At 68.3% G+C, this 893721-nt stretch carries 844 protein-coding genes, 15 tRNA genes, 10 pseudogenes, 1 CRISPR repeat array and 2 riboswitches (2 of these 872 running past the window's edge); of the genes and pseudogenes, 372 read left to right on the top strand and 497 right to left on the bottom strand.

Translation table 11 applies throughout. The features are described from left to right. The 4 genes in view from lepB to recO are tightly spaced (at most 53 nt apart) and all read left to right on the top strand, a layout consistent with a single transcriptional unit that may run on beyond the window. On the top strand, positions 1-178 hold the final stretch of the coding sequence (lepB, locus tag ACEUEL_RS07495) for a signal peptidase I (RefSeq protein ID WP_405703675.1). Its footprint begins 590 nt before the window's first position; 178 of the gene's 768 nt are visible here — the last part of the coding sequence; its start codon lies beyond the left edge, outside the window; the stop codon is at positions 176-178. Beyond that, on the top strand, positions 175-897 hold the full coding sequence (gene rnc / locus ACEUEL_RS07490; protein ID WP_405703673.1) for a ribonuclease III: 723 nt from the start codon (positions 175-177) through the stop codon (positions 895-897). Before lepB ends, rnc begins: the two co-directional genes overlap by 4 nt. A gap of 53 nt (positions 898-950) precedes the next feature. Then, entirely contained in the window at positions 951-1901 is a 951-nt protein-coding gene (gene era / locus ACEUEL_RS07485; protein ID WP_405703672.1) for a GTPase Era, read from the top strand. Positions 1902-1921: 20 nt separating this feature from the next. After that, on the top strand, positions 1922-2662 hold the full coding sequence (recO, locus tag ACEUEL_RS07480) for a DNA repair protein RecO (RefSeq protein WP_405703670.1): 741 nt from the start codon (positions 1922-1924) through the stop codon (positions 2660-2662). On the opposite strand, the gene ACEUEL_RS07475 is transcribed toward recO, so the two are convergent. Then, entirely contained in the window at positions 2656-3030 is a 375-nt protein-coding gene (locus tag ACEUEL_RS07475) for a hypothetical protein (RefSeq protein WP_405703669.1), read from the bottom strand. The genes recO and ACEUEL_RS07475 overlap by 7 nt on opposite strands. Positions 3031-3319: 289 nt before the next feature. On the opposite strand from ACEUEL_RS07475, the gene parC reads away from it, so the two are divergent. Both parC and ACEUEL_RS07465 read left to right on the top strand, forming a co-directional pair. Next, positions 3320-5554 (top strand): DNA topoisomerase IV subunit A, encoded by a 2235-nt coding sequence (parC, locus tag ACEUEL_RS07470; RefSeq protein ID WP_405703667.1) that lies wholly within the window; start codon positions 3320-3322, stop codon positions 5552-5554. A gap of 37 nt (positions 5555-5591) precedes the next feature. Beyond that, a complete protein-coding gene (locus ACEUEL_RS07465; RefSeq protein WP_405703665.1) occupies positions 5592-6344 on the top strand; it encodes an AAA family ATPase in 753 nt (250 codons plus the stop codon). Here the strand turns inward: ACEUEL_RS07465 and ACEUEL_RS07460 are convergent, their stop codons facing one another. The 7 genes from ACEUEL_RS07460 to purC all read right to left on the bottom strand — a co-directional run bounded on the left by ACEUEL_RS07460 (position 6345) and on the right by purC (position 12191). Beyond that, the gene (locus tag ACEUEL_RS07460; protein WP_405703664.1) at positions 6345-7094 is read right to left on the bottom strand and encodes an arginyltransferase; all 750 of its coding nucleotides are present in this window, start codon (positions 7092-7094) and stop codon (positions 6345-6347) included. Between the two features lie 74 nt (positions 7095-7168). Next, positions 7169-7693, bottom strand: a complete 525-nt coding sequence (locus ACEUEL_RS07455; protein ID WP_405703662.1) for an RDD family protein — start codon at positions 7691-7693, stop codon at positions 7169-7171. A gap of 87 nt (positions 7694-7780) precedes the next feature. Continuing rightward, positions 7781-8014, bottom strand: coding sequence for a BolA family protein (locus tag ACEUEL_RS07450; RefSeq protein WP_405703660.1), 234 nt, complete (start codon positions 8012-8014; stop codon positions 7781-7783). A 13-nt stretch (positions 8015-8027) separates the two neighbouring features. Then, positions 8028-10244, bottom strand: coding sequence for a phosphoribosylformylglycinamidine synthase subunit PurL (purL, locus tag ACEUEL_RS07445; protein ID WP_405703658.1), 2217 nt, complete (start codon positions 10242-10244; stop codon positions 8028-8030). Between the two features lie 36 nt (positions 10245-10280). Further along, positions 10281-10979, bottom strand: a complete 699-nt coding sequence (gene purQ / locus ACEUEL_RS07440; protein ID WP_405703656.1) for a phosphoribosylformylglycinamidine synthase subunit PurQ — start codon at positions 10977-10979, stop codon at positions 10281-10283. 8 nt (positions 10980-10987) lie between these two features. Continuing rightward, positions 10988-11230, bottom strand: a complete 243-nt coding sequence (gene purS / locus ACEUEL_RS07435; protein WP_405703655.1) for a phosphoribosylformylglycinamidine synthase subunit PurS — start codon at positions 11228-11230, stop codon at positions 10988-10990. 151 nt (positions 11231-11381) lie between these two features. Next, complete coding sequence (gene purC / locus ACEUEL_RS07430) at positions 11382-12191, bottom strand: phosphoribosylaminoimidazolesuccinocarboxamide synthase (protein WP_405703653.1); 810 nt, start codon at positions 12189-12191, stop codon at positions 11382-11384. A 250-nt stretch (positions 12192-12441) separates the two neighbouring features. Here purC and ACEUEL_RS07425 point away from each other — a divergent pair, with 250 nt between their 5' ends. Continuing rightward, a complete protein-coding gene (locus tag ACEUEL_RS07425; RefSeq protein WP_405703652.1) occupies positions 12442-12765 on the top strand; it encodes a DUF1476 domain-containing protein in 324 nt (107 codons plus the stop codon). 1003 nt (positions 12766-13768) lie between these two features. Here ACEUEL_RS07425 and purB read toward each other — a convergent pair. From purB to ACEUEL_RS07390, 7 genes are all read right to left on the bottom strand, one after another. After that, the gene (gene purB, locus ACEUEL_RS07420) at positions 13769-15076 is read right to left on the bottom strand and encodes an adenylosuccinate lyase (protein ID WP_405703650.1); all 1308 of its coding nucleotides are present in this window, start codon (positions 15074-15076) and stop codon (positions 13769-13771) included. A gap of 127 nt (positions 15077-15203) precedes the next feature. After that, the gene (locus ACEUEL_RS07415) at positions 15204-15428 is read right to left on the bottom strand and encodes a hypothetical protein (protein ID WP_405703649.1); all 225 of its coding nucleotides are present in this window, start codon (positions 15426-15428) and stop codon (positions 15204-15206) included. A gap of 19 nt (positions 15429-15447) precedes the next feature. Next, the gene (gene rpe / locus ACEUEL_RS07410) at positions 15448-16134 is read right to left on the bottom strand and encodes a ribulose-phosphate 3-epimerase (protein ID WP_405703647.1); all 687 of its coding nucleotides are present in this window, start codon (positions 16132-16134) and stop codon (positions 15448-15450) included. 183 nt (positions 16135-16317) lie between these two features. Then, the gene (locus tag ACEUEL_RS07405) at positions 16318-17172 is read right to left on the bottom strand and encodes a glycine betaine ABC transporter substrate-binding protein (protein WP_405703646.1); all 855 of its coding nucleotides are present in this window, start codon (positions 17170-17172) and stop codon (positions 16318-16320) included. Positions 17173-17221: 49 nt separating this feature from the next. Beyond that, positions 17222-18079, bottom strand: a complete 858-nt coding sequence (locus ACEUEL_RS07400; RefSeq protein WP_405703644.1) for an ABC transporter permease — start codon at positions 18077-18079, stop codon at positions 17222-17224. 12 nt (positions 18080-18091) lie between these two features. Next, positions 18092-19291 (bottom strand): quaternary amine ABC transporter ATP-binding protein, encoded by a 1200-nt coding sequence (locus ACEUEL_RS07395; RefSeq protein ID WP_405703643.1) that lies wholly within the window; start codon positions 19289-19291, stop codon positions 18092-18094. Positions 19292-19435: 144 nt separating this feature from the next. Further along, positions 19436-20431, bottom strand: a complete 996-nt coding sequence (locus ACEUEL_RS07390; RefSeq protein ID WP_405703641.1) for a P1 family peptidase — start codon at positions 20429-20431, stop codon at positions 19436-19438. A gap of 120 nt (positions 20432-20551) precedes the next feature. Between ACEUEL_RS07390 and ACEUEL_RS07385 the strand changes: the two genes are divergently transcribed. Then, positions 20552-21283 carry a cytochrome c biogenesis CcdA family protein gene (locus ACEUEL_RS07385; protein WP_405703640.1) on the top strand — a complete coding sequence of 244 codons (732 nt, stop codon included), beginning with the start codon at positions 20552-20554 and terminating at the stop codon, positions 21281-21283. A 36-nt stretch (positions 21284-21319) separates the two neighbouring features. Next, the gene (locus tag ACEUEL_RS07380; RefSeq protein ID WP_405703638.1) at positions 21320-21742 is read left to right on the top strand and encodes a hypothetical protein; all 423 of its coding nucleotides are present in this window, start codon (positions 21320-21322) and stop codon (positions 21740-21742) included. 45 nt (positions 21743-21787) lie between these two features. On the opposite strand, the gene ACEUEL_RS07375 is transcribed toward ACEUEL_RS07380, so the two are convergent. The 6 genes from ACEUEL_RS07375 to ACEUEL_RS07350 form a co-directional block, all read right to left on the bottom strand. After that, positions 21788-22888 (bottom strand): branched-chain amino acid ABC transporter substrate-binding protein, encoded by a 1101-nt coding sequence (locus tag ACEUEL_RS07375; protein WP_405703636.1) that lies wholly within the window; start codon positions 22886-22888, stop codon positions 21788-21790. A gap of 132 nt (positions 22889-23020) precedes the next feature. After that, entirely contained in the window at positions 23021-23368 is a 348-nt protein-coding gene (locus tag ACEUEL_RS07370) for a DUF6867 family protein (protein ID WP_405706624.1), read from the bottom strand. Positions 23369-23486: 118 nt separating this feature from the next. Next, positions 23487-24200: an ABC transporter ATP-binding protein gene (locus ACEUEL_RS07365; protein ID WP_405706622.1), complete on the bottom strand. Its 714-nt coding sequence runs from the start codon at positions 24198-24200 to the stop codon at positions 23487-23489. A 23-nt stretch (positions 24201-24223) separates the two neighbouring features. Then, positions 24224-25171, bottom strand: a complete 948-nt coding sequence (locus ACEUEL_RS07360; protein ID WP_405703634.1) for an ABC transporter ATP-binding protein — start codon at positions 25169-25171, stop codon at positions 24224-24226. Continuing rightward, complete coding sequence (livM, locus tag ACEUEL_RS07355) at positions 25171-26634, bottom strand: high-affinity branched-chain amino acid ABC transporter permease LivM (protein ID WP_405703633.1); 1464 nt, start codon at positions 26632-26634, stop codon at positions 25171-25173. The genes ACEUEL_RS07360 and livM overlap by 1 nt, the downstream gene beginning before the upstream one ends. A 7-nt stretch (positions 26635-26641) precedes the next feature. Further along, positions 26642-27559, bottom strand: a complete 918-nt coding sequence (locus ACEUEL_RS07350) for a branched-chain amino acid ABC transporter permease (protein WP_405703632.1) — start codon at positions 27557-27559, stop codon at positions 26642-26644. Between the two features lie 332 nt (positions 27560-27891). On the opposite strand from ACEUEL_RS07350, the gene ACEUEL_RS07345 reads away from it, so the two are divergent. Continuing rightward, positions 27892-28383 (top strand): flavin reductase, encoded by a 492-nt coding sequence (locus ACEUEL_RS07345; RefSeq protein ID WP_405703630.1) that lies wholly within the window; start codon positions 27892-27894, stop codon positions 28381-28383. A gap of 12 nt (positions 28384-28395) precedes the next feature. Here ACEUEL_RS07345 and ACEUEL_RS07340 read toward each other — a convergent pair whose 3' ends face one another. Continuing rightward, positions 28396-29583, bottom strand: coding sequence for a BaiN/RdsA family NAD(P)/FAD-dependent oxidoreductase (locus ACEUEL_RS07340; protein ID WP_405703629.1), 1188 nt, complete (start codon positions 29581-29583; stop codon positions 28396-28398). 197 nt (positions 29584-29780) lie between these two features. Here ACEUEL_RS07340 and ACEUEL_RS07335 point away from each other — a divergent pair, with 197 nt between their 5' ends. From ACEUEL_RS07335 to tgt, 13 genes are all read left to right on the top strand, one after another. After that, positions 29781-30242 (top strand): SRPBCC family protein, encoded by a 462-nt coding sequence (locus ACEUEL_RS07335; RefSeq protein ID WP_405703628.1) that lies wholly within the window; start codon positions 29781-29783, stop codon positions 30240-30242. 191 nt (positions 30243-30433) lie between these two features. Continuing rightward, positions 30434-30943, top strand: coding sequence for a (2Fe-2S)-binding protein (locus tag ACEUEL_RS07330; protein WP_405703626.1), 510 nt, complete (start codon positions 30434-30436; stop codon positions 30941-30943). Between the two features lie 61 nt (positions 30944-31004). Next, the gene (locus ACEUEL_RS07325) at positions 31005-33374 is read left to right on the top strand and encodes a xanthine dehydrogenase family protein molybdopterin-binding subunit (protein ID WP_405703624.1); all 2370 of its coding nucleotides are present in this window, start codon (positions 31005-31007) and stop codon (positions 33372-33374) included. 105 nt (positions 33375-33479) lie between these two features. Further along, positions 33480-34283 (top strand): FAD binding domain-containing protein, encoded by an 804-nt coding sequence (locus ACEUEL_RS07320; protein ID WP_405703623.1) that lies wholly within the window; start codon positions 33480-33482, stop codon positions 34281-34283. Positions 34284-34310: 27 nt separating this feature from the next. Continuing rightward, on the top strand, positions 34311-34940 hold the full coding sequence (locus ACEUEL_RS07315) for a LysE family translocator (protein WP_405703621.1): 630 nt from the start codon (positions 34311-34313) through the stop codon (positions 34938-34940). A gap of 17 nt (positions 34941-34957) precedes the next feature. Beyond that, positions 34958-35908, top strand: coding sequence for an AAA family ATPase (locus tag ACEUEL_RS07310; RefSeq protein WP_405703619.1), 951 nt, complete (start codon positions 34958-34960; stop codon positions 35906-35908). 7 nt (positions 35909-35915) lie between these two features. Next, positions 35916-37133 carry a vWA domain-containing protein gene (locus ACEUEL_RS07305; RefSeq protein ID WP_405703617.1) on the top strand — a complete coding sequence of 406 codons (1218 nt, stop codon included), beginning with the start codon at positions 35916-35918 and terminating at the stop codon, positions 37131-37133. A gap of 100 nt (positions 37134-37233) precedes the next feature. Further along, complete coding sequence (locus tag ACEUEL_RS07300; RefSeq protein WP_405703616.1) at positions 37234-38814, top strand: adenylate/guanylate cyclase domain-containing protein; 1581 nt, start codon at positions 37234-37236, stop codon at positions 38812-38814. 79 nt (positions 38815-38893) lie between these two features. Continuing rightward, positions 38894-39400, top strand: a complete 507-nt coding sequence (coaD, locus tag ACEUEL_RS07295) for a pantetheine-phosphate adenylyltransferase (protein ID WP_405703614.1) — start codon at positions 38894-38896, stop codon at positions 39398-39400. 40 nt (positions 39401-39440) lie between these two features. Continuing rightward, complete coding sequence (locus ACEUEL_RS07290; protein ID WP_405703613.1) at positions 39441-39983, top strand: peptidylprolyl isomerase; 543 nt, start codon at positions 39441-39443, stop codon at positions 39981-39983. 96 nt (positions 39984-40079) lie between these two features. Beyond that, on the top strand, positions 40080-40535 hold the full coding sequence (locus ACEUEL_RS07285) for a peptidylprolyl isomerase (protein WP_405703611.1): 456 nt from the start codon (positions 40080-40082) through the stop codon (positions 40533-40535). A gap of 148 nt (positions 40536-40683) precedes the next feature. Further along, entirely contained in the window at positions 40684-41763 is a 1080-nt protein-coding gene (gene queA / locus ACEUEL_RS07280; RefSeq protein ID WP_405703609.1) for a tRNA preQ1(34) S-adenosylmethionine ribosyltransferase-isomerase QueA, read from the top strand. A 26-nt stretch (positions 41764-41789) separates the two neighbouring features. After that, complete coding sequence (gene tgt, locus ACEUEL_RS07275) at positions 41790-42923, top strand: tRNA guanosine(34) transglycosylase Tgt (protein WP_405703608.1); 1134 nt, start codon at positions 41790-41792, stop codon at positions 42921-42923. Positions 42924-43088: 165 nt separating this feature from the next. Here the strand turns inward: tgt and wrbA are convergent, their stop codons facing one another. Beyond that, a complete protein-coding gene (gene wrbA, locus ACEUEL_RS07270) occupies positions 43089-43688 on the bottom strand; it encodes an NAD(P)H:quinone oxidoreductase (RefSeq protein ID WP_405703607.1) in 600 nt (199 codons plus the stop codon). 201 nt (positions 43689-43889) lie between these two features. Here wrbA and ACEUEL_RS07265 point away from each other — a divergent pair. Further along, a tRNA-Lys gene (locus tag ACEUEL_RS07265) sits at positions 43890-43965 on the top strand. A 281-nt stretch (positions 43966-44246) separates the two neighbouring features. Beyond that, a complete protein-coding gene (locus ACEUEL_RS07260; protein WP_405703606.1) occupies positions 44247-44480 on the top strand; it encodes a hypothetical protein in 234 nt (77 codons plus the stop codon). 106 nt (positions 44481-44586) lie between these two features. On the opposite strand, the gene ACEUEL_RS07255 is transcribed toward ACEUEL_RS07260, so the two are convergent. After that, a complete protein-coding gene (locus ACEUEL_RS07255; RefSeq protein ID WP_405703605.1) occupies positions 44587-44742 on the bottom strand; it encodes a hypothetical protein in 156 nt (51 codons plus the stop codon). A 395-nt stretch (positions 44743-45137) separates the two neighbouring features. Between ACEUEL_RS07255 and ACEUEL_RS07250 the strand changes: the two genes are divergently transcribed. The 4 genes from ACEUEL_RS07250 (at position 45138) to ACEUEL_RS07235 (ending at position 50321) form a co-directional block, all read left to right on the top strand. Beyond that, positions 45138-46961, top strand: a complete 1824-nt coding sequence (locus ACEUEL_RS07250) for an amidohydrolase (protein ID WP_405703603.1) — start codon at positions 45138-45140, stop codon at positions 46959-46961. 164 nt (positions 46962-47125) lie between these two features. Continuing rightward, positions 47126-47449 (top strand): hypothetical protein, encoded by a 324-nt coding sequence (locus ACEUEL_RS07245; RefSeq protein WP_405703601.1) that lies wholly within the window; start codon positions 47126-47128, stop codon positions 47447-47449. A 92-nt stretch (positions 47450-47541) separates the two neighbouring features. Next, on the top strand, positions 47542-49341 hold the full coding sequence (locus ACEUEL_RS07240; RefSeq protein WP_405703599.1) for a sulfatase-like hydrolase/transferase: 1800 nt from the start codon (positions 47542-47544) through the stop codon (positions 49339-49341). Between the two features lie 62 nt (positions 49342-49403). Continuing rightward, entirely contained in the window at positions 49404-50321 is a 918-nt protein-coding gene (locus ACEUEL_RS07235) for a hypothetical protein (RefSeq protein ID WP_405703597.1), read from the top strand. A gap of 18 nt (positions 50322-50339) precedes the next feature. Here the strand turns inward: ACEUEL_RS07235 and ACEUEL_RS07230 are convergent, their stop codons facing one another. Next, positions 50340-50714: a hypothetical protein gene (locus ACEUEL_RS07230; RefSeq protein WP_405703595.1), complete on the bottom strand. Its 375-nt coding sequence runs from the start codon at positions 50712-50714 to the stop codon at positions 50340-50342. A 268-nt stretch (positions 50715-50982) separates the two neighbouring features. On the opposite strand from ACEUEL_RS07230, the gene ACEUEL_RS07225 reads away from it, so the two are divergent. Together ACEUEL_RS07225 and ACEUEL_RS07220 are read left to right on the top strand one after the other, a co-directional pair. After that, positions 50983-52317, top strand: coding sequence for an HdeD family acid-resistance protein (locus ACEUEL_RS07225; protein WP_405703592.1), 1335 nt, complete (start codon positions 50983-50985; stop codon positions 52315-52317). Further along, positions 52314-53471, top strand: coding sequence for an MFS transporter (locus ACEUEL_RS07220; protein ID WP_405703591.1), 1158 nt, complete (start codon positions 52314-52316; stop codon positions 53469-53471). The genes ACEUEL_RS07225 and ACEUEL_RS07220 overlap by 4 nt, the downstream gene beginning before the upstream one ends. A 312-nt stretch (positions 53472-53783) precedes the next feature. On the opposite strand, the gene ACEUEL_RS07215 is transcribed toward ACEUEL_RS07220, so the two are convergent. From ACEUEL_RS07215 to ACEUEL_RS07190, 6 genes are all read right to left on the bottom strand, one after another. After that, the gene (locus tag ACEUEL_RS07215) at positions 53784-54398 is read right to left on the bottom strand and encodes a hypothetical protein (RefSeq protein WP_405703589.1); all 615 of its coding nucleotides are present in this window, start codon (positions 54396-54398) and stop codon (positions 53784-53786) included. A gap of 32 nt (positions 54399-54430) precedes the next feature. Continuing rightward, entirely contained in the window at positions 54431-54742 is a 312-nt protein-coding gene (locus ACEUEL_RS07210; protein ID WP_405703586.1) for a PepSY domain-containing protein, read from the bottom strand. Between the two features lie 218 nt (positions 54743-54960). Then, the gene (locus ACEUEL_RS07205) at positions 54961-56076 is read right to left on the bottom strand and encodes an acyltransferase family protein (RefSeq protein WP_405703583.1); all 1116 of its coding nucleotides are present in this window, start codon (positions 56074-56076) and stop codon (positions 54961-54963) included. A 335-nt stretch (positions 56077-56411) separates the two neighbouring features. Then, positions 56412-57653, bottom strand: a complete 1242-nt coding sequence (locus ACEUEL_RS07200; RefSeq protein ID WP_405703581.1) for a hydantoinase/carbamoylase family amidase — start codon at positions 57651-57653, stop codon at positions 56412-56414. 49 nt (positions 57654-57702) lie between these two features. Beyond that, positions 57703-58887, bottom strand: coding sequence for a mandelate racemase/muconate lactonizing enzyme family protein (locus tag ACEUEL_RS07195; RefSeq protein WP_405703578.1), 1185 nt, complete (start codon positions 58885-58887; stop codon positions 57703-57705). An 11-nt stretch (positions 58888-58898) separates the two neighbouring features. Beyond that, a complete protein-coding gene (locus ACEUEL_RS07190; protein ID WP_405703577.1) occupies positions 58899-59876 on the bottom strand; it encodes a D-2-hydroxyacid dehydrogenase in 978 nt (325 codons plus the stop codon). A 247-nt stretch (positions 59877-60123) separates the two neighbouring features. On the opposite strand from ACEUEL_RS07190, the gene ACEUEL_RS07185 reads away from it, so the two are divergent. The 6 genes from ACEUEL_RS07185 to ACEUEL_RS07160 all read left to right on the top strand — a co-directional run bounded on the left by ACEUEL_RS07185 (position 60124) and on the right by ACEUEL_RS07160 (position 64970). After that, on the top strand, positions 60124-61191 hold the full coding sequence (locus tag ACEUEL_RS07185) for an ABC transporter substrate-binding protein (protein ID WP_405703575.1): 1068 nt from the start codon (positions 60124-60126) through the stop codon (positions 61189-61191). A gap of 120 nt (positions 61192-61311) precedes the next feature. Then, the gene (locus tag ACEUEL_RS07180) at positions 61312-61665 is read left to right on the top strand and encodes a RidA family protein (protein WP_405706619.1); all 354 of its coding nucleotides are present in this window, start codon (positions 61312-61314) and stop codon (positions 61663-61665) included. Next, positions 61662-62480, top strand: coding sequence for an ABC transporter ATP-binding protein (locus ACEUEL_RS07175; protein WP_405703574.1), 819 nt, complete (start codon positions 61662-61664; stop codon positions 62478-62480). The genes ACEUEL_RS07180 and ACEUEL_RS07175 overlap by 4 nt, the downstream gene beginning before the upstream one ends. After that, positions 62455-63174, top strand: coding sequence for an ABC transporter ATP-binding protein (locus tag ACEUEL_RS07170; protein ID WP_454892294.1), 720 nt, complete (start codon positions 62455-62457; stop codon positions 63172-63174). Before ACEUEL_RS07175 ends, ACEUEL_RS07170 begins: the two co-directional genes overlap by 26 nt. Positions 63175-63221: 47 nt before the next feature. After that, positions 63222-64271, top strand: a complete 1050-nt coding sequence (locus ACEUEL_RS07165) for an alpha-hydroxy acid oxidase (RefSeq protein WP_405703571.1) — start codon at positions 63222-63224, stop codon at positions 64269-64271. Positions 64272-64280: 9 nt separating this feature from the next. Further along, a complete protein-coding gene (locus ACEUEL_RS07160) occupies positions 64281-64970 on the top strand; it encodes a GntR family transcriptional regulator (RefSeq protein WP_405703568.1) in 690 nt (229 codons plus the stop codon). A gap of 63 nt (positions 64971-65033) precedes the next feature. Here the strand turns inward: ACEUEL_RS07160 and ACEUEL_RS07155 are convergent, their stop codons facing one another. After that, on the bottom strand, positions 65034-66347 hold the full coding sequence (locus ACEUEL_RS07155) for an aminotransferase class III-fold pyridoxal phosphate-dependent enzyme (protein WP_405703566.1): 1314 nt from the start codon (positions 66345-66347) through the stop codon (positions 65034-65036). A 227-nt stretch (positions 66348-66574) separates the two neighbouring features. On the opposite strand from ACEUEL_RS07155, the gene ACEUEL_RS07150 reads away from it, so the two are divergent. The 6 genes from ACEUEL_RS07150 to ACEUEL_RS07125 are packed head-to-tail and all read left to right on the top strand — an operon-like array spanning position 66575 to position 72557. After that, positions 66575-67519 carry an ABC transporter substrate-binding protein gene (locus ACEUEL_RS07150; RefSeq protein WP_405703564.1) on the top strand — a complete coding sequence of 315 codons (945 nt, stop codon included), beginning with the start codon at positions 66575-66577 and terminating at the stop codon, positions 67517-67519. A gap of 8 nt (positions 67520-67527) precedes the next feature. Further along, entirely contained in the window at positions 67528-68199 is a 672-nt protein-coding gene (locus ACEUEL_RS07145; protein ID WP_405703562.1) for an isochorismatase family protein, read from the top strand. After that, positions 68196-69248, top strand: coding sequence for an ornithine cyclodeaminase family protein (locus tag ACEUEL_RS07140; RefSeq protein ID WP_405703560.1), 1053 nt, complete (start codon positions 68196-68198; stop codon positions 69246-69248). Before ACEUEL_RS07145 ends, ACEUEL_RS07140 begins: the two co-directional genes overlap by 4 nt. Positions 69249-69261: 13 nt before the next feature. After that, positions 69262-70629 (top strand): dihydroorotase, encoded by a 1368-nt coding sequence (locus tag ACEUEL_RS07135; protein ID WP_405703558.1) that lies wholly within the window; start codon positions 69262-69264, stop codon positions 70627-70629. Between the two features lie 4 nt (positions 70630-70633). Then, entirely contained in the window at positions 70634-71518 is an 885-nt protein-coding gene (locus ACEUEL_RS07130; RefSeq protein WP_405703555.1) for a branched-chain amino acid ABC transporter permease, read from the top strand. A 13-nt stretch (positions 71519-71531) separates the two neighbouring features. Continuing rightward, on the top strand, positions 71532-72557 hold the full coding sequence (locus ACEUEL_RS07125) for a branched-chain amino acid ABC transporter permease (protein ID WP_405703553.1): 1026 nt from the start codon (positions 71532-71534) through the stop codon (positions 72555-72557). Between the two features lie 119 nt (positions 72558-72676). Here ACEUEL_RS07125 and ACEUEL_RS07120 read toward each other — a convergent pair. Beyond that, a tRNA-Ser gene (locus ACEUEL_RS07120) sits at positions 72677-72766 on the bottom strand. A gap of 486 nt (positions 72767-73252) precedes the next feature. Between ACEUEL_RS07120 and ACEUEL_RS07115 the strand changes: the two genes are divergently transcribed. The 8 genes from ACEUEL_RS07115 to mazG all read left to right on the top strand — a co-directional run bounded on the left by ACEUEL_RS07115 (position 73253) and on the right by mazG (position 81649). Beyond that, complete coding sequence (locus ACEUEL_RS07115) at positions 73253-74326, top strand: septal ring lytic transglycosylase RlpA family protein (RefSeq protein WP_454892293.1); 1074 nt, start codon at positions 73253-73255, stop codon at positions 74324-74326. A gap of 80 nt (positions 74327-74406) precedes the next feature. Further along, the gene (locus ACEUEL_RS07110) at positions 74407-75633 is read left to right on the top strand and encodes a D-alanyl-D-alanine carboxypeptidase family protein (protein WP_405703552.1); all 1227 of its coding nucleotides are present in this window, start codon (positions 74407-74409) and stop codon (positions 75631-75633) included. 38 nt (positions 75634-75671) lie between these two features. Then, positions 75672-76367: a dTMP kinase gene (gene tmk / locus ACEUEL_RS07105; RefSeq protein ID WP_405706614.1), complete on the top strand. Its 696-nt coding sequence runs from the start codon at positions 75672-75674 to the stop codon at positions 76365-76367. Next, positions 76364-77401: a DNA polymerase III subunit delta' gene (locus tag ACEUEL_RS07100; RefSeq protein ID WP_405703549.1), complete on the top strand. Its 1038-nt coding sequence runs from the start codon at positions 76364-76366 to the stop codon at positions 77399-77401. The genes tmk and ACEUEL_RS07100 overlap by 4 nt, the downstream gene beginning before the upstream one ends. Positions 77402-77437: 36 nt before the next feature. Continuing rightward, positions 77438-78985 (top strand): methionine--tRNA ligase, encoded by a 1548-nt coding sequence (metG, locus tag ACEUEL_RS07095; RefSeq protein ID WP_405703547.1) that lies wholly within the window; start codon positions 77438-77440, stop codon positions 78983-78985. Positions 78986-78987: 2 nt separating this feature from the next. Next, complete coding sequence (locus ACEUEL_RS07090; RefSeq protein ID WP_405706611.1) at positions 78988-79764, top strand: TatD family hydrolase; 777 nt, start codon at positions 78988-78990, stop codon at positions 79762-79764. An 88-nt stretch (positions 79765-79852) separates the two neighbouring features. After that, positions 79853-80671 (top strand): MBL fold metallo-hydrolase, encoded by an 819-nt coding sequence (locus ACEUEL_RS07085; protein ID WP_405703546.1) that lies wholly within the window; start codon positions 79853-79855, stop codon positions 80669-80671. Between the two features lie 153 nt (positions 80672-80824). Next, positions 80825-81649, top strand: coding sequence for a nucleoside triphosphate pyrophosphohydrolase (gene mazG, locus ACEUEL_RS07080; protein ID WP_405703544.1), 825 nt, complete (start codon positions 80825-80827; stop codon positions 81647-81649). Between the two features lie 10 nt (positions 81650-81659). Here mazG and hflX read toward each other — a convergent pair whose 3' ends face one another. The 10 genes from hflX to dusB form a co-directional block, all read right to left on the bottom strand. After that, positions 81660-83060, bottom strand: coding sequence for a GTPase HflX (hflX, locus tag ACEUEL_RS07075; protein WP_405703543.1), 1401 nt, complete (start codon positions 83058-83060; stop codon positions 81660-81662). Next, on the bottom strand, positions 83061-83315 hold the full coding sequence (hfq, locus tag ACEUEL_RS07070; RefSeq protein WP_405703541.1) for an RNA chaperone Hfq: 255 nt from the start codon (positions 83313-83315) through the stop codon (positions 83061-83063). A gap of 162 nt (positions 83316-83477) precedes the next feature. After that, positions 83478-84338, bottom strand: coding sequence for a D-amino-acid transaminase (locus ACEUEL_RS07065; RefSeq protein WP_405703540.1), 861 nt, complete (start codon positions 84336-84338; stop codon positions 83478-83480). Between the two features lie 35 nt (positions 84339-84373). Further along, positions 84374-85819 carry a TrkH family potassium uptake protein gene (locus tag ACEUEL_RS07060; protein ID WP_405703538.1) on the bottom strand — a complete coding sequence of 482 codons (1446 nt, stop codon included), beginning with the start codon at positions 85817-85819 and terminating at the stop codon, positions 84374-84376. A gap of 8 nt (positions 85820-85827) precedes the next feature. Beyond that, positions 85828-87204 carry a Trk system potassium transporter TrkA gene (gene trkA, locus ACEUEL_RS07055; RefSeq protein ID WP_405703536.1) on the bottom strand — a complete coding sequence of 459 codons (1377 nt, stop codon included), beginning with the start codon at positions 87202-87204 and terminating at the stop codon, positions 85828-85830. A gap of 81 nt (positions 87205-87285) precedes the next feature. Beyond that, complete coding sequence (gene ntrX / locus ACEUEL_RS07050) at positions 87286-88653, bottom strand: nitrogen assimilation response regulator NtrX (RefSeq protein WP_405703535.1); 1368 nt, start codon at positions 88651-88653, stop codon at positions 87286-87288. Positions 88654-88666: 13 nt separating this feature from the next. Then, the gene (locus ACEUEL_RS07045) at positions 88667-90928 is read right to left on the bottom strand and encodes a sensor histidine kinase NtrY-like (protein ID WP_405703534.1); all 2262 of its coding nucleotides are present in this window, start codon (positions 90926-90928) and stop codon (positions 88667-88669) included. A gap of 147 nt (positions 90929-91075) precedes the next feature. Next, a complete protein-coding gene (ntrC, locus tag ACEUEL_RS07040) occupies positions 91076-92521 on the bottom strand; it encodes a nitrogen regulation protein NR(I) (RefSeq protein WP_405703532.1) in 1446 nt (481 codons plus the stop codon). An 8-nt stretch (positions 92522-92529) separates the two neighbouring features. Continuing rightward, on the bottom strand, positions 92530-93663 hold the full coding sequence (locus ACEUEL_RS07035; RefSeq protein WP_405703530.1) for a two-component system sensor histidine kinase NtrB: 1134 nt from the start codon (positions 93661-93663) through the stop codon (positions 92530-92532). Continuing rightward, positions 93660-94682, bottom strand: coding sequence for a tRNA dihydrouridine synthase DusB (dusB, locus tag ACEUEL_RS07030; protein WP_405703528.1), 1023 nt, complete (start codon positions 94680-94682; stop codon positions 93660-93662). Before dusB ends, ACEUEL_RS07035 begins: the two co-directional genes overlap by 4 nt. A gap of 209 nt (positions 94683-94891) precedes the next feature. On the opposite strand from dusB, the gene ACEUEL_RS07025 reads away from it, so the two are divergent. The 3 genes from ACEUEL_RS07025 to ACEUEL_RS07015 are packed head-to-tail and all read left to right on the top strand — an operon-like array spanning position 94892 to position 97056. Then, on the top strand, positions 94892-96055 hold the full coding sequence (locus tag ACEUEL_RS07025; protein WP_405703527.1) for a bifunctional 2-C-methyl-D-erythritol 4-phosphate cytidylyltransferase/2-C-methyl-D-erythritol 2,4-cyclodiphosphate synthase: 1164 nt from the start codon (positions 94892-94894) through the stop codon (positions 96053-96055). 47 nt (positions 96056-96102) lie between these two features. Next, positions 96103-96603 carry a CinA family protein gene (locus ACEUEL_RS07020; RefSeq protein WP_405703525.1) on the top strand — a complete coding sequence of 167 codons (501 nt, stop codon included), beginning with the start codon at positions 96103-96105 and terminating at the stop codon, positions 96601-96603. Between the two features lie 57 nt (positions 96604-96660). After that, on the top strand, positions 96661-97056 hold the full coding sequence (locus tag ACEUEL_RS07015) for a DUF6941 family protein (RefSeq protein WP_405703524.1): 396 nt from the start codon (positions 96661-96663) through the stop codon (positions 97054-97056). Between the two features lie 520 nt (positions 97057-97576). Here ACEUEL_RS07015 and ACEUEL_RS07010 read toward each other — a convergent pair. The 12 genes from ACEUEL_RS07010 to eno form a co-directional block, all read right to left on the bottom strand. Further along, positions 97577-97879 carry a hypothetical protein gene (locus ACEUEL_RS07010; protein WP_405703522.1) on the bottom strand — a complete coding sequence of 101 codons (303 nt, stop codon included), beginning with the start codon at positions 97877-97879 and terminating at the stop codon, positions 97577-97579. 268 nt (positions 97880-98147) lie between these two features. After that, a complete protein-coding gene (locus ACEUEL_RS07005) occupies positions 98148-98612 on the bottom strand; it encodes a type II toxin-antitoxin system RatA family toxin (RefSeq protein ID WP_405703520.1) in 465 nt (154 codons plus the stop codon). Between the two features lie 5 nt (positions 98613-98617). Continuing rightward, the gene (lipA, locus tag ACEUEL_RS07000; protein WP_405703519.1) at positions 98618-99649 is read right to left on the bottom strand and encodes a lipoyl synthase; all 1032 of its coding nucleotides are present in this window, start codon (positions 99647-99649) and stop codon (positions 98618-98620) included. A gap of 115 nt (positions 99650-99764) precedes the next feature. Further along, complete coding sequence (locus ACEUEL_RS06995; protein ID WP_405703518.1) at positions 99765-100037, bottom strand: GlsB/YeaQ/YmgE family stress response membrane protein; 273 nt, start codon at positions 100035-100037, stop codon at positions 99765-99767. A 239-nt stretch (positions 100038-100276) separates the two neighbouring features. Next, positions 100277-101695, bottom strand: a complete 1419-nt coding sequence (lpdA, locus tag ACEUEL_RS06990; protein WP_405703515.1) for a dihydrolipoyl dehydrogenase — start codon at positions 101693-101695, stop codon at positions 100277-100279. Between the two features lie 40 nt (positions 101696-101735). After that, positions 101736-102230: a hypothetical protein gene (locus ACEUEL_RS06985; protein WP_405703514.1), complete on the bottom strand. Its 495-nt coding sequence runs from the start codon at positions 102228-102230 to the stop codon at positions 101736-101738. 26 nt (positions 102231-102256) lie between these two features. Beyond that, a complete protein-coding gene (locus ACEUEL_RS06980) occupies positions 102257-103681 on the bottom strand; it encodes a pyruvate dehydrogenase complex dihydrolipoamide acetyltransferase (RefSeq protein WP_405703513.1) in 1425 nt (474 codons plus the stop codon). Between the two features lie 15 nt (positions 103682-103696). Next, the gene (locus ACEUEL_RS06975; RefSeq protein WP_405703511.1) at positions 103697-105097 is read right to left on the bottom strand and encodes a pyruvate dehydrogenase complex E1 component subunit beta; all 1401 of its coding nucleotides are present in this window, start codon (positions 105095-105097) and stop codon (positions 103697-103699) included. A gap of 26 nt (positions 105098-105123) precedes the next feature. Beyond that, positions 105124-105417 carry a hypothetical protein gene (locus ACEUEL_RS06970; RefSeq protein ID WP_405703509.1) on the bottom strand — a complete coding sequence of 98 codons (294 nt, stop codon included), beginning with the start codon at positions 105415-105417 and terminating at the stop codon, positions 105124-105126. Positions 105418-105461: 44 nt separating this feature from the next. Next, on the bottom strand, positions 105462-106508 hold the full coding sequence (pdhA, locus tag ACEUEL_RS06965; RefSeq protein ID WP_405703508.1) for a pyruvate dehydrogenase (acetyl-transferring) E1 component subunit alpha: 1047 nt from the start codon (positions 106506-106508) through the stop codon (positions 105462-105464). A gap of 219 nt (positions 106509-106727) precedes the next feature. Beyond that, positions 106728-107060, bottom strand: a complete 333-nt coding sequence (locus ACEUEL_RS06960) for an FtsB family cell division protein (RefSeq protein WP_405703506.1) — start codon at positions 107058-107060, stop codon at positions 106728-106730. A 160-nt stretch (positions 107061-107220) separates the two neighbouring features. After that, entirely contained in the window at positions 107221-108504 is a 1284-nt protein-coding gene (gene eno, locus ACEUEL_RS06955) for a phosphopyruvate hydratase (protein ID WP_405703505.1), read from the bottom strand. 121 nt (positions 108505-108625) lie between these two features. Here eno and queF point away from each other — a divergent pair, with 121 nt between their 5' ends. The 3 genes from queF to ACEUEL_RS06940 all read left to right on the top strand — a co-directional run bounded on the left by queF (position 108626) and on the right by ACEUEL_RS06940 (position 109747). Continuing rightward, on the top strand, positions 108626-109084 hold the full coding sequence (gene queF, locus ACEUEL_RS06950; RefSeq protein WP_405703503.1) for a preQ(1) synthase: 459 nt from the start codon (positions 108626-108628) through the stop codon (positions 109082-109084). 66 nt (positions 109085-109150) lie between these two features. Further along, positions 109151-109435, top strand: a complete 285-nt coding sequence (locus ACEUEL_RS06945) for a type II toxin-antitoxin system RelE/ParE family toxin (RefSeq protein ID WP_405703502.1) — start codon at positions 109151-109153, stop codon at positions 109433-109435. Positions 109436-109447: 12 nt separating this feature from the next. Further along, the gene (locus ACEUEL_RS06940) at positions 109448-109747 is read left to right on the top strand and encodes a HigA family addiction module antitoxin (RefSeq protein ID WP_405703501.1); all 300 of its coding nucleotides are present in this window, start codon (positions 109448-109450) and stop codon (positions 109745-109747) included. 40 nt (positions 109748-109787) lie between these two features. Here the strand turns inward: ACEUEL_RS06940 and ACEUEL_RS06935 are convergent, their stop codons facing one another. The 3 genes from ACEUEL_RS06935 to glmS are packed head-to-tail and all read right to left on the bottom strand — an operon-like array spanning position 109788 to position 111996. Then, entirely contained in the window at positions 109788-109916 is a 129-nt protein-coding gene (locus tag ACEUEL_RS06935; RefSeq protein WP_405703499.1) for a hypothetical protein, read from the bottom strand. Next, the gene (locus tag ACEUEL_RS06930) at positions 109913-110143 is read right to left on the bottom strand and encodes a hypothetical protein (RefSeq protein ID WP_405703497.1); all 231 of its coding nucleotides are present in this window, start codon (positions 110141-110143) and stop codon (positions 109913-109915) included. Before ACEUEL_RS06930 ends, ACEUEL_RS06935 begins: the two co-directional genes overlap by 4 nt. Positions 110144-110169: 26 nt before the next feature. Then, positions 110170-111996, bottom strand: coding sequence for a glutamine--fructose-6-phosphate transaminase (isomerizing) (gene glmS / locus ACEUEL_RS06925; protein ID WP_405703496.1), 1827 nt, complete (start codon positions 111994-111996; stop codon positions 110170-110172). 224 nt (positions 111997-112220) lie between these two features. On the opposite strand from glmS, the gene ACEUEL_RS06920 reads away from it, so the two are divergent. Then, complete coding sequence (locus tag ACEUEL_RS06920) at positions 112221-112460, top strand: hypothetical protein (protein ID WP_405703494.1); 240 nt, start codon at positions 112221-112223, stop codon at positions 112458-112460. Between the two features lie 19 nt (positions 112461-112479). Here the strand turns inward: ACEUEL_RS06920 and glmU are convergent, their stop codons facing one another. After that, positions 112480-113835, bottom strand: coding sequence for a bifunctional UDP-N-acetylglucosamine diphosphorylase/glucosamine-1-phosphate N-acetyltransferase GlmU (glmU, locus tag ACEUEL_RS06915; RefSeq protein WP_405703492.1), 1356 nt, complete (start codon positions 113833-113835; stop codon positions 112480-112482). Between the two features lie 360 nt (positions 113836-114195). On the opposite strand from glmU, the gene ACEUEL_RS06910 reads away from it, so the two are divergent. Both ACEUEL_RS06910 and ACEUEL_RS06905 read left to right on the top strand, forming a co-directional pair. Continuing rightward, complete coding sequence (locus ACEUEL_RS06910; RefSeq protein ID WP_405703491.1) at positions 114196-115137, top strand: DMT family transporter; 942 nt, start codon at positions 114196-114198, stop codon at positions 115135-115137. A 77-nt stretch (positions 115138-115214) separates the two neighbouring features. Next, positions 115215-115598, top strand: coding sequence for a hypothetical protein (locus ACEUEL_RS06905; RefSeq protein WP_405703489.1), 384 nt, complete (start codon positions 115215-115217; stop codon positions 115596-115598). On the opposite strand, the gene ACEUEL_RS06900 is transcribed toward ACEUEL_RS06905, so the two are convergent. After that, the gene (locus ACEUEL_RS06900) at positions 115558-117174 is read right to left on the bottom strand and encodes a glycoside hydrolase family 17 protein (protein ID WP_405703488.1); all 1617 of its coding nucleotides are present in this window, start codon (positions 117172-117174) and stop codon (positions 115558-115560) included. The genes ACEUEL_RS06905 and ACEUEL_RS06900 overlap by 41 nt on opposite strands. Before the next feature lie 215 nt (positions 117175-117389). Between ACEUEL_RS06900 and ACEUEL_RS06895 the strand changes: the two genes are divergently transcribed. The 3 genes from ACEUEL_RS06895 (at position 117390) to ACEUEL_RS06885 (ending at position 121917) form a co-directional block, all read left to right on the top strand. After that, positions 117390-117863 carry a hypothetical protein gene (locus ACEUEL_RS06895; RefSeq protein WP_405703487.1) on the top strand — a complete coding sequence of 158 codons (474 nt, stop codon included), beginning with the start codon at positions 117390-117392 and terminating at the stop codon, positions 117861-117863. Positions 117864-118074: 211 nt separating this feature from the next. Next, positions 118075-120708, top strand: coding sequence for a glycosyltransferase (locus ACEUEL_RS06890; protein ID WP_405703485.1), 2634 nt, complete (start codon positions 118075-118077; stop codon positions 120706-120708). A 210-nt stretch (positions 120709-120918) separates the two neighbouring features. Further along, on the top strand, positions 120919-121917 hold the full coding sequence (locus ACEUEL_RS06885; RefSeq protein ID WP_405703484.1) for an MBL fold metallo-hydrolase: 999 nt from the start codon (positions 120919-120921) through the stop codon (positions 121915-121917). A 24-nt stretch (positions 121918-121941) separates the two neighbouring features. Here ACEUEL_RS06885 and ACEUEL_RS06880 read toward each other — a convergent pair whose 3' ends face one another. The 16 genes from ACEUEL_RS06880 to ACEUEL_RS06805 all read right to left on the bottom strand — a co-directional run bounded on the left by ACEUEL_RS06880 (position 121942) and on the right by ACEUEL_RS06805 (position 143729). Next, a complete protein-coding gene (locus ACEUEL_RS06880) occupies positions 121942-123729 on the bottom strand; it encodes an ArnT family glycosyltransferase (RefSeq protein WP_405703483.1) in 1788 nt (595 codons plus the stop codon). A 180-nt stretch (positions 123730-123909) separates the two neighbouring features. Further along, positions 123910-127704 (bottom strand): YncE family protein, encoded by a 3795-nt coding sequence (locus ACEUEL_RS06875; RefSeq protein WP_405703481.1) that lies wholly within the window; start codon positions 127702-127704, stop codon positions 123910-123912. A gap of 171 nt (positions 127705-127875) precedes the next feature. Further along, the gene (gene hemP, locus ACEUEL_RS06870) at positions 127876-128067 is read right to left on the bottom strand and encodes a hemin uptake protein HemP (protein WP_405703479.1); all 192 of its coding nucleotides are present in this window, start codon (positions 128065-128067) and stop codon (positions 127876-127878) included. A gap of 191 nt (positions 128068-128258) precedes the next feature. Then, positions 128259-130541: a sensor domain-containing phosphodiesterase gene (locus ACEUEL_RS06865; protein WP_405703478.1), complete on the bottom strand. Its 2283-nt coding sequence runs from the start codon at positions 130539-130541 to the stop codon at positions 128259-128261. Between the two features lie 191 nt (positions 130542-130732). Then, on the bottom strand, positions 130733-131380 hold the full coding sequence (ureG, locus tag ACEUEL_RS06860; protein WP_405703477.1) for an urease accessory protein UreG: 648 nt from the start codon (positions 131378-131380) through the stop codon (positions 130733-130735). 88 nt (positions 131381-131468) lie between these two features. Next, complete coding sequence (locus ACEUEL_RS06855) at positions 131469-132365, bottom strand: urease accessory protein UreF (protein WP_405703475.1); 897 nt, start codon at positions 132363-132365, stop codon at positions 131469-131471. Then, positions 132289-133149, bottom strand: coding sequence for an urease accessory protein UreE (locus tag ACEUEL_RS06850; protein WP_405703473.1), 861 nt, complete (start codon positions 133147-133149; stop codon positions 132289-132291). Before ACEUEL_RS06850 ends, ACEUEL_RS06855 begins: the two co-directional genes overlap by 77 nt. Before the next feature lie 151 nt (positions 133150-133300). Continuing rightward, positions 133301-135007, bottom strand: coding sequence for an urease subunit alpha (gene ureC, locus ACEUEL_RS06845; protein WP_405703472.1), 1707 nt, complete (start codon positions 135005-135007; stop codon positions 133301-133303). Positions 135008-135065: 58 nt separating this feature from the next. Continuing rightward, positions 135066-135686: an urease subunit beta gene (locus tag ACEUEL_RS06840; protein WP_405703471.1), complete on the bottom strand. Its 621-nt coding sequence runs from the start codon at positions 135684-135686 to the stop codon at positions 135066-135068. A 40-nt stretch (positions 135687-135726) separates the two neighbouring features. Then, positions 135727-136587 carry an urease accessory protein UreD gene (locus tag ACEUEL_RS06835; protein ID WP_405703470.1) on the bottom strand — a complete coding sequence of 287 codons (861 nt, stop codon included), beginning with the start codon at positions 136585-136587 and terminating at the stop codon, positions 135727-135729. Continuing rightward, the gene (urtE, locus tag ACEUEL_RS06830; protein ID WP_405703469.1) at positions 136562-137257 is read right to left on the bottom strand and encodes an urea ABC transporter ATP-binding subunit UrtE; all 696 of its coding nucleotides are present in this window, start codon (positions 137255-137257) and stop codon (positions 136562-136564) included. Before urtE ends, ACEUEL_RS06835 begins: the two co-directional genes overlap by 26 nt. A 3-nt stretch (positions 137258-137260) precedes the next feature. After that, a complete protein-coding gene (gene urtD, locus ACEUEL_RS06825; protein ID WP_405703467.1) occupies positions 137261-138079 on the bottom strand; it encodes an urea ABC transporter ATP-binding protein UrtD in 819 nt (272 codons plus the stop codon). A gap of 13 nt (positions 138080-138092) precedes the next feature. Further along, positions 138093-139277 (bottom strand): urea ABC transporter permease subunit UrtC, encoded by a 1185-nt coding sequence (gene urtC, locus ACEUEL_RS06820; protein WP_405703466.1) that lies wholly within the window; start codon positions 139275-139277, stop codon positions 138093-138095. Then, positions 139274-140905, bottom strand: coding sequence for an urea ABC transporter permease subunit UrtB (gene urtB / locus ACEUEL_RS06815; protein WP_405703464.1), 1632 nt, complete (start codon positions 140903-140905; stop codon positions 139274-139276). The genes urtC and urtB overlap by 4 nt, the downstream gene beginning before the upstream one ends. Positions 140906-141029: 124 nt before the next feature. Further along, a complete protein-coding gene (gene urtA, locus ACEUEL_RS06810; RefSeq protein ID WP_405703462.1) occupies positions 141030-142340 on the bottom strand; it encodes an urea ABC transporter substrate-binding protein in 1311 nt (436 codons plus the stop codon). A gap of 222 nt (positions 142341-142562) precedes the next feature. Then, positions 142563-143729 (bottom strand): aminotransferase, encoded by a 1167-nt coding sequence (locus ACEUEL_RS06805; protein ID WP_405703460.1) that lies wholly within the window; start codon positions 143727-143729, stop codon positions 142563-142565. Positions 143730-143894: 165 nt separating this feature from the next. Here ACEUEL_RS06805 and ACEUEL_RS06800 point away from each other — a divergent pair, with 165 nt between their 5' ends. Then, complete coding sequence (locus ACEUEL_RS06800; protein ID WP_405703459.1) at positions 143895-144158, top strand: hypothetical protein; 264 nt, start codon at positions 143895-143897, stop codon at positions 144156-144158. Between the two features lie 18 nt (positions 144159-144176). Here the strand turns inward: ACEUEL_RS06800 and ACEUEL_RS06795 are convergent, their stop codons facing one another. The 4 genes from ACEUEL_RS06795 to tpiA all read right to left on the bottom strand — a co-directional run bounded on the left by ACEUEL_RS06795 (position 144177) and on the right by tpiA (position 148203). Next, a complete protein-coding gene (locus ACEUEL_RS06795; protein ID WP_405703457.1) occupies positions 144177-145049 on the bottom strand; it encodes a VOC family protein in 873 nt (290 codons plus the stop codon). Between the two features lie 73 nt (positions 145050-145122). Continuing rightward, positions 145123-146751, bottom strand: coding sequence for a CTP synthase (locus ACEUEL_RS06790; protein ID WP_405703456.1), 1629 nt, complete (start codon positions 146749-146751; stop codon positions 145123-145125). Positions 146752-146858: 107 nt separating this feature from the next. Beyond that, positions 146859-147251 (bottom strand): preprotein translocase subunit SecG, encoded by a 393-nt coding sequence (gene secG / locus ACEUEL_RS06785; RefSeq protein WP_405703454.1) that lies wholly within the window; start codon positions 147249-147251, stop codon positions 146859-146861. Positions 147252-147447: 196 nt separating this feature from the next. Continuing rightward, entirely contained in the window at positions 147448-148203 is a 756-nt protein-coding gene (tpiA, locus tag ACEUEL_RS06780; protein ID WP_405703453.1) for a triose-phosphate isomerase, read from the bottom strand. A gap of 158 nt (positions 148204-148361) precedes the next feature. On the opposite strand from tpiA, the gene ACEUEL_RS06775 reads away from it, so the two are divergent. The 9 genes and pseudogenes from ACEUEL_RS06775 to ACEUEL_RS06735 all read left to right on the top strand — a co-directional run bounded on the left by ACEUEL_RS06775 (position 148362) and on the right by ACEUEL_RS06735 (position 157359). Then, positions 148362-150251, top strand: a complete 1890-nt coding sequence (locus ACEUEL_RS06775; protein ID WP_405703451.1) for a peptidylprolyl isomerase — start codon at positions 148362-148364, stop codon at positions 150249-150251. Positions 150252-150278: 27 nt separating this feature from the next. Beyond that, positions 150279-151793, top strand: coding sequence for an anthranilate synthase component I (trpE, locus tag ACEUEL_RS06770; RefSeq protein ID WP_405703450.1), 1515 nt, complete (start codon positions 150279-150281; stop codon positions 151791-151793). 158 nt (positions 151794-151951) lie between these two features. After that, positions 151952-152557, top strand: coding sequence for an anthranilate synthase component II (locus ACEUEL_RS06765; RefSeq protein ID WP_405703449.1), 606 nt, complete (start codon positions 151952-151954; stop codon positions 152555-152557). 18 nt (positions 152558-152575) lie between these two features. Further along, entirely contained in the window at positions 152576-153589 is a 1014-nt protein-coding gene (trpD, locus tag ACEUEL_RS06760) for an anthranilate phosphoribosyltransferase (RefSeq protein WP_405703448.1), read from the top strand. A 12-nt stretch (positions 153590-153601) separates the two neighbouring features. Next, positions 153602-154396, top strand: a pseudogene (gene trpC, locus ACEUEL_RS06755) (indole-3-glycerol phosphate synthase TrpC); the annotation flags it as partial. Beyond that, the gene (gene moaC / locus ACEUEL_RS06750; protein WP_405706608.1) at positions 154379-154873 is read left to right on the top strand and encodes a cyclic pyranopterin monophosphate synthase MoaC; all 495 of its coding nucleotides are present in this window, start codon (positions 154379-154381) and stop codon (positions 154871-154873) included. The pseudogene trpC and the gene moaC, both read left to right, overlap by 18 nt. Positions 154874-154875: 2 nt before the next feature. Further along, positions 154876-156087, top strand: a complete 1212-nt coding sequence (locus ACEUEL_RS06745) for a molybdopterin molybdotransferase MoeA (RefSeq protein WP_405703447.1) — start codon at positions 154876-154878, stop codon at positions 156085-156087. 50 nt (positions 156088-156137) lie between these two features. Further along, a complete protein-coding gene (hpxZ, locus tag ACEUEL_RS06740; RefSeq protein ID WP_405703446.1) occupies positions 156138-156518 on the top strand; it encodes an oxalurate catabolism protein HpxZ in 381 nt (126 codons plus the stop codon). Positions 156519-156648: 130 nt separating this feature from the next. Continuing rightward, positions 156649-157359: a GntR family transcriptional regulator gene (locus tag ACEUEL_RS06735; protein WP_405703445.1), complete on the top strand. Its 711-nt coding sequence runs from the start codon at positions 156649-156651 to the stop codon at positions 157357-157359. Between the two features lie 12 nt (positions 157360-157371). On the opposite strand, the gene atzF is transcribed toward ACEUEL_RS06735, so the two are convergent. Next, on the bottom strand, positions 157372-159186 hold the full coding sequence (gene atzF / locus ACEUEL_RS06730; RefSeq protein WP_405703444.1) for an allophanate hydrolase: 1815 nt from the start codon (positions 159184-159186) through the stop codon (positions 157372-157374). 247 nt (positions 159187-159433) lie between these two features. Here atzF and ACEUEL_RS06725 point away from each other — a divergent pair, with 247 nt between their 5' ends. The 5 genes from ACEUEL_RS06725 (at position 159434) to ACEUEL_RS06705 (ending at position 164384) form a co-directional block, all read left to right on the top strand. Continuing rightward, positions 159434-159628, top strand: a complete 195-nt coding sequence (locus ACEUEL_RS06725) for a hypothetical protein (RefSeq protein WP_405703442.1) — start codon at positions 159434-159436, stop codon at positions 159626-159628. A 191-nt stretch (positions 159629-159819) separates the two neighbouring features. Further along, positions 159820-160875 carry an agmatinase gene (gene speB, locus ACEUEL_RS06720; RefSeq protein WP_405703441.1) on the top strand — a complete coding sequence of 352 codons (1056 nt, stop codon included), beginning with the start codon at positions 159820-159822 and terminating at the stop codon, positions 160873-160875. 5 nt (positions 160876-160880) lie between these two features. Then, positions 160881-161702: a carbon-nitrogen hydrolase family protein gene (locus ACEUEL_RS06715; RefSeq protein WP_405703439.1), complete on the top strand. Its 822-nt coding sequence runs from the start codon at positions 160881-160883 to the stop codon at positions 161700-161702. Further along, positions 161699-163387 (top strand): flavin monoamine oxidase family protein, encoded by a 1689-nt coding sequence (locus tag ACEUEL_RS06710; RefSeq protein ID WP_405703437.1) that lies wholly within the window; start codon positions 161699-161701, stop codon positions 163385-163387. The genes ACEUEL_RS06715 and ACEUEL_RS06710 overlap by 4 nt, the downstream gene beginning before the upstream one ends. Positions 163388-163574: 187 nt before the next feature. Further along, positions 163575-164384 (top strand): NAD-dependent epimerase/dehydratase family protein, encoded by an 810-nt coding sequence (locus ACEUEL_RS06705; RefSeq protein WP_405703435.1) that lies wholly within the window; start codon positions 163575-163577, stop codon positions 164382-164384. On the opposite strand, the gene ACEUEL_RS06700 is transcribed toward ACEUEL_RS06705, so the two are convergent. After that, a complete protein-coding gene (locus tag ACEUEL_RS06700) occupies positions 164363-165496 on the bottom strand; it encodes an aminotransferase class V-fold PLP-dependent enzyme (RefSeq protein ID WP_405703434.1) in 1134 nt (377 codons plus the stop codon). The genes ACEUEL_RS06705 and ACEUEL_RS06700 overlap by 22 nt on opposite strands. Positions 165497-165577: 81 nt before the next feature. Between ACEUEL_RS06700 and ACEUEL_RS06695 the strand changes: the two genes are divergently transcribed. The 3 genes from ACEUEL_RS06695 to ACEUEL_RS06685 are packed head-to-tail and all read left to right on the top strand — an operon-like array spanning position 165578 to position 169697. Next, on the top strand, positions 165578-166885 hold the full coding sequence (locus ACEUEL_RS06695) for a type III PLP-dependent enzyme domain-containing protein (RefSeq protein WP_405703431.1): 1308 nt from the start codon (positions 165578-165580) through the stop codon (positions 166883-166885). 19 nt (positions 166886-166904) lie between these two features. Further along, positions 166905-167375, top strand: a complete 471-nt coding sequence (locus tag ACEUEL_RS06690; protein ID WP_405703429.1) for a RidA family protein — start codon at positions 166905-166907, stop codon at positions 167373-167375. Positions 167376-167429: 54 nt separating this feature from the next. Further along, positions 167430-169697 carry an oxidoreductase gene (locus tag ACEUEL_RS06685; protein ID WP_405703427.1) on the top strand — a complete coding sequence of 756 codons (2268 nt, stop codon included), beginning with the start codon at positions 167430-167432 and terminating at the stop codon, positions 169695-169697. 76 nt (positions 169698-169773) lie between these two features. Here the strand turns inward: ACEUEL_RS06685 and ACEUEL_RS06680 are convergent, their stop codons facing one another. Further along, positions 169774-170487, bottom strand: coding sequence for a ribonuclease activity regulator RraA (locus tag ACEUEL_RS06680; RefSeq protein WP_405706607.1), 714 nt, complete (start codon positions 170485-170487; stop codon positions 169774-169776). A gap of 250 nt (positions 170488-170737) precedes the next feature. On the opposite strand from ACEUEL_RS06680, the gene ACEUEL_RS06675 reads away from it, so the two are divergent. From ACEUEL_RS06675 to ACEUEL_RS06650, 6 genes are all read left to right on the top strand, one after another. Then, a complete protein-coding gene (locus tag ACEUEL_RS06675; RefSeq protein ID WP_405703425.1) occupies positions 170738-172717 on the top strand; it encodes an ABC transporter substrate-binding protein in 1980 nt (659 codons plus the stop codon). Positions 172718-172812: 95 nt separating this feature from the next. Further along, the gene (locus tag ACEUEL_RS06670) at positions 172813-173799 is read left to right on the top strand and encodes an ABC transporter permease (RefSeq protein ID WP_405703422.1); all 987 of its coding nucleotides are present in this window, start codon (positions 172813-172815) and stop codon (positions 173797-173799) included. Further along, entirely contained in the window at positions 173789-174943 is a 1155-nt protein-coding gene (locus ACEUEL_RS06665; protein ID WP_405703420.1) for an ABC transporter permease, read from the top strand. The genes ACEUEL_RS06670 and ACEUEL_RS06665 overlap by 11 nt, the downstream gene beginning before the upstream one ends. Before the next feature lie 13 nt (positions 174944-174956). Beyond that, positions 174957-176684 (top strand): ABC transporter ATP-binding protein, encoded by a 1728-nt coding sequence (locus ACEUEL_RS06660; RefSeq protein ID WP_405703418.1) that lies wholly within the window; start codon positions 174957-174959, stop codon positions 176682-176684. A 32-nt stretch (positions 176685-176716) separates the two neighbouring features. Further along, positions 176717-177598 carry an SMP-30/gluconolactonase/LRE family protein gene (locus ACEUEL_RS06655; RefSeq protein ID WP_405703415.1) on the top strand — a complete coding sequence of 294 codons (882 nt, stop codon included), beginning with the start codon at positions 176717-176719 and terminating at the stop codon, positions 177596-177598. Between the two features lie 191 nt (positions 177599-177789). Continuing rightward, on the top strand, positions 177790-178455 hold the full coding sequence (locus ACEUEL_RS06650; protein WP_405703413.1) for a FadR/GntR family transcriptional regulator: 666 nt from the start codon (positions 177790-177792) through the stop codon (positions 178453-178455). A 117-nt stretch (positions 178456-178572) separates the two neighbouring features. Here the strand turns inward: ACEUEL_RS06650 and ACEUEL_RS06645 are convergent, their stop codons facing one another. Together ACEUEL_RS06645 and ACEUEL_RS06640 are read right to left on the bottom strand one after the other, a co-directional pair. Beyond that, positions 178573-179490, bottom strand: a complete 918-nt coding sequence (locus ACEUEL_RS06645; RefSeq protein ID WP_405703411.1) for a dihydrodipicolinate synthase family protein — start codon at positions 179488-179490, stop codon at positions 178573-178575. Between the two features lie 155 nt (positions 179491-179645). Continuing rightward, positions 179646-180485, bottom strand: coding sequence for an amidohydrolase family protein (locus tag ACEUEL_RS06640; protein WP_405703410.1), 840 nt, complete (start codon positions 180483-180485; stop codon positions 179646-179648). A gap of 213 nt (positions 180486-180698) precedes the next feature. Between ACEUEL_RS06640 and ACEUEL_RS06635 the strand changes: the two genes are divergently transcribed. After that, positions 180699-181001 carry a chorismate mutase gene (locus ACEUEL_RS06635; protein WP_405703408.1) on the top strand — a complete coding sequence of 101 codons (303 nt, stop codon included), beginning with the start codon at positions 180699-180701 and terminating at the stop codon, positions 180999-181001. A gap of 3 nt (positions 181002-181004) precedes the next feature. On the opposite strand, the gene ACEUEL_RS06630 is transcribed toward ACEUEL_RS06635, so the two are convergent. From ACEUEL_RS06630 to rpoZ, 3 genes are all read right to left on the bottom strand, one after another. Next, the gene (locus ACEUEL_RS06630; RefSeq protein ID WP_405703405.1) at positions 181005-181847 is read right to left on the bottom strand and encodes a transglutaminase-like domain-containing protein; all 843 of its coding nucleotides are present in this window, start codon (positions 181845-181847) and stop codon (positions 181005-181007) included. 396 nt (positions 181848-182243) lie between these two features. Further along, on the bottom strand, positions 182244-184457 hold the full coding sequence (locus tag ACEUEL_RS06625) for a RelA/SpoT family protein (protein ID WP_405703402.1): 2214 nt from the start codon (positions 184455-184457) through the stop codon (positions 182244-182246). A 148-nt stretch (positions 184458-184605) separates the two neighbouring features. Beyond that, on the bottom strand, positions 184606-184995 hold the full coding sequence (rpoZ, locus tag ACEUEL_RS06620; RefSeq protein ID WP_405703400.1) for a DNA-directed RNA polymerase subunit omega: 390 nt from the start codon (positions 184993-184995) through the stop codon (positions 184606-184608). A gap of 264 nt (positions 184996-185259) precedes the next feature. Between rpoZ and ACEUEL_RS06615 the strand changes: the two genes are divergently transcribed. Continuing rightward, entirely contained in the window at positions 185260-185880 is a 621-nt protein-coding gene (locus ACEUEL_RS06615) for a LabA-like NYN domain-containing protein (protein ID WP_405703398.1), read from the top strand. A 6-nt stretch (positions 185881-185886) separates the two neighbouring features. After that, positions 185887-186543, top strand: coding sequence for a uracil-DNA glycosylase (locus ACEUEL_RS06610; RefSeq protein ID WP_405703396.1), 657 nt, complete (start codon positions 185887-185889; stop codon positions 186541-186543). 15 nt (positions 186544-186558) lie between these two features. Here ACEUEL_RS06610 and epmA read toward each other — a convergent pair whose 3' ends face one another. Continuing rightward, positions 186559-187611 (bottom strand): EF-P lysine aminoacylase EpmA, encoded by a 1053-nt coding sequence (gene epmA, locus ACEUEL_RS06605; protein WP_405703393.1) that lies wholly within the window; start codon positions 187609-187611, stop codon positions 186559-186561. A 107-nt stretch (positions 187612-187718) separates the two neighbouring features. Here epmA and efp point away from each other — a divergent pair, with 107 nt between their 5' ends. Then, complete coding sequence (gene efp, locus ACEUEL_RS06600) at positions 187719-188288, top strand: elongation factor P (RefSeq protein WP_405703391.1); 570 nt, start codon at positions 187719-187721, stop codon at positions 188286-188288. 134 nt (positions 188289-188422) lie between these two features. On the opposite strand, the gene gyrA is transcribed toward efp, so the two are convergent. After that, on the bottom strand, positions 188423-191161 hold the full coding sequence (gene gyrA, locus ACEUEL_RS06595) for a DNA gyrase subunit A (protein WP_405703388.1): 2739 nt from the start codon (positions 191159-191161) through the stop codon (positions 188423-188425). Positions 191162-191593: 432 nt separating this feature from the next. On the opposite strand from gyrA, the gene ACEUEL_RS06590 reads away from it, so the two are divergent. Further along, on the top strand, positions 191594-192220 hold the full coding sequence (locus tag ACEUEL_RS06590) for a MarC family protein (protein ID WP_405703387.1): 627 nt from the start codon (positions 191594-191596) through the stop codon (positions 192218-192220). Positions 192221-192223: 3 nt separating this feature from the next. Here the strand turns inward: ACEUEL_RS06590 and ssb are convergent, their stop codons facing one another. Then, entirely contained in the window at positions 192224-192769 is a 546-nt protein-coding gene (gene ssb / locus ACEUEL_RS06585) for a single-stranded DNA-binding protein (RefSeq protein WP_405703384.1), read from the bottom strand. 369 nt (positions 192770-193138) lie between these two features. On the opposite strand from ssb, the gene uvrA reads away from it, so the two are divergent. Beyond that, positions 193139-196048: an excinuclease ABC subunit UvrA gene (gene uvrA, locus ACEUEL_RS06580; RefSeq protein ID WP_405703381.1), complete on the top strand. Its 2910-nt coding sequence runs from the start codon at positions 193139-193141 to the stop codon at positions 196046-196048. Positions 196049-196489: 441 nt separating this feature from the next. Here uvrA and ACEUEL_RS06575 read toward each other — a convergent pair. The 6 genes from ACEUEL_RS06575 to ACEUEL_RS06550 form a co-directional block, all read right to left on the bottom strand. Continuing rightward, positions 196490-196566: transfer RNA gene (locus tag ACEUEL_RS06575), tRNA-Arg, on the bottom strand. A 1537-nt stretch (positions 196567-198103) separates the two neighbouring features. Beyond that, positions 198104-198409 (bottom strand): ETC complex I subunit, encoded by a 306-nt coding sequence (locus ACEUEL_RS06570; RefSeq protein WP_405703378.1) that lies wholly within the window; start codon positions 198407-198409, stop codon positions 198104-198106. Positions 198410-198499: 90 nt separating this feature from the next. Further along, a tRNA-Pro gene (locus ACEUEL_RS06565) sits at positions 198500-198576 on the bottom strand. Positions 198577-198651: 75 nt separating this feature from the next. After that, positions 198652-199137 carry a DUF192 domain-containing protein gene (locus tag ACEUEL_RS06560; RefSeq protein ID WP_405703377.1) on the bottom strand — a complete coding sequence of 162 codons (486 nt, stop codon included), beginning with the start codon at positions 199135-199137 and terminating at the stop codon, positions 198652-198654. A 138-nt stretch (positions 199138-199275) separates the two neighbouring features. Continuing rightward, positions 199276-199866, bottom strand: a complete 591-nt coding sequence (locus ACEUEL_RS06555) for a cold-shock protein (RefSeq protein ID WP_405703376.1) — start codon at positions 199864-199866, stop codon at positions 199276-199278. Positions 199867-199990: 124 nt separating this feature from the next. Beyond that, positions 199991-200773, bottom strand: a complete 783-nt coding sequence (locus ACEUEL_RS06550; RefSeq protein WP_405703374.1) for an SIR2 family NAD-dependent protein deacylase — start codon at positions 200771-200773, stop codon at positions 199991-199993. A 58-nt stretch (positions 200774-200831) separates the two neighbouring features. Here ACEUEL_RS06550 and ACEUEL_RS06545 point away from each other — a divergent pair, with 58 nt between their 5' ends. Together ACEUEL_RS06545 and ACEUEL_RS06540 are read left to right on the top strand one after the other, a co-directional pair. Continuing rightward, the gene (locus ACEUEL_RS06545) at positions 200832-201254 is read left to right on the top strand and encodes a VOC family protein (RefSeq protein ID WP_405703371.1); all 423 of its coding nucleotides are present in this window, start codon (positions 200832-200834) and stop codon (positions 201252-201254) included. Between the two features lie 78 nt (positions 201255-201332). Beyond that, positions 201333-201407, top strand: a tRNA-Glu gene (locus ACEUEL_RS06540). Between the two features lie 380 nt (positions 201408-201787). On the opposite strand, the gene ACEUEL_RS06535 is transcribed toward ACEUEL_RS06540, so the two are convergent. The 3 genes from ACEUEL_RS06535 to ACEUEL_RS06525 all read right to left on the bottom strand — a co-directional run bounded on the left by ACEUEL_RS06535 (position 201788) and on the right by ACEUEL_RS06525 (position 207641). Then, positions 201788-204652: an autotransporter family protein gene (locus ACEUEL_RS06535; RefSeq protein ID WP_405703368.1), complete on the bottom strand. Its 2865-nt coding sequence runs from the start codon at positions 204650-204652 to the stop codon at positions 201788-201790. Positions 204653-205005: 353 nt separating this feature from the next. Beyond that, the gene (locus ACEUEL_RS06530) at positions 205006-206247 is read right to left on the bottom strand and encodes an alpha/beta hydrolase family protein (protein ID WP_405703365.1); all 1242 of its coding nucleotides are present in this window, start codon (positions 206245-206247) and stop codon (positions 205006-205008) included. A 743-nt stretch (positions 206248-206990) separates the two neighbouring features. Next, the gene (locus ACEUEL_RS06525) at positions 206991-207641 is read right to left on the bottom strand and encodes a TetR/AcrR family transcriptional regulator (RefSeq protein WP_405703362.1); all 651 of its coding nucleotides are present in this window, start codon (positions 207639-207641) and stop codon (positions 206991-206993) included. Between the two features lie 96 nt (positions 207642-207737). On the opposite strand from ACEUEL_RS06525, the gene ACEUEL_RS06520 reads away from it, so the two are divergent. Both ACEUEL_RS06520 and ACEUEL_RS06515 read left to right on the top strand, forming a co-directional pair. Further along, the gene (locus tag ACEUEL_RS06520; RefSeq protein WP_405703360.1) at positions 207738-209333 is read left to right on the top strand and encodes an ABC-F family ATP-binding cassette domain-containing protein; all 1596 of its coding nucleotides are present in this window, start codon (positions 207738-207740) and stop codon (positions 209331-209333) included. Between the two features lie 135 nt (positions 209334-209468). Further along, a complete protein-coding gene (locus ACEUEL_RS06515; RefSeq protein ID WP_405706604.1) occupies positions 209469-210935 on the top strand; it encodes an aldehyde dehydrogenase family protein in 1467 nt (488 codons plus the stop codon). Positions 210936-210969: 34 nt separating this feature from the next. On the opposite strand, the gene ACEUEL_RS06510 is transcribed toward ACEUEL_RS06515, so the two are convergent. Then, the gene (locus ACEUEL_RS06510; RefSeq protein ID WP_405703358.1) at positions 210970-212292 is read right to left on the bottom strand and encodes an ATP-binding protein; all 1323 of its coding nucleotides are present in this window, start codon (positions 212290-212292) and stop codon (positions 210970-210972) included. Then, positions 212289-213029 carry a response regulator gene (locus ACEUEL_RS06505; protein ID WP_405703356.1) on the bottom strand — a complete coding sequence of 247 codons (741 nt, stop codon included), beginning with the start codon at positions 213027-213029 and terminating at the stop codon, positions 212289-212291. Before ACEUEL_RS06505 ends, ACEUEL_RS06510 begins: the two co-directional genes overlap by 4 nt. A gap of 192 nt (positions 213030-213221) precedes the next feature. On the opposite strand from ACEUEL_RS06505, the gene ACEUEL_RS06500 reads away from it, so the two are divergent. The 3 genes from ACEUEL_RS06500 (at position 213222) to ACEUEL_RS06490 (ending at position 217416) form a co-directional block, all read left to right on the top strand. Then, positions 213222-213989, top strand: coding sequence for an alpha/beta fold hydrolase (locus ACEUEL_RS06500; protein WP_405703353.1), 768 nt, complete (start codon positions 213222-213224; stop codon positions 213987-213989). A 113-nt stretch (positions 213990-214102) separates the two neighbouring features. Continuing rightward, positions 214103-215857 (top strand): cytochrome c biogenesis protein DipZ, encoded by a 1755-nt coding sequence (locus tag ACEUEL_RS06495; RefSeq protein ID WP_405703350.1) that lies wholly within the window; start codon positions 214103-214105, stop codon positions 215855-215857. A gap of 95 nt (positions 215858-215952) precedes the next feature. Beyond that, positions 215953-217416 (top strand): aldehyde dehydrogenase, encoded by a 1464-nt coding sequence (locus ACEUEL_RS06490; RefSeq protein WP_405703348.1) that lies wholly within the window; start codon positions 215953-215955, stop codon positions 217414-217416. Positions 217417-217684: 268 nt separating this feature from the next. Here the strand turns inward: ACEUEL_RS06490 and ACEUEL_RS06485 are convergent, their stop codons facing one another. Then, a complete protein-coding gene (locus ACEUEL_RS06485) occupies positions 217685-218101 on the bottom strand; it encodes an organic hydroperoxide resistance protein (RefSeq protein WP_405703345.1) in 417 nt (138 codons plus the stop codon). A 334-nt stretch (positions 218102-218435) separates the two neighbouring features. Between ACEUEL_RS06485 and ACEUEL_RS06480 the strand changes: the two genes are divergently transcribed. The 4 genes from ACEUEL_RS06480 (at position 218436) to ACEUEL_RS06465 (ending at position 221999) form a co-directional block, all read left to right on the top strand. Further along, positions 218436-219500: an alpha/beta fold hydrolase gene (locus ACEUEL_RS06480; protein WP_405706601.1), complete on the top strand. Its 1065-nt coding sequence runs from the start codon at positions 218436-218438 to the stop codon at positions 219498-219500. Between the two features lie 9 nt (positions 219501-219509). Continuing rightward, positions 219510-220088: a hypothetical protein gene (locus ACEUEL_RS06475; protein ID WP_405703343.1), complete on the top strand. Its 579-nt coding sequence runs from the start codon at positions 219510-219512 to the stop codon at positions 220086-220088. Positions 220089-220585: 497 nt separating this feature from the next. Next, on the top strand, positions 220586-221677 hold the full coding sequence (locus ACEUEL_RS06470; protein WP_405706598.1) for a recombinase family protein: 1092 nt from the start codon (positions 220586-220588) through the stop codon (positions 221675-221677). Continuing rightward, a complete protein-coding gene (locus ACEUEL_RS06465) occupies positions 221649-221999 on the top strand; it encodes a hypothetical protein (protein WP_405703342.1) in 351 nt (116 codons plus the stop codon). The genes ACEUEL_RS06470 and ACEUEL_RS06465 overlap by 29 nt, the downstream gene beginning before the upstream one ends. Before the next feature lie 116 nt (positions 222000-222115). Here ACEUEL_RS06465 and ACEUEL_RS06460 read toward each other — a convergent pair. From ACEUEL_RS06460 to ACEUEL_RS06450, 3 genes are all read right to left on the bottom strand, one after another. Then, positions 222116-222206: transfer RNA gene (locus ACEUEL_RS06460), tRNA-Ser, on the bottom strand. Positions 222207-222405: 199 nt separating this feature from the next. After that, entirely contained in the window at positions 222406-222675 is a 270-nt protein-coding gene (locus ACEUEL_RS06455; protein WP_405703340.1) for an SEL1-like repeat protein, read from the bottom strand. 365 nt (positions 222676-223040) lie between these two features. Further along, positions 223041-223751 carry a glutathione S-transferase N-terminal domain-containing protein gene (locus ACEUEL_RS06450; RefSeq protein ID WP_405703338.1) on the bottom strand — a complete coding sequence of 237 codons (711 nt, stop codon included), beginning with the start codon at positions 223749-223751 and terminating at the stop codon, positions 223041-223043. A 274-nt stretch (positions 223752-224025) separates the two neighbouring features. Between ACEUEL_RS06450 and ACEUEL_RS06445 the strand changes: the two genes are divergently transcribed. The 3 genes from ACEUEL_RS06445 (at position 224026) to ACEUEL_RS06435 (ending at position 226028) form a co-directional block, all read left to right on the top strand. Further along, positions 224026-224265 carry a hypothetical protein gene (locus ACEUEL_RS06445; protein ID WP_405703335.1) on the top strand — a complete coding sequence of 80 codons (240 nt, stop codon included), beginning with the start codon at positions 224026-224028 and terminating at the stop codon, positions 224263-224265. Positions 224266-224452: 187 nt separating this feature from the next. After that, positions 224453-224950: a hypothetical protein gene (locus tag ACEUEL_RS06440; RefSeq protein WP_405703332.1), complete on the top strand. Its 498-nt coding sequence runs from the start codon at positions 224453-224455 to the stop codon at positions 224948-224950. Between the two features lie 106 nt (positions 224951-225056). Beyond that, positions 225057-226028: a hypothetical protein gene (locus ACEUEL_RS06435; protein ID WP_405703329.1), complete on the top strand. Its 972-nt coding sequence runs from the start codon at positions 225057-225059 to the stop codon at positions 226026-226028. Between the two features lie 77 nt (positions 226029-226105). On the opposite strand, the gene gatB is transcribed toward ACEUEL_RS06435, so the two are convergent. Then, on the bottom strand, positions 226106-227584 hold the full coding sequence (gatB, locus tag ACEUEL_RS06430; protein WP_405703327.1) for an Asp-tRNA(Asn)/Glu-tRNA(Gln) amidotransferase subunit GatB: 1479 nt from the start codon (positions 227582-227584) through the stop codon (positions 226106-226108). 105 nt (positions 227585-227689) lie between these two features. Between gatB and ACEUEL_RS06425 the strand changes: the two genes are divergently transcribed. The 3 genes from ACEUEL_RS06425 (at position 227690) to ACEUEL_RS06415 (ending at position 229455) form a co-directional block, all read left to right on the top strand. Continuing rightward, a complete protein-coding gene (locus ACEUEL_RS06425) occupies positions 227690-228247 on the top strand; it encodes a Uma2 family endonuclease (protein WP_405703324.1) in 558 nt (185 codons plus the stop codon). 156 nt (positions 228248-228403) lie between these two features. Further along, positions 228404-228697, top strand: a complete 294-nt coding sequence (locus ACEUEL_RS06420) for a DUF6455 family protein (RefSeq protein WP_405703322.1) — start codon at positions 228404-228406, stop codon at positions 228695-228697. A 203-nt stretch (positions 228698-228900) separates the two neighbouring features. Next, positions 228901-229455 carry a glyoxalase superfamily protein gene (locus ACEUEL_RS06415; RefSeq protein ID WP_405703320.1) on the top strand — a complete coding sequence of 185 codons (555 nt, stop codon included), beginning with the start codon at positions 228901-228903 and terminating at the stop codon, positions 229453-229455. A 29-nt stretch (positions 229456-229484) separates the two neighbouring features. Here ACEUEL_RS06415 and ACEUEL_RS06410 read toward each other — a convergent pair whose 3' ends face one another. From ACEUEL_RS06410 to ACEUEL_RS06390, 5 genes are all read right to left on the bottom strand, one after another. Continuing rightward, the gene (locus ACEUEL_RS06410) at positions 229485-229781 is read right to left on the bottom strand and encodes a chorismate mutase (protein WP_405703317.1); all 297 of its coding nucleotides are present in this window, start codon (positions 229779-229781) and stop codon (positions 229485-229487) included. Further along, entirely contained in the window at positions 229781-231262 is a 1482-nt protein-coding gene (gene gatA / locus ACEUEL_RS06405) for an Asp-tRNA(Asn)/Glu-tRNA(Gln) amidotransferase subunit GatA (protein ID WP_405703314.1), read from the bottom strand. The genes ACEUEL_RS06410 and gatA overlap by 1 nt, the downstream gene beginning before the upstream one ends. 5 nt (positions 231263-231267) lie before the next feature. Then, complete coding sequence (gene gatC, locus ACEUEL_RS06400; protein ID WP_405703312.1) at positions 231268-231555, bottom strand: Asp-tRNA(Asn)/Glu-tRNA(Gln) amidotransferase subunit GatC; 288 nt, start codon at positions 231553-231555, stop codon at positions 231268-231270. Positions 231556-231673: 118 nt separating this feature from the next. Then, positions 231674-231979 carry a hypothetical protein gene (locus tag ACEUEL_RS06395; RefSeq protein ID WP_405703310.1) on the bottom strand — a complete coding sequence of 102 codons (306 nt, stop codon included), beginning with the start codon at positions 231977-231979 and terminating at the stop codon, positions 231674-231676. Between the two features lie 30 nt (positions 231980-232009). Further along, positions 232010-232408 (bottom strand): hypothetical protein, encoded by a 399-nt coding sequence (locus ACEUEL_RS06390; RefSeq protein ID WP_405703308.1) that lies wholly within the window; start codon positions 232406-232408, stop codon positions 232010-232012. Between the two features lie 102 nt (positions 232409-232510). Between ACEUEL_RS06390 and ACEUEL_RS06385 the strand changes: the two genes are divergently transcribed. Further along, positions 232511-233392 (top strand): hypothetical protein, encoded by an 882-nt coding sequence (locus ACEUEL_RS06385; protein WP_405703307.1) that lies wholly within the window; start codon positions 232511-232513, stop codon positions 233390-233392. Here the strand turns inward: ACEUEL_RS06385 and ACEUEL_RS06380 are convergent. Next, on the bottom strand, positions 233389-234093 hold the full coding sequence (locus ACEUEL_RS06380; RefSeq protein ID WP_405703306.1) for a metal-dependent hydrolase: 705 nt from the start codon (positions 234091-234093) through the stop codon (positions 233389-233391). The genes ACEUEL_RS06385 and ACEUEL_RS06380 overlap by 4 nt on opposite strands. Positions 234094-234252: 159 nt before the next feature. Here ACEUEL_RS06380 and ruvX point away from each other — a divergent pair, with 159 nt between their 5' ends. Both ruvX and ACEUEL_RS06370 read left to right on the top strand, forming a co-directional pair. Further along, complete coding sequence (ruvX, locus tag ACEUEL_RS06375; protein ID WP_405703303.1) at positions 234253-234735, top strand: Holliday junction resolvase RuvX; 483 nt, start codon at positions 234253-234255, stop codon at positions 234733-234735. Positions 234736-234738: 3 nt separating this feature from the next. After that, the gene (locus ACEUEL_RS06370; protein ID WP_405703302.1) at positions 234739-235674 is read left to right on the top strand and encodes an AEC family transporter; all 936 of its coding nucleotides are present in this window, start codon (positions 234739-234741) and stop codon (positions 235672-235674) included. 22 nt (positions 235675-235696) lie between these two features. On the opposite strand, the gene ACEUEL_RS06365 is transcribed toward ACEUEL_RS06370, so the two are convergent. Beyond that, on the bottom strand, positions 235697-236086 hold the full coding sequence (locus ACEUEL_RS06365; RefSeq protein ID WP_405703301.1) for a hypothetical protein: 390 nt from the start codon (positions 236084-236086) through the stop codon (positions 235697-235699). 307 nt (positions 236087-236393) lie between these two features. On the opposite strand from ACEUEL_RS06365, the gene ACEUEL_RS06360 reads away from it, so the two are divergent. From ACEUEL_RS06360 to dprA, 4 genes are all read left to right on the top strand, one after another. Further along, positions 236394-237347: an aspartate carbamoyltransferase catalytic subunit gene (locus ACEUEL_RS06360; RefSeq protein WP_405706596.1), complete on the top strand. Its 954-nt coding sequence runs from the start codon at positions 236394-236396 to the stop codon at positions 237345-237347. Then, positions 237340-238638 carry a dihydroorotase gene (locus ACEUEL_RS06355; RefSeq protein WP_405703299.1) on the top strand — a complete coding sequence of 433 codons (1299 nt, stop codon included), beginning with the start codon at positions 237340-237342 and terminating at the stop codon, positions 238636-238638. The genes ACEUEL_RS06360 and ACEUEL_RS06355 overlap by 8 nt, the downstream gene beginning before the upstream one ends. A 39-nt stretch (positions 238639-238677) precedes the next feature. Next, the gene (gene plsY, locus ACEUEL_RS06350) at positions 238678-239283 is read left to right on the top strand and encodes a glycerol-3-phosphate 1-O-acyltransferase PlsY (protein ID WP_405703297.1); all 606 of its coding nucleotides are present in this window, start codon (positions 238678-238680) and stop codon (positions 239281-239283) included. 125 nt (positions 239284-239408) lie between these two features. Beyond that, entirely contained in the window at positions 239409-240518 is a 1110-nt protein-coding gene (dprA, locus tag ACEUEL_RS06345) for a DNA-processing protein DprA (RefSeq protein ID WP_405703294.1), read from the top strand. 3 nt (positions 240519-240521) lie between these two features. Here dprA and ACEUEL_RS06340 read toward each other — a convergent pair whose 3' ends face one another. Further along, the gene (locus ACEUEL_RS06340) at positions 240522-240737 is read right to left on the bottom strand and encodes a hypothetical protein (protein WP_405703292.1); all 216 of its coding nucleotides are present in this window, start codon (positions 240735-240737) and stop codon (positions 240522-240524) included. A gap of 244 nt (positions 240738-240981) precedes the next feature. Here ACEUEL_RS06340 and topA point away from each other — a divergent pair, with 244 nt between their 5' ends. Further along, complete coding sequence (topA, locus tag ACEUEL_RS06335) at positions 240982-243648, top strand: type I DNA topoisomerase (protein WP_405703289.1); 2667 nt, start codon at positions 240982-240984, stop codon at positions 243646-243648. 60 nt (positions 243649-243708) lie between these two features. Here the strand turns inward: topA and ACEUEL_RS06330 are convergent, their stop codons facing one another. Beyond that, entirely contained in the window at positions 243709-245193 is a 1485-nt protein-coding gene (locus tag ACEUEL_RS06330; protein WP_405703286.1) for an MDR family MFS transporter, read from the bottom strand. 180 nt (positions 245194-245373) lie between these two features. Here ACEUEL_RS06330 and rnr point away from each other — a divergent pair, with 180 nt between their 5' ends. From rnr to rpmG, 5 genes are all read left to right on the top strand, one after another. Next, entirely contained in the window at positions 245374-247686 is a 2313-nt protein-coding gene (rnr, locus tag ACEUEL_RS06325) for a ribonuclease R (protein ID WP_405703285.1), read from the top strand. Further along, positions 247683-248126 carry a DUF983 domain-containing protein gene (locus ACEUEL_RS06320; protein WP_405703284.1) on the top strand — a complete coding sequence of 148 codons (444 nt, stop codon included), beginning with the start codon at positions 247683-247685 and terminating at the stop codon, positions 248124-248126. Before rnr ends, ACEUEL_RS06320 begins: the two co-directional genes overlap by 4 nt. An 8-nt stretch (positions 248127-248134) precedes the next feature. Further along, positions 248135-248866 (top strand): NUDIX hydrolase, encoded by a 732-nt coding sequence (locus ACEUEL_RS06315; RefSeq protein ID WP_405703281.1) that lies wholly within the window; start codon positions 248135-248137, stop codon positions 248864-248866. Positions 248867-249053: 187 nt separating this feature from the next. Beyond that, positions 249054-250226 (top strand): MFS transporter, encoded by a 1173-nt coding sequence (locus ACEUEL_RS06310; RefSeq protein WP_405703279.1) that lies wholly within the window; start codon positions 249054-249056, stop codon positions 250224-250226. A 123-nt stretch (positions 250227-250349) separates the two neighbouring features. Next, entirely contained in the window at positions 250350-250517 is a 168-nt protein-coding gene (rpmG, locus tag ACEUEL_RS06305) for a 50S ribosomal protein L33 (RefSeq protein WP_405703276.1), read from the top strand. A gap of 99 nt (positions 250518-250616) precedes the next feature. Here the strand turns inward: rpmG and ACEUEL_RS06300 are convergent, their stop codons facing one another. Both ACEUEL_RS06300 and ACEUEL_RS06295 read right to left on the bottom strand, forming a co-directional pair. Beyond that, a complete protein-coding gene (locus ACEUEL_RS06300) occupies positions 250617-251990 on the bottom strand; it encodes a PleD family two-component system response regulator (RefSeq protein WP_405703274.1) in 1374 nt (457 codons plus the stop codon). A 9-nt stretch (positions 251991-251999) separates the two neighbouring features. Beyond that, positions 252000-252371, bottom strand: a complete 372-nt coding sequence (locus ACEUEL_RS06295) for a response regulator (protein ID WP_405703271.1) — start codon at positions 252369-252371, stop codon at positions 252000-252002. 134 nt (positions 252372-252505) lie between these two features. Here ACEUEL_RS06295 and ACEUEL_RS06290 point away from each other — a divergent pair, with 134 nt between their 5' ends. Both ACEUEL_RS06290 and ACEUEL_RS06285 read left to right on the top strand, forming a co-directional pair. After that, positions 252506-252856: a DUF3572 domain-containing protein gene (locus ACEUEL_RS06290; protein WP_405703268.1), complete on the top strand. Its 351-nt coding sequence runs from the start codon at positions 252506-252508 to the stop codon at positions 252854-252856. Between the two features lie 7 nt (positions 252857-252863). After that, complete coding sequence (locus tag ACEUEL_RS06285) at positions 252864-254174, top strand: DNA polymerase IV (protein WP_405703266.1); 1311 nt, start codon at positions 252864-252866, stop codon at positions 254172-254174. A 15-nt stretch (positions 254175-254189) separates the two neighbouring features. Here the strand turns inward: ACEUEL_RS06285 and ACEUEL_RS06280 are convergent, their stop codons facing one another. Further along, entirely contained in the window at positions 254190-255038 is an 849-nt protein-coding gene (locus ACEUEL_RS06280; RefSeq protein WP_405703265.1) for a cell envelope integrity EipB family protein, read from the bottom strand. 179 nt (positions 255039-255217) lie between these two features. Here ACEUEL_RS06280 and ACEUEL_RS06275 point away from each other — a divergent pair, with 179 nt between their 5' ends. The 4 genes from ACEUEL_RS06275 to ACEUEL_RS06260 all read left to right on the top strand — a co-directional run bounded on the left by ACEUEL_RS06275 (position 255218) and on the right by ACEUEL_RS06260 (position 258262). Next, a complete protein-coding gene (locus tag ACEUEL_RS06275) occupies positions 255218-255685 on the top strand; it encodes a RidA family protein (protein WP_405703264.1) in 468 nt (155 codons plus the stop codon). A gap of 7 nt (positions 255686-255692) precedes the next feature. Beyond that, entirely contained in the window at positions 255693-256439 is a 747-nt protein-coding gene (locus ACEUEL_RS06270) for a glycerophosphodiester phosphodiesterase family protein (RefSeq protein WP_405703262.1), read from the top strand. 44 nt (positions 256440-256483) lie between these two features. Then, positions 256484-257755, top strand: coding sequence for a GNAT family N-acetyltransferase (locus ACEUEL_RS06265; protein WP_405703260.1), 1272 nt, complete (start codon positions 256484-256486; stop codon positions 257753-257755). 81 nt (positions 257756-257836) lie between these two features. After that, the gene (locus ACEUEL_RS06260; protein ID WP_405703258.1) at positions 257837-258262 is read left to right on the top strand and encodes an HIT family protein; all 426 of its coding nucleotides are present in this window, start codon (positions 257837-257839) and stop codon (positions 258260-258262) included. Positions 258263-258264: 2 nt separating this feature from the next. Here ACEUEL_RS06260 and ACEUEL_RS06255 read toward each other — a convergent pair whose 3' ends face one another. From ACEUEL_RS06255 to clpS, 4 genes are all read right to left on the bottom strand, one after another. Continuing rightward, entirely contained in the window at positions 258265-258615 is a 351-nt protein-coding gene (locus tag ACEUEL_RS06255) for an AzlD domain-containing protein (protein WP_405703255.1), read from the bottom strand. Then, positions 258612-259364 (bottom strand): AzlC family ABC transporter permease, encoded by a 753-nt coding sequence (locus ACEUEL_RS06250; protein ID WP_405703252.1) that lies wholly within the window; start codon positions 259362-259364, stop codon positions 258612-258614. Before ACEUEL_RS06250 ends, ACEUEL_RS06255 begins: the two co-directional genes overlap by 4 nt. A gap of 468 nt (positions 259365-259832) precedes the next feature. Further along, positions 259833-262283, bottom strand: coding sequence for an ATP-dependent Clp protease ATP-binding subunit ClpA (gene clpA / locus ACEUEL_RS06245; RefSeq protein WP_405703250.1), 2451 nt, complete (start codon positions 262281-262283; stop codon positions 259833-259835). Positions 262284-262314: 31 nt separating this feature from the next. After that, the gene (clpS, locus tag ACEUEL_RS06240) at positions 262315-262647 is read right to left on the bottom strand and encodes an ATP-dependent Clp protease adapter ClpS (protein ID WP_405703248.1); all 333 of its coding nucleotides are present in this window, start codon (positions 262645-262647) and stop codon (positions 262315-262317) included. Positions 262648-263005: 358 nt separating this feature from the next. On the opposite strand from clpS, the gene ACEUEL_RS06235 reads away from it, so the two are divergent. Beyond that, the gene (locus ACEUEL_RS06235; protein WP_405703245.1) at positions 263006-264571 is read left to right on the top strand and encodes a pilus assembly protein TadG-related protein; all 1566 of its coding nucleotides are present in this window, start codon (positions 263006-263008) and stop codon (positions 264569-264571) included. Between the two features lie 317 nt (positions 264572-264888). Here the strand turns inward: ACEUEL_RS06235 and ACEUEL_RS06230 are convergent, their stop codons facing one another. Continuing rightward, positions 264889-265224 (bottom strand): phasin family protein, encoded by a 336-nt coding sequence (locus ACEUEL_RS06230; RefSeq protein WP_405703243.1) that lies wholly within the window; start codon positions 265222-265224, stop codon positions 264889-264891. Positions 265225-265590: 366 nt separating this feature from the next. Here ACEUEL_RS06230 and ACEUEL_RS06225 point away from each other — a divergent pair, with 366 nt between their 5' ends. After that, a complete protein-coding gene (locus tag ACEUEL_RS06225; protein ID WP_405703241.1) occupies positions 265591-267309 on the top strand; it encodes a D-alanyl-D-alanine carboxypeptidase in 1719 nt (572 codons plus the stop codon). A 9-nt stretch (positions 267310-267318) separates the two neighbouring features. On the opposite strand, the gene ACEUEL_RS06220 is transcribed toward ACEUEL_RS06225, so the two are convergent. Continuing rightward, on the bottom strand, positions 267319-268017 hold the full coding sequence (locus ACEUEL_RS06220; RefSeq protein WP_405706594.1) for a DnaJ domain-containing protein: 699 nt from the start codon (positions 268015-268017) through the stop codon (positions 267319-267321). Next, positions 268017-268733: a vWA domain-containing protein gene (locus ACEUEL_RS06215; RefSeq protein ID WP_405703239.1), complete on the bottom strand. Its 717-nt coding sequence runs from the start codon at positions 268731-268733 to the stop codon at positions 268017-268019. The genes ACEUEL_RS06220 and ACEUEL_RS06215 overlap by 1 nt, the downstream gene beginning before the upstream one ends. A gap of 165 nt (positions 268734-268898) precedes the next feature. On the opposite strand from ACEUEL_RS06215, the gene panC reads away from it, so the two are divergent. Further along, entirely contained in the window at positions 268899-269735 is an 837-nt protein-coding gene (gene panC / locus ACEUEL_RS06210; protein ID WP_405703237.1) for a pantoate--beta-alanine ligase, read from the top strand. Positions 269736-269773: 38 nt separating this feature from the next. Here panC and ACEUEL_RS06205 read toward each other — a convergent pair whose 3' ends face one another. The 4 genes from ACEUEL_RS06205 to ACEUEL_RS06190 all read right to left on the bottom strand — a co-directional run bounded on the left by ACEUEL_RS06205 (position 269774) and on the right by ACEUEL_RS06190 (position 271573). Further along, complete coding sequence (locus ACEUEL_RS06205) at positions 269774-269944, bottom strand: hypothetical protein (protein WP_405703234.1); 171 nt, start codon at positions 269942-269944, stop codon at positions 269774-269776. Positions 269945-270015: 71 nt separating this feature from the next. Next, complete coding sequence (locus ACEUEL_RS06200) at positions 270016-270447, bottom strand: DUF1489 family protein (protein WP_405703232.1); 432 nt, start codon at positions 270445-270447, stop codon at positions 270016-270018. 63 nt (positions 270448-270510) lie between these two features. After that, positions 270511-271185 carry a glutathione S-transferase family protein gene (locus ACEUEL_RS06195; RefSeq protein WP_405703230.1) on the bottom strand — a complete coding sequence of 225 codons (675 nt, stop codon included), beginning with the start codon at positions 271183-271185 and terminating at the stop codon, positions 270511-270513. A 262-nt stretch (positions 271186-271447) separates the two neighbouring features. Next, complete coding sequence (locus ACEUEL_RS06190) at positions 271448-271573, bottom strand: hypothetical protein (RefSeq protein WP_405703228.1); 126 nt, start codon at positions 271571-271573, stop codon at positions 271448-271450. A gap of 258 nt (positions 271574-271831) precedes the next feature. Between ACEUEL_RS06190 and ACEUEL_RS06185 the strand changes: the two genes are divergently transcribed. Next, on the top strand, positions 271832-272548 hold the full coding sequence (locus ACEUEL_RS06185) for a DUF599 domain-containing protein (protein WP_405703226.1): 717 nt from the start codon (positions 271832-271834) through the stop codon (positions 272546-272548). Positions 272549-272557: 9 nt separating this feature from the next. Further along, the gene (locus ACEUEL_RS06180) at positions 272558-272884 is read left to right on the top strand and encodes a DUF3253 domain-containing protein (protein WP_405703223.1); all 327 of its coding nucleotides are present in this window, start codon (positions 272558-272560) and stop codon (positions 272882-272884) included. A gap of 48 nt (positions 272885-272932) precedes the next feature. Here the strand turns inward: ACEUEL_RS06180 and ACEUEL_RS06175 are convergent, their stop codons facing one another. The 3 genes from ACEUEL_RS06175 to mgtE form a co-directional block, all read right to left on the bottom strand. Then, a complete protein-coding gene (locus ACEUEL_RS06175) occupies positions 272933-273718 on the bottom strand; it encodes a YdcF family protein (protein WP_405703222.1) in 786 nt (261 codons plus the stop codon). 47 nt (positions 273719-273765) lie between these two features. Continuing rightward, a complete protein-coding gene (locus ACEUEL_RS06170; protein WP_405703219.1) occupies positions 273766-276096 on the bottom strand; it encodes a putative bifunctional diguanylate cyclase/phosphodiesterase in 2331 nt (776 codons plus the stop codon). Between the two features lie 116 nt (positions 276097-276212). Continuing rightward, positions 276213-277613, bottom strand: coding sequence for a magnesium transporter (gene mgtE, locus ACEUEL_RS06165; protein WP_405703216.1), 1401 nt, complete (start codon positions 277611-277613; stop codon positions 276213-276215). 171 nt (positions 277614-277784) lie between these two features. On the opposite strand from mgtE, the gene ACEUEL_RS06160 reads away from it, so the two are divergent. Further along, the gene (locus ACEUEL_RS06160; protein ID WP_405703214.1) at positions 277785-278084 is read left to right on the top strand and encodes an acylphosphatase; all 300 of its coding nucleotides are present in this window, start codon (positions 277785-277787) and stop codon (positions 278082-278084) included. 206 nt (positions 278085-278290) lie between these two features. Here ACEUEL_RS06160 and lipB read toward each other — a convergent pair whose 3' ends face one another. Continuing rightward, positions 278291-279094 carry a lipoyl(octanoyl) transferase LipB gene (gene lipB, locus ACEUEL_RS06155; RefSeq protein ID WP_405703212.1) on the bottom strand — a complete coding sequence of 268 codons (804 nt, stop codon included), beginning with the start codon at positions 279092-279094 and terminating at the stop codon, positions 278291-278293. A 148-nt stretch (positions 279095-279242) separates the two neighbouring features. On the opposite strand from lipB, the gene ACEUEL_RS06150 reads away from it, so the two are divergent. After that, positions 279243-279327: transfer RNA gene (locus ACEUEL_RS06150), tRNA-Leu, on the top strand. 128 nt (positions 279328-279455) lie between these two features. Here the strand turns inward: ACEUEL_RS06150 and ACEUEL_RS06145 are convergent. The 40 genes from ACEUEL_RS06145 to rpsL form a co-directional block, all read right to left on the bottom strand. Further along, positions 279456-279767, bottom strand: coding sequence for a hypothetical protein (locus tag ACEUEL_RS06145; RefSeq protein ID WP_405703211.1), 312 nt, complete (start codon positions 279765-279767; stop codon positions 279456-279458). Positions 279768-279857: 90 nt separating this feature from the next. Next, complete coding sequence (locus tag ACEUEL_RS06140; RefSeq protein WP_405703210.1) at positions 279858-280520, bottom strand: hypothetical protein; 663 nt, start codon at positions 280518-280520, stop codon at positions 279858-279860. 250 nt (positions 280521-280770) lie between these two features. Continuing rightward, entirely contained in the window at positions 280771-281517 is a 747-nt protein-coding gene (locus tag ACEUEL_RS06135) for a hypothetical protein (RefSeq protein ID WP_405703207.1), read from the bottom strand. A gap of 259 nt (positions 281518-281776) precedes the next feature. Next, positions 281777-282691 (bottom strand): hypothetical protein, encoded by a 915-nt coding sequence (locus tag ACEUEL_RS06130; RefSeq protein ID WP_405703205.1) that lies wholly within the window; start codon positions 282689-282691, stop codon positions 281777-281779. 111 nt (positions 282692-282802) lie between these two features. Further along, the gene (locus tag ACEUEL_RS06125; RefSeq protein ID WP_405703203.1) at positions 282803-284116 is read right to left on the bottom strand and encodes an exopolysaccharide biosynthesis polyprenyl glycosylphosphotransferase; all 1314 of its coding nucleotides are present in this window, start codon (positions 284114-284116) and stop codon (positions 282803-282805) included. Positions 284117-284478: 362 nt separating this feature from the next. Continuing rightward, a complete protein-coding gene (locus ACEUEL_RS06120; RefSeq protein ID WP_405703201.1) occupies positions 284479-285561 on the bottom strand; it encodes an RluA family pseudouridine synthase in 1083 nt (360 codons plus the stop codon). Positions 285562-285650: 89 nt separating this feature from the next. After that, entirely contained in the window at positions 285651-286034 is a 384-nt protein-coding gene (gene crcB / locus ACEUEL_RS06115; protein WP_405703199.1) for a fluoride efflux transporter CrcB, read from the bottom strand. A gap of 147 nt (positions 286035-286181) precedes the next feature. Then, the gene (locus ACEUEL_RS06110; protein ID WP_405703196.1) at positions 286182-287495 is read right to left on the bottom strand and encodes a replication-associated recombination protein A; all 1314 of its coding nucleotides are present in this window, start codon (positions 287493-287495) and stop codon (positions 286182-286184) included. 8 nt (positions 287496-287503) lie between these two features. Beyond that, positions 287504-288940 carry a Do family serine endopeptidase gene (locus ACEUEL_RS06105; protein ID WP_405703194.1) on the bottom strand — a complete coding sequence of 479 codons (1437 nt, stop codon included), beginning with the start codon at positions 288938-288940 and terminating at the stop codon, positions 287504-287506. A 108-nt stretch (positions 288941-289048) separates the two neighbouring features. Beyond that, positions 289049-289477: a 50S ribosomal protein L17 gene (gene rplQ, locus ACEUEL_RS06100; protein ID WP_405703191.1), complete on the bottom strand. Its 429-nt coding sequence runs from the start codon at positions 289475-289477 to the stop codon at positions 289049-289051. Positions 289478-289549: 72 nt separating this feature from the next. After that, positions 289550-290575: a DNA-directed RNA polymerase subunit alpha gene (locus ACEUEL_RS06095; RefSeq protein ID WP_405703188.1), complete on the bottom strand. Its 1026-nt coding sequence runs from the start codon at positions 290573-290575 to the stop codon at positions 289550-289552. 125 nt (positions 290576-290700) lie between these two features. Then, complete coding sequence (rpsK, locus tag ACEUEL_RS06090; RefSeq protein ID WP_405703186.1) at positions 290701-291090, bottom strand: 30S ribosomal protein S11; 390 nt, start codon at positions 291088-291090, stop codon at positions 290701-290703. Between the two features lie 109 nt (positions 291091-291199). Then, complete coding sequence (gene rpsM / locus ACEUEL_RS06085) at positions 291200-291568, bottom strand: 30S ribosomal protein S13 (protein ID WP_213340784.1); 369 nt, start codon at positions 291566-291568, stop codon at positions 291200-291202. Positions 291569-291767: 199 nt separating this feature from the next. Then, on the bottom strand, positions 291768-292352 hold the full coding sequence (locus tag ACEUEL_RS06080; RefSeq protein WP_405703183.1) for an adenylate kinase: 585 nt from the start codon (positions 292350-292352) through the stop codon (positions 291768-291770). After that, entirely contained in the window at positions 292349-293680 is a 1332-nt protein-coding gene (gene secY / locus ACEUEL_RS06075) for a preprotein translocase subunit SecY (RefSeq protein WP_405703180.1), read from the bottom strand. Before secY ends, ACEUEL_RS06080 begins: the two co-directional genes overlap by 4 nt. Positions 293681-293735: 55 nt before the next feature. Next, on the bottom strand, positions 293736-294218 hold the full coding sequence (gene rplO, locus ACEUEL_RS06070; RefSeq protein ID WP_405703178.1) for a 50S ribosomal protein L15: 483 nt from the start codon (positions 294216-294218) through the stop codon (positions 293736-293738). Positions 294219-294240: 22 nt separating this feature from the next. Next, positions 294241-294429 (bottom strand): 50S ribosomal protein L30, encoded by a 189-nt coding sequence (rpmD, locus tag ACEUEL_RS06065; protein WP_405703176.1) that lies wholly within the window; start codon positions 294427-294429, stop codon positions 294241-294243. Between the two features lie 11 nt (positions 294430-294440). Continuing rightward, positions 294441-294986 (bottom strand): 30S ribosomal protein S5, encoded by a 546-nt coding sequence (gene rpsE / locus ACEUEL_RS06060; RefSeq protein WP_405703174.1) that lies wholly within the window; start codon positions 294984-294986, stop codon positions 294441-294443. A gap of 39 nt (positions 294987-295025) precedes the next feature. Beyond that, a complete protein-coding gene (rplR, locus tag ACEUEL_RS06055; protein ID WP_405703171.1) occupies positions 295026-295388 on the bottom strand; it encodes a 50S ribosomal protein L18 in 363 nt (120 codons plus the stop codon). Positions 295389-295400: 12 nt separating this feature from the next. Next, a complete protein-coding gene (gene rplF, locus ACEUEL_RS06050; RefSeq protein ID WP_405703169.1) occupies positions 295401-295934 on the bottom strand; it encodes a 50S ribosomal protein L6 in 534 nt (177 codons plus the stop codon). Between the two features lie 19 nt (positions 295935-295953). Continuing rightward, positions 295954-296352 carry a 30S ribosomal protein S8 gene (gene rpsH, locus ACEUEL_RS06045; RefSeq protein ID WP_405703166.1) on the bottom strand — a complete coding sequence of 133 codons (399 nt, stop codon included), beginning with the start codon at positions 296350-296352 and terminating at the stop codon, positions 295954-295956. 14 nt (positions 296353-296366) lie between these two features. Further along, positions 296367-296672 carry a 30S ribosomal protein S14 gene (gene rpsN / locus ACEUEL_RS06040; protein WP_405703163.1) on the bottom strand — a complete coding sequence of 102 codons (306 nt, stop codon included), beginning with the start codon at positions 296670-296672 and terminating at the stop codon, positions 296367-296369. 60 nt (positions 296673-296732) lie between these two features. After that, positions 296733-297290: a 50S ribosomal protein L5 gene (gene rplE / locus ACEUEL_RS06035; protein ID WP_405703160.1), complete on the bottom strand. Its 558-nt coding sequence runs from the start codon at positions 297288-297290 to the stop codon at positions 296733-296735. Then, a complete protein-coding gene (gene rplX / locus ACEUEL_RS06030; RefSeq protein WP_405703158.1) occupies positions 297283-297600 on the bottom strand; it encodes a 50S ribosomal protein L24 in 318 nt (105 codons plus the stop codon). Before rplX ends, rplE begins: the two co-directional genes overlap by 8 nt. Further along, on the bottom strand, positions 297600-297968 hold the full coding sequence (gene rplN / locus ACEUEL_RS06025) for a 50S ribosomal protein L14 (protein ID WP_029355712.1): 369 nt from the start codon (positions 297966-297968) through the stop codon (positions 297600-297602). Before rplN ends, rplX begins: the two co-directional genes overlap by 1 nt. Before the next feature lie 87 nt (positions 297969-298055). After that, entirely contained in the window at positions 298056-298304 is a 249-nt protein-coding gene (gene rpsQ, locus ACEUEL_RS06020; protein WP_405703155.1) for a 30S ribosomal protein S17, read from the bottom strand. A gap of 10 nt (positions 298305-298314) precedes the next feature. Then, complete coding sequence (gene rpmC, locus ACEUEL_RS06015; RefSeq protein WP_405703152.1) at positions 298315-298533, bottom strand: 50S ribosomal protein L29; 219 nt, start codon at positions 298531-298533, stop codon at positions 298315-298317. A gap of 11 nt (positions 298534-298544) precedes the next feature. Continuing rightward, positions 298545-298958 carry a 50S ribosomal protein L16 gene (gene rplP, locus ACEUEL_RS06010; protein ID WP_405703149.1) on the bottom strand — a complete coding sequence of 138 codons (414 nt, stop codon included), beginning with the start codon at positions 298956-298958 and terminating at the stop codon, positions 298545-298547. A 30-nt stretch (positions 298959-298988) separates the two neighbouring features. Continuing rightward, positions 298989-299696, bottom strand: a complete 708-nt coding sequence (gene rpsC / locus ACEUEL_RS06005; RefSeq protein WP_405703146.1) for a 30S ribosomal protein S3 — start codon at positions 299694-299696, stop codon at positions 298989-298991. Beyond that, entirely contained in the window at positions 299696-300076 is a 381-nt protein-coding gene (gene rplV, locus ACEUEL_RS06000) for a 50S ribosomal protein L22 (protein WP_405703143.1), read from the bottom strand. Before rplV ends, rpsC begins: the two co-directional genes overlap by 1 nt. A 12-nt stretch (positions 300077-300088) precedes the next feature. Continuing rightward, positions 300089-300367, bottom strand: a complete 279-nt coding sequence (gene rpsS, locus ACEUEL_RS05995; RefSeq protein WP_405703141.1) for a 30S ribosomal protein S19 — start codon at positions 300365-300367, stop codon at positions 300089-300091. 17 nt (positions 300368-300384) lie between these two features. Beyond that, on the bottom strand, positions 300385-301218 hold the full coding sequence (gene rplB / locus ACEUEL_RS05990; RefSeq protein ID WP_405703139.1) for a 50S ribosomal protein L2: 834 nt from the start codon (positions 301216-301218) through the stop codon (positions 300385-300387). A 20-nt stretch (positions 301219-301238) separates the two neighbouring features. After that, positions 301239-301535 carry a 50S ribosomal protein L23 gene (locus ACEUEL_RS05985; RefSeq protein ID WP_405703136.1) on the bottom strand — a complete coding sequence of 99 codons (297 nt, stop codon included), beginning with the start codon at positions 301533-301535 and terminating at the stop codon, positions 301239-301241. Beyond that, the gene (gene rplD, locus ACEUEL_RS05980; RefSeq protein ID WP_405703133.1) at positions 301532-302152 is read right to left on the bottom strand and encodes a 50S ribosomal protein L4; all 621 of its coding nucleotides are present in this window, start codon (positions 302150-302152) and stop codon (positions 301532-301534) included. The genes ACEUEL_RS05985 and rplD overlap by 4 nt, the downstream gene beginning before the upstream one ends. After that, a complete protein-coding gene (gene rplC, locus ACEUEL_RS05975; RefSeq protein ID WP_405706592.1) occupies positions 302152-302892 on the bottom strand; it encodes a 50S ribosomal protein L3 in 741 nt (246 codons plus the stop codon). The genes rplD and rplC overlap by 1 nt, the downstream gene beginning before the upstream one ends. A gap of 22 nt (positions 302893-302914) precedes the next feature. After that, the gene (gene rpsJ / locus ACEUEL_RS05970) at positions 302915-303223 is read right to left on the bottom strand and encodes a 30S ribosomal protein S10 (protein ID WP_068022220.1); all 309 of its coding nucleotides are present in this window, start codon (positions 303221-303223) and stop codon (positions 302915-302917) included. A gap of 115 nt (positions 303224-303338) precedes the next feature. After that, positions 303339-304529: an elongation factor Tu gene (gene tuf / locus ACEUEL_RS05965; RefSeq protein WP_405703114.1), complete on the bottom strand. Its 1191-nt coding sequence runs from the start codon at positions 304527-304529 to the stop codon at positions 303339-303341. Between the two features lie 69 nt (positions 304530-304598). Beyond that, positions 304599-306674 carry an elongation factor G gene (gene fusA / locus ACEUEL_RS05960; protein ID WP_405703131.1) on the bottom strand — a complete coding sequence of 692 codons (2076 nt, stop codon included), beginning with the start codon at positions 306672-306674 and terminating at the stop codon, positions 304599-304601. 27 nt (positions 306675-306701) lie between these two features. After that, a complete protein-coding gene (gene rpsG, locus ACEUEL_RS05955) occupies positions 306702-307172 on the bottom strand; it encodes a 30S ribosomal protein S7 (RefSeq protein WP_405703130.1) in 471 nt (156 codons plus the stop codon). A 16-nt stretch (positions 307173-307188) separates the two neighbouring features. Beyond that, positions 307189-307560: a 30S ribosomal protein S12 gene (gene rpsL / locus ACEUEL_RS05950; protein ID WP_018390597.1), complete on the bottom strand. Its 372-nt coding sequence runs from the start codon at positions 307558-307560 to the stop codon at positions 307189-307191. Between the two features lie 659 nt (positions 307561-308219). Between rpsL and ACEUEL_RS05945 the strand changes: the two genes are divergently transcribed. Next, positions 308220-308642 carry an organic hydroperoxide resistance protein gene (locus ACEUEL_RS05945; RefSeq protein WP_405703128.1) on the top strand — a complete coding sequence of 141 codons (423 nt, stop codon included), beginning with the start codon at positions 308220-308222 and terminating at the stop codon, positions 308640-308642. Between the two features lie 84 nt (positions 308643-308726). Here ACEUEL_RS05945 and rpoC read toward each other — a convergent pair whose 3' ends face one another. The 12 genes from rpoC to ACEUEL_RS05885 form a co-directional block, all read right to left on the bottom strand. Continuing rightward, positions 308727-312914: a DNA-directed RNA polymerase subunit beta' gene (gene rpoC / locus ACEUEL_RS05940; RefSeq protein WP_405703127.1), complete on the bottom strand. Its 4188-nt coding sequence runs from the start codon at positions 312912-312914 to the stop codon at positions 308727-308729. 139 nt (positions 312915-313053) lie between these two features. Then, on the bottom strand, positions 313054-317184 hold the full coding sequence (gene rpoB / locus ACEUEL_RS05935) for a DNA-directed RNA polymerase subunit beta (protein ID WP_405703126.1): 4131 nt from the start codon (positions 317182-317184) through the stop codon (positions 313054-313056). Between the two features lie 250 nt (positions 317185-317434). Beyond that, entirely contained in the window at positions 317435-317812 is a 378-nt protein-coding gene (gene rplL, locus ACEUEL_RS05930) for a 50S ribosomal protein L7/L12 (protein WP_405703124.1), read from the bottom strand. A gap of 48 nt (positions 317813-317860) precedes the next feature. Continuing rightward, complete coding sequence (rplJ, locus tag ACEUEL_RS05925) at positions 317861-318379, bottom strand: 50S ribosomal protein L10 (protein ID WP_405703123.1); 519 nt, start codon at positions 318377-318379, stop codon at positions 317861-317863. A gap of 459 nt (positions 318380-318838) precedes the next feature. Then, on the bottom strand, positions 318839-319540 hold the full coding sequence (gene rplA / locus ACEUEL_RS05920; RefSeq protein ID WP_405703120.1) for a 50S ribosomal protein L1: 702 nt from the start codon (positions 319538-319540) through the stop codon (positions 318839-318841). 4 nt (positions 319541-319544) lie between these two features. Beyond that, the gene (rplK, locus tag ACEUEL_RS05915) at positions 319545-319991 is read right to left on the bottom strand and encodes a 50S ribosomal protein L11 (RefSeq protein ID WP_405703118.1); all 447 of its coding nucleotides are present in this window, start codon (positions 319989-319991) and stop codon (positions 319545-319547) included. Positions 319992-320123: 132 nt separating this feature from the next. Then, entirely contained in the window at positions 320124-320654 is a 531-nt protein-coding gene (nusG, locus tag ACEUEL_RS05910) for a transcription termination/antitermination protein NusG (protein ID WP_405703116.1), read from the bottom strand. Between the two features lie 5 nt (positions 320655-320659). Further along, entirely contained in the window at positions 320660-320857 is a 198-nt protein-coding gene (gene secE, locus ACEUEL_RS05905) for a preprotein translocase subunit SecE (RefSeq protein WP_405703115.1), read from the bottom strand. 160 nt (positions 320858-321017) lie between these two features. Continuing rightward, positions 321018-321094, bottom strand: a tRNA-Trp gene (locus ACEUEL_RS05900). A 540-nt stretch (positions 321095-321634) separates the two neighbouring features. Next, the gene (gene tuf / locus ACEUEL_RS05895) at positions 321635-322825 is read right to left on the bottom strand and encodes an elongation factor Tu (protein ID WP_405703114.1); all 1191 of its coding nucleotides are present in this window, start codon (positions 322823-322825) and stop codon (positions 321635-321637) included. A gap of 123 nt (positions 322826-322948) precedes the next feature. Beyond that, positions 322949-323022 (bottom strand) — tRNA-Gly (locus ACEUEL_RS05890). Between the two features lie 24 nt (positions 323023-323046). After that, positions 323047-323131 (bottom strand) — tRNA-Tyr (locus ACEUEL_RS05885). 207 nt (positions 323132-323338) lie between these two features. Here ACEUEL_RS05885 and ACEUEL_RS05880 point away from each other — a divergent pair. Together ACEUEL_RS05880 and ACEUEL_RS05875 are read left to right on the top strand one after the other, a co-directional pair. Next, a complete protein-coding gene (locus ACEUEL_RS05880; protein ID WP_405703113.1) occupies positions 323339-324193 on the top strand; it encodes a TrmH family RNA methyltransferase in 855 nt (284 codons plus the stop codon). A gap of 376 nt (positions 324194-324569) precedes the next feature. Further along, the gene (locus ACEUEL_RS05875; RefSeq protein WP_405703111.1) at positions 324570-326201 is read left to right on the top strand and encodes an MFS transporter; all 1632 of its coding nucleotides are present in this window, start codon (positions 324570-324572) and stop codon (positions 326199-326201) included. 80 nt (positions 326202-326281) lie between these two features. Here ACEUEL_RS05875 and ACEUEL_RS05870 read toward each other — a convergent pair whose 3' ends face one another. Then, positions 326282-326623, bottom strand: coding sequence for a RidA family protein (locus ACEUEL_RS05870; RefSeq protein ID WP_405703109.1), 342 nt, complete (start codon positions 326621-326623; stop codon positions 326282-326284). A gap of 136 nt (positions 326624-326759) precedes the next feature. Here ACEUEL_RS05870 and ACEUEL_RS05865 point away from each other — a divergent pair. Next, positions 326760-326834: transfer RNA gene (locus tag ACEUEL_RS05865), tRNA-Thr, on the top strand. 59 nt (positions 326835-326893) lie between these two features. Here the strand turns inward: ACEUEL_RS05865 and ACEUEL_RS05860 are convergent. From ACEUEL_RS05860 to ACEUEL_RS05845, 4 genes are all read right to left on the bottom strand, one after another. Further along, complete coding sequence (locus tag ACEUEL_RS05860; RefSeq protein WP_405703107.1) at positions 326894-328144, bottom strand: FAD-dependent oxidoreductase; 1251 nt, start codon at positions 328142-328144, stop codon at positions 326894-326896. A 111-nt stretch (positions 328145-328255) separates the two neighbouring features. Next, a complete protein-coding gene (gene selD, locus ACEUEL_RS05855) occupies positions 328256-329314 on the bottom strand; it encodes a selenide, water dikinase SelD (protein ID WP_405703104.1) in 1059 nt (352 codons plus the stop codon). A 249-nt stretch (positions 329315-329563) separates the two neighbouring features. Continuing rightward, positions 329564-330664 (bottom strand): transglutaminase-like domain-containing protein, encoded by a 1101-nt coding sequence (locus tag ACEUEL_RS05850; RefSeq protein WP_405703103.1) that lies wholly within the window; start codon positions 330662-330664, stop codon positions 329564-329566. A 23-nt stretch (positions 330665-330687) separates the two neighbouring features. Further along, entirely contained in the window at positions 330688-331278 is a 591-nt protein-coding gene (locus ACEUEL_RS05845) for a TlpA disulfide reductase family protein (RefSeq protein WP_405703100.1), read from the bottom strand. Positions 331279-331502: 224 nt separating this feature from the next. Between ACEUEL_RS05845 and fdnG the strand changes: the two genes are divergently transcribed. The 3 genes from fdnG to ACEUEL_RS05830 are packed head-to-tail and all read left to right on the top strand — an operon-like array spanning position 331503 to position 336297. Next, positions 331503-334589 carry a formate dehydrogenase-N subunit alpha gene (fdnG, locus tag ACEUEL_RS05840; RefSeq protein ID WP_405703099.1) on the top strand — a complete coding sequence of 1029 codons (3087 nt, stop codon included), beginning with the start codon at positions 331503-331505 and terminating at the stop codon, positions 334587-334589. An 11-nt stretch (positions 334590-334600) separates the two neighbouring features. Beyond that, a complete protein-coding gene (gene fdxH / locus ACEUEL_RS05835; protein ID WP_405703098.1) occupies positions 334601-335593 on the top strand; it encodes a formate dehydrogenase subunit beta in 993 nt (330 codons plus the stop codon). Next, complete coding sequence (locus ACEUEL_RS05830; protein WP_405703097.1) at positions 335590-336297, top strand: formate dehydrogenase subunit gamma; 708 nt, start codon at positions 335590-335592, stop codon at positions 336295-336297. The genes fdxH and ACEUEL_RS05830 overlap by 4 nt, the downstream gene beginning before the upstream one ends. Before the next feature lie 225 nt (positions 336298-336522). Here the strand turns inward: ACEUEL_RS05830 and ACEUEL_RS05825 are convergent, their stop codons facing one another. Further along, on the bottom strand, positions 336523-337665 hold the full coding sequence (locus ACEUEL_RS05825) for a DUF2336 domain-containing protein (protein WP_405703095.1): 1143 nt from the start codon (positions 337663-337665) through the stop codon (positions 336523-336525). 202 nt (positions 337666-337867) lie between these two features. Beyond that, a complete protein-coding gene (locus tag ACEUEL_RS05820) occupies positions 337868-338926 on the bottom strand; it encodes a hypothetical protein (RefSeq protein WP_405703093.1) in 1059 nt (352 codons plus the stop codon). Positions 338927-339051: 125 nt separating this feature from the next. On the opposite strand from ACEUEL_RS05820, the gene ACEUEL_RS05815 reads away from it, so the two are divergent. From ACEUEL_RS05815 to parA, 4 genes are all read left to right on the top strand, one after another. Then, positions 339052-339663 (top strand): nitroreductase family protein, encoded by a 612-nt coding sequence (locus ACEUEL_RS05815; protein ID WP_405703092.1) that lies wholly within the window; start codon positions 339052-339054, stop codon positions 339661-339663. Between the two features lie 3 nt (positions 339664-339666). After that, positions 339667-340269 carry a flavin reductase family protein gene (locus ACEUEL_RS05810; RefSeq protein ID WP_405703090.1) on the top strand — a complete coding sequence of 201 codons (603 nt, stop codon included), beginning with the start codon at positions 339667-339669 and terminating at the stop codon, positions 340267-340269. A 142-nt stretch (positions 340270-340411) separates the two neighbouring features. Then, on the top strand, positions 340412-341119 hold the full coding sequence (locus tag ACEUEL_RS05805) for a L,D-transpeptidase (protein WP_405703089.1): 708 nt from the start codon (positions 340412-340414) through the stop codon (positions 341117-341119). 98 nt (positions 341120-341217) lie between these two features. After that, entirely contained in the window at positions 341218-341856 is a 639-nt protein-coding gene (gene parA, locus ACEUEL_RS05800; protein WP_405703088.1) for a ParA family partition ATPase, read from the top strand. Positions 341857-341893: 37 nt separating this feature from the next. Here the strand turns inward: parA and ACEUEL_RS05795 are convergent, their stop codons facing one another. Next, entirely contained in the window at positions 341894-342172 is a 279-nt protein-coding gene (locus tag ACEUEL_RS05795; RefSeq protein ID WP_405703086.1) for a hypothetical protein, read from the bottom strand. A 113-nt stretch (positions 342173-342285) separates the two neighbouring features. On the opposite strand from ACEUEL_RS05795, the gene ACEUEL_RS05790 reads away from it, so the two are divergent. Further along, entirely contained in the window at positions 342286-343422 is a 1137-nt protein-coding gene (locus tag ACEUEL_RS05790; protein ID WP_405703085.1) for a patatin-like phospholipase family protein, read from the top strand. 66 nt (positions 343423-343488) lie between these two features. Here ACEUEL_RS05790 and ACEUEL_RS05785 read toward each other — a convergent pair whose 3' ends face one another. Both ACEUEL_RS05785 and thrS read right to left on the bottom strand, forming a co-directional pair. Then, positions 343489-343641 (bottom strand): hypothetical protein, encoded by a 153-nt coding sequence (locus tag ACEUEL_RS05785; protein ID WP_405703084.1) that lies wholly within the window; start codon positions 343639-343641, stop codon positions 343489-343491. Between the two features lie 126 nt (positions 343642-343767). Further along, entirely contained in the window at positions 343768-345732 is a 1965-nt protein-coding gene (thrS, locus tag ACEUEL_RS05780; protein WP_405703083.1) for a threonine--tRNA ligase, read from the bottom strand. A gap of 258 nt (positions 345733-345990) precedes the next feature. Between thrS and ACEUEL_RS05775 the strand changes: the two genes are divergently transcribed. Next, positions 345991-348696: a hypothetical protein gene (locus tag ACEUEL_RS05775; protein WP_405703082.1), complete on the top strand. Its 2706-nt coding sequence runs from the start codon at positions 345991-345993 to the stop codon at positions 348694-348696. A gap of 66 nt (positions 348697-348762) precedes the next feature. Here the strand turns inward: ACEUEL_RS05775 and yidD are convergent, their stop codons facing one another. Then, the gene (gene yidD / locus ACEUEL_RS05770) at positions 348763-349146 is read right to left on the bottom strand and encodes a membrane protein insertion efficiency factor YidD (protein WP_405703080.1); all 384 of its coding nucleotides are present in this window, start codon (positions 349144-349146) and stop codon (positions 348763-348765) included. Between the two features lie 116 nt (positions 349147-349262). Here yidD and ACEUEL_RS05765 point away from each other — a divergent pair, with 116 nt between their 5' ends. Together ACEUEL_RS05765 and ACEUEL_RS05760 are read left to right on the top strand one after the other, a co-directional pair. Next, on the top strand, positions 349263-349829 hold the full coding sequence (locus ACEUEL_RS05765; protein WP_405703077.1) for an HD domain-containing protein: 567 nt from the start codon (positions 349263-349265) through the stop codon (positions 349827-349829). Between the two features lie 24 nt (positions 349830-349853). Continuing rightward, positions 349854-350381: a hypothetical protein gene (locus ACEUEL_RS05760; protein ID WP_405703075.1), complete on the top strand. Its 528-nt coding sequence runs from the start codon at positions 349854-349856 to the stop codon at positions 350379-350381. A gap of 13 nt (positions 350382-350394) precedes the next feature. Here the strand turns inward: ACEUEL_RS05760 and ACEUEL_RS05755 are convergent, their stop codons facing one another. Then, entirely contained in the window at positions 350395-350850 is a 456-nt protein-coding gene (locus tag ACEUEL_RS05755) for an iron-sulfur cluster assembly scaffold protein (protein WP_405703073.1), read from the bottom strand. A 263-nt stretch (positions 350851-351113) separates the two neighbouring features. Between ACEUEL_RS05755 and folE the strand changes: the two genes are divergently transcribed. Further along, the gene (folE, locus tag ACEUEL_RS05750) at positions 351114-351773 is read left to right on the top strand and encodes a GTP cyclohydrolase I FolE (protein ID WP_405703071.1); all 660 of its coding nucleotides are present in this window, start codon (positions 351114-351116) and stop codon (positions 351771-351773) included. Between the two features lie 31 nt (positions 351774-351804). Further along, the gene (gene hisI, locus ACEUEL_RS05745) at positions 351805-352293 is read left to right on the top strand and encodes a phosphoribosyl-AMP cyclohydrolase (RefSeq protein WP_405703068.1); all 489 of its coding nucleotides are present in this window, start codon (positions 351805-351807) and stop codon (positions 352291-352293) included. Positions 352294-352314: 21 nt separating this feature from the next. On the opposite strand, the gene ACEUEL_RS05740 is transcribed toward hisI, so the two are convergent. Beyond that, entirely contained in the window at positions 352315-352746 is a 432-nt protein-coding gene (locus ACEUEL_RS05740; protein ID WP_405703065.1) for a CBS domain-containing protein, read from the bottom strand. A gap of 161 nt (positions 352747-352907) precedes the next feature. Continuing rightward, on the bottom strand, positions 352908-353675 hold the full coding sequence (locus ACEUEL_RS05735; protein WP_405703064.1) for a rhomboid family intramembrane serine protease: 768 nt from the start codon (positions 353673-353675) through the stop codon (positions 352908-352910). A gap of 395 nt (positions 353676-354070) precedes the next feature. On the opposite strand from ACEUEL_RS05735, the gene ACEUEL_RS05730 reads away from it, so the two are divergent. The 3 genes from ACEUEL_RS05730 to ACEUEL_RS05720 all read left to right on the top strand — a co-directional run bounded on the left by ACEUEL_RS05730 (position 354071) and on the right by ACEUEL_RS05720 (position 356360). Further along, positions 354071-354640 carry a PAS domain-containing protein gene (locus tag ACEUEL_RS05730; protein WP_405703062.1) on the top strand — a complete coding sequence of 190 codons (570 nt, stop codon included), beginning with the start codon at positions 354071-354073 and terminating at the stop codon, positions 354638-354640. A 79-nt stretch (positions 354641-354719) separates the two neighbouring features. After that, positions 354720-355325, top strand: coding sequence for a PilZ domain-containing protein (locus ACEUEL_RS05725; RefSeq protein ID WP_405703060.1), 606 nt, complete (start codon positions 354720-354722; stop codon positions 355323-355325). A 399-nt stretch (positions 355326-355724) separates the two neighbouring features. Beyond that, a complete protein-coding gene (locus ACEUEL_RS05720; RefSeq protein ID WP_405703058.1) occupies positions 355725-356360 on the top strand; it encodes a transglutaminase-like cysteine peptidase in 636 nt (211 codons plus the stop codon). 133 nt (positions 356361-356493) lie between these two features. Here ACEUEL_RS05720 and ACEUEL_RS05715 read toward each other — a convergent pair whose 3' ends face one another. The 4 genes from ACEUEL_RS05715 to ACEUEL_RS05700 form a co-directional block, all read right to left on the bottom strand. After that, positions 356494-357036, bottom strand: a complete 543-nt coding sequence (locus ACEUEL_RS05715; protein WP_405703056.1) for a gamma carbonic anhydrase family protein — start codon at positions 357034-357036, stop codon at positions 356494-356496. Then, on the bottom strand, positions 357026-357238 hold the full coding sequence (locus tag ACEUEL_RS05710; RefSeq protein ID WP_405703054.1) for a DUF3126 family protein: 213 nt from the start codon (positions 357236-357238) through the stop codon (positions 357026-357028). The genes ACEUEL_RS05715 and ACEUEL_RS05710 overlap by 11 nt, the downstream gene beginning before the upstream one ends. A gap of 94 nt (positions 357239-357332) precedes the next feature. Then, positions 357333-358181: a serine O-acetyltransferase gene (gene cysE / locus ACEUEL_RS05705; RefSeq protein ID WP_405703053.1), complete on the bottom strand. Its 849-nt coding sequence runs from the start codon at positions 358179-358181 to the stop codon at positions 357333-357335. Between the two features lie 316 nt (positions 358182-358497). Then, a complete protein-coding gene (locus ACEUEL_RS05700; RefSeq protein WP_405703052.1) occupies positions 358498-359250 on the bottom strand; it encodes an alpha/beta fold hydrolase in 753 nt (250 codons plus the stop codon). Between the two features lie 221 nt (positions 359251-359471). Between ACEUEL_RS05700 and ACEUEL_RS05695 the strand changes: the two genes are divergently transcribed. Then, positions 359472-360590, top strand: a complete 1119-nt coding sequence (locus ACEUEL_RS05695; RefSeq protein WP_405703051.1) for a baeRF11 domain-containing protein — start codon at positions 359472-359474, stop codon at positions 360588-360590. A gap of 43 nt (positions 360591-360633) precedes the next feature. Here the strand turns inward: ACEUEL_RS05695 and ACEUEL_RS05690 are convergent, their stop codons facing one another. The 4 genes from ACEUEL_RS05690 to ACEUEL_RS05675 are packed head-to-tail and all read right to left on the bottom strand — an operon-like array spanning position 360634 to position 362877. Then, positions 360634-361017, bottom strand: coding sequence for a DUF4087 domain-containing protein (locus ACEUEL_RS05690; RefSeq protein WP_405703049.1), 384 nt, complete (start codon positions 361015-361017; stop codon positions 360634-360636). 2 nt (positions 361018-361019) lie between these two features. Further along, positions 361020-361553 (bottom strand): O-acetyl-ADP-ribose deacetylase, encoded by a 534-nt coding sequence (locus tag ACEUEL_RS05685; RefSeq protein WP_405703047.1) that lies wholly within the window; start codon positions 361551-361553, stop codon positions 361020-361022. 44 nt (positions 361554-361597) lie between these two features. Continuing rightward, the gene (locus ACEUEL_RS05680; RefSeq protein WP_405703045.1) at positions 361598-361891 is read right to left on the bottom strand and encodes a hypothetical protein; all 294 of its coding nucleotides are present in this window, start codon (positions 361889-361891) and stop codon (positions 361598-361600) included. Next, positions 361888-362877 carry a hypothetical protein gene (locus ACEUEL_RS05675; protein WP_405703044.1) on the bottom strand — a complete coding sequence of 330 codons (990 nt, stop codon included), beginning with the start codon at positions 362875-362877 and terminating at the stop codon, positions 361888-361890. The genes ACEUEL_RS05680 and ACEUEL_RS05675 overlap by 4 nt, the downstream gene beginning before the upstream one ends. 194 nt (positions 362878-363071) lie before the next feature. Here ACEUEL_RS05675 and ACEUEL_RS05670 point away from each other — a divergent pair, with 194 nt between their 5' ends. The 4 genes from ACEUEL_RS05670 to ACEUEL_RS05655 are packed head-to-tail and all read left to right on the top strand — an operon-like array spanning position 363072 to position 366062. After that, a complete protein-coding gene (locus ACEUEL_RS05670) occupies positions 363072-363308 on the top strand; it encodes a zinc-finger domain-containing protein (protein WP_405703042.1) in 237 nt (78 codons plus the stop codon). 8 nt (positions 363309-363316) lie between these two features. Further along, positions 363317-364498 carry an FAD-dependent monooxygenase gene (locus ACEUEL_RS05665; protein ID WP_405703040.1) on the top strand — a complete coding sequence of 394 codons (1182 nt, stop codon included), beginning with the start codon at positions 363317-363319 and terminating at the stop codon, positions 364496-364498. After that, the gene (locus tag ACEUEL_RS05660; RefSeq protein ID WP_405703038.1) at positions 364486-365430 is read left to right on the top strand and encodes an alpha/beta hydrolase; all 945 of its coding nucleotides are present in this window, start codon (positions 364486-364488) and stop codon (positions 365428-365430) included. The genes ACEUEL_RS05665 and ACEUEL_RS05660 overlap by 13 nt, the downstream gene beginning before the upstream one ends. Then, on the top strand, positions 365430-366062 hold the full coding sequence (locus tag ACEUEL_RS05655) for a YoaK family protein (protein WP_405703035.1): 633 nt from the start codon (positions 365430-365432) through the stop codon (positions 366060-366062). The genes ACEUEL_RS05660 and ACEUEL_RS05655 overlap by 1 nt, the downstream gene beginning before the upstream one ends. Positions 366063-366075: 13 nt before the next feature. On the opposite strand, the gene eutC is transcribed toward ACEUEL_RS05655, so the two are convergent. Then, positions 366076-366882, bottom strand: a complete 807-nt coding sequence (eutC, locus tag ACEUEL_RS05650) for an ethanolamine ammonia-lyase subunit EutC (RefSeq protein WP_405703033.1) — start codon at positions 366880-366882, stop codon at positions 366076-366078. Further along, positions 366879-368291 (bottom strand): ethanolamine ammonia-lyase subunit EutB, encoded by a 1413-nt coding sequence (locus ACEUEL_RS05645; protein WP_405703031.1) that lies wholly within the window; start codon positions 368289-368291, stop codon positions 366879-366881. Before ACEUEL_RS05645 ends, eutC begins: the two co-directional genes overlap by 4 nt. 176 nt (positions 368292-368467) lie before the next feature. Here ACEUEL_RS05645 and ACEUEL_RS05640 point away from each other — a divergent pair, with 176 nt between their 5' ends. The 4 genes from ACEUEL_RS05640 (at position 368468) to putA (ending at position 375725) form a co-directional block, all read left to right on the top strand. Next, positions 368468-369211, top strand: a complete 744-nt coding sequence (locus ACEUEL_RS05640) for an alpha/beta fold hydrolase (protein ID WP_405703029.1) — start codon at positions 368468-368470, stop codon at positions 369209-369211. A 114-nt stretch (positions 369212-369325) separates the two neighbouring features. After that, positions 369326-370744, top strand: a complete 1419-nt coding sequence (locus tag ACEUEL_RS05635; protein WP_405703026.1) for an alanine/glycine:cation symporter family protein — start codon at positions 369326-369328, stop codon at positions 370742-370744. A gap of 118 nt (positions 370745-370862) precedes the next feature. Then, positions 370863-371795, top strand: a complete 933-nt coding sequence (locus ACEUEL_RS05630) for a DMT family transporter (protein ID WP_405703024.1) — start codon at positions 370863-370865, stop codon at positions 371793-371795. Positions 371796-371876: 81 nt separating this feature from the next. Further along, the gene (gene putA, locus ACEUEL_RS05625; RefSeq protein ID WP_405703023.1) at positions 371877-375725 is read left to right on the top strand and encodes a trifunctional transcriptional regulator/proline dehydrogenase/L-glutamate gamma-semialdehyde dehydrogenase; all 3849 of its coding nucleotides are present in this window, start codon (positions 371877-371879) and stop codon (positions 375723-375725) included. Between the two features lie 46 nt (positions 375726-375771). Here the strand turns inward: putA and ACEUEL_RS05620 are convergent, their stop codons facing one another. From ACEUEL_RS05620 to ACEUEL_RS05590, 7 genes are all read right to left on the bottom strand, one after another. Then, positions 375772-376908 carry a transglycosylase SLT domain-containing protein gene (locus ACEUEL_RS05620; protein ID WP_405703022.1) on the bottom strand — a complete coding sequence of 379 codons (1137 nt, stop codon included), beginning with the start codon at positions 376906-376908 and terminating at the stop codon, positions 375772-375774. A 48-nt stretch (positions 376909-376956) separates the two neighbouring features. Beyond that, positions 376957-377214 carry a hypothetical protein gene (locus ACEUEL_RS05615; protein WP_405703021.1) on the bottom strand — a complete coding sequence of 86 codons (258 nt, stop codon included), beginning with the start codon at positions 377212-377214 and terminating at the stop codon, positions 376957-376959. A gap of 311 nt (positions 377215-377525) precedes the next feature. Continuing rightward, positions 377526-377611: transfer RNA gene (locus ACEUEL_RS05610), tRNA-Leu, on the bottom strand. An 85-nt stretch (positions 377612-377696) separates the two neighbouring features. Then, the gene (locus ACEUEL_RS05605) at positions 377697-379391 is read right to left on the bottom strand and encodes a formate--tetrahydrofolate ligase (protein ID WP_405703019.1); all 1695 of its coding nucleotides are present in this window, start codon (positions 379389-379391) and stop codon (positions 377697-377699) included. 209 nt (positions 379392-379600) lie between these two features. Next, positions 379601-380002: a hypothetical protein gene (locus tag ACEUEL_RS05600; RefSeq protein WP_405703017.1), complete on the bottom strand. Its 402-nt coding sequence runs from the start codon at positions 380000-380002 to the stop codon at positions 379601-379603. Positions 380003-380136: 134 nt separating this feature from the next. Beyond that, a complete protein-coding gene (gpt, locus tag ACEUEL_RS05595) occupies positions 380137-380643 on the bottom strand; it encodes a xanthine phosphoribosyltransferase (RefSeq protein WP_405703016.1) in 507 nt (168 codons plus the stop codon). A 100-nt stretch (positions 380644-380743) separates the two neighbouring features. Then, positions 380744-381487: a competence/damage-inducible protein A gene (locus ACEUEL_RS05590; protein WP_405703015.1), complete on the bottom strand. Its 744-nt coding sequence runs from the start codon at positions 381485-381487 to the stop codon at positions 380744-380746. Positions 381488-381699: 212 nt separating this feature from the next. Between ACEUEL_RS05590 and ACEUEL_RS05585 the strand changes: the two genes are divergently transcribed. The 6 genes from ACEUEL_RS05585 to ACEUEL_RS05560 all read left to right on the top strand — a co-directional run bounded on the left by ACEUEL_RS05585 (position 381700) and on the right by ACEUEL_RS05560 (position 387602). Continuing rightward, a complete protein-coding gene (locus tag ACEUEL_RS05585) occupies positions 381700-383121 on the top strand; it encodes a circularly permuted type 2 ATP-grasp protein (protein ID WP_405703012.1) in 1422 nt (473 codons plus the stop codon). A 125-nt stretch (positions 383122-383246) separates the two neighbouring features. Next, positions 383247-383870, top strand: a complete 624-nt coding sequence (locus ACEUEL_RS05580) for a LysE family translocator (protein ID WP_405703011.1) — start codon at positions 383247-383249, stop codon at positions 383868-383870. Between the two features lie 10 nt (positions 383871-383880). Then, positions 383881-384825 carry an alpha-E domain-containing protein gene (locus ACEUEL_RS05575; RefSeq protein ID WP_405703010.1) on the top strand — a complete coding sequence of 315 codons (945 nt, stop codon included), beginning with the start codon at positions 383881-383883 and terminating at the stop codon, positions 384823-384825. Positions 384826-384851: 26 nt separating this feature from the next. Beyond that, positions 384852-385676, top strand: a complete 825-nt coding sequence (locus tag ACEUEL_RS05570) for a transglutaminase family protein (RefSeq protein ID WP_405703008.1) — start codon at positions 384852-384854, stop codon at positions 385674-385676. 145 nt (positions 385677-385821) lie between these two features. Next, a complete protein-coding gene (locus tag ACEUEL_RS05565) occupies positions 385822-386568 on the top strand; it encodes a peptidase (protein WP_405703006.1) in 747 nt (248 codons plus the stop codon). Positions 386569-386849: 281 nt separating this feature from the next. Next, on the top strand, positions 386850-387602 hold the full coding sequence (locus ACEUEL_RS05560) for an SDR family oxidoreductase (RefSeq protein ID WP_405703005.1): 753 nt from the start codon (positions 386850-386852) through the stop codon (positions 387600-387602). Between the two features lie 6 nt (positions 387603-387608). On the opposite strand, the gene ACEUEL_RS05555 is transcribed toward ACEUEL_RS05560, so the two are convergent. Together ACEUEL_RS05555 and ACEUEL_RS05550 are read right to left on the bottom strand one after the other, a co-directional pair. Then, entirely contained in the window at positions 387609-388211 is a 603-nt protein-coding gene (locus ACEUEL_RS05555; RefSeq protein WP_405703003.1) for an exopolysaccharide biosynthesis protein, read from the bottom strand. 169 nt (positions 388212-388380) lie between these two features. Beyond that, positions 388381-388665 (bottom strand): usg protein, encoded by a 285-nt coding sequence (locus ACEUEL_RS05550; RefSeq protein ID WP_405703001.1) that lies wholly within the window; start codon positions 388663-388665, stop codon positions 388381-388383. Between the two features lie 262 nt (positions 388666-388927). On the opposite strand from ACEUEL_RS05550, the gene groES reads away from it, so the two are divergent. The 3 genes from groES (at position 388928) to ACEUEL_RS05535 (ending at position 391463) form a co-directional block, all read left to right on the top strand. Beyond that, entirely contained in the window at positions 388928-389242 is a 315-nt protein-coding gene (gene groES, locus ACEUEL_RS05545; protein WP_405702998.1) for a co-chaperone GroES, read from the top strand. Positions 389243-389294: 52 nt separating this feature from the next. Beyond that, positions 389295-390932, top strand: a complete 1638-nt coding sequence (gene groL / locus ACEUEL_RS05540) for a chaperonin GroEL (protein ID WP_405702996.1) — start codon at positions 389295-389297, stop codon at positions 390930-390932. A 225-nt stretch (positions 390933-391157) separates the two neighbouring features. After that, a complete protein-coding gene (locus ACEUEL_RS05535) occupies positions 391158-391463 on the top strand; it encodes a GIY-YIG nuclease family protein (RefSeq protein ID WP_405702994.1) in 306 nt (101 codons plus the stop codon). Positions 391464-391632: 169 nt separating this feature from the next. Here the strand turns inward: ACEUEL_RS05535 and ACEUEL_RS05530 are convergent, their stop codons facing one another. The 3 genes from ACEUEL_RS05530 to ACEUEL_RS05520 are packed head-to-tail and all read right to left on the bottom strand — an operon-like array spanning position 391633 to position 394687. Beyond that, complete coding sequence (locus ACEUEL_RS05530) at positions 391633-392748, bottom strand: ABC transporter permease (RefSeq protein WP_405706589.1); 1116 nt, start codon at positions 392746-392748, stop codon at positions 391633-391635. Positions 392749-392780: 32 nt separating this feature from the next. After that, positions 392781-393713 carry an ABC transporter ATP-binding protein gene (locus tag ACEUEL_RS05525; protein WP_405702991.1) on the bottom strand — a complete coding sequence of 311 codons (933 nt, stop codon included), beginning with the start codon at positions 393711-393713 and terminating at the stop codon, positions 392781-392783. Beyond that, complete coding sequence (locus ACEUEL_RS05520) at positions 393710-394687, bottom strand: HlyD family secretion protein (protein ID WP_405702989.1); 978 nt, start codon at positions 394685-394687, stop codon at positions 393710-393712. Before ACEUEL_RS05520 ends, ACEUEL_RS05525 begins: the two co-directional genes overlap by 4 nt. A gap of 261 nt (positions 394688-394948) precedes the next feature. On the opposite strand from ACEUEL_RS05520, the gene ACEUEL_RS05515 reads away from it, so the two are divergent. The 3 genes from ACEUEL_RS05515 to ACEUEL_RS05505 all read left to right on the top strand — a co-directional run bounded on the left by ACEUEL_RS05515 (position 394949) and on the right by ACEUEL_RS05505 (position 398179). Next, a complete protein-coding gene (locus ACEUEL_RS05515) occupies positions 394949-395461 on the top strand; it encodes a hypothetical protein (protein ID WP_405702987.1) in 513 nt (170 codons plus the stop codon). Positions 395462-395570: 109 nt separating this feature from the next. After that, the gene (locus ACEUEL_RS05510) at positions 395571-396596 is read left to right on the top strand and encodes an iron ABC transporter substrate-binding protein (protein ID WP_405702985.1); all 1026 of its coding nucleotides are present in this window, start codon (positions 395571-395573) and stop codon (positions 396594-396596) included. 26 nt (positions 396597-396622) lie between these two features. Next, a complete protein-coding gene (locus ACEUEL_RS05505) occupies positions 396623-398179 on the top strand; it encodes an ABC transporter permease (protein ID WP_405702983.1) in 1557 nt (518 codons plus the stop codon). A 75-nt stretch (positions 398180-398254) separates the two neighbouring features. Here ACEUEL_RS05505 and ACEUEL_RS05500 read toward each other — a convergent pair whose 3' ends face one another. Further along, complete coding sequence (locus ACEUEL_RS05500) at positions 398255-400465, bottom strand: esterase-like activity of phytase family protein (protein ID WP_405702980.1); 2211 nt, start codon at positions 400463-400465, stop codon at positions 398255-398257. Positions 400466-400731: 266 nt separating this feature from the next. Between ACEUEL_RS05500 and ACEUEL_RS05495 the strand changes: the two genes are divergently transcribed. The 4 genes from ACEUEL_RS05495 (at position 400732) to ACEUEL_RS05480 (ending at position 404386) form a co-directional block, all read left to right on the top strand. Further along, positions 400732-401853, top strand: a complete 1122-nt coding sequence (locus ACEUEL_RS05495; RefSeq protein ID WP_405702978.1) for a TRAP transporter substrate-binding protein — start codon at positions 400732-400734, stop codon at positions 401851-401853. 152 nt (positions 401854-402005) lie between these two features. Further along, positions 402006-402605: a TRAP transporter small permease subunit gene (locus tag ACEUEL_RS05490; RefSeq protein WP_405702976.1), complete on the top strand. Its 600-nt coding sequence runs from the start codon at positions 402006-402008 to the stop codon at positions 402603-402605. Then, a complete protein-coding gene (locus ACEUEL_RS05485) occupies positions 402605-403930 on the top strand; it encodes a TRAP transporter large permease (RefSeq protein ID WP_405702974.1) in 1326 nt (441 codons plus the stop codon). Before ACEUEL_RS05490 ends, ACEUEL_RS05485 begins: the two co-directional genes overlap by 1 nt. A 69-nt stretch (positions 403931-403999) precedes the next feature. Further along, on the top strand, positions 404000-404386 hold the full coding sequence (locus ACEUEL_RS05480) for a GFA family protein (RefSeq protein ID WP_405702972.1): 387 nt from the start codon (positions 404000-404002) through the stop codon (positions 404384-404386). 19 nt (positions 404387-404405) lie between these two features. Here ACEUEL_RS05480 and ACEUEL_RS05475 read toward each other — a convergent pair whose 3' ends face one another. Further along, complete coding sequence (locus ACEUEL_RS05475) at positions 404406-405908, bottom strand: ATP-binding protein (protein WP_405702970.1); 1503 nt, start codon at positions 405906-405908, stop codon at positions 404406-404408. A gap of 226 nt (positions 405909-406134) precedes the next feature. Between ACEUEL_RS05475 and ACEUEL_RS05470 the strand changes: the two genes are divergently transcribed. Then, positions 406135-406590, top strand: a complete 456-nt coding sequence (locus ACEUEL_RS05470; protein ID WP_405702967.1) for a DUF488 domain-containing protein — start codon at positions 406135-406137, stop codon at positions 406588-406590. Between the two features lie 4 nt (positions 406591-406594). On the opposite strand, the gene ACEUEL_RS05465 is transcribed toward ACEUEL_RS05470, so the two are convergent. Next, positions 406595-407806: an MFS transporter gene (locus ACEUEL_RS05465; RefSeq protein ID WP_405702965.1), complete on the bottom strand. Its 1212-nt coding sequence runs from the start codon at positions 407804-407806 to the stop codon at positions 406595-406597. 278 nt (positions 407807-408084) lie between these two features. Between ACEUEL_RS05465 and bcsS the strand changes: the two genes are divergently transcribed. Continuing rightward, the gene (gene bcsS, locus ACEUEL_RS05460) at positions 408085-408732 is read left to right on the top strand and encodes a cellulose biosynthesis protein BcsS (RefSeq protein ID WP_405702963.1); all 648 of its coding nucleotides are present in this window, start codon (positions 408085-408087) and stop codon (positions 408730-408732) included. A gap of 3 nt (positions 408733-408735) precedes the next feature. Here the strand turns inward: bcsS and ACEUEL_RS05455 are convergent, their stop codons facing one another. From ACEUEL_RS05455 to ACEUEL_RS05440, 4 genes are all read right to left on the bottom strand, one after another. Continuing rightward, positions 408736-410415 carry an NTP transferase domain-containing protein gene (locus ACEUEL_RS05455; protein ID WP_405702960.1) on the bottom strand — a complete coding sequence of 560 codons (1680 nt, stop codon included), beginning with the start codon at positions 410413-410415 and terminating at the stop codon, positions 408736-408738. Further along, positions 410412-411113 carry an XdhC family protein gene (locus ACEUEL_RS05450; RefSeq protein WP_405702958.1) on the bottom strand — a complete coding sequence of 234 codons (702 nt, stop codon included), beginning with the start codon at positions 411111-411113 and terminating at the stop codon, positions 410412-410414. The genes ACEUEL_RS05455 and ACEUEL_RS05450 overlap by 4 nt, the downstream gene beginning before the upstream one ends. Positions 411114-411177: 64 nt before the next feature. Further along, positions 411178-411498 (bottom strand): XdhC family protein, encoded by a 321-nt coding sequence (locus ACEUEL_RS05445; RefSeq protein WP_405702956.1) that lies wholly within the window; start codon positions 411496-411498, stop codon positions 411178-411180. Between the two features lie 137 nt (positions 411499-411635). Then, on the bottom strand, positions 411636-412460 hold the full coding sequence (locus ACEUEL_RS05440) for an RNA methyltransferase (RefSeq protein WP_405702953.1): 825 nt from the start codon (positions 412458-412460) through the stop codon (positions 411636-411638). A gap of 201 nt (positions 412461-412661) precedes the next feature. Between ACEUEL_RS05440 and ACEUEL_RS05435 the strand changes: the two genes are divergently transcribed. Then, complete coding sequence (locus ACEUEL_RS05435; RefSeq protein WP_405702950.1) at positions 412662-413873, top strand: NADP-dependent isocitrate dehydrogenase; 1212 nt, start codon at positions 412662-412664, stop codon at positions 413871-413873. A gap of 153 nt (positions 413874-414026) precedes the next feature. On the opposite strand, the gene ACEUEL_RS05430 is transcribed toward ACEUEL_RS05435, so the two are convergent. The 14 genes and pseudogenes from ACEUEL_RS05430 to ACEUEL_RS05365 all read right to left on the bottom strand — a co-directional run bounded on the left by ACEUEL_RS05430 (position 414027) and on the right by ACEUEL_RS05365 (position 432092). Beyond that, a complete protein-coding gene (locus ACEUEL_RS05430) occupies positions 414027-415295 on the bottom strand; it encodes a cyclic nucleotide-gated ion channel (RefSeq protein ID WP_405702947.1) in 1269 nt (422 codons plus the stop codon). 1852 nt (positions 415296-417147) lie between these two features. Next, a complete protein-coding gene (alaS, locus tag ACEUEL_RS05425; protein ID WP_405702945.1) occupies positions 417148-419805 on the bottom strand; it encodes an alanine--tRNA ligase in 2658 nt (885 codons plus the stop codon). Between the two features lie 220 nt (positions 419806-420025). Next, on the bottom strand, positions 420026-421099 hold the full coding sequence (gene recA, locus ACEUEL_RS05420) for a recombinase RecA (protein ID WP_405702943.1): 1074 nt from the start codon (positions 421097-421099) through the stop codon (positions 420026-420028). A gap of 264 nt (positions 421100-421363) precedes the next feature. Next, complete coding sequence (locus ACEUEL_RS05415; protein ID WP_405706587.1) at positions 421364-422608, bottom strand: threonine/serine exporter family protein; 1245 nt, start codon at positions 422606-422608, stop codon at positions 421364-421366. A gap of 187 nt (positions 422609-422795) precedes the next feature. Beyond that, the gene (mqo, locus tag ACEUEL_RS05410) at positions 422796-424295 is read right to left on the bottom strand and encodes a malate dehydrogenase (quinone) (protein WP_405702940.1); all 1500 of its coding nucleotides are present in this window, start codon (positions 424293-424295) and stop codon (positions 422796-422798) included. Positions 424296-424312: 17 nt separating this feature from the next. Beyond that, a complete protein-coding gene (locus ACEUEL_RS05405) occupies positions 424313-424708 on the bottom strand; it encodes a cupin domain-containing protein (RefSeq protein WP_405702938.1) in 396 nt (131 codons plus the stop codon). A gap of 19 nt (positions 424709-424727) precedes the next feature. Beyond that, positions 424728-426188 carry a class II fumarate hydratase gene (gene fumC / locus ACEUEL_RS05400; protein ID WP_405702936.1) on the bottom strand — a complete coding sequence of 487 codons (1461 nt, stop codon included), beginning with the start codon at positions 426186-426188 and terminating at the stop codon, positions 424728-424730. A gap of 209 nt (positions 426189-426397) precedes the next feature. Next, positions 426398-426532: pseudogene (locus tag ACEUEL_RS05395) on the bottom strand (amino acid ABC transporter permease); the annotation flags it as partial. A 366-nt stretch (positions 426533-426898) separates the two neighbouring features. Beyond that, complete coding sequence (locus ACEUEL_RS05390) at positions 426899-427576, bottom strand: type 1 glutamine amidotransferase domain-containing protein (RefSeq protein ID WP_405702933.1); 678 nt, start codon at positions 427574-427576, stop codon at positions 426899-426901. Positions 427577-427612: 36 nt separating this feature from the next. After that, complete coding sequence (locus ACEUEL_RS05385) at positions 427613-428026, bottom strand: GFA family protein (protein WP_405706585.1); 414 nt, start codon at positions 428024-428026, stop codon at positions 427613-427615. 57 nt (positions 428027-428083) lie between these two features. Beyond that, positions 428084-428716, bottom strand: a complete 633-nt coding sequence (locus tag ACEUEL_RS05380; RefSeq protein ID WP_405702931.1) for a hypothetical protein — start codon at positions 428714-428716, stop codon at positions 428084-428086. Positions 428717-428728: 12 nt separating this feature from the next. Then, positions 428729-430984 (bottom strand): xanthine dehydrogenase family protein molybdopterin-binding subunit, encoded by a 2256-nt coding sequence (locus tag ACEUEL_RS05375; RefSeq protein ID WP_405702928.1) that lies wholly within the window; start codon positions 430982-430984, stop codon positions 428729-428731. Position 430985: 1 nt separating this feature from the next. Continuing rightward, entirely contained in the window at positions 430986-431447 is a 462-nt protein-coding gene (locus ACEUEL_RS05370; protein ID WP_405706582.1) for a (2Fe-2S)-binding protein, read from the bottom strand. 201 nt (positions 431448-431648) lie between these two features. Next, on the bottom strand, positions 431649-432092 hold the full coding sequence (locus tag ACEUEL_RS05365; RefSeq protein ID WP_405702926.1) for a GlcG/HbpS family heme-binding protein: 444 nt from the start codon (positions 432090-432092) through the stop codon (positions 431649-431651). A 336-nt stretch (positions 432093-432428) separates the two neighbouring features. Here ACEUEL_RS05365 and ACEUEL_RS05360 point away from each other — a divergent pair, with 336 nt between their 5' ends. After that, complete coding sequence (locus tag ACEUEL_RS05360; RefSeq protein ID WP_405702923.1) at positions 432429-435314, top strand: ATP-binding protein; 2886 nt, start codon at positions 432429-432431, stop codon at positions 435312-435314. A 6-nt stretch (positions 435315-435320) separates the two neighbouring features. Here ACEUEL_RS05360 and ACEUEL_RS05355 read toward each other — a convergent pair whose 3' ends face one another. The 7 genes from ACEUEL_RS05355 to ACEUEL_RS05325 form a co-directional block, all read right to left on the bottom strand. Continuing rightward, complete coding sequence (locus ACEUEL_RS05355; RefSeq protein ID WP_405702922.1) at positions 435321-435626, bottom strand: putative quinol monooxygenase; 306 nt, start codon at positions 435624-435626, stop codon at positions 435321-435323. Between the two features lie 12 nt (positions 435627-435638). Next, positions 435639-436391: an alpha/beta fold hydrolase gene (locus tag ACEUEL_RS05350; RefSeq protein WP_405706579.1), complete on the bottom strand. Its 753-nt coding sequence runs from the start codon at positions 436389-436391 to the stop codon at positions 435639-435641. Positions 436392-436474: 83 nt separating this feature from the next. Then, positions 436475-436735, bottom strand: coding sequence for a hypothetical protein (locus ACEUEL_RS05345; protein WP_405702920.1), 261 nt, complete (start codon positions 436733-436735; stop codon positions 436475-436477). A 111-nt stretch (positions 436736-436846) separates the two neighbouring features. After that, positions 436847-438301 (bottom strand): MFS transporter, encoded by a 1455-nt coding sequence (locus tag ACEUEL_RS05340; protein WP_405702918.1) that lies wholly within the window; start codon positions 438299-438301, stop codon positions 436847-436849. A gap of 140 nt (positions 438302-438441) precedes the next feature. Further along, positions 438442-439083 (bottom strand): 3-isopropylmalate dehydratase small subunit, encoded by a 642-nt coding sequence (gene leuD, locus ACEUEL_RS05335; protein ID WP_405702916.1) that lies wholly within the window; start codon positions 439081-439083, stop codon positions 438442-438444. 3 nt (positions 439084-439086) lie between these two features. Then, entirely contained in the window at positions 439087-440493 is a 1407-nt protein-coding gene (locus tag ACEUEL_RS05330; protein WP_405702915.1) for a 3-isopropylmalate dehydratase large subunit, read from the bottom strand. A gap of 112 nt (positions 440494-440605) precedes the next feature. Then, positions 440606-441340: an enoyl-CoA hydratase/isomerase family protein gene (locus tag ACEUEL_RS05325; protein ID WP_405702912.1), complete on the bottom strand. Its 735-nt coding sequence runs from the start codon at positions 441338-441340 to the stop codon at positions 440606-440608. 105 nt (positions 441341-441445) lie between these two features. Here ACEUEL_RS05325 and ACEUEL_RS05320 point away from each other — a divergent pair, with 105 nt between their 5' ends. The 4 genes from ACEUEL_RS05320 to ACEUEL_RS05305 are packed head-to-tail and all read left to right on the top strand — an operon-like array spanning position 441446 to position 444683. Then, positions 441446-442015, top strand: a complete 570-nt coding sequence (locus ACEUEL_RS05320) for a carboxymuconolactone decarboxylase family protein (protein ID WP_405702911.1) — start codon at positions 441446-441448, stop codon at positions 442013-442015. A gap of 3 nt (positions 442016-442018) precedes the next feature. After that, the gene (locus ACEUEL_RS05315) at positions 442019-443080 is read left to right on the top strand and encodes an AbrB family transcriptional regulator (protein WP_405702910.1); all 1062 of its coding nucleotides are present in this window, start codon (positions 442019-442021) and stop codon (positions 443078-443080) included. Then, entirely contained in the window at positions 443077-443883 is an 807-nt protein-coding gene (locus ACEUEL_RS05310) for an alpha/beta fold hydrolase (protein ID WP_405702907.1), read from the top strand. Before ACEUEL_RS05315 ends, ACEUEL_RS05310 begins: the two co-directional genes overlap by 4 nt. Continuing rightward, positions 443880-444683, top strand: a complete 804-nt coding sequence (locus ACEUEL_RS05305; protein WP_405702906.1) for an alpha/beta fold hydrolase — start codon at positions 443880-443882, stop codon at positions 444681-444683. The genes ACEUEL_RS05310 and ACEUEL_RS05305 overlap by 4 nt, the downstream gene beginning before the upstream one ends. Here the strand turns inward: ACEUEL_RS05305 and ACEUEL_RS05300 are convergent. The 4 genes from ACEUEL_RS05300 to ACEUEL_RS05285 all read right to left on the bottom strand — a co-directional run bounded on the left by ACEUEL_RS05300 (position 444656) and on the right by ACEUEL_RS05285 (position 448618). Further along, entirely contained in the window at positions 444656-445540 is an 885-nt protein-coding gene (locus ACEUEL_RS05300) for an MBL fold metallo-hydrolase (RefSeq protein WP_405702903.1), read from the bottom strand. The genes ACEUEL_RS05305 and ACEUEL_RS05300 overlap by 28 nt on opposite strands. Before the next feature lie 73 nt (positions 445541-445613). After that, positions 445614-446591, bottom strand: coding sequence for a Bug family tripartite tricarboxylate transporter substrate binding protein (locus tag ACEUEL_RS05295; protein ID WP_405702902.1), 978 nt, complete (start codon positions 446589-446591; stop codon positions 445614-445616). Between the two features lie 38 nt (positions 446592-446629). Beyond that, positions 446630-448141, bottom strand: coding sequence for a tripartite tricarboxylate transporter permease (locus ACEUEL_RS05290; protein WP_405702899.1), 1512 nt, complete (start codon positions 448139-448141; stop codon positions 446630-446632). 3 nt (positions 448142-448144) lie between these two features. Next, entirely contained in the window at positions 448145-448618 is a 474-nt protein-coding gene (locus tag ACEUEL_RS05285; protein ID WP_405702896.1) for a tripartite tricarboxylate transporter TctB family protein, read from the bottom strand. Between the two features lie 203 nt (positions 448619-448821). Between ACEUEL_RS05285 and ACEUEL_RS05280 the strand changes: the two genes are divergently transcribed. After that, positions 448822-449508: a GntR family transcriptional regulator gene (locus ACEUEL_RS05280; RefSeq protein ID WP_405702894.1), complete on the top strand. Its 687-nt coding sequence runs from the start codon at positions 448822-448824 to the stop codon at positions 449506-449508. A 4-nt stretch (positions 449509-449512) separates the two neighbouring features. Here the strand turns inward: ACEUEL_RS05280 and ACEUEL_RS05275 are convergent, their stop codons facing one another. Then, complete coding sequence (locus ACEUEL_RS05275; RefSeq protein WP_405702892.1) at positions 449513-450418, bottom strand: isocitrate lyase/PEP mutase family protein; 906 nt, start codon at positions 450416-450418, stop codon at positions 449513-449515. Positions 450419-450606: 188 nt separating this feature from the next. On the opposite strand from ACEUEL_RS05275, the gene ACEUEL_RS05270 reads away from it, so the two are divergent. The 6 genes from ACEUEL_RS05270 to ACEUEL_RS05245 all read left to right on the top strand — a co-directional run bounded on the left by ACEUEL_RS05270 (position 450607) and on the right by ACEUEL_RS05245 (position 454798). Continuing rightward, positions 450607-450771: a hypothetical protein gene (locus ACEUEL_RS05270; RefSeq protein ID WP_405702889.1), complete on the top strand. Its 165-nt coding sequence runs from the start codon at positions 450607-450609 to the stop codon at positions 450769-450771. 111 nt (positions 450772-450882) lie between these two features. Beyond that, positions 450883-451338, top strand: a complete 456-nt coding sequence (locus ACEUEL_RS05265; RefSeq protein WP_405702888.1) for a carboxymuconolactone decarboxylase family protein — start codon at positions 450883-450885, stop codon at positions 451336-451338. A 208-nt stretch (positions 451339-451546) separates the two neighbouring features. Continuing rightward, complete coding sequence (locus tag ACEUEL_RS05260) at positions 451547-452296, top strand: SDR family oxidoreductase (RefSeq protein ID WP_405702886.1); 750 nt, start codon at positions 451547-451549, stop codon at positions 452294-452296. A gap of 95 nt (positions 452297-452391) precedes the next feature. Then, the gene (locus tag ACEUEL_RS05255; protein WP_405706576.1) at positions 452392-452754 is read left to right on the top strand and encodes a cupin domain-containing protein; all 363 of its coding nucleotides are present in this window, start codon (positions 452392-452394) and stop codon (positions 452752-452754) included. Positions 452755-452830: 76 nt separating this feature from the next. Continuing rightward, positions 452831-453736: a sigma-70 family RNA polymerase sigma factor gene (locus tag ACEUEL_RS05250; protein WP_405702883.1), complete on the top strand. Its 906-nt coding sequence runs from the start codon at positions 452831-452833 to the stop codon at positions 453734-453736. 96 nt (positions 453737-453832) lie between these two features. Beyond that, positions 453833-454798 carry an oxidoreductase gene (locus tag ACEUEL_RS05245; protein WP_405702881.1) on the top strand — a complete coding sequence of 322 codons (966 nt, stop codon included), beginning with the start codon at positions 453833-453835 and terminating at the stop codon, positions 454796-454798. Positions 454799-455092: 294 nt separating this feature from the next. On the opposite strand, the gene rtcR is transcribed toward ACEUEL_RS05245, so the two are convergent. Continuing rightward, complete coding sequence (rtcR, locus tag ACEUEL_RS05240) at positions 455093-456703, bottom strand: RNA repair transcriptional activator RtcR (protein ID WP_405702878.1); 1611 nt, start codon at positions 456701-456703, stop codon at positions 455093-455095. 210 nt (positions 456704-456913) lie between these two features. On the opposite strand from rtcR, the gene ACEUEL_RS05235 reads away from it, so the two are divergent. Beyond that, entirely contained in the window at positions 456914-458473 is a 1560-nt protein-coding gene (locus tag ACEUEL_RS05235) for a vWA domain-containing protein (protein ID WP_405702876.1), read from the top strand. Positions 458474-459175: 702 nt separating this feature from the next. Further along, on the top strand, positions 459176-460582 hold the full coding sequence (locus tag ACEUEL_RS05230) for an RtcB family protein (protein ID WP_405702874.1): 1407 nt from the start codon (positions 459176-459178) through the stop codon (positions 460580-460582). A 506-nt stretch (positions 460583-461088) separates the two neighbouring features. Here ACEUEL_RS05230 and ACEUEL_RS05225 read toward each other — a convergent pair. From ACEUEL_RS05225 to ACEUEL_RS05195, 7 genes are all read right to left on the bottom strand, one after another. Then, positions 461089-461868 (bottom strand): NAD-dependent epimerase/dehydratase family protein, encoded by a 780-nt coding sequence (locus tag ACEUEL_RS05225; RefSeq protein ID WP_405702872.1) that lies wholly within the window; start codon positions 461866-461868, stop codon positions 461089-461091. Then, positions 461865-463652 (bottom strand): glycosyltransferase, encoded by a 1788-nt coding sequence (locus ACEUEL_RS05220; RefSeq protein WP_405702870.1) that lies wholly within the window; start codon positions 463650-463652, stop codon positions 461865-461867. Before ACEUEL_RS05220 ends, ACEUEL_RS05225 begins: the two co-directional genes overlap by 4 nt. Positions 463653-463662: 10 nt before the next feature. Continuing rightward, positions 463663-464745 (bottom strand): nucleotidyltransferase family protein, encoded by a 1083-nt coding sequence (locus ACEUEL_RS05215; RefSeq protein ID WP_405702868.1) that lies wholly within the window; start codon positions 464743-464745, stop codon positions 463663-463665. Further along, positions 464742-465416: a glycosyltransferase family 2 protein gene (locus tag ACEUEL_RS05210; RefSeq protein WP_405702865.1), complete on the bottom strand. Its 675-nt coding sequence runs from the start codon at positions 465414-465416 to the stop codon at positions 464742-464744. The genes ACEUEL_RS05215 and ACEUEL_RS05210 overlap by 4 nt, the downstream gene beginning before the upstream one ends. Before the next feature lie 2 nt (positions 465417-465418). After that, positions 465419-465868 carry a PqqD family protein gene (locus tag ACEUEL_RS05205; protein WP_405702863.1) on the bottom strand — a complete coding sequence of 150 codons (450 nt, stop codon included), beginning with the start codon at positions 465866-465868 and terminating at the stop codon, positions 465419-465421. Between the two features lie 311 nt (positions 465869-466179). Next, positions 466180-467361, bottom strand: a complete 1182-nt coding sequence (locus ACEUEL_RS05200; RefSeq protein ID WP_405702862.1) for a nucleotidyltransferase family protein — start codon at positions 467359-467361, stop codon at positions 466180-466182. A gap of 36 nt (positions 467362-467397) precedes the next feature. Continuing rightward, positions 467398-469125, bottom strand: a complete 1728-nt coding sequence (locus ACEUEL_RS05195; protein ID WP_405702860.1) for an ATP-binding cassette domain-containing protein — start codon at positions 469123-469125, stop codon at positions 467398-467400. A 663-nt stretch (positions 469126-469788) separates the two neighbouring features. Here ACEUEL_RS05195 and ltaE point away from each other — a divergent pair. Beyond that, positions 469789-470820: a low-specificity L-threonine aldolase gene (gene ltaE, locus ACEUEL_RS05190; protein WP_405702858.1), complete on the top strand. Its 1032-nt coding sequence runs from the start codon at positions 469789-469791 to the stop codon at positions 470818-470820. 80 nt (positions 470821-470900) lie between these two features. Here ltaE and ACEUEL_RS05185 read toward each other — a convergent pair whose 3' ends face one another. The 10 genes from ACEUEL_RS05185 to ACEUEL_RS05140 form a co-directional block, all read right to left on the bottom strand. Beyond that, on the bottom strand, positions 470901-472151 hold the full coding sequence (locus ACEUEL_RS05185; protein WP_405702856.1) for an NAD(P)/FAD-dependent oxidoreductase: 1251 nt from the start codon (positions 472149-472151) through the stop codon (positions 470901-470903). 37 nt (positions 472152-472188) lie between these two features. Beyond that, a complete protein-coding gene (locus ACEUEL_RS05180) occupies positions 472189-472971 on the bottom strand; it encodes an HpcH/HpaI aldolase family protein (RefSeq protein WP_405702853.1) in 783 nt (260 codons plus the stop codon). Between the two features lie 18 nt (positions 472972-472989). Beyond that, a complete protein-coding gene (locus tag ACEUEL_RS05175) occupies positions 472990-474681 on the bottom strand; it encodes a GMC family oxidoreductase (RefSeq protein ID WP_405702851.1) in 1692 nt (563 codons plus the stop codon). Positions 474682-474741: 60 nt separating this feature from the next. After that, positions 474742-476223, bottom strand: coding sequence for an aldehyde dehydrogenase family protein (locus tag ACEUEL_RS05170; protein WP_405702848.1), 1482 nt, complete (start codon positions 476221-476223; stop codon positions 474742-474744). Between the two features lies 1 nt (position 476224). Continuing rightward, a complete protein-coding gene (locus ACEUEL_RS05165; protein ID WP_405702846.1) occupies positions 476225-477664 on the bottom strand; it encodes an aldehyde dehydrogenase family protein in 1440 nt (479 codons plus the stop codon). 18 nt (positions 477665-477682) lie between these two features. Further along, positions 477683-478495: an amino acid ABC transporter ATP-binding protein gene (locus tag ACEUEL_RS05160; protein WP_405702843.1), complete on the bottom strand. Its 813-nt coding sequence runs from the start codon at positions 478493-478495 to the stop codon at positions 477683-477685. Positions 478496-478505: 10 nt separating this feature from the next. Then, positions 478506-479162, bottom strand: coding sequence for an amino acid ABC transporter permease (locus tag ACEUEL_RS05155; RefSeq protein ID WP_405702841.1), 657 nt, complete (start codon positions 479160-479162; stop codon positions 478506-478508). 92 nt (positions 479163-479254) lie between these two features. After that, complete coding sequence (locus ACEUEL_RS05150) at positions 479255-480097, bottom strand: transporter substrate-binding domain-containing protein (protein ID WP_405702838.1); 843 nt, start codon at positions 480095-480097, stop codon at positions 479255-479257. 68 nt (positions 480098-480165) lie between these two features. Beyond that, the gene (locus tag ACEUEL_RS05145; RefSeq protein ID WP_405702837.1) at positions 480166-481149 is read right to left on the bottom strand and encodes a proline racemase family protein; all 984 of its coding nucleotides are present in this window, start codon (positions 481147-481149) and stop codon (positions 480166-480168) included. A gap of 4 nt (positions 481150-481153) precedes the next feature. Continuing rightward, positions 481154-481828, bottom strand: coding sequence for a GntR family transcriptional regulator (locus ACEUEL_RS05140; RefSeq protein WP_405702835.1), 675 nt, complete (start codon positions 481826-481828; stop codon positions 481154-481156). A gap of 219 nt (positions 481829-482047) precedes the next feature. Between ACEUEL_RS05140 and ACEUEL_RS05135 the strand changes: the two genes are divergently transcribed. Together ACEUEL_RS05135 and ACEUEL_RS05130 are read left to right on the top strand one after the other, a co-directional pair. After that, complete coding sequence (locus tag ACEUEL_RS05135) at positions 482048-482878, top strand: transporter substrate-binding domain-containing protein (RefSeq protein ID WP_405702834.1); 831 nt, start codon at positions 482048-482050, stop codon at positions 482876-482878. A 264-nt stretch (positions 482879-483142) separates the two neighbouring features. Then, the gene (locus tag ACEUEL_RS05130; RefSeq protein WP_405702832.1) at positions 483143-484597 is read left to right on the top strand and encodes an aminotransferase-like domain-containing protein; all 1455 of its coding nucleotides are present in this window, start codon (positions 483143-483145) and stop codon (positions 484595-484597) included. Positions 484598-484630: 33 nt separating this feature from the next. On the opposite strand, the gene ACEUEL_RS05125 is transcribed toward ACEUEL_RS05130, so the two are convergent. Continuing rightward, complete coding sequence (locus ACEUEL_RS05125; RefSeq protein ID WP_405702830.1) at positions 484631-485158, bottom strand: recombinase family protein; 528 nt, start codon at positions 485156-485158, stop codon at positions 484631-484633. Positions 485159-485702: 544 nt separating this feature from the next. On the opposite strand from ACEUEL_RS05125, the gene ACEUEL_RS05120 reads away from it, so the two are divergent. The 7 genes from ACEUEL_RS05120 to ACEUEL_RS05090 all read left to right on the top strand — a co-directional run bounded on the left by ACEUEL_RS05120 (position 485703) and on the right by ACEUEL_RS05090 (position 499389). Further along, positions 485703-492668, top strand: coding sequence for a hypothetical protein (locus ACEUEL_RS05120; protein ID WP_405702827.1), 6966 nt, complete (start codon positions 485703-485705; stop codon positions 492666-492668). Between the two features lie 121 nt (positions 492669-492789). After that, a complete protein-coding gene (locus ACEUEL_RS05115) occupies positions 492790-493380 on the top strand; it encodes an invasion associated locus B family protein (protein WP_405702824.1) in 591 nt (196 codons plus the stop codon). Between the two features lie 524 nt (positions 493381-493904). After that, the gene (locus ACEUEL_RS05110) at positions 493905-495416 is read left to right on the top strand and encodes a tripartite tricarboxylate transporter permease (protein ID WP_405702823.1); all 1512 of its coding nucleotides are present in this window, start codon (positions 493905-493907) and stop codon (positions 495414-495416) included. Then, the gene (locus tag ACEUEL_RS05105) at positions 495416-495949 is read left to right on the top strand and encodes a tripartite tricarboxylate transporter TctB family protein (protein WP_405702821.1); all 534 of its coding nucleotides are present in this window, start codon (positions 495416-495418) and stop codon (positions 495947-495949) included. Before ACEUEL_RS05110 ends, ACEUEL_RS05105 begins: the two co-directional genes overlap by 1 nt. A gap of 61 nt (positions 495950-496010) precedes the next feature. After that, positions 496011-497018, top strand: a complete 1008-nt coding sequence (locus ACEUEL_RS05100) for a Bug family tripartite tricarboxylate transporter substrate binding protein (protein ID WP_405702818.1) — start codon at positions 496011-496013, stop codon at positions 497016-497018. 63 nt (positions 497019-497081) lie between these two features. Beyond that, positions 497082-498314: an LVIVD repeat-containing protein gene (locus ACEUEL_RS05095; protein WP_405702816.1), complete on the top strand. Its 1233-nt coding sequence runs from the start codon at positions 497082-497084 to the stop codon at positions 498312-498314. A 61-nt stretch (positions 498315-498375) separates the two neighbouring features. Continuing rightward, positions 498376-499389, top strand: a complete 1014-nt coding sequence (locus ACEUEL_RS05090) for a CobW family GTP-binding protein (protein WP_405702814.1) — start codon at positions 498376-498378, stop codon at positions 499387-499389. Positions 499390-499500: 111 nt separating this feature from the next. Here the strand turns inward: ACEUEL_RS05090 and ACEUEL_RS05085 are convergent, their stop codons facing one another. Then, positions 499501-500541 (bottom strand): quinone oxidoreductase family protein, encoded by a 1041-nt coding sequence (locus tag ACEUEL_RS05085; protein ID WP_405702813.1) that lies wholly within the window; start codon positions 500539-500541, stop codon positions 499501-499503. Between the two features lie 211 nt (positions 500542-500752). Here ACEUEL_RS05085 and ACEUEL_RS05080 point away from each other — a divergent pair, with 211 nt between their 5' ends. From ACEUEL_RS05080 to ACEUEL_RS05065, 4 genes are read left to right on the top strand one after another with little or no spacing between them, the layout of a single operon-like run. Further along, positions 500753-501646, top strand: a complete 894-nt coding sequence (locus tag ACEUEL_RS05080; protein WP_405702810.1) for a dioxygenase family protein — start codon at positions 500753-500755, stop codon at positions 501644-501646. 30 nt (positions 501647-501676) lie between these two features. Beyond that, positions 501677-502453: an SDR family NAD(P)-dependent oxidoreductase gene (locus ACEUEL_RS05075; RefSeq protein WP_405702809.1), complete on the top strand. Its 777-nt coding sequence runs from the start codon at positions 501677-501679 to the stop codon at positions 502451-502453. Positions 502454-502491: 38 nt separating this feature from the next. After that, the gene (locus ACEUEL_RS05070; protein ID WP_405702806.1) at positions 502492-503403 is read left to right on the top strand and encodes a BKACE family enzyme; all 912 of its coding nucleotides are present in this window, start codon (positions 502492-502494) and stop codon (positions 503401-503403) included. 13 nt (positions 503404-503416) lie between these two features. Continuing rightward, the gene (locus ACEUEL_RS05065; RefSeq protein ID WP_405702805.1) at positions 503417-503767 is read left to right on the top strand and encodes a cupin domain-containing protein; all 351 of its coding nucleotides are present in this window, start codon (positions 503417-503419) and stop codon (positions 503765-503767) included. Positions 503768-503807: 40 nt separating this feature from the next. On the opposite strand, the gene ACEUEL_RS05060 is transcribed toward ACEUEL_RS05065, so the two are convergent. The 6 genes from ACEUEL_RS05060 to ACEUEL_RS05035 all read right to left on the bottom strand — a co-directional run bounded on the left by ACEUEL_RS05060 (position 503808) and on the right by ACEUEL_RS05035 (position 510159). Continuing rightward, on the bottom strand, positions 503808-504782 hold the full coding sequence (locus ACEUEL_RS05060) for an amidohydrolase family protein (RefSeq protein WP_405702803.1): 975 nt from the start codon (positions 504780-504782) through the stop codon (positions 503808-503810). Between the two features lie 43 nt (positions 504783-504825). Continuing rightward, entirely contained in the window at positions 504826-505905 is a 1080-nt protein-coding gene (locus ACEUEL_RS05055; protein ID WP_405702800.1) for an alpha/beta hydrolase family protein, read from the bottom strand. Continuing rightward, a complete protein-coding gene (locus ACEUEL_RS05050; RefSeq protein WP_405702798.1) occupies positions 505902-507212 on the bottom strand; it encodes a M24 family metallopeptidase in 1311 nt (436 codons plus the stop codon). Before ACEUEL_RS05050 ends, ACEUEL_RS05055 begins: the two co-directional genes overlap by 4 nt. 73 nt (positions 507213-507285) lie before the next feature. Beyond that, positions 507286-508326, bottom strand: a complete 1041-nt coding sequence (locus tag ACEUEL_RS05045; RefSeq protein WP_405702797.1) for an ABC transporter substrate-binding protein — start codon at positions 508324-508326, stop codon at positions 507286-507288. A 175-nt stretch (positions 508327-508501) separates the two neighbouring features. After that, positions 508502-509350: an ABC transporter permease gene (locus tag ACEUEL_RS05040; RefSeq protein WP_405706573.1), complete on the bottom strand. Its 849-nt coding sequence runs from the start codon at positions 509348-509350 to the stop codon at positions 508502-508504. 2 nt (positions 509351-509352) lie between these two features. After that, the gene (locus ACEUEL_RS05035; protein WP_405702795.1) at positions 509353-510159 is read right to left on the bottom strand and encodes an ABC transporter ATP-binding protein; all 807 of its coding nucleotides are present in this window, start codon (positions 510157-510159) and stop codon (positions 509353-509355) included. A 195-nt stretch (positions 510160-510354) separates the two neighbouring features. Here ACEUEL_RS05035 and ACEUEL_RS05030 point away from each other — a divergent pair, with 195 nt between their 5' ends. Then, positions 510355-512697 (top strand): xanthine dehydrogenase family protein molybdopterin-binding subunit, encoded by a 2343-nt coding sequence (locus ACEUEL_RS05030; protein WP_405702793.1) that lies wholly within the window; start codon positions 510355-510357, stop codon positions 512695-512697. On the opposite strand, the gene ACEUEL_RS05025 is transcribed toward ACEUEL_RS05030, so the two are convergent. The 4 genes from ACEUEL_RS05025 to ACEUEL_RS05010 form a co-directional block, all read right to left on the bottom strand. Beyond that, positions 512645-513739, bottom strand: a complete 1095-nt coding sequence (locus ACEUEL_RS05025) for a LacI family DNA-binding transcriptional regulator (RefSeq protein WP_405702790.1) — start codon at positions 513737-513739, stop codon at positions 512645-512647. The two genes, ACEUEL_RS05030 and ACEUEL_RS05025, sit on opposite strands and share 53 nt — an antisense overlap. A gap of 147 nt (positions 513740-513886) precedes the next feature. Then, positions 513887-514828 carry a 2-hydroxyacid dehydrogenase gene (locus ACEUEL_RS05020; protein ID WP_405702789.1) on the bottom strand — a complete coding sequence of 314 codons (942 nt, stop codon included), beginning with the start codon at positions 514826-514828 and terminating at the stop codon, positions 513887-513889. Then, positions 514825-515529 (bottom strand): HutD/Ves family protein, encoded by a 705-nt coding sequence (locus tag ACEUEL_RS05015; RefSeq protein WP_405702786.1) that lies wholly within the window; start codon positions 515527-515529, stop codon positions 514825-514827. Before ACEUEL_RS05015 ends, ACEUEL_RS05020 begins: the two co-directional genes overlap by 4 nt. Positions 515530-515575: 46 nt before the next feature. Further along, positions 515576-516520 (bottom strand): LysR family transcriptional regulator, encoded by a 945-nt coding sequence (locus ACEUEL_RS05010; protein WP_405702784.1) that lies wholly within the window; start codon positions 516518-516520, stop codon positions 515576-515578. A gap of 89 nt (positions 516521-516609) precedes the next feature. Between ACEUEL_RS05010 and ACEUEL_RS05005 the strand changes: the two genes are divergently transcribed. The 7 genes from ACEUEL_RS05005 to ACEUEL_RS04975 all read left to right on the top strand — a co-directional run bounded on the left by ACEUEL_RS05005 (position 516610) and on the right by ACEUEL_RS04975 (position 521581). Beyond that, positions 516610-518061 (top strand): 4-hydroxyphenylacetate 3-hydroxylase family protein, encoded by a 1452-nt coding sequence (locus ACEUEL_RS05005; RefSeq protein ID WP_405702782.1) that lies wholly within the window; start codon positions 516610-516612, stop codon positions 518059-518061. Then, positions 518061-518576, top strand: a complete 516-nt coding sequence (locus tag ACEUEL_RS05000) for a flavin reductase family protein (RefSeq protein WP_405702780.1) — start codon at positions 518061-518063, stop codon at positions 518574-518576. Before ACEUEL_RS05005 ends, ACEUEL_RS05000 begins: the two co-directional genes overlap by 1 nt. 41 nt (positions 518577-518617) lie before the next feature. Next, complete coding sequence (locus ACEUEL_RS04995) at positions 518618-519037, top strand: RidA family protein (RefSeq protein WP_405702778.1); 420 nt, start codon at positions 518618-518620, stop codon at positions 519035-519037. Between the two features lie 33 nt (positions 519038-519070). Continuing rightward, positions 519071-519748: a DUF1028 domain-containing protein gene (locus ACEUEL_RS04990; RefSeq protein WP_405702776.1), complete on the top strand. Its 678-nt coding sequence runs from the start codon at positions 519071-519073 to the stop codon at positions 519746-519748. A gap of 3 nt (positions 519749-519751) precedes the next feature. After that, positions 519752-520180 (top strand): GlcG/HbpS family heme-binding protein, encoded by a 429-nt coding sequence (locus ACEUEL_RS04985; RefSeq protein ID WP_405702773.1) that lies wholly within the window; start codon positions 519752-519754, stop codon positions 520178-520180. Positions 520181-520197: 17 nt separating this feature from the next. Continuing rightward, the gene (locus ACEUEL_RS04980) at positions 520198-520635 is read left to right on the top strand and encodes a type II 3-dehydroquinate dehydratase (RefSeq protein ID WP_405702771.1); all 438 of its coding nucleotides are present in this window, start codon (positions 520198-520200) and stop codon (positions 520633-520635) included. 376 nt (positions 520636-521011) lie between these two features. Beyond that, the gene (locus ACEUEL_RS04975) at positions 521012-521581 is read left to right on the top strand and encodes a MarR family winged helix-turn-helix transcriptional regulator (RefSeq protein ID WP_405702768.1); all 570 of its coding nucleotides are present in this window, start codon (positions 521012-521014) and stop codon (positions 521579-521581) included. Between the two features lie 14 nt (positions 521582-521595). On the opposite strand, the gene ACEUEL_RS04970 is transcribed toward ACEUEL_RS04975, so the two are convergent. From ACEUEL_RS04970 to cckA, 3 genes are all read right to left on the bottom strand, one after another. After that, positions 521596-523224, bottom strand: a complete 1629-nt coding sequence (locus tag ACEUEL_RS04970; protein WP_405702766.1) for an alpha-D-glucose phosphate-specific phosphoglucomutase — start codon at positions 523222-523224, stop codon at positions 521596-521598. After that, complete coding sequence (pgi, locus tag ACEUEL_RS04965) at positions 523221-524879, bottom strand: glucose-6-phosphate isomerase (RefSeq protein WP_405702763.1); 1659 nt, start codon at positions 524877-524879, stop codon at positions 523221-523223. Before pgi ends, ACEUEL_RS04970 begins: the two co-directional genes overlap by 4 nt. Before the next feature lie 115 nt (positions 524880-524994). Further along, positions 524995-527520 carry a cell cycle histidine kinase CckA gene (gene cckA / locus ACEUEL_RS04960; protein WP_405702760.1) on the bottom strand — a complete coding sequence of 842 codons (2526 nt, stop codon included), beginning with the start codon at positions 527518-527520 and terminating at the stop codon, positions 524995-524997. A 288-nt stretch (positions 527521-527808) separates the two neighbouring features. On the opposite strand from cckA, the gene ACEUEL_RS04955 reads away from it, so the two are divergent. Further along, positions 527809-528903 carry a flagellar biosynthetic protein FliO gene (locus tag ACEUEL_RS04955; protein ID WP_405702757.1) on the top strand — a complete coding sequence of 365 codons (1095 nt, stop codon included), beginning with the start codon at positions 527809-527811 and terminating at the stop codon, positions 528901-528903. 197 nt (positions 528904-529100) lie between these two features. Here ACEUEL_RS04955 and dksA read toward each other — a convergent pair whose 3' ends face one another. The 3 genes from dksA to ACEUEL_RS04940 form a co-directional block, all read right to left on the bottom strand. After that, a complete protein-coding gene (dksA, locus tag ACEUEL_RS04950; RefSeq protein ID WP_405702756.1) occupies positions 529101-529517 on the bottom strand; it encodes an RNA polymerase-binding protein DksA in 417 nt (138 codons plus the stop codon). A gap of 278 nt (positions 529518-529795) precedes the next feature. Further along, the gene (locus ACEUEL_RS04945) at positions 529796-530668 is read right to left on the bottom strand and encodes a MipA/OmpV family protein (RefSeq protein ID WP_405702754.1); all 873 of its coding nucleotides are present in this window, start codon (positions 530666-530668) and stop codon (positions 529796-529798) included. A gap of 39 nt (positions 530669-530707) precedes the next feature. Beyond that, a complete protein-coding gene (locus ACEUEL_RS04940; RefSeq protein WP_405702753.1) occupies positions 530708-532018 on the bottom strand; it encodes an NAD(P)/FAD-dependent oxidoreductase in 1311 nt (436 codons plus the stop codon). A gap of 187 nt (positions 532019-532205) precedes the next feature. Here ACEUEL_RS04940 and ACEUEL_RS04935 point away from each other — a divergent pair, with 187 nt between their 5' ends. Genes ACEUEL_RS04935 through ACEUEL_RS04925 form a run of 3 tightly spaced genes read left to right on the top strand, consistent with a single transcriptional unit; the run spans position 532206 to position 535251 of the window. Next, positions 532206-532730: a SixA phosphatase family protein gene (locus ACEUEL_RS04935; RefSeq protein ID WP_405702747.1), complete on the top strand. Its 525-nt coding sequence runs from the start codon at positions 532206-532208 to the stop codon at positions 532728-532730. A gap of 6 nt (positions 532731-532736) precedes the next feature. Then, the gene (locus ACEUEL_RS04930; RefSeq protein ID WP_405702746.1) at positions 532737-534209 is read left to right on the top strand and encodes a YcjX family GTP-binding protein; all 1473 of its coding nucleotides are present in this window, start codon (positions 532737-532739) and stop codon (positions 534207-534209) included. Position 534210: 1 nt separating this feature from the next. After that, on the top strand, positions 534211-535251 hold the full coding sequence (locus ACEUEL_RS04925; protein ID WP_405702744.1) for a YcjF family protein: 1041 nt from the start codon (positions 534211-534213) through the stop codon (positions 535249-535251). Between the two features lie 40 nt (positions 535252-535291). Here the strand turns inward: ACEUEL_RS04925 and ACEUEL_RS04920 are convergent, their stop codons facing one another. Next, on the bottom strand, positions 535292-535612 hold the full coding sequence (locus ACEUEL_RS04920; RefSeq protein WP_405702742.1) for a 2Fe-2S iron-sulfur cluster-binding protein: 321 nt from the start codon (positions 535610-535612) through the stop codon (positions 535292-535294). A gap of 70 nt (positions 535613-535682) precedes the next feature. Beyond that, a complete protein-coding gene (locus ACEUEL_RS04915; RefSeq protein WP_405702740.1) occupies positions 535683-536081 on the bottom strand; it encodes an Hpt domain-containing protein in 399 nt (132 codons plus the stop codon). Positions 536082-536307: 226 nt separating this feature from the next. Between ACEUEL_RS04915 and ACEUEL_RS04910 the strand changes: the two genes are divergently transcribed. Both ACEUEL_RS04910 and ACEUEL_RS04905 read left to right on the top strand, forming a co-directional pair. Beyond that, complete coding sequence (locus ACEUEL_RS04910; RefSeq protein ID WP_405702737.1) at positions 536308-543198, top strand: apolipoprotein A-IV repeat region-like domain-containing protein; 6891 nt, start codon at positions 536308-536310, stop codon at positions 543196-543198. 354 nt (positions 543199-543552) lie between these two features. Continuing rightward, on the top strand, positions 543553-543990 hold the full coding sequence (locus ACEUEL_RS04905; protein ID WP_405702735.1) for a YybH family protein: 438 nt from the start codon (positions 543553-543555) through the stop codon (positions 543988-543990). Positions 543991-544038: 48 nt separating this feature from the next. On the opposite strand, the gene ACEUEL_RS04900 is transcribed toward ACEUEL_RS04905, so the two are convergent. From ACEUEL_RS04900 to ACEUEL_RS04875, 6 genes are all read right to left on the bottom strand, one after another. Further along, positions 544039-544536, bottom strand: a complete 498-nt coding sequence (locus ACEUEL_RS04900; protein ID WP_405702733.1) for a DUF6644 family protein — start codon at positions 544534-544536, stop codon at positions 544039-544041. Between the two features lie 11 nt (positions 544537-544547). After that, complete coding sequence (locus ACEUEL_RS04895; protein ID WP_405702732.1) at positions 544548-544895, bottom strand: DUF6152 family protein; 348 nt, start codon at positions 544893-544895, stop codon at positions 544548-544550. 246 nt (positions 544896-545141) lie between these two features. Continuing rightward, positions 545142-545765, bottom strand: a complete 624-nt coding sequence (locus ACEUEL_RS04890; protein ID WP_405702730.1) for an ABC-type transport auxiliary lipoprotein family protein — start codon at positions 545763-545765, stop codon at positions 545142-545144. 53 nt (positions 545766-545818) lie between these two features. Further along, on the bottom strand, positions 545819-547111 hold the full coding sequence (locus ACEUEL_RS04885; protein ID WP_405702728.1) for an MlaD family protein: 1293 nt from the start codon (positions 547109-547111) through the stop codon (positions 545819-545821). A gap of 39 nt (positions 547112-547150) precedes the next feature. Beyond that, complete coding sequence (locus tag ACEUEL_RS04880) at positions 547151-547972, bottom strand: ABC transporter ATP-binding protein (protein WP_405702725.1); 822 nt, start codon at positions 547970-547972, stop codon at positions 547151-547153. An 8-nt stretch (positions 547973-547980) separates the two neighbouring features. Continuing rightward, positions 547981-549123, bottom strand: a complete 1143-nt coding sequence (locus tag ACEUEL_RS04875) for an ABC transporter permease (RefSeq protein WP_405702723.1) — start codon at positions 549121-549123, stop codon at positions 547981-547983. A 257-nt stretch (positions 549124-549380) separates the two neighbouring features. Here ACEUEL_RS04875 and dgcA point away from each other — a divergent pair, with 257 nt between their 5' ends. Further along, positions 549381-550358 (top strand): N-acetyl-D-Glu racemase DgcA, encoded by a 978-nt coding sequence (gene dgcA / locus ACEUEL_RS04870; protein WP_405702721.1) that lies wholly within the window; start codon positions 549381-549383, stop codon positions 550356-550358. Positions 550359-550570: 212 nt separating this feature from the next. On the opposite strand, the gene thiD is transcribed toward dgcA, so the two are convergent. Further along, positions 550571-551422, bottom strand: a complete 852-nt coding sequence (gene thiD, locus ACEUEL_RS04865) for a bifunctional hydroxymethylpyrimidine kinase/phosphomethylpyrimidine kinase (protein ID WP_405702719.1) — start codon at positions 551420-551422, stop codon at positions 550571-550573. A gap of 60 nt (positions 551423-551482) precedes the next feature. Further along, positions 551483-551600: riboswitch (TPP riboswitch) on the bottom strand. A gap of 60 nt (positions 551601-551660) precedes the next feature. Then, positions 551661-551999 carry a hypothetical protein gene (locus tag ACEUEL_RS04860; protein ID WP_405702716.1) on the bottom strand — a complete coding sequence of 113 codons (339 nt, stop codon included), beginning with the start codon at positions 551997-551999 and terminating at the stop codon, positions 551661-551663. Between the two features lie 154 nt (positions 552000-552153). Here ACEUEL_RS04860 and ACEUEL_RS04855 point away from each other — a divergent pair, with 154 nt between their 5' ends. After that, complete coding sequence (locus ACEUEL_RS04855; RefSeq protein ID WP_405702713.1) at positions 552154-552390, top strand: Lrp/AsnC ligand binding domain-containing protein; 237 nt, start codon at positions 552154-552156, stop codon at positions 552388-552390. Between the two features lie 4 nt (positions 552391-552394). Here ACEUEL_RS04855 and ACEUEL_RS04850 read toward each other — a convergent pair whose 3' ends face one another. From ACEUEL_RS04850 to ACEUEL_RS04840, 3 genes are read right to left on the bottom strand one after another with little or no spacing between them, the layout of a single operon-like run. Continuing rightward, a complete protein-coding gene (locus tag ACEUEL_RS04850) occupies positions 552395-553318 on the bottom strand; it encodes a DMT family transporter (protein ID WP_405702711.1) in 924 nt (307 codons plus the stop codon). 54 nt (positions 553319-553372) lie between these two features. Then, positions 553373-554101 carry a cytochrome b/b6 domain-containing protein gene (locus ACEUEL_RS04845; protein WP_405702708.1) on the bottom strand — a complete coding sequence of 243 codons (729 nt, stop codon included), beginning with the start codon at positions 554099-554101 and terminating at the stop codon, positions 553373-553375. Between the two features lie 8 nt (positions 554102-554109). Then, positions 554110-554541 (bottom strand): c-type cytochrome, encoded by a 432-nt coding sequence (locus tag ACEUEL_RS04840; RefSeq protein ID WP_405702705.1) that lies wholly within the window; start codon positions 554539-554541, stop codon positions 554110-554112. A gap of 281 nt (positions 554542-554822) precedes the next feature. On the opposite strand from ACEUEL_RS04840, the gene ACEUEL_RS04835 reads away from it, so the two are divergent. Beyond that, positions 554823-555638 carry a universal stress protein gene (locus ACEUEL_RS04835; RefSeq protein ID WP_405702702.1) on the top strand — a complete coding sequence of 272 codons (816 nt, stop codon included), beginning with the start codon at positions 554823-554825 and terminating at the stop codon, positions 555636-555638. A gap of 6 nt (positions 555639-555644) precedes the next feature. Here ACEUEL_RS04835 and ACEUEL_RS04830 read toward each other — a convergent pair whose 3' ends face one another. Further along, positions 555645-556493 carry a fumarylacetoacetate hydrolase family protein gene (locus tag ACEUEL_RS04830; protein ID WP_405702700.1) on the bottom strand — a complete coding sequence of 283 codons (849 nt, stop codon included), beginning with the start codon at positions 556491-556493 and terminating at the stop codon, positions 555645-555647. A 215-nt stretch (positions 556494-556708) separates the two neighbouring features. Here ACEUEL_RS04830 and ACEUEL_RS04825 point away from each other — a divergent pair, with 215 nt between their 5' ends. The 3 genes from ACEUEL_RS04825 to ACEUEL_RS04815 are packed head-to-tail and all read left to right on the top strand — an operon-like array spanning position 556709 to position 559256. After that, positions 556709-557311, top strand: a complete 603-nt coding sequence (locus ACEUEL_RS04825) for a LysE family translocator (protein ID WP_405702697.1) — start codon at positions 556709-556711, stop codon at positions 557309-557311. Between the two features lie 57 nt (positions 557312-557368). Further along, a complete protein-coding gene (locus tag ACEUEL_RS04820; protein WP_405702695.1) occupies positions 557369-558232 on the top strand; it encodes a UDP-2,3-diacylglucosamine diphosphatase in 864 nt (287 codons plus the stop codon). Positions 558233-558242: 10 nt separating this feature from the next. Then, on the top strand, positions 558243-559256 hold the full coding sequence (locus ACEUEL_RS04815; protein ID WP_405702693.1) for a glycosyltransferase family 4 protein: 1014 nt from the start codon (positions 558243-558245) through the stop codon (positions 559254-559256). Between the two features lie 155 nt (positions 559257-559411). Here the strand turns inward: ACEUEL_RS04815 and ACEUEL_RS04810 are convergent, their stop codons facing one another. Both ACEUEL_RS04810 and ACEUEL_RS04805 read right to left on the bottom strand, forming a co-directional pair. Next, on the bottom strand, positions 559412-560416 hold the full coding sequence (locus ACEUEL_RS04810; RefSeq protein ID WP_405702691.1) for a threonine ammonia-lyase: 1005 nt from the start codon (positions 560414-560416) through the stop codon (positions 559412-559414). Positions 560417-560495: 79 nt separating this feature from the next. Then, positions 560496-560972: an SRPBCC family protein gene (locus tag ACEUEL_RS04805; protein ID WP_405702689.1), complete on the bottom strand. Its 477-nt coding sequence runs from the start codon at positions 560970-560972 to the stop codon at positions 560496-560498. A gap of 162 nt (positions 560973-561134) precedes the next feature. Here ACEUEL_RS04805 and ACEUEL_RS04800 point away from each other — a divergent pair, with 162 nt between their 5' ends. Continuing rightward, entirely contained in the window at positions 561135-561755 is a 621-nt protein-coding gene (locus ACEUEL_RS04800) for a helix-turn-helix domain-containing protein (protein WP_405702687.1), read from the top strand. Between the two features lie 166 nt (positions 561756-561921). Here the strand turns inward: ACEUEL_RS04800 and ACEUEL_RS04795 are convergent, their stop codons facing one another. The 6 genes from ACEUEL_RS04795 to ACEUEL_RS04770 all read right to left on the bottom strand — a co-directional run bounded on the left by ACEUEL_RS04795 (position 561922) and on the right by ACEUEL_RS04770 (position 571219). Next, positions 561922-565095 carry an efflux RND transporter permease subunit gene (locus tag ACEUEL_RS04795; RefSeq protein ID WP_405702686.1) on the bottom strand — a complete coding sequence of 1058 codons (3174 nt, stop codon included), beginning with the start codon at positions 565093-565095 and terminating at the stop codon, positions 561922-561924. Positions 565096-565111: 16 nt separating this feature from the next. Beyond that, positions 565112-566512: an efflux RND transporter periplasmic adaptor subunit gene (locus tag ACEUEL_RS04790; protein WP_405702685.1), complete on the bottom strand. Its 1401-nt coding sequence runs from the start codon at positions 566510-566512 to the stop codon at positions 565112-565114. A 138-nt stretch (positions 566513-566650) separates the two neighbouring features. Further along, positions 566651-568201, bottom strand: a complete 1551-nt coding sequence (gene murJ / locus ACEUEL_RS04785) for a murein biosynthesis integral membrane protein MurJ (protein WP_405702683.1) — start codon at positions 568199-568201, stop codon at positions 566651-566653. A 78-nt stretch (positions 568202-568279) separates the two neighbouring features. After that, positions 568280-568873 (bottom strand): Uma2 family endonuclease, encoded by a 594-nt coding sequence (locus ACEUEL_RS04780; RefSeq protein WP_405702682.1) that lies wholly within the window; start codon positions 568871-568873, stop codon positions 568280-568282. A 169-nt stretch (positions 568874-569042) separates the two neighbouring features. Further along, positions 569043-570215, bottom strand: coding sequence for a DegT/DnrJ/EryC1/StrS family aminotransferase (locus ACEUEL_RS04775; RefSeq protein ID WP_405702679.1), 1173 nt, complete (start codon positions 570213-570215; stop codon positions 569043-569045). 11 nt (positions 570216-570226) lie between these two features. Next, positions 570227-571219 carry a Gfo/Idh/MocA family protein gene (locus tag ACEUEL_RS04770; RefSeq protein ID WP_405702677.1) on the bottom strand — a complete coding sequence of 331 codons (993 nt, stop codon included), beginning with the start codon at positions 571217-571219 and terminating at the stop codon, positions 570227-570229. A 415-nt stretch (positions 571220-571634) separates the two neighbouring features. On the opposite strand from ACEUEL_RS04770, the gene ACEUEL_RS04765 reads away from it, so the two are divergent. Beyond that, entirely contained in the window at positions 571635-573434 is a 1800-nt protein-coding gene (locus ACEUEL_RS04765; protein WP_405702675.1) for an ABC transporter ATP-binding protein, read from the top strand. A gap of 94 nt (positions 573435-573528) precedes the next feature. Here the strand turns inward: ACEUEL_RS04765 and ACEUEL_RS04760 are convergent, their stop codons facing one another. From ACEUEL_RS04760 to ACEUEL_RS04740, 5 genes are all read right to left on the bottom strand, one after another. Next, positions 573529-574443, bottom strand: coding sequence for a cation diffusion facilitator family transporter (locus ACEUEL_RS04760; protein WP_405702672.1), 915 nt, complete (start codon positions 574441-574443; stop codon positions 573529-573531). Positions 574444-574469: 26 nt separating this feature from the next. Then, positions 574470-575762: a nicotinate phosphoribosyltransferase gene (pncB, locus tag ACEUEL_RS04755; RefSeq protein WP_405702670.1), complete on the bottom strand. Its 1293-nt coding sequence runs from the start codon at positions 575760-575762 to the stop codon at positions 574470-574472. Between the two features lie 66 nt (positions 575763-575828). Beyond that, positions 575829-577403 (bottom strand): DHA2 family efflux MFS transporter permease subunit, encoded by a 1575-nt coding sequence (locus ACEUEL_RS04750; protein WP_405702669.1) that lies wholly within the window; start codon positions 577401-577403, stop codon positions 575829-575831. A 153-nt stretch (positions 577404-577556) separates the two neighbouring features. After that, on the bottom strand, positions 577557-578750 hold the full coding sequence (locus ACEUEL_RS04745) for an HlyD family secretion protein (protein WP_405702667.1): 1194 nt from the start codon (positions 578748-578750) through the stop codon (positions 577557-577559). 12 nt (positions 578751-578762) lie between these two features. Beyond that, positions 578763-579275 (bottom strand): MarR family winged helix-turn-helix transcriptional regulator, encoded by a 513-nt coding sequence (locus ACEUEL_RS04740; protein ID WP_405702665.1) that lies wholly within the window; start codon positions 579273-579275, stop codon positions 578763-578765. A 175-nt stretch (positions 579276-579450) separates the two neighbouring features. On the opposite strand from ACEUEL_RS04740, the gene ACEUEL_RS04735 reads away from it, so the two are divergent. After that, positions 579451-580545, top strand: coding sequence for an alkene reductase (locus tag ACEUEL_RS04735; RefSeq protein ID WP_405702664.1), 1095 nt, complete (start codon positions 579451-579453; stop codon positions 580543-580545). 34 nt (positions 580546-580579) lie between these two features. Here ACEUEL_RS04735 and ACEUEL_RS04730 read toward each other — a convergent pair whose 3' ends face one another. From ACEUEL_RS04730 to ACEUEL_RS04690, 9 genes are all read right to left on the bottom strand, one after another. After that, entirely contained in the window at positions 580580-580993 is a 414-nt protein-coding gene (locus tag ACEUEL_RS04730) for a RidA family protein (RefSeq protein WP_405702661.1), read from the bottom strand. Between the two features lie 50 nt (positions 580994-581043). Then, positions 581044-581940 carry a transglutaminase family protein gene (locus ACEUEL_RS04725; protein ID WP_405702659.1) on the bottom strand — a complete coding sequence of 299 codons (897 nt, stop codon included), beginning with the start codon at positions 581938-581940 and terminating at the stop codon, positions 581044-581046. Between the two features lie 66 nt (positions 581941-582006). Then, positions 582007-582189 (bottom strand): hypothetical protein, encoded by a 183-nt coding sequence (locus ACEUEL_RS04720; RefSeq protein ID WP_405702656.1) that lies wholly within the window; start codon positions 582187-582189, stop codon positions 582007-582009. Between the two features lie 88 nt (positions 582190-582277). After that, on the bottom strand, positions 582278-582481 hold the full coding sequence (locus ACEUEL_RS04715; protein ID WP_405702654.1) for a hypothetical protein: 204 nt from the start codon (positions 582479-582481) through the stop codon (positions 582278-582280). Positions 582482-582592: 111 nt separating this feature from the next. Beyond that, positions 582593-583063, bottom strand: coding sequence for a MucR family transcriptional regulator (locus ACEUEL_RS04710; RefSeq protein ID WP_405702651.1), 471 nt, complete (start codon positions 583061-583063; stop codon positions 582593-582595). 656 nt (positions 583064-583719) lie between these two features. Further along, positions 583720-583795 (bottom strand) — tRNA-Lys (locus ACEUEL_RS04705). A gap of 132 nt (positions 583796-583927) precedes the next feature. Next, entirely contained in the window at positions 583928-585427 is a 1500-nt protein-coding gene (locus tag ACEUEL_RS04700) for a tripartite tricarboxylate transporter permease (RefSeq protein ID WP_405702650.1), read from the bottom strand. A gap of 12 nt (positions 585428-585439) precedes the next feature. Then, positions 585440-585916, bottom strand: coding sequence for a tripartite tricarboxylate transporter TctB family protein (locus tag ACEUEL_RS04695; RefSeq protein ID WP_405702648.1), 477 nt, complete (start codon positions 585914-585916; stop codon positions 585440-585442). 206 nt (positions 585917-586122) lie between these two features. Further along, positions 586123-587106 carry a tripartite tricarboxylate transporter substrate binding protein BugD gene (locus ACEUEL_RS04690; RefSeq protein ID WP_405702645.1) on the bottom strand — a complete coding sequence of 328 codons (984 nt, stop codon included), beginning with the start codon at positions 587104-587106 and terminating at the stop codon, positions 586123-586125. A 208-nt stretch (positions 587107-587314) separates the two neighbouring features. Between ACEUEL_RS04690 and pabB the strand changes: the two genes are divergently transcribed. The 3 genes and pseudogenes from pabB (at position 587315) to ACEUEL_RS04675 (ending at position 590225) form a co-directional block, all read left to right on the top strand. Beyond that, entirely contained in the window at positions 587315-588727 is a 1413-nt protein-coding gene (pabB, locus tag ACEUEL_RS04685) for an aminodeoxychorismate synthase component I (protein ID WP_405706570.1), read from the top strand. Next, positions 588724-589284 (top strand): annotated as a pseudogene (locus ACEUEL_RS04680) (anthranilate synthase component II); the annotation flags it as partial. The gene pabB and the pseudogene ACEUEL_RS04680, both read left to right, overlap by 4 nt. 140 nt (positions 589285-589424) lie before the next feature. Next, positions 589425-590225, top strand: a complete 801-nt coding sequence (locus tag ACEUEL_RS04675) for an aminotransferase class IV (RefSeq protein WP_405702643.1) — start codon at positions 589425-589427, stop codon at positions 590223-590225. Between the two features lie 64 nt (positions 590226-590289). Here ACEUEL_RS04675 and ACEUEL_RS04670 read toward each other — a convergent pair whose 3' ends face one another. The 8 genes from ACEUEL_RS04670 to ACEUEL_RS04635 form a co-directional block, all read right to left on the bottom strand. Further along, positions 590290-591072 carry a DUF930 domain-containing protein gene (locus ACEUEL_RS04670; RefSeq protein WP_405702641.1) on the bottom strand — a complete coding sequence of 261 codons (783 nt, stop codon included), beginning with the start codon at positions 591070-591072 and terminating at the stop codon, positions 590290-590292. Positions 591073-591162: 90 nt separating this feature from the next. After that, positions 591163-592170, bottom strand: coding sequence for a serine hydrolase domain-containing protein (locus ACEUEL_RS04665; protein WP_405702639.1), 1008 nt, complete (start codon positions 592168-592170; stop codon positions 591163-591165). A 16-nt stretch (positions 592171-592186) separates the two neighbouring features. Beyond that, complete coding sequence (locus tag ACEUEL_RS04660; protein WP_405702638.1) at positions 592187-593752, bottom strand: 2-isopropylmalate synthase; 1566 nt, start codon at positions 593750-593752, stop codon at positions 592187-592189. A gap of 318 nt (positions 593753-594070) precedes the next feature. Continuing rightward, positions 594071-594367, bottom strand: a complete 297-nt coding sequence (locus ACEUEL_RS04655; protein WP_405702636.1) for a type II toxin-antitoxin system RelE/ParE family toxin — start codon at positions 594365-594367, stop codon at positions 594071-594073. Continuing rightward, the gene (locus ACEUEL_RS04650; protein ID WP_405702635.1) at positions 594360-594635 is read right to left on the bottom strand and encodes a type II toxin-antitoxin system ParD family antitoxin; all 276 of its coding nucleotides are present in this window, start codon (positions 594633-594635) and stop codon (positions 594360-594362) included. Before ACEUEL_RS04650 ends, ACEUEL_RS04655 begins: the two co-directional genes overlap by 8 nt. A gap of 95 nt (positions 594636-594730) precedes the next feature. Next, positions 594731-595225: an Imm7 family immunity protein gene (locus ACEUEL_RS04645; RefSeq protein WP_405702634.1), complete on the bottom strand. Its 495-nt coding sequence runs from the start codon at positions 595223-595225 to the stop codon at positions 594731-594733. 20 nt (positions 595226-595245) lie between these two features. Continuing rightward, the gene (locus ACEUEL_RS04640; RefSeq protein WP_405702631.1) at positions 595246-596472 is read right to left on the bottom strand and encodes a class I SAM-dependent methyltransferase; all 1227 of its coding nucleotides are present in this window, start codon (positions 596470-596472) and stop codon (positions 595246-595248) included. 74 nt (positions 596473-596546) lie between these two features. Then, the gene (locus tag ACEUEL_RS04635) at positions 596547-596888 is read right to left on the bottom strand and encodes a carboxymuconolactone decarboxylase family protein (protein WP_405702630.1); all 342 of its coding nucleotides are present in this window, start codon (positions 596886-596888) and stop codon (positions 596547-596549) included. Positions 596889-596951: 63 nt separating this feature from the next. On the opposite strand from ACEUEL_RS04635, the gene ACEUEL_RS04630 reads away from it, so the two are divergent. Both ACEUEL_RS04630 and ACEUEL_RS04625 read left to right on the top strand, forming a co-directional pair. Beyond that, complete coding sequence (locus ACEUEL_RS04630; RefSeq protein ID WP_405702628.1) at positions 596952-597284, top strand: ArsR/SmtB family transcription factor; 333 nt, start codon at positions 596952-596954, stop codon at positions 597282-597284. 11 nt (positions 597285-597295) lie between these two features. Then, entirely contained in the window at positions 597296-597832 is a 537-nt protein-coding gene (locus tag ACEUEL_RS04625; RefSeq protein WP_405706567.1) for a rhodanese-like domain-containing protein, read from the top strand. A 16-nt stretch (positions 597833-597848) separates the two neighbouring features. Here ACEUEL_RS04625 and ACEUEL_RS04620 read toward each other — a convergent pair whose 3' ends face one another. Both ACEUEL_RS04620 and ACEUEL_RS04615 read right to left on the bottom strand, forming a co-directional pair. Further along, positions 597849-599234, bottom strand: coding sequence for a malonyl-CoA decarboxylase (locus tag ACEUEL_RS04620; RefSeq protein ID WP_405702627.1), 1386 nt, complete (start codon positions 599232-599234; stop codon positions 597849-597851). Positions 599235-599325: 91 nt separating this feature from the next. Further along, on the bottom strand, positions 599326-600663 hold the full coding sequence (locus tag ACEUEL_RS04615; RefSeq protein WP_405702625.1) for an Nramp family divalent metal transporter: 1338 nt from the start codon (positions 600661-600663) through the stop codon (positions 599326-599328). Positions 600664-600857: 194 nt separating this feature from the next. Here ACEUEL_RS04615 and ACEUEL_RS04610 point away from each other — a divergent pair, with 194 nt between their 5' ends. After that, a complete protein-coding gene (locus tag ACEUEL_RS04610; RefSeq protein ID WP_405702622.1) occupies positions 600858-601598 on the top strand; it encodes a DUF3750 domain-containing protein in 741 nt (246 codons plus the stop codon). A gap of 81 nt (positions 601599-601679) precedes the next feature. On the opposite strand, the gene ACEUEL_RS04605 is transcribed toward ACEUEL_RS04610, so the two are convergent. Next, on the bottom strand, positions 601680-602018 hold the full coding sequence (locus ACEUEL_RS04605; RefSeq protein WP_405702621.1) for a hypothetical protein: 339 nt from the start codon (positions 602016-602018) through the stop codon (positions 601680-601682). Positions 602019-602236: 218 nt separating this feature from the next. Here ACEUEL_RS04605 and ACEUEL_RS04600 point away from each other — a divergent pair, with 218 nt between their 5' ends. Next, complete coding sequence (locus ACEUEL_RS04600; protein ID WP_405702619.1) at positions 602237-603052, top strand: lytic murein transglycosylase; 816 nt, start codon at positions 602237-602239, stop codon at positions 603050-603052. 135 nt (positions 603053-603187) lie between these two features. Beyond that, positions 603188-604816: a GMC family oxidoreductase gene (locus ACEUEL_RS04595; protein ID WP_405702618.1), complete on the top strand. Its 1629-nt coding sequence runs from the start codon at positions 603188-603190 to the stop codon at positions 604814-604816. Between the two features lie 21 nt (positions 604817-604837). Here ACEUEL_RS04595 and mepA read toward each other — a convergent pair whose 3' ends face one another. Together mepA and ACEUEL_RS04585 are read right to left on the bottom strand one after the other, a co-directional pair. After that, positions 604838-605731 carry a penicillin-insensitive murein endopeptidase gene (gene mepA, locus ACEUEL_RS04590; RefSeq protein ID WP_405702615.1) on the bottom strand — a complete coding sequence of 298 codons (894 nt, stop codon included), beginning with the start codon at positions 605729-605731 and terminating at the stop codon, positions 604838-604840. A gap of 31 nt (positions 605732-605762) precedes the next feature. Next, the gene (locus ACEUEL_RS04585) at positions 605763-606791 is read right to left on the bottom strand and encodes a L,D-transpeptidase (protein WP_405702614.1); all 1029 of its coding nucleotides are present in this window, start codon (positions 606789-606791) and stop codon (positions 605763-605765) included. 200 nt (positions 606792-606991) lie between these two features. On the opposite strand from ACEUEL_RS04585, the gene ACEUEL_RS04580 reads away from it, so the two are divergent. Next, positions 606992-607375: a PRC-barrel domain-containing protein gene (locus tag ACEUEL_RS04580; protein WP_405702612.1), complete on the top strand. Its 384-nt coding sequence runs from the start codon at positions 606992-606994 to the stop codon at positions 607373-607375. 74 nt (positions 607376-607449) lie between these two features. On the opposite strand, the gene ACEUEL_RS04575 is transcribed toward ACEUEL_RS04580, so the two are convergent. Next, entirely contained in the window at positions 607450-607644 is a 195-nt protein-coding gene (locus ACEUEL_RS04575) for a YegP family protein (protein WP_405702610.1), read from the bottom strand. Positions 607645-607744: 100 nt separating this feature from the next. Next, positions 607745-609550 (bottom strand): translation elongation factor 4, encoded by a 1806-nt coding sequence (gene lepA, locus ACEUEL_RS04570; RefSeq protein ID WP_405702607.1) that lies wholly within the window; start codon positions 609548-609550, stop codon positions 607745-607747. A 149-nt stretch (positions 609551-609699) separates the two neighbouring features. On the opposite strand from lepA, the gene ACEUEL_RS04565 reads away from it, so the two are divergent. The 3 genes from ACEUEL_RS04565 (at position 609700) to ACEUEL_RS04555 (ending at position 611713) form a co-directional block, all read left to right on the top strand. After that, entirely contained in the window at positions 609700-610335 is a 636-nt protein-coding gene (locus tag ACEUEL_RS04565) for an MBL fold metallo-hydrolase (protein WP_405702606.1), read from the top strand. Between the two features lie 89 nt (positions 610336-610424). Continuing rightward, the gene (locus ACEUEL_RS04560; protein WP_405702605.1) at positions 610425-610823 is read left to right on the top strand and encodes a PACE efflux transporter; all 399 of its coding nucleotides are present in this window, start codon (positions 610425-610427) and stop codon (positions 610821-610823) included. A gap of 95 nt (positions 610824-610918) precedes the next feature. Then, positions 610919-611713 carry an MBL fold metallo-hydrolase gene (locus tag ACEUEL_RS04555; protein WP_405702603.1) on the top strand — a complete coding sequence of 265 codons (795 nt, stop codon included), beginning with the start codon at positions 610919-610921 and terminating at the stop codon, positions 611711-611713. Here ACEUEL_RS04555 and ACEUEL_RS04550 read toward each other — a convergent pair. From ACEUEL_RS04550 to pdxY, 4 genes are all read right to left on the bottom strand, one after another. Further along, positions 611691-613799: a putative bifunctional diguanylate cyclase/phosphodiesterase gene (locus ACEUEL_RS04550; protein ID WP_405702602.1), complete on the bottom strand. Its 2109-nt coding sequence runs from the start codon at positions 613797-613799 to the stop codon at positions 611691-611693. The two genes, ACEUEL_RS04555 and ACEUEL_RS04550, sit on opposite strands and share 23 nt — an antisense overlap. Before the next feature lie 162 nt (positions 613800-613961). Beyond that, complete coding sequence (locus ACEUEL_RS04545; RefSeq protein WP_405702600.1) at positions 613962-614681, bottom strand: NUDIX hydrolase; 720 nt, start codon at positions 614679-614681, stop codon at positions 613962-613964. After that, positions 614678-615574: a PhzF family phenazine biosynthesis protein gene (locus ACEUEL_RS04540; RefSeq protein ID WP_405702597.1), complete on the bottom strand. Its 897-nt coding sequence runs from the start codon at positions 615572-615574 to the stop codon at positions 614678-614680. The genes ACEUEL_RS04545 and ACEUEL_RS04540 overlap by 4 nt, the downstream gene beginning before the upstream one ends. 5 nt (positions 615575-615579) lie before the next feature. Further along, complete coding sequence (gene pdxY, locus ACEUEL_RS04535) at positions 615580-616428, bottom strand: pyridoxal kinase PdxY (RefSeq protein ID WP_405702596.1); 849 nt, start codon at positions 616426-616428, stop codon at positions 615580-615582. Between the two features lie 171 nt (positions 616429-616599). Here pdxY and ACEUEL_RS04530 point away from each other — a divergent pair, with 171 nt between their 5' ends. Next, positions 616600-617868, top strand: coding sequence for an amidase (locus tag ACEUEL_RS04530; RefSeq protein WP_405702594.1), 1269 nt, complete (start codon positions 616600-616602; stop codon positions 617866-617868). 7 nt (positions 617869-617875) lie between these two features. Here ACEUEL_RS04530 and ACEUEL_RS04525 read toward each other — a convergent pair whose 3' ends face one another. The 5 genes from ACEUEL_RS04525 to ACEUEL_RS04505 all read right to left on the bottom strand — a co-directional run bounded on the left by ACEUEL_RS04525 (position 617876) and on the right by ACEUEL_RS04505 (position 624763). Further along, positions 617876-618706 (bottom strand): LssY C-terminal domain-containing protein, encoded by an 831-nt coding sequence (locus tag ACEUEL_RS04525; RefSeq protein ID WP_405702592.1) that lies wholly within the window; start codon positions 618704-618706, stop codon positions 617876-617878. Between the two features lie 4 nt (positions 618707-618710). Then, a complete protein-coding gene (metH, locus tag ACEUEL_RS04520) occupies positions 618711-622442 on the bottom strand; it encodes a methionine synthase (protein WP_405702591.1) in 3732 nt (1243 codons plus the stop codon). Positions 622443-622551: 109 nt separating this feature from the next. Further along, complete coding sequence (locus ACEUEL_RS04515) at positions 622552-622782, bottom strand: hypothetical protein (RefSeq protein ID WP_405702589.1); 231 nt, start codon at positions 622780-622782, stop codon at positions 622552-622554. Positions 622783-622832: 50 nt separating this feature from the next. Then, positions 622833-623753, bottom strand: a complete 921-nt coding sequence (metF, locus tag ACEUEL_RS04510) for a methylenetetrahydrofolate reductase [NAD(P)H] (protein WP_405702588.1) — start codon at positions 623751-623753, stop codon at positions 622833-622835. Beyond that, positions 623753-624763 (bottom strand): metalloregulator ArsR/SmtB family transcription factor, encoded by a 1011-nt coding sequence (locus ACEUEL_RS04505; RefSeq protein ID WP_405702587.1) that lies wholly within the window; start codon positions 624761-624763, stop codon positions 623753-623755. The genes metF and ACEUEL_RS04505 overlap by 1 nt, the downstream gene beginning before the upstream one ends. A 137-nt stretch (positions 624764-624900) precedes the next feature. Here ACEUEL_RS04505 and ACEUEL_RS04500 point away from each other — a divergent pair, with 137 nt between their 5' ends. The 3 genes from ACEUEL_RS04500 (at position 624901) to ACEUEL_RS04490 (ending at position 627568) form a co-directional block, all read left to right on the top strand. After that, complete coding sequence (locus ACEUEL_RS04500) at positions 624901-625665, top strand: SDR family NAD(P)-dependent oxidoreductase (protein WP_405702585.1); 765 nt, start codon at positions 624901-624903, stop codon at positions 625663-625665. 79 nt (positions 625666-625744) lie between these two features. Beyond that, the gene (gene tsaA, locus ACEUEL_RS04495; RefSeq protein ID WP_405702582.1) at positions 625745-626275 is read left to right on the top strand and encodes a tRNA (N6-threonylcarbamoyladenosine(37)-N6)-methyltransferase TrmO; all 531 of its coding nucleotides are present in this window, start codon (positions 625745-625747) and stop codon (positions 626273-626275) included. Positions 626276-626428: 153 nt separating this feature from the next. Continuing rightward, entirely contained in the window at positions 626429-627568 is a 1140-nt protein-coding gene (locus ACEUEL_RS04490; RefSeq protein ID WP_405702579.1) for a L,D-transpeptidase family protein, read from the top strand. A 13-nt stretch (positions 627569-627581) separates the two neighbouring features. On the opposite strand, the gene ACEUEL_RS04485 is transcribed toward ACEUEL_RS04490, so the two are convergent. After that, complete coding sequence (locus ACEUEL_RS04485; protein ID WP_405702576.1) at positions 627582-628184, bottom strand: MOSC domain-containing protein; 603 nt, start codon at positions 628182-628184, stop codon at positions 627582-627584. A gap of 227 nt (positions 628185-628411) precedes the next feature. Between ACEUEL_RS04485 and ACEUEL_RS04480 the strand changes: the two genes are divergently transcribed. Genes ACEUEL_RS04480 through ACEUEL_RS04465 form a run of 4 tightly spaced genes read left to right on the top strand, consistent with a single transcriptional unit; the run spans position 628412 to position 631825 of the window. After that, a complete protein-coding gene (locus ACEUEL_RS04480) occupies positions 628412-628969 on the top strand; it encodes an HdeD family acid-resistance protein (RefSeq protein WP_405706564.1) in 558 nt (185 codons plus the stop codon). 11 nt (positions 628970-628980) lie between these two features. Then, positions 628981-630171: an OpgC domain-containing protein gene (locus ACEUEL_RS04475; protein ID WP_405702575.1), complete on the top strand. Its 1191-nt coding sequence runs from the start codon at positions 628981-628983 to the stop codon at positions 630169-630171. Between the two features lie 14 nt (positions 630172-630185). Next, positions 630186-630947 (top strand): SGNH/GDSL hydrolase family protein, encoded by a 762-nt coding sequence (locus ACEUEL_RS04470; RefSeq protein ID WP_405702574.1) that lies wholly within the window; start codon positions 630186-630188, stop codon positions 630945-630947. 2 nt (positions 630948-630949) lie between these two features. Then, positions 630950-631825 carry an SGNH/GDSL hydrolase family protein gene (locus ACEUEL_RS04465; protein WP_405702572.1) on the top strand — a complete coding sequence of 292 codons (876 nt, stop codon included), beginning with the start codon at positions 630950-630952 and terminating at the stop codon, positions 631823-631825. 15 nt (positions 631826-631840) lie between these two features. Here the strand turns inward: ACEUEL_RS04465 and ACEUEL_RS04460 are convergent, their stop codons facing one another. Beyond that, positions 631841-632122, bottom strand: a complete 282-nt coding sequence (locus ACEUEL_RS04460; protein ID WP_405702569.1) for a hypothetical protein — start codon at positions 632120-632122, stop codon at positions 631841-631843. Between the two features lie 166 nt (positions 632123-632288). Between ACEUEL_RS04460 and prmB the strand changes: the two genes are divergently transcribed. After that, positions 632289-633221 (top strand): 50S ribosomal protein L3 N(5)-glutamine methyltransferase, encoded by a 933-nt coding sequence (gene prmB, locus ACEUEL_RS04455; protein ID WP_405702567.1) that lies wholly within the window; start codon positions 632289-632291, stop codon positions 633219-633221. A gap of 50 nt (positions 633222-633271) precedes the next feature. Here the strand turns inward: prmB and ACEUEL_RS04450 are convergent, their stop codons facing one another. Further along, positions 633272-634999 carry a tetratricopeptide repeat protein gene (locus ACEUEL_RS04450; RefSeq protein ID WP_405702565.1) on the bottom strand — a complete coding sequence of 576 codons (1728 nt, stop codon included), beginning with the start codon at positions 634997-634999 and terminating at the stop codon, positions 633272-633274. 150 nt (positions 635000-635149) lie between these two features. After that, positions 635150-636379, bottom strand: coding sequence for a lytic murein transglycosylase (locus ACEUEL_RS04445; RefSeq protein WP_405702562.1), 1230 nt, complete (start codon positions 636377-636379; stop codon positions 635150-635152). A gap of 134 nt (positions 636380-636513) precedes the next feature. Here ACEUEL_RS04445 and ACEUEL_RS04440 point away from each other — a divergent pair, with 134 nt between their 5' ends. Further along, on the top strand, positions 636514-636990 hold the full coding sequence (locus ACEUEL_RS04440) for a VOC family protein (protein ID WP_405702560.1): 477 nt from the start codon (positions 636514-636516) through the stop codon (positions 636988-636990). A gap of 3 nt (positions 636991-636993) precedes the next feature. On the opposite strand, the gene tam is transcribed toward ACEUEL_RS04440, so the two are convergent. Then, positions 636994-637770, bottom strand: coding sequence for a trans-aconitate 2-methyltransferase (tam, locus tag ACEUEL_RS04435; protein ID WP_405702559.1), 777 nt, complete (start codon positions 637768-637770; stop codon positions 636994-636996). A gap of 175 nt (positions 637771-637945) precedes the next feature. Between tam and ACEUEL_RS04430 the strand changes: the two genes are divergently transcribed. Then, the gene (locus ACEUEL_RS04430) at positions 637946-638506 is read left to right on the top strand and encodes a phospholipase D family nuclease (protein ID WP_405702558.1); all 561 of its coding nucleotides are present in this window, start codon (positions 637946-637948) and stop codon (positions 638504-638506) included. 36 nt (positions 638507-638542) lie between these two features. Here the strand turns inward: ACEUEL_RS04430 and ettA are convergent, their stop codons facing one another. Beyond that, positions 638543-640198, bottom strand: coding sequence for an energy-dependent translational throttle protein EttA (gene ettA, locus ACEUEL_RS04425; RefSeq protein ID WP_405702556.1), 1656 nt, complete (start codon positions 640196-640198; stop codon positions 638543-638545). Between the two features lie 217 nt (positions 640199-640415). Next, positions 640416-640931: a cupin domain-containing protein gene (locus tag ACEUEL_RS04420; protein WP_405702554.1), complete on the bottom strand. Its 516-nt coding sequence runs from the start codon at positions 640929-640931 to the stop codon at positions 640416-640418. 222 nt (positions 640932-641153) lie between these two features. On the opposite strand from ACEUEL_RS04420, the gene otsB reads away from it, so the two are divergent. The 4 genes from otsB (at position 641154) to ACEUEL_RS04400 (ending at position 646225) form a co-directional block, all read left to right on the top strand. After that, positions 641154-641897, top strand: coding sequence for a trehalose-phosphatase (otsB, locus tag ACEUEL_RS04415; protein ID WP_405702552.1), 744 nt, complete (start codon positions 641154-641156; stop codon positions 641895-641897). Next, the gene (locus ACEUEL_RS04410) at positions 641897-643690 is read left to right on the top strand and encodes a glycoside hydrolase family 15 protein (protein WP_405702550.1); all 1794 of its coding nucleotides are present in this window, start codon (positions 641897-641899) and stop codon (positions 643688-643690) included. The genes otsB and ACEUEL_RS04410 overlap by 1 nt, the downstream gene beginning before the upstream one ends. After that, positions 643675-645090, top strand: coding sequence for an alpha,alpha-trehalose-phosphate synthase (UDP-forming) (locus tag ACEUEL_RS04405; protein ID WP_405706562.1), 1416 nt, complete (start codon positions 643675-643677; stop codon positions 645088-645090). The genes ACEUEL_RS04410 and ACEUEL_RS04405 overlap by 16 nt, the downstream gene beginning before the upstream one ends. Before the next feature lie 193 nt (positions 645091-645283). After that, the gene (locus ACEUEL_RS04400) at positions 645284-646225 is read left to right on the top strand and encodes a sensor domain-containing diguanylate cyclase (RefSeq protein WP_405702547.1); all 942 of its coding nucleotides are present in this window, start codon (positions 645284-645286) and stop codon (positions 646223-646225) included. Positions 646226-646250: 25 nt separating this feature from the next. Here the strand turns inward: ACEUEL_RS04400 and ACEUEL_RS04395 are convergent, their stop codons facing one another. Beyond that, positions 646251-647138 carry an aldose 1-epimerase family protein gene (locus tag ACEUEL_RS04395; RefSeq protein ID WP_405702545.1) on the bottom strand — a complete coding sequence of 296 codons (888 nt, stop codon included), beginning with the start codon at positions 647136-647138 and terminating at the stop codon, positions 646251-646253. Positions 647139-647233: 95 nt separating this feature from the next. Between ACEUEL_RS04395 and ACEUEL_RS04390 the strand changes: the two genes are divergently transcribed. Continuing rightward, on the top strand, positions 647234-648478 hold the full coding sequence (locus tag ACEUEL_RS04390; protein WP_405702543.1) for an MFS transporter: 1245 nt from the start codon (positions 647234-647236) through the stop codon (positions 648476-648478). Positions 648479-648490: 12 nt separating this feature from the next. On the opposite strand, the gene ACEUEL_RS04385 is transcribed toward ACEUEL_RS04390, so the two are convergent. Continuing rightward, the gene (locus tag ACEUEL_RS04385; protein WP_405702541.1) at positions 648491-649171 is read right to left on the bottom strand and encodes a superoxide dismutase; all 681 of its coding nucleotides are present in this window, start codon (positions 649169-649171) and stop codon (positions 648491-648493) included. Between the two features lie 193 nt (positions 649172-649364). On the opposite strand from ACEUEL_RS04385, the gene ACEUEL_RS04380 reads away from it, so the two are divergent. Next, the gene (locus ACEUEL_RS04380) at positions 649365-649496 is read left to right on the top strand and encodes a hypothetical protein (RefSeq protein ID WP_405702539.1); all 132 of its coding nucleotides are present in this window, start codon (positions 649365-649367) and stop codon (positions 649494-649496) included. Positions 649497-649501: 5 nt separating this feature from the next. On the opposite strand, the gene ACEUEL_RS04375 is transcribed toward ACEUEL_RS04380, so the two are convergent. Then, the gene (locus ACEUEL_RS04375; RefSeq protein ID WP_405702538.1) at positions 649502-650068 is read right to left on the bottom strand and encodes a hypothetical protein; all 567 of its coding nucleotides are present in this window, start codon (positions 650066-650068) and stop codon (positions 649502-649504) included. Positions 650069-650109: 41 nt separating this feature from the next. On the opposite strand from ACEUEL_RS04375, the gene ACEUEL_RS04370 reads away from it, so the two are divergent. Further along, complete coding sequence (locus ACEUEL_RS04370) at positions 650110-650382, top strand: DUF2798 domain-containing protein (RefSeq protein WP_405702536.1); 273 nt, start codon at positions 650110-650112, stop codon at positions 650380-650382. A 54-nt stretch (positions 650383-650436) separates the two neighbouring features. Here the strand turns inward: ACEUEL_RS04370 and rpoD are convergent, their stop codons facing one another. Then, on the bottom strand, positions 650437-652431 hold the full coding sequence (gene rpoD / locus ACEUEL_RS04365) for an RNA polymerase sigma factor RpoD (RefSeq protein ID WP_405702535.1): 1995 nt from the start codon (positions 652429-652431) through the stop codon (positions 650437-650439). 239 nt (positions 652432-652670) lie between these two features. Beyond that, positions 652671-654626, bottom strand: a complete 1956-nt coding sequence (gene dnaG, locus ACEUEL_RS04360) for a DNA primase (protein WP_405702533.1) — start codon at positions 654624-654626, stop codon at positions 652671-652673. A gap of 240 nt (positions 654627-654866) precedes the next feature. Between dnaG and ACEUEL_RS04355 the strand changes: the two genes are divergently transcribed. Both ACEUEL_RS04355 and ACEUEL_RS04350 read left to right on the top strand, forming a co-directional pair. Further along, positions 654867-655265, top strand: coding sequence for an ArsR/SmtB family transcription factor (locus tag ACEUEL_RS04355; RefSeq protein WP_405702532.1), 399 nt, complete (start codon positions 654867-654869; stop codon positions 655263-655265). Position 655266: 1 nt separating this feature from the next. Beyond that, a complete protein-coding gene (locus tag ACEUEL_RS04350) occupies positions 655267-655821 on the top strand; it encodes an SRPBCC family protein (protein ID WP_405702531.1) in 555 nt (184 codons plus the stop codon). Positions 655822-655824: 3 nt separating this feature from the next. Here the strand turns inward: ACEUEL_RS04350 and ACEUEL_RS04345 are convergent, their stop codons facing one another. From ACEUEL_RS04345 to ACEUEL_RS04335, 3 genes are read right to left on the bottom strand one after another with little or no spacing between them, the layout of a single operon-like run. Continuing rightward, complete coding sequence (locus ACEUEL_RS04345) at positions 655825-656133, bottom strand: AzlD family protein (protein WP_405702530.1); 309 nt, start codon at positions 656131-656133, stop codon at positions 655825-655827. Next, entirely contained in the window at positions 656130-656873 is a 744-nt protein-coding gene (locus ACEUEL_RS04340) for an AzlC family ABC transporter permease (RefSeq protein ID WP_405702527.1), read from the bottom strand. The genes ACEUEL_RS04345 and ACEUEL_RS04340 overlap by 4 nt, the downstream gene beginning before the upstream one ends. Positions 656874-656900: 27 nt before the next feature. Continuing rightward, the gene (locus ACEUEL_RS04335; RefSeq protein WP_405702524.1) at positions 656901-657359 is read right to left on the bottom strand and encodes a GatB/YqeY domain-containing protein; all 459 of its coding nucleotides are present in this window, start codon (positions 657357-657359) and stop codon (positions 656901-656903) included. A gap of 314 nt (positions 657360-657673) precedes the next feature. Here ACEUEL_RS04335 and carA point away from each other — a divergent pair, with 314 nt between their 5' ends. The 9 genes from carA to ACEUEL_RS04290 all read left to right on the top strand — a co-directional run bounded on the left by carA (position 657674) and on the right by ACEUEL_RS04290 (position 669363). Further along, on the top strand, positions 657674-658867 hold the full coding sequence (gene carA / locus ACEUEL_RS04330; RefSeq protein ID WP_405702523.1) for a glutamine-hydrolyzing carbamoyl-phosphate synthase small subunit: 1194 nt from the start codon (positions 657674-657676) through the stop codon (positions 658865-658867). Positions 658868-658968: 101 nt separating this feature from the next. Then, a complete protein-coding gene (locus ACEUEL_RS04325) occupies positions 658969-660183 on the top strand; it encodes a putative DNA modification/repair radical SAM protein (protein WP_405702521.1) in 1215 nt (404 codons plus the stop codon). Further along, entirely contained in the window at positions 660180-661700 is a 1521-nt protein-coding gene (locus ACEUEL_RS04320) for a UdgX family uracil-DNA binding protein (protein WP_405702519.1), read from the top strand. The genes ACEUEL_RS04325 and ACEUEL_RS04320 overlap by 4 nt, the downstream gene beginning before the upstream one ends. Before the next feature lie 69 nt (positions 661701-661769). Next, a complete protein-coding gene (locus tag ACEUEL_RS04315) occupies positions 661770-662267 on the top strand; it encodes a cupin domain-containing protein (protein WP_405702517.1) in 498 nt (165 codons plus the stop codon). Positions 662268-662474: 207 nt separating this feature from the next. Further along, positions 662475-665810, top strand: coding sequence for a carbamoyl-phosphate synthase large subunit (gene carB, locus ACEUEL_RS04310; RefSeq protein ID WP_405702515.1), 3336 nt, complete (start codon positions 662475-662477; stop codon positions 665808-665810). A 189-nt stretch (positions 665811-665999) separates the two neighbouring features. Then, positions 666000-666473 (top strand): transcription elongation factor GreA, encoded by a 474-nt coding sequence (gene greA, locus ACEUEL_RS04305; protein ID WP_405702512.1) that lies wholly within the window; start codon positions 666000-666002, stop codon positions 666471-666473. 282 nt (positions 666474-666755) lie between these two features. Further along, positions 666756-667805 (top strand): autotransporter outer membrane beta-barrel domain-containing protein, encoded by a 1050-nt coding sequence (locus tag ACEUEL_RS04300; RefSeq protein ID WP_405702510.1) that lies wholly within the window; start codon positions 666756-666758, stop codon positions 667803-667805. A 72-nt stretch (positions 667806-667877) separates the two neighbouring features. After that, a complete protein-coding gene (locus ACEUEL_RS04295) occupies positions 667878-668948 on the top strand; it encodes a glycosyltransferase family 4 protein (RefSeq protein ID WP_405702507.1) in 1071 nt (356 codons plus the stop codon). Positions 668949-668955: 7 nt separating this feature from the next. Further along, the gene (locus ACEUEL_RS04290) at positions 668956-669363 is read left to right on the top strand and encodes a GFA family protein (RefSeq protein WP_405702506.1); all 408 of its coding nucleotides are present in this window, start codon (positions 668956-668958) and stop codon (positions 669361-669363) included. A gap of 7 nt (positions 669364-669370) precedes the next feature. On the opposite strand, the gene ACEUEL_RS04285 is transcribed toward ACEUEL_RS04290, so the two are convergent. Then, entirely contained in the window at positions 669371-670390 is a 1020-nt protein-coding gene (locus ACEUEL_RS04285; RefSeq protein ID WP_405702504.1) for a polysaccharide pyruvyl transferase family protein, read from the bottom strand. A 59-nt stretch (positions 670391-670449) separates the two neighbouring features. Here ACEUEL_RS04285 and ACEUEL_RS04280 point away from each other — a divergent pair, with 59 nt between their 5' ends. The 4 genes from ACEUEL_RS04280 (at position 670450) to ACEUEL_RS04265 (ending at position 674941) form a co-directional block, all read left to right on the top strand. Beyond that, positions 670450-671523 (top strand): ELM1/GtrOC1 family putative glycosyltransferase, encoded by a 1074-nt coding sequence (locus ACEUEL_RS04280; protein WP_405702501.1) that lies wholly within the window; start codon positions 670450-670452, stop codon positions 671521-671523. 3 nt (positions 671524-671526) lie between these two features. Beyond that, positions 671527-672519, top strand: a complete 993-nt coding sequence (locus ACEUEL_RS04275; RefSeq protein WP_405702499.1) for a mitochondrial fission ELM1 family protein — start codon at positions 671527-671529, stop codon at positions 672517-672519. A gap of 85 nt (positions 672520-672604) precedes the next feature. Next, positions 672605-673723 carry a hypothetical protein gene (locus ACEUEL_RS04270; protein WP_405702496.1) on the top strand — a complete coding sequence of 373 codons (1119 nt, stop codon included), beginning with the start codon at positions 672605-672607 and terminating at the stop codon, positions 673721-673723. Positions 673724-673816: 93 nt separating this feature from the next. After that, positions 673817-674941, top strand: coding sequence for an adenine nucleotide alpha hydrolase family protein (locus ACEUEL_RS04265; RefSeq protein WP_405702495.1), 1125 nt, complete (start codon positions 673817-673819; stop codon positions 674939-674941). Positions 674942-674988: 47 nt separating this feature from the next. Here ACEUEL_RS04265 and ACEUEL_RS04260 read toward each other — a convergent pair whose 3' ends face one another. After that, on the bottom strand, positions 674989-675462 hold the full coding sequence (locus tag ACEUEL_RS04260; RefSeq protein WP_405702492.1) for an Lrp/AsnC family transcriptional regulator: 474 nt from the start codon (positions 675460-675462) through the stop codon (positions 674989-674991). Between the two features lie 248 nt (positions 675463-675710). On the opposite strand from ACEUEL_RS04260, the gene trxB reads away from it, so the two are divergent. Both trxB and ACEUEL_RS04250 read left to right on the top strand, forming a co-directional pair. Next, positions 675711-676691: a thioredoxin-disulfide reductase gene (gene trxB / locus ACEUEL_RS04255; RefSeq protein WP_405702490.1), complete on the top strand. Its 981-nt coding sequence runs from the start codon at positions 675711-675713 to the stop codon at positions 676689-676691. A gap of 26 nt (positions 676692-676717) precedes the next feature. Further along, positions 676718-677611, top strand: coding sequence for a LysR family transcriptional regulator (locus tag ACEUEL_RS04250; protein WP_405706559.1), 894 nt, complete (start codon positions 676718-676720; stop codon positions 677609-677611). Positions 677612-677616: 5 nt separating this feature from the next. Here ACEUEL_RS04250 and ACEUEL_RS04245 read toward each other — a convergent pair whose 3' ends face one another. Then, the gene (locus tag ACEUEL_RS04245; RefSeq protein ID WP_405702487.1) at positions 677617-678297 is read right to left on the bottom strand and encodes a DUF2380 domain-containing protein; all 681 of its coding nucleotides are present in this window, start codon (positions 678295-678297) and stop codon (positions 677617-677619) included. Positions 678298-678532: 235 nt separating this feature from the next. Here ACEUEL_RS04245 and ACEUEL_RS04240 point away from each other — a divergent pair, with 235 nt between their 5' ends. Beyond that, positions 678533-678937 carry a hypothetical protein gene (locus tag ACEUEL_RS04240; RefSeq protein WP_405702485.1) on the top strand — a complete coding sequence of 135 codons (405 nt, stop codon included), beginning with the start codon at positions 678533-678535 and terminating at the stop codon, positions 678935-678937. Positions 678938-679000: 63 nt separating this feature from the next. Next, on the top strand, positions 679001-679363 hold the full coding sequence (locus ACEUEL_RS04235) for a DMT family protein (protein ID WP_405702484.1): 363 nt from the start codon (positions 679001-679003) through the stop codon (positions 679361-679363). 3 nt (positions 679364-679366) lie between these two features. Here the strand turns inward: ACEUEL_RS04235 and ACEUEL_RS04230 are convergent, their stop codons facing one another. The 4 genes from ACEUEL_RS04230 to ACEUEL_RS04215 form a co-directional block, all read right to left on the bottom strand. Next, positions 679367-680524, bottom strand: coding sequence for a PQQ-dependent sugar dehydrogenase (locus tag ACEUEL_RS04230; protein WP_405702482.1), 1158 nt, complete (start codon positions 680522-680524; stop codon positions 679367-679369). Positions 680525-680631: 107 nt separating this feature from the next. Next, the gene (locus ACEUEL_RS04225) at positions 680632-681387 is read right to left on the bottom strand and encodes a glycosyltransferase family 25 protein (protein ID WP_405702481.1); all 756 of its coding nucleotides are present in this window, start codon (positions 681385-681387) and stop codon (positions 680632-680634) included. 87 nt (positions 681388-681474) lie between these two features. Beyond that, positions 681475-681798 carry a hypothetical protein gene (locus tag ACEUEL_RS04220; RefSeq protein ID WP_405702479.1) on the bottom strand — a complete coding sequence of 108 codons (324 nt, stop codon included), beginning with the start codon at positions 681796-681798 and terminating at the stop codon, positions 681475-681477. 181 nt (positions 681799-681979) lie between these two features. Then, positions 681980-682618, bottom strand: a complete 639-nt coding sequence (locus ACEUEL_RS04215; RefSeq protein ID WP_405702478.1) for a glutathione S-transferase family protein — start codon at positions 682616-682618, stop codon at positions 681980-681982. A gap of 137 nt (positions 682619-682755) precedes the next feature. Between ACEUEL_RS04215 and ACEUEL_RS04210 the strand changes: the two genes are divergently transcribed. From ACEUEL_RS04210 to ACEUEL_RS04195, 4 genes are all read left to right on the top strand, one after another. Beyond that, positions 682756-683958 (top strand): pyridoxal phosphate-dependent aminotransferase, encoded by a 1203-nt coding sequence (locus ACEUEL_RS04210; protein WP_405702477.1) that lies wholly within the window; start codon positions 682756-682758, stop codon positions 683956-683958. Positions 683959-684087: 129 nt separating this feature from the next. Next, positions 684088-684582, top strand: coding sequence for a DUF992 domain-containing protein (locus tag ACEUEL_RS04205; RefSeq protein ID WP_405702474.1), 495 nt, complete (start codon positions 684088-684090; stop codon positions 684580-684582). A 225-nt stretch (positions 684583-684807) separates the two neighbouring features. Further along, positions 684808-686886 carry an elongation factor G gene (locus ACEUEL_RS04200; protein ID WP_405702473.1) on the top strand — a complete coding sequence of 693 codons (2079 nt, stop codon included), beginning with the start codon at positions 684808-684810 and terminating at the stop codon, positions 686884-686886. Positions 686887-687052: 166 nt separating this feature from the next. After that, complete coding sequence (locus ACEUEL_RS04195; protein WP_405702471.1) at positions 687053-687985, top strand: diacylglycerol/lipid kinase family protein; 933 nt, start codon at positions 687053-687055, stop codon at positions 687983-687985. On the opposite strand, the gene ACEUEL_RS04190 is transcribed toward ACEUEL_RS04195, so the two are convergent. Then, positions 687964-688689, bottom strand: a complete 726-nt coding sequence (locus ACEUEL_RS04190) for an SIMPL domain-containing protein (RefSeq protein WP_405702469.1) — start codon at positions 688687-688689, stop codon at positions 687964-687966. The two genes, ACEUEL_RS04195 and ACEUEL_RS04190, sit on opposite strands and share 22 nt — an antisense overlap. 384 nt (positions 688690-689073) lie before the next feature. Here ACEUEL_RS04190 and ACEUEL_RS22270 point away from each other — a divergent pair. Further along, a pseudogene (locus ACEUEL_RS22270) lies at positions 689074-689238 on the top strand (transposase); the annotation flags it as partial. 327 nt (positions 689239-689565) lie between these two features. After that, a tRNA-Ile gene (locus ACEUEL_RS04180) sits at positions 689566-689641 on the top strand. Between the two features lie 203 nt (positions 689642-689844). Here ACEUEL_RS04180 and ACEUEL_RS04175 read toward each other — a convergent pair. The 6 genes and pseudogenes from ACEUEL_RS04175 to ACEUEL_RS04150 all read right to left on the bottom strand — a co-directional run. Then, a pseudogene (locus ACEUEL_RS04175) lies at positions 689845-690384 on the bottom strand (tyrosine-type recombinase/integrase); the annotation flags it as partial. A 419-nt stretch (positions 690385-690803) separates the two neighbouring features. Then, on the bottom strand, positions 690804-691046 hold the full coding sequence (locus tag ACEUEL_RS04170; protein WP_405702467.1) for a helix-turn-helix transcriptional regulator: 243 nt from the start codon (positions 691044-691046) through the stop codon (positions 690804-690806). Between the two features lie 4 nt (positions 691047-691050). Beyond that, complete coding sequence (locus tag ACEUEL_RS04165; protein WP_405702466.1) at positions 691051-691245, bottom strand: helix-turn-helix domain-containing protein; 195 nt, start codon at positions 691243-691245, stop codon at positions 691051-691053. Then, complete coding sequence (locus ACEUEL_RS04160) at positions 691242-692000, bottom strand: hypothetical protein (RefSeq protein WP_405702463.1); 759 nt, start codon at positions 691998-692000, stop codon at positions 691242-691244. Before ACEUEL_RS04160 ends, ACEUEL_RS04165 begins: the two co-directional genes overlap by 4 nt. 301 nt (positions 692001-692301) lie before the next feature. Further along, positions 692302-692613 carry a hypothetical protein gene (locus tag ACEUEL_RS04155; protein ID WP_405702461.1) on the bottom strand — a complete coding sequence of 104 codons (312 nt, stop codon included), beginning with the start codon at positions 692611-692613 and terminating at the stop codon, positions 692302-692304. Beyond that, positions 692613-693059: a hypothetical protein gene (locus ACEUEL_RS04150; RefSeq protein WP_405702458.1), complete on the bottom strand. Its 447-nt coding sequence runs from the start codon at positions 693057-693059 to the stop codon at positions 692613-692615. The genes ACEUEL_RS04155 and ACEUEL_RS04150 overlap by 1 nt, the downstream gene beginning before the upstream one ends. A 92-nt stretch (positions 693060-693151) precedes the next feature. On the opposite strand from ACEUEL_RS04150, the gene ACEUEL_RS04145 reads away from it, so the two are divergent. Further along, a complete protein-coding gene (locus tag ACEUEL_RS04145) occupies positions 693152-693379 on the top strand; it encodes a helix-turn-helix domain-containing protein (RefSeq protein WP_405702457.1) in 228 nt (75 codons plus the stop codon). Between the two features lie 101 nt (positions 693380-693480). Here ACEUEL_RS04145 and ACEUEL_RS04140 read toward each other — a convergent pair whose 3' ends face one another. Beyond that, a complete protein-coding gene (locus ACEUEL_RS04140; RefSeq protein ID WP_405702455.1) occupies positions 693481-693894 on the bottom strand; it encodes a hypothetical protein in 414 nt (137 codons plus the stop codon). A gap of 215 nt (positions 693895-694109) precedes the next feature. On the opposite strand from ACEUEL_RS04140, the gene ACEUEL_RS04135 reads away from it, so the two are divergent. After that, positions 694110-694319 (top strand): hypothetical protein, encoded by a 210-nt coding sequence (locus ACEUEL_RS04135; RefSeq protein WP_405702452.1) that lies wholly within the window; start codon positions 694110-694112, stop codon positions 694317-694319. Positions 694320-694492: 173 nt separating this feature from the next. Here ACEUEL_RS04135 and ACEUEL_RS04130 read toward each other — a convergent pair whose 3' ends face one another. The 18 genes from ACEUEL_RS04130 to ACEUEL_RS04045 all read right to left on the bottom strand — a co-directional run bounded on the left by ACEUEL_RS04130 (position 694493) and on the right by ACEUEL_RS04045 (position 708213). Further along, positions 694493-695623, bottom strand: a complete 1131-nt coding sequence (locus ACEUEL_RS04130; protein WP_405702450.1) for an MBL fold metallo-hydrolase — start codon at positions 695621-695623, stop codon at positions 694493-694495. Then, positions 695610-696161, bottom strand: a complete 552-nt coding sequence (locus tag ACEUEL_RS04125) for a hypothetical protein (protein ID WP_405702448.1) — start codon at positions 696159-696161, stop codon at positions 695610-695612. The genes ACEUEL_RS04130 and ACEUEL_RS04125 overlap by 14 nt, the downstream gene beginning before the upstream one ends. Further along, on the bottom strand, positions 696158-696925 hold the full coding sequence (locus ACEUEL_RS04120; protein ID WP_405702446.1) for a hypothetical protein: 768 nt from the start codon (positions 696923-696925) through the stop codon (positions 696158-696160). The genes ACEUEL_RS04125 and ACEUEL_RS04120 overlap by 4 nt, the downstream gene beginning before the upstream one ends. A gap of 368 nt (positions 696926-697293) precedes the next feature. After that, positions 697294-697908, bottom strand: coding sequence for a hypothetical protein (locus ACEUEL_RS04115; RefSeq protein ID WP_405702444.1), 615 nt, complete (start codon positions 697906-697908; stop codon positions 697294-697296). Further along, on the bottom strand, positions 697905-698384 hold the full coding sequence (locus ACEUEL_RS04110; protein WP_405702443.1) for a hypothetical protein: 480 nt from the start codon (positions 698382-698384) through the stop codon (positions 697905-697907). Before ACEUEL_RS04110 ends, ACEUEL_RS04115 begins: the two co-directional genes overlap by 4 nt. A gap of 13 nt (positions 698385-698397) precedes the next feature. After that, positions 698398-699993: a terminase large subunit gene (locus tag ACEUEL_RS04105; protein ID WP_405702441.1), complete on the bottom strand. Its 1596-nt coding sequence runs from the start codon at positions 699991-699993 to the stop codon at positions 698398-698400. Between the two features lie 7 nt (positions 699994-700000). Further along, positions 700001-700426 carry a phage terminase small subunit P27 family gene (locus ACEUEL_RS04100; protein ID WP_405702438.1) on the bottom strand — a complete coding sequence of 142 codons (426 nt, stop codon included), beginning with the start codon at positions 700424-700426 and terminating at the stop codon, positions 700001-700003. Continuing rightward, positions 700414-700770, bottom strand: a complete 357-nt coding sequence (locus ACEUEL_RS04095; RefSeq protein WP_405702436.1) for an endonuclease — start codon at positions 700768-700770, stop codon at positions 700414-700416. The genes ACEUEL_RS04100 and ACEUEL_RS04095 overlap by 13 nt, the downstream gene beginning before the upstream one ends. A gap of 10 nt (positions 700771-700780) precedes the next feature. Then, the gene (locus ACEUEL_RS04090) at positions 700781-701374 is read right to left on the bottom strand and encodes a head-tail connector protein (protein ID WP_405702435.1); all 594 of its coding nucleotides are present in this window, start codon (positions 701372-701374) and stop codon (positions 700781-700783) included. A gap of 221 nt (positions 701375-701595) precedes the next feature. Continuing rightward, positions 701596-701982, bottom strand: coding sequence for a hypothetical protein (locus tag ACEUEL_RS04085; protein ID WP_405702434.1), 387 nt, complete (start codon positions 701980-701982; stop codon positions 701596-701598). A 12-nt stretch (positions 701983-701994) separates the two neighbouring features. Further along, complete coding sequence (locus ACEUEL_RS04080; RefSeq protein ID WP_405702432.1) at positions 701995-702270, bottom strand: spike base protein, RCAP_Rcc01079 family; 276 nt, start codon at positions 702268-702270, stop codon at positions 701995-701997. Further along, on the bottom strand, positions 702270-703478 hold the full coding sequence (locus ACEUEL_RS04075; RefSeq protein WP_405702429.1) for a phage major capsid protein: 1209 nt from the start codon (positions 703476-703478) through the stop codon (positions 702270-702272). The genes ACEUEL_RS04080 and ACEUEL_RS04075 overlap by 1 nt, the downstream gene beginning before the upstream one ends. A gap of 2 nt (positions 703479-703480) precedes the next feature. Beyond that, positions 703481-703984 (bottom strand): HK97 family phage prohead protease, encoded by a 504-nt coding sequence (locus ACEUEL_RS04070; RefSeq protein ID WP_405702427.1) that lies wholly within the window; start codon positions 703982-703984, stop codon positions 703481-703483. Further along, positions 703984-705186, bottom strand: coding sequence for a phage portal protein (locus ACEUEL_RS04065; RefSeq protein ID WP_405702424.1), 1203 nt, complete (start codon positions 705184-705186; stop codon positions 703984-703986). Before ACEUEL_RS04065 ends, ACEUEL_RS04070 begins: the two co-directional genes overlap by 1 nt. A 121-nt stretch (positions 705187-705307) precedes the next feature. Further along, complete coding sequence (locus ACEUEL_RS04060) at positions 705308-705628, bottom strand: hypothetical protein (protein ID WP_405702423.1); 321 nt, start codon at positions 705626-705628, stop codon at positions 705308-705310. Positions 705629-705734: 106 nt separating this feature from the next. Then, positions 705735-706526 (bottom strand): hypothetical protein, encoded by a 792-nt coding sequence (locus ACEUEL_RS04055; protein WP_405702420.1) that lies wholly within the window; start codon positions 706524-706526, stop codon positions 705735-705737. After that, positions 706523-706774 carry a hypothetical protein gene (locus ACEUEL_RS04050; RefSeq protein ID WP_405702418.1) on the bottom strand — a complete coding sequence of 84 codons (252 nt, stop codon included), beginning with the start codon at positions 706772-706774 and terminating at the stop codon, positions 706523-706525. The genes ACEUEL_RS04055 and ACEUEL_RS04050 overlap by 4 nt, the downstream gene beginning before the upstream one ends. Positions 706775-707310: 536 nt before the next feature. Beyond that, positions 707311-708213 (bottom strand): LysR family transcriptional regulator, encoded by a 903-nt coding sequence (locus tag ACEUEL_RS04045; protein ID WP_405702416.1) that lies wholly within the window; start codon positions 708211-708213, stop codon positions 707311-707313. A 93-nt stretch (positions 708214-708306) separates the two neighbouring features. Between ACEUEL_RS04045 and ACEUEL_RS04040 the strand changes: the two genes are divergently transcribed. The 5 genes from ACEUEL_RS04040 to ACEUEL_RS04020 all read left to right on the top strand — a co-directional run bounded on the left by ACEUEL_RS04040 (position 708307) and on the right by ACEUEL_RS04020 (position 714202). Then, positions 708307-709422, top strand: coding sequence for a 4-oxalomesaconate tautomerase (locus tag ACEUEL_RS04040; protein WP_405702413.1), 1116 nt, complete (start codon positions 708307-708309; stop codon positions 709420-709422). A gap of 37 nt (positions 709423-709459) precedes the next feature. Further along, the gene (locus ACEUEL_RS04035; RefSeq protein ID WP_405702411.1) at positions 709460-710437 is read left to right on the top strand and encodes a Bug family tripartite tricarboxylate transporter substrate binding protein; all 978 of its coding nucleotides are present in this window, start codon (positions 709460-709462) and stop codon (positions 710435-710437) included. Between the two features lie 157 nt (positions 710438-710594). Next, positions 710595-711251 carry a tripartite tricarboxylate transporter TctB family protein gene (locus ACEUEL_RS04030; RefSeq protein ID WP_405702409.1) on the top strand — a complete coding sequence of 219 codons (657 nt, stop codon included), beginning with the start codon at positions 710595-710597 and terminating at the stop codon, positions 711249-711251. A gap of 3 nt (positions 711252-711254) precedes the next feature. After that, positions 711255-712757, top strand: a complete 1503-nt coding sequence (locus tag ACEUEL_RS04025; protein WP_405702407.1) for a tripartite tricarboxylate transporter permease — start codon at positions 711255-711257, stop codon at positions 712755-712757. 275 nt (positions 712758-713032) lie between these two features. After that, positions 713033-714202 carry an extracellular catalytic domain type 1 short-chain-length polyhydroxyalkanoate depolymerase gene (locus ACEUEL_RS04020; protein ID WP_405702405.1) on the top strand — a complete coding sequence of 390 codons (1170 nt, stop codon included), beginning with the start codon at positions 713033-713035 and terminating at the stop codon, positions 714200-714202. A 329-nt stretch (positions 714203-714531) separates the two neighbouring features. On the opposite strand, the gene cas2 (ACEUEL_RS04015) is transcribed toward ACEUEL_RS04020, so the two are convergent. The 12 genes and pseudogenes from cas2 (ACEUEL_RS04015) to ACEUEL_RS03965 all read right to left on the bottom strand — a co-directional run bounded on the left by cas2 (ACEUEL_RS04015) (position 714532) and on the right by ACEUEL_RS03965 (position 730332). After that, positions 714532-714822 carry a CRISPR-associated endonuclease Cas2 gene (gene cas2, locus ACEUEL_RS04015; protein WP_405702403.1) on the bottom strand — a complete coding sequence of 97 codons (291 nt, stop codon included), beginning with the start codon at positions 714820-714822 and terminating at the stop codon, positions 714532-714534. Between the two features lie 205 nt (positions 714823-715027). Beyond that, positions 715028-715837, bottom strand: a pseudogene (gene cas1, locus ACEUEL_RS04010) (type II CRISPR-associated endonuclease Cas1); the annotation flags it as partial. A 3-nt stretch (positions 715838-715840) separates the two neighbouring features. Next, positions 715841-719179 (bottom strand): type II CRISPR RNA-guided endonuclease Cas9, encoded by a 3339-nt coding sequence (cas9, locus tag ACEUEL_RS04005; RefSeq protein WP_405702401.1) that lies wholly within the window; start codon positions 719177-719179, stop codon positions 715841-715843. Positions 719180-719846: 667 nt separating this feature from the next. Next, positions 719847-720341: direct repeats of the CRISPR family, unit length 32 nt; unit sequence GTTTCGATCCACGCCCCCGCGAAGGGGGCGAC. Between the two features lie 276 nt (positions 720342-720617). After that, positions 720618-720908: a CRISPR-associated endonuclease Cas2 gene (cas2, locus tag ACEUEL_RS04000; RefSeq protein WP_405702399.1), complete on the bottom strand. Its 291-nt coding sequence runs from the start codon at positions 720906-720908 to the stop codon at positions 720618-720620. A 3-nt stretch (positions 720909-720911) separates the two neighbouring features. After that, positions 720912-721952 carry a type I-C CRISPR-associated endonuclease Cas1c gene (cas1c, locus tag ACEUEL_RS03995; RefSeq protein ID WP_405702396.1) on the bottom strand — a complete coding sequence of 347 codons (1041 nt, stop codon included), beginning with the start codon at positions 721950-721952 and terminating at the stop codon, positions 720912-720914. A gap of 7 nt (positions 721953-721959) precedes the next feature. After that, positions 721960-722613: a CRISPR-associated protein Cas4 gene (cas4, locus tag ACEUEL_RS03990; protein ID WP_405702393.1), complete on the bottom strand. Its 654-nt coding sequence runs from the start codon at positions 722611-722613 to the stop codon at positions 721960-721962. Between the two features lie 9 nt (positions 722614-722622). Further along, positions 722623-723564 (bottom strand): type I-C CRISPR-associated protein Cas7/Csd2, encoded by a 942-nt coding sequence (gene cas7c, locus ACEUEL_RS03985; RefSeq protein ID WP_405702390.1) that lies wholly within the window; start codon positions 723562-723564, stop codon positions 722623-722625. After that, on the bottom strand, positions 723554-725371 hold the full coding sequence (gene cas8c / locus ACEUEL_RS03980; protein WP_405702388.1) for a type I-C CRISPR-associated protein Cas8c/Csd1: 1818 nt from the start codon (positions 725369-725371) through the stop codon (positions 723554-723556). The genes cas7c and cas8c overlap by 11 nt, the downstream gene beginning before the upstream one ends. Further along, the gene (locus ACEUEL_RS22265; RefSeq protein WP_454892292.1) at positions 725368-725634 is read right to left on the bottom strand and encodes a type I-E CRISPR-associated protein Cas5/CasD; all 267 of its coding nucleotides are present in this window, start codon (positions 725632-725634) and stop codon (positions 725368-725370) included. The genes cas8c and ACEUEL_RS22265 overlap by 4 nt, the downstream gene beginning before the upstream one ends. Positions 725635-725717: 83 nt before the next feature. Further along, a pseudogene (cas5, locus tag ACEUEL_RS22260) lies at positions 725718-725984 on the bottom strand (CRISPR-associated protein Cas5); the annotation flags it as partial. Positions 725985-726246: 262 nt separating this feature from the next. Further along, positions 726247-728559: a CRISPR-associated endonuclease Cas3'' gene (locus ACEUEL_RS03970; protein WP_405702387.1), complete on the bottom strand. Its 2313-nt coding sequence runs from the start codon at positions 728557-728559 to the stop codon at positions 726247-726249. Positions 728560-728640: 81 nt separating this feature from the next. Continuing rightward, positions 728641-730332 carry a Na+/H+ antiporter gene (locus tag ACEUEL_RS03965; protein ID WP_405702385.1) on the bottom strand — a complete coding sequence of 564 codons (1692 nt, stop codon included), beginning with the start codon at positions 730330-730332 and terminating at the stop codon, positions 728641-728643. 318 nt (positions 730333-730650) lie between these two features. On the opposite strand from ACEUEL_RS03965, the gene ACEUEL_RS03960 reads away from it, so the two are divergent. After that, positions 730651-731280 (top strand): hypothetical protein, encoded by a 630-nt coding sequence (locus tag ACEUEL_RS03960; RefSeq protein WP_405702382.1) that lies wholly within the window; start codon positions 730651-730653, stop codon positions 731278-731280. A 21-nt stretch (positions 731281-731301) separates the two neighbouring features. On the opposite strand, the gene ACEUEL_RS03955 is transcribed toward ACEUEL_RS03960, so the two are convergent. From ACEUEL_RS03955 to ACEUEL_RS03910, 10 genes are all read right to left on the bottom strand, one after another. Then, positions 731302-731658, bottom strand: a complete 357-nt coding sequence (locus ACEUEL_RS03955; protein WP_405702379.1) for a VOC family protein — start codon at positions 731656-731658, stop codon at positions 731302-731304. Between the two features lie 138 nt (positions 731659-731796). Further along, the gene (locus ACEUEL_RS03950) at positions 731797-732552 is read right to left on the bottom strand and encodes an SDR family NAD(P)-dependent oxidoreductase (protein ID WP_405702376.1); all 756 of its coding nucleotides are present in this window, start codon (positions 732550-732552) and stop codon (positions 731797-731799) included. A 17-nt stretch (positions 732553-732569) separates the two neighbouring features. Further along, complete coding sequence (locus ACEUEL_RS03945) at positions 732570-733100, bottom strand: flavin reductase family protein (RefSeq protein ID WP_405702374.1); 531 nt, start codon at positions 733098-733100, stop codon at positions 732570-732572. Then, positions 733097-733816: an ABC transporter ATP-binding protein gene (locus tag ACEUEL_RS03940; RefSeq protein WP_405702371.1), complete on the bottom strand. Its 720-nt coding sequence runs from the start codon at positions 733814-733816 to the stop codon at positions 733097-733099. Before ACEUEL_RS03940 ends, ACEUEL_RS03945 begins: the two co-directional genes overlap by 4 nt. Continuing rightward, positions 733813-734688 (bottom strand): ABC transporter ATP-binding protein, encoded by an 876-nt coding sequence (locus ACEUEL_RS03935; protein WP_405702369.1) that lies wholly within the window; start codon positions 734686-734688, stop codon positions 733813-733815. Before ACEUEL_RS03935 ends, ACEUEL_RS03940 begins: the two co-directional genes overlap by 4 nt. Then, positions 734678-736342: an ABC transporter permease subunit gene (locus ACEUEL_RS03930; protein ID WP_405702366.1), complete on the bottom strand. Its 1665-nt coding sequence runs from the start codon at positions 736340-736342 to the stop codon at positions 734678-734680. The genes ACEUEL_RS03935 and ACEUEL_RS03930 overlap by 11 nt, the downstream gene beginning before the upstream one ends. A gap of 7 nt (positions 736343-736349) precedes the next feature. After that, entirely contained in the window at positions 736350-737447 is a 1098-nt protein-coding gene (locus ACEUEL_RS03925; protein WP_405702363.1) for a branched-chain amino acid ABC transporter permease, read from the bottom strand. Continuing rightward, entirely contained in the window at positions 737444-738679 is a 1236-nt protein-coding gene (locus ACEUEL_RS03920; RefSeq protein WP_405702361.1) for a branched-chain amino acid ABC transporter substrate-binding protein, read from the bottom strand. The genes ACEUEL_RS03925 and ACEUEL_RS03920 overlap by 4 nt, the downstream gene beginning before the upstream one ends. Before the next feature lie 116 nt (positions 738680-738795). After that, complete coding sequence (locus ACEUEL_RS03915) at positions 738796-739878, bottom strand: LLM class flavin-dependent oxidoreductase (protein WP_405702358.1); 1083 nt, start codon at positions 739876-739878, stop codon at positions 738796-738798. A 47-nt stretch (positions 739879-739925) separates the two neighbouring features. Then, positions 739926-740657 (bottom strand): SDR family NAD(P)-dependent oxidoreductase, encoded by a 732-nt coding sequence (locus ACEUEL_RS03910; protein WP_405702356.1) that lies wholly within the window; start codon positions 740655-740657, stop codon positions 739926-739928. 284 nt (positions 740658-740941) lie between these two features. On the opposite strand from ACEUEL_RS03910, the gene ACEUEL_RS03905 reads away from it, so the two are divergent. The 4 genes from ACEUEL_RS03905 (at position 740942) to ACEUEL_RS03890 (ending at position 744157) form a co-directional block, all read left to right on the top strand. Continuing rightward, positions 740942-742015 (top strand): LLM class flavin-dependent oxidoreductase, encoded by a 1074-nt coding sequence (locus tag ACEUEL_RS03905; RefSeq protein ID WP_405702354.1) that lies wholly within the window; start codon positions 740942-740944, stop codon positions 742013-742015. Beyond that, a complete protein-coding gene (gene gcvA / locus ACEUEL_RS03900) occupies positions 742012-742986 on the top strand; it encodes a transcriptional regulator GcvA (RefSeq protein ID WP_405702351.1) in 975 nt (324 codons plus the stop codon). The genes ACEUEL_RS03905 and gcvA overlap by 4 nt, the downstream gene beginning before the upstream one ends. A gap of 30 nt (positions 742987-743016) precedes the next feature. After that, complete coding sequence (locus ACEUEL_RS03895) at positions 743017-743802, top strand: NAD(P)-binding domain-containing protein (RefSeq protein ID WP_405702350.1); 786 nt, start codon at positions 743017-743019, stop codon at positions 743800-743802. A 118-nt stretch (positions 743803-743920) separates the two neighbouring features. After that, positions 743921-744157, top strand: a complete 237-nt coding sequence (locus ACEUEL_RS03890) for a con-10 family general stress protein (protein WP_405702348.1) — start codon at positions 743921-743923, stop codon at positions 744155-744157. An 87-nt stretch (positions 744158-744244) separates the two neighbouring features. Here ACEUEL_RS03890 and ACEUEL_RS03885 read toward each other — a convergent pair whose 3' ends face one another. Next, positions 744245-744988, bottom strand: a complete 744-nt coding sequence (locus ACEUEL_RS03885) for a GntR family transcriptional regulator (RefSeq protein ID WP_405702346.1) — start codon at positions 744986-744988, stop codon at positions 744245-744247. Positions 744989-745167: 179 nt separating this feature from the next. On the opposite strand from ACEUEL_RS03885, the gene ACEUEL_RS03880 reads away from it, so the two are divergent. The 3 genes from ACEUEL_RS03880 to ACEUEL_RS03870 all read left to right on the top strand — a co-directional run bounded on the left by ACEUEL_RS03880 (position 745168) and on the right by ACEUEL_RS03870 (position 748775). After that, on the top strand, positions 745168-745590 hold the full coding sequence (locus ACEUEL_RS03880) for a YciI family protein (protein ID WP_405702343.1): 423 nt from the start codon (positions 745168-745170) through the stop codon (positions 745588-745590). Between the two features lie 247 nt (positions 745591-745837). Further along, complete coding sequence (locus tag ACEUEL_RS03875) at positions 745838-746296, top strand: YbaK/EbsC family protein (RefSeq protein WP_405702341.1); 459 nt, start codon at positions 745838-745840, stop codon at positions 746294-746296. 1111 nt (positions 746297-747407) lie between these two features. Next, a complete protein-coding gene (locus tag ACEUEL_RS03870; protein ID WP_405702339.1) occupies positions 747408-748775 on the top strand; it encodes a TIGR03808 family TAT-translocated repetitive protein in 1368 nt (455 codons plus the stop codon). Between the two features lie 144 nt (positions 748776-748919). Here the strand turns inward: ACEUEL_RS03870 and ACEUEL_RS03865 are convergent, their stop codons facing one another. Continuing rightward, positions 748920-750263, bottom strand: a complete 1344-nt coding sequence (locus ACEUEL_RS03865; RefSeq protein ID WP_405702338.1) for a PQQ-dependent sugar dehydrogenase — start codon at positions 750261-750263, stop codon at positions 748920-748922. Positions 750264-750399: 136 nt separating this feature from the next. Continuing rightward, positions 750400-752232, bottom strand: coding sequence for an SLC13 family permease (locus ACEUEL_RS03860; RefSeq protein WP_405702335.1), 1833 nt, complete (start codon positions 752230-752232; stop codon positions 750400-750402). A gap of 142 nt (positions 752233-752374) precedes the next feature. Here ACEUEL_RS03860 and ACEUEL_RS03855 point away from each other — a divergent pair, with 142 nt between their 5' ends. Both ACEUEL_RS03855 and ACEUEL_RS03850 read left to right on the top strand, forming a co-directional pair. Then, positions 752375-753262 carry a transglutaminase family protein gene (locus ACEUEL_RS03855; RefSeq protein ID WP_405702333.1) on the top strand — a complete coding sequence of 296 codons (888 nt, stop codon included), beginning with the start codon at positions 752375-752377 and terminating at the stop codon, positions 753260-753262. Positions 753263-753773: 511 nt separating this feature from the next. Beyond that, positions 753774-754181, top strand: coding sequence for a DUF983 domain-containing protein (locus ACEUEL_RS03850; RefSeq protein ID WP_405702330.1), 408 nt, complete (start codon positions 753774-753776; stop codon positions 754179-754181). On the opposite strand, the gene ggt is transcribed toward ACEUEL_RS03850, so the two are convergent. Further along, positions 754168-755910, bottom strand: coding sequence for a gamma-glutamyltransferase (ggt, locus tag ACEUEL_RS03845; protein ID WP_405702328.1), 1743 nt, complete (start codon positions 755908-755910; stop codon positions 754168-754170). The two genes, ACEUEL_RS03850 and ggt, sit on opposite strands and share 14 nt — an antisense overlap. A gap of 326 nt (positions 755911-756236) precedes the next feature. Between ggt and ACEUEL_RS03840 the strand changes: the two genes are divergently transcribed. Next, positions 756237-756707, top strand: a complete 471-nt coding sequence (locus ACEUEL_RS03840) for a YaiI/YqxD family protein (protein WP_405702325.1) — start codon at positions 756237-756239, stop codon at positions 756705-756707. 4 nt (positions 756708-756711) lie between these two features. Here ACEUEL_RS03840 and ppc read toward each other — a convergent pair whose 3' ends face one another. Next, entirely contained in the window at positions 756712-759498 is a 2787-nt protein-coding gene (gene ppc / locus ACEUEL_RS03835; RefSeq protein WP_405702323.1) for a phosphoenolpyruvate carboxylase, read from the bottom strand. Between the two features lie 340 nt (positions 759499-759838). On the opposite strand from ppc, the gene ACEUEL_RS03830 reads away from it, so the two are divergent. Beyond that, a complete protein-coding gene (locus tag ACEUEL_RS03830; protein WP_405702321.1) occupies positions 759839-760027 on the top strand; it encodes a hypothetical protein in 189 nt (62 codons plus the stop codon). A 107-nt stretch (positions 760028-760134) separates the two neighbouring features. On the opposite strand, the gene ACEUEL_RS03825 is transcribed toward ACEUEL_RS03830, so the two are convergent. Then, positions 760135-760287, bottom strand: a complete 153-nt coding sequence (locus ACEUEL_RS03825; RefSeq protein ID WP_405702318.1) for a hypothetical protein — start codon at positions 760285-760287, stop codon at positions 760135-760137. Between the two features lie 201 nt (positions 760288-760488). Between ACEUEL_RS03825 and ACEUEL_RS03820 the strand changes: the two genes are divergently transcribed. After that, a complete protein-coding gene (locus tag ACEUEL_RS03820; protein ID WP_405702316.1) occupies positions 760489-761475 on the top strand; it encodes a Tim44 domain-containing protein in 987 nt (328 codons plus the stop codon). A gap of 12 nt (positions 761476-761487) precedes the next feature. Here the strand turns inward: ACEUEL_RS03820 and ACEUEL_RS03815 are convergent, their stop codons facing one another. The 4 genes from ACEUEL_RS03815 to ACEUEL_RS03800 all read right to left on the bottom strand — a co-directional run bounded on the left by ACEUEL_RS03815 (position 761488) and on the right by ACEUEL_RS03800 (position 766544). Next, positions 761488-761856, bottom strand: a complete 369-nt coding sequence (locus ACEUEL_RS03815; RefSeq protein ID WP_405702314.1) for a DUF805 domain-containing protein — start codon at positions 761854-761856, stop codon at positions 761488-761490. Between the two features lie 72 nt (positions 761857-761928). After that, the gene (locus tag ACEUEL_RS03810; protein WP_405702311.1) at positions 761929-762318 is read right to left on the bottom strand and encodes a DUF805 domain-containing protein; all 390 of its coding nucleotides are present in this window, start codon (positions 762316-762318) and stop codon (positions 761929-761931) included. A 754-nt stretch (positions 762319-763072) separates the two neighbouring features. Next, on the bottom strand, positions 763073-765700 hold the full coding sequence (gene uvrB / locus ACEUEL_RS03805) for an excinuclease ABC subunit UvrB (protein ID WP_405702308.1): 2628 nt from the start codon (positions 765698-765700) through the stop codon (positions 763073-763075). 49 nt (positions 765701-765749) lie between these two features. After that, positions 765750-766544, bottom strand: a complete 795-nt coding sequence (locus tag ACEUEL_RS03800; RefSeq protein WP_405702305.1) for a phosphodiesterase — start codon at positions 766542-766544, stop codon at positions 765750-765752. Between the two features lie 282 nt (positions 766545-766826). On the opposite strand from ACEUEL_RS03800, the gene ACEUEL_RS03795 reads away from it, so the two are divergent. From ACEUEL_RS03795 to ACEUEL_RS03760, 8 genes are all read left to right on the top strand, one after another. Next, on the top strand, positions 766827-767513 hold the full coding sequence (locus tag ACEUEL_RS03795; RefSeq protein ID WP_405702302.1) for a cysteine hydrolase family protein: 687 nt from the start codon (positions 766827-766829) through the stop codon (positions 767511-767513). A gap of 99 nt (positions 767514-767612) precedes the next feature. Further along, on the top strand, positions 767613-769226 hold the full coding sequence (locus ACEUEL_RS03790) for a regulator (protein WP_405702300.1): 1614 nt from the start codon (positions 767613-767615) through the stop codon (positions 769224-769226). Between the two features lie 102 nt (positions 769227-769328). After that, the gene (locus ACEUEL_RS03785) at positions 769329-769697 is read left to right on the top strand and encodes a cupin domain-containing protein (protein ID WP_405702299.1); all 369 of its coding nucleotides are present in this window, start codon (positions 769329-769331) and stop codon (positions 769695-769697) included. A 462-nt stretch (positions 769698-770159) separates the two neighbouring features. Then, positions 770160-770660 carry a hypothetical protein gene (locus tag ACEUEL_RS03780; protein WP_405702296.1) on the top strand — a complete coding sequence of 167 codons (501 nt, stop codon included), beginning with the start codon at positions 770160-770162 and terminating at the stop codon, positions 770658-770660. After that, complete coding sequence (locus ACEUEL_RS03775) at positions 770657-771304, top strand: ribonuclease T2 family protein (protein WP_405702293.1); 648 nt, start codon at positions 770657-770659, stop codon at positions 771302-771304. The genes ACEUEL_RS03780 and ACEUEL_RS03775 overlap by 4 nt, the downstream gene beginning before the upstream one ends. A 31-nt stretch (positions 771305-771335) precedes the next feature. Further along, positions 771336-772187 (top strand): 23S rRNA (adenine(2030)-N(6))-methyltransferase RlmJ, encoded by an 852-nt coding sequence (locus ACEUEL_RS03770; protein WP_405702290.1) that lies wholly within the window; start codon positions 771336-771338, stop codon positions 772185-772187. Between the two features lie 280 nt (positions 772188-772467). Next, a complete protein-coding gene (locus ACEUEL_RS03765) occupies positions 772468-772683 on the top strand; it encodes a cold-shock protein (RefSeq protein WP_405702289.1) in 216 nt (71 codons plus the stop codon). A 77-nt stretch (positions 772684-772760) separates the two neighbouring features. Beyond that, the gene (locus ACEUEL_RS03760; RefSeq protein WP_405702286.1) at positions 772761-773372 is read left to right on the top strand and encodes a glutathione S-transferase family protein; all 612 of its coding nucleotides are present in this window, start codon (positions 772761-772763) and stop codon (positions 773370-773372) included. Positions 773373-773384: 12 nt separating this feature from the next. Here ACEUEL_RS03760 and lysM read toward each other — a convergent pair whose 3' ends face one another. The 3 genes from lysM to ACEUEL_RS03745 all read right to left on the bottom strand — a co-directional run bounded on the left by lysM (position 773385) and on the right by ACEUEL_RS03745 (position 775737). After that, positions 773385-773831: a peptidoglycan-binding protein LysM gene (gene lysM / locus ACEUEL_RS03755; RefSeq protein ID WP_405702283.1), complete on the bottom strand. Its 447-nt coding sequence runs from the start codon at positions 773829-773831 to the stop codon at positions 773385-773387. 162 nt (positions 773832-773993) lie between these two features. Further along, positions 773994-774782 carry an outer membrane protein gene (locus tag ACEUEL_RS03750; protein ID WP_405702282.1) on the bottom strand — a complete coding sequence of 263 codons (789 nt, stop codon included), beginning with the start codon at positions 774780-774782 and terminating at the stop codon, positions 773994-773996. A gap of 310 nt (positions 774783-775092) precedes the next feature. Further along, positions 775093-775737, bottom strand: coding sequence for an outer membrane protein (locus tag ACEUEL_RS03745; RefSeq protein WP_405702279.1), 645 nt, complete (start codon positions 775735-775737; stop codon positions 775093-775095). A gap of 426 nt (positions 775738-776163) precedes the next feature. On the opposite strand from ACEUEL_RS03745, the gene ACEUEL_RS03740 reads away from it, so the two are divergent. Then, the gene (locus ACEUEL_RS03740; RefSeq protein ID WP_405702276.1) at positions 776164-776937 is read left to right on the top strand and encodes an SDR family oxidoreductase; all 774 of its coding nucleotides are present in this window, start codon (positions 776164-776166) and stop codon (positions 776935-776937) included. Position 776938: 1 nt separating this feature from the next. Here ACEUEL_RS03740 and ACEUEL_RS03735 read toward each other — a convergent pair whose 3' ends face one another. Further along, on the bottom strand, positions 776939-777874 hold the full coding sequence (locus ACEUEL_RS03735) for a DMT family transporter (RefSeq protein WP_405702274.1): 936 nt from the start codon (positions 777872-777874) through the stop codon (positions 776939-776941). Positions 777875-777971: 97 nt separating this feature from the next. Here ACEUEL_RS03735 and uvrC point away from each other — a divergent pair, with 97 nt between their 5' ends. From uvrC to ACEUEL_RS03715, 4 genes and pseudogenes are all read left to right on the top strand, one after another. Further along, the gene (uvrC, locus tag ACEUEL_RS03730) at positions 777972-780017 is read left to right on the top strand and encodes an excinuclease ABC subunit UvrC (RefSeq protein WP_405706556.1); all 2046 of its coding nucleotides are present in this window, start codon (positions 777972-777974) and stop codon (positions 780015-780017) included. A gap of 95 nt (positions 780018-780112) precedes the next feature. After that, positions 780113-780748: a CDP-diacylglycerol--glycerol-3-phosphate 3-phosphatidyltransferase gene (pgsA, locus tag ACEUEL_RS03725; RefSeq protein WP_405702272.1), complete on the top strand. Its 636-nt coding sequence runs from the start codon at positions 780113-780115 to the stop codon at positions 780746-780748. A gap of 2 nt (positions 780749-780750) precedes the next feature. Beyond that, the gene (gene moaD, locus ACEUEL_RS03720) at positions 780751-781002 is read left to right on the top strand and encodes a molybdopterin converting factor subunit 1 (RefSeq protein WP_405702271.1); all 252 of its coding nucleotides are present in this window, start codon (positions 780751-780753) and stop codon (positions 781000-781002) included. A 45-nt stretch (positions 781003-781047) separates the two neighbouring features. After that, positions 781048-781542: pseudogene (locus tag ACEUEL_RS03715) on the top strand (molybdenum cofactor biosynthesis protein MoaE); the annotation flags it as partial. Positions 781543-781724: 182 nt separating this feature from the next. Here the strand turns inward: ACEUEL_RS03715 and ACEUEL_RS03710 are convergent. Beyond that, the gene (locus ACEUEL_RS03710; protein ID WP_405702269.1) at positions 781725-782612 is read right to left on the bottom strand and encodes a branched-chain amino acid aminotransferase; all 888 of its coding nucleotides are present in this window, start codon (positions 782610-782612) and stop codon (positions 781725-781727) included. Positions 782613-782874: 262 nt separating this feature from the next. Between ACEUEL_RS03710 and ACEUEL_RS03705 the strand changes: the two genes are divergently transcribed. From ACEUEL_RS03705 to ACEUEL_RS03695, 3 genes are read left to right on the top strand one after another with little or no spacing between them, the layout of a single operon-like run. Continuing rightward, positions 782875-783453: a MarR family winged helix-turn-helix transcriptional regulator gene (locus ACEUEL_RS03705; protein WP_405702266.1), complete on the top strand. Its 579-nt coding sequence runs from the start codon at positions 782875-782877 to the stop codon at positions 783451-783453. 30 nt (positions 783454-783483) lie between these two features. Continuing rightward, a complete protein-coding gene (locus ACEUEL_RS03700; RefSeq protein WP_405702263.1) occupies positions 783484-784218 on the top strand; it encodes a response regulator in 735 nt (244 codons plus the stop codon). Beyond that, complete coding sequence (locus tag ACEUEL_RS03695) at positions 784215-785639, top strand: ATP-binding protein (protein WP_405702260.1); 1425 nt, start codon at positions 784215-784217, stop codon at positions 785637-785639. Before ACEUEL_RS03700 ends, ACEUEL_RS03695 begins: the two co-directional genes overlap by 4 nt. 10 nt (positions 785640-785649) lie before the next feature. On the opposite strand, the gene ACEUEL_RS03690 is transcribed toward ACEUEL_RS03695, so the two are convergent. The 5 genes from ACEUEL_RS03690 to ACEUEL_RS03670 all read right to left on the bottom strand — a co-directional run bounded on the left by ACEUEL_RS03690 (position 785650) and on the right by ACEUEL_RS03670 (position 788709). Beyond that, positions 785650-786003, bottom strand: coding sequence for a tRNA-binding protein (locus ACEUEL_RS03690; protein WP_405702258.1), 354 nt, complete (start codon positions 786001-786003; stop codon positions 785650-785652). A 39-nt stretch (positions 786004-786042) separates the two neighbouring features. Continuing rightward, positions 786043-786729 (bottom strand): TetR/AcrR family transcriptional regulator, encoded by a 687-nt coding sequence (locus ACEUEL_RS03685; RefSeq protein WP_405702257.1) that lies wholly within the window; start codon positions 786727-786729, stop codon positions 786043-786045. An 85-nt stretch (positions 786730-786814) separates the two neighbouring features. Then, positions 786815-787639, bottom strand: coding sequence for a pyrroline-5-carboxylate reductase (proC, locus tag ACEUEL_RS03680; protein WP_405702255.1), 825 nt, complete (start codon positions 787637-787639; stop codon positions 786815-786817). A 34-nt stretch (positions 787640-787673) separates the two neighbouring features. Continuing rightward, positions 787674-788171, bottom strand: coding sequence for a type III secretion system chaperone family protein (locus ACEUEL_RS03675; RefSeq protein ID WP_405702253.1), 498 nt, complete (start codon positions 788169-788171; stop codon positions 787674-787676). Between the two features lie 271 nt (positions 788172-788442). Further along, the gene (locus tag ACEUEL_RS03670) at positions 788443-788709 is read right to left on the bottom strand and encodes an accessory factor UbiK family protein (RefSeq protein WP_405702251.1); all 267 of its coding nucleotides are present in this window, start codon (positions 788707-788709) and stop codon (positions 788443-788445) included. Positions 788710-788853: 144 nt separating this feature from the next. On the opposite strand from ACEUEL_RS03670, the gene lgt reads away from it, so the two are divergent. The 14 genes from lgt (at position 788854) to ACEUEL_RS03600 (ending at position 801188) form a co-directional block, all read left to right on the top strand. Continuing rightward, positions 788854-789699 carry a prolipoprotein diacylglyceryl transferase gene (lgt, locus tag ACEUEL_RS03665; protein WP_405702248.1) on the top strand — a complete coding sequence of 282 codons (846 nt, stop codon included), beginning with the start codon at positions 788854-788856 and terminating at the stop codon, positions 789697-789699. Then, entirely contained in the window at positions 789696-790787 is a 1092-nt protein-coding gene (locus ACEUEL_RS03660) for a class I SAM-dependent methyltransferase (protein WP_405702246.1), read from the top strand. Before lgt ends, ACEUEL_RS03660 begins: the two co-directional genes overlap by 4 nt. A 37-nt stretch (positions 790788-790824) precedes the next feature. Further along, the gene (gene pgeF, locus ACEUEL_RS03655) at positions 790825-791586 is read left to right on the top strand and encodes a peptidoglycan editing factor PgeF (RefSeq protein ID WP_405702244.1); all 762 of its coding nucleotides are present in this window, start codon (positions 790825-790827) and stop codon (positions 791584-791586) included. Positions 791587-791603: 17 nt separating this feature from the next. Beyond that, positions 791604-792755 (top strand): M24 family metallopeptidase, encoded by a 1152-nt coding sequence (locus tag ACEUEL_RS03650; RefSeq protein ID WP_405702243.1) that lies wholly within the window; start codon positions 791604-791606, stop codon positions 792753-792755. A gap of 95 nt (positions 792756-792850) precedes the next feature. Further along, a complete protein-coding gene (locus tag ACEUEL_RS03645) occupies positions 792851-793690 on the top strand; it encodes a peptidoglycan-binding protein (RefSeq protein ID WP_405702241.1) in 840 nt (279 codons plus the stop codon). 190 nt (positions 793691-793880) lie between these two features. Further along, positions 793881-794483 (top strand): hypothetical protein, encoded by a 603-nt coding sequence (locus ACEUEL_RS03640; protein ID WP_405702238.1) that lies wholly within the window; start codon positions 793881-793883, stop codon positions 794481-794483. Positions 794484-794625: 142 nt separating this feature from the next. Next, on the top strand, positions 794626-795579 hold the full coding sequence (locus tag ACEUEL_RS03635; RefSeq protein ID WP_405702235.1) for a ribose-phosphate pyrophosphokinase: 954 nt from the start codon (positions 794626-794628) through the stop codon (positions 795577-795579). A gap of 127 nt (positions 795580-795706) precedes the next feature. Beyond that, positions 795707-796507: a hypothetical protein gene (locus tag ACEUEL_RS03630; protein WP_405702233.1), complete on the top strand. Its 801-nt coding sequence runs from the start codon at positions 795707-795709 to the stop codon at positions 796505-796507. 186 nt (positions 796508-796693) lie between these two features. Continuing rightward, the gene (locus tag ACEUEL_RS03625) at positions 796694-797341 is read left to right on the top strand and encodes a 50S ribosomal protein L25/general stress protein Ctc (protein ID WP_405702231.1); all 648 of its coding nucleotides are present in this window, start codon (positions 796694-796696) and stop codon (positions 797339-797341) included. Between the two features lie 26 nt (positions 797342-797367). After that, positions 797368-797970, top strand: a complete 603-nt coding sequence (gene pth / locus ACEUEL_RS03620; RefSeq protein WP_405702228.1) for an aminoacyl-tRNA hydrolase — start codon at positions 797368-797370, stop codon at positions 797968-797970. Positions 797971-798175: 205 nt separating this feature from the next. Continuing rightward, positions 798176-799273 carry a redox-regulated ATPase YchF gene (gene ychF, locus ACEUEL_RS03615; RefSeq protein WP_405702226.1) on the top strand — a complete coding sequence of 366 codons (1098 nt, stop codon included), beginning with the start codon at positions 798176-798178 and terminating at the stop codon, positions 799271-799273. Between the two features lie 160 nt (positions 799274-799433). Next, positions 799434-799895, top strand: coding sequence for a MaoC family dehydratase (locus ACEUEL_RS03610; RefSeq protein ID WP_405702224.1), 462 nt, complete (start codon positions 799434-799436; stop codon positions 799893-799895). Between the two features lie 8 nt (positions 799896-799903). Further along, positions 799904-800383 (top strand): MaoC family dehydratase, encoded by a 480-nt coding sequence (locus ACEUEL_RS03605; protein WP_405702223.1) that lies wholly within the window; start codon positions 799904-799906, stop codon positions 800381-800383. Positions 800384-800390: 7 nt separating this feature from the next. Beyond that, positions 800391-801188: an endonuclease/exonuclease/phosphatase family protein gene (locus ACEUEL_RS03600; protein ID WP_405702221.1), complete on the top strand. Its 798-nt coding sequence runs from the start codon at positions 800391-800393 to the stop codon at positions 801186-801188. On the opposite strand, the gene ACEUEL_RS03595 is transcribed toward ACEUEL_RS03600, so the two are convergent. The 4 genes and pseudogenes from ACEUEL_RS03595 to petA form a co-directional block, all read right to left on the bottom strand. Next, positions 801154-801612, bottom strand: a complete 459-nt coding sequence (locus ACEUEL_RS03595) for a hypothetical protein (protein WP_405702219.1) — start codon at positions 801610-801612, stop codon at positions 801154-801156. The two genes, ACEUEL_RS03600 and ACEUEL_RS03595, sit on opposite strands and share 35 nt — an antisense overlap. 269 nt (positions 801613-801881) lie before the next feature. Beyond that, positions 801882-802436 carry a hypothetical protein gene (locus ACEUEL_RS03590; protein WP_405702218.1) on the bottom strand — a complete coding sequence of 185 codons (555 nt, stop codon included), beginning with the start codon at positions 802434-802436 and terminating at the stop codon, positions 801882-801884. A 150-nt stretch (positions 802437-802586) separates the two neighbouring features. Then, positions 802587-804700: pseudogene (locus ACEUEL_RS03585) on the bottom strand (cytochrome c1). A 24-nt stretch (positions 804701-804724) separates the two neighbouring features. Beyond that, on the bottom strand, positions 804725-805285 hold the full coding sequence (petA, locus tag ACEUEL_RS03580; RefSeq protein WP_405702217.1) for a ubiquinol-cytochrome c reductase iron-sulfur subunit: 561 nt from the start codon (positions 805283-805285) through the stop codon (positions 804725-804727). Positions 805286-805596: 311 nt separating this feature from the next. On the opposite strand from petA, the gene ACEUEL_RS03575 reads away from it, so the two are divergent. The 3 genes from ACEUEL_RS03575 to ACEUEL_RS03565 all read left to right on the top strand — a co-directional run bounded on the left by ACEUEL_RS03575 (position 805597) and on the right by ACEUEL_RS03565 (position 806724). Beyond that, positions 805597-806076 (top strand): tRNA (cytidine(34)-2'-O)-methyltransferase, encoded by a 480-nt coding sequence (locus ACEUEL_RS03575; RefSeq protein WP_405702216.1) that lies wholly within the window; start codon positions 805597-805599, stop codon positions 806074-806076. 66 nt (positions 806077-806142) lie between these two features. Then, positions 806143-806424, top strand: coding sequence for a type II toxin-antitoxin system RelE/ParE family toxin (locus ACEUEL_RS03570; RefSeq protein WP_405706554.1), 282 nt, complete (start codon positions 806143-806145; stop codon positions 806422-806424). A gap of 12 nt (positions 806425-806436) precedes the next feature. Next, positions 806437-806724 carry a HigA family addiction module antitoxin gene (locus ACEUEL_RS03565; protein WP_405702214.1) on the top strand — a complete coding sequence of 96 codons (288 nt, stop codon included), beginning with the start codon at positions 806437-806439 and terminating at the stop codon, positions 806722-806724. Between the two features lie 2 nt (positions 806725-806726). Here the strand turns inward: ACEUEL_RS03565 and ACEUEL_RS03560 are convergent, their stop codons facing one another. Then, positions 806727-808607, bottom strand: a complete 1881-nt coding sequence (locus tag ACEUEL_RS03560) for an ABC transporter ATP-binding protein (RefSeq protein WP_405702211.1) — start codon at positions 808605-808607, stop codon at positions 806727-806729. Between the two features lie 180 nt (positions 808608-808787). Between ACEUEL_RS03560 and hemF the strand changes: the two genes are divergently transcribed. Together hemF and ACEUEL_RS03550 are read left to right on the top strand one after the other, a co-directional pair. Continuing rightward, the gene (hemF, locus tag ACEUEL_RS03555) at positions 808788-809690 is read left to right on the top strand and encodes an oxygen-dependent coproporphyrinogen oxidase (RefSeq protein ID WP_405702209.1); all 903 of its coding nucleotides are present in this window, start codon (positions 808788-808790) and stop codon (positions 809688-809690) included. 19 nt (positions 809691-809709) lie between these two features. Further along, positions 809710-810261, top strand: coding sequence for a hypothetical protein (locus ACEUEL_RS03550; protein WP_405702207.1), 552 nt, complete (start codon positions 809710-809712; stop codon positions 810259-810261). 18 nt (positions 810262-810279) lie between these two features. Here ACEUEL_RS03550 and ACEUEL_RS03545 read toward each other — a convergent pair whose 3' ends face one another. The 6 genes from ACEUEL_RS03545 to ACEUEL_RS03520 form a co-directional block, all read right to left on the bottom strand. Beyond that, positions 810280-810681, bottom strand: coding sequence for a VOC family protein (locus tag ACEUEL_RS03545; protein ID WP_405706553.1), 402 nt, complete (start codon positions 810679-810681; stop codon positions 810280-810282). A 115-nt stretch (positions 810682-810796) separates the two neighbouring features. Further along, on the bottom strand, positions 810797-811567 hold the full coding sequence (locus ACEUEL_RS03540) for an alpha/beta family hydrolase (protein WP_405702204.1): 771 nt from the start codon (positions 811565-811567) through the stop codon (positions 810797-810799). Between the two features lie 70 nt (positions 811568-811637). Beyond that, positions 811638-812873, bottom strand: a complete 1236-nt coding sequence (locus ACEUEL_RS03535; RefSeq protein ID WP_405702203.1) for a CCA tRNA nucleotidyltransferase — start codon at positions 812871-812873, stop codon at positions 811638-811640. After that, a complete protein-coding gene (locus ACEUEL_RS03530) occupies positions 812870-813133 on the bottom strand; it encodes a DUF6111 family protein (RefSeq protein ID WP_405702200.1) in 264 nt (87 codons plus the stop codon). Before ACEUEL_RS03530 ends, ACEUEL_RS03535 begins: the two co-directional genes overlap by 4 nt. Next, positions 813133-813777 carry a CoA pyrophosphatase gene (locus ACEUEL_RS03525; RefSeq protein ID WP_405706550.1) on the bottom strand — a complete coding sequence of 215 codons (645 nt, stop codon included), beginning with the start codon at positions 813775-813777 and terminating at the stop codon, positions 813133-813135. The genes ACEUEL_RS03530 and ACEUEL_RS03525 overlap by 1 nt, the downstream gene beginning before the upstream one ends. A 14-nt stretch (positions 813778-813791) precedes the next feature. Continuing rightward, positions 813792-814382, bottom strand: a complete 591-nt coding sequence (locus ACEUEL_RS03520) for a DUF1285 domain-containing protein (protein ID WP_405702198.1) — start codon at positions 814380-814382, stop codon at positions 813792-813794. Between the two features lie 177 nt (positions 814383-814559). Between ACEUEL_RS03520 and ACEUEL_RS03515 the strand changes: the two genes are divergently transcribed. From ACEUEL_RS03515 to ACEUEL_RS03500, 4 genes are all read left to right on the top strand, one after another. Beyond that, a complete protein-coding gene (locus tag ACEUEL_RS03515) occupies positions 814560-815570 on the top strand; it encodes an AAA family ATPase (protein ID WP_405702197.1) in 1011 nt (336 codons plus the stop codon). 17 nt (positions 815571-815587) lie between these two features. Further along, positions 815588-816520: a DUF58 domain-containing protein gene (locus ACEUEL_RS03510; protein ID WP_405702196.1), complete on the top strand. Its 933-nt coding sequence runs from the start codon at positions 815588-815590 to the stop codon at positions 816518-816520. Positions 816521-816571: 51 nt separating this feature from the next. Then, on the top strand, positions 816572-819415 hold the full coding sequence (locus ACEUEL_RS03505; RefSeq protein WP_405702195.1) for a DUF4159 domain-containing protein: 2844 nt from the start codon (positions 816572-816574) through the stop codon (positions 819413-819415). Between the two features lie 211 nt (positions 819416-819626). Then, positions 819627-821693: a hypothetical protein gene (locus ACEUEL_RS03500; protein ID WP_405702193.1), complete on the top strand. Its 2067-nt coding sequence runs from the start codon at positions 819627-819629 to the stop codon at positions 821691-821693. On the opposite strand, the gene ACEUEL_RS03495 is transcribed toward ACEUEL_RS03500, so the two are convergent. Together ACEUEL_RS03495 and ACEUEL_RS03490 are read right to left on the bottom strand one after the other, a co-directional pair. Further along, positions 821644-822084, bottom strand: a complete 441-nt coding sequence (locus ACEUEL_RS03495; protein WP_405702191.1) for a nuclear transport factor 2 family protein — start codon at positions 822082-822084, stop codon at positions 821644-821646. The genes ACEUEL_RS03500 and ACEUEL_RS03495 overlap by 50 nt on opposite strands. A 57-nt stretch (positions 822085-822141) precedes the next feature. Beyond that, positions 822142-822660: a GNAT family N-acetyltransferase gene (locus tag ACEUEL_RS03490; RefSeq protein WP_405702189.1), complete on the bottom strand. Its 519-nt coding sequence runs from the start codon at positions 822658-822660 to the stop codon at positions 822142-822144. A gap of 840 nt (positions 822661-823500) precedes the next feature. Between ACEUEL_RS03490 and ACEUEL_RS03485 the strand changes: the two genes are divergently transcribed. The 4 genes from ACEUEL_RS03485 (at position 823501) to ACEUEL_RS03470 (ending at position 826942) form a co-directional block, all read left to right on the top strand. Then, entirely contained in the window at positions 823501-824064 is a 564-nt protein-coding gene (locus tag ACEUEL_RS03485; protein ID WP_405702186.1) for a helix-turn-helix domain-containing protein, read from the top strand. Between the two features lie 18 nt (positions 824065-824082). Continuing rightward, entirely contained in the window at positions 824083-824610 is a 528-nt protein-coding gene (locus ACEUEL_RS03480; protein ID WP_405702183.1) for a GNAT family N-acetyltransferase, read from the top strand. A 72-nt stretch (positions 824611-824682) separates the two neighbouring features. Continuing rightward, a complete protein-coding gene (locus ACEUEL_RS03475) occupies positions 824683-825648 on the top strand; it encodes a glutathione S-transferase family protein (RefSeq protein WP_405702182.1) in 966 nt (321 codons plus the stop codon). A 64-nt stretch (positions 825649-825712) separates the two neighbouring features. Next, positions 825713-826942, top strand: coding sequence for a serine/threonine-protein kinase (locus ACEUEL_RS03470; RefSeq protein ID WP_405702179.1), 1230 nt, complete (start codon positions 825713-825715; stop codon positions 826940-826942). Positions 826943-826948: 6 nt separating this feature from the next. Here the strand turns inward: ACEUEL_RS03470 and ACEUEL_RS03465 are convergent, their stop codons facing one another. Next, positions 826949-827635: a class I SAM-dependent methyltransferase gene (locus ACEUEL_RS03465; protein ID WP_405702178.1), complete on the bottom strand. Its 687-nt coding sequence runs from the start codon at positions 827633-827635 to the stop codon at positions 826949-826951. A gap of 230 nt (positions 827636-827865) precedes the next feature. Next, positions 827866-829056: a tRNA 2-thiouridine(34) synthase MnmA gene (gene mnmA, locus ACEUEL_RS03460; protein WP_405702176.1), complete on the bottom strand. Its 1191-nt coding sequence runs from the start codon at positions 829054-829056 to the stop codon at positions 827866-827868. Between the two features lie 392 nt (positions 829057-829448). Between mnmA and sciP the strand changes: the two genes are divergently transcribed. After that, positions 829449-829724, top strand: a complete 276-nt coding sequence (gene sciP / locus ACEUEL_RS03455; protein ID WP_405702173.1) for a CtrA inhibitor SciP — start codon at positions 829449-829451, stop codon at positions 829722-829724. 101 nt (positions 829725-829825) lie between these two features. On the opposite strand, the gene ACEUEL_RS03450 is transcribed toward sciP, so the two are convergent. The 9 genes and pseudogenes from ACEUEL_RS03450 to phnG form a co-directional block, all read right to left on the bottom strand. Then, a complete protein-coding gene (locus ACEUEL_RS03450; protein WP_405702172.1) occupies positions 829826-830389 on the bottom strand; it encodes a hypothetical protein in 564 nt (187 codons plus the stop codon). A gap of 137 nt (positions 830390-830526) precedes the next feature. Then, positions 830527-831102, bottom strand: coding sequence for a phosphonate metabolism protein/1,5-bisphosphokinase (PRPP-forming) PhnN (gene phnN / locus ACEUEL_RS03445; RefSeq protein ID WP_405702170.1), 576 nt, complete (start codon positions 831100-831102; stop codon positions 830527-830529). After that, a complete protein-coding gene (locus ACEUEL_RS03440; protein WP_405702167.1) occupies positions 831099-832250 on the bottom strand; it encodes an alpha-D-ribose 1-methylphosphonate 5-triphosphate diphosphatase in 1152 nt (383 codons plus the stop codon). The genes phnN and ACEUEL_RS03440 overlap by 4 nt, the downstream gene beginning before the upstream one ends. 11 nt (positions 832251-832261) lie before the next feature. Continuing rightward, positions 832262-833005 carry a phosphonate C-P lyase system protein PhnL gene (gene phnL, locus ACEUEL_RS03435; RefSeq protein ID WP_405702164.1) on the bottom strand — a complete coding sequence of 248 codons (744 nt, stop codon included), beginning with the start codon at positions 833003-833005 and terminating at the stop codon, positions 832262-832264. Between the two features lie 220 nt (positions 833006-833225). Next, positions 833226-834008: a phosphonate C-P lyase system protein PhnK gene (gene phnK / locus ACEUEL_RS03430; RefSeq protein WP_405702163.1), complete on the bottom strand. Its 783-nt coding sequence runs from the start codon at positions 834006-834008 to the stop codon at positions 833226-833228. Between the two features lie 215 nt (positions 834009-834223). Continuing rightward, positions 834224-835081 (bottom strand): annotated as a pseudogene (locus ACEUEL_RS03425) (alpha-D-ribose 1-methylphosphonate 5-phosphate C-P-lyase PhnJ); the annotation flags it as partial. A 438-nt stretch (positions 835082-835519) separates the two neighbouring features. Continuing rightward, on the bottom strand, positions 835520-836662 hold the full coding sequence (locus ACEUEL_RS03420; protein ID WP_405702161.1) for a carbon-phosphorus lyase complex subunit PhnI: 1143 nt from the start codon (positions 836660-836662) through the stop codon (positions 835520-835522). A gap of 3 nt (positions 836663-836665) precedes the next feature. Continuing rightward, on the bottom strand, positions 836666-837262 hold the full coding sequence (phnH, locus tag ACEUEL_RS03415; RefSeq protein ID WP_405702160.1) for a phosphonate C-P lyase system protein PhnH: 597 nt from the start codon (positions 837260-837262) through the stop codon (positions 836666-836668). 1 nt (position 837263) lies between these two features. Further along, positions 837264-837746 carry a phosphonate C-P lyase system protein PhnG gene (gene phnG / locus ACEUEL_RS03410; RefSeq protein ID WP_405702158.1) on the bottom strand — a complete coding sequence of 161 codons (483 nt, stop codon included), beginning with the start codon at positions 837744-837746 and terminating at the stop codon, positions 837264-837266. A 53-nt stretch (positions 837747-837799) separates the two neighbouring features. Here phnG and phnF point away from each other — a divergent pair, with 53 nt between their 5' ends. The 3 genes from phnF to ACEUEL_RS03395 all read left to right on the top strand — a co-directional run bounded on the left by phnF (position 837800) and on the right by ACEUEL_RS03395 (position 839931). Continuing rightward, positions 837800-838618 (top strand): phosphonate metabolism transcriptional regulator PhnF, encoded by an 819-nt coding sequence (phnF, locus tag ACEUEL_RS03405; protein WP_405702156.1) that lies wholly within the window; start codon positions 837800-837802, stop codon positions 838616-838618. A gap of 22 nt (positions 838619-838640) precedes the next feature. Next, complete coding sequence (locus ACEUEL_RS03400; RefSeq protein ID WP_405702153.1) at positions 838641-839249, top strand: pyridoxamine 5'-phosphate oxidase family protein; 609 nt, start codon at positions 838641-838643, stop codon at positions 839247-839249. Positions 839250-839331: 82 nt separating this feature from the next. Continuing rightward, on the top strand, positions 839332-839931 hold the full coding sequence (locus ACEUEL_RS03395) for a hypothetical protein (RefSeq protein WP_405702152.1): 600 nt from the start codon (positions 839332-839334) through the stop codon (positions 839929-839931). On the opposite strand, the gene ACEUEL_RS03390 is transcribed toward ACEUEL_RS03395, so the two are convergent. Then, positions 839918-840934 carry a metallophosphoesterase family protein gene (locus ACEUEL_RS03390; protein WP_405702151.1) on the bottom strand — a complete coding sequence of 339 codons (1017 nt, stop codon included), beginning with the start codon at positions 840932-840934 and terminating at the stop codon, positions 839918-839920. The genes ACEUEL_RS03395 and ACEUEL_RS03390 overlap by 14 nt on opposite strands. Before the next feature lie 96 nt (positions 840935-841030). Between ACEUEL_RS03390 and ACEUEL_RS03385 the strand changes: the two genes are divergently transcribed. After that, a tRNA-Met gene (locus ACEUEL_RS03385) sits at positions 841031-841107 on the top strand. A 194-nt stretch (positions 841108-841301) separates the two neighbouring features. On the opposite strand, the gene ACEUEL_RS03380 is transcribed toward ACEUEL_RS03385, so the two are convergent. Next, on the bottom strand, positions 841302-841589 hold the full coding sequence (locus tag ACEUEL_RS03380) for a hypothetical protein (RefSeq protein WP_405702150.1): 288 nt from the start codon (positions 841587-841589) through the stop codon (positions 841302-841304). A 199-nt stretch (positions 841590-841788) separates the two neighbouring features. Between ACEUEL_RS03380 and ACEUEL_RS03375 the strand changes: the two genes are divergently transcribed. Beyond that, positions 841789-841980, top strand: a complete 192-nt coding sequence (locus tag ACEUEL_RS03375) for a hypothetical protein (RefSeq protein ID WP_405702147.1) — start codon at positions 841789-841791, stop codon at positions 841978-841980. Here the strand turns inward: ACEUEL_RS03375 and ACEUEL_RS03370 are convergent. Then, positions 841977-843185, bottom strand: a complete 1209-nt coding sequence (locus ACEUEL_RS03370) for a winged helix-turn-helix domain-containing protein (protein WP_405702144.1) — start codon at positions 843183-843185, stop codon at positions 841977-841979. The genes ACEUEL_RS03375 and ACEUEL_RS03370 overlap by 4 nt on opposite strands. Positions 843186-843384: 199 nt before the next feature. Here ACEUEL_RS03370 and ACEUEL_RS03365 point away from each other — a divergent pair, with 199 nt between their 5' ends. Further along, a complete protein-coding gene (locus ACEUEL_RS03365) occupies positions 843385-844407 on the top strand; it encodes an LLM class flavin-dependent oxidoreductase (RefSeq protein ID WP_405702142.1) in 1023 nt (340 codons plus the stop codon). Positions 844408-844426: 19 nt separating this feature from the next. Beyond that, positions 844427-845089, top strand: a complete 663-nt coding sequence (locus ACEUEL_RS03360; RefSeq protein ID WP_405702140.1) for a sulfite oxidase-like oxidoreductase — start codon at positions 844427-844429, stop codon at positions 845087-845089. A gap of 55 nt (positions 845090-845144) precedes the next feature. Here ACEUEL_RS03360 and ACEUEL_RS03355 read toward each other — a convergent pair whose 3' ends face one another. Beyond that, positions 845145-845582 (bottom strand): GlcG/HbpS family heme-binding protein, encoded by a 438-nt coding sequence (locus ACEUEL_RS03355; protein ID WP_405702137.1) that lies wholly within the window; start codon positions 845580-845582, stop codon positions 845145-845147. Between the two features lie 138 nt (positions 845583-845720). On the opposite strand from ACEUEL_RS03355, the gene ACEUEL_RS03350 reads away from it, so the two are divergent. Then, positions 845721-846512: an enoyl-CoA hydratase/isomerase family protein gene (locus tag ACEUEL_RS03350; RefSeq protein WP_405702134.1), complete on the top strand. Its 792-nt coding sequence runs from the start codon at positions 845721-845723 to the stop codon at positions 846510-846512. Between the two features lie 9 nt (positions 846513-846521). Here ACEUEL_RS03350 and ACEUEL_RS03345 read toward each other — a convergent pair whose 3' ends face one another. The 6 genes from ACEUEL_RS03345 to ACEUEL_RS03320 form a co-directional block, all read right to left on the bottom strand. Next, positions 846522-848267 (bottom strand): PHA/PHB synthase family protein, encoded by a 1746-nt coding sequence (locus tag ACEUEL_RS03345; RefSeq protein ID WP_405702133.1) that lies wholly within the window; start codon positions 848265-848267, stop codon positions 846522-846524. Between the two features lie 106 nt (positions 848268-848373). Beyond that, positions 848374-849402 carry an amino acid ABC transporter substrate-binding protein gene (locus ACEUEL_RS03340; RefSeq protein ID WP_405702130.1) on the bottom strand — a complete coding sequence of 343 codons (1029 nt, stop codon included), beginning with the start codon at positions 849400-849402 and terminating at the stop codon, positions 848374-848376. A 99-nt stretch (positions 849403-849501) separates the two neighbouring features. Continuing rightward, positions 849502-850107 (bottom strand): L,D-transpeptidase, encoded by a 606-nt coding sequence (locus tag ACEUEL_RS03335; RefSeq protein WP_405702129.1) that lies wholly within the window; start codon positions 850105-850107, stop codon positions 849502-849504. Between the two features lie 245 nt (positions 850108-850352). Continuing rightward, a complete protein-coding gene (gene xylA / locus ACEUEL_RS03330; protein WP_405702128.1) occupies positions 850353-851675 on the bottom strand; it encodes a xylose isomerase in 1323 nt (440 codons plus the stop codon). Further along, positions 851672-853138 (bottom strand): xylulokinase, encoded by a 1467-nt coding sequence (gene xylB / locus ACEUEL_RS03325; protein ID WP_405702125.1) that lies wholly within the window; start codon positions 853136-853138, stop codon positions 851672-851674. Before xylB ends, xylA begins: the two co-directional genes overlap by 4 nt. 38 nt (positions 853139-853176) lie before the next feature. Continuing rightward, complete coding sequence (locus tag ACEUEL_RS03320; protein WP_405702123.1) at positions 853177-854214, bottom strand: LacI family DNA-binding transcriptional regulator; 1038 nt, start codon at positions 854212-854214, stop codon at positions 853177-853179. Positions 854215-854432: 218 nt separating this feature from the next. Here ACEUEL_RS03320 and xylF point away from each other — a divergent pair, with 218 nt between their 5' ends. From xylF to ACEUEL_RS03285, 7 genes are all read left to right on the top strand, one after another. Beyond that, entirely contained in the window at positions 854433-855431 is a 999-nt protein-coding gene (gene xylF, locus ACEUEL_RS03315; RefSeq protein WP_405706548.1) for a D-xylose ABC transporter substrate-binding protein, read from the top strand. 224 nt (positions 855432-855655) lie between these two features. Beyond that, complete coding sequence (locus tag ACEUEL_RS03310) at positions 855656-856969, top strand: sugar ABC transporter permease (protein WP_405702122.1); 1314 nt, start codon at positions 855656-855658, stop codon at positions 856967-856969. A gap of 14 nt (positions 856970-856983) precedes the next feature. Beyond that, a complete protein-coding gene (locus ACEUEL_RS03305; protein ID WP_405702121.1) occupies positions 856984-857778 on the top strand; it encodes an ATP-binding cassette domain-containing protein in 795 nt (264 codons plus the stop codon). A gap of 211 nt (positions 857779-857989) precedes the next feature. Continuing rightward, positions 857990-858361 (top strand): hypothetical protein, encoded by a 372-nt coding sequence (locus tag ACEUEL_RS03300; RefSeq protein WP_405702120.1) that lies wholly within the window; start codon positions 857990-857992, stop codon positions 858359-858361. Positions 858362-858449: 88 nt separating this feature from the next. Then, positions 858450-859001 carry a copper chaperone PCu(A)C gene (locus tag ACEUEL_RS03295; RefSeq protein WP_405702118.1) on the top strand — a complete coding sequence of 184 codons (552 nt, stop codon included), beginning with the start codon at positions 858450-858452 and terminating at the stop codon, positions 858999-859001. Between the two features lie 103 nt (positions 859002-859104). Beyond that, a complete protein-coding gene (locus tag ACEUEL_RS03290) occupies positions 859105-860472 on the top strand; it encodes a PepSY-associated TM helix domain-containing protein (protein ID WP_405702115.1) in 1368 nt (455 codons plus the stop codon). Between the two features lie 173 nt (positions 860473-860645). Then, positions 860646-861065 (top strand): winged helix-turn-helix domain-containing protein, encoded by a 420-nt coding sequence (locus ACEUEL_RS03285; RefSeq protein WP_405702114.1) that lies wholly within the window; start codon positions 860646-860648, stop codon positions 861063-861065. Here the strand turns inward: ACEUEL_RS03285 and modC are convergent. From modC to ACEUEL_RS03265, 4 genes are all read right to left on the bottom strand, one after another. Then, the gene (modC, locus tag ACEUEL_RS03280) at positions 860998-862188 is read right to left on the bottom strand and encodes a molybdenum ABC transporter ATP-binding protein (RefSeq protein WP_405702112.1); all 1191 of its coding nucleotides are present in this window, start codon (positions 862186-862188) and stop codon (positions 860998-861000) included. The two genes, ACEUEL_RS03285 and modC, sit on opposite strands and share 68 nt — an antisense overlap. Next, a complete protein-coding gene (gene modB, locus ACEUEL_RS03275) occupies positions 862185-862901 on the bottom strand; it encodes a molybdate ABC transporter permease subunit (protein WP_405706545.1) in 717 nt (238 codons plus the stop codon). Before modB ends, modC begins: the two co-directional genes overlap by 4 nt. 181 nt (positions 862902-863082) lie before the next feature. Next, positions 863083-863871, bottom strand: a complete 789-nt coding sequence (gene modA, locus ACEUEL_RS03270) for a molybdate ABC transporter substrate-binding protein (RefSeq protein WP_405702110.1) — start codon at positions 863869-863871, stop codon at positions 863083-863085. Positions 863872-863987: 116 nt separating this feature from the next. Further along, complete coding sequence (locus ACEUEL_RS03265) at positions 863988-864227, bottom strand: hypothetical protein (protein WP_405702107.1); 240 nt, start codon at positions 864225-864227, stop codon at positions 863988-863990. Positions 864228-864701: 474 nt separating this feature from the next. Here ACEUEL_RS03265 and ACEUEL_RS03260 point away from each other — a divergent pair, with 474 nt between their 5' ends. After that, positions 864702-865025, top strand: coding sequence for a hypothetical protein (locus ACEUEL_RS03260; RefSeq protein WP_405702104.1), 324 nt, complete (start codon positions 864702-864704; stop codon positions 865023-865025). A 19-nt stretch (positions 865026-865044) separates the two neighbouring features. Here ACEUEL_RS03260 and glgX read toward each other — a convergent pair whose 3' ends face one another. From glgX to ACEUEL_RS03225, 7 genes are all read right to left on the bottom strand, one after another. Continuing rightward, positions 865045-869220 carry a glycogen debranching protein GlgX gene (gene glgX, locus ACEUEL_RS03255; RefSeq protein ID WP_405702101.1) on the bottom strand — a complete coding sequence of 1392 codons (4176 nt, stop codon included), beginning with the start codon at positions 869218-869220 and terminating at the stop codon, positions 865045-865047. Then, positions 869217-870674, bottom strand: a complete 1458-nt coding sequence (gene glgA, locus ACEUEL_RS03250; RefSeq protein ID WP_405702099.1) for a glycogen synthase GlgA — start codon at positions 870672-870674, stop codon at positions 869217-869219. Before glgA ends, glgX begins: the two co-directional genes overlap by 4 nt. A gap of 7 nt (positions 870675-870681) precedes the next feature. Beyond that, positions 870682-871950, bottom strand: a complete 1269-nt coding sequence (glgC, locus tag ACEUEL_RS03245; RefSeq protein ID WP_405702098.1) for a glucose-1-phosphate adenylyltransferase — start codon at positions 871948-871950, stop codon at positions 870682-870684. 48 nt (positions 871951-871998) lie between these two features. Next, positions 871999-874197 (bottom strand): 1,4-alpha-glucan branching protein GlgB, encoded by a 2199-nt coding sequence (gene glgB / locus ACEUEL_RS03240; protein WP_405702096.1) that lies wholly within the window; start codon positions 874195-874197, stop codon positions 871999-872001. Between the two features lie 116 nt (positions 874198-874313). Next, a complete protein-coding gene (locus ACEUEL_RS03235) occupies positions 874314-876800 on the bottom strand; it encodes a glycogen/starch/alpha-glucan phosphorylase (RefSeq protein WP_405702094.1) in 2487 nt (828 codons plus the stop codon). Between the two features lie 108 nt (positions 876801-876908). Then, entirely contained in the window at positions 876909-877283 is a 375-nt protein-coding gene (locus tag ACEUEL_RS03230) for a DUF423 domain-containing protein (protein WP_405702091.1), read from the bottom strand. 127 nt (positions 877284-877410) lie between these two features. Then, positions 877411-878724 (bottom strand): cobyrinate a,c-diamide synthase, encoded by a 1314-nt coding sequence (locus ACEUEL_RS03225; protein WP_405702088.1) that lies wholly within the window; start codon positions 878722-878724, stop codon positions 877411-877413. Between the two features lie 38 nt (positions 878725-878762). Between ACEUEL_RS03225 and ACEUEL_RS03220 the strand changes: the two genes are divergently transcribed. Continuing rightward, entirely contained in the window at positions 878763-879884 is a 1122-nt protein-coding gene (locus ACEUEL_RS03220) for a cobalt-precorrin-5B (C(1))-methyltransferase (protein WP_405702086.1), read from the top strand. Between the two features lie 5 nt (positions 879885-879889). Here the strand turns inward: ACEUEL_RS03220 and cobM are convergent, their stop codons facing one another. From cobM to cbiE, 3 genes are read right to left on the bottom strand one after another with little or no spacing between them, the layout of a single operon-like run. Further along, positions 879890-880648: a precorrin-4 C(11)-methyltransferase gene (gene cobM, locus ACEUEL_RS03215; RefSeq protein ID WP_405702084.1), complete on the bottom strand. Its 759-nt coding sequence runs from the start codon at positions 880646-880648 to the stop codon at positions 879890-879892. Beyond that, positions 880645-881043 (bottom strand): cobalamin biosynthesis protein, encoded by a 399-nt coding sequence (locus ACEUEL_RS03210; protein ID WP_405702082.1) that lies wholly within the window; start codon positions 881041-881043, stop codon positions 880645-880647. The genes cobM and ACEUEL_RS03210 overlap by 4 nt, the downstream gene beginning before the upstream one ends. Then, on the bottom strand, positions 881040-882254 hold the full coding sequence (gene cbiE, locus ACEUEL_RS03205) for a precorrin-6y C5,15-methyltransferase (decarboxylating) subunit CbiE (RefSeq protein WP_405706543.1): 1215 nt from the start codon (positions 882252-882254) through the stop codon (positions 881040-881042). Before cbiE ends, ACEUEL_RS03210 begins: the two co-directional genes overlap by 4 nt. 70 nt (positions 882255-882324) lie before the next feature. On the opposite strand from cbiE, the gene ACEUEL_RS03200 reads away from it, so the two are divergent. After that, complete coding sequence (locus tag ACEUEL_RS03200) at positions 882325-883077, top strand: cobalt-precorrin-6A reductase (RefSeq protein WP_405702080.1); 753 nt, start codon at positions 882325-882327, stop codon at positions 883075-883077. Between the two features lie 11 nt (positions 883078-883088). Here ACEUEL_RS03200 and ACEUEL_RS03195 read toward each other — a convergent pair whose 3' ends face one another. The 8 genes from ACEUEL_RS03195 to ACEUEL_RS03160 form a co-directional block, all read right to left on the bottom strand. Next, the gene (locus ACEUEL_RS03195) at positions 883089-883865 is read right to left on the bottom strand and encodes a precorrin-3B C(17)-methyltransferase (protein WP_405702078.1); all 777 of its coding nucleotides are present in this window, start codon (positions 883863-883865) and stop codon (positions 883089-883091) included. Continuing rightward, a complete protein-coding gene (locus ACEUEL_RS03190; protein ID WP_405702077.1) occupies positions 883862-884608 on the bottom strand; it encodes a precorrin-2 C(20)-methyltransferase in 747 nt (248 codons plus the stop codon). The genes ACEUEL_RS03195 and ACEUEL_RS03190 overlap by 4 nt, the downstream gene beginning before the upstream one ends. Beyond that, the gene (locus tag ACEUEL_RS03185; RefSeq protein ID WP_405702074.1) at positions 884605-885249 is read right to left on the bottom strand and encodes a precorrin-8X methylmutase; all 645 of its coding nucleotides are present in this window, start codon (positions 885247-885249) and stop codon (positions 884605-884607) included. The genes ACEUEL_RS03190 and ACEUEL_RS03185 overlap by 4 nt, the downstream gene beginning before the upstream one ends. After that, positions 885242-886741, bottom strand: coding sequence for a precorrin-3B synthase (cobG, locus tag ACEUEL_RS03180; protein WP_405702073.1), 1500 nt, complete (start codon positions 886739-886741; stop codon positions 885242-885244). Before cobG ends, ACEUEL_RS03185 begins: the two co-directional genes overlap by 8 nt. After that, positions 886738-890784, bottom strand: a complete 4047-nt coding sequence (cobN, locus tag ACEUEL_RS03175) for a cobaltochelatase subunit CobN (RefSeq protein WP_405702070.1) — start codon at positions 890782-890784, stop codon at positions 886738-886740. Before cobN ends, cobG begins: the two co-directional genes overlap by 4 nt. 397 nt (positions 890785-891181) lie before the next feature. Beyond that, positions 891182-892246 (bottom strand): cobalamin biosynthesis protein CobW, encoded by a 1065-nt coding sequence (gene cobW / locus ACEUEL_RS03170; protein ID WP_405702068.1) that lies wholly within the window; start codon positions 892244-892246, stop codon positions 891182-891184. Further along, positions 892243-892701: a DUF1636 family protein gene (locus tag ACEUEL_RS03165; RefSeq protein ID WP_405702066.1), complete on the bottom strand. Its 459-nt coding sequence runs from the start codon at positions 892699-892701 to the stop codon at positions 892243-892245. Before ACEUEL_RS03165 ends, cobW begins: the two co-directional genes overlap by 4 nt. A 117-nt stretch (positions 892702-892818) precedes the next feature. Next, positions 892819-893040, bottom strand: a riboswitch (cobalamin riboswitch). Positions 893041-893098: 58 nt separating this feature from the next. Next, positions 893099-893721, bottom strand: the 3' portion of a protein-coding gene (locus tag ACEUEL_RS03160) for a nucleoside/nucleotide kinase family protein (protein WP_405702065.1). It continues 4 nt past the right edge of the window; only the last 623 of its 627 coding nucleotides appear in the window; its start codon lies beyond the right edge, outside the window — the gene reads right to left on this strand; its stop codon occupies positions 893099-893101.

Below are 893721 nucleotides of genomic sequence, written 5' to 3'. Positions count from 1 at the left end.
CCGGGACAATTCCACGGACAGCCGTGTTCTGAGTCAGGTCGGCTATGTGCCCTACGAGAACCTCATCGGCCGCGCCCAAGTCATCTTCTTCTCGGTGCAGGAAGGCGATGCCGCCTGGCAGTTCTGGAAATGGCCCTGGACGGTGCGCTGGGACCGGCTGTTCTCGCTGGTGCGATGAGCGGCAAGGTAAAAGGCGGCCCGTCGGATGCGGACCTCGCGCCGCTGGAAGCGCGGCTCGGCTATGGCTTCGCAGACCGCCGCCACTTGGCGCTGGCCCTGACGCATATCAGCGCGGTTGAGCCGATGGCGTCCGGAAAGGCGCGGCTGAAGAGCTATCAGCGCCTTGAATTCCTCGGCGATCACGTGCTGGGGCTCGTCGCCTCGGACATGCTGTTCCATGCCTTCCCCGAGGCCGAGGAAGGCGATCTGTCCCGCCGCCTCGCCGAGCTCGTGTGCGAGGAGACCTGCGCGGAAATCGCCGACGAGATGGGTGTAGCGCCGTTCATCCGGCTCGGCATGGGCGAGGCGAAGGCGGGCGGGCGCCGGCGGCAGGCGATTCTGGCGGACATCGCGGAGGCGGTGCTGGCGGCTGTGTATCTCGATGCCGGCCATGAACCGGCGCGCGCCATGGTCGAGCGGTTCTGGGGGCCACGCCTGGCCAATCTGCGAGGATCGTCCCGCGATCCCAAGACCGCTCTCCAGGAATGGGCGCAGGCACGCGGCCTTCCGCCGCCGGCCTATCGGCTGGTCGAGCGAAGCGGCCCTGATCACAGCCCCGAATTCCGAATCGCCATCGACCTTCCCGGTTTCCCGGTATTCGAGGGCAGCGGGCGCTCGAAGCAGGCGGCGCAGAAGGCCGCCGCTGCGGCGTTCCTCGGTCATGTGCCCTCCGCATAGCCCTTGTCGCCGATGCGGACTAGAATGACGGCTGCCCACCGAAAGGCCCGAACTTGCCCAAACCCGAGAATGCACCCGTCGACTCTACCGCCCATAACGAAACCTCGGCGACCCGCTGCGGATTCGTCGCACTGATTGGTGCGCCAAATGCCGGCAAGTCGACGCTGACCAACGCTCTGGTCGGGACCAAGGTGTCGATCGTCTCGCACAAGGTGCAGACGACGCGGAGCCTCGTGCGCGGCATCGCCATTGAGGGTGCGACGCAGATCATCCTCGTCGACACGCCCGGCATCTTCGCGCCGAAGCGTCGGCTGGAGAAGGCAATGGTCCGATCGGCCTGGGGCGGGGCAGGGGATGCCGACGCCGTGGTGCTGCTGGTCGACGCTCGTATCGGCATCACCGAGGAGGTGGATGCCATCCTGCGTGGCCTCGCCCAGGTCAACCGTCCGCGCGCCGTGGTGCTGAACAAGATCGACCTCGTGAAGCGGGAGAGCCTTCTCGGCCTCGCCTCGGAGATCGCCGCACGCCTGCCGGCGGAGCGCATCTTCATGCTGTCGGCGCTCACCGGAGACGGCATCGGCGAGTTGCGCACATGGCTGGCGGGCCTGTTGCCGCACGGGCCGTGGCTCTATCCGGAAGACCAGATTTCCGATGCCCCGATGCGCATGCTGGCGGCGGAAATCACGCGCGAGAAACTGTTTCTGCGCCTGCACGACGAACTGCCCTATCGCTCGACGGTGGAGACCGATTCATGGAAGGAACTGCCGGACGGCTCTGTCCGCATCGAGCAGACGATTTTCGTGGAGCGCGAGAGCCAGCGAAAGATCGTGCTCGGCAAGGGTGGCGAGGCGATCAAGGCGATCTCCACCGCATCGCGCAAGGAACTGGCCGACATCGTCGAGAGCCGGGTTCACCTGTTCCTGTTCGTCAAGGTGCGCGAGAACTGGGCCGACGATCCCGAGCGGTATCGTGAGATGGGCCTGGAGTTCCCGGGTTCCGACTAGAGGCCATCGGGCCAGCAGCCATGGAATGGAGCGACGAGGGGATCATCCTGGGCGTGCGCCGCCATGGCGAGGGCGGGGCCATCGTGGAATTGATGACGTCTGCCCATGGCCGGCATCTCGGTCTCGTGCGGGGCGGGGGATCACGGCGGCAGCGACCGGCCCTGCAACCCGGCAACGGCGTCCAGGCGACATGGCGGGCACGCCTCGACGAGCAACTCGGCAATTTTGTGCTGGAGCCGACACACAGCCGTTCGGACCGGCTGATGACGTCGGCGCACGCCGCCTTCGGCTTTACGCATGTCGCGGCGCTACTGCGCCTCTTGCCCGAGCGCGATCCCCATCCCGGTCTTCACCGGGTGCTGGAGACGATGCTCGAGCATCTCGACGAACCTTCGCTCGCTGGCATGATGGTCGCCCGCTTTGAACTGATGATGCTTTCCGAACTCGGCTTCGGGCTGGAACTCGATGAGTGCGCGGCAACCGGAAAGCGCAACGACCTGCTATACGTCTCGCCGAAATCGGGGCGCGCGGTCAATCGTGACGCCGGGGCGCCCTGGCATGACCAGCTGTTCGAACTGCCCTTTTTCCTGATCGCCGAGGTGGCCGAGCCGCCCGATCGACAGGCGCTCTCGGCTGCCTTTGCACTGACCGGCTTCTTCCTCGACCGCCGTATCCATGCGCCGCGCGGTATCACCCTGTCGGAGGCCCGCGCGGCTTTCATCGGGGCTGTCGCCCGCTCGTTCGGCGGGGCGCGTCAGTAGGTGCGATAGGGCGGAGGATAGCCAGGCCCCGCACGATGGTCATAGCCGGGGCGATAATAGTCATACCCCGGCCGATAGGGGCGTGTTTCATGACGCCAGTCGCTGTAGTACCGCGGCTTGCCGTACCACACGCGGTCACAGTCGCGGACCTTCACGCGGATCGGCCGGCCCCAGCGGTCCTGCCGCCACACCCAGCGATTTTTGCACACGGTGCGCCAGGCGACATCGGTGACGACCGGGGCGCTGGCGCCCGCCTGGCCGAGCGTGCGGGCCGCGTCGAGCGGCGTCGCCGAGGCTGCGCCAGCCCCGAGAAGACTTGCCGCGCCAAGGCCCGCGGCTCCAAGTGTAGCGACAATGAACTTACGCATGCTACCCTCCTGAACGTCGGATACTCCGACAGTCAGAACGTGTAAGTATCGAATCGGTTCTGATGATGTTGAGAATTTCCTGTTTTCGACACGTCTCTGAACAAATATTCAGAAGGCGCTGCGATTTCACGATGTGGATACCGCGGACGCCATCGAGATACCGCTACGGCGGGCGATTCGTCGTTGCGAGAGTGCCTACATTACGGAGAATTAATCGGCGGGCGGCCCGCGGTCTCTGCCCTCGGTGTTCGCGTCTTGTTCCCGATGCGGTTTTGCGGTAGCGAAGAGCATGGGTGAAAGACCGATTCCGCCTGACGATGGAGCGATCGAGCCGGTTGGCCTGAAGGCGGCGCTCGAGGAGCGCTATCTTGCCTATGCGCTCTCCACCATCATGCACCGCGCGCTGCCGGACGCGCGTGATGGACTGAAGCCGGTCCACAGGCGCATCCTCTACGGCATGCGCCTGCTGCGGCTCGATCCCGGCACGGCCTTCAAGAAGTCGGCGAAGATCGTCGGCGACGTGATGGGCACCTTCCATCCTCATGGCGACCAGGCCATCTACGACGCGCTGGTGCGCCTCGCGCAGGATTTCTCCCAGCGCTACCCGCTGATCGACGGGCAGGGCAATTTCGGCAATATCGACGGCGACAACGCCGCAGCCTACCGCTACACCGAAGCGCGCATGACCGAGGTCGCCAGGCTGATGCTGGACGGCATCGACGAGGACGCGGTCGCCTTCCGGGCCAATTACGACGGGCAGAGCGAGGAGCCGGTCGTCCTTCCCGGCGCGTTCCCCAACCTGCTCGCCAACGGCTCGACCGGCATCGCGGTCGGCATGGCGACGTCGATTCCACCGCACAACGCCGCCGAGCTGATCGATGCCTCGCTGCACCTGATCGACAACCGCGGCGCAACCACCGATGAACTGATGGCCTTCGTGAAGGGGCCTGATTTCCCGACCGGCGGCGTGATCATCGATCCGCCCAGTGTGATCGCCGATGCCTACGCAACCGGGCGCGGCGGCTTCCGCCTGAGGGCCCGTTGGCACAAGGAAGAGACCGGGCGCGGCACTTATGTCGTCGTCGTCACCGAGATCCCCTACAGCGTGCCCAAATCACGCCTGGTCGAGAAGATCGCCGACCTGCTCAACGAGAAGAAGCTGCCGCTGCTTGCCGATGTGCGCGATGAATCCGCCGAGGATGTGCGCCTCGTGCTGGAGCCGCGCGCGCGCAACGTCGACGCCGAACTGCTGATGGAGAGCCTGTTCAAGCTCACCGAGCTGGAAATCCGTTTTCCGCTGAATATGAACGTCCTCGTCGGCGGGCTGGTGCCGAAGGTGGTGAGCCTCGGCGAGGCGCTGCTCGAATGGCTCGACCACCGTCGGGACGTACTGCTGCGCCGCTCGCGGCATCGGCTCGGCGAGATCGAGCACCGGCTCGAAGTGCTGGGCGGCTATCTGGTTGCCTATCTCAATCTCGACGAGGTGATCCGCATCATCCGCGAGGAGGACGAGCCGAAGCCTACGCTGATGCGCACGTTCGAGCTCACCGACGTGCAGGCCGAGGCGATCCTCAACATGCGCCTGCGCTCGCTGCGCAAGCTCGAGGAATTCGAGATCCGCAAGGAGCACGACGCGCTGTCGTCCGAGAAGGACGGCATCGAAAAGCTGCTCGGCTCCGAAGGCAAGCAGTGGAAGACCATCGCCTGGGAGCTCGGCGAGCTGCGGAAGAAGTTCGGACCGGATACGCCACTCGGCAAGCGGCGCACCGGCTTCGGCGCGGCCGCCGCCCACGACGCCGACGCGGTGAGCGAGGCGATGATCGAGCGCGAGCCGATCACCGTCGTGGTCTCGCAGAAGGGCTGGGTGCGCGCGCTGAAGGGGCATGTCGCCGATCTCTCGACGCTGGCCTTCAAGGGCGACGACGCGCTGAAGATCTCCTTCTTCGCCGAGACGACGTCGAAGCTGCTGGTCTTCGCTACCAATGGCCGGTTCTACACGCTGGAGGCCTCCAAACTGCCCGGTGGACGCGGCCATGGCGAGCCGCTGCGGCTGTCGATCGATCTCGAGCAGGAAGCCGATCTCGTCGCGGTGTTCCCCTATATCGGCGGGCGACGCCTTCTGGTCGCGGCGAAGGAGGGCAGGGGATTCCTCGTCGCCGAGGACGAATGCCTTGCCAACACGCGCAAGGGCAAGCAGGTGCTCGGCGTCGATACGCAGGACGCCGCCGCCGTGGTGCCCGCGGTGGGCGATACGGTCGCGGTGATCGGCGAGAACCGCAAGCTCCTCGTCTTCCCGCTTTCGCAGGTGCCGGAGATGGCGCGTGGGCGTGGCGTGCGCCTGCAGCGCTACAAGGATGGCGCGATGTCTGACGTGAAGGTGTTCGCGCTGAAGGACGGCCTCACCTGGACCGACACCTCGGCCCGCACCTGGACGGTGACCGACCTCGTCGAATGGCAGGGTGAGCGCGCCTCGGCCGGCCGCCTGCCGCCTAAGGGGTTTCCGAGGAATAACCGGTTCGGATGAAGCACCGGCCGTGCTTTGGTGAGGTTCGGGAAAGCGCATGGCTCGCCGCCGACGCCCCATCAAGCTCCCCGCGCCGTATCTGCGACGCGTGGAGCTTCTGCCCGATCGGGTACCCGATTGGGAATATTACCCGTTTTGCCTTCCGCTGTTCCGGAGCCGAAGCTTCGATCTCGCCTTTGATCGCCCCATAACGATCATCGTCGGCGAGAACGGCGCGGGCAAATCGACGCTTCTGGAAGGCATAGCCATGGCGGCCGGTTTCGGCCTGTTCGGAGGCGGCAGCGCACACGCGCTGGGCACGGACCGCGAAGAGATCAGCCTCGCGGATACGTTGAAGCTTGGTTGGCTGCCGAAGATCACGGAAGGGTTCTTTTTCCGGGCGGAAACCTTCTTCAATATCGCGACCTACGCCGAGCGGGCGGCGCGTGATGCCGATCAGATGCCGCCCGACTGGCTGCTGAAGTCCCATGGCGAAGGATTTCTCGACTTCATCGCCGAGCGCAGCGAACGGCAGGGGATTTATTTCTTCGATGAGCCCGAAAGCGCTCTGTCGCCGTCGCGACAGATTGACTTCCTGAGAATATTGCAACGACTGGACAAGAGCGGCGTGGCGCAGGTCATCATGGCCACCCATTCGCCACTCCTGATGGCCTGTCCCGGCGCGCAGCTCCTGATGCTGGACAAGTACGGGCTCGTGCCGGTCGAACTCCGAGACACCACGCATTTCCGCCTGCTTCGGGAATTCTGCCTGGCGCCGGACAGCTTCATCGAGACGATGCTCGACGGCTAGTCACCCCTCCACCCGCTCCCAGCCGTGCGGGGCAAGGCGTTCCTGGGGGAGGAAGCGCTTCTTGTAGTCCATCTTGGTGGAGCCATCGACCCAGTAGCCGAGATACACGTAAGGCAGGCCGAGCCGCCACGCCTTCTCGACGTGATCGAGGATCATGAAGGTGCCGAGCGAGCGCATCGGCTCGTCCGGTTCGTAGAACGAGTACACCATGGAGAGGCCATCGGCGAGAACATCGGTGAGCGCCACCGCATAGAGCGCGCCCGAGCCACGGCCAGTGACGGCGGTCTCGGGGCCGCGCTTGCGGTACTCGATCACGCGGGTGCGCACATGGGTGTCCTCGACCATCATGGCGTAGTCGAGCACGGTCATATCGGCCATCCCGCCGTCGCCGTGGCGGGCGTCGAGATAGGCCCGGAACAGCGAATAATGCTCCGAGGTCGGCACCGGAGCGCGCATGTCGCCGATCAGATCGGCATTGGCCTGACGTATCCGGCGAAAGGAGCGGCTCTCGCGGAACCCGTCGACGCAGATGCGCACGGAGACGCAGGCGCGGCAATGTTCGCAGGCCGGCCGATAGGCGATCGACTGGCTGCGCCGGAACCCGCCATGGGTGAGGACGTCGTTGAGATGGGACGCGCGCTCGCCGACCAGATGCGTGAACACCTTCCGCTCCTCGCGACCCGGCAGGTACGGGCATGGCGAAGGCGCAGTCAGGTAGAACTGAGGCGTATCGCGCGAATGTTCGGTCACGGCGGCTCACGGATTCCCGACAAACAGGATCGCGCGCCGCGACCGCCGCGTCAAAGCCTCTTCGCGATCATCTTTCAGCGATAGCGGCGCAGCCGCGCCGCGCGCTCCTCGCCATTGACCACCACGGTGCCGAGAATCAGATCGTGCAGCAGCCGGCGGCGGCTGTTGAAGAGGCCGACCAGCACCACGAAAGGGGTGAGGACGCTGACCGAGACCCAGTAGAGCACGACGCTGAGCACCGCGAGCAGCGGATACATCGGCGCGCCGTACCAGAGCCGCATCTCGATATCCACCGCCCGCATGCCGATGGTGGCGCAGCGATCGCCGCCGAGCGTAAGGGCCGAATAGGCCAGCGCCCAGACCACCAGGGCCGGGCCGAGCAGGCCGAACAGGAAGAAGCCAAGGCCGAAGGTGACGATGCCGAAGACGAAAATGAAGATCGTCGCGAGCACGATCGGCGCGAAGATGATCACAACGTCGATCAGGAAGGCGACGAAGCGCCGCGACAGCACGCCCTCGAAATATTCCGGCTGCGCGACCGGATCATAGGCATAGGGACGCGGCTCGTCGCTCGCGCCGATCCGGTGACTGTTCGACATGGCCTGCTCCTTCCGCAGCGAGAACGGCGGAGAGATGGTGAGGCGGGGCAGGGCGGGCAAGGGTCGGTGCCCTTGCCGCGCCGATATTCACTCCGGAACGGCCGTCTGCAGCGCCAGGGCGTGCAGCACGCCCCCCATATTGCCGCCCAGCGCCTGATAGACCATCTGGTGCTGCTGCACCCGGCTCTTGCCGCGGAAGCTGGGAGAAACGACGGTCGCGGCATAATGCTCGCCGTCGCCGGCAAGGTCGCGGATCGTAACCTGCGCGTCCGGCAGGCCGGCGCGGATGAGCCGTTCGATCTCGCCTGCTTCCATGGCCATGGTCGATCTCCCTTTAACCGATGCCCGCGCCGGCGCCCATGTAGATCGGGAGCCAGGCTTCGTGCCGCTCGCGCAGCACCTCGACGCCGACGGGCCGCTCGCCGGGCACCTTGATCTGGTCGCCACCCGTGGTCCCGATCTTGGCAATCGGAATACCGGCGGCCTCGGCGCGCTTGAGGATGGCGCTCGCCTTGCCGTTCGCCGTCAGCACATAGCGGGCCTGATCCTCGCCGAACCAGTAGGCATAGGGCTCGATCCCGGCCGGCGACGCCGAAAGGCTCGCGCCGATGCCCGAGGCCATCGCCATTTCGGCAATCGCCACCAGCAGCCCGCCGTCGGAGACATCATGAACCGCCGTCACCAGGCCCTCGAGAATGAGCGCCCGGACGAAGTCGCCGTTGCGGCGTTCGACGGCGAGATCGACCGGGGGAGGGGCGCCCTCCTCGCGATCGAGGATTTCCGCGAGGAAGCTCGACTGGCCGATCCAGCCCGTGGTCTCGCCCACGACCAGGATCGCCTCGCCCGCCGCCTTGAAGGCGACGCTGGCCGACTTGGTGAAGTCCGCCAACACGCCGACGCCGCCGATGGTCGGGGTCGGCAGGATCGCGCGGCCATGGGTCTCGTTGTAGAGGCTGACATTTCCCGACACGACCGGGAAGTCCAGCGCCTTGCACGCTTCCGAGATACCGTGCAGACAGCCGACCAACTGACCCATGATCTCCGGCTTCTCGGGGTTGCCGAAGTTGAGATTGTCGGTGATCGCCAGCGGCGTACCGCCGACCGCGGTGATGTTCCGCCACACCTCGGCGACCGCCTGCTTGCCGCCCTCGAAGGGATCGGCCTCGCAATAGCGGGGCGTGACGTCGGTGGCGATGGCGAGCGCCTTCGGGCCGTTCTCGACCCGGACAACGGCGGCGTCGCCGCCTGGGCGCTGGACGGTGTTCGAGAGGATGATGTGATCGTACTGTTCCCAGATCCAGCGCTTCGAGGCGAGGTCCGGAGAGCCGACGAGCCGCTCCAGCGCACCGGCGATCCGGACGTCGCCCTTGAGGGGCTCGGCAACCAGACGCGGCTTAGGGAGCGTGGGCACCCAGGGGCGGTCATACAGCGGCGCTTCGTCGCCCAGTTCCTTGATCGGCAGGTCGGCCTTGACCTCACCCTTGTGCTTCACGACGAAGCGCAGCGTGTCGGTGGTGTAGCCGACGATGGCGAAGTCGAGGCCCCATTTGCGGAAGATCGCCTCGGCCTGCTCTTCCTTGCCCGGCGCGATGACCATGAGCATGCGCTCCTGGCTTTCGGAGAGCATCATCTCATAAGCGGTCATGCCCGCTTCACGGCACGGCACGTTGTCGAGGTTGAGTTCGATGCCGAGGTCGCCCTTGGCGCCCATCTCGACCGCCGAACAGGTCAGTCCCGCCGCACCCATGTCCTGGATCGCCACGACGCAGTCGGCCGCCATGATCTCGAGGCAGGCTTCCAGCAGCAGCTTTTCGGCGAAGGGATCGCCGACCTGCACGGTCGGGCGCTTCTCCTCCGCGCCGTCGCCGAACTCGGCGGAGGCCATAGTGGCGCCGTGGATGCCATCGCGACCCGTCTTCGAACCGAGATACACGACCGGTAGCCCGACCCCGGTCGCCTTGGCGTAGAAAATCCGGTCCGTGCGGGCGAGGCCGACCGCCATCGCATTGACGAGGCAGTTGCCGTCATAGCGCGTGTGGAAGCCGACGAGACCGCCAACGGTCGGCACGCCGAAGGAATTGCCGTAGCCGCCGATACCTGCCACCACGCCGCCGACCAGGTGACGTGTACGCGGATGGGTCGGATCGCCGAAACGGAGCGCGTTCAGCGCGGCGATCGGGCGCGCGCCCATGGTGAAGACGTCGCGCAGAATGCCGCCCACCCCGGTCGCCGCCCCCTGATAGGGCTCGATGTAGGAAGGGTGGTTGTGGCTCTCCATCTTGAACACTGCCGCGAGGCCGTCGCCGATGTCGATGACGCCCGCGTTCTCGCCCGGGCCCTGGATGACCCAAGGCGCCTTGGTCGGCAGGCCGCGCAGGTGCAGGCGCGAGGATTTGTACGAGCAGTGCTCGTTCCACATCGCCGAGAAGATACCGAGCTCCGTGAAGGTCGGCTCGCGGCCGATCAGCTTCAGGATGCGCTCATATTCATCCGGCTTGAGGCCGTGTTCGGCGACAAGCTCGGGGGTGATGGTCGGTTCCAGGAAGCTCATGCGAGTGCCGTGTGTCTCTTCATCATCGGGCAGGCGTCAGGCCCGCACCAGAGCGTCGGCAAGGCTTTCGAACAGGCCGCGCCCGTCGGTGTTGCCGATCAGCGGATCGACGTGGTTCTCGGGGTGCGGCATCAGGCCGAGCACGTTGAGCTTCTCGGAGGCGATGCCGGCGATCGAATTGGCCGCGCCGTTCAGCACCTGCTCATCGTCCCGCTGCCCACTGCCGGTCACGTAACGGAAGATCACTCGCCCCTCGCCCTCCAGGCGCTTGAGCGTCTCACCATCTGCCGTGTAATTGCCCTCGCCATGCGCGACGGGGATACGGATGACCGCATTGCGGCCATAGGCGCTGGTGAAGGGCGTATCCGTGCGCTCGACGCGCAGCAGCGATTCACGGCAGATGAAGCGCAGCCGCGCGTTGCGGACCAGCACGCCCGGCAACAGCCCCGCTTCGCAGAGAATCTGGAAGCCGTTGCAGATCCCCAGCACGAGCCCACCTCGTGCGGCATGGGCCCGCACCGCGTCCATGATCGCCGCGCGGGCGGCGATGGCACCGCAGCGCAGATAATCGCCATAGGAGAAGCCGCCCGGCAGGACGACGAGATCGGTGCCGGCGGGCAGGGCGGTTTCGGCATGCCAGACGAGCGACGCATTCGAGCCGGATACCAACTCGAGCGCCCGGGCAACGTCACCCTCGCGGTTTGATCCGGGAAAAACGAGAACGGCGGATTTCATCATGGGCCTCAGCCGACCATCTCGATCCGGTAGCTTTCGATCACCGTGTTGGCGAGCAGCTTCTCGCAGGCGTCCTTAAGAGCCGTCTCGGCCTTCTCCGGATCGCTGGCCTCGACCTCGACGTCGAACACCTTTCCCTGGCGGACGCTGGCGATGCCGGGCACGCCGAGCGAGCGCAGCGCGCCCTCGATAGCCTTGCCCTGCGGATCGAGCACGGCAGATTTCAGGGTGACGAGCACGCGCGCTTTCATGGGTTCAACTCTCGGATACCGGGTCGACCGGATCTCAAAAACGGAAGCGGGGGCGAATTGCCGCCCCCGCCTAGCATTTGATCGCAGGAAGCTCAACGGACAGCCCGACATGGCTCCCCCGCGCCGTTCGCGCCCGCGAACGGCGGCAGGCTCACTTTTCCGTGTCGGACTTGACGAGCACCGGACCGGTACCCTGCGGGCGCTCGCCTTCCGACATGATGCCGAGACGGCGGGCCACTTCCGAATAGGCTTCGACAAGCCCACCCATGTCGCGGCGGAACCGGTCCTTGTCCAGCTTGTCGTTCGACTTGATATCCCACAGCCGGCAGGAGTCCGGGCTGATCTCGTCGGCGACGACGATGCGCATCATGTCGTTTTCCCACAGACGGCCGCATTCCATCTTGAAATCGACAAGACGGATGCCGACCCCGAGGAACAGGCCGGAGAGGAAGTCGTTCACGCGGATCGCCAGCGCGATGATGTCGTCGATTTCCTGCGTGGTCGCCCAGCCGAACGCCGTGATGTGCTCTTCCGACACCATGGGGTCGTTGAGCGCGTCGTTCTTGTAATAAAACTCGATGATCGAGCGCGGCAGCTGGGTGCCTTCCTCGATCCCGAGGCGGGTCGACAGCGAACCGGCCGCGACATTGCGGACGACCACCTCGAGCGGAATGATCTCGACCTCGCGGATGAGCTGCTCGCGCATGTTCAGCCGCTTGATGAAATGCGTCGGCACGCCGATGTCGTTCAGCTTCTGGAATACGTATTCCGAGATGCGATTGTTCAGCACGCCCTTTCCGTCGATGACGTCGTGTTTCTTGTTGTTGAAGGCAGTGGCGTCGTCCTTGAAGTGCTGGATCAAAGTGCCTGGCTCAGGGCCTTCATAGAGGACCTTCGCCTTACCTTCGTAAATGCGGCGGCGGCGGCTCATGGGGGGGTACCGTCGGTTGAGGAAATCCATCGGTGCCGGGGCTCCGTATCTTGCTGGTCCACGGCTTGGGCGCCTGCGTGAACATGCGGCGTGACGTGTTCCGACGATTCGTGTCGCATTGCACAAGCACCCGGTCCGACACTAGCCGATCGGTGCGCGGGATACAACGCAAGCCCTTCGGCCCCGCCGCCCGCCCGCCTGCGGCGTCGGTGACGTTGATTTGGGGCGGCGGGCGCGATAATCAAGCCGACAGTTGGGTAAGCTTCCAGGCGAGGATGGCATGAGCACGTTCGACAAACGCGAAGATGCCTTCGAAGCGAAGTTCGCGCACGATGAGGGGCTGCGGTTCAAGGCGACTGCCCGCCGCAATCGGATGCTCGGCCTTTGGGCCGCCGAGAAGCTGGGCCTCGCCGGCGACGAGGCGGCCGCTTATGCGCGCTCGGTCGTCGAGGCTGATCTCGAGGAAGCCGGCGACGACGACGTGTACCGGAAGCTGAAAGCCGATTTCGACGCCAAGGGTATCGACGTGTCCGAGCATCGGCTGCGCCGGACCATGGACGAGCTGCTTCTGGAAGCCATGACGGCCATCAAGGCCGAGGGCTGATCTTCCAACCCATAGCGGTCGGTCGGGTGGACGGAGCGAAGCGCGCCGTTCGCCCGGATTCGCGTTTACCCTCACGTATTTTCGCGCTGGCGGAACAGACGCGCCTCTCCCATGTTGATGGAATGTCCGGTGGGCCATGTCCCGCCGGGAGGGAGGCGGACCATGAGACTATCCGGTACACTTCTTTTGGCTGCTGGACTGCTGGTGTCGGGCGTTACCGGAGCCGAGGCCTGGACGGCCGTGACGACCGCTGATGCCAATGTGCGTGGCGGTCCTGGTACGCGCTACCGGGTGCTCTATTCGCTGCCGGCCGGTACCAACGTCGATGTGGGCTCCTGCGCCGGCACGTGGTGTGTTTTGCGCCGTGGCGGCTACATCAGCGCGAACCTGATCGCGGGTGGTGGTGGCGTTACGCGCGTCGTCGTCCAGCCCGCCTACACCGACTATTACGATGACGGTTACGACTCGTGGGATGGCGGTTATTGGGGCGGCGGCTATTGGGGTGGCGGCTGGGGACCGGGTTGGGGTCCTGGCTGGGGTCCGCGCCCGCCCTGGGGTCCGCGCCCGCCATGGTGGGGGCCGAAGCCTCCCCGTCCGCCGCATTGGGGCGGCCCCGGTCCACGTCCGCCTCACTGGGGCGGTCCTGGTCCCCGTCCCCCGGGTTGGGGAGGGCCCGGCCCTCGTCCTCCGGGATGGGCTGGGCCGGGTCCGAGGCCGCCCGGCTGGGGACGTCCCGGCGCGCGGCCGCCCATGATCGGCCGTCCCGGCGGCGGGCCGATGATGGTTCGTGGCCCTTATGGCGGCGGAGGGCCGCGCTTCAGCGGCGGCGGTTACCGAGCCGGCCCGATCATCCGACCGATGGGGGGCTATGGTGGTGGCTTCCGCGGCGGCGGCATGGGAGGCGGCGGATTCCACGGCCGCTGATCGCCTCACCGTGACGCGAAATAAAAAGCCCCGGCGGTGGTCCGCCGGGGGTTTCTGTCGTCGGAGCCTGGGTGGAGGGTCAGCTGCGCCCGAAAACGCGCCTGAAGATCGTATCGACGTGCTTCAGATGGTAGCCGAGATCGAATTTCTCGGCTATTTCATCATCTGAAAGATATTGCCGCACTTCCGCATCATTGGTCAGCAGTGTCCGGAAGTCACCTTCGCCACGCCAGACCGGCATGGCGTTGCGCTGGACGAGGCGGTAGGCGTCCTCGCGGCTCGCGCCCTTCTGCGTGAGAGCCAGCAGGACGCGCTGTGAATGCACCAAGCCGCCGAGGCGGTCGAGGTTGCGCTGCATGTTCTCCGGGTAGACCAGCAACTTCTCGACGACACCGGCGAGCCGGTTCAGGGCAAAATCGAGCGTCACCGTCGCATCGGGGCCGATGCCACGCTCCACCGAGGAGTGCGAGATGTCGCGCTCGTGCCAGAGAGCGACGTTTTCCAGCGCCGGGGTCACCATGCCGCGCACGAGCCGGGCAAGGCCGGTCACGTTTTCCGTCAGCACCGGGTTGCGCTTGTGGGGCATGGCGGACGAGCCCTTCTGGCCCTCCGAGAAGAACTCCTCGGCCTCCAGCACCTCGGTGCGCTGCAGGTGGCGAATCTCGATCGCCACGCGCTCCATCGAGGAGGCGACAACGCCGAGCGCGGCAAAGAAAGCCGCGTGGCGGTCGCGGGGAATGACCTGCGTCGAGACCGGCTCGACCTTCAGCCCCATCTTCGCGGCGACGTGTTCCTCCACCCGCGGATCGATCTGGGCGAAGGTGCCGACGGCGCCAGAGATGGCGCAGGTGGCGACTTCCTCGCGCGCGTTGACCAGTCGGGCGCGGTTGCGTTGGAACTCGGCATGAGCCTGGGCAAGCTTGAGACCGAAGGTCGTCGGCTCCGCGTGGATGCCGTGCGAGCGGCCGATAGTCGGGGTGAGCTTGTGCTCGAAGGCGCGGGCCTCGAGCGCGGCGAGCAGCCGGTCGACGTCCTTGATGAGGATATCGGCGGCGCGGACGAGCTGCACGTTCAGGCAGGTGTCCAGCACGTCGGAGGAGGTCATGCCCTGGTGGACAAAGCGCGCCTCCGGGCCGACGATCTCGGCGAGATGAGTCAGGAAGGCGATGACGTCATGCTTGGTAACCGCCTCGATCTCGTCGATGCGGTCGACATCGAAGGTTGCCTCCTTCGCCATCTCCCAGATCTTTGCCGCCGCTTCCTTCGGCACCACGCCCAACTCTGCGAGGGCATCGGTGGCATGCGCCTCGATCTCGAACCAGATGCGGAAGCGGGTCTGCGGCTCCCAGATGGCGGCCATCTCGGGGCGGGTATAGCGCGGGATCACGGGCGGCTCTTTCAGCTGGCAAGGATTGCCCGCGCTCTAGCAGATCGGCGAAAATCCTACAAACGCGGGTGTCATGTGAGTGCCTCCCGAAACACCGGCGCAGGCTTCAAGCCCCGGCGCCGCCGGTTCAGCCCGTGAACGGGAAGCCCACACGCTCGAACCGCACACCGTCGAGTTCGAGATGGCACACGCAGTAATACTGGCGCGCGATTTCCTCGACCAGCCGGGAGCGAGCCACGCGCGTGCCGCTGATATTACGCTCCAGCCACGCATCCGGCACGCTGAGCACCATACCGGCCTCGAGCCGGCAGAGGATGTTCCGCAGTTCCTGCCCGTTGACGCTGGTTTCCACGACGTCTCTCCCGAAGACTTCAAACCACGTCGCCGCGCGCCAGTGCGGCGGCTTCGCGAATGGCGGCGATATTGCGGGCATAGGCCTGGGCGCCACCCTTGAAGACGGCTGATCCGGCGACAAGCACCTCGCCGCCGGCAGCGGCGCAGGCGGCGGCGGTTTGTGCGGTCACGCCGCCGTCGATCTCGACCCGTATCGGCCGCTCCCCGATCAGCGAGCGCACCTGCCGCACCTTGTCCATCATCGCCGGCAGGAACGCCTGTCCGCCGAAGCCGGGGTTGACGGTCATGACGACGACAAGATCGAGCAGGTCGATCACATGCTCGATCGCGCTTGCAGGGGTCGCCGGATTGATCGCGACGCCGGCCCGCTTCCCAAGCGCGCGAACGGTCTGGAGCGAGCGGTGCAGGTGGGGGCCTGCCTCCGCATGGACGCTGATGAGATCGGCGCCGGCCTTGGCGAACGCCTCGAGATAGGGATCCACGGGCGCGATCATCAGATGGACATCGAGCGGCTTTTCGGTCAGCGGGCGGATGGCGCGGACCACCTCGGGACCGAAGGAGATGTTCGGCACAAAGTGCCCGTCCATGACATCAATATGGATCCAGTCAGCGCCAGCGGCATCGACCGCCCTGACTTCCTCGCCGAAGCGGGCAAAGTCGCAGGCGAGGATCGACGGGGCGATAATGAGAGAGCGGGGCGGCATGGCGTATCTCCGATCGACCGCGCCGTAGCATCCCCATCCCGCCAAGGCAACGCGATCGGCATCGGCTCCTTCACAAGAATGAGGCCGGGATCAACCCGGCCTCGAGTGCGATGCGCTGACCGCATCAGGAGTTGGCGCGAGGGCGGGCGGCTGGAACAGCCGCAGTCCGTCCTGCCGGGCCGCTCACTTCGACCAGGCTTCGACCTTCGCCTTGTTCGCGGCGATCCACGCCTTGGCGGTGGCCGCAGGATCGGCGCCCGGCTTGTTGTTCTCGACCATCACGCCCTGCTCATCGGCGAGCGACAGCGCGAAATTGTCGAGGATCTTGTAGGCCTCCGGCGCCTCGGTCTTGAGCTTGGTCGAGACGACGGTGTTCACCGTCTCCTCGCCGCCGAACACGCCCTTGGGGTCCGCCAGGTACTTCAGGTCCCATTCGGCGAACATCCAATGCGGCGTCCACGTGGTTATGATGATCGGCTCCTTCTTGGCGTAGGCGTCCTTGAGTGCGGCCACCATGGTCGCATCCGATCCCTCGACCAGCTTGACCGGCAGGGCGTATTCCTTGATCGCCTTTTCCGACGCCTTCATCAGGCCGGCGCCGGGATCGATGCCGATCACCTTGCCGCCGAACTTGGCGGGATCCTTCTTGATGTCCTCGATGGTGGCGATGTCCACATAGGTCGGCACGGCCCAGCCGATCTTGGCGCCGGAGACGTTCGGCCCGAGATCGACCACCTTGTCCTTCAGCTTGGCGTAGTAGGCCGCATGGGTCGCTGGCAGCCAGGCGGCGACCATGGCGTCGGCCTCTCCGGTCGCGACAGCCTGCCACATGGCGGCGCCCGAGAGCGGCACGATCTTGACCTTGTAACCCTTCTCCTCCAGCGCAGCCTTGACGATGTTCGTGGCCACGACCGCGTCCGACCATTCGACATAGGCGATGGTCAGGTCCTTCTTCTCGGCGTGGGCGCCGCCAATAGCGAAGCCCAGCACCGAGGCGGCCACGGCCGCCGTTTTCATCAGGTTTCCGAGTATCGACATCTGTCTGCTCCACTCCGGTTATGGTTCTGGAATCGGTCTCGCGCGGGGGTTATCCCGCCCGCTCTCGGTCGCGGCGCATGTGACGCGCGACATGCTGGGTGATGCGGTCGAGAATCACGGCGAGCACCACGATGGCGATGCCGGCCTGGAAGCCCTGGCCCGCCTCGAGCCGCTGGATCGCCTTCCACACTTCGCCGCCAAGGCCGCCGGCGCCGATCATGGCCGCGATCACCACCATGGAAAGCGCCAGCATGATGGTCTGGTTGATACCCGCCATGATGGTGGGGATGGCGAGGGGAAGCTGGACCTTGAACAGCTTCTGCCACTTGCTCGACCCGAACGCATCGGCAGCTTCCACCAGTTCAGGTGGCGTCTGCAGGATGCCGAGCGCGGTGAGGCGAATGGTCGGCGGCATGGCGAAGACGATCGTCGCGAAGCAGGCGGAGACCGCGCCGAGGCCGAAGAACGGGATGGCCGGGATGAGGTACACGAAGCTCGGCATGGTCTGCATCATGTCGAGCGCGGGCGCGACGATGCGCCAGAACCGCTTCGAGATCGCCGCACCCACCCCGATCGGAATGCCGATGGCCAGCGCAAACATGGTCGATACCAGCACCAGCACGAGCGACTGCACGGTCGCCCGCCAGAGCTCGAGGTTCCACAGGAAGGCGAAGCCGAGCATCGAGAACAGCGCGATGCGCGCCGTGGTCAGCCGCCAGATCAGCAGTCCCAAGGCGATGATCACCAGCCAGGGGGGCAGGTCGACGAGGAAATCGGTGGTCGATTCGATGCCGGTGCCCACCACCGCGCTGATCGCACGGGTAAGCGGTGAGAAGTGTTCCGTCGCCCAGTCGAGCGCGACATCGCACCATTCGGCGAGCGGAATGCGGGGAATCTCGAAATCCATGTTCCGCTGCTCTCAGTGGACGGCGTTGGTGTGGCGCCGGGCGAGCGTCGCGACGAGGTCGACATTGGCGATGACGCCGCGCAACTCGCGATCGGCGCCGATGACGGCGATCTCGCCCCGCCCTGCGGCGAGCTTGGCGACAGCATCGTTGAGGGTCGCACCGGCGGACACGCAGGCATCGGTATCGGTGAGGAGCAGCCGCAGTTCCGTGTCGCCCGCCGCCTTCAGCGTTCCGGCATCGACCGTTCCTTGAAAGCGCCCCTGCTCGCAGACCACCGTGACGACCGGCTCGCCCGATTGCGTCAGGATCGCCAGCGCCTCCGCGGCGCTGCTGTGCCAGGGCTTCACCGCCGCTGGTGCGCGCATCGCATCGCCGGCGGTCACCACTCCCAGAACGTCGATGTGCTCGACGAAGCGGCGCACATAGTCGTCCGCCGGGTTGGCGAGGAAGTCCGCCGCCGTGCCCTGCTGGACGACACGCCCGTCCTTCATGAGCACGATGCGGCCGCCGAGGGCTATCGCCTCGTCGAGGTCGTGGCTGACGAAGACGATCGTCTTCTTGAGGCGCTTCTGGAGCGCGACGAGCTCCTGCTGCATGTCGCGGCGAATGAGGGGGTCGAGGGCGCTGAACGCCTCGTCCATCAGCAGCACATCGGGATCGAGCGCAAGGGCGCGGGCGAGGCCCGCCCGCTGCTGCATGCCGCCGGAAAGCTGCGAGGGATAATGCCGGTCCCAACCCTTGAGCCCGACCGTTTCGATGGCGGCCAAGGCCCGCTCTTCGCGCACCGACGGAGCGACACCCTGTACCTCCAGCCCGTACTCGACATTTTTCAGGATGGTCCGGTGCGGAAACAGCGCGAACTGCTGGAACACCATGCCGAACCGCGTCCGGCGGAAGGTCATCAGGTCGCGCTCATTGAGGGCGGTGACGTCGACATCGTCGACTATGACGCTGCCGGCCGTTGGCTCGATCAGCCTGTTGATGCAGCGCAGACAGGTCGACTTGCCCGAGCCGGACAGCCCCATCACGACGAGGATCTCGCCCTCCGCGATATCGAACGTGACGTCCTGCAGCCCCACCACCGCGCCGGTGGCTTTCAGGATTTCGGCGCGGCTCTGTCCCGCCGCCAGCAGCGGCAGTGCTGCCGGGGCGTTATCGCCGAATATCTTGGTAAGACCGCGAACACGGATGCGAGGCCGTTGATCGGTCATGAGCGCCCCTCTTTGTCGAGCGGAGTGTCAGGCGCATGGCAGCTATGCCGATTGGACAGATACGACAGGCGCGGCTGGAAAAGCGACAATTGCGTAATGCGCTGCCGCGGCTATTGCGTCGGCGTCAATAGCCTGTCCGTGATCTCACCGCCGGGGCCATCGATCACGCCAGGCCGGCAGCGCGTCAGGGTAGGGAAGGGCGGTCGCGGAATAGACCGCGCGGGCACAGGCCCGGGCCAGCGTGCGCACGACGGCGTCGCCGATCAGCGCGAGATCGAAGATCGGGTCGGCCAGCGGGCGCTTGCCGGTCGCGGCGACAAAGATGGTGTCACCATCGAGCGGCGTGTGGACCGGCCAGATGGCATGAGCATAGCCGTCATGGGCCATGGCCGCGAGCCGCTTGCACTGCGCCTTGGTAAGTACCGCGTCGGTGGCGACAAGGGCGATGGTGGTGTTCGCGCCCGGCGGCAGGCCCTTCAACGGCGGGCGCTCCGGCAGCGCGGGCAGGGGATGTGGCAGGCCGAGCCCGCCGAACTCGCCGTCCTGCTCGAACGGCGCCGCCCAGAAATGCGGGCCGTCGCCGAGATTGGTGGCACCGCAGGCATTGACCGCAACGATGGCGCCGACGGTGTGGCCGGTCGGCGCGAGCATGGAGGCTGAGCCGAGGCCGCCCTTCAGGTTCACCGTCGTCGCCCCAGTGCCCGCACCGATCGTGCCGAGCGGGAAGTCCAGCGAGGCGGCACTCGCTGCGGCGTAGCCGATGTCGCGATAGGGCGAGAAGCGCCCCCAGTTCTTGTCGCCGCCATTGATCAGGTCGAACAGCACGGCGCCGGGGACGATCGGCACGATCGCGCTGCCGACGGGAAAGCCGATACCCCGTTCCGCCAGTGAAGCCACGACTCCCGCGGCGGCATCGAGCCCGAAGGCCGAGCCGCCCGACAGCGTGATGGCATGGATGGCGCCGACGGTCTCGTCCGGCGCCAGCAGATCGGTCTCGCGCGTGCCGGGCCCGCCGCCGCGTACATCCACCGAGGCGACCGCCGGCTCGTCGAACAGGATGGCGGTCACGCCGGATCCAAGGGTGAGATCGCCTGCATTGCCGACCTTCAGCCCCGCAACATCGGTGATGAGGTTACGCATGGTCCGATCCTCCCTTTGCTTCCGCCTATCACATCCGGGCGAGAGGAGAACAGGCCGCATTGCGCCGGTCCCACCGTCCGTGCAACTGGAGGAGCCACCAACGGTACGGAAATCGACCTCATGGCCGACGTCACGCTGCCGGCGGCCTTTGTCGCCGGCCTCGCCAGTTTTGCCTCGCCCTGCGTGCTGCCGCTGGTGCCTCCCTATCTGTGCTATCTCGCCGGCACCAGCCTCGACCAGATCACCCATGCGGCGCCGACCGATGCCGCCGCGCGCCGTACGCTCGGGGCGGCGCTGCTGTTCGTCGCGGGCTTTTCCACCGTGTTTGTCCTGCTCGGCGCAGGTGCCTCGGTGGCGGGCGCCTATCTCAGGCTCTATTCGCAGGAACTCGCCATCATCGCCGGCGTCGCCATCCTGCTGATGGGGCTGCATTTCCTCGGCGTCTTCCGGCTCGGCTGGCTGACGCGGACCAAGCGCGTGCATGTCGAGGCGCCCGCGGGACTGGCGGGTGCCTATGCCATGGGTCTCGCCTTTGCCTTCGGCTGGACCCCCTGCATCGGGCCAGTGCTGGCGGCGATCCTCGCCGTCGCGGCGTCCGAGCAGACCCTGACGCGCGGGGCGGGGCTGCTGGCGATCTATTCGATGGGGCTCGGCGTGCCCTTTCTCCTCGTCGCGGCGATGGCCAAGCCGGCGATGCGGCTGCTCATGCGCGCGCGCGGCTACCTGCCGGCGATCGAGAAGGGCATGGGCGTGCTGCTGGTGCTCACCGGCATCGGCTTCCTCTCCGGCTGGATCGCGCAGGCGAGCTTCTGGCTGCTGGAGATGTTCCCGGCGCTCGGGCGGCTGGGGTAACATCGGCGCTTGCATGGCGTCGGCTTGGGGATGGCTATGTGGCCCCATCTTCATCTCGACGGGGCAGCGATTGAGAGCTTCGCCTCCTGCGAGGGGCGGGTGATCCATATTCTGCGGATCGACGATCTGTTGCCGCTTCCCGTCGGACCTGCCCCGCTGAGCCAGCTTCTGGCCTGCAGCCAGCGGCTGTTCGGCGGGACGGGCGATCACTTTGCCGTTCTGCCGGCGGACGGCTTCTGCGAGCCCGCGCGCATTCAGCGGTTCTTCGACCATCGCGTGTCGCGAACGGCGTCGTGCAGCGACGTCCTTGTCTTTCCTTACGCGGATGGCGGGCTGATCAGCGCCTGCCACGTCCTCCTGCCGTTCCAGGATGACGCGGGCGCCGCCCCGGCTTCGTGGTGGCGGCCGCCGCATGATTTCGCGGCCAGGCTGGGCACCACGAAAAAACCCGCCGGCTGATCGCCGGCGGGTCCATCACGTCAAACACGCCCGCGGGCGTGGTGGTCACAGCTCGGTGTAGCCGCCGTCCTTCCAGACGTAGACGACGTAGTCGAGGTTGGTGCGGTCGCCCTTCTTGTCGAAGGTCAGCTTGCCGAGCACCGTGTCGAAGGCGGCGCCCGAGTGCACATACTCAGCGACCTTCTTCGGGTCGAGCGACTTGGTCGCGGCGACGGCCTGCTGGATCACCTGGCCGGCGGCGTAGGAATAGAGCACGTAGCCTTCCGGATCGATGCCCTTCTTCTTGAACTCGTCCACGACCTTGGCCGCGGCCGGGTTCTTGCGCGGATCGGGGCCGAAGGTCATCAGCGTGCCCTCGGCGCCGGGGCCGGCGATGGTCCAGAATTCCTTGTCGGTGATGCCGTCGCCCGAGAACAGGACGGTCTTCATGCCCTGGTCGCGCATCTGGCGGACCAGGAGACCGGCTTCGGTGTGCAGGCCGCCGTAGTAGAGGATGTCGACATTCGCCGCCTTGAGCTTGGAGACGAGCGCCGAATAGTCCTTCTCACCCGGGTTGATGCCCTCGTAGATGACTTCCTTGATGCCGGCCTTGTTCATCGACTTCTGCGTCTCGTCGGCGAGACCCTTGCCGTACGGGGTCTTGTCGTGGACGATCGCGATCTTCTTGCCCTTGAGGTTCTTCTCGATGTACTCGGCGGCAACGAGGCCCTGCTGGTCGTCACGGCCGCAGGTGCGGAACACGTTCGACAGGCCGCGCTCGGTGAGCTTCGGGTTGGTCGACGCCGGGGAAATGGCGAGCACCCCCGCTTCGGCATACTGCTCTGAGGCCGGGATCGATACGCCCGAGTTGAAGTGGCCGATCACGAACTTCACGCCATCCGCGATGAACTTGTTCGCAACCGAGACGCCCTGCTCGGGTTTGGACGCGTCATCGCCGACGATGATCTCGACCTTCTGGCCGAGAAGGCCACCGGCGGCGTTCACGTCGGCCGCCCACTGCTCGGCGCCGTTCTTGAGCTGCGCGCCGAACGTGGCGTTCGCGCCGGTGATCGGGCCGCCGACGCCCACCTTGACCTGCGCCTGGGCAGGGGCGCCGAGCGCCATGGCGGCGCCGAGCGCGATGCCCGCAAACAGAAGTTTCTTCATGAACTTTCCCCTAGATGGTTAAGCGGAGGATCGATCTTCGGTGGCCCGAAGGCCGGGTCGTCGCCCCTGGAGCGACATCATGCCGTTTTCTTTGTCGCTGTCGACGGAGAACACGCGCATGACGGAGCGGATTCAAGCAGATTCCTTGGAAGTTGTGCGCCAGCCGAAGGTTCCGGCGCGGTCGTAGAGCCACCTGTACCGGGTGGCCATCTGCTCGGAGCGTGTAGCGCGAAAGCCCAGCGTCGTTACCGCGATGAGAAACGCCGTGTCGGAGAAGAAGTGCGGCAGCGACAGCAGAGTGCCTTCGAACAGCGCGAAGTGGAAGAAGCGCACCACGCAGCCCAGCAGAACAGCATAGACGATGGCCTGCCGGTAAGGGCGCCAGGTCGAGGCGATGGCGCGCCCCGAAAGCCAGGCCGCGCCGCCGCCGAGGAACAGGGTGACGAGCGCAAAGTCGATGCGCGACACTTCCACGACCAGCGGCGGCCAGAAGATCCAGGCGGCGAGCACCGCCAGGATCACCGCGGCAGGGAGCACGACCGCGAGGCTCCCCGGCGAGCCCTGGGCGATGAGAGTACCGATACGTGCGTCGGCCATGTCAGTGCCTCCCGCCTTCGAGATAGGCTGCCCGCACCTCCGGCCGCGCCAGCAGTTCCTGGCCGCCGCCCGACATGGTGACGAGGCCGTTGACCATGACATAACCGCGATGGGCGAGCTTCAGCGCGTGGAAGGCGTTCTGCTCGACTAGGAACACGGTGAGCCCCTCGGTCTTGTTCAGATCGCTTATCGCATCGAAGATGAGCTTGACGATCAGCGGCGCGAGACCGAGCGAGGGTTCGTCGAGCATCAACAGGCGCGGGCGGCTCATCAGCGCGCGACCGATCGCGAGCATCTGCTGCTCGCCGCCCGAGAGCGTTCCGCCGCGCTGGTTCGCCCGCTCCTTGAGACGGGGGAACATGTCGAAGACGCGCCGCAGATCCTCGTCGAAATGAGCGAAGCCGTCGATCGACGCCCCCATCTGGAGGTTCTCGAACACGGTCATGCGCGGGAAAATACGCCGTCCCTCGGGCGACTGCGCTATCTTGAGCTGGGCGATCTCATGGGTCGGCATCCGCGTGATGTCGCGCCCCTCGAAGCGGATCGTTCCCTCTCGGGCCCGCGGCTGGCCGAAGATCGTCATCATCAGCGTCGACTTGCCGGCACCGTTGGAGCCGATGAGCGTGACGATCTCGCCCTGGTGGACGTCTACGTCCACGCCCTTCAGGGCCATGATGTTTCCGTAGAACGTCTTGACGCCGCGGATGCCGAGCATGGGCGTGCGGGTATCGGTCTCGCTCAAGACGCGCTCTCCGTCGAAATCTCGGCTTCCACCTCGTCGACCGCCTCTTCGTCGATGCCGAGATAGGCGGCGATGACGCGCGGGTCGTTGCGCACCTCGTCCGGCGTACCGTCGGAGATCTTGGTGCCGTAGTCGAGCACGACGACGTGGTCGGAAATCTCCATCACGACGCTCATATCGTGCTCGATCAGCAGGATCGAGGTGCCGTGCTCGGCGCGGATCGCCCGCAGCAGCGTGTTGAGCTCGAGGCTCTCACGCGGGTTGAGGCCGGCGGCGGGTTCGTCGAGGCAGAGCAGCACCGGATCCGCGCACATCGCCCGGGCGATCTCAAGGCGGCGCTGGGCTCCGTAAGGCAGATCGCCGGCGGGGTCGTCAGCCCGATCCAGCAGGCTCACCTGATCCAGCCAATACTTCGCCTTGTCGATCGCGCCCCGTTCGGCGCGTTTGTAGGAAGGCAGGCCGAGCAGGCCTTTGATCGACAGGCCGGAGGCGGTCATGAGCGCGTTGTGCTGCGCGACCATCAGGTTTTCCAGGACGGTCATGCCGCCGAACAGGCGGATGTTCTGGAAGGTCCGCGCCACCTTGGCCTCGGCGGCGACACGGTAATCCGGCATGCGCTCGAGAAGAAATACCGAGCCGTCCGAGCCCGGCAGCACTCGCTCGCCCACCGCCGTCACGGTGGCGACTTCCACGGGCGTGGGTGTCCGGGGATGGCCCAGCGTCAGCCGCCCCTCGCTGGGCTTGTAGAAGCCGGTGATGCAGTTGAACACCGTCGTCTTGCCGGCGCCGTTCGGACCGATGAGAGCGGTGATGTCGCCGCGCCCGACATTGAAGGATAGGTCATTGACGGCGACGAGGCCGCCGAAGCGCATGAACAGATGCTCGACCGAAAGGATCGGATCCCCTTCCCAGCGGCGGGGATTGGCGGAGGATGCGGACGACATCAGCCGTGGCCCTCCTTCACGAGGCTGCCGGACACCGACTTGCGCTCCTTCAGGAAGATGGTCGGGTCGCGTCCGGAGACGAGGCCGCGCGGCTTCCACACCATGATCACCACCATGGCGAAACCGAACAGCAGCATGCGGTAGAGGCTCGGATCGAAATCGTCGCCGAAGAACTGCTTCAGGAAGCCGAGATTGCGCAGCATTTCCATGCCGCCCATCATCACCGCGGCCGAAACCGCGACGCCGATCTGCGAGCCCATTCCGCCGAGCACGACGATGGCCAGGATCATCGCCGAAACGTCGAAGGTGAAGCTCTCCGGGCTGACGAAGCCGGCGCGCACGGCAAAGAACGAGCCGGCGAAGCCGCCGAACATGGCGCCCGTGGCGAAGGCCGTGAGCTTGGTGTTGGTGGTGTTGATGCCCAGCGAGCGGCAGGCGATCTCGTCCTCGCGCAGGGCTTCCCACGCCCGGCCCACCGGCAGCATGCGCAGCCGCGTGGTGGCAAAGGCGGTGATCAGCGCAAGCGCGAGGATCACGAAATAAAGGAAGATGATGCGGTGCATCGGGTTGAACTCAAGCCCGAACAGCGCCGCGAAACCGTCCTCGCTGGCATTGAAGGGAATGCCGAAGAAGGTGGCGCGCGGGATTGAGGCGATGCCGGCGCCGCCGCCGGTGAAATCCACCCAGTTGATCAGCACCAGGCGGATGATCTCGCCGAAGGCCAGCGTCACGATGGCGAGGTAGTCGCCGCGCAGCCGCAGCACCGGGAAACCGAGGATCATGCCCCACAGCCCGGCGAAGACGCCGGCGAGCGGCAGGCAGAACCAGAACGCCCAGTTCGCCCAGAAGGTGGCCCCGAAGATGCCGGCAAAGAAGTCGTTGATCGGCGCCGAGGTCGCCAGCAGCGCATAGGTGTAGGCACCCACCGCATAGAAGGCGACGTAGCCGAGATCGAGCAGGCCGGCGAGGCCGACGACGATGTTGAGCCCCCAGCCCAGCATCACATAGGTCAGGATGAGGATGCCGAGATCGATGACGTAGCGGCTTTCGGTGAGCCCGCCGAGGGAGAAGGCCGCGATCGCCGGAAAAAGGATGGCGAAAGCGAGCAGCGCCGGCTTGGCTGCCGGCTGGATCGCCATGGCGGCCTGGGCGATGGGCCCCGGGCCCGCCTTCACCTTTACTACCCGGTTCGGCGACCAGACGGTGAGGTTGAGGAGGAGCCGACCGATGGTGACGATTGCGACCATGATGGCGAGCAGCGCCGGCCGGTAGTTCAGGCCCAGCGCGGCAATGCCGGTGCCGCTGTCGCGCACGACGGTTTCGAAGCCGACGAGCGGACCGAGAAGTCCGAGCGTGATCAGGCCGGTGCAGAAGGCATCCTTCAGGGCCGGGCCAAGCACGGCTTCCGAGCGGGCAGGAACCTGCGCCCCTGCCGGCGCGGTCTCGGCGGTCTGGATGGCCATGGCGTCCTCACACCTTCTCGACTTCCGGCCGCCCGAGCAGACCTTGCGGCAGGAAGATCAGCGTGATGGCGAGGATCGAGAACGCAGCCACATCCTTGTATTCGATCGAGAAATAGGCGGACCAGAAGACCTCGATCAGGCCGATCAGCAGCCCGCCCAACACCGCCCCGGGGAGGGACCCGATGCCGCCGAGCACGGCGGCGGTGAAGGCCTTGACGCCGGGCACGAAGCCATCCGCGAAATGGGCCACGCCATAATACATCAGGTACATCACACCGGCGACGGCGGCGAGCGCGGCGCCGATGACGAAGGTCAGCGAGATGGTGTGGTCCACATTGATGCCGAGCAGCGCCGCCATCTTGCGATCCTGCTCGCAGGCGCGCTGGGCGCGGCCCAACGAGGTCTTCTGCACCAGATACCAGAAGCCCGCCAGCAGTACCGCCGTCAGTACCATGATGATCACCTGCTTCCAGGCCAGCGTCACCTGGTAGCCATCGCGCTCCATCAGCACGATCACATCGGTGACCATGGGGGGCACCGGCTTGTTGCGCGGGCCCTGCGCCACCTGGACGAAGTTGGCGAGAAAGATCGACATGCCGATCGCCGAGATCATCGGGGCCAGCCGGAACGAACCGCGCAGGGGGCGGTAAGCGACCCGCTCGATCGCCCAGTTCATCAGCGAGGTGAAGAACATGGCGACCACCAGCACGATCGCCAGAGCGAGGAAGATGGAGGTGATGCCGAGCACCGTCGTCAGCAGCAGGAAGCAGACCAGCGCGATGAAGGTCGACACCATGAACACGTCGCCATGGGCGAAATTCACCATGCCGATGATGCCGAACACCATGGTGTAACCGATGGCGATGAGGCCGTAGATCGAGCCGAGCGTCAGCCCGTTGATCAGCTGCTGAACGAAAATGTCCATGTCGGTGTCGGCTCCGGGGGAGACTGCGGGCGCCAACGGCCGCTGCGGCCGCTTGCCCAGTATCTGTTCGTGACCAGTCGCTAGGCGTTACCGAAAAGTCTTAGCGCGGCCACGCTTAGGATACAATTCGATCGAAAGGCGAAATGCAACCTATCGATGACGGTGATATATAGGTATCATGATATAGAATATTGGATGTTTCCGCCAAGGTCGCCGTCCCCGCGCGACATCGCGTCGGAGGTGCCCATTTCCCCCGCCCGGCGGTTTCCGCTTTTCAAGCCCGACGGCTCGGCTTTATGCACAGGCTTCTCGAAGCTGCCGCAGAGGGGCGAGTGAACGACCGTCATGCCGATGCCGGACTGTATCGCGAGGCGATGAGTCGGCTCGTCGCCGCCGTCCATGTCGTGACCACCGATGGCGCGGAAGGGCGCGCCGGCTTCACCGCGACGGCGGTTGTCTCCGTCTCCGACAGCCCGCCGACGCTGCTGGTCTGCCTCAACCGGCGGGTGACCACGGCGCCGCGCTTCCATTCGAGCGGCATCTTCGCGGTCAACATGCTGGCGGGAGGCCAGGAGGCCGTGGCACAGGCGTTCGGCGGTCGGCTCGGCCTCTCCCTGGAGCAGCGCTTCGGTGTCGGGGAGTGGCATGCGGGTCGCCTTGGCGCGCCGGTGCTTGTCGGCGCGCTGGCCAGCTTCGAATGCCGTCTCGCGGAGGTTCGGACCATCGCGACCCACGACGTCCTCGTGGGGCGCGTCGAATCGGTGGCGCTCGGCGCCAGCCGTGAGGGGCTGGCATATGTCGGCCGTAACTACGTCATCGTCTGAAGCCGTTGCCGCTTAGACGCTCTGGCCGGCACACCAGCCCGATGCCCAGGCCCACTGGAAATTGTAGCCGCCGAGCCAGCCCGTCACGTCGACTACCTCGCCGATGAAGTAGAGGCCGGGAACGTTGCGGGCCTGCATCGTGCGCTGGTCGAGTTCGCGGGTGTCGACCCCGCCAAGGGTGACCTCGGCGGTACGGTAACCCTCCGAGCCCACCGGCTTCATGCGCCATTCGCCGACTGCCCGGGCCAGACTGCGCAGATACGAATCGGCCGCATCGGCCAGCCGTTCCGGCCCCGGCGTCGCTTCCACGAGATACTGCGCCAGCCGGCGAGGGAGCAGGGCGGCGAGCGCCGTCTGCACCGCCTGCCGCCCGTTGCGTGCGCGTTCCTCCCGCAGTGCCTGGAGGACGTCCTCTTCCGGCAGAAGCGAGAGCACGATCTCGTCGCCCTCGCGCCAATAGGAGGATATCTGGAGGATCGCGGGCCCGCTCAGCCCTCGGTGGGTGAACAGGATGGCCTCGTCGAATGCCGTGCGCGCATGCATGGCGCGGCCGGAGACCGAGACGCCCGCCAGCGGCGCCAGGCGATCGAGCAGGTGCGGATCGAGCGTGAGGGGCACAAGACCCGGGCGGGTGGGCACGATGACGAGGCCGAACTGCCCCGCGATATCGTAACCGAAACCCGTCGCGCCCATTTTCGGGATCGACTTGCCGCCTGTCGCGACCACCAGCGACCGACAGGTGATCACCTCGTCGGTCAGTGAAACGGAAAACCCCTCCGCCATCCTCCCGATGGCGTCGACCGACCGCGAGAGCCGCAACTCGACGCCGGCCAACCGCATCTCGGCGAGGAGCATGTCGACGATCTGGCGGGCCGACCCGTCACAGAACAATTGCCCGAGCGTCTTTTCGTGCCAGGCGATGCCGTGGGTCTCGACCAGCGACAGGAAATGGCGCGGCGTGTAGCGCTTGAGCGCGGAGATGCAGAACGCCGGATTGGCCGAGAGGAACCGGGCCGGCATCACGTCAAGGTTGGTGAAATTGCAGCGTCCACCGCCGGATATGCGAATTTTCTCACCCGGCGCACGAGCATGGTCGAGAACCATGACCCGCCGTCCGCGTCGACCCGCCTCGATGGCGCACATCATGCCGGCGGCACCCGCGCCGATGATGATGACGTCGAACTCTTTTCCCCGCAGCATGCCGGCCCCTCCGGCCGCCGCCTATCCGCAGCTCGCGTCCGCTGTCAACCGCGATCCGCTTTCCCGCTCCTCAAGTTGCTGGACGCGCGAGCCCACCGGTCGTTTAGTGTGCACCGGCGCCGGTGCCACGTGACCGGCGTCCTCCCATGAGAATCAAGAATGCCGCCCGCGGCAGCAAAGCCTGAGAGGAGAGTGCCATGGCACTGGAGATGACCGGTTCCTACGAACTGCCCGTCGCCCGCGAAGTCGTCTGGGCTGCGCTGAACGATGCAGAAATGCTCAAGCGCTGTATCCCCGGCTGCGAGGAGTTGGAGAAGCTCTCCGACACCGAATTCCGTGCCGTCGCGGTCGCGAAGGTCGGTCCCGTCAAGGCGCGCTTCAAGGGCAAGGTGGCGCTGACCGATCTCGATCCGCCCAGCGGCTACAGGATTTCCGGAGAGGGCGACGGCGGCATCGCTGGATTCGCCAAGGGCGGGGCGACGGTGGCGCTCGCTCCGACCGCCTCGGGCACCACACTCTCCTATGCGGTCGAGGCGCAGATCGGCGGCAAGCTCGCCCAGCTCGGCCAGCGTCTCGTGGCGGGCACGGCCAAGAAGATGGCTGACCAGTTCTTCGACAATTTCGCGAAAGCCGTGACGGGCGGAGAGGCAGCCGCCTGAGAAGCGGTAGCGGGCTGCAAAATTGTCGGCGGGACCCCGCCGCGCTCCCTTGACCCGGGCCATGGGACGGTTTCAGACTGGAACAAATAAAAATTCGGCTCGATCGAGCCGAAATAGGGGAGGCCGAAAGCCGGAAACCGGCTGGAGGTGGCCGGATCGGCCGAGAGCGCACCTGCCCAGGAGAATTTCAGATGTCCAATCCAGCCAAGATTTCCGTCTCGTTGGTCGTCAACGGGCGCCCCGTGGCGGCCGATGTCGATCCGCGCAAGCTGCTGGTGCAGCTCCTGCGGGAGGATCTCGAACTTACCGGAACGCATGTCGGCTGCGACACCAGCCAGTGCGGTGCGTGTACCGTCCACGTGGACGGCGTCGCGGTGAAGGCCTGCACGATCTTCGCCGCACAGGCGCAGGGGACGAGCGTCGTCACCATCGAGGGTCTGGCCCACGGCGCCACGCTGCACCCGATGCAGGAAGCCTTCCGGCAAAATCACGGCCTGCAGTGCGGTTTCTGCACGCCCGGCATGATCATGGCGGCCGTCGACATCGTGAATCGCCACGGCGCGGGCGTCGATGAGCATACCGTGCGTGAGGAACTCGAAGGCAACATCTGCCGCTGCACCGGCTACCACAACATCGTGAAATCGATTCTCGACGGCGCGCAGGCGACAGCCGGCGCCGCCCATATAGCCGCCGCCGAATAAGACCCCGCAAGGCAGCGCCCGGCGTCGAGCCGGGGCGATATAAAAATCCGGGAGAACGCCAATGACCGTCACCAGGATCGGCGAGGCGGTGCGCCGCAAGGAAGACCATCGGTTCATCACCGGCAAGGGCCAATACACCGACGATATCGGCCGCCCGCGCCAGACGCAGGCCTATTTCCTGCGCTCGCCGCATGCCCATGCGAATATCCGTCGCATCGACACGACAGCCGCCGCGGCAATGCCGGGTGTCGTCGGCGTGCTCACCGGATCGGATCTCGCCCAAGACAAGATCGGCGACCTGATCTGCGGCTGGATGATCCATTCGAAGGACGGCAGCCCTATGAAAATGGGCTCCCATCCCGCGCTGGCGAAGGACAAGGTGCGCTATGTCGGTGACCATGTCGCGGTCGTCGTCGCCGAGACGCTCGACCAGGCGCGCGATGCCGCGGCCGCCATCGAGGTCGACTACGAGGTGCTGCCTGCCGTCGTCGATCTCGCCCATGCGCAGGAGGCGGGGGCTCCCCAACTGCATGACGTGGCGCCGCGAAACACCGCCTTCGAGTGGCATCTGGGCGACAAAGCCACCACCGATGCGGCCTTCGCCCGCGCTCACCACGTCACCAAGCTCGACATCGTCAACAATCGCCTCGTGCCCAACCCGATGGAGCCGCGTGCGGCGATCGGCGACTATGACAGCGGCAACGACGCCTACACGCTCTGGACCACGAGCCAGAACCCGCACGTCGCCCGCCTGGTGTTGTCGGCCTTCGTCGGCATCGCTCCCGAGCACAAGCTGCGCGTGATCGCGCCGGACGTCGGCGGCGGCTTCGGCTCGAAGATCTTCATCTATGCCGAGGAGACGGTCTGCGCCTGGGCCTCGAAGCGCGTAGGCCGGCCGGTGAAGTGGACGTCGGACCGCTCAGAGGCATTCCTGTCGGATGCTCATGGCCGCGACCACATAACCCGCGCCGAGCTGGCTCTCGACGAGCGGGGGCGCATTCTCGGCATGCGGGTGAAGACGCTCGCCAATATGGGCGCGTATCTCTCCACCTTCGCGTCGTCGATCCCGACCTATCTCTATGCGACGCTGCTGTCGGGGCAGTACGACATTCCGGCGATCTATTGCGAGGTCGATGCGATCTATACCTCCACCGCTCCGGTGGATGCCTATCGCGGTGCCGGGCGGCCCGAGGCGACCTTTGTGGTCGAACGGCTGGCCGAAGTCGCCGCGCGCGAGATCGGCATGGATCCCGCCGATTTCCGCAAGCGCAACTTCGTGAAGTCCTTCCCGCACCAGACGCCGGTCATCATGACCTATGACGCCGGCGACTATCGCGCATCCTTGGAAAAGGCGATGGAGATCGCCGACGTGAAGGGCTTCGGTCGCCGCAAGCGCGAGGCGGCCCGCCGCGGCAAGCTGCGCGGCCTCGGCTATTCCTGCTACATCGAGGCATGCGGCATCGCGCCCAGCCAGGCGGTCGGATCCCTCGGCGCCGGTGTCGGCCTGTGGGAGAGCGCCGAGGTGCGCGTCAACCCGACGGGCAATGTCGAGGTGCTCACAGGCTCGCACAGCCACGGGCAGGGGCATGAGACGACCTTCGCCCAGTTGGTGTCGTCCCGGCTCGGCATCCCCATCGACAATGTCGTGATCGTCCACGGCGATACCGACAAGGTGCAGTTCGGCATGGGCACCTACGGATCGCGCTCGGGCGCGGTGGGCATGTCGGCCATCGTCAAGGCGCTCGACAAGGTCGAGGCGAAGGCGAAGAAGATCGCGGCGCATCTCCTCGAGGCCGCCGAGGGCGATATCGAATTCAAGGACGGCAAGTTCTCCGTCGCCGGCACGGACCGGGCGGTCGATTTCGCCTCGGTCGCGCTGAATGCCTATGTCGCCCACAAGTTTCCCACCTCGGAGATCGAGCCGGGGCTGAAGGAGGGCGCCTTCTACGATCCGACCAACTTCACCTTCCCGGCCGGCACCCACATCTGCGAGATCGAGATCGATCCGGACACGGGGCGCTCGACCATCGCCAACTGGACGGCGGTCGACGATTTCGGTGTGGTCATCAACCCGATGATCGTCGAGGGGCAGGTGCATGGCGGCATCGCCCAGGGCGTCGGCCAGGCGCTGCTGGAAGGTGCCGCCTACGACAAGGACGGCCAGCTCGTCACCGGCTCGTTCATGGATTACGCCATGCCGCGTGCGGACGACCTGCCGAGCTTCAAGATGGGCTTCACAGAGACGCGCTGCCCGTCCAACCCGCTCGGCATCAAGGGCTGCGGCGAGGCCGGCGCCATCGCCGCTCCGGCTGCGGTCATCAATGCGATCACCGACGCGCTGGGTACCGAGGCGGTGCCGATGCCCGCGACGCCCTCCGCGGTGTGGAAGGTCGTGCAGGCGCGGCAGGCCGCGGCGAAGGCGGCGGAATAATCGAATGCCGATCTTCCTGCCCCGGAGCTTGGGCGCCGGGGAGGGGAAACGGCATGATGCCATCGAGCCGGCCGCGAGGCCGCGTGAGGAACGGGAGAATTCCCAATGTTCGCCTTCAACTACCATCGCCCGGCCAGCGTTCGCAAAGCGACCACGCTGCTCGGCGGCAATGAGGACGCCAAGCTCCTCGCGGGTGGGCAGACGCTGATCCCGACTCTGAAGCAGCGCCTCGCCAGCCCCGGCGATCTCATCGATCTCGGCGCGGTGCCCGACCTTGCCGGCATCGAACTGCGTGGGCGCACGTTGTCGATCGGTGCGATGACGCGGCACGCCGCCGTGGCCGCCTCGCCGATCGTCCGCGAGGCCGTCCCCGCACTTGCCGACCTCGCCGGTGTCATCGGCGATCCGGCCGTGCGCAACCGGGGCACCATGGGCGGTTCGGTCGCCAACAACGACCCATCGGCGGACTACCCCGCAGCCGTGCTCGGGCTCGGCGCCACCATCGTGACGACCCAGCGCCGCATCGAGGCGGACGACTTCTTCCAGGGCCTGTTCGAGACGGCGCTGGAGCCGGGCGAGATCATCACCCGCTTCCAGTTCCCGGCCGTGCGAAAGGCGGGCTATGAGAAGTTCCGCCACCCGGCGTCCCGTTTCGCGCTGGTCGGGGTGTTCGTCGCCAAGCGGACCAGCGATATCCGCGTCGCCGTCACCGGCGCATCGCAGAGCGGCGTGTTCCGCTGGACCGAGGCCGAGGAAGCCTTGAAGAAGCGTTTCGCGGCGAAATCACTGGAGGGAATCGCCCCACCGCCGGCCGACGACATGATCTCCGATATTCACGGTAGCGGCGCCTATCGCGCCCACCTCGTCACGGTGATGGCGCGGCGGGCGGTCGAGAAGGCGGCGGGCTAACCACCAAAGGCGGAGCGCTGGGCGTTCATGGACCGGCTGGGGGCATTCTTCCTCACCTGCCTGCTCATCGAACTTTCGCCCGGCCCCAACACGACCTATCTCGCCGGCCTCGCGCTCGCACAGGGGCGCCGGGCCGGCGTTGCCGCTCTCATAGGCGCCAGCCTCGGATTGTTTGCGGTCGGCTCGCTGGCCGTCCTCGGTCTCGCCAAGCTGATCGTGCACTCTCCGGCGGCATTCGAGGCGCTGCGCGTCGCCGGCATACTCTATCTGTTCTGGCTTGCCTTCGACGCATGGCGCGACAGCCGGGTGCTGGTGGTGACGCCCGCTGGCCAGGAGACGAGCCACGGCAGAGCCTATGTCGGCTATGTCGCCCGCGGCTTCCTGTCCAATGTCCTCAACCCGAAGGCGGCGATGTTCTACCTCGCCGTCATCCCGGCCTTCGTCCAGCGCGACTGGCATCCGCATGTCGTTCAGAACGCCGTGCTGGCAGGCATCTATGTCGGCGTCGCGACAGCGATGCATTTTGCCGTCGTCTTTTCGGCGGCGCGCATCGGCTCCTTCCTCGTCACACCTCACCAGGCCCGGCGGGTGCGGCAGGGGCTGGCGCTGATGCTGGTGCTTGTCGCCGTCTGGTTCGCATGGGAAACCAGGGGCTGACCACGCTGGAGATACGGATGGCCAGGAAGAGCCCGCCCGGAGCGGAGGCAGCGCCGACGGCGTTGCCGGCATCAATCGATGAAACCCTGGCACTGCTCACGCGCGGCTCCTATGTCGCCGGCCGACCGCTTGCGACCGTCGTATTCCTCGCCCTGCGTATGGGCCGACCGCTCTTCCTCGAAGGTGAGGCCGGAGTCGGCAAGACCGAGATCGCCAAGGTGCTCGCGGCTGCGCTCGGCCGCCGGCTGATCCGCCTGCAGTGCTATGAAGGCCTCGATCTTTCCAGTGCGGTCTATGAATGGAACTACGCCGCGCAGATGATCGCCATCCGAGCCGCCGAGGCAAGCGGCACTGCGAATCGCGAGCGTCTCGTCGAGGACGTCTTCTCCGAGCGCTACCTCGTGCGCCGCCCGCTGCTGCAGGCGCTGGAGCCCGACCCGGCCGGCCCGCCGGTCCTGCTCGTCGATGAGCTCGACCGCACCGATGAAGCGTTCGAGGCTTTCCTTTTGGAAGTGCTGTCCGATTTTCAGGTGACCATCCCGGAACTTGGCACGGTGCGCGCTTCGCAGCCTCCCATCGTCATCGTGACGTCGAACCGCACCCGCGAGGTGCATGACGCGCTCAAGCGGCGATGCCTCTATCACTGGGTGGACTATCCCGACGCCGAGCGCGAACTGGCGATTCTTCGCACGCGCCAACCGGACGCGCCGCGGCGGCTGTCACGCGAGGTGGTCGGTTTCGTCCAGGCGATCCGCAAGGAAGACCTGTTCAAGGCACCCGGCGTGGCCGAGACGCTGGACTGGGCTTCGGCGCTTGTCGAGCTCGATGCCGCCGCCCTCGACCCCGCCGTCGTCGGCGATACGCTCGGCGTGCTGCTGAAATATCAGGACGACATCGCCCGCACCGACGCCGGCCGCATCGAGGTGCTTATCCAGGATGCGCGGGTGGCGGCGAAGGCGATGGGGTGACCCGCGCATGCGCGAAGGCCGCCTCGCCGACAACATCGCCTATTTCGCCCGCGCGCTGCGCGCCGCCGGCCTGCCCGTAGGGCCGGGCGCCGTGCTCGACGCGGTGCGGGCGGTCGAGACCGCCGGCGTCGGCGCGCGCGAGGATTTCTACTGGACGCTGCACGCCGTGCTGGTGACGAAGCGCGAGCAGCACCTGATCTTCGATCAGGCCTTTGCCGTCTTCTGGCGCCGCCGCCGTTTCCTCGAGAAGATGCTGGCGATGATGTCGCCCGCGGCGCCCGGCACGCCCAAGCGCGAGCGCCCCCCGGTGCGGCGCATCGAGGAGGCGATGTTCGCCGGCATCGGCGAGCGCCGCGAGGAGGAGAAGCCGCGGGTCGAGGTTGAATCCCGGCTCACCGTCTCAGCCGATGAGGTGCTGCGCGGGAAAGACTTCGCGCAGATGTCGGCAGCGGAAATCGCGCAGGCCCGGCGCCTGATCGCCCGGCTCCGGCTGCCGGACGACCGCGTCGTCACGCGCCGTCTGGTGGCCGATGCGCGCGGCGCCCGGCTCGACCTGCGGGCGACGCTGCGGGCGGCGCTGCGCTCGGGCGGGGTGCCGATACTGCTGCGACGGCGCGGGCCCGGCGAGCGGCGCCCGCCGCTGGTGGCCTTGCTCGATATCTCCGGCTCCATGGCGGATTATTCACGGCCCGTGCTGCATTTCCTGCATGCGCTCGCCGACTCGCGCCCGGGTGTGCACACGTTCCTGTTCGGCACGCGGCTCACCAATGTCACCCGCGCGCTCGCCCATCGCGACCCGGACGAGGCGCTGGAGCAGGTGGCTGGCACCGCGAGGGACTGGTCCGGTGGTACCCGCATTGCCACCTCGCTGCACGCCTTCAACCGCGACTGGTCGCGCCGCGTGCTGGGGCAGGGCGCGACGGTGCTGCTGATCACCGACGGGCTAGAGCGCGAGGGCGACGGTCGCCTCGCCTTCGAGATGGACCGGCTGCACCGTTCCTGCCGTCGTCTGGTCTGGCTCAACCCGCTGCTGCGCTTTGATGGCTTCGCGCCGCGCGCGGCCGGGATGCGGGCCATGCTGCCCCATGTCGACGATTTCCGGCCGATCCACAACCTCGCCAGTATGGAGGCGCTGGTGGCGGCGCTCGGTGCCGGGTCACCTCGTGGCTCGGGCACCGACCTCGCCCGCTGGCGGCGCGCCGACCGAGCGCGGGCGATCGGTTGAAACCCGTTCGTAAATTCCCGGATGCCGGCCCTATGGCCGCCTCCGCCTCTCGGCTAGTATGAGGCGCCGCGCGGGAGCGGTCATTCGCGATGGGGCGGACATGGCGGGCGCGGCAGGCAAGGGCGACCACAGGAGCCGTCGGCAGGTGGCGCTTGTCGCCCTCATGGTGGCCGCGCTGCTGGCTGGCCTCCCGGTCACGGCGTGGCTGGACCTCACCAGCCTGTCCGAGCAGCTGCTGCGGCGGCAGGCGGACGAGATCGGCCGCATCATCGACGACATGCGCAATTTCTACGCGAATGACGTGATCGCTCGCGTGGTGCAGAGCCATGTCGCCGTCCCCACCAGCGACTACAAGAATGTCGAGAACGGCATTCCCATTCCGGCGACGCTGTCCATCGAGCTCGGCAGGCGCATCAGCCAGCGCGATGCCGACGCCAAATACCGCTTCGCCTCCGATTACCCGTTCCCGGGGCGCGACCAGCCGCTCGACGATTTCGAGCGCGGAGCGATCACGACGCTGCGGGCGGATCCCTCGAAGCCGGTGGTCGAGGTGTCCGGCACCATCTTCGACCGCACCATCCGCGTCGCCGGGCCTGTGAAGATGGGGCAGGCCTGCGTCTCCTGCCATAATTCCGATCCGCGCAGCCCGAAGAAGGACTGGAAGGTCGGCGACGTGCGCGGCATCCAGGAGATCACCATCTCGCAGCCGATCGCGGCGAATATCTTCTCGTTCAAGTACTCGATGGCCTATTTCGCCATCGCCTCCGCCATCGGCCTGCTGTTCATCCGCCTCCAGCATCGGCAGGCGATCGCCGTGCGCCGCGCCAACAACGAGCTGACCGAGGCGAACGACTTCCTGGCCGGCATCTCGATGAAGATCGCCAAATACCTGCCGCCGCAGATCTACAAGAGCATTTTCTCCGGCCAGCGCGACGCCGCCATCGCCACCGAGCGCAAGAAGCTCACCATCTTCTTCTCCGACATCGTCGACTTCACAGCCACCACAGAGCGCCTCCAGCCGGAGGACCTCACCGCGCTGCTGAACGAGTATTTCACGGAGATGTCGACCATCGCGCTGCGCCACGGCGCGACCATCGACAAGTTCATCGGCGATGCGATGCTGGTGTTCTTCGGCGATCCGGAGACCAAGGGCGCGGCGGAGGACGCCCGTGCCTGCCTGATCATGGCGGTGGAGATGCAGCACCGTCTCGCCGAATTGAACGCGCAGTGGCGGTCCAAGGGCATCGAGAAGCCGTTCCAGGCCCGGATGGGCATCAACACCGGCTATTGCAACGTCGGCAATTTCGGCAGTGACGACCGCATGGACTACACCATCATCGGCGCCGAGGCGAACCTCGCCGCCCGGCTGCAGTCGATCGCCGGGCCCGGACAGGTGGTGCTGAGCTACGAGACCTTCGCGCTGGTCCGCGATGTGGTGCGCGCCTATCCGCTGCCGCCGATCACCATGAAGGGCATCAGCCGCGAGGTGGTGCCCTATCGCGTCGACGGGCTGGTCGGCGAGGTGATCCAGCGCGCCAATGTCATCAGCGGCCAGGGGCAGGGCGTGGAACTGTTCCTCGATCTCGATGTCATCGACGAGGGCTCGGTCGCCCGTACCCGGCGCCTGTTGGAAGACGCGCTGGCGGCGCTGAAGAGCCGCGAGGGTCCCCGCCCGGCGTGAGCAGTGCCGGTCAATGCCGTCGGCGCTTGCGTGGCACCGCGTCCGCCGCTAACCCTTCCGCGCCCTCGGAACCATGCTGATGACACCGCACGTCGCCTTCTATCCCGGCTCCTTCGACCCGCCCACCAACGGCCATCTCGACGTTGCTCGCGCGTCGGCGCGCGTAGCCGACAAGCTGGTCGTGGCGATCGGCGTGCACCCCGGTAAGGCCCCGATGTTCCCCGCTGCCGAGCGGCTCGACATGCTGCGGCAGGTCTTCGCCCCCATCGCCGAAGCCGAGGGTGCCGCGTTCGACTGCGTCACCTTCGATGATCTCGTGGTGAACGCGGCCCGGCGCGCCGGCGCGACACTCCTGATCCGCGGCCTGCGCGACGGCACCGATCTCGACTATGAGATGCAGATGGCGGGGATGAATGCCCAGCTCGCTCCCGACATCCAGACCGTATTTCTTCCCGCTTCGCCCACAGTTCGCCCCATCACCGCCACGCTGGTGCGCCAGATCGCGGCGATGGGCGGTGACGTGTCGGCCTTCGTGCCGGCGCTCGTCCGCGAGAGGCTAGCCGAACGCCTTGGCCGCACGGGCTGATGCCGTGGCGGGTATCCCATCCAACCGGAGTTGCCGATTCATGATCCGTCGCCTCTTCACCGCCGCCGCCGTGCTCCTCGCGCTCGCGTTGCCGGCGGCTGCGCAGACCAAGAAGCCCGATCCGCAGAACACCCTCTATCTCGACACCACCTATGGCCGCGTGGTCATCGCGCTGCGCCCGGACATCGCTCCCAAGCATGCCGAGCGCCTGAAGACGCTGGCCCGCGAGGGTTTCTACAACGGCGTGCCGTTTCATCGCGTGATCGAGGGCTTCATGGCCCAGACCGGTGATGGCCAGTTCGGCAACGGAACCGGCGGCTCGAAGTACCCGGACCTGCCGGCCGAGTTCTCCAAGGTGCCGTTCAAGCGCGGCACGGTCGGCATGGCCCGCACTTCCGATCCGAACAGTGCCAACTCGCAGTTCTTCATCACCTTCGGTGACGCCTCGTTCCTCAACGGCCAGTACACCGTGGTCGGTGAGGTCGTCTCCGGCATGGAGTTCATCGACAAGATCAAGCGCGGCGAGCCGGTGGCGAACCCCGACAAGATCATCAAGATGCAGGTCGCGGCCGACGCCAAGTAGGACGGCCCGGCGACACGCAGTCGGGCGTCCCGCGTGGACGCCCCGCCCCCCGCGGGCCGCGATAATCGGCCCGTCACTTACCTACAGGAGACAGACATGAGCGAGACCGAGAGCACGCTGTTGCTCGAGACCACCCAGGGCCCCGTCAAAATCCGCCTGCGCCCGGACCTCGCCCCCGGCCATGTGGCCCGCATCACCGAACTGGCCAAGCAGGGCTTCTACGACGGTGTCGTGTTCCACCGCGTGATCGACGGCTTCATGGCGCAGACCGGCGACCCGACCGGGACCGGCCGTGGCGGCTCGGGCCAGAAGCTGAAGGCCGAGTTCAACAAGGGCAAGCATGTGCGCGGAACGGTCTCCATGGCCCGCGCCCAGCATCCCGATTCGGGCGACAGCCAGTTCTTCATCTGCTTTGCCGATGCCGGCTTCCTCGACGGCCAGTACACCGTCTGGGGCGAGGTGATCGAGGGCATGGACAACGTCGACAAGATCAAGCGCGGCGAGCCGGTTCAGAACCCGGACAAGATCGTCTCCGCCAAGGTCGCGGCGTGACCGGCGGCTATAGCCGGTCCTGAGCCGATCCCGTCATCCCGGACGCGCGCAGGCGCGATCCGGGATCGTCGTCTCCAGACGTTGCTCGACACACGGACGGCGGCGATGCACCGCTCCGCCGTGGTGACGACGACGCCAGCCGATTCTGATGCGCGTCGACCTGTTCGATTTCGATCTCCCGCCTGAGCGTATCGCGCTGCGTCCCGTGGCCCCGCGTGATGCCGCACGGCTGCTCGTCGTGCGGCCCGGCAGCGCGCCGGAACTCGACGACCGGCATGTGCGCGACCTGCCCGAGCTTTTGCGGGCAGGGGACGCTCTCGTGGTCAACGATACCCGCGTGCTGCCGGCGCGGCTCGACGGCATTCGCCGACGCGCGACGGGGGAGGGTGTTCGGGTCGAGGCCATGCTGCACAAGCGTGTCGGCGCCGATGGCTGGCTCGCCTTCGCCCGTCCGGGCAAGCGGCTGGCGGTCGGCGACCGCATCCGCTTCGGCGAGGGCCGCGGCGAGGCCTGCTCCCTTGGCATGCTCGACGCGACGGTCGACGCCAAGGGCGAAGGTGGCGAGGTTCATCTGCGCTTCGACCTTGCCGGTCCGGCGCTGGATGCCGCAATTGCCGCCGCAGGGCACATCCCTCTGCCACCCTACATCGCTGCCAAGCGCGCGGAAGACGCGCAGGATCGCGCCGACTACCAGACCATGTTCGCGCGCGAGGAGGGCTCCGTGGCAGCTCCCACTGCCGGCCTGCACTTCACGCCGGAGCTGATCGCGCGTCTCGACGCCGCCGGCATCGAGACCCATCGCGTCACCCTGCATGTGGGTGCGGGCACCTTTCTCCCGGTGAAGGCCGACGACACTGCCGGACATCGTATGCATTCGGAGTGGGGGCAGGTGCCGGAGGAGACGGCGGCCGGGCTGAACGCCGTCCGGGCGCGGGGAGGGCGCATCGTCAGCGTCGGCACCACCGCGACGCGGCTGCTCGAGAGCGCCGTCGGCGCGGACGGGCAGTTCCGCGCGTGGGCCGGTGACACGGACATTTTCATTACGCCCGGTTATCGCTTCCGGGCGATCGACGGGATGCTGACCAACTTCCACCTGCCGCGCTCGACCCTCGTCATGCTGGTCGCCGCCTTCATCGGTCACGACGCGCAGAAGCGTGCCTATGCGCACGCCATCGCCGACGGATATCGCTTCTATTCCTACGGCGACGCCAGCCTGCTGCTGCCCTGATCGCGATTAGCTGCTAAGTGCCTCCCATGACCGATGATTTCCGTTTCCAGCTTCTCGCCACCGATGGCGGTGCCCGCCTCGGCTCCATCTCGACCCCGCGTGGCGCCATCCGGACGCCGGCCTTCATGCCGGTCGGCACCGCTGCCACCGTCAAGGGCATGTATCCCGAGCAGGTGAGGGCGCTGGGCGCCGACATCATCCTCGGCAACACCTACCACCTGATGCTGCGCCCGGGCGCCGAGCGGGTCGCCGCGCTGGGCGGTCTGCACGAATTCGCGCGCTGGCCGTACCCGATCCTCACCGATTCCGGCGGATTCCAGGTGATGTCGCTGGCGGGGCTGCGCAAACTCACCGAAAAGGGCGTGACGTTCCGCTCGCACGTCGACGGCGCCTATCACGAGATGACGCCCGAACGCTCCATCGAGATCCAGGGGCTGCTCGGCGCCGACATCCAGATGCAGCTCGACGAATGCGTGCGCCTTCCCGCCGCGCCGGAGGAGATCGCCCGTGCCCTGCGGCTGTCGCTGCGCTGGGCGGAGCGCTCGAAGCGCGCCTTCGAGAGCCAGCCCAAGGGCCGGGCGCTGTTCGGCATCGTCCAAGGCGGCGATGTCGAGGAACTGCGCATCGAATCCGCGCGTGGGCTCGTCGATATCGGTTTTCCGGGCTATTCCATCGGCGGTCTCGCGGTCGGCGAGCCGCAGGAGGTGATGCTCCGCATGATCGCCACCGTGCGCCCCATCCTGCCCGCCGACCAGCCCTGCTACCTCATGGGCGTCGGCACGCCGGACGATATTCTCGAGGCCGTTCAACGCGGTATCGACATGTTCGACTGCGTCATGCCGACCCGTTCCGGCCGCCATGCGCTGGCCTTCACCCGGTTCGGGCGCATCAACCTGAAGAACGCCCGCCACGCCGACGATCCCCGCCCGCTCGACGAGACCAGCGACTGCCCGGCCGCGCGCGACTATTCCCGCGCCTATCTCCACCACCTCGTGCGCTGCGACGAGATGCTCGGCTCGATGCTGCTGACCTGGGTGAATCTCGCCTATTATCAAAGCCTTATGCAGGGCATCCGGCAGTCGGTGGCCGCCGGTCGCTTCGCCGATTTCAAGGCGGAGACGCAGGAAGGCTGGGCCCGCGGCGACATTCCCGCCCGCTGACGCCGCACGAAAACGGCCGGGGAAATGCCCCGGCCGTGCCGCTGGCCGCGTGTGACCAGTCAGTGCAGTGAGGTGGACAGTCCGTCCAGCGGGAGACCGATCAGACCGATCCGATCGATCGCACCGGCGACGCACTGATGCGCGCCGCCGATCTCCCCGCTCGGCTCAGCCGTGCAGCTTGGCGGCGATGGTCGCCACGTGCTTGCCCTGGTAGCGCGCGCCGTCCAGTTCGACCTCGGAAGGCTGGCGCGAGCCGTCGCCGTCGGTGATGGTCGAGGCGCCGTAGGGCGAGCCGCCCTTGATCGCGTCGACGCCCATCTGCCCCTGGAAGGCATAGGGCAGGCCCACCACCACCATGCCGTGGTGCAGCAGCGTGGGGATGAAGCCGAGAATGGTCGATTCCTGCCCGCCATGCTGCGTGGCGGAGGAGGTGAACACCGAGCCGACCTTGCCGACCAGCGCGCCGGTGAACCACAGGCCGCCGGTCTGGTCGATGAAGCTGCGCAGCTGCGAGGTCACCGTGCCGAAGCGGGTGCCCGAGCCGAAGATGATGGCGTCGTAATTCTTGAGGTCGTCGACGGTGGCGACCGGCGCCGCCTGGTCGAGCTTGAAATGGTTCGCCTTGGCGACCTCTTCCGGCACCGTCTCCGGCACGCGCTTGACGTCGACCTGCGCCCCCGCCTCGCGCGCGCCCTCGGCGACCGCGTGGGCGAGACGTTCGATGTGCCCGTAGGCGGAATAATAGAGGACGAGAACCTTGGCCATGGGGCCGCACTCCGCTTGATCTGCCGCCGCCGGCGTCATGCCGGTGCATCTTGTGGAGGGACTTTAGCCCTGGCCGGACCGCACAGGTAGCACGATGTCGGCAGATGGAGTTTGCATCGGCGCAAACACCGCGCCGGCCGACCGGCCCTCCGCCCGTGCCCTTGCCATCCGCCCCCGAAACCCTTAATCCCCCCGTTGTGGGAGCCCGTAGCTCAGCCGGTAGAGCACGTGACTTTTAATCATGGGGTCTCGGGTTCGAATCCCGACGGGCTCACCACGTAATATAATAATCAGACGGTCATCGGTCTCGCCGCGGGCGTGGGACAGCGTTGTTGCTGCCATTTCCGCCCCGTGCCTCGGCTCGCAGCATCGAGAATCAGGGCCGATCCGCTCCGGGTTACGCGGGGGACAGGGCCATCGGCGGGGATTGTTGCGGACCAAGCCATGTGAAGCTCGGGGTCGCGCAGGCGATCGTTCGCCCATGAAGGGCGCTCACGCCGGCAACCATGTCTTGGCATCCTCGTCTTTGCCCGAATATTCGGGAAGGAGAGGTGGTCTATGCCCAAGTACTATGTAGAGAGCTTATATCCGACTCGCCCACGTTTTGGCGGCGGCGTGATGTTGATCAATGCAGGCAGCGTTGATGCGGCGTTGGCTGAAATTATTGGCTGTTGCCCACTTGCGCATGGAGCTCTTTATGCGCGTGTTCGTGTGTCTGACGGTACAGTATACGAGTTTCAGAGCGGTTTTGGCGAGCCAATTGTCCGACGAATATTAGTGCGTTGGGGCTAGTGATGTCGTCGGGTGCACCATAAGTGCCGCCCCCGGCTCTGACCGGGGGCGGGCCTCGAGATACGGACAGGGTTGAGCAGCGGGCACAATATGACCCGTTGCGCTGTCAGAGATAACGTTGACGCTCGCGGGCGATCTCGTCGGCGGTGTAGGGAGGCGCGTCGGCATCGAAGCGGTTCCAGCCGGCGGCCCGATACGCGCTGCCGCGCGCCCGACAGTCCACCCGCCGGTTCTCATCAAGGATGGCATGCGCGGCGGCCATGTCCCCGCGCGGGAGGCGCGCCACGGCGGAGGAACGAACTCGCGGGCCGAGAGTACCGCAATGCCTTCCAGATCTGTGATGTTCCAACCGTAGGTTTCGTCATACCCATCGACGGTCATGCCAAAATGAAAGATGTTGACTCTTCATCGTAAGAATTTCTCAATTTCACAGATTGTAAAAATAAACGTTGATTCGGCGCCAAGGGGCCATTTGATCATGTGTCCATCATAAATGGAAACGGGGCTGGGAGATAACTCCGTTGAATCGACAGGCCGACTGACGGCATTCCGCTGCGGCGTTCGTTCTGGGGTCAAGTGAAAATCGCGCTTTGGTTGGTTGGCGGCACCCCGAGAAAGTGGCGGCAACCGGCGCGGATAAGTATGACGGGGGGATTTATGTGTATAGCGTGTGACTGGGCGCCGCATTTCGAGGCGTTTGGACGGGACCGCAAGATCAGCCGGCGGGCCATATTGCAGGGCAGCGCGGCGGTGACGGCGGCGACGGCCCTGGCCTCCACCTTCCTGGCGACCGAGGTCCTCGCCCAGGACAACACGCCGAAGCCGGCGACCGACGGGCCCGCCGATTTCGTGTTCCACAATGGCCCCGTCTATACGGTCGGCGGCCCCGCGCCCTGGGCGGAAGCGGTTGCGGTGCGCGGCAACACCATCATCCATGTGGGCGACGAGGCCGGTGCGAAAGGGCTCGCCGGCCCGAAGACACAGTATGTGGACCTGAAAGGCCGGCTGCTGATGCCGGGTTTCGTCGAGGGCCATACCCATCCCTTCCTCGGCGCCTTCATGACGTCGGGCCTCGATCTCCAGCTCAACAACCTCGCCGAGGTTCTGGCCGCGATCGAGAAATACGCGAAGGAAAACCCGACCGGCACGCTGCGCGGCTTCGGATGGCGGGTGGACATGTTTCCGCCCGAGGGTCCGAACCGGGCCGAACTCGATGCCATTCTGCCGGATCGCCCGGCCTTCTTCTTCGCCATTGACGGGCACAGCCTGTGGGCGAACTCCAAGGCGCTGGAGATGGCCGGCGTCAATCGCGACACACCCGATCCCATTCCGCGCTTCAGCTACTATGCGCGTGACCAGAAGGGCGACCCGACCGGCTACGTGCTCGAGACGAACGCCGTGCTCGGCATTGTCAACGCAGTGGAGCCGATCAACGCGCAGGCGATGGGTCGGCTGCTCGAGACCTGGCTTCCCAAGGCGGCCGCCGCCGGCATCACCACGGTCTTCGACGCGGGCGTTCCTCCCGTCGGCAGCGATCAGGGCGCGATCATCGACATGTATGTCGATGCGGAAAAACGCGGCACGCTGCCCTTCCGCGTCTCGGCCTCCTATTCCATCAAGTCGCTCCCGATCGACAACACCGTCGCGACGATGAGGGAGCTCAACAAGCGGTTTGCGACCGAACTCGTCCATGTCGATATCGTCAAGATCGTCGGCGACGGATCGCAGGGCGGATATACGGCCTGGCTACTCGAGCCCTATGCCGACATGCCGAATTCAACGGGTGGCTCGCCCTTCACCGAGGAACAGTGGCATCAGCTGATCGGCATGGTGGATGCCGCGGGCTTCGACGTGCATGTCCATGCCTGCGGCGAGCGCACGGCGCGGGTCGCGCTCGACGCGATCGAGAAGGCCATTGCGACCAATCCCCCGCGCGACCGGCGCAATGCCATCGCGCACCTCGTCTACGTGGAAGACAGCGACACCCCCCGCTTCGCCAAACTGAACGTGACCGGGCAATTCTCGGCCTACTGGTCGTCGGCGGATCCGGACTCCATGGAGAACATGGTCGCGCGCTATGGCGAGACGCGCGGCAACAAGCTCTACCGGACCAAGTCGATTCTGAACCAGGGTGGCCGGGTCTCCTTCGGCACGGACTGGCCGGCCGCGGGATACTACTCGACCTACGAGCCGCTGAAGTCGATCCAGGTCGGCGTCACCCGCCAGCTCATCGGCCTGAAGGATGCTCCGGTGCTCAATCCGCCCGACGAGCGCCTGACGGTCGAGGAGGCGATCCATGCCAACACGATGGGCGCCGCCTATCAGCTGCGGATGGAGGACAAGATCGGTTCGATCGAGGTCGGCAAGCGGGCGGACCTGATCGTGCTCGACCAGAACATCCTCGCCATCGATCCCCATGAAATCCACAAGACCAAGGTCGTGCTCGGCATGATGAACGGCACGATACGCCATCAGGCGTAGGGCCCCGACCGTCCCGCCTTCACGGAGGCGGGGCGCCTGGCGGACGGATCAACCGTTGGGCGGCGGTGCCAGGGCCTCTGAGCGACGAGGCCCGCCGCCGGGTCTGCCCGGGAGCGTCCCGCGCCTCTCATTCTCGAACCTTTTTCTCGACCAACGGCGTTCTGATGAAGACATTCGCAGCCTTTCTGACCCTCTTTGCCGCACTGGCGATCGTTCCCCTCCAGGCACAGTCGCTGCCCGAGATCTGTACGCGGAAGAACTGCTTCATGGCCTTCGATGGCAGCGACCGCGCGTTCTGCCAGGCCTATGTCGAGGGCAAATCCTGCTTCATGTCCTTTAACGACCTCGATGATCGCGGCTGGTGCCAGCATCTGCGCGAGGGCAAGTCCTGCATGATGGCACTGAACGGCCAGGCCCGTTCCGATTGCGAGGCGAACCGGGTGCCGCGCGAGCATCGCCGCTGGCAACGCCTCTGCAGCTATTGGTGAGGGCGGCGCCCTCATCGCGTTGACGGGGCCGGCTCCAGCGGTTCGGCCCCATCGATAGGTTCCTCCAGCCGTTCTCCTCGAGGCCGCTCTCCATGTCCCAAGACGATACGCCCGGCAGCCTTTCCCGACGCGACCTGCTGGGCAGGGGCACGGCGACGATCCTCGGCGCCAACCTGCTGCCCGGCATCCCGGCCGCCTCGGCCGATGCCATCACCGCCCCCGCACAGGCCTTGACGCCGCCCGTCTCGCCGCCGGGCGGCTACAATATTTTGTTCATTCTCGTGGATCAGGAACACTTCTTTCCGAAGTGGCCGTTCCCGGTGCCGGCGCGCGAGATGCTCAAGAGTAAGGGCATTACCTTCGCCAACCATCAGGCGGCGTCCTGCGTCTGCTCGCCGGCGCGCTCGGTCATCTACACCGGCCAGCACATTCAGCATTCCGGCGTCTTCGACAATCTGAACTACCTCTGGCAGCCCGACCTGTCGACGTCGATCAAGACGATCGGTCATCGCATGAGCGAGCTCGGCTATCACTCGACCTACCAGGGCAAGTGGCACATGAGTGCCAATCTCGACCAGACCAAGGTCGCGGTCGACGCGCCGATGGCCGATTACCGCGAGATAATCGAAAGCTACGGTTTCGACGGCTTCTTCGGCGTCGGCGACCTGATCGACAGCGGGCTGGGCGGCTATACGTTCGACGGCTTCACCGCCGACCGCGTGGCGAGCTGGATGCGGCGCGAAGGCCAGGAACTGCGGGAGAAGGGGCAGCCCTGGTTCCTCGCGGTGAACTTCGTCAACCCGCATGACGTGATGTACATCAACTCGGACCTGCCGGGCCATGTCGTGCAGGGCAAGAACGCCGCCATCGACATCTTCCCGACGCCGGAAGACCAGCTCTATCAGGAGCGCTGGGACGACCTGCCGCTGCCGTCCAGCCGCAGTCAGCCGCTGAACGCGCCGGGCCGACCGAAGGCGCATGCCATCTACCAGCAGATTCAGGACATGATGGTCGGCGCGTGGCCGGACGAGGATCGTCGCTGGCACGTGCTGCGCAACTACTACTACAATTGCATCCGCGATTGCGACCGGCAGATCGCACATGTCCTCAAGGCGCTCGAGGACAACAAGATGGACAAGAATACGATCGTCGTGTTCAACGCCGACCATGGCGAGCTGGCCGGCCATCACCAGATGCGCGGCAAGGGCAACTGCACCTACAAGGAGCAGAACCACGTTCCGCTCATCGTCTATCACCCGGCCTATCCCGGCGGCGTGACCTGCGAGGCGATCACCTCGCAGCTCGACCTCGCCCCGACGCTGATCGCGCTGACCGGCGCCGATCCGGCGGCGCAGGCCAAGGCCGTGGACGGGCTGAAGGGGCGCGACTTCTCGAGCCTGCTGAAGGCGCCGGCGGCGGCGAAGGTGGATGCGATACGGCCGGCGTCGTTGTTCAACTACAACATGCTGTCCTACCAGGACGTGACCTGGGCCGAGCACTTCGTGAAGATGACGTTCTCCGGCGACGTCACCAACAGCGAGAAGATCCAGACCTATCTGAAGAACGACCCGGACTTCGCCGAGCGTGTCGGCATCCGCAGCATCTTCGACGGGCGCTACCGTTTCTCGCGCTATTTCGGGCAGACCGACTTCAATACCCCGACCACGCTCGACGACCTCATCGCCAAGAACGATCTCGAACTCTACGATCTTCAGGCGGATCCCGGCGAGATGAACAACCTCGCCACGGATACCAAGACGAACGGCGACCTGCTGCTGGCGCTAAACAAGGTGATGAACGATCTGATCGCCGCCGAGGTCGGCGTCGACGATGGTTCCTTCCTGCCGATCAAGGACGGCAAATGGTATTTCCCGTCCAAGAGCCAGCGGTAGGCGTCGCGATGGCCGACGGCGGGGGCAGGGGACGCCCGGCGGGGCGGCGATGGCGTGCGGCGATGCTGGCCGCCGGCCTGTCGCTCGCCGCGGCGGGGCGGGCGCAGGCCCAGACTTGCGACGATTGCAGCGGTGAATTCGGCGGTGCTTCGTCCGATGCGTCGCAGCCGATGACGAACTTCTTCGGCAGTTCGCGCTTCCTTCAGGCGATGAGCGATCAGGTGAACCTGAGCCGGCAGGGCGGGCCGCTGCCGTTCACCCTGTCCGGAAACATACAGGCCTGGACCAGCGGACCGCCGCAGGAGGACCTCTACACCGAGATCGCCCAGCTCGCCTACAAGCTCAACGACGAGTGGACCGTGCTCGGCCAGCAGCTGTACCAACAACAGGCCTCGATCGAGCTGTGGAACTTCGTCGGCGGCTTCGGCTATCAGCCGACTGACGACTTCAGTGTGAACGTCATGGCCGGCTTCGGCGTTCACACGCTCTACACCTATGAATGGGCGACCTACATCTCCCCGCAATACACCCTGCCGCTGACCATCGCGGGGGAGAAGCGGATCGCGCTCGGCGCCAATTTCACGGTGGAGAAATACGCGCTCGGCACCTTCTACCAGGCGCAGCCCCGCGTCAGCCTCAAGATCGCGTCCTGGCTGCCGCAGCTCCAGATCGGCTACGCCTTCGGCGACTTCGACAATTCGACCGAGACCACGAAAACCCAGTACTATCAGCCGCAGCCGGTCAGCGGCTTCTCGCTGACCGCGGTGTTTCACCCGTTCGAACCGATCTACGCGGTGGTCACCTACCTGCCGGAAAACCGCAACTACATAGCCGGCAACTATTCGATCCAGAGCACGGTCAGCGGAACGCTCCACATGAACTGGACCACGGCGCTGCGCACGTCGCTGTTCTACCAGGACACCTGGTACCAGGGTGGAGGCGACCAGGCGTTCGGCGGCGGTCTCAGCCTTTCCTTTTGAACGGAGTCCGCCCGCCCATCACTTCAGGCCGGCCAAGGAACGAGCCTTTGCAACCGCTTTCATGCACCCTGCTTCATCGCCCGCTGCCTGCAGGTTCAGCGCCTCATTCAAGGCTCCGGCGGCTCCTGTGTCGGGCTGGTTCAGTCCGGCCGCTGCGAGCGATGAGGGGGTAGGCTGTTGCGAATCCTGAGCTTGGACGCTCTGTTGCTGGCTTTGCGGCTGGGTCGGCCCGGGGCCGAGCTGCTTCAGTTCGTGCTGCGTCTTCGCAATGGCTTCGACGCACTTTTCCCAGTTCTGGGCGTTGGCCGGCGACGCCAGCGCGACGATCGCGATCGACGCAAGGCCGGCGCCGAGAGGCGGAATACCCAGCCACCTTGTCCGAAAACCGTGCATAACCGCCCTTTCCGGTGCGTGACACCCGAGCCGAAGTTGCTTTGCTCCTCGACGATCCGCCGGTCGGCAGCGTCGAGTCGACCTCTGTCGTTCACGATACACGCGATCGATCACCTCGCGACATCTTTATCCCGCGGCGACCGACAGCGGTCCTCCGCATCGGATCCGGTCTCCTTTCCCGTCGGCGGCCTTCCCCCGGCCGTCAGCGCGCACAGCCATGCGGGAGAGTGCCGTCCGTCCCTCCAACACCGAGCGGTCCGGTGAGCCCATGCTGAAACTCTCCTTTCTGCTCATAGGCGCCCGGGCGTTCCGGACGAGATGGTATGTGCTCTGTGGCGCCGGCGCGGTCCTGATCGCCTTCGCCATCTTTCTCGCGTTCCATGCGCCATCGGACCTGGTCGTCCTGACGGGACGAGCGGTTGGCGTGGTTTTTCTTTTCATGGCCCTGGGCAATCTCTGGCTGTTCACCAGCAACAGGCGCAGCGTCCGTGGCCTCGTCGCGCTCGCTCAGGGCCTGTGCCTGCTGGCGGCCGGCCTTGTCGCCATACGCTGGCCCGGCGGCATGGAGCATCTTCTTGCAACGTTGTTCTGCGTCGTGTTCCTGGCCGACGGCCTCGGTCGCATTCTGGTCGGGCTGCTGCTCAGACTGCCGGACATGCGCTGGCGTATGGTCTATGGCGGCGTTCAGCTCGGCTTCGCGCTCATCTTCCTCAGTGGGTGGCCCGTTCCTCTCGAGCGGAGCATGGCTCTGTGCGTCGGCCTGATCTTTGGATTTCGCGGGTGGCTGCTGCTGCGGATCGGCCTTCTGCTCCGCCGGTTGCCCGATGAGGCGACCCTCCTGCATCTGCCGATGTTCGCCTCGCGCGGTTGGTATGACCGCTCTCCGGACCTTGCGCGGCAGGGCGGACCAGAGACGACGCCCTCTCCAATGATCGTCCATGTCTGGACGCCTGCCGGCTCTGCCGACGTGCCGCATCGGCGGCTTCTGATCGACCGCTACGTCGCCGCCATGACCGCCGACGGCGTCATATCGACCGGGCATGCGTCACTGGAAATGCCTCCGTCGCTTTACATCAGCCACTATCCCGCCGTGGAAATTGATCGTTCCGGCGCGGATTTCGTGGGTGCCCTCCGGAGCACGCCGGACAATGATGTCCGGGGCCATTTCCAGCCATCCTATGCGGAAGAGGTGGCGGGGTGGTGCGAGGCCGACGGGCGCGTGGAATTCCACAACTACAACCCCCGACAGCTGGAACTCTTCTGGGCATCCTACAGCCAGGACGACACCTATAACCTTACCAACCGCAACTGCTCGGTGGTGGTTGCGCAAGCTCTGGATTCGGCGCTGGAAGGCGTGCTTGCAACCCGCAATCCGTGGCCGCGACTGCTGATGCTTCTCGCAAATCCAGATGTATGGGTCGGCGCGCTGATCCGGGCACGGGCCAATGTCGGCACATGGACGCCCGGGCTTGTCCTTGACTACGCCCGCACGCTGGCGCGGCTGGCGGAGCATGGCGCGTTCGCGCGGGTGGGAAGCGGAGCGCCCGTCGCGGGCAGCCTCGGGGCGGCGGGCGACCCGAAGCGCGGGAGCCTGCCCCGGTGAAGCTCGTAACGTCGGGGCGTGCGCCCATCCTCGCGCAGGCGGCCGTGATCGCCGTAGCGGCCATGTTTGGGCTGACCTACAGCCTGAGCGCCGCCCTCATCGCCGTCAGCCTCTCGGAGCAGGGCTGGGGGGAGGCGGTCATCGGCGCCAACGCGGCCATGCACGCGGCAGGCGTGATCGTCGTCGCCCTGCTGCTTCCCCGCATCGTCTCCTTCTTCGGTATCCGCCGCCTCGTGCTGCTCGCGCTTGTCGTGGCGGGGGTGGTGCTCGCCAGCTTTCCGGCTCTGCCCTATATTGCCGCCTGGTTCCTGCTGCGGTTGCTGCTGGGGATGGCCTCGGAGATCCTGTTCGTCCTGTCGGAGACCTGGACCAACACCCTGAGCCGCGAGGAGACGCGGGCGCGCGTCATGGCCGCCTACACCTCGGCACTCTCCATCGGCTTCGCCGCCGGTCCCCTCACCCTGTCGTTTATCGGGAGCTCCGGCTACCTTCCCTATCTCACGGGCGCCGCCTTCGCGCTCGCCGCGGCCCTTCTGGTCGCCTCGCCGCGGCTGGAAGCGCCGGATTTCACCGAGACGCCGGTAGGAAGCCCGCTGCGCTACCTGCACCTCGCACCGGTAGCGATCGCCGCCACGATGCTCAATTCCGCACTGGAGACGTCGGGACTCTCCTTTCTCGCCATCTACGCCATGCAGCTGGGCTGGGCGGAAACGGAGGCGACCCGATTGATGATGGTCATGATGGTGGGCGCCATCGTATTGCAGCTTCCCATCGGCTGGCTGGGAGACAAGCTGGACAGGGTGAGCCTGGTCATCGGCCTGGCGGTGGCCGCCGCGCTTGGCGCCTTGGTCTGGCCGTCTGCCCTCAGCAGCCCGTGGCTCACCTACCTCCTCCTCTTTCTGTGGGGAGGCGCCTTTGTGGGCATCTACACGTTGATGCTCGCCGTTGTCGGGAGCCGTTTTCGGGGATCGGAATTGATCGGCATCTATGCGGCCATGGGGTTGATGTGGGGTCTCGGCGCTTTTCTCGGTCCTATTGCGGCCGGCCTCGCGATGGAACGTTGGGAGGACGGTCTTGCCTATTTTGCCGCCGCCGTTTGCGCGGCCTTCGCGGCATTCGTCGCGTTGAAGGGGCGCGGTTCCGCGGCGCGATAGGCTCGACCGATGTTCTGCAAGGTGAGCCTTGCGCGCCGTCCACGCCTGCGGGCGGTGCGCCACAGTGCTCGTCAGAAGCCGGTAGCGGCGTCCCAGCGCGGCGGCGATCCGCTGGTTCGCCGCCTGCACTTGCCCCTCGCGCTCGTGCGGATCATCGAGCGGGGCGAGGTCATCGCCGGTGTGGAACCGATGATCCGCCGAACAGCAGTGCGCGGGGGTGGATAATGCCGTTCGCCCCCGGCTTGAACCGGGGGCGGGTCGCAGTGAATGCGGACAGGGCGGGGCGCGGCAACGCCCCGGCCCGTTGCGGCGTCAGAGGTAGCGTTGACGCTCGCGGGCGATCTCGTCGGCGGTGTAGGGAGGCGCGTCGGCATCGAAGCGGTTCCAGCCGGCGGCGCGATACGCGCTGCCGCGCGCCTGATAGTCCACCCGTCGGTTCTCATCGAGGATGGCCTGCGCGGCGGCCACGTCGCCCTCGGGAACATGGGCGGTGACCAGCGTGCCGCCACGTCGTACGCCTTCCGCGTAGACGTTGGCTTCCTCCTCGGGGACGCCGTTTTCCGTCATGGCGCCGATGATCCCACCCGTCGCGCTGCCAGCCACGGCGCCCGCCGCCGCGCCGGCCGCCGTCGAGGCGAGCCATCCGGCGGCGACCACCGGCCCGAGACCGGGGATGGCGATGAGGCCGAGGCCGGTGAGAGCGCCCGCGGCACCGCCGAGCATGGCGCCGATCCCCGCGCCGCCGGCGGCATCCCCGCCGACCTCGCCGGCATCCGTGGAGCGGGTGCGGTGGCCTTCGTACCAATTGTCGGAATTGTTCGAGACGAGGCTGATCTGCGCGCGATCGATGCCCAGACTCTGGAGCTTGTTCACCGCGGTCTGCGCGTCCTCGTAGCGGTCGAAAAGAGCGGAAACGGTTTCGGTCATGGAATGTCCTCCCGGAACAATGTCGTTATGCGTCAGTGCGGAAAGACGTGGCCCTGATAGTCCAGCGCAACGTCGTGCGACGCGCCGCCCTTCATGCCCTTGCCGCGCCAGACGCCATCCTTGTCCTTGGCGAGCCCGGTCACGTTGGAGAAGCCGGCGGCCTCGATGCGCGACTTGGCCTGATCTTCCGTGAAGCTGTTGGCGCCCGCCGCCGGCGCCGCCGGTCGGGCGGTATCGGCGTTGGTCGTCGCCGGTGTCGCGGGATCCGGGTTTGCGGGAGGTACCTGAGCATAGGCCGCGCCGGAGAGGGCGAGCGTGGCCGCGACAAGAAGAACTGTTTTCATCCTGCACCTATAAGCACGTGTAATATCGTGAATAACGGTGACGGAGCCAAGATGTTCCACGGCGACGGATGTCAGATCTCTGGAGGCGAAAATCTGAATCCGGCGATGGTAATTCGAGGAAAATACTATCCGGATACCCAAAGCTAAGGTGCATCGGGCCCGCCCTGCGCGGGGGTCCCGCAGAGGTCGGCGGAGCGCAGGCCGGGCGACGCCCTCCGTCAGCGGGTTCCTTGCCGGGGCTCCAGGGCGGGCGTGGCGGGGGTGGGGGCCGACAGCGCGCCGATGCCGAACACGCGACGGCAGAGCCGCGCCGGAACGAGCCGGTTGGCCAGGTAGATCACCACGAGAAAGACCGACAGGGTTATCGCCGTGGATATCAGCGCGGCCAGGGTCGGCTCGCCCACCACGGCCGCAACGTGACGTCCGATCCGTGGCAGCAGCAGCAGATGATAGAGGTAGATGAAATAGGATGAGGCCCCGAGCGTCTCGAGCAGCGCGGCCGCAAGCCCGCTTATGACGAACTCGCCCGAGATGACGATCAGCAGCAGGGCGATCGTGTACGCGATCGATGTCGCCTTGATCTGGCTGGCGAAGAGCTGCAGTCCGAAGCCATAGCGCAGCACGAAGGCTTCGGCGATCGACGCGGCGAGGGCCAGGCCGGCCACGACGAACAGGCGCGGGGACGCCAGCGAGGCGACGACCTGCGGCCTCATCCCGAGGAACAGGCCGAGGTGATAGAACGGGTACCAGACGAAGAAGGGGAGGGCGGACCACGGAAACTGGTCCAGCGGCGCAACCCCGAGGAACTTCATCGAATAGCTGTACGCAATGCCGGCGATCGACAGCGACGCCATGATCGCGATGTGCGCGCGGGTGCTGCCGATGCCGAGGATGACCGGGGTGAGAAGGGTCATCTGCAGCATGACGATGACGAAATAGCCGATGTCGATGCCCCGCCCGGTCGCCAATTGCCCCAACACGAACGGAACGTTCAAGACCATGGCGTGATGGCGGATCGTAATGAAAACGACGGTCGCGATGACGTAGGGTAACAATAGATCGCCAATTCGCCGCAGCACCGGAAATGGCTTGCCGCCGAGGGCCGCTTTTCCGACCAGAAATCCCGCGATACCGAAAAAGACGCCCACCGGAAAATCGATGATCTGGCGGAATATCGTTGCGATAATCTGTTCAAAATCAAATTTGTTCAAGGTGGTGAACGTAACGGAATGTATGAGGAGAACACAGATGATGGCGACGCCCTTCGCGGAGTCGATATAACCGATCCGGTTACCATTATTGGTATTTAAATACGTAGAATATTGAACGTTCATTTGACAGCCCCGCCGATTTTATTGTCCGACTAGCTATCAATTCAGGCAAAATGGATGCCGCCCGCGGCTTTTCATTCGCTTTCTTGCGCGGCGGCTCGGGCAGAAGGCCGGATGGGTCGTGAGCGCGCCTCAGGCGGGGCGGCTCTCAAGCGGCGGCTGGCGATGACGGAGACGTTCATCCGGGCGCGACGGGCGCGCCGCGGCGTGCGGGTCCGATGCCGGTTCCGACAGGCGGACCGGACGCAACCGGGCGCGCATCGCCGGGCGGCGCCGCAGGGGCGGCGTCGCGTCAGGCGGCCCGGCGATGGCGGGTGAGCAGGGTGCGGAGGCTGGCGTCAGTAGGCGAGGGCGTGCAGGCCGCCGGCGAGCACGCGGATGCCGGCGACGATGTCCTCCAGCGAGGAGAACTCGTCCGGCGTATGGCTGCGCCCGTCCTTCGAGCGCACGAACACCATCGCGACGCGCGCGACCGCCGCCATCTGCTGGCTGTCATGGCCGGCGCCGCTCGCCATCTTCATGAACGGCACGCCGTTCGCCTCCGCCGCGCGGGCGAGCATGGCGACGATGCCGGGATCGCTCGGCACGGCGGGATGGTCGAGCACCACGTTCCAGTCGAGGCCGAGGTCGCGGCGTGCGGCGACCTCGCGCATCATCGCCTCGTGCGTCGCCCACAGCGCGACGCACCGCTCCGGATCGGGATGGCGGGTGTCGAGCGAGAAGGTGACGCGCGAGGGGATCGCGGCGGTGAGGTTCGGCTGCACCGAGACGCGCCCGACCGTGGTGACGGCCGGCCGGCCCCAGCGATGGGCGGTGTCGATGGCGGTCGAGGCGATCTCGCAGAAGCCGGCCATGGCGTCGCGCCTTATGTCCATCGGAAAAGCGCCGGCGTGGTTCTCGGTGCCGTGGAGGTTCACCATGTAGTGGCGGATGCCGGTGATGCCGGTCACCACCGCGACCGGTAGCCCGGCCTGTTCGAGGATCGGGCCCTGCTCGATGTGCAGCTCGACAAAGGCCTCGATATCCTCGCGCCGCGCCTCGGGAATGCGGGCGGGGTCGAGCCCCGCCTCGCGCATCGCCGTGGCGATGCTTTCGCCGGAATAGGCGATCACGCGATCGGGCACGTCCGGCCCGATCCGCCCGGTGATCGCCCGCGAGCCCCAGAAATTGGCGGAGGGGAAGCGGCTCGCCTCCTCCTCGCACAGCGCGACCGCCTCGAGCGGAAGGCGCGGGGTGCCGAACTGCTCCTTCAGCGCGCGCACCGCGATGAGGCCGGCGATGGCGCCGAGCGCGCCGTCATAGCGCCCGCCCGGGGTCTGGCTGTCGATATGCGAACCGGACACCACCGCCTTGCCGCCAGCCGCCGTGCCCGGCAGCCGCCCCCACACCGAGCCGACCGCATCCATGCGCGCTTCAAGTCCCGCCTCGCGGCACCAGCGCGCATAGCAGGCGGTGGCCTCAACCCATTCGGGCGAGTAGACGGTGCGCGAGACGCCGGTCGCGCCGACGGCGCCGAACTGCGCCAGTTCCAGGATGCAGCGCTCGACCAGCGCCGGATCGATCTCGACCTCTACGGCCACGGCAAATCCCCTTGATCGGGCGCCCCGCCGGTCCGGCGGGGCACGGATGTCACGCGGTGAGCGCGGCGGCGTGCGGCGAATAGGCGGCGATCCGCTCGATATCGAGCTCCACGCCGAGGCCGGGACGGTTCGGGATCTCGAGATACCCCTCGCCGTCGAGGCGGAAGGGCTCGGTCAGGATGCCGTCGACATAGGCGCTGCCGCCGATGAACTCGACATAGCGCACATCGGGGAAGGCGGCGGCCATCTGCAGGTCGGCGGCGACGCCGAGCGCGGTGTTCCAGCCATGGCCGACATAGGTGACGCCGAAATCATCAGCCATCCAGGCGATGCGACGCTGCTCCGAGATGCCGCCGACCTTGGTCACGTCCGGCTGCACGATGTCGAACGCGCCGCGCGAGAGCCAGGGCAGGAAGGCCTGCCGGCGGGTGAGCACCTCGCCGCCGGCGATGGGCACCGGGCTGGCGCCACGCAGGGTGATGAAATCCTCGATCGCGTCGGGGCGCAGCGCCTCCTCGAACCAGGCGACATCGTAGTCCGCCAGCATGTGCGCCGTGCGGATCGCCCATTTCAGATTGGCGTTCCAGTGCGCGTCCGAGCCGCCGGCATCGACGAAGAGCTTCGCATCGGGGCCGATCGCCTCGCGGGCGGCGCGCACGATCGCCTCGTCCAGCGCGAAGCTGTCGCGCCGGCCGAACGGGCCCCAGCCGATCTTGTAGGCGCGGAAGCCGTCGCGCTCGCGGAACAGGGTGAGCTCGTCGGCCATGATCGCCGGCTCGTCCATCAGCAGCGAGCAATAGGGCTGCACCCGCTCGCGGTAGCGCCCGCCGAGCAGCTGGCCGACCGACAGGCCGGTCACCTTGCCGAGAATGTCCCACAGCGCGATGTCGATGCCGCTGATGACATGGGTGAGGGTGCCGCCCCGGCCCATCCAGAACGTGTTCTGGTGCAGCTTCTCCGACACCCGCTCCGGCTCCAGCGCGTTCTCGCCGAGGAAGAGCGGCTCCAGCACCTTCAGCCCGGCCTCGACCAGACGGCCATTGGTGAAGACGCTGCCATGCCCGACCACGCCGTCCTCGGTATGGACCGCGATCAGCGTGTGGACGGAATCGTCGGGACGGATCTCGGCCGACCAGCCGCCCTTGGGGCTGGCACCGGCCAGCGGGGCGGCGACGATCTTGCGGATGCGCAGGGGGGCGAGCGCGCCGGAAGCGGCGGTGTGCGGGGTCGACATCGGGAATTCCTTCAATAGCCGAGCGCGGGATCGACGAGGTTCTCGAGCGGCCGGCCATCGACGTAGCGCGCGAGGTTGCGGGCGAAGATGGCGATGCATTGCTCGATATAGGTGCTGTGGTCGTCGACATTGCAGTGCGGCGACAGCACGAGGCGCGGCACCTTCCACACCCGGTCGTCGGGCGGCGGCGGCTCCTGCGGGAAGACCTCCAGCACCGCGCCGGCGAGGGTGCCCGCCTCCAGCCGGTCGTAGATCGCCTCGTAGTCGAGCACCTTCGCCCGCCCCAGCACGACGACTCCGGCCTGCTCGGGCAGCAGGTCGATGCGCCGGCGGTCGATCAGGCCGCGCGTGTGGGTCGTGAGGGGGAGGGTGGAGATCAGGATGTCGGTGAGGGGGAGGATCTCGTCGAGCGCATCGGAGGTGGCAACGCGGTCGAGCGGCGCGGCGCTGGAGCCGGCGCGGTTGATGCCGATCAGCGTGCAGCCGGTCGGGCGCAGCGCGCGAGCGGCGGCGGTGCCGATGGCGCCGGTGCCGAGCAGTGTCACCGTTCGCGCCGACAGCGTCGGGCCGAATACCGGCTCCCACCGTCCCGCGGCGCGATCGTCGACGAAGCGGGGAATGTGGTAGGCGATCATCAGCGCGCCGGCGAGGGCATATTCGCCGCCCTTCGCCGCATGCACGCCGGAGGCGTTGGTGAGCAGCAGCCCGGCGGGGTAGTCCGCCATGTGCTTTTCCGCCCCCGCCGCGATGAGCTGCATCCAGCGCAGCCCCGGCGCCGCGGCGCGGGCGGCGGACGCGGTCACCGAGCCGGCCGAGAACAGCACCTCGCAATCGGGTGGAATATCGTTCCCCTCCGTGCCCTCGGACACCACGAGCCGCGCCGGATCGAGCCCGTGCTCGGCGCACTTTCGGAGAATTTCGGAAATGTGAGGCCGCAGCTGCGGCGCGCCGCCATCCTCGAGCGAGACATGAATCCGTATGTTTTTCATCGACTTGATCTCACGATTCCGGCGCTTCCGCATACCCATATACGCAATTGACTTGGGTATCAAAGTATACATTATGTCCACATTCAAGGTGCCGCCGGCAAATGGTGCCATCGCAAAAAAGCATCCCGGCTCCAATCCAGAGGGGCCAACCGAGCCAGAGGTTGAAACGATGATAAACGCGTTCCGACGCAGGTTCCTTGCGGGCGCCGCCGTCGCGGCGGCCATCTCCCTGCTTCCGGCGGCCGGCATGGCCGACGGCACCGTGAAGCTCGCCGCCGCCGGGCCGATGACCGGCCCCTCGGCCGAGACCGGCCAGCGGATGAAGGCGGGCATCGAGCTCGCCGTGAAGGAGATCAACGCCGCGGGCGGCATCAAGGGCAAGACGCTGGTCGTCGACTTCTACGACGACGAGGGCAAGCCCGAGAGCGCCGCCGCCGTCGCCCAGAAGATCGCCTCCGATTCGGCGGTGGTCGGCGTGATCGGCCACATCAACTCGTCCGCCACCATGGCGGCCATGCCGATCTACAAGCGCGCGGGACTGACCGAGATTTCCGGCAACTCGTCGGCCTTCAAGGTCACCCATATGGGCTATGACAACATCTTCCGGGTGATCATCAACGATCAGGGCCAGGCGCCCGTGGCGATGAAGCACATCGTCGAGAAGGAAGGCCGCAAGAAGATCGCGATCATCTACGAAAACAGCGACTACGGCAAAGGCGCGATGGAATCGGCCAAGAAGACCGCCGAGTCGCTGGGCGCCAAGGTGGTCGCGGCCGAGACCTACCAGCCCGGCGTCGACCGCGACTTCGCGGCCCAGCTCACCAAGATCATGGCGGCCTCGCCCGACGCCCTCTTCCTCGCCGGCCAGTACGGCGAGGGCGGCGCCATCTTCAACCAGGCCTACCGCCTCGGGCTGACCACCGACGGCAAGGTGCTGAAGGCCGGCTTCGACGGCCTGCGCCAGGGCCCCTTCATCGACCTCGCCGGCAAGGACGCGGTCGAGGGGCTACTGATCTTCGCCAGCTTCAATTCGCTGTCGGACGCGCCGAAGACCGCCGAGTTCCGCGAGAAGACGCAGCGCCTGTTCGGCCATCCCCCGACCGAGCAGGAAGCGCACAACTACGACGTGACCTTCATCTACAAGGCCGCGCTCGAGGCGGGTGCGACCAAGGAGACGATGACCGAGTTCGTGCGCAAGACGAACATGGAAGGCGTCTCCGGCCATCTCCAGTTCGACGAGAACGGTGACGTGAAAGGCAAGGAAATGGTGATCTTCACGGTCAAGGACGGCAAGTTCGCGCCTTACACCAAGTGAGGATCATCCGGCGCGCGGAGAGACTCCCGCTCCGCGCGCCGCTTTTGTCGCCTGCCGCATGAGGACATTATGCCGAAGAAGCCGCTGAACTATCCGGGCGTCGCCCAGGGCGAGAAGCCCATGGGCCCGGCCCCGCTCTCGCCCGCCATCGCGATCGAGGATTTCGTCTATGTCTCGGGTCAGGTCGGCATCGACCCCGCCACCGGCAAGATCGTGGAGGGCGGCGTGGTCGAGCAGACCCGCCAGACCTGCGAGAACATCAAGGCGCTGCTCGCCAGCGAGGGGCTGACCATGGCCCATGTGGTCAAGAGCCTGTGCTTCATGACCGATGCCGGCGACTTCGCCGCGATGAACGGCGTCTACGCCGCCTATTTCCCCGATCCCAAGCCCGCGCGCTCGACGGTCGGCATCGTGCTCGCCGATCCGCGGCTGCTCGTCGAGATCGAGGTCGTGGCGCACCGGAAGGCCGCATGAGCGCGCCGGCGATCGATAGCTCCGCCCCTGCCGGGGCGTCGGCGCTGCTGCAGGTCGAGGGCCTGAAGAAGGCCTTCGGCGGCGTGCAGGCCGTGGGCGGCGTCGATCTCACCATCGGGCGCGGCGAGGTCATCACCATCATCGGGCCGAACGGCTCGGGCAAGTCGACCTTCTTCAACCTGCTGACCGGGATCTACGCGCCGGATGCCGGCTCGGTGCGGCTGGAGGGCGTCGACCTCGCCGGCTTCCCCTCGCACCGCATCGCCGAGGCGGGCATCGCCCGCACCTTCCAGAACATCCGCCTGTTCAACAGCCTCACCGTGCTGGAGAACGTGATGATCGGCATGCACGGCTCGATCCGTGCCGGTATCATCGAGACCATCTTCGGCGGCAAGGCGCTGCGCGCGCGAGAGGCGGCGGCGCGGGAGGCGGCGATGGAGCATCTCGCCTTGTTCCGCAAGCGCCTCTATCCCCGGCTCGATCATCCGGTCTTCACCCTGTCCTACGCCAACCGGCGGCGGGTGGAGATCGCGCGGGCGCTGGCGGTGAACCCCAAGCTCCTGCTGCTCGACGAGCCCACGGCCGGCATGAACCCATATGAGACGGCCGAACTCGTTGACAACATCCAGGAAATCCGCGCCTCCGGCCTGACCATGGCGATCATCGAGCACAAGCTCGACGTGGTGAACCGCGTCTCCGACAGGGTCATCGTGCTCGATCAGGGCCGCAAGATCGCCGAAGGCAGTGCCGAAGACGTGCAGAACGATCCTCGCGTGATAGAGGCCTATCTTGGAAGCCCGACAGCCGCTGCTTAAGTTCGACAAGGTCGATGTCTGGTACGGGCCGCATCATGTGCTGCAGTCCGTCGACTATGAACTGTACGAAGGCGAGATCGTCTGCCTGCTCGGCGGCAACGCCTCGGGCAAGTCGACCACCATGAAGTCGATCCTCGGCGTGACGCGCCCGCGCAAGGGCACCATCACCTTCCGTGGCGAGCGGATCGACCGCTGGGAAACCGGCGACCGCGTGCGCGCCGGCATCGCCCCGGTGCCGGAGGCGCGCCGCGTCTTCCCCGAGATGACGGTGATGGAGAACCTCGAGCTCGGCGCCTACACCCGCAAGGGCGACCTTTCCGCCACCTACGACAAGGTGTTCACGCTGTTCCCGCGCCTGAAGGAGCGCAGCCGGCAGGCGGCGGGCACCATGTCCGGCGGCGAGCAGCAGATGCTCGCCATCGGCCGCGCGCTGATGTCCGATCCCAAGCTCATCTGCATGGACGAGCCCTCGATGGGCCTGTCGCCGCTGCTGGTGCAGCGGGTGTTCGAGATCATCAAGCAGCTCAACGCCATGGGCGTGACGATCTTCGTCGTCGAGCAGAACGCCCGCGCCGCGCTGGCCATCGCCGACCGCGGCTACGTCATCCAGACCGGCCGCATCGTGATGGCCGACACCGCCGCGAACCTGCTGAACGATCCCGGCATGAAGAGCGCCTATCTGGGGAAGATCTGACATGCGTGCTTTCGCGACAGCTGCGGCCGGCAGGGGCGGTATCCGCCATGGGTGACATTCCCGCCCCATTGCGCGCCGCCGTCCGCGACCGGATCGGCGCGGATCTCGAGCGCTATCTGGAAGGCCGGCCCCGCGACATGGGCCCGCAGATGCGCGACCCGAACGAAGAGGCGATGGAGGCCTATCGCCTCGTGCCGCGGCTGATGGCGGGGCTCGACGGCACCGATCCGGGCGCGGACTGGATGGGCGCGCGCATCGCCGCGCCGGTGGTGGTCGGGGCCTTCGCCGCCGACCGGATCCTCGATGCCGGCGGCGTCGTGCCGATCGCTCGGGCGGCGGAGCGGCTCGGCCTGCCCATCGTCATCTCCGAGGAATGCCTGACGCCGCTCGCCGAGATCACCGCGGTGAACGGCTGCGTCAGCCTGCAGCTGCGCGGCGCCGGCGACGTCGACCGCGGGCTGGCTCTCGCCCGCCACGCGCGCGAGACCGGCGCGAAGGGCATCGTCATGACCGGCCTCGCCCCCGCCCATCCCCGGCCGGGGCTGTTCCCCGGCGGGGTCGACATCCAGTCCGAAACGAAGGCGCGCGGCTTGCGGACCATCGCCGACCAGGGCGACGGGCGCGAGGTGCGCGCCACCCCGGGCTGGAGCTGGGAGACGCTGGCCGCCTTCTGCCGCGGCGCCGGGGAGATGGGATTGCCGGTGCATCTGAAGGGTGTGCTGCATCCCGCCGATGCCGAGGCGGCGCTGGCGGCCGGCTGCGCGGGCGTCATCGTGTCCAATCTCGGCGTGCGCAATCTCTATCGCTGGCAGCCCGCCGTGGACGCGCTTCCGGGCGTCGCCGGCGCCCTCGCGCGGCGCGGCACGCTGGCGCTGGATGGCGGCGTGCGTGCGGCCCCCGATGCGGTGGTGGCGGCCTGCCTCGGCGCGGATCTCGTGATGATGGTGCGGCCGGTGGTGTACCGCGCGCTTTCGGGCGGGGAGGGCGCCGTCTACGACTTCCTATCGACTTTCATCGAGGATATCGACACCATTTGCTTCTGGATGGGGGCGCGTTGCTTTGGCGCCCTCGATTCCAGCCATCTCGTCAAGTTGTGAGAGAAGATCTTGTCGAACGGCACCGATGACTTCCGGCATCGCAGCCTGCCCGAGCAGGTTGCCGACCATATCGTGGTGCTGATCGCCAAGGGGCAGATCAAGGCGGGCGACCGCCTGTTCGAGAACGACCTGTGCAAGATGCTCGGCGTCAGCCGCATCCCGGTGCGCGAGGCGCTGCGCATCCTCCAGGCCCAGGGCGTGCTGCGCACCGAGCCCAATCGCGGCAGCTTCGTCAGCGAATACGGCTCGGCTGAAACCACCGAGATGCTGAAGGTGCGCCTGACGGTGGAGCGGCTGGCGCTGCGCCGGCTGGTGCCCATGGTCCGGCGCGATCCGGAACTGCTCGTGCCGCTGCGCCGCGCCATCGACCAGCTGCGCGACCAGACCCGGCTGCGCAACAAGCTGGCCTCCTGCCAGGCCGACCTGGAATTCCACCACCGCATGGTCGAGCTTTCCGAAAGCCCGACGCTGCTCACCGTGTGGGAGATGCTCGCCCGCGGCATCCTCGTCTTCTTCATGCACGAGCGGCACGAATATTACGATCACGAGCGCAACATCCGCGACCATGAGCGCCTGGTCGAGGCGATCGAGGCCGGCCGGCTGGCGCCGCTCGATGATCTGATCGAGGAGCACATCCTCAAGCTCTACCCGGTGAGGGCCGCCGAGGCCGGAAGCGCCGCCGTTCCCACCCCGTCCTGAGACGCGCCCCCGCATCGCCGCCGCCACCGGAATTGCCGGCGGCGGCGTGCGCGACCGGTATGGTCAGGGTTCGCGATAGAGGTCGGCCCGGCGCTCCAGCGCGGCGCCGATGGTCGCGGCGATGAAGTCGTGATCGGCCGCCGTCATCGGCAGCGACAGCGCGAACTGGCTGCGCGCCGCGGCGTAGAGCCCCGCCTCCAAGAGGTCGAGATGCAGCAGCGCGCGCTTGTCGGCCTGCTCGGGCAGATCCTCGGGACTTTTCACCGGCCGGTCGGTGAAATGCAGCGCCATGACCGAGCCGAGCCCGGTGAAGCGCGCGGGGAGCGCCAGATCCGTGCAGATCGCGTTCAGCCGCGCCCGCAGCTGTTCGCCCTCCACATAGAGCAGCGCCGCGCGCTCCCGCGGGAAGGCGTCGCGGAAGGCGGCAGCGCCGACGCGCATCGAGAACACATTGTTGTTGAAGGTGCCGGCATGGGCCAGTGCGTCGGGGCGGAACGGGTCGAACCGGCCCATCAGCTCGGCCCGCCCGCCGAAGGCACCGAACCCGAAGCCGCCGCCGAGATATTTGCCGAAGGTGACGAGATCCGGCATCACGCCGTAGATCCCCTGCGCGCCCGAGGGGCCGTGACGCGAAGTCACGATCTCGTCGAAGACCAGCAGCGCGCCGGTCTCGTCGCAGGCCGCGCGCAGCGCCTCGAGGAAGGCGGGATCGCCGGGGATGCAGCCGGCATTGGTCATCACCGGCTCGACGATGACGGCGGCAAGCTCGCTTCCCGCCTGCCGGATGCGCGCCGCGATGTCGGGCGCGTTGAAGGTCTCGATCCGCCAGTCGAACGGCACCCGCATCTGCGCGTTGCCGGCCATGCCGAGCACGCCGCCATGATAGGCGCCGGCGAAAGCCATCACCGCGCCGCGCCCGGTGGCGATGCGGGCGAGGGTGAGCGCATAGAGATTGGCCTCGGTGCCGGAATTGCAGAAGCGCAGCCGCTCGGCGGCCGGGAAGCGGCCGGCGATCAGCTCGGCGAGCTCCACATCGGCCGCGCCGGGCGCGCCGTTCGACAGGCCGGCGGCCAGCGTCGCCTCGATCTCCGCCACAACCACGGGATGGCTGTGGCCGTAGAGCCCGGCGGTATACTCGACCAGCACGTCGAGATGGTCGTGCCCGTCGACATCGATGAGGCGGGCGCCTTCGCTGCGCGCCGCGTAAAGCGGGAAGGGCGCGAAGTGCAGGGCGGTGCGCGTGTTGCCGCCCGGCATGCTCGCCTGCGCGCGAGCGTGCAGCGCCGCGCTCTCCGGGTTGCGCCGGGCATAGGCGCGGCGCGCCGCGTCCAGCGCGTCCTGAAGCGCCGCCGCGCGGGTAGTGCCGGTCAATGCCATTGTCTTGCCCCCTCTGCGACGACGCAGGATTTGCGGAATTTTGGAGACATGCGAAGCGCACAAATGATGGGCGGCTTGCGGAAAAAGAGGTCAATTGACTGATTCATATCTATTTTTTTCGATTTTGCCGGAGCACCCTCGGCGTTGACTTGCATATGAAAGTATACATTATGTCGCTCAAGCGCCATCCGCAAACAGCGTTTGAATGACGCGACCGAGGGGAGCCGATGCTGAAGCTCAGGATGAACCAGGGCGACCCGACCGAAGGCCGCATCTACTTCCTTCCCCATTTCGTCGCGGCCGACCGCGGCTATTTCCGCGATGCCGGCCTCGAGGTGGAGTTCGTCTGGGCGCCGCCGGGCGACCATCTCGCCAAGAGCGGGCAGATCCCCGCCGTGCTGTCCGGCGCCGCCGATCTGACCGTCGGCGGCCCGATGGTGACGATGCGGATGCTGGCCGACGGCTCGGCCCATCTCGTCAATTTCTGCGCGCTGGTGCGGCGCAATCCCTGGTATCTCGCCGGCCGGCACCCGGAGCCGGATTTCACGCTGGCCTCGCTGGCGGGGCGCACCGTGTTCGACGCCGCCTCCATCACCACCGCCGGCCTGAGCCTGCGCCATGCCCTCGCCAAGGCCGACCTGTCGGATCGCGTCACGGTGATCGAGCTGCCGCGCGAGGATCCCGCGGCGATCGAGGATTTCATCGCCGGACGCGGCCCGGGCGGGGAGGCGGAAGTGATCTTCCACTCCATGCACGCGCTGGCCCCGGCTCTCGCCGCCGGCCGGCTGTTCGAATTGTCCGATCTCGCGCGCTACACCGGCGACGTGCCGTGGAGCGCCTACATCACCCGGCCCGAGACGATGGCGGCGCAGCCCGCGGCGTTCGCCGCCTTCGCGAGCGCCATCAGCCGGGCGCTGGCCGATGCCGCGACGACCCCCGCGGGCGAACTCGCGGCGCAGCTGGCGGGGCATTACCCCGGTTATCCGCCCGCCGCGCTCGCCTATGGCATCGCGGCCTACCAGCGCCTCGGCGTCTGGTCCGAGGGCGCGGTCATCTCCCGCGCCGATTTCGAGCGCTTCCGCGCGCTGCTGATGGATTGCGGATGGTTCTCGACCCCGGTTCCCTATGAACAGCAGGTGGTGGTGCCGGTCGCCGCCGCCTCCACCCTCTGAGGTCCGCCATGATGGAACATTCGCTCGAGAACAAGGAACTGATCCGCTATTACGAGGATCGTGGCTGGTGCGGGCGCGTCGGCTTCGGCGAGCGGCCTGCCATCGTCGTGGTCGATCTCGCCAAGTGCTGGATGAAGGGCTCGAAGATCGGCAGCGATCTCTCCGCCGTGGTCGAGGCCACCATCTCGCTGCTGAAGCGGGGACGGGCGGCCGGCATCCCGATCTTCTTCTCCACCATGGCGTTCGAGCCGGACCTCTCCGACGCCGGCGGGGTGATCGAGAAGAAGCTCCGGCACTTCGACGACATGATCAAGGGCTCGCCCGAGATCGAGCTGTTGCCCGAGCTCGACCGCCAGCCGGGCGAGGTGTTCTTCGTCAAGCAGCGCCCCAGCTGCTTCTACGGCACCAACCTGCTGTCGCAGCTGATCGGCCATTCGGTCGATACCATCATCGTCACCGGCTGCTCCACCTCGGGCTGCATCCGGGCGACCTGCGAGAGCGGCATCGACAATAATTTCCGCGTCATCGTGCCGAAGGAGGCGGTCGGCGACCGCTGCAAGTCCGCGCACGAGGCGAACCTGTTCGACATCAACGCCCGCTACGCCGACGTCCTGCCGATCGGCGAAGTGGCCGATTATCTCGACGGCCTAGCGGCGCGTCGCCGGGGAGCGGCGGCGTGATCGCCGAGACGGCGAGCGTGGCCGCGTTCGGCCTGCCCGGCTTCGAGCCGGGCCGGCTGCTCTATCTGTCCCGCACGGACCTGCTGGCGCTGAAGCTGTCGATGGCCGATGTCATCGCCGCCGTCAGCGACTGCCTGCTGGCGCAGGCGGCGGGCCGCACCCTGATGCCGGGCAAGGCGAGCCTCGGCTGGCGCGAGGGCGGGCGGCTCAACGGCAACGCCGCCTATCTGCAGGATACCGGCGCGCTCGGCATCAAGTGGAACGCCGAGGTGCCGGAGAATGTCGCCAAAGGCCTGCCCAACCTCACCGCGCTGGTGCTGCTGAACGATCCGGTGACCGGCTTCCCGGTCGCGGTGATCGACGGCACCTGGATCACCGCCATGCGCACCGGCGCCGCCTCCGCCCTCGTCGCGCGCCATCTCGCACCGCGCCGGGTCGACAGGCTGGCGCTCATCGGCTGCGGCGTGCAGATGCGCACCCAGCTGCTCGGGCTGCTGGAGGTGATCGCGCCGGCGCGCATCGTGATCAACGACATCCGCCCCGAGGCCGCCGCGCAGTTCCAGGCGCAGATGCAGGCGCGCACCGGGCGGCAGATCGAGATCGCCGCGACGGCGGAAGCCGCCATCCGGGAGGCGCAGGTGGTGGTCTCCGCGACCAAGTTCGCGCTTCAGCCCGATCCCTGCCTCCGGCGGGAATGGATCGCGCCCGGCGCGCTGGTGATGCCGATCGACGTCGGCACGGTGTGGGAGCCGGCGGCGTATCTGTCGGCCGACAAGTTCACCACCGACCGCTGGGACATGCTGGAATGGCTGGCGGGGCAGGGGCATTTCCCCGACGGTTTGCCGACGCTCCACGCCGAGCTGCACGAGCTCCTCTCCGGCGCGAAGCCGGGCCGCGAGAGCGAGGGCGAGTACATCTTCTCGATGATCGAGGGCATGCCGATCGAGGACATGATCCTGGCCCGGCTGGTCGCCCTGCGGGCCGCGCAGGCGGGGATCGGGCAATGGCTGGACTTTCTCGCCGATCCCGCCAGCAATTACGACTTCTGACAGGATTGGGCCCATGGACCTCGTGATCGCCGGCGCGACGACCATCCTCGAAGACCGGGTGCAGCGCCTCCATGTCGGCATCGCCGGCGGCCGCATCGCCGCGCTGGTGGACGGCGATGCCCCCGTGCCCGCTGCCGCGAAGAGGATCGATGCCGACGGGCTGCTGCTGTTCCCCGGCGCCATCGATGCCCACACCCATTTCACCGCCGGCCATGACGACGTGGTGCCGGAGATCGAAGCCGGCACGGCGGGCGCGGGCAAGGCGGGGGTGACGACCGTTGTCGAGATGCCGCACCAGAATCCGCCGGCGACGACGCTGGCGCGCTTCCTCGCCAAGCGCGACCTGTTCGCCGCCCATTCCTGCGTCGACTTCGCGCTGTGGGGCGGGCTGACGGGCGACAATCTCGCCGAACTGAAGCCGATGCACGAGGCCGGCGCCGCGGCGATGAAGGGCTTCATGTGCTCCGGCCGCAAGGACCGGGCGGCGGGCGATGCGCGGGGGCTGCCGGGGCTCGACGACGACCAGCTCAGCGAATCCTTCCGCGTCGTAGCGGGGTTCGGCGGGCTGATCGGCCTCCATGCCGAGAACCACGACATCATCCAGGGCAGCATGGCGCGGCTGAAGGCGGCCTGTGCCGATGGCGGGCGCGCCCATGCCGCCGCCCAGCCAGAGCTCGCCGAGACCGAGGCGGTCGCCCGCGCCATCCACCTCGCCGCCCATCACGGCGCGCGGCTGCACATCGTGCATCTGTCCAGCGGGGAGGGGGCGCGGATCATCTCCGCCGCCCGCGCCGCCGGCCAGCCGGTCACGGTGGAGACCTGCCCGCAATATCTCGTGCTGAACGAGGACGATCTCGAGCGCATCGGCAACATCGCCCGCTGCGGCCCGCCGATCCGCCCGCAAGCGACCGTCGACGACCTCTGGTCGGAAGTGGCGGGCGGCGCCATCGACGCGCTGACCTCCGACCACTGCCCCTATCCGGCGGAACTGAAGGCGACGCCGACAATCTGGGATGCGGCGATGGGGCTGACCGGCATCGAGACCACCGTTCCGATCTTCCGCGGCGCGGCGCTGGCGCGCGGCCTCGACCCCGTCCGCATCGGCGCGATGACCGCGACAGGACCCGCCCGCATCTTCGGTCTCTACGGCCGCAAAGGCGCCATCGCCCCCGGCTTCGACGCCGATCTCGTGCTGGTCGATCCGGCGGCGGAAACGGTGGTGGACGCCGCGCGCTTCCAGGGCATCGCCAAATGGTCACCCTTCGACGGCACGCGCTGGAAGGGGCGGGTGGCCGCGACCTTGCTTAGGGGCACCCCGGTCTACGCCGACGGCGCGCTTGCCGCTGTTCCCGGCGCGGGCCGATTCCAGGCGCGGGGATAAGCGGATGAGCGGTCTCGAATATTTCCTCGCCCAGGTTCTCAACGGTCTGTCGGCCGGCAGCATCTACGCGCTGATCGCGGTCGGCTACTCGATGGTCTTCGGCGTGCTGCAGATGCACAATTTCGCCCATGGCGACACGCTGATGTTCGGCACCTATGTCGCCATGGCGCTGACGCTGGCGGGCGTGCCGGTGGTGATCGCGATCCCGGCGGGGCTGCTGCTGGGCGGCGCCATGGGCTTCGTGATCGAGCGCATCGCCTTCCGTCCGACCCGCGGCGCCCACCGCATGGTGCCGACCGTTTCGGCGATCGGCGTCGCGCTGATCATCCGCAACACCGCGCAACTGATCTGGGGCACGACGACCCAGCCCTTCCCGCTCGACGTGCCGGCGGCGCAGTTCCGCGCCTTCGGCATCGGCATCAGCTCGACCCAGATCGCGGTGTTCGTCGTCGCCTTCGCGCTGATGCTGGCGACCGACCTGTTCGTGCGCAAGACCATGATCGGCAAGGCCATGCGCGCCGTGCAGCAGGACATCGACGCGGCCGGCTACATGGGCATACCGGTGAACCGCACCATCGGCATGGTCTATGTGCTCGGTGGCATCCTCGGCGTTGCCGGCGGCATCCTCTTCGCCATCAACTACAACACCGTCTACCTGATGATGGGCTTCACGGTGATGATGAAGGCCTTCGTCGCCGCGGTGATCGGGGGCATCGGCAACATCAAGGGCGCGTTCCTCGGTGGGCTGGTGCTCGGCGTCGCGGAGGCATTGGCGGCGGCCTATTTCGACACCGGCTATCGCGACGGCATCGCCATGGGCCTGCTCATCCTCGTCCTGCTGGTGCGACCGCAGGGCCTGCTGGGCAAGCCCGTCCAGGTCAAGGTTTAGCGGGATGACCGACATGACCGACGCGCCCTCGACCGGCCGCAGCCCGCTGCAGATGCTGCGCGCCGTGCCGCCCCGCGTCTGGTGGATCGCCGGATTTGCCGCGGCGGCGGCGATGCCGCTGGTCTCCAGCGACCTCTACCTGTTCCGCATCCTCACCATGATCGTCATCTGGTCGATCCTGGCGCTGGGGCAGAACCTGATCACCGGCTTCTGCGGCCAGCTTTCCTACGGCCAGGCGGCGTTCTACGGCATCGGCGCCTACACCTCGGCGCTGGCGACCATCCATTTCGGCCTGCCGTTCCCGGTGACGCTGCTGCTGGCGGTGATGATGGCGGGTGTCTTCGGCCTGCTGATCGGCTATCCGGCGACGCGGATCGGCGGCGACTATCTGTTCCTCGTCACCATCGGCTTCGCCGAGATCTGCCGGCTGGTGTTCCTCAACTGGGACAGCGTGACCAACGGCGCGGTCGGCCTGCCCGGCATCCCGCCGGCCAGCCTGTTCGGCGTCACGCTGTGGTCGAACCAGGAATATTTCCTGCTCTCGCTCGGCCTTCTCGCCGTCGTCGTGCTGATCGCCACCCGCATCGTCACCTCCGATATCGGCCGCTGCTTCCTCGCCGTGCGCGAGGACGAGATCGCGGCGCGCGCGGTGGGCATCAACGTCTCGCGCTACAAGCTGATGGCCTTCGGCCTCGGCGCGGCGATCAGCGGCGTGGCCGGCGCGCTGGTGGCGCATTTCCTGAGCTATGTCGGCCCCGACATGTTCACCAACTGGGAAAGCACGCTGGTCTTCGCCATCGTGCTGGTCGGCGGGCTCGGCTCCATACCCGGCACCATCCTCGGCGCAGCGCTGATCATCGGCATCTTCGAGAGCGCCCGCGGCCTCGCCGATTACCGCCTCTACATCGCCGGCGGGCTGCTGCTCTTCATCGTGCTGGTGAAGCCCACGGGCCTGATGGGCGCGGTTCGCCTGCGCAAGCCCGGCGTGCCCGCGGTCGTCGACGAGGACGAGAGCAAGGAAGCGAAGTCCAAGACCTGAGCGAACGGACGGCGCCGGAATGGCGAGGCGGCCGGCGCGCCAGCGGATACACGGCTCGCCACCCCGCAGCGACTCGGCTCGCAAGCACCCGCGCGGCGACGAGACGATATATCGCGTCATGGCGGAAGGGGTGGGATTCGAACCCACGGTGGGCTCGCACCCACGGCGGTTTTCAAGACCGCTGCCTTAAACCACTCGGCCACCCTTCCGGACCGGCCCGCGGGCCTGCGCTGTTCTTTCCAATGTCGGCGCTAATTGCAAGCCGCGCGACGGCGAGCAGGGCAGGGCAGGGCAGGGCAGGGCAGGGCAGGGCAGAGGTGGTCACGGAGCGTTTACCATAAACACCAAGGCGCCGCATTTTTGCCCCACTCGCGCAAGCAACTGTGTAATGTGCATAAGTCGCGCTGACAGGACGCGGCTTCTGGTTCGGGGATGTACGGTCCTCCGCGATGTGACAGCGCCGTATAAGGCGCGCATTTCGGGGCAGGGTCGCGACAGGGCGGTCTTGGGGAATGGAGCAGCTTCGCGCGCTCAATGATGCGGTGTCTTCCGCGTCGAAAATTGCCGCGTCCATCTGTCTGTCACAATCACAGCGCGCCGGCCGAATCGCGGCCATCATTGGCGCCGGGCTGCTGGTTGCGAATTGCGGCGCGACCGCATCGAAGGTCACCAGCAAGGTCGATCCGAAATACGGCGTGACGGCCAGCCCGCGTGTCGTCGCCATGGGGCAGCCCGTGCCTAAGGGCGGCGGCGCCTATCGCGTCGGCAAGCCCTATCAGGTCGCCGGCAAGACCTATGTGCCGAACGAGAATACCCGCTACCGGGCCGAGGGCATCGCTTCCTGGTATGGCGAGGATTTCCACGGTCGCCTGACCGCCAATGGCGAAGTGTTCGACATGGAATCCATCGCCGCCGCGCATCCGACGCTGCCGATGCCGTCCTATGTCCGCATCACCAATCTCAATAACGGCCGCTCGATGATCGTGCGCGTGAATGATCGCGGGCCGTATCACAGCGACCGCGTGATCGATGTCTCCCAGCGTGCCGCCGACCTGCTCGGCTTCAAGGCGCGCGGCACGGCGCGGGTCAAGGTGGAATATGCCGGCCGGGCGCCGATCGAGGGCTCGGATGACGGCAAGCTGGCCGCCACCTTGCGTCAGGATGGCGTCGCTCCGCTGCCGTCCGGTGGCGGCGCGGTGATGGTGGCGTCGACGACGCCCTCCCAGCTTTCGCGTATTCCGGTTTCCGACGTGCCGGTACCCGAGCGGCGGCCGTTCGAATTCGACCAGAGCGAGGAACAGGTCGCTGCGGTCGTGCCGCCGTCGCGCAGCGTATCGGCTTCGCGGACCGCGGCGACGCCGCAACGGAATCCGGCACCGGTGCCGACCGCCGCCATGGCGGCCCCCGTCCGGGTGGCGCCGCCGGCCGCACCTTCGGTGGCAGCCGCGCCGCTGCCGGCGCCGAAATCCGCTGCCCAATCCGTCGCCGTCGCTCCGGCTCCACGCCCGACGGTAGCTGCCGCGGCTCCGGCCGCTCCGCCCGCGGCCCGGCCCGCGGCCGTGGCGGCGGCGCCCAAGCCGCAGAAGACGATCGGCGTTCGCGCCTCGGGCGCCCAGGTTGCCGTCGCCGGCATGGGCGCACCCGCGCCGCGTCCTGCGCCGACACCGGCGAAGACCCTCGAAAGCACCGGCTGGATCGTCGGCCCTGCGCCGGCCGCAAGCTATAATGGCTTTGCGACGCCCGTCTCGACCGGCAGCGGCCTCTACTGAGACGCTGCCGCCGCGACGCTGCATTGCCGCGCCCGGGAAGGGCTGTTAACTCTGCCCTGAGTGGAGGAGGCACGGCGACGATGACAGCCTCACGGTCCTTGGACGGCTTCTTCGGGACGGGCGTGCTGATCCGCGCTCTTGCCGGGCTCATGGCCGTTGCGCTCCTCACCACCGCCGAGCCTGCGGCCGCGCAGGTCGAGCCGCCGGCGATAGGCGCGGTCGCCGCCATCCTGATCGACTACGACAGCGGCACGGTGCTCTACGAGAAGAGCGCCGACCAGCAGATCGCACCTGCCAGTCTGACGAAGCTCATGACCATGGCCGTGGTCTTCAAGGAGCTTCGCGAGAAGCGGCTGACGCCCGACACCGAATTCACCGTGAGCGAGTATGCCTGGCGCAAGGGCGGCGCGCCGTCCGGCAGTTCGGCGATGTTCGCCGCGCTCAACAGCCGCGTCGCGGTGCACGACCTCATGCGCGGCGTCATCATCCAGTCGGGCAATGATGCGGCCATCGTCTTTGCCGAAGGGATCGCCGGCAACGAGATGGCGTTCGCCGGCAAAATGAACGACGAGGCCAAGGCGATCGGGCTGACCAACTCCGATTTCCGCAATTCGAACGGATTGCCCGATCCCGACCAGAAGACGACGGCGCGCGACATGTCGCGGCTAGCCATCCACATCATCCGTACCTATCCCGAATACTACGCGATCTATGGCGAGCGGGAGTTCACCTGGAACAAGATCCGCCAGATGAACCGCAACCCGCTGCTCGGCCTCAGCCTGGGCGCGGACGGGCTCAAGACCGGCTTTCTGAAGGAATCCGGCTACCATGTGGTCGGCTCCGCGGTGCAGAATGGCCAACGTCTGGTCGTCGTGGTGATGGGCTCGAAATCCGAGAAGGAACGCGCCGAGGATGCGCGCAAGCTGCTCGACTGGGGCTTTCGCTCGTTCGAGTCGAAGTTGCTGTTCGACCAAGGGCAGGTCGTCGGCGATGCGTCGGTGCATGGCGGCACGCTCGGCGGCGTTCCGCTGACCGGCGTCGGCCCGATCCGGGTGCTGGTCGCCCGCAACGGTACCGAGCGGGTGACCGCAAAGATCCAGTATACCGGGCCGATCGAGGCGCCGGTGGCGAAGGGCGCGGAAGTGGCGCGGCTGCGGGTGTTTCGGGGTGAGCAGGCGGCCCTCGATGTCCCGCTGGTGGCGGCCGAGGACGTGCCGGTCGGCCCGCTCTGGCGCCGGGCCGTGGACGGCGCCTACGAGCTCGGCGTGACCTTGGTCCGTCAGGGCTATGCAAAGTTCAAGGGATGAGGACGGTGGTGCCGGACGCGGCGGTCCTCGGCAAGGCGGTGGAAAAGGGTGTCGGCGGCAACAGGGCTGGCGGTGGCCGGCCGCCGGCCCGGTTCATTAGCTTCGAGGGCGGGGAGGGCGCGGGCAAGTCGACGCAGGCGCGCCTGCTCGCCGAGCGCTTGCGCGCGCTTGGACACGAGGTGGTGCTGACCCGTGAGCCGGGCGGCTCGCCTGGCGCGGAGGCCATCCGCCATGTGCTCCTCTCGGGAGCGGCCAAGCCGCTCGGGCCGATGACGGAGGCGATCCTGTTCGCCGCCGCGCGCACCGACCATGTCGCCGCGACCATTCGCCCGGCGCTGGCGCGGGGGGCGTGGGTGATTACCGACCGCTTCGCCGATTCGACCCGGGTCTATCAGGGCGTGCTCGGCAATGTGGACGCCCAGTTGATCCGCAAGCTCGAACAGGTGGCTGTGGGGTCGACCCGGCCCGATCTGACCCTCGTAATCGACCTGCCGGCGGAGGAGGGGCTTTCCCGCGCCGCCGCCCGCTCGGGCGGCACCGCCGACCGTTTCGAGGGCGAGGGGCTCGCGTTTCATCGCACGCTGCGCGACGCGTTCCGGGACCTCGTGGAGGCCGAACCGGACCGCTGCGTGCTGATCGACGGCGGCGCCGATGTCGCCACCGTCGCAGCAGCGATCTGGCACGCCGTTTCATCCCGGCTTGGTGTTGCCGACACGGCCGACGTCGCGACATGAGCGGAGAGACGAGCCTCGAGGGCGACCGCTTCGGCGATGCGCCTCATCCGCGCGAGCGGCAGGAACTGCGGGGCCACGAGGCCGCGGAGGCTTCGGTGCGCGCAGCCTGGGATGCGGGGCGATTGCCGCATGCGATGCTGATCGGTGGGCCGGAGGGCATCGGCAAGGCGACCTTCGCCTATCGGGTCGCCCGTTTTGTCCTCGCCAATGGCGCGGCACCGGCCGGCACGCTTCAGGTTCCGCCCGATCATACGGCATACCGGCAGGTCGCCGCGCTGTCGCATCCCGATCTGCTCGTGCTGCGCCGCGTGGCGCTCGAGGGTGGCAAGCTGCCCTCGGTCATCCCGGCCGAGATGGTCCGCCGGGTCCGCAGCTTCTTCGGCTCCACCGCCGGTGCAGGGGGCTGGCGGGTGTGCATCGTGGATGCGCTCGACGAGGTGAACGCGCAGGGCGCCAATGCCTTGCTGAAGACCCTGGAAGAGCCGCCCGAGCGCGCGTTGTTCCTGCTCGTCAGCCATGCCCCGGGCCGGCTGCTGCCGACGATCCGCTCGCGGTGCCGGCTGGTGCCGCTGCGCCCACTCGGCGAGGAGGACGTCGGTGCCGTGCTCACCGGCCTCGCCGGCGGGATCGAGGGATTTGATCCGGCCCGTGCCGGCGCGGCGGCGCGGGCCAGCGGGGGCAGCGTCAGGCGGGCGCTGGCACTGCTGTCCGGCGAGGGGCTGGAGGTGCGGCTGGCGACCGAGCAGTTGCTGGGCCGGCTGCCCGTCGCGGACGTGAAGGCCCTGCACGGGCTCGGCGAGCGACTGCAGGGCGACCGCAGCGGGGCGTTCGACAGCTTCGTCGAAGCCGTGGAGGCCTGGATCGCGGACCTCGCCACCGGCCGGCGCACTCAGGCCGGCGTGCGCCTTGCACGCCTGCCGGAGGTGTGGGAGAAGGTGCGCCGCGCCGCGATCGACGCGGATGTCTACAATCTCGATCGCAAGACATTCGTGTTCAGGGTCTTCGCGTCGCTCGACGAGGCCGTCCGTCCCTGACCGCACGCATGTCGCTTGCCTCGCGGGAATGAGCGCGTGAAACCGGCCTTCTACATCACCACTGCCATCGACTACCCGAACGGCGCGCCGCATATCGGCCACGCCTATGAGAAGATCGCCTCGGATGCGATCGCCCGCTTCGCGCGGCTCGACGGGCACGACGTCCGCTTCCTGACCGGCACGGACGAGCACGGGCTCAAGATGATGCAGACGGCCCAGAAGCAGGGCCTGACGCCGCTGGAATGGGCGACGCGCAACGCCGACCGCTTTAAGCAGATGGATGCGCTGCTGGGGGTCGAGTACGACCGCTTCATCCGCACCACCGACGAGGATCACATTGCCTCCTGCCAGGCCATCTGGCGGAAGATGGCGGCCAATGGCGATATCTATCTCGGCTCCTATTCCGGCTGGTACTCGGTGCGCGAGGAAGCCTTCTACGCCGAGGACGAGACCACGATCGGGGAGGGCGGCGTGCGCCTCTCCCCCCAGGGCACGCCGGTCGAGTGGACCGAGGAGAAGAGCTACTTCTTCCGCCTCTCCGCCTATCAGGACCGCCTGCTCGCCTGGTACGAGTCCCACCCGGATTTCATCCGGCCAGACGTGCGCCGCAACGAGGTGACGAGCTTCGTCAAGGGCGGGTTGCAGGACCTCTCGATCAGCCGCACCACCTTCGACTGGGGCATTCCGGTGCCGGATGATCCGGACCATGTGATGTATGTCTGGGTCGACGCGCTGACCAACTACATCACCGGCGTCGGCTATCCGGACGAGCAGGGCGAACTGTTCACCCGCTACTGGCCGGCGAGCCTTCACATCATCGGCAAGGACATCATCCGCTTCCACGCGGTCTACTGGCCGGCCTTCCTGATGGCGGCCGGCATCGAGCCGCCGACGACCGTCTTCGCGCATGGCTTCATCCACAATCGCGGGGAGAAGATGTCGAAGTCGGTCGGCAACGTGATCGACCCGTTCGACCTCGCCAAGGCCTATGGCGTTGATGCCATGCGCTATTTCCTGCTGCGCGAGATCCCGTTCGGGCAGGACGGGTCTTACACGCACGAGGCCATCGTCGCGCGCACCAACGCCGATCTCGCCAATGATCTCGGCAACCTCGCCCAGCGCTCGCTGTCGATGATCGCCAAGAACCTCGGCGGCACCCTGCCCGCGCCCGGCCCGCTCTCGGACGAGGACGCGGCGATCCTCGAGGCGGCCGACGGCATGCTGGCCAAGGCCCGCGAGGCGATGACGACGCAGCAGATCCACCAGGCGCTGGCCGCCGTGTGGGCGGTCGTGGCTGACGCGAACCGCTATTTCGCCGCCAGCGCGCCCTGGGAACTGCGCAAAAGCGCGCCGGAGCGCTTCGGCACTGTGCTGTGGACCACCGCCGAGGTGATCCGGCAGATTGCCATCCTCGCCCAGCCCTTCATTCCGGGTGGTGCGGCCAAGCTGCTCGACCTGCTGGCGGTGCCGGCGGAGCGGCGCGACTTCGCGGCGCTCGGCGATGCGGGGCGACTCGACGGCGGCACGCCGCTGCCGGCGCCGGCGGGCGTCTTCCCCCGCTATGTTGAGCCCGAGACCGCGTGACCATGCTCGTCGACAGCCATTGCCACCTCGATTTCCCGGATTTCGCCCCGGAAATCGACGCGGTCGTCGAGCGTGCTCGGGCCGCCGGGGTCGGCAAGCTTTTGACCATCGGCACGCGGGTCCGGCGCGCCCATGAGCAGCATGCGCTGGCGGATCGCTTCGCCGATGTGTTCTGTTCGGTTGGCACGCACCCGCACAACGCCGACGAGGAACGCGACGTGACGCTCGCCGAACTGCTGGCGGCAGCGGATCATGCCAGGGTCGTCGCCATCGGCGAGGCGGGGCTGGACTATCACTACGACACCGCCTCGCGCGAGGCGCAGCATGCCGGCTTCCGCCTCCACATCGAGGCGGCGCGGCGGACCGGGTTGCCGCTCGTGATCCACGCGCGCGAGGCGGACGACGATGTCGCCGCGATCCTCGAGGAGGAGGCAGGGAAGGGGGCCTTCGGCTTCGTGCTCCATTGCTTCACCGGCGGCGCCGACCTCGCCCGGCGCGCGGTGGCGCTGGGCGGCTACGTCTCCTTCTCCGGCATTCTCACCTTCAAGACCGGCGCCCCGCTGCGCGCGATCGCGGCCGAGCTCCCGGCGGATCGGCTGCTGGTCGAGACGGATGCGCCGTATCTGGCCCCCAATCCCTGGCGCGGCAAGCGGAACGAGCCCGCCTACGTGGCCGAGACGGCGCGTGTGCTCGCCGAGACGCGGGGCGAGACGCCGGCAGCGATTGCCGATCTCACGACCGCCAATTTCCACCGTCTGTTTTCGCGGGCGGCGGCATAGCGGCTGGCACGGACCGGCAGGGTGTTGTGAAATGGACTGCCGGGGCCGCTGACGGCCGCGATTCCTGTTTCTCGCCAGCGGGTGCCCGATGAGCCTGACTTTCACTATCCTCGGCTGCGGTTCCTCGGGCGGGGTGCCGCGGGTGGGGCAGGGCTGGGGCGCCTGCGATCCCAACGACGCGCGCAATCGCCGCCGGCGCTGCTCTCTGCTGGTCGATCGCACGTCGCAGGATCCCGCCTCGCCTTCCGACGGGCAGACTCGGGTGCTGGTCGATACGTCGCCGGATCTGCGCGAGCAACTGCTCGACGCACGGGTCACCAGCCTCGACGGCGTGCTGTTCACGCACGAGCACGCCGACCATACGCATGGCATCGACGACCTGCGCCCGCTCACCATCCATAACCGCCGGCGGATCGACGTCTGGCTGGATGCGGAGACATCGTCCGTCGTTCACGACCGCTTCGCCTACTGCTTCGAGACGCCGCCCGGCTCGGAATACCCGCCGATCCTGCGCGAGCACCGTTTCCGCCACGGCGAGCCGGTGACGATCCCGGGCAGCGGCGGCGGCGTGGTCGCGGTGCCGTTCCGCCAGTTTCACGGCAACATCATCTCCTACGGCTTCCGCTTCGGTGACGTGGCCTATTCCAGCGATCTGCACGACCTGCCGCCGGAGAGCCTGGAATTCCTCACCGGCCTCGATCTGTGGATCGTCGACGCGCTGCGCTTCACGCCACATCCCAGCCATTTCTCGGTGACGGACGCGCTGGAATGGATCGAACGCCTGCGCCCGCGCCGGGCGATCCTGACCAACCTGCACACCGATCTCGATTACGCCGCGCTCGCCAGCCAGTTGCCGCCCGGTGTCGTTCCGGCCGTCGATGGGCTGAGCGTCACGATTGATAGCTGACAGCCACCGGTTAGCCGCGAGATCTCACCAACCACCTGATATTGCAATGATAGTTATTTTCCATAATATGTCTTCTGCGAATCATCGGTATATCGGCCCGGCGTGCCGGTTCGGCCTCGCGTTCGTCCTGCTCTCCCCTCCGAGGAGTTGATCGTGCAGCCTTCCCGCAACATCGAACGACTGCTCGCCATCATGGCGGCGCTGCGCACGCCGCTCACGGGTTGCCCGTGGGACCTGGAGCAGGATTTCGCGAGCATCGCGCCCTATACGGTCGAGGAAGCCTACGAGGTCGCCGACGCCATCGAGCGCGGCGATATGGACGACCTGTGCGACGAACTCGGCGACCTGCTGCTGCAGGTGGTTTTCCACGCACAGATGGCGCGCGAGGCCGGCCTGTTCGATTTCGGCGACGTCGTGCTGGCCATTACCGGCAAGTTGATCCGCCGGCATCCCCATGTCTTCGGCGAGGCGCGTGATCTCGCGCCCGAGGCTGTCAAGGCGCTGTGGGCGGACATCAAGCAGGCGGAGAAGCGCGAACGGGCGGACCGCCGCGCCGCGCGCGGGCTGCCGGCGGAGGCGGGGACGCAGCGTGTGCTCGACGGCGTGCCGGCCACCCTGCCCGGCCTGACGCGCGCCGTGAAGCTCCAGCAGAAGGCGGCCCGGGTCGGATTCGACTGGGCGAGCGCCGGACCGGTGATCGCCAAGATCCGCGAGGAGATCGCCGAGGTCGAAGCCGAGATCGCCAGCGGCGATCGGCACGCGGCTCAGGCGGAGATCGGCGACCTTCTTTTCGCCGTCGCCAATCTGGCGCGCCATCTCGATGTCGATCCGGAAGCGGCGCTTCGCGGCACAAACGCCAAGTTCGAGCGCCGGTTCGCCGCCATCGAAGACGCCTTGGCCGCGGAAGGGCGCGTTGCGGGGCAGGCGAGCCTCGACGAGATGGAAGCGCTCTGGCAGGCCGCGAAAAGCGCGGAGTAGGGCGCGGCGGCTATCGGTCGAGCGGCTTGCCGCCGGTCTGCCGTGCACCGAAGCGGCGGATGATTCCCTCGGCTCGGTCAGGGGGCACACGGACGGCGAGGTGGATGCGTCCACCCTCCCCCTCGCGGCGCTCGAGCACCTCGGCATGCCGGTACAGCCAGCCAAGCCCTTCGCCGTCGGCCGGATCGAGGTCGACCGCCAGCGTCACCCGCTCGCGGGCGAGACGCTGCTCGATGGCGGCGAGGAGCTCCGGCACGCCCTGCCCCGTGAGCGCCGAGACCGGGATCGGCCTCTCGCGGGCCGGCCGCCGTCCCGCGGTGTTCAGCAGCGCATCGCGCGCGTCCTCGTTGAGCCGGTCGATCTTGTTCCAGACCTCGATGAGTCGGTCGTGATTGGCCGGATCGATGTCGAGCTCCGTCAGCACGTCGGCGACATCGCCGGCCTGCGCGTCGGCGTCCTCATGCGACATGTCCCGCACATGCAGGATGATATCGGCCTCGATCACCTCTTCCAGTGTCGCGCGGAAGGCGGCGACGAGCTGCGTGGGCAGCTCCGAAATGAAGCCAACGGTGTCGGAGAGGATGATGCGCTCGCCATGCGGCAGATGGACCGCCCGCAAGGTGGGGTCCAGCGTGGCGAAGAGCAGGTCCTGCGCCATCACCTGCGCCGTCGACAGGCGGTTGAACAGCGTGGACTTGCCGGCATTGGTATAGCCGACGAGGGCCACCACCGGATAAGGCACACGCTTGCGGCTGGCGCGGTGCAAAGCGCGGGTGCGCTTCACCTGCTCCAGCTCGCGCTCGATCTTGTGGATGCGCTCGCCGATGATCCGTCGGTCGGCCTCGATCTGGGTCTCGCCCGGCCCGCCGAGGAAGCCGAAGCCGCCGCGCTGGCGTTCGAGATGCGTCCAGGAGCGCACGAGGCGGCTGCGCTGGTAGGACAGGTGCGCGAGTTCGACCTGCAGCACGCCCTCGCGCGTGCGGGCGCGCTGGCCGAAGATCTCGAGGATCAGCGCCGTGCGATCGATGACCTTGGCGGCCCACGCCTTTTCGAGATTGCGCTGCTGGACCGGGGAGAGCGGCGCGTCGACAAAGACCAGCCCGGCCTCGTGCGCCTTCACGAGGCCGGCGATTTCCTCGACCTTGCCGGCGCCGAGATACGTCGCCGGCCGAACCTGCGAGAGGCCGACAAGACCGCTGGAGACCACGTCGAGATCGATGGCGAGCGCAAGGCCGATGGCTTCATCGAGGCGCGCCTCGGGAGAGCGGCGCGTATCGGCGCCCTCCCCCGCCCTGGATCGGGTGAGGTAGGGCACGATGACGACCGCCCGCTCTGCCCTGCCCTCGGCTTCCGGGCCACCCAGCGGCGCCGCCTTGTCGGCGCGGCGCCGATCCGCGCTCTTGAGTTCCAATCAGCCCTTCTCCCCGGCCTCGTCCGGCGCTTCGAAAAGCTGGACCGGATGGCCGGGCATGATCGTCGAGATGGCGTGCTTGTACACGAGTTGGGAATGCCCGTCCCGGCGCAGCAGCACGCAGAAATTATCGAACCAGGTCACCACTCCCTGCAGCTTTACGCCGTTGACGAGGAAGATCGTGAGAGGTGTCTTGTTCTTGCGGACGTGGTTGAGAAAGGTGTCCTGGAGGTTCTGGGAACGATCCGCGGCCATGGTTTTTTGATCCGTTGTTTGATGCATCGTCGGCGCGGCCGCTTTCGACGATCGGACGATCCTCCCGTCCGGGGAGACGCGATGCCGAAAACGTGCGCTGCAAGCATCGCATACCCTATCGGTCGTGCAAGATGATTTCGTGCATGAGTGCCCAACGCCGCGTCAGGGCGCGATTTCCGCCATGGCGTGGAAGCCGGCCCGCAAGGCCTGGGCGACCGAGCCGGGATGGCCGTTTCCAACGGGTTTGCCGTCGATCTGCACCACCGGCATGACGATCGTGGTGGCCGCCGTGATGAAGGCCTCGCGCGCTTCATAAGCCTCGGCAACGGTGAAGGCCCGCTCTTCCACCTTGAGGCCCTGCCGCGCGGCGACCTCGAGCACGACCGTGCGGGTGATTCCCCTCAGGATGCCCGATTCGGCGGGACGGGTGACGATCACGCCGTCGCGGGTCACGATCCACGCATTGGTCGAGCCGCCTTCGGTGACCTGGCCCTGTGCGTCGACGAACCACGCCTCCTTGGCGCCGGCCGCCCTCGCCTGCTCCTTCGCCATCACGTTCGGCAGCAGGCTGACGCTCTTGATGTCGACCCGCTCCCAGCGATTGTCCTTCACCGTGATCACCGCCACGCCCTGCTCCGCCTGCCGGTCGCCCTTGGCCGGATCGACCGAACGGGCGGTCACGACGACCGACGGCGGGGTGCCCGCCGGTGGAAAGACATGGTCGCGCCGGGCGACGCCCCGCGTCACCTGAAGGTAGACCATGCCGTCACCGACGCGGTTCCGGCGAACGGTCTCGCGCAGGACGATTCCCAGCGCGGTGCGCGACATCGGCAGTGCGATCTGCAATTCACCCAGCGAACGGGCCAGGCGCTCCATGTGGCGGCGTTCGTCGACGAGGTGACCACCCCGCACCTCGCACACCTCGTAGACGCCGTCCGCGAACTGATAGCCGCGGTCCTCGATGTGCACGCCGGCCTGTGCGTGGGGGAGATAGAGGCCGTTGACATAGGCGATGCGGGACATGGTTCCTGCTGCTTCCGGAAAGCGACGTCGAGACCTCAGTGACGCCAGAAGACGAAATGGACGAGCCCCAATACCACCAGGATCTCCAACCGTCCCAGAATCATGGCGAAGGCGAGGATGATGCGCGCATAATCGGGAAGCATGTCCCATTCCGGCCAGATCGCGGTGGCGTTCCAGCCGGCGAGATAGACCGGGCCGGTGTTGGTCAGGGCCGCGAGAGCGCCGACATAGGCCGCCTCGAAGCTCGGCATGGCGGGGGCGATCGCCGCGCCGATGATCACGAAGACGATGCAGGTGACGGCGAAGCACAGCCAGATCGCCTTCATGCCTTCGAGCGAAATGCTCTGGCGCCCGAGCCGGCTGGGACGCACCGCATGCGGGTGGATCAGCCGATGCAGTTCGCGCAGGCTCTGCAGCACCATGGCGCTGGCGCGGTACATCTTGATGCCGCCGCTGGTCGAGAAGGTCGCCCCGCCGATGAAGACGAGCATCATCACCAGCGTGACGGGAAGGGTGTTGAACGCCCCGGCATGCGGCTCGATGCCGGTTGTCGTGACCAGCGAGACGGCGGTGAACAGTCCGTCCTCGATGGCGATCGGCAGGGACTCACCGCCCAGCGGCGTTCGGAACCACGCCGCAGCGGCATAGATGCCGACAGCCGCGCTCAGCCCCAGAACGAGCAGGTTCTCGTGCTGACTGAAAGCCTGCCGGAATCGGCGCGTCAGCAGCATGCGGTGCCAGAGAATGCTGGTGCCTCCCACCAGCATGAAGACGATCATGACGAACTTCACCGCCGGGTCACCGTAGGCGGCCATGCCGTCATTGTCGGGCAGGAGACCGCCGGTGGAGACGGCGGCGGAGGCAAGGCCAAAGGCCTCGAATCCCTTCAGCCCGAGGGCGAACAGAATGACCATGCACAGCACGGTGGCGGCGGCATAGATCGGCAGCACCTGTTGCACCGTGCCCTCGATGCCAGCCCCCTCCCCCTGCCCGAACTCGGCAAGGCCGGCCGCATGATTGGGCAGGCCGCCGGCGCCCGAGGGGGCCAGCACGGCGATGTAGCCGACCAGCGACAGCAGGCCGCCGAACCATTGCAGCGACAGCAGCCACACCAGCGTAGCCCGCGGCAGTTCGGCTTCGTGAACCTGGGACGCACCGGTGGTGGTCAGAGCCGACACCGCCTCGAACCATGAGCCCACCGCGCCGAGGGAGGTGGTCGCCGCGATCGGCAGGGCCGCAAGCGTGGGTATGCCCAGCCACATCAGCGCCAGCAGCGTGAGGGCGCCGGCACGATCCAGCTTGCCCGGGCGGCTGCGCGTGCCGAAATGCACCGCGACGGCGAAGAAGACGGTCAGCAGCGCGGAGAACAGGAACACCAGCGGTGCCGTGCCGCGTTCGGCGAGGCCGGCCAGCGCCGCGATCACCAGCATCGCCGCCAGGACGCCGGCGGCCATCACTCCATGCCGGGCAAGGGCGACCATGGCGGCTCTCAGAAAAACTCGAGGCTGACGCGGAACATCTGCTCGACGCGCTTCACCCTGTCGGCCAGAGCGAACAGCACGACGCGGTCGCGGGCCTGGATCACGGTATCGCCGCGCGGCAGGATCACCTTGCCGCCCCGCACCACCGCGCCGAGCCGCATGCCGTCGAAGATATCGAGGCTCCGCAACGGCTTGCCGACCAGAGCGGAGGTGTCGAGCGCCTCCGCCTCGATCACCTCGCCGACGCCGTTGAGCAGGGAATGGACGCCGCGGATGCGCCCCTTGCGCACATGCTGGAGCACCTTGGAGACGGTGATCTGGCGCGGGTTCACATAGGCGTCGATTCCGAGCCCATGGGCGAAGGCGGGGTAGTTGGGATCGTTCAGCAGCGACAGCATGCGCTTGGCGCCCAGCTCCCGCGACAGCAGGCAGGAGAGGATATTGACCCGGTCGTCGTTGGTGACGGCGATCATGGTGTCGGCCTCCCCGACGGCCGCTTCCTCCAGCACGGTGCGGCTCAGTGCGCTGCCGTTGAGCACGACGGTGCGGGAAAGCTCCTCGGCGATGGCGTGCGCCCGCTCCGGATTGTCCTCGATCAGCTTGATGCGGGCGCGGGAATTGCGGTTCTCCAGCTCGCGGGCGACATAGAGGCCGATATTGCCTCCGCCACCGATCACCACGCGCTGGGCGGGCGGTTCATCGTGACCGAAAATGGAGAGGGTTCGGACCACCTGGTCGCTCTGGGCAACGAAATACGCCACATCGTCGGCCAGAAGCGAGTCGGTGCTGCGAGGCACGAAGACACGGCCGCCGCGCTGGACGGCGACGACGACCGCCCGCAGGTCCGGAAACAGCTCGGTGAGCTGGCGCAGGGGCGTATCGAGCACCGGGCAGTCGGGCAGGCACTGCACGCCGACCACGACGACCTGCCCGTCCGCGAAGCTCACCGTGTCGATGGCGCCCGGCAAAGACAGCCGACGCAGCACCATCTCGCCGACTTCGACCTCCGGCGAGATCACCACGTCGATCGGCAGGTGATCGCGCGAGAACAGGTCGCGCCAGTGCCCCTGCAGATAGCTCTGGGCCCGCACGCGGGCGATCTTGGTGGGCACGTCGAACAGCGCATGGCCAACCTGGCAGGCGATCATGTTGACTTCGTCGTGCAGGGTCACCGCGATCAGCATGTCGGCGGCTTCCAACCCCGCGCGCGCCAGCACGTCGGGATGGGAGCCGTGGCCGACGAAGCCGCGCACGTCGAGCGTATCGGTGATGGCCTGGATCAGCCGCGGCGAAGTGTCGATCACCGACACGTCGTTCTGCTCTGCGGCGAGGCGCTCGGCGATGCCGAAGCCGACCTGTCCCGCGCCGCAGATGACGACCTTCATGGGTAAACCCTTCTCGCGAGGCTACTCTATAGCAGGTTCCGCCGACGCGGCAGCCGGCGAAATCAGTTCGCCACCACTATATCAGCCGATGCCGAGCGCCTTCAGCTTGCGATGCAGCGCCGAGCGTTCCATGCCGATGAACTCGGCCGTGCGGGAGATGTTGCCGCCGAAGCGGCTGATCTGGGCGACGAGATATTCGCGCTCGAACACCTCGCGCGCCTCCCGCAGCGGCAGGCCCATCAGGTGCTCGCCACCATTGCCATTGGGCAGGCTCGGCACGAGCGATCCGACATCCGGCGGCAGCATGCTGGCGGTCACCACGGCGTCGGCATCGCCGCTCGCCAGGATGAGAAGGCGCTCGATGTTGTTGCGGAGCTGGCGGACATTGCCTGGCCAGTCATGCGACTGCAGCACCGCCAGCGCGTCCTCGCCGATCCGCCGGCGCGGCAGGCCGGTGGCATGCGAGATCTGCTCGAGGAAATAATCGACCAGTTCGGGCACATCCTCGCGCCGCTCGGCCAGCGGAGGCACCCGCAGCGGCACCACGCCGAGCCGATGATAGAGATCCTCGCGGAACCGGCCCTCGGCAATGTCCTTCTCGAGATTGCGCGCGGTCGACGAGATGATGCGCACATCGACCGAGACGCGCGTCGCCCCGCCGACGCGCAGGAAGTTCTGGTCGACCAGCACCCGCAGGATGCGATTCTGGGTTTCGCGCGGCATGTCGGCGACTTCGTCGATGAAGAGGGTGCCCCCATGCGCCTCCTCGAGCGCCCCCACCTGCCGCCCCTGCCCTTCCGCGCCCTCGACGCCGAACAGCTCGACCTCCATGCGCTCGGGGGTGATGGCGGCGGCGTTGATGACGACGAAGGGCCCCTCGGCACGCGCGGAGCCGGCGTGGATCATCCGCGCAGCGAGTTCCTTGCCGGAGCCGGACGGGCCGACGATGAGGATGCGGCTGTTGGTGGGGGCGATCTTGTCGATGCTCTGCCGCAACTGGTTCATCGCGGTCGAGTGGCCCACCAGCGCCTGCGCATTCGGGGTGCGGCGGTTGAGATCGCGCACCTCGCGCTTGAGGCGCAGCGTCTCCAGCGCCCGGCTGGCGACGAGGATCAGCCGGTCCGAGTTGAACGGCTTCTCGATGAAGTCGTAGGCGCCCTGGCGGATAGCGGCGACGGCGGTCTCGATGGTGCCGTGGCCGGAAATCATCACGACGGGCACGTCGGGATGTTCGCGCTTGATGACTTCGAGCAGTTGCAGGCCGTCGAGCTTCGAGCGCTCCAGCCAGATGTCGAGGAAGATCAGGTTGGGGCGTCGCGCCTCGACCGCGGCCAGCGCCTCGTCGCTGTCCTTGGCGGTGCGCGCGCCGTAGCCCTCGTCCTCGAGGATGCCGGCGACCAGCCCGCGAATATCGGCCTCGTCGTCGACGATCAATATGTCGGTGGCCATCGCGTTTCCCCTTCTAGCCGGTGCCCCCGGCGCGTGCCGTCGCCGGTTCGCTTACCGAACCCATTACGGCCGACATACCGCTCTCGATCGCAAACCGCAGACGAATCCAGGCGCCGCGCCCTTCGGGGGCGTCGTGCAGCTCGATGCCGCCGCCATGTTCTTCCAGAATCTTGCCGACAATGGCGAGGCCCAGGCCGGTGCCCTTCTCGCGCGTGGTCACATAGGGCTCAAGCAGGCGCGCCCGGTTCTCCGACGGCAGGCCCTTGCCGTTGTCGATCACGTCGATGGTGACGAACCGCCCGTCCTCGCGCAGGGTCACGGCGATCCGGGGCTGCGGGTCGCGCTCCTCGTCCGGCAGGGCCGAGATCGCCTCCGTGGCGTTCTTCACGATGTTGGTCAGCGCCTGCGAGATGAGCCGCCGGTCGAACTTCGCCATCACCGGATCGTCGGGCACATCGGCCTCGATGACGAGCTCGGGATGGCCGACGCGCATCATGAAGACCACCTGCCGGACCGTCTCCGCAGCATCCTGCAACTCGGCGACGGGCTTGGGCATGCGCGCGAAGGAGGAGAACTCGTCGACCATGCGGCCGATATCGCCGACCTGCCGGATGATCGTGTCGGTGCACTGGTCGAACACCTCGCGATCCTCGCCGATCACCTTGCCGTAGCGCCGGCGCAGCCGTTCGGCGGAAAGCTGGATGGGCGTGAGCGGGTTCTTGATCTCATGCGCGATGCGGCGCGCGACGTCGGCCCATGCCGAGGTGCGCTGGGCCGAGACGAGCTCGGTGATGTCGTCGAGCGTCACCACCCAGCCGTGCTCCGCCTCGCGCGACTGCTCGGTGGTGAAGCGTACCGCCAGCACGCGCTCGCGACCGTTCCGGCTCAGCGTGACGTTCGCCTGCGTGCCGCGGTGGCTTTCGAGCGCATCGCGGGTCAGCGCCTCGATCTCCGGCACGATGTCGGCGATCGGCCGGCCGAGCACCTCCTCCTCGACGACGCCGAGCAGTTTCTCGGCGGGGCGGTTGAGGATCGATATCCGCCCCTCCGAATCGACACCGACCACCCCTGCCCCGACGCCCGACAGCACGGCCTCGGTGAAGCGCCGGCGCGTGTCGATCTGGTCGCGCGCCTGCACGAGATCGTCGCGCTGGGTGCGCAATTCGTGCGTCATCTTGTTGAAGGTCTCGGCGAGGCTCGACAGGTCGCCCTCCGAGCGGCGCACCGGCACCTGCACGAAGAGGTTGCCGGCCGCGACGAGATCGGCGGCGCCGATCAGCCGCCGGATCGGCGCGACCAGGCGGTTGGCGAAATGGATGCCGAGCCAGACGGCGGAAAGCAGGACGGTGAGCGAGATCACCGCATAGACCACCGCGAAGGCGATCTGCACGCCGAAGCGGCGCTCCTCCAGCGTGCTGTATTCCGAAACCGCCGCGCGGGTCTCGTTGAGATAGCGGATGACGCGCGGATCGACGGCCCGGGCGACATAGAGATAGAGCCCGTCGAAATCCTTGAGCGGCACCACGGCGCCGACGAAATCCGCCTCGTTGGGCAGATAGATAAGCGGCTGCTCCTCGGTGGCGTCCTGTACGGCGAGGTTCGAGGGCACGACGAATTCACGGGCGACGCGGATGGTGGCGCGGTCGACGACAGTGAGGTCGCGCTGGATGATCATCGCGGCGGGAAGCCCGCGCACGGCGGCCTGCGCCGTCAGCGCCTGCCGGAAGCGGCTGCGGTCCTGGTCCCACAGCGGGCGCACGCGCTGGAGATCACGAGCCATGCCGAGGATATCACCGCGGATCGAATAGGCGTGCTCGCGGACATAGGTCTGGGCCACCGAGACCGCGTTGTCGACGATGGCGCGCGTGCGCACCGAGAACCAGCGGTCGAGGCCGCGATCGAGCGTGATGCTGGCCAGCAGCGCCACGAGCACCGCCGGCACCACGGCGACGACGCCGAACAGGCCGACGACCCGCACATGCAGCCGCGCCGCCGCCCGCCCACGCCGCCGGGCCTTCACGATCCGCCACACCTCGCGGCCGATGACCCACAGCAGCACCAGCGACATCAGCCCGTTCGCGCAGAGCACGAGGACCACGACGTCCTGGGACGGTACGATCGGGGTGAGGCCGACGAGGATGACGAAACTGATCAGCGAGGTGATCAGGGCGACCAGCACGGCGAGGGGCGCGATCCCCCACCACGAAAAGCGGAATCCGGCCCCGAACTCGAAAGCCTCTCGCGTCTCCCGGTCCGGCGTCGTCGCCTCGGTCATCTACCACCGTTCAAGTACGCCGACTCGACGCGAGCCGGCGCGGACTGATGCAGTGGAACGACACTGGTGCAAAAATGTGACAGAAAAAGGCAGCCGGAGAAATTTTCTGCCCTCCGGTCAACCCCGCCCGCGTCTCCGCTCCCGGCATCAACGGCTGGTGCGGATGATCTGAATATCGAGATCGCGGATCTTCTTGCGCAGCGTGTTGCGGTTGAGCCCGAGCAGTTCCGCCGCCTTGATCTGGTTGCCGCGGGTTGCCGCCAGCGCGGCGGAGAGGAGCGGGTATTCCACATCCTTGAGGATGCGGTGATAGAGGCCGGGCGGAGGCAGCGCCTCACCGAAGCCGTCGAAGTAGACGTTGAGATGCCGCTCCACGGAAGCCGCGAGGGTCTCGTCGCCCTGCGACTCCTCCTGCGCCGAGGTCGATACCGGCGTGGCGAGCTCGGCCTCGATGATCGAGCCGGTGATGATCTCCTGCGGATAGAGAGCCGCGAGCCGGCGGATCAGGTTCTCAAGCTCGCGCACATTGCCCGGCCAGCGGTAGCGCTTCAGCCGGTCGAGCGCGGCGACGTCGATCTGCTTGCGCGGCAGCCCCTCGCGCTCGGCCTGCAGGAAGAAGTGCCGCACCAGGTCCGGTATGTCCTCGGTGCGCTCGCGCAGCGGCGGCAGGCGCAGCGGCACCACATTCAGCCGGAAGAACAGATCCTCGCGGAACAGGCCCTGCTGGATGAGGATGCGCAGGTCCTTGTTGGTGGCGGCGACGATGCGCACATCGGTCTTGATCGGGGTGCGGCCGCCAACGGTGGTGTATTCGCCCTGCTGGAGGACGCGCAGCAGCCGCGTCTGCGCCTCCATCGGCATGTCGCCGATCTCGTCGAGAAACAGCGTGCCGCTTTCGGCCTGTTCGAAGCGGCCGGCCGAGCGGGCATTCGCGCCGGTGAAGGCCCCCTTTTCGTGGCCGAACAGCTCGGATTCGATGAGGTCGCGCGGGATGGCCGCCATGTTGATGGCGACGAAGGGGCCGTTGCGGCGCTTGCCGTAGTCGTGCAGCGCCCGCGCCACCAGCTCCTTGCCGGTGCCGCTCTCGCCGGCGATCATCACCGTCAGATCGGTCTGCATCAGCCGGGCGAGCACGCGGTAGATGTCCTGCATCGCCGGCGAACGGCCGACCAGCGGGATGGAATCCCCCTCCTCGCCGGGCCGGCCCAGCACCGCCTCCGGCTTCTTCGGCTCGGACAGCGCGCGCCCGACGATGGCGATCAGCTCTTTGAGATCGAACGGCTTGGGCAGGTACTCGTAGGCACCGCGCTCGGAGGCGCGGATCGCGGTCATGAAGGTGTTCTGCGCGCTCATGACGATGACCGGCAGGTCCGGGCGCACCTTCTTGATCCGCGGCAGCAGGTCGAAGGCGTTCTCGTCCGGCATGACCACGTCGGTGATCACGAGGTCGCCGTCGCCCTGGCTCACCCAGCGCCACAGCGTGGCGGCATTGCCGCAGGAACGGACCTCGTAGCCCGCGCGCGAGAGGGCCTGGTTGAGGACGGTACGGATGGCCGCGTCGTCGTCGGCGACAAGGATGCTTCCGGTCGGCATGGCGGCCCTCAGTTCTTCTCGGTGCCGGGACGGGCACCGCGGTACATCGGCATAAGAACGCGGAAAATGGTGCGGCGCGGCTGGCTCTCGCATTCGATGATGCCGCCATGGTCGCCGATGATCTTGGCGACCAGCGCGAGGCCGAGCCCCGATCCGGTCGGCTTGGTGGTCACGAACGGATCGAACAGGTGCGGCAGCAGGTCTTCCGGCACGCCCGCGCCATTGTCCTTCACGCAGAATTCGAGCGGCAGGCTCACGCGCGCGGACGAACCCGGCACCGTCAGGCGCACGCCGGGGCGGAAGGCGGTGGTGAGCTGAATTTCGCCATCGGGTGAATCGCCAATGGCTTCGGCGGCGTTCTTCACAAGGTTGAGGAACACCTGCACCAGCTGGTCTCGATTGGCGAGAACGGGCGGCAGCGAAGGATCGTATTCCTCGACGAAGCGGATATGGCGGGCGAAGCCCGAGGCCGCGAGCGTGCGCACATGCTCCAGCACCGCATGGATGTTCACCGGCTCCCGCTCGACGGGACGCTCGTCGGAGAACACTTCCATCCGGTCGACCAGCTTGACGATGCGGTCGGCCTCGTCGGTGATCAGGCGGGTCAGCGTGCGGTCGTCGTCGCTCGCCGCGAGTTCGAGCAGCTGCGCCGCGCCGCGGATGCCCGAAAGCGGATTCTTGATCTCGTGGGCCAGCATCGCCGCCAGCGCCGAGACCGATCGCGCCGCGCCGCGATGGGTGAGCTGGCGGTCCATCTTGTCGGCAATGGTGCGCTCCTGCAGCATCACCACGACATGGCCGGCCCGCTCGGCCAGCGGCGCGACATGGATGTCGACGATCCGTTCGCCGCCGTTGCGGGGCGTACCGAGATCGACGCGATACTCGTTCACCGCCGCCCCGCGCGTGCGCACCTGGTCGATCAGCGACAGCAGCGGGCTGCCGAACGGCACGAACTCGCTGAGCTTGTGGCGGGTCAGCACGGCGAGGCCGACCTCGAAGAAGGATTCGGCAGCCACATTCGCGTCGACGATGTGGTCGTCCGCGGCGACCGTCACCACGGGATGCGGCAGCGCATTGACGATCGCGTCGGAGAGGATGTTGCCGGTGTCCGGCCCCTGACGTTCGGGTTTGGCCGTCTTCATGCCGCCAGTCTCCATGACAGATCCGCATAGGCGGCGCGAATGCCGGCTTCCACCGCGGCCGGTTGATCGAGCGTCAGCAATTCGCGGCGCCAGCGCATGACGAACCCCGCATCGCCGGGCGCGGCCGCGTCGAGCGCCCAGCCGATGTGCTTGCGGGCGGTGCGGAAGCCGAGCTCCCGGCCATAATGGCTCAGCCAGTCGCGATAAAGTTCCAGCAGAACCTCGCATTGCATCGCCAGCGGCGGATCGTCCGGCACGGCGCCGCTGCGCACGAAGGCGGCGACCTGCCCCGGGAACCACGGCCGCCCCTGCGCCCCGCGCCCGATCATCACGCCGGAAGCGCCGGACCGCGCCAGCATCGCGGCGGCATCGCGGGCGGTGACGAGGTCGCCATTGGCGATGACGGGGATCGATACCGCGTCGCGCACCGGGGCGATGGCGTTCCAGTCGGCGGCGCCAGTATAGAACTGGCAGCGCGTGCGGCCGTGGATCGTCACCATGGCGACGCCGATCGCCTCCGCCCGCCGCGCAAGTTCCGGCGCGGTCCGCACGGTGTCGTCCCAGCCCAGCCGCGTCTTCAGCGTTACCGGCACCCGGACGGCACCGACGACGGCCTCGATGATGCGGGTGGCGAGGTCGAGATCCCGCAGCAGGGCGGCCCCGGCGAGGCCCGTGGTGACACGCTTGGCGGGGCAGCCCATATTGATATCGATGATCGCCGCGCCCGCCGCTTCCGCCATCTGCGCGGCGCGCGCCATCGAGGCGGGCTCGTTTCCCGCCAGCTGGACGGCATGGATCGGCACGCCCTCCCCTTCGGCGCGCAGGACCGTCTCGGCATGTCCGGCGGCCAGCGCATCCGATGCCACCATTTCCGAGATGACGAGACCGGCGCCGAAACGCGCCGCCATCCGCCGGAACGGTGCGTCGGTAATGCCGGCCATGGGCGCGAGCAGGACCGTATTCGCGACCGTGACGGGCCCGATGTTCAGCAACGCGTTGGCGGGATTGGCAAGGGTCAAACCGTAGTCACTCGATGCACATTAAAGCAGCCCCAAAGGCGATGCCTATATAATAGACAGCCGCACGTGTGGGCAAGCCTTCTGATGGCCGCACATCAAGAGTTGCCTGTGGAAGCCGCTTTTGCGCTAAACGGAAGCGTCCGGCAAGCGCTCATCGGGGCATCCGCCCCGTGTCGGGGCGGGGCCGGAGGGCAGGCGATGGGATGGCGATGCGGACGGACGTAATCATCGTGGCGGCGGGGCGCGGCCATCGGGCCGGCGAGGGTCTGCCGAAGCAGTACCGCCGGATCGGCGGCGACACGGTGCTGGCCCGCACCCTGCGCGCCTTCGCCGGCCGGGAGGGCATCGGCACCATCCAGCCGGTGATTCACCCTGATGATGCAGAGCTTTACGCGCAGTCCTGCGCGACCATCACCGGCCTTCGCCCGCCGGTCGCCGGCGGCGCGACGCGGCAGGCCTCGGTGCGCGCCGGACTGGAAGCGCTGGCCGGAGATCCGCCGGACCTCGTCCTGATCCACGACGCAGCCCGCCCCTTTGTCTCCAACGCTCTGATTCAAAACGCCATTTCAGCGGCGGCCGCGCATGGGGCGGCGGTGCCGGTGCTGGCGGTGACCGATACGCTCAAGTCGATCGCGCCGGACGGCACGCTCGCCACCGGGCCGGACCGCGCCGCGCTGCGCATGGTGCAGACGCCGCAGGCCTTCCGCTTCCCGCTGATCCTCGACGCCCATCGGGCCGCCGCGGGAGGCGACCTCACCGACGACGCCGCCGTCGCCGCGGCGGCGGGGCACACGGTGGCCGCTTTCGCCGGCGAGGCGGGCAATGTGAAACTGACGACGCCGGAGGATTTCGTGAACGCTGACAATAGGTTACTCGCCGATCTCGGGGACGTCCGCACCGCCACGGGCTTCGACGTCCATGCCTTCGAGCCCGGCGACCATGTCATCGTTGGCGGCATTTCAATACCGCACACCGCGAAGCTCTCCGGCCATTCGGATGCCGACGTGGTGCTGCACGCGCTCACCGACGCGATCCTCGGCACCATCGGCTCCGGCGATATCGGCCATCATTTTCCGCCCTCCGATGCCGCCTGGAAGGGGGCGTCGTCGGATCGATTCCTCGCCTACGCCGTTGATCTCGTGAGACAAGCCGGCGGGCGTGTCGCCTATCTCGACGCCACCGTGATCTGCGAGGCGCCGAAGATCGGGCCGCACCGCGAGGCGATGCGGGCGAAAATCGCCGAAATCGCCGGGATTCCGGTCGGCCGCGTGAGCGTGAAGGCGACGACCAGCGAAAAGCTGGGCTTTACCGGCCGCCGCGAGGGCATCGCCGCACTCGCCAGCGCGACGGTACGGCTCCCCTGGACCGACTGAACCGTGGTGACTGGTCAGTGCAGTGAGGTGGACAGTGAGTGCAGCCGATGACCGATGAGACCGATGTGATCAACGCCGCCGCGGCCCGCGTGCTCGACCTCTGCCGCACCCGCCGCCTCACGATCGCCACCGCCGAATCCTGCACCGGAGGGCTGGTCGCCGGCGCGCTGACCGAGATCCCCGGCTCGTCCGACGTTCTCGACCGCGGCTTCGTCACCTATTCGAACGCCGCCAAGCAGCAGGTGCTCGGCGTCTCGGCCGCGACGCTGCGCGCCCGTGGCGCGGTGAGCGCGGAGACGGCGCGGGAGATGGTGACCGGCCTGCTGAAGGTCGCCGGCACCTCGCTCGGCGTCGCGATCACCGGCATCGCCGGGCCGGGCGGCGGCTCGGCGGACAAGCCCGTCGGCCTCGTCCATTTCGCAGCGGCGCGGGCGGGCGGGAGCCTGATCGAGCGGCGCGAGGTGTTCGCGGACGAGGACCGTGCCGGGGTGCGCCGCCGCTCGGTGCTGACGGCTCTCGCCATGCTGGCGCAAATAGCGGAAACTTGACGGCGCGGGCCGTCGCGGCAGGCGACGGCAACCGCCAAGCGGAAGGGGGAACGTCCAATGGCCAAAATCGGCATCGAGCTGGCGGCGATCTGCGACGACGTGCGCAAGGAAGTCACCGGCAAGTACAATCTCATCGGGGTCTATGACGAGGGCGTCACCTTCACGCAGCTCCCCGTCAACTGGCAGTTCAACCTCGTGCTGCGCATCCGCGCCGACGCGGCCTATGAGGGCACGCTGACCGGCAGCATCGACTACAGCGGCAAGACGTTGTCGATCAACGACATGACGGTGAACGTCCCGCGCGCGGGCACCTTCCTGGTGCCGCTGAAGGTGGTGCTGCCGGACATCAACCGCCCCGGCACGGTCGCCTTCGCCCTGCGCCTCGGCAGCGCCATGTGGAAGGACAGCTTCGGCGTCCGCGCCATGCCGCAGAAGGCGGCGCAGGCGGGGTGAGACGCGGCCGCGGAAGCCGTAGGGCCGGGCTTGTCCCGGCCATCCACGCCTTCAGTTCGCCGGCAGGCAAGACGTGGATCCCCGGGACGCGCCCGGGATGACGTGCCGGATGATCTCCGGGCGCGCGCGGGCGGCCCGTCCTGTGCCGCGGGGCCCTCCCCGCCCGTCTCCGTCATGGCCGGGCTTGTCCCGGCCATCCACGCCTTCGACGCGCGGCCAGTTAAGACGGGGATCCCCGGGCCGCGCCCGGGGATGACGGGCCGGATGGGCTCGGCGCCCGTCTGGCGTGTCCTTCACGGGCGTCATCCCGTCCGCCACAGACGTCATCCCGGAACGGCCGGAGGCCGTGTCCGGGATCGCGTGGGTGCTGGCGAGCGATCCCGGCTCTGCGCCTGCGGATCGGGCCGGGATGACGGTGCTTCGAGGGATTATACAGACAGTCTTGCGGAGCAGGCAGGCCGGCACCAACCGCGCTTCCGCCCCCGGGAGTGCGTGAAGCGGAAGCGCCCCATGCGTTCGCTCAGCGGCGCTGCCGCCTATGCCGTGAATATCGAAGCCGGTGCGCGTCGACGATTTCCGAGCCCATATAGGCGATGAAGCAGCTGCGGAGGCCTTCGCGCCTCATCATGGCCGACGTGTTCCCGAGGCATGGCTCTTCGTCCGCCATATATAGCCAGTCGATGAACTGTTCGGCCGTCACCCGTCCCCGCTCGGGAATGAAATCGGTGACATGGACGAAACCCTCGTCCTGCAAGCTGCCGCAATAGCCGTATGTTGCGCAGGCCGCCAGCAAGAGGCGGTCGAAACCTGATCTCTTCGGCACGGATGAAACCCGGCTGACCGGGTCAAAGCAGCACTGCGGCCATCAATCGCTCAGGGTGAGCGTTCGTCAATACAGGGGGGTGTACCACGTCGGCCGTCATGGCCGGGCCTGTCCCGGCCATCCACGCCTCCGGCTCGCTGGGGGAAGACGTGGATCCCCGGGACGAGCCCGGGGATGACGTTCGAAGAAGATTCAGACGATATGGGTCAGGCCGTCATTGGTCCGGCTCATGGCGCGCATGATGGGCGCGACCGCGCCGCCCGTCAATTCAGGTTGCAACCCGCCGCCCATACACCGCGTCCGCGCGCTTCTCGAAGGCTTCGGCGAAGCGGCGGAAGGCGGCGTCGAACATGGCGCCCATGACGAGGCCCAGCGTGCGCGAGCGGAACTCGTAGGAGATGAAGAACGACACCTCGCAGCCGCCCTCGGGCAGGTCGCGGAAGCCCCAGCGGTTCTCCAGCCGGCTGAACGGGCCGTCGAGATATTCGACGAGGATGGAGAGGCGCGGCCGGTCGAGCGTCACGCGGCTGGTGAAGCGCTCGCGCAGCACCTTGTAGGCGACGCTCATGTCGGCGACGAGGATCTCGATGCCCTCCCCGCTCGCCACGCGGCGCTTCACCTGCAGGCTGGCGCAGAGCGGCACGAATTCGGGGTATTTCTCGACATCGGCGACAAGGTCGAACATGTCCGCCGCCGAATGGCGCACGCGCCGCGTGTTGCGGAAGGACGGCATGTGCCTCAGGCCGGCAGATGGGCGGGGGCGGCGTGCGCGGGGGCGGCGCCCGCCTTGCCGGCACCGGCGCCAATCTTCGCCGCACGGGCGGCGCGCAGCCGGGCGAAATCCTCGCCGGCATGGTGGGAGGAGCGCGTCAGCGGGCTCGACGACACCATCAGGAAGCCCTTGGTGTAGGCGATGGTCTCGTAGGATTTGAACTCCTCCGGGGTGACGAAGGCCTTCACCTCGTGGTGCTTGCGGGTCGGCTGCAAATACTGGCCGATGGTCATGAAGTCGATATCGGCCGAGCGCAGGTCGTCCATCAGCTGCAGCACCTCGTTCCGCCCCTCGCCGAGGCCGACCATGATGCCGGACTTGGTGAAGATGGTGGGGTCGAGCTCCTTCACCCGCTGCAAGAGGCGCAGCGAATGGAAATAGCGCGCGCCGGGCCGCACCGTCAGATACAGCGAGGGCACGCATTCGAGATTGTGGTTGAACACGTCGGGCTTCGCTTCGACGACGATCTCCAGCGCGCCCTCCTTGCGCAGGAAATCCGGGGTCAGCACCTCGATCGTCGTGCCGGGGCTCAGTGCGCGGATGGCGCGGATGGTCTGCGCGAAATGCTCCGCGCCGCCGTCGGCGAGATCGTCGCGGTCGACCGAGGTGACGACGACATGCTCCAGCCCGAGCTTCGCCACCGCTTCCGCCACCTTGCGCGGCTCATCCGCATCGAGCGGGCCGGGCAAGCCGGTGCGCACGTTGCAGAACGAGCAGGCGCGCGTGCAGGTGTCGCCCATGATCATGAAGGTGGCGTGCTTCTTCTGCCAGCACTCGCCGATATTCGGGCAGCTCGCCTCCTCGCAGACGGTGACGAGCTTGTTCTCGCGCACGATCTTCGCGGTCTCGGCCCAGCCGGGGGTGCCGGGCGCGCGCACGCGGATCCAGTCCGGCTTCTTCAGCACCGGCGTTTCCGGGCGGTTCGCCTTCTCGGGATGGCGCGGGCGCTCGCTGGCGGGATTCACCGCCCGGTTCAGCGTGTTGACGAGGGTGACCATGGGGTTTTCGCGATCCTTCTCGCATCCACCGCTCAGTTAGGCGCGCCGTGCGCGGAAGGAAAGCCCGCACAAGGACGGAGCGCGGCAGCCCGGCGCGGGGCTGCCATGCGCAGCGCTAGCGGGAGCGCAGCCGGCGCCACAGGAACAGCACGATGATCGCGCCGATGGTGGCGGCGATCAGCGTGCGGAAGAAGCCGAACACCGGGATCTCCGCGAACTCCGCCAGCTTGCCGCCGACGAAGGCGCCGATCAGGCCGAACAGCAGGTTGGTCAAGAGGCCGTGGTCGCTGTCGGTCACCCGCTCGGCGATCCAGCCGGCGAGCAGGCCGATGATGATCATCGTGAAGATGCCGACGCCCGGCTCGTTCAGTGCGGCATAGGTATCCATCTGCGCCTCTGCTCTGTCATCCGCGAAGCCGCCGGCGGCGGCACGTCAAGGATGACGTTGTTTTGCCGGGAATGGCAACGGACGTCGTTTCGCCGCCGTCCCATCCGCCACGTCATGCCCGGCCTCGTGCCGGGCATCCACGCCTTCCGTGCCGCGCCATCCGTGCCGACGTCGTGGATGGCCGGGACCAGCCCGGCCATGACGGTTCCGGTTCCGTCGAAGCGCCCCCCGGGCGCCCCTCACATGTGAATCGCGCGGCCATAGGCGGCGAGCACGCTCTCGTGCATGGTCTCGGAGACGGTCGGGTGCGGGAAGCAGGCGTTGATCAGCTCCTCTTCCGTCGTCTCGAGGTTCATCGCCACCACGAAGCCCTGGATCATCTCGGTGACTTCCGCGCCGACCAGATGCGCGCCCAGCAGCTTGCCGGTCTTGGCGTCGAAGATGGTCTTGGCGAGACCCTCCGATTCGCCGAGCGCCACCGCCTTGCCGTTGCCGATGAAGGGGAAGCGGCCGACCTTGATCTCGTAGCCGGCTTCCTTTGCCTTCTTCTCGGTGAGGCCGACGCTGGCGACCTGCGGCATGCAGTAGGTGCACCCCGGTATCATCAGCTTGTCCATCGGGTGGGCGTGCTTGCCGGCGATGGCCTCGACGCAGATGACGCCCTCATGCTCGGCCTTGTGGGCGAGCATCGGCGGGCCGGCGACGTCGCCGATCGCCCAGATGCCCGCCACGTTGGTGCGGCACAGGCCGTCGATCACCACGCAGCCGCGATCGGTCTTCACGCCGACCGCCTCCAGGCCGAGATTCTCGATGTTGCCGACCACGCCCACCGCCGAGATCAGGCGATCCGCGGTCAGCGTCTCGACCTTGCCGTCGGCGGTCTCGACCGTGGCGGTGACGGTATCGGCGCCCTTCACGACCTTCGACACCTTGGCGCCGGTGAGGATCTTGATGCCCTGCTTCTCGAAGCGCTTGCGGGCGTGGGCGGCGATCTCCTCGTCCTCGACCGGGAGGATCTGCGGGAGCAGCTCGACGATCGTCACGTCCGAGCCCATCGCCTTGTAGAACGAGGCGAATTCGACGCCGATGGCGCCCGAGCCCATGATCAGCAGCGACTTCGGCACGCTGGCCGGGGCGAGCGCGTCGAAATAGGTCCAGATCAGGCGTCTGTCCGGCTCGATGCCGGGCAGCGCGCGCGGGCGAGCCCCGGTGGCGACGATGATGTTCTTCGCCTCGTACGCGCCGGGCGGCAGCGCGCCCTTCGGGCCCGGCTCGACCGGCGCGGCGACCGAGACCTTGCCGGGCGCGGTAATGGTCGCCTGGCCCCAGATCACGTCGACCTTGTTCTTCTTGAGCAGGAAGCCGACGCCGTTGCTCATCTGCGCCGCGATGCCGCGCGAGCGCTTGACCACGCCGGCGATGTCGACGCCGAACTTCTCGGCGACGAGGCCGTAATCCTTGGCGTGCTCGATATAGTGGAAGATCTCGGCGGACCGCAGCAGGGCTTTGGCCGGGATGCAGCCCCAGTTCGGGCAGATGCCGCCCATGTACTGGCGCTCGACGACGCCGACCTTGAGGCCGAGCTGCGCCGCGCGGATCGCCGCGACATAGCCGCCGGGACCGGAGCCGATGATCAGGATGTCGTAGGGCGAAGGCATGATGCCGACCTCGTCTCTCTCACCAGTTCACGTTTGATCATCACTGGGCAGGCGATGTGTTGTACAATTCGTCAGCACACACATAATCTATGGGATATAGCAGCCGACCTGCCCCGATTATGCGGTCTTTCTCCGATTTAGCACTCTTCCACAGCTTCAGGTTTTCTTCGAGGTTCTCACCCACAGTGCTGAGGATACCGAAGCTAAAATCGAATTTTTCGTTCGCGCAGACCATCACGTCACGCACTAACGCCCAATGCTTGTCGTTCAGACGATCGAAGTTCGGATTGTCCCCGGTATGCGGGACCTTGTCGAACTGGGCCAGTACCCGTAGCGCCAGGACGACGAATGTTTCATCCCGCTTTTCGACCGCGGGGGCCACCTTGGTCACTTTCTGGCGGAGGCTCGCGATCGCGCTTTTCAGCTCGCGCTGAAGCTTGACCGAGCGGGGGCCGATGGAGTCGCCGGATTTCGCGCTGACCAGCGATACGGTCGAGAGCAGCGCGAAAATCACCAGCAACAGGATCCTGACCATCGTGCGCCCCGCCCGGTGCCGCCTCCTTACACCAGCATCGCCATCGGCTTCTCGATCAGCGCCTTGAAGGCGGTGAGAAGCTGCGCGCCGAGGGCGCCGTCGAGCACGCGGTGGTCGCAGGACAGCGTGACGCTCATGATGGTCGCCACCGCCAGCTCGCCCTTCTTCACCACCGCCCGCGGCTCGGAGGTGCCGACCGCGAGGATGGTGGCGTGCGGCGGGTTGATGATGGCGGTGAAGTCCTTCATCCCGAACATGCCGAGATTGGAGATCGCCGAGGAGCCGCCCTGGTATTCATTGGGCATCAGCTTCTTGTTGCGGGCGCGGATGGCGAAGTCGCGGGTCTCGTTGGAGATGGTCGAGAGCGACTTGGTCTCCGCCTTGCGGATGATCGGCGTGAGCAGGCCCTTGCCTCCGTCGATCGCCACGGCGACGCCGATGTCGGAGTGCTTCAGCTTCAGGTAGCGGTCGCCCGCCCACACCTGGTTGGCATCGGGCACCTGCTGGAAGGCGAGCGCATAGGCCTTGATGACGAAGTCGTTCACCGAGAGCTTGTAGGCCGGCTTGCCGTCCTTCTCGGGCGCGTTGGCGTTGAGGTCGGCACGCAGCTTCAGCAGCGCGTCGACGTCGCAGTCGACGTTCAGGTAGAAGGTCGGCACGGTCTGCCGGGCCTCGGTCATGCGCTGGGCAATGACGCGGCGCATGCCGTCGAGCGGCACCTCGGTGTAGCTGCCGGCCTCGTAATAGGCCTTGGTGAGCTCCAAGAGGTTGCCGGGCGCAGCCGGCGCGGGCTTCGCCGCCGGAGCGGGAGCCGCCGGCGCGGCCGCCGGGGCCGGCGCTGCCGCAGCGGGGGCGGGCTTGGTCGCGCCGCCGGCCTTCGCCGCTTCAACGTCCGCCGCCACGACGCGCCCATGCGGGCCGGAGCCCTGCACCCGCGCGAGGTCGAGGCCGGCCTCCTTGGCGAGGCGCCGGGCGAGCGGCGAGGAGAAGACGCGGCCGGCGTCGGAGGGGGCCGCGCCGTTGCTGACGACGCTGCCGGACAACGGCGCGCCGTTGTTCACCACATTGCCGCCGTCGGCGGGCGTTGCCGGCGCCGCGGCCGGCGCCGCCGCCGGTTCTGCCGCCTTGGCGGGCTCGGGCGCCTTGGTCTCGGGCGCCTTGGCCGGAGCCGCCGCGCCGCCGCCGGCCGCGACCGCCTTGACGTCCTCGCCATCGGTGGCGAGCACGGCGATGAGCTGGTTCACCGGCACGTCCTGCGTGCCTTCCGGCACCAGGATCATGGCCAGCGTGCCCTCATCGATGGCTTCCACTTCCATGGTCGCCTTGTCGGTCTCGATCTCGGCAATGACATCGCCGGGAGCGACCTTGTCGCCCTCCTTCTTGAGCCATTTCGCGAGGTTGCCCTTCTCCATGGTGGGAGAGAGAGCGGGCATCAGGATCTCGATGGACATGGGCCGCCTCCGGTCTCAGCGATAGGTGACGGCGCGCGCCGCGTCGATGACGTCCTGCACGGTCGGCAGCGCGAGCTTCTCGAGATTGGCCGCGTAGGGCATCGGCACGTCCTTGCCGGTGACGCGCAGCACGGGGGCGTCGAGATAGTCGAACGCCTTCTCCATCACCTGCGCGGCGATCTCGGCGCCGACGCCGGACTGCGCCCAGCCCTCCTCCACCGTGACGAGCCGGCCGGTGCGTTTCACCGAGGCGAGCACCGTCTCGATGTCGAGCGGGCGGATGGTCCGGAGGTCGATGACCTCGGCATAGATGTGCTTCTTGGCCAGTTCCTCGGCCGCCTTCAGCGCGTAGGACATGCCGATCGACCACGCGACGATGGTGACGTCCTTGCCGGGGCGCACGACCTTGGCCTTGCCGAGCGGGACGATGAAATCATCGAGCTTCGGCACCGGGCCGGTGTGGCCGTAGAGGATCTCGTTCTCGAGGAAGATTACCGGGTTGGGATCGCGGATCGCCGCCTTGAGCAGGCCCTTGGCGTCGGCGGCGGTGTAGGGCGCCACCACCTTCAGGCCGGGCACGTGGCTGTACCAGGCGGTGTAGTCCTGGCTGTGCTGGGCGGCGACGCGGGCCGCCGCGCCGTTCGGGCCGCGGAACACGATCGAGCACTTGATCTGGCCGCCGGACATGTAGTGGGTCTTGGCGGCGGAGTTGATGATCTGGTCGATCGCCTGCATGGCGAAGTTGAAGGTCATGAACTCGACGATCGGCTTCAGCCCGGCCATCGCCGCGCCGACGCCGACGCCGGCAAAGCCGTGCTCGGTGATCGGGGTGTCGATGACGCGGCGGGCGCCGAACTCCTGCAGCAGCCCCTGCGTGACCTTGTAGGCGCCCTGATACTCGGCGACTTCCTCGCCCATCACGAAGACGTCGCCGTCGCGGCGCATCTCCTCGGCCATGGCGTCGCGCAGCGCCTCGCGCATGGTGAGGTTCACGAACTCGGTGCCCTCGGGCACGTCCGGCTCGGGCTCGGCCAGCACCGCCGGCGCGGCCACGGCGGGAGCGGGCGCCGCCGGGGCGGCCGGTGCCTCGACCGGGGCGGGCGCGGCGGCCGGGGCCGCGGCCGGAGCCGGAGCCGGCGCGGCAGCGCCGTTCTTGAGGCTGGCGGCGTCCTCGCCATCGGCGAGGATGACGGCGATCGGCGTGTTCACCGCGACGTCCTGGCTGCCTTCCGGCACCAGGATCTTGCCGAGCGTGCCCTCGTCGATGGCTTCCACTTCCATGGTCGCCTTGTCGGTCTCGATCTCGGCGATGACGTCGCCGGACTTGACCGTGTCGCCTTCCTTCTTGAGCCATTTGGCCAGGTTGCCCTTCTCCATGGTGGGAGAGAGGGCGGGCATGAGAATTTCTGTCGGCATGGCGGCGTTCCCCCGCAGATCGCGCGTCACTGGATCGTCTGTGCCGGCGGCGGCACAAACGTCAGGTTGCTGTAGACGGCCGCGGAACCCGCGGCGATGAGGATGGCGGCAAAGAAGCCGACCAGCATTTTGTTGAGCCGGACCGCCTCGTCGGCGGGAGCCCCGTCGAAACCGCGCGCGGCGAACGGAAACGCCACGAGCCATGCCCAGGCGGAGGGCGCCACGGCCGCCCCGCGCGCCCGGCTGGCGCGCAGGATGTCGAAGCCCGCCTTGGCGGCGAACACCCACAGCACGACGGCGCCCGACGCGCCGGCGATCATGAGCGCCCAGAAGACCGATGTGAGCATCGTCTGCCCCGCGCCGGTCAGGAAGCGACGAGGATGTCAGTGTAGAGTTCGGAGACGTCGGGCTCGGGATCGTTGCTGGCGAAGTCGGCCGCCGCGTTGACCCGGTCGCGGATCTCGGCGTCGATCGCCTTCAGTTCGTCCTCGCTCGCCCACTTCTTCTCGATCAGGCGGCTGCGCACCTGCTCGATCGGATCGTGCTCGGTGCGCATCTTCTGCACCTCTTCCTTCGAGCGGTACTTGGCCGGGTCCGACATCGAGTGGCCGCGATAGCGGTAGGTGAGCATCTCGAGGATGTAGGGCCCCTGCCCGGCCCGGGCGAAGGCGACCGCGCGCTCGCCGGCGGCCCGCACGGCGCGCACGTCCATGCCGTCGACCTGCTCGCCGGGGATGTTGAAGGAAGTGCCGCGCTTCGAGAAATCGGTCTGCGCCGAGGCCCGGTTCACCGCCGTGCCCATGGCGTATTTGTTGTTCTCGATGATGTAGATCACCGGCAGCTTCCAGAGCTCCGCCATGTTGAAGCTCTCATAGACCTGGCCCTGGTTCGCGGCGCCGTCGCCGAAATAGGCGAGCGTGACGTTGTCGTTGCCGCGATAGTGGTTGGCGAAGGCGAGGCCGGTGCCGAGCGAGACCTGCGCGCCGACGATGCCGTGGCCGCCGTAGAAGCCCTTCTCGATGCTGAACATGTGCATCGAGCCGCCCTTGCCCTTGGAATAGCCGCCGCGCCGGCCGGTCAGCTCGGCCATGACACCCTTGGGGTCCATGTCGCAGGCCAGCATGTGGCCGTGGTCGCGATAGCCGGTGATGACCTGGTCGCCCTGCTTGAGCGCCATCTGCATGCCGACGACGACCGCTTCCTGGCCGATATAGAGATGGCAGAAGCCGCCGATCAGACCCATGCCGTAGAGCTGCCCCGCCTTCTCCTCGAAGCGGCGGATGAGCAGCATGTGGCGGTAGGCGGCGAGTTCTTCGTCCTTGGTGAAGTCCAGCGTCGCCGCTGACTTCTTCGCCGGCGCACGCGCGCCGGCCGTCTTGGTCGGGGGGGATTTCTTCGCGGCAACCGCCATGGCGCGTTCCTCTCCTCGGTCGTTTCCGACGTTGGGAGTTCATAACGCAAGAATTGGGGTTGCGCTACGCTGCAAACGCATTGCTGCGGCGCACAACATGTTGCCGGCGCAGGTGTTTCAGTTTTTCAACTCGATTTCAGCTAATACCGATATTTAGCTCACATCAAGTTAACATCTTGCAGTGCCGTGATTTCCTTCTGGTATAACAGCCAGAGGGCTTCAAGGTGAAACCACGGGCGCAACCGGGCGCAGCAGCACGAGATCGCGCCGGTGGACGAGATTGAGCAGCGAGCGCGCTTCCTCGTCGAGCAGGTCGGGGTCGATGCGGTCCGGCGACAGCAGCGTCACCTTGGCCGCGATGGCCTCGCGTTTCGCCCGCAATTCCGCGAGCTCCTGCGTCAGCACCGCGTTTTCATGCTCGAAATTGCGCTTGGCGGCGAGGCCGTACTGGCCGCCATAGCCCTGCAGGGCGAAATAGCCGATAAGCAGCGTGGCGCCGAGATACAGCGTCAGCGTCTGGAAGAAGGTGCGCCAGCGGGTGCGTGTGATCATGCCGGGAAGACTAGCGCGCGGCGGTTGAAGCTCCGTTAACCGTAAACGGCGGGGGCCTTCCGCAGATGCGAAAAAGGCGCCCCGAAAGGCGCCTTCCCGTCGAACCCGTCGCGGTGTCCCGCCGCGTTGCGGCCGCACCCGCCGTGATGCGGCGTCGGCCTCAGCCGAGCGCCTTCAGCGCACCGCGGCCGGCATAGATCGCCTGCGAGCCCAGCTCTTCCTCGATGCGCAGCAGCTGATTGTACTTGGCGGTGCGGTCGGAGCGGGCCAGCGAGCCGGTCTTGATCTGCCCGCAATTGGTCGCGACGGCGAGGTCGGCGATGGTCGAATCCTCGGTCTCGCCCGAGCGGTGGCTCATGACGGCGGTGTAGCCGGCCTTGTGCGCCATCTCGACCGCGTTCAGCGTCTCGGTGAGCGAGCCGATCTGGTTGACCTTGACCAGGATCGAGTTGGCGACGCCCTGCTTGATGCCGGCCGACAGGCGGGTGACGTTGGTGACGAACAGGTCGTCGCCGACCAGCTGGCACTTCGAGCCGATGGTGTCGGTGAGCAGCTTCCAGCCCTCCCAGTCGTCCTCGGACATGCCGTCCTCGATGGTGACGATCGGATAGCGGGCGACGAGGTCGGCGAGGTACTTCACCTGGGTCTCGATGTCCCGGACCTTGCCTTCGCCGTGATAGTCGTACTTGCCGCCCTTGAAGAACTCGGTCGAGGCGCAGTCGAGGCCGATATAGACGTCCTCGCCCGGCGTGTAGCCGGCGGTCTCGATGGCCTTCACCACGAAGGCGAGCGCCGCGTCGGCCGACGGCAGGTTCGGGGCGAAGCCGCCCTCGTCGCCGACATTGGTGTTGTGGCCGGCATCCTTCAGCGCCTTCTTCAGCGTGTGGAAGATCTCGGCGCCGGTGCGCAGCGCTTCCGCGAAGGTGGGCGCGCCGGCCGGCAGGATCATGAATTCCTGGAAGTCGATCGGGTTGTCGGCGTGGGCGCCGCCATTGATGATGTTCATCATCGGCACCGGCAGCACGCGGGCATTGACGCCGCCGACATATTTATAGAGCGGCAGGTCGCGGGAATCGGCGGCGGCCTTGGCCAGCGCCAGCGAGACGCCGAGAATGGCGTTGGCGCCGAGCCGGGCCTTGTTCGGGGTGCCGTCGAGCTCGATCAGGATCTGGTCGATGCCGGGCTGGTCCTCGGCGTCCATGCCGCCGATGGCGTCGAAGATCTCGCCATTGACCGCGGCGACAGCCTTCTCGACGCCCTTGCCGAGATAGCGGCCCTTGTCGCCGTCGCGCAGTTCCACCGCCTCATGCGCGCCGGTGGAGGCGCCCGAGGGGACCGCCGCGCGGCCCTTGGAACCGTCTTCCAGCACAACATCGACCTCGACGGTCGGATTGCCGCGGCTGTCCAGGATCTCGCGCGCGATGATATCGACGATGGCAGTCATGCGTTTCCCCGCTCTCAGGAGCACCCGTCAGAAGAGCACCCGTTCCAGCGCGCTTCTACATGGCCACCGTGACATGCGAAAGAGGTGCCAGAACGCCCGCGTCCGTACCGGAGGACATCCGTTGACCGATCCGCTCATCCCGCTCCATCTCGGCCAGCCGAGCGCCCTGCCCGCCTCGCCCGACGACGCCGCGCTCGATCGCGTGCCGAACCCGCATCCGGACACGCTCTATGTCGCGCGCTTCACCTGCCCGGAATTCACCGCGCTGTGCCCGGTGACGGGACAGCCGGACTTCGCCCATCTCGTCATCGACTATGTGCCGGCGGACTGGCTGGTGGAATCGAAGTCGCTGAAGCTCTATCTCGGCAGCTTCCGCAACCACGGCTCGTTCCACGAGGGCTGCACGGTGGCGATCGGCCGGCGCATCGCGGAACTCCTCGCGCCGCACTGGCTGCGCATCGGCGGCTACTGGTACCCGCGCGGCGGCATCCCGATCGACGTGTTCTGGCAGACCGGCGCACCGCCGGCGGATATCTGGCTGCCCGACCAGGGCGTGCCGGCCTATCGCGGGCGGGGGTGAGGCGCGGCGTACAGTAATTATATACGCGGTCATTGCTGGACGTACAAAAATATTGTACGTTACTCCATGATCAAGAGTTTCCGGAACGCCGCCACAGAACGGCTCCATCAGGGCAGGATGCCGAAGGGCATACCGCCGGATGTGGCCAAGCGGGCGGTTCGCAAGCTTTTCCTCATCGACACGGCGACCCGGCTCGAGGATCTGCGTGTTCCGCCCGGCAACGAACTCGAAAAGCTGCAGGGGGATCGCGCCGGCCAGCACTCGATCCGGGTCAATATTCAGTGGCGACTTTGCTTCGTATGGCGTGATGGCGACGCCTACGAGGTCGAGTTCGTCGACTATCACCGATGACAGGAGGCGGATATGGCCCGCGATATTCCCCTGCCCCATCCCGGCGAAGTCCTGAAGGAGGAATTCCTCGAGCCGATGGGCATCTCGGTTTATGCGCTCGCCAAGGCGATCGGCGTACCGCGCAGCCGCATCAATGAAATCTGCCACGGCCGGCAGGGCATCAGCGCCAGCATCGCGCTGCGGCTCGGCCGCTATTTCGACGTGGACCCGCAGTGGTTCCTGAACATGCAGACGAAGTATGACCTGTCGATCTCGTCCGAGGCCATGGCCGAGGCGCTGGCCGCGATCAAGCCGCGCGGGAAGGCAGCGTGAGGAGACGGGCGTGCCGGCCTATCGCGGGCGGGGGTGAGACCTACTCGGCGGGACGGCCGTGGCGGCGGCGATCGGCTGCCGCCATGCGGCCCGCCGCGAAATAGGCGAGACCGCCCAGGCCCATAAAAAAGACCGGCAGGAGCAGCAGGTAAATCTCAAGCGCGCTCATGGTCGCATCCATCCCAAGATGCCCAGACCAATACAATGTAGGACGACCGCGGCGGTTAAGCAAAGGACGGACGCCGCGAGCACGTATCCGATGTCGAGCGCGAGATGGGCCGTCCCGTAGATATAGGCGCCCACCGGCGCGATGCTGCCGCCGGCGATCAGCGTGACCGCGACCGCATTCAACGCATTCGCCATGAGCTTCAGGCGCTCATTGAGAATAAGGCTCATCGCCCCTACCCCCCCGACGTCGCCCCCTACTCCACCGTCACAGACTTCGCCAGATTCCGCGGCTGATCCACATCCGTGCCCATCAGCACCGCCGTGTGGTAGGCGAGGAGCTGGATCGGCACGGCGTAGACCAGCGGCGCCACCGCCGGGTGGGTGTCGGGCATCACCAGCGTCGCCTCGGTGACGATGCCGCAATTGGCGGCGCCGGTGGCGTCGGTGATCAGCACGATGCGCCCGCCGCGGGCGGCGACCTCCTGCATGTTCGACATGGTCTTCTCGAACAGATGATCGTGCGGGGCGATGACCACGACCGGCATGGTCTCGTCGATCAGCGCGATGGGGCCGTGCTTGAGTTCGCCGGCGGCATAGCCTTCGGCGTGGATGTAGCTGATTTCCTTCAGCTTCAGCGCGCCTTCCAGCGCCAGCGGATAGGCGGTGCCGCGCCCCAGATAGAGCACGTCGCGGGTCTTGGCGAAGGTGCGGGCCAACGCCTCGACCTCGGGGCCCAGCGCCAGCGCCTCCGCCATCAGCCGCGGCACCTCGATCAGCGCGCGCACCATCTCGCGCTCCTCGCTCGCCGAAAGCGCGCCGCGCGCCTTGCCGGCGGCGACCGCGAGCGAGGCCAGCGCCGCGAGCTGGCAGCTGAACGCCTTGGTCGAGGCGACGCCGATCTCCGGGCCGGCCAGCGTCGGCATCACCACGTCGCTGTCGCGGGCGATGGTCGAGGTCGGCACGTTGACCACGCTCATGATGTGCTGGCCCTGCTCGCGGGCATAGCGCAGCGAGGCCAGCGTGTCGGCGGTCTCGCCGGACTGCGAGATGACCAGCGCCAGCCCGTTCTTCGGCAGCGGCGCCTCGCGGTAGCGGAACTCGGAGGCGACGTCGATCTCCACGGGGAGCCGCGCATAGCGCTCGAACCAGTAGCGCGCGATCAACCCGGCATAATAGGCGGTGCCGCAGGCGGCGATGGAGAGGCGGTCGAGCTTCGCGAAGTCGAAGGGCAGCTCGGCCGGCAGGCGCACGCTTTCGCTCGCCATGTCGATATAGTGGCCGAGCGTGTGGCCGACGACTTCCGGCTGCTCGTGGATCTCCTTGGCCATGAAGTGGCGGTGGTTGCCCTTCTCGACCAGGAAGGAGGAGGCCAGCGTCTTCTGCACCGCGCGCTTGACGACGGCGTTGGAGGCGTCGCGCACCTCGGCGCCGGTGCGGCTCAGCACCGCCCAGTCGCCATCGTCGAGATAGGCGATGGTGTCGGTGAAGGGAGCGAGCGCGAGCGCGTCGGAGCCGAGATACATCTCGCCCTCGCCATAGCCGAGCGCCAGCGGCGAGCCCTTGCGGGCGCCGATGATCAGGTTTTCCTCGCCCTCGAACAGGAAGGCCAGCGCGAAGGCGCCCTTGAGCCGCGGCAGCGTCGCGGCCACCGCCGCCGCCGGATCGCGCGAGGAGCGCAATTCGCGGGTGACGAGATGGGCGACGACCTCGGTATCGGTCTCGCTCTCGAAATTGGCGCCCTCCGAGAGCAGCTCGTCGCGCAGCTCGCGGAAGTTCTCGATGATGCCGTTATGGACCACCGCGACCTGCGTGGTGGCGTGCGGGTGGGCGTTGGCGACGGAGGGGCGGCCATGCGTCGCCCAGCGGGTGTGGCCGATGCCGGTGCGCCCGCCCAGCGGCGCGCGGGCGAGCTCGGCGGCGAGGTTGCGCAACTTGCCCTCGGCGCGGCGGCGGGTGATGTGGCCCTTCTCCAGCGTCGCGACGCCGGCGGAATCGTAGCCGCGATATTCGAGACGCTTCAGCGCATCGACGAGACGATCGGCGACCGGCTCCCTGCCGACGATGCCAATGATGCCACACATGAGCGGACGACCTCCCGGGCGAAACGGCGAATCCTAGCGCGTCGGGTTTAACCGGCCGTCACCGTACAATCGAAATCAATTCGAATGTCGCTTCGTGTCGGGGCGCGCGTCAGCAGGGTCGCCGGCAGGGCTGAGCGCGAGCATGTTGATAGCGCTCGCCAGGTTGTATGCCTCATGCGAGCCTCGTGTTATAGTTGCCGCATGTATCGTCATGGGAGAACGAGATGTATTCGGCGGACGAACTTGTCTTTGAGGCCAAAAGGCGCTTGTCGGAACTGCGCGCGGCGGGCTGCGTCTCGGATGTTTACGCCGCCGCGGATGGCTGGGGATCCTACCCAGATTTAAAGCTGTACGTCACGATCAACAACGAAGATGCCGAGTACGATGTCAAAACGTACTGCGCAGGGTTGGGCGTGACGGTACAATGCACAGTATCGCCAGCCGCGCAGCGATCGTCGCGCTGATCCGCCACTTCGCGAAACCTCACCCCTTCGCCTTCGCGGCCTTCGCCGCCATGAGCCGGGCCTTGAGGCGGGCGGCCAGGCCTTCCTTGTTGACCTGCCGGGCGCGGGCGATGGCGAGCGCGTCGGCCGGCACGTCGTCGGTGATCACCGCGCCCGTCGCGGTATAGGCGCCGTCGCCGACGCTGACCGGGGCGACGAGCAGCGTGTTGGTGCCGATGAACACGTCGGAGCCGATCCTCGTGCGGTGCTTGAGGAAACCGTCGTAATTGCAGGTAATCGTTCCGGCTCCGATATTCGTGTTCGAGCCGACGGACGAATCCCCGACATAGGAGAGGTGGTTCACCTTGGTGCCCGGGCCGAGATCGGAGGCCTTGATCTCCACGAAATTGCCGATGTGGACGCCCTCGCCGAGCTCCGCCCCCGGCCGCAGCCGGGCGAAGGGGCCGATGATCGCGCCCCGGCCCGCATGGGCGCCCTCGATATGGCTGAAGGCGCGGATGGTGACGCCGTCCGCGATGGTGACGCCCGGCCCGAACACCACGTTCGGCTCCACCACCACGTCGCGGCCGAGCTTCGTGTCAGCCTGCAGGAAGACGGTCTCGGGCGCGATCAGCGTCGCGCCGCCGGCCATCGCCGCCGCGCGCAGGCGCTGCTGGAGGATGGCTTCGGCCTCGGCGAGCTGGGCGCGGGTGTTGACGCCGGCGACCTCCGCCGCTTCCGCCTCGCGCACCGCCGCCGAGCGGCCGAGCGAACGGGCGATCTCGACCGCGTCGGTGAGGTAATACTCGCCCTTGGCGTTGGCATTGCCGATGCCGTCGAGCAGGGCGAGGATGGCGCGGCCGTCGAACGCCATCAGCCCGGCATTGGCGAGGCGGACCGCCTTTTCCTCGGGTGTCGCGTCCTTCTCCTCGCGGATGGCGACGAGTTCGCCGCCGTGCGTGAGCAGGCGGCCATAGCCGGTCGGGTCCTCGGGGCGGAAGCCGAGCACGGTGAGCGCGGCGCCCTCCGCCAGCGGCGCGCGCAGGGCTTTGAGCGTCTCCGCGCGCACCAGCGGCGTGTCGCCATACATCACCACCACGTCGTCATAGCCGCGCGCCAGCGCCGTCCGGGCGGCGAGCACGGCATGGGCGGTGCCGAGCCGCTCGCGCTGCTCGAACACCTCGACGCCCGGCGCGGCGGCGCGGGCTTCAGTGGCGACGTCGGCGCGGTCCGGGCCGACCACCACGGCGAGCGCATCCGCCCCGGCCGCGGCGGCGGTCGCCGCCACATGGGCGATCATGCTGCGCCCCGCCACCTTGTGCAGGACCTTCGGCAGGGAGGACGCCATGCGCGTGCCCTCCCCGGCGGCGAGTACGACCACGAGCAGGCTGCGCATGGGGCGGAAAACTCCGGTGACGGGGAGCGCTATCTAGCGCGCCCGCGAGTGGGACGGAAGCGGGCGGGCGGGCCGGCGATCGCCCGGCCCGGCGCTCAAACCCGGCCCGGCGAGGAAGCGTCATCCCCCCGGCCATCCACGACGGCCGCGCGATGGCGGGCCGCGAAGACGTGGATCCCCGGGACGAGCCCGGGGATGACGGCGCGTGCTCGCCGACAGGGAGAGCTTGAGCAACCCGCTATCCGTCATGGCCGGGCTTGTCCCGGCCATCCACGACTGCCGGCGCCGGGCGGCGAAGACGGGGGCGCTGGACGCACGAGAGCCGATGTATTGGCGCGACGAGAGGTGTATCAGGGCGACATGCCCGACGCGTCCCCTGCCCCTCCCGCTCACCTGCCACTGCTGCGCAACCCGCGCGCGCTCGCCGCGTTGGTGGCGATGCCGCTGTTCTTCGCCACGAATCTCATCGTCGGCCGGGCGGCGGTGGCGACGGTGTCGCCGTGGAGCCTCGTCTTCTGGCGCTGGGTCATCGCGCTGGCGCTGCTGCTGCCCTTCGCCTATGCGGGTCTCATCCGCCACCGCACCGTGCTGATGGCGCATTGGCGCCAGCTCATCGTGCTGGCGGTGCTGGCCGTCGTCATCTGCGGCGGCGGCGTCTATGTCGCCCTCCAGCACACCACGGCGACCAACGCCAACCTGATCTATGCCACCTCGACCATCATGGTGGTGGTGTTCGATGCCCTGCTCGCCCGCCGCCGGCTGCCCTTTGCCCATGTCGCCGGCGCGCTGATTGGGCTGTGCGGCATCGTCGTCATCGTGCTCCAAGGCGATCTCGGCCGCCTCGCCAGCTTCCGCTTCAACGTGGGCGACCTCGGCATCCTCGCGGCCGCCATTTCCTGGGCGGCCTATTCGCTGATCCTGCGCAAGGGGCCGCTGGTCGAGATCGGCACGGTGACGACCTTCACCGCCATCGTCATCGCCGGCATCGTCGTGCTGGCGCCGCTGATGCTGTTCGAGATGGCGCATGAGGGCCATGCCCCGCATGGCCTGCAGGGCTGGGGCGCGATCGTCTTCCTCGCCATCTTTCCCTCGGTGCTGGCCTTCACGCTCTACCAGTATGCGGTGGTGCAGGCGGGCGCCTCGGTGACCGCGCTGTTCTTCTACCTGCTGCCGGTCTACGGCGTGGCGCTGGCGGTCATCGTGCTCGGCGAGGAACTGCATGGCTACCACGCCATCGGCCTCGTGCTGGTGCTGGGCGGGGTGATGCTGGCGACGCGACCGGTGAAGCGCGCCAACCGATGAAGCGCCGTTGCCCGCCGATTGAACGGCGGGCCGGTCCATGGCATCTGGATGTCACGTCGATCCGAGGAGGCCCGCCCGTGCCCGACCGCTCCTTCCTGCCGACCGGCCGCGCCGCGAACATCGCGATCGCGCTGGGGCTCGGCGCCTTCGCCTGGGCGATCTACATGCGCTACGCCATCCTCGAGCCCTCGGCGGTGGGGCTCGCCTGCGAGGCGGGGCTGACGACCGGCACGTGCCTGGCGCGCGGCATCACGCTGACGCTGATCAAGTTCTACGCCTTCGGCGGCATCGCCATCGCGGCGGCGCTCATCCACCTCGCGCGCCCCTCGACCGCGGTGTTTTGCATCGGCCTCACGGCGGCCGTGCTCGGCGTGGTGCTCTACAACAACAACACCGCCGCGCTGGCGGCGGGGCTGCTGCTCATATCCTTCGCGCGGCCCTGGCGAGGCGCCACAGGCTGATCCCGAACAGCACCATCAGCGAGCCGGTCCACAGCCCCTGCCAGTTGGCGAGCGTCTCGTTCAGCACGACATAGAGCCCCGAGGCGATGAAGGCGGTGCCGGCGATGCGCTCGGCATTCCCCTCGCCCGCCGAGCCGCGATCGACCGTGAAGGCGTACACCAGGAAGGCGGCGACGATCGGCGTCAGGCCCGCGAACTGGAAATCCTTGTAGCGCGGGTCGAAGACGAGGCCGAAGCCGATCTGCGCGATCAGCACCACCGAGGCCGCCAGCAGCACGCCCAGCGCCACGTCGAGCCCGCTCGCCCCGCGCCGCATCTGCGGATCGAGCGCGGTGGCGAGGCCGACCGTGCGCGCGCGGCCACCGATCGCAAAGCTCACCAGCAGCGGGACAGCGAGCCCGATCGCCAGCATGATGAGCGCGCGGGTCCAGCCGGCGACGCCGAGGCTCTCCACCGGGGCGCTCGCCAGCGCGCGGCCATAGGTGAGCCCGGCGAACAGCGCCACCGCGGCCACGGCGATCCACCCCGCGGTCGCCGGCGGGGCCGCGCCCGCCCGTTTCGCCCCCCACTGCGCCATGCCGAAGCACCCCAGCGCCAGCGCGATGCCGGCGAGCGCGTCGACAAGCCAGCGCGGATGGTCGGAGGTCGGCACGCCCCAGTGGAACTTGAAGTCGCGCGTATAGGCGTCGAGGAAGCCCCAGCGCCCGCCGACCGTGCCTTCGAGCTGGCGCTTCCAGGGCTGGTCGAACGCCTCGATGACGTTGACGCGGTAGCCCTTCTCCTTCGCCAAAGCGAGCAGCTCCTCGATCACCCGCGCCTGGTTCGAGGGCGAGGGCTGGGCGCCCTCGCGCATGCGCCCGGCGCTCGGCCAGCCGGTCTCGCCGATGAGGATCTCCTTGCCCGCGAAGATCTTGCCGACATGCTGGCGGATCTCGTCGATATGGGCGACCGCCTTGTCCGCCCCGACCGGCAGGTCCTCCCAGAACGGCAGGATATGGACGGTGACGAAATCGACGCCGTCGGCGAGCGCGACGTTGCGCTCCCAGAACTCCCACACATCGGCATAGGTGACCGGGATGCCGCCGGCGCGCGACTTCACCTCGGCGATCAGCGCGGCCATGGCGGCCGGGGTCTGCTCGCCGCGCAGGAGCACCTCGTTGCCGACGATCAGGCCCTTGATGACGTCGGGATTGGCCTTAGCAGCCTTCAGCGCTTCCTCGATCTCGATGCGGTTGTTGGCCGGATCGCGGCCGATCCAGATGCCCTGCAGCATGGAGAGCCCGTGCTTGCGGGCGAGCGCCGGTGCGGCCGAAAGCCCCATCTCGGTCGAATAGGTGCGCACGCAGTCGGTGATCTTGGCGAGGCGGGCGAAATCGTCGTCGATCTGCTCGGGCGGAATCACCAGCCCGGCGATGAAGGGCGACTGGTCGGCCCGGAACGGCGCGTAGGAGACGCAGGGAATCTTTTCCGCCGCCGAGAAGGAGGCCGCCGGCGGGGGCACCGGCGCGCCGAGCCACGCCCACACGGCGAGGATCACCGCGCAGACGGCGGCGGCGAGCGCTAAGGCGAGGCGCATGCGAGAATTCCCCTCATCGACGCCGCTTCCGGCCGGAAGAAGCCTGCATGCCGCATAGCCGGGGATGGCGGCGCTGTGAAGAGGCGGCGCAGGGCACGCCGCCGGACAGCCGGCATTTACCGTCAGCGTGTCGTCATGCTGACAAATTCCGACGCTTCACCTATTGTTTCGAGGCGGTTGCCTTTCCCCCATTTTCGCGCGTGACAATCTCCAAAATGCAGTGCTCCGTATCCCGCCTGACCGCCCTTGCCACGGCCGGTTTCCTCGCCCTTGCGCTTTCGGCCGCGCCGGGCCTCGCCCAGTCCAACAACGACCAGAAGCCGCAGGAGCAGACCCCCGAGCAGAAGCAGGCGCAGGAAGCCCAGCGCCGCTCGATCGAGGAATATGCGGAGGCGGCGAAGCTGCCCGGCAATGCCGGCCTGCCGGAATGCGTCTGGGGCGGGCGGCGCATCGCCATGCTGCTGTGGCGCGACGACATCGACACCGCGCGCCGGCACATGGAGCTCTACGAGCGGTTCGGCTGCCCGACCGAGCATCTGAAGCTGGCGTTCCGCTGCCTCGTGCGGCAGGGCAACATCGACGCCAAGTCGCAGGAGCGCCTCGCCGACCGCGTCCACGCCTGCTGGGTCAACCCCGACATGCCCCCGCCCGCTCCCGCGGCGGCGCCCGCCGCTCCCGCAGCGCAATGATTTCATGGGGCGGCCGCCGGCCGGTCACGGCGCCGCCACAGAGCTGGAACTAATATCCGCCCAACGCGTTACTTGGGTGCATTACCCAAGGGCATGCAGGTTCGGAATGGCCGCTCGTCATTTTGAGCGCGACGCAACGAACATGCTGCACGTGCGTTAAGAATAGATTATAGAAATCCGTCTCCATCCCCTGTCGCTCCGTGGGTGTCCAATGCGTCCCGCTGTTCGTGTCGCCGCCGCTGTGGTTGCGGCAGTCACGTCCTTGCATGCCTTTGCCTGGTACGCGTTGAGGGAGCAGGCGTCGCCGCCGAACGTCCCCGATCGCTTTGCCAGCTTCTCGTTCGCCCCCTATGGCCGCGACGCCAACCCGGACAAGGGCGAAGGCACCACGGAAGCGCAGATCCGCGCGGACGTCGCCGCGGTCGCGCCCTACACCAAGGCGGTGCGCACCTACGCCTCGACCGGCGGGCTGGAGAACGTCGCGCGCCTCGCCTCCGAGAAGGGGCTGAAGACGACCGTCGGCGCCTGGCTCGACGAGAACGAGGACCGCAACGAGCGCGAGATCGCCAATGCGGTCGAGGCGGCGAAGAAGAATTCCAACGTCGTGGGCATCGTGGTCGGCAACGAGTCGATCCTGCGCGCCGAGCGCACGCCCGAGCAGCTGATCCAGACCATCCGCCGCGTGAAGAGCCAGGTGAACGTGCCGGTGACCACCGGCGAGACCTGGGACGTCTGGCTTGAGCACCCCGAGCTGGTCTCGGCGGTCGACTACATCGCCGCGCACATCCTGCCCTACTGGGAAGGCGTGCCGGCGAACGAGGTCGTCTCGCGCTCCATCGACATCTACAACCGCTTGCGCGCCGCCTTCCCGGGCAAGCGCATCGTCATCGCCGAGTTCGGCTGGCCGAGCGCCGGCTATAACCGCGACGCGGCCGTTCCGGGCGAGCTGGAGCAGGCCGAGATCGTGCGCACCTTCGCGGCGCGCGCCGACGCGCTCGGCATCGACTACAACCTGATCGAAGCCTTCGACGCGCCGTGGAAGAGCTTCGAGGGCTCGGTCGGCCAGTACTGGGGCGTGCTCGACGCCAATCGGGAGCTGAAGTTCCCGCTCAGCGGACCGATCACCCCGTCGACCTACACCGCCACCGCGGCCATCGCCCTGCTGCTCGGCATCGCCTTCTCCCTCCCCGTGTTCCGCTTCTCGCGCCTGACCTCGTCGCAGGCGGCGGTGATGGTGGTGGCGGCGAACATCGTCGGCGCGTGGATCGCCACCGTCGCCGATCACTGGCTGACGCACTACGTCGTGGGCGGCAACAAGGTGACGATGGTCATCAGCCTCGTGCTGCTGGTCCCGCTCGTCGTGGTCATGCTGTACCGGGTCGAGGAGCTGGCGACGATCGCCTTCGGGCCGCGGCCGAAGCGCCTGCTGAAGCCGGGCGCGACGCCGTCCCGCGCGCCCAAGGTGTCGATCCACATCCCGGCCTACAAGGAACCGCCGGAGATGCTGAAGCAGACGCTCGACAGCGTCGCGCGGCTCGACTGGCCGAACCTCGAATGCATCGTCATCATCAACAACACGCCGGACCCGGTGTTCTGGGAGCCGATCGAGGAGCACTGCAAGCTGCTCGGCGAGCGCTTCAAGTTCCTGAACCTGCCGAAGATCGCGGGCTTCAAGGCTGGCGCGCTGCGCGTCGCCATGGAGCACACCGCCCCGGACGCCGAGATCATCGGCATCATCGACGCCGACTATGTCGTCGACCAGAACTGGCTGCGCGACCTCGTGCCGTCCTTCGAGGACCCCACCGTCGGCATCGTGCAGGCGCCGCAGGACCACCGCGACGCCGGCCGCAGCCTCATGCACGAGGCGATGAACACCGAATATGCCGGCTTCTTCGACATCGGCATGGTCCAGCGCAACGAGCAGGACGCCATCGTCGTGCACGGCACCATGTGCCTGATGCGCCGCGCCGCCATGGTCGAGGCCGGCGACTGGTCGAGCGACACGATCTGCGAGGACACCGATCTCGGCCTCTCGATCATCGAGCGCGGCTGGAAGAGCCACTACACCAACGAGCGCTACGGTCGCGGCCTGCTGCCGGACGACTTCGCCTCGTTCAAGAAGCAGCGCCACCGCTGGGCCTATGGCGGCATGCAGATCGTCAAGAAGCACTGGCGCCGCCTGCTGCCGAACGCCTCGCGCCTCACCAGCGGCCAGCGCCGCGAGTTCGCCATCGGCTGGGTCAGCTGGCTGGGCTCGGAGAGCGTCGGCGCGCTGGTCGCCCTGCTGAGCCTGCTCTGGGTGCCCTTCGTGCTCGGCCTCGGCATCGCCGTGCCCCAGCGCATCCTCACTTTGCCGATCCTGTTCTGCTTCGGCATCTACGTGCTGCACTTCGCGGCGCTCTACCGCCTGCGCGTCGCCACCACGCCGGTGCGGATGATCGGCGCGGCGATCGCGGCGATGGCGGTTCAGTTCACCGTGGCCAAGGCGGTCTATGACGGCTTCCGCTACAAGGACCTCGCCTTCGCCCGCACCGCCAAGGGCTCCTGGCTCTCCGGCGCCGTGCGCGCCTTCCCGGCGCTGCCGGAAGCGGTGATCGGCGGCGGCCTGCTGCTCTCGGCCATCGCCCTGCGCATGACCAACTGGCACGACGTCGTCGAGATCAACCTGTTCGCCGCCGCGCTGGCGGTGCAGAGCCTGCCCTTCATCGCCGCGGCGGTGATCGGCTGGCTGGAAGGATCGACGCTGAACGAGTTCGCCACTTGGCGCAGCCTGCGCGCCCGCGCCGTCGCCCTGCTGCCCGGCTGGGCCCGGGCGACCCCGCGGCCGCCGGCGATCGCCGAATGAGGCGCCTTCACCGCTGAAGCCAAAAGGCCCGGAGCGATCCGGGCCTTTTTCATGGCTGCGACCCGGCCGGGGAGCCGCCCGCACATCAGAATGTGATCGCCCCGGCGCGGGGCTCCCGCCCCGCCCGCCCGTAAAACACGTCGCGCGATGGGAGGGCATGGTCTAGCCTGCCCTGCCCGCCGAAACGGCCACCGGCACACGGATTGGATAATGACCGAGATCAACCGACGCGACCTCCTTGCCCGCTCTGCCCTCACCCCCGCCCTTTCCCTCGCCGCCGGAGCCTCGCTGATGGCCGCCGCCACGCCGGCGCAGGCGACCCTCTCCGCCGCCGGCCAGCAGGTGCCGGGCATCTACCGCTACAAGATCGGGGCGCTGGAACTGACGGCGGTGAACGACGGCGTCAACCGCATCGCGTTTCCCGACGGTTTCGTGCGCAACGCCAGCACGGACGACATCAACAAGGCGCTCGAGGCGGCCTTCCTGCCGAAGGACCAGTTTCCCCTCACCTTCACGCCGCTGCTGGTGAACACCGGCTCCAAGCTGGTGCTGATCGACACCGGCAACGGCCCGCAGGGCACCTCGACCACCGTCGGCAAGCTGCCGGCCAATCTCGGCTGGGCGGGCGTGAAGCCGGCCGATGTCGACATGGTCGTCATCTCCCATTTCCACCCCGACCACATCAACGGCCTGCGCACCAGCGAGGGCTCCCTCGCCTATCCGAATGCGGAGATCCTGGTGCCGGCCCCGGAATGGGCGTTCTGGATGGACGATGGCGAGATGAGCCGGGCGCCGGAGGCGCTGCAGGCCAACTTCAAGAACGTGCGCCGCGTGTTCAAGGACTTCGACAGCCGCATCAACCGCTACGAATGGGACAAGGAACTGGTGCCGGGCATCACCTCGCTGGCGGCGCCGGGCCATACGCCCGGCCACACCGCCTTCATGATCGCCTCCGGCAACGACAAGCTGCTGGTGCAGTCGGACACCTCGAACCTGCCGGCCGCCTTCATGGTCAATCCCGACTGGCAGCTGCGCTTCGACATGGACGGGGCCAAGGCGGTCGAGACCCGGCGCAAGCTCTACGACATGGCCTCCGCCGACCGGCTGCCGATCGCCGGCTACCACATCCCGTTCCCGGCGGTGGGCAACATCGAGAAGAACGGCGACGGCTACCGCTTCGTGCCGACCTTCTGGAACCCGGCGCTCTGACGCGCTGCGGGCGTCCGCGCCGGCTCACCAGCCGCCGGACGCCCGGTACAGCGAGATGGTGAGGCGGCGCCCGGCGGCATAGTCATAGCCGGAAATGTCGGCGCCGCGCTCGAAGGAGAGCCCGAGCGCATCGGCGCGGCGGGCGAACGCATTCTCCGCCCGGCGTTCCACGAACACGACGCGACAGCCGCGGCCGGCGAGGAATTCGGCCGCGGCCGTGCCGTTCACGAATCGCAGCCGTCCCGGCATCAGGAAGGCGAAGCTCGGCTCGGCATAGCCGGCCGAGGCGAATTGCAGCGGGCCGGCGCCCTCCGCGCAGGTCTCCGCCTCGGCGAGGTCGACCAGCCGCGATGCGACCCACGCGCTTTCCATGCGCGGCAGGATGAGCTGCATCACGCCGAAGCCGGACACCAGCATGCCGGCCACGGCCAGCAGCGAGGCCTTCTCGACCCCGTAATCGGTGACGAACACCACGGCCACGACCAGGGCGAGGAAGCCCGCCACCAGCAGCGGCCAGGCCAGCAGGCTGGTGGTGCGGTCGAACACGGCGAGGGCGAGCAGCGCCAGCACGGCGATGAGCGCGCCCACCGCCGGCCACGCCCACAGCGCCCGCGCCAGCCGCCTGTTGGCGAGCACGACCGCGCTGCCGTGCTGGACGGCGAGCGCGATGAGCAGCGCCACCGCCGGGAAGGTCGGCAGCACGAGATAGGGAATCTTGGTCGGCAGCATCTCCAGCAGCAGCCAGGCCGGCACCAGCCAGGCCAGCAGGAAACGCACGCGCACCAGCCGCCGCGCCCGCCAGATCACCGGCACGGCCAGCAGCGCCAGCGGCGCCGCCGGCCAGAAGCTGCCCCAGAAGGCCAGCAGATAGGCGCCGGGCGGGGCGCCGAACCCATCCCCGGCATCGCCGATGCGGGCGATCAGGTCGCGCGTCGCCGGGTCCGGCGGCAGCGTCGACACCGATTGCGGCCAGAGCCAGAAGGCGAGCAGCGCGAGCAGCAGCGGAGCGCCGACCAGCGGCGCCAGCGGACGCAGGAAGCGCACGGAGCGATCGCCGATGCCGAGGGCGAGCGCCGCCAGCGCGGGATAGACCAGCGCCATCGGCCCCTTGGCCCACAGGCCGAAGGCGATCGCGCCCCAGAAGATGGCGGCGAGCCTCCAGTCGGCCGTGGCTGCTGGAGTAGTGCCGTCGTCGCGCCGCGCCGTGGCGAGATAGGCGCGGGCCATCGCCCCCATCGCGGCCACCGTGGCGGCGAGCACGACCGCTTCCGCCCGCGCCAGCCGCGCCTCCACCATCAGCGCCGCGCAGGTGGCGAGCAGCGTCGCCGCCAGCAGCGCCGCGCGCCGGCTGAGGAGCGCCAGACCGGCCCAGAAGGTGAGCAGCACCGCGGCGATGGCGGCGACGAGCGAGGGCAGGCGGTACACCGCGATGATGCGGTCGGCGTCCGGTACGCCGATCCCCTGCGCGAGTGTGACCGCCGCTTCCTGGAGCGCATGGATGCCGGGCACCCGACGGGCGTGGCCGCCATTGCCGAGGCGCGCATAAGTCGGGTCGTCCGATTCGATCAGCCGCTGCGAAGCGAGCGCGACGCGCGATTCCGTCCGGTCGATCGGCGGAATGGCGGCAAAGCCGGGCAGATAGCCGACGAGGCACAGGGCGACGAGGAACAGAACCGCGCGCCGATCGGTGCGGGTGGCATCGTCGAACAGCTTGGCGATCCAGCCGGAAATGCCGCGGCCGAAGATGTCGACGCGCACGCCGCGCGCGCGTTCGCCCCTCACCCCGGCCAGCCTGTCATAGGCCCGCTGCATCGCTTCCCTGCCCCGTCACGCGTGGCGGGGACCATACCAGAAGCCGGCCGGCGGCAAAGGTCGCAGGCCCCGCTCGCGTCCGGCGGGGCCGATCTGTTGCCGCTCTACAACGGTTTGCCCGACGATCCGGCCGGCCTACCCGCGGACCCGTCGCAAGGACGGATCCGCGGCATGACGGGACTATTGCGGCGGCGGGCACCCCGGCTGGCCGGGACGGCAGTCCGGCCGCTGCCGCTGCCCCTGAGGCGGCGCCCCCTGGGGCGGCCGCTGGCCTTGCGGCGGGGCACCCTGCGGCTGCGGACGTGCGTTCGGCGGCGGGCCGCCCTGATCGCGACGCGGCCTCTCCGGTGGCGGACCGCCCTGCGGAGGTCCACCCTGCGGCTGCCGCGCGCTCGGCGGCGGGCCGCCCTGATCGCGACGCGGCCGCTCCGGCGGCGGACCGCCCTGCGGAGGTCCACCCTGCGGTTGCCGCGAGCTCGGCGGCGGGCCGCCCTGATCACGACGCGGCCGCTCCGGGGGCGGACCGCCCTGCGGAGGCCCGCCCTGCGGCTGCCGCGAGCTCGGCGGAGGTCCACCTTGCGGCGGACGCTGGCCCGGAGGCGGGCCGCCCTGCGGCGGACGACCATCTGGTGCCGGCCCACCCTGAGGCGACGGACCACCGGGCGGAGGTCCACCTTGCGGCGGACGCTGGCCCGGAGGCGGACCGCCTTGCGGCGGACGACCATCTGGCCCCGGCCCACCCTGAGGCGGCGGACCACCGGGCGGAGGTCCACCCTGCGGCGGACGCTGGCCCGGCGGCGGACCGCCCTGCGGGGGACGACCGTCCGGCCCCGGACCACCCTGAGGCGGCGGGCCACCGGGCGGAGGTCCACCTTGCGGCGGACGCTGGCCCGGAGGCGGACCGCCCTGCGGGGGACGACCGTCAGGACCCGGACCACCCTGAGGCGGCGGGCCACCGGGCGGAGGTCCACCTTGCGGCGGGCGCTGGCCCGGAGGCGGGCCGCCCTGCGGGGGGCGACCGTCAAGCCCCGGACCACCCTGAGGCGGACGCTGGCCCGGGGGCGGACCGCCCTGAGGGGGACGACCATCCGGCCCCGGACCACCCTGAGGCGGCGGACCACCGGGCGGAGGTCCACCCTGCGGCGGGCGCTGGCCCGGAGGCGGGCCGCCCTGCGGCGGACGACCATCCGGCCCCGGACCGCCCTGAGGCGGCGGACCACCGGGCGGAGGTCCACCCTGCGGCGGGCGCTGGCCCGGAGGCGGACCGCCCTGCGGGGGACGACCGTCAGGACCCGGACCACCTTGCGGCGGCGGACCACCGGGCGGAGGTCCACCTTGCGGCGGGCGCGTGCCGGGACGGACGTCGACGCAGCGGCCGTTTTCCTGTCGGGCGAAACCGGGCGGGCAGCCGACGCCCGGACGTCCGATTCCCGGACCGCGGGGGCCGACAGGTCCGAGGCCATCCGGGCCAGGACCGACGGGCCCAGGTCCGACGGGCCCAGGTCCGACGGGGCCGGGTCCGACGGGGCCGGGTCCGACAGGGCCGGGTCCGACCGGGCCGGGTCCGACCGGGCCGGGTCCGACGGGGCCGGGTCCGACCGGGCCCCGCCCGGGGATGCAGGCGCCGTGATCGCGCAGATAGCCGGGCGGGCAATTGTCGTCGCCGGGCCGCGGCCGCACGCCGGGAATGCAGGCGTCGCCGGCGCGGATGCTGCCGGGCGGGCAGCGATCGTTCACCGGCCGCGGCCGGCACCAGCCGTCGATGAAGATCTCGCCGGGGCGGCACATGCCCGGACCCGGGCGCGGATCGATCCACGGATCGCTCGGGCGCACGCAATAGTCGCCGCGGCGGATGGTGCCGGGCGGGCAGCGGTCGCCGACGGGGCGCGGGTAGCAATAGCCGTTATAGAGCATCTCCCAGGGCTGGCAGATCGGGATGTTGGGCAGGCAGCGGCCACGATCGTAACGCTGGCCCCACGGGCAGCCGCACACGCCGCCCGGCAGCGCCTGCAGGCCCGGCGGGCAGTAATTGTCGCGCACGCAGCGGCCGTTGTACCAGGTGGAGCCGTTCGGGCAGCCGCAATAGCCGCCACGCCGCATGATCAGCCCGGGCGGGCAGCCCGGCGTCACGCAGCGCCCGTCGACGAAGATGTCGTAGGGGTCGCAGTAGATCGGCGGCGGCACGCAGGTGCCGCGATAACGCACGAGGCCGGGCGGGCAGTCATAGACGCAGGCGCCGTCGCGGAAGCGCGTGCCCACCGGGCAGCGCACCGGCACCGAGCAGTATTCGCCGTCGAAATAGGTGCCGGGCGGACAGCCATAGCCGACCGCGGGCGGCGGAGGCGGCGGCGGCGCGAAGGCCACCGGCGGCGGGGGCGGCGGGGCCGCGCTGCCCTGCGCGGGACGGCAGAACTGCCAGATGGCGATGCCGCCCATATGGCCGCGCGCGTCGGGATTGCCCTGCCGGTCGTCATAGTCGATGAACCAGCTCGTGCTCGGCGGCTCGTTCTTCGGGCGCACGAGATCGAGGGCGTTGCCCTGCAGCCCGTCCACCTCGAGGAAGCCGTCGCGGACGAGAGTGCCGGCGGCCTGCTGGTCGGCCGGGTCGCGCAGGCGCTCGCCGGTGCTCCACAGCGTGGTGCCGCAGGTCGCGGGCGCGATATTGCCGTTGCGGTCGTAGCCATTGCCGATGGCGATGCCGCCATTGCCGTTCGAGAAGGCGGGCGTCATGCCGACGGCATATTCCTCGCCGACCGAATCCCAGTGCGCGCCGCTGTTCGGATCGGGCTGGCGCAGCGGCTTGAACCGCATCACCCGCGCCTCGCCGGCCGAGGCGAGCTCGCGGAAATCATAGGCGCCGAGCGTCTGGCCGCGTTCGGCGACATAGAGCAGCCCCGCGCGGTCGAAGGCGAGCTCGGAAATCTCGATGCCCTCGCGCAGGGCGGGGATTTCGACCTCGAAGCGCGGGTCGTTGCCGAAGCCGCCGCGATTGTTGATGCCGATCGACCAGACCTGCGGCCCCTCGGCCACGGAGTAGTAGAGGCGCCCGTTGCGCACGGCGAGGCCGTTCACCAGGCGCGGCTGGGGCGCATAGCCCCAGCTCTCCGGCCGCTCCACCTCGAAGCCCGGCTGGGTGATGTCGGTGCGCCCCGTCGGCACGTCCGCCACCGGCTCCATCCCCAGCGCCTGCCGTCCGGCGACGCCGTGGTCGTAAATGCCGGTCTCGCGGCCGTCGAGCCAGAAGGCATGGATCATGCCGGTGCCGCGGTCGGCGGCGAACACCTGCTTGGAGGCGGAATCGAACGCGAGCCCGCCGAGCGCCGCGCCGGAATTGGGCACATTGTTCAGCCGCACATCGGTGAACAGGCTCACCTGCCCGGTGGCGCCGTCGATCCGCCAGATCGAGCCCGGTCCGCCGCCGCTCTGGGCGGGACCGAACAGGCCCGGCATGAACATGGCGCCCGGCGCGCCCTGACGCAGCCGCGCGCCATCGGCCCCGACGATCGGCAGGCCGTAGGCGGAGGTGGCGGCGAGATAGGCGTTGGGGGGCGTCGCGTCGTCGAGCGTGACGCCGAACACCTGGCCGACCGCGCTCGCCGGAATGGTGAGCGGCTTGGCCGCATTGACCAGCTGGCCCCGCGGCGGGCCGCCGAGCTGCTGCAGCGAGACGATGCGGGCGGAGGGACCGGCAAGGTCGATCACCAGCGAATCGGCGGGATCGGTGCCGCTCGACGCGGGGCCCGGCCGGGCGCCGGCAAAGCCGGTGACGACGGCATCGCCGGGCATCATCACGCCGCCCTGCTGGGCCTGTGCCCGGGCGGCCGGCGCGGATGGCAGCAGCGCCGCGGCGGCCAGCAGCAGCGCCGCCCAGAGCGCCTTCGCCGGCCCCGGCCTGCCTTTAGCGGATTGTTCCGATGATTCGTTCCCGGCGAGCTGACCGGACGTGCCGGAGCCGTTCCTACGCGACTGGTACATGCATTCCCCCCGGAACACGGCGGTTTGCGAACCGCCGGCGCGCCGGCAGCATGACCTGCCGGGCACCCATTTGTCACCGGGACGTTAACACATGGATCGCGGCGTTGTTTCGTCCAAAGCGTGCGCGTCGCGCCCTATTGCGGCATGCCGCTGCGTCAGGGCGGGGCGCCGTCACTTGGTGAGGATGAGCTTGTTCTGGGCGGTAAGACGCAGCCGATAGCGCTCGCCGCGATGGGCGATGGTGATTTCCTTGGTGGCGATGAACAGGTCGCGGCTGTCGATGGTCTGGTCGACCACGCTGACCCGGCGCGCCAGTTTGGCGGGGGTGCCGGTCCGGTTGCCGCTCTCCTCTGTATCCGTCATGTAGAATATTTCCAAGGTAAGTAACGAACGGATGCGCAGTGATGAAACCCCTCTTCACCTTTGAGACGTTATAAAGTGTTATTCATCACTAGTGATGAACTAATGCGTCGACAGCGCCAATACAAGCGACATCGTCCACCAACGGGCGGACGGCCGCGAAATCAGCGGCGGTAGCGCGGGAAAAGGGGCGATCAGCCGGCGGCGCGCTCGGACGTGTGCATGGGCAGGCCGATGACCGGCATCGTCCAGTTGCGCAGCAACCACGGGACGCGCGAGGCCGGCAGCGCCTTGGAGAACAGGTAGCCCTGCGCCAGATCGCAGCCGTTCATGCGCAGATAGGCGGCTTGCGACACGGTCTCGACGCCCTCCGCCACCGTCATGATGCCCAGGCTGTGACCGAGATTGATGACGGCGCGCACGATGGCGGCATCGTCGGCGTCCCGTTCGAGATCGCGGACGAAGGAACGGTCGATCTTGATGCGATCCACCGGGAATTGCTTGAGATGGGTCAGCGAGGCGTAGCCGGTGCCGAAATCGTCGAGCGCGATCAGCACGCCGGCATCGTGCAGGGCCTGCAGGTTGGTGCGGACCGATTCGATGCCGCGCCCCAGGAAGACGCTCTCGGTCACCTCGATGGTCAGGCGATGGGGCGGCACGTTCGCCCGCGCCAGCGCGCCGAGCACGCGCTCGGCAAGATTGTTGCGGGCGAATTCGGCGGAGGAGACGTTGACCGCCACGCGCCCGAACGGTTCGCCATTGGCGATCCAGCTGGACATGTCGCGCAGCGCCATGTCCAGTACCCGCTCGCCGAGTTCCACCGCGAGGTCGGCATCGTCGAACACCTGGTGGAATTCCCCCGGCCCCAGCAGGCCCTTGCGGGGATGGCGCCAGCGCAGCAGGGCCTCGAAGCCGGAGATGGTGCCGCTGTGGAGCGACACTTTCGGCTGGTAGTAGGGCACGAACTCGTTATTGGCGAGGGCGAGCCGCACCCGCGTGGCGAGGTGAAGCCGGCTCTCGGTCGCCTCGCGCATTTCCGCCGCATATTCGACCGAGATGCCGCGTCCGGCGGATTTCGCCCGGTACAGGGCGATGTCGGCGCTCTTCAGCAGTTCGACCGGATCGGAGCCGTGGTCGGGCGCGACCGCGATGCCGACGCTGGACCGGCAGGACAGCGCGGTCTTCCGGTAGACGAAGGGCGTGCGCAGCGCGGCGAGGATGCGCTCGGTCACCCGCAAGCCCTCGTCGGGACGTTCGATGCGGTCGAGCAGGACGATGAATTCGTCGCCGCCGAGCCGCGCCACGGTATCGACATCCCGCACGCACCCGACGAGACGTCGCGCCACCTCGATCAGCAGCGCGTCGCCGGCATCGTGGCCGAGCGTGTCGTTGACATTCTTGAACTGGTCGAGATCGATCAGCAGCAGCACCACATGGGTGCCGGCGCGGCGCGCGCGCCGCAGAGCGGCTTCCAGCCGGTCGCGCAGCAGGCCCCGGTTCGGCAGGTCGGTCAGCGCATCATGGTTGGCCATGTGCCACATGCGCTGTTCGGCTTCCTTCTGCTCGGTCACGTCCTGAAGGATGCCGAAGGCGCGGACCGCCTTGTTGCCCTCGAACTCGACGTGGCAGGTCTTGCGCACGATCCGGTGTTCGCCGGCGACGTTGATAAAGGGCAGCTCCACCTCGAAGGGCTGCCCGGTCCGGAGAGCCTGGGCGTATTTGCGGGTGAAAATGGCCCGGGCCTCGGGCGGAAAATGCGATAGCGCCAGATCGGCCGAGGGTTCCTTGCCCGGGATCATGCCGTAGATGCGATAGACGCCGTCCGACCAGGCGAGCCGCTGGGAATGGACGTCGCACTCCCAGCCGCCCACCTTGGCGAGGCGTTCGGTCTGGCCGAGCAAGGTCTGGCGCCGCCACAGCTCGCGGCTCTGCTGCTCGATCAGGTTCTGGCTGTTGCGGCGGTGGTCGAGTTCGCGCCGGGCGCGCCGCGTCGCCTCGTGCAGGCGGAACTGGTCGGCGACGACCTGCGCCAGCTGGCGGACGATCTCGGCCTCGTGCGCCGAAAGTTCGCGGGGCTCCGGCCCGAAGATGCAGAGCGAGCCGATGTTCAGTCCCTGCCGGACCGCGATGGGCGCGCCGACATAGAAACGTATGTGAGGTTCGCCGACGACATAGATGTTCGAGGCGAAGCGCGGGTCGGCGTGGGTGTCCGGAACGACCAGGATGTCCTCGGTGAGGATCGTCCAGGTGCTGAAGGACTGTTCGCGCGAGGTGCCGGAGAAGTCGACGCCGGAGCGCGCCTTGAACCATTGCGCCTCCCGGTCGACCAGGCCGACGCAGGCGTGCGGCACGCCGAGCATCTCCCGCGCCAGGGAACATACCGCCTGCATCCCCGACGTGGGTGGCGCATCGAGCACATCCATCGCGTGGAGATCGGCCAGCCGCGCGGCTTCGTTCTCCGGCAGGGGGAATGTCATGTCTGTCCGGACCATTCCGTCGCGAGACGCGCTTGCCACGCGCTCATGGGGGGGCGATAGGCGAGCCTATCTGCAACTGACGGTAATGCGTGGCCCGTTAACCAGCCTTTGCCAGACATGGTGAACGCTGCGTCAACCGGCGGCCCCACGTCGCCGGACGGCGGCGCGGCGACGGGATGTAGACGGACGCCTCAGGCCACCCGCGTCGCCGCGTCCGCCGGCTCGGCCAGGCCCCCGGCCTGCGCGATGAAGGCGGCGATCTCGGCAACCCCCGTACCCGCCCGGACATTGGCGAAGACATAGGGGCGCACGCCGCGCATCCGGCGCGAATCCCGGTCCATCACCTCCAGCGACGCGCCGACATGGGGGGCGAGGTCGATCTTGTTGATCACCAGAAGGTCCGAGCGGGTGATGCCCGGCCCGCCCTTGCGCGGGATCTTGTCGCCGGCCGAGACGTCGATGACGTAGATGGTGAGGTCGGCGAGCTCCGGCGAGAAGGTCGCCGCGAGATTGTCGCCGCCCGACTCGATCAGGATCAGGTCGAGCGCGGGGAAGCGGGCGCGCATGTCGGCGATCGCGGCAAGGTTCGCCGAGGCATCCTCGCGGATGGCGGTGTGCGGGCAGCCGCCGGTCTCGACGCCCATGATCCGCTCGGCCGGCAGCGCGCCGGCCCGCGTCAGGATCTCGGCGTCCTCGCGGGTGTAGATGTCGTTGGTGATGGCGCAGAGGTCGTAGTCGGCGCTGAAATGGCGGCACAGCGCCTCCATCAGCGCCGTCTTGCCGGAGCCGACCGGCCCGCCGATGCCGACCCGGAGCGGACCACTGCCCTGCCCTGCCATGTGTATTCTCCCAAAACTGGCCCGCGGGCGCGGGACGTGACCGCTGAAGCGTGATCCGACGTGCTCGGCACGCGGATCGGCGCCGGCTCTAGCTGCGGAACAGCCGCGTGTATTGTGTCTCGTGCCGCATGGAGGCGACGTCCGAGCGAAAGGCCGCGCCGCCGATCCGGTCGAGCGGCACCTGTCCGGCGCGGGCAGCCGCCCGCCGGATGGTCGGCGCCAGCGCGGCGATGGTGCGGTTGCCGTCGCTCTGGCCGAGCGGCACCAGCCGGACGGCGGCGGAGACGAGGTTCGACACGATCGCCGCCAGGAAGGCATCCAGCGTCGGCGCCAGCGGCAGGCCGTGGACCGCCGCCGCGATGCCGACCGCGACCGGATAGGCGAAGCGCCCGTCCCAGGCGGCGAAGGCCTCGTCAAGGCCCGGCGCCGGCCAGGCAAGGCGTGTGGCGGCGACGAAGGCGTCGCCCTGGTTCAGGCTTTCCATCTGCCGTTCGCGCGAGGGCGCGAAGGCGGCCGCGAGTTCGGCGACGTCGCGCAACGCGGCGGTGTCGAGCCCGGGCGGCTCAGCGCACCCGCCATCCGTTCCGCCGGCCGCACGCCAGGCATGGGCGAGGAACATGGCGTCGCTGAACGGTCCCCCGGCGACAAGCAGGTCGTCGATCCAGTCCCGCAGCGTCGCGGCATCACGGATGTCGCCCGCCTCCACCGCCCATTCGAGCCCGTGGGAATAGGCGAAGGCGCCGACCGGATAGGCCGGCGACAGCCAGACGAACAGCGGCAGCAGATCGGGCCGCGCCCCGTGGCCGGGAGCCGGATCGGCATAGGCTCCCCCGCGTCCCGAGGCGGTCGTCCCCCCGCTCCCGCCGGCTGGCGCAGGGCACCCCGCGGGTGCGGGCCCTGCCGCCGCTTCAGTCGTGGCGATGCGAGCCATGCCGGCCGTGGTCGTGGTGGTGATGATCGTGCCCGTGATGATCATCGTGGCCATGGCCCTGATGCTTGGGATCGTGGTGGCCATGGCCGTGATGATCGTGGCCGCAGCCGCAGGCGTCGCCGTGCTCGTGCGCGGACCCGGCTTCCGGCGAACCGACCTTCATCACGTCGCGCTCGTGATGCTCGTGATGCCCGTGATCGTGGTGGTGATCATAGTGGTGCTCGTGATCATGGGCGTGGCCATGTTCGTGATGATGGCCGTGGTCATGATGGCCGTGGTCATGATGACCGTGGTCATGATGACCGTGGTGCTCATGGTCATGGCCGTGATCGTGGCCGCAGCCGCAGGCCGCGTCATGGTGATGGTGCTCGCCATGGGCATGGTCGTGGTGGCCGTGCGCCTCGGCCGCCTCATAGGCGCCGCCTTCCGGCTCGAACGGCGCCTCGACGGCCGCAACCACGCCGCCCAGCCCGCGCACCATCTCCTCCAGCACCGGATCGCGGGCGATACGGATGCGGTCGGCGAGGAACTCGGCCGGCACATGCCGATTGCCGAGATGCCAGGCGAGGCGGGCGAGGTGATGGGAATCGCGCGCGGTGATCTCGGCCACCGGCTCCTCGGCGGCCGCCACGGCGACGATGCGGCCGTCGTCGAGCTTCAGCCCATCCCCGTCCTTGATGCGGGTCGCCTCGACGAGGTCGAGCAGGAACGCGACGTCCCCCTCCCCGCGCATGGCGATGCGGCGGCGATAACGCCCGTCATGGGGCAGCACGATGCGGTCGGCGGCGCTCGCCTGGTCCCAGGTGCCGGCGGGGAGAATGGTACGGGCACGGATCATGATCGTCTCCTGAGCGGGGCGCTTTGGGCCGGCATCCTTCGAGGCCGGCCGCGGCCGGCACCTCGGGATGACGTCGTGCCTGTTGCACCATCATCTTGAGGCGCAAGCATAGCGAGCCTCGAAGGATGCTCCAGCCGGGCACCCCGCACACTTAGAACAGGAAGTAGCGCTGCGCCATGGGCAGCTCGGTGGCGGGGGCGCAGGTGAGCAGCTGGCCGTCGGCCCGCACCTCGTAGGTCTCGGGGTCGATGTCGATCCGCGGCGTCGCGCCGTTGTGGATCATCGAGGCCTTGCCGATGCCGCCGCGTACGTTCTCGACCGCGACCAGCCGCTTCTCCAGCCCCAGCCGGGCGCCGACGCCGCGCTCCACCGCCGCCTTGGAGACGAAGGTGAGCGAGGTCGCGGTGCGGGTCTTGCCGAAGGCGCCCCACATCTCGCGGTAATGCACCGGCTGCGGCGTCGGGATCGAGGCGTTGGGATCGCCCATCTGCGCCGCGACGATGACGCCGCCCTTCACCACCATGTCCGGCTTGGTGCCGAAGAAGGCCGGCGTCCAGATCACCAGGTCGGCCAGCTTGCCGGGCTCGACCGAGCCGATATGGCGCGAGACGCCGTGCGCGATGGCGGGATTGATGGTGTATTTGGCGACGTAGCGCTTCACGCGGGTGTTGTCGTTGCGCGCGCTGTCGCCGGCAAGCGGGCCGCGCTGCAGCTTCATCTTGTGTGCGGTCTGCCAGGTACGGGTGACCACCTCGCCGAGCCGGCCCATGGCCTGGCTGTCGGAGGAGATCATCGAAAGCGCGCCGATGTCGTGCAGGATGTCCTCGGCGGCGATGGTCTCCTTGCGGATGCGGCTCTCGGCGAAGGCGAGGTCCTCGGCGATCAGCGGGTCGAGATGGTGGCACACCATCAGCATGTCGAGATGCTCGTCGAGCGTGTTCACCGTGAACGGGCGCGTCGGGTTGGTCGACGAGGGCAGCACGTTCGGCAGGCCCGCCACCTTCATGATGTCGGGCGCATGGCCGCCGCCCGCCCCTTCCGTATGGAAGGCGTGGATGGTGCGGCCCTTGAAGGCGGCCACCGTGTCCTCGACGAAGCCGCTCTCGTTCAGCGTGTCGGTGTGGATCATCACCTGAATGTCGTGATCGTCGGCCACCGACAGGCAGTTGTCGATGGTGGCCGGCGTGGTGCCCCAGTCCTCGTGCAGCTTCAGCGCGCAGGCGCCCGCCTCGATCTGCTCGACGAGGCCGCCCGGCAGCGAGGAATTGCCCTTGCCGGAGAGCGCGAGGTTCACCGGGAAGCTGTCGAAGGCGCGCAGCATCATCTCGATGTGCCACGGACCCGGCGTGCAGGTGGTGGCGTTGGTGCCGGCCGCCGGGCCGGTGCCGCCGCCGAGCATGGTGGTGACGCCGCTCATCAGGGCGTGCTCGATCTGCTGGGGGCAGATGAAGTGGATATGGGCGTCGAAGCCGCCGGCGGTGACGATCTTGCCCTCGCCGGCGATGATCTCGGTCGAGGGGCCGATGACGATGTCGACGCCCGGCTGGATGTCCGGGTTGCCGGCCTTGCCGATGGCGTGGATCAGGCCGTCGCGCAGGCCGATATCGGCCTTCACGATGCCCCAGTGGTCGAGGATCAGCGCGTTGGTGATGACCGTGTCGACCGCCCCGCCGGCGCGGGTGGTCTGCGCCTGGCCCATGCCGTCGCGGATGGTCTTGCCGCCACCGAACTTCACCTCCTCGCCATAGACGGTGAAATCCTTCTCCACCTCGATGACCAGCGAGGTATCGGCGAGGCGCACCCGGTCGCCGGTGGTGGGGCCGAACATCTCGGCATAGAAGGCACGGGAAATCTTCATGGCCTGACATCTTCCGATCGAAGGGGAACGCGCGGTCGACGGCGAAAAGCGGGGCGGATCAGAGCTTGCCCATCACGCCCTGCCGGAAACCGTAGACCTCGCGGCGCCCGGCGAGCGCGACCAGCTTCACCTCGCGCGACTGGCCCGGCTCGAAGCGCACCGCCGTGCCCGAGGGGATGGCGAGCCGCATGCCGCGAGCGGCCTCGCGGTCGAAGGCGAGCGCCGGGTTGGTCTCGAAGAAATGATAGTGGCTGCCGACCTGGATCGGCCGATCGCCGGTATTGGCGACGGTGAGCGCGATGGTCTCGCGCCCGGCCAGCAGCTCGATCTCGCCATCCTCGGTGATGATCTCGCCGGGGATGACCGCCTGCGCCGCGCCGCGGATCGGCTCGTGCACGGTGACCAGCTTGGTGCCGTCCGGGAAAGTCGCCTCGACTTGGATGTCGTGGATCATCTCGGCGATACCGGGCATCACCTGGTCGGCCGAGAGAACGGTGGCGCCCAGCGTCATCAGCTCGGCCACCGTCCTTCCGTCGCGGGCGCCTTCCACCACCACGTCGGTGATGAGCGCGACGGCTTCGGGGTGGTTCAGCTTGACGCCGCGCTCGAGCCGCTTGCGCGCCACCTCCGCCGCCATGGCGACCAGCAGCTTGTCCTTCTCGCGGGGGCTGAGATTCATGAGCGAGTCTCCGGGTCTGCGAAAGCGAGGCTGTGCCCCGTCAGGAATGCCATATGCGCGGCGGCTCCGCGACGCCGAGCGGGTCGATCAGCGCGCGCAAGGCCCGCTCCACGATCGCGCCCTCGCCCGCCAGCAGGCGGATGGCGAGCATGCCGTCCCACGCGCTTGCCCCCGCCTCGACATCGGCAATGGCATCGAGCCGGTCGCGCACCGCCTCGATCCGGGCTTCGGCGTCGGCCGCGACGAGAAGCACCGTGGCGACGGCGGCGGCGCCCGCCAACGTCGCCCGGCGCGCCAGAACCGCGGCGACATCGTCCTCCAGCACGAGGCCGTCCGCATAGACGAGACGTCCCCCGCGGCGCAGGCGCCATTGGTCGATCAGCCGGCCCCGCGTCAACCGCTCGCCGCAGGCGGTGCGGCCGAGCACGAGCGGCTCGACCAGCAGCAGGCGTGCGGAGGGATCGACCTCGGCCGTGATCGAGCGCTCGACGCGGGCGCCGTCGAACAGGATGGTGGCCTGCGGCATCCATTCGAGGCACGCCCCCGCCTCCACCGCCAGCTCGACGCCGAGACGGGCCGAGGCGCCGTCCGAGCGATAGACCTTCTCGGCCGCCTGCGTCGTCACGACGAGCCGTGTGCCGCGCCCGGCGCGCACGCGTGCGAAGGCGCTGTCGCCACCGGCAATGCCGCCGCCGGTGTTGAGCAGCACGGCTTCCAGCGCGCCGCCGCGCCGGCCGGAACGCGGAAAGCGCACCCGGCTCGGGCCCGCCTCCTCCGTGCGGCCGCGCACCGTGCGGCCTTCGAGCGCGACGGCCTCGAGGCGGATGCGGCCGTGACCGCGCAGCCCGCCGGGAACCCGATCCGGCGCGCCGAGCTCAGACGGCGATGCGGTTGCGGACATCCGGATCCTCGAGCGCGGCGCCGTCGCCCGACAGCACCACCGCGCCGCGTTCCATCACGATGAAATGGTCCGCCAGTTCCTTGGCGAAGTCGAAATACTGCTCGACCAGCACGATGGCGATGTCGCCCTTGGTCCGCAGGTAGCGAATGGCGTTGCCGATATCCTTGATGATCGAGGGCTGGATGCCCTCGGTCGGCTCGTCCAGCACCAGCACCTTCGGCCGCATCACCAGCGCGCGGCCGATGGCGAGCTGCTGCTGCTGGCCACCGGACAGGTCGCCGCCGCGCCGGCGCATCATCGAATCCAGCACCGGGAACAGCGAGAACACGTCGTCGGGGATGCTGCGGTCCGCTCGCTTCAGCGGCGAGAAGCCGGTCTCGAGATTTTCCGCCACGGTGAGCAGCGGGAAGATCTCGCGGCCCTGCGGCACGAAGGCGATGCCCCGGCGCGCGCGCTCATAGGGCGGCATCGCGGTGATGTCCTCGCCGTTGAAGCGGATCGCGCCCTTCGACACCGGATGGCGGCCGACGATGGCGCGCATCAGGCTGGTCTTGCCGACGCCGTTGCGCCCGAGCACGCAGGTGACCTTGCCGGGCTCGGCGACCAGCGAAACACCGCGCAGCGCCTGGGCGGCGCCGTAGAACAGGTTGACATCCTTCACTTCGAGCATGCGTCAGCGCCCCAGATAGACTTCGATGACGCGCTCATTGGCGCTCACCTGGTCGAGCGTGCCCTCGGCGAGCACGGAACCCTCGTGCAGGCACATGACGCGCACGCCGAGGTCGCGCACGAAGGTCATGTCGTGCTCGACCACGACCACCGAGTGACCGTTGGCGTTGATTTCGCGCAGCAGTTCGGCGGTCTGGGCGGTCTCGGCGTCGGTCATACCGGCGACCGGCTCGTCGACCAGCAGCAGCTTGGGATCCTGCGCCAGCAGCATGCCGATCTCGAGCCACTGCTTCTGCCCGTGCGAGAGGTCGCCGCCGAGCCGGTTGCGGTGCTCGGTGAGCTTGATGGTTTCGAAGATGGCGTCGATCTTGTCGCGTTCTTCGGCGGTTTCCTTGCGGAAAATGTTCGCGATGGCCTTGCGGTTGCCCTTGAGCGCGAGGCGCAGATTGTCGACCAGCGTGTGGCTCTCGAACACGGTCGGCTTCTGGAACTTGCGGCCGATGCCGAGCGTCGCGATCTCGGTCTCGTCGAGCTTGGTCAGGTCGGTGGTGCCGCCTTTGAAGAAGATGTCGCCCTTGTCCGGCCGGGTCTTGCCGGTGATGCAGTCCATCATCGTGGTCTTGCCGGCGCCGTTGGGGCCGATGATGGCCCGCATCTCGCCGGGATCGACGGTGAAGGAGAGCGAGTTCAGCGCCCGGAAGCCGTCGAAAGTGACGGTCACGCCGTCGAGATAGAGCAGCGCCTCGGTGAGGCGCTCGGCGGGCGGGGGGGCGTCGTTCGCCTCGGGCGAAATGGCGGCGGCGATGGCAGCATTGGCGTTCATGATCGCGCCCTCCTCACTCGGCCGGCTTCGCGGCGGACGGATCGGCGGCCGGCGTTGCATCGTTCACCGCCGAACTCGCGGCGGCGGCACGGCGCCGGTCGCGAAAATCCGCCCAGGCGCCGAGCACGCCCTTCGGCAGGAACAGCGTCGAGAAGACGAACAGCCCGCCGAGCATGAACAGCCAGTAGGGCGCCAACATGCCGGAGGTGAAATAGGTCTTGGCGTAGTTGACGATCACGGCGCCGAGCGCCGCCCCGATCAGCGTGCCGCGCCCGCCCACCGCGACCCAGATGATGATCTCGATCGAGTTGGCCGGCGAGAATTCGCTCGGGTTGATGATGCCGACCTGCGGCACATAGAGCGCCCCGGCGACGCCCGCCAGCATGGCGGAGACCACAAAGGCGACCAGCTTGTAGTTCTCCGCCCGGTAGCCGGTGAAGCGCACCCGCGCCTCGGCGTCGCGGATGGCAATCAGCACCTTGCCGAAATGCGAGGTGACCAGGAAGCGGCACAGCACATAGCCCAGCGCCAGCGCGATCGCCGAGAGCGCGAACAGCACGGCGCGCGTGCCGTTCGACTGGATGTTGAAGCCGAGGATGTCCTTGAAGTCGGTGAGGCCGTTATTGCCGCCGAAGCCCATGTCGTTGCGGAAGAAGGCGAGCAGCAGCGCGAAGGTCATCGCCTGGGTGATGATCGACAGGTAGACGCCGGTGACGCGCGAGCGGAAGGCGAACCAGCCGAACACCAGCGCCAGCGCGCCCGGCGCCAGCAGCACCATCAGCGCGGCATAGGGGAACCACTCGAAGCCGTGCCAGAACCACGGCAGTTCCTTCCAGTTCAGGAACACCATGAAGTCCGGCAGCACCGCGTTGCCGTAGACGCCGCGCGAGCCGATCTGGCGCATCAGGTACATGCCCATCGCGTAGCCGCCGAGCGCGAAGAAAGCGCCGTGGCCGAGCGAGAGGATGCCGACATAGCCCCAGATCAGGTCGACCGAGAGCGCCAGCAGGGCGAAGCACAGATATTTGCCGAGCAGCGACATCAGATAGGTCGGCACATGCAGCGCCGAGCCTTCGGGAACCAGCAGGTTCAGCGCGGGTATCAGCACGGCCGCGCCGAGCACGATGGCGAGGAAGATGGCGCCGCTGGTGCCGAACAGGCTCGGGCGGGCGGGTGAGGTGGCGGGCAGCGTGCTCATGCTTCGATCGCCCGGCCCTTCTGCGCGAACATGCCGCGCGGACGCTTCTGGATGAAGAGGATGACGATGACCAGCAGCGCGATCTTGCCGAGCACGGCGCCGGCATAGGGCTCCAGCAGCTTGTTGGCGACGCCGAGCGACATGGCGCCGACCAGCGTTCCCCAGAGATTGCCGACGCCGCCGAACACCACGACGAGGAAGCTGTCGATGATGTAGCTCTGGCCGAGGTTGGGCGAGACGTTGTCGATCTGGCTGAGCGCCACGCCGGCGATGCCGGCGATGCCCGAGCCGAGGCCGAAGGTCATGGCGTCCACCCAGTGGGTGCGGATGCCGACCGAGGCGGCCATGCGCCGGTTCTGGGTGACGGCGCGCATTTCGAGGCCGATGCGGGTCAGCCGCAGCGTCGCCAGCAAAGCGAGGAAGACGAGGCCGGCGAAGATGATGATCCACAGGCGGCCATAGGTGATCGACATGTGGCCGAGCTCGAAGGCGCCCGACATCCAGCTCGGCGCGCCGACCTCGCGGTTGGTGGGGCCGAAGGCGGTGCGGATCGCCTGCTGCAGGATCAGCGAGATGCCCCAGGTCGCCAGCAGCGTTTCCAGCGGGCGGCCATAGAGGAAGCGGATCACCGTGCGCTCGATGAGGATGCCGACGAGGCCGGTGAAGACGAAGGCGAGCGGGATGGCGATCAGCAGCGAGGCATCGAACAGGCCGGGATAGGAGGTGCGGATCACCTCCTGCACCACGAAGGTGGTGTAGGCGCCGAGCATGACCATCTCGCCATGCGCCATGTTGATGACGCCCATCACGCCGAAGGTGATGGCGAGGCCGATGGCGGCGAGCAGTAGGACGGAGCCGAGCGAAAGCCCGTACCAGACATTCTGGGCGACGGCCCACAGCGCGAGACTGTGCTCGATGGACGCGATGGCGCCGTCGGCGGCGGTCTTCACCGCGGCGGGCGCGTCGGGCGGCAGGTTGCGCAGCAGCGCCAGCGCGTCCTGCCCACCCTCCGCGCCGATGACGGACACGGCGGCGATGCGCTCGGATTCGGGCACATCGGCCTTGCCGACGATGATGGCGGCGCGGGCGAGCGTGAGCGCGGATTTGACCTTCGGATCGGTCTCCTTGGCGAGGACGGCTTCGATCGCCGGCAGCGCCGCGGCATCGCGCGATTTGAGCACGGAGGCCGCGGCCTCGAGGCGCTTGGCCGGATCGGGGCTGGCCAGGGTCAGCGTGCCGGTGGCAGCGTCGACGGCGCGGCGGATGCGGTTATTGACCCGCACGGGCTTCACGTCGGCGGGCGCAGCGGCGACCGCTTGCCCTGTCGCGGGATCGACCAGGCCGCCGGCGGCATCGCGGATGAACACGGTGCGGGCGGAGGGGCTGAACACCAGCTTGCCGTCCCCCAGCGCGGCGACGACCGCCGCCGCGGCCGGCGAGCCGCTGACCGCGAGCTGGCCGAGCGCGGCTTCGGTGTCGTCATATTTGTCGGTGGCGAGGCGGCCGAGGGCCGCGCTGATGTCCGGCCCGCTGCCCTGCGCGTAGGCGTGAGGGGCGAGCGGGGCGAGGAAAGCAGCGACGAGCAGCATCACGAGGGCCGCGCGTCGGACGAGAGCGCTCTGGGACATCGTCATCCGTAGGTCAGGAGCTGCGGACGCGCCGGCGGCTGCCGGCGGCGACGGGGAGGCGGATGCCGCCTCCCCGCGTTCTCGGGTCGGACTGTCCCGAGGCGCCGTGCGCCTCAGGCCCGGCTCACTGGCCGGCGCCGCCGCACTTGCCGGTCTTCACGTTGAAGTTGCCGCAGTTCATCGGCGAGCGCCAAACCGCGATCAGGTCCTTGGACCCTTCGAGGTAGGGCGACCACTCCTGGGCGACGATCAGGCCCGGGGTCCGCTCGACGACGTCGAACTGGCCGTCGTCCTTGATCTCGCCGATCAGCACGGGCTTGGTGATGTGGTGGTTGTCCATCATCGCCGAGAAGCCGCCGGTGAGGTTCGGCACGGAGACGCCGACCAGCGCCGGGATGACCTTGTCCGGATCGGTGGTGCCGGCCTTCTCGACCGCCTTGACCCACATGTTGAAGCCGATGACGGTGGCTTCCATCGGGTCGTTGGTCACGCGCTTCGGGTTCTTGGTGAAGGCCTGCCACTTGGCGATGAAGTCCTTGTTCTCCGGCGTGTCGACCGACTGGAAGTAGTTCCAGGCGGCGAGGTGGCCGACCAGCGGCTTGGTGTCGATGCCGGCGAGCTCTTCCTCACCCACCGAGAACGCCACCACCGGGATGTCGGTCGCCTTGATGCCCTGGTTGCCGAGTTCCTTGTAGAACGGCACGTTGGCATCGCCGTTGATGGTCGACACGACGGCGGTCTTCTTGCCGGCCGAGCCGAACTTCTTGATGTCGGCGACGATGGTCTGCCAGTCGGAGTGACCGAACGGCGTGTAGTTGATCATGATGTCCTCGGACTTGACGCCCTTGGACTTCAGATAGGCCTCGAGGATCTTGTTGGTGGTGCGCGGGTAGACGTAGTCGGTGCCCGCGAGCACCCAGCGCTGCACGCCTTCGTTCTCGGCGAGGTAGTCGACCGCCGGGATGGCCTGCTGGTTCGGCGCGGCGCCGGTGTAGAACACGTTGCGCTCGGACTCCTCACCCTCGTACTGGACCGGGTAGAAGAGGATGTTGTTCAGCTCCTTGAACACCGGCAGCACGGACTTGCGGGACACCGAGGTCCAGCAGCCGAACACCGCCTGCACCTTGTCCTTAGTGATCAGCTCGCGCGCCTTCTCGGCGAAGAGCGGCCAGTTCGACGCGGGATCGACCACCACCGCCTCGATCTTCTTGCCGAGAACGCCGCCCTTCTTGTTCTGCTCGTCGACGAGGAACAGGACGGTGTCCTTCAGCGTGGTCTCGCTGATGGCCATGGTGCCGGACAGCGAGTGGAGAACGCCGATCTTGATCGTTTCCTGAGCGTGCGCAGGCACGGCGGCGGCGGCGAGCGCCAGGGCCGCCGCTCCAGCCGCGACGCGGCCGGCGGCCCGACCTGCGTTGGAGAACAGGTTCAACATATTTGTTCCCTTCTGGAGTTCACACGCAGGACCCCCGTCCGCGTGCCGAAGGGAAGGTTAGCAACCGTCGTGCCAAGTGAGGCCGCGCCGCACATGCGTCAGCCGACTGGTATGCCAGATGGTGCGAATGTCGAAATATACCGCTGGCCACTCAGCCGATCGGCCCAAAAATGTGGCGGAACGACGACGGCAGCCCAATCGGTGGGCAGCGCCCCCGCGCCATTATGCAGTGCGGGCGAGAGCAAGACGCGCCGCATCGAGCCGGTCGAGCGCCGCGTCGAGCGTCGCGTCCTTCTTGGCGAAGCAGAAGCGCGCGACGCTGGTCACAGGCTCCTGCGCGTAGAAGGCGGAAACCGGGATCGCCGCGACGCCATGGCGCTGGACCAGATCGAGGCAGAACGCCTCGTCGCCGACCGGCAACCGCAGCGGGGCGAGATCGACGTTGAGGAAATAGGTGCCGGCCGAGGGCAGCACGCTGAATCCCCGCTCCGTCAGGCCCTGGGCGAGGCGGTCGCGCGAGCGCTGGAGAGCGGACCGGCTGGCCTCGAACCAGCCATCCTCCTTGCCGAGCCCGTAGGCCACCGCCTCCTGCAGCGAGGGCGGCGTGGTGAAGGTGAGGAACTGGTGCGCCTTCGCCAGCACCTTCATCAGCGCCGGCGCGGCGCAGACGAAGCCGACCTTCCACCCCGTCATGCCGAAGATCTTGCCGGCCGAGGCGATCTTCACCGCCCGTTCGCCGAGTCCCGGCAGCGACAGCACCGATTGATGCCGCAGCCCGTCGAACACGACATGCTCCCACACCTCGTCCGACACCAGAACGGCGTCGTGCCGCACGCAGAATCGCGCCACGAGGTCGAGCTCGGTCGCGTCGAACACACGGCCAGCGGGGTTGTGCGGGTTGTTGAACAGAACGAGACGCGTTCGCGGCGTGAAGGCCGCCGCCAGCGCCTCCTCGGTGATGCGCCAGGACGGCGGCGCCAGACGGACGAGGCGCGGCACGCCCCCTGCCCGCTTCACCAGCGGCAGATAGGCGTCATAGAGCGGCTGGAACAGCACCACCTCGTCGCCCGGCTCGATCAGCGCGAACAGCGCGCCGGCAATGGCCTCGGTGGCGCCCGACGTGATCATCACCTGCGTATCCGGATCGAGATCGATCCCCTGCCAGTGGCGATAGTGATCGGCCACCGCGCGGCGCAACACCGGCATGCCCATCATCGGCGGATACTGGTTCCAGCCGTTGAGGACCGCATCGGCCGCGCGGGCGCGCACATCCTCCGGCCCCGGATCGTCCGGGAAGCCCTGGCCGAGATTGACCGCGCCGTGCTGCAAGGCGAGACGCGACATGGTCTCGAACACGGTGACGGGAAGAGCGGCGAAATCCGAGTTCATTTTACGCGGCCGTTTCGTTATTCGGCAGTTAGCCAGGGCGCCGCTGTTTTATCCGATGAACGACCGCCAAGGGAAGCCGGATCGGCCGTCGTCGCGGCGGGAGCGGAACCCTCGCGCGGCCCGCGCGTCAATAGCGTAAAGCGCCACAACTCATCGGAGCTGTTCATGCTAGCGCGTATCGTCACGCTCGCGGTGCCGGCCGTCCTGCTCGCCCTTTCCGGCGCGACGGCACAGAGCCCGTCGTCGCCCCCGACCGGTAATCCGATCCTGCAGAATCCGTCGGCCCAGCAGCCAGCGCCGCAGTCGCAAGCCCCGACACTGCCCGCCCCGAGCACGCAGCGGCCGAACCCGCCGCCGCGGATGGAGACACCCCCGCCGCCCTGCGACACGGCGAGCTGCGCGCCGCCGAAGATCATGAACCCGCCCTGAGCGGGTGCGTCGCGGGTCTCAGCTTGTTGCGGGCTCGAACACCAGGGTCGCGCCCAGCGCCGCCTGCGGGCCGACCACGATGAGCCCTTCGATCTCCTCCGCCGCCATGCGGCTGGAAGCAAGGCGCTTGCGCGTCACCGCGATGTCCTTCACCGCGAAGCGGATCGCCGCGATCCGCAGCCCCGGTGCGGGTTTCGGCGAACCACCGAACCGGGTGTGGAAGATGTCGCGGTTCATGAGGTCGATTGCGCCGCGCGGGGTGTCGCCGACATACCAGCCGTCGGTCGCGCGGCGCAGCCGGACGCCGCTCACCGCTTCGATGAAATCGAGATGGGCCGCCGGCTCCTCGCTGACGAGTACCGCGCCGGCGACCCCCACCGTGCCGTTCATGTGGCGCTGGAGTTCCGGCGACCAGAAATTCTCGGGACGGCGCTGCGTGCAGGTGAAGAAGCCCGCCTGCGGGGATTTCGGATCGCGGGCGAAGGCCAGCGAGAACCCGACCTCGACATCGCTGCCGTCGGGCCGGCGCCCGGTCCGCTCGAAGCTGAAGACATCGAATCCGCCGAACCCGGCGGCATCGAATTCGGCCTTCTCGGCGGCCGGGTCATGACCCTCGAACACCAGCATCGAGAGCCCCGGACCGCATTCGGCGAGAAAATCGCGATTGAAGGCGCCGAAGGAGAAATGCGCGTTCTCATGCGGGGGGATCGCGTCGGCATCGGCGATCTCCAGCAGCTCGACGAAGAAGCCGGGGATCTGGATCAGCCGGTTATGCGTGCCCCAGGGATGGCGGTTGCGCGTGCCGACGGTGAAGCCGAGCAGGTCATAGAGTTCGCCCGCCGCTTCGAGGTCGCGAACCACATGGACGACATGATCGAGACCGCGGGGCATGGCAACTCCTCTGCGACGCGGCGAGTCGCTCTCGCCATGCCGCAGGGTAGCGAAGCCGCCGCCGATACAGAAGTCAGAACAGCCGGCTCTGCACCATCGCCGCACGGATGAAGGAGGCGAACAGCGGGTGCGGCTCGAACGGGCGCGATTTCAGCTCCGGGTGGAACTGCACGCCGATGAACCAGGGATGGTCGGGATACTCGATGATCTCCGGCAGCAGCCCATCCGGCGACATGCCCGAGAACAGCATCCCGCAAGCTTCCAGACGCGCGCGATAGGCCGTGTTGACCTCGTAGCGGTGGCGATGACGCTCGAAAATGTCCTGCGAGCCGTAGATGTCGGCCACGCGGCTGCCGTCCGCGAGATGGGCCGGATAGGCGCCGAGCCGCATGGTGCCGCCGAGGTCGCCGCCGAGGCCGCGCCGCTCGAGTTCGTTGCCGCGCAGCCATTCGGTGAGCAGGCCGACCACCGCCTCGTCGGTCGGGCCGAATTCGGTGGAGTTGGCCTTCTCGATGCCGGCGAGGTTCCGCGTCGCCTCGATCACCGCCATCTGCATGCCGAAGCAGATGCCGAAATACGGCACCTTGCGCTCGCGGGCGAAGCGGGCCGCGCGGATCTTGCCCTCGGCGCCGCGCTGGCCGAAGCCACCGGGAACGAGGATGCCGTGGACATGCTCCAGGAAGGGCGCGGGATCCTCGTGCTCGAAGATCTCGCTCTCGATCCAGTCGAGATTGACGCGCACATTATTGGCGATGCCGCCATGGGCCAGCGCCTCGATCAGCGACTTGTAGGCGTCCTTCAGCCCGGTGTACTTGCCGACGATGGCGATGGTGACCGCGCCTTCGGGATTGCGCACGCCGCCCTCGATCTTGTGCCAGCGGGCGAGATTGGGCTCGGGCGCCGGCTCGATGCCGAAGGCGGCGAGCACCTCGCCGTCGAGCCCCGCCTCGTGATAGGCGGAGGGCACGGCATAGATGTTGTCGGCGTCGCGGGCCTCGATGACCGCGCTCTCGCGCACGTTGCAGAACAGGCCGAGCTTGCGGCGCTCCTCTTTCGGAATCTCGCGGTCGGTGCGGCAGAGCAGGATGTCGGGCGCGATGCCCAACGCCCGCAGCTCCTTGACCGAGTGCTGGGTCGGCTTGGTCTTGAGCTCGCCGGCGGAGGGAATGAAGGGCAGCAGCGTCAGGTGGATATAGACGCAGTGCCGGCGCGGCAGCTCCTGCCCGACCTGGCGGATCGCCTCGAGGAACGGCATCGCCTCGATGTCGCCGACCGTGCCGCCGATCTCCACCAGCACGAAATCATACCCGTCGTTGCCCGACAGGATGAAGTCCTTGATGGCGTTGGTGACGTGCGGGATCACCTGGATGGTGGCGCCGAGATAGTCGCCGCGCCGTTCCTTAGTGAGGATGTCCTGGTAGATCCGGCCGGTGGTGATGTTGTCCTGCCGCGTCGCCGGCCGCCCGGTGAAGCGCTCGTAATGGCCGAGGTCGAGATCGGTCTCGGCACCGTCGTCGGTGACGAAGACCTCGCCGTGCTGATACGGGCTCATGGTGCCCGGATCGACGTTCAGATAGGGGTCGAGCTTGCGCAGCCGGATCTTGTAACCGCGGGCCTGCAGCAACGCGCCGAGCGCGGCGGAAGCGAGGCCCTTGCCGAGCGAGGACACGACGCCGCCGGTGATGAAAATATAGCGCGCCATGGAATTCGATTTCTAACTGCTAAAACACGATTCGGCGAGAGGAACGGCACACCGTACCGCCTCCCGCCCACACGTCTTTCGGAAACGCCGCCCGATCGGCGACGCACTCACTGCGATTGCGGCACCTGCGGCGCGGCCGGAGCCGTCGGCGCGGGCTGGGCGCCCTTGAGCTGGTCGAGCACCGAACCGCCCGGCGCGGGAGCGCCCGGAACCGGCGGCGCGCCGGGAACGGACACCGGCTGCGTCCCGAGGATGGAGGTCGGGCCACGGCCCCAGCTCGCCAGTATGGTGAGGCTGATGCTGGTGACGAAGAAGATCGCCGCGAGGATGGCCGTCGCCCGCGTCAGCAGGTTGGCGGAGCCACGCACGCTGAAGAAACCGCCGCCGCCACCGCCTCCCCCGCCAATGCCGAGGCCGCCGCCTTCGGAGCGCTGGATGAGCACCACGCCAATCAGCGCGAGCACCACCATGAGGTGGATGACGATGAGCACGGTATGCATTGAATGCCCTTGAATCGCGTTGCGCGCCCGGAGAAGGGGCGCGATCATTCGGCGGGCTTCCTACACGATCACCGCCGGCATTTCTACCCGCAGCCGATCCCGCCCGGCAGCCTTGCCTCCGGTTAGATGGGACGGCCGACGCCGCCCGCAATGGCGCCCCCATCGCCAGCCCGCGTCCGGTCTGGCTGCCATGCGTTCAGAGGCAGGCGCGGGCGATGGCGAGGAAATCGGCGGCCTTGAGGCTGGCGCCGCCGACGAGGGCGCCGTCGACGTTATCGACCGCGAGCAGTTCGCGCGCATTGTCGGGCTTCACCGAGCCGCCATAGAGCAGGCGGATGGCCCGCGCGCCGACGCCGAAGCGGGCCAGCAGGGCGGCGCGCATGGCGCCATGCATGCTCTCGACATCCGCCGGTGTCGGCGTGCGCCCGGTGCCGATCGCCCAGACCGGTTCATAGGCGACGATGAGCCCCTGCTCGAGCGCGCCTTCGGGGATGGAGTTGGCGAGCTGGCCTTCGACAGAGGACTGAGCGTAGCCGGCCTCCCGCTCCTCAAGCGTCTCGCCGACGCACACGATCGCCTTCAGGCCGGCCCGGGCGACCGCCTCCGCCTTGGAGCGGGCGACGAAATCGCTCTCGTTGTGATCGGCGCGCCGCTCGGAATGGCCGACGATGATCATCGTCCCACCCGCATCGGCGATCATTTCCGCCGAGATTTCACCGGTGTGGGCGCCCGAGGCGCGAGTGTGGCAGTCCTGCGCGCCGATGGCGAGACCGCTGCCATGGGCGATGTTGGCGGCGGCCGCGATCAGCGTCGCCGGCGGGCAGATCAGCAGATCGGCCCTCGCCCGGAGCGCGGCATCGTAGCCTTCGACGATATCGGCGATTTCCGACAGGGAGGCCTTGAGACCGTTCATCTTCCAGTTGCCGGCGATGAGGGGGCGTGGCGTCGTCATTCCGGCCTTCCGATCCTTGGCTGTTGACCTCGGGTAACAGAAGCCCCGGGGCTTCGCAAATGCTGCGAGGTGCGGCGTTGCGGCATCAGGGTCGCATCCCTATTATGCGCGCCTTTCGCGAACCGGCCGGGCGCCGGGCGCCACCAACGAGACGAGCAATGCTGCAAACACTGCGCAAGGGTGCCTCGGGCATCGTCGCCAAGCTTCTGATGGGCCTCCTGATCCTCAGCTTCGGCATCTGGGGTATCGCCGACGTGTTCCGCGGCTTCGGCAGCCAAACCCTTGCGACGATCGGCTCCACGGAAATCACGGTGCCCGAGTTCCGGCAGATCTATCAGGAACGCATCCAGCAGATCAGCCAGCAGATCAAGCGCGGGCTCACGCCCGACCAGGCACGCGCGATCGGCCTGCCGCAGCAGATCCTGAACGAGCGGCTCGCGGAAGCCGCGCTGGACGACCGCGTGAAGCAGCTCGGCCTTGCCCTGTCCGATGATGAGATCGCCAAGCGAATCCGCGAGAACCCGGCCTTCCGTGGCCCGTCCGGCAGTTTCGACCCGAATTACTTCGCGCAGATCCTGCGCTCGAACGGCTTCACCGAGGCGCGTTTCGTCGACGCCGAGCGTCGGCTGGCGCTGCGCCAGCAGTTCATCGAGGCGCTGGGCGGCGGCATGAGCGTTCCGCAGACGCTGCGCGACGCCATCGGCCGCTATGAGAACGAGCAGCGCACCGTCTCCTATGTCCTGATGAATCTGCCGTCGACGGCAGAGATCGCCGATCCCGGCGAAGAGGCGCTGCGCACTTTCTTCGACGCCCGAAAGATCGCCTTCAAGGCACCCGAATTCCGTAAGGTCTCGGTGCTGCTGCTGACGCCGGAATCGGTCGCCTCGACGATCGCGATCAGCGATGCCGACATCAAGGCGGCCTACGAGGCGAATCTCGCCCAGTTCGGCACGCCCGAGAAGCGCGTCGTCCAGCAGATCGTGTTCCCGAGCGCCGACGAGGCCCGCGCGGCGGCCGAGAAGATCGCGGCGGGCACGTCGTTCGCGGATATCGCCGCCGAGCGGAAGCTGGAGGCCAAGGACATCGATCTCGGCGACATCACGCGCGGCGAGATTCTCGACAAGTCCGTCGCGGACGCGGCGTTCGCGCTGCCGGCCGAGGGCACGAGCGGCGTGGTTCAGGGCCGGTTCGGGCCCGTGATCGTGCATGTCGGGGCGGTCACGCCCGGCACGACCAAGCCGCTCGAGGCGGTGAGCGCGGAACTGCGGACCGTGCTCCAGGCGGAGCGGGCCGGCCGGCTGCTGCACGACAAGCACGACCAGATCGAGGATGAGCGTGCCGGCGGCGCCAAGCTCGGCGAGATCGCCGGCAAGCTCGGCCTCAAGTTGGTCGAAGTCGACACCGACCGGCAGGGGCGCACCCCCGCGGGCGACCCCATCGCGCCGCTGCCCGACCAGGCGACGATCATCGCCGGCGCTTTCGGCAGCGACATCGACACCGAGAACGACCCCGTCCAGCTCGCCAACAATGCCGGCTATGCCTGGTACGCGGTGGAGGCGATCACGCCGCCGCGGGACCGCACCTTCGAGGAAGCCAAGGCGCAGGTCCTCGACCGCTGGCGGCAGGACGAGGCGGCCAAGCAGCTCGACGAGAAGCTGGCCGCGCTGAAGCAGAAGATCGATGGCGGCACGCCCTTCGTCGACGCTGTCACCGCCGATGGCTTCGAGCTTCGCACGGCGTCCGATCTCCGGCGCGGTCGGGCCTCCTCCGAGGGCTTCCCGCAGAGCGCCATCGCCGCCGTTTTCGAGACCAAGCAGGGCGCGACCGGCTCGGCGCCGACCGAGAACGACGGACGGGTGCTGTTCCAGGTGACCAATATCCTCACGCCGACCGGCACGGCTCAGGACGACAAGCTTATCGCCGATATCGGCCGCAGCATCGAGCAGGACCTGATGACCGAATACCTTGTTCGCCTTCAATCGGATCTCGGCGTGCGCATCAATCGCGTTGCGCTCGATCAGATCGTCGGCGGCGAGCCGGTCAACTGAGCGACGGGACGGATCGAGGAATTCGCGATGCTTTCCCCCAACGACACCGTCGGCTTCACGGCCGCCTATGAGCGCGGCGAGGCGCAGGTGGTCTCGGTGACGCTGATCGCCGACCTGGAGACGCCGGTTTCCGCCTTCCTGAAGCTCGCCAACGAGCGGCCCAACAGCGTGCTGCTGGAATCGGTCGAGGGCGGCGCCACCCGCGGGCGCTATTCGGTGATCGGCATCGATCCGGACGTGATCTGGCGCTGCCGGGGCGACCGGGCCGAGATCAACCGCCGCGCGCTCGACGACCTGACGACGTTCGAGCCGTGCGCGCTGGCCCCGCTCGATTCGCTGCGCGCGCTGGTCGGCGAATCGCGCATCGCCCTGCCGGAGGGTGCCCCGCCGATGGCGGCCGGCGTGTTCGGCTATCTCGGCTACGACATGGTCCGGCAGATGGAGCGGCTGCCCGCCGCCAAGCCCGACATTCTCGGCGTCCCGGATGCCCTGTTCATCCGGCCGACCGTGATGGTGGTGTTCGACGCGGTGCGCGACGAGGTCACGGTGGTCACGCCGGTGCGCCCGCAGGCCGGCGTCACGGCGCTTCAGGCGGAAGAGGCGGCGCGCGCCCGGCTCGACGCGGTGATCGCCGCGCTCGACACGCCGCTGCCGAAGGCGGCGACGGAAGACCCGTTCCACCAGGACGTGGTCGCGGTCTCCAACACCGAGCCGGCCGCCTATATGGAGATGGTCGAGCGGGCGAAGGAATACATCCGCGCCGGCGACATCTTCCAGGTGGTGCTGTCGCAGCGCTTCGAGGCGCCGTTCACCCTGCCCTCCTTCGCGCTGTACCGCTCGCTGCGGCGGATCAACCCGGCGCCGTTCCTGGTCTATTTCAACTTCGGCGACTTCGCGCTGGTGTGCTCCAGCCCGGAGATCCTGGTGCGCCTGCGCGACGACACCGTCACCATCCGCCCGATCGCCGGCACCCGCCGGCGCGGTGCCAGCCCGCACGAGGACAAGGCGCTGGAGGAGGAACTCCTCGCCGATCCCAAGGAGCGGGCCGAACACCTGATGCTGCTCGACCTTGGCCGCAACGATGTCGGCCGCGTCGCGAAGATCGGCACGGTGCGGGTCACCGACAGCTTCTTCGTCGAGCGCTACAGCCAGGTGATGCACATCGTCTCGAATGTCGAGGGCGACATCGATCCGAAGCACGACGCGCTCGCCGCGCTCGCCGCCGGCTTCCCGGCGGGCACGGTCTCGGGCGCGCCGAAGGTGCGGGCGATGGAGATCATCGACGAACTGGAGCGCGACAAGCGCGGCATCTATGCTGGGGCGATCGGCTATTTCGGCGCCGACGGCGAGATGGACACCTGCATCGTGCTGCGCACGGCCATCGTCAAGGACGGCCGCATGTATGTTCAGGCCGGCGCGGGCATCGTCTACGACTCGGTGCCCGAGTCCGAGCAGCAGGAATGCGCCAACAAGGCGCGCGCCCTGTTTCGCGCCGGCGAGGAAGCGGTGCGCTTCGCGGCGCAGGCACGGAGGGGGCAATGATCGTAGGAAGCCTGCTCGCGATCGCGACGGCCATGCGCTATGTGGTGCGGCGATGGCGAGGCGGGCGCCCGATGGTCTGACCGTCCTGCCCGGCTGTTCCGGCGCGGGGCCTCCTCACTCACGTTGCACACGCCGGATTTCCGGCGGATGGACCCGCGATGATCCTCCTCGTCGACAATTACGACAGTTTCACCTGGAACCTCGTCCATTATCTCGGCAGCCTCGGCGCCGATGTGGACGTGCGCCGCAACGATACCCTCACCGTGGACGAGGCGATGGCGCTGCGTCCCGAGGCGATCGTGCTCTCGCCCGGCCCCTGCACGCCCAGCGAGGCCGGCATCTGCTGCGACCTCATCGCCCGCGCCGCGACCCGCATCCCGATCTTCGGCGTCTGCCTCGGCCACCAGGCGATCGGGCAGGTGTTCGGCGGCGACGTGGTGCGGGCACCGCTGCCGATCCACGGCAAGCTGGCGCAGGTGCGCCATCGCGGCGAGGGCGTGTTCCGCGGCATCAACGGCCCGTTCAACGCGACCCGCTATCATTCGCTGGTGGTGAAGCGCGACACGCTTCCCGCCGACCTCGCGGTGACGGCGGAAACCGATGACGGCCTGATCATGGGCCTCTCGCACCGCGAGCTGCCGATCCACGGCGTGCAGTTCCACCCGGAGAGCATCGCCTCCGAGCACGGGCACACCATCCTGAAGAACTTCCTCGACCTCGCCCGCGACTGGAATGCCGGTCCGGGCCGGTCGAAAGCCGCCTGACCGGCGCCGGGGACCGACATGGACAATCTCAAAGCGCTGATCGGCAAGGTCGCCTCGGGCGTCGGGCTCTCGCGCGAGGAAGCCGCCCACGCCTTCGACGTGATGATGTCGGGCGAGGCGACGCCGTCCCAGATCGGCGGCCTGCTGATGGGCCTGCGCGTGCGCGGAGAGACGGTGGAGGAGATCGCCGGGGCGGTCTCCACCATGCGGGCGAAGATGCTCCCCGTGGTCGCGCCGGAGGGCGCGGTCGACGTGGTCGGCACCGGCGGCGATGCCTCGGGCTCCTACAACATCTCGACCTGCGCCTCGTTCATCGTGGCGGGTGCCGGCGTGCCGGTCGCCAAGCACGGCAACCGGGCGCTGTCCTCGAAGTCCGGCGCCGCCGACGTGCTGATGGCGCTCGGCGTGAAGATCGACCTGACGCCGGAGGAGATCGCCCGCTGCATCGCAGAGGCCGGCATCGGCTTCATGTTCGCCCCGGCCCACCACCCGGCGATGAAGCATGTCGGGCCGAGCCGGGTGGAACTGGGCACGCGCACCATCTTCAACCTGATCGGCCCGCTGTCGAACCCCGCGGGCGTGAAGCGCCAGATGGTCGGCGTGTTCGCGCGCGGCTGGGTGGAGCCGCTCGCCGAGGTGCTGAAGACGCTCGGCTCGACCCACGCCTGGGTGGTGCACGGCTCCGACGGGCTCGACGAGATCACCACCACCGGCCCCACTACGGTCGCCGAGCTGAAGGACGGCGCCATCCGCACCTTCGAGATCGCGCCCGAGGAATACGGCCTCGCCCGGGCGACGCCGGAGGCGCTGAAAGGCGGCGACGGCACCGCCAATGCGCGGGCGCTGCGCGCCGTGCTGGCGGGGTCGCCGAGCGCCTATGCCGATGTCGCCCTGCTCAACGCCGCGGCGGCGCTGGTGGTGGCCGGCAAGGCGCCGGACATCGCCGGCGGCCTCGCGCTCGCCCGCACCAGCCTGTCCAGCGGCCACGCGGAAGCCGCGCTCGAGCGGCTCGTCGCCGTGTCGAATTCCTGAGGGGCGCCGCGCATGTCCGACATCCTCGAGAAGATCGGCGCCTACAAGCGCGACGAGATCGCAGCGGCAAAGCTCGCCCATCCGCTGCCGGGCCTGCGCGCGCGCGCAGCTGAGGCCTCGCCCCCGCGCGGCTTCCTGCGCGCCATCGAGGCGAGGATCGCCGCCGGTGAGACCGCGCTGATCGCCGAGATCAAGAAGGCGAGCCCTTCCAAGGGGCTGATCCGGCCGGATTTCGATCCCCCGAGCCTCGCCCGCGCCTATGAGCGCGGCGGGGCGGCCTGTCTCTCGGTGCTGACCGACGCGCCTTCCTTCCAGGGCTCGCCGGCCTATCTCGGCGCGGCGCGCGCGGCCTGCGCGCTGCCGGTGCTGCGCAAGGATTTCCTCTACGAGACCTATCAGGTGGTCGAGGCACGCGCCTGGGGTGCCGACGCCATCCTCGTCATCATGGCGGCGGTCGACGACGCGCTGGCGCTCGACCTCGTCGCGGCGGCGCACGAGCTCGGCATGGATGCGCTGGTCGAGGTGCATGACGGCGCCGAGCTCGACCGGGCCTTGAAGCTGCCGGCGCGGCTGATCGGCATCAACAACCGCAACCTGCGCACCTTCGAGACGCGGCTGGAAGTCTCCGAGGAACTCGCCCCGCGCATCCCGGCCGACCGCATCGTGGTCGGCGAGAGCGGCCTCTTCACCCCGGCCGACGTCGCCCGGCTCGCGCGTGTCAATATCCGCACCATCCTCGTCGGCGAGAGCCTGATGCGGCAGGATGACGTCACCGCCGCCACGCGCACGCTGCTCGGCCCGGCCGCGCCGGCCGGCCTTACCCATATCGACGCCGCCGGCACCGCGCATATGGTCGACGTCGCCGACAAGCCGGCGACGGATCGCGTCGCGGTGGCGGAGGGGCGGGTGGTCATGCGTCCCGAGACGCTGGCGCTGATCCGCTCGGGCGACGCGAAGAAGGGCGACGTGATCGGCACCGCGCGGCTCGCCGGCATCATGGCGGCGAAGCGTACGGCGGAGCTGATTCCGCTGTGCCACACGCTGCTGCTGTCGAAGGTCGCGGTCGAGATCGAGGCGGACGACACCCTGCCCGGCCTCGTCGTGCGGGCGAGCGCGCGCACCACCGGGCAGACCGGCGTCGAGATGGAGGCGCTCACCGCCGTCACCGTCGCCTGCCTCACCATCTACGACATGGCCAAGGCGGTCGATCGCGGCATGTCGATCGAGGCCGTTCGCCTCGTCGAGAAGTCCGGTGGCCGCTCGGGCCACTGGCAGGCGGGCTGAGCATGGCGCTGATCCCGGTCGAGGAGGCCCTCGCCCGTGTCCTCGCCGGCGTCGCGCCGGTGGCGGCCGTGAGCGTTCCCCTCGTCGAGGCGAATCACCGCGTGCTGGCGGCGCCCCTCGTCGCACGGCGCACCACGCCCGCCTCCGATGTCTCCGCCATGGACGGCTATGCGGTGCGGGCGGCGGATGTGGCGCAGGCACCCACGACCCTGCGCGTGGTCGGCGAGGCCGCGGCCGGCCGCCCGTTCACCGGCACCATTGGCGCGGGCGAGACGACGCGCGTGTTCACCGGCGGCGTCATGCCTGCCGGCAGCGATGCGGTGGTGATCCAGGAGAACACGGAGCGCGCGGGCACGTCGGTCGTCATGAACGTGCCCGCCATCGCCGGCCAGCACATCCGCCGCGCCGGCGGGGACTTCGCGGCGGGCGACGTGCTGCTGCCGGCGGGCCGCCGGCTCACCGCGCGCGATCTCGCGCTCGCCGCCTCGGCCGATCTCGCCGCGCTGGAGGTGCACCGGCGCCCGCGCGTCGGCCTGCTGTCGACCGGCGATGAACTGGTGCCGCCCGGCGTCGGCGCGGGCCCCCACCAGGTCATCCTCTCCAACATCTATTCGGTCGCCGCCCTCGCCCGCGCCGCCGGCGCCGAGGTGATCGACCTCGGCGTGCTGCCGGACCGGATGGACGCCACCACCGCCGGCGTGCGCGCCGCGATCGATGCCGGGCTCGACGTGCTGGTGACGACCGGGGGCGCCTCGGTCGGCGACCATGACCTCGTCGCCCCCGCGCTCGTCGCGGAGGGTGTCGAGCTCGCCGTGCACAAGGTCGCGCTGCGCCCCGGCAAGCCGCTGATGTTCGGCCGTCGCGGCGGGCTCCGCGTGCTCGGCCTGCCCGGAAACCCGGTTTCGGCGCATGTGTGCGCCCTGCTCTACCTGCTGCCGCTGCTGCGCGCGCTGCAGGGCGAGCCGGCCGCCGGCCTGCCGCTGACGGATGCCGAGCTCGGGGTGCCGTTGAAGGCCAACGATATGCGCATGGACTTCATGCGCGCCGAGATCGTCGGCACCGGCCCGCGCGGCCCGGTCGTGCGCCCGTTCCCGACGCAGGACAGTTCGATGCTGAGCGTGCTCGCCCGCGCGGAAGCCCTGCTGGTGCGCCGCCCCTTCGCCCCGGCCGGGGAGCCGGGTGATGCCTGCGAGATCATCCGCCTCGACGATTGACGCGGCCCGCTCCGTGCATGTCGGCGAGCCGTCGCAACCGAGTGTTCCTGATGCAGATCAACCTTCCCGATGTCGTCGCCGAAGTCGAAGAGGCTTTTGCCCGCTACGAGACCGCGCTGGTCGCCAACGATGTCGCGACGCTGGATTCGCTGTTCTGGGACAGTCCCCACACGATCCGCTACGGCGGCGGCGAAAACCTCTACGGCTACGAGGCCATCCGCGCGTTCCGCGCCGCGCGGTCGCCGCAGGGGCTGGGGCGGACGCTGGAAGGCACCGTCATCACCACCTATGGCCGCGACATGGCGACCGCCTCGACGCTGTTCCACCGTGCCTCCGCACCCGGCCATGTCGGCCGCCAGAGCCAGACCTGGATGCGCACGCCGGACGGCTGGAAGGTGGTCGCGGCGCATGTGAGCCTCATTCCCCGGTAAGGCGAGGCCGGCGGACGCCGCCGCGTGCCGCAGCGGTGACGGCAGCCGGCACCCACGCTATGGTCGATCCCGACGGTGAGCCGACTGGCTCGAATCGTTCGGTATGTTCGACGCAAGAGCCCGATCATCGATGAGCCTTGACGATTCCCCGGGCAATACGGCGCCGGATGCCGGCAAGGCAGCGGAGCGTTCCGGCGCTCGCCGCTCGACCCGCGCCGAGGATCTGCGATTCCAGATCGCCGACGAGATCACCCGCGGCCTGCTCCCGCCGGGAACGGCGCTTGACGAGACCGCGCTCGCCTTGCGCTTCAACGTTTCCCGTACCCCTGTCCGCGAAGCGATCCGCGAACTCGCCGCCTCCGGGCTGGTGGAGACCCGCCCGCATCGCGGCGCCGTGGTGGCGCGCCCCACCGTCGATGATCTGCAGGCCATGTTCGATGTCATGGCCGAACTCGAAGCATTGTGCGCCAGCTTCAGCGCGCTGAAGATCAACCCGTCCGAGCGGCGGGAGCTGATCGCGCTTCATGCCGAAATGGGCGACGTGATGCGCCAGGGCGACTTCATCCGCTATCGCGACCTCAACGAGCAGTTTCACGCGGCGATCTATGCGGCGAGCCACAACCCCTATCTCGTGGAACTCGCGGCCGGCACGCGCCGACGGCTGTCGCCGTTTCGCCGGGCTCAGTTCCGCGCGCTGGGGCGCCTTGCGCTGTCCCATGCCGAACATGATCGCGTGGTGACCGCCATCCTGCGGGGAGACCGCGAGGGGGCTGCGGCAGCCATGCGCAGCCACATCGCCATCGTCCACGACGCCTATGAACAATACGCCCAGAGCGTTTGAGCCCGCTCCCGTCTAGCCGGCCGCGCTCACCTGCTCGGCTTCGAGGAACGGCCGCCAGCCTCCATAGGCGCTGATGTCGCGGGCGAAGACGGTCGCGGCGGCCTCGACCAGAAAGCCCTTCACTGAGGTGCCGTCATCGAGCAAAACCGTGCCGACGCTGAGGGGAGCGGCGATACGCTCGACGAAGCGACCATATGCGCCCGGTTCGAGTGACCAGAGCTCGCAGGCGATGGCGGCCCCTTCCCCGTTGCGAACGCGCAGCAGGCCGGGCCGGCGAACCGCGCCGTCGGGAAGCAGAAAGAGGCGGTAATCGGCGCTCGTCACCGCACGACGGACCAGCCTGCCGCCGAGTTCGATGAGTTCGCGATTGAGCGGCAGACCTTCCAGATGCGCACCGAAGACGGCAATCTCGAATCGGGGCGGCCCTTTGCGTTCAACTCCGACCGATGCCGGAGGGACGGGCCGTCCGGTGGCGCCGATATCGAGGGCCGATGCGGCGTGGAAGGCGCTGCCGATCGCCGCGAGCCGCGCGTCGCAGCCGGCCGGCGCCAGCAGCGTGATGCCCCAGGGGGCGCCGTCTTCCCGGATTTCGGACGGCACCGAGAGGCCGCACAGATCGAGCAGGTTGACGAAATTGGTGTAGGTGCCGAGATGGCTGTTCAACCGGATCGGATCGGCCTCCACCTGCGCGACGGAATAGACCGCCGGCACGGTGGGCACCACGAGGGCATCGAGACCGACAAACTGCCCGCTGGTCAGGGCGCGCAGTTCCGCCAGACGGTAGAGGCCGCGGAACAGCTCGACCGCCGACTTGCCCCGTCCCCGCTCGATGATGGTACGCACGACCGGATGAACCGCATCCGGCCGGGCCTCGAGGAAGCCGCCCACGGCCGCGAAGCGCTCCGCGATCCAGGGGCCCTCATAAAGAAGGCGGGCGGTCTCGAAGAAGGGGGCCATGTCGATATCGACGAGTTCCGCGCCGAGATCGCGCAGGCGGGCCAGCGCCCGTTCGAAGGCCGGCTCGCCGAGCCGGTCGCCGAAGCTCGGGCGGTCCAGCTTCCTCGGCACTCCGACCCGCAGCCGCTTCGGTATCGGTGCCAGATCACCGACCGGCACCAACCGCGAGAACGGATCATCCGGATCCGGGCCGGCCATCACTTCCAGCGCTGCCCAGGCATCCGCGACCGTGCCCGCGAATACGGAGATACAGTCGAGCGAGCGGCAGGCCGGCACGAGACCCGTGGTCGGCACCATCCCAACGCTGGGCTTCAGGCCGACAATGTTGCACATGCCGGCCGGCACGCGCCCGGATCCGGCCGTATCGGTCCCGAGCGCGAAGGGCACGAGCCCTGCGGCCACGGCGACCGCCGATCCGGAGCTCGATCCGCCCGGCACAAGCTCGTCGCGAAGGGGATTTCGCGGCACGCCATAGGGGGATCGCAGCCCGACCAGGCCGGTGGCGAACTGGTCGAGATTGGTCTTGCCGATGACGATGGCGCCGGCCCGCCGCAACCGCGCCACGCTCTCCGCATCGCGGGTCGGGACATAGGCGAAGTCGGGGCAGGCGCATGTGGTGGGCAGGCCGGCGACGTCGATATTGTCCTTGACCGCGAACGGAACGCCGTACAGCGGCAGGCGGGCCGGATCCGCCTTTTCGAGCGCCTTCAGGGCCGCCGCGATCGCGTCCGCGGGCGACAGGGCAAGGAATACCGCCGGATCAGCGTGAGCCTCGATGCGGGCGAACGTATCAGCGATGGTCTGGGCCGGCCGGCGGGCACCGGAGCGGTGCGCCGCGACGATCTCGGAAATCGTTTCAGCCAACGCCATCCCCCTGCGGCATCATGAACGGCCTCATACGACAATATGCATTCACCTTGTGCAAGTCCAAATGGATTGCATACATGAGCGATCCGCGATCCCGGTCCACCGACCCGATCGAACCCACGCGAGTCCCGCTGGGGAACCTCTCTGAAGCGTGATTTCGCCGGCCGCGATCTCCTTCGATTGGCCACGATGTGGGATCGTGCTGGGCCACGGCAGCAACACACGCTGCCGGAAGCCAGGAGATATCTCCATGAGCACCGATCCTCGCAATCACCAGGCCGGCAAGGACATGCACCGCCAGCAGGGCGGCCAAAGCGCCGAACGACAGCATGAGCAGCAGGGCGGCAAGCCGACCCAGCACGGCAACGCTCCCGCGGGTACCGACAAGGCCAAGCAGGCCGGTCAGCAGGAGACGCACAAGGGATCGGCCCCGCAACGACGCTGATCGATGACCGTCTTCACTTCATGACCTTGTGCGGGACGTCGTGAGTCCCGCGGGGCTCGCTCTCCGGACCAGAGGGCGGGCCCTTTCTGTGTCGACGTGCCGACACACGCGCATCGCATTGCGAAAGACGGTTCCCTCCAGGCGCCTCTCCCCGCTAGGGTCGGCCCACGGGAACAGGACTCAGGGACTCCATGTCAGATCACGAGAAGCTCGAGCAGCTGCGCGCGAAATACGGAAACGTCCCGGGCGGCGTCATCCACGACCCCGTCTTCAAGCGTGTTGCCGAACTCCAGTTCAAGGATGGCGACAAGCGCGTCTGGCCGTTCGCCAACGCCGCGACGTTCCTCGACCTGCCCTATCGCCCCGATGTGGCCGACACCGACGATTTCGGCGGGCTCGACATCGCCATCGTCGGCGTGCCGATGGATCTGGGTGTGACCAACCGCACCGGCGCCCGCCTCGGCCCGCGCGCCGTGCGCGCCATCGAGCGCATCGGGCCTTACGAGCATGTGCTCGGAATGGTGCCGTCGGCCGATGTGAAGGCCGCCGACATCGGCGACTTGCCGTTCCGCAGCCGGTTCAGCCTGGAGAGCTGCCACGAGGACATCGAAGCCTTCTTCAAGCGGATCGTCGCGGCGGGCGTCATCCCCATCGCCGTCGGCGGCGACCATTCGATCACCGGTTCGATCCTCAAGGCGGTCGGCGAGAAGCGGCCGGTCGGCATGCTCCATATCGATGCCCACTGCGACACCTCGGGGCTCTATGAGGGGTCGAAGTTCCATCACGGCGGCCCCTTCCGGAAAGCCGTGCTGGACGGGACCATCGACCCCGAGCGCACCATCCAGATCGGCATTCGCGGCGGCGCCGAATATCTCTGGGAATTCTCCTACGAGAGCGGCATGACGGTGATCCACGCCGAGGAGGTCACGGGCCTCGGCGTGCCGGCCATCATCGCGAAGGCGAAAGAGGTTCTCGGCAGCGGTCCGGTCTATGTCACCTTCGACATCGACAGCCTCGATCCCGCCTTTGCCCCGGGCACCGGCACGCCGGAGATCGGCGGCCTAACCTCGCGGGAGGTGATGGAGATGCTGCGGGGGGTCAACGGGATCGACGTGGTCGGCGGCGACGTGGTGGAAGTCGCGCCGCAATACGATGCCACCAGCAACACCGCCCATGCCTGCGCGCAGATGCTGTTCGAGATCTTCTGCCTCGCCGTAACCGCCCACAAGGCCCGGCAGGGAGGATGAGGCGGATGCGGCTCGCCCTCCTTCAGACCGCCGGCGATCCCGGCGGCAGCCCGGAAGCCAACCTCGAGCGCCTCGCCGCGGCGGCCACGAGGGCCAGGGCCGGCGGCGCCGATCTGTTGCTGGCCCCGGAGATGTTCCTGACCGGCTATGCGATCGGTGCCGAGGCGGCTCGGAACCGGGCGGAGGCGGTGGATGGCACTGCCGCCCGTCGCATCGCCGAGATCGCCCGGCTGAACGCCATCGCCATCGCCTATGGCTACCCCGAGAAGGGGGCCGACGGCCATGTCTTCAACGCGGCGACGCTCATCGACGCCGAAGGTCACCAGCGCCTGCATTATCGCAAGACCCACCTGTTCGCCGCGCTCGACCGGGCGATGTTCTCGCCCGGTGACGCACCGTCGGGAACGGCGGAGATCGGCGGTCTGCGCGTGGGCCTGATGATCTGCTACGATGTCGAGTTTCCGGAGAACGTGCGCGGGCTTGCGCTGGACGGCGCCGACCTCGTCCTGGTTCCCACGGCGAACATGCGGCCCCACGAGATCGTCTCGCATCTGGTGGTGCCGGCGCGGGCCTATGAGAACAGCGTGTTCATCGCCTACGCGAACCGCTGTGGCGCCGAGTCGGACCTCGTCTATTGCGGGCTGAGCTGCGTCGCCGCCCCCTCCGGCCGGCTCATGGCGCTCGCCGGCGAGGAGGAGGAACTGCTGTTTGCCGACCTCAATCCCGAAGAACTCGCCCGCGCCCGCGAGAAGAACCGCTACATCGCCGACCGGCGTCCGGAGCTTTACGGGTCGCTGGCCGATCCGTTCCTGACGGCCCTGCCATGAGCGCCACGGCCGCGTCGGCACTGTCGGGCGGCGATGCGGCGCCGGTCACCATGTTCGGGCCGGACTTTCCCTTCGCCTTCGACAGCTATCTCGCCCACCCTTCGGGCCTCGGCGCCCTGCCCGCCGAAGCCCATGGCCGCGAGGTCGCCATCATCGGCGCCGGAATATCGGGCATCGTGGCGGCGTTCGAGCTCATGAAGCTGGGCCTCAGGCCGGTCGTCTACGAGGCCGACCGCATCGGCGGGCGGCTGCGCTCGGAGCCCTTCCGCAGCGCCCCCGAGACGATTGCCGAGCTGGGCGCCATGCGGTTCCCGCCCTCGGCGACGACGTTCTTCCATTATCTCGGGCTGGCCGGCCTCGCCACGACCCCCTTCCCCAACCCGCTGTCGCCGGCGACGCCGAGTACGGTGATCGATCTGGGCGGGCAGACGCACTACGCCCGGACCCTCGCCGACCTGCCGCCGCTGTTCGCCGAGGTGGCGCAGGCGTGGCGGGAAGCGCTGGAGGAGGGTGCGCAGTTTTCCGCCATGCAGGCGGCGATCCGCGCGCGCGACGCCCGGCGCGTGAAGGAGATCTGGAACGCGCTGGTGCCGGCTCTCGACGAGGAGAGCTTCTACGGCTTCATCGCACGCTCGAATGCCTTCCGCACGCGCTCCTACCGCCACCGGGAGGTCTTCGGGCAGGTCGGATTCGGCACCGGAGGGTGGGATACGGATTTCCCGAACTCGATGCTGGAGATCCTGCGCGTCGTCTACACCGATGCCGACACCGACCATCGGATGGTGGTCGGCGGGGTCGAGCAGTTGCCGCGCCGGCTCTGGGCGCTGGCGCCGGCCAGGACCGCGCACTGGCCGGCGGGCGTCTCGCTGGCGGGGCTCCACGGCGGCTCGCCGCGTCCCGGCGTCGCCCGGATCGCGCGCGCTCCCTCCGGCCGCATCGCGATTACCGACCGCTGGGGCCACGAAACCGAATACGATTCCGTCGTGGCCACCTGCCAGACATGGCTGCTCTCGGCCCGCATCGAGTGCGAGGAGCGCCTGTTCTCGCATGCGAACTGGATGGCGATGGATCGCTCGCATTACATGCAGGCGGCCAAGACCTTCATCATGGTCGACCGCCCGTTCTGGCGCGACGTCGATCCGGCGACAGGACGACACGTGCTCAGCCTGACGCTGTCGGACCGGATGACGCGCGGCACCTATCTGATCGAGCAGGGCGAAGACCGGCCGGGCGTGATCTGCCTCTCTTACGCCTGGGAGGACGACGCGATGAAGTGGATGTCGCTGCCGGTCGAGGAGCGCGTGCGCCTCGCCCTGCACAGTCTGCGGCAGGTCTATCCGGACACCGATATCCGCTCCCACATCATCGGCGAACCGATCACCGTCTCCTGGGAATCCGATCCCAACTTCATGGGGGCTTTCAAGGGCAACCTCCCGGGCCACTACCGCTACCAGCGCCGACTCTTCGCCCATTTCCGGCAGGACGACCTGCCGCCCGACGAGCGCGGAATCTTCCTCGCCGGCGACGACATATCCTGGACGGCCGGGTGGGCCGAGGGCGCGGTGACGACCGCACTCAATGCCGTCTGGGGCGTCATGCGGCATTTCGGCGGGACGAGCTTCCCGGACAACCCCGGGCCGGGAGACGCATGGGAGGCGCTGCAGCCGCTGGCGCTGCCGGAGTGACCAGCATGGCCCGGTCGGGCGAGAAGCCCGCGACGGGCATCCCGCTCGATGCGCGCCGGCGGCGGAAACCGCGTCGCGGGTGATGGGAGAAGCGATACGTTCTTGCCTGTCGGCTCGCACCTTATAAAATCGTCTGACAAGTTGAAGCAGGCACCGCATTCAAGGCGGATATCGGAAGGCAGCGACCATGGCGATTGAACGCCCACTCCTTTTCACGGGTGCCGGTGGCATTCTCGGCAAATGGCTGCGCCCCCGGCTGGTGGAGGCCTTCGGGGCGATCCGCTCGACCGACATCGTCGAGTTCGGCCCTCCACTGCCCGGCGAGGAGATCGTGATCGCCGATCTCGCCCATGCCGCCGCGGTCGATCGTCTGGTCGAGGGCGCGGGGCGGATCCTTCATCTCGGCGGCATCTCGTTCGAGACCACGTTCGACCGCATCCTGCAGGCGAACATCCTCGGTACCTACAACGTGTTCGAGGCTGCCCGCCGGTTCGACGCCGGCCCCATCGTGTTTGCGAGCTCCAACCACGCCATCGGTTTCTACACCCGCGACGACCGGCTCGACACCAACACCCGCGCGCGGCCGGATTCGCTCTACGGCGTTTCGAAAGCCTTCGGCGAAGATCTGGCGAGCTTCTATTTCGACAAGTATGGCGTCGAGAGCGCCTGCATCCGCATCGGCACCTGCCGCCCCGATCCGATCGATCCGCGGCACCTGTCGACCTGGCAGAGCTACGAGGATCTGCTGCGCCAGATCGAAGCCTGCTTCGCCGCCCCGCATCTCGGCTGCACCATCCTCTACGGCGTGTCGAACAACGATCGCAGCTGGTGGGACAACAGCACGGCGCCCCATGTCGATTACCGGCCGCAAGACAATGCCGAGAGCTTCGCCGCCGCGCTGATCCCGAATGGCGATACCCGCGATCCGGACGCCCCCGAGGTCAAGTATCAGGGCGGGCCCTTCGTCACCGACGGCTATGTGCGCCGACGGCCCTGAAGGCGCTCCACGGCGCCCCTGACGCGCGCCGCGACCAGGTCGAGTTCGCCGGCATCGAGGCGGCGGACATCGACCAGCAGCACGCCCCGCTCCGCCAGCAGGGTGCGAACCAGCACGCGGGGGGCCCCGTCCTCGATGCCCTTCGCGAGTTCGGAGGCGTCAAATCCCGCCACCGCCGGATCGATGGTCAGCACGGTGCGGCTGAACGGATTGCCGGTCTCATCCGGAACGACCGTCGCCCGCAGGCCGGAGAGGCCGTCGAGCCTGGCGGCAAGCGCCCCGGCACGCGCGCAGACGGCAGCCTGCTCGGCGGCGTGATCCCGTGCCCGCCAGCGTTCCAGCGCCGCGATGGCGCCGATCACCGCCTCTTTGCCCGCCTTCATCGGCCGCCCGACGCCGAAACGCTGCGTTGCGCAGGCCGCGACCAGATCGGCACGACCCGCGATGATCCCGGCGGTGGGCCCGCCGAGCGCCTTCTGAACGCTGAACAGGACGAGATCGGCCCCTGCCCCGATGACGTCCGGCCAGCCATATTCGGCCGCCGCATCGACGATCACCGGGACACCCGCCGCGTGGACCTCGGCGATGAAGACGTCGAGCGGGATCATGCCGGTGGGCGTGGTGTGGTGCGAAATGACGTAGAGCGCGGCGGCGGTTCGAGGGCCGAGCGCGGCGCGCATCTGGTAGGTCGCCGCGTCGGTCGCGGCGCCGATCTCGACGGGCCTCGCGCCGCTGAGACGCAGATCGCCGGTGATGAGCGAGCCATAGTTCACGACATGGCCGCGCTGGAGCACGATCTCGTCGCGCATCCCGCTCGTGTCCGGCAGTTGCTCGGCCCGCGCGCGATCATCGCCCGTCATCGCCGCCGCCGCCGCGATGACGATGCTGGCCGACGAGCAGTTCGTCACATAGCCCGCCTCGGCTCCGGTGGCGTCGGCGATGATCCGGCTGGCCAGCGCCTGCAATTCCGCCATCTCGACGCTGACGGCGAGGATGTCGGCGATCTCGGCGATGATCTCGGGCGGGACCCGGCTCGCACCATAGACCGTCTCCGTTCCCGATGCGTTGAGCAGGGCGGTGAGCCCGCGCCGCGCCATGATATCGCCGCCCATGATTGCCCCCTCCGTGGCTTCTTGCACAAAGAAGTCTGATAAGTTTACAATTGTCCAGCTTCACGCAAACCGGGGGTGCGCATGTCGGCGATCGATCTGAGCGGGATCGAGGCCAGCGAGGTCGACGGTTGCGTCAAGGGGATGCCTCCCGGCCTCGCTCCCCTCCCCCTCGCGGCAATCGGCCAGCAAGGCTGGAACCTGTTGCGCGAGGACATGCCGCTGCCGCTCGCCGTGCTCAGGCGCTCCGCCATGGAACGGAACAGCGCCTATATGCGCGGCTTCCTGGGGATGACCGGTGCGGCGATCGCACCCCATGGCAAGACCACGATGGCGCCTCAGCTTTTCGCGCGCCAGATCGCGGACGGCGCCGTCGCCATCACGCTCGCCACCGTCCAGCAGGTGCGCGTGGCGCGCCGCTTCGGCTTCGGCAGCATCCTGCTGGCCAACCAGGCGACGGGGCCTCAGGCCACGCGCTATCTGGCCGAAGAAGTCGGGCGCGACCCGTCCTTCGAATTTCGCTGCTTCGTCGATTCCCGCGCCGGCGTCGAGCGCTGGGCGCAGGCGGTGAAGGCCGCGGGCGGAAGACGGCCCATCCAGCTCATTCTGGAGGGCGGCTTTCCCGGCGGTCGAACGGGTTGCCGCAGCCTCGAGGATGCGATGGAGGTGGCCGATGCCATCGCGGCGGCGGCCCCCTTCGTCGAACTGGTCGGCGTGGGCGGTTATGAGGGGCTGCTCGCGGGCAAGGACATGGCGGCGACCACCGCGCGCGTGAACGACTTCCTCGATCATCTCGTGGAGATCGCCCGCGCCTGCGACGGTCGGGCTCTGTTCGCGCCCGGGCCCATCCTGCTCACGGCCGGCGGGTCGAGCTTTTACGATATGGTCGCCACCCGTTTCGGAGCGGCGAAACTGTCGCGCGAGGTGAAGGTGGTCATCCGCAGCGGATGCTATCTCACCCACGATTCCGGCACCTACGAGGATCGCTTCGTCGACCTTCGCGTCCGCATGCCCGCGATCGATGGCGTCCATGCCCGTCCCGAGCACGCGCTGGAGGTGTGGGCCTATGTCCAGTCCCGCCCCGAGGCGGGCAAGGCCATCCTGAGCATGGGCAAGCGCGATGTCTCCTACGATTCCCGCCTGCCCGAGCCGCTCGCCTGGTATCGGCCCAGCACCGGGGCGCGCCCCGCGGCGATCCCGCATGGCCATGCCGTCGCCGGCCTGAACGACCAGCACTGCCACCTGATTGTGCCGGCCGACAGCCCGCTTCAGGTCGGCGACATGGTCGCCTTCGGCATCTCCCACCCCTGCACGACCTTCGACAAATGGCAGCTCATCCCCGTGGTCGATGACGACTACACGGTGGTCGACGCCATCCGCACCTATTTCTGAACAATCGGGAACGTCTTCGATGAGCCATGATTTCGACCAGCGCTTGGCGGCCCTCGGCGCGGAAGTGCCGAACCCGACCGTTCCGGGCGCGAACTACGTGCCGGCGGTGATCGTCGGCAATATCGTTTTCCTCGCCGGTCAGGTGCCGCGTCGCGACAATGACTGGATCTGCCTCGGCCGCCACGGCGAGAACCTCACGATCGAGCAGGGCGTCGCCGGCGCGCGGCTGTGCGCGCTCAACCTCATCGTCCAGCTGCGCGAGGCGTGCGGCGGTTCGCTCGCGCGGGTGCGCCGGATCGTGAAGCTCACCGGCTTCGTCAACGCGACTCCCGATTTCGTCGACATGGCGAAAGTAGTGAACGGCGCCTCCGACACCTTCATCGAGATTTTCGGCGAAGCGGGCCGCCACGCGCGCAGCGCGGTCGGCGTTGCCACGCTGCCCCGCGGCTGCGGAGTCGAGATCGAGGCGATCGCGGAGATCGACGTCTAGCAGGCCGGGAGCCATCCGTTCCGTCCTCCGAAGCCGCCATGCGGGGATCCAGAGATGAATGCGCCGTTTGCCAGTGCCAGCAGCCCGCAACCCGTCGATGGCGGCCATGCCCCTGAGGGCAGGCGGAACACCGCCCGCGACCCGCGTTACGATATCCTCTTCGAGCCGATCCGGATCGGCCCGAAGGTGATGAAGAACCGGTTCTACCAGGTGCCGCAGTGCAACGGCGCGGGCCACGCGCGCCCCGGCTCCAGCGCCGGCCACCGCGCGGTGAAGGCCGAGGGCGGCTGGGGCGGGATCGCGACCGAATCCTGCTCCATCCATCCGGAAGTCAACCAGACCACCATCACCAACGCCTCGATCTGGGACGAGGGCGACGTCATCAACCACCGCCACATGGTGGATGAAGTCCACAAATGGGGGGCGCTGGCGGGCATCGAGCTCGGCGCGGGCGGCGTGAAGGACAATCTCTGGAGCCGCTACGTCGCGCCCGCGATCGACCGGTTCCCCTCCTCCGGCGTCTACAAGACCTATACCTATCCGGCCACGGAAGAGGACATCGGCCGCATCCTGCAGATGTACGAGGATGCCGGGCGACGCGCGAAGGATGCGGGGTTCGACATCCTCTATATCCACGGCGCTGCCGGCGTGCTGCCGGTGCACGCGCTGTCGCGGCACTACAACCGCCGCACCGACAAGTATGGCGGTTCCTTCGAGAACCGCGCGCGGTTCTGGATCGAGGCGCTGGAGCGGCTGAAGACGGTGGCGGGCGACGACTGCGCCGTCGCGACCCGCATCACCATCGACGATCTCGCCGGCCCCTGGGGGCTGGAGATGCACGACGAGGGGCTCCGCTTCGTCGAGTATGCGACCAAGCTCGGCCTCGTCGACCTGTGGGACGTGATCATCGGCGGCTCGGGCGACGACATGTGGGGCGAGGATTCCGGCCCCTCGCGCTTCTACAAGTCGAACCATCAGGCACCGTGGAACGCGGAGGTGAAACGGCTCGCCAAGGCGCCGGTGATCGGGGTCGGCCGCTTCACGGACCCGGACGAGATGGCGCGCATCGTGCGCACCGGCCAGATCGACATCATCGGCTGCGCCCGCCCCTCCATCGCCGACCCCTATCTGCCAAAGAAGATCGAGGAGGGCCGGCCGGAGGACATCTGCGAGTGCATCGGCTGCAATGCCTGCGTCTCGCGCTTCAACCTCAACAACATGATCATCTGCACGCAGAACCCGACGGCGATGGAGGAATACCGCCGGGGCTGGCATCCGGAGAAATTCGAGCCCGCGCCGAAGCCCCGCACCGTGCTGATCGTCGGCGCAGGTCCCTCCGGACTCGAATGCGCCCGCGTGCTCGGCCGGCGCGGCTATGACGTGCAGCTCTGCGAGGCGAGCGAGACGCTCGGCGGGCATCTGCGCGACGTCACCCGCCTGCCCGGCCTCAACGAATGGGCGCGCGTGATCAACTACCGCGAAAGCCAGTTGCAGCGCATGCCGAACGTCACCATCATGCGCGGTACCGGCCTCGTTACCGCCGATGATATCCTCGAATTCGGCGCGTCACGCGTCGTGCTCGCCACCGGCGCGCAGTGGATCGGCAACGGGCTCGGCGCCTCCGGACCCGACGGTATCGCCGGGGTGGACGCCACGCACGACGCGTTTGTGACGCCGGAGCAGTTCTTTGCCGGCAAGGCAATTGGCCGAAAGGTCGTGATTCTCGATTCCGACGGCTACTTCATGGCGATCTCGATCGCCCAGATGCTGGCCGAGCAGGGCAAGGAGGTGACGATCGTCACCCACCACGACCGCGTCGCGCCTATCACCGACCTCACGCTCGAGAGCTATAATCTGCGCCGGATGATGCGCGAGAAGGGTATCGGCGAGCGCGTGGGCCATTGGGTCGAACGGGTCGATATCGACGGCGGCGGCGCCCAGGTGGTCATCTACGACCGGTATCGAGACGGATCGCTGCGCACCAGCGAACCGAAGCTCGGCGTCTATCCGCGCCGCCTGGGGGATGCGGTGGAGGTGCTCGGCTGCGACAGCGTCGTGCTGTGCACCGCGCGGGAATCGAACCGCAGCCTGTATGACGATCTGGTCGCGCGGAAGGATCGCTGGGGGGAGGCCGGGATCGAGGCCGTCGTGCGGTCGGGCGACTGCCTTGCCCCCCGCATCCTCGCCGATGCCATTTTCGACGGCCACCGCATTGGCCGCGAAATCGAGAGCGACAACCCGGAGCGCCCCCGCGCGATCATCCGCGAGCGCCAGATCTGGGGTCACGACGTGATCCCGAAGCTGGGCGACGCGGTTCTGTGAAAACCGGAATGGGAGTGGCGCCCGACCCGCGGGCGCTGCTCCGTTCGTCTTGACTGGTGGTGGGCTCGGCAGCGCGTCAGCGGCCGCGATTGGCACGCCACGCGCGGAACGCCTCGATCGACTCGGCATTCGCGGGGTAAAGGCCGAAGATCGACTGGCCGGCAAGGACCCGCTCGGTCACGAACTCCTCCATCAGGAACTGCTCGTAGCCATCGCGCGCCACCTCGTCGGCGAGATGACGCGGGATCACGACCACGCCTTCACGATCGCCGACGATGATGTCGCCGGGATAGACCGGCACGTCGCCACAGCCCACGGGCACGTTGATGTCGACGGCGTGATGGCGCGTGAGGTTGGTGGGGGCGGCGCGGCCGCCGCAATAGACGGGGAAATCGAGCCCCTCGATCGTTGGCGAGTCGCGCAGGCCGCCATCGGTGACGACACCCGCGGCCCCGCGCACCATCATGCGCGTGACGAGAATGCTGCCGGCGCCGGCAGCGCGGGCATCCTTGCGGCAGTCGATCACCATCACATGCCCCTCCGGAATGGTCTCCACCGCCTTGCGCTGGGGGTGATTGCGGTCCTCGAAGACGGCGGAGACGTCGATATCCTCCCGCGACGGGATATAGCGCAGGGTGAAGGCCTCCCCGACCAGGGAGGGCCCGCCGCGGGACAGGCGATGCACGCCCTGCATGAACGTATTGCGCAGGCCGCGCGCCATGAGCTGCGAGGTGATCGTGGCGGTGCTGATGGCGGCCAGCTTCTGCCGGGTGTCGGGCGACAGGCTCATCGTGGTCATGGTTCCCTCCGTGCGAACTGCCCCAACTCGTCTTACATCCCGTCGATGCAACGGCCGGACTGCAGCTGACCGACACCAAGCGTGAAGCGTTGCGGGGCATTGCGCAAGCACCGCACGCCATTCTTGACTGACAAGTTTATGAATTAATTGACAGCTTCGGCGGTGCGTGCGAGCCTTCTCTCGCGGGCAGAAAAGCAACGAGAAATCGCCCCCCTCCAGAGGTTCAACAGCGGAGCTCGCCATGAACGTGCCTGGTCTCATCCCCTCAAGAAATGGCGTGTCGGGCCTGCGCAGCGCGGGTCGAGCCGCCCTACGCCCAAGTCTCGCCGCGCTGTGCGTCGCCCTCCTCGGCGTGACGGGCGCGGCAGCGGCCGACTACAAGGAAGCCCCCATGCTCGCCGAGCAGGTGAAGGGGGGCAAGCTGCCGAAGGTTGCCGACCGGCTGCCGGAACACCCCCGCGTGGTGACGCCCTACGAGAAGGTCGGCAACTATGGCGGCACCTGGCGGTCCGGGATGGTCGGCGGATCCGATCGCAACTGGCTTTTCCGTATCGCGGGTTACGAGCCGCTGCTGGCCTGGGACCGTGAATGGAGCGGCAAGATCCTGCCCAACCTGGCGGAAGAGGTGTCCAGCAACGCGGATTCGACGGTCTTCACCGTCAAGCTGCGCAAGGGCCTCAAATGGTCGGACGGCAAGCCGTTCAACAGCGACGATATCGGCTTCTTCATCAATGATATCGCCGGCAACAAGGAACTCCTGCCCAACTCGGTCGACTGGGTGATGAGCGGGGGCGAGCTGGCGAAGTTCGCGAAGGTGGACGACACCACCTTCACGCTCACCTTTGCCCAGCCCTATGGCCTGTTCCCGCAGCGCCTCGCGAGCAATTACGGCGTGCAGATGGTCATGATGGCCAAGCACTACTGCTCGCAGTTCCACCCCTCCTACAACAAGGACGGGCTTCCCGCGCTGATCAAGGCGGCCGGCGTGAACAGCTGGACGGACCTGTTCATCAAGAAATGCGCGGTCGACACGGAAGCCAATGAGCGCTGGCAGAATCCGGATCGCCCGACGCTCGAGCCGTGGGTGATCAAGGATCCCTACGTCAGCGGCGCGCAGCTGGTGACGCTGGTGCGCAACCCTTACTACTTCAAGGTCGACCCCGACGGGCAGCAGCTGCCCTACATCAACGACCTGCGCATTTCGGTGAATGCCGACCGGCAGACCTTGGTGCTGAAGGCGGTGAACGGCGAGATCGACTACCAGGACCGCCACATCAACGCCAACGCCAACCGCGCGGTGTTCGCCGACGCCGCCGCGAAGGCGAAGATCAAGATCACCGACGGCCCGAACGCCGACATGAACACGACGATCATCTCGCTGAACCTGACCCACAAGGATCCGGTCAAGCGCGAGATCTTCAACAACAAGGACTTCCGGATCGGCCTCAGCTACGCCATCGACCGCAAGGCGATCATCGACTCCGCCTTTGTCGGCCAGGGCGAGCCTTGGCAGGCCGCACCGCGCCGGGAGGCGCCGTTCTTCAACGAGCGGCTGGCGACGCAGTACACCGAGTACGACGTCAAGAAGGCCAACGAGCATCTCGACAAGGCCTACCCGAAGAAGGACAGCGCCGGCTTCCGGCTCGGCCCGGACGGCAAGCGCATCAGCTTCAACATCATGGTGATCCCGGCGCTCGGCGACTTCCTCGACTCGACGCAGCTGACCGCGCAGTACTGGCAGGCGGTGGGCATCGACGCGAAGGTGCAGACGGTCGATCGCTCGCTGTTCTACGACCGCAAGGACAACAACGATCACGACGCCGCCGTCTTCCTCGGCAGCGGTGGCATGATCGACGCCCTGTTCGAGCCGACCTTCTATTTCCCCTTCTGGAACGAATCCCTGTTCGCCGTGCCATGGGGCACCTGGTTCGCCTCGGGCGGCAAGGCGGGCGAGGAGCCGCCGGCCGCGGCCAAGAAGCAGATGGATCTGTACCGCCAGATCACCCGCTATGCCGACACGACCAAGCAGAACGAACTGATGCAGCATCTGCTGGATATCGCCGCCGATGAGTTCTACGTGATCGGCGTCTCGACCCCCGGCCCGCTCTTCTCGATCTCCAAGACGAACCTGCACAACGTCTATCCGCGACCGTTCGCCTGGACCTATCCGACGCCGGTCGCGAGCAGCACCGAGACTTACTTCTTCGACCCGGCGCAGTAATTGCTACGCTGCGCCCTCGAAGGCCGCCGGCTGGCCGACCCGCACCCCTGGCCAGCCGGCGCACCCTCCTCCCGCGAGCGACACAGGAGGCGATAATGCTCGGCTTCATCCTCCGACGCATGCTCTGGATGGTGCCCTCCTTCTTCGCCGTGTCGGTCGTCGCCTTCACGATCATCCAGCTGCCGCCGGGCGATTTCGTCACCAGCTATGCGGCGGATCTCGCGACGTCCGGATCGCCGGCGAATGCGGCGACGCTCGATGCGATGCGGATACGCTACGGCCTCGACCAGCCCATGGTCGTCCAGTATTTCCAATGGGTCGGCAATGCCTTGCGGGGCGATCTCGGCATCTCGTTCGAATATCGCACCCCGGTCGCCGACATCATCTGGAACCGGCTCGGCATGACCACGCTGGTGGCGTTCTGCACGCTGCTCTTCGTCTGGATCGTCGCCTTCCCGGTCGGCATCTTCTCCGCCGTACGCCAATACAGCGTGGGCGATTATATCGTCACCTTCCTGTGCTTCCTCGGGATGGCGACGCCGAATTTCCTGCTCGCGCTGTTCGTGATGTACCTGTCGGTCGAGTTCCTCGGCTACTCGGTCGGCGGCTTGTTCTCGCCCGATTTCATCAACGCGTCCTGGAGCCTCGCGCGGGTTGTCGACCTGCTGAAGCATCTGTGGATCCCGGTGTTCGTCCTCGGCGTCGCAGGCATTGCCGCGCTGGTGCGGATCATGCGGGCGAACCTCCTCGACGAACTCGGCAAGCCCTATGTGGAGACCGGGCGCGCCAAGGGGCTCGGGGAAACCACCCTGATCCTGCGGTATCCCACCCGGGTGGCGCTCAATCCCTTCATCTCGACCGTGGGCTGGGTACTGCCGGTGCTGGTGTCCGGGGATGTCATCGTCTCCAGCGTGCTCAGCCTGCCGACCGCCGGTCCGATCCTCATCCAGGCGCTGAAGACGCAGGACATGTATCTCGGCGGCGCGCTCATCATGTTCCAGTGCATCCTCGTGCTGATCGGCACTCTCCTGTCCGACATCCTGCTGGTGTGGTGCGACCCGCGGATCCGCTATGACAACTGATCTCTCGCCGCCCGCCGCCCTCCTGCCCGATGCGCCGCGCACGGCCCTGTCGCGCCGGGATTCCGCCTCGCAGTGGAAGCTCATGTGGTGGCAGTTCCGCCGCCACCGCCTCGCCATGATCAGCAGCATCGTACTCGCCGGCATCATATTGGTGGCGATCTTCTGCGAGTTCCTGGCGCCGTTCTCGCCCAATGCCTTCACGCCGCGCTACACCTACGCGCCGCCGCAGGGGCTGCATTTCTTTGACCGCGACGCGGAGGGCGGCCTTACCTGGCGCCCGCACGTCTACGGCTACAAGGTGACCATCGAGCCGACCGCGCTGCGCCGCATCTTCGTCCCGGACCCTGCGCAGAAGATCCCGGTGGGCTTCTTCGTGAAGACCGAGCCTTACACGATGTGGGGCCTCGTCACGCTCGAGACCAAGCTGATCGGCCCGCTCAAGCAGACCGATCCGATGTTCCTGCTCGGCGCCGACCGGCTGGGTCGCGACATGCTCAGCCGGATCATCTACGGAACGCGCATATCCATGTCTATCGGGCTGATCGGCGTCGCGCTGTCGCTCATCCTCGGTCTCGTGCTGGGGGGCATCTCCGGCTATTACGGCGGATGGATCGACAATGTGATCCAGCGCGTGATCGAGTTCATCCTGTCGCTGCCGACCACGCCGCTCTGGCTCGGCCTTGCGGCCGCTATGCCGCAGGACTGGCCACCGCTGCAGATTTATCTCGCCATCACCATCATCCTCTCGCTGATCGGTTGGACCAGTCTCGCCCGCGTCATCCGCGGCCGCTTCCTCGCGCTGCGGACGGAGGATTTCGTCACCGCCGCGCGGCTCGACGGGGCGAGCGAGCCCCGGGTGATCTTCCGGCAGATGGCTCCCTCCTTCGTCAGCCACATCATCGCGGAAGTCAGCCTGGCGATTCCGGCGATGATCCTTGCCGAAACCGCGCTGAGCTTCCTCGGGCTCGGCCTGCAGCCGCCCATCGTGAGCTGGGGCGTGCTGCTGCAGGAGGCACAGAACATCCGTGCCATCACCACCGCGCCCTGGCTGTTCGCGCCGGGCGTGGCGGTCGTGATCGCGGTGCTCTCCCTCAATTTCGTCGGCGACGGCCTCCGCGACGCCGCTGACCCCTACCGCCAGTGAGGTTGCGTTGCTGATGACCGGAACCAACGACATCGTGGTGGAGGTGAGGAACCTGTCGACCTGGTTCGACACCGGCCGTGATGTGCTCAAGGCGGTTGACGGCATCGACTTCACGCTGCGCCGGGGGCGTACGCTCTGCGTCGTCGGCGAAAGCGGCTCCGGCAAGAGTGTCACCGCACGCTCGATCCTGAACATCGTCCCCAAGCCCGGACGCATCGTCGGCGGCGACATCCTGCTGCATGGTGCCGGCCCGGATGGCGGGCCGCTGAACCTCGCCGCTCTTGATCCCAAAGGCCGCCAGATCCGCGCCATACGCGGGCGCGACATCGGCATGATCTTCCAGGAGCCGATGTCCAGCCTGTCGCCGGTCCACACCATCGGCCAGCAGATCATCGAGACCATCCGGCTGCACGAGCGCATGTCGAAGAAGGAGGCCCGCGAGCGGGCCATCGAGATGCTGGCGCAGGTGAAGATCCCGCGCCCCGAGCGGAGCATCGACAGCTATCCGTTCGAATTCTCCGGCGGCATGCGCCAGAGGGCGATGACCGCCATGGCGCTCGTCTGCAATCCCAAGCTGCTAATCGCCGACGAGCCGACCACGGCGCTCGACGTCACCACCCAGGCCGAGATCCTCGACCTGATGCGCGGCCTTCAGAGCCGGCACGGCATGGCGATGATGTTCATCACCCACGATATGGGCGTCGTCGCCGAGATCGCCGACGACGTGGCGGTGATGTATCACGGCAAGGTGGTCGAGACCGGATCGGTCGACGACATCTTCTTCGCCCCGAAGCATCCCTACACCAAGCAGTTGCTGAACTCCGTGCTGGCGCTCGAGCAGCGCTCGCATCTTGCCGGCAAGGTCGGGCGTGACGGCAGCGCCGGCACCATCCTCGAAGTGTCCAATCTCAGCATGTCCTATGGCGGTCGCCGAACGCTGTTCGGGCGCCAGCAGGAAGGACCGTTGAAGGCGCTCGACGATGTCTCGTTCTCGCTGCGCCGCGGCGAGACGCTCGGCATCGTGGGGGAGAGCGGATCGGGCAAGACGACGCTCGGGCGCTGCATTATGCGCATCCTCGACCCCACCGCCGGCAGCATCCTGTTCCGCCCGAAGGATGCTCCCCCGGTCGATCTGGCCCCCCTGCCCCGCTCCGCCGTGAAACCCTACTGGCGCGACATGCGGATGATCTTCCAGGATCCGTTCTCCTCGCTCAACCCGCGCATGACGGTGCTGCAGATCGTCGCCGAGCCACTGCGCAACCACGGGATCGCCTCGGGACACGAGCTTGAGGAGCGCGTCGCCGAGTTGCTGCGGCGCGTCGGCCTGCCGCCGGAAGCGATGCGGCGCTATCCCCATGCCTTTAGCGGCGGTCAGCGCCAGCGCATCGGGGTCGCGCGCGCCATTGCGCTGAAGCCGCAGCTCATCGTCGCCGACGAGGCCACATCGGCGCTCGACGTCTCGCTGCGGGCGCAGGTTCTCGACCTGCTGCTGGAATTGGGTCAGGAGCTCGACATGAGCTACGTGTTCATCAGCCACGACATCGGCGTCATCCGCTACATGTGCGACCGCGTCGCTGTCATGCACCGCGGCCGCATCGTCGAGATCGGCGAGACGCAGTCGGTGTGCGACGACCCCCAGCACCCCTACACGAAGTCGTTGATATCGGCCGTTCCCAAGCCCGATCCGCGCCTGCGCGGCACCAAGAACCGCATACGCTACGAGATGGAGCCGGCGACGTGAGTCGCGTCGCCGGGCGGGTGGAGGGTTGAGGGATGGGCACTCCCGCGGTGGATTGCGTGCTCGATATCCGGGCGGAACTCGGCGAGTGCCCGACCTGGTCGGTGCGCGAGCAGGCGCTGTACTGGATCGACATCTACCCCGGCCTGCTGAACCGCTTCGATCCCGCGACGGGTGCGAACCGCGTCTGGAAGCTGCCCGAGCCGATCGGCTCCTTCGCCTTGTGCGAGGACGGCGCCGTGCTGCTCGCGCTCAAATCGGGCCTGTGGCGCTATGATCTCGGCAGCGAGGCGCTGACGCCGCTGGCACGGCCCGAGCCCGACCTGCCCGGCAACCGGCTCAATGACGGGCGTTGCGATCCGCGCGGCCGCTTCTGGGTCGGCAGCATGGAGGACCCCGTGCGGCCGGAGCGGGCGATGGGCGCGCTTTATCGCTTCGGTGCCGATCACCGCTGCGCACGGCTTGTCGACGGCCTCTTCGTCTCGAACGGCCTCGCCTTCAGCCCGGATGCACGCACGCTTTACCATTCCGATTCCTATGCGGCGGTGCGCACCATCTGGGCATGGGACTTCGATGCGGACGACGGCAGCATCCGCAACCGCCGTGTCTTCGTCGATACCGCGGGCATGCCGGGCCGGCCGGATGGCGGGGCCTGCGATGCCGACGGCTGCTACTGGATGGCCGGCAATGACGGCTGGGAGATCGTGCGTTTCACCCCGCACGGGGCGATCGACCGGCGTATCGCCGTACCCGTCGCCAAGCCGAGCATGATCGCGTTCGGCGGGCCACGCCTCGACACGATCTACATCACCTCGATCCGGCCGGCCTCGGTGGACGGACAGCCGCAGGCGGGCAGCTTGTTCGCCGTTCACGCCGGCGGCATAACCGGCATCGCCGAACCGCTGTTCACAGGATGACCGCGCCGAGTTGTAGTGTCGTCATACAATCTGTGGCATTGCCGTCGATCGGACTGGTCCGATAGGCTGCAATGGTAACAAGCCGACTGGGGAGACAACGCTTGGCCCGGAAACCCGCGGAACTCAAAGAGCAGCAGAGAATGGTCTGGGCTTCGCAGTCTCCGCAGCGGCCCTCGCGACTCGGCGATCAATTGTACGAGCAGATCCTCGACCGGATCGTCAGCGGGGCGATGGTGGAGGGCGACAAGCTGCCCTCCGAGAGCCAACTCTGCGATATCTACGGCGTGTCGCGCCCCGTGGTGCGGGAAGCGCTTTCGCGGCTGCAGGCCGATGGCGTCGTGGTGTCGCGCCACGGTTCCGGCTCATTCGTGCAGCGCCGCCCCAACCAGGCCTTCGCGCTGCTGGCGCCGATCGGCGATGTGGCCGACCTCATGCGCTGCATGGAATTCCGCGTCGCGCTGGAAGGCGAGGCTGCCTATCTCGCCGCCCTTCGCCGTACCGATGCCGACATCGACCGCATGAAACGGGCTTTCGACGATCTCGAGCGCGTGATCGCCAATTCGGAAGTCGGCAGCGAGGCCGATCAGGCGTTTCACGTCGCGATCGCAGGAGCCGCGCAGAACCGTCTCTTCGTCCACGCGCTCGGCATATTTGCCGAGCACACGCTGCGGGGCATCGAGCTTGCCCGCAAGCTCTCGCTGCGGCGCAGCGCGCGACGCCTCCAGACCGTGCAGCAGGAGCATCAGCGTATCCTCGAGGCCATCGAGGCGGAGGAGGCCGATGAGGCGCGCGAGGCGATGCGCACTCACATCGACAACGCCCGCGTCCGTGTCCTGACCGACAGCACCGAGCCCTGAGGGCGCGACACGCCCCCTCTCCGACATTCTCTGGATTCCCCGGCCAGATGCCGAACTGGTGGCAGCCGGCCAGGCTGAAGCGATACTCGCCTCAACCCGGCAATTCCCGCCGCCTTTTCAGGCCGCGACGCCAGCCAGTTCCGAGTCGAAGGCCCGCAGCGCCCGGGCGACAGGGGCCACCCGTTCACGCGCCTCCGGCTCCAGATTGGAAAGGAGCGGCAGCGCGGGTCCCATATCGGCAATGCCCGCAAGGCCGACGCCGTCATGCAGCACGCGGATCGGATTGATGCCGTCGCGCAGCGTCTCGAACGGCAGGAAGGCGGCGCGCAGGCGCTCCGCCTCGTCGAAGGCGCCGGCCTGCAAGGCGTGGAGCAGCGCCGTCGACGCCCGCGGCGCGATCGAAACCGAGCCGGAGGTGAAGGCGCGCAGACCGAACGAACGCCAGTGCGTGATCGCCGGGCGCTCGCCGATGCCGCTGATGATTCGCGCGCGGTCCATCCGTTCGACGAGCTCGGAGAGATAGGCGTCCTTGGCCGGCTCGTCGCGCACGATGGCGTACTTGACCGCGGTCACCAGGCCGCGCTCGACAAGGCCTCCGATCGCCTTCGGCGTCAGATAGTTCTCCGAACGCACATAGGCGATGACTGGCCGGCCGAGGCGCTCGGCAAAGCGCGCAATGCCCGCCGCCGCGCCATCGGAGGTCGACGCAGCTGACGCGGGCAGCACCATCGCGGTCGGAAACGGGCGGCTGCGCAGCGCCTCGACCTGATCCGACATCTTGCCGAAATCGGGGCCCACCGAGGGGATGATCCAGCTTTCGGGAGCCGCAAGCTCCAGCAGCATGTCGAGCAGGGCGGGGTATTCGGCCGCCGAGACATTATAGAAATTGGCGTTACCGCCATACATCAGCGTCGATACGCCGCCCTGCTCGAGATGGCGGATCAGCGCCGCATTCGCGGCCCGGTCAAGCGAGAGATCGGCCGCACGGGCCAGCGGGGGAACCGCAATCACCGACTTCGTGAGGTCGCTGTGCATGCTCGCATCTTTCTCGATCAGCCAGGGGTTTGCGCGCTGCCGGCAGGGCGCGTGACGGGCGGCGATAGGCGGGGCGTCGTCTTCTCGCGCCGGACAAGTCGACATTACTGACAAGGAAACAAGACGTCAACGAGAGGCGTAAACTTGTATGACATCTACCGCACGGCAGCATCGTTCGTTAAACCGAACGCCCGCGCGGCCGTGCCGCCGAGCACCTCCCCTCGCCCCTCTTCGTCAAGCCCCGGGAAACCGGCGACCCAGGCAACCGTGTCCTCATACGGGCAGACGGTGCAGGCGCCGGGATAGTCGGATCCGAACATCACCCGGCGGGCCCCGAAGCGTTCCAGCACGGCGCGGTAGAAGGGGGCGATGTCGGGAAACGGATATGGCGTTCGCGCATCCTCGGCGACGCAGAGCAGCTTGACGTGGATCTGGGGCCGCAGCGCCAGTTGCTCGACGAGGTGGATCGCCGCCGGATCAGCGTGCACGGTCGGCCCGAGATAATCGATGATGATGACGAGGTCGGGATGGCGCTCGGCCAACCGCGCCACCACCGGCGCCTGGCCGATGTCCATATGGAACGAGAGCGAGAGACCGAGCCGCTCGAGCGCCGTGATGAGCGGCCGCTGCCGGTCGCCCAGCAGCCAGTCGAGCGGCCCCTGTCGGATGGTGTTCAATCGCAGCCCCACGCACCCGCCCTCCCCGCACCACCGCTCAAGATCCTGCCGTGGCGTGGTCGAAAGCGGGTCGATGAGGCAGATGCCGGTGAAACGGCGCGGATCCCGCGCGAGGCACGTCATGAGATAGCGATTGTCCCAGCCGTAGACGCTGGGCTGCACCAGGACGGCGCGATCGACGCCCGCGCGCTCCATATCCGCGAGCAGGCGTTCCACAGGCGCGTGGAGGGTCGGCGGCGGCACGTGAGCCAGGATGGGCTGCCATGGATAGCTGGCGACATCGTCGGACCAGACGTGAACATGCGCATCGACGATCACCGGCTTTCCCCGCAAACCAACCCGGCCACGCGGCGCGCAGCGACGGTCGCCAGCATGGTAGCCGATATCCGGCGGCGACTCGACGACTTGTCAGATGAGTTGTTGCGTTGTGGAGGAGTTGCAGTGCGTCGGCGGCACAAGCCCTGACGCGGCTATCTCACGAGTGCCAAACATGGCAGAACAGCCCTTGCCCGGGCCTCTTCGGAAAGCGACATGAGTGACACATCACCGACCGCCCTATCGGAACTCCGCCGGCTGCGCGACAGCATCGACAACATCGATGCCGCGCTGATCTACATCCTCGCGGAACGCTTCAAGTGCACCAAGCAGGTGGGCGTGCTGAAAGCGGTGCACAGCCTGCCTCCCACCGATCGCGATCGGGAGCGGCAACAGATCGCGCGCTTGCGCCGCTTGGCGGAAGATGCCCAGTTCGACCCGGTCTTCGCCGAAAAATTCCTCAACTTCATCATCGAGGAAGTCATCCGCCATCACGAGGCGGCCGCCGGCGAGCCGTGAGGCTCACGCCGCCCGTTCGCGCTGCGGCTGGGCGTCTTCGTCCTCCAGCTCGTCCGTCCACACCTCGAAACCGGACAGGATGTGCGGGCCGAAGGTGTTGACGATCGCCACGTCCGTCGCATCGCGTCCGCGCGCGATCACCACACGGCCGATGCGGGGAATGTTGTGCCGCGCATCGAAGCTGTACCAGTGGCCGTCGAGATAGGCCTCGAACCAGGCGCTGAAGTCCATCGGCGCCGGATCGCGCGGCACCCCGATGTCGCCGAGATATCCGGTGCAGTAGCGCGCCGGGATGTTCATGGCGCGACAGAAGGCGATGGCGAGATGGGCGAAGTCGCGGCACACCCCGCGACGCTGCTCATGAGCGCCGGCCGCCGTGCGGGTGCGATCGGCGTCGGCGTAGCCGAAGCGGATGCGCTCATGCACATAGTCGCAGATGGCCTGCACGCGCGCCCAGCCTTCCGGCGCCGAGCCGAAAAGCCGCCACGCCTCGTAGCCCAGCAGGTCGGTCTCGCAGTAACGGCTGCCGAGAAGATACGGCATCGCTTCCGCCGGCAGAGCCGCCACCGGGGTCTGGCGGGCCGCCCTGTTGATCGGGTCCGGCTCGCCGCTGTCGCGCACGATGCCATCGACCTCGATCACGCTGCGGCCCACAGGCAGCACCGCCCGGCGGACGATGTTGCCGAACAGGTCATCCTGGGTCGTCATCGGCACGTGCGGGCGACATTGCAGCGGCGTCTGCATGACCACGTCCCGCGCGCGCGAGGGGTGGATGTCAACCATGAACGTGGCAGGGGTCGGCTGCGCGCAGTCCAGCGCCAGACGAAAGCCATAACGAATCCGCATGGCTGGCTCCTCATCGTCGTAATGTGTGAAGGATAGGCGCAACCCGTGCACGCAGGTGCGCGGTCGCCGCGTGAACGCGGCCGATCCTATCGCCCGCTCTTCGCAGCTGGTCAGGCGCCGCTTCCGAAAGAACTAGGCCGGGCGCCGATATGTAGGCTGCCGCGCGGGCGCGATCCTCGCACGCACCAGCATCGCCTCCCCGGCGGCTTGCTCGATGCGTCCCGTCGCGATCAGGCGGGCGTTCTGAGCAAGTCGGCCCCAGAATTCCATCGCCCGCCCCGTCGCCACGCGAACGAAACCCTGAAGTGTTGTCGGCATCGACGCTGTCCTTCCCTGTTCGAAGGAGCAACGCGCCCGTCCCTGTTCGGTTCCAGTCCGCGTGCGGCCGGAGCCGCCTCAGCCGTTCACGCGCTCGGCACCGGAGACGACCGGGCGGGCGCGCAGGTCCGAGATGATGCCGTTGAGATGGCGCAGATCGTAGACCTCGACATCGATGATCATGCGGGTGAAGTCCGGGGACCGGGCGGACATGCGCACATTGTCGATGTTGCCGTCCCGCTCGCCGATGACCTGGGCGATCTGCGCCAGTGAGCCCGGCTCGTTGGCGGCGGTGACCACGATCTGCACCGGGAAGCGCTGGGGATCATGCTCGTCGATCTCCCAGCGAACGTCGAGCCATCGCTCGGGCTCCTCCTCGAACGCCTGCAGCGCCGGCGATTGGATGGGATAGATGGTGATCCCCTCCCCGGGGCTGAGGATGCCGACGATGCGGTCGCCGGGCACCGCCCCACCGTTCGGGGCGAAGCGCACCGGAAGGTCGCCGTTCAGCCCGCGGATCGGGATCGCCATCAGCGGGTCGGGCTCCGTCTCGATGCCGGGTATCTTGAACTTGAGGCTCTGCCCGCTCTTGAGTTCGAACCAGCCTTCCCCGCTGCGGGTGGCGGCGCGTTCATCGCCGATCCGTGTGCCAGTCCATTCGGGATAGATCGCCTTCACGACGTCATCGGCGCGGATCTCGCTGCGCCCGACGGCGGCGAACACATCCTCGGTCGAGCCGCGAGCGAGGCGGCCGAGGGCGCCGGCGAGTCGCTCCTCCGAATAGGCCTTGCCGACGCGGGCGAAGGTGCGTTCGATGATTTTGCGCCCAAGCCCGGCATATTGCGCCCGCACGGCCGCCCGGGTCGCGCGCCGGATCGCGGCGCGGGCCTTGCCGGTGACGACGATCGATTCCCATGCGGCGGGAGGCGTCTGCGCGGTCGAGGTAATGATCTCGACCTCGTCGCCGTTATGCAGTTCGGACACCAGCGGCGAGGTCTTGCCGTTGATCTTGGCACCGACCGCCATGTTGCCGACGCCGGTATGCACGGCGTAGGCGAAATCGATCGGCGTCGCCTTGCGCGGCAGCGCGATCAACCGCCCCTTCGGCGTGAAGCAGAAAACCTGGTCGTGGAACAGCTCGAGCTTGGTGTGCTCGAGGAATTCCTCGGGGCTGGAACCCTCCGCCAGCAGTTCAATGGTGCGCCGCAGCCAGGCATAGGCGTTGGAGTCCCGCGTCAGCAGGTCGTGGCCGTCGACCGCCTTGTCCTTGTACAGCGCATGCGCGGCGATGCCGTATTCGGCGATCTCGTGCATCTGCCGGGTGCGGATCTGCAGCTCGACCCGCTGGCGCCCGGGCCCGACAACGGTGGTGTGGATCGAGCGGTAGTCGTTCTGCTTGGGCGTCGAGATGTAGTCCTTGAAGCGGCCGGGCACGAGCGGCCACTTGGTATGGACGACGCCCATCGCGGCATAGCAATCCTCGATCCGCTCGACGATGACGCGGAAGCCGTAGATATCGGAGAGCTGCTCGAAGGCGACCGACTTCTGCTCCATCTTCCGCCAGATCGAATAGGGCTTCTTCTCGCGCCCCTTGACGATCGCCTTGATGCCCTTCTGCGCCAGCGCATCGGCGAGTTCGCGCTCGATCGAGCCGACCACCTCGCCATTGCTGGCCTTTATCTCGAGAAGCCGGGCCACGATCGATTCGTAAGCCTCCGCCGAGAGCTGGCGGAACGAGAGATCCTCCAGCTCCTCGCGCATGTCATGCATGCCCATGCGGCCGGCGAGCGGGGCGTAGATGTCCAGCGTTTCCTGGGCGACACGGGCCCGCTTTTCTTCCGGCACCCATTTCAGGGTGCGCATATTGTGCAGGCGATCGGCGAGCTTCACGAGGAGCACGCGGACATCGTCGGCGATGGCGAGGAGCAACTTGCGCAGGTTCTCGGCCTGCTTGGCCTGCTTCGAGACAAGATCGAGTCGCTTGATCTTGGTGAGACCCTCGACGAGACGCCCGATGGCCTCGCCGAACAGCTTGTCGATCTCCGCCCGGGTCGCGCCGGTGTCCTCGATGGTGTCGTGCAGCAGCGCTGCCACGATGGTGGCGTCATCGAGCTTCAGATCGGTGAGGATCGCGGCGACTTCGAGCGGATGCGAGAAATAGGGATCGCCGGAGGCACGCTTCTGGGTGCCGTGGGCGCGCATCGCATAAACATAGGCGCGGTCGAGAAGCGCCTCGTCGGTGTTCGGGTTATACCGGCGGACGCGCTCGACGAGCTCGTACTGCCGCATCATGACAGGAAACCCGCGAAGACCCGGCCGAATGGCCGGACCCCCTAGATATCATCGTCCCAGCCGGGTTGTGCAAGCCAAACCAATGCGGGGAAACAGAAAAACTGACGAGAGATATCGCGCGGCGGAACAGGCCGCCGCGGACCGGCCGTCAGCCCTCGTCGTCGTCGCTCTGTTCGGGCGGAACCAGCCCCTGCAAGCCGGCGAGAAGTTCCTCTTCGGTCATGCGATCGAGCACGATGTCCGAATCGTCCGCGCCGGAGTCGGAACCGGAAGCGATCATCGGAACGGTCTCGGGCTCCGGCTCGTCCACCTCGGTGAACTTCTGGAGCGAATGGATGAGGTCTTCCTTGAGGTCTTCCGGCGAAATCGTCTGATCGGCGATCTCGCGCAGCGCCACGACCGGGTTCTTGTCGTTGTCGCGATCGATGGTGATCGGCGAGCCCGACGCGATCATGCGGGCGCGATGCCCGGCGAGAAGGACGAGTTCGAAGCGATTGTCGACCTTGTCGATGCAATCCTCGACGGTGACGCGCGCCATGCCCGGCACTCCTGTCGGTGAAATGAGGGAATCCCCTGCCTCTAACCCATTGCGGCGTTCAGGGCAAGCGTGCCGGCGATCGCCCCCATTCCCTTAGCCGCCTCGATGACCCCTCCGGGCCCGTCCGGGGTCCTTGCGCCGGCGCACCGGCCGCCCTGGAGAGCGTCGGCCCGCATGACCCGGAAAAACCGAGGGCAGGACTGAAGTCCCGCCCTATTTCGACCATCGATTACAACGACAAGCGTTGCCGCAGGACTCTTTCGAATGGCGCAGCTAATGGAAAAGACGGCACTTTTTATCGACGGCGCGAATCTTTACTCCGCCACCAAGTCCCTCGGCTTCGATATCGACTACAAGCGCCTGCTGAAAGAATTTCAGAGCCGCGGCTATGTTCTGCGTGCGTTCTATTATACGACGCTGGTGGAAGACAGCGAATATTCCTCGATCCGCCCCCTGCTCGACTGGCTCGATTACAACGGTTATTCGGTGGTCACGAAGCCCGCGCGCGAGTTCACCGACAGCCAGGGGCGCCGGCGTATCCGCGGCAACATGGATATCGAGCTCGCGGTCAACGCCATGGAGACCGCCGCGCATGTCGATCACATCGTGTTGTTTTCCGGCGATGGCGATTTCCGTTCGCTGGTCGAGGCCATCCAGCGCAAGGGCGTGCGCGTCAGCGTCGTCTCGACCGTTTCCACGCAGCCGCCGATGATTTCCGACGACCTGCGCCGTCAGGCCGATGCATTCATCGACCTGACCGAGTTGCAGTCCCGCATCGGCCGCGACCCGAGCGAACGGTCGGGGCGGCTGCAGGAGACACCCCGCTTCCTCGAGCGGCGCGGGCCCGCGCCCTCCGCCGGTTCCGACGATTTCGCCGAAACCTGAGCGCCGATGCCCCTCGATCCTCCGGCCCTTGCGCCCGAACCCGGGCGCGACTGCCCGCGCTGTCCCCGCCTCGTGGCGTTTCGCGACGACTGGCGCGCGCGGGAGCCGGGCTGGCACAACGCGCCGGTACCGTCCTTTGGCCCGGACCATGCGCGGCTGCTGATCGTCGGGTTGGCGCCGGGTCTGCGCGGGGCCAACCGCACGGGGCGCCCCTTCACCGGCGACTATGCCGGCGACCTTCTCTACAGCACCCTGATCCGGTTCGGCTTTGCGTCGGGCGTGTTCGACGCGCGGCCCGATGACGGCCTGACCCTGATCGATACGCGGATCACCAACGCCGTGCGCTGCGTGCCGCCGGAGAACAAGCCGACGACCGAGGAGATGCGCAGTTGCCGCCCCTTCCTCGCCGGGACGCTTGAGGGCATGCCACGCCTCGCCGCCGTCGTCGCGCTCGGCAAGATCGCGCACGATCAGGTCGTCGTCGCGCTCGGCGAGCGCATGTCGCGCTGGAAATTCGCCCATGGCGCCGAGCACCGGATCGGCGAAACGACCGTCTTCGACAGCTATCACTGCTCCCGCTACAACACGAACACCGGCGTGCTCACGCCCGACATGTTCCACGCGGTGTTCGCGCAGGTGCGCCGCCACCTCGACGCGGCCTGACCGGAGCGCCGCGCGTCACGGCGCGACCGGCGCCCACAGCACATCCTCGATCCGCCGCGCGCCGGTCGCGAGCATCGCCAGCCGGTCGACGCCCAGCGCGATGCCCGACGCCTCCGGCATCCGCGCCAGCGCGGCGAGGAAATCCTCGTCGATCGGGTAGCGATCGCCATAAAGGCGCTGCTTCTCGTCCATCCACTGCACGAAGCGTCGGCGCTGCTCGGCGACATCGGTGAGCTCGCCGAAAGCATTCGCCAGCTCGACGCCGCACAGATAGAGCTCGAACCGCTCGGCGACACGCGGATCGGCCGGCTTTGGCCGGGCCAGCGCCGCCTCGGCGAGCGGGTACTCGCACAGGATGGTCGGGCGATCGAGGCCGAGCTGCGGCTCGACCTTCTCCACCATCACCCGCGTGAACACATCCGACCACGTATCGTCCGTCGCGACGCGGATGCCGACCCGACGCGCGGCGGCGGCGAGGCCATCGCGATCGTCGAGGCTGCCGAGAAGATCGATCCCGGCGAAACGATCGAACGCCTGCGCGACGGTGAGCCGCTCCGGCGGAGCGGCGGCATCGACCACCCGGTCGCGGAAGCGGAACGCCGTCGTCCCCACCGCCGCGGCGACCGCGACAAGCAGCGCGGCGCAGTCGTCCATCAGCGCCTCGTAGCCCGCATTCGCGCGATACCATTCGAGCATGGTGAATTCGGGATGGTGGAGATCGGTGCGCTCGCCGTTGCGGAAGACGCGGGCGAGGATGAAGAGCCGCTCCTCCCCCGCCGCCAGCAGCTTCTTGGCGGTAAATTCGGGCGAGGTGTGGAGATAGCGCGGCGCGCGGCTGCCGTCCGGGCGCACGAGTTCGGTCGCGAACGCCTGAAGATGCGTCTCGTTGCCGGGCGACAGCTGAAGGATCGGCGTTTCCGCCTCGATGAAGCCGCGCGCGGCGAAGAAATCGCGGATCGCGGCGGTGACCTTTTGCCGGCCGATCAGGAAGGGCCGGCGGTCGGCATGGCGGTCCGGCGACCACCAGGGGGACGCCGGCGGCGTCGAAGGGGGCGGAGAGGCGCTCATCTCAGGCTTTCCCGGGGTTGGCGGCGGGCGGGTGCGCTTGTATAGGAGGCGCCGACAGGAATCCCGGTGCCCGCGTCGCGCCCGCACCCAACAGCCAGAGGACCGCAATGGTCAAGGTCATCGCCAGCTCGCTGCGCAAGGGCAATGTCGTCGATATCGACGGCAAGCTCTATGTCGTCCTGACCGCCGACAACATCCACCCCGGCAAGGGCACGCCGGTGACGCAGCTCGACATGCGCCGCATCTCGGATGGCGTGAAGATCTCCGAGCGCTACCGCACCACCGAGCAGGTTGAGCGCGCCCATGTCGAGGATCGCCCCTACACCTTCCTCTACCAGGACGGTGAGGGCTATCACTTCATGAACCCGGAAAATTACGATCAGGTCGCCGTGCAGGCCGACGTGATCGGTGACCAGGCCGCCTATCTGCAGGAAAGCATGCAGGTGATGCTGTCGGTCCACGAAGGCAACGCCATCGCCATCGAGCTGCCCCAGCGCGTGGTGCTGGAAGTGGTGGAGACCGAGCCGGCGATGAAGGGCCAGACCGCGTCCTCTTCCTACAAGCCGGCCGTGCTCTCGAACGGCGTGCGCTCGGCGGTTCCCCCGCACATCGCGGTGGGCACCCGCATCGTGGTGATGACCGCCGACGGCTCCTATGTCGAGCGCGCCAAGGACTGAGCGGGGCCTTAGCGGCAGCCCGCTCCGGCCGTCGCATCCCTCAGCTGCCATCTGAATCGGAACGGGGAGCGGACAGACGTCCGGCTCCCCGTTTTCCTATGGCCGACGCTGTCGGGCCGGGGTCGGCGGGCGGCCTACTCGCCGCCCTCCTCCGCCTCGTCTTCTTCCTCCGTGACGCGCTCGACCGACACCACCTTCTCGTCGGCGGCGGTATCGAACACGATGACGCCCTGGCTGCCGCGGCCGACGATACGGATTCCCTCGACCGGGCAGCGGATGAGCTGGCCGCCATCGGTCACCAGCATGATCTGATCGGCATCCTCCACCGGGAAGGAAGCGACCAGCGGCCCGTTGCGCTCGTTCACCGCCATCGCGACGATGCCTTTGCCGCCGCGCCGGGTGATGCGGTACTCGAACGACGAGGTGCGCTTGCCGTAGCCGTTCTCGGAGACGGTGAGAATGAACTGCTCGGCCGCGCTCATCGCCGCGTAGTCGATCTGCACGCCCTCCCCGCCGACGCTCTCCGGGGCCTCGTCATCGCCCTCGACGATCTCCTCGATCGTGCTCTCGCCGCCGTTCTGGCTGCGCCGTACCGCGTTGGCCTGCTTGATGTATTCGGCCCGCTGCTCGGACGTCGCCTCGGCGTGGTGGATGATCGCCATGGAGATGAGGCGATCCCCCTCCTCGAGCTGGATGCCGCGCACGCCCATGGAGTCGCGCCCCTTGAAGACGCGCACCTCGGTGGTCGGGAAGCGGATGCACTGCCCTCGTGCCGTGGTGAGCAGCACGTCGTCGCCCTCGGTGCAGAGCTGGACACCGGCAATGGCCTCGCCCTCCTCCAGCTTCATCGCGATCTTGCCGTTGCGGTTCACATTGGTGAAGTCCGACAGCTCGTTTCGCCGGACCGAACCGCTCGTCGTCGCGAACATGATCTGGAGGCGGCCCCAGGTCTCCTCGTCCGGCAGCGCCATGATCGAGGTGATGCGCTCATCGGCATCGAGCGGCAGGATGTTCACCAGCGCCTTGCCGCGCGCCTGCGGCGCCGCGACCGGCAGGCGCCAGACCTTCAGCTTGTAGACCTGCCCCTTGGACGAGAAGAACAGCACCGGCGCGTGGGTCGAGGCGACGAACAGGCGGGTGACGAAATCCTCGTCGCGCGTCTGCATGCCGGAGCGGCCCTTGCCGCCGCGTCGCTGCGCCCGATAGGTCGAGAGCGGCACGCGCTTCACATAGCCGGCGTGCGACACGGTCACCACCATGTCCTCGCGGGCGATCAGGTCCTCGTCCTCGAAATCGCTCTCGGCCTCGAGGATCTCGGTGCGGCGCGGCGTGCCGAACTCCGCCTTGATGGCGGTGAGCTCGCCCTTGACGATCTCGCGCACCCGGGTGCGGCTGGCGAGGATGTCCAGATAATCGCTGATTTCCGCGGCGATCTTGTCGAGTTCCTCGGCGATCTCGTCGCGCCCGAGCGCGGTGAGGCGCTGCAGGCGCAGGTCGAGGATGGCGCGCGCCTGTTCCTCGGAGAGCTGGTAGGTGCCGTCCTCGGCGAGGCGGTGGCGCGGGTCGTCGATCAGCGCGATCAGCGGCGCGACATCCAGCGCCGGCCAGTGGCGTTCCATCAGCAGGGCGCGCGCGGTCGCCGGATCCGGCGAGGTGCGGATGGTGCGGATCACCTCGTCGATATTCGCCACCGCGATGGCGAGGCCGACCAGCACATGGGCGCGGTCGCGCGCCTTGCGCAGCAGGAACTTCGTGCGCTTGGTGACGACTTCCTCGCGGAAGGCGACGAAGGCGGTGATCAGGTCGTGCAGGTTCATCACCGCCGGCCGGCCACCGTTCAGCGCGACCATGTTGGCGCCGAACGAGGTCTGCAAAGCGGTCAGCCGGTAGAGATTGTTGAGCACGACATCGGCCTGGGCGTCGCGCTTCACCTCGATGACGACGCGCATGCCCTCGCGCGAGCTTTCGTCGCGGATCTCGGCGATGCCTTCGAGGCGCTTGTCGCGCACCAGCTCCGCCATGCGCTCGATCATCGTCGCCTTGTTCACCTGATAGGGAATTTCGGTGACGATGATGGCCTCGCGCTCCTTGCGGATCGTCTCGATCGTGGCGCGCGCGCGCATGATGATCGAACCGCGGCCCGTCAGATAGGCCTGCCGGATGCCGCCGCGGCCGAGGATGAAGCCGCCGGTCGGGAAATCCGGGCCCGGCACGATGTCGAGCAGCGCGTCGGCATCGAGTTCGGGATCGTCGATCAGCGCGACGCAGGCATCCACCACCTCGCCCAGATTGTGCGGGGGGATGTTGGTCGCCATGCCGACGGCTATGCCGCCGGCGCCGTTGACGAGGAGGTTCGGAAAGCGCGCCGGCAGGACGGTCGGTTCGCGCTCGGAACCGTCATAGTTCTCCTGGAAATCGACGGTTTCCTTGTCGATGTCCTCCAGCAGCGAGGCGGCGACCTTTTCGAGCCGCACCTCGGTGTAACGCATCGCCGCCGGCGGATCACCGTCGACCGAGCCGAAATTGCCCTGCCCGTCCACCAGTGGCAGCCGCATCGAGAAGGGCTGCGCCATGCGCACCAGCGCGTCGTAGACCGACTGGTCGCCGTGCGGGTGATATTTACCGATGACGTCGCCGACGACGCGCGCCGACTTGCGATAGGCCTTGTTCCAGTCGTAGCCGTTCTCGGACATCGAGAACAGGATGCGCCGGTGCACCGGCTTCAGCCCGTCGCGCACGTCCGGCAGCGCGCGAGAAACGATGACGCTCATCGCATAGTCGAGATAGCTGCGCGAGAGCTCGTCGGTGATCGAAACAGGGCGGATGTCGGACGGGCCGTCATCCCCCGGCTTGCTGGTATCGGAATCGGACAAGGAGGCTGCTTTTCACTGGTGAGAACAAATGTCGTGTCTAGCCGATTCCACGCATCATTACCAGCGAAGCACGTCTGAGTCGGGTATAAATCAACAAGCTATTTCAATGATTTATGAGATTTTTTGAGCTGCGCTTCCCAAACGTGGCGCAAGCGTGGCGCAGCGGTTATTAAATACCTCTCTGCGAGGGGCCGTGCCGCCCGCCACCATGGAGCCCTCACGGCCGGATCCATGGTCCGTGTGCTAGAAGCACGGCTGGGGCTCTGCGCGCGCAACGCCGGGAGAGCCCTTGCGCGGCCCGCTGCGTGCCGCGGCGCACGCGGGGGCAGAGGCTGGCGCGGAGCGCGAATGTGGTCTTTTATTACCCATCCGTCCGGGCGCGATCCGGGGGATGGGCGCCCGCACACGGCGCCCCAATCGGAGCGCAGCTGGATGGACGGCTATTTCGCCTCGGCCTTCGTCACCATGCTGGTGGTGGTTGATCCGGTGGCCCTCGCCCCGATCTTTCTCGCCGCGACGAGCGATCTCTCCAACGCGGAACGGCGGGACGTCGCCTGGCGCTCTTCCGGCATCGCCCTCGCGATCCTGATCGTGTTCGGTGCCGTCGGCGCTCCGCTGCTGTCGGCGTTGGGCATCACCCTGCCGGCCTTCCGCATCGCGGGCGGCATATTGCTCTTCTTCATCTCGTTCGAGATGGTGTTCGCGCGGCGCACGGAGCGCAAGCCCGAGGTCGCGGAAATCGACGCACGTGAGCAGCACTTGCGCAGCCTCGCCGTCTTTCCCCTCGCCATCCCCCTGATGGCCGGCCCCGGCGCCATCACCGCCATGCTGCTGCTGGCAGGCGACGCGCGCGGCGACCCGATCAAGCTTGCCGGCCTGTTCATCATCACGATGGCCGTCGTCGCGAGCTGCCTCGCCGTCTACCTCGCCGCGGACCGGATGAACCGGCTTCTGGGCGTCACGGGAAACGCCATCCTGTCGCGCCTGCTGGGCATCGTGCTGGCCGCCCTCGCTGTCCAGTTCGTGGTCGACGGCATCCGTGCGGCGTTCCCCACGTAACGCTCAGAACGGGATATCGTCGTCGAGGTCGCCGCTGCCGCCGCCGAAGCGGCTCCCCCCTCCGGCGGCGCTGCCGCCGCCGGCCGGCGCCGGCCGCCGCTCGGCGGGAGCCGAGCGCCCGCCCCCGCCGAAGCCTCCCCCCGACCCGAAATCGCCGGACCCGGCGCTGTAATCCTCGCCGCCCGACTCGGAACCGCCGCGCCCGTCCAGAAGGGTGAGCTCGCCGCGGAAGCGCTGCAGCACCACCTCGGTCGAATAGCGCTCCTGCCCCGACTGGTCCTGCCACTTGCGGGTCTGGAGCTGCCCCTCCACATAGACCTTCGAACCCTTGCGCAGATACTGCTCGGCGACCCGGGCGAGGTTCTCGTTGAAGATCACCACGCTGTGCCACTCGGTCTTCTCGCGACGCTCGCCCGAGCCCTTGTCGCGCCAGCTTTCCGAGGTCGCAATGCGCAGATTGACGACCGGCTCGCCCGAACCGAGCCGCCGCACCTCGGGATCGCGCCCGAGATTGCCGATCAGGATCACCTTGTTGACGCTGCCTGCCATCTCGTTCTCCCCATCGCGCGCAATCACCGGCCGTTCGGCCGCGCACCTTAAACGGCCGCGACCGCGACCGAGAGGCCGGCCAGCGCCTTATCCACACTCTTGCCACCACGTATGGCCAGCCTGAAAAATGTTCTTGTTATGTTCGTAACATTAAGGCTAGCCTGGCGCAAGGGACGGATGACGGGTGCATCGGCCGACACTATGTTGGAGAATGGCGATGGGCGGTTTCGGCATGTCGGCGTGGCGCGCGCGGGGCCTTCCGTTGCCGCCATCCGGGCTTTTCATCCGCACAAGCCGCCCTTCTTTATGTGAAACCTGCCGCCGACCCCCGATACGGCATCGCCGTCGGGACGCGGCTGTGAGACCGTCATGACCGATCGCGTGGACAAACCGCGTCGCGATGCGCGCACCATTTCCGTCCGGGGTGCGCGCGAGCACAATCTGAAGAACGTCGATCTGGAGATCCCGCGCGACAGTCTCGTGGTCTTCACCGGCCTGTCGGGCTCCGGCAAATCCTCGCTCGCCTTCGACACCATCTATGCCGAGGGCCAGCGCCGCTATGTCGAGAGCCTCTCGGCCTATGCCCGCCAGTTTCTCGAGATGATGCACAAGCCCGATGTCGACCAGATCGACGGGCTCTCGCCGGCCATCTCGATCGAGCAGAAGACCACGTCGAAGAATCCGCGCTCGACGGTCGGCACGGTCACCGAGATCTACGACTATATGCGCCTGCTGTGGGCGCGTGTCGGCGTGCCCTATTCGCCCGCGACCGGCCTGCCGATCGAAAGCCAGACCGTCAGCCAGATGGTCGACCGCGTCCTCGCCCTGCCGGAGAAGACGCGCCTTTTCCTGCTGGCGCCGGTGGTGCGCGGGCGCAAGGGCGAATACCGCAAGGAACTGGCGGAGTTCCAGAAAAAGGGCTTCCAGCGGGTCCGGATCGACGGCGCCTATCACGAGATCGCCGACGCGCCCGCGCTCGACAAGAAGCTGAAGCACGACATCGACGTGGTGGTCGACCGGCTGGTGGTGCGTGCCGACATCGCCGGCCGGCTGGCGGACAGCTTCGAGACGGCGCTGGGCCTCGCCGACGGCATCGCGGTGGTCGAGTTCGCCGACGAGAAGGACGCGGACGGCGCCCCGCGCCGCGTCATCTTTTCCGAGAAGTTCGCGTGCCCGGTCTCCGGCTTCACCATTCCCGAGATCGAGCCGCGGCTGTTCTCCTTCAACAATCCGTTCGGCGCCTGCCCGGTCTGCGACGGGCTCGGCCATGAGAGCAAGATCGATCCCGACCTCGTCGTGCCGGACAAGGCGCGCAGCCTGAAGCAGGGCGCCATCGCGCCCTGGGCGAAATCCTCCTCGCCCTATTACGGCCAGACGCTCGACGCCCTCGCCCGCCATTACGGCTTCAAGCTGACGACGCCATGGGAGCAGCTTACAGAGAAGGCGCGCGCGGTGATCCTGCACGGGTCCGGCGCCGAGACGGTCCGCTTCGTCTATGACGACGGCATGCGGGCCTATGAGACCAGCAAGACCTTCGAGGGCATCGTCACCAATCTGGAGCGCCGCTGGCGCGAGACGGAAAGCGACTGGGCGCGCGAGGAGATCGGCAAGTATTTCTCCGCCGTTCCCTGCGCGGCCTGCCACGGCTTCCGGCTGAAGCCCGAAGCCCTCGCGGTCAAGATCGCGGGCTCTCACATCGGCGAGGCGGCACAGCTCTCGGTCCGCCACGCGCTGGCCTGGTTCGAGCAGCTGCCCGGCCAGCTCACCGCCAAGCAGAACGAGATCGCCGTCCGGATTCTCAAGGAGATACGCGAACGTCTTGCGTTCCTGCTGGATGTCGGCCTCGACTATCTCACCCTCGCGCGCGCCTCGGGAACGCTGTCGGGCGGCGAGAGCCAGCGCATCCGGCTCGCCAGCCAGATCGGCTCGGGCCTCAGCGGGGTGCTCTATGTGCTGGACGAGCCCTCGATCGGCCTGCACCAGCGCGATAACGAACGCCTGCTCGGCACGCTGAAGCGGCTGCGCGATCTCGGCAACACGGTGCTGGTGGTCGAGCACGACGAGGATGCCATCCTCGCGGCCGACCATGTGGTCGATGTCGGGCCGGGCGCGGGTATCCATGGCGGCAGCATCGTCGCGCAGGGCACGCCGGCGCAGATTCTCGCCGACCCGGCCTCCCTCACCGGCAAGTATCTCACCGGCGAGCTCGGCGTTCCCGTGCCCAAGCGCCGCAAGCCCAACGCCAAGCGCATGCTGCGCGTGGTCAATGCGCGCGGCAACAACCTCAAGAACGTCACCGCCTCGATCCCGCTCGGGTTGTTCACCGCGGTCACCGGCGTCTCGGGAGGGGGGAAGTCGACCCTGCTGATCGACACGCTCTACAAGGCGGTGGCGCGCCGGCTCAACGGCGCCTCCGAACCCCCGGCGCCCCATGACGGGATCGAGGGGCTCGAGCATCTCGACAAGGTCATCGATATCGACCAGTCGCCGATCGGCCGCACGCCGCGCTCGAACCCGGCGACCTATACCGGCGCCTTCACCCCCATCCGCGAGTGGTTCTCCGGCCTGCCGGAGGCCAAGGCGCGCGGCTACGGGCCGGGGCGCTTCTCCTTCAACGTCAAGGGCGGGCGCTGCGAGGCCTGCCAGGGCGACGGCGTCATCAAGATCGAGATGCACTTCCTGCCGGACGTCTACGTCACCTGCGACGTCTGCAAGGGCAAGCGCTACAACCGCGAAACGCTGGAGGTCACCTTCAAGGAGAAATCGATCGCCGACGTGCTCGACATGACGGTCGACGAGGGCGCCGACTTCTTCAAGGCGGTGCCGAGCGTGCGGGAGAAGCTGGAGACGCTCTCGCGCGTCGGCCTCGGCTATATCCATGTCGGGCAGCAGGCCAATACGCTGTCGGGCGGCGAGGCGCAGCGGGTGAAGCTCTCCAAGGAGCTGTCCAAGCGCGCCACCGGCCGCACGCTCTACATCCTCGACGAACCGACCACCGGGCTGCACTTCCACGATGTCGCCAAGCTGCTGGAAGTGCTGCACGAACTGGTCGAGCAGGGCAATACGGTGGTGGTGATCGAGCACAATCTGGAGGTGATCAAGACCGCCGACTGGGTGATCGACCTTGGCCCGGAGGGCGGCGATGGCGGCGGCGAGATCGTCGCCGTGGGCCCGCCCGAGGTGATCGCGAAGGAGAAGCGCTCGCATACCGGCCGTTTCCTCGCCGAAGTGCTGGCGCGGCGTCCGCTCAAGACGCGGAGCAGCGAAGCGGCGGAGTAGCGTCGCGGACAGCGGCGGACGGAGCGCCAGCCACGCGCCGAACCGTCGCAAATGTGCGGTCCCGATGTGTCGGCGGGGCCTGGCAGGGGCGTCGGGGCGATCCCCGGCGGATCGTGCGGCGAGGCGTTGATGGGGCGCAGGCGCGCCGATTCGGTGGGCGGCGGGGCGCGAGGCAGGAGCCGTCGGGGCCTCTCACGTCCGAACGTGGAGAGCCTCTCGCACGCAGGCGGGGAGAGCCCTTCACGTCCGAAGGGAAAAGGCGCACACCGGACCTGCTCCGGCGTGCGGCCGTTCACGCGCCGAAGCGCGGCCTCGGACACGCGCCAGGCGCCGGCTATCGGTCCTGGTCGCCCATACCGAACGGGTCGTCGTCGACGGGTTCGATCGCGCCGCAATACCTCGACGAGGCGGACGGTCCACCGCTCGCACTGCCGGCTCTGCTGGCGACCCCGCCTGGGCTCGAACCAGGGACCTGCCGCTTAGAAGGCGGCTGCTCTATCCAGCTGAGCTACGGGGCCTTCCGCCCTGCCTACACCGACGTGCCGTGAGTGGGCAACAGCTTGGCGGGAGGAGGACGGTTCGGCCGCCGGAAGGACCACGGCTCGACGGTCCTTCGACAGCCGGGAGCAGGGTCATGACGAGAGCGCGCCGCACCACATGAGGCAGGCTGTCGGCGGCTTTCACGCGACGCAGGCGTAGCCGCGCCACGAGGTCGGCGAGGCGTGATAGCCGGAAGTCGTCGCGATGTCCTAGCTGCCGGCGTGAGATAGGGTCGCGTGCTGGCCGCCTTCAGCATTCTCAGAGCCGGACCGTGGCGGGCGGGAGGTCAGCGCGACCTCGGCCGCTTGCGGCATCAGCCAATTTCGATGTCCAAGCGACCAGGAGCCGCAGATATCGGCAAGGCGACACGTGATGTGGCGCGCGCGACATGCGCCGCTCGCGCCAGGATCACCGGCCCCCGTCGCATGGCGCGCAAGAGCGTCCCTGTGCGGGGCAACGTCCTGGCGCTCAGGGCAGCTCGGCATGCTGTGGCGCGCGCGTACGCACCACAGCATGCCGGCCCTCCGGACGGCTTTATGCGTGCCCTGACCTGAGTTGGCAGCGGTACCGCGCAATCCACCCGATCGCGCGACGACCGCCGCGGATACGACATCGCCACCCGCAGACCGGAGTCCCATCCGGATAGGAAAACCGTGTAGAGCCGATCACCGGCGCTGCTGGGGAGCGAAGGGCGCGAGGCGGCCCATCCAGGTGTGAATGGCGGGGCCAATCAGCCACATGGGCGCGCTTTCCAATCCGCCGGCTCATCCGGATGACGGCGCGTGAGCCCCGAGGCGATGGAGCCGGGGGCCTTAAGCCGGCGCGCAGCTCGAGCCGGCTCCGTCACCGCTGTGCGTCGCCGTCTCCCGCTAAGAGTGGCGGCGCGGACAGGTGCAGACCGACGGAATGAAGGAGATCAATGTAGATTCGTGGCGGGGCCGATCAGCCCCTTGGGTGTGACTCCCAATCGCCGGCTCATCCACCCGCCGGACGGCGGCACAGCGAGACCGGGGCGATGGATCCGGAGGCTGTGAGCCGGCGCGTGGCTCGAGCCGGCACCGCCACCGCCGTGTTGCGCCGTCTCTCGCGCAGAGCTGCCGCGCGAACAGGTGCAGAGCGACGGAATGAAGGAGATCCAGATGTAGATCCGTGGCGGGGCTGATCAGCCCCTTGGGTACGCCTCCGATCCGCCGGCTCATCCACCCGCCGGACGGCGGCGCGCGAGCCCCGGGGGCAACGAACCCGCAGGCCTTAATCCGGCGCGCGGCCGCGCCGGCACCGCCACCACTATGTTGCGCCGTCTCTCGCACAGAGCTGCCGCGCGACGAGGTGCGGAACGACGTGATGGAAGCAGATCCGATCGGTGGCAACGTCCGGCCGCATCGGCCGTCATAGGTGCGCCTGTTTCCGCGTCGGGCACGGCTCAGGCGATGAACCGGACTGCCGCCGGCGACGGAGAAGCGCCAGCAGCGGTCCGTTCAACCGCCTCCGCAAGGCGGTCGAGGCCGCGCGCGGTCAGTGGGTCCACTGCCCCACGCGGCGGAAGCTGAAATTGTCGGCATAGGAAATGCGGCGGCGCGCCGGTTCCTGCGGCTCCGCGATCTGGTAGGCGATGCCGTGGCGCTCGGCATAAGCCACGGCCTCTTCCTTGCTGTCGAAGCGCAGCCGCACCTGGCTCTTCATGTCGGCGGAGCTGGTGTAGCCCATCAGCGGCTCGACCTCGCGCGCCTTTTCGGGTTCGTAGTCGAGCACCCAGAGCTTGGTCCGGGCCGTTCCCGACTGCATCGCCGTCCGTGCCGGCTTGTAGATCCGCGCCACCATCGCCCCGTCCTCCGTCAACCCGCTTCGCCGGCCGGGCGCATGCGCCCCTCGGGCACGATCACGGCCGGTCACGCTCCTCCCGGCAGCGGCTGGTCGGGGCAGCAGGATTCGAACCTGCGACCTGAAGTACCCAAAACTTCCGCGCTACCGGACTGCGCTATGCCCCGCACCGACCATCCTGCCTTCGCGTCGGATCGCATGGCATGTTGCGGGCGTCAAGCGCGCGCACCCCGCCAATCCGCTCAGGGCTTGGGAAACATGCGATGCACCACGCGGTCGCCCACCGCGATGCCCTTCGCCTGCACCGTGCCGGCCGGCAATTCGAGCACGGCACGCACCGGGCCTCCCGACGCGATCGTCTCGGTGGAGAGCGGCGTGGTGTTCTGCGCGATGGCGGCAATGCGGCCGTCGGCGCGAATGAAGACCATGTCGAGCGGTATATAGGTGTTCTTCATCCACATATAGACCGGCGCGTCGACGCGGAAGTCGAACAGCATGCCATGGTCGGGCGCGAGTTCGGTGCGATACATCAGCCCCTTGGAGCGTTCCTCCATCGTCACCGCCATCTCGACCGCAAAGGTCTGAGCGCCGGCCTTCGCCTCGATCACGAGCGGCTCGGTGGTCGCGGCACGCAGGGCGGTCGCCGCGAGGCCGAAGCACAGCAGCGCGAGGAGGAAGGTGGTGGCCGCCGGGAGCCGCACCGGTCTCGACAGGAATGGATTCGTCACGGGCGGGTATCTCCGGGAGCCGGCTCGAACATCAGCCGGCGGGCGCGAGCGTTTGCCGCGGCGGAGCCGGGCGGTCAACGCGCATCATCGCGCCAAAGGTGGCCGCGCGAGGGCAATCCCCATCGCGGCCCATGACGTTCAGTGCGAGGACGGCGCGTTTGAGCCGTCGGGGCGCACCTCGGCGGCCATCAGCCCTTTGGAGCCCGGCCCGAAGCGCACCAGCACCACCTGCCCCGGCCGGAGTTCCGTGAGGCCGTGACGGCGCAGCGTCTCCATGTGCACGAAGATGTCCGGCGTGCCCTCGCCGCGGGTCAGGAAGCCGAAGCCGCGCAGGCGGTTGAACCACTTCACCCAGGCCCGCTCGAAGCCGCCGACCGGCTGGACGGTGACATGGGTGCGCGCCGGCGGAAGCTGCGCATGATGGACCGCCGTGGTCTCGTCCATGGAGATCACACGGAACGCCTGATAACCGCGCTCGCGCGCGGCCGCCTCGCAGACGATGCGTGCGCCCTCCTGAGCGGTCTGGAAGCCGCCGCGGCGCAGGCAGGTCACGTGCAGCAGCACATCGCTGCCGCCACCGTCCGGCACGATGAAGCCGTAGCCCTTGGCAAGGTCGAACCACTTGATGGTGCCCGCAATCTCGACGAGGCCTGCCGGAGCCTCCTCGGCCTGCCGGCCCAAGGCCCGACCGCCGACATCATGCCGGGAACTCGAATCATCGGACCCCATCAGCCGTACGCCCCCGCACCCTGCCGCGTCCTCGCCAAAGGCCGGCACTACGCCGAATCTTGCTCTCTCAACATAGCATCGGTCAACGCCACGAAAACACCTTATTTCGTTCAATTTCGCCTGTTCACGCCGTTTCTCCGGCATCGGCGCCGTAGGGGGCGAGCACATCGCCGATATCGGCGTGGATCACGAGGTCGGCGAGTTCGTCGAATTCGGTCGCTTCACGGTTGATGATGACGAGCGTGGCGCCGCTGCGCTTGGCCTCCAGCGGCAAGGCCGCCGCCGGAAACACCACCAGCGAGGAGCCGATGGCGATGAAGACGTCGCAGGCGCGGGTGAGCGCCCGCGCGCGGGCCATCGCGGCGGCCGGCATCGCCTGGCCGAACGAGATGGTCGCGGTCTTGATCGGCCCCGCGCATTGCGGGCAGTCCGGCGCCACCTCGCCCGCCGCCTCGAAATGCGTGCGCACCCAGTCGAGCTCGTAGCGGCGATCGCAGTCGAGGCAGGTGGCATAGGTCGAGTTGCCGTGCAGTTCGACCAGCCGTTCGGGCGGCACGCCGGAGGCCTGGTGCAGCCCGTCGATGTTCTGGGTGACGATGCCCGCGAGCCGGCCCTGCCCGAGCAGATGCGCCAGCGCGCGGTGCCCCCGCCCCGGCCGCGCCCCGCCGAACGCCGCCTCCATGGCGAACCGCCGCCGCCAGGCCTCGTCGCGGGCCGCGCGGCTGGCGCGGAAGGTGTCGAAGTCGATCGGCCGGTTGCGCGTCCACAGCCCGCCCGGCGAGCGGAAATCCGGGATGCCGCATTCGGTGGAGATGCCGGCGCCGGTGAAGGCGACGCCGGCGCGCATCCCCTCGACAATCGCGGCGAGCGCCGCCTCGCCGGCCTTGATGTCTGCGGCCATGGCCATATTTTCCCTGCTGAAGGTCGGCCAGCCCCGTTGCCGTCCCCTGCCCCGAGAGGTTCGCATGCGCTATCTGCACACCATGGTGCGCGTCACCGATATCGACGCCTCGCTCGATTTCTATGTCAACAAGCTGGGGCTCGAGGAGGTACGCCGCAAGGAATCGCCGCAGGGGCGCTACACCCTCATCTTCCTCGCGGCCCCGGGCCAGAAGGGCGTGGCCGAGGTCGAACTGACCTACAACTGGGACCCCGAGGCCTATGGCGAAGGGCGCAATTTCGGCCATCTCGCCTATGAGGTCGACGACATCTACGCCACCTGCGCCAGGCTCCAGGCGGCGGGCGTGACCATCAACCGCCCCCCGCGCGACGGCTACATGGCGTTCATCCGCTCGCCCGACAACATCTCGATCGAGCTGCTGCAGAAGGGCGGCGCGCGCGAGCCGCAGGAGCCGTGGGTCTCGATGGCCAACACCGGCAAGTGGTAGGCCCGACGGGGCTGTGGACGAGTGGTGCGCAGGCATCTTGTGCGCCGCTTTCCGCCCCCCTATAAGGAGCCCGCCTGCGCGCCCTTCGTCTATCGGTTAGGACGCCACCCTTTCACGGTGGAGAGAGGGGTTCGACTCCCCTAGGGCGCGCCAGCAAGTTTTCATGTCGATATGTCATTGATTTCGCTGATAAATTACTGACCAGAAAATCGATATGGGCCCCAAGTGAACCCCGCTTGTGGCCCCCAAGGCGCCCTGCCCGCCTGCGGCAGAACGACTCGGCTTTGAGCTTGATCGCGACTCGCCCGCGACGGCCTCCCCCCGACGTACACCCGAGACGCCTTTTGCCTGGCCACCTCCAGCAACTCCTCAGGGAACGTTTGCGCCACCAGAAGGGCGCGGAAGGTCGCCCCCCGCAGGTGGCGATGGCGGCTTCCACATCGGCCGCGCCTATTTCGGCGCGAGGCTCCTCGGCGGCCGCTGTCTAGGCGTTGTCGCCACGCAAAGCGGGATCCGCGTCGCGGGCGTGCGGGCTAGAATCGCCATGTCAGGTTTGCCTGGACGGCGTTCACGGTGACGTCGGCGGCGAACTGGCCGACATAGGAGAGGCCCACCCGCGCCCGATCGCTGACGAGCAGATCGGCGCCGGCTTCGATCAAGGCGGTGTTCTCGGCAAGCGGTACGCCCACCACGGTGAAATCCGACCCCGGCACGCTGAGGAAGGACAGTTGCGCCTCCGGCGTCAGGTCTCCGAAGGCGTATTGCCAGGCGACGGAGGCGTGCGGCCGCAGTGCCGTGCCGCCGGCGAGATCCACCGTCGTGGCGACACGCAGCCCGAGCGAGGAATAGCCGACGCCCATCGTGTTGGACGCCCCCCTCAGCCCGGCCGAGGCGCCGGTCTCGGTGAAGCCGTCGGTGTCCAGATAGACATAGGCGAGGCCGGCGAAGGGCTCGAAAGCCACCTTCTGGACCACGATGCCATAGCCCACCTCCCCGAAGACCTGGGCGGTGCCGCCGTCATAATCCGCGCTCGCCGGCTCGACATAGCCGGGATAGGCGATGGTGCGCTCGGCATCGATCTGGTTGAAGGCGTAGGTGGCGCCGAGGCGCAGCCCCCAGGGACCGGCGCGGGTGCCGGCGTAGAGCGCCAGCAGCAGGCTGTCCACGTCGGACGAACTCGCCAGCGCGTCGACATCGGCGGACGAACGGGAATAGCCCACAGCCGCACCGACCGCCCAATCGTTCACCGTCACGTCCGCGCCGGCGATGATGCCACCCATGGAGGCGTCGACGCGGGCGGTGCCGGCGCCGTCGTCATAGTCGCTCCATCCGCCGAATGCCTGCGCCCAGACCGTGCCCGTGAAGGCCGGCTCGGGCGCGGCGGCCGCCTTGGTCGGGAAAGGCGCCGCAGGCGTCGCCGGCGGTGCATAGGCCAGGGCCGGTCCGCCGAAGCCGAGGGCCGCCAACGGCCCCCGATCGTCGGCATGGGAACTCTGGCGCAGCCGCGCCAGCACGGCCTGCCGGCTGTAGAAGCTGTCGCCGATCAGCACCGACTGTTCGCTGGCATAGGCCTCCCCGGAGAGCGCGGCGAGCGCGGCGGGCAACTGGTCCGCGGTGAGGCCGTAGAGCGGGGCGAGCGCGTCCGGCAGGCTTGTCAGCACGTCGGCCGCGGTATCGTTGATGAAGCCGTCGAGCGCCCCGCCGACCGCGCGCTCGTTGCGCGTGGTGCCGGCGATGCCGGCGAGATCGGCGGCGACGCTCACCGTCACCGTGGTCGGCGCATAGGCCAGCGCTATGTCGAACAGGGCGGGCAGGTCGGTGGCGAAGCGGTCGAAGGTGCCGGTGATCCCGTCCGTCGCCCGCAGCAGCGTGGAGGTCTTCGCGAAGGTGGTGCCCTGGAAGTCCACGTCGAGCGTGCCGGCGAGCCGCAGCGTGCCGGTCACGGTGAGTTCGTCATTGCCCTCGGCCATCACCCGCGGCGCGAAGGTGCCGGCCGCGGTCTGCACGAAGGTGCCGCCGAAATAGCTGACGATCTTGAACCCGGTCCCGGTGGCGCCCAGCCAGCCGCTGTTCTCGAAGCGCTTGTCGGCGCCCAGATTGGCGGCGAGGCGCCCATCGATGATGCCGGTGTTGACGATGACGCTGCCTTCGGCGTCCGCCCCGGTGCGCACCGCATCGGACTCGGCGGTGGCGTGCAGGATGCCGGAGTTCAGCAGCGTGCCGTAGAGCCCGTGCATTTCCACGGCCGCGCCGGCGATCCCGCTGGCGGTGATGGCGCCGGTATTGGTCAGCACGCCATAGGTCTTGCCGCGGATGGCGACGCCGCCGTTGCCGGTCACCTTGATGATGCCGCTGTTGATGATGTCGTCACCCTTGCCGCCGGAAAAGGCGGCGGCGTTATCGCCGGCGAACGTCACCGTGTCGGTATTCCGGATCGGGTTATAGATGCCCGGAATGGTGGCGATATAGCCATGGACGCCGTCGGCGTCGGTGTAGATGCCGATGACGTTGTCGCCATAGATCGAATTGGCCGACACGTTGCTTTGGGGAATGTCGATCTCGTACCAGGTGCCGTGCCCCAGCGCGTCGATGTGCAGGACGGCCGGATGCACATTGCCGTCGGCGTCGATCCAGTTGACGACGACGTTGTATTCGCCGGTCTTGCCGGCCCCGCTTATGCCCTCGAAATGGGTGGCGACCGCACCGGGGTGGTCATAGGTCTGGTAGGTGTCGGTGGCCTGGTCGTAGACATAGCCGTGTTCCGGGCCGATGCCGCCGCCGATCTCGGCCTCGAAATAGCCGCCGGCGATCTTGTCGCCATAGACGCCGTAGATGGTGGTGCTGACGGCGGTCTCGATATCGAAGGCCTCGTAGGTGCCTTCCTTGATGTTGTAGATGAAGCCGTGGCCGGTATCGAGCGCGGTGTCGTAGTTGCCGACCACCTGGTTGCCGAAGGTCGAGTGGGCGATGGTGAACAGCGTCGGCGTTCCCGGTCCCGGATCCGGAAAGTCGAGCTCGGTGAGCTCCCGCCCCGGCGCGGCGGCCGCGTCGTAGAGATAGCTCCGATCATAGGGCGAGTCGTCGACCTTGTAGCTTCCGACCACGCGCACGATGCCGCCCGGATTGCCGAAATTCGGCCCGTACGGGGACGAGCTGACGGCGCCCGGATAGTTCGCCCCGTTGGGCGTCGCGACCGGCATCGGCGACCAGCTCTGCGTGGTGATGTTGTAGAACAGGCCGCCGGTGTCGCTGGTGCCGGGAATGATGTAGTTGCCGACGATGTTGTCGCCGCGGATGCCGGTCAGGAACGTGTCGCTGGTTCCGAAATCCAGCGTCTGGTAGGTCGTCGGCGTCGCCGGCAGCGGCTCGGCCTGAACCGTCTGGGCGAGGCCACCCACGCCGAGACCGAGCGCAACGAGCCTGCGCGTGCGCGCCCGCACAGCGCCGCGAGACGCCGACCTTATTTTCATGACATGCCCCACGATTCCCCGAATCGGGGATCGGGTAAAATTTATCGCCGGCCCGCATCGATAGCGACGACATTTTCCGAAGGCTCGTCGCCGATCAGGTCCGCCGTCTGAGGGTTTGGACCCTGCTCGCCCTGCCGGGTTACCGCCGCGCCGCACCGGCGATGAGCCACGGATCTCCTTCCCGCGGCGTCGCGCGGGTGCGGCAGGGGGCGCGGCGCTGCCGGGCGGGTGGCGACGTCGAAGGTGTGGAGCCAATCTTCGGCCGATAGCCCCACGGTCGGTCACGGCCCGTCCGGCAACGTATCGAACCATTGCTTCCAGAGCGGCACCGCCGTCGCGAAGGTGCCGCGATGGTCGGTGGACCCGGTGGAGATGGCCTCCACCTTGGTGTTCCCGCTTCCCATCGCCTGCTGATAGGTCATTGCGAGCCGGCCAAGGCCCGGCGAAATCACCTCGTCATTGTCGCCATAGTAGTTGCGAACCGGGCTCCCGATCACCCAGCGATATGCGTTGGTCCGGTCCTTGAGCAGCCGGCCATAGGCCGAGGCCGCGAAGAAGGTCGGGTCGAAATAGTCCGCCCGGATCAGCTTGCGGAGGTCCGTGGGAATATCGGCAAAGTCGACGGGCTGCCGCTCGTACAGCTTCCGCGCCGGCTCATACGCGCCGTCCGTCAGCACCGAGCGGGCAAGGCCCGGAACGCCGTAGTAATTCTCGAACGAGAACGCGGTGAGGATGAACAGCGTGTTGATCCAGCTGGCATCATTGGACCTCGGGAACGACAGGAATCCGTTCAGGCCGAGGAACACGTCAACCGGAGCGCTCGCCGTCGCCGCCCCGGCCACCGTCACGCCGTCGCGCTCCAGCCTTTCAAGGAAGGCCATGGTCACGAAGCCGCCCTGAGACCAGCCCCCGAGCACCAGCTTGCCGCCGGAGAGCTTCATGTGGGCGAGCACCGCACGGCTTGCCATCAGCATGTCGAACGTCGCCTGCTGATGGCTTTCCTTGACGAGATAACCTTCGGGTTCCCTGGAATCGCCCATCCCGAAATAGTCGGCGCCGATGACCACATAGCCCTGCCCGGCGAACTGGGCGAGAACCAGCTGCGTCTCGGCGGAGTTGTCGGGAAACGAGGGGACTTCCTCTTTTCCGTAGACCGTGCCGTGCTGGTAGGAGAGCACCGGAAAGCGGGTGGCATCGACATCTGGAATGGCCAGAAGGCCGGTCGCAACGACAGGTCGATTGCCGCGCTCGGGCACCACCGATGAATAGGTGATGCGATAGAGGCGCACCGCGTTCGTGGCCTGCGAATAGTGTGGCGAAATGCCAAAGAATGCGGGAGCGCTGGTGGTGAGGATGCTGTTGAGCTTCTTGACATCCCAACGGCCGATCAACTGATAGCTGACGCCGGCAGCGACATTCACCGCCTCGGCATCCTGCGCGGCAGCGATCCGCGACGTGAGGGCGCTCAAGCCGACAAGGCAAAGCGTGAGGATGATCGAGAGCGCGGGTCTTGGTCGGAACATCCCGGATTGCCCATTTCAGATGAGGGGTGAAGGGTGCGGTCTGTCCCGCGAACGGCCTTCTATCCGCCCCTGGACGTGCATAACAGCCCTTCAATGGCCACCTCTCCGGGGTCCATGACGTTCGGCAGGGCGGACAGCACGGGGACGCGCTGGATTGCCTCCATACGGTCGAACGCATCGATGTAACGGGACGTGACGACCAGCGCGGTTTTGCCGGTAACCGCACGGAGAGGAGCGTGAAGCCGTCGCGCGTCATCGCGCAGCCGCGGTGCCGCTGCGGCCCGGTTGCGGGGAGTGTGCAGAACCCCCGCTGAAGATTCAGCATGGCCTCGGTGGCTTCCTCCGTGATGGCGTCGACCGCTTGAGGTCCGTTCCAGTGTGCTTCCGGAAGACGTCCGCCACGTCGCAGCGGGTGGCGAACACCCGGCCTTCCTTGAGGTGGACGACGGGGGTCGTGGCGAGAGCAGCGGCGCGGCCCGCTCATCGCGAGAGCCTCGAGCAAGGTGCTGTCCCGGCGCCTCCACGACTCAAGAAGGAGAACCGGCGCGAGCCCGCCGCACCTCATACCTGCCCCCACCCCGGCCGCGTGTGGGGTAAGTCAACTTGGCGTACTTTTCAGTACGTTGATTTTGCTTGGTTGTCTGGCGCAGAAAAGATCTGGCGGGCCGCGAGCGACCAAGAAGAGAACTATGTGTTCGCTATAGCCCTATGACCGCATCTGCGCGTGCGGGTTCCTGACCAGCTCACAAGCGCGCCCCGTCCGTAGCGGTCGCGGCGAGGAAGGCGGTCCACCGTCGTTCGAACAGCAACGTCAGCATCACCCCGTCATCCTCCTCGGCAGGTGCGAGGCGAACTCGGTTGTTCACGCCTTCAAGCAGATCGACGAGGAGGCCGGTGATCTCGGCGGGGCTCTCTGCGCGCAGCAGCCCGGCCTCCCGAGCCGCGGCGATCGCATTGCTCAGCGGCTCCAGAGCCCGTTCCGACCAGAGGGCCAGGTGTTGCCTCAAACTGGCGGACAGGGCGGCCTCGGCACAGACGGACAGATAGAAGGCGGCATATTCCCGCCGGCTACCGATCTCGACATAGCGGCAGGCCACGCGGCGGAGCGCCGCCAGCGGATCCCCCGTTTCGCCGTCGACCGAAGCCGCCAGGAGGGAGTCGCGAAAGGCACGCATGTCACGTTCGACCACGGCATCCAGCAGCGCCTGCTTGCTCGCATGCCGGCGGTAGAGAGTGTGCTTGGAGATGCCGAGGCTCGTTGCGATTTCCTCCAGTGAGGTGTTCGCGATGCCCTTTCGCCTGAACGCCGCCCGCGCGCCGTCGAGCAGTCGCGCGTCCAGCGCGGCGGCCTGCAGCTTGCTGGGCCGCCCTCCCGGTCTTGGTTCGTGGTTCATCCTGCCCTCGCGACCGAAACGGCACGGTATCGTTGCGTTTTAGATATCCGACTGATAACAGCACGATATCGTATCGTTATCTAGAGGTATCGGAACGTGTCGTCGATCCGCCTCGCCGGGCTCACGGGGCTTACTCCCGGCGGGCAGCCGCTCTTCTCCGGTCTCCATCTCGTCTTCGGCAAGGAGCGCACGGGGCTCATCGGCCGCAACGGCGTCGGCAAGTCCACGCTGCTGAAGCTCATCGCGGGCGAGCGGACACCGGCGGCGGGATCGGTGCATGTGGACGGCGCCGTGTACCTTCTTCGGCAGACAGTCAGCCCCCCGGCCGGGCAGACGATCGCCGATCTGTTCGAGGTTTCCGATGCGCTGGCTGCGCTGCGGCGGGCGGAGGCCGGTCGGGCGGGAGCGGACGAACTCGCCGAGGTCGATTGGCTCATCGAGGGTCGTGTGCGGGAGGCGCTGGCGCGGATGGGGCTTCAGGTGTCCGCCGACACAAGATTGGATCGATTGTCGGGTGGCGAGCGAACCCGCGCGGCGCTCGCTGCCGCCGTCTTCGCCGCCCCGGATTTCCTGCTGCTGGACGAGCCGACCAATAATCTCGACCGGGCGGGCCGGCAGGCAGTGGTCGAACTTCTACGCGGCTGGCGGTCCGGGGCGATCATCGTGAGCCATGATCGCGAATTGCTCGCGCATGTCGATGTCATCGTCGAAGTCTCGTCGCTTGGTGCGACACGCTATGGCGGTAATTGGGATATGTACCGGGCGCGCAAGCAGCGCGATGCGGAAGCGGCGCAACACGCGTTGGCCGAGGCCGACAGGCAGGTCGCGCAGCTGCGCCGCAAGGCGCAGACGGCCCTGGAACGCCAGGACCGCCGCGACGCCGCCGGTGCCCGCAAGGGCGCGCGAGGCGACCTGCCGCGCCTGCTGCTGGGTGGGCGCCGCGAACGGGCCGAGGCCAGCCGAGGCGATGGAAAGCGCCTCGCCGACCGCCGGCAGGCGGAAGCATCCGACGCGCTCGCGGAGGCGCGCTCGAAGGTCGAAGCCTTCGACAAGCTGCGCGTCGCTCTTCCCGCGACACAGTTGCCGGCGAGCCGGCAGGTCTTGCGGCTCGTTTCCGTCACCATAGGGCACGAGGTGGGTCGCCCCCTGATCAGGTCCCTCTCCTTCTCTATGGTCGGCCCGGAGCGGGTTGCCCTCGTCGGGCCGAACGGCGTGGGCAAGACCTCCCTGCTGAAGCTGATAGCCGGCACGCTCTCTTCACTGGCGGGCAGCGTGGAGCTCAGCGTCTCCATGGCCATGCTCGACCAGAATGTCGCCCTGCTCGACCCCGACCTCACCATCCGCGACAATTTCATGCGCCTCAATGCCGGCGCCAGCGAAAACGCCTGTCGCGCCGCCCTTGCCGCTTTCCAGTTCCGCGCGGACAACGCGCTGCAGCAGGTGGGCACGTTGAGCGGCGGGCAGGCGCTGCGCGCCGGGCTCGCCTGCGTACTGGGAGGGCTCCACCCGCCCGAACTGCTGATCCTCGACGAGCCGACCAACCACCTCGATCTCGATTCCATCGAAGCCGTCGAAGCCGGCCTGCGGGCCTATGACGGCGCGCTGCTCGTCGTCAGCCATGACGAGCACTTCCTTGCCAACATCGCCATCGAGCGCCGGCTCGAGCTCGGCACGCCGCGTCAGAGTACGTAGCGCGGGCTCGAACTGCCGGCCGTCGTCTCGTTGGGTGCCTTGTCAGGCGTTCCAGCAATAGTGACGCGCACGGGCGGCCTAAGTTCGGGTCGCCGTCGATATCGCTGAAGTGCCCTGGCGCGGGCTTGGCACGTGATTCCGGCGTGCCTGCTGCCGGCCGGTTCTCCATCCAATGAAGGAACTCATCATGCGTTCATTGACACGGCCTATATTGGGGGCAGCTTCGTGCCGGTTGAGGGGGAGAGGCTCGACGTCGCGGACCCCGCGACCGAAACCGCTATTGCCACAGTCCGCTTGGCCAACCGGGAGGATGCTCGGCGCGCGATCGACGCAGCCTGGCGATCCCAGCCGGAAATCAGACGGAGCAGCAAGCAAGAGCGCATCGAGATGTTGCGCCATCTAGAGACCGCGCTCGCGGCCCGTTCAGCCGACATCGCAGAGGCCACCATCGCTGAATATGGCGCACCCGCCGCGCGCGTCGGATTCGTCACTCAATATGCCTCGCAGGTATTCGGTTCGATGGCCCGGATCCTGGAGGACTACAGCTTCACCCGAAAGATCGGTGAGGCCTGCGTGCGCATGGAGCCGGTCGGCGTATCCGCGCTCATCGCGCCGTGGAACAGCGTCGCCGGAACGATCTGCAGCAAGCTCGCCGCCGCCCTGGCCGCGGGCTGCGCCTCGGTCATCAAGCCGAGCGAGTTCAGCCCCCTCCAGACGCAGGCGGTTGCGGAAGCGCTGCACGGCGCCGGCCTGCCGGCCGGCGTGGTCAATGTCGTCACCGGCCGCGGGGCCGATGTAGGCGATGAACTGGCCACCAATCCCCGCATCGCCCGGATTTCCTTCTCCGGATCGACCGCCACCGGCAAGGTCATCGCCCGGGCGGCGGTCGACAGCATGAAGCGGGTCAGCCTATCGCTGTCCGGCAAATCCGCGTCGATCATCCTCGACGATGCCTACCTTTCCACCGCCGTTCCGACGGCACTCAATGGCGGCTTCAACAACAATGGGCAGGCCTGCATCGCGGGAACCCGGATCCTCGTTCCGCGCAGCCGCCTCGCCGAGGTGGTTCAGTTGGTGGGGTCGACCCTCGCCGGCTTGCACGTTGGCGACCCGCGCGATCCCTCCACCACGATCGGTCCCGTCGCCAGTCAGGCGCAATATGATCGCATCCAGCGCTACATCGCCCGCGGGCTGGAGCAAGGCGCCCAGATCATTGCTGGCGGCGAAGGTCGGCCCGAGGGATTTCAGAAGGGCTATTTTGTCAGGCCCACCGTCTTCGCCGATGTGAGCAACGACATGGACATCGCCCGGGAGGAGATCTTCGGCCCGGTGCTGTCAATCCTCGCCTATGACACCGAGGAGGACGCCGTACAGATCGCAAATGATTCCGCCTACGGCCTCTATGCCTACGTCTTTTCCGGCCAGCGCGAGCGCGCGCTGAGGGTGGCCGATCGGCTGCAGGCCGGCACCGTGCTCGTCAATACCCTGCGGCCCGAGCTGATCGCTCCCTTCGGCGGCGTCAAACAGTCCGGCATCGGTCGCGAGTTCGGCGTTTTCGGTCTTGAATCCTTCCTCGAACCGAAAACCGAGGTCGCGGTGTGACGCCAGCGCCCGCCAAGATCGGGATGCGCTGACGTCAACCGAGCCGAAGCGTCGCCGAGAGCCCGCCTTCCCGGCGATTGGCAAGGGTCAGCGTGCCACCGATCGCTTGCGCCAATTGCTGGGCGATGGCGAGGCCGAGGCCGGTGCCGCCGGAATCGCGGTTGCGCGAGTGCTCCAGCCGGTAAAAGGGCTGCATCACCGCGTCGATCCTGTCCGGGGGAATGCCGGCGCCGTGGTCCAGCACGGCGATCGAGACGATTCCGTCGCCGGTGTGGCGTACCTCTATCTGCGCATCACCGCCGAATTTCAGCGCATTGTCGACCAGATTGGTCAGGATGCGGCGCAGGGCATGCGGCCGGGTTGTCACCACACAATCTACCGGGCTGGCGAGATGCACCGGTTTGCCGGTGTCTTGATAGTCGAAGGCTAGGCTCTCGATGAAGGAGCCGAGGTCGATGCGGGCTGGCTTCTCCTGATTGCCGTGGGCGCTGCGGGCATAGGCGACGCCTTCCCGCACCAGCAGCTCAATCTCCGAGAGGTCGGCGACGAGCTTGTCCTTCTCCGGGCTGTCCTGCGCCATCTCCGCGCGCAGTTTCATGCGGGTGATCGGCGTCTGGAGATCGTGCGAAATGGCGGCGAGAATCTGCACGCGCTCCTGTAGGTAATGCGCGATCCGGTCGTGCATCGCGTTGAAGGCGCGGGCGGCATGGGCCACTTCATGCGGCCCGCCTTCTTCCAGCCGCCCGGCGTCGCGGCCTGGATCGAGCGTCTCGGCGGCGTTGGCGAGGCGCCTCAGCGGCCGGATGGCGAGGCGCACCGCCAGCCATGTGCAGAGGATGAGCAGAACGAGCTGGAGCGCGAGCACATAGGGTAGCCAGCTCGCCAGCGGCATAAGACGCGGCAATATGTCGATCGTCACCACTGAGCCGTCGCCCAGTGTCACATGGGCCTGCAGATGCTCCCGCCCCTCGCCCGGAACGCCGTCGACGCGCACCGGGAAGCGGCTTCCGGCCGCCGCATTGATGGTCCGGGCGATCTCGGTCGCGCGCGCACTCAGTTCTGGCACCCCGTGCAAACCGGGACCGAGCTCGTAGCGGTAGTTCCTTCGTGCCAGAACCGGCAGCCATGCCTCGCGCTCATCTGCGGGCAACCGGTCGAGCAGGGCGATGGAGGTGGCAACGTCGTATTCGAGCGACGTCAGCATCGCGGCCGTGGCGCTGGTGGTGCGCTCGTAGAACAGCACGGCGAAGGAGAGCACATGCGCCGCCGCAAGGCCGGCGAACAGGATGAGGAACAGCCGCCAGCGCAGGGTACGCGGCAGATGCAGCCGCGCGCGCAGGCGGCCGAGGCCGTTCATTGTCGTCCCTGCGTGATCTCGACCGGCATTGCCAGCACATAACCCTCGCTGCGCACGGTCTTAATATAGGCCGGCTCGCGCGCATCGTCGCGCAGGCGCTGGCGCACCCGGCTCACCAGCAGGTCGATGGAACGCTCGAACAGCTCCGCCTCCCGGCCCTGCGTCAGGTTCAGCAGCTGGTCACGCGACAGCACGCGCTGGGGATGGTCGAGAAACACGCGCAGCAGCCGGTACTCCGCACCGCTCAACGCCACCGCCGTGTCATTCCCATCCAGCAGATGGCGCGCCACGGTGTCGAGCCGCCACTCGCCGAAGGTGAGCAACTGTCCGGCCTCAGTGACTTGGAGGTTCGGCGGCAGCATGCGGGCGCGGCGTAGCACCGCCTTGATGCGAGCAAGCAGTTCGCGCGCCGCGAAAGGTTTGGCGAGATAGTCGTCAGCACCCATCTCCAGCCCGACGATACGATCCGTCTCGTCGTTGCGGGCGGTCAGCATCAGCACCGGCGTCGCCTTGTGCTTGCCCGCGCGCAACTCGCGACAGAGCACCAGCCCGTCATCCCCCGGCATCATGACATCAAGCACGATGAGATCGACGCGGTCGGCGTCAAGAAAGGCGCGCATCTGCCGGCCATCGGCGGCGACGGTGACGCGAAGGCCGTTCTTCCGGAGATAGCTTGAGACGAGGTGACGGATCTCCCGATCATCGTCGACGATGAGGATGTGGTCGATATTGTCCATCGCGGCTCGCTCTGATCTTTCACCCTTCTAGCCATGGTGCGCGCTGGGTGCAGGGGAGATTTGTACCCGCATGTATCGGCCCGCGACGGCGATACATGCGCAGACAGCATCGTGCAGGCCGGACAATTCCCGCATACATGCCGGCGGTACGGACCCTTCATTGAGCTTTCTAACCCAATGAAGGAACCTGCCATGCGAGTCCGCACGATCTTCACCGCTATCGGGTTGGGCCTGATGCTGGCCTCGCCCTCCTCGTCGGCCTTCGCCGAAGGTATCAAGAACATCGTGATCGTCCACGGCGCCTTCGCCGATGGTTCGGGATGGCGGAAGGTGTCGGACATCCTCTCCGCCGAAGGCTACAGCGTGTCCATCGTGCAGGAGCCGGAGACCTCGCTTGCTGACGACGTCGCGGCCACCCGTCGCGTGCTGGCATTGCAGAATGGTCCGGCCGTGCTGGTCGGTCACAGCTATGGCGGCATGGTGATCACCGAGGCCGGCCGGGACGACAAGGTCGCCGCGCTGGTCTATGTCGCCGCTTTCCAGCCAGACCGGGGCGAGACCCTCGCGGCGCTCGGTGCCAGGAAGCCGGTGCCGGGTGCCGACCCGCAGGCGATCAGGGCGACGCCGGACGGCTACCTCTACCTCGATCCCAAGGTCTTCCCGGGCGCCTTCGCCGCCGATCTTCCTAAGGCGGAGGCCGATTTCCTCGCCCGCTCGCAGGTTTTCGTCGCCAAGGGCGCGTTCACGAACGCTGTGAGAGAGCCGGCATGGAAGGCGAAGCCGAGTTGGGCGATCGTCGCCACGCAAGACCGCTCGATCAATCCCGATCTCGAGCGGGAGATGGCGAAGCGGGCGAGAAGCCGGGTCCGCGAGGTGGAATCGAGCCACGCCGTCTATCTCTCGCGCCCCGAAGCGGTCGCCGAGGTGATCGCCGAGGCCGCGACGGCAACCACGAAGTAGCCCTGCGCCGTCCTGCTGCCCCGCGAAAATCCCGGACCGTACCTGCCGCGTGCTGCGCGGCAGGTTCTGCCGCGCGTGCCGACCCGAGCCCGCTGAACCCCACGAGGCCCGACATGCTCCTGTTCGCCATCTCCTATCTTGCCGGGATGCTAACCATTCTCAGCCACTGCATCCTCCCCGTGCTGCCTTTTGTCTTCGCCCGCGCGGAAACCTCACTGTTGCGTGGGATCCTGCCGATGCTGGCGGGCATGGCGGTCACCTTCGCGCTGGTTGCCACTCTGGGCGCTGTGGGCGGTAGCTGGGTCGTGAACACCAATGAGATCAGCCGCGCCCTTGCCGTCGTGGTGCTGGCGGCGCTCGGGCTGTCGCTGCTTTCCACCGTGGTGGCGACCATCGTCGCCGCGCCCTTCGTGGCGTTGGGCATTCGCCTCTTGCCCAACCACGAGACCGGGGAGGTGAATGTCGGCGGTTCGCTGCTCCTCGGCGTCGCGACCGGTCTGCTGTGGGCACCGTGCGCCGGCCCCGTTCTCGGCCTGGTGCTGACCGGTGCCGCATTGAACGGCGCCAACGGCCAGACCACTTTGCTGCTCGCCGCCTATGCCATGGGTGCTGCCACGTCGCTGGCGCTTGCCATTCTGGTGGGCGGGCGCTTGCTCGCTGTGATGAAGCGCTCGCTCGGCATTGGCGAGCGGATAAGGCAGGCACTCGGTATCGCGGCACTTGCCGGTGTGGTCGCGATCGCATTCGGATTCGATACCGGCCCTTTGGCGCGTCTTTCCTACGCCAGCACTGCCGGCATCGAGCAATCGCTGCTGGAGCGCTTCGGCGCTTCTCCTGCCCCCGTCAGGCAGGAGGGTCTGGCTCTCAATAACGCGCCACCGCCGCGCTATAGCAGCAACCTGCCGGTTGAAGGCGCGCTGCCCGCGCTCGACGGCGCGACGACCTGGCTGAATTCTACGCCGCTATCCGCGTCGTCGCTACGCGGCAAGGTCGTGCTGATCGATTTCTGGACCTATTCCTGCATCAATTGCATCCGCACGCTGCCCTATTTGCGCGCCTGGGCCAACAAATACGGGCATCAGGGCCTCGTCGTCATCGGCGTGCATTCCCCTGAGTTCGCCTTCGAGAAGAAGATCGACAATGTAAAAGGGGCGATTGACCGCTTCGGCATCACCTATCCGGTGGCGGTCGACAATGAATTCCGCATCTGGCGCGCCTTCCGCAACAATTACTGGCCGGCGCTTTACTTCGTCGATGCGGAAGGTCGCATTCGCCACCACCAGTTCGGCGAGGGCGGCTATGAGCGCTCCGGACAGGTGATCCGCGAACTGCTGGCCGAGGCGGCAGGTCATCGCCCGGCACAGGCAGACGAGGTGGCGCCTCACGCCTCCGGTGTCGAGGCCCCGCCGGATCTCGCCGCCCTTCGGTCGGGCGAAAGCTATCTCGGCTACGCGCAGGCGACCGGCTTCAGATCCCCCCAAGGTCTCGGCAGAGACCAGCGGCGCGACTATACGATCGGCGATCTGGCGTCGAACACATGGGGACTGTCCGGTACCTGGACCATCACGTCCGACCATGCGGAATCCGAGGCGCCCGATAACGTCCGCGCCTATCGCTTCGAGGCGCGCGACCTGCACCTCGTCCTCGGACCCTCTTTCGACGGTCGGCCGGTCCGTTTCAGAGTGACGTTGGATGGCAGCCCGCCGGGTGCCGACCATGGGGCGGACACCGATGCCGACGGCTATGGGGTGATAGCGGACACGTGGCTCTATCAGCTTGTGCGCCAGTCCGGCTCAGTGCGCGTGCGCCGCTTCGATATCCGATTCCTGGAGCCCGGCGCGAACGCCTATGCCTTCACCTTCGGCTGAAGGCGTGTTGCTACAATCGCAGACAAATCCGCTGCAGGACGGACACATCGGGGATACGCCGTCCCATCAGCCTCTTCCCCATAAAGGAGGCTGATATGCCTGAACTCAAAGACGAACTCCCCCCGTATTTCTTCGAGTGCTTTCATGTCGGTGGCAAGTGGGTCACGTCCCATTCCCACCGACGGATCGCGGTCGTGGATCCGGCGACCCAAGACACGGTGTTCGATGTCGCCCTCGCCGATACCAACGACATTGATCATGCCATTGCCACCGCTCGCGCCGCCTTCGAGGAGGGCCCCTGGCCGCGCATGAGCGGCGTCGAGCGCTCGGTTTTCATGTTGCGCCTGCTCAAGCGGCTGGAACGGCGATCCAACGAGCTCGCCCGCCTTGCCACGGCGCAGGTCGGCATGCCGCTTACCTTCGCCGAGATGCTCGTGAAGACCGGCCTTGCCCGCTACCGCTATTATGCAGAACTTGCCGGCAGCTATGTGTTCGAGGACCGGCGGCCCACCACGCGCGGCCATGCCCGCGTGCGGCGAGAGCCGGTCGGCGTCGCCGCACTCATCTCGCCCTGGAATGCCGTGTTTCCGATCACCGCGCACAAGGTGGGTGCCGCCCTCGCGGCGGGCTGCACCATGGTCGTGAAGTCTCCGATCGAGAGCCCAATGGAAGGCTTCATCCTCGCAGAATGCGCGGCGGAGGCCGGGCTTCCTCCAGGCGTCGTCAACGTCGTCACCGCCGATCGTGATGAGAGCGCCTATCTTGTCGCCTCTCGCGAGGTGAACAAGATCAGCTTCACCGGCAGTGTCGCCGCCGGTCGGCAGATTGGCCTAAGCGCGGCGGATCGGATGGCACGCACGACGCTGGAACTCGGCGGCAAATCGGCGGCGATCCTGCTGGAGGATGCGGATCTCGCGACGGCGCTGCCGGCGCTCGCCCCCTTCACCATGCCCTTCGCCGGGCAGATATGTTTCTCCCAATCGCGTATCCTGGTGCCGAACACGCGCCTCGACGAGGTGGTCGACACCTATGCTAGGATCATCGGCAAATTGAAGCTGGGCGATCCCTGGGACCGGCAAACCCAGGTCGGGCCGGTGCTGAACGCCCGCCAGCGCGACCGCATCCTTGCCTATATCGCGCAGGGCGTGGAGGAAGGCGGACGCGTCGTGCTTGGCGGCGGCCGCGCAGCGCGATTCGACCGGGGCTATTTCATCGAGCCCACAATCTTCGTCGATGTCACCTCGCCTATGACCATCGCCCGCGAAGAGATATTTGGCCCTGTCGTCACCATCCAGGGTTATGCCGATGAGAACGACGCGGTCCGCATCGCCAATGACAGCGATCTCGGCCTCAGCGGGAGTGTCTACAGCCGCGATACGGAGCGCGCCTATCGGGTGGCCTGCCGGATCCGTACGGGTCAGGTCGGCATCAATGGGGTGGAACTGGCCCCTTCCGTGCCGTTCGGTGGCTACAAGCTCTCAGGTATCGGGCGCGAAGGGGGCCCCGAAGGGCTGGAAGCGTTCCTGGAGATCAAATCGATCTTCATGCCCGAGCTGTAATGAGGTGACGGCGGGCCGGCTCGACGCCCAGCTCGCCGTTCGCTCGGTTCGCCGCGCCGATCCACAGATGAGGGTCCCGCCCTCCCTCGTCAGAACAAGGAGGCCCGAATGCGCGTCTTCGTCATCATGGCCATTATCCTCGCACTTGCCGCCCTGCCATGTGCTTGGGATTCCAACCCTCGAGACCTGACGCCGATCGCGGCGATTATCATTCATCACGTCTGAGGAGGCTTAGGGAGGCGGGTCCACTGATCCCGCCTCCCACACGTCAGATCAGATCGAGCGTGACGTCGATATTTCCACGTGTCGCCCTGGAGTAGGGGCAGGTCTGGTGCGCCTCCTCGATGAGGCTGCGGGCCAGTCCGGAATCGAGACCTGGCATGCTCACCTGAAGCCGGGCGCCGAGGAGATAGGTGCCATCCGAGGTGCCGAGGTCGATTTCCGCGTCCACGGCAAGATCTTCCGGGAGCGCGACCTTGTGTTTGCCGGCCGCGATGCGGATGGCGCCGATGAAGCAGGCTGACCATCCGGCAGCAAAGAGCTGCTCCGGATTCGTGCCATCTCCCTTGCCGCCCGGTGGCGACAGCTTGAGGTCGAGCCGGCCATCCGAGCTGCGCGCGGCGCCCTCGCGCCCGCCCGTGGTGTGCGTTTTGGCCGTGTAGAGAACCTTGTCGATCGTCGTCATGGAATGCTCCGTTGGTGCCCGCCGCCGGCATTGCGGCGCTCAGCGGGCGTGCACATCGCAGCCTGACATGTCCGGCCTGTGTGCGATCCATGTCGCCTGGCCGCGCAATGTATCGCGGTGCCCCCAGATACATTTCCGTACTCAAGGCATTTCAAAACGACCGGTCCGAGGGGGCTCCCCGTGCATTCCGAACATTCGTCCGGCGATGTATATCGCACTGTATCGCCTAGACGAAAGTCTACACGCGCTTGCAAAACCGGCCTCCTACCACACGGGCCGGACACAGAGCGGCGTCATTCATCGCCGCAGTTCAGCAGCAATTGGAACCCGCGATATGTCTAATGAAATCAACCAGCAGCGGCGCAGCCTCCTCGGCGTGACCGCGTTCGGACTGGCCGCTGTGCCCTTCGCCACGCTCGCCGCTGCTGCAGCTCAGCCCGAAAAGGCTGAGGCCCTTCCGGTCACGGCGCCAGCGGGAGATGCGGCACGCGGCACCCACACCAGCTTCTCCGCGCTTAAGCATGTCCATGCCGGTGATCTGGACGTCGCCTTCGCCGAGGAGGGGCCTGCCGACGGCCCTCCTGTGCTCCTCCTGCACGGCTGGCCCTATGACATTCACGCCTATGTCGGTGTCGCCCCGATCCTCGCCGCTGCCGGCTATCGCGTGCTCATCCCGTATCTTCGCGGTTATGGCGACACCCGCTTCCTCAAGGAGAATGCGCCGCGCAACGGCCAGCAAGCCGCGCTCGCCGTCGACGCCATCGCCTTCCTCGATGCACTGAAAATTGACAAGGTCGTGCTCGGCGGCTTCGACTGGGGTGCCCGCACCGTCAACATCATGGCGGCGCTTTGGCCCGAGCGCTGCAAGGGCATGGTGTCGGTCAGCGGCTATCTGATCGGCAGCCAGGAAGCCAACCGCAACCCGCTTCCTCCCAAGGCAGAAATTGCCTGGTGGTATCAGTATTATTTCGCCACCGAGCGCGGCGAAAAGGGCTACCGCCAGTACACCCATGATTTCGCGCGTCTGATCTGGGAATTGGCCTCGCCCAAATGGGCCTTTGACGAGGCCACCTTCAACCGTTCCGCCACCGCTTTCGACAATCCCGACCATGTCGCCATCAGCATCGACAATTATCGGTGGCGGCTCGGTCTCGTGCGCGGCGAGGAGAAGTATGATGCGCTGGAACGGAAGCTAGCCACGCTGCCGACCATCGGCATTCCGACCATAACGATGGAAGGCGACGCCAATGGCGCGCCTCACCCGGCACCCGAGGCCTATGCGAAGAAATTCACCGGCCCCTATGAGTTCCGGCTCATCACCGGCGGCATAGGGCACAACCTGCCGCAGGAAGCGCCGGAGGCTTTCGCCAAGGCGATCACGGACGTGGACCGGGCTTGAGGCGAGCGCATGAAACGCCTCTACGCACTTGCTGGCCTTGTCGCCATCGCGACGCCGCTGGCTCTGTCGGTGGCCGGCCGGGCCGCCGGCGATACGCCGGCGGACGCCTCGCCGATCTACGGGGTGACGCTGCCGAACGGCTATCGGAGCTGGGAACTGATCGCACCGGCGATCGAGGCCGCGCCGCTCGACGAGCTGCGCGCGGTGGAGGAGCCCATCCAAGCGTTTCTGTCAGCCAATCCTTATACGTTGCAATACGCCATCCCGCACTCGGGACACCACGGAATTTGGGTGTTTCCCAAACAGATGATCAAGCCGACGGCGCGGAACGGTACGGCAGGTCCCATTCCGGATTATCTGGTGGCGAGCAAATCGTCGCTCGGTTTCTTTTGGCATGTCGTCGACGGCGGCTTCATGGCCGTGAACATCGGGATATTCGACCCTTTGGACGCGCAAGTCGCGGGACCGATGAGTCTGAGAACTGAGAAAAAGGTCGCCGCCTCTATCAACCCGCTGAACAAAGATATCTGCCTAATGATGGTGACGTTTAATCACTGGTGCGGCAGCTTCAGCTACGGCCGCTTTTGAGCCGTAGCCGTAGCCAGAGCAATAGCCGAGAAGGCGGCGCAAAGCCGCCGTTCGCAAGGGCGTGCCGAGATAGCTGTTGGTCAGGGAAATACTGCGTATCGCAGGTCATAGATCGGCTGTTGGGCATCGGTCGCCGCCGGGTCAATCTCAGGAATGACCAGACGCTCACATTCACCCACTCGATACCTCGCATATCGATTTGTGCCGGACCGCTTGCCCCACGACCTCTACACCTAAGCCGACACGCCGTCGCCCCGCCGCAAGACGCGGCCATCCCCAGCTCCCGCCCCCATGACCGTCACCGACGACTGGCCGGAATACATTCCGGTGACAGAGGCGGAGATCGCTGTCTTCGAGGCATGGTTCGGGGATATTCTGGAGGAGCTGATCCAAGCGGAATGACCGCCTGACACGAAAGGCTCCGCCATGACCACTTCGCTGCGTGCCGCCTTGTACCTGCGCGTCTCCACAGCCGGCAGGCCGAGCACGATGTCTCGATCCCTGACCAGCGTCGGCAAGGTGAAGCGTATTGTAAGGCCCGCGGCTACCAGCTGGTCGAGACCTATATCGAGCCGGGAGCCTCGGCCACAAATGACCGCCGGCCTGAGTTCCAGCGGATGATCGAGGCGGGGACGCTGAAGCCGGCGCCCTTCGATGTCGTGGTGGTGCACAGCTTCTCGCGCTTCTTCCGCGATCACTTCGAGCTGGAATTTTATGTGAGGAAGCTCGCCCGCAACGGCGTGCGGCTGGTGTCGATCACCCAGGAGATGGGCGACGACCCGATGCACGTCATGATGCGGCAGATCATGGCGCCGTTCGACGAGTACCAGTCCAAGGAGAACGCCAAGCACGTCCTACGGGCCCAGAAGGAGAATGCCCGACAGGGCTTCTGGAACGGCGCCCGGCCGCCGATCGGCTATCGCGTGGTTGAAGCCGAGCAGCGCGGCGCCAAGGTGAAGAAGAAGCTGGAGATCGATCCGCTGCACGCCGACACGGTACGGCTGATCTTCGATTTGGCCTTGAATGGCGACGGCCGCTCGGGTGCGGTGGGCGTGAAGGCCATCGTCAGTCATCTCAACCGCAACCGGATCTATACCCGCGAGGGCGGGCGCTGGGGCATCGGTCAGCTTCACCGGGTGCTGACCCGCCGCACCTATGTCGGCGAGCACCAGTTCAACAGCCGCTCCAAGAGCAAGCAGAAGAAGCCGGAAAGCGAGGTGGTTGTGGTCGCCGTGCCACCGCTCATCGACGCGAAGGTGTTCGAGGCGGTGCAGGAGCAGCTTCAGGCGCGCAATCCCAAGATCGTCCCGCCGCGCGTGGTGGGTGGCCCGACGCTGCTCACCGGCATCTGCTACTGCGCCCAGTGCGGCGGGGCCATGACCCTCCGTACCGGCAAGAGCGGGCGCTACCGCTACTACGCCTGTTCGATCAAGGCCCGCCAGGGCGAGACCGGCTGTGCCGGCCGCGCCATCCCGATGGAAACGCTGGACACTCTCGTGGCGAGCCATATCGAGCAGCGTCTTCTCCAGCCAGAGCGGCTGCAGGAAATTCTCGGCCTCCATGCTCACGCATCGCCAGGAGCGGCTTGAGCGCCGCCGCGAGCACATCGCCGAGCTCAGCAAGCGTGCCACCGAGGCCGACCAGCGGCTACGCCGGCTCTACGACGCTATCGAATCAGGCGTCGCCGACATCACCGATCCAGCGCTGAGGGAGCGGATCGACGGACTGAAGGCGATCCGGGATCAAGCACAGGCCGATATCGCCCGCGCGCAAACGTCGCTCGCAACCTCCGGCGATGACACTGTCACGCCCGCCATGGTGACGCGCTTCGCCGACATTGCCCGCAAGCGCATGCGCATCGAAGGCGGCGGCTACCGGCGCGATCATTTACGCGCCCTGGCTAGCGCGTGAAGGTCGGAGCCAAGGAAGTCCGCATCATCGGATCGAAAGGGGACCTACTCCGAACGCTGGCTGCCGTCTCGGGAGGGAAAACGGCTATGCTCGGCGTGCCCAGTTTGGAACTGAAATGGCGGAGACGGAGGGATTCGAACCCTCGATACCCTTTAGGGGTATGACGATTTAGCAAACCGTTGCCTTCAGCCGCTCGGCCACGTCTCCGGTGGCGACCTGTCTAGGTTTCCGGCGCGATCCGGTCAAGACCCCGCGGATGAGCGATCAACACGCTTCACCCCCCACACGGCCGGTGATCCGGCGCCGGTTCCCCTTGGCCCGCGAACCGGCGGCGACGGGTCTCACGCCCGCACGCGCCCCCGAAGAAGCCGGACCTTTGCGCCCCGAACCTGCCCGGGAGCTCGCCTCACTGCGTGCGCAGCCAGTCGCGGGCGGCGCGCTGGGCGTGGGCGATCTCGCCGGCATCCATGTCGGCGGCGAGTTCGCGCCGACGCTCGCCCGCCTCCGCGTGGCCCCGCGATGCGGCGAGGTTGAACCATTTGTGCGCGGCGACGCGGTCCAGCGGCACCGCGCGGCCGGCGGCATACATCAGCCCGAGTTCGTAGAATAGATCGCCCCCGGCGCCCGCCAGTGCCGCGCCCGCCACGCCCGCGTCGAGATCGAGATAACGCCCCATCGCCCTGCCTCCACCGCGCGCCGCTCCTTCATGGAACGTGTCCGCCGCGATGAGCACAGGATGCGCGCGAGATTTGAATCGAGGTTTAAGTAAATGCGTGAACGAAAACCAACCATCCGGCGGGGCGCTGCCGTCAACGTCGCGTTCACCACGCCGCGCGGACCGGCGATGTCGTCACGACCCGCAGGACATCTCAGGCCCTGACAGCCCGCCGGGAAGATCCCTTGGAGCGCCATCATCCCGGCCGGGAGCCGCAGGCGAAGAGCCGGGATCGTTCAGCCGGGTATGCCCTCCGCCCTTCCGCGATGACGCGTGTGAACGACGTTCCGAACGCCCGCCGAAAGCCCCGCGCCGGACCCGCGCGCTCAGCGCGCGCGCTGGCCGAACAGCACCTTCTGCGCCTCGGTGTCGGTGGCGAGGTCGACCCGCGTGCGGTCCTCGGCATTGATCGCGAGGCCGCGCTGCACCGCCGGCCGCGCCAGCATCATCGCCAGCCAGCGGCCGAAATGGGGGAACTCGGCGATGTCGATGCCCTGCCGCTGCCAGAGCTTGCACCAGCCCACGCACGCCATGTCGGCGATCGAATAGTCGCCGGCGAGGAACTCGCGCTCGCGCAGCCGCGTGTTCATCACGCCGTAGAGGCGGTGCACCTCGTTGCTGTAGCGGTCGATCGCGTAGCCGATCTTCTCCGGCGCGTAGATACGGAAATGGTGCGCCTGCCCGGCCATCGGCCCGAGCCCGGACATCTGCCAGAACAGCCACTGGTCGACCTCCACCCGCCCGCGCTCGTCGGCCGGATAGAACCGGCCGGTCTTGCGGCCGAGATACTGCAGGATCGCCCCCGACTCGAAGACCGATATCGGCTGCCCGCCCGGCCCATCGGGGTCAACGATGGCGGGGATCTTGTTGTTGGGCGAGATGGCGAGGAAGTCGGGCTTGAACTGGTCGCCCTTGGCGATGTTCACCGGAATGACCCGATAGGCCAGCCCGCATTCCTCCAGCATGATGGAGATCTTCCAGCCGTTCGGGGTCGGCCAGTAATAGAGGTCGATCGGCGGGGTCGGGAGTTCGGCCATCGGGTTCATCCTGCGGGTCCCGGCTTGAGAGTTAGGGCGGCCCGGCCCGTCTGGCAAGCGCGGCCCGCTGCCCCAGCGGCAAGCAAGCCTGCGCCGGTCACCGGGTAATTATTACGCAGCGTCAGAGTCTATACTTGACGATACGTCGCCGCATTACGTATTCGTGTAGACATCCATAATTGTTGCGCGGCGGCGCCGTGTTTTCGACACCGGCCGGGCGGCACACTCCCTCCCGTCCGTCGCCCGACGGTCGCACCCCAGACGGGAGGTACTCATGACCGCTCTCAGGATCGCCAGCCTCGCCACCCTCGGTTTCCTCACCGCTTCGGCCGCCGCCTTCGCGCAGGCCCCGGCGCCGCAGCCCGCCACCCCCGCTCCCGCGATGACCCACGCGCAGAAGCTCGCCCTCGAGAAGAGCTGCAAGAGCGAATGGGCCACCGACAAGAAAGCCGGCCAGACCAAGAACCTGCACTACAAGACCTTCATCGCCGACTGCATGAAGAAGGGCGTGTGACGCCGCCACGCCGCCGCGCTCCGCGCCCCCGGAGCGTGGCGGCGGTGGGCTCCGCGCCCGAGCCGGGCCGGGTGGAGAAGGTTTTGCGCGCCGCGCCGCGCGGGATTAGAACAGGCAGGCATTTCCGGGCGCGCGGGTGTGCCACCCAGGCGCGTCGGCGGGAATGCCCGCAGCCAGGAGCACTGCCATGCCGTTCGCCACCGTCACGGCCCGCCTCGTTCCCGCACCGATCCTCGCATTGACCCTTGCCGCCGCCCTCGCCTCGCCCGCCGCCGCGCAGGCGCCGAGCCGGATGAAGGTCTGCGCCGACCAGTGGAACGAGATGAAGGCGAAGAACCAGACCGGCGACCAGACCTATCAGGAGTTCTCCAAGAAGTGCATGTCGGCGGACGACGCCCCGGCCGCCAAGCCGGCGGCGGCCCCCGCCGCGGCGGGCAGCGCGGGCTCGAAGACCTCGGTGCCCTCGGCCGGCACCAAGCCGGCGACGACCGCCCCGTCGGCCACCACGGCCAAGCCGGCCGCAACCCCGAAGCCCACGGCCGCGAGCGCGCGGGACGACGAGGAAGAGGGCACCGCGAAGGAAGACCTCGCCAAGTGCAACGCCTCCTGGAAGGACTACAAGGCCAAGAATAACGTCACCGGCGCCAAGGCCTGGCACGTTTTCATGGCGAAGTGCCTGCCGTGAGGGGCTGAGGCGGGCGGCAGCCCGGGGACCGCAGAAATTGATTGCAGGAATCGTTTGACCACAACGCAGAGATGCAGGACCATCGTCGTGGCCTGCCCTCACCCGTTTGTGGATCAATCGAATGCGACCCTATGGATGGCTTCCCGTCGTCGTTCTGCTGCTCGGATGCGCCCTCGCCCGCCCGGCTCTGGCCCAGTGCCCCGGCGCGCAGGCTCTCCCTGATTATCAGGGCAAGCCGATAAAACTCCTCGAAAATACCCTTCTGTTTCGCACCGACATTCTGCAGCACGATGTCGATGGGTCCCCGCGCGCCTATGGCGTGCGGGACCAGGGCACGGAATTTGTCTGCAACGGCCTCGCGCCGATCCGCCCGGCTCATTGCGCCCGCAGCAGCAACAGGGGCGCGGAGTGCGCGCGTGCCTGCCGCGAGGCCTTCGCCCGGTGGTCGCGCTCCGGCCTGCCGCCCCAGCGCCTGAACGACACCATGGTCTCCATCGGCCTCGGCGGCGGCTCGAGCTCGCGAATCGCGGCGCGCTTGCAGCCCCCGCCCAACGAGGCGTGGTTCGTCTCGGAAACCAGCGTGAAGCTGGCTCCTCCGGCCGGGCCGGTAACGCCCGGCTGGATCGACCGGCAGGAGGCGCAACTCGATCCCGGCGCCATCCGCTATTTCGTCATTCCCGGCCGCTTCCGGGCCGCCGCATGGGATGCCACCCCCGGCGACGCCGGCTATGTTCTCGACGCGGCAACGGGCATCGGCAGCTATTTCATCATTGGCGATACCGGTGGCGCGCTGGATGAAGGGTCCACGGCGCTTCTCACGGCGCTGCGGAACGGCGCGGCCCCGCCAATGGGCCAGGACACATCGGCGCTCGGGGAAACGGTCCAGCGCTATACCGCGGGCATCAGAGGTGACTTCCGTGTCGCCATCTTCCGGCACAGTTCGACGAGTGATCCGCGCCAGCGGACCCAGCTCACCCTCAAGCAGGGGGAGGTCGAGGGCTGGAGCCGCGGCGTTGCCGAGGCGCGGCTCGCGGCGCTCGGCGGGAATCAGCGCCTGCTGGACTGCACCAAGCCGTGACAGGCTCGCGCCGCGCCGGACGGGATCGCTCCCGTCCGGGCTTCAAGAGCGCGTAGCGAACCCGGCCAGCGGCGATCTCAGATTCCCAGCTTGCTCTTCAGCAGGTCGTTCACCGCCTGCGGGTTGGCCTTGCCGCCGGTCTGCTTCATCACCTGGCCGACGAACCAGCCGAGCATGGTGGGCTTGGCCTGCACCTGCGCCACCTTGTCGGGGTTGGCGGCGATGATCGCGTCCACCGCCGCCTCGATGGCGCCGGTGTCGGTCACCTGCTTCATGCCCCGCGCCTCGACGATGGCGCGCGGGTCGCCGCCCTCGGTGAACACGATCTCGAACAGGTCCTTGGCGATCTTGCCGGAGATGGTGCCGTCGGCGATCAGGTCGACGATGGCCCCGAGCTGCGCGGCCGAGACCGGCGAGGAGCCGATGTCCTTGCCGTCCTTGTTGAGCCGGCCGAACAGCTCGTTGATCAGGAAGTTCGCCACCGCCTTGGCGTCGCGCCCCTTCGCGGCCTCCTCGAAGAAGTCCGCCGGCTCGCGCTCGGCCACCAGCACGCTGGCGTCGTAGGGCGAGAGCCCGTAGGCGGCGATGAAGCGCGCCTTCTTCTCGTCCGGCAGCTCCGGCAGATGCGCCTTGAGCTCGTCGACGAAGCCTTGCGTGAACTCCAGCGGCAAGAGGTCCGGGTCGGGGAAGTAGCGGTAGTCGTGCGCCTCTTCCTTCGAGCGCATGGAGCGCGTCTCGCCCCGGCCCGGATCGAACAGGCGGGTCTCCTGCTCGATGCTGCCGCCATCCTCGAGGATGCCGATCTGCCGGCGCGCCTCGGTGTCGACGGCCTGGCCGATGAAGCGGATCGAGTTGACGTTCTTGATCTCGCAGCGCGTGCCGAAATCATCGCCCGGCCGGCGCACCGAGACGTTCACGTCGGCGCGCAGATTGCCCTTCTCCATGTCGCCGTCGCAGGTGCCGAGATAGCGCAGGATGGTGCGCAGCTTGGTGACATAGGCCTTCGCCTCGTCGGCCGAGCGCAGGTCGGGCTTCGAGACGATCTCCATCAGCGCGACGCCGGAGCGGTTGAGGTCGACCAGCGACTGGGTCGGGTGCTGGTCGTGGATCGACTTGCCGGCGTCCTGTTCGAGATGCAGCCGCTCGATGCCCACCTCGAAGCTGGTGCCGTCGAGAAGGTCGACGATCACCACGCCCTCGCCCACGATCGGGCTCTTGTACTGGCTGATCTGGTAGCCCTGCGGCAGGTCGGGATAGAAGTAGTTCTTTCGGTCGAACACCGATTTCAGGTGGATCTCGGCTTTCAGCCCGAGCCCCGTGCGCACCGCCTGCTTGACGCATTCCTCGTTGATGACGGGGAGCATGCCCGGCATCGCCGCGTCGACCAGCGAGACATGGTCGTTGGGCTCGCCGCCGAACGCGGTCGAGGCGCCGGAGAACAGCTTCGACTTCGAGGTCACCTGGGCATGGATCTCCATGCCGACCACGATCTCCCAGTCGCCGGTCGCGCCCTTGATGAGCTTCTTCGGGTCGGCGGGGCGGGCGTGCATGTTCATGTGAGGGTCTCGTCGCAGCGGCGGGCTTTGGGAGCCTGACTACTCCCATGATAGCATGCAAGGCAACTGCAACGGCCGGCGCGACGACGCGGCGCGGAGATGGACATGAACATCCGTAGCGATCTGCCGATGACCAAGGAGGCCTTCCTGCGCTGGGCGGAGCGGCAGGAGGAGACCTACGAGTATGTGCGGGGGAGGCCGGTCATGATGGTACGCGTCACCCGCAACCACGGGCTCCTGACGAGCAACCTTCTCCTTCTCCTGCGGACGGCCTTGCCGCGGGAGAACTGGAACGTCTTCGCCGATGCGCTCGGTGTGGACGTCGGCGAATCCCTGCGTTGCCCGGACCTCATCGTCGAGCCGGCCGGCGGGGCGGGAGACGAGACGCTGAGCGCGGCACCTGTCCTGATCGCCGAGATCCTCTCGCCCTCCTCGCTCGCCACCGACCTCAGCGAGAAGCCGGCCGAATACACCGCCCTGCCCTCGCTTCTCGCCTATGTCGTCCTTGCACAGAACGAAGCGCGCCTGTGGCTCTGGCAGCGCGGCGAGGACGGCACGTTCCCCCATGCCCCGGAAATGATCGACGGCACCGACGCCGTGCTGCCGCTGGCCGGGCTCGGCCTCGCCCTGCCGCTGGCGGCGATCTACGAGGGTGTCGCCTGAGCCGCCCGCCACACGGCCGGACGCACACCGGCGGCTCCCTTGAACGGTGCACCGGCGCGCCGTCCCCATCAGGCCCGTCGCGCCGTCCTTGCGCTGCGTCAATGCGGGCGCCGCCGTGACGCCCCAGCCTGCGCACGCTCGCTGGAGGGAAATCGCATGCGCGTCGACACCATCAACGAACGGCTCGGCCTGTTCCTGCGGATGATCCACCATGCCGGCGTCGACGCCTTCGCGGCCTCCCCGGCCGACGGCGAGGCGGAACTGCGCGCCGCCGCCCAGCGCTGCCTCGGCTGCCGCGACGGCGAGGCCTGCCGCGACTGGCTCGACGGCGTCGCCGAGGATACCCCCCCGCCCGCCTTCTGCCGCAACGCCGATCATTTCAAGGAATGGAGCGCCACCGGGACAGGTGCCGGCGAGGCCCCCGCGCCGCAGAGCCCGGCCGAGCGCTGAAACGGCCTTCCGTCGTCGCCGGTGTTGAACCGGCCGGCGCCCCTGCTATGGTGGCGCCCGGCTGGTGCGGCCGGCCGCTCGCGCCCTCACGGGTGAGGTGAACGCACCGAATCGACTGAAGCCGTCGTCCTCGTCATCCGGCGATGCCGTCAGCAATGCGAGCCCTGGCAACCCGCATCGCCGCCCGACGCAGGAACCGGCCCATGCGCACCTTTCTCGCCTCCCGCGACGACGCCAAGGCGTTCGCGAAGACCCTGAAGACCGCCCTCGCCGAGAAGGGCATCGACATCCCCCACGGCCACGCGCTCGACCTCGTCGCCCGGCAGTTCGGCTGCCGCGACTGGAACCATCTCGCCGCCCTCGTGCCCGAAGCCCCGGCCGATGGCGCACCCGTCTTCGTCAAGACCGCGCCGATCCTGCGCATCTTCGACGAGGCGAAGGCCCGCGAGTTCTATCTGGGCTTTCTCGGCTTCACGCTCGACTGGGAGCACCGCTTCGAGCCCGGCCTGCCGCTCTACGCGCAGGTCTCGCGCGCCGGGCTGGTGCTGCACCTCTCCGGCCACCATGGCGACGCCACGCCGGGCTCGACCGTGTTCGTCGGCATGGAGGGCATCCGCGCCTATAACGAGGAACTGCTGGCGCGGAACTACGCCAATATGCGACCCGGCGTGGAGCAGATGGACTGGGGCCTGCAGATGCAGGTGACCGATCCGTTCGGCAACCGCCTCCGCTTCTGCGAGCAGCGCCATTCCGGCTGACGGGGCGGCGCGGCCGGACCGAGGCCCCCTCACCCCAGCCGCTCCTCCTCATAGGCCACCACCCACTCGATCATCGCCCGCCACAGCGTCTCGGCGAGGTCGGGCGGGGTGCCGTTGGCCTGCGCCTGCGCGCGGACCTTCGTCACCACGTCCTCGATGCGCTCGGGCAGCAGCGCGGCGATTCCCTCGGCGCGCTTGACCGCGATCACCTTCTCGACCACGCCGAGCCGGCGCGCCAGCAGCGCCACCAGTTCCCGGTCAATGGCGTCGATCTCCGCCCGGAGCGGAGCAAGCGCACGCTCGTTCTCGGGCAGAGGCGGGCTCATCACTCCCACCAGCGCTCGCCGACCTCGAAGCGGCCCGCGGCTTCCTCCACCGCCTGGCCGAGGGCGAACAGCGTGCCCTCCTCGAACGGGCGGCCGATCAGCTGCAGGCCGAGCGGCAGGCCTTCCGAGGAGAGCCCCGCCGGCACCGAGAGGCCCGGCAGCCCGGCCATGTTCAGCGTCACGGTGAACACGTCCTGCAGATACATCTCCACCGGATCGGCGCCCGACTTCTCGCCGATGCCGAAGGCGGGCGACGGGGTGGCGGGGGCCAGCACCGCGTCGATGCCGGCCGCGAAGGCGGTCTCGAAGTCGCGCTTGATCAGCGTGCGCACCTTCTGGGCGCGGACGTAATAGGCGTCGTAATAGCCGGCCGAGAGCACATAGGTGCCGATCATGATGCGCCGGCGCACCTCCGCGCCGAAGCCCGCCGCGCGCGACTTCTCGTACATCTCGACGATGTCGCGGCCGGGCACGCGCTCGCCATAGCGCACGCCGTCATAGCGGGCGAGGTTCGACGAGGCCTCGGCCAGCGCCACGATGTAGTAGGAGGGCAGCGCGTATTTGGTGTGCGGCAGGCTGATTTCGACCACTTCCGCGCCCGCATCGCGCAGCATGTCGGCGCCCTTGTCCCACAGGCTCGCGATCTCGGCCGACATGCCCTCGACGCGGTATTCCCGCGGGATGCCGATGCGCTTGCCCTTCACCGAGGTGCCGACGGCGGCCTCGTAGTCCGGCACCGGCAGGTCGACGCTGGTCGAATCCTTCGGGTCGAAGCCGGCCATGGCCTTCAGCAGGATCGCCGCGTCGTTCACCGTGCGGGCGATCGGGCCGGCCTGGTCGAGCGAGGAGGCGTAGGCGACGATGCCCCAGCGCGAGCAGCGGCCATAGGTCGGCTTGATGCCGACCGTGCCGGTGAAGGCCGCCGGCTGGCGGATCGAGCCGCCGGTGTCGGTCGCAGTCGCGGCGGCGCACAGATGCGCGGCCACCGCCGCCGCCGAGCCGCCCGACGAGCCGCCCGGCACCAGCGGCGCCTGCGAGCCGCGCCGCCGCCACGGGTTCACCACCGGGCCGAAGGCGCTCGATTCGTTCGACGAGCCCATGGCGAACTCGTCATTGTTCAGCTTGCCGAGCAGCACCGCGCCCTCGCGCCAGAGATTGGCGGTGACGGTCGATTCGTAGCGCGGCACGAAATTGTCGAGGATGCGCGAGGCGGCGGTCGTGCGCACGCCATCGGTGGCGTACATGTCCTTAACGCCGAGCGGGATGCCCTCCAGCGCCCCCACGGTGCCGGCCGCGCGGCGGGCATCGCTGGCCCGCGCCATCTCCCGCGCCTTGTCCGGCGTCGCGGTGATGTAGGCGTTGAGGTGGCCGGCCCGCTCGATCGCGCCGATATAGGCGTCGGTGAGCTCCAGCGCGGTGAAATGGCCCTGGCCGAGCCCTTCGCGGAGCTGGGTGAGGCAGAGGCGGGTGAGATCGGTCATCGGGCTCACTCCACCACTTTCGGGACGGTGAAGAAGCCGTCATCGGCGGCCGGCGCGTTGGCCAGCACCTTGTCCGGGCAATGCCCGTCGGTCACCGCGTCCTCGCGCAGGCGCAGCGTCATCGGCATGACGCTGGTCATCGGCTCGACGCCGGTCACGTCGAGCTCGGCCAGCTCGTCGACGAAGGCGAGGATGGCGTTGAGCTCGCCCTGGAGGTGAGCCACCTCGTCTTCCGTCACGGCGATGCGCGCCAGATGCGCCACCCGCCGGACCGTCGCCTGATCGACCGACATGCGAATTCCCGATGAACGAATTGAAGCCGCCCGCCCTATAGCAGGCTGCCGCGCCGCCCGGCAACGCGCCGGGCGGCGTCACATCGACATCGTCGCGCCGCCGGGCCGGGCGCCGCGATCAGGAGCGGGCGAGCTGCAGGCACTGCCCGGCCGCCTCGGCGGCGGGGCGGGCATCGCCCATCGAGACCTTGCCGGCCTGCACCAGCGAGCGGGTGCTCGCCGTCACGGCGGCCCTCAGGTCGGTCGAGGCCGACAGCCCCGGCAGCGTGGCGGCGTAGATCGCCTTGCCGCTGGCGTTGAGCGAGGCAGCGCAGGCATCGCCCGCCGCCTTGTCGGCGCGCGCGGCCGTGCCGAGCGCGAGAAGGGCGGCGAGGCAGAGGGCGCTGGCAGCGCCGCGGGTCAGGGCGGTTTTCGTCTGGGTCATGGGATCATCCTCCTTGGGTGATGGGTTGGTTCAGCGCAGGCCGGGACGGTTGACCGGCCCGCCCATGTTCACGCCCGGGCCGGGCCGCGCCACCGCGCGGGCGGCCGGCGCGCCGACCCCGCCGACGCAGCCCACCGGATAGCCCGGGCGGGTGCAGTAGACCGCCGCGCGCGCCGCCGGGGCGGCCACCGGCGCGCCGACACAGCCGACCGGGTAGCCGGGCCGCGTGCAGTAGACGACCGCGCGCGCCACCGGCGCCGTCGGCCGCACCACGCAGCCCACCGGATAGCCGGGGCCCGTGCAGTAGATCACCGCGGCCGACGCGCTGCCGCCGCCGAGCGCGAACGGCGCCGCCAGCAGCGCCAGCGCCGCCGCGCCGCGCAGCATCCACCGTCCGCGGCCGACGCCGCTAACCATGATCGATGCCATCGAATCCTCCCCCTGTGTTCCGCTTCGGAAACGAGGGGCATAGTGGGAGGACGCTGAACCGGCACAATGTCGATTCTTGGTCCGATTCGCAGAGGGTAAATAATGGGTTTCGCCGCGGCGTTCCCCACGCCGGCCGCACCGGTGATCTCGCCCGCCGAGACCGCCGCCCGCGCGGCTTTGCGCGGGCGCGCCGACTTTTCCGCCATCGCCCGCCGGACCGCCGGCGAACTCGGGCAGAGCTACCGCGCCAACCGGCTGCTGGCGCGGCTGCTGAACGACCGCGCCCGCATCGTGGTGGCGCTGCTGATGCTGGACCTGCATTTCGAGCCGGCCGACCAGCCCGGCCTCACCGTCGGCCGGCTGCAGGCGGAGGCCGGGGCGCTCGGCCTGTGCAGCCCCGGCCGCGTCACCGCCATCCTCGCCGCCGCCCGCCTGCTCGGCCTCGTCGCGCCGGCGCCCGACAGCGACGGCCGGCGGCGCCGGCTCGCGGTCACCTCGCGGCTGATCGACATCCACCGCGAGCGCTGGCGGGCCATCCTCGCCGCGGCCGCCCCCGCCCTGCCGGAAGCCGCGATCGGCCTCGCCCGGCTCGACGAGGAGCGCTTCGTCGCGGCCTTCGTCGCCGCGCTGCTGCGCCCCTTCCGCGCCGGCTGGCGGATCGGCGACGAGGTTCCGGCGCTGCGCCTGTTCGCCGATCGCGACGGCGGGCTGCTGGTCGCCTTCGCGCTGTACGAGGCGATGCCGGCGGGCACGCCGCTGCCCGTGGCGCGGCTGGCGCGCGACTTCCGCCTCTCCCGCTCGCACGTGACCGATATTCTCGACAAGGCGGCGCAGAGCCGCCTCGCCCGCCGTGCCGAGGGCGCCGGCTTCCTCGCCGAGCCCCGGCTCGCCGAGGCGATGGAGGCCTTCATCGCCATCGCGCTGGTGCGGCAGGCCTTCGCCGTGCGCGAGGCCGTCGCCGCACGCGCCGGATCGGACGCCTAGAGCCGCCCGAACTCCGCCGGCGTGCCGTTCTCCAGCACCCGCACCGTGGCCTCCTCGCCGACCAGCGTCACGAAACGCTCGGCATTCGGCTCGAGCAGGCCGAACGAGGCGTAATGGCAGGGGATGATGTTCAGCCCCGGCAGATAGCGCTTCACCGCCAGCGCCGCCGTCTCCGGCCCCATGGTGAAGCGGTCGCCGATCGGCACGATGGCCACCTCCGGCTTGTGGATCTCGGCGATCAGCGCCATGTCGGAGAAGATCTCGGTGTCGCCCATGTGCCAGACCACCGGCTGGCCCGGCGCCTTGACGATGATGCCGCCCGCATTGCCCAGCGCCAGCGTCTGGCCGTCGACGAAATCGCCGGAGGCATGGATGGCATTGACCAGCGAGACGGTGAAGCCGTCCTGCTGCGTGGTGCCGCCGATGCCCATCGGATCGAATGTCTTGAGGCCCTTATAGGCCAGCCACATGCACAGGTCGTAATTCGCCACCACCGTCGCCCCGGTCGCCTCGGCGATGGCGAGGGTGTCGCCGACATGGTCGGGATGGCCGTGGGTGAGCAGGATATGCGTGGTGCCGAGCACCGCGACGTCGCGGCTGGCGGTGAAGCCGGGATTGCCGGAGAAGAACGGGTCGATCAGCACCACCCGGTCCGCGAAATCGAGCCGGAAGGCGGAATGGCCGTACCAGGTGATCTTCATGCAGTCGTCTCCCCTGCGTTTTTCCCCGGGCGAGATTAGGGCTCGCGGCTCCCGCGGCAAGCCGCCCGGCAACAAATCGCGGGTGGAAAAACGGTTCCGCACGGCGGCGGCGCACGGGCGGGTTGGCCGGCCCTGCGCCGCGTGCTAACCGCGATCGGCATGAGCGCTCTCATCCTCCCCCTCGTCGAGGCCGCCGCCATCCTGCCGGCACGCGGCACGCTGATCGGCATCGATCTCGGCACCAAGACCATCGGGGTGGCGAGCTGCGATCCCGACCGCCGCCTCGCGGCCGCGGTGGAGACCATCCAGCGCAAGCAGTTCACGCCGGATGCCGCGCGCCTGCTCGCCCTCGCCACGGCGCGCGGCGCGGTCGGCATCGTCATCGGCCTGCCGGTGAACATGGATGGCAGCGAGGGCCCGCGCGCCCAGTCGACCCGCGCCTTCGCCCGCAACCTCGCCCGCCTGACCGAGCTGCCGCTCGCCCTGTGGGACGAGCGCCTGTCGACCATGGCGGTGGAGCGCGACCTGATCGCCGCCGACGTCTCGCGCGCCAAGCGCGCCGCGGTCATCGACCAGCACGCCGCCGCCTTCATCCTGCAGGGCGCGATCGACCGGCTGCGCCACCTGGCGGCGCCGGGCTGAGCCATGGCCGCGATCCTCGTCGACGCACTGCTGCCGGTCTTCCTGATCATCGCGCTCGGCGCCGTGCTCAGGCGGGTGCTGCTGCGCGACGAGGCGCACTGGGCGGCGCTGGAGCGGCTGACCTTCTATGTGCTGTTTCCGGCGCTGATCATCGTCAGCATCGCCAAGTCGGACCTCGGCGAGGTCGCGGTGGTCGAGGTGACGACGGCGCTGCTGGGTGCCATCGCCATCGTCTCCGCCGCCCTGCTCGGCGGGCGGGTGGCGATCTGCCGGGGCCTCGCGCTGAGCGGGCCGAGCTTCACCTCGCTGCTGCAGGGATCGGTGCGCTGGAACACCTATATCGCCCTCGCCGTCGCCGGCAGCTTCGCCGGCACGGCCGGGCTCGCCGTGGCGGCGGTCGGCATCGCCGTGATCATTCCGGCGGTCAACGTGCTGAGCGTCGTCGTGCTGGCGCGCTATGCCGCGGACACCGATCCGGGCCTGCGGCGGATCCTCATCCAGCTCGGCCGCAACCCTTACGTGTGGGCCTGCGCCGTGGGCATCGCCCTCAACGCGCTCGATGTCCCTGTGCCGACCGCGCTGATGAGCTTCGGCGACATTCTCGGCCGCGCCTCGCTGTCGCTCGGCCTGCTGGTGGTGGGCGCGGGGCTCCAGCTCGGCAATCTGCGCCGGCCGCGCCCCGTCACCTGGCTGTCGGCCGGCCTCAAGCTGCTGGCGATGCCGGCGCTCGGCATCGCCATCGGTCAGATGTGCGGCGTGCGCGGCGTCGATCTGCTCGTCGTCGCCATCTCCTGCGCCGTGCCCTCGGCGCCGAACGGCTACGTGCTGGCGCGGCAGATGGGCGGCGACGCGCCGCTGCTCGCCGAGATGCTGACCGTGCAGACGCTGCTATCGGCCGTCAGCCTGCCGCTGATCATCGCCCTCGTCGGCGTGCTGTAAGCGCCCCCGACCGACGCTGGCCCTAGCAGCGGCCCCAGTAGCCCTGCCCGCGATAGGGGCCGGTCTGCACCCAGCAGCGGTTCGAATAATAGCGCGGCGGGGCGTAATAGGCCGGCGGCGGCGCGGCATAGACCACCGGCGGCGCGTAGGCGACCGGCGGCTCCTCGTAATAATAGCCGCCGCCGTAATAGGGGCGCTGCGAATTCACGATCGCCGCGCCCGCCAGCGCGCCGGCGGCGATGCCGCCCGCGATCCAGCAGCCGTCGCAGCGAACCTGCTCGATGCTTGCGGGGGTGGCGGGAACGGCCCCGCCGGCCAGAGGCAGCGCCGAGGCGGGGGTGAGCGACACCGCGGCGAGCGTCGCCGCCAGCCCGAGCGCCGCAGCCGCGCGGTGAATGAGAAGACCCGTCATGGAACCTACTCCGAACTGACCGCCGAGAGGGCGGGATCGGGTGGAGTCTCGGGCCGGTGCGGTGAATGCCTTCTGAATGGACGGTGATCATTCTGGGGCATCATTGGGACGCCGGTGGCGCGATTCCGGCGGACGCGACACAGTCGTCGTCCGATCGGTGCGATCGCACCGATCGGTCTGATCGTCCACCTCACCGCACCGACCGGTCACTCCCGATCGCACCCGGAAGGCCGGATGCATTTGTATGGGACATCGCGTCATCGCGCTTGCGGAGGGGGCCGGCTGCGTCTATCCAGCCGACTTCGATATGACATCGAACCCGCCTCCCCCGTTCAGCTTCCCGCACCGCCACCTGCTCGGCATCGACGGGCTGTCGGCCGCCGACGCGACGAGCCTCCTCGACCTCGCCGAGGAGTTCGTCACCCTCAACCGCCAGGTCGAGAAGAAGCGCGCGACGCTGCGCGGCCGGACGCAGATTAACCTGTTCTTTGAAGCCTCTACGCGCACCCAGTCGTCGTTCGAGCTGGCCGGCAAGCGGCTCGGCGCCGACGTGATGAACATGTCGGTCGGCAATTCCTCGGTGAAAAAGGGCGAGACCCTGATCGACACCGCGGCGACGCTGAACGCCATGCATCCCGACCTGCTGATCGTCCGCCACTCCGCCTCGGGCGCGGTCGAACTGCTGGCGCGCAAAGTCGATTGCGCGGTGGTGAACGCCGGCGACGGCGCCCACGAGCACCCGACGCAGGCGCTGCTCGACGCCCTCACCATCCGCCGCAACAAAGGCCGCATCGAAGGCCTAACCGTCTGTATCTGCGGCGATATCCTTCATTCCCGCGTCGCCCGCTCGAACATCCTGCTGCTGCATTTGCTGGGCGCGAATGTCCGCGTCATCGGCCCCTCGACGCTGCTGCCCCGCGACATCGACCGCTTCGGCGTCGCCGTTTACCGCGACATGCGCGAGGGGCTGGAGGGCGCCGACATCGTCATGATGCTGCGCCTCCAGCGCGAGCGGATGAACGGCTCCTTCGTGCCCTCCGTGAAGGAATATTTCCATTACTGGGGCCTCGACGAAGCAAAATTGCGCTACGCCAAGCCCGATGCCCTGGTGATGCACCCCGGCCCGATGAATCGCGGCGTCGAGATCGATTCCGCGGTGGCGGACGGCGCCCAGTCGCTGATCCGCGAACAGGTCGAGATGGGCGTGGCGGTGCGCATGGCGGTGCTCGACGCCCTCTCGCGGAACCTGCCCAATGTCTGACCCGCGCCCCACCTTGCTCGCCAATGCGCGCATCCTCGATCCCTCGCGCGATCTCGACCTCGTCGGCGACGTGCTGATCGGCGACGGTGTCGTCAAGGACATCGCCCCGGGACTGGCCGCGGCGGGATTGCCGGACGGCGCCGAAGTCGTTGATTGTAGAGGGCTTCTGGTCGCCCCAGGCCTCGTCGACATGCGCGCCTTCATCGGCGAGCCGGGCGCCGAGCACCGCGAGACGCTGGCCTCGGCGAGCCAGGCCGCGGCGGCGGGCGGCGTCACCACCATCATCTGCCAGCCCGACACCGATCCGGTGATCGACGAACCGGCCATCGTCGATTTCGTGCGGCGCCGCGCCCGCGACACCGCCATCGTGCGCGTCCATCCGATGGCCGCGCTGACCAAGGGCCTCGCCGGCCGCGAGATGACCGAGATCGGCCGCCTCGGCGAGGCCGGGGCGGTCGCCTTCACCGACGCCAACCGCTCGATCGCCTCCGCGCAGGTGCTGCGGCGGGCGCTGGTCTATGCGCGCGATTTCGGCGCCCTCATCGTCCACCATACCGAAGACGCCACCCTCACCGGCGAAGGCGTTATGAATGAAGGCGAACTCGCCTCGCGCCTCGGCCTCGCCGGGGTGCCGAAGGCGGCGGAAACCGTGGTCTTCGAGCGGGACGTGCGCCTCACCGCCATGACCGGCGGGCGCTACCACGCCGCCTCCCTCACCTGCCGCGATTCGCTCGAGGTGCTGCGCCGGGCCAAGGACGAGGGCTTCCAGGTCACCGCCTCCGCCTCGATCAACCACCTGACGCTGAACGAGCGCGACGTCGTCGGCTACCGAACCTTCTTCAAGCTGGAGCCGCCGTTGCGCGGGGAGGACGACCGCGTCGCGCTGGTCGAGGCGCTGGCGGAGGGCCTGATCGACGTGGTCGTCTCCGACCACAACCCGCAGGACGTCGAGGTGAAGCGCCTGCCCTTCTCGGAGGCCGCCGCCGGCGCGGTGGGCCTCGAGACGATGCTGGCGGCCGGGCTGCGGCTGGTGAATGCGGGCCAGCTCGACCTGATGACGCTGGTCCGCGCCATGTCCACGCGCCCCGCCGAGCTGCTCGGCCTCGAAGCCGGCACGCTTCGCCCCGGCGCCCCGGCCGACATCGCGGTCATCGCACCGGACGAAGCCTGGCTGCTCGATGCCGCGACGCTGAAGTCGCGCTGCCGCAACACGCCGTTCGACGAGGCCCGCTTCGAGGGGCGCGTGGTGCGCACCCTCGTTGCCGGCCGCACGGTGTATGAGTACGTTTGACGCCGTGATGGGCAGGGCCGAGCGGGGCGGATCGAAGTCATGAGCGAAGCCGTGTCGTACCTGCCCGGAATTCTCGCCGTCGTGCTCGGCTATCTGCTCGGATCCATCCCGTTCGGGCTGATCTTCACGCGGATGGCCGGCACGCAGGACATCCGCACCATCGGCTCGGGCAATATCGGGGCGACCAACGTCCTGCGCACCGGGCGCAAGGGGCTGGCGGCGGCCACGCTGCTCGCCGACGCGCTGAAGGGCACGGCCGCGGTACTGATCGCCCGCCATTTCCTCGGCGGGGAGCCGGCCGTCTATGCCGGCCTCGCCGCCTTCTTCGGCCATGTCTACCCCGTCTGGCTGCGTTTCAAGGGCGGCAAAGGGGTTGCCACCTTCCTCGGCGTGGCACTCGGCCTGTACTGGCCGGCAGCGGCGGCCTTCGCGGTCGTCTGGCTCGTCAGCGCCAAGCTGACGAAGTACTCCTCGCTCTCCGCCCTCGCGGCCAGCGTCGCCGCCGCGGCGGTGACGCTCATCTTCGGCGACATCACCGTCGGTGCCCTGATGGCGCTGCTGGCCGCGATGATCTGGATCACCCATCGCGAGAACATCGAGCGACTGATGGCGGGCACCGAAGGCAAGATCGGCAGCAAGGCGTGAGCCGCGGCACCGGGGGCGCCGCCTGCCGCTACGGTAATAATCGACGCAGCAGGTCTTCCGGCGCTTGGAAAAGCCGCGGCACACGCTAAGGTCGTGTCCGGTATCCTTTTCCGGGTGGAGTTCAGATGGCCGGCGGCGTGCGCCTCGACGAGCAACAGCGCCGCGACTGGCTGCGCCTGCTGCGCACCGAGAATGTCGGCCCGCGGACCTTTCGCACGCTGATCAACCGCTTCGGCGGGGCCGGCGCGGCGATCGAGGCGCTGCCGGGCCTCGCGCGGCGCGGTGGCGGGCTGCTGCCCCCGCGCGTGCCATCAGCCGCCGAGGCGGATGCGGAGATCGAGGCCCTCGGCCGGATGGGCGGGCGCTTCGTCGCGCTCGGCGAACCCGATTTCCCGCCGGCGCTGCGCGCCCTCGACGATGCGCCGCCCCTCCTCGCCGTCCGCGGCCGCCCGGAACTGCTGACCGCTCCAATCGTCGCCATCGTCGGCTCGCGCAACGCTTCCGCGGCCGGGCGCACCATCGCCGCGCGGCTGGCGGCGGAACTGGGTCGGGCGGGATGGATCGTGGCCTCCGGCCTCGCCCGCGGCATCGATGCCGTTGCGCACGAGGCGAGCCTGTCGGCGGGAACGCTCGCCGTGCTGGCCGGCGGCCACGACCGCCCCTATCCGCCCGAGAACGTCGACTTGCTGGAGCGCATCGCGCAAACAGGCGCGATCATCTCCGAGATGCCGATGCGCTGGGTGCCGCGCGCCCGGGACTTCCCGCGCCGGAACCGCCTCGTCTCCGGCGTTTCGCTGGGCGTGGTCGTCGTCGAGGCGGCAGACCGGTCGGGCTCGCTCATTACCGCCCGCCTCGCCGCCGAGCAGGGCCGCGAAGTGTTCGCCGTGCCCGGGTCACCGCTGGATCCGCGTGCCGCCGGCACCAACCGGCTGCTCAAGCAGGGGGCGACCCTCGTCACAGAAGCCGCCGACGTGATCGAGGCCCTGGCGCCCCTGATCGGTCGGGAGACGCCACCCGCGATGGAAGAGCCCGAACGCCTCGATCCGGACATGCGCGATCCCGGCGATGACGAGCGCAGCCGCGTGCTGGAGCTGCTGGGGCCGGTACCGGTCGCCGTGGACGACATCGTCCGCATGTCCGGCGCCAGCGCCTCCGCGGTCCAGATCATCCTGCTGGAGCTCGATCTCGCCGGCCGTCTGGAACGCCATGGCGGCGGGCGGGTCTCGCTCCTCTGACCCTCAATCCCCGCCGGATGCCCCGGGAGCGGCTTCCGGCAGCAGACTCGCGACTTCGAACGCCTCCTGACGCGCCATCTCGAGCAGGTAGCGCAGCGTCGTCAGGCGGTGCGCGGCGGCCAGTGTCGCCAGTTCGCCCACCAGCGAGCCGATATAGTCCGCCGTCTCGCGCCGACGGGCGACGGCCTCCGGCGACGATGCGTCCTCGTCAAAAAACATCTGATTGGCCAATGTGCTGACAGTATGCGGGGAACATAACAAAGGTTGCGTTATAAAGTAAATACAACCTAAAATAGAAATCAGGCATTCCTCCCGCCGGGCGGCATGAAGGTGCGTCGAAACGGGGCCGCATCGCTGAACTTTCGGCCGAACTGCATTTCGCCATTTGACATGCGGGGGTTCGCTACCCCATTTTCCGGCCGCTCCAGGGGCGGGGCCCTTTCTCCAGCAACACGGCGGGCGCATGCAGGTCGTCATCGTCGAATCGCCTGCCAAGGCGAAGACGATCAACAAATATCTCGGTCCGGGCTACGAGGTCATCGCCTCGTACGGGCATGTTCGCGACCTGCCGGCCAAGGATGGCTCGGTCGATCCCGAGCAGGACTTCCGCATGCTGTGGGATGTCGACCCGAAGGCGCAGAAGCGCCTCGCCGATATCGCCCGGGCGGTGAAGTCGTCCGACGGGCTCATCCTCGCCACCGACCCCGACCGCGAGGGCGAGGCGATCTCCTGGCACGTGCTGGAGATCCTGAAGGAGAAGCGCGCGCTGAAGGACCAGCCGGTCTCGCGCGTCGTCTTCAACGCCATCACCAAGCAGGCCGTCACCGAGGCGATGAAGCACCCGCGCACCATCGACGCGGCCCTCGTCGACGCCTACCTCGCCCGCCGGGCGCTGGACTATCTGGTCGGCTTCAATCTCTCGCCGGTGCTGTGGCGCAAGCTGCCGGGCGCCCGCTCGGCCGGGCGCGTGCAGTCCGTCGCGCTGCGCCTCGTCTGCGACCGCGAGCGCGAGATCGAGACCTTCGTGCGGCGCGAATACTGGTCGATCGCCGCGCTGCTGGCAACGCCGCGCAACGACACCTTCGAGGCCCGCCTCGTCGGCGCCGACGGCAAGAAGATCACCCGCCTCGATGTCGGCACGGCGGAGGAAGCTGCGGCCTTCCGCAGCGCATTGGAGCAGGCGGCCTTCAAGGTGACCTCGGTCGAGGCCAAGCCCGCCCGCCGTCACCCCTACCCGCCCTTCACCACCTCGACGCTGCAGCAGGAAGCCAGCCGCAAGCTCGGCCTCGCCCCGGCGCAGACCATGCGCATCGCCCAGCGGCTCTACGAGGGCGTCGACATCGGCGGCGAGACGGTCGGCCTCATCACCTATATGCGGACCGACGGCGTCGACATGGCGCCCGAGGCGATCGCCTCCGCGCGCTCGGTGATCGGCCGCGACTATGGCGACCGCTACGTCCCCTCCGCGCCGCGCAAATACACCGCCAAGGCCAAGAACGCGCAGGAAGCGCACGAGGCGGTGCGCCCGACCGAGATGGCCCGGCGACCGAAGGACGTCGCCCGCGCGCTGGAGCCGGAACAGGCCAAGCTCTACGAGCTGATCTGGCTGCGCACCATCGCCAGCCAGATGGAATCGGCGGAACTCGAGCGCACGACGGTCGATATCGAGGCGAACGCCGGCGGGCGGGCGCTGGAACTGCGCGCCACCGGCTCCGTCGTGAAGTTCGACGGCTTCCTCGCCCTCTATCGCGAAGGTCGCGACGACGAGGAGGAGGACGAGGAGAACAAGCGCCTTCCCGCCATGTCGGCCGGCGAGGCGCTGGCCAGCAAGGGCATCACCGCCGACCAGCACTTCACCGAACCACCGCCGCGCTATTCGGAAGCCTCGCTGGTCAAGCGGATGGAAGAGCTCGGCATCGGCCGTCCCTCCACCTATGCCTCCGTGCTCGCCGTGCTGCGCGACCGCGAATATGTGAAGCTCGACAAGCGCCGGCTCGTGCCGGAGGACAAGGGCCGTCTCGTCACGGCCTTCCTGCAGAGCTTCTTCCACCGCTATGTCGAATACGATTTCACGGCGGATCTCGAAGAAAAGCTCGACGAGATTTCCGCCGGCGATCTCGACTGGAAGCAGGTGCTGCGCGACTTCTGGCGCGATTTCACCGCCGCCATCGGCGAAACCAAGGAGTTGCGCGTCTCCGACGTCATCTCCGCGCTCGACGAGATGCTGACCGCCCACATCTTCCCCCCGAAGGAGGATGGCACCGACCCGCGCACCTGCCCGACCTGCGGCACGGGACGGCTGTCGCTGAAGGTCGGCAAGTTCGGCGCCTTCATCGGCTGCTCGAACTATCCCGAGTGCAAATACACCCGCCCGCTCGCGGTGCAGGGCGAGGGTGATGCCGACGCCCCCGCCGCCGGCGGCACGCGCGTGCTCGGCACCGATCCCGCCAGCGGCCTCGAGGTGACGGTGCGCGACGGCCGCTTCGGTGCCTATCTCCAGCTCGGCGAGGGCAAGGACGGCGAGAAGCCGAAGCGCTCCAGCCTGCCCAAGGGCATGGCGCCGGCCGATGTCGACCTCGAGACGGCGCTCGCCCTGCTCTCGCTCCCGCGCGAGATCGGCCGGCACCCGGAGACCGGCGAGCCGATTCTCGCCGGCATCGGCCGCTTCGGCCCGTATGTGCAGACGGGGAAGACCTACGCCAATCTCGACGCCGGTGACGATGTTCTGGCCATAGGGCTGAACCGCGCGATCGCGCTGATCGCCGACAAGCAGAGCAAGGGTCCGGGCGGGCGGCGCGGCGCGCCGGCGGGGCGCGCGCTGGGCGACCACCCCGAACATGGCGGCGCCGTCACCGTGCGGCCCGGACGTTTCGGTGCCTATGTCAACCACGGCAAGGTCAACGCCACCCTGCCCAAGGGCATGGACCCGGACAGCGTGACGCTCGAGCAGGCGCTCGAACTGATCAACGCCAAGGGCGGCTCCGCACCGGTGAAGGCGCGGAAGGCGCCGGCTGCCAAGGCGGCGGACGGCGCGGCGAAGAAGCCCGCCGCGAAGAAAGCGGCGGCCGGGAAGTCGGCAACGTCCAAGGCCCCCGCCAAGCGCACGACAAAGAAGGCCGCATCCTCCTGAACCGACACGGGCGGCGGCGGCCCTCGTCCCATAAAGGAGCGGCCCGAAGGCCGCCCCTGCTCACTCCACCGGCGGCGCGTGGCCGACGGTGGCGCGGAACGGGCGCTGCTCCATGAGGATCACCGCCACGAGGCTCGCCGCCAGCGACATCGCGGCCGCCGCGAACACCCAGCGGAACGCGCCGACAAGGGCGTCGCTGCCCTCGACAAGCGTCGCCAGCACCTCACCATGGCCGACCTTGGCGCCGGCGATGCCGACCACGATGGCGCCGAAGCCGGCGGTGAGCACCGCCCCGCCGAGCGAACGGAAGAAGTTCATCGCCGCCGTCGCCGTGCCGAGCTGCACCACCGGCACCGCGTTCTGGATCGCCACGGTGGTGACCGGCAGCACCGTGCCGAGCCCCATGCCGGCGACGCCGGTGAGCGGGATCATCACCGCGATCGGCAGGCCACTCGGCTGGATCGTCAGCACGATCAGCGCCGCGATGCCGAAGGACAGGCCGATATAGGGAATGCGCTTGTAGTTGACGATGCGGCCCATGAGGCGCCCGGCCAGCGTTGCGCCGCACACCACGCCCGTCATCATCGGGATCATGGCGAGGCCCGACTGCGTGGCGGAAAAGCGCAGGATCGCCTCGAGGTAGAGCGGCACGGTGATGGACAGGCCGATCAGCGTTCCCATGGCGAAGGCCGCCGCGGTGACGCCCGTGCGCACGACCTGGTTGCCCAGCACGCTCAACGGCAGCAGCGGTTCGATCGCCGTCGAGATGCGCAGGCCGAAGCCGACCCACAGCACCACGGAAGCGGCGATCAGGCCGAGGATCGGCAGCGACCCCCAGGCGAACCGGTTTCCGCCCCAGCTCAGCGCCAGCATCAGCGCCGCGGTCGCCGCGCACATCAGCAGCGCGCCCTCGATGTCGAGCCGGTGGCGATGGCCATGCGGCGGCAGGCGCTTGAGCACGTGGTTGCTCATGCCCGCCGCCAGCAGGCCGAGCGGCACGTTGATCCAGAAGATCAGCGACCAGTGCAGGTGCTGCGCGAAGAAGCCGCCGAGCACCGGCCCCGCAATGCTGGAGCTGATGAACACGGCGGCGAAATAGCCCTGGTAGCGGCCGCGCTCACGCGGGGCCACCAGCAGGCCGATGATGGTCTGCGCCAGCGAGATGAGGCCGCCGCCGCCGACCCCCTGCAGCCCGCGGGCGAGAATCAGCCCGAGCATGCTCGGCGCCAGCGCGCAGGCCGCCGACCCGATCAGGAACACGGCGATGCACACCAGCAGCACCGGTCGCGGCCCGTGGATGTCGGCGAGCTTTCCGGCGAGTGGCGTCACCGCGGTGGCGGTCAGCAGGTAGGCCGTGACCACCCAGGAGAGATTGGCGACATCGTTGAAGGCGATGCCGATGGTCGGCAGCGCCGTCGCGACGATGGTCTGGTCGAGCGCGCTCAGGAACATCGCCAGCATGATGCCGACGACGATCGTGCGTATCTCGGTGTGGCTGAGTGTCGGGCGTGAGTCCGTACCGCCCCCCGCAGTTCGGGCGTCCATGATGTGTCCTGCCTTCGCAGCGCCCCCGCTGTCGTGGCGTGCGCAACATGGCGCGCGCGACGGCGAATTCAAGCGATTTCCGCGCGCTCCGGCGGTTTCCTCACCGGGGCACCGCTGCCCGGTTTCCCTCCGCCGGTGAAAGGCTCTAGCCTGTATCAGCCTTTCAGGGATCATCGATACGTGCGCAAGCCTCCCAAGTCCGCCTCCCGCTCCAAGCGCGCCGCGCCCCCGGCCCCACCGCCCAAGGCCGGCCTGCCCAGCAAGGAAGAACTGACCGCCTTCATCGCCCTGCATGGCGGGGAGGTCGGCAAGCGCGAGATCTCGCGCATTTTCCGGCTCGACGGGCAGGAGCGGATCGCGCTGAAGGAGATGCTGCGCGAACTCGCCGACGAGGGGATCGTGGATCGCCGCCGACGGCGCCTGCACGTGCCCGGCGCCCTCCCCGCCGTGGTCATGGCCGAAGTGGTCGAGCGCGACCTGGACGGCGAGCTGATCGCCACCCCGATCGACTGGGACGAGGACGAGCACGGCGAGCCGCCGCGCATCTATGTGAAGCTCGCCCGGCGCGGCCGCCTGTCCGGCCCCGCTCCCGCGATCGGCGACCGCGTGCTGCTGAAGACCGAGGAGATTCCCGAGCCGGGCGGGCCGATCCTGCACACGGGACGCGTGCTCAAGGTCATCGACAAGGCCCGCAGTCAGGTGCTCGGCATCTACCGCGCGATGGGCGAGGCCGGCGGCCGGCTGATCCCGGTCGACAAGCGCAATATGGGCAAGGAATTCGCCATCCCACCCGGGGCCGACAGCGGCGCGAAGGACGGCGATCTGGTGGCCGTCGAGATCCTGCGCCACCACGCCTTCGGCCTGCCCACCGCGAAGGTGAAGGAGCGGCTCGGGTCGATCTCGACCGAGAAGGCCGTCAGCCTGATCGCCCTCCACGCCCACGGCATCCCCCACGTCTTCCGCCGCGAGGCGCTGGCGGAGGCGGAATCCGCGCGCCCCGCCACCCTCGCCCACCGCGAGGACTGGCGCGACCTGCCGCTGATCACCATCGACCCGCCCGACGCCAAGGACCATGACGACGCGGTGCATGCGGTTCCCGACGCCGATCCGTCGAACGAAGGCGGCTTCGTCGTCACCGTCGCCATCGCCGACGTGGCCTGGTATGTGCGCCCCGGCTCGGCGCTGGACCGCGAGGCGCTGGTGCGCGGCAACTCGGTCTATTTCCCCGACCGCGTCGTGCCGATGCTGCCCGAGCGCATCTCCAACGACCTGTGCTCGCTGCGCCCGCTGGAAGATCGGCCCGCCCTCGCCGTCCGCCTCGTCATCGGCCCGAACGGGCGCAAGAAGAGCCACACCTTCCACCGCGTCATGATGCGCTCCGCCGCCAAGCTGGCCTACGCCCAGGCGCAGGCGGCGATCGAGGGCCGCACCGACGATGTGACGGAGCCCCTGCTGGAGCCGGTGCTGCGCCCGCTCTACGCCGCCTATGCGGCGGTGAAGAAGGCGCGCGATGCCCGCGAGCCGCTGGAACTCGACCTGCCCGAGCGCAAGATCCTGCTGAAGGAGGACGGCACCGTCGACCGCGTGATCGTGCCCGAGCGGCTCGACGCGCACCGGCTGATCGAGGAGTTCATGATCCTCGCCAATGTCGCCGCCGCCGAGACGCTGGAAGCCGAGCGCATCCCCCTCGTCTACCGCGTCCACGACTCGCCGACGCTGGAGAAGATCGCCGCGCTGCGCGAATTCCTGCAGACGCTCGACATCAAGTTCCCCAAGATCGACACGGTGCGCTCCTCGCACTTCAACGGGCTGCTCGCCCGCGTCGAGGGCACCGAGCTCGCCCCGCTGGTCAATCAGGTGATCCTGCGCTCGCAGGCGCAGGCCGAGTATGCGAACGAGAATTACGGCCATTTCGGCCTGCACCTGAAGCGCTACGCCCACTTCACCTCGCCGATCCGCCGCTATGCCGACCTGATCGTGCACCGCGCCCTGATCCGCGCGCTCGGTTTCGGCCCTGACGGCCTGCCCGAGCGCACCACCGGCGAGGAACTCGCCGAGACCGCCGCCCGCATCTCCGCCGCCGAGCGCCGCGCCATGGCGGCCGAGCGCGAGACCATCGACCGGCTCATCGCCCACCACATGGCCGAGCAGATCGGCGCGGTGTTCCGGGGCCGCATCGCCGGCGTCACCAAGGCGGGACTTTTCGTCGCGCTCGACGACACCGGCGCGGACGGCTTCATCCCCGCCGCCACGCTGGGCGACGACTATTACGCCTATGACGAGGGCCGCCACGCGCTGATCGGCGAGCGCAGCGGCGAGATGCACCGCCTCGGCGACCGGGTCGAGGTCAAGCTGGTCGAGGCCGCCCCCGTCGCCGGCGCGCTGCGGTTTGAGCTTTTGACCGAAGGCTCCTATGTAGCGGGGGGAGGCCGCAAGCGCCGCGGCCCCGTGCGCGGTCGCCCCTCCGCGCCGCGCGGAAGAGGACGCCGATGAGCCAGACCCCCGCCGAGACCCCTCCCCGCAACGTCGGCAGCGCCATGAAGCGCGGCTTCCGCCTGCGCTGCCCGGCCTGCGGCGAGGGATCGCTCTACGCCAGCTATCTGCGGACGCAGGCGCATTGCCCCTCCTGCAACGAGGAACTCTGGCACCACCGCGCCGACGATGCGCCGCCCTACATGGTCATCACCATCGTCGGCCACATCATCGTGCCGCTGGTGCTGGCGGTGGAGATGGCGTGGCATCCCTCGCAATGGCTGCACATGGCGGTCTGGCTGCCGCTGACCCTGATCCTCGCGCTGGTGCTGCTGCCGCCCGTCAAGGGCGCGCTGGTCGGCTACCAGTGGGCGCTGCGGATGCACGGCTTCGACCCGGCGAGCGACGAGTACGACCCGGTTCCGCCGGGCGCACCGGCCGCCTCGCCCGCGCGCGCCTGATACGGGCGATGACCGTCTCCGACGAGCTCTCGCGGGTCGAGCGCGACCTCGGCCATCCCCTGCTGCGTCCGCGCGATGCGGCGACGCTGGTGCTGATCGATCGCTCCGGCCGCCAGCCGCGCGTGCTGCTGGGCCGCCGCAACCCGCGACAGGCCTTCATGCCCGGCGTCTTCGTCTTCCCCGGCGGCCGCGTCGACCCCGAAGACCGCCGCGTTCCCGTGTTCGGCGCCCTGGATGGCGAGAGCGAGCGGCGCCTTGCCGCGCGCGTCGTGCGCCCCAGCCCGACCCGCTCGCGGGCGCTGGCCCTGGCCGCGATCCGTGAGACCTATGAGGAGACCGGCCTGTTGCTGGGCACCCGCGAGGCCGGGCCGCCGCCCGCCCTGCCCGGGGGCTGGGCCGGTTTCGGCGCCGCCGGGCTCTATCCGAGCCTCGAATCGCTCGCCTTCGTCGCGCGGGCCATCACCCCGCCCGGCCGGTCGCGCCGCTTCGACACCCGCTTCTTCATGGCCGATGCCCGCGGCATCGCCCACCGCGTCGACGGCATGGCCGGTCCCGACCGCGAACTCGTCGAACTCGCCTGGCTCACCCTGCCGCAGGCGATGGAGGCCGAGGTGCACCGCATCACCCGCGCCATCCTCGGCGAGGTGGCCGCCCGTCTCGACGCCGGCGCCCATCCGCGCCTGCCGGTCCCGTTCTTCTTCATGCGGGCCGGCCGGTTCCATCGCGAACTGCTCGACTGAACCGCCCGTCCGGGTGTCGCCGCCGCCACAGCCGGGCGCGATCGGCGCGCCGGCGAGCGTATCCACCGTGCGGCTGATTTCCTCCCCGGCACATTGGCGATAGAAGCCGGCGCAGCGGAGGGTCGAGGTGGCGCCCTCCGCAGTCCCCCGGAAGCGGCGGAGGCCGTCGCCACCGCAGAGCGTCGCCATGCATGCCCCCACATCCGCCGTCGGCAGCAACACCCGCTCGATCGCCGCGGCGATCGGCGCCATCTCGGTCGTCGGCATCGGCCTCGGCCTGTCGATCCCGCTGCTGTCGATCGAACTCGAATCGCGCGGGATCGCCCGCACCTGGATCGGCCTCAACACCGCGATGGGCGGCATCGCCACCATCGTCACCGCGCCGTTCATGCCGGCGATGGTGCGCCGCTTCGGCGCCGGAACCATGCTGATCGGGGCGATCCTGCTGGCGATGGCGAGCCTGATCGGCTTCAAGGCGACCGGCTGGTTCCCCCTGTGGTTCCCGCTGCGCTTCGCCTTCGGCGCCGCGCTGTGCGTGCTGTTCGTCGTCAGCGAGTTCTGGATCAACGCCGCCTCCCCGCCGGAGAAGCGCGGCCTGATCATGGGCATCTACGCCACCGTGCTGTCGCTGGGATTTGCGGCGGGGCCGGCGATTCTCGGCCTCGTCGGGATCCAGGGCTGGACGCCCTACCTGATCGGCGCGGCGATCTTCCTCGCGGGCACCATACCGGTGTTCATCGGCGCCGCGGAGGCTCCCGAGATCACCAGCGAGAGCCACACCGGCGTGTTCGCGCTGCTGCGCCTCGCCCCGTCCGCCACGCTCGCCGCCTTCGTGTTCGGGGCGGTCGAGACGGCGCAGCTCGGCTTCCTGCCGATCTACGGGCTGAGGCGCGGGCTCAGCGAGGTCGACGCCTCCCTGCTGCTGACCATCGCGGTGCTGGGCAACGTGCTGTTCCAGATTCCGCTCGGCATCCTCAGCGACCGCATGGACCGCCGCCGCCTGCTGCTGGCCTCCGCCACCGCCGGGCTGATCGGCGTCTCGGTGCTGCCGCTGCTGCCCGCGCAGGGGTGGAGCATCGCCGCGGCGGTGTTCCTCACCACCGGCGCGGCGGGCGGCATGTACACGATCGGCCTCGCCCATCTCGGCGCCCGTTTCCGGGGCGCGGAGCTCGCCGCGGCCAATTCGGCCTTCGTGATGCTCTACAGCGTCGGGCTCACGCTCGGCCCGCCGCTGACCGGCGTCGGCATGGACGCGCTCGACCCGCACGGCTACGCGCTGACCCTCGCGGCGCTGTTCGCCGTCTACGTCGCCGTGGTGGGCTGGCGGGTGGCGCATGTGCCGCCATCGCCGCACCGTTGATCGGCGCCTTCCTTGACAATCTCGCGCCGATCACGGATAGGAACGCGCAATCGGCGGCCAAGCGGTCGCCCGAACCCTTATCGCTTTTGACGTGGCGCAGCGCCACGCCCCAGGAGACCGGCCATGGCCAAGGCGGCGACCATCAAGATCCGGCTCGTGTCGAGCGCCGACACCGGCTATTTCTACGTGACCAAGAAGAACTCGCGCACCATGACCGACAAGATGGTCGTCAAGAAGTACGATCCGGTCGCGAAGAAGCACGTCGAGTTCCGCGAAGGCAAGATCAAGTGATCTGATCGCCGCGTCGCGAAACGGAACAAGGCGCCGCGAGGCGCCTTTTTTCATGGCTGCAGAGGGAGGGGCGAGCCCGGCCGGGCCGCCCGATTCGCCTTAGGCGGCGGCGGCGACGACGCGGTTGCGCCCCTCGCGCTTGGCCCGGTAGAGCGCCTCGTCGGCCCGCCGCAGCAGCGCGAACGCATCCTCGCCCGGGCCCAGGCGCGAGGCGATGCCGATGCTGGTGGTGACCTTCAGCCGCTGCGAGCCCGGCTGGATCGGGAAGAGTTCGCTCTCGATCCGGGCGCGCAGCCGCTCGGCGACCCGGCCGGCGACGTCGAGGTCCGTATCGGGCATGGCGACGACGAACTCCTCGCCGCCATAGCGGCAGGCGAGATCGACATTGCGCACGTTGCGGCGCAGCCGGGCCGCGAAGTCGCGCAGCACCTCGTCGCCGGCCGCATGGCCCCACTTGTCGTTGATCGACTTGAAGTGGTCGATGTCGATCACCATCAGCGAGAGCGGCAGCCCCCGCGCACCCGCCTGGTCGACCATCGCCGCGAGATTGCTCTCGAGATAGCGCCGGTTGTTGAGGCCGGTCAGGCCGTCGGTGATGGCCAGTTCGATGGAATGCTGGACATTGTCGCGCAGCCGCTCGGTGTAGCGGCGCCGGCGCACCTGCGTGCGGGCGCGGGCGAGGAGTTCGTTGCGATCGATCGGCCGCACCACATAGTCGTTCACCCCAATGTCGAGGCCCCGCAGGATGCGCTCGCGCTCTTCGCTTTCGGCCAGCAGCAGGATGGGCAGATAGCGCGTGCGTTCGATCGAGCGGATCTGGCTGCACAGCCGCAGCGCATCGAAGCCCGACAGCCCGAGGCTGACGATGGCGAGGTCGTAGCTGCCCTCGGCGAGGCGGAACAGCGCCTCCTGCGCATCGGGCTCGCAATCCACATTCTGCTGGGTACGGAGCATCCCGGCGACGGACTCGGCAGCGCTCGGCCGGTCCTCGACCAGCATCACCGATCCACCCGTGCCGGGCTCCGCCAGCACGCCGGCCAGCGGATCGCCCAGACCGATCTCCTGCGCCGCCGCCGCGCGCATCCGCAGTTCGTCCATCACCATCTTGAGCCGCGCCAGCGAGCGCACGCGGGTGAGCAGGGCGACGTCGTCGAACGGCTTGGTGATGAAATCGTCGGCGCCCGATTCGATGCCGCGCACCCGGTCGACCGGCTCGTCGAGGGCGGTCACCATGATGATCGGCAGATGGTGGGTCGCCGGGTTGCCCCGGATCTGGCGCGCCACCTCGAAACCGTCCATGCCCGGCATCATCACGTCGAGCAGGACGATGTCGCACTGGCCGCGCGCGCAAATCGCGAGCGCCTCGTGGCCGTTCGAGGCGGTGACGACGTCGAAATAGTCCGCCGTCAGCCGCGCTTCGAGCAGCTTCACATTGGTGGGGACATCATCGACGACGAGAACCCGGGCGGTCATGACCTCGCCTCACGCCTCCTGCACGAAATGGCGAACCGTCTCCAGGAACTTGGCGACGGAGATCGGCTTGGAGAGGTAGGCCTCGCAGCCCCCCTCGCGGATGCGCTCCTCGTCGCCCTTCATCGCGAAGGCGGTGACGGCGACCACGGGGATCGAGCGCAGTTCCTCGTCTTCCTTGAGCCAGCGCGTGACGTCGAGCCCGGACACCTCGGGAAGCTGGATGTCCATCAGGATCAGGTCGGGACGGTGGCGGCGCGCGAGTTCGAGGGCCTCGATACCGTTGCGGGTTTCGATGGTCGCGTAGCCGTGGGCTTCCAGCAGATCGTGGAAGAGCTTCATGTTGAGCTCGTTGTCTTCCACGATCAGGATTTTCTTGGGCATGTCACGCACACTCTGGGAGCCAAAGGCGACACGATCGCGGGTGGCCATTTGCCGGGTCACGCGCGTCGAAATACAGTCTCGGCTGGATCGAACATGGTAGAAGAGCTTACCCACCATTCCTTACGGAACAACAAATGCGAACGCGTAAACCCGGCACTGACAACGGTTTCGGGGCGGGACGCCCCCGCGCCGCGGCCCGTTTGACCAACCGGCGGGCAGCGACAGAGGTCGCGACCGGCGCCCTCACCTTCCTCGCCGCGGCGCCGGAGCGCATCGGCCCGCTGCTGGCGGAAAGCGGACTCGCGCCCGCGGACCTGCGCCGGGTGATCGGCTCCGCCGCCTTTCATGTGGCGATCCTCGACCATCTTCTCAACCATCAGGACCTGCTGCTGGAGTACGCCGCCAACGCCGGCATCGATCCCGGCCATGTGGTCGCGGCGCGGGAGATCCTCGCCCATGAGGGCGACGCGGACAGCGGCGGCTGAGGCGGCGATGGCCGGCACGAGCGGTGGCGGACCCGCCTTCTGCCGCGACTGCCTTCGCAAGACGGGGGCGGGCCTGCGCTGCGCCGGCTGCGGCAGCCCGCGTGTCGTGGCCCATCCCGAGCTCTACGACCTCGCCATCGCCCATATCGATTGCGATGCCTTCTACGCCTCGATCGAGAAACGCGACGACCCGAGCCTCGTCGACCAGCCGGTGATCATCGGCGGCGGCAAGCGCGGCGTCGTCTCCACCGCCTGCTACCTCGCCCGGGTGAAGGGCGTGCGCTCCGCCATGCCGATGTTCAAGGCCCGCGCGCTCTGCCCCGAGGCGGTGGTGATCAAGCCGGACATGGCGAAATATGTCGCCGTCGGCCGGCAGGTGCGCGAGCGCATGCGGGCGCTGACCCCGCTGGTCGAGCCGCTCTCCATCGACGAGGCCTTCCTCGATCTCTCCGGCACGGCTCGCCTGCACGGCGCTCCGCCCGCCCGCGTGCTGGCCCGCTTCGCGGCGGAGGTCGAGCGCGACATCGGCATCACCGTCTCGGTCGGGCTCGCGCCAAACAAGTTCCTCGCCAAGATCGCCTCCGACCTCGACAAGCCGCGCGGCTTTGCGGTGATCGGCGCGGGCGAGGCGCGCGCCTTCCTCGCCCCGCGCCCGGTCGGCACCATCTGGGGCATCGGCAAGGTGAGCGAAGCCCGCTTCGCCCGCGACGGCTATGCCACCATCGCCGATCTCCAGCGCGAGGATCCGGCCGTGCTGGCCCGGCGCTACGGCGCGGAGGGCTTGCGCCTCGCCCGGCTCGCGAACGGGCAGGACGACCGCCGCGTCAATCCCGAGCGCGAGACCAAGAGCGTCTCGGCGGAGACCACCTTCGACACCGACATCGCCGATTTCCGCCCGCTGGAACAGCACCTCTACCGGCTGTGCGAGAAGGTCTCGGCCCGGCTCAAAGCCGGCGGCCATGCCGGGCGCACGGTGACGCTGAAGCTCAAGACCGCCGACTTCCGCACCCTCACCCGCGCCCGCTCGCTGGACAGCCCCACCGTGCTCGCCCACCGCATCTTCGAGGGGGCCCGCGATCTGCTGAAGGCCGAGGCGAAGGGAACGCCCTACCGCCTCATCGGCGTCGGCCTGTCGGAACTCGCCGATCCGCGCGACGCCGACCCCGCCGACCTCGTCGACACGCGCGCCACAAGGCTCGGGGCGGCGGAGCGGGCGATCGACGCGCTGCGCGCCCGCTTCGGCACGGATGCGGTGGGGCACGGCATCCTGCTGGACGCGCCGGGGCGAAAGAAGCCCGGGGGCAGCGGCGGGACGTGACGGCGCCCGCAGCGCCTATTTCGCGCATTCCTCCGTCGGCAGCGTCTCGTAGGAGGTGAGCGTGCCGCGCAGCGCGAAATCGCCGTAGTCGAGCTTCAGCGCCCGGCTGACGCCGTTGTCGTAGAGGTCGAAGCTGATCACATAGTCCGGGGTCGTCGCGTCCGCGCCCTTCTCATAATAGCTGATCGTCACCGGATAGCGGGTGCGCCCGTCCAGCCCCTTCGCCTTCGCCGCGTCCTCCAGCCCGTCGGTGGCGGACTTCGCCTTTCCGATCACCGCCAGCGTGTCATAGACCTTCCGCCCGTCCGGCGAGCCGTCATAGACCGGCGCCTCGACCACGGAATCGCCCGCTGCCGCCGCCGTGAGGATCTTCACCACATGCTGGCTCGGCAGCACGATGCCGCCCTTGAGTTCGAAGCTCTCCGCCTCGGGCTTGGTCGCCTTGACCATGAGACTGGCGCCCTTGCGCTCGGCGACGCCGTCGGCATCGTCGCGCAGCTCGGTATTGACCCGGTTCTGGATGCGGAACCGGTAGGTGGACGCGTCGGCGTCCTCCCAGGTCGTCGAATCGAGCGCGCTCGACAGGAGGCCGCCGCCATCCGTCTGCAGGTCGGTCTGCTGCCGCAGCTTCACCGAATAGCCCGAGCAGGCGCTGCCGCGGATCTCGTACACGATCTCGCCCTGCGCACCATCGACCTGCCGCGCCGATTTCGAGCCGTCGAGCGAGAGGGCATAGGTCGCCCGATGGGGGGTGAGCGTGATCGCGCCGGCCGCGGCCGGCAGCGCGCCGGCAAGCGTGAGCAGGGTGCCGCCGCCGAAAGCGGCAAGGGCGAGACGGGCGGGCAGGCTCGGTCCGGTCGGCATGGGGCAAGGCTCCGTTTCGTCACACGTTCCGTCGGCCGGTCGGCGGGTGGCATGCCTCCCGCTTGCACGCCAGGCATCGATCGGCCAAACATCGCACCGCAAACTGTGGCGTGACAACAGGGGCGAAATTGCGCCTGACCCTCGAACCCCACACCACATTCCCGGCATTGGAGAACGACATGACCAACAAGGTGGACGCGCGACTCGCTGAACTCGGCGTCACGATCCCGACGCCGGTGGCTCCGGCCGCCAACTATGTGCCGACCGTTCTCACCGGCAACCAGCTCTGGATCTCCGGCCAGGTCTCGGTGACCGCCGACGGCACGCTGCTGACCGGCAAGCTCGGCGGCGGCGTCGACATCGAGACCGGCCGCGCGGCGGCGCGCCAGTGCGCGATCAACCTGATCGCCCAGGCCAAGGCCGCGCTCGGCGGCGATCTCGACCGCGTCAAGCGCGTGGTGAAGCTGGTCGGCTTCGTCAATTCGACGCCCGACTTCACCGAGCAGCCCAAGGTGGTGAACGGCGCCTCCGACCTCTTCGTCGAGGTGTTCGGCGACGCCGGCCGCCACGCCCGCTCGGCGGTGGGCATCGCCTCCCTGCCCTTCGGCGTCACCGTCGAGATCGAAGCCGTCCTCGAAGTCGCCTGAGGCCGCCATGAACGCCCCCGACTGGCTCGTCGCCCGCCCCATCGCCCACCGGGGGCTGCACGAGCCCGCCGCGGGCATCATCGAGAACACGCCGTCGGCGATCGATGCCGCGATCGCCGGCGGTTATGCCATCGAGGTCGACCTGCAACCCACCGCCGACGGCGAGGCGATGGTGTTCCACGACGACGAACTGGAACGCCTCACCACCGCCCACGGCCCGGTGAAGGCACGCACCGCCCGCGAACTCGCCGCCCTCGACTTCCGCGCCACCGCCGACCGGATGATGAGCCTGCCGGACCTGCTGCTGCGGGTCGCCGGCCGCGTGCCGCTGGTGATCGAGCTGAAGAGCCTCTACGACGGCGATGCGCGGGTGGCCGAGCGTGCCTGCGATGTGCTGGCGAGCTATGCCGGCCCCGCCGCGCTGATGTCCTTCGATCCCGACCTCGTCGCCGCCGTGCGCCGGCTCGCGCCGCGCATCCCGCGCGGCATCACCATGGAACGGCGCTACGACGATCCGGAGTGGCACGGCCTCTCCGCTGCCACCAAATTCATCTGGGGCAACCTGCTGCATTTCCCGCGCACCCAGCCGGACTTCGTGGCGCATTATGTGAAGGAACTGCCCGCGCCGGCGGCGACGCTGGCCCGCAGGCAGCTGGGCCGGCCGTTGCTGACCTGGACGGTGCGCACCGAGGAAGACCGGGCCATCGCTCGCGCGCAGGCGGACCAGATGATCTTCGAGGGCTTCCGCCCGTAACAGGCAAGAGCCCCGCGCGGATGCGCCCGACGGACAGAAAGACCATGGCCGACACCTCCTTCCGCATCCGCGTCATCGGCGACATCGCGAACGTGCCCGCGGCCACCTGGAACGGGCTGGGAGCGGCGATAAATGACGATTATTCACATGATAACAGTAAGTTACATGTATTTTCGGATTCAATATCTGACGTAGAGTCAACGCTCTCCCAAAAGAGACTCATAACCACCGGCAACCCCTTTATTTCACATGAGTTTCTTTCGTCACTGGAGGATTCCGGCTCGGTCTCGGCACGCACCGGCTGGCTACCGCAACACATCCTGCTGGAGAGCGAGGACGGCACGGTCCTGGGCGCCGCGCCGGCCTATCTGAAATCGCATTCGCGCGGCGAATACGTCTTCGACGAGGGCTGGGCCGATGCCTATGAGCGCGCCGGCGGCACCTATTATCCCAAGCTCCAGGTCAGCGTTCCCTTCACCCCCGCCACCGGGCCGCGCCTGCTGGTGCCGCCCGGCCCCGGACAGGCGCTCGCCCGCACCGCGCTCGCCCGCGGCCTCGTCGCGCTCGCCCGTCAGCGCGAGGCCTCCTCCGTCCACGTCACCTTCGTGCCGGAGGACGAGGCCGCCATCCTCGCCGCCGAGGGCTACCTGCCCCGCACCGACCAGCAGTTCCACTGGACCAATCAGGGCTATGCCGGCTTCGAGGACTTCCTCGGCCAGCTCGCCTCGCGCAAGCGCAAGGTCATCCGCCGCGAGCGCCGCGAGGCGGTGGAGAGCGGCATCGAGATCGTCTGGCTCACCGGCGCCGGCCTCACCGAGGAAGCGTGGGACGCCTTCTTCGCCTTCTACATGGAGACCGGCAGCCGCAAATGGGGGCGCCCCTATCTCAACCGGCGTTTCTATTCGCTGATCGGCGAGCGCATGGCCGACCGCATCCTGCTGGTGATGGCGCGGCGCGCCGGACGCTACATCGCCGGGGCGATCAATTTCATCGGCGCCGACACGCTGTTCGGCCGGCATTGGGGCGCGATCGAGCACCACCCCTTCCTGCATTTCGAGGTCTGCTACCATCAGGCCATCGACTTCGCGATCGCCCACGGCCTGCGGACGGTCGAGGCCGGTGCGCAGGGCGAGCACAAGCTGGCGCGCGGCTACATGCCGGTCACCACCCGCTCCGCCCACTGGATCGCCGATCCCGGTCTGCGCCGCGCCGTCGCCGCCTATCTCGAGCGCGAGCGTGCCTATGTCGCCGAAGCCGGCGCCGAACTCACCGAGGCCGGACCGTTCCGCCGCGCCCGCGACGACGAGCAACCCTGAGCGGGCGGCTTGACCCGCCATCGCCCGCCTGCGATCAGGCGGTCAGGTTCATCGCCGCCCACCGCTCTCAGGGAGCCGCCCATGTCCGCCTATGACCCCAGCAACATCTTCGCCCGCATCCTGCGCGGCGAACTGCCCGCCTACCGGGTCCATGAGGACGACGCGACGCTGGCTTTCCTCGACATCATGCCGCGCGCCGCCGGCCACGCGCTGGTGATCCCGAAGGCGCCGGCGCGCAACCTTCTCGATGTCGCGCCGGGCGACCTCGCCGCCGTCATGGCGGTGGCGCAGCGCATCGCCCGCGCCCAGATGAGCGTGTTCGAGGCGGAGGGCATCACGCTCACCCAGCACAACGAGAAGGCCGGCGGCCAGGAGGTGTTCCACCTCCACGTCCACGTCATCCCCCGCCATGCCGGCGTCGAGCTGCGCGCGCCGCTGTCCTACAAGGAGGCGCCGGAGGTGCTCGCCGCCCAGGCCGAGCGGCTGAAGGCTGCGCTGGCGGGCTGAACTCAGGTCAGCCCCAGCCACCAGCCCGCGCCGATCAGCAGCGCCTCGGCGGTCAGCACGCCGGCGAGCACCGAGCGGCGCATCAGCAGGAAGCCACCGACGCCGGAGCCGATAGCGGCGAGCCGCAGCCACAGCGGCAGCGCCACCATCGCGCCGGTCGGCGTGAGGACGAGGCGGGCGACCACCGCCGCCAGCAGCGCCGTCGCCACCGCCCGCACCCACTGCATCGGCGCGCCGTTCTCGTCGAGACCGCGCCCGACCAGCACGCCGAGGATGCGCCACACCTCGTTCGGCAGGAAGCCGATCACCAGCACGATCAGGATCGCGCTCCACTCGTCGCCGAAGGCGCTCATGCCCGCCTCCACAGCCGGCCGATGATGAAGGCGACCGTGCCGCCCCCGACCCCGCTCCAGAACAGGTCGAGCCCGCCGGGCGCGCCGGCGACCAGCGGCGCCAGCACCAGCCCGCAGCCGATCGCCAGCCAGTCGGTGCGGCTGGAGGCGTTGCGCACCAGCAGGATCGAGAACGAGATCGGCGTGAGCAGCAGCAGAGCGAGCGCCAGCGGCGCCGGCAGCGCGCCGGTGAGCTGGTAGCCGATCGCGGTGGCGACGGTGCTGTGCACGGTCAGCCCGGCGCCGAGCCCGATGCCGTAGGCGGGCCGTCCCGGCAGCGGCACCTTGGGCAATTGCCGGAACCCTTCCGCCCACATGGTCACGGCGACGAAATGCGCGCAGACCAGCTCGGTCAGCAGGTGCGGGCGCCGTCCCCGCAGCAGCGGCAGCATCGAGACCACCAGAGGCATCAGGCGCACGCCGGACAGCCCCACCGCCAGCGCCACCGCCGGCAGCGAATTGCCGGCCGCCAGCCCGCCGAGCAGGATGACCTGCGCCGGCAACGCCCAGACGAACAGGGTGGAGATCAGCGTCGCCCAGAACGGGAAACCGATCCCGTGCGCCAACCCGCCGAAACCGATGAAGGTCGCGAACAGCACCATGCCCGGCGCCGCGAACGCGCCGCGCACGCCCGCGAAGAACCACCGCACATGGTAGCGCGGAGGATCATCGCCCGCAGGGGCCGGGGGTATGGAAGGCGCCGCCGTCATGACGGCGTTCCTGATGTGCCGGCCGCCCCGTCAGGTCAAGCGGGCGGCGCGGCAGGGCACCCATGCGCCGATCGGGCGACACGCGCCCTGCCCGATCGCGCCGGGAGCGCCTCGCCCATCGGATCGCTCCGATCGCATCGGATCGCGCCCCGACGAAGAAGCCCGGAGCGATGCCCGGGGGTTCATATCCTCGGACCGATCCACGCGCCGGCGCCTCACGCGTACGAGCGGCACCTTCGGCGCCGTGCCCCGCACGCGGGTCAGTCCGCCCCGGATCGGTGCACCACCTGGTCGAGACGATCCGCCGGCAGCGGGCCGCGAGGCCGAAAGCCGCGGCCTCTCGAGGCCGGCCCCGCGCCTTCTGCCGCTCTGGCTCACTCACAGTCGCCGGCCCGAAAAACAACGATCCCCGGAGCGGGTGCCCCGGGGATCGCAACAAAGCCTAGCCGTCTGTCGCCCGGCGTCGGGTCACGCCTTGACCAGCGGCACCTTCGGCACCGTGCCGCGCGGCGGGCGCGGATTGTTGTCCGGCCCCGGCTTCTTCGGCTTGGCGCTCTTGGTCGTGAAGGTCGCCTTGCGCCGCGCCGTCTTCTTCGGCTTGGCGGGCGGCGTGATCTTCTCGGGCTTGGGCGTCACCGGCCCGTCGACATAGGCGAAGCCGAGCGAGGTGTCGCCGTCCGCCGCCGTCTCGACGACGACGCGCACATGCCCGCCATCCTTCAGCTTGCCGAACAGCACCTCGTCGGCGAGCGGCTTCTTGATGTGCTCCTGGATCACCCGGCCCATCGGCCGCGCGCCCATCTGCTCGTCATAGCCGCGCTCCACCAGCCAGGCGGTCGCCTCGTCGGAGAGCTCGATCGTCACGTTCCTGTCGGCGAGCTGTGCTTCAAGCTGGAGGACGAACTTCTCCACCACCTGGGCGATGATCTCGGTCGTCAGATGCGCGAACGGAATGATCGCATCCAGCCGGTTCCGGAACTCGGGCGCGAACATCCGGTTGATCGCCTCGACGTCGTCGCCCTCCCGCTTGGAGCGCGTGAAGCCGAAGGCCGACTTCGACAGGTCCGCCGCGCCCGCATTGGTCGTCATGATCAGGATGACGTTGCGGAAATCGACATGCTTGCCGTTGTGGTCGGTCAGCTTCCCGTGGTCCATCACCTGCAGCAGGATGTTGAACAGGTCGGGATGCGCCTTCTCGATCTCGTCGAGCAGCAGCACGCAATGCGGGTGCTGGTCGACGCCGTCGGTCAAGAGGCCGCCCTGGTCGAAGCCGACATAGCCGGGGGGCGCGCCGATCAGCCGCGAGACGGTGTGGCGCTCCATATATTCCGACATGTCGAACCGCAGCAGCTCGACGCCCATAACGGAAGCGAGCTGCTTGGCCACCTCGGTCTTGCCGACGCCGGTCGGGCCCGAGAACAGGTAGGAGCCGATCGGCTTCTCCGGCTCGCGCAGGCCGGCGCGGGCGAGCTTGATCGACGCCACCAGCGCCTCGATCGCCCGGTCCTGGCCGTAGACGACGCGCTTCAGCGTCGTGTCCATGGTCGCCAGCACCTCGGCGTCGTCCTTCGACACGGTCTTGGGCGGTATGCGGGCGATGGAGGCCACCGTCGCCTCGATCTCCTTGATGCCGATGGTCTTCTTGCGCCGGCCCTCCGGCAGCAGCATCTGCGCCGCGCCGCTCTCGTCGATGATGTCGATCGCCTTGTCCGGCAGCTTGCGGTCATGGATGTAGCGGGCGGAAAGCTCCACCGCCGCCTTGATCGCCTCGTTGGTGTAGCGCAGCCGGTGATAGTCCTCGTAATAGGGCTTGAGGCCCTTGAGGATCTCGATCGCGTCCGAGACGGTCGGCTCCGGCACGTCGATCTTCTGGAAGCGGCGCACCAGGGCGCGATCCTTCTCGAAGTACTGGCGGTACTCCTTGTAGGTGGTCGAGCCGATGCAGCGCAGCGTGCCGGCGGCCAGCGCCGGCTTCAGCAGGTTGGAGGCGTCCATCGCCCCGCCGGAGGTCGCCCCCGCGCCGATGACGGTGTGGATCTCGTCGATGAACAGGATCGCGCCGGGATAGGCCTCGATCTCCTTCACCACCTGCTTCAGCCGCTCCTCGAAATCGCCGCGGTAGCGGGTGCCGGCCAGCAGCGCGCCCATGTCCAGCGAGAACACGGTGGACGCGGAGAGAACGTCGGGAACCTCGCTGTTGATGATGCGGCGCGCGAGGCCCTCGGCGATGGCGGTCTTGCCGACGCCCGGATCGCCCACGAAGAGCGGATTGTTCTTGGAGCGCCGGCACAGCACCTGGATGGTGCGCTGGATCTCCGCGTCGCGGCCGATCAGCGGATCGATCTTGCCCTCGCGCGCCTTCTTGTTGAGGTTCACGCAATAGGCATCGAGCGCATCGGCCTTCTTCTTGGTGTCCTCTCCGGTTTTCGTCTCCGTCTCCTCCTCGGCGCCACGCGCGGGACGGCTCTCCGACATGCCCGCCCGCTTGGCGATGCCGTGGCTGATGTAGTTGACCGCATCATAGCGGGTCATGTCCTGCTCCTGCAGGAAATAGGCCGCGTGGCTCTCGCGCTCGGCAAAAATGGCGACGAGCACGTTGGCGCCGGTCACTTCCTCGCGACCCGACGACTGCACATGGATGACCGCGCGCTGGATCACGCGCTGGAAGCCGGCGGTGGGCTTCGAATCATCCCCGGCGTCCTGGACCAGATTGTCGAGCTCGGTATCGATGTACTCGACGAGGTTCCGGCGCAGCTTCTCGAGGTCGACATTGCAGGCGCGCATGACCGCGGCGGCGTCCTGGTCGTCGACCAACGACAGCAGGAGGTGTTCGAGTGTGGCGTATTCGTGGTGACGCTCATTGGCGAGCGCCAGGGCCCGGTGAAGCGACTGCTCGAGGCTGCGGGAGAAGGTGGGCATCTGGACCTCTTCGTTTAACCGCTGCGGAGCGTCACTTCTTCTCCATGACGCACTGCAAAGGATGCTGATGCTTTCGCGCGGTGTCCATCACCTGCGTGACCTTTGTTTCGGCCACCTCATATGTGAAGACGCCGCATTCCCCCACGCCGTGCTGGTGGACGTGGAGCATGATCGCGGTCGCCTCCTCCCGGTTCTTGTTGAAGAAGCGCTCCAGCACATGCACGACGAACTCCATTGGCGTGTAGTCGTCGTTGAGCAGGAGCACTCGGTAGAGATTGGGCCGCTTCACCTGCGGCTTGGTCCGCGTGATCACCGCCGTGCCGGGGGCACCCTCGCCTCGCCGGCGACGCTCGTCGTCGGCCATGGTTGGCGCGGATGGTCGGTGCGGCTCTGCGGACATCGGGGCGAACTACCTTGGGCGGGGTCGGGTCACCGGCGCAGGCCGGTGTCGTGTCCCAGATAATATGGTCGCCTCGGCCGCTGCGCCAGAGTGTCGGCGTCGTTTGGCCGCGCACCTTGCCCGGATCGCCGGATGCACCCGCTTTTCGGCGACCGGTGAAAGAACAAATTTACCTCGACTTTTAGACAAATCGCGAAAGCCCCCGCGACTCCGGCATTGGCGCCAGATTTCGGTAACCTCACGGGGCGCAAGGTCCGCACGAGAAACAGCACGAGGCGCGGCCCGATAGGAAGGCACGGCGCCGAGCGGAGCGCGACGCGCCATGACAACCCCGTTTCACGATTTCCGGAGCAGCCGCTCGGGTAACGTGGCGATCCTGTTCGGGTTCGCCGCCATTCCCCTGTTCGCCGCCGCCGGCCTCGCCCTCGACTACACCTTCGCCGCCCGCGAGCGGGCCGACCTGCAGAACGCGCTCGACTCGGCGGTGATCTCGCTGGCGAAGATGCCGGTGACGACCTCGGCGGCCGAGATGAAGACCCGCGCGCAGGCCTTCGTCAACGCGCAGATGCCCAAGCCGACCATCCAGAACGTCAACCTGACGGTCGCCACCGCCAAGGGCCAGATCACCCTCTCCGCCTCGGGCGATTACCCCACCACGCTCTCGCGCGTGCTGAACATCGTGACCGGCGACGCCAGCCACAATTTCATGCACATCGCCACCACCGCACAGGCCTCCTGGGGCAATGGCAAGGTCGAGGTCGCCCTCGTGCTGGACAACACCGGCTCGATGGGCTCGGGCAACCCGACCAAGATCAGCCGCCTGAAGACCGCGGCGGCCTCGCTGGTCGATACGCTCGCCGCGCAGGCGGTGGAGGCCGACACGGTGAAGATCGGCCTGGTGCCGTTCTCCATCTCCGTGCGCCTGCCGACCAGCTTCTCGAGCGCCTCGTGGATGGACAAGACCGGCGCCTCGCCGATCGCCAAGGAGATCTTCAACAACACGGCGAACGTCAACCGCTTCGACCTGTTCACCAAGCTCGGCACCAGCTGGGGCGGCTGCGTCGAGATGCGCCCCTCGCCCTACGACGTCACCGATCCCGCGCCGAGTTCGGGCACGCCGGGCACGCTGGTCGTGCCGTTCTTCGCGCCGGACGAGCCGGGCGAGTCCAAGGACACCTCGGTCTATCCGAACAACTACATCGCCGACAAAACGACCGCGACCGCCTTCAAGGAAAAGCAGGGCAACACCGCCAAGTACATCAGCACCAACAAGCCCTTCGGCACGCTCAACACATCCTTCGGCCCGAATGACGGCTGCGGGATGAAGGAGTTGATGCCGCTCACCACCAATTTCACCACGCTGAAGACCGCCATCAACTCGATGGTCGCGACCGGCAACACCAACATCCCGCTCGGCCTGTCCTGGGGCTGGTACATGGTCTCGCCCAACGCCATGCTGAATTCGACCAAGCCCTATTCCGACGACGAGACGGCCAAGGTCATCGTGCTGCTCTCGGACGGCAAGAACGAGCTGCCCGGCCTCTCGACCAACGGCAACGAGAACAAGTCCTATTATTCCGGCATCGGCTATTTCTGGCAGGGCCGGCTCGGCACCACCTCGACCAGCGCCTCGACGCAGAACACCGCCGCCAACAACCGGCTGAAGGAGCTCTGCAAGAACATCAACGCGCTCAAGAAGCCGAACGGCAAGCGCGCCATCGACGTCTACACCGTGCTGGTCGAGGAAAGCGACAGCGCCACCTCGACGCTGATGCAGAACTGCGCCTCCGAGAGCGGCATGTACTACAACGTCGCCGACTCCGCCGACCTGCTCACCGTGTTCAACAATATCGCCGGCTCGATCGGGAAACTGCACCTGTCGAAATGACCGGCGCGGCCGGCGACGCTCTCCCGGCTCGCTCTCCATCCCCCAACGACGGCGCCCGCCCCCCGGCGCCCCGTCACGGCCCGGAAGATCCCTCGCGGATCGGCCGGGCCGCTGGCATTTCCGGCGGCCCCGCGCGCGGAGAGCGCCGCGGAGTGACGCCGCCCCTCACGCCGGATGGGCCAGCCCCGCCGACAGCGCCCGGATCGGCGGCGCAAAACAAAACGGGCCGGCGTGAGCCAGCCCGTCGACACATACGCTACGCGTACCGGCCGCCTTCCGGCGGCAAAACCGGTGGCCGGGCGAACCCGGCCGAGGCCTCACTTGACCGCGAACTTGCCGATCAGGCCTTCGTACGGCTTGTAGGTCTCCTTGGCGAGATCGGCATAGAGCTCGCCGATCTTGGTCGCCTGGGCCACGAAGCCCTCATAGGCGCTCTTGAAGTAGGCCGACTGCACTTCCACGGCCTTGTCGAGGGTCTTCGCGCCGAACAGCTTCTCGGCCGCGGCGGTGCCTTCCTCGAACGACTTCTTCTGGTAGTCCGCGATCTCGACGGCGATCGCCTGGACGCCCTTCGACACGGTGCCGAAGCTCTTCATCGCCAGGTCGACGTTATCCTTGCCGATCTTCTGGAAGTCTTCGATGTTCTGAACCATTTTGCCACTCCTGATTTTGTTTCCAGCGCGGCTACAACGCAACCCGCCCGCCGAGTTCATCTCGGGACGCTTATCCCTAGTGCAGACACCTTACCGCGCCGCACCATCGTCGTCAAGAATTTTTGCTGCACTGCAAAATACGGCAAACTACGGAACCGGCATCATAGTTTCGCCCTCCATCGAATGCCATTTACGAGTTCGTAACTGCACCCTCCGTATCTTTCGGACCTGTGGCGCCACGGCAACGGTGCCACGGCGGGCGGCCTTGGGGGAATGATCCGTCGCAAGGACGGGCATTCGAGGCCGGGGTAGGTTTGGGATCGGCCGGCGCGTTTGAGGCGGCCGAATGAGTAACAGGACAGGTTCATGCGGGTTCCGGGTGGGATCGGCGCGCGGTTTCTTTGCGCCGGGACAGTAGCTCTTGCACTTGCCGTCGCCTGTGCGGGCGTCGCCGAAGCCAAGCCGAAGAGCAAGCGCGCCGCAGCCAAAAAGGCGACCGTCACGCGCACTGTCGCCGCCGCCCCCGGCAACTGGAAGCGCGGCTATGCCGACTTCGTGATCGACGCCAAGACCGGCAAGGTCCTCCACGAGGAGAACGCGGACGAACTCCGCCACCCCGCCTCGCTGACCAAGATCATGACGCTCTACCTGCTGTTCGAGCAGCTCGACGCCGGCCGCATGAAGCTCGACACGGAGATGCCCGTCTCCGCCTATGCCGCCAGCCAGCAGCCCTCCAAGCTCGGCGTGCGGCCCGGCACCACCGTCGACGTCGACACCGCCATCAAGGCCCTCGTCACCCGTTCCGCCAACGACGTCTCGGTGGTCATCGCCGAGCAGATCGGCGGCACCTCCGAGAACTTCGCCCGGATGATGACGCGCAAGGCCCGCGCGCTCGGCATGTCGCGCACCACCTTCCGCAACCCGAACGGCCTGCCCCATCCCGAGCAGGTGACCACCGCCCGGGACTTCGTGACGCTCGGCCGCGCCATCCAGGAGCGGTTCCCGCGCTACTATCCCTATTTCGCGATCCGCAGCTTCAACTATCGCGGCGTCGCCGTCGGCAACCACAACAAGCTGCTCGGCCGCGTCCAGGGCGTCGACGGCATCAAGACCGGCTACACCAACGCCTCTGGCTTCAACCTCGTGACCAACGTCAACACCGACGGCCGCCATGTCGTGGCGGCGGTATTCGGCGGCTCGAGCGGCGGCGCCCGCGATGCGCGCATGGCGGCGCTGATCAAGGACGCCCTGCCCCGCGCCTATGCCGGCCGCCCCACCGTGACGCCGGTCGCCGAGCGCGCCGTGCCGGTCGAGGACGAGGCCCCGGCGGTCGCTGCCGCGCCCGCGCCTGCCGCCAAGCCCGTCATCGCCCTCGGCAATGCCCCGCGCGTCGCGATGGCGAGCGCCGCGCCGCTGCCCGAGCCCGTGCAGGCCGAGATGGAGCCGGCGACCACCGCCTCGATCCCGCCCGCTCCCGCGCCGAAGGCGGCCGCGACCATCGCCATGGTCCGCCCCGCCGCGCCGGTCGCGGCTCCCGCGCCCGTGCCGGCCGCCAAGACCGTGACCAGCGCCGAGCTCCCCGCTCCGGGTTCTGCCGCCCCGATCGTCCCGCGCCCGGTGAAGACCGTCGCGGTCGCCCGCCCGGCGGCGCCCACCGCGACGCTCAGCAACCAGCCCGGCGTGCTCGGCACCCTCACCTTCTCGGGCGGCGAGACCACGGCCCGCCGCGCCGCTCCGGTTCAGGTGGCCAGCGCCGGCCAGATCCAGATTCCCTCGCAGGCCCTCGCCCCGCAGCCCGCTCCCGCCCGTCCGGCGGCGCCGGTCGCCGCCGCCCCCAAGGGCGGCTGGGGCATCCAGATCGGCGCCTTCGGCAGCGAGGCCGACGCCCAGGCGCAGCTCGCCAAGGCCAAGTCCTCGGCCTCCGGCGCGCTCGGCCGGGTCGATTCCTACACCCAGACCGCGTCCAAGGGCTCGACCCAGATCGTGCGCGCCCGCTTCGCCGGGTTCGATGCGGAAGCCGCCGCGCAGAACGCCTGCAAGGCGCTCAAGCGCAGCGACTTCTCCTGCATGGTCTTCCGGAACTGAGCGGAGTTGTCAGCCATGGCCGCGCAGCAGGATATCCTTGGCCTCGTTCACCCGGGCGGCGAGATAGTTCGATCCGCCCTGGTCGGGATGGAGCCGCTTCATAAGGGCCCGGTGCGCCTTGCGGATCTCGTCCGCGGCCGCCCCCGGCTGAAGGCCCAGCACCTCGTAAGCCTCCTCTTCCGTCATCGCGGAGCGGCGCGGCGCATCGGCCTGCCCCCCGCCCGCACCGCGCTCAGCGTGTTCACGCCAGCCGGGCATCCGGCGGTCCAGATACGCTTCGAGTAGCTGCCGGCTCTCGCCGTCCATCCCGCCCCCCAGCGACAGCAGCGTGGGCAGGTCGAGCGTGTCGAGTTCGGCGCCATCCCGCGCGCCGCCGAGGATACGGCCCGACAACCGGCCGCTGTCGTGGTCGAGCCGCATGTCGAGATGGGCGGTGCGCACCGTCGAGCTGCGACCGGGACTGACCCGGCCCCGCGCCCAAGGATTGTTCCGCCCGAGGTTCCAGCCGAGCAGCGACAGCCCGAACAGGCCGAGCGGGAGGGCGGTGACGATCTGCCCCTTCAGGCCGAGAAAGCCGGCGAGAACGAGCGATCCCCAGCCGCCCGCGGTGCGGGCGAGGCGCGCCAGCCGCTTCGGGTCGGCCTTGGCGAAGAATTTGAGCCCGTAATAGAACAGCGCGACGATCGCCGCGCCGGCGATGAGGTTGATCATGGCCGGCGCCCCAGCGCCGCGATGAGGCGTTGGGCGCCGCCGCCGCCGGGCCCGGATGAGAGATCCGACAGCGCCTTGAAGCCTCCCGCCGCATAGGCCGCGACGGCGCCCAGCAGCGCCCGCAGCTCCGCCGCCGCGCCGGCGTCGAAGCGGCACCACGCCCCGCCGGTGAGCCGGGCGATCTCGCGGAAGGCGCGCTCGGTCAGCGGATCGCGCCCCTCCTGGAACATGAAGGTCGGCACGCCCCGCACCGCCAGCGGCCCCGCCTCGGCGCACAGGTGATCGAGGTCCTCTTCCATCGCGTCGCCGACGAACACCAGCGCGCTGACCCGGCCGCGCCCGCTCTCGGCCGCCGCGTGGCGCAGCACGCGCCCGATCTGGGTCCGCCCGCCGCGGCAGTCGATCGAGCCCATCAGCCCCGCGAGCCGCGCCGTGTCGGACGCCCAGGACGAGGCGCGGCACTCGGTGAGGCCGCGGAAATAGACGAGCTGCACGTCGAGCCCGCCGACGCGGCCCGCTTCCGCGAACATCTCGCCCTGCAGCGCGCTGGCGAGATCCCAGGTCGGCTGGCGGCTCATCGTCGCGTCGAGCGCGAAGATCAGCCGCCCGCGCCCCGCCGTGGCGAGGGGCGAACGCGACTCGATCTCGGCGAGAAAGGCGTTCACCTCGCCTTTTCCGGTGGCGGGGACGCTGGTTCGCTTGTCGGCGGGCATGACGGCTCCGTCTGGATTCGTACCCCAATCTAGTGCGCCGGACGGCCGGGCGGGAGGTGCGGTCTCCGGCGACGGCGCCGGGTGCCGATCTGTTGACCGGCGGATGCGCTTTGCTAGGTTCCGCGCCCACGCTCCGGTAGCGGGCAGGCGGGAGTCGGCAAGGTCATGAGACGGGCACGAACGGTCAAGGCGCTGCGCGAGGCGGTCGCCGAATGGCGGGCCGCGGGCGAGCGGGTCGCGTTGGTGCCCACCATGGGCGCCCTGCACGCCGGCCACATCGCTCTGGTGAAGGCCGGCCGGCGGCGCGCCCGGCGCGTCGTGGTCTCGATCTTCGTCAATCCGGCGCAGTTCGGCCCCAACGAGGATTTCGGCCGCTACCCGCGCACCCTCCCCGCCGACCTCGCCAAGCTCGAGGATGCCGGCGCCGACCTCGCCTACACGCCCACGGTCGAGGAGATCTACCCGCCGGGCTTCGCCACCACCGTCACCCTTGCCGGCCCGGCGCTCGGGCTGGAGACGGATTTTCGCCCCGGCCATTTCGCCGGCGTGGCGACCGTCGTCGCCAAGCTGTTCACGCAAGCCGCGCCCGATTACGCCATGTTCGGCGAGAAGGATTATCAGCAGCTCCAGGTCGTGACCCGCATGGCCCGCGATCTCGACCTGCCGCTGAAGGTGATCGGCGTGCCGACCCTGCGCGAGCCGGACGGCCTCGCCCTCTCCTCGCGCAATGTCTATCTCTCGCCGCAGGAGCGGTCGACGGCGCCGCTTCTGATCACCGTGCTGCGCGAGGCGGCAGCCGCGATCACCAGCGGGGCGCCCATCGACACGACGATGGAGGCGGCACGAGCGCGCGTCACGGCGGGAGGCTTTGTTCTGGACTATCTCGATGCGCGCCATGCCGCCACGCTGGCGCCGATCGCGTCCGCGTCCGAGGGGCCGATCCGGCTGCTGGTCGCCGCCAAGCTCGGCCGCACCCGCCTCATCGACAACATCCCGGTCTGAATGCCCGCCCGGCGGGACGCCCCGCCGGACGGCACGGCTCACACCGTCACGACATAGGTCGCGACCATGCCGAGGATGACGAGCGCGAGGCCGATGCCGAGCACGTAGCGCATGGCCATGACCTCGACCCCCTGCCGCTCGCGCGGGGTGGCGGTGACGGCGACTTCGCCATCCTCGAATTCGCGGCGTTCGGTCTGATCTGCCCGCATGGAACTCTCCTTTCGCGGTTGTTCTGTGCGAATAACGCACGAAACCGGCGATAAGGTTCCCGAAGGTACGGTCAGATGAGCCCGAGCGAGCGCAATTCGCGCCGCAATTCGTCCGGCAGCGGTGCCTCGCTGCGGGCGCCGAGATCGGCAGGCGCGTCCTTGGCCGCAAGGTAGCGCCAGCCCTGGAACGGCCGCGATGGCCGCGGGTCGACGCGATGCACCACCGGCTCGAACACCAGATGGCAGCGGCGTATGCCGTCACCGTCGACGAAGGGCCGGATGTCGAGAAGGCGCTGCCGGCAGGCGACCTCGCCCTTGATCACCCAGTAGAGCGAGCCGCCGTCGAGAATCTCGTCGCGGCGGTTCGGCACCATGCGGGTGGTGTGGATCTGCTCCGGCTCGCGCCCGCGCGCCAGCGCCTCGGCGCGCGTCTCTGCGATCCAGTCCTCGAGGTCCTGGATGGATTCTGCACCGACGCAGAGTTTGAGCAGGTGGAGCGCCATGTCGCTGTGCCGGATGACGGGACGCCCCTGCGCTAGCACGCGCGCCCGCCGGCGCGCCAGCGCCTAGACCCGCTTGACCACAGGCCATTCGATCTCGTCTTCGGGCAGGACCTCGGTCTCCTTGAGCCCCTCCGCCTTCCACGCGACGAAGGCGGGATGGGCGTGGATCGCCGCGACATAGGCCGCCGACACCGGATCGACCGGCAGATCGTAGGTGCGGATGCGGCTCGCCACCGGCGCATACATCGCATCCGCCGCCCCGAAGCGGCCGAACAGGAAATCGCCGCCCGCGCCATAGGCCGCCCGCGCGGTGCGCCAGCGCTCGGTGATCCGCGCCAGGTCCTGCGCGGCCGCCTCGCCGAGCGCGAGCTTCTCGACCGGCCGCCACAGGTTCATCGGCGCCGCCGAGCGCAGCGCGCCGAAGCCGCCATGCATCTCCGTGGCGATGGACCGGGCATAGGCCCGCGCCGCCGGATCGGCCGGCCACAGCCCGGCATCGGGAAAGCGCTCGGCGAGATGCTCGAGAATGGCGATCGATTCCCACACCGTCGCCGGTCCGTCGATCAGCACGGGCACCCGCCCGGCCGGCGAATGGGCGGCGACGCGCGCCTTGAAGTCCGCCGCGCCGAGCGGCACCAGCACCTCCTCGAAGGGGATGCCGGCAGCGGTGAGCGCTATCCACGGCCGCAGCGACCAGCTCGAATAGTTCTTGTTCCCGATCAGCAGCTTCAGCGTCATCGTCCGTGCTCCCCTCGACAGCGCGGCGCGAGCATCCGCCGCCGGCCGCCGTCACGCAAATGCAGAGCGGTGATCGATGCCATGAAAACGGTTGATGCGGCAGTGCCGGCGCCCGCGCGACGGCGGCGGATCGCCGCCAGGGCGACGACGCAGCTGCGAACGACCGCGCCCGGCAACCGACGCAGACGCAAAAGCGGCGCCGTCCGCGAGGACGACGCCGCTTTCATCTCGGGCCGAAGCGAAAGGAATGCCGACCGGCGCCCTATTTGGGCGCGATCATCGCCGCCTCGAAGCCGCCGAACAGGTAAACCAAGGCCACGCCGGCCAAAAACGCGACGACGGCCCAACGCGCAACGCCCCAGCAGGAACGCTCGGTAAGGGAATTCATGATGACCCCGGATGATATTCCGAAAGAACGGTCACTCGGCGAGACACCTCACCGCCAGTACCGTGATGCAACATAAGCTAATGAGTCGTGAGGCGTTTCGCAATCGCAAAACCGTCACACAGGTTACCGGGGGAGCAACCCAGGGGCGAGGATTCCGCATGGGTAGTTGCCGCCCCGGGATGACCGCCGGGCGCCTCCGCGCTCGTGCGGCATGGGCTATGCTGCGCGCGGTCCAACGAGTCGCCGGCGGGTGCGCGGATGCTGGGTTTTTCCCTTCTCGACCTGTTCGCCCTCGCCGCCTTCATCGCGGCGTGGGTGGCCTATCACTACCTCATGGAGGGACGCTGGTCGCACCGGCGCACGCTGAACCGGCGCATGGACGATTTCCGGCTGAGCTGGATGCAGCGCATGCTCACGCGCGACAACCGCATCGTCGACACCCAGATCATCGCCGCACTGCAAAACGGCACCGCCTTCTTCGCCTCCACCTCGCTGCTCGGCATCGGCGCCTCGCTCGCGGTGCTGCAATCGGCCGAGCGGGTGATGGAGATCTTCTCCGACCTGCCGCTGATCGCGGAGCCGAACCGCTCCTCCTGGGAGCTGAAGACGCTCGGTTTGACCATGATCTTCGCCTATGCCTTCTTCAAGTTCGCCTGGGCCTACCGGCTGTTCAACTACACCGCCATCCTGATCGGCTCCGCCCCGCCCGCCGCCGAGGCGGCGACCACGCCGGCCCGCCGCCATGTGCTGAAGGCCTCGCGCATGGCGACGGTGGCGGGCCGCCATTTCAACCGCGGCCAGCGTGCCTTCTTCTTCGCCATCGGCTATCTCGGCTGGTACATCAACGCCTGGGCGTTCATGCTCGCCACGCTTGCCCTGTTCTTCGTCATGACCAACCGCCAGTTCGGACGCGATGCCCACTGGGTGCTGGACGAGGAGGACGAGGAAGGCGCCCGTCCCGATGCGAAAGCGTGAGTTGAGCCCGTGAGTTCGAGCCTGCCGATGTCCACCGCCGCCGACCTGCCCTCCGACGACGCCGTCGCGGCGATGATCCTCGATCTCGCCGCCCGGCGGCAGCGCGAGGCCGGGGCCGGCAAGTCGATCGACCCGTCCGAGCCCGCCCGCGCGCTCGCCGGCGAGACGCAATGGCAGCGCCTGCTGCCGATCGTTCGGCGGGCCGCGGTCACTCTCGCCCGCGAGGGACGCCTGGTCATCTATCGCAAGGGCAAGCCGGTCGATCCGGACGATTTCCGCGGCGTCTACCGCCTCGGCCTGCCGGCGGCGGGCGGCGGCGACGTTGAATCGATTTGATCGAAACCGCCGCCAAGCGCTTGAGGCGATTCGCAATCTGCCGCCCGCTCACGGCGCCGGCAGCAGGTCGCCGATGCGCCCGGTGAGCCGGTAGACGATCAGCCCGATCCACTCCCGCACCCCGAGGTCGAGCTCCATGAGCCCGCCGGAGACCGACCGGTTGAGCTCGTCGAGATCGCTCCCCGTCGTGCGGAAATCGACCGGATAGGCGACGACGTCGAAGCCGGCGGCGCGGAAGCAGCCCATGGCGCGCGGCATGTGGAAGGCGGATGTCACCAGCAGCCAGCGCTCGCCGGGCGCCGGCTTGGCGTATTCCTTGGACAGGCGCGCATTCTCCGCCGTGTTGCGCGAGGTGGCCTCGAACTCGACGCGCTCGGGCGCAAGCCCCAGCGCCGGCAGCGCCGCCCGCACCGTGTCCGCCTCGCTCGGCGCCTCGCGGAGCTGGGAACTGCCGCCGGAGAACAGCACCCGCGCCTGCGGGTAGCGCCGGGCCAGTTCGCCCATCGCCAGCAGCCGCTCGGCCGATTCCTGAAAGGCCGCCTGCCCCCGCGCCGCGAAGATCAGCGGCAGCTCCGCCCCGCCCAGCACGATGATGCCGTCCACCGGCCGCCCGTCGTCGGTGAAGATCGGGAAGCGATCCTCCAGCGGCTGGATCAGCGCCCGCCCCACCGGCCCGAGCCCGCCGACCAGCAGGCCCAGCACCGCGAGCGTCGCGAGCGCCAGCCCGGCGCGGGGGCGGAATCGCGCCAGCACGAGGCCCGCGAGCGCCAGCACGGTGAGGAAGGTCGAGGGCACCGCCACCGCCCAGAACAGCTTGGAAAGGTAGAAGAACATGCGCGGTCAGCGGCCTCGTTCGCCAGGGGAATCGGAGCGGCGGCCGGTCAGGCCCGGTAGGTGCCGTTGCGCGGGGCCGCCTCGCGTCCCCCATTGCCGCCGACGCCGAAACGCCGGCTCGCCCGCATCAGGAACTGCTCGACGCGCGCCACCGGCATGGGCGGGGCGAACAGGAAGCCCTGTACATGGTGGCAGCCCACCTGCTGCAGATAGCGCAGCTGCTCGCGGGTCTCCACACCTTCCGCCGTCACGGTGATGCCCAGCGCCCGGCCGAGCCGCACCACGCAGTCGATGATCGCCGCGGCGTCGTCGGTCAGGCCGACATTCTGGGTGAAGCTGCGGTCGATCTTGATCGTATCGACGCGGAAGCGCCGCACATAGCCGAGCGAGGAATAGCCGCTGCCGAAATCGTCGAGCGCGACCCGCACGCCCATCGCCCGCAGCGCCGAGAGCGCCGCGAAGGCTTCCGGCTGGTTGCCGAACAGCAGGTTCTCGGTGATCTCCACCTCCAGCCGGTGCGGATCGAACCCCGTCTCGCGCAGGATGGCGGCGATGGAGGGCACCAGGTCGCGCGAGCGGAAATCGACCGGCGACAGGTTCACCGCGAGCTTGGGCAGGCCCCAGTCGCGCGTCTGCCGGCACGCCTGCCGGAGCACCCACATGTCGAGCGCGGTGATCAGGCCGGTCTGCTCGGCGACCGGCACGAAGGCGGCGGGCGAGACCGTGCTGCCATCCGCGCGCGGCCAGCGCACCACCGCCTCGACGCCGGCGACGGTGACGCCGTCCGTCTCCATCTGCGGCTGGTAGTAGACTTCCAGCGCATCGCCCGCGATCGCCGCCGCGAGGTCGTTCTCGATCGCGCGGCGCTGCTGCAGCTCGGCTTCGAGGCTCGGCTCGAACAGGCGGAAGGTGGCGCGGCCCTCGGCCTTGGCGCGGTAGACGGCGATGTCCGCGAGGCGGATCAGCTCGCTGGCGGCGCTGCCATGGTCGGGCGCCACCGTCGCGCCGATCGAGGCGTTCACGGACAGGCTCTGGTCGCCGATCTGCGCGGGGCGCCGCACCGCCTCGAGGATCGCCATGGCCCGGGCGCCGATCGCCGCGTCGTCGGTCCCCACCGGCATCACCACCACGAATTCGTCGCCGCCGAACCGCGCCGCGATCGCGTCCGGCCCGGTGTTCGCCTCCAGCCGCCGGCCGATTTCCGCCAGCAGCAGGTCGCCGACGAAATGGCCGAGAGTGTCGTTGACGTCCTTGAAGCCGTCGAGATCGATGAAGAGCACGGCGAGGCGGTGCTCGGGCGTCACCTCGGGCAGTCGCTCGCTCATCAGCCGCATCAGCATCGCCCGATTGGCGAGGCCGGACAGCGGGTCGATATAGGCCAGCCGCGAGGCCAGCGCCTCGCTTTCCGCCAGCTCGCGCGTCGCCCGGCGCGCGTACCACAGCACGATCGCGGCGGCCAGCAGCAGCAGCGCCGCGGTGCCCATCAACGCCGGCAGCAGCGCCCGCAACAGGTCGCGCCCCGGCTTTTCGGGCGCCCAGGTGATCCAGGCGGGACGCGCGCCCGGATCGGAGAACGGCACCGCCACGGCCGGCCGCGCGGCCGGCGGCGGCCCCTCCGACAATTGCGGCTCGGCGATCTGGAACTCGCTCGTCAGCCCCGCCATGAAGCGTCTATCGAGGAACACGGCGCTGACCGCGACCGCCTGCTCGCTGGCCGGCTTCGGCGCCTCGCCCGGCTTCGGCGGAATGCCGATCGCCCCGACCAGCGCGGGCCGGCCCTCGATCCGCGTATAGGTGGCCCGGAAGGCTTCGGCATGCACCCCTTCGCCGGCGCGCTCACTCGGTGAAAGCTGCGCCTGGGCGACCACATCGGCCTGCACCTGCGCCACCAGCGGCCGTATCGCCATGCGATCGAACTGGGCCGTCTCCACCCGCTGCATCTGCCCGTCGACGGAGGCGTAGTCGATATGCTCGCCATGGATGATGTAGGAGCGGTCGTGGTGCAGGCTCTCGTACAGCCAGCGGCCGAAGCCGGCGTGCAGACGCTCCGTGTCCAGCGCATGGTCGTCGCCGACCCGGGCGACATCCCAGCGCGCGACGGAGGCGAGATCGCGCTCCATCGCCTCCCGGCGGCGCTCGAACATGCCCGCGACGAGCCGGCCCCAGCGCTGCTGCGAATTGGCGTCGATGCGCTCGGCAGCCACCAGCGCGAAGGCCCCCATCGTCACCACCGCGGCGAGGATGACCAGCGCCACCGCCGTCAGCATGCGGTCGCCCGCCAGCTGGCCGCCATGCCGGCGCGACCCGGTGCCGGTCACCGGCGCGGCGCGTTCGTCGAGACGACCGAGCCCGTCCGCGTCGCCGACGGGCCTCACCATGCGCTCGCTCCCTGGCTGTCCCGCCGCGGCTGCTTCATCGGCCGGAAGAGTAGACGCGCCGGCAGCCGCCCGCAAAGAAAACCGCAGCCTTCCCGGTTGTCAAATACCGCACGGGATCAGAACCACAGCGCGGCGATGCCGAGGAAGGCGAAGAAGCCGACAATGTCGGTGATCGTCGTCACGAACGGCCCCGAGGAGACCGCCGGATCGACCTTCAGCCGGTCGAGCGCGAGGGGAATCAGGATGCCGCCCAGCGCCGCCGCGACGAGGTTGATGATCATGGCGAGCGCGATGACGAAGCCGAGATCCGCCACGCCGAAGCGGGCGAACACCACCACCGCCATGATGGTGGCGAAGGCGACGCCGTTGAACAGCCCGACCGCCAGTTCGCGCGCGATGACGCGCCCGGCATTGCTCGGCCGCAATTCCTTGGTCGCCAGCGCCCGCACCGCCACCGTCATGGTCTGGGTGCCGGCATTGCCGCCCTGGCTCGCCACGATCGGCATCAGCACGGCCAGCGCCACCATCTTCTGCAGTTCGCCCTCGAACAGCGCGATGACGAAGGAGGCGATGTTGGCGGCGATGAGGTTCAGGAACAGCCAGGAGAACCGGCTCTTGGCGATGTCCCAGAAGCTGTCGGAGAGCTCCTCGTCGCCGGCGACGCCGCCGAGCGCCTTGAGGTCCTCGTCGGCCTCCTCCTGGATCACGTCGACGATGTCGTCGACGGTCAGCACGCCGACGAGCCGCCCGGCCGGATCCACCACCGGCGCCGAGACGAGGTTGTAGCGCTCGAACACCCGGGCGACGTCCTCCTGGTCGTCGGTCGCCTTCACCACATGCTTGTCGGGGGTGACGACGTCGGCGAGCTTCACCGGCCGCTTGGTGCGCAGCAGCCGGTCGAGCGGCACCGAGCCGGTGAGCCGGTAGGTCGGGTCGACCACGAAGATCTCGTAGAAGATCTCCGGCAGCCCCTCGGTTTCCTGCATGTAGTCGAGCACCTGCCCCACCGTCCAGAACGGCGGCACGGCGATGAACTCGGTCTGCATGCGCCGGCCGGCGCTTTCCTCCGGATAGTCGAGGCTGCGCTGCAGCGCGGCCCGCTCCAGCGTCGGCAGCTGGCCGAGGATGTCCTGTTTGTCCGCGTCGTCGAGATCTTCGAGGATGTAGACGGCATCGTCGGAATCGATGTCGCGCACACCCTCGGCCACCGCCTCGTTCGGCAGTTCCTCGAGGATCTGCCGGCGCACCGTCTCGTCGAGCTCGGTCAGCGCGGTGAAGTCGAAGTCGTTGCCGAGCAGCCGGATCAGCGCGGGCCGCTCCTCGGGCGGCAGCGCCTCCAGCAGCCGGCCCATGTCGGCTTCGTGGATGTCGGCGAGCAGCGCCTTCAGCCCCGCGACATCCGGCGCCTCGATGGCGGCGGAGACGGCCGCGACGAACGCCGGCGCGTCGGCTTCCGCCCGCCCGCCATCGGGGCCGCGCTCGTCGCCGGCAACGGCGAGATCGGTCTCTTCGCGCATGCGGTCTCCGGGGGCCGGAATGTGGTGGGAAACGGCGACGACAGCCGAATCCCTTCTAGAAAGCTCCGGCAGCGAAGGCAATTGAGCAGCGGCCGGACAGTACCGTCCGGTTGCACGCGGCAGCGGGGGAGTGTCAGTGTGGCTACACCCGCCCCCCTGCCGAGGCCCCTCGTGAGCGTCCAGACCCTCCATCATCTGCGTGTGCGCGGCCGCGTGCAGGGCGTCGGCTACCGCGCCTTCGTCGAGCGCGAGGCGATCCGGCACGGCCTTGCGGGGTGGGTGCGCAACCGCACCGACGGCAGCGTCGAGGCCATCCTCGCCGGCCCGGCAGAGACCGTCGCGGCGGTGATCGAGGCCTGCCGCCGCGGCCCGACGCTGGCGCGCGTCGATGCGGTGGAGACCGGTGCGCCGCCGGCCGGGCTGCCCTCGGTCGCCGCCGGCGACGGCTTCCGTGTGCTGCCGACCGCCTGACGCACGCGTGGCGCCGTTGGCCTGCCCTTGTGGACAGCAGGGCAAGCTGTTGCAGGGACTCGCCTTCCCGGCGCGCTGGCGCCGGATGGCGACACGGCGCCGGTTTCGCGCGCTGAATCATCGCGTGAAGTCGTTCATCCGGGCGGAATCGATGTCTGCGCTTCCGGCCGCAACATCCTGAAACGACTCGGCAATCGCGCCGACCGTCAGGCCTCGTCAACGGTCGGGCCGAACACCTCGGCGAAGGCCGCGCGCAGCGCGATGTCGGCATCCGCCAGGGTCACCGGCAGGCCGAGATCGACCAGGCTGGTGACGCCGTGCTCGCGCACGCCGCAGGGCACGATGCCGGCGAAATGCGACAGCTCCGGATCGACGTTCAGCGAGATGCCGTGCAGCGTCACCCAGCGGCGCACGCGGATGCCGATGGCGGCGATCTTGTCTTCGGCCTCCGCGCCGGTGAGCGGATCGGCCGGGCGCTCCGGCCGGCGCACCCACACGCCGACGCGGTCCTCGCGCCGCTCGCCGCGCACATGGAACGCCCACAGCGTGCGGATCAGCCATTCCTCCAGCGCCGCCACGTAGCGCCGCACGTCGGCGCCGCGCGTGCGCAGGTCGAGCATCACATAGGCCACACGCTGGCCGGGGCCGTGATAGGTGAACTGCCCGCCCCGCCCGGTCTCCAACACCGGGAAGCGGTCCGGCTCGACCAGATCCTCGCGCCGGGCGCTGGTGCCCGCCGTGTAGAGCGGGGGGTGCTCGAGCAGCCAGACGAGTTCCGGCGCCCGCCCTTCGGCAATCGCGGCGACACGGGCATCCATCTCGGCCAGCGCCGCGCCGTAATCGACCGGCGCGTCCGATATGCGCCATTCCACGGCCGGCGCGCCGTCCGGGGCGAGGAATCGGATGTCGAGATCGTCCCGCCGCGCGCCCGCGAGGGGACCGGCGACGGGGCTTCCCGCCGGCGCGGCGGCATCGCGGGTGGAGGCGTCGGAATTGGGCGCGTCGTTCATGCGCCATAGATAATGCGCGCGGCGCGCGTTGTCTGCGCCATCCACAGACGCCGAAACCTCATGCGCGCGGGCTTGTGGACCCCGGATCGATCTGTTAGACGATGGCCGCCCGAAGCGGGCCGTGCGGATGCGCGGCCGGCAACGGTTTGCGGTCGTGGCGGAATTGGTAGACGCGCTGCCTTGAGGTGGCAGTGGGTAACACCGTGGAGGTTCGAGTCCTCTCGACCGCACCATTCTTCTTCAGAAGAACATCACGGCGACCCTAGGGTCGCCGTTGTCGTTTCGGGGGTCTGCCTTTCCGGGGCCTCGCGTGACCCGGCGCTCGAGCGGCAAGCTTAGAAGGCTTGCGCGGTGGCGATTGTCACTGCTTGCGAACGGCGGAAAGCGAAATACCAATTAAGATGAACAGAGCCGGCAACAGCCCGATTATGATCGCAGCTTCCAGCATGTTGAGATAATCCGACTGCGTCATACACACATATTCGTACATCGTGGCGAGAGAATCGCCCGAACGGCTATGCGACAATTTTTTTATCTGCATTTCGTGATGCTCGCGCCACTGCGATATATATTTTGAGCGGAGCGGAAAGACACTGAGGCCGCCGAAAATCAATATAACCCAAACAAACGCAAATAAAATAAGCGCAATTTTGACAGCGCTATAGCGTTTCATCGCCAGGCCCCTCCATCATGTCTGCACTGGAAATGATCGCCCTCTCCAAGCGGCGATCGCAGGCTTTCCACGCCCGAAACGGCTAATCGCCTAGATCATGTGCTTCTCGCGCAGGACAGCCACGAAATCCTGAAATTCGTTCCTGTTCGTAACATGCTTCGGCTCAAGATACTTTGTCTGCTTCTCGATCATCGACAGAGCAAAGTCCTTGTCGTGATCGATGATGGCGATGGCCACGGCCATTTTGGCGAGACGGCTGGGAAGCAGGGCAACAATCTCGGCCTCCGGCGTCGAATTGAAGAACGCCTCGGCATTCGCCCTGATATCGCCCCACCGTCGAAAAAAGGGGACGGCGACGTCGTTGTGAAAAGCGATCATTCTCCTGGCAATCAGATCAACGCTGACACCGTCGTGAAATTCCAGACTGTCATAGACATCATGATAACATGCTGTCCCCGTCGATAGCAGCGCCATATATTTGTAGTCTTTATCTTTTATGTCCGGCCTATCAATATTGACGATCTTCCAGATATCGTACCAGTTCAAGCTGAAATGCATTTCAAATTTCCAGCCCCACAGGCTGCTCTTGCGCAGGGCCTGGATAATATATCGCGCGCCCCCTTCCTCCTTATAGGCCGTCAATGAGCTAACCTGCCGTCGGATGTGCGCGTCTTCCCAGTTGATCGCGGGAATGTAGATGTCCAGAATTTCGTTCTGAAGACGAATGCCGTGTTTCGGGACGCCATCGATCATAACGGGCAACCTCAAAGCATCGGGCGGGACGGGTTCACGATCGACGTCATGGCCGGGAGCGCCGATGACGGATCGCTCTCCGACGAAAGACGGCGCGCAACCCGCGCTTTGCCGGCCTGATCCTCGCGCCCGACGACGGCACGAGATCCGCCCCCGCAGGCGCCCTCGGCCTCGCTGCTGCCGTTCCGAAGCCGCGTATTACAGGGTGCCCGCCCGCGGCGCAGGGTGCGTCGCGGGCGGCGCTCGCGCCTCAGTAGCAGGGCGGATAGGGGTAGTAGCCGCAGGCCGGCGGGGGCGGGGCGTAGTAGGGCGTGGCCGCGGCCGCGCCGATGGCCGCGCCGGCGGCGACCCCCACCGCAGCGGCGCCCGCCACCGCGCCGGCGCCGTACCAGGCGCCATGATAGACCGGCGCGTGATAATAGACCCCGCCGCCGTGCCACATGCCGGGATAGCCGCCGACATGGGCGAAGCCGCCGCCATAGGGGCCGCGCACCGCGAAGGCGTCGATGAACACGGCCGTCGCACCGGTCGCGCCGTTGAGCGAGCCTTCCAGCACGTCGACCTCGAAGGTCAGCGTGGTGCCGTCCAGCTTGGGCTTCTTGAGGGTCACCACCGCGTCGCTGATATCCGGCCCGCCGCCGCCGAGCACCGAGACGGTGGCGTTCGGCGGATCGATCGCGAAGCTGTTCTTGCCCTCGTCCCACTGCTGCAGGAACTGCGCGGTGGTGACGTGACCGGCCGCCCGCACCGGACGGTCGGCGAACACGATGGTGTTCGTCGAGACGCCGGTCAGCACCAGCTTGCCGCCCTCGAGCTTGGCGCCATCGGAATTGATAACGGCAAGCGAGGGCACCGGTCCGGTCGGCGTGACCTGGCCGATGGTCTTCTGCAGGGGAATATGCGGCTTCTTGGCGGCTTCCTGGGCGCTGGCGGCGCCGCAGGATATCGCCAGAGCGCCCGCGCACAGCAGCGCACGAACGGCGTGTTGCATCGTCATGGGTGTCTCCTCGTGAATTTCTGGGCCGGAGTCGGCTCGGAAAGACCGCGGCCGGCGGTCAGCATAGTACATTACTACCCGCACCGGCCGTGCGTCACGGCACTTCCCCGCCGCTTACGGCAGCCGCGCGCTGCGCGTCGCGAGGGCGCCCTTCGCGGCGATCGGCCCTCGGCGGGCCGACAGGGCGACGGCAAGCGCCCGCCCCTCGGCGAGGAGGGGCAGGAATTCAGGAGGTGGCGCGCCGCACGCGCCCCTCACCTCAGGCGGCGCGGTCGAGCAGGGCGCGCAGGCTGTCGCCCGCATCCGCGCCGTCGGCCACGATGAGCCGCTTCAGCGCGTGGCCGGACGGGCTGATCCGCCCGTCGCGCAGCAGCCGCTCCGCCAGCCAGCGCGCCGGTGCCGCGGCCAGCGGCGCCGGGCCGACCAGCGAGGCGAGATCGGGCTGATAGCCAGCCGCGGCCAGCTTTTCGATGGCGAGGTGCGCGCCGTTCGCCGAGGCCGCCAGCGCCGCCCCCCGGGCGGCCACGCGCTGCCCCGAGGCGGCGCGCAGATGCTGCTCGATCGCCCGCACGAACAGCGGCGCGAAGCCCGGATCGTTGCGCCCCTCGAGGGTGGCATCGTGGATATCGAACAGCGCATCCGCCTCCGCGCGCGAGACCGGACCGCCCTGCCCGCCCCCGCCGGCGATGAGGAGGCGGCGCATCAGCGCCACGTCGGCATCGTCGACCGTGCGGGTGAAATGCGCGCGGCCCGCGGCCACCGGCCCCTCGCCGGTGATGACGGCCATGCCGAGCTGGCGCAGCGCGAAGGCCGGCAGCAGCGGCGAGACCTCGCGCGCCCCCTCCATCAGCCGCAGCAGCAGCGGCATGCCCCGCGCGCTTTCCATCCGGCCCGCGGGGGCCAGCGCGGCGATGAGCCACTGCGCCTTGGCGTCGTCGAGAATGTCCGCCGGCGCCTCGTGCACGAGCAGATGCGTGGCGATCGCGCCGATCAGGAAGCGGCTCCATTCGGCCGCCTCCGGCACCACCAACTGGTCGAAGGCGAGGAGATCGGCCGCATCGCGCGGGTCGCTGACCCCGTCCGCGAACATCGAGCCGCTGAGATACGCCACGTCGGCCGCCGCCCTGGCGCCGACCGAACCATGGTCGGCGCGCCCACGCCCGAGAGAATTCACCGGAGCCTCCAGTCGATTAGGATTTTAATCGACTTTGCGCTCGGACGGTTACGGACCGGTTACTATCCCCAGCCCGCCCCCGCGGGAATCACGCCGCCCGCTCGGGCGCGCTCAGTAGGCGTTGCGGTGGATGGCGACCGCCAGCGTGCGGAACAGGATCTTGACGTCGAGCCACAGCGACCAGCTGTTGATGTATTCGAGATCGGCCGCCACGCGGCGCTCGATGTCGGAGCGGTGATGGGTCGCCCCGCGCAGCCCGCGCACCTGGGCAAGGCCCGTCACGCCCGGCTTCATCGCGTGCCGGCTCCAGTAGTCCGGCACCAGCTCCCAGAACAGCGCCCCTTCGGCCCGCGAGCCCAGCGCATGCGGGCGCGGCCCGACCAGGCTCATGTCGCCGAGCAGGACGTTCACCAGCTGCGGCAGTTCGTCGACGCTGGTCTTGCGCAGGATGCGGCCGAGCTTGGTGATGCGGCTGTCGGTGCGCGAGGCCGAGACGTGGCCGCTGGTGTCGAGCTGCTCGGTCTTCATCGTCCGCAGCTTGAAGCAGCGATAGCCCCGGTTGTTGCGGCCGGTGCGCTCCTGCACGAAGAAGGCCGGCCCGGGCGAGTCCAGCTTCACCGCCACGGCGGCAATGGCGATGACGGGCGCCCAGAACGGCATCATGGCGAGCGTGACGAAGAGATCGAAGCCGCGCTTGAGGATGCGCTCGCCCAGCGTCATCGGCCCGCGCGAGATCACCAGGGTCGGGTGGCTCTGCCAGCGCGATACGCCCAGCGGCTGGATATCGCCGAGATCGGCGATGATTTCGGCGTCGATGCCGCTGAGGCGCATGGCCTCGGCCCATTTCAGCCGTTCTTCGTCGTCGTCCAGCGTGATCACGACCCGGTCGGCATTGCGCACGAGGCCGGCCACGCGGTCGAAGAAGGCGGGATTGGCGAGATCGACGGAGAGATCCGCTTTGCGGACATCGAGCACCGTCGTCATCGTGCCGGGCGAGCGCCGCGCGAACACCTTGCCGTCGCCGATCACGACGATGACCGGTTCGATGGCGATGCGCAGCACCCGGCGCATGAGCACCGAGCCGACGATCCGGGCGAGGATGAGGAAGCCGGCGGCGAACACCACCGTGTAGGTGGTCTCGAGGCGGGAGAAGCGCGCGCCCACCTGCAGCGCGAAGGCCGCGCACAGGCCGAACACGACGGCGACACCGAGCGCTTCCATCGCCACGAGGCACGATCGTGGCAGCGAGGCGAGACGCCGGATGCTGTAGCCGCCGAAGGCGATGCTGGCGAAGAAATAGGTCGGGAAGAGGACGCCGATCGACTGGATCCAGTTCACCGAGCCGAGGTCGCCCTGACGCAGGGCCGCTCCGATCACCGCCGCGAGGGCGATCACCACGAAATCGACGAAAGCCGCGCCAACCATGACGCCGAACCGAATGAGATGACGGTGGCGCGTCATCGTCTCGCGATGCCCCGAAAAATCGAGAGACCCGGCTTTCCCCGATCGCAGATTGATACGATCGCTGGCTTCACTCATGCACTTTTGCCCCCCGGCGCATGCATAGTCCCAAGCTCGAACACAAACACACAGCAAACCCCGGCGCATGGGCGACGGGGTCAGGCTGCGGCTGGGACTGCAATCAGCCTACCACGCCACCGCGCCGCTGCGCCAGCCCTGGCCGGCGGCACTGGTTCTGCCCCAAGCGAGAGTCATGCCAAGCCGCACGAAAACCGAGGCCCCACTGCCCGGGCCATATTTACGGCCGACAATGTGACCGTATGAGGTCAGCTCTCCGGGGCGTCGACGATCGGATCGTATTGCGTTGCATCAAAACCGAGCACATTCCAGCTCTGCTGCATATGAGGCGGCAGCGGCGCCGAGACATCGATGACGCCCTCGCCCCGCGGATGCGGAATGACGAGGCGCCGCGCCAGCAGGTGCAGGCGGTTCTGCAGACCGCCGGGCAGCGGCCAGTTCTCGATGTCGAAATATTTCGGGTCGCCGACAATGGGGTGGCCGATATGGGCGGCGTGCGCGCGCAGCTGGTGGGTGCGTCCCGTCACCGGCTTCATGGACAGCCAGGACAGCTTCTGCGCCGCCTGATCCACCACCGCATAATAGGAGACCGCATGGCTCGCCTCGTCCTCGCCGTGGCGGGCGACGCGCATCCGCTCGGCGGCCTCGTCCTTGGCGAGGTAGGTCGAAATGCGCCCCTGCCGCGGCCGCGGCACGCCCGGCACCAGCGCCCAGTACACCTTGCGGGCCGAGCGCGAGCGGAAGGTCTTGGCGAGGGTCGAGGCGGCCAGGCGCGATTTCGCCACCAGCAGGATGCCGGAGGTATCCTTGTCGATGCGATGGACCAGGCGCGGCTTCACCCCGTCCGGCGTGCGCAGCGACTCCATCAGCCCGTCGACGTGCCGGTAGGTGCCCGAGCCGCCCTGCACGGCGAGGCCGAACGGCTTGTTGAGGACCATCACGTCGCGGTCCTCGAACAGGGTGATGGATTTGAGGAATTCCGCGTCCTTGTCGCTCTCGACGGCGCGGCGCACGGCGGGCGCGGCCGGACGATCGCCCGCCTCGGCGCGCGGCAGACGGGGCGGCGCCTCGCCGCGGGCCTTCGCCTCCTCGGCCTCGAGATAATCCGCGGCCGAAAGCTGCGCCTTCTCCTCCAGCGGAGGAATGCGGACGCTCTGCCCCGCCGCGAGCCGCGTATTGGTCTTGGCGCGGGCGCCGTCGACCCGCACCTGGCCGGTCCGCAGCAGCTTCTGCAGATGGCCGAAGGACAGGTCCGGAAAATGCGTCTTGAACCAGCGGTCCAGCCGCATGCCTTCCTCGTCGCGGTCGACGCTGCGTGTCTGGACGGCCATGGCATCATTCTCCCGGTGCCCCGCCCGGCGGGCGCGCCGCGGGCCGGGGATCTGTCACCGACAGCACATAGACGAGACGCGGCGCCCCGTCACGCCAGCGAGCGCATCAGCGCCAGTCCCGCGAACACGCCGAGGAACGAAAGGCCGACGGACGCGATCGCATACAGCGCCGCGAGGCCGATCTCGTTGCGCTCGATCAGCAGAGCGAAGTCCAGCGAGAAGGACGAGAAGGTGGTGAAGCCGCCCAGGACGCCGGTCATCAGGAACAGCCGCGCCTGCGCCGACCACCCCGCCCCGCCCCGGAAGGCGAACCATCCGGCAAGCAGGCCGATCAGGAGGCTGCCGAGCACGTTGATGGCGAGCGTCCCGGCCGGGAAGCCGGTGCCGATCAGCCGTATGCTCTGAAGGCCGATCAGGTGGCGCAGCACGCCCCCGATGCCGGCGCCGACGAAGACGAGGAGGATGGCGGTCACGGGCGATCCCTGTCGAACGAGGAACGCAACGAACGGGTTTCGGTCTGATCGGTCTGATCGGTCTGATCGGTCTGATCGGTCTGATCGTCAACCTGACCGCACTGATCGTCCACTCGATCCGCACGATATAATCGCATCGCGCGGAGGCTAGCGGCCGCGCTCCGTCTTCAGCTTGTGCCAGTAGTCGAGACGCTTCCTCACCTCCCGCTCGAACCCGCGTTCGTTGGGGTGATAGAGGTCCGCGCGCGCGTCCCCGGCGAGTTCGTCGGGGAAGAATTCCTGCCCGGCATAGGCGTCCGGAAAGTCGTGATCGTAGCGGTACCCGGCGTGATAACCGAGTTCTTTCATGAGCTTGGTCGGCGCGTTGAGGATGTGCCGGGGCGGCGCGAGCGAGCCCGTCTTGTCCGCCAGCGCCAGCGCGGCGTTGAAGGCGGCATAGGCGGCGTTGGACTTCGGCGCGGTCGCCACATAGGCGATCGCCTGGGCCAGGAACAGCCGCCCCTCCGGCCAGCCGACCCGGTCGAAGGCGGTCCAGGCCGCCACCACCTGCGGCATCGCCTGGGGATCCGCCATCCCCACATCCTCCGACGCCGCACAGCACAACCGCCGAAACACCGTGTCGGGATGCTCGCCCCCGGTCAGCATCCGCGCGGCCCAGTACATGGCGCCGTTCACATCCGAGCCGCGCAGGCTTTTATGGAAGCAGCTCAACAGGTTATAGTGCTCGTCCTGGCTCTTGTCGTAGATCGGCGCGCGCTTCTGCACGGTCTCCGAGAGGGCCGCGATGTCGAGATCCGACCCCGCCGGCAGCGCGAGCAGCTCCTCCACCAGCCCCAGCAGATAGCGTCCGTCGCCGTCCGCCATGCCGATCAGCGCCGCGCGCGCTTCCGGCGTCAGGGGAAGCCGCCGCCCCTCCTCCGTTTCCGCCCGAACGATCAGGCGCTCGATCGCCTGCGAATCCAACGACTTGAACACCAGCACGCGGGCGCGTGACAGCAGCGCCGCGTTGAGTTCGAACGAGGGGTTCTCCGTCGTCGCCCCGATCAGCGTGACGGTGCCGTCCTCCATGACGGGGAGAAAGCTGTCCTGCTGCGCGCGGTTGAAGCGGTGGATCTCGTCGACGAACAGCAAAGTCCCGGTGCCGACCGCCCGTCGCCCACGGGCGGCCTCGAACACCTTCTTGAGATCGGCGACACCGCTGAAGATCGCCGAAATCTGCTCGAAATGCAGGTCGGTCTGCTGCGCCAGCAAACGGGCGACCGTGGTCTTGCCGGTGCCGGGCGGCCCCCAGAAAATGAGCGATCCCAGCGACTTGTTCGCGAGCGTCCGGGTAAGGGCGCCCCCCTCGCCGGTGAGGTGCTCCTGCCCGACCACCTCGGCGAGGATACGCGGGCGCAGCCGATCGGCCAGCGGACGCGGCACATCGCGCTCGAGTCCTGCGGCAGCGAAGAGATCGGCCACGCCGCGCCTCAGCCCGGGAACGTCGCGGTCAGCTTGCGTCCGCCGCGCTGGAGCGTGACACGCCACAGCCGCGAGGGCAGCCGTGTCGCCTGTTCCAGATCGGCGGTGCTGGTGATGACGCTGCCGTTGACCTCCAGGATCACGTCGCCGGCGCGCAGGCTGATGGTCTCGGCCGGCGAGCCATCGCTCACCGCCGTGACCACGACGCCCTTGTCCACCTCGACGGTGCGCAGTTCCTCGACAGCCGCCGGCGACAGGTTGATCACCGTCGCGCCGGCGAGCGGCGAGCGGCCGCCAAGCGTGAGTTCGTCACGCGGCGTGGTCTCCGGCGCCGGCTGCAGCGCCACGGTGACCGTCATCTCCCTGCCTTGCCGGATCAGCCCGATCCGCGCCTGACCGCCGAGCGGCCGCGTCACGAAGCGATAACCGAACGCGTCGGGGTCATCGACCTCCTGCCCTTCCACCGAGACGATGAGATCGCCGGTGCGGATCCCCGCCTTGGCGGCCGGACCGTCCGGCGTGACGCTCTGGATGAGCGCGCCGATCGGCCGCGGCAGGTTAAGACCGTCCGCTATATCTGCGGTGACCGACTGCATCTGCGCGCCGAACCATGGCCGCCGCACCGTCTTGCCGCCGGCGAGCGCCGACTGCAGCACCACCCGCACCATGTCGGCCGGAATGGCGAAACCGATGCCCTGCGAGCCGCCGGACTTCGAGAAGATCGCGGTGTTGATGCCGACCACCCGCCCGGCGCCGTCGACCAGGGCGCCGCCGGAATTGCCCGGATTGATGGCCGCATCGGTCTGGATGAAGAACTGGTAGTCGGTGATGCCGACCTGCGTGCGCGCCAGCGCCGAGACGATGCCCTGCGTCACCGTCTGGCCGACACCGAACGGGTTGCCGATCGCCAGCACGATGTCGCCGACCTGAAGATCGTCCGAATTACCCAGTTCGGCGAAGGGGAAGGTGCCCTTGGCGCCGTGGAACTTCAGCACCGCGAGGTCCGAGCGCGGATCGCGCAGAAGCACGTCAGCGTCATACTCGCGCTTGTCGGCCAGCGCGACGCGAATCTCGTCGGCGCCCTCGACGACATGGTTGTTGGTGATGACGATGCCGCTCGGGTCGACCACGACACCCGAGCCGAGCGAACGCTGCACCCGCTCGCTGGGCCCTCCGAAGCCGGGAGGCCCGCCCGGTCCACCCGGTCCGCCGAAGAAGCGCCGGAAGAAGGGATCGTCCATCATCGCGCTGCGGCGCTGCTGCACCGTCTTCTGGGCGTAGACGTTGACGATCGCCGGGGCCGTGCGCGCGACAACGGGGGCGAAGGAAAGCCCGATCTCCGCCCGCGAGGTCGGCACGCGCGGCTGCGGCGACTGGGCGAACGCTGGCGTCGCCAGCAGGAGCGCGGCAGGGACAAGGAGGAGACGGCTCACGATGTGCTTCATGACGCGAGATATAGCCGCCCCGACGTGGCGGAAAAAGGGGCACCTGGAAACGCAAAAGGGCGACCCGCCGGGCCGCCCTTCGCGAAAGCTCGAAATGAGGAAAAACCCTCAGGCCGCAGCCGCTTCCTCGGTCTTGGTGCTCTCGGCGCGGGCGCGGTCGGCGGCGCCCTTGGCCTCGACATCGCGATCGACCAGCTCGATCACGGCAATGGCCGCCGAATCACCATGGCGGAAACCGGCCTTGATGATGCGGGTGTAACCGCCATTGCGGTCCTTGTAGCGCGGGCCGACGACGTCGAAGAGCTTGCGCACGACGGCGACGTCGCGGATCTCGGCAATGGCCTGACGGCGGGCGTGAAGGCCGCCGCGCTTGCCGAGGGTGATGAGCTTCTCGACCACCGGGCGAAGATCCTTGGCCTTCGGCAGGGTGGTGACGATCTGCTCGTGGGTGATCAGCGCCTGCGCCATGTTGGCGAACATGGCCTTGCGGTGCTCGGCGGACCGGTTGAACCGGCGATGGGCCTTGCCGTGGTTCATGGCGAAATTCCTACAATGCGGCGGCTTTCGAGCCGGACAGGGTTGGAGCGGCTCGAATGCCGCGCGTGATGCTCAGTAGTGATCTTCGAAGCGCTTGGCGAGATCCTCGATGTTCTCCGGCGGCCAGCCCGGCACTTCCATGCCGAGATGCAGGCCCATGCTGGCGAGAACTTCCTTGATCTCGTTCAGCGACTTGCGGCCGAAGTTCGGGGTACGGAGCATCTCCGCCTCGGTCTTCTGGATCAGGTCGCCGATATAGACGATGTTGTCGTTCTTCAGGCAGTTCGCCGAACGCACCGACAGTTCGAGCTCGTCCACCTTCTTCAGCAGCGCCGTCGGGAACGGCAGCTCCTGCATGACCGGGCTTTCGGTCTCGCGCTTGGGCTCCTCGAAATTCACGAAGATCTCAAGCTGGTCCTGCAGGATTCGCGCGGCATAGGCCAGCGCATCCTCGGGACCGATCGAGCCGTTGGTCTCGATGGAGAGGGTCAGCTTGTCATAGTCGAGGATCTGGCCCTCACGGGTGTTCTCGACCTTGTAGGAGACCTTCTTGACCGGCGAGTAGAGGCTGTCGACCGGGATCAGCCCGATCGGCGCGTCCTCGGGGCGGTTGCGGTCGGCCGCAACATAGCCCTTGCCGGTATCGACGGTGAATTCCATGCGGATCTCGGCGCCCTCGTCGAGGGTGCACAGCACGAGCTCGGGGTTGAGAACCTGGACGTCGCCGACGGTCTGGATGTCGCCGGCGGTAACGATGCCGGGGCCCTGCTTCTTCACCACCATGCGCTTGGGGCCATCGCCCTGCATCTTGATGGCGATGTCCTTGATGTTGAGGACGATGTCGGTCACGTCCTCGCGCACGCCGGGGATCGACGAGAACTCGTGCAGCACGCCGTCGATATGGACGGAGGTCACCGCTGCGCCCTGCAGCGACGACAGCAGGATACGCCGCAGCGCGTTGCCGAGCGTCTGGCCGAAGCCGCGCTCCAGCGGCTCCGCCACGACGGTGGCGAGACGCTTGGGATCACGCCCCAAGGAGACGTCGAGCTTCTCCGGCTTGATCAGCTCTTGCCAATTCTTCTGAATCACTTGCGTCACCCTTGCCTTTCGACGGGCATCGGCCCGGTGGCCGCACAGCCCGCCCCCGCAAAACGCGGGAGGAAATGCCAAACGCGGCTGCGGACCGCGCCACCCTGCGGCGACGCGGTCCGAACTGAAATATGTCAGACGCGCCGGCGCTTGCGCGGGCGGCAGCCATTGTGCGGGATCGGCGTCACGTCCCGGATCGAGGTGACCGTGAAACCGGCCGCCTGCAGCGCGCGGAGCGCCGACTCACGCCCGGAACCGGGCCCCGACACCTCGACCTCAAGGGTGCGCATGCCGTGCTCGCTGGCCTTGCGAGCGCAGTCCTCGGCGGCGACCTGCGCCGCATAGGGGGTCGACTTGCGCGAGCCCTTGAAGCCCATCGCGCCGGCCGACGACCAGGCAATCGTGTTGCCCTGCGCGTCGGTGATGGTGATCATCGTGTTGTTGAACGAGGCGTTCACATGCGCGACGCCGGAGGCGATGTTCTTGCGCTCGCGACGCTTGATGCGGGTAGCTTCCTTGGCCATAGATCCTTGATCCTTCAGGCGCGCCCGTAGTGCCAGGCGCTCGGGACGACGTTGTCAGACGAACGCGACGATGCGAGGCCGGCTCTGCCGGCCCCGCCGTCGCGGAAAATCACTTCTTCTTGCCGGCGATCGGCTTCGCCGGACCCTTGCGGGTGCGGGCGTTGGTGTGGGTGCGCTGGCCGCGCACGGGCAGGCCGCGACGGTGACGCAGGCCGCGATAGCAGCCGAGATCCATCAGGCGCTTGATGTTGATCGCGACCTCGCGGCGCAGATCGCCTTCCACGATATAGTCGCGGTCGATCGTCTCGCGGATCTGCAGCACTTCCTGGTCGGTCAGCTGGTTCACGCGACGCTCGGCCGGGATGCCGACCTTCTCCACGATCTCCTCGGCCTTCTTCGCGCCAATGCCGTGGATGTACTGGAGCGCGATCACGACGCGCTTGTTGGTCGGGATATTGACGCCTGCAATGCGGGCCACGTTGGTCTCTCCATGTGGACCGAAGCGATGCTCCGGTGAATTGAATTACTCCGCGTCCGGTGGAGGCCGGCCCTTGCGGAGAAGCGGCACAAGCGCACCACCTGACATCCCTGGGGCGTCAGGAGGATGCGTTTGATGGAATGAAGCGGGGCACATAGACGAGGATCGGCGCGATGTCAAGCCAACCACGCCCGCCCGTCTACACGGTTTCGAGAATGTCCCCGATCGCCTTGGTCACCTCGTCGATCGGCTGCATGCCGTCGATGGATACGAGGAGCCCGCGCGACTGATAATACGGGGCCACCACCGCCGTATCGCGGTTGAACGCCTCGAGCCGAGTCTTGAACACCTCGGGATCGTCATCCTTGCGCACCGGCTCGCCGCGGGCGGCGGTTTCGCGAGCACGCTGGACGATACGGTCGACCAGCTTGGCCTGATCGACCTTCAGTTCGATCACCGCATCGAGCTTCAGGCCCTTCTCGGCCAGCATCGAATCGAGCGCTTCGGCCTGGGCGACCGTGCGCGGAAAGCCGTCGAGGATGAAGCCCTTGCGCGCGTCCGGCTCGTCGATCCGATCCGCCACGATGCCGATGACGATATCGTCGGACACCAGTTGCCCGGCGTCCATCACCGACTTTGCCTTGAGCCCGATCGGGGTGCAGGCGGCAACAGCCGCCCGCAACATGTCTCCCGTGGAGAGCTGCACGATCCCGTGCCTGGCCACCAACCTCTGCGCCTGAGTTCCCTTCCCGGCTCCGGGCGGGCCCAGCAGAATCAGCCTCATCGACGCTTCCCCCTCAGCTTGGCCTTCTTGACCAGCCCTTCATACTGGTGCGCCAGCAGATGTCCCTGCACCTGCGCAACCGTATCCATCGTCACGCTGACGACGATTAGAAGCGAGGTGCCGCCGAAGTAGAACGGAACCGAGGCGTAGGAGATCAGGATCTCCGGGAACAGGCACACGACAGCAAGGTAAGCCGCACCGATGACCGTGATGCGAGTCAGCACATAGTCGATATACTCGGCGGTGCGCTCGCCCGGCCGGATGCCCGGGATGAAGCCGCCGTGCTTCTTGAGGTTGTCCGCCGTCTCCGTCGGATTGAAGACGATCGCCGTGTAGAAGAAGCAGAAGAACACGATCAGCAGCACATACAGCAGCATGAAGAGCGGCCGGCCGTGCCCGAGATGGGTGGTGATCGTCGTCATCCACTCCGGCCCCTGGCCCTGCGTGAAGTTCGCGATCGTGGTCGGAATCAGCAGCAGCGATGAGGCGAAGATCGGGGGAATGACGCCGGAGGAGTTCAGCTTGAGCGGCAGGTGCGACGATTGGCCCTCGTACACCTTATTGCCGACCTGTCGCTTCGGATACTGGATCAGCAGCCGGCGCTGGGCGCGCTCCATGAAGACGATGAACATGATCACCGCGATGACCATCACGATCACGCCCAGGATCAGGCCGGTCGAGATCGCGCCCTGACGCCCGAGCTCCAGCGTTCCCGCAATCGCCGAGGGAAGTTCGGCGACGATGCCCGCGAAGATGATCAGCGAGATACCGTTGCCGATACCGCGCGAGGTGATCTGCTCGCCGAGCCACATCAGGAACATGGTGCCGCCGGTGAGCGTGATCACCGTGGAGATGCGGAAGAACCAGCCGGGATCCGAAACGACGGCGCCCGATCCCTCGAGCCCGACGGCGATGCCGTAGGACTGGAACACCGCCAGCACGACGGTGAGGTAGCGGGTGTACTGGTTGATCTGCTTGCGACCGGACTCACCCTCCTTCTTCAGCGCCTCCAGCGTCGGCGAGACGGTGGTCAGCAGCTGGATGATGATGGAGGCAGAGATGTAGGGCATGATGTTCAGGGCGAAGATCGCCATGCGCGAGACCGCGCCGCCCGAGAACATATTGAACAGGCCGATGATGCCCTGCTGCGCGTTGCGGAACACGTCCGCCAGCGCATCCGGGTTGATGCCCGGCATCGGGATATAGGTGCCCAGCCGATAAACGAGAAGCGCACCCAGTGTGAACCAGATGCGCTTCTTCAGTTCTTCGGCTTTTGCCAGAGCACCGAAATTGAGGTTTGCCGCGAGTTGTTCCGCTGCCGAGGCCATGCTGGCTGAGCTCCTCGCCTTGTGCCCTGATGGTAATGAACGCCTGACTTAAGTGTCAGGCGTCCGCTTCGCCAGAGGCGACCAGCAGCGTTACGGTGCCGCCGGCCTTCTCGACCGCAGCCACGGCCGACTTGGTCACGTGCGCCGCTTCGAGCTTGATCGCGCTGGTCAGCTCGCCCGAGCCGAGAACACGAACGCCGGCCTTGGCGCGCCGCAGGGCGCCCGACGCGACGAGCGCCGCTTCGGTGACCGGAGCCGACGCGTCGAGCTTGCCGGCATCGATCGCCGTCTGGATCCGGCCGAGCGAAATCTCGTTCCAGTCCAGCGCGAAGATGTTGGTGAAGCCACGCTTCGGCAGACGCCGATGCAACGGCATCTGGCCGCCTTCGAACCCCTTGATCGCGACGCCCGTGCGCGAGGTCTGACCCTTCACGCCGCGACCGCCGGTCTTGCCCTTGCCGGAGCCGATACCCCGGCCGACGCGCATCCGCTTCTTGCGGGCGCCGTCATTGTCCTTGATCGTGTTGAGGCTGCTCATCGTCCCTCTCCCTGCCCCACCGTCACGCTTCGACGATGCGCACGAGATGGCTGACCTTGGCAATCATGCCACGGACCGCCGGGGTGTCCTGAAGCGTCGAGCGGCGCCCGAGCTTGTTGAGGCGCAGGCCGACGAGAGTCGCGCGCTGGTCGCCGGGGCGGCGGATCGGGCTGCCGATCTGCTCGACCGTGATGGTCTTGTCGTTTGCCATGATCCCCTCCGTCAGTCGGTCGCTTCGGCGTCGTCGACGCGGCGGCGGGCCTGCAGCTGCGAGACCTTGATCGTGCGGCGGGCCGCAACGAGGCGCGGGCTGTCCTGGTTCTTCAGGGCGTCGAAGGTCGCACGCACCATGTTGTACGGGTTGGACGAGCCGAACGACTTCGCCACCACGTCCTGCATGCCGAGCGTCTCGAACACGGCGCGCATCGGGCCGCCGGCGATGATGCCGGTACCCGCCGGAGCCGCCCGCAGGACGACCTTGCCGGCGCCGTGATGGCCGTGCACGTCGTGATGCAGGGTGCGGCCCTCGCGCAGCGGCACGCGGATCAACGCGCGCTTGGCGGCTTCCGTCGCCTTGCGGATGGCTTCCGGCACTTCGCGCGCCTTGCCGTGGCCGAAGCCGACGCGGCCCTTCTGGTCGCCGACGACGACGAGCGCGGCGAAACCAAAGCGCCGGCCGCCCTTCACCACCTTGGCGACGCGGTTGATGTGGACGAGCTTGTCCACGAACGTATTGTCACGATCCTCGCGTTCACGCTCACGAGCCATGATCTTATCCTCGTCTTTCCGCGGTCGACCCGCTCGTGATCAGAAGTTCAGGCCGCCCTCACGGGCGGCATCGGCGAGCGCCTTGACGCGGCCGTGAAAGATGAAGGCGCCGCGGTCAAACACCACGTCCTTCACCCCGGCGGCAATCGCACGCTCGGCGACGAGCTTGCCGATAGCCTGGGCCGCCGCCACGTCGGCGCCGGTCTTCAGGCTGGACCGCAGGTCCTTCTCGAGGGTCGAAGCGGCGGCGACGGTGATGCCACGGGCATCATCGATCACCTGTGCATAGATGTGCTTGGACGAGCGATGCACCGAAAGGCGCGGCCGCCCGTTCGCCGCCGCGCGGATCGCACGACGGACACGCGCCTTACGGCGCTCGGTAGCGTCCTGTTTGATAGCCATGATTCGGTTCCGTTACTTCTTCTTGCCTTCCTTGCGGAAGATGAATTCGCCAGCGTACTTGACGCCCTTGCCCTTGTAGGGCTCGGGACCGCGGAACTCGCGGATCTCGGCGGCAACCTGCCCGACCTTCTGGCGGTCGATGCCGGTAACGACGATTTCCGTCGGCTTCGGCGTCACGATCTGGATCCCTTCCGGGATCTGGTAGATCACGTCGTGCGAATAGCCCAGCGAGAGGTTCAGGTTCTTGCCCTGCACCGCAGCCTTGTAGCCGACGCCGCTGATCTCGAGCTTCTTTTCGAAGCCCTTCGTGACGCCCTCGACCAGGTTCGACACCAGCGTGCGGGACAGACCCCACATCGCCTTGTGGCGGTTCGTCTCGCCGCGCGGCTCGAAGCTGATCACGTTGTTTTCGAGCTTCGCGCCGATCTCCTCGACGAGGTCGACCTGCAGCGCGCCCTTCGGGCCCTTGACCTTCACGGTCTGGCCGTCGATCGCGGCGGTAACGCCGGACGGAACGGAAATGGTGGCTTTGCCGATCTTCGACATGTGCTCTCTCCCTCGACGATCAGAACACGGTGAAGAGGACTTCGCCGCCCACGTTCTTGTCGCGAGCTTCGTGGTCCGCCATCACGCCCTGGGGCGTCGAGACGACAGCGACGCCGAGACCGTTGGCGACGCGCGGAAGGGTCTTGACCGACGAATAAACGCGCCGGCCGGGCTTCGACACGCGCGCGATCTCGCGGATCACGGGCTCGCCGTCATAGTACTTGAGCTCGATCTCGAACTCGCTGCGCCCGTTCACCGGCTCGGAAGCGGTGTAGCCGCGGATGAAGCCCTCGGCGGTGAGAACCTCCAGCACGGACGCGCGCAGGCGCGAACCGGGGGTGGAGATCTTCTCCTTGCGGCGCATCTGCGCATTACGGATGCGGGTGATGAGATCGCCAATCGGATCAGTGGTCGACATGGATCAGCCCTCCCTCACCAGCTGGACTTCACGAGACCGGGAATCTGGCCCTGCGAGCCGAGCTCGCGGAGCGCGATACGGCTCATCTTCAGCTTGCGATAGAACGCACGCGGACGGCCGGTCACCTCGCAACGGTTGCGGATGCGGACCTTCGCCGAATTGCGCGGAAGCTGCGCGAGCTTGAGGACCGCCGCGAAGCGGTCCTCGATCGGCAGTTCCTTGTCGTTGATCAGGGCCTTGAGACGAGACCGCTTGCCGGAATAGTTCTTGACCAGCTTGCGGCGGTGCTCGTTCTTCTCGACCGCGCTCTTCTTCGCCATATGCTCTTGCTCCTAGCTCTCCGCGTTTGAGGCTGTCGCCTCACGGCCGGAAGGGGATGCTTACTGCCGGAACGGGAAGTTGAAGGCCTTCAGAAGCGCGCGCGCCTCTTCGTCCGTCTTCGCCGTGGTGCAGACGATGATGTCCATGCCCCACATCTGATCAACCTTGTCGTAGTTGATCTCGGGGAACACGATGTGCTCCTTGATGCCGAGGGCGTAGTTGCCGCGGCCGTCGAAGCTCTTGGGATTCAGGCCACGGAAGTCGCGCACGCGCGGCAAGGCGATGTTCACGAGCCGATCGACGAACTCGTACATACGCGTCTTGCGCAGCGTGACCTTCGCACCGACCGGCTGGTTCTCGCGCAGCTTGAAGTTCGAGATCGCCTTGCGCGCCCGGGTGACGACCGGCTTCTGGCCGGCGATCATCGCGAGATCCGCCGCGGCGGTCTGGACCTTCTTGGTGTCGGCGGTGGCTTCGCCCACGCCCATGTTGATGACGATCTTGTCGATCGTCGGCACTTCCATGGGGTTCTTGTAGCCGAACTGCTCGATCATCTTCGGGCGGACGACGGACTCGTAATAGTCCTTCAGCCGCGGGCTATAAGTGGCCTCAGCCATCGATCTTCTCCCCCGAGCGCTTGGCGACGCGCACCTTGGTCCCGTCCGCCTGCACAAGGAAACCGACGCGGGTCGGCTTGCCGTCCTTCGGATCGGCGATCGCGACGTTCGACAGGTGGATCGGGGCCTCCTTGGAGATGATCCCGCCTTCCTGGTTCGCGGTCTGCCGCTGATGGCGCTTCACCAGGTTCACGCCGCGAACCTTCGCGGTGTTCTCCTTCGGAATCACCTCGAATACCTCGCCGGTGCGGCCCTTGTCGCGGCCGGCGAGAACGACGACCTTGTCGCCCTTCTTGATTTTAGCCGCCATCACAGCACCTCCGGCGCCAGCGAAATGATCTTCATGTGGTTCTTCGCGCGCAGCTCGCGCGGCACCGGCCCGAAGATACGCGTACCGACGGGCTCCTTCTGATTGTTGATCAGAACGGCCGCGTTGCGGTCGAAGCGGATGACGGAGCCGTCGGCCCGACGGATGTCCTTGGCGGTGCGTACAACGACCGCCTTCATCACGTCGCCCTTCTTCACGCGGCCGCGCGGAATAGCCTCCTTCACCGACACCACGATGATGTCGCCGACATGGGCGTATTTACGCTTCGAACCGCCAAGCACCTTGATGCACATGACGCGACGCGCGCCGGAATTGTCCGCCACGTCGAGATTGGTCTGCATCTGGATCATGACGCACCTGTTTCTCGTAATCCTGCGCGCCGCCGGTGAGCCGGGGCACTCTCAAACCCGTTTCCGGGAAGCTCAACCGTCAGCGGATCAGACTTCGATCCGCTTCTCGCCCTGGACCACGACCCAGTGCTTCAACTTGGACAGAGGACGGCTCTCCTCGATCCAAACGGTGTCGCCTTCCTTCCAGGAATTCGCCTCGTCATGGGCGTGATACTTCTTGGAACGGCGGACCGTCTTCTTCAGCAGCGGATGCGTGAAACGACGCTCGACACGGACCACGACGGTCTTGTCCTGCTTGTCGCTCACCACGACGCCCTGCAGCAAACGCTTCGGCATCGTCTTCTCCTCACTTCGCCTTGGCCGCGGACGCGGCCTTCTGACCCTGAACCGTCTTGATCCGCGCGATATTGCGGCGGATCTGACGCACCTGCGCGGTGTTCTCAAGCTGCCCGGTGGCGCGCTGGAAGCGCAGGTTGAACTGCTCCTTCTTGAGCTTCAGAAGCTCGTCGGAGAGCTCGTCCGGGGTCTTGGTCCGCAGGTCGGACCCGGTGGAACCCTTCGCCATGATCGCCTCCCTCACTCCGCAATGCGCTCGACGAAGCGCGTCTTGATCGGCAGCTTCGCCGCCGCCAGTGTCAGCGCTTCCTTCGCGATCTCCTGGCTCACGCCGTCGATCTCGAACATGATGCGGCCGGGCTTCACCTTGGCCGCCCAGAATTCGGGAGCGCCCTTGCCCTTGCCCATGCGGACTTCGGTCGGCTTCTTGGAAACCGGCACGTCGGGGAACACGCGGATCCACACCCGGCCCGCACGCTTCATGTGACGGGTCAGAGCACGGCGGGCCGCTTCGATCTGGCGCGCGGTGACGCGCTCCGGCTCGAGGGCCTTCAGGCCGAACTGGCCGAAATTGAGGTCAGTTCCGCCCTTCGCAGCGCCGCTGATGCGGCCCTTGAACTGCTTGCGGAACTTCGTGCGCTTCGGTTGCAGCATGTCGCGCCTCTTATTCCTTCTCTAATCGTCTCACGCCGCGTCGCGACGCGAGGAGCGACCGCCCGACGGCTCCGAATCCGCCTGGCGCTTGTCCTGCGCCATCGGATCGTGCTCGAGAATCTCGCCCTTGAAGATCCAGACCTTCACACCACAGGTGCCATAGGTCGTGAAGGCGGTGGCCGTACCGTAATCCACGTCGGCGCGCAAGGTGTGAAGCGGCACGCGCCCTTCACGATACCACTCGAGACGCGCGATTTCGGCGCCGCCGAGCCGGCCGGAGCAGTTGATACGAATGCCTTCGGCGCCGAGACGGATCGCCGACTGCACCGCGCGCTTCATGGCGCGACGGAATGCCACGCGGCGCTCAAGCTGCTGAGCGATCGATTCGGCGACGAGGCGCGCGTCGATTTCCGGCTTGCGGATCTCGACAATGTTGATGAAGACCTCCGAGTTGGTCATCTCGGCGACCTTCTTGCGCAGCTTGTCGATGTCCGCGCCCTTCTTGCCGATGACCACGCCCGGCCGAGCCGAGTGGATGGTCACGCGGCACTTCTTGTGCGGGCGCTCGATCACGATCTTGCTGACCGCCGCCTGCTTCAGCAGCTTGAACAGCATCTCGCGGATCTTGATGTCCTCGTGAAGCAGCTGGCCGTACTCGCTCTTGCCGGCGAACCAGCGCGAGTCCCAGGTACGGTTGATGCCGAGCCGCAGCCCGACCGGATTGACCTTCTGACCCATCAGGCCTTCCCCTCGACTTCACGCACCACGATGGTGATGTGCGAGAACGGCTTCTCGATACGGCTGGCGCGACCGCGGGCACGCGCCGCGAAACGCTTCATCACCAGGCCCTTGCCCACATGGGCTTCGGCGACGATGAGATCGTCGACATCGAGCTCATGGTTGTTCTCGGCATTGGCGATGGCCGACTCCAGGCACTTCTTGACGTCGCCCGCGATCCGCTTGCGCGAGAACTGCAGGTCGGCGAGCGCCGCCGAAACCTTCTTGCCGCGGATGAGACCGGCGACCAGATTGAGCTTCTGCGGGCTGACGCGCAGGTTCCGCGCGACCGCCTTGGCTTCCGTATCCGCGAGCGCGCGCGGACGAGCTGCCTTACCCATTTCTTTCCCGCCTCACTTCCGCTTGGCTTTCTTGTCGGCCGCATGCCCGTAATAGGTACGGGTCGGCGAGAACTCGCCGAACTTGTGGCCGACCATGTCCTCGTTCACCGAGACGGGGACATGCTTGTTGCCGTTGTAGACACCGAAGGTGAGCCCAACGAACTGGGGCAGGATCGTGGAGCGACGGCTCCAGATCTTGATCACCTCGTGACGACCCGAACCGCGCGCGGCTTCCGCCTTCTTGAGGAGGTAGCCGTCGACGAACGGACCTTTCCAGACCGATCGAGACATTTCCTAGTTTCCCTCGCTCACTTCTTGCGGGCGTGCCGGCTGGACACGATGAACTTCGTGGTCGACTTGTTCGACCGGGTCTTCTTGCCCTTGGTCGGCTTGCCCCACGGGGTCACCGGATGACGTCCGCCCGAGGTCCGCCCTTCGCCACCGCCATGCGGGTGATCGACCGGGTTCATCGTGACGCCGCGGTTATGAGGCTTGCGGCCCAGCCAGCGATTGCGGCCGGCCTTGCCCAGATTGGTGTTCATGTGGTCGGGGTTGGAAACCGCGCCCACCGTGCCGTAGCAATCACCGTGAACAAGCCGCTGCTCGCCCGAATTCAGGCGCAGGATCACGTAGCCCTGGTCGCGGCCGACGATCTGCGCGTACGAGCCGGCGGAGCGGGCGATCTGGCCACCCTTGCCGATCTTCAGCTCGACATTGTGCACGATCGTGCCGACCGGCAGATTGCTGAGCGGCGCGGCATTGCCCGGCTTCACGTCGACCGACTTGCCGGCCACCACGCTGTCGCCGACAGCAAGGCGCTGCGGCGCGAGGATGTAGGCGAGTTCGCCGTCCTCGTACTTGATCAGCGCAATGAAAGCGGTGCGGTTGGGATCGTATTCGATCCGCTCCACCACGCCGGCCATGTCGCGCTTGGCCCGCTTGAAGTCGACCAGACGGTAGGCCTGCTTGTGACCGCCACCGCGGAACCGAACAGTCACGCGGCCCGCATTATTGCGGCCACCCGAGCTGCTCTTGCCCTCGGTCAGGGTCTTGACCGGCTTGCCCTTGTAGAGCCCGGAGCGGTCGACGATCACCAGCTGTCGCAGGCTCGGCGTGACCGGCTTGAAGGTTTTGAGAGCCATGTCTCTGATCTCCTACCGGCTCACAGACCCGTCGTGATGTCGATGGTATGGCCCTCTTCGAGGGTCACGACCGCCTTCTTCACGTCGGACTGCACGCCCTTGCGACCGCGGAAGACTTTCGTCTTGCCCTTGCGGACCAGCGTGTTGACGCTCTTGACCTTGACGTCGAAGAGCTTCTCGATCGCTTCCTTGATCTGCGGCTTGGTAGCCGTCGGCGCGACCTTGAAAACGACCTTGTTGAACTCGGACGCGTTGGTCGCCTTCTCCGTGATGATGGGAGAGACGATCACGTCGTAGTGGCGCGGATCGAGACTCATTTGAAGCGCGCCTCCAGCGCATCGACAGCCGCCTTGGTCAGCACGAGCGTGTGACGGCGCAGGATGTCGTAGACATTGATGCCCTGGACGGGCAGCACGTCGAGGTGGCCGATGTTGCGCGAGGCGAGACCGAAGTTAGCATCCACCTCGGCGCCCGACACCACCAGAGCATTGCTGAGGCCGAGACCCGCCAACCGCTCCTTGAGCAGCTTGGTCTTCGGCTCCGACAGCACCGCGTCATCGAGCACGACGATCTGCTGATCCTTCGCCTTCGACGAGAGCGCATGCTTCAGCGCCAGCGCCCGCACCTTCTTCGGCAGGTCGCTCGCATGGCTGCGCGCAACCGGCCCGAACGCCTTCGCGCCGCCACGGAACTGCGGCGCGGAAGCCGCGCCGTGACGCGCGCCACCGGTGCCCTTCTGCTTGTACATCTTCCGCTTGGTGCGGTTGACGTCCGCGCGCGACAGGGTCTGATGCGTCCCGGCCTGACGGCGCGAGAGCTGCCACACCACGCAGCGATGCAGGATGTCCTGACGGGGGTCGAGGCCGAAAATGGCATCCGACACCGTCACGGAGCCGGCATCGGCTCCTTCAAGAGTCTTGACGGCGAGTTCCATCACACACCCTCCTCGGCGACGACTTCAGTCGCCGGGGCGACATCCGCAGCCGGCTCGTCGGAACCAGGCAGGCGGAACTTGCCCGGCTTCGGCGCCTCGGCCGGCAGCTTCTTCTTCACGGCATCAGCGACCAGGATCCAGCCGCCCTTGTGGCCCGGCACCGCACCCTCGACCGCGATCAGGCCGCGCTCAACATCGGTCAGAACCACCTTGAGGTTCTGCGTGGTGACGGTCTCGACACCCATATGACCGGGCATCTTCTTGTTCTTGAAGGTCTTGCCGGGGTCCTGACGGCCACCGGTCGAACCGATCGAACGGTGCGAGATCGACACACCGTGCGTCGCACGCAGACCGCCGAAGTTGTGACGCTTCATGCCGCCGGCAAAGCCCTTGCCGGTGGAGGTACCCGTCACATCGACGAACTGGCCGACGACGAAGTGATCGACCGTCAGCTCCGCGCCGACCGGGATCAACCCGTCTTCCTCGACGCGGAACTCGGCGAGCTTGCGCTTGGGCTCGACCTTCGCTACCGCGAAGTGCCCCCGCATCGCCCGCGGCGTGTTCTGCGGCTTGGCGTGACCCACGCCGAGCTGCACCGCGACATATCCGTTCTTGTCGACCGTCCGGTGGGCAACCACCTGGCAATTATCGACTTTCAGCACAGTGACCGGAACGTGTTCGCCGGCATCGGTAAAGATGCGGGTCATTCCGACCTTCTGGGCGATGACGCCTGACCTCATGGCCATGTCCCCCTCGCCTTTCTCAGAGCTTGATCTCGACGTCGACGCCGGCGGCGAGGTCGAGCTTCATCAGCGCGTCCACCGTCTGGGGCGTCGGGTCGACTATGTCGAGGAGGCGCTTGTGGGTGCGCATCTCGAACTGTTCACGCGACTTCTTGTCCACGTGCGGCGAGCGATTGACCGTGAATTTCTCGATCCGCGTGGGCAGCGGAATAGGTCCGCGAACCTGGGCACCCGTACGCTTCGCCGTGTTGACGATCTCGCGCGTCGAGGCGTCCAGTATGCGGTGGTCGAACGCCTTGAGGCGGATCCGAATGTTCTGGCCGTTCATTTGACTTCAGGCTCCCGGAGGGTGCGCCACGTTGGGGCTCGCCATGTGGGCTCAGTCGAGCACCAGGAAAGAAGGGCGCGCCGGCCGAACCGTGCGCCCCTCCCGATTCAAAGACTCACTCGATGATGGCGGCGACGACGCCGGCGCCGACGGTGCGGCCGCCTTCACGGATGGCGAAGCGCAGCTTCTCTTCCATCGCGATCGGCACGATCAGCTGCACGTCCACCGAGATGTTGTCGCCCGGCATCACCATTTCCGTGCCTTCCGGCAGGGTCACCACGCCCGTCACGTCCGTCGTGCGGAAGTAGAACTGCGGGCGGTAGTTCGTGAAGAACGGCGTATGGCGGCCGCCCTCCTCCTTCGTCAGGATGTACGCCTCGGCCTTGAACTTCGTGTGCGGCTTCACCGAACCCGGCTTGCACACCACCTGGCCGCGCTCCACGTCCTCGCGCTTCGTGCCGCGCAGCAGGACGCCGACATTGTCGCCCGCCTGGCCCTGGTCCAGAAGCTTGCGGAACATCTCGACGCCGGTCACCGTCGTCTTCACCGTCGGGCGGATGCCCACGATCTCGACTTCCTCGCCGACCTTGATGATCCCGCGCTCGACGCGCCCCGTCACCACCGTGCCACGACCCGAGATCGAGAACACGTCTTCGATCGGCATCAGGAACGGCAGGTCAACCGGACGCTCCGGCTGCGGGATATACGCGTCCACCTGCGTCATCAGCTCGAGGATCGCGTCGTGACCCAGCACCGGGTCGCCGTTCTCCAGCGCCACCAGCGCCGAGCCGCGCACGATCGGGATGTCGTCGCCCGGGAAGTCGTACTTCGACAGCAGCTCGCGAACCTCGAGCTCGACCAGCTCCAGAAGCTCCGGATCGTCGACCATGTCGCACTTGTTCAGGAACACCACCAGAGCCGGAACGCCGACCTGGCGCGCCAGGAGGATGTGCTCGCGCGTCTGCGGCATCGGGCCGTCCGCCGCCGACACCACCAGGATCGCGCCGTCCATCTGCGCCGCGCCGGTGATCATGTTCTTCACATAGTCGGCATGGCCGGGGCAGTCGACATGCGCGTAGTGGCGGTTCTTCGTCTCGTACTCGACATGCGCCGTCGAGATCGTGATGCCGCGCGCCTTCTCTTCCGGCGCCTTGTCGATCTGGTCGTACGCCGTGAACGTCGCCCCGCCGGCTTCCGCCAGAACCTTCGTGATCGCCGCCGTCAGGGACGTCTTGCCATGGTCAACATGCCCAATCGTTCCAATGTTGCAGTGCGGCTTACTACGGTTGAACTTCTCTTTGGCCACGGGACTCTCCGCCGGTCGAATTTCTTACACTGATGATCAAGGATTACGCAGACAGCTCAGACCGACGCCTCAGGCGTACTTGGCCTGAACCTCCTGCGCGACGTTCGACGGCACCTGCTCATAGTGGTCGAACTGCATGGTGAAGGTCGCGCGGCCCTGGCTGAAGGAACGCAGCGTATTGACGTAGCCGAACATGTTGGCGAGCGGCACCATCGCATTGATGACGTTCGCATTGCCGCGCATGTCCTGCCCCTGGATCTGGCCGCGGCGGGAGTTGAGGTCGCCGATAACCGAACCCGTATAGTCTTCCGGCGTCACGACCTCGACCTTCATGATCGGCTCGAGCAGCACCGGAGCGCCCTTCTGCAGGGCTTCGCGGAAGGCCGCACGCGAGGCGATTTCGAAGGCCAGGGCCGACGAGTCGACTTCGTGGTAGGCGCCGTCGATCAGCTCGACCTTGACGTCTACCACCGGGAAGCCGGCGAGCACGCCCGAACCGAGCACGCTTTCCAGCCCCTTGGTCACGCCAGGGATGTATTCCTTCGGCACCGCACCGCCGACGATCTTGCTCTCGAAGCCGAAGCCCTTGCCGACTTCATTCGGCTCGACCACGAACTTCACGCGGGCAAACTGACCGGTACCACCGGTCTGCTTCTTGTGCGTGTAGTCGATCTCGGTCTTGCGGGTGATCGTCTCGCGATAGGCAACCTGCGGGGCGCCGATATTCGCGTCGACCTTGTAGGTGCGCTTCAGGATGTCGACCTTGATGTCGAGGTGCAGTTCGCCCATGCCCTTGAGGATGGTCTGGCCGCTTTCGAAATCGGTCGACACGCGGAAGGACGGGTCCTCGGCCGCAAGCTTCGCCAGGGCGAGGCCCAGCTTCTCCTGGTCAGCCTTCGACTTCGGCTCGATCGCGATCTCGATGACCGGCTCGGGGAACTCCATCTTCTCAAGGATGACAGGCTTCGCGGGATCGCACAGCGTATCGCCGGTGCGTACTTCCTTGAGACCGGCCAGGGCGACGATGTCGCCGGCATAGGCTTCCTTGATGTCTTCGCGGTTGTTCGCATGCATGAGCAGCATGCGCCCGACGCGCTCCTTCTTGTCGCGGGTCGAATTAAGCAGACCCATGCCGGTCTCGAGCTTGCCCGAGTAGATGCGGCAGAAGGTGATGGTCCCGACGAACGGGTCGTCCATGATCTTGAACGCGAGGACCGACAGCGGATCGGAGTCGCTCGGCTTGCGAACGGTCTCTTCTTCCGTGTCGAAATCGATGCCCTTGATCGCGCCGCGATCGATGGGCGACGGCAGGAAGTCGCACACCGCGTCGAGCAGCGGCTGCACGCCCTTGTTCTTGAAGGCCGAACCGCAGAACACGGGGTTGAAGACGCGCCCGATAACCGCCTTGCGGATGAGGCCCTTGAGGGTCGCCTCGTCCGGCTCAACGCCGTCGAGATAGTTGGTCAGAACCTCGTCGTCGAGCTCGACGGCGGCTTCCAGCAGCTTGCCGCGATACTCGATCGCCTGGTCGAGAAGCTCCGCCGGGATCTCCTCGTCATGATACTTCGCGCCGAGCTCTTCATTGTCCCACACGACCGCCTTCATGCGGACGAGGTCGATGATGCCCTTGAAATTGCTCTCGGAGCCGATCGGCAGCTGGCAGCACACCGGCTTGCCATCCACGCGGTCGATGATCATCTCGACGCAACGGAAGAAGTCGGCACCGGTCTTGTCCATCTTGTTGACGAACACGATGCGCGGCACGTTGTACTTGTCCGCCTGACGCCACACCGTCTCGGTCTGCGGCTCGACGCCCTGGTTGCCGTCGAGCACGCAAACAGCGCCGTCGAGCACGCGCAGCGAACGCTCGACCTCGATGGTGAAGTCGACATGGCCGGGAGTGTCGATGATGTTCAGGCGCTTGCCATGCCAGAAGGCGGTCGTCGCGGCCGACGTGATCGTGATGCCGCGCTCCTGCTCCTGGGTCATCCAGTCCATGGTGGCGGCGCCATCATGGACTTCGCCGATCTTGTGGCTCTTACCCGTGTAGTAGAGGATCCGCTCGGTCGTGGTGGTCTTGCCGGCATCGATGTGAGCCATGATGCCGAAGTTGCGGTAGTCCTCGATAGCGTGCGTGCGCGACATTTCAGTTCCTCGTACCGGCTCTCGTCATCACCAGCGGTAGTGAGAGAAGGCGCGGTTCGCCTCCGCCATGCGGTGGGTATCTTCACGTTTCTTGACGGCGGTGCCGCGGTTGTTGGACGCGTCGAGCAGTTCGCCCGACAGACGCTCCACCATGGTCTTCTCGTTGCGGGCGCGGGCCGCAATGATCAGCCAGCGGATCGCCAGCGCCTGGCGGCGCTCGGGACGAACCTCGACCGGCACCTGGTAGGTGGCGCCGCCGACGCGACGGGAGCGGACCTCGATCGAGGGGCTCACATTGTCGAGCGCCTGGATGAAGACACCCAGCGGCTCCTGCTTGGCGCGGGCCTCGACCACGTCGAGCGCGCCATAGACGATCTGCTCGGCGACGGACTTCTTGCCGTCATACATGACGGCGTTCATGAAGCGGCTCAGCACCTCAGACCCGAACTTGGGATCCGGATTGACTTCGCGGCGCTCTGCACGGTGGCGACGGGACATCGTTCGAGCTCCTAAATCACTTCGGCCGCTTCGCGCCGTACTTCGAACGGCGCTGCTTACGGTTCTTGACGCCCTGGGTATCGAGCACGCCGCGCAGGATGTGGTAACGCACGCCCGGAAGGTCCTTGACGCGACCACCACGGATCATGACGACCGAGTGTTCCTGAAGATTGTGACCTTCACCCGGAATGTACCCGATGACTTCGTAGCCGTTGGTCAGACGAACCTTCGCAACCTTGCGAAGCGCCGAGTTCGGCTTCTTCGGGGTCGTGGTGTAGACGCGGGTGCAAACGCCGCGCTTCTGCGGGCTCGCCTGAAGCGCCGGAACCTTGTTGCGGGCCTTCTGGGCCTCCCGCGGCTTGCGGATCAGCTGGTTGATCGTCGGCACGTCTCTCGCCTTCGTCTCGCTAGCGAGGACAATTGCCCTCGCGAACCCTGTTTGCGCGGCCGCAACCGCATTTTTGCTCTCACCGGACCGGGAACACGTCACGACATCATCCCGACACGCATATTCGCGAACGAAATAAGCGCCGCCGGCCGGAACACGGCCGAGGGCGCTGCACGTTCAGAGGATCGTACGCCACCGATTTCGGTAAACGTTCGATCATGCGCCTGATATGGTCGTACACCTTGTCCCGGCAGCGTCTCGGATTTCTTCGTCCAGACTGGGCGTCCGAACGCGGTAAAGCCGACCGCCTGCCGCGAAAGTCCGGGCCTTCTACGCGGCGACTCGTTCATAGTCAACCCCTTCGGACCAATTAACGGATCGCCACCGGCCATTGGTGACCGTCATAAGGACTCAAGCGCTTCTTTCTCACACGACGCTGCATCCGGGCGAGGATGATCGAGCCGCATCCGCCCGAAATGCGGAGGCGCGAGTCGCGCCCCCTCACCTCTTCGTGTTCAGCGCCAGAGCGTTTCGAGTCGGCGATTTATATCGCGCGCGATATTTCTTCTGGACAAGGGCGGTGACTGACGCTATTAGATACTTCGCAAGCGATATGTGATCGCGATATCTATAAACGATCCAACGCGCAGGAGACGGATATGAAAGTGCTGTACAAGACGGGCGCGACTGCCACCGGCGGACGGACGGGTTCGGCCGCGACCACCGACGGAGCCTTCAAGGTAACGCTCGTCACCCCCAAGGAGTTGGGCGGCCCCGGCGGCGAGGGTAACAATCCCGAGCAGTTGTTCGCCGCCGGCTATGCGGCCTGCTTCCTCGGCGCGGTGAAGTTCGTGGCCAGTCAGGCCAAGGTCAAGGTGAGTGAAGACAGCACTGTGACGTCGTCCGTCGGTATCGGGCCGCGCGACGACGGCACCGGCTTCGGCCTCGACGTGGCGCTCGCCATCCACCTGCCCGGCATCGACAAGGCCACGGCGGAGGACCTGGTGCAGAAAGCGCACATTGTGTGCCCCTACTCCCACGCAACCCGCAACAGCCTCGACGTGAAGCTCTCGGTCGTCTGAACAGACGACGAGTTCTGAAAGGAAAAGGGCCGCTCCGGCAACGGAGCGGCCCTTTATCGTTTCCGTCGAAGGGACGGCAGCGGATCACTCCGCCGCCGCAGGCCCTTCGATCGCCGGCTTGACGACGCCCTCGTCCTCGGCCTGCTGGGCGAGGATGAGGTCGTCGCGCGACGTCGCGGTCACGCGCAGCTTCGCCATCTGGGCGCCGGTGCCGGCCGGGATCAGCCGGCCGACGATCACGTTCTCCTTGAGACCGCCAAGGTCGTCCGACTTGCCATTGACGGCCGCTTCGGTCAGCACCCGCGTCGTCTCCTGGAAGGAGGCGGCGGAGATGAACGAGCGCGTCTGCAGCGAGGCCTTGGTGATGCCGAGCAGAACCGGATGCCCGGACGCCGTCTTCTTGCCTTCCGCGATGAGCTTCTCGTTGATCTCGTCGAGTTCGGAGGCGTCGACCTGCTCGTTGGTGAGCAGATCGCTGTCTCCGGCGTCGTCGATCTCGACCTTCTGCAGCATCTGCCGGACGATCACCTCGATGTGCTTGTCGTTGATCAGCACGCCCTGCAGCCGGTAGACCTCCTGGATCTCGTTGACGAGATAAGCGGCGAGTTCCTCGACGCCCTTGATCGCCAGGATGTCGTGCGGCGCCGGGTTGCCGTCGACGATGAAGTCGCCCTTCTCGACGAGGTCGCCATCCTGAAGATGGATGTGCTTGCCCTTCGGGATCAGGTACTCGACCGCATCATCGGTCGAATCCTGCGGCTCGATCGTGAGGCGGCGCTTGTTCTTGTAGTCCTTGCCGAAGCGGATGGTGCCGGCGATTTCAGCGATGATCGCCGCATCCTTCGGCCGCCGTGCCTCGAACAGCTCCGCCACGCGCGGCAGGCCGCCCGTGATGTCGCGGGTCTTGGCGCTTTCGGTCGGTACGCGCGCCAGAACGTCGCCCGCCTTGATACCGGCACCCGGATCGACCGAGATGATCGCTTCGACCGGCAGGGCATAGCGCGCATCGCCACCACGGGCGAGCTTGGCCACCTTGCCGTCCGAACCCTTCACCACGATCGCGGGACGCAGCTCCGAACCGCGGCCGGTGCGCCAGTCGGTGACGACGCGCTTGGCGATGCCCGTCGATTCGTCGACCGTCTCGCTCAGCGACGCCCCCTCGACCAGATCCTCGAAGCCGACGGTGCCGTCGACCTCGGTCAGGATCGGGCGGGTGTACGGATCCCATTCGGCGATCCGCTGGCCGCGCTTGATCTTGTCGCCCTCGTCCACCTTCAGCTTGGCGCCGAACTGGATGCGGTGCACCGCACGCTCCGTTCCGTCGTGATCGACGATCACCACGGACAGGTTGCGGCTCATCGCGATCAGCTCGCCCTCCGAGTTGCGCGCCACGTTGCGGTTACGGATCCGCACCGTGCCCTCGAAGCTCGATTCCATGAACGAGGAATCGGCCAGCGTCGCCGCACCACCGATGTGGAAGGTGCGCATGGTGAGCTGGGTGCCCGGCTCGCCGATCGACTGGGCTGCGATGACACCGACGGCCTCGCCCATGTTGACGGGCGTACCACGCGCAAGGTCACGGCCGTAGCACGTCGCGCAGACGCCGTTCTTCGCCTCGCAGGTCAGCACGGAGCGGATCTTGATCTCCTGGATGCCGGCCTTCGAGATGCGCTCGACGTCGGCTTCCTCGATCATTCGCCCCATCGGCACGATCACGTTGCCTGTCGCCGGCTCGACGATATCCTCCGCCGCCGTGCGGCCGAGAACGCGCGAGCCCAGCGAGGCGACGATCTGGCCGGCATCGACGATCGCCCGCATGCCGATGCCGTTGGAGCTTCCGCAGTCGAGGGTCGTGATGATGCTGTCCTGCGCCACGTCGACGAGGCGACGGGTCAGGTAGCCGGAGTTCGCCGTCTTCAGCGCGGTGTCCGCGAGGCCCTTGCGAGCACCGTGGGTCGAGTTGAAGTACTCGAGAACCGAGAGGCCTTCCTTGAAGTTCGAGATGATCGGGCTCTCGATGATCTCGCCCGAGGGCTTGGCCATCAGGCCGCGCATGCCCGCGAGCTGCTTCATCTGCGCCGGCGAACCGCGCGCCCCGGAGTGGCTCATCATGTAGATCGAGTTGATCTGCTTGGCACGGCCGGTTTCCGGGTCCTTCTTGACCGCGGAAATCTCCTTCATCATCTCGTCGGCGATGCGATCGGTGCACTTGCCCCAGGCATCGACCACCTTGTTGTACTTCTCGCCCTGGGTGATCAGGCCGTCATTGTACTGCTGCTCGTATTCCTTGGTGAGCGCACGGGTCTCCTCGACCAGATCCCACTTCTTGCCCGGCACGACCATGTCGTCCTTGCCGAAGGAGATGCCCGCCTTGAAGGCGTGGTGGAAGCCCAGCGCCATGATCCGGTCGCAGTAGATCACCGTCTCCTTCTGGCCGCAGTGGCGGTAGACGGTGTCGATCATGTTGGAGATTTCCTTCTTGGTCATCAGCTTGTTGACGACGTCGAAGGGGATCTTGGGATTCTTGGGCAACAGTTCGCCGAGCTTGAGGCGGCCGGGCGTGGTCTCGTAGATCTTCGAGACGCGCTCGCCGTTCTCGTCCACGCCGATGTAGCGACCGCGGATCTTCGAGTGCAGCGTGATGACCTTGCTGCCGAGGGCGTGATCGATCTCGCCCATATTGGCAAAGGCCATGCCCTCGCCGGGCTCGCCGTCGCGCATCAGCGTCAGGTAGTAGAGACCCAGCACGATATCCTGCGAGGGCACGATGATCGGCGCGCCGTTCGCCGGGTGCAGGATGTTGTTGGTCGACATCATCAGGACGCGGGCTTCGAGCTGCGCTTCGATCGACAGCGGCACGTGCACCGCCATCTGGTCGCCGTCGAAGTCCGCGTTGAAGGCGGCGCAGACCAGCGGGTGGAGCTGGATCGCCTTGCCTTCGATCAGGGTGGGCTCGAACGCCTGGATGCCGAGGCGATGCAGCGTCGGCGCGCGGTTCAGCATCACCGGATGCTCGCGGATCACCTCGTCGAGGATGTCCCACACCTCGGGACGCTCCTTCTCGACCAGCTTCTTCGCCTGCTTCACGGTCGCGCTGAGGCCCTTCGCGTCGAGGCGCGAATAGATGAAGGGCTTGAACAGCTCCAGCGCCATCTTCTTCGGCAGGCCGCACTGGTGCAGCTTGAGCTCGGGACCGACCACGATCACCGAACGGCCGGAATAGTCGACGCGCTTGCCGAGCAGGTTCTGGCGGAACCGGCCCTGCTTGCCCTTCAGCATGTCGGCGAGCGACTTCAGCGGGCGCTTGTTGGCACCCGTGATGACGCGGCCGCGGCGGCCGTTGTCGAACAGCGCATCCACCGATTCCTGAAGCATGCGCTTCTCGTTGCGGATGATGATGTCCGGCGCCTTCAGCTCGATCAGCCGCTTCAGGCGATTGTTACGGTTGATGACGCGGCGGTAGAGATCGTTGAGATCCGACGTCGCGAAGCGACCGCCGTCCAGCGGCACCAGCGGGCGCAGGTCCGGCGGGATGACCGGCACATGCGTCAGGATCATCCATTCCGGCTTGTTGCCGGACATCTGGAAGGCCTCGACGATCTTCAGCCGCTTGGCGAGCTTCTTCGGCTTCAGCTCGGTAGTCGCCTCGGCGATCTCCTTGCGCAGATTCGCCGCGATCTGCTCGAGATCCATCCCCCGCAGAAGCTCGCGGATGGCCTCGGCCCCGATCATCGCGGTGAAGCTGTCATCGCCATACTCTTCCTGCGCGCGCAGGTAGTCGACCTCGGAGAGAAGCTGACGCTCCTTCAAGGGGGTGAGGCCGGGCTCCAACACGCAGTAGTACTCGAAGTACAGGATGCGCTCGAGATCCTTGAGCGTCATGTCGAGCAGCAGGCCGATGCGGCTGGGCAGCGACTTCAGGAACCAGATGTGGGCAACCGGAGCCGCCAACTCGATATGGCCCATACGCTCGCGGCGCACGCGCGAGAGGGTAACCTCCACGCCGCACTTCTCGCAGATGATGCCCTTGTACTTCATGCGCTTGTACTTGCCGCACAAGCACTCGTAGTCCTTGATCGGCCCGAAGATGCGCGCGCAGAACAAGCCGTCGCGCTCCGGCTTGAACGTGCGGTAGTTGATGGTCTCGGGCTTCTTGATCTCGCCGAACGACCACGACGCGATCTTGTCCGGGCTCGCGATCGAGATCTTGATCTGATCGAACGTGGGCGCCGGAGCCGCCGGATTGAAGAGATTCATCACCTCTTGATTCATCGCCGTCTCCTTTCGGCTCGGTCAGGACACCGGCGGCACTCGCCGCACCTCTTGTGACCTCGACCGGCAAAACCGTCTCGAATCGGAAAATCGACGATGCGGATCCCGTCGGGGATCCGCATCGGGCGCTCGCAACGCCTCACTCGGCCGCGGGCAGGCTCTCGCCGGGCCCTGGGACGGCCGTGCGGGTCTTGGAATTGACCAGCTCGACGTTGAGGCCGAGCGAACGCATTTCCTTGACCAGCACGTTGAAGCTCTCCGGGATACCCGCCTCGAAGGTGTCGTCGCCGCGAACGATCGCCTCGTAGACCTTGGTACGACCGGCGACGTCGTCCGACTTCACCGTCAGCATCTCCTGCAAGGTGTAGGCGGCGCCGTAGGCTTCGAGGGCCCACACCTCCATCTCGCCGAAGCGCTGGCCGCCGAACTGCGCCTTGCCACCAAGCGGCTGCTGGGTGACCAGCGAATAGGGGCCGATCGAACGCGCGTGGATCTTGTCGTCCACGAGGTGGTGCAGCTTGAGCATGTAGATGTAGCCCACCGTCACCTTACGGTCGAACTCCTCGCCGGTGCGGCCGTCGAACAGCGTCGACTGCGCCGACTTGTCGAGCCCGGCCATCTCCAGGAAGTGCTCGATGTCGGCCTCGCGGGCGCCATCGAACACCGGCGTGGCGATGGGCACGCCGCGCCGGAGATTGCTGCCGAGTTCGACGAGGCCGTCCTCGTCGAGCGATTCGATCGTCTCGTCCTTGCCGTAGATCTTGCCGAACGCGTCCTTCAGCGGGGCGACATCCTGGCTCTCGCGATAGGCCTCGATGGCACGGTCGATGACCCTGCCGAGACCCGCGCACGCCCAGCCGAGATGCGTCTCGAGAATCTGCCCGACATTCATGCGGCTCGGCACGCCGAGCGGGTTGAGCACCATGTCGACCGGAGTGCCGTCCTCGAGGAACGGCATATCCTCGACCGGAACGATGCGCGAGACCACGCCCTTGTTGCCGTGACGGCCGGCCATCTTGTCGCCCGGCTGGATCTTGCGCTTCACCGCGATGAAGACCTTGACCATCTTCATCACGCCCGGAGGCATCTCGTCGCCGCGCTGGAGCTTCTCGACCTTGTCCAGGAAGCGCTGCTCAAGGCGCTTCTTGGATTCGTCGTACTGGTTCCGGATGGCTTCCAGTTCGCTCATCATCTGGTCGTCGGCGACGGCGAACTGCCACCACTGACTGCGCGGGTAATCCGCCAGCAGCGTGCGGGAGATCGCCGTCTCCTTCTTGAAACCCTTCGGCCCGGCAACGCCAACCTTGCCGTCCAGCATTTCGGCGAGACGGCCGAACACGTTGCGGTCGAGGATCGCCTGCTCGTCGTCGCGGTCCTTGGCGAGACGCTCGATCTCCTCGCGCTCGATCGCCTGGGCGCGCTCGTCCTTCTCGACGCCGTGGCGGTTGAACACGCGCACTTCGACGATGGTGCCGGTGACGCCCGGAGGAACGCGCAGCGAGGTATCGCGCACATCCGCCGCCTTCTCGCCGAAGATGGCGCGCAGCAGCTTCTCTTCCGGCGTCATCGGGCTCTCGCCCTTCGGCGTGATCTTGCCGACGAGAATGTCACCCGCCTGCACTTCCGCGCCGATATAGACGATGCCGGCCTCGTCGAGGTTCTTCAGCGCCTCTTCCGACACGTTCGGAATGTCGCGCGTGATCTCCTCGGGCCCGAGCTTGGTGTCGCGGGCCATCACCTCGAACTCTTCGATGTGGATCGACGAGAAGATGTCGCCCTTCGAAATGTTCTCGGACAGGAGGATCGAATCCTCGAAGTTGTAGCCGTTCCACGGCATGAACGCGACGAGGATGTTCCGGCCGAGCGCCAGATCGCCGAGATCGGTCGAGGGACCGTCGGCGATGATGTCGCCCTTCTTCACCCGGTCGCCCACCCGCACCAGCGGGCGCTGGTTGATGCAGGTCGACTGGTTGGAACGCTGGAACTTCTGCAGCCGGTAGATGTCGACGCCCGACTTCGACGGATCGTTCTCCTCCGTCGCGCGGATGACGATACGGGTCGCGTCGACCTGATCGATCACGCCGGTGCGACGCGCCGCGATGGCAGCACCCGAATCGCGAGCGACCACCGACTCCATGCCGGTGCCGACGAACGGCGCGTCGGCACGGACCAGCGGCACCGCCTGACGCTGCATGTTGGAGCCCATCAGCGCGCGGTTCGCGTCGTCGTTCTCGAGGAACGGAATGAGCGCCGCGGCGACGGAAACCAACTGCTTCGGCGACACATCCATGAAGTCGACGCGGTCGGGCGTGACCATCAGCACGTCACCGGCATGGCGACACACGATCAGGTCCTCGACGAAGCGCCCTTCGCTGTCGAGCGGGATGTTCGCCTGGGCGACGTAGTACTTCCCCTCCTCCATGGCGGAGAGATAGACGACCTCGTCCTGCACCTGGCTGTCACGCACGCGGCGGTACGGCGTCTCGATGAAGCCGTACTTGTTCACGCGCGCAAAAGTGGCGAGCGAGTTGATCAGGCCGATGTTCGGACCTTCCGGCGTCTCGATCGGGCAGATGCGGCCATAATGCGTCGGGTGCACGTCGCGCACCTCGAAGCCGGCGCGCTCGCGCGTCAGACCGCCGGGACCGAGCGCCGAGAGGCGGCGCTTGTGGGTGATCTCGGACAGCGGGTTGGTCTGGTCCATGAACTGCGAGAGCTGCGACGAGCCGAAGAACTCGCGCACGGCGGCGGCCACCGGCTTCGCGTTGATCAGGTCCTGCGGCATCACGGTATCGATGTCGACAGACGACATGCGCTCCTTGATGGCGCGCTCCATGCGCAGCAGGCCGACGCGGTACTGGTTCTCCATGAGCTCGCCGACCGACCGGACGCGGCGATTGCCGAGATGGTCGATGTCGTCGATCTCGCCCTTGCCGTCGCGCAGCTCGACCAGCGTCTTGATCACCGCGAGGATATCCTCGCGGCGCAGCACGCGGACCGTGTCGGCGGCGTCGAGGTCAAGGCGCATGTTCATCTTCACGCGGCCGACGGCCGAGAGATCGTAGCGCTCGGCATCGAAGAACAGCGAGTGGAACATGGCCTGCGCGGAGTCGAGGGTCGGCGGCTCGCCGGGACGCATCACCCGGTAAATATCGAACAGCGCGTCCTCGCGGGTCAGGTTCTTGTCGATCGCCAGCGTATTACGGATATAGGCGCCGACATTGACGTGGTCGATGTCGAGCACCGGCACCTCGTCATAGCCGACGTCGGCCAGCAGCTTGAGCGTCTTCTCGGTCACTTCCTCGCCGGCTTCGACATAGATCTCGCCGGTGGACGGGTTGACGAGATCCTCGGCAATGTACTGGCCGACCATCTCCTCGTCGGAGATGCGCAGCGCCTTGAGGCCCTTCTCGGCGAGCTGGCGCGCCTGCCGGACGGTGACCTTCTTGCCGGCCTCGACCACCACTTCGCCGGTATCGGCGTCGACGAGGTCGGCGACCGCCTTGTACCCCTTCATCCGCTTGGGATCGAACGGCATGCGCCAGCCGTCCTTGGTCCGGGTAAAGACCAGGTGATCGTAGAAGGTGTTGAGAATTTCCTCTCCGTCGAGGCCGAGCGCAAACAGCAGCGACGTCACCGGAATCTTCCGGCGACGGTCGATGCGTGCATAGACGATGTCCTTGGCGTCGAACTCGATGTCGAGCCAGGAGCCACGATAAGGAATGATGCGAGCGGCGAAGAGCAGCTTGCCCGAGGAATGCGTCTTGCCCTTGTCGTGGTCGAAGAACACGCCGGGCGAGCGGTGCATCTGCGAGACGATCACGCGCTCGGTGCCGTTGACGATGAACGTGCCGTTCATCGTCATCAGCGGGATGTCGCCCATATAGACGTCCTGCTCCTTGATGTCCTTGACAGACTTGGAGCCGGTATCGGGGTCCACATCGAACACGATAAGGCGCAGGGTCACCTTCAGCGGAGCGGCAAAGGTCATCCCGCGCTGGCGGCATTCGTCGACGTCGTACTTCGGCGGTTCGAATTCGTAGCGGACGAACTCGAGCATGGCCGAGCCCGAGAAGTCGGAAATCGGGAAAACCGACTTGAAAACCGCCTGAATGCCGTCGTCGTCGCGTCCGCCCTTCGGCTCGTCGATCTGCAGGAACTGGTCATAGGACGCCTTCTGAACCTCGATGAGGTTCGGCATCTCCGCCACTTCCTGGATCTTGCCGAAAAATTTGCGGACCCGCTTACGACCGGTGAACGTCTGCGCCATGTCGCTCCTCGCTCCGTCCGAGTATCCGTCGGCATATCCGCTATCCAGATGGACAGCCGGATCGCCATTCATGCTGCAGCCGGTCCCCGATGCCGCGCGCGTGGACATCGGTTTCCGGCTCGCCTCTACCGACGGCTCGCCGCACGACCCTTAATCCGAAGGTCGCCCGGGGAACCGTCCCAACCCGTCGCCCCACCGGGCGACGAAGGGACCGCCGGGCGCAAGCCCGACGATCCCCGATCTCAGAAGCTCACTTGAGCTCGACCTTGGCGCCAGCCTTCTCGATCTGGGCCTTGATCTTCTCGGCTTCTTCCTTGGACACGCCTTCCTTGACCGGCTTCGGCGCGGCCTCGACGAGGTCCTTGGCTTCCTTCAGGCCGAGGCCGGTGATGGCACGCACTTCCTTGATCACCTCGATCTTCTTGTCGCCGGCGGCGGCAAGAACGACGGTGAACTCGGTCTGCTCTTCGGCGGCCGGAGCGGCAGCGCCGGCGGCGGGAGCCGCAGCGACAGCCACGGCGGCAGCGGCGGAGACACCCCACTTCTCTTCGAGAAGCTTGGCGAGCTCGGCGGCCTCGAGGACGGTCAGGTTGGACAGCTCGTCGACGAGCTTGGACAGATCAGCCATTTCTTAAGTCCTTGGATTTCGGTTCGAACCAGAATTACCGGTAAAGCCTCACGCGGCTTCGTTCTCTTTGGCATAGGCCCCGAACACGCGGGCGAGCTTCGCCGCCGGCGCGGTGGTGAGCTGCGCGATCTTGGTCGCCGGGGCCTGGATGAGGCCGACCAGCTTCGCACGCAGTTCATCCAGCGAGGGCATCGTGGCGAGCGCCTTGACACCATCGGGATTGAGGGCCGTCTTGCCCATCGCTCCGCCAAGAATGACGAACTTGTCGTTCGCCTTGGCAAAGTCGACGGCAACCTTCGGCGCCGCGACCGGATCGTTTGAATAAGCGATCAGGGTCGGTCCCTTCAGCAGGGAGGCGACATGCGCGACGTCCGAACCTTCGAGAGCGATCTTGGCGAGGCGGTTCTTTGCCACTTTCACGGTCGCGCCATTGGCCCGCATCTGACGGCGCAGGGCCGACAGCTGGGCAACGGTGAGGCCGGAATAGTGGGCCACGACCACCACCGAGGTGTTCTTGAACACCTCGGAAAGCGACGTGACGAGCTCTTCCTTTTGAGCGCGATCCACTTCTCTGCTCTCCGGTGGCGAAGGGGAGAACCCGCTCCGCCGGTTTGCGCCTTGCCGGCCGCCTTGCGACGGTCGGCGGTTGATATCCTGTCCCCTTGGGACCGAAACCGGCCAAGGCGCTGGTTCGAGCCGAAATCCAGGTGCGGCAAGCCGCGCAAGACTTTCGGTCGTACCCCGTCTATGCAGGCCCCGGAGCGGGATTAGGCCGACCCCGAACAGGGTGCGGCACCTGCAGTCTCGGACAGGACTTAGGCCGGCAGGGCGAACCCACCGGCCCCTTCGCCCGGGTTAGCGGGCGAAAGCTGTGAATGTCATCGGCTCCGTCCCGACATGCGTCGGAGCGAAACCGCCCATATAGAGGGTCAAATCGGGTTTGTCAGCCCCCGATAGCATCAAGGGCTTGACAATTCCACCCATGTGCGATCACGCCCCTGCGACCTTCCGATGCGGGAGCCGCAATCAGCCGGCGGTAAGAACGCTCGACGGCTCGACCTTCACGCCAGGGCCCATGGTCGAGGACACCGCGATGCGCTGCAGATACGTGCCCTTGGCGCCCGTCGGCTTGGCCTTGACCACCGCGTCGGTAAAGGCGCGGATGTTCTCGGCGAGCTTGTCGGCCGGGAACGACACCTTGCCGATACCCGCATGGATGATGCCGGCCTTCTCGACGCGGAACTCGACCGCGCCGCCCTTGGCCGCCGCCACCGCACCCTTCACGTCCATGGACACTGTGCCGACCTTGGGGTTCGGCATCAGGCCGCGCGGGCCGAGAACCTTACCGAGACGGCCGACCAGCGGCATCATGTCCGGCGTGGCGATGCAGCGATCGAACTCGATCGTGCCGCCCTGGACGATCTCGAACAGATCCTCCGCACCGACGATGTCGGCACCGGCCGCCTTGGCTTCATCGGCCTTGGCGCCGCGGGCGAACACCGCCACGCGCACCGTACGGCCCGAGCCGTTCGGCAGGTTGCACACGCCGCGGACCATCTGGTCGGCATGGCGCGGGTCGACGCCGAGATTGATCGCCACCTCGACGGTCTCGTCGAACTTGGCGGTGGCCCGATCCTTCACCAGGCCGAGCGCCTCGTCGAGGCCGTACAGCTTGGTGCGGTCGATGCCCTCGCGGGAAGAACGGACACGCTTTGCAATCTTCGCCATCGGATCAGCCCACCACCTCGAGGCCCATGGAACGGGCGGAACCCTCGATCATGCGCACCGCGGCATCCACGGTATCGCAGTTCAGATCCTTCATCTTCTTCTCGGCGATCTCGCGCATCTGAGCGTTCGAAATCTTGCCGATGAAGCCCTTGCCCGGGGTCTTGTGACCCGAGCCCGGCTTCTTCTTGGTCTCGAGACCCGCCGCCTTCTTGAGGAAGTAGGAGACCGGGGGGGTCTTGAGTTCGAAGGTGAAGGAACGATCCTGATACGCGGTGATCAGGACCGGGATGGGCATGCCCTTTTCCAGCTGCGAGGTCTGCGCGTTGAACGCCTTGCAGAACTCCATGATGTTCAGGCCGCGCTGGCCCAGCGCGGGGCCGATCGGCGGGGCCGGATTGGCGGAGCCTGCCGGCACCTGCAGTTTGACGTAACCGGTAATCTTCTTTGCCATGACCTACTCCCAGATATGCCGGCTACCTGCCGGCCGGGGTCCGTGGTTCGAAGCGCAGGCGCCTGGCAAGCGCCCTCTCCTCCCACGACAGTGACGGCCGGCATTGGATATCCGGCCGCTTCCTTGCAACGGTCAGGTCTTTTCGACCTGACCGAATTCCAGTTCGACCGGAGTGGCGCGGCCGAAGATCGACACCGCCACCTTGAGGCGCGAGCGCCCCTCGTCGACTTCCTCGACGATGCCGTTGAACGAGGCGAACGGCCCGTCCGCCACCTTCACCGTCTCGCCGATCTCGAAGCTGATGGTGGGCTTCGGCCGCTCGATGCCCTCCTGCACCTGCTGCAGGATCCGCATCGCCTCCGATTCGCCGATCGGCATCGGCTTGTTGTCGGCGCCAAGGAAGCCCGTCACCTTCGGCGTGTTCTTGATCAGATGGAACGCCTCGTCGGTGAGGTCCATCTTCACCAGCACATAGCCCGGGAAGAACTTCCGCTCGGTGTCGACCTTCCGCCCGCGGCGAACCTCGACGACCTTCTCGGTCGGCACCAGCACCTGCTCGAACAATTCGGCGAGACCGCGCTGGGCGGCCTGCTCCTTGATCGAATCGGCAACCTTCCGCTCGAAGTTCGAATAGGCGTGGACGATGTACCAGCGCTTCGTCATGCCGCTCACCGCCCGATCTGCAGGAGCTGCGCCACGGCGAAGCTCAGGATCTGGTCAGCGACCAGAAAGAAGATCGAAGCGATCACGACCATGACGAACACCATCGCCGTCGTGATGAGCGTCTCGCGACGGGTCGGCCAGGTCACCTTGCGCGTCTCCGCGCGGACCTGCTGCAGGAACTCCATCGGATTGGTCTTCGCCATGCTCGTCTCGAAACGCCCTATGGCGCGGGAGGGGACCCGCGCGCTTTCATCCCAAAATCGCTGCGGGCGTATACCCGCTGGGCGGCTCCACGTCAAAGCACGCCGCCGTCATTTTCAAAAAACCGCCATATGGCTGGAATTTCCTGCGTCGCCCGAGGGCTGGCAGGAGTGGAGGGACTCGAACCCCCAACCCCCGGTTTTGGAGACCGGTGCTCTAACCAGTTGAGCTACACTCCTGTGGCCCGCGAAGCAGGCGGCGCTCTTCCTAGTGATCCGGAGCGCCGATGTAAAGAGAGGGCGACACGGCTCGTGGCCCGTTCCACAGCGCCGGCACCGGTGCGTCCGGGGGGCTGGCCGTCCCGACTCGATCTGCAGTCTAGCCGCCGGCGTCGGTGGCGTTCGGCTTCGATGGTCGGCGCAATGCACAGTCGCGATTGCCGCCCGTACCCGGAGCATTCTCGAAGATGCAGCGCGTACTCGGCGGATCGCCGCAGACACGCCGGAGGTTGCGAAATCCGACGCACTTTCCATCGGGACCGCGATAGCCCGGCCCGCCGGCGCAGCCGCATCCCTCGCATCGCTCCCGCTCAGGACAGCCAGCAGCCGATGCGGGCTCGACGCTCGTGTGCAGGCAGCCCGAAAGAGCGGCAGCGAAAAGCGCGACCGGGATGAGCGCCCGTGACGCCCCAGCGATTCGCTCCCCCGAGCGTCGCCAATGACAAAGGGCGCCCGCAGGGGCGCCCTTTGCCGTCATTTTCGCGAGGAAGCCTCGATCGCTCACTCGATGATGGCGGCGACGACGCCGGCGCCGACGGTGCGACCGCCTTCACGGATGGCGAAGCGCAGCTTCTCTTCCATCGCGATCGGCACGATCAGCTGCACGTCCACCGAGATGTTGTCGCCCGGCATCACCATTTCCGTGCCTTCCGGCAGGGTCACCACGCCCGTCACGTCCGTCGTGCGGAAGTAGAACTGCGGGCGGTAGTTCGTGAAGAACGGCGTATGGCGGCCGCCCTCCTCCTTCGTCAGGATGTACGCCTCGGCCTTGAACTTCGTGTGCGGCTTCACCGAACCCGGCTTGCACACCACCTGGCCGCGCTCCACGTCCTCGCGCTTCGTGCCGCGCAGCAGGACGCCGACATTGTCGCCCGCCTGGCCCTGGTCCAGAAGCTTGCGGAACATCTCGACGCCGGTCACCGTCGTCTTCACCGTCGGGCGGATGCCCACGATCTCGACTTCCTCGCCGACCTTGATGATCCCGCGCTCGACGCGCCCCGTCACCACCGTGCCACGACCCGAGATCGAGAACACGTCTTCGATCGGCATCAGGAACGGCAGGTCAACCGGACGCTCCGGCTGCGGGATATACGCGTCCACCTGCGTCATCAGCTCGAGGATCGCGTCGTGACCCAGCACCGGGTCGCCGTTCTCCAGCGCCACCAGCGCCGAGCCGCGCACGATCGGGATGTCGTCGCCCGGGAAGTCGTACTTCGACAGCAGCTCGCGAACCTCGAGCTCGACCAGCTCCAGAAGCTCCGGATCGTCGACCATGTCGCACTTGTTCAGGAACACCACCAGAGCCGGAACGCCGACCTGGCGCGCCAGGAGGATGTGCTCGCGCGTCTGCGGCATCGGGCCGTCCGCCGCCGACACCACCAGGATCGCGCCGTCCATCTGCGCCGCGCCGGTGATCATGTTCTTCACATAGTCGGCATGGCCGGGGCAGTCGACATGCGCGTAGTGGCGGTTCTTCGTCTCGTACTCGACATGCGCCGTCGAGATCGTGATGCCGCGCGCCTTCTCTTCCGGCGCCTTGTCGATCTGGTCGTACGCCGTGAACGTCGCCCCGCCGGCTTCCGCCAGAACCTTCGTGATCGCCGCCGTCAGGGACGTCTTGCCATGGTCAACATGCCCAATCGTTCCAATGTTGCAGTGCGGCTTACTACGGTTGAACTTCTCTTTGGCCATAGCTCGTTTTTCCTTCTAGCGACATCGCGAGCCGCAAAAAATCGGGCGTGGGAATAGGCGGTTTCGCTGGTTTTCGCAAGAGCGCCCCCGGAGTCGGGACGCGGAACGCCGGACGAAAGATGCTGGAGCGGGTGAAGGGAATCGAACCCTCGTCATCAGCTTGGAAGGCTGTTGCTCTACCATTGAGCTACACCCGCCCTTCCGGCAGATCGGACGACGGGTGGTGGGGGAGGTAGGACTCGAACCTACGAAGGCGTAGCCAGCGGATTTACAGTCCGCCCCCTTTGCCGCTCGGGACACTCCCCCGCACACGCCGACCACGCTCCGGCACCGAGGCCGGTCGTAGATCGCTCGGAAAGCGGCGCGTCGCGCTGCGTTCCGGTGCGGGCGGCTTTATGGTGAGGTGCCCCTGCCCTGTCAACCCCGCATCCCGCCGCCGCAGTGGACGACCGATCCCGAGGCGAGCGCTGCCGGGAAATTGCAAAGGTCCGCGGGGCGTGACAAGAACCACGGATGACCGATCGAAACCGCCCCAGCGCCACCCACCCGAGCGGCAAGCGCTTTGCCGGAAAGCCGCAGCGGCATGGGCGTGCGCGCGCCGAAGGTGATGGCGAGCGCCCCTTCGGCCGGCCCTTCGGCACGCTGCCCGATGACGTCGCGATTCTCTACGGCTGGCACAGCGTCGCCGAGGCGGTGAAGAACCCTCGCCGTCGCCTTCGCCGGCTGCTCGCGACCGAGAACGCCGCCAGGCGATTCGCCGAGGAGGGCCTGACGCCGAGCCCCGCCCCCGAAATCGTCCGGCCGGGCGAGATCGATCGCCTGCTCGGCCCCGATGCGGTTCACCAGGGCCTGTATGCCGAAGCCGATCCGCTGCCGGCACCGACGCTCGCCGAGGCGGCGCAGCACGACCTGATCCTGATTCTCGATCAGATTACCGATCCCCACAATGTCGGGGCGATCGTGCGATCGGCAGCCGCCCTGGCGGTCGGCGCGATCGTCACGACCGCCCGCCACAGCCCCTCCGCCACCGGCGTGCTGGCCAAGAGCGCCAGCGGCGGCCTCGAGCACGTGCCGTTCTGCTTCGTGCCCAATCTCGCCCGGGCCATCGCCGAACTGAAGGAACGCGGCGTGCAGGTCGTCGGGCTCGACAGCGAAGGCCCCGCCGATCTTCTCGACACGCCGCTGCGGGCGCCGCTGGCGCTCGTGCTCGGTGCCGAAGGCAAAGGACTGCGCCAGCTCACCCGCCAGAGCTGCGATACGCTCGCGCGGATCGACCTGCCCGGCGCCATTGTCAGCCTCAATGTCTCGAACGCGGCCGTGCTGGCGCTGCACATGGCGCGTCGGGCGATCGGGCGCCCCGGCGCGTAAGCATCGACGCGCCGACGGGCCGCGCTTCGGCGCATGTACGACCAATGACCAATCGTCAAAAGACGTATGTTTCGCCAATCTCGGGATTGAGACGCATATCATAAGATGATTCATGCGCTCATCGACGACCGGATCGTGGAATCGGCGCGCCAAGACGGCGATACACGATCCTGGAGGATGCGAGCCCGAGCGACGGGTTACCCGAACGGGTCCCTGATCTCGACATAATCAAACCAGCCCGGCCTTGCGGCCGGCAGCAGCGCGTTTTTGCTCGCCCTTACGGGCGATTGCTTTGGCGCGCGCGCCTCTTGCCCCTAGGGAAGGAACGTCCATCATGAGCGAGATTGCGGCGGGGTCCCGCGCACCGGCGGCACCCATGACTCGCGAAGAGAGGAAGGTGATCGTCGCCTCCTCCGCGGGCACGGTATTCGAGTGGTACGACTTCTACCTCGCCGGCTCGCTGGCCGCGAATATTGCGCAGACCTTCGTGCCGGGCACGAACGACACCGCCAAGTTCATCTTCGTGCTGTTCGGCTTTGCCGCCGGCTTCGCCGTCCGCCCGTTCGGGGCGCTGTTCTTCGGCCGCCTCGGCGACCTGATCGGCCGTAAATACACCTTCCTCGTCACCATGACGCTGATGGGCATCGCCACCTTCGTAGTCGGCATCCTCCCGGGTTATGACACGATCGGCTACCTCGCCCCGGCCGCCTTCATCGTCTGCCGCCTCGCCCAGGGCCTTGCGCTCGGCGGCGAATATGGCGGCGCCGCCACCTATGTCGCCGAGCACGCCCCGCACGGACGGCGCGGCTTCTACACCTCGTGGATCCAGACGACCGCAACGGTCGGCCTCTTCCTCTCGCTGCTCGTCATCCTGTCGCTGCGTCTGTCGATGTCGCCGGAGGATTTCGCGGCGTGGGGCTGGCGCATCCCGTTCCTGCTCTCGATCATCCTGCTGGCCTTCTCCATCTGGATCCGGCTGTCGCTGAACGAATCCCCCGCCTTCCAGAAGATGAAGGCCGAGGGCACCCGCTCGAAGGCGCCGCTGACCGAGGCCTTCGGCCGCTGGGACAACGCCAAGATCGCCCTCATCGCCCTGTTCGGCGGCACCGCCGGCCAGGCCGTCGTCTGGTACACCGGCCAGTTCTACGCGCTGTTCTTCCTCACCCAGACGATGAAGGTGGACGGCACCACTGCCAACCTGCTGATCGCCTTCAGCCTCCTCATCGGGACACCGTTCTTCATCCTGTTCGGCTGGCTGTCGGACAAGATCGGCCGCAAGCCGATCCTTCTCGCCGGCTGCCTCATCGCCGCGGCGACCTATTTTCCGCTGTTCGAGAACATTGCCCGTACGGTGAACCCGCAACTGCTCGCGGCAACCGAGACGGTCAAGATCAACATCACCGCCGATCCCGCAACATGCGGCACGCTGTTCGATCCGGTCGGCGTGCGTGTGTTCACCCGGCCGTGCGACGTCTATCGCCGGACGCTCGCCACCAACTCGATGCACTATGATCTGACACCCGGCGCGGCTGGTTCTCCGCTGGCCGTCACGGTCAACGGCACGGCGGTGACGGTCCCCGACACCGACAAGCTCGGCGCGGCCATCGTCGCCGCGGCGCAGGGTGCCGGCTATCCGAAGGCGGGCGACCCCTCGATCCTCAAGCAGCCCACGGTCGGTGGCGTGCTGACCGACGGCCGGGCACTGACCGTCATCGGCCTGCTGTTCATCCTCGTCCTGTATGTGACCATGGTGTACGGGCCGATCGCCGCTCTGCTGGTCGAGCTCTTCCCGACCCGCATCCGCTACACCGGCATGTCGCTGCCCTATCACATCGGCAATGGCTGGTTTGGCGGCTTCCTGCCGCCGACCGCCTTCGCCATCGTTGCGGCAACCGGCAACATCTTCTCCGGCCTCTGGTACCCGATCATCGTCGCGCTGATGACCTTCGCGATCGGGCTTATCTTCCTGCCCGAGACCAAGAACCGCGATCTCGACAACTGGCACTGAGCCAGCGGAGATGGTCTGAAAATCGAAACGGCCCCGCAAGCGGGGCCGTTTCTACATCGGCAGCGTCGTTTCCGACGCGATCAGAGCGCCGCCACGACGACGATCTCGACCTTGTACTCCGGGGTCGCCAGCGATGCCTCGACGGTAGCGCGGGTCGGGGCATTGCCGGGCGCAACCCAGGCTTCCCATTCCTTGTTGAGCTCGGAAAAAGTCGACATATCCGCGAGGTAGATCATCGCCGAGAGAATCTTGGTCTTGTCGGAGCCAACCTCGGCCAGCAACGAGTCGATCTGCCCCAGCACGGCGCGGGTCTGCTCCGCCACGGTGGCGCCGGTGGCGATCTGGCCGGCGAGATAGACGGTCTGGCCGTGCACCACGATCTGGCTGAGGCGGGGGCCGGTCTTGATACGGCGAATGCTCATCATGTCCTCCTGGCGGCCGCACGATGAGGCGGCCTGCGCTGCGCCTTGTGCCGCGCGCACCGGCGATCCGCAAGCCACCGATGCTTTGTTGACGGGACTTGCCGCCTTCGCGCTGCGCTGTTAGGCCTCTCGCCGGGCCGGCTTAGCACAGCGGTAGTGCAGCGGTTTTGTAAACCGAAGGTCGGGGGTTCGATCCCCTCAGCCGGCACCAGATCGCCCACCCGGCATCCCGCCGCGATTGACCGCGCGAGGCTTCGGCGCGGGAGTATCTCAGCTCCGCCGCACGTGTTCAGGACGAAAGCCGAGCCCGATCAGGCGCCCGGCGAGATGGGCGAGAACCGGCCAGCGGGCGATCGTTTTCATGAAACCGGGCGGCCCGGATGACGGCGCGCCCTCCTGCTCGCGCCGCCGGCGGCCGCGGCGCATCATCAGTTGGAGACGCTGCGTCGCCCGGGTGGGGAAGGCGCGGCGGGCCTCCACGGCGGCGAGGTCGCGATCCGACAGGTTTCCGGATTTCAGAGGCCCAATCAACAGGTTGGCGGCGGCGACCGCGTCCTGGATGGCGAGGTTCACACCCACGCCGCCGATCGGCGACATCGCATGGGCCGCGTCGCCGAGGCAGATCAGCCCCGGCTTCCACCAGCGCGTAAGGCGGTCGATGCGCACGCTGAGCAGGCTGACATCGTCGAAGGAGCGTATCTCCTCGACCCGAGACGGCGGCAGCGGCGACACGGCTGCCACCGACGCCCGGAACGCCGCGATTCCCGCCTCCCGCACCTCGGCGAAGCTGCCCTTGCGCACGACATAGCCGCACTGCCAGTAGTCGCCGCGATCGATCATCACGAAGCCCTGCCGCGGGCCGGCATGGCCCATCGTGTAGGGCGGGTCATCGGGGGAGCGGGAGAGCTTCATCCAGACCACGTCGCTCGGCGCCCCGAAGGATCGCACCTCCAGCCCGGCCAGCGCCCGCACCGCCGAGTTCCGCCCGTCCGCGCCGACGACCAGCGGCGCCCGGATGTCGACCGCGCCGTCGCCCGTCATCGCGCGAAGGCCGGCGACGCGGCCGCCCTCCTCGATCAGCGAGGTCACCTCGGCACGCATCAGCAGGCGGAAATTCCCGTGCGATTTCGCGTGCTTCGCCAGGAAATCGAGAAAGTCCCACTGCGGCATGAAGGCGATGAAACGGCAGCGCGTCGGCAGGCGGGAGAAGTCGGCGAGCGTCACGTCGCGCCCACCGATCTCGGCGTGCAGGGTCGGTGCGCGGGTGTGCGGCAGCGCCAGCAGATCGTCGAGCAGGCCGATCTCGTGCATCACCTCCAGCGTCGAGGGATGGATGGTGTCACCCCTGAAATCCCTCAGGAAATCGCCGTGCTTCTCGATGACGGTGACATCGATGCCGGCCCGCGCCAGCAGCAGGCCGAGCATCAGCCCGGCCGGCCCCGCCCCGACGATGGCGCAGCCGGTGACGATGGGCGCCAGCGGTGCCGCGGCGGCGGGCTCATTCACATAAACATCTGCCACGGCACATGAATTCCCTGACGGCGGCATCCCGGGAGCGGGCGTCTCCCTATGTGGAGGATCGCACCGCTGCTGCCAAGCCCGGCCGCCGCCGGGGCCTTACGGACGCCCGCCTCAGCCGATCACTTTCACACGCGGGGCACCCTCGGTGACACGGCCGACGATCCGCGCCGAGGGGAATCCCGCCGCGAGGATTCCCTGCCGGATCCGCTCGGCCTCCCCCACCGCGCAGGAGACCAGCAGCCCGCCGGAGGTCTGCGGGTCGGTCAGCAGGTGGCGCTGCCATTCGGACAATCCCTCCGGCAGATCAATGGCTTCGCCATAGCTCGCCCAGTTGCGGTGGGAGGCGCCGGTGATGAAACCGCGCTGCGCCAGCGCCGCCGCCTCGGCCAACAGTGGCAGCGCACCGGCCTCGATCGCGATGCCGGCGCCGGAGCCACGGGCGACCTCCAGCGCGTGGCCGAGAATGCCGAAGCCGGTGACGTCGGTCATGGCGTGGACGGCGCCCTCGCGGGCGAGGTCGGCGCCCACCCGGTTCAGCTTGGTCATCGATCCGACCATCTCGGCATAGGCGCTCCCGCCCAGCTCGCCTTTCTTGAAGGCGGCCGAATAGATGCCTACTCCCAAGGGCTTGGTGAGGATGAGCGCATCGCCCGGGCGGGCGTCGGCGTTGCGGCGGACCTCGCTGTTGCGGCAGGTGCCGATCACCGCCAGGCCGTAGACCGGCTCCGGGCAATCGATCGAATGGCCGCCGGCCACCGGGATCCCCGCTTCCGCGCAAGTCGCTGCGCCGCCACGCAGAATCTCCCGCACCATGGAGGTCTCGATCTTGCCGAGCGGCATGCCGAGAATGGCCAGCGCCAGGATTGGCCGGCCGCCCATCGCATAGACGTCGGAGATCGCGTTGGTGGCCGCGATGCGCCCGAACACGTGGGGATCGTCGACCATCGGCATGAAGAAATCCGTGGTTGCGATCAAGCAGTTATCGTCGTCGAGCTGCCACACGGCGGCGTCGTCCGCGCTCTCGTTGCCGACCAGCAATCGGGCGAACGGACCTGCCGCCGGCTGCTCGGCGAGGAGTTCGCGCAGCACGCCGGGCGAGAGCTTGCAGCCGCAGCCGCCGCCATGGGCGAGGCTGGTGAGGCGGAACGGGGCGGTCTCGGCGAGGGCCATGGCGGATCTCCGAACGGTACTTAAAAACCGTCACGCGACCGGCCCGGCGGTACGATCCGCGTGACCAGTCAGTGCAGTGAGGTGGACGATGGGTGCGAAAACCGGACGATCGGTGCGATCCGTCCGATCGGACGGATCACCGCCGGCCCCGCCGCCGAAGCGACCGGACCGGCGGCGCCCACCCGTCCCTGCGCCACCCGGTTCATCCGCGGAAAGCCGCGTTTATCCGCAGCTTTCCGGCGGATGAATTCAGGCGGAAAGTTCCGCCGCCTTGATCGTGTATTTGAAGGTGTCGGGGTCGAGGCAATCGAGCCGCGCGCCGGATACCTCCGCCTGCGGGTACATCAGGAAGCCGAGCTTCGGCCCGTTCGATCCCGGCAGGGCGATGTCGTGGCCGTCGTTGTAGGCGAGCCAGTTGCCCTCCCACGCGCCGAACAGCGCCTTGCGCGCCGCCACCACCTTGGGGTCATCGACAGCGTTCTTCCCCGGCGGCTCCTCCAACACGACCTTGCGCACGTCGGCGGGGTCGGTCGCCACCCAGCCATAGCCTTCGAGCCACACCTCGGAACGGCAGTGCTGGGCCTTGCTCACAACGTCCGAATTGGCGCCGAGGCTCTTGTAGCCGAACTTCGAGGGCGCGACGCGCAGGCCGTAGATGTCGCGGGCCGGGATGCCGGCGGCGCGCACCAGGCCGACATAGAGCGCGTTGAGGTCGGCGCACTTGCCGCCGAGATTGCCGCTCTGCAGCAGCGAGGCGACATCGCCCGTGCCGCAGCCGCGGGTGGCGGCGTTGCGATAGGTGTTGTCGACCACCCATTCATAGATAGCGCGCGCCTTCTCGACATCGGTGGTCTTGCCGGCGGTGATCTTGTCGGAGGTCGCCTTGACGATGCCGTCGACCGGGATGAGGTCGGTGGCGGCGAGGAACAGCGCGCGGTCCTCGGCGCTCAGCGCGGCCGGCGTGCCGGGCTTGGCGAAGTCGGTCGCCCGGTCGCGGGTGGCGAATTTCGAGGTGATGGCGACGGTCGGCGCCGGCTCGCCGGCCTTCCAGCCGAGCTTCAGGAACTCGGCGCCGTAATGGGGATCGCGCACGATCTCGGCGCTCGCGGCATTGGTGGTCCAGGTGCTGCCGGCCGGCTTGAACCAGTCGTCGGCGGCAAAAGCCGGCAGCGGCACCCAGGCCTGTGAGGCACCCTCCGAGGGCTTCAGATCCAGCGTGGTGACGACCTGGAAATTGCGCCAGTTGCCCGGCGCGGGGGCGAAGGTGGCCTCCGCGAAGGCGGCGCGCGGCAGGCTGGCGGCGGCCGCGAGGGCGGCGCCCGATTGCAGCAGGTGGCGGCGTGTGAGCATGCGCGTTCTCCCTCTTTATGGTTCTAATCGGCTCGGGCGGGCACCGGGCCGGCCAGCGTGGCCAGGGTCCGGCGGACATCGGGGGAATCCCAGTCGAGGTCGGCCTCGACGATCAGGCGCGGAATGAGATCGGCGTCGAGCACCACCGTGCTCGGCAGCGCGACGATGCCCCAGGCCCTCGTCGCCGCGCGGTCGCGGTCCATCAGGATCGGGAAGGGCAGCGGCTCCGCCTCGAAGAAGCGGGCGACGCGGGCATCGACCTCGCCGACATCGACGGCGAGGATAGCGAGGCCCGGCACGGGCGGATCGGCGGCGAGCCGGCGCAGCGAGGCCATCTCGGCACGGCAGGGCTCGCACCAGGTCGCAAAGAAATGCACGAGGACGACGCTGCCGCGCGCGCCGGCGAGGTCTGTGCGCCCTCCCCCGAGGCGGTCGAGCGCCAGCGCCGGGGCCGGCCCGCGCGTCCAGGGGCGCAACTGCGGCGCGAATTCTTCCGCAGCGGCAGCGGGCGCGCCGAGACACGCCCCGGCGCCGGCCGCGCCGAGAAGCGCGGCGACCGGGAGAGCGAGTCGAAGGGAACGGCCCCGCCACGCGGGAGCGGTGATGTGAAGCACGATCGGATTTGACGTCAGGTGATCGGCCTCGTCAATCGATCCCGCGATCCGCACACGAAATGGTGTCCGATACGCACGGCACGCGTGCGGTGCAGCAGAAAATACCGATGCAAATCAAGGGGTTTCGACGGGCGAGGTGCGCCCCTCAGGTTTGACATTGGAGCAACTCAAAAATACGCTGACCTTCCGATATCCCTGAGACGATCTTTCGGGAGGAGCGTCGAATGAACATGGAGCTCTCGCGTCGCGCATTTTTGCGCACGGCGGGGGCGGGTGTGGCGGGCACGTCGCTGAGCGCGATGGGCTTCGGCGAGGCGGAGGCAATGGTCGCCTCCCATATCAAGCCCTTCCGGCTGGTGAACACCACCGAAGCGCGCAACACCTGCACCTATTGCTCGGTCGCCTGCGGCATCATCATCTATTCCAAGGGCGACCTCCGGAAGGGCGAGAAGGCCGACATCGTCCATATCGAGGGCGACACCGACCACCCGACCAACCGCGGCACGCTCTGCCCGAAGGGCGCGGCGCTGCTCTCGATCGTCAAGTCGGAGACCCGGCTCAAGGAGCCGATGATCCGCAAGGCCGGCTCCGACAAGTTCGAGCCGATCGCGTGGGATGCGGCGCTCGACAAGATCGCCCGCGCCATGAAGGACGACCGCGACGCCAACTTCATCGCCACCAACAAGGACGGCGTAACGGTCAACCGCTGGCTCACCACCGGCTTCCTCGCCGCCTCGGCGACGACCAACGAAACCGCCTGGTGCACCTACAAGGTGGTGCGCTCCACGGGGATGCTGGCATTCGACAACCAGGCACGCGTCTGACACGGCCCGACGGTGGCGAGTCTCGCCCCAACATTTGGCCGTGGCGCTATGACCAACGCCTGGACCGACATCAAGAATACCGACCTCGTCGTGATCATGGGCGGCAATGCCGCTGAAGCGCACCCGTGCGGCTTCAAATGGGTCACCGAGGCGAAGGCCAATCGCGGCGCCAAGCTGATCGTCGTCGACCCGCGCTTCAACCGCTCGGCGTCGGTGGCGGACTATTACGCGCCGATCCGGCAGGGCTCCGACATCGCCTTCCTGATGGGGATCATCAACTACTGCATCCAGAACGACAAGGTGCAGTGGGCCTACACCAAGGCCTTCACCAACGCCTCCTTCGTCGTGAAGGAAGGCTTCGCCTACCAGGACGGCCTGTTCACCGGCTATGACGAGGAAAAGCGCGACTACAACCGCGACAGCTGGGAATACGAGATCGGGCCGGACGGCTATGCGGTGGTCGACGAGACGCTGCAGAATCCGCGCTGCGTCTGGAACCTCCTGAAGCAGCACGTCGCGATCTACACGCCCGAAATGGTCGAGCGCATCTGCGGCACGCCGAAGGACAAGTTCCTGAAGATCGCCCAGATGATCGGCGAGTGCTCCTCGCCGACCAAGACCATGACCAGCATGTACGCGCTCGGCTGGACCCAGCACTCGAAGGGCTCGCAGAACATCCGCGGCATGGCGATGCTCCAGCTTATCCTGGGCAATATCGGCGTGCGCGGCGGCGGCATGAACGCGCTGCGCGGCCACTCCAACATCCAGGGGCTGACCGACCTCGGGCTGATGAGCAACCTCATCCCGGGCTATCTCAACATCCCCGTCGACCGCGAGGCCGACTTCGCCACCTACATGTCGACGCGCGCCTTCAAGCCGCTGCGGCCCAACCAGATGAGCTACTGGCAGAACTACAAGAAGTTCTTCGTCAGTTTCCAGAAGGCGATGTGGGGCGCGGCGGCCACCGCGGAGAACGACTGGGCCTACAGCTACCTGCCCAAGCTCGACGTGCCGGGCTACGACATCCTGCGCGCCTTCGAGCTGATGAAGCAGGGCAAGATGAACCTCTATTTCTGCCAGGGGTTCAATCCGCTGCAGGCCTTCCCGAACAAGGCCAAGCTCGCCGACGCCCTCGCCAAGCTCAAGCTGCTCGTGATCATGGACCCGCTCCAGACCGAGACCGCCCGCTTCTGGGAGGACCACGGCGTCTACAACAAGGCCGACCCGTCGAAGATCCAGACGGAAGTCATCCAGCTGCCCTCCACCTGCTTCGCGGAGGACGAGGGCTCGCTGGTCAATTCCGGGCGCTGGCTGCAATGGCACTGGCCGGGCGGCACGCCTCCCGGCGAGGCCAAGCACGACACCTGGATCATGGCGCAGATCCACACCCGGCTGAAGGAGCTCTACAAGAAGGAGGGCGGCGCCTTCCCCGACCCGATCGTCAACCTCAACTGGGCCTACAAGGACCCGGGCGAGCCCTCGCCGGAGGAACTGGCGCGGGAGATGAACGGCTCGGTGCTCACCGACGTGTTCGATCCCACCGACCCGACCAAGAAGATCCTCGAGGCGGGCAAGCAGCTCTCCGGCTTCGGTCAGCTGCGCGACGACGGCACCACCGCCGGCGGCTGCTGGATCTTTTCCGGCTGCTGGACCGAGGCGGGCAACATGATGGCGCGCCGGGACAATTCCGACCCCGACAACACCGGCACCTTCCTGAAATGGTCGTTCGCCTGGCCGGCGAACCGGCGCATCCTCTACAACCGCGCCTCCTGCGACCTCGACGGCAAGCCGTGGGATCCCTCGCGCAAGCTGATCGAGTGGGACGGCTCGAAATGGACCGGCTACGACGTGCCGGACATCGCGGTCACGGCGAAGCCTCGGGACGTCGGCCCCTTCATCATGAATCCGGAGGGGTCCTCGCGCCTCTTCGTGCGCAAGATGATGCGGGACGGGCCGTTCCCGGTGCATTACGAGCCGTTCGAGAGCCCGGTCGCCAACGTGATCGCGCCCAAGGTGCGCGGCAACCCGGTGGCGCGCGTGTTCAAGGACGACTTCGCGCAGTTCGCCGACATCGGCGATCCCGCCTTCCCCTACGCGGCGACCTCCTATCGCCTCACCGAGCACTTCCACTACTGGACCAAGAACAACCACGTGAACGCGGTCCTGCAGCCCGAGCTCTTCGTCGAGCTCTCGGAAGAGCTGGCGAAGGAGAAGGGCATCACGCTCGGCGGCTGGGTGCGGGTGTGGTCGAAGCGCGGCGAGATCTTTGCGAAAGCGGTGGTCACCAAGCGCATCCGGCCGATGACCATCGACGGCAAGACCGTCCACATCGTCGGCGTGCCCATCCACTGGGGCTTCGTCGGCGCCGCGCGCAAAGGGTTCGGCGCCAATGTGCTGACCCCCTTCGTCGGCGACGCCAATATCGAGACGCCGGAGTTCAAGGCGTTCATGGTCAATATCGAGCCCTCGACCGGGCCGGTGGCATAGGAGGCGGCGCGATGTTCCCCCCCATCCCGAACGCCTCCGTCGCCCCCGACGCGGCCAAGGCCCGCTTCGGCGAGGCCGACATCATGCGCCGCTCGGCGTCGACGGTGACCCCGCCGGCGCAGCGCCTCACCGAAGTCGCCAAGCTGATCGATGTCACCAAGTGCATCGGCTGCAAGGCGTGCCAGGCGGCCTGCCTCGAGTGGAACCAGCTCGAGCAGGAGATCGGCTTTAACCACGGGATCTACGACAATCCCATGGACCTGACGCCGGACACCTTCACCCTGATGCGCTTCACCGAATGGGTGAACCCGGAGACCGACAACCTCGAATGGCTGATCCGCAAGGACGGCTGCATGCACTGCGAGGATCCGGGCTGCCTGAAGGCCTGCCCCTCGCCGGGCGCGATCGTGCAGTACTCGAACGGCATCGTCGATTTCCAGCACGAGAACTGCATCGGCTGCGGCTATTGCATCAAGGGCTGCCCCTTCAACATCCCGCGCATCTCCAAGGTGGATCACACCGCCTACAAGTGCACGCTCTGCTCCGACCGCGTCGCGGTCGGCCAGGGCCCGGCCTGCCAGAAGGCGTGCCCGACCCAGGCGATCGTGTTCGGCACCAAGGAGGAGATGAAGGGCTGGGCGGATTTCCGCATCAAGGACCTGAAGTCGCGCGGCTTCGAGAATGCCGGCCTCTATGATCCGCCGGGGGTGGGCGGCACGCATGTGATGTATGTGCTGCACCATGCCGACAAGCCCTCGATCTATGCCGGCCTGCCGGACAATCCGCGCATCTCGCCGATCGTCGAGGCGTGGAAGGGCGTGACGAAGTATGCCGGCCTCGCCGCCATGGGCCTCGCCGCGGCGGCGGGCTTCCTGCACTACGTCATCTCCGGCCCCAACAAGGTGACCGAGGAAGACGAGGCCAACGCCGAGAAGCTGGCCGATGGCAAGGCGCCCGGCGCTCCCCCGCCCGGCGTCCCGGCCAGCGACGGGAGGCGGGCATGAGCGATCTCGCTTCCCGCCCCGACGACGTCGAGACCGGCGACGGCGTGCATCCGGGCAAGCCGGTGATCGTCGACCGCTACACGGTGGGCGCGCGCATCAACCACTGGATCACGGCGACCAGCCTGATCCTGCTGGCGCTCTCCGGCCTCGCGCTGTTCACGCCGGCGCTGTTCTTCCTCACCGGCCTGTTCGGCGGCGGGCAGATGACGCGCACGCTGCATCCCTGGATCGGCGTGGTGCTGTTCTTCTCCTTCGCCGGCCTGTTCATCCGCTTCTGGCGGGCGAACCTGCCCAAGGCCGAGGACGGCACCTGGCTCGCCCGCATCAACGACGTGCTGGCCGGCCGCGAGGAGCGCCTGCCCGAGATCGGCAAGTACAATGCCGGCCAGAAATTCGTGTTCTGGGGCATGTCGACGCTGATCATCGTGCTGATCGCCAGCGGCATCGTGATGTGGGACCAGTACTTCTACGAGTACACCTCGATCCCGCAGAAGCGCGTCGCCATCCTCGTCCACGCGCTCGCGGCGGTGGCGATCATCTGCGTGTGGATCATCCACGTCTACGCGGCGATCTGGGTGAAGGGCACCATCGGCGCCATGACCAGGGGCCAGGTCACCGGCGGCTGGGCCTGGCGCCACCACCGCAAATGGCTGCGTGAGCTGGTGGCGAAGCCGGGGAGCAAGACCGGCACGCCGGCGGAGTGAGCCGAGGCGCCGATGTAAGGCGCGGCGCAGGTGCCGTGCGACTGCGGTGGCGGCAAGGCACCGTTCCCCGGACAAGCGGCGCGAAGCGCGGCGCCGATCCGGGGCCCAGGAGAAAGACCGCCGAAGGCGCTTCAAAATGTGTTCGGCGGCTTCGCCGTTTCTCCCCTGGATCCCGGATCGGCGCTCCGCCTGCGGCTCCGCTGGTCCGGGACACGGCAATCGTCGTCACGCCGCCAGTTCGGCGCCCAGCAGGCGGGCTTCCTCGCGGGCGGCTTCCATCTGCCAGCGGCGCAGCACGGTGAGCAGCTGGTCGAGTTCCTCGCCCGAGCGGCCGGCGCGGTAGCGTTCCATCACCCGCTCGACGATGCGGCGTTTCAGGCCGGAATGCACCGGCCCCTCCTCGTCGACATAATTCGCCTCCAGCACCACCTCGAGCGCGGCGCGGAAGGCGGTGTAGGCGCCGCGCGGCATGCCGGCCTTGTCGTAGAGGGCGCGGAAGGCGGTGCCGGTGCGATCGGCGGCGAGCGCGGCGACCTTCGGCGCCGGCAGGCCGGAGAGCAGCGAGATCGCCTCGAAGAACAGCCGCACATGGCCCGACAGCAGCGAGCGCAGCACCAGCCCGGCGGTGAGCTGGCCATTGGCGCGCAGATGCTCGACCAGCGCGCGGATATCGCCCGAGGCACGGTCCTCGGCCAGCGTGACGGTCGCCTTCTCGCAGGCCTCGCGGGTCATGCGCGCCGCCTGTTCCGGCGGCAGCCACTGGCGCTGCACGACGAAGGCGGAGAGCACGTCGGCGACCGAGCGGATCAGCGCCTGATGCGCCTCCGCCGGCAGGTCCGCCCGCGCCAGCAGCGCCTCGCGCACCGCCGGCAGATGGCCGAAGCGGGCGACGATGCGGCCGAGCGCGAAGCCGGGAATGTCGGCGCCGTCATTCTCGATGAGGGTCAGGCAGGCGCTGGCGCAGCCGACCTCGGCGATGGCGGCGGAAATCGGCGCGGACACGCTGGCGCGCAGCGCCACTGCCTCCTGCCGGCGCTCGTCGCCCTCGCCGATCACCTCGACCAGTTCGCCGTCGCTCAGCACCGGCGAGCGGGCCAGCACGATCTCGGCGATGTCGATCTGGTCGCCGGCCAGCGCGAGGATGATGCCGGCCGGCGCCTCGCGATGGCTGCCGAGCGACTCGGCCAGCGCGGTGCGCACCAGCGGCGAGGGATCGTCGAGCAGCAGCAGCAGCGCCGCTTCCGCCTCGCGCCGGTCCTCCCGCGACAGCTCCGAATAGAGATAGGCGCGGGCGAGCGCGCCGCTGGCATCGGCCCGTTCGCCGGCCTGCGCGGTCTTCACCCAGCGAAGGAACTGCCGCACGATCATGATACCGCCCGCCCTTGATGCGAATGCGGCAAGGATGCGCCCGGCCTGCTTAAGAAAGGGTTGCGATTAAGGATGCGTTGACCATAAGGGAGCACCGGCGGAGGCGACCCGGGGCGCGGCGGGCAACCGGATTCAACCTCTCAGCAATACCACACAACCCCTTGATCCGGCGGGGATATGCGACACCGACCCGCCGCCCCGCCTACTGCGCCGCGACGTCGATCACGACGTCCTTGCCGGTCTCGACCGAGAACTCCTTGGTGTACACTTTGCCGTCATGCCGGGCGATGCCGACATAGTCGCCTTCCGCCAGCACGAAGACCGGCTGCGCGCCCACCGATTCCTTGATGGTGTCGCCGCCCGGGGTGAGCACCGACCACTGCGTCTCCGACGGCGCGCCCGGCTGGCTGCCCTGCACCAGCCGCAGCGTCACTTCCGCCGCGCGGTGGTGGATCATCGCCTCGGTGAGCTTGCCGGGCTGGATCGAGACGTCCGCCTGGATCACCGCATTGCCGTCGCCATAGGTGGAGACGACGTAGTAGCTGCCGGCCGGCAGGATGATGATGTCGCCCGAATTCACGCCCCGGTAATAGGGCCGGCTCGAGGTCTTGCCCTGCAGGAAGCTGCCCTCGAACAGGTCGAAGCTCACCTTGGGGCCGGGGATCACCACGTCGTTGACGTCGCTCTGCAGCTTGATGGCACCGGCCGGGAGGTCGAACTGCTCGCGGCGCGAATTGCCGCCCACCACGATCTTGCGGGCGGCGCTGGCGAGCCCGTAGGAGACATGGACGACATAGCCGCCCGGGGAGAGGAAGAACACCGGCGCCGGCTCCACCGCCTCACCCACCAGCGGATAGGCGCCCGAGGCTTCCGGCGTGTCGGCGAAGACGCGCCAGACCAGGCCGCGCGGGATCAGCCCGCCCTTCTCGCCATAGCGCGCGCTCATGCCGATGGAGGCCTTGCCGCTCGGCGGCTGCGGCAGCAGGGCGTGCGGATCGCGCCCCCCCGCCCCCGGATCGGGACCGCCCGGCGCCGGCTGCGGCGCGAGGCCACCGGCCGCCGGGGGAATGACGCCCCCGCCCGGCAGGCCCGGCGTGCCGGTGAACGGCATCAGCTGGGCGATGCGCACATCCGCCGCCGGCGCGGACGCCGCGTCGGGCGTCACCGCAGCCGCGGGAAGGGCCGGGCCGAGGGCGATGAGCGCGGCGAGCAGCAGCCGGAATCGGCAGGCAGCGGCGAAGCGGAGGAAAGCGGACCACATGGGCGCAAATCCGTGCCCGCAAACCGGGGCAAATTCAAGTCCGTGCGTTCCCGCTCCCATGCCGCGGCGAGGCTTTGAGCAGGTGGCGCCGATGTGCTACCGCGGGACCGACAAGGATGGCCCCCATGACCACGCAGACGCCGACCCCGCCCACGCCGATCACCTACGCCCCCACCCCGGACGCCCTCGACCTGCTCAAGTCCCGCAAGAGCCCGAAGATCCTCGACATCGGCGCGCCCGGCCCCTCCCCGGCGGAGATCGAGACGCTGCTGGCCATCGCCTCGCGCGTGCCCGACCACGGCAAGCTGGCGCCCTGGCGCTTCATCGTGTTCGAGGGCGAGGGGCGCGTGCGGGCCGGCGAGGCCATCGCCGCCGTGTTCGCGCAGGACAACCCGGATGCCGATGCCGACCGCCTTGCCATCGAGCGCACGCGCCTTTCCCGCGCGCCGCTGGTCATCGCGGTGGTCTCGAAGGCCGGCACCCATGTTAAGATCCCGGAATGGGAACAGCTGATGTCGGGCGCCGCCGCCTGCACGCTGCTCGTGCTCGCCGCCCACGCGCTCGGCTACGGCGCGACCTGGCTGACCGAATGGTACGCCTATGACGCGCGCACCCGCGCCGCGCTCGGCCTTTCCGAGAACGAGCGCCTCGTCGGCTTCGTCCACATCGGCACGCCGGCGCGCCCGCAGGAAGACCGGCCGCGCCCCGCCCTCGCCGACATCGTCACGCGGTTCTGAGCCATGTTCTACGAACCCGGCCACCGCGACCACGCCCTGCTGCCGCACAACCCGCTGAAGGCGATCATCTCGCCGCGCCCGATCGGCTGGATCTCGACGCTCTCGCCGGCGGGCATCGCCAACCTCGCCCCCTATTCCTTCTTCAACATGTTCAGCGAAAGCCCCGACATCGTCGGTTTCGCCAGTTCCGGGCGCAAGCACAGCCTCGCCAACATCGAGGCGACCGGCGCCTTCGTCTACAACCTGCCGACCCGCGAACTGGTCGAGGCGGTCAACCTCACCTCCGCCCCGGTGCCGGCGCAGGTGAGCGAGTTCGACCTCGCCGGGCTGGAGCGGGCGCCCTGCCGGCTCGTCGCGCCCCCGCGCGTCGCCGCCGCGCCCTGCGCGCTCGAATGCGTCTATCTGGAGACGGTGGAGCTGAAGGGCCGCGACGGCGCGTCGGCGAACAGCTTCCTCGTGCTGGGCGAGGTGGTCGGCATCCATATCGACGACCGCTTCGTCGAGAACGGGCAGCTGCGCGCCGAGCGCATGCACTCGCTCGCCCGCGGCGGCTATTTCGACTATTCCTGGGTCGACGAGGTGCTGTCCATTCCCCGCCCGCGGTGAGGGCCGGATCGCCCCGGGGCGGGTTGACGCTGGGGAATTCGGCTTCCCCATCAGATATTTGTGAACGTCGTGGCGAGGAAAGCACAACCAATGCCCTGCCCCGGCGTTAGGATGGCGTGCCTTTGGTGAATCGAGCCCCGTCATGTCCGTCCTCTGCCGTCGCAGCCTTCTGATCGGAACCGCCGCCCTCGCGCTGGCCGGGTGCAAGTCCTCGCGCACCACCGCCACCGCCCCGAGCGCGGCACTGCCGCCCGCCCCCTCCCCGGCGCTGGGCTATTCCATCGGCAATTACGGGGCGATGAGCGACCGCTTCCCCATCGACGCGGTCGACACCTCGCGGATCGAGCCGCAGTTCCTGCGCCGCGAGGTCGCCTATGCGACCAAGGAGCCGCCGGGAACCATCGTCATCGACCCCTATGCCCACTTCCTCTATTTCGTGCAGCCGGGCGGCACGGCGATCCGCTACGGCGTCGGCGTCGGCAAGCAGGGCTTTTCCTGGTCCGGCACCGCCACCATCAACTCCAAGCAGGAATGGCCGGACTGGTATCCGCCCAAGGAGATGATCGAGCGCCGCCCCGACATCAAGCCGCAGCTCACCCAGCTGCAGAGCGGCATCGGCATGCATGGCGGGCCGGGCAACCCGCTGGGCGCGCGCGCCATGTATCTGTGGCAGAACGGCAAGGACACGCTCTACCGCATCCACGGCACGGTCGAGCCCTATTCCATCGGCCAGAGCGTCTCCTCGGGCTGCATCCGCATGATCAACCAGGACGCCATCGACCTCTACAACCGCACGCCGGTCGGCACCCGCGTGGTCGTGCTGGGCTCGGGCGGCGCGAAGACCTCCTGATCCCGCGCCATCCCCCGACGAAAGCGGGAACCCGGCGCCGCGATTGAGGGTTGCGGTGCAGCAGAGGCGGTGCGACGCTCTGCCAACGGGGGCGGGGCATGGCCGGACGAATCATCACCATCGCGCAGCAGAAGGGCGGCTCGGGCAAGACCACGCTCGCCGCCCATATCGCCGTCGCGCTCGCCAACGGCCAGCGCGTGGCGGTGCTCGACTGCGACCCGCAGGGCAGCCTCGGGCGCTGGTTCGAGGCGCGCGAGGAAACGCTGGGCGAGGACAGCACCGGCCTCGACTTCCGCACCGCCTCGGGCTGGGGCGCCCGGCGCGAGGCGCGCAGCCTCGCCCGCGACTACGACATGGTGGTGATCGACACGCCGCCGAAATCCGACATCGAATCCCGCCCGGCCATCGAGATCGCCGATCTCGTCGTGGTGCCGGTGCAGCCGACGCCGGTCGACCTCTGGGCCACCGCGCCGACGCTGGAGATGATCGCCAAGGAAGGCACCGCCGCGCTCCTCGTGATCAACCGCGCCGCCGCCCGCGCCGGGCTGACCGAGGAGATCAGCGAGGCGATCCGCGCACTCGGCCACCCGGCGGCGCAGACCCGTCTCGGCAGCCGCGTCGCCTTCGCCGCCAGCATGGGCGAGGGCCGCACCGTCACCGAGACCGAACCCGGCAGCAAGGGCGCCGAGGAAGTCGCCGCGCTGGCGGCGGAGATCCGCAGGATACTGGTGGTGTGAGGCGGAGACCGACCGGCTCCCGGCGACCCGGTCCGCTTCAATCGCGCGAACGCTCGATGTCCGCTGACGCCGTATCGAGCCAGCCGGCGATGCCGTTCCGTTCGGCCCGTTGCCGGATATCGTCGAGAATCCGCCGATAGTCGTCCTCGCTCCCGGCCGACAGCATCTGCAAGGGAGTATTGTGGAACAGGTCGCCGATCTGGAAGATGCCGCGCGCCTCCTTCTCGTGGGCGATCACCCGGATATCGAGAAAGGCGCGGTGCAGAAGTCGCAGAACCCGATCCCGCGCCTCCGGCGCCAGCCCTTCATGCGTCATCCTTTCCTCCATTCCGACAAAGCCGGCATTCGGCTTAACGCTACATCCTCTTCTCGCCGCTAGTCTCGATGCGCCGGCGCCCCGGGCGGGCGGCGGGAACGAGAGGAGAGACGATGTTTTCCCGGCGCAACCTGTTCAAGCTCGCGGCCACCGCCGTTCCCGCGGCCGCCCTCCCCGTTGCCGCCCTTCCCGTTACCGCTCTTCCCGTTACCGCTCTTTCCCTGGCGACGCCGGCCCGCGCCGCCGAGCAGGACGTGACGGCGACGCCGCTGGCGCAGATGGCGGCGGCGATCTCTGACCGGCTGTTCGACGGCGACGGCCTTGCCCGCCCGGTGCCCGACCAGCCCGTGGTCTCCGATTTCGCCCGCAACCTCGACCGCACGCTGGTGCTGGGCGGTGGCGGCGAATATTACGTCGCCTGGTATTGCGGCTTCTTCCACGGGCTGATCGAGCAGGGGTTCGACCCGGCGCTGCCGGAGATGGTGGTCGGCACGTCGGCGGGTGCCTATATCGGCTCGTCGCTGCTCTCCGGCCGCTTCCGGCAGATGCGCTCGGAATTCGAGTTCTTCGGGCATTTCCCGGGCCTGTTCGCGAAGATGGCGCCGGTCACCGCGCCGAATGCGAGCCAGAAGCGGGCGCAGGAGATCAATTTCGGCGTCAAGGACGGCAACCCCGAGACCATCAGGACCATCGGACACGCCGCGCTCGCCGCCGACAACCGCGTCAATGGCGACGCCGTCGAGCGCCTCGCCTGGCTGCTGACCGGCGACAGCCGCACCGGCTGGCCGACGCCGCGCATGTTCACCACCTCCAACGACTGCTACACCGGCGAGCGCCTCGTCGTGCACCAGGATGTCGCGCAGAAGAACGGCATCCCCCTCGCACACGCCGCCGGCGCCAGCTCCTCGCTGCCCGGCATCATCGGCCCGACCCTGCTCGGCCAGCGCTTCTGCATGGATGGCGGCATCTCGAAGAGCTGGGCGCACACCGACCTCGTCGCCGGTTCGAAGCGCGCGCTGGTCATCACGCTGACCAATGGCTACGAGGGCAGCCTGCTCAGCGGCATCCCGCACGACATCCACAGGGAGATCGCCGCGCTGGAGGCGGTCGGCACCAAGGCGATGCTGATCATCGCCGGCACGCCGCCGGGGGTGAACCTGCTCGATCCCGGCGAGATCGCCCCGGCGCTGCGGGCCGGCTATGCGCGGGCGGCGATCGAGGCGCCGAAGATCAAGGCGTTCTGGGCCTAGCATCACGCGCCCCTCGCGCCGGCGGGCAACGGCGGGCGCGGGGAGCCGGATCCGCCCGCCTTGCGGCTAGAGGATATCGGGGCTCCGGTCGGCCTTCTCGGTGACGCGCTCTTCGGGCAGTACCTTGCCCTGCTGGCGGCGGAACACCTTCGAGCGCATCGTGCCATAGGCGAGGGCGAGCAAGAGGACCAGCGCGCCAACTCCGAACATCATCTCCATCAGGTGCCTCCGTGGTTGACCTTACCTAGGGTCAACACGCGCGGGCGGGATGGGTTCGCGGATTTCGGCCGGAAACAGCGGCCTGCCGGCACACGAATGCGCCAGCAGGCCGTGACCGGCGTCGCCTCAGAGCGCCTTCGGGGCGCGCTGGTCGGGCGGGCTCGCCTCGGCGACCAGCGCCGCCAGCGCCTCGTCGAGGGTCAGCGCGGTCTGCGCCTGCGAGCCGAGGCGGCGGATCGAGACGGTGCGCTCCGCCGCTTCCTTGCGGCCGACCACGATCAGCGCCGGCACCTTGGCCAGCGAATGCTCGCGGACCTTGTAGTTGATCTTCTCGTTGCGCAGATCGAGCTCGACCCGCAGCCCCGCCTGCTTCGCCAGCGCCACGATCTCGCGGGCATAGTCGTCGCCCTCGGAGGTGATGGTCGCCACCACCGCCTGCACGGGGGCCAGCCACAGCGGGAAATGCCCGGCGAAATGCTCGATCAGGATGCCGGTGAACCGCTCCATCGAGCCGCAGATGGCGCGGTGGATCATCACCGGCGTCTTCTTCATGCCATCGGCGTCGACATAGAAGGCGCCGAAGCGTTCCGGCAGGTTGAAGTCGACCTGCGTGGTGCCGCACTGCCATTCGCGGCCGATCGCGTCGCGCAGCGTGTACTCGAACTTCGGGCCGTAGAACGCGCCCTCGCCCGGCAGGATGCCGGTGCGGATGCGGTTGCCGGACTGCTTCTCGATGGTCTCGAGCACGCGGGTCATCACCTCCTCGGCGTGATCCCACACCGCGTCCGAACCGACCCGCTTCTCGGGCCGGGTGGAGAGCTTCACCACGATCTCCTCGAAGCCGAAATCGGCATAGGTGGAGAGGATCAGATCGTTGATCTTCAGGCACTCCGCCGCCATCTGCTCCTCGGTGCAGAAGATGTGGGCGTCATCCTGGGTGAAGCCGCGCACGCGCATCAGCCCGTGCAGCGCGCCGGAGGGCTCGTAGCGGTGCACCGCGCCGAATTCGGCGAGGCGCATCGGAAGGTCGCGGTAGCTCTTCAGCCCGTGCTTGAAGATCTGCACATGGCCGGGGCAGTTCATCGGCTTCAGCGCATAGACGCGGTCATTGTCGTCGGTGTCGCCGGCCGGCTGCACCTTGAACATGTTGTCCTTGTACCAGCCCCAGTGGCCGGAGGTCTCCCACAGCGACTTGTCGAGCACCTGCGGGGCGTTGACCTCGCTGTAATCGGCGGCGAGGCGCCGGCGCATGTACGACACGAGATTCTGGAACAGGTTCCAGCCCTTGGGGTGCCAGAACACGACGCCCGGCCCCTCCTCCTGGAAGTGGAACAGGTCCATCTCGCGGCCGAGCCGGCGGTGGTCGCGCTTCTCGGCTTCCTCGAGCTGGTGCAGATAGGCGTCAAGTTCCTCCTGCGTGCGCCAGGCGGTGCCGTAGATGCGGGTCAGCATCGGGTTCTTCGCGTCGCCCCGCCAATAGGCGCCGGCCACCTTCATCAGCTTGAAGGCGTTGCCGATCTTGCCGACGCTGGGCATATGCGGGCCGCGGCAGAGGTCGAACCACTCGCCCTGCCGGTAGATCTTGAGCGACTGGTCCTCCGGGATGGCATCGACCAGCTCGACCTTGAACGCCTCGCCCTTCTCCCGGAACACGCGCTTGGCTTCATCCCGCGTCCACACCTCCTTGGTGAAGGGGGCGTCGCGGGCGATGATCTCGCGCATCTTCTTCTCGATGGCGATGAAGTCCTCCGGCGAGAACGGCTCGTTGCGGAAGAAGTCGTAATAGAAGCCGTTCTCGATGACCGGGCCGATGGTCACCTGCGTGCCGGGCCAGAGCGCCTGCACCGCCTCGGCCAGCACATGGGCGGCGTCGTGGCGGATGAGTTCGAGCGCCTCGGGGCTCTCGCGGGTGACGAGCTCGATCTTCGCGTCGGTGGTGATGGGGTCGGCGAGGTCGGCCAGCACGCCGTCGAGCTTCACCGCGATGGACTTCTTGGCGAGCGACTTGGCGATGGAGGCGGCGACCTCGGTGCCGGTGGTGCCGGGAGCGAACTCACGCACGGCGCCGTCGGGAAAGGTGAGATGGATCATGGTCTTTTCTCCCGCCCACTCCTGCGAACCGCGCAGGTAGGCGTGTTGGTCTCGAGGCGTGGTGATCGGACGCCGCCGGGGGTGAACCGGGCGGTTCCGCCCGCCTGATCTAGGCGCGCCGCCGCGCCCGGTCCAGAAAAAAGCTCGCGGCTTTTGATTCAAAAATAGAACTACAGTATTGGCGCCGATGTTACCTCCGCATCATGTATTCGCCCGCCCGCTTTTGCGCTAATGTCGCCGGCGATCGCGGGGGCGGCCATGGCAGAGGCGGCGTGGAGGGAAACGGTCCGGCGGCGGCATCCCTGGGAGGTCGTGCTGCAGCTCGGCCTCGCTTTGTGGGTGGTGCGCATCCCGCTCCTCAGCGTGCTGATCGGCGGCGCTCTGCTCGCCTTCGTGCCCCAGACCGCCGACGCCATGGTCGACATCGCCCTGCGCGCGGCGGAGGCGAGCCTGCCCGCCGGCACGGCGCTGGCGGTGATGGTGTTCGTGTTCTGGGCGATGCCGGTGCATTACTCGGCCCGGCTGCTGCTGGAAACCGATGCGCGCTACCGCGCCACGCTGCGCCTGCCGCACGCGGCGGTCCCGCCGCCGGCCGCGGTCTCCCCGCCCGCGGACGCCGCGCCCGCCGATCCCGCCGCCCCGGTGCCCCCGCCGGCCCGGCGCTGCCCGCCCTGCACCTTCATCGCCGACTGCTTCCGCTGCCAGATCGGCTGCATCGACGCCTATGTGCCGCGCATGCTCGGCTCGGCCCCGTTCCTCGCCGTCGCCTATGGCGCCTGGAACGCGGCGGGGTACCTGCCGACCATTTCCGCCGAGCGGATGACGGCGGCGGTGCGCAGCGGGCTGCACACCATCGCGCTGGTGATGATCGTGTCCGCGGTGCTGTTCCAGTTCTATGCCGGCATCCGCCACCGCGTCGCCAATACGGCCTGGGCGAACCGGCTCGACCAGCGGCTGGCGAAGAGCTTCGGCTGGCTCTTCACCCGCCTCGGCATGGCGGCGGGGCGTTCGGATCGCGGCAACTCGGCGCAGGGGCTGAACGCCACCGGCCGCCTGCTCATGCTGGCGATGGGGCTGGTGGTCGGCGGCGTGCTGCTGGCCAATCCCTTCGTGCTGGCCTCCGACCGCTTCTTCCCGCGCGCCATGGCGCTGCCGCTGATCTTCGGCGCGTGGATCCCGGCGCTGTCGCTGCTCGGCGGCTGGGGCCGGCGGCTGCGGGTGCCGCTGGTGGCGGGGCTGGGTGTCGTCTGCGCCACCATCTTCGCCGTGTTCGGCGACAACCACACGGTGCGCCGGCTCACCGAGCCCGACGGTGCCAGCCAGACCGAGCTCGGCACGGCCCTCGACCTGTGGATGCGCAAGAATGGCTGCGCCGCGCCGGGCACCGACTGCCCGCGCCCGGTCATCGTCGCCGCGGCCGGCGGGGCGAGCCGGGCCGGCTTCTTCACCGCCAGCGTAATCGGCCATTTCCTCGACCTCGAACGCCATCGCCCGCCGCTCGAGATCGGCCGCGACGACAGTTCGGCCTATGTGCGGGGACAGGACGACGACGGCCGCTTCGACCCCGCCCGCGCCAAGGCCGCGAAACTGACCGGCGACAATGTCGGCAGCCGCTTCTTCGCGATCTCCGGCGTCTCGGGCGGCGCCGTCGGCGCGGTGCTGGTGGCGGCGGCGCGCGAGCAGCGCGGCGGCTCGCCCGACCATCCGCCCTGCCGCATGCCCGACGACCGGCTGTGGTACGGGCAGGCGATCAGCAACTGGCGCGACTGTCTCGAACTGCTCGCCAGCGGCGATTTCCTCACCCCCACCTTCTTCGGCCTCGCCTTCCGCGACCAGGTGCCGTTCCCCGGTCTCTCCAACGACCGCGCGGCGCTGCTGGAGCAGGCCTGGGAGCGCTGGTTCGACCTCGCCATCGAGCCGCCCCCGGCCGCCGGCAAGGATGGCGGCAATGCCGGCAGCGCCACCGGCACGGACGGGCTCAACCGCTCCTTCCTCAGCCTGCAGAGCCAGGCCGACGGGCTGATGGAGCGGCCCTGGGTGCCCTATCTGGTGCTGAACGGCACCTCCGTCGCCACCGGCCAGCGCATCATCACCTCGACGCTGGCGCCCACCTACAGCGCCGCGATCTGCCCGGACGGCAAGGCCCCCGCGCGCGACCGCAACTGCGTGCTCTTCACCCACGCCATCGATTTCCACCAGTTGCTGAAGGACACCACCACGAACGACAGCGTCTTCGCGCGGCTGCAGACCTGGTTCCTGCATGACGGCGGCGCGCCCGATGTCGCGCGCAGCACGGCCGCGCACAATTCCGCGCGCTTCCCGATCATCTCGCCGCCCGGCGCCATCCGCAACGCCAGCGGCCAGGTCATCGACCGGATCGTCGACGGCGGCTATTTCGAGAATTACGGCGCCGTCTCCGCGCTGGAGCTCGCCAAGGCGATGACCGCGCTCCAGCCGGGCCTGCGGCCCTTCGTGCTGGTGATCTCCAACGATCCCGAGAGCACCCGCATCGACGACAAGGCCAACAAGGCGCAGCAGGGCACGGTCTACAGCGACATCAGCGACGTCTACTGGCTGGCCGACGCCAACGGTCCGCTCGGCACGGTGATGAACGTGCGCAGCGGCCGCGGCCGGCTCGCCGTCGCCGAGCTGACCGGCTGGCTCGACCGCCAGCTCGGCCAGGGCTGCGGGGCCAATGTCGCCCATGTGCAGGTGTGGCCGCAGCCCTCGGTGACCGGGGCGGAGGCTGCCCGCGAGGTCTCGATGAGCTGGTGGCTGTCGAAACCGGTGCAGCTCCATCTGCACCAGCAGCTCGAGCGGCAGGGCAATGCGGCGAGCCCGGCCGGCGATCTCAGCCTCGGCAACAACTGGCAGGCGGTCGCCGACGTCTGGTCGGCGCTGGCGACGCCGCCCTGCCCGCCACCCCCGCGCGTGCCGGGCTTCGCGGCGCAGGCCTCGCCCTAGGCACCTGCCGACCGGCTCCCGCATCCCCATGCCCGTGCGAGACGGCGACGCGCCGATGCGATCGTTTCAATCCCGTCGCGTCGCGCTCTCGCCCGGCGCCCATCGCCCCGGCCGCCGCGCGTAGCGCCACGGCGCGTACCAGCGCGCATCCGGCGGCACGCCCTCCGGCACCGCCTCGAAGCCGGAGCCGCCCCACGGGTGGCAGCGGCACATCCGCCCGCCCGCCATCCAGCCGCCCGCCCAGGCGCCATGGCGGTCGATCGCCTGTTCGGCGAATTCCGAGCAGGTCGGCAGATAGCGGCACTGCCGGCCCATGAAGGCCGAGAAACTGTAGCGATAGGCGAGGATCGGCAGCCGCAGGACGAGCCGCGGCAGCCGCGCCAGCAGGCGGCGGGTGCCGCCCGGCGCGGCGCGGTTCCCCGAAGCCGGCATGTCGCTGCGTTCCGCCATCGTCTCGCCATCTCCCGGGCGAACCATGCTGGCGGGGCGATCCCGCCCCGTCTCCTCTCTGCCACCTCGCCCGGCGTTGCGCCGGGGGCGCACGCCGGGCCGCTCAAGGCTGCCCGATGACCCAACCCGTGCTCACCGTCCTACGCGCCCTCGACTTCGCCGCCAAGCACCATGCCGGCCAGCGCCGCAAGGGGGCCCGCGCCGAACCCTATCTCAACCACCTCGCCGAGGTCGCCCGCCTCGCCGGCGAGGCGACCGGCGGGGACGACCCCGAACTCGTCGCCGCCGCCCTGCTCCACGACGTGGTCGAGGACCAGGAGGTCACGCTCGCCGAGGTCGAGGCCGCCTTCGGCGCCGATGTCGCCGGCCTCGTCGCCGAAGCGACCGACGACAAGAGCCTGCCCAAGGCGGAACGCAAGCGCCTCCAGGTCGCGTATGCCCTCGGCCGCAGCGCCCGCGCCAAGGTGCTGAAGCTGGCCGACAAGATCAGCAACCTGCGCTCGCTCGCCGCCGATCCGCCGGCCGACTGGGACCGGGACCGCCGCCTCGCCTATGTCGACTGGGCGGAGGCGGTGGCGTCGGGCCTCGCCGGCATCGCGCCCGCGCTCGATGGCGAATTCGCCCGTGCCGCCGCCGCTGCACGCGACAGTCTGGCGGGAACCGGGTGCTCCCTCGCGCATTGAGATGGGCGTAACGGAGAACCGCTCATGCCCGGCCCACGGACCTGCCCGACATCGGCCAACCGCACCCTTCTCGGTGCCGCGAGCCTCGCCGCCCTCGCCGGCGGCGCCGCGCTCGCTCTGACGCTGATGTCCGCACCGGCGGCCGCGCAGCAGCCGGTTCCCGATCCGCCCAAGACCGTCCCGGCGCCCGTCCCGGTTCTCCCCGCCGCACCCGCCGCCAAGCCGGCGGCGCCGGCCCCCGATCCCGCCGCCGCGGGCGGTACCGAGCCGACCCTGGACGCCGAAAGCCCGGACATGGCGCGCGTCGCCGCTTGCAAGACGCGGGCGCTGGCGCGGCTGAAGGAACAGTCGCCGTCGGTCGACGACATCTTCATCGACGTCGACGGGCTCACCATCGCCGAATCGACCGGCAAGCTCGGCGACATCCCGGTGAAGGGCGTCATTATGGGCGAGGCCTACATCCAGCGCGACCATTCCGACCGCGCCAACCGCTTCCTCTGCCTCACCGGCGAGAAGGACGAGGTGCTGTTCACCTTCTTCACCGAGCGCTGAGGCGGCGATGCGCCTATTCCGCCGCCGCGACCTCCGCCCTGTTGCGGGCCTCGATCTGGTCGAGCGCATCGACCACGGCGTCGAAGGTGAGCAGGGTCGAGGCGTGGCGGGCCTTGTAGTCGCGCACCGGCTCGAGCACGGCGAGATCGGCCCAGCGGCCCTCCGGCGCCGGGCCGTTCTCCTTCAGCATGGCGCGCATCTCCTCGCGCACCGCACGCAGTTCCTCGGGCGTCGAACCGACGACATGGCGCGCCATGATCGAGGAAGAGGCCTGCCCGAGCGCGCAGGCGCGCACCTCATGGGCGAAATCGCTGACCCGGCCGTCCGTCACCGCGAGATCGATCGTCACCGTCGAGCCGCACAGGCGCGAATGCGCGGTGGCGCTGGCATCGGGCGCGTCGAGGCGGCCGAGGCGCGGAATGTCCGCCGCCAGTTCGATGATGCGCCGGTTATAGACCTCGTTCAGCATCGCTCGCCCTTTGTCTCGGCTGCACGGCCGGCCCCGCCGGAATATTGCGGCGGCTCGGTCGGTCCATATATAGGTATCACGTCCGCGCCCGAAAGAAGCGCCCGCCCGCTTCGGCCTGGCGAGGACGCACGATCGATGCGGATGAACAGGAACGGTCGGACTACGGGTCGCAGGTCCAAATCCGGCCTCGATACGTACATGACGCGAGAAACCGGTGACACTCCGGCGCCCCGGAACAAGAGCGCCGTCGAACGGAGACCGTCATGGACGCAGTGTTGCAGTCGCTGATGAAGAGCGCCGAAGCCGAGGCGGACGCCTCCCGCGGATCGAAAGCCGCAAGCGTGGTTCCCAAGCCCTCCCGCGAGGAAGCGGAAGCGGCGGTGCGCACGCTGATCGCCTGGGCGGGCGACAATCCCGACCGCGAGGGCCTGATCGACACGCCCCGGCGCGTGGTGCGGGCCTATGAGGAACTCTACGCCGGCTATGCGGAAGCGCCCGACGAGGTGCTGGACCGCACCTTCGGCGAGATCGGCAATTTCGACGACATGGTCGTCGTGCGCGACATCGTCTTCCACTCCCACTGCGAGCACCACATGGTGCCCTTCATGGGGCGGGCGCATCTCGCCTATTTCCCGGTGGAGCGGGTGGTCGGCCTGTCCAAGATCGCCCGCGTCGTCGACATGTACGCCAAGCGCCTGCAGACGCAGGAGCACCTGACCTCGCAGATCATCTCCGCCGTCGACGAGGCGCTGAAGCCGCGCGGCGTCGCGCTGCTGATCGAGGCCGAGCACATGTGCATGGCGATGCGCGGGGTGAAGAAGCCGGGGGCGTCGACCATCACCACCCAGTTCACCGGCATCTTCCGCGACGACCCGCAGGAGCAGATCCGCTTCATGAGCCTGATCCGCGGCGTCCGGCCGTGAGGCCCGCCGCGCCCGCCGACGGAATGCTGCCGTGACCGATGCCACCTCCCCTTTCGCCCCGCGCGGCTCCCGCGCCGAGGTCGAGGAGGGCGACCGCCTCAGCCCGAAATTCGACGCCGCCGGCCTGATCACCGCCGTCGCGGCCGATGCCGATTCCGGCGAGGTGCTGATGGTCGCGCACATGAACGCGCAGGCGCTGGCGCTGACCATCGAGAGCGGGCAGGCGCATTACTTCAGCCGCTCGCGCGGGCGGCTGTGGAAGAAGGGCGAGGAGAGCGGTCACGTCCAGGAGGTGGTCGAGCTGCGCATCGACTGCGACCAGGACGCCGTGGTCATGCGCGTGCGGACGGCCGGGCCGGGCGCCGCCTGCCACACCGGCCATCGCTCCTGCTTCTTCCGCTCGATCCCGCTCGGCGCGCCGCCCACGCCCGATCTCGCGCTGGCGCCGAACGACGACGGCAAGCGGTTCGATCCGGCCGCCGTCTATGCGCCGGCGAAGACCGATACGCCGCGCTTCTGACGCGGCGCGGCGGCCGCATCCTCAGGCGGACATGATGTATTCGCGCATGGCGTGGCTCTCGCGCTCCATCTCCGCGAGACGGTGCTTCACCACGTCGCCGATCGAGATGATGCCGACCAGCTTGCCCTCGTCCACCACCGGGATGTGACGGAAGCGCCCGCCGGTCATCAGTTCCATGATCGAGGTGACGGTGTCGCCGGGCACGCAGGTGATGACCTTGTGGGTCATGGTCTGCGACACCGGCGTATCGAGCACGCCGGGGCCCTCCGCGCCGATCACCCGCACCACGTCGCGCTCGGACAGGATGCCGACCACGCGCCGCTGGGCGTCCGCCACCACGACGGCACCGATGCGCTTCTCGGACAGCAGGCGCACGACGTCGCCGAGCGTCGCCTCCGGGGATGTCGTGAGAACGTCGCTGCCCTTGGTCTGCAGGATCAAACGGACCGTCATGTGTATCCTCCTTGTGTCCGGGCGCTCTGCGGCGCCCGTTATCGACCGCGCCGATCACGCCTAACGGTACGGCACGTTGGCGTGAATGATCGGACGACTTGCCGCCGAGGGCAAGTGATTAGGACGATTCCAGACGGGCGGGAGACAGGCGGGTGCGCCGCTCAGGGGCGGCGGTCGGACAGGAAGGGATCGGGCTCGGCGCGCGGGACCGGATCGAACAGCGGAAACAGCAGCAGCCCGGCGACAAAGCCGCCGATATGCGCCTGCCAGGCGATCGAGCCCTGGTCGAGCCCGGCGGGAACGCCGATGCCGAAGGCGATGTTGATGAAGAACCAGACGGCGACGAAGATCAGCACCCGGCGGTCGCGCAGCGCCACGCCGAGCGGCTCCGCCGGGGCCCGCACCGCCGATTCGAACCCGCCCGGCCCCAGCCCCGCCAGGCCGCGCGAGGAGAACACGAAGCGGATCGCCGCCGCCATGCAGCCCGAGATCGAGGCCGAGGCGCCCACCATCGGCACCAGCTCGCCGGCATGGGTGGCAAGGTGCAGCCCCGCCCCCGCCGCCGCCGTCACCGCGAAGAAGGCGGCGAACCGCACCGTGCCGAAGCGCCGCGCCACCGGGCTGCCGAACGCCAGCAGCCACATCAGGTTGATGCCGATGTGGAGGAAGTCCCCATGCAGGAACGCATAGGTGACGAAGGTCCAGATATCGGCGCCCAGCCCGCCCGGCCACACCCCGCCCGGCAGCATCGAGGGATCGTACCGCGCCGGGATGAAGGCTAAGAGGGTGAGCAGCTCGACGTCAGCGTCCACGCTGATCGCGCTGCGCAGCAGCTGCACCGCGATCATCACCGCCGCCAGCACGGTGATCACCGTCGGCACGTTGAACATCGGCTGGCGCTGCGGCCTATGGCGTGTGGGATCGAGCACGCCCTGACATAGGGCCCCTGCCCCGCGCCGGCAAGGACCGGCAGCGCGAGACCGCCGCCGGCGGCCTCGGCGAGGCAAAAAAAGAGGGAGGGCGCAGCCCTCCCCCAATCGGTCACGAAAAGCGTCCGTCCTCGCGGGCGGCTCCTGTCGCTCTCCGCCTCCCTGTAATCATCGCGCCGGATCCTCGTTGGGTCGGCACGGCACAGCAGTGGATGGCGACAAGGTAGGCGGTGGCGACGCCCCGGCCAAGCCGGCCGCGCCGTCAACCTCTCGTTAACCTTAACGAAAAGTTTCCATGGTGATCGGCCTTTGAGGGGCCTTTGAATCGAAGGCGTGGCATGCACCCTGCTCCCCATGGGGATGGTGCGCCCTCGCACCTCGGGCATGGGTTCAGGATGAGACATTCCGCCAGCCGCGCGCTGTACGAGCACTGGAACGCCCTGCGGGGCGAGCGTCCGGCGCCCGAGCGCGCCGAGATCGCGCCGGAGGCCCTGCGCAAGGTGCTGGCCGACACGCTGATGCTCGACCTCGACGCCGGGCCCTCGCCGCTGGTCCGCCTCGCGGGAACCCGCATCTGCGGTCTTTTCGCCCGCGAACTGCGCGGCACCGCCTTCGATGCCCTGTTTCTGCCGGGCGAGCGCGAGCGGGCGCTCGGCCTCGTGCAGGCCATGGCCGCACAGGCGCAGCCGACCGTGGTGCGGACCCGCGGCCATACCGGCGACGGGCGCATCGCCCATATGGAGCTGCTGCTGCTGCCGCTGGCGCTCGAGGGCCACACGGAAGGCCGCGCGCTCGGCTCGATCGGCGCGCTCACCGTCCCATACTGGGTCGGCCTCGTTCCGATCGAGGGCATGGAGATCGTCGCCGCCCGCCGCCTGCCGCGCCCCGCGCACGCGGTCCCGGCCATTCCCCTGCCCGGCGGCATGCCCCCGCGCCTCACTGTGCTGCGCGGCGGCCGCGCCTGAGCCCCCGCGTTACGCCGCGTTAACGCTGCATCCCTAAAGTGCAGCGCTGCCGCCGCCGCACCGGAGCTTGCCCAGCGCCATGGCCGAACCTTCGCTCGCGCTTCCCCTGCCGCTCGCCGACGAGAAGCGGCGTCACCAGCGCGTGCGCGTCCGGCTGCTCGGCCGCTTCATGCTGGAGGACCGGCGCGAGTTTCCCTGCCAGACGATCGACATGTCGCCCGGCGGGGTCGCGCTGATGGTGCCCGTGGGCGGGCGCGTCGGCGAGCGTGTGGTGGCCTATCTCGATCATATCGGCCGCATCGAGGGCACCATCGCCCGGGTGTTCGACCACGGCTTCGCCATGACCGTGCTCGGCACGGCGAACCGCCGCGACAAGCTGGCCGACCAGCTCACCTGGCTCGCCAACCGGCCCCTCCTCGGCCTGCCGGAGGATCGCCGCCATGACCGCAGCGCGCCCCGCGACCCGCGCTCGACGCTGACCTTCGAGGACGGCAGCATGATGCCCTGCCAGGTGATCGACGTGTCGCTGTCCGGTGCCGCCGTCGCCACCCGCGTGCGTCCCGCCATCGGCACGGTGGTGACGCTCGGCAAGACGCAGGGGCGCGTCGTCCGCCACATCGAGGGCGGCATCGCCATCGAGTTCCTGCGCATCAGCGCGGCGGTGGACATCACCCCGCGCGGCTGAGCGCCCGCCGGCGCGCGGCGGCCGGCTCTTTTCACCCTTCCGATCGTTCCACGTCATGGCCGGGCCCGTCCCGGCCATCCACGTCTTTGCGCCACGCCGTGCGAGGAAGGCACGGGTCCCCGGGACAAGCCCGGGGATGGACAAGCCCGGGGATGACGGCGGGCTGCGGGACGCACCGTTGTCCCCTTGCTCCGGCGCGGGCGCGCGCCCGCATGCCGACGCCCTGGCTGCGGGGCGGCGAATTGTTCACGAAATGCCAACGTTGTTTTGGTTAACGCTCAGCAAAACAGCCGTTAACAATTCGTGCCGAATGTATCTCTGAATGTGCGATACAGCTTAGACGAAGATCAAAATCTTTGTGCCAGTATCACCTCATCGACAGGGGATGGGGTTTACGCGATGAACAAGAGGCTCGAACGGGCCCTGATCGCGGCGGTGGTGGCGGGGGCCATGATCGCCGGGGGACATGCCAAGGCCGGCGACCGGTTGGCGATGCTGACGGTCGGCGAGGACAATATGAGCGTCGGCCGCGTCACCTCGGCGCCGATCGGCTACATCCAGTTCTGCGCCCAGAACCCGGCCGACTGCGGCGCCGGCCCGGGCAAGAGCGGCAAGGTCGCGCTGACCAGCGCCAACCTCGCCCAGCTCGACGAGGTCAACCGCTCGGTCAACCGCCGCATCCAGCCGATGACCGACCTCGAGCATTTCGGCGAGATCGAGCGCTGGTCCTATCCGGACGACGGCTTCGGCGACTGCGAGGACTACGTGCTGCTGAAGCGGCGCACCCTGATCGGCCTCGGCTGGCCGGCGGACACGCTGCTGATCACCGTGGTGCGCGACCAGCGCGGCGACGGCCACTCGGTGCTCACCGTCGTCACCGACCATGGCGACGTCGTCCTCGACAACCAGGAGGACGACATCCTCGCCTGGCACGAGACCGGCTACCGCTATGTCAAACGCCAGTCGCAGAGCAACCTGAATGTGTGGGTGTCGCTCGGCGACGTCCGCGCCCCGGCCACCGTCGGCCGCAACTGATCCCCATTCCGCCTTCGCAGGAAGGCGTCACCGCACACGCTCCCGGCCTTCCCCAACGCCCCGAAACGCCGGACGTGTCGAGGCCGGCTCCTCCCCCAGGAGCCGGCCTCCTTTTTATGTCGGGGAATGACGCTCAGTCCGCCCGCTGCAGTCCAGTGGCGAAGCGGCGCCAGTTGCGCACGTAATGCGCCGCCGTGCCCTTGATCCGCGTGATGGTCGCCTCGTCCAGCGTGCGCACCACCTTCGCCGGCGAGCCGACGATCAGCGAATGATCGGGGAATTCCTTGCCCTCGGTGATCAGCGCATTGGCGCCGACGAGGCAGCCCTTGCCGATCTTCGCCCCATTGAGAATGGTCGCGCCCATGCCGATCAGGCTGCCCTCGCCGATGGTGCAGCCGTGCAGGATGGCGCGGTGGCCGATGGTGACATCATCGCCCAGCGTCATCGGGAAGCCGGGGTCGGTGTGCAGCACGCACAGTTCCTGGATGTTGACCCGGGCGCCGAGCACGATTGGCTCGTTGTCGCCGCGGATCACCGTGCCGAACCAGATGCTGGCCTCGTCGCCGAGCCGCACGCGCCCGATCACCGTGGCCCCCGGCGCGATCCAGAACCGCCCGGGGGGCGGCAGGTCGGGGCCGACGCCGTCGAGCGCGTAGACGAAGGGCTCAGTCGTCAAGGTCGGTGTCCAGGATGGCCATCTGGAAATTATAGGAGAGGTCGCCGTCCTCCTTGTCCTCGAACAGGACGCCGATGAACTCCTCGCCGATATAGACCTCGGCCGAATCCTTCTTCTTCGGGCGCGCGACGACCCGGATCTGCGCATTGCCGAACAGCCGGCGCAGATAGGTCTGCACCCGTTCGTTGTCCTTCTTTTCCACGCGGCCTGCTCCGTGAACCTCACTTGCGATGGCGGCAGGCTTGCCACGCCGACGCGGCGGGCGCAACCCGCCGATGCGGGCGCGGCCGCTGCGCTCAGGCGCCCCCGCCGCCGAGCGGCGGGTCGAACATCTGGTTCATGCTGCGCGCCGGCTCGTTGCAGCCGGCCTCGCCGACGATCTTGGCCGGAACGCCGGCGACGGTGACGCGCGGCGGCACCGGCTTCAGCACCACCGAGCCGGCGGCGATGCGGGCGCAATGGCCGATCTCGATATTGCCGAGCACCTTGGCGCCCGCCCCGATCAGCACGCCGCGGCGGATCTTGGGATGGCGGTCGCCGCTCTCCTTGCCGGTGCCGCCGAGCGTGACGCCCTGCAGGATCGACACGTCATCCTCCAGCACCGCGGTCTGGCCGACCACGATGCCGGTGGCGTGGTCGAAGAAGATGCCGCGCCCGAACGGCGCCGCCGGGTTGATGTCGACCTGGTTCACCGCCGAGGATCGGCTCTGGATGTAGAGCGCGAAGTCGCGGCGGCCGGCATTCCACAGCCAGTGCGCCAGACGGTGGGCCTGGATGGCGTGGAAGCCCTTGTAATAGAGCAGCGGCTCGATGGCGCGGCTGGTGGCGGGATCGCGATCGCACACCGCCATGATGTCGGCCCGGAACGCCGCGCCGATCGCCGGATCGGCGGCGAAGGCGTCGTCGAACGCCTGCCGGATCAGTTCGCCGGGCACGTCGACATGGTCGAGCCGCTGCGACACGCGGTGCGCCACCGCGCGCTCGAGGCTCTGGTGATAGAGCACGGTGGAGAACACGAAGCTGGCCAGCGCCGGCTCGCGGGAGGCGAGGTTCTCGGCCTCGGTGCGGATGCGCGACCAGACCGGATCGATCTTGTCGAGCGGCTTCAGCGCGCCATCGGCAAACTGCAGGGAATTCTGCGCCATCGGGTGGCCTCGTCTCGTTGGCTTGCCCGCCCGCCGCGCGGGGCGCGTTCAGGGGCGGGAAACATCGGGGTCAGTTGGGCGAAGTTCTAACATAGACCTCGCCGCGAGCCTACGCCCCCCGACGGGAGGAGCATCCCCGCCCGCCGACACGCCGGAGATCGCGTCGGCATCGGCAGGAACGATGGCTCCCGCGATCCGCGAACGCGGTGCCGGCACCAAGGTTCCCGTGAATCGACCTCTGAACAAACCCGGCCAGGCGATTCCGGCGACCAGCTTTTTCCCGCACCGTGCGCGCCCGGCCGATGCCGGCCGCGCCTCATCCCCGCATGTCGAGGAAGGCCAGCGCGCCCTGCTTGAACACCTTGTCGCCCACCGCGAGCATGTGGTCGCGATCGGGGATGTCGAGCACCTGCGCGCCGGGGATCAGCGGGGCAAGCCTGTGCGCCGAGCCGGACACGACATCCTTCGTGCCCACGGCGATCAGCGTCGGCGCGGCGATGCGCCCGACCTCCTCGCGCGTCAGCGTGCGGCGCGAGCCGAAGATGCAGGCGGCCAGCGCGCGGCGGTCGCTCTTCGTCTGGTCGGCGAAGGCGCGGAAGGTGCGGCCCATGGGATCGCTGACATCGTCGAGGCTCGGCGCGAGCAGCGCATCGGCGATGGTGATCGGCAGCCCCGCCCCTTCCACCAGATGGATGCCGATGCCGCCGAGGATCAGCGCCCGCACCCGCTCCGGCGCCGCGATGGCGAGGCAGGCGCTGATGCGCCCGCCCATCGAATAGCCCATCACATCCGCCGCCGGCAGGCCGAGATGGTCCATCAGCGCCGCGACGTCGCCGGCCATGAGATGGGGATCGTAGGCGTCGGGCTCGTAGAGCTTCTCGCTGTCGCCATGGCCGCGATTGTCGAGCGCGACCACCCGCCGCCCGGCGCGGGTGAGCGTCGACACCCAGCCCGGACCGACCCAGTTGATCTCCTTGTTCGAGCCGAAGCCGTGGACGAGCACGATCGGTTCACCCTCGCCCTCGTCGAGATAGGCGAGACGGATACCGTCATGGCTGAAGTGCGGCATGTAGACTGGCTCCCGCGTGGCCGGATCGAGACATTCCGCGCACGCTCTAGAGCATGCTGGCGCAAAGTTGAATGCCCGTGGAGGCCGCCGCCGCCGGCATCGTCCGTATTGATCCCAGTTGCCGCGCGGCGCGCCGTGCCGATCTTCGCAACGGGGATCGCACCGCGCTGCGCCCCCGGTAAGGAGCCGCGGCGCGCCAATGAAACGGGAAAGGGACGCCCATGCTGCACATCGACCTGCCCACCATCGCCGACATCGAGGCGCTCGCCGCCGTCCGCGCCACGCCCGCCGTGTCGATCTACCTGCGCACCACGCCGCTGACGCAGGAGGCGCAGGCGGGACGCATCGAACTCAAGAACCTGCTCGCCGCGGTCGTCGCGCAGCTCGAGCAGGCCGGCACGCCCAAGCGCACCATCGAACCGATCGTCGCCGACATCGAGGCGCTGGCGGCGGATGATGATTTCTGGGCGACCCAGGCGAACAGCCTCGCCATCTTCGCCACCCCGGAGCGCGTGACCACCTACCGGCTCGGCAACCACCTGCACAACATCGCCGAGGTGTCGGACCGCTTCCACATCAAGCCGCTGCTGCGCGCGGTCACCTTCCCGCACACCGCCTATATCCTCGCCATCAGCGCCGGCGCGGTGCGCCTCGTCGAGCTGGCGGGGGATTCGACCGCCCACACGGTGCGGGTGCCCGGCCTGCCCAAGGGCATGTCCGACGCGCTCGGTCGGCGCAGCCACACCGAACGTTCCGGCGACATGACGAGCCAGCTCGACGGGAGCGAAAGCGCGCTGCTGGCGAAATATGCCCGCGCCGTCGACGAGGCGCTGCGCCCGACGCTGGCCGGCCATCACCGCCCGCTGATCCTGGCGGCGTCCGAGCCCCTCGCCTCGGCCTTCCGCCGCGTGGCGAGCTACCGCAACCTGGCCGCCGAGGGCATTCCCGGCAGCGCCGACCACACGCCCGACCATGAGCTCGCCGCCGCGGCGCGCCCCATCCTCGATCGGCTCTATGCGGAGCAGATCGCCCGCTTCGCCGCGCTGTTCGCCGAGCGCGAGCCGCAGCGCCGCGCCATCACCGATGTCGCCCACGCCGCCCGCGCCGCCACCTATGGCGCCGTCGACACGCTGCTGGTCGACATCGACACCGCCGTGCCCGGCTATGTGCACGAGGACGGCGGCGTGATGTTCGAGGCCCGCCCCGACGCGTATAATTACGGCGTCGTCGACGAGATCGCCCGCCGCACGCTGGCGACCGGCGGGCGCGTGCTCGCCGTGCGCCGCGACGACATCCCCGGCCATGGCGACCTCGCCGCCGTGCTGCGCTACCCGTTCTGAGCCGGATCCGGCGCCCGGCCCGCCAAGGGGCGGGCGCCGACGCTCAGCGGGGCACCGGCCGCAGCGCTTTGTCGCCCCGGCAGCGCGCCAGCGGCAGGATGCGGCCGGAATAGACGCGGGTGATGCGCTGCGCGCTGTTGTCGGTCTCGACCGACAGGCAGGCGCAGCCATAGCCGTAGCCGTTCGGCTGCGTCTTCACGTATTGCTTCGGGTCGAAGTCGGGCAGGTTCTCGTCGGCGCCGGCGGCGTTCGGACCGCCCGCCTCCAGCTGCGTGGTGATCCACCAGTCGGCGTCGCGGTCGATCAGGATCAGGTTGCCCGGCGTCGGGTTCACGTACCAGCCGCAGCGGTTCTCGGCGGCAAGGATGGGCGTGCCGGCGAGGAAAAGGGCGACAGCGAGGGCGGCAAAGGTAGCTCGGGCGACCATGGCTAGTTATCCCGGCTCCGTTCCGGTTCGGCTGCGGCAAGGAGCGCGTCATAGATGCGCTGGTCCGCATCGCTGAACGAGCAGAAGACGATCGTCTCGAGCGGCCCCGGTTCGTCCGCGAATTCACGCGCCACCGCCACCGCGATACCGGCAGCATCGCTCGCCGGGAAGCCGAACCGCCCGGTGCTGATGCCGGGAAAGGCGATGCTGCGCAAGCCGCGATCGCGGGCGAGAGACAGGCTTTTGCCGTAGCATTGGCGCAGCAGCGACACTTCGCCATGGCCGCCGCCCTGCCACACCGGCCCGACCGTGTGGATGATGAACCGCGCCGGCAGCCTGTAGCCGCGCGTGATCTTGGCTTCGCCGGTGCGGCAGCCGCCAAGCAGCCGGCACTCGTGCAGCAGGTCCGATCCCGCCGCGCGATGGATGGCGCCGTCAACTCCTCCCCCGCCGAGCAGCGAGGAATTGGCCGCGTTGACGATGGCGTCCACCGGGAGCGTGGTGATGTCGGCCTTGATGGCTTGCAGGACGAGCATGGGTTCACATGACCGGGAAATTCGAACTCATTCGGGCAATGCCCTCAGTCCGGCCCGCCTTCGACCGCCCGACGCCAGACATCGCGAGCCTCATCATAGCAACGCCCGCAGAGCAGCGTCACGCGAACCTCGGAAAGCACGTCCTCGGTCCATTCTCCGCCCGCCGACAGGCGATGGTGCTCGCATGCAGCGCACCACGCATCGGGACGCAGGGCTGACGACGTATCAGACCAATGGAAGCCGACCGGCTGCCCCGTCGCCAGCGAGTTCGCGATGTGGCAGCAGACAAAGGTCTCGTCCTGCTGGCCGTGAGCCTCACACTCAACCTGCCCGCTCACGCGACCGTCCCCACCTTCTTCCCCCGCCATAGCGGGCGGACCATCGCCACCACCAGCGCGTTGAAGGAGGCGACGAGGCCGAGGAGGTTGACCGCGGCGGCGAGGATCCACCAGCCGAGTTTCACCAGCGCCTCGGTGACGAACAGCGCGCCGCGGCCGAGCGACTTCACGATGGCCAGCGTCTGCCCGCCCTTCACCTCGGCGAGGCGGCGCAGCCGGGCGGCGTCCTTCGCCTCGTCGATGTGCTTCAGGCCGAGCATCGCCGCGCGCGTGCCCGCCTTGCCCTGCGTCGCGCCGAGATCGGCGACCAGCGTGCCGACCTGCCGCGCCGCCGGACCGCCGGCACCGCGCCGCAGCAGGCGTCCGACATCGGCGGCGAGCCGCGCGCTGAACAGGCCGGCGCGGCGGGCGCCCTTCAGCACGCTGAGCCCGGCCCGCGCCGGCAGCGAGGCGCCGAAGGTGGCGTAGGTGACGCCCGTGGCGGCGAGACCGGCGGTGGAGAGGCCCAGCATCAGCGGATCGACCTCCGCCCCGCTCGCCCAGTGCCACGCCTCGCGGCCGGCATCGCGCATGTCGCCCCAGACGGTGAGATCGCCCGCCGTCGCCCCGGCGAGGCCGGCGAGATCCTCCGCCCGCCCGGTGGCGAAGCCCTGTCCGAACCGTCCGGCGCCGCGGACGAGCTGCGCGGTGGCCGAGGTGGCGAGCATCACCCGCGCGCGCTGGGCCGGCGCGACCGCAACGGACCGCGCATCGGCCAGCGCGACATAGCTCGCGGCGAGTTCGGCATCATCCGCCGCCAGCGCCGCCTCGATGCCCTCGGCGACATGGGGCGCGTCGAGCACGCGGTCGAGTTCGAGATCGGCGATGCGCGCCGCATCGTCCCGCGCCAGCACCAGGTCGAGCGCGCCCCGCCCCAGCGGCACGACCCAGTGGGCCGCGCCGGCGAAGGCAAGGAGGAAACCCAGCGCGGCGAAAAGGCGGGACATCGGTTCGAACCTGGCGGCCCGGAGGCGGGCGCGACGTGATGCGGACGCCCCGTTACATGGCGTGCCAATGTGGCGAACGGAAGGGCAACCCCGGCGCGGCGCGGGGTTGCGACATGCCGCCGGCCTTGCCGCGCGCGGCAAGGCCCGTCTATGGTCGCCCGCAACCGGCACCAGCGCGCGCGGAGATGATTCAGATGGCCGACCACGTCGTTCCCCACTTCCACAACTCGGCGGGAGTGCCGACGGTGCAGATCGGCGTGCGGGAATTCATGTGCGTCGGCGCGCTGCCGCCCTACGACCACCCCCATGTCTATCTCGACATGGGCGGCGACGTTGAGATCATCTGCCCCTACTGCTCGACCCTCTACCGCTACGACCCGGCCCTGCACGGCACGCAATCCCGCCCGGCCGACTGCCTCTACGCCGCCTGAGCGCCCCCGTGGCGGCCGGCCGCATCGCGATCGCCGGCGCCGGGATCGGCGGCCTCGCGGCCGCCATCGCGCTTGCCCGCGCGGGCTTCGAGGTGGTGGTGCTGGAGCGGGCTCTGGCGCTGGAAGAAGCCGGCGCCGGCGTGCAGCTCGCCGCCAATGCGACGCGCAGCCTCAACGCGCTCGGCCTCTATGAGCGTGTCGCCGCGCGGGCGGTGCGCCCGGAAGCCCTCGAGATCGTCAACGGCCTCACCGGCGAGATGCTCAGCCACGCGCCGCTCGGCGCGAAGGCGCGCAAGCGCTTCGGCGCCCCCTTCCTCGTCATCCACCGCGCCGACCTCCAGGCCGCGCTGCTGGAAGCGGCACGGGCCGAGCCGAGCATCGGCCTCCTGCTCGGCCGGACGGTGGAGGATGTCGAGGAGCGCCCCGACGGGATCACCGTCCGCTGCAGCCATGCCGGGCTGCCCGAGGAACACGACGCGATCGCGCTGATCGGCGCCGACGGGCTGCGCTCGAATGTGCGCCGCCGGCTCGGGATGGGGCGCGATCCCTCCTTCCGCCACCGCGCCGCCTGGCGTGCCACCGTCGCCGCCGAAGACCTGCCCCCGCACCTGGCGGCGCCGACCGTGCGGCTGTGGCTGGGCCCGCGCGCGCACCTCGTCAGCTATCCGGTGCGGGCCGGGGCGGCCGTCAACCTCGTCGCGGTGACGCCGGACGAGCGCACCGCCCATGGCTGGGGCGCCAGCGCCGCGCGCGAGGAACTCGTCGAGCATTTCGAGGGCTGGAGCGCGGATGCGCAGACCCTTCTCGCGACGCCCGACCACTGGCTGCGCTGGGCGCTGTTCGATCTTCCTCCGCTGCGGCGCTGGGGCAAGGGCCGCGTCACCCTGCTCGGCGACGCCGCCCACGCCATGCTGCCCTTCCTCGCGCAGGGCGCGGCGCAGGCGCTGGAAGATGCCGTCGTGCTCGGCAGGAGCCTGCGCGCCGGGCGGGGCGACATCGTCGCGGCGCTGCGCCGCTACGAGAACCAGCGTCGCGCCCGCACGGCGCGGGTGCAGCGCGCCGCGCGCGGCATGGACCGCATCTATCACCTTTCCGGCCCGGCACGGCTGCTGCGCGACCTCGTGCTGCGCTCGCGCGAGGGCGAGGCGGCGATGGAGCGCTACGGATGGATCTACCGGTGGAAACCCTGATCCCGCGCGCCTGGGGCGCCCTCCTCTGCGCCGTCGCCCTCGCCGGCCCGGCCGAGGCGCGGATCACGCGCGACGTCGAACAGGGCGGCCTGCACGGCACCCTGACGCTTCCCGACGCGACGGCGCCACCGGTGCCGGCCGTTCTCATCCTCGCCGGCTCCGGCCCGGTGGACCGCGACGGCAACATGCCGGGCCTCAGGAATGACGGGCTGAAGCAGCTCGGCGACGCGCTGGCCGAGCACGGCATCGCCAGCCTGCGTATCGACAAGCGCGGCGTCGGTGCCAGCGCGGCGACCACCACCCGCGAGGACCAACTGCGCATCGACACCTATGTCGCCGACGCGGTGAGCTGGATCGAGGTGCTGCGGCAGCAACCGGAAATCGCCCGTGTGGTAATGCTCGGCCACAGCGAGGGCGCGCTGGTCGCGACGCTGGCCGCGCAGCAGAGCGACGTCGCCGGCCTCGTCCTCGTCGCCGGTGCCGGCGATCCCGCGCCGGTGCTGATCGAGCGCCAGCTCGCCGCCGCAGGGGCGCCGCGCCCGCTGCAGGAGGCCTCCCGCTCCATCGCCCAGCGTCTCGCCCGCGGCGAGGAGGTGGAGGACGTGCCACCCGAGCTTTCGCCGCTCTACCGGACCTCGGTGCAGCCCTACATGGTCTCGTGGTTCCAGCGCGACCCGGCGGCCGAGCTCGGCAAGACCACCGCGCCCGTGCTGATCCTGCAAGGCGGCACCGACCTGCAGGTGGACACCGAGCAGGCCTGGAAACTCGCCTCCGCCCGCCCGGGCGCGCAGATGGTCGTGGTCGAGGGCATGAACCACGTGCTGAAGAGCGCCCCCGCGAACCGGGCCGCCAACCTCGCCACCTATGGCGACGCCGCCGCCCCGCTCGCGCCGGGGCTGGTGCCGGCCATCGCGGCCTTCGTGGCGCCCTGATGCATTTCGCGCTCGCGATCCTCGTCACCACGCTGGCCGGCTTCGTCGACGCGATCGGCTATGCGGCGCTCGGCAAGCTTTACCTGTCGTTCATGAGCGGCAACACCACCCGGCTCGGCATGGCGATCGCCGAGGGCGAAACGTCGGTCGTGCTGCTGGCGGCTTCCATCATCGCCAGCTTCGTCGCCGGCGCCGGGGTGGGCACGCTGGTCGCCGACGCCACCGGCGAGGGGCGGCTGTCCGCGATACTCGGCAGCGAGGCGGTGCTGATCGCGCTCGCGCTGGCGCTCACCGTCGCGGCGCCGGGGCCGCACGCGCTGCTGCCGATCGCCGCCGCCATGGGCATGCAGAACAGCGCGCACCAGGTCGTGCTCAAGGCCGACATCGGCAAGAGCTTCGTCACCGGCACGCTGGTCTCCTTCGCCGGCGCACTCGCCCGCGCCATCCGCGACCGCAAGCCGACCGGCGAGGCCTCGACCTATGGCGCGGCGTGGCTCGCCTTCGTCACCGGCGTACTGACGGGGGCGCTGTGGCTGCACCACAACGGCATGGTCACGGCGCTGGCGACGGCGCTGGCGCTGATCGCAGCGCTGGCCCTCGCGGTGCATCCGCGCATCGTGAAGCTGCCCTGACCGGCGGCGCGGTTCAGCGGGCGGGAAGCGCCGCCGGCACCCGGCCTTCGACGAGGAGCAGGTCGCTCTCGTCCTTGAGGCTGACCCCGGTGAGCTGGCGCACCAGCGCCTCCCTCAAGAGCCAGGCCAGCTTGAAGGCGGCGAGTTCGTGGCTGAGCCCTTCCTCGCGCACGTTCGAGATGCAGTTGCGCTCCGCATCCGAGCGCCCGACCTTCGGCGCGAAGGTGAGATAGACGCCGAGGCTGTCGGGCGAGGACAGGCCCGGCCGCTCGCCGATCAGCACCACCACCGCCCGCGCTCTCAGGAGCGAACCGACCTCGTCGCCCAATGCGACGCGGGCCTGCGACGCGACGACGACCGGGGCGAGGCTCCAGCCCGCCTCGCCGATCCAGCGCTGGAAGGCGGCGAGGAACGGCACCGCCTGCCGGTGCACCGCGGTGGAGGAGAGGCCGTCCGCGACGACGATGGCGAGGTCGACCGGGGGATGCCCACCCGTCGCCAGAGCGGCACGGCTTTCCTCCGACAGCTTCCGCCCGAGATCGGGGCGGCGCAGATAGGCGTCGCGCGCCGGGGCGGCGGAGGCGACCGTGAGCGTCGGCAGGCCGAGCCCGGCGATGCCGGCCTCCACGGCCGCCGCGTCGAACGGCGTGTGCACGGCATCCCGCGCCTGCGCATGGGCAAGCGCGAAGCGCAGCACCTCCCGCGTCGGCAGGCCGGTGCCGGCGCGCCCGAGCGCGATGCGCGCCGGGGTGAAGCGGGCGAGCTTCTGCCACGCATCCTCGATGACGATGCCGCCCTCGACGTCTTCGGGGCCACTCATGCCGCGAGCCCCGAATCGAGGCGGGCGTCGAGCCCCCTGGCGCCGGCGAGCAGCGGGTGGGCACCGCGCTGGTCCTTCAGGCGCCCGTCCAGCCCGGTGATGCCCATCGCTTGCAGCCACGCCTCGAATTCCGGCGCCCGCTTAAGCCCGAGCACCTCGCGCAGATAGAGCTGGTCGTGGAACGAGGTCGACTGGTAGTTCAGCATCACGTCATCCGAGCCGGGGATGCCCATGATGTAGGTGACGCCGGCCGCGCCGAGCAGCGTCATCAGCGTATCCATGTCGTCCTGGTCGGCCTCGGCGTGGTTGGTGTAGCAGACGTCGCAGCCGAGCGGCACGCCCATCAGCTTGCCGCAGAAATGATCCTCCAGCCCGGCGCGGATGATCTGCTTGCCGTCATAGAGATATTCCGGCCCGATGAAGCCGACGACCGTGTTGACCAGCAGCGGCCTGAACGGCCGGCACACCGCATAGGCGCGCGCTTCTAGCGTCTGCTGGTCGACGCCGTGATGGGCTCCGGCCGAGAGCGCGGAACCCTGCCCGGTCTCGAAATACATGGCGTTGTCGCCGACCGTGCCCCGCTTCAGCGAGGCGGCGGCGTCATAGCCCTCCTTCAACGCGGCGAGGCTGATGCCGAAGGAGGCGTTCGCCCCTTCCGTCCCCGCCACCGACTGAAACACCAGGTCGACCGGCACGCCGCGATTGATCACCTCGACCGAGGTGGTGACATGGGTGAGCACGCAGGACTGGGTGGGGATGTCGAAGCGGGCGATGATGTCGTCGGTCAGCTTCAGCAGTTCGGTCAGCGCGGGGATGCTGTCGGAGGCCGGGTTGATGCCGATCACCGCGTCGCCGCAACCATAGAGCAGCCCGTCGAGGATGGCGGCGGTGATGCCGGCGACGTCGTCGGTCGGGTGGTTCGGCTGGAGGCGCACCGCCATGGTGCCGGGCAGGCCGATGGTGTTGCGGAACTTCGTGACCACGCGGCACTTCTTCGCCACCGCGATGAGGTCCTGGTTGCGCATGATCTTGGACACCGCCGCCGCCATCTCCGGCGTGATCCCCGGCGCCAACGCGGCGAGAACCTCGCCGCTCGCGCGCGCCGAGAGCAGGAAGTCGCGGAAATCGCCCACGGTCATGTGCGCCACGGGGCGGAAGGCCGCATCGTCATGAGTGTCGATGATGAGGCGCGTGACCTCGTCGGCCTCGTAAGGCACCAGCGCCTCGCTGAGGAAGGTCGAAAGCGGAACCTCGGCGAGGCACATGCGGGCGGCGACGTTCTCCTCCGCCGAGGAGGCGGCGACGCCGGCCAGCATGTCGCCGGAGCGCAGCGGCGTCGCCTTGGCCATCAGATCCTTCAGATCAGCGAAGACCCAGCTTCGCTCACCGATCATGTGGCGGTACGCCATCCCCGATCCCCGTTCGCTCGCATGCCCAAAACCGCAGCATGGCGCGAAAAGATACTCCGGCGGATCGATGAGCGGAAGGCTCCCGGCGCCGCCACGCGATCGTTCGTCGGCTGGACGGGGCGCGCGCGGCCCGCTAGGACGGCACACAGAATACCAGCGGGCGGCGCGAGGAAACGATGGCGACCTTCATCCTGATCCACGGGGCGTGGCACTGGGGCGGCTGCTTCGGCAAGGTCGCCAATATCCTCGGCGCCAACGGCCATGCGGTGATCGCCCCGGATATGGCCGGGCACGGCTTCGACGCCACTCCGCTGGGCCACGCCAATACGCTCGACCTCTACGCCGCCAGCACCCGCGCCGCGCTCGAGCAGGTCGAGGGGCGCGCCGTCCTCGTCGGCCATTCGGTCGGCGGCGCCACCTGCACCTGGCTGGGCGAGACCCTCCCGGAGAAGATCGCGGCGCTGGTCTATCTCACCGGCTTCATGGCGCCGGCCCGGTTCTCGGCGCGCGACTACGTGATGACGCCGACCTATCTGAAGGATCCCGCCATCGTCGAATCGCAGGGCCTGCTGCGCATGGGGCGCGACGGGCTCGCCATCGATCTCGCGCGGCGCGACCTGCTCACCCGCTCGCTCTATTCCGATTGCAGCGAGCACGACATCGCCATGGCGCTGCGCAACCTCACCGGCGTCAACGCGCACACGCCGTTCACGGCGGTCTCGATGATCACGCCGGCGCGCTACGGCCAGTTGCCGCGCCACTATATCGAATGCCTGAGGGACCGCGCCCTGCCGCTCGGCCTGCAGCGGCTGATGCAGGCGGACGTGCCCGGCGCCGCCGTCCACGCGCTCGATGCCGGCCATTCGCCGTTCTTCAGCGCGCCCGAGGCGCTGGCCGACATCCTCATGGATATCGCCTGACGCCGCCTGCGGCCGATTGCGCCCCTACGTGACCACCGCCACACTGGACGCTGGGAAACCTGCGCGCCGAGTCGGGCGGAAGCCGCCGGGCGCGCCAGCCAGCGGGGTCGGGCCATGGCGGCCGTCGTCGACTTTCTGAACACCATCTTCTGGGGCTATGTGCTGATCTACGGCCTGCTGGCGGTCGGCATCTATTTCTCGATCCGGCTGAAACTCATCCAGGTCCTGCATTTTCCCGAGATGATCCGTTCGGTCACCGGCTCGCGCCAGGCCGACGCCGCCGGCATCACCCCGTTCCAGGCACTCTGCACCAGCCTCGCCTCGCGCGTCGGCACCGGCAACATCGCCGGCGTCGCGGTGGCGCTCTATCTCGGTGGCCCCGGCGCCATCTTCTGGATGTGGGTGGTGGCGACGCTCGGCATGGCCACCGCCTTCTCCGAATCGACGCTGGCCCAGCTGTTCAAGGTGAAGGACGAAGAGGGCCGCTACCGCGGCGGGCCCGCCTTCTACATCGCCAAGGGGCTGAAGGCGCCCTGGGCGGGCGGGCTGTTCTCGGTGTGCCTGCTGATCTCGTTCGGCCTCGTCTTCAACGCGGTGCAGGCCAACTCCATCGCCGACGCAATGGAGGGCGCCTTCGGCCTGCCCAAGCTCGCCTGCGGCATCGGCCTTGCCGCCCTGTCCGGCATCGTCGTGTTCGGCGGCATCCCGGCGATCGCCCGCGTCGCCGAGATCGTGGTGCCGTTCATGGCGGTCGCCTATCTCGGCGTGGCGCTGGTCGCGGTGGCGATGAACATCAACGCCGTCCCGGCCGTGTTCGGGATGATCATCGGCGGCGCCTTCGGGCTGGAATCCGCCGCCGGCGGTGTCGCCGGATCGATCGCCGCGGCGATGCTGAACGGCGTCAAGCGCGGGCTGTTCTCGAACGAGGCCGGCATGGGCTCGGCGCCCAACATCGCCGCGGTCGCGACGCCGGACCCGCACCACCCGGTGAGCCAGGGCTTCGTGCAGGCGCTCGGCGTGTTCATCGACACCATCCTGATCTGCACCGCCACGGCGCTGCTGATCCTGCTCTCCGGCGCGCTGGTGCCGGGCTCGGGCCTCACCGGCACGCAGCTGACGCAGGCGGCGATGCAGCACCACATCGGCGCGGCGGGCCCCTATTTCGTGGCCTTCGCGATCTTCTTCTTCGCCTTCACCTCGATCATCGGCAATTACTCCTATGCCGAGAACGCACTGGTGTTCCTCGGCGTCGGCGGACACATGGGGCGGCTCGTGCTGCGCGCGGCGCTGCTCGCCATGGTGGTGTGGGGGGCGTATGAATCGGTCGCCACGGTGTTCGACGCCGCCGACGCGGCGATGGGCCTGATGGCGACGATCAACCTGATCGCGATCGTGCTGCTGTCGGGCCTCGTCGCCAAGCTGTCGCGGGACTACCTCGCCCAGCGCGCGGCCGGCCAGCGGCCGACCTTCGTCGCCGAGACCCTGCCGGAGCTGAAGGGATCGATCGATGCCGAGATCTGGCGTCGCCGGTGACCGGGCGCGAGGGAGCCACAACATGGATCGATTTTTCTCATGAAACGGATTTGAACATCTCGTTTTCCGATTTCATATTGCGGGACTATGGTCCGCCGTCCTTGAAACGGAGGCGGCCATGTCTGTCGGCGCCACACCCCCTGCCCTCGCCCCCGCCGCATCCGCCGGCCCGCTGATGCCGCGCGTGCCGCTGCCCCTCCTGGTCGCGCTGTTCTGCGTGCTGTGGTCCTCGGCCTTTGCCGGCGCGAAGATGGCGCTGGCGGACTGCCCACCGCTGATCCTGCTCTCGGTGCGGCTGCTGCTCGCCGGCTCGATCATGCTCTCTCTGGCGTTCGTCATGGACGGGCGGCCGAACATGCGCCGGCGCGACGTGGCGGCGCTGGTGTGCATCGGCATCGTCAACAACGCCGTCTATCTCGGGCTGAACTGGACCGCCCTCACCTTCACCTCGTCGGCCTATACGGCGGTGCTGACGAGCTGCATGCCGCTGGTGGTGGCGCTGTTCGCCGGCCCGCTGCTCGGCGAGCGGCTGAGCCTCGTCAAATGGGGCGGCATCGCGCTCGGCCTGATCGGCGTCGTCATCGTGCTGCGCTCGCGCCTTGCCGGGGCGCATGAAAGCCTCGCCGGCACGCTGCTGGTCGGGGGCGGCATGCTGGCGCTGGCCACCGGCACGCTGGCCTTCAAATATTTCAGCCCGCGCGGCGGCGTGTGGAGCGGCAACGCCATCCAGTGCCTCGCCGGCGGCCTCGCTTTGGTCCCGGTGGCGCTGATGACGGAGAGCTTCGCCGATATCCGCTTCACGCCGAACCTGTTCGGCGGCCTCGCCTTCCTCGTCGTCGCCGTGTCGATCGGCGGCTACGGACTGTGGTTCTACCTGCTGACGCGGTCGAGTGCTACCGCCGCCTCCAGCCTGCACTTCCTGATGCCGCCGCTGGGCCTTTTCTTCGGTTGGCTGCTGTTGGGCGAAGCCATTCCCCCGCTCGACATTATCGGCATCCTGCCGATCGCGCTCGGCATCTGGCTGGTGACGCGGCCAACGCGAGCGGCATAGGGTTTCACCTGTCGATGCCGATGGGTTGCACCTGTCGGACCCGGATGGTAATACTCGCCGATCCCCACGAGGAGACCGGCGATGTCGACCACTACCATGGGCGTGAAGATCGACGACGAGCTGCGCGAGCGCCTCAAGGCCGCCGCCGATCGCCACGGGCGCACGCCGCACTGGCTGGTGAAGCAGGCCATCCAGGCCATGCTGGAGCGGGTGGAGGCGGGCGAGCCCGCCCCTGCCACCCCCGACGGCGGCGCCCCGCACCTTGCCGAACTCATCGCCGGGGATGGCGAGGCGGCGAGCCCGTTCCTCGACTTCGCCCGCGGCGTCCAGCCCCAGAGCGTGCTGCGCGCGCGCATCACCTCGGCCTACCGCATGCCGGAGACCGACTGCCTGCCGCTGCTGATCGAGGGCGCCACCCTGCACCCGGCCCGCGCCGCCGCGGTCGCCGCACGCGCCCGCGACCTCGTCACCGCGCTGCGCGAGAAGGGCCAGAAGGGCGCCGTCGAGGGGCTGATCCACGAATATTCGCTGTCCAGCCAGGAGGGCGTGGCGCTGATGTGCCTCGCCGAGGCGCTGCTGCGCATTCCCGACCGCGCCACACGCGACGCGCTGATCCGCGACAAGATCGGGGTGGGCGACTGGTACGCCCATCTCGGCCACAGCCCCTCGCTGTTCGTGAACGCCGCGACCTGGGGCCTCGTCGTCACCGGCAAGCTCACCACCACCACCAGCGAGAAGGGCCTCACCTCCGCGCTCACCCGGCTGATCGGGCGCGGTGGCGAGCCGCTGATCCGCAAGGGCGTCGACATCGCCATGCGGATGATGGGGGAGCAGTTCGTGACCGGCCAGACCATCTCCGAGGCGCTGGCCAATTCGCGGCGCATGGAGGCCAAGGGCTTCCGCTATTCCTACGACATGCTCGGCGAAGCGGCGACCACGGCGCAGGACGCCGCGCGCTATTACGACGAATACGAGCAGGCCATCCACGCCATCGGCAAGGCCGCCGGCCGGCGCGGCATCTATGAGGGGCCGGGCATCTCGATCAAGCTCTCGGCGCTACACCCGCGCTATTCCCGCGCCCAGCGCGAGCGGGTCATGAGCGAATTGCTGCCGCGCGTCGCCGAACTCGCCCGCCTCGCCCGCCATTACGACATCGGCCTCAACATCGACGCCGAGGAGGCCGACCGGCTGGAGCTCTCGCTCGACCTGCTGGAGGCGCTCTGCTTCGACGAGACGCTGTCGGGGTGGAACGGCATCGGCTTCGTCGTGCAGGCCTACCAGAAGCGCTGCCCCTTCGTGCTCGACTGGCTGGTCGACCTCGCCCGCCGCTCGGGCCACCGGCTGATGGTGCGCCTCGTCAAGGGCGCCTACTGGGACAGCGAGATCAAGCGCGCGCAGGTGGACGGGCTGGAGGGCTTCCCGGTCTACACTCGCAAGGTGCACACCGACGTCGCCTATATCGCCTGCGCCCGCAAGCTGCTGGCCGCCCCCGACGCGGTGTTCCCGCAATTCGCCACCCACAACGCGCAGACGCTGTCGACCATCGTCGAGCTGGCGGGCGGCAATTATTACGCCGGCCAATATGAGTTCCAGTGTCTGCACGGCATGGGCGAGCCGCTCTACGAGGAGGTGGTCGGGCCCGGGAAGCTCGGCCGACCGGCCCGCATCTATGCGCCCGTCGGCACGCACGAGACGCTGCTCGCCTATCTGGTGCGCCGGCTGCTGGAGAACGGGGCGAATTCCTCCTTCGTCAACCGCATCGCCGATCCCGCCGTCTCGATCGACGAGCTGATCGCCGATCCGGCGCAGGTGGCGCGGGGCATCGAGCCGCTCGGCGCGCCGCACCCGCGCATCGCGTTGCCAGAGGAACTGTTCGGGGCGGAGCGGCGCAACTCCGCCGGCCTCGACCTGTCGAACGAGCAGCGCCTCGGCTCGCTCGCCGCCGCGCTGCTGGCGGGCTCGGCCACCCCGCTCCATGCCGTGCCGCTGGTCGGCGAGGGGCCGGCGGAGGGCACGGCGCGCCCCGTCCGCAACCCGGCCGACCGGCGCGACGAGGTCGGCACGGTGGCGGAGGCGACGCCCGAGCTCGTCGCCCGCGCCTTCGCGCAGGCCCATGCCGCCGCGCCGATCTGGCAGGCGACCCCGCCGGCCGAGCGCGCGCAGTGCCTCGCCCGCGCCGCCGACATCATGGAAGAACGCCTGCCGGCCCTGATCGGCGTCATCGTGCGCGAGGCCGGCAAGTCGCTGCCCAACGCCATCGGCGAGGTGCGCGAGGCGGTCGACTTCCTGCGCTATTACGGCGCGCAGGCGCGCGATCACTTCTCCAACGACACCCACCGCCCGCTCGGGCCGGTGGTGTGCATCAGCCCGTGGAACTTCCCGCTCGCCATCTTCACCGGCCAGGTCGCCGCCGCGCTCGCCGCCGGCAATCCGGTGCTGGCCAAGCCGGCGGAGGAGACGCCGCTCATCGCCTCGCTGGCGATCGGCATCCTGCGCGAGGCGGGCGTGCCGCCGGGCGCGGTGCAGTTCCTGCCCGGCGACGGCACCGTCGGCGCGGCGCTGGTCGCCCATCCCGGCACGCGCGGCGTGATCTTCACCGGCTCGACCGAGGTCGCCCGGCTGATCCAGCGCCAGCTCGCGGATCGGTTGAGCCCCGAGGGCCAACCGATTCCGCTCATTGCGGAAACCGGCGGCCAGAACGCGATGGTCGTCGATTCCTCGGCACTCGCCGAACAGGTGGTCGGCGACGTCATCGCCTCCGCCTTCGACTCCGCCGGCCAGCGCTGCTCGGCGCTGCGCGTGCTGTGCCTGCAGGAGGACGTGGCGGACCGCGTCCTCGCGATGCTGAAGGGGGCGCTGCGGGAACTGGCGGTCGGCAACCCGGTGCGGCTCTCGACCGATATCGGCCCGGTGATCACCAGCGAGGCGCAGGCGAACATCCTCGCCCATATCGAGCGCATGCGCGCGGCCGGCCATCCGGTCGAACAGCTCGCCCTGCCGGCCGAGTGCCGCCATGGCACCTTCGTGCCGCCGACTCTGATCGAGATCGACGATATCGGCCAGATCGGCCGCGAGGTGTTCGGCCCGGTGCTGCACGTACTGCGCTATCCGCGCGACCGGCTGGAGGCAGTGATCGGACAGATCAACGCCACCGGCTACGGCCTCACCTTCGGCCTGCACACCCGCATCGACGAGACCATCGCCCGCGTCACCGCGCAGGTGGAGGCCGGCAACATCTATGTGAACCGCAACATCATCGGCGCGGTGGTGGGTGTGCAGCCCTTCGGCGGGCACGGGCTCTCCGGCACCGGTCCGAAGGCCGGCGGGCCGCTCTACATGCGCCGGCTGCTGGCCATGCGCCCCGAGGCGCCGCCGATCGAGGCCACCAGCCCCGCCCCGGCGCCGGCCTGGGCGTGGGTGGAGAACCTGCCCGACCGCGCTCACCAGCAGCGCGCCGCCGCCGCGATCGAGCCGACGCTGGTGGGCCGCAGCTTCGAGCTTCCCGGCCCGGTCGGCGAGCGCAACGTCTATGCGCTGGAGCCGCGCGGCACCGTGCTGTGCCTGGCGGCCACCGCTCTCGGCCGCGACCTGCAGGTCGCCGCGGCGCTGGCCACCGGCAATCGCGCGCTGGTCGAGGGCACGCTGCCGGCCGATCTTCCCGAAACCGTCGCCGGCGCGGTGACCGCCTTTGCCGATCGCGCGGGCGAACGCTTCGACGTCGTGCTGTTCGAGGGGGACGCGGATGCGCTGCGGCGGCTGAATGTGGAGATCGCCGGGCGCGACGGGCCGATCGTGCCGGTGGTCGGCCTCACCTGCGAGGCCATTGCCGGCGGCGCCGCCTATCCGCTGGAAAGCCTTCTGCGCGAGCGCTCGGTGAGCACCAACACCGCCGCCGCCGGCGGCAATGCGAGCCTGATGAGCATCGGCTGAGAGCTTGGCGCGGCCCCGCCGACATCCGGTGCCGGCGGGCGCCGGCTCAGTCGACCAGCGCCGTCTTGATCAGCCCGCTGAGCAGGCCCTTGCGCTTGGCCTCGAAATAATAGCCGCCCGCATAGAGCTGCACGGCGCGCGTCTCGTTGCGGCCCGAGACCCGCCAGGCATTGGCGAGATAGGCGACCGCATAGGTCATGTTGGTGTTGCCATCGAGCAGATCGGCGGGATCGCCGCGAAAGCCCATGCCGCGGGCCGTGTCGACCCGGATCTGCATCAGCCCCCAATAGGGACCGTTCCGCGCGCGCGGATTGTATTTGCTTTCGCGCCAGAGGACCCGGCGGACAAGCGATGCGGGCACGTCGTAGCGCCGGGAATGCCGCTCGATCAGCGCCTCGATCTCGGGCGGGGCCTGCGCCGCCGTCAGCCGCTTCTTGCCGAGCACCACGGGGCGCGCCGCCGGTTCCGCCTCGACCACCGGGGCGGTGGCCTCGGCCTCGTCGGAGGCCGCGTCGGCGGCGTCGGATGCGATGGCGGCCGTATCGACCGCGACCGGTGCCAGCGCCGCGATGCGCGTCGGACGCTTGGGCGGCAGCGGCACCGGCGCGGCGACAAGGCGGGGTTTTTCCTTCGCAGCCGGGATCGCCGGTCCCGCAGTGGCCGGGTCGGCCACGCCGGCGAAGGCCGCCGGGACGGCCGCCTCGGGCGCCATGGCGAGCGCCGGCGACGGGCGCGGCGGCGGCGCATCGCTGCGCTTCAGCGGTAGCGGGATCGAGGCGAGCGCGAGGCGCGGCGAGGCCGGAACGGCAATGACCGCGACGGCGGGCGCCGGTGCCGGCTCGGCCGCAGGCGGCGCAGCGGCGGCATTGTCGGAAAGCGCACCCCGCAGCGCGAAGCCCGCCGCAGCCGCGGGCCCCATCGGTCCGGGCGAGGTCACCCAATCGGCGGCAAAGGGAGCCGCCATCTCCGCGGGAAAATCGGCGTTGGAAATCACGCCCGCGACGGGCGCCGCCTTCCGGGTTGAAACCGACGCCACGCGCGGGTTCGAGGGTACGACGGCTTCTGCCGGCCGCACGGCCGGCGCGGAGGCCTTCGGCTCGGTGGCGCCGGCAACACCCGTGAGCGCCACGCCGCACGGCGCCACGCTCAACAGTGCCAGCACCGCCACGCTGCTTCGCCGCATTCCGGACCTTCCCCCGCACGCCTCGTTAACGCGTTCGTAGCACAAAAATTAACGGGTCAAAATCCGGTGAGCTTCTTCCCGAAAAGGCGAGCCGGCGCGAACCGTGCCGGCCGGTGCGGCGAAACCGATTTCCTTTTCTACGACAAGACCTTGCAGCCGTACGGAGCGCGCGAGGCCCGCTTTGACGCCCGGTGCGATGGGTCCGGAGACGGCCTCCATCACCCCGAGGCCGCCGCCGAAATCGTCGATCGCGGCGCGAAAACCATCGAACGGGGCGATCATCGGCGGCCGGGCGGCGGCGATCACGTCGACGCTCTCCCGCTCGGCGACGAGGCAAGGACGCGCCTTTCCGGTCCGGATGATCTGGCGGGGCGCAGCCCCGGCTAGTTCGCCGCGACGCTGCGGTGGGCGTCGAGAAAGGCCCCGTCCATGCCGGGCTCGACCTTGAGGCGCACGACATTGGACGGGGTCAGGATCCCCTCCTCGCTCCATGCGGAACGGCGGAGCCGACATCCCGCGCGGACCCGCCCCCTGGCTTTCCAGAGCGCGCCGCACCTTTGCGCGAGGATAGTGCGACCCGAGGTAGCGGGAGCTGGAAAGCGGTGGCCGGGCGAGGGTGGTGCGGACGACGGGACTCGAACCCGTAAGCCTTGTGGGCGCAAGATTTTAAGTCTCGTGCGTCTACCAGTTTCGCCACGTCCGCATCGTCGGCACCTTGGCCTGCGCCGCCGGGCCGGGCAAGTGCGTTCGCCGCCGGTCAGGGCATCGCCGCACCGCCGGCGCCGGCCTCAGAACAGGCCGTGGATCGTCCCTTCCGCATCGACATGGATGCGCTCGGCGGCCGGGCTGGAGGGCAGACCCGGCATGGTCATCACCTCGCCGCACAACGCCACGACGAAGCCGGCCCCGGCCGCGAGCCGCACGCTGCGCACCGGCAGGACGAAACCCTCCGGCGCGCCCCGGCGCGAGGGGTCCGCGGTGAAGCTGTACTGGGTCTTGGCCATGCACACCGGCAGGTCGCCATAACCCTGCGCCTCGAACTCGGCGAGCCGCGCCAGCGCGGCCGGCTCGAACGCGACCGAACCGGCGCGGTAGATGCGGCGGGCGATGGTCTCGATCTTCTGCACCAGCGGCAGTTCGGACGGATAGAGCGGCTCGAAGGCAGACGGACCGTCCGCGAGGCGGATCACCGTCGCCGCGAGCCCTGCCGCACCCTCGCCCCCCTCCGCCCAGTGCGAGCACAGCTCGACATCGGCGCCCACGGTGGCGCAGGCCGCGCGGATCGCCTCGAGCTCGGCCGGCGTGTCGCCGGTGAAGCGGTTGATCGCCACCACCACCGGCACGCCGAAGCCCTTCATGTTCTCGATGTGGCGCACGAGATTGGCCGCGCCGCTTGCCACCGCCGCGGCGTTCTCCGACCCGAGATCCTTCTGCGCCACGCCGCCGTGCATCTTGAGCGCGCGCACCGTCGCGACCACGACGATGGCGGCAGGGGCGAGGCCCGCCTGCCGGCACTTGATGTCGAGGAATTTCTCCGCACCGAGATCGGCACCGAAACCCGCCTCCGTCACCACATAGTCGGCGAGACCGAGCGCCGCGCGGGTCGCGATCACCGAGTTGCAGCCATGGGCGATGTTGGCGAAGGGCCCGCCATGCACCAGCGCCGGCGTGCCTTCGAGCGACTGCACGAGGTTCGGCTGGAAGGCATCGCGCAGCAGCGCGGTCATCGCGCCGGTGACCTTCAGGTCGGCCGCGCGCACCGGGGTCCGGGCGCGGGTCTGCGCGACCACCATGCGGCCGAGCCGCTCTTCGAGATCGGCGAGCGAGCGGGCGAGGCAGAAGATGGCCATCACCTCGCTGGCGACGGTGATGTCGAAGCCGTCCTCGCGCGGATAGCCGTTGCCCGGCCCGCCGAGCCCGACCGTGACATGACGCAGCGCGCGGTCGTTGAGGTCGACGACCCGGCGCCAGGAGATGCGCCGCACGTCGATGTCGAGCGCGTTGCCCCAGTAGACATGGTTGTCGATGGCCGCGGCGAGCAGGTTGTGCGCGGCGGTGATGGCGTGGAAATCGCCGGTGAAGTGCAGGTTGATCTCGTCCATCGGGACGACCTGCGCCCAGCCGCCGCCGGTGGCGCCGCCCTTGGCGCCGAAGACCGGGCCGAGGCTGGGCTCGCGCAGCGCGATCGCCACCTTCCGGCCCGCCTGCGCCAGCGCGTCGGCGAGCCCGATCGTGGTGGTCGTCTTGCCCTCGCCCGCGGGCGTCGGATTGATGGCGGTGACGAGGATCAGCCTGCCGCGCGGCTGCGCTTCGGCGGCCTGGGCGAGGGCGAGCGCGATCTTCGCCTTGTGCGGACCATGGCGGTAAAGCCCGTCCGGCGCAATGCCGAGCCGGGCACCGATCGCCTCGATCGGCTCCGGCGTGACGGATGCGGCGACGGCGGCGTCGCCGGCACTGGCGGGCGTCGATCTCGCGAGCGGCATGATGACTGGACTTCCTCCGGAGGGAGCCATGCGGGGCACCGGCCCCCGGCCCCGATGTGGCTCACGCCGTTGCGCTCATGCGGGGCCGTGGCGCGGACCGCCCCTCGTCCATCGGCGGCGCGGGCCGGTGGGACGATCGGACCCCGACGGATGCCGGACGCTCGATCATGGTGCAATCCGCAGAACCCTCGATGCCGCGTCGCGAACGCTCAGTGCGTCTTGCCGCCTTCGCCGCCTTCGCTGTCCTCGCCGGCGGCGACCTGCTCGGCCTCCTCCGCCTGCGCCTTGCGAGCATCCTCGATGAATTCCGCCGCGCCCTTCTTCGCCTCGCGCACGGCATCGCCGAGTTCGCGGGAGAAGCGGTCGAGGTCGAGGCGGAGCCCGCCCACGGACGGCTTCTCGGTCTCCGCGACATAGGCGACCATGCGCATGGAGACGCCGATATCGGCAATGATCTGCGCGAGGAAGCCGTCGCCGAGATCGTGCTCGTCGGCATAGGCGATCATCATCTCGTAGAGATCGACGCGGTGGCGCTCATAGGCCTCCTCGTATTCGTCGAGGTTCTCGTCCTCGGGCACGTCGTCGCCGAAGGAATCATCGGGGCCGGCCATGGGTGGTCTCCTGTAGCGGTAGGCTGCGCTCGCCCGCCGGGAACCGCCGGTCGGCCACGAGGCCCGCCGGGGTTGATCGCAGGGAAGGCGAGGCAGGCGGAAAGATCAAGTGCGTTTGCGTGCGCGGGGGCGGCTCAGGCGACCCCGTCGCGGATCGGCGGCTGGAAGGTGAGCCCCATGTCCCACGGAAAATAGATCCAGGTGTCCTGACTCACCTCAGTGATGAAGGTGTCCACCGCCGGCCGCCCGAGCGGCTTTGCATAGACGGTGGCGAAATGCGCCTTCGGCAGCATGTCGCGCACCACGCGGGCGGTCTTGCCGGTGTCGACGAGGTCGTCGATCACGAGGATGCCCTGCCCGCCCTCGCCGCCGAGAGCGAGGACATCCGGCGAAATGCCCTTCAACACCTGAACCTCGCCCTGGTTCTTGTAGTCGTGATAGCTGGCGATGCAGACGCTCTCGATCACCTTCACCCCGAGCTCGCGGGCGGCGATCGCGGCCGGCACCAGCCCGCCGCGGGTGATGCAGACGATGGCCGCGAAGGGGCCCTCTCCCGCCAGCCGCCAGGCGAGCGCGCGGGCATCGCGGTGGAACTGGTCCCAGGAGACCGGAAAGGCTTTCTGCTGGCGGGGATCATTCATGGTGTCGGCATTCCTCGGAACGGCCCGCGATGTTTAGCGGCTGCGGTCCTGCGCCTCCAGAGGAGAATGCACGCCGGCCACAGCCCTGCCCCGGAGGGCATCAGGGACGGAACAGCGCCGCCACCATGGCGCGCACGGCAGCGACGGCGGCGTCGAGCTTTTCCGGCTCGCGGGCGCGGACAACGAGATTGCTGTTCGGCCGGGCGTTCTCGTCGAGGAAAGGATAGCTGCCGATCGAGACATCGGGATGGGCCGCCGCGATGGCCGCGAGCGGCCCGCCGATATCGCCCTCGCGCGCATCCGCCCGGACGGTCTCGGAGAGCATGCGGCGACCCGTCTTCAGCGTCGGCGCCACCTCGTCGAGCATGGCCTGCATGATGGTCGGGACGCCGGCCATGACGATGACGTTGCCGATGCGGAAGCCCGGCGCCTTCGATACCCGGTTGACCACCAACTCCGCGCCGAAGGGGATGCGGGCCATGCGCAGCCGGGCGGCGTTGAGGTCTTCCGGCTTGATGTACTCGAGCAGCATCGCCTTCGCCTGCTCGTTCACGTCGATGCCGACCCCGAACGCCTTCGCCACCGAATCGGCGGTGATGTCATCGTGGGTGGGGCCGATGCCGCCGGTGGTGAAGACATAGGTGTAGCGGACCCGCAGCGCGTTGACCGCGCCGACGATCTCGTCCTCGACGTCGGGAACGACCCGTACCTCCGACAGGTCGATGCCGATGCCGGTCAGATATTCGGCGATGTAGCCGATGTTGCGGTCCTTGGTGCGGCCCGAGAGAATCTCGTCGCCGATCACCAGAAGCCCCGCCGTGATCAAATCCGTTACATCGCTCATCCGATTCCCCTTCCCCTCATACCTGCCACGCCAGCGCACCGTCCGGACCGCCGCAAATCCTCGCAACGCGCGCTTGTCGCAAAAGCACGCTGCACGCGGAATAGGCAAATGCGCCGCCCACACCGAATTCTCGTCTTAGGCGTCCGTCGGGCTCTTTCGCTGGCACAGGGTTTGTAGCTAACTTCCTTCAAGCGGGGAGTAGATTTGCACCGATGACCGTCGCGTTTGACGAAATGACCAATCTGGACGGCTCGATCCGTCCGGCCTATGCCGCCCTCTCGCGGTGGCTCACCGAAGTCCCGCCGGAAGTGGTCGATCTGCGCCGCAAGGAGGCGGAGTTCATTTTCCGCCGCATCGGCATCACCTTCGCCGTCTACGGCGACAGCGATGCGCAGGAACGCCTCATCCCCTTCGACATCATCCCGCGGGTGCTGACCGGCGGCGAGTGGCGGCGGCTGTCGAAGGGGCTGGAACAGCGCGTGAAGGCGCTGAACCTCTACATCAAGGACGTCTACACCAAGCGCGAGGTGCTGAAGGCTGGGATCGTGCCCGAGGATCTGGTCTACCAGAACCCGGTGTTCCGCCCGGAGATGAACGGCCAGAAGGTGCCGCACGACCTCTATGTCCATATCGCCGGCATCGATGTGGTCCGCATCGACGCCGACACCTTCTACGTGCTCGAAGACAATGCCCGCACGCCCTCCGGCGTCTCCTACATGCTGGAGAACCGCGAGATCATGATGCGGCTCTTCCCCGAGCTGTTCGCGGAGAACCGCGTCGCGCCGGTGGAGAACTACACGGACGAACTGCTGGCGACGCTGAAATCGCTCGCGCCGACCACCGCGACCTCGGACCCGAATGTCGTGGTGCTGACGCCGGGCATCTACAACTCGGCCTATTACGAGCACTCCTTCCTCGCCGACAAGCTGGGCGTCGAGCTGGTGGAGGGACGCGACCTCTTCATCAAGAACGACATCGTCTACATGCGCACGACCGAGGGGCCGAAGCGGGTCGACGTGATCTATCGCCGCCTCGACGACGACTTCCTCGATCCCCTCGCCTTCCGGCCGGACAGCGCGCTCGGCGTCCCGGGGCTGATGAGCGCCTATTCCGCCGGCAACGTCACGCTGACCAACGCGGTCGGCACCGGCGTCGCCGACGACAAGGCGGTCTACAGCTACATGCCGGAGATCATCAAATTCTACCTCGGCGAGGAGCCGCTGCTGCAAAACGTGCCGACGTGGCGCTGCCGCGAGGCCGACCACCTCAAATACGTGCTCGATCACCTCAGCGAACTGGTGGTGAAGGAAGTGCACGGCTCGGGTGGCTACGGCATGCTGATCGGCCCGCGCGCCGACAAGGCCCAGATCGAGCTGTTCCGCGCCAAGCTGAAGCAGGACCCCGATAATTTCATCGCCCAGCCGACGCTGGCGCTCTCCACCTGCCCGACTTTCGTCGAGGAAGGCATCGCCCCGCGCCATGTCGACCTGCGCCCCTTCGTGCTGAGCGGCTCGGACAAGGTGCGCATCGTGCCGGGCGGCCTGACCCGCGTCGCGCTGCAGGAAGGATCGCTGGTGGTCAATTCGAGCCAGGGCGGCGGGACCAAGGACACCTGGGTGCTGGAGGAGAACTGAGGCGGTTCGAGATACGCGTCGATCCCGGCCGGTAGCTGTGCGGGATCGGCGGCGGAACGGGTGAACGACCCCGGCGCTGCACTTTGCGGTCGCCGGGACGACGAAGAGTGGGAGCGCGCGAAAAGATGACCATCGAGACATGGCTGGCCTTCGTCGCCGCCTCGGCGGTGCTGCTGGTCATACCCGGACCGACCATATTGCTGGTCGTCTCCTACGCCCTCGGGCAGGGCCGCCGCGCGGCACTGCCGATGGCGACCGGCGTCGCACTCGGCGACTTCACCGCCATGACGCTGTCCATGCTCGGCCTCGGCGCGCTGCTCGCCACCTCGGCGACGCTGTTCACGGGGCTGAAATGGATCGGCGCTGCCTATCTCGTCTGGCTCGGCATCAAATTGTGGCGCGCCGGCAGCGCCGGTATCACGCCGGCCGCGCGCACGGCCGGATCGCCGCTCGCGATGGTGCTGCACGCCTGGCTGGTGTCGGCGCTCAATCCCAAGGCCATCACCTTCTTCGTGGCCTTCCTGCCGCAGTTCCTCGATCCCCATGCCGATTTCGCGACGCAGATGCTGGTCTTCGAGAGCACCTTCCTCGTGCTCGCGGCGGCGAACGCCTTCGGCTACGCCCTGATCGCCGGCCGCGCCCGGCAGGCGATCGCGCGCCCCTCCCTCGTCGCCGCGGTCAACCGCGTCGGTGGCACCCTCCTGATCGGCGCCGGCATCGCAACCGTCGCCTGGCGCAACGCCAAATAGAACGGCTCCCATGCTCTCGCGCACCGCAGACAACCTCTACTGGCTGGCCCGCTACATGGAGCGGGCGGAATGCCTCGCCCGCATCCTCGACGTCACCCAGCGGCTCGCCCAGTTGCCCGCCGCCTATGGCGGCTCGACCAATGAATGGAACTCGGCGCTGCTGACGGCCGGCTGCTCCGAGCAGTTCCGGCAGGTCCATGGCGACGAGATCAACGAGAAGAACGTCGTCGCCTTCCTCGCCTTCGCGCCCGAGAATCCCTCCTCGATCCGCAACTGCTTCGAGATCGCCCGCACCAATGCGCGCTCGGTCCGCACGGCGCTCACCATCGAGATGTGGGAGACGATCAACTCGGCCTGGCTGGAGCTGAAACGCTACTCCACCAAGAGCATGACGCGCGAGGAACTCGCCCGCTTCCTGAACTTCGTGAAGGAGACGTCGCTGCGCTTCGACGGCGCCGCCTACCGCACCATGCTGCGCAACGACGCGTTCTGGTTCTCGCGGGTCGGCATGTATGTGGAGCGCGCCGACAATACCGCCCGCATCCTCGACGTGAAGTACCACGTGCTGCTGCCCGAGCAGGAGCATGTCGGCGGGCCGCTCGACTATTTCCAGTGGGCCTCGATCCTGCGCTCCGTCTCGGCGCTGACCTCGTTCCACTGGGTGTACCGCGAGAGCGTGAAGCCCTGGCTGGTCGCCGACCTGCTGATCCTCAACGCGCAGATGCCGCGTTCGCTCACCAGTTGCTACCAGAACATCTCGCGCTATCTCGATGATATCGCCGCCTATTACGGCCGGCAGGGAACCGCCCAGCGCCTCGCCCGTTCCAGCCTCACCAAGCTGAGCAACAGCCGTATGGAAGAGGTCTTCCAGGTGGGCCTGCACGAATATATCGACAGCTTCATCGGCGAGAACAACCGGCTCGGCGCCGCCGTCACCGAGCAGTATCTCGTCTAGGCCGCCAGGGAGCAGAGTGCCGCGCGATGCGCATCCATGTGAATCACGCCACGGTGTACCGCTACGACCCGCCGGCGCTGGGCGCGATCCAGATCCTGCGGCTCACGCCGCGGAACCATGACGGCCAGTACGTGATGTCGTGGCGCATCGACGTCTCGGAAAGCTGCCGCCTGCAGGCGCATGAAGATGCCTTCGGCAACCTCACCCACACCTTCGCCATCGACGGACCTCTTACCGAACTGCGCGTCACCGTCGAAGGCGAGGTCGAGACCCAGGACGTCTCGGGTGTGCTGAGGGGAACCGTCGAGCGCTTTCCACCCTCGCTCTATCTGCGCGACACCGACCTGACCGGCTCCGACGAGGCGATCCGCGGCTTCGCGGCGCAGGCGGTCGCAGGCGCGACCGACCCGCTGTCGCGGCCGCACCTGCTGATGGCGGCGCTGCACGAGGCGCTGGACTATGACAAGGATCCCACCCACACCTCGACCACGGCGGTCGAGGCCTTCCAGCTCAAGCGCGGGGTCTGCCAGGACTTCGCCCATGTCTTCGTTGCCGGCGCCCGCGCGCTCGGCATCCCCGCCCGCTATGTCAGCGGCTACCTGATGAACGCGGACCCGGCCGCGCCCCAGGAGGCCGGCCACGCCTGGGCGGAGGCCTATGTCCCCGACTATGGCTGGATCGCCTTCGATCCCGCCAACAATCTGTGCGCGACCGACGCCTATGTGCGCGTCGCCGTCGGTCTCGACTATATCGGCGCCGCGCCGGTGCGCGGCAACCGCTATGGCGGCGGCGAGGAGAGCCTGACCGTCGCCATCGCGGTCGACCAGTCGAGCCGCCAGATCCAGGGGTGAGCCCCTCTCCCGAGCCTGAGGTTTTGTGACACACCCAGGCTGTGCCGGGGCGAATTGCTCTTGCTTCACAGTGCGTATTGGTTGCCCCTCCGTCGCGGGCACCGCTATAACGGCGCCCGGCGTGGGGCGCGGGGACGTTGGTTCGATGACATATTGCTGTGGTATCCTCGTGCGCGACGGTCTGGTGATGATCGCCGACACCCGAACCAATGCGGGCCTCGACAACGTCTCGACCTTCCGCAAGCTCCACGTGTTCGAGGAACCCGGCCGCTGCGTGCTCGGGCTGTCCACGGCCGGTAATCTCTCCATCTCGCAGGCGGTGCTGAGCATGCTGAGCGAGGGGCTGGTCAACGAGGAAACCGGCGAGCGCGAGACCCTGCTCAACGCACCGAGCATGTTCCAGGCGGCCCAGCGCGTCGGCCGCGCCATCCGTTACGTGCATGCGCTGTACAAGGAAGGACTCGAGGAAGCGGATGTGCGCTTCAACGTTTCCTTCCTGTTCGGCGGCCAGATCGCGGGCGGCCCGATGCGCCTGTATATGATCTATGCGGCGGGCAACTTCATCGAGTGCACGCCCGACACCCCGTTCCTGCAGATCGGCGAGCACAAATACGGCAAGCCCGTGCTCGATCGCTCCATCGTCTACGACATGGATCTCTACGAGGCTCTGAAATCGGGACTGATCTCGATGGACTCGACGATGCGCTCGAATCTCGGCGTTGGCATGCCGATCGACGTGATGATCGTGCGCCGGGACACCGCGCACGCCGAGCTGAATTACCGGGTCGAGCCGGGCGAGCCCTATTTTCATGATCTGCGCGAGCGCTGGTCGGCCGCGCTGCGGGCCGCCCATACGTCAATCCCCCGGCCGCCTTATGGCCGGGGGCGATGAACCGAAGACATTCGGCCGGACGGTCAAGTAAGAAGATAGAGAAGAATGATGATCGGGATCGGGATTCCAATCAGCCACATGAGAACGGCAGGCATTTCGACGTCCCTCCATTGATGTGCGATCGTTGAAATTGTACCCTTCCAACGCAGCACATCGGGATTGGGTTCCCGAACGACGTCGATGATCACAGGCTGTCGCCGCCGGTTGGGCACAGTGCCAGAACGGGCCAACGCGTTCGGTACGCGGCGAACCAAGCGCAACAGGAACGAGGGGAGGACGCCATGGCTGCCGACACACGAATTGCCTTGGTCACCGGCGCGGGAACGGGCGTCGGGCGCGCGGCGGCGGTCGCGCTCGCCGAAGCGGGCTTCACCCTCGTCCTCACCGGTCGCCGCATCGAACTGCTGGAGGCCGTGCGCGAAACGCTCGCAGGCAGCGGACACAGCGTCGTCCCGGCCGATGTGAGCGTCCCGGACGAGGTCGCCGCGCTGTTCGCGGCGGTCGTGCGCGACCATGGCCGCCTCGACGTGCTGTTCAACAATGCGGGGGGCTGGTCTCCCGCCGCACCGATCGAGGACGTGCCTTTGGCCGACTGGCAGCGCGTCGTCAGCGTGAACCTGACCGGCGTGTTCCTGTGCATCCAGCACGCCGTGCGGGTGATGAAGGCGCAGACGCCCAAGGGCGGGCGCATCATCAATAATGGCTCGATCGCCGCGCACGCCCCGCGCCCCAACACGGCGCCCTACACCGCCACCAAGCACGCGGTGAGCGGCCTCACCAAGCAGGTGGCGCTGGAAGGGCGCGCGCACAACATCGCCTGCGGCCAGATCGACATCGGCAATGCCGACACCGACATGGCGTCGAAGATGAAGACCGGCATCATTCAGGCCAACGGGCAGATCATGGTGGAGCCGACCTTCGATCCCGTCCATGCCGGCAAGGCGGTGGCCTACATGGCGGGACTGCCGCTCGACGCGAACGTGCTCTCGATGACCATCATGGCCACCAGCGCGCCCTTCGTCGGGCGCGGCTGAGAACGGTCAGAAGAAGGCTGCGGCTCCGGAATAGAGCGCCCAGCTCAGGAGCCCCATCACACCCATGCTGACGAAGGTCGCGATGGTGCCGGCGAGGATGAAGGCCCCGTCGCGCTCCACCATGCCCAGCCCGAGAATGCACACGGCGATGCCGGGCGGCAGGTTGCCGAAGATCGGGATCGGCAGCATCAGCAGCAGCCCGAGGATCACCACCAGCAGCCCGACGCCGCGCCGCGCGAAGGCCGAGGCGAACATCGCCTGGCGCGGGCGCGAATAGGCCTCGAAGCGCTGCACCCATGGCAGGGCACGGTTGATCAGCTTCTCCAGCGAGGCGCGGGAGAAGGTGCGGGCCGCCAGCCAGCGCGGCAGCCACAATTCGTCGCGCCCGATCGCCATCTGCACGCCGACCAGCGTCAGGATGACGCCGCAGATCACCGGAATCCCCGGCGGCATCGGCAGGCAGTTGGGAATGCCGAACAGCAGCAGCGTGATGCCGAAGGCACGGTTGCGCAGCGCGCTGACCAGATCGCCCAGCGCGATGCGCTCGGCCGAATGGGCGGTCACGATGGCCGACAGGAGTTCGGACGTACGCGGCGGACGATGATCCACGGAAGGTTCCAAGACGCCTCTGCTCAGGCTCGAACGAGCCGCGGAGGCATTCCGGAACCCCCGCTTCGTCGCCCTCATAGCACGGCGAAAGCGGCAAGGTCAGGGCCGCGCGCGCACGGCGCCGGTGAATTGGGGTGGATGGCCCGTGCGCCCTGCTCCGGCCGGCGGGTCAGTTCAGCCGGAAGATGCCGTCGACCGCCCGGATCTCGGCGGGCTTGATCAGCCGCGCGTGGGAGACGGTGATGGTGTGCAGCGGTCCCTCGATCTCGCGCTTCCAGAAGTCGAGGAACCTGTGCAGCACGGGGAAGTCCGGGAAAACGTCGTAATGCTGCCAGAGATAGGTCTGGAGCAGGCCGGGATGATCCGGCATCCGATAGAGGATATGGGCGGTGGTCAGGCCATAGCCCGCCATCTGCTTCACGAAATCCGAAGACGCCGACACCTCTGCTGCCATGCGGAACCTCCCTGTCGCGATGAGCAAAGTGTTGCCGTGTTCGCTCGGATCGGCAAGCGAAAAATTGAAATAACCCTTTTCAATCATAATGTTGGCAGCATGTATGACGGACTGCTGACAGACTGTTGCAGCGCACTGGCACTCGCCTCCAGGGATTGCTAATTTTTCGCCCGCGCCCCCTTGTGCGCATGCGGGGCGCCGCCTAGATGTCGCGCGGGCTGAACGCCCGGTCCGTTGAATTCGACTATTCTGGAGAGATGCGATGAAGTTCCGTCCTCTGCACGATCGTGTCGTGGTCAAGCGCCTCGACGCCGAAGAGAAGACCGCGGGCGGTATCATCATTCCCGACACCGCCAAGGAAAAGCCCTCGCAGGGTGAAGTCGTCGCCGCCGGTCCCGGCGCCCGCGACGACGCCGGCAAGCTGGTTCCCCTCGACGTGAAGGCCGGCGACCGCGTGCTGTTCGGCAAGTGGTCCGGCACCGAGGTGAAGATCGACGGCGTCGATTACCTCATCATGAAGGAATCCGACATCCTCGGCATCCTCGACGCCGTTGCGGCCACCAAGAAGGCGGCGTGACGCTCGGCGCACGCCCGGCCACCGGCATTACGAAATCGGGAGTTAAGAAGAAATGGCTGCGAAAGACGTGAAGTTTTCCGCCGATGCGCGCGAGAAGATGCTGCGCGGCGTCGACATCCTCGCCAATGCGGTGAAGGTCACGCTCGGCCCCAAGGGCCGCAACGTCGTGATCGAGAAGAGCTTCGGCGCCCCGCGCATCACCAAGGACGGCGTCACCGTCGCCAAGGAGATCGAGCTCGAGGACAAGTTTGAGAACATGGGCGCCCAGATGGTGCGCGAAGTGGCCTCGAAGACCAATGACCTCGCCGGCGACGGCACCACCACCGCCACCGTGCTCGCCCAGGCCATCGTGAAGGAAGGCGCCAAGTCCGTCGCCGCCGGCATCAACCCGATGGACCTCAAGCGCGGTATCGATCTCGCCGTCGAGGCGATCGTCGCCGACCTCAAGAAGAACTCGAAGAAGGTCACCTCCAACGACGAGATCGCCCAGGTCGGCACCATCTCGGCCAATGGCGATGCCGAGATCGGCAAGTTCCTCGCCGAGGCGATGCAGAAGGTCGGCAACGAGGGTGTCATCACCGTCGAGGAAGCCAAGACCGCTCTGACCGAGCTCGACGTCGTCGAGGGCATGCAGTTCGACCGCGGCTACCTCTCCCCCTACTTCATCACCAACGCCGAGAAGATGCGCGTGGAGTTCGAGGATCCCTACATCCTCATCCACGAGAAGAAGCTCTCGGGCCTGCAGGAGCTCCTGCCGATCCTCGAGGCCGTGGTGCAGACCGGCAAGCCGCTGCTCATCATCGCCGAGGACATCGAGGGCGAGGCGCTCGCCACCCTGGTCGTCAACAAGCTGCGCGGCGGCCTCAAGGTCGCGGCCGTCAAGGCGCCCGGCTTCGGTGACCGCCGCAAGGCCATGCTGCAGGACATCGCCATCCTGACCGGCGGCGAGGCCATCTCCGAGGACCTCGGCATCAAGCTCGATTCGGTGACCCTCCAGATGCTCGGCCGCGCCAAGAAGGTGGTGATCGAGAAGGAGAACACCACCATCGTCGACGGCGCCGGCAAGAAGAAGGACATCGAGGGCCGCGTCGCGCAGATCAAGGCGCAGATCGAGGAGACCACCTCGGACTACGACCGCGAGAAGCTGCAGGAGCGCCTGGCCAAGCTCGCCGGCGGCGTCGCGGTGATCCGCGTCGGCGGCGCGACCGAGGTCGAGGTCAAGGAGAAGAAGGACCGCGTCGACGACGCGCTGCACGCCACCCGCGCGGCCGTCGAGGAAGGCGTCTCGCCGGGCGGCGGCGTCGCCCTGCTCCGCGCCATCAAGGTGCTCGAAGGCGTCAAGACCGCCAATGCCGACCAGAAGACCGGCGTCGAGATCGTCCGCCGCGCCATCCAGGCGCCGGCGCGCCAGATCGCGCTGAACGCGGGCGACGACGGCTCCATCATCGTCGGCAAGATCCTCGAGAACACCAGCTACGCCTTCGGCTACAACGCCCAGTCGGGCGAGTTCGTCGACATGTTCAAGGCTGGCGTGATCGATCCGACCAAGGTGCTGCGTTCCACCATCCAGAACGCCGCTTCCGTGGCCGGCCTGCTGATCACCACCGAGGCAATGGTCGCCGAGCTGCCGAAGAAGGCCTCCGCGGCCCCCGCCATGCCGGGTGGCGGCATGGGCGGCATGGACTTCTGAGCGACGTCCTTACGGCTCTGCAAGACGGAAGAGGCGCGGCGAAAGCCGCGCCTTTTTGCTGGCGGCCTCGCAACCCGGAAGGCCATGAGTGCAGATCGGAAGGCCTGGAGGCGACGCTCTCGGCTACTCTCGGTATCCTGTCCGCGCTCTTGCTGGTCCCATCCGGCACCGTCATCCTGAGGTGCGAGCGTAGCGAGCCTCGAAGGATGGTCCCGCGAGAACCAAATGGGTGCATTCGTCTACATGCTGCGGTGTTCGGATGGCTCGTTCTACGTCGGTTCCGCAACAGGCGACAGCCTCGACCGACGCGTTGCCCAGCACCAGAGCGGCGCCTTCCCCGGCTATACGTTCAAGCGCCGGCCGGTCGCGTTGATCTGGTCGCAGCATTTCGAACGGATCACCGACGCCATTGCCATCGAGCGCAAGCTCAAGGGCTGGAGACGTGAAAAGAAAGAGGCGCTCATACGGGGCGACTGGGAAGCTGTCCGTCGCCTCGCGCAGCGCCCGACCGCGCGCATTCCCGGACAATGAACATCCTTCGAGGCTCGCTTCGCTCGCACCTCAGGATGACGTTTGCGGGGATGATTAGAGGGCGGGATTCGGAGTTCAATACTCGGTTCGCTTCAGCACCACGTCATCCTGAGGTGCGAGCACAGCGAGCCTCGAAGGATAGTCCAGCGACCACAGGCCATCGGCTCCCTCAATCCAGCGTCTGCCGGAAGCGTTTCACGGCGATCACCATCGCCACCAGCATGATCAGCGTCAGCGCCACGATGTCGGTGGCGAGGTCGGCGGCGGTGGCGCCCTTGAGCAGGATGCCGCGCACCATGCGCAGGTAGTGCGTCAGCGGCAGCGTCTCGGAGATCCAGCGCGCCCAGGCGGGCATGCCGGCGAAGGGGAACATGAAGCCGGACAGGAGGATGTTCGGCAGGAAATACATGAAGGTCATCTGCACCGCCTGCAGCTGGTTCTGCGCCAGCGTCGAGAAGGTGTAGCCGATCGACAGGTTGGTGACGATGAACAGCCCCGTCAGCACGGTGAGCAGGCCGAGGCTGCCCACCATCGGCACGCCGAACAGGAAGACGCCGGCCGCGAGGATCATCGCCGCCTGCCCCGCGCCGACCATGACATAGGGCGCGATCTTGCCCAGCATCACCTCCACCGGGCGGATCGGCATGGCGAGCAGCGTTTCCATCGTGCCGCGCTCGATCTCCCGCGTGACCGAGAGCGCGGTGAAGATCAGCATGGTCATGGTGAGGATGGTGCCGAGCAGGCCGGGCACGATGTTGAGCTGGGTCACCGCCGCCGGGTTGTAGCGGGGATGGGTGCGGATGCTGAAGGCTGGCGGCGTCTTCTCGAGCCCGCTGCCCTCGGGCGCGTCGTCCGGCACCAGCCGCTCGCGCTTCACCGACTGCTCGACGATGCGGCCGAGCGCGGCGAGCGCGCTGCTCGCGCCGACCGGATCGGTCGCATCGGCCGCCACCAGCATGGCCGGGCTCTCGCCGCGCCGCACCGCGCGCTCGAAGCCGGCGGGGATCTCGACGACGAACAGCACCTCGCCCGAGCGCACCAGCCGCTCCGCCTCCTCCTCGGTCCGCGGATGATGGGTGATCGCGAAGTACTTGGTGTTCTCCAGCGCCGCCAGGATCGAGCGCGTCAGCGAGGTGTTCTCGAAGGCCATCACCGCGGTGGGCAGGTGCCGCGGCGTGGTGTTGATGGCGTAGCCGAACAGGATCAGCTGCAGCAGCGGGATCGAGATCATCGTCGCGAACGAGACGCGGTCGCGCAGGAGCTGGATGAACTCCTTGCGCATCATCGCGCCGACGCGGCGGAAGAAGCCGCCGCCCCTCACCGGAAATTATCCTGCGAGCGGTTCATCAGGTCGATGAAGACATCCTCCAGCGTCGGCTCGTCCGCCCGCCAGTCGAGATCGGTGCGCACGCGCAAGGGCGCGATCGCCACACCGAGCGCCGCGGCGTCGCGGCCGCCGACATGCACGCTGTTGCCGAACGGGGCGACGAGTTCCACCCCCGGCAGCGCCGCGAGTTCCCGCGCGAGTGCAGCGGGGTCGCCACCGGTGACGCTGAAGGTGGTCAGCCCGGCGGACGCCACCACCTCGCCCACCGTGCCCTGCGCCAGCAGGTCGCCATAGGCGATATACGCGATCTCGTGGCAGCGCTCGGCCTCGTCCATGTAGTGGGTGGAAACGAGCACCGTCATGCCCTCGGCGGCGAGATCGTGGATCTGCGCCCAGAAATCGCGGCGCGCCTTGGGGTCGACGCCCGCGGTCGGCTCGTCGAGCAGGAGAAGCTGCGGCGAGGTGAGGATGCAGGCGCCGAGGGCGAGGCGCTGCTTCCACCCGCCCGAGAGCGAGCCGGCGAGCTGGCGGTCCCGCCCCTTCAGCCCGAGCCGGTCGAGCGCCGCGCCGGCGGACCCCACCGGGTCGCGCAGGCCGTAGATCCGCGCGATGAATTCGAGGTTCTCGCGCACCGAGAGATCGCCGTAGAGGCTGAAGCGCTGCGTCATGTAGCCGATATGGCGGCGGATCTCGCGACCTTCGGTGAGGATGTCGCGGCCGAGGCAGGTGCCCCGCCCGGCATCGGGCGTCAGCAGCCCGCACAGCATGCGGATCGTCGTGGTCTTGCCCGAGCCGTTCGGCCCGAGGAAGCCGTAGATCTGCCCGCGCTTCACCCGCATGCTGAGGTCGCGCACGACCACGCGGTCGCCGAAGCTCTTGCGCAGTCCCTCGACCTCGATGGCGTAGTCCGCGCCGGCGTTCATGGAGCGCCCGCGATCTCGACGCTCACCGGCTGGCCGGGCCGCAGGGCGAGCGGATCGTCGGGGCGCGCCTCCAGCATGAAGACGAGTTTCGAGCGTTCGTCGAGGCTGTAGATCACGGGTGGCGTGTATTCGGCCTCGGCCGCGATGAAGCTGACCGTGGCCGGGATCGGCGCGGCACAGCCGTCGCACAGCGCCTGCACCCGCATGCCGAGCCTGAACCGCGGCAGATCCGGTTCCGCCACGAAGAAGCGCACCTTGATCAGGCCGGGCGGGAGCAGCGAGACGACCGGCCGACCGGCCGGCACGAACTCGCCGGGGCGGAAATAGACCGTCTCCACCGAGCCCTCGACCGGGGCCGCCAGCTTGCGGCGCTCCAGCCGGATGCGCGTCGAGGCGAGCGCGGCGGTGGCGGCGTTCACCGCCTCGTTGGCGGCGTCGATCTCCTGGTCGCGGCCCGCCATCTTGGCCACCTTGATCTGGCCGTTGATCTCGTCGAGCGCCGCCTGGTTCTGGTCGTAGCTGTGCTGGGCGGTGTCGAGCGCGGCTTGCGAGCCAACCCCCTTCGAGGTGAGGTCGGACTGGCGCTTGAGCTCGATGCGGGACAGGTCGAGCGCCGCGAGGGCCCGGCGCTGGCTCGCCTCCAGCACCGCCACTTCCTCCGGCCGCTGGGTGGAGGCCGTGACGTTGGCGAGCCGCGCCTTCGCCTGCGAGAGATTGGCGGTGTCCGCATCGAGCGCCGCCTGCTGCAGGGCGGGATCGACCTCGAACAGCGCATCGCCGGGGCGCACGCGCACGCCCTCGTCAACCTTGAGCGCGGTCAGGCGACCCGCCTCCTCGGGCCCTACGAAGATGAGGTCGCTCTCGGCATAGCCCTGGAACAGCTCGGGGCCGGGCCTCATGAAATAGGCCGGAACGAGCAGCAGGAGCAGCGCGAGGGCGATCAGCAGCAGGTTGACCGGCAACCGTGATTTCATCGATGGCTTCCAATCCGCCGCACGCCGGCGGCGGGCATATGCCGCCACGATTGACGGGCTGTCGTTAACAGGCGTCAAATCGTGCGGCTATAAACCGGCGGAAAGAGGAAGAACCGCCGCAGGCCGGCCCTGACCGGGCGAACCGCGCCCGACCCGCGGTGAACCACACGACGCCGTGGCACGTAACCGAGACGACTCAGACGGGATGCGCCCGCCCGTATGCCTTTCGCCGGCACATCCGTTACCCGCCCGGAGGGCGTCATGTTGGTGCGCGAACTGTTCGTCCTGCCCCTGCTCGCCGTCCTCGCCACCCCGGCACAGGCGGGATGCTTCCGCGAATGCCTCTCCCACCGCATCACCAGCGCCGATGACCGGGACGCGATGCGGCATGCCATGGGCGAGTGCCGCGACATCTGCGTCGCGGAGGAGGGCGACGCGCTCAAGGCCGCGGGCCTCCAGCAGCAATATGCCACGTGCCGCGCCCGCCCCCTCGACGCCGCCGACTTCCGCAAGCTGCGCGGCGGCAATGCCGGCTTCACGGTGCAGGACGGAGTACTGGTCTGGGAATTCACCAATGTGCTTCCGGACAAGGTGATCCGCGCGGTCGAAATCGGCACCCAGACCATGCATCTCGCCGATGCGGTTTTCTCGATCCGCACGCTGATCCCGCCGGGCCGCACCGCGACCATCGTCGTGATGGATTTCTACGACGGCTATCCCGCCGCCCGCTTCACCAGCAAACTCAGCGGCGTGGCCGCCTGTGAGGCGCGGTAGCCGGCCGAGCACCCATCACGGCTTCCCCAAGGTGACGCATTGACAAGCAGGCCACGCGCGCGTTGCTTGCACAAAATCGATGCGAATACAATAACTTAGAGGAATTCCAATGTATCAGCTCGACCGCCGCGGGCTGCTGCGTTCGGCGCTGGCCGTCGGCGGCGCGACGCTGTTCGCTCCCCTGCCCCGCGCCCGGGCGGGCAGCGCCAGCGAACTCACGCTCTACAATGGCCAGCACCGCCAGACGACGGACGCCGTCGTCGCCGCCTTCAGCGAGGCGACCGGCATCGAGGTGCTGGTGCGCAACGGCTCGAGCCCGCAGATCGCCAACCAGATCCTGGCGGAGGGTGAGCTCTCGCCGGCCGACCTGTTCTATTCCGAGGGCAGCCCGCCGGTCGCCGCGCTCGCCGGGCGCGGCCTGCTGGCACCGATCGCGCCGGAGACGCTGAAGCAGGTTCCGGGTCTCTATGTCGACCAGAAGGGCCTGTGGACCGGCGTCAGCGCCCGCTGCCGCGTCGTCGCCTATAACAGGGACCTGATCAAGGAAAGCGAGCTGCCCGCCTCGCTGCTCGACTTCGCCCGCCCCGAATGGGCCGACCGCGTCGCCTATGCGCCCACCTCTGACGCCTTCCAGGAGCAGATCGTGACGCTGCTGCGGATGAAGGGCCGGGATGCGACGCTCGCCTGGCTGCGCGGGATGAAGGAGGTCGGGCGCGCCTTCAACAACAATATCGGCGCCATGCAGGCGGTGGAGCGCGGCGAGATCCCCACCGCCCTGATCAACAACTACTACTGGTTCACCGTGGCGAAGGAGGTGGGCACGGAGCGGATGCGCTCGGCGCTGCACTATATCGGCCACCAGGATCCCGGCGCCCTCGTCACCGTCTCCGCCGCCGGCATCCTCAAGACCGCCCGCAATCCCGAGGGCGCGCAGCGCTTTCTCGCCTTCCTGGTCAGCGAGCAGGGCCAGACGGTGATCGCGAAATCCATGGCTGAATATCCGCTCAGGCCGGGCGTCACCTCCCCCTACGCGCTGAAGCCGTTCGACCAGCTCGATCCGCCTCCCGTGACGCCGGCGGAGCTCGGCGATGCGGCGGAGGCGATCCCGCTCGCGCGCGAGGCGGGGCTGGCGTGACGAGACACGACTGAAGGCGCCCGGCGGTGAGTTCCCCTTCGACAGGCCGCGCCCTGCGACGGCGCCCGCCGGGCTGGCTGGTGCTCGCCGCCCTGATCCCCGTCGCGCTGACCGTCCTTCCCATCATCTATGTCGGCAGCCGCGCCCTCGATGTCGGCTGGGCCGAGGCGTGGGGGATGCTGGTGCGGGCCCGCACCGGCCTCCTGCTCGCGAACACGCTGGCGCTGGCCTTCGGCGTCACGGCGGCCGCCACCTTGATCGGCACCGCCGCCGCCTGGGTGATCGAGCGCTGCGACCTGCCGGGTCACGGTTTCTGGCGCACGGTGCTCTGCCTGCCGCTCGCCGTCCCCGCCTTCGTCGCGAGCTTCGCCTGGGCCTCGCTGGGCCCGGCCTTCCAGGGCCTTGGCGGGGCGATGCTGATCCTCACCCTCTCGCATTTCCCGCTGATCTTCCTGCCGGTCTCGGCCGCGCTGCGGCGCATCGATGCGCGGCTGGAGGATGTCGCCCGCTCGCTCGGCGAAAGTCCATGGCCGACCTTCCGCCGGGTGGTGCTGCCGCAGTTGCGGCCAGCCATGGGCGGGGGCGCCCTGCTGGTGCTCACCCATATCCTCGCCGAATTCGGCGCGCTCTCGCTGCTGCGGGTGCAGACCTTCACCACCGCGATTTTCCAGGAGTACGAACTCCAGTTCAACAGCGCCAATGCCGCGCTGCTGTCGGGCGTGCTGATGGCGCTGTGTCTTCCGGCGGCGTTCGGCGAGGCCCGCCTGCGCGCCGGCCAGCGTCTCGCCCGCAGCGACCGGCGCGGGCCGCGTCATCGCTCGCCGGCGCGTCTCGGCGCCGCGACGCCGGCGGTGATCGCCGCCTTCGCGCTGCTGACGGGGGCGGCCCTCGGCGTGCCGCTGTTCATGCTGGCCTACTGGCTGTCGGTCGGGCTGTCGGCGGGAACCGGGACGGGCGATCTCGGGGCGGCGCTGGCGGGCTCGCTGCGCCTGTCGCTGGCGGGTGCCGTGTTCACCACCCTGCTCGCCCTGCCGCTGGTGATGCTCGTCACCCGCTATCGCGGGCGTGTCGCCGCCATCGCCGAGCGGCTGCCCTATATCGTCCACGGACTGCCGGGTCTCGTGGTGGCGCTGGCGCTGATCTACGGCGCGATCCGATGGGTGCCGCCGCTCTACCAGTCGACGGCGCTGGTCTTCATCGCCTACGCGATCCTGTTCCTGCCGCTGGCGCAGTCCGCGCTGCGCGCGACGGCCGAACTGGTGCCCGCCGAGCTCGAACAGGCCGCCCGGACGCTGGGTCGCAGCTCGATCGGCGCCTTCGTCGCCGTCACCCTGCCCGCGCTCTCACCGGGTGTCGGCGCGGCGTTGGCGCTGGTCGTGCTCGAACTGATGCGGGAACTGACGGCAACCCTGCTGCTCGCGCCATCGGGGGTGGTGACGCTGGCGACCGAGGTGTGGTCCTACACCAATGACGGCGCCTATGCCGCCGCCGCCCCCTTCGCCGCATTGCTGGTGCTGATTTCGGGGCCGCCTGTCTGCATCTTCACGCTGCGCACACTGAAGGGCGGGCGGCGCGGGCCCTGACAAGAAGATCCCCGGGCACGACTACCCGGGGACAAAATGCCTAGTAATGGCAAGGCCTTGCGGCCATATCCGGACTCACATCCTGAGCTCGATCTTGCCGAGTTTGAGGAACTGCGTCTCGCCCGAGGAGCCGTCGACGCCGTCATTGTCGGTGACGATGAAGGCATCGCCCGCCGCATCGATGGCGAAGCTCTCGACCTTGTCGAGCACATAGCCCTTCGGCGCGGCAAGGTCGGGCATCAGGTCGCGCACCAGCGTCTTCGTCAGCACCGGTGCGTCCGCGGCGCCCAGCGGGGCGGGCGTCACGTCCTTCAGCGAGACGTAGGTCAGCTGCTTGATCTTCGCATTCGGGCCGATCTGGTTGTCGCGCTCGATCACGATCAGCCCGCCATTCGACGCGGTGATTTCGGATACGCCGATCCAGCCCTTGCCGACCTTGTCGAGCGGGTAGCGCACATAGCCCCAGCTCTTGGTGGCGGGCTTGTAGGCGAGGAACTTCACGCTGCCCTTCGGGTCATCCTTCCACTCGCGCTGCACGGCCAGCCACACCGTCTCGTCGGTGCCCGCGCCGGTCACGGCCACACCCTCGAAGCCGAAGCGGGTCGCCTGCGCCGCGAGCTCGGCCGGCAGGGCGATCTCCTCCTCCACCGCACCCGTCGCCGAGACCCGTACCAGCAGGTTCTGCGTCGGGTTCTCCTTCTTCTCGGGATTGCCTTCGGAGGCGAGCCAGAAGCCGCCCTGCGGCCGCACGGCGATACCCTCGAGGTCCAGCCCTTTGGCGGGCTGGCCATCGCGCGTCACCACCGTCGCCGCGACGATCTTCGCCGGGGACTGGGTCGCGTCGACGGTCAGGATGCGGGCCTGCGCATAGGCGCTGTCCGTCACCGCGTAGAGCTTGCCGGGCGCTGCCGGATCCGCCGCGAAGCCGGACAGCGCGCTCCACCAGATCGGCAGGCCGTCCGGCCCATCCGCAGCGGAGATGGTCGGATAGGATGGCTTGCCCGGACCATTCTTGTAGATGGTCACGACCGAGCCGATGCCGCCATCCGCGCGCAGATCGGTCTCGCTCGCGGTGACGAACAGGTCGCGGGAGGGAATGGCCAGCAGACCTTCCGGACCCATGCCGCCCGGCAGCACCTGCCGGAATTCGGGCGCGTTGCCCGGCCCCGTATCGCGATAGACGAACACCAGCGAGCCGCGCTCGGAGCCGAGGAAGAGCAGCTTGTCGGCCCCGAAGGTCGCGACTTCCGCGCCCTCCATCTCGATGCCCTTCTTGTTGCGCTTGTCGGGGTAATGCCCGAGCCGAACCGCCATATGCTCGGGAGCCGTGCCGCTCTCGAACAGCACCTTGCCGGTCGTGTCGAACACGGTGAAGCCGCGCGTGCCGCCCTTCCAGTCGCCCTCATTGGCGGTCACGATGCGCTCGTCATCGATCCACTGCACCGCGTCCGGCTCCCGCGGCACGTCCTTCATCGAACCGGACAGATCGATCACGCCATCCTTCTTGGTATCGATCCTGTCGAGGCTGACCGTGCCGGCGGAGAAGTGGTTGGTCACCTTGCCGGTCTTGAGGTCGGCGATGACGATGTGGTTGTTCTCCTGCAGGGTCAGCACGACTTCGTTGCGGGAGTTGATATCGACGAACTCGGGTTCCGGATCCTCCGGCGCCACCGCCGCGAGGCCGGAGACATCGATGATCTTCTTGTCGGCGCAGGCGATGGCGCCGTCCTTCACCGGGAAATAGGTGAGGTTGCCGCCGGGAAGCTGCGGCAGCGCGCCGTCGTTGAGTTCCTCGTCGCGCTCGTTCTCGATGGCGATGGCGAGGAAGCTGCCGTCCGGGCTCTTCGCCAGCGAATCCGGCTGTCCGCCGAGGTCGCAGGTCGCCACGACCTGCTTCGTCGCCAGATCGACCACGGCGAGATGACCCGAGGGCTTCGCCTTCGATTCCGAGGTAACGACACCCACGAAGGCCGTGCCCCCGATGACGACGGTGGAGGTCGGCTCGCCACCGAGCGCGACAGTGCCGGCGGGCTTCGGGGCGGCCGGATCGGTGATGTCGATCAGGCCGACTCGCTCGCCCGGGCTGTCGGTATAGACGAGCGTGTTGCCGTCCGCCGTCGCGGCGATGATCTCGGCGACGGTCGATTTGGCGGCATCGGCACCGGCCGGCAGGTTCTCGACGACGTTGAAGGTCGCGATGCGGTTGAAGGCGGTGGCATCGTCGGCCTGCACCGCGCCGATACCCAGCACGGCGAGCGAGACACCGGCCAGAAGAAATGAGCGCATGGAGGATCCCCAGCTTGAAACGGAGCGATTCACGAACGCTCGCACTGAAGTCCGCCGCCCATGACGTCCCGATGACGGCGAGCTGGCTGAAAAGCGCGTAACCGGCGCGCGCGTACGACTTTGGTCGCAACCAAATCCACGCGAATGTGACATTTGCCGCTTGCGCTTGCCCAAACGGCAGCGTCTCCTTGCGTCATCGGGACAAGGCGCAAAAGCGCCGCCCGGCGGGCTTGCCCGCGAGAGGAAACGCCAACGGAGAAACAGCCATGACCGAAACGTCAGGGAAGCGTCCGGCTGCGCCGAGCCGCCGTCGCTTCATCGCAACTGTTGCCGCAACCGGAGCCGCAGCGGTCGCCGCCCCCGCCGTGCATGCGCAGGCCCCGATCAAGCTCAAATTCCAGTCGACCTGGCCGAACAAGGACATTTTCCACGAATTCGCCGGTGACTACGTCAAGCGTGTCAACGCCATGACCGGCGGGCGGGTAGAGCTGGAGCTGCTGGCGGCCGGCTCGGTGGTGCCCGCCTTCCAGATGGCCGACGCGGTGTCGGCCGGCATCCTCGACGGCGGCCATGGCGTCGCCGCCTACTGGTACGGCAAGAACAAGGCGTTCTCGCTGTTCGGCACTGCGCCGGCCTTCGGCTGGGATGCCGATGAACTGCTCGGCTGGGTGCGCTATGGCGGCGGCCAGCAGCTCTATGACGAGCTGATCAACGACGTGCTCAAGCTGAACGTCGTCGGCATGCTGTACGGGCCGATGCCGACCCAGCCGCTCGGCTGGTTCAAGAAGGAGATCACCAGCGCCGACGACATGAAGGGCATGAAGTATCGCACCGTCGGCCTCGGCGCCGATCTCAACAAGGAACTCGGGGCGGCGGTGACGATCGTGCCCGGCGGCGAGATCGTGCCGGCGATCGACCGCGGCCTGCTCGACGGCGCGGAGTTCAACAACCCCTCCTCCGACCTCGTGCTCGGCTTCCCGGACGTCTCGAAGATCTACATGATCCAGAGCTACCATCAGGCGCTGGAGTGCTTCGAGATCCTGTTCAATAAGACCAAGTTCAACAGCCTGCCCGCAGACGTCCAGGCGATCCTGAAGGGGGCGGGCGACGCCTCTTCCTCCGACATGATGTGGAAGGCGCAGGACCGCTACTCAAAGGATCTCGAGGCGATCAAGGCGCGCGGCGTGAAGGTGATTCCGACGCCGAAGCCCGTGCTGGAAGCCCAGCTCGCGGCCTGGGACAAGGTCATCGCCAACCTGTCCGCCGACCCGTTCTTCAAGAAGGTGATCGACAGCCAGAAGAGCTGGGCCCAGCGCATCGTCGGCTTCCGCTTGCAATACGAGGCGGATTCGAAGCTCGCCTACGACCACTTCTTCGGCAAGGCCTAGCCGCCCGCTCCCCCGCTCAGGCAGGATCCCGGACGGCCAGATGGCCGTCCGGGATCCATTGCCGGCGGAAAAGCGCGAACCGGAACCGCACGGGCGTGCCGCCCATCGCGATAACGTGCCCGCCTCTCCCCGCCCCCTGCCCGAGGCTCCCCATGCAGTCTCTCCTCCTCGCCGTCGACCGGGTGAACGCGTTCATCGGCAAGCTGTTCGCCTGGTGCATCGTTATCCTGATGCTGGCGATCACCTACGAGGTGTTCCGCCGCTACGTGCTCCGGGACCCGACCACCTGGGCCTATGACGTCAGCCTGATGCTGTATGGCGCGCTGTTCATGATGGCGGGCGCCTACACGCTCTCCCGCAACGGCCATGTGCGGGGAGACTTTCTCTACCGCAAATGGGCGCCGCGGACGCAGGCGAAGAGCGACCTCGTCCTCTACTTCCTGTTCTACTTTCCCGGCATTCTCGCGCTGATCTACTCCGGCTGGAACTATTTCCAGCTGTCCTACATGCTGAACGAGCACTCGTCCTTCAGCCCGGACGGGCCGGTGATCTGGCCGTTCAAGGCGCTGATCCCGATCACCGGGGTGATGATGCTGCTGCAGGGCGTGGTCGAGGTGGTGCGCTGCCTCATCTGCATCCGCGAGGGCGACTGGCCGCAACGCCTGCACGATGTCGAGGAGATGGAGAAGGTCATCCTCGAGGAGGCCGCCAACCGGGCGGATCGTGAAGGCACGACCCACGGAGCGCTGTGATGTTTCTCTCCGATCCCGCTCTGGGCGTGCTGATGCTCGTCCTGTTCCTCGTGCTGCTGATGTTCGGCTTTCCCATCGCCTTCACGCTGATGGCGCTCGGCGTGGGCTTCGGCTACTTCACGCAAGGGGACAGCATCTTCAACCTGTTCGTGCAGCGCACCTATTCGGTTATGGCGAACGACGTCCTCATCTCCATCCCGCTGTTCCTGTTCATGGGCTATGTGATCGAGCGGGCGAACATCCTCGACCGCCTGTTCCGCGCCATCCAGCTCGCCGCCGGCTGGCTGCCGGGCTCTCTCGCCGTCGCCACGCTGGCCACCTGCGCGCTGTTCGCCACCGCGACCGGCATTGTCGGCGCGGTGGTGACGCTGATGGGCCTGCTCGCCTTTCCCGCCATGCTGCGCGCCGGCTACGACACCAAGCTCGCCTCGGGCGTGGTGTGCGCCGGCGGCTGCCTCGGCATCCTGATCCCGCCGAGCGTGATGCTGATCCTCTACGGCGCCACCGCCGGCGTCTCGGTGGTGAAGCTCTACGCCGCCGCTTTCATCCCGGGGCTGATGCTGGCGGGCATGTACATCCTGTATGTGATCATCCGCGCGATGCTCAATCCCTCTCTCGCCCCCCGGCTGCCGGCCGAAGAGCGGAAGGTGCCGGCCATGACCATCATCGTGGCGCTGCTCACCTCGTTCTTCCCGCTGGTGACGCTGATCGTCGCGGTGCTGGGCTGCATCATCTTCGGCCTCGCCACGCCATCGGAGGCCGCCGCCATCGGCGCCTTCGGCGCCATCCTGCTCGCTCTCGCCTACCGCACCTTCTCGCTGGAAAAGCTGAAGGACTCGGTCTTCCTCACCGCGCGGGCCTCGGCCATGGTCTGCTGGCTGTTCGTCGGCTCGGCGGTGTTCTCGGCGGTGTTCGCCCTGCTCGGCGGTCAGCATGTGGTCGAGCAGTTCATCATGTCGCTGAACCTCGGCCCGATCGGCTTCCTGCTGCTCACCCAGGCCATCATCTTCGTGCTGGGCTGGCCGCTGGAATGGACCGAGATCATCGTCATCTTCCTGCCGATCTTCCTGCCGCTGCTGGATCATTTCGGCATCGATCCGATCTTCTTCGGCGTGCTGGTGGCGCTGAACCTGCAGACTTCGTTCCTGTCGCCGCCGGTGGCGATGGCGCCGTTCTATCTCAAGGGCGTGGCGCCCAAGCACGTTTCGATCGACGAGATCTTCGCCGGCGTCATGCCGTTCCTCGGCATCGTCATCATCGCCATGGTGCTGCTCTACACCTTCCCCGGCATTGCCCTCTGGCTACCGAGCGCGCTCTACAACTGAGCCGGCCGGCGCCGCCTGTGCGGCGCCGGAACATTGGGCCATCATGCCCCCGCGAATGGGAGGTCAGAGATGAGAGAGCCTGTCACCGGCGGCTGCCTGTGCGGCAATGTGCGGGTCACGGTGTCGGGGCGGCCCGACCGCGTCGGCATCTGCCATTGCCTCGACTGCCGCAAGCATCACGGCGCGCTGTTCTACGCCGCCGCGATCTTTCCGGCCAACGCCGTGACCATCGAGGGCGACACCCGCGACTATGCAGGGCGGCATTTCTGCCCCTGCTGCGGCTCGTCGGTGTTCGCCCGCAGCGGCGGCGAGATCGAAGTGCATCTCGGCACATTCGATGCCCCGGATCGGTTCATGCCGAGCTATGAGAACTGGATCATCCGCCGCGAAGCGTGGCTCCCGCCCTTCCCGCTCGCGCACCGATACGAGCGTGATCGCAAGGAGGCCGACGAGTGAAAGGCCGCCTTGCCGCCTGTCAACCGACCGGCGCAGCGGCGCGCGGATCGGCCGGCGTCGTCTTCCAGCCGAAGGACGGGAAGCGCACCACGCGGTTGCCGCGGAAATCGGCCTCACAGACGAGATAGCCGCGCTCTTCCATATAGGTCAGCAGCCAGCGCCCGCGCGAGGGCGAGCGGCTGCCATAGGCGCGCGCCAGCGCCTCGTCGGCCGGGGAAGGCGCGCTCTCCATTCCGGCGCGGGCGAGCAGCAGGAACACGCCCTGCATCGCCTCGGGCAGGCCGGCGGCCTGTTCCATCACCCGCTTCCAGTCATCATCGCCCTGTTCCTCGACGCTGCGCGGCGCAAGGTCCACCCCGGCGCGCGCGAGAGCGAGGCGGCGGGTGAAATCAGCGAGGTCGGGAATGCGCGAACCGACCCGCCGCACCCGGCAATGGACCAGGAAGTCCTGATAAAGCGACGCCGCGGAACGGAACGGCGCATCCGCCTCGGCCGCGAACTGACGCACGATCTGGGCGAGGATCTCTTCACGCTCCGCATCGAAGGCCAGCGCTGCCGCCGCATCGACCGGGTCCAATGTGGCTTCCGGCATTGGGGCCGCGGCCAGCGTATCGAGGATCTCGTGCGTCGGGCGAATGGCCGGGCGCCGCACCGGCAGCGGCTCGTCCTCCACCGCCTCGGCGAAGATGAGGTCCTGCAACTCGTCCGTGCCGAGTTCGGGCAGCGGCATGAGCTCGGGACGCCCGTTCCGCCCGGCCGTCTCGACGATCCCGATCTTCAGCGGCAACGGCCGACGCGAGAGGGCCGGCCCGAGCGCCACGAACGAGCCGGTGTTGAGGTCGCGGAAGCTCTCCGCCTGCCGCTTCTCCATGCCCAGCAGATCGGCCGCGCGCGCCATGTCGATGTCGAGGAAGGTGCGCCCCATCAGGAAGTTGGACGCCTCCGCCGCCACGTTCTTGGCGAGCTTGGCCAGCCGCTGGGTGGCGATCACGCCGGCAAGACCGCGCTTGCGGCCGCGGCACATCAGATTGGTCATGGCGCCGAGCGAAGCGCGGCGCGCCTCCTCCGATATCTCGCCGCCGCCGGCCGGCGCGAAGAGCTGGGCCTCGTCGACCACCACCAGCATCGGGAACCAGAATTCGCGCTCGGCGTCGAACAGCCCGTTCAGGAAGGCCGCGGCCGAGCGCATCTGCGCTTCCGCGTCGAGCCCCTCGAGATTGAACACCACCGAGGCGCGGTGACGGCGGATGCGGCCGGCGATGCGCTGGATCTCGCCGGCCGTGCGCTCGGCATCGATCACGACATGGCCGTAGCGCTCGGCGAGGCCGACGAAATCACCTTCCGGATCGATCACCGCCTGCTGAACGTGGCCCGCGCTCTGCTCCAGCAGGCGCCGCAGCAGGTGCGACTTGCCCGAGCCGGAATTACCCTGCACGAGCAAGCGCGTGGAGAGAAGCTCTTCCAGATCGAGGCGAACCGGCTGGCCCGCCGTGTTGCTGCCGAGTTCGATCCCCGCCTTCATGCCCAACCCTGGCGCCCCAGCCCTGACGCCATCGCGTCGCCCGAATGGTGTCCCGCACGCCCTCTATCACGCGCCGCGCGTGCCGGGGATGCCTCGCGATAGAACTCCACAGATTCGCGGGTCCGGAGCAAGGGCCAATGGCAGCTCGGGGGCACGCGACCGAGTGCCGGGTCGGCCACCGCGCCGCGCCCTTCCCCTCGCCGGCCGGCTGTGCGACACCTTCCCCATGCCCGCGCCGCTCTTCACCATCGGCTACGAACAGGTCTCATCCTCCGCCGTGCTCGACACGCTGGAAGCCGCGGACGTGCAGTTGCTCGTCGACGTGCGGGCCGTTGCCGCGTCACGGCGCGCGGGCTTCTCCAAGACCATCCTCGCGGCGGGGCTGGACGAGCGCGGCATCGGCTACCTTCACCTGCGCGGGCTTGGCACGCCCGCCGAGGGCCGACAGGCGGCTCGCACGGGCCGCTACGACGAGCTGCGCCGCATTTACGAGGCGCATCTCGCGACGCCCACCGCCCGGCAGCAGCTCGACGAACTCGTGGAGCTGGCGGCCGGCGGACGGCGCCTGTGCCTGCTGTGCTTCGAACGGGATCCCGAGCACTGCCACCGCCAGATGATCGCCGAACTCGTGTGCGAGCGGATCGGTATCGACGTCGACCACCTCGTCGCCGATCCGCTCTGAGGCGCTATTCCGCGGCCTGAAGGCTCTCGGCCCGCCGCTCCATATGGTGCGCGAGGCCGGAAAGACCCATGACCGCGCCCACGAACACCGTCGCCATCGACAGCAGCACGCCGAGCACGAGATCGAAACCGCCACGGTCGTGCATCAGGCCGACGGCCAGCACCGCGAATCCCGCCGTGCCGAGCCCGAGGAAGAACCGCACGGCATAGACGCGCCCGCGCCACGCATCGGCGGTGAAGCGGGCGATGACGACGTCGTTCACCGTCACCTGCCCATAGATGCCGGACATCGCCAGCGCGAGGCCGACGAGGAGCGGCACGCCTGTCGTCAGGGCGGCGAGCGTGAGCCCCGCCAGCTGCAGGGCGGCGGTGCCGAGGAAAACGAAATGCGGTGGAAAGCGCTCGACCAGCCGCCCCACGGCGAGCTGGGTCAGCGCCCCGCACAGGAACACCGCCGTTGCCAGCCCGCCGGTGAGCATCAGCGGCAGCCCCGTCACACCCCCGCGCTCATCGACGATCTTGGGCAGAGCGATGGACACGGCGTTGAAGACCAGTCCCCCGAACAGCACGACGATGGCGAACAGCCCCACAAAGGCGCCGATCAGCCGGGGATCGAGCGGCACCTCGGCCACCGTGCTGCGGGTGGCGCGGGTTGCCCTCTCCTCCCGCACCAGGGCGAGGAAGGCGAAGCCCGACAGGATCGACACCACGCCGGGCGCGATGAACGCCACGCGCCACCCGGCGAGCGCGGCAATGGTGGCGGTCACGACGGCAGCGAGCGCCGCGCCCAGGTTACCGGCCACGCCGTTGGTGGCCAGCGCGCGCCCGCGTCGAGCCGGATCCGCCGCCGCAATCAGCATGGCCACGCCGACAGGATGGTAGATCGCGGCGAAAACCCCGAGCAGGAAAAGCGAAACCGCCAGCCACACGCCGTTGGGGGCAAGTCCGGTGGCGATCATCATCACGCCGCACCCCAGGAAGAACACCGCCATCATGTTGCGGCGGCTCCAATGGTCGCCCAGCCACCCGGCCGGCAAGGCGAACACGCCGAAGGCGACGAAACAGGCCGTCGACAGCCCGATCATCTCGCCGTAGCCCAGCCCCACCTCCGGCCCGATGGCCAGCACCGCGGTGGGAAAGATGAGCATGGCGTAGTGATCGATGGCATGCGCCCAGTTGATCAGGGCGGATGTGGTACGGGGGCTGGAGCGGATCATCGGCATTCCTCATCGCTCACCTACACCCGCGACCCGCACGCGTCCATCCGGTTAGCGGGCACGCCCGACATTCGCGCATAGCGAGTGCTCGCCATAGTTGCTTGTATACAACCCAGCCGCATGATCGAGTGAGATGGTAACAATTTGCCCCTAATTTTCATCAACATCGACCGGACGATGCGATGGCCCGCGTCGCGAGAGCTTTTTTTGCACCTTTTTCCGCGGCGGTCGCCGGTCTTTGCGGCGCCGGCGAGCCCGCATCGGCGCAACCTCTGTCCTTGTCGGATCTCGAGGGTCGCCTCTACTTCTACTCCGGCATCGATGTCGGCCGCGACAGCGCCTATGGCTGGGCGGGCACGGCGTGGTCGCCCTTCGGCGCGATGGACAAGGAAGGCTTCCGGCTGCGCGTGCAGGGCGGCGGCGGGCGCTACCGCTACCGCACCGGCTTCGTGCCGGGCGGCTGGAACACCGGCACCGGGACCGACGGCGAAGTGCTGGGCGGCTGGCAGTTCCAGTCGGGAACCACCGCCTTCACCCTATATGGCGGCATCAACGTCGCCAGCGACATTCTCGACCATCCGGACCCGTCCAATCCGGCGCAGGGCACTCAGGCCGGCGGCAAGATCGTCGGTGAGTGGTTCATGCGGCCCGCCGAGGGGTGGGTCCTGACAGCCTCGGCGAGCTACGCGACCGTCTTCGAGACCGCCACCGCGCGCGCCACGGTTGCGCGGCGCCTGTTCGCGGAGGTCGATGCCGGAGCCGAGGCGGCCTATTACCGCGACAGCCAATCGCAGGAAGCGAAATTCGGCCTCTTCGTCGCCACGCCGATCGCGGGCCGCACTTTCACGCTCAGCAGCGGCTGGCGCTGGAGCGACGACAGCGACCCCGGACTTTACGGCATGCTGACCCTGTTCGCGCCGTTCTGACGCTCAGGCATCCTCGGATTTCATGCCGTCGAGCGCAACATGGGCGTCGATGTCGGCCGTCGCGGCGATGCGCTCGATATCGGCAGCCTCGAGTTCTTCCCGCGTGTCGATGTCGATGAACGCGGCCTCGTCGTCCACCGTCACCTCGACCACCGCATCACCATGCGTGCCGATCAGATGCCGCGCGCCGGTGTCGCCGCTGATTGCGGCCAGTTCCGCGAAGAACCGCCGCGACCAGAGCACGGGGTTGCCGCGCCGCCCTTCCCGCACCGGGACGGCAATAAGAGCGCCCTGGTCCGGCGAAATGGCGCCGGCGAGCCGGTCGACCAGATCGGCCGTCACGCGCGGCATGTCGCCCAGCAGGATGGCGGCACCGCCGATCTCGTCCGGCAGGGCCACGAGTCCGGCTCGCAGCGAGGTCGACATGCCCTCCGCGTAGTCGGGATTATGGACGAAGCGAATATCGTGATCGCGGACGAGGTCGGTGAGCGCCGCACGCACCTCGTCGGCCTCGTGACCGGTGACGACGACGACCGGCCGCAGGTGCGAGGCGAGCGCGGCGGCGACCACCCGGCAGATCACCGGGTCCCCGCCCAGCCGGGCGAGCAGCTTGTTGCCACCGGTCATGCGGGTGCCGCGGCCGGCGGCGAGCACGATGGCGCCGAAGCGCGAACCGGAACCCTCCGCCGCGCCGGCACGCGGCTGCGGACGCGTGGCGATCTCCATCAGCAATCCTCCCACACCCATCGCGCGAATATCCGCGCGCGTCACCTCGATGCCGGCGAGCAGACGCCGGAGCACCCAGTCGAAACCGTTTTCCTTCGGGCTGCGCGCGCAGCCCGGGGCGCCAATCACCGGCACCGCGCCGACCCGCCCGACCAGCAGGAGATTACCCGGATCGACCGGCATCCCGAAATGCTCCACCGCCCCGCCCGCGGCTTCGATCGCCGCGGGAATGACGTCACGCCGGTCGGCGATAGCCGAGGCGCCGAATACCAGCACCATCTCGGCGCCAGCGGCGATGGCCGATTGAATCGTCTTTTCAAGGGCTTGCGTCGCGTGAGGCACGCGCAGCTCCTGCGTGACCGAGGCTCCCGCCGCCGCCAGCCGCGCCGCCGTGACGCGCAGGGTCTTGGCGATCACCTTCTCGGCGAGCCCCGGCAACAGCGTCGAGATCACCGCGACGCGCCTGAGACGGTAGGGGGCCACGCGAACCATGGGGGTCGCCACCGCCCGGCTGGCGGCGAAGACCGGGCTCGATACGGCAAAAGGCAGGATCTTCACCGTCGCGACCATGTCGCCGGCTTCGACGTGCTGGAACGGCGGCAGCGTCGCGAGGGTGACGGCCTCATCCACCGCGTTCAGCGCGTCGACGGCCGCGCGGTCGACCACCACCACGCCGGCGCCTTCGGCAAAGAGATTGGCACGCCCGGTGAACGGCGGTTCGCGCCGCACCCCCTGCCCGGCGACCCGCGCCGCGATGGCCTCCGCCGCCGCGTCCTCGGACACGTCGCCCGGTTCCAGCCGTGCCGCCACGATCGCATCGACACCGGATTCAGCGAGCCTCTTCAGTATGTTGGCGTCAAGCCGCGTGCCTTTGCGGATCTCCAGACCCGGCGCGCGCACGCTGTGGACGGCGATAGCCCCCTCCGCTTCGGCGAGCGGCACTGGACCGAATTTCACGCCGCCTGCTCCCGCCGCAGCGGACGCTGGCGCAGCGCCGCGACCACCTCCGCGAGGATCGCCACCGCGATCTCCGCCGGGCTCGCCGCCCCGATATCGAGCCCGATCGGGGCGTGGATCCGCCCGATCAAATCCCGCGAAAACCCTTGCGTAACAAGGCGTTCCACCCGCGCGCCATGGGTCTTCCGCGAGCCCAGCGCGCCGATGTAGAAGCACGCGCCACGGAGTGCTTCGGCGAGGGCGGGGTCGTCGATCTTGGGATCGTGGGTCAGCGCCACCAGCGCGGTGAAGGGGTCGAGCGCGAGCTCCGGCAGCACCACGTCGGGCCATTCGGCGCGCACGACGACATCGGGAAAGCGCTCGGGTGTCGCGAAGGCGGTGCGCGGGTCGACGATGGTCACGTCGAAACCGGTCATCTGCGCCATCGGCGCCAGCGCCTGCGAGATATGCACCGCGCCGATGATGACGAGGCGCGGCGGCGGCACCTGCACCGTAAGAAAAAAGCGCTGGTTTCCCAAGGTGATGATACCGCTCCGCGCGGTCCGCAGCGCCTCGATGATCGGCTCCGCCAGCGGATCAGACGCCGCCTCGCCGGCCCGGACCAGCCGCTGCGCGCCGGTCGGCAGCTCGGTGACCAGCACCGCCGCGCGGCGGGCCGAGCGCTCGGCATTCAGAGCTTCGAGTACGGCGAGTTCCACGACCGAACGCCTCACAAGCTATTGACAGATAACAGATAAAAAGGCCCGCCGGCAGCGGCCCGGCTCAGCTCACCTTCTCGACATAGACCGCGATCCGCCCGCCGCAGGACAGGCCCACCTGCCAGGCCGTCGCGTCGGCGACGCCGAACTCCAGCAGGCGCGGCGTCCCGTCGGCGATCACCTCGGCGGCCTCGGCCACCACCGCGCCTTCGACGCAACCCCCTGATACGGAACCCAGAAATGCCCCGTCGGCATCGATCACCAGATGGCTGCCGACCGGGCGCGGCGCCGATCCCCAAGTCTCGACCACGGTGGCGATCGCCACTCCCCGGCCCTCGTGCCGCCAGCGCGCGGCCGCGGCCAGCACGTCTTCCTCGCCAACCATGGGATACCTCCCGAACCATCCGAAACGAAGCCTAGCGCCGCTGGCGGCACTTGGCTACGCGCTCGCGCCGGCGTGACCGATGGGAGTGACCGGTCAGTGCAGTGAGGTGGACGATCAGACCGATCAGGCCGGTCCGATCAGCCTCCCGGCGGCTCGTCCTCCGCAGCGCTCCCCGCCCGCACCGGGCGCCCCCGCCCCCGCTCGTGGCGGCCCTCCACCAGCGCCACGATCATGCCGTGCAGGGTCGACATGTCCTGCCGGGTGAGCCCGAGCCGGTGGAAGATGTTGCGGATGTTGCGGATGGTCGCCGGCTTCTTTTCCGGCGAGCGGAAGAAGCCCGCCTCCTCCAGTTCCCGCTCGACATGATCGAAGAAGGCCACGAGATCGGCCTTGGTGGCCAGCGGCGAGCGGTCGGCGGCGAGGAAGGGCAGCCCCGCCCCGGCCCGCTTCGACCATTCATAGGCGACCACCGCCACCGCGGTGCCGAGGTTGAGCGAGGCGAAGGCCGGGTTCACCGGCAAGGTGAGGATGACGTCGCACAGCGAGACCTCCTCCGTGTACAGCCCCGTGCGCTCGCGCCCGAACAGGATGCCGACATCCTCGCCCGCAGCGAGGCGCGTCGCGGTCGCGGCCGCCGCCTCGTCCGCGCCCAGCACCGGCTTCACCATGGAACGGTCGCGCGCCGTGGTGGCGATGAGGAAATTGAGGTCGGCGATCGCCGCCCGCACGTCCGGATAGACCTCCGCCCCGTCCAGGATGCGGTCGGCGCCGGAGGCGAACGTCACCGCCTTGGGATTCGGCCAGCCCTCGCGCGGGTTCACCACCCGCAGCCGCGACAGGCCGAAATTGCCCATGGCGCGCACCGCCGAGCCGATGTTCTCGCCGAGCTGGGGCTCGACCAGAATCACCACCGGGCCGCCGCCGGCCCAGTCCTTCGTGCTGTCCGTTCCCGCACCCGGCATGCCCTGCTCCCTCTGAACGGGCGCCGGTATAGAGCCGATTTTCCCATCCGCGAAGCCGCAGATGGAAAATGCCCCGAAAGTTGGCACCGCTCCTGCTTTCTCTCACCGCGTCAACACGCTATCACGCCCGCACCGGCGCCCGGCCGCGCGGACCGGCGTCGAGGCCCCATTACGATCGGAAATCCGCGCGAGGTGACACCCATGGCGAAGATCAAGGTCGCAAATCCCGTCGTCGAGCTCGACGGCGACGAGATGACCCGCATCATCTGGCAGTACATCAAGGACAAGCTGATCCACCCCTATCTCGACATCGACCTGGAGTATTACGACCTCGGCGTCGAGAACCGCGACGCCACCGAGGACCAGGTCACCGTGGATGCGGCGGAGGCCATCAAGCGGGTCGGCGTCGGCGTGAAGTGCGCCACCATCACCCCGGATGTCGGCCGGGTGAAGGAGTTCAACCTCAAGAAGATGTGGCGCTCGCCCAACGGCACGATCCGCAACATCCTCGGCGGCGTGATCTTCCGCGAGCCGATCATCTGCAAGAACGTGCCGCGGCTGGTGCCGGGCTGGACCCAGCCCATCATCGTCGGCCGCCACGCCTTCGGCGACCAGTACCGCGCCACCGATTTCAAGTTCCCCGGCAAGGGCACGCTGTCGATCAAGTTCGTCGGCGAGGACGGCGCCGTGATCGAGCACGAGGTCTACAAGGCCCCCGGCTCCGGCGTCGCCATGGCGATGTACAACATCGACGAATCCATCACCGAATTCGCCCGCGCCTCGCTGAACTACGGCCTGATGCGCAAATATCCGGTGTATCTGTCGACCAAGGACACCATCCTGAAGCAGTATGACGGCCGCTTCAAGGAGATCTTCCAGCAGATCTACGACGCCGAGTTCAAGGCCGAGTTCGAGAAGCACAAGATCTGGTACGAGCACCGCCTGATCGACGACATGGTCGCCTCGGCGCTCAAGTGGTCCGGCGGCTATGTCTGGGCGTGCAAGAACTATGACGGCGACGTGCAGTCCGACATCGTGGCGCAGGGCTTCGGCTCGCTCGGCCTGATGACCTCGGTGCTGATGACGCCGGACGGCAAGACCGTGGAAGCCGAGGCCGCCCACGGCACGGTGACCCGCCACTACCGCGAGCACCAGAAGGGCAAGGAGACCTCGACCAACTCCATCGCCTCGATCTTCGCCTGGACGCGTGGCCTCGCCCATCGCGCCAAGCTCGACGACAATGCCGAGCTCGCCGCCTTCTGCACCACGCTGGAGAAGGTGTGCGTCGACACGGTCGAGAGCGGCTACATGACCAAGGACCTCGCGCTGCTGGTCGGCGCGGACCAGAAGTGGCTCTCCACCACCGGCTTCCTCGACAAGATCTCCGAGAACCTGTCGAAGGCGCTGGCCTGAGCCCGGCGGGGCCACGGCCCCGCGCGGACGGCCCACGGCGCGGCCGCGGCGACGCGGCACACGAACGGTGACCCGGCCCGCGGCGACGCGGCGCACGAAAATGGCACGGCCCGCGGCGACGCGGGCCGTGGTCGTTTCAAGGGGTCGGCGCGCTCACCCCGGCGCGTCGTCCTCCTCGGGCGGCTCGGGCGGATCCACTGGCGGCATCGGCGGGCCGACTTCCGCCGCGGCGATGTCGCCCCGGCTCGCCACCGGCTCGGGCGCCTGGTGCCGCCGGGCGATGGCGTGGATGCGCCGGCCGATCTCCGGGCGCCGGCGCATCAGGTCCTCGAGATCGACGCCGTCCAGCACCAGCAGCATGGAGCGGACCGCGGCGCGCACCGTGGCGGTGCGGCGGGTGCGGTGGATCAGCGCCAGCTCACCGAAGAAATCGCCCTCCCCCAGCGTGACCGAGCGCTCGACGAGATCGACCTCCACCTCCCCCGAGGCGATGAAATACATGGAGCGGCCCGGATCGCCCTTGCGCACGATGACATCGCCGCGTTCGGCGATGTGCGAGGACAGCAGCCGGTGGATCTCCCCGATCGCCGCCGGATCGAGGTCGGCGAACAGCGGCACGCGCGCGACCATGCCCCAGGTGACCACGAAATCGCGGCGCTTGATCACCTCCGCGAAGGCGGTGGCGATGATGCCGACCGGCAGCGCGATCATGACGATGCCGGTGATCATGGTGAGCGCGGCGATCACCCGGCCCGGCCCGCTCTTGGGCACGATGTCGCCATAGCCGACCGTGGTGATGGTGGCGACCGCCCACCACATCGCGTCCGGGATCGAGCCGAACACGTCGGGCTGCACGCGCCGCTCGGCGAGATACATGGCGGACGCCGCGATGAGGATGGCGCCGGCCAGCAGCCACAGGCAGGCGAGCAGCGACTGCCGCTCCGCCCGCAGCACCTCCAGCAGCGACTGCATGCCCGGCGAATAGCGCGCCAGCTTCACGAAGCGGAACAGCCGCAGCAGCGCCAGCGTGCGCAGGTCCGCCTCGACGAAGACGGCGACCACCATCGGAAACCACGCGACCAGATCGACGACGGCGGCCGGCGTGAGCATGTAGCGCAGCCGCGCCCGCCACGGCGCGAGGCCGCGGAAGCGCGGGCTTTCCACCGCCGCCCAGACGCGCAGCCCGTATTCCAGCGTGAAGGCGAGCAGCGCGACGAGCTCGAACGGGCGCACCAGCCACCAGTCGTCGGCGGTGAAGCCGGGCACCGTCTGCACGATCGCCAGCGCGACGGTGGCGATGATCAGCCCGATCAGCAGGGCGTTGACTCGTCCGGCCACGCGATCGCCGGCGGAATCGCGCTCCAGCACCTCATAGACGCGGTGCCGCCACGCGCGTGGCCCGCCGGGACGCGGGGGGGTCACCGCGCTCCCCCCGCCCGCCGCCGAGCCGCCGTCGGGCGGGCGGGACCTCGCCCCGGCGCCGGCCCCATCCGGCGGCGCGCCGGAAGCGGCCGGCGAATGAGCGGGGCGCGCATCCTCCGTCATCTTGCCCTCGGACGATGAGTAGGCCCCGCATGTGCCGTCATGTGCCCCTCGATGGATGAGCGGGTCTCGCGTGTGCCGTCAGGTTCTCTTCGGCAGACGCGGCGCCGGCATCGCCCCTGATATGCCGCCACCCCCGGCGACGCCCGTCCGGGTGACGCTCTGGCATCCCCCACGTCAGCCCCCCTCGCAGCGTCCACCGCCGCGCGGGATGCGGAAGCGCCCCAACGCCCCAGCGCGCCGGCCGTCGTTGCGGCGCCATCGCCGTTGCCCGGCGGGGCGGCATGATCGGAGGGAAGCAGGGACGTGGGCATCCCCAAGAAATCGAGCGACCGGAACGCACGATGCCGGCCCTCGCCACCCCGGGTGACGCCCACCCGGGTGACGCGCCGGCATGCTCGGCGTCCGTCGCACTCGTAGCGTCCACCGCCGCACGGGATCTGGAAGTGCGCTCGCGCCACAGCGCGCCGGCGGTCATGGCGCTGCCCTCCCCGCCGCGGGAGGCGGCAACTTGAGCGGAGGGAAGCAAGGACGCAACGTGAGCGAAGGGAAGCGGAGACGCCGGCATACCCAGCGAACCCCGGCGACCGGCACTGGCGATGCTAGCGCCCGCCACGCCAAGTGACGCCCGCCCGGATGACGCGTCGGCACATCCAGCGTCAGCCGTGTTCGCAGTGTCCACCGCTGCACGGGATGCGGAAGCGCCCCAACGCCCCAGCGCGCCGGCGGTCATGGCGGCGCCATCGCCGTTGCCCGGCGGGGCGGCATGATCGGAGGGAAGCAAGGACGCAGCTTGAGCGGAGGGAAGCAGGCACGTCGGCATCCTCCGCCAACTCCAGCGACCGGAACGGGCGAAGCCGGCTCCCGCCACCCCGGATGACGCCCGCCCGGATGACGCGTCGGCACATCCAGCATCAGCCGCATACGCAGTGTCCACCGCCGTGCGCGACGCGAGAGCACCCCCACGCCGGAGGGCGCCAACGGTCATGGCGGCGCCATCGCCGCTTTGCGGCGCGGCAGCGTCAGCGGAGGAAAGCAGGGACGCAACGTGAGCGAAAGGAAGCGGGGACGTCGGCAGCCTCCGCCAACTCCAGCGACCGGAACGGGCGATGCCGGCTCCCGCCTTGCTTCTGGGCGACCCGGAACGCGACACGCCTGCCTTTCCCGCACCGTGTCCTACCACGGTGAGCGACGGGAGGCCGGATCCCGGCGGAGATGTAACGTCCGCGTCCGCCGCGACGGCGGGAACAGGGAACGCCGACGTGGCCGGACAGGGCCCCGCGGCGCCGACCAGCGCGTCGACCGTCTCCCCGACCTCCCGCCAGCTGAAGCGATCAGCCCCCGCCATCCGCCTTCTCCACCGCCGCGCATCACCGCCCGACCGGACCGCCGCTCACGCGGGCGCGACAAGGCGCCCCCGCGTGCCTGGCGCTCGCCGCGGGTCCCCGTCAATGCGAGCGCGAGCGGGCGCAGGACGACGGCTGCCGCAGCCGCGACCCGCCAAGCTCCGGCCATACCGCATTGCACATGTCGAGGCGGCACTGCCCCGTCGAACGCAGCCTGTCGGCTCCCCGTCGCGACAGCCGCATCTCACCGGTAAAATCGGCACGCGTCCAGACTGACGCAGCGACAGCCCCGCTCACGAAAGGACCTGACGCCGCAGGTTCCAGCCCGACAGCGACAGGAAGCGCGGCGCCAGGGCGCGGACGCCCGGGCATGGAGGTCCCGGAACTTAGCCCGCCAGCGCACTCTCGATTGCGGCCAGCGCCTCGGGCGCGCGCACGCCATCCGGCCCGCCGGCCTGGGCCATGTCCGGGCGACCCCCGCCGCCCTTCCCGCCAAGCGCCTCGGCACCGCGCCGCACCAGCGCGACCGCATCGAAGCGGCCGGTGAGATCGGAGGTCACGCCGACCACGATGACGCCCTTGCCGTCGGCCGCCGTGTTGGCGACCGCCACAACGCCGGACCCGATCCGCTTCTTCGCCTCGTCGGCGATCGGCTTGAGATCCTTCGCTTCGATGCCGCTCACCGCGATCGGCAGGTAGTTGATGCCATCCACCACGCGAATATCGGGCGCCGCCTTGCCGCCCGCCCCGCCGCCGAGGGCGAGCTGGCGCTTGGCGTCGGAGAGTTCCCGCTCGAGACGGCGGCGCTCCTCGACCAGCTGGGCGACGCGCGCCTCGACATCGCCGACCGGCGCCTTCAGCGTCGCCGCGGTCGCCTGCAGGGCGCTGTTGGCGCCGTTCAGGAAATGCCGCGCCGGCGTGCCGGTCATCGCCTCGAGGCGGCGCACGCCGGACGCCACGGCGCTCTCCCCGAGCACGGTGACGAGGCCGATGTCGCCGGTGCGGGCGACATGGGTGCCTCCGCACAGCTCCACCGAAAAGGGCGCGCCATTGCCGGGATCGGTACCCATCGCCACGACCCGCACCTCCTCGCCGTATTTCTCGCCGAACAGGGCACGCGCACCGGAGGCGATGGCGTCGTCGACTCCCATCAGCCGGGTCGTCACCTCCTCGTTGCGCAGCACGGCGCGATTGGCGATATCCTCGACCGCGCGCAATTCGGCCGGGTCGAGCGGCTTGGGATGGCTGAAATCGAAGCGGAGCCGGTCCGGGGCGACCAGCGAGCCCTTCTGCGCGACATGCTCGCCCAGCACGCGGCGCAACGCCTCGTGCAGCAGATGCGTCGCCGAGTGATTGGCGCGGATGGCGCCCCGCCGCTCCGCGTCGACCTCGAGCGCCAGAGCCGACCCCACCGCGAGCGTACCGGCCGTCACCTCGACCTCGTGCACGAAGATGTCGCCGAGCCGCTTCTGCGTGTCGAGCACGCGCACCTTCAGGCCGCCCTCGCCGGTCATCGTCCCCGTGTCGCCGAGCTGCCCTCCGGATTCGCCGTAGAACGGCGTCTGGTTCAGCACTGCCAAGCCGCGTTCCCCGGATTGCAGCGCCTCCACACGCGCGCCCTCGCGGACGAGAGCCGTGACCGCGCCCTCCGCCTTCTCGGTGCCGTAGCCGAGGAACTCGGTGGCGCCCACCTCCTCCCGCAGCGCGAACCACACCGAATCGGTCGCCGCATCGCCCGAACCCGCCCAGGACGCCCGCGCCTCGGCGCGCTGGCGCTCCATCGCGCTCCGGAAACCGTCCGTATCGACGCTGATGCCCCGCGCGCGCAGCGCATCCTCGGTGAGGTCGAGCGGAAAGCCGTAGGTGTCGTAAAGCTTGAACGCCGTCTCGCCGGAGAACTTCGCCCCGGTGCCCAGCCCCTCGCTCTCCGCCTCGAGAATGGACAGGCCGCGCTCCAGCGTCTTGCGGAAGCGCGTCTCCTCGAGCCGCAGCGTCTCGGTGACCAGCGCCTCCGCGCGCACGATCTCGGGATAGGCACGGCCCATCTCGCGCACCAGCACCGGCACGAGGCGATACATCAGCGGATCGCGGGCGCCGAGCAGCTGGGCGTGGCGCATGGCGCGGCGCATGATGCGGCGCAGCACGTAGCCGCGCCCCTCATTGGAGGGCAGCACGCCATCCGCAACGAGGAAGGTCGCCGCGCGCAAATGATCGGCGATGACGCGATGGCTCGCCTTCTGCGGGCCCTCGGCCTCGACATTGGTCAGGTCCTCGACGGCGCCGGTGAGCGCGCGCATGAGGTCGATCTCGTAATTGTCGTGCGTGCCCTGCAGAACGGCGGAGATGCGCTCGAGACCCATGCCGGTATCGATCGAGGGCCGCGGAAGATTGATGCGCTCCCCGCCCGGCAGCTGCTCGAACTGCATGAAGACGAGGTTCCAGATCTCGATGAAGCGGTCGCCGTCGGCGTCCGCCGACCCGGGCGGGCCGCCGGCGATATGGGGGCCGTGATCGTAGAAGATCTCCGAGCAGGGCCCGCACGGACCGGTATCCCCCATCTGCCAGAAATTATCCGACGTGCCGATCCGGATGATCTTGCTCTCCGGCAAGCCCGCGATCTTGCGCCACAATCCGAACGCCTCGTCGTCCTCGGCATAGACGGTGACCAGCAGCTTATCGACCGGCAGTTCGTACTCGCGTGTGATCAGGTTCCACGCGAACTCGATGGCATTCTCCTTGAAATAGTCGCCAAAGGAGAAATTGCCGAGCATCTCGAAGAAGGTGTGATGGCGCGCGGTGTAGCCGACATTGTCGAGGTCGTTGTGCTTGCCGCCGGCACGCACGCATTTCTGCGAGGTCGCCGCCCGCGAATAGGGGCGCTTCTCCATGCCGGTGAAGACGTTCTTGAATTGCACCATGCCGGCATTGGTGAACATCAGCGTGGGGTCGTTCTGCGGCACGAGCGGCGAGGACGGCACCACGGCGTGGCCGTTCTTCGCGAAATAGTCCAGGAACGTGGCCCGTATCTCGTTCACGCCGCTCATAAATCGAAGTCCGCTGTTGCCGGGGAAACCCCGCGCGGGGAGCCTTGGCTGGCCGCCGCCCGCGCGCGACCCGGTTCTACCGGCGCCCCATGGCCTTGTCCAGAAAGGCCCGGCGGTGATCCGCACGCCGCCGGCGACCATCGCGCTCCAACCGCGTCACCCGGCATGGCGACGGGCGGTGCGTACCACCGCCCGCGCGGGTCTCGGCGCGGAGGCGCCCTCAGTCGTCCGACTCGTCGCCTTCCGAGGCACCGGCCAGTATCTGCTCGGCAATCAGTCCGGCGTTCTGACGGATCGTCGCCTCGATCCGCGCCGCCGCATCGGGGTTCTGGCGCAAGAAGCTCTTGGCGTTCTCGCGCCCCTGGCCGAGCCGCTGGCTGTCATAGGAGAACCAGGCGCCCGACTTCTCGACCACGCCCGCCTTGATGCCGAGATCGATGAGTTCGCCCATCTTCGAGACGCCCTCGCCATACATGATGTCGAATTCCACCTGCTTGAACGGCGGCGCCAGCTTGTTCTTGACCACCTTCACGCGGGTCTGGTTGCCGACGATCTCGTCCCGCTCCTTGATCGAGCCGATACGGCGGATGTCGAGGCGCACCGAGGCATAGAACTTCAGCGCGTTGCCGCCGGTGGTCGTCTCCGGACTTCCATACATCACGCCGATCTTCATCCGGATCTGGTTGATGAAGATAACCATCGTGTTGGATTTGCTGATGGAGGCGGTGAGCTTGCGCAGCGCCTGGCTCATCAGCCGGGCCTGCATGCCCGGCTGCGAATCGCCCATCTCGCCGTCGAGCTCGGCCCGGGGCGTGAGAGCGGCGACGGAGTCGATCACCAGAACGTCGACCGCGCCGGAGCGCACCAGCGTGTCGGCGATCTCCAGGGCCTGCTCACCGGCATCCGGCTGGGAGATGAGGAGCGAGTCGAGATCGACGCCCAGCTTGCGCGCATAAATCGGGTCGAGCGCGTGCTCGGCATCGACAAAGGCGCAGACCCCGCCCTTCTTCTGCGCTTCCGCGATGGTGTGCAGGGCAAGCGTCGTCTTGCCGGAGGATTCCGGCCCGAAGATCTCGACGATGCGCCCGCGCGGCAGGCCGCCGATCCCGAGCGCGATGTCGAGGCCGAGGGAGCCGGTCGACACGGTCTCGATCTCCATCACCTTGTCGCTCTTGCCGAGACGCATGATGGAACCCTTGCCGAAATGCCTCTCGATCTGAGCGAGAGCGGCATCGAGCGCCTTAGCCTTGTCCATGGAAGATCCTTCGACGAGTCGCAATGCTGCCTGACTCATTGCTGCGCTCCGGTGCGGGTGCAAGGAAAGATTGACGTCTTGGCATTTATGTACGCTATTTGTTCGATGTTCACAATATGTTCCAGAAGGCTCAATGCGGTTTTGGCTGGGCGCCGTGCATGCGCTCGCGCTTGATGAGATCACCGGGCGATTGCGCCTCCGCTCCTATCGGTATCGTTGGCGGCCGTGAGATTGATCTGATCCCCGAGGCAGGCCTAAGGCCGTCTACCGCCGTCACGCGGAGGGCTTGAATTGGCACGCTCTTCAGGAAGATCTTTGCCGACCGGGAGAGCCAAAAATCATCTTCGGCACGATGAGGCCGACGGTCATGGCTATAGTGATCAGCAGCGCGCTGGTCAGGCTCGCGAACGCACCGACCAGCAGAGCGGGCGGCGCGTCGGGGCCGATGGCGTTGAGCTCCACGAGAGCGGCGGCTCCGTCGAACAGGAACACGCCCGGAACCATCGACACCACCGATGCGAAAGCGAGCGCGGCGAACGGATAGCGCAGGCGCGCAGCAGCGGGCGTGATGCAAAGGCCGACGATCAGACAGGCCGCGAAGCTGCTTGCGGGAGCGCCGAAGTCCTGCGCCATCAACATCCAGTGCACGCTATGGGCGACCATCCCGACGACGACAGGTATCGGCAGCATCCGCCAGGGCATGTTGAAGAAGGTACCATAGGCGGCCACGGCCATGCCCGCCGCGAGGGCATCATGAACGAGTGGAACCGAGACCACGCCCGTCGTCGTCGGGAGTTCGATGTGCGCCATCGTCAGGGCGAGCAGCAGGCCCGCACTGATCATCAGGATGATGAGGCTGGCGAAGATCAGCCGGGCCGAGCCGATGGTGACACGGGAGCGCGCGAGATCGATCGTGCCGTTGAGGACATGCGGTCCCGGCACCAGCACCATACAGGGACACACCAGCGCGAGGCGTGAATCCACATCGAAGTTGAACCGGAACGTCAGCAGACCGACGACCCCGGCGATGAAGGCCGCACTGAATGGCTGAATCAACGGGTTCTGCGAGAGATGGGATACCGCCCGCCGCACAAGGGCGCCGGTCCCGGCACTGAACGCGATCGTCGCGAGCGTGGGCAGATCGCTCGCCCCGAAAATCACCCCCAGCGCCGCGGCGCCCAAAGCCGCCAGAAGGGCAAACCGCCCGATATTGACCGGGGGGAGGTTCTCCACCGCTCGTAGAGCCGTCTCGGCCTCCGCCCGGCTGATCCGCCCCTCGCACAGGTCGTCGACGATCCGAAGCGTGGCGGTGACACGCCCCATATCGACGCCGGTGGGCTTGGCAGGCAGGATGCGCGGTATTGGCCGACCGTTGACGAAAAGGATGACCTCGCCCCAGCGCAGGAGGACGTCCACCTCGACGCCAAGGCCCTTTCCAAACCGACGGATCGTCACCCCCAGGCTTTCGGACGATTGCCCGTTCACGAAGAGCAGGCAGGTCGCCTTCGCCAGCAACTCCTCGGATGCAGCTTCAGGCGAGGCGGGCATCGGCACGAAAGGGCTCCAGAGCCAGCTGGGAAAGCATTGCGGGGCCTCACGGCGTGCCGTTGACCGCCGTGATCTGCCGGGCGCCGGCCAGTGCGGTCGAGAAGGTGCCGCGCTCGTCCGGAACGCGGCCCTGCCCATGCACGCCGATGCGCCGGCCACAGGGAGAGCTGCTTTCCGGACGCGGACTTCAGATATTGTCGATCTTCAACACGGGCGCCGTATCCGCCCGCGTGCGGGCGCAGGCCTCCGCATCGACCTTGAGATCGATTCCATAGGTCGGAATCATGCGCTTGAGGGCCGGCAGCCAGCCATCTTCGGTGAGACGGTCGGCGAAGCAGGCCCGTAGGACCTCCATCGCGATGAACGCCGCCGTCGAGGCGCCGGGTGAGGCACCGAGCAGCGCAACCAGCGACTTGTCGGCCGCCGGAATGATCTCGGTGCCGAATTCGAGCGCGCCGCCGGCGTCGGCGGTATCCGGCTTGATGATCTGGACGCGCTGGCCTGCGACCACCTTCTGCCAGTCGCCTCGCGCGGCGTTCGGGAAGAACTCCTGCAGCACGCCGAACTGATGCGAGGACGACTGCAGCACCTGGCCGATCAGATATTCGGTCAGGCCGACATTGTTCTTCGCGACGTCGAGAAGCGGCACGATATTGTGGAGGGTGATCGATTCAAACAGATCGAGCAGCGAACCCTGCTTGAGGAACTTCGTCGAAAAGCCGGCATAGGGCCCGAACAGCAGCGACTTCTTGCCACCGATGATGCGCGTATCGAGATGCGGGACGGACATGGGCGGCGAACCGCTCGCAGCCTTGCCATACACCTTGGCGTGGTGACGCTCGCTCACCGCGTCGACATCGCAGCGCAGCCAGATGCCGCTCACCGGGAAGCCGCCATAGCCGCGTCCTTCGGGGATCTTGGACATCTGCAGGAGATCGATGGAATCGCCACCCGCCCCGATGAAGACGAACTTCGCCGACACGCTCTCGCGCGACTTGTCAGCCTCGTTCTCCACGGTAACGCGCCAGCGGCCGTTCGCTTCGCGATCGAGCCCGACCACCTGACGCTTGTAGTTGACCTCGAAGCCGGACTGGGCCTTGAGCTGGGCGACCAGCAGATGCGTCAGCGAGCCGTAATCGACGTCGGTGCCGGTGATGATGCGCGTCGCCGCCACCTTCTCGCCGGCCTCGCGGCCCTCGATGATCAGCGGCGCCCATTCGGAGATCTTCGCCGGATCCTCGCTGTATTCCATGCCGTGATAGCAATGGTGAGCGGACATTTCCTTGAAGCGCGCCTTCAGGAAAGCGACGTTCTCCTCGCCCCACACAAAGCTCATATGCGGGCAGGGATGGATGAAGGCGCGCGGATCGGGGATCGCGCCCTTCCGCACCAGATGGGTCCAGAGCTGGCGCGAGATGTCGAATTCGGTGTTGACCTCGAGCGCCTTGGAGATGTCGACGGACCCGTCCGGACGCTGCGGCGTGTAGTTGAGCTCGCAATTGGCGGCGTGGCCGGTGCCGGCATTGTTCCAGGAGTTGGAGCTTTCCTGCCCGCAATCGGCCAGACGCTCGAACATGACCACAGACAGTGACGGCTGCAATTCCTTGAGCACGGTGCCGAGGGTGGCGCCCATGATGCCGGCGCCGATGAGGACGATGTCCGGATTCTCGATGGAGGAATTCGACATGGATGTTTCCCGCCCGTTCAGTTGCCGGTCTTGGAAGGAACGAAGCCGAGGTCGGCTCCTTCTTCGTAGACCACATAGGCCCGGCGCCACGGATCGTTGCCGATGAGCCGCCATCTATGGCCCGAGCCGGAATTGTCCTGCGCGATGAGGATATCGCCTGGCCGGATGGTGAAGGTGGCGCCCGACTTCGTCTCGAATTCGAGCGTGCCGGAAAGCGTGATCACGTAACGCGGCTCGGGATCCTTATGCCATTCGAACGAACCGCCGGAGGCGGTTTCGCGGAACGAGATGTCCTTGGCCGCCGTCGCCTTGCCGATGAAATCGCCGCGCTCACCTTCGGTAAGCGCGATCGTGCCTTCCTCGAACAGCGAGTTGCCATCCTCGCCGGTCCACATTCTGACGCATCTGATCATTGGAATTCCTACCCTTGTCTCACGCGCCGGCCAGGCCGCTACCGACCATGTCGAGAGGCTTGATGGTCTGGTCGAAGAGCTCGGCGGTCACCTTGCCGGAGGCGAGAGCGGCGTCGCGCAGCGAGGTGCCGTCGGCGATCGCCTTCTCGGCGATATGGGCCGCGTTCTGATAGCCGATCACCGGCGAGAGCGCGGTGACCAGCATCACGCTGCCATTCACGTATTCCTCGATCTTCTTGGTGTTCAACTCCGTACCGTCGACCGAGAACTCGCGGAACTTGGCGCAGCCATCGGCGAGGATGCGCGCCGAGTGCAGGAAATTGTTGATGATCACTGGCCGCATGGCGTTCAGCTCGAAATTGCCCTGGCTGCCGGCGATCGAGACCGCGGTGTCGTTGCCCATGACCTGGATGGCGATCATCACCATCGCCTCGCACTGCGTCGGGTTGACCTTGCCGGGCATAATGGAGGAGCCGGGCTCGTTCGACGGCAGAATGAGTTCGGCGAAGCCGCAGCGCGGACCGGAGGCCAGCCAGCGCATGTCGTTGGCGATCTTCATCAGGGCTACCGCAAGATTGCGGATGGCGGCATGCGCGCGCACCATCGCGTCCAGCGAGCCCTGTGCGGCGAACTTGTTGGGCGCGGTGATGAAGGGCTTGCCGGTGAGTTCGGCGATCTTGGCCGCGACATCCTTGGAAAAACCCTTCGGCGCGTTCAGTCCGGTGCCCACCGCCGTGCCGCCGACCGCAAGTTCGTAAAGCCCGGAACGGCTGGCCTCGATATCGGCGATGGCGGCCCGGATCTGGCCCGCCCAGCCGTACCATTCCTGACCCACCGTCAGCGGCACCGCGTCCTCGAGATGGGTGCGGCCGATCTTCACCACCTTCATCCAGCCATCGGCCTTTTTCTCGATGGTCTCGACGAGCTGGGTGACCTGCGGCACCAGCACCTCGTCGATGGCGGTGACGGCGGCGATGTGCATGGCCGTCGGGAACGTGTCATTCGAGGACTGGCCCATGTTGACGTCGTCATTCGGGCCGACCGGATGCTGCGAGCCGAGCACGCCGCCGAGCAGCTGGATCGCCCGGTTCGAGAGCACCTCGTTGACGTTCATGTTGGACTGGGTGCCCGATCCGGTCTGCCAGACATAGAGCGGGTAATGCTCGTCGAGCTTGCCGGCGATCGTCTCGTCGGCCGCACGGATGATGGCGTCGCGCTTGATGTCGGGAAGGCGCCCGGCCTCGGCGTTCACCAGCGCGCAGGCTTTCTTCACATAGCCATAGGCGTGGTAGACCGCCTTGGGCATGCGGTCGTCGCCAATATCGAAATGGTGCAGCGAGCGCTCTGTCTGCGCCCCCCAATAGCGATCGGCGGGCACGTCGACATCACCCATCGAGTCGAACTCACGCCTTGTGCCGGTTGCCGTAATGCCAATGGGGATATCCCGCAGCGTTTCGGTTTCGCTCGGCGTGGTCGTCATCGCAGTCTCCTGCAGGGAACAAGCAAAATCGGACGTGACTGCGGTCACGCTACCATGCAATCGTAACAAGACCTTAAGCCTCTGATCTGGGAGCGCGATTTCTTAGTCGCCTGCTCAAGGCGAGTTCAGCCGTCTCACGCAGCAGACGGGTTGGCGTGTGGATCGACGTGCAAGGACGGCATCGACCACCTCGTCTTCACAACCGTCGCGGTCTGTAGCGGCGTGTAGCCCAGCGCCGCGGCCGCCTCGGACTGGCCGCGATCGACCGCCGCGAGTCCGCCCCGGATGATCTCCGCCATATAGGCCCCCTCGTGCAGGCTGAGGGCAAGAAGGGCCGTCGCGCTGGCCGCCGCCCTCAAGGGCCGGATCGATCCGACATGCCCCGCATCGGCGCTTCGGCTTCACCCGAATGTTCGTGTGATCTGCGACAAAGCCGCTGGCCGCTGAAGCGTTGAGCCACGCCGGGTTTGTCGGCGGCCAAACGTTCATCGGAACACGGCCTGCACGCAATAGCGACCGGCCAAATCCCCGAGAGGCGGTCGTCTAACCCCATTGTGCGGCTATGGCCGGGCAGCGCGCGGTTTGCTCGATCGCATCGGCAACCATTGGGCGTAGAGATTGGCTTCGGACTGGAAAGCGGCAGCAGGCCACCGTCCACCAAGCGTCGAGCGCGCGAACGGGAATCGCATCCCGGAGAGTTGGGCTGCGTCTCACCGGTTTATTGCCTTGAGCGCGGCGAGCAGTTCTTTCCCCACCCCTCCCGCAGAGGCCGGGTTCTGGCCGGTGATGAGCCGCCCATCCACCACGACGTGAGGTTCCCAGTTGGCGACGGACGCGTACTCCGCCCCCTCCCCCCTCAGCGCATCTTCGAGCTCATAGGGCACGTCATCGCGGGCGTAGTCGTATTCCTCCTTCTTGGAGAACGCGGTCAGCTTCTTGCCACGCACGAAGGGGGTGCCGTCGCCGAGGTCCACGCCGAGAAGGCAGCACGGGCCGTGACAGACGGCGCTCACGATCTTGCCGGTGCTCCAGGCGCGCACGACGGCCTTCTGCACATCGGTGTTGCGCGCGATGTCGACCATGGGGCCCAGGCCGCCGGGCACCAATATGGCGTCATAGTCGGCGGCATCCACCTCCGACAGCCTGCGGCTGTGGTTCAGTCGGCGAAAGGCCTTGCTGTCCATGAACGCCTTCTGGGCGGGATCCGTCTCGTCATAGGCGTCGTAGGGCGTCCAGCCGCCGGACGGCGAGGCGAATTCGATGGCGATCCCCGCCGTGTCGAGCACCTCGAAGGGATGGGCAACCTCGGCGAAGAAGAAGCCGGTCTTGCGGTTGTGCGGGCCAATCACGGGCGCGTTGGTGACAATGAACAGGACATGCTGGGTCACGATTGTCTCCTTCGGTTGAAGCCGCGCCTCAGGCGTTCAGCCCGGCATGGCATCGAACTGCGGCACGTCGAGCGGGACGGCCCAGTCGAGCCGGCGCGTGGTGAATATCTCCATCGTGGGAACGATCCCCTCGGGGTGATCGAGGCTTCCGAGGGTGACGAAAATCGTGCCCGGCAGGCTCTGCACGTTGCGGGTGAACAGCCGCGCACCGCAGTCGGGGCAGAAATTCTTATCCAGCCCTTTTCCCGAGGCTGCTACGTAGTGAAAGGAATTCGGCTTGCCGCTCAGGAGCGTGAAGTCCTCTTCGGATATCGCGAGATAGGTCATCGCCTCGCTCCCGGACGCCTTTTTGCAGTCGAGGCAGTGACAGACCGCGACGAAGTGGGGATCGACGTCGAACCCGAACCTCACTGCGCCGCATGCGCATTGCCCGCTATACTTTTTGATCACGGCCATCTGCCTCAAGGCTTGGACGTCACGCTGACTCTTTCCCGATGCCATGGGGTCTCACTCAGGGCATGGCTGACCAGCGGCCCCCCATTCCGCCATGTCCCTGACGTGATCCTCGAACGTTCCGGGCGGCTTGCTGCGCCCGTCGCCCGGCTCCCAGCTTCTCGGGATGAAGCCACCCAGTGACGCGTCATGCCGCAGATGATCGAGAAGGCCGGCGGCATCGCGGCCGCCATTGCGGCCCGGATCCTTGAGCTGCCGGCAAATGTCGGCGCCCGTCTGGCCGTACCAAAGGAAGTCGACGGGCGCGAGCTGCCACGGAATCCCGGCGTGCGGCGGCGCGGGCGCGGGGTCGTTCGGCTGCGTGGACGTCATGTGGCAGGTCGAACAGACGATCGTTTCCGTCCCGATCCGGCTTGGTCCTGCGTGAATGTTCATGCCATGAGCGCGCGATGTCGTTTCGCCGGCCGGCGTCCAGATCGGGATGCCGCGTGTATCGACATGGCAATTGGCACAGCGCGGATGCGTGACCACCGCCTCGATGCGCTTCCATGCCTCCAGACCCGCCGCCTGGCTGACGCTGCCCGGGGGTAGTGCATCCCTGGAGCCGCCGGTTTCGGCAGAGACCATCATCGTGAGGGGCACGATCGTCGCGCCGGCGAGTGCAATGGCGATCAGGAATCGATCCATGACGTCCCCCGCTCACACGAAGTCGATGAACTTATTGAACGGCATCTCCCGGATGCGCTTGCCCGTCGCCGCGAAGATGGCGTTGGCGAGCGCGGGCGCCGCTGGCGGCACGGGCGGTTCGCCGATGCCCCGCACCGTGTAGTCGTTCTCCAGCCCCCGCACTTCGATCACCGGACACTGGTACATCCGCATCGCTTCGTGGTGGTTGTAGTTGGTCTGCTGGACGGCCCCGTTGGCATAGGTGAGTTCGCAGTTCATGGCGTGGCCGAGGCCCCAGACGACGCCACCCTGCACCTGGTTCTCGAAATTGACGGGATCGACGACCTTGCCGACATCGGCGGCCACCCAGACCTTGTCGATCCGGATGCCGGCATCCGTCATGGTGACGTCGACGATCTCGGCCACTCCCGTGCCGAAGGCCTCGACGAAGGCGACGCCGCGGCCCTTTCCGTTGCCGAGCGGCCCCTTCCAGCCGGCCATGTCGCCGACCGTTTGCAGAAGCGTGCGGTAGACCGGAATCTTGCACATGTCGATGCGCGCCTGCAGCGGGTCCAGACCGGCGGCGTGGATCAGTTCGTCGATGAAGCTCTCGGTGAAGAACCCGTTCGCCGAAGCGCCGACCGACCGCCAGGTGGTGGTGGGCGACACGCCCTGCACCTCGAAGCTGGCCGCCCGGTAATTCGGGATGTCGTAGTACATGTTCCAGATGCCCACGGCCAATTGGCCGTCGGGGTCTTTGGGCGGCATGCCCATGCGGCCCAGAAGCTCCTTGAAGGGGGGCGTCGCCGCCACCTGGACATCGGCCGCGACGATCCTGCCGTCCTTCACGCTGCCGCGATATCGGCCCATCGCGATCTGCCGCGGAATGTCCTGCAGAAAGTCCTGCTCACGCGAGAATACGATCTTCACCGGCGTTCCGCGCAGCTGGTTGGCGATCTCGGCAAGCGCCCTGACATTCTCGAATTCCAGGCGATGGCCGAAGCTTCCACCCGACCATTCATTGTGGAAGGTGACCTGCTCGGGTTTCATGCCGATGGCCTTGGCGGCGATGTCCTGCACGGATTGCGGCGTCTGGTGGCCGACCCAGATCTCCATCCCGGCGTCGGTCACGATCCCGATGCCGTTGAGGGGTTCCAGCGGCTGGTGGCCGACATAGGGCGCGCGGTACTCCGCCTCGACCCGCGTTCCCTCCTTCAGCCCGGCGTCGACGTCGCCGTCGTTGCGCCACTGCTTGGCGAGGAATTCCGGGGTGAAGGAGGATTGCACGATGTCCCAGTGCCCGGCCTGATCGGCGGGGTATCTCGACGGTTCCCACACGCAGTCGATGTGCTCAGCCGCCTGCATGGCGTACCAGCTGTTGGTCGCGATGACGGCGACGCCGTTCGATATCTGGAGGATGTTCCGGACCCCCGGCATCAACTGCGCCTTGCTTGCGTCATACGACTTGATCGGCTGGCCCTTGTTGGGATTGAGCTTGACGGCCGCGTAGACCATCCCGTCCATCTTGCGGTCGATGCCGAACATCAGCTCGCCGGTCACCTTGGCGCGGATATCGAGCCGCTCCATCGGTTTGCCGATCAACCGCCACGTTGCCGGGTCGCGCAGCCTGACGTCGGTGACCGGGGGTATCTTTGCCGCTTCGGCTGAAAGCGTCACATAGGGTATTCGGGTCCCGTCTGGCAGGATGACGTGGCCGGCTTCGGTGCGGAGGTCGGCAACCGCGACGCCGCTGCGCCTGGCCGCAGCCGCCTTCAGCGTCTCCCGCGCAACCGCACCGGCGAGGCGCAGCTTCTCATAGGTGTCGGGGATCGCGCTGGAGCCTCCGGTCATCTGAAGGCCGGATTGCCGAAGCCATTCCAGCGCGGCGGCGCGCGCCTTTTCGGCTTCGGGGCTCTGGTCCGCCGCCATGAAGGGCGCGATCTCGTGCGCAAAGCCGTGGTTGAAGTAGGCGGGGCTGGGCCCGGCGAAGCGGACCTCGAACTGACCGATTTCCAGATCCAGTTCCTCCGCGATCATCACGGGCTGAATGGAGCCGACGCCCTGCCCAATGTCGGCATGCTGCGCAATGAGCGTGATCCCGTCCGGACTGATCTCGACCCAGGGATTGAAGGCGACCGAATCCGGCCCGAGGCCTGCCGTCAACGGGTTGGGAGCGGCAGCGGCGGGCGTCTCCGCGGCCCGGCCATAGGACCCGAAAACCACGCCCCCGACGACGGCCGCGGAGCCGAACACGAAGCCGCGGCGGGAAAGCACTGGCACGGCGCTCATCTCACTTGCCCCCCATCTTTCCGGCGGCCGTATGGATCGCGACCCGGATGCGCTCATAGGTGCCGCAACGGCACAGATTGCCGGACATGACCTCGTTGATGTCGGTGTCGGTCGGGGTGGGATGGGATTCGAGCAGCGCGATCGCCTGGATGATCTGGCCCGTCTGGCAGTAACCGCACTGCGGCACCTGATGCTCGATCCAGGCCTCCTGCACCGGGTGAAGCCTGCCGTTGCCGATGCCTTCGATCGTGGTTATCGCGCTGCCGGCGACGTCGCCGATACGCGCCTGGCAGGAGCGGACAGCTGCGCCGTCGATCTGCACCGTACAGACGCCGCACTGGGCAATCCCGCAACCATATTTGACGCTGGTGATGCCGAGCTCATCGCGCAGAACCCAGAGCAACGGCATCTCGGGTACAACGTCGACCTGGTGCCGCAGGCCGTTGACAATGATATCAAACATCGCACGCTTCCCCGGTTTACAGTAGTTCTCCGGCAATATGAATGCCGATCACGACGTCAAACAAACCGAATATCTAAAAGTCTTACTGTTCCTCTTATCCAATGCTCAGACAGCGGCCCGCGCCGGCGGTCCTTCAGCCCGACTTACCAGCCATCGATGCGGCTGCATTCCGCGTGAAAGCCTGTGGCTGTGCAACTCGGCTCACGGACCGTTTCTCATCGGGCCATTCCGAGGGATGGCCGCGACCGCCGCCTCGGCGACCGCAATATCCTGTTCGACCGTTCCGGCGCTGGCGCCGACAGCGCCAATGATCTCGCCGTCGAGGACCGCGGGGATGCCGCCGCCGAAGATGATGACCCTCCCGCCATTGCTGTGCCCGATGCCGAAGAGCGGGGCGCCGGGCTGCGCGAGTTCGTTCAGGAAGGCGGTCGTCTTGTCGAACAGGCGAGCGGTCACGGCCTTGCCGATGGCAAGATCGATGCTGCCGATCAGCGCGCCATCCTGACGTGAGAACGCTATGAGCGCACCGGACCCGTCGACGACAGCGATGTTATAGGCGATGCCGAAGCTCGTGGCCCTCGCCTCTCCGGCTTGCAGCATCAGCTTGGCGTCCGAGAGAGAGAGGCTGGTGCGAGAATAGGGCATTGTCCTCATCGCGCAGAATGACCATTTCGGCGATCGCCGCAGGGCGTTCAGCGGTGTTTACCCGCCAGTTCACCACCCAAATGACTTTCGCCTGCGATGGACACTACGGCGGGGATAGACGCGTCTGGGGTAAAAATAGGTAGTTCCACTAGAGGGAGCGGGGGCGCGAAATCCATCAAACGGGCGCGGGTCAGCAGCGGGGCCTTGAGCGACCGAGTGCGCCGGAAAAAAACGATGCTGAACGTCGCAGAGGGGAAAACGCGCGGGAAGCGTGCATTATAGCTTCTGTCAGATGCGCAGTTTCAGGCGCATCAAGACGGAGTCATTCGTGGGCGGATGAAACGATCCGGCGAACGAGACGGGAAAATCTATTGCTTCGGTGACTATCGGTTCACTCCCGACCGGCAGTCGTTGATGCACGGCGACAACAAGGTGCGGGTGGGCGCCCGGGCCCTCGACCTGCTGCACGTGCTTCTCCTCCACGCCGGAGAAGTCGTGGGAAAGGATCGGCTGATCAGCTTTGTCTGGCCGGAAACCTTCGTTCACGAAGACAATCTGAAGGTCAACGTCGCCGCGTTGCGCCGTGTTCTTCAGCAAGCCGGGCCGGGTCTGTCGTACATCGCCACCGTCAGCGGACGTGGCTACCGTTTTGTCGTGCCGGTGCGTGTCTATGGCGCCGATGCGGCTGGCCCGGCGCTCGATCCCGCCGACGGTTTTCGCACGCTGCCCGATCTCGCCGATCTCGTCGGCCGCGACGAGGTTCTGAACGACCTCGCTTCGAGGCTCACTGAACGACGGTTCCTGACGGTTGTCGGACCGGCCGGAGTCGGCAAGACGACCGTTGCCATCGCCTTGGCGAAACGCCTCGTGGAGCACTATCAGGACGGTGCCTGTTTCGTCGATCTCGCCGCCGTCGGCGACCCCTGGCTCGTGGACACGACGATCGCGGCGGCATTGGGCGTTGGCGGCAGGTGGACAAATGTGTTGGCCGGCCTCGTCGACGCCCTGCGGGATCGCCACATGCTGATCCTGCTGGACAATTGCGAGCACGTCCTCAGCACCGCGTCGGCGACCGCCGAACAGTTGACGCTTGCGCTACCGGACCTTCATATCCTCGCGACGAGCCGGGAGCCGCTTCGCTCGCGGATGGAGGATGTCTGCCGTCTGTCGCCGCTGCCTTACCCGGGCGAGCACGGCGGCCAGGACTGGGCGGATGCCATGGCCTTTCCGGCCGTGGATCTATTCGTCAGGCGGGCGCGCGCCTCGGGCTACCGTTTCGATGATGTCGAAGCTCCCGTCGTCGCAGCCATATGCCGCCGGCTCGACGGTGTTGCGCTCGCCATCGAGCTCGCCGCGGCGCGGTTGCCGACGCTGAACCCGGCACGCCTGCTCGAGCGTCTTGAGCACGGTTTCGAGCCGCTCAGATCCGGTTCCAACGACACCCCATCGCGGCACCAGACCCTTCTGGCGACGTTGGACTGGAGCTACCGGCTCCTCTCCCGGGACGAGGCCCGGCTCCTGCGGCTCTTGTCGGTTTTTTCGACCGGCTTCTCACACTCCGACATCATCGGTGTCGCCGGCGATGATGGACGTAGCATCGAGGAAATCTCCGCGTGCGCGCAAAGCCTCGCCGCGAAGTCGCTTCTGTCGGTCACCTATGAGGCTGGCGCGCCGCGCTTTCGCCTGCTCGACAGCACGCGCAGCTTCGCGGCGGCCAGACTTTCGGAAAGCGGCGAGGCCGCAGCCGCCCAATCCGGCCATGCGCGCTACCTCGTCCGGGTGTTCGAGCAGGCCCAGACGGAGTGGGCATGGCGCCCGAGGAGCGAATGGACCACGGCCTATGGGCCCTGGACGAACGATCTGCATAAGGCGATCGAGTGGACCTTCGGCGACGGCGACGAGCCGGAGATCGGCGTCCGGCTTACCAGCGCCGCCATCCCGCTGTGGGACGAGCTTTCGACCGTGGCCGAAAGCCGCCGGCGCGTCGAACGCGCCCTGCGCTCAGGCGAAGCGCTGTCGCGATGCGGCCCGTCGATCAGGATGAAGCTCACCGCCTCCTACGCTTCGGGGCTCAATTTCTCCGACCATCTCGGTCCTGAAGCCGATGCGGCGTGGCTGGAGGCCAACCGGCTGGCCTGCGAGATCGGGGATGTCGACTATCAGTTCCGAACCCTTTGGGGCCTGGGCATCTTGCAGAGCTTCACCGGTCGGCACCGGATGGCGATCGCGACGCTGGAGCGTTTCGGCCAGCTCGCCGCCTCGGAGAACGAACGAGCGGTGGTGGCGGACGGCGAGCGCGTCAGGCTGACGGCCGTGTTCTACTGCGGCGACGTGGGGGTGGCACATGCGGATCTGAAAAGGCTGGTGCGCGAACACGCCACCACCGCAAGGCGCGCGGGCGTCGCCCGGTTCCAGGTGGACCGGTTCGTGTCGATCCGCGTTGCGCTCGCGACGGTGGCCTGGGTCGCCGGCGATCGTGGCGAAGCGACGCTTGCGCTCCGGGAGGCGCTCGACCACAGCGTCGCGCTCGATCATCTGGTTTCGCATGCGAACGTCCTGGCACAGGCGGCCCTTCCCCTCGCCCTATGGTCCGGGGAGACGGCCACCGCGCGCCGCCATGTCGCCCAGCTGTCCCGCAATCTCGGCGTGCGCGACATCGCCATCTGGAGACCCGTCCGTGATCTCTACGAAGGGGCGATCAGCAGCAAAGAGGGTGATGCCGACGGCATCGACACCATGCGGCGGGCAATTGATCAGCTCATCGGCAATAATTTTCGCGTCCGCGTTCCCATGTACCTCGCCATGGCGGCGGAAGCTGGACTGCAGCACGGACGCATCCCGGTCGCCCGCGACTGCCTCAGCGCCGCCTTCGAGCACGCCGACCGGCAGGGCGAATACTGGTCCCAGCCCGAACTGCTGCGCCTGCGCGGTCTGCTGCAGCGGCGGGAAGGCGACGCATCCGGTGCGGCGGAAACGTTTCTGATGGCAATGGAGACCGCGACGGAGAGCGGCGCCCTGTTCTTTCGGCTGCGGGCGACCACCGCACTCGCGGAACTGTGGGCCGACACGGAGGGCCCCCTTGCCGCGGCCGAGCTGTTGTCGCCCATCTGCGCGGCATTCGAGTTCGAGGATGAACCGGCCTGCGCGAATCTGGCGCGGGCGCGCCAACTGCTCGACTCGCTGATGCGGCAGCACAGGGACCGGGGCGAAGGCGCGTCCTGACCCTGCCTAGCCGTTCGTGTTGGCTACCAGCGTGGGCTCAAGAACAAAGGCATTTCGCTCGGCGAGGTCGTGGATCTTCGCCAGATAATGCTTGAAATGCGGGGTCTCGCGATGCGCCGCCACGGCTGCATTGTCGATATACAGCTCGTCCAGCACATAACGGTCGGCCTTCGCCTGGTCGCGCCAGATGTCCCATCGCAGATTTCCCGGCTCGCTCCGACACTGGGGCGCCATGTTGAACAGCAATGCCTCCAACTCGGCGGCCTTGCCGGGCCTCGCCACCAGCGTCGCCATGATCTTGATATGCGCCATAATCGCGTTCCGCTATTTGTCCGCCGACGCGATGAAGGCCGCCACTTCGCGGGGATGCGATAGCATCACGGCGTGACTGCTGTTGATCTCCTGTGTCATCGCCCCCGCTCGTTTGGCGAATCCGCGCTGGAACGTCGGAGGGATCATCCCGTCCTTCTCGGTGACCAGGAAATATGTCGGCTTGGTCTTCCATGCCGCCTTCGCGATCGGCGTTTGCACGGCCTCCAAGCCCCATGGAACCTGTGCAACGGCCATGAAGCCGGTGACCGCAGGATCGACATCGGCAGCGAACGCCGTCGGGAACTTCGCCGGGTCGACGAGCAGGTAACCGTCGTGCGGCGGAAGTAGCGGCGCGCCCGATTCGCCGGCAGGCACCGGCTTTTCCGACAGCGACGCCACGGATTCACCCACCTCGGGGGCATAAGCCGCGATGTAGACGAGGCCCTGAACCTTGGGATTGGCCCCGGCCTCCGTGATGACCATGCCACCATAAGAGTGGCCGACGAGTATCACCGGATGCTTGGCCGAGGCGATCACGCGCTCTGTCATCGCGACATCGCCGCTGAGGCTGATGGTGGGATTCTGGACGACAAGCACCTCGTAGCCAGCCTTAGAAAGGATGTCGTACACCTGTTGCCAGCCCGAGCCGTCAACGAATGCGCCGTGCACCAGAACGATGGAGACCGGTTTGTCGGCGGCACGTGAGACGGCTGGGGGCGCCATGACAATGGCAGCTATGAATCCAAGTATCGATTGTTTGATCATCATCTCCACCCTTAACTACGCCGCGCCCGGCAGGCCGCTGGAGAGCTTCGAAATCGCGTTCTCAGCGGCGCCACGGGCTATCGTCAGCCCGTGGCCTCGTCTGCACCGAAATGAGCGACCGCGTCGGACGCGGGGTCGACGGTCGGCGTAGCCAGCACGACCTCATAGCCGGCTTTAACAAGAGCCGTCGCCAGCACCGCTGTGACGTCGGGATAATGCGCCGGGGAGCGCCGGAAACCGGCTTTGGTGTCGATCCAGGCCGGGCCCGAACCCGGCATCGCACCTTTTTCCTTGCCCATGAAGCCTCCCGATTTTTCGCGGCGGATGGCCGGAAACATGGTCATCAGCTTCGGTCGGGATGATATCGGGCTCCCCTCGGGATGGCTGGTGAAAAGAGGTAAAAGCCACCTCCGATGGCGGCGCCGCGGACTCCATCCCCGGATTCGGGCGAGTGCCTAGACTTTCCGTACCGGATAAGGACCGAGGAGCAGGATCAATCCCGCCCCGGCCAGAAGCAGCACGACGCAGACCTGCAGGATTTCCGAATAGGAACCCATGCGATCGAACGCATAACCGAACAGGCTCGGCCCGACGAACGCGCCGACGACGAAAATCCCGTAGAGCATGGCGTAAGTCGTGGCGTAGCTGCGCATCCCGAGATAGCGGGCCACCAGATAGGCCATCAGATCGAATTCGATGCCGGAGGTCAGGCCAAGCAGAAGGATGGCAACGAAGGCCAACGGAAAACTGACCTCGTCGAGCGAAAAGATCAGGCAGGCGACGGCGCCCATCGTCAAAATGACGGTTCCGACGGCTGGTGCCCAGAAGCGGTCGACCAGCACCCCGCCAATCAACCGCCCGGCCACGGCCGCTATGCCGACCAACGCGGCAAGATGAACAACCTCACCGGGCTTCATGCGCAGTGAACGCAGGATATTCTCGATATTGGGCAATAGCGCAGCCACGGCGAGCGACATCGGCACGAAGACGATCGCCAGCAGCCAGAAATATCGCGAGCCGAACGCCTCTCGAACGCTCAGGCCATCCCGTGCATCGGATGGAACCGTTTCTGCGCCGGCGCCCCCGCCTCGGAGGCCCGCAAAGCCCCAGAGGGCGGCCGGACACGCGACGAGGATGGGCAGAGCGCCGACGACCAGAACGGTCACGCGCCATCCCACGGCTTCGATCAGCAGGAAGGCCAGGGGCTTCACCAGGAATGCAAAGAGGCCGGCTCCGGACAGCACGATGCCGAGCGCGAGACCCCGCCGTTCCCGGAAAGCCCCATTGATGACCCGCGTGAAGACAACCGGCGTCGCCCCCAGGCCGAAGATCGCGATGGCTGTCCACGACAAATAGTATCGCTCGATCGAGCCGTTGGACGCCGCGAGCGTCATGTAGCTGAGGCCCAACCCCGTCAACGAGATCGCAGCCACCAGCCGCGCGCCGAACTTGTCGATCAACGTCGCGAAAAACGGGCCGACGATGAGAACCGACCCGGCCAGCAAAGACAGTCCACCGAAGATGGTCCCGAACGACCAGCCGAACTCTTCCGCGAAAATAGGTGCCAGAATACCTACCGTATAGAACGGGAGAGCAGGCAGACCAAGCGCCGAGCCCAGCAACCCGCCGACCATCAGCGGAAAGCCCTTTCTGAGTTCAGTGAAGTCCACTTCCGTCAGCAGAGTGCTTCCTTGTGCACAAACCAGCAGTTCAGCCGTCACTTCAAGATGAAGAACCAACCATATGACTGTATCGATCGTGCTGACGTCCGCCAAGCGCAAGCTGTTCGACCTGAAGGAGGCGCTCGGCCCGCGTTCCGTCCATTCCGTCGTGGCGCTGTCGGGGACGCTCACAGCTTGCCAAGCGCTGCTTCGCGAACGCACCAGCAGCAGGCACGGCCAAACGAACATCGCGACGTCCGATAGGGCGGCGCAAAGCGGGCGACGCTAAAAGCGTCGCCGAGGGCCCCGCAAAGGCGCGTCATAAAGCGAGAAAATGTAAAATATAGTACACTATATCTGAGTAATTTACAAAATGAATAAATACCTATCTATTCGATCTCTTTATCCAATCTATTATCGAAAGCCACCTGATACCACGGCGCTTGGCTCGCCGTACGAGCCTCCCAAGCGTCTATTTCTGTTTGATGCTTCGAGGTCAGCCCGATATCGTCCAGGCCTTCGAGCAAGGCCAGCCTATCCGCTGGCGCGATATCGAAATGGATCGGCGCTCCCCCCGGCCCGGAAAGGCTCTGGCTGTCAAGGTCGGCCGTGAACGGTGCGCCATCCGCAGCAACGACCCGTTGTGCGAATTCCGCGAACACGGCCTCTTCGAGAGTAATCGTCAGAAGGCCGTTCTGGAGGCAGTTTTCCCGGAACTGGTCGGCGAAGCTGGGAGCCACGATGCATGTTATGCCATTGGCCATCAAAGCCCAGACCGCGGCCTCCCGCGAGCTGCCGCAACCGAAATTGGCACCGGTCACCAGGATGGCTGGATTGCTGAACTGCGGCTGGTTCAGGACATGGTCGGCAACCGGTTCACCATCCGGTTGCCACCGCGACCGCATGAACAACATGCGCTGATAGTCCGGCTGCAGCTTACGCGCCATCTGGATCGGGGAGATGTCGTCCGTATTGATGTCACTCGCGAGCATCGGTACGGCCGCGCCCGTGGTTCTGGTAAAGGCCTGCATGGATCAGTTCCCCGCAAACTCGCGCACGTCGGTAATCACGCCGGTGATGGCGGCGGCGGCGGCCATGCCTGCGCTGACGAGATGCGTCCGCACGCCGGGTCCCTGTCGCCCTTCGAAGTTGCGGTTGGTGGTCGACAAGACGCGTTCGCCCGGGCGCCCGCGATCGCCATTGCCGCCGGCGCACATGGAACAGGCCGATTCAGCCCAGTAGAAGCCGGCCTCCTTGAAGAGGACGTCCAGGCCGAGCGCTTCCGCCTCGCGCCTGACACTGCTGGAGCCGGGCGAAATCATGGCGATGACCCCTTCGGCCACCTTGCGGCCGCGGACGATCTCCGCTGCCTCCTTCAGATCCGGTATGCGGCCATTGGTGCAGGAGCCGATGAACACGCGGTCCACCTTGATCCCCCGGAGCGCATCGCCCCGACGCAGGTCCATGTATCTCAGAGCCTTGTCCAGCGCGGACTGGTCCGTCAAACCGGCATCCGCCGGCGTTTGCGGAACATGGCCGCCGACCCCGACCACCTGCGCCGGTGTGGTGCCCCACGTAATCTGCGGCTCGAGATTGGAACATTCGATCGTGTGTTCGATGTCGAACTCGGCATCTGGATCGCTGTGGAGATCGACCCATTGAGACATGGCCGCATCCCATGCCTCCCCCACCGGCGCAAAAGGCCGCCCCTTGAGCCAGGCGAAGGTCTTGTCGTCGGGAGCCACGAAGCCGCTGCGGCCGCCGAACTCCACCGTCAGATTGCACAGCGTCATCCGGGCTTCGATGCCCATGTCGCGCACGGCGGAGCCGGCATATTCGACCGCATATCCACTGGCACCGGCGACACCCAGTCTGGCGATGATGTACAGGGCGACGTCCTTTGCCGTGACGTGTCGCGCGAGTGTGCCTTCGAGGTTGAGGCGCATCGTCCTGGGACGCTTCATCGCCAGCACCTGCGTCGCCAGGACATGCTCGAGTTCCGTCGTTCCGCAGCCGAACGACAGCGCTCCCAGCGCACCGACGGTGGCCGCATGACTATCTGGAACGCAATGCGTGGCGCCCGGCAGGACCATGCCGAGTTCAGGCCCGATGACGTGCGAAATGCCCTGATCGGGATCGCCGACGTCAAAAATGCGAAAACCGAACTCCGCGGCACCGGCACGCTGGGCGCGCAGGAACGGCGCACCCTCCGGATTGGTCTCGTCGTCACGTCCCGGCCGGCTCGAGATCGTATGGTCCTGGACGGCGAATGTCAGATCCGGACGTCGCACCCGGCGTCCGGCCTTGCGTAATTTTTCGAATGCCTTGGGGCCATGCAGCTCATGCACCATGGTGCGGTCCATGTAGACGAGTTCGCGCCCGTCGATCCGCTTGGTGACGAAATGCGCATCCCAGATCTTCTGAAACAGGGTGCGTGGCATCGGCTCCTCCTAGAGCATTACCGGTGAACACCGGTTCACCGGTAATGCTCTGGTTTGTTGTTTCAACGCGTTTTCTTCACGCGAACCGCAATCCACTTCGCTCGAAAACGCTCTAAAGGCTCGGCTTGACCAAAGCCATCAGCGTGCCAGCGTACTCCGACGCCATGTCGGGCGAGAGATGCGGCGCTTTCCCGAGGTAGCGCTTGAGTGTCTCCAGGACCAGCCGTTGGCGGCCGGCGAGCGCCTCTACATAGGCCTTGGCGTCCACGTCGAACCTGGCGTCAGGAAAGACCTTGCTGACCAAGCCGAAGGAAACCGCCTCATGCGCAGAGATTTCCTCGGCCGAATAGATCATATGGGACAGCGCTTTCAGCGGCATTTTCCTGACAAGGGCCGAGATCGCCAGTGTCGCGGGGATGGAATGCTTGATCTCCGGCAAGGCAAAGCGCGCTTTGTCGGTCGATAGCGTGACGTCACAGCCCCCGGCCAGCGCCGCGCCGAAACCGATCGCGTCGCCTTGAACCAGGGCGACAACCGGGACGGGACACGCGCTGATGGCGTCATAAACGTCCAGCGTCGCCCCCAATTGCTTCTGCCGTGCATCCCACGGAAGACTCTCGGGCGATTCACCCTTGCCGTTGCGGCCTCGACAAAATGCGTCGCCTCGGGGAGCGATCGCGACAACGGCGACGTCAGACATCATGCCCGCGCGCCTGATCACCTCGGCGAGACCGACCATCTGTTGTCGGGTGAGCATGTTGCCCACGTCCGGATCGCTCAGTTCGATCCACGCGACCATGGATTCGACCTTCACCACCCGCGGGGCAAAATCGACAGCTGTGAGCATTAATCCAAATCCTGCATACGAAAATATGGATAGTGCACTTTTCTAATGCCGGCTAGTGTATTTATCTGCGTGCCGCTCGTACAAGCGGGACGATAGGAGAGCCGTATGAGTCGCTTTGGAATCTCAGAGCCGGAATGGAACGAGGAGCAGCAGGCGCTGGCGAGACGTCTCCGCGAGAGTGCGCGCGGCAAGATCGGGCTGCCGTTCCTCAACCTGCTGTCGCTGCCAGAATTGGCGCGATGCGTCGCCGATGTGGGCGCGTGTCTGCGTTTCAAAGGCGTTTTGGCGGGAGATGTACGAGAACTCGTGATCGTCACCGTCGCCGAGCATTGGCACTGCACCTACGAGTGGACCAGCCATGCAAAGCTGGCGAAGGAAGAGGGACTCAGCCCCTCGACGCTTGCGGATCTGGCAAAGGGGCAAGAGGGAGCGGATCTGTCATCAGCGCAGCGCAAGGCCGCAGCTGCCGCGCGCGCTGTGCTTCAGCGTGGAAAACTCGACGACATGGAATTCAAGGAGCTCGCCGACGCCGTCGGCCGGGAAGGCGCGCTCGAGGTGATCGCCCTGTGCGGCTACTACTCCATGCTCGCCATGGTGATAAACGCCGGCTTCCCGGACGCCGAACAACCCGATTGGACCTGCGCCGTCGAAACCAGCCTCGCAGTTACCGGCTAACCGATGCGCGCTACACTGCAAGCCGTCGGCGCGCTGATCATTGGCGGCTTCGGAGGACTTGTTTTCAAGTACCTGCACCTGCCGCTGCCTTGGACCCTGGGGTCACTGGCCGCCGTCGGCATCGCAGCGATCTTCGGAAGTCGCCTGCTCGTCCCGCCTCAGCTTCGGCATGCCGCACGCCCGGTCGTCGGCGTGCTCGCCGGCAGCGCCTTCACCGTCGAGATCGTGGCCGGCATGGCTCAATGGTGGCCGATTCTGCCGACCGTCCTTCTCTACACGCTGGCCACGGCCATCCTCGGTTCAATCTATTTTGCGCGCGTGTGCCGTTTCGATCAGGCGACGGCGGTTTTCGCCAGTTTCCCCGGCGGGCTCGGCGAATTGACACTGCTGGGCGGCTCGCTTGGCGGTGATGTTCGCAAGCTGGCACTTGTTCATTCAGCCCGGGTCATAACCGTCGTCTTCTGCGTGCCGTTCATCGTGCGCGCGCTCGCCGGCGATCACGTCGGCACCCCCACTCTGCCTGCCCTCACGCAGCATGCCGCTGCAATCACCGCCGGGGACTGGCTCATTCTCGCCGCCTGCGCAGCCGGCGGCTATCTGCTCAGGCATATATTCTCGCCGTTGGGCGGCGCGATGGTCGCCGCCATGATCTTCAGCGCCATCGCCCATGGTGCGGGCCTGACAGCGGCCCAGCCACCACAATGGCTCGTCGGCCTCGTACAGGTCACGATCGGCGCGATCGTCGGATCGAGGCTGGGCGGTACGACACACAGCGAACTCGGAAAGACGATGCTGCAGGGCGCGGCGTGGGCTGTCGTGCTCATCAGCCTCGCCGCGGTGACAGCCGTGGTGTGTGGGCTGTTTCTCGATTTTGACCGGCCCACTCTCCTGCTGGCCATGGCGCCGGGTGGTCTGGTCGAGAACACCCTGCTGGCCTACGCGATGGGGCTCGAAATCGCGTTCGTCGTAACGACCCAGCTCTGCCGCGTCGTCGGCACGATGGTCCTGGCGCCTGTTCTTTTCAGGGTTCTCGGACCCAAATCCCCGCCATCGGAGACGCAATGACCCTGTCGGTATCCACTGAGATAATTGCCCGCGACGCCAATGTGACGTTGGAGGTTCTGAAGCAGGGGGCTGGCCCGCTGGTAGTCATGCTGCCGTCGCTCGGTCGTCCCGCGCAGGACTTCGATCCGATCGCGGAAATCGTCGCCGCCGCGGGCTACACAGTGCTCCGCCCTCAACCACGCGGTATCGGCAAGAGCACATCGACCGCGCCCTACAGCGACCTGCACGACTGCGCGGCCGACATCGCGACGGTGATCGAAGCCTTTGGTGGCGCGCCGGCTTTCGTCGCCGGTCATGCCTTCGGCAACCGCGTGACCCGTATGCTCGCCACCGATCGCCCCGACTTGCTGACCGGCATTTCGATCATCGCGGCAAATGTCGGTATCGCGCCGAGCGGACCGAAGATGCGCGCGGCGATCCGGGCCAGCGCCAACGCCGCGCTGCCGGACGAAGAGCGGCTCGAGGCGCTGCGGTTCGCCTTCTTCGCGCCCGGCAACGACCCGCGCGGCTGGCTGAAAGACTGGTATCCCGACGTCCTGGCGGCGCAACGTCACGCGGGCGACCAGACGCCGCGCCACGAAGACTATGCCGGCGGAACGGGGCCGATCCTGTACCTCCAGCCGGACAACGATCCGCTGGCACATGTCGAGCATGCCGAAATCTTCAAGCGGGAGCTTGGAGATCGTGTCACCGTCGTCGTCATTCCGGGGGCGAGCCATGCGGCTCTGCCCGAGCGGCCGGCGTTCATCGCCGAACAGCTCATTGCCTTCATGGCGCCGATACATCCGCCGAGGAAGCCATGAGCGAGATGTTCTGGACAGAGCGCGACGGCGTCAGCCTGCACTACAAGCTCTCGGGAGAGGGCCACAGCCTGGTGCTCATTCACGAGCTGTCGGGCACCTCGGACAGCTGGGACGAAGTGGTCAAGCGCCTCGAAGGTGGCTACCGCATTCTGCGCACCGACCAGCGCGGGACCGGTCTATCGGAGAAAGTCCGGCAGGCCTTCGACGTCGCGGACATGGTTGACGACATAATCGCGATCATTGCGGCGTCCGGTCTGCCGCCGCCCTACACGGTCGCAGGCATCGCCTCCGGCGCGGCAATCGCTGTCGAGGTGGCCGCCCGGCTCGGTACGGCAGTCGAACATCTTCTGCTTTGTTCGCCGGCTCTGAAAGCCAATCCCGACCGGCGCGATTATCTCGTCCAACGTGGTGCCAAGGCGCGGCAGCAGGGCATGCGCTCGGTCGTCGACGTCGTGTTCGAGCGGTCCTATCCCACGGATGTCATCACCGACCGCGCCGTCTACGACGAATACCGCTCGCGCTTCCTCGCGATCGATCCGGTTTGCTATGACTTGGCCAACCATATGCTGGCAGGCGTTGACGTCACCGCCGCCAAGCTGAAGCTGACGTGCCCTGTGCTGGTGCTGGCCGGAAACCGGGACTTGCTACGACCGGTAGCTCATGTCGAAGAGGATATCGCGGGCATCGCCGATTGCAGCCTGCGCGTCGTCGACAGTGGCCATATCATGATCCTGCAGGCTCCCGACGCTGTGGCCAGCGCCATCCGGACCCTTCACCAAGCCAGCGGCTCGAACGAATAGCCCTCGCTGCCCGATGCGATCCGGCCACGATAGGGCCAACCGAAATGCATCGGCATGATGATCGCCGCTGTCTGCGCGGCGCGGGCCAGGAAAGCGGCGCGCGTCTGCCGGGCTCGATCCGGAAATACGCAATAGCGCGTGTTCAGATCCGGAAAACGGACCTGCAGGGGACTGTGCATGATGTCAGCCGAGAATACGGCGTGGCTGTCGTCGTCGTGCAGCCACAGCGCGACTTGCCCGGGTGTATGTCCGATCGCGTCGGCGACATGGAGCCGGCCGAAGAGAATGTCGCCCGGTTCAAAAAGATCGATCAGGCCGGCCTCGGCCAGAGGCAGCACGCTGTCGACCCATGCGCCACTGTTTATACCGGTCTCGCCACCCGCGTAGCGCTCCGACACGAAATCAAACTCGGCGCGGGGAATGTGGTGGCGAGCCCGTGGAAAGGCGGCAGCCCACCGATCATCGCGCCACACCGTGCAGCCCCCGACATGGTCGGCGTGAAGGTGGGTCATCACGATGTCGGTGACGCTATCCGGCGTCGCGCCGGCGGCAGCGAGCCAAGCCGGGACCAGCGTCTTGAGCATGTTCTGGCGCTCGGCCGGTCGCCTCTTGCCGTTGCCGAGGCCCGGATCGATGAGGATTACACGCCCTTCGAACTGAACCATCCATATCTGGATGGTGATGATCAGCCGGTCGATGCTCGGCTGGTAGTGATGCGGCGCCAGCCATTTCGCTTCCGCCTGGAGATCCTGGGCTGAGAGGTCGGGAAACAGGAAGCCGGGGTCGTGGGTTGGGCCGGACATTTCCAGTACCCGCGTGATGCGCATGTCGCCGAACAGGAAGGACTGGCTGAGCATTTGGGATGACCTGGTTATGGCGGCAGCCAGCCGGCCCCAACCGGGGCCGGCTGCAACTTGGCATCCAGGGACGTCAGCGCTTGACGAGCTGTATACCGGCCTTCTGAAGGATGCCGCTCAGTTGCTCGGTATATGCGGCAATGAACTTGGCGGTGTCCTCGGGGGACGTGAAGGCCGCCTCGTATCCGTTTTTCGCAACGTAGTCCTTCCAGTCGTCCGTCTCCGTCGCCTTGCGAACCATGTCGCTGTAATAGGCGAGAGCTTCGGCAGGCATTCCGGGAGGGGCAACGAGGCCGCGGATCTGCGGCAGGTTGGGGACGTCGAAGCCGGACTCGGTCAGCGTGGGGACATCCGGGAAGCCCGGCAGGCGCTTTTCGGAGACGGCAGCGATGACGCGCAAGGCGCCACTGCGAACCTGCTCCGCAGCCTCGCCGGGCTCGACGATCATCATGCTGACGTGGCCGCCAAGCAGGGCCGAGAGGCGCTCGCCGCCCGACGGGAAGGAGATGAACTGCCAATCGGCGCCGGTAACGCCCATCAGAAGCTGACGCAGGACGTTTTCGCGCGCGAGAACCGAGCCGCCCGACTGGCTCAGCTTGCCGGGGTTGGCCTTCGCAGCCGTGATGAAATCCTGAAGCGTCTTGTATGGAGAATCGGCCTTGACCGCGATCAGACCGGGCTCGCGGATGACGAGCGCGACGGGCGTCATGCTGGTCAGCGGATTGGTGGCCTCGGCAGACACCAGCGGATCGGTGATCCAGATGTTGGTGAAGACGCCGAGCGTGTTCTCGCCGCCGGCCTTGCTGGCGACATAGGCGGCGGCGGTCGTGCTGCCACCGCCCGGCTTGTTCGCAACCTGGATACGCACCGGCGACAGTTTGTGCTTCTCGATCACCGAGATCAGCGCCCGGGCAAACACGTCGTTGCCCGATCCTGGACCAGCGTGCACGGCGATTTCGAGCGGGCGCTTCGGTACGAATTCGGCTTTCGCAAGCGGAACGCTCGCCACCGCAAGCACGGCCGCAACGGCAGTCGTGAGTAGGCACCTCATTGAATTTCCTCCGATGTTTTTTTGGTTTGCGAAAGGCCTCAAGCGCCCTCGGTGATGGCGCGGATGCGCACCCGGTTGAACCAGCCGGCGAGTGGAAGCAGCAGGATGACGATTGCCGCAATCAACAGGACCAGCGAGATCGGACGCTGGAAGAAGGTCGTCAGGTCGCCCTGCGACATCATCAGCGACTGGCGCAGCGCGCGCTCCATGGAGTCGCCGAGGACAAAGCCCAGGATAAGCGGCGCCGTAGGGAAACCCAGCTTGGCCATCAGGAAGCCAAGCAGGCCGAAGGCCGCCAGCAGTTCGACGTCGAAGATCCGCTCCGACACGCTATAGGCGCCGATGATCGACAGGCCGAAGATGAGCGGAAACAGAATCCAGGTCGGCACCCGCAAAAGCTGAGCGAACAGGGGCACCAGCGGCAGGTTCAGGAGCAGCAGCACGACGTTGCCGACATACATCGAGGCGACGAGGCCCCAGAAAATGTCGGGTGACTCGGTGATCATCAGCGGGCCGGGCCGAACGCCCCAAAGGATGAGTGCCGACAGCAGGATCGCGGTGGTGCCGCCGCCCGGTATGCCCAGCGTCAGCAGCGGCACGAGCGCGCCGCCGGTGTCGGCATTGTTGGCGCCCTCGGGCGCTGCGAGGCCCTCCGGTGCGCCTTTGCCGAACATGTCCTTGCGCTTCGAAACCGCCTTCTCGATGCCATAGGCGATGAAGGACGCGATGGCGGAACCTGCTCCCGGCAGAACGCCGATGACGAAGCCCGTGATCGAGCCATTCAGAAACGCGAAGCGCGACGCCTTGAGCTCTTCGCGGCTTGGCAGGAGATTGCGGAACCCCTTGGGGATCGGGATGAGCGTTCCTTCGGCCCGGTTCTGGATCGTCGTCATGATCTCCGCGATGGCGAAGACACCGATGGCGATGACGACGAAATCGAGCCCGCCAAGCAGTTCCGGGCGGCCGAACGTGAAGCGCGACTGGGCGGAGAAAAGATCGATGCCCACAGTCGAGAGCCACAATCCGACCATCAGGGCCAGCAGTCCCTTCAACAGCGATGTTCCGGACAGAAGCACCACGAGCGACAAGCCGAACGCCATCAGGGCGAAGTATTCAGGCGAACTGAACGAAAGGGCGAAGCGCGAAATCGCCGGCGCAACCAGGGTCAACAGGACGATGCCAACGGTGCCGGCGATGAAGGAAGCGATCGCCGCGATGCCGAGAGCGGCGCCGGCGCGGCCGTTGCGGGCCATCTGATAGCCGTCGATGCAGGAGACGACCGAGCTGGATTCGCCCGGCATGTTCAGCAGAATCGAGGTGGTCGAGCCGCCGTACTTGGCGCCGTAATAGATGCCGGTGAGCATGATGATGCCGCCGGCCGGGTCCATGTTCAGCGTCAACGGCATGAGGATGGCGATGGTCGCCGCGGGCCCGAGGCCGGGCAGGATGCCGATCACCGTGCCGAGGAAGCAACCGACGAAGCACCAGAGAAGATTCGCGGGTTGCAATGCGATACCGAACCCATGGCCAAGTCCGTTCAGAATATCCATGGATCAGATTCCCAGCGGGCCGACCGGCAGATCGAGCTGCAGCAGCATGACAAAGATGACGTGGAACAAAGCCGTGATCCCGATACTGGCGATGACCGCTTCCATCAGAGAGCGTTGGAAGACGATCCGGATCAGGAACAGGCAGAGAAGCGCAAAACCCGTGACGAAGCCGATGAAGGGCATCAGGGCTGCCGCAACCACGAAGGCCGCCCATGTGACGAGAGCGCGACCAACACCCCACCAGTCGGCCGGCTCGTCGACATCGCCATCGGCCCTGACAACGCGGCTGACGATCAGGGCCAGCGACAGCACGACCATTATGGCGCCGTACCATATCGGAAAGAAGCCGGGGCCGGGGCCGCTTGGGCCTATGTATGTCCAGGCGTAGGACCTGGATACGATATGAACGCCAAGTCCGGCCAAAGCCGCGCCAGCCCACAGGTCGCCATCGCGGACCAACTTTTCAAACTGTGTCATGAAGTACGCTCTCCCACCTCGACTATGCACTCAGGTCGGTTTTCGTCAACACGATTTCAAATTCTGTATGCAGGATTGCCGTTCGCGTCCTCTTGGAATCGCCTTATGGGTGTGTCGAGCCCCCATGCGCCGTGCTAAATTCTTGATATCGTCAACGCATGCCGGTATCGGCTCGATTTCTGCAGACAACCGGATCACACCGAATGGAAGCCCCGCAGTCGGCCAGCTCAAGGAACAAGCTCCGCGACAAGATCGAGGAGGAGATCCTGAACGGCGTGTTCCTGCCGGGCGAACGGCTGGACGAGGTTTCGTTGGCCGAGCGCTTCGGCGTCTCGCGTACGCCGGCGCGGGAAGCGCTGATGCAACTGGCCTCCCTGGGGCTGGTGGAAATCCGGCCGCGCCGCAGTGCGATCGTCGCGCAGATCGGGCCGGAACGGCTCGTGCAGATGTTCGAGGTGATGGCGGAGTATGAAAGTCTGGCCGGCCGGCTGGCGGCGCGGCGCTATACCGATGCCGACAAGGCGTTCATCGAAGTGAGACACGCCGCCTGTGCCGATGCCGTGGCGAAGGAGGATTCGGCGCGTTATTACGAAGAGAACGAGGCATTCCACTTCGCCATCTACGCGGCGTGTCACAACGATTTCCTGAGCGAGCAGGCAACCGCGCTGCACAAGCGGCTGAAGCCCTATCGTCGCTTTCGGCAGCGCTTCCGCAACCGCATGCATGTCTCCTTCGCGGAGCATGAGCAGATCGTGAAAGCCATCTTCGCCATGGATGGCGAACGGGCCGGAAACCTCCTGCGATCGCACATCACGATCGACGGAGAGCAGTTCAACGACTTTATCGCATCGCTCCAACTCGATGTGCAGTCGCGGCAGGCGGGCTCATAACACCTCACCCGCGGCGGGCGTTGACCACTGCCGCGGCGCGTTCGTCATAGGCCTGTTCCCGCTCGCGGAAATCGTCGAGGCCGACCAGCGCATAATAGTCGGGGAGCGGCATCAGCCTTTCACCGAGACCTGCGACGCTACCGCTGAGCTTGAGTTCAGTGATAGCGTCGCGCACGCCCTGCGCGGCCGCGAAAAGCGCGATGGACGGCAGGGTGACGGCAGCGACGCCAAGCTCGCGCATGCCTTCGAGACCGGTCGGATGATTGCCGGCCGCCTGTGACAATGTCGCAAAATGCGGACCAGGGATTTCGGCCATGCAGCGCGCGATCTGCTCACGCGTATCGGCACCCTGCGGTTTTGCCATATCCACGCCGGCCTGCATGAACATCTGGCACCGCTCCACAGCATCGTCCAGCCCGGTCAGGCTGAGACAGTCGGTGCGCGTTCCGATGAAGAACGAGGCGTCCGTCCGGGCGTCGAGCGCGGCCGCGATGCGGGACAGCATGATCTGAGGCGGTACGACCTCTTTGCCGGGCAGATAGCCGCAGCGATTTGGGAAGACCTGGTCGCTGAAGAAAAGGCCGGCTGCGCCGGTTGCCTCGAAGGCGCGAACCATTCGGGCGACGTTATGTACGCCGCCGAAGCCGGTGTCGGCGTCGATGTAGACGGGGATATCCACCGCGTCGACGATCCGCGCATAGTGGTCCGCCATGTCCCGCATATTCGACTGGCCACCATCCGGCTCACCAAGCATCGAGCCGATCGCTGCGTAGCCGCCGGCGGTCACGGCGCCAAAGCCTGCTTGTTCGATAATGCGGGCCGACAGCCCGTCATACGCCCCCGGCATGATCAGAAGCTCGTCAGCGGCAACTAGGTCGCGGAATCTTTTTCGCCTGGTCAATACCGTCACTCCGGAGTCGCGTGGGATCCATATCGCCGTATCGCCACAGCGAGTCTAGGCCGAGCAGCGAACGGCGAACGGTCAGGATCGAGGCGACCTATCCGAACACCCGCCGCGCACCGCGCACGGCTTCCGTTCGACCTGGACAGAGCGCACCTTCGGCAAGCGCGCCGTCAGGTCGAGCTGATCCGCAATCTATGGACCGAATGGTCCGGCAGAGCGACGAGGCGTCCTTCAACGCCTGGCTGGAGCGCAGCTTCCACGTCACGGCGGCGCACTTCCTCTCCTCGGCCGCGCGCCTGTGTCAGTGCGCAGTTAATCCATCGGGCCTGCTCGCACTCGAACAAAAAGCGCTCTGCTGAAACCTACGATGCTTCGAGTTGAAGTGCAGCATGGGCATGTCACATCCGGGGCGCTCGGCTCGTCATGGCTTCGAACGTCGATCTCCGGCGCTCCGAGCACAAGGACGAGACATGAGCGAGAACACGCGGCTGGTCTGGAACGAGGTGGCCCCGCAGGGAGCCAAAGCGCTCTATGGCATCCATCACTACATCACCACCGGCACCAAGCTGCCGCATGAGCTGATCCACCTCATCTTCCTGCGGGTGTCGCAGATCAATGGCTGCGCGCACTGCATCGACCTTCATACGCGCGACCTGCTCAAGTCGATGCCTCTCGAGAAGGTCGTCCTGGTTCCGGTCTGGGCCGAAGTGCCCCAGCTGTTCTCTGAACACTACCGCGCCGCCCTCGCCTGGGCGGAAGAGGTCACGCGGGTCAGCGAAACCCACGCCTCCGAAGAAGCCTATGCGGCAGCCAGCGCCGCCTTCGCGCCGAAGGACCTGGTGGATCTCACCATCACCATCGCGGCGATGAACGCCTTCAATCGGCTGGGAGCGCCCTTTCGACTCCCGGTTCAGGTGAAGGCTTAGCTATCTCAGTCGCAAGGCCAGGGGCGGCGCTACCGCCGTCCCGTTTCCGCCGCGGTCGATCTATCGGTGGCCGCGTCCCGGCGTTTGCGTCGCGGATTTTTTTCCGGGGATGTCACATCCGGGGCAACACGCCTCGTCCTTGTCTGCAACGGACGCTTGAAAGCGGCAGGTGCCGCCTGGTCCGTTCCTGAGCAGGGAGATGTATACCATGAAGATCGTCGTGATGGGTGGAAGCGGGCTCATCGGTCGTTACCTGACGGCCGACCTCTCGCGACAAGGACTCGATGCCATCGCGGCTTCGCCGAGTACCGGCGTGAACGCGCTGACGGGTGAAGGCTTGGCCGGGGTCCTTGCCGGCGCCGACATTGTCGTGGACGTGTCGAACTCGCCCTCCTTCGAGGATGCGGCGGTGCTCGACTTCTTCGAGCGCTCGGGCCGCAACCTGCTCGCGGCTGAGCGCGAGGCTGGCGTGAGGCACCACGTCGCCCTGTCCATCGTGGGCACGGATCGCCTGAAGGGCAACGGCTACTTCCGGGCGAAGGTCGCGCAGGAACGGCTCATCAAGGCCTCGGGCGTCCCCTTCACCATCGTGCGCGCGACCCAGTTCTTCGAGTTCGTCGCCACCATCGCGCAAGCATCGGTCGAGGGCGACCAACTCGTCGTACCCGATGCCGACTTCCAGCCCATCGCCGCCGCCGATGTCGCCGCGGCTCTCGCCGATGCCGCGCTGGCTCCGCCGCGCAACGCGACGATCGAGATCGCCGGGCCGGACCGCTTGCCGTTCCGCGAGTTCGTCGCCCGCCGCATCGCCGCTGACGGCGACCTTCGACAGGTCCAGGCCGACAGGGCGGCGCGTTACTTCGGCGCTGCGCTGGAGACGGATTCACTCGTTCCCGAGCATGCGGAAGCGGCGCGCCTCGGACCGACGCGGTTCGAGAGCTGGCTCGCGGCCGCCTGAACCCGATGCGTTTCTCCCGTCCACCAAGAAAGGCCCACGCTGTGTTCAAGACATTCCTGCTGGCAGGCTTCCTTGCCGTCTCCGCCGCTCCCGTCATGGCGGCAGATGTCGCGCGGGGCGAGGCGCGCGTTACGACGATCTTCGACCATCCGCTACCGTCCATTCCGGGCAAGAGCCTGCGCGGCGTCCTTGTCGAGTATGGTCCGGGCGGCTCCTCACCGTCCCACACCCATGCCGCATCCGCCTTCATCACGGCAACCGTGATCGAGGGCGCGGTGCGCAGCCGCATCAACAACGGACCGGAAAAGGTCTTCGGCGTCGGCGAGAGCTTCGTCGAGATGCCGGGCGACCATCACGGCGTCAGCGCCAACGCGAGTGACGTCGCGCCCTCCAAGCTCCTTGCCGTGTTCGTGGTGGACACGGACGACACCAAACTAACGACGCCGGACCGCCCTTAGAGTGTACGTTGGGCGGCGGGACTTGTCCGCGCCCATTCATCGCAGAGACCGGTGAAACCACTGTCGAGGAAACGCTATGCGGCAAGTGGACGACGCGACGGACATCTTCGAGGCCCATAGGGCGCGGCTCCTGCGCATCGCCTACCGCATGCTCGGCTCGCGCAGCGAAGCCGAGGACGTCGTCCAGAACGCATGGTTGCGCTGGGTCGCCACGGACCGAAAGGGTGTCGCCGCCCCGTATCCGTTCCTTGCGCGCGTCGTCACACGGCTCTGCCTTGACGAGATGAAGTCGGCACGCGCTCGTCGGGAGACCTATGTCGGCGCGTGGCTCCCCGAGCCCCTGGTCGAAGCCGGGGAAGATCACCTGGACGAGGACGATCTGACGCTGACGCTGATGATGGCACTCGAGCGCTTGTCACCGTTGGAACGGGCGGCCTTCCTCCTCCACGACGTCTTCGGCGTGCCGCTCGGCGAGGTGGCGGACACGCTCGACCGGGAAGCCGCGGCCGTGCGCCAACTCGCCGTCCGGGCGCGCCGAAACATCCAGGCTGCGCGACCGCGCTTCCCGGTCGAACGCGAAGAGGGCGAACGGATCGCGCGTGCCTTCTTCGCGGCCTCCACCAGCGGCGACACCGCAACGCTGCGGACGCTCCTTGCCGAGAACGTGGTTCTGCGTGCGGACGGCGGCGGCAAGGTTCTGGCCTTCATCAACCCCATCAGTGGATTGGACCGGCTCCTGCGGCTGTATGAAGCGGTGCGGCGAAAATGGGGCGAGGGCTGGGCGCAGATGCTGGAACCCGCCTGGATCGACGGGCTGCCCGGCTATATCAGCCGCGAACGCGGCGACGTCCTGCAGACAACAGCGCTCGCCATCGAAAACGGCCGGATCACCGCGATCTACATCACCCGCAATCCCGACAAGCTCCGCCACGTCGCGCAGGCTCTCGCCGCCGGGGCGGACCCGACTTCGTGGACACAGTGATCAGATTGCGGGCGGCACAAGTCGCCCCCTCCGACGTTCTATCTGTCGAGGCGCCCCTGTTCTCGCACGGCGCGCCCGCTCACGCAGGACAACCCTATGACACAGCAGACACCCATCGGCTCGGGCTTCGGCGCCGCCAGCACGGCCATGGAGGTCGTCTCCGGGATCGATCTCTCGGGAAAGCTCGCCATCGTGACCGGAGGGGCCTCGGGTCTTGGGCTCGAGACGACGCGCGCTCTCCTCCATGCCGGGGCCGAGGTCATCGTCCCGGCGCGCAACACCGAGCGGGCAAGGACGGCCTTACAGGGACTTGCCGGCGCAACCGTCGAACTCTTGGATCTTGCCGATCCGCAGTCCGTGGCCGTGTTCGCGGCTCATGTGGTGTCCGCAGGCCGGCCCGTGTCGATCCTCGTCAACAGCGCCGGCATCATGGCGACACCCGAGATGCGGGACGCCGAGGGCCACGAGGCGCAGTTCGCGACGAACCATCTCGGGCACTTCCGTCTTGCGCTCGGGCTCTGGCCCGCTCTTGCCGCGGCCGGAGGCGCACGCGTCGTCAGCGTCTCCTCGCGCGGCCACCAGATCGCCGGGGTCGACTTCGAGGACATCGACTTCCGGGTTCGTCCCTACGACAAGTGGGTTGCCTACGGGCAATCGAAGACGGCCAACGCCCTTTTCGCGATGGCGCTTGACCGCCGGGGACGGAGCCATGGCATCAGGGCCTTCTCGCTTCATCCCGGCCAGATCCTGACCGATCTCGCACGCCATCTCAGCGCCGAGGAGATCGCCTCGTTCGACGCTTTGGACGAGGCAGGGCAGCCGATCATCGATCCCGCGCGCGGTATGAAGACCGTCGAGCAAGGGGCCGCAACAAGCGTCTGGTGCGCCACGAACCCGCGTCTCGACGGCTTGGGCGGGGTCTATTGCGAGGACTGCGATATCGCCATCGTCAACAATCCGAGCATGGGAAGAAAAGGGGTGAGCCCCTCGGCGTGCGATCCGGAATCGGCCGAGCGCTTGTGGCAACGCTCCGTCGCGTGGACAGGGTTGGACGCCGTTTGAGTTCCTGTGCCGTCGCCAGGGAGGCGCGCACGTCTTTCGACTGCGGTTGTGTGGGCGTTCGACCAGCCCCAGAGCGTCCTCGCCGAGGAACAGCCGCACCGGCGGGTTCTCGGCATCGACCAGCGCGAGCCACGCCTGCGCAGCCTTCCCGGGTCTCCGGGCTGATTGCCGCTCCTGGCCTGTCGCGCGGTGCGCGGATTGGCGTTAGGAGGGAGGAAAGCGCGATATTGATCTTCCCTGGAAACGTCCTGTGCCGGATTCGAGGACGTGTCGCGAGCCGAGACGTGCCGCATGTCAGCCTTCGGTCGCCACATCGTCGAAGCGCAGGCCGAAGCGGGCGAGATATTTGCGCAGCCGGTCGGCATCGTTGCCGCTGGTCTTGGTCGCTCGAGAGGCGGCAAACAGTGTCCGCCCGGCGGCGCTGATCGTGCGGCTCTCCCGGCAGACGGCGATGACGGCCGAAAGCTGGACCCGGTCGAACAGGTCGAGTTCCCCGATCCGCTCCGTGCCCAGGATCCCGGCCAGATCGATGTCCGGGCGCGCCGCGCTCCGACCAGCCGTCCGCCACTGCGCCGCCAATCGCGCGATCTCGTCGCGCACCGTTGGCTCGTCGATGCGCCCCTTCGGGGCCAGCGTCGCCATGCGGGTAACCGAGGCCGAGAGGTCGCGGAAATTCGCCAGCCAGAGGGCGTCGGGCGCTGACGCGAAGGCGAGGTACAGCGCACGCGCCTCCTTGTTGAAGGTCACGCCCTGGCGCTCGCGGTCGGCGAAGCGGCGCAGCTCGAACTCCAGATTCGGCTCGATGTCCTCCCGCCGCTCGCACAGGGCCGGAAGGCGGAAGGTCCACAGATTGAGGCGCGCAAACAGATCCTCACGGAAGGTGCCATCCTTCACGCTCAGGGCAAGGTCGCGATTGGTGCCCGCAAGCAGTTGGAAATCGGACGTTGCGTCACTGTCCGAGCCGACCGGCAAGAAGCGTTTCTCCTCGATCGCGCGCAGGCACATGGCTTGTTCGTCGAGCCCCAGTTCGCCGATCTCGTCGAGGAACAGCACGCCCTTGTCGGCTGCCTTCAGTAGGCCGGGGCGCGCGGTCTGCGCCCCGGTAAAGGCGCCCTTCACATGGCCGAACAGGCTCGACATCGCCTGGTCGCCGCGCAGCGTGGCGCAGTTGACCTCGACGAAAGCGCCCGACACTTGATGCTGCGCCTTCTTCAGATCGTAGATGCGCCGAGCGAGCTGGGATTTGCCGGCGCCGGTCGGCCCGGTGAGCAGCACCGGCGCGCGCGAGCGGATGGCGACCTTCTCGATCTGGTCGATCATCGCGTTGAAGGTTGGGCTGCGCGTGGCGATGCCCGCCTTGAGGAAGGAAGTCGCTTCCTCGCGCTCCGCCGCGAAGCGCGTGGCGATCACGTCGTAGCGTGAGAGGTCGAGGTCGATGATCGAGTGCTTCCCCGCATAGCTCTCGTCAACCGGCTGCCCGCGCGGCGGCGAGAGCTGGATCAGCCGGCCGGGGATCGTATTGGCCTCGGTGAGCAGGAACCAGCAGATCTGGGCGACATGCGTGCCGGTGGTGATGTTGACGAGGTACTCCTCGCGCTCGGGATCGAACGGATAGGCGCGGGCGAAGTCGCGCAGCACCGTATAGACCTCGCTGAAGTCCCATGGATCCTTCATCGCGATCACATGCGGGCGCACCTCGGTGGCCGGTGAAACGGTCTCGATATCGGCGATGACCTGCGGACCCAGCCCGCCCGAGTTCGGGCCGTGGATCAGTTCCAGCCGGTCGATGAACAGGTCTTTCTGCTGGCAGAGCGCGACGGTGGGTCGCCAGCGCTTCCAACGGTCCGGCCCGCGTCCCACGTCGAGCGTGGTTCCGAGAATGCCGATCGCAACGCGACGGCGCATGGCGTTTATCCAATTATCTAAGAGCCGATCCTAGCATCTAATGGCGAACGTTATGGCAGGAACGCCGTCTCGCGAAGTGGAAACGCATTCCGAAAAAATTATTTATATAAATCAAGCTACTATCATGAATAATGACGCTGACGATGCGCGCACGTCGGCAGTTGGCACGAACCCTGAAATGGAGGTAGGCGCAAAAAGAGGAACCAGATCATGGCAAACAAATCCGTGTTTGCATCCATCGCCGGAAAGCTGCTCCCGCGCAGCGATGCCCGCAACCATGAAGGCGCGCCGGCCTACCAGCTGACGCCGCATCAGGCGCTGGCGCAGCTGGCCGTGACGGGAACGTTCAACGCGACCTTCTATGCCGGGGCGCGGGAGCAGCTCGACGAGGTTCTGGCCCTGGCCTGTCAGGTCGAGCCGGAATACCTCGCCAAGGTCGCGGTGCATGCCTTCGAGACGGGAGGCATCAAGGACATGCCGGCCCTGCTTCTCGCGGTGCTCTCCGGCATGACCGGCGACGCGTTCAACCGGGCCTTCCCGCGCATCGTGCGCAACGGCCGGATGCTGCGCAATTTCGTAAAGGTCATGCGGTCGGGTGCGACCGGTCGCAAGTCGCTCGGCTCGCGGCCCAAGCGCTTCGTGCAGAGCTGGCTCGGCATGGCCAGCGATGTCGAGATCCTGCGGGCGGCGGTCGGCAACGACCCGTCGCTGGCCGACGTGATCAGGATGGTCCACCCGAAGCCGAAGGCCGCCTCGCGGCAGGCGCTCTACGGCTACCTGATCGGCCGGCCGCACGATGTTGCGGCGCTGCCGGACGTCGTGAAGGCGTTCGAGGCGTTCAAGCGCGACCTGTCGCTGCCGGTGCCGGCGGTGCCGTTCCAGATGCTGGCCTCCCTGCCCCTGACGCGGGAGCATTGGGCCGGGATCGCCGAAACGGCCGGCTGGCAGATGCTGCGGCAGAACCTGAACAGCTTCGCCCGCAACGGCGTGTTCGAGGTCGAGGGTTTCACCGAACGCCTCGCCGCCCGGCTGCGCGATCCGCAGGAGGTGCGCAAGGCGCGGGCCTTCCCGTATCAGTTCATGGTGGCGTTCACCATGGCGGATCCGGCGGTTCCGGCCCTCGTCAGGGAGGCCTTGCAGGAGGCGATGGAGATCGCCCTCGGCAATGTCCCGGCCATCGGCGGGCACGTCGTGGTGTGCCCCGACGTGTCGCGCTCCATGGCCTCGCCCGTGACCGGCTACCGGCCCGGCGCGACCACGGCGGTGCGCTGCATCGACGTGGCGGCGCTCGTCGCCGCTGCGCTGCTGCGGGCCAACCGGACCGCGCGGGTGTTGCCGTTCGAGCAGGAGGTGGTCGCCATCGACCTCAACCCGCGCGACGCGGTGATGACAAACGCGGCGAAGCTGGCGGCGATCGGCGGCGGCGGCACCAACTGCTCCGCCCCGCTCGAGCGGCTCGTAAAGGAGAAGGCGACGGTGGATCTGGTGGTGATCGTCTCGGATAACCAGTCCTGGGTCGACGCGGTGCCGCACGCCCATCAGGGCACGGCAACGATGCAGGCCTGGAGCCGGCTGAAGGCGATCAACCCCGCGGCGCGGCTGGTATGCGTCGACATCCAGCCGACCACGACGACGCAGGCCAGGGGCCGCCCCGACATCCTGAATGTCGGCGGCTTCTCGGACGACGTCTTCGACGTCATCGCGGCGATGGCCGCCGGCACTGCCGGGCCCGACCATTGGGTGAAGACGATCGAGGCGGTCGCCTTGTGACACGACGCCTCCCGGCGGGAAGCCGCCAGGAGGCCCACGAACCCGAAAGGGCATGACGAATGCCGATGGAACTACAGGCTATTACCCTCCAGGTCGCGGGTTCGAATCCCGCCGGGTCTGCCACCATGGACCCGTAGCTCAGCGGTTAGAGCAGGTGTCCGCCGCAAGGCGGGCGATGTTTCATCACCCTTGTCGTCATGACTGAAAGGACACAGCAGAAGAGCCGCGGCGAATGCCGGATGGAACTACAGCTCCCGATGGGGATGGTTCGTGAGGTTCGACTCCTCGCCCGGCAGGCGCCCTTGGCATGGGCGGGACCTCCCGGTTTCATCCACCCTCGTCGCCGCGGCTCCCGTCATTCCCGGCGAATGCCGACGGGACTACAGGTAGAGCAGCCGCGGCGGCAGCCGCGGAAGGTCGGATGTTCGATTCATCCCCGCCCTTCCCCGGAAGGCGTGGTAGCTCAGTTTCTGTCCCGCCACCCCTCGTCGCCGGGGCCGGACACGGACGAATGCCGGCGGGACTACAGGTAGACGCGGCCTGCATCGCAGGTGCCGAAAGGCGTGAAGGCTCGAACCCTTCCTTCGCTCCGGCGAAGTGGCGGAAAAACGTCCCGCCTCACCCTCGTCGTTCGTATCGCCAACGACCCGGCACGGGAAACGCCCGCGCCGGCCACCCGCAAGAACAAGAGAGAGTACGACCATGACCAACGTTTTGAGCGGACAGGACCTGATCGACGCCGGCCTCGAGCAGGGCAAGTGGTTTCGCCGCGCGCTGGCTGCCGGCAATGCCCTGCTGGAGCGCGGCGGCTCGCTGGAGGAGGCGATCGCGCTGGCACGCGGCTTCGCGCCGCCGCCCGCCATCCCTCTGCGCGCCGCGAGCGCTGTGCCGTTCCACCTAAACATCGAGGCGGAAACGCCGGAGGAGGCGGCGAATGTGGAGGCCGTCGCGCGCACGATGACGGAGCTCATGCGCACGCCGGTCGTGCGCGCCGGCGCAGTGATGCCCGACGCGTGCCCCGCCGGGCCGCTCGGGACCATCCCGGTCGGCGGCGTGGCGGTGTCGGAGGCGATCCATCCCGGCATGCACTCGGCCGACATCTGCTGCTCGATGGCGATCTCGGTATTTCCGGGCATCGCGCCGGCACGCCTGCTCGACGCGGTCCACCAGGTGACTCACTTCGGGCCCGGGGGTCGTCCGCGCGGCCAGCAACTGCGCCCCTCGGCGGGGCTGATGGAGCGGTTCGACGCCAACGGGTTGCTGCGCGACATGGTCAGCCTGTCGATCGAGCATTTCGGCACGCAGGGCGACGGCAACCACTTCGCCTTCGTCGGCACGCTGAAGTCGAGCGGCGAGACTGCGCTGGTGACGCACCACGGCTCGCGCGGGCCGGGGGCGCGGCTCTACGCCAAGGGCATGAAGATCGCCGACGCCTTCCGGCGGGCTCTGTCGCCGGAAACGGCGGCGCAGAACGCCTGGATTCCCGCCGAAACGCCCGAGGGCGAGGCCTATTGGGAGGCGCTGCAGCTGATCCGCGAGTGGACCAAGCAGAGCCATCTGGTGATCCACGACCTCGCCGCCGAACGGCTCGCCACGCGCGTGGCCGATCGCTTCTGGAACGAGCACAACTTCGTTTTCCGTCGCGAGGACGGGCTGTTCTATCACGGCAAGGGAGCGACCCCGGCATTCGACAACTGGGCGGCGGACGCGACCGATCTCACCCTCATCCCGCTGAACATGGCGGAACCGGTGCTGATCGCGCGTGGCAGCAACGCCGCCCACGGCCTCGGCTTCTCGCCGCATGGCGCGGGCCGGAACTTCTCCCGCACCCAGCACAAGCGGCTGCAGGCGGGGCGGACCGATGCGGAGATCTTCGCGCAGGAAACGGCGGGGATCGACGCGCGGTTCTTCTGCGGCACGACGGATATTTCCGAACTGCCGAGTGCCTACAAGAACGCCGCCTCGGTCCGTCGGCAGATCGAGGGTTTCGGCCTTGCCGAGATCGTCGACGAGGTGCTGCCGCATGGCTGCATCATGGCCGGCGACTGGGAGGTAAACGCGCCCTGGCGGCGCAAGCGGCAGCGGGACGTCGACGGTGCGTCCGAATGACAGTGGGGGTCACGGCCGGCATCGTCCGTGGCCCCTTCACCTAGGTGCGCCTCTGGCTTCTGGCCGCTTAAGCCAGATCGGAATATTTGGCCTCGCCCCCCAAACGAATATTTTCCGGACAAGGCCCCTGCCCTGTCCTTAAGGGGGCCAAGCCGACGCCGATCCTGCACGGACGGCGCCATGGCGGCGCCAACCTCAACCGTGAGCGCAACTCGAGGGCTCATGGCGGCGCTGGCCCGCGGCCGCAAAGGCGACGCGCAAGAAGCTCTCGCGGGCGGACATCGACGCCGCGCGCCCTGCTCGCCGCCGGCATCAACCCGATCGCCGAGGTCGACGGGCGGCTCGGCATCGCCCGGACCACGTTTTATGAGCAAGAGCTAGATCTGCGAGCCGGCCTTGCCCAGCAGCGATTTGCTCAGACCCCCACTCCGCATATTCGCCAGCCATAGAGGTTACAGTGAACGGTGTCGGCGGAACGATCGGCTCTATGACCCGCCCGAAACCGCTCACTGGGCAAAGTCGCCCCCCCTCAGGCGTCGACCGCGCGGGCCGAGATGCGTCTTGCCGTCGATCAGGCGCCTCCTGGCGTCGGTATCGGGGCCCATATGGGCGAAGGTGAACCCGTAGTCCCTTTCCAGCCGCCCGTCGGTAGTCGAGTCGCCCGGATGCGGGGCAACGGCGTGCCATAGACGATATCCCGATCCGGCGGTCCGGAGCGCCAGCAGCACGAGGCGCGAGAAATCATCCTCATGGATGCCCAGCCCCGGTGAGGCTTCCGCCAGTGACGACACGACGTGGCCTATGCGCATCACCGTCACCGCCACGCCATGGCGGTCCGCGAACAGGCGCAGGGCGGCCTCGCCGAAGAGTTTGCTGACGGCATAACGGGTATCAGGAGCCGGGCCGCTGTTCTCATCCACCGGCACGTCGCGCGGGTAATTGCCGAGCGTGTGCATGGAACTGGCGAACACGATGTTGCCGATGCCGGCCTGGCGCGCCGCTTCCAGCACGTTCACGAGGCCCTCGATATTGTCCCGCGTCAGATCGCTCCAGGGGGCCTCCAGCGAGGTGGCGCCAAAATGGAGCAGCGCGCCGCCCCCCTGACACAGCCGGGACATATGGCGCGGCCGGTCCAGTCGGGCACGCATCATCGTCTCGTTGCCCAGAAGCGGGCGGACCCCGACACGATCGCTCAGGCGAACGGGATAGCCCTGGCTGGCCAGCGCCGGGCGCAAGATGCTGCCGAGCTTGCCCGCCGCGCCGGTCAGGATGATCGTGCCCGTCATGTGCCGCTCTCGGCCTGCCGCTTGCGTTGCAGCGCGTTGCGCAGCAAGCGCAACGGCGTCACCTGCGGGGCACTGAGCCCACGTGTCGAGTTGTGGGCGTGGCGCCGAACGTAAAGGGAGACAATATCGATCCTGTCGATCCCCAGCCCGGCATGGGCGGCGCTGGCGAACCAGTCGGTGTCTTCGCCAAAGCGCAGGGCCGCATCGAACATTCCCGCGCGTTCGAAGGCCCGCCGACGGTACAGGCCCGCACCGATATAGCGTTCGAACGCCTCGGCCGGGCTGCCGACCCAATGGAAGTCGCCTGCGGCATCCTCTTCCATCAATTGAGCGCGGCCCAGCACCACGTCGGCCTGCGGATGCGCCTCCAGCCAGACCAGCGCGGCGGCGAGCTTGCCGCGAGGCCACAGATCGTCGACATCCAGAAAGCCGATCAGATCCGCCGATGCTGCGAGCAGGCCGGTGTTGCGCGCCGCTGCCGGCCCGCCATTCTCCTGACGAATGAACCGGACCTGCAACGGCAGGGCATCGACCGCTGCGGTGACGTCATCGTACGATCCGTCGTCGACGACGATGATCTCGAGCTTGGCATGTCCCTGGTCGAGTATGGAATCGACCGCCTCCCTCAGAAAGCGAGCGCCGTTGTAGACGGGGATGATGACGCTCACCAGCGGGGCTGTAACGACCTCGGTTGTCGGCGTCGGCTCGCTATCCCGCAATCCGTCGAGCAGTGCGGCGATCGCATCGGGTACCGCGTCGCGACGATGGCCGAGAATCATGCGAAAGCACGGCAGCCGCGACAGCAGACGCTCGATGAAGTCCACCGTGCCGGGGCCGGCGTGAGGCAGCTGCGCGATCGTCGAATAGCTGACAGCGCCGACGAGCAGATCGGTGTGGGCCGGGGCAAAGCCGGTTTCCGGGCCATGGCCAAATTCCGGCGTCACCACGGCGCGCAGCGGCATCGACAAGGTAAGCCCATGGTCGAGATACATGACCGCTTTTTCCGGCTCCCCCTGGCCGCCATGCCCGAGGAATCGGGGCCCGAAACCGGCGAAATCCGCGATATTGTCCGCATGAACTTTTGCGGTGCGATACAGGCTGTGGACCTGTGGCGCGTCCCCGGCGGAGAGCACGACATAGTCGTCCCCGACATAGCGCAATCCGGCCTTCAGGCTGCTCAGGGCGCTGGTCGACTTGCCGATGCCGCCGCGGCCGGTAATGAGCACGGCGCCGGCCGCCGTGCCGACGGCGGCGGCATGGACGAGTTGCGCGTCATGCTTCACCATCCACCAGTGAAAGATCGAACGGAAGGGCGAGGCCATCGTCCAATAGGGCAGATCGCGGCCCGTCCGGACCCAGAAGATGCCCATTTCGCGATCGGCATCGAAAAGGCTGAGTGAGTATTCGCTGAAGTGATACGCGGAGCGGATGCGCGGACTGTGGAACGTCCAGATGTCGCCGCGCTCGCTGAAGCAGTGCGTCTCGACCGGCGGGGGGACAAGGGCGACGTCGGTGCTTTCGCTGTCCCAGACGTGAAGCTCGAGGCTGGGCGCTTCGGCCTCCTCCGGCGGCACGATCAGATGGGCGATGGCCGGCATCAACAATGCCTCCAGCGCCGAACCCGCGAAGATCAGCCGGGCCGTCTGGCCGGCAAGACGAATGGTGTGGGCGTGCTGCCCTTTCTCGGCCTCGGCACAGACCGTACAGGCGAGGACATCTTCGAAGAAGGTGACCTGGTCCTGCTCCGAGCGGTGGGAGAGGTCCGACCGGTGACTGGGGATCATGACGCCGCTCTCAGGCCCGCGCGGACGGCCGACGGAGGTTTCGGGCTACTTTGCGCAACAGCAGGGACGGCAAATGGCGTCGACGATCGCTGCTGAGCAAGCGCGCCAAATACGCAAAGACCGCGGAACGATGACGAGCTCGATGCGACATGGACGCGTGATCCCGAAGAAAAAAACGGCTCTCGATCCGTTCCACCGCCGTCGTCGGGGGCGTCTCCGCCGGCAGAACCACGTCGAAGCCCAATGTGTCGCGCAGATAGCGCAGCCCCATCAGCAGGCGATGGCTGACCATCGCCTGTCGCGCGGCGTCGTGAAGTTCAGACCAGTCGACCGGCTGATCGTCCCGCCGCAGGACCATCGCCGCGTCGTTCACCCAGCGCACGGGAGAGAAGGGCGTGTATCGCACGCCGGCGACGATGATGTGCAGCAATAGATAGGTCGAGTTCGGTCGCCGCAGGCTGCCGTCGAGAATGGAAAAGCTTTCCGAATGCGCCCAGAAGCGATCATTGGATTGCTGCGACTGGCATTCGCTCAGAATGTCCCAGCAGAGTTCCACTTTGGCGCCGGACGAGTCGTGCAGCAGGACGCTCGGGCGTCGGACCATGGTGTGTTCCGGGCTGCTGCGCCAGTGCGCGTCGGCCGACCAACCGGATGCTTCCAATGCCCGCACGGCTGCAAGCGCCTGTCGCCGGGGGACATAGAGCTCGATGTCGGTAATCGGGCGCAGCGCCGGGCTGGCATAGTAATCCCGAACCAGCGCCAGCCCCTTGCTCGCCATCAGCTCAACGCCCGCGTCCGCGACCAGGGAGACCACCTGCACGGCCCGTTTCAGTTGCAGCTGAGTGGCCGCCCAGCTGTGCCTGTAGACGCCTTTGAGCAAGGCCATCTGCGGACTTTCGCAGCCGAGCCGGGAGAGGTTGTGGTAAGCCTGCGGCAGCAGACTGAACGTCGCCTCATCCACCGGCTCGCGCAGGTCGTTCCGGGCGCTCCACTGGCTGAAGACGTCGATCGCCGCGTCGCCGCTCTCGAGACCGGCGCGCAGAAGCAGCACGTGCATCGGGTCGGGAAACGGCGAGACCCAGCCCTGGCTCATGCCTCGCTCTCCGCACGCCGCCGCCGAAGAACGTCGCGCAACACGCCCAGCCGGCGGCTCGCGTGAGCGCTTTCGTCGAGCATCATGTTCGCGCCATGAACGCGGCGGTAGAGCACGACGGCGTCCGTGCTCGCGATGCGCGGGGACCTCGCCATTGCCCGCGTCACCCAATCAATCATTTCGGAAGACCGCAGGCTCTCGTCATAGGCGCCGACGAGGTCCATGAACGCGCGGGAGATCAAGGTGGAACCCGCCAGCCGACCGGGGTGCGGCGGGCCGAGGGCGGGCGCGGACGGGCCGGCAGTGCCACGGCAATTCTGGACCGCGCCGAAAGCCATGTCGGCACCGTGCACCTCCATCAGGGCCATGCGGGCCGCGATACTGTCGACGGGCCATACGTCATCCGCATCGATGAACGCGATCACATCGCCCCGGCTTGCCGCGACGCCACGGTTGCGGGCAACCGCGACGCCCGAATTTTCCTGCCGCACGAGCCGGACGAGTGCGGGAAATCCGCCCGCGACCTCCGCGCTGCCATCGGTCGAGCCGTCATCGACGACGATCACTTCATCGGGTCGGAGCGATTGCGCCAGCACCGACTCCAGCGTCTCCGCGAGAAAGGACGCCGCGTTGTAACAGGGGATGACAACGCTGACGGAGCGCGACGCCATGTTTACTCCTTGCGCGGAGCAAGCGGCCAGCCGGCCTCGTCGACTTCATGGATCGGGTCGAGAAGCAGAAGATCCTTGAGATCGTCGTGCGCCTGGATCACGGGCGGCGCATAGGATGCCTGCGGCCAGGCGGGGGCGAGTGCACCGATGCGCTCAGGCACCGGTTTTACCAGATCGAGCGAAAGGGCGCTCGTCAGGAAACTCTGCGCCACCTCGGCCGCATGCTCCCGAGCAAGGGAGAATCCCCCGACCAAACGAGCCGCCAGATCCTCCACGGTCGCGCCGGTTTCGATCGCCGACCACAGCAGCGCGCCACTGCCGGTGCAATTGAAATACTGGCCGGTGCGGTAATGCATGATCAGCGATTCTTCGTCGATCGTTTCGCTGATGACGAGCGGACCGTTAGGCGCGTAGATAACCGCGGAATCCGGCGAAGGAATAGGTTCGCTCATTTGGCGCTCTTTGGATGTTGCACAGAGCATCCTGCATCGCCGGATATTGTCAAGTTCGAATTAATTTTACTATATTTCGATCGTATATTGCTTGAATAAGCCCATTTTGCCGCTTGTAAGCTGCGAAATTAGGCAGCGGCTTGGTGTAATGCCTGGCAGTCGCGGCCACGGCCCGGTAGATTTTCTCGGCGATCTGGGCGGACCTCTACGGCGCTTGGCGTGCGCTATGCCTGAAGCCTGGCCCGCCTTGGCCGGCGCTCGCCGAAGATGCGCCCGGGAGGACGGGGCACGCATCGCGATCATCGCGGGTATTACCTGAACGCGTCGGCATCGCGCCGCGCCGCCCGGCGCGCGGTTTTGGCCACGTAGCGGAGTGACGCCACGAAAAGTTTCGGCATCGACGTGTCGAACATGTCCGGCTGCCTCCAGCAATAGCCGCCAAGTTTGGCGAGCATGGTCTGCCACAGGCTCCGCTGGTACGTCGGGACCCGGAACGATCGGGTACAGGCGGCCTCCAGCCGGCGCCGCCCGTTCCACAGGTCCCGCATGACCGCCGCCGGCACGCGTACGTCAACCAGTACCGACAGCAGCTGGAGCGCATCGTACACCATGACGGTCACATGGCGCCGCCGCGCCTCGCTGACGAAGAGGTCCCAGTCGATGCTATCGTTTCCGTGCCGCAGGAGGCTTGCGGCGTCGGTCACCCAGCGCAGCGTCGGCGAGGTCTCCTCGTCCGATTTCACCTGGCTGGCCGCATGGGTGCAGATCAGAAGAAGCTGATCCTCGAGACAGGGAATCCGTACCTGCGCACGGCCGAGTTGCCCTTCGCTCGAACGCTTCCATACGCCGCTGTCCGTTCCGGTACGCAGGTCGAAATGGCTCATGAACTGATGGATATCCAGTTCGATGTCGCCGTCCGGCAGCGCCGTCTTCAAGGTGAGGCAGCGGCCGTCATAGTCGTCCGTTTCGATGGCGTGCGCGATCGGCTCCTCCTCGATGGGGAACCTGGCGGTCCACCCGTGCGGCATCAGCACGCGCAGCGTCTCGCCCATGCGTCCCTCCGGCACGAGCACGTCGACGTCGTCCATCGGACGGATGTCCACCGACACCAGTCCCGAGGCGACCAGCGCGGCTCCCTTCATGACCATCACCGGTATGCCGGCCTGGTTCAGCCGTATGATGGAATTCTCGGCGACGCCGAGGCGCTTCCGCGTGCGCGCCCAGAAGAGCCGGCGGACGCCCTTCATCTTGCCGTTCCAGGGATCCTCCAGCCCCAGATGGCCGAGGTTCCGATGCAGCAGCGGTATCTGCTTCAACGAGATCCAGTCCTGACGATCCGGCTCGCCCAGATGCGGCAGGAGCCGCTCGACGGCCTGGCGGCCATCGTCCCCGTCGAGAAGGCACGCCCGAAGCATCAGTATATCGCGTTCGTCCAGGCCGGTGCGTTTGCAGGCCTCGGCTGAAACCCCGGACTCGGAAAGGGTTGGTCCCATCAGAAACTCCCGCTGCAGGATTTCGTCACGTCCTGATCAAATGGCGGTCTTGGCGTCGGCGAGCGCCGGGGACTCCCGCCGCAATTGCCCGGCATCGAGCCGATATACCTCGTCGGCGAGTGCCACCACGGCGGGGGTATGACTGATGATGATCAACCCGGGCCCCTCGGGCATGGCAACAAGCTCCTGCATCAGATCACCGATGGTATCCGTGTCGAGATGGTTGGTCGGTTCGTCGAGGATGAGCAGCAGCGGGCGCGCGAGCAGGGCGCGAGCTATTGCGAGGCGTTGGCGCTCGCCGCCTGAGAGCAGAGAACCGCCCTCCCCGATCGGGGTATCATAGCGTTCGGGCAGCCGATCGATGAAATCGGCCCGCGCCGACCGGACGGCCGACGCGATCTCGTCGGCGGTGCGTTCCGGCAGGCCGTACAGAAGGTTTTCTCTTACCGAACCAGCAAAGAAATCGGGATGCTGCGGGACGACGCCGATGCGGCGGCGCAGACAGCGCAGGTCCAGCCCGTCATAGGGAATGTCGTCCGCCTCCACATGACCGGATTCCGGGCGGATGAAGCCGAGCAGGACATGGAGCAGCGTCGTCTTGCCGGCTCCATTGCTGCCGATCAACGCCACTCTCGAACGGCTGTCGAGTTCCAGCGTGACCCCTTGCAGCACTGGCCGGTCGCGATAGCGGACGACGACATCGCGCATCGCGAGCCGTCCGCCCCAGTCGATGACACGACGGCCACGATAGGGCTGCGGCGGCCCGACGGCCAGCAACTGCCGGAGCGTCGTCAAGGACACGCTTCCGGTCGCGATGGTCGGCAAGGAATCCAGCACCTGGCGGCTGTGGTTGTTGAGCATGCCCGCAGCCATCGCAAACGCGGTAAACTGGCCGAGGGTCAGCACCCCGGAAATGATGGCCCAGCCGCCGGCCGCGAGAAGCATCCCGCCGGCGGTGCCGGTCACCATCGCCCGCATCTGCGCGTGCCAGGCGAAGGTCATGGCCATCGCCTTTCCCGCCTCCTGCAGGCGGTGGATATGTCCTCTTTGCACCTCCACCTCCCGGTCCTCCGCCGCCCGTGCCCGCGTGAGGTCCATGTGCCGGAGCACGAAGCGCACGCCGCCGCTGAACTGCTCGAAGGCATGATGGTAGGTTCGCGCGCCCTCCCGCGTGCTGGTGGCCGTCCGGCGATTGAATTGCCAGAACAGGACACCGGCGACGACGGCCAATCCCAACAGACCGACATTGGCATGCAGCATGTAGAGGCAAAGACAGACAGAGGTGACGACGGCCGGAAGCGTGCCGCTCATCAGGGAGCCGCACATGACGTCGACACGCTCGGTATCCTGGACAATTCGCGCATGGGTACGATTGGACTCGGCCAGAACGGGCGATTCGCGGGCCAGCCCGTAGAGGGCGACGACGAGATCATCGCGCATGCGCGCGACGGAGCCTTTCACGAGGCGCAGGGTCCATGCCCGCAGGCCGACCGTCATGAGGCCTGCGCCGATCCGCAGGGCGATGAGCCCCGCGGCGGTGGCGAGCAGTTGACCGAGCTGCTTCTGCGGGATGGCCCTGTCTATGATGTTGGTCACCAGCCACAGCCCCGGCACGACCAGCATCGACGTCGCCGCCGACAGCAACACGCAAAACAGTACCTGATAGCGGACGGGTTGGAGGTAGCCCCAAAGAAACCCCACGGCCTCCCGGCTGAGCAAACCCTCGCCGCCGAAGAGCCATCTGCTGATCGTGCGGCGTTTCACGGTACCGCGCTCGACAGGCAGGCCGCACTCTGGAACGGCGTCATGACGGCTTCCCTGCGCTCGGTCATCTGCGACACCAATGGCCGGGGATCACGGTCATGCGGAGCATGGCATCCTGACGCTCTCGGAGCGGACGATAAGACGGTCGCCCCCAAGATCCAAGACACCATGGGATATGGGTCGTCAGCGTGGAGGATCCTGGTGCAGCCCCGGATGCGAAGACCACATTCGAATTCCGTGCTGTCTCGACTTCGCGATTCGCCTCGCTGCGCATCGTCGCAGCGGGCTCGTAGATATCATAGGTATTATCCTCGCCCTCGTCGATGACGCCAACCACCATCCGCCGCACTTCCGCGTGGCCTGAGGTCCTGCTCTTCGTGCCGATTTGGGGGAGATCAGCCCTCGCGGCCCGGCTTGGGATCAGCGACTGCTCGCTCCGCGACGGGAGGAAGCGGCACGCGATGACGGCGAGCTTTCGGGAGACGCTGCCGCTATCGAGGCGCATTGTCGTTCGCCGCATGATCGGGCGTGCCCGGCCGCGGTCCCGCACGCCTCGCAGGTCGCAATCGCCCGCCCCTCGCCCTTGTCTTTCAGCCCCTTCGGCCGCAGAACCGCGGTTCGCCCCTCGATCGGCTGCTGCCGACCTCCGCACCGGACACCGCCATGAACGCACTGCGCTATGATTTCCGAAGCGACACGGTCACCCGGCCGAGCCCGGCCATGCGCGAGGCGATGGCGGCGGCGCCGCTGGGCGACGACGTCTACGGCGATGATCCCACGGTGAACCGGCTGGAGGCCCTGGCGGCGGAGCGGCTCGGCAAGGAGGCGGCGATCTACCTGCCGAGCGGCACCCAATCGAACCTCATCGCGCTCATGGTCCATTGCGAGCGCGGCGAGGAATATATCGTCGGCCAGATGGCGCATTGCTACCGCTTCGAGGGCGGCGGCGCCGCCGTGCTCGGCAGCATCCAGCCCCAGCCGGTGCCGAACCAGCCGGACGGCACGCTGGCGCTCGCCGACATCGAGGCGGCGATCAAGCCGGACGATTTCCACTACGCCCCGACGCGGCTGCTGGCGCTGGAGAACACCTTCGGCGGGCGCGTTCTGCCGGTGGACTATGTCGCCCGGGCGACGGCACTGGCCCGCCGCCACGCCCTCGCCTGCCACCTCGACGGCGCCCGCGTCTTCAATGCCGCCGTGGCGCTGGGGGTGCCGGTGAGCGAACTCGCCGCCCCGTTCGACACCGTCTCCGTGTGCCTGTCCAAGGGTCTGGGCTCGCCGGTGGGATCGGTGCTGGTCGGCTCGCGCGCGCTGATCGACCGCGCCCGGCGCATCCGCAAGATGCTGGGCGGCGGCATGCGCCAGGCCGGAATCATCGCCGCTGGCGGGCTCTATGCGCTGGAGCACAATGTGGAGCGCCTGGCCGACGACCACGCCCTCGCGCGGCGCCTCGCGGAGGGGCTGTCGAACCTGCCCGGCATTTCCGTCGAGATGCCGCAGACCAACATCGTCTTCGTGGAGGTCGATACGGCGATCGCCCCGGCTTTCGCGGCGCATCTCGAGGCCGGCGGCGTCGGCATCACCGCCGGCTATGGCAGTACGAAGCAACGCTGGGTGACCCATCTCGACGTCGACGCGGCCGCGGTCGAGGGCGCACTCGCCGTCGTGCGCGACTTCTTCCGTACCCGGCACTGAGGCGGCTGCGGGCCGGCGAGACACCCCTCGCCGGCCCGCCCGCTTGGCCGCCCCCGCGAACGGAAAGCGGCCTGCGAAGGTCAGAAGCGATCCGGCCGGAAGGACGTCAGATCGATCGAGCTCGGCCTCCCGGTCGCGAGTTCGGCGACCAGTCGGCCGGTGATGGCGCCGCCGATCAGGCCCTGATGGCCGTGGCCGAAGGCGAAGATCGCGTTGCGGTGGCGCGGCGCGCGGGCGATCACCGGGATGCTGTCCGGCGTGCCGGGGCGATGGCCCATCCAGCGCGTCACCTCACCCGATGTATCAAGCGCCGGGAACATGTACTTCGCCTGACTCAACAATATGTCGGCGCGGGCCATGTTCGGCGGGGCGTCGAGCCCGGCGAACTCGACCGTGCCGGCGAGGCGCAACCCCTCCTCCATCGGCGAGGCGACGAATTTGCGCTCGGCCGAGATGGTCTGGATGCGCAGGCCGGTATCGGCACCCTTCACCATGGCGTGGTAGCCGCGCTCGGTCTCGAGCGGGATGCGGCTGCCGAGCTGGCGCGCCAGCTCGCCCGACCACGCGCCGGCGGCCAGCACGATCTGGTCGGCCGGCCGCTCCCCGGCCTCGGTGAGCACGGCGACCGGACCCGATGGGCCGAAGCGGAAGCCGGTCGCCTTGGCGCGGGTGAGCCGCGCGCCCTTGGCCACCGCGAGCTCGGCGATCTTCGCGACCAGCCGGCCCGGATTGGGGCACTGGCCCTGCTCGGGCAGATAGACGCCGCGCTTGAAGATCGGCGCCAACGCCGGCTCCAGCTGGCGCACCTCGTCCTGGTTCAGGATCTCGACCTTGACGCCGTGATGGCGGCGCAGGCCGAGCGAATAGGCGCTCTGCTCGGGCCCGTCCGACGCCTCATAGACGAAGAGCTGGCCGCGCTTCTGCAGCAGCTCCTCGCAGCCGGCCTCGCGGATCAGCGGCTCGTAGCACTCGAACGACAGGCGATGCAGCGCCCGCATCGCCGCTGAGATCTCCTCGACGCGCGAACGGCGCGTCGCGGCGAGGAAGCGCACCAGCCAGGGCAGCGCTTGCGGCAGATAGGCGAGGCGCACATGCAGCGGACCCTCCGGGTCCGCCAGCCATTTCGGGATCTGCTTCAGCATGCCCGGCATGGCGTTGGGGATGCACGAGCCGGGGCAGATGCCCCCGGCATTGCCATAGGAGCACTGCTCCGGCGAACCAGGGAGCGCGGGGTCGATCATCTCGACCTCGAACCCCTCGTCCAGCAGCGCATTGGCCGCGCAGACGCCGATGATACCGGCGCCGATCACCACCGCAGTTTGCTTGGCCATCTACCTCTCCCTGCCCGCTCTCCCCGTCTCCGCGCGCTTACGGCGCGAAGCTGTCCGGCGTGCCGGCCTTGAACAGCGGCAGCGCGCGGGCCACTGTCGACTGCAGCATGCGGAAGTCCGACAGGTAGGCCATGAAGCGGTAGCCGAGTTCGCGCATCTCCTTGGCGTACTGCACCGAGCCGGTGTGGATGCCCGGGATGACGCCGGCCTCGATGGTCTTGGCGCAGATGAACTCGATCGCCTCGTAGACCGCCGGGGTGCGCGGGTCGAATCCGGCCGGGCCGCCCATCGCCAGCGACAGGTCGGACGGGCCGACGAAGATGGCGTCGAGGCCCGGCGCCTTGAGGATGTCCTCGAGGTTGTTGAGCCCCTCCACCGTCTCGATCATGGCGAAGGTCATGATCGTCTCGTTAGCCATCTTGATGTAGTCCGGCCCGCCATAGAGCGAGGCGCGCAGCGGCCCGGCCGAGCGCTGCCCGATCGGGGCGTAGCGGCAGGCGCGCACGAAGGCCTCGGCGTCGTCGCCGGAGTTGATCATCGGGCAGATCACGCCATAGGCGCCGGCATCGAGGATGCGGCCGATGAAGGACGGGTCGTTCCACGGCGCGCGCACGATCGGCGTCGCGTCGGAGGTCGAGATCGCCTGCAGCATGTGCAGCATGTCCGCGTAGTCGACGGCACCGTGCTGCATGTCGATGGTCACGGCATCGAAGCCGAGCTTGGCCATCAGCTCGGCCGAGACACTGGAGGGGATCCCGCACCAGCCGGTCACCACTTCGCCGCCGGCCAGCAGCGTGGTGCGCATCTTGTTCTCTCTCATGGCGTAGTCCTCGTTATGTCAGCCGTTCAGGATGAGATCGGCGGCCTTCTCGGCGATGGCGATGGTGGTGATGTTGGTGTTGGCGGAGCAGACGTAGGGCATGACCGAGGCGTCGACGACGCGCAGGCCGCTGACGCCGCGCACGCGGCAATGGGCGTCGAGCACGGCCATCGGGTCATTGTCCGCCCCTATCTTGCAGCTGCCGGAGACGTGCCAGCCCGGCCAGACCGAGGCCTTCACCCAGTCGGCGATGGCATCGTCGCTCTTGACCATGGCGTGCAGCCGCTCGGTGGTACCGAAGCGCCGACGGATCAGCATGTCGCGGGCGAAGGGGGCGTAGTCGAACAGGGCCGCGGCGGTCGCGGTCTTGATCCAGTTCGAGAACTTCTTCACGCTGATGTCGCGGACCGCATCGGTGTAGCCGGCGAGGAACCAGGTGTTGATGCCCGCCTGCACGCCGGGGCTCTCCATGATCCGATAGAGACGCTTGAAGCCGTCGACGAGGCGCGCGAGGTCGCGCCCGTCCGAGGCGAGGTTGAGGTCGATCTCCGGCTCCACTGACGGGTCCGCGCTGGCGAGCCGCACCGTGCCGGTGGAATAGGAGCGGTTGATGCACACGTTCAGCCCGCCGAGGCCGAAACCGAGCGGATGCCAGCCGGCGCGGTTCACCGGCATGATCAGCATGTCGCCGTCATGGCAGCCCTCGACCCCCGAGGAATAGCGCACGCCGAGGAAGATGTGCCGGCGCATGCCGTGCGGCAGGCGGTGCTGCCGCTTCAGATGCGTGCCGACGGCAAGGTGCGGGTGCTCGTTGAGGTTCTCGCCAACACCCAGCACGTTGGCCACCACGTCGATGCCGAGGCTCTTCAGGTGCCCGGCCGGCCCGACGCCCGAGCGCATCAGCACGGCGGGCGAGTGCAGCGCGCCGGAGGCGACCACCACCTCGCGCGCCTTGATGGTCTCCGGCGCGCCGCCCCGCACCACCTCGACGCCGGTGACGGTGCGCCCCTCGAACAGGATGCGCCGCACCTCGGTGAGCGCGAGGATGGTGAGGTTCGCCCGCTTGCGGGTCTCCTTGTCGAGATAACCGATGGCGGTGGAGACCCGGTGCTGGCCGTCATTCGACAACGGCAGCGGAAAGGCGCCGTCCTCGAACGAGGCGTTGTAGTCGGCGCGATAGGGAATGCCCTCCCCCTCCACCGCGTCGAGCACGGCGCGGGTGAAGCCGGCCCATTGCTCCGGGAACACGCGGCGGATCGGGATGCGCCCGTCCTTGCCGTGCAGCGGCCCGTCGAAATCGAGGTCGCGCTCCAGCTTCTTGAAATACGGGAGCATGCCCTCCCAGCCCCAGCCGGGCAGGCCGATCGCTTCCCAGCCGTCATAGTCGCCGGGCAGACCGCGCACGGCGAACTGGCCGTTGATGGAGGATCCGCCGCCCATCACCTTGGCCTGCTCCAGCTTGGCGGGCTTGGAGGTACCGTCGTTGAGGCGCGGCGAGCGGTTGTAAACGCGCAGGTCCGTCCAGTGGTATTTCGGGTCGAAATAGGCGAGGCCCGGATAGCTGTCGGCGATGATATCCGGCACCGCGTCGGGCGGCGTGTCGGGGCCCGCCTCGATCACCGCGACGCGGTTCCCCGGCTTCGCCGACAGGCGGTTGGCGAGCACGGCGCCCGCCGAGCCGCCACCGACGATGACGTAATCGAACTCCATTATCGTGCCTTCCGCATCCTTATCGGTGCTTCGCCCATCGAGTTGCCGTTGCGCCTTCGCTCAGCCGGCGTAGTTGATCCACACGGCCTTCTGCCGCGTGAACGCCTCGATGCCGGCGCGGCCCATGTCCTTGCCGAAGCCGGAGGCCTTGAAGCCGCCGGCCGGGTAGGTGAATTCCGGCGCGCGGCCGTGCTGACCGACCCACACCATGCCGGCCTCGATGCCGTCGGCGGCCTTCAGCGCCTTCTTCAGGTCGCTGGTGTGGACGCTGGCGGCGAGGCCGTAGGTCGGGTGGCCGGCGAGCGCGATGCCCTCCTCCACCTCGTCGAAGCTGTGGATCGAGGCGACCGGGCCGAAGAACTCCTCGCGATAGCCGGTCATCGTCTCGGTGACGCCCTCAAACAGGGTCGGCGCGTAGAACGAGCCGGCATTGCGCGTCTCCAGCGGCGTGCCACCGGTGAGCGCACGGGCGCCCTCGCCAAGGGTGGCGCGCACCAGGCTGTCGATGCGCCCGGCCTGCTTCGCGCTGATGATCGGCGCGAAGTCGGTCGCCTCGTCCCAGGTGACGCCCGGCCGGATCGCCTTGCAGCGCTCGACGATCATCCCCGCGAACTCGTCGGCGATGCTGCGCTCGACGATGATGCGCGAGCCGGCGGTGCAGACCTGCCCGGCATTGTCGATGAAACCGGCCGCGACCTTGGCGGCGGTCGCCTTGAGGTCGTCGACATCGGCGAACACCAGCTGCGGGCTCTTGCCGCCGAGCTCCAGCGTCACCGGCTTCATGCCGTGGCGCGCGGCCAGCGTCATTATCGCCTCGCCGGTCGCGGTGGAGCCGGTGAAGGAGATCTTGCCGATCGCCGGATGCTTCACCAGCGCCGCGCCGGTGGTGCCGCCGAGGCCGTTGACCACGTTGAACAGCCCCGCAGGCAATCCCGCCTCGACCGCGATGGCGGCCAGAGCCAGCAGGCTGTGCGGGGTGAGTTCGGAGGTCTTCATCACCACCGCGTTGCCGGCGGCGAGCGCCGGGGCGAATTTCCACGCGGCGGTGATCAGCGGGAAGTTCCACGGCACCACGGCGCCGACGATGCCGTAGGGTTCGCTCTTCACATAGCTCAGCGTGTCGGCGCCGGTGGTGGTGACGATGCCCTCGAGCTTATCGCAGAACTCGGCGTAGTAGCGGATCACGCCGGCGGTGCGCGGCACGTCGCGGGCACGGGTGAGCGTCAAGAGGCGGCTCGAGGTAACCGCCTCGATCTGCGCCAGTTCCTCGCCCTTGGCATCGACTGCGTTGGCGAAGCGGTGCAGCACCCTCGCCCGTTCCAGCGGCGAGGCCTTGGCCCAGCCGGAGGACTTCAGCGCGGCCTTCGCCGAGGCGACGGCCGCCGCCACCGCCTCCTCGCCGCCATCACGGATCGAGGGAAGCGGCTGATGATCGGACGGCCGCAGCACCTCGATCTCCGCGCCGGGAAGATCAACGAAGGCACCGCCGATGAAGTGGCCGCTCGGCAGGGCGAGGCGGTCGGGATCGAACGAAGCGCTCATGTCAGGCCACCTTCATGTAGACGGTGCGCAGCTCCGTGTAGAAGTCGAGCACCGGCCGGCCCTGCTCTTTCACCCCGAGTCCCGAGGCCTTGGAGCCGCCGAACGGCGCCTGCAGCTCGACGCCCGCGGTGGGCAGGTTCACCGCTGCGACACCGCTCTCGGCGCGCGAGACGAAGGCATTGGCACTGAGAAGGTTGGTGGTACAGATCGCGGCGCTGAGACCGTGCTCGGTATCGTTGGCGAGCGCGATGGCCTCATCCAGGCCCGAGACGGTGAACAGCGCGACCACCGGACCGAAGATCTCGTCGCGGGCGATGGTCATGTTCGGGTCGACACCGTCGAACACGGTCGGCTCGACATAATAGCCGGCGGTGTTGCGGCGGGTGTCGCCGCCGCACAGCACCTTGGCGCCTTCCTCGATGCCCTTGCGGATATAGGAGGTCACCTTGTCGTACTGCTTCTCGTCCACCACCGGGCCGAGAAAATTCGCCGCATCGGCGGGGTCGCCGACCTTCAGCGAGGCGGCGCGGGTGACGAACTTGTCGACGAAGGCGTCCTTGATGCCGCTCTGGACGATGACGCGGCTGGTTGCCGTGCACTTCTGCCCGGCATTGCGGAAGGCGCCCTCGATGGCGGTCGTCACCGCGAGGTCGAGGTCGGCGTCGTCCAGCACCACCAGCGGGTTCTTGCCGCCGAGCTCGCACTGAACCCGGGCGCGGCGTCGCGAGGCCGCCTCATGCACGGCAAAGCCGACCTTCTGCGAGCCGGTGAAGGAGATGCCGGCAAGGCCGGGATGATCCACCATCGCCTGGCCGACATCGACGCCGTCGCCATGCAGCAGGTTGATGACGCCGGCCGGTACGCCCGCCTCGATCAGCGCATCGACCAGCGCCAGCGAGGTGTAGGGCGCCTGCAGGCAGGGCTTCCACACGGCGGTGTTGCCGGTGACCAGCGCCGGGCCGAGCTTCCAGGCGGCGATCGACATCGGGAAGTTCCACGGCGTGATCAGGCCGACCGCGCCGAGCGGCTTGCGCGTCGTATAGGCGATGACGCCGGGGCGGCCGGAGGGCAGGTTCTCGCCGCCGAGCCGCAGCGCCTCGGCCGCGTAGAATTCCAGCACGCGGGCGGAATAGAGCACCTCGCCGCGCGATTCCTCGATCGGCTTGCCGACCTCGCGGGTCATCATCTGCGCCAGCGGCTCGACGCGCGAGCGGATGATCTCGCCCGCCTTGCGCAGGAACTCCCCGCGCGCAACCGGCGTCTGCGCGGCCCAGCCGGGCGCGGCGGCCCGGGCGGCGGCGACCGCCGCCTCGACATCGGCGAGGCCGGAAAGCGTGTAGTCGGCGATCAGGTCCTCGGTCCGCGCAGGGTTCACGGCCCGGTAGGAACGGGTTCCGGTTGGCGCGACGCGCGCGCCGGCGATGACGTTCTGGACGGTCATGATGATGTTCCCTGCAATTCAGCGCGCTTCGAGGAAGGGCCGAAGCATCTCGGCCGTCTCGTGGAAGCGGTTCACGAAGCTCTTGAGGCGGGGGTGTTCGGCCCGCAGCAGCACCTCCTGCGGCGGGCCGTCGACGGCGACCTGGCCGCCATCGAGGAACACCACGCGGTCGGCGATCTCGAAGGCGAAGCCCAGCTCATGGGTCACGACCACCATGGTCATGCCGGAGCGGGCCAGCGCCACCATCGCCTTGAGCACTTCACCCACCAGTTCGGGGTCGAGCGAGGAGGTCGGCTCGTCGAACAGCATCACCTTGGGGTGCATGGCCAGCGCCCGGGCGATGGCGACGCGCTGCTGCTGCCCGCCGGAAAGCTGGGCGGGGCGCTTCATCTCGTGCCCTTCGAGCCCCATCTGCGCCAGCAGCCGCCGCGCATTGGCCTCGACCGCCGCACGGGCCTCGCGCTTGACGATGGTCGGCCCCTCCATGACGTTTTCGAGCGCGCTCATGTGGGGGAAGAGGTTGAACTGCTGGAACACCATGCCGGTCTTCGAGCGGATGCGGTTCACCTCGCGCGGGGCGACCGTGTTCGGCGTGCCCTCGACGGCGTTGAAGATGACGTCGTCGTCGATGGTGATGCGCCCCGCATAGGGCGTGTTCAGCAGGTTGATGCAGCGCAGCAGCGAGGTTTTGCCGGAGCCGGAGGCGCCGATCAGCACCACGACCTCGCCCTCGCGGACGGACAGGTCGATGCCGTTGATCACCTCGCGGACGCCGAAGCGCAGGCGGATATTCTCGAGCTTGAGGACTTCGCGGGAACTCTGGAGCGTCATGGCCGGCACCTCACTTCGCGTTCAGGCCGCGGCGCTCGAGCACGCGGGACAGCGCGGTCAGAGGCACGAGCAGGAGGAGGAAGATCACGCCGATGGTCGTGTAGACCTCCATCGGCCGGTAGGTGAACGAGGAGATGTAGCTGCCCTGGTAGAGCAGATCCGGCACCGTGATGGTGGAGAGCAGCGTGGTGTTCTTCATCTGGATGATCGACTGCCCCGCGAGCGGGGGGATCATGCGGCGCAGGGCCTGCGGCAGGATGATGCGGCGCATGCGCTGGCCGTAGCTCATGCCGAGCGCGGTGGCCGCGTCCGTCTGCCCCATGTCGATCGACTGCACGCCGGCGCGCAGGATCTCGGCATAGAACGAAGCGGCATAGCAGGAGAGCGCGATGAACCCGGCCCAGCCCTTGGTGATGTTGAGCCCCATGAAGATCGGCAGGGCGTAATAGGTCCACAGCAGGATCACCAGCAGCGGGATGTTGCGGAAGAACTCAACGAACAGCCAGCCGAACCAGACGAACGGACGGAAATGGGTGAGCTGCATCAACCCGACCGCGAGGCCGATCGCGAGACCGGCGGCGACGGTGATCACCGTGTAGTAGAGCGTGATCAGCAGGCCTTGCCACAGGAGGTGGGCGTTGCTGGTGATGACGGAGAAATCGAACATGGGCGGTGGATCCCGTCGCGGCACCGTGGCCGTGGGTCGTCGGAGACCGGGGCGGCACGGGGCCGCCCCGGTCGGCGATCAGAGGCCGGCGATCAGAAGCTGAAGCCGGGCGGCAGCATCGACAGGTCGATGCCGCGGGTTTCCCAGGCGCGGGCGAGCTTGCCCTGGGCGAGGCCGAGCGAGCGCTGCTGCTGCACCCAGTTGGTCAGGAAGTTGATGTAGCCGGCGTTGCCGGGCTTGCGCGCGACGGCCAGCGTCGCCGGATTGCGCAGGATCGGCTCGGGCAGCGACACGTCGCCGATGTTGTGGTTCTCGATCTGGATCGCATCGAAGATCGCGAACACCACCGCGTCGGCACGACCGGCCTGGAGTTCCAGCAGCGCGAGGTTGCGGTCCTCGACCGGAGTGATCTTCGCCTTGGGCAGCAGCGCCTCGGCGACCACCTGCATGGTCGAGCCCTTCTGCACCACGACGGTCTTCTTCGGGTCGTTGAGCTCGGCCCAGGTCTTCACCGGCTTGCCCTTGGGGGTCAGCACCGACCAGGCGTCGATGAACAGCGGCTCCCACAGATAATCGACCACGAGGCCGCGCTTCGGGTTCGGGTTCACGCCGATGGCGATGTCGATCTTGCCGGACTGGAAGTCGGCGGCGAGGTTGCCCCAGGTGGTCTCGACCGGCTGCAGCTTGACGCCCAGCACCGTCGCGATCTCGTTCAGGAACTCGTAGTAGAAGCCGCTCCACTGGCCGGTGGCCGGATCCTTGATGTAGCCCGGCTCCTCGCCGGTCATGACCGGAATCTTCAGCACGCCGCTGGAGCGGATCTGGTCGAGCACGGCGGAGGGATTGTCCTGCGCCGGTGCGGGCGCCGGGTTGGCCAGCAACGGCAGGGCGAGAGCCACCGCCGCGAGGATCGACTTGAAGAAATGACGTCGCATCACGTTCCCCTTTTCTGGAATGGCGTTGATCGCCGGTCGTCGGTCGTTGGCAGGCGCGGGCATCGCGTTCATCGGGGCAGGAAGCCCTGCGCGAGCGGGTCGTCCCGCTCGAGCAGCAGCGTCGTGTGCGCGCTGAGGTGGGCGATGCCTTCGATCTCGGCGACGACAGCCCCCTCGTCCGTCCGCTCGGCGGCACGGGCGAGGAACTCGACGCCGAAAATGTTCCGGGCGCGGTAGGTGGCATCCGGGGCGATCCGGCCGCTCGCGATCAGCGCGGCGAGCCGGGCGGAGGTGCCGGTGCCGCAGGGCGAGCGGTCGAACTTGTTGATGTCGAGCACGAGGAAATGCGTCGCCGCATCCGGCGCGCTCTCGCGGTAGAACAGAACGCTCGGCGCGGGGGAGCCGGCATAGGGCACCCGCTCGCCGATCTTCGCCTTGATGGCGTTCTTGAGCGCGCTGCCGACCCGCTGCAGTTCCGAGGCGCGCTCGGGAACGAGGTCGAGGCCGAGCGGGGCGGCATCGACCAGAGCGTACCACATGCCGCCATAGACGATGTCGGCCGAAACCTCGCCGAAACCCTCGAGCGGGACCTTGAGCCCGCGTTCGCCGATGAAGGCCGGCACGTTGCGCAGCCGCACCGCCTTCAGCATGCCGTCCTCGTTCCAGACCAGGCCGACGGTGACGACGCCGACGGGCGTCTCCAGCGTGAAGCTGTCGCCGCGCGCCGGCGAGAGCGCGCCGGTCGACGCCAGCGTCTTGGCGAAGCCGATCGTGCCGTGCCCGCACATGTCGAGATAGACGTAGGACGAGATGAAGAAGCAGCCGTAGTCGGCGACGCGCGAGGGCACCGGCAGCAGGCCCACCATCGCCGCATGGCCGCGCGGCTCATGCAGCAGCAGCGTGCGCAGATGATCGAAGCGGGCGCGGAAATCCTCGCGCTGCTCCAGCACGCTGTCGCCCTTCAGCGGCGGCACGCCGGAGAGGATGACGCGGGTCGGATGACCGGCCGTGTGGCTGTCGATGACCTGGAACGAGGCGGCGAGGTTCAGCACGGGCTCAGCCCTCTTCGAAGATGTGGGCGAAAGCGGTCCGCATCAGGTCGCGGATCTCGCGGATGAGGTTCTCGGTCATCTCCTTGGCGGCGGGGGCGTCGCCGTCGACAATGGCGTCGAAAATCAGCGCCGTGTCCGCCAGCGAGAGGTCGACGATGCGCGGATCGCGCGCATAGGCGAGAAACCGGTAGCGCAGCGCCTGTTTCTCGAGCCCGGCGAGCAGGCGCTTCAGCGTGCGGTTGTCGGCGAGGTCGTAGATGAGCAGCGAGCCCTCGACGTCGATGCGGAAGAAGGCCGGCGCATCCCTGCGCGCCGCGGCACCGCGCAGTTCCGCGAGAACGCCGGCGAGCTTGGCCTTGCGCATGCGGTCGGGCGAGAGCGCCGCCGCTTCCGCCGCCAGCCCTTCCATGGCGATGCGGCAGGAATAGACCTCGTTGCAATCCTTCAGCGACAGCGGCGCGACCCAAATGCCCCGCCGCGCCTCGCGCAGCACCAGCCCGTCGCGCTCCAGCAGACGCAGCGCCTCGCGCACCGGCGAGCGGCTGACGCCGTAGCGCAGCGCCACCTCTTCCTCGGTGAGACGCGCGGCGGGCGGCAGGCGGCCATAGACGATCTCCTCCTCCAGCAAAGCCGCGAGTCCTTCCGGGATCGCGCGGTTCAAGGCCTGAGGAGAATTCATTTTGTATCCACCACACTGTATACAATCTAGCTGAGCAGATCGAGAGCCGCGCCCGCCTCCTCTCTGAAAGCGTTCCACGGCAAGGGAACGTTGCGTTGCGTCACTGACTCAGTACGATATTAGATTGATGTATGACATTCACGCGATATGCTCCCCCTGTCAATAGCCGGCCGCGGCCCTTCAACGCAGGGCGCGGCGCGAACGAACAAGGGGACCTACATGAAGTGGATGCTCGCGGCCCTGCTGGCTGCCTTCGCCTTCCTTGCCCAGCCGCCCTCCCCAGCCCATGCCGGCGATCCATCGGGCGTGATCAACGAGATCAAGCAGCGCGGCACGCTTCGCTACCCGGTGATGTCCGGCGAAGAGCCCGATTTCATCCGCGATCCGGCGACCGGAAACTGGTCCGGCTTCTATCCCGATTGGGGCCGGCAGATCGCGGACCTGCTCGGAGTGAAGATCGAATTCGTCGAGACCACCTGGGGAAATCTCGCTGCCGACTTCCAGGCCGGCCGGCTCGACCTCGCCTTCGGCGTGAACCCGAACCCCAAGCGCGGCCTCGTCGTCGACTATGTGCTGGAGCCGATCGTCGAGGGCGTCTGGACCATCCTCGCGCGCAAGGACTTCGACGCCAAGTCCTGGCGTGACCTCAACAAACCCGAGGTGCGACTGGTCTCGCAGAGCGGCAGCACCATGCAGGTGATCGCCGAGACGATGGCCCCGAACGCCACCCATATCCTCGTCAAGAATCGCGACCAGGCGGTGCTGGAGATCCAGTCCGGCCGCGCCGACGCGATCGTCCTGGCCGACCAGAACGCGGCCCAGCTGCACAAGGCGGGCATCGGCATCGCGCTCGTGCCGCTGCCCGTGCTGCGCAACCCGATGATGACGGCGGTGCCGCGCAAGGAGGGCAATGAGGGCTTCATGAACCTGCTCGCGAACTGGTCGATGCAGCAGCGCACGCTCGGCCTGTCCTGCGCGCTCATCACCAAATACATGCAGCAGCGCGGCATCGATCTCTCGGTCGTGCCGCAATCCGGCAAGTATTGCTGAGATCTCCCGTCCCCGGCGGCGACCGCCGGGGACGCCCTTCCAGGGACGATCGCCCTGGCATAATGTCGAAATTGTACTAGTACACATCGCCGCACGTTGCGATGGGCACTCAAGAGCCACTCCGGCCACGTCGCCGCCGTTGCCATACCAAGGCGCTAGTGCGGCACGCCGACGAGTCGTGTACGCATCCAAGGGACAATCGGCGAGCGCATTGACCAACTCAGGCAATCGCACGGAGCCGGTCGGTGCAGGCCGGGCAAATCCATGATCGAACGCAGCGACGTCACCGACGCGGTTTCGGAACTTCCCGAGTCCGACGACGACGGAAGCACCGGGACGCAGGCCCTGAGCTGGTCGCCGGGGCCGCTCGATCCCGAGCTGCCACCCTACCTCGCCTTGCTGGCCGCGCTGGAGGCCGATATCGGTGCGGGAGCGCTCGCCGCCGGCACGCAGCTGCCGCCGCACCGCGCGCTCGCGCAGCATCTCGGCCTCAGCCTGTCCACGGTCACCAAGGCCTATCGTGAGGCGGGTGTGCGCGGCGTCGTCACCGGCCGCATCGGCCAGGGCACCTTCGTCAGCGCGCCGAGCGCACGCCACGGCGGGCGCGGCGCAAGCGGCGGCGCGGTCAATCTCGGCATCAACCTTTCCCCCGACGTCGACCAGCGCGCCGCGCTGCGGGCGAGCTTTGCCGAACTGACGCGCGGGGCCGGGCGCGACGGCCTGTTCGCCTATGACGCGCAGGGCGGACTTCCCGAGCACCGCGCCGGCCTTGCCGAGTGGATCGCCACGCCTGGCTTCCGGCCGGCGACCGAGCAGGTGTTCGCGACCAACGGCGCCCAGCATGGGCTGGACCTCGCCCTTGCGATTCTCGCGCGCCCCGGCGAGACGATTCTCGTCGAGGAACTGACCTATGTCGGCTTCAAGGCCCTCGCCAGCCTGCGAGGCCACCGGCTGGAGCCGGTGGCGATGGATGCCGAGGGCGTCGTGCCGGAGGCGCTCGAAGCTGCCGCAGCCGCGAGCGGCGCCCGCATCGTCTATCTGATGCCGACGCTGCACAGCCCCACCGGCCGCACCATGGGCGCGACACGCCGGCGGCGCATCGCCGAGGTGATCGCCCGCGCCGACCTCCACCTCATCGAGGATGACGTCTACGGCTTCCTCAGCGAGCCGAAACCCGAGCCGATCGCCGGCCTGGCGCCCGAGCGCACCTTATATCTTGCCAGCCTGTCCAAGGTGTTCGAACTCGGCTTCCGCGCCGGGGCGATGTCGGTGCCGGCCGCGCTCGTCGACCGGGCCCAGTTCGCGCTGCGCGCCACCGCCTGGAGCGCCACGCCGATGCTGTTCGAAGCCGCGCTGCGGCTCGCGCGCAGCGGCGCCATGGCGCGGATTCTGGACGACCTGCGGCGCGAATGCCGCCAGCGCGTCGGCCTGTTCCGCCGATTCTTTCCCGACGCCGCCGGGCCCGCCGGGGCACCTGCCGGCTATCATGTGTGGCTGCCGCTTCCGGCGGGCTGGAGCGCGGCGGATCTCTTCTTCGCGGCGCGTAACGATGGCGTCCTGCTGACCCCGCCGGGTTCGGCGTCGGCCGACGGCGCGCCCGAACCGGGCCTGCGCCTGTGTCTGGGCGCGGCGACCGGCAGCGCCGACCTCGAGCGCGCGATGAAGGTGCTGCGGCGCCTCGCCGACCGGCCGCTGGCCTCGATGTTCTCGCTGGCCTGAGCGAATCGCACCCGCCGGGCGCAGTGGTGCGCCTCAGTCCTCGCTGGGCGTCGAACGCGGAAAATACCGGTAAACGGTCGCCGTGGAGACACCGAGTATGCGGGCGACGTCGACGATCGGCACGCGCCCCCGGTCGATCAGCCGCCTGGCACGCGCGACATCCTTGGGCGACAGCGCGCTGGGCCGGCCGCGACGCGGTCGGAAATCCCGCTCGGGCAGCGGCACCTCGTGCATCTCGATCAGACGCGCGAGTTCCGTGCAGGACTGCATGAAATGGTCGCCATAGGCCGTCCCCCCGATGATCGGCCCCTTACCGACATGGAGCGAGATGCCCGCATCGCGCAGCCGGCTCACGGCGAGAATGACGGCCTCGACATCCTCGCCGACGCGCCCGAGTTCGCCGATCGCCAGCGTGTCGCCCGGCCGCAGGAAATCGAACACCGCCTTCAGCGCCGGCCGCGCCGGGTCGCCCTCCTCGTCGACGAACAGCTTCTCGCAGCCAAGCGTGTTCAGGAGGGCAAGGTCGCCGCTCTCGGCCGCGTCCGGCTCGCGGGGAGTCAACGCGACTCCAGGCGAATCATCGGCGGTACATTGCTGCTGAGGCGCTGGAAGCGAACTTTTCCTGGCACGGCCCGCCCTTCCGGCAGACCGCACGGCATAACCGATCAACATCGTTTTCAACCGGCTGGCCGAGCCTCCCCCGCAGGAAGCCGCAACCGTGAACCGGCGCCAGCGCCGATTCCGCCGTCCCTATCTGCCCCAAACGTTGTAAAAATAACACAAGCGCCACCAATCGCAAACACAGCCGGGGGTATCGGAGTGCATTATGCAAAGTCTGCGGACGAAATATCTATATTTTTGAGAAAATGACACGAGATAATTTGTACTAGAAATCTGATTTTATTCGTTAAATCGCACTGCACAAATTCATTCGCCTACAAATTGATAAATGCTTTTGAAGATAATGAGCGGTTCCAAGTCATTGTCGCGGCCGATGCCGCTCCTGCTGCGACGCCTTGTCGTGAATGCCCCCTTTGCTAAGGTCCAGCCGATGTATTCCGAACCGTATTGCGGTCGGATTCGTGCATTTCGGGGGCTAGGGCATATGACAAACGCAGACACGCACGCGGCGAATGCCAAGGGTGGACGCAAGCGGGCAGCGAAGCGGAAGGTTGATCCGGCGCAGGAGGCGGCGCGGGCCGCGGGCATCGCATCCGCCAAGATCCGGCGCGGCAAGTTCCTGCGCTCGACGGCTATCGCGGGCACTCTCGCGGCTGGCTTGGCTGCGGGCGTGCTGATGCCGGGGAGCGCGCAGGCGGCCTGCGCCGTATCCAGCGGCTCGACCACCAACGTCACGCGCAACTGCTTCAGCCCTCCGGCGAATGTCGGTGTGGGCGTGGTCGTGACCGGCAAGGGCGTGGGCTCGGTCGGCGTCGATGCTGCCGTCAACAATTCCGGTTCTGTCTCGAATACCACCAACTCGGGCAACGCGATCGACGTCAACAGCCTGGGCGGGAACGCGAGCTATACCGGCAATGGCAACGTCAACAGCCAGGCCGGCACGGGTGTCAATTTCCTCGGGTTGGGTAACGCCTCCGTCAGCACGACCGGCGGCTCGATCACCGGCAATGGCGGCGACGGCCTCGCCGCCCTGATGCCCGGCAGCGTCACGGTCAACAGCATCAACACCGATTATCTCGGCAGTGATAACGGCCTCAATCTCGCGGGCACGGCGGTCAGTGTCACCCTGACAAACGGCTCGGCAACCGGCCTCGGCGGCGACGGCATTTCCGCGGTCTCGCTCGGAACGGGCGGCACCGGCGGGTCGACCGCGGTGGAGACCAAGGGTAGCGCCGCGGTTCTCGGCGGCGACAACGGCATCTTTGCCGTGTCGACCGGGCTCAACACGAACACCTCGACGACGGTGATCGTCAACGGCGCCGGCGGTTCGACCGGCGAGACCGGCTTCGGCGTCTCGGCGCTGTCTCTCTCTGGCAGCCTCAACAGCGGCGAGCTCGACGCCACCACGACCGTAAAGGGCCGCGCCCCGATCGATGGCAAGGAGGGCGGCGTCCTCGCCGTCGCGGCCAGCATCGACGGCAACCCGGCGAGCTTCGATCCGAACGATCCCGACGCGTCCCTGATCGGCGACGGCAAGGCGACCGTCATCGTCGACACCAGCGGCGGCGTCACCAGCTCCGATGGCACGGGCGTGACCGCCCTCGCCGTCGGCAAGGGCGGTAACAAAGTCGATGTCGACACCCGCGGCGGTCTCGTCGAGGGGGGCAACGGCTTCGGCGTGCTGGCCGGCTCCATCGGCGACGGCGCGACGCGGAGCGACGTCAAGGTCCAGACCAACGATGTCTCCGGCACCGCCGGCGGCGTGCTGGGCTTCAACCAGGACGGCAACACCAGCGTCACTACCAACGGCAACGTTTCGGTCGCCAAGGGCGGCCTGATCGGCGTCGGCGCCATCTCCGGCAACGACGGCGACGCCACCGTCCGATTCAACGGCACCATCGACCCGCCGCTGATCGGCGCGGGCACGCTGGCCATCGGCACCGGCACGGCCTCGACTAACACCACCGGGTCGATCGATGCCGATCTCGCCGGCGCGATCGCGGTCAACATCGGTGACGGCCACGCGGCTGTCGACAACAAGGCCACCGTCTTCTCCTCCAGCGGCTCCACGCCTTTCATCGGCGTCGGTGCGCTGAAGTTCGGCAACAACAACGCCTCCGGCCCGGCCGATGTCTCGGTGAAGAACACCGGCGACGTCTCCGACTACGCCTTCGGCGTGCTCGGCTATGCCAATGGCGACGGCAACGACGTCAAAGTCACCAACACCGGCAGCGTCACCGACTCGGTGATCGGTGTCGCCGGCGTCGCGGTGGGCGCGGGCAACGGGGCGACGGTGGACGTCGACAATGCCGGAGTCATCGAGGACAACACCGGCGTCGGCGTGCTGGGCCTGGCCATCGGCGCCAACTACACGGTCAAGGTCGAGAATAGCGCCTCGGTCGAGAGCGACGGGGCCGGCGTGCTCGGCGGCGCCATCGGCGACAACGGCGATGTGAAGGTCACCTCGTCCGGCCCGGTCGAGGCCGGGTTCCTCGGCGTCGGCGGCTTCGTCGCCGGCGACAGCGGCAAGGTCAAGGTCTCGACCACCTCCGGCGGCTCGGTCACCTCCGACGGCGCCGGCGTCGTGGGCGCGCTGATCGGCGACCGCGGCACGGTGGACGTCGAGACCAAGGGTTCGGTCGACGGCAAGTTCCTGGGTGTCGGCGGCCTGATCGGCGGCGACAACAACAAGCTCGCCATCACCACCTATTCCGACGTGACCTCCTCGGATGGCTTCGGCGTTGCCGGCCTCGGCTTCGGCAACAGCAACGAGATCAAGGTCACCACCAAGGACAGCGTGTCGGGCGACCTGCTCGGCGTCGGCGCCCTCAACATCGGCAATGACAGCTCCGTCACCATCCTGACCGAGCGCGACGTCTCCTCCGCGAGTGGCTTCGGCGTGTTCGGCGGCGCCATCGGCGCGACCGGCAACAACAAGGTCAAGATCACCACCGAGGAGAAGGTGGACGGCGCGTTGCTCGGCGTCGGCGGCCTGATCGGCGGCGACAACAGCGAACTCACCATTCAGACCAAGGGCCGCGTCACCTCCTCCGACGGCTTCGGCGTCGCCGGCCTTGGCTTCGGCGACACCAACAAGATCAAGGTGACGACCGAAGACACGGTCGACGGCAAGCTGCTCGGCGTCGGCGCCCTGAACCTCGGCGACAACAGCGAGGTCACCGTCCTTACCCAGAAGAAGGTCACCTCCTCCGACGGCTTCGGCGTGCTCGGCGGGGCGATCGGCCTGAACGGCGGCAACACCGTCAAGGTCACCACCGAGGACGAGGTCGAGGGCAAGCTGCTCGGCGTCGGCGGTATCATCGGCGGTGACGGCAGCGATCTGACGATTGTCACCAAGAAGAAGGTCACCTCGTCCGACGGCTTCGGCGTCGCCGGCCTCGGCTTCGGCAACGGCAACACCATCAAGGTGACCACCGAGGACGAAGTCTCCGGCAAGTATCTCGGTGTCGGCGCGCTGAACTTCGGTGGCGGCGACGTCACCGTCGAGACCCAGAAGAAGGTGGTCTCCTCCGACGGCGTCGGTGTTATCGGCGGCACCCTGTTCGGCAACGTGCCGAGCAACGTCTCCGTCACCACCAAGGACACGGTCGAGGGCAAGTATCTCGGCGTCGGCGGCGTGACCGGAACCGATGGCTCGACGCTCAAGATCCTGACCGAGAAGGAAGTCACCTCCTCCGACGGGTTTGGCGTATTCGGGGCCGGCTTCGGCGACGGCAGCAGCATCGACGTCAACACCAAGGCGAAGGTCACCGGCGACCTGCTGGGCGTGGGGGCGCTCCAGGTCGGCGACAACGCGACCGTCAAGGTCGTGACGGATGGGGAAGTCGAGTCGGCCACGGGCGTGGGCGTGGTCGGCGGCGCCATCGGCACTGGCGGCACGGTGAACGTGACCACCAACAAGGCGGTCAAGGCTGGCTTTGCCGGCGTCGTCGCCTTCAACACCGGGGGCGACGCCACCGCCACCAACGAGGACAAGGTCTCGGTGGACGGCGGCCTGGTCGGCGTCTACGCGGTGGCCGGCGGCTCCGGCAACGCTACCGCCAACATCAATGCGGCGATCGATCCGCCCTCGATCGGCGGCGGCGCCTTCACCTTCGGCTCGGGCACGGCGACGACCAACGTCAACGCCTCGGTTCAGGCGAACGATGTCGGCATCCTCGGCGGCAACATCGGCACCGGCAATGTCGACATCAACGTCAACGCCGGCGGAACCATCGAATCCGGCGGCACCGGCATCGTCGGGCTGAAGCTCGGCAACGGCAGCACCTCGATCGACGTCGACGCGGCGATCACCGGCCTGCCCAGCCCGAGCGCAACGCCGAACGACGGCATCTTCGTGTTCAACGCCTTTGGCGATGGCCAGGTTCATGTCGCCACGACGGTGAACGGCACCATCAATGCGGCGGATGACGGCATCTCGATCAACAAGTTCTTCAGCGGCGGCGATACCGAAGTTTTCGTCGGTGGCGCCATCACCGCGGGCGAGGACGGCGTCGACATCGACCAGTTCGTCGGCAACGGCGACATCTGGGTGCAGAACACCGCGACCATCAATGCCGGCGTGGACGCCATCCGGGTCACCAAGATCCTCGGCGAAGGCGACGTCACGGTGCGGGTGCTGAACAACCTGACGGCGGGCGACGACGGCGTGCGCGTCCTCTCGGGCGTCACCCTCGGCGACATCAGCATCGCGACGGCGTCCTACACCACCATCAAGGCCGGCGACGACGGCATCGAGGCCATCTCCGCCGTCAACATCGGCAACATCGGCATCGCCACCGGTGACTACAGCCGCATCGAGGCGGGCGACGACGGCATCCGCGCCACCAAGGCGATCGGGCTCGGCGGCATCACCATCGCCACCGGCTACGACAGCACGATCGTCGCGGGCGACGATGGCATCCACGCTGAGTCCCTCGCGGACGGCGCTCTGGTCGGGATCGACATCACGACCGGTGCCTATAGCGATATCGCCGCGAGCGACGACGGCATCGAGGCTGAACAAGGCTTCGCGGCGGGTGCGGTGAAGATCGAAACCGGCAGCTACAGCAACATCGTCGCCGGCGACGACGGTATCCGCGCGACCTCCTTCGCCTCGCTCGGCAATGTCTCGGTGACGACCGGTTATGAGAGCTTTGTCTATGCCTCCGACGACGGCATCACCGCGCGCAAGCTGGCCGGCTCCGGCGACGTTTCGGTGACGACCGGCTCCTACAGTCTCGTCCGCGCCGGCGACGACGGCATCATTGCCACGAACTTCGCCTTCGGCCCGGGCAATGACGTCGCTGTCACCACGGGCTACGCCGCCCGCGTCATCGCTGACGACGACGGCATCCGGGCTGGCGGCTGGGACAACGTGACCGTCTCCACCGGCGTCAACGGTTGGGTGCGCGGCGACTACGACGAGAACGGAGCCGGCAACGGCGTGCGCATCTTCGAGGCGGAAAATGCTTCGCTCTATGTCGGTGCGGGCTCGACCGTCTCCGGCTCGGGCCAGAGCTGGAGCCAGGCCGTCGTCTCCATCGACAGCGACGACAGCACATTCATCGAGGTCGGCACCGGGGCGTTGGTCACCTCCTGGAAGTACGACCGCTCGACGCTCAACTTCGCCAACAACAACCTTGTCGGCGCAGCCTCCGACATCGTCATCGACACCGACGGCGGTGCTACCACCATCAACAACTTTGGCACCATCATCGGCCGCATCGGCCTGACCGGCGAAGCGGATGTCTTCAACAACTACTCGTCCAACACCTGGATCACCGTCGGCAACAACTACTTCGGCGGCGGATCCGATCTCTTGAATAACGAGGGTCATATCCAGACGGCGCTGGTCGGCGACGTCGCGGAGACGACCAACCTGTTCAGCCTTGAGAGCTTCGTGAACGGCGACACCGACCTCATCCAGGCCGGCACCCTCTCCATGCAGGATGGCGAGGCGTGGGGCGACATCGCCTTCAACGGCGCCCGCGACGTGACCTACACCAGCGGCACCTTCGAGGGCGTCGGCAACAGCCGGCTTGCGGTCGACACCTTCCTCGGCGCACCCGGCTCGACCTCGGACAAGCTGGTCATCGGCGGCTACGACGTCGACGGCAACCCGCTGACGGGCTACCAGACCACCTTCGGCCAGACCAAGATCCTGGTGAATGACGTAAACGCCGGCGCCGGCGCCTTCAATCTCGACGGCATCCTGGTTGTCGACGTCCAGAACGGCCTCACCTACGGCAAGTATGACCCGGGTCACACGGCGAACTTCGTCATCGATCCGGACAGCTGGAACTACGACTCCAAGTTCGGCGGCGTCATCGACAAGGGCCTGTTCTTCTACGATATCGTCGTGAAGGACACCCCGGATGGCGGCGAAGGCCATTATCTGGTCGGCGTGCCGGACGGGGAAGTGTTCGAGCTGCCCAAGTTCGTCACCGGCGCCCAGAGCATCTGGCACGAAACCGCCGGCGTGTGGCTGGACCGCCAGGTCGACCTCCGCAGCTACCTGCTCAACCCGACTCCGGGACCGACGACCACCATCGTCACCAAGGACTCCGGTATCGTGAAGGCGCCGGTCGCGGTGGCTCCCGAGAGCATCACCCCCGGTGTGTGGGCGAAGGCGATCGGCAGCTGGGGCTCGCGTGACTCGAACGACAGCTTCAGCGCCTTCGGTGGCAAGTACCAGTTCAACACCAGCTATGATCAGGACACCTACGGCTTCATCGCCGGTGCTGATTTCGGCAAGACGGATGGCGAGACGGCCTACCTGTTCGGTGTCCTGGCCGGCTACGTGACCTCGCAGCTCGACTTCGATAACTCGCCGACCTCCGGCGACTACAGCGGCGCGACCGTGGGTGCCTACGCCACCTATATCAACAAGGGTTTCTTCATCGACGCCCTGTTCAAGGCCGACCTGCTCGACCTCGACTACTCCGCGCCGACCCTCTACGGCTACAATGGTGAGACGGTCGACTCGACCTCGATCGGCTTCACCATCGACACCGGCTACCGCTTCGCCTGGGGCGACAAGGCCTTCTTCGAACCCGTCGCGACGCTGGCCTACGTCCAGACCGATATCGACAATCTCGTCGGCATCGACGACGCGATCGTCAACTTCGGCGATGGCGACAGTCTGCGCGGCAGCCTCGGCGCCCGCGTCGGCGGCAAGGTCTACGAGACCGAGACCTACTGGCTCGAGGCCTCGGCGGTCGGCCGCTTCTGGTACGAGTTCGAGGGCAACAACACGGCGACCGTGCTGAACCCCGGCCTCCCCTTCCAGGCCTTCGACGACTTCGGCGGCGGGTTCGGCGAAGTCGGCGGCTACCTCAACTGGTTCGGCAAGCAGAACGGCTGGAACGGCTTCGTCAACGCCAATGTGAAGTTCGGCAACGACTACACGGCAGGCACAGGCCAGGCGGGTATTCGCTACCAGTGGTGAGCACCGTCTAGCGTGATCCGAGACTGACAGGCGGGCCGATCTGTTACAGGATCGGCCCGCTTCGTTTTGCGCGGTGCCGTCGCCAGGGCCACGAGACACCGCATTGCGAAAGGATTTCAACATGCGTCATCTGCTCGCGCCGCTCCCGCGGCTGTCCGGTTCCATCCTCGCCGTAGCCGCGATCGGCATGCTGGCACTCGGCGGCGGGGAGGTCTGGGCCCAGGCGAAGCCGGCGCAGCCGGCTCCCGCGCCGGCTGCGACCAGCCCCGGTCCCCAGCGCACCGAGACCATCGTGTTCGACAACTGGGTCGTCACTTGCCGCGACACGGTGGGCAAGACCGGAAAGCCGATCTGCTCCACCTCGCTCCAGGTGACCAACAACGACACGCGGCAGACCGTCCTTCTCTGGCAGATCGGCCAGGACGATGCCGGCAAGCCGGTCTTCGCCCTTCGCGTGCCGCTCGGCGTGCGGATCAAGGACGGCGTGCAGTTCACCATCGGCGCCGGCAAGCCGCGCAAGGCCGATTTCGTGCTGTGCGACAACCGCGGCTGCGAGTCGGCGGGCCCGCTGGACGAGGCGCTGATACGCGAGCTCTCGGCGGGTGCCGGCGGTGAGGCGTTGGTCGTGTTCACGGCGACGAACGGCCAGGCCGTCAACCTGAAAATCCCGCTGAAGGGGATCGACAAGGCGTTGCCGGCACTGCGGAAGTAACGCGCCGGGACACGGCCGCAAGCGGTCTTCCCCAAGCTCGGTCAATCGAGGCGCAAGAGGGCAGCCTGCCCAGCTGTCTCCAGCCTCCATCCCAGTTGCCCGCCGTGTGATCGCAGCCGCACGGCGGCGTGTCGTGGCCCATGTCGCTCGCCGAAACAGCTCGGCCTGAGGGGGCGTGGCGCCATCTCGCGCCTCCCACTTCGCTATACGGGTCACGCGGCGGCGCCCTGCGTCAACCATTGGCCGGCGCGGTCGGCGTTTGATCCCATCCGCACCCGGCCGCCGCTGATTGCCATCCCCACCACCCGCGTAAATATCCCCCGCGATGGCGCCCGACGATTGACTCGGCTGGCGATCGCGGCGCATATGGCGTCATTGATGCAATCGATTGCATATCCTTCCGGTTACGCTCCGCGCGCCCGGTTACGTCGAGTTGCAATGCGGGTTGCCATCGCCGGCTCCGGCCCGCGCGGAGCTGTGATCAGCCAGAACAATAATAACAAGCCCGGAAGCCAGGAGGACAAATGCTCGGAGCAGTCGTCGACGGCCTCGTGGCGGTATTGACGCCCCAGGCCATCCTCTTCATGTGCGTCGGTGTCGTCTACGGCATTGTCGTCGGCATCATTCCCGGACTGGGCGGCATCGTGGCGATGGCGCTGCTGCTCCCCTTCATTTATGGGCACGAGGTCGCGGCGACGCTGGCCCTGCTCATCGGCTGCCATATCGCGACCATCTGGGGCAGTTCCGTCACCAGCATCCTTTTCAACGTTCCCGGCTCCGCCAAGAGCCTCGCTCTCACCTTTGACGGCTACCCCATGACCCGGCAGGGCCATGCCAGCCGCGCGCTCGGCGCCTCGGCGATGGCCGCGCTGCTGGGCGGGATCATCGGCGCGGTGTTCCTCGCCATCAGCATTCCGATCGTGCGGCCCGTCATGCTGGCGCTCGGCCCGGCGGAATATCTGGTGATGGCCGTCTGGGGCCTGACCGTCATCGCGACCTTCAGCGACGGCTCGCTGCTCAAGGGGCTGATCGCCACCGCCATCGGCGTCAGCCTCGCCTTTGTCGGCATGGATCCGGTTACCGCGACGCCGCGTTACACCTTCGACAGCCTGTTCCTGCTGGACGGCATTTCCTTTCCCGTCGCTATGATCGGCCTCTTCGCCATCGGCGAGATGATCAAGCTCTATGTGCGGGGCGGCGGCATCATCACGCGCGACGTCGGCGCCCTCCAGTCCACCACCATGGACGGCGTCCGCGACACATTCCGCCACAAATGGCTGGTGGTCCGCTCCAGCATGCTCGGGCTTTGGATCGGCGTGCTGCCAGGGATCGGCGCCAGCGTCGGCGGCATCGCCGCCTATGCGCAGGCGGTGCAGACCTCGAAGCATCCCGAGACCTTCGGCACCGGCAATGTCGAGGGCGTCATCGCCCCCGACGCCACGCTCGGCGCGAATGAGGGCGGCGGGTTGCTCCCCACCCTCGCGCTGGGCATCCCGGGCGGCGAGAGCATGGCGATCCTGCTCATCGCCTTCGTCGCGCTCGGCATCGTTCCCGGCCCGCAGATGCTGACCGAGAATCTCGACGTGGTGTTCAGCCTCGTCTGGATCATCGTCATCGCCAGCGCGCTCACCACGGTGATCGGCCTCGCCATCTCGGGCTATCTGGCGCGTCTGCCGGGGCTCAACCCGAAGCTGATCATCCCGCTGGTGATGAGCATTTCGCTGGTGGGGGCCTACGCCACCCGCGGCCACATGGCCGACGTGTTCGTCGCCGGCATCTTCGGCGGCATCGGCTACATCATGATCAAGTACAACTACTCGCGCGCCAACCTGGTGATCGGCATGGTGCTCGCCGGGATGATCGAGCGGACACTGCATCTCTCGATCAGTCACTATGGCGAATATTTCCTGTTCCAGCGCCCCGTGGCGCTGATCATGTTCATCATCCTGGTCATCACCACCGCCCTGCCCTTCATCCGCAGCGCCCGCCGCAAGGCCGCGGCCGCCAACGCCGTTGCCGGCGGGAGGGCCGCGTGATGAGCCGCCGCGCCCAGGAAAACACCGTCCTGCTGATCATCATCGCGCTGTTCATCGCGATGATCTGGGCGAGCCTGGACTATGTCCCGCGCGCCCGCCTCGTGCCGCTGCCGGTGGCGACGATCGGCCTCGTGCTGGCGCTCATGCAGCTCGCCTGGCAGAACCTGCGCAGCACCGACGACCTTCATGTCGACGCACTACAGCTGATCGCCGGCCGCGCCGAAGCGGGCGGCCCGACCCCGGACGCGGCCGGAGCGGAGCCGCCCAAGCCCAGGGCGAAGTTCGCCGACGAGGTCGCCGGCTTCGCCATCGTCGCCGTCGTGACCACCGCCTTCTTCGTGTTCGGGCTGCTGCCGACCACCTTCGTCTTCTGCGCCACCTACCTCATCCTCAGCCGGCAGAGCTCGCCGGTGCGCGCCCTGCTGATCGCCGCCGTGTTCACCGCCATGATCTGGTTCGTCTTCGGCGAGGTTCTGGGGATCCGGATCGATCGCAGCCTCATCGCGCCCTGGGTGGATCGCTGGCTGGGCTGAACGGACATCTACCAAGCCTGAGAGCGCGCCCAAGCGCGCCGACACCCAAGGGAGGATCCGCATGAAGAAACTCGCATTAGGCCTGCTGGCGGCGGCCGCCGCCATGCTCGCCAGCCCCCTCGCCCCGGCCCATGCCGCCGGCTATGAGGGAAAAGTCGTCACCGTCATCGTCCCGCACGGGCCGAGCGGACCGATGAACCAGTATGCCCGCATGATCGCGCCCTTCCTCGCCAAGCACCTGAAGGCGAAGGATGTGCGCATCGATAACCAGCCCGGCGCGGGCACGCTGAAGGGCACCAACCTGCTCTGGAACGCCGAGCCCGACGGGCTGACGATCGCGTTCACCAGCATCGCCACGCCCATCCTCGCCCAGCTCGCCGACAGCCCGGGCGTGCGCTTCGACGCCAACAAATTCGTCTATCTCGGCCGGGTCGCCTACGAGCCGCGCCAGCTCTTCGTCGGCATTCCCTCGAAGATCACGTCCGTCGCCGACATCCAGAAGCCGGACCGCGTCTTCGTCTATCCGGCGCAGGGCACCGACGAAGACTTCTACACCATGTCGATGCTGTCCGATGCGCTCGACTTCAAGATGAAGGTCGTCACCGGCTATGAAGGCATCGCCGACGCGACACTCGCCATCATCAAGGGCGAGGCGGATGGCTACATGGCAGCCGTGGCCTCGGTGCAGGCCAGCCTCAAGGCCGGCGACCTCAAGCCCATCCTGACCATCTCGGAGACGCCGCTGGCCTCCTATCCCGACGTCCCCACCATCATGAGCGAGGTCAAGACGCCGGAGGCCAGGGAGATGGCCAAGAACATCATCGCCATCCAGTCGATGAACCGCACCTTCTTCGGTCCGCCCAACATGGATCCGGCGATGGTCGAGGCGATGCGGCAGGCAGTGAAGGACACGATCGCCGATCCGGAACTGCTCGCCCAGGCGGCGAAGATGGGCTTTCCGCTCGATTTCATCGACGGCGCGACCGTGCAGGAACGCGTCAGCGGCATCATCGCCGCCAGCCAGACGCTCAAGCCCATCCTCAAGGCCGCCCTGCAGTCGATCAAGTAACGCCCCTAGCCATGGCGGGCGCCCCGACGAGGGGTGCCCGCCCTATCCCGTGGACAGGAACCGATGAACGAGCACACGCGTCCCGACGGCACCATCGCCCACAATTTCAAGCTCCTCGCCCACCACGAGCTCGACGGCTTCGGCGGCATCGGCGAGGGCATGTCGATCCAGATCGCCCGAGACGGGCGCCGCATTTTGTGGCTCGCGCACGAGACGGCGCCGAAGAACTTCACCGGTGTCGACGTTAGCGACCCGCGCGCGCCGAAAGTCGTCGTGCAGACCGAACTGCCGCAGCCCTACATGCGCTCCAACTCGCTCGAGGTGGTCGGCGACATCATGGCCGTCGCCTATCAATGCAAGCAGCAGGGCCAGCAGCCCGCGGGCATGGAGCTGTTCGACATCTCGGTCCCGGAAAACCCGCGCTCGATCGCCTTCTTCGACTGCTCCGGCCCCTATTCGCGCGGCGTCCACCAGCTCTGGTTCTGCGACGGCGAATACATCCACCTGTCGGGCGGCGCGGCCGACTTCCAGTCGCACCACAAGGGCGATGACCAGTTCTACCGCATCATCGACGTGCGCAATCCCTCGAAGCCCGAGGAAGTCGGACGCTGGTGGCTGCCCGGCGTGCGGGTCGGTGACACCGAGCCGCCGCCGGTGCGGCACACGACGATCGACACCGGATTCCGCGTCCACAACACCAATGTCTATCCGCAGCGGCCGGATCGCTGCTACATCGGCTGCGTCGATGGTGGCGTGGTGATCCTCGACATCTCCGACAAGTCGAAGCCGAAGATGATCTCGCGCTGGGACAATTCCCCGCCCTTCCTCGGCTTCACCCACACCGTCCTGCCGCTGTTCGACCGCGACCTTCTGGTGGTGACGGACGAGGCGATCCGCGACGACGCCGGCGATTGGCCCAAGCTGATCTGGATTCTCGATGCGCGGTCGGAAGAGAATCTGGTTCCCATCTCGACCTGCCCGGCTCCGGCCTTCGACACCTTCGCCCATCAGGGCGGGCGCTACGGCGCGCACAACATCCATGAGAACGTGCCACGGCCGACGTCGTGGCAATCGGATCAGATCATCCTCGGCACATTCTACAATGCCGGCCTGCGCGCCTACGACATCTCGAACCCCTATGCGCCGCAGGAAGTGGGCTATTTCGTTCCCCCTGCCCCGGCTCTGGCCCCGAAAGGCACGATCCAGCTCAACGATGTGTTCGTCGACGAGCGTCAGGTGGTCTACACCGTCGACCGCTTCGTCGGCGGGCTCTACATTCTCGAAATGAACCTGTGACGGAGGGCCGGCCGCGACGGCCACGGTACGGGCAGCCGGCCAACGAAAGCCTGCGATGACATTGAACTTCGCCGCGTCCCTCCCCTTCAACACGGCCGGGCACGGCTCGCATCCCTTCGGCCGCCGCCATCGCGAACCCCGCGGGGCGCGGCGGCCGGTGGTTCTCGTGGCCGGCTTCCATGGCGCCGGCAAGACGACGCTGATCAACCGCATCATCGCCACCAGCGGGACGAGCGCGGTCGTGATCAGCGAAGCGGATGACACCGCAACCGCCGGAGCGATCCCGGCCGGCTGCATCTGCTGTCCCTCACGCGGCGAGATGGAGCGCGTACTGGCCGATCTCGTGCGCGATCAGGCGTCGGGGCGGATCAGCCCGTTCGACCATGTCGTAATCGAGACGGCCGGGGGCGCCGATCCCTCGCCGCTCATGAAGTCGCTGCTCGACGAGCGCAATCTCGGGAGGCACTTCCACCTCGCCTCGGTGATGGCCGTCGTCGACGCTCCCACGGGCGCAGTCACGCTGCGCGGATCGTCCACCGCCCAGCGGCAGGTCGCAGTGGCCGACCGCATCGTCGTGATGCGTTCCGCGCTGGCCGATGAAGCCGCTCTCGCCGATCTGCGCGGCATCGTGGGTGGGCTCAATCCGTCGGCGCCCTGGATCGAGGACGGCGACCCGGACGCCGCGGGCGATCATCTGCTGCGCGACGGCTCCCTGCCCTTTCCGAGGCTGGACGGACCGGTCCTGTGCGAGACGATGACGGACGAGCACGTGTCGTTCCGTCTCGAATTCCCCGATCCCCTGCCGTGGGCGGCGTTCGCGGCTGCCATGAGCCTGCTGAGCGACATGAGGGGTGCCGACCTGCTTCGCGTCAAGGGGCTGATCGCGATCGAAGGCTGCGCGGGCCCGGTCGTCATCCAGATCGTCCAGAACGTCGCGCAGAAGCCGCTGGAGCTGGAACGCTGGCCACGTGACGAGGCGGCTTCGGAACTCCTCTTCGTCACGCGCGGCCTCGCCCCGGCGACCGTGAAAGACCTGTTCGACGCGGTCATCGCCCTGCGAAAAGGAACTGGCTAGGCCGTCGCGTCCAGGCTGGAACCGCCGCCCCTGAAAAGACCAACGGCGCGCCTCCGGAGGAGACGCGCCGTTCGTTTTCGTCCATGCGGCCAGCAGACCGGCCCGCCGCCGTCAGGGCCGCAGCACGATGCGGTCGCGCGAACTGTTCCACACTTCCGCATAGGCCCGCGCAGCCTCCTCCAGCGGGAAAGTCGCCCCGGAGTGCACGGGAAAGGCCTTCAGCTTGCCGCTCTCGAAGCCCGGGCGCAGCGCCTCGAGGATCCGCCCGCAGGCCGCGCCGTTCAAGGCCAGGCTGTCGATGCCGATGAACTTGTGGCGCCCGCGGAAGAAGCGGAAAATGTCGAACGGCACCGCTCGTTCGATCGTCGAGATGAAGATTTGCCGCGCATCCGGCGCCATGGTGGCGCAAGCCGCCTCGAAATATGGGCTGCCGACCGTGTTGTAGACGATGTCGGCGCCGTGGCCGCCGGTCGCGCCCCGCACGTGCGCGGCAATATCCTGCGTGCTCGCATCGATCATCTCGATCGGGCGGTTGGCATGGCCCATATACGGCTCGGTGGTGCGTTCGACGGCGAAGACTCGCGCCCCCGCCATGGTCGCGAGTTGCACCACCGCCTGGCCGACCTTGCCGTTTCCACCCAGAACGAGGACCACATCGCTCGGCTTCACCCCGCCGGCGGTCTCAAGTCCCTCATAGGCGGTAATGAAGGGAACACCGATCGCCCCGGCCTCGTCCAGCGTGATGGTCGAGGGCTTCTCATGGATCTCTTCGGCAGAAACCACGAGATATTTCCGGTGGGTGCCATCGCGGCGGATGCCCAGTTCACCACTGCTGCCCCACACCTCCTTGCCGACGAGGTGGGGCGGCCCCTCGATGACAACGCCCGCATAGTCGCGGCCGGGTGTACGCGGCCAGATCGCATAGGGCATGTGGCCGAGCGCGGCTTTCACGTCGCTCATATTCACGCCGGAGGCCTTCACCTCGACAATGCATTCGCCCGGACCGGGCACCGGAGCGTTCACGGGCTCCACCTTGGGAGCCAGCGCCTCGACGCCCTCGGCCTTGGCGTAAAGCCGAATGCCGGGGCCGCTGGTGCCGGCATTGCTGCGCGGGGCGCGTGATGTCGTGCCGTCGAGTGTCGTATCTGTCATCGCCGTTCCTCGCTACTATCAACTCAGCTACCACAAGGCGCACTACTGTGCAATCGTTTGCGCAAACATCCCTAGCCTCCCGAAACCGTCGCATTCCGTTGCGGCATTCTGCCGCCAAGAAGGTCGACAACGCATTCCGCTTGATTTCATGCAAACGATTGCGTAACAGTCAAGTCGACCAATACGCCAGCGATAAGCGGGGACACGTCCGGTGATCATAGACAGCGAAGCCAGCGTCACGAGGGCCGTGCTCGCGGCCATGGAGCACACCCCGAACGAGCGTCTCCGCGAGATCATGGCCGCCCTTGTCCGACATGCTCACGCCTTCGCGCGGGACGTCCACCTGACCGAGGAGGAGTTCGACATCGGAATCGACTTCCTCAACCGGATCGGCAAGGCCACGAACGACGCGCACAACGAGGCGATCCTGTTCTCCGACACGATCGGATTCTCGACGCTCGTCTGCCTGCTGAACAACGGCCAGAACGGCGCCACCGAGACCGCATCCGCACTGCTCGGCCCCTTCTGGCGCATGAACTCGCCGGTGACGCCGAATGGCGGCTCGATCATTCGCTCGCCGACGCCCGGCCCCGCGCTGTTCGCCGATTGCCGGATATCGGATCCGGACGGCAATCCGCTCGAAGGCGTCGAGGTCGATGTGTGGCAGGCCTCCCCGATCGGCATGTACGAGAACCAGGACGAGAACCAGGCCGATATGAACCTGCGTGGCAAATTCACGTCGGACACCGCCGGCCGGTTCTGGTTCCGCTCGGTGAAGCCGGCCGGATATCCGGTGCCCATGGACGGCCCCACAGGCGACATGCTGCGCGCGCAGCGACGCCACCCCTACCGGCCGGCGCACCTGCATTTCCTCGCCTTCAAGCCGGGACGCAAGACCTTGATCACGCAGGTCTTCGTCGATGACGACGAACGGCTGGAAACCGACGTGGTGTTCGGCGTCACCAGCCACCTGATCGGCAATTACCGCAAGCGCACCGGTGAGACGCCCCCCGCGCCGGACATCAATGATGACTGGTACTCGCTCGACTATCACTTCGTGATGGAGCCGGGCGACGCCAAGCTGCCGCATCCCCCGATCAAGTAAGCCCTCCGTCGCCCGCGGACCAACAGCGAGATGAGCGTGCCAAGTTCCATGTATCCCAAGCCGCTGAACCGGAAAGTTGCCCTCGTGCTCGGCGGTGCCGGCGGGATCGGGGCCGCGTCGAGCCGCCTTCTTGCAGATGCCGGCGCCACTGTCGTCGTCGCCCATCGTCCGGGCGAGCGGGGTTCGCAGGCCGCCGCCGCCGTGATCGCCACGCTTTCCGGGCAGGGCCATTCCGCCGTTCCGGTGGATATCGCCGCGACTCCCACCCTCCTCGCGGCACGCGACGCGATCGCCGCGCTTCACGGTCGCCTCGACATTCTCGTCAACGCAGCCGGTTTCACCAAGCCGGTCCCTCATGCGGCGCTCGACCAGCTCGACGATGACCTGATCGACCGCATGTTCCAGGTGAACTGGCGCGGCGCCTTCGCCGCCGTGCGGACCTTCGCGCCGATGCTGAAGGCGTCCGGCGACGGCTTGATCGTGTCCGTCTCGTCCATCTCCGCCACGACCGGCGTGGGGTCGTCGATCGCCTATTGCGCGGCCAAGGCCGGGATCGACGTGATGACCAAGTCGCTGGCCCGGGCCCTGGCGCCGGAGATCCGCGTCCTCGCCGTCTCGCCGGGCGTCGTCGATACGGGCTTCGTGCCGGGCCGTGGAGCCGATTTCAACGACAAGGTTGCCGCCACGACACCGCTGCGCCGCATCGCAACGGCGGACGATATCGCCGGCGGCATCCTCGCCTGCGCCACCCATCTCGGCTTCTCGACCGGCAATGTCATCGTCGTCGATGGCGGTCGCTCGCTCTGACGCCCAGCCCACCAGCTATCGACGGTCCGGAGAACGACATGCGCCCGCCGCGGAACAAGATCTTCATCACCTGCGCCGTCACCGGCAACCTCACCACCCCGGACCAGACGCCGCATCTGCCGATCACGCCGGAGCAGATCATCGATGCCTGCCTCGGTGCGGCGGAGGCCGGGGCCGCGATCGTCCACATCCACGTCCGCGACCCGAAGACCGGGCGGCCGTCGATGGACATCGACTATTACCGCGAGGTGGTGGAGACGCTGCGGGCGCGCCGCCCGGACCTCATCCTCAACCTCACCACCGGCCCCGGCGGTCGTTTCGTCCCCTCGCCCGACGAGCCGCGCGTCGCGGGCCCCGGGACGACCCTCATGGTGCCGGAGAAGCGGGTGGAGCACATCGCCATCCTCAAGCCGGACATCTCCACGCTCGATCTCAACACGATGAATTCCGGCGCCGAGGTGGTGATCAATACGCCGGCCAATGTCCGACGCATGGCGAAGGTCATTCGCGAAGCGGGCGTGAAGCCCGAGCTCGAACTCTTCGATTCCGGAGACATCGCCCTGATGAGCGCCATGATCGCCGACGGCAGCCTGGAGCCCTCCCCGCTCTGCACGGTCATTCTCGGCGTGCGCTACGGCTTCCAGCCGAGCCCCGAGACCGTGCTCTACGCTCGCAACCTGCTGCCGCCCGGAACCGAATTCACCGCGCTCGGCATCGGCCGAACGATCTTCGCCACCGCGGCTCAGTCGTATCTCGCCGGCGGGCATGTCCGGGTGGGGCTGGAGGATTCCGTCTATCTGGGCAAGGGCGAACTCGCCCCCAGCAACGCCGCCATGGTGGAGAAGGCCCGCCTGATCGTCGAACAGCTCGGCGGGCAGATCATGAACGCGCGCGAGGCGCGCGAGTTGCTGCGCCTTCCCGAGGCGAGCGGCGCGGCGCGCGCGGCCTGAGGGGAGCGGCACCATGGACATCACACGCTTTGCGGGCGCGCCCGCCTATGACGCTCCGGGGCATGCCGACATGCGCATGCTCCGCCTGCAGGGCCGCGAGGCGGGACCCTCCGACAGTCTGTGGCTCGGGGTGAGCCACCTATTGCCGGGTGGCGGCACCACCCTCGACGCCTCCGGGCTCGAGAAGATGTACGTGGTTCTCGACGGCGAAGTGACCATCTCCAACGGCTCGGAGACGGTCACGCTCGGCGTGTGGGATTCCTGCCGGATCGCGCCGCATGAAGGGCGCCAGCTCTCCAACCGCACCAACCGAACGGCAACCATCCTGCTCGCCATGCCTCTGGCACCGCCCTCGGCGGGCTGACGCGCCAGGCCATTGCATCCTGGCCTGTTGCAACTCGGCGTCAGCTGCCGAAGCGACGGCGGAAGGCCCCCGACAGGACGAGGTTCTCGCGCACCGCGCCGAGGCCCGCGGTGCGGACCGTGTTCACCAGCTCGGGATCGGCCATGTCGAACGGGTAGTCGCTGCCGAGAAAGACATGGTCGGCCCCCACTTGCCCGACGAGATAGGCGAGCGCCGCGGCCGAGTGCGTGACGGTGTCGAAGGTCAGGCGGGCGAAGGATTCTTCCACCGAACCGGACATGCGGACCGTCGTTTCCGGGCGCACGAGACGGCCCCGGATCAGCCGGCCGACATTGTAGGGCAAGAAGCCCCCGCCATGGACCAGGCAGATGGTGAGGCGCGGAAAGCGCTCCAGCACGCCGCCGAAGATCAGCCGTGCGCCGGCCACCGTCGTCTGGAGAGGGTTCTGGACGAGGTTGTTGAGATAGTAATCCGCGAAGGCGTCCGCGGGCGGCTCGAGCGGAGGATGGATCATGATGAAGGCATCGAGGGCTTCGGCAGCCGCCCAGAACGGATCGAGCGAGGGGTCGTCGAGGAAGACGCTGCGGCTGACCGAGGTGGCGATCTCGACTCCCAGCAGGCCCAGCGGACCCATCGCCTCCCGCAGCACCTCCACCGCCAGATCGGGATGCTGAAGCGGCGCAGTGCCGATGCCCGCATAACGCCCAGGATCCCCGGCGCAGACCGCCGCGATCTCCGCGTTCACCGCCCGATGAAACCACTCCGCCTCAGTCGGGGCGAGCGAGTAGTCGCAGAGCGCGATCCATGGGGAGAGCACCTGGGCGGCAACGCCCTGCTCCTCCATGGCACGCACGCGCACATCGAGCGCAACCATGCCAGGCGCCAGCGGCACACGGGAGGGGCGTCCCGCCAGCGTGACCCTAACGCCGTCCTCGCCGCGGCTCGCCGCGTAGCCCGCCCGCTCGCCAACCTCGAAGCGCGTAATCAGCCCCTCGGGAACGATGTGGGCATGCATATCCAGCGGCCCCGGCCGCAGGCGAAGTCGAGACACCATGTTGTCAGGCTTTCAGATGGCTGCCGATCCAGTCGGCGACGAGCGGGCGCCACGCATAGGGCATGTTGTTGCAGACGTGGTTGCCCTCCGCGAACATGTGAAGAACCTTCGCGGGACTGGGAATTTCGCGGTAGAGACGCTCGGCCTGTTCCTTCGGGATGAGCCGGTCCTTGGCACCGAAGATGATCATGAACGGCCGCTCGATCCGCCCTGCCGCCTCGCGCAGCGTAAGCGCCTTTGCCCGCTCCGCCGCGCTGGCCTCGTCCGGCGAATGGCTGCGCAGCGTGAAGGCCTGCCGCGAGATCAGCGGCATGGTCTCGAACTCCTCGCCGAAATCATACGGCCCACCGGATGCCGCGGCACAGGTAAGCCGGGGCTCATGGGCCGCCGCCCGGGCCGCATAATAGCCGCCGAGACTGATGCCGATGGCGCCCACCCTTCCGGCGTCGACGTCATCCCGGCTCTCGAGAAAATCGATCACGGCGCCGGCCACCTTCTCGAAGGCCGGCTCGATCGGCAGGGCTTCCGCCTCCCCCTGTCCCGGCCCGTCGAATGTCAGCGTCGCCATGCCGCGGGCGTGGAACAGCGGCTCGAAGCTGTTCATCTCCTCCTTCACGGAGTCGAGGCCGCAGATGATGATCGCCACCGGCGGCCGGGCGATCCCGGGCGGGCGGCGCAGATAGCCCGGCAGGGAATTGCCGGCATACGGGATCGCCACGAGCTCGGCGGATGGCGAGAGGTGCGGCGCCGCCTTCCGGTAGTTGACGATGGTCGCCGCGTTGGCGCGGGCATACTGTTCCATATCGTCGAAGAAGACGAACTTGCCGAAGTGGTGGCACAAGGCGGCTCGAACATACGCCTCCGCCGCCGAAGCTACGCTGCCGCGCGCCGAGGCCTCGTGCGCGATCGCCTCATGCGTGCCGGCCGTGCGCGACCACTCCGCGCTCCAGTCCCGCCAGCGCGAGATGCGCGCCGTCGTGGTCCGGAAGTCGTTGTAGTCGATGCCGTTTGCGATGAGACGCGGGGCCCAGTGGGCGATCGCATCCCGTACATTGGCATCGACCACCGGGCTGGCCTCGTTCATGGCTTGACCACCGTCAGTTCGATCGGCCAGCTGTCCACGCATTCGCGGCCGTTCTCGGTCACGATGAAGGTATGGCCGACGAACATGCCGAGCCGGCCATCGGCAGTGATCGGGTTCGGCTCGGCCATGATCACCATGCCCGGCTTCATGATCTCCTCGAAGGGCTCGACCTCGATGCGATCCTGGAACACGTGAGGTCCATCGGAGACGAAATCGATGCCGTGGCAGTGAATCGGCCGCGACTGGACGCCCTTCTGCCGGAAGAACTCGCCGGCGATCCGCAACTGGTCGACCGGGTTGCCGGGATAGATTTCCTCAACCATGCGATGATAGCCCGGCTCGGCGATCTCGTCCCAGAAGCGCCGTACCCAGGCCGGCGGCTCGCCGAGACAGATCGGCTGGCCGATCTGGGCGGAATAGCCACGATAGCCGGCCGCGAGCTCCATGAGAACGATGTCGCCCTCCTGAAGCTCTCGCCAGGAGGGACGCGGGTTGCCGAACACCATCGCGGGATCGGCCGTAGGAGTGGAGCCGATGATCAGGAAGTCGATGTCGCCATTGCCTTCGAGGATCGCCGCACCGGCCGCCGCCCGCAGCTGATACTCGGTCACGCCGGGGCGCATGCGGTCCCGCAACGCCTCCATGGCATTGGTGCAGAGCTTGCCAGCGGTGCGGATGCAGTCGAGTTCCTCGGCGCTGTGAACCGACAGCAACTCGTGCAGCAGGCCGTGCGTGAAGACCAGTTCGGCATCCGGCAGGTGCTCGCGCAGGCTGTTATACTGGTTGACCGGCAGATAGTCGCCGTGACGGGGATCAATCTCGGTCAGTCCGATGCGTCCGTGCGTCAGGCCGAGTTCCTTCAGACGATCGACGATCACCTCCGCAAACCGGCCATTCCGTGAGGGACGCACGTCGCTGAGGGCTCCCGCGGTCTCGCGGCGGACAGCCTCGATGTGGGTGCCGCCCATCGAATAGACCAGCGTCGGTTCGCCCTCCTTCGGGAAGACGACATAGTTGGCAAGCGCATGCCATTCCCAGTGCCCGGTCAGCCACAGCATGCCGCCGCCGAAGCTCCAGTGGCTGGGGCCGCCGTTCAGGATGATGGCGTCAAGACCGAGTTCCTGCATCTTCGCCCGCAGCGCCGCGTGCCGGCGGGCATACTCCCCCGGCGAAAACTGCTCATATTTGGCGTGCTTGTAATAGGGCGTGCCGCGCATGGCGTTGAAGGAAGGTCCGTGGTCAAGCCGGCTGGAAAGCTCGTCCCAAGGCAGGGAAGCTCCGGCACGGGCGCGGATCGGGCTGTTCATGCGACATTCCTCTGACGCGACGGCGGACAGAAAAAAGGGCGCGCCACCCGGAGGCAGCGCGCCCGACGAGAGTTCAGAGCGAGCAGTTGCCGATCTTGGTCGGGCCACCCGCCTTCTGGACTGCGGCCTCGGCCAGCGACAGGTCGACCAGTTGCTCGAATGTCAGCCCCTTCTCGGCCGGGATATCACCAGCCTCGACGCTGTTCTTGATGGTCCACTCCCCGCGGACCTTGTCGAAGCCGGTATTCACCGCCCAGACGCAGTTCTTGGTGAGCTCGCCCCAGGCGAATTCGACGGCTTCCTTGGGCTTCTCCGACACACGGATCATGGTCGGCAGGACCTTGTCCTTGTCCGTGTAGATCGTGCGGTTCGCCTCGATCATCGCCGCCATCCCGTCGATCAGCAGCTGACGGTCACGCTGGATGTAGCTGTCGGAAGCGCCGTACATGTTGAACACGTAGTTCGGCAGGTCGTTCGACAGTACCGCCAGCGGGTGGATCCCGGGCTTCTGCAGCGCCAGATAGAGATCTTCCGGATGCAGCGCGACGCCGTCGAGCTGGCCCGAGAGCAGGCCCGGCAGGCGCCCGGCAAGACCCTGCGAGATGAACTGCGCGTCGTCGACCGTCAGGCCGCCCTTCTGCAGCAGGTACCGCCCCATGCGCCAGTTGAACCCGCCGACGCCGCCGCCGGCGGCCGACAGGCGCTTGCCCTTGAGATCCTTGGGCGTGTCGATACCGGGCGTCACCGTGTAGGCATGCGGCAGGCGCGGCAGGAAACCCCAGATCTGCTTGGCCTTCATGCCGGACCCGACCATCACGTCGGTAACGTTGGCAACCACCTTGCCCTGCTGCAGCGCCGACATCAGCGCCGCGGAGGAGCCGCCCTCGAAGGGGGTGATGGTGGCGTTGATGCAGTATTTCTCGAACAGCCCGAGGTCCTTGGCGACGTAGGGCGTCGTGTGCACGACATTCGGCGGAACCACCGAGACGCCTATATTGAGTTCGCGCATCCCGTTGGGGCAGTTCGCGGCCTGCGCGTTGGCACTGGCGCTGGCACCGATGGCAAGGGCGCAGGCAAGCGCCGCTCCGGAGAGCGGCTTCATCAGCTTCGTCATTGTTTCCTCCATCGCGCCCGTTTCCCGGGTCGCTGTGCACGAGGCACGTTGTGGACGGCGCCGGGCGCCGGTAGTGCAGGCAGACAAAACACGCGTCACAAGGGACGAAGGGTGCGGGACGGCACTCCGCTCGATAGAAGGAAAGCCGCCCGGAACGAGCCCGGGCGGCAGGGGATCAGTCGCGCGGCGCGTTGGTCCAGGGCGCGACCTTCTTCTCGAGCAGGCGTACCAGCGCCGTCGAGAGCACACCGAGGATGCCGAGCGTGACGATCGGCACGAACATCCGATCGATCTGGAACGTCGAGGCGGTCCGCAGGATCAGGTAACCGATGCCGGAGATCGCGGTGTAGAGGTCGGCGAGCACCATGCCGATCAGGCCGCGGCCGACCGCGAGCCGCACGCCCGTGACAATGAAGGGCAGCGCCGCCGGTATAATGATATTTCGCCACAGCTGCCATTCCGAGCAGCGGAACGCCTTGCCGACCTCGAGCAGTTTGGGGTCGACGTTCTTCACACCCTGGTAGGTGTTGATCACCAGGGGGAAGAAGGCGAACAGGAACAGGATGATCACTTTCGCCGTCATGTCGTAGCCGGCCCACAGCACGATGAGCGGCACAAGCGCGACCGTCGGCGTGCAGTAGAGGAAAGTGATGTACATGTCGAAGGCGGCATCGAGCGTACGGTACCGCGCAAGGGCAAGACCCATGCTGATGCCGGCGACCGCCGCCAGCGCCAACCCGTAGATGAAGACGAGAAGGCTGGGGGCGAGATACTGCCACAGTTCGCCACTGCCGATCATCTGAACCGCGGCCTTCGCCACGGCAATCGGGGTCGTGAACAGGATCGGGTCGATGTTCGAACCGACGATCTGCCACAGCGTCAACGCCACGATCAGCGAGATCACGCGGATGAGGATGACCTGCATTCCCTCGCGGCGACGGCGCCTTGCGGACGCCGCCTTGATGCGCGCCTGATCGTCCGCGATGCTGGATTGCTCGGCAGGGGCAAGGCTTTGAACGGTCATGCTCACGCTGCAATCTCCTGCGTCTTCTTCGCGCGCTCGGGGCGAAGCTCGTTCCAGATGTGCTCGCGCAATTCGGTGAAGCGGCGATCGGCGCGGATGGCGTCGACGTCGCGCGGCCAGCCGAACGGCATGTCGAGGATTTCGCTGATGCGCCCCGGCCGGGCGCTCATCACCGCGATGCGGTCGCCGAGGATGATGGCCTCGTCGATCGAGTGGGTGATGAACACCATGGTCTTGCGCTCGTCGGGTCGATCCATCAGCGCGAGGAGCTCTTCCTGGAGCACCTCGCGGGTCTGGGCGTCGAGCGCGGCGAACGGCTCGTCCATCAGCATGACCGAAGGGTTCATTGCGAGGGCGCGGACGAGACCGACCCGCTGCTGCATGCCGCCCGACAGCTGATAGGGATAGTGCTTCTCGAAGCCCGAGAGCCCAGCCAGCGCGAGATAGTGCAACACACGTTCCTTGATCACCGCCTGCGGTGTGCCGCGCATGGCAAGGCCGAAGGCGGCATTGTCGTACACCGTCTTCCACGGCAGCAGGCCGAAATGCTGGAACACGGTGGCGACGCCGTCCGGCGGACCGTTTATCGGCTTGCCGTGCACCAGCAGCCGGCCGTCGCTGATGTCGGTCAGTCCGGCAATGCAGCGCAGGAAGGTCGTCTTACCGCATCCGCTGGGGCCTACGATGCAGAGGATTTCCTGCCGCCGCACCTCCAGGTTGAGGCGACGGAAGGCGACGACCGTTCCATCCACGAACAGCTTGCTGGCATTCTCCGCCTGGATGGCGACGTCATTGGGGTCACTGATCATTGGCGCTACCTCCACGGCGGTCTTTCTGACCATCTTGTGCGAACGTTTGCATGGTTGAGGAGCTTGACGTCCCCGTCAACAGGAAAAATGTGACTCAAAGCGTTCGTGAACGTGTTTATACGGATGATGGGTCGCTTCTTGCAAACGTTCGCATAAACATACTAACGTGACCACCCGCACCGTCGGGGACCCATCATGCTGGAACGAAATACCCTTCACCGCCCGTGCGAGAATGCCCGCGACGACACGCGGCTGCTGCGCGGCGCGGGTCGTTTCAGCGACGATGATGCCCATTCCGCCCATGTCCACGCGGTCTTTGTGCGGTCGCCGCACGCCCATGCACACATCGAGAGGATCGACGTCTCGGCCGCGCGAGAGTGCGCCGGCATCGTCGGCATCGTGACCGCGGCGGACCTCGACACGCTGGGCGTGGGCAATGTCTCCGTGCCGCAGATCGTCACGGGACGGGACGGCGCCAAGCTGGTAGTGCCACATCGTCCGGCGCTCGCCGCCGACCGTGTGATGCACCTCGGCCAGCCGGTGGCGCTGGTCGTGGCGCAGACCCTGCGCGACGCCGAAGAGGCGGCGCTGGCGATCGAGATCGAGTACAGCCCCCTCCGCGCGGTCGTCGATGCCACGCAGGCGCTCGAACCGGAGGCTCCGCAGCTGTGGCCGCAGGCGCCCGGCAATCTTGCCGTTGATTTCGTCGCGCCGCCCCCCTCATCGGACCGCGACCAGCAGGTCGAGGATGCGTTTGCGCGGGCAGCGTTTCGGGTAAACGTCGAGCTGGTTCACCAGCGCCTAGCCCATGCTCCGATGGAGCCTCGTGCCGCCACGGCTCTCTTTGATGCCGACAGCGGCACCTACGTGCTGAAGGCCGGCTCGCAGGGGGCAGGCGCCTTGAGCGGGCAACTCGCCGCGGTGCTCGGCGTGCCGCCGGCCCGCATGCGGATCGAAACCGACGATGTCGGCGGCAGCTTCGGGCTGAAAACCCATGCCTACCCTGAGTATGCCGCGCTTCTGGCGGCGGCGCGCCTTTTTGCAAAGCCGGTGCACTGGGTGGCGACCCGTTCGGAGTCCTTCATCAGCGACAATCAGGGCCGCGACCATCGATGCGTCGCCGAACTGGCCCTGGCTGAAGATGGGCGCTTCCTTGCGCTGCGCAGCCGCAGCATCGTCGCACTCGGCGCCTTCGTGACGGCGGCCGGCGCTCATATCGCCTGCAACAACTTCACCCGATGCCTGCCCGGCATGTACGATCTGCCGCTCGTTTCCGCCGAAGTGAAGTGCGTCTTCACCAATACCCTGCCGACCGGTCCCTACCGCGGGGCCGGCAGGCCCGAGGCGAACTATCTGCTGGAGCGTCTCGTCGACGCCGCGGCCGCGGCGAGCGGCATCGATCCCGTGGACTTGCGACGCCGCAACCTCATCCGCCCCGAGGCGATGCCGGTGCGGACGGCCATCGGCAATGTCTATGACAGCGGCGACTTCGCAAATCTGCTGGATGCCGCCCTCGAGGCTTCAGCCTATGCCGAGTTCCCCGCCCGCCGCGCCCGATCGGTAGCCAAAGGAAAGCGACGTGGGATCGGCATATCCTGCTTCCTCGAGCATGCCGGCGGCAGCCCCGCCGAGAGCGCGGCCCTTCACTTTCCCGAGCCCGGCAGGCTCGTCGCCGAGATCGGCGTACACGCGACCGGTCAGCAGCATGCCGGCGTCTTCGCCCAGCTTGTCGCCTCCCGGCTCGGCCTTCGACAAGAGGACGTCGAGGTGCGTTCGGGCCGCTCGACCTCTGGCATAAGAGGCGGGCCGACCGTCGCCTCGCGCAGTGCCATGGCCGCGGGCGGAGCGCTCGCGCAGGCGGCGGACGTCCTGATCGCCAAGGCGCTCAGGCTCGGCGCACAGGTGCTCGACGTCGCCGATGTGGGCGTGGCCTGGGAGGCGCCCTGCATCGTCACGCGCGACGGCGCACGCCGCATCCACCTCCTTGACCTCGCCGATGAAGCGCAGCGCCGCGCACGCCGTGGCGAGTGGCCCGAGGATCTCGCCGTGCGGGCGGACATCGAGGTCACCCAGTCCTATCCCAATGGTTGCCACGTGGCGGAAGTCGAGGTCGATCCGGAAACCGGCGCGGTTGAGGTCGTCGGCTACACCGCCATCGACGATTGCGGTGTGGTTCTGGACGAACATCTCGCCGAGGGGCAGGTCATCGGCGGCGTGGCCCAGGGGCTGGGACAGGCGCTGCTGGAGCGCATCGTCTATGACGACAGCGGCCAGATCCTCACCGGCTCGTTCATGGACTATGCAATGCCGCGCGCGAGCGACATGCCCCCCATCCGCTCCGCCTTCCATCCTGTGCCCTGCCGCACCAATGCGTTGGGCGTCAAGGGTGTCGGCGAAGCCGGCACCACGGCGGCCATTGCGGCCATCATGAACGCCATTGCCGACGCGATCCCCGGCGAAGCCGGCCGCAATCTGCAGATGCCCGCTACGCCGGAGACAGTCTGGCGCGCGTGTCGGACCGTGTCGCACGCCGCTTGACGACAGGGCGATTGCCGGTCGCGACCGGTTGCGTCGAGCCGCGCACGATCATTTCGATCGGCAGCACCAGATGCCGCGCGACACGTTCCCCCGCCCGGCTCGACAGCGCCTCGAGCAACAACTCGGCAGCGACCTGCCCCGCCTTCTGCTGCTCGACCCGTATCGTCGTCAGCGGCGGCTGGAGGCGGTCCGCCAGCGGCATGTCGTTGTAGCCGGTCACCGAGACATCCTCGGGGCACGACAGGCCATGCCGCCGCAGCGCGGCGATGGCGCCGATAGCGATGAGGTCGTTGCCGCAGACGATGGCAGTGAAGGGAACCTTGCGCCCGAGAAGCTCCTCGGCACACCGTTCGCCCGCGCTCTCGTTGAACGTCTCGGCGAAGGCGGTCAGTTCCGGATTGCGCTCGAAGCCAAGAGCCGCCAGCCCCTCCTCGAAGGCAATGAAACGGTCACGCCCGGTCGACAGGTCCTGCGGCCCGGCGATACAGGCGATCTGGCGGTGGCCGAGCGCGGCGAGATGATTGAGGATGCGCGAGGTGCCGTCCCGTTCATCGTGGACGACGGAGGGTGTGCCGGGATCGTCGACGCGCCGGTTCACCGTCACCAGGGGAACGCCCTCCGCCACGAGCTGCTCGACGACGTCGTCGCGCGCCTTGACGCTGGCGAGGAGGAGCCCCTCGATCCCACGCGCCCGCATGTTCTCGATGATTTCCGCCTCGCGCTGCGGGCTGCCGTCGGTATTGCCGAGAATCGCGACATAGCCCTGCCGCGCCAGCGCATCCTCCGCGCCCCGGATGATGGGGGGAAACACCGGGTTGGTAATGTCCGGCACGATGATACCGACGGTACGGCTGCGGTTGGTTTTGAGCGAATAGGCCGCGACATTCGGGCGATAGGCCAGCGTCTCGCTCAGTTTGAGGATGTTCGCGACGACTTCCGGCGTGATGAGGTGACGCGTCTTGGGGTCGAGGGCGCGCGAGACGGTGGACACATGTACCCCTGCCGCCGCCGCCACGTCGCGCAAGGTGACGCGCTTCTTCATTCCCGCCCTGCCTTCCGAGCCTCAAATCATCAGTCCGTGCAAACGTTGCACGAAAAAATTATGTTGAATAGTGCGACCAACGACATGAGCAAAAGCGTATCGCGCGCCGCGATGCGTGGGCCGAGGGTCCGCCGGTACCGGCAGCCGTCAATACCCGCGCACGACATCCACCGCGTGTAGCGGCGCCTCGCCCCGCCGCACCCGCCGGATGCTCTCGGCGACATCGCGGGCCGCCAGCTTCGGAACCGTGATGCTGGCGAGGTGGGGCGTGATCAGCACGTTCTCCATGCCGTAGAAGGGGTGGCTCGGCGGCAGCGGCTCCTGCTCGAAGACGTCCAATGTCGCCTCCGCCACCTGTCCGGAGCGAAGCGCATCGATCAGCGCCGCTTCATCGACCACCGCGCCCCGCGAGGCGTTGATGAACTTGGTACCGGCCCGCATGAGCGCGAACGCGTCCGCGCCGAGCATGCCGCGCGTCTCCTTCGTCAGCGGCAGCAGGTTGACGATGATCTCACAGCCGCCGAGCAGCGTCTCAAGACCCTCTGTACCGGAGCGGCAGATAACACCCTCGATCGACTTCTGGCTGCGCGACCATCCCTCCACGGTGAAGCCCATGGCGGCGAGCGCCTGCGCGGCCGGGCCGCCGAGTTCACCGAGTCCGAGCACGCCGACGGTGATTTCCGACAGCGCACGGGGATGGATATAGAGCCACTCGCCCCGCCGCTGCGCCCTCTCGAACAGATGGATATCGCGGGCATAGCGGGTGACGGCGAACACGACATAGCTCGTCATCAGTTGCACCATGCCCGGATCCGACAGGCGGGAGACCGGCACCGGTACCAGATCGTCGCGTCCCACCAGCCGGTCGACGCCGGCGCCGAGATTGGTCACCAGCCTGAGGTTCGGGAAGCGGGCGAAGAAGCCCGTCGGCGGCATCCAGACGAGCGCATAGGCGATCTCGGCCGGATTGCCGATTTTCGCGTCGACGCGGAAATCGAGGTCGGGCAGTTCGGAGGTCAGCGCCGTCCGCCAATCCTCGGCGCTGTCCACGGGGCTGTAGAAGACCAGGGCATCGCGCTGGGCCGTCACTCGGCGTCTCCGTCTTCGAAGCGGGCTACGGGGCGGCTGGGCGTGAACACGACGGCGAGCGCCTCGGCCGCCGCATCCGGCGCATTGATGACGAGGCGACCGGCTCCGCCCGTCACGAAGGTGTCGCCGGCCTCAACCAGCCGATCATCACCCGCATCGCTCACCCGCCATCGGCTTTTCAGGGCATGCAGGGCGAAGCACTGGCCAGCCTCGAGGTCGAACATCGCACCACCCGTGCCGGCCACGGCCCGCACCTCGGCCCGCCAGAGCCCCGCCCGAACCTTGACGTTGAGCACTCTGACCGGCCCGCCCTCGAGCCGGGAGACCGGCGCATCGCCCCCGTCGAAAACGAAAGGCGCGAGTGGCGCCAGCCTGCGCTCGTCAGTTCCGAACACCAGCGTGATGCCGTCGCCCTCGATCAGCGTGATGTGCCGCTCGATTCCGGGAAACACCGAGAAGGGTCCGGGCGCGACGATCGGGGCGATGCTGATGCCGATATCCGCATCATCCTGCCGAGCGTCCTCGGGCCACGTCCAGATGTCGAGCGTGACGCCTCCCCCGTTCTTCCAGGGCATCTCGCGATAGTCGGCGCGGCGGATCAGCCGACGCGGCAGCGCCGACGAGGCGGCGGGGATGGAAGCGATCGGAGCGGTCACGTGAGAGGGCCTGCCTGGCGACGCGAGGGGAGACGGCGGCACCATAGCGGGAGCATGGAAGGCGGCAAGCCCGTCGGATGGCGCCGCGACGTCACCGGATGGTCTGCCGCGGCGACAGCGTGCCGGGAGCGAAGACCCCGCCCCTGGCGAATGCGGTCCGGAGATAGGTGACGAACGCCCCCACCGCCGGTCGCTGCGCCTGACGCCGCAACTGCAGGCTCACCACGCGCACCGGTTCCAGCGGATCCATGATCGGGACAGCGGCAACACGACCGCCATCATGCGTCACCTGCGTGCGCGGCAGCACATTCTGGATGGTGTAGCCGCGCCCATGCCCCACCAGCCCGCGCGTGAGTTCGTAGGAGCGCGACCGGAACGCGATCCGTGGCTCCAGCCCCACCGACCGGAACAGCCGCATGAAGTAGTCGCTGGAATGGGGAAGGTCGAGGAGGATGAACGGCTCGGCGGCGAGGTCCGCCATCGCCACCCGGTCGCGGGCGGCCAGGGGATGATCGGCCGGCAGCACCGCATAGGGCGGCAGCACGGCGAGTTCCTCGGCGGCGATCTCCTCCGGCCGGGCGAAGGCATAGGAGAGCGCGATCTCGGTGCGCCCCGAGACCAGCGCATCGAGGATGATCTGCTGGTCGCCCTCGTCGAGATGGACCGAAATGCCCGGCTGCGCCTCGGCGAAGCCGGAGATGAGGCTCGGCATGAAATGGGCGGCGATGGTCCAGAAACAGCCGACGAAGATCTCACCATGCACCCCATCCGCCAGCGCGCGCACATTTTGATCGAAATCGCGGGCATGGTTGAGCAGCAGGCGCGCCTCGTTGATGATCCGGGTACCGGCGGCGGTCGGCGTGACACCGCGCGCATGATGACGGATGAATATCTGAATACCGCAATCGGCTTCCAGCTGGGCTATGGCGGCGGATATCGAGGGTTGCGACACGTTCAGCGATCGGGCGGCCTCGGTCAGATTGCCGAAATCGGCCGTCGCGAGCACGTAGCGCAGGACCCGCAGCGAGACATTCATCGGAATATCCGATCCAGAGAAACGACTAAAAATATTTTATCAATCCACCGCCGTCACACAATCTCTCCGGATGCGAGAAGGGATGCCACATGATCCGCACCGGTGACGAGTATCGAGAGGGCCTTCGCGACGGGCGCGAGATCTGGATCGATGGCGAGCGCGTCAAGGACGTGACACGCCACCCGGCCTTCAAGCCGATCGTCGACATCCGCGCCCGCATGTACGACATGGCGCACGAGCAGACCTTTCAGGACCGCCTCACCTATGTGGCGGACAACGAGCGGCGCACCATCTTCTACAAGCCCCCGCGCGAGACGAAGGACTGGACCGACAAGGTCGAGGCGGTTGATGCGGTGATGAAGGACATCGGCGGCGTGGTCACCCGCGTCGGCGACGAGACCATCGGCGAGGTCTGGTCGCTGATGGACGGCCGCGACGTGCTGGCGGAGTTCGACCCCCGCTTCGCCGACAATGTCGACCGGCACGTCCAGACCATCTTCGAAAAGGACATCTTCCACGTCTCGGCCAACACCGATCCCAAGGGCGACCGCTCGCGTCCCCCGCAGGATCAGGACCCGGACATGATGGTCCACGTCGTGAAGGAGACCGATGCCGGCATCGTCATCCGCGGCGCCAAATACGAGACCGCTGCGGCCTATGCCGACCAGGCCTTCCTGAAGCCGACCGTGGGCGCCTGGAGCAACGAGAAACTGTCCGATTACGCCGTCGGCGGCATCATCCGCATGGGCGCCCCCGGCGTGAAGCACATCTGCCGCTCGGGTTTCGCCGGGCGCGGCAGCACGGCGGACTACCCGCTGGCGAACCGCTTCGACGAGGTCGAGGCACTGGTGGTGTTCGACAACGTGCTGATCCCCTGGGAGGACATCTTCTTCTACCGGCACACCAAGGCCGCCCAGTTCATCCGCGGCACGCTGCACCGCTATTCGGCGTTCCCCTATGTCCACCGCCTGCTCTACGTCGCCGACATGATGATCGGCGCCGCGATGTGGAACGCCAAGCAGACCGGCCTCGACAAGCTGCAATCGGTCCGCGAGAAGCTGGCCGATCTCGTCTGCTACCGCGAGGGTATCAACGCGCACCTGACCGCCGCGATCACACTGGCCGAGAAGAGCCCCGGCGGGCTGCTGATGCCGAACCAGTCGATCCTCTACGCCGGACGGGTCCACGCCTGCGCCAACTTGCCGGCGATGATGCACATCGCCCGTGAGCTCTGCGGTGGCCAGATCTGCGTGACGCCGAACGCCGACGCCTTCAACACGCCCGGTTCCGGCGACTGGCTGCACAAATTCTACACGCTGAACGAGCAGTGGGAGGCGGAGGATCGGCGCAAGCTGCTCGCCTTCGCCCGCGACCTGCTGAACTCGGACTATGCCGGCCACCGGCTGACCTTCGTCCAGTTCGCGCAGGCGCCCCATTTCAACCATCTCGCGGCGGTCTACAACAGCTTCGATTTCGAGGGTCCGCTCGACTTCGTCCGCAAGGCGGCGGGCCTGTCGGACAAGGTGGGGAGCAGCGTGTGATGGCATCCGCAGTCAACCCTTCCGCCCCGGCGCTCGACCCCGAACTCTTCCGCGAAGCCATGGGGCGTATGGCGGCGGGCGTCACCGTGGTCACCAGCGACGGCGAGGCCGGGCGCGTCGGTCTCACCGTCTCGACGCTGTGCTCCCTGTCGATGGAGCCGCCCTCGGTGCTGTTCTGCATCCACCGCGAGAGCCGCAGCCTGCCGGCCCTGCTCGCCAACGGCGTGTTCGCGGCGAACGTTCTCGCCGGCAGCCAGCATGAGGTCGCCGACAGCTTCGCCGGTCGCATCCCGGCCTTCCGCGAAGACCGTTTCCGCGCGGCGGAATGGGACATAGGGGCACATGGCGCCCCGCTTCTGCAGGGCGCGCTCTGCCGCTTCGAGTGCCGTATCGCCAGCGTATTCGACTTCGGCTCGCACCGGATCGTGGCAGGCGAAGTCCTCCGCCTCGATACGATGGCCGACGAACCCCTCCTTTACTCCGGCCGTGCCTACCGCAGGCTCCAGGCCTCCTGAAGCTCTCTGACCGACCGAGCCCCGCAAGGACCGTTGCATTCATGATCCACAAGCGCCTCCGCCCGTTCAACACCAAGAAGACCTATCCCGAGCAGAAGCTCGACAATGACCTTTCACAGGGCGTCGTCGCGCGTGGCACGCTGGTATTCCTGCGCGGACAGGTGGCGCAGGACCTCGATTCCCGCGAGAGCCTCCACGTCGGCGATGCCGGTGCCCAGACCGCCGCCGCCATGGCCAACGTCAAGATGCTGCTGGAAGAGGCCGGGAGCGAGCTCGCCCATATCTGCCGGATCACGGTGTATCTGACCGATATCCGCTACCGCGAGGCGGTTTATCTGGAGATGGGCCGCTGGCTGAAGGGCGTGCATTATTGCTCGACCGGCCTCGTTGTGACCGCCCTTGCCCGTCCGGAATGGGTGGTCGAGATTGAGGTGACCGCCGTCATTCCCGATCCGGCCTGACACGACTCCTCTGCCCGTTACGGAGTTTTCCGCGTGACCTTTTCGATCTCCGCGCGCTGCGCCCGAACCGGCCTGTTCGGCATCGCCGTCTCCTCGTCGAGCCCGGCGGTGGCGGCGCGTTGCGCGCATGCCCGCGCGGGTGTCGGGGTGGTGGCAACGCAGAACATCACCGACCCGACGCTCGGCCCGCGCGGCCTCGATCTCATGGCCAGCGGGCTGTCCGCATCCGAGGCGCTCGAAAGGCTGCGCGCCGTGGCTTCGCATTTCGACTATCGGCAGGTCGTGCTGGTCGATCGCGAAGGGCGCGCGGCGGCGCATTCCGGCGCCCGCACACTCGGCCTGCACGGCGTGGAACTGGCGCCGGACGTGGCCGCCGCCGGCAATCTGCTCGCGTCCGCCGACGTGCCGGCCAGCATGGTCAAGGCGTTCCAGGCGTCTCCCGACGCCCATCTCGGCGATCGCATCCTGGCGGCGATGCAGGCGGCTCTGGACGCCGGCGGCGAAGAGGGCCCGGTGCATTCGATCGGGATGCTCATCGTCGACAAGGTCGCCTGGCCGGTGGCCGATCTTCGCATTGACTGGACCGAAGGCGATCCCATTGGCGAACTCGCCGCGCTCTGGCGGCTCTGGCGCCCTCAGATGGACGCCTATGTGACGCGTGCGCTCGATCCTTCCAGCGCCCCCTCCTATGGCGTTCCCGGGGACGAGTGAGGCATGACCACAACGACCCGCCCCGCCCTCAAGCTCACCCATGCCGGCGCGCTCCGCGCTCTGGCGGGCGCCGTCGCCAAGGCCGAGGAACTCGGCGTGCCGCAGAACGTCTCGATCGTCGATGAAGGCGGCAACCTCCTCGCCTATGTGCGGATGGATGGCGCCAAGCTGTTGTCACGCGAAACATCGCTGTCGAAGGCGATCACCTCCGCGTCCCATCGGGCCCCGAGCGGGCGCCTCGCCCCCGATCTGGAAGTGAAGCTCGCCATCGCCGCCGGCGGGCGCCTGACCAATCTGGAGGGTGGCCTGCCGATCTTCGTCGAGGGCACCTGCGTCGGCGCGGTGGGGGTCGGCTCCGGCACCGGCGCGCAGGATGTCGAGGTGGCCTATGCCGCCCTCGCCGCGATCGGCGCGACCGATTCGGGTCGCTGACCGTGCCGGCAAGGCGGTTGCGCATTGACGTTCTCAACGGCGCCAACACCGACCAGTACGGACGTGACCCCTCCGGAGCCTATGGGCCGCTGACGCTCGCAGACATCGAAGCCCAATGCCGGGCCCGCGCCGCTTCCGGCGAGGCGGATATCGTCTTCCGGCAATCGAATCACGAAGGCGACCTTGTCGGCTGGCTCCACGAGGCGCGCACCGGCGCCGACGGGCTCGTCATCAACGCTGGCAGCCTGTCCTATACCTCGATCAGCATTCGCGACGCGCTTGCCGCCTTCGGCAAGCCGGCCATCCAGGTGCATGTGAGCAACGTTTTCACCCGGGAGCCCTTCCGGCACATTTCTCCACTCTCGGCCGTGGTGTCGGGATGCATCATCGGCATGGGCCCCGCGGGCTACGCCTTGGCGGTCACGGCGCTTATCGACCAGTTGCGTCGCACCTGACGTCAAGCTGACGCCCATCTCGCTGCCAATTTCCCAAATTACGTTACGTAAATCATGCGCTGAGCCGCGGCGCTCGGAAAGCCGAGCTACAATCGGCCGCGATGCTCCAGTGATTCGCGCATCGCCCCGATACTTGGCTTACGTTGCAACTTGCCGATAAGTGTATGAATTCCGAGGCGCCTCAAAAAAGCCAAGGAACTCACATGACTAAACCGTCTTTGATCAGCTGCCGTTGCCTTCTCGCGGTGCATTCGGAAATATACGGACGCGGCTTGGCGGCTTATAATGCGGCGAAGCTCAACAGAGTACCAGCGACGTCGTGAATTGACGAAGATTGGTTCGAAAACTGAAGTAGTTCAAGAGGGGATGCATGCGTATGGCACGAAAGCTGGCTGAAGCGGAGGAAAGCACAGACAGCTCGGGCGAAGTCAGGTGGGGATCGCCTTCCGCCGTGCCGCTGCGTGCCGCTGACGCCGCGCCCGAAAGCGGGCCGGTAACCCAGCTTGAGATTGCACGGGTGATCGAGCGCGCGCATCGCCGCTTTCTGGACCTGCTGCGGGTCGAACTCACCCGGCTCGGCACCGACGACATCAGCCCCTCGCAGGTGATGCTGCTCTTCACCATCGGCAATGATGAATTGTCGGTGCGTGACCTGCTCGAACGGGGGCACTACCTCGGCTCCAACGCCTCGTACAATCTGAAGCAGCTGGTCGATTCAGGCTATGTCGACCGCGCCGCCTCCCTTCGCGACCGCCGCTCGGCGCGCCTGCGTCTCACCGACAAGGCTCATCAGCTGTGCGAAGCGATCCGCGCTGTCCACGACAGCGTGCACCGGCAGAACGTGCGGGATGCAGCGGAGTTGCAGGAACTCACCACCGCGTACAACGTGCTCCGCCGCCTCGAAATCGTCTGGACGAGTTCGCTGCGCTACGGCGAGGGCGGCTGACGCCCTCGTGCGGCTCAGGTGATCACGTCGGGAGCGGTACGCCCGGTACGACCCCCGATGTCGGGCAGGGCACGAGACACTTCGATCAGGTCGGCCAGCGCCGACTGCGGATCCTGGTCGTGCCGCGCAGAGTCGCCCTCGAAGCGCTCGATGTAGACCCGCAGCGTCGCGCCCGCCGTGCCGGTGCCCGACAGCCGGTAGACGATGCGCGAGCCATTGGTGAAGAACACACGCACCCCCTGCTTCGTCGTCACCGAGCCGTCGACCGGGTCATGATAGGCGAAGTCGTCGGCCCTCTCGACCGTGAGCCCTCCGAAAACCTGGCCCGGCAGCTCGCCGAGCCGCGCGCGCAGGTCGGCGACCAGCGCCTCGGCCGCTGCGGCGTCGACCTCCTCGTAATCGTGCCGCGTATAGTAGTTTCGGCCGTATTCCGCCCAGTGGCCGCGCACGATGTCGCGCACGGATTGCTTGCGGGCGGCGATGATGTTGAGCCACATCAGCACCGCCCAAAGCCCGTCTTTCTCGCGCACATGGTTCGAGCCGGTGCCGGCGCTCTCCTCGCCGCAGACGGTGGCAAGGCCGGCATCGAGCAGGTTGCCGAAGAACTTCCATCCCGTCGGTGTCTCGTAGCAGGTGACCCCGAGCTTCTCTGCCACCCGGTCCGCCGCCCCGCTGGTCGGCATGGAGCGGGCGATACCGGCGATGCCCCCCTTGTACCCCGGGGCGAGATGCATGTTGGCGGCGATCATCGCCAGCGAATCGGAGGGTGTGACGAACTGCCCGCGCCCGATGATCAGGTTGCGGTCGCCATCGCCGTCCGACGCCGCGCCGAGATCCGGGGCCGCCGTTGACATCATCAGGTCGAACAGGTCCTTGGCATGGACGAGGTTGGGATCCGGGTGATGGCCGCCGAAATCCGGCAGCGGCTCGGCATTGATCACCGTGCCCGCCGGCGCGCCCAGTTCGCCCTCGAGGATCGCCCTCGCATAGGGACCCGTGACCGCGCTCATGGCATCGAAGCGCATGGCGAAACCTGACGCGAACAACGCGCGGATCGCCTCGAAGTCGAACAGCGTCGCCATCAGCTCCGCGTAGTCCTCGACCGGATCGATGACATCGACCACCATGTCGGCGATGCGGCTGATGCCCACGCGGTCGATATCCACATCGGGTGCATCGACGACCCGGTATTCGCTGATCGTCTTCGTCCGGGCAAACACGTCATCGGTGATCTTCTCGGGCGCCGGGCCGCCATTCCCGATATTGTACTTGATGCCGAAATCGCCGTGTGGCCCGCCGGGATTGTGGCTGGCGGACAGGATGATTCCGCCGAACGCCTCGTGCTTGCGGATGACGCAGGACGCAGCGGGTGTGGACAGAATACCGCCCCGCCCCACCATGACCCGGCCGAAGCCGGCGGCGGCGGCCATCTTGATCACTTTCTGGATCGCCTCGCGATTGTAGAAGCGTCCGTCGCCCCCCACCACCAGCGTCTCGCCCTCGAAATCCTCGAGCGCGTCGAACACCGACTGCACGAAGTTCTCGACATAGTGCGGCTGCTGGAAGACCGGGACCTTCTTGCGCAGGCCCGACGTGCCGGGCTTCTGTCCCTCGAACGGCGTCGTTGCAATGGTGCGGATCATGGATGTCCCGGGGTATCGGAGAGCAGATGATGCAGGAGCCCTGCCGCGGAACCGCTGAGGCCGGGCGAGGGTATGCCGCTTTCGACCGCCGGCAGCAGAGTATCGGCAAGTTCCTTGCCCAGTTCGACGCCCCACTGGTCGAAGCTGTTGATGTCCCAGATCGCCCCCTCAACGAAGACGCGGTGCTCGTACAGCGCGATGATCCGGCCAAGCGTAAACGGGTCGAGGATGTCGTAGGCGATCGTTACCGATGGGCGGTTGCCGGGAAAGACCCGGTGTGGCGCCAGCCGGTCGGCATCGGCCGCAGACATGCCCTTGGCAAGGAGCTGAGCCCTCGCCTGCTCGCGGGTACGACCGCGCATCAGCGCCTCCGACTGGGCGAGGCAATTGGCGATCAGCATGGACTGGTGACGCTCGAACCCCGGCAGGAAGCCCGCCTCATGTCCGCGGGCGGCTATGAGGAACTCCACTGGAACCGGATCGGTGCCTTGGTGGAGCAGCTGGAAGAAGGCGTGCTGGCCGTTCGTGCCCGGCTCGCCCCAGACGACCGGGCCGGTCGGACGCCCGACCGGCTTGCCCTCGCGGGTCACGCTCTTGCCGTTGCTCTCCATGTCGAGTTGCTGGAGATAAGCCGGCAGGCGTGAGAGATGCTGGTCATAGGGAATGATGGCGCGGGTCGGGTACCCGCAGACGTCGCGGTGCCAGATGCCGACGAGGCCCAGCAGGATCGGCAGGTTCCGCTCCAGCGGCGCCTCTCGGAAATGGCGGTCCATAACCCGGGCGCCTTCCAGAAAGCGCCCGAAGTTCGCCGGACCGATGGCGATCATCAGCGGCAGCCCGACCGCCGACCACACCGAATAGCGGCCGCCGACCCAGTCCCAGAAGCCGAAGACGCGATCGGCGGCGATGCCGAAGGCGGCGACCCGGTCGAGTGCCGTCGAAACGGCCGCGAAATGCGCACCCACCGCCGCCTCACTGAGGCCGGCCACCAGCCAGGCTCGCGCCGAGGCGGCGTTCGCCATCGTCTCCTGCGTCGTGAAGGTCTTGGACGCTACGATGAACAGCGTCGTGGCCGGATCGAGCCACCCGAGCGTGTCGTGGAGATGGGCACCGTCGACATTCGAGACGAAATGCAGCCGCGGCCCGTCATGATAGGGCGCCAGCGCCAGCGTCGCCATGGCGGGACCGAGGTCCGAGCCGCCGATGCCGATATTGACGACATCGGTGAAGCGCGTCCCGGACGCAGTCGCGATCGTGCCGGAACGGACACCGTCGGCGAAGGCGCCGAGCGCTGCCAGAACCGCCGCGACATCGGCCGACACGTTCTGCCCGTCGGGGCCGATAGCGGCATCGTCGCCAGCACGCAGCGCGGTGTGCAGGACGGCGCGGTCTTCCGTGCTGTTGATATGGATGCCGGCAAACATAGCGTCCCGCTTGGCCTCGACCTGTGCCGCGCGGGCGAGGTCGCTCAGACGCGACAGCGTGGCGGTGGTCAGCGAGCACTTGGAAAAATCGAGCAGCAAATCGTCCAGCCGCGCCGAGAAACGCGCGAACCGGTCACCGTCGGCCTGGAAGAGGTCCGCGACCCGCTCACCGGCACGGGCGTCGCGATCAGCGGTGAGGCTGGCGAAATGGGCGTCAATCATGGCGGTCATGCGAAATCCCTGGAGGGCGGGTTGAAGACGCCCCGGACACCATCCCGGTCAATCTGACGCAGGGTGGACGATCAAGGCAAGCACCGAGCGAGCGACATCCGCGACGGTCGCAGCGTCACCCCTCGCGCCCGAACGCTTCCTTCACCGCGCCGATAAGCTGCTTCAGCGTGAACGGCTTGGGCAGGAACCCGAAGGCGGCCCCTTCGGGAAGGTTGCGGGCAAACGCCTCCTCGGCATAACCGGACATGAAGATGACCTTGATGTCCGGGTTGGCGGCCCGCAGCTCCTTGAGCAGCGAGGGGCCGTCCATCTCCGGCATCACCACGTCCGAGACGACGAGTTCCACCTCCGCGCCCCGCTCGGCCATCACCTCCAGCGCCTCGACGCCCGAGCCGGCCTCCAGCACCTGGTAGCCGCGCGAGGCGAGCGCCCGGGCGGCAAAGGCCCGCACCGCCTCCTCGTCCTCGACCAGAAGCACCGTGCCGCGCCCGGTCATGTCGGCGGGCTTGGTCGGCGCCTCCGGCGCCTTCACCGGCGCCTCCTCCGGCTCGGCGGCATGGCGGGGCAGGAACACGCGGAACAGCGTGCCCGTCCCCGGCTGGCTCTCCACCTGAAGCGTGCCGCCGGTTTGCTTGACGATGCCGTAGACCGTCGAAAGCCCGAGACCGGTGCCCTTGCCGACCTCCTTGGTGGAGAAGAACGGCTCGAAGATCTTGTCGATAATGTCGGGCGGAATCCCGGTCCCGGTATCCTGTACCTCGATCAGGACGTGGTCGGCGGGCGGCAGCCCCGAATCGGCATAGCGGTCGGCCTCGCCCGCCGTCACATTCGCAAGGCGGATGGTAAGAGTGCCGCCATCCGGCATGGCATCGCGGGCATTGACCGCGAGATTGACGACGACCTGCTCGAACTGGTTGAGATCGGCCTTCACCGGCCAGAGATCGCGCCCCTCCTTCAGCTCCAGCTTGATCGTCTCGCCGAGCAGGCGACGCAGCAGCATCGACAGGTCGCTCATCACGTCGCCGAGCTTCAGCACCTGCGGGCGCATCGTCTGGCGCCGGGAGAAGGCGAGCAGTTGCCGCACCAGCCCGGCGGCGCGATTGGCGTTCTGCTTGATCTGCATGACGTCCTGGAAGGACGGGTCGGTCGGCCGGCTGTTGGCGAGCAACAGATCCGAATAGCCGATGATGGCGGTCAGCACATTGTTGAAGTCGTGCGCCACGCCGCCGGCCAGTTGCCCCACGGCCTGCATCTTCTGGGACTGGGTGAACTGCGCCTCGAGCGCCCTCTGGTCGGTGGTCTCGATGGCGTAGAGGATCGCCGCCTCGCCCCCCGCCGCCTCGCCATCCTCGGCCGGAGCGACATAGAATCGGGCCGACCGGGACGTGTCCCGGGCCAGCGTCACCTCGACCGATCCGGTCAGCGCCTTGCCGCCGAGCGTGGCGGACAGCGCCGCCTCAAGCGTGCCGCGCGCCGGCTCGGCGATGAGGTCGAGGATGCGCCGCGGCTGGTCGCCTTCCCCCGTGCCGAACAGCCGCGCGAACATCGCGTTCGATTGCACCGCCCGGCCTTTCGCATCCACGGTGGCGATCGCGATGGGCGAATTGTGGAAGAAACGGGCGAAGCGCACTTCCGCGGCGCGCAGCGGATCGGCCTTGCTGCCCTCGCCCGACCGGTTGACCACCAGCGTCCGCGAGGCACCGGGCGTCCCGTCCGAGGCGAAGGCCACGCGATGCCATAGGCGCACCGGCAGGTTCTGACCGTTCTTGCGCTTGAGATCGAGATCGACCACCTCGGTGCGCACGCTGCCCGGCGCCGGCGTCAGACCGGTGAGCAGGGCGGCGGAAGGACCCGGAACCAGTTCGCCAATGGTCATGCCGCCGGGTCCGAATTCGGCGAGATCATAGCCGAGCCAGCCGACCAGCGTCGCGTTGATGTAGTGAATCACCCCGCCCGGCCCGACCGAGAAGAAGCCTGCGGGCGCGTGGTCGAGATAGTCGATCGCATGCTGGAGCTCGAGGAAGGCGTTCTCCTGCCGCTCCCGCTCCCGGGTGAGATCGCTCACCGTCCAGATCGTCGCCTTGGCGAGCCGGCCGGTCCCTGCGGCCGGGCGCGCTCCCAGCCGGAGCCAGCGAGCGGGATCGCCCCCCGTCGCCGGCACCCGCACCTCCTCGGTGAGCGCCCGCCCCTCGCGCACGCCCTGCGCCAGCCGGTAGACCGCCTCGGAGGCATCGGGATCGCTGGTGAACAGGCGCTCGACGGGCCGGACATCGTCGGCTCCGTCTGCGCGGGTGATCTCCCGATAGCGTGCATTGGCGTAGAGCACGCGCCCGAGACCGTCGACGACGGTGACGCCGTCGAGCGCGGTGTCGGCGATCCGCCGGGCAAGTTCGTCGCGCGTATCGGGCACACCGAACCGCAAGAGCCCGGCCGCGCCGGCGAACAACGCGAAAACGCCCGCCACGGCGAGAACCGTGAGCAGGCCGATGATCCAGGGATCGGCGTTGTCGCGGCCGAGCAGGAGCAGCGAGAGCACGGCCCCGACCAGCGCCAGCGCAACCACCAGCACGAGGCGGATGCTGCCGCCCGCCTCGGCGCGATCAACCGCGGGTTCCTCGGGTCTCGTCTCCGCCATTCCCATGCCCGAAGCCTGCCGCCCCCGTCGATCGCCGCCCTTCCACGCCCGCCCGAGCGACGGCGATGCGCCGCGCGCGTGGCGCGAGTCAGTGCGTCCTGCCTACCTTGGTGCCCGAGCGCGAGCCGCGCGGCAAGTGCTTCCCCAAGCCTTCCCCCACGCGGAAGCGAAGGTTGTACGGTTGGACGTCGCGCCGCGGGCTTGCCGGCCGCCGGCCGCCGCGCCAAATAGACGGGCGGTGACCTGTCCCGCGCTTGCGCGGAGTGGCCCGCGATCTGGACCGGGAGGCCTTCGATGCCGGATTCCGTTTTCGCCTTCCTCACCTGGGATTGGGGTCTCAAGGCGCTGTTGGGCCTCGTCGTCCTGGTCGGCGTGATCAGCCTGTTGCGTCTCACCGCGCGGCGACGCTCCCACTCCCAGCCCGGCGGGCGGCATGGAAACGAAAGACGGCTCGCCGTGCTCGACCAGGTGGCGATCGACGAACGTCAGCGGCTCGTTCTGATCCGACGCGACGATGTCGAGCATCTGCTGATCATCGGCGGTGCCAGCCCGGTCGTGGTGGAGAGCCGCATCGGCTATCCCGCGGTCGCGGCACCCACCGTTCCGATGCCGGAGCGGACCGATACCCGACCCGCTCAGGCCGCGCGCGCCGGGACGCCGGCTCCGGCCGCCGCGGCACCCGTTCTCGCCGCGGCGCCATCGCTCGACGTGGTGGCCCGCGAGCGGGTTGCAGCGCCCGACCCCGAGCGCGTGAGGCGGGATCTCGAACAGGAACGGGCCGGCGCCACGCGCGCGGCTCTCGCTCCGTCACCGCCGGCTCCGCTCGCAGCGGCGGCCACGACGACGCCTTCCCCCCGCGGCGTCGGCCGACTTTTCGCCGGCCTGGCCGGTCGCGCAGCGGCTGCGCCATCGGGAGCGGCCCATGCCACCCCGGCGCCCGCGGTGCGGCTGGAGCCGCAGGATACGGTGGCGGCACCCGCCATCGCCCGCAATACGCCGGTGGCAGGAGCCCCGACCGCACCCGAACTGCGCGCCATAGATCCGGCGCGGGCGACACCGGCGCCCGACGCCGTTCCCGAGCCACGCATCGCGGTCAAGGTCGACCCCGAATTCGCGGGCATGGCAGGGCTCATCGAGGAATCGCTGCGGCGGCCACTTTCGTCGGTGCCGGATGTCGTCCCCGAGCCCTCTTCCGCACGTGCGGGAGCCTCGAAGCCAACCGCCTCCCCGCCCCCGATCGAGCCGACCGGCCGGGCAACGGAAGCGTTGCCGGCATCGTCGTCTGCAAGCCCGCCAGCCGGGCCGAGCGAGCGGTCGGCGGACGAATCGGTCCTGCCGAATCTCGAGGCCGAAATGGCGGACCTGCTCGGCCGCGCCCCGGCGCGCTGAGTCGCGGCAAGGCGGAGCGCGACGACTCAAGCCGCTAAAGCCTTTGCGGCAAACACCGGTTCACCGGAAAGGCTCGAGTTCCATTGTCCGACCCGTTTTCGTTACGGGAACAGCGACCCGATTCGCTCGAGGACGCTCTGGGCACGGGAACGGGAGCCAAAAGCAATCGGGCCGCTTCGCAGCGGCCCGACAGTTCGTCAATCGTCGCGGTAGACCCGTTCGCGTCGCTCGTGCCGCTCCTGCGCCTCGATCGACAGCGTCGCGATCGGCCGGGCTTCCAGCCGCTTCAGAGCGATCGGCTCGCCGGTCTCCTCGCAATAGCCGTAGCTGCCATCGTCGATACGGTCGATCGCCGCCTCGATCTTGGCGATCAGCTTGCGCTGCCGGTCCCGCGCCCGCAGCTCGATCGCGCGGTCGGTTTCGGAGGAGGCCCGGTCCGCCAGATCGGGGTGGTTCTGATTCTCGTCCTGAAGATGCTGAAGCGTTTCCTTTGCCTCGCGCAGGATGTCGTCCTTCCAGCGGAGCAGCTTCTGGCGGAAATATTCCCGCTGCCGCTCGTTCATGAAGGGTTCGTCCTCGCGGGGGCGATACTCCTCGTCGATCTCGACCGACATCGGCTACGTCCTCGTCCTTCGGGGGTATCCCCTCTTCGGGGCCTGCTTATAGCCTCGCGAAATCACTCGTACAACTGTTCTGAATGTCATCTCCCCGCCACAAAATGCCGGATTTTTCAGCATGTTGTGGGAAAGAGGCGGGCAACCGGGCTCACCTTTGCGTGCAAAAGGCCGCTCGCCTCGCCTGGCTGGGCCGGGACAAGGCCTCCGGAAACGACAACGGCCACCCGTCACCGGATGGCCGTTGGCCCGTCAGGATTGAATGGCGAAAGGCAGGCTCACTCGAACCCGAGGAAGAAGGTGTAGGACAGCGAAACGCCGGCGGTGAACTGATTCGGATCGCCGCGCTGAACGACAAGCGGGCTGTCCTGCGCGTCGCCGAGCAGATAGCGGTACTCGCCGAAGATCGAGGCATTGAAGCCGTTGCCGAAATTCTTCTGGATCTGGCCGCCGAGGCCGACCGAGTAGAGACCGCCCTTGGCGTCGTAAGGTGCGAGTTCGCCACCGGTCGCGATCGATTCGCCAACCGTGATACCGTAATAGGTGTCCACGAAACCGGAGCTGGCGAGCTCAAGCCGGGGGCCGGCCGAAAACGTCATGCCGCCCCAGAAATCCGTGAAGGCGATCGCGTCGGCGGCAAAATTGGCGAACACCCCTTCATAACCGCCGAAACCGTAGAACACTTCGCCGCGAACCCGCAGCCAGTCCACCGGGAAGACCTGCGCGTAGCCGCCCAGTTCGTAGGCGTAATCGATATTCCTGAGGCCCTGCAGCGCCACCCAATTGTCGCTGCGCTCGCGCTTCCACACCATGTTGGCCGCGACGCCCGCCTCGAACGTGCCGGAATCATACAGGGCGATGCTCGGGCTGTCGTTGAAGCTGGTGAAACGGCTGAGGCGGTCGGCGCGCGTGATGGAGATCAGCGGCATGAAGCCCCAGTCATTGTCCGCGGAGCCCAGAAACTCCGGCCGCGACATGACATAACCGCCGACCGTCAGCGTCCACTCACGGCTCGGCGGGGCATCGGCGGTCACGGCGGTCCCGAAATCCGCGGCGTTGGCGGCAAACGGCAGGGCCGTAAGGCCCGAAAGAAGACAAACGCACGCCAACCCAACCAGATTCATCTCGTCACCCTGCACCGAGCCGAACACTTCTTACCCCACATTACGTTGCGATTGGTTGCGGAAAAGTCACATCCGCGCCGCTCGCTCGCGTGAGCGCGCCTCCAGCATCCGCTCGCGCCACCCCTGTACCGCCATCGTCATCCGCGCCGCCACGCGGCCCGCAGCGCCCCCGGCCGGCACGACGCCGAACGGGGCGAAAAGCTTCCAGCGATCGTCGCCCTCGCCGATGCCGGCGGCCACCAGTTCGCCCGCTATCGCCGCGGTGTTGAGGCCGTGGCCGCCGATCGCGCCGGCAATCCAGACGCCCGGCAGCAACGGTCCGATCTGCGGCATACGGTGCACGGCATAGGCCATGGTTCCGGCCCAGGCGTAGTCCATCCGGGCCCCGGCGAGCGAAGGAAAAACCCGGCCGAGATCGCGGGCGAGGCGTTCGCCCATGTCGCCGGGCGACACCGTCCCGATGGCAAAGCCGGCCCCCCACAGCAGCCTGTCGTCGATCCGGCGGAAATAATTGCCGGCCCGCCGCGTATCGGCGACGGCCCCGCGGAATCCGATCGCCTCGTCGAGCTGCGTCCCCAGCGGTTCCGTGACGCCGATGAAGGTGGTGACCGGCATGATGGAACGCGAGACCTCGGGCAGGATCGCGCCGACGGATACGCCACCGGCGAGGACGACATGCTCCGCGCGGATCCGCCCGCCGGTCGTCGTCACATGCTTGCGCAAGCCCGCCAGATCGGCCGACCGGGCCTCCGTCCCCTCGAAGATGCGCCCGCCCGCCGCTTCGACCTGCGCCGCGAGCCCGTGCAGCAAGGCCAGCGGGTCGAGATGGAAGGCATCGGGATAATAGAGCCCCTGGAAATAGAGCGGCGAGCGCAGGCTGGCGCGCACCTGCCGCGTCCTGAGAACGTCCACGCGCACGTCGAAGGCCTCCTGCAGCCAGGCCGCCCGCCGGCGTGTCGCCTCCAGATGATCGGTGCGGCGCACCGTCAGCCGGCCGCCAATCGCCTGCGCGTCGGGCACCTGCGGCAACAGCCGGCGGACGATCTCGCCCCCCTCCGCCGAAAGGCGCCACAACTCCCGGGCATCGGCGAGGCCGACCCGCCGGACGATCCGCTCCGGGCGCTCCGCATAGCCCGGCCCGACGAAGCCGGCATTGCGGCCCGAGGCCCCCGCGCCGATCCGCCCGCTCTCGACCACCACCACATCGTGACCGCGCGCCAGCAGAGCATGGGCCGCCCACAGCCCGGCGAAGCCGCCGCCGATCACCAGAACGTCGCAATCGATATCCTGCCCCTGCACCCGGCGGGGCGGCATGCGGCCGAGACGGGCCTCATATAACGTCGGCTGTCCGGCGGGCGCCGGCTCGGCAGCACTCATCACACTTCCCCTGACGGAGCCCGGGAGATCAAGTCTCGCCCGTCTTGCGCAGCCAAATCAACGCTTTCCCGCGCCATCCTGCCACTTTCCCGGCAGCGCCTCTCGCACACCGAGCCGGCCTCGACCATATGTGAACCGTGACACGCCTCCGGCGGCCACCGCCAAACCTCTCCCGATGGATATTGCCATGCGTCGCCTGCTGCTTCTGCGTCACGCCAAGTCCGACTGGCCGCCGGGGGTGGCCGACGAGGACCGGCCGCTCGCCGCGAGAGGCCGGCTGGCGGCGCCGCTGATGGGCGATTATCTGGCCCGTGCCGCGCTGATCCCGGACCGCGTGCTGGTCTCCCCGGCGAAACGCACCGTCCAGACCTGGGAGCTCATACAGCCGGCGCTTCCCGTGACCGTCGAGGCCGAATTCGTGCCGGCGCTGTACGAAGCCCATGAGGACGACATCCTGGCGGTGATCCGCACCACGCCGGCAGCGGTCCGCTCGCTGCTGATCGTCGGTCATAACCCCGGTCTCGAACAGCTCGCCGCCAGCATCGTGGACTATGGCGCCGAGCCAGCGCTGAAGCGGCTCGCGCACAAGTTCCCGACCTCCGGCCTTGCGGTGATCGAGCTGCCGGTCGACGACTGGTCCGACGCGAGACGGCATACCGGCCGGCTCGACCGGTTCGTGACCCCGAAATCGCTCGGCTCGGCGGAGGACTGAGCGCGCATGGCCTCCTGGCTCGACGCTGCCTGGTATGCGGAGCTGATCGACGAGGCGCGTCTGGCCGCCCGCACAGTGATCGACCGGGCGGAGGACATCGCCGCGCCGACGCTGCGCCTCGGTATCACCGGCCTGTCGCGCGCCGGCAAGACGGTCTTCACCACGGCGCTCGTGCACGCCCTGTCCCGCGGCGGACGGCTGCCGGTGTTCGAGGCGATGAACGAGGGGCGCATCGCCCGCGCCTCGCTCGAACCGCAGCCGGACGACGCGGTGCCGCGCTTCGACTACGAAGGCCACCTGCGCACGCTGACCGATGATCGGCGCTGGCCGGAATCGACGCGCCGCATCAGCGAGTTACGCCTCGCCATCGACTACGCCCCGGCCCGCGGCGGCCACCGCACCCTCACGCTCGACATCGTCGATTACCCCGGCGAATGGCTGCTCGACCTGCCGCTGCTGGAGAAGAGCTTCGCAATCTTCGCGGCCGAGAGCCTGAATCTCGCCCGCGCGCCCGCCCGCCGGGCGCTGGCGGCGCCCTTCCTCGCGGCGCTCGCCGAGATCGACCCGGCCGCGCCCGCCGAGGAGAGCGATGCGCGGCGGCTCGCCGGTCTCTTCACCGAGTATCTCGCCGCCTGCCGGTCCGAGCAGGTGGCGATGAGCCTGCTGCCGCCGGGCCGTTTCCTGCTGCCGGGCGACCTCGAGGGCTCGCCCGCGCTCACCTTCGCCCCGCTCGACCTGCCGGACGGGGCGCCGGCCCCCGCGGGGTCGCTGCACGCCATGATGGAGCGGCGCTACGAGGCCTATAAGGATCGCATCGTCCGGCCCTTCTTCCGCGATCATTTCGCCCGTCTCGACCGGCAGATCGTGCTGATCGACGCTCTCGCCGCGCTCAATGCCGGTCCGGCGGCCCTGGCCGACCTCGAAGCCGCGCTCGACGGCATCCTCGCCGCCTTCCGCACCGGGCGGAACTCGTGGCTGACGGCGCTGTTCCGGCACCGCATCGACAAGGTGCTGTTCGCCGCCACCAAGGCCGACCATCTCCACCACACCAGCCACGACCGGCTGGAGGCGATCCTGCGGCGCCTCGTCGAGCGTGCCGTCGGGCGAGCGGAAGGCACCGGCGCGGCGATCGACGTCGTCGCCCTCGCCGCCGTCCGGGCGACGCGCGAGGCGAGCGTGAAGCGCGGGCGGTTCAACCTGCCGGCCATCATCGGCGTACCCGAAGAAGGCCAGGAGAGCGCGTTCGACGGGCTCGCCGAGGCCGCCGTCTTCCCCGGGGACCTGCCCGAGGACCCCGGCGCCCTGTTCGATCCGGCCAAGGGTTTCAAGGGTTTGGCCGATGCCCAGGGCGGCGACTTCCGCTTCCTGCGCTTCCGGCCGCCGCTGGTGGGGCGCGACGCCGATGGCAATCCGCTCCCGCTTCCCCATATCCGGCTCGACCGCGCCCTGCAGTTCCTGCTCGGCGACCGACTGAGGTGACATGACCGAGCGTTCCCGCCGCCCGCAGGCCTTCCGCCTCGACGATCCCGACGTGGTGCTGGCCGAACCCGGACAGAGCGCCCCGCGCGGCGCGGTGGTGGTCACGGAAGCCCCCGCCGGCACCGATCCGGGGCAGGAGATCGTGCTGCCGGCGCCACCGCCGCGGACCTCGCGCTGGGGCGCGCTATTCTGGACCGGCCTCGGCGGCCTCGTCAGCATGGCGACGGGGCTCGCGGTCTGGCGGCTGATCGAGGACCTGTTCGCGCGCAACGACTGGCTCGGCTGGACCGCGGTCGGTTTCGCCGCCGCGCTCGGCATCGCCGCTCTGGCGATAGTCGGGCGGGAGCTGTTCGGGCTGGCCCGGCTCAATGCGCTGAACAAGCTGCGCGAGAAGGCCGCCGAGGCCATCGCCCGCGACGACCGCCGCGCCGCCGACGAGGTGACGCGTGAACTTCTTGCGATTTCAAAGACATCGCCGCGGCTCTATCGCGCCCGTGCGGAACTCTCGGGCCATCTCGACGCGATCATCGACGGCGCCGACCTCGTGCGCCTGACCGAGCGCCACCTGATGGCACCGCTCGACGCCGAGGCGACCCGCATCGTCGCCAACGCGGCACGGCGCGTCTCGGTGGTGACCGCCGTCAGCCCGCGCGCGGCGGTGGACCTGATCTTCGTGCTCGTCAGCGCCGTGACCATGGTGCGCCAGCTCGCCGTGCTCTATGGCGGCCGGCCGGGCGCGCTCGGCATGTTTCGCCTGTTCCGCCAGACGGTTGCGCATCTCGCGGTGACCGGCGGCATGGCCGCGGGCGACACCATACTGCAGCAGTTCGTCGGCCAGGGCATCGCCGCCAAGCTCTCCGCCCGGCTCGGCGAGGGGGTGGTGAACGGCCTGCTCACCGCCCGGCTCGGGCTCGCGGCGATCGAGGTGACCCGGCCCCTGCCCTTCGCGGCCCTGCCGCCGCCCGCCCTGAAGGAGGTCGCGGCGGGCGTGGTGACACGTGCCGAAACCAGTGACCAGTCAGTGCAGTCAGGTGGACGATGAGACCGATTTCGGGCCGATCGGGACGATCGGTGCGGTCCGATCAGCCCTGATGCGCGGGCGTGCGCACGACCAGCCCGTCGAGCGCCGCCGTCACCTTGATCTGGCAGGACAGCCGCGAGTTCGGCTTCACCTCGCTGGCGAAGTCGAGCATGTCCTCTTCCATCGGGCCGGGCGTGCCGACCGCATCGGTCCAGCCGGGGTCGACATAGACGTGGCAGGTCGCGCAGGCGCAGGCGCCGCCGCATTCGGCATCGATTCCGGGAACGCCGTTGCGGATCGCCGTCTCCATGACGGTCGCGCCGATCTGCGCCTCGACCACGCGCGAGGTGCCGGAAGCGTCGATATAGGTGATCTTGGGCATGGGGAACGTGTCTTGAAATGGCGGGGATGCCGTCTTGATAGACCGGCCGGCCGGGGAAGGCCAGCACCGCTCACCACGGCTCGGCGAGCCAGGCGGCCATGGCGCTCTTCGCCGCCGCCACCGCCGCGGTGAAATCGGCGGCGAGCCGCGCATCGGCCGTGCCGCCCGCCAGCGCGCTCTCGAGCGCCGCCGCGGTGCAGGCCACCTCGACCGCTCCCACCGCCAGCGCCGCCCCCCTGAGGCCGTGCACGGCGATCCGGGCATCGTCCGCCGTCCGGGCGGTGCCCATCTCGCCGACTACCCGGTCGGCGTGGGCCAGGAAGATGCCGAGGACCTCGCGCGAAAGCTGCACATCGCCACCGGTCGAACGTTCCAGTTGCGAACGGTCCAGCGTCACCGGCGCCCCCGGATCGGCACACCCGAGCACCACCTGAGCAAAATCAATGGTTAACGTGTCCTTTCGGGACATGGTTGATGGCTCGTTAACGATATCGACAGACGTTTACGAATGGCCGGTTCCATTTTGAAACCGCGCGAGGGTAGGATAGAGATGCGGTGGGCCGGCAGATATCCCAATCCTCTGATGTGACTCTTCTTTTCGGGGAGCACCCCTAGCTGGATTGTCGGGCTTCCGCAAACCCCGGCCCGACGGCGTGAGCCGATCGGAGTAGCGTACGGACCGGAGGCGACGGCCGATGTCGACGACGACCAAGAAAGTGCAGCAGGACCCCACCGAGGCCGCCCTGTCGGCGATCCAGGAGGCGTTGAGCCTCGGATCGACGGGCGACCCCCGACAGCCGGGGGGCCTGCCGGATGATGCGTTCGATCTCCCGCCCGCGCAGGAGCCCCGGGCTCCGCGCATCGAGATCCGCGCCCGGCCCGAGGACGGCTTCGTCGACCGCACCGATGACCTTGAGGAGACGGCGGACGACGAGCCGCTCGACGACGACTTCGCCTTCGTCGACGAGCCCGCTTTGCCGCCGGCCGCTCCGGCACCCGCGCCCGCCCCGCCGGCGGCCGAGACCCGCCCGGCCCCGCGCGCCGAGCGCCGGCCCGCCGCTGCCCACCGCGAGCCCGAGCACGGCCCGCCGGTGCGCCGCGCCGCCAATGACGACCGCCAGACCATCGGCCAGCTTCTCGCCGCGCTCCAGCGCCGCCCCTCGCCCGCGCCCTATATCGCCGCCACCGCCGCCTCGCTGGTCTGGCTGGTGATCGGTGGCCTTCTGGCCGCCACCCAGTTCCGCGGCGCCGAGATCGAGGCGGGCGGCGCGCTCGCCACGCCCGGCCTGCTGCTCATCGTCGCCGGCCTCGCCGTGCCGCCGATCTTCTTCTTCGTGCTCGCGGTGATGGTGAGCCGCACCCAGGAGATGCGCCTCGTCGCCCGCTCCATGGCGCATGTGGCCATCCGCCTCGCCGAGCCCGAGGCCGCCTCCACCGATTCCATCGTCACCATCGGCCAGGCCGTGCGCCGCGAGGTCGCCGCTATGGGCGACGGCGTCGAGCGCACCATCTCGCGCGCCAGCGAACTCGAGACCATGGTGCGCAGCGAGGTCTCCATCCTCGAACGCGCCTATGACGAGAACGAATTGCGCATCCGCGCCCTCGTCGAGGAGCTGCACGCCGAGCGCGAGACCATCCTCCAGCATGCCGACCGCATGCGCGAAGTGATCAGCGGCGCCCGCCTCGCCTTCTCGCAGGAAGTGAAGGAAGTCGCCGACCGCATTGATTCCACGGTGATCGAGGCGGCCGACCGCGCCACCCGGAATCTGTCCGAGAAGGGCGAGGAAGTCACCCTCGCGCTCGGCAGCGTCGGCGACACCATCATCGACGCGCTGACCACCAAGGGCGCCGACCTGATCACCCGCCTGCAGGCCACCGGCACCGAGGTGAACGAGAACCTCACCGGCGCCAGCGAGAACCTGATCAGCACGCTGACCGTGCAGACCGACGAGATCAGCTCGCGCCTGTCCAACGCCACCACCACGCTCTCCGAGACGCTCGGCGCGCGCACCGACGAGATCGGCGACAGCCTGCTGCGCACCGCCAGCGAACTGGCCGACGTCGTCACCCGCCGCACCGACGAGATGGGCGCCAAGCTCACCGCCACCACCCTCACCCTCACCGAGACGCTGTCCTCGCGCTCGGACGAGATCACCAACGCCCTGGTCGACACCGGCACCCGCCTCGCCGACGAGATCGCGGTGCGCGCCAACGAGATGAACCACACCCTCAAGAGCACGGGCGATTCGCTGGTGCTCGACCTGTCGCAGCGCGGCGGCGAGGTGGTGCGCAAGCTCGAGGAGACCGGCACCCGCGTCGCCGAGACCATCACCGTGCGCGGCGGCGACCTCGCCGACCGCATCGCCGACACCGGCAACCGCATCTACGACACCGTCGCCGTGCGCGGCGTCGAGCTGGAGCGCCTGATCGCCGACACCGGCCAGCGCGTCACCGACCAGCTCTCCAGCGCCGGCGCCGGCGTCGCCGACCAGCTCAGCCAGGTGGCCGAGCGCTGGACCGCCGAACTCGGCGCCCGCGGCGACCAGATCGGCCTGCAGATGTCGCAGATCGGCGAGGAGGTCACCGAGAACATCAGCCTGCGCGGCACCAAGGCGACCGAGGAATTCCGCGTCAGCGCCGAAACCCTCATCAACACGCTCGGCACCAAGGGCGACGCCGTCAAGGAGACGCTCGCCGCACGGCTGCGCGCCTTCGAGGAGACCATCTCGGTGCGCGGCGGCGAACTCGCCGACCGCCTCGGCCGCGATGCCGGCGTGCTGGGCCGCCAGATCAATGACGGCCTGCGCAGCTTCGACGAGACCGTGAAGGGCCAGGGCTCGACCCTGCTGACCCAGATCCGCGACCGCGTCGACGAGCTCACCCGCAGCATCGAGCTGAACCTCGTCGGCTTCGACGAGCGCGTCTCGGCCCGCAGCGCCGAAGTCGCCGCCGCCCTCGACGAGCGCCTCTCCGGCGTCGAGCAGGCGCTCGACAGCCGCGTCGCCCATCTCGGCGGCACGCTGGACACCCGCGTCGGCAATCTCGGCTCCACCCTCGACGAGCGCATCGCCGCCATCGAGGAGGCGCTCGACCGCCGCGCCCACAGCCTCAACGAAACGCTGGCGAGCCGCACCATCGAGTTTGCCCGCGCCGTCGCCGACGGCTCCAAGCTCGCCACCGAGACCATGGACCGCTCGCTCGGCGCCCTCGACGGCTTCTTCGAGGAACGCGCCCGCACCGTCACGCAGGCGCTCACCGAGCGCATGGAGAGCGCCGACCGCACGCTCGGCGCCCGCGCCCAGGAAGTGGCCGGCACGCTCGACACCCGCATCGGCCGCTTCGAGGAGCTCGTGGTCGGCCGTCTGGAGACGGTCGCCGAGACCGTCGAGAAGCGCGGCGCCGGCGTCGCCGAGCAGCTCACCACCCGCATCGAGGCGGTCACCGACCAGATGCGCAGCGAAGCCGGCATGGTGGAGCGCTCGCTCCACGCCCTCGCCGACTCCGTCGCCCGCACGCTGGTCGAGCGCGCCGGCGAGGTCTCGACCATCTTCGAGGCCCGCACCCGCGAGATCGCCGACATCGTCGACACCCAGGGCAACGGCTTCCTCGCCGCCCTCGGCGAGCGCGGCGGCATCCTCTCCGCCGAGATCGCCCGCTCCTCGAGCGACGCCATCGCCGCCCTCGACACCCACCGCAGCAACTTCGTGCAGGCGATCGAGGCGACGCGCGGCTCCGCCGTCGACGACATCACCCGCGCCGGCGACCAGCTGCTGCACGCGCTGGAAACCCGCTCCGGCAGCATCCTGCAGACCTTCGAGAACACCACCGGCAACCGCACCCGCGACATGATGCGGCTCAGCAACGAGCTGCTCGACACCATCGAGGGCCGCACCGCCGTCATCCTCGAGGCGTTCCAGGAGCGCACCGGCGCCAGCGCCGGCGAGATCATCCGGCTCGGCGACACGCTGCTCGACAGCCTGTCCGACCGCACCGGCGGCCTCGTCACCGCCGTGCAGCGCACGGTCGAGGTGGCGGCCGAGGACATCACCCGCGCCAGCGAGAACGTGCTGGTCAACCTCGAGACCCGCACCGGCGCGCTGGTCGGCGCCTTCCAGCAGTCGGCGCTCGACACCACCGGCCAGGTGGCGCGGATCAACCAGGATCTCGTCGCCAGCCTCGAATCGCGCGCCGTGCAGCTCGTCACCGACCTGCAGCGCGCCAGCGGCGACGTCACCGGCGCCATCGCCCGCATCAACGACGACGCCCTGCTCGGCTTCGAGACCCGCACCGGCGCCCTGCTGAACGCGGTCCAGCAGACCACCGGCGACCTCGCCGGCGAGGTCGGCCGCGTCGGCGACAGCCTGGTCGGCGCGCTCGACGCCCGCACCAGCAACCTGCTGACCAGCCTTGAGCGGACCACCGGCGCCTTCAGCGGCGACTTCGCCCGCGTCAGCGACACCCTCGTCGCCGAGATCGACAGCCGCGCCGGCAACCTGATCGGCGCCCTGCAGCAGACCGCGGGCGACCTGACCGGCGACTTCGGCCGCGTCAGCCAGGGCTTCATCGCCGACATCGACGCCCGCGCCGGCAACCTGCTGGCCAATCTGCGCCAGACCACGGAAGGCTTCTCGGACGAGCTCGGCCGCGTCAGCCAGGGCCTCGTCACCGACATCGACGACCGTGCCGCCGGCCTCATCGCCAACCTGCAGACCACCGCGGGCACGCTCTCCAGCGAGGTCGGCCGCATCGGCCAGGGCCTCGCCGGCGAGATCGACGGCCGCGCCGCGAGCCTGCTCACCGGGCTGCAGAACACCGTCGGCGCCTTCGCCGGGGAGTTCGGCCGCATCGGCCAGGGCGTCTCCGCCGACATCGAGGCGCGCTCGACCACCCTGCTCGGCAGCCTCGAGCGCACCACCGGCGCCTTCACCGGCGAGTTCGACCGCATCAGCCGCGGCCTCGTCACCGATCTCGACAACCGCAGCACCGGCCTTCTGACCGGCCTGCAGCAGACCGCCGGCGACCTGTCGGGCGAACTCGCCCGCATCGGCTCCGGCGTCGTCGCCGACATCGACGCCCATGCCGGCACGCTGATCACCGGCCTGCAGCAGACCGCCGGCGAGTTCTCCGGCGATTTCGGCCGGGTCAGCCAGAACCTCGTCACCGACATCGACGGGCGCACCGGCAGCCTGCTCGCCAATCTGGAGCGCACCGTCGGCGCCTTCTCCGGCAATGTCGCGACGCTCACCCAGAGCCTCGCCGGCGAGATCGACGGGCGCGCCACCGCGCTGGTCGGCAATCTCCGCCAGGTGGCCGGCGGCCTCTCCGAAGAACTCGGCCGCATCGGCGAGGGCCTCGTCGGCGACCTCGACCAGCGCACCGGCACCCTCGTCTCGACGCTGCAGCAGACCACCGGCGACTTCACCGGCGCGGTCGCGCGCAGCGGCCAGAACCTGCTCGGCGACCTCGAGGCGCGCTCCAACCGCCTGATCGAGTCGATCCAGCAGAGCACCGCCGGCGCCGGCGGCGAGATCGCCCGCATCAGCGAGCAGCTCGCCGAGCATCTCGACACCCATACCGGCCACCTGCTGGCCGCCGTGCAGCGCACGGCGGGCGAGGCGACCGGCGAGATCACCCGCACCAGCGACGATCTGGTCTCGGCGATCGAGCTGCGCACCACCCGCCTCGTCGACACGCTGCGCCAGTCGACCGACACCACCTCGGCGCAGATCCTGCGGGCCGGCGACGACCTCATCGCCGCGCTCGACGGCCGCGGCGCCGGCGTGGTGCAGGCGATCAGCGAAAGCGGCCGCGCCGCCATCTCCGAGATCGCCGCCACCAACGAGATGGTGAAGGGCGACATCACCGCCGTGCTCCAGCGCCTCGGCGAGCTGAACGGCCTGATGCAGAACGTGCTCTCCGGCGCGGTCGGCAACCTCGCCTCCATCGAGGGCGCCATCACCGAGCGGCTCGACCTGTTCCGCTCCACCGTGGCCAATGTCGAGGACGCCACCCGCCTCACCTCGGACCGGATGGGCGCGCAGATCGGCGAACTGCGCACCGTCTCCACCGACGTGCTGCAGGATGTCGCCCAGCTCACCCAGCGCTTCACCGAGCAGGCCGGCGTCATCTCCGGCGTCGCCACCGCGCTGCGCGACACCCACGGCCAGATCGACCGCACCCTCGGCGAGCGCCGCGGCGCCATCGTCGAGCTGTCGGACGCCCTCGCCCTCAAGGCCGGCGAACTGGACAACCGCCTCAACCGCTTCACCAGCGTGCTGCAGTCGACCCTGCAGGATGCCGAGAAGCGGGCGCAGGAGATCGCCCAGGTGGTCGCCGAATCGGCGAGCCGTTCCACCGCCGCGATCGCCAGCCAGCAGGAGCAGGTGCGCTCCACCGCCGAAAGCGAGCGCCAGCGCACCACCGCCGCGCTGCAGACCACCTATGAGAAGGCGATCGGCGAGGTGAAGTCGCTGATGGGCCAGGCCAGCCAGGGCTTTGCCGAGGTGGCGCGCGAGTTCAAGTCCTCGGCCGCCGATGTCCAGCGCATGCTGGAGACGACGCGCCAGGAGCTGAAGCGCGGCGTGCTCGAACTGCCCACCGAGACGGAGGCCAGCGCCGCCAATATGCGCCGCGCCGTCGCCGAGCAGATCAAGGCGCTCGCCGAGCTCAACGAGATCGTCGCCCGCCAGGGCCGCTCGCTCGACGTGGTGGAGAGCGCCCCGCGCGGCCGCGCGGCGACCTCCTACGGCCCGCCCGCGCCCTTCCACGGCCCGGACGCGCCCGCCGCCCATCTCGCGCCGCGCCCCTCCTACCTGCGCGCGGAGACCCCGTCGCGGGCGGAGAGCGCGCCCCGCTCGGAATCGCCCCTGCCGCGGGTCGAGCCCTTCCCGCCGCGCGAGGCGCCGGCGGCCCGCGAGCCCGCCCCGCGCGAGCCCTCTCCGCGTGAGACGGCCCCGCGCGAGACCGCCCGCACGCAGCCGCCGGCCCCGGCGCCGCAGCCGCCCGCGCAGCCCGATCCCTTCGCCCGCCGCGCCGCCGCGCACACCGCGGCGCCGGCCCCGACCCCGACCGACGACGCGGACGGGCGTGGCGGCTGGCTCTCCGAGCTCCTCGCCCGCGCCTCGGGCGAGGCCCCGGAAACCCCGGCCGCGCCGCAGCGCCCCGCCCCCGCCCCGGCGCGGAACGAGGCGCCCTCCCCGGCCCCGGCGGCGAATGCCCGCCAGCCGGAACGGCCGGTGCACCACACGATCGAGTCGCTCGACTCGCTCTCGGTGGACATCGCCCGCATGATCGACCATGAGGCGGCGGTGGAGCTCTGGGCGCGCTACAAGCGCGGCGAGCGCAACGTCTTCACCCGCCGGCTCTACACCATGCAGGGTCAGCAGACCTTCGAGGAGATCCGGCGCAAGTACCGCCGCGACGCGGAATTCCGCGAGACGGTGGACCGCTACATCGCCGAGTTCGAGCGCCTGCTCGACCAGGTCTCGCGCGACGAGCGCGGCCAGGCGCTGACCAAGACCTACCTGACCTCCGATACCGGCAAGGTCTACACGCTGCTCGCCCACGCCGCCGGTCGCTTCGACTGACGGACGGCACGGCCGGACGATACGGAAAAGGGCCCCGCGCGGGCCCTTTTTCATGAGCGGCGTTCGGCTATGCTGGGCCGTCCGCCGGTACCGCGCCCCCGGCCGGAGCCGGTGCGCTCGCGGCGCGGGCCCGCGAGCCTCGGGGATAGGCCAGCGCCGATGCGCCGGCGCCGGGCCACGTATCGGGCCACCCGACCCCGCTATCGCAGGAGGTCTCGCATGACTGAGCGACCCGCCGGACGCGCCAGACCGGAACCGCCGCGGGCACCCCGTTCGGAGGCAGACCCTGTGCGGCCTCGCCGGCGCGAACCGACCGGGGGGCGGACGGCCGCGCATCCGCTTACCCTTCGCGGCATGGCCCTCGCCGGGCTCGCCGCTCTCGGCATCCTGCTCGGCGCCGGCCCCGCGGCGGCCTCCGACGAACAGGCGATCCGCGAGGCGCTGGCGCGCTGGGCGGAGAACTTCAACGCCGGCCGCGGCGCCGAGGCCTGCACGCTGTTCGCGCCGGAGCTGCGTTTCGACTATCGCGGCGCGCCCGAGCGCGGCTATGCGGAGATGTGCGCCCAGCTGAAGCGGGCGACGGCCGATCCGGAGCGCCGGATGCGCTACGCGGCCGACATCCGCGAGGTGATCGTCGAGGGCGATATCGCCATCGTCCGGCTGGTCTGGACCCTGACCATCGCGCAGCCCGGAAAACCGGACATCGTCTCCACCGATCGCGGCCTCGACGTGTTCCGCCGCCAGCCCGACGGCGCGTGGCGCATCGTGCGCTATCTCGCCTATGACGAGTGAACGCCCGCAACCGGCGACGCGGCGGGGCGCGCGGGGAGACGGCCGCGCTCAGAGATAGGCGATCATCCGGCCGCAGAAGCCCGCCGCCAGCCAGAGCCCGATCGAGCAGCCGGCCTGCCATCGCCCCGCCAGCGGCGGATCGCGGTCCCAGTCCGCAAGCCGCCCGTTCCACGCCCGCCGGAAGGCCAGCGCGTTGAACAGCGCCAGCCCGACCAGCGCCAGCTTGATCTGGAACAGCGGGCTCGACGCCAGCGAGGCGGCATCGGCCGCGAACAGCAGCACGCCGCTCGGCAGCAGCAGGACGATGCCCGCGAGCGCGAACGGCGTCAGCAGGCGCGAGGCGGCTGCCGCGGAGACGATGCCGCGCCCGACGCCGAGCAGGCGCAGGTCGAGCACGATGATCGGCCCGATCAGCAGCGTCAGCCCGAGCAGATGGACAAGGTTGGCGGCGGGATAGATCCAGAGGGAATCGCGCACGAAGGCGCCCAGCGCCGATTGCTGGAGCGCCAGCGCCCAGCCCGCCGCCGCAGCCCCGCCATGCTCCATCGCCGCGCCCCTCAGCGCAGCTCGATGGTGCGCCCGTCGAGCGATATCCGCTCGGCGCGGATCTCGGCGGGCGCGACCCGGCTCGGATAGCCCTCGACCCGCACGACGCGGCCGACCACGAGGTCCTCGCGCGGCAGGCCCCGCGCGTTCATCCGCGAAGGCGGCGCCAGCACCACCTCCCAGCGCTTGCCCTCGCCTTCGAGGATGACCAGGCCATGCGGGTATTCATAGGCCGCTTCGAGGATCGGCCCGTCCAGCGTGACGACGGTGTTGGCGTCGTAGCTGCCCCAGCCGTGATGGGCGAGCGCGCCGGCGGCGGAGCCGGCGAGCAGCGTCAGGCAGGCGAACAGGCGAAGCATCGCGGCCTCCCGGGCGGGGCGAAGGAGGCGTCAGCCTAGCGGAAGTTTACGTAAGGGCACGTCACGTCGCCGCGAGGGGTCGCGGGCGGCCGCGGAGCCTCGTTGAAAAATCCCTCGCAGCATTGTCATCCCGGCCGGAGAGGCAAGCGAACAGCCGGGATCACGCGCCAGGATACCCGCGCGCTCCGGATAGGGCCTGCCGGCCATTCCGGGATGACGTTCGCGGAGGATTTTCCAGACGGGCTCTCAGAACCGCGCCGACGCCCACTTCACGATCTCGACGAAGACCTGGTCGGAGGCCTCGTCCAGCGCGCGGGCCACTTCCGGCCCCTTGGTGTTGGCCGCCGGCGCGCGGGCGGTGAACACCTGCGCGGCGACGATGCGGCCGGCGCGGTCGGCCACCACCTTGGCCGAGACCGAGACCACCGCCTCGGCGCCGCCGCCGGAGGTCTGGATGCCGAACTGGCGGATATCGGTCAGCAGCACGTAGTCCGCCACCACCTGCTCGCCCGGCCGCGCCACCGAACGCGAGCGGCTGCCGTTCTCGAAGGACTGGATCAGCCGCGCCTGGAACAGCGCCGGCAGCCGGTCCGCCCATTGCGCGCCGCCGAGATAGGTGATCTGGCCGGGCGCCGGCTCGATGACGATCTTCTCGGTGTCGAGCACCGCGAGCGCGGTCGGGTTGCCGATCACGATCTGGCCGGTGCCGGTGCGCGGCGCGGTGAAGCCCGACGGCGCGGTGAGATCGAAGGTCGGCACCGCCTTGTCGCCGCCGCCGAGCAGCGCGGCGCAGCCGCCCAGCGTCACCGCCGAGCCGAGCAGCACCACCCGCACCATGGCGGCCCCCGCCGCCCTGCGCCAACGCCTCACCGGAACCAAAGCCCCAACCCCCTGCCGTGTCGACTTTTCAGGCACGCCCAATCCTATCTGCCACTGTAGCTGGGAACGGAAGAGCCGCCAAAGATGAACTGGCGCGGATTGCGCTCCAGATTCTTGAAGACGCGCTCGATCTCGCTCAGCGTGCGCCGCCCGTCCGCCGCCAGCGCCTCGTACTGGCGCAGGCCCGGGCCGGTGAACTGGTTGAGATTGCGCGACAATTCCGCGGTGCGCGCGTCGAGGTTCACGGCCAGCTTGCGCACCTCCTCCGCGGCCGCGCCGACCTGCGCGAACATGCCCTTGCCCTCGTCGCTGGCGGTGAGCCCGTTCACGTTGTCGAGGATCTGGTCGAGCTTGTTGGCCATGCCGTTCAGCTTGGCGGACAGCTCGGAGGCATTCTTGATCAGCGAATCGGTATCGCCCGAGCGATTCGCCAGCGTCTGCGAGAAGGTCTCGATATTGGTGACGGCGTTGCCGACCTTCTTCGGGTCGATCGCCTGGGTGAGCTGGTCGAGCCGGTTGAAGGTGGTCTCGAGCTGGGCCGAGAAGCCGCGGAAGGTGGAGGCGATCGCGCTGGCGTCGTCGATGAACGACTTCACCTTGCCGCTGGAATCGCCCAGTTCCTGGGTGAACTTCTGCACATTGTCGATGGTCGAGTTCACCTTCGCCGGGTCGACCGCCGCCACCACCTTGTCGAGCGACTGGGCGAGCGCGTCGATGCGCTTGGCCGCGCCGCTGACGTCGGCGAGGAAGCCGTCGACATTGGCGGCGTTGTCGCCCAGCGCCTTGGCGAACTTGTCGACATTGTCGATGACCGAGGCGATCTTGGTCTCGTTGTCCGCCAGCAGCCGGTCCACCCGGCGGGTGATGTCGTCGACCTGGCCGAGCACCGCCTTGGCGCCCTGCATCAGATCCTGCACCGCGGAGGCGTCCGCCTCGATGCGCGGCAGTCCCCCGTCCGACGGCTCCGGCAGCGGCGCGGCGCCGAGGCTGCCGCCGACGAGGCCCACCGAGGCGAGGCCGGTCAGCACCTGCATGTCCAGCCCGGCACGGGTGTCGGTGCGCACCGGCGTGTTCGGCTGCACGGCGATGGTCGCCACCACCTGCCGGGGATCCTTGGTGTCGAGGCGCAGGCCGGTGACCTCGCCGACCGGGATGCCGTTGAAGGTCACCCGCGAGCCGGTCTGCAGGCCGCTGACCGGACCGTTGAACACGACGTCGTAGCTCGTGCGCGGCCCCCGGTTCGCCGAACCGTTGAACCACCAGACGAAGGCGAACGCCGCCGCCACCACCGCAATGGTGAACAGCCCGATGACCGCGTAGTTGGCGCGTGTTTCCATCCCTAAGCTCTCACCATCGCATCACTTGCCGCCGACGCATCACTTGCCGCCGATCCCGGCGGCGCGGGCGCGCTTGCCGTGGAAATAGGCGGACACCCACGGATGATCGCAGGCCAGCATGTCCTCGATCGGGCCGACCGCCACCACCTTGCCGTCGGCCAGCGCCGCCACCCGGTCGCAGACCGTGTGCAGACTGTCCAGATCGTGGGTTACCATGAACACGGTGACCCCCAAAGTCGCCTGCAGCGTGGCGATCAACTCGTCGAACTCGCCGGCGCCGATCGGGTCGAGGCCCGAGGTCGGCTCGTCGAGGAACACGATGTCGGGATCGAGCGCCAGCGCCCGGGCGAGCGCGGCGCGCTTGATCATGCCGCCGGAGAGCTCTGACGGCGCCTTCTCCGCCACTTCCGGCGCCAGCCCGACCATCTCCAGCTTGGTGATGGCGAGTTCGTCCATCAGCCGCTGCGACAGGTCGAGATATTCGCGCATCGGGAACTGGATGTTCTGCTTCACCGTGAGCGAGGAGAACAGCGCGCCGTGCTGGAACAAGACGCCCCAGCGCCGCTCCATGGCCTTTTCCTCGGCGGCGTCGAGCGTGTCGAGGTCTCGGCCGAACACCTCGATGGTGCCCGAACGCTTCGGCACCAGGCCGAGAATGGTGCGGGTGAGCACCGACTTGCCGCCGCCCGAGGCGCCGACGAAGCCGAGAATCTCGCCGCGCCGCACGTCGAGCGACAGGCCCTTGAGGACGATTCGATCGTCGAACCCGACCACCAGATCGCGCACACGGATGATCGGCTCCGGCTCGGGAGCCGGGCGCCGGGCGCGCCGCTGGGTCGTCTCGATGCCGGTCGCAGCCACCTATCGCCTCACATGTCGATCGCGGCGAAGAACATGGCGAACAGTCCGTCGACCACGATCACCAGGAAGATCGCCTTCACCACGGCGGCGGTGGTGTGGGCGCCGAGCGATTCGGCGCTGCCGCCGACCCGCATGCCTTCCATGCAGGCGACGATGCCGATGATCGCCGCCATGAACGGCGCCTTGATCATGCCCACCTCGAAGGTGCTGAGCGAGATCGCCTCCTGCAGCCGGGCGAGGAAAATCGGCGGGGATATGCCGCCATAGAGCCACGACACCAGCCCGCCGCCGAACAGCGCGCACATGCTGCCGAGGAAGGTGAGCAGCGGCACGGCGATGATCAGCGCGGCGAGGCGCGGCAGCACCAGCACCTCGATCGGGTCGAAGCCCATCACCCGCAGCGCATCGACCTCCTCGCGCATCCGCATCGAGCCGAGCTCGGCGGTGAAGGCGCTGCCCGAGCGGCCGGCCACCATGATCGAGACGATCAGCACGCCGAGTTCGCGCAGGGTGAGGATGCCGACCATGTCGACGACATAGGTGGTGGCGCCGAACTTGCGGAAATGGAACGTGCCCTGCTGCGCGATGATGGCGCCGATCAGGAAGGTGATCAGCGCGACGATCGGCACCGCCCGCAGGCCCACCCGTTCCAGATGATAGACCATCGAGGTCAGGCGGAAGTGATGCGGGCGCACCGCGAGCGCGGCCAGCGAGGCGGCGACGCGGCCGAGGAAGGCGAGGAACTCGCGCCCGTCATGGGCGGCCCCCACCACCGCGCGGCCGATGACGTGCAGCCCGCTGACGATCGGGTTCATCAGCACCCGCGGCGGGGGCACGGCGTGGCAGCCCTTGGCGACGTCGTCGAGCAGCGGCTGGAAGGTGCGCTCCAGCCCGACCAGCACCGGCCGGCGGCCCGCTTCCTCGATGCCGCGCAGCAGCCGGTCCAGCAGCACCGCGCCGAGCGTGTCGAGCCGGCGCACGCCGGACATGTCGAGCCGCACCGCCTCGGCGGAGGCGCTCTCGGCGAGACTGCTCTCGACCAGGTCCTCGAGAGCCCGGCCATTGGTCGACACCCACAGGCCATTGCCCACGAGCACGAGCTCACGCCCGTGTCGTGCCGACGCCAGAAGCGGGGCTTCCGCGGCTCCCAAATCCTGCTCCCCGGTGCTGCGCCCGGCTTTCCGGCCGAATCGGCCGCCGGACGTCGAAATTGCGCAGGCGCGAATGACGCTTAGTCATAGCCGCCCGGCTTCGCCCGTGTCGAGAGCGGCCCCGGCGATATAGGTATCCAGAAACCGTCATATGACGATCCGGCGGCCTTTGTGCTCTGGCAGTAACGCTGCCCGAGCCGGGCCCCGCCTGCGCTATGCTCGCGCCCGCAGCCCGACTCAACCCCTCCGAGGTGCCCATGCCGACGCTCACCGTGACCATCGAGCGCTTTCCCCTCGCCGGCACCTTCACCATCGCCCGTGGCTCCAAGACCGAGGCGGTGGTGGTGGTGGCGCAGATCCGCGACGGCGCCCATGTCGGGCGCGGCGAATGCGTGCCCTATGCCCGCTACGGCGAGAGCGTGGAGGGCGTCGCGGGGCTTGCCGAATCGCTCGCCGCCGACATCGCCGCCGGCCTCGACCGCGAAGGCCTCCAGCAGCGCCTGCCGGCGGGCGCGGCGCGCAACGCGCTCGACTGCGCGCTGTGGGACCTCGAGGCGAAGCGCCGCGGCGTGCGCGTGCACGACCTCGCCGGCATCCCCGCGCCGACGCCGGTCACCACCGCCTACACGATCAGCCTGGGCACGCCGGAGGCGATGGCGCAGGCGGCCGCGCAGGCCGGCCGCCCCCTGCTCAAGCTCAAGCTCGGCGCGGCGGGCGATGCCGAGCGGCTCCTCGCCATCCGTGCCGCCGTGCCCGACGCCGAACTGGTCGTCGACGCCAATGAGGGCTGGACCGCGGAGACCCTCGCCGCCAACCTCGCCGCCTGCGCCCATGCCGGGGTGAGGCTCGTCGAGCAGCCGCTGCCGGCGGCGGACGACGGCGCGCTCGCCCATATCGTGCGCCCGGTGCCGGTCTGCGCCGACGAGAGCGCCCATGACCGCGCCGGCCTACCCGCCCTCGTCGACCGCTACGACGCCATCAACGTCAAGCTCGACAAGACCGGCGGGCTCACCGAGGCGCTGGCGCTGGTCGCCGCCGCACGCGAGGCCGGGCTCGACGTCATGGTCGGCTGCATGGTCGCGACCTCGCTGTCGATGGCGCCGGCGCTGCTGCTGGCGCCGCAGGCGCGCTGGGTCGATCTCGACGGGCCGCTGCTGCTCGCCCGCGACCGCGATCCCGGCCTCGCCTATCAGGGCTCGACCGTGCTGCCGGGCGGGCCGGAGCTGTGGGGCTGAGCAGCCCCTCGAAAGTGCGCATCGAAAACAATGCTCCCGTCATCCTGAGGAGCCATTCCGTTCAGGAATGGCGTCTCGAAGGATGGTCCAGGAGGATCGGGAGCCCTCTGGAGCCTCCTTCGAGACGCGCCTGCGGCGCTCCTCAGGATGACGGACCGAGTTTCCAAGCAGTCTCTCGGAGCGTAATCCGGTCGGCATTCCGTGCTAGCTGATCAGCGCGCGCTCTGGCAGAAACGCGGTTCGGCGCTCCACAGCGCGTGGAAATGGTGCACCGGCCCGTGGCCGCGCCCGATGGTCAGCTGGTCCGAGGCACCGATGGCGCGGGTGAGATAGTCCTTCGCCGCCGCCACCGCCGCGCGCAGGGCCATGCCGCGCGCCAGCCCCGCGGCGATGGCGGAGGAGAGCGTGCAGCCGGTGCCGTGCGTGTTCCGCGTGGCGATGCGCGGCGCCGTGAGTTCGACGACCCCCTCGGCGTCGACCAGCACGTCGACACTGTCCGGCCCCTCGCCATGGCCGCCCTTGACCAGCACCGCGCGCGGGCCGAAGCCCATCAGCCGCTCGGCCTGCGCCCGCGCCTCGGCCGGCGTCTGCGCCACCGGTTCGTCGAGCAGCGCCGCCGCCTCCGGCAGGTTCGGCGTGATGAGCAGCGCGCGCGGCAGCAACGCCTCGCGCAGCGTCGCGATCGCCTCCGGCACCAGCAGCCGGTCGCCCGAGGCGGCGACCATCACCGGGTCGAGCACAATGGTCGACAGGCCGTGGCGGACAAGCCCGGCCGCGACCGTCTCGATCGCCTGTGGGCGCGAGAGCATGCCGATCTTCACCGCGCCGACGGCGAGATCGGAGAATACCGCGTCCATCTGCGCGGCGATGAAGTCCGCCGGCACGTCGTGGATGCCGCTGACGCCGAGCGTGTTCTGCGCGGTCAGCGCGGTGATGACGCTGGCGCCATAGACGCCGAGCGCCGAGAAGGTCTTGAGGTCGGCCTGTATGCCCGCCCCGCCGCCGGAATCGGACCCCGCGATGGTGACGGCAATCGGCGTCGGCGCGGCATTCGGCGTCGTCATCGGCTTCTCCCTCGCCGACGGACGGGCCGCGCCGTGCGGCCGGGGGCTGTCCCCGCATCGGCCGCCGCACGATTCGTTCCCTCCGCCGGCATGATCCGGATCAGGTTCGATGGGTTGGCCCGGCCCTCACGGACACGCCGCCTCTCAGCCCCTTTACGGGGCACCCCAACGTTTCGTCGCGCTCGCTGATAGGGGAAGGGGAAGGCGCTGACAAGCCGCGGGTTATCGCGTGAAAGCCCTACTTCGACAGAGCTTGCAGCACAGTTACGAAAAACGACGCCAAATCGACGCCATGCTCAATCAACCAAGCTTTGAGGCCGCTAGCTTCCGCCGCCTTATCAAGATGAGTTGGGTTAACATCCGCTTGAGATTTCGCTCTTTGCTGCTCGACTGATCTAAAGAACGCCTGCAAGAGATCCGGTGGAACATTGGAATGATCGGATGACTGAATGTGAACGAACTTACCTATTCTCTCAAAAACACTGTTGTCTATCCGGACATCTATTGGTGCCGCCGACTTGATGACAGTACCAACGTCTTTGAACGAACTACCCGTTATCTCGATTTTCGGCGGCATGCCACTCGTCTCCGGCGTGATGGAGGTAAAATATAACTTTAAATTGCAATTCGTCAATCACACACCTTCTATCCTCGCGCTGGATCCCGCCGCCTTGCGTAGTCACCCTCATTCTGGTCCTGTTGCGCTGTCAGCCAGCCTTGAAAGTCGCGCAATGGTTCCCTTCTTCGTCCAGATCAAATGCGAACTCGGCCGCTCCTACGAGGTCGCCAACGCCATCGCCGATGCCGAGATCGCCTCGGAAATCTACTCCACCGCCGGGGAATTCGACCTGCTGATCAAGTTCTACGTGCCCGAAGGCACCGATATCGGCCATTTCGTGAACCAGCAGGTGCAGATCGTGCCCGGCATCAAGGACACCCAGACGCTGATCACCTTCAAGGCGTTCTGAACGCTCACGCCACCGGCGGCGGGCCCGACGCTTCGGCTTCGCGGCGACGCTGCTCGTCCTCGTGGCGCTCGTGCCAGATCATGTAGAGGCCGGCGCCGATGACGATGGCCGCGCCGACCAGCACGATGAGCGAGGGCACCTCCGAGAACAGCGCGAAGCCCAGCACCAGCGACCAAAGCATCGCCGAATAGGTGAAGGGCGCGATCACCGAGGCGGGCGCGTAACGGTAGCTCTCCGTGAGCAGGATCTGGCCGACGCCGCCGAGAAAGCCGATGGTGAGCAGCAGCGCCGAGGCGCCCGGCCCCGGCACCACCCAGCCCCAGGCCGCCGTGCCCAGCGCCGCCACCGAGGCCAGCGCCTGGAAATAGAACACGATCGCCGCCGTGGTCTCGGTCGCGGTCAGATGGCGCACCTGCACGATGGCGCCCGCCGTGCAGATCGCCGCGCACAGGCCGTAGATCGCGCCCCAGGTCGAGGCGACATCCGCGCCGAAGCCGAGCGCCAGATGCGGCCACAGCATGATGACGACGCCGGCGAGGCCGAGCATCACCGCGATCCACCGATAGGGCCGCACCACCTCGCGCAGCAGCAGCGCCGCCATCACCACGGTGATCAGCGGCGTGGTGAAGCTGATCGCGGTGGCGTCGACCAAGGGGATGCGGGCGAGCGCGACGAAGTTGCAGGCCATGCCGATGACGCCGACCAGCCCGCGGATGATGTGGCCGACCGGATTGGCCGTGCGCACCGCCGCGCTGATCTCGCCGCGGAAGGCCAGCAGCGCGATCAGCGGGAACAGCGCGAAGAAGGAGCGCGCGAACATCACCTGCCCGGTCGGGACATCGACCGAGACGACCCGGACCAGGGCGGCCATGATGGTGAACAGGAACGTCGCGCACAGCTGCAGCGCGATCCCCTTGAGCGCGTTCATGGCGCGGCAAGGAGCATGATTGCACCCCCGCCCGCAAGGGCGATCAGCACCCCGTCAGGGAAACGGATCGCCGCCCGCCAGCGCGATACCGCCGAACACCACCCCGGCGGCGACGGCGAGGCAGGCCAGCGCCAGCAGGACCGGGCCGGGCCGTGCGGCGCCATGGTCGACATAGCCCCCGCCGCGCTTGCGGCCCGACAGCATGGCGAGGATGAGATTGTCCTTGCCGAATGCGGAATAGGCGAGATTGGCCGCCACATGCACCGCGATCAGCGCGAGCAGCACCCGGTAGATGTTGTGATGCAGCCAGCCGGCCCAGCGCACCACGGCGCCGGAGACGACGGTGGAGAGCGGCGCCTCGACGATGATGTCGTCGGTCAGGAACAGCCCGCTGGTCGCCTGCGCGCCGACGAGGACGAGCAGCGCCACCACCACCCAGCCGCCCGCCGGGTTGTGGCCGAGGAAGCGCGGCGCCCGCCCCGACGCCAGCCCGCGGACATAGGCGAGGATCGCACCCGGTCCGCGCAGGAAGCCGGCGAAGCGCGCGGTCGAACCGCCGACGAGGCCCCACAACAGGCGGAACACCACCACCACGAGGATGGCGAGCCCGTTCCACATGTGCCAGACGAGGCCGACATCGCCGTAATACTTGCTGAGGAAGGCGCAGCCGACCAGCACGACCAGCGCCCATTTGGCGAGCCGGGTCGGCAGGTCCCACGCCAGCACGGTGTCGGAGCGCCCGCCATCGGCGATGGCTCCGGGGGACAGCGTACGCTCCGACACCTCCACGCTCACTTCTTGAGGCGGAACGTGTCGTGGCAGGTGCCGCAATTGCGGATCACGCCGGGGAAATTGGCCTTGAAGCTGGCCTCGTCGGTGATCGCCGCGCGCGCCGCGGTGGCGTCCGCCTCGAGCTTGGCGAACAGCGCCTTGAACTCGTCGTTCTTCTGCCAGATCGCCGGCGCCGCGGCGGTATCGCCCTTGTCGGAACCGGCCGGGAACAGGCCCGGCAGCACCTTGGCGTTCTTGGCGTAGGTGTCGAGCGCCGCCTGCACCGTGGCGAGATCGAATTTCTCGCCCTTCAGCATGCCGCCGACCGGCTTGGTGGCCTCGCCGAACTGCTTCAGCAGCGCCTGCCGCTCCTTGATCGGATCACTCTGCGCCGCGACCGAGGTCGCGACCAACGCCACAGTGGCACACACCGCCAGAAAACGCCCACGCATCAACAATGCCCCTCATGATTCGTCGAGAATGCCGCCCGTGCGGCTTTCGCACCTTAGAGAGGCTCCGGACTGGCCGGCAATTCGCGCAACGTCACTCTCGCGGGCTCGTGATCGGCGCGGGTGCACGGAAGCGCTTGCATTTATGAAAGCGATCGATCGAACTTGACCGCGCAACGGCAGGTGTTTCCCCCAATTTCGTGCATCGTCGCAGTGACGTTAGGTTACGCCCGGGTCCCGGAGACAAGACAAAGCCACCCCCGACCCTACCCGAGGATTTCGCCATGGCCATCCGCACCATCCTGCTCCACGCTGCCCCCGACAGCGGCTTCCAGAGCCGGCTCGACTTCTCGATCGGCCTCGCCCGCCAGACCGGCGCCCGCATCCGCGCGATCTACACGCTCTATCCCGCCGGCGTGCCCGCCGTCGGCCGCGCGCTCTCGATCTACATCAACGAACTGCGCCGCGAGGCCAGCGCCAAGCAGGCCGAGATCGCCGGCATCTTCGACAAGGCGATGTCCGCCGCCGGCCTGCCCGGCACCTGGGAGGTGATCGACGGCGAGGTGGCGAGCGTGCTGCGCGACGCGGCCTTCGCCGCCGACCTCGTCGTGGTCAGCGAGACCGAGGACGGCTCGCAGGACGACTACCTCGCGGTGGAACTGCCGCAGCACCTGGCGCTGGGCTCGGACGGGCCGGTGATCATCGTCCCCACCGGCAAGCCCGTGCCGGCGAAGATCGGCCGCGTGCTGATCGCGTGGAAGCCCTCGCGCGAGGCCGGCCACGCGGTGCGCCTCGCCCTGCCGCTGCTCGCCCTCGCCGAGGCGGTCGAGGTGCTGACGATCGGCGACGCCGCCGGAGCGCGCTCGGGCGCCGCCCTGACGTCCCATCTGGCGGCGCACGGCGTCAAGGTCGAACACCTGCACCGGGAGGCTGCCGACGCCGAGGCCGCCGACCTGATCCGCGCCGAGTTCGACCGCTTCCGCGCCGATCTCCTCGTGCTCGGCGCCTACAGCCGCTCGCGCTTCGCCGAGCTGGTGCTGGGCGGGGTGACCCGCTCCTTCACCGAGCACCCGCCCGGCGTCGTGCTGCTGGCGCACTGAGGCGGCTCAGCCGGGGAACGGCACCACGGTCTGGCGCTGTTCCCCGAGCCCGGTGATGCCGAGCGTGACGACGTCGCCGGCCTTCAGGAAGACCTGCGGCTTCATGCCGAGGCCGACGCCCGGCGGGGTGCCGGTGATGATCACGTCGCCGACGTCCAGCACCATGAACTGGCTGATGTAGGACACCAGCGTCGCGACGGGGAAGATCATCGTCGTGGTCGAGCCGCGCTGGCGCTTCTCGCCATTGACGTCGCACCACAGGTCGAGCGCCTGCACGTCGGCGATCTCGTCCGGCGTGACCAGCCACGGCCCGAGCGGGCCGAACGTCTCGGCGCTCTTGCCCTTGATCCACTGCCCGCCGCGCTCGCCCTGGAAGGCGCGCTCGGACACGTCGTTGGCGAGGCAGTAGCCGGCGATATGGGACAGCGCATCCGCCTCGTCGACATAGCGGGCCTTCGTGCCGATGACGATGCCGAGCTCCACTTCCCAGTCGAGCTTGGTGGAGCCGCGCGGCACGATGACGTCGTCATTCGGCCCGACGATGCAGTTCGGCGCCTTGGAGAACAGCACCGGCTCGCTCGGAATCGGCATGCCCGCCTCGAGGGCGTGGTCGGCGTAGTTCAGCCCCACCGCCACGAAATGGCCCGGCCGCGCGACGCACGGCCCGATCCGGGTGCCGGCCGGAACCACCGGCAGGCTGGCGAGGTCGAGCGCAGCGAGCCGGGCAAGGCCGGCCGGCGAGAGCGCCTCGCCGCCGATGTCGGCGACGACGCCGGACAGGTCGCGGATCGCGCCGCTGGAATCGAGGATGCCGGGCTTCTCCTGCCCTGCGGTGCCATGTCGTACGAGTTTCATGCTTCAATCCTGCGCGATGGGGCCGACGGGCGGCGCGCCACCTTAGTCGATGCCGGCCGCGAACGGCACCCTGCCGCGACGCGGCTGCGGGCGATTTGCCTCCCGCTCCCCGGGTGCCGTCCGGGGCGGAGGCGGGACTCGCGGAGGTTGCCGGGAGGCGCCCATTTATGTCAGTATAGCTGACATAAAAATCGTACCCCTGAGGAAACGCCGCCGTGACCCCGCATGCCGTCTCGCTGTTCCTGTTCGCGGTGGCGGGCGCCTTCACGCCCGGCCCGAACAACCTGATCTCCGCCGCCTCCGGCGCCACCTTCGGCTTCGGCCGTACGCTGCCGCAGATCTTCGGCGTCGTGATCGGCTTTCCGGTCATGGTGCTGGCCGTCGGCATGGGGCTCGGCGGCCTGTTCGCCGCGGCGCCGCAGCTTCACCTGATTCTGAAGCTCAGCGGATCCGCCTATCTCCTTTACCTCGCGTGGAAAATCGCCCGCGCCGGCGAACTCGGCGCCGCCGCCGGCCTCGCCAGCCCGCTGACGCTCTGGCAGTCCGCGCTGTTCCAGTGGGTCAACCCCAAGGCCTGGACATTCGCCCTCAGCGTCGTGCCGGCCTTCACCACGCTCGGCGCCTCGGGCCTGGATCTTCTGGCGGAAGTGCTGGTGATCGCGGCGGTGATGGGCGCCGTCACCCTGCCCGCGCTCTCCGCCTGGGCGGGGTTCGGCGTGGCGCTCGCCCGCATCCTGTCGAACCCGCGCCAGCGGCGGCTGGTGAACGGCGTGATGGCGGCGCTGGTGGCGCTCAGCGTCTTCACCCTGTTCCTGTGAATCGATGCTGTAACAGCGTCATAAAAGCGTTGCCCGACTCGGGGTTATCTCCGGGTCATGAATCAGATCGCGAACATCGTCCTCCGCGACGACGAGGCTCCCGAACTGGTGCCGGAGGAGCCGGGCCAGCGACGCTTCCGCGCCCTGTTCCTCTCCGACATCCACCTCGGCACCAAGGGTTGCCAGGCCGAGCTGCTGCTCGATTTCCTGAAGTTCCACGACGCCGACACCATCTATCTCGTCGGCGACATCGTCGATGGCTGGCGCCTGCGCTCCGGCTGGTACTGGCCGCAGACGCACAATGACGTGGTGCAGAAGCTGCTGCGCAAGGGGCGCAAGGGCACCCGCATCGTCTACCTCCCCGGCAACCATGACGAGTTCCTCCGTGACTATTACGGCACGCATTTCGGCGGCATCGAAGTGGTGGAAACCGCCATCCACGAGGGCGCCGACGGGCGCCGCCACCTCGTTATCCACGGCGATGTATTCGACGTCGTCGTGCGCCACGCCAAGTGGCTCGCCTTCCTCGGCGACGGCGCCTACACCACCGCGCTGGGCATCAACACCTATCTCAACTGGGCCCGCCGCAAGCTCGGCTTTCCCTATTGGTCGCTGAGCCAGTGGGCTAAGCTGCGGGTGAAGAACGCGGTCAACTTCATCGGCCGCTTCGAGGAGGCGGTGGCCACCGAGGCGCGCCGGCACAAGGTCGACGGCGTCGTCTGCGGCCACATCCACCACGCGGTGATGCACGATGAGTTCGGGGTCGCCTACATGAATTGCGGCGACTGGGTGGAAAGCTGCACCGCCCTCGTCGAGCACGAAGACGGGCATTTCGAGATCATCGACTGGGGCCGCCGGCGCCCGGCCGCCGACGAAACGCCCGATTCCGCCCTGCTGCCGCCGCCCCGCGTTGCCGCCTGATGGCCGCCTGATGCGCGTGCTCATCGCCACCGATGCCTGGCGCCCGCAGGTCAACGGCGTGGTCCGCTCGCTGGAGCACACCGCGCGCGAGGCGCAGGCGCTCGGCGTTGCGATCGATTTCCTTACCCCCGCCGCCTTCCGCACCGTGCCGCTGCCGACCTATCCCGAAATCCGGCTGGCGCTGGCGACGCCGGGCATGATCGCCCGGCAGATCGAGACGCTCGCCCCCGACTTCATCCACATCGCCACCGAGGGGCCGATCGGCCTGCTGGTGCGCCGGGCCTGCCTGAAGCGCGGGCGCAGCTTCACCACCAGCTACCACACCCGCTTTCCCGAATATCTCGCCGCCCGCCTGCCGATCCCGCTGCGCCTCACCTATGCGTGGCTGCGGCGCTTCCACAATGCCGGCGCCGGCACCATGGTCTCCACCGGCACGCTGGAGCAGGAGCTGCGCGCGCACGGCTTCCGCAACCTGCTGCGCTGGTCGCGCGGGGTGAATGCCGAGCTGTTCCGCCCGCGTCCCGAGGTCGATCTCGGCCTGCCGCGGCCGATCTTCCTGTATGTCGGCCGGGTCGCGGTGGAGAAGAACATCGAGGCGTTCCTCGCGCTCGACCTGCCGGGCAGCAAGGTCGTGGTCGGCGAGGGCCCGGCGCTCACCGAGCTGACGGCACGCTATCCGGCGGCGCATTTCCTCGGCATGCGCCAGGGCGAGGATCTCGCGCGGGTCTATGCCGGCTCCGACGTGTTCGTGTTCCCGAGCCTCACCGACACCTTCGGCATCGTGCTGCTGGAGGCGCTGGCGAGCGGGCTCCCCGTCGCCGCCTTCCCGGTGGCGGGGCCGGCCGACGTGATCGGCGACGCGCCGGTGGGCGTGCTCGACCCCGACCTGCGCAAGGCGGCGCTGGCCGCGCTCGACATCGACCGCGCCGCGGCGCGCGCCTTTGCGCTGCGCCACAGCTGGCGGGCGTGCACCGAGCAGTTCCTCGGCAATATCCGCGCCGTGTGCGGGACGACGGCGGGCTGAGGGGGACTGGCTGCCTTCGGCAGGGCTTCGTCATGCCGGACCGGCCGTCAGGCTGTATCCGGGATCGCGCGGGACGCTGGCTCGGAGGCCGATCCCGGCTGTCGCCTGCGGCTCGGCCGGGATGACGGCATCGGGAACGGTTGATCCAGATAGCCTCAGGCGCGCCCGGCCACCCGCAGGCATTCGGCGAAGGTGGCGGGATCGACATTGCCGCCCGACAGCACGATCGCCGCCGTCCTGCCCTTGAGATCGAGCCGGCCGGCCAGCACGGCGGCGAGCCCGACCGCCCCGCCCGGCTCCACCACGATCTTGAGCTCCTCGAAGGCGAAGGCGACGGCGCGCGCCACCTCCTCGTCGCTCGCGCTGACACCCGCACCGACCAGCTTCGAGCTGATCTCGAAGGTCAGCCGCCCCGGCGTCGCCGCCAGCAGCGCGTCGCATATCGAGCCCGACGAGCGGGCATTGCGGGCGCGCGTTCCGGCCGCGAACGAGCGGGCGTGGTCGTCGAAATCGGCCGGCTCGGCGGTCATGATGCGGGCGTCGGGGAAGCGCTCCTTCACCGCCAGCGCGATGCCCGAGATCAGCCCGCCGCCCGAAGCGTTGGCGATCACATAGTCCGGGGCGAGGTCGCGCGCGGCGAGATCCTCGGCGATCTCGAGCCCGACCGTGCCCTGCCCGGCGATGATGTGGAAATCGTCATAGGGCGGCACGAAAGTCGCCCTGCGCGCCTGCGCGATCTCCGCGGCGATGGCGTCGCGATCATCAATGTCGCGGTCATACTCGACCACCTCGCCGCCGAAGGCGATGGTCCGCGCCCGCTTCACGGCGGGGGCGTCCTTCGGCATGACGATGACCGAGGCCATGCCGAGCAGGCTCGCCGCCGCCGCCACGCCCTGCGCATGGTTGCCGGAGGAACAGGCGACCACGCCGCCGGCCCGCGCCGCCGGATCGATCCGCGAGATGCGGTTATAGGCGCCGCGGAACTTGAACGAGCCGGTGCGCTGCAGCGGCTCGGCCTTGATGAAGATGCGCCCGCCGGTGATCTCGTCGAGCCGCGCGCTCGACAGCAGCGGGGTGCGGATCGCGACGGAGCGCAGCCGCTCGGCGGCGGCGGCGACGTCGGCGGCGGACGGCAGGTCGGGATGCGGGGTTTCGCTCATGCCCGCAGTCTAGAGCACCCGGCGACCGAAATCATCCGATCGCCGCATGCACCCCGCGCATGCCGCTCCGCGCGCGAGGCTACTTGGCGGCGTCCCTCAGCGAGGCGAGGCCGGAATCGTAGATGCCGGTGATCACCTCGGCCGCCTTGGCATCCGGGGCGCCCTTGGCCTTGAAATGGCCGGTCCAGGTGATGGTCGAGCCGGTGCCGTGCGGCTTCACGCTGATGGTCGACATGTAGTCGGCGACCGGGAGCGGGCTTTCGAGGATCTTGTAGCCATAGCTCATGGTCTTGTCGTCGCGGGCGGTCTGCTCCTCGACGATGGTGCCGCCGCCCTTGAGGTGCAGCGTGCGGATGGTGGCGCCGCCCTTCTGCGACAGGTCGCATTTCTCCAGCGCCGGATGCCACGATCCGATCTGGCAGAAGGCACCGATGGTTGCCCACGTCTTGGCGGGCGGCGCGGCCACCTCGACCGAGCGGGTCACCTCGATCGCGAGGGCGGGAGTGGCGGCAACGGCGAACAGGCCCGCGAGCAGCAGGCTACGACGGACGGACATGGCGTTTCCTCGAACATTTTTGCACGGACGGCTCTGCGGCCGCCCGGCGTGAGCCTACGCCTCGCCCATTCCCGCGCAAGCGGTGCGTGGCGCGCCGTGCGGGGCTTGCACCGCGCGGAAGCCGCGACCTAATGTCCGGAACGTTCATCGCCTGGAGTATCCATGTCCGGCCGCACGCGAAGTCTCGACCGGGTCGGCATGGATGCCGGCGCGCAGGCCATCACCGGCCAGCTCGGCCGCACCGTCCAGCGCCTGCGCAAGGCCTACAACCTCTCGCTCTCCGAGCTCTCCGAGCAGTCCGGCGTCGCGAAGTCGATCATCAGCCAGATCGAGCGCAACGAGACCAACCCGACGCTGGCCACCGTCTGGCGGCTCTCGCAGGCGCTCGACATGTCGATCGAGCGCTTTCTGGCGGCGAGCGACGACGAGCCCTTCGTCGAGCACCTGACGCGCGCCGACACGCCCATGCTGCTGTCGGAGGACGGCAAGTGCCGGCTCACCATCACCGGCTGGATCAAGACGGTGGAATGGCTGCAATGGTTCGATTTCGTCGCCGATCCCGGCGGCGAACTCGTCTCCGACGGCCACCAGCGCGGCTCGGTCGAATGCCTCTCCGTGCTGGCCGGCACGCTGGAGGTGGAGTGCGGTGACGTCGTCGAGCGGGCGGTCGCCGGCGAGACGCTGCGCTACCGCTGCGACCGCCGCCACGTCATCCGCAATCCCGGCCCGGAGCCGGCGCATGCGACCATGGTGTGTCTGCTCAAGGCGGCGGTGCTGGACTGAAGGCGGAAACGCTGGTTTCCCGGACAAGCGGCGCGCAGCGCGGCGCCGATCCGGGACCCAGGAGAGACGGCGCGCAGCGACCGGACCAGGGAAGCGCCACGGCGGATTCTTCCCTGGGTCCCGGATCTACGCTCGGCCTTCGGCCTCGCTTGTCCGGGACACGCCCCTACTCCGCCGGTGCCGGCGCGGACGGCTCCGGCTCCTTCGGCTTGCGCCGGCCGAGATTGGCCAGCCAGCGGGTGAAGACGTAGAAGCTCGGCGTGAACAGCAGGCCGAACACCGTCACGCCGATCATCCCCGAGAACACCGCCGTGCCCAGCGCCTGCCGCAGCTCGGCGCCCGCCCCCGTCGCGCGCACCAGCGGCACCACGCCGAGGATGAAGGCGAGCGAGGTCATGATGATGGGCCGCAGGCGCAGCTGAGCGGCGTGCCTCGCCGCTTCGAAGCGGTTTTCGCCGCGGTCCTCGAGCTGCTTGGCGAACTCGACGATCAGGATGGCGTTCTTCGCCGCGAGGCCGATCAGCACGATGAAGCCGACCTGGGACAGGATGTTGTTGTCCTGCCCGCGGTACTGGATGCCGACCACCGCCGCGATCAGGCACATCGGCACGATCATGATGACCGCCAGCGGCATGGTCAGGCTCTCATACTGTGCCGCCAGCACGAGGAACACGAACACCACGCCGAGCGCGAAGGCGAAGATCGCGGTGTTGCCGGCGTTCACCTGCTGGTAGGCCAGCGCCGTCCACTCGAAGGCGAAGCCGTCCGGCAGCGTCTCCGCGGCGATCTGCTGCATCATCTGGATCGCCTGCCCCTGCGAGGTGCCGGCGGTGGTGTTGCCGTCGAGCTCCGCCGCCGGATAGAGGTTGTAGCGCGGCACGCGGTAGGGGCCGGAGATGTCCTTCACCGTGGCGAAGGAGCCGAACGGCACGGTCTCGCCGGTGGCGTTCCGCACCCTGAGGCGCAAGAGGTCATCGGGCGTCAGGCGATAGGGCGCGTCCGCCTGCGCCTGCACCCGGTAGGTGCGGCCGAACAGGTTGAAGTCGTTGACGTAGGACGAGCCGATATAGACCTGCAGCGCGGCGAAGGCGTCGGCCATGTTGACGCCGAGGAGCTGCGCCTTGGTGCGGTCGATGTCGAGGAAGAGCTGCGGCGTCGAGGTCTCGAACAGCGAGAACACCTGGGTGAGGCCCGGCGTCTGGTTGGCCCGGCCCATCATCGCGTAGACCGCGCCCTGCAGCGCCGCCGAGCCGCGCCCGCCGCGATCCTCGATCATCATGCGGAAGCCGCCGGCATTGCCGATGCCCTGCACGGGCGGCGGCTGCACGACGATCATGAAGGCTTCCTGGATCGACGCCAGCTTGCCGAACAGCGCGCCCTGGATCGCACCCGCGGATTCGCGCGGGTCCTTGGCCCGCTCCTCGGCGGGGCCGAGGATGACGAACATGGCGCCGGCATTGGGGGCGTTGGTGAAGGTCGCGCCCGAGAAGCCGACGATGTTCACGACATGCTGCACGCCCGGCGTGTCGAGGGCGAGCTTGGCCGCCCGGGTCATCACCTCGTTGGTGCGCTGGAGCGAGGAACCGCCCGGCAGCTGCGAGGCGACGATCAGATAGCCGCGGTCCTGCGCCGGGATGAAGCCCTGCGGCGTCGAGCGGAACAGCTCGAAGCCGTAGAACAGCACGCCGGCATAGACCAGCAGCACCACGAAGGAGATGCGCACGAGGCGCCCGGTCAGCCAGCCATAGCCGTTGGAGAGTCCGTCGAAGCCCTTGTTGAACAGCCGGAAGAAGCCGACCACCGGCCAGGCGTACCAGCGCACCCGGCGCTCCTTCGCGTGCGGCTTCAGCAGCAGCGCGCACATGGCGGGCGACAGCGTCAGCGAGACCAGCAGCGAGATCAGCGTCGAACCGGCGATGGTCAGCGCGAACTGGCGGTAGAACTCGCCGGAGATGCCGGTGATGAAGGCCGAGGGGATGAACACCGAGGCCAGCACCAGCGAGATCGCCACCAGCGCCCCGCCCACCTCGTCCATGGTCTTGTAGGCGGCATCGCGCGGCGACAGGCCGGTCGAGATGTTGTGCTCGACGCTCTCCACCACGACGATGGCGTCGTCGACCACGATGCCGATGGCCAGCACGAGCCCGAACAGCGACAGGTTGTTCAGCGAGAAGCCGAACAGGTTCATGATGAAGAAGGTGCCGATCAGCGAGACCGGGATGGCGAGGATCGGGATGATCGCCGCCCGCCAGGTCTGCAGGAACAGCACCACCACGATGACGACGAGGATCACCGCCTCGATGATGGTGTGCTCCACCGCCTCCACCGACTGCGCGATGAACTGCGTCGGGTTGTAGGCGGTCGAATAGGTCATGCCCGCCGGGAAGCTCTTGGCGATCTCGCGCATCTGCGCCTCGATCGCCTGCCCGGTGGCGAGCGCGTTCGAGCCCGGCAGCTGGAAGATGCCGAGCGCGACGGACGGCTTCGAATCGAAATAGGAGATCGAGGAGCTGTCTTGCGCCGCGATCTCGATGCGCGCGACGTCGCGCAGCCGCACCACCGCCGTGCTGGTCTGGCGGATGACGATGTTGCCGAATTCCTCGGGCGTCGACAGGCGCCCCAGCGTGCGCACCGCCACCTGGAAGGCGAGCTGATCCGGCACCGGCGGCGCGTTCAGCACGCCCGAGGCGACCTGCACGTTCTGCGCCCGGAGCGCCGCCGTCACATCGGCCGAGGTCAGGTTCAGCGACTGCAGCCGGGTCGGGTCGAGCCACACCTGCATGGCGTAGTCGCGCGAGCCGAACACGGTGATCGAGCCGACGCCCTTCACGCGCTGGAGCTGGTCCTTGATCTGCAGGTTGGCGTAGTTCGAGATGAACAGGTCGCTGCGCGAGTCATCCGGCGAGAACAGGCTCACCACCATCAGGATGTCGGGCGAGGCCTTGGCCACGGTCACGCCGATCTGCTGCACCTCCTGCGGCAGGCGCGGGGTGGCGACGGCGACGCGGTTCTGCACCTGAACCTGCGCGATATCGAGATCGGTGCCGACCTCGAACGTGACGGCGATGGAGAAGCGCCCATCCGCCGTCGAGTTCGAGGATATGTAGATCATATTCTCGACGCCGTTGATCTGCTGCTCGATCGGCGAGACCACGGTATCGGCCACCGTCTCGGCGCTGGCGCCGGGGAACTGGCCGGTGACGTTCACCACCGGCGGGGCGATGTCGGGATATTGCGCGATCGGCAGCGAGACGAAGGCCACGCCGCCGAGGATCATCACGAAGATCGAGACGACCGCCGCGAAGATCGGCCGGTCGATGAAGAAGTGCGAGAAGCGCATGTGACGGCTCCCCGCGTCAGTTGGTCTTGGCCGGGGCCGATCCGCCCGACCCCGCCCCACCCGCCGGCGCGGCGGCCGGCGAACCGCTTGCCGGAGCGGCTGGCGCAGCACCGCCCGCCGGCGTGGATGCGGGTGCGCTATTGGCGGGAGCCGGTGCGGGCGCGCCATTGGCGGGAGCCCCGCCGGCCGGAGCCGGTGCGGGCGCGCCGCTGGCGGGGGCGGCCGCGGGGGGCGCCGCTTCCTGCGCGACCACCTTGGCGCCGGGGCGGATGCGCACCATGCCGTTGACGACCACCCGGTCGTCCGGGCCGATGCCGTCGGTGATGATGCGCAGGTCGCCCTGCAGGCGGCCGAGCGTCACATATTTGATCTGCGGCGCCTGCGGCTCGCTGCCCGGGCCCATCACATAGACGAACTTGCGGGTCTGCTCCGTGCCGATGGCGACGTCCGGCACCAGCAGCGCCTCGTGCGGCGGGGACGCGGGAACCTCGACGCGGCCGAACATGCCCGGCGTGAACAGGCCGTTGGGATTGTCGAACTTGGCGCGGGCGCGGATCGTCCCGGTGGTGAGCTGCAGCGCGTTGTCGACGAAGTCCATCACGCCGTTATGGTCGAAGCTGGTCTCGCCCAGCAGCCGCAGGCGCACCGGGATCGGATCGATCGAGGAACCCACCACCTGGCTCGGCTTCCGCGCGATGCCGAGCTTCTGGTAGCGGATATAGGCCGCCTCATCGACGGTGAACTCGAAATAGATCGGATCGATCGAGACGATCGTCGCCAGCAGCGTATTGGTGTTGGCGCCGCCGGCGCCGCCGGTGACGAGATTGCCCACCGACGCCCGGCGGTCGCCGATGCGCCCGTTCACCGGGGAATGGAGCTGGGTGAAATCGAGGTCGAGCTGGGCGGCGCGCATCTGCGCATCCGCCGCCGCGACCGAGGCGCGGGCCGAGCGCTCGGTCTGCTGGCGCTGGTCGAAGGCCTGCTTGGAGATCGCCGTCGAGGTGCGGTCCTGCAGCAGCGTCTGCGCGCGCTGGAGGTCCGAGGTGGCGAAATCGAGATCGGCCTGCGCCTTGGCGAGATTCGCCTGCGCCTGCTCGAGCGCCACCTGGAACGGGCGCTTGTCGATGGTGAAGAGCAGGTCGCCCTGCTTCACCGTCTGGCCGTCGCGGAAATTGATGCTGTCGAGATAGCCCGACACGCGCGCATAGACGTTCACGGTGTCGATCGCCACGAAGCGCCCGACATACTCGTCGTAATCCGTCACCGTCTTCTTGATCGGCAGGGCCACGGTGACCGGCGGCGGCGGGGGCGCCGGCTGCGCCTGCTTGGGCTGCTCCTGCCCGCAGCCCGCGGCGAGGAGACCGAGGATAATCACGGGCGCGAATCGGAACGCAGGGCGCGAGTGGGCGAGACTCATGACGGCAATAATCCAGAACAGGGTTTGCGGCCGGGCCATACCGGTTCCGCGTGCCGCCCGCCGTCCCGCATCGGCAAGCTGGTGCGGCAACGCAGTAGCATGATTTTGCTGCACTGCGTAAGCCGCACCAGGACACCTTTATTCGGCGACTCCCGCCTTCTTGCGCCCGAACAGACTCCGCAGCCGGGCGGTGCCGACCAGCCGCCAGACCAGAACGAGATAGACCAGCCCGCCGGCCATCAGCGCCAGGAACAGCCGCGTCTCGTCGCGGAACGCCGGCAGATGCTCCACCACCGGGGCCAGCAGATAGACCGCGCCGGCGAGCACGCCGGCCAGCACCAGCGCGGCGCCGATCAGCCGGGGGGCGGCATGGCGCAGCGTCGCGTCGCCGGCCATGAAGCCCTGCCGCCGCGCGAACCACATCAGCAGCAGCAGCGACACCCACCCGCCCGTCGCCGTGCCGAGCGCGAGGCCCACCTGCGCGAGGCGGTCCATCAGCAGGATCTTCAGCGCGATGTTCACCCCCGCCCCGCACAATGTCGCGATCACCGGCGTGGTGGTGTCGGAACGGGCGTGGAACGGCGCGATGAAGGCCCGCATCACCACGAAGGGGATCAACCCGACCGCATAGGCGGCGAGCGTCATCCCGGCGGCGTGCGCATCCTCGGCGGTGAAGGCGCCGCGCGCGAACAGCGCCCGCATCAGCAGGTCGGGGATGGTGAGCGCTATCGCCATGAAAGGCAGCGTCAGCAGCAGCGTGAATTCGATCGCCCGCGCCTGCGAATGCCGGGCGCCGTTCTCGTCGCCGGCGGCGAGCTGGCGCGACATCTGCGGCAGCAGGACCACGCCCACCGCGATGCCCACCACCCCGATCGGCAGCTGGTTGATGCGGTCGGCGTAGTAGAGCGCCGCCAGCGCCCCCTGCGGCAGGAAGGAGGCGATCAGCGTGTCGGCGAACAGGGCGAGCTGCACCCCCGCCGAGCCGAGCACCGCCGGCCCCAGCGCCTTCAGGAAGCGGCGCGTGTCGGGATCGAGGCGCGGCCGGCCGGGCCGCAGCGCGAGGCCGTGCGTGCCGGCATCGCCCATCAGCAGGAACAGTTGCAGGAAGCCGGAGATCAGCACGCCCCATGCCGCCGCATGGCCGGCGGTGGGGAACCAGCCGGCGACGGAGAGCGTGCCGACCATGGCGACGTTGAGCAGGATCGAGGCCGCCGCCGCCGCCCAGAACCGCTCATTGGCGTTCAGCACGCCGCCATAGAGCGTCACCAGCGCGATCAGCCCGAGATAGGGAAAGGTGATCTGCGTCAGCGTGACGGCCAGCGCGAACCGCTCGGGATCCTCCGCAAGGCCCGGCGCCAGCAGGCTGACCACCTGCGCCGTCCCGGCCAGGGCGAAGCCGAGAAGCACGAGCTGCACCACCACCACGGCGGTGAGGATGCCGTTCGCGAAGAGACGGGCCCGCTCCGGCCCCTCCTGCGTCATCACCCGCGTATAGGACGGCACGAAGGCGGCGTTGAACGCGCCTTCCGCGAAGATGGCGCGGAAATGGTTGGGCAGGCGAAAGGCGATGAGGAAGGCATCCGCCACCGGCCCCGCCCCGAGCACCGCCGCCATGACGATGTCGCGGATGAACCCGGTCAGCCGCGAGAGCAGCGTCCAGCCGCCGACCGAGAAGATGTGCCTGATCATGAACGCCCGGCCCGTGCGAATCGCTGCCGCACGCTAGAGCCCTTCCCGCTAGGATGGAACATCCGGACGGGACGGGCTCTAGCCAAGCGCGCCCTCGCCCGCCAGCGGATCGGGGAAGTCGACGTCCTCGTAGAGTTCCGCCATGGCGAGGCTGGTGCCGATCTCGGGTAGGCCGATGACCTCGCCGAGCCCGTCGAACTGGGCGAGTTCCCACGCATCTCCCGGCGCTCGCCACCAGAGCAGAGCACGCGGCAAATCCGGCTCGACCAGCAGGATATAGGTGAGCGACGGCAGCGCCTTGTATTCCTCCAGCTTGCGCACGAGATCGGTCTGGCGGGTGGACCGGGAGAGCACTTCGAGCACGAGGCGGGGCGACGAGGCTTCGTAGGAAGTGTCGATCCGCGGTCCGCAATCGACCATCGCATCCGGGCGGCGGATGCTGCCCGTCATGGTGGCGACGGCAACGTCCGCGGTGCGCGCTCGACAGGGAGAGCCACGCAATCGATCGCGCAGCGTCCCCAGAGCGTTGAGTGTGATTGTATCATGCCGCTGACTCGCCCCGGTCATCGCCTTGACCGGCACGCCGTCGACGAGTTCGTAGCGCACGCCCTCCTCGCCGGGCCAGCGATAGAACTCCTCGGCTGTCATGCGCTTCAGGGCAGGCGGCGCCACGGGATCAGCTCCAGGTCGAGAACCGCCCCAGTGTACAGGCGCCGTCCCGTCCCGTCATGGCCGGGACGGTCCCGGCGATGGCTGATTTTCCGTTGGGCACCGTTTCGGAAAAGACAATGCCCGGGACACGCCCGGGCATGATGTCATGAGGCAGGCCGAAGCGCCGCGCTCAGGCCGCCAGCGCCCGGCGCACGGCGGCGATCACGCGATCCTGTGTCGCCGCGTCGAGATAGGCGTGGATCGGCAGGCTGATCACCTCGGCCGAGAGCTGCTCGCACACCGGCAGGCCGTTGCCGGCAGCCGGATAATGCTTGTAGGCGGGCTGCCGGTGCATCGGGATGCGGTAATAAACCGCCGTCGGCACGCCCTCCTCCTGCAGCGCCGCCGCAAAGGCCTCGCGCGTGCCCGCCGGCAGGCGGATGGTGTACTGCGCCCACACCGAGGTGGCGCGCGGATCGACCACCGGCACCGTGCAGACATCCGCCAGCGCCTCGGAATAGCGCTTCGCCGCCGCTTCGCGCGCGGCGATCTCGTCCTCAAAAATCGCCAGCTTTTCCAAGAGGATCGCCGCCTGGATGGTGTCGAGCCGGCCGGTCATGCCGATGCGCACGTTCTCGTATTTGTCGGTGCCCTGCCCGTGCTCGCGCACACTCTTCAGCACCGGCACGAGCTCGTCGTCATCGGTGAGGATGGCACCGCCGTCGCCGAAGCAGCCGAGCGGCTTGGCCGGGAAGAAGCTGGTGGCGGTGGCGTCGCCGAAGGAGCCGGTGCGCTTGCCGTTCCAGGTCGCGCCGAAGCCCTGCGCGGTATCGCACAGCACCTTCAACCCGTGCGCCTTGGCGATGGCGAGGATGGCGTCGAGATCGGCCGGCTGGCCGAACAGGTCGACCGGGATCACCACCTTCGGCGTGAGCCCCTCGCGCACGGCGACCTTGATCGCCGCTTCGAGGCTGGCCGGGTCCATGTTGAAGGTGTCGGGCAGCACGTCGACGAAGACCGGCGTCGCGCCCACCCACGGCGCCACCTCGGCGGTGGCGCAGAAGGTGAAGGAGGGGCAGAATACCGCATCCCCGGCCTTCACGCCCCACGCCATGAGGATGAGGGCGAGCGCGTCGGTGCCGCTGGCGCAGGAGACCGCATGACGCGCGCCGGCGAAGGCGGCGAGCTGCGCCTCGAAATCCGTCACCTCGGGGCCGTTGAGGAAGCGGCAATGCGTCAGCACCCGCCCGACCGCCTCGTCGATCCGCGTGCCGAGGCGCGCCCGCTGGGCGGCGACGTCGATGAAGGGGATCGGGGCCGGCGCCGCCGCGACGGGAGCCTCGGCCTTCACGTGCGAGTTCATGCCGTTTCCTTTCAACTGGCGGCGCGGATCAGCGGCGCCACATCCGCCTTGTCGGCGGCGCTCGGCAGGCAGCTGATCGCGACGGCGAGGCTGGCGACGCCATCCTCGCCCGAGACGTCGGGACGCGCGCCGGAGCGGATCGCGTCGATGAAGCGGGTGAGCTCGACCCGCAGCGGCTCGGCATAGGCGACCGAGAGGTGCCGCATCGAATAGGAGCCGTCGGGCTTGTAGTCCGAGCACTCGGTGACCTGCCGGGTGAGCAGGTCGCCGATGATGTATTTGCGCCGCGTCGCGACGTGCACGGTGCGCGCCTTGAACGGGGTGAGCCAGTTCGTGTTGATGTGCGCCAGCACACCGCTTTCGGTGCGGAACTGCAGCAGCGCGATGTCCTCGCGGTCCGCGACCGCGCTCTTCACCTGCGGCTGCACCTCGGCGATCTGCGAGCCGGTGAAGTGGCAGATCAGGTCGATGTCGTGCACGGCGAGGTCGATCACGACGCCGACATTCGACATGCGCGGCGGGAACGGGCCGACGCGGGTGATGCCGATGGAGAGGATCTCCTCGCCCTGGATCGCCTTCTTGATCGCCTCGACCGCCGGGTTGAAGCGCTCGACATGGCCGATCATCAGCGCCACGCCCTTGTCGCGCGCGGCGGCGACGATGGCCTCGCCTTCCTCGACGCTGGGGGCGATCGGCTTCTCGACCAGCACATGCGCGCCGGCGGCGATAGCCTTGAGGGCGACGGGATGATGCAGGTGCGTGGGAGCGGCGATCACCACCGCGTCGACCCCCAGCCCGAGCAGCGCCTCGACGTCGGCGACCGCCTTGCAGCCCAGCACCTCGGAAACCTTGCGGCCCTGCGCCAGATCGGGATCGGCGATGCCGACGAGCGTGGCGCCGGGAAGATCGGTGAGCACCCGGGCATGGTTGGCGCCCATGACGCCGACGCCCACGACACCGACGCGGATCGGCGCCGTGGCGGCCGGCACAAGAGTCTCAGTCATTCGCGAATCCCTAAGCTGCCCCCGCTCGAACAGGCGCGGTCTAGCATGGGCCGGCGGGGGGCGCGAGACTCCGCGATTCGGGAAGTCCCGGCTCGCGCTTCAAGAATTGCATCGCACTGTTACGCATCCGATAGGCGCGAACACGCTGCCGATCGCGCCGGCACTTGCCAGACGCTGCGGCTTTCCCTATGGTCCGGCCCGTTTCGCGCCTCGAACAGGGAGGGATACGCATGCAGCCAATGCCGTTCTGCGCCTCTCCCGTCCATCGCGACCGCTAGGTCCATCCGACCTCCGGCGCGTCGCGCGGTCCGCCTCCCCGAGGCCTGACCCGCGTTTCTCCCGCGGTGCACCGCACCCGCGAAACCCAACCGATCGCTTTCGAGGACGGCCGCATCCGGCGGCCCGTGTGAAACCCATGTCGGCATTTCTCGACCTGCGGGGCGCATCCGCGTTCCGCTCCGTGCTCGGCTTCGTGCTGCGCCACTGGCGGCCCCACCGCGCGCTGATCGCCGGCATGGTGGTGGCGCTGCTGGCCATGACGCTCGCCGATGTCGCCCTGCCCATCTTCGCCGGCCGCCTGGTCGACGCGGTCGCCGCGAACGCCCCGCGGGAAGCGGCGCTCGACGCGGCGTTGCGCGCCTTCGCCGCCATCGTCGCGCTCGGCCTGCTCATGCTGGTCGCCCGCTCGCTGGCGATCTTCGGCATCGTGCGGCTGACCATCGAGGTGATGGGCACCATCGCCCGCGACGCCTTCGCGCGGGTGCAGCGCTTCTCCGCCGACTGGCACGCCAACACCTTCTCCGGCTCGACCGTCCGCAAGGTGACGCGCGGCATGTGGGCGGTGGACCTGATCCACGACACGCTGCTGCTGGCGCTCATCCCCTCGGCGCTGGTGCTCATCGGCTCGACGGTGATGCTGGCGCTGCGCTGGCCGCTGATGGGGCTGTTCGTCGGTGTCGCGGCGCTCGGCTATGTCGCGCTCACCATCGCTCTGTCGCTCGGCTTCGTCGCCCCGGCGGCGCGCCTGTCGAACGCCTGGGATACGCGGCTCGGCGGCGCGCTCGCCGACACCATCGGCGCCAACGCGGTGGTGAAGACCTTCGGCGCGGAGGCGCGCGAGGACGTCCGGCTCGCGCGCATCGTCGCCAAGTGGCAGGGCCGCACCCGCCGCACCTGGCAGCGCGGCACGGCGAGCGAAGGGCTCCAGACCGCGAGCATCCTGGTGCTGCGCGCCGGCGTCATCGGCGCCGCGCTCTGGCTCTGGTGGGCCGGGCGCGCGAGTCCCGGCGACGTCGCCTACGTGCTGACCATGCTGTTCGTGCTGCAGGGCTATCTGCGCGAGGTGGGCCACCACATCAGCAACCTCCAGCGCTCGGTCAACGAGATGGAGGAGCTTGTCGCGCTGCACGACGCCCCGCTCGGCGTGGTCGACCGGCCCGGCGCCGCGCCGCTGCGCATCACGCGCGGGCGGGTGGAGTTCGAGCAGGTCGGGTTCCACTACGGCAACCATGCGAGCCCGCTCTACGATGACTTCTCGCTGGTCATACCCGCCGGCCAGAAGGTCGGGCTGGTGGGGCATTCGGGCTCGGGCAAGACGACGTTCGTCAAGTTGATACAGCGTTTGCACGATGTTACGGGAGGCCGCATCCTCATCGACGGACAGGATATCGCGCAGACGACACAAGTATCCCTGCGCGCGCAGATCGCCATCGTCCAGCAGGAGCCGATCCTGTTCCACCGCTCTATTGCCGAAAACATCGGTTATGGGCGGCCGGGGGCGTCGGCGGGGGAGATCGAGCGGGCGGCGCGGCTCGCCAATGCGCACGACTTCATCGCCCGCCTGCCGCGCGGCTACGGCACGCTCGTCGGCGAGCGCGGCGTGAAGCTCTCGGGCGGCGAACGCCAGCGCGTGGCGCTGGCCCGCGCCTTCCTCGCGGACGCGCCGATCCTGATCCTCGACGAGGCGACGTCCAGCCTCGACTCGGAATCGGAGGCGCTGATTCAGGAGGCGATGGAACGGCTTATCGCCGGCCGCACGGCGATCGTGATCGCCCACCGGCTCTCCACCGTGCGCGCGCTCGATCGGATTCTCGTGTTCGAGCGCGGCCGCATCATCGAGGACGGCGATCACGACAGCCTCGTCGCGCAGCCGGACGGCACCTATCGCCGCCTGTTCGAGCGGCAGGCGCTGGGGCTGATCGACGACCCATCATGATACCTCATCGGCACTGACCAGTCGGTGCGGTGAGGTGGACGATCAGGCCGATCAGGACGATGAGAGCGATCGCATCGACACCGGCGGCGCGCGCTCAGATGAAGCGCGTGTCGCCGGTGAAGGCGATGGTCAGCCAGCGCTGCGGCCCCTCCCCGCCCAGCGCCTCGCCGATCTCGGCGCGCACCGCGTCGAGGGCGGCGATCCCGACCCGCGGAAATTCCGGCGGCACCACGATGTGGATCTCGATGAAGCGGGCGCGCCCGACCTTCGAGACATAGCTCGCATAGCTGGTGAAGCCGTGGCGGGCGACCACCGCGTCCATCACCGCCCGCACCTGCCGGTCGAGCGCCGCCGGGGTGATGATCAGGATCTCGCGCACCGCCTGCCGCACCGTGCGGATCGGCACCGGGATCAGCACGAAGGTCAGCACCGCCAGCACCACCGGATCGGCATAGGGGGTGAGGTGCTCATAGGCCGTGCCCTGCATCGCATGGGCGATGAGGAACGCGGCCAGCAGCGCCGAGGTGATCAGCGCCGACATCAGCCAGCTCTGCGTGTCGAGCCGCACGAATTCCGAGTTCACCCGCCGGTTGGCGAGGCGGACATAGACGAACATGCCGAACGCGATCGCCGCCACCACCACGGCGTAGACGATCGCCCAGTCGAAGCTGAGCTCCCGCCCGCCCTTCAAGATGCCGCCGACGGCGTTGATGAAGGCGTAGAAGCACAGCAGCATCAGCACCGAGCCGTTGAAGGCCAGCACCAGCGGCTCGATATGCCAGTAGCCGTACTGGAAGCGGCGGTCGCCCTCCTGCATCAGCAGCCGCGCGACGAACAGCGCCACCGCCGACATCGCCGCATCGACCGCGCTGAACACGCCGTCGAACACGATCGACAGCGAGCCCGACAGCAGGCCGAAGGCGACGCCGAGCGCCGATATGCCGATGGTCACCGCGATCGAGATGCGCAGCAGGCGCTGCTCGGCCGCCGCCGAGGCCGGCCCGGCCATGGCCGCCTCCCGCGGCGCCGGCCCGCTCATACCAGCGCCTCGCGCCGTTCCTGCACGCCGACCTCGAACACGCGCTTGTAGCGCGCGACCTCGTCGGGCGGGCCCATCGCCTTGGTCGGGTTGTCGGAGAGCTTCACCGCCGGGCGGCCATTGGCCGAGATCACCTTGCAGACGATCGAGATCGGGTCGAGCGCCCCGTCCGGCACGAAGCCGCGGAAATCATTGGTCAGCAGCGTACCCCAGCCGAAGCCGAGCCGCACGCGGCCGGTGAAATGGCGGTAGATGCGCTCGATATCCTCGATGTCGAGCCCGTCCGAGAAGATGGCGAGCTTGCCCATCGGGTCCTGCCCGCGCGCCTGCCACCAGCGGATCGCCTCCTCGCCGCCCTCGATCGGGTCCTTGCTGTCGATGCGGATGCCGGTCCACCGCGCCACCCAGTCCGGGGCATGGGCGAGGAAGCCGCTGGTGCCGTAGGTGTCGGGCAGGATGACGCGCAGATTGCCCTCGTAATCCTCCTGCCAGTCCTCCAGCACCGCATAGGGTGCCTCGGCGAGCGCCGCATCGCCCTGCGCCAGCGCGGCATAGACCATCGGCAGCTCATGCGCGTTGGTGCCGGTCGCCTCGACCTCGCGGCGCAGCGCGATCAGGCAGTTGGAGGTGCCGAGGAAGCTCGGCCCCAGCCCCTCCATCATCGCCTGCACGCACCAGTCCTGCCACAGGAAGCCATGCCGGCGCCGGGTGCCGAAATCGGCGACATTGGCGCCGCCCAGCGCCTTCAGCCGCTCCACCTTCTCCCACACCCGGGTCATGGCGCGGGCATAGAGCACCTGGAGTTCGAACCGGCCCATGCCCTTCAGCACGGCCCGCGAGCGCAATTCGTTGATGATGGCGAGGGCCGGCACTTCCCACATGGTGGTCTCGATCCACGGCCCCTCGAAGGTCAGCTCGTACTGGCCGTCATGCTTTTCGAGGTGATAGGCCGGGAAGCGGAAGCCCTCCAGCCAGCCGATGAAGTCCGGCGCGAACATCTGCCGCTTGCCGTAGAACATGTTGCCGCGCAGCCAGGTCGATTCCCCGCGCGTGAGCGCCAGCGTGCGCACATGGTCGAGCTGCTCGCGCAAGAGCCGCTCGTCGACGATGTCGGCGATGCGGATGCGGCGAGTGCGGTTGATGATGCCGAAGGTGACCTGCGTGTCGAAATGGCGCCGGAAGATGGTCTGCGCCATCAAGAGCTTGTAGAAATCCGTGTCGAGCACGGAGCGCACGATCGGATCGATCTTCCAGGTGTGGTTGTAGACGCGCGTGGCGATGTCGATCATGCGGGGGAGCCTGCCGGTTGCTCCCCCTTCCTATCGCATCGCAGGCCGTTGCGTCAGCCGTCCGCGCTAATCGAGCACCTCGGCGTGCCCCCCGCCCGCGGGCGCGGCGCCGGGCCGGCGCATCAGCAGCAGCAGGAGGGCCGGTGCCAGCGTGATGAACATCATGAACTGGAAGTCGTCGATATAGGCGACGTTGGCGGCCTGCCGGGTGATCTCGGCGTTGAGCGCGCCGAGCGTCGCCGGATTGGCCGTGTTCCAGTACTGGTAGGCGGCGCCCGATTGCAGCATGCGGTTGAACGGGTTGACGCCCTCGACCAGCGCGGCGTGCACGATCTGGGTGTTCTGCGCCAGCAGGAACGAGGTGACCGAGACGCCGATCGCCGAGCCGACATTGCGCACCAGGCTGAACAGCGAGGTCGCGTCCGTGCGCAGCTCCGGCGTCAGCGTCGCGAAGGCGACGACGGTGAGCGGCGTGAAGACGAAGCCGAGCCCCGCCCCCTGCACGATGCTGTTCGAGATGATCTCGGCGCCCGAGACCAGCGGCGTCCAGCCGGTCATCTGCGAGAGCGACCAGGCGATCAGCCCGATCCCCAGCAGCATGACGTAGCGCGGGTCCATCCGCGCGACGATGCGCCCGCTGATCATCATGGCGAGGATGGTGCCGAAGCCGCGCGGCGCCAGCAACAGGCCGGCGGTGGCGACCGGATAGCCGCCGAGATTCTGCAGGTAGGGCGCCAGCAGCGCCGAGGTGGCGAGCAGCACCATGCCGACCGCGAACATGACCACCAGCGAGGCGACGAAGTTGCGATCGCGGAACAGGCGCGGGCTGAGGAAGGGCTTTTCCGCCGTCATCATGTGGACGACGAAGAGATAGAGCCCGAGGCCGGCCAGCACCGTCTCGGCGATGATTTCGGTCGAGCCGAACCAGTCCTTCTGCTCGCCCCGGTCCAGCATCATCTGCAGGGCGCCGATGCCGAGCGCGAGCACGCCGAAGCCGGTCCAGTCGAATTTCAGCCCGTCATTGCGCTCGCCGCCCTTCATGAAGAGGACGAGGCCGGCGGTGGCGAGGATGCCGAAGGGCAGGTTCACGTAGAACACGAAGCGCCAGTTATAGGCATCGGTCAGCCAGCCGCCGAGCGTCGGCCCGAGGATGGGCCCGAGCATGACGCCCATGCCCCAGATCGCCATGGCCTGGCCGCGCTGCTCGGCCGGGTAGAGGTCGAGCATGGTGGCCTGCGACAGCGGCACCAGCGCCGCGCCGAACACGCCCTGGGCGAGGCGGAACACCACCATCTGCGTCAGCGACTGGGCGACGCCGCACAGCATCGAGGCGACGGTGAAGCCGACCAGGCTGACGATGAAGATGTTTTTCCGCCCGAACCGGGCCGACAGCCAGCCGACCGGCGCGGTCATGATCGCGGCGGCGACGATGTAGGAGGTCAGCACCCAGGTGATCTGGTCGGAGGTCGCCGAGAGCGAGCCCTGCATATAGGGCAGCGCGACATTGGCGATGGTGGAATCGAGCGCCTGCATCAGCGTCGCCATCATCGCACAGACGGTGATGAGCGTGCGCGCCGCGCCGGCGGGCGGCGCGAGGGCGGGGGTGGCAGCGGCGGTAGCGGAAGCCGTGGCGGCGGACATGGCGGTGTCCCTCGAGCCCCTCCGCGGCCGGGGCGGCGGCAGGGGCGATGGTGGGTGCGGGCGGCGGCGTGCCGGGTGGTCATGAGACCCGGCGGCACCACCGCCCGCCATCCGGTCCGTTCCAAGCGGGGGCGGGATGGAACGGCGGACGGATCAGAACATTTCGGCGAGGCTGCGCCGGTGGCCGGTATCGATGTCGACCACGACGCTCATGCCCGCGCGCAGCACCGGATCGTCGGAGCCGTGGTCGAGCCGCACGCGGGCGGTGACGCGCTGCACCACCTTCACCCAGTTGCCGGAGGCGTTCTGGGCGGGGAGGATGGAGAATTCGGAGCCGCTGGCCGGCGAGAGGCTCTCCACCGTCCCGTGCCAGACATGGCCCGGATAGGAATCGACGCTGACATCGACCGGATCGCCCGGCTTCACGAAGGTGAGGTCGGTCTCCTTCAGATGCGCGTCGATCCACAGATCGTCGGAGGAGACCAGCGCCACCGCGCCCTGATTGGTCAGCGCCGCGGTCTGCGCGACGAGGTAGAGGCCCGGCTGCAGGCTGTCGACCGCCGTCACCGTGCCGTCGAAGGGCGCGCGCACGGTGGCGTGGTCGAGCTGGCGCTGCGCCTCGTCCACCGCCGCCTTGGCCTGGAGATATTGCGGGTGCTGCTCGACCGGCAGGTCGGGCGTGCCGCCGAGCCGGGCGAGTTGCACCTCGGCCTGCTGCTTCAGCGATTCCAGCTTGCGCTGGTCGGCCTCCAGCGCGAAGCGCGCCTGGTCGAAATTCGCCTTGGAGATGGAGTTGTCCTTCACCAGCACGTTGTAGCGGTCGAAGGTGGCCTGGTCGTTCTGCACGCTCGCCTGCTGCGCGGCGATGTCGCTCTGCATGCGGCCGTAATCGACCTTCATCGCCTTCACCGCCAGCGCGGTCTCGGCCATCGTCGCGCGCGCATTCTCCAGCGCGATCTCGTACTGGCGCGGATCGACGCGGAACAGCACGTCGCCGGCCTTCACCTGCTGGCCTTCCTTGACGTCGACATCGGCGACGAGGCCGGAGACGTCGGTCGAGACCATCAGCTTGGGCGCGCGCACATAGGCGTCGTCGGTCGAGACGTAGCGCCCGCCCGACAGCCAGGCATAGCCGGAGCCGAGCGCGACGACGAGGATGCCGCCGGCCATCAGCAGCGTGCGCAGCCGCCGCTTGCGCGTCGGGGCGGCGGCCGGCGCGCCCGCGCTCCCCGCCGGATCCGCCGCGACGACGGCCGGCGCGAGGGCCGCCGCCGGCGCCTCGACATCGGCGAGATCGTCGTCGGCAAGGTCGTCATCGGGCGGAATGTTCTTGGTGCGGTCGAGCATCGGGCTCTCCCCTCAGGACGCGACGGCGGCGCTGGCGGGCGCCCGCAGGTCGGTACACAGGTTGATCTTGAAGCGGCGCAGCACCGCCTCGAACTGCGCGACGTCCTCGGCGGACACGTCGTCGCCGAGCAGCGTCGCCACCATCTCGCGGCGCGCGACGGCGATCTCGGCGAGGATGGGATCGGCAGCGGGGGCGAGGTGCAGGCGCCAGACCCGCCGGTCGCTCGGATCGTGCCGGCGCTCGACGAAGCCGCGCGCCTCCAGCCGGTCGATCAGCCGTGCGACGGTGATCGGCTCGACCTCGACCATCTGGGCGAGCTCGTTCTGGGTCAGCCCCGGCGTGCGTTCCAGCTTGATCAGGATGACCCACTGCGCCCGGCTCATGTCATGCGCCCGCGCCCGCTGGTCGAAGCGGATGCGGATCAGATGCGCCAGCTCGTGCAGCAGGGTCATGAAGTCGTCGGTGGGCAGGATGGGACGCGCCGGCTTGGTGTCGCGCCTCTCATGAAGTCGGGTCTCGGACATCTCAGTTCCTCACGCAGCATAACATAAGCCACGTTATGATCTGCCGCGATATGCTAAGCCATGCAACAAGCGCAATGCAGTTCTGCGCGTGCGTATGGGATAGGGGGCTCTGGCGGACCGCCGAGGGATACCTATGTGCCCTTCACTTGTGCCCCTTTCAAAAGGCAGACACCCGATGACCGCACGGTCCCTGTTCGAGCCCTACACGCTCGGCGACATCACGCTTTCCAACCGCATTGTCATGGCCCCGCTGACGCGCAACCGCGCCGGCGCCGGCCTCGTGCCCTCCCCGCTCGCCGTCGAGTATTACGGCCAGCGCGCCTCCGCCGGCCTGATCATCACCGAGGCGACGCAGGTCTCCGACACCGCGCAGGGCTACCAGGACACGCCCGGCCTGTTCACCGACGCGCAGGTGGAGGGCTGGCGCCCCATCACCGCGGCGGTGCACGCCAAGGGCGGCAAGATCTTCACCCAGCTCTGGCATGTCGGGCGCGTCTCGCACCGCTCGCTGCAGCCGGGCGGCGCCGCCCCGCTCGCTCCCTCCGCCATCCGGGCGGAGACCAAGACCTATGTGAACAACCAGTTCGCCGATGTGGATGCGCCGCGCGCCCTCGAACTCGCCGAGATTCCCGGCATCGTCGATGATTTCCGCAAGGCGGCGGCCAACGCCATCCGCGCCGGCTTCGACGGCGTCGAGATCCACGGCGCCAACGGCTACCTGGTCGACCAGTTCCTGCGCGACGGCGCCAACAAGCGCACCGACGCCTATGGCGGCTCGATCGAGAACCGCACCCGCTTCCTGAAGGAAGTCACCCGCGCGATCATCGACGAGATCGGCGCCAAGCGCACCGGCATCCGCATCTCGCCGGTGACGCCGGCGAACGGCCTGTCGGACTCGAACCCGCAGGCGCTGTTCAACCATGTCGTCGACGTGCTCAACGAGCTCGGCGTGGTCTATATCCACGTCATCGAGGGCGCGACCGGCGGCCCGCGCGACATCGCGCCGGACTTCGACTTCGAGGCGCTGCACAAGCGCTACAGCGGCACCTGGATGGTCAATAACGGCTACGACAAGACGCTGGCCGAGAAGGCCGTCGCCTCCCACGCCGCCGACCTCGTCGCCTTCGGCAAGCCGTTCGTATCGAGCCCCGACGTAGTGGAACGCCTGCGCCGCGGCGCGCCGTTCAACGAGGTCGACCGCGACCATCTCTATGGCGGCGGCGCCAAGGGCTATGTCGATTATCCCACGCTGGACGCCGTTCCCGCGTGACGAGACCGATCGCCCGGCGCTCGGCGTCGGGCGGTCAGCCCTTCCAGGCGACGAAATCGATCTCGACGATGGCGCCGCACGCCAGCCCGGTCACGCCGATGCAGGTGCGCGCCGGCAGCCGGTCCGGCGGGAAATAGCTGCGATAGACCGCGTTCATCGGCGCGAAGTCCCGCTCGAACGCGGTCAGGTAGATGCGCGTCTGCACGACATCGGCGAGCGAAAAGCCGGCGCCTTCGAGCACCAGGATCAGATTGTCCATGACGCGGCGCGTCTGCGCCTCGATGCCCTCGGGCAGCGGCGCGGCATCGTCCGTCGGATCGGTCGGCATCTGGCCGGTCACGAACAGCCAGGGGCCGACGCGCACGGCATGGCTGAACGGCCCGACCGGCGTCGGCGCGCCCTCGATCTTCAGGAACAGCGGCAGAAGGGAATCGGACGGGAGGCTCATGCGCCGAGACTAGCGCGCGCCTCCCGTCCGGCAAGTGTGCATCCGCGCCGTCAGGCCGCCGCGAGTTCGGCCGGACGCTGCGTGCGGACGGACACGTCCACCGTCATGCCGAGATAATCGCCGATCAGCCCGGTGAAGCCGCCGGCCACCGGCACCGCCTGGCTCGGGTCGCGCGTCACCGCGACGCGGATGAGATTGTCGGCGGCGATCAGCCCGTTGGTCGGGTCGAACTCCACCCAGCCGGCGCCCGGCAGGTAGATGTCGGCCCAGGCATGCGTCGCCCCGGCACCGATCACCCCGGCCCCGTCGCCGTCCAGCGCGGGATCGTAGAGATAGCCGGTGACGAAGCGCGCGCCGAAACCGAGCGAGCGCACCGCCTCGATCAGCAGCAGGGCGAAGTCGCGGCAGGAACCGGAACCAAGCCGCAGCGTCTCGAGCGGCGACTGCGTGCCCTGCTCGTTGCGCACCTGATAGAGGAAGCCGTTGCGGATGCCGCTGTTGATGTCCATCAGCAGCGCCATCGTGTCGGTCGGCCGGGCGGCCACGAAGCCCTGCGCCCAGGCGGCGAGCTCGCCGTTGGGATCGGGGTAGTGACATTCCAGCATGCGGCCGAGATCGGTGCGGTCGTCGGTCGAATAGACGAACGGATAGGTGCGCGCCGACTCCTCCAGCTCGAAATCGAGGCTGCCAGTGCCGTAGCGCTCCAGCGTCAGCAGGCTCTCGATGCGCAGCTCGGTGGCCGGCTCGAGAAAGTCGACGATGGCGACGGAATTGCCGAACACGTCGTGCAGCCAGCGCACGTCGCCATGCGGCGAGAGGATGAGTTCGGCGCCCACGAGCCGCAGGTCGTGGCTGTCCCGCGGGCGCAGCATCAGCCGGTGCGGCTGGAACACCACCGGGTTGGCATAGGAATAGTGCGTCAGATGACGCACGGTCAGGGTCTGCATCTCGTTGGTCTCCCCGCGGCCATCGCCCGCCGCGCTCCGCGCGCGGACGCACCCCGCCGCATAGGCTCAGCGCGCGAAGACGCGCCCGACGATGAAGCCGAGCACGCCAGCCGCGATCAGCGCGTTGAATGAATAGGCCCGACGGTCGTCCGGCAGCACGGTGTCGACGGCTTCCTTCGCCTTGGTGCCGAGTTCCTCGGCTTCCTTGCGCACCATGTCGGTGATGTTTCCCCTCGCCTGCGCGTTCATGTCGACACTCCTCCGCCTGAACCTGGACGCAGGACAACGCCGCGCACGGGATTTGGTTCGGGCGGGGGATTGCGGGGCGTGGGGAAAATCAGATGCGGCCGGCGATGAAGGCCACCATTTCGGCCGGGCCGGCGGTCTTCACGATCCGCACGCGGCGCCCCCCGCACATGTCGCAGCGCAGCCGGGCGGCCTTGCCCGGGGCGGCGGGATCCGGCAGCGCGAGGGCGCCGGCATCGGTGCCGCGGCCGATGATCGAACGTCGGCCGCAGCGAAGGCATTCGGCGCAGAGCATGGCGGTCTCCCGGGGGTCACGTCCCTAGATGGGCGCTCGCCTCCTCATCGGCCACCCTGGAGCGCCGGTCCGCCGCGGCAGCCGCGGCGGCAGGCACCGGAAAGGACGGCCTCAGGCCGCGGGCGCCTTGCGGGCGCGGGTCTTCTTGGCCGGGGCCGGCGGCGGCTCGGGCTTCTTGCGCTGCTGGCCGAGGCCCATCTTCTTGGCGAGGTTGGAGCGGGTGGCGGCGTAGTTCGGCGCGACCATCGGATAATCGCTCGGCAAGCCCCACTTGGCGCGGTACTCGTCCGGGGTGAGGTTATACTGCGTGCGCAGATGCCGCTTCAGCGACTTGAACTTCTTCCCGTCGTCGAGGCAGATGATGTAATCCGGGGTGACGGACTTCTTCACCGGGACGGCCGGCTTCAGCGTCTCTGCTTCCACGACCGGGGCCGGATTGCCCAGACCCGCCAGCGCCGCATGCACCTTGGCGATCAGATCGGGAAGTTCCGTCGCGGGAACCGAGTTGTTGCCGACGAACGCGGCCACGACATCTGCCGTCAGCGTCAGATACGCTGCCGAGGATTTATCCTGCTCAGACATTTGTTTTCTCCATGAACGGGGAATGTCTCTAGGCACGAGAATCGCGAACGTCAACAAGTATTCATGTGAGAATGCCTTAAATAGCCCGCCAGTCATAGGCCCGCAAATGCGCCGCGACCGCGCGGTGCGGCCGGATGATCGCCGGCAAACATCCCGGATCTTCGTGCGATATCCGGGCGCGACACCGCCGGTACCGACCGTTGCGGAATACCGCGCACGCCGATCCGGCACCGGGGGCGCAAAGGCCGGCCAGAAGACATGCGAGGTCGGGACGCAACGGCACCGCGCGCGCCACAGCGCGGAAAACGCGTCGAATTCTACGCGACCGCGAGAAGATGATTACTGAGGGCCCCGTAATACCAGCTATTCGCGTGGACCACGCGCGCCAAACGGACGGCGCCGGGGCGCGTGAGACCGGATTGCGGATAGACCGGAAAGTACAGGATCGGATGAGAGCGCCGCCGGTACGAACGGCGCCGGAGATCACTGCGGGCGCGGCGACAGGCAGGCAGCCTTGGCAATCTCCCTCAACGGAAGGGAGCCGACGCTCGACTTCATGACCACGCGCCGATGCCGGCGATCGACGCCGCCGCGCCGTGTCATCATCTCTGCGTGAGGGATCGTCCGGGAGAACCGAACCCGCCCTGAGGCGGGGATGGTGGGCGCACTAGGGCTCGAACCTAGGACCCGCTGATTAAGAGTCAGCTGCTCTACCAACTGAGCTATGCGCCCGGACCAGTCGCGGCAAGAAATCCCGCGAGCCGCGGTCGTGTAGCAAAGGCATCCGGCCTTGTCCATAGCCCGGATGCGCGAATTGTGATGCGAGCGGCGCGGGGCCTGTGGACAAGCCCGCGCGCCCGCGCCTCACTCCTGGAAGGCCTCCTCGCGCTTCTTGCGCACCGAGGGCAGCAGCACCACCACCAGCGCCAGCACGGCGATGGCCAGCAGCGAGGCCGAGAGCGGGCGGGTGACGAACACCGTGGGATCGCCGCGCGAGATCAGCAGCGCCCGGCGCAGATATTCTTCCAGCATCGGCCCGATGATGAAGCCCAGCAGCAGCGGCGCCGGCTCGCAGTCGAGCTTGACCAGCACGTAGCCGACCAGCCCAAACGCGGCCATGGCGAACACGTCGAGCGTGTTGTTGTTCACGCTGTAGACGCCGATGCAGCAGAAGGCGACGATCATCGGGAACAGCACGTGATAGGGCACGGTGAGCAGGCGCACCCAGATGCCGATCAGCGGCAGGTTCAGCAGCACCAGCATCAGGTTGCCGATCCACATCGAGGCGATGATGCCCCAGAACAGGTCCGGCTTCTCGTTGACCACGTTCGGCCCCGGCACGATGCCCTGGATGATCAGCGCGCCGATCATCAGCGCCATCACCGGGTTGGAGGGAATGCCGAGCGTCAGCATCGGGATGAAGGAGGTCTGGGCGCCGGCATTGTTCGCCGCCTCCGGTCCCGCCACGCCCTCGATCGCGCCCTTGCCGAACTGCTCGGGATGCTTCGACACCTTCTTCTCGATGGAATAGGCCGCGAAGGAGGACAGCATCGCCCCGCCGCCCGGCAGGATGCCGAGGAAGGAGCCGAGCGTGGTGCCGCGGATCACCGGCAGGGCGATCTGCTTGAACTCGGCGAGCGAGAGCATCAGCCCCTTCACCTTCTGGACGCCCACCGTGCGGGTGTGCTCGTCCTCGAGGTTGCGGATGATCTCGCCGAGCCCGAACACGCCCATGGCCAGCGCGACGAATTCGATGCCGTCGGCGAGGTCGGGAATGTCCATGGTGAAGCGGGGGATGCCGGTATAGACGTCCTGGCCGGCGAGGCCGAGCAGGATGCCCAGCACCACCATCGCCAGCGCCTTCACCACCGAACCCGAGGCCAGCGTCACCGAGGCGACGAGGCCGAGCACCATCAGCGCGAAATATTCCGGCGCGCCGAATTTGAGCGCGAGATCGGCGAGCGGCGGCGCGAACAGCGCCAGCAGGAAGGTCGCCACCGTACCGGCGAAGAACGAGCCGAGCGCCGCCGTGGCCAGCGCCACGCCCGCCCGCCCCTGCCGCGCCATCTGGTAGCCGTCGAGCGCGGTAACCACGGACGAGCTCTCGCCCGGCAGGTTGATCAGGATCGCCGTGGTCGAGCCGCCATACTGCGCGCCGTAATAGATCCCCGCGAGCATGATCAGCGCCGAGACCGGCGGCAGGCCGAAGGTGATCGGCAGCAGCATGGCGATGGTCGCCACCGGCCCGAGGCCGGGCAGCACGCCGATCAGCGTGCCGAGCAGCACGCCGATGAAGCAGTAGAAGATGTTCTGGAAGGACAGCGCGACGGAGAAGCCGAGCGCCAGATTGTCGAAGATTTCCATCGGTCCGCCCCCTCAATAGCCGCCGAGCAGCGGCCCGAGCATGGGCAGCGGCAGGCCGAGCGCCTTCACGAAGACGCCCCAGGCGAAAAGCACCATGATCGCGGTCAGGATCAGCGCCGTGACGATGTGGAACTTGCGGCTGCCGAGCGCGGAGATGAACACCGACAGCCCGATCGCCGGCCCGAGGCCCAGCGTGCGCACGCCGAGGCCGAACACCACCACCGCGATCGTGACCGCCGCGAGCGCCCGCCACGGCAGTTCCGACAGCTGCACCGGCGCGCCCTCATCGGGGAAGCGCAGGCCGGTGACCAGCACGATGATCCCCAGCACGCCGAGCACGCCGGACAGCAGCAGCGGGAAATAGCCCGGTCCCATGCGCATCGCCGTGCCCATCGGCAGGTCGGTGGTCATCAGGGCGAACCATGCGGCCAGCCCGATCAGGAGCAGCCCGGCGACGATGTCCTTCGGATTTCGTACGAATCGGCTCACGGCATTCTCCACGCGGGCGGACAAGGGGCCGGATCGGCGGCGACCGCGACCGCGTCGTGCGGCCGTCGCGGCGCCGGATGCCGGGAGCATGCGGCAGCGGAGGGGATGGTCGCCGCCGCCGGAAGAAGGGCCGCCCGGCGGGTCGCGCGGGCGGGGTCTGCCAGCGATCGCGGCGCGCCCGGCGGCACGCCGCGAGAGCCGTCCGATCAGTCGGCGTAGACGCCGGCCTGCTCGATCACCGGCTTCCACTTCGCCACCTCGGCGGCGAGGAAGGCCTTGTGGACCTCCGGCGTGGCCCGCTCCTGCGCCACCGGCTCGGTGCCGAGGTCGGCGAAGCGGGCGATCACCTTGGGATCCTGCAGCGCGGTCTTGAGCGCGGCGTTGATCTTGGCGATCACCGCCGGCGGGGTGCCCTTGGGCGCGTAGATGCCGTGCCACACCGCGACCTCGAAGTCCTTCACGCCGCCTTCCTGCAGGGTCGGCACGTCGGCGAGCGACTTCACCCGGTCCTTGGTGGTGACGGCATAGACCTTCACCTTGCCGGCCTTGATCTGCCCGGTGGTGTTGGTGGTCTGGTCGCAGAGCAGGTCGATCTGGCCGCCGACGAGGTCGTTCATGGCCGGGCCCGTGCCCTGATAGGGAACGGTGGTGACCTGCGTGCCGAGCGAGGACATCAGCAGCATGCCGCACAGGTGCGAGGCGGAGCCGACGCCGGCATTGCCGTAGATGACCTTGTCCTTGTTCTCCTTGATGTAGGCGATGAGCTCGGGCACGTCCTTGGGCGGCAGCCCAGTCTTGGCGATCACCGTCATCGGCACGTCGGTGACGAGGCCCACCGGCTCGAAATCGGTCAGCACGTTGTAGGGCAGCTTGCGGTAGAGCGTCGCCGCGGTCGCCTGGCCGATATGGTGCAGCAGCAGCGTGTAGCCGTCCGGCGCGGCCTTGGCCACCTGGCCCGCGCCGCGGGTGCCGCCGGCGCCGCCGACATTCTCGATCACGACCTGCTGGCCGAGGGTCTTCGACATCGATTCCGCGATCAGGCGGGCCACCGTGTCGGTGGGGCCGCCGGCGGTGAAGGGCACGACCATGGTGATGGGCCGGGTGGGATAGTCCTGCGCCTGCGCGCCGCCGAGGGGCGACACCGCCAGCGCGGCGGCCATCACGACGGCTGCCTTGATCAGCTTTCTCATCTGTTCCTCCCGGAAAGGTCGATCCGAACGTTTTGAAAGATGCACGGCGATCCGTTCAAACGGCCGCGCTTCCCAGTGACTTAAGCGACCATCCGCCTGCCGCGCCGTCAAGTCGTCCCGTGCACCAAAACGTCGGGCCGCAAACTCGCCCCGCCGGCGGTTCCGCGGCACCTAGGAAGCGGGCCGACGGCACGCCATATTGCGCACCATGATTCAGGAGCCGCCGCCGCTCGTCGTCGAGATCGACCATCGCGACCCGTGGGACGCCGCCCGCCGTCTCGCGGCAATGCCCGGTCTCGCCTTCCTCGACAGCGCGATGATGCATCCCCGGCTCGGGCGCTGGTCCTATGTCGCCGCCGATCCGTTCGGGCGCTTCCGCGTCGAGGGCGGCCGCGCGGTCTGGAACGGCGTTGCCGAGGAGGCCGCGCCGCTGCCCGCGCTGCGCGCCCGGCTCGCCCGCTACGCCCAGCCGCGCCTGGAGCTGGAGGCCGGCTTCCAGGGCGGGGCGATCGGCTATCTCGCCTATGAGGCCGGCCGGCTGTTCGACCGCTTCCCGACCCCGGCGGCCGAGCCGGGCGAAGGGCCCGAGATCGATCTCGGCTTCTACGACGTGGTGTTCGCCTTCGACGCGGTGGCCCGGCGCGCCTTCGCCATCTCCACCGGCTGGCCCGAGGCGGAGCCGACCCGCCGCCGCGCGCGGGCGGGCGACCGGCTCGCGATGATGCGCGCCGCGCTCGACACGCCGCCCGCCGCGCCCGGCGAGGCGCCGCCGCCGGAACCCGCCTGGGCCTCCCGCTTCACGGCGGAGACCTACCGCGCCGCCGTCGCCCGCGTGGTCGATTACATCCGCGCCGGCGACATCTTCCAGGCCAATTTCACCCAGCAGTTCCGCGCCGAGGTCGGCGCCATCGACCCGCTGGCGCTGTACGACCGGCTGCGCCGCGCCAATCCCGCCACCTTCGCCGCGCTGCTGGTGAATGCGGATCGCACCATCGCCTCCTCCTCGCCCGAGCGCTTCTTCGCGCTCAACGGCCGCGAGGTCGAGACGCGGCCGATCAAGGGCACCACGCCCCGCTCGGTCGAGCCCTCGCTGGATGCCCATCGCGGCCGCGAGCTCGCCGCGAGCGAGAAGGACCGCGCCGAGAACGTGATGATCGTCGACCTGCTGCGCAACGATCTCTCGCGCGTCTGCGAGGCCGGCACGGTGAAGGTGCCCCGCCTGTGCGGACTGGAGACCTACGCCAATGTGCACCACCTCGTCTCGGTGGTGACCGGGCGGCTGCGCGAGGGCCGCGACGGGCTGGACCTGATCGGCGCCGCCTTCCCCGGCGGCTCCATCACCGGCGCCCCGAAGATCCGCGCCATGGAGATCATCCGCGAACTGGAAGGCGGGCCGCGCGGCATCTATTGCGGCTCGATCGGCTATATCGGCTTCGACGGCAGCATCGACCTCAACATCGCCATCCGCACGCTGATGGTCGAGAACGGCATTGCCAGCTTCGGCGTCGGCGGCGGCATCACCGTGCTCTCCGACCCGGCGCAGGAGCATGCCGAGAGCCTGACCAAGGCCGAGCGGCTGTTCCGCGCCTTCCGCGCCCCGCTGCGGGAGACGGCGCCGTGATCCTCGTCATCGACAATTACGACAGCTTCGTCTTCAACATCGCCCGCTACCTCGCCGAACTCGGCGTCGAGGCGCAGGTGGTCCGCAACGACGCGCTCGACGTCGCGGCCATCGCCGCCAGCGGGGCCAAGGCGCTGATCGTCTCGCCCGGCCCCTGCGCGCCGGACGAGGCGGGCGTCTCGCTCGCGGCCATCCGCGAACTCTCCGGCCGGCTGCCGATCCTCGGCGTGTGCCTCGGCCACCAGTGCATCGGCCAGGTCTTCGGTGGGCAGGTGGTACGGGCAAAGGAGCCGATGCACGGGCGCGCCTCCGCCATCCGCCATCACGGCACCGACGTCTTCGCCGGCCTGCCCTCGCCGTTCAAGGCCGGACGCTATCATTCGCTGGCGGTGGAGCTTTCGGGAAGCGAACCGCTCGTCGCCACCGCCTGGAGCGCGGATGGCGAGATCATGGGCCTCGCCCATCGCGAGCACCCGACCTTCGGCGTCCAGTTCCACCCGGAATCGGTGCTCACCGAGCACGGCTACCGCATCCTCGGCAACTTCCTGCGCCTCGCGGGCATCGCCGGGGCGGCGCCGGCCGCGCCCGACGAGGTGGCGCCGACGGCGGCAGGCGCCTACCCGCCGCTGCTGACGCCGGCGGCGCTGCCCACCCCGGAATGGGCGAAGGTGTGGCCCGCCGGCTGGGAGACGCGGCGGTGAGCGCGACGGTGTCGATCGAGGATCGCGGCTTCACGCTGGGCGACGGCGTGTTCGACACCGCGCTCGCCTTGGGCGGCGTGATGCTGGCCCGCGACCGCCATGTGGCGCGCCTCCTCGCCTCGGCGGCAACCATCGGCATCGCCATCGATCCTGCGCGGATCGCGGCGGCGCTCGATGCCGCGCTCGGCCCCTCCCCGATGATCGTCCGCACCACGCTGACGCGGGGCAGCGCGGCGCGCGGGCTGTGGCCGCTGAGCGCCGGGGAGCCGACGCTGGTCGTCACCACCGCCCCGTGGTCACCGGCCATGCTCGGCCAGCCGGCGCGCCTCGTCACCGCCTCCGCATCGCGCAACGAGCGCTCACCGAGCGCGAACCTGAAAGCCCTCGGCTATCTCGACCATATCCTCGCCGCCCGGCAGGCGGCGGAAGCGGGCGCCGACGACGCGCTGATCCTCAACACGCAGGGCCGCGTCGCCTGCTCGACCATCGCCAATGTGTTTGCCCTGAAGGACGGCAGGTTGATCACGCCCCCGCTCGATGAGGGCTGCCTGCCGGGCATCATGCGCGCGCAGGTGATCGAGGTCGCCCCCGCGCTCGGCCTCGACGCCGTGGAAGCGCCGCTGGCGCCGGCCGATCTCGCGAGCGCCGATGCGGTGTTCCTGACCAACAGCCTGCGTTTCATCCGCCCGGTGGCGGCGCTCGACGGCGCCCCCCTCGGCACCGCCCCGCTCGACGGATTGCTCGCGGCGCTGCGGGCGCGGGCCGCCGCCGAGTGCGGGATCGATCCGGCGGGATAGCACCCCGAACAGCTGAATCAATCTGCGCGGAAGCTGCCGGAACCTTTTGATCCGAAAGGGCTACTCAGAACCGCGCCGGCAGGTTGAAGTGCGACCAGTCGGCCTTCGGGATGCTCTCGCCGACCCGGAAGGCAAAGGCCACCACCTTGTGGCGCGCGGCATCCAGCTCGCAGTGATAGCTCACCTCGTACCAGTTCAGATGGCTCCGGAAAGCGCCGCCATCGACCACCAGTATGTCGCCCTTCATGCGCGATTCCGACATGGCGTAGTCGACCAGACGGTCCGGCTGGTAGGTGCCCTGCCAGGCGTGGATCTGCTCCATCGCCTCGAGATTGCAGAGCTGGGCGATGCGGTCGTCGTCGCCGAGGCTGGCGAGCTGGCGGCGGGTCGAGCGGCTCTTCGGATCGTCCAGCACCTTCTCGGCGTAGAGGCGCGTCGCCTCGACCATGTCCGGCACGGAGGGGGTGGAGCGGCCGGCCGGCCGGCTTTGCGACGGCGCGAGGGGCGCGGCCTGCGGCACCCGATCGGTCGCGGCCGGCAGCGGTATCGATGGCGCGGCGGGCGGCGCGGCGGCCTCCAGCGGCGGCAGCTTCGCCGCGAGCGCGGCGAGTTCCTGCCCGCTGACCATCTCGACATCCATCGCCGGCCCGCCGGCATTCTCCAGCGGACGCGCCACCGCCAGCCAGAGCGCGGCGGCGAGCAACAGGAGATGCAGGCCAACCGACCCCGCCGCGCGCAGCAGCGCCTCGACCGGGCGCCCCGGCCCGGCCGGCAGCGGCCAGCGCTCCGCCGGCAGCGGTGCGATCGGCAGCGCTATCGGCAGCGGTGTGGCGGTCTCGAACCTCATGCGCGGCGCGCGGTCCCGGCGGTGCTGGTGGCGCCATGCATCGCCGATCGAGCCGGCATCATTGTGGCCGCCGGCCGCAGGAGGGGGCGGTCAGGGCGCGGCCGCTGACCGGATCTGCCCGGCCAGCCGGACGAGGTCGGCGCCGCTCACCTTGCGGCCGGTGCGGCGCCAGTCGGTGGTCGCGGCGATGACGAGCCCGCTCGCCGGCACGATCATGATCATCTGCCCGCCGAAGCCGGCGGCATAGGCGGCGCCCGGCCCGAATACGCGGCGGCGCGGGATCCACCAGAGATAGCCATAGCCCTGCCCGCCCCGCCCGGTTTCCGACAGCGGCGTCGTCGAGGCGGCGACCCAGTCCTCCGGCACGATCGCCCGGCCGTCCCACCGGCCGCGCTGCAGATAGAGCTGCCCGAAGCGGGCGGCATCGCGGGTGGAGAGACGGAACGGATAGGCCGGATGCTCGGAGACGGCCTCGCGCACATAGCGCCCGTCCGCCGCCGAAAAATCGCGCATCCCGATCGGCCGGGCGATGCGGGCCTCGAAGGCGGTGAAGATGTCCTCGCCGGTCGCACGACGGTAGATCGTGCCGAGCGCGTTGAAATCCCAGTTGTTGTAGTACCAGAAGCGGCCCGGCGGATGGCTGCCCCGCGCCGGCCGGTCCCGCTTCATCGGCGCCGTCTCGTGCGCGGCAGGGTGATAGACGCCGGAGCGCGCCATCAGCAGGTCGCGCAGGCTCGCCTGCTTCTCCTGTGGCGTCAGCGAGGGCGGCACGTCGTCGATGCCGAGATCGGCGAGGGTGGCGGAAAGATCGAGCTTGCCCTCCGCGACCGCGATGCCGATCAGCGCGCCGATCAGGCTCTTGCGCACCGAGGCAACGTCGATCTTCTCCGCGAGCACGCCGCGCTCGCCGATCGGTTCGCCGTCCTTCAGCACCGACATAGCGGTGACCCCGAGCGCCCCGGCCTCGTCCAGCGCCGCCGAAAGCTCGGCGACCCCGGCCCGCGCCGTGCCGAAGGGAAACGACAGCGCCGCACCGAGCACGGCGCGGCGGCTGATCGTGCCGTTCATCGCGGCGGCGGCGTGGCGGGACCCGGCCATGGCGCCGCCGCCCGCCTCACTCCGCCGCCGGCTGTGCCTGCGCGTTGAGGCTCTGGCGCTTCATCTGCAGCTTGTTCAGCGCGATGATGTAGGCCTGCGCCGAGGCGACCAGCGTATCGGGATCGGAGCCGCGCCCGGTCACCGCCTTGTCGCCCTCCTCCAGCCGCACCGACACCTCGGCCTGCGCGTCGGTGCCCTCGGTCACCGCATGGACCTGGTAGAGCGCGAGCTTGGCGGCATGGGGGACGATCGCCTGGATGCAGTTGAACACCGCGTCCACCGGCCCGTTGCCCTCGCACTCCTCGGTGATGACGACGCCGTCCACCGCCAGCTTCATGGTGGCGCGCTGGGGCCCGTGGCTGCCGGCGATGACCGAGAGCGAGACCAGCTTCATGCGGTCATGCGCGGCGGCGATCTCCTGGTCCACCAGCGCCTCGATGTCCTCGTCATAGACCACCTTCTTGCGGTCGGCGAGGTCCTTGAAGCGGGTGAAGGCATCGTTCAGCGCGTTCTCGCCCAATTCGTAGCCGAGCGCCTTCAGCTTGTCGCGGAAGGCGGCGCGGCCGGAATGCTTGCCCATCACCAGCGAGGTCTTGGAGACGCCGACGCTTTCCGGCGTCATGATCTCGTAGGTGGTGTTGTTCTTCAGCATGCCGTCCTGGTGGATGCCGCTCTCATGGGCGAAGGCGTTCCGGCCGACGATCGCCTTGTTGTACTGCACCGGGAACGAGGTCACCGCCGAGACCAGCTTGGAGGCGCGGGTCAGCATGCCCGCGTCGATGCCGGTGGCGAAGGGCAGCACGTCGCCGCGGGTGCGGATGGCCATCACCACCTCTTCCAGCGCCGCATTGCCGGCGCGCTCGCCGAGGCCGTTGACCGTGCACTCGATCTGCCGCGCGCCGCCGGCCAGCGCCGCCAGCGAATTGGCGACCGCGAGGCCCAGATCGTCGTGGCAATGGGCGGAATAGACGATCTCGTCCGCATTCGGCACGCGGTCGGCGACATAGGCGCGGACCTCGCGGAACATCGCCTCATATTCGGAGGGCGTCGCATAGCCGACCGTGTCGGGCAGGTTGATGGTGGTGGCGCCCGCCTTGATGGCGGTGACGACGCAGCGCGCCAGATAGTCGATCGGCGTGCGAGTGGCGTCCATCGCCGACCACTCGATGTTGTCGATCAGGTTGCGCGCCTGCGTCACCGTGGCGGTGATGATGTCGAGCACCTGCTCCTGCGACTTGCGCATCTGGTGTTCCAGATGGATCGGCGAGGTCGACACGAAGGTGTGGATGCGCGGGCGCGCGGCATGCTTCACCGCCTCGCCGGCGCGGGCGATGTCGGCGGGAATGGCGCGGGCGAGGCCGGCCACCACCGCGTTCTTCGTGCGCCGGGCGATCTCGGCCACCGCCTCGAAATCGCCGTTGGAAGCGATCGGAAAGCCCGCCTCGATGATGTCGACGCCCATGGCGTCGAGCAGGTCGGCGACCTGCAGCTTCTCCTCCAGCGTCATCGAGGCGCCGGGGCACTGCTCGCCGTCGCGCAGCGTGGTGTCGAAGATGACGACGCGGTCATGGGCGATGGACATCGGGATCTTTCCTTCTTCTCAGGGTCCGGGCACCCGCACAGGGCCTCGACCGGACGTCGGCATGGAGCGGTCTCGGTTGTTCGTCTCCCCTGAGCGCCCAGGCGTCACGCCCGGCCGGCTCTCAGGGGCGGCTAAGAAGAAGGAGACCCGAGAACAGGAGAGCGCCGTCCCGGAACCGCGTGGCGGCCGGGTTCGCAGCGGTGCGGCTCGACGACGGATGCGTCACGGCTCGGCTTTCGCGCGGTTGCTCTCTGGAACGGGTATTAGCGGAGACGCGGGGGGCGTGGCAAGGGGGTTGCCGGAGACGGGAAGTTTTCATCAGAGGAACGCTCCACCCGTATCGCGACCTCCGTAAAGCACACGCAGAATTTCCACCTGCCCCGCCCACTCGCGATAGACGATCAGAACCCGCCGTTTCACGGCGAGCGTACGCACGCCGAGGACGATATCGTCTCGTGCCCTTCCCCGCTCCGGAAAGGTCACAAGCGACAGGCACGCGGCCTCGAGCCGGTCGATGTAACCGGCGGCGACGCCGTGCCCGGCCATTCGGGTAATATATTCATACAACCCAAGCAGATCGTCTTCCGCAAGCGGACGGAACACGACATTAGGCATCGCCTTCGTCGGACCTCGAAGCCTGCGCGACGCGCCGTCGAAGTTTCGCGAACACCTCGTCCGCCGGAATTGAGGGGCGCGGGTCGTCCAGCGCTTCCGCCACCTTGCGGCGGACGATTTCGTCGAGCGCGGCGTCCTCGCGGTCGAGTGCCCGCAACGCGGCGCGCATCACCTCGCTGGCCGAGGCGTAGGCGCCGGATTCGAGCCTCGCGTCGACACTCTTTTGCTGTTCACCGAGAGTGACCGTGATGGGGCGGCTCGTTCTCATACTGACAGCTTAGCGCATGACATTGTCATACACCATACGCCATTGCCCGCTCCTCATCCACAATGTAGTCGCGGAGCACCGGCACGGCGTCGCGCTCAGGCGCCCGGCGGCACAACGGGAAAACACGCGTCGAAGAACGGATCCGATCCCTCGAATATCTTGTCCTTGACCATCTTGAAGACGTGGAACCGCCCATTGAACGGCGGCTCGTCTTCACTGAACAGGTAGGCCACGCCAAAGGTCGCGGGGGCCAGCCGGTAGATTTCTTCCATGAGGCGCCGCTGCCGGCCGAGAATGTTCGTCGGCACGTGGTTTCGTTCGAAGTTCAGGCAGGTGACGAGCTCGTACGTGCGCTGGAAGCGAAGCCCTCGCCGGACGATCGACGTATCGGCATCGGCAAAGCCCGCAGGTGCGGTGCGTATCTGGTTGTGCGTGAGTTCGCGGAAGATGCAGTCCTCGATCTTCACGGCGAGTTCGGCGAGCAATTCCTCCTCGCGCTCCTCGAAAGGCGCATATTCATCGTCGGTGCAGGGCTCATGGCCCAACTTCTCGCCGAGCCCCGAGACGAGCCACATGTGATACTGGAACATGCTGCCCGCGCTCCGCTCCTTCAGGCTCCCGCGCCCCCCGCCATCGCCCGCTCTTCATCCACGATGTAGTCGCGGATCACCGGAACGGCGTCGCGCTCGTTGGCGAGCAGGAGCTGGAACACCATGTTCGAGCCGTTGAGGAAGCCGAGCTCGACCGCGGCGAGGTAGAACTCCCACATGCGGGCGAAGCGCTCGCCCATCATCGCCACCACCTCGGGGCGCTTCGCCTCGAAGTTCAGGCGCCAGTGGCGGATGGTCCAGTAATAGTGCAGGCGCAGGATCTCGCAGTCCGCCGCCCACAGCCCCACCCGCTCCAGCGAGGCGAACACTTCCGACATCGCCGGCACATAGCCGCCGGGGAAGATGTATTTGCGGATGAACGGCGCGGTCGAGCCGGGCGGCGACATGCGACCGATGGCGTGGATCATGGCGAAACCACCGGGCTTCAGGAGGCTCTTCACCTTGTCGAAATAGGCGTCGAAATGGGTGACGCCGACATGCTCCATCATGCCGACCGAGACCACCCGGTCGAAGGTGCCGGTGAGCTCGCGGTAGTCGCGCTCGAAGAAGGTGATGCGCTCCAGCACGCCGGCCGCCTCCGCGCGCTTCTTCGATTCGGCGAGCTGCTCGGTGGCGACGTTGATGGCGGTGACGTGCACGCCGAGCTTGGCGAGGTGGATGGCGAGCGCCCCCCAGCCCGAGCCGATCTCGGCGACGGTCATGCCGGGCTGAAGCTTCAGCTTGGCCGCGATATGGCGCAGCTTCGCCTCCTGCGCTTCCTCGAGGCTCGATTCCGGCGTCGGGAAATAGGCGCAGGAATAGATCATCTGCGAATCGAGCCACAGCCGGTAGAATTCGGGCGGGTGGTCGTAATGGCTCTGCGCGTTCTTCGCCGCCCGCCCCAGCGGGTTCGACTGGTGCCAGCGCTTCAGCGCCCGCCAGCCCCGGCGCAGCGCCCGCTGCACCGGATGGGCGGCGAGCCCCTTCCGGTTCACCGAGAACAGCAGCAGGAAGTCATAGACCGTGCTGCCGTTCTCGAAGACGAGCCGCCCGTCCATATAGGCCTCGGCCGAGATCAGCTCCGGATTGAAGAACAGCTCGCGCTCGAGCTTGGCATCCGTGAACCGCACCGTGACGTCGGGCCCGTCGCGCCCCGAACCGAAGCTCGAGCGGCTTCCGTCCGCGGCGATGACGTTCAACCGCCCCTTTTCGACGAAGCGGTTCAGCAGATTGGCCAGCAGACGCATCGGGACGCCGTTTCCTTCCGGTTGACGCCGGCATCGGGCACAGCCGGCGTCCCCCTGTCAAGGCAAGGCGCTGCTCAGGCGGCGCTGAACTCGTCATAGGCGCCGAGCGCGTCGGCGGCATACATCAGCGCCGGCCCGCCGCCCATGTAGACGCACATGGCGAGCGTCTCGGCCACCTCCTCGCGGGTGGCGCCCAGCCCCTTCAGCGCCTTCATGTGGAAGCCGATGCAGCCGTCGCAGCGCTGGGTGACGCCGATGGCGAGGGCGATCAGCTCCTTCGCCTTCTTGTCCAGCGCGCCGTCGGCGGAGGCGCCCTTGGCGAGCGCGTAGAACCCCTGCATCGCCTCCGGCGCCAGCTTGCGCAGCTCGGCGGCGTTGGCGGAGATCGAACGGGTGATGTCGGTATAGTTCTTCATGGCCTTGGCTCCTGCCGTCAGCACGGCGCTTGTCATTTCGTATTTTTCTGATATCATGAAAATATGAATTGTAAACCGCCTCCGCAACAGTCCGTACCCACGATCGAGGACATCGCGGCGAAGTCGGAGCAGGTCGCGAGCTTCCTCAAGGGGCTGGCGAACCCGCATCGGCTCCAGATCCTGTGCCTGCTGGCCGCCGGGCCGCGCAGCGTCGGCGAGCTGATCGAGGCCACCGGCATCGGCCAGACCTCGATGTCGCAGCATCTCGCCCGGCTGAAGGACGAGGGCATCGTCGACTTCGAGCGCCGGCACCGCACGCTCAGCTACCGGATCGCGCATCCGGCCGTCGCCGACATCATGGATGCGCTGTACAACCACTTCTGCCGCAAGGAATGACCGCCGTGAACATGATCAACCGCACCAGCATCAACCCCGCCCAGCTGGCCGAATGGCTCGCGAAGGGTGAGGCGACGCTGATCGACGTGCGCGAACCCGACGAGTTCGCCGCCGAGCACATTGCCGCCGCCGCCTCCGTGCCGCTCGGCGGGCTGGCGAAGGCGCTGGCCGCGCTGCCGCCGGCCCAAGGCCGCCGCCTCGTGTTCCAGTGCCTCAAGGGCGGGCGCGGCGAGCAGGCGCGCCAGAGCGCCAGCGCACTCGGCTATGACGCCTATAATCTCGCGGGCGGCATCGGCGCCTGGAAGGCGGCCGGTCTTCCCGTGCTCGGCAGCGAGAGCAAGCGCGACAACGCCCCGCCCTCGATCTTCCGGCAGGTGCAGATCGGCGTCGGCTTCCTCGTGCTGGCCTCTGTGCTCGGCGGCTTCGCCGGTTGGAGCGCCGGATTCATGATGGCCGGCCTGTTCGGCACGGCGCTGATGATCTCCGGCATCACCGGCTGGTGCGGCCTCGCGCTCCTGCTCCAGCGCATGCCGTGGAACCGCGCCTGAGGCGCCGCGCGGCGCCTCAGTTCGCCTCGGGCAGCGCCAGCGCCTTCTGCTGGTGCTCCGGCCGCAGCAGCTTCTTGACCGGCCCGCTCGCCACCACCTCGCCGTGATCGAAGAAGGCCTCGTGGTTCTTCTCGATGTCGTCGAGCAGGTAGCGGTAATTGACCATCAGCCCGGCCGCCTGCTTCAGGCCCTTGGGCGAGGGATCGCCGAACGGATTGATGCGCTCCAGGCGCGCGCCATTGCCGAGATGGAACCGCGCGACCGGGTCGATCGGGCGCCCCTTGGGCGTGCGGGCGACGAGCAAATAATGCGCCGCGAGCGAGGCCAGCAGCGGCGCCAGCGCCTTCTGCGCCGCGGCGTCCTCCGCCAGCCCCGCCGCGTCGAGCGCCTCCAGCGCCTGCCGGTCCGCCGGCGTGAGCACCACGGAAGCCTCGCGCTTCCGCTCGCCCTCCAGCCACGCGCCGAAGCCCGGCACCGGCGACAGCGTCACGAAGGTAGCCAGCGTCGGCAGTTCCCGCGAAATCTCCTCGACCACCTGCTTGATGAGGAAGTTGCCGAAGCTGATGCCGCCGAGTCCGCGCTGGCAGTTGGAGATGGAATAGAACACCGCCGTCGTCGCCTTGGCCGGGTCCAGCGGCGCGCGCTTCTCGGCGAGGATGGGGCCGATGGCGCCGGGCACCTCGCGGGTCAGCGCCACCTCGACGAAGATCAGCGGCTCGTCCACGAGGGCGGGATGGAAGAAGGCGTAGCAACGCCGGTCCGGACTGTCGACGCGCGCACGCAGGTCGTTCCAGTCGCGGATGGCATGCACCGCCTCGTAGCGGATGATCGTCTCCAGCACGTTGGCGGGCGTCGACCAGTCGATCCGGCGCAGCACGAGGAACCCCCGATTGAACCACGATGAGAACAGGTGGGTGAAATCGTGGTCGAGTACAGTGAAATCCGCGCGACGGGCCAGCGCCTCCAGCAGGGTCGCCCGCATGGCGACGAGTTCCGCGGTGGCGCCGGGGGCGAGGTTGAGCCGGCGGATCAGCTCCTGACGGCGGGGTTCGCTCGCTTTGTGCAACTCGGCGGCCGATGCGTCGGAAGGAGATTCCGCATAGGCCGCGACGGCGCGGGACAGCCTGCCCTTGTCGGGCCCGAAGGTCTCGACCAAGGCCTCGAAGAAGGCGAATCGCTCCCCCGTCTTCAGCCGCCGGTACTCGCTGAGGATTTCGCGGGCCAGCGCCACGCCGGAGGCTTCGCCCCGCCCCGAGAGCAATTGCTCGCACAGCGCCACGATGCTGGCCGCGCGCGCGGCACCCGCCGGCCGCCGCTCGCGCCCGAGATCGAGCAGCGAGCGCCCGCGCTCGGCGATGGTGCCGAGGAGATCGCCGAAGAAGCTCGCATTGCTGGCTGCCATGCCGGTCCCTTCCGCCGTCGCGCCCCCATCGGAACGCGAAGCGCAGGCCGGCGCAAGCCGGACCTTCGTCCGGCCGCCACCCCGGCGAGGGTCAGCCGAAGGCGAGATCGACCAGCAGCTTGATGTTCAGTGCGATGATCATCGTCGCCGCCAGCGCGGCGAGCACGGTCTGCCAGCGCGGCGCGGTGAACACGCCCATCTTGCGCTTGTCGGCGGTGAACATGATCAGCGGCACGATGGCGAAGGGCAGTTGCAGGCTGAGGATCACCTGGCTGAGGATCAGCAGCGAGCCGGCCCCCTCCTCGCCATAGGCGATGGTGACGGCACCCGCCGGCACGATGGCGATGCCGCGGGTGATGAGCCGGCGCAGCCAGGGGGCGAGCTTCATCTCGATGAAGCCCTCCATCACCGCCTGCCCGGCGATGGTCGCTGTCACCGTCGAGCTGAGGCCGCAGCACAGCAGCGCCACCGCGAACAGGGTCGGCGCCAGGGAACTGCCGAGCAGCGGATTGAGCAGTTCGTGCGCCTTGCCGAGATCGGCCACCTCGCCGGTGCCGCCGTGATGGAAGGCGGACGCCGCGAGGATCAGGATCGAGGCGTTGATGGTGAGCGCGAACATCAGCGCGAAGGTGGAATCGAAGGTGGCGAGCCGGATCGCCGTGCGCTTGCCCTCCTCCGTGTCGTCGTGCCGCCGCGTCTGCACGATCGCCGAGTGCAGGTAGAGATTGTGCGGCATCACCGTCGCGCCGAGAATGCCGAGCGCGAGATAGAGCATGTCGGGATTGGTGACGATCTCGGTGGTGGGCGCAAAGCCCCGGATCACGTCGCCCCAGTTCGGATCGGCGAGCGCGATCTGGATGCCGAAACAGGCGGCGATGATGCCGAGCAGCGCGACGATCAATGCCTCCACCCAGCGGAAGCCGAGATTCTGCAGCCACAGGATCAGGAAGACGTCGAGCGCGGTGAGGATCACGCCGATCTCGAGCGGAATGCCGAACAGCAGGTTGAGGCCGATCGCCGTGCCGATCACCTCGGCGAGGTCGGTCGCGCAGATCGCCGCCTCGGCGAGGATCCACAGCACGAAGGCGACCGGGCGCGGGAAGGCGTCGCGGCAGGCCTGGGCGAGGTCGCGGCCCGAGGCGACGCCGAGCCGCGAGCACAGCGCCTGCAACAGGATCGCGATCATGTTGGAGAGCAGCGCGACGACCAGCAGGCTGTAGCCGAAGCGCGAGCCGCCGGCGAGCGAGGTCGCCCAGTTGCCGGGGTCCATATAGCCGGTGGCGACGAGATAGCCGGGCCCGAGGAAGGCGAACAGGCGCGCCATGCCCGGCCGCTTCGGCACGGCGATGGAGCCGTGCACCTCCGAGAGCGGCGGTTCGCCCCGCGCCCGCCGCCAGCCGTCCGATTGCCCCGCCGCCCGATCCAGCATCGGCTTCCCGCTCATGCAGTTGAGATTGAATTGCAACTAATGTGCGGAAGGTCAGCTCTCCTGTCAATGCGATTGCGAACGATTTGCATGTGAACCGCACGACGGCCGCCGGACGGCGCCCGCGATGCATCAAATTTGCGTGCATCGCACCATCGCGGCTATGCTCGAGCCGAAAGCTGCGGCTTGGTGGCTGCATGCTCCGTGCCCTCCGCATGCTGGTCATCGGTTTCCTGCTCGTCTTCGCCCTGCCGCTCGGCGCCCATGCCGTGTTCCTGTGGACACGCGAGGACCTCACCGGCCACTGGAGCCAGAGCGACTGGTCGAGTTCCGGCATCCTGCCGACCGCGCAGACCCATCCCGACGCGATGGTGCGCATCTACGCGGCGCGCGTCGGCCGCTGGCGCGGTATCTTCGCGGTCCACAGCTGGATCGTCGTCAAGGACCAGGGCGGTGCCTTCGAGCGCTTCGACAAGGTCGGCTGGGGCTCGCCCATCCGCCGCAACGGCTACCCGCCGGACGCCCGCTGGTACGGCCACGCGCCGGAGCTGGTCTTCGCCGCCGACGGCGAGGCGGCGAAAGCGCTGATCCCGAAGATCCGTCAGGCGGTCGATGCCTATCGCTATGCGCGGCCGGGCGACTACACCGTGTGGCCGGGGCCGAACTCCAACACCTTCGTCGCCTCGGTGGTGGCGCAGGTGCCGGAAATGGCGGTCGCCATGCCGCCCAACGCCATCGGCAAGGACTACCCGCTCGACGGTTCCTGGTTCGGTCTCGCCCCCTCGCGCACCGGCGTGAAGCTCACGCTCGGCGGCTATGCCGGGCTGACGCTGGCCTGGGTGGAAGGCATCGAGTTCAACCTGCTCGGCGCCGTGGCCGGTCTCGACCTGCGCCGCCCCGGCCTCAAGATCCCCGGCTTCGGCCGCGTGGGGATTTAGCAGAGCGGGGCACGGCAGCGCGAAGCGGAACGGAGCGCTCAGTCCGTGCTGTCCCGCGGCACCAACGTCACGGTCGGCGGGTCATCGGCGATGACGTCCAGACACACAGCGAAAGTGCTTCGCTCCCCGATAGCTGTCTCTGATCGCGGGTTGACACAGCAGAAAGTCAGCGCCTTCCACCTGATAGAGGAAATGCTCCGAAACCAGACCTTGTGTGTGGAGATCTTCGCGATTCAGGACGTGCTCGTCGCACATCCGCAAGACGTAGCTGTGACGGAAGTGAACACGCAGCGCCTTGGTCTCATCGTGGGGGACGATAAACATGGCGAAAATCGCGTTGCCATCAGAGCGTAGGCTGATGATATCGCTGACGCTGCTTTTAATCGGCACGTCCAGAGGCAACGGTATGTAAAGTGCCAAGCGGCCCTCCGCAGCAAGAACGTCGAGGCGGGGAGGATGTTATCCGCTTCCTCCGACATGACACGATCAGGATCGTCGATTTTTCACGACTCGCACGCCCGGTGCCGGCCCGGTGCCCGCCCGGCATCCCGCGCTAACCACGCCGCGGGCTTGCCGCGAAGCTCGCTTGCGCGGGGCTTAATCGCGGGCATAGTTGCACGCAACCAAGGGAGGGCTTCATGTCTCGCGTCCGACGTCTGGCACGTGTGGTTTCGGCAATGGCCTGCGGCGTCGGGCTGACGCTCGCCGCCTCCGCGGCCGGGGCGGCCCCCTGCGGCAATGACGGCAGCGGCTTCGCCGCATGGCTGCCGGTGTTCAAGCAGGAGGCGGCGGCGCAGGGCATCTCCGCCAGCGCGCTCGGCGCCCTGAACGGGGTCACCTACGACACCGGCGTCATCCGGCTCGACCGAAACCAGAAGCATTTCAGCGTCAGCTTCGAGCAGTTCATCGCCAACCGCGTCGGCAGCGGGCGCATCAGCAAGGGCAAGGCGATGCTGAAGCAGCACGCCGCCCTGCTCGCCCGCATCGAGCAGCAATTCGGCGTCCCCGGCCCGGTGCTGGTGGCGATCTGGGGGATGGAGACCGATTTCGGCGCCAACCAGGGCAACAAGCCGATCTTCGGCTCGCTCGCCACCCTCGCCTATGACTGCCGGCGCTCGGCTTTCTTCACCGGCCAGTTGCTCGACGCGCTGCGCATCTACCAGCGCGGCGACCTCTCGCTCGGCGAGATGAAGGGCGCCTGGGCCGGCGAACTCGGCCAGACCCAGTTCCTGCCCAGTTCCTACATCCGTTTCGCGGTCGACTTCGACGGCAACGGCCGGCGCGACCTGGTCCGCTCCGTGCCGGACGTGCTGGCTTCCACCGCCAACTACCTCAAGGGCTATGGCTGGCGCGGCTCCTCGCCGGACGCGAACATGGGCGCGCTCGCCGGCTGGAACAAAGCGGGCGTCTACCAGAAGGCCATCGCCTATTTCGCCAACAAGCTGCAGCAATAGGCCCCTGCGCCGTCGATCCCCCCGCATGCGGGCGTGACCAATGCGGGCGCGTCCCGTGCGGTGCGGGGGGAGGCAGGCTCCACCCCTGCCCGCCGCGTCCCCTGCCCGCCGCATCCACTGCTCTCGTGAATGCCGATGCCCGTGCCCGACCTCGCCGCCGACGACTATGATTTCGTGATCTTGGGCGCCGGCTCGGCCGGCTGCGTGCTGGCCAACCGGCTCTCGGCCGACCCGCGCCACCGCGTGCTGCTGCTGGAGGCGGGCGGGCGCGACAACTGGATCTGGTTTCACATCCCGGTCGGCTATCTATTCGCCATCGGCAATCCCCGCGCCGACTGGTGCTTCCGGACCGAGCCGGAGCCGGGTCTGAACCGGCGGGCGCTCGCCTATCCGCGCGGCCGCACGCTCGGCGGCTCCTCCGCCATCAACGCCATGATCTACATGCGCGGGCAGGCCGCCGACTACGACCACTGGCGCCAGCTCGGCCTGCCCGGCTGGGGCTGGGACGACGTCTTGCCGATCTTCAAGCGGCACGAGGACCACTACCGTGGCGCCTCGGAGGCGCACGGGGCCGGCGGCGAATGGCGCGTCGAGTTCCCGCGTCTGACCTGGAAGCTGCTCGACACCGTGCGCGCGGCCGCCGCGCAGGACGGCATCGCCCCGATCGACGACTTCAACACCGGCGACAACGAGGGCAGCTCCTATTTCCAGGTGAACCAGAAGCGCGGCTTCCGCTGGAGCGCGGCGCGCGGCTTTCTGAAACCGGTGATGAACCGGCCGAACCTGCGGGTCGAAACCGGTTGCCTCGCCGAGCGCCTTCTCATCGAGAACGGACGGGCCACCGGCGTCGTCTACCGCCGGAACGGCATGCCGCGGATCGCGAAGGCGCGCGGCGAGGTCGTGCTCGCCGCCGGCGCGATCGGCTCGCCGCAGATCCTGAAGCTCTCGGGCATCGGGCCGGGCGCCGAGCTCGCCGGGCACGGCATCGACGTCGCGCTCGACCGGCCGGGCGTCGGCGCCAACCTGCAGGATCACCTGCAGCTCCGCCTGATCTACAAGATTCACGGCCTGCCGACGCTGAACGAGCGCTACCGGTCGCTGATCGGCCGGGCCGGCATGGGGCTGGAATTCGCCCTGTTCCAGCGCGGGCCGCTGACCATGGCGCCCTCGCAGCTCGGCCTCTTTACCCGCTCGCGCCCCGGCATCGAGCGGGCCGATCTCGAATTCCACGTGCAGCCGCTGTCGCTGCCGAAATTCGGCGAGCCGCTGCACCCCTTCCCCGCCTTCACCATGAGCGTGTGCAACCTTCGCCCCACCAGCCGGGGCACGCTGACGCTGGCCAGCGTCGATCCGGCGGCGGCGCCGCGCATCGCGCCGAACTATCTCGCCACCGACGAGGACCGCCGCGTCGCCGCCGATTCCATCCGCGTCGCCCGGCGCATCATCGGCCGGCCGGCGCTCGCGCCCTACCGCCCCGACGAGATGCTGCCCGGCTCGCAGGTGGGCGACGGCGAGGATGAGCTGGTGCGCGCGGCCGGCGATATCGGCACCACCATCTTCCACCCCGTCGGCACGGCGAAGATGGGCCTCGCCACCGACCCGATGGCGGTGGTCGACGCGCGGCTGAAGGTGTTCGGCATCGAGGGCCTGCGCATCGCCGATGCCTCGGTGATGCCGACCATCGTGTCCGGCAACACCAATTCGCCCACCATCATGATCGCCGAGAAGGCCGCGGCGATGATCCTGGAGGACATGCGGGGCTGAGCCGGTTCGCCCGCCCCCTCCTCACTTCGCCAGCAGCACCGTGCGGCAGTCGGGCGGAAGCTCGGCCAGCGTCATCGGCGGCTTCGGCTTTACCGGTTCCTTCGGCGGGGGCGCGGGCTTGGGATGCAGCACCGCGTCGGAGAACCACCAGTCGAGCTCCTTGCCGCAGCCCTCGCCCGCGACGACCGCATCCTGCGCGCGGCATTCGGGGCTGCCGGCCGGGCAGCCGATGCGGATATGCATGTGGTAGTCGTGGCCCCAATAGGGCCGCACCTTCTGCAGCCAGGCGCGCTCGCGGCCGGCATCGCGGCACAGCGCCTTCTTGATGGCGGCATTGACCAGCACCCGCTCGACTTCCGGGTCCTGCGCGGCGGCCTTGATCACGCTGACCAGGGCGGGCGTCCACACCTTGGCATCGACGTCGAGCCGGTCGGGGCGCACGATCATGGTCGCGGAGATCTCCTCGCGCTCCTGCCGGGTGAGTTCGCGGGTGGGCATCGGCGTCAGCCAGATGTCGGCGTCGAGGCCGAGCTGGTGCGAGGCATGGCCGGTGAGCATCGGCCCGCCGCGCGGCTGGGCGATATCGCCGACCAGGATGCCCGGCCAGTTGGACACCTGCGGCACCCGTGCCGCGAAGCGCTCGAGGAAATCCAGCAGCTCGGGGTGCGCCCAGTTGCGGTTGCGCGACAGCCGCATCACCTGCCAGGTCGGCCCGTTCACGGGCAGCGCCACCGCGCCGGCGAGACAGCCCTTGGAATAGAAGCCGATCGAGCGGGCCGCGAGCGGCGCCGGCGCCTTGGCGGCGCCGAACAGCTGCTTGGCCGGCGTGGTGGCCAGTTTGTCCTGCGCCCCGGCGCTGCCCGTCAGGGCGGCGAGGAGAGCAAGGCCGGCCGCGATCCGAAATCCCGATCTCATGCGCCTATCCTAACCCGAAATCGCCGGCGCCTCACGAGGCCTGCTGCTGCGCCATGATGACGAAATCGGGCGCCGAGCGCGTGCCGGGATGGGCCGGCAGGTCGGTCAGGAACAGCACCGAGCCGGGCACCAGCGCCTTGGACAGGCGGGCATTGATGTCGGGCTCGACGCTGATGCGCTCGATCGGGCTGGCCGGCTTGCCCTGAGCGGCGCCACCGCCCTCGAACGAGATCGCCGTCCAGACCGGGCCGCCGGCGACCGACTTCAACGCATAGACGACATTGCCGAAGGGCTCGTCGGGATTGCGGATGGTCACGGGCGCCTGCAGCGACACCTCGCCGCCTTCCAGCAGCGTCAGCGCGGCATCGGCGCGGCTGATCACCATCGAGACGGGATCGCCGCCCGCGTCGGCGACCTCGGGTGCCGCGGCGGGCGCGCCTTCCGCCGCCGTTTCCTTCGCCACCGCCGCCCGGGTCGCCGCCTCCACGTCGGCGGGGATGATCAGCCCCGGATGCAGCACGTCCACCGGCGCGGAATGGGCATCGGCGATGATGACCGGCGTGCCCGTCTGGGTGACAGTGAACAGCAGCTTCGAGAAGGCGAGCGGCAGGTGCACGCAGCCATGCGAGGAGGGATAGCCCGGCAGCACCCCGGCATGCAGCGCGACGCCCGACCAGGTCAGCCGTTCCGTATAGGGCATGGAGGCGTCGTCATAGATCGAGGAGTGATGCACCTTGTCCTTCTGCAGGATGGTGAAGATGCCCACCGGCGTCTCGTGCCCCTCCTTGCCGGTCGACACGGTCGAAACGCCGATGCGGATACCGTTGCGATAGACGAAGGCGCGCTGCTCGGGCAGCGAGACCACGATCGCGACGAAGCCGTCCGGCGCGCGCTCGGGGTACCAGACATAGTCGCCCGGCTTCATCGACGCGATGTCGACGAGATCCGGATCGCCGGCGGCGCGCGCGAGGCCGCCGAGCCCGGCGACAAGGCCGGCCGCGCCGAGCAGGCGGACCACATCGCGTCGGGCGAGCGGGGATGGCGTGAAGCGGTTCGGCATGGCGGGGCCCTTCCTCCATGGCGGCGAGCCGTTCCACGACGCCGCGTCGGGCCGAATCGCGGCCCGTTGGGTAACGTGTGACCATATAAGGCCTTTTGCGTGGCGATGTGCCCGCACACCGGCCGAAGCGGGGAACAAGTTGCGCCCGCCGCACGTTCCAACGGCAGGGCATGACCCGTAACGACAAACCGGAGGTCCAGATGCACACCACCCAGCAGAACCTCGAAACCCGCGAGACCATGACGCTGATCGGCAGCGACAAGGTCGAGGGCACCGCCGTCTATCGCCCGAACGGCGAGCGCATCGGCACGATTTCCCGGGTGATGATCGACAAGCTGACCGGCCAGACCGCCTATGCGGTGATGGGCTTCGGCGGCTTCCTCGGCTTCGGCGAGGATTACTATCCGCTGCCGTGGTCGCTGCTGAAATACGACGAGGCCCTCGACGGCTATGTCGTCGACGTCACCGACGAGCAGCTGCGCGGCGCCCCCCATCACCAGAGCGCCGACGAGGCCGCCTGGACCGATCGCGACTGGGACCGCAAGGTCAACGACTACTACCACGTGCCGCCTTACGTGATTTGACGCGCGGCACAGCAGGAGCCGTCAAGGCCGGGCCTCGCGCCCGGCCTTTTTCATGTCGCCCGGTGACGCTGGTGTCAGGCCTTGGCTTCGACCGTCTGATCGTCGGTCGTGGCGCCCGGCGCGTTCTTCTTGATCGATTCGATCGCGCTCATCGCCGAGGCCTTGGCCTTGTAGCCCTCGGACGAAAACATCGCCTCGCCGTTCGAGGCCCTGAAACGGAAACGAAACTCGCCGGCCTTGTCCTTGTAGACTTCGAACTTGTACGCCATCGTTTGCCTCCCACGGGCCATTAACGCCTTGTCGCAGGCCGCGAACAGCCCGCCGGCGGCCGGGATGGGAGCACAAATACCGTCGATTCGGAAGGCGGCGTCAGTCGTCGACCTTCAGTGCGGCGATGAAGGCTTCCTGCGGAATCTCCACCTTGCCGAACTGGCGCATCTTCTTCTTGCCTTCCTTCTGCTTCTCCAGAAGCTTGCGCTTGCGGGTGATGTCGCCGCCATAGCACTTGGCGGTGACGTCCTTGCGCAGCGCGCGGATGGTCTCGCGGGCGATGATCTTGGCGCCGATCGCCGCCTGGATCGGGATCTGGAACAAGTGCTGCGGGATGAGGTCCTTCAGCTTCTCGCACATGGCGCGGCCGCGATATTCGGCGCGGGTGCGGTGCACCAGCATGGACAGCGCGTCGACCGGCTCGGCATTGACGAGGATCGACATCTTCACCAGGTCGCCGACGCGGTAATCGGTGATCTGGTAGTCGAACGAGGCATAGCCCTTCGAGATCGACTTGAGCCGGTCGTAGAAATCGAACACCACCTCGTTGAGCGGCAGGTCGTAGGTGACCATGGCGCGCGCGCCGACATAGGTGAGCTCGATCTGGTTGCCGCGCCGGTCCTGGCAGAGCTTCAGCACCGCACCGAGATACTCGTCCGGGGTGAGAATGGTCGCCCGGATCCACGGCTCGCGGATTTCCTTGATGCGCACCACGTCCGGCATGTCGGCCGGGTTGTGCAGCTCCAGCACCTCGCCATTGTTCAGCTCGATCTCGTAGATCACCGACGGCGCGGTGGCGATCAGGTCGAGGTTGAACTCGCGCTCCAGCCGCTCCTGGATGATCTCCAGATGCAGCAGGCCGAGGAAGCCGCAGCGGAAGCCGAAGCCGAGCGCGGCGGAGGTCTCCATCTCGAAGGAGAAGCTGGCATCGTTGAGCCGCAGCTTGCCCATCGCCGCGCGCAGATCCTCGAAATCGGCGGCATCGACCGGGAACAGGCCGCAGAACACCACCGGCTGCGCCGGTTTGAAGCCCGGCAGCGCCGCACTCGCGGGGCGCTTCTCCTCGGTGATGGTGTCGCCGACGCGGGTGTCCGCCACTTCCTTGATCGAGCCGGTGAGGAAGCCGATCTCGCCGGGACCGAGCTCGGCCATCGCCACCATCTTCGGCGTGAACACGCCGACGCGGTCGACGTCATAGACCGCGCCCGTGCCCATCAGCTTGATGCGCTGGCTCTTCTTCAGGACGCCGTCGACCACGCGCACCAGCACCACGACGCCGAGATAGACGTCGTACCAACTATCGACCAGCAGCGCCTTCAGCGGGGCCTCGCGGTCGCCCTTCGGCGGCGGCAGGCGGGTGACGATGGCTTCCAGCACGTCGGGAATGCCGAGCCCGGTCTTGGCGGAGATGAGAACGGCGTCGGAGGCGTCGAGACCGATCACGTCCTCGATCTGCTGCTTCACCTTGTCCGGCTCGGCGGCCGGCAGGTCGACCTTGTTGAGGACCGGCACGATCTCGTGGTTGTTGTCGATCGCCTGGTAGACGTTCGCCAGCGTCTGCGCCTCGACGCCCTGCGAGGCGTCGACCACCAGCAGCGAGCCCTCCACGGCGGCGAGCGAGCGGTTTACCTCATAGGCGAAGTCGACATGGCCGGGCGTGTCGATGAGATTGAGGACGTAGTCCTTGCCGTCATTCGCCTTGTAGGAGAGGCGCACCGTCTGCGCCTTGATGGTGATGCCGCGCTCGCGCTCGATATCCATGTTGTCGAGCACCTGGTCGGACATCTCGCGCTCCGACAACCCGCCGGTGATCTGGATCAGGCGGTCGGCGAGGGTCGACTTCCCATGGTCGATATGCGCGACGATGGAGAAGTTGCGGATGTTGTCGATCGGCGAGGTGCTCATGGCCGGCGCAGATAGCATCGGCACGGGACCGCCACAAGCGCGGGGCGTTGCGGCGCAACCATTGCCGCCTTGCGGGAACGACCCTGATCGTAGAAAGTCCGCCTCCCCGCGCGGCCGCCGCGCGTCTTCCCGCGACAATCGAGGCGTCCATGCCGGAACTGAAGATCGCCGTCGTCCCCGTGACACCCTTCCAGCAGAACTGCTCGATCGTGTGGGACGAGACGACCAAGCGCGGCGCGGTGATCGATCCGGGCGGCGACCTGCCGCGCATCCTCGCGGCGCTGGAGGAACTCGAGGTGACGGCGGAGAAGATCGTCCTCACCCACGGCCATGTCGATCACGCCGCCGGCGCCGCGGAACTCGCGAAGACGCTGAACGTGCCGATCGAGGGACCGCACGAGGCCGACAGGTTCCTGCTCGACGACCTCCCCGCGGCCGGCCAGCGCACCGGCATCCCCGGCACGGCGTTCACGCCGGACCGCTGGCTGGTGGAGGGCGACAGCGTCGATATCGGCGGCATCGTCTTCGACGTGCTGCACGTGCCCGGCCACACGCCCGGCCATGTCGTGTTCGTGAACCGCGACAACGCCTTCGCCATCGTCGGCGACACCCTGTTCCAGCGCTCGGTCGGCCGCACGGACTTCCCCTATGGCGATTCCGACCTGCTGATCGCCGGCATCAAGGGCAAGCTGCTCCCGCTCGGCGACGAGGTGACGATCCTGCCGGGCCATGGCAGCGCCTCGACCATCGGCGCCGAGCGCGCCGCCAATCCCTTCCTGCGCTGAGCGCGTCGTCGCCCGCGCCTATCACCGGCCTGCATCCGATGTCCTGTCCTTCCCCTGCCCGCCCCGCCACGCACCCGATCCTGCGGCGCGTGTTCTATGTTGCGGCCTACGAGGCGATCGCGATCATCATCGCGACCTACGGGCTCACGCTCCTCTCCGGCCAGGAGGTCGCGCACACCGGGCCGGTCGTATTGATCGTCTCCACCATCGCGGTGGCCTGGAACTTCCTCTTCAACAGCGCCTTCGAGCACTGGGAATCCCGTCAGGCCGTGCGCGGGCGCAGCCTCGCGCGGCGGATCGGCCACGCCCTCGGCTTCGAGTTCGGGCTGACCCTGCTGATCGTGCCGCTGTTCGCCTGGTGGCTGGACGTGACGCTGGTCGAGGCGTTCCTCTACGATTTCGCGCTGATCTTCTTCTTCCTCGTCTACACGTTCCTGTTCAACCTCGCCTTCGACAAGCTGTTCGGCCTGCCGGCCTCGGCGCGCTGAACCGCGTTTCCCGCCGTTCTCGCCCGCATGTGAATGGCGCCCCCCTGCCGCATCGGCAATCATCGCAACGCACCCAACGTCACCGGAGCGTCTGCATGGTCCGCGTCCTCTGCGCCCTTGCCGTCAGTTTTCTCGCGAGCCTGCCGGCGCATGCCGCGGGCGAGCGGTGTCCGAAGCTGGTGGCGGAGATCGCCCCGCGCGTGATGCCGGCCGCGTTCCGTCTCGCGGCGCTGGGCGAGGGGGAGGTGAAGCTGACCTTCATCGGCCATTCCACCTTCCTGATCGAGACGCCGCAGGGCGTCACCGCCGCCACCGACTACAACGACTATGTCCGCGCCGACGTCGTCCCGCGCATCGCCACCATGAACCGCGCCCACTCGACGCATTTCTCGGTCGCGCCGGACCCCGGCATCGAGCATGTGCTGAAGGGCTGGGGCGAGGACGGCAAGCCCGCCCGCTACGATCTCGATGTCGGCGACCTCTGGGTCGGCAACCTGCCGACCAACATCCGCTCCTACGGCAACGGCACGCAGCTGAACGGCAATTCCATCTTCATCTTCCGCGCGGCGGGGCTGTGCATCGCCCATCTCGGCCATCTCCACCACACGCTCACCGACGACGACATCGCCGTGCTCGGCCGCATCGACGTGGTGCTGGCGCCGGTCGACGGCAGCTACACGCTCGATGTCGACGGCATGCTGGAGGTGCTGAAGCAGCTCGAGGCGCCGCTCGTCATCCCGATGCACTATTTCAACCGCGGCACTCTGGAGCGCTTCCTGGCCCGGCTCGGCACGCATTACGCGGTGGAGCGGTCCGATACGCCGAGCCTCGTCGTCTCGCGCGGCACGCTCCCGGTGCGCCCGACGCTCATCGTCCTGCCGGGAAATTGACGAGGATGCCGCGCTCGGCGGCGAGCGCGGGACGTGAGCGCAGCCACGCGCCGGCGGCAGCGGCGGCCATGGGGCGGCCGAACAGGTAGCCTTGCGCCTGGTCGCAGCCGAGCCCCAGCAGCAGGTCCGCCTGGGCCTGCGTTTCCACACCCTCCGCCAGCACGGTCATTCCGAGATCATGGCCGAGATTGATGACCGCCCGCACGATGGCAAGGTCGGCAGGACTGCGGTTCATCTCGACGATGAAGGAACGATCGATCTTGATCTTGTCGATCGGCAGCCGCCGCAGATGGGTGAGCGAGGCATGCCCCGTACCGAAATCGTCGAGGGCGATGCCGAAACCGCGCTCGCGCAGCGCGCTCAGCACACCGATGACCTCGTCGCCGCCGCGCCCGAGCGTCACCGTTTCCGGCACCTCATATTCGAAGCGTTCCGGCGCGACGCCGGTTTCGGCCACCATCCGGGTGATCTGCGCGGCGAGATCGGGGTGCTGGAGCTGGTTGGCGCCGAGATTGATCGCCATGCGGCCCGGATCGAGCCCCGCCTCGATCCAGTGGCGCATCTGCCGGGCCGCCGTCTCGATGACGATGCGCCCGATCGCCCCGGCGATTCCGAAAGCCTCGGCGACGGGCAGGAAGCGGTCGGGCGCCAACAGCCCCTGCACCGGGTGACGCCAGCGCACCAGCGCCTCGAAGCCGGCGACCCGCACCTCGCTCAGCGTCACCAGCGGCTGGAAATGCACCTCGATCTCGTCACGCGCGATGGCGCGCCGCAGGTCCTCGACGAGTTCGCGCTGCGCATCCGCCGCCTGCCGCATCGTGCGGTTGAAGTGGCGGCAGCCGTGCCCGCCCTCGGCCTTGGCGGCGTAGAGGGCGAGGTCGGCATTGCGCAGCAGGCTGTCCGGGCTCGCCCCGTCATGTGGCCAGACGGCCGTTCCCACGCTGGCACGGATGCCGATGCGCCGGGTGTCGCCGAAGGCCTCGTCCTCGATCGGGTGCGCCAGCCGCAGATTGAGCTCCTCGGCACGGCGGGCGACAGCCTCCGGCTCGGACACCCCCGGCAGGATGAGCGCGAATTCGTCGCCGCCCAGCCGCGCGCCGACATCCTGCGGACGCGCGATCGAGCGCAGCCGCGCGCCGATCTCGCGCAGCACCGCATCGCCCGCGCCATGACCGAAGGTGTCGTTGATCTCCTTGAAATCGTCGAGATCAATCAGCAGCAGCGCGCCGCTTCCGGCGTCGGGCCGCGTCATGGCGCCGGCGAGGCGTTCGGCGAAGCTGGCGCGGTTGGCCAGCCCCGTCACCGTATCGTGCAGGGCGAGGTACTCGATGCGCTCGCGCGCCTCGGTCTGCTCGGTCACGTCGCGTTCGTTGACGAGAAGGCACGCCTGCCCGGTGACGGGGTCGGACGTGCTGCGCGCATCGATGCCGTGCCAGCGCTCGCCCGCGTCGGTGCGCATGCGGAAGATGCCGGAGACCGCTTGGCCCATGAAGGCGTTGCCGCCCTCGCTCAGCTTCGCCAGCGCGTCCGACCAGAGCTGCCGCCCCAGCGCCGGATCGGAGAAGCTGTTCACGAAAGCATGGTCGGGCGCGGGGTAGCACCGCGCCGCGGCTGGATTGCGAAACAGGATACGCCCGTCGCGGTCGTAGAGCGACACCTTCACCAGCGTATGGCGCAGGGCTTCGACCGCCCGCAACTCCTCGGGCATGATCTGGAGCGGCGCCGCCTCCACCAGCATGCCGATCGTGCCGTCGTGCAGGATGACGCCGCTGACGAGCGAATCGACCGTGAAGGGCCGCCCCTTCGGATAGAAGGTCCAGCGCTCGTCGAACACCTCGCCCGCGGAAATGCGGTCGATCGTGTCCTGCAACCGCTTGCGGATCGCCGGCGAATGCGGATTGAAGTCGCGGGCGAACAGCTCCGCCTCGGATTCCGCCGACCACAGCTCGAGCGCCGCCGCATTGGCGAACACCTTCCGCTTGCGGGCGGTGTCCAGCACCCAGATCGGGCGTCGAAGCTGGTCAAGTCCGTCGGCCCTGAAGCGCGGCAGGGGGCGGCGGGCCGGCGGGAGTGGACGCTGTTCCATGCTCGGGCGACGCGATCCGCTGAGGCTCAAAGCCGTCTCTGGCTGCGCAGGTGGGTGTTCCGACTATCGATGACAGGACAAACAAATGCTCGGAGTCCTGTCCAGAACTTCTTTCGTCTCACGCCTGACCGCTCCGCATCGGGAACCGGGACGGGTGCTATCTCACGATGTTTGCCATACCGAAGCCAGATAGGCCCGGATGAAGCGCGGCATCGCATCGCTGATGTCGGCCGGCCCGCGCGCGATGACGACATCAGCGAGTTCGGGCCGATCTTCGCGGGCGATGTGTTCGCGGATGCGCGCGGCAACGCGTTCGGCCGGCTCGGGCGCAACCAGCCGGCGCATCAGCGCGATCCGCGGCCCATCGAAGACGCCGTGCCACGCGTCGGCGGCCTCGACGTCGTCCGGCCCCAGCCCGGTCTCCTCGGCGAGTTCGCGCATGACGCTGCCGCCGAGGTCGACCGTCCCGTCCGGCAGCACGTCGCCGGGCTCGGGCGTGCCGGCCGCGAAGTAGATCCGGCCGGGATTCGCCGTCCACGCCGCCATGCGGCCGAGAACGAAGCCCCCGTCGCTCCCGCTCAGTGCCCCCATGGCGAAGGCGTTGCGGATGGCGGGATCGGGAAATCCGGTGTCGCGCCACCACATGAAGGAGGCGAAGTCGGTCTCGCAATACGCGCCGCTCAAGGCGCCGTCCGAAACGGCATGGCGGGCGAGCAGCAGCACGCGCCCGTTCCACAGCGCCGGATTGGCCGCCCGCATGCCGTCGAAATGCGCATCGATCGCGGGGCGCCGCGCCTCGGCGAAAGCCCATGGCGCGGGATCGCGGACGAGATCGAGCCGGGCGAACGGCAGGATGACGGGCGGCGCGCTCGCCTCGCTCACAGGTACAGCGTGCCTTCCGACACGATCACCGCGCCGCCGCCGATGGTGACCTTGCCGAGCGTGCCGCCGGCGACATGGAGGCCGAGCCGCACCAGGCTCGGGCGTCCCATCTCCACGCCCTGCAGGATGTCATAGGCGTGGAAGCCGTCGGAGGGCCGCTCGCCCCGCATCAGCACGGCGGCGAGCGAGGCCGCGGCGGAGCCGGTCGCGGGATCCTCGTTGATGCCCATGTTCGCGGCGAACATGCGGGCGCGGAAATCCCCGTCGCCATCCTCGTCGCGGCAGAACACATAGACGGAATCCGCCTCGCCGCCGAAGGCGCCGATCAGGCGCCCCGCGCTCGGGCTGATCCGCGCCAGCGCCGCGCGCGAGCCGAGGGGAATGCAGACGAACGGCACGCCGGCCGAGGCCACCACCGGGCGGTAGTCGTCGAAACCGATGTCGGACCGGTCGAGCCCCAGCGCCTGCGCGCAGGCATCGGCGTCGAAGGGCTCTTCCTCGATGATCTCCGGCAGCCGCGGCACGTCGAAGGTCGCGCTGCCCTGACGGGCACCGCGCACGGCGATATGGCAGTGGACGTCGCCGACCCCTTCTTCCAGCACGAGGTCGGTGCTGGTCTGCACGCCGTCGCGGATGGCGAGCGCCACCGCCGTTCCCACCGTCGGGTGCCCGGCGAAGGGCAGTTCGTGGTTGATCGTGAAGATCCGGAGCTTCGCCCGGTTCGATGCCTCGTCGGCCGGCAGCACGAACACCGTCTCGGAGACGTTGAACTCGCGGGTGATGGCCTGCATCTGGTTGGTGTCGAGGTCGTCGGCATCCAGCACCACGGCGAGCTGGTTGCCGGCGAGCGGACGGTCGGTGAAGACGTCGAGGGTCACGAAACGGCGGGACATGGCGCTCAAATCTTCTCCGGGATGAACATGTGCGAAGGCGTGACGAATTCGTCCTGCGCGGCGACCGTCAGGATCTCGCGGGAACCGGCCGCCGCCGTGCGGGCCAACAGGCCATAAGCCGAGGACGCCGCGCGCGAGAGGGCTTCGGCGACGCTGCCCGTCGTCTTCCAATGGACGAAGAACAGCGCCGCGATGGCGTCCCCGGCGCCGTTCACGGACAGATCGAGCCGCGGCGTACGCACGCGGAACCGGCCCTCCGGCCCGGAGGCGAGAAGGTCGATCGCGTCGGCCGGCGTCTCCTCGGTCTGGAGGCTGGTGACCATGATCACCTTCGGTCCCCGCGCATGCACCGCGTCGCAGGCCTGCGCCGCGGCGGCGAGGGTCGGCGTCTCCCGGCCGGCGAGGTAGTCGAGCTCGAACTGGTTCGGGGTGATGATGTCGGCCGCCGGCACGGCGCGGTCGCGCATGAACTCGGGCACGCCGGGCCGCACGAAGATGCCGCGCCCGACATCGCCGATCACCGGATCGCAGCAATAATGCGCGGCTCCGTTGGCCGCCTTCACCCGCGCCGCCGTATCGAGGATCGCCTCGCCGATATCGGCGGAGCCCATGTAGCCCGAGAGCACGCCGTCGCAGTTCGGCAGGACGTTGCGATCCTCCATGCCCCCGACCAGTTCGCGGATCAGCCGCCCGTCGAACACCTCGCCGCGCCAGGCGCCGTAGCCGGTGTGGTTGGAGAACTGCACGGTATGGATCGCCCACACCTCGTGACCGAGGCGCTGGATCGGGAACATGGCCGAGGCGTTGCCCACATGGCCGTAAGCCACCCAGGACTGGATCGACAGGATGTTCATGGCACGCGGTTCCGGCTGCACGGCGAAGGTCCGCGCTTAGCGCGCCGAACGCAAGCATTCAAACGAATTCCGGTGCGGCGATTCATTCCCGCCGGCGATGGACGTGCGGGTCCGGCCGCCGTCGGTGCGGCGCGCCTTGCCAGCGGGCGGCGCGCATGCGAGAGCGGAGCGATGACCGAGCCCCTTTCCGCCCTGGCACTCGCCACCGCCGTCCGCAACGGACGGCTTTCGCCGCTCGACGTCGCCGAACGCTGCCTCGACGTCATCGCCGCGCGCGAAGGCGAGATCGGCGCCTTCGCCACCTTCGACGCCGAGGGGCTGCGCGCCGCCGCCCGCGATCCCGCCCTTGCGGCCACCCCGCTCGCCGGCCTGCCGATCGGCGTGAAGGACATCATCGACACGGCGGCGTTCGCCACCGCCTACGGCTCGCCGATCCATGCCGGATGGCGCCCTGCCGCCGATGCGGCCATCGTGCGCATGGCGACCCGCGCCGGCGGGCTCGTGGCCGGCAAGACCACGACCACCGAATTCGCCTTCCTGCAGCCGACGGCGACCCGCAACCCGCGCCGGCCCTCGCACACGCCGGGAGGCTCGTCGGCCGGATCGGCGGCGGCGGTGGCGGCCGGAATGCTTCCCCTCGCCTTCGGCACGCAGACCGCCGGCTCGGTGATCCGCCCGGCCTCCTTCTGCGGCGTCGCCAGCTTCAAGCCGTCCTACAAGCTGCTGCCCACCGTCGGGATGAAGACCTTCGCCTGGTCGCTGGACACGGTCGGGCTGTTCGCCACGGGCGTCGCGGACATCGCCTTCGCGGCCAGCGCCATCACCGGCCGCGACCTCGCCCTCGACGAAACCGCCGCCGCCCCCCGCATCGCCGTGGTGGCGACGGCCCGCGCCGGCGATGCCACCGCGGCCGCGCATCACGCGCTGGACACCGCCGCGCGTGCCGCCGAACGGCGCGGCGCGCGGGTCGAGCGGCTGGACCTGCCGCCCGAGGTGGAGGCCGGCGACGCCGCGCAGATGACGATACAGTCCTTCGAGGCCGCGCTCGCCATGGCCGATGAGTGGGACCGGCACCGCCCGGGTCTCTCCCCGATGCTCGCGGACTATCTCGCTCAGGCCGGCACCATCTCCCCCGACCAGTATGACGGCGCACGGCGCACCGCCCGCCGCGCCCGCAATGCGCTGGCCGACCTGCTTCAGGGCTTCGACGCGGTGCTGACCTTCTCGGCCCCCGGCGCGGCGCCCGAGGGCCACGCCACGACCGGCTCCCCCGTCTTCAACCGGCTGTGGACGCTGCTCGGCGCCCCGTGCGTGAACGTGCCCGGCCTCTCGGGCGAGACCGGCCTGCCGATCGGCGTGCAGGTGGTGGGACGGTTCGGCCGCGACAAGGGCGCCCTCACCGCCGCCCGCTTCGTCGAACGGGCGATCGCGGAGCGCTGATCCCCGGTCAGGGGGCGACGAGATCGGCGACGCCGCGCCAGACGGCATCCTTGGCGGCGACCAGCGGCGGCGCCGGGATGCGCTCGGGCGGGTTCGGGTCGCGCGCGCCGTCGACGGTCAGCCGGGCGATCCACACCTCGCCATCGGTGTAGTAGCGGTCGCCGCCGCCGTTGCGACCGTCGACGGTCGGCCCGACGCCGGTCACCTGGTAGACCGCCGTCACCATCGCCGCCTTTTCGAGATCGCCGACCAGCAGGTCGCGCACCGCGTCGATGTCGGGGCCGATATGGTGCGTCACCTGGCCGGTATAGTGGCTGAGCCCGACGCCGCGATCGAAGGTCGCCGCGCCGAGCCAGACCGGGCGGCCCTCGATGCCGTCGTTCAGCACCTTCCAGAAGCGCACATGGTCGCGCCGGTCGGCGCTGCGGCCGAGTTCCTTCTCGAAGGCGAGATCCTCGACCCGGCCGTCATAATAGAGCGGGCTCACCGGCGCCTGCGGATCGGGCCGGTCGAGCACGACCGAGCCGATGATGTCGATGCTGGAGCGCAGGGTCACCGGATCTGCCGGGCGCCAGCCCGCCGCCGCCATCGCCCGGATGATGTCCTCCTTCGAGCCGACGAGGCCGACATTGATGGCGTCGCCCGGAATGCCCTGCTTGGTACGGGTCACCATCGGCTTGTCGGCGAGGCCGGGCTGGCGCTCGTGATGGGTCCAGGCGATCGGCAGCAGGATGTAGGCCGCCGCCGCCCAGATCAGAAGCCCGCCGGCGATCCACGCCAGCAGGCGACGACGGCGGCGGTGCCGCCCGCTTCCGCCGTCCGCGCCGCCGACCGCCATGGGCCTACTCCGCCGCTACCGACTTGAGACGCGAAGGATCGTAATTCAGCACCGGCGCCAGCCAGCGCTCGGCCTCCTCGACGCTCCACCCCTTGCGCCGCGCATAGTCCTCGACCTGGTCGCGCTCGATGCGGCCGACGCCGAAATAGGCCGCTTCCGGGTGGGCGAAATAGAGCCCCGATACCGCCGCGCCCGGCCACATCGCATAGCTCTCGGTCAGCTCGGCTCCGATCTTCGCCGTGGCGTCCAGCAGGTTGAAAAGAGTCGCCTTTTCCGTGTGGTCGGGCTGCGCCGGATAGCCCGGCGCCGGGCGGATGCCGCGATAGCTCTCGCGGATCAGATCGGCATTGTCGAGCGCCTCGTCCGGGGCGTAGGCCCAGAATTCCTTGCGCACCCGCTCGTGCATGCGCTCCGCAAGCGCTTCCGCAAGACGGTCCGCCAACGCCTTGAGAAGAATCGCGGAATAGTCGTCGTGCGCCGCCTTGAACGCCTCGGAGCGATCATGCTCGCCGAAGCCGGTCGCGACGCAGAAGCCGCCGACATAGTCCGCCGCCACGCCTTGCGGCGCCACGAAATCGGACAAAGCGAGATCGGGCCGGCCGGCGCTCTTGGCGATCTGCTGGCGCAGCGTGTGGAGCGTGGCGAGCCGCTCGCCCCGGTCCTCGCCGGTATAGAGCGCGATGTCGTCGCCGACCGCATTCGCCGGCCAGAAGCCGACCACCGCCCGCGCGGTGAGCCACTTATCGGCGACGATCCGCTCGAGCATCCGGCGGGCGTCGTCGTAAAGCGCGCGCGCCGCGATGCCCACCTTGGGATCATCGAGGATGGCCGGATAGGTCCCGATCAGCTCCCAGGAATGGAAGAAGGGCGACCAGTCGATATAGGGCACCAGCTCGGCGAGGTCGTAATCCTCGAACACCCGCGTGCCGAGGAAGCTCGGCTTCGGCGGCACATAGCCGGCGAAATCGGCCTTCAGCGCCTGCGCCCGCGCATCCGCGAGGCTGACGCGCACCTTGTTGCGGTCGCTGCGCGCATGCGCCTCCGCCAGCTTCTCGTATTCGGCGCGGATATTGGCGACGTAGTCGGGCCGCACATTGTCGTTGAGCAGGCTCGACACCACGCCCACGGCGCGGCTCGCATCGGTGACGTAGACCGCCGGCCCGCGTACATATTGCGGCGCGATCTTCACCGCCGTGTGGACGCGCGAGGTCGTCGCCCCGCCGATGAGGAGCGGCAATTCGAAACCCTCGCGCTCCATCTCGGCAGCGACATGCACCATCTCGTCCAGCGAGGGCGTGATGAGGCCCGACAGGCCGATGATGTCCACCTTCTCGGTGCGCGCGACATCGAGGATCTTCGCCGTCGGCACCATCACGCCGAGGTCGATCACCTCGTAATTGTTGCACTGGAGCACGACGCCGACGATGTTCTTGCCGATGTCGTGCACGTCGCCCTTCACCGTCGCCATCAGGATCTTGCCGGCGGCGGGGGCATCGGTGAGCCCGAGCTCGCGCTTCTCCTGCTCCATGAAGGGCATGAGATAGGCCACGGCCTGCTTCATCACGCGGGCCGACTTCACCACCTGCGGCAGGAACATCTTGCCGGCACCGAACAGGTCGCCCACCACGTTCATGCCCGCCATCAGCGGTCCTTCGATGACGTGGAGCGGCCGCTCGACGGACTGGCGCGCCTCCTCGGTGTCGGCCTCGACGAACTCGGTGATGCCGTTGATCAGCGCGTGCTCCAGCCGCTTCGCCACCGGCCAGGAGCGCCAGGCGAGGTCGGCCTCCTTCTTCTCGCGTCCGCCGCCCTTGAAGCGCTCGGCGATGGCGAGCAGGCGCTCGGTCGAATCCTCGCGGCGGTTGAGGACGACGTCCTCGCAGGCCTCGCGCAGCTCCGGCTCGATCTCGTCATAGACGGCGAGCTGGCCGGCATTGACGATGCCCATGTCCATGCCCGCGCCGATGGCGTGGTAGAGGAACACGGCGTGCATTGCCTCGCGCACCGGCTCGTTGCCGCGGAACGAGAAGGACAGGTTCGACACGCCGCCGGAGATGTGGGCGTGCGGCAGTTGCTGGCGGATCGCCCGCGTCGCCTCGATGAAGGCGACACCGTAGCCGGCATGCTCCTCGATGCCGGTGGCGACCGCGAAGATGTTCGGGTCGAAGATGATGTCCTCGGGCGGGAAGCCGACCTCGTCGACGAGGATGCGGTAGGCGCGCGCGCAGATCTCGACCTTGCGCTCATAGGTATCGGCCTGGCCCTGCTCGTCGAAGGCCATGACGACGACCGCCGCGCCATAGGCGCGCACCAGGCGGGCATGGTGCTTGAACGCCTCCACGCCCTCCTTCATCGAGATGGAATTGACGATGCCCTTGCCCTGGATGCACTTCAGGCCGGCCTCGATGACCGACCACTTGGATGAATCCACCATCACCGGCACGCGGGCGATGTCCGGCTCGGCGGCGAGCAGGTTGAGGAAGGTCACCATGGCCTTCTCGGAATCGAGCAGGCCTTCGTCCATGTTGATGTCGATGACCTGCGCGCCATTCTCCACCTGGTCGCGCGCCACCGCGAGCGCGGCGGTGTAGTCGCCATTGGTGATCAGCTTGCGGAAGCGGGCCGAGCCGGTGACGTTGGTGCGCTCGCCGACATTGACGAACGGGATCTGCGGCGTCAGCTCGAACGCCTCCAGCCCCGACAGCCGCAGCCGCGGCTCGATCTCGGGGATTTCGCGGGGGCGATGCGGGGCGACCGCCTGCGCCAGCGCGCGGATGTGATCGGGCGTCGTACCGCAGCAGCCGCCGACGATGTTGACGAGGCCCGAGGCGGCAAACTCGCCGACCAGCTTCGCCATCGCCTCCGGGCTCTCGTCATAGAGGCCGAACTCGTTGGGCAGGCCGGCATTGGGATAGGCGCAGACGAGCGTGTCGGCGATGCGCGAGAGCTCGTCGATATGGGCGCGCATCTCCTTGGCACCGAGCGCGCAGTTGAGCCCGATGGAGAAGGGCTGCGCATGGTTCAGCGAATTCCAGAACGCGCCCGGCGTCTGGCCCGACAGGGTCCGGCCGGAAAGGTCGGTGATGGTGCCCGAAATCATCACCGGCACGCGTATCGAGCGCTCGGCGAACAGCTTCTCGATGGCGAACACTGCCGCCTTGGCGTTCAGCGTGTCGAAGATGGTTTCGATCAGCAGCAGGTCCGCCCCGCCGTCCAGAAGCGCGCCGGCCTGCTCGCCATAGGCGGTGGCGAGTTCATCGAACGAGGTGGCGCGGAAACCGGGGTCGTTGACATCCGGCGAGATCGAGGCGGTGCGGTTGGTCGGGCCGATCGCACCGGCGACGAAGCGGCGGCGCCCGTCCTTCGCCTGCGCCAGCTGCGCGGCCTCGCGGGCCAGCTTCGCGCCCTCGAAATTCAGTTCGTAGACCAGGCTCTCCATGCCGTAATCGGCCATGGCGATGGTGGTGCCGGAAAAGGTGTTGGTCTCGACGATGTCGGCACCGGCGAGGAAATAAGCGAGGTGGATGTCCCGCACCGCCGCCGGGGCGGTGAGATTGAGCAGGTCGTTATTGCCCTTGAGGTCGCGGTTCCATGACTTGAACCGCTCGCCGCGATAACCGGCCTCATCCAGCTTCAGCTGCTGGATCATCGTCCCCATGGCACCGTCGAGCACGAGGATGCGCTGCGCGGCGGCAGCGCGGAGGGCTTCGAGGGTGTCAGACGGCGGCGTGGTCATCGGGAACTCGCACTGGTCAGGCCCGGACGTGATCCGGGCAGCATGGCCCGGCACCGGAAAGCATGGATGGCCGGATCGAGCCCGACCATGACGATCTGGAGGTTCGGGGTCAGGAGCGCTTTTCCAGGCGATCGAGACGCTTCTCGATCGCCTCGATGCGATCCTCGAACTCGGCCGTGGCATAGCGGCCGAGCACGGATTCACCGTGCATCGCCTGCTTCAGGCTTTCGAGCTTGGCGTCGACAGCATCGAAGCGCTTGTCGTTGGCGTCGAAGCGTTGGTTCATTTCCGCGCGTATTTCCCGCAGCAGCTTCAGGATGAAGTTGTCAGGCTCGCTCATGCGCACATCTCCAGGAGGCCCCTATTATATGGGCAAGCGGGCGCTTTTACCTACGCCGCCGCTTGTCCCTCGGCGTTCGCCTGCGGCGGCCGGATGCCGAGCAGATGGCAGATGGCGTAGACGAGGTCGGCCCGGTTCAGCGTGTAGAAGTGGAACTCGGTGACACCGCGATCGACGAGATCGAACACCTGCTCCGCCGCCACCGCCGCGGCGATCAGCTTGCGGGTCTCGGGGTCGTTGTCGAGCCCCTCGAAGCGCCCGGCGAGCCAGGCCGGCATGAAGGTGCCGGTCTTCTCGGCAAAACTCCGCGCCTGCCTGAAGTTCGAGACGGGAAGGATCCCTGGCACCACGGGCACATCGATGCCACGCGCCCGCACCTTGTCGAGATAGCGGAAATAGAGGTCGTTATCGAAGAAGCACTGGGTGATCGCCCGGCTCGCCCCGGCATCGACCTTGGCTTCCAGAATGTCGAGATCGACCTCGAAGGATGGGCTCTCGGGATGTTTCTCGGGATAGGCGGACACCGAAACCTCGAAATTGGCGATGCGCCGCACGCCGGCGACGAGGTCAGCGGACGAGGCGTAGCCTTGCGGGTGCGGTTCATAGGCCTGCCCCACACCGGCCGGCGGATCGCCGCGCAGGGCCACGATGTGGCGCACGCCGGCATCCCAGTAGCCGCGCACCACCTCGTCGACCTCCGCTTTCGCCGCGGCGACGCAGGTGAGGTGAGCCGCCGGCGCGAGACGGGTCTCCTTCACGATCCGCTCGACCGTGGCGTGCGTCCGCTCGCGGGTGGAGCCGCCCGCGCCATAGGTCACCGAGACGAATTTCGGTGCCAGCGGCGCCAGCCGGGTGACGGAGTTCCACAGTGTGGCCTCCATTTCCGGCGTCTTCGGCGGAAAGAATTCAAACGAGACCGAGATCGGCCGTCCGCCCGGACGGCGGCTGCGGCGCTCGATTTCCGCGGACATCAGGCAATCTCCTGCTGGTCGGGCATGCGACGGGGAACGGCGGCGCGCCCGTCGCGCGCCAGCCATAACGAGACAGTAAGCTTGCCGTCGGAGCCGGGCTCCGGCGCCAGCGAGCGATGTGACAGCGGCGTCAGGCCCGCCTGCGCCAGCCAGCCCTGCATCATCTCGATCGGGAAACCCAGACGGCGATGGGCATGCGCCTCGCGCAGGAATTCGAGATCATGCGGTGCGAAATCCACCACCAGCAGCCGCCCGCCGGGCTTGAGCACGCGGGCGGCCTCGCGGATCGCGCGCGGGGCGTCCTCCAGAAAATGGAGTACCTGATGCATGACGACGACGTCGAAGGCATCGCGCGGCAGGGCGAGATTGTAGATGTCACCCTGGCGGACCGTGCAGTTGCGCGCCCCGGCGCGCTCGAGATTGGCACGGGCAACGCTCAGCATGTCGGGCGACAGGTCGATACCGACACCGCGCTGGATATCCGGTGCGAACAATTCGAGGATGCGCCCGGTGCCGGTGCCGAGATCGAGCAGGCTTCCCACCGCCTCGCCGGCCAACGCGGCCCGGATCATCTCCTCGACCGCCGCATCCGGCACATGCAGGCGGCGGATGGCGTCCCATTCATGCGCATGCGCCCGGAAATAGGCCTGCGCGCTTTCCGCACGGGCGGCACGCACCGCGTCGAGCCGTTCCCGGTCGCGCAGCAGGATCGGATCAGCGGGATCGAGCAGCGCGATGAGCGCGCCGGTCAGCGCGGCACCCGGGGTTTCCCCCGCGCGGCGGTAAAACGCCCAGCTCGCCTCGCGGAAGCGCTCGATCAGGCCGGCCTCGGCGAGAAGCTTCAGATGGCGTGAGATGCGCGGCTGCGACTGCCCCAGAATGTCGGTCAGTTCGGAGACGGTGAGCTCGCCCTCTTCCAGCAGCGCGAGCAGACGCAGGCGCGTATCCTCCCCCGCAGCCTTCAGGCCATCGAGCAGGGCACCGAAATCGAGATGAGGGTGAGGGGTCAAACGCGCCGTCCAGAAAGATATAAAGATATCTTTATATCGAAGTAGCCGGTGAGCACAAGCGGGTTCCTCCCGGAAACGGGTGGCGCCGCCGGACACCTGCTCTATCTTGCAGGCACCGCCGACAACGGAGCACCCTGATGCCACCCCCGCCTGCCGCCGGCCACTCCCCGCGCGTCATCTTCGTCACCGGCGCGACATCGGGAATCGGCGCGGCAACCGCGCTGGCTTTCGCCCGGCGCGGCGATCGCGTCATCGTCACCGGCCGCGACCGCGGACGCGGCGCCAGCATCGAGGCCGCCTGTCGTCGGGTCGGCGCCGACGCTCTCTTCCTGGCCTGCGACGTCACCGTGTCAGGCGCCGTGGAAGGCGCGATCGCCCGGACGCTAGACAGGTTCGGGCGGCTTGACGTCGCGGTCAACAACGCCGGCTTCCAGGAACGCAGCGCCAGCCTTCTGGAGCAGGACGACGCCATCTATGCGCAGGTGTTCGACACCAATGTCCGCGCGGTGCTGGCCGGCATGCGGGCGCAGATAGCGGCCATGCTGGCGGGCGGCGGCGGGAGCATCGTCAACGTCGCCTCCGTCAGCGGCGTTCGCAATCCCTATCCCGGCTTTGCACTTTACGGAGCCTCGAAAGCCGCGCTGCTCCACCTTACGCGTGCCGCCGCAGCCGAATTTGCGCCGAGCGGCATCCGCATCAACGCCGTCTCGCCGGGCCGCATCCACACCCCGATGATGGCCGGCAATGGCGTGCCCCTCGATGCCGTCGCCGCCGCCCTGCCCTCGCGCCGCCTCGGCGAGGCGGCTGAGGTCGCCGAAGCCATCGTCTGGATCGCCGGCGCCGACGCGGCGTTTGTCATCGGCCATAATCTGTGCGTTGACGGGGGCTTTCTCGCCGGCTGATCCACCGCATCGACAGACGCAATGCGAGGGGCCAGCATGGGTCAAGGGCGAACCAGCCCTCCCGAACGAGCGACCCACGATGAGCGACACCCTGCAGAGCCACGTTCCGTCCGGTGCCGAAGGCGACTTCGGCGTCCGGCCCGGCGAGATCACGACGCCGCTGCCCGCGGCAACGGACGCCGGGCTCCACTTCATCGGCCGCCTGCGGACGCCGTGGCGCGAGCGCCGCGACTGCCCGAAGAACGGACGCGAATCGGATGCGGTCTGCACGGTCGAGCTCGATCCGGCCTTCGCGCCAGCGCTCGCCGATCTCGCCGGAACGACGCACCTCTGGCTGCTGTACTGGATGGACCGCGCGCCGCGAAACCTCCTCGTCCAGGTGCCGCGCGGCGCGGCGAAGGGGCGCGGCACCTTCGCGCTGCGCAGCCCGGCACGGCCGAACCCCATCGCGCTCAGCGCCGTGCGCCTGCTCGGCATCGAGGGAAACCGGCTTTCGGTCGTGGGGCTCGACTGCCTGGACGGCACGCCGCTCCTCGACATCAAGCCGTATTTCGCCTCGACCGATTCGATTCCGGAGGCCGTCGTCGGCTGGCGCCGGGAGCGGTCCTGACGTAGCGATACTGTGGCGCTGCTGCATCGCATCGGAAACCATCGCATCTCTGACGTAAGCGTGACGATTCAAGGCCCGATCTGGTCTTGAACCCGCCTTCTTCCTGCGTCATCTCCTGCCGTCATGTTCGTCAAGAAAAGCAATGCAGGAACAATGATGGCTGGTCGCCTTACCCTCGCCTCCTCGATCATGCTGGGTCTTCTCGCGTCGGCTGGCACGGCTGCAGCGCAATATTACCCCCAGGGCGCGACCAACCAGCCCTCCGCCTACGGCCAGCCGGATTCGGGCGAGGTTCCTGCGGCCTACGATCCCTATGGCGCCTCCGGGCAGCCGGGCGCCGCCGCGCCGCCGCCGGGCGTGCGCGACCCTTACGCGCAGCAGCCCGCTCACGGCGCGGTGCCGGCAGCGCAGGCGCCTCAGTACGGCCAGCCCCAATACGGGCAGCCTCAGCCGCAGACCGGCTATGCCGTCCCGCCGCCCTCGCCGGTGCACCCCGGCTATCCCCCGGGAGCCTATTCCGGGCAGCCCCCGGCGGGCATGGCGTCGCCCTATGGCAATGCCCAGCCTCAGCCGCAGCAGCAGGCCGCCTATCCCGCGCAGCAGCCTTATTCGGCGCAGCCTGACCCGGCGGCGACCGGCACCGTTCCTCCGGGCGCGGTCGGATCCTCGCAGGCGATGGGCGCCAACGGCTCGACGGTCGCCATGCTGCCGCCGGAAGACCAGCCCGAGACGGGCCCGACCAAGGAACTGCCGCCGAACCTGAAGCGGCAGATCGTCGACTATCCGACCAAGGAAGCGCCGGGCACGATCATCATCGATACGCCGAACACCTACCTCTATTACGTTCTGCCCGGCGGCAAGGCTGAGCGCTACGGCATCGGCGTCGGTCGCGAAGGCTTCACCTGGGCCGGCACCGAGAAGATCTCGCGCAAGGCGGAATGGCCCGATTGGCGTCCGCCGGCGGAGATGATCGAGCGCCAGCCCTACCTGCCGCGCTTCATGGCCGGCGGGCCCGGCAACCCGATGGGCGCGCGCGCCATGTATCTGGGCGGCACCATCTATCGCATCCATGGCACCAACCAGCCCTCGACGATCGGCCAGTTCATGTCCTCCGGCTGCATCCGCATGCTGAACGAGGATGTCGAGAACCTGTTCGAGCGCGTAAAGGTCGGCACCAAGGTGGTGGTGCTGCCGGGCGGCAGCGCCAAGACCGCGTCGAGCGCCCCCGCCGCGAACCCGCAGGCGGCGATGCAGCCCGATCCGGGGCCGGGCTTCACGCCCGTCCCGCGCTGATCCGGCGTCCCCTCTAGCTGCGCCAGAAGCGCTGGACGGGGACCTTGACGGAGATGTCCGCGCCGACGGCCACGTCGCCGGCGCGCTCGACCCAGGCCACAAGCCCCCGCAGTCCCGTCGCGGCCCGGACGAAATCGAGTTCCAGCCCCTCCCGCCCGGGAAAATGAGCGGCCACCGCGCCGCCGGCGTGGCGGCAGGGCGCGTTTTCCCCTTCCACCGCCAGGGTCGCGCCTTGGCCGAAATGCAGGCGCGAGCCGGGCGGCAGGCGTGTCAGCCTCCCGATACCCTCGATCACCATATTGGCGCCGATCCACTCGGGGCGAACCTCGGCGATGCCGAGCCGTGCCGCGATTTCGGCCAGTTCGTCGGCGGCCACCAGCGAGACCTGCCGCGAATTGCGGATTGGCGTGCCGCGCGGATACCACGGCACCCGCGAATCCGCTCCCCGCGCGGACCCGAAATGCCGGTCGCCCGGAATGCCGTCCAGTTCGAGCCGAAGCCTGTCGACGTCGCGGGTGCCAAAGCCCGATCCGTCCGCCAGAAGCAGCCGAGCCGCCCGGGCGTCGAGCCGCTGCGCCGGAATCGCCTCGTCGAGCGCCGTGAACAGGTCACCCATGGTCGCGCCGCTCCTTGTCCATCCGTCTCATTTCCTGTCGTACCGTCCCCGCCGCATGGCGACCGGAACTTAGCGTATGGGGTCCGCCGTGCAGCCACGATAACGTGATAGGGCTTGTCATGGGACGAGTCGGCCGGAACCGAGTTGTCGTCTGCTACGTTGTGCAGCGACGACCATCGGCCGTTCCGCCAAACGGGATTTGACCAATGTCGCTTCCAACGGATTCGATGACCCCCACGCCCGGGGGAATGCTCGCCGGTCGTCTCAGCGAGATCAAGGCCAAGTGGGGCTGGTTCGTCGCTCTCGGCGTCGTTCTCATCTTCGCCGGCACGATCGCGCTCGGCAATCTCGTGCTCAGCACGGTGGCGTCGGTATTCTATGTCGGCCTGATGATGGCCGTGGCCGGCGTCGCGCAGATCTTCCATGCCTTCCAGGTGAAGAACTGGGGCTCGTTCGCCTTCTGGCTGCTGTGCGGCCTGCTCTACGTGTGGTCGGGCCTGATCGCCTTCAACAACCCCGCCCTTGCCGCCGGCGTGCTGACGCTCGTCCTCGGCCTGTCGCTGATCGTCGCGGGCATTTTCCGCCTGATCGCCGCCTTCCAGGCGCGGCCGCATGCGGGCTGGGGCTGGCTCGCCTTCGGCGGTGCCATCACTCTGCTGCTCGGCATCGAGATTTCGGTGGGATGGCCGGTGAACTCGGTCTGGGTGCTCGGCCTCTTCCTGGGCATCGACCTCATTTTCAACGGTGTCGCCGTGCTGCTGCTCGGCCTGCGCCTGAAGAAGTGAGTGCGGGGGCGATGGACGCGCGCACGCCCATCGACGCCCTCGCGCGCAGCGGGCTCACCGACGGCGAGCCCCGGGAACTGCCGGCCAGCGGCCGGGACCTGCGGCTCGATCTGTTCCGTGGTCTCGCGCTCTGGCTGATCTTCCTCAACCATATTCCCACCAACGTCCTGAACTGGGTCACCACCCGCAATTTCGGCTTCAGCGACGCCACCGAGATCTTCGTCTTCATCTCGGGCTACACGGCCGCCATGGTCTATGGCCGCCAGATGGACCGCAGCGGCGTCATCGTCGCCTCGGCGCGCATCTGGCGGCGCGCCTGGCAGCTCTATGTCGCGTTCATCTTCCTGTTCGTGGTCTATCTGGCCGAAATCTCCTATGTGGTCGGGCGCTCGGCCAACCCGCTCTATGCGGAGGAGATGGGGGCGCTCCAGTTCCTCAGCGAGCCGGACGTCGCGCTCATCGAGGCGCTGCTGCTGAAGTTCCGCCCCGCCAATATGGACGTGCTGCCGCTCTACATCGTGCTGATGGCGGCGCTGCCGCCCGTGCTCTGGCTGCTGCGGCGCTGGCCGGACGCGACGCTCGCCGGCTCCTTCGCGCTGTATCTCGCCGCCGGCTGGTTCGGCTGGAACCTGCCCGCCTACCCCGAGGACCGCACCTGGTTCTTCAACCCGTTCGCCTGGCAGTTCCTGTTCTTCTTCGGCGGCTGGTGCGGCCTCGGCGGCAACGAGCGGCTGGGCGGGCTGGTTCGCTCGCCGCTCGCGCTGATCGCCGCCGTCGCCTATCTGCTGGTGTCGCTGGTCGTGGTGATGAGCTGGTGGCTGCCCGCGCTCGACGGGATCGTGCCCGAGTCGATCGGCAATCTGATCTACCCGATCAGCAAGACCGATCTCGCCCCGCTGCGCCTGCTGCACTTCCTCGCCCTCGCGCTGGTCATCGTGCGCATCCTGCCCGAAGACTGGTCCGGCCTGCGCTCGCGCCTCGCCCGGCCGATGATCCTGTGCGGCCAGCACTCGCTGGAAGTGTTCTGCTTCGGGGTATTCCTATCCTTCGCCGCGCACTTTCTGCTGAGCGACGTCAACGGTTCGATCATGATGCAGATATGGCTCAGTTTTGTCGGCATCCTGCTTATGATAGGGTTGTCGGCGCTGCTGGGATGGTACGGCCGCATCGAACGCGAGAACGCCGCGCGCAAGGGCGGATGAAAGACACGGGTCGGATGGGAGCGAGGATTCTCGGCCTCTTGCTGACAGCGGCGCTGGCTCTGGCGCCGGTCTTCGCGCGCGCCGAGGGCGAACCGGCCTGCACTGCCCCTTCCGAGCTGACGCGCGCCGAATTCGAGCTTCCCCACCTCGCACGGGCGCTGCGCGACAAGACACCCACGACGATCCTGGTGGTGAACAGCTCCGCCAAGCCCAAGGCCGCCACCGGCACCGATGCGGCGCCCCGTCGCTTCTCCAGCTATGTCGAGGAAGGCCTTCGCATCCGCTACCCCAATGGCGGCGTGCGCGTGCTGACCCGAAACGAACCCGGTTTTACGGCTCCGGACCTTGCGGCGGCTCTCCCCGGCATCCTCGCCGAGACCCGTCCGGCGCTGGTGATCTGGCAGACCGGAACGCATGACGCCATCCGAGGCGTCGATCTCGACAGCTTCGCCCGCGCCGTCGGTAACGGCATCGCCCAGGCGCAGGCGGCGAATGCCGACGTTCTCGTGATGAGCCCGCAATACAGCCCGCGGACCGAATTCGCCTTCGACGCTTCCCCCTACAATTCCACCCTGCGCTGGGTGAGCCGCACCAACGACGCACTGTTTTTTGATCGCTACGCCCTGATGCGCTACTGGGCGGATGAGGATATTTTCGATCTCGACGAATGGCGCCCCGACCCGGCGCTGTTCGATAACGTGCATCGCTGCATCGGCCGCCTGGTGACGACGATGATCGTCAATGGCGTGACCCCCAAGACGGTTGGATCCCGCTGAACATGAAGATCTTCCTGCCGGCAGCCGCCGCAGCCGCCCTTCTCGCGCTCGGCCTGCCGTCGATGGCTGCCGGCCCCGCTGCCATCGCCTGTCCCGCGGGTGGCGTGCTCACCCGGCTGGACGCCCCCCTGCCCCGGCTCGCCGCGCGCCTCGCCGGCAGCGAGCCGGTGCGCATCGTCGCCATCGGCTCGTCGTCGACGGCCGGCGCCGGCGCCACCTCGCGAGAGACCGCCTATCCGAGCCGGCTCGAAGCCGCGCTGCGCGAGCGCTTTCCCGGCCGTTCCATTACCGTGGTGAACCGCGGCATCAACGGCCAGGACGGGCCGGAGATGCTCGCCCGCTTCGACACGGACGTGGCGGCGCTGCAACCGACGCTGGTAATCTGGCAGGGCGGCGTCAACGCGCTCTTCCGCGACAACGGGCTGTCCACGGCAGAGACGATCCTGCGCCAGGCCATTGCCCGCACCCGCACGCTCGGCGCCGATTTCCTGCTGATCGACCCGCAATACGCTCCCCGCGTTCTGGCCGACAGCGACACGGCCGCCATGGTCGCGCTGCAGAATTCCGTCGCCCACGCCGAGGGCGTGCCGGTGTTCCACCGCTTCGCGCTGATGCAGAACTGGCACGAGCGCGCCGGAATGGCCTTCGAAGCCTTTCTCGCGAAAGACAATTTCCATATGAACGACTGGAGCTACGATTGCCTTGCACGCGATCTGGCGCAGTCGATCATGGCCAGCGTCAATGCGCAGCAGCGCACCGCCGATGCCCAGCCTCCCGCCGTCCGGGCGGCGACGGTGGCGAAGTCCGCGGCGGTGACGGCAGCTCCCGCGGCGCCCGCCGCCGCCCCTCCGCAGGTGGCCCCGCCGGCCGATCTGTAAGGGGTGGCCGGCGCCTCAGCCGTCGTCGTCCGAAAACGCGCCGCCGAAGCGCTCGGTGACCACGCGCCGCGCGATCCGCAGGCGCTTTTCGTAATGGTCGTCGAAGGGCTCGTTGAGGATCGCCTCGAGCGAGGCGAGCAGCGCCCACAGCGCCGGCAGTTCCGCCTCGTCATCGACGAAATCGGCCACCGCCTCGCCGTCCTCGTCGTCGACGGTCCGGGACAGAAACTCGAACAGCACGAGCGCGACCGCCCGGTCGATGTGCAGCGTGATCTCGTCCGCCGGTGCCTCCGCCATCTGCGCCCCCTCGCTTCGCCACGCATGCGCGTGCCGCTCCATAGACGCGCCTTCCGCGCCGCAATCAAGCCGCCCGCGCAACAGCTTCTGTGCGCAGGCGATTTTGCGTTTGCATTCGGCGCGTTGGCGTGCTGTCGCAGGCACGGCGAGCCAATGGGAGGTCCGGATGTCGGCGGCCGATGAACTGAAGACCGTACGCGACTTCGTGCGCTACGCCGTCACCCGCTTCAACGCCGCCGGGATCCATTTCGGCCACGGCACCACCAACGCGGTGGACGAGGCGGCCTTCCTGGTGCTGGAGGCGCTGCACCTCCCCGTCGACGATCTCGCCCCCTGGCTCGACGCCCGGCTGACGACCAGTGAGTGCAGTGAGGTGGATAGTCTGATCAGTCGTCGCTGCGAAACGCGCCAGCCGGTCGCCTATCTGCTGGGGCGGACCTATATCCGCGGCGTGCCGTTCCGCAGCGATGCCCGGGCCATCGTGCCGCGTTCCTTCATCGGCGAACTGCTCGCCGGCGATCTCGTCGCGGGCGAGGAAGGCTTCAGCCTCGCCGGCCCGCCCGAGGAGGTGGAGAGCGTGCTGGACCTCTGCACCGGCGGCGGCAGCCTCGCCGTCCTCGCCGCGCTCACCTTTCCCAATGCGGGCATCGACGCCGTCGATCTCTCGCCGGAGGCGCTGTCGCTCGCGCGCGAGAATGTCGCGCAGCACGACCTCGTCGGGCGCATCACGCTGCACCAGGGCGACCTCTTCGCCCCGCTCGGCGGGCGCCGCTACGACCTCATCATCACCAACCCACCCTATGTCGATGCGCAGGTGATGGCAGCGCTGCCGCCCGAATACCGCCATGAGCCGGAGATGGCCCTGGCCGGCGGGCCGGACGGGCTCGACATCGTCCGCCGCATCCTCGCCGGCGCCCCAGATCATCTCAACGCCGGCGGCGGCCTCATCTGCGAGATCGGCACCGGCAAGGAGATACTGGAAGAGGAATATCCGCACCTTCCCTTCCTCTGGCTCGACACCGAGGACAGCGAGGGCGAGGTGTTCTGGGTCAATGCGAGGGATTTCGAGGCTCCGCCAGCGACACGGCGACGGCGCTGAAAGCGGCCGGTTGAAGTCGGGCCGACACACGGCGCCGCGCGGCGGACCGGCTAAAGATCGTCCTGCCGCAGTTTCGGAGCCTCCGCCGTCGCGGGCGCCTCGAGTTCGGCGGCGCGGGTGTAGTCGCGGATCGCCTGCTCGGTATCGCCGATGTCGCGATGCAGGTTGCCCCGGTGGCGGAACGCGTCGGGCAACCGGGCATCCAGGCTGATCGCCCGGTCATAATTCTCCAGCGCCTGGTCGAACTTGCGCTGCCGCTGCAGGATTTCCCCGCGTGTGACATAAGCGACGGCGTCATCGGGATCGAGCTTGATCGCCTGCTCGACATCGCGCAGCGCCTGCTTCAGGTCGCCCGTCTTCATGAGAAAATCCGCGCGATCGTTGAAGGCGTCCGTGTGAGTTGGATCGAGCTTGATCGCCTTGTCGAAATCCGCCCGGGCCTTGCCCCTGTCACCGGCAAGGAAATGCGCCTCGGCACGGCCGTTATAGGCGCCGGCATAGTCGGGATCGAGTTCGATTGCGCGGTCGTAGTCGGCGATGGCCTTGGCCAGATCGCCTTTGCGTTGATGTGCGTAGGCACGACGGAAATAGATGACCTCGTCCTTGGGATCGAGCTGGAGGGCCTTCTCGAAATCGGCAAAGGCGAGATCGAAGCTGCCAAGTCGCACATAGGCGCGGCCACGGCTGCCATAGGGTCGCGCATAGGCCGGCTTGAGCTTCATCGCCTTTTCATATTCGACGATGGCCTTCGGATAGTCCTTGGCATCGACATACACGTTGCCCCGGCTGATCACATAGTCTGGGTCATCCGGCGCGATGAGGATCGCCATGTCGTAATCGCGCAGCGCCCCTGCATAGTCGCGCAGTTGCAGCAGCGCGAACGCCCGCCGGCTGAAGACGTTGGCCCGCTTCGGATCGAACGCCAACGCCACGCTGAATGCTCCCGCCGCGTCACGGTAGCGCCGCAGCAGGCTAAGCGTGCGGCCCTTCCCGACATAGGCATCCACCGACCCCTCATCGAGCTTGATAGCCTTCTCGAAGTCGGCAAGCGCGCGCACATAGTCCTTCTGGCGACGGTAGAGATTGCCGCGGTCGACATAGTAGAGCGCCACCGTCGGATCGAGGGCGATCGCCTTGCTGTAGCTGCGCAGCGCGAGGTCCAGCTTGTCCTGACGATCGAGCACATCGCCGCGCCCGTAATGGGCGCCCGCAAGCTTCGGATCGAGCGCGATGGCGTAGTCGAAATCCTTCAGTGCCCGCTCCAGCTCCTTTTCGCGCACGAACAGGCGGGCGCGGGCAGAATAGGCGCGCGCCAGCGAGGGATCGAGCGCGATCGCCTCGTCATACTCGGCCTTCGCCTTCTGGGTCTCGCCCAATGCCGACAGCACGCGGCCGCGTACATAACGGATTTCGGCGTCCTTGCCCTTGAGCGCCGCCGCGCGGTCGAGGTCCTGCAGGGCAAGATCGAGCGCGTCGCGTTCGATCTGCACCGCCGCACGATTCACATAAAACTCGGCGCTGCGGGGATCGCGGGTGATGGCGTGGTCGAAATCCCGCAGGGCCGCCTCGAAGCGGCCGTCCGCGAGGTGCGCCTCGCCGCGGTTGTCGTAGGCCCAGGCGATGGACGCGCCGGGTTTCGCGGCGTTTATAAGAGCCGTGCAGCCCTTGATCCGCTTTCCCGAGAAATTGCTGCGGCAATCGCCGGCCGCATCGGCCAGGGCGGACGCAGGCAGCAGGATGACCGCGCCGGCAAGAACGAAACGAGACGCAAGGCGCATATTCGGCAACCTGTGGTTCCAGCACCGAACTCTGGCTCGGATACCGCACAGGCGCAAGAGGTTACCATTCTCCGGCACCCAAACGGGCGGGCGTGGCCGGTGACAGGCGGGACGGTGGATCGCGGACCGTGTCGCCCCGCCGGATACCCCTCACCCGCCCCGCTTCATGTGCGCCAGCACCTGCGCGTCCGGCCAGCAGTCCAGCGGCAGGCCGTTGGCCTTCTGGTAGGCGCCGAGAGCGGCGCGGGTCTTCATGCCGGCCTTGCCGTCGATCTTCTCGGCGTAAAAGCCCTTCTGCGTCATCACCTTCTGCATGAATTCGAGGTCGGCGGTCTTCACCAGCGCAATGTCCTGCCACCCTCTCGCGAAGGGGCGGTCGTCCTCGATCCGGTCGGCGAGATGGCCGACATAGAGCACGTAGAGATCGGCGAAGTTGTAGGCCTTCAGCACGAAATAGTTCGCCGGGGTGAGGAAGGCCGGGCCGTAGGGGCCGGCCGGCATGATGATGGAGGCGCTGTCCTTCATCGCTGCCGGCGGGATGCGGCGCCCGTCCGCCACCTTCACCCCGCGTTTCAGCCAGTCGCCGATGGGCAGTGCGGCGTCGGGCTCGGCCAGCGTGCAGTCGAAGCCGGCCGGCACGGTGATCTCGTAGGCCCAGCGCTTGCCGCCCTGCCAACCCTCGGCGCGCAGCAGGTTCGCGGTCGCCGCCAGCGCTTCCGGCACCGACGTCCAGATATTGGCGGTGCCGTCGCCATCGAGGTCGACGCCGTATTTCAGATAGCCGGTGGGCATGAACTGGGTGAGCCCCATCGCCCCGGCCCAGGAGCTCTTCATCTCGGCGCGCGTCACGTGGCCCTCGTCGAGGATCTTCAGTGCGGCGAGGAATTCGGCCTGGAACACCTCCTTGCGGCGGCCGACATAGGCCTGCGTCGCCACCACGCGCAGGGCGTCGTAATTCAGTTTCGCCCCGCCATAGGCGGTCTCGCGCGCCCAGATGGCGAGCAGGATGGAGCCCGGCACGCCGAACTGCCGCTCGATGGCGGCGAGTTCGGCCCGGTACTGCGCCGCCAGCTTGCGCCCGCGCGCGGCATAATTGCCGATCGCCTTGTCGGAGAGATAGGCGGCCGGCGTCTGCACGAACTCCGCCTGCACGCCGGGCTTCTGCGGCTTGCCGGGAATGGCGAGTTCGGGCAGCGTATAGTCAGGCTCCAGCCCGCGCGTCTCGCGCTCGAAGGTGGCGCGCGAGATGCCCATCGCCTGCGCCGCCGGCCATTGCGCGGCGATCCAGCGGTCGAAGGCCGCGTCGGCACGGGCGGTGACGGGGCTGCCGGCAACCAGCAGGGGGGCGAGGCAGGCAAGGAGGCGGATCATCATGCGCATGCCCCTTCCTTAGCCCAGCCGCTGCCGATGCGAAAATCGCCGCGCCATCACAGCTTCGCGTGTCGGATCCCGCCGACACGAACCGTCCTTGGGAAGGCCGACGCGGTCGGTGCCCCCAGATGCAGGAGCGACGCATGGGATTGAAGCAGAAGATCACCCCCTGGCTCTGGTTCGACGGCACCGCCGAGGAGGCGGCCCGCTTCTATGTCTCGGTATTCCCGAATTCGCGCATCCTCACCGTGGCGCACAACGCCGAGGGCGGTGCCGGGCCGGCGGGCAGCGTGCTCGCCGTGCTGTTCGAACTCGACGGCGTGAGCTTCGGCGCCATCAATGGCGGCCCGACCTTCAAGCTCAGCGAGGCGACGTCCTTCATGATCGACTGCGCCACGCAGGAGGAGATCGACTATTACTGGGAGAAGCTCGGCGCGGGCGGTTCGTACCAGTCCTGCGGCTGGCTGAAGGATCGCTTCGGCCTCTCCTGGCAGGTCAACAACAGTGAAGTGGTCGAAAAGGGCCATTCCGATCCCGCCGCCTCCGCCCGCATCATGACCGCCATCCTGCAGATGGAGAAGATCGATCTCGCCATACTCCGCCGCGCGGTCGAAGGCTGAGCCTCAGCGCACCGCGAGGATGAACAGGCGCGGGAACCGCAGCAGCACCTTGCCGTCGACCCGGGCCGGATAGGCCTGCGCGATGCGCGCGCGGTAATCGGCGAGGAAGGCGGCGCGCTCGGCCTCGTCGAGCCGGTCGAGATAGGGCCGCAGCGCCGTCGAGCGGAACCAGTCGACGATGGCGTCGGGACCGGCGAGCGCGTGGTGGTAATGCGTGTGCCAGATCTCGACCTTGCGGGCCAGCGGCCGCAGCAGGTCGTAATAGGCCCCGACCGACGGCAGCACCTCGCGCGCCGCGCCGGCGATCTTGGGCGCCCACGGCCCCTCGGCCGCCGTCTGCGCCATCAAGAGGTGGGAGGGCTCCCCGACATTATCCGGCATCTGCACGGCGAGCGCGCCGCCTTCCGGCAGGCACGCCATCAGCCGGCGCAGCACCGCCGGGTGGTCGGGCACCCACTGGAACACGGCGTTGCCGAAGATGAGATCGGTGCCCGGCTCGGGTGTCCAGATCGAGATATCCGCCACCTCGAACCGGGCGGCGGGGAGTCGCTCGGCCGCCTGCTTCACCATCGCCGGGGACGAGTCGATGCCGGTGACGGCGGCATGCGGCCAGCGCGCCGCGAGGAGTTCCGTCGAATTGCCCGGCCCGCAGCCGACGTCCACCACCCGGCGCGGCGCCACCAGCGGCACCGCCGCCAGCAGGTCGCGCGAGGGGCGCGTGCGCTCGTCGGCGAATTCGAGATAGAGCGAGGGGTTCCAGTCGGCGGACGAGGATCGCATGCGTGAGGACTCTCCTTGAGGGGCGCGAAGCATCGCAAATCTCCGCGAGCGGACCAACCGCGTGCGCTCTGCGCGCATGCGGGTCAAGAGAATGCCTTGCTTGCGGCGCGCCATCACGGCCGAGCCGGCGCGGCGCCCCTGTGGCACAGCCCCCGTCCGGACAGAGGAGGATTGGATGGCTTCGAGATTGTGGCTGGCGGCGCTCGGCGCGGCCATTGTCGCCGGGAGCGCGGCGGCGGCGCCGCTGCATGGCCCGACACAGGCGCAGGTGGCGGTCTGCTTCGTGCCCGAACAGGAATGTTCGGACGATATCGTGGCGGCCATCGATGGTGCGCAGAAAACGATCCGGGTGCAGGCCTACGGGTTCTCGGCGCCGCCGATCCTCAAGGCGCTGGCGGCGGCGCGGCAGCGGGGCGTCGATGTGGAGATCGTGCTCGACAAGAGCGACGCCGACCGGGAGCGCAAGCCCCGCTTCGCCGCCGCCCTCGCGATGCAGAAGGCCGGCATACCCGTATGGATCGACGACCGGCCGCACACCGCCCACAACAAGCTGATCATCATCGACGATCGCGAGGTGATCGGCGGCTCGTACAACTACACCCGCACCTCGGACCACAAGAACGTCGAGAACGTCACCTTCATCACCAGCCCGGAAGTCGCGGGCTGGTACGGCGCGAACTGGCAGGGTCGGCGCGAACTGTCACGCCCGTTCGATCCGGGCGCGGGGCCGCAATGAGGGAGAGGCCGGCCCGCAGGGGCCGGCCGCAGATGGTCAGCGCGTCAGCTTCTTGTGCTTCATCCGGTGCGGGATGATGCTGTCGACGCCGAGGCGGCGCTTCTTGTCTTCCTCGTAGTCGTGGAAGTTGCCCTCGAACCACTCGACATGGCTGTCGTCCTCGAAGGCCAGCATGTGGGTGGCGATGCGGTCGAGGAAGAAGCGGTCATGCGAGATGATGACCGCGCAGCCGGCGTAGTCCTCCAGCGCCTCTTCCAGCGCGCGCAGCGTCTCGACGTCGAGGTCGTTGGTCGGCTCGTCGAGCAGGAGGACGTTGGCGCCCTGCTGCAGGATGCGGGCGAGGTGCACGCGGTTGCGCTCGCCGCCCGAGAGCATGCCGACCTTCTTCTGCTGGTCCGGCCCCTTGAAGTTGAAGGCGCCGCAATAGGCGCGCGAATTGATCTCGCGCTTGCCGAGATAGAGCACCTCGTTGCCGCCGGAAACTTCTTCCCAGACGGTCTTCTTGTCGTCGAGCGCGTCGCGGTTCTGGTCGACATAGCCGAGCTTCACCGAGTCGCCGATGGTGATCGTGCCGGCATCGGGCTTCTCCAGCCCGGTGATCATGCGGAACAGCGTGGTCTTGCCCGCGCCGTTCGGCCCGATGACGCCGACGATGCCGCCCGGCGGCAGCTTGAACGACAGGTTGTCGATCAGCACCTTGTCGCCGAACGACTTCGAGAGCCCCTCGAAGTTGATGACGTTGTTACCGAGCCGCTCGGCCACCGGAATGACGATCTGCGCGGTGGTCGGCGCCTTCTCGGACGCCTTGCGCACCAGTTCGTCATAGCGCTGGATACGGGCCTTGTTCTTGGCCTGGCGGGCCTTGGGCGAGGCCGCGATCCACTCCTGCTCGGCGGCGAGCGCCCGCTGGCGGGCCTCGTCCTCGCGCGATTCCTGCTGCATCCGCTTGGTCTTCTGCGCCAGCCAGGAGGAATAGTTGCCCTCATAGGGAATGCCGCGGCCGCGATCGAGCTCGAGGATCCAGCCCGTCACATTGTCAAGGAAGTAGCGGTCATGGGTGACGATCAGGATCGCGCCCGGATAGTTGCGCAGATGGCCTTCCAGCCAGTTGGTGGTCTCGGCGTCGAGATGGTTGGTCGGCTCGTCGAGCAGCAGCAGTTCCGGCTGCGAGAGCAGCAGCTGGCACAGGGCGACGCGGCGGCGCTCGCCGCCCGACAGCCGGGTGACGTCGGAGCCCTCCTCCGGGCAGCCGAGCGCATCCATCGCCTGGTCGATCTTGGAATCGAGATCCCACAGGCCCTGCCCCTCGATCTCGTCCTGCAGGCGGGTCATCTCGTCCGCCGTCTCGTCCGAGTAGTTCATGGCGAGCTCGTTGTAGCGGTCGAGGATCGCCTTCTGCTTGGCGACGCCGAGCATGACGTTCTCGCGCACCGACAGCTTGGGGTCGAGCTGCGGCTCCTGCGGCAGGTAGCCGACGCGCGCGCCCTCGGCGACCCAGGCCTCGCCGGTGAAATCCTTGTCGATGCCGGCCATGATCTTGAGCAGGGTCGACTTGCCCGAGCCGTTGGGGCCGAGCACGCCGATCTTGGCGCTCGGGTAGAAAGACAGGTGCACGTTGTCGAGCACCTTCTTGCCGCCCGGATAGGCCTTGGACATGCCGTGCATGTGATAGACGTACTGGTAGGAAGCCATGCGCGGTCGCGCTCCTCGGCGAAGCCATCGAAGATGGTGAAACGGATTGGCCGCTATGTAGCCTTCGCACCCTGTGGCGGCAAGGGTAGAGCGCCTTTCCCGAGCCGGCCTGCGTCATCCCGGCCGCAGCGCAGCGCAGAGCCGGGATCGCGAAAAAGGCGACACGCACCTGGCGATCCCGGATCGGCCTACTGCCGTCCGGGATGACGACGGCAAGCTACGCCGGAACCGGATAGGTCCGGATCTCCTCCGCCACCGCCCGGAAACGCGCCGCGAGGGCGTCCGCCGTCGCGATCTCGACATCCTGCGGCTCGACGCCGGGCCATTCGGTCGAGGCGCCGAGGAACCAGCGCCCGCCCGCCACCAGCCGCGCCGTGTGGAAGGTGCCGCCGGGGATGAGGAGCTGCACACGCTGGCCAGCGGCGATGTCCGGCCCCACCACGACCTTCGCGCTGGACCCGTCCTCGTGCAGCAGCAGCACCTCCAGCGGATCGCCGAGATAATAATGATAGAGCTGGTCGTTGCGGATGCGGTGGAGTTGCACCGGCGCCTGCGGCGTGACGAGGAAATAGAGCGCGGAGCCCATCGGCCGGCCGCCCTCGAACGGCGCCGGGAGGCCGCCCGGCGCGATCCGGTCGCGGGCGACATAGGTGAGGCGGACGAAGCCGCAGGTCGCGCCCGGTTCGAGGCCGAGCAGGGCGATGACGTCGTCGGACGATAATGCTCGGCTCATCTGACTGTCCCGGCTTCCGCTGGCTCCCGTGACCGGCAGAAGGCGCCGTCTGCACACGGGCTGCGCTAAACAAGAGCGTTCCCGACGGGAACATATCACCATCCCGCGCGTTTCGTTGCTGCGGCGCACCACGACGCCTTTCATCCCTTGATACCTCCGGAGCGGGACCTCCGGCGGCTATAGGCTTGACGACAGGCGGCGCGGAATGGACCAGGAACTGGCATGATCCCTTCTCCCGAGCCCGATTGGGCGCTTTTCCTCGATGTCGACGGAACGCTCATCGAGCACGTGGCCCATCCGGAAGGCGTGTTCATCCCCCCGGCGCTGCCCGGCCTGCTGACCTCGCTGCAGGGCGCGCTCAAGGGCGCGGTCGCGCTGGTCTCCGGCCGCACCATCGCCTGGATGGACGACAAGTTCACGCCCGCGCGGCTCGCGGCCTCCGGCCAGCACGGCGCCGAGATCCGCATCGCGCCGGACGCGCCGGCCGTGCCGATCCCGACGCCGAAATGGCGGGCGCCGCTCGAACGGCTGCTGGAGCGGGAACTGGCGCTCTGGCCGGGCGTCTATGTCGAACATAAGCCGCTGTCGCTGGCGGTGCATTTCCGCGCCGTGCCCGAACATGGCGACGCCATCATGGCCAAGGTGACGGAGCTCGGCATCGGGCTCGACAGCCAGGTCGAATTCCTCAAGGGGCGTTTCGTGATCGAGGTTCGCCAGGGCGGCTACGACAAGGGCGGCGCCGTCGACGCCTTCATGCGTTCGGGCCTGTTCAAGGGCCGCCGGCCTATCTTCCTCGGCGACGACGTGACCGACGAAGACGGCTTCCGTGCCGTTCGCGCCGCCGGGGGACTGGCGGTTGCCGTTGGCCCGCGCGCGACCCTGCAGGCCGATTTCCACCTCGCGGGTCCTGCCGAGGTGCGCGACTGGCTCGGCTCGGTGGCGGCGCTCGCGGAGCGCGCAGCCTGATGGGGACGCTTGATCTCGCCGCCATCGGCAACGGAACCATCGCCGCCCTCATCGACCGCAAGGGCCGTATCGCCTGGTGCTGCTGGCCGCGCATCGACGGCGACCCGGTCTTCTCCGCCCTGCTCGGCGGCGAGACGCCGGAAGGCGGTTATTTCGAGGTGGTGCTCGAGGGCACCGTCACCTCCACCCGCCGCTACGTGCCCAATACCGCCATCGTCGAGACCATCCTCGAGAACGACCAGGGCGCGAAGCTGCGGATCACCGATTTCGCCCCGCGCTTCAAGCTGTTCGACCGTATCTACCGCCCCTCCATGCTGGTGCGGAAGATCGAGCCGCTGGCCGGTACCTGCCGCGTCACCGTCCGCCTGCAGCCGCATTTCGGCTGGGGCGCGCAGACCCCGCGTCCCGTGCGCGGCTCGAACCACATGCGCTTTGCCGGCGATGACTTCGCGCTGCGGGCGACCACCGACCTGCCGATCGTCTATGTCGCCGAGCAGCGCCCCTTCGTGCTGAGCCGGCCGGCGACGATCGTGCTGGGGCCGGACGAGCCCTTCGCCTCCGGCCTCACCGAGACCGCCCGCAGCTTCGAGGAGAAGACGAGGGACTACTGGCACGAATGGGTGCGCTACCTCTCGATCCCGTTCGAATGGCAGGATGCGGTGATCCGCGCCGCCATCTCGCTGAAGCTGTGCGCCTATGAGGAGACCGGCGGCATCGTCGCCGCGCTCACCACGTCGGTGCCCGAAGCGCCCCACTCCATCCGCAACTGGGATTACCGGCACTGCTGGCTGCGCGATTCCTACTTCACCGTCCGCGCGCTGAACCTGCTCGGCGCCACCCGCACGATGGAGGATTACATCCGCTATCTGACGACGGTGATCGCCTCGGAGCCGACGGGACGCCTCGCCCCGGTCTACTCCATCGTGCCGGGCACGCCGCTCGACGAGCGTTTCGCCCCCTCCCTGCCCGGCTATCGCGGCATGGGTCCGGTGCGGGTCGGCAATCAGGCCGCCGAGCAGATCCAGAACGACGGCTACGGCCACGTCGTCCTCGCCGCCGCGCAGATGTTCTTCGACCAGCGCCTGCCCCAGCGCGGCGACCGGGCGCTGTTCGAACTGCTGGAGGGCGTCGGCGCCCGCGCGGTGGAATATGCGTTCGAGCCGGATGCCGGGCTGTGGGAGCTGCGCGGCAAGCGACGGGTGCACACCTTCTCGTCGGTGATGAGCTGGGCGGCCTGCGACCGCCTCGCCCGCATCGCCCGCGTGCTGGAGCTTCCCGAGCGCGCCGCCTTCTGGAAGGGCCATGCCCAGACCATCCGCGCCCGCATCCTCTCCTTCGCCTGGAGCGAGGCGCACAAGTCGTTCCTCGACGCCGATGTCGACGGCCAGATCGACGCCAGCCTGCTGCTGCTGGCCGATCTCGGCTTCGTGCGGCCGGATGACCCGCGCTACATATCGACGGTGGAACTGGTCGGCCGCGAGCTGAAGCGCAACGGCTACCTGATGCGCTATGCCGGCGAGGATGATTTCGGCCTGCCCGAGACCTCCTTCACCATCTGCTCCTTCTGGTACGCCAACGCGCTGAACCTGATCGGCCGGCGCGACGAGGCCCGCGAGATGTTCGAGAGCCTGCTGGCGCGGCGCAACGAGGCGGGCCTGCTCTCCGAGGACATCGACAACACCACGCTGGAGCTGTGGGGCAACATTCCGCAGACCTATTCGATGGTGGGGCTCATCGACACCGCCATGCATCTGTCGAAGACATGGGAGGAAGCGTTCTGGCGCGGCTCGTAGTCGTATCGAACCGGGTGGCGTCCCCCCGTGAAAGCGGAGCCAAGGCCGGGGGTCTCGCAGTTGCCCTTAGGGAAGCACTCGGCAAGCGCGGCGGCCTGTGGTTCGGCTGGAGCGGGGAAACCCAGGTCAACCCGCCGGAAAAGCCGAAACTGGTCAAGGCCGGCCCGATCACCTTCGCCCTGCAGACGCTCGATCCGCAGGACCAGCGCGCGCATTATGCCGGCTATGCCAACGGCACGCTCTGGCCGCTCTGCCACTACCGGCTCGGGCAGCTTTCCTTCCGGCGTACCGACTGGGAGGGCTATAAGCGCGTCAACCAGGCCTTCGCGCGCGGGCTCGCCCCACTGCTGAAGCCCGACGACCTCGTTTGGGTGCATGATTACCACCTCATCCCGCTGGCCGCGGAACTGCGCGCGCTCGGCTTCGAGGGGCGGATCGGCTATTTCCACCACATCCCCTGGCCGACGCCGGAAGTGTTCTATTCGCTGCCGTCCCATGCCGGGCTGGTGCAGGATCTCGCGCAATACGACCTCGTCGGCCTGCAGACCCAGCACGACGTGCGGGCGCTGCTCACCTACATCTCCTCCGAGGCCAAGGGCTGGATCGCCCCCGGAGGGGTGGTGGGACTGAAGAGCCGGCGCTTCCGCGTTGCCGCCTTTCCGATCGGAATCGACGCCGCCGCCTTCGTCACGGACGCTCAGGAGGCGGCGGGAAGCGCCGACATGGAGCGCCTGCACATGAGCCTTGCGGGCCGCAAGCTCGCCATCGGTGTGGACCGGCTCGACTATTCGAAGGGGCTCCCGAACAAGTTCGCCGCGTTCGATCGCCTGCTCGACGCCTTTCCCGAGCACCGCTCGCAGGTGACGATGATGCAGATCGCCCCCGTCAGCCGCGGCGAGGTCGCCGAATACCAGCTGCTGCGGCAGGAGCTGGAAGCCCAGGCGGGCGGCATCAACGGGCGCTACGCGGAGTTCGACTGGGTCCCGCTGCGCTACCTCAACAAGCCCTTCCCGCGCGCGACGCTCGCCGCCATCTACCGCGCCTCCCAGCTCGGGCTGGTGACGCCGCTGCGCGACGGGATGAACCTCGTCGCCAAGGAATATGTCGCGGCGCAGGATCCCGAGGATCCCGGCGTGCTGGTGCTCTCGCGCTTCGCCGGCGCCGCCGACGAACTGCCGGGCGCCCTGCTGGTCAACCCTTATGACGTCGAAGGCATGGCCGAGATGTTCGATGCTGCGCTCCGTATGCCGGTCGAGGAACGCCGCGAACGCTGGCTCGCCAATATGGCGAACGTCGAGGCGAACACCATCCATGGCTGGTGCGACAGCTTCCTCGCCGATCTCGCCCGCGACGTCGACATGATCGCCGACCTCCACACCTCGCGGAGCGCCGCCGGCTGAATAGCCCGGTGCTGCCCTCGCAATCGCGCGCTAACCACGCTGCGAAGCTGCGGCGAAATACCTTATCGCCGTCGCATGCCCGGATTAGGTTGCCCGTCAGGAGACAATCGGGGACCCGATCATCGTGTGGACGCCGCCGCCGCCACCGGCCAACGAAGCAGAACGGCTCGAAATCCTCGCCGCGTGCGGCATCATGGACACGCCGCCCGAAGAGCGGTTCGATCGTCTGGCCCGCCTCGCCAAACAGTTTTACCGGGCCGACGTCTCCTTCATCAGTTTCATCGACGCCGAGCACCAGTGGATGAAGGCGATCAGCTCGGACGCCGTGCCGACGAGCTTCCCGCGCCGGATGAGCATCTGCAACATGATGGTGGGAACGGGTGTCCCGCTGGTCATCGGCGACCTGAGGAGCGACGCGCGACTGGACGGCCATCCGGCAGTGGCGCACCTCGCCTGGCGCTTCTATGCCGGCGTGCCGCTGGTCGCCGGGAATCGCGAGGTGATCGGCTCCTTGTGCGTCCTGCGCGAGGAGGCCGGCGCGACGCAGGATTTCGACATCCAGCCGCTCACCGAACTCGCCGCCATCGCCATCGACGCCATCGACCTGCGCCAGCGCAACAGCGAACTGGAGCGCCTGAGCCAGATCGACGGGCTCACCGGCATCGCCAACCGACGCGGCTTCGACGACGCGCTCGACCGTGCGGTGCGCCGGGCGCGCCGGACCGGAGAGCCCCTGTCGCTGCTGCTGGTCGACATCGACCACTTCAAGGGACTGAACGACACTCTCGGCCATCCCGCCGGGGATGCGGCGCTGCGCCGGATGGGGGTCGTCCTGCGGGAGATCGTCCACCGCCCCTATGACACGGTTGCCCGCTATGGCGGCGAGGAGTTCGCCGTGATCCTCCCGGATACCGACGCCGACGGCGCGAGCCATATCGGCGAGACGCTGCGCATGGCGGTCGCCGCGGCAGCACTGGCGCATCCCGCGCCGGTCGAGGTGACCGTCAGTCTGGGCTGCGCCACGCTCGCGGGCGATGCGGTGGGCCCGGTGGAACTCGTCGCGCAGGCGGATGCCGCTCTCTACCGCGCCAAACGCGCCGGACGGAACCGCCTGATGGGCGCGCGGGGGGCCTGATCCGCGCTTCCCGCAGGGTCCTCGTTCAGCGCCCCACGTCGGGAAGCCAGCGCACCGACATCGCAAAACGCTGCTCGGCGCCGGGAGCGATATGGGCGAGGCCGGGCTTGTCCACGAAGGCAGCCGTGTCGCCCTCGGGCGTCGCATAGCCGAACCACGGCTCGATGCACACGAAGGGCGCCCCACGCTTCGACCACAGGCCGAGATGGGGCATGCCGGGGAACGCGACCTCCAGCCCCGGCTCGCCGGGAACGCCATAGAAGAGATGGTGCGAGCGCAGCTCGGTGAAGATCAGCGCATCGGCGGCGAAAAGCGCGTCGGTGAGCGCGATCGAGCCCTCCATCGCCGGGTTCGGCTCGGTCGCGGCGGAGAGCAGCCCCCCGACCGGCCGATGCACCGGAGCGACCTCCGCCTTCTCGAACACGATGCGATGGTCCGCGCGCGTGCCGCCATAGGGCAGCGGCCAGAGAAACGCCGGATGGAACCCGAAACTCGCGGGCAGCACCCTCGTCCCCGGATTGCGCACATCGGCGGTGATGGTCAACGTGGTGCCGGCCAGCGCATAGGTGACGGAGAGCTCGAAGTCGAACGGATACTGCCGCCGGCTCGCCTCGGACGCACGCAGCACGAAGGTGGCGCGGTCCTCCGCCGTGCTGAACACCTCGAACACGCTGTCCCGCGCGAAGCCGTGCTGCGTCATCGGGTAAGTCCCGCCCTCATGCAGCAGCGCATCGCCGGGCAGCCGGCCGACAATGGGAAAGAGCAGCGGCGCCCGCCGGTTCCAGAACGCCGGATCGCCGTTCCAGAGCAGGTCGCGACCCTCGCGATCGCGCAGCCGTACCAGCTCCGCCCCCTGCGCCGAAACCTCGGCCGAGAGACCCTCGGACATCAACGTCACCGACAACTCAGTCATGCTGTTTCACCGTCTCGACTTCGCCTTGGTTCCGGTCTAACCGATCGCGTCCTTCGGCGCACCCGCGCCAGCTTGCGTGATCCCCGGTTCCCATCATGGCCCAAACTCTTGGCCCCGTCGCCGCGCTCCTGTTCGGCGTGTTCTTCCTCGTCGCCGGCGCCGGCCTCCAGGGCACATTGCTGCCGCTGCGCGGTGCCGCGGAGGGCTTCGGCGCGGTCAGCCTCGGCGTCATGGGATCGTTCTACTATCTCGGCTTCGTGCTCGGCTGCCTGATCGTGCCGCGCCTCGTGCGCCGGGCCGGCCACACCCGCGCCTTCGCCGCGCTGACGGCGGCGGCGGTGGTGGCGATGCTGGCGCATCCGCTGCTCATCCATCCGGTTCCGTGGTACGTGCTGCGCGGCATCACCGGGTTCTGCTTCGCCGGGCTCTACCTCGTCATCGAGAGCTGGCTGAACGACCGCGCCACCAACCAGACGCGCGGCCTCGTCATGTCGGCCTATGTCATGGTCGACTATGTGGCGCTGACCGCCGGCCAGCTGCTGGTGACCACCTTCCCGATCCGCGGCTTCGAGCTGTTTCTTGTCGCGACCATGCTGTTCGCGCTCTCGACCCTGCCGGTCACTATGACCCGCACCGGCCAGCCCGCGCCGATCGAGGCAGCGCGGGTGCGCCCGCTGCGCCTGCTGAAGGCGGCGCCGGTCGCCATGGTGGGCTGCTTCGTCATCGGCCTCACCAATGGCTCGCTGTGGAGTCTCGGGCCGGTCTTCGGCGTCGGCCGCGGGCTGGGCGAGAACGGCGCTGCGACGCTGATGAGCGTGATCGTCGTGGCCGCCGCGCTGGCGCAATGGCCGATCGGGCGCTTTTCCGATCGGATGGACCGGCGCCGCATCCTGGCGGTGCTGATGGTCGGTGCGGTGATCGCGGGCCTCACCCTCGGCCTGCTGCAGGCCGGGATGACCGGGCTGCTGCTCGTCGGCTTCCTCTTCGGCGCTCTCGCCTTGCCGGCCTATTCGCTCGCCGCCGCGCATGCCTATGACCGGACCGCGCCGCACGAAGCGGTGGAGACCGCCGCGGGCGTGCTGCTCGTCTATGGTCTCGGCTCGATCATCGGCCCGTCGGTCGCCTCGATCGGTATGGCGAAGGTGGGCCCCGGGGCGCTGTTCCTGTTCACCGCGGCCTGCCATGGCGCCCTGCTCGGCTTCACCCTGTGGCAGCTGATGCGCGAGCGCCGGGCAGCGCGGCGGACGCCGTCGGAGCCGATGGTGCCGGCTTCGCCGGTCGGCATGGTCAGCGTGCCGGAGCCGGAATTCCGGCCCATCGCCGAGCCGCGCGAGGCCTGACGCGAGGGCCCATCACGCGCCGAGGCGCTCGCCCACGAAGGCCCAGTTCACCCGCTCGTCCAGCACCGCCTTGATATGGGCGGTGCGGCGGTTCTCCCAGTCGAGGTAATAGGCGTGTTCCCACACGTCGATACCGAGCAGCGGCTTCTTCCCTTCGGCGATCGGGTTGCCGGCATCCTGCAGGCCGAGCAAAGCGAGTTTGCCATTGTCCTCGACCAGCCAGACCCAGCCGGTGCCGAACACCCCGCCGCCCACCTCGACCATCTTCGCCTTCAGCGCATCCATGCCGCCGAAATCGCGCGTGGCGGCCTCGACCAGCGCAGGCGTGGGCGCGGCAGGCCCGCCGGCGAATTGCTGCCAGTAGAAATTGTGGTTCCACGCCTGCCCGGCATTGTTGAAGATCGCCGTCGCGTTCTCGTCCTTCGCCCGGACGATGACCTGTTCCAGTGTCAGGTCGGCATAGGGCGTGCCCGCGGCGAGCTTGTTCAGCGTGTCGAAATAGCCCTTGTGGTGCTTGCCGTAGTGCAGCCCCACCGTGCGCGCCGAGATGGTCGGCGCCAGTGCGGCCTCGTCATAGGGCAGAGCCGGCTGCTGGAACGGCGCGGCGGCGCGTGCCACATGCGGACGCGCGATCAGTGAGGCGGCAAGGAGGCCGCCCGAGGCGGCGAGCAGGGTACGGCGATCGATCATCACGCTTCTCCGGACGTAGCCGACGGGGCGCACCGCGGGCGGCGCGGAAGGCCAACGCATCATGCCACGCCCCGTTCGGCAGCGGGGAACGCCTCAAGCCGAATTGACCGGACGGGATGTCGTCAGCGACCGCTTGATCCAGCGCAAAGCCACCCGCGCCGCCCCCGCTAGCATGGCCGAAACGATGGAGGACGCCATGCCCGTTGAGACCGTTGCCTTCCTGGCTCTGGTGGTGATTGCCTTTACCGGCTTCGCCGCAACCCTCGCCTGGGTCGACTACAGCACCCGCGACGTGCGCCACAAGAACCACCCGCTTCCCGGCGAGTGAAGGGCTCAGTTCGTCTCGTCCGGATCGGCGTGGAACACGTGCAGCACGTGATGGATGATCGGTGACAATACGACGCCGGTCGCGATGACGATGACAAGGCCCGAGAAGATCGCATAGGAGCCGGCGAACAGCTTGCCGGCGTCGGTGTGCAGCGTGTCCACCGGCCCCATGCCGGAGAGGATCATCGCCGCGTTGACGAACGCGTCGGTAGCGCTCATGCCCTCGAAATGGGCGTAGCCCGCCATGCCCACGGCGAGCCCGCCGAACATCAGCCCGAACCAGACGGCGATCGAAACGCCCATGCGCCGGATGAACACCCGACGCGTGGCGATCGGCTCGCGAAGGCGCTCGAAGGAGAAGAAGGAGCGGCGACCGCCGTCCCCTTCGCCCACGGCGCGTCGAGGGACAGGGCTGGACTTCGGTTGCACGTTTCGCGCCATCACACGAGCCTTGGCAGCAGGAAGCCGCTCCGCTATATAGCGCGTGCCGGTGATCGATACACCGCGCCGTAAGCGTCTCACGTCAGGCAACGCATCCAACCCGGCCTCCGATGCCGGCGGGATGCTGACCATGCTGCCGACGGATCGCGGGCCCCTCCGAAAGACCTGAGACGATGCCGACCTTTCCTTCCCCGCGCCGCCCGGCGCGGCTCCCCGCGCACTATGGCGCCATCCTGATGCCGCTGGTGCTGTCGATCGTCATGACCTTCGTGGTCTCGGCGATCTCGACCCTGAAGAGCCTCGGCTTCTCGCCGCTGTTCTTCGCCACCTGGCCGATGGCCTGGGGCCTCTCCTGGCTGGTGGCGTTTCCGACCCTGCTGGCCGTGCTGCCGCTTGTGCGGCGCATCGTGGCGCTGCTGGTGGAGCCGCCCTCGCCCGGCCGCTGACAAAAGAAAAGGCGGCCCGAGGCCGCCTTTTCGGTCGCCGGAAGCGCGGCGCGCTCAATTGTCGAGGAAGCTCCGCAGCTTGCGGCTCCGCGAGGGATGCTTGAGCTTGCGCAGCGCCTTCGCCTCGATCTGGCGGATGCGCTCGCGGGTCACCGAAAACTGCTGGCCGACCTCTTCCAGCGTGTGGTCGGTGTTCATGCCGATGCCGAAGCGCATGCGCAGCACACGCTCCTCGCGCGGGGTGAGCGAGGCGAGCACGCGCGTGGTGGTCTCGCGCAGGTTCGACTGGATCGCCGCGTCGATCGGCAGGATCGCGTTCTTGTCCTCGATGAAGTCACCGAGATGGCTGTCTTCCTCGTCGCCGATCGGCGTTTCGAGCGAGATCGGCTCCTTGGCGATCTTGAGGACCTTGCGCACCTTTTCCAGCGGCATGCCGAGCTTCTCGGCCAGTTCCTCCGGGGTCGGCTCGCGGCCGATCTCGTGCAGCATCTGGCGCGAGGTGCGCACGATCTTGTTGATCGTCTCGATCATGTGCACGGGGATGCGGATGGTGCGGGCCTGGTCGGCGATCGAGCGGGTGATCGCCTGCCGGATCCACCACGTCGCGTAGGTCGAGAACTTGTAGCCGCGGCGGTACTCGAACTTATCGACCGCCTTCATCAGGCCGATATTGCCTTCCTGAATGAGATCAAGGAACTGCAGGCCGCGGTTCGTGTACTTCTTGGCGATGGAGATGACGAGGCGCAGGTTCGCCTCGACCATTTCCTTCTTCGCCTGCCGGGCTTCCTTCTCGCCCTTCTGCACCATCTGCACGATCTTGCGGAACTCGAAGATCTCGAGCCCCGTCTCGGTGGCGAGCGAGTGGATCTCCGAGCGCAGATTGTGGATGCCGTCGAGCTCCTGCCCGACGAAGTTCTTCCAGCCGCGCGTGGCGAGGTTCTTCACCCGCATGATCCACTTGGGATCGAGCTCAGAACCCTGGTACTGCTTGAGGAAGTCCTCGCGGGCGACGCCGAAGCTCTCGGCGAGGCGCATCAGCCGGCCTTCGAGCGAGACGAGGCGCTTGTTGATGTCGTAGAGCTGCTCGACGAGGTTGTCGATGCGCGCCTGGTTGAGCGACAGCGACTTCACGTCGAGGATCAGATCGTCCTTCAGCTTCTTGTACTTGCGGTCCTGCGAGGGCGACAGGCTCTCGTTCTTGAGCTTCGACTCGACGTTCTGGTCCTGCAGGCGGCGCAGCTTCTTGTAGGCGTCGGCGACGCGGTCGAACGTCTCCAGCACCTTCGGCTTGATCTCGGCTTCCATCGCGGCGAGCGACAGGGAGTTCTCCATGTCGTCATCGTCGTCGGCGATGGTCTCGCCGATGGTCGGCTCGCGCTCCTCCTCGCCGTCCGGCGCCAGCGCACCGCCCTCGACGATCGGCGCGTTCTTGCCCTCGGGCCCGGCATAGGTCGCCTCGAGGTCGATGATGTCGCGCAGGAGGACCTTGCCCTCGACCAGTTCGTCGCGCCAGATGATGATCGCCTGGAAGGTCAGCGGGCTCTCGCAGAGCCCGGCGATCATCGCCTCGCGGCCGGCCTCGATGCGCTTGGCGATGGCGATCTCGCCCTCGCGCGACAGCAGCTCCACCGAGCCCATCTCGCGCAGATACATGCGCACCGGATCGTCGGTACGCTCGCCCGGCTCGGACTTGGTCTCGGAACGCACCACGGCGCGCGGGGCAGATTCGGCGATCTCGCCGCCGGACTCCTCCTCGTCGTCGGCCGCCTCCGCGGCGCCCTCCTCGGCTTCCTCGGCCTCGGCCTCCTCGGCGTCCACCACATTGATGCCCATCTCGTTGAGCATCGCCATGATGTCCTCGATCCGGTCCGGATCGGTCTGGTCGGAGGGCAGGACCTCGTTCAGCTCGTCATGGGTGACGTAGCCGCGCTTCTTGGCCTGCTTGATCATCTTGCGGACGGCGGCATCCGAGAGATCGAGCAACGGGCTGTCCGGGGTTTCGCCATCCTTCTCCGGTGCTTCCGCCGTCTCGGCCGCCTGCTTCGCCATGCGCTTGCTCCTTGCCCGCCGGAGCGTGACCGCTTCCGACGCACGACGGTGACCGATGGCGGCCGCCGTCCCCACGAATCATTCCGACGAGTGATTCAGCTCTTGCCTTAAACGCCCGTTAAACCCGCCAGACCCGCATCGATCCGCCGCGGCCGGGCCATGGCACGGCATTGCGACGCAAACAGGGCCACGCGCTCCACGGCGTCGATGACACGCGCGGGGCGGCGACCCAAATCTCCCTACATCGACCGTGCCGGGCGACCCGACGCGGCGCCGAACCCCTCTACCAAAGCTTCGGTCCCGTCAAGTGCCGCCAACCGCTTTTGTACGTCGAGGAAACGAGCCCAGTTGAGGTCGGTCGGCTCGTCGGCCAGTGCCTGTTCCGCCTCTTTCATTTCCTTAGATAGAGCGTGAGACCGCCGCTGCAAGGCCGTGCGCTGGCGCCACCACAGCTCGACGTCCGCCCTCCCCGCATCGGCGAAAGCCGGCCAGTCGTGCCGCATCACCGCGAGATCGGCCATGCGGGCCAGCAGCGGCTCGAGCTTGGCGGCCGCAAGGCGGGCCCTGAGTCGGTCGGGCTCGTCGGCCTCCCCCTCCATATGCGCCTCGAGCAGCACGCGCCGCGCTTCGGCCGCGTCCCGGTTGGCGAACACCATGTCGGCAAGGTCCTCGCAATGGGTGTCGAGCAGCCAGGGGTGGTTGATGGCGGCGAGCAACAGCAGCGCCTCGTTGCGGGTGAGGCCGGCCGCCGCCCCGCGCACCAGCGCCGACTGCCGCATCGCCTCCCCGCGCGGCACCAACAGCTCGACCGGCGCAAAGCCGCGCCCGCCCCGCCCGGCCGCCCCCTTGCCGCCCTTTCCGGCGAACCGCCCCCCGCCCTGCCCCGTGCCCCAGCCCTCGCGGCGGAAGCCGGTGCCGCCGCCGGCCGGAGCGAACATCGCCCGCAGGCGGCTCATCAGCTCGGCGCGGTAATGCTTGCGCACCGTCTCGTCGCCGATGCCGTTGGCGATCTCATTCGCCCGTGCTTCCAGCGCCGCGCGGCGCTCGGGCGTGTCGAAGGCGCCACCCTCGGTTTCACGCGCCCACAGCATGTCGGCGAGCGGTCGCGCGGCAGCGAGCACCGCCGCGATCGCCTCGCGTCCGCCGGAGCGCGCGAGATCGTCGGGATCCTGCCCCTCCGGCAATAGCCCGAAGCCGAGGCTCATGCCGGGCTTGAGATGCGGCAACGCAAGGTCGATCGCCCGGAACGCCGCCTTGCGCCCGGCCTTGTCGCCGTCGAACAGCAGCACGGGCTCGGGCGCCATCCGCCACAGCAGCGCGAGCTGTTCCTCTGTCAGCGCCGTACCGAGCGGGGCGACCGCGCCCTCGAAGCCGGCCTCGACCAGCGCGATGACGTCGACATAGCCCTCGGCGACGATCACCGGCGCGCCGGCGTGGGCCGCCGCCCGTGCCTTGAAGCCGTTGTAGAGCAGCGCGCCCTTGTGGAAGAGCGGCGTCTCGGGCGAGTTCAGGTACTTGGCGGAGACGTCCTTCTCCAGCGCACGGCCGCCGAAGGCCACCACCCGCCCGCGCAGATCGGTGATGGGGAACATCACCCGGTCGCGGAAGCGGTCATAGGGCAGGCCGCGATCCTCCGGCGCGATGAGGAGGCCCGCTTCGACCATGTCCTCGACCGGAACGCCCTGCTTGCCCAGCGCTTCCTTGAGAGCGTAGCGGTCGGCGGTGGCGTAGCCGAGGCGGAAGCGCGCCTGCGTCGGCGCGAGCAGGCCGCGATCGGCGAGATAGCCACGCCCGCGCGCACCGTCCCGGCTCTGGAGCGTGGCCTCGAAGAACTTCGCCGCCAGTTCGACGACCTCGTGCAGCGTACGCCGCCGGCTCTCCTTCGCCTCCTCCTCCCGCGACATCGCGGGGAGAGCCAGCCCGGCCATATCGGCGAGCCGCGCCACCGCCTCGCCGAAGGGCAGGCCCTCGGTCTCCATCAGGAAATCGAACTGGTCGCCGTGCTTGCCCGAGGAGAAGCAGTGGTAGAAGCCCTTCTGGTCGTTCACATAGAAGGACGGCGTCTTCTCGGCATTGAACGGCGACAGGCCCCGCCATTCCCGCCCCTGCTTCTTCAGCGTGACGCGCTTTCCCACCACCGCCGACACCGGCAGGCGGGCGCGGATCTCGTCAAGGAAGGACGGCGGAAAGCGCATGGCGGGCGTGATATCCGGAATCGGGGCGGCAGGCGATCCTAGCAGGCGGGCGGAGGGGCGGGGGTTCCTGTCCGCCCTCCCCCTCGCTGCAGAGGTGGCGCCCCCGCACGCCGACCGCAATCCCCGCAATCCACCGGCACGCGATGTGGACAAGTCCCGCCGGGGCGCGGCGCGGGAAGCGCGCGAAAACATTCAACCGATCGGTTGACTCTTCTTGCCGAGGCGATCATATTAAACCACATGGTTGAGCATATCGCATCCCCGCTCGACGACGTCTTCCACGCCCTCGCCGACCCGACCCGCCGGGCCATGCTCGGCCGGCTCGCGGCCCGCGAGCGCACGGTGAGCGAACTCGCGGAGCCCTTCCGCATGTCGCTCGCCGCCGCCTCGAAGCATCTCAAGGCGCTGGAGCGCGCCGGGCTGGTGAGCCGCACCATACGCGGGCGCACCCATATCTGCCGGCTCGAAGCCGCCCCGCTGGGGCAGGCGCATGGCTGGCTGGCCGACTACGAGCGCTTCTGGAGCGGCCGCCTCGATGCCCTCGAGGCGCTGCTGCGCCGGGAAGACGCGCAATCGCAGGAGGCTGGCGACAATGCCGGCACCGACCCGCAGTCCGGCAACGAACAGGGAGGAAAATGAAATGGATGACTACGCGACCGTCCAGAGCCCGGGCACGCTGCGCCTCGAGCGCACCCTGCCCGGACCCATCGATCGGGTCTGGGCCTATCTCACCGATCCGGAAAAGCGCGCCCTGTGGCTCGCCGCCGGCCCGATGGAGCTGAAGGTCGGCGGCAAGGTCGAACTCGTCTTCCGCAATGGCCAACTTTGCGCCGGCCACGATCCCGTCCCCGAGCGGCTCCGCCAGTTCGACGGCGAGATGCGCCTGAACGGAACCGTCACCGCCTGCGACCCGCCGAAGAGGCTGGCCTTCACCTGGGGCGATGCCGGCAAGCCCCATTCGGAGGTGACGTTCGATCTCGCCTCCAAGGGTACCGCTGTGCTCCTCACGATCACCCATGAGCGGCTCGCCGAACGCAGCGGCATGCTGCTGGTGGCGAGCGGCTGGCACGCCCATCTCGGCCTGCTGGAGGATTGGCTGAACGGCCGGGACGGCCGACCCTTCTGGGCGAACATCGATCGCCTGCACGGCGAGTATGACGCCCGCCTGCCGCCGGAAGCGGCACCAGCGCCCTGATTTCTAGAAGTCGCCGCCGCCCGCCCGCAGCAGGGCGGCGGCGGCGACCCCGAGGGCGATCGACAGCAGCGTCTTGCGCGTCACCGCCATCGCGACTGCCGCCGTGCCGACCGCGAGCATCGCCGCCGTTCCCCCGCGCACCGCCGCCGGCACCACCAGCGCCACCAGAACCGACCCGGCGAGGTAGCGCAGGAACGCCTCCACCCGGCTCGACATCGGCATGAACCCCATCACCCAGATCCCGCCGGCGCGGGTGAGATAGGTGACGAGGGCCATGGCGACGATGGCGAGAACCGCGTCGGTCGGATTCACCGCTTGAGTTCCCACTGAACGAGACCCGCGACCCCACCGGCGAGACCGCCGACCAGAACGTGCCAGTTCGCCGGCAGCCACCACATCGCCGCGAGCGCCGCCCCGCCCGCGACCAGCCAGGGCAGGTCATCGACACGCCCGCGCCGCAGGCCGACCAGCGTGCAGGCGAAGAAGCAGATGAACACGGCATCGAGGCCGAAACGCTTGACGTCGGCGAGGTCGAGATGACCGGCGGCGAGCCCGGCCGTAGTGCCCGCCATCCAGACCAGCCACAGCATCACGCCGCCGCCGAAGAGATGGCCGAGGTCGCGCTCGCCGCGCGCCTGCGCGACCACCGTCGCCGCCCAGTTCGGATCGCTCAGCACCGTCATGGCGCCGTAGAGCTGGCCGGGCGGCAGCGAGCGGCACCAGGGATAGAGCGAGGCGCCGAGCAGCAGGTGCCGCGCATTCACCGCGAAGGTCGCGAGCAGTAGCGGCACCCAGGGCACCGGCGAGTGCCACAGGTCGAGCACGGCGAATTGCGAGGCGCCGGCAAACACCGAGGCGCTCATCGCCAGCACTTCCCAGCCCTGCATGCCGGCGGTGCGGGCGGTAATGGTGAAGGCCACGCCGAAGATGAAGACCGGCACCACCACCGGCAACATGGCGCGCATGCCGCGGGCGACGCCGGCGCGGGTGAAGACATTGGCGGCCAGCGGCGCCCCGGAGCCGGCGGGCGCTGGCGTCGACGGATGGTCCACGCGCGTGATCCTGCCCGCCGCCCGCCCTCAGCCGGCCGTCAGCAGCGCCTTGACGGCACCGCTCGCCCTGGCGAAGTCCATCACGCCGGTATAGCGCTCCTTGAGCACGGCCATGGTGCGGCCCATGTCCTTCAGCCCGTGCGCGCCGATCTCCGCGATCACCGCCGCCACCGCCGCATGCGCTTCCGCCTCGGTCATCTGCTTGGGCAGGAAGCCGCTGATCACCGCAATCTCGTCGCGCTCCTGCGCCGCGAGGTCGGCGCGGCCGGCTTCCTCGTAGATGCGGGCCGATTCGTCGCGCTGCTTGATCATCTTGGTCAGCAGCCCCAGCACCTCGTCGTCCGAGAGCGGGTCGCGGCCATGGCCGCGCGCGTCGATGTCGCGATCCTTGATGGCGGCATTGATGAGGCGCAGCGTCCCGAGGCGCACCTTGTCCTGCGCCTTCATCGATTCCTTGAGGGAGGTATTGATCACGTCGCGGAGCACGTCAGCCTCTTCATACATGTCGGCGGCAGGGCCCGGCACCCTGCCCGGCGGCCTTCCCGCGATGATTCCCCGATCGCCCGTGTCCGGCCACCCGATCCCGGGGCCCTGCCGCATCCGGCCGGCGCGCCCGATCCCGGGGCTCCGGCGTTCGATGCAGCCCTCCTGCGCGGCTTAAGCGCTGGCGTCCGGCACGGCGAACGACTAATTAGGGCACCAGCGGCTCGGGAACAAGCGGCGTGGCGAGGGTCGGTCCGGCAACGGGCGGGCCGGTCGGCGCGCGGCTTCGGCGCGAGCGAAGAGGGATATTGAGGACCATGAGCGGCAACGCATCGGACAATGTGTGGGCCGAGCCCGCCCCCACCGCGCTCCTCGTACTGGCGGACGGCACCGTCTTCGAAGGCTTCGGCCTCGGCGCCGTCGGCCATGCGGTCGGCGAGGTGTGCTTCAACACGGCGATGACCGGCTACCAGGAGATCCTCACCGATCCCTCCTATGCCGGGCAGATCATCACCTTCACCTTCCCCCACATCGGCAATGTCGGCACCAACGAGGAGGACGTCGAGACCGTCTCGATGGCCGGCGCCTCCGGCGTGCGCGGCATGGTGCTGCACTCGGCGATCACCGATCCCTCGAACTACCGCGCCACCCGTCATCTCGACGCCTGGCTGAAGGCGCGCGGCATCATCGCCATCTCCGGCATCGACACCCGCGCGCTCACCGCGCTGATCCGCGACAAGGGCATGCCCAACGCGGTGATCGCCCATGCCCCGGACGGCACGTTCGACATCGAGGCGCTGAAGCAGGAAGCCGCCCGGTGGCCCGGCCTCGTCGGCATGGACCTCGTGCCGATGGTGACCAGCGCCCAGCGCTTCACCTGGGACGAGACGCCGTGGAGCTGGCCAGAGGGCTATGGCCGGCAGGTCGCGCCCGCCTGGAACGTGGTCGCCGTCGACTACGGCATCAAGCGCAACATCCTACGCCTGCTCGCCCGCGCCGGCTGCAAGGTCACCGTCGTGCCCGCCACCACCTCGGCCGAGGAGATCCTCGCGCTCCAGCCCGACGGCGTGTTCCTCTCCAACGGCCCGGGGGATCCGGCCGCTACCGGTGAATATGCCGTACCGGTGATCCGCGAGATCATCGACAAGGGCGTGCCGACCTTCGGCATCTGCCTCGGCCACCAGATGATCGGCCTCGCGGTCGGCGGGCGCACGATGAAGATGCACCAGGGCCACCACGGCGCGAACCATCCGGTGCAGGACAAGACCACCGGCAAGGTCGAGATCACCTCGATGAACCACGGCTTCGCGGTCGATCGCGACAGCCTGCCGGCGACGGCCCAGGAGACGCATGTCTCGCTGTTCGACGGCTCCAACGCGGGCATCCAGCTGACCGACAAGCCGGTGTTCTCGGTGCAGTATCATCCTGAGGCCAGCCCCGGACCGCAGGACAGCCACTACCTGTTCGATCGCTTCGTCGAACTCATCGCCCGGACCAAGCAGGCGGCCTGAACATCGTCTCTCCTGCCCGGCCCTCGCGGCCGGGCACCTTACCCGGCGGGGGTTGACCGATTTGACTTAGAACATAAAGTGAACGCAGAAGGAGCCTCCCGATGGATGACGCCCTGCGTGCCAAACTCGGCATCCTCGCCGACGCCGCGAAATACGACGCCTCCTGCGCCTCGTCCGGAGCGCGCGGGCGCAAGGCTGCGAGCAACGGCATCGGCTCGACCACGGGAGCGGGCATCTGCCATTCCTACACGCCGGACGGGCGCTGCGTGTCGCTCCTCAAGATCCTGCTGACGAACTACTGCCTGTTCGACTGCGCCTATTGCATCAACCGCCGCTCCTCGAACGTGGCGCGCGCGCGCCTCTCGGTCGACGAGGTCGTGCGCATCACCCTCGGTTTCTACAAGCGCAACTATATCGAGGGTCTGTTCCTCTCCTCCGGCATCATCCGCTCGCCCGACCACACCATGGAGCAGATGATGCGGGTCGCGCGCACGCTGCGCCGGGATCATGGCTTCGCCGGCTACATCCACCTCAAGGCCATCCCCGAGGCCAGCCCCTGGCTGATCGAGCAGGCCGGGCTGTGGGCGGATCGGCTCTCCGTCAATATCGAACTCGCCTCCGACATCAGCCTGAAATCGCTGGCGCCGGAGAAGGACGCCCTCGGCATCAAGGCCGCCATGGGCCAGATGCAGGAACGCATCGTCGAGGCGCGCGCGGAAAAGCGCCGCTTCGCCCCTGCCGGGCAGTCGACGCAGATGATCATCGGCGCCGACGACACCACCGACGAGGCGGTGCTGCGGACCAGTGAGGGGCTGTATGGCGGATTCGGGTTGAAGCGCGTCTACTATTCCGCGTTCAGCCCCATCCCCGAAGCGAGCCGCGTGCTCCCCGTCAAGGCAGCACCGCTGCGCCGCGAGAACCGGCTGTACCAGGCCGACTGGCTGCTGCGCTATTACGGCTTCCGCGTCGACGAGATCGCCGCCGGAGGCGCGGGGGGCATGCTCGACCTCGACATCGACCCCAAGCTCGCCTGGGCGCTGAAGCATCGCGAACGCTTCCCGGTGGACGTCAACGCCGCCGACCGCGAAATCCTGCTGCGCGTCCCGGGCCTCGGCGCCCGGGCGGTGGATCGTATCCTGCGCGCGCGCCGCCAGACCCGGCTGACGCTGGACGATATCGGCCGCCTCAGCACCGGCGTGAGGCGTGCCCAGGCCTTCCTCATCACCGCCGACCACCATCCGCTCAAGCTGACCGACCGGGCGGACCTGCGCGAACGCCTCGCGCCACCGGCGCGGCAGCTGGAACTGTTCGCGTGAGCGCGGCACCCCGGGCTGAGCCGGGAGCGAGCGGCCAGCGGTCGGGGAGCGAAATCATCGCGCTGGGCTACGGTGCGGACCACGCGGGCTTTCGGCGCGCCGTGCGCCGCCTCGTCGCCGACGGTGTGCCGCCAGCCGATATCGGCTGGCGCATGCGGGAAACGGCCGAGCGGGCGGACGCCACGGCCGGCGACCTCTTCGCCGGGCTCCCGCCCCGCACCGATGTCGGGGCGGCGACGGACCGCCCCGGCGTACCGTCCGATGCCCCTGCCCTCGCCTTGCCGCGCGCGGTGGGCGAACTGGTCGATCTCGTGCTCTGCCATCGCGATCCCGAGCGTTTCGGCAGGCTCTATACGCTGGTCTGGCGGGTACTGAACGGCGAGCGGCGGCTCATCGACAATCCCGCCGACCCGCTGGTGCATCGGCTCTCGCTCATGGCGAAGTCGGTCCGGCGCGACATCCACAAGATGCACGCGTTCGTGCGCTTTCGCGCGCTGGGGAGCGAGAGCGGGCGCGAGCGCTTCCTCGCCTGGTTCGAGCCGGAGCATTTCATCGTCGAGGCGGCCGCACCCTTCTTCCGCACCCGCTTTCCCGGCATGGACTGGGCCATCCTTACCCCGGTCGGCACGGTCGGCTGGGATGGGCAGACGCTGATGTTCGGCCCGCCCGCCGGACGCCCTCGTCTGCCGGAGGGCGACGGCTTCGAGGAGGGCTGGCTCGCCTACTATGCCAGCGCCTTCAACCCGGCGCGCACCAACCCAGTGATGATGCGTACCGAAATGCCGAAGAAATACTGGCCGAACCTGCCGGAGGCGCAGCTTATCCCCGGCCTCGTCCGATCGGCAGCCGCGCGCGTTGAGGACATGATCGCCCGCGAGGCGAGCGTTCCGCGCAAGCGCGATCCGAGAAAGGCGGTGGAAGCGATGAGCGAGCAGGCCCCCGCATCGCTGGACGACCTGAACCGGCTGATCCGCGACACGCCCTCCTTCGTGCCCGGCGGCACCCGTGCGGTGCTCGGCGAGGGGCCGATGGGCGCCGATCTGGCGCTGGTGGGCGAGCAGCCCGGTGATCAGGAGGACATCGAGGGCCGCCCCTTCGTCGGCCCGGCCGGGCAACTCTTGATGAAGGCGCTGGCGGAAGCCGGGCTGGAGCGCGACCGGCTCTACCTCACCAATGCCGTCAAGCACTTCAAGTTCGTCCAGCGCGGCAAGCGCCGCCTGCACCAGAAGCCGACCACCGGCGAGGTGAAGCATTATCGCTGGTGGCTGGAGGCCGAACTCGGCTTTGTGCGCCCGCGCCTCGTCGTCGCCCTCGGCGGCACGGCGGCGCTGGCGCTCTCCGGCGAGGCGCTGGCGGTGACGCGGGAACGCGGCCCGCGGCCCCTCGGCCGTCATGCCGGCTTCGTCACGGTGCATCCCTCGTTCCTGTTGCGGCTGCCGGACCCTGCGGCCCGGGAGGAAGGCTTCAAGGCATTTGTGTCGGACCTGCGGCAGGCGCGGGAGATGGTCGCGAGCTGATCGGGAGCGAGCGCGGAACCGCCACGCCGTCTCTGTATTTCCCCGTCGGGAACAGACAGAGACGAGCCGATGATCGAACCGCACACCCTCCGGTTCGCTCCCTCCGGGGGTGTGCCGAACCACCCCGCCTTCCCTGTCCTGATCTACCGCGCCGCCTTTCCGGCCGAGGCGGGCAATATCGAGCGTCGGGTGAACGCGAATGGCTGGGAATGCCGCTGGCGCGACGGCATCTTCGATTACCACCACTTCCACTCCACCGCGCACGAGGCGCTCATGGTCGCGAAGGGCTACGCCCGCGTGCAGCTCGGCGGGCCCGACGGCGTGGTGCTGGCGATCGCAGCCGGCGACGCGGTGGTGCTGCCGGCCGGCACCGGCCACCGGCGGCTCTCCGCGAGCGAGGATTTCCTCGTCGTCGGCGCCTATCCGCCGGGACAGGACTATGCGATCGAGCGGCCCGATCTGCAGCGCCTCACGGCCGCTTTTTCGACCATCGCCCGCGTCGAAACCCCGGCAGGCGATCCGGTGACCGGCTATTCGGGGGCTCTGCCGCAGCTCTGGACGCGCTGAAATCCACGGCCCGCGGCCTTGGGCGCGGGAGCCATGCGCCGGAGCCGGGCGCCCTGCCCTTCCCCATCGAGGGAATCTGGTTTATGGGGTGCGCCCAATTGCGGGAACCGCCCGCCCAGAAAGTCCAATCCGGGTCCGCCCAAGGACGCGTCACCCACGCGTCCTTTTTCGTGCGCCCGGGTCAATGCGCGAGCCGCACGGGATCCGATGCCGAAACGCACAGATATCTCCACCATCCTCATCGTGGGCGCCGGCCCCATCGTCATCGGCCAGGCCTGCGAGTTCGACTATTCCGGCACCCAGGCGTGCAAGACGCTGAAGGCCGAGGGCTACCGCATCGTCCTGGTGAATTCGAACCCGGCGACGATCATGACCGATCCCGATCTCGCCGACGCCACCTATGTCGAGCCGATCACCCCGGAGATCGTCGCCAAGATCATCGCCAAGGAACGCCACGCCATCCCGGGCGGCTTCGCCCTGCTGCCGACCATGGGCGGCCAGACCGCGCTCAACTGCGCGCTGTCGCTGCGCAAGATGGGGGTGCTCGACGAATATGACGTCGAGATGATCGGCGCCACGGCGGAAGCCATCGACAAGGCCGAGGATCGTGAGCTGTTCCGCGACGCCATGACCAAGATCGGCCTCGACACGCCGCGCTCGCGCCAGATCAAGACCCTGCCGCAGGCGCTGGAGGCGCTCGACGAGATCGGCCTGCCGGCGATCATCCGCCCCTCCTTCACCATGGGCGGCCAGGGCGGCGGCATCGCCTATAACAAGAGCGAATATATCGAGATCATCGAGCGCGGCATCGACGCCTCCCCCACCAACGAGGTGCTGGTGGAAGAGAGCGTGCTGGGCTGGAAGGAATACGAGATGGAGGTGGTCCGCGACCGCGCGGACAACTGCATCATCGTCTGCTCCATCGAGAATCTCGACCCGATGGGCGTCCATACCGGCGATTCCATCACCGTTGCTCCGGCGCTGACGCTGACCGACAAGGAATATCAGCGCATGCGCGACGCCTCGCTCGCGGTGCTGCGCGAGATCGGCGTCGAGACCGGCGGCTCGAACGTGCAGTTCGCGATCGACCCGGAGACGGGCCGCATGATCGTGATCGAGATGAACCCGCGCGTGTCGCGCTCTTCGGCGCTCGCCTCGAAGGCGACCGGCTTCCCGATCGCCAAGGTCGCCGCGCGCCTCGCGGTCGGCTACACGCTCGACGAGATCGCCAACGACATCACCGGCGGCGCCACCCCGGCCTCGTTCGAGCCGACCATCGACTACGTCGTCACCAAGATCCCCCGCTTCGCGTTCGAGAAGTTCCCCGGCGCCGACCCGGTGCTGACCACCTCGATGAAGTCGGTCGGCGAGGCGATGGCGATCGGCCGCACCTTCCAGGAAAGCCTGCAGAAGGCGCTGCGCTCGCTGGAGACCGGCCTCACCGGCCTCGACGAGATCGAGATCGAGGGTCTCGGCCAGGGCGACGACAAGAACGCTATCCGCGCCGCCATCGGCACGCCGACGCCGAACCGCCTGCTGCAGGTCGCGCAGGCCATGCGGCTCGGGCTGGACGACACGCAGATCCACAATGGCTGCAAGATCGACCCGTGGTTCCTCGAGCAGATCCGCGGCATCGTCGACATGGAAGCCAAGGTCCGCGCGCACGGGCTGCCGACCACGGCCGGGGCGTTCCGCCGGCTGAAGGCGATGGGCTTCTCCGACTCGCGCCTCGCCGGCCTCGCGCGCCTCTCCGAGCACGAGGTGACCGCCCGCCGCCGCGCGCTCGGCGTGCGCCCGGTGTTCAAGCGCATCGACACCTGCGCCGCCGAGTTCGCCTCGCCCACCGCCTATATGTACTCGACCTACGAGGCCCCCTTCGCCGGCAGCCCGGCGGATGAATCGCGCCCGTCCGACCGCAAGAAGGTCGCCATCCTCGGCGGCGGTCCGAACCGCATCGGCCAGGGCATCGAGTTCGACTATTGCTGCTGCCACGCGGCCTTCGCGCTGAAGGACGCCGGGTTCGAGACCATCATGGTCAACTGCAACCCGGAGACCGTCTCGACCGACTACGACACCTCCGACCGGCTCTATTTCGAGCCGCTGACCGCCGAGGACGTGATCGAGATCCTCGACCGCGAGCGCTCGGCCGGCACGCTGCACGGTGTCATCGTCCAGTTCGGCGGCCAGACGCCGCTGAAGCTCGCCCGCGCGCTGGAAGAGGCCGACATCCCCATCCTCGGCACCTCGCCCGACGCCATCGACCTCGCTGAGGACCGCGACCGCTTCAAGACGCTGCTGGACAAGCTCCGCCTGCGCCAGCCGGCCAACGGCATCGCCTATTCGGTGGAGCAGGCCCGGCTCATCGCCGGCGACCTCGGCTTTCCGCTGGTGGTGCGCCCGTCCTACGTGCTGGGCGGCCGCGCCATGCAGATCATCCGCGAGGAGAGCCAGCTCGGCGACTATTTGCTCGGCACGCTGCCCGAGCTGGTGCCGAACGACGTCAAGGCGCGCTACCCGAACGACAAGACCGGGCAGATCAACACCGTGCTCGGCAAGAACCCGCTGCTGTTCGACCGCTATCTGTCGGACGCCACCGAGGTCGATGTCGACTGCCTCGCCGATGGCAAGGACACCTTCATCTGCGGGATCATGGAGCACATCGAGGAGGCCGGCATCCATTCGGGTGATTCGGCCTGCTCGCTGCCGCCTCACTCGCTCTCCCCGACGCTGATCGCCGAACTGGAGCGCCAGACCCGCCAGATGGCGCTGGCGCTCGGCGTGGGCGGCCTGATGAACGTGCAGTACGCCATCAAGGACGGCGACATCTATGTGCTCGAGGTCAATCCGCGCGCCTCGCGCACGGTGCCCTTCGTCGCCAAGGTGATCGGTATCTCCGTAGCCAAGATCGCGGCGCGGGTGATGGCGGGCGAGCGCCTCGCTTCCTTCGCGCTGGAAGCGCCGAAGCTGGCACATGTCGCGGTGAAGGAATCGGTGTTCCCCTTCGCCCGCTTCCCCGGCGTCGACACCGTGCTCGGCCCGGAGATGCGCTCGACCGGCGAGGTGATTGGCCTCGACGGCTCGTTCGCGGTCGCCTTCGCCAAGAGTCAGCTCGGCGGCGGCACCAAGGTGCCGAAGTCCGGCACGGTGTTCGTGTCCGTGCGCGATGACGACAAGCCGCGCATCCTCGACACCATCCGGCTGCTGACCTCGCTCGGCTTCAAGGTGATCGCCACCTCCGGCACGCAGCGCTATCTCGCCGCCAACGGCGTGGCGAGCGCGACGGTCAACAAGGTGCTGGAAGGCCGTCCGCACATCGTCGATGCGATCAAGAACGGCGACGTGCAACTGGTGTTCAACACCACCGAGGGGGCGCAGGCGCTCACCGACTCGCGCTCGCTCCGCCGGGCCGCCCTCTTGCACAAAGTGCCGTATTACACCACGCTGTCAGGTGCCGTCGCAGCAGCGCAGGGGATCAAGGCCTATATCGGCGGCGATCTGGAAGTGCGCGCGCTGCAGGACTATTTCGGCGGCAAAAGCATCTGACGACCGGCGCCTGAGCCGCGCGGGTCCAACAAGACCCGGCGGCAGCGTCCGGGAGGATGCGCGCCCGTCGCTCGATATCCCGAGCAACGATCTGGAGGCTTCGCCCGCACCGCGGGCGGCGCGAATCATCCCGGCGGGTCCACTCCCCGGATGATCCGTGTAAGATTTGCAGGAGGTCTGAGAAGGCCGATGGACAAGGTTCCGATGACGGTGGCGGGTCACGCCGCCCTCGAGCGCGAGTTGCGTGAACGCCAGCAGGTGGAGCGGCCCCGCATCATCAGTGCGATCGCCGAGGCGCGCGCCCATGGCGACCTCTCCGAGAACGCCGAGTATCACGCGGCGAAGGAGCAGCAGTCGCTGAACGAGGGCCGTATCGCCGAGCTCGAGGACAAGCTGTCCCGCGCCGAGATCATCGATATCGCCAAGCTGACCGGTGATACGGTGAAGTTCGGCGCGACCGTCACGCTGGTGGACGAGGACACCGAGGAGGAGAAGGTCTGGCAGATCGTCGGCGACATGGAAGCTGACGCCAAGGCCGGCCGCATCTCGCTGTCCTCGCCTTTGGCGCGCGCGCTCATCGGCAAGAAGACCGGAACCTCCGTCGAGGTGGTGACGCCCAAGGGCGCCCGCTCCTACGAGATTCTCGGCATCCGCTTCGTGTGACATGCGGGTTCCGCAACGGTGCGAAATACCGTTGCGGAACCTTTTTGCCGCGCCTTGCCGCAAATTTGACAGATCGGCGGGATCAAGGGGAGGCGCGAACACGACTGGGGGCAGCCGGTGAGCAGGCGAGGCAGGACAACAGGACCGACGGCGTGCGCCGTCGTCACCACACTCGTTTTGGCGGGCGCGACGCCTGCCGTGGCCCGCGACCCCGACCCCAGTCCGTGCGGCGACCGTCCCAATACCTGCATCGGTCCGATCGGCCCCATCATCGGCGGCCTCATGAGCTTCGGCACGCCGAATTCGCCGCTGCTCGCGACCGTCTATGACCGGCTCAACGAGCAGCGCCGGCGCGAGGACGGCAGCCCCGCCCCGCGCGCCTTTGCCCCCGACCCCACCGGCGCCCCGGCTGCCGATGCGCTCGATGCCGCGGTCGGCTATGGCGCGCCCGTCGGCAAGGCCGCGCCGGCCGCCTTCGAGGCGGCTCTGGACGCCTCACCCGATCCCTCGCTCGCCTGGTTCCGGCTGGTCGGTCGCTTCGGCAATTCCAGCGCGACCGACACCACGCCCGCCGTCGACATGCATGGCGGCGCGCTCTTCGGCGGCCTCGATCTCGGCTATGACGCCAATACCCGCTACGGCATCGCGCTCGGCGTCAGTTCATCGAAGCTCGAATCGGCCGATGACCGCGATCAGCTGGATGCCTCCGGCTACCATGTCTCCGCCTATGCCACCCATGCCGACGGTCCCTGGCGGATGCGGGCCATCGCCAGCTATTCCTATTACGACCTCGACAGTACCCGCACGTTCTTCTTCAAGGGGCTCGACTACACCGCTGCCGGCTCCTACGCCGCCGACAATGTCGAGGCGCTGGGAGAGGTCTCCTACGTCACCAGCCTCGGCAGCGTCACCGCCGAACCCTATATCGCCCTCGGCCTGTCCTGGCTCGACACCGGCAGCTTCACCGAAGCCGGGCGCCTGCCGCGCGGCACAGCGCTGAATGTGGAGGGGCAGACCCAGACCTGGCCCTACACGCTGATCGGCGCCCGCTTCTCCAGCCCCTTCCTGTTCGGCAACACCATCGTGGCGCCGAGCCTCGATCTCGGCTGGCGGCACGTGTTCGGCGACGTCAATCCCGACACGATCTACAGCATCGGCGACACCAATTTCGCCATCTCCGGCATTCCCATCGCCGAAGACAGCCTCGTGCTCGGCCTCGGCCTCGACGCCACCTTCGCCTACGGCATACGCGGTTCGGCGAAATATCTCGGCGACCTCGCCGAGGAAGCGCAGGCGCACACCTTCACGGTCGGGCTGGCCATTCCGTTCTGACGCCAGTGGCGCCGGCCCCGCGTTGTGGGTATGGGTGCGGGCGGCGGCCTCACCGCCGGGACGAATGAATCCATGACCTCCGCTTCCGCCCCGACCTCGCTGCGCGACGTCATCGCCGTCGCGCCGAACATCAACCGGAACTACACCGGCGTCACCGCCACCATCTGCAACCTTGTGCCGGTGCAGGCACGGGCGATCGGCATGGTGGCGATGGGCCCAAACCTGCCGGACGAGGTGCCGCAGCTGCCCTGGAGGGCGCTCATGAGCGGCTGGAGCCGCCCGCCCGGCCACAGGCAACGCATCTGGCACGCCCGTCGCAAAGACGAGGCGATCGTCGGCATCCTCCTGCGCAGCCTGCTGCGGCAGCGCTGGAAGCTCGTTTTCACCGCCGCCGCCGCCCGGCCGAAGAAGGGCTTCACCCGTTTCCTGTTCCGGCAGATGGACGCCATGATCGCCACCATGCCGGAGGTGGCCGACTACATCGACGGCCCCTCGACGGTCATCATGCACGGTGTCGACACCACCCGCTTCCAGCCGGCGCCCGACCGCGAGGCAGCGTGGCGCGCGACCGGCCTGCCGGGCCGCTACGGCATCGGCGTGTTCGGCCGCATCCGCCCGCAGAAGGGCACTGACCTGTTCGTCGAGGCGATGTGCCGGCTGCTGCCGCGCTATCCCGACGCCACCGCCGTACTCTCCGGCCATATCGGCGCCGAGCACACCGGCTACGAGGGTGAAATCCGCGCCCGCATCAACGAGGCGGGCCTTGCCGAACGCATCGTCTTCCTCGGCGATCTGCCGATCGACGAGATCCCGCTCTGGTACCGCCGCATCTCGCTCTATGTCGCACCGATGCGCTGGGAAGGCTTCGGCCTCACCCCGCTGGAGGCGATGGCGAGCGGCACGGCGGTCGTCTCCACCCGCACCGGCGCCGCGCACCACCTGATCCGCGACGGCGTCACCGGCACGCTGGTGCCGGCGAAGGACATCGACGCGCTGACGGACGCCATCGACGCCCGCCTCGCCGATATCGAGGGCACGCTCGCCATGGGCCGCGTGGCGCGGGAACACGTCGTCGCGCATCACTCGATCGAGCGCGAGGCCGAAGCGATCAACGCCGTCTATGCGCAATTATGGGACCGGTGAGGGCGGTATGAGCGGGATCAGCACCGGAAGCTGTCAGTGCGGCACCGTCCGCTTCCGCATCGCGGGGAGTTTCGCCCACTTCTTCCTGTGCCACTGCCGCCGCTGCCGGAAGGACACCGGATCGGCGCACGCCGCCAACCTCTTCACGGCCGGCGCCACGCTCGACTGGCTGTCCGGTGAGGAGAACCTGCGCAGTTACGCCATAGCGGGCACGCGGCACGCGAAGAGCTTCTGCGCCACCTGCGGCGCGGCGCTGCCCCGCGTCGAAGCGGACGGCGCATGGCTCGTCGTCCCCGCTGGCAGCCTCGACACCCCGGTCAATATGACGCCCGACGCGCATATCTGCTGGGCGAGCCGGGCGGATTGGGACGACCGCCTCGAGAATGTCTCGAGGCTCGACGGACTTCCCGGCTGAGCCGTCCTCAGCCGTTGCGGATATCCGCAACGATATCGGCGAACATCGCCCGCGCCCGTTCCCGCGCCGAAACTTTGAAGGCACGGATGCGCTCGATGTCCTCCGCACTGAAGCGGAATCCCTCCACCCCCTCCGCCTTGAAGCGCTCGGCGAAGGCGTCGTAGTCGGCGAGAAGTCGTCCTTCGAGCCCGATATCGGCAAGGAGCGCCTGCACCTTCGAGGTATTGGAGGCGACCGCGAGCACCGGGATTTCGAGGTCGAGCGAAATGCACAGCCCGTGGAAGCGGCCGGTGACGAGCAGGCCGGTATTGGCACTGAGCCAGTCGATGAAGGCGTCGAAGCCGAAGATCACGTTCCGATAGGAGCCGCGCCACTGGTTTGACGGCGCGACGAGCGATATCGCCCGCTTGAAGGCGAATATGGCCCGGCGCTGCAGATTCTTGTCCGGATAGTCCGGCAGGATCGGCGGCTCATCGCGCATCGAGATGAACGGCGCCCCGAGATGCTGCGCCAGCGCGAAAAGCCGCGTGCGCACGGCCCCGCGGGTCGAATCATTCACCACCAGCCCGCGCGTGCCCGGCGGCTGCGCCGCGTGCTGCCAGCTCAGCGTGAGGTCGGGCACCACCTTCGCGTCGATGCCATGGGCGATGGCCGCCTTCTGGCTGGTCGTGTCGCGCACATAAACCCGCCGGAACATCGCGATGCGCCGGCCAAGCTCCGGCGTGTTCGCCTCGTAGACCGAATTGATCAGATAGGCCGGCGTCCCCGAATCGCGCGCCATCTCGGCGAGATCGGCGATGCCGCGCGCCTCGTGCTTGTCGTGGTGGACCGAGCCCTCGCCATTGATGATGATCGCCTCGTGCGGCACCCCGGCCAGCATCTTGGCGCTGACACGCGCAGGAAAATGCGCGACGATCTCGATGCCGGCCTCGGCGGCCAGCGCCTCGATCTGCCGGTTGACCAGCGTGCAGCCGTGATGGCCGATCTGGGTCGTGGTATTGGCCAGCACGGCCTTGATGGGCGCCATATGCAGGTTCCGTTGCCGCGGGGCGCCCTTATAGCGGCAAGCTGTGCGCGCCGCCATCCATGCGCTATATGTCGCCGCCGGGGGGCGGCAGCGTCCAGCCAGGGCAGTTTCATACCGTGCAGATACTGGTGCTCAAGGACCGCAAGCCCGGTCACTACCGGCAGGCGGAGGCGATCGCCGAAAGGCTGTCGTCGATCGAGCCCGCCCGCATCGAGGCCATCGACATCGAGCCCCGCTGGTACGCGCACGAAGCGCTGCGCCGGTCGTCCTCGCGGTGGTCGACACGGCCCGATCACCTGCTGCGCGCCTTCTACGGCCTGCGTGCCGCCGATTTGACCCGCGCTGACATCGTGGTCGGTTCGGGCCGCCCGACCATCCTCGCCGGGCTCCTGCTCGCGCGGCTGTGGGGCGGGCGCTTCGTCTATCGCGGCATCGGCACCGGCTACAGCTTCGGCCCGCAGGACCTCGTGCTGGTGGCGAGCCCCCGCGCGGCCGGAAACGCCAACCGTATCTACGTCCCCGTCCCGGCCCCGATCGATCCGGACACATTGCCCCCGCCCCGCCGCATCGCGGATTCCGCCGACCTGCGTGGGGCCAGCACGAGCCTGCTCGTCGGCGGCGATTCGACCACCCACCGCTTCGTCGAGGCGGACTGGAACCGCCTCGCCGCCTTCGTCGAGGCGAGCGCGGATACGTACGGGATCCGCTGGTCGATCACCAATTCCCGCCGCACCCCCGATGCCGTCAGCGACATGTGGACGGTGATGGCCGCGCGGCGGGACGACGTGACCTTCATCGACTGGCGCACCGCCGGTGTCGGCTCCATCGACCGTCTGCTCGCCGCCGACGTCATCCTCGTCACCTCCGATTCGGTGAGCATGATCGGCGACGCCTGCAACGCCATGCGTCCCGTCCTGGCGCTCGATCCCGCCTCCACCCAGCCTGCCGGCGCCGCCGATGTCGCCAATGTCTTCGCCGAGACCGGCCAGCTGGAGCGGCTGTCCATCGCCGACCTCGATCCCGCCGCGCTCGCGCCGACGCTGGCGCGGCTCGTCGTACCTCCCGTCAGCCACCGCCGCCACCTCGAACAAGTGCTGACCGACTGGCTGGCGCTGCGCCGCCGGGCGGCCTGAGCCATGAACGCGGGAGCCCCAATCTCCACACCCAATCCCGAGGTCGATCCCTCCGTCGCCTGGATCATCTCCACCGGCAAGCGCGGCCACGAGGTGAAGGGCATCGGCCTCGCCGAAGCGCTGGGGCTGGAGCCGGTGGTGAAGCAGGTGACGCTGGGCTTCCCCTGGTCGCTGCTTGCCCCGCGCGGCCCGGCCCCACGCGCGCCGGCGCTCGCCGGTCCGCCCTGGCCGGCGGTGGTCTTCGCCTCGGGTCGACGCACCATCCCCTTCGCGCAGGCGATGCGGCGGAGGGTCGGCGGCGCCAGCCTCATCGTGGCGCTGGACGATCCCGGCATCCCGCCCGACCGCTTCGATTTCGTCTGGGCCAGCCGGCACGATCCGGTGACCGGCCCGAACGTGCTGAAGACGCTGACCGCGCCGCACCGGCTGACCGCCGAGCGCATCGTGCAGGAAGGCCGGGCGCTGAAGGCCCGCCTCGGCGACCTCGCCTACACGGCCGATGCGCCGCTGGTCGGCGTCATGCTCGGCGGTCCCTCGAAGGCCTACCACTTCGGCGTCGACGAGGCGGTGGCGCTCGGCGAGACCCTCGCCCATCTCCAGCGCCGCGACGGCGCGCGCATCATCGTCACCGCCTCGCGCCGCACCCCGCCGGAGGCGCTGGCGGCGTTGGCCGATTATCTCGATCCCGAGCGCGCCCGGGTCTTCGACGGCGGCGGCGACAACCCCTATCCGGGCCTGCTGCATCTGGCGACGCACCTCGTCGTCACCTGCGACAGCGTCAACATGCTGGGCGAAGCCGCCTTCACCGGCCGCCCCGTCTATGCGGTGCGCCTGCCCGGCCGGGCCGGCAAGTTCGACAGCTTCCATAGCGGCATGGTCGCGCACGGCGCCATGCGCTGGTTCGAGGACCGGCTGGAGGACTGGAGCTACGAGCCGCTCGACTCCACCACCGAGATCGCCGCCGCGATCCGCGCCCGGCTCGGCAGGACGCCGTAGGCCCGATAGCGGGCGCCGTGCCTTGTCTGGACACGTTCCGGGAAACCCGATATGCGCGACGTCAGGTCGACAACGGGGGGCGTCGATGGACGTTGACGTCCGGCAGAAGGGTAACCGGTTCGACCTGAAGGTCGCCGGCGCCGATATCTTCTTTGAAGTCGCCAATCACGACTGCCCGCCGGACGTCTCCGCCGATTTCGCGGTCTGGGCGGCGCTGCCCTTCGCCATGCGCCGCGGCGAGAAGCTGCACGTGCGCGGCCGGGTCGATCCCGTCTCACTCGCCAATGCGCACGAACTCTCGCGCATCTGGTCGATGTGGGTGCCGGAAGCCTATACCCCGATCGAGGTGACCGCCGACGAGGTCGCGGTGACGCCGGCGGCGCCGAGCGAGGACGGCGTGCTGCTCTTTTCGGGCGGCGTCGATTCCACCTTCGCGCTCCTTGAGAACCTGGAAGCGGCGCGCCTCACCTCGGTGCTCACCGTCCACGGCCTCGACTACAGCCATGACGACACCGACGCGATCAATGCGCTGCTCGGCAAGACCCAGCCTTTGCTCGACCGCCACGGGCTGAACCGCATCGTCGTGCGCACCAATATCGGGCCGACCATGCGCCAACCGGGGCTGACGCACGGATTCATGCTCGCCACCTGCCTGTTCCTGTTCAATGGCGGCTTCCGGCAGGGCCATATCGCCGCCGACATCACCCCGCCGCAGGACTTCCTGACCTTTCCCTGGGGCACCAACCACATCACCAACGACCTGTTCGCCGCCAGCCACTACGGCATGCGTACGCTCGGCCAGAAGACGAGCCGCATCCGCAAGCTGGACGCCCTGCGCGAGGACGCGGTGGCGATGTCGGCGATCAGCTTCTGCGCCGCGCGCAAGATGCGCCCGCACAATTGCGGCGTCTGCTCGAAATGCGTGCGCACCAAGCTGATGATGATCGCGCTGACGGGGAGCTGCCCGGACATCTTCCTGGACACGAAGATCACCGACAAGCAGATCCGGCAGATCGACGCCCACTCCAACAAGTCGTTCCGCTTCGAGATCCTGCAGACCGCGCGCGAGCGCGGTCATCTCGACAAGCTCGGCGCGCTCGAACAGCACATGCAGCGCGGGATCCGAGCCACCCGCCGGCGTGCGGCGACCGCGCGCGTGATGAAGCGCATCCGGCACATCGGCTCGAAGCTGCTGCCGTTCTGAGGCGCCGCCTCCGGGCGCCTCCCGACTGGACTTGCCACCTGAAAATCGCTAGTCCCCACGCCGGTTGATCACGCGGCGAGGGAGGCGTCGGCCATGGACGTCGACGTCCGGCAGAGCGGCAATCGTTTCGACGTCGAGTTCGACGGCCGCTCGATCTATTTCGAGGTGTCCGGCTTCGACGTGCCCGACCCCGCCCCACGCGACTTCGCCGTCTGGGCGAGTCTGCCCTTCGCCATGCGCCGCGGCGGGCGGCTGCACATCAAGGGCACGGTCGACCCCGCGGTGCTGGAAAACGCCCGCAAGCTCGCCCGCATCTGGTCGATGTGGCTGCCGGAAACCTATTCGCCGGTGACCATCAGCGCCGATGCCGAGGCCGTGCCCCCGCCGCCCGCGAGCGATGGCGGCGTGCTGCTCTACTCCGGCGGCGTCGATTCCACCTATGCGCTGGTGCGGGCGATGCAGGGCGAGGGGCTCGCGGGCGTCCTCACCGTTCACGGCATGGATTACGGCCACCGCGACGAGGCGGCCATCGCCGCGCTGCTGGAGAAGACCCAGCCGCTGCTCGATCGCTACACCCTGCCGCGTTTCGTGGTGCGCACCGATCTCGGCCGGCAGGCCCGCCAGCTCGGCCTCACCCACGCCTTCGTGCTCTCCAGCTGCCTGTTCCTGCTCAGCTCGAGCTTCGGGCGCGGCCACATCGCCGCCGATATCACGCCGGAACAGGACTTCCTCGCCTTTCCCTGGGGCACCAACCACATCACCAACCCGCTCTTCGCCGGCAGCCATTTCCGGCTGGAGACGCTGTCGCTCGACGTCAGCCGCATCCACAAGCTCGACCTGCTGCGCGACGACCCGGTGGCGCTGAAGGCGATCAGCTTCTGCGGCGTGAAGGCGATGCGCCCGCACAATTGCGGCGAGTGCGCCAAATGCATGCGCAACAAGACGATGTTCGTCGCGCTCTCCGGCGACTGCCCTGATATCTTCCTGAAGCCGGGCGTCACAGAGGCCCGCATTCGCAAGCTGGACGTCGCCTCCAACGTCGCCTTCAAGCACTACGCCGAGATCCTCGAGGTCGCCCGCGAGCGCGGCTTCCTCGACCGCCTGCCGGGGCTGGAGGCACACGTCGCCGCCGGCATCGCCGCCCGCCGCCGCCGCGCCGCGCGCGCCCGCATCGCCCAGAAGGTGAAGCTATACGCCTCGAAATACCTGAAGTTCTGACCGCCAACCGGACTGCGGCCCCGCGCCCGCGGCACGGGCCTGAGCTATCAGCCCGCCGGATCCAGCGGCACGATCGGCGCGTCCTTGGTCTGGGTGAGCGTCAGCGCCGTCTTGACGTTGCGCACATTCGGCGCCCCGGTCAGCTCCAGCACGAAGTTCTGGAAGGTGCGCAGGTCCGGCGCCACGCACAGCAGCAGGAAGTCGGTCTCGCCCGAGAGCATCCAGCACGACCGCACCAGCGGCCAGCGCTCCACCTGCTCGGAGAAGGCGGCAAGGTCCGCTTCCGCCTGGCTGACGAGATGCACCATGGCGAAGGCCATCAGGTCGTAGCCGAGCAGCTTCTCGTCGAGCAGCGCCCGGTAGCCCTTGATGAGGCCCTCTTCCTCGAGCGTGCGCACCCGCCTGAGGCACGGCGGCGCCGAGATGCCGACCCGGGTCGACAATTCGACATTGGTGATCCGACCGTCCGCCTGCAGCTCGCGCAGGATGTTGCGGTCGATGTCGTCGATGCGGCGTACCACGCGCAGCCTCCGCTCGGGCGATCGCCGCCCGCGTGCGCCGCAACATAGTCGCTACCCGCCACAGCGCAATATTATTTCGCGTCAATCTTCTCTGGACAACTTTCGGATAAGAGCAGGGCTCCTTGCAGGATGCACCGTCAGATCCTACATTTTCGCATGGCTCGCACTCTCCCGCGCGCGGGGATTGCGAATGGCTCATACCTTCGGGCGCCTGCCGCCGGCGCCCGGTGATTGAAAGCGACCCTTCCATGTCGGCCTCACCGTCGGCTTCGCCGACCCGCGTCAAGCTGCTCATCATCGGCTCCGGCCCCGCCGGCTACACCGCCGCGATCTATGCCGCCCGCGCCATGCTCGAGCCGGTGCTGATCCAGGGCCTGCAGCCCGGCGGCCAGCTCACCATCACCACCGACGTCGAGAACTACCCCGGCTTCGCCGACCCGATCCAGGGTCCCTGGCTGATGGAGCAGATGCAGGCGCAGGCCGAGAATGTTGGCACCCGCATCGTCACCGACATCGTGACGAAGGCGGACCTCTCGCGTCGCCCCTTCCGGCTGGAGACCGACAGCGGCGCCGTCTGGCTCGTCGACGCGCTCATCCTGGCCACCGGCGCGCAGGCCCGCTGGCTCGACCTCGATTCCGAGCAGGCCTATCGCGGCCACGGTGTTTCGGCCTGCGCGACCTGCGATGGCTTCTTCTATCGCGGCAAAGAAGTCATCGTCGTCGGCGGCGGCAATACGGCCGTCGAGGAGGCGCTCTTCCTCACCAATTTCGCCGCCAAGGTCACGGTCGTGCACCGGCGCGACAGCTTCCGGGCCGAGCGCATCCTGCAGGAGCGCCTGTTCGCCCACCCCAAGGTCGAGGTGGTATGGAACGCGGCGCTGCATGAGGTGAAGGGCCAGCACGACCCGCACAAGGTCACCGGCGTGGTGCTGAAGCATCTGAACTCCGGCACGCTGGAAGAGCGCAACGTCGACGGCGTCTTCATCGCCATCGGCCACGCCCCGGCGATCGAACTCATCGCCGGCCAGCTCCGGCTGAAGCCCTCGGGCTATGTCTGGACCGCACCGGACTCGACCGCCACCTCGGTCGAGGGCGTGTTCGCGGCCGGCGACGTGGCCGACGACGTGTTCCGGCAGGCGGTCACCGCCGCCGGCATGGGCTGCATGGCGGCGCTGGAGGCCGAGCGCTTCCTCGCCGCCCACCATTCCCTCGCCGACGCCGCGGAGTGACCATGGACCGGGAACGCGGACGGGGCATGGACTGGGACAAGCTGAAGGTGTTCCACGTCGCGGCGGAAGCGGGCTCCTTCACCCATGCGGGCGAGGCCCTCGGTCTGTCGCAGTCGGCGGTCAGCCGGCAGGTCTCGGCGCTGGAGCAGGAACTGAAGGTTCCCCTGTTCCACCGCCACGCCCGCGGCCTCATCCTGACCGAGCAGGGCGATCTGCTCTACCGGACGGCGCACGACGTCTTCATGAAGCTGGAGGCGGCGCGCGCCAAGCTCACTGACAGCCGCGAGAAGCCGAACGGCGAATTGCGGGTGACCACCACGGTCGGTCTCGGCACGCACTGGCTCACCGCCCGTATCGGCGAGTTCCTCGAGCTTTACCCGGACATCCGCATCACGCTCATCCTCACCGACGAGGAACTCGACCTCGCCATGCGCGAGGCGGACGTCGCCATCCGCCTGCGCCAGCCGGTGCAGCCGGACCTGATCCAGCGCAAGCTGTTCACCGTCCATTTCCACGCCTTCGCCTCGGCCGACTATCTCAAGCGCAACGGCCATCCGCGCACGCTCGATGAACTCGACAAACACCGCATCATCCTGCTGGGCGGACCGATCCCGAGCTATTTCCAGGCGCTGAACTGGCTGGAGCGCGCCGGCCTCGAGGACGCGCAGGAGGCCCGCGTGCCGGCGCTGTCGGTGAACAACGTTCTCGGCCTCAAGCGGGCGGTGGAACGCGGCGTCGGCATCGGCATCATACCGGACTATCTGCTGGAGGATTCCGGCTCGCTGGTTCAGCTTTTCGCCGAGCGCCCCACGCCGACGCTCGAAGCCTATTTCGTCTACCCGCAGGAAATGCGGTCGGTCGCGCGCATCCAGGTGTTCCGCGACTTCCTCGTCGCCAAGGCCCAGCGCTGGAATTTCTGAAGCGCTCAGCGCGGTGCCGCGCCGAGCCCCTCCACGACCTCGCGCGCCGCAAAGAGGCCGGCGCGACGCCAGCCTTCGTCATTGTCGCTGCGGAAGCTGAACAGCCGCTGCAGCACCACGCGCCCCGATCCCACCTCGATCAGGGCGAGCTTCATCGACATCACCAGCGTGCTCATCTTGTGCACGCCGCCGACCAGCAGAAGCGAGGCGCCCTCCTCCCGCGCCGCCGCGCGCAGCCGCTCCATCGCCGGCCCGTCATTGCCGCAGCCTGATTCGGCGCAGGCGAGCGCAACGACCCGGATGCCGCCCGAATCAGCGAGCCGCTCGCGCAGCGCTGCGGCAAGGGCGCGCAGCCGGGCGTTATGCTCGGGCGTCTGATCGCGCGCCTCGCCCGATGAATCGGAAAAATCGATGCCTGCGATGGCGACCGTGGTTCCGGCCGCCCGCCCTGCGGTCGCTGCGCAGCAAAGCACCGCAGTGACGATAAAAGCGAGCAATATCCGCGACATGATAACCGCCCCCCGGAAGCGGGTCACGCGTGCGGCGCGGCAGGCGGCCCGGCAGGCTGGAGAATGACACGGCCGCGCCCCCCCGCCACGGCCTTGGCAGCAGCTAAATTCGAAGCAATTTTGCTCATAAACACGGCCAATACGGCAGTGCATGCCTGCCATGCAGGCAAAATCCATTGAGTTATGCCGAGTCGCTAGGCATATTGCATATGCGCTGTAGGCACCTCGGTGCTCTCAGCTGTTCCCCTCTGGAAGGTTCGTCACTTCGGTGGCGATACTTGCCGGGCTTCTCCTCGAAGCCCGGCTTTTTCTTTTTGGGGCCTGCGTCGCCCGCCACCCTTGCACTGGCGGGTCGACGGAAGAGAATGCCGATGCGTCGAGCTCCGATACGGTCGGCGAACGGATAAGGGCGATGAACGAAGCCTCTCCCCCACCCCGCGTTTCGATCCTGCGGCTGCGCACGGGGTTTCTCGTGCTGCTGGCGCTGGGCATTGTTTCCGCCATGGCCGGGCGCTGGATCGCCACCCTGTTTCATCTCGGTGCCGGATGGGCGGCGCTGCTCGGCCTTGCCGTCTCCCTGCTCGCCGGCGCACTGCTGGCGGGTCTGGGGACACGCAGCTATGTGGCGGTGGCCGTGCTGGTCACGCTGCTCGCCATGTACACGGCGTATGATTTCGCGCGCGGCCCGGTCGACTGGTCGCAGGGCTGGGCGGCGGCCTTCGCGCTGCTGCCGGCCCTCCTGCTGGGCGCCGCCTTCTGGGACTTCCGGCGGCTGGTCGGCGAGCTGCGCCGCTGGGCGCAGCTTGACCTTTCGTGAGCGTTGACCCTGGCGCCGGGCCATGGTCCATCGCCCTTCCGCTCCGCGCTGGATGTCCCCGCCATGACCTTCCTGTCGAACCTGCTGCCGCCTGCCGTCGCCCCGATCGTGATGCTGTTCGCCTCGAACGTCTTCATGACCTTCGCCTGGTACGGCCATCTGAAGCACAAATCGTCGCCGATCCTGATCGCCATCCTGGCGAGCTGGGCCATCGCCTTCTTCGAATACTGCCTCGCCGTGCCCGCCAACCGGATCGGATCGGCGACCTACGCCACCGCCGAACTCAAGACCATTCAGGAAGTGATCACGCTGGTGGTGTTCGCCGGCTTCTCGGTGTTCTGGCTGAAGGAGCCGCTCGGCTGGAACCACGCCATCGGCTTCGCCTTCATCGCATTGGGCGCCTGGTTCATCTTCCAGAAGTGGTGACCGTCAGTCGGCCGGCCCGACCCTCAGCACGCGCCCGTTGCGGGCATCGTCGGTCAGGAGCCACAGCGCGCCATCGGGGCCTTGTCGCACATCCCGGATACGTGCCCTGAGGTCTTCCAGCAGCGCTTCCGTCTCGATCACCTGGGTGCGCGCCGGGTCGAGCCTCAGTCGCGTCAGCCGCAGGCCCGAGAGCCCACCGGTGAACAGATCACCTTTCCATCCGGGCAAGAGATCGCCGGTATAGAAGGCGAGGCCGGACGGCGAGATCGAGGGGTCCCAGACGTGCACCGGCGGCTCCATCCCCGGCTTGGCCGTCCCCTCGCCGATGCGGCCGCCGCCATATTCGCGGCCATAGGAGACGATCGGCCAGCCATAGTTCTTCCCGGCCTCGGGGCGATTGAGTTCATCGCCGCCGCGCGCCCCGTGCTCCACGGTCCAGAGCTGGCCGGTGGCGGGATCGATCGCCGCGCCCTGCATGTTGCGGTGGCCGAGGCTCCATATCTCCGGCCGCGCTCCTTCCCGCTCGCGAAAGGGATTGTCGCCCGGCACCGAGCCATCGGCGTTGATCCGCACCACCTTGCCGATATGGGTCGAGAGCTGCTGCACCTGCGAGCGCAGCGAGCCGCGGTCACCCAGGGTCACGAACAGCCCGCCGTCGCGCCCGAAGGCGAGGCGGGAGCCGAAATGAGTGCCCCCGCCTGCCGCTGGTTGCTGCCGGAAGATGACCTCCAGATCCTCGAGCCGCGCCATGCCGTCGCTCTCGGTCAGCCGGCCGCGCGCGACGCTGGTACCGGCCCCGCCCTCGCGCGGCTCGGCATAGCTCAGATAGACGAAGCCGCTTTCCCCGAAATCGGGCGCCAGGGCCACGTCGAGCAGCCCGCCCTGCCCGCGCGCAGAAACCTCCGGCGCGCCGGCGACGGGAGATGAAAGCTCGCCGCCGGGGCTGACAATGCGCAGCCGACCGGGACGCTCGGTCACCAGAAGCCGGCCATCCGGCATGAACGCGAGGCCCCAGGGATGCTCCAGCCCGGTCGCGACCGTCTGAACGACGAGCGGCCCGCTGGACGAGGACACGCGCACATCCGGCTGCGCGGACGCTGGATCGCCGGCAAGCAGGAACAGCGCAAGACCGGCGGCCGGCAGGCGAAAGAGGTGGCTCAAGAGGGCGCTCCGTGATGCATCGCCCTCTTAACGCAAGGTCAGCCTGCAAGGTTCGCGCGTTCCGCCACGTACGCGTGACAAGCTCGTGAGCCGCGGCCTTCGACCGGCTAGTACCGTGCGGCCGCCGCCCCGCTCGTGGCGCTCATCCGCTGGTCGTTGGGCGAGAGCGCCAGCGGCGGCCAGCAGACGAAAGCTTCCGTGTGGCGGTAGACGGTGTTCTTCACCCCGTCGAGGCTGAAGGCGCGATAGGGCCGCATGCCGGTGGCGAACTCGAACATGCGGTTCTCCAGCGGAAAACAGCGGGCGAGATAGCGGGCCGCCCCCGCGGGCGACATGACATAGGCGCAACTGCCGAACTGGCCGCGCAGCCGCACCGCGGCCGGCCAGTCGGTCTGGGCGGCAAAGGCGTCCATCTGCGCGGGGCTCGGATATTTCACCGAGAAGCTGCACATCGTGTCGGCATCGGCGACGATGCGGATGTTGACCGGATGGTCGGTGTTGAAGCCGAGCGAGACGATGTCGAAGCCCGGCACCCGCGCCAGAACGGCATCCAGCTTTTCCACAAAATCCCGCCGCAGCCGCACATCGTCCTCGAACACGATGATCGGCGCGCCACTCTCGATGCAGCGCAGCCAGAGCGCGCGATGCGACAGCGCCGCGCCCAGCATGCCCGGCGCGATCCGCGCCGCCGGCGACAGCTGGCCGCTCGCGACCAACGCGGCAAGATCGACGTCCTTGCCCTCGACCGCGTCGAAGCGTTCGAGGCGCAGGCCGACATCGCCGTTCAGCTTGCGAAAAACCCGCCAGCGCTCCGGCTGGCGCGCGAGGTTGATGACATAGCAGGCCCACGCCGCGACCGACACGCGACTATCTCCCATCCCGAGCCCACACGAGGTGGGATTAGGACCGATCCGGCATGGATGGCAAGAGGGGCGCGAGACTGAATTCGATCAGCCCATCCGGCCGCCGCGGCCCGTCACCCGGCGCCGACGCGCGGAGGGCTTGAGCGTATCGCGCAACATGAAGCTGCTCAGCACGCAAAGCCCGGCGAACACCGCCAGCAGCACGGCGCCCACGGCGACGCGCCCATCCGTCCCCATCGTCGCCGCGTCGATCGGGGCGGCGCTGGCGCGGTCGAGCCCGAGCAGGAACAGCACCGCAACGATGGCGCAGGTCAGCACCCCGACCACAGCGGCTTCCATGAGGGCACGGCGGGCGCGCCGCCCCTCCGAACCCCGGAGTTCGCCGGCAATGACGACCTGCTTGTGCGACATGGCGTGATCCCCGCTCACCCGAATCGATAGTCCCGATGCGGAAGAGGTTCGCGGCCGAACGCGGCTCCGCTTCGACCCTACTTGGGCGAACCCTTGCGATTTCAAGGCAATTCGGAGGCATTCCGTTAACGATGCCGGGGCAGCGATACCGCGGGAGCCGATGGCGGAATGCCGCGCGTGGTTAACGCGCGGCCGTGACAAGGGCCGGCTGCGGACGCCAGTCCATCGTCACATGCCCGGGCTCCGCCGCGACCCGGTCGAGCCAGCCGCGTACGGCCGGAAACGGAGCGAGGTCGAAATCGACCTCGCCGGCCACATGGGTGTTGGCATAAAGCGCGATGTCGGCAACGGAAAAGGCGTCGTCCACGAAGAAGCGGCGGCGGGCGAGATGGCGTTCCATCACGCCGAGCGCGGCGTAGCCATCCTCCATCCAGCGGTCGACATCGTGGGTCCGCAGGTCGCGCCCGCCCTTCACCAGCGTCAGCCAGAACCGGGCGACGCCGATCGCCGGCTCGTGGCTGTGCTGCTCGAAGAACATCCACCGCAGCACCTCGGCGCGCGACAGCCGGTCCTCGGGGAGGAAGCGCGTGCCCTCGGCGAGATAGACGAGGATGGCGTTCGATTCGGGCAGGAAACGGGTACCGGGCAGTTCGAGCAGCGGCACCCGGCCTTCCGGGCTCTTCATCAGGAATTCGGGCGTGCGGTTCTCGCCCTTCAGCAGGTCGACATCGACCAGCTGGAAAGGTCGGCCAAGTCGCGCGAGCAGCAGCCGTACCTTGTAGCTGTTGCCCGATTTCTGCATGGAATGGAGCTTCAGCACCCCGACCCCTCCGACAGCCCCCGCCGTACCGGGCGGTCTGTCGCACCGCCGCGGCTGCCCGCAGGTGGGGAAATGCTTGCTCCCTCGCAAGGCCTCGACTAGTTGTCGCGCGCAAAACATCCGCAAGGAGCCCGGCCATGAGCCTGCTGTCCGCTGCCATCAAGCGCATCAATCCCTCGCAGACCATCGCGATTTCCAACAAGGCGCGGGAACTGAAAGCGGCCGGGCGCGACATCATCGCGCTGTCGGCGGGCGAGCCGGATTTCGAGACGCCGGAGAACATCAAGGAAGCCGCCATCGCCGCCATCCGCCGCGGCGAGACGCGCTACACCGCCGTCGACGGCATCCCGGAACTCAAGGCGGCCATCGTCGCCAAGTTCAAGCGCGAGAACGGGCTCGACTACAAGCCGAACCAGGTCAGCGTCGGCACCGGCGGCAAGCAGGTGCTGTTCAACGCGCTGGTCGCCACCGTCGATCCCGGCGACGAGGTCGTCATCCCCGCGCCCTACTGGGTGAGCTATCCCGACATCGTGCAGTTCGCCGGCGGCACCGTGGTGCCGGTGGCGACGCGGCTGGAGGATAATTTCAAGCTCCGCCCCGAGGCGCTGGAGAAGGCGATCACGCCGAAGACCAAATGGCTGATCTTCAACTCGCCGTCGAACCCGACCGGCGCCGCCTATACCCGCGCCGAGCTGAAGGCGCTCACCGACGTGCTGGTGAAGCATCCGCATGTGTGGATCCTCACCGACGACATGTACGAGCACCTCGTCTATGACGATTTCGAGTTCGTCACCCCGGCGCAGGTCGAGCCCTCGCTCTACGACCGCACGCTGACCATGAACGGCGTCTCGAAAGCCTACTGCATGACCGGCTGGCGCATCGGCTACGCCGCAGGCCCGGCCGAGCTGATCAAGGCCATGGGCACGCTGCAGTCGCAGTCCACCTCGAACCCCTCCTCCATCGCTCAATGGGCGGCGGTCGAGGCGCTGAACGGGCCGCAGGACTTCATTCCGGCCAACAACAAGGTGTTCAAGGAGCGACGCGACCTCGTCGTCTCGATGCTCAACCAGGCGCGGGGGCTCACCTGCCCCAAGCCCGAGGGCGCATTCTACGTCTACCCGTCCTGCGCGGGCCTGATCGGCAAGAAGACCCCGGCCGGCAAGGTCATCGCGACCGACGAGGACTTCGCCGGCGAACTGCTCGAGGCCGAAGGCGTGGCGGTCGTGCATGGTTCGGCCTTCGGCCTCGGCCCGGCCTTCCGCATCTCCTACGCCACCGCGACGAAAGACCTCGAGGAATCCTGCCTGCGTATCCAGCGCTTCGCAGGCTCGCTGGTCTGAGCCGAAAAATAGCGAAGGGCGCCCCGGAGGCGCCCTTTTCTTTGGCGATCCGCGGTTCTACCGATTTACCAGCCGGCCGCTTTTGCGGCTGGTGCGCACCAGGGGCAACGACCCCAAGGAGAAACCATCATGTTCGCCAAGCTTTCGGCCCGCACGGCGCTCGCCGCTCTTGTCGTGGCCGGCACCGCCGCCCTCGCCACCTCGCCCGCCTCCGCCCAGTCGACCCGCCGCGTTCAGGTCGGCACGCTGGAGTGCCTGGGCAGCCCGTCGGTGAGCTTCATCATCGGCTCGCGGCGCACCTTCAACTGCACCTTCCGCACCCCGAACGGCCGCTTCCCCTATGAGGGCACGATCAATCGCTGGGGCCTCGACGTCGGCGTCACCGGCGCCAACGTGCTGCTGTGGTCGGTGCTCGCCCCGACCAAGAAGATCGACGGCCGCCGCGACCTCACCGGCTCCTATGCCGGCGTCTCCGGCTCGGTGGCGCTCGGCCTCGGCGTTGCCGGCAATGCGCTGGTCGGCGGCTCCAACAACACCATCGCGCTGCAGCCGCTCAGCGTCGAAGCGCAGACCGGCGTCAACCTCGCCGTCGGCGTGTCGAGCTTCCGCCTGCGCTCGCGCTGATCGCGCCACGAGCCTGCGCCTTGCCACCACGGCCCTGCGGCACCCGCCGCGGGGCCGTTTCTTTTGCGCCGCACCGTCGCGTGCGGCACTGCACGACAGCGCCCTTGCACCCGCCCGCGCAGAGGCAGAGCATCGAAGGTGGTCGACACATCGCCGGCCGAAACGATCCGCACCGTGGAGCCGGCACCCCGCCGTCCCCGTCGCGGTGCGTTCAAGGAGGCGACCATGGAGAACCGCACCCCGCCCGCCGGGCCCTCCCCGGCGTCGGACACCACCCCCCGGAGCAGAGCCGGGGCCGGCGCCCGCGCCATCGCGCTCGTCGGCCCGTTCCAGAGCGGCAAGACCACCCTGTTCGAGGCGATTCTCGCCCATACCGGCGCCATCGGACGGACCGGCGCGGTCGATGTCGGCACCTCGGTCGGCGATGCCTCGCCGGAAGCGCGCGCCCACCGCATGGGCGTCGAACTGAATGTCGCGACCACCCGCTATCTGGGCGACACCTTCAGCTTCATCGACTGCCCCGGTTCGGTCGAGTTCGCGCAGGAGATGCGCCCCGTCCTCGGCGCCTGCGACGCCGCCGTCGTGGTCTGCGAGGCGGACGAGCGCAAGCTGATCCAGCTCCAGCTCATCCTGCAGCAGCTCGAGGAAGCCGGCGTTCCCCATTTCCTGTTCCTCAACAAGATCGACAAGGCCGACAAGCGCCTGCACGAATCGCTCGCCCTGCTGCAGCCGGCCTCGAAGGTGCCGCTGCTGCTGCGCCAGATTCCGATCTGGAAGGAGGGCATCATCGTCGGCTTCGTCGACCTCGCGCTGGAGCGCGCCTTCGTCTACCGCGAGCACGCCGCCTCCGAGGTCGTCCCCATCGAGGGCGATGAGCTGCCGCGCGAGCGCGACGCCCGCTTCTCCATGTTGGAGCGCCTCGCCGACCACGACGACGAGTTGATGGAACAATTGCTGGAGGACATAGAGCCCCCGCGCGACCGTGTGTTCGACGATCTCGCCCGCGAGCTGCGCGCCGGCGACATCTGCCCGGTGCTGATCGGCTCGGCGCTGCGCGGCCACGGTGTCACGCGACTGCTCAAGGCACTCCGCCACGAGGCGCCCGGCATCGCCGCCACCCGCGCCCGGCTCGGTGTCGGCACCGACACGCCCGCCGCCTATGTGATGAAGACGCTCCATGCCGGCCACGGCGGCAAGTTGTCTTTGGCCCGCGTGCTGGCCGGCGAGATCGCGGAGGGCCTGCCGGTCGTCGGCCGCGAGGGCGTCGCCGACCGCGTCTCCGGCGTCGTCGAGATGAAGCCCGGCGTCACCGAGAAACGCGGCGCCGCGCAGGTGGGCGAATTGGTCGGCCTCGCCAAGCTCGACCACGCCGCCACCGGCGAGATCATCGCCACCCGCGCCCTGGCCTCGCCCGCGCTCGCCGTACCCGAGCCAGTGCTCTCGCTGGCGGTCGCGGCGCGCGAGCGCAAGGACGACGTCAAGCTCGGCCTCGCGCTGTCGAAACTCGCGGAGGAGGATACCTCGCTCCGTGTCCGCCATGACGCCGGCAAGGGCGAGGTGGTGCTCGGCGGCCAGGGCGAGATGCATTTGCGCGTCGCCACCGAGCGCCTCGCCGGCCGCTTCGGCGTCGGCGTCGTCACCCGCCCCCCGCGCATCGGCTATGCGGAGACCATCCGGCGCGGCATCGTCCAGCGCGGCCGGCACAAAAAGCAGTCCGGCGGGCACGGCCAGTTCGGCGACGTGCTGCTCGACATCCGCCCGCTGGAACGCGGCGAGGGCATACGCTTCGCCGAGGCCATCACCGGCGGCGCCATCCCCCGCCAGTATATCGGCTCGGTAGAGGCCGGGGTCCGCGAGGCGCTGGAGCACGGGCCGCTGGGCTTCCCCGTGGTGGACGTCGCGGTGACCCTCACCGACGGCTCCTATCACACCGTCGATTCCTCCGACATGGCGTTCCGCGCCGCGGCCCGCGTCGCCATCCAGGACGCACTGCCGGCCTGCACACCGGTGCTGCTGGAGCCGATCGAGGAGGTCAGCGTGGCGATCCCCTCGGAAGCGATGGCCAAGGTGAACGCCATCCTCTCCGCCCGCCGCGCCCAGATCCTGGGCTTCGAGCCGCGACAGGGCTGGCCGGGCTGGGACATCGTCCGCGCGCTGATGCCGGAAGCCGAGATCGGCGACCTCATCGTCGAGCTGCGCTCGGCCAGCGCCGGGGCCGGGCACTTCACCCACCGCTTCGACCATCTCGCCGAGCTTGGCGGACGGCAGGCCGAGGCGGTGGTCGCGGCGGCACGCGCCGCCTGACCGGCCCGGAAATGGGCGCGGCGATCCCGCGGGTCTGTTGACCTGCGACTCGTTCATGGCGCCGCGGCCGGCTGTGTCCGCGGCGCCATAGTTCCGCCCGGGCGGAACGATTACAAACGCGTGAGGCGCCGCGGCAAACCCGTCCGGGCGCGGCCGCGAGCCCTCCATGCAGAATGTACTCGTGCTTCTGAACGCCAAGGCCGGGACGATCCTCGATCGTGACCAGGCCGAGGTACGAAAGGCCGTGGAAAGTGGCCTCGCCGCCCCCGGCCGAACCGTCGAGGTCCGTCTCCTCGCCGGCGACGAACTCGGCAAGGCGATCCGTGCCGCCGGCCGCAGCGAGCACGACACCGTCATCATCGGCGGCGGCGACGGCAGCGTCTCCATTGCTGCACGCAGCCTCGCCCATTCCGGCAAGACCTTCGGCATCCTGCCGCTCGGCACGCTGAACCTGCTCGCCCGCGACCTCGGCATGCCGCTGGAGCTCGACGAGGCCGTCGCCGCCCTCGGTTCCGCGCGCGAGAGCCGGATCGACCTCGCCACGCTGAATGGCGACCTGTTCCACACCATCTCCGGCACCGGCTTCTTCAGCCAGATGGCGCGGGCGCGGGAAATGGCGCGGCGCTGGAAGCTGTGGCGCTTCCTGGCGGTCGCCATCGCCGCCGTGCTGGCGCTGCGCCGGGCGGGACGCTTCACCCTCGACGTGACGGTCGACGGCGAGGCGCGCACCGTCGAGGCCTTCGCCGCTCTGGTCACGGTGAACCGCTTCGCCGGCCCCGGCTGGCGCCGCGCGCGTCTCGACGAGGGGCTCTTGGAGGTTCACATCGCCGAGGATCGCGGTGCCATGGCCAAGCTGAAGGCGGGGGCCGACATGGTCACCGACACTTGGCGCGACAATCCCGGCATCCTCAGCTTCGAGGGCCGCGAGATCGTGCTGACCCGCCGCCGGCGCTCACGAATCTGGGTCTCGACGGATGGCGAGCTCAACCGCGAGCGCGTGCCGCTGCGCTACACCGTGCAGCCGGACGCGCTGACGGTGCTGGTGCCCGCCGCGCGCCCGGACAACGCCGCCACGCCTCAGCGCGGTTCGATCTCGTAGACGATGCTGACGCGGGCGCGCACCTCGCTCTCGCCCGCCTCGACCGGCACGGAATCCTGCTTCGCCATCATCGGCGCCGCCATCATCCGCGGCATGGGCGGCATGCCGCCGCCATCCTCGGCGATGGAGACGACGCGCACGATGCGCTGGCCGGCCGCCTCGGCGATGATCTCGGCCTGACGGCGCGCATCCTTCACCGCCGCCGTGCGCGCCTCGTCCTCCAGCTTGCCCGGCTCGGCGATGTCGAACTCGATGCCGCCGACCTGGTTGGCGCCCTCGGTAATCATGCTGTCGAGCAGCCCGCCGAGCAGCGCGAGATTGCGCAGCCGCACCGAGACGGTGTTGCGCACCTCGTAGCCGGAGATGCGCGGCGGTTCGGTCGAATTCGGCTTGGGCTGACTGTATTGCGGCTGCACCGTGAAGCCCGAGGTCGCGATATCGCGCGGCTCTACCCCCGCCGCCTTGATCGCCGCGATCACGTCCGCCACCTGCTTGCTGTTGGCGTCGAGGGCCTCGCGCGCCGTCTTGGCGGCGCTGACCACGCCGGTCGAGAAGCGGGCGAGATCGGGGGCAGCCGTCGCGATGCCCTCCCCGCTCACCGAGAGCGTCGGGATACGCGGCGTACGCATCGCCTCCTGCGCGGCGGCGGGAGCGGCCCCCGCCACGGCGAAGGCGGCCAGCAGGGCGGCGGAACTGAGCTTCATCGGCGGAATCCTCTGCGCTTGGCCGCCCCGCGAATGACGAAGCGGCAGTCGCGCGCACAGCACTGTGCGATCGGGGCGGCAATGGGGCGGCGCGCGCGGATAGGCTTCAGTCGCCGCTGATCGCGGCCTTCCCGTCGTTCGAAGATGGGCGGTTGCGATGAGGCGCCGCCCGGTAGTGTCTCAGTTTGAAATCCCCTGCGCTGGAAGGCCCGGAAGCGCGGCCCTTACACAAAGACGATGAGCCAGATTTCAAATTGAGCCACGCCCCGCCGCGCTTTCCACCCCGTTTCCTGTGGTCACGATGGCATCGCCCCCCGCCCGATCCCACCGGCAGCCGCGCCCGCCCGCCCATAGCCGCGGTTCGACGCGGCGGGGCGCCGCGGCTATGGCGGCAAGGCGGTAACGACCGAGACGGGCCGGAGCGAACGGGACATCCCGCGCGACCGACAGGTGACAGTCGCTCCGCAGCTGATCGCCAAGCCCTCGCGCCACTTTCCCGACGTCGACGACAGCATCGTCATCTACCCGCGCGGCGTGAACGCCCGGGAGATCATCAGGCATCCGCGCACCACGACATCGGGGCCTCGCCGGACCTTTCCAGTGCCATCATGGGCGCGCAGACGATACATGACACTGGAAACCCTCAACCCGATCGACGATGCTGGCCTTGTCAGCCTGTCGGCAATCCCGGCTCGACTGTCCTCGTCCCAGGTCGAGGATCCGCGCTCCTACACCACATACAGGGATATCAACGAGCATCACCCGCACGATCGAGGCCGGTCGAGGGCAGATATCCCGCACCGGGCGGTTGGCGCCTCGCTTCGCTTTTGCTAGCTTCCGCGCGCCGCCGACCCGTCCCCGCGAGGGACGTCGCGGGGGCCTGTAGCTCAATGGTTAGAGCCGGCCGCTCATAACGGTCTGGTTGCAGGTTCGAGTCCTGCCGGGCCCACCAACACCGCGTTTTGGCGTTGATTTTTCATCTCTTTTCGTCCTTTTTGTCCCATCGCCTGTTTTGGGCGTCCGAAGTGGGACACTCGGCGGGGCTGACTTGGCGTCGAGACGGGCATAGGCATTGCCCGCCATCACCTTCCGCTGCGCCTTCACGATGTAGATCTGCGCCGTCTCCAGCTTCGACCATCCGAAGATGGCGCACAGCTCCGGCGCGGTTGCGCCGCTCTCGGCGAGGATCGTTGCCGCCGCCTTCCGCACGCCATGGGCGGAGCAATGCGGCAAGCCCGCCTCGTTGCACCAGTCGCGGAACTTGTTGCCGAAGCTCTCCTTCGTATACGGCCGCCCGTATGCGGAAATGACGAAGGTGTGCTCGCCCGTCACCGTCGCATCGAGAGCCGTCCGCAATTCGCTACGGATCGGGATTTCCACGCGGACGGGCTTACGCTGGCGGTTCTTCTCCTGAACGAAGGACAGGTGCCCCTCGACTTGATGGCGAGGCCCCAAGGCATAGACATCGCCGCGCCGGCCACCGGTGTGCAGCAGCAACTCGAAGGCGAGCCGCGCCTGCGTGCCGACAGGATGGCGTCGCCGGTAGCGCTGGACCTCATCGAGCGTCCAGGTGTGATGCCCCTCCGAGCCCGTATTTATCCGGGCGATGCCGATGGTCGGGTTCGCATCGATCAGCTTCTCCTTCACGCACCATGCGAAGAAGGGGCCAAGGTACTTCACCAGTTTGTCGGCCATGGCCGGCGTCTCAGCCCGCTTGTCACGACTGTTCTCGATGTCTGTGCGGCGGAAGGCTTTCAGCGGGAAGCCGCCGGCCGTCTCGGCGTAGCGGTCGAGCACATGGCGCTTGTCGCGCTGCGTGTCAGCGGCATAGTTCCGGAAAACAGGGCTGCCATAGTAGAGCGTCAGCGCCCATCGGAAGCTTCCCTCGGGAACACGCTCGATTCGCGGCTTGTCATTCTCCCCGCTGATCAGCTTGGCGACAGCCGCGTGATACTCGGCAAGGAATGCGGCTGAGGCCGTGCCGTCGAGATTCAGGCGCGCCTTGATGGTGACCCGCTTCCACCTGCCGCCGACCTTCACGCGGACGCGACGCCGAACCTTGCCGTGGGCGCCATACTTTTCCTCGACGAGGTAGCGCAGATCGATCCGCGCCATCACAGCACCATGCCATCCAGCGGATTGCGTGTGATCACGCCATCGCGCAGCGCCAGCCAGTGCTCGCGGATCTCGTCGACGTCCCACAGCACTAGCCCGTCGACCCGCCGCCCCTTCGGCATCCGCCCGTCCGAAACCCACTTGTCGAAGGTGCCCGGCGAGACGCTCAGGGACGCAGCCGCCTCTTCGCGACGGAGCGCGAAGCGGGGCAGCGAGCTTTCCCGGAGCGAGCGGGCGGTCATCGGATCAGTCCTTCTGTCCGAGCTTGAACTCGTCGAGCGCCTTTCGCTGGACGATGATGGGGCTGGTCCGCCCGCCGGAGAACCCATGCCGGGCAGGGATTTTCCCCGCCGAGACAAGTTTTCGGACGGTCCTGACGCTGCAGCCGAGTTCGGCCGCGATGGCTTTTGAGCCGCGAATGAAGGGGGGCTGCTGCTTCATTCGTCCTCGCCTCGGATGCCCTTGCCCTCCAGGCGAGTGCGAAGCCGGGCCTCTGTCTCCCAAAGCAATCTCGTGACGTTGACGATGTGCGCCGAGTGGTATCGTGGGCCGGGCCCGTCGTAGTCGGTTGAGCCATGCCAGCGGCGAGCGCTGAGCTTCTGCAGTACACCGTCGACCGGAAGGCACTCGGTCAGCCAGATTGCATGCGAAGACAGACTGAAATCGCTTGCCTCGGTAATGTCGGGCGCGAGAACCCAGATCAATGGATTCGCCAACCGCTCCGGAGAGCGATCGAGATACAGCGGATCGAAACCGACCGCTGGAAAATCAACCAGCGGCCAATATTTGGACCGCTCATAGATCTCGAGATCCAGAGATTTGCCCATGTCCTGGAAGCTGTTATTGCTTACAATGATGCCTTTGGTTGCAGCGTCGTATTTATTGAAGCGGTCGTCTGCGGTATCTCGGTTGAAGCTGAGTACCCGCCATGTGATGTGGGACGCCACAGCCTTCGTCGTAATCTTCGAGAAGGCTAGGCTCAGCGCATATTCGATGACATGCGCATAGCAGTATTTGGGCCGAATAGGATTTGCGTCGTTTCGAGGCAGATGGAACGCGGTCTGGCCTCGCTCCCAGTTCTTCCGCCACTCCGGGAAAGTCGGAAGGTCCAACGCGAACGCCACGTCATTATTGTCGAAGCGTGCGCGGAAAAGCGGGGCGAGCGGATGGTTTTTGAGGGCCTGTAGGTCGAGCACGAGAGTTTCCTTCCTCGCGATAGGTATCACTATCGTGAGCTAATACGCGCACACCTACCGTGTCAATAAGATACGGTAGGTGTACGCGATAAACGGATCGGATTGCCTCGGCTCCGTTTGGCTCGCCGGAGCACACGGGATCCGGCTGTCGGATATCCACAGCACAAGTGGTTGCCGTTGCGACCATTTAGGCCGTTATCCCCGTTTTTCCACAGCACAGAAGGGCAACAATGCTGTGCTGATTATACATCCACACGGCCATGCCGCCTGGCAGCTCTAGCCAAAGCGCTCCCGTGAGGCGTCAGTCGCGAACGCCAGAGCGTCTTTTGCTCACAGCACCTCTGCCGTTGCGCACGTAGGTCGTGATGCCGGGCTGGAACCAAGCCTGATCTTCGCGGCCTGCCGCCTTCCGAATGTGCCCGCCATAGACGGTCCAGCCGTCCGCGCCAGCTTCCAGTGCCAGCCGGTCCATCGCAGCATGGAATTCATCCCAGAGGCGAAATGCCTGATCTTGTGGGTTCTCCGCCAGCGTCTCCGGCGGGACGCAAAGGGCAGATGCCGGTGCCGCGACGAGCGCGGGAGCGGCGCCGAGCACGAGGGTGCGCCGGTTCATCACAGCACCCCCTGCAACTCGCCGCCGTGGCCCGGAACCTTCCAGCCGCCACACTGCTCGGCGAGGCCTCCGGCGTCTCCGATACCGCTATCATCGAGCGGTTCCGCGTCGACGTCCGGCTCCCAATCCGACCGGTCCTCTTCGCCGTCGTCGTTGTCCTCGGCAGGATCATCGTCCTCCCGGAAATCGTCCATCTCCGGCGGATCATCTTCCTCGGCATCCTCGTAGTAGGCTCCAGCCATCCACTCGGCCCGCCCGGGCGCCGCTTCCGGCCAACTGGCGTCGTGCTCGTCACTATCGGGTTCGAGATCCGGATCGCCCTCGAGCTGGTCCAGCAGTTCCAGCATACTTTCGATCGCCGCTTCCATGCGGCGGCGCAGCGAGGTCTCCTCGATCATCGTGAAAGTGCGGACAGAACTCTCCCGTTCGCGAACATGGGTGCCCATTCGCGTGCTCCTGTGGTAGAACTGATTTCAGTGCATCGTACTGATAACGGTGCGTCGTCAGTACGTCAACAAGAAATCAGGACACTGTCACGATGTTGGCTGTTCAGTGCCGCATGGCGCGTGTTGCGGTGAACTGGGGAGTGCGCGATCTCGCCAAGGCTGCCGGCGTCTCAGTTGATACCGTCTCGCGCTTGGAGCGAGGCGAGACCCTCCTGCCGCGCACCGTCGAGGCCATCCAGCGTGCGCTCGAAGCCGCCGGCGTCATCTTCGTCGACGAGGACGGCGAAGGTCCGGGCGTGCGGCTGAAGAAGGGCCTCTAGTGATCTCCGCGAGAGCGCGGTCGCATACCCCCGCGACTCGACTCTTGCGCCCCGACTGATGATCTGAGGCGGGTTGTGCACGGTGCCTTCTAAGGTCGCAGCTACCTATAGCGGGTGAATGAGTTTGGCGTCATGACCCGCACAAATTCCAAATGGTCGCCCCTATTTATATACATGCAACCATAACGCCCCACCTTCGGAGTGCCCCACGCAGTATAGTTAAACGGAGCTGAAATGATAAAGGCGCTAGCCATAGGCTCGAAGGGATGATGCAGCGCAAACAAGTCCATGGAAAACTGGGTGATCTTGACGTTACTTGCAAGTGGAGCCAACTGCTCCTTTGCTCCAACTTTGGCAATCTGTGCTTTGCAGTCTTCGGTGAGCTGGGGATTCATAAGGGCGCTCCCCTTCCGCTCAGCCTCTTCCCAAGATTGATTTGCCTTTTGGAGTGTGGCGGCGTCCACGCAACCGACCAATAGCGCGGCTGTGGTAATGGCTGAAATCAATTTGTGCACGTTTGATCTCCTTGGGGGTGACCGTTACCACCACGGCGTGCAGTTTGCTACTCGATGGGTGAGCCTGAAGAAGTGCCGCCCGGCCGACGACGGCACGCCCGGCGAGGATGTCCATGCGTCGAATGACGGGTAATGCCGGCGGTTGCAGGCTTCCGGTTTTTCACCAAGGATGACGACAGTGCCGAGCGGGCGGCAGAGGATGGCGGGAGCGGGCAATGGCCCAGACCATTGAGGAGTTGAAGGCGCTGCGCGAGGAGCTCGTGGAGCGTCGGCGAAGTGAAGTCTATCTCATTGGCGGCGCGCATGACGATGGGCGGATTGCGAAGGCCGTTCAGGTCCATCTCGCTATCGAAGCCATCGACGCGGTGATCGCGGGCGGCAAAGGTGCGCCGGAACTGAGCGAGTCTCCGATATCGTTTCTCTGATGGCTCATCACTCCAACGCTACCTGGGGCTGAGGAAGCAGCGCCTTGCCGACGGCCGCACATCAGTCGAAGACCTCAACGCATCGAATGATGATCGAAGTTTCGTCAAGTTGGAGCACCACCCAAAGCGCGGTAACGCCCTTGATGCGTACTAATTCCCTATTTGCGTATAGCTTATGCCGTCCATCGCTTCCCGAATTCTTGAGCGTTAAATTTGTCTAATCGCCCCGCGCTGCCGCCAATTGGGGCAACAGAAACTGCTGCATCGGTAGGCTTGCAGCGAAAACGAAGTGCGCCCATTGGAATCTCAGCAGCAGCAAATCCCGGCAGACGCCTCAGAAGACGGTCAACGTCTCTCGAAAAACCGCGACGTCTTGGAGGTGCCGTAACCGTGATATGAGCATCTGGCGCCTTCAATAATATCCGTTGAACGTCGGCCGCGGTCGGCAGCGATTGCCTCGCCAGCCTCCAAGGCGAGATAAAGGTCACAGGCATCGGGTGAAGAAGCGCGTCCCAAACGGCTTCGGAGTGTCCTGTTTGCGATCCATGGTGTGGCACTTTGAACATGCCTGCCTTACCATCGGAGCTTAAATGATCAGAGACTACAGCTCCCCAACCCATTGCCGGATTCGAGCTAACTTGCAGGTCGGCGCCGAGCAAAATTCTAAAAAATCCACAATCAATCCACGATACAACAGACAAATCATTTCTTAGAATGCGCTTGCGAGCTGAAATTACATCAGATCTGGCTGCACGCATGCCACTAGCCAGCGCGGCCATGCTCTCTAATATTTGTCCACTACTGGGAGATTTTGTCCAGATTTGAACGCTTTGGCCGTGCCCCGAATCGGGCGACTCCAGACCAAACACTCGCTTATTGTCGCCAGCAAAAATCCATCGCGCCTCTGCTTTAGCAAGGCGGCTGAATTCGCCGCGCCCACCGATCAATGGCTCCCCGGAGCCATCTGTTACGTAAATCCAAAACTCTTCTTTTTTGAAGGCCTGAGATACAACAACTTTGGCAATCTTGCAGTATTGAACCGTCGACGCAATTCCCTTTATATGATCCTCGTCAAAATGAGTTATTATTATTCTTTTTACTTGCCTCTCAACATCGACGCCGATGCGCTTGAGATATGATATAGTGGCCGGCTCTCCCGTCGAGGGGTCTAGGCAGCTATCCACAATAATCCAGTTGCCGGCACCGACGTGGCACACTATAGCCTCGCCATATCCTGGACCGAACAGGACGACCTCCAATTCGTCAGAACTTGGAGCGGAAATATCGCTCTCAGTCAGATTCATCGTAAACAGACGCCTCAATGAAACCTCGTACGATTTCACCCGCATTTTTACGACTGATAGATGCTTGAGATTTCGAGGTTCTTTTGAACTGGATTCGCAAAGAGAGTTCTTCTTGGCCGTGAGCGCGGGTAACACGCTCAATAACCCAATTAAATCGAGCACCAGGACGGATTAACTCCCGCTCCCGCCGAGGGACTTCTTCAAAATCGAATGTATTTACAATGTCCGTATAGACATATCGCCTGCTGTCTCGAGCAGTGAGATCGAATAGAGATGCCGTAAAGCTTTGAGGTTGAATCTCAACAACCACTCCTTCAAACATCTGTCGAAGCTCACGAACTTCGGCAGTGCCAGATGGAAAGCTGGACGTTTCATTGCTGGGCTGCTGTCGTTCCTTTGCTGTGGCTGGAACGATAAAGTTGGCGCCAACGTTGCTCGCAACAGCGCTGGAGGATCCATTCGCTGCGATGGGCACCACGTCCGGAAAGTCATTGATCGGACCCGCCGTTTTTGTCCTGCTGCGCTCGGGCATCATCATGACCTGTCTCCACGCGGAAACCGACTGTTGGATTCGGCAACGAGCCTCATAACATCACTCAGAACACCATCCCAAAGTTGCTGATTATCCGCGATGCGACTTTGAATTAGCGTGGCCACATCGTCAGCAGTCAAAGGCTGACTGCCTTCAGCATCTTCATAATGATCATTCATTGCAATTTCTACAGTACTTGGGAAGTTTCGATCAATAATAGGTTGTAGGGTGATGTCCGCATAACCATCCTCAGACGGGCGGTTGTGTCTCATTGTCAATGATCGGAGGCCGGCCCGGCGCGCGAGAGGGTCATCGGGAAGATCAGAGTATATCGATGGCCAATTTGCTGGAGGCGAAAGCGTGTACCCTAAATCGTGCCATGCTTTTACGCTTTCAAGCTTTACTCTCACCGACCGATTCAGTCCGAATGCATTGACTGGACTCCAGGCAATCTCCCTCAGAGCGATTACCGCAATGTCAAAAGCAGCCAAGACGGGAGGCGTCGCAGCATGAATATTAAGTCGATTTGGGTGAATTTGAATTACCGTATTTGACAATGGAAATTGAGTTAAAGTATCCGAAAATACCACATCCAAGGCTGTCGGGGTGTTGACTGAGTTACTATTGATCTTCTCTTCAATTTCTTGCTTCTCGGCAAGAGTAATCATAGATTGGGCGTACAGCCTACGCGTGCTCCACGATCGAGGGATAAACGAGCCTACCACGACCACCGTGACGGTGTCATTCAGCGGCGTTGGCAGCTCAGCCATCTCACATCAACCTATTAGCCCTTGGCAACATGGCATGTATGGTACCTTTCCGATAGGGTCTGATTTTCCGCGATTTCTGCGATTTTCCTTATTCTTGCGAAATGGCGCACCCATTGCGCCACCTCTCCACTGCCGCGCAATCGCGAGTGGCTCTTCGGCCGTCTGCCGGCGCGCCATGGTGGCGCGCTTCGTGAGATAGCGGCTCCTGGATCTGGGCAAATTCTTCGTCCGGCCGAGGGCCGCGATGTGGCAGGCGAGCCATACGCGATCGTTACCATCGGTCCGGTCGCCTTGGCATGCTGAACGATGATGAGACGATTTCGCCGATTATCGTCAGCTCGAGCCGCGCCGGGCCCGCCGCCTTGTCTTCACATCTCCCACCGCTCGACCACCTCGGTTCGCATCGAGCTATTGCCAAGTTCCACCGTCGAAAGCTGCACGAACCCACCAATGCGCGCCCCTGTCACCTCCGCCTGCCGCCGCATCAGCGACCCTGCAACCGCTCGTAGGTCGCAGGCGTCGGGATCTCCCACCATCTCGGCAATGGCCTCCTGCGCCCCATGGTCGCCCGGCAGTGCGACAACCGGGCTGCTGACGTAGTGCGTCGCATAGGTCGGAGCACCGTGCGTCTCGCTGGTCGTTGCGAACATCGTCACCGGTCCGTGCTTCGCAGATGGGCCAGCGATGATAATGTCCATTTCAGCGCCCAGCGGATCGGTCTTCGAAAAGATGGATGCGAACCCGGATCGGAACTCCCGAAGCAGGCCGGGCAAGCCGATCGCGATATCGTCCAGTGTCGGGGCCGCCGACAGGAACGGCAGGAACGCCGTGACGAAAGCCGGACCACGTAGCGCTACCAACGCCGGGAGGTGTGGCAGCATGAACGCCTTGGCGGCAACCTTCGGCCCGACGGGCGTATCGAGGAGGCCATCGGTGATGAGGTGGATCCGGCGCGACTGGCGAATCACGATCACGGCGGTCATGCGGTTAGCTCCGTGAGCATGCCCGCTGCAATCGAGCCATCGAGTGGCACGCCGGCCGCAAGAATCGTCGCGCCGGCCGTGCCCGGCCCGATCAGGCCAAGGGCAGCGCCACCGATTGCGGTTCCGAGAGCGCCGGATGCAATGCCGGCCGTCGCAATCGTCAACGCCAACGCGCCGATGATCGAGGCGGCTTGTTTCCCCGAGCTCTGCCCACCACCGCCGCGAGGCGGGTAGTGCAGCGTCACCATGATCGGGCGGTCGTTGGTGCCGGATCGCGGGCGAATTCGGTGCCAGTGCCGGCGCTCCATTTCCTCGCCGTTGATCATCACAACGCCGCGCCTCCCGAAGTCGTCCGGCAGGTCCGGCGTCGCGGCTATCAGCTCCGCAATGGTCGCGCCGTATTCGTGATGCGACACGGCCAGCGAGCCGAACTGGAACGGCGGCCGATAGGCGACCGAAAAACTGTCTGCTGACATCTGGATCTCCACCTCAAACCACCATCAGGTCCGGCGTCCAGGCCGGGTCGTCATAGATGCTCGCGCCGCCTCCGGCGGAGGCCCGGGCCACCGCCATGGCGCAGGCCACCGCGCCGTCGATGCGGTCCTTGGATTTGCCTTTGTGGAACATGCGGTTTCCGGCGCTGTCGGTGTGGACCGCGATGTTGTCGAAGCACCAGCGCAGCACCGGGTGCCCGCCATGCCGGAGCTGCCGGCCGACAATGGCGCGCTCCAGCTCCTTCACCGCCGGCGCCATGGTCACCCAGCCCTGCCGCATCTCGACGGCCGGCAGCCCGTCATCGAGGAGGTTGTTGAGCATGTTCCGGGCGAGGTGGGGATCGAAGGCGATCTCCTCCACGCGGAAGCGCTCGCACAGGCCACGGATGGTGTCCTCCACCATGCGGAAGTCGACGACATTGCCCGGCGTAGCGATGATGTGTCCCGCATCGGCCCAGGTCGGATAGGGCACGCCGTCACGATCGGCCCGAAGCCGCAGGTTCGCCTCGGGACAGAAGAACCACGGATGCACGAGATATCCGCCCTCGCCATCGCGCCAGGCGGCGACCACGGCGGTGAGGTCGTGGTTGCTGGAGAGGTCAACGCCGAGCCAGCAGGGCTCTCCCTCAAGCGCCTCGAGGTCGACCGGCTCATTGCCGTCGTCATAGACCAGCATGTCGACAAAGGGATCGGCCGAATGGTCGAGCCAGATATTGAGGTTGAGCTGCCGGAACGATTCCCGGTCACCGACCCGCCGCTCGCCTTCCCGGGCAAGCTGGCGCAGTCCCTCGATATCGGGATAGGGCGGGACGCAGGACAAGCCAGGGTTCACGGCCCGCCACACGCCCTCGTCGCGCCAGTCGCAATCGCGATCGGCTTCGAACAGGATCGGCAGGATCGAGGGGTCGGTGACCTCGCCGCGAGCGACCTTGCGGGCATCCTCGACGATGTCCCAGGCGACATTTTCCTGACCGCGCCCTGCCGTGGTGGCGACGACCAGGAGCGAGCCCGCCGTCTTGACCAGGCCGGAGCGGATGACGTCCCACAGGTCGCGCTTCTTCCAGGCGTGCAACTCGTCGGCAAGGGCGAACACCGGCGTGCGCCCGTGCTGCGTGCCCGCATCGGCCGAGATGGCTTCATAGAAGCTGCCGTCACGCGGAAAGCTCAGCCGGTTGCGATAATCGAGCACGCGGGTGTTGCGCGCCGCCTCGGGCAGCTCATTGACGATGCCGAGCGCCTCCGAATAGGCCAGCCGCGCCTGCTTCCGGTCCGCAGCCGCCGAGATGACCTCGCCCCCGCGGATCCGCTCCGGGCCGATCGTATGCAGCAGGGCGAGCGCGGCGGCGAGGCTGGTCTTTCGGTTGCCGCGCGGCAGCAGCAGCACCACGGTCTTGACGATCCGCGTGCCGTCAGGGTGCCGCGGCCCGTATATCCGGCGCACGATGCGTTCCTGCCAGCGATCGAGCTGGAACGCGTGGCCCGGCGCCCGCGACTTCGGATGGCGGAGGCGGCGCAGCCATTGCACGGCTTTCTCGCCGCGGCCGAGCGGATCCTCGATCGGGCTGTCGTCGAATATCCATGCCAAGCTCATCCCCGCCTCACATATCGAAGAGGGAAGGGCCGTCGGCGCCCCCGCTCTCCTTCAGCGCCGGGCGCGAACGGCTCACCGGCGTGAGGCCGAGCTCGCCGGCGAGAAGCCGCATCTGCGTCATGGCATCGGAGCGAATGGAGACGGCCGGGTGCTTCTTCGGCCCGGTCTTCGACTGGAAGGTCATGCCGCGTGCGGCAATGATGCGGCTCGCCTCGGCCACCTGGCCGGCAGCGACGCAATAGCTGGTGAAGGTCGCGATATCGGCGACAGTCAGGGTCTGCCGTTCCTTGATCAGGATCGGCGCGACCCGCTCCCATTCGCCGCGCGCGTCGGCTGAAAGCCAGTCGGGCGGATCGAGGGCATCGGCCGGCGGCGCGACGCCCGGCAGGATCTCGGAAGGTTTCACACCCCGCATGGCAATCACCTCGCCCATGACGTCGCCGACGCCCTCTTCTTGTCCCGGCGCTCGCGTTGAACGTCACGGGCATTGCAGGAGCGGCAACCCGGCAGCCAGTTCGAGGGCTCGAGCCGCAGGTCCGGCCGCTGGCGAATGCTGATCTTGTGGCGCACCAGCACGGCCGGACGGCCGCAGGTGCAGACGGGATGCGAGAGGAGAAAGGTCGCCGCCGCGCGCTGGTACTCGGTGTCATAGCCGCGCTCCCGGGCCGACGGGCGCGTCTTGTCGGCCTCCGCCTTGCGCCGCGTCTCACAGGGGCACCGCGCACCCGGCGCGATCCGGTAGCCACATCCACAGATGCGCGGCGCTCGGTCGGCCATGTCGTCCTCCTCAGGCAATGCCGGGAGCGCGGTAACGCTCGATCAGCTGGATGACCTCGAGGGGAAGCGAGGAGGGCGACCAATAGGACGCCGTGATGATGCCGGGGATCTCCTCGCTCTTGATGGCCGTGTCCCGGGCCCGGTTGAGATAGGCACCGCGAACCGCAAGGACGGCGGCGCGATTCAGATCGGGCGGTATGCCGGCGGGGACGGCAAACCCGGCAGCATAGTCGATGACGACGCGGCCGGCGGACCAGCGGGTGCGCGATCCGCCCGATGAGAGGCGGTAGACGATGCCCGCGCCCGCGTCGGCCTCATACTGGTCGGCAGGAAGCGCACCGCCCTCGATGGTCACCGACGCGATGCTGATGACGGGACACCGCTCGAGGAGGAGCGTTGCGGATGGCTCGACCAGGTGGATCACCTCGCGCACCGTCTCCGCCACAAGGGCCCGCATGCACCAGGCCTCGATGGCCGCGCTCGCCTGTCCGATCATCTCGAGCAGGTACACATCGTCTTTCTCGTGCTGCAGGTCGAGCTCCGCCTTCACGGCGAGAAGCGTCGTGAGGTTCCTATTGGTGGCCGGTTCGATGACGGTGAGCATGGTTCATCTCTCTTCGGACAATGGGGGAGGCCAGCCTGTCGCCGCCTCCCCCGACAGGCGTGCGCCTGCGTTCCGAGCCCTTGGCCGCCAGAGAACGGCTGGTGCTCGCGGCCTTCCCTGCCTTGACCCCTTCATGAGCTTTGCAGCGGGCGCCGGGGAGGCTGGGTTCTCGTTGTTGGACAGGCCGCTACGTGCCCTCATGGAAAGGCGCCCACATCGGATCAGGTCACGGGCCGGCTGGCCGCCTCGCCCTTCACGGCGACGGCGCCGAGCGCGATCGAGGTGCCGCCCGCCTTGGTGAGGGCGAGGCGCACGTAGCGCTTGAAGCCGCGATAGCCGAGTTTGTAGGTGCTCGACGCCGCCAGCGTCGCCGGGGCATTCGAGGAGACGGACGCCGCCGCCACGTCGGTGAAGTCGCCCGACGTGGTCGTGTCGGACTCCTGCAGCTTCACCCCGAAGTCGCCGGAGGAGACGATGGCGCCGGTGTTGACGAGGATCGCCACCGCGTTGAAGCCGAGCGTATCGATCGCCGGCCCCTCGGTCGCTGCCGACTGCACCGCGGGCGCCAGGGCGAGCACGGTGCCGATATTGCTGTAGATGTCGCGCATGGTGGCGCTCCCTCAATTCTCGATGGTGCGGACGGTGGCCGTCGTCCCGGTCGCCATGACGCGGCGCACGATGAACGGCGGGATGAAGCCGGCGGCTTGGCCCGTGAAGCTCACCGGGTCGTTGTTGGCGTTGTCGGCGGGGATGATGGAGATGTCGCCCGCCGTAATGAGGATCACGGCCTTGACCGGCGCCGACGGCAGGTCGGTGGAGTCGCTCGGCGTGATCGCCGACGACTTGCGACCGAACGACTCCAGCGTCGACGCGATATCGTTGACGCGGGCGGCCATCACGACACCGCCATCTTCAGCTTGCGCAGCGCGCTCGCCTGAATGACGCCGGCGCCGGTACGGCGGGTGGCGTGGATGCGGGTGATGCCGTTGGTGGCCAGCAGGTAGGGATTGACCAGCACGGACAGGTCGAGCCGGTCGACGATGCGGTAGCCGGAGGCAAAGTCACCGAAGACGATCGGGAACGTGCCGTCCGCCACGTCCGGCATGTCGATGGCTTCCACGATCGGCTTGCCCAGCAGCGTCTCCGGCTGGCCGGCCTGATAGGAGGGCTGCCACAGAAAGTTGCCCTGACCGTCCTTCAGCTTGCGCACGGTGGCGAGCGTGGGGCCGGACATCAGCCAGGAGCCGCGCGCCCGGTACATCGCCGGCAGTGCGTACATCAGGCTGATGAGCGCATCCGCCGAGAGGTTGGTGGCGTGGCCATTGGCGGTGAAGGCGATGGCAGGATCGGTGAGGAGGCCCATCGGCGCCAGCACGCCGTCGCCCTTCACGAAGGCAAGGCCCTCCTTCTGCGCGAAGTCCTCGGCCAGCGCCAAGCGCACCTCCGCCTCGGCCTGCCCGCCGCTGTCGGCGAGGAGCTGGTTGCTCACGTCGACATAGGTGTTCACCTCGCGGATGACGATCTCCGCCTGCCCGAAGGCGGGCTCGCTGGCCTCGCTCGCCTGCGTCTCGCCCTTCCACTTGGCGTTCGTGACGCCGGTGCGCTTCGGATAGGAGACGGCCGGCGCGCCGGTGGTGCGCACGGATGCGATCGTGCGGATCGGCGAGAACTCGACGAGGTTGCGGATGAACTCGGCGGAGGTCTCCTTCGGCGCCAGATAGCCGCCCTGCGGATCGCTCGACACGGTGAGGGTCTTCAGCTCCTCGGCGCCGGCCTCCTTGCCGTGGCGCAGGTACGCGCCGAACGCCTTCGCCTCGACGGACGGCTCGGCGCGGTCATCCTTGCCGCCGGCGGGCCGGTTCATCTTCGCCTCGATCTTGTCGAGCCGCTCGACGATCTTCGTGGACGGATCGTCCTTCTTCTCCTCGGGCTTCACGCCCTTGGTCTCCAGCGCGGCGATCCGATCGCCGAGCGCCTTCTGGCCATCGGTGACGGTCTTCTGCAGCTCGGCCAGCGCCGAGCCGACGGCGGCGTTCGGATCGTCATTGTCGCCCTTGATCTCGATGGCGCCGGGCAGGAGCGCGCTGGCCTTGACGTTCTTCATGGTCACTTCCCTCGAATGGCCGCGCTCGTGCGGCGGATGGCGTCGGCGAGCGTCAGCGCCGCCGCGACGGATTTGGCGCCGGTCACCCGGGCGCCGGGATGCATGGGCAAGGTCACCAGCGAGACCTCGAGCAGCTCGAGGCTGCGGATGGTCCGGCCACCGCCGGTGCGGGCGGCGGCGTTCTTGGCGATGAAGCCGATGGAGAGACCGCGCACGGCGCCGGACTGGACGAAGGCGCGCACCTCGCGGGCGCGGGCGACATCGTCGACCAGCAGCCGGCCGGAGACGTGCAGCCCGTCCGCCCGCTCCTCGATGCGGTCCCAGATGCCGACGGGATCGCGCATGTCATGGGCGAACAACATCGGCGTCGGGAGCTTCGCGCCCCTGAAGGCGCCCGGCTCGATCCAGTCGCCGACGCGATCGGGCGCCCCGAACTTCCACGCCAGCCCGGAAATGGCCCCGGCGGCATCGGTCGCAACCTTGGTCTCGAAATAGACGTGGTCCATCAGGCGGGCTGCCTTTCTTCCGGCGCCGGCTGCGGCGCCGCCGCTCCGGGCTGGTTGCTGCCGGTGTTCGGGTTCGCGAAGATCTCGCCGCCGGCATAGGGCGCAAGATCCAGCCAGGACCGGCCCTCGTTAGGGTTGAGCACCCGCGAGGCGATCAGCGAGTTGATGGCGGTCGCCCGCTCGGTGAGACTCGCCCGGGTGAGGTCGTCGCGATCGAAGACGATGCGGTATTCCGGCCGCTCCTCCGGCGTGAACAGCGCCCGGCGCAGCGCGCCCTCAAAGGCGATCAGCCAGGGCTCCAGGCTGTAGACGAGGAACTCCTCGCCCATCTGCTCGGTGTTGGACCAGGTCGCCCGGCTCAGCTCGAACACCATCGAGGGCGGCACGCGGAAGGCGCGGCAGATCTCGACGATCTGGAACGTGCGCAGCTCCAGGAACTGCGCATCCACTGAGTTGAAGGTGAGCGCCGCATACTCGGCGCCGCCCTCGACGATCGCCGTGCCGCCGGACTTGCCCGCGCCATGGGCGAGCTGCCAGGCTTCCTTGATCCGCTTCAGCGCCTCGGGCGTCGTCCGCTCCTTAAGCGACAGTACGCCGGAGGGGCGCGCGCCGTTCTGGAACAGGCGGCCGGCATGGCCCTCCATCAGCTTGGCGACGCCGATGGCATCGGCCGCCAGCGACAGCGGGCAGCGCGCGAAGAGACCCCGCAGGTGCACCACGTCGTGCGCGTCGACGGACACATTGTTGATGCGGTAGCGCGGCTCGGCGCGGCCATCGGTGCTGTAGTCGACCGAGAAGTGCCCCGGCTCGTAGCGCGCCACCTCGACGAGGCGGCCACCCGGGCGGTTGACGAAGGCGAGCGAACCCTTGTCGCTGGTGAGAGCGCCGGCGACCATGTCGCGCACGAAGCTGAAGCGGTCCGTCCACTCGTTCGGCCCGTCCGCCAGCAGCTTCGCCGCAGGGTGCTCGGGCGCCTCGACCTCGGCGCCGTCCATCCGCCGCATGACCTTCACCTCGAGCGCGGCAGCGGCCTCGCTGATGAGCCGGATGCAGGACTGCACCGTCGGCACCGAAAGCGCCTGCGCCGCCGACACGCCGAACTCGCCGGTCGGCGCGCCGAACAGCGCCATCAGCTCGGGCGACGGCTCCGCCAGCGACTTCGCCTCGCTGCCGAACAGACGCCGCGTGATCCGGTTCAGCATGCGAAAACCTCCCCCGCATGTATCAACCCGTTGATCAAAAACCCTATTTCGACCAGATCACGCGCGATTGACCCCAGACGGTCCCGCGCCCCTACGGCGAAATCGGCATCCACCCCCGGGCTCATGCCAGCGTCTCCTCATCGCGCTCGCCGGCAGCGATGCGCTTGCGATCGAGGATCGGCGCACCTGGCGGACGCGCACTCGGCAGCGAACGGCCAAGGCGCCACCCAAGGTGACCATCGGGCCGCGATGTGAGGATGCGGGCGGCGATCGGCGAGCGTCCGATCCGTGCGCGGCAGAAGTCCCGCCACTGCTGCCAAGCCAGAGTGTCGACCTCGACGAACACCCATCCGGCAGCGGGCGCACCGAAGACGGCGGCGCGGGCCAGCGCTTCGTCGGGCGTCGCGTTCCTTTCGGGGGATATGGTCGCAGTCGCGTGCATCCCTATTGTATCGGCTCGCGGTGCGGCACTGCGCTAGCCGGCCACTTCGGCATACTTCGGCAAACTTCGGCACGTGCCGCAGCAGGTTACCGCCTGCCGCACAGTCTCATCGCTGTGGATGCCGGATCTGCTGGCGTCCTAAGCGCTGTCTCAACCCGAAGGCATGCTCGACGGTCGAGGCCATCTCCACTGGCACCCGTAGATTGCCCATCTTCTTCTCGAAGGCCTCTTCCTTCTTCTTCCCTGTGATCTTCGTGGCGTTCGTTTTTTTGGCGGATGATGGCATTTCGGACCCTATCGGCCGATGTGCCGCCAAGCCGCGTTTGATCCACGCCAGCCACTCGGCAGCGACGATCCGCACCACATTGGTGAGGTTCTTGGCCCCGCGCCGGGGACGGCGCTGCACGGCGATCAAACCCAGCCGCGCCGCCTCATGCACGGCGTCCTGCACGGTCGTGCGTCCAACACCTGCCAGCGCGGCGATCCGGTCGATGGCCAGATCACACTGGCCGTGATGCTTGACCTCGCCGGCGATGACGGTGAGGGCCGCTCGCTGGCCTTCTGTGAAGTGAGCTCGCAAGGCAGGCGGCATGCTTCCCGAGCTGCCAAGCGTTCGCTTGCGGCGCAGGGAGGCCTCGCGATCGGGGGACCGTGGGCGTCGGCGAGGCAGGAACGCACGCAGGCGTGAGCGAATCGGCGACGGCGCGTTGTGACGTCCCCGCTGTCGTGACGCCGCAATGGCCTCGAGCAAGGCTTGCGCATTGTCATCAGAGAGGCGACCGTCCGCATTCTCAGCACAGATGGCCTTGGCCATGCTGTCGAGCTGCGCAGCGCCGGCACGCGCAATCACGGCCTGCATGGCAGGCGCGACGCTGGTCAAGGCATGAGGCGCGCTCATCGTGCCCCTCCCGCCGACCAGGTTCCGACGCAGATGATCTGCGGGTCGAACCGAATGTCGAAAGCCTCAGCAAGAAACTCGCCGAGTGCCGCGGCCTTTGCAGGATCCTCGAGATAGGCCGACCACGGAGCCCAGGTGCCGTCACTCTCGACCAGGACAACGAGGAATCGATCACCCTCCCGCCCTTCGTAGGACTGCACGTAGACGAAGCGCGAGGGACGCCGCCGGAAGGGGATGACGTTGCTCATCGCACACCCCCAAGTGCAAACACCCGTTGCGTAATCGGGACACGAACCCGCAACCGAGAAAGTGGGACACAGTCGGTTGCATCACCTCGTAGTTTGTTGACTTTCCGATACGTCCCAAAATCGCCGAAGATGTTGAAATTACTTGCGCTTGACAGGCCTGCCGCGCCCACCATCTCCTTATAAATCAACAACTTAGTCTACAACTAGGGCGGATTTAACGTTTCGGCGGGACATCCGATGTTCAATCCGACCTATCTACAGATGTCTCGGCACGGCATTTTCTATCTCAGATGGCGATGACAGCGACCGAGAGAGACCGGCATGCCACGGCATGATCTTCACGCTCGATGCCGTCGTTGCCCTCGCGGCGCGGCCCGCGTCCCATACCGTCTTCGGGGCGGCGACGGACCGACCCGCGAACCGGAGGAGCAACGCGGTCCGGAGGAGCAGCTCGGCGCGCCCGCCGCCGGACGTGCGCGGCGGCTGCTCCGAGGGTCTGTCGACTCGCCCGATCCAAGGGCACACGATCGAAGGGTTCAGGCGTCTTCTCGCCATTCGCGCAGGAGCATGTCGAGGAAGCGCTGCGCCGCCGGCGAGAGCCGGCCATTGCGGCGCTGCACCACGCCGATCGAGCGGGAGACCTCGGGCTCGATCAGCGGCCGGGTCATGATGATCGGGTGATCGGCCTTCGGCGTGGCCAGGCTGGGCAGAACCGAAACGCCGAGTCCGGCCTCCACAAGACCGAGCGAGGTCGACAGATGGGTCACCTCGTAGAACCATTGCAACCTGAGATTTGAGCGCGCCAGCGCCGCATCCAGCAAGGTGCGGTTGCCGCTGGTGCGCCCCACCGTGATGAGGCGGTGCGGCTCCAGCTCCGACCAGCGCAGGGGGCCCTCGACCGCCAGCGGGTGGTCCCGCCGGCAGGCGAGAACGAACGGGTCGTCCATCAGCGGGGTGAACTGGAGCTGCGGGTCGGAGGATGCCGTGAGGCTGATGCCGAACTCGACCTCGCCGCGCGCCACGCTCTGAAGGCCGTCATTGGCGCTCAGGTCGAGGATGCGAAAGCGGATCTGCGGGTAGATCTCGTTGAAGCGCTTGATGACGCGCGGCAGGAAATAGAACGCCGCCGTCGGCAGGCACGCCATGGTGACCACCGCACTCTGACGCTGGCCCAGTTCGCGCACCGAGAACAGCGAGCTCTCGAACTCGTCCAGCATGCGTTTGACGAGGGGCACCATCTCCCGGCCCAGAGCGGTCGGCGCCACATGGCGCGTCGTTCGCTCCAGCAGCGCGGCACCGACCGCGCCCTCGAGCTTCTGGATGCGCCGCGTCAGCGCCGGCTGCGAGAGATTGAGCGCCTCCGCGGCCTTGTGGAAGCCTTCCAGCTCGACCACCGCCAGAAACGCGCGCAAATCGAGAATGTCACAATTGATATTCAATGCGCATCAATCTCCACGATATTTGCATTTAATGAACGTTTCGCTTGCGGCTACAAGCATGAATGACACCTATTCATGCTAGGATCGGATCAGATGCACAAGAGTTTCGAGATGCGCATCCCGGCGGTGATGATGCGGGGTGGAACCTCCCGCGGTCCGTTCATTCTCGAAAGTGACCTGCCCGCCGATCCCGCGCTGCGCGACCGCGTGCTGCTCGCCATCATGGGCTCGCCCGATGCGCTGCAGGTGAACGGCATCGGCGGCGGCAACCCGCTGACCAGCAAGGTGGCGATCGTCGCCCCGTCACGGCAGCCGGGCGTGGATGTCGAGTATCTTTTCGCCCAGGTCGGCGTGGACCAGCCGATCGTCGACATGACGCCCAACTGCGGCAACATGCTCTCCGCGGTCGGCCCCTTCGCCATCGAGAGCGGGCTGCTGCCCGCCGAGAGCGGCCAGACCACCGTCCGGATCTTCAACCGCAACACACGCAAGACGATCGAGGCGATCGTACAGACGCCGGAAGGCAGCGTGACCTATGGCGGCGATACGGTCATCGACGGGGTGCCGGGCCGCGCGGCGCCGATCAAGCTCACCTTCCTCGACGCCAACGGCTCGAAGACCGGCGCCCTGTTTCCCACCGGGCATGCCGCCGAGAGGATCGACGATGTCGAGGTGACGCTGATCGACTATGCCATGCCGATGATGCTCATCCGCGCCGCCGCGTTCGGCCTTTCCGGAACCGAGACGCCGGACGAACTCGACGCCCACCGCTCCCTGTTCCGTCAGCTGGAGCAGCTCCGCCGCGAGGCCGGGCAGCGCATGGGGCTCGGCGACGTGTCGAACGCGGTGGTGCCCAAGATCGGCCTGCTGTCGCCGCCGACCCTGCCGAACGGAACGATCACCTCGCGCTATCTGGTGCCGCACCGCACGCATCGCGCCCATGCCGTCACCGGGGCACTGTGCGTCGCCGTCGCCGCCGCGACGCCGGGAACCATCGCCCAAGACGTCGCGCGCCGCCCCGGGGCCGGCGCGCCCATTGTCATCGAGCATCCCAGCGGCAAGATCGAGGTCGACCTCGAGATCGATGCGGCCGGAGACGTCCGTCGCGCCAGCCTGATCCGCACCGCCCGTCGCATCTTCGAGGGAACGGTGATCGTGCCCCTGCCGGAAGAACCGGAAGCCGCGGCGCAGCCCGCGCTCCACGCCTGATCCACCCAACGATACAAGAAGCTCACGGAGGAAAACCATGCTGAACCGCCGCCACCTCGGCCTTCTGTTCGCCGCCGGCTGTCTCGCCGCCGCCCTTCCCGCCCATGCCCAGGATTCCTATCCGGTGCGGCCGGTGAAGCTCGTCGTCCCCTATGCCGCCGGCGGCGGCACCGACGCCATCGCCCGCCTCGTCGCCAATGGAGTCGGCGAGAAGCTCGGCCAGGCCATGGTGGTGGAGAACAACGGCACGGCGGGGGGCAATGTCGCCTCGCGCGTGGCCGCCTCGGCCGATCCGGACGGCTACACCGTGCTGATGGCCAACCAGGGCCCGATGGTCGTCAACCCGCATTTGTTCAAGAATCTGAAACTCGACCCGCTCACCGCGTTCGATCCGGTCACCCTCATCGCGCGCACGCCGCTGGTCGTGGTCGTCTCCAAGAACTCGAAGTTCAAGAGCTTCGCGGACATTATCGCCTTCGGCAAGGCGAACCCCGGCGCGCTGACCTACGGCTCGGCCGGCAACGGCTCGGCGAGCCATCTCGCCACCGCCCTGCTGCTCTCGCAGGCCGGCATCACCGCCGTGCATGTGCCCTACAAGGGCGCCGGCCCGGCGCTGAACGACATGCTGGGCGGGCGCGGCGACTTCATGGTGACGACGCTCCCCTCCGTCCTCGGCCTCGTCGACAGCGGCGACATGATCCCGCTCGCCGTGACCACCAAGGAGCGCGTGGCGAAGCTGGGCAACGTGCCCTCCATCGCCGAGAGCGGCTATCCCGACTATGAATCCGCCGCCTGGTACGGCTTCGTGGTGCCGAAGGGCACGCCGCAGCCGGCGGTCGAGAAGCTGCGCGCCGCAACGCTCGAGGCGCTCAAGCTGCCGGCGGTCAAGGAACGCCTGACGGCCGAGGGCACCACAATCGTCGGCGACACGCCGCAGGAGTTCGCGGCCATGATGAAGTCGGAGAGCGATCGCTGGTCGACCTTCCTCGGCCAGGCCGGCATCTCCATCGACTGATACGCCGAAGACGTCCTCGCCCTGGCGACGAGGCTGCCGCGCCACAGCGGCCTCGTTGACCCGGGAGGCATTCGTGACCCGCCGCCACGGCGGCCGTGCAGGCATGACGAGCCCCGCGCCACGCAGACGGGGCCGCACCACAATCCGGGAGAGGAACATGACACAACTGGCCGGCAGTGCCGTCCCGCGTACCCGATCGGAGCGGGCGCTTTCGCACCGCGAGGCGGGCGCCGCCGCGATCATCCTCGTCATCGCCGTGCTCGGCTTCTGGTTCTCCTCGGACCTGCCGATGGGCACGCTCCGCTCGGTCGGGCCGGGCATGCTGCCGAGGGCGCTGTCGGTATTGCTGGGGCTGTGCGCCATCCCCCTCTTCGTGGCCGCCTGGCGGCGCGGCGCCAATACCGACGGGATCGGCGTGTCGCTGCGCGGTCCTCTGCTGGTGATATCGGCGACCGCGCTGTTCGCGGCGACGATCAAGACCTCGCATTTCGGCGCGTGGAACACGCCCGAGTTCGGCCTCGTCATCGCCGGCCCGCTGGCCATCCTCGTCGGCGGCTATGCCACGCCGGAAGCGCGCCTGCGGCCGCTGCTGCTGCTGGCGCTGTTCCTCACCCCGTTCAGCCTGCTGCTGTTCGGCGATGCGCTCAATCTGCCGATACCCATCATGCCGCGCTTCCTGCAGGACCATCTGCTCGCCGGCTGGGGCTATCGCGGCGCGCTGCGGCTCGCCGCGGGCGCGATGCTGGTGGCCGGCCTGATCCTCCTCTTGGCCGGCCGGCGTGGCCGGGCCGCTTCCAGCGAAGGGGGCGTGTGAGCCATGCTTGACCTCATCGGCAATCTCGGCCTCGGCCTCGCCGTCGCCTTCTCGCTCAAGAACCTCGTGCTCTGCCTCACCGGCTGCCTCGTCGGCACGCTGGTGGGCATCCTGCCGGGCGTCGGCCCGATCGCGACCATATCGATGCTGCTGCCGATCACCTTCGGCCTCGATCCGGTCGGCGCGCTGATCATGCTCGCCGGCATCTATTACGGCGCCCAGTATGGCGGCTCGACTACGGCGATCCTCGTCAACATCCCCGGCGAGGCGACGGCCGTTGTGACCACGCTGGACGGTCACCAGATGGCCCGCCAGGGCCGCGCCGGCATCGCGCTCGGCATCGCCGCCATCGGCTCCTTCATCGCCGGCACTTTCGCCACGCTGCTGATCGCCGCGCTGGCGAAGCCGCTCACCAGCCTCGCGCTCATCTTCGGCCCGGCCGAGTATTTCTCGCTGATGGTGATGGGCCTCGTCTTCGCCGTGGTCCTGGCGCATGGCTCGATCGTCAAGGCCATCGCCATGATCCTGTTCGGCATCCTGCTCTCGACGGTCGGCATCGACATCGAGACCGGCGAATCGCGCATGACCTTCGGCATGGACTTCCTCGCCGACGGCATCGACTTCGCCGTGCTGGCCATGGGCGTGTTCGGCGTCGCCGAGATCCTGCGCAACCTCGACAATGTCGAGACCCGCGACGTGGTGAACCAGGCGATCGGCCGGCTGCTGCCGGGCCGGAAGGAACTGCGCCAGTCCGCGGCGCCGATCGCGCGCGGCACCATCATCGGCGCCATCCTCGGCATCCTGCCCGGCAACGGCGCCGTGCTCGGCCCCTTCGCCGCCTATTCGCTGGAGAAGAAGATCGCCAAGGACCCGCGCCGCTTCGGCCGTGGCGCCATCGAGGGCGTCGCCGGACCGGAGAGCGCCAACAACGCCGGGGCGCAGACCTCCTTCATCCCGCTGCTCACCCTCGGCATCCCGCCGAATGCGGTGATGGCGCTGATGGTGGGCGCCATGACCATCCACGGCATCGTGCCGGGTCCGCTGGTGATGACCAATTCGCCCGAGCTGTTCTGGGGCATGATCGCCTCGATGTGGATCGGCAATCTGATGCTGCTCATCATCAACCTGCCGATGATCGGCCTGTGGGTGAAGCTGCTGAAGGTGCCCTACCACCTCATGTTCCCGGCAATCCTGATGTTCTGCTCCATCGGCATCTTCTCGATCAATTCGGAGCCGGTGCAGGTGTTGCTGATCGGGCTGTTCGGGTTCGCGGGCTATATTCTTGCGAAGTTCGGTTTCGAGCCGGCGCCCATGCTGCTCGGCTTCGTGCTCGGCCGGCTGATGGAGGAGAATTTCCGCCGCGCCCTGCTGGTCTCGCGCGGGGACATGGCCACCTTCATCGACAGCCCGATCTCGGCCGGCCTGCTCGCCCTCGCCGCGGTCATGCTGCTGGTGGTGATGCTCCCCAGCTTCCGGCGCGGGCGCGAGGACGTGTTCGTCGAGTAACGCCCGAACGCCCCAGCCGAATGGCGCCCGGATGCGCTGGATTGCGATGGAACGAGCGCACCACCTCACCCGCCCCCTGACCCGTGTTCGGCACCTTGCATCGTCGCGGTCGACGCCGGCCGCGACGAGCGCCGTTGGGAGAAGGCACGCCACCACGCGCCGGCCTGGATCGAACGGGCGGCACCGTGTCATTGTGCAGCGCAGCAACAATTGGGAGGTTGGCGCGTTAGCCTGTCCCGCCCACCCGCCGGGCCGCCTTTGCAAGGATATCTCCGTTGCGGAAAATGCCCGACACGATGGCCCGCCTCGCCGCGCTGCGCACCCGGCAGGGCGACCAAGGTCCCGGTTCCGTCTCTCCCGGTCGCCTCTCCACGCTCGCCGATTTCGGCACGAACCCGGGCAATCTGAAGGCCCGCTGCTACCGTCCATCCGATCTGCCGGACGGCGCCCCGCTGGTCGTCGTGCTGCACGGCTGCACCCAGGCCGCGGCCGGATACGATCGTCACGCCGGCTGGTCGAGGCTGGCCGACGAGGCCGGTTTCGCGCTGCTCTACCCGGAGCAGCATCACGGCAACAATTCGCATCTCTGCTTCAACTGGTTCCAGCCCGGCGACATCCGCCGGGATTCCGGCGAAGCGCTCTCCATCCGGCAGATGATCGAGGCGATGGTCGTGGCGCACGGTCTCGACCGAAACAGAATCTTCATCACCGGCCTTTCGGCGGGCGGGGCCATGACCTCGGTCATGCTCGCCACCTACCCGGAGGTGTTCGCCGGCGGCGCCATCATCGCCGGCCTCGCCTATGGCCGCGCGGCCACGGTGCCGGAGGCCTTCGAATGCATGAGCGGCCGCGGCAGGGTGCCCGACACGGCGCTCTGGCAGCTTCTGCGCGCCGCCTCCCACCATTCCGGCCGGTGGCCGCGGGTGACGATCTGGCAGGGCACGGCGGACCAGACGGTGGTGCCGTCCAATGCGGACGACATCGTCACGCAATGGCGCAGCGTCCATCAGGTCGACGCCGCGCCGACGGTCTCGGAAGTCCGCGGCAGCCGCACGATACGCACCTGGTGCAATGCCACGGGTGACGCCGTGATCGAGCTCAACACCGTGGCAGGGCTCGGCCACGGCACGCCGATCGGCGATGAGCTCGGCGTTCCCGGCCCCTACATGCTCGATGTCGGCATATCCTCCACTCGGGAGATCGTGCGCTTCTGGGGCATCGCCGATCCCCGCGACGTCGCCGCTGCGCCCCAGCCATACCCGGCCGCTCGGGACGCCCCCGCGATATCCATGCCTCCCGCGGCAGGTCCGGACGGACCGATGACGTCCCGCCCCGGGCAGAGGGGGCCGGATGATGGGCCGTCCCCGATCTTGGCCGGCCACCGCGCCTCCGGCGTGCGGAAGATCATCGAGGACGCTCTTCGCGCCGCCGGGCTGATGCCGTGAGCAAGGCACTCGGCCGGCGCATGCCGCCGCGGCGACAGCGACTGATGCACCGGCCGCGCGAGGCTCCCTCGGCGGCAGCCGGCGGGCGTGTTGCCGCTGGACCTCGATCTCTGAACGGCTAATCTTTGATGGAGGCGACGGAGGCATTGTCCGCCGTTGCCGCTGGACCTCGATCTCTGAACGGCTAATCTAGGCTGGTCATGTCGAGGTCATAGGACCAGGTTGCCGCTGGACCTCGATCTCTGAACGGCTAATCTGGATCCGCCCGGAACTCTCTGAAAAGACAGAGAATCCGGGCGGTCTGGGCTGCGCGAGAACGACCGAGGCGTTTAGAATAACGCCAGTTGATCGGGATTTTTTCGCGGGCGACGGCGGCGCTGGCCGGAGAAGCGGACGATGTTTTCATATTGTCGGTCCGTGAAGGTGAGGACGTGGACATCGCCGCGTTCGGGCAGATGCGCCTCGAGGCGGCGCATATGGGCCTCAAACTGCTCCTTGCCGTTGCAGAAGCGAGCATAGACCGAAAACTGGCTCTTCTCGAAGCCTTCGTCGAGCAGATAGTGCCGGAACCTGGTCGCGGCCCGGCTTTCGGCCTTGCTGGTCACCGGCAGGTCGAACATCACGAAAATTCACATGAGCCTGTAGCCGCTGAGCTGGGTGAGGGTCACGGCGGCGTCCCCTCCGCCATGGTTGGCACAGCACCCCCTCCTCAATCGCTACGAGATGGTCGAGCCCGACGAGTTCGAGCGGTGTCGGCGGGGGCGGCAGGGCAAGGGCACCGGCATCCCCGCTCTCGAACGCCCGGGCGAGCGACTGGGCGAGCCGCTGCGCCGCCACCGCCACCGTGGTCACGCCGTCCGGACCGGGCAGGTCGACCGCGATCAGCCCGGCAAAGGCGCGCTTGGTCGCGGGGTCAACCGCCTCGAACCCCTTCGCGGCGAGACGCACCGCGAGTGAATCGACGAGAGGGCGAAACGGCTCGATCAGATCGTCGGCGAGAGCGAACGCGTTGCCGCGGTTGGCATGGTGGATGCCGATGGAGGGATGCAGCCCGGCCGCGACGACCGAGCGCGCCACCAGCGCGCGCAGGATGGTGTAGCCGTAGTTCAGCGGTCCATTGATATCGGCGGCGTCACGGTCGCGGCGGAAGTCGGGTCCCATGAGCAGCGGCCAGTAGCGCCGCGCCGCCTGCGCCTCGATATTGTCGGGATCCCCCGATCGCACCTTGCGGGCGAGCATGTCGAGCGCGGCGCGCTCCTTGCCATGCGCGTCGAGAACAGCCCCCTGCCAGCGCAGCTTGGCCACCACGAGCCGGCTCCACAGCTGCTTGGCGAGCGGGCGCCCCGCTTCCCATTGGGCGCGCATGCGCGCGTTCTGGCCATGATGACCATCGAGGGGGAGGAACACGCCGACCGGGGCATGGTTGGGGCCGCACAACACCAGCGGCGCGCCGCGTTCCGCCAACGCCACGGCGAGGTTGGTGCTCCAGGTAATGCCGTGAGCATGGACGATCACCGCCGCGATATCGTCGAGCGGCACCCGGCCGATCTCCCGCCTGTCTTCGGAAACGACCAGGAAGCCGCGATAGGCGGAAAGGTGCCGGCCGTCCGTGGCGATATCGACGACCTGCTCCATGCCTCAGCCCGGAGGTGCGGGTAACGCGGCGTCCGGCGTGGCCGCCCTTCGCCGTCGCGGCTTCCGGCGCGCCGGGAAGCCGGGGTCGAGCACGCGGCCGAGCTCGTCGATGCGCACCTGCCGCGCCTTCCAGCGCTGCAGCGAACGCGGCGAGCCATAGACGTAGCGGAAGGGGTCTTCCTTGTCGGCGTCGCGCGCCTTCAGGCTGCCGGCCTCCTGCGGCGGGGCAAGGACCAGTGTGCCACCCGAGAACTTCACCACCCGCATCAGTTCGCGCTCTTCGCCCTCGCGCTCGACGGCGATGACATCGTTCTGCTGCAGTGACAGCACCTTGCGGGCTGTCGGGTTGGCGGCGCGGATGCTCGACGTCCACCCCGGCTGGTGCGCGTCGAACATGGAGACGACCTCATCCCTCCATTTTCCCGTCTTCAGCTCCCACACATCGAAGCGGTAATTGGAGTCGCCCTTGTAGGCCTTGTAGGGGCGCCCATGCCGGTCGCGGATCGGGATGACCGAGAGCGGCTCCACCACGCGGATGCGGCGGATGCCGGGAAAGAAGCGCGGCCCGCGCTCGGGATGGCCGAAGCTGCGCAGCGCCTGCTCGAAGGCCGCGCCTTCCTTGCCGGCGGTCCAGTCCGCCAGCTTGCGCCGGAGATCGTCGTCGCGGATGGCGGCGAGATCGGCGGCCTTCTTGAACGCGGCGAGCGGCTTGCGGGTGACGACGATGTCGAGCCCGCGCGCGTCCTTCTCGCCGGTGAGGCCATAGGCGGTTTCGTTGTGAAGACGGGCCGCGGTGGTGTCCCTTTCCTTGCGCAGGCCGGCCTTGGCGGCGCTGCCATGGTCCGGCCGGTGGCTGACGGTGATGTTCCGCACCACCCGCCCGACCTCATCGGCGAACCCCTCCCACGGGTCGGGAATCAGCGCGGCGATGCGGTCCGCCGCCTCGTAGCCGCTGCTGCCGGCTTCGCGCGCGATGCGGTTGAGCATGCCGCGATCGGTCACCGCGATGACGATGGCGTCGATGGCGTGATGGCGGTGATCGCGCCGGTTCTTCGGCTGGCTGGCGCCGCCGGCGAGATTGTGGTCGGGCAGATGGTGGTTCAGCTGCCAGCTCCGCCGCAGCATCTCGGTCAACCGGCCGGGCGACACCCAGACATGGCTCGAGCCTTCGCCCCGGTCGGGATAAAGCGCGGAGAGATACTCCCGCGCGAGGCGCGAGAGGTACTGCGTGTCGGTGAGATGGCGGGCGAGAAAGCCGCCCTTGTCGGTGAACTGCTTCAGCGCATCCGGCTCGAAGCGCCAGCGCTTGCCCTTCGCCAGCCGCGCCGCGCGCGCCGCGATGTTGTCCCAGCTCGCTTCCGGCCCGAAGCGGGCGCGCAGATCGTCCTTTGCCTCGAACGGCGAGCGCTTGCCCTTGACGCGGTTGGCCTCGCGCAGGGCGAGGATGCGGTTGCCGCCGGAATCGTCGAGCGTCGAGCTGAAGGGGAGGATGTGGTCGACGTCGACGGCGCCGGAGAACAGCATGTCTACCGAGATCTGGCGGCCGGTATAGACACAGCGCCGGTCCAGCACGTTCTCGTGGTTCAGCTCCTCCCACAGCTTCAGCATCGCCCGGTTGCCGCCCTTGTCGGCCTGGCCGATCTCGATGAGCTTCCTTGAACGCCCCTCGGCTGCCGTCCGGTTTTCGCGGTTCTCGCGGTTGCGCTTCTGCTTCTCCTCCTCGTTCAGCTTCAGCTCGCGCGCCAGCTCGATGGCGATCTCCTCCGGCGGCCCATAGCGGCGGATCAGCGTGTTGAGCACGCGGCGAAGCTGGTTGAGGCCGATATGAACGGTGGGGTTGGTGAGGCGGCCGATGCGCAGCGCCTCGTCCCGCTCGGCCGGATCGGCGGTTCCCGGCAGGATGTGGCGCTCCAGTATCTCGCCGTAATAGGGCAGCGCGGCGTTGCCCTTTCCGTCCTGCCAGACCTGCCCGTCGCGGAAATCGGAATGGTGGCCGAGCCCGGCGCGCGCGACCGCCTCGCTGTAGACGACGACATCCTTCGCCAGCTCGGCGATCAGGCGGCGGGTGGCGCTCTCGCCGAAGCGGCCATAACCCTCGGGCAGGCGCGCGCCGGTCACGGCCCGTGCCGCCTCGGCGGACAGCGCGAAGCGCTCGCCGAGCCATGCTTCGAACCCCGCGACCTGCTCGTCGCTTTCCAGCGTCTCCAGCCGCGCGATCACCTCGCATTGCAGCTCCGGCGCCATGGAGAGCCACGCCTTGCCGAAGCGGTTCCGGCTCGTCATCTCGGCGGCGACCTCGTCGCCCTTCATGTCGCGGCGGTTCTCGCTCTCCTTGTTGAAGCGCGCGTCAGGGTCGAGCTTCAAACCCTTGCGCAGGCTTTCATAGGCGACCGCTTTCTTCGATCCGAGCTTGGAGAGCAACGCATCGCGCTCCTGCCGGGTGAGGAGGCGCGCCTCGACGCCGGGTGCCACGATACGCAGCGCGTTCACCTCCTCCAGCAGCCGCCGGCGCTGGAACAGCGGGTGTGCCTTGGCCAGGCGCGGCTCGGGGGGCAACAGCGTGCAGAAGCCGATCTTCGGGTCTTTCAGCGGGCGCTGGTGAAAGATGATCTCGTAGAACTGCTCCCGCCGCGCGTCGGTCAGCACGTCCGGGTGATGCGGCGCCTGCCGCTCCCAGATCAAGTTGAACTCGTCCTCCAGCGTCTGGCGATCGGGGTAGAAATCATAGGCCTCGCTCGCCCGCCCCTCCTCGGCATCGGGCGCGAGAATGCGCGTGCGAACATGCGCGACGGCATTGGGATCGGTCGATCCGGCGCGGCGCAGGTGCAGGAATTCGCCGAGCGTCTCCGCCCCGGCCTCCTCCATCTGCGCGTGCAGCCGGCCGACGCCGATGCGGATCTTGCCGGCATCGTCATCCGCGCCCCGGTCGGTCTTGCGGTTCGACTTGAAACCGCGACGCTGGTTCAGGTGGAACAGCGCGCGGCCGATATGGGCGAGCGGCAGCTTTTCCCGCAGCGCACGGGCGCGCAGTTCGTAGGGATCGCGCCCGACCAGTGCCGCCTGCCCGGCCGCGTCGGAGGGGAACAGGCCGGCCAGCGTCAGATATTTGATCAGCGCCGCCTGCCGCTGCTTGAAGCGATCGCGCCGGCGGCGCATGGCCCGGGCATCGCGCCGCGCCCCGGCGAGCGAGGCGCCCGATTTCGGCTCCCGCCCATCGGAGAAGATGCGCGAGCCGGCGGTGATGATGCGCTTGGGCGTCCAGATCTCACCGACCTTCACCACCTCGATGGCGGCCCAGCCGAGAGAATTTGTCCCGAGATCAAACCCGACCCGATAGGGCATATGCCACCCCGATATACGCCACCGGAATACTACCTTCGAGTGTATGAATGTCGAATCGCAGCGGGTAGTCGAATCCGGCCACAATGTGTCTTCGCCGCACTCGAAGGGAGCGAGCGCCAGAAATTCGCGATTGCCCATGGTGGCTTAGGAGCCGGTATGAGGCTGCCATGTTCGGGTGTACGTGAGAGCGAATGGTGGTTCCAACCCAACTGACGGCGGATTCAAGCCCGACATCGTCCGAGCGCTCGGACTCTCTCTTGGGTTCTCGTGGGGAAGAGCCATCTTCACTCACCCCCAAGATCGCCGAGGTGCCGCTGGACCTGCGGTCTCTGAAACGGTGCTTGATCGCGATCCGCGAGGTGCTACCGTAACGTCTTCAGAGATCGTGGTCTGGCTGTTAACAAGCAGTCATGTCTGCACCAGATAAGGGCGACGCTCCGGCGTCGCCTTTTTTTGTTGCCTCGACCCAGATGTCGCTGGCCGCTGCAATGTGTTGATCGCGACCAGGCGAGGAATGACCAAGATCATTCCGCCCAACCTGCTCGCGGCCACTCCACTATTCTGTCAGCAAACCGAACCATGATCTGTTCGGATTTCCATCGGCCGATAAACGCGCCCGAATTCGGCGCACATGCTGATCGGCCATGCCCGCCTATGGTGCCTCGCTGTTTCGAGCCACGCCCCCGCGAAGGGGGCGACTCCCGTGCGCTGCGCCTGCTCGAAATTCGCCCAGTTTCGATCCACGCCCCCGCGAAGGGGGCGACGCGCCATCCACGCAGACCACTTTCTGCCCCACGTAGTTTCGATCCACGCCCCCGCGAAGGGGGCGACTAGCCGACGCCGCCGAGCATGCAGACATCGACCGGTTTCGATCCACGCCCCCGCGAAGGGGGCGACGTCGCGATCCGCACCTCAAGGCCAAGCTGATTGGCGTTTCGATCCACGCCCCCGCGAAGGGGGCGACGAGCATGCCGCCCGGCTCGCGTTCGGGGTGCAGGTTTCGATCCACGCCCCCGCGAAGGGGGCGACATGCGGATGAATCCGAGCGCTACCCCGTTCGAGATGTTTCGATCCACGCCCCCGCGAAGGGGGCGACCGGCGATCGGGAGAAACCCCCCCCTCACAACGGTGTTTCGATCCACGCCCCCGCGAAGGGGGCGACTGCCGTCCAGTAACATACTGGATCTTCACACGAAATAGGGCTGTGCGCGCGAACCGTGTGGCGTGCCGTGCCGATCAGCGGCCGGTGCGGCTGCGCTCGACGAAAAAGGAAAGGCAATACAGATAGCTGCCGGGCGCGCGAACCTCGCCGGCGTAGCGTGCGCGCTTGGGGTTCGCGCGTGAGGTTCGCGCCCTGGGGTTCGCGCCGGGGGGTCACGCCTCAGGTTCGCGCCGGCGGTTCGCGCCCGAGGTTCGCGCCAAGGGTTCGCGCGGGCGGTCAGAACAGCAGCGGGCCATCGAGATCGAGGCTCGGCTTCGCCCCCACATGCTCGACCCGCCGTTTGCCATCCGCGCCCAGCCGATAGAAGCGGAGGCTGTCGCTCGCCCCGTCGATCTCGGCAATGAGGCGCGCGCGCAGCGCCACCCATTGCGAGGGATCGACCTCGCATTCGAACACCGAATTCTGCACGCGCTGGCCATAGTCGAGGCAGGCCCGCGCGACGCGGCGGAGCCGGCGGCGGCCCGCCGGCGTCTCGGTCCGCACCTCATAGGCGACAAGCATCAGCATGCGTCACTTCCAGATGAAGCCGGGGTAGCCGTCGAGATCGCCCCGCAGATGACGCGCCAGAAGCTGCGCCTGCACATGCGCGACGAGGCCGAGCGGCAGCGTCTCGCCGAGGAAGGGGTGGGTGAGCTCATCGCGCTTGCGTTCCTGCCAGGCGACGAGAACCCGCTTGCGCGCGGCCTCGGTCAGCCGCACGCCGCCGGCATCCTCCAGCGTGAAATCCTCCGGCGCGAGCTGCCGGCGGTTGATCAGGCTGAGCGCGAGCCGGTCGGCGAGGACGGGACGCAGTTCCTCCATCAGGTCCAGCGCGAGGCTGGCGCGGCCGGGCCGGTCGGCGTGGAGGAAGCCCACCTGCGGGTCGAGGCCGTGCGCCTCGAGGGCGGACCGGCAGTCGTGACCGAGCAGGGCATAGAAGAACGACAGCAGCGCGTTCACCCGGTCGAGCGGGGGGCGGCGCGAGCGCCCGCCGAACACGAAGGCCGGATCGTCGGCCCGCAGCAGATGGTTGAAGCCGCCGAAATAGACCTGCGCCGCCTCCCCCTCCAGCCCGCGCAGCAGCTCGACGCTGGCCGCGACGAGGGTACGGCGCGCCACATCGGTGAGGCGCCGCTCGGCGGCCTCCAGCGCCTCGCGTCCCTCGGCCGGCAGCGCGGCGCCATGGTCGCGCAGGGCCCGGCGGATGACGGTGCGCTGGTTCGCGGCCTTGGCGGCGACGATGCCGCGCACGATGGGCACGCCGCGCGCGGCATCGTCGGCGGCGCGGAACTGCGCGCGGCGCAGCAGCACGTTGCCGGTGCGCGATCCCTCGACGCGGGCGAGGAAACGCCCGTTGGGATCGAGATGCGACACGGTGATGCCGGCTTCCGCGCAGGCCGCCAGCAGCGCCGGCGAAGCGCCCGGCCGGCCGAAGCTGACCACGCCGTCGAGCATGTGCAGCGGCGCGCGGCCGCGCTCCGTGCCCTCCACCTCGACGACCAGGTTGGCGCCGTCCTTGCGCAGCCAGGCGTCCTCGCTGTTGACATAGATGGTGTTGAGCATGCGCCGCATGGCCACCTCACGCTCCGATCTGGGTGGCGAGCCAGCGGGCCACCGAAGGCGGCTTGTCCAGCCGCGCCGGCTGGCACAGGGCTTCGAGCGAGCAGCGGCGGCAGGCCGGCATGTGGACCGGCGCGGGCGTGAGCTGCGCGGCGATCGTCGTGCGCGTGGCCTCGGCGGTGCGGGCGGTCAGCGCCCGCAGCGCGTCGTCGAAGGCGACGTTCAGCCGGCGGCGCGTCTCGCCGTAGAACAGCGCACCCTCGGGAACCGGCACGCCGAACGCCTCCTCGAGGCAGATCGCCTGCGCGCAGAGCTGCACCTCGTCGGCGCGGTGCGCCTTGGGCTTGCCGCGCTTGTATTCGACCGGAAAGGGCACGCCGGGCTCGCCGCGCCCGCCGCCGTGGAACTCGACCACATCGGCCTTGCCGGCGACGCTCAGCACGGTCGAGCGCAGCGTCACGCCGCGGGCCGTGCGCACGCCCGGCCGGGTCTCCGCCCGGCCGGAATCCGCCTTCTCGTGCAGCAGCCGCCCTTCGGCCGTCGCGGCATCCTCGGCCCACAGTTGCTCGACATGGATCAGCGCGCACTGGCGCGGGCAGAACAGATAGTGCTGCAGCGCCGAGAGCGGGATCAGCGCCTCCTCCGTCTCGGGGGCGATGGGCGCGACCGGCACGGGCCGCCCCTACCGCTCGATGATCTCGATGCCGTCGGGCAGGCCGTCGCGGTCGATGGAGATGGCGTAATCCTCGAAGCTGCGGGCCGGGGGCGCGTTGTCGAGCTTGTCGTCGCCGGGCGTGTGCCTCTCGCCCTTGAACACCCGCCAGGTCTTCACGCGGTCGAACAGCTCGTTCGCCCTGGCGTTGCCCAGCGCCGAGGCGTGCCGGAAGACGATCAGCTTGCGCGTCGCCATCTCGCCGCGCGCGGCGGAACGATCGTGCTCGAACAGGTTGGCGAGCGCCTCGAACAGCAGCTCGAGATCGGCCTGCGAGAAGCCGGTGCCCTTGGTCGGGTGCGAGGCGAGCGGGGCCGAGACATAGCCATGGGCGCGGTAGAGCCCGTAGGGCACGATATGCTTGCGGCCCATGGTGCGCCCGCCCTTGGCGTCGGCATCGGCTTCCGTGGTCGCGGCGAGGCGGGTGATGGAGATTTCCAGCGGCAGGATCGGCTCGACCGAGCGGGCGAAGTTGATCTGCACCGGCCCGCGCACCTGCCCGGCATTGACGCCGGTGGTCATCACCGCCCCGAAGCTGCGGATATCGAAGAAATTGGCGCACATCCAGGCGGTCAGCTCGCGGGACTTGGCCTCGTCCTTCGGAAGCTTCTTGAGCTCGTCCGCTTTGGTGACATCCGGCAGCACCGCCGCCCAGGCGCGCTTGTGCTCGTTATTGAGCGTGGCGCCGTCGCGCATGTAGATCTCGTGGCCGGGCGCATCGGGCCGGGCCAGGGCGACATAGTTGCGGATCTTGCGCTTGAGCGCGACGTCGGAAACCAGCCCCTGATTGGTCTCCGGGTCGAGGCGGGGCATGTTGCCGGCGTCGGGATCGCCGTTCGGGTTGCCGTTCACCACGTCGAAGTACAGCACGAATTCATGCCGGCGCGTGAGGCCGTTCGTTTCATTCGTCATTGTCGTGGTCCTCCGCATCGATGCTGGCGAGTTCGGCCTCGGCTTCGCGGCTGGCGAACTGCCCCTTGCGCTGGTGGTAGTAGCCGAGCACGAACCGTCCCTGTGCCTCGAGCGGCAGCGAGCGCGGCAGGTGGTCGTCGAGGCGGTTGGTGATCTCCTCGATCTCGCGCTCCAGCCACACGCCCTTGCCGCTCTTGCGCAGCTTGCCGAGATGGTTCTGCACGCCGCGCATCAGGATCGGGAAGACGCTGGCGGGCGTGGCCGAGGCCGCGCCGAAATAGCGGTCGCGGATGGTGGCGTTGACCTTGCCGAGCGCCATCCGCTGTGCGGTCTCATAGGCGGCGAACAGGCGGCCGAGCTGATAGGCAGAATTGGAACTCTCCTTCTGGAGACTCACGGGCAGTTCCTCCCTGGCGCGGTCATGGCTTGCGGGGGCGTGCGGGTCGGGCATGTTCAGGCGGAGCTCGCGGGCGAGCACCGCGCGGATCACCGCGGCGTGCCAGCCGCTGGCGGGGTCGTCGCCCGCGCGCAGCCGCATGATCGCCGCCGCCAGCAGCGAGCGCGGGTAGCGCGTGCCTTCCAGCACGGCGCGGGTCACCTCGCCCGCCAGCAGCGGCGGGATGTTCTCGTATTTCTCCAGCATCGCCGTCGTCTTCAGCAGCAGCCAGGCGATGGAGGGCGGCCGCTCGCCCCACGGACGCGGCTCGATCGCGAGATCGCGGTAATGCGCCGCGAGACGCTGCACGAACGCGCCGAAATCATCCGACAGCCAGTAGCGCACCGACAGCCGCGCGGCGTTGGGGGCGAGGCCGAGCACGTGGAAGCGGGTAGCGGCGCGGAGCTTCGCGTCGAGCGCCTCGACCGGCCGGCCGTTCATCACGTCGTCGAGCCGGTCGCGGAGCTTCTTCGCCTCGCTCGCGTCGTCCGGCGGCTCGGCCAGAGCGGCGAAGATATCCTCCGCCGCCCGCGCCGCGTCCTCGTCGACGGTTCCCGACGTGTCGGCCCAGAACACCACCGTCGCATCGCCGATGCCGCGGGCGAGGCGGTTGCGGCTGGAGCGTTCCAGCATGCCGTTGAGCGCGGCGCCGTAGCGGAAGGCGGCCTCCTCGGAGGTGGGGGCGTTGTCGCCCTGCTCCTTGCCGTAGGAGGTGAAGGCGTCGAGATTGAACGAGACCAGCGCGGCCCCCGAGGATTGTGCCCCGTTGACGCCCTTGATGGTGGGATGCAGCCGCTGCGCGACGGCGGTGTTTCCGGTGACGAGGCAGGCGACGCGCGCGCCGTCGCCGCCGGCCCGTGCTGACAGCACGGCCCGCGCCGCATCGCGCTGATGGATGAACCGCATGTCGCCCCGCAGGCGGAAGACGATGTTGGCATCCAGCATCTCGGGGGTGAAAGGCGCCGCATCAAAGCGCTCCGGCGTCCATCCCTCCAGAAAACGGGAGAGGGCGACAAGGCCGGGATCCTGCGCTCCGGCCAGAACCTCCCGATGGCCGGCCTTGAAGGCGTCGTGCTCCTGGGCGGTCCGCCTGCCCTCGCCCGCGGTGCGCCCCAGCACATAGGCGCTCTTGTCCCAGAACAGGTTGGGCAGGATGCCCGCCGTCCGCTTCACCGCCGCCGGCACCGACAGCAGCTGCGGCACCAGCTTCTTGCCGCTCGGGGCGCGCAGGTCGAGCACCGCGACCGGCGTGCCGTCCTCGGTGATCTCGATGGCGAAGCTGATCTTCTCGCGCGAGAACCCCGGTGGCTCGGCCTCGCCCCGCGCGGCCATCCGTTCATAATAGCCGTCGAGCGATTGCAGGATGGTCATGACACCGTGCCCCCGGCGAGGCAGGCCTTGACGTCCAGCACGCCGTCCGACAGCCGGGCCTGGAAGAAGCGCGAGGTATTGCCGTCCGCGAAGTCGATGTCGTGCAGCATCCAGCCGAGATCGCGGTCGCGCTGGTCGCCGGGCAGCCGGCTTTCCGGCAGCGGATCGCCGGGCGCGACGAGCGCGAAATCCGCCACGCATTCGCGGGTGCCGAGGCAGGGGCGGTGAAAGCACTGCCCGGCCGCGGCCCGGCGGTTGAACATGCTGAGGGCTTGGCCTCGCCGTCATCGGGGCCGGCCTTCGCCGTCAGCTCGAAATGCGCCTCGATGACATAGGCGACATCCTGCAGGAACAGGGTCGCGCGCTGCTGGCGGTTGTCCTCCACCACGAGGCCGAGGCCCGCCGTCGAGCCGGCGCGCATCGCCGTGTCGGCCGAGGCCGCGCTGGCCTTGGCGCCGACCTCGTTGCGCCGGAACGACTGGAACCGGATCGGCCTCAGCACATGGATGCGGTCGACGACCCAGCGGATCGCCGGCTTCCAGTGGATCGACTCCAGAATGCCGCGCGCCGCCGACGGGGTCATCACGTCATAGGAGACGCGCTCGACCTTCATTTCCGGCCGCGTGAAGCACGCCCGCTCGCCCCAGACGTGCAGACGAACACCGTAGGACATCTCGCAACCTCGGCAATGATGCGGAATCAGCCGTACCCGGAAACCTCAATCCGGATACCGCAACGGGGCAATGGCTATCGGGCGAGGCGGCGAAGTTCTCCACCGATGATTGCATGACGGAACGACACGAACGCCGCTCCCGCCGCGCGACGGTCGCCGCGGACCTCTCCTGCCGGGGGCGATGCCGTCATGGGATTGACCGTCAAATGACATTCAGCGTGACGTCCCGATACGTCGGATCCGCCAGATCCACCCCGGTCTCCGGCCGGTAGAGCGACAGGTCCACAAACCGCAGCATCGCCTCGCCGAGCGCGGGATGAACCGGCCTCAGGACGCCGCGCGCCAGCCATTCGTCGCGGGCCGCATTGGGGATAGACACCGTGTACTGCTGGAGCCGCCGCAGATCGGCCGCGCGCGGCCTGTCCTGCGCGGCGATGCTCGCCAGCAGCCGCTCGGCGTCGTGGTCGTCCGCATCGGCCTGCCACGGCACGACCACCGGCTCCATGATCTCGTCGATCATCCGGTAGGCTTCGGCGATGGACCGGAACGGAAAGTCCAGCCCGTCGGTCTCGCCGATGGCGCGGAGAATGCCCGGATAGGCGCCCACCGTTGCCGTATCGAACACTTGGGTCGCGTCGCCCTTTCGCCAGTAAAGCTCGGCGAAATAGTGCCTGACCGCCTCGAGGCCGAGCGGATCGGCATGCTGTTCCAGCGCCGGCTGCGCCGCCTGCCAGCGCAGCTTGATGTCGTGCTGGATATGCCCGGCCGCCGGCTCGAACACGACGACGCGCCCCAGCTTCGGCCGCTCCTCGGCATCGGACAGTTTACCCTCGCGATTGCAGCGTCCTGCCGCCTGCGCAACGGCGTCGATCCCGGTGGCTGCGCGCCAGACCTCTGGAAAATCAATGTCGACGCCGGCTTCTATAAGGCTCGTGGCGACCAGCCGCACCGGCAGGCGCGCCTCCAGCTTCGCCCGCAGATCGGCCAGCACCAGCCGGCGATGGCGGGCGCACATCTGGGTGGAGAGATGCACGGCGCCCGGCAGCGGGCGGATGGCATCGAACAGCGCCCGCGCGTGACGGCGCGTGTTGACGATGCACAGCATCTGCGGCTGCTCGGCGAAGCGCGCGGCGACGGCCTCGTCCGGCACCGGCTGCGCCCGCCGTTCGACCGCGACGCGCCGCAGGCGCGCATAGAGCCCGGCCGGATCGGGCGCCAGCTCCCGCTCCGCCGGCAGGTCGAGACCCCGCGCCGCACCGGTGCCGTCGCGAAGGGCCTCGTCGATCTTCCGCAGGGCCGGCTGCGTGGCGGTGCACAGCACCACGCTGGTGCGGTAGTTCAGCGCCAGCTGCTCGATCGCCGCCAGGCTCGGCAGCAGCAGCGGCAGAGGCAGGGTCTGCACCTCGTCCAGCACCACCACGCTGCCGGCGATGTTGTGCAGCTTGCGGCAGCGCGAGGTGCGGTTGGCGAACAGGCTCTCGAAGAACTGCACCGCCGTGGTGACGACGATGGGCACGTCCCAGTTCTCCGCCGCCCGTTGGAGCTTGGCGACAGCGCTGGGCGCCTCGTCGTCCGCCAACCATTCCGTGCGGGCCGCCTCCCAGTCGAAGCTGGCGTGGTGCTCGAGAATATCGCCCTCGCTCCCCAGCGCCTCGCGGAACACGTCGGCAGTCTGCTCGATGATGGAGGTGTAGGGAATGACGTAGATGACCCGCCGCAGGCCGTGACGGACCGCATGGTCGAGCGCGAAGGAGAGCGAGGCCAGTGTCTTGCCGCCGCCGGTCGGCACGGTGAGGCTGAACAGGCCGGGCGCCAGACCCGCCCGGGCGCCCGCATGGTCGAGGATTTCGGCACGCAGCGTGTTGAGCGGCGTGGCGGGAGCCGTCGCACGCTTCTCCGCCATGAAAACGCGCAGGCGCTCGCGCAGCTCGGCAATTCCCGTGTGGTTGCCGCGCTCGACCGGCTGGCGCGCCGCCTCGGCATAGAACTGCTCGGTGGCCAGGAAATCGGCGTCGACGAGGCAGGAGAACAGCATGCGGATAAGGAAGCTCGCCGCGAAGCCCTTCGGGCCGGCCTGGGGCAGCCGCACGCCGGCCATCACCGCCGCCGGTTCCGGCAGCGGGCCGAGCTGTGCCTGCCAGCCGGACGGCAGCAGCCGGGCGGCCCCCTCCATCCGGCGCGCGAGGTCGACGCCGTCGGCGAGGCCGGCATGGTGGGCGGCGATGATGGCGGCGAGGATGGCGCCGAGCCCCGTTCCGTAGCGGTCCAGCGCGATGCGCGCCCCGGCGGAGGAGTGGTCGCCGCCGGAGTTGCGGTCGCCGGCGATATAGGCCTGGAACTCCGGCGAGAGCTTGCCGATGTCGTGAAGACGCCCGGCCAGCCGCAGAACCTCCTTGTATCCGATCGCCTCGGCCAGCTGCGCGGCCAGCGTCGCCACGGCCAGGCTGTGGCGGGGGAGCGTCTCCCATCGGTCCCGGGGCTCGCCGGGCAGCGAATGCGCGTAGATGTCGGCCATGGCGTTCACGTCCAGGTCGGATCACACCAGGATACCGGATCCCGCCAGCGATCGCCATGGGCGCCGGCTTGGCGGGCGCGGTCAGGGCGTCGGGCGTCCCTCGCCGCGGAAGGCATCGGCGGCGTTCTCGAAGGCGGCCTCGGCGAGGTCGGTCTCGCGCAGCAGCTTGTGCGCGAGGTCGGTGGAGATGCGATGCCCGCGCGCCATGCCGACGATGGCGGCCCGCTCGGCGCGCAGCGCCAGCACGTGCAGGCGATCCTCGTCCTGCAGCGTTCCCGCCGGCGGCGTATCCGGCGCCTCCGGCTGCAGCTGGGCCAGCCGGTGCTGGTAGTAATCGGCGACCAGGGCGACGGCGGCGAGCCGCCCGCCCTGCGCATCGGCCTCGGCGACGGTGCGCACCTTGCCGCCGGGCGCCTCCCCGGCCGTGGACAGCGCGGCGATGGCGGCCTTGGCCGCCTCGATGCGCGCGGCGCGCTCCTGCCGGTCGTCGAGCGGCTCCGGTGGCAGCGCCACGCCCCGGATCAGGGCCGGCAGAGCGATGTTCGCGAGCACGAGCGAGACCAGGATCACCCCGGCCGCCAGCAGGATCACCAGATCGCGGAAGGGGAACGGCGTGCCGTCGGGCAACGCCAGCGGCAGGCTCAGCGCGGCGGCCAGCGTCACCGCCCCGCGCACCCCCGCGCTCGACATGGCGGCGACCAGCCGCAGGTTCGGGCGGCGGCGGGGCGAGGCGCTGCCGGCGTCGCGCCCGAGCCAGATCCCGACCATCGCCCACACCCAGACGAAGCGCAGCACCGCCATGGCGAGGCTGATGGCGAGCACATAGGCGCCGAGCCACCACAGGCCGCCGTGGCCGCTTTCCGCCGTGCCCGGATGCACGCGGGCCAGCAGGTCGGGCAGCTGCTCGCCGAGCAGCAGGAAGATCGATCCGTTGAGGGCGAAGGCCAGCGTCTCCCACACCGCGTTGCGGCGGATGCGGGTGACGGCCAGCGCCCGGCCGCTGACCTCCACCCGGCTCATCACCATCCCCGCCGCCACCGCCGCCAGCACGCCGGAACTGCCCAGCGCGTCGGCGAGCAGATAGGCGCCATAGGGCGTCAGCAGGCTGATCAGGATCGAGGAGGAGGTGTCCTCGCCGAACCGCGCGACGATGCGGAATTTCAGCCAGGTGACCAGCTGGCTCAGCCCCGCCCCCAGCGCGATGCCGCCGAGCGCGGTCCAGGCCAGCCCGCCGAGCGAGGACCAGATCGGCACCGATCCGGTCATCGCCACCGTCACCGCCAGCCGCAGGCACAGCAGGGCGGAGGCATCGTTGAACAGCGCCTCGCCCTCGAGCAGGCGCAGCATGCGGCGCGGCACGCTCACACGGGTCACCATGGCCGTCGCGGCGACCACGTCGGTCGGCGACAGCACCGCCGCCAGCGCGAAGCAGATGGCGGGCGGCATGGCCGGGATGAGGGCCCGCAGCAACAGCCCGACGCCGAGCACGGTGACGAAGACGAGGCCGAAGGCCAGCGAGGCGATCAGGGCGGCATTGTCCTGCAGGTCCTGCTTCGGCACGCGCCAGCCGTCGAGGAACAGCAGCGGCGGCAGGAAGATCACGAAGAACGTCTCCGGTTCCAGCGCGATGCCGAAACGCGTGGCGAGGCCGATGGCGGCGCCGGCGGCGATTTGGATCAGCGGCAGCGCGATCCGTCCGCCGAGCGCCCGGCCGATCCAGTGGGTGGCGATGACGCCGGCCAGCAGGATCAGGATCATCCCCGTCTCGCCCATGAACGCGCTCCGGAACCCGCACTCGACCCGCCCGCGGCCCTCCCGGCAAAAGAAAGGTGGCGACGGAGGCCGTCGCCACCTCAAGGCAGGGAGGGGAGCGATGCGCGGGGGGGCAGGAGCGCATCGACTGCCGAACCCGACTATGCCGCCGGCACGCCATCGCTTCTGTCGGCTTCGGCCGCCCGTTTGCGCAATCGCACCGCGCTCCGCGTCGCATCGGGCAATCGCCGCGGCGCAGGGGTGGGCCGGTTAGCGATTGCTGGGGAGGATGTTCATCACCCCATCGACAACCAGAGCGGGAGGCGACACCCTCGCGGCATGAAACCGTTTGCCGCCATCGATGCGATCGTGATCGGCCTCCTGGCCGTCAGCACGGCCGTCGTAACGCTGTGCGCTCTCGTCCTTTCCTCGGGGACGAAAGTCGATACGGGCTGCGTGATGAGCTTCTTGGGAAGTAACTTCGGAAGCCTGCTCGGCGCCATCGCCACGATCATCGCGGGTGCACTCGCGCTGCATTCAACCAAGCTCTCGATCCGGAATGCAAATGAAGAGGCGCGTCGCCACGAAAGCGAAGCGTGGAAAGAAACCGCAATCCGCTTCAAGCACGCGCACGATCAGATGAAGACGCTTCGTGCTTGTCTTGCCTGGCATCGGCGAAGGAACACCATCAGAGACGCGGAATCGGAGCTTCGCATTGGCAACCACAACTCCGCCCTGAAGGAACTGCGGGAGGTGCAGCCGATCCTTCCGCTTCTGGGGGCGAGGCAGCGGCTGGTCGCGATGCAGGGCCTTCGTCGCATCGACGAATTCGAGACCCGCTGTCGCCGCGAACTGTCGGTCGCGTCCACCCACGGCTCGGAGAGCAACAGTTCCGGGATCGGCTACATCATGGAGGCGATTGACGATTTCGATGGCTTCTTCAATAGGGAGATTGCTGGCGGCAGCTAGCGGTCGCTTGGCTCGATCCCCTCACCGCCCGGCCCGCTCGTAGAGCTGCACGTAATTGCCGGAGGGGTCGATGAGCGTCAGGGTGCGGCCGTGCGGGCCCATGTCGCGGTTGCCGACCACCGCGAGGCCGGCCGCGGCGATGGCGCTCCGGTGCGCGTCGAGATCGGCCACCTCGAACACCGCCACCGCCCCGCTGGCGCCGTCGGGAAACTCCTCCGGCGCGCCGACCGCGAAATTGGCGCCGCCGGCGTCATACTGCACCCAGCGCTCGCCATCGACGAATTTCGGCGTGAGGCCCAGCACCGCCTCGTAGAAGCGCCGGCTTTCGGCGAGTTCCGCACTGCGGACATAGACGTTCTGCAATCGCTTGACGGTCAAGACCCGCCCTCCCTGCTCACTCTGCGCCGGCATCCGCTCTGCAGGAATTGAACCGCTCCTGCGCCAGCCGGCTGCCCCGGCCTGCCCGATCGAGAGCCCGCCCCGCGATCGAGCAAAGCCACCCGAACGGGCGCGCCCCTAGTAGACCGTCCACCCCGCATCGGCGACGATCAGCGCGCCGTTGAGATAGCGCGCGCCCTCCGAGGCGAGGAACACCGCGACCGGCGCGATGTCGCCCGGGTCGGCCTGCGGCGGTCGGGTGGCCAGACCCTTGCCCCGCAGCTCCCAGCCGGCGGCGGAAGGCTCCACCCCCGCGGCGATCGCGGTCTTCACCGAGCCCGGCGCCACGGCATTGCAGCGTATCCCCCGCGCGCCATAGGCCGCCGCGACCGAGCGGGTGAGGCCGAGCAGGCCGTGCTTGGTCACGGTGTAGCTGAGCCCGGCCCGCCCGCCCTGAAAGCTGGCGATCGAGGCGGTGTTGACGAAAATGCCCTGCCCGCGCGCCAGCATGGCCGGCAGCGCGGCGCGGGTGAGCCGCAGCGGCGCGGTGAGGTTCACCGCCAGCACGTGCTCCCACAGCCCGTCGTCGGTCTCGTCGAGCGGCGCCATGCGGTCGAGTATGCCGGCATTGTTGCAGATGATGTCGGCCGGCCCGAACCGCGCCGCGGCTCCCGCCAGCATCGCCTGCGGCGCGTCGGGATCGGTGATGTCGGTGGCGATCGTGGCCAGCGCCTCCGGTGCGCCGATCCGGTCCGCCAGCGCCGCGAGCCGCTCCGCCGAGGCATCGACCGCGACCACCCGCGCCCCGGCGGCGAGGAAGGCGTCGACCAGGGCGAGCCCGATACCGGAGCCGCCGCCGGTAATGAGGGTCACGGAGCCGTCGAGGCTGCTCATGGCACGAATTCCCGGCCTCAGCCCGCGAGGTGGAAGGCGCCGCCGCGCCAGACCAGCGCCGGCCGCTCGGGCGCCGCCGCGCGCGTGGCCACCACCGCGCCGAGGAAGACGGTGTGGGTGCCGCGCTCCAGCGTCTCGACCACGCGGCAGTCGAACGCCACCAGCGCGTCCTCCAGCACCGGCGCGCCGGTCACGAGCCGGCCCCAGGCGCCGTGGGCGAAGCGCTCGGCGCCGTGCAGCCCGCTGCGCCCGGCGAAATGCTCGGCGAGGCCGCGATGCTCGTGCGCCATCACGTTCACGCAGAAGAAGCCGGCGGCGCGGATGGCGGCATGGCCCTCGGTGGCGCGGTTGACGCAGACGAGCAGCGTCGGCGGGTCGGCCGAGACCGAGCAGACCGCGGTGGCGGTGAGCCCGCGCGGGCCGTCCGCCCCGGACGCGGTCACCACGGTGACGCCGGCGGCGAGCTCGCGCATCGCCGTACGGAAGGCCCCGGCATCGACCTCGAGGGCGGCGGGCGCACCCGTCGCGGGGATGGCGGTCATCATCATGCGTCATGTCCCAGATAGGCGCTGCGCACGCGCTCGTGGTTGATCAGATCGAGGCCGTGGCCGCTGAGCGTGATCTCGCCGCTTTCCAGCACGAAGGCGCGGTCGGCGATCTCCAGCGCGCCATAGGCATTCTGCTCGACCAGCAGCACCGTGACCCCCTCCCCGTTCACGCGCCGGATGGCGTCAAGCACGAGGTCGACGATCTGCGGGGCGAGCCCCATGGTCGGCTCGTCGAGCAGCAGCACGCGCGGGCGCGCCATCAGCGCCCGGCCCATCGCCACCATCTGCTGCTCGCCGCCCGAAAGCGTGCCGGCGAGCTGGCGGTAGCGCTCGGCGAGGCGCGGGAAGAGGTCGAGCACATGGTCGAGATCGCGTTTCAGCCCGGCGCGGTCGGCGCGGGTATAGGCGCCGATCTCGAGATTCTCGGCGACGCTCATCCGCCCGAACAGGCGCCGGCCCTCGGGCACCTGGGCGAGGCCCTGCTGCACCCGCTCGTGCGGCGGCAGGTGGGTGATGTCCTCGGCGCCGAGACTCACCGTGCCGCCGCGCACCTCGCGCAGGCCGCACAGCGCGTTGAGGATGGTGGTCTTGCCGGCGCCGTTGGCGCCGATGATGGTGGCAATCTCCCCGGCTTCCACCGTGAAGCTGACCGCGCGCACGGCGGCGATCTGGCCGTAGACGACGGTGAGGTCGCGGACGTCGAGGGCGTTGCTCATGCGATCCTCGCTTCCAGCGGTTCGGCCGCGGCGTCGGGGTCGAGCGCGTGCAGCGGCGCGGGCGCCGGCCCCACCTGCCCCGAGCGGCGGCCGAGATAGGCGGCGATGACGCGCTCGTCCGCCTGGATCTGCGCCGGCGTGCCCTCGGTCAGCACGGCGCCGCGGTCGAACACGGTGATGCGCTCGGCCACCGCCATGACGACGCGCATATGGTGCTCGATCAGCACCACGGTGACGCCGAGTTCGCCGCGCACCCGCTCGATCAGCTCGACCAGCGCCCGCCCCTCGGTCGGGTTCATGCCGGCAGCCGGCTCGTCCAGCATGAGGATGCGCGGGCTGCCGACCAGCGCGCGGGCGATCTCCAGCCGGCGCTGGTCGCCATAAGGCATGTTGCGGGCGAGATGGCCCGCCCGGTGCGGGATGCCGACGAAGTCGAGATAGTGCAGCGCCCGCTCGCGCGCTTCCTTCTCCTCGCGGCGGAAGCGGCCCGAGCCGACGATCGCCTCCCAGAAGGTGGCGCGCAGCCGCTGGTGCTGGCCGACCAGGGCGTTCTCCACCGCCGTCATGTTCGCGAACAGGCGGACGTTCTGGTAGGTCCGCGCCACGCCGTGGCGGGCGACGACATGCGCCGGCAACCCGTCGATGCGCGCGCCGCCGAGCGTGATCCGCCCGCCCGTCGGCTTCACGAAGGCGGTGATGCAGTTGAAGGCCGTGGTCTTGCCCGCCCCGTTCGGGCCGATGATGGCGTGAACCGTGCCTTCCGCCACGGTGAGGTCGACGTCCTGGATGGCGATCAGCCCGCCGAAGGCCTTGCGCAGGCCGCGCACCTCCAGCAGCGGCGGACGGGCGGGGGCCGAGGTCTCAGCCGGCATGCGTGCCCTCCTTCGCATAGGCCGCCGGCCACAGGCCCTCGGCGCGCACATGCATCATGGCGACCAGCGCGATGCCGTAGAACAGGTAGCGGAACTCGCCGAACTCGCGCAGCAGTTCCGGCAGGCCGATCAGCACGATCGCCCCCACCAGCACGCCCGGCAGCGAGCCGAGCCCGCCGATGACGAGAATGGCCAGCACGTTGATCGAGACCAGCAGCTGGAAGGAGTGCGGATAGACCGAGCCGATCAGCGCCGCGAACACCGCCCCCGCCGCCCCGGCGAAGGCGGCGCCGATGGTGTAGGCGAGTAGCTTCGAGGCGACGGGGTCGATGCCCAGCGCCTGCGCCACGTCCTCGTCCTCGCGGATGGCGAGCCAGGCCCGGCCGATCCGCGCGTTCTGCAGCCGCAGCGAGACGAAGGCGACCACGCCCGCCAGCGCCAGCGCGAGATAATAGAGCGCCGCCGGCGTCTTCAGCTCGTAGCCGAACAGGCGCGGGTGATCGATCTCGATGATCCCCTGCGATCCCCCCAGATGCGGCGCCAGCCAGTCGGACAGCACCAGCACGCGGATGATCTCGCCGAGCCCGAGCGTAGCCATGGCGAGGTAGTCGCCCCTCACCCGCAGCACCGGCAGGCCGAACAGCATGCCGGCGAGCGCGGCGAGCACGATCGCCACCGGCAGCGCCACCCAGAAGGAGACGTCGGCCACCGCCAGCGGCCCCGAGGAGCACAGCAGCGCCACCGTGTAGGCGCCGACCGCGAAGAAGGCGACGAAGCCGAGATCGACCAGCCCGGCAAGGCCGAGCTCGATGTTCAGCCCCATGCCCATCAGCATGTAGAGCGCCACCAGCATGGCGACCTGCGCGACGAAGTCGTTGGTCACCAGCGGCAGCAGGATGACGCCCGCGAGCAGCAGCGCGAGGCCGGGCCTGGAAATCCCCGAGCGCGGCACGCGGCGGCGCGCCACCAGCCGGTCCCGCACCAGCGCCAGCGCCGCGACGAGGAAGAACAGCCCCACCGCCGCGCCCGGATTGAGGCCGGCGGCGCCGAACACCTCGTAATCGGGCCCGCTCACATCCGGCAGGTGCTCCAGCATGCTGGCGAAGACGTCGCGGAACAGGCCGGCGACCAGCACCACGCCGAGCCCGGTCAGCGCCGCCCGCCCCGCGCCGGCCGGCAGCCGGCCGATCAGCGCGCCCGCCAGCGCCCCCGCCGCGCCGAGCAGCGGCAGTTGCGCCAGCGCCTGCGCCGAGGCGACCGGCGCGCCGAGGCTGAGCGCGCGCGCCAGCATCGGGCTGGCCGCGACGAGGGTCGCGCGCAGGTTGACGGTGGCGATCAGCCAGACGAGCAGCGACAGGCACGCCCCGGCGATCAGGCCGGCGACGAGGCCGTGGCCCAGCGCGGCGGCGAGGCTCGAGCGCGCATCACGCGCCGCGGCGTGGCCAGCGGCGAAGACGATGAGCGCGCAGGCGAGCTGCGACAGCGTGATCGCGCCCTCGATCACCTCGCGCTTGTCCATCGCCAGATAGGCGCCGATCAGCGCGAAGGCGATCAGCGCGCCCCCGGCGATCAGCCCGAGCCGGGCCGCCTCCATGAGCGGGCCGGCGCGCCGGCGGGTGACCTTGAACGAGGAGGTGACGGTGTTGAACGACATCGCCCCCTCACGCGCGCTTGGCGGAGAGCCGCTCGCCGAGCAGCCCCTGCGGCCGGAAGATGAGGATCATCACCAGCATGCCGTAGCCGATCACGTCCTTGAGCTGGTAGGGCGCGGGCAGGCCGTAGCCCTCGAGGATCAGCGCCGGCCCCAGCGCCTCGGCGAGGCCCAGCACCAGCCCGCCGATCAGCGCGCCGCCGAGATTGCCGATGCCGCCCAGGATCGCCGCGGCGAAGCCCTTCACGCCGAGGAAGAAGCCCATGAACACGGTGATCTGCTTGAAGACGAGGGCGTAGAGCACGCCCGCGACGCCAGCCATGGCACCGCCGATGGCGAAGGTGGCGACGATGGTGGCGGAAACGTTGATGCCCACCAGCGCCGCCGCGTCGCGATCCTCGGCCACCGCCCGCATCGCCTTGCCGAGCTTGGTCAGCCGCACCACGGCGAGCAGGCCGGCGAGCACGATCAGCGCCGCCGCGAAGGCGACGATCTGCGGGATCGGCACGGTGATGCCGAGCAGGCTCACCGTGCCCTCCATCCAGCCGAAGCCCGGATAGGCGCGGTTGCGGGTGCCGAACAGGCCGCGCGCCGCATATTGCAGGATGAACGACATGCCGATGGCGCAGATCAGCGGCGCCAGCGAGCGCACATGCAGGAACGGGCGGTAGGCGATCCGCTCGATGGCGATCGAGACGAGGCCGCCCGCCGCCATGCCCGCCGCCAGCACCAGCGGCAGCGCGATCAGCGGGAAGGCGCCGAGCACGCCCGCGTCGTTGAGAGCGCCCGCCGCGAACAGGCCGGCGAAGGAGCCCACCATCATCACGTCGCCATGGGCGAAGTTGATCATGCGCAGGATGCCGTAGACCATGGTGTAGCCGAGCGCGATCAGGGCGTAGACGCTGCCGATGGTGAGGCCGAACATCGTGAAGGAGGCGAAGTCGGCGGCGGAGTAGGTGCCGGCGGTGAGACCGCCGGCGAGACCCACCAGCACGAGCGCCGCGACGCCGATGCGGATGGCGAGCAGGATGTGGTCGACCCAGGTCGACCGCCGCCGCCATTCCGCGAACGCGCCGGGCTCCGTGGCAGGGTGTGCCAGATCGCTCACGGAAAGATCCGCTTCGGGTTGGTGCCGGGAGCGAAGGTCGCCTGGTCGGCGTTGTTGAACTCCCACATGGCATAGGTCGCCGCGCCGCAATCGCCGTTGGCGTCGCAGGTCAGCGTGCCGGTGAGGCCGCCGAGGCCCTTGGTCGCCATCAGCGCGTCGTGCAGCGCCTGCCGGCCGATATAGAGGTTGCCCTCGGCATCGGTCTTGCCGACCGCCTTGATCGCGGTGAGCGCGAGCAGCGCCGCGTCATACCCATAGGCCGAGAAGCCGCCGATCGGCGCCTCGCCATATTCGGCGGCGAAGGCCTTCTGGAAGTCCGGGAACTTCGAGGAGAACAGGTCGGTCGAGGGCGCCACGATGCGGAAGCCGACGATGGCGGGGCCGGACGCCTCGATGACGTTGGCGCTGAACACGCCCTCGCCGCCGATCACCGGCACGTTGGCAAGACCCGACACCTCGCCCTTCTGGCGCAGCAGGAAGCCGACCGAGGAGGTGAACACGGGGGTGAAGATCAGCTCCGGCTTCTTGGTGGCGATGCGGGTCAGCACCGGGCGCAGGTCGGTGTCGCTCGGCGAGATGGCTTCGCTGGCGACGATGGTGCCGCCGCGCGCCGTGAAGTCCTTCTCGAAGGCCCGCACCAGCTGCTCGGTATAGGGGCTGCCGTCATGGATGGTGGCGACGTTCTTCACGCCGAGCTTGTCGACGACATACTGCACGGTGAAGGCCGCGCTCTTCAGGTCGTTCGGCACCACGCGCTGGAAGCCCTTGAAGCCGTCGGGCCGGTCGGCGGCGGTGAGCGCCGGGGCGGTGGCGCCGATGGCGACGCTCGGAATGCCCGCGCGCCACAGGATCGGGGCGCCGACGCGGGCGCCGGACGAGCAGCTCGGGCCGAGCACGACCAGCACCTGCTTGTTGCCGGCGAGCTTGGTCGCGGCGGTCTGGCCGCCCTCGGCGGTGCACTGGGCGTCCTCGCCGACCAGCTTCACCGGGAAGCCCAGCACCGAGCCGCCGAAGTCCTTGATCGCGACTTCCGCGCCGCGCAGCTCGTCGATGCCCTGGTTGGTGTCGCCGCCCGACTGCGACGAGTAGCCGCCGATCACCACCGGCTGGCCCTTGGCGATCTTGACCACGCCGAGCGGGTCGGTCACCGGGCCGAGCGTCTCGGCGCGCGCCGCCGGGTTCAGGATGAGAACCGCCGCGAGGCTCGCCGCGGAAAGCAACTTCGTCTTCATCTGGGTTCCGTCCTCTGTTCTGGTTGGATGCGGCGCGTTGGCCGCGGTCGTTTCTTGGCTTCACGCATAAACAGGACGCTGCACGGCGCCGGGATCGGGGGCTCCCGGCGCCGCGCTCACTCGGCCGCCGCCGGCACCCGCGCGCCGATCGCCGCGAGCGGGCCGACCTCGCGCTCGACGAGCGGCAGCACCTCGGCGGCGAAGCGTTCCAGCGAGCGGCGGGCCCGCGCCACCGGCATGTCGCCGAACTGGAAGAAGCAGTTGTAATGGAAGGGGTTGAGCCGGCGGATCTCGGCCACCAGCTTCTGCGCGACGAGGTGGGGGTCGCCGATCAGCAGGTTGTCGCGGAAGGTCTCCAGCGGCGGCTCGTCGGGGATCGGGTCGGGCACCACGAAGGAGCCGTCCAGCGTCAGCACGTTGGAGCGCAGCCCGTGCACCATGCGCCCGACATAGCGGGCGCGCTCGGCCGCCTCCAGCGCCTCGCCGGCGCTGTCGGTGACGTGGATGTACTGCTGCAGCGCCACCGGCATGCTGGGCCCGTCGAGCCCGCCCTTCACCCAGGCCGCACGCACCTGCTCGGCGATGCCGAACAGCGCTTCCGTGCCGCGCCAGCCGGCGGTGATGAACGGCGCGCCGCCCCATTTCGCCAGCGCCTTCAGGATCGGGGGGTGCGGCGAGGTGCAGTAGACCGGCGGCATCGGCTTCTGCACCGGGCGCACCGTGAACACGCTCGGCGGCACCTCGACGAACTCGCCCTTGTACTCGGCGCGGCCCTCGCTCAGCGCCTGCTCGACCACCGCCCAGTACTCGAGGAAGGTCTCGGTCTTCTTGGCGACCGAGGCGCCGTAGCGCTCGAACTCGTAGGCCTGGTAGCCGGTGCCGACCCCGAGCACCGCCCGGCCCCCGCTCATCTGGTCGAGCAGCGCGATCTCCTGCGCCACCCGCATCGGATGGTAGAGCGGCAGCACGACCACGCCCGCGCCGAGCTTGATGCGGCTCGTCAGGCTCGCCATGTGCGCGGCCATCATCAGCGGCGACACGCTGACCGAGTAGTTGGTGAAATGGTGCTCGGCGAACCAGGCGATCTCGAAGCCGACCTCTTCGGCCAGCGTGACCATGGTGCGGGTGTCGTCGATCACCCCGGCGATGCCGCCGGGGTTGTCGCGCAGGCCCATGAGGTTGAAAATACCGAAATGCATGTGCAGCTCTGCTGATGTAAAGAGGTGGGCGCTCGCGGCGCTGTGCTTCAGGCGATGAAGTATCCGCCGCTGATCGCGACCGTCTCGCCGACCATGTAGCGGTTCTTTTCCGAGAGCAGGAACACGACGACATCGGCGACGTCGTCCGGCTCGGCGGCGCGCCCCAGCGCGGTCTGCGCCGCGAGCTCGGGCAGGAAGCCGGCCGCCTTGGCCTTCTCGGTGGCGATGCCGGCGGGGGCGACGCCGTTGATCAGGATGTTGTCGGGCGCCAGCGCCAGCGCCATGCTCTTGGTGAGGCTCACCACCGCGGCCTTCATCGCCGCGTAATGGGCGTTCTTGGGATGCGCCTTCAGCGCGTCGATCGAGGCGATGTTGACGATGCGTCCCCCGCCCGCCGCCTGCATGTGCGGCACCACCGCGACGGTGACGTCGTAGAGCCCGCGCACGTTCACCGAGAAGCTGAAGTCCCAGTCGGCGTCGCTGATCTCGAGGATCGGCTTGCGCGGATAGACGCCCGCGCAGTTGCACAGGCCGTGGATGCGCCCCGCCGTGGCGGCGACCTCGTCGACCAGCGCCTTGGCGCTGGCGCGGGTGGTGATGTCGCCGATCACCGCGAAGGCCTTGCCGCCCTTCGCCGTGATCTCGCCCACCACCGTCTCGGCGCCGGCCTTGTCGATCTCGACGATGGCGACCTGCGCGCCGGCATCGGCGAGGCCGTGGCAGATCGCGCGGCCGAGGCCGCTGCCCCCGCCGGTGACGATGATGGTGTGATCCTTCATGGGGGCTCCGCTGTCGCTGGCACGCCACCCGCACCAACCGTCGGGCATCGCGTGAGAGCGAGTGTTCAGCGCGCCGCCCTCCCCCGCAAACGATCAATTCTACTGGACCGATAAGCTGGGTTTCCGGCTACCCCCCACCGCAAGCCCGGCTGGCCCAGCGATAAGAACAGCTAATTTGCGCCGCCTGCGCGCAGGCGCCATCCTGCCGCTCCAAATGCCCGCGGCGCCGGACGCGGGCCGTGAACCTCGCCCCGCGGCGTGCGGAAGGCGAGCATGAGGGATGGATGACAAAGCTCGGCCTTTTCAGCCTGATGGGCCTCTACGACCGCAACACCTCGCCCGCCTCGGTGCTGCGCACGACGGTCGACACGGTGCGCATGGCGGAGGATTTCGGCTTCGAGATCGCCTGGTTCGCCGAGCATCACTTCACCAACCATTCGATCTGCCCCTCCTCGCTGGTCATGGTCTCGCACATGGCGGCGGAGACCACCCGCATCCGGCTCGGGCCGGCGGTGCTGGCGCTGCCCTTCTACGAGCCGCTGCGCGTGGTGCAGGAAGCCGCCTTCGTCGACCTGCTGACGCGGGGCCGGCTGGTGCTGGGGCTCGGCTGCGGCTACCAGCCCTATGAGTTCGACCGCTTCCGCGTCGATCCCTCCTACCGCCACCTGAAGATGCTGGAGACCTGGGACATTCTCCAGCAGGGCCTCACCTCCGGCATCGTCGAGTATGCCGGCGAGTTCCATTCCATCCCGCGCACCGAGCTGTCGATGCGCCCCTTCGGCCTCGCCATGCCCGAGGTCTTCGTGGCGAGTTCGCACCCCGACATCATCGCCCGCATGGCGCGCAGCGGCGACACGCCGTTCATGAGCTTCGGCCATCGCGGGCTCGGGGCGGCGCTCGCCTTCCGCTCGCTCATCGCCGAGCGCTGGGCGCAAGGCGGCGGCAACCCCGCCACCATGCCGCTCGCCGTGCAGCGCTACATCTACGTGACCGACGATCCCGACGATGCCCGCCACGCCGCGCAATGCGTGCGCGACCTCGCCCGCGCCGCCGTGCCGCTCTCCACCGTCCACCCCTCCAAGGACGGCCCGTTCCTGCGGCTGATGCCGCTCAACGACGAGCCCCCGCTCGACAATTTCCTCGAGAGCGCGGTCATCGGCCCGGCCGATTACTGCGCCCAGAAGCTGGCGCAGGAGATCGAGGCGCTGCGGCCGACGCACCTGTCCTGCTTCATGGGCTTCGCCGGCATCGGCCGGCGCGAGACCCTCGCCTCGCTGGAGCGCTTCGGCTGCGACGTCATTCCCCAGCTCGAGGGCCTGGTCGAGCTGCGCGACGACGGGTTGCAGGACGCGGCATGAGCAGCAAGCGCCCCGGCGACGGCAGCTTCACCCCGATGCCGGCCTCGGGGCCCACCCCGCCGGCGGCCCCGGCGCTGCGCCGCGCGACCCGCCTGCCCCCGCTCAACCTGTTCCGCGTCTTCGATGCCGCCGCCCGCCACGGCAATTTCACCACGGCGGCCGAAGAGCTCTGCGTCACCCAGTCCGCCGTCAGCCAGCAGATCCGCCAGCTCGAGGAACTCCTCGAGGTGCGCCTGTTCCGCCGCATGCCGCGCCGGGTGGAACTCACCCGCGAGGGCACGGCGCTGGCGAGCGCGGTCGGCGAATCCATGGCGCTGCTGATGCGCGCCTGCGAGCGCCTGGTCGATCCCAAGGCGCCCGTGGTGCTGTGCGTGAACGCCCCGCCCTCGATCGCCTCGCGCTGGCTGGTGCCCCGGCTCAAGCGCTTCATGCAGCTGAACCCCACCGTCAAGGTCACCCTGCTCGCCTCCAGCGACCCGGTCGATTTCGACCGGCAGGACATCGACGTCGCCATCCGCTGGGGCTCGGGCGTGTGGCCGAACGCCCGCGTCGAGATGCTGGCGCCCGACCGGCTGTTCCCGGTGTGCAGCCCGAGCCTGCTGCGCGAAGGGCCGCCGCTCCTCGTCCCCGGCGATATCGTCGGCCACACCCTGCTGCAGGTGGTGAACGGCAATTTCTGGGGCGCCTGGCTGGCGGCGGCCGGCGCCAGCGGCCTCGCTTTCGAGGAAACGCTCTACTTCAACGATTCCGGCCTGATGCTCGACGCCGCCGTGCAGGGCCAGGGCGTCGCGCTGGCGAGCCCGCTGCTGGTCGAGAGCGATCTGCGCTCGGGCCGCCTGATCCGCCCGTTCGACATCGAGATCGAGACGGGAAGCGCCTTCTACCTGCTCACCAGCCCCGATTTCTCCGAGAAGCCGGCGGTCGCGGAATTCCGCAGCTGGATCGGCTTCGAGGGCCGCAGCAGCGGCTGACCCCTCTCGCCCACCCACAGGATCACCCCCATGCTGCGCCTCGGCTTCCTCGGCACCGGCACGCTCGCGGCCGCCGTCATCGACGGCTTCGTCGCCGTGCACGGCGCCTCGATCTCCATCCTCGTCTCGCCCCGCGCCGAGGCCACCTCCCGCGCGCTGGCCGGGCGCCATGCCAACGTGACCCGCGCCGCCTCGAATGCCGAGGTGGTCGCGGGCAGCGACATCGTGCTCATCGGCGTGCGCCCCTCCCAGCTCGGCGAGGCCACCGCCGGCCTGCCCTTCCGCGCCGACCAGACCGTGGTCAGCTTCCTCGCCGGCGTGCCGCGCGCGAAGGTGCTGGAGGCGGTCGCCCCGGCGAGCCGGGTGGTGCGGGTCAATCCGCTGCCGCCGATCCGCCTGCGCAAGGGGCCGGTCGTGCTCTATCCGGCCGACCCGCAGGTCGAGGCGCTGCTGGCGGGCCTCGGCGAGGTCATCGTCGCGCCGAAGGAGAGCGACCTCGCCAATATCGGCATCGCCAGCGCGATGATGTCCTCGCACTACGCGATGCAGAACCGCATCATCGGCTGGCTGGTCTCCCGCGACATGGCCCCCGACGCCGCCCGCGCCTATGTCCGCTCCATGTTCGACGGCCTCGCCGCCATCGGCCTCGACGCGCTGGCGCAGGGCGAGGATGTCGATCCCGCCCATCACGAGACGCCGGGCGGGCTCAACTGGCGCGGGCGCGGCCATCTGACCGAGGCCGGCTGGTTCGACGAGGTCGGCCGCGCGCTCGACGCCATCGAGGCGCACTCGCGGCAATTGATGCAGAAGGGTTGAGCGAAAAACAAAGGTATTCGGCCCCGGATATCGCGCATCCCGCCAGTTTTACCGTGGAACGGACGCCGTTTTCACCGGTTGTTGCCGTGTAGGGAAGTCAACACAAGGAGAGTTTCCCATGGCTGACAACAAGCAGCACGGCAGCGGTAACTTTGCGGACGATCCGCAGCGTGCCCGCGAGGCCGGCAAGAAGGGCGGCGAGCATTCCCACGGCGGCCAGCCGTCGCCGGGCGGCCAGCACAGCCAGTCCGGCGGCGATCACCGCCAGCAGGGCGGCCAGAACGACAATCCCGGCAATTTCGCCAATGACCGCGACCGCGCGAGCGAGGCCGGGAAGAAGGGCGGCCAGCGCTGACGCGCATCGCGCGCCGTCCGCTTGAGGCATGCGAGCCCCGACTGGCCGTCCCGGATTCCGGGGCGGCCTTTTTCCGGCGCCGGCGCGTCAGTCCGCCGGCCGCACCCGCCCGCGGGCGCCGCGCGCGCCCCGCGCCGGCGCGGCCTGCGCCGAGCGCGCCATCGCCTCCTCCATGCCCTGCCGCGCGGCGACCACGTGCCGGCGCATCAGCATCTCCGCGAGGTCGGGATCGCGGTCGGCCAGTGCCTCGACGATCCGCCCGTGCTCGATGAAGGCGCGCCGCGCCCGCCCGGCGACGCTCTTGTGCTGCGAGCGGTACAGCCGGATGAGCTGGTAATATTCGCCGCACAGCAGCGAGATGAGCAGCTCGTTGCGGCTGAAGCGGGCGATGGCGAAGTGGAAATCCTCGTCGGAGGCGCCCTGCGCATAGGAATCCGTGCCGGCGTCGGCGAATTGCGCTTCGTGCGCGCGCAGCAGCCCGCGCAGATGCTCGATCTCGGGGTCGGTGATGCGCCGGGCCGCCTCGCGCGCCGCCATCCCCTCCAGCGCCTCGCGCACGGTGAAGATCTCCGCCAGCGTCGCCGGCGAGAGCTCCACCACCCGCGCGCCGAAATGCGGGGTGCGGGTGACCAGCCGGCGTTCCTGCAGCCGGTGCATCGCCTCGCGCAGCGGCCCGCGGCTGATGCCGTAGCGCCGCGCCAGCTCCGGCTCGCTGATCTTGGCACCGGGCTTCAGCTCGCCGCGCACGATCGCCTCGCTGATGACGGCGAACATCCGGTCGGCCAGCGTCGCCTCCTGCGCCTCCGCGCCCACCGTCTCGACCAATGCCATGGCGTCCTCCCGTCGGCGGCCAACATAGCCGCTTCTGGCGCTCGCGGTCACGCGGGGCGAAGATGCCCCCGACAGCGCGCCCGAAATCGCACGAGGCGATGTCGGCCCGCCCCCGCCTCGTGCGTCCTCGGGCAACAGGCCGGGCCGGCAGGCGCGGCGCCACGCAAAGGGAGACGATGATGCGCGTGATGGTTCTGGTGAAGGCCACCGCTGACAGCGAGGCGGGCCGTATGCCCGGCACCGACCTGCTCGAGGCGATGGGCCGCTTCAACGAGGAACTGGTGAAGGCCGGCATCCTGCTGACCGGCGAAGGCCTGAAGCCCTCTTCCGCCGGCAAGCGCGTCGCCTTCGCCGGCCCGACTCGCACGGTGATGGACGGCCCCTTCGCCGAGACCAAGGAGCTCATCGCCGGCTTCTGGCTGTGGCAGGTCAAGGACATGGCCGAGGCGGTGGAGTGGGTGAAGCGCTGCCCCAACCCCATGCCGGGCCCGAGCGAGATCGAGATCCGCCCGCTCTACGAGATGGCCGATTTCGGCGCCGAGATGACCCCCGAACTGGTGGAGCAGGAAGAGCGGCTGCGCCAGGAGATCGAGCGGGGCTGACGGCGGCCCCGCCCCGGCCGCCGCCGGGAACGCGGCGGTCGGACGTCGCGGCGCGCGCAATGGAGCGCGCGATCGGGGCATGAGATCAAGGGTGCGCGCGCAATCGGGTATGCGCGATAGGGGATGCGCGCGATAGGGGATGCGCGCGATAGGGGTGAGCGCGGGCGGGGCTTGAGCGCCCGGCTGAATCGGCCGATACCACCGCACGCCTGCCTCCTCCCATTCCCGACCAGCGCTGCACGCCCTCATGAGCCTCGAATCCGTCCGGGCCTTCCTCGCCGCCAACGCTCCCGACATCGCCGTCATCGAGACCGAGCAGAGTTCGGCGACGGTCGATCTCGCCGCCGCCGCGCACGGGGTCGCGCCCGCCCAGATCGCCAAGACCATCTGCCTGCGCGTCGGCGATGCCGTGATGCTGGTCGTCACCAGCGGCACCACCCGGCTCGACAACCGCAAGGCCCGCGAGGCGCTGGGCGGCAAGCCGCGCATGCTCGGCCCCGAGGAGGTGCTCGCCGCCACCAGCCACCCGGTCGGCGGCGTCTGCCCGTTCGGGCTGCCCTCCGCCCTGCCCGTCTTCTGCGACGTCTCGCTACGGGCCTTCGACGAGGTGGTGCCGGCCGCCGGCGCCACCAATGCCGCGGTGCGCATCGCCCCCGATCGCCTGCGCGATCTGGTGGACGCCCGCTGGGTCGACGTCTGCGCCTGAAAGAGCCGCCGGCGGGACGGCCCGGCGATCACCTCCCGCGCCGACCGGGCGCCAACCCTCGGCCCGCGCCGTCATGGCCCGGGGCACATCCCGGCCACCCCGCCTCCGACGACACAAGGCGCGTCGGCATCTTCATTCGAAGAACCCTCCTCCGGCCGATCCCCCCTGTGATTCCGAAACCGCGAATTGAATGTTCGCTTTATGTTCTGACTTTGTCAAGCGCGTCTCGCGACGGAGAACGACGTGGGTGTCTTCGGGGTCGGCGCGGCCGTGCTGGCTGTGGGAGCCGTCGTCGCCCCTGCTCCAGGACGGAGCCAGCCACCTTCCGTGCTGCCCGTCTTCCGCGACGTCTCGCTGCGGGCCTTCGGCGAGGTGGACCGGCGGCAGGCGCCACCAATGCCGCCGTGCGCATCCCCCCCGATCGCGGGCGCGACCTCGTGGACGGCCGCTGGGTCGACGTCTGTGCCTGAGCGGGCCGTCGGCGGGAAGGCTCGGCGGCTCAGCGGGCCCGTGCCAGTCATCCCTATTCCAGTCATCCCCGCCATCGGTGGAGCGCGGTGGTCCGGATCCCCGCAGTACGATTTTTGTCGTGACGTCCATATTGTGAATTGAAATGTTCATTATTTGTTCTAAGCTGTCAACGTGCTTCACGAGAGGGAATTGCGATGATGTCGTTTGGGCTCGTGGCTGCCGTGTTGGCTATGGGAGCCGTCTTCGCCACTGTTTTAAGATGGAGCCGGCCGGCTCCGCGCGTCCCGACGAAACAATTCGCGGGCGCGGGAAGCGCAGGCGTCAACCATGCTCTTAAACAAATGCAAGGGCCGAACCGATATGATGTGGTGATTGTTGTTTTCTCGAGCTTCTCCGGTGTCTTGTCGATCATGGCCGCCGTGACGTGATGCGGAATTGATTTACGTAAGCTTCTCGTCGCGTTGTGCAGTGGAGTTTCAAGCAGGACTATCTTCTCTCCCTGCGATCCTAGCGGGGTCGTGCCCGCCATCCGCGCCTCGCGCCGTGATACCGGATCGAAAGGAGAGCACGGCATGCTCACCTTGCGGCGCCGTGTCCGGCCGACTTCGGCCACGCCCACCGCCGATCGAGGAGGCCAGCCATGACGGGATCGCCATCCGCCCTCTCCCGCCGCGCGGCGCTCGGTGCGGGTGCGGCCGCGCTGGCCTTCGCCGCCCTCCCCGCTGCCGCACAGTCGGTCACCGGCGCGCTCAGCGCCGCCGCGCAGGGGGTGAAGCCGGATGCGCCGGGCGACCAGAGCGCCGCGCTGCAGCGCGCCATCGCCGCCGCCGTAAAGGCGCGGCTGCCGCTCTATCTGCCGCCGGGCAGCTACCGCGCCACCGGGCTCGACCTTTCCGCCGGCGCCGGCCTCGTCGGCGTGCCCGGCGCGACGCGCCTCCTGCTGTCGGGCACCGGCCCGCTGATCGCCGCGCAGGGCGGCGAGGGCCTGCGCCTCGAGGGTTTGACCCTCGACGGCAGCGGCTTCTCCATTCCCGACGGCAGCGGCCTCATCGCCCTCGCCCGCTGCGCCGGCATCCGCATCCGCGACTGCGTGCTGACCGCCTCCGCCGGGCACGGCATCGCGCTGGCGGGCTGCGGCGGCGAGGTGGCGAACTGCCGGATCGCGACCGCGGCGAAGACCGGCCTGTTCGCCATCGATTCCACCGGCCTCGCCATCCGCGCCAACGAGTTCCGCGACATCGGCAACAACGCCGTGCAGGTCTGGCGCTCGCAGATCGGCGACGACGGCACGCTGGTGCTCGGCAACCGCATCTCCCGCGTCGCGGCGAACGACAGCGGCGACGGCCAGAACGGCAACGGCGTCAACGTGTTCCGCGCCGGTAACGTCATCGTCGCCGACAACCGCATCGCCGACTGCGCCTTCTCCGCCGTGCGCGGCAACGCCGCCTCGAACCTCATGATCCGCGGCAACAACTGCTCGACCCTCGGCGAGACCGGGCTCTATGCCGAGTTCGGCTTCCACGGCGCCATCATCAGCGCCAATGTGGTCGAGAACGCCGTGAACGGCATCGCCGTCACCAATTTCGACCAGGGCGGCCGGCTCGCCGTGGTCGAGGGCAACATCGTGCGCAACATGCTGGTGAAGGCGCCGCCCGACTACGACTCGCCGATCTCCGACGGCATTGGCATCAGCGTCGAGGCCGACACCGCCGTCACCGGCAACGTCGTCGAGAACGCGCCGAAGATCGGCATCCGCGTCGGCTTCGGCGCCTTCGCCCGCAACGTCGCGGTGGTCGGCAACGTGGTGCGCAACGCCGGGGTCGGCATCGGCGCCGCCATCGTCGACGGCGCCGGCGATGTGCTCATCGCCGACAATCTCGTCACCGGCGCCAAGCTCGGCGCAGTGGTCGGCCTTGAGTGGAACAAGCCCGCCACCGGCGACCTCGCCGGCCCCAATCCGGGACCGCTGCCGCTCAACCTCGCCGTGTCCGGCAACCGGGTGCGGTAGCGGCGCGCGGGCCGCGCGGCGTCGAAGCGGCGGGCGGCTTCCAAGCGGCGGGCACCTGTCGATCGGACTCACCGCACCGATCGGTCGGCAGTCGGACTCATCGTCCACCCGACCGCACTGACCGGTCAGTCCAACAGAGGCATCTTAATACCTATTTTGTCCGCCGCTTTTGCGCACCCGCCAGATGCAGTCGCCGACGTCATCGGCGACCAGCAGGCCGCCCTTGCGGTCGATGATCACGCCCACCGGCCGGCCCAGCGCCTTGCCGTCCACCCGGAAGTCGCCGAGAATTTCCTCTGGCGGACCAGAGGGTTGTCCATTGGTGAAGGGGATGAAGATGACGCGGTAGCCGGACGGCGGGTTGCGGTTCCATGAGCCGTGCTGGCCGATGAAGGCGCCGCCCCGGAACCGCTCGTCGAGGCGCCCGTCATCGGCGAAGCAGAAGCCGAGCGAAGCGGTATGGGATCCCAGCGCATAGTCCGGCTTGATGGATTTCGCAACGAGATCAGGACGTTGCGGCTTCACCCGGGCGTCGACCACCTGCCCGAAATAGCAATAGGGCCAGCCATAGAAGGCGCCGTCCTTCACCGAGGTCATGTAGTCCGGCACGAGGTCGTCGCCGATCTCGTCGCGCTCGTTGACGCTGGTCCACAGCTCCCCGGTGACCGGGTTCCAGTCCATGCCGACCGGGTTTCGCAGCCCGGAGGCGAACACCCGCACCGCCCCGGAGGCGATGTCGACCTCGAGGATCGCCGCCCGGTTCTCCTCCTCCTCCATGCCGAACTCGGCGACATTGGAGTTCGAGCCGACGCCGACATAGAGCTTGGTGCCCGCCTTGTTGGCGACCAGGCTCTTGGTCCAATGGTGATTTCGGCCCGCCGGCAGGTCGCAGACCTTCACCGGCGCGGCGTCGATCCGGGTGGCGCCGGGCGTGTAGGGAAAGCGCACGAGGGCATCGGCATTGGCGACGAAGAGCTGGTCGCCGACCAGCGCCATGCCGAAGGGCGAGAACAGGTTCTCGAGAAAGGCGAAGCGCTGCTCGGCCACCCCATCGCCGTCGAGATCGCGCAGCAGCGTGATGCGGTTCGCGCTGGTCACGCGCGCGCCCGCCTGCGTCATGATAAGCCCCTGCGCCCACCAGCGCCAGGAGAACACCCCCTGTGGCGAGGGCGGGCCGGCGGCCTCGGCGACCAGTATGTCGCCGTTCGGCAGCTCGTAGACCCAGCGCGGATGCTCCAGCCCGGCGGCGAAGGACGTCACCTCGAAACCCTTGGCGGGCCTGGGTTTGACGCCCGGCGCCCAGCCGACGGCGGGCGCGATCTTGAGGATCGGGATCAGCGTCGGCTTCGGCTTCGGCAGGTCCGGATTGGCGCCGTAGCCCGCCTCTTCCGCCAGCGCCGGCTGCTTGCGCGCATCGGTGAGGAGATGCGCGAGGCCGGCAAGCCCCGCGCTGACGACACTGCGGATCGGACCGCTGTTTCGAGCCATCGTCGACCTCCCTCGCCGCGCCGCAACAGCACGCCGCCCTTTATGGATCGCTGCGCCGCACACTTCAACGGCCGGATCGATCACACCCCGCTCAGCGGCCGCCGGCGGATCGGATCCTGCCTTCTCCGTCAATACGTTAGAGCGGCAGCACGATCGGCACCAGCAGCACCGTCACGACGAGGGCGATGAGCGTGAACGGCACGCCGACACGCATGAAGTCGCCGAAGGTGTAGCCGCCCGGCCCCACCACCAGCGTGTTCACCGGCGAGGAGATCGGCGTCATGAAGGCGGAGGAGGCCGCCAGGGCCACCACCATGGCGAAGGGATAGGGCGAGGCGCCGAGATCCTTGGCGATGGCGAGCGCCACGGGGGCCATCAGCACCGCCGTCGCGGTGTTGGAGATGAACAGGCCGAGCAGCGCGGTGATGGCGAACAGCGTCGCCAGCACCAGCCGCGGCGCCGCGCCGCCCACCAGCGCGATGACCCCGTCCGCCGCGAGATCGACGCCCCCGGTCCGCTGCAGCGCGATCGAGAACGGCAGCATGCCGACGATCAGGATCAGCGTCTTCCAGCTGATCGAGCGATAAGCGCTTGTGAAATCGATGCATTTGAACAGCCCCATCAGCAGGCAGCCGATCAGCGCCGCCTGCACGTTGGGGATGACGCCGCTCACCATCAGCGCCACCACCAGCGCGAGCACGCCCAGCGCGTGCGGCGCCTTGTCGGCGGCCGGCAGCACCTCCTCGAACTCGGTGGGCATGTTGAGCACCACGAGATCGTCATTGTGGTTCTGGACATGGCGTATGTCCGACCAGAACCCGACCATCAGCAGGATGTCGCCGATCTTCAGCTTCTCGGTCAGCAGGTCGCGCTCCACTACCTGAGCGCCGTGGCGCAGGCCGATCACGGTGAGCCCGTATTCGGAACGCACCTGCGCGTCGAGCACGCTCTGGCCGATCAGCGTCGAATCCGCGGGGATCATCACCTCGACCATGCCGAGATCCTGCGAATGGTCGATGAAATAGTCGCTTCCCTCGCCGAAGGGCAGCAGTTCGAGCACCAGCCGCTCGCGCAGGGCGGCGACCTCGCCCGCATCGGCGAGCACGTCGACCAGCAGGACATCACCGGCCCGAAGCTCGGTGCGCGCGCTCGGCCGGATCACCTCGACCCCGAAGCGCTCGTGCCGCTCCACCGCCAGCACGTTGATGCCGCCGGATCGCAGCGGCAGTTCGTCGAGCCGCCGGCCGACCAGCGGCGAGCCCTCCCCCACCCTCACGCGCTGCGCCCGTTCCGCGAGCCGGTATTGCGCCGCCCACCGCCGCAGGCTCGGGCGCCGCCCGGCCGCCGCCGCCGGCTGCACGCGCGAGACCAGCAGGCGGCGGGCGAACAGCATGTAGAGGATGCCCAGCACCAGCAGCGGCAGGCCGAAGGGCGTGAAGCTGAAGAAACTGAAGCCCTCGGCGCCCTGCCGCACCAGCTCGGCATTCACCACGAGGTTCGGCGCGGTCGCCACCAGGGTGAGCATGCCGCTGATCAGCGCCGCGACGCTGAGCGGCATCATCAGCCGGCTCGGCGAGGCGCCGCGGTTCTGCGAGATGCGCAGGATCACCGGGATGAAGATGGCGACCACCGCCGTCGAACTCATCAGCGAGCCGAGCCCGCCGACCGCCGCCATCAGCAGCATCAGCAGGCGGCTCTCGCTGGCCCCCGCCTTGGCGTCCAGCCAGTCGCCCAGGCGCCGCGCGACGCCGGTCCGCACCAGCCCCTCGCCGATCACGAACAGCGCGGCGATCAGCACGATGGAGGAATCGGAAAATCCGGCCAGCGCCTCGTTCATGGTGACGATGCCGGTCAGCGGCAGGACGACGATGACGAGCAGCGCCACCGCATCCATGCGCGGGCGGTTGATCACGAACATCGCGATCGCCGCCGCGAGCAGAGCGAGTACGAGGGCAAGGTCGAGGGTCATCGGGCGCAGCTCCGGCGGAGGCGGAATGCGGGTTTTCTACGCCGGCGCGGGCCTCGTCCACCGAAATCGTCGGCGCGGCATGACCGCCGCGGGCGGTGTTTTCGTGTAGACAGGCGCAAACACCCCGCCGCACGAGGGTCGCATGGCGCGCATCAAGGTCGTCCACACCACCGAGTATGCCTATCGCAACCCGGTCGGCCTCACCCGCCACCGGCTGATGGTGCGCCCCGACGACAGCCACGACCTGCGCCTGCACCGCGCGATCCTCAAGGTGGATCCGGAACCGTCGGCGGTCATCTGGAAACACGACGTCTTCAACAATTCGATCTGCTATCTCGAATGGCCGGCGGAGCTGCGCACGACACGGCTGAAGATGGTCTCGACGCTCGATCTGACCCACCATCCGGACGGCCAGCCCCTGCCCGACTATGCCCTTGATCCCGCAGCGGAACGCTTCCCCTTCTCCTATGCGGCGCAGGAGATCCCGGACCTCGCCCGCCTCGCCGAGCGGCATATGCCCGACCCCAATGGCACCGTCGACAGCTGGGCGCGCCGCTTCATCGCCGGCCCGGGCGACAGCCATACGCTCGATGTTCTCGAAGCGATGACGCATGCCATCAGGTCCGAGTTCACCTACGGGGCACGCCACGAGGAAGGCACGCAGACGGCCGCGCAGACGCTGGCGCTGGGCTCGGGGACCTGCCGCGACTTCGCGGTGCTGATGATGGAGGCGGTGCGCAGCTTCGGCCTCGCGGCCCGCTTCGTCACCGGCTATCTCTACGACGACACCTCCGGCGCCACACGCGGCGGCGGCGCCACGCACGCCTGGTGCAGCGTCTACCTGCCCGGCGCGGGATGGGTGGAATACGACCCGACCAACGGTCTCGTCGCCGGCGCCAACCTGATCCGGGTCGGCGTGACGCGCGAGGCGGCCCAGGCGGTGCCGATCTCCGGCGGCTATTATGGCGACGCGAGCGACGCCATCGGCATGCATGTGGATGTCTCGGTGACCGCCGCCCCGATCCGCTGAAACTGCCCGACAAAGCCTCTCGGGGCTCCATCAGGCACCGTGCGTCCGGCCATCGGCCCGGCGCCGGATGACCGGGAAAAACGGGCACCCTGGCCGCTTCCACGCGGGTGGGCGGAAGCGCGGAAGCGGCCTTATTCCGGCGGGTGTACCGGTTGGAGCGCCGGGACAGTCGACCCGTCGCTGCGGGCATTAGACCATCGTCTGACCGAAGCCCCTCCGCGACACCTGTTGCAGCGCCGGATTTTCATCGGACCTCCGCCCGCCTGCCGGATTTTCGTGACGATCGAGAAGGCCCCACGCGGGCCACTCGCCGACGAAACCGACTGCGGCCGCGGGAGCGACCTGCGCAACACCTGCGACATTGAATGCATTCAATACGCATTCAATTACTCTGGAATGACTGAGATTAACAGCCTATATAGCGCAGGAGCGTTCAGATGGACGCTTTCTCGTCGCCCGAATGAATGCATTCAATGATGCAGTCCGGGTGAGATGACGAAGGGAGGCTGCGATGCAGCAGGAGGAATGGCCCGCTTTGTCGCCGATGAGCACGGGCCTGCGCGGCCGCTGTCCGCGGTGCGGACAGGGCCATCTGTTCAGCGGGCTGATCAAGCTCGCGCCCCGCTGCGAGGTGTGCGGCCTGGATTACAGCTTCGCGGACCCGGCCGATGGCCCCGCCTTTTTCGTGATGATGTTCGTCTGCATACCCGCGGTGCTGTTCGGCTTCTGGCTGGAAATCGCCTACCAAGTTCCCTACTGGGTGCATATCGTCACGACGCTGCCGCTGATCTTCCTGACCTGCGTGCCGCCGTTGCGCCCGCTGAAGGGATGGCTGGTGGCCAGCCAGTTTTTCTACAAGGCTGAGGAAGGCCGACTGATCCCACTCGACGAGACCGGCCCGGAGGCTAGTCGCCGATAACGGCGCCTTCGCGTCGCGGGTCGGCGGCGCCGGTCAGCACGCCGTCGCCGATCAGGATGGCCTGAACGCCCGAGGTCATCGGCCCGCTGCGAACGTCGAATCCGAGCGCCTTCAGCCCCGGCGCCAGCCCCTCGGCCGGCGTACCCTGCTCGATTTCGACCGGCCCGAACCGCGCGAGAATATTGGGCGCGGCGATGGCGGCGCCGATGTCCATGCCCCAGTCGAAATGGGCGATGAGCGTCTTCGCGACATAGCCGATGATCTGGCTGCCCCCGGGCGAGCCCAGCGCCAGAAGCGGCCGCCCGTCCTTCATCACGAGGGTCGGCGCCATGGACGAGCGAGGCCTTTTGCCCGGCTCAACGCGGTTGGCGATCGGAACGCCGTCCTTCTGGGTACGGAAGGAGAAGTCGGTGAGCTCATTGTTCAGCAGGAAGCCTCCCACCATAAGCCGCGACCCGAAGCCGGCCTCGATGGTGGTGGTCATCGAAACGACATTACCTTCCGCGTCGACGATGGAGATGTGGCTCGTCGACGGCAGTTCGAGTGATTCATCATCCGCCTGACGTTGCGCGTGGTCCCATTTCGGCGTGCCCGGTGCGACTTCCGGCAGCGCGTCGTCGCCGCGCAGCAGGGCGGCGCGGGCGGCGAGATAGTCGGGCGCCAGCAGGCCGCGCGTCGGCATCGGCACGAAATCGCTGTCGGCCATGTAGCGCTCGCGGTCGGCGAAGGCGAGGCGCGAGGCATCGGCGATCAGCCGCCAGGATTCGACGGATGAGGCCCCGAGCGCCTTGAGATCATAAGGTTGCAGCAGCCCGAGGATCTGGCCCACCGTGAGCGCGCCGGAACTCGGCGGCCCCATGCCGCAGACATCCAGCCCGCGATAGGGCGCGCAGACCGGCTCGCGCTCCTTCACCCGATAGGCGGCGAGATCCTCCAGTGCGAGCACGCCCGGATTGCCGGGCGCCTCCCGCACCGTGCGCACGATGTCGCCGGCGAGCGGGCCGGAATAGAACGCATCGGCGCCCTGTTCCGCCAGCAGCCGCAGCGTCGCCGCATAGGCCGGATTGGCGAGCCGGCTGCCGGCCGACCGCGGCTTGCCCTCCGCATCGAGAAAATAGGCGCGGGTCGGCGGGAAACGGGCCAGCGACGCCGCTTCCGCCGCGATCAGCCCGGCGAGCCGGGGGGAGACGTCAAAGCCCTCGTCCGCCAACCGTATCGCCGGTGCGAACGCCCGTCCCCAGGCGAGCCGCCCGAAGCGGCGGTGAACCGTCTCCAAGAGGCGCGGCGTCGCCGGCGTTCCAACCGACCGCCCACCGATCACCGCGTCGAGGAACTTCAGCGGCTCGCCGTTTGCGTCCTGAAAGAGGGTGGGCGTGGCCGCCATCGGCGCGGTCTCACGGCCGTCGAAAGTGGTCAATCGCCGCGCCGCGGCATCCCAGTAGACCAGGAAGCCACCCCCGCCCAGACCGGAGGACTGTGGCTCCACCAGCCCGAGAACCAGCTGCACGGCGACCATCGCGTCGATGGCGTTGCCGCCGGCGCGGAGCATCTCCGCTCCCGCCTCCGCCGCGAGCGGATTCGCCGCCGCGACCATCCAGTGCCGCGCGGTGACCGGCGGGTTGGCGAGGATGCCGGTCGCGCCTTCGGGCGCCAGCGCGTCGGCCGCCTGCTGCGCAGTGGCGGGCGTGGCCAGCAGTCCCAGCACCAGCAGAATGGCAAAACGGCGCATCGGCTCCTCCCGCTCGGGCGGCACCGCGACACGGATGCCACACCACCCTGGCAATTGCGCGATGCAGCACAACATAGGGGGTGACGAATCGCAAATTCGTCCTAAGCTCCTAAGCGTCTCTAACAACTGAAAGGAGGTGATCCAGTGTCTGATCGTCTTGACCCGAGGTCGTCGGTAATCATGACCTGGACTTTTGCTTCCTGCGAGGTCCTCGCTTCGTGACGCGATCGTTCGCGCCGCCCCTTTAGGCGGTTACCGGGCCGGATCTCGGTCTGACATGGGAGGGGCTGCTCGCAAGGGCAGCCCCTCTTGCTTGGGAGAAGCGTGTGAAGTCAATCCTCATCTATGTGGATGCTGACGCCTGCCCGGTGAAGGACGAGACCTATCGGGTCGCGCTGCGGCACGGCGTCCGCGTCATCGTCGTCTCCAACAGCTGGATCAACCTTCCCCGCGACGCGAATATCGAGCGGGTGGTGGTCGGCAGCGGTCTGGACGTCGCCGACGACTGGATTGCCGAACGGGCCGAAGCGGGCGATGTGGTCATCACCGCCGATGTGCCCCTCGCCGCGCGCGTCGTGGCGCGCGGGGCGGAGGCCATCGCCCCGAGCGGCAAACCCTTCACCACCGCCTCGATCGGCATGCAGCTCGCCACCCGCAACCTGATGCAGGATCTGCGTGATGCCGGCCAGATCACCGGCGGCCCGCGCCCCTTCTCGCCGCGCGACCGCTCGGAATTTCTCCAGACGCTCGAACGGACCGTCTCCCGCCTGAAGCGGCAGGGTTACGGCGTGGGCTGAATCATCAGCCCGAATTGCGCAGTCCCGCCGAGATGCCGTTGATGGTGAGCTGGATGCCCTGCAGCACCTTCTCCTCGGTGTCGTTCGCGCGGTACTTGCGCAACAGGCCGACCTGCAGATGGTTCAGCGGGTCGATATAGGGGAATCGCGCCCGGATCGAACGGTCGAGCATGCGGTTGCCGCCGAGCAGCTTCTCCTGCTGCGAGATCTTCAGAAGCCAGTCGATCGATTCATGGTACTCGGCGCGGATGCGGCCGAAGATGCTCTCGCGCAGTTCGACGTCCTCCACTAGCTCGGCATAGCGCGAAGCGATGGCGATGGAGCTCTTGGCCAGCACCATGTCCATGTTGGAGAGTTGCGTGCGGAAGAAAGGCCACTCGCGGTACATCTCCTGCAGCAGGCCGAGCCCGTCAGGGTTCTTCTCAAGCCATTGCCGGATCGCCGTGCCGAAGCCGTACCAGCCCGGCAGCATCAGCCGGCACTGCGCCCAGGAGAACACCCAGGGAATGGCACGCAGATCCTCGATGCGCCGCGTTTTCTTGCGCGAGGCGGGACGCGAGCCGATGTTCAGCGTCGCGATCTCGTTGATGACGGTCGATTCCCAGAAATAGTCCTCGAAGCGCGGAGTCTCATAGACCAGCGATCGATAGGCGCGGAAGGCCGCGTTGGAGAGTTCCTCCATCACCGTGAGGTATTCATCGCGGGGCGCCTTGGCATCGCCGGAGAGCAGCGTCGCCTCCAAGGTCGCCGCGGCGAGGATTTCGAGATTGCCGCGCCCGACGCTCGGATTGGCGTATTTCGAGGAGATGATCTCGCCCTGCTCGGTGATGCGGATCGCCCCCTGCACCGCCCCGCCCGGCTGGGCGAGGATGGCGTCATAGCTCGGCCCACCGCCGCGCCCCACCGACCCGCCGCGGCCATGGAACAACCGCAGCCGCACGCCGTGGCGCTTGAACACCTCGATCAGCTCGATCTCGGCCTTGTAGAGCTCCCAGCCGGAGGTGACGAATCCGCCGTCCTTGTTGGAATCCGAATAGCCGAGCATCACCTCCTGCAGCCCGCCGCGGCTGTCGACGAGGCGCCGATATTCCGGCAGGCGGAACATCTGCTCCATCACCTTCGCCGAATTGCGCAGGTCCTCGATCGTCTCGAACAGCGGGATGATGTTGACCGCGCTGGTCCCGGCCGGGTCGACCAGCCCGACCTCCTTGAGCAGAAGCGCCACCTCCAGCATGTCCGAGACGCCCTCTGCCTTGGAGATGATGAAGTTCGGCATCGATTCGGCGCCGTAGATCTTGTGGATCCGGGCCGCGGTGCGCAGCACCTCCATCTCGCCGAGCGTTTCTTCGGAATAGGTCGCGAAGGGCGAGGTGAGCGGGCGGGCGGTCGCGATCTCGCGCAGCAGCAACGCCACGCGCGTGCCTTCCGGCAGCGAGCGATAGCCGGTACCGGGCGCCGCGACCTCGAAGAGTTCGGCGACGCAGCGTTCGTGAACGTCCGAGTTCTGCCGCGAATCCAGAATGGCGAGGTGGAAGCCGAAACAGTCGACCGCACGACGCAGCAGGCGCAGCCGTCCCCGCTCGATGGCCTCTGACTTGTGCAACTTGAGCGACTGCGCGATGACATCGAGGTCGGCGCGCAATTCGCCGGCCGACATGTACGGCGCCATGGTCGGGCGATCGGTGACGCCGACCAGTTCGGCGACCTCCAGCCGGTATGCCGTCGCCTTCAGCCGGGCGGCAATGGCACTGGCGGCGAGACGGTACGGCTCGTGGCGGCGATGCGGCGACGTCTCGGGCGAACGATCGACCAGCGCGAGCAGCTCGGGCGATACCGCTACGCGGATCGTGCTGATCGACAGCTCCGCACCCAACGCGTTCAGCTCCGCGAGATAGAAACGCAGCGCCGTCGCGCTCTGCATGCGCATGGTCTGGCGGGTGACGTCGGCCACCACGAAGGGGTTGCCGTCGCGATCGCCGCCGATCCAGCTTCCCATCCGCACGAACGAGCCGATCTCCTCGCCGGCCCCCGCCTCGATGACAGCGAGACGATCCTCCAGAGCAGCGTACAGCCGGGGCAGTTCCCGCAGGAACGTCGCGTCATAATAGGACAGGCCGTTGGCGACCTCGTCCAGCACGGTCAGCTTGGTCTTGCGCAGCAGGTTGGTCTGCCACAGCGTCACCACGCAACGGCGCAATTCCTCGTCGGCGGCGGTCATCTCCTCCGGCGTCGGCTGGCTGCGCGACCGCTCCGCCAGCAGCTCCGCGATCCGCATCTCGTGCGTCATGGTGCTGCGCCGGCGCACCTCGGTGGGATGGGCGGTCAAGACGGGGCTGGCAAGCGCGGATCGGAAGAAGGCGCGCAGCTCGTCCGTAGTGATGCCGGCCTCCCGTGCGCGCAAAAGTGCGTTGGCGAGCGTACCCGGAAGCGGAGGCGCGCCGCTCGTGGCATTGACCCGGGCACGCCGCAGAACGTTCTGGTCCTCGGCGATATTGGCAAGGTGGGAGAAATAGCTGAAGGCGCGCACGATGGTGACCACCTGGTCGGGGTCAAGGCCGCCCAGCAGATGCTCGAGTTCGTGTCGCGCGCCCTCGTCCTCCTCGCGGTGGAAGCGCGTGGAGAAGCGGCGGATGCCCTCGACCAGATCGAAGATGGCATCCCCCTCCTGCCCGCGCAGGGTGTCACCGAGGACGCGACCCAGCATCCGGATGTCGTTGCGCAACGACAGCTCGAGCTCGCCATCGGCTTCGGGCTCGGGGGCGGCATGGGCGATTGAAAGGGCGATGGACATGGTGGAACGCGCTCCGATGACCCGGTCAACTTAGCAATTAGCATGCCGCCTCACGACGAGGAGGTGACGCTGATTAACCCGCGCGGGCGCCATAATCGACGCCGCCCGTTACCTCCCGCGCCCTGAATTGGCCTTTCTCGCGCCCTTCGACCGGTCGCATTTGACGCAAGGATAATGGCGTCGCCGGCTCGGACGTGACATGGGAGCGGCCCCACGGCGCTCTTCGCCCTCAGTGTGACGCTCGTCACGGTCAGGGATGAAGCCGTGTGGGATAACGGAGATCGCCGGGCAGCCCGGCGTCGGTAAGTCGATGCGTGACGTAAATCAAGGAGAGTGCGTTATGGCCAGCGTTTCCAACCGCAGCGAGACGAAGTCGCTGCCAGGTGGCGAACGGCCTTCCCCCTCGGCGCAGCGCGGCAGCTTCGGTCGCAGCGAGGCCGGCAACAATAATGATCGGCGACCGCCCGTCGGCCCTGCGATCGCCCCGACGGGCTCGATCGCGGCGATCGAATTCAGTCTCGGCTGCTGAGGCCGCGAAAAGAGCGCCGGCCTGACCGGACGGCGCTCCAGAGGTTCGCGCGGAATGCCGCTGTGGGCGGCATCACCGTAAGCGACGATGGCAGGCGTTGCCGCGGCTCAGGAAATGCCGAGCAGCAGCAAGGCGCCGGGCAGCAGCACCGGTGAGAGCCCCAGCACGAGATTGATGCACAAACGGGCCATGAGACGATTACGCCTTGCGGGCGTTTCCCTGTCTGCGCGGTCGATGCGCTGATCGCTGAACTGCGACATCCGTCCACCGCGTCACGCCAACCACGATGCCCTCCGGAAGTTTCCAGCTTCTTGCCGGAACACACGCATTCGTGACGCGTTGCGGACGTGGTTGCACAAGTATTGCCGCGACCGCCCGATATTGAGAGACGTGACAAACGGACCGTTCATCCCCATATGTGACGTAGCGGCAGGTGGGCCGCGACAAATCGAGAGAGTTGCATGTCCCGTTCGTTCCGCCTTCGTCCGACCGTGGCGGCCCTGGCATTGCTTGCCGGCCTGGCGGTGGTTGGCGCCGACTACGCCGAAGCCCGCGCCATGCGCGGTGGCAGCATGGGCAGCCGCGGCAGTCGCACCTGGTCCACACCCGCGCCCACGCCGACGGCCCCCACGGCCCAGTCGATGCAGCGATCCGCGACCCAGCCCGGCCAGGCGACGCAGCCGGGCGTCGCGAATCCGGCGGCGAATGCCGCCCGTCCCGGCGGCTTCCTGAATCGGCCCGGGCTGATGGGCGGCATCATGGGAGGGCTTCTCGGCGCGGGGCTGTTCGGCCTGCTGATGGGCGGCGGCTTCTTCTCCGGCCTCGGCAGCCTTGCCGGTATTCTGGGCTTCGTGCTTCAGATCGTGCTGATCTTCATCGTCGTCCGCCTCGTCATGGGCTGGCTGCGGCGGCGCAATGAACCGTCCTATGCCGGCGGCCCCCCCGGCGCCATGTCACGAGACGCGATGGAGCCGCAGACCACCCCCGGCACGAACCTCGGCGGCGGATCCGGCCGCTCCGGCTTCGGCATCGCGCGCGGGCGTCCGCTGAAGCTCGACGGCGCCGATTTCGACACCTTCGAGAAGACGCTCGGCGAGGTCCAGCTCGCCTATGGCCGCGACGACCGCGCCGCGTTGGCGCAGCTCGTGACGCCGGAACTCGCCGGCTACATGGGCGAGCAGCTCGACGAGCTGGCGCGCGACGGGCTCGTCAACAACCTCTCCGACGTCAAGCTGCTGCAGGGCGACCTGTCGGAAGCCTGGAGCGAGGAAGGCGAGGACTACGCCACCGTCGCCATGCGCTTCGAACTCAAGGACAGCATCGTCGAGCGCGCCAGCGGCCGCCTCGTCCAGGGCGATCCCGATCGGCTCACCCAGGCGACCGAGTTCTGGACGTTCGTGCGCCGCCCGGGCAGTCCCTGGCAGGTCAGCGCCATTCAGCAGGGCTGATGCGTCGAGCGCTCAATCGAGAGGGTCCGGACCGAAACGGTTCGGGCCATCGGTGCCGCGGAAGCAGAACCAGACGAAGAGAACCAGCGCGCCGATGCCGGTCAGCGCGATGAGCTGCCACCAACCGGTGCGGTCCATGTCGTGGAACCGCCGCGCCCCGACCGCGAGCGAGGGCACCAGCAGCGCAAGATTGACGATGCCGCCGATCGGCGAGACGCCGTCGGCCATGCTGTACCCGAACAGGGCGTAGTCGACGAACCCCGCCGCCCAGCTCGCCAGCACCGTGAACAGCACCCAGAACCAGTATTCCGAGCGCGCCGCGCGCCCTTCGAACGTCGCGTATTTCTGAAAGCCGGTCTTGATGGCATCGGTGAAGTTCATGGCACCCCCCATTGTATCTTGACGAGGGGAAGGCATCGCCCTGGCGAAGTCAATCACGCACGCGGCGGCTGCTTAACGGCTTAGCGGATCAGGGCCGAAACGGTTCGGACCGTCGGTGCCCTTCATCATGAACCAGAAGAAGATGACCACGGCGCCGATACCGCTGAACCCGATCAGCAGCCACCAGCCGCTGCGATCCATGTCATGGAAGCGGCGCGCGCCGACCGCGAGCGACGGGATGATGAGGGCAAGGCCGACCAGCGTGCTGATCGGCGTGAACATGCGCAGTTCGCCATAGACCAGCAGCGAGAACGGCCCGAACATCACGACATCAATCAGGCCCGTGATCCAGTTTACGGCGACGCTGAAGACCACCCACCACCAATATTCCGACCGCGTCGCCCGGCCCTCGAAGCTGGCGTACTGGCCGAGGACGCTGGCGACGGCTTGCAGGATGTTCATCGGATTCGGCCCTTGCCCAATGGATGGCGAGTGGAGGCGCAGCCGCGAGCGCTGTCAATTCGACGGAAGGGATATGAAGGGGCGCCCAGCAGCTTGCCGTACGGCCATCCACCCTGGCAATCGCGTCAGACAGACCACGGACATTGACGATCGAACGCTTTTGCTCTCGCGCCTCCTCCGGACCTCGATTTTCGCGCTCTATCGGCAGAAAGGCCTTCAGAAAGCACCGCTCCGTTTGTGTGAGATCACGCCGGCTCAAATCTGCCTTCAGAAGGAGACTTGAAATAACCAAAGCACCCGGGGTCAATCTTGAACGCCGTGAGTTGCAAACAACGTGTCGTAGAATAAAATTCGAACATGACAGAAGCATATGAGTGGGACGGCGACTGGTCGGCAATCGTGAGCATGAGCGAGCGCGAAAGCTTGGAGAAGGAGCTTCAGCGTGAACTATGCTCGTCCCATATCATATACGGCATCGGAGCTGCCGCCATCAGCCGAAGACGGCACCGCGATGACGTACTATTCTTGCTGCGCGACGGACGGTTCGCCCAAGTCCACCTCACTTGGCGCGCAGAGACAACTCCCCATTGGCCGGACACCCAAATTTACGCAAGTTTCGAGGAATGGAGATCCGTCCCCGTAGAAGATCGCTGAGCGCCTTTCACTCGAATTCGTCCACGCCGACCAACCCGGCATCAACGTCACCGAGATACCCCGGCAAGCTCGCATCTCTCCTTCAACGAAGGCGCCACCCTCACCGCTTCGGCGGCCGGCGCCCGCCTTTCCGGTAGCCCTTGGTCATCGGATCGGGCCGTTCCGGGCGCGTCCAGCCATCGGCGCCAAGCGGCTCGGCGCGGTCCGTGCCCGGACCCATGTCGTCGAGCGAGGGCTTCATGACGCGCGAGCGGGGCAGCGGCAGGCCATCATCGGCCTCATAGGCCGCCTGCACCTCGTCCGCCCGCGCCTGATGCCCGGAGGAGACATGCCCGGGCGATGAGCGCGGACCGCCGCGCGCGCCACCTTTCCCGCGCCCCGCCTTGCCGCTTGCGCCCTTGCCCGCCTCGCCGGCCGGCAGGTTGGCCGCCGTGCCGTAGCTGCGGGGCCCGCGATAGCCGCCGGTGCGGTCGTCGATGCTCTCCTGCCGCGCCAGCGGATCGTCGGAGACAGCGAGCTCGGTCGCCTGCAAACGCTTGATCTCGTCGCGCAGCCGCGCCGCCTGCTCGAAATCGAGATCGGCCGCCGCCTTGCGCATGCGCTTCTCGAGATCGGCGATCACCGCCGCGAGATTGTGCCCATAGGCGGCAGGCGCCTCGGCGAGGCCCGAGTCGACGGTCACGTGGTCGCGCTCATAGACGCTGTTGAGGATGTCGCCGATCGCCTTCTTCACGCTTTCCGGCGTGATGCCGTGCTCGGCGTTCCAGGCGAGCTGCTTGGTGCGGCGGCGCTCCGTCTCCGCCATCGCCCGCTCCATCGAGCCGGTGATGTGGTCGGCATAGAGCAGCACGCGCCCGTCGACGTTTCGCGCGGCGCGGCCGATGGTCTGGACCAGCGAGGTCTCCGAGCGCAGGAAGCCCTCCTTGTCGGCGTCGAGGATGGCGACGAGGCCGCATTCGGGAATGTCGAGCCCCTCGCGCAGCAGATTGATGCCGATCAGCACGTCGAAGGCGCCGAGGCGCAGGTCGCGGATGATCTCGATGCGCTCGATGGTGTCGATGTCCGAGTGCATGTAGCGCACCCGGATGCCGTTCTCGTGCAGATATTCGGTGAGGTCCTCGGCCATGCGCTTGGTGAGCGTCGTCACCAGCGTGCGATAGCCCTTCGCCGCAACCTGCCGCACCTCGCCGAGCAGGTCGTCGACCTGGGTGCGGGCGGGGCGCACCTCCACCGGCGGATCGACCAGTCCGGTCGGACGGATCACCTGCTCGACGAACACGCCGCCGGTCTGCTCCATCTCCCATTTCCCGGGAGTTGCCGAGACATGCACGGTCTGCGGGCGCATCGCCTCCCATTCTTCGAAGCGCAGCGGGCGGTTGTCCATGCAGCTCGGCAAGCGGAAGCCGTATTCGGCCAGCGTCGCCTTGCGGCGGAAGTCGCCGCGATACATCGCGCCGATCTGCGGGACGGTCACGTGGCTCTCGTCGCAGAAGATCAGCGCGTTGTCGGGCACATACTCGAACAGCGTCGGCGGCGGCTCGCCGGGACGGCGTCCGGTCAGCCAGCGCGAATAGTTCTCGATGCCGGCGCAGCTTCCCGTCGCCTCCATCATCTCGATATCGAAGGTGCAGCGCTGCTCCAGCCGCTGCGCCTCGAGGAAGCGGCCCATGCCGTTAAGCTCGTCGAGGCGGTGCTTCAGCTCCGCCTTGATGCCGGAAATCGCCTGTATCAGCGTCGGGCGCGGCGTCACATAGTGCGAATTGGCGTAGAGCTTGACGAATTTCAGGTCCTGCGACTTCTGACCCGTCAGCGGGTCAAATTCCTGGATGCTCTCGACCTCGTCGCCGAACAGCGAGATACGCCAGGCGCGGTCCTCGTAATGGGCCGGGAACACCTCGATCACGTCGCCGCGCACGCGGAACGTGCCGCGGCCGAAATCGCCCTGGATGCGCTTGTACTGGAGCGCCACCAGGTCGGCGAGCAGCTGGCGCTGGTCGATGCGCTCGCCCACCTCGACCTTGAAGGTCATCGACGCATAGGTCTCGACCGAACCGATACCGTAGATGCAGGACACCGAGGCGACGATGATGACGTCATCGCGCTCCAGCAGCGCGCGCGTCGCCGAGTGGCGCATGCGGTCGATCTGCTCGTTGATCGAGGATTCCTTCTCGATATAGGTGTCGGTGCGCGGGACGTAGGCCTCTGGCTGGTAATAGTCGTAGTAGGAGACGAAATACTCGACCGCGTTGTCGGGGAAGAAGCTCTTGAACTCGCCATAGAGCTGCGCCGCCAGCGTCTTGTTCGGCGCCAAGACCAGCGCCGGCCGCTGCAGGCGCTGGATGACATTGGCCATGGTGAAGGTCTTGCCCGAGCCAGTGACGCCGAGCAGCACCTGATCGCGCTCGCCCTCATTGGCGGCGGCGCAGAGTTCCTCGATCGCCTGGGGCTGGTCGCCGTTCGGCGTGTAGTCGGACTTCAGGACGAACTCGACGCCGCCCTCGGATTTCTCGGGCCGCATCGGCCGATGCGGTGCCCAGACCTGCCCGTCCACTTCCGGCCGGCCGCTCTCGATCAGCGCGGAAAGCGCGGCGACGGTCGCGGAGGCGCCGGAGGTCGGCGCCACGCCGAGTTTCTCGGCGAGCTTGGGATCGAGCGTGGCGGTGGGCGCGGGCTCGAAGGCGCGCTGGGAGCGCTCGCCGAATCCGCCGGGACGTGAAGCTTTGGCCATGGCGCGAATATGGGACGTCCGACCCGTCGGGGAAAGAGGTCGCCCCCGATCAGAAGAAGGGTAGCGGACCTCGAAACCGGCCGATCGGAACGTGATGCGTCACCAAGCCCTGCCCCGGTATCCACTGGTGCAGCAGCATCGCCGGCGGCTCGACGAACGAGGCCGGCTCGGCCGCGGGGTGGAGCCGCAGGGCGATGGCCGTCGTCGTGCTGGGCGCGGCCACCAGCACGGTGCCGCCGAACCGGGCCTGCATCAGCCGGTGGACATGACCGCAGAGAATACGCTCGACCTGAGGATGGCGGGCGATGAGAGTGGCAAGCCGGTCGCCGCCCCGGCAATTATAGGCGTCGATGCAGTCCATGCCCGAGCGGATCGGCGGCTGGTGCATCATGACCAGTGTCGGCCGCTCACCTCCTGCCGAAAGAACGCCCTCCAGCCAGCATTCCGCAGCCTCGTCGAACGAGCCGTGATGCTCGCCCGGCACAGTGACATCCAGCGCGACGATGCGCAGGTCGCCATGATCCCGAACGAAATGGATCGGGCCCGAGGCCGGCATCGGTATGTGATCGGCGAAAGCGACACGGAATCGTTCGCGATCGTCGTGGTTGCCGGGAATGATCAGCAGCGGCGCCCAGATCGCACTGAGCATCTCGCGGGCGACGGCGTACTCCGCGTCGCTGCCGTCGTCGACCACGTCGCCCGTCAGCAGCACGAGATCGGGCGCGGGATCGAGACCGGCCAGATGGTCGAGCGCGGCGGCGAACATCGCGTTGGAATCGACCAGGCCCTGATAAAGCTCCCCCTTCGGCCGCAGGTGCGGGTCGGAGATCTGGGCGATGAGCATCGGCGCACCTTGTCGTTATGGAGGTCGAGGCGCCGGGAGGCCACCCACCATGCGTACCCCGACAGACCCGTCATGGTCATGACGAAAATTTGTGCAAGTGACGCAGATAAAGACGCTGAAACACCAGCACACAGGAAGTGTCACTAGAATTAAACAATTGATAAAAAAGGATATTTCTAGATAAAAATCTGGCACGCGAGATGCATACATCATTGTATGCACATCGCGGAGGCGATCCCTGCATCGAACGCATTTTCGTTCACGTCGTGCCGGGAGACGCCGATGCCTCAGCTCAGCCTTGCCGCCGAACCCTCGCCGCTTGCCTTCGACCCCGCCCGCACGGCGCTGGTGATCATCGACATGCAGCGCGACTTCCTGGAGCCGGGCGGCTTCGGCGAGACGCTGGGCAATGACGTCTCTCTGCTCCAGGCCGCCGTCGGCCCCTGCAAGGCGGCGCTGAACGCCGCCCGTGCCGCTGGCATGCTGGTCATCCACACCCGCGAGGGCCACCGCCCCGACATGCACGACGCCCCGCCCGCCAAGGTCAACCGCGGCGAGCCGGCGGCGCGGATCGGCTGCGCCGGGCCGATGGGTCGCATCCTCATCCGCGGCGAGGACGGCCACGACATCATTCCCGAACTCTACCCCGCCGCGGGCGAGGTGGTGCTCGACAAGCCCGGCAAGGGCGCGTTCTACCAGACCGACCTCGAACTGATCCTCCGCAACCGGCATGTCGACACGCTGCTCATTTGCGGCGTCACCACCGAGGTCTGCGTCCACACCACCATCCGCGAGGGCAACGACCGCGGCTACCACTGCGTGGCGCTGGCCGATTGCTGCGCCTCCTACTTCCCGGAGTTTCACCGCGTCGGCCTCGAGATGATCAAGGCGCAGGGCGGCATCTTCGGCTGGGTCTCAGATTCGGCGGCGCTCATCGCCGCTCTCCACGCCAAGGCCAGGGCGGCCTGAGCGCGCCACCCCGCGGCACCCGGCCCGCACCAACGCACGCCTGCCGGCGCCGCACTACCCATCGTCTGGACCGACACTCGATATCGAGGGGATGAAAGCATGTCAGCGAATGAGATGAGCCCGATATCGCCCTCCAGGATCGGCATGCGGCCGGTGATCTGGACCCGGGGCGACTGGAATGCGCTGTTCGGCTTCGGCACCAACATCCTGGTCAACATGCTGGTGCTGACCGGGCTGCTGCAGTTTGTGCTGAAGATGCCGCCGGAGATCGTGTTCGGCCGCATCCTTCCGGCGGTCGGTCTGATGATGTTCCTGTCGACCGCCTATTACGCTTTCCTCGCCTACCAGCTGGCGAAGAAGACCGGCCGCGACGATGTCTGCGCCCTGCCCTCGGGCATCTCCGTGCCGCACATGTTCGTCGTGGTGTTCGTCATCATGCTGCCGATCGGCGCGGCCACCGGCGATCCGATCCAGGGCTGGGAAGCCGGCCTCGTCTGGGTGTTCTTCCAGAGCTTCATCCTGATGATCGGCGGCTTCGTCGCCCCCTACATCCGCAAGATCACCCCGCGCGCCGCCCTGCTCGGCACGCTGGCGGGCGTCTCCATCGCCTTCATCTCGATGCGCCCGGCCTTCGAGATCTTCACGACGCCGGTGATCGGCCTTACCTGCTTCGCCATCATCATGGTGAGCTGGTTCGGAGGGGTCCGGTATCCGAAGGGCATTCCGGCCGGCCTCATCGCCATCGCCGTTGGCATGGCCATCGCCTGGGGCTCGAACCTGTTCGGGCTCAACTACGGCGGCATGAGCGTCGAGAAGCTCGGCGCCTCCTTCGCCAATTTCGGCTTCTCGATCCCGCTGCCGGCCTTCGACCACGTCTTCCACGGCTTCAAGTATCTCGGCGTGATCCTCGTCACCGCCATCCCCTTCGGCATCTACGATCTCGTCGAGGCGATGGACAACGTCGAGAGCGCCGAAGCCGCCGGCGACCACTTCCCCACCACCCGCGTGCTCTCCGCCGACGGCGTCGTCAGCCTGATCGGCTGCCTGATGGGCAACCCCTTCATCAACGCCGTCTACATCGGCCATCCCGGCTGGAAGTCGATGGGCGGGCGCATCGGCTATTCCGCCGCCACCGGCGTGATGGTGCTGCTGCTGGCCTGGTTCGGCATCATCGCCGTGCTGCTGGCGCTGATCCCGGTGGTCGCGATCTCGCCGATCCTGCTCTACATCGGCATGCTGATCGGCGCGCAGGCGTTCCAGACCACGCCCTCCCGCCACGCCCCGGCCGTCGTGCTGGCGCTCACCCCGCATCTCGCCGCCTGGGCCAAGCTGCTCATCGACAACTCGCTGAACCTCGCCGGCACCTCCGCGCACAAGATCGGCGTGGAGACCATGGGCGCGGTCGGCGTGCTCTATCACGGGCTGGAGGTGATGGGCGGCGGCGCCATCCTGGTCGGCCTCGTGCTCGGCGCCATCGGCGTCTTCGTCATCGACCGCAAGTTCACCCACGCGGCAGCCTTCGCGCTGGCCGGCGCGGTGCTGACCTTCTTCGGCTTCATGCATGGCGAGGCGGTCGGCATCGCGGTGACGCCGACGGTCGCGGCCGCCTATGTCATCGTCGCCGGCTTCCTGTTCGGCTGCGCCAAGTACTCGGCTGTGGAAGTCCTGCCGGAGGCGATGATGCCGGACGCCCACGCGGCGCCGGCGGAGTGATGCAGAAGGGCGGCTTCCTGCTGCCCAACGGCCCTTGGAGAGCCTTGAGGCGGCGCGGCCCATCCCCCAGGATGGCCGCGCCATCGCCGTTCAGGAGCCTCCATGTCGTCCACACCTCCGTCTCACCTTCTGCGCTTCGATGCCGACACCCTCGGCGTGCCGGACGAAAGCGCGCCCGCGCCGGAAAAGATCGTCGCAGGCGATCCCCGGCATCTGACGTGGAATGTGGAATCCCTGTTCGACGACACGCTCTTTGCCGGCATCTGGCAGTCGACCCCGGGGGCCTGGCGGGTCGACTATGAGGAATGGGAATTCTGCAGCCTTCTGGAAGGCGTCTCCGTCCTGCACGAGGACGGAAAGCCTCCGGTCCGGCTGGAGGCCGGCGACAGCTTTACCCTGCGACCGGGCTTCAAAGGCGTGTGGGAGGTCGTCGAGACCACCCGCAAGCTCTACGTCATTCGGCTGACCTGATCCGGGCAGCCCCTCCCGCGGACGGGCCGCACCGTGCTAAAGTCGCGGCAGAGGGTGGCTGCCATGGGGACACCGGCTCGACATCATTGGGCGCACCGGGGCGCAGCCGCCACTCTGGCGCTGGCCGGCACTCTCCTCATTGCCGCCGAATCGGACGCCCAAACGGACTGCACCTGCCGGGCACAAGGGCGGGACATGCATCATGGCGAACGCCTCTGCCTCTCCACGCCGAAGGGGCCCCGATTCGCCATCTGCGGCATGGACCAGAATGTCGCCAGCTGGATTTTCAGCGACGAACCCTGTGCCCTGACCGGAGCACCACCCCTGCGCCGCCTCGCATCGGCGGCCGCCGGCCCCGCATCGACCGGATATCCGATGAATTTCTGGGAGGTGTTGCCGCGCCGTCCTTGACCCTCGCACAGGCCGGACGCATCGTCCCGCAGAAGGTTTGGGAGTCTGGGGATGCGCGGCAGGAACAATGAGGCTCGGCGGAGCGGGGTACGGCGTGCCGTGGGGGCGGCGCTGGCGATCGTGACGCTTGCCGCCTCGTCCGGAAGCGGCCAAGCGGCCAGCTTTCTGGAGAAGAATTTCTGGCTGTCGGGCCCGAACTACAGCGGCGACGTTCCGGCCTGCGACACGCCGCAGGCGCTGAGCCGCATCGCCGACCGCTTCCACGAGACGATGACCCGTTTCTGGAACGCGAATCTCACCCTGGACAGCTTCGACCGCGTGCACCAGATCGCATTCCGCCCCTGGGGTGAGGAATACCAGCCCCGCCGCTACTGCTCGGCGCGGGTTTTCGTGGCCAACGGCCCGCAGAGCAAGCCGATGCCGCACACCGTCTACTATTCGATCATCGAGGATGGCGGCTATATCGGCTTCTCCTGGGGTGTCGAATGGTGCGTGGTCGGGCTCGACAAGGGCTGGGGCTACACGCCCAACTGCAAGATGGCGCGTCCATGAAGTGGCTGGCGGCGCTGCTCCTGGCTCTTGTCAGTGGCGGATCCGCCGCAGCCCAGCAGCCGGGAACGCCCGGCCAGTTCGATCACTACGTCCTGTCATTGTCGTGGTCGCCCACCTATTGCGAGACCGCCGGCGCGGATGCCGAACCCTCGCAATGCCGTCGTGGTCGCCCTTTCGCCTTCGTGGTGCACGGCCTCTGGCCGCAATATGAGCGCGGCTGGCCGCAGGACTGCCTGAAACCGGCGCCGCGCGTGCCGGAAGCGATCGTGCTCGGCATGCTGGACCTGATGCCGAGCCGCCGGCTGGTCATTCATGAATGGCGCACCCACGGCACCTGCTCCGGCCTCGGCGCCGACGCCTATTTCGAGACGATCCGCCGCGCGCGTGCGGCCGTGGCGATCCCCGAACCGTATCGCCGCATCGACGCCTATAAGATGGTGTCGCCCGGCGAGGTCGAGACGGCGTTCCTCGCGGCCAATCCCCGGCTGCAGCCCGATATGATCGCGGTCGGGTGCGACGGCCGCCGCCTCACCGAGGTGCGCATCTGCATGGATCGCGGCCTCAAGTTCACCCCCTGCCCCGATGTCGATCGCCGCGCCTGCCGGGCCGGGCGGATCGTCATGCCGCCGATGCGCGGCGGTTGAAAGCCGCGGCGGCGACGGCTATGGCCCCGCCATGAATTATCGCCACGCCTTCCACGCCGGCAATTTCGCGGATGTCGTCAAGCATATCGTCCTGGCGCGCGTCCTCACCTATCTCGCGCGCAAGGATAGCGGCTACCGCTACATCGACACCCACGCCGGCGCCGGGCTGTACGACCTGCGCGGCGACGAGGCCGAGCGCACCGGCGAGTGGGTCGAGGGCGTTGGCGCGATTCACGGCCTCACCTTCGCGCCGGAGGTGGAGGCACTTCTCGCCCCGTGGCGGGAGGCCGTCGCGGCGGTCAACCCCGCGGGCGGCCTGCGCTTCTATCCCGGCTCGCCGCTGGTCGCGCGAGCCCTCGCCCGCCGCCAGGACACGCTGCTGTGCTGCGAGACCGTGGCCGGGGTGCGCGACTCGCTGGTCGAGGCTCTTGAGGACGACCGGCGTGCGAAGGTGCTGGCCTTGGACGGCTGGCAGGCCCTGCGCGGCCAGGTGCCGCCCCGGGAGCGGCGCGGCGTCGTGCTGATCGACCCACCCTTCGAGGCGCCGGGGGAGTTCGATCGCCTCGCGGACGGTATCATCGAAGCGCATCGGCGCTGGGCCGGCGGCGTGCTCATCGCCTGGTACCCGATCAAGGATGTCCGCGCGGTGGACGCCTTCCGGCGTAGCGTGACCAGGGCGCGCATCCCCAAGACGCTGCGGATCGAATTCGACCTGCGCACGGTACGGCAGGTCGATCGCCTTTCCGGCTGCGGGCTGGTCGTCGTGAACCCGCCTTTCACCCTCGTCGACGAGGCCCGTGCGATCTTCGGCGCGCTGGCGCCGCATCTGGCGCTGGACGGCGAAGGGCGGGTGCGCATCGGCTGGCTGATACCCGACGCCTGAGTCGCCGCGCGGAGCACGGGCGCGGGCAAGTTCGGCACCCCGAGCGCAGGGGCGCCGCCAGGGATTTTCGCCGCTCGCCGCATATCCAGGCCATTCGTGTCGGCAGCATCCGGGCAATGGCCCCGAACAACCGCGGCGGGCGAAAGCGCTGCCGTTCGCCTGCGCCGGGACGCGAACGCGCCATTCGGCAGCGAACGGCACCGGTTTTGCTTGACTGACGGACAGGAAACGACCGGCGTCGGGGGCTGGCGCCGGATCGTGGGGTGAGGAGCAGGGTGCGATGGCGATGACGGGTACCGTCAAATTCTTCAACACCGAAAAGGGCTACGGCTTCATTCGTCCGGATGACGGCGGCCGCGACGTCTTCGTTCACGTGTCGGCCGTGACGCGCTCAGGGCTCGGGGCGCTGGCGGAGGGACAGCGCGTCAGCTTCGAGGTGGAACCCGACAAGCGCGGCAAGGGACCGAAGGCCATCGACCTCCAGCCCGTCGACTGATACGAGACGTGGCTCGCCGGAGGATGGCGCGGCGCTCCTCGTCGCGCAATTCCGGCGGCCGATAGGTTTCGCGTGCCATGATGAAGTTGCGCTCGTCTCCCGCCTCGCCCTTCGGGCGCAAGGTCAAGATCGTTGCCGCCCTGTGCGGCGTCCATCTCGACGTCGTCCCGGCGGACACCACCGACCCGACGGAGGTGCTGCGCACGCAGAACCCGCTCGGCAAGATTCCGGTGCTGCTGCGCGAGAATGCTCCACCAGTCTTCGATTCCCGTGTGATCGTCGAGTTTCTCGACATCACGGCCGGCGGCGGGCGGATCATCCCCGCCGCGGGCGAGGCGCGCATCGCCGCGCTCACCCTTCAGGCGCTTGCCGACGGGCTGATGGATGCGGCCCTGCTCCAGGTCTACGAAAAGCGTTTTCGGCCGGAGGAACGGCGCAGCGGCGACTGGGTCGCCACACAGGCCGGCAAGGTCTCGCGCGCCATGGTCGCGCTCGAAAGGCAACCGCCGGAAGCGGGCGGCGTGACAGCACCCGCTCATATCGGCGAGATCGCGGTCGCCTGCGCGCTCGGCTATCTCGACCTGCGTTTCGCGGGCGAATGGCGTGCCAGCCACCCGGCATTGACCGCATGGCTGGACGGTTTCAGTGCGCGCGTGCCTGCTTTCGAGGCAACCCGCGCCACGAGTTGAGCGGTCGCCCGCTCAGTTGAGCGGGGGAATGCGAAGCACCTGGCCGGGATAGATCTTGTCCGGGTGCGTCAGCATCGGCCGGTTGGCCTCGAAGATCACGGTGTGCTTGGCACCCTTGCCCTTCCCGTAATTCTCCTCCGCGATCTTCCAGAGCGTATCGCCCTTCTTGACGGTGTAGAACACCGCCTTGGGCGCTTCCGCCTGAACGACCAGTTGCTCGTCGACCTGCGCGATACCGATATTGTTGCCGAGGGCGAGAATGATCTTCTCGGCTTCCTCCGTGCTCTTGGCGGCACCGCCGAGCGAGACCTTGTCGCCATCGACCCTGATGTCGAGACCGGACGTGTCGAAGCCCAGCTTCTCCACTTCCTTCTTGAGCGTGTCGGCCGACGGCGCCGCCTCGGCGCTCCCCCCGAACAGCTTCTCGCCGACACCCTTGATGAAGTCGTAAATGCCCATCATGCCCTCCGTGACTGCCTGCACACGCGGCAGCCTCGCCTGATGCTAGCAGCACGGCCGGCATGCGACGATATGGGATGCGGTCGGGACGGCACGAAAAAGGCCCGGACCTTGCGGTCCGGGCCATCGCATGCGCCACCCTGTCGAAGCGGTTTGGCCGCCTCAGAACTTGTAGTTCACACCCGCCTTCACGGTCTGGATCGCGTAGTCGAGGTCGCGGTGGTTGAACACGCCGCTGAAGCTCGAGGAACCCACATCGGCGTAGAGGTATTCGGCCTTGACGGTCCAGTTGTCGGTGATGGCGTATTCACCACCCGCGCCCAGCGTCCAGCCCCACGACGTGTCGCTGTAGGAGGCCGCGGTGACCACGTCCGGACCGATCACGCCGCCGACTTCGGCATTGCTGACCACCACTTCCGTCCGCTTGATATCGGCCCAGGCCACGCCACCCGTGATGTAGGGCAGGAAGCGGTCGACGGCATAACCGAGACGGGCGCGGATCGTGCCGAAGGTCTCGACCTTCGAGCTGATCGTGCCGGCCTGGAAAATGTTGTTGTCGATGTCGACGAACTGCGAATAGCCGGAGTAGTTGAAGTTCTCGTTCATGTCGGCGAACTGGACGTCCGCCTCGACGCCGAGCACGACATTATTGTCGAACTGGTAGTTGTAGCCGGCCTGAAGACCGCCGAACCAGCCCTCGGGCTGCAGGCTGCCCGAGCGGAGGAAGTCGAAGTAATAGTCGTCCGCCGCGGCGATGAAGGCGTTGGTGCCGCCGACATCGGTCCAGCCATAGCCGGCATTCGCGCCGATATAGAAGCCCGTCCAGCTGAACACCGGCACCGGCGCATAAGCGACGGGCGCCGCCTTGACCGGATAGGACATATCGGCCGCGAGCGCCGGGGCCGCCGCCAAAGCCGCGAGAGCGGTACCGCACAGGAGCTTGCGAAGCATGATGGTTCTCCTTGAGTTCGATTGAACCTTTCATAGACCCTCGCAGAACACTCCGCTATTGCAAAAATACAACGCAAGACATCGCTGGAAATGATCTAAGATTCATTTATGTATATCGTAATTAATATTTCGATAAAATAATGTTCTTGTTTTGACGCGTCGGCATTCAGGGCATATTGCGCATCAAAACATGGTTAAACATGCCTTAACCCGATAGTTGTTCATCGAAAAAAGCGAAGGGGCCCCGGACGTTTCCGTCCGGAGCCCCGCGCAGCGACCGTGGGGAAGGCAGGGGCCTTCCCGGCTCGACTCAGAACTTGTAGTTCACGCCCACGCGGCCGACATTCGCCTTCACGTCGGTGTTCGCACCGATGCTCTGGTAATATTCGTCGCCGAGGTCGAGATAGAGATATTCGGCCTTGACCGTCCAGTTCGGCGAGATGCCGTATTCGAGGCCCGCGCCAACCGTCCAGCCGACATGGGTGTTGTCGCTGGTCGCGCCATCGAACGAGACCTCGTTGTGGCCCCAGGCGAAACCGCCGGTCAGATAGGGCAGCACATTGTCGAAGGCGTAGCCGACACGCCCCCGCACGGTGCCGAAATAGTCCATCTTCGTGCCGTAGCTGCCGACATTGTCGTTGATGTCCGAGCCCTGCAGGTCAGCCTCGGCGCCGATGACGACATTGTTGCCGAACTGGTAGTTCACGCCGATCTGGCCACCGCCGAGCCACCCGTCGGGCGAGAGTGAGGCATACCCCGTCGGGTTCGAGCTGTCCCCCCACGCATAGCCGGCATTGCCACCGATATAGAAGCCGCTCCAATCGTAGGACGGAGCCGCGATGATCGCGGGCGGGGCCTTGGTGGGATAGGGCGCGGGCGCGATATCCGCCGCGAAAGCGGGCGCGGCGAACATGAGGCCCGCCGCAGCAATGCCCGAACCGATGATCTTGTACATGCGAGCTAACTCCGACCGAAAACGACACAACGCAGTCATCGATTGGATAGTTCCCCAGCTTGTCCGGTGAAGGGCCGGAATGCGGCAGAAAATGACATATAATGGGACGCCGATATTTCACGCTGCCGTGAGGACGCGGCGCGATCCGGCTGCATTCGCGTGGTTTTCCGACGACGGACGGGCGGCGATTACCTTGCGTGAACGCGCGTGAGAGAGCGGAATCATGCCACTTTGCAGGTTCGGACGCGCCGATCTGGCCGACATCCTCCCGATATCCGGAAGACTCCCGCAAATCGATGAGCGCCCGGCGCGATCCGAACCGGCACGGCGCCCGTATGGCCCGTCAGGCCATGAAAGGACACCCGCTCCCGACCCGGATTGGCTAGAACGGTCCGGACACTGGCCCCACGAACCGCGCGAGGAAGCATGATGCGATCGGAAACGGGATGCCGCGGCGTCGCGCTCGTCACCGGCGGCGCCGTCCGCATCGGCCGGGCCATCACGATGCGCCTCGCGGCCGCCGGCTACGCGATCGCGATCCACGGCCGGCCGGGGCGTCCGGAGCCGCAGGCGCTGGCAGCTGAGATTTCCGCCGCCGGCGGACAGGCGATCGCCCTGTTCGCCGAACTGGCCGAGGCGGATGCGGTGGCTGCGCTGATCCCCGCGGCCCGCGCCGCCCTCGGGCCGGTGACGCTGCTGGTCAACAACGCCTCGGAATTTCACGACGACGAGGTCGGCCACCTCGACATCGAGCAGTGGGACCGGCACTTCGCCGTCAACCTGCGGGCGCCGGTCTTTCTCGCCCAAGCGCTCGCGGCCGGGCTGGCGGAAGACACAGGCGGTGCCGTCGTCAATCTCGTCGATCAGCGCGTGCTGAAGCCCACGCCGCGCTTCTTCTCCTACGGCCTCACCAAATCCGCGCTCGCCACGGCGACGCTCACGCTGGCGCAGGCGCTCGCCCCGCGCGTGCGGTTGAACGCGGTCGCGCCCGGGCCGACGCTCGCCAACCTGCGCCAGAGCGCCGAGCATTTCGCGCAGCAGAGCGCCGCCGTCCTGCTGGGGCGCGGACCGACGCCCGAGGAGATCGCCGAGGCGGTCCTCTATCTCGCCGAGGCGCGCAGCATCACCGGCCAGATCCTCGCCGTCGACGGCGGGCAGCACCTCGCCTGGCGCACGCCGGACGCGACCGGACCTGAATAAGTCAGCGCCGGCGCGCGTCGGCCAGCGTGAACCAGCCGATGCTGGCCATCACAAGGATGCCGCCCGCGAACTCCATCGGCGTCACCGCCTCGCCCAGGAAAAAGAAGCCGAGCAGCATGGTGGCGACCGGGCTCACCGTGCCGATCGTCGCATTCGCCTGCGCGGAAATGCGCTGTAACGCCGCGTTCATCAGGAAGGTCGGCACGACGGTTGCGAAGATCGCCAGGAACACCGCGATCGCAAACAGGTGCGAGGACACCATCAGCGACGACAGGGGCCGCAGCGCAATGAACTGCGCGAGCGCGGCGATGGACGCGGCCGTCATCGCGATGCAGGTGAACAGGCTCGCGCCGATCTTGCCGATCAGCCCTTTCGCGATCAGCTGATAGAGCGCGAAGGCGATCGCCGCGAGCAGCACCCAGCCGGCGCCCCGCGCGACATCGGCGCCGCCGGCGGAGAAGTTCTGCGCGAAGATGATCGCCAGCCCCCCATAGCTGAGCAGAAACGCCACCAGGGCCCGCCGCTTGATCGGCAGGCCGAAGAACAGCGCTCCGAACAGCACGACGAACAACGGATAGGTGAACAGGATCAGCCGCTCGAACGCCGCCGAGATGTATTGCAGGCCGAGGAAATCGGTGTAGCTCGAGAACCAGTAGCCCAGCAGCCCGACCAGCGCCGCCTTCGTCACCAGCCCGAGGCGCGGCAGCGCCACGCCATTCCCGCGCTGGCGCTGCACAGCGAACAGCCCGATGGCGAGGTAGACCGGCAGCGACAACCCCATGCGCAGCGCCAGCAGGAGTTCGGCATCGGCACCGGCGGCATAGGCGAGCTTCACCGCTACCGCCTTCGAGGCGAACAGGATCGCCCCGCAGACGGCGAGACCATAGCCGGCCAGCGGCACGGGACGATCGGAGGATATCGGGGAGGCCGTGGACATGAGATCGCCTCTTACACCCGCGCCGGCCCGTCCGCACCTGTGGGCCGGCGCAATCCTCCCCTGTTCCCGGCGCGCACGAATCCCTATTTTGGCGGCGATGAACCCGCGCCCGCCCCATTCGCCGCCCGATCTCGAAGCCGACGAACCCGATATCGCCGACACCGAGGACGAGGCGCTGCTGCCTCTCGCGAACGAGGGCGAGGAGGCGATCCCGGCGGAAGGCACCGTTGCGCTCGGCCGCGCCGCCATCCTGCGCGCCAGCAGGCATGCCCCGAACGGGCCGGGCGTCTATCGCATGATCGGATCGGGCGGCGACGTGCTCTATGTCGGCAAGGCGAAGAGCATCAAGCGGCGCATCATCGCCTATACCCGCCCGACCGGCCTCACCTCGCGCATCATGCGTATGGTGGCAGCCACCGCCGAGATGGAATTCGTCTCCACCGGCACCGAGACCGAGGCGCTGCTGCTCGAGGCCAACCTCATCAAGCAGCTGAAGCCGCGATTCAACGTGCTGCTGCGCGACGACAAGTCGTTTCCCTATATTCTCATCACCCGCGACCACGGCGCGCCGCAGATCACCAAGCACCGCGGCGCCCGCTCCCGCCCCGGCGACTATTACGGCCCCTTCGCCTCGGTCTGGGCGGTGAACCGCACCATCAACGCGCTGCAGAAAGCCTTCCTGATCCGCTCCTGCACCGACAGCTTCTATGACGGGCGCACCCGCCCCTGCCTGCTGTTCCAGATCAAGCGCTGCGCCGGCCCCTGCACCGGCGAGATTTCGCACACCGATTACGCGGAACTGGTCGAGGAAGCCCGCGGCTTCCTATCCGGCAAGAGCCGTGCGGTGAAGGAGCATCTCGCCCGCGAGATGGAGCAGGCGGCCGAGGAGCTCGAATTCGAGCGTGCCGCCGCGCTGCGTGATCGCCTTGCCGCGCTATCCGCCGTGCAGGGTACCCAGGGCATCAACCCGCGCGGGGTCGAGGAAGCCGACGTGTTCGCCGTTCATCAGGAGGGCGGGGCGACCTGCGTGCAGGTGTTCTTCTTCCGCACCGGGCAGAACTGGGGCAACCACGCCTTCTACCCGCGCGCCGACCGGTCGCTCGGGCCGGCGGAGGTGCTCGACGCCTTCCTCGCCCAGTTCTACGAGGACAAGCCCTGTCCGCGCCTCATCCTGCTCAGCCACACGGTCGAGGACCAGGACCTGCTCGCCGAGGCGCTCGCCACCCGCACCGGCCATCGGGTGGAGATCGCGGTTCCCCAGCGCGGCGAGAAGCGGGAACTTGTCGAGCACGCCCTGCAGAACGCCCGCGAAGCGCTGGGCCGCAAGCTCGCCGAGAGCGCGAGCCAAACCCGGTTGCTGGAGGCGCTGGCAACGAGCTTCAAGCTGCCGCGCGCGCCGCGCCGCATCGAGGTTTACGACAATTCCCACATCATGGGCACCAATGCCGTCGGCGGGATGATCGTGGCGGGGCCGGAAGGCTTCGCCAAAAGCCAATACCGCAAGTTCAACATCCGCTCGGCCGATCTCGTCCCCGGCGACGATTACGGCATGATGCGCGAGGTGCTCACCCGCCGCTTCTCGCGCCTGCTGCGCGAAGCGCCGCGCGCATCGGCGCAAGCCGACGCGACCGCGGAACCCGGTGCGCAGCCCGTGCCGGAAGCGACTTCGCCGGAAGTCGCCGATTCCGCCTGGCCCGACCTCGTGCTGATCGACGGCGGTCCCGGGCAGCTCAAATCGGCGATGGAGACGCTGGCCGAGCTCGGCATCGCCGACGTGCCGCTCGTCGGCGTCGCCAAGGGGCCGGACCGCGATGCCGGCCGCGAGACCTTCTACCGGCCGGGCGAGACACCGTTCCGGCTCGAGCCCCGCGATCCGGTGCTCTATTTCGTTCAGCGCCTGCGCGACGAGGCCCACCGATTCGCCATCGGCTCGCATCGCGCGCGGCGGAAGAAGGACATTACTCAGGCCGGCCTGCAGGAGATCCCGGGCGTCGGGCCCACCCGCAAGCGGGCGCTGCTGCGCCATTTCGGAACGCTGAAGGCGATCGAGCGCGCCTCGCTGGCCGATCTCGAAAACGTGCCCGGCATCAATCAGGCCACCGCCCGCGCCGTGCACGACTTCTTCCACGCCCGTCCCGGCTGAGCTTTTCCGCGGGCGGAAAGCGTCTTCCGCGGCGCGTCAACATTGACGGCGCGCCATCGGATAGCTACCTGCGGGGGAGCGGAGTGGGGACGAGCATGGTGGACGCCACGACGAGCCGTAAAGGCGCACCGGAACCGACGGTGCCGCGGCGCAGTCATGCCCTCGGCCTGCCGAACATGCTCACCTATGGCCGCTGCGTGGCCGTACCGCTGCTGGCCGCCTGCCTGTTCTGGTCGGATATCCTCGCCGGAGGCCTCTGGCTGCGCTGGGCGGCGCTCGTCATTTATGCCGCAGCCGCCATCACCGATTTCTTCGACGGCTATCTCGCCCGCGCCTGGTCCCAGCAATCGGCCATCGGGCGCATGCTCGATCCCATCGCCGACAAGCTTCTGGTCTCCACCTCGCTCCTGATGCTGGCTTCGGACGGCACCATCCGCGGCTGGTCGCTGTGGGCGGCGGTGGTGATCCTGTGCCGCGAGATTCTCGTCTCGGGCCTGCGCGAATTCCTCGCCGAACTGCGGGTCAGCGTGCCGGTGACCCAACTCGCCAAGTGGAAGACCACCGCCCAGCTCGTCGCCGTCGGCGTGCTCATCGCCGGCCCCGCGGCCGACAAGCTGCTGCCGGGCACCACGCTGGCCGGCATCGTGCTGTTGTGGATCTCGGCCATCCTCACCCTCTACACCGGCTGGGACTATTTCCGTGCCGGCGCCCGTCACCTGATCGAGGACTGACCGTGCGGATCGTCTATTTCGCCTGGGTGCGCGAGCGCATCGGCCGCGACGCCGACGAGATCGATCCGCCACCCGAGGTGCGCACGGTCGGCGATCTCGCCGCCTGGCTCGCCGGACGCGGCGAGGAATATGCGAGCGCCTTCGCCGATCCGAAGGTGGTGCGCGCCGCCGTCGATCGTGTCCATGCCCGCCCCGGAAGCCCCATCGCTGGCGCGCGCGAGATCGCCTTCTTCCCCCCCATGACCGGCGGGTGACGGCGCCTCCCGAGGAATCCGGGACCGGGCGGCGTCCGCGGGACCATGGCACCTGCCGTTCCGCCCAAGCGTGAGGACCGAGCCGTGTTCACCGTCCGCATCCAGCACGAGGATTTCGACGCCGCCGCCGAATCGGCCCGCCTCGCATCAGGCCGGACCGATATCGGTGCCGTCGTCACCTTCACGGGTCTTTGCCGGGCCGACCCGGACGACAAGGGCGCACCGCTCGCCGCGCTGACGCTGGAGCACTATCCCGGCATGGCCGAAGACGAGATCGGCCGCCTGCTAGACGAGGCACGGCGGCGCTGGCCGCTGACGGGAGCGACGGTCATCCACCGGCACGGGCGCATGGTGCCGGGCGACAACATCGTTCTGGTGGTCACCGCCTCAGCCCATCGCGGCGCCGCCTTCGCGGCAGCGGAATTCCTGATGGACTGGCTCAAGACCAGCGCGCCGTTCTGGAAGCGCGAGGAACGTGCCGACGGGTCCGGCTGGGTCGCGGCAAAGGTCAGTGATGACGATGCCGCCGAGCGCTGGGCCGCGCGCTCCTCCTCCCGGTGGGAGCTTCCGGATGACGAAGCGACACCTAAACCTCCCACGCCACGCTGGGAGGTTCCGGACGAGGACGGCCCCTGAACCGGGAGCCGAGTGAGGGCCGAAACACGCCCGGCCCACGCGACGATATCAGGGACGCCGGCTTGAAGAGCCGGCGCCGGGCGGCCTCACGCCGCTTTCTTCTTCGGCTGCACTTCCGCCGTGTAGTCGTCCATCAGCGTCCGCGTGACGGGGCCCGGCTGGTAATGCCGGCCGTCGATCTCGGAAACCGGCGTCACCTCGGCGGCGGTGCCGGTGATGAAGCACTCGTCGAAGCTGTCCAGCTCCTCGGGCATGATAGCGCGCTCATTCACGGTGTAGCCGCGCCGCGTGGCGAGCTCGATCACCGTCTGGCGGGTGATGCCGTTGAGGAACGCATCCGCCTCCGGCGTGTGGATGACGCCGTCCTTCACGAAGAAGATGTTGGCGCCGGTGCATTCGGCGACGCGGCCGCGCCAGTCGAGCATCAGCGCATCGGCGAAGCCGGCGCGCTCGGCCGCGTGCTTCGAGATGGTGCAGATCATGTAGAGCCCGGCCGCCTTCGAGGTCGAGGGCGCGGTCTGCGGATCGGGACGGCGATACTTCGCCATGCCGATGCGGATGCCCTTCAGCCGCTGCGCGGGATCGAAATAGCTCGGCCACTCCCAGGCGGCGATGGCGAGGTGGATCTGGTTGTTCTGCGCCGACACCCCCATCATGTCGGAGCCGCGCCACGCCACCGGGCGCAGATAGGCATTGGTGAGCTTCTGCCGGGCGAGGATCTCGCGGCAGGCGGCATTGATCTCCGCTTCGCTGTAGGGAATCTCGAAATCGAGCAGTTCGGCGCTGTGCTTGAGGCGGGTGGTGTGCTCCTCGAGCTTGAAGATCTCGCCGCCATAGGCGCGCTCGCCCTCGAACACGCAGCTGCCATAGTGCAGCCCGTGGGTCAGCACATGCACCTTGGCATCCTGCCACGGCACGATGACGCCGTCATACCACATCCAGCCGTCGCGTTTGTCGAAGGGCTCCGCCGACATCTCGATCTCTCCTCACGCGGGTGTTCCGGGCCTCGCGCCCGCCGCCCGCTCATCCTCCGGGCTCGCGCCCGGTTGCCGGGCCTTCGGCCCGATTTGCGTTCCGGTTCAATTTTGCCTTGGCGCCGAACTCCGGTATCGTCCAGCGCTGAAATTGAACAAGGGTTCAGTCCGACGCAACATGGAGCGTTTCCGGCCGCCTGTGCCGAACGATCCTTTCGTTGCGACGGTCATCTGGGTAACGATCATAACGAAAAAAGTCAACATGGCTGACATAAATATCCCTGTGCCCGAACGAACCGCCGACGCCGGAGCCGGCGCCGCTCCTCGCACCAACGAGGCCGGCGGCGCCGAGCCGCTGGTCGATCTGATCGAACTGCTGTTCTTCGCCTACAAGAACTTCGTCAGCGACCCGGACGAGGTGCTGCAGCGCTTCGGCTTCGGCCGGGCGCACCACCGCGTGCTGCATTTCGTCAACCGCCACCCCGGCATGCGCGTGACGGACCTGCTCGACATCCTGCGCATCACCAAGCAGAGCCTCGGCCGGGTGCTGCGCGAACTGGTGGATCAGGGCTTCGTCGATAGCCGCGCCGGCGCCTCGGACCGGCGCCAGCGCCTGCTCTACCTCACCCCGAAGGGCGAGGCGCTGGCGCGCGACTTCATCGCCCTGCAATCGGCGCGCATCGAGCGAGCACTCGCCGAATGCGGGCCGGACGCACGGGCCGGCGCCCGCCGCTTCCTTGTCGCCATGATCGATCCCGATGATCGGGCGGGTATCGAGAAACTCATCACCCGGGCCGACCGCGCGAACGAGCGGACGGGGCGCATCCGCGCCGCCGGCTGACGGCGGCGCACCGAACCACGGATCTAGTCCATGTTGAATTCCGTCGACCCGGCTCCCGCCAAGACGGCGGCCACACCCGCCGACGACGCCCCCCACCTGTTGCTGGTGGATGACGATCGCCGCATCCGCGATCTGCTCTCGCGCTTCCTCGGCGAGCACGGCTTCCGCGTGACGACCGCCGCCTCCGCGGCCGATGCCCGCGTCAGTCTCGGCGGCCTCACCTTCGACCTGCTGATCCTCGACGTGATGATGCCGGGCGAATCGGGCTTCGACCTTGCCCGCTTCGTGCGGACCACCTCCAGCGTGCCGATCCTCATGCTCACCGCCCGATCCGAGCCGGGCGACCGCATCCAGGGTCTGGAGATCGGCGCCGACGACTATCTCGGCAAACCCTTCGAGCCGCGCGAACTGCTGCTGCGCATCGGCAACATCCTGAAGCGCGCCACCGTGCCGGCGCCGCAGGCGATCGAGAACGTGCGCTTCGGCGCCTTCCTGTTCCATCTCGCCCGCGGCGAACTCACCCGCGACGGTGAGCCGGTGCGCCTCACCGACCGCGAGCGCGACATGCTCCGCATCCTCGCCGAGCGCCCCGGCGAGACCGTGCCGCGGCAGGCATTGGCCGCGCCGGGCGCGCAGGCCGCCGGCGACCGCGCGGTCGACGTGCAGGTGAACCGGCTGCGGCGCAAGATCGAGCGTGATCCCGCCAATCCCTCCTATGTGCAGACCGTCCGCGGCTACGGCTATCGGCTGGTGGTCGCGCCTTGAGTCACAACCCGGGCGGACGCCTCGCCGCCGAGGACGCCGTCGCCTCGGCCCGCACCCGGCTGCGCGCGGCCCTCGCCTGGCTCAACGCCGGCGGCACCCGCTTCGGCGCCTGGTTCAACCGGGTCATGCCGAAGGGCCTCTATGCCCGCTCGCTGCTCATCATCGTCACGCCGATGGTGGTGCTGCAGTCGGTGCTCGCCTTCGTGTTCATGGAGCGCCACTACAACGCCGTCACCCAGCGCCTCTCCGCCGCCGTGTCGCAGGATGTCGCCGCGCTGGTCGACCTCTCGGCGAGTTTCCCCACCGCCGCCGACCACGACCTGATCAAGAAGGTCGCCCAGCAGCGGCTTGGCCTCATCGTCGAGTTCCGGCCCGGCGAGACCCTGCCGCCGCCGGGGCCGAAGCCGTTCTTCTCCATCCTCGATTCGGCGATGACCACCGAACTCGCCCGGCGGCTGAAGAAGCCGTTCTGGACCGATACGGTCGGCAACTCCAACCTGATGGAGATCCGAATCCAGATCGACGCCGGCACGGTGATGCGGGTCTTCGCCCGGCGCAGCCAGGCCTATCTGTCGAACTCGCACATCTTCCTCGTCTGGATGGTCGGTACCTCGCTGGTGCTGCTGGCGGTCGCGATCCTGTTCCTGCGCAACCAGATCAAGCCCATCGAAGCCCTGGCGGAGGCGGCCGAAGCCTTCGGCAAGGGCCGGGAGGTGGGCGACTTCCGCCCGCGCGGCGCGCGCGAGGTGCGCGGTGCCGCCCGCGCCTTCATGGAGATGAAGCGCCGCATCGAGCGGCAGATCGAGCAGCGCACCACCATGCTCGCGGGCGTGTCGCACGACATGCGCACCATCCTGACCCGCTTCAAGCTGGAGCTCGCCTTTCTCGGCGACGGGCCGGAATTCGAAGCGCTGCGAAAGGATGTCGACGAACTCCAGAGCATGCTTGAGGCCTATCTCGCCTTCGCCCGCGACGACAGCGGCGAGCAGCCGGTGCAGGTCGACCTCGCCCAGATGCTCGACGAGATCCGCGTCAACGCCGAGCGGCACGGCACAGCCTGCACGGCGCGCTTCACCGGACCGCCGCTGGTGATGGCCCGCGCCGACGCGCTGCGGCGCTGCATCACCAATCTCGTCAACAATGCCGGCCGCCACGGCAAGCATGTCGACGTGAACGGCACGCGCGACGCCCGCTGGCTGATCGTGACCGTCGACGACGACGGACCGGGCATCCCGGCCGACCGGCGCGACGACGTGTTCCGGCCGTTCCTGCGGCTGGACGATGCCCGCAATCAGGATGCCGGCGGTTCCGGCCTCGGCCTCACCATCGCCCGCGACGCCGCGCGCGCCCATGGCGGCGACATCACGCTGGGCGAGGCTCCGCTCGGCGGCCTCAGGGCCACCGTACGCATCCCGGTCTAGCCGGGCTCGCTCAGAACAGCCGCGCGCCGTTCGGCACCTCGCGATCGGGGGCGAACAGCACGACCTCGCCGTCCCCGTCCGGGAAGCCGAGCGTGAGCACCTCGGACATGATCGGGCCGATCTGGCGCGGCGGGAAGTTCACCACCGCCGCCACCTGCCGCCCGACCAGATCCTCCGGCGCATAATGCGCGGTGATCTGGGCCGAGGATTTCTTGACGCCGACATGCGGCCCGAAGTCGATCATCAGCTTGATCGCCGGCTTGCGCGCCTCCGGGAAGGGCTCGGCCTGGATGATCGTGCCGACGCGGATGTCGACCTTCAGGAAGTCGCCGAAGCCGATGGTGTCGAGCGGTGCCAGGCTCACGCGTGGTGTCTCCTCACATGTCGTTCCGCCGAACCCCGCCTAGGCGGCGATCGGGGTCTCCGGCTCGGGCTGCTCGTAGCGCCGCCGCGGGCGCCGGCTGCAGGCCGCGATGCGGCACACCCGGTCGAGCAATCCGAGCGCCTGCTCGCCGCGGGCAAGTTCGCGATCGAGCTCGGCCATGCTGCGCGCCAGCCCGGGATCCTCGTCGGAGAGCCACGTATTCAGCACCCGCGCGAACAGCAGGGCCAGCCCCTGCGCCCGCACGCGCCCCCGGAACCCGGCCGTCTCGATGCTCGCGGCCGCCATCATCCATTGCTGCGAGCGCACGGCAAGCTTGTTGAGCCCCAAGGCCAGCAGCGGATCGCGCCGGGCCGAGCGGGCCAGCGAGCGCACCGCCGCGCGGTGCGGCCCCAGCACGTCGAGCCGCCGCATCAGCACATCGAACAGCCGGTCGCGCGCCGGCTGGTCGGCCATGTCGTCGCCGGTCACCCCCTCCGCGCCGCCGGCCAGAACGGCCTCGTCGGTGCGGCGCACGAAGCCCGCGATCATGTCGAAGGTCGAACCGAAGCCGGCCCTGAGCTCGCCGAGCGAAACGCCGGCGCGCGCGGCCACATCGCCCAGCGCGATCTGATCGAACGGCCGCTCGCCCAGCAGCGCGAGAAAGGCATCGATGATGCGGTCGCGCGAACCGGCATCGGCTTTGGCGGAACCGGGAGTGCGTGCCATCTGAAACTCCTCCGCGAAATGCGCCCTTCCTCAAGGTAGGATGCCGGCGGCCCCGGGAGAAGGGGCGTCGCCCGATTCGCTGCCGTCAGCCGGCGAGTTCGCGCGAGCGCCGCGTCGCCGCCGCCACCGCCCTGCGCAGCAGCGGCCCGAAGCCCGTATCCGGGTCCATCAGCACGTCGAGCGCCGCCGCCGTGGTCCCGGCCGGCGAGGTCACATTCTTGCGCAGCGTCGCCGGCTCGGTGCCCGAGCGCGCGATCAGCTCGCCCGCGCCTGCCACCGTGGCCCGCGCCAGCCGGTCGGCAAGATCCTCGGGCAGGCCGGCCTGCGCGCCCGCTTCCGCCAGCGCCTCCGCCAGCAAGAACACATAGGCGGGACCCGAGCCGGAGACGGCGGTAGCCGCATCGATCAGCGCCTCGTCCTCGATCCATTCCACCGCCCCTGTCGCCCTGAGCAGCGCGTCGGCGATGGCATGCTGGGCGGGCGAGACGGCGGCATTCGGCACCGCCACCGTGATGCCCCGCCCGATCGCCGCCGGCGTATTGGGGATCGAGCGCACCACCGCCGTCCCCGGCGGGAAGCCCGATTCGAGGAAGGCGAGCGTGCGCCCCGCCATCACCGAGACGACCAGTGTCGAGGGCGCGACGCGCGGGCCGATGATGCCCATCACCTCGGCCGCCACCTGCGGCTTCACCGCCAGCAGCAGCACCGCCGGCGGGCCGCCATTGAGCGGATTGAGGTCGATGCCGAGCCGCGCCACCAGCGCGGCGGTCTCGGGCGAGGGCGTCGGATCGATAACCGCGATGCGCGCCGGATCGAGCCCGAGCGCCAGCCAGCCCTCCAGCATGGCGCCCCCCATCTTGCCGGCGCCGACCAGCATGACGCGGCCGGGAATATCGGAGAGTTCGGACATGGGCGGTTTCCCGGTCTGGCGGCGGATGAGGCCGTCAGGCTTCGCCGACGGTCTCGAACAGCGCGGCGTCCATCGACTCGCGGGCCGACTTGCCCGCCCAGACGACGAACTGGAACGCCGGAAAATAGCGCTCCACCGCCGCGACCGCCACCTCCAGCAGCGCCTCGCACTGCCGGTCCGTCGCCTCCGCCCCTGCCAGCAGCAGCGAGTGGCGGAACATGATCACGCCTTCCTTCGACCAGAGGTCGAAATGGCCGACCCACATCTGCTCGTTCACCAGCGCCAGCAGGCGCAGGATCTCGGTCTTCCGCTTCTCGGGCACCTTGAGATCGAACGCGCAGGCGACATGGAGCGCCTCCACCTCGTCCATCCACTGGAACGAGACGTGGCAGTCCGACCCGCGCCCCTCGAGCGACAGCGTGATCTCGTCCTCGCCCGAACGCTCGAACGACCACTCGTTGAGGGATGCCATCCGCTCGACGAGGTCGAGCGGATTGGCGCGGGCTTCGGCCTCGAAATCGGTATAGGTCATGCTCGACCTCGCGAAGTGGGAGCGCGGAAAGGATCGAACGCACGCGATACGGTTGCCGAAACGGATCGGCGAACATCATGAGGAATCAGACGAATCGCCCTCATGCCCACTATATCGCGCCCGCTCCCCGCATCGCCACGCATGATTGGCCGGACGGCCTGACACCTCGTGTCACGGATTCGCCGCCGCCCGGCAAGCGCGCGGCGGCGGCGTCCACAGAAGGCGAGGCGCAAACGCGCGCGGCACGGATAGGCGGAACGGACGTCGATGCTCAGGCTCCGGCTTCGAGTTTGGCGAGGCGCGCCTCGAGATCGTTGATGCGGGCGAGCAAGCGCTCATTCTCCTCGCGCGCCGCGCTGGCGAGATCACGCACCGTCTCGAACTCCTCGCGCGTCACCACGTCGAGTTCGCGCAGCACGCGCTCGGCCTGCGAACGCATCACCGTCTCCGCCTCGCGCCGCACGCCGGTGGCAACACCCGCCGCATCGTTCATAAGCCGCGCGAACTGGTCGAAAATGCGGCCTGTGGTCTGGGTCATCGTCGTCTCTCGGTTTGCCCCTTGCGTGTCTGGACAATGGGTTGCCACTGGCCGATCTGCAAGGGGGGCGGGGGCGGGCGACGGCCGGAACCGCTCACGGGGAAACGCCTTGACCCTGTCATGGCACGCGGGCAAGACGCTGCCATGCTGCTCGCCGCACCGCCGCTCCTCGCTTTGCCCTTCCCCCAGATCGATCCCATCCTGATCGAGCTCGGCCCCTTCGCGATCCGCTGGTACGCGCTCGCCTATGTCGCCGGCCTGCTGCTCGGCTGGTGGCTGGCCAAACGCCTGTGCTCGGACGACCGGCTGTGGCGGGGCAAGGCGGCCATTCCCCCGCTCGCCTTCGACGACGCGGTCGTGTGGATCGCCTTCGGCGTCATCCTTGGCGGGCGGATCGGCTATGTGCTGTTCTACAACCTGCCCTATTACGCGGCGCACCCGCTGGAGGCGCTCACCGTCTGGCATGGCGGCATGTCGTTCCATGGCGGCTTCCTCGGCTCCATTCTCGCCATGGCGCTGTTCTGCCGGCGCCGGGCATTGCCGCTCGATTCGATGCTGGACATCGCCGCTGCGGTGGTCCCGATCGGGCTTTTCCTCGGCCGCCTCGCCAATTTCATCAATGGCGAGCTGTGGGGGCGCGTCACCGATGTTCCCTGGGCCTTCGTGTTCCCCACCGGCGGCGACCTGCCGCGCCATCCGAGCCAGCTCTATGAGGCCGCGCTCGAAGGACTGCTGATCTTCGCCATCCTGCAATTGGTGATCCGGCGCGGCGCGCTGGCCCGGCCGGGCTTCGTGGCGGGGCTGTTCGTCATCCTCTATGCGCTCGCCCGCATCCTGGTCGAGTTCGTGCGCGAACCGGACGCGCAGCTCGGCTATCTCGCCGGCGGCTGGCTGACCATGGGCATGCTGCTCTCCGTGCCGATGATCCTCGTCGGCGTCGCGCTGATCGTCCGCGCGCTGCGCCGGCCGGCCCTCGGCGCGCCGGCATGACGCCGCTCGCACGGGAACTCGCGGCGCTGATCGCCGCCGAGGGTCCCATCAGCGTCGCCCGCTACATGGGCCTGTGCCTCGGCCATCCCCGCCATGGCTACTACATGACGCGCGATCCCTTCGGCGCGGGTGGCGACTTCATCACCGCGCCGGAGATCAGCCAGATGTTCGGCGAGCTCGTCGGCCTGTGGTGTGCGCAGGCCTGGCTCGACATGGGCTCGCCCTCCCCTGTCCGCCTCGTCGAGCTCGGCCCGGGGCGCGGCACGCTGATGGCGGACGCGCTGCGCGCCGCCCGCGCGGTCCCCACCTTTCGCGCGAGCCTCGACGTCCACATGGTCGAGATGAGCCCGGTGCTGCGCGCGCGCCAGCAGGCGCGGCTGGCGGATGCCGGCGTGCCGGTGAGCTGGCACGCCGATCTCGGCGACGTGCCGGACGGCCCCGCCATCGTCATCGCCAACGAGTTCTTCGACGCCCTGCCCGTCGCGCATTTCGTCCGCGCGGGCGATGGCTGGCACGAGCGGCGCATCGGGCTGGACGCTGCCGGCCGGCTGGTCTTCGGCCTCGATCCGCACCCGGCACGCGGCGTCATGACCTCGCTGCCCGCCCGCCCCGGCGACATCCTCGAGCGGCTCGACCACCCGCTGCTGCACGCCCTCCCCGCCCGCCTCGCCGCGCAGGGCGGCGCCGCGCTGGTGATCGACTACGGCCACGCGCAGAGCGGCCTCGGCGAGACGCTGCAGGCGCTGCGCGAGCACAAGCCGGTCGATCCCCTCGCCGATCCCGGCGAGGCCGATCTCACCGCCCATGTCGATTTCGCCGCCCTCGCCCGCGCCGCGCTCGCGGCGGGCGCCCGTGCCTTCGGACCCATGACCCAGGGCGACTTCCTGACCCGCCTCGGTATCGAAGCGCGCGCGGCGCGGCTGAAGCAGGCACCGGGCGCCGATCCGGCCGCCATCGACGCGGCGCTCGCGCGCCTGACCGGCCCCGGACCGGACGGCATGGGGGAACTCTTCAAAGTCCTCGCCATGGTGCATCCTGCCGTCGAGGCGGTGCCGGGATTCGCGTCCGGCGAGGAATTCAGACGATGAGCGCGGCCAGCAGCGAACCTCGGCGGAAACAGAGATCATGAAAGTCGAATCCCCCGCGCTCGCGGCGATCCCCGGCATTCGCCACGCCTTCTTCACCCGGCAGGGCGGCGTTTCCCAGGGCATCTACGCCAGCCTGAACGGCGGCACCGGCTCGAAGGACGATCCCGCCGCGGTGAAGGAGAACCGCGCCCGCATGGCCGCCGCACTCGGCGTCACCCCCGATCATTTCCTGTCCATGTGGCAGGTGCATTCGCCCGATTGCGTCATCGCCACGGGCCCGTGGGACGAGCGGCCCAAGGCGGATGCGGCGGTGACCGCGACGCCCGGCCTCGCCGTCGCCGCCACCATGGCCGATTGCGGCCCGGTGCTGTTCGCCGACCCGCAGGCGCGCGTCGTCGGCGCCGCCCATGCCGGCTGGCGCGGGGCGGTCGGCGGCGTGCTCGATTCGACTGTCGCGCAGATGGCCGAGCTCGGCGCCCGCCCCGGCCGCATCGTCGCCGCCATCGGCCCGCTCATCCGCCAGCACAGCTACGAGGTGGGCCCGGACTTCGTCTCGGCGGTGACCGCGCTCGACCACGGCAACATGCGCTATTTCGCGCCGGCCGACCGGCCGCACCACGCCATGTTCGACCTGCCCGGCTACATCGCCGACCGGCTGCGCCGCCTCGGCGTCGGCACGGTCGAGGATCTGTGCCTCGACACCTATGCCGACGAGGAACGATTCTACAGCTATCGTCGCTCCACCCATCGCGGCGAGCCCGATTACGGCCGGCTCATCGCCGCCATCACGCTGGTCTGACCGAAGGTTGCGACATCATGGCGCTGCACTTCACGCCTGCCGAATTCGAGCGCCGCAAGGCCCGCCTCCTCGCCGTGATGGCCGAGCGCAAGCTGGACGGCCTGCTGATGTTCCAGCAGGAATCGATGTACTGGCTGACCGGCTACGACACCTTCGGCTTCTGCTTCTTCCAGTCGCTGTGGCTCGGCGCCGACGGGCGCGTCGCCCTGCTGACCCGCTCGGCGGATCTGCGACAGGCACAGCACACCTCGCTGATCCCCGACATCCGCATCTGGACCGACCAGAAGGGCTCGACGCCGCAGCGCCAGCTCCGCGACATGGTCGCCGACCTCGGCGGCGCGGGTGCGCGCATCGGCGTCGAATATGACAGCTACGGCCTCACCGCCGCCAATGGCCGCAAGCTCGATGCCGCCTTCGAGGGCTTCGCCACGCTCGTCGACGCTTCGCAGCTGGTAGACCGGCTGCGGGCCGTCAAGTCGGCGGCCGAGATCATCTATGCCCGCAAGGCCGGCCAGCTCGCCGTCGACGCCTGGAACGCCGCCACCGGCCTCGTGCAGGCGGGCATGGACGAGGGCGACATCCTCGCCGCCATGCAGGGCGCGGTGTTCAAGGGCGGCGGCGACTATCCCGCCAACGAGTTCATCATCGGCTCGGGTACAGACGCGCTGCTCTGCCGCTACAAGGCCGGGCGCCGGCGCCTCGACGACGAGGACCAGATCACGCTGGAATGGGCCGGCGCCTATCGCCGCTACCATGCCGCGATGATGGCGACCATCGTCGTCGGCCCGCCGCGCGACCGGCATCTCGAGCTCTTCGCCGCCGCGAAGCAGGCGCTGGAGGCCTGCGTCGACGCCATCGTGCCGGGCCGGACCGCCGGCGACGTTTTCGCCGCCCACGCCCATGTCATGGACGGCCACGGCCTCGCCAAGCACCGGCTCGCCGCCTGCGGCTATTCGCTCGGCGCCAAGTTCACGCCGTCCTGGATGGACCCGCCGATGTTCTACGCCGACCACGACTGGGTGCTGGAGCCCGGCATGGTGATGTTCGCGCATATGATCCTGATGGACAGCGACACCGACACCGCCATGTGCCTCGGCCGCACCTATCTGGTGACCGAGACGGGGAACGAGGAACTCACCCTGGCGCCGCAGGAGCTGGTGGTGCGGTGACCGGGAATTAGTTCGGAACTGCATTCATTCTGCAGACAGGCTGGTGCCACTAGGCTTGCGTTTCGCATGAGACGGATCATGCGGAGGGGCTAGCCATGCTGAACGCAACCGTGCTGAAGCGCCTTTATCCCAACGCCGATGACGCCAACATCGCCGCCTTCGCCGACCAGTCGGGAACGTTGCTTCCCCGGTTCGGCATCTCGGATCAGCGCAATCGGCTGCACTTCTTCCTCGCCCAACTCGGCCACGAATCCGGCGGGCTGAAGGTGCGCACCGAGAATCTCAACTACTCCGCCGCCCGGCTGCGCCAGGTCTGGCCCTCGCGCTTTCCCACGCTCGCCTCCACCAACGGGTTCGCCAACAATCCGAAGGCGCTGGCCAACAAGGTCTACAACGGCCGCATGGGCAACCGGGCCGGCAGCGACGACGGGTGGAACTATCGCGGGCGCGGCTACATCCAGATCACCGGCCGCGACGGCTATCGCGAGGTGGGCGGGCGCGCCGGGTTGGACCTCGTCGCCAAGCCCGATCTCGCGGCCGACCCCATGCAGGCGCTGCTCGTCGCCTGCGCGGTCTGGGACTGGAAGAAGGTCAATCCGGCCGCCGACGCCGGCGACTTCACCAAGGCGACGAAGCTGATCAATGGCGGCACCGTGGGGCTGCGCGACCGGTTCGAATGGCTCGACAAGGTGCAGTCGATCGTGACCTGGCCGCTCGGCGGCGTGCCGGTGCCGGAGAGCGCGGAGGTCGCCCTGCCGCTCGCCCGGCGAAAATCACTGCAGACGGCGCTGAAGGACCTCGGCGTCTATGCCGGCTCCATCGACGGCGTCATCGGCACCAACACGCGCAAGGGGCTGAAGATCGTCCAGGCCGAGCACGGCCTGCCGAAGAACGGCCTCGTGACCGCCGAGACGCTCGCCGCGCTCGGCGTCTGAACGCCCGCCGGGGTGAATATCCGGATGCCCTGCCGCGGTTGGCGGCAGGTGGCAGGCGGCACGCGGCAGGCGGGTTGCTTGACCCAATTGTTAATACGCCTTAACGATTTGTCCCCGTGGCTGGCGACGTCGCGGCCCTGCTTCCCGCAGGCGACACGCGGACGCGTCCGGCGCTCAGGGACGGCGCGCGATGACCGACGGATATCTCCGCCGGGAAGTGCTGGGGGTGGCCCTTTCCGGGGTCGCGCTGGCGCTTGCCGGATGCCAGACGGACGGGACACGCAGCCCGAGCGCCGCCAAGTCCGGCGGCAGTCGCGCCCTTGCTTTCGAATCCATCGACGGCCCGCCCCAGCCGGTGTTCGAGCGTCTCGTCTCCAGCCTGTCGGCGCAGGCCGAAGGCCACCAGCTCAAGATCGTCTCCCGCGACAGCAACGCCACCTACCGGGTGCGCGGCTATCTCGCCGCCCATGTCGAAGGCGGCAACGGTAGCGTCGACTGGGCGTGGGACGTGTTCGACGGCAACCGCACCCGCATCCTGCGCGTTTCCGGCACGGAAGCGGTCGGCAAGGGGGCGGATGTGTGGGACCGGCTCGACCAGCCGGCGCTGGACCGCATCGCGACCCAGAGCCTCGACGAGATCGCCAGCCGGCTCGACGGGGCCTCGACGCTCCCTGCCGCGGCCTCGCCCTCTCCCCCCGCCGCGGCGCCCGAGCCGGAGCCGCCGGCCGAGGACGGCACGCCCGTCGCCGCCGCCGACAGCACCGCGCCGCCCCTCGCTTTCGCGGCGCCGTGAAAGGTTTCGGTATCCGAACCGAACGGCACGCGGGAAACCGCCCATCAGTATGCTTTACAGCGCGGGGCCGCCCGCCTATCAGGGCTGCGCGACAGCCATGCGACGGCTGAGGCTGAGGTGGGACGGCTGGGAGCGCGCCGTAATGTCGAGCAATAACGGGTCCATCAAGCTGGTGGCCGGCAACTCCAATCGCCCGCTCGCCGAGGCGATCGGCGCCTATCTCGCCACGCCGCTGACCAGGGCCGTGGTGCGGCGCTTCGCGGACATGGAAATCTTCGTCGAGATCCAGGAAAACGTGCGCGGCAAGGACGTGTTCGTCCTGCAGTCCACCTCCTTCCCGACCAATGACCACCTGATGGAGCTGCTCATCATCATCGATGCGCTGCGCCGCTCCTCCGCCCGGCGCATCACCGCCGTGCTGCCCTATTTCGGCTATGCCCGGCAGGACCGCCGCTCCTCCGGCCGCACGCCGATCTCCGCCAAGCTGGTCTCGAACCTGATCACCCACGCCGGCGCCGACCGCGTGCTGACCTGCGACCTGCATGCCGGCCAGATCCAGGGCTTCTTCGACATCCCGACGGACAACCTGTTCGCCGCCCCGGTGATGGTGAGCGACATCAAGTCGCGCTTCGACCTGTCGAACATCACCGTCGTCTCGCCGGACGTCGGCGGCGTGGTGCGCGCCCGCGCGCTCGCCAAGCGCATCGACGCCCAGCTCGCCATCGTCGACAAGCGCCGCGAGCGGCCGGGCGAGAGCGAGGTGATGAACGTCATCGGCGATGTGGAGGGCAAGCGCTGCATCCTCGTCGACGACATCATCGATTCCGGCGGCACGCTGGTGAATGCCGCCGATGCGCTGCTGGAGCGCGGCGCCACCGAGGTCCACGCCTACATCACCCATGGCGTGCTGTCGGGCGGCGCGGTCGCCCGCGTCACCGCCTCCAACCTCAAGGAGCTGGTGATCACCGATTCGATCCAGCCGACCGAGGCGGTGCGGGTGGCGCGCAACATCCGCGTCGTCTCCATCGCCACGCTGATCGGCGAGGCGATCGGGCGCACTGCGCATGAGGAAAGCGTCTCCAGCCTGTTCAACTGAACGCTTTTGCCCGCACGACCGCGGCGCGCCGGCGACCGGCGCGCCTTTTTTGTGCGCCGCGCCATGATCGTTCCACGATCGCCGGCCAGTCTGGACGCTCCTCTGTCGACGAACGGAGCCGTCCCGGATGCCGAAAAGCGCGCTGCCCCTTATCCTGCTCGCCGCCCTCTGCGCGCCCGCCCAGGCGCAGGAAGCGGCCGATCCGTGGAGCGGCATCGTCCTTGTCGTGCGTCCCGCCGCCGTGCCGGAAGGCGAATCCGCCTATGAGATGGCCATCGCGGAGGCCGAGGCGCAGGAGGCTGACACCGCCGCGCCCGCGGCCGAGGACACGCAGGCGGGCCTCGTCGTGGTCGTCGATGACGGCAGCGCGCAGGAGCCCCCCTCGCTCTTTGCCGTGCTCGATCTCGGCCTCGGCTCGCTCGAGGAGATGCATGGCGCGCCCGCGCCGAAGAAGGTGATCACGCCGCGGCCGGTCACGGCGCAGGCGGCGATGCCGACCAAGGTCGATCTCGATGCGGGCCTCGCCCGCCTCGGCATCGCCAGCAGCGTCTCCACCACCGCCCCCGTCTCGTCCGCGCTCGACGCCCGCAACGGCGGCGGCTCCGGCGAGATCAAGGGCAGGGTCGCCTATGGCGACGATGCCTTCAACCTCTACGGCGTCGGCAAGCTCGGCGCCCGCGAGGCGACGGGAACGGTGTCGGTCTATGAGGGGCTGATCGTCGGCGGCGCCTACAGCGTCCCGCTCGGCACCGCGGAGGGCGAGCGCCTCGGCGCCCGCCTCGAAGTCGCCGACACCAACGCCGTCTCGACCGCGATCGAGTACCGCATCCGGGAAGACGGCGGCGAAAGCTTCCTGTCGCTGGAACACGCCGCCGCGTCCGGCGGCGGCACCGGCACGCTGAAGGCCGGCATCGCCCGCAAATTCTGACGCCTCCCCGCGCGGCCGCAGCCGGCGCCGATTGCCCCGCCGGCCCTTTGCTGGTATGGAGCCGCGTCCCGTGGCCTATCCGCACCCCTGGAGGCGCGCCGCGGCGACATGACCCGAACCGGCGCCGATGTCGAGGCCGCGCGAGCGGCCTTCTCCATTTCGGCGCCCCGAACCAAGGACGAAGCCATGACCGCCATCAAGGAACTGAAGGCGAGCGCGCGCACGAAGGTCGGCAAGGGGGCCGCTCGTGCCGAACGCCGCGCCGGACGCGTGCCCGCCGTGATCTACGGGGACGGCAAAGCCCCCCTCGGCATCACGCTCGACTACACCACCATCACCCGCACCATCTATGCCGGCCACTTCCTGACCACGCTGTTCAACGTGGACGTGGACGGCGAGAAGCACCGCGTGATCCCCCGCGACTACCAGCTCGATCCGATCAAGGATCTGCCGGTGCATGTCGACTTCCTGCGCGTCGCCGCCGGCGCCACCATCGAGGTGGACGTGCCGGTGCACTTCGTGAACCACGACGCCGCGCCGGGCATCAAGGGTGGCGGCACGCTGAACATCGTCGCCCACACGCTGGCGCTGAACGTCCCGGCGGAAGCGATCCCCGAATCCATCACGGTCGATCTCACCGGCCGCGAGATCGGCGATTCGATCCACCTGTCGGACGTCACCCTGCCGGCGGGCGTGACCTCGGCAGCCCATGGCGACGACACCATCGCGACCGTGGTCCCGCCGTCGGGCAAGGCCGATGCCGAGGCGGATGCCGCCGCTGCGGCCGCCGCCGCGCCGGCGCCGGCTGCCAAGCCCGCCGCGAAGAAGAACTGACGCCCTACCGGCCCGGGAGACTTACCGTGTTCCTGTTCACGGGGCTCGGTAATCCCGGGCCGAAATACGCCGGCAACCGGCACAATATCGGCTTCATGGCGGTGGACGCGCTGGTCCGCCGCCATCGCTTCTCGCCCTGGCGCCGGCGTTTCCTCGGCGCCGCCTGCGAGGGTGAGATCGCCGGCGAGAAGGTTCTGGCGCTACTGCCCGAGACCTTCATGAACGACAGCGGCCGCGCCGTCGCCGAGGCGCAGCGCTTCTACAAGATCGAGCTCGCCGACATCGTCGTGTTCCATGACGAGCTCGACCTGCCGCCCGCCAAGGTCCGCGTGAAGACCGGCGGCGGCAATGCCGGCCATAACGGCCTGCGCTCCATCACCGCCCATTGCGGCAACGACTACGCCCGCGTGCGCCTCGGCATCGGCCATCCCGGCGACCGCGCCCTGGTCATGCCCTATGTGTTGAACGATTTCGCCAAGGCCGAGAGGGCGTGGGTCGACGCCGTCTGCGATGGCTGCGCCGAGCTCGCCGAGCTTCTGGTCAAGGGCAAGCCCGACGAATTCCAGAGCCGCCTGCATCTGCTCATCGAGGCGCGCGGCATCAATCCGGCGGCCCCGCACAAGGCCTGATGGCCGTGGCCGGCCCGGCGGGGATTGCACCCGGCGCCGCGCCCGCTGAGAGCCCTTCCCGTTCGGATGGAATAACCGAACGATCAGGAAGTGCTCTGTTTTCAAATAGCTGGAGCAATTCCTCTTCGATCGGGTGATTTCATCTGATCGGGAAATGCTCTAGGACGGCGCCAACCCTTTTCACTCGATCGGACGGTCCTCTCCCATGGGCTTCAAATGCGGCATCGTCGGCCTGCCGAACGTCGGCAAGTCGACCCTCTTCAACGCGCTGACCCAGACGGCGGCGGCACAGGCGGCGAACTATCCCTTCTGCACCATCGAGCCGAATGTCGGCGACGTCGCCGTGCCCGATGCGCGCCTGGAGACGCTGGCGAAGATCGCGGGATCGCAGCAGATCATTCCCACCCGCCTCACCTTCGTCGACATCGCCGGTCTGGTGCGCGGGGCCTCAAAGGGCGAGGGCCTCGGCAACCAGTTCCTCGCCAATATCCGCGAATGCGACGCCATCGCCCATGTGGTGCGCTGCTTCGAGGATTCCGACGTCACCCATGTCGAGGGCAAGCTGGCGCCGATTTCCGACATCGACACCATCGAGACCGAGCTGATGCTGGCCGATCTCGAAAGCCTCGAGAAGCGCGCGGCGGCGCTGGAGAAGAAGGCCAAGGGCGGCGACAAGGAATCGAAGGAACTGCTCGACCTGATGAACCGCGCGCTCGTCCTGCTGCGCGAGGGCAAGCCCGCCCGCCTCGTCGAGGTGAAGCCCGAGGAGGAGAAGGCCTTCCGCATGCTCGGCCTGCTCTCCTCCAAGCCGGTTCTCTATGTCTGCAACGTCGAGGAAGCCTCCGCCAAGAACGGCAACGCCCTCTCGGCGCAGGTCTTCACCCGCGCGGCGGAGGAAGGCGCCAAGGCGGTGGTGGTCTCCGCCAAGATCGAGAGCGAGATCGCCGTGCTGCCGGCCGAGGAGCAGAAGGACTATCTCGAGGCGATCGACCTCGAGGAGCCGGGCCTCAACCGCATCATCCGCACCGGCTACGAATTGCTGAAGCTGGTCACCTATTTCACCGTCGGCCCCAAGGAAGCCCGCGCCTGGACCATCGTCGCCGGCACCAAGGCGCCCGGCGCGGCGGGCGTGATCCACACCGATTTCGAGAAGGGCTTCATCCGCGCCGAGACCGTCGCCTATGACGACTACGTCAAGGGCAATGGCGAGGCCGGCGCCCGCGAGGCCGGCCGCTTCCGGCTGGAGGGCAAGGATTACGTCGTCGCCGACGGCGACGTGCTGCATTTCCGCTTCGCCAACTGAAGCAGGCGCCGGAGCGCTTCCGGTGGGTTCCGGCCGGGCGCCGCGGCCACACGGGTGCGACCTGTCCCCATCGAATCCGCCGCCCGGGCACCCGCGCGCTTGACCTGCCGGCCGGCCTCCCGTGTCATGAGGGCGCCGGGAGCGGAGGCGGGGAGCGGCGATGCTGTTCTGGGAGGATTTCCAGGAAGGTCATGTGGCGACCTGCGGGCGCTATGTGGTCGGGCGCGAGGAGATCGTCGCCTTCGCCCGGGAATTCGATCCCGAGCCCATCCATCTCGACGACGCCGCCGCCGAAGCCACCGCGCTCGGCGGATTGTCGGCCTCGGGGTGGCATGTCTGCGCCATCTTCATGCGCCTGCTGGCGGACGGCCTGCTGTCGAAATGCGACGGCATGGGCTCGCCCGGCGTCGAGGAGGCGCGCTTCCTGAAGCCGGTGCATCCCGGCGCCGTGCTCAAGCTCCGCCGGGCGGTGCTGGAGACCCGCGATTCGAAGAGCCGCCCGGAAATGGGGCTGGTGAAGTTCCGCTTCGAACTGATCGACGCGACCGACAGCGTCGTGTTCGATCTGGTCGGTGTCCTGATGTTCGGGCGGCGCAATCCCGGCGCCCGCCCGGCCTGGTGAGGCGATCCATGCGGTTCTTCGAGGATATCGCCGTCGGCCAGAAGCTCGAACTGGGCAGCCACACCTTTCTCGCCCCCGAGATCCAGGCCTTTGCCCGCAGCTGGGATCCGCAGCCCTTCCATCTCGACCCGGTGGCCGCCGCCCGCAGCCATTTCGGCGGCCTCACCGCCTCCGGCTGGCACACCGCGGCGATCTGGGCGCGGCTGCGCGCCGACGCCCTCGCGCGGCTGCGCGAAGAACGCCTCGCCCATGGCGAGCGCATCCCCCATATCGGCCCCTCGCCCGGCTTCAAGGACATGAAATGGCTGAAGCCGGTGCTCGCCGGCGACACCCTCACCTTCATGAGCGAGGTCAAGGCGAAGAAACCGAGCGCCAGCCGCCCGCAATGGGGCCTCGTCTTCACGCACGAGACCGGCACCGACCAGAGGGGCAAGCTCGCCTTCGAATTCACCAACTGCGTCTTCGTCGAGCGGCTGGCGCCGGGCTGAGCGCGCGATGCTGACGGTCGTCCTCTGGAATCTGGCCTGGCGCCGCGCAGGCAGCCCGGCAGGCGAGGCGGCACGCGCCATCATCGCCGCCGCGGATGCCGACCTGATCTGCCTGACCGAAGCCAGTCGAGGTCTGCTGCCGCCGGGGCACATCGCCGCCGCCCCCGCTTTTCCCGGCCCCCGCAGGAGGCCGGATGATCACAAGGTACTGCTGTGGAGCCGATCGCCCTGGCAGGAGGTCGATCCCGTCGGGCACCCCGCTCTGCCCCAGGCGCGCTTCGTGCGCGCGACGACGCAGACGCCGCTCGGCGCGGTCGAGGCGACCGGCGTGTGCATTCCCTGGGCGGACGCCCATGTCGCGACCGGACGGCGCGACCGCCGCCGGTGGGAGGAACACGGGCTCTATCTCGAGGCGCTCGGAGCCATCCTGTCGAACCGGCCCGCGCGCCCGCGCGAACTCCTGCTCGGTGATTTCAACCAGGCCATCCCGCGCCGGCGCGCGCCGCGTCCCGTCTACGAGCAGCTGATGTCCGTCATCGGGGAGCGCTTCATCCTCCCCACGGCCGGCCCGCAGCCGGGCTTCCCGCTCGCGGTGATCGACCACCTCGCCCACAGCCCGGACCTGACCTGCACGCGGCTGGCCCCCCTCTCCAACGCGACCGGCGACGGCCGGCGGATCTCCGACCATGTCGGCATGCGACTGGAATTCACCGAGCGCCAGCCGACCTCCGAAGAGACCGGCGGTGCGGGCGCCCGCCCGCGGCAGCCGTTCAGGGAATCGGCGCCGTCACCGGCTCGAAGCTGATGGTCATCTCCATCGCATCCGTGGTCAGCCGGTGGGGTAGGCCGTCGCTGTCGCCGACCCACAGCTTCTGGGGCACCCCGGCGCCCGGCAGGCCTTCCATGCCCTTGGGCACCGGCGGCACGTACCGGTAGATCGTCATGGCCTTGCCGCCGATCGATTCCGTGCCGACCTTCGCGCATTCCTTCAGGTGGGAGCCGTCGGGCACGAACTGCTTCAGCATCTCCTGCCGTCCGCCCGGCTTCAGGGCGACCTTGGTCCAGGTGCCGTCGCTGTTCATGTAGATGACGTCGCCCATCACGATGGACCGCAGCGACATCTCCTTCATCGCGATGTTCTGGCTGTAGGTCGAGGTCTTCATCAGCGTTTCGAAGGCCTTGAAGATGGCCGGGCAGTCATCGGCCCGGGCCGGGACGCTCGCGAACACAGCCCCCAACCCGATCGCGGCGCCGATCCACCGGCTCCGGCCCGACCGGGCGTTCCGCTCCCCATCCCTGCTGATCTCGCAACTTGAACTCGACATGCCGCCCCTCGTCTCCACCGGCCCGCCCCATCAGCAGCCGCCGCCGTTGTGGCGCATCCCCCATGAACTCCGCTTGAACGGTGGCGGGCGCACGGGCAACGCATCGCCCGCGGCAACCCTCCGCGAGGAGACCGGGCGCCGGCCGCTCAGCCGCCACGCCCGATCCGCACGCCTCACGGGATCGGCGCGGTGACGCCGTCGAAGCTGATGGACATGTCCACCGACGAGGCGGTCATGCGGTAGGGCAGCCCGTCCGCCACCCCCACCCACAGCTTCTGCGGCCCGGCGGCGTCCGCGAACGCCTCCATCCCCTTGGGCACCGGCGGCACGTAGCTGTAGACGGTCATCGCCTTGCCGCCGATCGTCTCCGAGCCGACCTTGGCGCACTCCTTGAGATACGTACCGTCCGGCAGGAACTGCTTGAGGATGCCGCGCCGCCCCTCGGCCGTCAGCGGGATCTTCTGCCAGTCGCTGCCGCTGTTGACGTACATGACGTCGCCGATCACCACCGATCGCAGGCGGTTGCCCTGCACCGTCACGTCCTGGCTGTAGGACGGTGCGCCGGCCAGCGCCTCGAACGCCTTGTAGATCACCGCGCAGTCATCGGCCCGTGCCGGCGTGACCGCGCAGGCGGCAAGAGCGAGGACCGCCGCTGCGGTCAGGACGGATCCCGCCCCGCGGCCGGAACGGCCCCGCACCGTCCCCGTTTCACCAGATGTCGTCGACATGCGTCCCTCGCCTCCCCTCGACCGGCCTCAATGGCCCGATCGCCTAACGCCGCCGCCCTGAACTCCGCTTGAACGGACGGGCGGTGCCCCATCGTAAACGCAAAAGGGCCCCGCGAGGGGCCCTTCCGGATCGTCATCCCACCGAGCCGGTCAGTGCTCGACGTTGCGCCACACCTTCTTCTTGGTGAAGTAGAGCAGCCCGCAGAACACCAGCAGGAAGATCATCACCTGGAAGCCGAGGCGCTTGCGGGCCTCGAGATGCGGCTCCGCCATCCACATCATGAACGCGGTGACGTCGCGTGAGTACTGGTCGAGCGTCTGCGGCGTGCCGTCCGTGTAGGTCACCTGGTCGGCCGAGATCGGCTGCGGCATCTTGATGGCGTGGCCGGGGAAGAACTCGTTGTAGTGCGCCCCCTCCGGCACCTGGAAGCCCGCCGGCGGATCCTTGTAGCCGTTGAGCAGGGCGTGGATGTAGTCCGGGCCCTGTTCCTGGTACTGGGTGAAGACGTCGATCACGAAGCCGGGGAAGCCCACCTCATAGGTGCGCGCCTTGGCCAGCACCGAGAAGTCCGGCGGATAGGCGCCGCCGTTCGAGGCGCGGGCGGCCTGCTCGTTCGGGAAAGGCGAGGGCCAGTGGTCGGACAGCCGGCCCGGCCGCTCGAACATGTCGCCGGCATCGTTCGGGCCGTCCTGGACCTTGTATTCCTCGGCCACCGTCTTCGCCTGCGCCTCGCTGAATTCCGGCCCGCCCGGCTGGGCGAGGTTGCGGAAGGCGAAGAGATGGGCGGAGTGGCAGGAGGCGCACACTTCCTTGAACACCTGGAAGCCGCGCTGGAGCTGCGCCCGGTCGTATTTTCCGAACGGCCCGGCGAAGGTCCAGGATTCGCGGTGCGGCTTCGGCGCCCCCTCGGCCGCCTGCGCGGCGGGCGCGAGGGCGAGGAGCGCACCGGCGACGGCGAGGCCGGCGGCCAGCGGGCGGAGAGACATACGCTTCATCATGTTACCCGTCCCGCTCACGCTTTGGCCTGGGCGCCGGCGCCCTTGTGCTTCGCGAGCACGGCTTCCGAGATCGAGGCCGGCACCGCCTTCGGCTTCTCGAACAGGCCGAGCAGCGGCAGGATGATCAGGAAGTGCGCGAAGTACCACACGGTCAGGATGCGACCGGCGATCACGTAGCCGCCTTCCGCCGGCTTCGAGCCGAGCCAGCCCAGGCCGATGCACACCGCGATCCAGATCCAGAAGAACTGCTTGAACAGCGGCCGGTAGACGCCCGAGCGCACCTTGGAGGTGTCGAGCCACGGCACGAAGAACAGCACGATGATCGCGCCGAACATGGTGAGCACGCCGCCGAGCTTGTCCGGCACCGAGCGCAGCATGGCGTAGAACGGCAGGTAGTACCATTCCGGCACGATGTGCGCGGGCGTCACCAGCGGGTTGGCCGGGATGTAGTTGTCGGCATGGCCCAGATAGTTCGGGATGTAGAACACGAACCAGGCGAAGAACAGCAGGAAGCAGGCGATGCCGAACGAGTCCTTGATGGTCGCGTAGGGCGTGAACGGCACCGTGTCCTTGTCGGACTTCGGCTCGACGCCGGTCGGGTTGTTCTGGCCGACCACGTGCAGCGCCCACACGTGCAGGACGACGACGCCCGCGATCATGAAGGGCAGCAGGTAGTGCAGCGAGAAGAAGCGGTTCAGCGTCGGGTTGTCGACCGCGAAGCCGCCCCACAGCCACTCGACGATGGTCGGGCCGACCACCGGGAAGGCCGAGAACAGGTTGGTGATGACGGTGGCGCCCCAGAAGCTCATCTGCCCCCACGGCAGCACGTAGCCCATGAAGCCGGTGGCCATCATCAGCAGGTAGATCACCACGCCGAGCATCCACAGCACTTCGCGCGGGGCCTTGTAGGACCCGTAATAGAGGCCGCGGAACATGTGGATGTAGACCGCGATGAAGAACATCGAGGCGCCGTTGGCGTGGATGTAGCGGATCAGCCAGCCATAGCTGACGTCGCGCATGATGTGCTCGACCGAGTCGAAGGCCAGCGTCACATGCGGCGTGTAGTGCATCACCAGCACGACGCCCGAGACGATCTGGCACACCAGCATGAAGGAGAGGATGCCGCCGAAGGTCCACCAGTAATTGAGGTTCTTCGGGGTCGGGTAGGCGATGAACGAGGAGTGCATCAGGCCGAACAGGGGAAGCCGGCTCTCGAACCACTTCAGCGCCGGGTTCTTCGGCTCGAATGTCGCGTGTCCGCTCATTGGATGGATGTCCCTGCGCGCCGGTCAGCCGATGGAGATCTTCGTGTCGGACACGAAGCGATAGGGCGGGATGGCGAGGTTTTCCGGCGCCGGTCCGCGGCGCACGCGCCCGGCCGAGTCGTACTCGGAACCGTGGCACGGGCAGAACCAGCCGTCATACTCGCCCATATGGCCGATCGGCACGCAGCCCAGATGCGTGCAGATGCCGATCACCACCAGCCACTTCTCCTGGTCGGGAGCGGCGCGGTTGGCATCGGTCGCGGGCGCATCGGCGGGCAGGTTGGCGTTGCGGGCCACCGGGTCCATCAGCGCGGAAATCTGGACGGCCTTGGCTTCCTCGATGTCCTTCGGCGTGCGGTTCCACACGAAGACCGGCTTGCCGCGCCACTTCACCGTGACGATCTGGCCTTCCTGGATCTGGGTGAGGTCGACCTCGGTCGAGGACAGCGCCAGCACCGAGGCATCGGGCTGCAGCTGGGAGACGAACGGCCAGACCAGCGCCGCCGCCCCGACCGCGCCCATGGCGCCGGTCGCAATGTAGAGGAAGTCGCGGCGAGTGGGTTCCGCCGTCTCGGTAGCTGCCACGTTCGATCCCTTTCCCCTCGACCTGTCCCCGCGCGGCCGGCGCGGGCCGGTCCTGCGGCGCCCGCAGCGGCACCGCCGAAGCCGGATGCGAAGCCTGCGAACGGAGCGGGCCCCCGCCCGCCGCTGCGTCCAGAAGCTGCGCACGTCACGCACGCAGTACGCCGGCCCGCAAAGGCCGACGTACCTTCGAGAGCCTCTAATTGCATCGTCGCCCGCCCTTGTCCAGATGAACGCAGTGCGGCAGTGCGTCCTCTCCCCCGCCCGCGCGCGCCGCCGGCACGAAACCCTCCAGCCCGTGGAAGCCTACCCCAATGCCGCAGCGCCCCGCCCTCGCCCTCTACCAGCCGGACATCGCCCAGAATGCGGGCACGCTGGCCCGGCTCTGCGCCTGTCTCGACCTCGCGCTGCACATCATCGAGCCGGCCGGCTTTCCCGTGGGCGATGCCGGCTTCCGCCGCGCCGGCATGGATTATCTCGACCGCGCGGCGATCCGTCGCCATGCCAGCTTCAACGCCTTCGACGACTGGCGGCGGGCGGAGGCACGCCGGCTCGTGCTGATAACGACGCGCGCGGCGACGCCCTACACCCGTTTCGCCTTCGCCGATTCGGACGTGCTGCTGATGGGCCGCGAGAGCGCCGGCGTGCCCGACGCGATCCACGCCGCCGCCGACGCCCGCCTGCTCATCCCCCTCGCCCCCGGCACCCGCTCGCTCAACGTCGCCGTAGCCGCCGCGATGGTGACCGGCGAAGCGCTGCGGCAGGTGGGGGGATTTGGCACGAACGTATCATAGGTCGATACGCTGCCGTTGCTCGGCGTATCATCGCATGATACATCTATGGCCCGGTTCGAGGCACCGATGATCCTGAGCTTCAAGGACAAGCGTACCGAAGCGGTGTGGAATGGCGCCGTCGGAAAGGGCTTCCCGTCCGATCTGGTGCGCGTGGCGCAGCGCAAGCTCGCGATGCTGGCTGCGGCGGTGACACTCGATGCGCTGCGCGCGCCGCCGGCGAACCGTCTGGAAGCGTTGAAGGGCGACCGTGATGGGCAACACTCGATCCGCATCAACGATCAGTTCCGCATCTGCTTCGTCTGGCGCGACGGCCACGCCACCGATGTCGAGATCGTGGATTATCACTGAGGAACATTCGAGATGATCGGCCCGCACCCCGCAGTCCACCCCGGCGAAATCCTGCGCGAGGAGTTCCTCCGCCCGCTCTCCCTGACGGCCTATGCCCTCGCCAAGGCTCTGCATGTGCCGCGCACCCGGATCGAGCGGCTGGCCCGCGAGGAAACGCCGGTGACGGCGGATACGGCGTTGCGCCTCGGCCGCTATTTCGGCACCGGGCCTGAGTTCTGGATGAACCTGCAGACAGCCTTCGACCTCGCCACCGCCGCGCGCATCCCCGACCTGGAACGCATCACACCGCACGCGGCGTGACCTCACTCCGCGGCCAGGTCGCCCGTCTCGTTCGCCTCCATCGCCTCCGCGTCGATGAACCCGCCGGACTGGCGCTGCCACAGCCGCGCATAGAGGCCGCCCTTGGCCACCAGTTCGGCGTGGGTGCCGGTCTCGACGATGTGCCCACCATCCATCACCACGAGGCGGTCCATCTTGGCGATGGTCGAGAGCCGGTGGGCGATGGCGATCACCGTCTTGCCGGCCATCAGTTCGTCGAGGTTCGACTGGATCGCCGCCTCCACCTCCGAATCGAGCGCCGAGGTGGCCTCGTCCAGCACCAGGATCGGCGCGTCCTTCAAGAGCACGCGGGCGATGGCGATGCGCTGGCGCTGGCCGCCGGAGAGCTTGACGCCGCGCTCGCCGACATGCGCGTCGAGCCCGCGCCGCCCGTTCGGGTCGACCAGCGTGTCGATGAAATCGACGGCATGGGCGCGCTCGGCGGCGAGCGCGATGGCGGCGTCGCCCGCTTCGGGTTGGCCATAGCGGATGTTGTCGCGCACCGAGCGGTGCATCAGCGAGGTATCCTGCGTGACGACGCCGACATGGGCGCGCAGCGATTCCTGGTCGACGGCGCAGATATCCTGCCCGTCGATCAGGATGCGCCCGCCCTCGAGGTCGTAGAAGCGCAGCAGCAGCCCGACGAGCGTCGACTTGCCCGCCCCCGAGGGACCGACCAGCCCCACCCGCTCGCCCGGCTTCAGCACCAGCGAGAGGTCGTCGATCACCCCCGAGCCGCGCCCGTAATGGAAGCCGACCCGTTCGAAGCGGATCTCGCCCCTCGGCACCGTGAGCGCCGGCGCCGCCGGCGTGTCCAGCACGCTGTGCGGACGGGCGATCGACTGGATCGCCTCCTGCACCGTGCCGACATTCTCGAACACGCCGGTCACCACCCACATGATCCAGCCGGACATGTTGGTGATGCGGATGGCGAGGCCGGTGGAGAGCGCGATGGCGCCGAGATTGACGGCCCCCTGCGACCACAGCCACACCCCCAGCCCGCCGATGGAACCCAGCATCAGGCTGTTCAGCACGCTGACCGTGAACGCCATGGTGGTGATTTGGCGCTGCTGCGCCCGGAACGTATCGTTGTGCCGCGTCATCGCCCCGCGCACATAGGCGTCCTCGCGGTCGGAATGGGCGAACAGCTTTACCGTCATGATGTTGGTGTAGCTGTCGACGATCCGCCCGGTCAGCGCCGAATTGGTCTCCGAGAGTTCCTTGGAGAGCCGGCGCACCCGCGGGATGAAATGGCTGAGCGCCAGGATGTAGAGCGCGATCCAGGCGATCATCGGCAGGGCGAGCCGCCAGTCGGCCTCCGCGAACAGGATCACCGCGCTCACCGCATAGACGGTAACGTACCAGAGCGCGTCGATCACCTCGACCACCGAGCCGCGCAGCGCCGAGCCCGACTGCTGCACGCGCGTGGCGATGCGCCCGGCGAAGTCGCCCTGGAAGAAGCCCAGGCTCTGCCGCACCACCCAGCGATAGGACTGCCAGCGCACCAGGCTCGAGATGTTGGCGGTGATGGACTGGCGGATGAGGAAATCGTGCATCGCCTGCGCCACCGGGCGGGCGATCATCACCACGAAGGCCATCCACAGCAGCAGTCCGCTGTGCTCGGCGAAGATCGTCGCCGGCGAGGAGGATTCCAGCAGGTTGACGATCTGCCCGACATAGCGGAACAGCGACACCTCGACGATGGCGACGCAGAAGGCGGCCACCAGCGCCGCCACGAACAGCCCCCGCCCCTGCCGCACGAAGTGCCAGTAGAACGCCAGCAGGCCCTCCGGCGGCTGGACGACCGGCGTCGGGCGAAAGGGATCGAGGCGGGTTTCGAACCAGTGGAGCAGGCGCGCGAACATGGCTGACCTTGTCGACCCGCGATACGGCGGTCGTATGTCGAAGCACGGATTTGGAACGGAGAAGGAACAGATACGAGTCGCACGGTCGAGGCCAGCACCGGATGGTTGCGCGGCACCCCCGCCCTTCCCTCCGGCGGGCGGGAACGGCTAGAAGCAGTCGCCAGCCAGGGGATCCGCCGCATGACCGCCACGCCCGCCACCCCACCCGCCGTCGAGCCGATGAAGGCCGCCGCTCGCGCCTGGTTCGAGGAATTGCAGGGCCGCATCTGCGCCGCCTTCGAGGAACTGGAGGACGTCGCCCCGGCAAACCTCTATCCGGGCGCGCCCGGCCGGTTCAAACGCACGCCCTGGAACCGCACCGACCACACCGGCGCCCCGGGCGGGGGCGGCGTCATGGCGATGATGCGCGGGCGGCTGTTCGAGAAGGTCGGCGTGCACTGCTCGACCGTCCACGGCGAGTTCGCCCCGGAATTCCGCAAGCAGATCCCCGGGGCCGAGGAAAACCCGAATTTCCACGCCACCGGCATCTCGCTGATCGCCCACATGACCAACCCGCACGTGCCGGCCGTGCACATGAACACCCGCTTCGTGGTGACGTCGAAGGCGTGGTTCGGCGGCGGCGCCGACCTCACCCCGGTGCTGGACCGGCGCCGCACGCAGGACGATCCCGATACCCGCGCCTTCCACGCCGCCATGAAGGCCGCCTGCGACGCACATCCGGCCGTCGCCGACCATGAGCGGCTGAAGAAGTGGTGCGACGAGTATTTCTGGCTGGCCCACCGCAAGGAGGCCCGCGGCATCGGCGGTATCTTCTACGACTGGCTGGATACGGGCGACCGCGCCGCCGACTTCGCCTTCACCCGCGACGTCGGCCTCGCCTTCCTCGAGATCTATCCGCGTCTGGTGCGCTTCAACCTCGGCACCCGCTGGACCGACGCCGAGCGCGAGGAACAGCTCGTGCGGCGCGGGCGCTATGTCGAGTTCAACCTGCTCTACGACCGCGGCACCGTGTTCGGCCTGAAGACCGGCGGCAACGTCGATTCCATCCTTTCGTCGATGCCGCCGGTGGTGAAGTGGCCGTGATCTGATCGGGGAGACGTGCGTGGCGAAGCTGTCGCATCTCGTGAACGGGGAATGGGCCGCCTATGTGCGCCCGCCGGTGTTCGCGATGGAAGCGCTGGAACCGGCCGGATCGCGCATCGTCGCTGCGGCCCCTGAGGGCTTTCCATCGCTGCTTGAGACGCTTGCCGGCGACATGACGGCTCCCCTGTTCATGCTCTACGTCCTGCACACGCCGCGCGGCGAAGGCGAGGCCGGCCGCTACCAGAGCCCGCCCCTCGCCGTCGGCGACGTGACCGCCTTCCTGAAGCGCTTCGGCAGCTTCCTCGCCGACGATTCCCGCTGCGATCTCTGGATCCATTCCCCCGCCGACGCCGCGACCCTGGTGTGGGACCGGCACGATCTCCTCCATATCTACGGCGACACGGACAAGGCGGCGGACACGTTGCGGGCCCGCGGCTTCGCGGCCGGCACGCCCGCGATTCCCTCGCCCCATATGCACCGCTACGAGGCGACATACGATGCCGACGCCGCCGCTCTGCTCGACGCCTTCGCATGGCGCCGGACACCGCTGCGGCCGGAGGACGAACAGTAAGACCGCGCGCCGGCCCGCTCACCCCTGCGCCGGCGCTTCGTCCATATGGAACACCTCCCAGATGTGCCCGTCCGGGTCGTCGAAGTCGTGGCTGTACATGACGCCGTGATCCTGCGGCGGGCGCGGCGCCGTGCCCCCGGCCGCCACCGCCTTCGCCACCATGGCGTCGACCTCCGCGCGGCTGCCGGCCGGCACCGCCAGCAGCACCTGCGCCGTCCGCGCCGTGTCGGGAATGGCGCGCTGGCTGAAGCCCTGGAAGAACGCCTCCACCAGCAGCATGGCGAAGATGTTCTCGCCGAGGATGAGGCAGGCGGCCTTCTCGTTGGTGAACTGCGGGTTGAAGGCGAAGCCGAGCGCGCCGAAGAAGTCCATCGAGCGCCTGAGGTCCTTCACCGGCAGGTTGACGAAGATCTGCTTGATCGTGGTGCTCGCCATGGAACGTCCTTTCCCGTGAACCGATCGGCGCGGCCATCCCACCGTCGCCGCTCTGCAAGGACGGCCGCATCCGTCCGGTTCCGACAACCGGCCGTAACATTCATTCCGCCGCCGCGGGTGCCGTCTGCATCACCGCGGATATCGCACGGAAAACCCGGTCGTAAGCCTCGGCTTCCGGCATGCCGTAATCGTGGTCCGCGTCGACCGGCAGGACACGGATCGTGCTCGACAGCGCGTAACGCCCGGCCGCCGCGGCGTTGCCATAGGGATCCCGCTCGCCCTGAAGGATGAGGAACGGCTTGGTCACACCGGCAAGATGGCGCGTGCGGACCGGCTCCTCGCCGCGCGCGGGGTGGCGGAACGGGTAGCCGAAGCAGATCAGGCGCGAGACCGCCGGCGCGGACTGCGCCATCGAGGCGACGATCCCTCCAAGCGAATGCGACAGCAGGCAGACCCGGCCCGGCGGAAAATCCCTCAGCAGCGCCGTGAGCATCCGCGCCGTCAGGGCGTTGGAACTGCTGCGCTCATGCAGATAGTAAGGCCACCAGGACGGGTGGCGGGCCAGCAGGCCGAGCGTGAGCAGCCTGCGCAGCAGCCGGCCCGAACGGGTGCCCGCCGGGCAGCGGCGAAACAGCTCGGCGGCCGACAGGCGCCCGACATCGGCGTCCATCTGCCGGACAACCCGCGTCTTGCGCCATTCGAGCTCGTAAATCGCCGCGCCGGCGCCGTGCAGGTCGGCCAGAACCCGATTGATCAGCGCCGAGTTCCTGCCGACGTTCCGCCGCCCGATCACCAGGATCACCGGGGCATCGCCCGCCGAGGGGTACTTCACCTCGATCCGGGCGAAGCTCTTCAGGAATGCGGACCACATCTCGGCATGCAGGCTTGGGGTTGCGCCCCCGCAATCGGCTGGGAATCAGCGGCGACACACTCCCCTAACACTATACCAGCGCGTTGACGATTCCCTCCAGCGCCGCCGCATCCGCCGGGAACCCCGCCTCGACCCACATCGCCTCCGCCCGCGCCAGCGCCTCGCCCAGCGCCGGGCCGGGGGCGAGGCCGCGGGCGAGGAAATCCGCCGCCTTCAGCGGAAACACCGGCGGCGCCCATCGCGCCGGCAGGCCGGCCAGCGCCCGCCAGCCGGCATCCGCGAGCGGCGCGCCGGAACGGGCGAAGGCGATCAGCGCGCGGTCCTCGAACATCGTCCGGCCGAAGCGGTACAGCGCCGCCTTCTGGCCCTTCTCGCACATGCCCGGCGTCGCGGCGGGGCCGGCCATGTCCTCGAGCCGCGTCGCCTCGGCCTTGGAGAGCCGCAGCACCTCCTTCAGCGCCGCCGCATCCGCGCTCGAGCGCACCGCCAACGCACCGAGCCGGCGCATCGCGTCCGGCGCGATGCCGAGTATCGCCTCGACCTCGGCGAGCCGCGCCAGCGCGGCGACCTCGACGGGCGCGCCCTCGCCGCGCCCCAGCACCGGCGCCAGCAGGCCGGCGGCCTGCATCTCGGCCAGCGTCTCGCCGGCGCGCGGCGCCACCAGCAGCTTGACCAGTTCCGCCCGCACCCGCTCCCGCGAGAGCCCCTCCAGCCCGGCACGGCCCCGCACCGCCGCCGCCAGCGCCGCCTCGTCCAGCGGCCCGCGGCCATAGGCGGCGTGGAAGCGGAACAGCCGGAGGATGCGCAGATAGTCTTCGCGGATGCGGGTATCGGCATCGCCGATGAAACGCACCCGCCCCGCCCGTGCGTCCGCGACGCCGCCGACGAGGTCGACCAGATCGCCCCCGCGCGTCAGGTACAGCGCGTTCATGGTGAAGTCGCGCCGGTGCGCGTCGTGGCTCCAGTCGCGGCCGAAGGCGACCACGGCGCGCCGCCCGTCGGTCTCGACGTCCTCGCGCAGCGTCGTCACCTCATAGGGCACGCCCTCGGCGATCACCGTCACCGTGCCGTGCTCGATGCCGGTCGGCACGCATTTCAGCCCCGCTGCCCCGGCCCGCGCCGTCACCACCTCGGGCCGAGCCGTGGTGGCGATGTCGACATCCGAGCGCGTGCCACGTTCCAGCAGCCAGTCGCGCACGGCGCCGCCGACGATGCGGGCCTCCTCGCCGTCGCGGTCGAGCACGGCGAGCACGGTGGCAAGGCCCGGATGTCCCTCCAGCAGTCCGGCCGGGTCGGGCATGCTCATTCGATGTGGCCCGGCACCAGCACGCCGTCCTTCCAGGTCGGCGGCACGTAGCTGCCGGCGGTCGGCTGCCGACCCTCCATCTCGAACAGCACCAGCCCGCCGGCCACCAGCAGCACGGCCGCGAGCGAGCACAGCAGGAAGGCGGTGGTCGACCAGCCCGACAGCGCGGAATCGAGGCCCCGCCCGAAGCGCAGATACAGCGCGAACACGATGAAGGGCGCGAGGAACAGCGCCAGTTCGGTCAGGACCACGCGCAGCATCAGCCGTACACCCGCTCATGCAGATTGCGCAGGATGCCCCCCGTGACGCCCCAGATATGCCGGTTCTGCCAGGTCATGGCGTGGAAGATGCGCATCGTTCCCTCCGCCTCGCGTTGATGCCGCTCATGGTTGGCCGGCGACATGAGGAAGTCGAGCGGCACCTCGAAAGCCTCGTCCACCTCGTCCGGGTTGAGGGTCAGGCCGAAGCGCGGTTCCACCAGACCCACCACCGGCACGATACGGAAGCCCGTGCGCGAGAGATAGGCGTCGAGATAGCCGAGCGGCCGGACAAGGCCGGCGTCGAGCCCCACCTCCTCCTCCGCCTCGCGCAGCGCGGTGGCGAGCGGGCCGTCGTCGAACGGCTCCACCTTGCCGCCGGGAAAGGAGATCTGGCCGGGATGGTGCGGCAGATGCGCGGCGCGCTGGGTGAACAGCAGCGTCGGCGCGGGGCGCGCAATCACCGGCACCAGCACCGCCGCCGCGCGCGCCGGCTTGCCCGGCGCCGGCCGGAACTGCGGGGTGAGATCATGGTCGCCCCGCTCATCCGCCACTTCCACCGCCGGCGCGCGGGCGAGCCGCTGCCGCGCCCGGGCGAGGAAATCGGCGAGCGCGGGAGACACCGCATCCTCGCCGCCACTGGCCATCCGCTCGGAACCCGTCACGAGGCCGCATCCAGCACGGCGGCGGGAGCCATGGGGAAGAACGAGCCGCCCGAGGCGACGCCGATCACCCGCTCGCCGGCCACCTCGCGCTCTTGCGCCCGCTCGACGAGGTCGAGATAGACCGGCCGCGTCAGGCGCGCCCAAAGGTCGCGGCGCACATGGAGATAGGGGCGCAGCCCGCCGGTGCCGGGCTCCGGCTCGAAGCGCAGCGGGTGGGCGGCGTCGCAGGCGATCACATCGTCGAGATTGGTGCGGAAGACGAGCCGCTCGCCCCCCTCGCCGCTCTCGACCGCCATCTCGACCGCGAGGAACGGCGCGTCATCGACCCGGATGCCCAGCTTCTCGGCCGGCGTCACCAGCACGTAGCGCCCGTTTTCGCGGCCCAGCACCGAGGCGAACAGGCGCACCAGCGCCATCCGGCCGATCGGCGAGCCCTCGTGGAACCAGGTCCCGTCCGTCGCGATTCTGATGTCGATTTCGCCACAATCGGGCGGATTCCAGCGCTCGATCGGCGCCGCGCCGCGCGCGCCGGCCGCCTTCGCGGCGGCCAGAAGCGCCTCGATCTGCCCGGAACCTGCTGAATTCATGTCGCTTTCCACGTATCTCCGCCCATCCTCGCGCAGTCGTGATCCCCTGCCCGATGGTCGACGCAAGGCCAAGATAGCGTAAGCTTGCGGATGAGACAGCCGCCGGGCGGAAGTACCGTGCATTGCAATAACTGATTTTGCAGCGCAACATTGCCGGCGAAGGTTCAGGAGAGAGCGATGACCTCGACGCCGGGCGGTAACTTCGAATCTCTGGACGCCATGATCATCCGCAACGCCGAGACCACGGCCGCCAATGTGCGCGCCGCCCGCAGCGGCATCGGCGCGGTGATCTTCGGCCAGGAGGCGGTGGTCGAGCGGGCGCTGATCACCATCCTCTCCGGCGGCCACGGCCTCCTCGTCGGCGTGCCCGGCCTCGCCAAGACCAAGCTGGTCGAGACGCTCGGCACCGTGCTGGGCCTCGACGCCCGCCGCGTGCAGTTCACCCCGGACCTGATGCCCTCCGACATTCTCGGCGCCGAGGTGCTGGAGGAAAGCGCGGGCGGGCGGCGCTCCTTCCGCTTCATCCCCGGCCCGGTCTTCGCGCAGTTGCTGATGGCCGACGAGATCAACCGCGCCTCGCCGCGCACCCAGTCGGCGCTGCTGCAGTCGATGCAGGAAGGCCACGTCACCGTCGCCGGCGCGCGCCACGACCTGCCCAAGCCGTTCCACGTGCTCGCCACCCAGAACCCGCTGGAGCAGGAGGGCACCTATCCGCTGCCCGAAGCCCAGCTCGACCGCTTCCTGATGGAGATCGACGTCGATTATCCCGACCGCGACGCCGAGCGGAAGATCCTGTTCGACACCACCAGCGCCGAGGAGACCAAGCCCCGCGCGGTGATGACCGCCGAGGATCTCGCCGCCGCGCAGCGGCTGGTGCGCCGCCTGCCGGTCGGCGAATCCGTGGTCGAGGCGATCCTGACGCTGGTGCGCTCGGCCCGTCCCGGCCCCGAGGCCGGCGCCATGGGCAAGTTCATCGCCTGGGGCCCCGGCCCGCGCGCCTCGCAGTCGCTGATGCTGGCGGTCCGCGCCCGCGCGCTGCTGGACGGGCGCTATGCGCCTTCGGTCGACGACGTGGTGGCGTTGGCCGAGCCGGTGCTGAAGCACCGCATGGCGCTCACCTTCGCCGCCCGCGCCGATGGCGAGAGCGTGCCCGGCATCATCGCCAAGCTCGCCGCGCGCATCGGCTGACGGGGAGGCCGCATCGGGTGGAGATCGACGCCGACAGTGCCGTCCGCAACGCCGCGCAGGATGCGGCCGGGCTCATCGCCGCCATGCCGCGCCTCGTGCTGGAGGCGCGCAAGATCGCCGCGAGCGTGCATCACGGCCTGCACGGCCGCCGCCGCGCCGGCACCGGCGAGAATTTCTGGCAGTACCGCCGCTTCATGGACGGCGAACCCTCCAACCGCGTCGACTGGCGCCGCTCCGCCCGCGACGACCATCTCTACGTCCGCGAGCGCGAATGGGAAGCCGCCCACACGGTGTGGATCTGGCCGGACCTGTCGCAATCCATGGTCTTCGCCTCGCCGCTGGTGTGGGAGACCAAGCGCGACCGGGCGCTGGTGGTCGCCTTCGCGCTGGCCGAGCTTCTCGTGAAGGGCGGCGAGCGCGTCGGCATTCCCGGTGTCATGCGCCCCTCCGCCAGCCGCAACATCGTCGAGAAGATGGCCGAGGCGCTGGTCCACGCCACCCGCCTGCCGGAGAGCCTGCCGCCCGCCTTCGCGCCCTCGCGCCTCGCGGAGATCGTCCTGCTCGGCGATTTCTGGAGCCCGACCGGCGAGGTGGTCGCGCGGCTCGGCGATCTCTCCGCCACCGGCGCCCACGGCCATGTCGTGCAGGTGTGCGATCCCGCCGAGGAGACCTTCCCCTTCTCCGGCCGCATCGAGTTCCGGGAGCCCGAGAGCGGCTCGCGCCTGACCGTCGGCCGGGCCGAGATGTGGCGCGACGAATATGTCGCCCGCGTCGCCCATCACCGCGCCGCCATCCGGCACGAGGCCGAGCGCCACACCTGGAGCTTCCTCGTCCACCGCACCGACCGGCCGGCAAGCGAATTGCTTCTCGCCCTGCACGCGCGGATGAGCGGCGGCGCGCCGATGACGGCGCTGGCCGCGCCCGCGCCCGAGGGGGGAGCCGCCGCATGAGGATGAGCACGGACATCGTCGCCGGGCGCGCGGCCGGGGCGGAGGGCTGAGATGCTGGGTCTGCCGATCGCCTTCGCCTCGCCGCTGCTGCTGACCGCGCTCGCCGGCCTGCCGCTGCTGTGGTTCCTGCTGCGCCTGGTGCCGCCGCGCCCGCGCGCGGTCTCCTTCGCGCCGACGCGGCTCCTCTTCGATATCCCGCCCAAGGAAGAAACACCGGCCCGCACGCCCTGGTGGCTCACCGTGCTGCGGCTGCTGCTCGCCGCCCTCGTCATCCTCGCCGCCGCCGGCCCGATCTGGAATCCGCCCGTCGCCGGCCCGGCCGCCAGCGGCCCGGTAGTGCTGCTGATCGACAGCGGCTGGCCGGCCGCCTCCACCTGGGAGGCCCGCCGCCGCAGCGCCGAGGGCGTGGTCGCCGACGCCGACCTCGACAATCGCGGCATCATCCTCATCCCCACCGGCGATCCCCCGCTGGAGCCGCGCGTGCTGCGCCCGAGCGAGGCGCGCGACCGGCTGCGCACCCTCGCCCCGGTGCCGCACGCCCCCGAGCGTGCCGCCGTGGTCGAGGCGGTGCGCCGCGCGGTCGAGGCGGCCCCCGAGGCCTCGCTGGTCTACCTCGCCGACAGCGTCGACACCGGCGGCGGCGAGAGCTTCCCCGCCGATCTGCGCGCCGCCCTCGGCGACCGCCCGATCGTCACGCTGGCCGGCGGCGTCACCGAGCCGCTGGCGCTCGCGGGCGCCGACAACGGCATCGACGCGCTCACCGTGAAGGTGCTGCGCGCCGACCTCGACACCTCCGCCCGCGAGGGCACGGTGCGTGCGCTGGACATGCGCGGGCTCGGGCTCGGCGAGGCGCCCTTCTCGTTCGAGCCCGGCGCGGCCGAGACCGAGGCGCGCTTCGACCTGCCGGTCGAGATCCGCAACGAGGTGGCGCGCATCGAGATCACCGGCGAGGCCTCCGCCGGCGCGGTGCAGCTGCTCGACAAGCGCTGGCGCCGCCGCACCGTCGGCCTCGTCTCCGGCGCCACCGCCGACCAGCGCCAGCCCCTGCTGGCGCCGACCTATTACCTCACCCGCGCGCTCGCCCCCTTCGCCGACCTGCGCCTCGCCGAGGGCCGCGCGACGTCGGAGAGCATCGAGCGCTTCATCGATGCCAAGCTGCCGGTGATCGTGCTCTCCGACATCGGCACCATCACGCCCGAGGCACGCGAGCGGCTCGAGCGCTGGATCGAGGGCGGCGGCGTGCTGATCCGCTTCGCCGGCCCGCGCCTCGCCAACGGCTCCGACGACCTCGTGCCGGTGAGCCTGCGGCGCGGCGGCCGCGTGCTCGGCGGCTCGCTCTCCTGGGAGCAGCCGCAGAAGCTCGGTGCCTTCGCGCCCGAAGGCCCGTTCCGCGACATCCCCGTGCCCGGCGACGTCACCGTCCAGCGCCAGGTTCTGGCCGAGCCGGACGGGCTGCTCGCCTCCCGCACCTGGGCGACGCTGACCGACGGCACCCCGCTGGTCACCGGCGAGCGGCGCGGCAGCGGCGTGCTGGTGCTGTTCCATGTCACCGCCGACAGCACCTGGTCGGACCTGCCGCTGTCGGGCGCCTTCGTCGACATGCTCCGCCGCACCGTGGCGCTGGGCGGGGCGAGCGCGACCGACGAGACCGGCTCCGACGTCGCCGCCGGCGGCGAGACCGTCGCGCCGAGCCGCCTGCTCGACGGCTTCGGCGCCTTCCGCCCGGTGACGCCGACCGCCAAGGCGATCCCGGTCGGCTATGCGGGGCGCGCCACCGCCGACCACCCGCCCGGCTTCTACGGCCCGCCGGAAGGCCTCGTCGCGGTCAACACGCTGCTGCCGCGCGACCGCCTCGCCCGGCTCGACCTCTCCGGCCTCGGCACGCTGGAGCCCTATCGCGACACCGCCCCGCGTGATCTGCGCGGGCCCGTGCTGCTCGCCCTGCTCGCGCTCCTGCTGGTGGATGCGATGATCGTCTTCCTGCTCGCCGGCGGCTTCGCCCGCATCTTCCGCCGCCCCGCCGCCACCGCCGCGCTGCTGATCGGCCTTGGCCTGTCCGGCCTGCCGCTCGGCGGCGAACGGGCGCAGGCGCAGCCGGCCGCCCCCGCCGCCTCGCCCTCCGCCACGCTCTCCCCGGCCGAGCGCGATTTCGCGATGAAGGCGACCGGGGCGACCCGCATCGCCTATGTCGTCACCGGCGACGCCGAGACCGACGAGATCAGCCGTGCCGGCCTCACCGGCCTCACCGCCTTCCTCGGCCAGCGCACCGCGCTGGAGGCGGGCGAGCCGATGGGCGTCGACCCCGCCCGCGACGAGCTCGCCTTCTTCCCGCTGCTCTACTGGCCGATCGTGCCCGGCGCCCCCGCCCCCTCCGCCGAGACCCTGGCCCGCATCGACACCTTCATGAAGCAGGGCGGCACCGTGCTGTTCGACACCCGCGACGCCGGCACCAGCCTGCCCGGCGCCGATGGCGGCGCCGCCGCCGTGAACCCGGCGCTGCGCCGCATCCTCGAGGGGCTCGACATCCCCGAGCTGGAGCCGGTGCCGCGCGACCACGTGCTGACCAAGGCGTTCTACCTGCTGCGCGACTTCCCCGGCCGCTACACCGGCGGCACCACCTGGGTCGAGGCCCTGCCGGAACCCGCAGAGGGCGAGGAGCGCCCCGCCCGCGCCGGCGACGGTGTCTCGCCGGTGATCATCACCTCGAACGATCTCGCCGGCGCCTGGGCGGTGCGCGAGGACGGCCAGCCGATGCTGCCGCTCTCCCCCGGCGAGCCGCGCCAGCGCGAATTCGCCTACCGCGCCGGCGTCAACCTCGTGATGTACGTGCTGACCGGCAACTACAAGGCCGACCAGGTCCACGTCCCGGCGCTGCTCGAAAGGCTGGGGCAGTGAGCATCCTTTCCTCCACGCTCTCATCGGCTCCCCGGACAAGCGGCGCGCAGCGCAGCACCGATCCGGGGCCCGGGAGAGAATCGGCGAAGCCACGAAATGCTCATGTGAAGCGCCTTCGGCGGACTCTCTCCTGGGTCCCGGATCGGCGCTCCGGCTTCGCCTGCGCTGGTCCGGGACACCGGCAGCCGCACCGTTCTGAAGGAGCCGCCGCATGAATCTCGGCCTCGGCTTCGATCCGCTCATCCCGCTGCCCTGGCTGATCGCCGCGGCGGCGATCGCCGGCGCCGTCGCGCTGCTGGTGCTGCTCGCCCGCACCCGCGGCGCCATCTTCCGCGCGCTGGCGCTGGTGCTCGCCGTGCTGGCGCTGGCCAATCCCTCGCTCACCCGCGAGGAGCGCGAGCCGCTCTCCACCGTGGTCGCCGTGGTGGTGGACAAGAGCGCCAGCCAGGAATTCGGCGACCGTGCCCAGATGACCGAGGCCGCCCGCGCCGAGCTGAAGGAGCGGCTCGACAAGCTGGCCGGCGCCGAGGTGCGCTGGATCGATGCCGGCTCCGGCGCCGGCGAGGTCGACGGCACCCGCCTCTTCACCGCCCTCTCCGCCGGCCTTGCCGACGTCCCGCCCGAGCGCGTCGCCGGCGCCATCTTCCTCACCGACGGGCGGGTCCACGACATCCCCGCCAGCATGGCCGCGCTCGGCTTCCGCGCGCCGGTGCACGCCATCGTCTCCGGCCGGCCCGGGGAACGCGACCGCCGCGTGGCGCTCACCTCGACGCCGCGCTTCGGCATCGTCGGCCAGAACCAGACCGTCGGCTTCCGCGTCGAGGACGAGGGCGCCCGCCCGGGCGCGCGGGTCGGCGTCACCGTGCGCCGCGACGGCGAGGTCATCGCCCGCCCCATCGTCACCGCCGGCGAGCCCGCCGAGGTCGATGTCGAGATCACCCATGCCGGGCCGAACATCGTCGAGATCGAGGCCGCCCCGCTGGAGGGCGAGCTGACCCCGGTCAACAACCGCGCGGCGCTCTCCATCGACGGCGTGCGCGACAAGCTGCGCGTGCTGCTGGTCTCCGGCGAGCCGCATGTCGGCGAGCGCACCTGGCGCAACCTGCTGAAGTCCGACGCGAACGTCGATCTGGTCCACTTCACCATCCTGCGCCCGCCGGAGAAGCAGGACGGCACGCCGATCAACGAGCTCTCGCTGATCGCCTTCCCGACCCGCGAGCTGTTCCAGCAGAAGATCAAGGATTTCGACCTGATCATCTTCGATCGCTACGCCCAGCAGGGCGTGCTGCCGATGATCTATTTCGACAACATCGTACGCTATGTCCGCGAGGGTGGCGCCGTGCTGGTCGCCGCCGGCGCCGACTACATCTCCGACGGCTCGATCTTCCAGACCCCGCTGGAGGCGATCCTGCCCGCCGAGCCGACCGGCGAGATGGCCGAAGCGCCTTATTTCCCGCGCCTGTCGAAGGACGGCGCCCGCCACCCGGTGACCCGCGCCCTGCCCGGCTCGGAGAGCGATCCCCCGCATTGGAGCCGCTTCTTCCGGGTGATCGAGACCACCGGCGCCAAGGGCACCAACGTGATCGACGGCCCGGACGGGCGCCCGGTGCTGCTGCTCGACCGCGTCGGCGAGGGGCGCGTCGCGCTGCTGCTCACCGACCATATCTGGCTGTGGGCGCGCGGCTATGAGGGCGGCGGGCCCTATATCGACCTGCTGCGCCGCCTCTCGCACTGGCTGATGAAGGAGCCCGAGCTGGAGGAGGAGCGCCTGACCATGGTCGCGCGCGGCGGCGATCTCGTCATCGAGCGCCAGACCATGGGCGAGAGCGTGCAGCCGGTGACGGTGACCACGCCCACCGGCCAGAACCGCACCGTCACCCTCTCCCCCGCCGGACCCGGCCTGTTCCGCGCCACCTTCCCAGCCGACACGCTCGGCCTGTGGCGCGCCAGCGACGGCACCTTCACCGCGCTGGTCAATGTCGGCCCGCTGAACCCGCGCGAATTCGCCGAGGTGACCTCGACCACGGAAACGCTGCGCCCGATCGTCGAGGCGACCCGCGGCGGCGTCTGGCGCATGGCCGATCTGGCGGGCGGCGTGCCGCGCGTCGTGGCGGTGCGCTCCGGCGAGCGCTTCGCCGGCGAGGACTGGATGGGCCTCGCCATGCGCGAGGTCTCGGTGGTGCGCGGCCTCGGCCTGTTCCCGCTCTTCGCCGGCCTCTCCGGCCTGCTCATCCTGCTCGCCGGCATCGCGGCGGCGTGGGCACGGGAGGGGCGGTGAGGCGCCCCATGCGCAGGTAGCGGATGGTTGCCTCCCGCCGTCGCGCGCCGGCGGCGGGCCGGGTGCCCTGGTGGAACAGCAGCTCCCAACCCGCTGCGGCCTGTCGCCAGAGCGAACTGCGGATCGTTCCGGTTTCGGCGATCCGGTAGGTGACGAGAACGAGCCCCGCCTGCACCTCCCGCGCCTCGAAATCCGCCAGCGTGCGGGCGCCCTCGAAGCCGGGGGCGCGTCGCAGCTCGCGCATGACCGCCGGCTTGTCATAGATCCGGCCCGACTGCCCGATCTCGCGGAAATCGTCGGCTAGCGTCCGGCCGACAAAACCGGCGTCGGCGCGCATCGACGGATCGAGCAATTGCTGCTCGATCACCTTCAGTTCGTCCGCGAAGTCCATGCGCCGACTCCCGAAACGGGTTATCGTGATAGGTCCGGAAGCGCGGCCGGGCCGCCCCTACTCCGCCGCCACGCGCGGCGGGTCGCGGCGCACCGCGCCGGCCACGCTATCGATGGCCGCACCGTCCAGCGTCGCCAGCAGCAGCCGCGCCGGATCCACCGGCCCCGGCAGCACGATCTGCCCCTTGGGCACGCGCACGAAGCCGAGCCGGCCGTAATAGGGCTCGTCGCCCACCAGCAGCACCCGCGTCGCGCCCGCCTCCTTCGCCGCCGCCAGCGCCCGCTCGCAGAGCCGCCGGCCGATGCCGTGCGAGCGGAACGGCGGCTCCACCGTGAGCGGACCGAGCAGCAGCGCCGGCGCCGCGCCGATCAGGATCGGCGTGAGGCGCACCGAGCCCACCAGCATGGTGCCGATATGGGCGGTGAAGGAGAGGTCGCGCCGGTGCGGATTGCCCTCGCGCAGCCGGAAGGCGGTGCGCGCGAAGCGCCCCGGCCCGAAGGTGCGGGCGACCAGCCGCTCGATGGCGGCATCGTCGGAGGGCTTCTCGGGCAGCAGGGTGATGGAAAGGTCGGTCATGGGATCAGCGGGCTCGATGCGATGCGGCGGGGCCGCGCGCCGACCCGCGAGAGCTCACGGGCGGGGCGGCAGGACGGCAGACGACGGCGCGCGCCCGAAGGCGCGGGCGGGCTCGTCTCGTCGTCGCTGTACCGGCAGCCGCATCATGGGTCTCGTTCCCGAAGGTCCGGCCCGATAGCACAGCCGGCCGGCGAGGTCGAGAGCCCGCCCCCATCGCCGCCGCCGCAGCGGCGCCGGGCGGCGGACGCGAGCGGCCCCGGGGTGGATCCGCGCGGACGGCCACCGCCCGGCATTCGCAACGGGTGAGGGACGTGAATCGATCTGCCCGCAAACGCCCGTATCGTACTGGAACGACACAGTTTCGGCTCTCATCCTCATCTGTCAATGAAGGTGACGCACACGCCCCGCGCCGGTGCGGGCCGCCTGACGCACCGCCGCCCGCATCGGACCAGACCGACGCGGTGGTCCTCGGGATCACCGCCCGCCCAGCCGCGCCACGCGGGCCACCCGGGCTCGTCGCGGGCGATGGACCGGCGCCGGATCCCCGTCCCGTCCGCCGGCGCGCGAGGCCGATCAGGCCGATCCGATCCCGGCCTCCGCCAAGACGAGGCGGCGACAGCGGAGCCGGAGCGTCGCCGGAGGCGGGAGGCGTCCCCGTCCCGGGACCTTGGCGGGCGCGGCACCCGGTCTCCACGGCCGGGCGAGACCATGGCGCCGGATGCCCCCCCGCGGCATGCGCGCCAGCGCCTCGCCGCCAACCTGAAGCGACACCCGCGCGGGCGCCGGGGCGCGGGCCGGACGCCCTTGCCACGCCCCAAGCCTGACTACTATAAGAAACATATGTCCATCATAATTGACGATACCGGCACCCGCCTCGCCGCCCGCCTGCGCCTCGAGCGCGAGGCGCGCGGCTGGTCGCTGGCCGATCTCGCCGCGCGCGCCGGCCTCGCCAAGGCGACCATCAGCAAGATCGAGCGCGGGGAGATCAGCCCCACGGCGGTGACACTGGTGCGCCTCGCCACCGCCTTCGACCTCACCCTCGCCGGCCTGCTGCTGCGCGCCGAGGGCGGCGATCGGCTGGTGCGCGCGGCGGAGCAGCCGCTGTGGCGCGATCCCGCAAGCGGCTATGTCCGCCGGCAGATCTTCGCCCGCCCCGATCATCCGGTCGAGCTGGTCGAGGTCGAACTGCCGCCCGGCGCACGGGTCGCGCTGCCGGCCTCGTCCCTCGCCCGCATCCGCCAGATCGTGCAGCTGCGCGCCGGCGAACTCGTCATCGTCGAGGGCGAGACCCGCCACGCGCTGCGCCCCGGCGACTGCCTCGGCTTCGGCCCGCCCGCCGACATCGTCTTCGCCAACGAGACCGACGCGCCCTGCCGCTATCTCGTCGCCCTCACCCGCCTGTAGCGCACCCCGAGCCCCGCCATGCCCGACGCCGCCACCATCCGCCCCCTCGCCCCGGACGAGCCGACCATCGCCGCGCTATCGAGCCTGCTCATCGAGACGGTCGCGGGCGGCGGCTCGGTCGGCTTCATGCACCCGCTCGACGCCGGAAAGGCCGCTGCCTTCTGCCGCGCGGCGCTGGAGGGCGCCGCACGCGGCGAGCGCATCATCCTCGGCGCCTTTCGCGGGGAGACGCTCGCCGGCACGGTGACGCTGCAGCTCGCGCTGCCCGAGAACCAGCCGCACCGCGCCGAGATCGCCAAGATGATGACCCGCCCGCCCTTCCGCGGCCGCGGCATCGCTTCCGCCTTGCTCGCAGAGGCCGAGCGCCTGGCCATCGCGCGGGGGCGCACCCTGCTGGTGCTCGACACCGCCAGCGAGGAGGGCGCATCCGGGCTCTACGAGCAACACGGCTTCGTCTTCGCCGGCGAGATCCCCGGTTTCGCGCTGAAGCCGCATGGCGGGCTCACCGGCACGCGGCTCTATTTCAAGCGCCTCGCCCCGGCGTGAGAGCCCCCACTGGCATCCGTGCCCGCTCTCCCCCATCCTGCCGGCCCGGTAGGCAGAGCGCAGGAGTGAGCGATGGGCCTTCTCGTCGACGGCAAATGGACCGACCAGTGGTACGACACCAAGTCCACCGGCGGCCGCTTCCAGCGCACCACCACCACCTTCCGCAACTGGATCACCGCCGATGGCAGCGCCGGCCCCACCGGCACGGGCGGCTTCAAGGCCGAGCCGGGGCGCTATCACCTCTACGTCTCGCTCGCCTGCCCCTGGGCGCACCGCACGCTGATCTTCCGCGCGCTGAAGCGGCTCGACAGCCTCATCAGCGTCGACGTGGTCGATCCGCTGATGGGGTCGGAGGGCTGGGTGTTCGGCGATGGCGCGGGCGGCCTCACGCCGGGCGCGACCGGCGACACCGTGCTCGGCAAGGCCCGGCTCTACGAGGTGTATCTGGAAGCCGACCCGCATTATTCGGGCCGCGTTACCGTGCCGGTGCTGTGGGACAAGGCGCACGGCACCATCGTCAGCAATGAATCGGCGGAGATCATCCGCATGTTCAATTCCGCCTTCGACGCTTTCACCGAGGCGCGCGAGGATTACTACCCGCCGGAGCTGCGCGCCGAGATCGACGCGCTGAATACGCGCATCTACGATGCGGTGAACAACGGCGTCTACAAGGCGGGCTTCGCCACCGCGCAGGAGGCTTACGAGGAAGCCGTGAGCGCGCTGTTCGCCATGCTGGACGAGCTCGACGACCGCCTCGCCGGCAGCCGCTTTCTGCTCGGCGCGCGCCCGACCGAGGCCGACTGGCGGCTCTTCACCACGCTGGCGCGCTTCGACGCCGTCTATGTCGGCCACTTCAAGTGCAACATCCGCCGCATCGCCGATTACCCGAACCTGTCGCGCTACTTCCTTGAACTCCTGGCCGTTCCCGGGGTGCGCGAGACGGTGAACCTCACCCACATCAAGCGGCACTACTACGGCAGCCACAAGACCATCAACCCGACGGGGATCGTGCCGGTGGGGCCAGTGTTGGGGTGGTGACGAAAGCAAGCAAGGAAAATATCTTTCGTGAATAAAGTTAGCTCAATGATTCGCGACCAGCGCCATGCAGACCATCCTTCAGACGACCTTTGATACATATCAACTTTTGGAAACGATCGGCGAGGGTGGCGCGGGTCGCGTGTATGCGGCGAAAAATTCTGGCGGCGATCAAGTCGCAATAAAGATTTTGACGGGAACTTCTACCGAGAAGAGAAAGAGATTTAAAAACGAAACTCATTTCTTGATGAGAAATAAGCATATTCATATCATAAAGGTTATCGATTCCGGATATTCATCACATAAATCATTAGACGGCCCATTTTATGTGATGCCGATATATTGGGGAAGCCTGAGAAAGGCACTTAATGCGGGAATCCCACCGGAGGTGGCTATCCGCATTATTTCCAATATTCTGGATGGAGTGGAAGCCGCTCATTTGCAAGGAATAATTCATCGAGACCTAAAGCCAGAAAATATCCTCATTGATCAATCCTACACGGAAGTGGTCATTTCTGATTTTGGGGTGGCTCACTTCAGTGAAGAGGAATTGAGAACCTCGATTGAAACCAAACCCGCATCGCGCCTCGCTAACTTCGCGTATGCCGCCCCGGAGCAGCGAGTTCCAAGAGACCCTGCTGGTATAGCGGCAGACATATATGCACTCGGCCTCATATTCCATGAATTATTTACGGGAATCGTGCCGCACGGAACTGCATATGAACCAATATCTGCGAAATTCCCATCATATGCATTTCTCGATCCAATAATCGCGCACATGTTACGTCACAGTCCCTCAGAAAGACCGGCAAACATCGCCAGTATCAAAGAGAATATCCGGCGATACGAAGCAACATTCTTTCAACGGCAAAAAATCGACAAAATAGATCGAACCGTGGTCTCCGGAGATGCGATTATTGATAAGTTTGCCTACACCCCGCCAACATTGGTGGGAGCATATTATGAAGACGGCGTCCTCCGCCTTTCTCTCGATGAGGCACCAAGCAAGGACTGGATAGTTTCCCTGAAAAATTTAGGGAATTACACCAGCGTTTCAGGAATACCGCCAGCAGCATTCAATTTTAAAGACAGAGATGTATACGTTCACGTGCCAAACCACACCATACAGGACGTGATAAATTATTTTAAACAATGGCTGCCTAAAGCAACATCCGAATTAAGTCATGACTTGAAACGAAAAAATGCAGAAGAAAAACATAGACAAGTGGCACGGTTAGCCGAAGAGAAGAAGAGACTAGAGGAGAATCTCAGGATAAATAACTCGATTAGAATTTGAATATTCTCACCCCGCCATCCGCTCCGCTGACCCCTCCGCATCCCCCTCGCCGGCACCCGCCACCTTCCGGAACCGCACCAGCGTATACACCCCCAGCCCGACATTCTTCGCCGAGACCAGTTCCACCGTGCCGTTGCGCGCGGCCCAGTCTTTCAGGCGGGCGAACTGGAATTCGGGGCGCCAGCCGAGCTTGCGGGCGCGGCGGGCGAACCAGCGCTCGAACGAGGCGCGCAGGCCCTCCTCGGCGCCGAGATGGTTGACCAGGATGATCTCCCCGCCCGGCCGCAGCACGCGGGCCATCTCGTCGAGCGTCGTTTCGGGATGCGGCACCACGGTGATGACGAACTGGGCGACGACGACGTCGAAGCTGGCATCGTCGAAGCCGAGATGCGCGCCGTCCATCAGGCACAGCCCCTCGACATGGTCGAGCCGTTCCTTCGCGACCCGCTCGCGCGCCTTCTGCAGCATCGGCTCGGAGATATCGACGCCGACCATCCGGTTCGAGCGCTTGTAGGCGGGCAGCGCCATGCCGGTGCCGACGCCGAATTCGAGGATGCGCCCGCCGATCCGCTCGGCCGCCGCGATCGCCGCCTTGCGGCCGGGATCGAACACCGCGCCGAACACGACGTCGTAGATCGGCGCCCAGCGGGCATAGGCCTCCTCGACGGTGGCGCGATCGAGATCGGTGGTCATGCGTCCCCCTGCTACCCCGAGGGCGACGCGAACGCGACACCCCGTCCTCCCCGCCGGACGGCGGCCTACACCAACGCGGGACACGGCCCGCGGTTGCCGGCGCGGCGCGAATCCCTCCGGCGCGCGATCCGATCAGAGTGGATCAATCCGATCGGCAAATCGCCCTCTAAAATCGCAACAGAGCGCGCGTCATCCGATCGGCCTGCTCCGCAAGCCTATCGGCGCGTGCTCTAGCGCGCCGCCGCGGCCATCATCGTGGCGGCCTGTGTCGCCCGCGTGAAGGGCGGCGCCCCGCGACGGATCACCCCGCCGCCGAGCAGGCGCGCATGCGGCTCGCCATCGGCGTAGAACACGCAGGCCTGCCCCGGCGCCACGCCCTCCTCCGCCGCGTGCAGGTGAACGGCGAGCGCCCCGTCCGCGCCGCGGGCGAGATGGGCCGGCACCGGCGGGCGGGTCGAGCGCACCTTCACATGGATGTCGCGCCCGGCGGCGATGGCGGCGGCGAGCGGCTCGTCGCCCAGCCAGTTGACGTCGTCGACCGCGACCACCGAGACGCCCAGCGCCTCGCGCGGCCCCACCACCACCTGCCGCGCGGCCGCATCGATGCCGACCACGTAGAGCGGCTCGCGGGCGGCGATGCCGAGGCCCTTGCGCTGGCCGATGGTGTAGCGCATCACCCCGCCGTGCCGGCCGAGCACCCGCCCGTCGAGATGCACGATGTCGCCCGGCTCCGCCGCTTCGGGGCGCAGCTTCTCGACGATGTCGGTGTAGCGGCCCGTCGGCACGAAGCAGATGTCCTGGCTGTCCGGCTTGTCGGCGATGGCGAGGCCGAAGCTCTCCGCCAGCGCGCGCACCTCCGGCTTGCTGGTCTCGCCGAGCGGAAAGCGCAGCATGTCGATCTGCGCCGGCGTGGTGGCGTAGAGGAAATAGCTCTGGTCGCGGCTCTCGTCGGCGGGGCGGTAGAGCGCCCGCCCGCCGCCCGGCAGCGCCCGGCTGGTGACGTAATGGCCGGTGGCGAGGATATCGGCGCCGAGGTCGCGCGCGGTCTCCAGGAGGTCGCGGAACTTGATGGTGCGGTTGCACTCGACGCAGGGGATCGGCGTCTGCCCGGCCGCATAGGCGGCGGCGAAGTTCTCGATCACCTCCTGCCGGAAGCGGCTCTCGTAATCGAGCACGTAATGGGCGATGCCCAGCCGCTCGGCCACCATGCGCGCGTCGTAGATGTCCTGCCCCGCGCAGCACGCGCCGGGGCGGTGGTGCATCGCCTCGCCATGGTCGTAGAGCTGCAGCGTGACGCCGAGCACGTCATAGCCCGCCTGCGCGTAGAGCGCGGCCACCACCGAGGAATCCACCCCGCCCGACATCGCCACGACGACGCGGGTGGAGGCAGGATCGCGGTTGGTGTCGTCGAGACGGATCATCAGGCGTTCCGGCGTGGCCGCCCCTCGCCGGAAACGACGCCGGGGACATGCTGGGTATCTAAGGAGCACGGGCACCCGACGCAAGCCGAACCGGCCGGCCGGGGCGCGCGCGGGGAACCGAACCGGCCAACACGACGCCGCGCGATGCCGCCCCCGGCGGCGCCGAAGCCCCGCCTTTTCGCGGCGTTGCTGCGCCGCCGCCCCGCTTCCCTTGCGGTGCCCGCCGCGTTGTTAACCATTTCTGCTGCAGCGCAGAAGTAAACGAAAGATTGATCAACTATTAATAAAACACGCCGGCAAGCCGTCTCAAAATCACGTGAAACGCTTAGGGAAATATTCATCGCTCGCGACTACCGTCCTCAGCTGATTGGGTGTGTTTAGTGAGCGTACCAATGACTGAACCCTACCGCCCGAGGGTCAAATACGTAATCGGGCCGGATGGCAGTCCGCTGACCATTGCCGATCTCCCGCCGCCGAACACGAAGCGGTGGGTGATCCGGCGGAAAGCGGAAGTTGTCGCGGCCGTGCGCGGCGGTCTCCTCAGTCTCGAGGAGGCCTGCAAGCGGTATACGTTGACCACCGAGGAATTCCTGTCGTGGCAGGCGTCGATCGACCGCCACGGCCTCGCCGGCCTGCGCACCACGCGCATCCAGCAATACCGGCAATAGACAGGCCGGGCGTGTATCCGCGCGCTCGAACCCGCCCTCCGCCTCGACCCTTCCAGACCATTATCGGTGAACGACGACCGCGCCACACGGGCGGCGGCGTGTCAACGTTCCAGCGCCTTGAGGTAGTCGCGCCCCGTTACCGTGAACGGCGCGTAGCGCTCCGGCCAGTTTTTCGCCTTCCTGCTCCGGGTGCTGGGAAATCGGGCATCAAAGGAATAGAGGTCGACCACCGACGTTTCCGTGTCGAGCCTTCTTATGTATCCACGAAGCGGCGGCGGCGCCTCGATTGGGTCCAGCGACCAATGGTCGAAATTGATCTCGAGGAAATCATCGACATACATCGTCACGTAGGGATATCCCGAGTTGATGAGAGAGAGTTCGACCCGGTCGATGTCGTCTATCGCACGGATGAATTGCGACGGGCGTGAGCGGCAGTTCAGGCCGTGCAGCTCCAGCATCAGGTTCTTTGCCAGTCTGCGTGCCTTCTTCCGCAATCGCTCCGGCATGTCGATCTGCAGGAACTCGACGTAAGGCGCCGCGTCTTCTGGCAGATCGAACTGGAGTTCGAGATTGCCATAGAGCCAATACGGACGGTGCGGCGAGTGCGATGGAGGATCGCCCATCCGTTCTCCAGGCTCCCCCAGCAGAGCGACAACCTCGTCCATGGTCGCGCCAGGCCGCAGCGGGCCAAAGCACCCGGTATTCAGGAAATCAATGAGCGATGACCGGATCATCGCCAATGATACCGTAGGTCCCGACGAAGCGAAAAGGCGGAAGACCCGGCGAGCGGACTGTGAGCCCCTCACACCCCCTCCAGATACGCCACCAGCCGCGCGCCGGCCTGTTCGACCGCGCCGTCATTGACGATGGAGAGGTCCGGCGCCTCGTCGAGCACCGGCTGGCGGGTGAGGCGCTGGGCGACCTGTTCGCCGGCCTCGCGCCCGCGCGCGGCGAGGCGTAGAGCGCGCAGCTCGGCGGGCGCGGAGACATGCACCACCTTCACATGGGCGAAGCGCCCGCGCGCCTCGGCCACCGCGGCGCGCGAGCCGTTGGCCACCACGCAGCGCCCCGCCGTGATCGCCTCCGCCACCTCCGGGCCGAGCGCATAGCCGAGCCCGTTCGCCCGCCAGGCGAGCGGAAAGCGCCCCGCCGCCACCCCCGCCTCGAAGGCGGCGACGGCGAGCGGCTCGTGATCCTCGGTGCCGTCCACCGGCCGGGTAATGCGGCGGCGGGCGAACACGATCCCCCCACGCCCGGCCAGCCGGCCGCGCGCATAGTTGAGCAGCGTGTCCTTGCCCGAGCCGGACGGGCCGACCACCAGCACCAGCACCCCCGGGCCGAGCGGCACGGGCGAGGGGACGATATCGGCCAGACTCACGCCACGCGCTCCCCTTCACGCCACACCCTGCGCACCACCGGCACGGACTCGGCTCCCTCGCCGGCCACCGCCACCTGAATGAAATCCGCCCGGAGCCCCGGCGCAAGGGCGCCGCGGTCGTCCATGCCGACGGCGCGGGCGGGATTGGCGCTCACCAGCGCCACCGCTTCGGAAAGCGCGATGCCCGGCACAAGGCGCGGCAGCGCGAAGGCGGCGAGCAGCAGGCTGGCGGGCACATAGTCGGAGGAGAGGATGTCGAGCGTGCCGGCCCGCGCCAGCGCCGCGGCGGCGATGTTGCCGGCGTGGGAACCGCCGCGCACCAGGTTCGGCGCGCCCATCAGCACGCGGATGCCGGCCTTGTGCGAGGCACCCGCGGCTTCCTCGGTGGTCGGGAACTCGGCGATGGCGATGCCGTCCGCCACCGCCTCGGCCACATGCGCCGCGCTCGCATCGTCATGGCTCGCCAGCTTGATGCCGCGCGCGCGGGCGATCTCGACCAGACGCGCCCGGTTCGGCCGGGCATGGCGGTGATGCGCCTCCAGCCGCGCGGCGACGATGATGTCCATCTCGGCGTCGGTGATGCCGGCCTTCTTCTGGTAGTAGCTGCGGAAATGCGCTTCGGTGAGGAACTGTCGCTGGCCGGGGGTGTGGTCCATCAGCGAGATCAGCCGCACGTCGGCCATCTCCATCAGCGCCTGCGCATCCGCGACCACGCCGTCGGCCGCCACCTCGCAGCGCAGGTGCACGTGATGCTCGGCGCGGAGCATGCCGGCCGCGCCCGCCGCCTTCAGCGTCTGCGCCAGCGGCCCGGCATCGCCCTCGACGCCGACCGCCCGCGTCTCGGGCCACACCCTGAGCGAATCGAACACGGTGGTGATGCCGGAGGCGGCAATCTGCGCGTCATAGGCCATCACCGCGGCGAGCGGGTTCCAGCGCACGCGCGGGCGCGGGAACAGGTGGCTCTCGACATGGTCGGTGTGCAGTTCGACGAGGCCCGGCAGCAAATAGTCGCCCGCGAGGTCGATCGCCCCCGCCGGCACCGCCCCCGCGCCGATCTCGGCGATCACGCCGTCGCGCACGACGAGGTGGCCGTGCGCCACCCGGTCCGGCAGCACGAGCCGCGCATTGGCGTAGACGGTCTCTTTCATCGTCTTTCCCCTCACGCCGCCCCTCGGGCCTTGCCGCCGGCAAGCCCATCGGCAGGGCCCGCGAAACGGGTGACGTCGATCACCCGGTCGCACACCGCCGCGCGCACGTCGCCATCGTGGAAGATGCCGAGCATGCCCACCCCGGCCGCCTTCTTCTCGGCGATCAGCGCGATCACCACCGCCCGGTTGGCGGCGTCGAGCGAGGCGGTCGGCTCGTCCATCAGCAGCAGCGGGCGGTGCGCGATCAGCCCGCGGGCGATGTTGACGCGCTGCTGCTCGCCGCCCGAAAAGGTCGCCGGCGGCAGGCCCCACAGCCGCTCCGGCAGGTTCAGCCGGGCGAGCAGCGCCCCCGCCTTCTCGCGCGCCGCCTCCCGCGACACGCCCTCCCCGAGCAGGGGCTCGGCCACCACGTCGAGCGCGGCGACGCGCGGGATCACCCGCAGGAACTGGCTCACATAGCCCATCGTCGTCGCGCGCAGCCGCATCAGCCGGCGCGGATCGCAGCTTGCGACGTCGACCGTCTCGGCGCCGTCGCGCACGCGGATGGCGCCGGCATCGACCCGGTAATTGCCGTACACCATCTTCAGCACCGAGCTCTTGCCCGCTCCCGACGGCCCGCCGAGCGCGACGCATTCGCCCGCAAACAGCTCGAACCCGGCGCCCGCCACCACCGGCAGCCGCGCCCCCTCACGCAGGTGCAGCACGAAGGTCTTGGAGAGGTTGGAGACGGAAAGGAGGGGGGTCGTGTCCGTCATGGCTGTTGATCCTCGAGCGCGAGCAGAGGGCCTGAAGGAACGTTGCCAAAGTCTCTCTGCTGGGTCCCGGATCGTCGTTCCGCCTGCGGCATCACTTGTCCGGGACACGCGGTATCAGGCAAGGCCCCACGCTTGCTTCCCGGACAAGCTGCACGACGTGCAGCGCCGATCCGGGACCCAGGAGAAACCTCCCCGCCATATTCTCTTTGTCGCTCCATCATCACGCCGCCAGCACCGAGGACACCAGCAGCTGCGTATAGGCCTCGCGCGGATCGTCCAGCACCTGGTCGGTGAGCCCGCTCTCGATCACCCGGCCATGGCGCATCACCACCATGCGGTGCGACAAGAGCCGCGCCACCGCGAGGTCGTGGGTGACGATCACCACGGCGAGCCCCATCTCCGCCACCAGCGTGCGGATAAGATCGAGCAGCCGCGCCTGCACCGAGACGTCGAGCCCGCCGGTCGGCTCGTCCATGAAGACGAGGCGCGGGCGCGTCACGAGGTTGCGCGCGATCTGCAGGCGCTGGCGCATGCCGCCGGAGAAGGCGCGCGGATCGTCGTCGATCCGGTCGGGCGCGATCTCGACGCGGCCGAGCCAGTCGAGCGCGCTCGCGCGGATGTCGCCATAGTGGCGATTGCCCACCGCCATCAGCCGCTCGCCGACATTGCCGCCGGCCGAGACCGCCATGCGCAGGCCGTCCGCCGGGTTCTGCCGCACGAATCCCCAGTCGGTGCGCATCAGCGCCCGCCGCTCGGCCGCGCCGAGGCCGGCGAGGTCGACGAGTTCGCCCTGCCGCCGGTACAGCACCCGGCCAGCGGTGGGCGCGAGTTCGGTCGAGAGCAGGCCGAGCAGGGTCGATTTGCCCGAGCCCGACTCGCCCACCACCGCCAGCACCTCGCCCGGATAGACGGCGAGGCCGACGTCGCGGCAGCCGATGCGGGCGCCATAGTCCTTGCCGAGATGTTCGGCGACGAGGAGCGGCTGGTCAGGTGTTGCGCTCATCTCGCCCCCTCCCCCGCCATCCCGGCCACAGGCGAAGCTCCCAACCCCGTCATCCCGGACGGCGCGGCACGCGTCGCGCCGGGCACGTCTTCGTTCGTCATCCCGGCCGGAGGCGGAGCCGGAGAGCCGGGATCGTCCGTCGAAGGAAGCGGCCCACCGGAACGCGATCCCGGCTCTGCGCCGCTGCGCGGCTCCGGCCGGGATGACGAGCCCTCCGCCGCGCCCATCTCCCCCACATGCCCCGCCGCCCGCCGGCTCGCGCAATAGTCCGTATCCGAGCACACGAACATCCGCCCGCCGCGATCGTCGAGGATCACCTCGTCGAGATAGACGCCTTCCGCCGCGCACAGGGCGCAGGGCTTGGCGAAACGCTGCACGGCGAAGGGGTGATCCTCGAAGTCGAGCGGGCGCACGCGCGTATAGGGCGGCACCGCATAGATGCGCTTCTCCCGCCCCGCCCCGAACAATTGCAGCGCCGGGCAGTCGTCCATCTTCGGGTTGTCGAATTTCGGGATCGGCGAGGGATCCATCACATAGCGCCCCGCGACCTCGACCGGATAGGCATAGGTGGTGGCGATATGGCCGTGGCGGGCGATGTCCTCATAGAGCTTCACATGCATCAGTCCGTATTCGGCCAATGCGTGAAGCTCACGCGTCTCGCTCTCGCGCGGTTCGAGGAAGCGCAGGGGTTCGGGGATCGGCACCTGGTAGACGAGGATCTGCTCCTCGGTGAGCGGCGCCTCGGGGATGCGGTGGCGGGTCTGGATGATGGTCGCCGCGCTCGTCGAGGTCGTGGTCGCCACCCCGGCGGTCTTCTCGAAGAAGCCGCGGATCGCCACGGCATTGGTGGTGTCGTCGGCGCCCTGGTCGATCACCTTCAGCACGTCGCCCTCGCCGAGCACGGCGGCGGTCACCTGCACGCCGCCGGTGCCCCAGCCATAGGGCATCGGCATCTCGCGCGCGGCGAACGGCACCTGATAGCCGGGAATGGCGATCGCCTTCAGGATCGCCCGGCGGATCATCCTTTTGGTCTGCTCGTCGAGATAGGCGAAGTTGTAGGTGATGGCGGGCATCGAAGTCATTCGATATCACTCAGCAGTGGAGGGCTGCACACAACAGCAAGCCCGGTAAGACAAAATGACATGTACATCACCATTTTCTATGAAAGAGACTTCCACTAGAAGATGAAGTTTTTAATTGACAGCACAATCATATTTTGATATATTTTTCTTGAGGTCAAGAATTATCGGCATTTTGCGACCTCAATTGATTTGCAAAGTCCATTTTTTATTTTTTTAAAAAGGAGAATTATATATGATCAACAGACTGCGAATTCGGCTTGCTCATTTTAAGGTTGTGACCAATGGCACTTATTCCAGCATTGCAATGCAATGCGGTCTTGCAGCAGCAACTTTGTGTAATTTCATAAACGGGAATCATGACCCCCGCGAAACGACTGTTGCAGCAATCGACGCCTTCCTTCGCACCAACGGCTTCTAAAATTCGCCTAATCACTCCGCCGCCTCCCGGGCATCCTCTGCCTGGGAGGTTGCCGCCCTCTCCGCCCGCATGCGGCGCACCAGGTCGAGCTCGGCCTGGAAGTCGACGTAATGCGGCAGCTTCAGATGCTCGACGAAGCCGGTCGCCTGCACATTGTCGGAATGGGCCAGCACGAACTCCTCGTCCTGCGCCGGGGCGGTGAACTCCTCGCCGAGTTCCTTCCAGCGCAGCGCCCGCTCGACGAGGGCCATCGACATCGCCTTGCGCTCGCACTGGCCGAACACGAGGCCATAGCCGCGCGTGAACTGCGGCGGGCGGGTCGCGCTGCCGTGGAACTGGTTCACCGTCTGGCACTCGGTGACCTCGATGGTGCCGAGGCTGATGGCGAACCCGAGCTCCTCGGCGACGAACTCGACCTCGACATCGCCGAAGCGGATCTCGCCGACGAAGGGGTGGGTGCGGGCATAGCCGCGCTGGGTGGAATAGCCGAGCGCGAGCAGGAAGCCCTCGTCGCCCCGCGCCAGCGTCTGGAGGCGGGTGGCGCGGTCGGTGGGGAAGCTCATCGGCGCGCGGGTGATGTCGAAGGGCTCCGCGCCATCGTCCGGCGGCGCGGCCTCGATCAGCCCCTCGGCGTCGAGAAGATCGGTGACGCGGGGCATCGCGTCATCGGCGTCCGGCTGCGGATAAACGGCATCGTTCGCATCGGCCTGACCGCACTGATCGTCCACCTGACCGCACTGATCATCCACACCCGCCAGCGCCGGATCGAGCAACCTGTGGGTGTAGTCGAAGGTGGGGCCGAGCACCTGCCCGCCGGGCAGGTCCTTGAACGTCGCCGATACGCGGCGGCGCACCAACATCGCTGATGTATCAAGGGGTTGCGAGGCACCGAAGCGCGGCAGGGTGGTGCGGAAGGCGCGGATCAGGAAGATCGCCTCGATCAGGTCGCCACGCGCCTGCTTCACCGCCAGCGCGGCGAGGCCGGGGTCATAGAGCGAGCCCTCCACCATCACCCGCGCCACCGCGAGAGACAGTTGCTGCGCGATCTGATCGAGCCCGATCGATGGAAGATTCCTCTTTCCGCGCCGATACTTGGCGAGAAGACGGTGGGCGTTGCGGATGGCCTTTTCGCCACCCTTGGCCGCGACATACATGGCCTAGCCCTCCCTCGCCCGCACCGAGCGCGGCAACCCGGCGACGGCATCCGGCCCCGCCAGCAGGAGATCGACACCGAGCGGGAACGAGGCACGATTCGCCTTGATTCGATTGATGAAATCGGCTGGAAGCGGGGTCGCGCCGAAGGCGATGGCGCCCTGTATACCCGGCCCTTCGAGCACCATTCCCTGCCCGGTGAAGCGCTCCACCTGCACGATCAGCGTCGCCGAGCGGTCGGGATAATCCGGGGTGCCACGCGAAAAGATGTTGAAGTCCGGTAGCTTAGCGGCATCGGCGATCACCGCGAAGGCGGCCAGTTCCGGCTCGGCGACGATCGGCGCGCCGGTATGGAAACGCAGGAACCGCGCCACCTCCGGCACCCCGGCAAGCATGGGATCCAGCCAGAGCGGCGTCTCGAAATCGGCCAGCGCCAGCACCAGCGCCGCCGCGACCGGCGAGAGCGGCGCCGGCGGCTGGAGATCGGCGGCGACAGGGCGCGAACGCCCGGGCCGCGCGAGCGCCCACATCGCCGCCCGGAAGGCGGCCTGCGCGTCTCGCACCGGCTCGGCAAAGCCGAGCGCAAGCGATTGATCCGGCATGCTAATCTTCCCCGCGCACGAGCGTGAAGAAGTCGACTTTGGTGGTCGCCACCTCCGCCTTCACCGCGGCGGTCTCGGCCCTCAGCCGTGCGGCGACGGGCACGATCACACGCTCCACCGCCGCCCTCTCCCCGCCCTGCCAGAGCGCGTCGAGGATCGCCGCCGCCCGCGCCGCGGCGGGCGCGCGGCCGAGCCGGTAGGCGAAGCCGCTCCGCCCGTCGGCGAGCCGCACCGCCGCGCGGCTGACCGTCGCCTCGCCCAGATTGAACGCCGCGCCATCCCCCCCGGTGCGCCCGCGCAGCATCACCAGCCCGATCTCGGGCGGGCGCAGATCCCGAACCTCCGGCAGCGGGGCCAGCGTCGCCAGCATGGCGTCGAGTTCGCCGCCGTCGGCTCGCGCAAGCGTCGACATCACCGCGCGACGGGCCGCGACGGCAGCAGAGGCGCCTTTGTCTTCAATGCCTTGGCAGGTGTGATCGCTCATCGCGGAGACCCGATGGACAGAATGGCACGATTTGTATATTGATCGATACAAACATGCAATACGTCTCTGGACTGCACCGCAACATGCCCTCGATCGACGACGACGCCGTGACGCATCCGGCCGCCCCGGCCGACGCCACGCCCGCACTTGCGGGCGACGTCGCGCGCGGCACCGGGGTGGCGCTCTGGAAGCAGATCGCCGAGCGCATCGAGGCCGAGATCGCCGCCGGTACGCTCACCCCGGGCAGCCGCCTGCCGACCGAAGCGGAGCTCGCCGAGCGCTTCGCGGTCAACCGCCACACGCTCCGGCGCGCCCTTTCCGTCCTGACGGATCAAGGACTTATCGAGGCCACCCCCGGCCGCGGCACCTTCGTGCGGCATGCGCCGATCCGCTACCCGATCACCGCGCGCACCCGCTTTTCGGAGATCATCACCGCGGTCGGGCGCGCGCCCGGCGGCAGGGTGCTGGGCTCGCGGCTGGAACCGGCCGACAGCGAGATTGCCGCCGCACTCGCGATCGCGACGGGCACGCAGGTGCTGCGCGTCGACATGGTGCGCGAGGCCGACGATGTGCCGCTAACCTACGGCTCGCATTGGTATATCGCCGATCGCTGCCGCGACCTCGACCTCCTCATCGCCACGACGGGCTCGGTGACGCGGGCGCTGGAAGCGCTCGGCCTCGGCGACTACCGCCGCCGCGAGACCCGCATCACCGCCCGCATGGCCGACGAGACGGAACGGCGCCACCTTGCCCTGCCGGCCGGTCGGCCCGTAATGATCGTCGAAAGCGTGAACAGCGATCGCGGCCAGCCGATCCAGTTCACGCGCGCCTGCTTCGCCGCCGATCGGGTCCAGATCGTCGTCCGCTCCTGACTCTCGCAAAAGGAGGCCACAAATGGCCCGCATCACCCACCTCGACGAGCTGCGCCGCATCTATGGCGAACCGCGCGAGCGCTCGCGCCGCAAGGTCCTTCCCGCGCTCGACCGGCACTGTCGCCGCTTCATCGAGCTGAGCCCCTTTCTCGCGCTCGCGACCTTCGGCGCCGATGGCCACGCGGACGTTTCCCCGCGCGGCGATGCCCCGGGCTTCGTGCGCATCACGGACGAGGGTGCGCTGCTGATTCCGGACCGTCCCGGCAACAACCGGTTGGACAATCTCACCAATCTTCTCGCCAACCCGGCCGTCGGCCTGCTCTTCGTCATCCCCGGCTTCGACGAGACGCTGCGGGTGAACGGCACCGCCGCCATCCACGACGATGCCGATCTGCTCGATCTCTTCGCCGTGAACGAGCGCCGCCCCGCCACCGTGCTCCGCGTCGGCGTGAGCGAAGCCTATATCCACTGCGGCAAGGCGATGATGCGCTCGCGCCTGTGGGAGCCGTCCGCGCAGACCGAGCGCGCGCTCCTGCCGAGCCTGGGCGAGATAATGCGCGATCAACTGTCGCTCGAGACGGCGGAGAGCCAGGCCGAGATGGTCCGACGCTACCGCGAGACGCTCTACTGAGCCGGACGCAGCCGGCCCCGGCTCTGGCGAAGCTGGAGGCGAGCCGCTACTATCGCCGCTCACAGACGAGGATTCAGCGGCAATGGACGAGACCGGCCGCCCGCAAGGCGGGGCATCGGCCCCTTCGCTGCGCGACGCGATGCGCGCGGCCCGGCTCGAATCCGCCGAGCGCGCCGGTGTCGTTGTCGAACTGCGCGACGCCGAACTCGCCCGGCTCGCCATGCTGAACGAGTTGCTGGAGCCGGTGTTCGCCGAGATTCCCCTCGAACATGCCGATCTGTTCGATCGCGGGCTGATGCCCGGGGAGACGCCGCGCCTGTTCATCGACATGGTCGCGCATATCGCCATGGCCCGCGATCGGCGCACCTATCGGCTCCTGCAGGACACCCGGGCCGGCCGGCACGCGCTGGCCGAGAGCGCCAATGCCAACGACATCGTCGATGCCGTGACGCGCTACGTGGCGCGTCGCCTCGTCGCGCGCGAGCAGGCGATGACCGCCTATGCGCCGGAGGATCCCGCGCTGACGCCCCGTCCGCTCCCCAAGGGCGCCGGGGACCGCGACATTGCCGTGTCGGCGGCCCCTCGCCTGCGCCGCGGCCCCGTCGTCGTCGCCTTCCTGATCGGCCTTGTGGCGGGCGCCGGCGCGCTTTTCCTCGCCGGCGGCATTCTCACCGGTCGCTGACCGGCGGCGCGGTGAGAAGCCGCGTGGTGCGCGTCGCGATACCGAGGTCTCCCGGCGCAAAGCCACGGGCTTCCAGCGTGCAGCGCCAGGCGTCGCCGCCACGCTCGATCCGGTAGAGATGATAGCCGCCGGGCCAGTGACTATCCTCCGGGCCCGCCGCCGCGGAGGGCGCCTCGACCACCGGGATGAGGCCGTCCCGCCCGAGGATCTGCTCGACCATCGGGCGATGGTCATGGCCGCAGATGACCAGCTCCGCCCCGTGCCGTGCGAGGCAGTCCCGCACCGCCTGCGCGTCGATCAGCCGCTTGTGCGCCGATCGGAACCCGCAGGGCGGGTGATGGATCATCACCACACGGAAACGGCCCTCGGCGCGCAGATCGTCGAGCATGCCGCCCAGCCGGACGAGTTGCCCCGCCCCCACGCGCCCCGTCGCCATGAAGGGCTGCGTCGGCACAGCACTCGAAACCCCGACCAGTGCGACATCGGCGCGGCGGCGGACATAGGGGAACGCCTCCTGCGCCGTCACGTCTCCCGTACGGTCGTCGCCACGCATGTAGTCGCCCCAGTTGAGCAGGGCGTGATGGGCGGTCGAGCGCACATAGGCGTCGTGGTTGCCGGGCACGACACTGACATCGTGCCCCTCCCCGAGCGTCCCGAGGAAAGCCAGCGCGGTGTGGTACTCCGCCGGCAGGCCGACATTGACCAGGTCGCCGGTCACCGCGATGTGGTCGGGCGACTGCGCCCGCATGTCCGCAACGAGCGCCTCGATGGTGCCGGCGACGAAACGGCGCCGCCGGCCGCGCCGCCAGTTCATCACGCCCAGCATGCGCTTGCTGACGAGTTCCGAGAAACGCGCACGCGGGAGCGGGCCGAGATGGGGATCGGTGATATGGGCGAGAACGAACACGACCGCCTCAATATCAGCCCGGATGGCGAAAGGGAAACCGGAGATCGCCGCCACGGACACCGCGCGGCGGGCGCTCGCCTCACCGCGGCGCGACATCGTGCACGCAAAATGCCGAGGCGCCTTGACACCTCTCCGCGCCCTTCCTTATATCCCGCCTCCTGCGACGGCGCGGCGACACCCGCGCCCGCGGGCGGCGGAGTAGCTCAGCTGGTTAGAGCACGGGAATCATAATCCTGGGGTCGGGGGTTCAAGTCCCTCCTCCGCTACCAAACAAACCCAAGACATTTCAGTTAGCAAAGCGACCCATCTCCGGGTGCCCCGCCGGATAGTGCTTCAGCACCCGAAGATCGAGGCCGGCGAGCGCCCGGCGATCGAGGCGATTTCGATTACGCTGCCCCTGGCATGTAGGCGCCGAACAAATGAGACACCCTCCCCGTGGCCTTGCCGGGGTGAGCCCTTCCGCTCAGCGATCAGAATTATCAAGCGGAATGCAGCGATAACCGAGGAAGCAGTGCGGCTGGTCCAGCGTCGGCAGGCGGGCCGGCTGGATGGTCTGGGAAGCGTCGCAGAACCGACGGTTGGCGACATATCGGTCGAAAAGGTTGGAGCCCGTCGCGATGACCACCGATCCGCGTTCACTGACCAGATCGGTCAGAACGGCGCAATTGATGCTCATCGAATTCGGCCGCTCCTGGGCGAGCGCAGGCAGCGCCACGGCCGCGATCGCCACCGCCGTCAGAAGCCTGCGCATGGCCTGCCGGCCTCGGTGACACTGCGGTGACCCCGCCCGCATAGTGACGGTCTGGCACGACCACTCGCTTGCCCACGGTCAGTGGTCATCAGCACCAACAGGTAGAACTTACGCTGCGCCACACCCGTCCCCGTTCGTTTTTCTGTCGTAGACAAAATGCTACTATCCTTCGACTTCAACCTTTGCACCCGGTCCGTCGATGAGCAAGACACGAAAGCCTGCCGTACCGATGGACGCGCAGAAGGCGCGGCGCGACGTCAGTAGAGCCCATTTTCTCCGGCGTCCGGTGTCGAGCGACAACCCTTATGCCCATGTTCCCATCTGGGTGCCGTTCTTTGTCGCCCGCCTGATCGCCGGCTGGATGCAGCCCCGCGCCTCCGCGCGACGCTAGGCGGCGGGCGCGGCACAGGCCCGCCGCAGCGCCGCCGCGAAATCGCCGGCCTCGCTTACCTCCACCCGCTCGAGACCCAGCCAGGCAGCGAGGTGTCGCAGCTCCGCGATGAGCGCTTCGCCGGTTTCCGGCGGTGCATCCTCCTCCGCGTGGCTCGATTGTACCTGGAGCACGTTCCCGGCGCGGTTCGACTTGAGGTCGACGCGCGTCACCAGCCGGTCTCCCAGCAGGAACGGCAGCACGTAATAGCCGTGGGCCCGCTTCTCGGCCGGGGTGTAGATTTCGATCCGGTAGCGGAACCCGAACAGGCGCTCGGTGCGCGCCCGCTCCCAGATCAGCGGATCGAACGGGGCCAGCAGGGCCCGCGCCTCGACGCGTCGCGGTCGACGCGCGCCCGCATGCAGATAGGCCGGCTGCGACCAACCCTCGACGCGGGCCGGGATGATCTCGCCGGCTTCGACCAGTTCGGGCAGGCGAGCCTTCACATCATCGGGCGCAAGCCGGAAATAGTCGCGCAGGTCGCCGGCGGTCGCCACGCCGAGAGCCCGCGCCGCGATGCACAGCAGCTGCCTCTGCGCCTCCGCCGGTTCCGGCGTCGGCAGGGCGAGGACGGCAGCGGGGAGGACGCGCTCCGGTATATCGTAGAGCCGTTCGAATCCCCGTCGGGTGGCCGTCGTCACCAGCCCTGCCCAGAACAGCCACTCGAGCGCCCGCTTGGCCTCGCTCCACCCCCACCAGCCGCCCTCGCCACGCGCGCAGTCGAAATCCGACGCCGCGAGCGGGCCGCGGGCGCGCACCTGCGCCAGCACTTCGTCGATATAGGTCCGCCGCTCGCGGCCGAAGCGGGCCAGCCCGCCATAGATGCCGATCCCCTGCTCCGCGCGCGCCATCCGCCAACGCCACAGCGGCTGCGTCTCCACGGGCAAGAGCGAGGCTTCGTGCGCCCAGTATTCGAACAGGCTGCACGGCGTGGCCCAGGCGGAGACGTCGATGAGCTCGCGCGGATAGCCGCCGAGGCGCGAGAACAGCGGCAGATAATGCGCGCGGGCGACCACGCTGACGGAGTCGATCTGGAACAGCCCGATACGGTCCAGCACGCGCCGCATGTGCCGACGCCCGATCATCCCGACCGGGCGCGGTTCCGCGAACCCCTGCGCCGCCAGTGCGATGCGTCGGGCAAGCTTCAGCGAGATCGTTTCGCTCATCGACGTCCAGACCCCGCACGCACCGTGACGAATCCCGGTCCGACTCTAGGACGGCGTCCGCCCCGGCTCCACCCGATCACATGCACGCGGCGCATGCGACTGCGAAAAGCCCTGCGGCGTATGCGACAGGCGCGACCTTGAACGCGCCGTGCGCAGCCCCGATCTGAAAGCTTCCCTGCTCACTGCGCCGAGAATGCCGATGGTCGCCCTTTCCGTGCTCGATCTCGCCCCGGTGCCGGAAGGCGCCACCCCGCGCGTAGCGCTCGATCAGTCGCGTGATCTCGCGCGCCATGCCGAACGATGGGGCTATCGGCGCTTCTGGCTGGCCGAGCATCACAACATGATCGGCATTGCCAGCGCCGCGACCGCGGTGGTCATCGGCCATGTGGCGGCGGCGACCAACACGATCCGCGTCGGGGCCGGCGGCATCATGCTGCCCAACCATTCGCCGCTGGTCATCGCCGAGCAGTTCGGCACGCTGGAGACGCTCTTTCCCGGGCGGATCGATCTCGGTCTCGGCCGGGCGCCGGGAACCGACCAACTGACACTGCGGGCCCTGCGTCGCAATCCGGCGAGCGCCGACAGCTTCCCGCAGGACGTCCAGGAACTGCAGGCGCTGCTCGCGGACGCGCAGCCGGGCCAGCGCGTGCGCGCGGTGCCCGGCATGGGGACCAATGTGCCGCTGTGGATACTGGGGTCGAGCCTGTTCGGCGCCCAGCTCGCGGCCATGCTCGGGCTGCCCTATGCATTCGCGTCGCATTTCGCTCCCGATGCGCTGGACGACGCGCTCGCGCTGTATCGCGACCGCTTCGAGCCCTCCGCCCAGCTCGCGCGTTCCTACGCCATGGCGGGGCTGAACATCATCGCCGCCGATACCGACGCGGAGGCGCGGCGGCTCTTCACGTCCATCCAGCAGGCCTTCACCAACATGCTGCGCGGCACCCGCGGCCTGCTTCCCGCACCGATCGACGACATCGAGACCTACTGGTCACCGGCCGAGAAGGCGCACGCCTCGGCCATGCTGGCCTGCTCCATCGTGGGCTCGCCCGATACCGTCCGGCGCGAGCTCGCCCGCTTCGTTACCCGCACCGGCGCGGACGAACTGATGGTCGCGGCGGCGATCCACGACCATTCCGCCCGGCTGCGCTCTTATGAGATAGTGGCCGAGATCAAAGCGTCGCTCCCCTCGCCGGGCGCGGCGCTCTCCTCCGCCCTCAACTGAACGGCAGCGACGACACGCCATGGACGACGAACTTCCGCCCGACAGCAAGCTGACCCGCACCAAGCAGGCCTGGGCGCGGGACGGCAAGTTCCTGACCGGCCGGATTGCCCGGCCTGAGGCTGACCGCCTGCCGCCGGGACAGCATCTGGTGAACGACTGGCCGGTGCTCGATCTCGGTCTCCAGCCGATGCTGCCGCCCCATCGCTGGCGGCTCGATGTCGACGGTGCCGTCGAAGCCCCGGTGCACTGGGATTGGAGCGCCTTCATCGCCCAGCCGCAGACCCGCGAAGTAACGGATATCCATTGCGTGACCACCTGGTCGCGCTACGACAACGAGTGGGAAGGCCTGTCCACGCGCGATCTTCTCGCCATCGTCGAGCCGAGGCCCGAGGCGAGCCATGTCGTGCTGCACAGCTATGACGGCTACACCACCAACCTGACGCTGGAGGACTTCGCGGCACCGGATGCTCTTCTCGTCCATAGCTGGCAGGGCAAGCCGCTGACGCGCGAGCACGGCGGACCGGTGCGCCTCGTCGTGCCCCATCTCTATTTCTGGAAGAGCGCCAAGTGGCTGAAGCGCGTCGAGTTCGTCGACGCGAACGCGCCCGGCTTCTGGGAGGTGCGCGGCTATCACGACCGCGGCGATCCCTGGAAGGAGCAGCGCTATTCCGACGATCCCTGAACGGACACCGGCACGGCCGAAAGCCGGAGAGGCTCGATCGGCCGCCCGAGCGCGGTCAGTCCGCGCCGGGATCGCCGGCAAAACCCGCTGCCGCGATGCCCGCGAGCGCCGCCGCCTCGTCATTATCCGACGTGTCGCCGGAAATGCCCACCGCGCCGATCACCTCCCCCGCCGCATCGCGGATCAGCACGCCGCCCGGCACCGGAACCATCGCACCGCCGATCGCATGGGTCGCGGCGGAGATGAAGAACGCCTGCTCCTTCGCCCGCTTGAACAGGGAACGCGACCCCATGCCGAGGGACAGCGCGCCATAGGCCTTCGCATGGGCGATTTCCCCACGCTTGAGGCTTGAGCTGTCCTCCGCCGCGAACGCCTTCAGCGCGCCGCGCGCATCGAGCACCGCGACGGCCATCGGCTTGAAGTCACCCTTGCGGCAATGCTCGAGCGCGGTCGCGAGAATGGTCTGGGCGGCGGCGAGTGTCAGCGCGGTCATGCGCAATCCCCCAAGCTGGAATGGAGGCGAGCTATAGCACGCACGCTCGCGCGCGATCGATACGGGCCGATCGTCGCGGATGGCACATGGGCCGTCACACGCTAGGGTGCGGGCAACCCGACCGATGGAGGCCCGCAAATGTCACCCTCGACGTCCGAAGCGGCCGCCGGCGCCGTGCGGCTGACCATCGAAGGCGCCATCGCGCGCATCACCTTCGATCGGCCCGCCGCGCGCAACGCGATGACCTTTCCGATGTACGAACAACTCGCGGCGGCCTGCGCGACGATCGCGGCCGAGCCTTCGATACGCCTCGCCGTCCTGCGCGGTGCCGGCGGCAAGGCGTTCGTGGCGGGAACGGACATCGAGCAGTTCCGCGCCTTCCGGTCCGGTGATGACGCCGTCGCCTATGAGCGCAGGATCGAATCCTACATCGGCGGGCTCGAAGCGCTTCCCGTCCCGACACTCGCGGTGATCGAAGGCTGGGCGGTGGGCGGCGGCATGGCCATCGCCAATGCCTGCGACCTGCGCATCGCCGCCGCCGGCGCCCGTTTCGGCGTTCCCATCGCCCGGACGCTCGGCAACGCCCTCTCCACCGCCAACCTGCAGCGGCTTGCGGCAACGCTTGGTCCCGCCATGGTCAAGCGCATGCTGATGCTGGCCGAGACCCCGACCGCCGAGGAGATGCCGGCGCGGTATGTCGAGGTGGTTGACCCCGCAGAGTTGGACGCCAGGGTCGAGGCGACCTGCCGGCGCCTGCTCGATCACGCGCCGATCACCCTGCGCGTAACCAAGGAAGCGCTGAGGCGGGTCGCGCTGGAGCCGCGCCCGGACGGCTCCGATCTCGTCCGCGCCGCCTATGGCAGTGCCGATTTCCGCGAGGGAATCGAGGCCTTCCTCGCGCGCCGTCCGCCGCAATGGCGCGGAGAGTGAACGCCGCCCTCACCCCTGCATCACATAGCGGCCGGGCGCATCGGCCAGCGCCTTGCCCATCGCCGGCGGCGCCACGCGCGCGGGCGCCGAATGCGCGACCAGCCATTCCTGCCATGCCAGCCACCACGAGCCCTCGCGCGTTTCCGCCGCGGCGACCCATTCGTCCGGGCTGACGCAGGGCGCATCCAGCGCCTTCTCCGCGATGTGGAAGCGCCGCCCCCGGTGGCCGGGCTCGCTGACGATGCCGGCATTGTGCCCCCCGCTGGTGAGCGCGAAGGTGACATCCGTGTCGGACAGGTAATGGATCTTGTAGACCGAGCGCCACGGCGCCACGTGGTCGCGCTCGGTGCCCACCGCGAAGATCGGCACGCGGATGTTCTGGATCGCGACGGGGCGGCCGTCGACCAGGTAGCGCCCGGACGCCAGGTCATTGTGCAGGAACAGCTTGCGCAGATACTCTGAATGCATGCGATAGGGCATGCGAGTCGCGTCCGCGTTCCACGCCATGAGATCGGTCAGCGCCGCGCGCTCGCCCATCAGATAGTCGCGCACGAGCCGCGACCAGATCAGGTCGTTGGAACGCAGAAGCTGGAACGCGCCGGCCATCTGGGCGGAGTCGAGATAACCGCGCTCCCACATCACGCTGTCGAGAAACGACACCTGGCTGTCGTCGATGAACAGCTCCAGTTCGCCCGGCTCGGTGAAGTCGACCTGCGCGGCGAGCAGCGTGAGCGAGGCGAGCCGCTCGTCGCCGGCGCGGGCCATCGCGGCCGCCGCCAGCGCCAGCAGGGTGCCGCCGAGACAGTAGCCGACCGCGTGCGTCTTCGCCCCGGGCACGAGGGTGCCGATGAGGTCGAGCGCCTCCATCACCCCCATCCGCCGATAGTCTTCGAGGCCCAGATCGCGGTCCTCGCTCCCGACGTTTCGCCAGGAGATGCAGAACACCGTATGCCCCTGGCCGACCAGATAGCGGATCAGCGAATTCTCCGGCGAGAGGTCGAGGATGTAGTACTTCATGATCCAGGCCGGCACGATCAGCACCGGCTCGGCCAGCACGGTGTCGGTCGTCGGCGCATACTGGATGAGCTCGATGAGGCGATTGCGGTAAACGACCTTGCCGGGTGTGGCGGCGACATCGCGCCCGACCCGAAAGGCCTCGCGCCCCGCCGCCGGCTGGCCGGCCATCCAGAGACTGAAATCCTCGGCGAAGTTCCGCCAGCCGGCGACCAGATTGGCGCCGCCGGTCTCGATCGTCGCCTGCGCCACCTCCGGATTGGTCCAGGGCAGGTTGGACGGCGAGAAAATGTCGAGCATCTGCCGGGTGGCGAAGGAGACGACATCCTCGTGGTGCGGCGACACGCCCGGCACCTCATGCGTCGCGTTGTGCCACCATTGCTGCGTCAGCAGGAAGCCCTGATACCAGAGCTTGTAGGGCATCTTCTGCCAGGCGGGGCCGGTAAACCGGGAATCGCCGGGCAGCGGGTCGATGCAGCAGGACGCCGAGGGATTGACGGCAACGTGGGAGAGATGGCCGAGGAAGCGCTGCGTCTTCCGCCCCGCCTTGCGGGCAAGCTCGGCCCGCTTGCCGGGGGCCGCCGCGAGATGGATCGCCCAGTCCATATAGGCGAGCCACAGCGATGCCGGCGAGAGCCCGCCGGTGGCCCGCGCGGTCAACGCATTGAGCATCCGGTCGATGGACCGAGAACCTTCCGAACCGAGCGGCTCGTCGCCATCCGGAACCCGCGTCTCGTCCATAACGCCTCACTCCATCTCACGCCGCCCATTCCCGCGCCGTGTCGTTGAATGGGGCGGCCGGACGAAAAAGGCGTTGCGGAGGATCACCCCCCGCACGCCCTTCCGCTCAGCGGATCGGCGGCGCGTACTGGATGCCGCCGGCACTCCACAGCTGGTTCACGCCCCGCGGTATGCCGAGCTTCGAACCGCTGCCGATATTACGCTCGAACACCTCGCCATAATTGCCGACGGCTCGCACCGCCCGCACCGCCCAGTCCTTGGTCAGGCCAAGCTGCTCGCCGTAATTGCCGTCCGTGCCGACCAGACGCTTGACGTCCGGCTTATCCGATTTCAGCGCCTGATCCAGCGTCGCCGTGCTTACGCCCAGTTCCTCGGCGTTCAGCAGGGCGTAATAGGTCCACTTGACGACGTTCAGCCAGGGATCGTCGCCCTGCCGCACCACCGGCCCGAGCGGTTCCTTGGAGATGACGTCCGGCAGCACGATGTGGTCGCCCGGCTTGCCGAGCCGCAGGCGCAGCGCATAGAGCTGCGAGACATCGGCGGTGATCACGTCGCAGCCGCCCTCGTCATAGGCCTTCAGCACTTCCGGGACGCCCGGCAGCTCGATCAGCTGCAGCTCCATGCCGTTGGCCTTGAAATAGTCGACGACGTTCAGGGCCGTGGTCGTGCCGCGCTGTACGCAGACCTTGCTGCCGCCGAGTTCCAGCGCCGACGTCTTCTTCTGGGCGTCGCGAACCAGGAAACCCTGCCCGTCATAGTAGGAAACCGCGGCGAACATCAGTTTGAGATCGGCCTCGCGGCCGAGCGTCCAGGTCGAGTTGCGCGAGAGGACGTCGACCTCACCCTTCTGCAGGGCCGGAAAACGCTGGTCGGCGCTGAGCGGCACGAAGGTGACCTTTGCCGGATCGTCGAAGATCGCGGCGGCCACCGCCCGGCACAGATCGACATCGAATCCGGACCAGTTGCCCTTGTCGTCGGGCGTCGCGAAGCCGATGAGCCCCTGGTTGACGCCGCACTTCAGCGAACCGCGCGACTTGACGTCGGAGAGCGTGTCGGCCTGCGCCGCCGCGAGGGTCAGGGCGCTGCCCGCGAGAGCGATGCCGGCGGCCGCCAGCCAGTTGCCGAGCCGATTCATGTTTCCCCCAATGCGTGCCGATCCCCTCGGCGCCGCTAAAGACTGTTCATGACGGCGCGCCGACGTTCCCCGACATCGGCGCGAAGAGAAGCTGCGGCCTCAGAGCGTCGGCGTCTGCCGGACCACGACGCGCGTGCCGACCGGGACGCGGCTAAAGAGATCCTGCACGTCGCTGTTCACCAGCCGGAAGCAGCCCGACGACACCGCGTAACCGATGGTCTGCGGCTGATTGGTGCCGTGGATGCGGTAGACCGTGCCACCGATATACAGCGCCGCCGCGCCCATCGGGTTGCCCGGGCCACCGGCCATGAAGCGCGGCAGATAGGGCTGGCGCTGGATCATCTCCGGCGGCGGCGTCCAGTCCGGCCACTCCGCCTTGCGCACGATGGTCTTGAGCCCCGACCACTGGAAGCCCTCGCGGCCGACGCCGATGCCGTAGCGCAGCGCGCGGTTGTTGCCCTGCACGAGGTAGAGGAAACGCTCGTCGGTGTGGACGATGATGGTTCCCGCCGGCTCGGTGGTACGGAAATAGACCGGCTGGCGGCGGAACGCCGGGTCCAGTTGCTCCTCGTCCGGCGAGGGCACGTAGCCGGGCTGATCGCCGATATCGAGCTGCTTCTGGCCGACATTCGACGGCGGCCGCGTCTGCGCCTGAGCCGTAACGGCGGCGAGGGTGAAAGCGAGAGCCAGCAGGGAGAGCCGCATTGCCGTATTCCCAAGTCTTGCGCCTCGTGCTCCCGACGCACGAAGCATCACCATGTCGATTGCGGCGCATCGAACGGGTGAAACGGCGCGAAGTCAATCCGGTGCAACATAACCTCCGCGTCATCCATGACGCGGAGGCCCCCGGCCCTGCACCGCCCGTCCCGGAACTGGGCGCCGCGTTCCAGTGTCGGGCCGGGGCGCCCGCGTGCGGCGGGTGCCCCGGCCTTCGCGGCCTCGGAACGTCCTCAGAAATAGGAGGCGACGAGATTCTCCAGCCGCTCCTGCCGACCCGAACGCGGCTGCGGGTCGAGCCCTTCCGCCTCGACGCGGGCGGCGATATCGGCGAGCGAGCGCCCGCCCTCCAGCATGGCCTTCGCCTCGCCGCCGCTCCAGCCGGCATAGCGATCGTCGACCGCCTTTTGCAGCGCGCCGTCCTCGACCATCTTCGCTGCGATCAGCAGGGCGCGCGCACACACGTCCATCGCGCCGGAATGGGCGAGCAGCAGATCTTCGGGATCGAGCGACTGGCGCCGGATCTTGGCGTCGAAATTGGTGCCGCCGGTAGTGTAGCCGCCGGCCTTGAGGATCTCGCGGAAGGCGAGCGCGGTGTCCTCGATATTGGTGGGGAACTGGTCGGTATCCCAGCCGGACTGGGCATCGCCCTTGTTCATGTCGATCGAGCCGAAAATGCCCAGCGCCGCCGCCATCGCAATCTCGTGCTCGAAGGAATGGCCGGCGAGCGTCGCATGATTCGCCTCGATATTGACCTTCACCTCCTTCTCCAGCCCGGCGCGGCAGAGCAGGCCGTAGACGGTGCCGACATCGAAATCATACTGGTGCTTGGTCGGCTCCTGCGGCTTGGGCTCGATCAGGATCGTGCCCTTGAAGCCGATCTTGTACTTGTGCTCGACGACGAGGTTGAGGAAACGGCCCATCTGGTCGAGTTCGCGCTTGAGGTCGGTGTTGAGCAGCGTCTCGTAGCCCTCGCGGCCGCCCCACAGCACGTAGTTCGCGCCGCCCAGCTCGTGGGTGACGTCCAGCACGTTCTTCACCTGCGCGGCCGAATAGGCGAACACGTCCGGATCGGGATTGGTCGCCGCCCCGGCCATGAAGCGGCGGTTCGAGAACAGATTGGCCGTGCCCCAGAGCAGCTTGACCTTCGAGGTCTCCATCTTGCGCGCGAAGATGTCGGCGATCGCCCGCACATTGGCGTTGGATTCGCGCAGCGACCGGCCCTCGGGGGCGATGTCGCGGTCGTGGAAGGCGAAGAACGGCACGTCCAGCACGCGGAACAGCTCGAAGGCGACGTCGGCCTTGGCGCGCGCCAGCGCCATCTCGTCGCCACCATGCATCCACGGCCGCAGGAAGGTCTCGCCGCCGAACGGATCGCCACCCGGCCAGGTGAAGCTGTGCCAGTAGGCGACCGCGAAGCGCAGGTGATCCTCCATGCGCTTACCGAGCACGACCCGGTCCTTGTCGTACCAACGGAAGGCGTAAGGGTCGCGGCTGTCCGGCCCCTTATAGGCGAGCGGCTCTGTCGGCTCAAAGAAACGGGCGGCGGCGGTCATGTTGAGGCTCCCTTGGCTCCCTTCAATGCCGGATACAGGCCACGATAGGCCGCGTGCTTCTCGGCATAGGCGTCGGTGAGCGCCGGTATCGGCGCGATGGTCTCAAAGCGATGCGGCGGGCGGCAGACGTCGGCCGGTGCCTCGCCGGTGGTGGCCATGCGGGCGAGGCGCGCGGCGCCGAACGCCCCGCCGGTCTCGCCGTCGGCAATGCGATTGAGCGGGATGCCGAGCACGCTTGCCAGCACCGCGATCCAGAAGCGCGAGCGCGAGCCGCCGCCGATCACGTCGGCGGTCTCGATCCGGGTGCCGGCGGCGGTGAGCGCATCGAGGCAGTCGCGGAAGGCGAAGGCGACGCCCTCCAGCACCGCCTGCGTCATCGCCGCGCGCGAGGCGTCATGGTCAAGGCCGAGGAAGCCGCCGCGGATGACCGCATCGTCATGGGGCGTGCGTTCGCCCGACAGATAGGGCAGGAACAGCGGGCGGGCCGGAGCCTCCGGCGCATCACCGAGGGACTTGAGCAGTTCACCCGGTTCGGCACCCGCGACCTTCGACCACCATCCGAGCGCGGAAGCCGCCGAGAGGATCACCCCCATCTGGTGCCATGTCTTTGGAATGGCGTGGCAAAAGGCGTGGACCGCCGATTCCGGGTTTGGCGCGAAGCGGTCCGTCGTTGCCCAGAGCACGCCCGAGGTGCCGAGCGAGACGAAGGCGTCGCCGGCGTGAATGGCGCCGAGGCCGATGGCGCCGGCCGCGTTGTCCCCCGCACCGCCGGCGATCACCGGCGCCTTCGCCATGCCCCAGCGGCCGACGAGGTCGGATCTCAGCCGGCCGGCCGCGGCGCTTCCCTCGACGAGGCGCGGCATGTTCGCGCGGGAAAGACCCGTGGCTTCAAGCGCCCCGTCCGACCAGTCGCGCGCGCCGACGTCGAGCCAGAGCGAGCCGGAGGCATCGGACATCTCCTCGACCATCTCGCCGCTCATCTTGAAGCCGATATAGGCCTTGGGCAGCAACACCTTGGAAACGCGGGTGAAAATCTCCGGCTCGTGGCGCCGCACCCACAGCAGTTTCGGCGCCGTGAAGCCGGGCATGGCGCGGTTGCCGGTGACCGCGCGCAGGGCGGGAAAAATCTCTTCCAGTTCAATGCATTCGGCGGCGGAGCGGCCGTCGTTCCACAGGATGGCGGGCCGCAGCACCTCGCCGTCCCGGTCGAGCAGCACGGCGCCGTGCATCTGCCCGGACAGCCCGATTCCCTCAACGGCGGCAAGGGCTTGCGGCGCCTTCGCCTTGAGCTCGTCGACGCGGTCCAGCGTCGCCGCCCACCAGTCCTGCGGGTGCTGCTCGGAGAAGCCGGGACGCGGGCGCTGCACGTCGAGCGATTTTTCCGCTGTAGCCACAACGACTTGTGCGCCGTCGACAAGGACGGCCTTGATCGCCGAGGTGCCGATATCGAGACCCAGGAACATCACCACTCAGACCCCGATGCAAATTTGAGGTACGCACATCACGGAAGGTTGTCCCGGATGAAGATATCGATGCGGATGCGCTCCTGCTCCACCATCAGCGGCTCGCCGGAGCAATGCGCCAGCAGCACCCGCGCGGCCGAGCGCGCCTGGTGGCCGGCATCCTGGTTGATGACCGCATCCACCGTGCCGCGCAGCAGCAGCCGGCGGGAATCCTCGGTGAGATCGTGGCAGATGGCGACGAAATCCCGCTCCCGCCGCGCCTCCTCGATCGCCGCCGCGAAGCCGCGCACGCCGGCCCCGACATTGTAGATGCCGACGAGGTCCGGGTTCTGCGCGAGGATGTCCCCTGCCGCCTGGCGCGTGCGCTCGTCGTCGTCGCGCCCCTCGCGCACCGGCAGCACGGTCAGCGCGGGGAAGTCGCCGGTCATCACCTGGGTGAAGCCGAACTGCCGCTCGGCATGGTCGCGCAGCGAAGGCGTTCCCACGATCAGCCCGACGCTGCCCGGCCGCCCGCCGACGAAACGGCCGAGCAGCGAGGCGGCCGTGCGGCCGGCGGCGATGTTGTCGATGCCAACATAATGAATGCGTTGCGAGGACGGCACGTCGGAAACCAGCGTCACCACCGCCATGCCGGAGGCGACCAGGTCGTCGATCGCCGCCCGCACCCGCGGGTGATCGAGCGCAACCACCGCCGCGCCGTCATAGCGCCCCACCAGCCCCTCAAGGGCGGCGGCCAGCGTCTCGGGCGCGAAGACATCGACCCGCAGCGTGTCGATATAGGCATGCTGGGAGGTGAGCCAGTCGGCGGTATTGGCGACCTGCTCGGCGAGCTGGCGCATGAACACATTGGCGCCGATCGGCAGCACGAAGCAGAAGCGGAAGGTGGCGCCGCGGGCGAGACGGGCGGCGGCGAGGTTCGGCCGGTAGCCGAGCTTGGCGATCGCCGCCTGAACCCGCTCCACCGTGCGCCCGCGCACGCCGGTGCGCCCGTTGAGCACACGGTCGGCGGTGGCGAGCGACACCCCCGCCTCCCGGGCGACGTCCTGCAAAGTGATGCGCGAAAGGGGTCTGGACATGACGAGATGTTGCCCTCAAAATCTGAGGCACGCAACTCATCGTCTGCCTTCTCCACACAACGGGGGAGGATGGCGGACGGGAAGTGACGCGCCGGACGATCGGAACGATCCGGTGGACGATCAGACCAGTCAGTGCAGTGAGCACAGGCTGGGTCGACGCAACGTGGGAGGAATGCATGAAACGGACCTTCGCCGCCTCGGTCGCGGCAATCGCGCTCATGGTGAGCATGGGCGTGGCGCGCGCGGCGGACACCGTCGTCGGCGTGAGCTGGTCGAACTTCCAGGAAGAGCGCTGGAAGACCGACGAGGCCGCCATCAAGAAGGCGCTCGCCGCCGCCGGCGCGAAATACATCTCGGCGGACGCGCAGTCCTCCGCCGCCAAGCAGCTCTCGGATGTCGAGGCGCTGATCGCCCAGGGCGCCAACGCGCTGATCATCCTGGCCCAGGACTCCGACGCCATCGCCCCGGCCATCGCCAAGGCGCAGGCCGAGGGCATCCCGGTGGTGGGCTATGACCGCCTCATCGAGATCCCCTATGCCTACTACATCACCTTCGACAACAAGGAGGTCGGCCGCCTCCAGGCGTCCGAGGTGCTCAAGCTGAAGCCGAAGGGCAACTACCTCTTCATCAAGGGCTCGGCCTCCGACCCGAATGCCGACTTCCTGTTCTCCGGCCAGATGGAAGTGCTGAAGCCTTCGATCGACAAGGGCGACATCAAGAATGTCGGCGAGGCCTATACCGACTCGTGGCTGCCCGCCAACGCCCAGAAGAACACCGAGCAGTTCCTGACCGCGAACAACAACAAGGTCGACGCCGTCGTCGCCTCGAACGACGGCACCGCCGGCGGCGCGGTGGCGGCGCTGGGCGCGCAGGGCCTCGCCGGCTCGGTGCCGGTATCCGGCCAGGACGCCGACTTCGCGGCGCTGAACCGCATCGCGCTCGGCACCCAGACCGTCTCGGTGTGGAAGGACAGCCGCGTGCTCGGCCAGAAGGCGGCCGAGATCGCCCTCGCGCTGGCCAAGGGCACCGACGCCAAGGCGATCCCCGGCACCGCCACCTTCTCCGGCGGCCCGAAGGGCGCGGCGATGAACTCCACCCTGCTGAAGCCCGTGCCGATCACCAAGGACAATCTCGACGTGATCATCGAGGCCGGCTGGGTCCCCAAGGCAACCGTCTGCCAGGGCGTCAAGCCCGGCACCGTGAAGGCCTGCGGCTGAGGCCGGCGGGGCGGTGACGGCGGCCACGCCCGGCCACCGGGACCGCCCGTCGTCGACCCTCGCGTCTGCGGTTATGATCGCCCGACGCCAGCCGCGGCGCGCATGCGGGACCCCGCGTCCCGCATGCGTTCCGGCCAGCGCGCCGCACGAACTCCGCGACCCACCTATCGCAGCGGCCGGACAAGACCGCGCCCGCCCCAAAGGGGCACGTTGAGGAAACGCAGATGAGCGAGACCACCACCGCCGGCGCCCCTGCGCGTCCGGCATCGCCGCCACAGACCGCGCCGACCTCCTTCCTGGGGGCGCTGGAAGTCGACATCCGCTTCCTCGGCATGGTCGGCGCGCTGGCCATCATCTGGGTGGTGTTCGACATCCTCGCCGGCGGCGCCTTCCTCACGCCGCGCAATCTCTGGAACCTCTCGGTCCAGACCTCCTCCATCGCGGTGATGTCGACCGGCATGGTGCTGGTGATCGTCACCCGCAACATCGACCTCTCGGTCGGCTCCATCCTCGGCGTCACCGGCATGGTGATGGCGGTGTTCCAGGTGAGCTACCTGCTGCCCGCCTTCGGCTTCAACCACCCGATGGTGTGGATCATCACCCTCGCCGTCGGCATGGCGCTCGGCGCCGCCATCGGCGCGCTGCACGGCTTCATCATCGCCTATCTGGCGGTGCCGTCCTTCATCGTCACGCTGGGCGGCCTGCTGGTGTGGCGCGGCGCGGCCTGGGCGGTGGCGCAGGGCAAGACCATTCCCCTCGTCGACGACAATTTCAAGCTGATGGGCGGCGGCGCCACCGGCTCGATCGGCGCGAGCTGGAGCTGGATCGTCGCCGCGCTCGCCTGCCTCGCCATCGTCGCCGCGACCGTGCAGGCGCGCCGCCAGCGCCAGCGCTTCCGCTTTCCGCTGAAGCCGCTCTGGGCCGAATTCGTCACGGCAGGGCTCGGCTGCCTCGCGGTGATCGGCGCGACGCTGATGGTCAACGCCTACACGCTGCCGGCGGCGCTCGCCCGCCAATACGCCGCCGCCCGGGGCATGGAGGTGCCGCCCGAGGGGCTGGTGATTTCCTTCGGCTTCGCCATTCCCGTGCTGATCGCCCTCGCGGTGGGCGTCATCATGACCTTCGTCACCACCCGCACCCGCTTCGGCCGCTACGTCTTCGCCATCGGCGGCAATCCGGAAGCGGCCGAGCTCGCCGGCATCAACACCAAGCGCGTCACCATGATGGTGTTCGCGCTGATGGGGCTGCTCGCCGCCATCGGCGCCGCCATCTCCACCGCCCGCCTCACCTCGGCGACCAATGCCCAGGGCACGCTCGACGAGCTCTACGTGATCGCCGCGGCGGTGATCGGCGGCACCTCGCTCGCCGGCGGCGCCGGCACCGTGGCGGGCGCCATGCTCGGCGCGCTGGTCATGCAGAGCCTGCAGTCGGGCATGGTGCTGATGCGGGTGGATACGCCCTACCAGAACATCGTCGTCGGCATCGTGCTGGTCTTCGCGGTGTGGATCGACACCGTCTACCGCAAGCGCTTCAAGTGAGAGGGGACAGGGCCATGAACGCTCCCAACGCCGCGCCCCGGGGAACGCCCCTCGTCGACATGCGCGACATCTCCATCGCCTTCGGCGGCATCCGCGCCGTCGACGGCGTCGATGTCGATCTCTATCCCGGCGAGGTGGTCGGCCTGCTCGGCCACAACGGCGCCGGCAAGTCGACGCTGATCAAGATCCTCTCCGGCGCCTATCGCCCCGACGGCGGCGAGATCCGCATCAACGGCGCGCCGGTAACCATCGACAACCCGCGCGAGGCCAAGAAGCACGGCATCGAGACGATCTACCAGACGCTGGCGCTGGCCGACAATGTCGACGCCGCCGCCAACCTGTTCCTCGGCCGCGAGCTGATGACGCCGTGGGGCACGCTCGACGACGTCGCCATGGAGGCGGCGGCGCGCGAGGTGATGGGCCGGCTGAACCCGAACTTCCGCAAGTTCAAGGAGCCGGTGCGCGGCCTCTCCGGCGGCCAGCGGCAATCGGTGGCCATCGCCCGCGCCATCCACTTCAACGCCAAGATCCTGATCATGGACGAGCCGACCGCCGCGCTCGGGCCGCAGGAGACCGCGCAGGTGGGCGAACTGATCAAGCAGCTCAAGGCCGAGGGCATCGGCATCTTCCTGATCAGCCACGACATCCACGACGTGTTCGACCTCGCCGACCGCGTCAGCGTGATGAAGAACGGCAAGCTGGTCGGCTCCGCGAAGACCACCGACGTCACCAAGGACGAGGTGCTGGGCATGATCATCCTCGGCAAGTGCCCGCCCGGCGCCGTCCCCGGTCCCGGCGCGATGCAGTAGCGCCGCGCCACTGCGGTTCGCGGCCCGTCGGGTAAAAACCCGGCGCCGCCGCGCACCCGCCCCGGCAGGCGTCCGGCGTCCGGCCGCCGCGTTCGCCCGGACGCGCGGGCCGGATGACGGTGCGCTCCCCCACGCCACATCGCCGCAGGCACGGCTGTTTCACCGCTGCGCCGCGCGTGCTACGCCTGACATCATGACACGATCGGCAGACATGACGCGCAGATGCGCGGCGGCGGCACTCGCCCTCGCCTATCTGCTCGTCGTGCAGGCGATCCTCGGCGGTCTCGGCCACGGCGCCCATGCCGCCGATCGCTTCGAGGCGGCCCGCCTCGGCGGTGCCCCCCTGCTCTGCTCCGGCGACATGGTCATGCCGGCCGGACCGGACGGCGCACCGGCCCGTCACACGCCGGATTGCTGCACCCTCGGCTGCCTGATGGCGGCGGGCGCCCTGCCGGCGCCGCTAGCCGCCGCGCTTCCCGTGCCCGACGCGCCCGCCGCCCGGAGCGAACCGCTCCCCCGTGCCGGGCTCGTCGCCGATGCCACGCGCTCACCGGCGCAGGCGCGCGCGCCTCCGGCGTCCTGACGATCCCGGCCCGCCCTCGCGCGGGCACCTCCCCATCGTCGGAACGCAATGCCCGTCGTGCAGACGCACCGGGCCCGGAGACCTATCCATGTTGTCGCTTTTCAAGACCCGCCTGCTGCCGCACGCCGTCGACCGGCTCGGCGCCGGCCTCGTCGCCTCCGCCCTGCTCGCCTTCAGCTTCTCCGCCGTCACCGCGCACGAGTTCAAGGCCGGCGAGATCGAGGTCGCCCATCCCTGGTCGCGCGTCACCCCGGCCGGCGCCAGCGTCGCCGGCGGCTATTTCACCCTCGAGAACGAGGGCAAGGTCGACGATCGCCTCCTCGGTGCCGCCGCCGAGATCGCCGGCAAGACCGAAATCCACGAGATGTCGGTCAAGGACGGCGTGATGACCATGCGCCCGCTGCCGGACGGCGTCGCCGTGCCGGCCGGGGCTAAGGTCGCCTTCGCGCCGGGCGGCTATCACCTGATGTTCCTCGGCATCAAGGCGCCGCTGAAGGAAGGCGAAAGCTTCAAGGGCTCGCTCACCTTCGAGAAGGCCGGCACGGTCGAGGTGTCGTTCAAGGTCGAGGGCATGGCCGGGCCCAAGGGCGCTGCCGCGCCGGGCGCCGCCGACCCGCACGCCCAGCACAGCACCCATTGAGCCGGGGGCCCTCCGGCCCCTTCCGCATCATCCGCGCATGCGCCCGCGCCGCCTCCCGGCGGCGTGCGATGGCGCGCGCCTGTCCCCTGTCGATGGAACCCCCATGGCCACCCCCCTTGCCGCTGCGGCGGACGAGCCCTCAGGGCTCAACACCAACCTCTACCGCGCCGTCTGGCGCTGGCATTTCTATGCCGGGCTGCTGGTGCTGCCCTTCCTCGTGCTGCTCGCCGTCACCGGCGGGCTGTATCTCTTCCGCGACGAGATCGACCGCGCCTGGCATGCCGACCTGAAGCAGGTGGTGGCGCGCGAGAGCGCGACCCTGCCGGCGAGCCGGCTGATCGACGCCGCGCTCGCCGCCCATCCAGGCCGCGCGCTGAAGATCCAGCCGCCGGCGACGCCCACGACCTCCGCCGAGGTGACCGTCGCCGCCGACAGCGGCGCGCGCCTCGCGGTCTATGTCGATCCCTATGATGGGCGCGTGCTCGGCGACCTGCCCGACCGCGGCACCATCATGTGGCTCATTCGCCGGCTGCACAGCCTCGCCGAGTTCGGCACCATCGCCAACGGCGTGATCGAGATCGTCGGCGGCTGGAGCCTCTTGCTGGTCGGCACCGGCTTCTATCTGTGGTGGCCGCGCAAACAGACCGGCGGCATCGTCACCGTGCGCGGGCGGCCGGGCCGGCGCGTGTTCTGGCGCGACCTGCACGCCGTCACCGGCGCCTTCGCCGGCATCGTCATCGCGGTGATGGCGGTATCGGGCATGCCGTGGTCGGTGTTCTGGGGCGACCACGTCAACGAATGGGCCAATGGCAGCAATTACGGCTACCCCTCGGGCGTCTATGTCGGCGTGCCGATGTCGGATGCCAAGCTCGCCGCGGTGAACGGGCCGACGACCTGGTCGCTCGAACAGGCGCGGATGCCGGAATCGACCCCCTCGCCGGCCAGGCCGATCGGCGTCGACGCGGCGAGCGCCATCGTCGAGAGGATGGGTGTCAGTCCCGGCTACACGCTGAGCCTGCCGAAGGGCGAGACCGGTGTCTACAGCGCCACCGTCTACCCGGACGACCTCTCCCTCCAGCGTATCGTCCATCTCGACCAGTATACCGGCAAGCCGCTGATCGACATGAGCTATGCCGATTACGGGCCGGGCGCCAAGGCGATGGAATGGGGCATCAACTTCCACATGGGCCAGGAATACGGCCTCGCCAACCAGCTGTTCCTGCTCACCATCTGCCTCGCCATCATCCTGATGGCGGTGTCGGCGGCGGTGATGTGGTGGAAGCGCCGGCCGGCCGGCTCGCTCGGCATCCCGCCGGCGCCGGCGGACCGGTCGGTGATGCGCGGGCTGATCGCGGTGATGGCGGTGGTCGGGCTGATCTTCCCGCTGGTCGGCGCCTCGCTGCTGGTCATGGTGCTGCTCGACCTCGCCTTCGCCTGGCGCCCGCGCCGGCGCGCGACGGCCGCCGGCTAGAGGGCGATCCGATCTGATGGAATCAATCTGATCGGCAAATCGCCCTCTAGGATATTGATAGAGAACGCGTGATCCGATCGGCTTGCCACGCGAGCCGATCGGCGCGTGCTCTAAGGCGGCTTCCGCCGGTGGCGCGCTTCCCGTATCATCGCGGATACAGCAGGAAGCGCGCCATGCCGGACCATCCCGCCCCCTCGCCTGCGGCACTGCCGCAGGCCCGCATCTTCATCCGCATCGATTTCGGCGATGGCCGCCGGCTCGGGCCCGGCAAGATCGCGCTGCTGGAGGCGATCCGCACCGAGCGCTCCATCCTCAGCGCCGCCCGCAGCCTCGGCATGAGCTACCGCCGGGCCTGGCTGCTGGTGGATGAGCTCGACCACATGTTCGAGGAGCGCGTCGTCGCCACCTTCCCGGGCCGGCGCGGCCACGGCACCGAATTGACGGCGTTCGGCGAGCGGCTGATCGCGCTCTACCGGGCGATCGAGCGGCAGGGCTCACGGGCCGCGAAGGCCGCCACCGCCGAACTCACGGCGTGTCTCGCCCGCGACTGGTCGGCGCGACGAGCCGAAGCCCCGGCGTCGGAGACGGCGTAGCCGGCCCGGTCGGCGTCGGTGCAGAAACCGCCGGCGGAAACAGCGTGCTGCGGCTGTCCACCGCCACCGCCTTGATCATCGCCCAGGCCGGCATGCCCGGCTCCAGCGCCAGACGCTCGACGCTCTCGCGGGTGACCGAGGCGTGCAGCGTGCTCGAGCCGAGATCGAGCGCGACATCGGCGAACGGCCCCTCCATCGGCGTGATGGCGCGGATGGTGCCCGGCAGCCGGTTGGTCACCGACACGTCGATCGGCCGCGACAGCGCGAGCGCGACGTCGCGGGAGCGGATGCGGGCGCGCACCGGCGCGCCCGCCGGCGATTCGACCAGCGGCACGCGCAATTCGCCGTCCACGAAAGCGAGCGTCGACAGGCCGAGCGCCTCGTCGTGCCGCGCCACCGTGCACTCGATCACCGTGCCGAGGTCGAAACGCCCGACCACCGGCAGGATCTCCGGCCGCGACATCACCGCCGCCACCGGACCCGCCGCCACCACCTGCCCGGCGCTCAGCGCCACCACCATGTCGGACAGGCGCATCACCTCGTCGATCGAATGGCTGACATAGAGGATGGGCAGCCTCATCTCGTCGCGCAGGCGCTCCAGATAAGGCAGGATTTCGAGCTTGCGCGCCTCGTCGAGCGCGGCCAGCGGCTCGTCCATCAGCAGGATGCGCGGCTGCGCCAGCAAAGCGCGCCCGATCGCGACGCGCTGGCGCTCGCCGCCCGACAGCGTGTGCGGGCGCCGCGCCAGCAGATGGCCGATGCCGAGCAGCTCGACCACCGCCGCAAAGCCGATCGGCCGGTGCGCCGCCCGCGAGCGCCTCTCGCCATAGCGCAGGTTCTTCTCCACCGACATGTGCGGGAAGAGGCGCGCGTCCTGAAACACGTAGCCGACCCGCCGCGCCTCGACGGCCACGTCGATGCCGCGCGCGGAATCGAAAAAGCTCTCGCCGTCCACCACGATGCGGCCGCGATCGGGCCGCACCACCCCGGCGACCATCTGGATGATGGTGGTCTTGCCCGCGCCGGAGCGCCCGAACAGCGCGGTGACGCCGACCCCGGGCGCCTCGACGCGGGCGGCGAGCGAAAAGCCCGGGCGGGCGAGTTCGACCTCGATCTCGATCATGCGCGCCCGATCATGGTGCGGATGCGCCGGTCGACGAAGCTCGCCATCAGCAGCGAGCCGAGCGCCAGGATGACCGAGACCACGGTCAGCCGGAGCGCCATGGCGTCGCCGTCCGGCATGTGGGTGGCGCTGTAGATGGCGAGCGGGATGGTGCGCGTCTGCCCCTCGACATTCGACACGAAGGTGATGGTGGCGCCGAACTCGCCCAGCGCCGAGGCGATCGCCATCAGCGCGCCGGACAGGATGCCCGGCAGCATCAGCGGGAAGGTGATGGAGAAGAACACGTCGATCCGGCTCGCCCCCAGCGTGCGCGCCGCCGTCTCCAGCCCCCGGTCCACCGCCTCCAGCGACAGGCGGATGGCGTTCACGGTCAGCGGGAAGCTCACCACCGCCGCCGCCACCGTGGCGCCCGCCGTGGTGAAGATGAGCTTGATGCCGAACCAGGCGTCGAGATACTGGCCGATGAAGCCGCGCGCGCCGAGCGCGACCAGCAGCAGATAGCCGACCACCACCTTCGGCAGCACCAGCGGCAGGTAAACGATGCCGTCCACCAGCCCCTTGCCCGGGAACGACACCCGCGCCAACGTCCAGGCGACGAGGATGGCGATGGGCAGGCTCCACACCGTCGCCCAGAACGCCACCTTCAGGCTGAGATAGACCGCCGTCCACTCCTCGGGCGTGAGAAGTTCATGGGGGGTGAGCCACGCATCCATTGAAAAATCGTCATCCCGGCCGCAGGCGAAGCCGGAGAGCCGGGATCGCACGACCATCATTCTGCACGCGATCCCGGAGCCGGCCTAGAGCACGCGCCGATCGGCCCGCGCAGCAGGTCGATCGGATAACGCGTTCTCCATCAAGGGAGTAGAGGCCGTCCCGGGATGATGATGAGGGGCTCTACTTCACCGTGAAGCCGTACTTTACATAGATGTCCTTCGCCTCGGGCCCGCCGAGGAAGGCGAGGAAGGCCTTGGCCGCCGGCGTATCCTGCCCCTTCACCAGCGCCATCGGATATTCCACCGGCGGGTGGCTGTCGGCCGGGAAGGTGGCGACGACCTTCACATTCTTGGCGATAGCAGCGTCGGTGGCGTAGACGATGCCGGCCGCCGCCTCGCCGCGCTCGACCAGGGCGAGGGCCGCGCGCACGCTCTCGGCGCCGACGATGCGCTCGCGCACCTTGTCCCATTGGCCGAGATGGGTCAGCGCCGTCTTGGCGTAGACGCCGATCGGCACGCTGTCGGTGAGGCCGGTGGCGATCTTGCCGTCGGCGCCGAGGAAGGCGAGCCAGTCGAAGCCCTTGTCGAGGGTGACCGGCTTCGCCTTGTCCGCCGGCATGATCAGAACGAGGGTATTGCCGATCGGGGTGATGCGGCTCGCCTTGAGCGTCAGCTCCTTGCCGTCGGTGTAGTCCATCCATTTCAGGTCGGCGGAGGCGAAGATGCCGGCCGGCGCGCCCTGCTCGAGCTGCTTGGCGAGCGCCGAGGAGGCGGCGAAGGAGAACTTCACCTCCGCCCCGCCCTTGGCCTGATACGCCTTGGCGATGTCCTGGAAGGCGTTGGTCAGGCTCGCCGCGGCGAAGACGGTGACCGGTGCGGCGTCCTGCGCGCGCAGCGGGCCGAGACCGGCGGGCGCCAGAAGAAGGCTCAGGGCAAGCGCCGCGACCGTGCGCCGACGAGTGAGGGACATGGCTTACCTCCCGTTATCATATATCCGTCCATATACATGATACGGCACGCGAAGAAAGCGCCCGATCGACTTCGGGCGCCGGATTCGCGCGGATTTGAGGTCGGATGGCCCGATGTTCAGTCGATCAGGCCGCAGTCCCGCGCCGCTTTGACGGCGGCGATCTGTGCCGCGTCGAGGTAATTCCACGCCGCGGTCGTGCCGTCGCGGCCGAACTGGATGGCCGGCCCGCGGTTCACCACGCGCTGACCATCGCCATTGTCGACCAGCGCGAACTCGAAAATATGGTGCTCGTTGCGGTGCATCAGCCGCACGATCGACGGCGACAGGGTGAGAATGTCGAACTCGGTCTCCGGCATCTGTGTCCTCCCCTCCGTGCGGCCCATGAACGCGGCCGAAAGTGGCGCCCTTCACGCGGAAGAACACCCTTCCCCTGATACGGAACCCGTCAACGCTGTCGGCAGTTGACCGGGCGGCGCCCCACCGTCCGATCCATCCCCGATTGGAAGGTTAAGCGAATTCCACCGAAACGGGAAGCGCCGTGCGCCGTACGGCGACAGTAATATGTTGCTGCAACGCAGCATATCCCGTCTATTTCAAATTTCGAACCATTCAACCCGCACCACTAAGCTATGGGTCCCAAAATGAGCACAATCATTTGACCAGTTCGTCGAAACAATTCTTGGCGATTCTTCTTATAGATCGTGGGATCACAGCAGAACGAGGTCTTATATTACCTATACTGATGGCAACTTGCCCGAACATCGTCACTCAACATCCCGGCGCCCGGGAACCGCGCCCCGCGCGTCCCGGGGCGTCCATCGGAGGGGCTCATGAACCGCAACACCACCCTGGTCCTCGCCGCGATCGTTCTCATCGCGGCCATCGCCGCGGCGATCCACTTCTCCGGCCGCATGACCCCGGAAACCGCGCAGACGCCGCCGCCGGTCATCGCGCCCGAGCCACCCGCGACGCCCGCGACACCGGCCCCGACCGCGACCCCGCCCGCACCGGAACCGCCGGCCGCGACGCCGCAGCCGCAGCCCGAGCCGGTTCAGCCCGCCCCGCCGGTCGATCCGGAACCGCCGCGCCCGACCGATCCGCCGGCCGGTGGCGAAGCCCCGCCCCAGCCCCCGCCGCAGCCGAACAATCCGTGATGCGGCGGCCGGGGAGCGCTCAGCGCGCTCCCCGCTCCCGCGCCATGGCGTCGAGCGCCGCGGCCGCCGGCGCCTCTCCCAGCACGGCCCCGATCGGCCGGGAGAGGCGCCGGCGCCAGTTCGGCCGCTCCCGGTCGGTGCCGGGCAGGTTGACGGCGACACGCTCGCCGGCGAGATCGTCCAGCTGCGCCAGGGCGAGGATCGACGGGCTACGCGCCACATAGGCGTGGACCGCGACGAAGAACGCGTTGCTCATCGGCGCCTCGGCATCGCCGGCGCTCTCCTGCGCCGGATCGAGCAGCCCCTCGGCGACGAGCGCCGCCGCAAGGCGCCGCTTTTCGGTTGCGCGCGCCAGCCGGGCCGCAGCCGTCGCGGCGGCATCGTCCAGCCCCAGTTGCTCCCGTTCGGCAATGTCGGCGCCCGCCCACCAGCCCCGCAGGGTGGGCAGGTCATGGGTCGACACGCAGGCGGCCGCCAGCGCCGGATAACGGTCCGGCGGCAGGAAATCGGCGCCCTCGCGCTCGAACCACAGCACCCGATAGGACAGCATCCGGTCCGCCTCGAGCTGCTCGCGCATGCCGGCGGGCACCGTGCCGAGATCCTCGCCGACCACGAGGCAGCGCGCCCTGTGGCTCTCCAGCGCCACCTGACCGGCGAGATCGGCGAAGGGATAGGCGAGATAGGTGCCCTCGCCGGCACCCGCTCCTTCCGGCAGGAGAAAGAGCCGCCTGAGGCCCATCACGTGATCGATGCGCAGCGCACCGGCATGGCGCATATTGGCGGCGACGAGGCGGGCGAAGCCCTCATAGCCGTCGCGGGCGAGCGCCATCGGATCGGGCGGCGGCAGGTTCCAGTTCTGCCCCTCCGGCCCCAGCGGATCGGGCGGCGCGCCGATGGCGAGGCCGGCCATGACCACGTCGGCCCCGGCCCATTCCTCGGCGCCGCCGGGTGCCATGCCGACGGCGAGATCGCGGTAGAGGCCGAGCGACAACCCCGCCTCGGCCGAGCGGGCCGCCGCTGCCGCCAGTTGCCGGTCGGCGATCCATTGCAGCCATTGCGCGAAACGCACCGCCGACGCGTTCGCCGCCGCGAAGGCGGCTACTTCCGGCGCATCCGGCCGGGCGAGGCCGGGCGGGAAGGCGCGCCAGTCGCCGACGCCGTGATGCTCGCAGATCGCCTGGAAGACGGCGAAGCGGTGCAGGCCCTCCCCGCCTTCGGCGATGAAGGCCGCGAAGGCCGGATCCTCGCCCTGCGCTGCGTAAGCCTCCGCCAGCGCCGCGCGCTTCGCCGCCCAGACGGCGGGATAATCGACCGCGCCGTGCGCCGACAATCGCCCGAACACCGCGCGGCGCGCCTCGAAGCCGCCGAGCGCGGCGACATCGATGTAGATCGGGTCGAGGAAGCGCCGGTCGGAGGGGTGGTAGGGGCTCGCCCGCTCGCGATCGGTGGGAAACAGCGCGTGCAGCGGGTTCAGCCCGACGCTCGCCCCGCCCCGCGCCGCCACCGCCGCCCCCAGCGCGCCGAGCGCGGTGAAATCGCCGATGCCCTGGTCCTGCGCGTCGGGACGCAGGGCGTAGAGATGCGTCGCCACGCCGAAGACCCGCCCACCCTCCGCAAGCGTCGGGGGGAGGTAGCAGGAGCGCGGCGCGAGCGTGAGGCGGCAGACAGCGTCGGCGAGCGTCAGCCGGTGCCGACCGACCGGCAGCGGCGGCAGGTCGACATGGCGGAGCACCGCGCGGCGCCCGTCGGCGCGGGTGACCTCCTCGCGCAGCCCGTCCGCGGCACCGATGGCCAGCGCCATCTGCGTACCGTCCTCCAGCGTGATCGCGAGATCGAGGCGGCGCGCCGCGAGCGCCGCCGCACCGCCGAGGGGAACCCGCAGCGGCCCGCCCTCGCGCAGCACCAGCGCCGGCGGCATCGCCCGCCCCCACTTCTCCTCCGAAAGCCTCACCAGGCTGTCGCGCACCTCGCCGCCCGTGCCGGCGGGAAGGCCCAGGCCCGTGAGGATCGCCCGCTTGGTGTCGTCGCCGACCAGATGGTAGGTGCCGCCCACGTCCCACCACTCCGGCGCGATGCCGGCCGCCTGGGCGAGGCGATCGAGCAGCGCGGGATCGGCGGCGCGGCTCGGCGCGTCCTCATCCACCTCTTCGACGAGGATGAGCACGCGACGCGGGCCGAGCACCGCGGGAGGCTCGGACGGATCGGACGCGCCGTCGAGCGCCGCGCTGTCCGCCGCCAGCCGCCAGCGGAAGCCGTCGCGCGGCGGCGGCAGTTGCAGCGGCAGTTCGGCCTCGCCCGCGTTCAGCGCCACGATGGCGCCATCGGCCGGCGCCTCGCCGCGTGCCGGCGCGTGGAACACGGCGACCAGCGCGCGGGTCTCCCCGTCCTCCCAGCGCACCTCACCGCCATCCGGCATCCGCCAGACGACATCGGGAAGGCCGCTGTCGTCCGGCGGCAGGCCGGTGAGCGCGGCCTCGCCGCGCAGCACCGGGTGCGCGCGGCGCAGCGCGATCAGCCGGCCGGCAAAGGCGGCGAGGCCGCGGTCCATCCCCTCCCAGTCGAACCAGGTCGAGGCGTTGTCCTGCGCATAGGCGTTGTTGTTGCCCTCCTGCGTGCGCCCGCCTTCGTCGCCCATGGTGAGCATCGGCGTGCCGCGCGAGGCGGCGAGCGTCGCCAGCAGCGCGGCGATGTCGCCACGCCGGCGGGCGCGGATGGCGGGGTCGTCGCTCGGCCCCTCGACGCCGTTGTTCCACGAGTGGTTGGCGTCGGTGCCGTCGCGATTGCCCTCGCCATTCGCCTCGTTGTGCTTGCCGGCATAGGCGACGAGATCGGCGAGGGTGAAGCCGTCATGGGCGGCGACGAAGTTGATCCCGCGCGAGAGCGGGCGCCGGCGGGGGGTGAACAGGTCGGCCGATCCCGCCAGCCGGCTGGCCAACGCCCCCACCCGCCCCGGCTCGCCGCGCCAGAAGCGCCTGACATCGTCGCGGTAATGATCGTTCCACTCGCCCCAGCGGGCGGGGAAATTGCCGACCTGATAGCCGCCCGGGCCGATGTCCCAGGGCTCGGCGATCATCGCGAGATCGCGCAGCACCGGGTCCTGCTCGATGGCGGCGAAGAACGGCGCCTGCGGATCGAACCCGTCGGCGCGCCGCCCCAGCGTCGCGGCGAGATCGAAGCGGAAGCCGTCGAGGCCGGTCGCCGCCCAGCGCCTGAGGCTGTCGAGGCCGAGCCGCAGCACCGGCGCGCGTTCCAGCGCCAGCGTGTTGCCGGTGCCGGCATCGTTGAGCAGCAGGCCCGGATCGCCCGCCGCGTGGCGGTAATAGGTCGCGTTGTCGAGCCCGCGAAGCGACACGGTCGGCCCGAACACGTCGCTCTCGCCGGTGTGGTTCAGCACCACGTCGAGCAGCACCTTGATGCCCGCCCCGTGCAGCGCCTCGATCGCGGCGCCCACCTCGGCGAAGCCGCCCGGCGCGAGCCGGGGATCGGGGGCGCCGAACACCACCGGGTTGTAGCCCCAATAGTTGGAGAGGCCGAGCGGAGGCAGGTGCCGCTCGTCGATCCACGCCATCGCCGGCATCAGTTCGACGGTCGAGACGCCGAGCCCGACCAGATAGTCGAGCACCGCCGGATCGGCGAGCGCGGCGAAGGTGCCGCGCGAGGCCTGCGCGAGGCCCGGATGACGCAGGGTGAAGCCGCGCACATGCAGTTCGTAGATGAACTGCTCGCCCCAGCCGAAGGAGGGCCGGACCGGAGCGGCCAGCCCCTCCGGCTCCGCGGCACCGATGATCGCCTTGGGCACGAAGGGAGCGCTGTCGGTATCGTCCTGCGCGGCGCCGCTGGCGCGCCGGTCGAACAGCGCCTCATGCAGCACGAACGGTCGGTCGAGCGCCACCGCATAGGGATCGACCAGCAGCTTTTCCGGATTGAACCGATGCCCCTCCCCCGGCGCCCACGGCCCGAAGGCGCGCAGGCCGTAGCGCATCCCCGGCACGATGCCGGCGACATGGCCGTGGAACACGTCGCCGGTGCGCTCGGGCAGCGCGATGCGGGCGATCTCGGTCGCGCCCGCCGCGTCGAACAGGCAGAACTCGATGCGGGTGGCATGGGCCGAGAACACCGCGACATTGGCACCGCGCCCGTCGAGGCGCAGGCCGAGCGGTTCCGGATCGCCGGACGAGACGGCGAAGGCGCTCAAGCCGCCCGCTCCGCCTTCAGCCGGCGGTAGAGAGCGGCATAGCGGGCGGCCGGCCCGCGCCAGGAGACATCCGTCTTCATGGCGTTGCGCTGGGCCCGCTTCCAGGCCGGCGTGTCGGCCCACAGCGCCTGCGTGCGTCGCAGCGCGCCCTGCAGCGCGGAGGCGGTCGCCGGCGCGAACTGGATGCCGGTGCCCACCCCGCCGGCCCGCGCCATCTCGTTGATGTCGATCACCGTGTCCGCGAGACCGCCGACACGCGCCACGACGGGCAGCGCCCCGTAGCGCAGCGCGGCGAGCTGGGTGAGCCCGCACGGCTCGAAGCGCGAGGGCACCAGCAGCGCGTCGGACCCCGCCTGGATCAGGTGCGCCAGTTCCTCGTCATAACCGAACTGCACGCCCACCCGGCCCGGCCAGGTCCGCGCCGCGGCGGCAAAGCGCTCGGCGATGTGCGCGTCGCCCGATCCGAGCATGACGAGGCGGGCGCCCAGCCCCACCAGCAGCGGCAGGCTGTCCGCCAGAAGGTCCAGCCCCTTCTGCCAGGACAGGCGGCTCACCACGCCATAGGTGAGCGCCGCATGGTCGCCGTCGAGGCCGAGCCGCGCGGCGAGCGCCGCCTTGTTCACGCCCTTGCCCTTGAGCGCCCCGGGCTCGAACGGCGCGGCGATCAGCGGGTCCCGCGCCGGGTCCCATACGCCGTCGTCGAGCCCGTTCAGTATGCCGCTGAGATGCGCGGTGCGCACCGCCAGCAGCCCGTCGAGCCCCATGCCGCCCTCGGGCAGCAGGATCTCGCCGGCATAGGTGGGGGAAACGGTGGTGATGTGGTCGGCAAGCTGAAGCCCGGCCTTCAGGAAGCCGATCATCCCGTAATATTCGACGCCGTCGATGGCGAAGGCATGCGGCGGCAGGCCGAGTTCGCCCAGAACATGGTGGGCGAACTTCCCCTGGAAGGCGATGTTGTGGATGGTCATCACGCTCGCCGGCCGCCGACCGCCGGCATAGTGCAGATAGGCCGGCGCGAGGCCCGCCTGCCAGTCATGGGCGTGCACCACGTCCGGCACGAAACCGGGAACGAGGCCGTAGCCGATGCCCGACGCCACCGCCCCGAGCGCGGCGAAGCGGATGGCGTTGTCGCGCCAGTCCTCGCCGTCCGGGCCGGCATAGGGCCCACCCGGCCGGTCGTAGAGATGAGGCGCGTCGATCACGAACAGGTCGAGCCCGGCCGCGCGCGCGTCGAGCAGCCGGGCCGGGCCGCCGAACAGGTTGTCGAAATGGTGGACCACCCCGGCATGCTCCAGCGCCAGCAGCACGGCCGGATAGCCCGGCACCAGCGTGCGCACGCCGATCCCCTCCGCCGCCAGCGCGCCCGGCAGGGCGCCCGCCACATCGGCGAGGCCGCCCGTCTTCACCAGCGGGAAGACCTCGGAGACGACCGAGAGCAGCTTGAGTTCGCTCATGCCCGGCTCACCCCTCCAGCCGGTCGATCATCGGCTGGGTGATCAGGCAGACCCCCTTCTCGGTGCGCCGGAAGCGCTTGGCGTCGAGTTCGGGATCGTCGCCGACGACGAGCCCGTCGGGGATGCGCACATTGGCGTCGATGATCACGTTCTTCAGCCGCACCGAGCGGCCGATCCGCGCATAGGGCAGGATCACCCCGCCCTCGATCGAGCCGAAGGAATGCACCCGCACCCCGGTGAACAGCAGCGAGCGGCGCACGGAGGAGCCGGAGATGATGCAGCCGCCCGAGACCAGCGACTGGTTGGCCTCGCCGCGCCGCCCGTCGACGTCGTGGACGAACTTCGCCGGCGGCGTGATCTCGCCATAGGTCCAGATCGGCCAGTCGCGGTCGTAGAGGTCGAGTTCCGGCACCACCTCGGTGAGGTCGACATTGGCCTCCCAATAGGCGTCCACCGTCCCGACATCGCGCCAGTAGGGCGTCACCTCGGCGTTGGAGCGCACGCAGGAGCGCGAGAAATGGTGCGCCCGCGCCGAGCCGTGCTTCACCACATAGGGGATGATGTCCTTGCCGAAGTCGTGCGAGGAGGTCGGGTCGGCGGCGTCGCGCTTCAGGAGCTCCATCAGGAAGCTCGTCTCGAAGACATAGATGCCCATGCTCGCCAGCGCCTTGTCCGGATGGCCGGGCATGGGCGGCGGGTCCTTCGGCTTCTCGAGGAAGGACAGGATGCGGTCCTCCTCGTCGACATGCATCACGCCGAAGGCGCTCGCCTCCTCGCGCGGCACCTCGAGGCACCCCACCGTCACGTCGGCGCCCTGGTCGACGTGCTGCTGCAGCATCACCTCGTAATCCTGCTTGTAGACGTGGTCGCCCGCCAGGATGATGATGTATTTGGGGCCGTAATCGGCGATGATGTCGAGGTTCTGGTACACGGCATCCGCCGTTCCCAGATACCACATCGTCTCGGACACGCGCTGGCTCGCCGGCAGCACGTCGAAGCTCTCGTTGCGCTCCGGGCGGAAGAAGTTCCAGCCGCGCTGCATGTGGCGGATCAGGCTGTGCGCCTGATACTGGGTCGCCACGGAGATGCGGCGGATGCCGGAATTGAGCGCGTTGGACAGCGCGAAATCGATGATGCGCGACTTGCCGCCGAAATAGACCGCCGGCTTGGCGCGCCGGTCGGTCAGTTCGAACAGGCGGCTGCCGCGTCCGCCCGCCAGCACATAGGCCATGGCCGAGCGGGCAATGGGCGCGTTCGAAACCGGCGGTCGGGTCATCAGGCGTCGTCTCCCCTTGGCGTTTTTCCCTCGGCCGGCGGCTTTCGCTCAGTCCGGCGTCCAGTGCAGATAGAGCGTCCCGAGCGGCGGCAGCACCAGATCCGCGCTCGCCGGCAGGCCGTGCGAAGGCTCGTCGCGGGCGATGACCCCGCCGAGATTGCCCGCGCCCGAACCGCCATAGGCCTGTCCGTCCGAGTTCAGCACCTCCCGCCAGCGGCCCGCCCGCGGCAGGCCGATGCGGTAGCCGGAACGCGGCACGGGCGTGAAATTTGCGACCATCACCACCGGCGCATCGCCCTCGGCGCCGAAGCGCGCCCAGGCGAAGACCGAGTTCTCCGAATCGTCGACGACGATCCAGCGGAATCCCTCCGGCTCGCAGTCCCGCGCGTGCAGCGCCGGCAGGTCGCGGTAGAGATGGTTGAGGTCGCGCACGAAATGCTGCAGGCCGGCGTGATAGGGGCCCATCACCATCAGGTGCCAGTCGAGGCTGCGCGCCTCGCTCCACTCCGCGCGCTGGCCGAATTCCTGGCCCATGAACAGCAGCTTCTTGCCGGGATAGGCCCACATCAGCGCGTAATAGGCCCGGGCGGTGGCGAACTTCTGCCAGTCGTCGCCCTTCATCCGGCCGATGATCGTGCCCTTGCCGTGAACGACCTCGTCATGCGAGAGCGGTAGCACGAAGTTCTCCGAAAACGCATAGACAAGACCGAAGGTGATCTTGTCGTGGTGCCAGCGCCGATACACGGGATCGAGCGACACGTAGTCAAGCGTATCGTGCATCCAGCCCATGTTCCACTTGAATCCGAAGCCGAGCCCGCCGTCATGGACCGGGCGCGACACGCCCGACCACGAGGTCGATTCCTCGGCAATGGTCACCGTGCCCGGATGCCCGGCATAGGCCAGCTGGTTGACGCTCTGGAGGAAGGCGACGGCGTCCTTGTTGTCGTTGGAGCCGTCGGGATTGGGCGCCCACTCGCCGTCCTTGCGCGAATAGTTGAGGTAGAGCATCGAGGCCACCGCATCGACGCGCAGCCCGTCGATGTGGAACACGTCGAGCCAGTAGAGCGCGTTGGCGGCCAGGAAATTCGCCACCTCGCGCCGGCCGAAATCATAGATCGCCGTGTTCCAGTCGGGATGGAAGCCGCGCCGCGGGTCGGCATGCTCGTAGAGCGGGCCGCCGTCGAAGTGGGCGAGGCCGTGGATGTCGGTCGGGAAATGCGCCGGCACCCAGTCGAGGATGATCGAGATGCCGGCCTTGTGCGCCTTCTCGACGAAGCGCGCGAAGCCCGCCGGATCGCCGAAGCGGCTCGTGGGCGCGAACAGGCCGATCGGCTGGTAGCCCCAGGAGGCGTCGAGCGGGTGCTCGGAGACCGGCAGCAGCTCGATATGGGTGAAGCCCATCCAGCCGGCATATTCGATCAGCTGGTCGGCCAGTTCGTCATAGCTGAGGAACCGGTTGCCCTCCCCGCGCCGCCAGGAGCCGAGATGCACCTCGTAGATCGACATCGGCTTGCGCCGCGCCTCGCCCGCCTCGCGCGCGGCGCGGTGGGGAGCGTCGTCGATCGCGATGTCGTCGATGCGGGCGACCACCGAGCCGGTATCCGGCCGGAACTCGCCGCGGAAGCCGACCGGATCGGCCTTCAGCGGCAGCAGACGGCCGTCGGCGGCGACGATCTCGTATTTGTAGATGGTGCCCTCGCCGACACCGGGCGCGAAGATCTCCCACAGCCCGCTGTCGATGCGCTTGCGCATCTGGTGGGTGCGCCCGTCCCAGCGGTTGAAGTCGCCCACCACCGAGACGCGCGCGGCATTCGGCGCCCAGACCGCGAAGCGCACGCCCTCGACGCCCTCATGCGCACAGGCATGCGCGCCGAGGCGCTCATAGAGCAGCTTGTGGGTGCCTTCGAGCAGGAGATGATCGTCGAGCGGGCCGAGCACCGGGCCGAAGGCGTAGGGGTCGCGGAGCACCCATTGCCCGCCCGCATTGCGCGCCTTCAGCCGGTAGCGCGCCCAGGCGGGGCGATCCTTCGCCAGCCCCTCGAAGAAACCGGAATCGTGCCGCCGTGCCAGCGCGACGATGGTGGCACCGGCGTCGTCGATCGCCTCCACCTCCAGCGCATGGGGCACGAAGGCGCGGATGACGAGGCCGTCCGCCGTCTCGTGCGGCCCGAGCAAGGCGAACGGATCGGCATGACGCGCCCCCACCAGTTCGTCGACCTCTCGGTCGGGGGCCTGCCACGCCATCATCCACACCTCTCGTTGCCGCCGCGATATACACGCCGGGCACCACGTAAAGTTCCGTCAGCGCTTCGGAAAAGTCCACGCCGGCGACTACGTATAAGCCGCCGGCGGAGCCGAATCGATCAGCGGGGCTGCCGGACCGGCACGTTCCAGATGTCCGCCGCATATTCGGAAATGGTCCGGTCCGAGGAGAACCAACCCATATTGGCGGTGTTGATCAGCGAGGCGGTCCACCACGCCTTCTTGTCCCGCCACAGCGCATCGACCCGGCGCTGCGCCTCCCAGTAGGAATCGAAGTCCGACGTCACCAGGAAATAGTCGTGGTGGCGCAGCGCATTGGTCAGCGGCTTGAAGCGATCCGGCTCGTCCGGCGAGAACACGCCCGATTCGACCGCGTCCAGCACCTCGGACAGGTGCGGCGAGGCGGAGATGGCGCCGAACTCGTCGATGCCGGCGGCACGGCGCTGCTCCACCTCCTCGGCGGTCAGCCCGAAGATGAAGATGTTCTCCGCGCCGACATGCTCCTTGATCTCGACATTGGCGCCGTCGAGCGTGCCGATGGTCAGCGCGCCGTTGAGCGCCATCTTCATGTTGCCGGTGCCCGAGGCCTCCATGCCGGCGGTCGAGATCTGCTCGGAAAGGTCCGCGGCCGGGATGATCGCCTCGGCCAGCGAGACGTTGTAGTTCGGCAGGAACACCACCTTCAGCAGGTCGCGCACGACCGGGTCGTCATTGACGACCTTGGCCACGTCGTTGGCGAGCTTGATGATGAGCTTGGCCTGATGGTAGCTCGCCGCCGCCTTGCCGGCGAAGATCTTCACCCGCGGCGCCCAGTCCTTGGCCGGATTGGCGCGCATCGATTCATACAGCGCGATGGTCTCCAGCACGTTGAGCAGCTGGCGCTTGTATTCGTGGATGCGCTTGATCTGCACATCGAACAGCGCGCCCGGATTCACCTTGATGTCGAGCCGGTCGCGGATGAGGCGGGCGAGGTTCACCTTGTTCTGCCGGCGCACCGCCGCGAACTTCTCGTGCAGCGCCGGGTCGCCGGCCAGCGGCTCCAGCTTCTTCAGCGCCGAGGGATCGTCCAGCACCTCCGGCCCGCACACCTGGACCAGCAGGCGGGTGAGGCCGGGATTGGACTGGTTCAGCCAGCGGCGGAAGGTGATGCCGTTGGTCTTGTTGTTCATCCGCTCCGGGAAGATGCGGTAGAAATCCTTGAACACCGTGTTCTTCATCAGCTCGCTGTGCAGCGCCGCGACGCCGTTGATCGAGTGCGAGCCGAGGAAGGCGAGATTGCCCATCCGCACGCGCCGGCCATGGTCCTCCTGGATCAGCGAGACCGAGGAGAGCAGCGCGTCGTCATTGGGGAATTCCTCCTTCACCCGGGCGAGGTGCAGCGCGTTGATCATGTAGATGATCTGCATGTGGCGCGGCAGCAGCCGCTCCATCAGCGGCACCGGCCAGGTCTCCAGCGCCTCCGGCAGCAGCGTGTGGTTGGTGTAGGAGATGGTGCGGTTGGTGATGTCCCACGCCTCGTCCCAGTCGAGGTCGTGCTCGTCCACCAGCAGCCGCATCAGCTCCGCCACCGCGATCGCCGGGTGGGTGTCGTTGAGCTGGATCGCCACCTTGTCGGGCAGCGAGCGCACGTCCCCGAAGCTGTCGATGTGCCGGCGCATCAGGTCGTGCAGGGAGGCGGCGGTGAAGAAATACTCCTGCCGCAGCCGCAGTTCCTGCCCCGCCGGGGTGGCGTCGCTCGGGTAGAGGATCTTGGAGATCGCCTCCGCCTTGACCTGCTCGACCAGCGCCCCGACATGGTCGCCCTGGTTGAACGCCTCGAGCCGCAGCGGATCGGCGGCGCGGGCGGACCACAGCCGCAGCGTGTTCACATGCCGGCCGCGCCAGCCGACGATGGGCGTGTCGTAGGCGACCGCCTCCACCGTCTCGCCGGGATGCCAGACCTGCTTCTTGCGGCTGCCCATCGACACCGCCTCGACCGAGCCGCCGAAGCCGACGTCGTAGATCACCTCGGGCCGCTCGAACTCCCACGGGTTGCCGAAGGAGAGCCAGTCCTCGGGATATTCCTGCTGCCAGCCGTTCTTGACCACCTGCCGGAACAGGCCGTGGTCGTAGCGGATGCCGTAGCCATAGGCGGCGATGGAGAGCGTCGCCATGCTCTCCATGAAGCAGGCCGCAAGGCGCCCGAGGCCGCCATTGCCCAGCGCCGCGTCCGGCTCCACCTGCCTGAGCCGGTCGAGATCGACGCCGAGATCGCCGAGCGCGGCGCGCACCGTGTCGAGCAACTCCAGATTGGTCAGCGCGTCGAACAGCAGCCGGCCGATGAGGAATTCGAGCGAGAGGTAATAGACGCGCTTGCGGCCTTCCGAATAGGTCTGCCGGGTCGAGGTGATCCAGCGGTCGACGATGCGGTCGCGGGTCGCGAAGGCGGTGGCGAGGAACCAGTCACGGTCGCTCGCCGCCGCCGGATTCTTGCCCACCGCATAGGTGAGCTTGGCAATGACGGCGGCCCGGAATTTTGCCACGTCGTCGCCCGGCGCCACGATGGCCGCCGGCTTTTCGAGCGTCTTGTCCTCGACATCGACTGTCATGTGCAGTTCTGCTCCTACTAGCCCCTCGCGCGTCCTGCAGCGCGGCGCCGCCCCGACCGGCGCCCGCGACGCGGATGGCTCATCCCCTCATGCAACCTTTCGGCCAGTTCAGCCGGGCCGCGCCCGCTCGAACGCGACCAGCCCGAGAACCAGCCAACCCGCGATCAGCATAATCCCACCGCTCGGTGCCGCCATCGGAAAAAGCGGGACGCCGAGCAGCACCCGGCTGGCCAGCGCCCCGGCGAACAGCGCCGTCCCGAGCGCGAGCAGGCCGCCGGCGGCGTCGGCGAACGACCAGGCGCGGCCGCTCGCCGCCCCCAGCGCCACCGTGGCCGCGATCGCCGCCGCCCCGATCATCGCGAACTGGGCGGCCGTGGCGAGGCTGGGATTGGCATCGACATGCGCGCCAGCCGCGGCGAGCGCGACACCGGCGGCACCGAAAAGTCCCGCGACGAGGACGAGGAAGCGGCGGAAGGCGGTCATGTCAGTTCACCCGTCACATCAGCAAGCCGCGCCGGCCCGGAATCGGACAGCGGCGATAAGATCATTTCCATCCGGATGTTGCAGCCGTTTCCGGATTCAGTGCGTGACGCGGTTTCAGCCCCGTCGCTCATTCGAGCGCTATCGCGTGGAAGAACGTCCCGCTGACGAGGCCGCGCCGGCTCCCCGCCGGCCCGAGATCGCGGCCCTGCCCGTCGGCCAGCATCACCAGCGGCTCATCGTCGCCGCGCACCGTGACGCTGGCGTAATGGAATTCGTGTCCGCGCAGGGCCATGCCGGCCGCCCCGATCGGCGAGGCGGCGATCGGCCGCGCCTTGCGGTAGCCGAGATTGAGCCGGCGCCGGGCGAAGCTGGTGGCGTGGCCGAGCAGGCCGAGCAGGGGATGCACCGTGCCCTCGGCATCCTCAAGTGCCGTCCCCAGCACCATATAGCCGCCGCACTCGCCATGGACCGGCCGCGTCTCGGCGAAATGCCGCATGCCCGCCTTGAAGGTGGCCGCGCCCGCCAGCCGCGCGGCATGCAGTTCCGGATACCCCCCCGGCAGCCAGCAGGCATCGCAATCGTCCGCCGGCGCCTCGTCCGCAAGCGGCGAGAACGGCGCGAGGGTCGCGCCCGCCCGGCGCCAGCCGGCCAGCACGTGCTCGTAGACGAAGCTGAAGGCGGCGTCGCTGGCGAGCGCGATGCGCCGGCCGGGCGGCGGCAGAGCGACACCCGCGATGTCGCCGGCAGGTCGAAGCGGCGCGCCGAACGCCATCAGCGCGTCGAGGTCGACATGCGCCTCCGCCGCATCGGCGAGGCGCGCGAAATGCCGGTCGAGTTCGGCATGTTCCTGCGCCTGGACGAGGCCGAGATGCCGCTCGGGCAGGGTCAACGTCGCGTCGCGCGGCAAGCTCCCGAGCACGGCAACGCCGGTCGCCGCGATCGCCTCCATGGCCTGCGAACGGTGCCGCTCGCTCGCCACCTTGTTGAGGATCACCCCGCCGATCCGCACCTGCGGGTCGTGCAGCGCGAAACCCCGCACCACGGCGGCGGCCGATTGCGACTGGCCGGAGATGTCCGCAACCAGCAGCACCGGCAGGCCGAACCGCGCGGCGAGGTCCGCCGCCGCGCCGCTGCGCCCCGGCTCGCCGGAAATCCCGTCGAACAGCCCCATCGAGGCCTCGACGATGACGAGGTCGGCGTCCTCCGCCGCCTCCGCCAGCAGCGCCCCGATCAACGCCGGCGGCATGGCGAAGCTGTCGAGGTTCAGCCCCGGCCGGCCGCTCGCGGCGGCGTGGAAGGCGGGGTCGATATAGTCCGGCCCCGATTTCACCGCCCGCACCCGCACGCCCCGGCGCGCCAGCGCGGCAACGATGCCGAGCGTCGCCGTGGTCTTGCCCGAGCCCGAGCGCGGCGCCCCGATGATGAATCCGCGCGCGCTCATCGGTGACGTCCCGCCCGGCCCGGCCTATACCGGCCGTCATGACCGACGCGCCCGAGGACATGCTGCCCGAGGAGCCCGCCCGCCCGCTGCGGCGCGGCTGGACCACGGGCGCCTGCGCCACGGCCGCCGCGAAGGCCGCCTTCCACGCGCTCGTCACCGGCATCTTCCCGGATCCGGTGACCATCACCCTGCCCGGCGGCGAGACCCCCGCCTTCGCCCTCGCCACGCACGATCTGCGCGCGGGCGACGCCATGGCCGGCGTCATCAAGGATGCGGGCGATGATCCCGACGTGACCCATGGCGCGCTCGTCGTCGCCACGGTGCGCGCGGGTGCACCGGGGAGCGGCGTTGCCTTCCGCGCCGGCGAGGGTGTCGGCACGATCACCCGCCCCGGCCTGCCGCTGCCGCCCGGCGAGCCGGCGATCAACCCCGTGCCGCGCCGCATGATCGCGCAGGCCGTCGCCGAGGTCGCCCGCGAGACCGGCGCGCGCGGCGATGTCGAGGTCGAGATATCGATCCCCGGCGGCGGGAAACTGGCGGAGAAGACGCTCAACGGCCGGCTCGGCATCGTCGGCGGCCTGTCCGTGCTCGGCACCACGGGCATCGTCGTGCCGTTCTCCTGCGCGGCCTGGATCCACTCGATCCACCGCGGCATCGACGTCGCCCGCGCCATGGGCGTCGATCACGTCGCCGGCGCGACCGGCGATGCCTCCGAGCGCGCCGTCGCGAAGCTGTTCGGCCTGCCCGAGGTGGCGCTGATCGACATGGGCGACTTCGCCGGCGGCATGCTGAAATATCTGCGCGCCCATCCGGTGCCGCGGGTCACCGTGGCCGGCGGCCTCGCCAAGATGACCAAGCTCGCGCAGGGCTTCCTCGACCTGCACTCGAAGCGCGGCAGCGCCGATCAGGGCGCACTGGCGGCGCTGGCGGTCGAGGTCGGCGCCGGTGAAGATCTCGCCGCCCGCATCCGCGCCGCCAACACGGTAGCGCAGGCCCATGCGCTCGCCCTCGCCGAGGGCGTACCGCTGGCCGACGCCGTGGCGCGACGGGCGCAGGCGACCGCGCTCGGCGTGGTCCGGGGCAGCGGCATAGCCCTCGACGCCGTGGTGTTCGACCGCGAGGGCAACCTTATGGGGCAGTCTGCCGTGGCGGTGGGCTAGCCCTCTCATGCGCGCCCCCGGAAGCGGCGCTGATAGCCGGCATCGTAGAGCGCGCTCTCGCGAAAGCCCGCCGCCCCGAGCGCGCGGCCGACGAGGATCAGTGCCGTGCGCTCCACCGGCTCGGCCGCGACCCGGCCGACGATATCCGCCAGCGTACCGGCGATCACCCGCTCTTCCGGCCGGCTCGCCTCCACCACCACCGCGACGGGGCAGTCGGCGCCGTAGAGCGGCGCCAGTTCCGCCGCGACCCGGTCGAGCGCGTGGATGGCGAGATGGATCGCGAGGGTCGCGCCCGTCGCCCCGAACGCCGCCAGCGTCTCGCCCGCCGGCATTGCCGAGGCGCGGCCCGAGACGCGGGTCAGCACCACGCTCTGCGCCACTTCCGGCACGGTGAGTTCGCGCCCGATCAGCGCGCTGGCGGCGGCGAAGGCCGGCACGCCGGGGGTGAGCGTATAGGGGATTCCGCGGCGCTCCAGCCGGCGGATCTGCTCGGCCACCGCCGAATAGATCGACAGGTCGCCCGATTGCAGCCGGGCCACATCCTGCCCGGCCGCCTGCGCGGCAACGTATTCCGCCTCGATCTCGTCGAGCGAGAGCGGCGCAGTATCGACCAGCCGGGCGCCCGGCGGGCACCAGTCCAGCATCTCGCGCGGCACGATCGAGCCGGCATAGAGGCACACCGGGCAGCGCGCGAGGAGGTCGCGCCCGCGCAGCGTGATCAGGTCCGCCGCCCCCGGCCCGGCGCCGATGAAGTGAACCGTCACGGCGCCGCCTCCTCGCTTCCCCCCCGCCGCGCCAGCGCACAGGTCACCGGGCCGAGCACGAAGCGCGGCCCGAGCAGGCGCCCGCCCGCGCCGGCGGCGGCGAGCGCGGCCGTCTCGGCGGCGGAGGGCACGCCGAGCAGCGCCACCACCCGCTCCGACCGGCTGATGGCGCGCGCGCCCGCCGCCTCGAGCTGGGCCTGCGGCACCAGGATCAGCGGCAGCACCAGCTCCGCCGCGGCGCGGGCGATACCGGCCTCGCCGCCCTTGATCGCCGGCGTGGCCAGCATCGAGACATCGTCGAGCGAGGCGCCGAAGCGCTCCAGCGCCCCCTCGATCGCCGCCCGCACCTCCTCCGCCGAGACGCCCCGGCGGCTGCCCACCCCCGCGACGATCATGGCTTCACGACGCTCCATTGCGTGACCGGCATCGCCGGGCGCCAGCCGGTCATCCCGGCCACCGGCGCGGCGCGGGCGATGGCGATGCGGGTGAGTTCGCCGCCCAGCGCCGCATGGCGGGCGAGCAGCAGCGCCTCGGTCTCCAGCGTCACCGCATTGGCGACCAGCCGTCCGCCGGTCGCGAGCGCCCCGAGAGCGGCGTCGATCACGCCCGCGTCGCTCGCCCCGCCGCCGATGAAGATCGCGTCCGGCGTCGGCAGGCCCGTCAGCGCGGCGGGCGCCTCGCCCTCGACGATGGTAAGCCCCGGCACGCCGAAACTCGCGGCGTTGCGGGCGATGCGCGCCGCCCGGTCCGCCCGTGCCTCGATGGCGATGGCCCGGAGCGAGGGATCGGCCAGCATCCATTCGATGCCGATCGAGCCCGAGCCGGCACCGATGTCCCACAGCAATTCGCCCCGGCGCGGGGCCAGCGCGGCGAGCGTCATCGCCCGGATCTCGCGCTTGGTGATCTGCCCGTCATGCTCGTAGAGCGCATCGGGCCGCCCCGGCGCCAGCGCCAGCACCCGCGCCTCGGCATCCGCGACAACCTCGAGGGCGACGAGGTTGAGCGTATCGACATCGGCGAGATCGAACGCCGCGGCGCGCGCCGTGCGCACCCGCTCGCGCGGCCCGCCGAGGGCTTCGAGCACATGCAGCCGTGACGCACCGAACCCGGTCGCGGCCAGCAGCGCGGCGAGCGCCGCCGGCCCCGCCGCGTCGGAGGTGAGCGCCAGCACCCGCCGTCCGGGCTGGAGGCAGGGCCGCACCAGATCGAGCGCCCGCCCGTGCAGCGAAACGCACTCGACCTCCTGCAACGCCCAGCCGAGCCGGGCCGCGGCGAGGCTGAAGGCGGAGGGCGCCGGCAAGGCGCGCATTTCCCCGGCCGGCACCTGGCGCGCCAGCGTCGCCCCGACGCCGAACAGGAACGGATCGCCCGACGCCAGCACGCAGACCGGCGACCCACGGCGCGCCAGCACCTCGCGCACGCCGGCCTCGAACGGGCTCGGCCAGGCCCGCGCGTCGCCGCGCAGCAGGTCGCCCGCGCGATCGAGATGCCGCCGGCCGCCGAACACGATCGAGGCGGCCGCCACCGCCTCGCGCGCCGCGGGCGAGAGCCCCGCCGCCCCGTCCTCGCCGATGCCGACGATGGTAAGCCAGGGCCGCGGCGCCATGGACAAAGGCGTCGCTTCGGAGGCATCGTCGCGCGGGGGCGACGGCGACGGCGATGGATCAGGCTTCAGCATGACGACCCGTATCCTCCTGCTCGGCGGCACGACGCAAGCCCGCGAACTCGCCGCGCTCCTCGCGACCCGCCCGCAGGCCGCCGTCACCGTCTCGCTCGCCGGCCGCACCCGCGCGCCGCTGGACCAGCCCGTGCCGATGCGCAGCGGCGGCTTCGGCGGCGCCGCGGGTCTCGCCGCCTATATCGAGGAGCATGCCATCGATCTCGTCGTCGATGCCACGCATCCCTATGCCGCCGCCATCTCGCACAATGCCGCGGAGGCGGTGGCCGATACCGGCATCGATCTCGTCGCCCTGCACCGCCCGCCCTGGGAGGCGCGCGAGGACGATCTCTGGGTCACCGCCGAGACCGTGGAGGACGCCCTGGAGGCGCTGGGCGCCCGCCCGCGCCGCGTGCTGGTCACGCTCGGGCGCAACGAGGTAAGGGCGCTGGAGGCGGCGCCGCGCCACCGCTACCTCGTGCGCAGCATCGACCCGATCGAGCCGCCGCTCGCCGTCCCGGATGCAGGCTACATCGAGGCGCGGGGCCCGTTCGAGGAGGCGCAGGAGCGCGACCTCCTCGTCCATCATCGCATCGACGCCATCATCGCCAAGAACAGCGGCGGCGAGGCCAGCTACGGCAAGATCGCCGCCGCACGGGCGCTGCGCATCGAGGTGATCCTGATCGCCCGCCCGCCGCACCCGGCGGTCGACACCGTCGGCACGGTCGAGGAGGCGCTGGCCTGGATCGAGGCGCGCTACACGCTCGGCTGAGGCGCCCGCCCTCACGCGGCGCCATCCCGCGCCGGATCGGGAGCCGAACGCGGTGCATAGACCAGCGGCGCCCGCCCCGGCCGCTCCACGATCCGCGTCTGCGCCGAACCGATGATGAGGCAGGTCGCCATGTCCGCGCGCTCCGCCTGCGCGTCGGCCAGCGGCACGATGTCGAGCCGTTCGTCGCGGCGCCCCGCGGCGCGGCCGAAGATCACCGGCACGGTTGCGGGCAGGTGCGCGCGCAACACCTCGAAGGCGCGGCCGAGCTGCCAGGGCCGCGCCTTCGAGATCGGGTTGTAGAGCGCGATGACGAAGCCGGCCTGCGCCGCCAGTTCCAGCCGGCGCTCGACCAGGTCCCACGGCTTCAGATTGTCGGAGAGCGAGATGGCGCAGAAATCATGCCCGAGCGGCGCGCCCGCCCGCGCCGCCACCGCCAGCATCGCGGTCAGCCCCGGCACGATCTCGACCTCGAGCTCCCGCCACGCCGCCGGACCGCGCTCGATCGCCTCGATCACCGCCGCCGCCATGGCGAAGACGCCGGGATCGCCGCCCGTCACCATCGCCACCCGCGCGCCCGCCGCGGCATGGGCCAGCGCCGCACCGGCCCGGGCCAGCTCCTCGCGGTTATCGGACGGGTGGCGGCTCTGGCCGGCGCGCACCGGCACGCGGTCGAGATAGGGACCGTAGCCGTAGAGCGCCTCGGCCTGCGCCAGCGCCGCGCCGGCCTGCGGCGTCAGCAGATGCGCCTCCCCCGGCCCGAGGCCGACGACCGTGAGCGTGCCGCTCATCCGCGCGCGCTCCAGCCCGGCACCAGCACGATGGCGAAATAGGGTGCCGGCTCCTCGCCGCGCCCGGCGAGCGGCTCGCAGCGCGCGCCCTCCATGGTGCCGCGCTCGACATAGACCGCCCGCTCCAGCCGGCCGGCGGCGGCGAGGGCGCGGCGGATCTTCGGCAGGTTGCGGCCGACCTTCATGATGACCGCCGCGTCCGCCCCCTTCAGCCGCGCGGCGAGATCGGCCTCGCCGAGCGTGCCGGGCAGCACGGCGAGCACGTCGTCGCCCTGCGCGATCGGCGCGCCGGCGAGCGACCAGCAGCCCGACATGCCGGTGACGCCGGCGATCACCTCGGCCGGAAAGCGCGGCGACAGGCGCACATGCAGGTGCATGTAGGAACCGTAGAACAGCGGATCGCCTTCCGAGAGCACCGCGACGGTGCGGCCCTGCTCCAGATGCGCCGCCACCGCCTCGGCCGACGCGTCGTAGAAGCCGTCGATCGCCGCGCGATAGCCGCAGCTCGTATGCGGCATCTCCGTCGTCACCGGATAGCCGAGCTCCAGCTCCGCGATGCCGGGGGGGAAATGCGTGGCGGCGATGGCGCGGGCATGGCTGGCATTGCCGCGCTTGGCGAAATAGGCGACGACATCGGCGCGCCCGAGCGCGCGCACCGCCTTCAGCGTCATCAGTTCGGGATCGCCGGGGCCGACGCCGACGCCGATCAGGCGGCCGGGACCGCTGCGGGGAACCGCGCTCACAGGCCCGGCCTCGCCAGCGCGTTGACGGCCGCCGCGGTCATGGCGCTGCCGCCGAGCCGCCCGCGCACGACGAGCCAGGGTATGCCGTGATGGCCCTCCGCCAGCGCGTCCTTCGATTCCGCCGCGCCGACGAAGCCGACGGGAATGCCGAGGATCGCCGCCGGGCGCGGCGCGCCGGAAGCCAGCATTTCGAGCAGGTGAAACAGCGCGGTCGGCGCATTGCCGATGGCGACCACCGCGCCGGCGAGATGCGGGCGCCACAGTTCCAGCGCCGCCGCCGAACGCGTCGTGCCGAGCTTGGCGGCCAGTTCCGGCACGGCAGGGTCCCGCAGGGTGCAGATCACCTCGTTCTCCGCCGGCAGCCGCGCCCGCGTCACCCCGTGCGCGACCATCGCCGCGTCGCACAGGATCGGCGCGCCGGCGTTCAGCGCCCCACGGGCCGCGGCCACCAGACCGGGCGCGAAGTCGATCGCCGCCGCCGCCTCGACGAGGCCGCAGGCATGGATCATCCGCACCGCCACCTCCGCCTCGTCCGGCGCGAAGCGCGCGAGATCGGCCTCCGCGCGGATGATGGCGAAGGAGCGCTCATAGATGGCGCCGCCGTCACGCTCATACTCGTATCTCGGCCGCGTCTCAGCCACGGGGGGTCTCCAGCACCTGCCGCGCCGCCGCGACGATCTGCGCGCGCGGCACGATGCGCGCGGGGATGGCGCGCGCGCTGCCTTCGACCACGAGACCGGCCCCGGCGTCCAGACCCACTATCGTCACGTCCGCCGCCGATGGATGGGCGCAGCCCTTGGCGCAGCCGGAAACGTGCACCGTGCCGGCCGCCGCGAACGCTGCGAGTTCGGCCGCGATCGCCCGCGCCGGCAGCAGGGCCGAGGCGCAGGCGGGGCTGCCCGGGCAGGCAAAGACCCGCCGGCGCGGATCGGCGGCATCGGTGATGAAGCCGAGCGCGGCGGCCGCGGCCCGCAAGGCTTCGCCCGCCTCGGGCGCCAGCCCCGCGACCAGCAGCGCCCGCCCCGGCGCCGGCTCGATCGCGTCCGCGCCGGCGCGGCGGGCGGCATCGGCAAGCGATTCCAGCGCCGCCGAATCGCTCTGGCCGAAGGCGAGGCCGATGCCGAGCGCGACGCGGCCATCGCGGAGCGGGTGGATGGCGAGGGGCTCGCAGGCGGCGGGCGCGGGGCCGGCGCCAGCATGGCCGGCGGCGACCGCCGGAGACCTCGCCGCGATATCCCCCGTCGCGGGGCGATCCGCGCCGCCCCGCCTGTCCGCGCGATCGGCCTCGCGCCCTCCGCCAGCTTCTCCCATCGCTACCGGCGCCGCGCCATTCCCGGCTCCGGCGATGGCGAACGCAGGCGGGCGGGCCTCGGCCAGCGGCGCGACAACGCCCACCAGCGCCGCCAACGCCTCGACGGCCGGAACATCGCGGCCCCGCGCCTCCCGGCCGCGCGCGGCAAGCAGGTCGAGAAGTCGCCCCACCGCCTCGGCCGCGTCCACCGCCCGGACGCAGCCGAGCGGCGTCGCCGCCAGCGAAACCAGCAGGAGCCGCGTGCCCGCCTCATCCGCATCCCCTGCGGCCAGCGCCAGCTCCTCCGCGAGGTGAGGTCCCCGGGCGAGTGCCGGCGCCTCCCGCGCTCCCCGCTCTGTCGCCGTCCCAGCAGCCGCCGTCACCCTTATGTCCGCCGCCAGACCGTCGAGGCCGAGCCGCCCGCCGCCGTCGACGATCACCGACAGCTTCGGCGCCAGCCGACCCGCCAGCGGCGCGGCGAGGCGGGCGATCGCAGCCGCCAGCGGGCGCGGATCGAACGCCATGCCGTCGAGCCGGCCGGCCAGCGGGTTCGCCTGCACCGGCCCCTCGCGCACGATGATCCCGAGGTCGGCCACGGCGGCGGCGAAGTCCGGCGCGCTGGCGGCCGACAGGCCGCGCACCTGCAGGCTGCCGCGCGCGGTCACCTCGATCAGCCCGTTGCCATGTTCGCGCGACGCCCGCGCCAGCCCCGCGAGCTGGGCCGGCGTCAGCGGTTCCGCCGGCACCAGCCGGGCGAGCAGACCGTCGCCGGTCGCCATCGGTTCCGGCAGGCTCGGGCAGGCGCCGCGGCGCCGGGCGGGAATGACCTGCGCGGGGCTCATTCCGCCGCCTCCCCCGAGAGCCGCGCCAGATCGGCGTCGACATCGTTGCGGCGGGGGTGCCACAGCCCCTTTGCCCGCGCGTCGGCGAGCCGCGCCGCCACCACCCGCGCCGCCGCCGGGTTCTCCACTGCTAGGAAGGCGCGCACCGCCGGATCCTGCACATAGGCCTCGTGCAGCAGGCCGACGAGATGGCCGGGCACGACGCCGGTCACTTCGGCGAAACCGACCAGCCGGTCGACCGTCTCGGCCATCTCCGACGCCCCGCGCGGCCCGTGCCGCATCAGCCCGGTGACGAAGCGTGGATGCACCCGCCCGCGCACGATCCGCGCCAGCGCCTCGGCCAGCGGGCGAGCGCGGGGCCGAGCCGGATCGGCGCTGTCGAGCACCACGAGGTCGGGCGTGCGGCCGAACCGCTGCGCCGCCGCCGCGAAGCCGCCGATGAAATCGAGATCGGCCGACCCTTCGAGCAGATCACGGCCGGGATCGTCGGCGATATGGACCAGCAGGTCCGCCGAAGCGACGCGCGCCGCGAAATCCGCGGTCGCCGCGCCCTCCCCCTCCGGCCCGCCATAGGCATGCGAGGCGCTGGCGAGATAGGCGTCGCCCAGCGCGGCGGGATCGGCCTCGCCGTCATAGCCCGCGCCATAGGCCCCCGGCGCGGTGCCGAAGATGCGCGCGCCCCCGTCCCGCGCGGCGGCGAGCGGGTTCTCCTCCACCCCCTCCTCGCGGGCGGCCACCGCCCGGATGGCGGCGTCGAGCAGCGCGATCTGCGCCGGGAACAGGTCGCGGAACAGGCCGGAGATGCGGAACGTCACATCGACGCGCGGGCGCCCCATCGCCGCGGTGGGCAGCACCTCGATACCGGTGACGCGCCCGGTGGCGTTGTCCCACACCGGCCGGCAGCCCATCAGCGCGAGGCCCTGCGCGATCTCCTCGCCGCCGGTGCGCAGGCTCGCGCTGCCCCAGAGGTCGAGCACCAGCGCGCGCGGCCATTCGCCGTGCGCCTGCAGATAGCCGCGCAGAACCTCATCCGCCGCCAGCCGGCCGAGGTCGAGCGCGGTCGGGGTCGGCAGCGTGCGCGGATCGGCGGTGAACAGATTGCGCCCGGTCGGCAGCACGTCGGTGCGCCCGCGCCCCGGCGCACCCGCCGGCCCCGCCGCGACGCGATGCCCGTCGAGCGCGGCGAGAAGGCCGGCGCGCTCGGCCTCGCCGCAGGCGCCGCGCCCATAGACATGCAGCCCGTCCTTCAGCCGCATCTCCTTGAGATCGCACAGCCAGGCATCGAGCCGCTTCAGCGCCTCGTCCGGCGCCGCCCCGCGCGCGCCGGCCTCCAGCGCGAGGCCCGTACGCTCGGCCTCCGCGAGGATGAGCCCGGCCAGCCGCTCGCGCCGGCGGCGGTCGAGCCCGTCCGCCTGCGCATATTCGTCGACGAGGCGCTCCAGCTCGCGCGCGTCCCCGGCCAGATCATCCTCGACGAGGGGCGGCGGCAGGTGGCCGAGCGTCACCGCCGCGATGCGCCGCTTGGCCTGCGCCGCCTCGCCGGGATTGGACACGATGAAGGGATAGACGACGGGGAGCGCGCCGAGAACCAGCTCGGGAAAGCAGGCGCCGGTCAGCGCCACATGCTTGCCGGGCAGCCATTCCAGCGTGCCATGCGCGCCCATATGCACCAGCGCATCCACTTTCAGGCCATGCCGCAGCCACAGCCCGAAGGCGAGCAGCGCATGGCGCGGCGGCAGGGCGGGGTCGTGATAGTCGGCCCGCCGCTGCGCCCGCCGCCCCCGGTCCGGCGCGATGGCGACGGTGACATTGCCGAAAGCGCTCGCGCGGAAGCGGAAGGCGCCGTCGACGACATCCGGATCCGCCGCCGGATCGCCCCAGGCGGCGGTGACGGCGGCGACGGCCTCCGGCGGCAGGGCGGCGAGATGCGCGCGGTAGCGGTCGAGGGGGAGCACCAGCGACGCAGCGGCCTCATCCCGCGGCACCGGCGCCGCGGACAAGCCCTCCCCCCGGCGGCGAGAGGGTGGGGTGAGGGGCCAAGCGGCGGGGAGACGAATCGCCCCCGGAGCAGCGCGGCCCGATTCGTCGCCGGCCCCGCTGCAACGCCCCGGCGATCCAGCGGCGGCGTCCGCACCGGCTTCCCCTCGCTCAACCGTACCCACGTCGGGCGCCGGCCTCGCATCGCCCCGCCCCCTCACGCCGTCGGGGAGAGGGAGGGTGCCCGGCTCGCCTCGCTCCATGCCGTCATGGCCGGTCCCGTCCCGGCCATCCACGTCTTCCGTGACACGCGGCTCGCCGCTCAGCCGCGCCAGCAATTCCCGCTCATCGGCCGGGATATCCTCCACCCCGTAGCCCGCCTCCGCGAGATCGCCGAGCAGCGCGCGCACGCTCGCCGGCACGTCGAGGCCCACCGCCCAGCCGGTGCGCCCGGGCGCGCCGGCATAGTCCGGCATCAGCACGGCGATCCGGCGGGCGGCGGGCGGTGTCGCCTGCAACCGCGCCAGCAAGACCACCCGCTCCGCCACCTGCGCGACGCGATCGAGCGCGGCGTCGTTGACGAGGCTGGCGAAGCCGAGTTCCTCGTGCCGCGCCGCGGCGACCTTGAACGAGACCGCGCCGGCGAGGACACGCCCGTCGAGCTCGGGCAGCACGACATGCATGGCGAGGTCCGCAGCGACGAGGCCGCGCGCGCCCTCCGCCCAGGCCTCGCGCCGCGTGGTCGCCACCACCGCCTGCAGCACCGGCACGCCCGGCGCGTCGAGCACGGTCGCCTCGCCGGGCTCGCCGGCGGCGAAGGCGGTGAGGGTGACGATGACGGCCGGCCGGAGCTCGTCCAGCGCCGCGGCGAGGAAGGCGATCGATGCCGGCTCGCGCAGGCTGGCCACGAAGATCGGCCGCGGATCGAGGCCGCGCGCCGCCAGCGCCGCGCAGAGCGCCTCGACCGGCGCCGTGTCCCCGGCCAGCCACATCGAGCGGTAGAAGATGACGGGGATCACCGGGGAGGCGGCGGCGTGGGACCCGTGGACGGGCGTGCCGCCGCTGCTGTCCATGCCGTCGTCGAACGGGGCGCGCCCCTCACCCAGCCCTCTCCCCGGCGGGGCGAGGGCTTCCGCCGGCTCGCCATCGGCCGACGATGCGCAAGCCTCTCCGGCACAGGCGGCTCCCTCTTCCCGGCGGGGAGAGAGTTGGGGTGAGGAAGAGCTTGCAAGGGTCGATGCCGCTTCAGATCGGGCGCCGACAGCAGGCATCGCCTGTCCGGGAGCGGAGGCGCGACGTTCACCCGGCCCCGAGCCACCGTCTTCCGGATGGCGCGCCGCCTCATCCACCCCTCTCACCGGCGGGGCAAGGGCTTCCCCCGGCTCGCCATGGGCCGACGATGCGCGAGCCTCTCCGGTACAGACAGTTCCCTCTCCCCGGGGGGGCGAGGGGGACGGCGCCACCGCTCCGCTCGCTCGCCACTCGTAGAAGCCCGCGAGCGGCACCGGCAGTGGCGCCGCCACCGCGACCTCACGGCCCGTATGCCCCGCCATCCGCGCGAGCAGCGCGCGCATGTTGGCCGGGCCGCCGGCGCGGAAATAGCCGAGCAGCGCATCCAGCTCGTCAGCCGGCAGCGTCGAGAGCGCGGCAAGGCGCGGGTCGTCGCGGTCCTCGCCCGGCAGCAGCGCCAGCGCGATGCCGCGCGCGCGCGCCTCGCCCGCCAGCCGCTCGGCGCCGTAGCGCCACCAGTCGAGCCCGCCGAGCAGGCGCAGGACGACGATGCGCGCCCGCACCGCGACCTTGTCGATCCACAGATCCGCCGACATCGGGTGGCGCAAGTCGCGCAGATGGGCGAGCCGGAGGCTCGGTGCCGCGCCGGCTCCGGCTTCCGCCACCCTCGGATCGGGCACCCTCGCCTCCCGGTCGCCGGCCTCCCACGCGGCCGCCAGCGCGGCGAGGTCGCTGTCGGTGAAGGAGGCGACCACCATCTCGCCCGGCGTCTGGCCGAGATCGACCGGCTCGACGAGGTCGTCGAGGCTGGCGGATGTGGTTGTCAGCAGGTGCATCGCGCCCGGTGATCCGTTCCGTGTTCGTCATGACCGGCTCGGTGCCGGGCCCCCGCGCCGCGTCACAGGCGAAGAGTAGAGACGTGACATGCGATTAGAGGAGACGTGGATGGCCGGGACAAGGCCGGCTATGACGGACAACCGACCTCTGCCGGTCTCCGTCGAAACCTGCCCGGCCCTGACGCCGGTCGATATGACACCGGCCGGGACACCGCCAGTCGACGCGCCCCGCGCGGGCATCCCGGCGGCGGCGCCCGCCGCGGTCATCCCGGCTGAAGCCGAACGAACAGCCGGGATCGTCCGCAAGGCGAACCTCCCCGACGATCCCGGATCGGCGCTTCGGCCGTCCGGGATGACCGCGAGAAGGACGCGGGACCTCCGCGAGTTCGCCAGCCCCTCACGCCGCCGCGCGCGCGCCCGCCAGCTCCCGCTCGACCCGCGCCCGGTCGAATCCCTTCAGCCCGATCACCACCAGCCGCCCGGCGCGCGGCTCGGCACCCCACGCGCGGTCATACTGGTGCGTCACCCGCGGCCCCACCGCCTGCACCAGCAGCCGCAGCGCCTTGCCGGCGACCGGCACGAAGCCCTTCACCCGCAGCACATTCACCGCCTCCGCCGCGCGGGCGATGCGCACCGCGAGCTCGGCCGGATCGGCGATCTCCGGCACGTCGAGCACGACGCTGTCGAAATCGTCATGGTCGTGCTCGGCCTCGTCGTCGTGATGGGTGCGGCGGTTGGCGATGTCGTCCTCGGTGCCGACCCCGAGCCCCAGCAGCACCGCCGGATCGAGCTCTCCCCCGGTCGCGCTGACCACGCGCACGCCCTTCGGCAGCTCGGCATCGAGCGCGGCCCGGGCGCGCGCGGCGCCGGCGGCGTCGATCAGGTCGGCCTTGGTGAGAACGACGAGGTCGGCGCAGGCGATCTGGTCGTCGAACACCTCCTCGATCGGGTCGTCATGGTCGAGCGAGGCATCCCCGGCCCGCTGCGCGGCCAGCGCGTCGTGGTCGTGCGCGACGCGGCCCGAGGCCAACGCCTCGCCGTCCACCACCGCGACGACGCCGTCCACCGTGACGCGGCTTCGGATCGCCGGCCAGTGGAACGCCTGCACCAGCGGCTTCGGCAGCGCGAGGCCGGAGGTCTCGATCAGGATGTGGTCGACCTTCGGCGTGCGCGACAGGATGGCGTCGAGCGCCGGCACGAAATCGTCGGCCACGGTGCAGCAGATGCAGCCATTGGCCAATTCGACGATGTTCTCCTCCGGGCAGGTCTCGATGCCGCAGCCCTTCAGGATGTCGCCGTCGATGCCGACATCGCCGAACTCGTTGACGATCACCGCGAGGCGCTTGCCCTTGGCGTTGGCGAGCGCGTGGCGGATCAGCGTCGTCTTGCCCGAGCCGAGGAAGCCGGTGACGATGGTGCAGGGCACGCGTGCAAGTTCCACGCGCGAGAGATCGGCGCTCATTCGGGTTCTCCGGGGAAATCGAGCGGGGGAATGCGGGCGACGACGCCGCGCTTGAGGATGTCGGGGCGGCCGCGCCAGGGCATGAAGCCGTCGCCGGCGGCGGCGTAGAGTTCCGCGCCGGTGACGAGGGCGCGCGCATCGCGGTCGGGATCGAGCCCGCCGAACACATAGGTCCAGCCGCCCTCGCGGGTCAGCGCGGCGGAGAGGCCGCGCGAGCAATTGCCGAGGCAGCGTATGCCCTTGACCGTGACGGTCGAGCCTTCCGCCGCCGTGCGGACGGCGCGGGTGAAGTCCTCGCCCGGGCGCGGCAGGGCGTCGTCGTCGCCTGGGCGCCGGCAGCTGGTGCAGACCATCAGCACGGTCGGGCTGGCGAGGCCGCACGGCATAGCCGGCGCGCTCGCACCCTCGCTGTCCGCCTCCGGCAGGGTCGTGTCGGCTGGACCTTCGCTCAACACCGCGCTCCGCTCATCGCATCCGGACGGGGCACGGCGGTCGCGGGACAGGCCCGCGCGAGAGCGGCGCGACATCGCTGTCCGCCGGTCCCATGCGCGCATCAAGGGCACCCCGCCCGACGCGCGACCGGACCGACGGCAGGTCTCCTGGCTCGCGGGTCGCCGCCTGCCTCCCGCCTTCCCGGCATCATCGCCAGTGGCTTTTCGGGAGAAAGGCTCGCCGCTTACAGTTGCGGGGGCAGCCGCGGAATTGGGCGTCCTTCATGACGAAGGCCAGCCCGCACCGCATTCCCTCTTGGCCCCTCCCCTCGCGAGGACGGGACCGCCGGTCGCCCGCACTTAAGGACGCGCCGGCGCGCGATGTCAATGCGACGGGCGGACGAGGCAGCGGGGGGCGCCCTCACCCCGCGATCACGACATCGGCCGGCGCGCTGCGCTCGCGCAGGCGGCGGCCGTTCGGCAGGTCGTTGCCCTCGACCTTGCGGACCACCTCGTCCTCCGGCAGGGCGAGGCCGCGCCAGCGGGCGATGAGCCGGCGCCGCAGCTCGGGCTCGGCGACCTCGACCATCACCGTCAGGTCGAACCGCGCGCGCAGCTCCGCCCACGGCGCCTCGTCGAGCAGCAGGTAGTTGCCCTCGACCACGAGGGTGCGCACCGAACGCGGGATCAGCCGTGCCCCGGCGCGGGCGATCTCGATCTCCCGGTCGAACACCGGCACGGCGATCTCGGCCTCCTCATTCGCCCGGAGCCGCGCGATCATGTGCGCGAGGCCGCCGACGTCGAAGGTCTCCGGCGCGCCCTTGCGCGCCAGCAGGCCCCGCCCCGCCAGCACGCCGTCGTCGAGATGGTAGCCGTCCATCGGCAGCACGGCGGCGTCGGGCAGGCGCGCGGCGAGCGCCTCGGCCAGCGTCGACTTGCCCGAGCCCGGCGCACCGGCGATGGCGACGAGGGTGCGCGACGCCGGCGGTCGCCCGAGCAACAGGGCGGCGAGGGCATCGGCATCGGGCAGGCGGCGCGGCTGGG

Origin of the sequence: Ancylobacter terrae, from assembly GCF_045108345.1 — a bacterium.
Lineage (GTDB): Bacteria > Pseudomonadota > Alphaproteobacteria > Rhizobiales > Xanthobacteraceae > Ancylobacter.
Note: the sequence above shows the minus strand (reverse complement) of the source record. Positions and strands in the feature narration are given on the sequence as shown.

Excerpts from the sequence above, each read along its gene's own strand:
- rnc (WP_405703673.1), top strand. The coding sequence starts at position 175 with ATGAGCGGCAAGGTAAAAGGCGGCCCGTCGGATGCGGACCTCGCGCCG.
- recO (WP_405703670.1), top strand. The coding sequence starts at position 1,922 with ATGGAATGGAGCGACGAGGGGATCATCCTGGGCGTGCGCCGCCATGGC.
- ACEUEL_RS07475 (WP_405703669.1), bottom strand. The coding sequence starts at position 3,030 with ATGCGTAAGTTCATTGTCGCTACACTTGGAGCCGCGGGCCTTGGCGCG.
- parC (WP_405703667.1), top strand. The coding sequence starts at position 3,320 with ATGGGTGAAAGACCGATTCCGCCTGACGATGGAGCGATCGAGCCGGTT.
- ACEUEL_RS07465 (WP_405703665.1), top strand. The coding sequence starts at position 5,592 with ATGGCTCGCCGCCGACGCCCCATCAAGCTCCCCGCGCCGTATCTGCGA.
- ACEUEL_RS07455 (WP_405703662.1), bottom strand. The coding sequence starts at position 7,693 with ATGTCGAACAGTCACCGGATCGGCGCGAGCGACGAGCCGCGTCCCTAT.
- ACEUEL_RS07450 (WP_405703660.1), bottom strand. The coding sequence starts at position 8,014 with ATGGCCATGGAAGCAGGCGAGATCGAACGGCTCATCCGCGCCGGCCTG.
- purL (WP_405703658.1), bottom strand. The coding sequence starts at position 10,244 with ATGAGCTTCCTGGAACCGACCATCACCCCCGAGCTTGTCGCCGAACAC.
- purQ (WP_405703656.1), bottom strand. The coding sequence starts at position 10,979 with ATGAAATCCGCCGTTCTCGTTTTTCCCGGATCAAACCGCGAGGGTGAC.
- purS (WP_405703655.1), bottom strand. The coding sequence starts at position 11,230 with ATGAAAGCGCGCGTGCTCGTCACCCTGAAATCTGCCGTGCTCGATCCG.
- purC (WP_405703653.1), bottom strand. The coding sequence starts at position 12,191 with ATGGATTTCCTCAACCGACGGTACCCCCCCATGAGCCGCCGCCGCCGC.
- ACEUEL_RS07425 (WP_405703652.1), top strand. The coding sequence starts at position 12,442 with ATGAGCACGTTCGACAAACGCGAAGATGCCTTCGAAGCGAAGTTCGCG.
- rpe (WP_405703647.1), bottom strand. The coding sequence starts at position 16,134 with ATGCCGCCCCGCTCTCTCATTATCGCCCCGTCGATCCTCGCCTGCGAC.
- ACEUEL_RS07405 (WP_405703646.1), bottom strand. The coding sequence starts at position 17,172 with ATGTCGATACTCGGAAACCTGATGAAAACGGCGGCCGTGGCCGCCTCG.
- ACEUEL_RS07400 (WP_405703644.1), bottom strand. The coding sequence starts at position 18,079 with ATGGATTTCGAGATTCCCCGCATTCCGCTCGCCGAATGGTGCGATGTC.
- ACEUEL_RS07395 (WP_405703643.1), bottom strand. The coding sequence starts at position 19,291 with ATGACCGATCAACGGCCTCGCATCCGTGTTCGCGGTCTTACCAAGATA.
- ACEUEL_RS07390 (WP_405703641.1), bottom strand. The coding sequence starts at position 20,431 with ATGCGTAACCTCATCACCGATGTTGCGGGGCTGAAGGTCGGCAATGCA.
- ACEUEL_RS07385 (WP_405703640.1), top strand. The coding sequence starts at position 20,552 with ATGGCCGACGTCACGCTGCCGGCGGCCTTTGTCGCCGGCCTCGCCAGT.
- ACEUEL_RS07380 (WP_405703638.1), top strand. The coding sequence starts at position 21,320 with ATGTGGCCCCATCTTCATCTCGACGGGGCAGCGATTGAGAGCTTCGCC.
- ACEUEL_RS07375 (WP_405703636.1), bottom strand. The coding sequence starts at position 22,888 with ATGAAGAAACTTCTGTTTGCGGGCATCGCGCTCGGCGCCGCCATGGCG.
- ACEUEL_RS07365 (WP_405706622.1), bottom strand. The coding sequence starts at position 24,200 with ATGCTCGGCATCCGCGGCGTCAAGACGTTCTACGGAAACATCATGGCC.
- ACEUEL_RS07360 (WP_405703634.1), bottom strand. The coding sequence starts at position 25,171 with ATGTCGTCCGCATCCTCCGCCAATCCCCGCCGCTGGGAAGGGGATCCG.
- livM (WP_405703633.1), bottom strand. The coding sequence starts at position 26,634 with ATGGCCATCCAGACCGCCGAGACCGCGCCGGCAGGGGCGCAGGTTCCT.
- ACEUEL_RS07350 (WP_405703632.1), bottom strand. The coding sequence starts at position 27,559 with ATGGACATTTTCGTTCAGCAGCTGATCAACGGGCTGACGCTCGGCTCG.
- ACEUEL_RS07340 (WP_405703629.1), bottom strand. The coding sequence starts at position 29,583 with ATGCTGCGGGGAAAAGAGTTCGACGTCATCATCATCGGCGCGGGTGCC.
- ACEUEL_RS07335 (WP_405703628.1), top strand. The coding sequence starts at position 29,781 with ATGGCACTGGAGATGACCGGTTCCTACGAACTGCCCGTCGCCCGCGAA.
- ACEUEL_RS07330 (WP_405703626.1), top strand. The coding sequence starts at position 30,434 with ATGTCCAATCCAGCCAAGATTTCCGTCTCGTTGGTCGTCAACGGGCGC.
- ACEUEL_RS07325 (WP_405703624.1), top strand. The coding sequence starts at position 31,005 with ATGACCGTCACCAGGATCGGCGAGGCGGTGCGCCGCAAGGAAGACCAT.
- ACEUEL_RS07320 (WP_405703623.1), top strand. The coding sequence starts at position 33,480 with ATGTTCGCCTTCAACTACCATCGCCCGGCCAGCGTTCGCAAAGCGACC.
- ACEUEL_RS07315 (WP_405703621.1), top strand. The coding sequence starts at position 34,311 with ATGGACCGGCTGGGGGCATTCTTCCTCACCTGCCTGCTCATCGAACTT.
- ACEUEL_RS07310 (WP_405703619.1), top strand. The coding sequence starts at position 34,958 with ATGGCCAGGAAGAGCCCGCCCGGAGCGGAGGCAGCGCCGACGGCGTTG.
- ACEUEL_RS07305 (WP_405703617.1), top strand. The coding sequence starts at position 35,916 with ATGCGCGAAGGCCGCCTCGCCGACAACATCGCCTATTTCGCCCGCGCG.
- ACEUEL_RS07300 (WP_405703616.1), top strand. The coding sequence starts at position 37,234 with ATGGCGGGCGCGGCAGGCAAGGGCGACCACAGGAGCCGTCGGCAGGTG.
- coaD (WP_405703614.1), top strand. The coding sequence starts at position 38,894 with ATGACACCGCACGTCGCCTTCTATCCCGGCTCCTTCGACCCGCCCACC.
- ACEUEL_RS07290 (WP_405703613.1), top strand. The coding sequence starts at position 39,441 with ATGATCCGTCGCCTCTTCACCGCCGCCGCCGTGCTCCTCGCGCTCGCG.
- ACEUEL_RS07285 (WP_405703611.1), top strand. The coding sequence starts at position 40,080 with ATGAGCGAGACCGAGAGCACGCTGTTGCTCGAGACCACCCAGGGCCCC.
- queA (WP_405703609.1), top strand. The coding sequence starts at position 40,684 with ATGCGCGTCGACCTGTTCGATTTCGATCTCCCGCCTGAGCGTATCGCG.
- tgt (WP_405703608.1), top strand. The coding sequence starts at position 41,790 with ATGACCGATGATTTCCGTTTCCAGCTTCTCGCCACCGATGGCGGTGCC.
- wrbA (WP_405703607.1), bottom strand. The coding sequence starts at position 43,688 with ATGGCCAAGGTTCTCGTCCTCTATTATTCCGCCTACGGGCACATCGAA.
- ACEUEL_RS07260 (WP_405703606.1), top strand. The coding sequence starts at position 44,247 with ATGCCCAAGTACTATGTAGAGAGCTTATATCCGACTCGCCCACGTTTT.
- ACEUEL_RS07255 (WP_405703605.1), bottom strand. The coding sequence starts at position 44,742 with ATGGCCGCCGCGCATGCCATCCTTGATGAGAACCGGCGGGTGGACTGT.
- ACEUEL_RS07250 (WP_405703603.1), top strand. The coding sequence starts at position 45,138 with ATGTGTATAGCGTGTGACTGGGCGCCGCATTTCGAGGCGTTTGGACGG.
- ACEUEL_RS07245 (WP_405703601.1), top strand. The coding sequence starts at position 47,126 with ATGAAGACATTCGCAGCCTTTCTGACCCTCTTTGCCGCACTGGCGATC.
- ACEUEL_RS07240 (WP_405703599.1), top strand. The coding sequence starts at position 47,542 with ATGTCCCAAGACGATACGCCCGGCAGCCTTTCCCGACGCGACCTGCTG.
- ACEUEL_RS07235 (WP_405703597.1), top strand. The coding sequence starts at position 49,404 with ATGCTGGCCGCCGGCCTGTCGCTCGCCGCGGCGGGGCGGGCGCAGGCC.
- ACEUEL_RS07230 (WP_405703595.1), bottom strand. The coding sequence starts at position 50,714 with ATGCACGGTTTTCGGACAAGGTGGCTGGGTATTCCGCCTCTCGGCGCC.
- ACEUEL_RS07225 (WP_405703592.1), top strand. The coding sequence starts at position 50,983 with ATGCTGAAACTCTCCTTTCTGCTCATAGGCGCCCGGGCGTTCCGGACG.
- ACEUEL_RS07215 (WP_405703589.1), bottom strand. The coding sequence starts at position 54,398 with ATGACCGAAACCGTTTCCGCTCTTTTCGACCGCTACGAGGACGCGCAG.
- ACEUEL_RS07210 (WP_405703586.1), bottom strand. The coding sequence starts at position 54,742 with ATGAAAACAGTTCTTCTTGTCGCGGCCACGCTCGCCCTCTCCGGCGCG.
- ACEUEL_RS07205 (WP_405703583.1), bottom strand. The coding sequence starts at position 56,076 with ATGAACGTTCAATATTCTACGTATTTAAATACCAATAATGGTAACCGG.
- ACEUEL_RS07195 (WP_405703578.1), bottom strand. The coding sequence starts at position 58,887 with ATGTCGACCCCGCACACCGCCGCTTCCGGCGCGCTCGCCCCCCTGCGC.
- ACEUEL_RS07190 (WP_405703577.1), bottom strand. The coding sequence starts at position 59,876 with ATGAAAAACATACGGATTCATGTCTCGCTCGAGGATGGCGGCGCGCCG.
- ACEUEL_RS07185 (WP_405703575.1), top strand. The coding sequence starts at position 60,124 with ATGGCCGACGGCACCGTGAAGCTCGCCGCCGCCGGGCCGATGACCGGC.
- ACEUEL_RS07180 (WP_405706619.1), top strand. The coding sequence starts at position 61,312 with ATGGGCCCGGCCCCGCTCTCGCCCGCCATCGCGATCGAGGATTTCGTC.
- ACEUEL_RS07175 (WP_405703574.1), top strand. The coding sequence starts at position 61,662 with ATGAGCGCGCCGGCGATCGATAGCTCCGCCCCTGCCGGGGCGTCGGCG.
- ACEUEL_RS07165 (WP_405703571.1), top strand. The coding sequence starts at position 63,222 with ATGGGTGACATTCCCGCCCCATTGCGCGCCGCCGTCCGCGACCGGATC.
- ACEUEL_RS07155 (WP_405703566.1), bottom strand. The coding sequence starts at position 66,347 with ATGGCATTGACCGGCACTACCCGCGCGGCGGCGCTTCAGGACGCGCTG.
- ACEUEL_RS07150 (WP_405703564.1), top strand. The coding sequence starts at position 66,575 with ATGCTGAAGCTCAGGATGAACCAGGGCGACCCGACCGAAGGCCGCATC.
- ACEUEL_RS07145 (WP_405703562.1), top strand. The coding sequence starts at position 67,528 with ATGATGGAACATTCGCTCGAGAACAAGGAACTGATCCGCTATTACGAG.
- ACEUEL_RS07135 (WP_405703558.1), top strand. The coding sequence starts at position 69,262 with ATGGACCTCGTGATCGCCGGCGCGACGACCATCCTCGAAGACCGGGTG.
- ACEUEL_RS07130 (WP_405703555.1), top strand. The coding sequence starts at position 70,634 with ATGAGCGGTCTCGAATATTTCCTCGCCCAGGTTCTCAACGGTCTGTCG.
- ACEUEL_RS07125 (WP_405703553.1), top strand. The coding sequence starts at position 71,532 with ATGACCGACGCGCCCTCGACCGGCCGCAGCCCGCTGCAGATGCTGCGC.
- ACEUEL_RS07110 (WP_405703552.1), top strand. The coding sequence starts at position 74,407 with ATGACAGCCTCACGGTCCTTGGACGGCTTCTTCGGGACGGGCGTGCTG.
- ACEUEL_RS07100 (WP_405703549.1), top strand. The coding sequence starts at position 76,364 with ATGAGCGGAGAGACGAGCCTCGAGGGCGACCGCTTCGGCGATGCGCCT.
- ACEUEL_RS07090 (WP_405706611.1), top strand. The coding sequence starts at position 78,988 with ATGCTCGTCGACAGCCATTGCCACCTCGATTTCCCGGATTTCGCCCCG.
- ACEUEL_RS07085 (WP_405703546.1), top strand. The coding sequence starts at position 79,853 with ATGAGCCTGACTTTCACTATCCTCGGCTGCGGTTCCTCGGGCGGGGTG.
- hfq (WP_405703541.1), bottom strand. The coding sequence starts at position 83,315 with ATGGCCGCGGATCGTTCCCAGAACCTCCAGGACACCTTTCTCAACCAC.
- ACEUEL_RS07065 (WP_405703540.1), bottom strand. The coding sequence starts at position 84,338 with ATGTCCCGCATCGCCTATGTCAACGGCCTCTATCTCCCCCACGCACAG.
- ACEUEL_RS07060 (WP_405703538.1), bottom strand. The coding sequence starts at position 85,819 with ATGGTCGCCCTTGCCCGGCATGGAGTGATGGCCGCCGGCGTCCTGGCG.
- trkA (WP_405703536.1), bottom strand. The coding sequence starts at position 87,204 with ATGAAGGTCGTCATCTGCGGCGCGGGACAGGTCGGCTTCGGCATCGCC.
- ntrX (WP_405703535.1), bottom strand. The coding sequence starts at position 88,653 with ATGGCCACCGACATATTGATCGTCGACGACGAGGCCGATATTCGCGGG.
- ACEUEL_RS07045 (WP_405703534.1), bottom strand. The coding sequence starts at position 90,928 with ATGACCGAGGCGACGACGCCGGACCGGGAGACGCGAGAGGCTTTCGAG.
- ntrC (WP_405703532.1), bottom strand. The coding sequence starts at position 92,521 with ATGCCGACCGGAAGCATCCTTGTCGCCGACGACGACGCGGCCATCCGT.
- ACEUEL_RS07035 (WP_405703530.1), bottom strand. The coding sequence starts at position 93,663 with ATGAAGACGGCCAAACCCGAACGTCAGGGGCCGGACACCGGCAACATC.
- ACEUEL_RS07025 (WP_405703527.1), top strand. The coding sequence starts at position 94,892 with ATGCGGACGGACGTAATCATCGTGGCGGCGGGGCGCGGCCATCGGGCC.
- ACEUEL_RS07020 (WP_405703525.1), top strand. The coding sequence starts at position 96,103 with ATGACCGATGAGACCGATGTGATCAACGCCGCCGCGGCCCGCGTGCTC.
- ACEUEL_RS07015 (WP_405703524.1), top strand. The coding sequence starts at position 96,661 with ATGGCCAAAATCGGCATCGAGCTGGCGGCGATCTGCGACGACGTGCGC.
- ACEUEL_RS07005 (WP_405703520.1), bottom strand. The coding sequence starts at position 98,612 with ATGCCGTCCTTCCGCAACACGCGGCGCGTGCGCCATTCGGCGGCGGAC.
- lipA (WP_405703519.1), bottom strand. The coding sequence starts at position 99,649 with ATGGTCACCCTCGTCAACACGCTGAACCGGGCGGTGAATCCCGCCAGC.
- ACEUEL_RS06995 (WP_405703518.1), bottom strand. The coding sequence starts at position 100,037 with ATGGATACCTATGCCGCACTGAACGAGCCGGGCGTCGGCATCTTCACG.
- lpdA (WP_405703515.1), bottom strand. The coding sequence starts at position 101,695 with ATGCCTTCGCCCTACGACATCCTGATCATCGGCTCCGGTCCCGGCGGC.
- ACEUEL_RS06985 (WP_405703514.1), bottom strand. The coding sequence starts at position 102,230 with ATGGTCAGGATCCTGTTGCTGGTGATTTTCGCGCTGCTCTCGACCGTA.
- ACEUEL_RS06980 (WP_405703513.1), bottom strand. The coding sequence starts at position 103,681 with ATGTCCATCGAGATCCTGATGCCCGCTCTCTCTCCCACCATGGAGAAG.
- ACEUEL_RS06975 (WP_405703511.1), bottom strand. The coding sequence starts at position 105,097 with ATGCCGACAGAAATTCTCATGCCCGCCCTCTCTCCCACCATGGAGAAG.
- ACEUEL_RS06970 (WP_405703509.1), bottom strand. The coding sequence starts at position 105,417 with ATGATCGCCGGCGCGTCGGGCGCCGTCGTGCTGTGGGTGTTCGCCGCC.
- pdhA (WP_405703508.1), bottom strand. The coding sequence starts at position 106,508 with ATGGCGGTTGCCGCGAAGAAATCCCCCCCGACCAAGACGGCCGGCGCG.
- ACEUEL_RS06960 (WP_405703506.1), bottom strand. The coding sequence starts at position 107,060 with ATGATCACACGCACCCGCTGGCGCACCTTCTTCCAGACGCTGACGCTG.
- eno (WP_405703505.1), bottom strand. The coding sequence starts at position 108,504 with ATGACTGCCATCGTCGATATCATCGCGCGCGAGATCCTGGACAGCCGC.
- ACEUEL_RS06945 (WP_405703502.1), top strand. The coding sequence starts at position 109,151 with ATGATCAAGAGTTTCCGGAACGCCGCCACAGAACGGCTCCATCAGGGC.
- ACEUEL_RS06940 (WP_405703501.1), top strand. The coding sequence starts at position 109,448 with ATGGCCCGCGATATTCCCCTGCCCCATCCCGGCGAAGTCCTGAAGGAG.
- ACEUEL_RS06935 (WP_405703499.1), bottom strand. The coding sequence starts at position 109,916 with ATGAGCGCGCTTGAGATTTACCTGCTGCTCCTGCCGGTCTTTTTTATG.
- ACEUEL_RS06930 (WP_405703497.1), bottom strand. The coding sequence starts at position 110,143 with ATGAGCCTTATTCTCAATGAGCGCCTGAAGCTCATGGCGAATGCGTTG.
- glmS (WP_405703496.1), bottom strand. The coding sequence starts at position 111,996 with ATGTGTGGCATCATTGGCATCGTCGGCAGGGAGCCGGTCGCCGATCGT.
- ACEUEL_RS06920 (WP_405703494.1), top strand. The coding sequence starts at position 112,221 with ATGTATTCGGCGGACGAACTTGTCTTTGAGGCCAAAAGGCGCTTGTCG.
- glmU (WP_405703492.1), bottom strand. The coding sequence starts at position 113,835 with ATGCGCAGCCTGCTCGTGGTCGTACTCGCCGCCGGGGAGGGCACGCGC.
- ACEUEL_RS06910 (WP_405703491.1), top strand. The coding sequence starts at position 114,196 with ATGCCCGACGCGTCCCCTGCCCCTCCCGCTCACCTGCCACTGCTGCGC.
- ACEUEL_RS06900 (WP_405703488.1), bottom strand. The coding sequence starts at position 117,174 with ATGCGCCTCGCCTTAGCGCTCGCCGCCGCCGTCTGCGCGGTGATCCTC.
- ACEUEL_RS06895 (WP_405703487.1), top strand. The coding sequence starts at position 117,390 with ATGCAGTGCTCCGTATCCCGCCTGACCGCCCTTGCCACGGCCGGTTTC.
- ACEUEL_RS06890 (WP_405703485.1), top strand. The coding sequence starts at position 118,075 with ATGCGTCCCGCTGTTCGTGTCGCCGCCGCTGTGGTTGCGGCAGTCACG.
- ACEUEL_RS06885 (WP_405703484.1), top strand. The coding sequence starts at position 120,919 with ATGACCGAGATCAACCGACGCGACCTCCTTGCCCGCTCTGCCCTCACC.
- ACEUEL_RS06880 (WP_405703483.1), bottom strand. The coding sequence starts at position 123,729 with ATGCAGCGGGCCTATGACAGGCTGGCCGGGGTGAGGGGCGAACGCGCG.
- ACEUEL_RS06875 (WP_405703481.1), bottom strand. The coding sequence starts at position 127,704 with ATGTACCAGTCGCGTAGGAACGGCTCCGGCACGTCCGGTCAGCTCGCC.
- hemP (WP_405703479.1), bottom strand. The coding sequence starts at position 128,067 with ATGACGGATACAGAGGAGAGCGGCAACCGGACCGGCACCCCCGCCAAA.
- ACEUEL_RS06865 (WP_405703478.1), bottom strand. The coding sequence starts at position 130,541 with ATGACATTCCCCCTGCCGGAGAACGAAGCCGCGCGGCTGGCCGATCTC.
- ureG (WP_405703477.1), bottom strand. The coding sequence starts at position 131,380 with ATGGCAGGGCAGGGCAGTGGTCCGCTCCGGGTCGGCATCGGCGGGCCG.
- ACEUEL_RS06855 (WP_405703475.1), bottom strand. The coding sequence starts at position 132,365 with ATGGCCACGATGATCATCACGGGCACGATCATCACCACCACGACCACG.
- ACEUEL_RS06850 (WP_405703473.1), bottom strand. The coding sequence starts at position 133,149 with ATGATCCGTGCCCGTACCATTCTCCCCGCCGGCACCTGGGACCAGGCG.
- ureC (WP_405703472.1), bottom strand. The coding sequence starts at position 135,007 with ATGAAGATTTCCCGTGCCTTCTATGCCGAGATGTTCGGCCCCACCACC.
- ACEUEL_RS06840 (WP_405703471.1), bottom strand. The coding sequence starts at position 135,686 with ATGAATCTCAGCCCCCGCGAGAAGGACAAGCTGCTGGTCGCCATGGCG.
- ACEUEL_RS06835 (WP_405703470.1), bottom strand. The coding sequence starts at position 136,587 with ATGTCCGCAACCGCATCGCCGTCTGAGCTCGGCGCGCCGGATCGGGTT.
- urtE (WP_405703469.1), bottom strand. The coding sequence starts at position 137,257 with ATGCTCGAAGTGAAGGATGTCAACCTGTTCTACGGCGCCGCCCAGGCG.
- urtD (WP_405703467.1), bottom strand. The coding sequence starts at position 138,079 with ATGAACGCCAATGCTGCCATCGCCGCCGCCATTTCGCCCGAGGCGAAC.
- urtC (WP_405703466.1), bottom strand. The coding sequence starts at position 139,277 with ATGAGCACGCTGCCCGCCACCTCACCCGCCCGCCCGAGCCTGTTCGGC.
- urtB (WP_405703464.1), bottom strand. The coding sequence starts at position 140,905 with ATGTCCCAGAGCGCTCTCGTCCGACGCGCGGCCCTCGTGATGCTGCTC.
- urtA (WP_405703462.1), bottom strand. The coding sequence starts at position 142,340 with ATGTTGAACCTGTTCTCCAACGCAGGTCGGGCCGCCGGCCGCGTCGCG.
- ACEUEL_RS06805 (WP_405703460.1), bottom strand. The coding sequence starts at position 143,729 with ATGAACTCGGATTTCGCCGCTCTTCCCGTCACCGTGTTCGAGACCATG.
- ACEUEL_RS06800 (WP_405703459.1), top strand. The coding sequence starts at position 143,895 with ATGCTAGCGCGTATCGTCACGCTCGCGGTGCCGGCCGTCCTGCTCGCC.
- ACEUEL_RS06795 (WP_405703457.1), bottom strand. The coding sequence starts at position 145,049 with ATGCCCCGCGGTCTCGATCATGTCGTCCATGTGGTTCGCGACCTCGAA.
- ACEUEL_RS06790 (WP_405703456.1), bottom strand. The coding sequence starts at position 146,751 with ATGGCGCGCTATATTTTCATCACCGGCGGCGTCGTGTCCTCGCTCGGC.
- secG (WP_405703454.1), bottom strand. The coding sequence starts at position 147,251 with ATGCATACCGTGCTCATCGTCATCCACCTCATGGTGGTGCTCGCGCTG.
- tpiA (WP_405703453.1), bottom strand. The coding sequence starts at position 148,203 with ATGACGACGCCACGCCCCCTCATCGCCGGCAACTGGAAGATGAACGGT.
- ACEUEL_RS06775 (WP_405703451.1), top strand. The coding sequence starts at position 148,362 with ATGCTGCAAACACTGCGCAAGGGTGCCTCGGGCATCGTCGCCAAGCTT.
- trpE (WP_405703450.1), top strand. The coding sequence starts at position 150,279 with ATGCTTTCCCCCAACGACACCGTCGGCTTCACGGCCGCCTATGAGCGC.
- ACEUEL_RS06765 (WP_405703449.1), top strand. The coding sequence starts at position 151,952 with ATGATCCTCCTCGTCGACAATTACGACAGTTTCACCTGGAACCTCGTC.
- trpD (WP_405703448.1), top strand. The coding sequence starts at position 152,576 with ATGGACAATCTCAAAGCGCTGATCGGCAAGGTCGCCTCGGGCGTCGGG.
- ACEUEL_RS06745 (WP_405703447.1), top strand. The coding sequence starts at position 154,876 with ATGGCGCTGATCCCGGTCGAGGAGGCCCTCGCCCGTGTCCTCGCCGGC.
- hpxZ (WP_405703446.1), top strand. The coding sequence starts at position 156,138 with ATGCAGATCAACCTTCCCGATGTCGTCGCCGAAGTCGAAGAGGCTTTT.
- ACEUEL_RS06735 (WP_405703445.1), top strand. The coding sequence starts at position 156,649 with ATGAGCCTTGACGATTCCCCGGGCAATACGGCGCCGGATGCCGGCAAG.
- atzF (WP_405703444.1), bottom strand. The coding sequence starts at position 159,186 with ATGGCGTTGGCTGAAACGATTTCCGAGATCGTCGCGGCGCACCGCTCC.
- ACEUEL_RS06725 (WP_405703442.1), top strand. The coding sequence starts at position 159,434 with ATGAGCACCGATCCTCGCAATCACCAGGCCGGCAAGGACATGCACCGC.
- speB (WP_405703441.1), top strand. The coding sequence starts at position 159,820 with ATGTCAGATCACGAGAAGCTCGAGCAGCTGCGCGCGAAATACGGAAAC.
- ACEUEL_RS06715 (WP_405703439.1), top strand. The coding sequence starts at position 160,881 with ATGCGGCTCGCCCTCCTTCAGACCGCCGGCGATCCCGGCGGCAGCCCG.
- ACEUEL_RS06710 (WP_405703437.1), top strand. The coding sequence starts at position 161,699 with ATGAGCGCCACGGCCGCGTCGGCACTGTCGGGCGGCGATGCGGCGCCG.
- ACEUEL_RS06705 (WP_405703435.1), top strand. The coding sequence starts at position 163,575 with ATGGCGATTGAACGCCCACTCCTTTTCACGGGTGCCGGTGGCATTCTC.
- ACEUEL_RS06700 (WP_405703434.1), bottom strand. The coding sequence starts at position 165,496 with ATGGGCGGCGATATCATGGCGCGGCGCGGGCTCACCGCCCTGCTCAAC.
- ACEUEL_RS06695 (WP_405703431.1), top strand. The coding sequence starts at position 165,578 with ATGTCGGCGATCGATCTGAGCGGGATCGAGGCCAGCGAGGTCGACGGT.
- ACEUEL_RS06690 (WP_405703429.1), top strand. The coding sequence starts at position 166,905 with ATGAGCCATGATTTCGACCAGCGCTTGGCGGCCCTCGGCGCGGAAGTG.
- ACEUEL_RS06685 (WP_405703427.1), top strand. The coding sequence starts at position 167,430 with ATGAATGCGCCGTTTGCCAGTGCCAGCAGCCCGCAACCCGTCGATGGC.
- ACEUEL_RS06680 (WP_405706607.1), bottom strand. The coding sequence starts at position 170,487 with ATGAGCCTGTCGCCCGACACCCGGCAGAAGCTGGCCGCCATCAGCACC.
- ACEUEL_RS06675 (WP_405703425.1), top strand. The coding sequence starts at position 170,738 with ATGAACGTGCCTGGTCTCATCCCCTCAAGAAATGGCGTGTCGGGCCTG.
- ACEUEL_RS06670 (WP_405703422.1), top strand. The coding sequence starts at position 172,813 with ATGCTCGGCTTCATCCTCCGACGCATGCTCTGGATGGTGCCCTCCTTC.
- ACEUEL_RS06665 (WP_405703420.1), top strand. The coding sequence starts at position 173,789 with ATGACAACTGATCTCTCGCCGCCCGCCGCCCTCCTGCCCGATGCGCCG.
- ACEUEL_RS06660 (WP_405703418.1), top strand. The coding sequence starts at position 174,957 with ATGACCGGAACCAACGACATCGTGGTGGAGGTGAGGAACCTGTCGACC.
- ACEUEL_RS06655 (WP_405703415.1), top strand. The coding sequence starts at position 176,717 with ATGGGCACTCCCGCGGTGGATTGCGTGCTCGATATCCGGGCGGAACTC.
- ACEUEL_RS06645 (WP_405703411.1), bottom strand. The coding sequence starts at position 179,490 with ATGCACAGCGACCTCACGAAGTCGGTGATTGCGGTTCCCCCGCTGGCC.
- ACEUEL_RS06635 (WP_405703408.1), top strand. The coding sequence starts at position 180,699 with ATGAGTGACACATCACCGACCGCCCTATCGGAACTCCGCCGGCTGCGC.
- ACEUEL_RS06630 (WP_405703405.1), bottom strand. The coding sequence starts at position 181,847 with ATGCGGATTCGTTATGGCTTTCGTCTGGCGCTGGACTGCGCGCAGCCG.
- ACEUEL_RS06625 (WP_405703402.1), bottom strand. The coding sequence starts at position 184,457 with ATGATGCGGCAGTACGAGCTCGTCGAGCGCGTCCGCCGGTATAACCCG.
- rpoZ (WP_405703400.1), bottom strand. The coding sequence starts at position 184,995 with ATGGCGCGCGTCACCGTCGAGGATTGCATCGACAAGGTCGACAATCGC.
- ACEUEL_RS06615 (WP_405703398.1), top strand. The coding sequence starts at position 185,260 with ATGGCGCAGCTAATGGAAAAGACGGCACTTTTTATCGACGGCGCGAAT.
- ACEUEL_RS06610 (WP_405703396.1), top strand. The coding sequence starts at position 185,887 with ATGCCCCTCGATCCTCCGGCCCTTGCGCCCGAACCCGGGCGCGACTGC.
- epmA (WP_405703393.1), bottom strand. The coding sequence starts at position 187,611 with ATGAGCGCCTCTCCGCCCCCTTCGACGCCGCCGGCGTCCCCCTGGTGG.
- efp (WP_405703391.1), top strand. The coding sequence starts at position 187,719 with ATGGTCAAGGTCATCGCCAGCTCGCTGCGCAAGGGCAATGTCGTCGAT.
- ACEUEL_RS06590 (WP_405703387.1), top strand. The coding sequence starts at position 191,594 with ATGGACGGCTATTTCGCCTCGGCCTTCGTCACCATGCTGGTGGTGGTT.
- ssb (WP_405703384.1), bottom strand. The coding sequence starts at position 192,769 with ATGGCAGGCAGCGTCAACAAGGTGATCCTGATCGGCAATCTCGGGCGC.
- uvrA (WP_405703381.1), top strand. The coding sequence starts at position 193,139 with ATGACCGATCGCGTGGACAAACCGCGTCGCGATGCGCGCACCATTTCC.
- ACEUEL_RS06570 (WP_405703378.1), bottom strand. The coding sequence starts at position 198,409 with ATGGTGGCGCGGATCTACAAGCCGGCACGGACGGCGATGCAGTCGGGA.
- ACEUEL_RS06555 (WP_405703376.1), bottom strand. The coding sequence starts at position 199,866 with ATGGGGTCCGATGATTCGAGTTCCCGGCATGATGTCGGCGGTCGGGCC.
- ACEUEL_RS06550 (WP_405703374.1), bottom strand. The coding sequence starts at position 200,773 with ATGGCCATGGCCGCAGACATCAAGGCCGGCGAGGCGGCGCTCGCCGCG.
- ACEUEL_RS06545 (WP_405703371.1), top strand. The coding sequence starts at position 200,832 with ATGCGCTATCTGCACACCATGGTGCGCGTCACCGATATCGACGCCTCG.
- ACEUEL_RS06530 (WP_405703365.1), bottom strand. The coding sequence starts at position 206,247 with ATGTTCCGACCAAGACCCGCGCTCTCGATCATCCTCACGCTTTGCCTT.
- ACEUEL_RS06525 (WP_405703362.1), bottom strand. The coding sequence starts at position 207,641 with ATGAACCACGAACCAAGACCGGGAGGGCGGCCCAGCAAGCTGCAGGCC.
- ACEUEL_RS06510 (WP_405703358.1), bottom strand. The coding sequence starts at position 212,292 with ATGAACGGCCTCGGCCGCCTGCGCGCGCGGCTGCATCTGCCGCGTACC.
- ACEUEL_RS06505 (WP_405703356.1), bottom strand. The coding sequence starts at position 213,029 with ATGGACAATATCGACCACATCCTCATCGTCGACGATGATCGGGAGATC.
- ACEUEL_RS06500 (WP_405703353.1), top strand. The coding sequence starts at position 213,222 with ATGCGAGTCCGCACGATCTTCACCGCTATCGGGTTGGGCCTGATGCTG.
- ACEUEL_RS06495 (WP_405703350.1), top strand. The coding sequence starts at position 214,103 with ATGCTCCTGTTCGCCATCTCCTATCTTGCCGGGATGCTAACCATTCTC.
- ACEUEL_RS06490 (WP_405703348.1), top strand. The coding sequence starts at position 215,953 with ATGCCTGAACTCAAAGACGAACTCCCCCCGTATTTCTTCGAGTGCTTT.
- ACEUEL_RS06485 (WP_405703345.1), bottom strand. The coding sequence starts at position 218,101 with ATGACGACGATCGACAAGGTTCTCTACACGGCCAAAACGCACACCACG.
- ACEUEL_RS06480 (WP_405706601.1), top strand. The coding sequence starts at position 218,436 with ATGTCTAATGAAATCAACCAGCAGCGGCGCAGCCTCCTCGGCGTGACC.
- ACEUEL_RS06475 (WP_405703343.1), top strand. The coding sequence starts at position 219,510 with ATGAAACGCCTCTACGCACTTGCTGGCCTTGTCGCCATCGCGACGCCG.
- ACEUEL_RS06465 (WP_405703342.1), top strand. The coding sequence starts at position 221,649 with ATGCTCACGCATCGCCAGGAGCGGCTTGAGCGCCGCCGCGAGCACATC.
- ACEUEL_RS06455 (WP_405703340.1), bottom strand. The coding sequence starts at position 222,675 with ATGGGGCGTTATCTCGATCTCGACGCGGGCGTGGCGGGCGCGGCACTG.
- ACEUEL_RS06450 (WP_405703338.1), bottom strand. The coding sequence starts at position 223,751 with ATGGCCGAACTCCCGACCCCGCCGATCGACCTCTATTACTGGCCGACC.
- ACEUEL_RS06445 (WP_405703335.1), top strand. The coding sequence starts at position 224,026 with ATGACCGCTCTCAGGATCGCCAGCCTCGCCACCCTCGGTTTCCTCACC.
- ACEUEL_RS06440 (WP_405703332.1), top strand. The coding sequence starts at position 224,453 with ATGCCGTTCGCCACCGTCACGGCCCGCCTCGTTCCCGCACCGATCCTC.
- gatB (WP_405703327.1), bottom strand. The coding sequence starts at position 227,584 with ATGAACATGCACGCCCGCCCCGCCGACCCGAAGAAGCTCATCAAGGGC.
- ACEUEL_RS06425 (WP_405703324.1), top strand. The coding sequence starts at position 227,690 with ATGAACATCCGTAGCGATCTGCCGATGACCAAGGAGGCCTTCCTGCGC.
- ACEUEL_RS06420 (WP_405703322.1), top strand. The coding sequence starts at position 228,404 with ATGCGCGTCGACACCATCAACGAACGGCTCGGCCTGTTCCTGCGGATG.
- ACEUEL_RS06415 (WP_405703320.1), top strand. The coding sequence starts at position 228,901 with ATGCGCACCTTTCTCGCCTCCCGCGACGACGCCAAGGCGTTCGCGAAG.
- ACEUEL_RS06410 (WP_405703317.1), bottom strand. The coding sequence starts at position 229,781 with ATGAGCCCGCCTCTGCCCGAGAACGAGCGTGCGCTTGCTCCGCTCCGG.
- gatA (WP_405703314.1), bottom strand. The coding sequence starts at position 231,262 with ATGACCGATCTCACCCGCCTCTGCCTCACCCAGCTCCGCGAAGGGCTC.
- gatC (WP_405703312.1), bottom strand. The coding sequence starts at position 231,555 with ATGTCGGTCGATCAGGCGACGGTCCGGCGGGTGGCGCATCTGGCGCGC.
- ACEUEL_RS06395 (WP_405703310.1), bottom strand. The coding sequence starts at position 231,979 with ATGACCCAGACGAAAACCGCCCTGACCCGCGGCGCTGCCAGCGCCCTC.
- ACEUEL_RS06390 (WP_405703308.1), bottom strand. The coding sequence starts at position 232,408 with ATGGCATCGATCATGGTTAGCGGCGTCGGCCGCGGACGGTGGATGCTG.
- ACEUEL_RS06385 (WP_405703307.1), top strand. The coding sequence starts at position 232,511 with ATGGGTTTCGCCGCGGCGTTCCCCACGCCGGCCGCACCGGTGATCTCG.
- ACEUEL_RS06380 (WP_405703306.1), bottom strand. The coding sequence starts at position 234,093 with ATGAAGATCACCTGGTACGGCCATTCCGCCTTCCGGCTCGATTTCGCG.
- ruvX (WP_405703303.1), top strand. The coding sequence starts at position 234,253 with ATGAGCGCTCTCATCCTCCCCCTCGTCGAGGCCGCCGCCATCCTGCCG.
- ACEUEL_RS06370 (WP_405703302.1), top strand. The coding sequence starts at position 234,739 with ATGGCCGCGATCCTCGTCGACGCACTGCTGCCGGTCTTCCTGATCATC.
- ACEUEL_RS06365 (WP_405703301.1), bottom strand. The coding sequence starts at position 236,086 with ATGACGGGTCTTCTCATTCACCGCGCGGCTGCGGCGCTCGGGCTGGCG.
- ACEUEL_RS06360 (WP_405706596.1), top strand. The coding sequence starts at position 236,394 with ATGACATCGAACCCGCCTCCCCCGTTCAGCTTCCCGCACCGCCACCTG.
- ACEUEL_RS06355 (WP_405703299.1), top strand. The coding sequence starts at position 237,340 with ATGTCTGACCCGCGCCCCACCTTGCTCGCCAATGCGCGCATCCTCGAT.
- plsY (WP_405703297.1), top strand. The coding sequence starts at position 238,678 with ATGAGCGAAGCCGTGTCGTACCTGCCCGGAATTCTCGCCGTCGTGCTC.
- dprA (WP_405703294.1), top strand. The coding sequence starts at position 239,409 with ATGGCCGGCGGCGTGCGCCTCGACGAGCAACAGCGCCGCGACTGGCTG.
- ACEUEL_RS06340 (WP_405703292.1), bottom strand. The coding sequence starts at position 240,737 with ATGTTTTTTGACGAGGACGCATCGTCGCCGGAGGCCGTCGCCCGTCGG.
- topA (WP_405703289.1), top strand. The coding sequence starts at position 240,982 with ATGCAGGTCGTCATCGTCGAATCGCCTGCCAAGGCGAAGACGATCAAC.
- ACEUEL_RS06330 (WP_405703286.1), bottom strand. The coding sequence starts at position 245,193 with ATGGACGCCCGAACTGCGGGGGGCGGTACGGACTCACGCCCGACACTC.
- ACEUEL_RS06320 (WP_405703284.1), top strand. The coding sequence starts at position 247,683 with ATGAGCCAGACCCCCGCCGAGACCCCTCCCCGCAACGTCGGCAGCGCC.
- ACEUEL_RS06315 (WP_405703281.1), top strand. The coding sequence starts at position 248,135 with ATGACCGTCTCCGACGAGCTCTCGCGGGTCGAGCGCGACCTCGGCCAT.
- ACEUEL_RS06310 (WP_405703279.1), top strand. The coding sequence starts at position 249,054 with ATGCATGCCCCCACATCCGCCGTCGGCAGCAACACCCGCTCGATCGCC.
- rpmG (WP_405703276.1), top strand. The coding sequence starts at position 250,350 with ATGGCCAAGGCGGCGACCATCAAGATCCGGCTCGTGTCGAGCGCCGAC.
- ACEUEL_RS06300 (WP_405703274.1), bottom strand. The coding sequence starts at position 251,990 with ATGACCGCCCGGGTTCTCGTCGTCGATGATGTCCCCACCAATGTGAAG.
- ACEUEL_RS06295 (WP_405703271.1), bottom strand. The coding sequence starts at position 252,371 with ATGCCCAAGAAAATCCTGATCGTGGAAGACAACGAGCTCAACATGAAG.
- ACEUEL_RS06290 (WP_405703268.1), top strand. The coding sequence starts at position 252,506 with ATGCGAACGCGTAAACCCGGCACTGACAACGGTTTCGGGGCGGGACGC.
- ACEUEL_RS06285 (WP_405703266.1), top strand. The coding sequence starts at position 252,864 with ATGGCCGGCACGAGCGGTGGCGGACCCGCCTTCTGCCGCGACTGCCTT.
- ACEUEL_RS06280 (WP_405703265.1), bottom strand. The coding sequence starts at position 255,038 with ATGCCGACCGGACCGAGCCTGCCCGCCCGTCTCGCCCTTGCCGCTTTC.
- ACEUEL_RS06275 (WP_405703264.1), top strand. The coding sequence starts at position 255,218 with ATGACCAACAAGGTGGACGCGCGACTCGCTGAACTCGGCGTCACGATC.
- ACEUEL_RS06270 (WP_405703262.1), top strand. The coding sequence starts at position 255,693 with ATGAACGCCCCCGACTGGCTCGTCGCCCGCCCCATCGCCCACCGGGGG.
- ACEUEL_RS06265 (WP_405703260.1), top strand. The coding sequence starts at position 256,484 with ATGGCCGACACCTCCTTCCGCATCCGCGTCATCGGCGACATCGCGAAC.
- ACEUEL_RS06260 (WP_405703258.1), top strand. The coding sequence starts at position 257,837 with ATGTCCGCCTATGACCCCAGCAACATCTTCGCCCGCATCCTGCGCGGC.
- ACEUEL_RS06255 (WP_405703255.1), bottom strand. The coding sequence starts at position 258,615 with ATGAGCGCCTTCGGCGACGAGTGGAGCGCGATCCTGATCGTGCTGGTG.
- ACEUEL_RS06250 (WP_405703252.1), bottom strand. The coding sequence starts at position 259,364 with ATGACGGCGGCGCCTTCCATACCCCCGGCCCCTGCGGGCGATGATCCT.
- clpA (WP_405703250.1), bottom strand. The coding sequence starts at position 262,283 with ATGCCCACCTTCTCCCGCAGCCTCGAGCAGTCGCTTCACCGGGCCCTG.
- clpS (WP_405703248.1), bottom strand. The coding sequence starts at position 262,647 with ATGGCCGACGACGAGCGTCGCCGGCGAGGCGAGGGTGCCCCCGGCACG.
- ACEUEL_RS06235 (WP_405703245.1), top strand. The coding sequence starts at position 263,006 with ATGACAACCCCGTTTCACGATTTCCGGAGCAGCCGCTCGGGTAACGTG.
- ACEUEL_RS06230 (WP_405703243.1), bottom strand. The coding sequence starts at position 265,224 with ATGGTTCAGAACATCGAAGACTTCCAGAAGATCGGCAAGGATAACGTC.
- ACEUEL_RS06225 (WP_405703241.1), top strand. The coding sequence starts at position 265,591 with ATGCGGGTTCCGGGTGGGATCGGCGCGCGGTTTCTTTGCGCCGGGACA.
- ACEUEL_RS06215 (WP_405703239.1), bottom strand. The coding sequence starts at position 268,733 with ATGCCCGCCGACAAGCGAACCAGCGTCCCCGCCACCGGAAAAGGCGAG.
- panC (WP_405703237.1), top strand. The coding sequence starts at position 268,899 with ATGAGACGGGCACGAACGGTCAAGGCGCTGCGCGAGGCGGTCGCCGAA.
- ACEUEL_RS06205 (WP_405703234.1), bottom strand. The coding sequence starts at position 269,944 with ATGCGGGCAGATCAGACCGAACGCCGCGAATTCGAGGATGGCGAAGTC.
- ACEUEL_RS06200 (WP_405703232.1), bottom strand. The coding sequence starts at position 270,447 with ATGGCGCTCCACCTGCTCAAACTCTGCGTCGGTGCAGAATCCATCCAG.
- ACEUEL_RS06195 (WP_405703230.1), bottom strand. The coding sequence starts at position 271,185 with ATGACGCTGAAGCTGCTGATCGGGAACAAGAACTATTCGAGCTGGTCG.
- ACEUEL_RS06190 (WP_405703228.1), bottom strand. The coding sequence starts at position 271,573 with ATGAATTCCCTTACCGAGCGTTCCTGCTGGGGCGTTGCGCGTTGGGCC.
- ACEUEL_RS06185 (WP_405703226.1), top strand. The coding sequence starts at position 271,832 with ATGCTGGGTTTTTCCCTTCTCGACCTGTTCGCCCTCGCCGCCTTCATC.
- ACEUEL_RS06175 (WP_405703222.1), bottom strand. The coding sequence starts at position 273,718 with ATGTTCTTCTACCTTTCCAAGCTGTTCTGGGCGGTGGCGGTGCCCTCG.
- ACEUEL_RS06170 (WP_405703219.1), bottom strand. The coding sequence starts at position 276,096 with ATGGTGAGGCCCGTCGGCGACGCGGACGGGCTCGGTCGTCTCGACGAA.
- mgtE (WP_405703216.1), bottom strand. The coding sequence starts at position 277,613 with ATGCGCGAAGAGACCGATCTCGCCGTTGCCGGCGACGAGCGCGGCCCC.
- lipB (WP_405703212.1), bottom strand. The coding sequence starts at position 279,094 with ATGAACGACGCGCCCAATTCCGACGCCTCCACCCGCGATGCCGCCGCG.
- ACEUEL_RS06145 (WP_405703211.1), bottom strand. The coding sequence starts at position 279,767 with ATGAAACGCTATAGCGCTGTCAAAATTGCGCTTATTTTATTTGCGTTT.
- ACEUEL_RS06140 (WP_405703210.1), bottom strand. The coding sequence starts at position 280,520 with ATGATCGATGGCGTCCCGAAACACGGCATTCGTCTTCAGAACGAAATT.
- ACEUEL_RS06135 (WP_405703207.1), bottom strand. The coding sequence starts at position 281,517 with ATGACGATGCAACACGCCGTTCGTGCGCTGCTGTGCGCGGGCGCTCTG.
- ACEUEL_RS06125 (WP_405703203.1), bottom strand. The coding sequence starts at position 284,116 with ATGGTTGGCGCGGCTTTCGTCGATTTCGTGGTGATCGCCCTCGCGGCG.
- ACEUEL_RS06120 (WP_405703201.1), bottom strand. The coding sequence starts at position 285,561 with ATGGCCGTCCAGACACGCAGCGTCGACCGCGACGAGGAAGGCATGCGG.
- ACEUEL_RS06105 (WP_405703194.1), bottom strand. The coding sequence starts at position 288,940 with ATGAAGCACATCGTGAGCCGTCTCCTCCTTGTCCCTGCCGCGCTCCTG.
- rplQ (WP_405703191.1), bottom strand. The coding sequence starts at position 289,477 with ATGAACCACGGCAAGGCCCATCGCCGGTTCAACCGGTCCGCCGAGCAC.
- rpsK (WP_405703186.1), bottom strand. The coding sequence starts at position 291,090 with ATGGCCAAGGAAGCTACCCGCATCAAGCGTCGCGAGCGCAAGAACATC.
- ACEUEL_RS06080 (WP_405703183.1), bottom strand. The coding sequence starts at position 292,352 with ATGAGGCTGATTCTGCTGGGCCCGCCCGGAGCCGGGAAGGGAACTCAG.
- secY (WP_405703180.1), bottom strand. The coding sequence starts at position 293,680 with ATGGCCTCGGCAGCGGAACAACTCGCGGCAAACCTCAATTTCGGTGCT.
- rplO (WP_405703178.1), bottom strand. The coding sequence starts at position 294,218 with ATGAGCAGCCTCAACACGATCAAGGACAATGACGGCGCCCGCAAGAAG.
- rpmD (WP_405703176.1), bottom strand. The coding sequence starts at position 294,429 with ATGGCAAACGACAAGACCATCACGGTCGAGCAGATCGGCAGCCCGATC.
- rpsE (WP_405703174.1), bottom strand. The coding sequence starts at position 294,986 with ATGGCTCGTGAGCGTGAACGCGAGGATCGTGACAATACGTTCGTGGAC.
- rplR (WP_405703171.1), bottom strand. The coding sequence starts at position 295,388 with ATGGCTATCAAACAGGACGCTACCGAGCGCCGTAAGGCGCGTGTCCGT.
- rplF (WP_405703169.1), bottom strand. The coding sequence starts at position 295,934 with ATGTCGAAGATCGGCAAAGCCACCATTTCCGTTCCGTCCGGCGTTACC.
- rpsH (WP_405703166.1), bottom strand. The coding sequence starts at position 296,352 with ATGTCGACCACTGATCCGATTGGCGATCTCATCACCCGCATCCGTAAT.
- rpsN (WP_405703163.1), bottom strand. The coding sequence starts at position 296,672 with ATGGCGAAGAAGAGCGCGGTCGAGAAGAACGAGCACCGCCGCAAGCTG.
- rplE (WP_405703160.1), bottom strand. The coding sequence starts at position 297,290 with ATGGCTGAGGCCACTTATAGCCCGCGGCTGAAGGACTATTACGAGTCC.
- rplX (WP_405703158.1), bottom strand. The coding sequence starts at position 297,600 with ATGGCGGCTAAAATCAAGAAGGGCGACAAGGTCGTCGTTCTCGCCGGC.
- rplN (WP_029355712.1), bottom strand. The coding sequence starts at position 297,968 with ATGATCCAGATGCAGACCAATCTCGACGTGGCGGACAATTCCGGCGCG.
- rpsQ (WP_405703155.1), bottom strand. The coding sequence starts at position 298,304 with ATGCCGAAGCGTTTGCTGCAGGGCGTCGTGGTGAGCGACAAGCAGGAC.
- rpmC (WP_405703152.1), bottom strand. The coding sequence starts at position 298,533 with ATGGCGAAGGGTTCCACCGGGTCCGACCTGCGGACCAAGACCCCGGAC.
- rplP (WP_405703149.1), bottom strand. The coding sequence starts at position 298,958 with ATGCTGCAACCGAAGCGCACGAAGTTCCGCAAGCAGTTCAAGGGCCGC.
- rpsC (WP_405703146.1), bottom strand. The coding sequence starts at position 299,696 with ATGGGTCAGAAGGTCAATCCGGTCGGGCTGCGGCTCGGCATCAACCGT.
- rplV (WP_405703143.1), bottom strand. The coding sequence starts at position 300,076 with ATGGGTAAGGCAGCTCGTCCGCGCGCGCTCGCGGATACGGAAGCCAAG.
- rpsS (WP_405703141.1), bottom strand. The coding sequence starts at position 300,367 with ATGTCTCGATCGGTCTGGAAAGGTCCGTTCGTCGACGGCTACCTCCTC.
- rplB (WP_405703139.1), bottom strand. The coding sequence starts at position 301,218 with ATGGCTCTCAAAACCTTCAAGCCGGTCACGCCGAGCCTGCGACAGCTG.
- ACEUEL_RS05985 (WP_405703136.1), bottom strand. The coding sequence starts at position 301,535 with ATGAGTCTCGATCCGCGCCACTACGACGTGATCGTCTCTCCCATCATC.
- rplD (WP_405703133.1), bottom strand. The coding sequence starts at position 302,152 with ATGGAACTCGCCGTCAAGACTCTTGAAGGAGCCGATGCCGGCTCCGTG.
- rplC (WP_405706592.1), bottom strand. The coding sequence starts at position 302,892 with ATGAGGTCAGGCGTCATCGCCCAGAAGGTCGGAATGACCCGCATCTTT.
- rpsJ (WP_068022220.1), bottom strand. The coding sequence starts at position 303,223 with ATGAACGGCCAGAACATTCGGATCCGCCTCAAGGCGTTCGACCACCGC.
- fusA (WP_405703131.1), bottom strand. The coding sequence starts at position 306,674 with ATGTCGCGCACGCACGCTATCGAGGACTACCGCAACTTCGGCATCATG.
- rpsG (WP_405703130.1), bottom strand. The coding sequence starts at position 307,172 with ATGTCCCGTCGCCACCGTGCAGAGCGCCGCGAAGTCAATCCGGATCCC.
- ACEUEL_RS05945 (WP_405703128.1), top strand. The coding sequence starts at position 308,220 with ATGAAAGTGCTGTACAAGACGGGCGCGACTGCCACCGGCGGACGGACG.
- rpoC (WP_405703127.1), bottom strand. The coding sequence starts at position 312,914 with ATGAATCAAGAGGTGATGAATCTCTTCAATCCGGCGGCTCCGGCGCCC.
- rpoB (WP_405703126.1), bottom strand. The coding sequence starts at position 317,184 with ATGGCGCAGACGTTCACCGGTCGTAAGCGGGTCCGCAAATTTTTCGGC.
- rplL (WP_405703124.1), bottom strand. The coding sequence starts at position 317,812 with ATGGCTGATCTGTCCAAGCTCGTCGACGAGCTGTCCAACCTGACCGTC.
- rplA (WP_405703120.1), bottom strand. The coding sequence starts at position 319,540 with ATGGCGAAGATTGCAAAGCGTGTCCGTTCTTCCCGCGAGGGCATCGAC.
- rplK (WP_405703118.1), bottom strand. The coding sequence starts at position 319,991 with ATGGCAAAGAAGATTACCGGTTACGTCAAACTGCAGGTGCCGGCAGGC.
- nusG (WP_405703116.1), bottom strand. The coding sequence starts at position 320,654 with ATGACGAAGCGCTGGTACATCGTCCACGCCTATTCGAACTTCGAGCGG.
- secE (WP_405703115.1), bottom strand. The coding sequence starts at position 320,857 with ATGGCGAAGACCAATCCGATGGAGTTCCTGCAGCAGGTCCGCGCGGAG.
- tuf (WP_405703114.1), bottom strand. The coding sequence starts at position 322,825 with ATGGCCAAAGAGAAGTTCAACCGTAGTAAGCCGCACTGCAACATTGGA.
- ACEUEL_RS05880 (WP_405703113.1), top strand. The coding sequence starts at position 323,339 with ATGACCGATCGAAACCGCCCCAGCGCCACCCACCCGAGCGGCAAGCGC.
- ACEUEL_RS05875 (WP_405703111.1), top strand. The coding sequence starts at position 324,570 with ATGACTCGCGAAGAGAGGAAGGTGATCGTCGCCTCCTCCGCGGGCACG.
- ACEUEL_RS05870 (WP_405703109.1), bottom strand. The coding sequence starts at position 326,623 with ATGAGCATTCGCCGTATCAAGACCGGCCCCCGCCTCAGCCAGATCGTG.
- selD (WP_405703104.1), bottom strand. The coding sequence starts at position 329,314 with ATGGCCCTCGCCGAGACCGCCCCGTTCCGCCTCACCAGCCTCGCCCAT.
- ACEUEL_RS05850 (WP_405703103.1), bottom strand. The coding sequence starts at position 330,664 with ATGCTCACACGCCGCCACCTGCTGCAATCGGGCGCCGCCCTCGCGGCC.
- fdxH (WP_405703098.1), top strand. The coding sequence starts at position 334,601 with ATGTTCCCCCCCATCCCGAACGCCTCCGTCGCCCCCGACGCGGCCAAG.
- ACEUEL_RS05830 (WP_405703097.1), top strand. The coding sequence starts at position 335,590 with ATGAGCGATCTCGCTTCCCGCCCCGACGACGTCGAGACCGGCGACGGC.
- ACEUEL_RS05825 (WP_405703095.1), bottom strand. The coding sequence starts at position 337,665 with ATGATCGTGCGGCAGTTCCTTCGCTGGGTGAAGACCGCGCAGGCCGGC.
- ACEUEL_RS05820 (WP_405703093.1), bottom strand. The coding sequence starts at position 338,926 with ATGTGGTCCGCTTTCCTCCGCTTCGCCGCTGCCTGCCGATTCCGGCTG.
- ACEUEL_RS05815 (WP_405703092.1), top strand. The coding sequence starts at position 339,052 with ATGACCACGCAGACGCCGACCCCGCCCACGCCGATCACCTACGCCCCC.
- ACEUEL_RS05810 (WP_405703090.1), top strand. The coding sequence starts at position 339,667 with ATGTTCTACGAACCCGGCCACCGCGACCACGCCCTGCTGCCGCACAAC.
- ACEUEL_RS05805 (WP_405703089.1), top strand. The coding sequence starts at position 340,412 with ATGTCCGTCCTCTGCCGTCGCAGCCTTCTGATCGGAACCGCCGCCCTC.
- parA (WP_405703088.1), top strand. The coding sequence starts at position 341,218 with ATGGCCGGACGAATCATCACCATCGCGCAGCAGAAGGGCGGCTCGGGC.
- ACEUEL_RS05795 (WP_405703086.1), bottom strand. The coding sequence starts at position 342,172 with ATGACGCATGAAGGGCTGGCGCCGGAGGCGCGGGATCGGGTTCTGCGA.
- ACEUEL_RS05790 (WP_405703085.1), top strand. The coding sequence starts at position 342,286 with ATGTTTTCCCGGCGCAACCTGTTCAAGCTCGCGGCCACCGCCGTTCCC.
- ACEUEL_RS05785 (WP_405703084.1), bottom strand. The coding sequence starts at position 343,641 with ATGGAGATGATGTTCGGAGTTGGCGCGCTGGTCCTCTTGCTCGCCCTC.
- thrS (WP_405703083.1), bottom strand. The coding sequence starts at position 345,732 with ATGATCCATCTCACCTTTCCCGACGGCGCCGTGCGTGAGTTCGCTCCC.
- ACEUEL_RS05775 (WP_405703082.1), top strand. The coding sequence starts at position 345,991 with ATGGCAGAGGCGGCGTGGAGGGAAACGGTCCGGCGGCGGCATCCCTGG.
- yidD (WP_405703080.1), bottom strand. The coding sequence starts at position 349,146 with ATGGCGGAACGCAGCGACATGCCGGCTTCGGGGAACCGCGCCGCGCCG.
- ACEUEL_RS05765 (WP_405703077.1), top strand. The coding sequence starts at position 349,263 with ATGACCCAACCCGTGCTCACCGTCCTACGCGCCCTCGACTTCGCCGCC.
- ACEUEL_RS05760 (WP_405703075.1), top strand. The coding sequence starts at position 349,854 with ATGCCCGGCCCACGGACCTGCCCGACATCGGCCAACCGCACCCTTCTC.
- ACEUEL_RS05755 (WP_405703073.1), bottom strand. The coding sequence starts at position 350,850 with ATGCTGAACGAGGTCTATAACCGGCGCATCATCGAACTGGCGGCGGAC.
- folE (WP_405703071.1), top strand. The coding sequence starts at position 351,114 with ATGGACGCAGTGTTGCAGTCGCTGATGAAGAGCGCCGAAGCCGAGGCG.
- ACEUEL_RS05740 (WP_405703065.1), bottom strand. The coding sequence starts at position 352,746 with ATGACGGTCCGTTTGATCCTGCAGACCAAGGGCAGCGACGTTCTCACG.
- ACEUEL_RS05730 (WP_405703062.1), top strand. The coding sequence starts at position 354,071 with ATGAGACATTCCGCCAGCCGCGCGCTGTACGAGCACTGGAACGCCCTG.
- ACEUEL_RS05725 (WP_405703060.1), top strand. The coding sequence starts at position 354,720 with ATGGCCGAACCTTCGCTCGCGCTTCCCCTGCCGCTCGCCGACGAGAAG.
- ACEUEL_RS05720 (WP_405703058.1), top strand. The coding sequence starts at position 355,725 with ATGAACAAGAGGCTCGAACGGGCCCTGATCGCGGCGGTGGTGGCGGGG.
- cysE (WP_405703053.1), bottom strand. The coding sequence starts at position 358,181 with ATGGCGCAGAATTCCCTGCAGTTTGCCGATGGCGCGCTGAAGCCGCTC.
- ACEUEL_RS05700 (WP_405703052.1), bottom strand. The coding sequence starts at position 359,250 with ATGCCGCACTTCAGCCATGACGGTATCCGTCTCGCCTATCTCGACGAG.
- ACEUEL_RS05695 (WP_405703051.1), top strand. The coding sequence starts at position 359,472 with ATGCTGCACATCGACCTGCCCACCATCGCCGACATCGAGGCGCTCGCC.
- ACEUEL_RS05690 (WP_405703049.1), bottom strand. The coding sequence starts at position 361,017 with ATGGTCGCCCGAGCTACCTTTGCCGCCCTCGCTGTCGCCCTTTTCCTC.
- ACEUEL_RS05685 (WP_405703047.1), bottom strand. The coding sequence starts at position 361,553 with ATGCTCGTCCTGCAAGCCATCAAGGCCGACATCACCACGCTCCCGGTG.
- ACEUEL_RS05675 (WP_405703044.1), bottom strand. The coding sequence starts at position 362,877 with ATGTCCCGCCTTTTCGCCGCGCTGGGTTTCCTCCTTGCCTTCGCCGGC.
- ACEUEL_RS05670 (WP_405703042.1), top strand. The coding sequence starts at position 363,072 with ATGGCCGACCACGTCGTTCCCCACTTCCACAACTCGGCGGGAGTGCCG.
- ACEUEL_RS05655 (WP_405703035.1), top strand. The coding sequence starts at position 365,430 with ATGCATTTCGCGCTCGCGATCCTCGTCACCACGCTGGCCGGCTTCGTC.
- eutC (WP_405703033.1), bottom strand. The coding sequence starts at position 366,882 with ATGAGTGGCCCCGAAGACGTCGAGGGCGGCATCGTCATCGAGGATGCG.
- ACEUEL_RS05645 (WP_405703031.1), bottom strand. The coding sequence starts at position 368,291 with ATGGCGTACCGCCACATGATCGGTGAGCGAAGCTGGGTCTTCGCTGAT.
- ACEUEL_RS05640 (WP_405703029.1), top strand. The coding sequence starts at position 368,468 with ATGGCGACCTTCATCCTGATCCACGGGGCGTGGCACTGGGGCGGCTGC.
- ACEUEL_RS05635 (WP_405703026.1), top strand. The coding sequence starts at position 369,326 with ATGGCGGCCGTCGTCGACTTTCTGAACACCATCTTCTGGGGCTATGTG.
- ACEUEL_RS05630 (WP_405703024.1), top strand. The coding sequence starts at position 370,863 with ATGTCTGTCGGCGCCACACCCCCTGCCCTCGCCCCCGCCGCATCCGCC.
- putA (WP_405703023.1), top strand. The coding sequence starts at position 371,877 with ATGTCGACCACTACCATGGGCGTGAAGATCGACGACGAGCTGCGCGAG.
- ACEUEL_RS05620 (WP_405703022.1), bottom strand. The coding sequence starts at position 376,908 with ATGCGGCGAAGCAGCGTGGCGGTGCTGGCACTGTTGAGCGTGGCGCCG.
- ACEUEL_RS05605 (WP_405703019.1), bottom strand. The coding sequence starts at position 379,391 with ATGCCGCTCGCGAGATCGACGCCCGCCAGTGCCGGCGACGCCGCCGTC.
- ACEUEL_RS05600 (WP_405703017.1), bottom strand. The coding sequence starts at position 380,002 with ATGGCCGGCCCCGATGATTCCTTCGGCGACGACGTGCCCGAGGACGAG.
- gpt (WP_405703016.1), bottom strand. The coding sequence starts at position 380,643 with ATGAATGATCCCCGCCAGCAGAAAGCCTTTCCGGTCTCCTGGGACCAG.
- ACEUEL_RS05590 (WP_405703015.1), bottom strand. The coding sequence starts at position 381,487 with ATGAGCGATGTAACGGATTTGATCACGGCGGGGCTTCTGGTGATCGGC.
- ACEUEL_RS05585 (WP_405703012.1), top strand. The coding sequence starts at position 381,700 with ATGACCGTCGCGTTTGACGAAATGACCAATCTGGACGGCTCGATCCGT.
- ACEUEL_RS05580 (WP_405703011.1), top strand. The coding sequence starts at position 383,247 with ATGACCATCGAGACATGGCTGGCCTTCGTCGCCGCCTCGGCGGTGCTG.
- ACEUEL_RS05575 (WP_405703010.1), top strand. The coding sequence starts at position 383,881 with ATGCTCTCGCGCACCGCAGACAACCTCTACTGGCTGGCCCGCTACATG.
- ACEUEL_RS05570 (WP_405703008.1), top strand. The coding sequence starts at position 384,852 with ATGCGCATCCATGTGAATCACGCCACGGTGTACCGCTACGACCCGCCG.
- ACEUEL_RS05565 (WP_405703006.1), top strand. The coding sequence starts at position 385,822 with ATGACATATTGCTGTGGTATCCTCGTGCGCGACGGTCTGGTGATGATC.
- ACEUEL_RS05560 (WP_405703005.1), top strand. The coding sequence starts at position 386,850 with ATGGCTGCCGACACACGAATTGCCTTGGTCACCGGCGCGGGAACGGGC.
- ACEUEL_RS05550 (WP_405703001.1), bottom strand. The coding sequence starts at position 388,665 with ATGGCAGCAGAGGTGTCGGCGTCTTCGGATTTCGTGAAGCAGATGGCG.
- groES (WP_405702998.1), top strand. The coding sequence starts at position 388,928 with ATGAAGTTCCGTCCTCTGCACGATCGTGTCGTGGTCAAGCGCCTCGAC.
- groL (WP_405702996.1), top strand. The coding sequence starts at position 389,295 with ATGGCTGCGAAAGACGTGAAGTTTTCCGCCGATGCGCGCGAGAAGATG.
- ACEUEL_RS05535 (WP_405702994.1), top strand. The coding sequence starts at position 391,158 with ATGGGTGCATTCGTCTACATGCTGCGGTGTTCGGATGGCTCGTTCTAC.
- ACEUEL_RS05530 (WP_405706589.1), bottom strand. The coding sequence starts at position 392,748 with ATGATGCGCAAGGAGTTCATCCAGCTCCTGCGCGACCGCGTCTCGTTC.
- ACEUEL_RS05525 (WP_405702991.1), bottom strand. The coding sequence starts at position 393,713 with ATGAACGCCGGCGCGGACTACGCCATCGAGGTCGAGGGACTGCGCAAG.
- ACEUEL_RS05520 (WP_405702989.1), bottom strand. The coding sequence starts at position 394,687 with ATGAAATCACGGTTGCCGGTCAACCTGCTGCTGATCGCCCTCGCGCTG.
- ACEUEL_RS05515 (WP_405702987.1), top strand. The coding sequence starts at position 394,949 with ATGTTGGTGCGCGAACTGTTCGTCCTGCCCCTGCTCGCCGTCCTCGCC.
- ACEUEL_RS05510 (WP_405702985.1), top strand. The coding sequence starts at position 395,571 with ATGTATCAGCTCGACCGCCGCGGGCTGCTGCGTTCGGCGCTGGCCGTC.
- ACEUEL_RS05500 (WP_405702980.1), bottom strand. The coding sequence starts at position 400,465 with ATGCGCTCATTTCTTCTGGCCGGTGTCTCGCTCGCCGTGCTGGGTATC.
- ACEUEL_RS05495 (WP_405702978.1), top strand. The coding sequence starts at position 400,732 with ATGACCGAAACGTCAGGGAAGCGTCCGGCTGCGCCGAGCCGCCGTCGC.
- ACEUEL_RS05490 (WP_405702976.1), top strand. The coding sequence starts at position 402,006 with ATGCAGTCTCTCCTCCTCGCCGTCGACCGGGTGAACGCGTTCATCGGC.
- ACEUEL_RS05485 (WP_405702974.1), top strand. The coding sequence starts at position 402,605 with ATGTTTCTCTCCGATCCCGCTCTGGGCGTGCTGATGCTCGTCCTGTTC.
- ACEUEL_RS05480 (WP_405702972.1), top strand. The coding sequence starts at position 404,000 with ATGAGAGAGCCTGTCACCGGCGGCTGCCTGTGCGGCAATGTGCGGGTC.
- ACEUEL_RS05475 (WP_405702970.1), bottom strand. The coding sequence starts at position 405,908 with ATGAAGGCGGGGATCGAACTCGGCAGCAACACGGCGGGCCAGCCGGTT.
- ACEUEL_RS05470 (WP_405702967.1), top strand. The coding sequence starts at position 406,135 with ATGCCCGCGCCGCTCTTCACCATCGGCTACGAACAGGTCTCATCCTCC.
- ACEUEL_RS05465 (WP_405702965.1), bottom strand. The coding sequence starts at position 407,806 with ATGATCCGCTCCAGCCCCCGTACCACATCCGCCCTGATCAACTGGGCG.
- ACEUEL_RS05445 (WP_405702956.1), bottom strand. The coding sequence starts at position 411,498 with ATGGTTGGCGAGGAAGACGTGCTGGCCGCGGCCGCGCGCTGGCGGCAC.
- ACEUEL_RS05440 (WP_405702953.1), bottom strand. The coding sequence starts at position 412,460 with ATGCCGGGTGCGGGAACGGACAGCACGAAGGACTGGGCCGGCGGCGGC.
- ACEUEL_RS05435 (WP_405702950.1), top strand. The coding sequence starts at position 412,662 with ATGGCGAAGATCAAGGTCGCAAATCCCGTCGTCGAGCTCGACGGCGAC.
- alaS (WP_405702945.1), bottom strand. The coding sequence starts at position 419,805 with ATGAGCGGCGTGAACGAGATACGGGCCACGTTCCTGGACTATTTCGCG.
- recA (WP_405702943.1), bottom strand. The coding sequence starts at position 421,099 with ATGAGTCAGGCAGCATTGCGACTCGTCGAAGGATCTTCCATGGACAAG.
- ACEUEL_RS05415 (WP_405706587.1), bottom strand. The coding sequence starts at position 422,608 with ATGCCCGCCTCGCCTGAAGCTGCATCCGAGGAGTTGCTGGCGAAGGCG.
- mqo (WP_405702940.1), bottom strand. The coding sequence starts at position 424,295 with ATGTCGAATTCCTCCATCGAGAATCCGGACATCGTCCTCATCGGCGCC.
- ACEUEL_RS05405 (WP_405702938.1), bottom strand. The coding sequence starts at position 424,708 with ATGATCAGATGCGTCAGAATGTGGACCGGCGAGGATGGCAACTCGCTG.
- fumC (WP_405702936.1), bottom strand. The coding sequence starts at position 426,188 with ATGACGACCACGCCGAGCGAAACCGAAACGCTGCGGGATATCCCCATT.
- ACEUEL_RS05380 (WP_405702931.1), bottom strand. The coding sequence starts at position 428,716 with ATGGATCGATTCCTGATCGCCATTGCACTCGCCGGCGCGACGATCGTG.
- ACEUEL_RS05375 (WP_405702928.1), bottom strand. The coding sequence starts at position 430,984 with ATGAGCGCCGTGCCAGTGCTTTCCCGCCGCGGCTTCGTGTTCGGCTCC.
- ACEUEL_RS05370 (WP_405706582.1), bottom strand. The coding sequence starts at position 431,447 with ATGTTTGATATCATTGTCAACGGCCTGCGGCACCAGGTCGACGTTGTA.
- ACEUEL_RS05365 (WP_405702926.1), bottom strand. The coding sequence starts at position 432,092 with ATGCCCTATTCTCGCACCAGCCTCTCTCTCTCGGACGCCAAGCTGATG.
- ACEUEL_RS05360 (WP_405702923.1), top strand. The coding sequence starts at position 432,429 with ATGAAACGATCCGGCGAACGAGACGGGAAAATCTATTGCTTCGGTGAC.
- ACEUEL_RS05355 (WP_405702922.1), bottom strand. The coding sequence starts at position 435,626 with ATGGCGCATATCAAGATCATGGCGACGCTGGTGGCGAGGCCCGGCAAG.
- ACEUEL_RS05350 (WP_405706579.1), bottom strand. The coding sequence starts at position 436,391 with ATGATCAAACAATCGATACTTGGATTCATAGCTGCCATTGTCATGGCG.
- ACEUEL_RS05345 (WP_405702920.1), bottom strand. The coding sequence starts at position 436,735 with ATGACCATGTTTCCGGCCATCCGCCGCGAAAAATCGGGAGGCTTCATG.
- ACEUEL_RS05340 (WP_405702918.1), bottom strand. The coding sequence starts at position 438,301 with ATGTTCGTTTGGCCGTGCCTGCTGCTGGTGCGTTCGCGAAGCAGCGCT.
- leuD (WP_405702916.1), bottom strand. The coding sequence starts at position 439,083 with ATGCAGGCCTTTACCAGAACCACGGGCGCGGCCGTACCGATGCTCGCG.
- ACEUEL_RS05330 (WP_405702915.1), bottom strand. The coding sequence starts at position 440,493 with ATGCCACGCACCCTGTTTCAGAAGATCTGGGATGCGCATTTCGTCACC.
- ACEUEL_RS05325 (WP_405702912.1), bottom strand. The coding sequence starts at position 441,340 with ATGCTCACAGCTGTCGATTTTGCCCCGCGGGTGGTGAAGGTCGAATCC.
- ACEUEL_RS05320 (WP_405702911.1), top strand. The coding sequence starts at position 441,446 with ATGAGTCGCTTTGGAATCTCAGAGCCGGAATGGAACGAGGAGCAGCAG.
- ACEUEL_RS05315 (WP_405702910.1), top strand. The coding sequence starts at position 442,019 with ATGCGCGCTACACTGCAAGCCGTCGGCGCGCTGATCATTGGCGGCTTC.
- ACEUEL_RS05310 (WP_405702907.1), top strand. The coding sequence starts at position 443,077 with ATGACCCTGTCGGTATCCACTGAGATAATTGCCCGCGACGCCAATGTG.
- ACEUEL_RS05305 (WP_405702906.1), top strand. The coding sequence starts at position 443,880 with ATGAGCGAGATGTTCTGGACAGAGCGCGACGGCGTCAGCCTGCACTAC.
- ACEUEL_RS05300 (WP_405702903.1), bottom strand. The coding sequence starts at position 445,540 with ATGCTCAGCCAGTCCTTCCTGTTCGGCGACATGCGCATCACGCGGGTA.
- ACEUEL_RS05295 (WP_405702902.1), bottom strand. The coding sequence starts at position 446,591 with ATGAGGTGCCTACTCACGACTGCCGTTGCGGCCGTGCTTGCGGTGGCG.
- ACEUEL_RS05290 (WP_405702899.1), bottom strand. The coding sequence starts at position 448,141 with ATGGATATTCTGAACGGACTTGGCCATGGGTTCGGTATCGCATTGCAA.
- ACEUEL_RS05285 (WP_405702896.1), bottom strand. The coding sequence starts at position 448,618 with ATGACACAGTTTGAAAAGTTGGTCCGCGATGGCGACCTGTGGGCTGGC.
- ACEUEL_RS05280 (WP_405702894.1), top strand. The coding sequence starts at position 448,822 with ATGGAAGCCCCGCAGTCGGCCAGCTCAAGGAACAAGCTCCGCGACAAG.
- ACEUEL_RS05270 (WP_405702889.1), top strand. The coding sequence starts at position 450,607 with ATGGACCGAATGGTCCGGCAGAGCGACGAGGCGTCCTTCAACGCCTGG.
- ACEUEL_RS05265 (WP_405702888.1), top strand. The coding sequence starts at position 450,883 with ATGAGCGAGAACACGCGGCTGGTCTGGAACGAGGTGGCCCCGCAGGGA.
- ACEUEL_RS05260 (WP_405702886.1), top strand. The coding sequence starts at position 451,547 with ATGAAGATCGTCGTGATGGGTGGAAGCGGGCTCATCGGTCGTTACCTG.
- ACEUEL_RS05255 (WP_405706576.1), top strand. The coding sequence starts at position 452,392 with ATGGCGGCAGATGTCGCGCGGGGCGAGGCGCGCGTTACGACGATCTTC.
- ACEUEL_RS05250 (WP_405702883.1), top strand. The coding sequence starts at position 452,831 with ATGCGGCAAGTGGACGACGCGACGGACATCTTCGAGGCCCATAGGGCG.
- ACEUEL_RS05245 (WP_405702881.1), top strand. The coding sequence starts at position 453,833 with ATGACACAGCAGACACCCATCGGCTCGGGCTTCGGCGCCGCCAGCACG.
- rtcR (WP_405702878.1), bottom strand. The coding sequence starts at position 456,703 with ATGCGCCGTCGCGTTGCGATCGGCATTCTCGGAACCACGCTCGACGTG.
- ACEUEL_RS05235 (WP_405702876.1), top strand. The coding sequence starts at position 456,914 with ATGGCAAACAAATCCGTGTTTGCATCCATCGCCGGAAAGCTGCTCCCG.
- ACEUEL_RS05230 (WP_405702874.1), top strand. The coding sequence starts at position 459,176 with ATGACCAACGTTTTGAGCGGACAGGACCTGATCGACGCCGGCCTCGAG.
- ACEUEL_RS05225 (WP_405702872.1), bottom strand. The coding sequence starts at position 461,868 with ATGACGGGCACGATCATCCTGACCGGCGCGGCGGGCAAGCTCGGCAGC.
- ACEUEL_RS05220 (WP_405702870.1), bottom strand. The coding sequence starts at position 463,652 with ATGATCCCCAGTCACCGGTCGGACCTCTCCCACCGCTCGGAGCAGGAC.
- ACEUEL_RS05215 (WP_405702868.1), bottom strand. The coding sequence starts at position 464,745 with ATGAGCCAGGGCTGGGTCTCGCCGTTTCCCGACCCGATGCACGTGCTG.
- ACEUEL_RS05210 (WP_405702865.1), bottom strand. The coding sequence starts at position 465,416 with ATGGCGTCGCGCTCCGTCAGCGTTGTCATCCCCTGTTACAACGCGGCG.
- ACEUEL_RS05205 (WP_405702863.1), bottom strand. The coding sequence starts at position 465,868 with ATGAGCGAACCTATTCCTTCGCCGGATTCCGCGGTTATCTACGCGCCT.
- ACEUEL_RS05200 (WP_405702862.1), bottom strand. The coding sequence starts at position 467,361 with ATGGGACCAACCCTTTCCGAGTCCGGGGTTTCAGCCGAGGCCTGCAAA.
- ltaE (WP_405702858.1), top strand. The coding sequence starts at position 469,789 with ATGAACGCACTGCGCTATGATTTCCGAAGCGACACGGTCACCCGGCCG.
- ACEUEL_RS05185 (WP_405702856.1), bottom strand. The coding sequence starts at position 472,151 with ATGGCCAAGCAAACTGCGGTGGTGATCGGCGCCGGTATCATCGGCGTC.
- ACEUEL_RS05180 (WP_405702853.1), bottom strand. The coding sequence starts at position 472,971 with ATGAGAGAGAACAAGATGCGCACCACGCTGCTGGCCGGCGGCGAAGTG.
- ACEUEL_RS05175 (WP_405702851.1), bottom strand. The coding sequence starts at position 474,681 with ATGGAGTTCGATTACGTCATCGTCGGTGGCGGCTCGGCGGGCGCCGTG.
- ACEUEL_RS05170 (WP_405702848.1), bottom strand. The coding sequence starts at position 476,223 with ATGAGCGCTTCGTTCGATCCCGACCGCCTCGCCCTGCCGAGCGGCCAC.
- ACEUEL_RS05165 (WP_405702846.1), bottom strand. The coding sequence starts at position 477,664 with ATGACCGTCCAGAACGTCATCGCCGGCGCGCGCGTCGCGCCAACCGGA.
- ACEUEL_RS05160 (WP_405702843.1), bottom strand. The coding sequence starts at position 478,495 with ATGACGCTCCAGAGTTCCCGCGAAGTCCTCAAGCTCGAGAATATCCGC.
- ACEUEL_RS05155 (WP_405702841.1), bottom strand. The coding sequence starts at position 479,162 with ATGTTCGATTTCTCCGTCATCACCAGCAACGCCCACCTCCTGTGGCAA.
- ACEUEL_RS05150 (WP_405702838.1), bottom strand. The coding sequence starts at position 480,097 with ATGCGACGTCATTTCTTCAAGTCGATCCTCGCGGCGGTGGCTCTCGCC.
- ACEUEL_RS05140 (WP_405702835.1), bottom strand. The coding sequence starts at position 481,828 with ATGAATTCTCCTCAGGCCTTGAACCGCGCGATCCCGGAAGGACTCGCG.
- ACEUEL_RS05135 (WP_405702834.1), top strand. The coding sequence starts at position 482,048 with ATGAAGTGGATGCTCGCGGCCCTGCTGGCTGCCTTCGCCTTCCTTGCC.
- ACEUEL_RS05130 (WP_405702832.1), top strand. The coding sequence starts at position 483,143 with ATGATCGAACGCAGCGACGTCACCGACGCGGTTTCGGAACTTCCCGAG.
- ACEUEL_RS05120 (WP_405702827.1), top strand. The coding sequence starts at position 485,703 with ATGACAAACGCAGACACGCACGCGGCGAATGCCAAGGGTGGACGCAAG.
- ACEUEL_RS05115 (WP_405702824.1), top strand. The coding sequence starts at position 492,790 with ATGCGTCATCTGCTCGCGCCGCTCCCGCGGCTGTCCGGTTCCATCCTC.
- ACEUEL_RS05110 (WP_405702823.1), top strand. The coding sequence starts at position 493,905 with ATGCTCGGAGCAGTCGTCGACGGCCTCGTGGCGGTATTGACGCCCCAG.
- ACEUEL_RS05105 (WP_405702821.1), top strand. The coding sequence starts at position 495,416 with ATGAGCCGCCGCGCCCAGGAAAACACCGTCCTGCTGATCATCATCGCG.
- ACEUEL_RS05100 (WP_405702818.1), top strand. The coding sequence starts at position 496,011 with ATGAAGAAACTCGCATTAGGCCTGCTGGCGGCGGCCGCCGCCATGCTC.
- ACEUEL_RS05095 (WP_405702816.1), top strand. The coding sequence starts at position 497,082 with ATGAACGAGCACACGCGTCCCGACGGCACCATCGCCCACAATTTCAAG.
- ACEUEL_RS05085 (WP_405702813.1), bottom strand. The coding sequence starts at position 500,541 with ATGACAGATACGACACTCGACGGCACGACATCACGCGCCCCGCGCAGC.
- ACEUEL_RS05075 (WP_405702809.1), top strand. The coding sequence starts at position 501,677 with ATGAGCGTGCCAAGTTCCATGTATCCCAAGCCGCTGAACCGGAAAGTT.
- ACEUEL_RS05070 (WP_405702806.1), top strand. The coding sequence starts at position 502,492 with ATGCGCCCGCCGCGGAACAAGATCTTCATCACCTGCGCCGTCACCGGC.
- ACEUEL_RS05065 (WP_405702805.1), top strand. The coding sequence starts at position 503,417 with ATGGACATCACACGCTTTGCGGGCGCGCCCGCCTATGACGCTCCGGGG.
- ACEUEL_RS05060 (WP_405702803.1), bottom strand. The coding sequence starts at position 504,782 with ATGCATGCCCACATCGTTCCCGAGGGGCTGATTACGCGCTTCGAGGTT.
- ACEUEL_RS05055 (WP_405702800.1), bottom strand. The coding sequence starts at position 505,905 with ATGAACGAGGCCAGCCCGGTGGTCGATGCCAATGTACGGGATGCGATC.
- ACEUEL_RS05050 (WP_405702798.1), bottom strand. The coding sequence starts at position 507,212 with ATGAACAGCCCGATCCGCGCCCGTGCCGGAGCTTCCCTGCCTTGGGAC.
- ACEUEL_RS05045 (WP_405702797.1), bottom strand. The coding sequence starts at position 508,326 with ATGACGAAGCTGATGAAGCCGCTCTCCGGAGCGGCGCTTGCCTGCGCC.
- ACEUEL_RS05040 (WP_405706573.1), bottom strand. The coding sequence starts at position 509,350 with ATGACCGTTCAAAGCCTTGCCCCTGCCGAGCAATCCAGCATCGCGGAC.
- ACEUEL_RS05035 (WP_405702795.1), bottom strand. The coding sequence starts at position 510,159 with ATGATCAGTGACCCCAATGACGTCGCCATCCAGGCGGAGAATGCCAGC.
- ACEUEL_RS05030 (WP_405702793.1), top strand. The coding sequence starts at position 510,355 with ATGCTGGAACGAAATACCCTTCACCGCCCGTGCGAGAATGCCCGCGAC.
- ACEUEL_RS05025 (WP_405702790.1), bottom strand. The coding sequence starts at position 513,739 with ATGAAGAAGCGCGTCACCTTGCGCGACGTGGCGGCGGCGGCAGGGGTA.
- ACEUEL_RS05015 (WP_405702786.1), bottom strand. The coding sequence starts at position 515,529 with ATGGTGCCGCCGTCTCCCCTCGCGTCGCCAGGCAGGCCCTCTCACGTG.
- ACEUEL_RS05010 (WP_405702784.1), bottom strand. The coding sequence starts at position 516,520 with ATGAATGTCTCGCTGCGGGTCCTGCGCTACGTGCTCGCGACGGCCGAT.
- ACEUEL_RS05005 (WP_405702782.1), top strand. The coding sequence starts at position 516,610 with ATGATCCGCACCGGTGACGAGTATCGAGAGGGCCTTCGCGACGGGCGC.
- ACEUEL_RS05000 (WP_405702780.1), top strand. The coding sequence starts at position 518,061 with ATGGCATCCGCAGTCAACCCTTCCGCCCCGGCGCTCGACCCCGAACTC.
- ACEUEL_RS04995 (WP_405702778.1), top strand. The coding sequence starts at position 518,618 with ATGATCCACAAGCGCCTCCGCCCGTTCAACACCAAGAAGACCTATCCC.
- ACEUEL_RS04985 (WP_405702773.1), top strand. The coding sequence starts at position 519,752 with ATGACCACAACGACCCGCCCCGCCCTCAAGCTCACCCATGCCGGCGCG.
- ACEUEL_RS04975 (WP_405702768.1), top strand. The coding sequence starts at position 521,012 with ATGGCACGAAAGCTGGCTGAAGCGGAGGAAAGCACAGACAGCTCGGGC.
- ACEUEL_RS04970 (WP_405702766.1), bottom strand. The coding sequence starts at position 523,224 with ATGATCCGCACCATTGCAACGACGCCGTTCGAGGGACAGAAGCCCGGC.
- pgi (WP_405702763.1), bottom strand. The coding sequence starts at position 524,879 with ATGACCGCCATGATTGACGCCCATTTCGCCAGCCTCACCGCTGATCGC.
- cckA (WP_405702760.1), bottom strand. The coding sequence starts at position 527,520 with ATGGGAATGGCGGAGACGAGACCCGAGGAACCCGCGGTTGATCGCGCC.
- ACEUEL_RS04955 (WP_405702757.1), top strand. The coding sequence starts at position 527,809 with ATGCCGGATTCCGTTTTCGCCTTCCTCACCTGGGATTGGGGTCTCAAG.
- dksA (WP_405702756.1), bottom strand. The coding sequence starts at position 529,517 with ATGTCGGTCGAGATCGACGAGGAGTATCGCCCCCGCGAGGACGAACCC.
- ACEUEL_RS04940 (WP_405702753.1), bottom strand. The coding sequence starts at position 532,018 with ATGAGTGCTGCCGAGCCGGCGCCCGCCGGACAGCCGACGTTATATGAG.
- ACEUEL_RS04935 (WP_405702747.1), top strand. The coding sequence starts at position 532,206 with ATGCGTCGCCTGCTGCTTCTGCGTCACGCCAAGTCCGACTGGCCGCCG.
- ACEUEL_RS04930 (WP_405702746.1), top strand. The coding sequence starts at position 532,737 with ATGGCCTCCTGGCTCGACGCTGCCTGGTATGCGGAGCTGATCGACGAG.
- ACEUEL_RS04925 (WP_405702744.1), top strand. The coding sequence starts at position 534,211 with ATGACCGAGCGTTCCCGCCGCCCGCAGGCCTTCCGCCTCGACGATCCC.
- ACEUEL_RS04920 (WP_405702742.1), bottom strand. The coding sequence starts at position 535,612 with ATGCCCAAGATCACCTATATCGACGCTTCCGGCACCTCGCGCGTGGTC.
- ACEUEL_RS04915 (WP_405702740.1), bottom strand. The coding sequence starts at position 536,081 with ATGTCCCGAAAGGACACGTTAACCATTGATTTTGCTCAGGTGGTGCTC.
- ACEUEL_RS04910 (WP_405702737.1), top strand. The coding sequence starts at position 536,308 with ATGTCGACGACGACCAAGAAAGTGCAGCAGGACCCCACCGAGGCCGCC.
- ACEUEL_RS04905 (WP_405702735.1), top strand. The coding sequence starts at position 543,553 with ATGGCCCTCGCCGGGCTCGCCGCTCTCGGCATCCTGCTCGGCGCCGGC.
- ACEUEL_RS04900 (WP_405702733.1), bottom strand. The coding sequence starts at position 544,536 with ATGGAGCATGGCGGGGCTGCGGCGGCGGGCTGGGCGCTGGCGCTCCAG.
- ACEUEL_RS04895 (WP_405702732.1), bottom strand. The coding sequence starts at position 544,895 with ATGCTTCGCCTGTTCGCCTGCCTGACGCTGCTCGCCGGCTCCGCCGCC.
- ACEUEL_RS04885 (WP_405702728.1), bottom strand. The coding sequence starts at position 547,111 with ATGGAAACACGCGCCAACTACGCGGTCATCGGGCTGTTCACCATTGCG.
- dgcA (WP_405702721.1), top strand. The coding sequence starts at position 549,381 with ATGCCGACGCTCACCGTGACCATCGAGCGCTTTCCCCTCGCCGGCACC.
- thiD (WP_405702719.1), bottom strand. The coding sequence starts at position 551,422 with ATGACGACGCCGAATGCCGCGCCGACGCCGATTGCCGTCACCATCGCG.
- ACEUEL_RS04860 (WP_405702716.1), bottom strand. The coding sequence starts at position 551,999 with ATGCCGCCGAAAATCGAGATAACGGGTAGTTCGTTCAAAGACGTTGGT.
- ACEUEL_RS04855 (WP_405702713.1), top strand. The coding sequence starts at position 552,154 with ATGGTTCCCTTCTTCGTCCAGATCAAATGCGAACTCGGCCGCTCCTAC.
- ACEUEL_RS04850 (WP_405702711.1), bottom strand. The coding sequence starts at position 553,318 with ATGAACGCGCTCAAGGGGATCGCGCTGCAGCTGTGCGCGACGTTCCTG.
- ACEUEL_RS04840 (WP_405702705.1), bottom strand. The coding sequence starts at position 554,541 with ATGCGTGGGCGTTTTCTGGCGGTGTGTGCCACTGTGGCGTTGGTCGCG.
- ACEUEL_RS04835 (WP_405702702.1), top strand. The coding sequence starts at position 554,823 with ATGGCCATCCGCACCATCCTGCTCCACGCTGCCCCCGACAGCGGCTTC.
- ACEUEL_RS04830 (WP_405702700.1), bottom strand. The coding sequence starts at position 556,493 with ATGAAACTCGTACGACATGGCACCGCAGGGCAGGAGAAGCCCGGCATC.
- ACEUEL_RS04820 (WP_405702695.1), top strand. The coding sequence starts at position 557,369 with ATGAATCAGATCGCGAACATCGTCCTCCGCGACGACGAGGCTCCCGAA.
- ACEUEL_RS04815 (WP_405702693.1), top strand. The coding sequence starts at position 558,243 with ATGCGCGTGCTCATCGCCACCGATGCCTGGCGCCCGCAGGTCAACGGC.
- ACEUEL_RS04810 (WP_405702691.1), bottom strand. The coding sequence starts at position 560,416 with ATGAGCGAAACCCCGCATCCCGACCTGCCGTCCGCCGCCGACGTCGCC.
- ACEUEL_RS04805 (WP_405702689.1), bottom strand. The coding sequence starts at position 560,972 with ATGTCCGTCCGTCGTAGCCTGCTGCTCGCGGGCCTGTTCGCCGTTGCC.
- ACEUEL_RS04800 (WP_405702687.1), top strand. The coding sequence starts at position 561,135 with ATGTCCGGCCGCACGCGAAGTCTCGACCGGGTCGGCATGGATGCCGGC.
- ACEUEL_RS04795 (WP_405702686.1), bottom strand. The coding sequence starts at position 565,095 with ATGCGCTTCTCGCACTTCTTCATCGACCGGCCGATCTTCGCGGCGGTC.
- ACEUEL_RS04790 (WP_405702685.1), bottom strand. The coding sequence starts at position 566,512 with ATGAGTCTCGCCCACTCGCGCCCTGCGTTCCGATTCGCGCCCGTGATT.
- murJ (WP_405702683.1), bottom strand. The coding sequence starts at position 568,201 with ATGATCAGGCACATCTTCTCGGTCGGCGGCTGGACGCTGCTCTCGCGG.
- ACEUEL_RS04775 (WP_405702679.1), bottom strand. The coding sequence starts at position 570,215 with ATGAACTCGCACGTGAAGGCCGAGGCTCCCGTCGCGGCGGCGCCGGCC.
- ACEUEL_RS04770 (WP_405702677.1), bottom strand. The coding sequence starts at position 571,219 with ATGACTGAGACTCTTGTGCCGGCCGCCACGGCGCCGATCCGCGTCGGT.
- ACEUEL_RS04765 (WP_405702675.1), top strand. The coding sequence starts at position 571,635 with ATGTCGGCATTTCTCGACCTGCGGGGCGCATCCGCGTTCCGCTCCGTG.
- ACEUEL_RS04760 (WP_405702672.1), bottom strand. The coding sequence starts at position 574,443 with ATGGCCGGGCCGGCCTCGGCGGCGGCCGAGCAGCGCCTGCTGCGCATC.
- pncB (WP_405702670.1), bottom strand. The coding sequence starts at position 575,762 with ATGATCGACATCGCCACGCGCGTCTACAACCACACCTGGAAGATCGAT.
- ACEUEL_RS04750 (WP_405702669.1), bottom strand. The coding sequence starts at position 577,403 with ATGTCCGCCGCCACGGCTTCCGCTACCGCCGCTGCCACCCCCGCCCTC.
- ACEUEL_RS04745 (WP_405702667.1), bottom strand. The coding sequence starts at position 578,750 with ATGCTCGACCGCACCAAGAACATTCCGCCCGATGACGACCTTGCCGAC.
- ACEUEL_RS04740 (WP_405702665.1), bottom strand. The coding sequence starts at position 579,275 with ATGTCCGAGACCCGACTTCATGAGAGGCGCGACACCAAGCCGGCGCGT.
- ACEUEL_RS04735 (WP_405702664.1), top strand. The coding sequence starts at position 579,451 with ATGACCGCACGGTCCCTGTTCGAGCCCTACACGCTCGGCGACATCACG.
- ACEUEL_RS04730 (WP_405702661.1), bottom strand. The coding sequence starts at position 580,993 with ATGAGCCTCCCGTCCGATTCCCTTCTGCCGCTGTTCCTGAAGATCGAG.
- ACEUEL_RS04725 (WP_405702659.1), bottom strand. The coding sequence starts at position 581,940 with ATGCAGACCCTGACCGTGCGTCATCTGACGCACTATTCCTATGCCAAC.
- ACEUEL_RS04720 (WP_405702656.1), bottom strand. The coding sequence starts at position 582,189 with ATGAACGCGCAGGCGAGGGGAAACATCACCGACATGGTGCGCAAGGAA.
- ACEUEL_RS04715 (WP_405702654.1), bottom strand. The coding sequence starts at position 582,481 with ATGCTCTGCGCCGAATGCCTTCGCTGCGGCCGACGTTCGATCATCGGC.
- ACEUEL_RS04710 (WP_405702651.1), bottom strand. The coding sequence starts at position 583,063 with ATGTCTGAGCAGGATAAATCCTCGGCAGCGTATCTGACGCTGACGGCA.
- ACEUEL_RS04700 (WP_405702650.1), bottom strand. The coding sequence starts at position 585,427 with ATGGAAATCTTCGACAATCTGGCGCTCGGCTTCTCCGTCGCGCTGTCC.
- ACEUEL_RS04690 (WP_405702645.1), bottom strand. The coding sequence starts at position 587,106 with ATGAGAAAGCTGATCAAGGCAGCCGTCGTGATGGCCGCCGCGCTGGCG.
- pabB (WP_405706570.1), top strand. The coding sequence starts at position 587,315 with ATGATTCAGGAGCCGCCGCCGCTCGTCGTCGAGATCGACCATCGCGAC.
- ACEUEL_RS04670 (WP_405702641.1), bottom strand. The coding sequence starts at position 591,072 with ATGAGGTTCGAGACCGCCACACCGCTGCCGATAGCGCTGCCGATCGCA.
- ACEUEL_RS04665 (WP_405702639.1), bottom strand. The coding sequence starts at position 592,170 with ATGGCCGGGTCCCGCCACGCCGCCGCCGCGATGAACGGCACGATCAGC.
- ACEUEL_RS04660 (WP_405702638.1), bottom strand. The coding sequence starts at position 593,752 with ATGTCCATCGCCCATGACCGCGTCGTCATCTTCGACACCACGCTGCGC.
- ACEUEL_RS04655 (WP_405702636.1), bottom strand. The coding sequence starts at position 594,367 with ATGCCTAATGTCGTGTTCCGTCCGCTTGCGGAAGACGATCTGCTTGGG.
- ACEUEL_RS04650 (WP_405702635.1), bottom strand. The coding sequence starts at position 594,635 with ATGAGAACGAGCCGCCCCATCACGGTCACTCTCGGTGAACAGCAAAAG.
- ACEUEL_RS04645 (WP_405702634.1), bottom strand. The coding sequence starts at position 595,225 with ATGTTCCAGTATCACATGTGGCTCGTCTCGGGGCTCGGCGAGAAGTTG.
- ACEUEL_RS04640 (WP_405702631.1), bottom strand. The coding sequence starts at position 596,472 with ATGCGTCTGCTGGCCAATCTGCTGAACCGCTTCGTCGAAAAGGGGCGG.
- ACEUEL_RS04635 (WP_405702630.1), bottom strand. The coding sequence starts at position 596,888 with ATGAAGAACTATACCGACATCACCCGTTCGATCTCCGCCAACGCCGCC.
- ACEUEL_RS04630 (WP_405702628.1), top strand. The coding sequence starts at position 596,952 with ATGAATTGTAAACCGCCTCCGCAACAGTCCGTACCCACGATCGAGGAC.
- ACEUEL_RS04625 (WP_405706567.1), top strand. The coding sequence starts at position 597,296 with ATGATCAACCGCACCAGCATCAACCCCGCCCAGCTGGCCGAATGGCTC.
- ACEUEL_RS04620 (WP_405702627.1), bottom strand. The coding sequence starts at position 599,234 with ATGGCAGCCAGCAATGCGAGCTTCTTCGGCGATCTCCTCGGCACCATC.
- ACEUEL_RS04615 (WP_405702625.1), bottom strand. The coding sequence starts at position 600,663 with ATGCTGGATCGGGCGGCGGGGCAATCGGACGGCTGGCGGCGGGCGCGG.
- ACEUEL_RS04610 (WP_405702622.1), top strand. The coding sequence starts at position 600,858 with ATGCTCCGTGCCCTCCGCATGCTGGTCATCGGTTTCCTGCTCGTCTTC.
- ACEUEL_RS04600 (WP_405702619.1), top strand. The coding sequence starts at position 602,237 with ATGTCTCGCGTCCGACGTCTGGCACGTGTGGTTTCGGCAATGGCCTGC.
- ACEUEL_RS04595 (WP_405702618.1), top strand. The coding sequence starts at position 603,188 with ATGCCCGTGCCCGACCTCGCCGCCGACGACTATGATTTCGTGATCTTG.
- mepA (WP_405702615.1), bottom strand. The coding sequence starts at position 605,731 with ATGAGATCGGGATTTCGGATCGCGGCCGGCCTTGCTCTCCTCGCCGCC.
- ACEUEL_RS04585 (WP_405702614.1), bottom strand. The coding sequence starts at position 606,791 with ATGCCGAACCGCTTCACGCCATCCCCGCTCGCCCGACGCGATGTGGTC.
- ACEUEL_RS04580 (WP_405702612.1), top strand. The coding sequence starts at position 606,992 with ATGCACACCACCCAGCAGAACCTCGAAACCCGCGAGACCATGACGCTG.
- ACEUEL_RS04575 (WP_405702610.1), bottom strand. The coding sequence starts at position 607,644 with ATGGCGTACAAGTTCGAAGTCTACAAGGACAAGGCCGGCGAGTTTCGT.
- lepA (WP_405702607.1), bottom strand. The coding sequence starts at position 609,550 with ATGAGCACCTCGCCGATCGACAACATCCGCAACTTCTCCATCGTCGCG.
- ACEUEL_RS04565 (WP_405702606.1), top strand. The coding sequence starts at position 609,700 with ATGCCGGAACTGAAGATCGCCGTCGTCCCCGTGACACCCTTCCAGCAG.
- ACEUEL_RS04555 (WP_405702603.1), top strand. The coding sequence starts at position 610,919 with ATGGTCCGCGTCCTCTGCGCCCTTGCCGTCAGTTTTCTCGCGAGCCTG.
- ACEUEL_RS04550 (WP_405702602.1), bottom strand. The coding sequence starts at position 613,799 with ATGGAACAGCGTCCACTCCCGCCGGCCCGCCGCCCCCTGCCGCGCTTC.
- ACEUEL_RS04540 (WP_405702597.1), bottom strand. The coding sequence starts at position 615,574 with ATGTCCCGCCGTTTCGTGACCCTCGACGTCTTCACCGACCGTCCGCTC.
- pdxY (WP_405702596.1), bottom strand. The coding sequence starts at position 616,428 with ATGAACATCCTGTCGATCCAGTCCTGGGTGGCTTACGGCCATGTGGGC.
- ACEUEL_RS04530 (WP_405702594.1), top strand. The coding sequence starts at position 616,600 with ATGACCGAGCCCCTTTCCGCCCTGGCACTCGCCACCGCCGTCCGCAAC.
- ACEUEL_RS04525 (WP_405702592.1), bottom strand. The coding sequence starts at position 618,706 with ATGGCGGTCGGCGGCGCGGACGGCGGAAGCGGGCGGCACCGCCGCCGT.
- metH (WP_405702591.1), bottom strand. The coding sequence starts at position 622,442 with ATGACCACGCCGCCGTCTGACACCCTCGAAGCCCTCCGCGCTGCCGCC.
- ACEUEL_RS04515 (WP_405702589.1), bottom strand. The coding sequence starts at position 622,782 with ATGAGCGAGCCTGACAACTTCATCCTGAAGCTGCTGCGGGAAATACGC.
- metF (WP_405702588.1), bottom strand. The coding sequence starts at position 623,753 with ATGTCCGCGGAAATCGAGCGCCGCAGCCGCCGTCCGGGCGGACGGCCG.
- ACEUEL_RS04500 (WP_405702585.1), top strand. The coding sequence starts at position 624,901 with ATGCCACCCCCGCCTGCCGCCGGCCACTCCCCGCGCGTCATCTTCGTC.
- tsaA (WP_405702582.1), top strand. The coding sequence starts at position 625,745 with ATGAGCGACACCCTGCAGAGCCACGTTCCGTCCGGTGCCGAAGGCGAC.
- ACEUEL_RS04490 (WP_405702579.1), top strand. The coding sequence starts at position 626,429 with ATGATGGCTGGTCGCCTTACCCTCGCCTCCTCGATCATGCTGGGTCTT.
- ACEUEL_RS04485 (WP_405702576.1), bottom strand. The coding sequence starts at position 628,184 with ATGGGTGACCTGTTCACGGCGCTCGACGAGGCGATTCCGGCGCAGCGG.
- ACEUEL_RS04480 (WP_405706564.1), top strand. The coding sequence starts at position 628,412 with ATGACCCCCACGCCCGGGGGAATGCTCGCCGGTCGTCTCAGCGAGATC.
- ACEUEL_RS04475 (WP_405702575.1), top strand. The coding sequence starts at position 628,981 with ATGGACGCGCGCACGCCCATCGACGCCCTCGCGCGCAGCGGGCTCACC.
- ACEUEL_RS04470 (WP_405702574.1), top strand. The coding sequence starts at position 630,186 with ATGGGAGCGAGGATTCTCGGCCTCTTGCTGACAGCGGCGCTGGCTCTG.
- ACEUEL_RS04465 (WP_405702572.1), top strand. The coding sequence starts at position 630,950 with ATGAAGATCTTCCTGCCGGCAGCCGCCGCAGCCGCCCTTCTCGCGCTC.
- ACEUEL_RS04460 (WP_405702569.1), bottom strand. The coding sequence starts at position 632,122 with ATGGCGGAGGCACCGGCGGACGAGATCACGCTGCACATCGACCGGGCG.
- prmB (WP_405702567.1), top strand. The coding sequence starts at position 632,289 with ATGTCGGCGGCCGATGAACTGAAGACCGTACGCGACTTCGTGCGCTAC.
- ACEUEL_RS04450 (WP_405702565.1), bottom strand. The coding sequence starts at position 634,999 with ATGCGCCTTGCGTCTCGTTTCGTTCTTGCCGGCGCGGTCATCCTGCTG.
- ACEUEL_RS04445 (WP_405702562.1), bottom strand. The coding sequence starts at position 636,379 with ATGCGCATGATGATCCGCCTCCTTGCCTGCCTCGCCCCCCTGCTGGTT.
- ACEUEL_RS04440 (WP_405702560.1), top strand. The coding sequence starts at position 636,514 with ATGGGATTGAAGCAGAAGATCACCCCCTGGCTCTGGTTCGACGGCACC.
- tam (WP_405702559.1), bottom strand. The coding sequence starts at position 637,770 with ATGCGATCCTCGTCCGCCGACTGGAACCCCTCGCTCTATCTCGAATTC.
- ACEUEL_RS04430 (WP_405702558.1), top strand. The coding sequence starts at position 637,946 with ATGGCTTCGAGATTGTGGCTGGCGGCGCTCGGCGCGGCCATTGTCGCC.
- ettA (WP_405702556.1), bottom strand. The coding sequence starts at position 640,198 with ATGGCTTCCTACCAGTACGTCTATCACATGCACGGCATGTCCAAGGCC.
- ACEUEL_RS04420 (WP_405702554.1), bottom strand. The coding sequence starts at position 640,931 with ATGAGCCGAGCATTATCGTCCGACGACGTCATCGCCCTGCTCGGCCTC.
- otsB (WP_405702552.1), top strand. The coding sequence starts at position 641,154 with ATGATCCCTTCTCCCGAGCCCGATTGGGCGCTTTTCCTCGATGTCGAC.
- ACEUEL_RS04410 (WP_405702550.1), top strand. The coding sequence starts at position 641,897 with ATGGGGACGCTTGATCTCGCCGCCATCGGCAACGGAACCATCGCCGCC.
- ACEUEL_RS04400 (WP_405702547.1), top strand. The coding sequence starts at position 645,284 with ATGGACACGCCGCCCGAAGAGCGGTTCGATCGTCTGGCCCGCCTCGCC.
- ACEUEL_RS04395 (WP_405702545.1), bottom strand. The coding sequence starts at position 647,138 with ATGACTGAGTTGTCGGTGACGTTGATGTCCGAGGGTCTCTCGGCCGAG.
- ACEUEL_RS04390 (WP_405702543.1), top strand. The coding sequence starts at position 647,234 with ATGGCCCAAACTCTTGGCCCCGTCGCCGCGCTCCTGTTCGGCGTGTTC.
- ACEUEL_RS04380 (WP_405702539.1), top strand. The coding sequence starts at position 649,365 with ATGCCCGTTGAGACCGTTGCCTTCCTGGCTCTGGTGGTGATTGCCTTT.
- ACEUEL_RS04375 (WP_405702538.1), bottom strand. The coding sequence starts at position 650,068 with ATGGTCAGCATCCCGCCGGCATCGGAGGCCGGGTTGGATGCGTTGCCT.
- ACEUEL_RS04370 (WP_405702536.1), top strand. The coding sequence starts at position 650,110 with ATGCCGACCTTTCCTTCCCCGCGCCGCCCGGCGCGGCTCCCCGCGCAC.
- rpoD (WP_405702535.1), bottom strand. The coding sequence starts at position 652,431 with ATGGCGAAGCAGGCGGCCGAGACGGCGGAAGCACCGGAGAAGGATGGC.
- dnaG (WP_405702533.1), bottom strand. The coding sequence starts at position 654,626 with ATGCGCTTTCCGCCGTCCTTCCTTGACGAGATCCGCGCCCGCCTGCCG.
- ACEUEL_RS04355 (WP_405702532.1), top strand. The coding sequence starts at position 654,867 with ATGGTTGAGCATATCGCATCCCCGCTCGACGACGTCTTCCACGCCCTC.
- ACEUEL_RS04350 (WP_405702531.1), top strand. The coding sequence starts at position 655,267 with ATGGATGACTACGCGACCGTCCAGAGCCCGGGCACGCTGCGCCTCGAG.
- carA (WP_405702523.1), top strand. The coding sequence starts at position 657,674 with ATGAGCGGCAACGCATCGGACAATGTGTGGGCCGAGCCCGCCCCCACC.
- ACEUEL_RS04325 (WP_405702521.1), top strand. The coding sequence starts at position 658,969 with ATGGATGACGCCCTGCGTGCCAAACTCGGCATCCTCGCCGACGCCGCG.
- ACEUEL_RS04315 (WP_405702517.1), top strand. The coding sequence starts at position 661,770 with ATGATCGAACCGCACACCCTCCGGTTCGCTCCCTCCGGGGGTGTGCCG.
- carB (WP_405702515.1), top strand. The coding sequence starts at position 662,475 with ATGCCGAAACGCACAGATATCTCCACCATCCTCATCGTGGGCGCCGGC.
- greA (WP_405702512.1), top strand. The coding sequence starts at position 666,000 with ATGGACAAGGTTCCGATGACGGTGGCGGGTCACGCCGCCCTCGAGCGC.
- ACEUEL_RS04300 (WP_405702510.1), top strand. The coding sequence starts at position 666,756 with ATGAGCTTCGGCACGCCGAATTCGCCGCTGCTCGCGACCGTCTATGAC.
- ACEUEL_RS04295 (WP_405702507.1), top strand. The coding sequence starts at position 667,878 with ATGACCTCCGCTTCCGCCCCGACCTCGCTGCGCGACGTCATCGCCGTC.
- ACEUEL_RS04290 (WP_405702506.1), top strand. The coding sequence starts at position 668,956 with ATGAGCGGGATCAGCACCGGAAGCTGTCAGTGCGGCACCGTCCGCTTC.
- ACEUEL_RS04285 (WP_405702504.1), bottom strand. The coding sequence starts at position 670,390 with ATGGCGCCCATCAAGGCCGTGCTGGCCAATACCACGACCCAGATCGGC.
- ACEUEL_RS04280 (WP_405702501.1), top strand. The coding sequence starts at position 670,450 with ATGCGCTATATGTCGCCGCCGGGGGGCGGCAGCGTCCAGCCAGGGCAG.
- ACEUEL_RS04275 (WP_405702499.1), top strand. The coding sequence starts at position 671,527 with ATGAACGCGGGAGCCCCAATCTCCACACCCAATCCCGAGGTCGATCCC.
- ACEUEL_RS04270 (WP_405702496.1), top strand. The coding sequence starts at position 672,605 with ATGGACGTTGACGTCCGGCAGAAGGGTAACCGGTTCGACCTGAAGGTC.
- ACEUEL_RS04265 (WP_405702495.1), top strand. The coding sequence starts at position 673,817 with ATGGACGTCGACGTCCGGCAGAGCGGCAATCGTTTCGACGTCGAGTTC.
- trxB (WP_405702490.1), top strand. The coding sequence starts at position 675,711 with ATGTCGGCCTCACCGTCGGCTTCGCCGACCCGCGTCAAGCTGCTCATC.
- ACEUEL_RS04250 (WP_405706559.1), top strand. The coding sequence starts at position 676,718 with ATGGACTGGGACAAGCTGAAGGTGTTCCACGTCGCGGCGGAAGCGGGC.
- ACEUEL_RS04245 (WP_405702487.1), bottom strand. The coding sequence starts at position 678,297 with ATGGATTTTGCCTGCATGGCAGGCATGCACTGCCGTATTGGCCGTGTT.
- ACEUEL_RS04240 (WP_405702485.1), top strand. The coding sequence starts at position 678,533 with ATGAACGAAGCCTCTCCCCCACCCCGCGTTTCGATCCTGCGGCTGCGC.
- ACEUEL_RS04235 (WP_405702484.1), top strand. The coding sequence starts at position 679,001 with ATGACCTTCCTGTCGAACCTGCTGCCGCCTGCCGTCGCCCCGATCGTG.
- ACEUEL_RS04220 (WP_405702479.1), bottom strand. The coding sequence starts at position 681,798 with ATGTCGCACAAGCAGGTCGTCATTGCCGGCGAACTCCGGGGTTCGGAG.
- ACEUEL_RS04210 (WP_405702477.1), top strand. The coding sequence starts at position 682,756 with ATGAGCCTGCTGTCCGCTGCCATCAAGCGCATCAATCCCTCGCAGACC.
- ACEUEL_RS04205 (WP_405702474.1), top strand. The coding sequence starts at position 684,088 with ATGTTCGCCAAGCTTTCGGCCCGCACGGCGCTCGCCGCTCTTGTCGTG.
- ACEUEL_RS04200 (WP_405702473.1), top strand. The coding sequence starts at position 684,808 with ATGGAGAACCGCACCCCGCCCGCCGGGCCCTCCCCGGCGTCGGACACC.
- ACEUEL_RS04195 (WP_405702471.1), top strand. The coding sequence starts at position 687,053 with ATGCAGAATGTACTCGTGCTTCTGAACGCCAAGGCCGGGACGATCCTC.
- ACEUEL_RS04190 (WP_405702469.1), bottom strand. The coding sequence starts at position 688,689 with ATGAAGCTCAGTTCCGCCGCCCTGCTGGCCGCCTTCGCCGTGGCGGGG.
- ACEUEL_RS04170 (WP_405702467.1), bottom strand. The coding sequence starts at position 691,046 with ATGACCGCCCGCTCGCTCCGGGAAAGCTCGCTGCCCCGCTTCGCGCTC.
- ACEUEL_RS04165 (WP_405702466.1), bottom strand. The coding sequence starts at position 691,245 with ATGAAGCAGCAGCCCCCCTTCATTCGCGGCTCAAAAGCCATCGCGGCC.
- ACEUEL_RS04155 (WP_405702461.1), bottom strand. The coding sequence starts at position 692,613 with ATGAACCGGCGCACCCTCGTGCTCGGCGCCGCTCCCGCGCTCGTCGCG.
- ACEUEL_RS04150 (WP_405702458.1), bottom strand. The coding sequence starts at position 693,059 with ATGGGCACCCATGTTCGCGAACGGGAGAGTTCTGTCCGCACTTTCACG.
- ACEUEL_RS04145 (WP_405702457.1), top strand. The coding sequence starts at position 693,152 with ATGTTGGCTGTTCAGTGCCGCATGGCGCGTGTTGCGGTGAACTGGGGA.
- ACEUEL_RS04135 (WP_405702452.1), top strand. The coding sequence starts at position 694,110 with ATGGCCCAGACCATTGAGGAGTTGAAGGCGCTGCGCGAGGAGCTCGTG.
- ACEUEL_RS04130 (WP_405702450.1), bottom strand. The coding sequence starts at position 695,623 with ATGAATCTGACTGAGAGCGATATTTCCGCTCCAAGTTCTGACGAATTG.
- ACEUEL_RS04125 (WP_405702448.1), bottom strand. The coding sequence starts at position 696,161 with ATGATGATGCCCGAGCGCAGCAGGACAAAAACGGCGGGTCCGATCAAT.
- ACEUEL_RS04120 (WP_405702446.1), bottom strand. The coding sequence starts at position 696,925 with ATGGCTGAGCTGCCAACGCCGCTGAATGACACCGTCACGGTGGTCGTG.
- ACEUEL_RS04115 (WP_405702444.1), bottom strand. The coding sequence starts at position 697,908 with ATGACCGCCGTGATCGTGATTCGCCAGTCGCGCCGGATCCACCTCATC.
- ACEUEL_RS04110 (WP_405702443.1), bottom strand. The coding sequence starts at position 698,384 with ATGTCAGCAGACAGTTTTTCGGTCGCCTATCGGCCGCCGTTCCAGTTC.
- ACEUEL_RS04105 (WP_405702441.1), bottom strand. The coding sequence starts at position 699,993 with ATGAGCTTGGCATGGATATTCGACGACAGCCCGATCGAGGATCCGCTC.
- ACEUEL_RS04100 (WP_405702438.1), bottom strand. The coding sequence starts at position 700,426 with ATGGGCGAGGTGATTGCCATGCGGGGTGTGAAACCTTCCGAGATCCTG.
- ACEUEL_RS04095 (WP_405702436.1), bottom strand. The coding sequence starts at position 700,770 with ATGGCCGACCGAGCGCCGCGCATCTGTGGATGTGGCTACCGGATCGCG.
- ACEUEL_RS04090 (WP_405702435.1), bottom strand. The coding sequence starts at position 701,374 with ATGCTCACCGTCATCGAACCGGCCACCAATAGGAACCTCACGACGCTT.
- ACEUEL_RS04085 (WP_405702434.1), bottom strand. The coding sequence starts at position 701,982 with ATGCGCGACATCTACAGCAATATCGGCACCGTGCTCGCCCTGGCGCCC.
- ACEUEL_RS04080 (WP_405702432.1), bottom strand. The coding sequence starts at position 702,270 with ATGGCCGCCCGCGTCAACGATATCGCGTCGACGCTGGAGTCGTTCGGT.
- ACEUEL_RS04075 (WP_405702429.1), bottom strand. The coding sequence starts at position 703,478 with ATGAAGAACGTCAAGGCCAGCGCGCTCCTGCCCGGCGCCATCGAGATC.
- ACEUEL_RS04070 (WP_405702427.1), bottom strand. The coding sequence starts at position 703,984 with ATGGACCACGTCTATTTCGAGACCAAGGTTGCGACCGATGCCGCCGGG.
- ACEUEL_RS04065 (WP_405702424.1), bottom strand. The coding sequence starts at position 705,186 with ATGCTGAACCGGATCACGCGGCGTCTGTTCGGCAGCGAGGCGAAGTCG.
- ACEUEL_RS04060 (WP_405702423.1), bottom strand. The coding sequence starts at position 705,628 with ATGCACGCGACTGCGACCATATCCCCCGAAAGGAACGCGACGCCCGAC.
- ACEUEL_RS04055 (WP_405702420.1), bottom strand. The coding sequence starts at position 706,526 with ATGAGCGCGCCTCATGCCTTGACCAGCGTCGCGCCTGCCATGCAGGCC.
- ACEUEL_RS04050 (WP_405702418.1), bottom strand. The coding sequence starts at position 706,774 with ATGAGCAACGTCATCCCCTTCCGGCGGCGTCCCTCGCGCTTCGTCTAC.
- ACEUEL_RS04040 (WP_405702413.1), top strand. The coding sequence starts at position 708,307 with ATGCACAAGAGTTTCGAGATGCGCATCCCGGCGGTGATGATGCGGGGT.
- ACEUEL_RS04035 (WP_405702411.1), top strand. The coding sequence starts at position 709,460 with ATGCTGAACCGCCGCCACCTCGGCCTTCTGTTCGCCGCCGGCTGTCTC.
- ACEUEL_RS04030 (WP_405702409.1), top strand. The coding sequence starts at position 710,595 with ATGACACAACTGGCCGGCAGTGCCGTCCCGCGTACCCGATCGGAGCGG.
- ACEUEL_RS04025 (WP_405702407.1), top strand. The coding sequence starts at position 711,255 with ATGCTTGACCTCATCGGCAATCTCGGCCTCGGCCTCGCCGTCGCCTTC.
- cas2 (WP_405702403.1), bottom strand. The coding sequence starts at position 714,822 with ATGTTCGACCTGCCGGTGACCAGCAAGGCCGAAAGCCGGGCCGCGACC.
- cas9 (WP_405702401.1), bottom strand. The coding sequence starts at position 719,179 with ATGCCCTATCGGGTCGGGTTTGATCTCGGGACAAATTCTCTCGGCTGG.
- cas2 (WP_405702399.1), bottom strand. The coding sequence starts at position 720,908 with ATGCTGATGCTTGTCGCCTATGAGGTGCGGACCGAGACGCCGGCGGGC.
- cas1c (WP_405702396.1), bottom strand. The coding sequence starts at position 721,952 with ATGCGGCGCATGCTCAACACCATCTATGTCAACAGCGAGGACGCCTGG.
- cas7c (WP_405702390.1), bottom strand. The coding sequence starts at position 723,564 with ATGACGAATGAAACGAACGGCCTCACGCGCCGGCATGAATTCGTGCTG.
- cas8c (WP_405702388.1), bottom strand. The coding sequence starts at position 725,371 with ATGACCATCCTGCAATCGCTCGACGGCTATTATGAACGGATGGCCGCG.
- ACEUEL_RS22265 (WP_454892292.1), bottom strand. The coding sequence starts at position 725,634 with ATGTTCAACCGCCGGGCCGCGGCCGGGCAGTGCTTTCACCGCCCCTGC.
- ACEUEL_RS03970 (WP_405702387.1), bottom strand. The coding sequence starts at position 728,559 with ATGGCCGACATCTACGCGCATTCGCTGCCCGGCGAGCCCCGGGACCGA.
- ACEUEL_RS03965 (WP_405702385.1), bottom strand. The coding sequence starts at position 730,332 with ATGGGCGAGACGGGGATGATCCTGATCCTGCTGGCCGGCGTCATCGCC.
- ACEUEL_RS03960 (WP_405702382.1), top strand. The coding sequence starts at position 730,651 with ATGAAACCGTTTGCCGCCATCGATGCGATCGTGATCGGCCTCCTGGCC.
- ACEUEL_RS03950 (WP_405702376.1), bottom strand. The coding sequence starts at position 732,552 with ATGAGCAGCCTCGACGGCTCCGTGACCCTCATTACCGGCGGCGGCTCC.
- ACEUEL_RS03945 (WP_405702374.1), bottom strand. The coding sequence starts at position 733,100 with ATGATGATGACCGCCATCCCCGCGACGGGTGCGCCCGCCGCCCTCGAG.
- ACEUEL_RS03940 (WP_405702371.1), bottom strand. The coding sequence starts at position 733,816 with ATGAGCAACGCCCTCGACGTCCGCGACCTCACCGTCGTCTACGGCCAG.
- ACEUEL_RS03935 (WP_405702369.1), bottom strand. The coding sequence starts at position 734,688 with ATGCCGGCTGAGACCTCGGCCCCCGCCCGTCCGCCGCTGCTGGAGGTG.
- ACEUEL_RS03930 (WP_405702366.1), bottom strand. The coding sequence starts at position 736,342 with ATGTCGTTCAACACCGTCACCTCCTCGTTCAAGGTCACCCGCCGGCGC.
- ACEUEL_RS03920 (WP_405702361.1), bottom strand. The coding sequence starts at position 738,679 with ATGAAGACGAAGTTGCTTTCCGCGGCGAGCCTCGCGGCGGTTCTCATC.
- ACEUEL_RS03915 (WP_405702358.1), bottom strand. The coding sequence starts at position 739,878 with ATGCATTTCGGTATTTTCAACCTCATGGGCCTGCGCGACAACCCCGGC.
- ACEUEL_RS03910 (WP_405702356.1), bottom strand. The coding sequence starts at position 740,657 with ATGAAGGATCACACCATCATCGTCACCGGCGGGGGCAGCGGCCTCGGC.
- ACEUEL_RS03905 (WP_405702354.1), top strand. The coding sequence starts at position 740,942 with ATGACAAAGCTCGGCCTTTTCAGCCTGATGGGCCTCTACGACCGCAAC.
- gcvA (WP_405702351.1), top strand. The coding sequence starts at position 742,012 with ATGAGCAGCAAGCGCCCCGGCGACGGCAGCTTCACCCCGATGCCGGCC.
- ACEUEL_RS03895 (WP_405702350.1), top strand. The coding sequence starts at position 743,017 with ATGCTGCGCCTCGGCTTCCTCGGCACCGGCACGCTCGCGGCCGCCGTC.
- ACEUEL_RS03890 (WP_405702348.1), top strand. The coding sequence starts at position 743,921 with ATGGCTGACAACAAGCAGCACGGCAGCGGTAACTTTGCGGACGATCCG.
- ACEUEL_RS03885 (WP_405702346.1), bottom strand. The coding sequence starts at position 744,988 with ATGGCATTGGTCGAGACGGTGGGCGCGGAGGCGCAGGAGGCGACGCTG.
- ACEUEL_RS03880 (WP_405702343.1), top strand. The coding sequence starts at position 745,168 with ATGCGCGTGATGGTTCTGGTGAAGGCCACCGCTGACAGCGAGGCGGGC.
- ACEUEL_RS03875 (WP_405702341.1), top strand. The coding sequence starts at position 745,838 with ATGAGCCTCGAATCCGTCCGGGCCTTCCTCGCCGCCAACGCTCCCGAC.
- ACEUEL_RS03870 (WP_405702339.1), top strand. The coding sequence starts at position 747,408 with ATGACGGGATCGCCATCCGCCCTCTCCCGCCGCGCGGCGCTCGGTGCG.
- ACEUEL_RS03865 (WP_405702338.1), bottom strand. The coding sequence starts at position 750,263 with ATGGCTCGAAACAGCGGTCCGATCCGCAGTGTCGTCAGCGCGGGGCTT.
- ACEUEL_RS03860 (WP_405702335.1), bottom strand. The coding sequence starts at position 752,232 with ATGACCCTCGACCTTGCCCTCGTACTCGCTCTGCTCGCGGCGGCGATC.
- ACEUEL_RS03855 (WP_405702333.1), top strand. The coding sequence starts at position 752,375 with ATGGCGCGCATCAAGGTCGTCCACACCACCGAGTATGCCTATCGCAAC.
- ACEUEL_RS03850 (WP_405702330.1), top strand. The coding sequence starts at position 753,774 with ATGCAGCAGGAGGAATGGCCCGCTTTGTCGCCGATGAGCACGGGCCTG.
- ggt (WP_405702328.1), bottom strand. The coding sequence starts at position 755,910 with ATGCGCCGTTTTGCCATTCTGCTGGTGCTGGGACTGCTGGCCACGCCC.
- ppc (WP_405702323.1), bottom strand. The coding sequence starts at position 759,498 with ATGTCCATCGCCCTTTCAATCGCCCATGCCGCCCCCGAGCCCGAAGCC.
- ACEUEL_RS03830 (WP_405702321.1), top strand. The coding sequence starts at position 759,839 with ATGGCCAGCGTTTCCAACCGCAGCGAGACGAAGTCGCTGCCAGGTGGC.
- ACEUEL_RS03825 (WP_405702318.1), bottom strand. The coding sequence starts at position 760,287 with ATGTCGCAGTTCAGCGATCAGCGCATCGACCGCGCAGACAGGGAAACG.
- ACEUEL_RS03820 (WP_405702316.1), top strand. The coding sequence starts at position 760,489 with ATGTCCCGTTCGTTCCGCCTTCGTCCGACCGTGGCGGCCCTGGCATTG.
- ACEUEL_RS03815 (WP_405702314.1), bottom strand. The coding sequence starts at position 761,856 with ATGAACTTCACCGATGCCATCAAGACCGGCTTTCAGAAATACGCGACG.
- ACEUEL_RS03810 (WP_405702311.1), bottom strand. The coding sequence starts at position 762,318 with ATGAACATCCTGCAAGCCGTCGCCAGCGTCCTCGGCCAGTACGCCAGC.
- uvrB (WP_405702308.1), bottom strand. The coding sequence starts at position 765,700 with ATGGCCAAAGCTTCACGTCCCGGCGGATTCGGCGAGCGCTCCCAGCGC.
- ACEUEL_RS03800 (WP_405702305.1), bottom strand. The coding sequence starts at position 766,544 with ATGCTCATCGCCCAGATCTCCGACCCGCACCTGCGGCCGAAGGGGGAG.
- ACEUEL_RS03795 (WP_405702302.1), top strand. The coding sequence starts at position 766,827 with ATGCCTCAGCTCAGCCTTGCCGCCGAACCCTCGCCGCTTGCCTTCGAC.
- ACEUEL_RS03790 (WP_405702300.1), top strand. The coding sequence starts at position 767,613 with ATGTCAGCGAATGAGATGAGCCCGATATCGCCCTCCAGGATCGGCATG.
- ACEUEL_RS03785 (WP_405702299.1), top strand. The coding sequence starts at position 769,329 with ATGTCGTCCACACCTCCGTCTCACCTTCTGCGCTTCGATGCCGACACC.
- ACEUEL_RS03780 (WP_405702296.1), top strand. The coding sequence starts at position 770,160 with ATGCGCGGCAGGAACAATGAGGCTCGGCGGAGCGGGGTACGGCGTGCC.
- ACEUEL_RS03775 (WP_405702293.1), top strand. The coding sequence starts at position 770,657 with ATGAAGTGGCTGGCGGCGCTGCTCCTGGCTCTTGTCAGTGGCGGATCC.
- ACEUEL_RS03770 (WP_405702290.1), top strand. The coding sequence starts at position 771,336 with ATGAATTATCGCCACGCCTTCCACGCCGGCAATTTCGCGGATGTCGTC.
- ACEUEL_RS03765 (WP_405702289.1), top strand. The coding sequence starts at position 772,468 with ATGGCGATGACGGGTACCGTCAAATTCTTCAACACCGAAAAGGGCTAC.
- ACEUEL_RS03760 (WP_405702286.1), top strand. The coding sequence starts at position 772,761 with ATGATGAAGTTGCGCTCGTCTCCCGCCTCGCCCTTCGGGCGCAAGGTC.
- lysM (WP_405702283.1), bottom strand. The coding sequence starts at position 773,831 with ATGGGCATTTACGACTTCATCAAGGGTGTCGGCGAGAAGCTGTTCGGG.
- ACEUEL_RS03750 (WP_405702282.1), bottom strand. The coding sequence starts at position 774,782 with ATGCTTCGCAAGCTCCTGTGCGGTACCGCTCTCGCGGCTTTGGCGGCG.
- ACEUEL_RS03745 (WP_405702279.1), bottom strand. The coding sequence starts at position 775,737 with ATGTACAAGATCATCGGTTCGGGCATTGCTGCGGCGGGCCTCATGTTC.
- ACEUEL_RS03740 (WP_405702276.1), top strand. The coding sequence starts at position 776,164 with ATGATGCGATCGGAAACGGGATGCCGCGGCGTCGCGCTCGTCACCGGC.
- ACEUEL_RS03735 (WP_405702274.1), bottom strand. The coding sequence starts at position 777,874 with ATGTCCACGGCCTCCCCGATATCCTCCGATCGTCCCGTGCCGCTGGCC.
- uvrC (WP_405706556.1), top strand. The coding sequence starts at position 777,972 with ATGAACCCGCGCCCGCCCCATTCGCCGCCCGATCTCGAAGCCGACGAA.
- pgsA (WP_405702272.1), top strand. The coding sequence starts at position 780,113 with ATGGTGGACGCCACGACGAGCCGTAAAGGCGCACCGGAACCGACGGTG.
- ACEUEL_RS03710 (WP_405702269.1), bottom strand. The coding sequence starts at position 782,612 with ATGTCGGCGGAGCCCTTCGACAAACGCGACGGCTGGATGTGGTATGAC.
- ACEUEL_RS03705 (WP_405702266.1), top strand. The coding sequence starts at position 782,875 with ATGGCTGACATAAATATCCCTGTGCCCGAACGAACCGCCGACGCCGGA.
- ACEUEL_RS03700 (WP_405702263.1), top strand. The coding sequence starts at position 783,484 with ATGTTGAATTCCGTCGACCCGGCTCCCGCCAAGACGGCGGCCACACCC.
- ACEUEL_RS03685 (WP_405702257.1), bottom strand. The coding sequence starts at position 786,729 with ATGGCACGCACTCCCGGTTCCGCCAAAGCCGATGCCGGTTCGCGCGAC.
- proC (WP_405702255.1), bottom strand. The coding sequence starts at position 787,639 with ATGTCCGAACTCTCCGATATTCCCGGCCGCGTCATGCTGGTCGGCGCC.
- ACEUEL_RS03675 (WP_405702253.1), bottom strand. The coding sequence starts at position 788,171 with ATGACCTATACCGATTTCGAGGCCGAAGCCCGCGCCAATCCGCTCGAC.
- ACEUEL_RS03670 (WP_405702251.1), bottom strand. The coding sequence starts at position 788,709 with ATGACCCAGACCACAGGCCGCATTTTCGACCAGTTCGCGCGGCTTATG.
- lgt (WP_405702248.1), top strand. The coding sequence starts at position 788,854 with ATGCTGCTCGCCGCACCGCCGCTCCTCGCTTTGCCCTTCCCCCAGATC.
- ACEUEL_RS03660 (WP_405702246.1), top strand. The coding sequence starts at position 789,696 with ATGACGCCGCTCGCACGGGAACTCGCGGCGCTGATCGCCGCCGAGGGT.
- pgeF (WP_405702244.1), top strand. The coding sequence starts at position 790,825 with ATGAAAGTCGAATCCCCCGCGCTCGCGGCGATCCCCGGCATTCGCCAC.
- ACEUEL_RS03650 (WP_405702243.1), top strand. The coding sequence starts at position 791,604 with ATGGCGCTGCACTTCACGCCTGCCGAATTCGAGCGCCGCAAGGCCCGC.
- ACEUEL_RS03645 (WP_405702241.1), top strand. The coding sequence starts at position 792,851 with ATGCTGAACGCAACCGTGCTGAAGCGCCTTTATCCCAACGCCGATGAC.
- ACEUEL_RS03640 (WP_405702238.1), top strand. The coding sequence starts at position 793,881 with ATGACCGACGGATATCTCCGCCGGGAAGTGCTGGGGGTGGCCCTTTCC.
- ACEUEL_RS03635 (WP_405702235.1), top strand. The coding sequence starts at position 794,626 with ATGTCGAGCAATAACGGGTCCATCAAGCTGGTGGCCGGCAACTCCAAT.
- ACEUEL_RS03630 (WP_405702233.1), top strand. The coding sequence starts at position 795,707 with ATGCCGAAAAGCGCGCTGCCCCTTATCCTGCTCGCCGCCCTCTGCGCG.
- ACEUEL_RS03625 (WP_405702231.1), top strand. The coding sequence starts at position 796,694 with ATGACCGCCATCAAGGAACTGAAGGCGAGCGCGCGCACGAAGGTCGGC.
- ychF (WP_405702226.1), top strand. The coding sequence starts at position 798,176 with ATGGGCTTCAAATGCGGCATCGTCGGCCTGCCGAACGTCGGCAAGTCG.
- ACEUEL_RS03610 (WP_405702224.1), top strand. The coding sequence starts at position 799,434 with ATGCTGTTCTGGGAGGATTTCCAGGAAGGTCATGTGGCGACCTGCGGG.
- ACEUEL_RS03605 (WP_405702223.1), top strand. The coding sequence starts at position 799,904 with ATGCGGTTCTTCGAGGATATCGCCGTCGGCCAGAAGCTCGAACTGGGC.
- ACEUEL_RS03600 (WP_405702221.1), top strand. The coding sequence starts at position 800,391 with ATGCTGACGGTCGTCCTCTGGAATCTGGCCTGGCGCCGCGCAGGCAGC.
- ACEUEL_RS03590 (WP_405702218.1), bottom strand. The coding sequence starts at position 802,436 with ATGTCGACGACATCTGGTGAAACGGGGACGGTGCGGGGCCGTTCCGGC.
- ACEUEL_RS03575 (WP_405702216.1), top strand. The coding sequence starts at position 805,597 with ATGCCGCAGCGCCCCGCCCTCGCCCTCTACCAGCCGGACATCGCCCAG.
- ACEUEL_RS03570 (WP_405706554.1), top strand. The coding sequence starts at position 806,143 with ATGATCCTGAGCTTCAAGGACAAGCGTACCGAAGCGGTGTGGAATGGC.
- ACEUEL_RS03565 (WP_405702214.1), top strand. The coding sequence starts at position 806,437 with ATGATCGGCCCGCACCCCGCAGTCCACCCCGGCGAAATCCTGCGCGAG.
- ACEUEL_RS03560 (WP_405702211.1), bottom strand. The coding sequence starts at position 808,607 with ATGTTCGCGCGCCTGCTCCACTGGTTCGAAACCCGCCTCGATCCCTTT.
- hemF (WP_405702209.1), top strand. The coding sequence starts at position 808,788 with ATGACCGCCACGCCCGCCACCCCACCCGCCGTCGAGCCGATGAAGGCC.
- ACEUEL_RS03540 (WP_405702204.1), bottom strand. The coding sequence starts at position 811,567 with ATGTGGTCCGCATTCCTGAAGAGCTTCGCCCGGATCGAGGTGAAGTAC.
- ACEUEL_RS03535 (WP_405702203.1), bottom strand. The coding sequence starts at position 812,873 with ATGAGCATGCCCGACCCGGCCGGACTGCTGGAGGGACATCCGGGCCTT.
- ACEUEL_RS03530 (WP_405702200.1), bottom strand. The coding sequence starts at position 813,133 with ATGCTGCGCGTGGTCCTGACCGAACTGGCGCTGTTCCTCGCGCCCTTC.
- ACEUEL_RS03525 (WP_405706550.1), bottom strand. The coding sequence starts at position 813,777 with ATGGCCAGTGGCGGCGAGGATGCGGTGTCTCCCGCGCTCGCCGATTTC.
- ACEUEL_RS03520 (WP_405702198.1), bottom strand. The coding sequence starts at position 814,382 with ATGAATTCAGCAGGTTCCGGGCAGATCGAGGCGCTTCTGGCCGCCGCG.
- ACEUEL_RS03515 (WP_405702197.1), top strand. The coding sequence starts at position 814,560 with ATGACCTCGACGCCGGGCGGTAACTTCGAATCTCTGGACGCCATGATC.
- ACEUEL_RS03505 (WP_405702195.1), top strand. The coding sequence starts at position 816,572 with ATGCTGGGTCTGCCGATCGCCTTCGCCTCGCCGCTGCTGCTGACCGCG.
- ACEUEL_RS03500 (WP_405702193.1), top strand. The coding sequence starts at position 819,627 with ATGAATCTCGGCCTCGGCTTCGATCCGCTCATCCCGCTGCCCTGGCTG.
- ACEUEL_RS03495 (WP_405702191.1), bottom strand. The coding sequence starts at position 822,084 with ATGGACTTCGCGGACGAACTGAAGGTGATCGAGCAGCAATTGCTCGAT.
- ACEUEL_RS03490 (WP_405702189.1), bottom strand. The coding sequence starts at position 822,660 with ATGACCGACCTTTCCATCACCCTGCTGCCCGAGAAGCCCTCCGACGAT.
- ACEUEL_RS03485 (WP_405702186.1), top strand. The coding sequence starts at position 823,501 with ATGTCCATCATAATTGACGATACCGGCACCCGCCTCGCCGCCCGCCTG.
- ACEUEL_RS03480 (WP_405702183.1), top strand. The coding sequence starts at position 824,083 with ATGCCCGACGCCGCCACCATCCGCCCCCTCGCCCCGGACGAGCCGACC.
- ACEUEL_RS03475 (WP_405702182.1), top strand. The coding sequence starts at position 824,683 with ATGGGCCTTCTCGTCGACGGCAAATGGACCGACCAGTGGTACGACACC.
- ACEUEL_RS03470 (WP_405702179.1), top strand. The coding sequence starts at position 825,713 with ATGCAGACCATCCTTCAGACGACCTTTGATACATATCAACTTTTGGAA.
- ACEUEL_RS03465 (WP_405702178.1), bottom strand. The coding sequence starts at position 827,635 with ATGACCACCGATCTCGATCGCGCCACCGTCGAGGAGGCCTATGCCCGC.
- mnmA (WP_405702176.1), bottom strand. The coding sequence starts at position 829,056 with ATGATCCGTCTCGACGACACCAACCGCGATCCTGCCTCCACCCGCGTC.
- sciP (WP_405702173.1), top strand. The coding sequence starts at position 829,449 with ATGACTGAACCCTACCGCCCGAGGGTCAAATACGTAATCGGGCCGGAT.
- ACEUEL_RS03450 (WP_405702172.1), bottom strand. The coding sequence starts at position 830,389 with ATGGACGAGGTTGTCGCTCTGCTGGGGGAGCCTGGAGAACGGATGGGC.
- ACEUEL_RS03440 (WP_405702167.1), bottom strand. The coding sequence starts at position 832,250 with ATGAAAGAGACCGTCTACGCCAATGCGCGGCTCGTGCTGCCGGACCGG.
- phnL (WP_405702164.1), bottom strand. The coding sequence starts at position 833,005 with ATGACGGACACGACCCCCCTCCTTTCCGTCTCCAACCTCTCCAAGACC.
- phnK (WP_405702163.1), bottom strand. The coding sequence starts at position 834,008 with ATGAGCGCAACACCTGACCAGCCGCTCCTCGTCGCCGAACATCTCGGC.
- ACEUEL_RS03420 (WP_405702161.1), bottom strand. The coding sequence starts at position 836,662 with ATGTATGTCGCGGCCAAGGGTGGCGAAAAGGCCATCCGCAACGCCCAC.
- phnH (WP_405702160.1), bottom strand. The coding sequence starts at position 837,262 with ATGCCGGATCAATCGCTTGCGCTCGGCTTTGCCGAGCCGGTGCGAGAC.
- phnG (WP_405702158.1), bottom strand. The coding sequence starts at position 837,746 with ATGAGCGATCACACCTGCCAAGGCATTGAAGACAAAGGCGCCTCTGCT.
- phnF (WP_405702156.1), top strand. The coding sequence starts at position 837,800 with ATGCAATACGTCTCTGGACTGCACCGCAACATGCCCTCGATCGACGAC.
- ACEUEL_RS03400 (WP_405702153.1), top strand. The coding sequence starts at position 838,641 with ATGGCCCGCATCACCCACCTCGACGAGCTGCGCCGCATCTATGGCGAA.
- ACEUEL_RS03395 (WP_405702152.1), top strand. The coding sequence starts at position 839,332 with ATGGACGAGACCGGCCGCCCGCAAGGCGGGGCATCGGCCCCTTCGCTG.
- ACEUEL_RS03390 (WP_405702151.1), bottom strand. The coding sequence starts at position 840,934 with ATGTCGCGCCGCGGTGAGGCGAGCGCCCGCCGCGCGGTGTCCGTGGCG.
- ACEUEL_RS03380 (WP_405702150.1), bottom strand. The coding sequence starts at position 841,589 with ATGCGCAGGCTTCTGACGGCGGTGGCGATCGCGGCCGTGGCGCTGCCT.
- ACEUEL_RS03375 (WP_405702147.1), top strand. The coding sequence starts at position 841,789 with ATGAGCAAGACACGAAAGCCTGCCGTACCGATGGACGCGCAGAAGGCG.
- ACEUEL_RS03370 (WP_405702144.1), bottom strand. The coding sequence starts at position 843,185 with ATGAGCGAAACGATCTCGCTGAAGCTTGCCCGACGCATCGCACTGGCG.
- ACEUEL_RS03365 (WP_405702142.1), top strand. The coding sequence starts at position 843,385 with ATGGTCGCCCTTTCCGTGCTCGATCTCGCCCCGGTGCCGGAAGGCGCC.
- ACEUEL_RS03360 (WP_405702140.1), top strand. The coding sequence starts at position 844,427 with ATGGACGACGAACTTCCGCCCGACAGCAAGCTGACCCGCACCAAGCAG.
- ACEUEL_RS03355 (WP_405702137.1), bottom strand. The coding sequence starts at position 845,582 with ATGACCGCGCTGACACTCGCCGCCGCCCAGACCATTCTCGCGACCGCG.
- ACEUEL_RS03350 (WP_405702134.1), top strand. The coding sequence starts at position 845,721 with ATGTCACCCTCGACGTCCGAAGCGGCCGCCGGCGCCGTGCGGCTGACC.
- ACEUEL_RS03345 (WP_405702133.1), bottom strand. The coding sequence starts at position 848,267 with ATGGACGAGACGCGGGTTCCGGATGGCGACGAGCCGCTCGGTTCGGAA.
- ACEUEL_RS03340 (WP_405702130.1), bottom strand. The coding sequence starts at position 849,402 with ATGAATCGGCTCGGCAACTGGCTGGCGGCCGCCGGCATCGCTCTCGCG.
- ACEUEL_RS03335 (WP_405702129.1), bottom strand. The coding sequence starts at position 850,107 with ATGCGGCTCTCCCTGCTGGCTCTCGCTTTCACCCTCGCCGCCGTTACG.
- xylA (WP_405702128.1), bottom strand. The coding sequence starts at position 851,675 with ATGACCGCCGCCGCCCGTTTCTTTGAGCCGACAGAGCCGCTCGCCTAT.
- xylB (WP_405702125.1), bottom strand. The coding sequence starts at position 853,138 with ATGTTCCTGGGTCTCGATATCGGCACCTCGGCGATCAAGGCCGTCCTT.
- ACEUEL_RS03320 (WP_405702123.1), bottom strand. The coding sequence starts at position 854,214 with ATGTCCAGACCCCTTTCGCGCATCACTTTGCAGGACGTCGCCCGGGAG.
- xylF (WP_405706548.1), top strand. The coding sequence starts at position 854,433 with ATGGTGAGCATGGGCGTGGCGCGCGCGGCGGACACCGTCGTCGGCGTG.
- ACEUEL_RS03310 (WP_405702122.1), top strand. The coding sequence starts at position 855,656 with ATGAGCGAGACCACCACCGCCGGCGCCCCTGCGCGTCCGGCATCGCCG.
- ACEUEL_RS03305 (WP_405702121.1), top strand. The coding sequence starts at position 856,984 with ATGAACGCTCCCAACGCCGCGCCCCGGGGAACGCCCCTCGTCGACATG.
- ACEUEL_RS03300 (WP_405702120.1), top strand. The coding sequence starts at position 857,990 with ATGACGCGCAGATGCGCGGCGGCGGCACTCGCCCTCGCCTATCTGCTC.
- ACEUEL_RS03295 (WP_405702118.1), top strand. The coding sequence starts at position 858,450 with ATGTTGTCGCTTTTCAAGACCCGCCTGCTGCCGCACGCCGTCGACCGG.
- ACEUEL_RS03290 (WP_405702115.1), top strand. The coding sequence starts at position 859,105 with ATGGCCACCCCCCTTGCCGCTGCGGCGGACGAGCCCTCAGGGCTCAAC.
- ACEUEL_RS03285 (WP_405702114.1), top strand. The coding sequence starts at position 860,646 with ATGCCGGACCATCCCGCCCCCTCGCCTGCGGCACTGCCGCAGGCCCGC.
- modC (WP_405702112.1), bottom strand. The coding sequence starts at position 862,188 with ATGATCGAGATCGAGGTCGAACTCGCCCGCCCGGGCTTTTCGCTCGCC.
- modB (WP_405706545.1), bottom strand. The coding sequence starts at position 862,901 with ATGGATGCGTGGCTCACCCCCCATGAACTTCTCACGCCCGAGGAGTGG.
- modA (WP_405702110.1), bottom strand. The coding sequence starts at position 863,871 with ATGTCCCTCACTCGTCGGCGCACGGTCGCGGCGCTTGCCCTGAGCCTT.
- ACEUEL_RS03265 (WP_405702107.1), bottom strand. The coding sequence starts at position 864,227 with ATGCCGGAGACCGAGTTCGACATTCTCACCCTGTCGCCGTCGATCGTG.
- ACEUEL_RS03260 (WP_405702104.1), top strand. The coding sequence starts at position 864,702 with ATGAACCGCAACACCACCCTGGTCCTCGCCGCGATCGTTCTCATCGCG.
- glgA (WP_405702099.1), bottom strand. The coding sequence starts at position 870,674 with ATGAGCGAACTCAAGCTGCTCTCGGTCGTCTCCGAGGTCTTCCCGCTG.
- glgC (WP_405702098.1), bottom strand. The coding sequence starts at position 871,950 with ATGACCCGACCGCCGGTTTCGAACGCGCCCATTGCCCGCTCGGCCATG.
- glgB (WP_405702096.1), bottom strand. The coding sequence starts at position 874,197 with ATGATGGCGTGGCAGGCCCCCGACCGAGAGGTCGACGAACTGGTGGGG.
- ACEUEL_RS03235 (WP_405702094.1), bottom strand. The coding sequence starts at position 876,800 with ATGACAGTCGATGTCGAGGACAAGACGCTCGAAAAGCCGGCGGCCATC.
- ACEUEL_RS03230 (WP_405702091.1), bottom strand. The coding sequence starts at position 877,283 with ATGACCGCCTTCCGCCGCTTCCTCGTCCTCGTCGCGGGACTTTTCGGT.
- ACEUEL_RS03225 (WP_405702088.1), bottom strand. The coding sequence starts at position 878,724 with ATGAGCGCGCGCGGATTCATCATCGGGGCGCCGCGCTCGGGCTCGGGC.
- ACEUEL_RS03220 (WP_405702086.1), top strand. The coding sequence starts at position 878,763 with ATGACCGACGCGCCCGAGGACATGCTGCCCGAGGAGCCCGCCCGCCCG.
- ACEUEL_RS03210 (WP_405702082.1), bottom strand. The coding sequence starts at position 881,043 with ATGATCGTCGCGGGGGTGGGCAGCCGCCGGGGCGTCTCGGCGGAGGAG.
- cbiE (WP_405706543.1), bottom strand. The coding sequence starts at position 882,254 with ATGGCGCCGCGGCCCTGGCTTACCATCGTCGGCATCGGCGAGGACGGG.
- ACEUEL_RS03200 (WP_405702080.1), top strand. The coding sequence starts at position 882,325 with ATGACGACCCGTATCCTCCTGCTCGGCGGCACGACGCAAGCCCGCGAA.
- ACEUEL_RS03195 (WP_405702078.1), bottom strand. The coding sequence starts at position 883,865 with ATGAGCGGCACGCTCACGGTCGTCGGCCTCGGGCCGGGGGAGGCGCAT.
- cobG (WP_405702073.1), bottom strand. The coding sequence starts at position 886,741 with ATGAGCCCCGCGCAGGTCATTCCCGCCCGGCGCCGCGGCGCCTGCCCG.
- cobN (WP_405702070.1), bottom strand. The coding sequence starts at position 890,784 with ATGCACCTGCTGACAACCACATCCGCCAGCCTCGACGACCTCGTCGAG.
- cobW (WP_405702068.1), bottom strand. The coding sequence starts at position 892,246 with ATGAGCGCCGATCTCTCGCGCGTGGAACTTGCACGCGTGCCCTGCACC.